The organism is Paenibacillus sp. FSL H8-0457, from assembly GCF_038051935.1.
Lineage (GTDB): Bacteria > Bacillota > Bacilli > Paenibacillales > Paenibacillaceae > Paenibacillus_AQ > Paenibacillus_AQ lautus_A.
In genome coordinates, this window is sequence record NZ_CP150293.1 from 2,043,187 (window position 1) to 2,965,932 (window position 922,746).

Annotated in this window: 893 protein-coding genes, 4 tRNA genes, 1 other RNA gene, 3 pseudogenes, 1 riboswitch and 4 other annotated features (2 of these 906 cut by a window edge); of the genes and pseudogenes, 743 read left to right on the forward strand and 158 right to left on the reverse strand. The window is 50.6% G+C overall.

The window, feature by feature from the left end:
* The 28 genes from addA to MHI43_RS08940 form a co-directional block, all read left to right on the forward strand.
* Positions 1 to 2,053: the 3' portion of a helicase-exonuclease AddAB subunit AddA gene (gene addA / locus MHI43_RS08805; protein WP_036666183.1), read on the forward strand. It extends 2,060 nt beyond the left edge of the window; only the last 2,053 of its 4,113 coding nucleotides appear in the window; its start codon lies beyond the left edge, outside the window; its stop codon occupies positions 2,051 to 2,053.
* Between the two features lie 54 nt (positions 2,054 to 2,107).
* On the forward strand, positions 2,108 to 3,292 hold the full coding sequence (locus MHI43_RS08810) for an exonuclease SbcCD subunit D (RefSeq protein WP_015734192.1): 1,185 nt from the start codon (positions 2,108 to 2,110) through the stop codon (positions 3,290 to 3,292).
* 1 nt (position 3,293) lies between these two features.
* Positions 3,294 to 6,737: an AAA family ATPase gene (locus MHI43_RS08815; protein ID WP_036666071.1), complete on the forward strand. Its 3,444-nt coding sequence runs from the start codon at positions 3,294 to 3,296 to the stop codon at positions 6,735 to 6,737.
* Between the two features lie 281 nt (positions 6,738 to 7,018).
* The gene (locus MHI43_RS08820; RefSeq protein ID WP_015734194.1) at positions 7,019 to 7,378 is read left to right on the forward strand and encodes a histidine triad nucleotide-binding protein; all 360 of its coding nucleotides are present in this window, start codon (positions 7,019 to 7,021) and stop codon (positions 7,376 to 7,378) included.
* Between the two features lie 184 nt (positions 7,379 to 7,562).
* The gene (gene rpsU / locus MHI43_RS08825) at positions 7,563 to 7,736 is read left to right on the forward strand and encodes a 30S ribosomal protein S21 (RefSeq protein ID WP_005547957.1); all 174 of its coding nucleotides are present in this window, start codon (positions 7,563 to 7,565) and stop codon (positions 7,734 to 7,736) included.
* 16 nt (positions 7,737 to 7,752) lie between these two features.
* A complete protein-coding gene (locus MHI43_RS08830; protein WP_006209020.1) occupies positions 7,753 to 8,193 on the forward strand; it encodes a GatB/YqeY domain-containing protein in 441 nt (146 codons plus the stop codon).
* 265 nt (positions 8,194 to 8,458) lie between these two features.
* Positions 8,459 to 9,820 (forward strand): nodulation protein NfeD, encoded by a 1,362-nt coding sequence (locus MHI43_RS08835; RefSeq protein ID WP_036666068.1) that lies wholly within the window; start codon positions 8,459 to 8,461, stop codon positions 9,818 to 9,820.
* Between the two features lie 93 nt (positions 9,821 to 9,913).
* A complete protein-coding gene (floA, locus tag MHI43_RS08840; RefSeq protein ID WP_036666067.1) occupies positions 9,914 to 10,921 on the forward strand; it encodes a flotillin-like protein FloA in 1,008 nt (335 codons plus the stop codon).
* Positions 10,922 to 10,942: 21 nt separating this feature from the next.
* Positions 10,943 to 11,521: a hypothetical protein gene (locus MHI43_RS08845; protein WP_036666065.1), complete on the forward strand. Its 579-nt coding sequence runs from the start codon at positions 10,943 to 10,945 to the stop codon at positions 11,519 to 11,521.
* Between the two features lie 202 nt (positions 11,522 to 11,723).
* The gene (yqfC, locus tag MHI43_RS08850) at positions 11,724 to 12,017 is read left to right on the forward strand and encodes a sporulation protein YqfC (RefSeq protein ID WP_009590797.1); all 294 of its coding nucleotides are present in this window, start codon (positions 11,724 to 11,726) and stop codon (positions 12,015 to 12,017) included.
* The gene (gene yqfD, locus MHI43_RS08855) at positions 12,014 to 13,207 is read left to right on the forward strand and encodes a sporulation protein YqfD (RefSeq protein ID WP_036666064.1); all 1,194 of its coding nucleotides are present in this window, start codon (positions 12,014 to 12,016) and stop codon (positions 13,205 to 13,207) included. The genes yqfC and yqfD overlap by 4 nt, the downstream gene beginning before the upstream one ends.
* Before the next feature lie 6 nt (positions 13,208 to 13,213).
* Entirely contained in the window at positions 13,214 to 14,185 is a 972-nt protein-coding gene (locus tag MHI43_RS08860) for a PhoH family protein (protein WP_009590792.1), read from the forward strand.
* 14 nt (positions 14,186 to 14,199) lie between these two features.
* Positions 14,200 to 16,500 carry an HDIG domain-containing metalloprotein gene (locus MHI43_RS08865; protein WP_036666063.1) on the forward strand — a complete coding sequence of 767 codons (2,301 nt, stop codon included), beginning with the start codon at positions 14,200 to 14,202 and terminating at the stop codon, positions 16,498 to 16,500.
* A gap of 2 nt (positions 16,501 to 16,502) precedes the next feature.
* Positions 16,503 to 17,000: an rRNA maturation RNase YbeY gene (gene ybeY / locus MHI43_RS08870; protein WP_036666062.1), complete on the forward strand. Its 498-nt coding sequence runs from the start codon at positions 16,503 to 16,505 to the stop codon at positions 16,998 to 17,000.
* On the forward strand, positions 17,000 to 17,383 hold the full coding sequence (locus tag MHI43_RS08875) for a diacylglycerol kinase family protein (protein ID WP_036666060.1): 384 nt from the start codon (positions 17,000 to 17,002) through the stop codon (positions 17,381 to 17,383). The genes ybeY and MHI43_RS08875 overlap by 1 nt, the downstream gene beginning before the upstream one ends.
* A 21-nt stretch (positions 17,384 to 17,404) precedes the next feature.
* A complete protein-coding gene (gene cdd, locus MHI43_RS08880) occupies positions 17,405 to 17,812 on the forward strand; it encodes a cytidine deaminase (RefSeq protein ID WP_036666059.1) in 408 nt (135 codons plus the stop codon).
* 72 nt (positions 17,813 to 17,884) lie between these two features.
* On the forward strand, positions 17,885 to 18,787 hold the full coding sequence (gene era, locus MHI43_RS08885) for a GTPase Era (RefSeq protein ID WP_015734202.1): 903 nt from the start codon (positions 17,885 to 17,887) through the stop codon (positions 18,785 to 18,787).
* 138 nt (positions 18,788 to 18,925) lie between these two features.
* Entirely contained in the window at positions 18,926 to 19,066 is a 141-nt protein-coding gene (locus MHI43_RS08890) for a YqzL family protein (protein ID WP_009590824.1), read from the forward strand.
* Positions 19,067 to 19,102: 36 nt separating this feature from the next.
* Complete coding sequence (recO, locus tag MHI43_RS08895; RefSeq protein WP_015734203.1) at positions 19,103 to 19,858, forward strand: DNA repair protein RecO; 756 nt, start codon at positions 19,103 to 19,105, stop codon at positions 19,856 to 19,858.
* Positions 19,859 to 20,228: 370 nt separating this feature from the next.
* A complete protein-coding gene (glyQ, locus tag MHI43_RS08900; protein WP_015734204.1) occupies positions 20,229 to 21,116 on the forward strand; it encodes a glycine--tRNA ligase subunit alpha in 888 nt (295 codons plus the stop codon).
* The gene (gene glyS, locus MHI43_RS08905) at positions 21,109 to 23,184 is read left to right on the forward strand and encodes a glycine--tRNA ligase subunit beta (RefSeq protein WP_036666057.1); all 2,076 of its coding nucleotides are present in this window, start codon (positions 21,109 to 21,111) and stop codon (positions 23,182 to 23,184) included. The genes glyQ and glyS overlap by 8 nt, the downstream gene beginning before the upstream one ends.
* A gap of 214 nt (positions 23,185 to 23,398) precedes the next feature.
* Positions 23,399 to 23,875 (forward strand): YaiI/YqxD family protein, encoded by a 477-nt coding sequence (locus MHI43_RS08910; protein ID WP_009592134.1) that lies wholly within the window; start codon positions 23,399 to 23,401, stop codon positions 23,873 to 23,875.
* A 41-nt stretch (positions 23,876 to 23,916) separates the two neighbouring features.
* Entirely contained in the window at positions 23,917 to 25,734 is a 1,818-nt protein-coding gene (gene dnaG / locus MHI43_RS08915) for a DNA primase (RefSeq protein WP_009592131.1), read from the forward strand.
* Positions 25,735 to 25,776: 42 nt separating this feature from the next.
* Entirely contained in the window at positions 25,777 to 26,907 is a 1,131-nt protein-coding gene (gene rpoD, locus MHI43_RS08920) for an RNA polymerase sigma factor RpoD (protein WP_036666181.1), read from the forward strand.
* 262 nt (positions 26,908 to 27,169) lie between these two features.
* Complete coding sequence (locus tag MHI43_RS08925) at positions 27,170 to 27,928, forward strand: tRNA (adenine(22)-N(1))-methyltransferase TrmK (RefSeq protein WP_036666054.1); 759 nt, start codon at positions 27,170 to 27,172, stop codon at positions 27,926 to 27,928.
* The gene (locus MHI43_RS08930) at positions 27,904 to 29,019 is read left to right on the forward strand and encodes a Nif3-like dinuclear metal center hexameric protein (protein WP_036666052.1); all 1,116 of its coding nucleotides are present in this window, start codon (positions 27,904 to 27,906) and stop codon (positions 29,017 to 29,019) included. The genes MHI43_RS08925 and MHI43_RS08930 overlap by 25 nt, the downstream gene beginning before the upstream one ends.
* Positions 29,020 to 29,108: 89 nt before the next feature.
* Positions 29,109 to 29,515: RNase P RNA component class A (rnpB, locus tag MHI43_RS08935), an RNA gene on the forward strand.
* A gap of 315 nt (positions 29,516 to 29,830) precedes the next feature.
* A complete protein-coding gene (locus MHI43_RS08940; protein ID WP_015734209.1) occupies positions 29,831 to 30,109 on the forward strand; it encodes a hypothetical protein in 279 nt (92 codons plus the stop codon).
* Positions 30,110 to 30,176: 67 nt separating this feature from the next.
* Here MHI43_RS08940 and MHI43_RS08945 read toward each other — a convergent pair whose 3' ends face one another.
* Positions 30,177 to 32,105 carry a S8 family peptidase gene (locus MHI43_RS08945; protein WP_036666050.1) on the reverse strand — a complete coding sequence of 643 codons (1,929 nt, stop codon included), beginning with the start codon at positions 32,103 to 32,105 and terminating at the stop codon, positions 30,177 to 30,179.
* 255 nt (positions 32,106 to 32,360) lie between these two features.
* Between MHI43_RS08945 and MHI43_RS08950 the strand changes: the two genes are divergently transcribed.
* From MHI43_RS08950 to thiI, 6 genes are all read left to right on the forward strand, one after another.
* Entirely contained in the window at positions 32,361 to 32,867 is a 507-nt protein-coding gene (locus MHI43_RS08950) for a YpuI family protein (protein ID WP_009592128.1), read from the forward strand.
* Positions 32,868 to 33,005: 138 nt separating this feature from the next.
* On the forward strand, positions 33,006 to 33,230 hold the full coding sequence (locus MHI43_RS08955) for a DUF1540 domain-containing protein (protein ID WP_006209042.1): 225 nt from the start codon (positions 33,006 to 33,008) through the stop codon (positions 33,228 to 33,230).
* Between the two features lie 69 nt (positions 33,231 to 33,299).
* Positions 33,300 to 33,662: a hypothetical protein gene (locus MHI43_RS08960; protein WP_009592139.1), complete on the forward strand. Its 363-nt coding sequence runs from the start codon at positions 33,300 to 33,302 to the stop codon at positions 33,660 to 33,662.
* 155 nt (positions 33,663 to 33,817) lie between these two features.
* On the forward strand, positions 33,818 to 34,507 hold the full coding sequence (locus MHI43_RS08965) for a lytic transglycosylase domain-containing protein (protein WP_036666048.1): 690 nt from the start codon (positions 33,818 to 33,820) through the stop codon (positions 34,505 to 34,507).
* 168 nt (positions 34,508 to 34,675) lie between these two features.
* Positions 34,676 to 35,836, forward strand: coding sequence for a cysteine desulfurase family protein (locus MHI43_RS08970; protein WP_036666047.1), 1,161 nt, complete (start codon positions 34,676 to 34,678; stop codon positions 35,834 to 35,836).
* Positions 35,833 to 37,071, forward strand: coding sequence for a tRNA uracil 4-sulfurtransferase ThiI (gene thiI / locus MHI43_RS08975; protein ID WP_036666046.1), 1,239 nt, complete (start codon positions 35,833 to 35,835; stop codon positions 37,069 to 37,071). Before MHI43_RS08970 ends, thiI begins: the two co-directional genes overlap by 4 nt.
* Positions 37,072 to 37,201: 130 nt before the next feature.
* Here thiI and MHI43_RS08980 read toward each other — a convergent pair whose 3' ends face one another.
* Positions 37,202 to 37,894 carry a TerC family protein gene (locus tag MHI43_RS08980; protein ID WP_036666045.1) on the reverse strand — a complete coding sequence of 231 codons (693 nt, stop codon included), beginning with the start codon at positions 37,892 to 37,894 and terminating at the stop codon, positions 37,202 to 37,204.
* A 128-nt stretch (positions 37,895 to 38,022) separates the two neighbouring features.
* Here MHI43_RS08980 and MHI43_RS08985 point away from each other — a divergent pair, with 128 nt between their 5' ends.
* The 5 genes from MHI43_RS08985 (at position 38,023) to MHI43_RS09005 (ending at position 43,050) form a co-directional block, all read left to right on the forward strand.
* Complete coding sequence (locus MHI43_RS08985; RefSeq protein ID WP_036666043.1) at positions 38,023 to 38,685, forward strand: TerC family protein; 663 nt, start codon at positions 38,023 to 38,025, stop codon at positions 38,683 to 38,685.
* Between the two features lie 258 nt (positions 38,686 to 38,943).
* Complete coding sequence (locus tag MHI43_RS08990; protein ID WP_015734216.1) at positions 38,944 to 39,456, forward strand: hypothetical protein; 513 nt, start codon at positions 38,944 to 38,946, stop codon at positions 39,454 to 39,456.
* Between the two features lie 152 nt (positions 39,457 to 39,608).
* Positions 39,609 to 41,450, forward strand: a complete 1,842-nt coding sequence (gene typA, locus MHI43_RS08995; RefSeq protein WP_009592389.1) for a translational GTPase TypA — start codon at positions 39,609 to 39,611, stop codon at positions 41,448 to 41,450.
* Between the two features lie 39 nt (positions 41,451 to 41,489).
* Positions 41,490 to 41,783, forward strand: a complete 294-nt coding sequence (locus tag MHI43_RS09000; protein WP_009592386.1) for a YlaH-like family protein — start codon at positions 41,490 to 41,492, stop codon at positions 41,781 to 41,783.
* A gap of 163 nt (positions 41,784 to 41,946) precedes the next feature.
* Positions 41,947 to 43,050 carry an LCP family protein gene (locus MHI43_RS09005; protein WP_036666040.1) on the forward strand — a complete coding sequence of 368 codons (1,104 nt, stop codon included), beginning with the start codon at positions 41,947 to 41,949 and terminating at the stop codon, positions 43,048 to 43,050.
* A gap of 456 nt (positions 43,051 to 43,506) precedes the next feature.
* Here MHI43_RS09005 and MHI43_RS09010 read toward each other — a convergent pair whose 3' ends face one another.
* Positions 43,507 to 44,205, reverse strand: a complete 699-nt coding sequence (locus MHI43_RS09010; protein WP_036666033.1) for a YhcN/YlaJ family sporulation lipoprotein — start codon at positions 44,203 to 44,205, stop codon at positions 43,507 to 43,509.
* Between the two features lie 117 nt (positions 44,206 to 44,322).
* On the opposite strand from MHI43_RS09010, the gene MHI43_RS09015 reads away from it, so the two are divergent.
* Positions 44,323 to 45,654 carry a PhoH family protein gene (locus MHI43_RS09015; protein ID WP_036666031.1) on the forward strand — a complete coding sequence of 444 codons (1,332 nt, stop codon included), beginning with the start codon at positions 44,323 to 44,325 and terminating at the stop codon, positions 45,652 to 45,654.
* Between the two features lie 198 nt (positions 45,655 to 45,852).
* Positions 45,853 to 47,103, forward strand: a complete 1,251-nt coding sequence (locus MHI43_RS09020; RefSeq protein WP_036666030.1) for an extracellular solute-binding protein — start codon at positions 45,853 to 45,855, stop codon at positions 47,101 to 47,103.
* 33 nt (positions 47,104 to 47,136) lie between these two features.
* On the opposite strand, the gene MHI43_RS09025 is transcribed toward MHI43_RS09020, so the two are convergent.
* Both MHI43_RS09025 and MHI43_RS09030 read right to left on the reverse strand, forming a co-directional pair.
* Positions 47,137 to 48,249: a hypothetical protein gene (locus MHI43_RS09025; protein WP_036666027.1), complete on the reverse strand. Its 1,113-nt coding sequence runs from the start codon at positions 48,247 to 48,249 to the stop codon at positions 47,137 to 47,139.
* 254 nt (positions 48,250 to 48,503) lie between these two features.
* Positions 48,504 to 48,740 (reverse strand): DUF2626 domain-containing protein, encoded by a 237-nt coding sequence (locus MHI43_RS09030; protein ID WP_006209059.1) that lies wholly within the window; start codon positions 48,738 to 48,740, stop codon positions 48,504 to 48,506.
* A gap of 341 nt (positions 48,741 to 49,081) precedes the next feature.
* Between MHI43_RS09030 and MHI43_RS09035 the strand changes: the two genes are divergently transcribed.
* From MHI43_RS09035 to MHI43_RS09220, 38 genes are all read left to right on the forward strand, one after another.
* Positions 49,082 to 49,732 (forward strand): RsfA family transcriptional regulator, encoded by a 651-nt coding sequence (locus MHI43_RS09035; RefSeq protein ID WP_015734223.1) that lies wholly within the window; start codon positions 49,082 to 49,084, stop codon positions 49,730 to 49,732.
* A gap of 139 nt (positions 49,733 to 49,871) precedes the next feature.
* Entirely contained in the window at positions 49,872 to 50,831 is a 960-nt protein-coding gene (locus MHI43_RS09040; protein WP_036666025.1) for a 2-dehydropantoate 2-reductase, read from the forward strand.
* Positions 50,832 to 50,842: 11 nt separating this feature from the next.
* Positions 50,843 to 51,229, forward strand: a complete 387-nt coding sequence (locus tag MHI43_RS09045; protein WP_036666023.1) for a DUF3397 domain-containing protein — start codon at positions 50,843 to 50,845, stop codon at positions 51,227 to 51,229.
* A gap of 149 nt (positions 51,230 to 51,378) precedes the next feature.
* Entirely contained in the window at positions 51,379 to 53,043 is a 1,665-nt protein-coding gene (locus tag MHI43_RS09050) for a peptide ABC transporter substrate-binding protein (protein ID WP_015734226.1), read from the forward strand.
* A 207-nt stretch (positions 53,044 to 53,250) separates the two neighbouring features.
* The gene (locus MHI43_RS09055; protein WP_009590847.1) at positions 53,251 to 54,183 is read left to right on the forward strand and encodes an ABC transporter permease; all 933 of its coding nucleotides are present in this window, start codon (positions 53,251 to 53,253) and stop codon (positions 54,181 to 54,183) included.
* 2 nt (positions 54,184 to 54,185) lie between these two features.
* Positions 54,186 to 55,136, forward strand: coding sequence for an ABC transporter permease (locus MHI43_RS09060; protein ID WP_009590830.1), 951 nt, complete (start codon positions 54,186 to 54,188; stop codon positions 55,134 to 55,136).
* Positions 55,137 to 55,149: 13 nt separating this feature from the next.
* Positions 55,150 to 56,145, forward strand: a complete 996-nt coding sequence (locus MHI43_RS09065; protein ID WP_036666022.1) for an ABC transporter ATP-binding protein — start codon at positions 55,150 to 55,152, stop codon at positions 56,143 to 56,145.
* Positions 56,142 to 57,080 carry an ATP-binding cassette domain-containing protein gene (locus MHI43_RS09070; protein ID WP_009590843.1) on the forward strand — a complete coding sequence of 313 codons (939 nt, stop codon included), beginning with the start codon at positions 56,142 to 56,144 and terminating at the stop codon, positions 57,078 to 57,080. Before MHI43_RS09065 ends, MHI43_RS09070 begins: the two co-directional genes overlap by 4 nt.
* Before the next feature lie 188 nt (positions 57,081 to 57,268).
* Positions 57,269 to 58,900: a bacillithiol biosynthesis cysteine-adding enzyme BshC gene (gene bshC, locus MHI43_RS09075; protein WP_036666019.1), complete on the forward strand. Its 1,632-nt coding sequence runs from the start codon at positions 57,269 to 57,271 to the stop codon at positions 58,898 to 58,900.
* Positions 58,901 to 58,940: 40 nt separating this feature from the next.
* Positions 58,941 to 60,209, forward strand: coding sequence for an adenosylhomocysteinase (locus MHI43_RS09080; RefSeq protein ID WP_036666017.1), 1,269 nt, complete (start codon positions 58,941 to 58,943; stop codon positions 60,207 to 60,209).
* A 207-nt stretch (positions 60,210 to 60,416) separates the two neighbouring features.
* Positions 60,417 to 60,854, forward strand: a complete 438-nt coding sequence (gene mraZ / locus MHI43_RS09085) for a division/cell wall cluster transcriptional repressor MraZ (RefSeq protein WP_009590832.1) — start codon at positions 60,417 to 60,419, stop codon at positions 60,852 to 60,854.
* A 79-nt stretch (positions 60,855 to 60,933) separates the two neighbouring features.
* Positions 60,934 to 61,887: a 16S rRNA (cytosine(1402)-N(4))-methyltransferase RsmH gene (gene rsmH / locus MHI43_RS09090; RefSeq protein ID WP_036666015.1), complete on the forward strand. Its 954-nt coding sequence runs from the start codon at positions 60,934 to 60,936 to the stop codon at positions 61,885 to 61,887.
* Positions 61,888 to 61,920: 33 nt separating this feature from the next.
* Complete coding sequence (locus MHI43_RS09095; protein ID WP_036666013.1) at positions 61,921 to 62,334, forward strand: hypothetical protein; 414 nt, start codon at positions 61,921 to 61,923, stop codon at positions 62,332 to 62,334.
* An 18-nt stretch (positions 62,335 to 62,352) separates the two neighbouring features.
* Positions 62,353 to 64,659: a penicillin-binding transpeptidase domain-containing protein gene (locus MHI43_RS09100; RefSeq protein ID WP_036666012.1), complete on the forward strand. Its 2,307-nt coding sequence runs from the start codon at positions 62,353 to 62,355 to the stop codon at positions 64,657 to 64,659.
* 86 nt (positions 64,660 to 64,745) lie between these two features.
* Positions 64,746 to 66,689: a stage V sporulation protein D gene (locus MHI43_RS09105; RefSeq protein WP_015734232.1), complete on the forward strand. Its 1,944-nt coding sequence runs from the start codon at positions 64,746 to 64,748 to the stop codon at positions 66,687 to 66,689.
* Between the two features lie 61 nt (positions 66,690 to 66,750).
* Entirely contained in the window at positions 66,751 to 68,235 is a 1,485-nt protein-coding gene (locus tag MHI43_RS09110; protein ID WP_036666009.1) for a UDP-N-acetylmuramoyl-L-alanyl-D-glutamate--2,6-diaminopimelate ligase, read from the forward strand.
* The gene (murF, locus tag MHI43_RS09115; protein ID WP_036666008.1) at positions 68,235 to 69,656 is read left to right on the forward strand and encodes a UDP-N-acetylmuramoyl-tripeptide--D-alanyl-D-alanine ligase; all 1,422 of its coding nucleotides are present in this window, start codon (positions 68,235 to 68,237) and stop codon (positions 69,654 to 69,656) included. The genes MHI43_RS09110 and murF overlap by 1 nt, the downstream gene beginning before the upstream one ends.
* 4 nt (positions 69,657 to 69,660) lie before the next feature.
* Positions 69,661 to 70,626: a phospho-N-acetylmuramoyl-pentapeptide-transferase gene (gene mraY / locus MHI43_RS09120; protein ID WP_009590845.1), complete on the forward strand. Its 966-nt coding sequence runs from the start codon at positions 69,661 to 69,663 to the stop codon at positions 70,624 to 70,626.
* 3 nt (positions 70,627 to 70,629) lie between these two features.
* Positions 70,630 to 72,063 (forward strand): UDP-N-acetylmuramoyl-L-alanine--D-glutamate ligase, encoded by a 1,434-nt coding sequence (gene murD / locus MHI43_RS09125; protein ID WP_036666006.1) that lies wholly within the window; start codon positions 70,630 to 70,632, stop codon positions 72,061 to 72,063.
* A 49-nt stretch (positions 72,064 to 72,112) separates the two neighbouring features.
* Complete coding sequence (spoVE, locus tag MHI43_RS09130; RefSeq protein ID WP_009589659.1) at positions 72,113 to 73,210, forward strand: stage V sporulation protein E; 1,098 nt, start codon at positions 72,113 to 72,115, stop codon at positions 73,208 to 73,210.
* Positions 73,211 to 73,215: 5 nt separating this feature from the next.
* The gene (murG, locus tag MHI43_RS09135) at positions 73,216 to 74,325 is read left to right on the forward strand and encodes an undecaprenyldiphospho-muramoylpentapeptide beta-N-acetylglucosaminyltransferase (protein ID WP_036666004.1); all 1,110 of its coding nucleotides are present in this window, start codon (positions 73,216 to 73,218) and stop codon (positions 74,323 to 74,325) included.
* A 157-nt stretch (positions 74,326 to 74,482) separates the two neighbouring features.
* Positions 74,483 to 75,388 carry a UDP-N-acetylmuramate dehydrogenase gene (murB, locus tag MHI43_RS09140; protein ID WP_015734237.1) on the forward strand — a complete coding sequence of 302 codons (906 nt, stop codon included), beginning with the start codon at positions 74,483 to 74,485 and terminating at the stop codon, positions 75,386 to 75,388.
* A 16-nt stretch (positions 75,389 to 75,404) separates the two neighbouring features.
* Positions 75,405 to 76,688, forward strand: coding sequence for a UDP-N-acetylglucosamine 1-carboxyvinyltransferase (gene murA / locus MHI43_RS09145; protein WP_036666000.1), 1,284 nt, complete (start codon positions 75,405 to 75,407; stop codon positions 76,686 to 76,688).
* 58 nt (positions 76,689 to 76,746) lie between these two features.
* A complete protein-coding gene (locus tag MHI43_RS09150; RefSeq protein ID WP_015734239.1) occupies positions 76,747 to 77,502 on the forward strand; it encodes an FtsQ-type POTRA domain-containing protein in 756 nt (251 codons plus the stop codon).
* 215 nt (positions 77,503 to 77,717) lie between these two features.
* The gene (gene ftsA, locus MHI43_RS09155; protein ID WP_009589690.1) at positions 77,718 to 79,001 is read left to right on the forward strand and encodes a cell division protein FtsA; all 1,284 of its coding nucleotides are present in this window, start codon (positions 77,718 to 77,720) and stop codon (positions 78,999 to 79,001) included.
* A 57-nt stretch (positions 79,002 to 79,058) separates the two neighbouring features.
* A complete protein-coding gene (gene ftsZ, locus MHI43_RS09160; RefSeq protein WP_009589569.1) occupies positions 79,059 to 80,186 on the forward strand; it encodes a cell division protein FtsZ in 1,128 nt (375 codons plus the stop codon).
* A 388-nt stretch (positions 80,187 to 80,574) separates the two neighbouring features.
* Positions 80,575 to 81,588 (forward strand): sigma-E processing peptidase SpoIIGA, encoded by a 1,014-nt coding sequence (spoIIGA, locus tag MHI43_RS09165; RefSeq protein WP_051425430.1) that lies wholly within the window; start codon positions 80,575 to 80,577, stop codon positions 81,586 to 81,588.
* 169 nt (positions 81,589 to 81,757) lie between these two features.
* On the forward strand, positions 81,758 to 82,480 hold the full coding sequence (gene sigE / locus MHI43_RS09170; RefSeq protein ID WP_009589674.1) for an RNA polymerase sporulation sigma factor SigE: 723 nt from the start codon (positions 81,758 to 81,760) through the stop codon (positions 82,478 to 82,480).
* 77 nt (positions 82,481 to 82,557) lie between these two features.
* Positions 82,558 to 83,340, forward strand: a complete 783-nt coding sequence (sigG, locus tag MHI43_RS09175) for an RNA polymerase sporulation sigma factor SigG (protein ID WP_006209087.1) — start codon at positions 82,558 to 82,560, stop codon at positions 83,338 to 83,340.
* A gap of 196 nt (positions 83,341 to 83,536) precedes the next feature.
* Complete coding sequence (locus MHI43_RS09180; protein ID WP_139083843.1) at positions 83,537 to 83,836, forward strand: YlmC/YmxH family sporulation protein; 300 nt, start codon at positions 83,537 to 83,539, stop codon at positions 83,834 to 83,836.
* A gap of 67 nt (positions 83,837 to 83,903) precedes the next feature.
* Entirely contained in the window at positions 83,904 to 84,758 is an 855-nt protein-coding gene (pgeF, locus tag MHI43_RS09185; protein ID WP_036665998.1) for a peptidoglycan editing factor PgeF, read from the forward strand.
* Positions 84,759 to 84,766: 8 nt separating this feature from the next.
* On the forward strand, positions 84,767 to 85,456 hold the full coding sequence (locus MHI43_RS09190) for a YggS family pyridoxal phosphate-dependent enzyme (RefSeq protein WP_036665997.1): 690 nt from the start codon (positions 84,767 to 84,769) through the stop codon (positions 85,454 to 85,456).
* A gap of 2 nt (positions 85,457 to 85,458) precedes the next feature.
* Positions 85,459 to 85,905, forward strand: a complete 447-nt coding sequence (locus tag MHI43_RS09195; RefSeq protein ID WP_009589651.1) for a cell division protein SepF — start codon at positions 85,459 to 85,461, stop codon at positions 85,903 to 85,905.
* An 8-nt stretch (positions 85,906 to 85,913) separates the two neighbouring features.
* A complete protein-coding gene (locus MHI43_RS09200) occupies positions 85,914 to 86,183 on the forward strand; it encodes a YggT family protein (protein WP_036665995.1) in 270 nt (89 codons plus the stop codon).
* 11 nt (positions 86,184 to 86,194) lie between these two features.
* On the forward strand, positions 86,195 to 86,980 hold the full coding sequence (locus MHI43_RS09205) for a YlmH/Sll1252 family protein (protein ID WP_036665993.1): 786 nt from the start codon (positions 86,195 to 86,197) through the stop codon (positions 86,978 to 86,980).
* 171 nt (positions 86,981 to 87,151) lie between these two features.
* Positions 87,152 to 87,646 (forward strand): DivIVA domain-containing protein, encoded by a 495-nt coding sequence (locus MHI43_RS09210; protein WP_009589591.1) that lies wholly within the window; start codon positions 87,152 to 87,154, stop codon positions 87,644 to 87,646.
* Positions 87,647 to 88,050: 404 nt separating this feature from the next.
* On the forward strand, positions 88,051 to 91,140 hold the full coding sequence (gene ileS, locus MHI43_RS09215) for an isoleucine--tRNA ligase (protein ID WP_036665990.1): 3,090 nt from the start codon (positions 88,051 to 88,053) through the stop codon (positions 91,138 to 91,140).
* Positions 91,141 to 91,370: 230 nt separating this feature from the next.
* A complete protein-coding gene (locus MHI43_RS09220) occupies positions 91,371 to 91,721 on the forward strand; it encodes a DUF5665 domain-containing protein (RefSeq protein WP_036665988.1) in 351 nt (116 codons plus the stop codon).
* Positions 91,722 to 91,780: 59 nt separating this feature from the next.
* On the opposite strand, the gene MHI43_RS09225 is transcribed toward MHI43_RS09220, so the two are convergent.
* A complete protein-coding gene (locus tag MHI43_RS09225; RefSeq protein WP_036665987.1) occupies positions 91,781 to 92,521 on the reverse strand; it encodes a TraR/DksA C4-type zinc finger protein in 741 nt (246 codons plus the stop codon).
* Positions 92,522 to 92,733: 212 nt separating this feature from the next.
* Here MHI43_RS09225 and lspA point away from each other — a divergent pair, with 212 nt between their 5' ends.
* The 23 genes from lspA to MHI43_RS09340 all read left to right on the forward strand — a co-directional run bounded on the left by lspA (position 92,734) and on the right by MHI43_RS09340 (position 114,172).
* Positions 92,734 to 93,234 carry a signal peptidase II gene (gene lspA, locus MHI43_RS09230; protein ID WP_036665986.1) on the forward strand — a complete coding sequence of 167 codons (501 nt, stop codon included), beginning with the start codon at positions 92,734 to 92,736 and terminating at the stop codon, positions 93,232 to 93,234.
* Entirely contained in the window at positions 93,234 to 94,205 is a 972-nt protein-coding gene (locus MHI43_RS09235; RefSeq protein ID WP_036665983.1) for an RluA family pseudouridine synthase, read from the forward strand. The genes lspA and MHI43_RS09235 overlap by 1 nt, the downstream gene beginning before the upstream one ends.
* A 152-nt stretch (positions 94,206 to 94,357) precedes the next feature.
* Positions 94,358 to 94,513 (forward strand): RAxF-45 family protein, encoded by a 156-nt coding sequence (locus MHI43_RS09240; protein ID WP_009589583.1) that lies wholly within the window; start codon positions 94,358 to 94,360, stop codon positions 94,511 to 94,513.
* A 144-nt stretch (positions 94,514 to 94,657) separates the two neighbouring features.
* Positions 94,658 to 96,619: an ABC-F family ATP-binding cassette domain-containing protein gene (locus MHI43_RS09245; protein WP_036665982.1), complete on the forward strand. Its 1,962-nt coding sequence runs from the start codon at positions 94,658 to 94,660 to the stop codon at positions 96,617 to 96,619.
* Between the two features lie 151 nt (positions 96,620 to 96,770).
* On the forward strand, positions 96,771 to 98,024 hold the full coding sequence (locus MHI43_RS09250; RefSeq protein ID WP_015734252.1) for an LL-diaminopimelate aminotransferase: 1,254 nt from the start codon (positions 96,771 to 96,773) through the stop codon (positions 98,022 to 98,024).
* A gap of 317 nt (positions 98,025 to 98,341) precedes the next feature.
* Positions 98,342 to 98,902, forward strand: a complete 561-nt coding sequence (gene pyrR / locus MHI43_RS09255; RefSeq protein ID WP_015734253.1) for a bifunctional pyr operon transcriptional regulator/uracil phosphoribosyltransferase PyrR — start codon at positions 98,342 to 98,344, stop codon at positions 98,900 to 98,902.
* Positions 98,902 to 99,813, forward strand: coding sequence for an aspartate carbamoyltransferase catalytic subunit (locus MHI43_RS09260; RefSeq protein WP_315971980.1), 912 nt, complete (start codon positions 98,902 to 98,904; stop codon positions 99,811 to 99,813). Before pyrR ends, MHI43_RS09260 begins: the two co-directional genes overlap by 1 nt.
* A gap of 122 nt (positions 99,814 to 99,935) precedes the next feature.
* A complete protein-coding gene (locus MHI43_RS09265; protein ID WP_009589657.1) occupies positions 99,936 to 101,237 on the forward strand; it encodes a dihydroorotase in 1,302 nt (433 codons plus the stop codon).
* A gap of 60 nt (positions 101,238 to 101,297) precedes the next feature.
* The gene (locus tag MHI43_RS09270; protein WP_015734255.1) at positions 101,298 to 102,434 is read left to right on the forward strand and encodes a carbamoyl phosphate synthase small subunit; all 1,137 of its coding nucleotides are present in this window, start codon (positions 101,298 to 101,300) and stop codon (positions 102,432 to 102,434) included.
* Position 102,435: 1 nt separating this feature from the next.
* Positions 102,436 to 105,642, forward strand: coding sequence for a carbamoyl-phosphate synthase large subunit (carB, locus tag MHI43_RS09275; RefSeq protein ID WP_015734256.1), 3,207 nt, complete (start codon positions 102,436 to 102,438; stop codon positions 105,640 to 105,642).
* A 21-nt stretch (positions 105,643 to 105,663) separates the two neighbouring features.
* On the forward strand, positions 105,664 to 106,401 hold the full coding sequence (pyrF, locus tag MHI43_RS09280) for an orotidine-5'-phosphate decarboxylase (RefSeq protein ID WP_009589605.1): 738 nt from the start codon (positions 105,664 to 105,666) through the stop codon (positions 106,399 to 106,401).
* Complete coding sequence (pyrE, locus tag MHI43_RS09285; RefSeq protein ID WP_015734257.1) at positions 106,398 to 107,039, forward strand: orotate phosphoribosyltransferase; 642 nt, start codon at positions 106,398 to 106,400, stop codon at positions 107,037 to 107,039. Before pyrF ends, pyrE begins: the two co-directional genes overlap by 4 nt.
* A 190-nt stretch (positions 107,040 to 107,229) precedes the next feature.
* Positions 107,230 to 107,814 carry a TetR/AcrR family transcriptional regulator gene (locus tag MHI43_RS09290; RefSeq protein ID WP_015734258.1) on the forward strand — a complete coding sequence of 195 codons (585 nt, stop codon included), beginning with the start codon at positions 107,230 to 107,232 and terminating at the stop codon, positions 107,812 to 107,814.
* A gap of 217 nt (positions 107,815 to 108,031) precedes the next feature.
* Positions 108,032 to 108,817, forward strand: coding sequence for a hypothetical protein (locus MHI43_RS09295; RefSeq protein WP_015734259.1), 786 nt, complete (start codon positions 108,032 to 108,034; stop codon positions 108,815 to 108,817).
* 72 nt (positions 108,818 to 108,889) lie between these two features.
* Complete coding sequence (locus MHI43_RS09300; protein WP_009589658.1) at positions 108,890 to 109,963, forward strand: WXG100 family type VII secretion target; 1,074 nt, start codon at positions 108,890 to 108,892, stop codon at positions 109,961 to 109,963.
* Between the two features lie 14 nt (positions 109,964 to 109,977).
* Entirely contained in the window at positions 109,978 to 110,745 is a 768-nt protein-coding gene (locus MHI43_RS09305) for a membrane protein (protein ID WP_015734260.1), read from the forward strand.
* Positions 110,745 to 111,020, forward strand: coding sequence for a DUF4176 domain-containing protein (locus tag MHI43_RS09310; protein ID WP_009589601.1), 276 nt, complete (start codon positions 110,745 to 110,747; stop codon positions 111,018 to 111,020). The genes MHI43_RS09305 and MHI43_RS09310 overlap by 1 nt, the downstream gene beginning before the upstream one ends.
* Positions 111,021 to 111,057: 37 nt before the next feature.
* A complete protein-coding gene (locus MHI43_RS09315) occupies positions 111,058 to 111,330 on the forward strand; it encodes a WXG100 family type VII secretion target (RefSeq protein ID WP_009589633.1) in 273 nt (90 codons plus the stop codon).
* Between the two features lie 182 nt (positions 111,331 to 111,512).
* The gene (locus MHI43_RS09320) at positions 111,513 to 111,677 is read left to right on the forward strand and encodes a hypothetical protein (RefSeq protein ID WP_009589607.1); all 165 of its coding nucleotides are present in this window, start codon (positions 111,513 to 111,515) and stop codon (positions 111,675 to 111,677) included.
* An 82-nt stretch (positions 111,678 to 111,759) separates the two neighbouring features.
* Positions 111,760 to 111,836, forward strand: a tRNA-Met gene (locus MHI43_RS09325).
* 55 nt (positions 111,837 to 111,891) lie between these two features.
* Positions 111,892 to 111,965 (forward strand) — tRNA-Ile (locus MHI43_RS09330).
* A 179-nt stretch (positions 111,966 to 112,144) separates the two neighbouring features.
* Positions 112,145 to 112,855, forward strand: a complete 711-nt coding sequence (locus MHI43_RS09335; RefSeq protein ID WP_015734261.1) for a DUF421 domain-containing protein — start codon at positions 112,145 to 112,147, stop codon at positions 112,853 to 112,855.
* A gap of 729 nt (positions 112,856 to 113,584) precedes the next feature.
* Positions 113,585 to 114,172, forward strand: coding sequence for a hypothetical protein (locus MHI43_RS09340; RefSeq protein ID WP_036665978.1), 588 nt, complete (start codon positions 113,585 to 113,587; stop codon positions 114,170 to 114,172).
* Positions 114,173 to 114,282: 110 nt separating this feature from the next.
* Here the strand turns inward: MHI43_RS09340 and MHI43_RS09345 are convergent, their stop codons facing one another.
* Complete coding sequence (locus MHI43_RS09345) at positions 114,283 to 115,893, reverse strand: GMC family oxidoreductase (RefSeq protein WP_036665976.1); 1,611 nt, start codon at positions 115,891 to 115,893, stop codon at positions 114,283 to 114,285.
* 261 nt (positions 115,894 to 116,154) lie between these two features.
* On the opposite strand from MHI43_RS09345, the gene MHI43_RS09350 reads away from it, so the two are divergent.
* Positions 116,155 to 116,343 (forward strand): hypothetical protein, encoded by a 189-nt coding sequence (locus tag MHI43_RS09350; RefSeq protein ID WP_228468767.1) that lies wholly within the window; start codon positions 116,155 to 116,157, stop codon positions 116,341 to 116,343.
* A gap of 98 nt (positions 116,344 to 116,441) precedes the next feature.
* Here the strand turns inward: MHI43_RS09350 and MHI43_RS09355 are convergent, their stop codons facing one another.
* The 3 genes from MHI43_RS09355 to MHI43_RS09365 form a co-directional block, all read right to left on the reverse strand.
* Positions 116,442 to 117,647 (reverse strand): tetracycline resistance MFS efflux pump, encoded by a 1,206-nt coding sequence (locus MHI43_RS09355; protein ID WP_015734266.1) that lies wholly within the window; start codon positions 117,645 to 117,647, stop codon positions 116,442 to 116,444.
* A gap of 103 nt (positions 117,648 to 117,750) precedes the next feature.
* Complete coding sequence (locus MHI43_RS09360; protein WP_009589588.1) at positions 117,751 to 118,350, reverse strand: TetR/AcrR family transcriptional regulator; 600 nt, start codon at positions 118,348 to 118,350, stop codon at positions 117,751 to 117,753.
* A gap of 191 nt (positions 118,351 to 118,541) precedes the next feature.
* The gene (locus MHI43_RS09365; protein WP_036665974.1) at positions 118,542 to 119,312 is read right to left on the reverse strand and encodes a polysaccharide deacetylase family protein; all 771 of its coding nucleotides are present in this window, start codon (positions 119,310 to 119,312) and stop codon (positions 118,542 to 118,544) included.
* Between the two features lie 403 nt (positions 119,313 to 119,715).
* Here MHI43_RS09365 and MHI43_RS09370 point away from each other — a divergent pair.
* From MHI43_RS09370 to MHI43_RS09380, 3 genes are all read left to right on the forward strand, one after another.
* A tRNA-Leu gene (locus MHI43_RS09370) sits at positions 119,716 to 119,801 on the forward strand.
* A gap of 200 nt (positions 119,802 to 120,001) precedes the next feature.
* On the forward strand, positions 120,002 to 120,688 hold the full coding sequence (locus MHI43_RS09375) for a uracil-DNA glycosylase (RefSeq protein ID WP_036666177.1): 687 nt from the start codon (positions 120,002 to 120,004) through the stop codon (positions 120,686 to 120,688).
* Positions 120,689 to 120,707: 19 nt separating this feature from the next.
* Entirely contained in the window at positions 120,708 to 121,103 is a 396-nt protein-coding gene (locus tag MHI43_RS09380; RefSeq protein WP_015734269.1) for a hypothetical protein, read from the forward strand.
* A gap of 75 nt (positions 121,104 to 121,178) precedes the next feature.
* On the opposite strand, the gene MHI43_RS09385 is transcribed toward MHI43_RS09380, so the two are convergent.
* Both MHI43_RS09385 and MHI43_RS09390 read right to left on the reverse strand, forming a co-directional pair.
* Positions 121,179 to 122,255, reverse strand: coding sequence for an AI-2E family transporter (locus MHI43_RS09385; protein ID WP_036665973.1), 1,077 nt, complete (start codon positions 122,253 to 122,255; stop codon positions 121,179 to 121,181).
* Positions 122,256 to 122,356: 101 nt separating this feature from the next.
* Complete coding sequence (locus tag MHI43_RS09390; RefSeq protein WP_015734271.1) at positions 122,357 to 122,695, reverse strand: L,D-transpeptidase; 339 nt, start codon at positions 122,693 to 122,695, stop codon at positions 122,357 to 122,359.
* Between the two features lie 225 nt (positions 122,696 to 122,920).
* On the opposite strand from MHI43_RS09390, the gene MHI43_RS09395 reads away from it, so the two are divergent.
* The 11 genes from MHI43_RS09395 to MHI43_RS09445 all read left to right on the forward strand — a co-directional run bounded on the left by MHI43_RS09395 (position 122,921) and on the right by MHI43_RS09445 (position 144,560).
* Positions 122,921 to 124,702 (forward strand): sensor histidine kinase, encoded by a 1,782-nt coding sequence (locus MHI43_RS09395; protein ID WP_341283251.1) that lies wholly within the window; start codon positions 122,921 to 122,923, stop codon positions 124,700 to 124,702.
* Positions 124,695 to 126,206: a response regulator transcription factor gene (locus MHI43_RS09400; protein ID WP_015734273.1), complete on the forward strand. Its 1,512-nt coding sequence runs from the start codon at positions 124,695 to 124,697 to the stop codon at positions 126,204 to 126,206. The genes MHI43_RS09395 and MHI43_RS09400 overlap by 8 nt, the downstream gene beginning before the upstream one ends.
* Positions 126,207 to 126,333: 127 nt before the next feature.
* The gene (locus MHI43_RS09405; RefSeq protein ID WP_015734274.1) at positions 126,334 to 127,812 is read left to right on the forward strand and encodes an ABC transporter substrate-binding protein; all 1,479 of its coding nucleotides are present in this window, start codon (positions 126,334 to 126,336) and stop codon (positions 127,810 to 127,812) included.
* Positions 127,813 to 127,952: 140 nt separating this feature from the next.
* The gene (locus MHI43_RS09410) at positions 127,953 to 128,882 is read left to right on the forward strand and encodes an ABC transporter permease subunit (RefSeq protein ID WP_175320733.1); all 930 of its coding nucleotides are present in this window, start codon (positions 127,953 to 127,955) and stop codon (positions 128,880 to 128,882) included.
* Positions 128,883 to 128,934: 52 nt separating this feature from the next.
* Positions 128,935 to 129,831, forward strand: coding sequence for a carbohydrate ABC transporter permease (locus tag MHI43_RS09415; RefSeq protein ID WP_036666173.1), 897 nt, complete (start codon positions 128,935 to 128,937; stop codon positions 129,829 to 129,831).
* Between the two features lie 26 nt (positions 129,832 to 129,857).
* Positions 129,858 to 132,155, forward strand: a complete 2,298-nt coding sequence (locus tag MHI43_RS09420) for a glycoside hydrolase family 3 N-terminal domain-containing protein (RefSeq protein ID WP_036665971.1) — start codon at positions 129,858 to 129,860, stop codon at positions 132,153 to 132,155.
* 3 nt (positions 132,156 to 132,158) lie between these two features.
* The gene (locus MHI43_RS09425; RefSeq protein WP_036665970.1) at positions 132,159 to 135,272 is read left to right on the forward strand and encodes an alpha-mannosidase; all 3,114 of its coding nucleotides are present in this window, start codon (positions 132,159 to 132,161) and stop codon (positions 135,270 to 135,272) included.
* Positions 135,273 to 135,293: 21 nt separating this feature from the next.
* Complete coding sequence (locus MHI43_RS09430; RefSeq protein WP_015734277.1) at positions 135,294 to 136,613, forward strand: glycoside hydrolase family 125 protein; 1,320 nt, start codon at positions 135,294 to 135,296, stop codon at positions 136,611 to 136,613.
* Positions 136,610 to 139,750, forward strand: a complete 3,141-nt coding sequence (locus MHI43_RS09435; RefSeq protein WP_036665968.1) for an alpha-amylase family protein — start codon at positions 136,610 to 136,612, stop codon at positions 139,748 to 139,750. Before MHI43_RS09430 ends, MHI43_RS09435 begins: the two co-directional genes overlap by 4 nt.
* 21 nt (positions 139,751 to 139,771) lie before the next feature.
* The gene (locus MHI43_RS09440) at positions 139,772 to 142,507 is read left to right on the forward strand and encodes an alpha-mannosidase (protein WP_036665967.1); all 2,736 of its coding nucleotides are present in this window, start codon (positions 139,772 to 139,774) and stop codon (positions 142,505 to 142,507) included.
* 136 nt (positions 142,508 to 142,643) lie between these two features.
* Positions 142,644 to 144,560 carry a beta-N-acetylhexosaminidase gene (locus tag MHI43_RS09445; RefSeq protein ID WP_036665966.1) on the forward strand — a complete coding sequence of 639 codons (1,917 nt, stop codon included), beginning with the start codon at positions 142,644 to 142,646 and terminating at the stop codon, positions 144,558 to 144,560.
* 67 nt (positions 144,561 to 144,627) lie between these two features.
* On the opposite strand, the gene MHI43_RS09450 is transcribed toward MHI43_RS09445, so the two are convergent.
* Positions 144,628 to 144,789 (reverse strand): hypothetical protein, encoded by a 162-nt coding sequence (locus MHI43_RS09450; RefSeq protein WP_186326403.1) that lies wholly within the window; start codon positions 144,787 to 144,789, stop codon positions 144,628 to 144,630.
* Positions 144,790 to 144,877: 88 nt separating this feature from the next.
* On the opposite strand from MHI43_RS09450, the gene MHI43_RS09455 reads away from it, so the two are divergent.
* Positions 144,878 to 145,261 (forward strand): VOC family protein, encoded by a 384-nt coding sequence (locus MHI43_RS09455; RefSeq protein WP_015734282.1) that lies wholly within the window; start codon positions 144,878 to 144,880, stop codon positions 145,259 to 145,261.
* 60 nt (positions 145,262 to 145,321) lie between these two features.
* On the opposite strand, the gene MHI43_RS09460 is transcribed toward MHI43_RS09455, so the two are convergent.
* Entirely contained in the window at positions 145,322 to 145,675 is a 354-nt protein-coding gene (locus MHI43_RS09460; protein ID WP_235201905.1) for a L,D-transpeptidase, read from the reverse strand.
* Positions 145,676 to 146,132: 457 nt separating this feature from the next.
* Here MHI43_RS09460 and MHI43_RS09465 point away from each other — a divergent pair, with 457 nt between their 5' ends.
* From MHI43_RS09465 to MHI43_RS09510, 10 genes are all read left to right on the forward strand, one after another.
* The gene (locus MHI43_RS09465) at positions 146,133 to 146,759 is read left to right on the forward strand and encodes a TetR family transcriptional regulator (protein ID WP_036665962.1); all 627 of its coding nucleotides are present in this window, start codon (positions 146,133 to 146,135) and stop codon (positions 146,757 to 146,759) included.
* 22 nt (positions 146,760 to 146,781) lie between these two features.
* Positions 146,782 to 147,321 (forward strand): GNAT family protein, encoded by a 540-nt coding sequence (locus tag MHI43_RS09470; RefSeq protein WP_036665960.1) that lies wholly within the window; start codon positions 146,782 to 146,784, stop codon positions 147,319 to 147,321.
* Positions 147,322 to 147,385: 64 nt separating this feature from the next.
* Entirely contained in the window at positions 147,386 to 148,171 is a 786-nt protein-coding gene (locus MHI43_RS09475; protein WP_036665958.1) for an ABC transporter ATP-binding protein, read from the forward strand.
* Position 148,172: 1 nt separating this feature from the next.
* Positions 148,173 to 149,804: a hypothetical protein gene (locus MHI43_RS09480; RefSeq protein ID WP_036665957.1), complete on the forward strand. Its 1,632-nt coding sequence runs from the start codon at positions 148,173 to 148,175 to the stop codon at positions 149,802 to 149,804.
* Positions 149,805 to 150,588: 784 nt separating this feature from the next.
* Positions 150,589 to 151,266 (forward strand): hypothetical protein, encoded by a 678-nt coding sequence (locus MHI43_RS09485; protein WP_015734289.1) that lies wholly within the window; start codon positions 150,589 to 150,591, stop codon positions 151,264 to 151,266.
* Entirely contained in the window at positions 151,208 to 151,750 is a 543-nt protein-coding gene (locus MHI43_RS09490; RefSeq protein WP_051425425.1) for an accessory gene regulator B family protein, read from the forward strand. Before MHI43_RS09485 ends, MHI43_RS09490 begins: the two co-directional genes overlap by 59 nt.
* Complete coding sequence (locus tag MHI43_RS09495) at positions 151,734 to 151,874, forward strand: cyclic lactone autoinducer peptide (RefSeq protein ID WP_009589655.1); 141 nt, start codon at positions 151,734 to 151,736, stop codon at positions 151,872 to 151,874. Before MHI43_RS09490 ends, MHI43_RS09495 begins: the two co-directional genes overlap by 17 nt.
* Positions 151,875 to 152,159: 285 nt before the next feature.
* Positions 152,160 to 152,366, forward strand: a complete 207-nt coding sequence (locus MHI43_RS09500; protein ID WP_036665951.1) for a hypothetical protein — start codon at positions 152,160 to 152,162, stop codon at positions 152,364 to 152,366.
* Complete coding sequence (locus tag MHI43_RS09505) at positions 152,356 to 152,619, forward strand: hypothetical protein (RefSeq protein ID WP_015734291.1); 264 nt, start codon at positions 152,356 to 152,358, stop codon at positions 152,617 to 152,619. Before MHI43_RS09500 ends, MHI43_RS09505 begins: the two co-directional genes overlap by 11 nt.
* Before the next feature lie 19 nt (positions 152,620 to 152,638).
* Positions 152,639 to 153,094 (forward strand): hypothetical protein, encoded by a 456-nt coding sequence (locus MHI43_RS09510; protein ID WP_235201904.1) that lies wholly within the window; start codon positions 152,639 to 152,641, stop codon positions 153,092 to 153,094.
* 156 nt (positions 153,095 to 153,250) lie between these two features.
* Here MHI43_RS09510 and MHI43_RS09515 read toward each other — a convergent pair whose 3' ends face one another.
* On the reverse strand, positions 153,251 to 153,352 hold the full coding sequence (locus MHI43_RS09515) for a sporulation protein YjcZ (protein ID WP_155989925.1): 102 nt from the start codon (positions 153,350 to 153,352) through the stop codon (positions 153,251 to 153,253).
* Between the two features lie 544 nt (positions 153,353 to 153,896).
* Between MHI43_RS09515 and MHI43_RS09520 the strand changes: the two genes are divergently transcribed.
* Positions 153,897 to 154,004, forward strand: coding sequence for a sporulation protein YjcZ (locus MHI43_RS09520; protein ID WP_192569185.1), 108 nt, complete (start codon positions 153,897 to 153,899; stop codon positions 154,002 to 154,004).
* A gap of 193 nt (positions 154,005 to 154,197) precedes the next feature.
* Here MHI43_RS09520 and MHI43_RS09525 read toward each other — a convergent pair whose 3' ends face one another.
* Positions 154,198 to 154,683, reverse strand: coding sequence for a hypothetical protein (locus MHI43_RS09525; RefSeq protein ID WP_235201903.1), 486 nt, complete (start codon positions 154,681 to 154,683; stop codon positions 154,198 to 154,200).
* 259 nt (positions 154,684 to 154,942) lie between these two features.
* On the opposite strand from MHI43_RS09525, the gene MHI43_RS09530 reads away from it, so the two are divergent.
* Both MHI43_RS09530 and MHI43_RS09535 read left to right on the forward strand, forming a co-directional pair.
* On the forward strand, positions 154,943 to 155,239 hold the full coding sequence (locus MHI43_RS09530) for a hypothetical protein (protein WP_036665950.1): 297 nt from the start codon (positions 154,943 to 154,945) through the stop codon (positions 155,237 to 155,239).
* Positions 155,240 to 155,360: 121 nt separating this feature from the next.
* Positions 155,361 to 155,702 carry a YolD-like family protein gene (locus MHI43_RS09535; protein WP_015734294.1) on the forward strand — a complete coding sequence of 114 codons (342 nt, stop codon included), beginning with the start codon at positions 155,361 to 155,363 and terminating at the stop codon, positions 155,700 to 155,702.
* A 176-nt stretch (positions 155,703 to 155,878) separates the two neighbouring features.
* Here the strand turns inward: MHI43_RS09535 and MHI43_RS09540 are convergent.
* A tRNA-Val gene (locus MHI43_RS09540) sits at positions 155,879 to 155,951 on the reverse strand.
* A gap of 135 nt (positions 155,952 to 156,086) precedes the next feature.
* On the opposite strand from MHI43_RS09540, the gene MHI43_RS09545 reads away from it, so the two are divergent.
* Together MHI43_RS09545 and MHI43_RS09550 are read left to right on the forward strand one after the other, a co-directional pair.
* On the forward strand, positions 156,087 to 156,350 hold the full coding sequence (locus MHI43_RS09545; protein WP_036665949.1) for a hypothetical protein: 264 nt from the start codon (positions 156,087 to 156,089) through the stop codon (positions 156,348 to 156,350).
* A 353-nt stretch (positions 156,351 to 156,703) separates the two neighbouring features.
* Entirely contained in the window at positions 156,704 to 157,147 is a 444-nt protein-coding gene (locus MHI43_RS09550) for a GNAT family N-acetyltransferase (RefSeq protein ID WP_015734297.1), read from the forward strand.
* A gap of 97 nt (positions 157,148 to 157,244) precedes the next feature.
* Here MHI43_RS09550 and MHI43_RS09555 read toward each other — a convergent pair whose 3' ends face one another.
* Together MHI43_RS09555 and MHI43_RS09560 are read right to left on the reverse strand one after the other, a co-directional pair.
* Complete coding sequence (locus MHI43_RS09555; protein ID WP_036665947.1) at positions 157,245 to 157,478, reverse strand: DUF3892 domain-containing protein; 234 nt, start codon at positions 157,476 to 157,478, stop codon at positions 157,245 to 157,247.
* Positions 157,479 to 157,544: 66 nt separating this feature from the next.
* On the reverse strand, positions 157,545 to 158,282 hold the full coding sequence (locus MHI43_RS09560) for an MBL fold metallo-hydrolase (RefSeq protein ID WP_036665946.1): 738 nt from the start codon (positions 158,280 to 158,282) through the stop codon (positions 157,545 to 157,547).
* 251 nt (positions 158,283 to 158,533) lie between these two features.
* Between MHI43_RS09560 and MHI43_RS09565 the strand changes: the two genes are divergently transcribed.
* On the forward strand, positions 158,534 to 159,088 hold the full coding sequence (locus MHI43_RS09565) for a copper amine oxidase (RefSeq protein ID WP_015734300.1): 555 nt from the start codon (positions 158,534 to 158,536) through the stop codon (positions 159,086 to 159,088).
* Between the two features lie 94 nt (positions 159,089 to 159,182).
* On the forward strand, positions 159,183 to 159,506 hold the full coding sequence (locus MHI43_RS09570) for a DUF1292 domain-containing protein (RefSeq protein WP_009589641.1): 324 nt from the start codon (positions 159,183 to 159,185) through the stop codon (positions 159,504 to 159,506).
* A gap of 58 nt (positions 159,507 to 159,564) precedes the next feature.
* Here MHI43_RS09570 and MHI43_RS09575 read toward each other — a convergent pair whose 3' ends face one another.
* Together MHI43_RS09575 and MHI43_RS09580 are read right to left on the reverse strand one after the other, a co-directional pair.
* Complete coding sequence (locus MHI43_RS09575) at positions 159,565 to 161,040, reverse strand: aminotransferase class I/II-fold pyridoxal phosphate-dependent enzyme (protein ID WP_036665945.1); 1,476 nt, start codon at positions 161,038 to 161,040, stop codon at positions 159,565 to 159,567.
* A gap of 373 nt (positions 161,041 to 161,413) precedes the next feature.
* Positions 161,414 to 162,037, reverse strand: a complete 624-nt coding sequence (locus tag MHI43_RS09580; RefSeq protein ID WP_009589608.1) for a DUF1054 domain-containing protein — start codon at positions 162,035 to 162,037, stop codon at positions 161,414 to 161,416.
* Between the two features lie 267 nt (positions 162,038 to 162,304).
* On the opposite strand from MHI43_RS09580, the gene MHI43_RS09585 reads away from it, so the two are divergent.
* On the forward strand, positions 162,305 to 162,901 hold the full coding sequence (locus MHI43_RS09585; RefSeq protein ID WP_015734302.1) for a hypothetical protein: 597 nt from the start codon (positions 162,305 to 162,307) through the stop codon (positions 162,899 to 162,901).
* A gap of 192 nt (positions 162,902 to 163,093) precedes the next feature.
* Positions 163,094 to 164,503 carry an NADP-dependent phosphogluconate dehydrogenase gene (gene gndA / locus MHI43_RS09590; protein ID WP_175320731.1) on the forward strand — a complete coding sequence of 470 codons (1,410 nt, stop codon included), beginning with the start codon at positions 163,094 to 163,096 and terminating at the stop codon, positions 164,501 to 164,503.
* Positions 164,504 to 164,547: 44 nt separating this feature from the next.
* On the opposite strand, the gene MHI43_RS09595 is transcribed toward gndA, so the two are convergent.
* Complete coding sequence (locus MHI43_RS09595) at positions 164,548 to 164,940, reverse strand: hypothetical protein (protein ID WP_036665944.1); 393 nt, start codon at positions 164,938 to 164,940, stop codon at positions 164,548 to 164,550.
* 190 nt (positions 164,941 to 165,130) lie between these two features.
* Between MHI43_RS09595 and MHI43_RS09600 the strand changes: the two genes are divergently transcribed.
* Positions 165,131 to 165,649 (forward strand): shikimate kinase, encoded by a 519-nt coding sequence (locus MHI43_RS09600; RefSeq protein ID WP_036665943.1) that lies wholly within the window; start codon positions 165,131 to 165,133, stop codon positions 165,647 to 165,649.
* 139 nt (positions 165,650 to 165,788) lie between these two features.
* Here MHI43_RS09600 and MHI43_RS09605 read toward each other — a convergent pair whose 3' ends face one another.
* Entirely contained in the window at positions 165,789 to 166,097 is a 309-nt protein-coding gene (locus MHI43_RS09605; RefSeq protein ID WP_175320732.1) for a rhodanese-like domain-containing protein, read from the reverse strand.
* 165 nt (positions 166,098 to 166,262) lie between these two features.
* Here MHI43_RS09605 and aroA point away from each other — a divergent pair, with 165 nt between their 5' ends.
* From aroA to ptsP, 4 genes are all read left to right on the forward strand, one after another.
* Positions 166,263 to 167,555, forward strand: coding sequence for a 3-phosphoshikimate 1-carboxyvinyltransferase (aroA, locus tag MHI43_RS09610; protein ID WP_036665942.1), 1,293 nt, complete (start codon positions 166,263 to 166,265; stop codon positions 167,553 to 167,555).
* Positions 167,556 to 167,607: 52 nt separating this feature from the next.
* Positions 167,608 to 168,030, forward strand: a complete 423-nt coding sequence (locus tag MHI43_RS09615) for a CoA-binding protein (RefSeq protein WP_009589621.1) — start codon at positions 167,608 to 167,610, stop codon at positions 168,028 to 168,030.
* A gap of 189 nt (positions 168,031 to 168,219) precedes the next feature.
* Positions 168,220 to 170,103 (forward strand): glucose PTS transporter subunit IIA, encoded by a 1,884-nt coding sequence (locus tag MHI43_RS09620; RefSeq protein WP_036665939.1) that lies wholly within the window; start codon positions 168,220 to 168,222, stop codon positions 170,101 to 170,103.
* Positions 170,100 to 171,863, forward strand: coding sequence for a phosphoenolpyruvate--protein phosphotransferase (gene ptsP, locus MHI43_RS09625; protein ID WP_036665938.1), 1,764 nt, complete (start codon positions 170,100 to 170,102; stop codon positions 171,861 to 171,863). Before MHI43_RS09620 ends, ptsP begins: the two co-directional genes overlap by 4 nt.
* Before the next feature lie 143 nt (positions 171,864 to 172,006).
* Here the strand turns inward: ptsP and MHI43_RS09630 are convergent, their stop codons facing one another.
* Positions 172,007 to 172,540: a type 1 glutamine amidotransferase domain-containing protein gene (locus tag MHI43_RS09630; RefSeq protein ID WP_036665937.1), complete on the reverse strand. Its 534-nt coding sequence runs from the start codon at positions 172,538 to 172,540 to the stop codon at positions 172,007 to 172,009.
* A 221-nt stretch (positions 172,541 to 172,761) separates the two neighbouring features.
* Between MHI43_RS09630 and MHI43_RS09635 the strand changes: the two genes are divergently transcribed.
* The 4 genes from MHI43_RS09635 to MHI43_RS09650 all read left to right on the forward strand — a co-directional run bounded on the left by MHI43_RS09635 (position 172,762) and on the right by MHI43_RS09650 (position 175,628).
* Positions 172,762 to 173,262 (forward strand): hypothetical protein, encoded by a 501-nt coding sequence (locus tag MHI43_RS09635; RefSeq protein ID WP_051425424.1) that lies wholly within the window; start codon positions 172,762 to 172,764, stop codon positions 173,260 to 173,262.
* Positions 173,263 to 173,357: 95 nt separating this feature from the next.
* Positions 173,358 to 173,705 carry a bacillithiol system redox-active protein YtxJ gene (gene ytxJ, locus MHI43_RS09640; RefSeq protein ID WP_036665936.1) on the forward strand — a complete coding sequence of 116 codons (348 nt, stop codon included), beginning with the start codon at positions 173,358 to 173,360 and terminating at the stop codon, positions 173,703 to 173,705.
* 93 nt (positions 173,706 to 173,798) lie between these two features.
* Positions 173,799 to 174,809: a catabolite control protein A gene (gene ccpA / locus MHI43_RS09645; protein WP_015734310.1), complete on the forward strand. Its 1,011-nt coding sequence runs from the start codon at positions 173,799 to 173,801 to the stop codon at positions 174,807 to 174,809.
* Positions 174,810 to 174,926: 117 nt separating this feature from the next.
* Complete coding sequence (locus MHI43_RS09650; protein WP_036665935.1) at positions 174,927 to 175,628, forward strand: 5'-methylthioadenosine/adenosylhomocysteine nucleosidase; 702 nt, start codon at positions 174,927 to 174,929, stop codon at positions 175,626 to 175,628.
* Between the two features lie 106 nt (positions 175,629 to 175,734).
* On the opposite strand, the gene MHI43_RS09655 is transcribed toward MHI43_RS09650, so the two are convergent.
* Entirely contained in the window at positions 175,735 to 176,367 is a 633-nt protein-coding gene (locus MHI43_RS09655; RefSeq protein WP_009589652.1) for a GNAT family N-acetyltransferase, read from the reverse strand.
* 286 nt (positions 176,368 to 176,653) lie between these two features.
* On the opposite strand from MHI43_RS09655, the gene acsA reads away from it, so the two are divergent.
* On the forward strand, positions 176,654 to 178,378 hold the full coding sequence (gene acsA / locus MHI43_RS09660; protein ID WP_036665933.1) for an acetate--CoA ligase: 1,725 nt from the start codon (positions 176,654 to 176,656) through the stop codon (positions 178,376 to 178,378).
* Between the two features lie 154 nt (positions 178,379 to 178,532).
* On the opposite strand, the gene MHI43_RS09665 is transcribed toward acsA, so the two are convergent.
* Complete coding sequence (locus MHI43_RS09665) at positions 178,533 to 181,640, reverse strand: transglycosylase domain-containing protein (RefSeq protein WP_036665928.1); 3,108 nt, start codon at positions 181,638 to 181,640, stop codon at positions 178,533 to 178,535.
* A 261-nt stretch (positions 181,641 to 181,901) separates the two neighbouring features.
* A complete protein-coding gene (gene rpsD, locus MHI43_RS09670; protein WP_036665926.1) occupies positions 181,902 to 182,504 on the reverse strand; it encodes a 30S ribosomal protein S4 in 603 nt (200 codons plus the stop codon).
* A gap of 525 nt (positions 182,505 to 183,029) precedes the next feature.
* Between rpsD and MHI43_RS09675 the strand changes: the two genes are divergently transcribed.
* From MHI43_RS09675 to MHI43_RS09695, 5 genes are all read left to right on the forward strand, one after another.
* A complete protein-coding gene (locus MHI43_RS09675; RefSeq protein ID WP_015734314.1) occupies positions 183,030 to 185,021 on the forward strand; it encodes a sensor domain-containing diguanylate cyclase in 1,992 nt (663 codons plus the stop codon).
* A 135-nt stretch (positions 185,022 to 185,156) separates the two neighbouring features.
* Positions 185,157 to 185,951 (forward strand): hypothetical protein, encoded by a 795-nt coding sequence (locus MHI43_RS09680; RefSeq protein WP_341283252.1) that lies wholly within the window; start codon positions 185,157 to 185,159, stop codon positions 185,949 to 185,951.
* Positions 185,952 to 186,074: 123 nt separating this feature from the next.
* Complete coding sequence (locus MHI43_RS09685; RefSeq protein WP_015734316.1) at positions 186,075 to 187,190, forward strand: aminopeptidase; 1,116 nt, start codon at positions 186,075 to 186,077, stop codon at positions 187,188 to 187,190.
* A 95-nt stretch (positions 187,191 to 187,285) separates the two neighbouring features.
* Positions 187,286 to 187,531, forward strand: a complete 246-nt coding sequence (locus MHI43_RS09690; protein ID WP_009589671.1) for an HPr family phosphocarrier protein — start codon at positions 187,286 to 187,288, stop codon at positions 187,529 to 187,531.
* A gap of 150 nt (positions 187,532 to 187,681) precedes the next feature.
* Positions 187,682 to 187,969 (forward strand): YlaN family protein, encoded by a 288-nt coding sequence (locus tag MHI43_RS09695; RefSeq protein ID WP_009589686.1) that lies wholly within the window; start codon positions 187,682 to 187,684, stop codon positions 187,967 to 187,969.
* 114 nt (positions 187,970 to 188,083) lie between these two features.
* Here the strand turns inward: MHI43_RS09695 and cax are convergent, their stop codons facing one another.
* Positions 188,084 to 189,157, reverse strand: coding sequence for a calcium/proton exchanger (gene cax / locus MHI43_RS09700; protein ID WP_015734317.1), 1,074 nt, complete (start codon positions 189,155 to 189,157; stop codon positions 188,084 to 188,086).
* Positions 189,158 to 189,344: 187 nt separating this feature from the next.
* On the opposite strand from cax, the gene MHI43_RS09705 reads away from it, so the two are divergent.
* Positions 189,345 to 189,731, forward strand: coding sequence for an Asp23/Gls24 family envelope stress response protein (locus MHI43_RS09705; RefSeq protein WP_009589611.1), 387 nt, complete (start codon positions 189,345 to 189,347; stop codon positions 189,729 to 189,731).
* Between the two features lie 55 nt (positions 189,732 to 189,786).
* On the opposite strand, the gene ftsW is transcribed toward MHI43_RS09705, so the two are convergent.
* Positions 189,787 to 191,004 carry a putative lipid II flippase FtsW gene (gene ftsW, locus MHI43_RS09710; protein ID WP_009589615.1) on the reverse strand — a complete coding sequence of 406 codons (1,218 nt, stop codon included), beginning with the start codon at positions 191,002 to 191,004 and terminating at the stop codon, positions 189,787 to 189,789.
* 11 nt (positions 191,005 to 191,015) lie between these two features.
* Positions 191,016 to 191,363 (reverse strand): YugN family protein, encoded by a 348-nt coding sequence (locus tag MHI43_RS09715; RefSeq protein WP_009589628.1) that lies wholly within the window; start codon positions 191,361 to 191,363, stop codon positions 191,016 to 191,018.
* A 252-nt stretch (positions 191,364 to 191,615) separates the two neighbouring features.
* Here MHI43_RS09715 and MHI43_RS09720 point away from each other — a divergent pair, with 252 nt between their 5' ends.
* From MHI43_RS09720 to MHI43_RS09760, 9 genes are all read left to right on the forward strand, one after another.
* Positions 191,616 to 192,125 (forward strand): NUDIX hydrolase, encoded by a 510-nt coding sequence (locus tag MHI43_RS09720; protein WP_036665923.1) that lies wholly within the window; start codon positions 191,616 to 191,618, stop codon positions 192,123 to 192,125.
* Between the two features lie 33 nt (positions 192,126 to 192,158).
* Positions 192,159 to 193,328 carry a M20 family metallopeptidase gene (locus MHI43_RS09725; RefSeq protein ID WP_144374217.1) on the forward strand — a complete coding sequence of 390 codons (1,170 nt, stop codon included), beginning with the start codon at positions 192,159 to 192,161 and terminating at the stop codon, positions 193,326 to 193,328.
* Between the two features lie 117 nt (positions 193,329 to 193,445).
* Entirely contained in the window at positions 193,446 to 195,254 is a 1,809-nt protein-coding gene (locus tag MHI43_RS09730) for a DNA repair helicase XPB (RefSeq protein ID WP_340969895.1), read from the forward strand.
* Positions 195,251 to 196,969 (forward strand): helicase-associated domain-containing protein, encoded by a 1,719-nt coding sequence (locus tag MHI43_RS09735; RefSeq protein ID WP_036665921.1) that lies wholly within the window; start codon positions 195,251 to 195,253, stop codon positions 196,967 to 196,969. Before MHI43_RS09730 ends, MHI43_RS09735 begins: the two co-directional genes overlap by 4 nt.
* Before the next feature lie 103 nt (positions 196,970 to 197,072).
* Positions 197,073 to 197,510, forward strand: a complete 438-nt coding sequence (locus MHI43_RS09740; RefSeq protein WP_015734322.1) for a YlbF family regulator — start codon at positions 197,073 to 197,075, stop codon at positions 197,508 to 197,510.
* A 47-nt stretch (positions 197,511 to 197,557) separates the two neighbouring features.
* Complete coding sequence (locus MHI43_RS09745; protein WP_006209210.1) at positions 197,558 to 197,821, forward strand: YlbG family protein; 264 nt, start codon at positions 197,558 to 197,560, stop codon at positions 197,819 to 197,821.
* Between the two features lie 420 nt (positions 197,822 to 198,241).
* Positions 198,242 to 198,679 carry a hypothetical protein gene (locus tag MHI43_RS09750; RefSeq protein ID WP_009589660.1) on the forward strand — a complete coding sequence of 146 codons (438 nt, stop codon included), beginning with the start codon at positions 198,242 to 198,244 and terminating at the stop codon, positions 198,677 to 198,679.
* Positions 198,680 to 198,795: 116 nt separating this feature from the next.
* Positions 198,796 to 199,692 (forward strand): selenium metabolism-associated LysR family transcriptional regulator, encoded by an 897-nt coding sequence (locus tag MHI43_RS09755; RefSeq protein ID WP_015734323.1) that lies wholly within the window; start codon positions 198,796 to 198,798, stop codon positions 199,690 to 199,692.
* Positions 199,693 to 199,734: 42 nt separating this feature from the next.
* Positions 199,735 to 200,601 carry a PHP domain-containing protein gene (locus MHI43_RS09760; RefSeq protein ID WP_015734324.1) on the forward strand — a complete coding sequence of 289 codons (867 nt, stop codon included), beginning with the start codon at positions 199,735 to 199,737 and terminating at the stop codon, positions 200,599 to 200,601.
* A gap of 107 nt (positions 200,602 to 200,708) precedes the next feature.
* Here MHI43_RS09760 and MHI43_RS09765 read toward each other — a convergent pair whose 3' ends face one another.
* The gene (locus MHI43_RS09765; protein ID WP_015734325.1) at positions 200,709 to 202,466 is read right to left on the reverse strand and encodes an NFACT RNA binding domain-containing protein; all 1,758 of its coding nucleotides are present in this window, start codon (positions 202,464 to 202,466) and stop codon (positions 200,709 to 200,711) included.
* A 184-nt stretch (positions 202,467 to 202,650) separates the two neighbouring features.
* Between MHI43_RS09765 and MHI43_RS09770 the strand changes: the two genes are divergently transcribed.
* From MHI43_RS09770 to spoVM, 18 genes are all read left to right on the forward strand, one after another.
* On the forward strand, positions 202,651 to 205,446 hold the full coding sequence (locus tag MHI43_RS09770; RefSeq protein ID WP_036665919.1) for a calcium-translocating P-type ATPase, SERCA-type: 2,796 nt from the start codon (positions 202,651 to 202,653) through the stop codon (positions 205,444 to 205,446).
* Between the two features lie 76 nt (positions 205,447 to 205,522).
* On the forward strand, positions 205,523 to 206,359 hold the full coding sequence (gene dapF, locus MHI43_RS09775; RefSeq protein ID WP_036666168.1) for a diaminopimelate epimerase: 837 nt from the start codon (positions 205,523 to 205,525) through the stop codon (positions 206,357 to 206,359).
* 181 nt (positions 206,360 to 206,540) lie between these two features.
* Positions 206,541 to 208,412, forward strand: coding sequence for a bifunctional homocysteine S-methyltransferase/methylenetetrahydrofolate reductase (locus MHI43_RS09780; protein WP_015734328.1), 1,872 nt, complete (start codon positions 206,541 to 206,543; stop codon positions 208,410 to 208,412).
* Positions 208,413 to 208,450: 38 nt separating this feature from the next.
* On the forward strand, positions 208,451 to 209,338 hold the full coding sequence (locus MHI43_RS09785) for a YicC/YloC family endoribonuclease (RefSeq protein WP_036665917.1): 888 nt from the start codon (positions 208,451 to 208,453) through the stop codon (positions 209,336 to 209,338).
* Between the two features lie 53 nt (positions 209,339 to 209,391).
* Complete coding sequence (locus MHI43_RS09790; RefSeq protein WP_006209218.1) at positions 209,392 to 209,652, forward strand: DUF370 domain-containing protein; 261 nt, start codon at positions 209,392 to 209,394, stop codon at positions 209,650 to 209,652.
* A gap of 13 nt (positions 209,653 to 209,665) precedes the next feature.
* Positions 209,666 to 210,238 (forward strand): guanylate kinase, encoded by a 573-nt coding sequence (gmk, locus tag MHI43_RS09795; RefSeq protein WP_009592584.1) that lies wholly within the window; start codon positions 209,666 to 209,668, stop codon positions 210,236 to 210,238.
* A gap of 59 nt (positions 210,239 to 210,297) precedes the next feature.
* The gene (rpoZ, locus tag MHI43_RS09800) at positions 210,298 to 210,498 is read left to right on the forward strand and encodes a DNA-directed RNA polymerase subunit omega (RefSeq protein WP_009592612.1); all 201 of its coding nucleotides are present in this window, start codon (positions 210,298 to 210,300) and stop codon (positions 210,496 to 210,498) included.
* A gap of 124 nt (positions 210,499 to 210,622) precedes the next feature.
* Positions 210,623 to 211,879, forward strand: coding sequence for a bifunctional phosphopantothenoylcysteine decarboxylase/phosphopantothenate--cysteine ligase CoaBC (gene coaBC / locus MHI43_RS09805; protein WP_036665916.1), 1,257 nt, complete (start codon positions 210,623 to 210,625; stop codon positions 211,877 to 211,879).
* Complete coding sequence (gene priA, locus MHI43_RS09810) at positions 211,879 to 214,407, forward strand: primosomal protein N' (protein ID WP_036665915.1); 2,529 nt, start codon at positions 211,879 to 211,881, stop codon at positions 214,405 to 214,407. The genes coaBC and priA overlap by 1 nt, the downstream gene beginning before the upstream one ends.
* A gap of 43 nt (positions 214,408 to 214,450) precedes the next feature.
* Positions 214,451 to 214,945: a peptide deformylase gene (def, locus tag MHI43_RS09815; RefSeq protein ID WP_015734332.1), complete on the forward strand. Its 495-nt coding sequence runs from the start codon at positions 214,451 to 214,453 to the stop codon at positions 214,943 to 214,945.
* Positions 214,942 to 215,883 (forward strand): methionyl-tRNA formyltransferase, encoded by a 942-nt coding sequence (fmt, locus tag MHI43_RS09820; protein ID WP_036665914.1) that lies wholly within the window; start codon positions 214,942 to 214,944, stop codon positions 215,881 to 215,883. The genes def and fmt overlap by 4 nt, the downstream gene beginning before the upstream one ends.
* A 50-nt stretch (positions 215,884 to 215,933) precedes the next feature.
* Entirely contained in the window at positions 215,934 to 217,262 is a 1,329-nt protein-coding gene (gene rsmB, locus MHI43_RS09825; RefSeq protein ID WP_036666166.1) for a 16S rRNA (cytosine(967)-C(5))-methyltransferase RsmB, read from the forward strand.
* A 181-nt stretch (positions 217,263 to 217,443) separates the two neighbouring features.
* Positions 217,444 to 218,484, forward strand: coding sequence for a 23S rRNA (adenine(2503)-C(2))-methyltransferase RlmN (gene rlmN, locus MHI43_RS09830; protein ID WP_009592630.1), 1,041 nt, complete (start codon positions 217,444 to 217,446; stop codon positions 218,482 to 218,484).
* Positions 218,485 to 218,490: 6 nt separating this feature from the next.
* Positions 218,491 to 219,267 carry a Stp1/IreP family PP2C-type Ser/Thr phosphatase gene (locus tag MHI43_RS09835; RefSeq protein WP_009592617.1) on the forward strand — a complete coding sequence of 259 codons (777 nt, stop codon included), beginning with the start codon at positions 218,491 to 218,493 and terminating at the stop codon, positions 219,265 to 219,267.
* Positions 219,264 to 221,402, forward strand: coding sequence for a Stk1 family PASTA domain-containing Ser/Thr kinase (pknB, locus tag MHI43_RS09840; RefSeq protein WP_036665913.1), 2,139 nt, complete (start codon positions 219,264 to 219,266; stop codon positions 221,400 to 221,402). The genes MHI43_RS09835 and pknB overlap by 4 nt, the downstream gene beginning before the upstream one ends.
* A 50-nt stretch (positions 221,403 to 221,452) precedes the next feature.
* The gene (gene rsgA / locus MHI43_RS09845; RefSeq protein WP_015734336.1) at positions 221,453 to 222,361 is read left to right on the forward strand and encodes a ribosome small subunit-dependent GTPase A; all 909 of its coding nucleotides are present in this window, start codon (positions 221,453 to 221,455) and stop codon (positions 222,359 to 222,361) included.
* Between the two features lie 3 nt (positions 222,362 to 222,364).
* Positions 222,365 to 223,024, forward strand: a complete 660-nt coding sequence (gene rpe, locus MHI43_RS09850; RefSeq protein ID WP_036665911.1) for a ribulose-phosphate 3-epimerase — start codon at positions 222,365 to 222,367, stop codon at positions 223,022 to 223,024.
* A gap of 161 nt (positions 223,025 to 223,185) precedes the next feature.
* Complete coding sequence (gene spoVM, locus MHI43_RS09855; protein WP_034273235.1) at positions 223,186 to 223,266, forward strand: stage V sporulation protein SpoVM; 81 nt, start codon at positions 223,186 to 223,188, stop codon at positions 223,264 to 223,266.
* Positions 223,267 to 223,710: 444 nt separating this feature from the next.
* Here spoVM and rpmB read toward each other — a convergent pair whose 3' ends face one another.
* Positions 223,711 to 223,899, reverse strand: a complete 189-nt coding sequence (rpmB, locus tag MHI43_RS09860; RefSeq protein WP_006209230.1) for a 50S ribosomal protein L28 — start codon at positions 223,897 to 223,899, stop codon at positions 223,711 to 223,713.
* 366 nt (positions 223,900 to 224,265) lie between these two features.
* Here rpmB and MHI43_RS09865 point away from each other — a divergent pair, with 366 nt between their 5' ends.
* From MHI43_RS09865 to MHI43_RS09880, 4 genes are all read left to right on the forward strand, one after another.
* A complete protein-coding gene (locus MHI43_RS09865; RefSeq protein WP_036665904.1) occupies positions 224,266 to 226,044 on the forward strand; it encodes a DAK2 domain-containing protein in 1,779 nt (592 codons plus the stop codon).
* A gap of 156 nt (positions 226,045 to 226,200) precedes the next feature.
* Positions 226,201 to 227,058 carry a DegV family protein gene (locus MHI43_RS09870; RefSeq protein WP_015734339.1) on the forward strand — a complete coding sequence of 286 codons (858 nt, stop codon included), beginning with the start codon at positions 226,201 to 226,203 and terminating at the stop codon, positions 227,056 to 227,058.
* A gap of 14 nt (positions 227,059 to 227,072) precedes the next feature.
* A complete protein-coding gene (recG, locus tag MHI43_RS09875) occupies positions 227,073 to 229,124 on the forward strand; it encodes an ATP-dependent DNA helicase RecG (protein WP_009592585.1) in 2,052 nt (683 codons plus the stop codon).
* Between the two features lie 86 nt (positions 229,125 to 229,210).
* The gene (locus MHI43_RS09880; RefSeq protein WP_009592565.1) at positions 229,211 to 229,498 is read left to right on the forward strand and encodes a stage VI sporulation protein F; all 288 of its coding nucleotides are present in this window, start codon (positions 229,211 to 229,213) and stop codon (positions 229,496 to 229,498) included.
* Between the two features lie 228 nt (positions 229,499 to 229,726).
* Here the strand turns inward: MHI43_RS09880 and MHI43_RS09885 are convergent, their stop codons facing one another.
* Positions 229,727 to 230,074, reverse strand: a complete 348-nt coding sequence (locus MHI43_RS09885; protein WP_235201902.1) for an SOS response-associated peptidase family protein — start codon at positions 230,072 to 230,074, stop codon at positions 229,727 to 229,729.
* A gap of 178 nt (positions 230,075 to 230,252) precedes the next feature.
* On the opposite strand from MHI43_RS09885, the gene MHI43_RS09890 reads away from it, so the two are divergent.
* Genes MHI43_RS09890 through MHI43_RS09900 form a run of 3 tightly spaced genes read left to right on the forward strand, consistent with a single transcriptional unit; the run spans position 230,253 to position 234,225 of the window.
* The gene (locus MHI43_RS09890; protein WP_036665900.1) at positions 230,253 to 231,596 is read left to right on the forward strand and encodes a site-specific integrase; all 1,344 of its coding nucleotides are present in this window, start codon (positions 230,253 to 230,255) and stop codon (positions 231,594 to 231,596) included.
* A gap of 3 nt (positions 231,597 to 231,599) precedes the next feature.
* The gene (locus MHI43_RS09895) at positions 231,600 to 233,831 is read left to right on the forward strand and encodes a site-specific integrase (RefSeq protein ID WP_036665898.1); all 2,232 of its coding nucleotides are present in this window, start codon (positions 231,600 to 231,602) and stop codon (positions 233,829 to 233,831) included.
* Positions 233,734 to 234,225: a hypothetical protein gene (locus tag MHI43_RS09900; RefSeq protein WP_036665897.1), complete on the forward strand. Its 492-nt coding sequence runs from the start codon at positions 233,734 to 233,736 to the stop codon at positions 234,223 to 234,225. The genes MHI43_RS09895 and MHI43_RS09900 overlap by 98 nt, the downstream gene beginning before the upstream one ends.
* 481 nt (positions 234,226 to 234,706) lie before the next feature.
* Here the strand turns inward: MHI43_RS09900 and MHI43_RS09905 are convergent, their stop codons facing one another.
* The 3 genes from MHI43_RS09905 to thyX form a co-directional block, all read right to left on the reverse strand.
* Complete coding sequence (locus MHI43_RS09905) at positions 234,707 to 236,416, reverse strand: ABC transporter ATP-binding protein (RefSeq protein ID WP_036665896.1); 1,710 nt, start codon at positions 236,414 to 236,416, stop codon at positions 234,707 to 234,709.
* Entirely contained in the window at positions 236,409 to 238,094 is a 1,686-nt protein-coding gene (locus MHI43_RS09910) for an ABC transporter ATP-binding protein (protein ID WP_051425423.1), read from the reverse strand. The genes MHI43_RS09905 and MHI43_RS09910 overlap by 8 nt, the downstream gene beginning before the upstream one ends.
* 213 nt (positions 238,095 to 238,307) lie before the next feature.
* Positions 238,308 to 239,033, reverse strand: a complete 726-nt coding sequence (gene thyX / locus MHI43_RS09915; RefSeq protein ID WP_036665895.1) for an FAD-dependent thymidylate synthase — start codon at positions 239,031 to 239,033, stop codon at positions 238,308 to 238,310.
* Positions 239,034 to 239,724: 691 nt separating this feature from the next.
* On the opposite strand from thyX, the gene MHI43_RS09920 reads away from it, so the two are divergent.
* Complete coding sequence (locus tag MHI43_RS09920) at positions 239,725 to 240,324, forward strand: AAA family ATPase (RefSeq protein WP_155989923.1); 600 nt, start codon at positions 239,725 to 239,727, stop codon at positions 240,322 to 240,324.
* Positions 240,325 to 240,411: 87 nt separating this feature from the next.
* The gene (locus MHI43_RS09925; RefSeq protein WP_341283253.1) at positions 240,412 to 241,530 is read left to right on the forward strand and encodes an AAA family ATPase; all 1,119 of its coding nucleotides are present in this window, start codon (positions 240,412 to 240,414) and stop codon (positions 241,528 to 241,530) included.
* Between the two features lie 348 nt (positions 241,531 to 241,878).
* Here MHI43_RS09925 and MHI43_RS09930 read toward each other — a convergent pair whose 3' ends face one another.
* Positions 241,879 to 242,229, reverse strand: a complete 351-nt coding sequence (locus MHI43_RS09930; protein ID WP_036665891.1) for a helix-turn-helix transcriptional regulator — start codon at positions 242,227 to 242,229, stop codon at positions 241,879 to 241,881.
* 136 nt (positions 242,230 to 242,365) lie between these two features.
* Here MHI43_RS09930 and MHI43_RS09935 point away from each other — a divergent pair, with 136 nt between their 5' ends.
* On the forward strand, positions 242,366 to 243,370 hold the full coding sequence (locus MHI43_RS09935; protein ID WP_036665890.1) for a DGQHR domain-containing protein: 1,005 nt from the start codon (positions 242,366 to 242,368) through the stop codon (positions 243,368 to 243,370).
* A gap of 66 nt (positions 243,371 to 243,436) precedes the next feature.
* Here the strand turns inward: MHI43_RS09935 and MHI43_RS09940 are convergent, their stop codons facing one another.
* Together MHI43_RS09940 and MHI43_RS09945 are read right to left on the reverse strand one after the other, a co-directional pair.
* On the reverse strand, positions 243,437 to 244,168 hold the full coding sequence (locus MHI43_RS09940; RefSeq protein ID WP_341283254.1) for an SOS response-associated peptidase: 732 nt from the start codon (positions 244,166 to 244,168) through the stop codon (positions 243,437 to 243,439).
* A gap of 55 nt (positions 244,169 to 244,223) precedes the next feature.
* Positions 244,224 to 244,538: pseudogene (locus MHI43_RS09945) on the reverse strand (DUF159 family protein); the annotation flags it as partial.
* A gap of 184 nt (positions 244,539 to 244,722) precedes the next feature.
* Between MHI43_RS09945 and MHI43_RS09950 the strand changes: the two are divergent.
* Complete coding sequence (locus MHI43_RS09950) at positions 244,723 to 246,024, forward strand: NCS2 family permease (RefSeq protein WP_009592553.1); 1,302 nt, start codon at positions 244,723 to 244,725, stop codon at positions 246,022 to 246,024.
* Here MHI43_RS09950 and MHI43_RS09955 read toward each other — a convergent pair.
* The 4 genes from MHI43_RS09955 to MHI43_RS09970 form a co-directional block, all read right to left on the reverse strand.
* Entirely contained in the window at positions 245,961 to 246,596 is a 636-nt protein-coding gene (locus MHI43_RS09955) for a putative glycolipid-binding domain-containing protein (protein WP_036665887.1), read from the reverse strand. The genes MHI43_RS09950 and MHI43_RS09955 overlap by 64 nt on opposite strands.
* A 140-nt stretch (positions 246,597 to 246,736) precedes the next feature.
* Entirely contained in the window at positions 246,737 to 247,069 is a 333-nt protein-coding gene (locus MHI43_RS09960) for a YolD-like family protein (protein ID WP_015734344.1), read from the reverse strand.
* On the reverse strand, positions 247,066 to 248,331 hold the full coding sequence (locus MHI43_RS09965; RefSeq protein WP_036665885.1) for a DNA polymerase IV: 1,266 nt from the start codon (positions 248,329 to 248,331) through the stop codon (positions 247,066 to 247,068). The genes MHI43_RS09960 and MHI43_RS09965 overlap by 4 nt, the downstream gene beginning before the upstream one ends.
* A gap of 11 nt (positions 248,332 to 248,342) precedes the next feature.
* Positions 248,343 to 248,705 carry a hypothetical protein gene (locus MHI43_RS09970; protein WP_036665883.1) on the reverse strand — a complete coding sequence of 121 codons (363 nt, stop codon included), beginning with the start codon at positions 248,703 to 248,705 and terminating at the stop codon, positions 248,343 to 248,345.
* 191 nt (positions 248,706 to 248,896) lie between these two features.
* Between MHI43_RS09970 and MHI43_RS09975 the strand changes: the two genes are divergently transcribed.
* The 6 genes from MHI43_RS09975 to arsC all read left to right on the forward strand — a co-directional run bounded on the left by MHI43_RS09975 (position 248,897) and on the right by arsC (position 254,731).
* Complete coding sequence (locus MHI43_RS09975; RefSeq protein ID WP_036665881.1) at positions 248,897 to 250,486, forward strand: sensor domain-containing diguanylate cyclase; 1,590 nt, start codon at positions 248,897 to 248,899, stop codon at positions 250,484 to 250,486.
* 166 nt (positions 250,487 to 250,652) lie between these two features.
* The gene (locus MHI43_RS09980; RefSeq protein ID WP_015734348.1) at positions 250,653 to 250,967 is read left to right on the forward strand and encodes a metalloregulator ArsR/SmtB family transcription factor; all 315 of its coding nucleotides are present in this window, start codon (positions 250,653 to 250,655) and stop codon (positions 250,965 to 250,967) included.
* Positions 250,934 to 252,430 (forward strand): FAD-dependent oxidoreductase, encoded by a 1,497-nt coding sequence (locus MHI43_RS09985; RefSeq protein WP_235201901.1) that lies wholly within the window; start codon positions 250,934 to 250,936, stop codon positions 252,428 to 252,430. The genes MHI43_RS09980 and MHI43_RS09985 overlap by 34 nt, the downstream gene beginning before the upstream one ends.
* A 108-nt stretch (positions 252,431 to 252,538) precedes the next feature.
* On the forward strand, positions 252,539 to 252,862 hold the full coding sequence (locus MHI43_RS09990) for a metalloregulator ArsR/SmtB family transcription factor (protein ID WP_015734350.1): 324 nt from the start codon (positions 252,539 to 252,541) through the stop codon (positions 252,860 to 252,862).
* Between the two features lie 125 nt (positions 252,863 to 252,987).
* Positions 252,988 to 254,283, forward strand: a complete 1,296-nt coding sequence (locus MHI43_RS09995) for an arsenical efflux pump membrane protein ArsB (RefSeq protein WP_036665879.1) — start codon at positions 252,988 to 252,990, stop codon at positions 254,281 to 254,283.
* Positions 254,284 to 254,311: 28 nt separating this feature from the next.
* Positions 254,312 to 254,731: an arsenate reductase (thioredoxin) gene (gene arsC / locus MHI43_RS10000; RefSeq protein WP_015734352.1), complete on the forward strand. Its 420-nt coding sequence runs from the start codon at positions 254,312 to 254,314 to the stop codon at positions 254,729 to 254,731.
* Positions 254,732 to 254,863: 132 nt separating this feature from the next.
* Here arsC and MHI43_RS10005 read toward each other — a convergent pair whose 3' ends face one another.
* Entirely contained in the window at positions 254,864 to 256,306 is a 1,443-nt protein-coding gene (locus tag MHI43_RS10005; protein ID WP_036665877.1) for a PLP-dependent aminotransferase family protein, read from the reverse strand.
* A 285-nt stretch (positions 256,307 to 256,591) separates the two neighbouring features.
* Here MHI43_RS10005 and rpmG point away from each other — a divergent pair, with 285 nt between their 5' ends.
* From rpmG to MHI43_RS10075, 14 genes are all read left to right on the forward strand, one after another.
* Positions 256,592 to 256,741: a 50S ribosomal protein L33 gene (gene rpmG / locus MHI43_RS10010; RefSeq protein ID WP_009592608.1), complete on the forward strand. Its 150-nt coding sequence runs from the start codon at positions 256,592 to 256,594 to the stop codon at positions 256,739 to 256,741.
* A 112-nt stretch (positions 256,742 to 256,853) separates the two neighbouring features.
* Positions 256,854 to 257,327 (forward strand): hypothetical protein, encoded by a 474-nt coding sequence (locus MHI43_RS10015; RefSeq protein ID WP_015734354.1) that lies wholly within the window; start codon positions 256,854 to 256,856, stop codon positions 257,325 to 257,327.
* 196 nt (positions 257,328 to 257,523) lie between these two features.
* Positions 257,524 to 258,417, forward strand: a complete 894-nt coding sequence (locus MHI43_RS10020) for an alpha/beta hydrolase (protein WP_036665871.1) — start codon at positions 257,524 to 257,526, stop codon at positions 258,415 to 258,417.
* Positions 258,418 to 258,972: 555 nt separating this feature from the next.
* A complete protein-coding gene (locus tag MHI43_RS10025; RefSeq protein WP_036665869.1) occupies positions 258,973 to 259,947 on the forward strand; it encodes a Gfo/Idh/MocA family oxidoreductase in 975 nt (324 codons plus the stop codon).
* 260 nt (positions 259,948 to 260,207) lie between these two features.
* The gene (locus MHI43_RS10030; RefSeq protein WP_036665868.1) at positions 260,208 to 263,882 is read left to right on the forward strand and encodes a nitrate reductase subunit alpha; all 3,675 of its coding nucleotides are present in this window, start codon (positions 260,208 to 260,210) and stop codon (positions 263,880 to 263,882) included.
* Positions 263,872 to 265,407: a nitrate reductase subunit beta gene (gene narH / locus MHI43_RS10035; RefSeq protein WP_036665866.1), complete on the forward strand. Its 1,536-nt coding sequence runs from the start codon at positions 263,872 to 263,874 to the stop codon at positions 265,405 to 265,407. Before MHI43_RS10030 ends, narH begins: the two co-directional genes overlap by 11 nt.
* Positions 265,400 to 265,978 (forward strand): nitrate reductase molybdenum cofactor assembly chaperone, encoded by a 579-nt coding sequence (gene narJ, locus MHI43_RS10040; protein WP_036665858.1) that lies wholly within the window; start codon positions 265,400 to 265,402, stop codon positions 265,976 to 265,978. The genes narH and narJ overlap by 8 nt, the downstream gene beginning before the upstream one ends.
* Positions 265,965 to 266,657 (forward strand): respiratory nitrate reductase subunit gamma, encoded by a 693-nt coding sequence (narI, locus tag MHI43_RS10045; protein WP_036665856.1) that lies wholly within the window; start codon positions 265,965 to 265,967, stop codon positions 266,655 to 266,657. Before narJ ends, narI begins: the two co-directional genes overlap by 14 nt.
* Positions 266,658 to 266,709: 52 nt before the next feature.
* Positions 266,710 to 267,174, forward strand: coding sequence for a GAF domain-containing protein (locus tag MHI43_RS10050; protein ID WP_015734361.1), 465 nt, complete (start codon positions 266,710 to 266,712; stop codon positions 267,172 to 267,174).
* Positions 267,171 to 268,250: an ATP-binding protein gene (locus MHI43_RS10055; protein WP_081746365.1), complete on the forward strand. Its 1,080-nt coding sequence runs from the start codon at positions 267,171 to 267,173 to the stop codon at positions 268,248 to 268,250. The genes MHI43_RS10050 and MHI43_RS10055 overlap by 4 nt, the downstream gene beginning before the upstream one ends.
* Entirely contained in the window at positions 268,247 to 268,894 is a 648-nt protein-coding gene (locus MHI43_RS10060; protein ID WP_036665854.1) for a response regulator transcription factor, read from the forward strand. The genes MHI43_RS10055 and MHI43_RS10060 overlap by 4 nt, the downstream gene beginning before the upstream one ends.
* 154 nt (positions 268,895 to 269,048) lie before the next feature.
* Positions 269,049 to 270,563: a nitrate/nitrite transporter gene (locus MHI43_RS10065; RefSeq protein ID WP_036666157.1), complete on the forward strand. Its 1,515-nt coding sequence runs from the start codon at positions 269,049 to 269,051 to the stop codon at positions 270,561 to 270,563.
* A 52-nt stretch (positions 270,564 to 270,615) separates the two neighbouring features.
* Positions 270,616 to 271,341: a YwiC-like family protein gene (locus MHI43_RS10070; protein WP_036665848.1), complete on the forward strand. Its 726-nt coding sequence runs from the start codon at positions 270,616 to 270,618 to the stop codon at positions 271,339 to 271,341.
* Between the two features lie 124 nt (positions 271,342 to 271,465).
* A complete protein-coding gene (locus MHI43_RS10075; RefSeq protein ID WP_009592569.1) occupies positions 271,466 to 271,702 on the forward strand; it encodes a hypothetical protein in 237 nt (78 codons plus the stop codon).
* Between the two features lie 113 nt (positions 271,703 to 271,815).
* Here the strand turns inward: MHI43_RS10075 and MHI43_RS10080 are convergent, their stop codons facing one another.
* The 4 genes from MHI43_RS10080 to MHI43_RS10095 all read right to left on the reverse strand — a co-directional run bounded on the left by MHI43_RS10080 (position 271,816) and on the right by MHI43_RS10095 (position 278,257).
* A complete protein-coding gene (locus tag MHI43_RS10080; RefSeq protein ID WP_036665845.1) occupies positions 271,816 to 274,311 on the reverse strand; it encodes a glycoside hydrolase in 2,496 nt (831 codons plus the stop codon).
* 13 nt (positions 274,312 to 274,324) lie between these two features.
* The gene (locus MHI43_RS10085) at positions 274,325 to 275,335 is read right to left on the reverse strand and encodes an ROK family protein (protein ID WP_036665842.1); all 1,011 of its coding nucleotides are present in this window, start codon (positions 275,333 to 275,335) and stop codon (positions 274,325 to 274,327) included.
* Positions 275,332 to 277,203 (reverse strand): class I mannose-6-phosphate isomerase, encoded by a 1,872-nt coding sequence (locus tag MHI43_RS10090; protein ID WP_036665839.1) that lies wholly within the window; start codon positions 277,201 to 277,203, stop codon positions 275,332 to 275,334. The genes MHI43_RS10085 and MHI43_RS10090 overlap by 4 nt, the downstream gene beginning before the upstream one ends.
* Positions 277,204 to 277,327: 124 nt before the next feature.
* Entirely contained in the window at positions 277,328 to 278,257 is a 930-nt protein-coding gene (locus MHI43_RS10095; protein ID WP_036665836.1) for an AraC family transcriptional regulator, read from the reverse strand.
* A gap of 207 nt (positions 278,258 to 278,464) precedes the next feature.
* On the opposite strand from MHI43_RS10095, the gene MHI43_RS10100 reads away from it, so the two are divergent.
* On the forward strand, positions 278,465 to 279,055 hold the full coding sequence (locus tag MHI43_RS10100) for a YdhK family protein (RefSeq protein WP_036665835.1): 591 nt from the start codon (positions 278,465 to 278,467) through the stop codon (positions 279,053 to 279,055).
* 73 nt (positions 279,056 to 279,128) lie between these two features.
* Here the strand turns inward: MHI43_RS10100 and MHI43_RS10105 are convergent, their stop codons facing one another.
* The 6 genes from MHI43_RS10105 to MHI43_RS10130 all read right to left on the reverse strand — a co-directional run bounded on the left by MHI43_RS10105 (position 279,129) and on the right by MHI43_RS10130 (position 286,095).
* A complete protein-coding gene (locus MHI43_RS10105) occupies positions 279,129 to 280,034 on the reverse strand; it encodes a TIGR01777 family oxidoreductase (protein ID WP_036665834.1) in 906 nt (301 codons plus the stop codon).
* 308 nt (positions 280,035 to 280,342) lie between these two features.
* Entirely contained in the window at positions 280,343 to 281,536 is a 1,194-nt protein-coding gene (locus MHI43_RS10110; RefSeq protein WP_036665833.1) for an ornithine--oxo-acid transaminase, read from the reverse strand.
* A 104-nt stretch (positions 281,537 to 281,640) separates the two neighbouring features.
* The gene (gene rocF / locus MHI43_RS10115) at positions 281,641 to 282,546 is read right to left on the reverse strand and encodes an arginase (RefSeq protein WP_015734373.1); all 906 of its coding nucleotides are present in this window, start codon (positions 282,544 to 282,546) and stop codon (positions 281,641 to 281,643) included.
* Positions 282,547 to 282,786: 240 nt separating this feature from the next.
* A complete protein-coding gene (locus tag MHI43_RS10120) occupies positions 282,787 to 284,148 on the reverse strand; it encodes an ABC transporter substrate-binding protein (RefSeq protein WP_036665832.1) in 1,362 nt (453 codons plus the stop codon).
* 145 nt (positions 284,149 to 284,293) lie between these two features.
* Positions 284,294 to 285,118 (reverse strand): carbohydrate ABC transporter permease, encoded by an 825-nt coding sequence (locus MHI43_RS10125; protein WP_036665831.1) that lies wholly within the window; start codon positions 285,116 to 285,118, stop codon positions 284,294 to 284,296.
* Positions 285,115 to 286,095, reverse strand: coding sequence for a sugar ABC transporter permease (locus MHI43_RS10130; RefSeq protein WP_036665830.1), 981 nt, complete (start codon positions 286,093 to 286,095; stop codon positions 285,115 to 285,117). Before MHI43_RS10130 ends, MHI43_RS10125 begins: the two co-directional genes overlap by 4 nt.
* Before the next feature lie 234 nt (positions 286,096 to 286,329).
* Here MHI43_RS10130 and MHI43_RS10135 point away from each other — a divergent pair, with 234 nt between their 5' ends.
* From MHI43_RS10135 to MHI43_RS10165, 7 genes are all read left to right on the forward strand, one after another.
* Positions 286,330 to 287,313, forward strand: a complete 984-nt coding sequence (locus tag MHI43_RS10135) for a LacI family DNA-binding transcriptional regulator (protein ID WP_036665828.1) — start codon at positions 286,330 to 286,332, stop codon at positions 287,311 to 287,313.
* Entirely contained in the window at positions 287,313 to 288,197 is an 885-nt protein-coding gene (gene rbsK, locus MHI43_RS10140) for a ribokinase (RefSeq protein ID WP_036665826.1), read from the forward strand. Before MHI43_RS10135 ends, rbsK begins: the two co-directional genes overlap by 1 nt.
* A complete protein-coding gene (rbsD, locus tag MHI43_RS10145; protein ID WP_036665823.1) occupies positions 288,194 to 288,592 on the forward strand; it encodes a D-ribose pyranase in 399 nt (132 codons plus the stop codon). The genes rbsK and rbsD overlap by 4 nt, the downstream gene beginning before the upstream one ends.
* A 15-nt stretch (positions 288,593 to 288,607) precedes the next feature.
* Positions 288,608 to 290,089, forward strand: a complete 1,482-nt coding sequence (locus MHI43_RS10150) for a sugar ABC transporter ATP-binding protein (protein ID WP_036665821.1) — start codon at positions 288,608 to 288,610, stop codon at positions 290,087 to 290,089.
* A 1-nt stretch (position 290,090) separates the two neighbouring features.
* Entirely contained in the window at positions 290,091 to 291,059 is a 969-nt protein-coding gene (gene rbsC / locus MHI43_RS10155; protein WP_015734380.1) for a ribose ABC transporter permease RbsC, read from the forward strand.
* 15 nt (positions 291,060 to 291,074) lie between these two features.
* Positions 291,075 to 291,992, forward strand: coding sequence for a ribose ABC transporter substrate-binding protein RbsB (rbsB, locus tag MHI43_RS10160; RefSeq protein WP_009592597.1), 918 nt, complete (start codon positions 291,075 to 291,077; stop codon positions 291,990 to 291,992).
* A 227-nt stretch (positions 291,993 to 292,219) separates the two neighbouring features.
* Positions 292,220 to 293,284 carry a Gfo/Idh/MocA family oxidoreductase gene (locus MHI43_RS10165; protein WP_235201906.1) on the forward strand — a complete coding sequence of 355 codons (1,065 nt, stop codon included), beginning with the start codon at positions 292,220 to 292,222 and terminating at the stop codon, positions 293,282 to 293,284.
* 139 nt (positions 293,285 to 293,423) lie between these two features.
* Here the strand turns inward: MHI43_RS10165 and MHI43_RS10170 are convergent, their stop codons facing one another.
* Together MHI43_RS10170 and MHI43_RS10175 are read right to left on the reverse strand one after the other, a co-directional pair.
* Entirely contained in the window at positions 293,424 to 295,046 is a 1,623-nt protein-coding gene (locus MHI43_RS10170; protein WP_036665819.1) for a response regulator, read from the reverse strand.
* Positions 295,043 to 296,782, reverse strand: a complete 1,740-nt coding sequence (locus MHI43_RS10175; protein ID WP_036665817.1) for a histidine kinase — start codon at positions 296,780 to 296,782, stop codon at positions 295,043 to 295,045. The genes MHI43_RS10170 and MHI43_RS10175 overlap by 4 nt, the downstream gene beginning before the upstream one ends.
* A 315-nt stretch (positions 296,783 to 297,097) precedes the next feature.
* Between MHI43_RS10175 and MHI43_RS10180 the strand changes: the two genes are divergently transcribed.
* The 5 genes from MHI43_RS10180 to MHI43_RS10200 all read left to right on the forward strand — a co-directional run bounded on the left by MHI43_RS10180 (position 297,098) and on the right by MHI43_RS10200 (position 302,776).
* Positions 297,098 to 298,027 carry an ABC transporter permease subunit gene (locus tag MHI43_RS10180; RefSeq protein ID WP_036665814.1) on the forward strand — a complete coding sequence of 310 codons (930 nt, stop codon included), beginning with the start codon at positions 297,098 to 297,100 and terminating at the stop codon, positions 298,025 to 298,027.
* A 20-nt stretch (positions 298,028 to 298,047) separates the two neighbouring features.
* Positions 298,048 to 298,968 (forward strand): carbohydrate ABC transporter permease, encoded by a 921-nt coding sequence (locus MHI43_RS10185; protein WP_036665812.1) that lies wholly within the window; start codon positions 298,048 to 298,050, stop codon positions 298,966 to 298,968.
* 45 nt (positions 298,969 to 299,013) lie between these two features.
* Positions 299,014 to 300,633, forward strand: a complete 1,620-nt coding sequence (locus tag MHI43_RS10190; RefSeq protein WP_036665809.1) for an extracellular solute-binding protein — start codon at positions 299,014 to 299,016, stop codon at positions 300,631 to 300,633.
* 291 nt (positions 300,634 to 300,924) lie between these two features.
* Entirely contained in the window at positions 300,925 to 301,659 is a 735-nt protein-coding gene (locus MHI43_RS10195; RefSeq protein WP_036665807.1) for a ThuA domain-containing protein, read from the forward strand.
* A 31-nt stretch (positions 301,660 to 301,690) separates the two neighbouring features.
* Positions 301,691 to 302,776: a Gfo/Idh/MocA family oxidoreductase gene (locus tag MHI43_RS10200; protein ID WP_015734388.1), complete on the forward strand. Its 1,086-nt coding sequence runs from the start codon at positions 301,691 to 301,693 to the stop codon at positions 302,774 to 302,776.
* Here the strand turns inward: MHI43_RS10200 and MHI43_RS10205 are convergent.
* Positions 302,771 to 303,745 (reverse strand): hypothetical protein, encoded by a 975-nt coding sequence (locus MHI43_RS10205; RefSeq protein ID WP_081746364.1) that lies wholly within the window; start codon positions 303,743 to 303,745, stop codon positions 302,771 to 302,773. The genes MHI43_RS10200 and MHI43_RS10205 overlap by 6 nt on opposite strands.
* 337 nt (positions 303,746 to 304,082) lie before the next feature.
* On the opposite strand from MHI43_RS10205, the gene MHI43_RS10210 reads away from it, so the two are divergent.
* From MHI43_RS10210 to MHI43_RS10220, 3 genes are all read left to right on the forward strand, one after another.
* Positions 304,083 to 305,723 carry a cobyric acid synthase gene (locus tag MHI43_RS10210; protein ID WP_036665788.1) on the forward strand — a complete coding sequence of 547 codons (1,641 nt, stop codon included), beginning with the start codon at positions 304,083 to 304,085 and terminating at the stop codon, positions 305,721 to 305,723.
* Positions 305,724 to 305,928: 205 nt separating this feature from the next.
* A complete protein-coding gene (locus MHI43_RS10215; RefSeq protein ID WP_036665787.1) occupies positions 305,929 to 306,801 on the forward strand; it encodes a hypothetical protein in 873 nt (290 codons plus the stop codon).
* A 14-nt stretch (positions 306,802 to 306,815) separates the two neighbouring features.
* Entirely contained in the window at positions 306,816 to 307,064 is a 249-nt protein-coding gene (locus MHI43_RS10220; RefSeq protein ID WP_015734392.1) for a glutaredoxin family protein, read from the forward strand.
* A 176-nt stretch (positions 307,065 to 307,240) separates the two neighbouring features.
* On the opposite strand, the gene MHI43_RS10225 is transcribed toward MHI43_RS10220, so the two are convergent.
* The gene (locus MHI43_RS10225; protein ID WP_036665786.1) at positions 307,241 to 308,179 is read right to left on the reverse strand and encodes an NAD(P)-binding domain-containing protein; all 939 of its coding nucleotides are present in this window, start codon (positions 308,177 to 308,179) and stop codon (positions 307,241 to 307,243) included.
* A 330-nt stretch (positions 308,180 to 308,509) separates the two neighbouring features.
* On the opposite strand from MHI43_RS10225, the gene MHI43_RS10230 reads away from it, so the two are divergent.
* From MHI43_RS10230 to MHI43_RS10255, 6 genes are read left to right on the forward strand one after another with little or no spacing between them, the layout of a single operon-like run.
* Positions 308,510 to 308,725: a hypothetical protein gene (locus MHI43_RS10230; RefSeq protein WP_015734394.1), complete on the forward strand. Its 216-nt coding sequence runs from the start codon at positions 308,510 to 308,512 to the stop codon at positions 308,723 to 308,725.
* 24 nt (positions 308,726 to 308,749) lie between these two features.
* Entirely contained in the window at positions 308,750 to 309,424 is a 675-nt protein-coding gene (locus MHI43_RS10235; RefSeq protein WP_009592614.1) for a hypothetical protein, read from the forward strand.
* On the forward strand, positions 309,421 to 310,620 hold the full coding sequence (locus MHI43_RS10240; protein WP_036665785.1) for a glutathionylspermidine synthase family protein: 1,200 nt from the start codon (positions 309,421 to 309,423) through the stop codon (positions 310,618 to 310,620). The genes MHI43_RS10235 and MHI43_RS10240 overlap by 4 nt, the downstream gene beginning before the upstream one ends.
* Positions 310,621 to 311,295 carry a hypothetical protein gene (locus tag MHI43_RS10245; protein ID WP_036665783.1) on the forward strand — a complete coding sequence of 225 codons (675 nt, stop codon included), beginning with the start codon at positions 310,621 to 310,623 and terminating at the stop codon, positions 311,293 to 311,295. It begins immediately after the preceding gene.
* Positions 311,292 to 311,684 (forward strand): DUF350 domain-containing protein, encoded by a 393-nt coding sequence (locus MHI43_RS10250; RefSeq protein ID WP_009592598.1) that lies wholly within the window; start codon positions 311,292 to 311,294, stop codon positions 311,682 to 311,684. The genes MHI43_RS10245 and MHI43_RS10250 overlap by 4 nt, the downstream gene beginning before the upstream one ends.
* Before the next feature lie 34 nt (positions 311,685 to 311,718).
* Complete coding sequence (locus MHI43_RS10255) at positions 311,719 to 312,741, forward strand: potassium channel family protein (protein WP_015734398.1); 1,023 nt, start codon at positions 311,719 to 311,721, stop codon at positions 312,739 to 312,741.
* A 335-nt stretch (positions 312,742 to 313,076) separates the two neighbouring features.
* On the opposite strand, the gene MHI43_RS10260 is transcribed toward MHI43_RS10255, so the two are convergent.
* Entirely contained in the window at positions 313,077 to 314,033 is a 957-nt protein-coding gene (locus MHI43_RS10260; RefSeq protein WP_015734399.1) for a GntR family transcriptional regulator, read from the reverse strand.
* 147 nt (positions 314,034 to 314,180) lie between these two features.
* On the opposite strand from MHI43_RS10260, the gene MHI43_RS10265 reads away from it, so the two are divergent.
* From MHI43_RS10265 to MHI43_RS10320, 12 genes are all read left to right on the forward strand, one after another.
* Positions 314,181 to 314,699 (forward strand): HPP family protein, encoded by a 519-nt coding sequence (locus tag MHI43_RS10265; RefSeq protein WP_015734400.1) that lies wholly within the window; start codon positions 314,181 to 314,183, stop codon positions 314,697 to 314,699.
* 900 nt (positions 314,700 to 315,599) lie between these two features.
* Positions 315,600 to 317,732 (forward strand): hypothetical protein, encoded by a 2,133-nt coding sequence (locus tag MHI43_RS10270; protein WP_235201900.1) that lies wholly within the window; start codon positions 315,600 to 315,602, stop codon positions 317,730 to 317,732.
* 18 nt (positions 317,733 to 317,750) lie between these two features.
* The gene (locus tag MHI43_RS10275) at positions 317,751 to 318,944 is read left to right on the forward strand and encodes a HEAT repeat domain-containing protein (protein ID WP_015734402.1); all 1,194 of its coding nucleotides are present in this window, start codon (positions 317,751 to 317,753) and stop codon (positions 318,942 to 318,944) included.
* A gap of 22 nt (positions 318,945 to 318,966) precedes the next feature.
* Entirely contained in the window at positions 318,967 to 320,355 is a 1,389-nt protein-coding gene (locus tag MHI43_RS10280) for a glycosyltransferase (RefSeq protein ID WP_015734403.1), read from the forward strand.
* A gap of 58 nt (positions 320,356 to 320,413) precedes the next feature.
* Positions 320,414 to 321,220: a response regulator transcription factor gene (locus MHI43_RS10285; RefSeq protein WP_015734404.1), complete on the forward strand. Its 807-nt coding sequence runs from the start codon at positions 320,414 to 320,416 to the stop codon at positions 321,218 to 321,220.
* Between the two features lie 174 nt (positions 321,221 to 321,394).
* Complete coding sequence (locus MHI43_RS10290; protein ID WP_015734405.1) at positions 321,395 to 322,756, forward strand: nucleotide sugar dehydrogenase; 1,362 nt, start codon at positions 321,395 to 321,397, stop codon at positions 322,754 to 322,756.
* Positions 322,756 to 323,682: a hypothetical protein gene (locus MHI43_RS10295; RefSeq protein WP_015734406.1), complete on the forward strand. Its 927-nt coding sequence runs from the start codon at positions 322,756 to 322,758 to the stop codon at positions 323,680 to 323,682. The genes MHI43_RS10290 and MHI43_RS10295 overlap by 1 nt, the downstream gene beginning before the upstream one ends.
* Positions 323,683 to 324,150: 468 nt before the next feature.
* Positions 324,151 to 325,590, forward strand: a complete 1,440-nt coding sequence (locus MHI43_RS10300) for a polysaccharide deacetylase family protein (RefSeq protein WP_341283255.1) — start codon at positions 324,151 to 324,153, stop codon at positions 325,588 to 325,590.
* Between the two features lies 1 nt (position 325,591).
* The gene (locus tag MHI43_RS10305) at positions 325,592 to 326,905 is read left to right on the forward strand and encodes a nucleotide sugar dehydrogenase (protein ID WP_015734408.1); all 1,314 of its coding nucleotides are present in this window, start codon (positions 325,592 to 325,594) and stop codon (positions 326,903 to 326,905) included.
* A gap of 20 nt (positions 326,906 to 326,925) precedes the next feature.
* Entirely contained in the window at positions 326,926 to 328,797 is a 1,872-nt protein-coding gene (locus MHI43_RS10310; protein WP_015734409.1) for a glycosyltransferase, read from the forward strand.
* Positions 328,798 to 328,841: 44 nt separating this feature from the next.
* Positions 328,842 to 330,599, forward strand: a complete 1,758-nt coding sequence (locus MHI43_RS10315; protein WP_015734410.1) for a polysaccharide deacetylase family protein — start codon at positions 328,842 to 328,844, stop codon at positions 330,597 to 330,599.
* 27 nt (positions 330,600 to 330,626) lie between these two features.
* Positions 330,627 to 331,709: a glycosyl hydrolase family 18 protein gene (locus MHI43_RS10320; protein ID WP_036665779.1), complete on the forward strand. Its 1,083-nt coding sequence runs from the start codon at positions 330,627 to 330,629 to the stop codon at positions 331,707 to 331,709.
* 124 nt (positions 331,710 to 331,833) lie between these two features.
* Here the strand turns inward: MHI43_RS10320 and MHI43_RS10325 are convergent, their stop codons facing one another.
* Positions 331,834 to 333,981, reverse strand: a complete 2,148-nt coding sequence (locus MHI43_RS10325) for a YhgE/Pip domain-containing protein (RefSeq protein ID WP_015734412.1) — start codon at positions 333,979 to 333,981, stop codon at positions 331,834 to 331,836.
* A gap of 29 nt (positions 333,982 to 334,010) precedes the next feature.
* Positions 334,011 to 334,397 carry a hypothetical protein gene (locus MHI43_RS10330; protein ID WP_015734413.1) on the reverse strand — a complete coding sequence of 129 codons (387 nt, stop codon included), beginning with the start codon at positions 334,395 to 334,397 and terminating at the stop codon, positions 334,011 to 334,013.
* A 181-nt stretch (positions 334,398 to 334,578) separates the two neighbouring features.
* On the opposite strand from MHI43_RS10330, the gene MHI43_RS10335 reads away from it, so the two are divergent.
* Entirely contained in the window at positions 334,579 to 335,088 is a 510-nt protein-coding gene (locus tag MHI43_RS10335) for a Crp/Fnr family transcriptional regulator (protein ID WP_015734414.1), read from the forward strand.
* A gap of 200 nt (positions 335,089 to 335,288) precedes the next feature.
* On the opposite strand, the gene hmpA is transcribed toward MHI43_RS10335, so the two are convergent.
* Positions 335,289 to 336,494 (reverse strand): NO-inducible flavohemoprotein, encoded by a 1,206-nt coding sequence (gene hmpA / locus MHI43_RS10340; protein ID WP_015734415.1) that lies wholly within the window; start codon positions 336,492 to 336,494, stop codon positions 335,289 to 335,291.
* 490 nt (positions 336,495 to 336,984) lie between these two features.
* Here hmpA and MHI43_RS10345 point away from each other — a divergent pair, with 490 nt between their 5' ends.
* On the forward strand, positions 336,985 to 337,677 hold the full coding sequence (locus MHI43_RS10345) for a YitT family protein (protein WP_015734416.1): 693 nt from the start codon (positions 336,985 to 336,987) through the stop codon (positions 337,675 to 337,677).
* A gap of 65 nt (positions 337,678 to 337,742) precedes the next feature.
* Here MHI43_RS10345 and MHI43_RS10350 read toward each other — a convergent pair whose 3' ends face one another.
* The 3 genes from MHI43_RS10350 to MHI43_RS10360 form a co-directional block, all read right to left on the reverse strand.
* Positions 337,743 to 337,925: a hypothetical protein gene (locus MHI43_RS10350; RefSeq protein WP_015734417.1), complete on the reverse strand. Its 183-nt coding sequence runs from the start codon at positions 337,923 to 337,925 to the stop codon at positions 337,743 to 337,745.
* A gap of 133 nt (positions 337,926 to 338,058) precedes the next feature.
* Entirely contained in the window at positions 338,059 to 339,024 is a 966-nt protein-coding gene (gene msrA, locus MHI43_RS10355; RefSeq protein WP_015734418.1) for a peptide-methionine (S)-S-oxide reductase MsrA, read from the reverse strand.
* A 93-nt stretch (positions 339,025 to 339,117) separates the two neighbouring features.
* The gene (locus MHI43_RS10360) at positions 339,118 to 339,729 is read right to left on the reverse strand and encodes a VTT domain-containing protein (RefSeq protein WP_015734419.1); all 612 of its coding nucleotides are present in this window, start codon (positions 339,727 to 339,729) and stop codon (positions 339,118 to 339,120) included.
* A 515-nt stretch (positions 339,730 to 340,244) separates the two neighbouring features.
* Here MHI43_RS10360 and MHI43_RS10365 point away from each other — a divergent pair.
* On the forward strand, positions 340,245 to 340,946 hold the full coding sequence (locus MHI43_RS10365) for a TerC family protein (protein ID WP_015734420.1): 702 nt from the start codon (positions 340,245 to 340,247) through the stop codon (positions 340,944 to 340,946).
* Positions 340,947 to 341,040: 94 nt separating this feature from the next.
* Positions 341,041 to 341,355, forward strand: a complete 315-nt coding sequence (locus MHI43_RS10370) for a hypothetical protein (RefSeq protein WP_009592829.1) — start codon at positions 341,041 to 341,043, stop codon at positions 341,353 to 341,355.
* Positions 341,356 to 341,453: 98 nt separating this feature from the next.
* Here MHI43_RS10370 and MHI43_RS10375 read toward each other — a convergent pair whose 3' ends face one another.
* On the reverse strand, positions 341,454 to 342,272 hold the full coding sequence (locus MHI43_RS10375) for an AraC family transcriptional regulator (protein ID WP_015734421.1): 819 nt from the start codon (positions 342,270 to 342,272) through the stop codon (positions 341,454 to 341,456).
* A 140-nt stretch (positions 342,273 to 342,412) separates the two neighbouring features.
* On the opposite strand from MHI43_RS10375, the gene MHI43_RS10380 reads away from it, so the two are divergent.
* The 10 genes from MHI43_RS10380 (at position 342,413) to MHI43_RS10425 (ending at position 352,589) form a co-directional block, all read left to right on the forward strand.
* Complete coding sequence (locus MHI43_RS10380; RefSeq protein WP_009592824.1) at positions 342,413 to 343,513, forward strand: Gfo/Idh/MocA family oxidoreductase; 1,101 nt, start codon at positions 342,413 to 342,415, stop codon at positions 343,511 to 343,513.
* 170 nt (positions 343,514 to 343,683) lie between these two features.
* Entirely contained in the window at positions 343,684 to 344,769 is a 1,086-nt protein-coding gene (locus tag MHI43_RS10385; protein WP_015734422.1) for a Gfo/Idh/MocA family oxidoreductase, read from the forward strand.
* Positions 344,770 to 344,815: 46 nt separating this feature from the next.
* Entirely contained in the window at positions 344,816 to 345,784 is a 969-nt protein-coding gene (locus tag MHI43_RS10390; protein WP_009592834.1) for a sugar phosphate isomerase/epimerase, read from the forward strand.
* 43 nt (positions 345,785 to 345,827) lie between these two features.
* Positions 345,828 to 346,550 (forward strand): trehalose utilization protein ThuA, encoded by a 723-nt coding sequence (locus MHI43_RS10395; protein WP_015734423.1) that lies wholly within the window; start codon positions 345,828 to 345,830, stop codon positions 346,548 to 346,550.
* A 177-nt stretch (positions 346,551 to 346,727) separates the two neighbouring features.
* Complete coding sequence (locus tag MHI43_RS10400; RefSeq protein ID WP_036665776.1) at positions 346,728 to 347,390, forward strand: uracil-DNA glycosylase; 663 nt, start codon at positions 346,728 to 346,730, stop codon at positions 347,388 to 347,390.
* A gap of 154 nt (positions 347,391 to 347,544) precedes the next feature.
* Positions 347,545 to 347,865, forward strand: a complete 321-nt coding sequence (locus tag MHI43_RS10405; protein ID WP_015734425.1) for a helix-turn-helix domain-containing protein — start codon at positions 347,545 to 347,547, stop codon at positions 347,863 to 347,865.
* Between the two features lie 183 nt (positions 347,866 to 348,048).
* Positions 348,049 to 348,726 (forward strand): hypothetical protein, encoded by a 678-nt coding sequence (locus tag MHI43_RS10410; RefSeq protein WP_036665775.1) that lies wholly within the window; start codon positions 348,049 to 348,051, stop codon positions 348,724 to 348,726.
* Between the two features lie 179 nt (positions 348,727 to 348,905).
* On the forward strand, positions 348,906 to 351,344 hold the full coding sequence (gene nirB / locus MHI43_RS10415; protein ID WP_081746363.1) for a nitrite reductase large subunit NirB: 2,439 nt from the start codon (positions 348,906 to 348,908) through the stop codon (positions 351,342 to 351,344).
* A 94-nt stretch (positions 351,345 to 351,438) separates the two neighbouring features.
* Entirely contained in the window at positions 351,439 to 351,756 is a 318-nt protein-coding gene (gene nirD / locus MHI43_RS10420) for a nitrite reductase small subunit NirD (RefSeq protein WP_036665772.1), read from the forward strand.
* A gap of 44 nt (positions 351,757 to 351,800) precedes the next feature.
* Positions 351,801 to 352,589 (forward strand): formate/nitrite transporter family protein, encoded by a 789-nt coding sequence (locus MHI43_RS10425; RefSeq protein WP_036665769.1) that lies wholly within the window; start codon positions 351,801 to 351,803, stop codon positions 352,587 to 352,589.
* A gap of 234 nt (positions 352,590 to 352,823) precedes the next feature.
* Here MHI43_RS10425 and MHI43_RS10430 read toward each other — a convergent pair whose 3' ends face one another.
* Both MHI43_RS10430 and MHI43_RS10435 read right to left on the reverse strand, forming a co-directional pair.
* Positions 352,824 to 352,982: a hypothetical protein gene (locus MHI43_RS10430; protein ID WP_009595014.1), complete on the reverse strand. Its 159-nt coding sequence runs from the start codon at positions 352,980 to 352,982 to the stop codon at positions 352,824 to 352,826.
* A 90-nt stretch (positions 352,983 to 353,072) separates the two neighbouring features.
* Entirely contained in the window at positions 353,073 to 353,798 is a 726-nt protein-coding gene (locus MHI43_RS10435) for a Crp/Fnr family transcriptional regulator (protein WP_009595016.1), read from the reverse strand.
* 274 nt (positions 353,799 to 354,072) lie between these two features.
* On the opposite strand from MHI43_RS10435, the gene adhE reads away from it, so the two are divergent.
* The 20 genes from adhE (at position 354,073) to MHI43_RS10535 (ending at position 381,092) form a co-directional block, all read left to right on the forward strand.
* Complete coding sequence (gene adhE, locus MHI43_RS10440; protein ID WP_036665767.1) at positions 354,073 to 356,685, forward strand: bifunctional acetaldehyde-CoA/alcohol dehydrogenase; 2,613 nt, start codon at positions 354,073 to 354,075, stop codon at positions 356,683 to 356,685.
* Positions 356,686 to 357,003: 318 nt separating this feature from the next.
* On the forward strand, positions 357,004 to 359,250 hold the full coding sequence (gene pflB, locus MHI43_RS10445; RefSeq protein ID WP_036665766.1) for a formate C-acetyltransferase: 2,247 nt from the start codon (positions 357,004 to 357,006) through the stop codon (positions 359,248 to 359,250).
* A gap of 43 nt (positions 359,251 to 359,293) precedes the next feature.
* Positions 359,294 to 360,019, forward strand: coding sequence for a pyruvate formate-lyase-activating protein (gene pflA, locus MHI43_RS10450; RefSeq protein WP_036665763.1), 726 nt, complete (start codon positions 359,294 to 359,296; stop codon positions 360,017 to 360,019).
* Positions 360,020 to 360,242: 223 nt separating this feature from the next.
* Positions 360,243 to 361,601: an extracellular solute-binding protein gene (locus MHI43_RS10455; protein ID WP_015734431.1), complete on the forward strand. Its 1,359-nt coding sequence runs from the start codon at positions 360,243 to 360,245 to the stop codon at positions 361,599 to 361,601.
* Positions 361,602 to 361,693: 92 nt separating this feature from the next.
* Positions 361,694 to 362,578, forward strand: coding sequence for a sugar ABC transporter permease (locus tag MHI43_RS10460; protein ID WP_036665761.1), 885 nt, complete (start codon positions 361,694 to 361,696; stop codon positions 362,576 to 362,578).
* On the forward strand, positions 362,578 to 363,405 hold the full coding sequence (locus MHI43_RS10465; protein ID WP_015734433.1) for a carbohydrate ABC transporter permease: 828 nt from the start codon (positions 362,578 to 362,580) through the stop codon (positions 363,403 to 363,405). The genes MHI43_RS10460 and MHI43_RS10465 overlap by 1 nt, the downstream gene beginning before the upstream one ends.
* 22 nt (positions 363,406 to 363,427) lie before the next feature.
* Positions 363,428 to 365,284, forward strand: a complete 1,857-nt coding sequence (locus MHI43_RS10470) for a sensor histidine kinase (RefSeq protein ID WP_036665759.1) — start codon at positions 363,428 to 363,430, stop codon at positions 365,282 to 365,284.
* Positions 365,262 to 366,047, forward strand: a complete 786-nt coding sequence (locus MHI43_RS10475; protein ID WP_015734435.1) for a response regulator — start codon at positions 365,262 to 365,264, stop codon at positions 366,045 to 366,047. Before MHI43_RS10470 ends, MHI43_RS10475 begins: the two co-directional genes overlap by 23 nt.
* 95 nt (positions 366,048 to 366,142) lie before the next feature.
* Positions 366,143 to 367,783 carry a glycoside hydrolase family 3 protein gene (locus MHI43_RS10480; RefSeq protein WP_036665757.1) on the forward strand — a complete coding sequence of 547 codons (1,641 nt, stop codon included), beginning with the start codon at positions 366,143 to 366,145 and terminating at the stop codon, positions 367,781 to 367,783.
* Positions 367,784 to 367,938: 155 nt separating this feature from the next.
* Complete coding sequence (locus MHI43_RS10485) at positions 367,939 to 370,671, forward strand: copper amine oxidase N-terminal domain-containing protein (protein ID WP_015734437.1); 2,733 nt, start codon at positions 367,939 to 367,941, stop codon at positions 370,669 to 370,671.
* A gap of 234 nt (positions 370,672 to 370,905) precedes the next feature.
* On the forward strand, positions 370,906 to 371,376 hold the full coding sequence (locus MHI43_RS10490) for a Fur family transcriptional regulator (RefSeq protein WP_009595022.1): 471 nt from the start codon (positions 370,906 to 370,908) through the stop codon (positions 371,374 to 371,376).
* Complete coding sequence (gene yidD, locus MHI43_RS10495; RefSeq protein ID WP_015734438.1) at positions 371,373 to 371,630, forward strand: membrane protein insertion efficiency factor YidD; 258 nt, start codon at positions 371,373 to 371,375, stop codon at positions 371,628 to 371,630. The genes MHI43_RS10490 and yidD overlap by 4 nt, the downstream gene beginning before the upstream one ends.
* Before the next feature lie 126 nt (positions 371,631 to 371,756).
* Positions 371,757 to 372,008, forward strand: a binding site (T-box leader).
* A gap of 86 nt (positions 372,009 to 372,094) precedes the next feature.
* Positions 372,095 to 374,083 carry a methionine--tRNA ligase gene (metG, locus tag MHI43_RS10500; RefSeq protein ID WP_015734439.1) on the forward strand — a complete coding sequence of 663 codons (1,989 nt, stop codon included), beginning with the start codon at positions 372,095 to 372,097 and terminating at the stop codon, positions 374,081 to 374,083.
* 212 nt (positions 374,084 to 374,295) lie between these two features.
* Entirely contained in the window at positions 374,296 to 375,387 is a 1,092-nt protein-coding gene (locus tag MHI43_RS10505) for a zinc ABC transporter substrate-binding protein (RefSeq protein ID WP_015734440.1), read from the forward strand.
* Between the two features lie 101 nt (positions 375,388 to 375,488).
* Positions 375,489 to 376,238: a metal ABC transporter ATP-binding protein gene (locus MHI43_RS10510; RefSeq protein ID WP_036665754.1), complete on the forward strand. Its 750-nt coding sequence runs from the start codon at positions 375,489 to 375,491 to the stop codon at positions 376,236 to 376,238.
* 20 nt (positions 376,239 to 376,258) lie between these two features.
* The gene (locus tag MHI43_RS10515) at positions 376,259 to 377,089 is read left to right on the forward strand and encodes a metal ABC transporter permease (RefSeq protein ID WP_175495141.1); all 831 of its coding nucleotides are present in this window, start codon (positions 376,259 to 376,261) and stop codon (positions 377,087 to 377,089) included.
* 17 nt (positions 377,090 to 377,106) lie between these two features.
* On the forward strand, positions 377,107 to 377,820 hold the full coding sequence (locus tag MHI43_RS10520) for a cytochrome c biogenesis protein CcdA (RefSeq protein ID WP_009591263.1): 714 nt from the start codon (positions 377,107 to 377,109) through the stop codon (positions 377,818 to 377,820).
* Positions 377,821 to 377,991: 171 nt separating this feature from the next.
* Positions 377,992 to 378,417 carry a transcriptional regulator MntR gene (gene mntR, locus MHI43_RS10525; protein WP_009591262.1) on the forward strand — a complete coding sequence of 142 codons (426 nt, stop codon included), beginning with the start codon at positions 377,992 to 377,994 and terminating at the stop codon, positions 378,415 to 378,417.
* Positions 378,418 to 378,533: 116 nt separating this feature from the next.
* Complete coding sequence (locus tag MHI43_RS10530) at positions 378,534 to 380,090, forward strand: family 10 glycosylhydrolase (protein ID WP_036665749.1); 1,557 nt, start codon at positions 378,534 to 378,536, stop codon at positions 380,088 to 380,090.
* Between the two features lie 78 nt (positions 380,091 to 380,168).
* Positions 380,169 to 381,092, forward strand: coding sequence for a patatin-like phospholipase family protein (locus MHI43_RS10535; protein ID WP_015734444.1), 924 nt, complete (start codon positions 380,169 to 380,171; stop codon positions 381,090 to 381,092).
* A gap of 49 nt (positions 381,093 to 381,141) precedes the next feature.
* Here MHI43_RS10535 and MHI43_RS10540 read toward each other — a convergent pair whose 3' ends face one another.
* On the reverse strand, positions 381,142 to 381,354 hold the full coding sequence (locus MHI43_RS10540; protein WP_341283256.1) for a hypothetical protein: 213 nt from the start codon (positions 381,352 to 381,354) through the stop codon (positions 381,142 to 381,144).
* A 129-nt stretch (positions 381,355 to 381,483) separates the two neighbouring features.
* A complete protein-coding gene (locus MHI43_RS10545; RefSeq protein ID WP_009591233.1) occupies positions 381,484 to 382,476 on the reverse strand; it encodes a DUF1385 domain-containing protein in 993 nt (330 codons plus the stop codon).
* A 167-nt stretch (positions 382,477 to 382,643) separates the two neighbouring features.
* On the opposite strand from MHI43_RS10545, the gene MHI43_RS10550 reads away from it, so the two are divergent.
* From MHI43_RS10550 to spo0A, 31 genes are all read left to right on the forward strand, one after another.
* Entirely contained in the window at positions 382,644 to 383,141 is a 498-nt protein-coding gene (locus MHI43_RS10550) for a YqhR family membrane protein (protein ID WP_009591249.1), read from the forward strand.
* Positions 383,142 to 383,218: 77 nt separating this feature from the next.
* Positions 383,219 to 383,665: a type II 3-dehydroquinate dehydratase gene (gene aroQ, locus MHI43_RS10555; RefSeq protein ID WP_009591244.1), complete on the forward strand. Its 447-nt coding sequence runs from the start codon at positions 383,219 to 383,221 to the stop codon at positions 383,663 to 383,665.
* A 39-nt stretch (positions 383,666 to 383,704) separates the two neighbouring features.
* Complete coding sequence (locus MHI43_RS10560; RefSeq protein ID WP_036665746.1) at positions 383,705 to 384,775, forward strand: Xaa-Pro peptidase family protein; 1,071 nt, start codon at positions 383,705 to 383,707, stop codon at positions 384,773 to 384,775.
* A gap of 89 nt (positions 384,776 to 384,864) precedes the next feature.
* Positions 384,865 to 385,422, forward strand: coding sequence for an elongation factor P (gene efp, locus MHI43_RS10565; RefSeq protein WP_015734446.1), 558 nt, complete (start codon positions 384,865 to 384,867; stop codon positions 385,420 to 385,422).
* A gap of 239 nt (positions 385,423 to 385,661) precedes the next feature.
* Positions 385,662 to 386,915, forward strand: a complete 1,254-nt coding sequence (locus tag MHI43_RS10570) for an aspartate kinase (RefSeq protein ID WP_015734447.1) — start codon at positions 385,662 to 385,664, stop codon at positions 386,913 to 386,915.
* A gap of 194 nt (positions 386,916 to 387,109) precedes the next feature.
* The gene (locus tag MHI43_RS10575) at positions 387,110 to 387,376 is read left to right on the forward strand and encodes a YqhV family protein (RefSeq protein ID WP_015734448.1); all 267 of its coding nucleotides are present in this window, start codon (positions 387,110 to 387,112) and stop codon (positions 387,374 to 387,376) included.
* A 98-nt stretch (positions 387,377 to 387,474) separates the two neighbouring features.
* Positions 387,475 to 388,473 carry a stage III sporulation protein AA gene (gene spoIIIAA / locus MHI43_RS10580; protein WP_036665743.1) on the forward strand — a complete coding sequence of 333 codons (999 nt, stop codon included), beginning with the start codon at positions 387,475 to 387,477 and terminating at the stop codon, positions 388,471 to 388,473.
* A complete protein-coding gene (spoIIIAB, locus tag MHI43_RS10585) occupies positions 388,466 to 388,984 on the forward strand; it encodes a stage III sporulation protein SpoIIIAB (RefSeq protein ID WP_015734450.1) in 519 nt (172 codons plus the stop codon). The genes spoIIIAA and spoIIIAB overlap by 8 nt, the downstream gene beginning before the upstream one ends.
* Positions 388,985 to 389,000: 16 nt before the next feature.
* A complete protein-coding gene (gene spoIIIAC, locus MHI43_RS10590; RefSeq protein WP_007129715.1) occupies positions 389,001 to 389,204 on the forward strand; it encodes a stage III sporulation protein AC in 204 nt (67 codons plus the stop codon).
* A gap of 10 nt (positions 389,205 to 389,214) precedes the next feature.
* Positions 389,215 to 389,604, forward strand: a complete 390-nt coding sequence (spoIIIAD, locus tag MHI43_RS10595) for a stage III sporulation protein AD (RefSeq protein WP_009591272.1) — start codon at positions 389,215 to 389,217, stop codon at positions 389,602 to 389,604.
* Between the two features lie 16 nt (positions 389,605 to 389,620).
* Complete coding sequence (gene spoIIIAE / locus MHI43_RS10600; RefSeq protein ID WP_036665739.1) at positions 389,621 to 390,829, forward strand: stage III sporulation protein AE; 1,209 nt, start codon at positions 389,621 to 389,623, stop codon at positions 390,827 to 390,829.
* Positions 390,830 to 390,870: 41 nt separating this feature from the next.
* Complete coding sequence (spoIIIAF, locus tag MHI43_RS10605) at positions 390,871 to 391,590, forward strand: stage III sporulation protein AF (protein ID WP_036665737.1); 720 nt, start codon at positions 390,871 to 390,873, stop codon at positions 391,588 to 391,590.
* A gap of 14 nt (positions 391,591 to 391,604) precedes the next feature.
* Entirely contained in the window at positions 391,605 to 392,249 is a 645-nt protein-coding gene (gene spoIIIAG, locus MHI43_RS10610) for a stage III sporulation protein AG (RefSeq protein WP_186326435.1), read from the forward strand.
* A gap of 67 nt (positions 392,250 to 392,316) precedes the next feature.
* Entirely contained in the window at positions 392,317 to 393,180 is an 864-nt protein-coding gene (locus tag MHI43_RS10615; protein ID WP_015734454.1) for a SpoIIIAH-like family protein, read from the forward strand.
* 169 nt (positions 393,181 to 393,349) lie between these two features.
* Complete coding sequence (gene accB, locus MHI43_RS10620) at positions 393,350 to 393,853, forward strand: acetyl-CoA carboxylase biotin carboxyl carrier protein (RefSeq protein WP_009591273.1); 504 nt, start codon at positions 393,350 to 393,352, stop codon at positions 393,851 to 393,853.
* Between the two features lie 54 nt (positions 393,854 to 393,907).
* Positions 393,908 to 395,251 carry an acetyl-CoA carboxylase biotin carboxylase subunit gene (gene accC / locus MHI43_RS10625; RefSeq protein WP_015734455.1) on the forward strand — a complete coding sequence of 448 codons (1,344 nt, stop codon included), beginning with the start codon at positions 393,908 to 393,910 and terminating at the stop codon, positions 395,249 to 395,251.
* Positions 395,252 to 395,369: 118 nt separating this feature from the next.
* On the forward strand, positions 395,370 to 395,783 hold the full coding sequence (locus MHI43_RS10630; RefSeq protein WP_009591235.1) for an Asp23/Gls24 family envelope stress response protein: 414 nt from the start codon (positions 395,370 to 395,372) through the stop codon (positions 395,781 to 395,783).
* 70 nt (positions 395,784 to 395,853) lie between these two features.
* Positions 395,854 to 396,393, forward strand: coding sequence for an alkaline shock response membrane anchor protein AmaP (amaP, locus tag MHI43_RS10635; protein WP_009591270.1), 540 nt, complete (start codon positions 395,854 to 395,856; stop codon positions 396,391 to 396,393).
* A 15-nt stretch (positions 396,394 to 396,408) separates the two neighbouring features.
* Positions 396,409 to 396,642 (forward strand): DUF2273 domain-containing protein, encoded by a 234-nt coding sequence (locus MHI43_RS10640; RefSeq protein WP_009591264.1) that lies wholly within the window; start codon positions 396,409 to 396,411, stop codon positions 396,640 to 396,642.
* A 175-nt stretch (positions 396,643 to 396,817) separates the two neighbouring features.
* Entirely contained in the window at positions 396,818 to 397,276 is a 459-nt protein-coding gene (gene nusB, locus MHI43_RS10645; RefSeq protein ID WP_009591251.1) for a transcription antitermination factor NusB, read from the forward strand.
* Between the two features lie 66 nt (positions 397,277 to 397,342).
* Positions 397,343 to 398,203 carry a bifunctional methylenetetrahydrofolate dehydrogenase/methenyltetrahydrofolate cyclohydrolase FolD gene (folD, locus tag MHI43_RS10650; RefSeq protein ID WP_015734456.1) on the forward strand — a complete coding sequence of 287 codons (861 nt, stop codon included), beginning with the start codon at positions 397,343 to 397,345 and terminating at the stop codon, positions 398,201 to 398,203.
* A 7-nt stretch (positions 398,204 to 398,210) separates the two neighbouring features.
* Entirely contained in the window at positions 398,211 to 399,575 is a 1,365-nt protein-coding gene (gene xseA / locus MHI43_RS10655) for an exodeoxyribonuclease VII large subunit (protein WP_200868632.1), read from the forward strand.
* Positions 399,565 to 399,825 (forward strand): exodeoxyribonuclease VII small subunit, encoded by a 261-nt coding sequence (gene xseB, locus MHI43_RS10660; protein WP_009591232.1) that lies wholly within the window; start codon positions 399,565 to 399,567, stop codon positions 399,823 to 399,825. Before xseA ends, xseB begins: the two co-directional genes overlap by 11 nt.
* On the forward strand, positions 399,800 to 400,723 hold the full coding sequence (locus MHI43_RS10665; protein ID WP_175495140.1) for a polyprenyl synthetase family protein: 924 nt from the start codon (positions 399,800 to 399,802) through the stop codon (positions 400,721 to 400,723). The genes xseB and MHI43_RS10665 overlap by 26 nt, the downstream gene beginning before the upstream one ends.
* Positions 400,724 to 400,831: 108 nt before the next feature.
* Positions 400,832 to 402,739: a 1-deoxy-D-xylulose-5-phosphate synthase gene (dxs, locus tag MHI43_RS10670; protein ID WP_015734459.1), complete on the forward strand. Its 1,908-nt coding sequence runs from the start codon at positions 400,832 to 400,834 to the stop codon at positions 402,737 to 402,739.
* Between the two features lie 19 nt (positions 402,740 to 402,758).
* A complete protein-coding gene (locus tag MHI43_RS10675; protein ID WP_036665734.1) occupies positions 402,759 to 403,631 on the forward strand; it encodes a TlyA family RNA methyltransferase in 873 nt (290 codons plus the stop codon).
* 68 nt (positions 403,632 to 403,699) lie between these two features.
* The gene (locus MHI43_RS10680; RefSeq protein ID WP_015734461.1) at positions 403,700 to 404,191 is read left to right on the forward strand and encodes a hypothetical protein; all 492 of its coding nucleotides are present in this window, start codon (positions 403,700 to 403,702) and stop codon (positions 404,189 to 404,191) included.
* A 17-nt stretch (positions 404,192 to 404,208) separates the two neighbouring features.
* On the forward strand, positions 404,209 to 404,658 hold the full coding sequence (argR, locus tag MHI43_RS10685) for a transcriptional regulator ArgR (protein ID WP_015734462.1): 450 nt from the start codon (positions 404,209 to 404,211) through the stop codon (positions 404,656 to 404,658).
* Positions 404,659 to 404,710: 52 nt separating this feature from the next.
* Positions 404,711 to 406,450 (forward strand): DNA repair protein RecN, encoded by a 1,740-nt coding sequence (gene recN, locus MHI43_RS10690; RefSeq protein WP_015734463.1) that lies wholly within the window; start codon positions 404,711 to 404,713, stop codon positions 406,448 to 406,450.
* Between the two features lie 100 nt (positions 406,451 to 406,550).
* The gene (spoIVB, locus tag MHI43_RS10695) at positions 406,551 to 407,885 is read left to right on the forward strand and encodes a SpoIVB peptidase (RefSeq protein WP_015734464.1); all 1,335 of its coding nucleotides are present in this window, start codon (positions 406,551 to 406,553) and stop codon (positions 407,883 to 407,885) included.
* Between the two features lie 195 nt (positions 407,886 to 408,080).
* On the forward strand, positions 408,081 to 408,884 hold the full coding sequence (gene spo0A / locus MHI43_RS10700) for a sporulation transcription factor Spo0A (RefSeq protein ID WP_009591253.1): 804 nt from the start codon (positions 408,081 to 408,083) through the stop codon (positions 408,882 to 408,884).
* Between the two features lie 252 nt (positions 408,885 to 409,136).
* Here the strand turns inward: spo0A and MHI43_RS10705 are convergent, their stop codons facing one another.
* On the reverse strand, positions 409,137 to 410,039 hold the full coding sequence (locus MHI43_RS10705; protein ID WP_015734465.1) for an ArsR family transcriptional regulator: 903 nt from the start codon (positions 410,037 to 410,039) through the stop codon (positions 409,137 to 409,139).
* Between the two features lie 275 nt (positions 410,040 to 410,314).
* Between MHI43_RS10705 and MHI43_RS10710 the strand changes: the two genes are divergently transcribed.
* The 6 genes from MHI43_RS10710 to MHI43_RS10735 all read left to right on the forward strand — a co-directional run bounded on the left by MHI43_RS10710 (position 410,315) and on the right by MHI43_RS10735 (position 415,904).
* The gene (locus MHI43_RS10710; RefSeq protein ID WP_036665732.1) at positions 410,315 to 411,556 is read left to right on the forward strand and encodes an extracellular solute-binding protein; all 1,242 of its coding nucleotides are present in this window, start codon (positions 410,315 to 410,317) and stop codon (positions 411,554 to 411,556) included.
* An 81-nt stretch (positions 411,557 to 411,637) separates the two neighbouring features.
* A complete protein-coding gene (locus tag MHI43_RS10715) occupies positions 411,638 to 412,513 on the forward strand; it encodes a sugar ABC transporter permease (protein ID WP_009591261.1) in 876 nt (291 codons plus the stop codon).
* Between the two features lie 54 nt (positions 412,514 to 412,567).
* A complete protein-coding gene (locus MHI43_RS10720; protein ID WP_015734467.1) occupies positions 412,568 to 413,479 on the forward strand; it encodes a carbohydrate ABC transporter permease in 912 nt (303 codons plus the stop codon).
* 78 nt (positions 413,480 to 413,557) lie between these two features.
* A complete protein-coding gene (locus MHI43_RS10725) occupies positions 413,558 to 414,532 on the forward strand; it encodes a family 43 glycosylhydrolase (RefSeq protein ID WP_015734468.1) in 975 nt (324 codons plus the stop codon).
* Positions 414,533 to 414,735: 203 nt separating this feature from the next.
* Positions 414,736 to 415,623, forward strand: a complete 888-nt coding sequence (locus tag MHI43_RS10730) for an NAD-dependent epimerase/dehydratase family protein (protein ID WP_036665730.1) — start codon at positions 414,736 to 414,738, stop codon at positions 415,621 to 415,623.
* Positions 415,624 to 415,691: 68 nt separating this feature from the next.
* Positions 415,692 to 415,904: a hypothetical protein gene (locus tag MHI43_RS10735; protein ID WP_015734470.1), complete on the forward strand. Its 213-nt coding sequence runs from the start codon at positions 415,692 to 415,694 to the stop codon at positions 415,902 to 415,904.
* A 64-nt stretch (positions 415,905 to 415,968) separates the two neighbouring features.
* Here MHI43_RS10735 and MHI43_RS10740 read toward each other — a convergent pair whose 3' ends face one another.
* Positions 415,969 to 416,274 (reverse strand): DUF2627 domain-containing protein, encoded by a 306-nt coding sequence (locus MHI43_RS10740; RefSeq protein WP_015734471.1) that lies wholly within the window; start codon positions 416,272 to 416,274, stop codon positions 415,969 to 415,971.
* Between the two features lie 157 nt (positions 416,275 to 416,431).
* On the opposite strand from MHI43_RS10740, the gene lpdA (MHI43_RS10745) reads away from it, so the two are divergent.
* The 5 genes from lpdA (MHI43_RS10745) (at position 416,432) to lipB (ending at position 422,289) form a co-directional block, all read left to right on the forward strand.
* A complete protein-coding gene (gene lpdA, locus MHI43_RS10745; protein ID WP_015734472.1) occupies positions 416,432 to 417,853 on the forward strand; it encodes a dihydrolipoyl dehydrogenase in 1,422 nt (473 codons plus the stop codon).
* A gap of 174 nt (positions 417,854 to 418,027) precedes the next feature.
* Positions 418,028 to 419,056, forward strand: coding sequence for a thiamine pyrophosphate-dependent dehydrogenase E1 component subunit alpha (locus MHI43_RS10750; RefSeq protein ID WP_036665725.1), 1,029 nt, complete (start codon positions 418,028 to 418,030; stop codon positions 419,054 to 419,056).
* A 3-nt stretch (positions 419,057 to 419,059) separates the two neighbouring features.
* Positions 419,060 to 420,046: an alpha-ketoacid dehydrogenase subunit beta gene (locus tag MHI43_RS10755; RefSeq protein ID WP_015734474.1), complete on the forward strand. Its 987-nt coding sequence runs from the start codon at positions 419,060 to 419,062 to the stop codon at positions 420,044 to 420,046.
* Positions 420,047 to 420,064: 18 nt separating this feature from the next.
* Complete coding sequence (locus MHI43_RS10760) at positions 420,065 to 421,477, forward strand: dihydrolipoamide acetyltransferase family protein (protein WP_015734475.1); 1,413 nt, start codon at positions 420,065 to 420,067, stop codon at positions 421,475 to 421,477.
* Between the two features lie 128 nt (positions 421,478 to 421,605).
* Positions 421,606 to 422,289, forward strand: a complete 684-nt coding sequence (gene lipB, locus MHI43_RS10765) for a lipoyl(octanoyl) transferase LipB (protein ID WP_015734476.1) — start codon at positions 421,606 to 421,608, stop codon at positions 422,287 to 422,289.
* A gap of 29 nt (positions 422,290 to 422,318) precedes the next feature.
* Here lipB and prli42 read toward each other — a convergent pair whose 3' ends face one another.
* Complete coding sequence (prli42, locus tag MHI43_RS10770) at positions 422,319 to 422,420, reverse strand: stressosome-associated protein Prli42 (protein ID WP_015734477.1); 102 nt, start codon at positions 422,418 to 422,420, stop codon at positions 422,319 to 422,321.
* Positions 422,421 to 422,533: 113 nt separating this feature from the next.
* On the opposite strand from prli42, the gene MHI43_RS10775 reads away from it, so the two are divergent.
* The gene (locus MHI43_RS10775) at positions 422,534 to 423,664 is read left to right on the forward strand and encodes a tripeptidase T (RefSeq protein WP_036665723.1); all 1,131 of its coding nucleotides are present in this window, start codon (positions 422,534 to 422,536) and stop codon (positions 423,662 to 423,664) included.
* A gap of 65 nt (positions 423,665 to 423,729) precedes the next feature.
* Here MHI43_RS10775 and MHI43_RS10780 read toward each other — a convergent pair whose 3' ends face one another.
* Positions 423,730 to 424,941, reverse strand: a complete 1,212-nt coding sequence (locus MHI43_RS10780; RefSeq protein WP_015734479.1) for a tetratricopeptide repeat protein — start codon at positions 424,939 to 424,941, stop codon at positions 423,730 to 423,732.
* A gap of 98 nt (positions 424,942 to 425,039) precedes the next feature.
* Positions 425,040 to 425,204, reverse strand: a complete 165-nt coding sequence (gene mciZ, locus MHI43_RS10785) for a Z-ring formation inhibitor MciZ (RefSeq protein WP_015734480.1) — start codon at positions 425,202 to 425,204, stop codon at positions 425,040 to 425,042.
* Between the two features lie 94 nt (positions 425,205 to 425,298).
* On the opposite strand from mciZ, the gene MHI43_RS10790 reads away from it, so the two are divergent.
* From MHI43_RS10790 to MHI43_RS10865, 16 genes are all read left to right on the forward strand, one after another.
* On the forward strand, positions 425,299 to 425,880 hold the full coding sequence (locus MHI43_RS10790) for an NUDIX hydrolase (protein WP_009595101.1): 582 nt from the start codon (positions 425,299 to 425,301) through the stop codon (positions 425,878 to 425,880).
* 1 nt (position 425,881) lies between these two features.
* The gene (locus MHI43_RS10795; RefSeq protein WP_015734481.1) at positions 425,882 to 427,096 is read left to right on the forward strand and encodes an endonuclease Q family protein; all 1,215 of its coding nucleotides are present in this window, start codon (positions 425,882 to 425,884) and stop codon (positions 427,094 to 427,096) included.
* A gap of 89 nt (positions 427,097 to 427,185) precedes the next feature.
* A complete protein-coding gene (spoIIM, locus tag MHI43_RS10800) occupies positions 427,186 to 427,809 on the forward strand; it encodes a stage II sporulation protein M (protein ID WP_009595126.1) in 624 nt (207 codons plus the stop codon).
* A 109-nt stretch (positions 427,810 to 427,918) separates the two neighbouring features.
* On the forward strand, positions 427,919 to 428,383 hold the full coding sequence (locus MHI43_RS10805; RefSeq protein WP_006209405.1) for a Fur family transcriptional regulator: 465 nt from the start codon (positions 427,919 to 427,921) through the stop codon (positions 428,381 to 428,383).
* 340 nt (positions 428,384 to 428,723) lie between these two features.
* Positions 428,724 to 428,957, forward strand: a complete 234-nt coding sequence (locus MHI43_RS10810; protein WP_009595237.1) for a YqzK family protein — start codon at positions 428,724 to 428,726, stop codon at positions 428,955 to 428,957.
* Positions 428,958 to 428,997: 40 nt separating this feature from the next.
* Positions 428,998 to 429,882, forward strand: a complete 885-nt coding sequence (locus tag MHI43_RS10815; RefSeq protein ID WP_015734482.1) for a site-specific tyrosine recombinase — start codon at positions 428,998 to 429,000, stop codon at positions 429,880 to 429,882.
* Positions 429,883 to 429,940: 58 nt separating this feature from the next.
* Complete coding sequence (locus tag MHI43_RS10820) at positions 429,941 to 430,765, forward strand: purine-nucleoside phosphorylase (protein ID WP_015734483.1); 825 nt, start codon at positions 429,941 to 429,943, stop codon at positions 430,763 to 430,765.
* 193 nt (positions 430,766 to 430,958) lie between these two features.
* Entirely contained in the window at positions 430,959 to 432,149 is a 1,191-nt protein-coding gene (locus MHI43_RS10825; RefSeq protein ID WP_015734484.1) for a D-alanyl-D-alanine carboxypeptidase family protein, read from the forward strand.
* 91 nt (positions 432,150 to 432,240) lie between these two features.
* Positions 432,241 to 432,594 carry an anti-sigma F factor antagonist gene (spoIIAA, locus tag MHI43_RS10830; protein ID WP_009595152.1) on the forward strand — a complete coding sequence of 118 codons (354 nt, stop codon included), beginning with the start codon at positions 432,241 to 432,243 and terminating at the stop codon, positions 432,592 to 432,594.
* Positions 432,591 to 433,049, forward strand: a complete 459-nt coding sequence (spoIIAB, locus tag MHI43_RS10835; protein WP_015734485.1) for an anti-sigma F factor — start codon at positions 432,591 to 432,593, stop codon at positions 433,047 to 433,049. Before spoIIAA ends, spoIIAB begins: the two co-directional genes overlap by 4 nt.
* Before the next feature lie 11 nt (positions 433,050 to 433,060).
* Complete coding sequence (gene sigF, locus MHI43_RS10840) at positions 433,061 to 433,816, forward strand: RNA polymerase sporulation sigma factor SigF (protein ID WP_009595135.1); 756 nt, start codon at positions 433,061 to 433,063, stop codon at positions 433,814 to 433,816.
* A gap of 296 nt (positions 433,817 to 434,112) precedes the next feature.
* The gene (locus MHI43_RS10845; protein ID WP_015734486.1) at positions 434,113 to 434,757 is read left to right on the forward strand and encodes a stage V sporulation protein AA; all 645 of its coding nucleotides are present in this window, start codon (positions 434,113 to 434,115) and stop codon (positions 434,755 to 434,757) included.
* A complete protein-coding gene (locus tag MHI43_RS10850; RefSeq protein ID WP_015734487.1) occupies positions 434,754 to 435,182 on the forward strand; it encodes a stage V sporulation protein AB in 429 nt (142 codons plus the stop codon). Before MHI43_RS10845 ends, MHI43_RS10850 begins: the two co-directional genes overlap by 4 nt.
* A 23-nt stretch (positions 435,183 to 435,205) precedes the next feature.
* Positions 435,206 to 436,840 (forward strand): spore germination protein, encoded by a 1,635-nt coding sequence (locus tag MHI43_RS10855; protein WP_015734488.1) that lies wholly within the window; start codon positions 435,206 to 435,208, stop codon positions 436,838 to 436,840.
* Positions 436,841 to 436,958: 118 nt separating this feature from the next.
* Positions 436,959 to 438,293, forward strand: a complete 1,335-nt coding sequence (gene lysA / locus MHI43_RS10860) for a diaminopimelate decarboxylase (RefSeq protein ID WP_015734489.1) — start codon at positions 436,959 to 436,961, stop codon at positions 438,291 to 438,293.
* A 201-nt stretch (positions 438,294 to 438,494) separates the two neighbouring features.
* On the forward strand, positions 438,495 to 438,926 hold the full coding sequence (locus tag MHI43_RS10865; RefSeq protein WP_009595227.1) for a peptidylprolyl isomerase: 432 nt from the start codon (positions 438,495 to 438,497) through the stop codon (positions 438,924 to 438,926).
* A 75-nt stretch (positions 438,927 to 439,001) separates the two neighbouring features.
* Here MHI43_RS10865 and MHI43_RS10870 read toward each other — a convergent pair whose 3' ends face one another.
* The gene (locus tag MHI43_RS10870) at positions 439,002 to 439,403 is read right to left on the reverse strand and encodes an acyl-CoA thioesterase (protein WP_015734490.1); all 402 of its coding nucleotides are present in this window, start codon (positions 439,401 to 439,403) and stop codon (positions 439,002 to 439,004) included.
* 200 nt (positions 439,404 to 439,603) lie between these two features.
* A riboswitch (FMN riboswitch) is annotated at positions 439,604 to 439,787 on the forward strand.
* Between the two features lie 268 nt (positions 439,788 to 440,055).
* Here MHI43_RS10870 and ribD point away from each other — a divergent pair.
* The 18 genes from ribD to MHI43_RS10960 all read left to right on the forward strand — a co-directional run bounded on the left by ribD (position 440,056) and on the right by MHI43_RS10960 (position 456,233).
* Complete coding sequence (gene ribD, locus MHI43_RS10875; protein WP_036665720.1) at positions 440,056 to 441,156, forward strand: bifunctional diaminohydroxyphosphoribosylaminopyrimidine deaminase/5-amino-6-(5-phosphoribosylamino)uracil reductase RibD; 1,101 nt, start codon at positions 440,056 to 440,058, stop codon at positions 441,154 to 441,156.
* A 23-nt stretch (positions 441,157 to 441,179) separates the two neighbouring features.
* Positions 441,180 to 441,848 (forward strand): riboflavin synthase, encoded by a 669-nt coding sequence (gene ribE / locus MHI43_RS10880; RefSeq protein WP_015734492.1) that lies wholly within the window; start codon positions 441,180 to 441,182, stop codon positions 441,846 to 441,848.
* A gap of 50 nt (positions 441,849 to 441,898) precedes the next feature.
* Positions 441,899 to 443,137, forward strand: a complete 1,239-nt coding sequence (locus tag MHI43_RS10885) for a bifunctional 3,4-dihydroxy-2-butanone-4-phosphate synthase/GTP cyclohydrolase II (protein ID WP_015734493.1) — start codon at positions 441,899 to 441,901, stop codon at positions 443,135 to 443,137.
* A 257-nt stretch (positions 443,138 to 443,394) separates the two neighbouring features.
* On the forward strand, positions 443,395 to 443,862 hold the full coding sequence (gene ribE / locus MHI43_RS10890) for a 6,7-dimethyl-8-ribityllumazine synthase (protein WP_009595158.1): 468 nt from the start codon (positions 443,395 to 443,397) through the stop codon (positions 443,860 to 443,862).
* Between the two features lie 65 nt (positions 443,863 to 443,927).
* Positions 443,928 to 444,719, forward strand: coding sequence for a segregation/condensation protein A (locus MHI43_RS10895; RefSeq protein ID WP_015734494.1), 792 nt, complete (start codon positions 443,928 to 443,930; stop codon positions 444,717 to 444,719).
* Complete coding sequence (gene scpB, locus MHI43_RS10900; protein ID WP_015734495.1) at positions 444,688 to 445,293, forward strand: SMC-Scp complex subunit ScpB; 606 nt, start codon at positions 444,688 to 444,690, stop codon at positions 445,291 to 445,293. Before MHI43_RS10895 ends, scpB begins: the two co-directional genes overlap by 32 nt.
* Positions 445,294 to 445,485: 192 nt before the next feature.
* Positions 445,486 to 446,166 carry a DUF2953 domain-containing protein gene (locus tag MHI43_RS10905; protein ID WP_015734496.1) on the forward strand — a complete coding sequence of 227 codons (681 nt, stop codon included), beginning with the start codon at positions 445,486 to 445,488 and terminating at the stop codon, positions 446,164 to 446,166.
* Positions 446,139 to 446,588, forward strand: a complete 450-nt coding sequence (ytfJ, locus tag MHI43_RS10910; protein WP_009595256.1) for a GerW family sporulation protein — start codon at positions 446,139 to 446,141, stop codon at positions 446,586 to 446,588. Before MHI43_RS10905 ends, ytfJ begins: the two co-directional genes overlap by 28 nt.
* Before the next feature lie 119 nt (positions 446,589 to 446,707).
* Entirely contained in the window at positions 446,708 to 447,892 is a 1,185-nt protein-coding gene (locus tag MHI43_RS10915) for a D-alanyl-D-alanine carboxypeptidase family protein (protein ID WP_015734497.1), read from the forward strand.
* 59 nt (positions 447,893 to 447,951) lie between these two features.
* Positions 447,952 to 448,584, forward strand: a complete 633-nt coding sequence (locus MHI43_RS10920) for a nucleoside recognition domain-containing protein (protein ID WP_009595212.1) — start codon at positions 447,952 to 447,954, stop codon at positions 448,582 to 448,584.
* A gap of 6 nt (positions 448,585 to 448,590) precedes the next feature.
* Positions 448,591 to 449,124: a spore maturation protein gene (locus tag MHI43_RS10925; protein WP_015734499.1), complete on the forward strand. Its 534-nt coding sequence runs from the start codon at positions 448,591 to 448,593 to the stop codon at positions 449,122 to 449,124.
* A gap of 148 nt (positions 449,125 to 449,272) precedes the next feature.
* The gene (locus MHI43_RS10930) at positions 449,273 to 449,611 is read left to right on the forward strand and encodes a hypothetical protein (protein ID WP_015734500.1); all 339 of its coding nucleotides are present in this window, start codon (positions 449,273 to 449,275) and stop codon (positions 449,609 to 449,611) included.
* A gap of 21 nt (positions 449,612 to 449,632) precedes the next feature.
* Positions 449,633 to 450,388 (forward strand): pseudouridine synthase, encoded by a 756-nt coding sequence (locus MHI43_RS10935; RefSeq protein ID WP_009595165.1) that lies wholly within the window; start codon positions 449,633 to 449,635, stop codon positions 450,386 to 450,388.
* A 125-nt stretch (positions 450,389 to 450,513) separates the two neighbouring features.
* On the forward strand, positions 450,514 to 451,041 hold the full coding sequence (locus tag MHI43_RS10940; RefSeq protein WP_009595122.1) for a redoxin domain-containing protein: 528 nt from the start codon (positions 450,514 to 450,516) through the stop codon (positions 451,039 to 451,041).
* Positions 451,038 to 452,741, forward strand: a complete 1,704-nt coding sequence (locus tag MHI43_RS10945) for a cytochrome c biogenesis protein ResB (protein ID WP_036665718.1) — start codon at positions 451,038 to 451,040, stop codon at positions 452,739 to 452,741. Before MHI43_RS10940 ends, MHI43_RS10945 begins: the two co-directional genes overlap by 4 nt.
* Positions 452,728 to 453,981: a c-type cytochrome biogenesis protein CcsB gene (gene ccsB / locus MHI43_RS10950; protein WP_015734502.1), complete on the forward strand. Its 1,254-nt coding sequence runs from the start codon at positions 452,728 to 452,730 to the stop codon at positions 453,979 to 453,981. The genes MHI43_RS10945 and ccsB overlap by 14 nt, the downstream gene beginning before the upstream one ends.
* Before the next feature lie 100 nt (positions 453,982 to 454,081).
* Positions 454,082 to 454,798, forward strand: a complete 717-nt coding sequence (locus tag MHI43_RS10955; RefSeq protein ID WP_036665717.1) for a response regulator transcription factor — start codon at positions 454,082 to 454,084, stop codon at positions 454,796 to 454,798.
* 1 nt (position 454,799) lies between these two features.
* Positions 454,800 to 456,233, forward strand: coding sequence for an ATP-binding protein (locus MHI43_RS10960; RefSeq protein WP_036665715.1), 1,434 nt, complete (start codon positions 454,800 to 454,802; stop codon positions 456,231 to 456,233).
* A gap of 112 nt (positions 456,234 to 456,345) precedes the next feature.
* Here MHI43_RS10960 and serA read toward each other — a convergent pair whose 3' ends face one another.
* Positions 456,346 to 457,938 carry a phosphoglycerate dehydrogenase gene (gene serA, locus MHI43_RS10965; RefSeq protein ID WP_036665714.1) on the reverse strand — a complete coding sequence of 531 codons (1,593 nt, stop codon included), beginning with the start codon at positions 457,936 to 457,938 and terminating at the stop codon, positions 456,346 to 456,348.
* A 192-nt stretch (positions 457,939 to 458,130) separates the two neighbouring features.
* Positions 458,131 to 458,360, reverse strand: a binding site (T-box leader).
* A 225-nt stretch (positions 458,361 to 458,585) separates the two neighbouring features.
* Between serA and MHI43_RS10970 the strand changes: the two genes are divergently transcribed.
* The 3 genes from MHI43_RS10970 to MHI43_RS10980 are packed head-to-tail and all read left to right on the forward strand — an operon-like array spanning position 458,586 to position 460,397.
* A complete protein-coding gene (locus tag MHI43_RS10970; protein WP_036665713.1) occupies positions 458,586 to 459,185 on the forward strand; it encodes a CPBP family intramembrane glutamic endopeptidase in 600 nt (199 codons plus the stop codon).
* A gap of 4 nt (positions 459,186 to 459,189) precedes the next feature.
* Complete coding sequence (locus tag MHI43_RS10975) at positions 459,190 to 459,582, forward strand: hypothetical protein (protein ID WP_341283257.1); 393 nt, start codon at positions 459,190 to 459,192, stop codon at positions 459,580 to 459,582.
* Positions 459,579 to 460,397, forward strand: coding sequence for a metallophosphoesterase (locus tag MHI43_RS10980; RefSeq protein ID WP_036665711.1), 819 nt, complete (start codon positions 459,579 to 459,581; stop codon positions 460,395 to 460,397). Before MHI43_RS10975 ends, MHI43_RS10980 begins: the two co-directional genes overlap by 4 nt.
* A gap of 52 nt (positions 460,398 to 460,449) precedes the next feature.
* On the opposite strand, the gene MHI43_RS10985 is transcribed toward MHI43_RS10980, so the two are convergent.
* Positions 460,450 to 461,376, reverse strand: a complete 927-nt coding sequence (locus tag MHI43_RS10985; protein WP_036665710.1) for a polysaccharide deacetylase family protein — start codon at positions 461,374 to 461,376, stop codon at positions 460,450 to 460,452.
* A gap of 93 nt (positions 461,377 to 461,469) precedes the next feature.
* On the opposite strand from MHI43_RS10985, the gene MHI43_RS10990 reads away from it, so the two are divergent.
* The 45 genes from MHI43_RS10990 to MHI43_RS11210 all read left to right on the forward strand — a co-directional run bounded on the left by MHI43_RS10990 (position 461,470) and on the right by MHI43_RS11210 (position 499,732).
* A complete protein-coding gene (locus MHI43_RS10990) occupies positions 461,470 to 461,841 on the forward strand; it encodes a hypothetical protein (RefSeq protein ID WP_015734509.1) in 372 nt (123 codons plus the stop codon).
* A 201-nt stretch (positions 461,842 to 462,042) separates the two neighbouring features.
* On the forward strand, positions 462,043 to 462,654 hold the full coding sequence (locus MHI43_RS10995) for a genetic competence negative regulator (RefSeq protein WP_015734510.1): 612 nt from the start codon (positions 462,043 to 462,045) through the stop codon (positions 462,652 to 462,654).
* Between the two features lie 57 nt (positions 462,655 to 462,711).
* A complete protein-coding gene (gene prsW / locus MHI43_RS11000; RefSeq protein ID WP_009595146.1) occupies positions 462,712 to 463,407 on the forward strand; it encodes a glutamic-type intramembrane protease PrsW in 696 nt (231 codons plus the stop codon).
* Between the two features lie 72 nt (positions 463,408 to 463,479).
* Positions 463,480 to 463,626 (forward strand): hypothetical protein, encoded by a 147-nt coding sequence (locus MHI43_RS11005; RefSeq protein ID WP_009595221.1) that lies wholly within the window; start codon positions 463,480 to 463,482, stop codon positions 463,624 to 463,626.
* Between the two features lie 89 nt (positions 463,627 to 463,715).
* The gene (gene ypeB / locus MHI43_RS11010; RefSeq protein WP_015734512.1) at positions 463,716 to 465,065 is read left to right on the forward strand and encodes a germination protein YpeB; all 1,350 of its coding nucleotides are present in this window, start codon (positions 463,716 to 463,718) and stop codon (positions 465,063 to 465,065) included.
* Between the two features lie 211 nt (positions 465,066 to 465,276).
* Entirely contained in the window at positions 465,277 to 465,939 is a 663-nt protein-coding gene (locus MHI43_RS11015; protein ID WP_015734514.1) for a flagellar brake domain-containing protein, read from the forward strand.
* Between the two features lie 65 nt (positions 465,940 to 466,004).
* Positions 466,005 to 466,292, forward strand: coding sequence for a DUF5359 family protein (locus tag MHI43_RS11020; RefSeq protein ID WP_036665709.1), 288 nt, complete (start codon positions 466,005 to 466,007; stop codon positions 466,290 to 466,292).
* Between the two features lie 182 nt (positions 466,293 to 466,474).
* Positions 466,475 to 467,149, forward strand: a complete 675-nt coding sequence (gene cmk, locus MHI43_RS11025) for a (d)CMP kinase (RefSeq protein WP_176502384.1) — start codon at positions 466,475 to 466,477, stop codon at positions 467,147 to 467,149.
* A gap of 21 nt (positions 467,150 to 467,170) precedes the next feature.
* Positions 467,171 to 467,761: a lysophospholipid acyltransferase family protein gene (locus MHI43_RS11030; RefSeq protein WP_015734517.1), complete on the forward strand. Its 591-nt coding sequence runs from the start codon at positions 467,171 to 467,173 to the stop codon at positions 467,759 to 467,761.
* 120 nt (positions 467,762 to 467,881) lie between these two features.
* Entirely contained in the window at positions 467,882 to 469,099 is a 1,218-nt protein-coding gene (rpsA, locus tag MHI43_RS11035) for a 30S ribosomal protein S1 (protein WP_036665706.1), read from the forward strand.
* A gap of 211 nt (positions 469,100 to 469,310) precedes the next feature.
* Positions 469,311 to 470,633 carry a ribosome biogenesis GTPase Der gene (der, locus tag MHI43_RS11040; RefSeq protein ID WP_009595099.1) on the forward strand — a complete coding sequence of 441 codons (1,323 nt, stop codon included), beginning with the start codon at positions 469,311 to 469,313 and terminating at the stop codon, positions 470,631 to 470,633.
* An 11-nt stretch (positions 470,634 to 470,644) separates the two neighbouring features.
* Positions 470,645 to 471,271 carry a glycerol-3-phosphate 1-O-acyltransferase PlsY gene (gene plsY / locus MHI43_RS11045; protein WP_015734519.1) on the forward strand — a complete coding sequence of 209 codons (627 nt, stop codon included), beginning with the start codon at positions 470,645 to 470,647 and terminating at the stop codon, positions 471,269 to 471,271.
* Positions 471,264 to 472,304 (forward strand): NAD(P)H-dependent glycerol-3-phosphate dehydrogenase, encoded by a 1,041-nt coding sequence (locus MHI43_RS11050; RefSeq protein WP_015734520.1) that lies wholly within the window; start codon positions 471,264 to 471,266, stop codon positions 472,302 to 472,304. The genes plsY and MHI43_RS11050 overlap by 8 nt, the downstream gene beginning before the upstream one ends.
* Positions 472,305 to 472,367: 63 nt before the next feature.
* Positions 472,368 to 472,643 carry a stage VI sporulation protein F gene (locus tag MHI43_RS11055; protein ID WP_009595189.1) on the forward strand — a complete coding sequence of 92 codons (276 nt, stop codon included), beginning with the start codon at positions 472,368 to 472,370 and terminating at the stop codon, positions 472,641 to 472,643.
* Positions 472,644 to 472,787: 144 nt separating this feature from the next.
* The gene (locus MHI43_RS11060) at positions 472,788 to 472,967 is read left to right on the forward strand and encodes a DUF2768 family protein (RefSeq protein WP_006209457.1); all 180 of its coding nucleotides are present in this window, start codon (positions 472,788 to 472,790) and stop codon (positions 472,965 to 472,967) included.
* Positions 472,968 to 473,010: 43 nt separating this feature from the next.
* On the forward strand, positions 473,011 to 473,601 hold the full coding sequence (locus MHI43_RS11065; RefSeq protein ID WP_015734521.1) for a hypothetical protein: 591 nt from the start codon (positions 473,011 to 473,013) through the stop codon (positions 473,599 to 473,601).
* Between the two features lie 60 nt (positions 473,602 to 473,661).
* Positions 473,662 to 474,021 carry a 2Fe-2S iron-sulfur cluster-binding protein gene (locus MHI43_RS11070; RefSeq protein WP_009595225.1) on the forward strand — a complete coding sequence of 120 codons (360 nt, stop codon included), beginning with the start codon at positions 473,662 to 473,664 and terminating at the stop codon, positions 474,019 to 474,021.
* A 24-nt stretch (positions 474,022 to 474,045) separates the two neighbouring features.
* Positions 474,046 to 474,798: a hypothetical protein gene (locus MHI43_RS11075; protein ID WP_085982511.1), complete on the forward strand. Its 753-nt coding sequence runs from the start codon at positions 474,046 to 474,048 to the stop codon at positions 474,796 to 474,798.
* Positions 474,799 to 475,403: 605 nt separating this feature from the next.
* Positions 475,404 to 476,882, forward strand: coding sequence for a stage IV sporulation protein A (spoIVA, locus tag MHI43_RS11080; RefSeq protein WP_009595160.1), 1,479 nt, complete (start codon positions 475,404 to 475,406; stop codon positions 476,880 to 476,882).
* Positions 476,883 to 477,141: 259 nt separating this feature from the next.
* Positions 477,142 to 477,414 (forward strand): HU family DNA-binding protein, encoded by a 273-nt coding sequence (locus MHI43_RS11085; protein ID WP_006209463.1) that lies wholly within the window; start codon positions 477,142 to 477,144, stop codon positions 477,412 to 477,414.
* Between the two features lie 85 nt (positions 477,415 to 477,499).
* Positions 477,500 to 477,724: a trp RNA-binding attenuation protein MtrB gene (gene mtrB, locus MHI43_RS11090; protein ID WP_009595134.1), complete on the forward strand. Its 225-nt coding sequence runs from the start codon at positions 477,500 to 477,502 to the stop codon at positions 477,722 to 477,724.
* 177 nt (positions 477,725 to 477,901) lie between these two features.
* On the forward strand, positions 477,902 to 478,480 hold the full coding sequence (locus MHI43_RS11095; protein WP_015734524.1) for a DoxX family membrane protein: 579 nt from the start codon (positions 477,902 to 477,904) through the stop codon (positions 478,478 to 478,480).
* Positions 478,481 to 478,601: 121 nt separating this feature from the next.
* Complete coding sequence (locus tag MHI43_RS11100) at positions 478,602 to 479,564, forward strand: prenyltransferase (protein WP_015734525.1); 963 nt, start codon at positions 478,602 to 478,604, stop codon at positions 479,562 to 479,564.
* A gap of 112 nt (positions 479,565 to 479,676) precedes the next feature.
* Positions 479,677 to 480,228 carry a hypothetical protein gene (locus MHI43_RS11105; protein WP_036665645.1) on the forward strand — a complete coding sequence of 184 codons (552 nt, stop codon included), beginning with the start codon at positions 479,677 to 479,679 and terminating at the stop codon, positions 480,226 to 480,228.
* Positions 480,229 to 480,331: 103 nt separating this feature from the next.
* Positions 480,332 to 481,192, forward strand: coding sequence for a heptaprenyl diphosphate synthase component 1 (locus tag MHI43_RS11110; RefSeq protein ID WP_015734527.1), 861 nt, complete (start codon positions 480,332 to 480,334; stop codon positions 481,190 to 481,192).
* Positions 481,193 to 481,201: 9 nt separating this feature from the next.
* A complete protein-coding gene (locus MHI43_RS11115) occupies positions 481,202 to 481,960 on the forward strand; it encodes a demethylmenaquinone methyltransferase (protein ID WP_009595260.1) in 759 nt (252 codons plus the stop codon).
* On the forward strand, positions 481,953 to 482,825 hold the full coding sequence (locus MHI43_RS11120) for a UbiA-like polyprenyltransferase (RefSeq protein WP_009595147.1): 873 nt from the start codon (positions 481,953 to 481,955) through the stop codon (positions 482,823 to 482,825). Before MHI43_RS11115 ends, MHI43_RS11120 begins: the two co-directional genes overlap by 8 nt.
* Entirely contained in the window at positions 482,825 to 483,427 is a 603-nt protein-coding gene (locus MHI43_RS11125) for a flavin prenyltransferase UbiX (RefSeq protein WP_015734528.1), read from the forward strand. The genes MHI43_RS11120 and MHI43_RS11125 overlap by 1 nt, the downstream gene beginning before the upstream one ends.
* Positions 483,428 to 483,586: 159 nt before the next feature.
* Complete coding sequence (locus MHI43_RS11130; protein WP_015734529.1) at positions 483,587 to 484,561, forward strand: polyprenyl synthetase family protein; 975 nt, start codon at positions 483,587 to 483,589, stop codon at positions 484,559 to 484,561.
* Positions 484,562 to 484,680: 119 nt separating this feature from the next.
* Positions 484,681 to 485,124: a nucleoside-diphosphate kinase gene (ndk, locus tag MHI43_RS11135; RefSeq protein ID WP_009595207.1), complete on the forward strand. Its 444-nt coding sequence runs from the start codon at positions 484,681 to 484,683 to the stop codon at positions 485,122 to 485,124.
* A 42-nt stretch (positions 485,125 to 485,166) separates the two neighbouring features.
* A complete protein-coding gene (locus MHI43_RS11140) occupies positions 485,167 to 485,970 on the forward strand; it encodes a protein-glutamate O-methyltransferase CheR (RefSeq protein WP_015734531.1) in 804 nt (267 codons plus the stop codon).
* Positions 485,971 to 486,138: 168 nt separating this feature from the next.
* Entirely contained in the window at positions 486,139 to 487,308 is a 1,170-nt protein-coding gene (gene aroC, locus MHI43_RS11145) for a chorismate synthase (RefSeq protein WP_036665641.1), read from the forward strand.
* 1 nt (position 487,309) lies between these two features.
* The gene (gene aroB, locus MHI43_RS11150) at positions 487,310 to 488,404 is read left to right on the forward strand and encodes a 3-dehydroquinate synthase (RefSeq protein ID WP_015734533.1); all 1,095 of its coding nucleotides are present in this window, start codon (positions 487,310 to 487,312) and stop codon (positions 488,402 to 488,404) included.
* Between the two features lie 3 nt (positions 488,405 to 488,407).
* Positions 488,408 to 488,782 (forward strand): chorismate mutase, encoded by a 375-nt coding sequence (aroH, locus tag MHI43_RS11155; protein WP_009595253.1) that lies wholly within the window; start codon positions 488,408 to 488,410, stop codon positions 488,780 to 488,782.
* Between the two features lie 357 nt (positions 488,783 to 489,139).
* The gene (gene trpE, locus MHI43_RS11160; RefSeq protein WP_036665638.1) at positions 489,140 to 490,693 is read left to right on the forward strand and encodes an anthranilate synthase component I; all 1,554 of its coding nucleotides are present in this window, start codon (positions 489,140 to 489,142) and stop codon (positions 490,691 to 490,693) included.
* A 19-nt stretch (positions 490,694 to 490,712) separates the two neighbouring features.
* Positions 490,713 to 491,753, forward strand: coding sequence for an anthranilate phosphoribosyltransferase (trpD, locus tag MHI43_RS11165; RefSeq protein ID WP_036665635.1), 1,041 nt, complete (start codon positions 490,713 to 490,715; stop codon positions 491,751 to 491,753).
* A complete protein-coding gene (gene trpC, locus MHI43_RS11170) occupies positions 491,743 to 492,552 on the forward strand; it encodes an indole-3-glycerol phosphate synthase TrpC (RefSeq protein WP_036665632.1) in 810 nt (269 codons plus the stop codon). Before trpD ends, trpC begins: the two co-directional genes overlap by 11 nt.
* Before the next feature lie 12 nt (positions 492,553 to 492,564).
* The gene (locus MHI43_RS11175; RefSeq protein WP_036665630.1) at positions 492,565 to 493,239 is read left to right on the forward strand and encodes a phosphoribosylanthranilate isomerase; all 675 of its coding nucleotides are present in this window, start codon (positions 492,565 to 492,567) and stop codon (positions 493,237 to 493,239) included.
* A complete protein-coding gene (gene trpB, locus MHI43_RS11180; RefSeq protein ID WP_036665629.1) occupies positions 493,236 to 494,432 on the forward strand; it encodes a tryptophan synthase subunit beta in 1,197 nt (398 codons plus the stop codon). Before MHI43_RS11175 ends, trpB begins: the two co-directional genes overlap by 4 nt.
* Positions 494,429 to 495,235, forward strand: a complete 807-nt coding sequence (gene trpA / locus MHI43_RS11185) for a tryptophan synthase subunit alpha (protein ID WP_015734539.1) — start codon at positions 494,429 to 494,431, stop codon at positions 495,233 to 495,235. The genes trpB and trpA overlap by 4 nt, the downstream gene beginning before the upstream one ends.
* 40 nt (positions 495,236 to 495,275) lie before the next feature.
* Positions 495,276 to 496,373 carry a histidinol-phosphate transaminase gene (hisC, locus tag MHI43_RS11190; protein WP_036665626.1) on the forward strand — a complete coding sequence of 366 codons (1,098 nt, stop codon included), beginning with the start codon at positions 495,276 to 495,278 and terminating at the stop codon, positions 496,371 to 496,373.
* Positions 496,374 to 496,420: 47 nt separating this feature from the next.
* The gene (locus MHI43_RS11195; RefSeq protein ID WP_036665623.1) at positions 496,421 to 497,515 is read left to right on the forward strand and encodes a prephenate dehydrogenase; all 1,095 of its coding nucleotides are present in this window, start codon (positions 496,421 to 496,423) and stop codon (positions 497,513 to 497,515) included.
* Between the two features lie 408 nt (positions 497,516 to 497,923).
* A complete protein-coding gene (locus MHI43_RS11200; RefSeq protein ID WP_015734542.1) occupies positions 497,924 to 498,517 on the forward strand; it encodes a sigma-70 family RNA polymerase sigma factor in 594 nt (197 codons plus the stop codon).
* A complete protein-coding gene (locus tag MHI43_RS11205) occupies positions 498,514 to 499,116 on the forward strand; it encodes an anti-sigma factor (RefSeq protein ID WP_036665620.1) in 603 nt (200 codons plus the stop codon). Before MHI43_RS11200 ends, MHI43_RS11205 begins: the two co-directional genes overlap by 4 nt.
* 28 nt (positions 499,117 to 499,144) lie before the next feature.
* Positions 499,145 to 499,732 (forward strand): histidine phosphatase family protein, encoded by a 588-nt coding sequence (locus MHI43_RS11210; RefSeq protein WP_015734544.1) that lies wholly within the window; start codon positions 499,145 to 499,147, stop codon positions 499,730 to 499,732.
* A gap of 71 nt (positions 499,733 to 499,803) precedes the next feature.
* Here the strand turns inward: MHI43_RS11210 and MHI43_RS11215 are convergent, their stop codons facing one another.
* Complete coding sequence (locus MHI43_RS11215; RefSeq protein ID WP_015734545.1) at positions 499,804 to 500,562, reverse strand: methyltransferase domain-containing protein; 759 nt, start codon at positions 500,560 to 500,562, stop codon at positions 499,804 to 499,806.
* 364 nt (positions 500,563 to 500,926) lie between these two features.
* On the opposite strand from MHI43_RS11215, the gene MHI43_RS11220 reads away from it, so the two are divergent.
* The 8 genes from MHI43_RS11220 to MHI43_RS11255 all read left to right on the forward strand — a co-directional run bounded on the left by MHI43_RS11220 (position 500,927) and on the right by MHI43_RS11255 (position 506,910).
* On the forward strand, positions 500,927 to 502,081 hold the full coding sequence (locus MHI43_RS11220) for a hypothetical protein (protein ID WP_036665616.1): 1,155 nt from the start codon (positions 500,927 to 500,929) through the stop codon (positions 502,079 to 502,081).
* Positions 502,082 to 502,188: 107 nt separating this feature from the next.
* Positions 502,189 to 502,368: an IDEAL domain-containing protein gene (locus MHI43_RS11225; protein WP_009595190.1), complete on the forward strand. Its 180-nt coding sequence runs from the start codon at positions 502,189 to 502,191 to the stop codon at positions 502,366 to 502,368.
* Positions 502,369 to 502,472: 104 nt separating this feature from the next.
* Positions 502,473 to 502,910, forward strand: a complete 438-nt coding sequence (locus tag MHI43_RS11230; RefSeq protein ID WP_015734547.1) for a DUF2487 family protein — start codon at positions 502,473 to 502,475, stop codon at positions 502,908 to 502,910.
* 169 nt (positions 502,911 to 503,079) lie between these two features.
* Complete coding sequence (locus MHI43_RS11235) at positions 503,080 to 503,625, forward strand: ubiquinol-cytochrome c reductase iron-sulfur subunit (RefSeq protein WP_015734548.1); 546 nt, start codon at positions 503,080 to 503,082, stop codon at positions 503,623 to 503,625.
* A gap of 15 nt (positions 503,626 to 503,640) precedes the next feature.
* On the forward strand, positions 503,641 to 504,312 hold the full coding sequence (locus MHI43_RS11240) for a cytochrome b6 (RefSeq protein WP_006209500.1): 672 nt from the start codon (positions 503,641 to 503,643) through the stop codon (positions 504,310 to 504,312).
* 21 nt (positions 504,313 to 504,333) lie between these two features.
* On the forward strand, positions 504,334 to 505,221 hold the full coding sequence (locus MHI43_RS11245) for a menaquinol-cytochrome c reductase cytochrome b/c subunit (protein ID WP_015734549.1): 888 nt from the start codon (positions 504,334 to 504,336) through the stop codon (positions 505,219 to 505,221).
* Between the two features lie 132 nt (positions 505,222 to 505,353).
* Positions 505,354 to 505,986 carry a DUF1405 domain-containing protein gene (locus tag MHI43_RS11250; protein WP_015734550.1) on the forward strand — a complete coding sequence of 211 codons (633 nt, stop codon included), beginning with the start codon at positions 505,354 to 505,356 and terminating at the stop codon, positions 505,984 to 505,986.
* A gap of 66 nt (positions 505,987 to 506,052) precedes the next feature.
* The gene (locus tag MHI43_RS11255; protein ID WP_015734551.1) at positions 506,053 to 506,910 is read left to right on the forward strand and encodes a sporulation protein YpjB; all 858 of its coding nucleotides are present in this window, start codon (positions 506,053 to 506,055) and stop codon (positions 506,908 to 506,910) included.
* A 42-nt stretch (positions 506,911 to 506,952) separates the two neighbouring features.
* On the opposite strand, the gene MHI43_RS11260 is transcribed toward MHI43_RS11255, so the two are convergent.
* Positions 506,953 to 507,822, reverse strand: a complete 870-nt coding sequence (locus MHI43_RS11260) for a YitT family protein (protein ID WP_015734552.1) — start codon at positions 507,820 to 507,822, stop codon at positions 506,953 to 506,955.
* A 223-nt stretch (positions 507,823 to 508,045) separates the two neighbouring features.
* Between MHI43_RS11260 and MHI43_RS11265 the strand changes: the two genes are divergently transcribed.
* From MHI43_RS11265 to MHI43_RS11425, 33 genes are all read left to right on the forward strand, one after another.
* On the forward strand, positions 508,046 to 508,375 hold the full coding sequence (locus MHI43_RS11265; protein ID WP_015734553.1) for a nucleotide pyrophosphohydrolase: 330 nt from the start codon (positions 508,046 to 508,048) through the stop codon (positions 508,373 to 508,375).
* 49 nt (positions 508,376 to 508,424) lie between these two features.
* On the forward strand, positions 508,425 to 508,970 hold the full coding sequence (locus MHI43_RS11270) for a tetratricopeptide repeat protein (protein WP_009595137.1): 546 nt from the start codon (positions 508,425 to 508,427) through the stop codon (positions 508,968 to 508,970).
* 11 nt (positions 508,971 to 508,981) lie between these two features.
* On the forward strand, positions 508,982 to 509,785 hold the full coding sequence (gene dapB, locus MHI43_RS11275) for a 4-hydroxy-tetrahydrodipicolinate reductase (protein ID WP_036665614.1): 804 nt from the start codon (positions 508,982 to 508,984) through the stop codon (positions 509,783 to 509,785).
* A gap of 18 nt (positions 509,786 to 509,803) precedes the next feature.
* Complete coding sequence (gene mgsA, locus MHI43_RS11280) at positions 509,804 to 510,223, forward strand: methylglyoxal synthase (RefSeq protein ID WP_015734554.1); 420 nt, start codon at positions 509,804 to 509,806, stop codon at positions 510,221 to 510,223.
* On the forward strand, positions 510,223 to 510,930 hold the full coding sequence (bshB1, locus tag MHI43_RS11285) for a bacillithiol biosynthesis deacetylase BshB1 (protein ID WP_036665612.1): 708 nt from the start codon (positions 510,223 to 510,225) through the stop codon (positions 510,928 to 510,930). The genes mgsA and bshB1 overlap by 1 nt, the downstream gene beginning before the upstream one ends.
* 31 nt (positions 510,931 to 510,961) lie before the next feature.
* Positions 510,962 to 512,125, forward strand: a complete 1,164-nt coding sequence (gene bshA / locus MHI43_RS11290; RefSeq protein WP_015734556.1) for an N-acetyl-alpha-D-glucosaminyl L-malate synthase BshA — start codon at positions 510,962 to 510,964, stop codon at positions 512,123 to 512,125.
* 44 nt (positions 512,126 to 512,169) lie between these two features.
* The gene (locus MHI43_RS11295) at positions 512,170 to 513,468 is read left to right on the forward strand and encodes a CCA tRNA nucleotidyltransferase (RefSeq protein WP_036665611.1); all 1,299 of its coding nucleotides are present in this window, start codon (positions 512,170 to 512,172) and stop codon (positions 513,466 to 513,468) included.
* Positions 513,455 to 514,444 carry a biotin--[acetyl-CoA-carboxylase] ligase gene (locus MHI43_RS11300; protein ID WP_036665609.1) on the forward strand — a complete coding sequence of 330 codons (990 nt, stop codon included), beginning with the start codon at positions 513,455 to 513,457 and terminating at the stop codon, positions 514,442 to 514,444. Before MHI43_RS11295 ends, MHI43_RS11300 begins: the two co-directional genes overlap by 14 nt.
* Positions 514,445 to 514,725: 281 nt before the next feature.
* Positions 514,726 to 515,613, forward strand: coding sequence for a 3-methyl-2-oxobutanoate hydroxymethyltransferase (gene panB, locus MHI43_RS11305; RefSeq protein WP_015734559.1), 888 nt, complete (start codon positions 514,726 to 514,728; stop codon positions 515,611 to 515,613).
* Positions 515,610 to 516,500 carry a pantoate--beta-alanine ligase gene (gene panC / locus MHI43_RS11310; RefSeq protein WP_036665607.1) on the forward strand — a complete coding sequence of 297 codons (891 nt, stop codon included), beginning with the start codon at positions 515,610 to 515,612 and terminating at the stop codon, positions 516,498 to 516,500. Before panB ends, panC begins: the two co-directional genes overlap by 4 nt.
* Positions 516,493 to 516,876 carry an aspartate 1-decarboxylase gene (gene panD, locus MHI43_RS11315; RefSeq protein WP_015734561.1) on the forward strand — a complete coding sequence of 128 codons (384 nt, stop codon included), beginning with the start codon at positions 516,493 to 516,495 and terminating at the stop codon, positions 516,874 to 516,876. Before panC ends, panD begins: the two co-directional genes overlap by 8 nt.
* A gap of 134 nt (positions 516,877 to 517,010) precedes the next feature.
* On the forward strand, positions 517,011 to 517,616 hold the full coding sequence (locus tag MHI43_RS11320; RefSeq protein ID WP_341283258.1) for a hypothetical protein: 606 nt from the start codon (positions 517,011 to 517,013) through the stop codon (positions 517,614 to 517,616).
* Positions 517,617 to 517,786: 170 nt separating this feature from the next.
* Complete coding sequence (gene dinG, locus MHI43_RS11325; protein WP_036665605.1) at positions 517,787 to 520,663, forward strand: ATP-dependent DNA helicase DinG; 2,877 nt, start codon at positions 517,787 to 517,789, stop codon at positions 520,661 to 520,663.
* Positions 520,664 to 520,728: 65 nt separating this feature from the next.
* The gene (locus MHI43_RS11330) at positions 520,729 to 521,394 is read left to right on the forward strand and encodes a redox-sensing transcriptional repressor Rex (protein ID WP_009595150.1); all 666 of its coding nucleotides are present in this window, start codon (positions 520,729 to 520,731) and stop codon (positions 521,392 to 521,394) included.
* The gene (locus tag MHI43_RS11335) at positions 521,369 to 522,670 is read left to right on the forward strand and encodes an amidohydrolase (RefSeq protein WP_036665603.1); all 1,302 of its coding nucleotides are present in this window, start codon (positions 521,369 to 521,371) and stop codon (positions 522,668 to 522,670) included. Before MHI43_RS11330 ends, MHI43_RS11335 begins: the two co-directional genes overlap by 26 nt.
* A gap of 31 nt (positions 522,671 to 522,701) precedes the next feature.
* Positions 522,702 to 523,220 carry a DUF5590 domain-containing protein gene (locus MHI43_RS11340; protein WP_009595138.1) on the forward strand — a complete coding sequence of 173 codons (519 nt, stop codon included), beginning with the start codon at positions 522,702 to 522,704 and terminating at the stop codon, positions 523,218 to 523,220.
* A 258-nt stretch (positions 523,221 to 523,478) separates the two neighbouring features.
* On the forward strand, positions 523,479 to 524,012 hold the full coding sequence (locus tag MHI43_RS11345; RefSeq protein WP_009595224.1) for a hypothetical protein: 534 nt from the start codon (positions 523,479 to 523,481) through the stop codon (positions 524,010 to 524,012).
* Positions 524,005 to 525,507 carry an AAA family ATPase gene (locus tag MHI43_RS11350; protein WP_015734565.1) on the forward strand — a complete coding sequence of 501 codons (1,503 nt, stop codon included), beginning with the start codon at positions 524,005 to 524,007 and terminating at the stop codon, positions 525,505 to 525,507. Before MHI43_RS11345 ends, MHI43_RS11350 begins: the two co-directional genes overlap by 8 nt.
* 134 nt (positions 525,508 to 525,641) lie before the next feature.
* On the forward strand, positions 525,642 to 526,514 hold the full coding sequence (locus tag MHI43_RS11355; RefSeq protein ID WP_036665598.1) for a 3-hydroxyacyl-CoA dehydrogenase NAD-binding domain-containing protein: 873 nt from the start codon (positions 525,642 to 525,644) through the stop codon (positions 526,512 to 526,514).
* Positions 526,511 to 527,719 (forward strand): acetate kinase, encoded by a 1,209-nt coding sequence (locus MHI43_RS11360; protein WP_015734567.1) that lies wholly within the window; start codon positions 526,511 to 526,513, stop codon positions 527,717 to 527,719. The genes MHI43_RS11355 and MHI43_RS11360 overlap by 4 nt, the downstream gene beginning before the upstream one ends.
* A gap of 30 nt (positions 527,720 to 527,749) precedes the next feature.
* Positions 527,750 to 529,045, forward strand: coding sequence for an asparagine--tRNA ligase (gene asnS, locus MHI43_RS11365; RefSeq protein WP_036665596.1), 1,296 nt, complete (start codon positions 527,750 to 527,752; stop codon positions 529,043 to 529,045).
* A gap of 18 nt (positions 529,046 to 529,063) precedes the next feature.
* Positions 529,064 to 529,810, forward strand: coding sequence for a DnaD domain-containing protein (locus MHI43_RS11370; RefSeq protein ID WP_036665595.1), 747 nt, complete (start codon positions 529,064 to 529,066; stop codon positions 529,808 to 529,810).
* 219 nt (positions 529,811 to 530,029) lie between these two features.
* Positions 530,030 to 530,644: a sigma-70 family RNA polymerase sigma factor gene (locus MHI43_RS11375; protein WP_015734569.1), complete on the forward strand. Its 615-nt coding sequence runs from the start codon at positions 530,030 to 530,032 to the stop codon at positions 530,642 to 530,644.
* Entirely contained in the window at positions 530,608 to 531,630 is a 1,023-nt protein-coding gene (locus MHI43_RS11380) for a DUF4367 domain-containing protein (protein ID WP_036665594.1), read from the forward strand. The genes MHI43_RS11375 and MHI43_RS11380 overlap by 37 nt, the downstream gene beginning before the upstream one ends.
* A gap of 89 nt (positions 531,631 to 531,719) precedes the next feature.
* Positions 531,720 to 532,409 carry an HAD-IA family hydrolase gene (locus tag MHI43_RS11385; RefSeq protein ID WP_235201892.1) on the forward strand — a complete coding sequence of 230 codons (690 nt, stop codon included), beginning with the start codon at positions 531,720 to 531,722 and terminating at the stop codon, positions 532,407 to 532,409.
* Between the two features lie 19 nt (positions 532,410 to 532,428).
* The gene (locus MHI43_RS11390) at positions 532,429 to 533,094 is read left to right on the forward strand and encodes an HAD family hydrolase (RefSeq protein WP_200868628.1); all 666 of its coding nucleotides are present in this window, start codon (positions 532,429 to 532,431) and stop codon (positions 533,092 to 533,094) included.
* 287 nt (positions 533,095 to 533,381) lie between these two features.
* Positions 533,382 to 533,651 (forward strand): CD3324 family protein, encoded by a 270-nt coding sequence (locus MHI43_RS11395; protein WP_009595112.1) that lies wholly within the window; start codon positions 533,382 to 533,384, stop codon positions 533,649 to 533,651.
* Between the two features lie 146 nt (positions 533,652 to 533,797).
* Positions 533,798 to 534,832, forward strand: a complete 1,035-nt coding sequence (locus MHI43_RS11400; RefSeq protein WP_036665592.1) for a phosphotransferase — start codon at positions 533,798 to 533,800, stop codon at positions 534,830 to 534,832.
* Positions 534,833 to 534,880: 48 nt separating this feature from the next.
* Entirely contained in the window at positions 534,881 to 535,720 is an 840-nt protein-coding gene (locus MHI43_RS11405; protein WP_341283259.1) for a CPBP family intramembrane glutamic endopeptidase, read from the forward strand.
* Positions 535,721 to 535,792: 72 nt separating this feature from the next.
* A complete protein-coding gene (locus tag MHI43_RS11410) occupies positions 535,793 to 536,446 on the forward strand; it encodes a sigma-70 family RNA polymerase sigma factor (protein WP_327196884.1) in 654 nt (217 codons plus the stop codon).
* Positions 536,443 to 536,901, forward strand: coding sequence for a hypothetical protein (locus tag MHI43_RS11415; protein ID WP_036665590.1), 459 nt, complete (start codon positions 536,443 to 536,445; stop codon positions 536,899 to 536,901). Before MHI43_RS11410 ends, MHI43_RS11415 begins: the two co-directional genes overlap by 4 nt.
* Before the next feature lie 23 nt (positions 536,902 to 536,924).
* Entirely contained in the window at positions 536,925 to 538,040 is a 1,116-nt protein-coding gene (locus MHI43_RS11420; protein WP_036665587.1) for a hypothetical protein, read from the forward strand.
* 44 nt (positions 538,041 to 538,084) lie between these two features.
* Positions 538,085 to 538,273 carry a hypothetical protein gene (locus MHI43_RS11425; protein WP_144374220.1) on the forward strand — a complete coding sequence of 63 codons (189 nt, stop codon included), beginning with the start codon at positions 538,085 to 538,087 and terminating at the stop codon, positions 538,271 to 538,273.
* Between the two features lie 55 nt (positions 538,274 to 538,328).
* Here the strand turns inward: MHI43_RS11425 and MHI43_RS11430 are convergent, their stop codons facing one another.
* The 8 genes from MHI43_RS11430 to MHI43_RS11465 form a co-directional block, all read right to left on the reverse strand.
* The gene (locus MHI43_RS11430) at positions 538,329 to 538,622 is read right to left on the reverse strand and encodes an SdpI family protein (protein ID WP_015734579.1); all 294 of its coding nucleotides are present in this window, start codon (positions 538,620 to 538,622) and stop codon (positions 538,329 to 538,331) included.
* A 124-nt stretch (positions 538,623 to 538,746) separates the two neighbouring features.
* Positions 538,747 to 539,403: a methylthioribulose 1-phosphate dehydratase gene (locus MHI43_RS11435; RefSeq protein WP_015734580.1), complete on the reverse strand. Its 657-nt coding sequence runs from the start codon at positions 539,401 to 539,403 to the stop codon at positions 538,747 to 538,749.
* Positions 539,404 to 540,084 (reverse strand): 2-hydroxy-3-keto-5-methylthiopentenyl-1-phosphate phosphatase, encoded by a 681-nt coding sequence (locus MHI43_RS11440; protein WP_015734581.1) that lies wholly within the window; start codon positions 540,082 to 540,084, stop codon positions 539,404 to 539,406. It lies immediately after the preceding gene.
* Positions 540,081 to 541,295 carry a 2,3-diketo-5-methylthiopentyl-1-phosphate enolase gene (locus MHI43_RS11445; protein ID WP_036665584.1) on the reverse strand — a complete coding sequence of 405 codons (1,215 nt, stop codon included), beginning with the start codon at positions 541,293 to 541,295 and terminating at the stop codon, positions 540,081 to 540,083. The genes MHI43_RS11440 and MHI43_RS11445 overlap by 4 nt, the downstream gene beginning before the upstream one ends.
* Positions 541,292 to 542,161, reverse strand: a complete 870-nt coding sequence (proC, locus tag MHI43_RS11450; protein ID WP_015734583.1) for a pyrroline-5-carboxylate reductase — start codon at positions 542,159 to 542,161, stop codon at positions 541,292 to 541,294. The genes MHI43_RS11445 and proC overlap by 4 nt, the downstream gene beginning before the upstream one ends.
* Before the next feature lie 36 nt (positions 542,162 to 542,197).
* Complete coding sequence (locus tag MHI43_RS11455) at positions 542,198 to 543,445, reverse strand: glutamate-5-semialdehyde dehydrogenase (protein WP_015734584.1); 1,248 nt, start codon at positions 543,443 to 543,445, stop codon at positions 542,198 to 542,200.
* A 57-nt stretch (positions 543,446 to 543,502) separates the two neighbouring features.
* Entirely contained in the window at positions 543,503 to 544,606 is a 1,104-nt protein-coding gene (proB, locus tag MHI43_RS11460; RefSeq protein ID WP_036665582.1) for a glutamate 5-kinase, read from the reverse strand.
* Positions 544,607 to 544,971: 365 nt separating this feature from the next.
* A complete protein-coding gene (locus MHI43_RS11465) occupies positions 544,972 to 546,165 on the reverse strand; it encodes a pyridoxal phosphate-dependent aminotransferase (RefSeq protein WP_015734586.1) in 1,194 nt (397 codons plus the stop codon).
* Between the two features lie 255 nt (positions 546,166 to 546,420).
* On the opposite strand from MHI43_RS11465, the gene MHI43_RS11470 reads away from it, so the two are divergent.
* Positions 546,421 to 547,233, forward strand: a complete 813-nt coding sequence (locus MHI43_RS11470; RefSeq protein WP_015734587.1) for a carbon-nitrogen family hydrolase — start codon at positions 546,421 to 546,423, stop codon at positions 547,231 to 547,233.
* Positions 547,234 to 547,325: 92 nt separating this feature from the next.
* Positions 547,326 to 547,511: a hypothetical protein gene (locus tag MHI43_RS11475; protein WP_009595149.1), complete on the forward strand. Its 186-nt coding sequence runs from the start codon at positions 547,326 to 547,328 to the stop codon at positions 547,509 to 547,511.
* A gap of 133 nt (positions 547,512 to 547,644) precedes the next feature.
* On the opposite strand, the gene MHI43_RS11480 is transcribed toward MHI43_RS11475, so the two are convergent.
* Entirely contained in the window at positions 547,645 to 548,577 is a 933-nt protein-coding gene (locus MHI43_RS11480; protein WP_015734588.1) for a LysR family transcriptional regulator, read from the reverse strand.
* A 184-nt stretch (positions 548,578 to 548,761) separates the two neighbouring features.
* Here MHI43_RS11480 and leuC point away from each other — a divergent pair, with 184 nt between their 5' ends.
* The 21 genes from leuC to MHI43_RS11585 all read left to right on the forward strand — a co-directional run bounded on the left by leuC (position 548,762) and on the right by MHI43_RS11585 (position 577,648).
* Positions 548,762 to 550,186, forward strand: coding sequence for a 3-isopropylmalate dehydratase large subunit (leuC, locus tag MHI43_RS11485; RefSeq protein WP_036665580.1), 1,425 nt, complete (start codon positions 548,762 to 548,764; stop codon positions 550,184 to 550,186).
* A 20-nt stretch (positions 550,187 to 550,206) separates the two neighbouring features.
* Positions 550,207 to 550,809, forward strand: a complete 603-nt coding sequence (leuD, locus tag MHI43_RS11490; RefSeq protein WP_015734590.1) for a 3-isopropylmalate dehydratase small subunit — start codon at positions 550,207 to 550,209, stop codon at positions 550,807 to 550,809.
* A 237-nt stretch (positions 550,810 to 551,046) separates the two neighbouring features.
* Complete coding sequence (locus tag MHI43_RS11495) at positions 551,047 to 552,483, forward strand: N-acetylmuramoyl-L-alanine amidase family protein (RefSeq protein ID WP_015734591.1); 1,437 nt, start codon at positions 551,047 to 551,049, stop codon at positions 552,481 to 552,483.
* A gap of 41 nt (positions 552,484 to 552,524) precedes the next feature.
* Positions 552,525 to 553,220: a GerMN domain-containing protein gene (locus MHI43_RS11500; protein ID WP_015734592.1), complete on the forward strand. Its 696-nt coding sequence runs from the start codon at positions 552,525 to 552,527 to the stop codon at positions 553,218 to 553,220.
* 201 nt (positions 553,221 to 553,421) lie between these two features.
* On the forward strand, positions 553,422 to 554,807 hold the full coding sequence (locus MHI43_RS11505; RefSeq protein WP_015734593.1) for an N-acetylmuramoyl-L-alanine amidase family protein: 1,386 nt from the start codon (positions 553,422 to 553,424) through the stop codon (positions 554,805 to 554,807).
* Between the two features lie 38 nt (positions 554,808 to 554,845).
* Complete coding sequence (locus MHI43_RS11510) at positions 554,846 to 555,448, forward strand: GerMN domain-containing protein (RefSeq protein ID WP_015734594.1); 603 nt, start codon at positions 554,846 to 554,848, stop codon at positions 555,446 to 555,448.
* A gap of 78 nt (positions 555,449 to 555,526) precedes the next feature.
* The gene (locus MHI43_RS11515) at positions 555,527 to 558,256 is read left to right on the forward strand and encodes an S-layer homology domain-containing protein (protein ID WP_036665578.1); all 2,730 of its coding nucleotides are present in this window, start codon (positions 555,527 to 555,529) and stop codon (positions 558,254 to 558,256) included.
* Between the two features lie 85 nt (positions 558,257 to 558,341).
* Positions 558,342 to 559,013: an endonuclease III gene (nth, locus tag MHI43_RS11520; RefSeq protein WP_009595169.1), complete on the forward strand. Its 672-nt coding sequence runs from the start codon at positions 558,342 to 558,344 to the stop codon at positions 559,011 to 559,013.
* A 74-nt stretch (positions 559,014 to 559,087) separates the two neighbouring features.
* Entirely contained in the window at positions 559,088 to 559,306 is a 219-nt protein-coding gene (locus MHI43_RS11525) for a hypothetical protein (protein ID WP_009595261.1), read from the forward strand.
* Complete coding sequence (locus tag MHI43_RS11530) at positions 559,272 to 559,553, forward strand: hypothetical protein (protein WP_015734596.1); 282 nt, start codon at positions 559,272 to 559,274, stop codon at positions 559,551 to 559,553. Before MHI43_RS11525 ends, MHI43_RS11530 begins: the two co-directional genes overlap by 35 nt.
* A gap of 204 nt (positions 559,554 to 559,757) precedes the next feature.
* Complete coding sequence (locus MHI43_RS11535) at positions 559,758 to 563,399, forward strand: dynamin family protein (protein ID WP_036665577.1); 3,642 nt, start codon at positions 559,758 to 559,760, stop codon at positions 563,397 to 563,399.
* A gap of 543 nt (positions 563,400 to 563,942) precedes the next feature.
* Positions 563,943 to 565,721 (forward strand): ABC transporter ATP-binding protein, encoded by a 1,779-nt coding sequence (locus MHI43_RS11540; protein WP_015734598.1) that lies wholly within the window; start codon positions 563,943 to 563,945, stop codon positions 565,719 to 565,721.
* Positions 565,718 to 567,583: an ABC transporter ATP-binding protein gene (locus MHI43_RS11545; RefSeq protein WP_015734599.1), complete on the forward strand. Its 1,866-nt coding sequence runs from the start codon at positions 565,718 to 565,720 to the stop codon at positions 567,581 to 567,583. Before MHI43_RS11540 ends, MHI43_RS11545 begins: the two co-directional genes overlap by 4 nt.
* Positions 567,584 to 567,724: 141 nt before the next feature.
* Positions 567,725 to 568,186 (forward strand): GNAT family N-acetyltransferase, encoded by a 462-nt coding sequence (locus tag MHI43_RS11550; RefSeq protein WP_009591358.1) that lies wholly within the window; start codon positions 567,725 to 567,727, stop codon positions 568,184 to 568,186.
* A gap of 344 nt (positions 568,187 to 568,530) precedes the next feature.
* Positions 568,531 to 569,259, forward strand: coding sequence for a CAP domain-containing protein (locus MHI43_RS11555; RefSeq protein WP_036665576.1), 729 nt, complete (start codon positions 568,531 to 568,533; stop codon positions 569,257 to 569,259).
* Positions 569,260 to 569,404: 145 nt separating this feature from the next.
* Entirely contained in the window at positions 569,405 to 570,256 is an 852-nt protein-coding gene (locus tag MHI43_RS11560; protein ID WP_036665575.1) for a GDSL-type esterase/lipase family protein, read from the forward strand.
* Positions 570,257 to 570,290: 34 nt separating this feature from the next.
* Complete coding sequence (locus MHI43_RS11565; RefSeq protein ID WP_036665573.1) at positions 570,291 to 571,259, forward strand: ABC transporter ATP-binding protein; 969 nt, start codon at positions 570,291 to 570,293, stop codon at positions 571,257 to 571,259.
* Positions 571,252 to 572,241 carry an ABC transporter permease gene (locus tag MHI43_RS11570; protein WP_036665572.1) on the forward strand — a complete coding sequence of 330 codons (990 nt, stop codon included), beginning with the start codon at positions 571,252 to 571,254 and terminating at the stop codon, positions 572,239 to 572,241. The genes MHI43_RS11565 and MHI43_RS11570 overlap by 8 nt, the downstream gene beginning before the upstream one ends.
* A gap of 114 nt (positions 572,242 to 572,355) precedes the next feature.
* Complete coding sequence (parE, locus tag MHI43_RS11575; RefSeq protein WP_009591364.1) at positions 572,356 to 574,335, forward strand: DNA topoisomerase IV subunit B; 1,980 nt, start codon at positions 572,356 to 572,358, stop codon at positions 574,333 to 574,335.
* Between the two features lie 11 nt (positions 574,336 to 574,346).
* Complete coding sequence (gyrA, locus tag MHI43_RS11580; protein WP_036665571.1) at positions 574,347 to 576,806, forward strand: DNA gyrase subunit A; 2,460 nt, start codon at positions 574,347 to 574,349, stop codon at positions 576,804 to 576,806.
* A gap of 410 nt (positions 576,807 to 577,216) precedes the next feature.
* Positions 577,217 to 577,648: a MarR family transcriptional regulator gene (locus MHI43_RS11585; protein WP_015734605.1), complete on the forward strand. Its 432-nt coding sequence runs from the start codon at positions 577,217 to 577,219 to the stop codon at positions 577,646 to 577,648.
* Positions 577,649 to 577,801: 153 nt separating this feature from the next.
* Here MHI43_RS11585 and MHI43_RS11590 read toward each other — a convergent pair whose 3' ends face one another.
* The 5 genes from MHI43_RS11590 to MHI43_RS11610 form a co-directional block, all read right to left on the reverse strand.
* Entirely contained in the window at positions 577,802 to 579,163 is a 1,362-nt protein-coding gene (locus tag MHI43_RS11590) for a lytic polysaccharide monooxygenase (protein ID WP_015734606.1), read from the reverse strand.
* A gap of 410 nt (positions 579,164 to 579,573) precedes the next feature.
* Positions 579,574 to 580,293, reverse strand: coding sequence for an RNA pseudouridine synthase (locus MHI43_RS11595; RefSeq protein WP_036665570.1), 720 nt, complete (start codon positions 580,291 to 580,293; stop codon positions 579,574 to 579,576).
* Between the two features lie 4 nt (positions 580,294 to 580,297).
* The gene (locus MHI43_RS11600; RefSeq protein WP_015734608.1) at positions 580,298 to 581,161 is read right to left on the reverse strand and encodes a class I SAM-dependent methyltransferase; all 864 of its coding nucleotides are present in this window, start codon (positions 581,159 to 581,161) and stop codon (positions 580,298 to 580,300) included.
* A 124-nt stretch (positions 581,162 to 581,285) separates the two neighbouring features.
* Positions 581,286 to 581,804 (reverse strand): N-acetyltransferase, encoded by a 519-nt coding sequence (locus tag MHI43_RS11605; protein ID WP_036665568.1) that lies wholly within the window; start codon positions 581,802 to 581,804, stop codon positions 581,286 to 581,288.
* Between the two features lie 83 nt (positions 581,805 to 581,887).
* Entirely contained in the window at positions 581,888 to 583,849 is a 1,962-nt protein-coding gene (locus MHI43_RS11610; protein ID WP_036665566.1) for a DNA mismatch repair protein MutS, read from the reverse strand.
* Positions 583,850 to 584,403: 554 nt separating this feature from the next.
* Here MHI43_RS11610 and pepF point away from each other — a divergent pair.
* Positions 584,404 to 586,203 carry an oligoendopeptidase F gene (gene pepF, locus MHI43_RS11615; RefSeq protein WP_036665565.1) on the forward strand — a complete coding sequence of 600 codons (1,800 nt, stop codon included), beginning with the start codon at positions 584,404 to 584,406 and terminating at the stop codon, positions 586,201 to 586,203.
* 113 nt (positions 586,204 to 586,316) lie between these two features.
* Here the strand turns inward: pepF and MHI43_RS11620 are convergent, their stop codons facing one another.
* Both MHI43_RS11620 and MHI43_RS11625 read right to left on the reverse strand, forming a co-directional pair.
* The gene (locus MHI43_RS11620; protein ID WP_036665563.1) at positions 586,317 to 589,331 is read right to left on the reverse strand and encodes a PAS domain S-box protein; all 3,015 of its coding nucleotides are present in this window, start codon (positions 589,329 to 589,331) and stop codon (positions 586,317 to 586,319) included.
* A 215-nt stretch (positions 589,332 to 589,546) separates the two neighbouring features.
* Complete coding sequence (locus MHI43_RS11625) at positions 589,547 to 589,828, reverse strand: GNAT family N-acetyltransferase (protein WP_015734613.1); 282 nt, start codon at positions 589,826 to 589,828, stop codon at positions 589,547 to 589,549.
* Between the two features lie 132 nt (positions 589,829 to 589,960).
* On the opposite strand from MHI43_RS11625, the gene MHI43_RS11630 reads away from it, so the two are divergent.
* The 4 genes from MHI43_RS11630 (at position 589,961) to MHI43_RS11645 (ending at position 592,392) form a co-directional block, all read left to right on the forward strand.
* Positions 589,961 to 590,281 carry a hypothetical protein gene (locus MHI43_RS11630; protein WP_015734614.1) on the forward strand — a complete coding sequence of 107 codons (321 nt, stop codon included), beginning with the start codon at positions 589,961 to 589,963 and terminating at the stop codon, positions 590,279 to 590,281.
* Positions 590,282 to 590,404: 123 nt separating this feature from the next.
* Positions 590,405 to 590,860, forward strand: coding sequence for a VOC family protein (locus MHI43_RS11635; protein ID WP_036665561.1), 456 nt, complete (start codon positions 590,405 to 590,407; stop codon positions 590,858 to 590,860).
* A 277-nt stretch (positions 590,861 to 591,137) separates the two neighbouring features.
* Complete coding sequence (locus tag MHI43_RS11640; protein WP_036665559.1) at positions 591,138 to 591,722, forward strand: TetR family transcriptional regulator; 585 nt, start codon at positions 591,138 to 591,140, stop codon at positions 591,720 to 591,722.
* A gap of 127 nt (positions 591,723 to 591,849) precedes the next feature.
* The gene (locus tag MHI43_RS11645) at positions 591,850 to 592,392 is read left to right on the forward strand and encodes a DUF6022 family protein (protein ID WP_036665689.1); all 543 of its coding nucleotides are present in this window, start codon (positions 591,850 to 591,852) and stop codon (positions 592,390 to 592,392) included.
* 138 nt (positions 592,393 to 592,530) lie between these two features.
* Here the strand turns inward: MHI43_RS11645 and MHI43_RS11650 are convergent, their stop codons facing one another.
* Together MHI43_RS11650 and MHI43_RS11655 are read right to left on the reverse strand one after the other, a co-directional pair.
* Positions 592,531 to 593,472, reverse strand: coding sequence for an aldo/keto reductase (locus tag MHI43_RS11650; RefSeq protein WP_015734618.1), 942 nt, complete (start codon positions 593,470 to 593,472; stop codon positions 592,531 to 592,533).
* Between the two features lie 22 nt (positions 593,473 to 593,494).
* Positions 593,495 to 594,490 carry a Gfo/Idh/MocA family oxidoreductase gene (locus tag MHI43_RS11655; RefSeq protein WP_036665556.1) on the reverse strand — a complete coding sequence of 332 codons (996 nt, stop codon included), beginning with the start codon at positions 594,488 to 594,490 and terminating at the stop codon, positions 593,495 to 593,497.
* Between the two features lie 122 nt (positions 594,491 to 594,612).
* On the opposite strand from MHI43_RS11655, the gene MHI43_RS11660 reads away from it, so the two are divergent.
* Positions 594,613 to 595,449, forward strand: a complete 837-nt coding sequence (locus MHI43_RS11660) for an AraC family transcriptional regulator (protein WP_015734620.1) — start codon at positions 594,613 to 594,615, stop codon at positions 595,447 to 595,449.
* Between the two features lie 172 nt (positions 595,450 to 595,621).
* Complete coding sequence (locus MHI43_RS11665; RefSeq protein WP_036665553.1) at positions 595,622 to 596,212, forward strand: hypothetical protein; 591 nt, start codon at positions 595,622 to 595,624, stop codon at positions 596,210 to 596,212.
* 118 nt (positions 596,213 to 596,330) lie between these two features.
* Here MHI43_RS11665 and MHI43_RS11670 read toward each other — a convergent pair whose 3' ends face one another.
* The 3 genes from MHI43_RS11670 to MHI43_RS11680 form a co-directional block, all read right to left on the reverse strand.
* Entirely contained in the window at positions 596,331 to 597,143 is an 813-nt protein-coding gene (locus MHI43_RS11670; RefSeq protein ID WP_036665687.1) for a hypothetical protein, read from the reverse strand.
* 184 nt (positions 597,144 to 597,327) lie between these two features.
* Positions 597,328 to 597,948, reverse strand: a complete 621-nt coding sequence (locus MHI43_RS11675; protein ID WP_036665551.1) for a DUF1796 family putative cysteine peptidase — start codon at positions 597,946 to 597,948, stop codon at positions 597,328 to 597,330.
* 222 nt (positions 597,949 to 598,170) lie between these two features.
* Positions 598,171 to 599,250 carry a LuxR C-terminal-related transcriptional regulator gene (locus MHI43_RS11680; protein ID WP_036665549.1) on the reverse strand — a complete coding sequence of 360 codons (1,080 nt, stop codon included), beginning with the start codon at positions 599,248 to 599,250 and terminating at the stop codon, positions 598,171 to 598,173.
* 196 nt (positions 599,251 to 599,446) lie between these two features.
* Here MHI43_RS11680 and MHI43_RS11685 point away from each other — a divergent pair, with 196 nt between their 5' ends.
* The 3 genes from MHI43_RS11685 to MHI43_RS11695 all read left to right on the forward strand — a co-directional run bounded on the left by MHI43_RS11685 (position 599,447) and on the right by MHI43_RS11695 (position 602,625).
* Positions 599,447 to 599,689: a hypothetical protein gene (locus MHI43_RS11685; RefSeq protein WP_155989917.1), complete on the forward strand. Its 243-nt coding sequence runs from the start codon at positions 599,447 to 599,449 to the stop codon at positions 599,687 to 599,689.
* A 91-nt stretch (positions 599,690 to 599,780) separates the two neighbouring features.
* Positions 599,781 to 600,893, forward strand: coding sequence for a saccharopine dehydrogenase NADP-binding domain-containing protein (locus MHI43_RS11690; RefSeq protein WP_051425420.1), 1,113 nt, complete (start codon positions 599,781 to 599,783; stop codon positions 600,891 to 600,893).
* A gap of 346 nt (positions 600,894 to 601,239) precedes the next feature.
* Positions 601,240 to 602,625, forward strand: a complete 1,386-nt coding sequence (locus tag MHI43_RS11695) for an MATE family efflux transporter (RefSeq protein WP_036665546.1) — start codon at positions 601,240 to 601,242, stop codon at positions 602,623 to 602,625.
* A 112-nt stretch (positions 602,626 to 602,737) separates the two neighbouring features.
* Here the strand turns inward: MHI43_RS11695 and MHI43_RS11700 are convergent, their stop codons facing one another.
* Positions 602,738 to 604,390: an FAD-dependent oxidoreductase gene (locus MHI43_RS11700; protein WP_036665544.1), complete on the reverse strand. Its 1,653-nt coding sequence runs from the start codon at positions 604,388 to 604,390 to the stop codon at positions 602,738 to 602,740.
* A 258-nt stretch (positions 604,391 to 604,648) separates the two neighbouring features.
* On the opposite strand from MHI43_RS11700, the gene MHI43_RS11705 reads away from it, so the two are divergent.
* The 9 genes from MHI43_RS11705 (at position 604,649) to MHI43_RS11745 (ending at position 610,192) form a co-directional block, all read left to right on the forward strand.
* Entirely contained in the window at positions 604,649 to 604,909 is a 261-nt protein-coding gene (locus tag MHI43_RS11705) for a metal-sensitive transcriptional regulator (RefSeq protein ID WP_015734626.1), read from the forward strand.
* A 129-nt stretch (positions 604,910 to 605,038) separates the two neighbouring features.
* Positions 605,039 to 605,266, forward strand: a complete 228-nt coding sequence (locus MHI43_RS11710) for a sulfurtransferase TusA family protein (protein ID WP_036665542.1) — start codon at positions 605,039 to 605,041, stop codon at positions 605,264 to 605,266.
* Between the two features lie 93 nt (positions 605,267 to 605,359).
* Complete coding sequence (locus MHI43_RS11715; RefSeq protein ID WP_015734628.1) at positions 605,360 to 605,845, forward strand: DsrE/DsrF/DrsH-like family protein; 486 nt, start codon at positions 605,360 to 605,362, stop codon at positions 605,843 to 605,845.
* A gap of 45 nt (positions 605,846 to 605,890) precedes the next feature.
* Positions 605,891 to 606,256: a rhodanese-like domain-containing protein gene (locus MHI43_RS11720; protein ID WP_015734629.1), complete on the forward strand. Its 366-nt coding sequence runs from the start codon at positions 605,891 to 605,893 to the stop codon at positions 606,254 to 606,256.
* Positions 606,257 to 606,285: 29 nt separating this feature from the next.
* On the forward strand, positions 606,286 to 606,582 hold the full coding sequence (locus tag MHI43_RS11725; RefSeq protein WP_036665539.1) for a rhodanese-like domain-containing protein: 297 nt from the start codon (positions 606,286 to 606,288) through the stop codon (positions 606,580 to 606,582).
* A gap of 112 nt (positions 606,583 to 606,694) precedes the next feature.
* Positions 606,695 to 607,282 carry a sulfurtransferase TusA family protein gene (locus MHI43_RS11730; RefSeq protein ID WP_015734631.1) on the forward strand — a complete coding sequence of 196 codons (588 nt, stop codon included), beginning with the start codon at positions 606,695 to 606,697 and terminating at the stop codon, positions 607,280 to 607,282.
* Between the two features lie 109 nt (positions 607,283 to 607,391).
* Positions 607,392 to 608,519: an MBL fold metallo-hydrolase gene (locus MHI43_RS11735; protein WP_036665537.1), complete on the forward strand. Its 1,128-nt coding sequence runs from the start codon at positions 607,392 to 607,394 to the stop codon at positions 608,517 to 608,519.
* A gap of 170 nt (positions 608,520 to 608,689) precedes the next feature.
* Positions 608,690 to 609,472, forward strand: coding sequence for a sulfite exporter TauE/SafE family protein (locus MHI43_RS11740; protein WP_036665533.1), 783 nt, complete (start codon positions 608,690 to 608,692; stop codon positions 609,470 to 609,472).
* 114 nt (positions 609,473 to 609,586) lie between these two features.
* A complete protein-coding gene (locus MHI43_RS11745; protein WP_036665684.1) occupies positions 609,587 to 610,192 on the forward strand; it encodes a methyltransferase domain-containing protein in 606 nt (201 codons plus the stop codon).
* A gap of 17 nt (positions 610,193 to 610,209) precedes the next feature.
* Here MHI43_RS11745 and MHI43_RS11750 read toward each other — a convergent pair whose 3' ends face one another.
* Complete coding sequence (locus MHI43_RS11750; RefSeq protein WP_341283260.1) at positions 610,210 to 611,001, reverse strand: AraC family transcriptional regulator; 792 nt, start codon at positions 610,999 to 611,001, stop codon at positions 610,210 to 610,212.
* A 256-nt stretch (positions 611,002 to 611,257) separates the two neighbouring features.
* Here MHI43_RS11750 and MHI43_RS11755 point away from each other — a divergent pair, with 256 nt between their 5' ends.
* From MHI43_RS11755 to MHI43_RS11765, 3 genes are all read left to right on the forward strand, one after another.
* The gene (locus MHI43_RS11755) at positions 611,258 to 612,718 is read left to right on the forward strand and encodes a sulfatase (RefSeq protein ID WP_036665527.1); all 1,461 of its coding nucleotides are present in this window, start codon (positions 611,258 to 611,260) and stop codon (positions 612,716 to 612,718) included.
* Between the two features lie 167 nt (positions 612,719 to 612,885).
* Positions 612,886 to 613,788 (forward strand): formylglycine-generating enzyme family protein, encoded by a 903-nt coding sequence (locus MHI43_RS11760; RefSeq protein WP_235201897.1) that lies wholly within the window; start codon positions 612,886 to 612,888, stop codon positions 613,786 to 613,788.
* The gene (locus tag MHI43_RS11765) at positions 613,785 to 614,786 is read left to right on the forward strand and encodes a phosphotransferase (protein ID WP_036665522.1); all 1,002 of its coding nucleotides are present in this window, start codon (positions 613,785 to 613,787) and stop codon (positions 614,784 to 614,786) included. The genes MHI43_RS11760 and MHI43_RS11765 overlap by 4 nt, the downstream gene beginning before the upstream one ends.
* A 90-nt stretch (positions 614,787 to 614,876) precedes the next feature.
* Here the strand turns inward: MHI43_RS11765 and MHI43_RS11770 are convergent, their stop codons facing one another.
* Complete coding sequence (locus tag MHI43_RS11770) at positions 614,877 to 615,473, reverse strand: YjgB family protein (protein ID WP_036665518.1); 597 nt, start codon at positions 615,471 to 615,473, stop codon at positions 614,877 to 614,879.
* Positions 615,474 to 615,802: 329 nt separating this feature from the next.
* On the opposite strand from MHI43_RS11770, the gene MHI43_RS11775 reads away from it, so the two are divergent.
* Positions 615,803 to 616,600 (forward strand): formate/nitrite transporter family protein, encoded by a 798-nt coding sequence (locus MHI43_RS11775; protein WP_036665516.1) that lies wholly within the window; start codon positions 615,803 to 615,805, stop codon positions 616,598 to 616,600.
* A gap of 28 nt (positions 616,601 to 616,628) precedes the next feature.
* On the opposite strand, the gene MHI43_RS11780 is transcribed toward MHI43_RS11775, so the two are convergent.
* From MHI43_RS11780 to MHI43_RS11795, 4 genes are all read right to left on the reverse strand, one after another.
* Entirely contained in the window at positions 616,629 to 617,156 is a 528-nt protein-coding gene (locus MHI43_RS11780; protein WP_036665513.1) for a GNAT family protein, read from the reverse strand.
* Positions 617,157 to 617,361: 205 nt separating this feature from the next.
* The gene (locus tag MHI43_RS11785) at positions 617,362 to 619,206 is read right to left on the reverse strand and encodes a UbiD family decarboxylase (RefSeq protein WP_036665511.1); all 1,845 of its coding nucleotides are present in this window, start codon (positions 619,204 to 619,206) and stop codon (positions 617,362 to 617,364) included.
* 100 nt (positions 619,207 to 619,306) lie between these two features.
* Complete coding sequence (locus tag MHI43_RS11790; RefSeq protein ID WP_235201891.1) at positions 619,307 to 619,795, reverse strand: GNAT family N-acetyltransferase; 489 nt, start codon at positions 619,793 to 619,795, stop codon at positions 619,307 to 619,309.
* Positions 619,796 to 619,956: 161 nt separating this feature from the next.
* Complete coding sequence (locus MHI43_RS11795; RefSeq protein WP_036665507.1) at positions 619,957 to 620,514, reverse strand: hypothetical protein; 558 nt, start codon at positions 620,512 to 620,514, stop codon at positions 619,957 to 619,959.
* Positions 620,515 to 620,682: 168 nt separating this feature from the next.
* Between MHI43_RS11795 and MHI43_RS11800 the strand changes: the two genes are divergently transcribed.
* The 3 genes from MHI43_RS11800 to MHI43_RS11810 all read left to right on the forward strand — a co-directional run bounded on the left by MHI43_RS11800 (position 620,683) and on the right by MHI43_RS11810 (position 622,476).
* Positions 620,683 to 621,285 (forward strand): TetR/AcrR family transcriptional regulator, encoded by a 603-nt coding sequence (locus tag MHI43_RS11800; protein ID WP_015734643.1) that lies wholly within the window; start codon positions 620,683 to 620,685, stop codon positions 621,283 to 621,285.
* Between the two features lie 156 nt (positions 621,286 to 621,441).
* Complete coding sequence (locus MHI43_RS11805; RefSeq protein WP_009591395.1) at positions 621,442 to 621,657, forward strand: bacteriocin immunity protein; 216 nt, start codon at positions 621,442 to 621,444, stop codon at positions 621,655 to 621,657.
* 345 nt (positions 621,658 to 622,002) lie between these two features.
* On the forward strand, positions 622,003 to 622,476 hold the full coding sequence (locus MHI43_RS11810) for an immunity 63 family protein (RefSeq protein WP_327196883.1): 474 nt from the start codon (positions 622,003 to 622,005) through the stop codon (positions 622,474 to 622,476).
* Positions 622,477 to 622,650: 174 nt separating this feature from the next.
* Here MHI43_RS11810 and MHI43_RS11815 read toward each other — a convergent pair whose 3' ends face one another.
* The 5 genes from MHI43_RS11815 to MHI43_RS11835 all read right to left on the reverse strand — a co-directional run bounded on the left by MHI43_RS11815 (position 622,651) and on the right by MHI43_RS11835 (position 625,165).
* Positions 622,651 to 622,929, reverse strand: coding sequence for a YxcD family protein (locus MHI43_RS11815; RefSeq protein WP_036665502.1), 279 nt, complete (start codon positions 622,927 to 622,929; stop codon positions 622,651 to 622,653).
* A 3-nt stretch (positions 622,930 to 622,932) separates the two neighbouring features.
* Complete coding sequence (locus tag MHI43_RS11820; RefSeq protein WP_036665500.1) at positions 622,933 to 623,376, reverse strand: membrane protein; 444 nt, start codon at positions 623,374 to 623,376, stop codon at positions 622,933 to 622,935.
* A gap of 55 nt (positions 623,377 to 623,431) precedes the next feature.
* Positions 623,432 to 624,010: a PadR family transcriptional regulator gene (locus tag MHI43_RS11825; RefSeq protein ID WP_015734646.1), complete on the reverse strand. Its 579-nt coding sequence runs from the start codon at positions 624,008 to 624,010 to the stop codon at positions 623,432 to 623,434.
* A 204-nt stretch (positions 624,011 to 624,214) separates the two neighbouring features.
* Positions 624,215 to 624,784 carry a carbonic anhydrase gene (locus tag MHI43_RS11830; protein ID WP_009591389.1) on the reverse strand — a complete coding sequence of 190 codons (570 nt, stop codon included), beginning with the start codon at positions 624,782 to 624,784 and terminating at the stop codon, positions 624,215 to 624,217.
* Positions 624,785 to 624,835: 51 nt separating this feature from the next.
* Positions 624,836 to 625,165 (reverse strand): iron-sulfur cluster biosynthesis family protein, encoded by a 330-nt coding sequence (locus MHI43_RS11835; RefSeq protein ID WP_036665497.1) that lies wholly within the window; start codon positions 625,163 to 625,165, stop codon positions 624,836 to 624,838.
* A 129-nt stretch (positions 625,166 to 625,294) separates the two neighbouring features.
* Between MHI43_RS11835 and MHI43_RS11840 the strand changes: the two genes are divergently transcribed.
* From MHI43_RS11840 to glnA, 20 genes are all read left to right on the forward strand, one after another.
* Entirely contained in the window at positions 625,295 to 626,815 is a 1,521-nt protein-coding gene (locus MHI43_RS11840; RefSeq protein WP_036665495.1) for a carboxypeptidase M32, read from the forward strand.
* Between the two features lie 198 nt (positions 626,816 to 627,013).
* Positions 627,014 to 628,018, forward strand: coding sequence for an ABC transporter substrate-binding protein (locus tag MHI43_RS11845; protein WP_036665493.1), 1,005 nt, complete (start codon positions 627,014 to 627,016; stop codon positions 628,016 to 628,018).
* A gap of 40 nt (positions 628,019 to 628,058) precedes the next feature.
* Positions 628,059 to 628,832 carry an ABC transporter ATP-binding protein gene (locus MHI43_RS11850; RefSeq protein WP_015734650.1) on the forward strand — a complete coding sequence of 258 codons (774 nt, stop codon included), beginning with the start codon at positions 628,059 to 628,061 and terminating at the stop codon, positions 628,830 to 628,832.
* A gap of 5 nt (positions 628,833 to 628,837) precedes the next feature.
* Positions 628,838 to 629,671 carry an ABC transporter permease gene (locus tag MHI43_RS11855; protein WP_036665489.1) on the forward strand — a complete coding sequence of 278 codons (834 nt, stop codon included), beginning with the start codon at positions 628,838 to 628,840 and terminating at the stop codon, positions 629,669 to 629,671.
* A 146-nt stretch (positions 629,672 to 629,817) separates the two neighbouring features.
* Positions 629,818 to 630,798: an aromatic acid exporter family protein gene (locus MHI43_RS11860; protein WP_015734652.1), complete on the forward strand. Its 981-nt coding sequence runs from the start codon at positions 629,818 to 629,820 to the stop codon at positions 630,796 to 630,798.
* Positions 630,799 to 630,926: 128 nt separating this feature from the next.
* The gene (locus MHI43_RS11865) at positions 630,927 to 631,487 is read left to right on the forward strand and encodes an outer spore coat protein CotE (RefSeq protein WP_015734653.1); all 561 of its coding nucleotides are present in this window, start codon (positions 630,927 to 630,929) and stop codon (positions 631,485 to 631,487) included.
* A gap of 106 nt (positions 631,488 to 631,593) precedes the next feature.
* On the forward strand, positions 631,594 to 632,859 hold the full coding sequence (locus MHI43_RS11870; protein WP_036665486.1) for a hypothetical protein: 1,266 nt from the start codon (positions 631,594 to 631,596) through the stop codon (positions 632,857 to 632,859).
* Between the two features lie 61 nt (positions 632,860 to 632,920).
* Positions 632,921 to 635,692 (forward strand): DNA mismatch repair protein MutS, encoded by a 2,772-nt coding sequence (gene mutS, locus MHI43_RS11875; RefSeq protein WP_036665484.1) that lies wholly within the window; start codon positions 632,921 to 632,923, stop codon positions 635,690 to 635,692.
* A gap of 38 nt (positions 635,693 to 635,730) precedes the next feature.
* Positions 635,731 to 637,713 (forward strand): DNA mismatch repair endonuclease MutL, encoded by a 1,983-nt coding sequence (gene mutL, locus MHI43_RS11880; protein ID WP_036665482.1) that lies wholly within the window; start codon positions 635,731 to 635,733, stop codon positions 637,711 to 637,713.
* Between the two features lie 17 nt (positions 637,714 to 637,730).
* Positions 637,731 to 638,510 carry a class I SAM-dependent methyltransferase gene (locus tag MHI43_RS11885; protein WP_015734657.1) on the forward strand — a complete coding sequence of 260 codons (780 nt, stop codon included), beginning with the start codon at positions 637,731 to 637,733 and terminating at the stop codon, positions 638,508 to 638,510.
* Positions 638,500 to 639,447 (forward strand): tRNA (adenosine(37)-N6)-dimethylallyltransferase MiaA, encoded by a 948-nt coding sequence (gene miaA, locus MHI43_RS11890; protein WP_036665480.1) that lies wholly within the window; start codon positions 638,500 to 638,502, stop codon positions 639,445 to 639,447. The genes MHI43_RS11885 and miaA overlap by 11 nt, the downstream gene beginning before the upstream one ends.
* 53 nt (positions 639,448 to 639,500) lie before the next feature.
* Entirely contained in the window at positions 639,501 to 639,740 is a 240-nt protein-coding gene (gene hfq, locus MHI43_RS11895) for an RNA chaperone Hfq (protein WP_009590863.1), read from the forward strand.
* 186 nt (positions 639,741 to 639,926) lie between these two features.
* Positions 639,927 to 642,620, forward strand: coding sequence for a PBP1A family penicillin-binding protein (locus MHI43_RS11900; RefSeq protein ID WP_036665479.1), 2,694 nt, complete (start codon positions 639,927 to 639,929; stop codon positions 642,618 to 642,620).
* Positions 642,621 to 642,719: 99 nt separating this feature from the next.
* Entirely contained in the window at positions 642,720 to 643,277 is a 558-nt protein-coding gene (locus MHI43_RS11905; protein WP_015734660.1) for a DUF402 domain-containing protein, read from the forward strand.
* Positions 643,277 to 643,930: a YdcF family protein gene (locus MHI43_RS11910; RefSeq protein ID WP_015734661.1), complete on the forward strand. Its 654-nt coding sequence runs from the start codon at positions 643,277 to 643,279 to the stop codon at positions 643,928 to 643,930. The genes MHI43_RS11905 and MHI43_RS11910 overlap by 1 nt, the downstream gene beginning before the upstream one ends.
* 82 nt (positions 643,931 to 644,012) lie before the next feature.
* On the forward strand, positions 644,013 to 644,996 hold the full coding sequence (locus MHI43_RS11915) for an AAA family ATPase (protein ID WP_036665477.1): 984 nt from the start codon (positions 644,013 to 644,015) through the stop codon (positions 644,994 to 644,996).
* Between the two features lie 121 nt (positions 644,997 to 645,117).
* Positions 645,118 to 646,410 (forward strand): GTPase HflX, encoded by a 1,293-nt coding sequence (hflX, locus tag MHI43_RS11920; protein WP_036665475.1) that lies wholly within the window; start codon positions 645,118 to 645,120, stop codon positions 646,408 to 646,410.
* A gap of 147 nt (positions 646,411 to 646,557) precedes the next feature.
* Positions 646,558 to 647,811 (forward strand): methionine gamma-lyase family protein, encoded by a 1,254-nt coding sequence (locus tag MHI43_RS11925; RefSeq protein ID WP_036665473.1) that lies wholly within the window; start codon positions 646,558 to 646,560, stop codon positions 647,809 to 647,811.
* An 81-nt stretch (positions 647,812 to 647,892) separates the two neighbouring features.
* Positions 647,893 to 648,303, forward strand: coding sequence for a MerR family transcriptional regulator (locus MHI43_RS11930; RefSeq protein WP_006209652.1), 411 nt, complete (start codon positions 647,893 to 647,895; stop codon positions 648,301 to 648,303).
* Between the two features lie 62 nt (positions 648,304 to 648,365).
* A complete protein-coding gene (glnA, locus tag MHI43_RS11935; protein ID WP_015734665.1) occupies positions 648,366 to 649,694 on the forward strand; it encodes a type I glutamate--ammonia ligase in 1,329 nt (442 codons plus the stop codon).
* Positions 649,695 to 649,764: 70 nt separating this feature from the next.
* On the opposite strand, the gene MHI43_RS11940 is transcribed toward glnA, so the two are convergent.
* From MHI43_RS11940 to MHI43_RS11950, 3 genes are all read right to left on the reverse strand, one after another.
* Positions 649,765 to 650,919 carry a site-specific integrase gene (locus MHI43_RS11940; RefSeq protein ID WP_036665470.1) on the reverse strand — a complete coding sequence of 385 codons (1,155 nt, stop codon included), beginning with the start codon at positions 650,917 to 650,919 and terminating at the stop codon, positions 649,765 to 649,767.
* 76 nt (positions 650,920 to 650,995) lie between these two features.
* Positions 650,996 to 651,406 carry an ImmA/IrrE family metallo-endopeptidase gene (locus MHI43_RS11945; RefSeq protein ID WP_036665469.1) on the reverse strand — a complete coding sequence of 137 codons (411 nt, stop codon included), beginning with the start codon at positions 651,404 to 651,406 and terminating at the stop codon, positions 650,996 to 650,998.
* 10 nt (positions 651,407 to 651,416) lie between these two features.
* Positions 651,417 to 651,869, reverse strand: coding sequence for a helix-turn-helix domain-containing protein (locus MHI43_RS11950; RefSeq protein WP_036665468.1), 453 nt, complete (start codon positions 651,867 to 651,869; stop codon positions 651,417 to 651,419).
* A 231-nt stretch (positions 651,870 to 652,100) separates the two neighbouring features.
* Between MHI43_RS11950 and MHI43_RS11955 the strand changes: the two genes are divergently transcribed.
* From MHI43_RS11955 to MHI43_RS12165, 43 genes are all read left to right on the forward strand, one after another.
* Entirely contained in the window at positions 652,101 to 652,307 is a 207-nt protein-coding gene (locus MHI43_RS11955) for a helix-turn-helix transcriptional regulator (protein WP_036665683.1), read from the forward strand.
* A gap of 1 nt (position 652,308) precedes the next feature.
* Positions 652,309 to 652,587, forward strand: coding sequence for a group-specific protein (locus MHI43_RS11960; protein ID WP_036665467.1), 279 nt, complete (start codon positions 652,309 to 652,311; stop codon positions 652,585 to 652,587).
* Between the two features lie 165 nt (positions 652,588 to 652,752).
* On the forward strand, positions 652,753 to 652,995 hold the full coding sequence (locus tag MHI43_RS11965) for a hypothetical protein (RefSeq protein ID WP_036665466.1): 243 nt from the start codon (positions 652,753 to 652,755) through the stop codon (positions 652,993 to 652,995).
* 82 nt (positions 652,996 to 653,077) lie between these two features.
* The gene (locus MHI43_RS11970) at positions 653,078 to 654,163 is read left to right on the forward strand and encodes a DUF4373 domain-containing protein (RefSeq protein ID WP_081746356.1); all 1,086 of its coding nucleotides are present in this window, start codon (positions 653,078 to 653,080) and stop codon (positions 654,161 to 654,163) included.
* The gene (locus MHI43_RS11975) at positions 654,156 to 654,515 is read left to right on the forward strand and encodes a hypothetical protein (RefSeq protein WP_036665465.1); all 360 of its coding nucleotides are present in this window, start codon (positions 654,156 to 654,158) and stop codon (positions 654,513 to 654,515) included. Before MHI43_RS11970 ends, MHI43_RS11975 begins: the two co-directional genes overlap by 8 nt.
* A complete protein-coding gene (locus MHI43_RS11980; protein ID WP_036665464.1) occupies positions 654,516 to 654,788 on the forward strand; it encodes a hypothetical protein in 273 nt (90 codons plus the stop codon). It abuts the gene before it with no gap.
* A gap of 1 nt (position 654,789) precedes the next feature.
* Positions 654,790 to 654,990 (forward strand): hypothetical protein, encoded by a 201-nt coding sequence (locus MHI43_RS11985; protein WP_036665463.1) that lies wholly within the window; start codon positions 654,790 to 654,792, stop codon positions 654,988 to 654,990.
* A 41-nt stretch (positions 654,991 to 655,031) separates the two neighbouring features.
* Positions 655,032 to 655,394 carry a hypothetical protein gene (locus MHI43_RS11990; protein WP_155989916.1) on the forward strand — a complete coding sequence of 121 codons (363 nt, stop codon included), beginning with the start codon at positions 655,032 to 655,034 and terminating at the stop codon, positions 655,392 to 655,394.
* 438 nt (positions 655,395 to 655,832) lie between these two features.
* On the forward strand, positions 655,833 to 656,675 hold the full coding sequence (locus MHI43_RS11995; RefSeq protein WP_036665461.1) for a hypothetical protein: 843 nt from the start codon (positions 655,833 to 655,835) through the stop codon (positions 656,673 to 656,675).
* A gap of 14 nt (positions 656,676 to 656,689) precedes the next feature.
* Entirely contained in the window at positions 656,690 to 657,229 is a 540-nt protein-coding gene (locus MHI43_RS12000; protein WP_036665459.1) for a hypothetical protein, read from the forward strand.
* Between the two features lie 95 nt (positions 657,230 to 657,324).
* Complete coding sequence (locus tag MHI43_RS12005; protein WP_036665457.1) at positions 657,325 to 657,873, forward strand: site-specific integrase; 549 nt, start codon at positions 657,325 to 657,327, stop codon at positions 657,871 to 657,873.
* A 157-nt stretch (positions 657,874 to 658,030) separates the two neighbouring features.
* Positions 658,031 to 658,414, forward strand: coding sequence for an HNH endonuclease (locus MHI43_RS12010; protein ID WP_036665454.1), 384 nt, complete (start codon positions 658,031 to 658,033; stop codon positions 658,412 to 658,414).
* Positions 658,415 to 658,464: 50 nt separating this feature from the next.
* Complete coding sequence (locus MHI43_RS12015) at positions 658,465 to 659,472, forward strand: HNH endonuclease signature motif containing protein (RefSeq protein WP_051425418.1); 1,008 nt, start codon at positions 658,465 to 658,467, stop codon at positions 659,470 to 659,472.
* 164 nt (positions 659,473 to 659,636) lie between these two features.
* Entirely contained in the window at positions 659,637 to 660,122 is a 486-nt protein-coding gene (locus MHI43_RS12020) for a phage terminase small subunit P27 family (RefSeq protein ID WP_051425417.1), read from the forward strand.
* Positions 660,103 to 661,896 carry a terminase TerL endonuclease subunit gene (locus MHI43_RS12025; RefSeq protein WP_051425416.1) on the forward strand — a complete coding sequence of 598 codons (1,794 nt, stop codon included), beginning with the start codon at positions 660,103 to 660,105 and terminating at the stop codon, positions 661,894 to 661,896. The genes MHI43_RS12020 and MHI43_RS12025 overlap by 20 nt, the downstream gene beginning before the upstream one ends.
* Before the next feature lie 19 nt (positions 661,897 to 661,915).
* On the forward strand, positions 661,916 to 663,190 hold the full coding sequence (locus MHI43_RS12030; RefSeq protein ID WP_051425415.1) for a phage portal protein: 1,275 nt from the start codon (positions 661,916 to 661,918) through the stop codon (positions 663,188 to 663,190).
* Positions 663,191 to 663,793 (forward strand): HK97 family phage prohead protease, encoded by a 603-nt coding sequence (locus MHI43_RS12035; protein ID WP_036665450.1) that lies wholly within the window; start codon positions 663,191 to 663,193, stop codon positions 663,791 to 663,793.
* Positions 663,794 to 663,836: 43 nt separating this feature from the next.
* A complete protein-coding gene (locus MHI43_RS12040) occupies positions 663,837 to 665,003 on the forward strand; it encodes a phage major capsid protein (RefSeq protein ID WP_036665447.1) in 1,167 nt (388 codons plus the stop codon).
* 37 nt (positions 665,004 to 665,040) lie between these two features.
* Entirely contained in the window at positions 665,041 to 665,427 is a 387-nt protein-coding gene (locus MHI43_RS12045; protein WP_036665444.1) for a collagen-like protein, read from the forward strand.
* On the forward strand, positions 665,427 to 665,969 hold the full coding sequence (locus tag MHI43_RS12050) for a hypothetical protein (RefSeq protein WP_036665441.1): 543 nt from the start codon (positions 665,427 to 665,429) through the stop codon (positions 665,967 to 665,969). Before MHI43_RS12045 ends, MHI43_RS12050 begins: the two co-directional genes overlap by 1 nt.
* 116 nt (positions 665,970 to 666,085) lie before the next feature.
* Positions 666,086 to 666,442, forward strand: coding sequence for a hypothetical protein (locus MHI43_RS12055; protein WP_235201890.1), 357 nt, complete (start codon positions 666,086 to 666,088; stop codon positions 666,440 to 666,442).
* A 2-nt stretch (positions 666,443 to 666,444) separates the two neighbouring features.
* Positions 666,445 to 666,792, forward strand: coding sequence for a hypothetical protein (locus tag MHI43_RS12060; protein ID WP_036665436.1), 348 nt, complete (start codon positions 666,445 to 666,447; stop codon positions 666,790 to 666,792).
* Positions 666,779 to 667,267, forward strand: coding sequence for a hypothetical protein (locus MHI43_RS12065; protein WP_036665434.1), 489 nt, complete (start codon positions 666,779 to 666,781; stop codon positions 667,265 to 667,267). The genes MHI43_RS12060 and MHI43_RS12065 overlap by 14 nt, the downstream gene beginning before the upstream one ends.
* Positions 667,260 to 668,255, forward strand: coding sequence for a DUF3383 family protein (locus MHI43_RS12070; protein ID WP_036665432.1), 996 nt, complete (start codon positions 667,260 to 667,262; stop codon positions 668,253 to 668,255). The genes MHI43_RS12065 and MHI43_RS12070 overlap by 8 nt, the downstream gene beginning before the upstream one ends.
* A 16-nt stretch (positions 668,256 to 668,271) precedes the next feature.
* Entirely contained in the window at positions 668,272 to 668,670 is a 399-nt protein-coding gene (locus MHI43_RS12075) for a phage protein (protein ID WP_036665430.1), read from the forward strand.
* A 38-nt stretch (positions 668,671 to 668,708) separates the two neighbouring features.
* Positions 668,709 to 669,005 carry a hypothetical protein gene (locus tag MHI43_RS12080; RefSeq protein ID WP_036665428.1) on the forward strand — a complete coding sequence of 99 codons (297 nt, stop codon included), beginning with the start codon at positions 668,709 to 668,711 and terminating at the stop codon, positions 669,003 to 669,005.
* Positions 668,980 to 669,168 carry a hypothetical protein gene (locus tag MHI43_RS12085; RefSeq protein ID WP_036665426.1) on the forward strand — a complete coding sequence of 63 codons (189 nt, stop codon included), beginning with the start codon at positions 668,980 to 668,982 and terminating at the stop codon, positions 669,166 to 669,168. Before MHI43_RS12080 ends, MHI43_RS12085 begins: the two co-directional genes overlap by 26 nt.
* 48 nt (positions 669,169 to 669,216) lie before the next feature.
* Positions 669,217 to 671,562 (forward strand): phage tail tape measure protein, encoded by a 2,346-nt coding sequence (locus MHI43_RS12090; protein ID WP_036665424.1) that lies wholly within the window; start codon positions 669,217 to 669,219, stop codon positions 671,560 to 671,562.
* Positions 671,549 to 672,073, forward strand: coding sequence for a phage baseplate protein (locus MHI43_RS12095; protein WP_036665422.1), 525 nt, complete (start codon positions 671,549 to 671,551; stop codon positions 672,071 to 672,073). Before MHI43_RS12090 ends, MHI43_RS12095 begins: the two co-directional genes overlap by 14 nt.
* Positions 672,074 to 672,081: 8 nt before the next feature.
* Entirely contained in the window at positions 672,082 to 672,408 is a 327-nt protein-coding gene (locus tag MHI43_RS12100; protein WP_036665673.1) for a hypothetical protein, read from the forward strand.
* The gene (locus MHI43_RS12105) at positions 672,401 to 673,189 is read left to right on the forward strand and encodes a hypothetical protein (RefSeq protein WP_036665420.1); all 789 of its coding nucleotides are present in this window, start codon (positions 672,401 to 672,403) and stop codon (positions 673,187 to 673,189) included. The genes MHI43_RS12100 and MHI43_RS12105 overlap by 8 nt, the downstream gene beginning before the upstream one ends.
* A complete protein-coding gene (locus MHI43_RS12110) occupies positions 673,186 to 673,578 on the forward strand; it encodes a Gp138 family membrane-puncturing spike protein (protein ID WP_051425414.1) in 393 nt (130 codons plus the stop codon). Before MHI43_RS12105 ends, MHI43_RS12110 begins: the two co-directional genes overlap by 4 nt.
* A gap of 11 nt (positions 673,579 to 673,589) precedes the next feature.
* Positions 673,590 to 673,964, forward strand: a complete 375-nt coding sequence (locus MHI43_RS12115; RefSeq protein ID WP_036665419.1) for a hypothetical protein — start codon at positions 673,590 to 673,592, stop codon at positions 673,962 to 673,964.
* Positions 673,939 to 675,117, forward strand: coding sequence for a baseplate J/gp47 family protein (locus MHI43_RS12120; protein ID WP_036665417.1), 1,179 nt, complete (start codon positions 673,939 to 673,941; stop codon positions 675,115 to 675,117). The genes MHI43_RS12115 and MHI43_RS12120 overlap by 26 nt, the downstream gene beginning before the upstream one ends.
* Positions 675,114 to 675,752, forward strand: a complete 639-nt coding sequence (locus MHI43_RS12125; protein ID WP_036665414.1) for a hypothetical protein — start codon at positions 675,114 to 675,116, stop codon at positions 675,750 to 675,752. The genes MHI43_RS12120 and MHI43_RS12125 overlap by 4 nt, the downstream gene beginning before the upstream one ends.
* Before the next feature lie 11 nt (positions 675,753 to 675,763).
* Positions 675,764 to 677,005, forward strand: a complete 1,242-nt coding sequence (locus MHI43_RS12130) for a phage tail protein (RefSeq protein ID WP_036665412.1) — start codon at positions 675,764 to 675,766, stop codon at positions 677,003 to 677,005.
* Positions 677,006 to 677,016: 11 nt separating this feature from the next.
* Positions 677,017 to 677,454 carry a hypothetical protein gene (locus MHI43_RS12135; RefSeq protein WP_036665410.1) on the forward strand — a complete coding sequence of 146 codons (438 nt, stop codon included), beginning with the start codon at positions 677,017 to 677,019 and terminating at the stop codon, positions 677,452 to 677,454.
* A gap of 47 nt (positions 677,455 to 677,501) precedes the next feature.
* Positions 677,502 to 677,633: a hypothetical protein gene (locus MHI43_RS12140; protein WP_265576992.1), complete on the forward strand. Its 132-nt coding sequence runs from the start codon at positions 677,502 to 677,504 to the stop codon at positions 677,631 to 677,633.
* Positions 677,634 to 677,714: 81 nt separating this feature from the next.
* Positions 677,715 to 678,176 (forward strand): phage holin family protein, encoded by a 462-nt coding sequence (locus tag MHI43_RS12145; protein ID WP_036665408.1) that lies wholly within the window; start codon positions 677,715 to 677,717, stop codon positions 678,174 to 678,176.
* Complete coding sequence (locus MHI43_RS12150) at positions 678,173 to 678,901, forward strand: N-acetylmuramoyl-L-alanine amidase (protein WP_036665407.1); 729 nt, start codon at positions 678,173 to 678,175, stop codon at positions 678,899 to 678,901. Before MHI43_RS12145 ends, MHI43_RS12150 begins: the two co-directional genes overlap by 4 nt.
* 706 nt (positions 678,902 to 679,607) lie before the next feature.
* Positions 679,608 to 679,829 carry a helix-turn-helix transcriptional regulator gene (locus MHI43_RS12155; RefSeq protein ID WP_036665406.1) on the forward strand — a complete coding sequence of 74 codons (222 nt, stop codon included), beginning with the start codon at positions 679,608 to 679,610 and terminating at the stop codon, positions 679,827 to 679,829.
* A 92-nt stretch (positions 679,830 to 679,921) separates the two neighbouring features.
* On the forward strand, positions 679,922 to 681,193 hold the full coding sequence (locus tag MHI43_RS12160; protein WP_081746355.1) for a DNA polymerase IV: 1,272 nt from the start codon (positions 679,922 to 679,924) through the stop codon (positions 681,191 to 681,193).
* A complete protein-coding gene (locus tag MHI43_RS12165; RefSeq protein ID WP_036665405.1) occupies positions 681,190 to 681,531 on the forward strand; it encodes a YolD-like family protein in 342 nt (113 codons plus the stop codon). Before MHI43_RS12160 ends, MHI43_RS12165 begins: the two co-directional genes overlap by 4 nt.
* 139 nt (positions 681,532 to 681,670) lie before the next feature.
* Here the strand turns inward: MHI43_RS12165 and MHI43_RS12170 are convergent, their stop codons facing one another.
* The gene (locus MHI43_RS12170; RefSeq protein ID WP_235201889.1) at positions 681,671 to 682,228 is read right to left on the reverse strand and encodes an Ltp family lipoprotein; all 558 of its coding nucleotides are present in this window, start codon (positions 682,226 to 682,228) and stop codon (positions 681,671 to 681,673) included.
* Between the two features lie 300 nt (positions 682,229 to 682,528).
* Here MHI43_RS12170 and MHI43_RS12175 point away from each other — a divergent pair, with 300 nt between their 5' ends.
* The 3 genes from MHI43_RS12175 to MHI43_RS12185 all read left to right on the forward strand — a co-directional run bounded on the left by MHI43_RS12175 (position 682,529) and on the right by MHI43_RS12185 (position 685,144).
* A complete protein-coding gene (locus MHI43_RS12175; protein ID WP_036665404.1) occupies positions 682,529 to 683,836 on the forward strand; it encodes a PIN-like domain-containing protein in 1,308 nt (435 codons plus the stop codon).
* Positions 683,837 to 683,948: 112 nt separating this feature from the next.
* Positions 683,949 to 684,815, forward strand: a complete 867-nt coding sequence (locus MHI43_RS12180) for an ATP-dependent DNA ligase (protein WP_036665403.1) — start codon at positions 683,949 to 683,951, stop codon at positions 684,813 to 684,815.
* A gap of 143 nt (positions 684,816 to 684,958) precedes the next feature.
* Positions 684,959 to 685,144 carry a hypothetical protein gene (locus MHI43_RS12185; protein ID WP_155989915.1) on the forward strand — a complete coding sequence of 62 codons (186 nt, stop codon included), beginning with the start codon at positions 684,959 to 684,961 and terminating at the stop codon, positions 685,142 to 685,144.
* Positions 685,145 to 685,163: 19 nt separating this feature from the next.
* Here the strand turns inward: MHI43_RS12185 and MHI43_RS12190 are convergent, their stop codons facing one another.
* Positions 685,164 to 685,679, reverse strand: a complete 516-nt coding sequence (locus tag MHI43_RS12190; protein WP_015734666.1) for a hypothetical protein — start codon at positions 685,677 to 685,679, stop codon at positions 685,164 to 685,166.
* Between the two features lie 246 nt (positions 685,680 to 685,925).
* Here MHI43_RS12190 and MHI43_RS12195 point away from each other — a divergent pair, with 246 nt between their 5' ends.
* Positions 685,926 to 686,462, forward strand: a complete 537-nt coding sequence (locus MHI43_RS12195; RefSeq protein WP_015734667.1) for an RNA polymerase sigma factor — start codon at positions 685,926 to 685,928, stop codon at positions 686,460 to 686,462.
* Complete coding sequence (locus MHI43_RS12200; protein ID WP_036665401.1) at positions 686,455 to 687,243, forward strand: hypothetical protein; 789 nt, start codon at positions 686,455 to 686,457, stop codon at positions 687,241 to 687,243. Before MHI43_RS12195 ends, MHI43_RS12200 begins: the two co-directional genes overlap by 8 nt.
* A gap of 90 nt (positions 687,244 to 687,333) precedes the next feature.
* Here the strand turns inward: MHI43_RS12200 and lexA are convergent, their stop codons facing one another.
* Positions 687,334 to 687,960 (reverse strand): transcriptional repressor LexA, encoded by a 627-nt coding sequence (gene lexA / locus MHI43_RS12205; protein WP_009596010.1) that lies wholly within the window; start codon positions 687,958 to 687,960, stop codon positions 687,334 to 687,336.
* Between the two features lie 175 nt (positions 687,961 to 688,135).
* On the opposite strand from lexA, the gene MHI43_RS12210 reads away from it, so the two are divergent.
* The 5 genes from MHI43_RS12210 to MHI43_RS12230 all read left to right on the forward strand — a co-directional run bounded on the left by MHI43_RS12210 (position 688,136) and on the right by MHI43_RS12230 (position 691,221).
* Complete coding sequence (locus tag MHI43_RS12210; RefSeq protein WP_015734669.1) at positions 688,136 to 688,507, forward strand: LysM peptidoglycan-binding domain-containing protein; 372 nt, start codon at positions 688,136 to 688,138, stop codon at positions 688,505 to 688,507.
* A 290-nt stretch (positions 688,508 to 688,797) separates the two neighbouring features.
* The gene (locus MHI43_RS12215; RefSeq protein ID WP_015734670.1) at positions 688,798 to 689,004 is read left to right on the forward strand and encodes a DUF896 domain-containing protein; all 207 of its coding nucleotides are present in this window, start codon (positions 688,798 to 688,800) and stop codon (positions 689,002 to 689,004) included.
* 158 nt (positions 689,005 to 689,162) lie between these two features.
* Entirely contained in the window at positions 689,163 to 689,687 is a 525-nt protein-coding gene (locus MHI43_RS12220) for a hypothetical protein (protein ID WP_009596012.1), read from the forward strand.
* Positions 689,688 to 689,730: 43 nt separating this feature from the next.
* On the forward strand, positions 689,731 to 690,522 hold the full coding sequence (locus MHI43_RS12225) for an HAD family hydrolase (protein ID WP_036665400.1): 792 nt from the start codon (positions 689,731 to 689,733) through the stop codon (positions 690,520 to 690,522).
* 294 nt (positions 690,523 to 690,816) lie between these two features.
* Positions 690,817 to 691,221 (forward strand): FixH family protein, encoded by a 405-nt coding sequence (locus MHI43_RS12230; RefSeq protein ID WP_015734672.1) that lies wholly within the window; start codon positions 690,817 to 690,819, stop codon positions 691,219 to 691,221.
* A 99-nt stretch (positions 691,222 to 691,320) separates the two neighbouring features.
* On the opposite strand, the gene MHI43_RS12235 is transcribed toward MHI43_RS12230, so the two are convergent.
* Positions 691,321 to 691,857, reverse strand: coding sequence for a cupin domain-containing protein (locus MHI43_RS12235; protein WP_015734673.1), 537 nt, complete (start codon positions 691,855 to 691,857; stop codon positions 691,321 to 691,323).
* 169 nt (positions 691,858 to 692,026) lie between these two features.
* On the opposite strand from MHI43_RS12235, the gene metH reads away from it, so the two are divergent.
* From metH to MHI43_RS12350, 23 genes are all read left to right on the forward strand, one after another.
* Positions 692,027 to 695,467, forward strand: coding sequence for a methionine synthase (gene metH / locus MHI43_RS12240; RefSeq protein ID WP_015734674.1), 3,441 nt, complete (start codon positions 692,027 to 692,029; stop codon positions 695,465 to 695,467).
* A gap of 86 nt (positions 695,468 to 695,553) precedes the next feature.
* The gene (gene rnz / locus MHI43_RS12245; protein ID WP_015734675.1) at positions 695,554 to 696,483 is read left to right on the forward strand and encodes a ribonuclease Z; all 930 of its coding nucleotides are present in this window, start codon (positions 695,554 to 695,556) and stop codon (positions 696,481 to 696,483) included.
* Between the two features lie 354 nt (positions 696,484 to 696,837).
* The gene (locus tag MHI43_RS12250) at positions 696,838 to 697,626 is read left to right on the forward strand and encodes a TIGR01457 family HAD-type hydrolase (protein ID WP_015734676.1); all 789 of its coding nucleotides are present in this window, start codon (positions 696,838 to 696,840) and stop codon (positions 697,624 to 697,626) included.
* Between the two features lie 53 nt (positions 697,627 to 697,679).
* On the forward strand, positions 697,680 to 698,501 hold the full coding sequence (locus MHI43_RS12255; RefSeq protein WP_015734677.1) for a DNA-formamidopyrimidine glycosylase family protein: 822 nt from the start codon (positions 697,680 to 697,682) through the stop codon (positions 698,499 to 698,501).
* Positions 698,491 to 699,339 carry a deoxyribonuclease IV gene (locus MHI43_RS12260; RefSeq protein ID WP_036665398.1) on the forward strand — a complete coding sequence of 283 codons (849 nt, stop codon included), beginning with the start codon at positions 698,491 to 698,493 and terminating at the stop codon, positions 699,337 to 699,339. Before MHI43_RS12255 ends, MHI43_RS12260 begins: the two co-directional genes overlap by 11 nt.
* A 15-nt stretch (positions 699,340 to 699,354) precedes the next feature.
* Positions 699,355 to 699,693, forward strand: coding sequence for a cyclic-phosphate processing receiver domain-containing protein (locus MHI43_RS12265; protein ID WP_015734679.1), 339 nt, complete (start codon positions 699,355 to 699,357; stop codon positions 699,691 to 699,693).
* Positions 699,690 to 700,037: a thioredoxin family protein gene (locus MHI43_RS12270; RefSeq protein WP_051425412.1), complete on the forward strand. Its 348-nt coding sequence runs from the start codon at positions 699,690 to 699,692 to the stop codon at positions 700,035 to 700,037. The genes MHI43_RS12265 and MHI43_RS12270 overlap by 4 nt, the downstream gene beginning before the upstream one ends.
* Positions 700,034 to 700,807, forward strand: a complete 774-nt coding sequence (locus MHI43_RS12275) for an ATP-binding cassette domain-containing protein (RefSeq protein WP_036665397.1) — start codon at positions 700,034 to 700,036, stop codon at positions 700,805 to 700,807. The genes MHI43_RS12270 and MHI43_RS12275 overlap by 4 nt, the downstream gene beginning before the upstream one ends.
* A gap of 5 nt (positions 700,808 to 700,812) precedes the next feature.
* Positions 700,813 to 701,889, forward strand: a complete 1,077-nt coding sequence (locus MHI43_RS12280) for an SAM-dependent methyltransferase (protein ID WP_036665395.1) — start codon at positions 700,813 to 700,815, stop codon at positions 701,887 to 701,889.
* A gap of 159 nt (positions 701,890 to 702,048) precedes the next feature.
* The gene (locus MHI43_RS12285; RefSeq protein WP_036665394.1) at positions 702,049 to 703,515 is read left to right on the forward strand and encodes a serine/threonine-protein kinase; all 1,467 of its coding nucleotides are present in this window, start codon (positions 702,049 to 702,051) and stop codon (positions 703,513 to 703,515) included.
* A gap of 28 nt (positions 703,516 to 703,543) precedes the next feature.
* Positions 703,544 to 704,647: an SAF domain-containing protein gene (locus MHI43_RS12290; protein WP_036665392.1), complete on the forward strand. Its 1,104-nt coding sequence runs from the start codon at positions 703,544 to 703,546 to the stop codon at positions 704,645 to 704,647.
* Between the two features lie 54 nt (positions 704,648 to 704,701).
* A complete protein-coding gene (locus MHI43_RS12295; protein WP_235201888.1) occupies positions 704,702 to 705,223 on the forward strand; it encodes a hypothetical protein in 522 nt (173 codons plus the stop codon).
* Positions 705,224 to 705,225: 2 nt separating this feature from the next.
* On the forward strand, positions 705,226 to 705,408 hold the full coding sequence (locus MHI43_RS12300) for a hypothetical protein (protein WP_341283261.1): 183 nt from the start codon (positions 705,226 to 705,228) through the stop codon (positions 705,406 to 705,408).
* Complete coding sequence (locus tag MHI43_RS12305; RefSeq protein WP_036665391.1) at positions 705,405 to 706,274, forward strand: hypothetical protein; 870 nt, start codon at positions 705,405 to 705,407, stop codon at positions 706,272 to 706,274. The genes MHI43_RS12300 and MHI43_RS12305 overlap by 4 nt, the downstream gene beginning before the upstream one ends.
* A complete protein-coding gene (locus tag MHI43_RS12310) occupies positions 706,261 to 708,171 on the forward strand; it encodes an ATPase, T2SS/T4P/T4SS family (protein WP_036665390.1) in 1,911 nt (636 codons plus the stop codon). Before MHI43_RS12305 ends, MHI43_RS12310 begins: the two co-directional genes overlap by 14 nt.
* Complete coding sequence (locus MHI43_RS12315) at positions 708,161 to 710,233, forward strand: hypothetical protein (RefSeq protein WP_036665389.1); 2,073 nt, start codon at positions 708,161 to 708,163, stop codon at positions 710,231 to 710,233. Before MHI43_RS12310 ends, MHI43_RS12315 begins: the two co-directional genes overlap by 11 nt.
* An 82-nt stretch (positions 710,234 to 710,315) precedes the next feature.
* The gene (locus MHI43_RS12320; RefSeq protein ID WP_009596009.1) at positions 710,316 to 710,774 is read left to right on the forward strand and encodes a hypothetical protein; all 459 of its coding nucleotides are present in this window, start codon (positions 710,316 to 710,318) and stop codon (positions 710,772 to 710,774) included.
* Between the two features lie 45 nt (positions 710,775 to 710,819).
* Positions 710,820 to 711,194 carry a hypothetical protein gene (locus MHI43_RS12325; RefSeq protein ID WP_015734689.1) on the forward strand — a complete coding sequence of 125 codons (375 nt, stop codon included), beginning with the start codon at positions 710,820 to 710,822 and terminating at the stop codon, positions 711,192 to 711,194.
* A 5-nt stretch (positions 711,195 to 711,199) separates the two neighbouring features.
* A complete protein-coding gene (locus MHI43_RS12330) occupies positions 711,200 to 711,754 on the forward strand; it encodes a hypothetical protein (protein WP_015734690.1) in 555 nt (184 codons plus the stop codon).
* A complete protein-coding gene (locus MHI43_RS12335) occupies positions 711,741 to 712,730 on the forward strand; it encodes a hypothetical protein (RefSeq protein ID WP_036665387.1) in 990 nt (329 codons plus the stop codon). The genes MHI43_RS12330 and MHI43_RS12335 overlap by 14 nt, the downstream gene beginning before the upstream one ends.
* 122 nt (positions 712,731 to 712,852) lie before the next feature.
* Entirely contained in the window at positions 712,853 to 714,406 is a 1,554-nt protein-coding gene (locus MHI43_RS12340; RefSeq protein ID WP_036665385.1) for an ABC-F family ATP-binding cassette domain-containing protein, read from the forward strand.
* A 313-nt stretch (positions 714,407 to 714,719) separates the two neighbouring features.
* A complete protein-coding gene (locus tag MHI43_RS12345; RefSeq protein ID WP_036665382.1) occupies positions 714,720 to 715,529 on the forward strand; it encodes an aminoglycoside phosphotransferase family protein in 810 nt (269 codons plus the stop codon).
* Positions 715,530 to 715,711: 182 nt separating this feature from the next.
* Positions 715,712 to 716,788: a ThiF family adenylyltransferase gene (locus tag MHI43_RS12350; protein ID WP_036665379.1), complete on the forward strand. Its 1,077-nt coding sequence runs from the start codon at positions 715,712 to 715,714 to the stop codon at positions 716,786 to 716,788.
* An 84-nt stretch (positions 716,789 to 716,872) separates the two neighbouring features.
* Here the strand turns inward: MHI43_RS12350 and MHI43_RS12355 are convergent, their stop codons facing one another.
* Together MHI43_RS12355 and MHI43_RS12360 are read right to left on the reverse strand one after the other, a co-directional pair.
* Positions 716,873 to 720,235, reverse strand: a complete 3,363-nt coding sequence (locus MHI43_RS12355) for a discoidin domain-containing protein (RefSeq protein WP_036665377.1) — start codon at positions 720,233 to 720,235, stop codon at positions 716,873 to 716,875.
* Position 720,236: 1 nt separating this feature from the next.
* Positions 720,237 to 720,434 (reverse strand): hypothetical protein, encoded by a 198-nt coding sequence (locus tag MHI43_RS12360; protein WP_341283262.1) that lies wholly within the window; start codon positions 720,432 to 720,434, stop codon positions 720,237 to 720,239.
* A 68-nt stretch (positions 720,435 to 720,502) separates the two neighbouring features.
* Here MHI43_RS12360 and MHI43_RS12365 point away from each other — a divergent pair, with 68 nt between their 5' ends.
* Entirely contained in the window at positions 720,503 to 721,222 is a 720-nt protein-coding gene (locus MHI43_RS12365; RefSeq protein WP_009595993.1) for a response regulator transcription factor, read from the forward strand.
* Positions 721,223 to 721,262: 40 nt separating this feature from the next.
* Here MHI43_RS12365 and MHI43_RS12370 read toward each other — a convergent pair whose 3' ends face one another.
* Both MHI43_RS12370 and MHI43_RS12375 read right to left on the reverse strand, forming a co-directional pair.
* A complete protein-coding gene (locus tag MHI43_RS12370; RefSeq protein ID WP_009596005.1) occupies positions 721,263 to 721,757 on the reverse strand; it encodes a C40 family peptidase in 495 nt (164 codons plus the stop codon).
* Between the two features lie 268 nt (positions 721,758 to 722,025).
* Complete coding sequence (locus MHI43_RS12375; protein ID WP_036665375.1) at positions 722,026 to 722,670, reverse strand: thiamine diphosphokinase; 645 nt, start codon at positions 722,668 to 722,670, stop codon at positions 722,026 to 722,028.
* A gap of 137 nt (positions 722,671 to 722,807) precedes the next feature.
* Between MHI43_RS12375 and MHI43_RS12380 the strand changes: the two genes are divergently transcribed.
* Together MHI43_RS12380 and MHI43_RS12385 are read left to right on the forward strand one after the other, a co-directional pair.
* The gene (locus tag MHI43_RS12380) at positions 722,808 to 723,455 is read left to right on the forward strand and encodes a trimeric intracellular cation channel family protein (protein WP_009595985.1); all 648 of its coding nucleotides are present in this window, start codon (positions 722,808 to 722,810) and stop codon (positions 723,453 to 723,455) included.
* Between the two features lie 72 nt (positions 723,456 to 723,527).
* Complete coding sequence (locus tag MHI43_RS12385; protein WP_036665372.1) at positions 723,528 to 723,992, forward strand: low molecular weight protein-tyrosine-phosphatase; 465 nt, start codon at positions 723,528 to 723,530, stop codon at positions 723,990 to 723,992.
* Between the two features lie 303 nt (positions 723,993 to 724,295).
* Here the strand turns inward: MHI43_RS12385 and MHI43_RS12390 are convergent, their stop codons facing one another.
* A complete protein-coding gene (locus MHI43_RS12390) occupies positions 724,296 to 725,024 on the reverse strand; it encodes an alpha/beta hydrolase-fold protein (RefSeq protein ID WP_036665370.1) in 729 nt (242 codons plus the stop codon).
* 256 nt (positions 725,025 to 725,280) lie between these two features.
* On the opposite strand from MHI43_RS12390, the gene pdhA reads away from it, so the two are divergent.
* The 8 genes from pdhA to MHI43_RS12430 all read left to right on the forward strand — a co-directional run bounded on the left by pdhA (position 725,281) and on the right by MHI43_RS12430 (position 736,044).
* Complete coding sequence (pdhA, locus tag MHI43_RS12395; RefSeq protein ID WP_036665657.1) at positions 725,281 to 726,348, forward strand: pyruvate dehydrogenase (acetyl-transferring) E1 component subunit alpha; 1,068 nt, start codon at positions 725,281 to 725,283, stop codon at positions 726,346 to 726,348.
* A 166-nt stretch (positions 726,349 to 726,514) separates the two neighbouring features.
* Positions 726,515 to 727,492, forward strand: coding sequence for an alpha-ketoacid dehydrogenase subunit beta (locus MHI43_RS12400; RefSeq protein WP_015734699.1), 978 nt, complete (start codon positions 726,515 to 726,517; stop codon positions 727,490 to 727,492).
* Positions 727,493 to 727,521: 29 nt separating this feature from the next.
* Positions 727,522 to 728,844 (forward strand): dihydrolipoamide acetyltransferase family protein, encoded by a 1,323-nt coding sequence (locus MHI43_RS12405; RefSeq protein WP_036665369.1) that lies wholly within the window; start codon positions 727,522 to 727,524, stop codon positions 728,842 to 728,844.
* A 3-nt stretch (positions 728,845 to 728,847) separates the two neighbouring features.
* Positions 728,848 to 730,263, forward strand: coding sequence for a dihydrolipoyl dehydrogenase (gene lpdA, locus MHI43_RS12410; protein WP_009589200.1), 1,416 nt, complete (start codon positions 728,848 to 728,850; stop codon positions 730,261 to 730,263).
* Between the two features lie 196 nt (positions 730,264 to 730,459).
* Positions 730,460 to 731,254, forward strand: coding sequence for a thymidylate synthase (gene thyA / locus MHI43_RS12415; RefSeq protein WP_015734701.1), 795 nt, complete (start codon positions 730,460 to 730,462; stop codon positions 731,252 to 731,254).
* Between the two features lie 68 nt (positions 731,255 to 731,322).
* Positions 731,323 to 731,811, forward strand: a complete 489-nt coding sequence (locus MHI43_RS12420) for a dihydrofolate reductase (protein WP_036665368.1) — start codon at positions 731,323 to 731,325, stop codon at positions 731,809 to 731,811.
* 341 nt (positions 731,812 to 732,152) lie between these two features.
* Entirely contained in the window at positions 732,153 to 733,640 is a 1,488-nt protein-coding gene (locus tag MHI43_RS12425; protein ID WP_015734702.1) for a glutamate synthase subunit beta, read from the forward strand.
* Positions 733,641 to 733,755: 115 nt separating this feature from the next.
* Positions 733,756 to 736,044: a type IA DNA topoisomerase gene (locus MHI43_RS12430; RefSeq protein ID WP_036665367.1), complete on the forward strand. Its 2,289-nt coding sequence runs from the start codon at positions 733,756 to 733,758 to the stop codon at positions 736,042 to 736,044.
* Positions 736,045 to 736,117: 73 nt separating this feature from the next.
* Here the strand turns inward: MHI43_RS12430 and MHI43_RS12435 are convergent, their stop codons facing one another.
* Positions 736,118 to 736,855, reverse strand: a complete 738-nt coding sequence (locus tag MHI43_RS12435; protein ID WP_015734704.1) for an HAD family hydrolase — start codon at positions 736,853 to 736,855, stop codon at positions 736,118 to 736,120.
* A gap of 16 nt (positions 736,856 to 736,871) precedes the next feature.
* Positions 736,872 to 737,789: a helix-turn-helix domain-containing protein gene (locus MHI43_RS12440; protein WP_036665366.1), complete on the reverse strand. Its 918-nt coding sequence runs from the start codon at positions 737,787 to 737,789 to the stop codon at positions 736,872 to 736,874.
* A gap of 129 nt (positions 737,790 to 737,918) precedes the next feature.
* Between MHI43_RS12440 and MHI43_RS12445 the strand changes: the two genes are divergently transcribed.
* The 6 genes from MHI43_RS12445 (at position 737,919) to MHI43_RS12470 (ending at position 744,146) form a co-directional block, all read left to right on the forward strand.
* Positions 737,919 to 739,100, forward strand: coding sequence for an MFS transporter (locus MHI43_RS12445; protein ID WP_015734706.1), 1,182 nt, complete (start codon positions 737,919 to 737,921; stop codon positions 739,098 to 739,100).
* 83 nt (positions 739,101 to 739,183) lie between these two features.
* Complete coding sequence (locus tag MHI43_RS12450; RefSeq protein ID WP_009589188.1) at positions 739,184 to 739,903, forward strand: ATP-binding cassette domain-containing protein; 720 nt, start codon at positions 739,184 to 739,186, stop codon at positions 739,901 to 739,903.
* Between the two features lie 65 nt (positions 739,904 to 739,968).
* The gene (locus tag MHI43_RS12455; protein ID WP_009589192.1) at positions 739,969 to 741,288 is read left to right on the forward strand and encodes a hypothetical protein; all 1,320 of its coding nucleotides are present in this window, start codon (positions 739,969 to 739,971) and stop codon (positions 741,286 to 741,288) included.
* Positions 741,289 to 741,291: 3 nt separating this feature from the next.
* Positions 741,292 to 741,990, forward strand: a complete 699-nt coding sequence (locus MHI43_RS12460; protein ID WP_009589197.1) for a response regulator transcription factor — start codon at positions 741,292 to 741,294, stop codon at positions 741,988 to 741,990.
* Positions 741,987 to 743,441: a sensor histidine kinase gene (locus MHI43_RS12465; protein WP_015734708.1), complete on the forward strand. Its 1,455-nt coding sequence runs from the start codon at positions 741,987 to 741,989 to the stop codon at positions 743,439 to 743,441. The genes MHI43_RS12460 and MHI43_RS12465 overlap by 4 nt, the downstream gene beginning before the upstream one ends.
* 177 nt (positions 743,442 to 743,618) lie before the next feature.
* Positions 743,619 to 744,146, forward strand: a complete 528-nt coding sequence (locus tag MHI43_RS12470) for a GNAT family N-acetyltransferase (protein ID WP_036665365.1) — start codon at positions 743,619 to 743,621, stop codon at positions 744,144 to 744,146.
* A 146-nt stretch (positions 744,147 to 744,292) separates the two neighbouring features.
* Here MHI43_RS12470 and MHI43_RS12475 read toward each other — a convergent pair whose 3' ends face one another.
* Positions 744,293 to 745,507 carry a glucose-1-phosphate adenylyltransferase gene (locus MHI43_RS12475; RefSeq protein ID WP_015734710.1) on the reverse strand — a complete coding sequence of 405 codons (1,215 nt, stop codon included), beginning with the start codon at positions 745,505 to 745,507 and terminating at the stop codon, positions 744,293 to 744,295.
* A gap of 223 nt (positions 745,508 to 745,730) precedes the next feature.
* On the opposite strand from MHI43_RS12475, the gene glgB reads away from it, so the two are divergent.
* Together glgB and glgA are read left to right on the forward strand one after the other, a co-directional pair.
* Positions 745,731 to 747,710 (forward strand): 1,4-alpha-glucan branching protein GlgB, encoded by a 1,980-nt coding sequence (gene glgB, locus MHI43_RS12480; protein WP_036665364.1) that lies wholly within the window; start codon positions 745,731 to 745,733, stop codon positions 747,708 to 747,710.
* Entirely contained in the window at positions 747,707 to 749,140 is a 1,434-nt protein-coding gene (glgA, locus tag MHI43_RS12485; protein WP_015734712.1) for a glycogen synthase GlgA, read from the forward strand. Before glgB ends, glgA begins: the two co-directional genes overlap by 4 nt.
* A gap of 90 nt (positions 749,141 to 749,230) precedes the next feature.
* Here glgA and MHI43_RS12490 read toward each other — a convergent pair whose 3' ends face one another.
* A complete protein-coding gene (locus tag MHI43_RS12490; RefSeq protein WP_015734713.1) occupies positions 749,231 to 750,979 on the reverse strand; it encodes an alpha-glycosidase in 1,749 nt (582 codons plus the stop codon).
* Positions 750,980 to 751,557: 578 nt separating this feature from the next.
* Between MHI43_RS12490 and MHI43_RS12495 the strand changes: the two genes are divergently transcribed.
* From MHI43_RS12495 to MHI43_RS12505, 3 genes are all read left to right on the forward strand, one after another.
* Entirely contained in the window at positions 751,558 to 753,000 is a 1,443-nt protein-coding gene (locus MHI43_RS12495; protein WP_036665363.1) for an ABC transporter substrate-binding protein/permease, read from the forward strand.
* Positions 752,987 to 753,709 carry an amino acid ABC transporter ATP-binding protein gene (locus tag MHI43_RS12500; protein ID WP_036665362.1) on the forward strand — a complete coding sequence of 241 codons (723 nt, stop codon included), beginning with the start codon at positions 752,987 to 752,989 and terminating at the stop codon, positions 753,707 to 753,709. The genes MHI43_RS12495 and MHI43_RS12500 overlap by 14 nt, the downstream gene beginning before the upstream one ends.
* Positions 753,710 to 753,895: 186 nt before the next feature.
* Positions 753,896 to 754,627, forward strand: a complete 732-nt coding sequence (locus tag MHI43_RS12505) for a 3D domain-containing protein (RefSeq protein WP_051425411.1) — start codon at positions 753,896 to 753,898, stop codon at positions 754,625 to 754,627.
* 80 nt (positions 754,628 to 754,707) lie between these two features.
* On the opposite strand, the gene MHI43_RS12510 is transcribed toward MHI43_RS12505, so the two are convergent.
* Positions 754,708 to 755,556, reverse strand: a complete 849-nt coding sequence (locus MHI43_RS12510; RefSeq protein WP_036665361.1) for a polysaccharide deacetylase family protein — start codon at positions 755,554 to 755,556, stop codon at positions 754,708 to 754,710.
* Between the two features lie 166 nt (positions 755,557 to 755,722).
* Here MHI43_RS12510 and MHI43_RS12515 point away from each other — a divergent pair, with 166 nt between their 5' ends.
* From MHI43_RS12515 to mobB, 7 genes are all read left to right on the forward strand, one after another.
* Positions 755,723 to 756,745: an NADH:flavin oxidoreductase/NADH oxidase gene (locus MHI43_RS12515; RefSeq protein ID WP_036665360.1), complete on the forward strand. Its 1,023-nt coding sequence runs from the start codon at positions 755,723 to 755,725 to the stop codon at positions 756,743 to 756,745.
* Between the two features lie 151 nt (positions 756,746 to 756,896).
* Positions 756,897 to 757,565, forward strand: coding sequence for a PspA/IM30 family protein (locus tag MHI43_RS12520; RefSeq protein ID WP_009589445.1), 669 nt, complete (start codon positions 756,897 to 756,899; stop codon positions 757,563 to 757,565).
* 199 nt (positions 757,566 to 757,764) lie between these two features.
* Entirely contained in the window at positions 757,765 to 758,169 is a 405-nt protein-coding gene (locus MHI43_RS12525) for a DUF350 domain-containing protein (protein ID WP_009589371.1), read from the forward strand.
* Between the two features lie 31 nt (positions 758,170 to 758,200).
* The gene (locus tag MHI43_RS12530) at positions 758,201 to 758,707 is read left to right on the forward strand and encodes a DUF4178 domain-containing protein (protein ID WP_009589430.1); all 507 of its coding nucleotides are present in this window, start codon (positions 758,201 to 758,203) and stop codon (positions 758,705 to 758,707) included.
* 10 nt (positions 758,708 to 758,717) lie between these two features.
* Positions 758,718 to 759,449: a DUF4247 domain-containing protein gene (locus tag MHI43_RS12535; RefSeq protein ID WP_015734720.1), complete on the forward strand. Its 732-nt coding sequence runs from the start codon at positions 758,718 to 758,720 to the stop codon at positions 759,447 to 759,449.
* A 185-nt stretch (positions 759,450 to 759,634) separates the two neighbouring features.
* A complete protein-coding gene (gene glp, locus MHI43_RS12540; RefSeq protein WP_036665359.1) occupies positions 759,635 to 760,924 on the forward strand; it encodes a gephyrin-like molybdotransferase Glp in 1,290 nt (429 codons plus the stop codon).
* Positions 760,921 to 761,424, forward strand: a complete 504-nt coding sequence (mobB, locus tag MHI43_RS12545) for a molybdopterin-guanine dinucleotide biosynthesis protein B (protein WP_036665358.1) — start codon at positions 760,921 to 760,923, stop codon at positions 761,422 to 761,424. Before glp ends, mobB begins: the two co-directional genes overlap by 4 nt.
* 10 nt (positions 761,425 to 761,434) lie before the next feature.
* On the opposite strand, the gene xerS is transcribed toward mobB, so the two are convergent.
* Complete coding sequence (gene xerS, locus MHI43_RS12550) at positions 761,435 to 762,517, reverse strand: tyrosine recombinase XerS (RefSeq protein WP_015734723.1); 1,083 nt, start codon at positions 762,515 to 762,517, stop codon at positions 761,435 to 761,437.
* A gap of 201 nt (positions 762,518 to 762,718) precedes the next feature.
* Here xerS and MHI43_RS12555 point away from each other — a divergent pair, with 201 nt between their 5' ends.
* The 13 genes from MHI43_RS12555 to MHI43_RS12615 all read left to right on the forward strand — a co-directional run bounded on the left by MHI43_RS12555 (position 762,719) and on the right by MHI43_RS12615 (position 780,144).
* Positions 762,719 to 763,222, forward strand: a complete 504-nt coding sequence (locus tag MHI43_RS12555; RefSeq protein ID WP_015734724.1) for a GNAT family N-acetyltransferase — start codon at positions 762,719 to 762,721, stop codon at positions 763,220 to 763,222.
* Between the two features lie 81 nt (positions 763,223 to 763,303).
* A complete protein-coding gene (locus MHI43_RS12560; protein ID WP_036665353.1) occupies positions 763,304 to 764,077 on the forward strand; it encodes a glucose 1-dehydrogenase in 774 nt (257 codons plus the stop codon).
* A gap of 124 nt (positions 764,078 to 764,201) precedes the next feature.
* Entirely contained in the window at positions 764,202 to 765,089 is an 888-nt protein-coding gene (locus MHI43_RS12565; RefSeq protein WP_036665351.1) for an aldo/keto reductase, read from the forward strand.
* A gap of 385 nt (positions 765,090 to 765,474) precedes the next feature.
* The gene (locus MHI43_RS12570; protein WP_235201885.1) at positions 765,475 to 767,946 is read left to right on the forward strand and encodes a cellulase family glycosylhydrolase; all 2,472 of its coding nucleotides are present in this window, start codon (positions 765,475 to 765,477) and stop codon (positions 767,944 to 767,946) included.
* 229 nt (positions 767,947 to 768,175) lie between these two features.
* Positions 768,176 to 769,528, forward strand: coding sequence for an FAD-dependent oxidoreductase (locus MHI43_RS12575; RefSeq protein ID WP_036665347.1), 1,353 nt, complete (start codon positions 768,176 to 768,178; stop codon positions 769,526 to 769,528).
* 172 nt (positions 769,529 to 769,700) lie between these two features.
* Positions 769,701 to 770,555, forward strand: coding sequence for an ABC transporter permease subunit (locus tag MHI43_RS12580; RefSeq protein WP_144374314.1), 855 nt, complete (start codon positions 769,701 to 769,703; stop codon positions 770,553 to 770,555).
* Positions 770,556 to 770,557: 2 nt separating this feature from the next.
* Positions 770,558 to 771,427 carry a carbohydrate ABC transporter permease gene (locus MHI43_RS12585; RefSeq protein WP_015734730.1) on the forward strand — a complete coding sequence of 290 codons (870 nt, stop codon included), beginning with the start codon at positions 770,558 to 770,560 and terminating at the stop codon, positions 771,425 to 771,427.
* A gap of 64 nt (positions 771,428 to 771,491) precedes the next feature.
* Positions 771,492 to 773,027, forward strand: coding sequence for an extracellular solute-binding protein (locus tag MHI43_RS12590; RefSeq protein WP_036665345.1), 1,536 nt, complete (start codon positions 771,492 to 771,494; stop codon positions 773,025 to 773,027).
* A 74-nt stretch (positions 773,028 to 773,101) separates the two neighbouring features.
* A complete protein-coding gene (locus tag MHI43_RS12595) occupies positions 773,102 to 774,937 on the forward strand; it encodes a sensor histidine kinase (RefSeq protein ID WP_015734732.1) in 1,836 nt (611 codons plus the stop codon).
* Positions 774,934 to 776,535 carry a response regulator gene (locus MHI43_RS12600; RefSeq protein ID WP_015734733.1) on the forward strand — a complete coding sequence of 534 codons (1,602 nt, stop codon included), beginning with the start codon at positions 774,934 to 774,936 and terminating at the stop codon, positions 776,533 to 776,535. Before MHI43_RS12595 ends, MHI43_RS12600 begins: the two co-directional genes overlap by 4 nt.
* A gap of 393 nt (positions 776,536 to 776,928) precedes the next feature.
* The gene (locus tag MHI43_RS12605) at positions 776,929 to 778,275 is read left to right on the forward strand and encodes an extracellular solute-binding protein (RefSeq protein ID WP_015734734.1); all 1,347 of its coding nucleotides are present in this window, start codon (positions 776,929 to 776,931) and stop codon (positions 778,273 to 778,275) included.
* A 117-nt stretch (positions 778,276 to 778,392) separates the two neighbouring features.
* Positions 778,393 to 779,250, forward strand: a complete 858-nt coding sequence (locus tag MHI43_RS12610) for a sugar ABC transporter permease (RefSeq protein WP_009589479.1) — start codon at positions 778,393 to 778,395, stop codon at positions 779,248 to 779,250.
* 21 nt (positions 779,251 to 779,271) lie between these two features.
* Complete coding sequence (locus MHI43_RS12615) at positions 779,272 to 780,144, forward strand: carbohydrate ABC transporter permease (RefSeq protein ID WP_009589480.1); 873 nt, start codon at positions 779,272 to 779,274, stop codon at positions 780,142 to 780,144.
* Positions 780,145 to 780,264: 120 nt separating this feature from the next.
* Here the strand turns inward: MHI43_RS12615 and MHI43_RS12620 are convergent, their stop codons facing one another.
* Complete coding sequence (locus tag MHI43_RS12620) at positions 780,265 to 781,203, reverse strand: NAD(P)-binding domain-containing protein (RefSeq protein WP_015734735.1); 939 nt, start codon at positions 781,201 to 781,203, stop codon at positions 780,265 to 780,267.
* Between the two features lie 285 nt (positions 781,204 to 781,488).
* Here MHI43_RS12620 and MHI43_RS12625 point away from each other — a divergent pair, with 285 nt between their 5' ends.
* Both MHI43_RS12625 and MHI43_RS12630 read left to right on the forward strand, forming a co-directional pair.
* Complete coding sequence (locus MHI43_RS12625; RefSeq protein ID WP_015734736.1) at positions 781,489 to 781,923, forward strand: MarR family transcriptional regulator; 435 nt, start codon at positions 781,489 to 781,491, stop codon at positions 781,921 to 781,923.
* A gap of 55 nt (positions 781,924 to 781,978) precedes the next feature.
* Entirely contained in the window at positions 781,979 to 782,614 is a 636-nt protein-coding gene (locus MHI43_RS12630) for an NAD(P)-dependent oxidoreductase (protein ID WP_015734737.1), read from the forward strand.
* Between the two features lie 343 nt (positions 782,615 to 782,957).
* Here the strand turns inward: MHI43_RS12630 and MHI43_RS12635 are convergent, their stop codons facing one another.
* Positions 782,958 to 783,419 (reverse strand): Hsp20/alpha crystallin family protein, encoded by a 462-nt coding sequence (locus MHI43_RS12635; RefSeq protein ID WP_015734738.1) that lies wholly within the window; start codon positions 783,417 to 783,419, stop codon positions 782,958 to 782,960.
* A gap of 141 nt (positions 783,420 to 783,560) precedes the next feature.
* On the opposite strand from MHI43_RS12635, the gene MHI43_RS12640 reads away from it, so the two are divergent.
* From MHI43_RS12640 to MHI43_RS12660, 5 genes are read left to right on the forward strand one after another with little or no spacing between them, the layout of a single operon-like run.
* A complete protein-coding gene (locus tag MHI43_RS12640; RefSeq protein ID WP_235201895.1) occupies positions 783,561 to 783,761 on the forward strand; it encodes a spore germination protein in 201 nt (66 codons plus the stop codon).
* 18 nt (positions 783,762 to 783,779) lie between these two features.
* Entirely contained in the window at positions 783,780 to 784,007 is a 228-nt protein-coding gene (locus tag MHI43_RS12645) for a spore germination protein GerPB (protein ID WP_015734739.1), read from the forward strand.
* A gap of 47 nt (positions 784,008 to 784,054) precedes the next feature.
* Positions 784,055 to 784,672: a spore germination protein GerPC gene (locus tag MHI43_RS12650; RefSeq protein ID WP_036665341.1), complete on the forward strand. Its 618-nt coding sequence runs from the start codon at positions 784,055 to 784,057 to the stop codon at positions 784,670 to 784,672.
* Positions 784,650 to 784,835 (forward strand): hypothetical protein, encoded by a 186-nt coding sequence (locus MHI43_RS12655; protein ID WP_015734741.1) that lies wholly within the window; start codon positions 784,650 to 784,652, stop codon positions 784,833 to 784,835. Before MHI43_RS12650 ends, MHI43_RS12655 begins: the two co-directional genes overlap by 23 nt.
* The gene (locus MHI43_RS12660; RefSeq protein WP_015734742.1) at positions 784,832 to 785,251 is read left to right on the forward strand and encodes a spore germination protein GerPE; all 420 of its coding nucleotides are present in this window, start codon (positions 784,832 to 784,834) and stop codon (positions 785,249 to 785,251) included. Before MHI43_RS12655 ends, MHI43_RS12660 begins: the two co-directional genes overlap by 4 nt.
* Before the next feature lie 58 nt (positions 785,252 to 785,309).
* Here MHI43_RS12660 and tlp read toward each other — a convergent pair whose 3' ends face one another.
* Positions 785,310 to 785,537 (reverse strand): small acid-soluble spore protein Tlp, encoded by a 228-nt coding sequence (gene tlp / locus MHI43_RS12665; RefSeq protein WP_009589405.1) that lies wholly within the window; start codon positions 785,535 to 785,537, stop codon positions 785,310 to 785,312.
* A 222-nt stretch (positions 785,538 to 785,759) separates the two neighbouring features.
* On the opposite strand from tlp, the gene MHI43_RS12670 reads away from it, so the two are divergent.
* From MHI43_RS12670 to MHI43_RS12685, 4 genes are all read left to right on the forward strand, one after another.
* Positions 785,760 to 787,058: a YCF48-related protein gene (locus MHI43_RS12670; protein ID WP_015734743.1), complete on the forward strand. Its 1,299-nt coding sequence runs from the start codon at positions 785,760 to 785,762 to the stop codon at positions 787,056 to 787,058.
* A gap of 207 nt (positions 787,059 to 787,265) precedes the next feature.
* A complete protein-coding gene (locus MHI43_RS12675) occupies positions 787,266 to 787,448 on the forward strand; it encodes a hypothetical protein (RefSeq protein WP_036665338.1) in 183 nt (60 codons plus the stop codon).
* A 218-nt stretch (positions 787,449 to 787,666) separates the two neighbouring features.
* Positions 787,667 to 788,083, forward strand: a complete 417-nt coding sequence (locus MHI43_RS12680) for a DUF2500 domain-containing protein (protein WP_015734745.1) — start codon at positions 787,667 to 787,669, stop codon at positions 788,081 to 788,083.
* Between the two features lie 65 nt (positions 788,084 to 788,148).
* Entirely contained in the window at positions 788,149 to 788,898 is a 750-nt protein-coding gene (locus MHI43_RS12685) for a glucose 1-dehydrogenase (protein WP_036665336.1), read from the forward strand.
* 109 nt (positions 788,899 to 789,007) lie between these two features.
* Here the strand turns inward: MHI43_RS12685 and MHI43_RS12690 are convergent, their stop codons facing one another.
* Positions 789,008 to 793,411, reverse strand: coding sequence for an Ig-like domain-containing protein (locus MHI43_RS12690; protein ID WP_341283284.1), 4,404 nt, complete (start codon positions 793,409 to 793,411; stop codon positions 789,008 to 789,010).
* A gap of 215 nt (positions 793,412 to 793,626) precedes the next feature.
* On the opposite strand from MHI43_RS12690, the gene MHI43_RS12695 reads away from it, so the two are divergent.
* From MHI43_RS12695 to MHI43_RS12730, 8 genes are all read left to right on the forward strand, one after another.
* A complete protein-coding gene (locus tag MHI43_RS12695) occupies positions 793,627 to 795,960 on the forward strand; it encodes an AraC family transcriptional regulator (RefSeq protein WP_036665331.1) in 2,334 nt (777 codons plus the stop codon).
* A 137-nt stretch (positions 795,961 to 796,097) separates the two neighbouring features.
* Positions 796,098 to 797,729 (forward strand): extracellular solute-binding protein, encoded by a 1,632-nt coding sequence (locus MHI43_RS12700; RefSeq protein ID WP_015734749.1) that lies wholly within the window; start codon positions 796,098 to 796,100, stop codon positions 797,727 to 797,729.
* Positions 797,730 to 797,813: 84 nt separating this feature from the next.
* Positions 797,814 to 798,773, forward strand: a complete 960-nt coding sequence (locus MHI43_RS12705) for an ABC transporter permease subunit (RefSeq protein ID WP_036665329.1) — start codon at positions 797,814 to 797,816, stop codon at positions 798,771 to 798,773.
* A 13-nt stretch (positions 798,774 to 798,786) separates the two neighbouring features.
* Positions 798,787 to 799,668, forward strand: a complete 882-nt coding sequence (locus tag MHI43_RS12710) for a carbohydrate ABC transporter permease (RefSeq protein ID WP_036665327.1) — start codon at positions 798,787 to 798,789, stop codon at positions 799,666 to 799,668.
* Between the two features lie 14 nt (positions 799,669 to 799,682).
* Positions 799,683 to 800,810 carry a glycoside hydrolase family 88 protein gene (locus MHI43_RS12715; protein WP_036665324.1) on the forward strand — a complete coding sequence of 376 codons (1,128 nt, stop codon included), beginning with the start codon at positions 799,683 to 799,685 and terminating at the stop codon, positions 800,808 to 800,810.
* A gap of 173 nt (positions 800,811 to 800,983) precedes the next feature.
* Positions 800,984 to 801,616, forward strand: coding sequence for a copper resistance protein CopC (locus tag MHI43_RS12720; RefSeq protein ID WP_036665322.1), 633 nt, complete (start codon positions 800,984 to 800,986; stop codon positions 801,614 to 801,616).
* Positions 801,616 to 802,704: a CopD family protein gene (locus tag MHI43_RS12725; RefSeq protein ID WP_036665320.1), complete on the forward strand. Its 1,089-nt coding sequence runs from the start codon at positions 801,616 to 801,618 to the stop codon at positions 802,702 to 802,704. The genes MHI43_RS12720 and MHI43_RS12725 overlap by 1 nt, the downstream gene beginning before the upstream one ends.
* A gap of 144 nt (positions 802,705 to 802,848) precedes the next feature.
* Positions 802,849 to 803,280, forward strand: a complete 432-nt coding sequence (locus MHI43_RS12730; RefSeq protein ID WP_036665318.1) for a GNAT family N-acetyltransferase — start codon at positions 802,849 to 802,851, stop codon at positions 803,278 to 803,280.
* 126 nt (positions 803,281 to 803,406) lie between these two features.
* On the opposite strand, the gene MHI43_RS12735 is transcribed toward MHI43_RS12730, so the two are convergent.
* Complete coding sequence (locus MHI43_RS12735; protein ID WP_015734755.1) at positions 803,407 to 804,279, reverse strand: AraC family transcriptional regulator; 873 nt, start codon at positions 804,277 to 804,279, stop codon at positions 803,407 to 803,409.
* A 200-nt stretch (positions 804,280 to 804,479) separates the two neighbouring features.
* On the opposite strand from MHI43_RS12735, the gene MHI43_RS12740 reads away from it, so the two are divergent.
* From MHI43_RS12740 to MHI43_RS12760, 5 genes are all read left to right on the forward strand, one after another.
* On the forward strand, positions 804,480 to 807,164 hold the full coding sequence (locus tag MHI43_RS12740; RefSeq protein WP_036665314.1) for a glycoside hydrolase family 78 protein: 2,685 nt from the start codon (positions 804,480 to 804,482) through the stop codon (positions 807,162 to 807,164).
* Between the two features lie 132 nt (positions 807,165 to 807,296).
* A complete protein-coding gene (locus tag MHI43_RS12745; RefSeq protein ID WP_009589484.1) occupies positions 807,297 to 807,719 on the forward strand; it encodes a cell wall hydrolase in 423 nt (140 codons plus the stop codon).
* A gap of 55 nt (positions 807,720 to 807,774) precedes the next feature.
* Positions 807,775 to 808,209: a spore coat protein GerQ gene (gene gerQ / locus MHI43_RS12750; RefSeq protein WP_009589474.1), complete on the forward strand. Its 435-nt coding sequence runs from the start codon at positions 807,775 to 807,777 to the stop codon at positions 808,207 to 808,209.
* Positions 808,210 to 808,654: 445 nt separating this feature from the next.
* Complete coding sequence (locus tag MHI43_RS12755) at positions 808,655 to 809,974, forward strand: hemolysin family protein (protein ID WP_036665312.1); 1,320 nt, start codon at positions 808,655 to 808,657, stop codon at positions 809,972 to 809,974.
* 216 nt (positions 809,975 to 810,190) lie between these two features.
* Positions 810,191 to 810,634, forward strand: coding sequence for a hypothetical protein (locus tag MHI43_RS12760; RefSeq protein WP_235201883.1), 444 nt, complete (start codon positions 810,191 to 810,193; stop codon positions 810,632 to 810,634).
* Between the two features lie 68 nt (positions 810,635 to 810,702).
* On the opposite strand, the gene MHI43_RS12765 is transcribed toward MHI43_RS12760, so the two are convergent.
* The 4 genes from MHI43_RS12765 to MHI43_RS12780 form a co-directional block, all read right to left on the reverse strand.
* Positions 810,703 to 811,521 carry a DUF4367 domain-containing protein gene (locus MHI43_RS12765; RefSeq protein ID WP_036665309.1) on the reverse strand — a complete coding sequence of 273 codons (819 nt, stop codon included), beginning with the start codon at positions 811,519 to 811,521 and terminating at the stop codon, positions 810,703 to 810,705.
* A complete protein-coding gene (locus tag MHI43_RS12770; RefSeq protein ID WP_036665307.1) occupies positions 811,499 to 812,089 on the reverse strand; it encodes a sigma-70 family RNA polymerase sigma factor in 591 nt (196 codons plus the stop codon). The genes MHI43_RS12765 and MHI43_RS12770 overlap by 23 nt, the downstream gene beginning before the upstream one ends.
* 371 nt (positions 812,090 to 812,460) lie before the next feature.
* Positions 812,461 to 813,690, reverse strand: a complete 1,230-nt coding sequence (locus MHI43_RS12775) for an aminopeptidase (protein WP_036665305.1) — start codon at positions 813,688 to 813,690, stop codon at positions 812,461 to 812,463.
* 169 nt (positions 813,691 to 813,859) lie between these two features.
* On the reverse strand, positions 813,860 to 815,092 hold the full coding sequence (locus tag MHI43_RS12780) for an aminopeptidase (protein ID WP_036665303.1): 1,233 nt from the start codon (positions 815,090 to 815,092) through the stop codon (positions 813,860 to 813,862).
* Between the two features lie 146 nt (positions 815,093 to 815,238).
* Between MHI43_RS12780 and MHI43_RS12785 the strand changes: the two genes are divergently transcribed.
* On the forward strand, positions 815,239 to 815,526 hold the full coding sequence (locus MHI43_RS12785) for a hypothetical protein (protein WP_009589418.1): 288 nt from the start codon (positions 815,239 to 815,241) through the stop codon (positions 815,524 to 815,526).
* Between the two features lie 87 nt (positions 815,527 to 815,613).
* Here MHI43_RS12785 and MHI43_RS12790 read toward each other — a convergent pair whose 3' ends face one another.
* Positions 815,614 to 816,966 (reverse strand): TrkH family potassium uptake protein, encoded by a 1,353-nt coding sequence (locus tag MHI43_RS12790; RefSeq protein WP_036665301.1) that lies wholly within the window; start codon positions 816,964 to 816,966, stop codon positions 815,614 to 815,616.
* Positions 816,967 to 817,043: 77 nt separating this feature from the next.
* On the opposite strand from MHI43_RS12790, the gene MHI43_RS12795 reads away from it, so the two are divergent.
* The 4 genes from MHI43_RS12795 (at position 817,044) to MHI43_RS12810 (ending at position 820,432) form a co-directional block, all read left to right on the forward strand.
* Positions 817,044 to 817,961 (forward strand): DMT family transporter, encoded by a 918-nt coding sequence (locus tag MHI43_RS12795; protein WP_015734764.1) that lies wholly within the window; start codon positions 817,044 to 817,046, stop codon positions 817,959 to 817,961.
* Between the two features lie 112 nt (positions 817,962 to 818,073).
* Complete coding sequence (locus MHI43_RS12800; RefSeq protein ID WP_036665299.1) at positions 818,074 to 819,210, forward strand: zinc-dependent alcohol dehydrogenase; 1,137 nt, start codon at positions 818,074 to 818,076, stop codon at positions 819,208 to 819,210.
* A gap of 170 nt (positions 819,211 to 819,380) precedes the next feature.
* Positions 819,381 to 820,115 (forward strand): AzlC family ABC transporter permease, encoded by a 735-nt coding sequence (locus MHI43_RS12805; protein ID WP_015734767.1) that lies wholly within the window; start codon positions 819,381 to 819,383, stop codon positions 820,113 to 820,115.
* Positions 820,106 to 820,432: an AzlD domain-containing protein gene (locus tag MHI43_RS12810; RefSeq protein ID WP_009589408.1), complete on the forward strand. Its 327-nt coding sequence runs from the start codon at positions 820,106 to 820,108 to the stop codon at positions 820,430 to 820,432. The genes MHI43_RS12805 and MHI43_RS12810 overlap by 10 nt, the downstream gene beginning before the upstream one ends.
* Before the next feature lie 135 nt (positions 820,433 to 820,567).
* On the opposite strand, the gene MHI43_RS12815 is transcribed toward MHI43_RS12810, so the two are convergent.
* Complete coding sequence (locus tag MHI43_RS12815) at positions 820,568 to 821,485, reverse strand: NAD-dependent epimerase/dehydratase family protein (RefSeq protein ID WP_015734768.1); 918 nt, start codon at positions 821,483 to 821,485, stop codon at positions 820,568 to 820,570.
* 173 nt (positions 821,486 to 821,658) lie between these two features.
* Between MHI43_RS12815 and MHI43_RS12820 the strand changes: the two genes are divergently transcribed.
* From MHI43_RS12820 to MHI43_RS12845, 6 genes are all read left to right on the forward strand, one after another.
* Entirely contained in the window at positions 821,659 to 823,584 is a 1,926-nt protein-coding gene (locus tag MHI43_RS12820) for an LTA synthase family protein (protein WP_036665298.1), read from the forward strand.
* Between the two features lie 199 nt (positions 823,585 to 823,783).
* Entirely contained in the window at positions 823,784 to 824,782 is a 999-nt protein-coding gene (gene bioB, locus MHI43_RS12825) for a biotin synthase BioB (RefSeq protein ID WP_036665296.1), read from the forward strand.
* A 91-nt stretch (positions 824,783 to 824,873) separates the two neighbouring features.
* A complete protein-coding gene (locus MHI43_RS12830; protein WP_051425421.1) occupies positions 824,874 to 825,299 on the forward strand; it encodes a rhodanese-like domain-containing protein in 426 nt (141 codons plus the stop codon).
* Positions 825,300 to 825,446: 147 nt separating this feature from the next.
* On the forward strand, positions 825,447 to 825,785 hold the full coding sequence (locus tag MHI43_RS12835; protein ID WP_036665294.1) for an antibiotic biosynthesis monooxygenase: 339 nt from the start codon (positions 825,447 to 825,449) through the stop codon (positions 825,783 to 825,785).
* Between the two features lie 172 nt (positions 825,786 to 825,957).
* Positions 825,958 to 827,211, forward strand: coding sequence for an oligoribonuclease (locus MHI43_RS12840; protein ID WP_036665293.1), 1,254 nt, complete (start codon positions 825,958 to 825,960; stop codon positions 827,209 to 827,211).
* Positions 827,212 to 827,284: 73 nt separating this feature from the next.
* The gene (locus tag MHI43_RS12845; RefSeq protein WP_235201894.1) at positions 827,285 to 828,454 is read left to right on the forward strand and encodes a cell wall-binding repeat-containing protein; all 1,170 of its coding nucleotides are present in this window, start codon (positions 827,285 to 827,287) and stop codon (positions 828,452 to 828,454) included.
* Between the two features lie 281 nt (positions 828,455 to 828,735).
* Here MHI43_RS12845 and qoxD read toward each other — a convergent pair whose 3' ends face one another.
* The 5 genes from qoxD to MHI43_RS12870 form a co-directional block, all read right to left on the reverse strand.
* The gene (gene qoxD, locus MHI43_RS12850; protein ID WP_009589381.1) at positions 828,736 to 829,023 is read right to left on the reverse strand and encodes a cytochrome aa3 quinol oxidase subunit IV; all 288 of its coding nucleotides are present in this window, start codon (positions 829,021 to 829,023) and stop codon (positions 828,736 to 828,738) included.
* A gap of 1 nt (position 829,024) precedes the next feature.
* Complete coding sequence (qoxC, locus tag MHI43_RS12855) at positions 829,025 to 829,621, reverse strand: cytochrome aa3 quinol oxidase subunit III (protein ID WP_009589471.1); 597 nt, start codon at positions 829,619 to 829,621, stop codon at positions 829,025 to 829,027.
* On the reverse strand, positions 829,618 to 831,561 hold the full coding sequence (gene qoxB, locus MHI43_RS12860) for a cytochrome aa3 quinol oxidase subunit I (RefSeq protein WP_009589459.1): 1,944 nt from the start codon (positions 831,559 to 831,561) through the stop codon (positions 829,618 to 829,620). The genes qoxC and qoxB overlap by 4 nt, the downstream gene beginning before the upstream one ends.
* Before the next feature lie 63 nt (positions 831,562 to 831,624).
* Positions 831,625 to 832,629: a cytochrome aa3 quinol oxidase subunit II gene (gene qoxA, locus MHI43_RS12865; RefSeq protein WP_036665288.1), complete on the reverse strand. Its 1,005-nt coding sequence runs from the start codon at positions 832,627 to 832,629 to the stop codon at positions 831,625 to 831,627.
* A 1,003-nt stretch (positions 832,630 to 833,632) separates the two neighbouring features.
* Complete coding sequence (locus MHI43_RS12870; RefSeq protein ID WP_036665286.1) at positions 833,633 to 835,081, reverse strand: PLP-dependent aminotransferase family protein; 1,449 nt, start codon at positions 835,079 to 835,081, stop codon at positions 833,633 to 833,635.
* A 145-nt stretch (positions 835,082 to 835,226) separates the two neighbouring features.
* Between MHI43_RS12870 and MHI43_RS12875 the strand changes: the two genes are divergently transcribed.
* A complete protein-coding gene (locus tag MHI43_RS12875; RefSeq protein ID WP_036665284.1) occupies positions 835,227 to 835,844 on the forward strand; it encodes a LysE/ArgO family amino acid transporter in 618 nt (205 codons plus the stop codon).
* A gap of 98 nt (positions 835,845 to 835,942) precedes the next feature.
* A complete protein-coding gene (locus MHI43_RS12880) occupies positions 835,943 to 836,755 on the forward strand; it encodes a TIM barrel protein (RefSeq protein WP_036665281.1) in 813 nt (270 codons plus the stop codon).
* Between the two features lie 98 nt (positions 836,756 to 836,853).
* Here MHI43_RS12880 and MHI43_RS12885 read toward each other — a convergent pair whose 3' ends face one another.
* Positions 836,854 to 838,701, reverse strand: coding sequence for an ABC transporter ATP-binding protein (locus MHI43_RS12885; RefSeq protein ID WP_036665278.1), 1,848 nt, complete (start codon positions 838,699 to 838,701; stop codon positions 836,854 to 836,856).
* A complete protein-coding gene (locus MHI43_RS12890) occupies positions 838,694 to 840,430 on the reverse strand; it encodes an ABC transporter ATP-binding protein (protein WP_036665275.1) in 1,737 nt (578 codons plus the stop codon). Before MHI43_RS12890 ends, MHI43_RS12885 begins: the two co-directional genes overlap by 8 nt.
* Before the next feature lie 193 nt (positions 840,431 to 840,623).
* Between MHI43_RS12890 and MHI43_RS12895 the strand changes: the two genes are divergently transcribed.
* From MHI43_RS12895 to MHI43_RS12905, 3 genes are all read left to right on the forward strand, one after another.
* Complete coding sequence (locus MHI43_RS12895) at positions 840,624 to 841,550, forward strand: D-Ala-D-Ala carboxypeptidase VanY (protein ID WP_036665273.1); 927 nt, start codon at positions 840,624 to 840,626, stop codon at positions 841,548 to 841,550.
* Positions 841,547 to 842,089 carry a VanZ family protein gene (locus MHI43_RS12900; RefSeq protein WP_036665271.1) on the forward strand — a complete coding sequence of 181 codons (543 nt, stop codon included), beginning with the start codon at positions 841,547 to 841,549 and terminating at the stop codon, positions 842,087 to 842,089. Before MHI43_RS12895 ends, MHI43_RS12900 begins: the two co-directional genes overlap by 4 nt.
* Positions 842,090 to 842,169: 80 nt before the next feature.
* On the forward strand, positions 842,170 to 842,553 hold the full coding sequence (locus MHI43_RS12905) for a hypothetical protein (RefSeq protein ID WP_036665269.1): 384 nt from the start codon (positions 842,170 to 842,172) through the stop codon (positions 842,551 to 842,553).
* A gap of 132 nt (positions 842,554 to 842,685) precedes the next feature.
* Here the strand turns inward: MHI43_RS12905 and MHI43_RS12910 are convergent, their stop codons facing one another.
* Positions 842,686 to 843,912, reverse strand: a complete 1,227-nt coding sequence (locus tag MHI43_RS12910) for a nitrate/nitrite transporter (protein ID WP_036665266.1) — start codon at positions 843,910 to 843,912, stop codon at positions 842,686 to 842,688.
* 438 nt (positions 843,913 to 844,350) lie between these two features.
* On the opposite strand from MHI43_RS12910, the gene nirB (MHI43_RS12915) reads away from it, so the two are divergent.
* The 4 genes from nirB (MHI43_RS12915) to MHI43_RS12930 all read left to right on the forward strand — a co-directional run bounded on the left by nirB (MHI43_RS12915) (position 844,351) and on the right by MHI43_RS12930 (position 850,258).
* Positions 844,351 to 846,504, forward strand: coding sequence for a nitrite reductase large subunit NirB (nirB, locus tag MHI43_RS12915; protein WP_036665264.1), 2,154 nt, complete (start codon positions 844,351 to 844,353; stop codon positions 846,502 to 846,504).
* A gap of 30 nt (positions 846,505 to 846,534) precedes the next feature.
* Positions 846,535 to 848,655 carry a nitrate reductase gene (locus MHI43_RS12920; protein ID WP_051425410.1) on the forward strand — a complete coding sequence of 707 codons (2,121 nt, stop codon included), beginning with the start codon at positions 846,535 to 846,537 and terminating at the stop codon, positions 848,653 to 848,655.
* Positions 848,656 to 848,730: 75 nt separating this feature from the next.
* Positions 848,731 to 848,953 (forward strand) — a binding site (T-box leader).
* 43 nt (positions 848,954 to 848,996) lie between these two features.
* On the forward strand, positions 848,997 to 849,464 hold the full coding sequence (locus tag MHI43_RS12925; protein ID WP_036665262.1) for an HIT family protein: 468 nt from the start codon (positions 848,997 to 848,999) through the stop codon (positions 849,462 to 849,464).
* Positions 849,461 to 850,258 (forward strand): protein phosphatase 2C domain-containing protein, encoded by a 798-nt coding sequence (locus MHI43_RS12930; protein WP_036665260.1) that lies wholly within the window; start codon positions 849,461 to 849,463, stop codon positions 850,256 to 850,258. The genes MHI43_RS12925 and MHI43_RS12930 overlap by 4 nt, the downstream gene beginning before the upstream one ends.
* 75 nt (positions 850,259 to 850,333) lie before the next feature.
* On the opposite strand, the gene MHI43_RS12935 is transcribed toward MHI43_RS12930, so the two are convergent.
* Positions 850,334 to 851,554, reverse strand: a complete 1,221-nt coding sequence (locus MHI43_RS12935) for a sigma-70 family RNA polymerase sigma factor (RefSeq protein ID WP_036665258.1) — start codon at positions 851,552 to 851,554, stop codon at positions 850,334 to 850,336.
* A 193-nt stretch (positions 851,555 to 851,747) separates the two neighbouring features.
* Between MHI43_RS12935 and MHI43_RS12940 the strand changes: the two genes are divergently transcribed.
* Positions 851,748 to 852,149 carry a hypothetical protein gene (locus MHI43_RS12940; protein ID WP_036665256.1) on the forward strand — a complete coding sequence of 134 codons (402 nt, stop codon included), beginning with the start codon at positions 851,748 to 851,750 and terminating at the stop codon, positions 852,147 to 852,149.
* A gap of 92 nt (positions 852,150 to 852,241) precedes the next feature.
* On the opposite strand, the gene MHI43_RS12945 is transcribed toward MHI43_RS12940, so the two are convergent.
* Positions 852,242 to 853,153, reverse strand: coding sequence for an aminoglycoside phosphotransferase family protein (locus tag MHI43_RS12945; RefSeq protein ID WP_036665254.1), 912 nt, complete (start codon positions 853,151 to 853,153; stop codon positions 852,242 to 852,244).
* Between the two features lie 239 nt (positions 853,154 to 853,392).
* Here MHI43_RS12945 and MHI43_RS12950 point away from each other — a divergent pair, with 239 nt between their 5' ends.
* Both MHI43_RS12950 and MHI43_RS12955 read left to right on the forward strand, forming a co-directional pair.
* Entirely contained in the window at positions 853,393 to 853,707 is a 315-nt protein-coding gene (locus MHI43_RS12950) for a DUF1904 family protein (protein WP_009589457.1), read from the forward strand.
* Between the two features lie 150 nt (positions 853,708 to 853,857).
* Positions 853,858 to 854,802, forward strand: a complete 945-nt coding sequence (locus MHI43_RS12955; protein ID WP_036665251.1) for a phosphotransferase — start codon at positions 853,858 to 853,860, stop codon at positions 854,800 to 854,802.
* Between the two features lie 92 nt (positions 854,803 to 854,894).
* Here the strand turns inward: MHI43_RS12955 and mraY (MHI43_RS12960) are convergent, their stop codons facing one another.
* Positions 854,895 to 855,845, reverse strand: coding sequence for a phospho-N-acetylmuramoyl-pentapeptide-transferase (gene mraY / locus MHI43_RS12960; RefSeq protein ID WP_186326408.1), 951 nt, complete (start codon positions 855,843 to 855,845; stop codon positions 854,895 to 854,897).
* Between the two features lie 831 nt (positions 855,846 to 856,676).
* Between mraY (MHI43_RS12960) and xerA the strand changes: the two genes are divergently transcribed.
* From xerA to MHI43_RS13040, 16 genes and pseudogenes are all read left to right on the forward strand, one after another.
* On the forward strand, positions 856,677 to 857,804 hold the full coding sequence (xerA, locus tag MHI43_RS12965) for a site-specific tyrosine recombinase/integron integrase (protein ID WP_036665245.1): 1,128 nt from the start codon (positions 856,677 to 856,679) through the stop codon (positions 857,802 to 857,804).
* A gap of 151 nt (positions 857,805 to 857,955) precedes the next feature.
* A complete protein-coding gene (locus MHI43_RS12970) occupies positions 857,956 to 858,582 on the forward strand; it encodes a Type 1 glutamine amidotransferase-like domain-containing protein (protein WP_036665242.1) in 627 nt (208 codons plus the stop codon).
* Between the two features lie 252 nt (positions 858,583 to 858,834).
* A complete protein-coding gene (locus tag MHI43_RS12975) occupies positions 858,835 to 859,305 on the forward strand; it encodes an NUDIX domain-containing protein (protein ID WP_051425409.1) in 471 nt (156 codons plus the stop codon).
* A 254-nt stretch (positions 859,306 to 859,559) separates the two neighbouring features.
* Positions 859,560 to 859,775 (forward strand): hypothetical protein, encoded by a 216-nt coding sequence (locus tag MHI43_RS12980; protein WP_036665239.1) that lies wholly within the window; start codon positions 859,560 to 859,562, stop codon positions 859,773 to 859,775.
* A 323-nt stretch (positions 859,776 to 860,098) separates the two neighbouring features.
* Complete coding sequence (locus tag MHI43_RS12985; RefSeq protein ID WP_235201893.1) at positions 860,099 to 860,620, forward strand: GNAT family N-acetyltransferase; 522 nt, start codon at positions 860,099 to 860,101, stop codon at positions 860,618 to 860,620.
* A 233-nt stretch (positions 860,621 to 860,853) separates the two neighbouring features.
* Entirely contained in the window at positions 860,854 to 861,402 is a 549-nt protein-coding gene (locus MHI43_RS12990; RefSeq protein WP_341283263.1) for an ATP-binding protein, read from the forward strand.
* Positions 861,403 to 861,620: 218 nt separating this feature from the next.
* On the forward strand, positions 861,621 to 861,878 hold the full coding sequence (locus MHI43_RS12995; protein ID WP_155989836.1) for a hypothetical protein: 258 nt from the start codon (positions 861,621 to 861,623) through the stop codon (positions 861,876 to 861,878).
* A gap of 118 nt (positions 861,879 to 861,996) precedes the next feature.
* On the forward strand, positions 861,997 to 862,605 hold the full coding sequence (locus MHI43_RS13000; RefSeq protein WP_235201627.1) for a hypothetical protein: 609 nt from the start codon (positions 861,997 to 861,999) through the stop codon (positions 862,603 to 862,605).
* Between the two features lie 209 nt (positions 862,606 to 862,814).
* Positions 862,815 to 863,348 carry a GNAT family protein gene (locus MHI43_RS13005; protein ID WP_036660396.1) on the forward strand — a complete coding sequence of 178 codons (534 nt, stop codon included), beginning with the start codon at positions 862,815 to 862,817 and terminating at the stop codon, positions 863,346 to 863,348.
* A 238-nt stretch (positions 863,349 to 863,586) separates the two neighbouring features.
* Positions 863,587 to 864,093, forward strand: a complete 507-nt coding sequence (locus MHI43_RS13010) for a diadenosine tetraphosphate hydrolase (protein WP_036660394.1) — start codon at positions 863,587 to 863,589, stop codon at positions 864,091 to 864,093.
* Positions 864,094 to 864,325: 232 nt separating this feature from the next.
* Positions 864,326 to 864,781 (forward strand): hypothetical protein, encoded by a 456-nt coding sequence (locus MHI43_RS13015; protein WP_341283285.1) that lies wholly within the window; start codon positions 864,326 to 864,328, stop codon positions 864,779 to 864,781.
* Between the two features lie 914 nt (positions 864,782 to 865,695).
* Positions 865,696 to 866,628 (forward strand): 5'-nucleotidase, encoded by a 933-nt coding sequence (locus tag MHI43_RS13020; protein WP_015734795.1) that lies wholly within the window; start codon positions 865,696 to 865,698, stop codon positions 866,626 to 866,628.
* 213 nt (positions 866,629 to 866,841) lie between these two features.
* Positions 866,842 to 867,453 carry a hypothetical protein gene (locus MHI43_RS13025; RefSeq protein ID WP_036660388.1) on the forward strand — a complete coding sequence of 204 codons (612 nt, stop codon included), beginning with the start codon at positions 866,842 to 866,844 and terminating at the stop codon, positions 867,451 to 867,453.
* A gap of 224 nt (positions 867,454 to 867,677) precedes the next feature.
* Entirely contained in the window at positions 867,678 to 868,721 is a 1,044-nt protein-coding gene (locus MHI43_RS13030; protein WP_036660386.1) for a hypothetical protein, read from the forward strand.
* Positions 868,722 to 869,320: 599 nt separating this feature from the next.
* A pseudogene (locus MHI43_RS13035) lies at positions 869,321 to 869,523 on the forward strand (helix-turn-helix transcriptional regulator).
* 220 nt (positions 869,524 to 869,743) lie between these two features.
* Complete coding sequence (locus tag MHI43_RS13040) at positions 869,744 to 871,006, forward strand: hypothetical protein (RefSeq protein ID WP_341283264.1); 1,263 nt, start codon at positions 869,744 to 869,746, stop codon at positions 871,004 to 871,006.
* Positions 871,007 to 871,356: 350 nt separating this feature from the next.
* On the opposite strand, the gene MHI43_RS13045 is transcribed toward MHI43_RS13040, so the two are convergent.
* A complete protein-coding gene (locus MHI43_RS13045) occupies positions 871,357 to 871,644 on the reverse strand; it encodes a DUF6809 family protein (protein WP_036660381.1) in 288 nt (95 codons plus the stop codon).
* A gap of 152 nt (positions 871,645 to 871,796) precedes the next feature.
* Between MHI43_RS13045 and MHI43_RS13050 the strand changes: the two genes are divergently transcribed.
* The 3 genes from MHI43_RS13050 to MHI43_RS13060 all read left to right on the forward strand — a co-directional run bounded on the left by MHI43_RS13050 (position 871,797) and on the right by MHI43_RS13060 (position 873,663).
* The gene (locus MHI43_RS13050; RefSeq protein ID WP_018883096.1) at positions 871,797 to 872,021 is read left to right on the forward strand and encodes a helix-turn-helix transcriptional regulator; all 225 of its coding nucleotides are present in this window, start codon (positions 871,797 to 871,799) and stop codon (positions 872,019 to 872,021) included.
* A 185-nt stretch (positions 872,022 to 872,206) separates the two neighbouring features.
* Positions 872,207 to 872,749, forward strand: a complete 543-nt coding sequence (locus MHI43_RS13055; protein WP_235201626.1) for a GNAT family N-acetyltransferase — start codon at positions 872,207 to 872,209, stop codon at positions 872,747 to 872,749.
* 290 nt (positions 872,750 to 873,039) lie between these two features.
* Complete coding sequence (locus tag MHI43_RS13060) at positions 873,040 to 873,663, forward strand: hypothetical protein (protein WP_036660380.1); 624 nt, start codon at positions 873,040 to 873,042, stop codon at positions 873,661 to 873,663.
* Positions 873,664 to 874,070: 407 nt separating this feature from the next.
* Here MHI43_RS13060 and MHI43_RS13065 read toward each other — a convergent pair whose 3' ends face one another.
* Positions 874,071 to 874,154, reverse strand: a complete 84-nt coding sequence (locus tag MHI43_RS13065; RefSeq protein WP_220687457.1) for a putative holin-like toxin — start codon at positions 874,152 to 874,154, stop codon at positions 874,071 to 874,073.
* A 445-nt stretch (positions 874,155 to 874,599) separates the two neighbouring features.
* Between MHI43_RS13065 and MHI43_RS13070 the strand changes: the two genes are divergently transcribed.
* The 24 genes and pseudogenes from MHI43_RS13070 (at position 874,600) to MHI43_RS13185 (ending at position 893,850) form a co-directional block, all read left to right on the forward strand.
* Positions 874,600 to 875,379, forward strand: coding sequence for a hypothetical protein (locus tag MHI43_RS13070; protein ID WP_036660379.1), 780 nt, complete (start codon positions 874,600 to 874,602; stop codon positions 875,377 to 875,379).
* A gap of 296 nt (positions 875,380 to 875,675) precedes the next feature.
* Positions 875,676 to 875,930: a hypothetical protein gene (locus MHI43_RS13075; RefSeq protein ID WP_036660378.1), complete on the forward strand. Its 255-nt coding sequence runs from the start codon at positions 875,676 to 875,678 to the stop codon at positions 875,928 to 875,930.
* Between the two features lie 453 nt (positions 875,931 to 876,383).
* Positions 876,384 to 876,905 (forward strand): NUDIX domain-containing protein, encoded by a 522-nt coding sequence (locus tag MHI43_RS13080; protein WP_036660377.1) that lies wholly within the window; start codon positions 876,384 to 876,386, stop codon positions 876,903 to 876,905.
* A 247-nt stretch (positions 876,906 to 877,152) separates the two neighbouring features.
* Positions 877,153 to 877,701, forward strand: a complete 549-nt coding sequence (locus tag MHI43_RS13085) for an ATP-binding protein (RefSeq protein WP_341283265.1) — start codon at positions 877,153 to 877,155, stop codon at positions 877,699 to 877,701.
* A gap of 200 nt (positions 877,702 to 877,901) precedes the next feature.
* Positions 877,902 to 878,765: a hypothetical protein gene (locus MHI43_RS13090; protein WP_051425372.1), complete on the forward strand. Its 864-nt coding sequence runs from the start codon at positions 877,902 to 877,904 to the stop codon at positions 878,763 to 878,765.
* A 995-nt stretch (positions 878,766 to 879,760) separates the two neighbouring features.
* Entirely contained in the window at positions 879,761 to 880,696 is a 936-nt protein-coding gene (locus MHI43_RS13095) for a sugar phosphate isomerase/epimerase family protein (protein ID WP_341283266.1), read from the forward strand.
* Positions 880,697 to 880,848: 152 nt separating this feature from the next.
* Positions 880,849 to 881,304, forward strand: a complete 456-nt coding sequence (locus tag MHI43_RS13100) for a hypothetical protein (protein ID WP_036663575.1) — start codon at positions 880,849 to 880,851, stop codon at positions 881,302 to 881,304.
* A gap of 83 nt (positions 881,305 to 881,387) precedes the next feature.
* Positions 881,388 to 881,765, forward strand: a complete 378-nt coding sequence (locus MHI43_RS13105; RefSeq protein ID WP_036663573.1) for a hypothetical protein — start codon at positions 881,388 to 881,390, stop codon at positions 881,763 to 881,765.
* Positions 881,766 to 881,998: 233 nt separating this feature from the next.
* Complete coding sequence (locus MHI43_RS13110) at positions 881,999 to 882,472, forward strand: hypothetical protein (RefSeq protein WP_036663570.1); 474 nt, start codon at positions 881,999 to 882,001, stop codon at positions 882,470 to 882,472.
* A 211-nt stretch (positions 882,473 to 882,683) separates the two neighbouring features.
* Positions 882,684 to 883,451 carry a nucleotidyltransferase domain-containing protein gene (locus tag MHI43_RS13115; protein ID WP_036663566.1) on the forward strand — a complete coding sequence of 256 codons (768 nt, stop codon included), beginning with the start codon at positions 882,684 to 882,686 and terminating at the stop codon, positions 883,449 to 883,451.
* A 232-nt stretch (positions 883,452 to 883,683) separates the two neighbouring features.
* Positions 883,684 to 883,914 (forward strand): hypothetical protein, encoded by a 231-nt coding sequence (locus MHI43_RS13120; RefSeq protein ID WP_015734815.1) that lies wholly within the window; start codon positions 883,684 to 883,686, stop codon positions 883,912 to 883,914.
* 294 nt (positions 883,915 to 884,208) lie between these two features.
* A complete protein-coding gene (locus tag MHI43_RS13125) occupies positions 884,209 to 884,592 on the forward strand; it encodes a hypothetical protein (RefSeq protein ID WP_235201817.1) in 384 nt (127 codons plus the stop codon).
* Between the two features lie 12 nt (positions 884,593 to 884,604).
* A complete protein-coding gene (locus tag MHI43_RS13130) occupies positions 884,605 to 884,841 on the forward strand; it encodes a hypothetical protein (RefSeq protein WP_235201816.1) in 237 nt (78 codons plus the stop codon).
* Positions 884,842 to 885,012: 171 nt separating this feature from the next.
* A complete protein-coding gene (locus MHI43_RS13135; protein WP_036663562.1) occupies positions 885,013 to 885,609 on the forward strand; it encodes a chemotaxis protein in 597 nt (198 codons plus the stop codon).
* Positions 885,610 to 885,812: 203 nt separating this feature from the next.
* Positions 885,813 to 886,466, forward strand: a complete 654-nt coding sequence (locus MHI43_RS13140) for a lysozyme inhibitor LprI family protein (RefSeq protein ID WP_036663558.1) — start codon at positions 885,813 to 885,815, stop codon at positions 886,464 to 886,466.
* 229 nt (positions 886,467 to 886,695) lie between these two features.
* Complete coding sequence (locus MHI43_RS13145) at positions 886,696 to 887,127, forward strand: GNAT family N-acetyltransferase (protein WP_036663556.1); 432 nt, start codon at positions 886,696 to 886,698, stop codon at positions 887,125 to 887,127.
* 79 nt (positions 887,128 to 887,206) lie between these two features.
* Positions 887,207 to 887,767: a histidine phosphatase family protein gene (locus MHI43_RS13150; protein WP_036663553.1), complete on the forward strand. Its 561-nt coding sequence runs from the start codon at positions 887,207 to 887,209 to the stop codon at positions 887,765 to 887,767.
* Between the two features lie 89 nt (positions 887,768 to 887,856).
* Positions 887,857 to 888,363 (forward strand): annotated as a pseudogene (locus tag MHI43_RS13155) (chemotaxis protein); the annotation flags it as partial.
* A 325-nt stretch (positions 888,364 to 888,688) separates the two neighbouring features.
* Positions 888,689 to 889,153 (forward strand): DUF2691 family protein, encoded by a 465-nt coding sequence (locus MHI43_RS13160; protein ID WP_036663548.1) that lies wholly within the window; start codon positions 888,689 to 888,691, stop codon positions 889,151 to 889,153.
* 231 nt (positions 889,154 to 889,384) lie between these two features.
* Entirely contained in the window at positions 889,385 to 889,987 is a 603-nt protein-coding gene (locus tag MHI43_RS13165) for a hypothetical protein (protein WP_015734822.1), read from the forward strand.
* Positions 889,988 to 890,735: 748 nt separating this feature from the next.
* Entirely contained in the window at positions 890,736 to 891,188 is a 453-nt protein-coding gene (locus MHI43_RS13170) for a VOC family protein (RefSeq protein WP_036663545.1), read from the forward strand.
* 247 nt (positions 891,189 to 891,435) lie between these two features.
* On the forward strand, positions 891,436 to 891,861 hold the full coding sequence (locus MHI43_RS13175) for an NUDIX hydrolase (RefSeq protein WP_015734824.1): 426 nt from the start codon (positions 891,436 to 891,438) through the stop codon (positions 891,859 to 891,861).
* A 231-nt stretch (positions 891,862 to 892,092) separates the two neighbouring features.
* A complete protein-coding gene (locus MHI43_RS13180) occupies positions 892,093 to 893,136 on the forward strand; it encodes a phosphotransferase (protein WP_341283267.1) in 1,044 nt (347 codons plus the stop codon).
* Between the two features lie 165 nt (positions 893,137 to 893,301).
* On the forward strand, positions 893,302 to 893,850 hold the full coding sequence (locus MHI43_RS13185) for a hypothetical protein (protein WP_235201814.1): 549 nt from the start codon (positions 893,302 to 893,304) through the stop codon (positions 893,848 to 893,850).
* 178 nt (positions 893,851 to 894,028) lie between these two features.
* On the opposite strand, the gene MHI43_RS13190 is transcribed toward MHI43_RS13185, so the two are convergent.
* Both MHI43_RS13190 and MHI43_RS13195 read right to left on the reverse strand, forming a co-directional pair.
* Positions 894,029 to 894,898: a cation diffusion facilitator family transporter gene (locus MHI43_RS13190; protein WP_036663539.1), complete on the reverse strand. Its 870-nt coding sequence runs from the start codon at positions 894,896 to 894,898 to the stop codon at positions 894,029 to 894,031.
* A gap of 689 nt (positions 894,899 to 895,587) precedes the next feature.
* Entirely contained in the window at positions 895,588 to 897,534 is a 1,947-nt protein-coding gene (locus MHI43_RS13195) for a TetM/TetW/TetO/TetS family tetracycline resistance ribosomal protection protein (RefSeq protein ID WP_036663538.1), read from the reverse strand.
* A gap of 280 nt (positions 897,535 to 897,814) precedes the next feature.
* On the opposite strand from MHI43_RS13195, the gene MHI43_RS13200 reads away from it, so the two are divergent.
* The 4 genes from MHI43_RS13200 to MHI43_RS13215 all read left to right on the forward strand — a co-directional run bounded on the left by MHI43_RS13200 (position 897,815) and on the right by MHI43_RS13215 (position 901,721).
* Positions 897,815 to 898,255 carry a GNAT family N-acetyltransferase gene (locus tag MHI43_RS13200; protein ID WP_036663535.1) on the forward strand — a complete coding sequence of 147 codons (441 nt, stop codon included), beginning with the start codon at positions 897,815 to 897,817 and terminating at the stop codon, positions 898,253 to 898,255.
* Between the two features lie 135 nt (positions 898,256 to 898,390).
* A complete protein-coding gene (locus tag MHI43_RS13205; RefSeq protein WP_235201813.1) occupies positions 898,391 to 899,062 on the forward strand; it encodes a metallophosphoesterase family protein in 672 nt (223 codons plus the stop codon).
* A 65-nt stretch (positions 899,063 to 899,127) separates the two neighbouring features.
* Positions 899,128 to 899,610, forward strand: coding sequence for a translation initiation factor IF-3 (gene infC / locus MHI43_RS13210; RefSeq protein ID WP_036663531.1), 483 nt, complete (start codon positions 899,128 to 899,130; stop codon positions 899,608 to 899,610).
* A gap of 89 nt (positions 899,611 to 899,699) precedes the next feature.
* Positions 899,700 to 899,958 (forward strand) — a binding site (T-box leader).
* A gap of 74 nt (positions 899,959 to 900,032) precedes the next feature.
* The gene (locus tag MHI43_RS13215) at positions 900,033 to 901,721 is read left to right on the forward strand and encodes a glutamine--tRNA ligase/YqeY domain fusion protein (RefSeq protein ID WP_036663528.1); all 1,689 of its coding nucleotides are present in this window, start codon (positions 900,033 to 900,035) and stop codon (positions 901,719 to 901,721) included.
* A 137-nt stretch (positions 901,722 to 901,858) separates the two neighbouring features.
* On the opposite strand, the gene MHI43_RS13220 is transcribed toward MHI43_RS13215, so the two are convergent.
* Positions 901,859 to 902,722, reverse strand: coding sequence for a pentapeptide repeat-containing protein (locus MHI43_RS13220; RefSeq protein WP_036663527.1), 864 nt, complete (start codon positions 902,720 to 902,722; stop codon positions 901,859 to 901,861).
* A 350-nt stretch (positions 902,723 to 903,072) separates the two neighbouring features.
* On the opposite strand from MHI43_RS13220, the gene MHI43_RS13225 reads away from it, so the two are divergent.
* The 17 genes from MHI43_RS13225 to MHI43_RS13305 all read left to right on the forward strand — a co-directional run.
* Positions 903,073 to 903,498 carry a DMT family transporter gene (locus tag MHI43_RS13225; protein WP_015734833.1) on the forward strand — a complete coding sequence of 142 codons (426 nt, stop codon included), beginning with the start codon at positions 903,073 to 903,075 and terminating at the stop codon, positions 903,496 to 903,498.
* A 51-nt stretch (positions 903,499 to 903,549) separates the two neighbouring features.
* Complete coding sequence (locus MHI43_RS13230; RefSeq protein ID WP_015734834.1) at positions 903,550 to 904,251, forward strand: Crp/Fnr family transcriptional regulator; 702 nt, start codon at positions 903,550 to 903,552, stop codon at positions 904,249 to 904,251.
* A gap of 33 nt (positions 904,252 to 904,284) precedes the next feature.
* On the forward strand, positions 904,285 to 904,743 hold the full coding sequence (locus tag MHI43_RS13235) for a DMT family transporter (RefSeq protein WP_015734835.1): 459 nt from the start codon (positions 904,285 to 904,287) through the stop codon (positions 904,741 to 904,743).
* 34 nt (positions 904,744 to 904,777) lie between these two features.
* Complete coding sequence (locus MHI43_RS13240; protein WP_015734836.1) at positions 904,778 to 905,182, forward strand: NUDIX domain-containing protein; 405 nt, start codon at positions 904,778 to 904,780, stop codon at positions 905,180 to 905,182.
* A gap of 338 nt (positions 905,183 to 905,520) precedes the next feature.
* Positions 905,521 to 906,765: an MFS transporter gene (locus MHI43_RS13245; protein WP_015734837.1), complete on the forward strand. Its 1,245-nt coding sequence runs from the start codon at positions 905,521 to 905,523 to the stop codon at positions 906,763 to 906,765.
* Positions 906,766 to 906,950: 185 nt separating this feature from the next.
* A complete protein-coding gene (locus tag MHI43_RS13250) occupies positions 906,951 to 907,403 on the forward strand; it encodes a hypothetical protein (RefSeq protein ID WP_036663524.1) in 453 nt (150 codons plus the stop codon).
* Positions 907,404 to 907,429: 26 nt separating this feature from the next.
* On the forward strand, positions 907,430 to 908,050 hold the full coding sequence (locus MHI43_RS13255; protein ID WP_015734839.1) for a TetR/AcrR family transcriptional regulator: 621 nt from the start codon (positions 907,430 to 907,432) through the stop codon (positions 908,048 to 908,050).
* Positions 908,050 to 908,511 (forward strand): DUF2269 family protein, encoded by a 462-nt coding sequence (locus tag MHI43_RS13260; protein WP_015734840.1) that lies wholly within the window; start codon positions 908,050 to 908,052, stop codon positions 908,509 to 908,511. The genes MHI43_RS13255 and MHI43_RS13260 overlap by 1 nt, the downstream gene beginning before the upstream one ends.
* A gap of 167 nt (positions 908,512 to 908,678) precedes the next feature.
* Positions 908,679 to 911,186 (forward strand): WG repeat-containing protein, encoded by a 2,508-nt coding sequence (locus MHI43_RS13265; RefSeq protein WP_015734841.1) that lies wholly within the window; start codon positions 908,679 to 908,681, stop codon positions 911,184 to 911,186.
* Positions 911,187 to 911,305: 119 nt separating this feature from the next.
* Positions 911,306 to 912,526, forward strand: coding sequence for an MFS transporter (locus MHI43_RS13270; RefSeq protein WP_015734842.1), 1,221 nt, complete (start codon positions 911,306 to 911,308; stop codon positions 912,524 to 912,526).
* Positions 912,527 to 912,637: 111 nt separating this feature from the next.
* Positions 912,638 to 913,606 carry a LacI family DNA-binding transcriptional regulator gene (locus tag MHI43_RS13275; protein WP_015734843.1) on the forward strand — a complete coding sequence of 323 codons (969 nt, stop codon included), beginning with the start codon at positions 912,638 to 912,640 and terminating at the stop codon, positions 913,604 to 913,606.
* 178 nt (positions 913,607 to 913,784) lie between these two features.
* A complete protein-coding gene (locus MHI43_RS13280) occupies positions 913,785 to 914,741 on the forward strand; it encodes an ABC transporter permease subunit (protein WP_036663522.1) in 957 nt (318 codons plus the stop codon).
* Positions 914,742 to 914,753: 12 nt separating this feature from the next.
* Positions 914,754 to 915,650, forward strand: a complete 897-nt coding sequence (locus MHI43_RS13285; RefSeq protein ID WP_036663520.1) for a carbohydrate ABC transporter permease — start codon at positions 914,754 to 914,756, stop codon at positions 915,648 to 915,650.
* A gap of 123 nt (positions 915,651 to 915,773) precedes the next feature.
* On the forward strand, positions 915,774 to 917,387 hold the full coding sequence (locus MHI43_RS13290; RefSeq protein ID WP_036663518.1) for an ABC transporter substrate-binding protein: 1,614 nt from the start codon (positions 915,774 to 915,776) through the stop codon (positions 917,385 to 917,387).
* A gap of 32 nt (positions 917,388 to 917,419) precedes the next feature.
* A complete protein-coding gene (locus tag MHI43_RS13295) occupies positions 917,420 to 919,885 on the forward strand; it encodes a PfkB family carbohydrate kinase (RefSeq protein ID WP_081746322.1) in 2,466 nt (821 codons plus the stop codon).
* Positions 919,882 to 922,176 (forward strand): GH32 C-terminal domain-containing protein, encoded by a 2,295-nt coding sequence (locus tag MHI43_RS13300; RefSeq protein WP_036663515.1) that lies wholly within the window; start codon positions 919,882 to 919,884, stop codon positions 922,174 to 922,176. The genes MHI43_RS13295 and MHI43_RS13300 overlap by 4 nt, the downstream gene beginning before the upstream one ends.
* A gap of 248 nt (positions 922,177 to 922,424) precedes the next feature.
* On the forward strand, positions 922,425 to 922,746 hold the 5' end (the start) of the coding sequence (locus tag MHI43_RS13305) for a glycoside hydrolase family 32 protein (protein ID WP_015734849.1). It continues 1,103 nt past the right edge of the window; 322 of the gene's 1,425 nt are visible here — the first part of the coding sequence; its start codon is at positions 922,425 to 922,427; its stop codon lies beyond the right edge, outside the window.

Genomic DNA, 922,746 nt, shown 5'->3' on the forward strand with positions numbered 1-922,746 from the left:
AGAGATGGCACAGGTTCGCCTGTGCGCGAAAGGGACTTATTACGATGCGCTGAAGGCAGCGGTCTCGTTAAGCGTCGCGCCGCCGGTCATGGATCCGGCACGCCCTATGGGCTTCGTCGACGGAAAATGGACGCCGGGCGCAGGACTGGAAGGCCTGGCCGAAGCCGCCGCCGGTCATGAGCTCGTAGCAGGCAGCCATCTTTCGGATGCCCCGCTAACGGCGGAGGGCCATGCTATCGAAATATCGGCGGAGCTTGGCGCCAAACTTGGATTGTTTATGGATCGGCTGCAGCGCTGGCGGCAGGAAGCGCGTCAGGGAAGCCTGAGCGATCTGATCTGGGGGATTTACAGCGAAACCGGATATTTGGATTGGGTTGGCGGCTTGCCCGGCGGCAGGCAGCGTCAGGGCAATCTGACCGCCCTATATGACCGGGCCGTGCAGTATGAACAGGACACAGCCTCCAGAGGGCTCTTCCGTTTTCTGACCTTTATCTCGCGTCTCCGCGAGCGCGGCGGGGATCTTGGCACGGCCGGAGGCACGGAAAGCCAGGGCAACGCGGTGCGCCTGATGACCATTCACAAGAGCAAGGGCCTGGAGTTTCCGGTCGTGTTCGTGGCGGGATTGTCCAAAAATTTCAACCAACAGGATTTGAACGCCCCCTTCCTGATGCATAAGGAGCTTGGCTTCGGACCGAAGTTCGTGGATGAAGGCATGCGCGTAAGCTACCCGACGCTGCCAAACCTGGCGATTCGGCGCAGATCGCAGCTGGAGCTGCTGGCCGAGGAGATGCGGGTGCTCTACGTTGCGCTTACACGGCCGAAAGAGAAGATGATCCTGGTCGGCACGGTGAAGGATTTGCCGAAAAAGGTGTCCGCTTGGGCACAGGCCGATTTTAACCCGGAGTTGCTTCTGCCGGATTACGTCCTTGCCCGGGGACGGAGCTACCTGGATTGGATCGGTCCGGCCGTGATACGGCATCCGTCTGCGAGTCCGCTCCGCGGACAGGCGGGATTGCCGGAAGAGACGAGCTCGCGCGCGTTAGCGGCAGACCGATCGCAATGGATATTCTCGATTGAAACGCCGGAATCCCTGGCACAGGGCATGACCGGCATGAGCGATGACGTTCAGGCGGACAGCGAAAATCGAATGATGAAGCTGAATGCCCTGCGCAGCCTCGAGCCTGTTCCGGAATCTGCGATTGCCGAAGCGGAAGAGGAGGGGACGGATGTTCAGCGGGCTTCCATCGATCAGCGGTTGTCGTGGAGTTATCGTTATGAAGCGGTCAGTCAAATATCGGCCAAAACGTCCGTAACGGAGATGAAAAAGCTGCTTGCCCTGCAGGACAGCCCCTCCTTGGATTTATTGGAGGAACGGGCCGTGAAACGCCAGAGCAGGGAAAGTATCGACGCAAGCACCTCCTTCACGCTGAGCCTGCGGCGGCCGAAATTTATGGAGTCCACGAAGCTGACGCCCGCCGAGCGGGGAACCGTCTATCATACCATCATGCAGCATCTGCCGCTTCAACGGCTGGAAGACGCTGCAGAACCGACAGCGGAGATCGAAGAAACCATCCGTTACCTGGTGGAAAAGGAGATCATCACCGGTGAGCAGGCTTCCGCGGTGGAAGCAGCCGAGATTAGCAGCCTTTTTGATTGCGACCTTGGAAAGCGGGTGCTGTCAGCAGAGGATGTCTGGCGCGAGATGCCGTTTTCCTATGCGCTCCCAGCGGCAGAAGCTTATCAGGGGCTGGCTTTTCTGGACCCGATTTCGGAACATTCGGCCCAAGGATTGCCTGAGATGGAGCTGCTGCGGGACGAAACGGTGCTGATTCAAGGGGTTGTGGACTGCATGTTCAGGCATAACGGCCGCCTTGTGCTGCTTGATTATAAGACCGACCGGGTGCTGGAGCATCGCGGCGGCCTGACGGCCTTGGCTGACCAGTATCGTTTTCAGCTGGACCTGTATGCAAAGGCTTTGGAGGATATTTTAGGCGAACCTGTGCATGAGAAATGGCTGTACTTTTTTGATGGGGGACATGCCGTACAGGTATAACCTTTCGGTAAGTTATGTTTTGTTAGACGTTTGAAGCGGGAGAGGAGATTATCGATGCGTATTTTGCATACCGGGGACTGGCATCTGGGGCGCACGCTCGAAGGCCGAAGCCGGCTTGCCGAGCAGGAGCGCTTTCTGGATGAACTGGTTAAGCTGGCGGACGATCAGCAGGCGGACCTGATCCTTATGGCGGGGGATGTTTATGATTCCGTGAATCCGCCTGCGTCAGCCGAGCAGCTGTTTTACGAAGCGGCCGCCAGACTTACGGAGGGAGGCCGCCCCATGGTGGTCATTGCAGGCAACCATGATCAGCCGGAACGGGTTGCATCCGTTACGCCGCTTGTTGCAGCCAGAGGCATCACGCTGATAGGGACACCTATCGCCGATGCGGTAACGGTTGCCACAGCCCGTACCGGAGAAACGGCCAAGATCGCAGCTCTGCCCTACCCGTCAGAGGCCAGGCTCAACGAGCTGTTATCGGTCGACGGGGATGAGGATCAGCTTCGCCGCGCCTACAGCGAGAGAGTCGGAAAACTGATGAGGATGATGGCAAGGGAATTTTCTCCGCAGACGGTCAATCTGGCGATGAGCCATATCTATGTCCTTGGCGGCGTCGAGAGCGATTCCGAGCGTCCGATTCAAGTCGGGGGAGCGTACACGGTCGATCCGTCGGCACTCGCTGTCGGCGCTGCCTATACGGCGCTGGGTCACCTGCATCGTTCCCAGGCTGTGAAAGGGGATGGGATGATCCGCTACAGCGGATCCCCGCTGGCCTACAGCTTCTCGGAAGCGGGACAGGCGAAATCGGTGACCATGGTTGACGTATCGCCGGGAGGAAGTCCCGTGATTGAGGAGCTGTTTCTCAGCAGCGGCCGCCCGCTTGTCCGATGGAAGGCCAAAGGCGGCTTGGATGAAGTCTACCGCTGGCTGGATGAGGGGCGTGATCCCGAGGCTTTCATTGATCTGGAGGTATCCTTAACGGAGGCCATGGGGCTTGCCGATATTCAGCGGCTGCGCAAGAGCAGGGACGGCATCGTCCACATTCGTCCGGTATACCCGGAGATGGAAGCGTTGGAGCTGGAGAGCGAGCGCTCAAGGCTGCCGCTGCCGGACCTGTTCCGAAAGTTCTACCAACGGCAAACCGGGGGAGCTGAGCCTGAGGATCACCTGGTCGATTTGTTTCTGGAGCTGGTTGAGGAAGAGGAGTCTGAGTCTGACGGCACGGAGGTGAAGTCTTAGAATGAAGCCGATTTTGTTGAAGTTATCCGGACTGCAGAGCTACCGAAGCACGCAGGAGATTGATTTCGAAACGTTGTGCGAAACCGGGCTCTTCGGTATTTTCGGACCGACGGGCAGCGGGAAATCCACGCTGCTGGATGCGATTACCTTAGCCATGTACGGAAAAGTGGAGCGCGCGGTTAACGGAACCCAGGGCATCATGAACCACTCGGAGGACGGTCTGTCCGTCTCCTTTACGTTTGAGTTGTCTTCCGCGGCTGGGCTGGAGCGATACCGGGTAGAGCGCAGGTTCAAACGGGTAAACGAGCTTTCCATCAGCAATACGGTGAGCCGTTTCATTCGCGTTACCCCCGAAGGGGATCAGGTGGTGGCGGATAAATTGGCCGAGGTCACCCGCTGCGTCGAAGAGAAAATCGGGCTCAAAATGGACGATTTTACCCGTGCGGTCGTGCTTCCACAGGGAAAGTTCGCCGAATTCCTTTCCCTGAAGGGGAGCGAACGCCGGCAGATGCTGCAGCGGTTGTTCCATTTGGAACGGTACGGGGATCAGCTTGCGATCAAGCTCAGCCGCCGTGTTAAGGATACGGAGGGTTCTCTGAAATCGGTCGAAGCGGAACAGCAGGGTCTTGGAAGTGCAGGCAAGGAAGCTTTGGCGGAAGCAACTGCGGTGCTGGAACATGCCAAGAAACACGCGGCGTTATCCCGCAATCAACTCCAAGCCGCCATGGAAGCCCATGAAGCTATGGGAAAAATTCGCGAGCTGGATATGGAAAAGCGGCGGCTGCAGGGGAAGCTGGACGAGCTTGCCCAGCATGAGGAAGAGATGCAGCGGTTGGAACGCCGCCTTGAGCTGACAGGGGCTGCGGCCGCCGTTCTCCCCGCGCTTGAGGCATGGCGCGAATCCGGCAAGGCATGGGATCAGCGGCGGCGGACTGCCGAAGGGCTCCTGGCGCAAGCCGCGTCCGCCCAGCAGGCAGCCGAGCAGGCGGTGAAGGCGGATGAAGCCGCCCAAGCTGCGCTTCGGGCCGAGGAACCGAAGCTGGTGCTTCGGGAGCAGCAGCTGGAGCAGGCCGTTTTATTGCAGCGGGAACGTGATGCATTACGGGAAGAACTGGCCAAGCTGGATGCGCAGCGAACGAAAGCGCGCCAAGAGCGCGAAGGGGTAACCGCTCTGCTGCATAAGGAGCAGGAGCTGCTCGAACGAGGCCGCAGGCGGCAGGAGGAGCTGCAGGGCAAGCTGAAAGGGCTGGAGACCCGCTCAGGGGAGCGCCAGGCGCTTCATTTGGCGATGCAGAAGGTTCAAGCGCTTGAGGCTGTCCGAAGGCAGAAGCACAAGTCCGAGCTCGAACTGAAATCGCAGGAGGGCAAGCTGAAGGAGCTCGAGGCCAGATTGGGTACCATGCAGAAGCAGGAGCAGGAGCTGCAGCGCGATTACATACAGCTCTCCATGCAGGCTGACGGCTTGCAGCGTGACGCAGCCGAAGCATCGGCATTTGCCGATCGGATCGCCGCCGCCGCAGTCGAGGTAAGCCAGGCGATGAGCCGATCGCTTCGGGACAGACAGCTTCATGCGCTGTCCCTTTCGCTGGCCGCCGAGCTCCGGCCAGGCGAGCCTTGTCCCGTGTGCGGAAGTCAGCATCATCCGCAACCGGCCGTTTCGGCAGGACAGCCTGAAGAGACTTTGGATGAGGGCATGGACCGGCTGACGCGGATCACGCATCAAATCCAGGAAGCCAGACTGACTCTGCGGGGGCAGCATAACGAAGCGGAGTCGCTGGCGAGTCAATCGCGTTCGCAGATCGGCACTTTCGCAGAAGGCGAATTGATTGACGCGATTTCCTTCAGGCAGAGCGGATCGATGGAAGCCGCGGTAACCGCCATGCCTGTCGCTGAAGGGCCGTACGACGCGGAAAAGCTTGCTTCGGATACAGCCTGGCTCATAGAAGCGGCTGATGCTCAAGCTGCTGCCATCGGACAATGCCGAGCGGAAGTTTCCAAGGTGCAGCAGAGTCTCCTGGCATGTCGGCAGGAGCTGATGAAACAGAGCGCCGCGCTGGAGAATGGGCAAGCGGCAGAGCACCAGATGCGGGATCAGTTAGCCGGGTTGGAAACCGAAGCTGCGGACATTTTGGCTTCCTGGCAGGAAAACAAGCCGGAATTTCCTTTGGAAGAGGCAGCTGCCCGTTTTCAGCTCATGCAAGAGAAGGACGCGGAATCCGAATCGATTAAGGAAGGGCTCGAGCGCAGCGTTCCATTCATCGAAGAGAAAAAGGAGGCCGTCCTCCGCTTGGAGCAGCAGCTGCTTGAGCTCGAAAAGCTGCAGATTCAATGGGATGCGCAGCGGGAAGGAAAGGCGGATGGCCTGAAGGATAAAGAAGAGCGGCTTCAGGCTTGGATCGGAGACCGGTCGGCCGAGGAAATGCTGGGCGAGTGCAGGTCCAGGATGAAGCTGCTGAAGGAGTCCGCGGAAGAAGCCAGGAGCGAATGCAGGAAGGCAGAGGAGGCGGCTCGGCATGCAGCCAAGGAAGCGGCGCTTGCGGAACAGGCGGAAAGAGCCGCGCAGGAGCAGCACGTGGCTGCCAAGCTTGCCTGGGAGAACCAGCTGGCCGCCTCTCCGTTCGCTACGGAGCATGCCGTCATGGAAGCCTGCTTGACCCCGGAAGAAAGCGAACGATGTGCCCAGCTCGTGAAAGCGCATCGGGACGGGCAGCGGGAATGGACCCTGAGGCTTCGCGACGTCGAGCTGAAGCTTGGCACCCGCCCGTTCCAAGAAGAGGACTGGGAACGGTGCACAGCCGAGCTTCAGGCGGCCCGTGCAACCGACGAGGAAGCGCTGCAGGCGAGAGCCCGGGCGGAGCGGGATTTGGAAGACTTGAACCAGCGTCACGTCCGGTTCATGGAATTGGAAGAGCGGCGCCTAAACCTCCAGCGAGAGAGCGAACGCTTGTCCAAATTGCAGTCCTGCTTGCGCGGCAACGCGTTTGTTGAATATATTGCGGAAGAACAGCTGATGCAGGTGAGCCAGTCGGCCTCCCAGCGTCTTCGCTATTTGACCAAGCAGCGCTACTCGCTTGAGGTGGATTCCGGCGGAGGTTTTGTCATTCGGGACGATGCCAACGGCGGCGTCCGGCGTCCGGTATCCACTTTATCCGGCGGCGAGACGTTCCTGACCTCATTGGCCTTGGCTTTGGCGCTCTCCGCCCAAATCCAGCTGCGCGGGCAATATCCGCTGCAATTCTTTTTCCTCGACGAAGGATTCGGCACGCTGGATCCGGAGCTGCTGGAGACGGTCATCACCGCGCTTGAGCGCCTCCATACCGATAAGCTAACCGTCGGCATCATCAGCCATGTGCCCGAGCTTCGGGCACGCCTGCCGCGCAAGCTGGTGGTACAGCCGGCGGAACAGGCGGGAGCGGGATCCCGGATTGCAATCGAATCGATGTAGCCGCAAAACATAAGGCGGTGTGATTTAAATCACGGAAACAGCAACAAGGGGCTGTTATAGTACAGATAAGCCGACATATAGAAGAAGCACCGGGCTGGCGCTTGATCATGAGAGATTCCTTTCTTTTCCCTTGCTCTCGTGATGAAGCGCCTCCTTACTGGACAGCTGCGTTCCAGGGGTGCTTCTCTTTTTTTTATATGGATCATCTTCCATTGATTGGACGCACTGCCCGATTTCTTATATGATAAAAGCATGTAAACGTATGAAAGGGGTAACCGCGAATGGATTGTGTTTTTTGTAAAATCGTAGAAGGTGAGCTTCCTTCCACGAAGATACTCGAGAATGATAAGGTGCTCGTATTTCAAAACATCAACCCGGAAGCGCCGGTTCATGTCTTGATCATTCCGAAGAAGCATATCGCTTCCATGAACGATATTGGGGATGAGGACCTGCTGCTGATTGGCGAGATGCACAAAGCGGCTAAAGAGGCCGCGGCCAAGCTGGGCATTGCGGAGAGCGGTTATCGGTTAATTAACAACTGTGGTCGCGATGGGGAACAAACGGTGTTCCACGTGCACTATCACCTGATGGGCGGCCGCCGCTTAGGCGCATTAACCGGCATTTCCCCGGCTCATACATAATTTCTTGCATAGGAAGAAATATATCAGCCTCGCAGCGCATGGCCGCCGCGGGGGTGTTTCCATTGCACGGACTATCGTAAATTAAACGCCCAAGGTTGACACCCTATTTCGGTTTGCCCTATAATGAAGTTTGATGAACCGTGTTAATGCTCTTGGACGGTCTGGTCGGAGGGAGGGAAAACTGGTGTCTGAAACTAAAGTTCGCAAAAACGAGACAATTGATGCTGCACTTCGTCGCTTCAAGCGTTCCATTGCTAAAGATGGCGTATTGGCTGAAGTGAAGAAACGCAAGCATTATGAAAAGCCAAGCGTAAAGCGCAAGAAAAAGTCCGAGGCTGCTCGTAAGAGAAAGTTTTAGGAGGATCTGAACTAGCATGAATCTTAGCGAACGATTGAACGAAGATATGAAGCAAGCGATGAAGAGTAAGGACAAGTTCAAACTCTCAACGATTCGAATGGTTCGTTCGACGATAAAAAATCTTGAAATAGATTTGAAACGAAGTTTGGATGACAACGAAGTGCTTGATATTTTTAGTCGTGAAATCAAACAGCGCAAAGATGCCCTCCAAGAATTTGAAAAAGCGGGACGCGACGATCTTGCCGCCGATGCAAAAGCAGAAATTGAGCTCCTTAGCGCCTACCTCCCGGAACAGCTTACTGAAGAAGAAATTAAAGTCATTGTACAGCAGACCATCCAGGAAACCGGTGCTTCTTCAAAAGCCGAGATGGGTAAAGTAATGAGCGCTCTCATGCCGAAAGTTAAAGGGCGTGCAGACGGAAAGCTTGTCAATCAAGTTGTTCAACAATTTCTGTAACAACATAAGTGAAACACCCCTTGTTTTCTCAAGGGGTGTTTTTTCTTTGTCGTGAAGGAGCAGGGCTTGGAGAAGCCGAGCGCCTTGATCGATGGTTTTTTCCATGGATGGGCATACTTTTTGAAACGAAATCGTTTCTGATTCGTAATAACTACCATATGGGTGCAAGTAGATACATATGCTTATGCAAGAGGCAGGCCGCTGAACCTGTTTTGTCGAAATGAAGGTAGAGGTGGCCGAATTAAGTCGAAAAGGAGGGGAAAAGATGAGTAGAAAGTTGTGGATGCGCAGATTCCTGACATTAACAGCAGCGGTCGTGATGATGCTGATATCGATCGGAATGTATGCAGCACCGATGAAATCCGCGATGGCGGCTAACATCGGGTCGGTGTACGTCATTCCGGTGAAGCAGCCGATCGAACGCGGCTTAACCAGCTTTATGGAACGCGGATTTAAGGAAGCCAAAGAGATGGCGGCAGGACTGATCGTCCTGGAAATCGATACGCCGGGCGGTCTTGTCGACCAAGCTGGTGAAATTGCTACCTTGATGAAAGACAGCGAGATTCCGATCGTGGCTTACATTACGGGCGATGCGGCATCGGCCGGCAGTTACATCGCACTCAATGCAGACAAGATTGCCATGTCCGAGGGCAGCATGATCGGCGCGGCTTATATGGTGGATGCCAGAGGCAATCGGATCGAAGATGCCAAGCTGGTTTCCTGGTGGAAGAGCAAGATGGCAGGAGCTGCCGAGGCGGGTGGTCGAAACAAAGAAATCGCGATGGGCATGGCAGATATCAATCTGAAGGTCGATATGCCTGAAATCGAATTGACGAAACAACCTGGCGAGGGTCTATCCTTGATGCATGATGAAGCGCTGAAGACTGGTTACGCAGACACGATTGCGAACAGCACCGAAGAGGTCATCACATGGATGGACTACTCCACGCAGGACGTATTCCGGATGGAGCCGACGTTCTCGGAGAAGCTGGCTACATTTCTTACGCATCCCGGGGTCATGACGCTGCTGTTGTTCATCGGTATCGCCGGCGTGATTATCGAAGTCATTGTTCCAGGCTTCGGCGTGCCGGGGATTCTTGGTGTGGTTGCATTCGTGCTCTATTTCTTCGGCAATCAGGTGGCCGGATTTGCCGGTTGGGAGACCTGGCTGCTGTTTGTGATCGGTATCGTGATGCTGGCGATGGAGCTGTTTGTGCCAAGCTTCGGGATACTGGGCATCATAGGCTCAGCCAGCTTGATTGCCGGCGTCGTCATGGCGGCCTATAGCACCTCTCATGTTGCTCTGTCCCTTGGGGTTGCGGCGGCATCGGCCCTGGTGGCCATCATTGTGGTTGCCCTCGTATTCAAGGAACGGGGAGTATGGCGCAAGTTCATACTCAGCGACAGCTTATCGAAGGAACAGGGGTATATTCCGAATGAAGACCGGGATGTACTGATCGGCCTGATCGGAACTTCGATTACCCCGCTTAGGCCGGCTGGGACGATGGAACTTGAGGGACGGCGCCTTGATGTGGTTACCCTTGGCGGATTCATCGATTCCGGCCGACCGGTCCGCGTCATCAAGACGGACGGTACCCGAATTGTGGTAGAGGAAGAAAAAGGGTGAACCTCTGCGCGGAATTGTGTAGTATTAAAAGTGCCCGTGTTTAAACGTTCTGCGTGATGAAGGCAAATATTCAATATTGGAGGGTAAACGAATATGGAATTGGATGGTTCTTTGGTACCGATTCTTCTAATCGGGGTTGTCGCGATTATCCTGCTTAGCGTGTTTTTCAGTTTCTTCCCGTTAATGCTCTGGATCTCGGCGCTCGCTTCCGGCGTGCGCATCGGGATTATTACATTGGTGGCTATGCGCCTGCGGCGCGTAACGCCAAGCCGGATCGTGAATCCGCTCATCAAGGCCACGAAGGCAGGACTTGGTCTTAATATCAACCAGCTGGAGAGTCACTATCTAGCAGGTGGTAACGTAGACCGGGTGGTCAATGCCTTGATTGCAGCCCAACGCGCGAATATTCCGCTCGAGTTTGAAAGAGCTGCTGCGATCGACCTTGCTGGACGCGATGTACTGCAGGCGGTGCAAATGAGCGTTAACCCGCGCGTGATCGAAACGCCGGTCGTAGCAGCCGTGGCGAGAGACGGTATTGAAGTGAAGGTTAAAGCCCGCGTTACCGTGCGTGCCAACATCGACCGTTTGGTCGGGGGCGCAGGGGAAGAAACGATCATCGCCCGTGTCGGCGAAGGTATCGTAACCACGGTCGGTTCAAGTAATTCCCATAAAGACGTGCTGGAGAATCCGGATTCGATCTCAAGAACCGTGCTGTCCAAAGGCTTGGATGCGGGCACTGCGTTTGAAATCCTGTCCATCGATATCGCGGACGTCGACGTAGGCAAAAACATCGGTGCTTACCTGCAGACCGAACAGGCGGAAGCCGACAAGCGCATTGCCCAAGCGAAGGCGGAAGAGCGCCGTGCCATGGCGGTAGCGCAAGAGCAGGAGATGAAGGCCCGCGTCGTGGAAATGAGAGCGCGCGTGGTGGAATCGGAATCCCAAGTTCCGCTGGCGATGGCCGAAGCGCTTCGCAGCGGCCAGCTGGGCGTGATGGATTATATGAACCTGAAGAATATCGAAGCCGATACGCAAATGAGAGGTTCCTTCGGTAAGATGGGTGAGAATAATGACAACTCCGGAGACAACAAAACCAAGTAACCACGATGAGGTGAGCCTATAGTGAGCTGGTTAATCGAAAATTTTTACATTGTAGCTGTTATAGGCTTCTTCATCATCTCCGCCCTCGGAAAGCGCGGCAAGAACGCTGAGGACGGGAAAAACCCCCGTATGCCATCCTTCGGCGGCGAAGGGGACCGTCCTGCAAGACCGGGGCAGCAGCGGCCACAGCGGCCTGAAGCAAGACGGGTACAGACCGCTCCGCAAGTCTCCCGTCCGGCACCTGTTCAGGAAAGCCCCCGGATCGACAGGATCGATGAGGAAGAAGCGGATACCGGAAACGGATATTCTCTTGAGCATCAAGAGATTGACCGAATGAAACGAAGGCTTGAAATGAGTTCGAGCCACGACAGTATGGATCATCGAATCGAGATGATGCAGAGGGATCTGGACCGGATCCACTCCCATCTGAATCGGATGACACTCGATATACCGGAAACCGTTGTCGAAATCCACGACGAGGATCAGGAACAGGGCAAGAATGGCCGATCGGTTCTTGCTGAACAGGCTCGAAACGGCATTGTGTGGGCTGAGATATTGGGTCCCCCGCGCGCCAAACGCTCCATGAATCCTCGCCGGTAAACGGCGGGCGCGTCTGAGGTGTTCAGAGCCATAGGTTAGGGTAAGTTTTTAGAAATTAGCTGCGATTCATAGATTCTTAGATTCATAGAAGCGGGAGACCGCCTCGTCAGATTTTTGACGGGGCGGTCTTTTTACTTTTCATCTCATAAAACGGCTGCCTGGGGCATAAGGTGTACAGTACAGGAAGGGGGAAAGTCTCCATATGTCCCGCATCAGCCGCAAGCTGCAGAAATGGACCCAAGAAATGCTTGATTTGCCACAGGACCTGTTATTTGATTTACCGCGGTTGACCCTGATTGGCAATAAAGAGCTGCATATCGAAAACCATCGCGGAGTCCGGCATTTTTCCGAGGAACGACTTGTGTTGTCATTAACGCAGGGTTCTTTGGAGATTTCCGGGACCGGGCTTGCGATTCAGGCCATTCAAAGCCATGAAGTGACCATCATTGGCACCATTCATAATATTCAATACATAGGATTGGGGGAGAAACCGTGAAGATTCCGACGATGATCCATCTTCGAGGATATTTGAAGCTCGCCGTTCGCGGTGAGCATGTGGAAGCATTCATCAATTCATTGGCGGAGGCCGGAACCCCGGTTTGGGATGTAACACCGACAGGGGCGCATTCAGCAGAGTTTAAGCTGCTGCTGAAAGATTTCAAAGGGCTCCGTCCGCTGTTAAAACGGACAGGCTGCCGTACGCGCATCAAGGAGCGTTTTGGTTATCCTTTTCAAGCACGACGTCTGCTCAAACGCAAAGCTTTTGTTATCGGCGTCGTTGCGTTTTTTATGATTCTGCTGACGCTTTCGTCCATGGTATGGAACGTGGAAGTCGAGGGGAATGAGACGATTGCGTCGGAAGATGTGCTGGATGCGGCCAAACAGGAGGGCATTTATCCGTTTCAATGGATATTTAAGCTGCAATCGATGGACAAGCTGTCCGGCAATATGACCGTCCGTCTTCCGGGAACCTCTTGGGTAGGGGTGGAACGCAACGGGACGCGCATACGCATTCAGATCGTCGAGGCAGCCGTGCCGGAGAAACCGCCTCTCCAGAGCCCAAGGCATCTGATCAGTACCCAGGACGCGGTAATTACTCACATGTACGCAGAGAAGGGGGTTCCTAAAGTAGGGATCAACAGCCGGGTGAAGAAGGGCGACATTCTGATCTCCGGGGTTCTTGGGGATGAGGAGAACTCGGAAAGAGTCGTAGCCAAGGGGGAAGTGAGAGGCCTGGTATGGCATGAATACGATATCGAAATTCCGTTGGTAAAAACGCATAAGGTCTATACGGGCGAAGGAAAGAAACGCTCCTATATCGTGTTCGGGGATCGTGCCGTTCAGTTGTGGGGCTACGGGGAAATCCCGTATTCGCAGCAGGAGACCCTGACCTTCTATGATCCGCTGACTTGGAGGACGCGCGTGCTGCCGCTCGGCTGGATGACGGAAAAAATCATGGAGGTCACCGAGGTCCAGCGGACCATTAACGAGGATGAAGCCAAAAAAGAGGGAATCGAGGGGGCACGCCGCGATATTTTGGCGAAATATGGGACCGATTCAAGATTCGTAAGCCAAAAAATTTTGCATGATAAGAAAGAGAATGGTAAAGTTTATATGAAAGTGCTTTTTGAGGTGGAAGAGACCATCGCGAAAGAACTTCCCATAGTATACGATCAAGGAGAATGAGGCTATTTGTCACAGCAAACGACCAGCATTCAAATTTTACTTCAAAGCGCGTCAGAAGGTCTGTCCTTATTCGGACCACAAGATACATTTCTAAAATTAATCGAAAAAGAGATTCCTGCGACGATCGATTCACGGGAAGCCGTCATCACGATTCGGGGACAACACCGAAATGTGGAGAGTCTTCAGCAGCTGTTTGAAGTGCTGCTCCAGCTTGTGCGCAACGGCTACATTTTGACCGAGCGTGATATTCTTTATGCTGTAGAACTTGCCAAGGATCTGAGAGCCGATCAGCTGCTGGATCTGTACAAGGGCGAGATTACGACAACTTTCAAAGGTAAGCCTATTCGAGTAAAAACCATCGGTCAGAAGCACTATGTGACCACCATCAAGAAGCGGGACATCGTATTCGGCATCGGTCCTGCCGGAACAGGGAAGACCTATTTGGCCGTCGTTCTGGCCGTAGCCGCGCTGAAGGAAGGATCCGTCAAAAGAATCATTCTGACAAGGCCCGCGGTGGAGGCCGGAGAGAGCCTGGGCTTCCTGCCCGGAGACCTGCAAGAGAAGGTTGACCCTTATCTGAGACCTTTATACGATGCCTTATACGACGTCATGGGCCCGGATCAAACGGCCAAGGCGCTGGAGCGAGGGTTGATCGAAATCGCGCCGCTCGCGTACATGCGCGGACGGACGCTGGACGACTCGTTTATTATTTTGGATGAAGCACAGAACACCACGCCGGAACAGATGAAGATGTTTCTGACACGGCTCGGATTCGGTTCGAAGATGGTCATTACAGGGGACGTGACCCAGATTGACCTGCCGCGGGGGAAAAAATCAGGACTTATCGAAGCTAAAACGATATTAAGCGGAATTGAGGAAGTCGGATTCGTCTATTTTGCCGAACAGGATGTTGTACGTCATTCCTTAGTACAAAAAATCATCGTCGCTTATGATAAAGCAGCAGAAAACCAAGATTAAAGGGGATTGTCGCAATGGCCTCCAAAGAACCATCGACGGACAAGTCCATGTGGAGTAAAAACAGCGGATGGAAATATAGCGTGGCAACACGCTATATTCTGTTTTTGCTGCTTGCTTTGCTCTTCTATATCAGTCTAGCATCCAAGCTTTTGCCGGAACGCTATGACATCCAGGTCAATACGAAAAGCGAAAAGAATATCGTGGCGCCCGTTCAAATCGAGGACAGCAAGGCGACGCTGAAGGCACAGGAGGCGGCGGCGGAGAACGTCCAGCCGATTTACCCTCTCGTCCCGCTGCGGAACGACGTTCTGGTTACGCAGATCCTTGACCGTATTGAACGTTTGAACCAGGACGTGGATATCAGCTCCGCCGAAAAGGTGGAGATTTATCGCAAAGAAATTCCGCGGATGGCCAGAGAATTCGTGCAAAATTTCGTGTCGGCCAACAGCACGAATGAAGCCTACTCCAAAGAGCTGCTTCAGGAAATGCAGCGGGTCATCGAAGAACAAACCTATCGGATTCCCGAGGAAACGTTCATTAAGATACCGCGGTTGAATTCGGAAGATATTATCCAGATGAAGCCCGTAGCCCGCGAGATCGTTTCCAGGCTGATGCTGAACGAGATCGTGGATGCCGACACGGCCCGCACCCGCGTGGCGGAACGAGTGAACACCAGCTCGTTGAATGATCGGACCGCCAGGGAAGTCGTTCAGGAACTGGCGAGTTTAACGATTACGGCCAACAAGTTCTATGACGAGGTCGCCACGAAGAATGCGAAGGTTGAAGCTCGCGAGAATACCCCGCCCGTCTTTATCAAACAAGGGGACATCCTTGTGGCAAAGGGTCAGCTCATCACGCCGGAGCTGTACGAGCTGCTCGGCAAGAACGGGCTGCTGAAGGACGACATCAACTATTGGCCGGAGCTTGGCGTTTTGCTCCTGTCCGTTTTGCTGTCCCTCGGCATACTGATGTTCATCCGGCAGTCGGAGCCGGGCAAATTCAAATACAACAACTCGCAGCTGCTGATGTTGGTCCTGGTGTACGTCATTACGCTGATCACCATGCATTTGACCGCATTTCTGCAGAGCGATTCCCAGATGTACGTGGGGTATTTGGCGCCTGTCGCGATCGGCGCGATTCTGGTTACCCTGCTGCTGGAGACCTCGCTTGCCTATTTCAGCGTCATTATCTTCAGCATCATGGCAAGCGTCATATTGAACGTTCAAGGGGAACTGTTCGACTTCAAGTTCGGGTTATTCGCAGCCGTGACTTCCTGCGTGGCGATCTTCTCGATCCACCGCGCGAGCCAGCGGTCGACGATGCTGAAGGGCGGCATCATGGCTTCTCTCTTCGGCGCCTTGATCGTGTTCATTATGCTGCTGCTCAATAACGACACGTGGACTACGACGGAAACGCTGTATTCGATCGGTTTTGCCATCGCGGGCGGACTGTTAACGGCGATCCTGGTTATCGGGCTCATGCCGTTCTTTGAAGTCACCTTCGGCATCCTCTCGGCGCTGAAGCTGGTTGAATTGTCGAATCCGAACCATCCGCTGCTCCGTAAACTGCTGACAGAGACGCCGGGCACATACCATCACAGCGTCATGGTCGGTAACTTATCCGAGGCAGCTGCGGAAGCGATTGGCGCCAACGGACTGCTGTGCCGCGTCGGTTCTTATTATCACGATATCGGAAAAACCAAGCGCCCGATCTATTTCATCGAGAATCAGAACAATATGGAGAATCCGCATGATTCCATAGAACCGAAGCTGAGCAAATCCATTATCGTAGCGCATGCAAGGGATGGCGTGGAGATGCTCAAGGAGTACAAGCTGCCCAAGCCGATAAGGGATATTGCGGAGCAGCATCATGGCACCACGTTTTTACACTATTTCTATCATAAGGCGGTTCGCCAGGCGGAAGAGCAGGGCGTCGAGCCGGATTTCACGGAGGATGATTTCCGCTATCCGGGGCCGAAGGCCCAATCCAAGGAGTCTGCGATTGTCGGCATCGCCGACAGCGTGGAAGCGGCCGTCCGATCATTGCGTAAACCAACGGTCGAACAGGTCGAATCGATGATCGAGAAGATTATCAAGGGGCGTCTGGATGACCATCAGTTTAATGATTGCGATTTAACGATGAAGGAACTGGACATCATCGCCAAGACGTTAAAGGAGACGGTGATGGGGATTTTCCATTCCCGGATCGAATATCCGGAGGATGTGAAGCGTCCCAAACTGTCCGCGCCGAACGGCGAAGCCTCGACCGCATCGGAGACGTCCGCAACGAGTGAGGAACAGAGAAGGAGCGTATAAGAATGAGCCTGCAGCTGGCATGGAATAATGAACAAGAGGATTTTCAGATTAGCGAGGAATTGATCACCCTGCTTGAAGCGATTCTGCAGAAGGCCGGAGAGGCTGAAGGCGTAACCGATGGCGAGGTTGATCTGACCTTTGTCGATGATGAAGGGATCCATGAATTGAACCGGGAGTACCGGGGAATCGATCGTCCGACCGACGTGCTCTCCTTTGCAATGAATGAAATAACGAACGATGAGCTCGAGATCATTTATGAGCTGGAAGAGGGAGAAGAGCTGGAGAGCGTGCCGGATGTACTGGGCGATATCATTATTTCGGTCCCCCGGGCGAAGCTGCAAAGCGAAGAATACGGTCACTCCCTGGAGCGTGAGCTGGGTTTTCTGTTTGTTCACGGATTTCTTCACTTGCTCGGATATGACCATCAGGATGAGGCAAGCGAAGCCGAAATGATGGGCAAACAGGAAGCCGTACTAGCCGAAGTAGGATTAACAAGATAGTGAAGCCGCACAGACAATCGTTATACAGGGCTTTTGGGTGCGCCATGCGAGGCATCTTGACGGCTGTACAAACGGAACGCAATATGAAAATCCACATTGCTGCTGCCTTGATCGTGTTCATCGCAGCAGCTTTGCTGCAATTGGATCGAATCAGCTGGTTATTTTTGGTATTGGCGGTTTCCCTTGTATTCATCGCGGAGCTGGTCAATACTGCGGTGGAGGCCATCATCGATCTGGTCTCGCCTGAAGAACATGTGTTAGCCCGGGTGGCTAAGGATACGGCAGCCGGTGCAGCACTCGTTGCAGCGGTTTTTGCCATCGCGATCGGCATTATGGTCTTCTATGAACCGGTATGGGAATGGATACATACTTTAACAAACTGAACGATATAGGAGGAATTAGATATGGATGCAGGTTTGTTGATGCAAGAAGCGATTAAGGCGCGCACGCGGGCGTACATACCTTATTCGAAATTCGGCGTGGGAGCTGCCCTGCTGGATTCTCGCGGACAGGTGCATTTGGGCTGCAACGTGGAGAATGCAGCCTACGGACCGACCAACTGCGCGGAGCGCACGGCATTGTTCGGGGCGATTGCCGACGGTCATGAAGCGGGGAGTTTCCAAGCGATCGCCATCGTTGCGGATACGGACGGCCCGTGCACGCCGTGCGGCGTATGCCGGCAAGTGCTGGTGGAGCTGTGCAAGCCGGATATGAAGGTCATTATGGGTAACATGAAGGGCGACATCAAGGAGACGACCGTCAGCGAACTGCTGCCGGGGGCGTTCGGTCCATGGGATTTAAACAAGCAGTAAGACTCCAAATCATATAGTATGGAATCATGTAGTACACAACACGTAGATACGGAACCGTAACGGAGGCATGGTATGCAAAAAAAACAATTTAAATCCGGTTTTGTGGCAATTATCGGCAGACCGAACGTAGGAAAATCGACGCTGATGAACCAAGTGATCGGCCAAAAAATCGCCATCATGTCGGACAAGCCGCAAACGACAAGAAACAAAATCCATGGCGTTTATACGACCCCGGATTCCCAAGTGGTCTTTCTGGATACGCCGGGCATCCATAAGCGTCAGTCCAAGCTCGGAGATTATATGAACCAGACCGCTTTGAGCACATTGGGTGAGGTTGAAGCGGCATTGTTCCTGGTTGACGCGTCCGAGGGCATCGGCGGGGGAGACCGGTATATCGCCGAGCAGCTGCAGAAGATCAAGACGCCGATCATCCTGGTGATGAACAAAATCGACAAGATTGAGCCGCCCGCTCTGCTGCCTCTGATCGAGCAATATCGGAAGCTGCATGATTTTGCAGAGATCGTCCCGATTTCCGCGAAGCTCGGCAGCAATGTGAACACGCTGCTCGAGCAAATCCAGAAGTATTTGCCGCCAGGCCCGCAGTACTATCCTGAGGACCAAGTGACGGATCATCCGGAGCAATTCGTATGCGCCGAGCTGATTCGCGAGAAAATTTTGCACATGACCAGGGAGGAAGTGCCTCATTCCATCGCAGTCACCATCGAGGACATGCGGGTAGAAGAGAACGGAACCGTCTATATTTCCGCCGTTATTTTCGTAGAGCGCGATTCCCAGAAGGGCATCATTATCGGCAAGCAGGGGGCGCTGCTTAAAGAAGTGGGCAGACAGGCCCGCCAGGATATTCAAAGGCTGCTGGGGTCCAAGATTTTCTTGGAGCTCTGGGTTAAAGTAAAAAAAGATTGGCGCAATCAAGAACGCGTTCTTCGCGATCTCGGATTTCACCGCGGGGAATAATGAAGCCGGCTCAAATTCGAGGGAAATCATACGCGGCTGCCGCCTGCCAACAATTGCATTTCATAAATCTGCTCTAGAGGCACATCCTAATTTTCGTAGATGATGCAGACGTCATTTCCGAAGAGAGGATGAATACGAATGCGAGATTTTTCGTGGAAGTATTTTGCGATGACTGGAGATGTCGATGCGTATTTGCTGTATAAGGAAGCCGAGGGTGAATCGGTCCTTGCAGCTGCATCCGTTGAAGACGAGGCGGCCCCGAATGAAGAAGACGAGTAATCATTGGTTGTTCCAGGAATGGTTGGGGGAAAGCGCATGCTATATCGGGCGGAAGGGATTGTCATCCGCAGCATGGACTACGGTGAAGGGAACAAAATCATTACACTTTGCACCAAAGAATCGGGCAAGGTAGGCGTGCTGGTCAGAGGAGCAAAGAAGGTGAAAAGCCGTCATGCTGCTCTGACGCAGCTGTTTACTTATGGAGAATATGTGTTCTTCCGAAATGGTACCGGGCTTGGCAACTTGAACGCCGGCGAGATTATGGAATCTCACCACGGGCTCAGGGAGGACCTTGTAAAAGCCGCCTATGCTTCTTATGCCTGCGAGCTCTTGGATCGGGTGCTGCAGGATGAGGAGACGGGCGCTTTTTGGTTTCATCAGCTCAAGGCCTGCCTGGAAGCCCTTCAGGAGGATAAGGATCCCCAAATCATCATCAATCTGTATGAGATGAAAATTCTGCAGGCGGCAGGGTACGGGCCGGAGCTGGATGTTTGCATTTCATGCAATCAATCCAGAAAAGACGAAGATATGCTGGTGAGCCCCCGCCTTGGCGGCGTGCTGTGCCGTTACTGCAAACATCTGGATCCGCCGGCGATGGCCATCTCAACCAGAACGTTGAAGCTGCTGCGCCTGTTTGGACGCCTGGACCTGAGGCGGCTGGGCAATGTAGACGTAAAGGACGAAACGAAGGCCGAGCTCAAAAAAGTCATGCGAGCGTTGATGGATATGCAGCTGGGGCTGCGTTTGAAATCGCAAAACTTTTTGGATCAAATGGACAAGTACAACATTTGACGTAAGGTATGGAATGAGGTATTATATTTATCAGTTTATTAGTTTTTTGAATACTGGCATGCATTGAACGGGAAAGTAGTGAATAATCGATCCAATGATAGCGAGCCGGGGGCGGTGGAAGCCTGGCGGGAGATATTCATGAACAGGGCACCCGGGAGCATGGTGAAACGATAAAGTGGGTTTTGCTTATCGCTGGAGATCGTCAGATCACTCGGCGGCAAAAGCAAGGCCAAGTAGGGTGGAACCGCGGGAAGCTACAGCTCTCGTCCCTATGTCTGTACAACAGGCGTAGGACGAGAGCTTTTTGTTGTACAGAGAAATGTTAGCATGATGGATTGGATTCGAAAAAGAAAACAAAGGAGCTAAAATCATGAATTTCCAGCAGATGATTTTGACGCTGCAGCAATTTTGGGCGGAACAGAATTGCATCATCGTGCAGCCGTACGACACGGAAAAAGGCGCCGGTACCATGAACCCGATGACGTATTTGCGTTCGATCGGACCTGAGCCGTGGAACGTGGCTTATGTTGAGCCTTCCCGTCGCCCGGCCGACGGCCGCTATGGGGAGAACCCGAACCGTTTGTATCAGCATCACCAATTCCAGGTCATTCTCAAACCTTCGCCTGACAATATCCAGGAGCTGTATTTGGAAAGCCTGAAGCGTCTTGGCATCAATCCGCTTGATCATGACATCCGTTTTGTCGAGGACAACTGGGAAGCGCCAACGCTCGGTGCATGGGGCTTGGGCTGGGAAGTATGGCTCGATGGTATGGAGATCACGCAGTTTACGTATTTCCAGCAGGTTGGCGGCATTGACGCCAATCCGGTGGCTGTGGAGATTACCTACGGCATGGAGCGCCTTGCATCCTACATCCAGGATAAAGAGAACGTGTTCGATCTGGAGTGGGTAGACGGCATTACCTACGGAGACGTGTTCCATCAGCCGGAATTCGAGCATTCGAAGTATACCTTTGAAGTGTCCGACGTGAAGATGCTGTTTACGCTGTTTAACATGTACGAGGAAGAAGCGAATAAAGCGATGAACCAGCATCTGGTGTTCCCCGCTTATGACTATGTTCTGAAATGCTCGCACACGTTCAACCTTCTGGATGCCAGAGGCGCGATCAGCGTAACGGAGAGAACGGGATACATCATGCGCGTGCGCAACCTGGCTCGTCAGGTAGCTGCCACGTATTTGGAGGAGCGCGAGAAGCTGGGCTTCCCGCTGATTAAGAAAGGGGGCGCAGAGCATGTCTAAGGATTTATTGTTTGAAATCGGTCTGGAAGAAGTGCCGGCGAGATTTCTGCGCGCCGCGATGGAGCAGCTTCAGGACAAGTTGGTCAAATGGCTGGATGCTTCCAGAATCGCGCATGGCGAAGTCACGGCATTTGCTACCCCGCGCCGCTTGGCGGTATGGGTTCAGAACGTTGCGGATAAGCAAGAGGACGTCAGCGAGGAAGTGAAAGGGCCTTCCCGCAAGATCGCTCTCGATGACAGCGGGCAGTGGAGCAAGGCGGCTCTTGGTTTTGCCAAAAGCCAGGGCGTTGATCCCGAGAGCTTTACGTTTAAGGAGCTCGGCGGAGTCGAGTATATTTACGTGACGAAGAATAGCGTCGGCGTGGATACGAAGTCCATCCTGTCCGAAGGGTTGCTTGGAATACTGACTTCGATGACATTCCCGAAAAACATGCGCTGGGGAGCGCACGAATTCAAATTCGTCCGTCCGATTAAGTGGATGGTCGCGATGCTGGGCAGCGAGACGGTAGATCTGGAAATTACGGGCGTGAAGGCCGGTAACGTAACTCGCGGGCATCGTTTCCTTGGCGGAGAAGCCGTAATTCCGGAAGCATCTGCTTACCGCGACGTACTTCGCGAACAGCATGTTATCGTCGACGTGAATGAGCGCCAGGAGATGATCGTTTCGCAAATCCAGGCGCTGGCCCAGGAGAAGGACTGGAATATCGCGATCAAGGATGACCTGCTAGAAGAGGTATTGTTCCTGGTTGAGACTCCAACCGTGCTGTACGGATCGTTCGACTCCTCATTCCTTCATATTCCGCAGGAAGTATTGATTACGTCCATGCGTGAGCATCAGCGGTATTTCCCGGTGCTGGATAAGCAGGGACAATTGCTTCCGTATTTCGTAACGGTTCGCAGCGGGGACAGCCGCTCCCTCGACGTGATTGCGAGAGGAAACGAGAAGGTGCTGCGGGCCCGGTTATCGGATGCGAAATTCTTCTATGAGGAAGACCAGAAGCTTCAGATCAAGGATGCCCTGTCGAAGCTGGAGAGCATCGTTTTCCATGAAGAGCTGGGGACGATCGGCGATAAAGTCCGCAGAATCCGACGGATTTCGGACCAATTGTCCGCGAAGCTTAACGTTTCTGCAGACGCAGCGGATTCCGTGAGCCGTGCGGCCGATATTTGCAAATTCGATCTGGTGACGCAGATGGTCTATGAATTCCCTGAATTGCAAGGGGTTATGGGAGAGGATTACGCAAGAAAAGCCGGTGAGAAGGAGCATGTGGCCAAAGCGGTGTTCGAGCATTACCAGCCTCGCTTTGCCGGCGATTCGGTGCCTTCCACGACGGTGGGTTCCATCGTGAGCATCGCGGATAAAATCGACACCATCGTGGGATGCTTCTCCATCGGCATTATTCCGACTGGCTCCCAGGATCCTTACGCACTCCGGCGTCAGGCTGCGGGCATCGTTCAGATCATCTTGGAGCACAAACTTCCGGTGACTTTATCCGACGTGTTCGGCGTGGCGCTCGAGGTTCACGAGAACATTCGCGTATTGAAGCGATCGACTGACGAAATCCGCAAAGACCTTAAGGAGTTCTTCGGGCTTCGCGTGAAGAAGCTGTTGTCCGAAGACCAGCGTTATGATGTGGTGGATGCGGTCATTACGGCCGGATTCGATCATGTGGTGTCCGTCGTATCCCGCGGCCATGCGCTGATGAATGCCGTGGAGAGCGTCCAGGATTTCAAAACGACGGTAGAGTCCTTCAACCGGGTCAGCAATTTGGCTGCCAAGGCGGGCAAGGCCGCTGTCAACGCCGAACTGTTCACGGAATCGGAAGAAAACAAGCTTTATGAAGCTTGGAACGCGATTCGCGCAGATTACCATGCCGCGCTGCAGGCAGCGGACGGCGAACGTTCGCTGTCCTTGCTGAGTGGACTAAGGGAGCCGATTACAGGGTTCTTTGATTCGGTGATGGTGATGGCTGAAGACGAAGCGGTTCGGGCCAATCGCCTCGCGCTGCTCTCTGGAATCGACGGTGATCTGAAGCGGTATGCCGATTTCACGAAATTGGTGTGGTAGTAGTGACAGCATGATTTTGCAAATGGTATAATGTATTGTTCAGTGAAAGCGACAGCCCGCGGTTCAGCGCGGGATGGCGCTTTCGCTATGAACGGACGGATTCAAGCATGGGCAAGGTCATTGTTTATTTGGGCAGCAGGATTTTAATCGGCCAAAGACGTATATAATAATATACAGCATAATAAGGACCCAAGATTAAAGATAAGAGCCGGTGATGCGTATGAACGAAAGCTCCATTTCGATCGTGGTTGACGGGGATGCTTGTCCAGTCAAGAAGGAAATCGCAGAGACTGCTCGTGCATTCCGTGTGCCGGTGCTGCTTGTTTCTTCCTATGATCATCTGCTGCAAGCCGAAGAAGGGGTTACGACAATCCAGGTGGACCGGAGTGATCAAAGTGCGGACCTCTACATCGCCAACCACATATCCAGGGGGGATATCGTGGTGACGCAGGATTATGGATTGGCTGCGCTTGCGCTTGCCAAATCATGCCACGTGATCTCCTTTCGCGGCCGTATTTTCCATAATACGGATATCGATTTCATGCTGGATTCCCGTCACCATCAGGCGAAGGCGAGGAAACAAGGAAGGTATGGCAAAGGGCCCAAGAAACTGCTTGACGAAGACCGGAGGTTTTTTCAACATAAACTGACAAAACTTTTGCGAGAATTGCAGGAGAATGTCCACCCGTAGCGAATACTATTTACGTGCCAAAAGAGATGAAGGTGGTTTGGATGAGTACCGGACAAGGCAATATTCCGGATGATGTCATTGAGGAAGTACTGGCCAAAAGCGATATTGTGGATACGGTCAGCAAATACGTGCATCTTACCAAACAGGGGAAATACCTGAAGGGCTTATGCCCGTTTCACTCAGAGAAGACTCCTTCCTTTACGGTTACACCGGAACGCCAAATCTTTTACTGCTATGGCTGCGGTAAGGGCGGAAACGCCATTAAGTTTAGAATGGAAATCGAAGGATTTTCTTTTCCCGAAGCCGTCAAGACAATGGCAGAAGAGAATGATATCTCGTTGCCGGAAGGTCAAGGAGTTCCCGTAATTCCTCGTAATCCGGAAAAAGAACGTTTGATTGAAGCGTATGAGCTTAGCGCCAAGCTGTACCATTTCCTGCTGAAGAATACGGAACATGGTACGGAAGCCATGAAGTATTTAAGAGCCCGCGGAATGAACGACAAGATGATTGATCAGTTTCAAATCGGTTATGCGCCAGATCGTTGGGACACGCTGGTTCAGTTCCTGACCAAACGCTCCTTTGACTTGAAAGAGATGGAAAGAGGCGGTTTATTATCCGCAAGACATGAACAAGAAGGCTATCTCGACCGTTTTCGCGGACGAATCATGTTTCCCATACATGACCGCAGCGGCAAGGTCATCGCGTTTGCGGGCAGAATACTGGGGGACGGTCAACCGAAGTACCTGAATTCCCCGGAGACACTTCTATTTAATAAGAGCCGCACATTGTACAACCTGCACCAGGCCAAAACATCCATACGCAAATTGCGTCAAATCCTGTTATTCGAAGGATACGGCGATGTCATTTCGTCATGGGAAGCAGGACTGCACAACGGCGTGGCAACGATGGGAACCTCTCTAACGGAAAACCAAGTGGCAATCATGAAATCGGTGGCTGAAGAAGTTGTTGTTGTCTATGATGGCGATAAAGCCGGCATGGCCGCCGCGTCAAAAGTCATTCCAATGCTGGAGGGCGTTGGTCTCAAGGTACGAATCGCTTTGGTGAACGAAGGAATGGACCCGGATGATTATATCCGCAAGTTCGGTCCCGAGCGTTTCAGGCATGTGGTAGAAACAGCCGTTTCAACAACAAAATTTAAACTTATATATCTGAAGAAAAACCATATACTGCTAGAAGAAGATGGTAAAATTGCGTACGCCAAAGAGGCACTGCCCATTATCGCCGTACTGAATTCCTCAACCGAACGGGAGGTTTATTTGAGGGAATTATCCTCCGAGCTTCATCTTTCCTACGAAAGTCTTAAGCAGGATTGCAATCTGCTTCGGCAATCGATGCAAAAAAAGATGGGCGATGGGGATAATAAGGAAAAAAGGTGGAATAATGGTAGGCATAAAAAAGGGCGCCAGCCCGCCCCGGCACTTCTGCCTGCTTACCATGCTGCAGAACGGCGGCTGCTGTCGCTGATGCTGCAGGATGCGGAGGCCGCGCGATACGTTGGCGATCGCCTGGGAGAAGCGTTTAATATTGAAGATCATGCGGCAATCGCTGCTTATCTATATGCTTTTTACGCACAGGGCAAATCTCCGGATATCAGCCGTTTCATGTCATCGCTCCAAGACGATCGTTTGGAAATGACGGTCAGCTCGATCATGATGATGGAAGCACCCGCCGAGTGGAACGTTCAAGTGCTCGATGATTGCATACGCGAGGTGCTGAAATTTCCGCAGCAGAGAGAGATCGACCAGAAAAAAGAAGAAATGATAAAAGCGGAGCGCTCTGGTGATTTTTTGCGAGCCGCGCAAATTGCAAGTGAGATTATCGCCCTAGAAAGACAATGAAGCCCCGCGCATTGCTGTTTCTAGGGAGGAGGGAGTCGAATGATGGCGAATGATCAGCATACTGAACTAGAAACGGAATTTACGCTGGATCAAGTCAAGGATCAGTTGATTGAACAGGGTAAAAAGAGATCCGTATTAAGCTATAAAGATATTATGGAGAAATTGTCGCCATTTGATCAGGACACGGAGCAGATGGAAGAGTTCTATGAGCAGCTGGCCGACCTGGGCATCGATGTGGTAAATGAAAATGACGAAGAGGGCCCTCACCGGCAATCGGGAGATTCCGAATCCCATGATAATGAGGATTTTGGATTTGACGACGATCTTTCACTGCCTCCGGGGATCAAAATTAACGACCCGGTTCGGATGTACCTGAAGGAAATTGGACGGGTTCCGCTGTTGTCCGCGGATGATGAGATCGAGCTTGCCAACCGGATTGAACAGGGAGATGAAGAAGCCAAGCGCCGTCTGGCCGAAGCTAACCTGCGTCTCGTCGTAAGTATTGCGAAGCGTTATGTGGGTCGTGGAATGCTGTTCCTGGATTTGATCCAGGAGGGCAACATGGGTTTGATCAAAGCCGTGGAGAAATTCGATTACAAAAAAGGCTTCAAATTCAGTACGTATGCGACTTGGTGGATTCGCCAAGCGATCACGCGCGCGATCGCGGACCAGGCCCGTACCATCCGTATTCCCGTGCATATGGTAGAGACCATCAACAAGCTGATTCGTGTATCCAGACAGCTTCTGCAGGAGCTTGGGCGCGAGCCTTCGCCGGAGGAAATTGCTGCAGAGATGGAACTCAGCGTTGAGAAAGTCCGGGAGATCATGAAGATTGCCCAGGAGCCGGTTTCGCTGGAAACGCCGATCGGCGAAGAGGACGATTCCCATCTTGGGGATTTCATCGAGGATCAGGAAGCACTCGCTCCTGCTGACGCGGCTGCCTACGAGCTTCTGAAGGAACAGCTCGAGGATGTGCTGGATACGCTGACAGAGCGCGAGGAGAATGTCCTTCGCCTTCGTTTCGGACTCGATGACGGCCGCACAAGAACGCTGGAAGAGGTCGGCAAAGTATTCGGCGTTACGCGTGAGCGGATACGGCAGATCGAAGCCAAAGCGCTCCGTAAGCTTCGTCACCCGAGCCGCAGCAAGCGGTTAAAGGATTTTCTCGAATAGCTTAATCCACGGACCTTCTGCAGTAACGCAGCAGGTCCTTTTTTTCGAATGCAAGCAGGGCGAATGAAGTTTCTTGGTTCTGGAATTTCTTCCTGCATTTGTTGTATTGGTCTTTATTTTAGCTCTTTTCCAGACCCATTGCAAATGACCTGGCACCAGGTTGGATTGCCGGATTTGCGGGTTTGCAGTTTGGTATTGTGTCTGTTAGGGTAATGAATAGATCGTGGATTGAACGAAAATATGGAATGTAAGGGTGTCAGCATTGAAATTATCAAGAAGATTAACGAAAATTCTGGAGAAGATTCCGCGCGGCAGCAAACTTGCAGATATCGGTTCGGATCATGCCCTGCTGCCCGTGGCTGCCGTGGAGTGCGGAGCTGCGGTTCAAGCCGTCGCCGGTGAGGTAAATCCAGGACCTTACGAAGCTGCCGTCAAGCAGGTCATCGAATCAGGGATGACCGATGTCATCAGCGTGCGAAAAGGGGACGGATTGAATGTGCTCTCGGCCGGTGAGGCCGACGTTATTACCATTGCCGGCATGGGCGGCAGCCTGATTGCAGCGATTCTGGACCGCGGGATCGAGAAGCTGGCCGGCGTTCGCAGGCTTGTTTTACAGCCGAACGTGGGAGAGGACATTTTGCGCAGATGGCTGCATTCCCATGGCTGGGTGCTGATCGAGGAATGGATCCTTGAGGAAGACGGAAAAATTTACGAGGTGCTGGTCGCCGAGCCTTCGGATACAACCGACCTGACGAATGAACAGGTATACAAGGAAAGGACGATCGGAGACGGTGTCCGGCTTTCTGCGGACTGGCTGTTCCGTATGGGGCCTTGGTTGACGCAATCCCCGAATCCGATTTTCCACGATAAATGGACGTCGGAGATGGAGAAGATGGGGCATATACTTCAGTCGCTATCGCGTTCGGATCTGCCCACGGCAGCCGATAAGGCGAGCGAGATTCGATCGGATATCGAGTTTATTCAGGAGGTGCTGGCATGCTTGCCAAAGGACAAACCGTAATTCAATTCATGGAACAACTGGCCCCGAAGCACGTGGCCGAACCCGAGGACCGGATCGGGCTCCAGCTCGGAACTTTGCAAAAGGACATCCGCACGGTGCTGATTGCACTGGACGTGAATGACGAAGTGGTGGATGAAGCCATAGAGCTTGGGGCTGACCTGATTATCGCGCATCATGCGATTATCTACCGTCCGCTGAAGCAGCTGCAGACGGATACGCCGATGGGCAAGGTATACGAGAAGCTGATCAAACACGACATCGCGGTCTATGTAAGCCATACCAATCTGGACGTAACCGAGGGCGGCATGAACGATTGGATGGCGGAGGCGCTGGGCATCGAGGATACGTCGCCCATCCATGACATGCATAACGAGCAGCTGTCCAAGCTGGTGGTGTTTGTTCCGAAGAGCCACCATCAAGAGGTGCTGGATGCCGTGCTCGGAGCCGGCGCAGGCTGGATTGGAAATTACAGCCACTGCAGCTTCAATATCGAGGGCTTCGGTACCTTCGTTCCAAGAGAAGGCAGCACCCCTTTTCAAGGTAAAGAAGGAAAGATGGAACGGGCAGACGAGGTCCGGATCGAAACGATTGTTCCCCACACGATTAAGAACAAGGTCATCCAGGCTATGCTCAAGGCGCATCCTTATGAAGAGGTTGCCTACGATCTGTATAACATGGACCTGAAGGGAAGATCCCTCGGTCTTGGACGTGTCGGGAAGCTGAAGGAGCCCCTGACGCTGGCTGAGCTGGTCGACGTGGTAAAAGAGAAGCTGGAGGTCCCTCATGTTCGCGTCGTAGGAGAACTCGACCGTACCATACGCAAGGCAGCCGTTATCGGCGGCTCCGGAGGACGCTATATGATGAAGGCGCTGTTCCGGGGAGCAGACGTGCTGGTAACGGGTGATGTGGATTATCATACGGCACAGGATGCGCTGGCTGCAGGACTTACCATCATTGATCCGGGCCACAATGCCGAGAAGATCATGAAGGTCAAAGTTGCCGAGTGGATGGAGCAGAAGCTGCAGGAGCATAAGTACGAAACCCGGGTCGTGGCTTCCCGCATCAATACGGAGCCGTTCCAGTTTGTTTGATCTCCGATTGGGAAATTAATCAGCTATTGTTAATGTTTAATGGGTTGTGTACCGCTTCAAACCACTGTATAATATGTAATGTTGTCCGGAAAGTTTGACAGACAATCGCTGGCGGCCTCAAAGCCGCGAGAGGAAAGTCCGGGCTCCATAGGGCAGGGTGCTGGATAACGTCCAGTCAGCGCGAGTTGAAGGATAGTGCCACAGAAATGGACCGCCGATGGCCGCCTTAGGGCGGCACAGGCAAGGATGGAACCGAGGTGTAAGAGACCCCGAGGAACGCTGGTGACTTCGTTCCTGGTAAACCCCACCTGGAGCAAGACCTAATGGGACGCAGTCTCCTTCGAGGAGACAGCCTTAGCCCGAGGCGCGTCCGGGTTGGTCGCTTGAGCCGATTAGTAATGATCGGCCTAGATAGATGATTGTCGCTTATGGTGGCAGGGTAGTTCCCGCTATGACCACGAAGAGCACAGAACCCGGCTTACGGAAAACTTTCCCAACTGCACAACGTTTTTATGAATATGCTATGGTACAAACGCGTATTTTCTTTTCACTCCTTGCGGGGGGTGTACAGGAAATGCGCGTTTTTTCAAGTATCAGAAAGTGTAAACTTCGAAGCTTGGGTCTTCCTGATATCGCAAGAAAAACTTCCTCTAACCGCGGTCTGTCTTCCGAGAAAGTACGTCGATAGACGTTTTTCTTCTGGATTTGTGAAAATATTGGGAGATCATGTGCCCTGTACGGATAATCGTCCATACCAAATAGCCCTTGGGATAATAAGCTATAATCATCAACGGAAAGGAGATGCAAACACATGTCTTGTCATAACGATTATCCATGTCCTCCGGTGTCCCCGATTGTGTGCGATCCGATTGTAGTCGTGAGAGACCACTATGTACCGCAAATCGTACCGGTTATTCATCCTATAAAAGTGGTGGATAAGATTCACTGCGTCCCGGTAGAAAAACATCTGTACACGTACAGCGAAGAAGAAGTCGTAACCGAAAATGGAGGCTACGGCGGCGTTACGGTATCCGGCAAGCGTTCCAAGAAAGCTACAGTGCGTACCAGCCGTACCCGCCGGAAGAAATAAACATGATGGCATTGCCTCGGATAAAGAATAAAGCAGCCAACGCGAGAGGGCGGAAGCTGCTTTTTCTTTATCTTTTATTCGTTGAGCCGTTTAATTTGCGGAGCTCTTGTTCCAGATTGCGAAGGGTACGGCCGGGCCACATTTGAAGAGGCACTTCAGGGGCGCCAACCGCCTTCAAGGACTGGAAGATATCGATCTGACCGTGACCGTAATATTTATCCCTTCCCTTGTCGCCAAGATCCACCGCTTGATTGATCATGACGTCCATGACCTCTTGATTGGTCAGGTCAGGATTAAGGGAACGGATGAGCCCCGCCATGGCGGCTGCATGGGGACTGGCCATGGAGGTCCCGGATAGAGCAGCATATTGATTTCCCGGGAAGGTGCTTGCGATATTGGTCCCTGGAGCGGCCACATCGATGTAATCGCCGTAGTTGGAATATTCGGCCCGCTTCTGATTGGAATCCGTTGCGGCGACAGCCAGCACCTCCGGATAGGCGGCAGGATAGCCGGGGCGCTCCGTGTTGTCGTTGCCTGATGCGGCAACAAGCACAACGTCGCGATCATAGGCGTATTTAACGGCATCATGCAGGAACTGGGAGTCGGCATAGTTGCCAAGACTCATATTGATTACCTTGGCTCCGTGATCCGTGGCCCAAATAATGCCTTCCGCGACAGCATAGGTTGTTCCCGATCCGGATCCGTCGAGCGCTTTGACCGGCATGATTTTGTTGTACCAGCTAACGCCCGCAACGCCTTCGCCGTTGTTGACCAGGGCACCGATGATCCCGGCTACGTGCGTCCCGTGACCCACATCATCCAGCGGCTGTTTGTCTTTCTGGACAATGTTGTATCCTTCTACCAGTTGTCCGTCCAAATCGGAATGCTGAAGATCCACCCCTGTGTCAATTACGGCGATGATGACATCTTCGCTGCCTTTGGACAGATCCCAGCCCCGGTTTGTCTCGATGACGGGCAGATTCCATTGATATTCCGAAAACAGGAGATCATTCGGAATATTGACTTGGGCATTCGTCCCATCCGGGAAATCCGAGTTAACCCGGGATTGAGGGCTGCGATCATTGGTTAAATAAATGTAGTGAGGCTCCGTGTATTTGATTTTCCACTTCTGCTGGAAATAGGAGCGAAGCTTCTGGTAATCCATATCTTTGGAACGGAAAACATAGGCATAACCCAGTTTCCTTGGCGTTTCGCATGATATTTCCTTGGAGATATCCAACAGCTGCTGCTTTGACGGTTCATTTTGAAAGGACACCACGATTTCATTTTCGTAAAAATGACTGGCCTTTTCATTATCATGGCCGGTTTTGACGGTGATGTCGGAGAGGGTATCCGCATGGATGGACTCGACCCGGAATTTTCCTTCCTTCGGATACGGAATTAAGCGGAGATTCCGCTTCTGGTGATTGCTTACCTCTTGGAGCACGGCTTGATTGACCAGGGCGGCAGCGCCATATCTGCCATCCTTGGACGGTTCGGCCACAACAAAATAAGGCTGCCCCGCCGCGTTGAATTTGGGGGAATCATAAGGCTCCCCGCGTTTCAATTTCTGCTGCGCCAGTTGAAAATGATGAGCGATCCGATTTTTGTCGGTTTTGCTCATTTTGGGAAGCTGGCCTTGAATGTCCGCCATCTTGTTTTCCTTGAGGTTATACCAGCGTACTTGCTGAAAATGCTTGTGCATCTTTTGCTCTTTCTGCGTATACGCCTTGACTTGCCCCGCGCTGCGCAAAGAATCATTGTTCAGCATTTTACGGAGGTGTCCCCTGGCATCGAGACGGTTTAATTGATCCGTTGCCTGGATATCGCCCAGCATGGTAAAATGCTTGGCCTTGTTCTCCTGCTGGGGTTTTAAGGGCCGTGACGGTTCAGCCGTTGGAGCCGGCTGTTTCGAGCCGGGGATGAACAGCAAGATCAAAAGCGCGCCAATCACTGACGCTGCCCCTATAATGCTCCAAAAGGTACGAGATTTCACATATTTTCCTCCTCGCCGCATTTCAGGATTGTAAGTAGTCTTAGCGTGGGAAGAGTGTATCCTTTTTATGCGTGCAAGAAATCTTTAGTCAATAAGAGTGAATACGCCAAAAAAATGTACTAAAATTAACCTTGTAAGTGTATTCATGATAGGGATTTCGTTATCCCAAAATTTGTGTTAGGATAGTACATATTAGCATGACCGTCAGGCCATTTTGGCCTGCAGGTCACGACCATTTAAGGGGGATCTATCGTAATGCCAGCAGACAATCTTCAGAAATTATGCTCAGAATCCAGAGAAAAGTTGAAATCTGCTATTTCGATTATGGAAACGTTTTTGAATGAACATGCTTTATCTCAATTGGTAACGGAACAGGACGAGGAAACCGTTCACTTTTACAAAGGATTTCTGTCGGATGTTCGCCATTTGCTCGTATTTTCTGAAGTTTCCTATGAGAAGCTAGGCGTTGTACAGCGTCGCCCTAATTTTGATATCGATTTTGCCGAGAAGGCTTTGTATAATTTGTATCATCGCTGCGTGAACAGCTTCTTCTATCCCAAAAATGAAAGTTATTCCGAAGATGGCCGTTACGCCTACACCGGACAGGATGCCATCCGTTTCCGGAAGAAGCCGGTACGTCCCGCACGTGACGTCATCATGAACATTACCAAGATTTATGAAGAGCTTCGCGACGATCTTGCTTATTACGAGAGTGATTATTTGACGGAGCGCCGGATGCAATCCGAGAGAAGCCACGCTTAGTATAATTATGGAAGACTCAAGAGATGCCAGTCGTTGGCATCTCTTTTTTGCGTTCCGCGCCTAAGGCACCAACTGACAATCGTTATCGTGCATACCGGCCCTAAACATAGGAAAAAATGTTGACGAGGTGATGCTAAAATGGCCAACGAAGCCAAACCATTAGTGAAGTGCAGTGTCAGCAATTGCCATTACTGGGGAGAACAAAATTTATGTCATGCCGAGATGATTATGATCGAGATTGACCGTCATGCGAATGTGAAACTTAACGAAGAATATGGGGCAGAGCCTTACGTAGACGATCATCAGGATGTTGCTGACAAGTCTTCCGAGACCTGCTGTCTGACCTTCAAGCCGAAGGGCTGACGGACACAAGCTCCGGATAAAGTCCGGGTGCCGGGCACTTTAGGATGATGGAAATGGAGGAAGCGAGCTATGGATAAAAAACATCGCAAAAATAAAATGAAGGTTGTTCAAGGCAAGCGAAACCGGGTAGACTTCCCGCGGAAGGATCACCGCGAGGAATATGCTGCCGAGGTGGCTCCGCCGATGGAAACTTCGGTACGGCATGCAGACGAGGATAAGACGGATCTCTCCACCGGCCGGGCGGTCGGATACGTAGGCCTGGTATTAGGGATTGCTTCCTTGTTCATGTGGTCGGTCATTCTCGGACCTATCGCGGCTGTCGTGGGTTATTACGCATACAGCAAAGGCAGCAGAACGACAGGTGCTTGGTCCATAGGACTCGGCATTCTGGCGACGCTCAGTTATTTTATCTTGATTCCTTTCAGCAGATAATGATTGATTTATTTATCATCATTTAATATGGGCGGGTCAACCGGGAAGAAGGGTTGCTCCGCTATTTTTTTGTCGAATAGGTATAGCAGATTGTTCCAGTTCCGTGATAAAATAAGGACAAGTTTGAAATTTAACGGCAGAAAGTGAGTTAAACGATGCAAATAGATCCGATATCATGGAAGCAAATAACGGATGTATCACAGATGAATACGAATTCCACCGAATCGTCAGCCGGATTTGTCAATGTGCTGAGCAGCCTGCTTAACGAAGAATCCACTTCCAAACCGGTTGAACGTTCCATGACACAGCTGGCGCCCGGCGTCACCTTTAAGGACGGGCTGTTGTGGCAGCAGTTAGGCGTTGTGAATGAATCCGTTTCGTCGAGCATCTCGATAGAAGCAGAGATCAACGACACCGGGGCAACAAAGCCCACGACTTTTGAGGATTTAATTACGGCGGCAGGGGAACGCTATGGCGTGCCGGTATCGTTGATCAAAGCGGTCATCGACGCGGAATCCTCGTTTAATCCGCATGCGGTCTCGTCTGCAGGTGCCAAGGGACTGATGCAGCTCATGGACGGTACGGCGAGAGGACTCGGGGTAAGCAACCCTTTTGATCCGGCTCAGAACATCGAGGGCGGCACCAAATATTTGTCCAATCTGATCCAACGGTTTGGCGGAGAGATAGCCATGGTGCTTGCTGCCTATAATGCAGGACCGACACGCGTCGCGGGTTTGGGTGTATCCAGCGATGAAGAGCTGATGTCCGTGGCTCATGAATTGCCCAAGGAAACCCAGGCATACATTAGCAAAGTCATGAACGCCCAGTCGAAATACGCATTGTAGTCCGATTGGGGCGAATAGTAATCTGATAGAGGATCAAACGATAAGCGCCGCTTTGTCCAAGGCAAGATGGAGTGCGGCTTTACCGTTTGGTCTTTTTGTGTAAATATAAAGGTCTGGAATCATAAGCTATGCAATCTGCGATGCGTAAGATGGAAAGGGGAAATTACCTTGATATATTGGGATCACGCTGCAACGACCCCTCCTTTTGATGAAGTGGTGGACACGATGGCGGAAGTCATGAAGCTTCATTATGCTAACCCGTCAGCCCTTCACCGTTCAGGCGAAGCGGCCGCCAAATTGCAGAAAAGGGCAAGAGAGGTGTGCTCAGCCGCGCTGGACGTTCAGCCGGATGAGATCGTATTTACGTCCGGGGCAACCGAGGGCAATAACATGGCGATAAAAGGGGCTGCGATGCAGTACAGCAGCCGGGGCAAGCATATCATCACGACGGGAACCGAGCATCCGTCCGTATATGAATGCTGCAGACAGCTGGAAACGCTGGGCTGGGAAGTGACGTACCTTCCCGTGGATGCCGAAGGCGTGGTGGATCTGGCTGCCTTGACCGAAGCGGTCCGTAAAGATACGGTGCTGGTCAGCATCATGCATGTGAATAATGAAACGGGGGCCGTACAGCCGCTGGCGGAAGTGGGGCGTATCGTGAAGGAGCGGAACCCACGCACGCTGCTGCATGTCGATGGCGTACAGGGATTCGGCAAGCTCCCGGTCTCGCTATCCGGGTGGCAGGCCGATTTGTACAGCTTGTCCGCACATAAGTTCAACGGTCCAAGGGGAATGGGGGTGCTGTACATCAGGCAAGGCGTGCAGCTCTTTCCCTTGATATCCGGCGGATCCCAGGAGAGTGGGCATCGGGCGGGCACGGAGAATGTTGCCGGAGCGGTAGCGATGTCGAAGGCCATGCGATTGTCCAGGGAAAATCAGCCTGAGCTTTATGCCAGGATGACGGAGATCAGGGAGCTGCTGTTTCAGGGCATCCGCAAAATTCCGGGCTTGGTGTTAAACAGCAGCGAGCAGAGCGCACCGCACATCATTCATTTTTCGTATCCGGGATTAAAACCCGAGGTGATGGTCCATGCTCTGGAAGAGATGGGCATGCTCGTATCGACCAAATCGGCTTGTTCGTCCAAATTAAGCGAACCCAGCCGGGTGCTGTTGGCGATGGGAAAAGACATGGAGGCAGCTTCCTCCGGAATTCGTATCAGTCTTGGCAAGGAGCATCAGCTGGGCGATGCAGCGCGGCTGGTCGAGGTATTGGCGAAAGTTTGCGGGAACCTGCGTCCCGTCATAGAAAGAGAGGGTAATCGGAGATGACTTACGATAAACTGCTGCTTCGCTTTGGCGAGTTTACCCTGAAAGGCAAAAACCGCAACCGGTTCGAGAGATCGGTGCTGAATCATATTCGAAGCGTGCTCAGACCGTATCCGGGCGCGAAAATCATCAAGGAATACGGCCGCCTGTACGTCGAGCTTAACGGAGAGTCTCCCGAGGCGCTGATTCAAGTGCTGAAGAAGGTATTTGGCCTGGTTTCGATCAGTCCGGTTCGCGTTTGTTCTTCGGAACCTGAACGCATTATCGAAACAGCGGTTGAATTTGTGGGGCAGAAGGAACTGGAAGGCACGGTAACCTTCAAGGTCAATGCCAGAAGAGTATGGAAGCAATTCCCTCATTCCTCGCAAGAGATGAATCATTTGGTCGGATCTCCATTGCTGCGGACCTATCCCCAGCTTAAAGTGAAAGTGAAGCAGCCCGATATGGAGCTGCGCGTGGAAATTCGGGAGAACGAGACGTATTTGTACTATGAAGTGATTCCCGGCGCCGGCGGTTACCCCCTTGGTACGAACGGGAAGGCGATGCTGCTCCTCTCCGGAGGAATTGACAGTCCTGTAGCGGGCTGGTCAGCGATGCGCAGGGGACTTGAAATTGAGTGCGTCCACTTCTACAGCTTCCCCTACACCAGCCAGCTTGCGAAGGAAAAGGTCATGGAGTTAACGAGGCTGCTATCGGGCTATACAGGAAAAATCAAGCTTCACCTGGTGCCGTTTACCGATGTGCAGACCTCCTTTGTCGGCATCGGCCAGGATAATCTGATCATTACTTTTATGCGCAGAGCCATGTTACGGATTGCTTCCTTGCTTGCTGAGCGGGAAGGGGCACTGGCGATCGTGACCGGGGATAGCCTGGGACAAGTGGCCAGCCAAACGCTGCCGAGCATGAATGTGATCGGAAGAGCTACCGAACTGCCGCTGCTCAGGCCGCTCGTCATGATGGATAAGAACGACATCATCAACATTGCAATGGACATCGGCACATTTGACACGTCGATTCTGCCGTATGAGGATTGCTGCACGTTGTTTGTTCCTAAATCGCCGACCACCAATCCGAATCTGAAGATTATCGAGAAGGTGGAGGCTTCGCTTACCGAGCTGCCTGCCTTGATTCAAGCGGCGGTTGAAGGCACGGAGACCGTGATCATCACGCCGGACAGTAAGATCGGCGAGCTTGGCGAGAAGCGTGAGGAGCCCGTAGTCAACGAAGACTGGTTCTAAATCGTATGAAGCGGCGGCTGCCATGGCGCCGCCGACAGAGCGTCTTATGCTATTCGATTAGATAAAAACCATAAAAACGCCCCGAGGCTTATCATAAGCCTCGGGGCGTTTTGATGATATGTTGAGACCGTTAGGACAGGGTGGACGACTGACGGCGAGCGGCTGATTTTTTTTTCAGATGTCCTGCCGTCAGCACGCCGACGATGATGGCGGCAATGAACAGATACTTTATAATCTGGTGCCCTTCAAAGTACCCCATAAAATGCTTCTCCTCGGTAATCATGGAGGATGCCGTATATGCAAGCACCGCTGAACCTACATAGATAATCCATGGGAAGCGGTTGATCAGCTTGATGAACAGGGTGCTGCCCCATACCACGATGGGAACGCTGATGAGCAGGCCCAGGGTTACAAGGATCATGTTATGTTTGGCCGCGCCGGCAACGGCAATGACGTTGTCCAGGCCCATGGCGGCATCGGCTACAATGATGGTGCGGATGGCCGCGCCCAGGTTGTTGCCAGCCTTGATATTGCCGTGATCATTATTGTCGTCGGTCAACAGCTTGTAAGCAATGCCGATCAGGAGCACGCCTCCCACAAGCAGAAGCCAAGGGATGTTGAGCAGCCAAACGACAAGGATGGTGGCTATGATGCGGAGAATTACAGCACCTGCCGTACCGTAGATAATGGCTTTTTTCTGGGTTTCCTTCGGAAGATTGCGTGCCGCAAGGCCGATCACGATGGCGTTGTCCCCGGCCAATATCAAATCCAAAAACACAATGTTGATTAGTGCAAGAAAAAATTCAGCGGCTGTGGTTTCCATGAATGTCACTCCTCTTAGAATACGTTCCACCATTAAACAAAGTGGATTTATTATAGGCCTATTTTTCCTGATGTGCAAGCATAGCCTGGACAAAAACCACATATGTGTAGAGTGGGGGTGTTGTTCTGGTGGAGACGATTTTTTTGTTGGGACAAATATTAGTGATCAATCTTGTACTCAGCGGCGACAATGCCTTGGTCATTGCTATGGCCAGCAAGGATCTTCCGGAAATACACCGCAAACGGGCGGTTTGGATCGGGACGGCGGGGGCTGTACTTTTGCGCTGCATTCTGACTTTTGTGGCCGTTCTGCTGTTGAAAATTCCGTTTCTGCAGGCTGGCGGCGCATTGCTGCTCATTTGGATCGCGGTCAAACTGATGATGCAAAAGGAACATGATCCTGCGAGCATGGCCAGGGCTTCCACGATATGGGGCGCGGTCAATACGATTCTGATCGCCGATTTTGTCATGAGCCTGGACAATGTCTTGGCAATCGCGGGGCTTGCCAATGGCGATCTCTCCCTGATTGTCATCGGGATTATATTAAGCATTCCAATTGTTGTATGGGGAAGCGGGATGATCTCCAGGCTGCTTCAAAAGTTTCCCGTACTGCTCTATATAGGTGCCGGTATTCTAGCTTTTACAGCAGGCGAAATGCTCATACAGGATTCTCGCGTCGGCTTGTTGCTGGCTTATTGGATGCCCTATGCGCACAGCTTGCTGCCGATTATCGTTGCGGGTTTCGTTGTTCTCATCGGCGGATTGCAGACGGTAAGACGGACCGGCGCGTAAACGGGGACATTTCTGCAGGCTGCGGTGTTGGACATACTCATGCGGTAGCTGAAACCGGATAGATGGACGACTGTCTCGCGCAGTCGTCCATTTTTTTGTGATGCTAGGCCGATGCCTCGTTGACCGGGCGGGGTAATTTTTAAGCGGAACAAGCTCGGGATATGGTTTTTTTTGTCGGTTTGGGCTAAAATTAACGTAACTGCTTCTGTTAGAAACCGCTGTTTATGGTGATACATATATTGAAGAGAGGGTGATCAAATGTCCTCCAGAAAAGATTTGGCATTGGGTATTTTCATCGTTGTCGCTGGAGTCGTTATTTTGCTCGGCAAGCTTGGCGTGTTCGGATTTCTGGGCAGAACGTTATGGCCGCTCGTCCTGCTGCTGCCGGGTATTTTTTTGCATATCCTGTTTTTTGGTCGCCGGGCTTCTGCCGCCGTTCTGATTCCGGGCGGTATTCTGACGGTATACGGGCTTCTGTTCTTCATATGCAATATGGGCGGCTGGGGACTAATGGCTTCATTATGGCCTGTTCTCATTCTCGGTGTGGCCGTAGGCCTGTTTGAGTATTATCTGTACGAGAGCCCGCGTCCCGGCGCTGCACTGCCGATTGCGCTTGGTTTGACGGCGCTTTCCGTTGTGATATTCATCTTCACCTGGCTTCAGACAGGAGCGTTCTACATTATTGCGCTGATCTTGATCGCTGCGGGCGCTTGGATGATCTTCGGCCGCAATCGTCCGAGACGCAATAATAAATGGAGCCGAGGCTGGTAATCGGGAAGAGGTAAAAGTTGCTGGAAGTTTTCTGAAAAGACTTGATTTTCCCGCTCGTTTACCTATATTATAGGATGTATGTTGAAGCGTCGGCATGTCGTCCGGCGCTTTCTTTGTGGCTCATTCGAATAGAAGGGATTTGAGATATATTTATGCAATCAAGAGATCAGATTCGCAACATTGCCATTATTGCTCACGTTGACCATGGCAAAACAACACTTGTAGACCAACTGCTGCAGCAGTCCGGTATTTTCCGGGAGCATGAGACCCTGCAGGAGCGCGCGATGGACTCCAATGATTTGGAGCGCGAACGCGGTATTACCATCCTAGCCAAAAATACGGCTATTACGTATAAAGATTTCTTGATCAACATCGTGGATACGCCTGGACACGCCGATTTCGGCGGTGAAGTCGAACGTATCATGAAAATGGTCGACGGCGTTCTGCTCGTTGTTGACGCATACGAAGGCTGCATGCCTCAGACCAAGTTCGTTCTGGGCAAAGCGCTTGCCCATAACTTGACGCCGATCGTCGTTGTAAACAAGATCGACCGTCCGGCTGCTCGCCCAGCTGAAGTGATCGATGAAGTGCTTGACCTGTTCATTGAGCTTGGAGCGAACGACGACCAGTTGGATTTCCCCGTAGTATATGCATCTGCCCTAAACGGTACTTCTAGCATGGATCCGGAGAAGCAAGACGATAACATGCTTGCTCTTTACGAAACCATTATCGACCATATCCCTTCCCCTACCGAGAAAGTGGACGAGCCTCTGCAGTTCCTCGTTACCTTGATGGATTACAATGAATATCTGGGCCGTATCGCCGTCGGCCGCGTGAATCGCGGGGTCATTAAGCAAGGCCAACCGGTTGCCGTTATGCTTAGAGACGGTTCCACCAAGAATGCCCGTATCGAGAAGCTGTTCGGTTTCCAGGGACTGAAGCGGATCGAGGTTGCCGAAGCAGGCGCTGGCGACATCGTGGCGATCGCAGGCATCAAAGACATCAACATCGGAGAAACCATTGCGGATCCGCAGCATCCGGAAGCCCTCCCGGTTCTCAAAATTGACGAGCCTACCCTGCAAATGACGTTCCTGGTGAACAACAGTCCTTTTGCCGGACGCGAAGGCAAATGGGTGACATCCCGCAAGCTTCGTGACCGTCTCTTCAAAGAACTGGAAACGGACGTCAGCTTGCGAGTGGATGAAACGGACAGCCCGGATGCCTATATCGTTTCGGGACGCGGCGAGCTTCACCTCAGTATCCTGATTGAGAATATGCGTCGTGAAGGCTATGAGCTTCAAGTATCCAAGCCTGAAGTTATCGTAAGGGAAATCGATGGCGTCAAAATGGAACCGATCGAACGCCTCCTGATTGACGTGCCGGAAGAGAGCATGGGCGCCGTTATGGAAAGCCTTGGAACACGCAAGGCCGAAATGGTGAACATGGTGAACAACGGAAACGGTCAAGTCCGTCTGGAATTCCTGATTCCGGCTCGCGGGCTTATCGGCTACCGCACCCATTTCTTGACGCTGACACGCGGCTACGGCATTATGAACCACGCGTTCGACAGCTATGGCCCGCTGGTTGGCGGCCAAGTGGGCGGACGCCATCAAGGCGTGCTGGTTTCCACGGAAAACGGATCTTCGACGTTCTACGGCATGATGTCGGTTGAAGACCGCGGAACCCTGTTCCTGGAACCGGGGACCGAGATTTATGAAGGCATGATCGTCGGGGAGCATACCCGCGACAACGATATCGTCGTCAATATTTGTAAAGAGAAGCAATTGACCAACGTTCGTTCGGCAACGAAGGACGATACGGTGAAATTGAAAACACCGGTCATCTTCTCGCTTGAGCAAGCTCTGGAATACTTGAACGACGACGAGTATTGCGAGATTACGCCGAAATCCGTTCGTCTCCGCAAGAAGATTTTGAACAAGAGTGAGCGCGAACGCGCAGAAAAACATCGTAAAATGGCGCAAGCAAATCTATAATAGATAGAGATCTACTTGCCCAAAAGGAGTGAACCTATCATGCAGGAATGGTTTGCCGCGCATCCGCTCGTTTCGTATATCGTCATTTTTGTGCTGATCACCTATGTTTACAACAAGGTATTCCGAGTGAAGCAGAAGCTTCCTCTGTTGAAGGAGATTCTCCTGTATATCTTGATGGCCCTGGGTTCGGCGATACTGCTTGTGTTTCAGATCGATAAGCTGCCGATTATCCAATGCTTGTTGGTCGCTGTGGCGTTGATGCTGATGGTGCGTATTCGATACTTTGTTGAAGATCGACAGAAGAAGAAGGCTCAAGCCGAGCCGAAGTCATAAGGTTTGTAGAAATTTAGCAATTCAGGCAACAACCATACGGCAACTTTTTGTCAGTCCCCATCGTTTATAAGAGAGAGAAGTCAACCATGGTCCGGTAAATGCTTCGAAATTTGAAGCGTTTATCGGACATTCATCTAATTTGAATGAAATCAGGTGTTATGATATGAATCCTACTCATACCAATCTCCCTCCAAGAGCCAAAAGTGGGGGGAAGGGCAAGAAACAGCCAGTTCCTAAAAAGAAAAAAAGCCCATGGAAATCATTTTTTAAATTTATTCTGATCGTACTGCTAATCGCGGTTTTGGCTGCAGCAGGTTATGCCGGGTATCTGTACATCAAAGGGAATCAGGTCATCGAGAAAAGCGGGATCGACAAGCCGGTAGCTCCGGGCCATTCCGCGAAAGAAAAACCGATTACCGTGCTGCTCTTGGGAACCGATCATCGTCCGGAGACAGGGACGTACCTGACGGACGTGGTGATGGTCGCCTCCATGCATCCGGAAACCAATACGTCGACGCTGGTATCCCTGCCGCGGGATACGCTGATTGAACTTGAAGGATACAAGGCGACGAAGCTGAACGCCTACTACCCAAGATTTAAAGCAGCTTATAAAGCAGCCGAGAAAAAAGAGCCCGGCAGCGGCATTCCGGCTGAAGAAGAAATGAAAGTCATGATGAGCAAATATCTTGGCGTTAATATCGATTATGTAACGGTCATCGATTTTCAGGGTTTCCGCGACGTCGTGGATACCTTCGGCGGGGTGGATGTTAACGTACAATACAACATGTGCCACCGAGATTCCGTGGATGGAACCGACATCAACCTGACGGTGGGTCCGCAAAAGCTGGATGGCAAGAAGGCGCTAGACTATGTGCGTTACCGCAAATCAATGAACTGTAATCCGAAGACCAAGGAGTCTAACGACTTTGATCGCAATGCACGCCAAAGCGAAGTGTTGCATTCCTTGCTGGACAAGATGAAATCGTTCGGCGGCGTTACGAAGGTCGGCAATGCGCTCGATGCGGTCAGCGACAACATGACCACCGATTTCGAGCAGGAGCAAATCCGGAATTTGCTTGCGACTTATTATGATATTGGCAAAGAAGACGTTAAATTTATGCCGATTACCGGTGAGTGGAGAAGTCCTAACGTTTACATTAATGCAAATGAACTCGATGCAGCCAAACAAGCGCTGCAAGATGAGCTTGCAGGGAAACACAACGCCGGCGATCAAGGAACAGAAGCGGATTCTGCAACGGCCCCGTGACAATTGAAGGCAAGTTTTATCGTATGTTATAATACAATGTATCAGATGGAGATCATTGTACAGGAGGCCGAAGGAATGTCCTACCTCATGATGCATACGACACACCCATTGATCCATAGTCGGCAGACGGGTTGCCCTGCCCCTGCATCGGTGCGGGCGGATTCCATTAGGGAACGGGGATCCTTCGGATGTCGTCCTTCTGATTCCATGTCGCTCATGACGGGTTCTTTCGACATGGGTGTCCATGTTGCACCGAATAAGCAGTCATACTCCAAATATGTTAACGGTCATGTCCCTAGCGAAGCAGCTATGCCGGTTAGTGGCGTTGTTATGACCTTAAAAAAAGCCCAGTGAGTTTCACTGGGCTTTTTTTGTATGAAATTTGGAGACTTGTGACGGACAAACTCGGGTCATGACGGGATATGTCCGCGCGTAAGACCGAAATCATCCTCAAGTTTATTTCCCGTTTTGTGAATGGGCCGGTGCATGACCGCGATAATTTGGTTTTACCGTTTTAGCACCGTTTTGCTGCACATTTCCGTTTTGCTGCCCATTCCCGTTTCGCTGTGCATTCCCGTCTCGCGGCGTTACGTCTTTCGGCAATTGAGGGATGATACGGCCAACGATGTCTGCAAGTTCACTGGCAAGTCCGGAAACAGGATGTCCCTCCTGAATGTGCCGACCAAGCTCGGCAATCCGGTTGGCTACGTCCAAATCGGCGGTAACCAGCGCATTGGCGCCTGCCGGATCGGTTTGAAGGGCTTCCGCGACCGTGTATTTAATGGTTCCAACTTCTGCACGATCTAAATTTCCATCTACATTCAGCCCGACGACAGCCGTATTGCCCATGACAACACAGTTCGCGTTTTTAACGCCAGGCACGCTCTCAGCCAGCGATTTCAGGTGATTTGCGGTTGTGGCGTCAACTCGTCCGTTGTTATCATTTACGTTACCGACACGCCCCGTATTGGGGTTATCCGGTGTCCAACCGTCTACATTGTTGGTGGTATAACCTCTGTTCCCGTTCATGTTGCGAACACTGTTAGCAGTGGTTCCATCGGTTTGATTACGAGGAGAGGGTGATGCATTGTTATTGGCGGTTCCGCAGCCTGCGAGCAACAACACCGCCAGCATGATGGATAGAGCAGCTCTCATGGATTGATCTGTCCTTTCGTAATAGAATTCGCTAAATTACTCCAGTCGCTACGCTTATTATGTCCGGGACGGAAAGGTTTATGTGTGTACCTGATGAAGAAGCAGTGGAGGGATAAGATGAAAAAAATATTTGTACTGGATACGAACGTACTGCTGCATGATCCTCAATCGATTTATGCATTCGAGGAGCATGAAGTCATCATTCCTGCGGTGGTTCTTGAAGAGATTGATTCCAAGAAGCGAAATGCCGATGAAATCGGCCGCAATGCCCGTATGGTCTCCCGATTGCTTGATGGGATTAGAGAACAAGGTCATCTTCACGACGGAGTTCTTCTGGAGAACGGCGGGACGTTGAAGGTTGAGCTAAATCATCGCAGCTTCGTCAAGGTACAGGAGTTATTTAGCGAAGCATCGAACGACAATCGTATTTTGGCTGTCGCGTTAAATTATAAATTGGAGGAGGAGCCGAAGGAGGACGGAAGACCCGTTGTTCTTGTCAGCAAGGATGTCCTCGTTCGAATAAAAGCGGATGTGCTTGGGCTAACGACACAGGATTATCTAACTGACCGCACGGCGGATCCAAGCGAATTATATCCGGGATTCTCAACGATCAAGGTGCATCCTTCCGTGATCGATGAATTCTACAGCTATCGTTATTTGCCGATTAAACCACTTCAACTCTCTTATCCGCTTTATCCGCACGAATTCGTTATTCTGAAGGACGAGATGGGATCCGGCAAGTCTGCCCTTCTTCATGTGAATGAAGATGCAACCCGACTAGAGCCGCTTCATCTAAGCAATGAGCCCGTATGGGGCATCAGTGCCCGGAATGCTCAACAGCGCATGGCGATTGAGCTTCTCCTGAATGACGACATTCCGCTGGTTACCATTACGGGAAAAGCCGGTACGGGCAAAACCTTGCTGGCATTGGCAGCAGGACTATCCAAGGTGGAGGATGAACACAAATACAAAAAACTGCTCATTGCGCGTCCGGTCGTTCCGATGGGGAAAGATATCGGATATTTGCCGGGAGAAAAGGAAGAGAAGCTGAGACCGTGGATGCAGCCGATCTATGACAACCTGGAGTATTTGTTCGACACCAAGAAATCCGGCGATATCGATAAAATATTGATGGGTCTGGGAAGCATCCAGGTAGAAGCACTGACTTACATCCGCGGTCGCTCCATTCCAGGTCAGTTCATCATCGTTGATGAGGCTCAGAACTTATCCCGCCATGAGGTCAAAACGATTGTTTCCCGGGCGGGAGAAGGGAGCAAGGTGATACTGATGGGGGACCCGGAACAGATTGACCATCCCTACCTGGATGCCGTTAGCAATGGGCTGACTTATGTGGTTGAACGATTTAAGCAGGAAGGTTTAAGCGGACATATTACGCTGACTAAAGGGGAGCGTTCCAAGCTGGCACAGCTGGCGGCCGATTTGCTGTAGCGTTATATTTCCCGAGAAATGATTTCACAAAGTAACTTGTACGAGAAGGACTGTCCGGAATTCATATGGACAGTCCTTTTAGCGATCGGGTCCTATTAGTAAAATATGGACTGGTAAATTATAAAAAAAGATAGGACAAGAGCACTATAAGTTTGGTAAAATAAGGGCATGCGACTATGGGAGGAGTGAAGAGGGGATATGAAGCGGAAGAAATATTGGTTCTTATTCGCCATTTTATTATTATCCTTATCCAGTTTATCTCCCAGCTTTGACTTCACTCATCATACGAGACGGGAACCGCCCGGGGATGAACCGATTCCTCCGCAGCAGAGGCCGGAGGTGCCAGAGAGCGACCTGGGCCCCATCAAGGTCGGCGTCCAATTGAATCCGGACGAGCTGAGGCACCTGAAAGCGCTCAACGAACGCTTTATGGAAGAGACCGGAGCCGAGATCGAAATCACGCCTCTGGAAACAGCCGGTACGGAGAAAGAATCGTTTTTGCTTCATATGTCCCTTGGCGAAGGACCGGACATTATATTAACGGATTCCCATTACATTAAAGCGCTTGCAATGACGGGATATCTTCTGCCCGTCGATGCATCACAGACAACGGTGACCGGCGAGGATACCCTGAATGGTCTTCTGCCGCAGCTACAATGGAACGGGTATCAATGGGGAATGCCTTTTGATATAGATCCCTATATCGTGACCTGGCAGGCCGAAGGGAAAGACGGCGCCTCATTTAACATGCCGGAGAGCCGTCAGGCTTGGAAGGAATATATGGAGCTTCATAAGACGAGCCCTGTCCTCTCATTTGATCCGAAGGATCCTTACGCATTCGGCGCGGCGGTGCATTTGCTTGAAGGCGATCCTTCCAAGCCGGATCAAGAAGTACTTGAAATGTTAATCCGCAATCACCTTCGAACGCTGGAATCGTCCCAAGGCGCAGCAGATACGATAGAAACGGGGCAGGAACCTTCCTCTGGCATAGAGGAGGCTTCCGTGGCCGTTGAGCCGTATTCGAGCTTCGCGGACCGAGAGGTAAGCGGATTGTCTTCCGCATTGGCCATGGGAAAGAGCCATTTGAATACGCCGGTTGTACGAGTGAGAAGTTTTGCGGTAGCCGCACAGACGGAGTCGTCCGCGCTTGCCATGAAATGGATTACGTATATGACAAGCAAAGAGATGCAGCAGGAATGGAGCAAAACGTCAGGAACACTCCCCGTTATATCCGAAATGTATGTCACGGGCACGAACCTGAAGGATCGGGGCATTTGGCAAAAAGCAGCGGTTCCCGCCCAGGTGCTGCTCTCCCGGAATGAGCCGGCCGCCTTGGATTTTGGCGATTCGGAAGGTTTCCAGACTTATAGCGAATCGGCATATCGATTGCTGCATGGCGAAATAACGGTTGAAGAATATATGAAATTGTACACGCCTGCTCAACCATAACAAGAAAAAAGCTGCCCTCGCGGGCAGCTTTTTCTATAGATCCAGCTCCATTTTGACCACTAATCGTTGATCGTCGCTTGCGACCTCCGTCGCTTTCAAGAAAGAAACCAGCTGCTTGGGATAAAAGTTCATGTCGAATTCTTCCTGCAGCGCTCTGCGCGTTGTGTCGGGCAATTCCAGCCGGTTGAACACAAGTTTGTCGACTTCAAACATAATGGCATTCTCCGGTTCGTTAATGACGGTGTATTTCCCTTCAATCAGCAGCGACAAATTTCCGCTTTCGCCGGAAGCTATTACTTTTCCATCGTCAAAATGAAACGCAAAGCTATTAAAGATTTCGTCTTCGGATCTTAAAAACGTGTTGAGATCATCTTCATGGATGTCGATGGTGTATACCTTGCCGTTGGTCTTCAGTATATTCTTGCTGCCTTGGACGAACGACGGCAGATTTTCCATGGCGCTAGCCAGGGCCTGGAAATGACGCTTCACCTCGTACAGCCCTACATTCTCCCAATAGAGGGTAAACTCCTCGATCAGCCTCTTCATGGCATCCGGATTGCCGCTGGCTGTGAGTGCTCCATCTACCTGCTGCTCAAGCGCAAGCACCCGTTCGCGCTGCTTCAACAGGCTGTCCTTTACTTCGGCGAGCCGGGACGCATTCCGTGCTGCTTCAGCCTGAGCGGAAGCAAGTGAGCGGTACTGATTGTTATACACGGTAAGCGTATCCCGGTCGTTCTGAATAATAATATCGTAAAAGTCCATGACGCGGAAAAAGCCGGCTAAGTCTTTTGCAGACAGCAGCATGAAAAATAAGTTATCCCGCTCACCCATGTAATATGACCGAAGGACGGCGGCCGCCCGAGCTCGCCGGTCTTCAATGCGCAAGCCCATATCCTGGATTTGGGTTTGCAGCTCATTCTGAAGAGTCTGCAATTCCCCCATGCGTTTGGTTATCCGTTCGATTTCATGATCGATTTCCACGATGGAGAGGCTGTCCTCCAGAAGCTTGCGCGCCTCTTCCGAGTCAGGCATGACGGGGCTGACATCCTGCTGGGAATAAACCGCAGCGGGAGCGCCGATGAAGCAGAAGAACAGGGTTAAACACAGCAAGACCGGGAGGAGTGGGTATTTTATTCGTACTTTCAAACGGGAGTCCTCCTTGCATGGTTGTTAGTCGAAAGGATACCAACCACGGTCTGTCCCTTCATTTTAACCAATATATGACGCGTACGACTCAATTATCAACCTTTAGGCACTAAAAAAGCGATCCGGCAGCTAAAGCACCTGATCGCTCTTTTAAGTACTTGTTCTCTAATCGCAAGGAAAATCCACCAGCGCAGCCTCAGGTTGTCCAGGTTGACCGCCGGCGGATCTCGTTTATCGCTTGCATGGTTTACATATTAGAGTGGTTTGCCCATAATGAAGACCGTCCAGTAGCTAAAGCCTGTGAAGGTCACGATCATATAAGCCCAGAAGAGAAGAATATAGGTTCTCTCCGTGAATTTCAAATATCCCAGGATCACGAAAAATGCGGTCTGCAGGAAGAAAAGCAGTGCCATTTCAATATGATCTCCGGCAAAGGCCATCAACCCGATGGTCAGGGTGAAAAAGCCAAGGACTCGAAACATCCGTGCCACGATTATATCCTCCTCTCGTATGTACGCACATAATGCTGCTATGAACATTATAGCGTTATGGGAAAAACGTGTAAACGCCTAACTCAAGAAAACCCTTTATTTTTTATTATTAACCAGAAGCAGGACATTGAATTCGGGAACAATTTGGGTGAAACGCCCCTTTTCCCTCCGTAAGAGTATGATCTGTAATCAAAATGGAAATACATTTTAGTATCAAATAGATTCTATGAACTCTATGAGAGGCATAGAAATGAACTAAGCAGTTTTTATACCCTATTCAGCAGCCGATTTACGGTATTGAAGACGGTTATTTTAGGATGTCGTTAGGAGGGTTTTATGGTATGTCAGCAGTGAGACAGGATGCATGGAGCGCAGAGGACGACCTAATACTGGCGGAGGTAACCCTGCGTCATATTCGTGAGGGCAGCACCCAATTGGCTGCCTTTGAGGAAGTCGGAGAAAGAATAGGCCGGACATCGGCGGCTTGCGGATTTCGTTGGAACAGCTGTGTTCGCAAGAAATATGAGGATGCTATCAGCTTGGCGAAATCTCAGCGTCAAAAGAGAAGTTATTATAAAAAACAGCCTTCCGCCAGCGGACCACAAGTTGCAGGATTGGCAGCTCCGGAAATGGAGCACGATGTTTATAGAAATGATGGCGCAAGCGAAGAGACGCTGTCCATCGATGCGGTGATCCGTTTCCTTCGTCAGTGGAAGGGCGGGCTGCAGGAAAGTTCACGCCAGTACAAACTGCTTGAGAAGAATTTGCGTGAAAAAGAGGATGAGCTAGCAAGGCTCCGCAGCGAGAATCAACGGTTGTTGAAGGAAGTAAGCGAAGTGAAAACCGATTACCATGTGGTCAATGACGATTATAAGGCACTGATTCAGATTATGGATCGGGCACGGAGACTGGCTTTTTTGAATGAAGAGGACGAGGAACTGAAGACCCGCTTCAAAATGGATGCCAACGGTAATCTGGAACGAATCGAATAGGTAAAGGTTATCCTGATCCGCCGTAACCCGCACTAGTGCATTTCATGCGCTTTGGCGGGTTATTTGTGCGTATTGAAGATTATTCTGATATATACTAAGACTAGCACATCATGTTTAAAGACAGTAATGGGGGATGATCATGAATATACATATCATCGGGGCCGGCTCTTTGGGCCTGTTGTATGCCGGCAAACTTGCGGCTTCAGGCTGCGGCGTCACGGTATGGTGCCGCAGCGAGGAGCAGGCGAGCAAACTCCGGACTACCGGCATCACGATCGAGAAGACGGAGGGGAAGCCTCAGACCGTTGCCCCCCATGCTTTTTCGGTCCGTGCATGGAATGCCTTTGCCGAGTCGGGAGCGGCAGCGGATGCGGATTATCTCTTTCTCATGTTGAAGCAGCAAGGGATCGAAGAGATGGCCAGGGAAGTGCTGGCACCATTCGGACACCATCGCCGCAATCTCATATGCTTTCAGAACGGTACAGGCCATTTGGAACGGCTTCGGGAGCTGCTGCCCATGTGGAAGCTCTATGCAGCGATTACCACGGAAGGGGCCAAGCGTACAAGCAGTTCCTCGGTTCTGCACGCCGGCCACGGAACGACGACAATCGGCAAAATGATGCCTGCTGCGAGCTTTATAGGGGCAACATCCCGCGAAGATCATGAAATTGAGCTGGTTAAAGAGCTGAATAGAGCAGGATTTGAAGCTTTATTGTCGAATGAGATGGATGAGATGATTTATCGTAAACTGCTGATGAATGCGGTCATTAACCCTTTGACTGCATTGTGGCGGATTCCTAACGGAGCGCTGTTATCCTCCCCTGAACGGGCCGGGCTTATGAAGCAGCTGTATCATGAAGGAATCCTTGTATATGAAGCTGCCGGAATTCCGTATGGAAACAAGCTGTGGGAATGGATTGTAAGCGTCTGTCAATCCACTTCAGGTAACACGTCCTCCATGCTAAAGGACGTGATGGACGGCCGAACGACGGAAGTTGCCTGGATTAACGGAAGCATTGTCCAGCTTGGACACAAATATGGCGTTTCAGTGCCAAAACACGAGCTGATCACGCAGCTCATCGAGGGGATGAATCTATAGGGGGTCTTAGCATGGGGTTTTTGCAGGGTCTGTTTAACACATTGAGTCTTTTTCCGTTCATTCCGTTTCTGATCGTGTATATCATAGTGCTCCAAAGAAATAAGAATCGAAAACAAGCGCTGGAGCTGGCCATGGATATCACCACCTTTTTTATGCTGTTCTCGGTTTCCGCCTTGTTTAATAATACGTTCCAGACCAAATTCGGATTTTATCTGATACTCTTGATGCTGCTGATCGCGGCGGGGCTGATCGGGAGTGCGCAAAACCGCTGGAAAGGCAAGGTAAACGGAAAAAGGCTGCTGCGGGCCGTGTGGAGGCTCGGCTTTGTGACAATGAGTTTTGGTTACATATTTTTTACATTTTTTGGTCTACTCTCCTACATAATTAAGATGATGTAAGTACAATCTAATAACTAGTATTATATGAGAAATCTGTTTGATCATTGGGTCAGGCAGATTTTTCAATTTATTGATTTCTGGATTTTTTTGACCACTGGTTGTATAATCGATAAGCATATACCTAAAATCTATGAGGGGGATACCGCAAGATGAAGAAACAAAAGAAACTACTGCTTCTCATGACGCTGATTCTTGCCTTCAGTTCAGTGCTGGCAGCATGTGGAGCTAACAAGAATGATCAAAGTGCCAACAATGGGGAAGCGGGTAACAAACCGAAAGAGCAAGTCTTTCGCATGAACCTTGCTTCCGACCCTCCAACATTGGATCCGGGGTTGTCTCAAGACAATACATCGAATACGGTAATCAATGCTGTGTTTGAAGGTCTGGTTCGTAAAGGTGCAGAAGGCACTGAAGAGCCGGGCGTGGCTGAAAAATGGGATATTTCGGAAGATGGACTGAAATATGTATTCACCCTTCGCCAAGATGCCAAATGGAGCAACGGCGATCCTGTAACGGCCAAGGACTTTGAATACGCATGGAAACGCGTACTTGATCCAAACTTTACTCCTGCATCACCGTACGCATATCAGCTGTACTATATCAAGAACGCTGAAGCTTACAATCTTGGAGAGATCAAAGACGCCAATGAAGTGGGCGTAAAAGCTACCGATGATTACACGCTGGAAGTTACGCTGGAGAACCCAACGCCATACTTCCTCAGCTTGATGTCTTTCCAAACGTACTTCCCGGTTCACAGCTCTGTGGAAGGTAATGCTTCTTGGGCGACCAAACCGGACACTTTGATCGGCAATGGTCCGTTCAAAGTTTCACAAATGACAAAAGGTCAAAAGATCGAGCTTGTTAAGAATGACCAATATTGGGACAAGGACTCCATCAAACTTGAAAAAGTCCAAATGAGCATCGTCAACAGCTCTGCAACTGAACTTTCAAGCTACCGTAACGATGAATTGGATTATGCAGGTCATCCAACAGGCAACATCCCGACGGATCAACTGACGGCGATCAAAAAGGAACTGGGCGATGAACTGATGATCAAAGGGATTTCATCGACGTATTTCTATATCTTTAACACAACGGAAGAACCATTCGACAATGTGAACATTCGTAAAGCATTTTCTATGGCGATTGACCGTAAAGCGATCGTAGAGAAAATTACGCAAGGCGGACAATTGCCTGCTTACGGCTTTGTTCCTCCAGGCATCAAGGGTGAGTCCGATGAGTACCGTAACGAGGTGCCGGATACTTACTTCCAAGAAAATCTTGAAGAAGCCAAGAAACTGCTCGAGCAAGGAATGAAGGAAAAAGGCTATACCACCATGCCTGAAGTTACTCTGATCCACAACTCCGATGACAACCACAAGAAAATTGCGCTTGCCATTGCCGATATGTGGAAGAACAACCTTGGCGTTACTGTGAAGGTTCAAAACCAAGAGTGGGGCGTATTCCTTAAGAATCGTGATGACTTGAACTATCAAGTGGCACGTTCCGGCTGGGGGGCGGACTATAACGACCCGATGACTTATATCGATATGTGGACATCCAACGGCGGTAACAATGACACTGGTTTCAAAAACGAAGAATACGACAAACTTGTGAAGGATGCCTATGCGACAAGCGATAATGCCAAGCGCATGGAGCTGATGTCCCAAGCTGAGAAAATTCTCGTTGAAGACAACCAAGTGGTCATGCCGATCTACTACTACTCCAGTGTGTCCCTGGTTAAACCATGGGTGAAGAACTTGCATCTGGATTATAAAGGTGACATTGATTTCACACGCGCATATATCGAGTAGTCTTTTGTAAACCATTATAAAAGGTTACGTTTCGGGATATATATGTGGGGCATTCTAAACCTCATATATATCCCGATTTTTTATATGAGCGCAAGGTTTCCAAATCTTGTGTCCGTTGGGGAAAGTTAAGGGATGCCCAATCCGTCCTGGAATTATACAATTATAGAGACGGCTTGGTTTAGAAGAACTGATCAGGAGGCTAGCGAAATGCTGAGGTATGTGGCGAGTAAGTTTTTTTATATGCTTGTATCGTTATTCATACTGATCTCAGCCACTTTTTTTCTTATGAAAGCCATACCGGGCGATCCGTTTATGGGAGAGAAAAAGCCATCGCCTGAAATTCTGGCGAGGCTGATGGAGCAGTATGATTTGGATAAACCGGTATTTCAGCAGTATACGAAATACTTGGGCAATATCATCCAGGGTGACTTTGGCTTGTCCATGAAGAAACAGGGACAATCCGTAACAGATATTATTGTAGACACGTTTGGCCCGTCACTACGTTTGGGTCTTATCGCGATTGTGGTATCCGTCATCGTGGGCGTCCTGCTGGGGATGCTTGCAGCCTTGTATCACCGCAAGCTGATTGACAACATCGCCATGATTATCTCGGTTCTGGGCATCGCGGTACCGAGTTTTGTGCTCGCGTCCTTGTTGCAATTCGTTCTCGCGGAGAAAGCAGGCATATTCAACGTCATGGGCTTTGAGGGACCGCTGGACTACGTGCTTCCGGTCATGGCGCTGTCTGCACAACCGATTGCATTTATCGCTCGTTTGACAAGGTCCAGCATGCTGGAAGTTTTGCATTCGGATTATATCAAGACGGCAAAGGCCAAAGGCCTTAACTGGTTTGCGATTATGTTCCGTCATGTTATCCGTAACGGTATTTTGCCGGTCGTGACTTATGTCGGTCCAATGACAGCGAACATTATCACGGGTTCGGTCGTCATTGAACAGATTTTCGGTATCGGCGGCATAGGCAAGCAGTTTGTTGAAAGTATCACGAACCGTGATTATACCGTCATCATGGGAATTACGATTTTCTACGGCATCCTGCTGATGCTGGCTCGTTTTGTCACGGACATCGTGTATGTATTTGTGGATCCACGCATTAAATTGACCGGCGGGAAGGAGAGGTAGACATGGAGAAAGAACAGCGTATGCCTCATCCTGCGGCACTAAACTTGAAGCCTGAAGATTTTCAGAAGATTGGTCCTGATGAGAAGCAATCCGAGGTAATACAGCGTGAAAGCTTGTCTTCCTGGAGAGATTCCTGGGAGAGATTGCGCAAGAACAAGCTGGCAATGACAGGCTTGATTATAATGATCCTGATTGTCATCATGGCCATCATCGGCCCGATGATCTCTAAATATGATTATGAAACGAATGATTTGATGAATACGAATATGCCGCCTTCATCAGAACATTGGTTTGGAACCGACGATCTGGGCCGCGACGTTTTTGTTCGTACCTGGATGGGAGCTCGGATATCCTTGACCGTTGGTCTTGCAGCAGCTGCGATTGACTTGATGATTGGCGTAATATATGGCGGCATCATGGGTTATTTCGGTGGCCGCGTCGATGAGTTCATGAATAAGTTTGCGGAAATTTTGTATTCCATTCCGTACCTGCTCGTTACGATCTTGCTGTTGGTTGTATTCGAGCCAAGTTTAGGCACGATCATACTCGCCTTAACCATTACGGGGTGGATTAACATGTCCTGGATCGTGCGGGGCGAAATCATGCAGCTGAAGAGCAGAGAGTATGTGCTCGCTTCACGCTCGATGGGTGCGGGAACTGCGCGCCTGCTGTTCCGGCATTTGATTCCGAATGCGATGGGGCCGATCATCGTTACCTTGACCTTGTCGGTTCCAAGCGCAATCTTTGCCGAGGCTTTCCTGAGTTTCCTTGGTCTTGGCGTTCAAGCACCGGTTGCATCATGGGGCTCCATGATTAATGATGCCTTGTCCGGATGGATGTATTATCCATGGCGGATGTTGTTCCCTGCTCTATTTATCAGCTTGACGATGTTGGCATTTAACATTTTCGGTGATGGATTGCGTGACGCGCTGGATCCGAAATTGAAAAAATAGGAGGTGGGAAGGTATGGAACCGATCTTGCAGGTGAAGGACCTCAACGTATCGTTTCGTGTTCGCGGCGGTGAAGTAAAGGCAGTCCGCGGCATGAATTTTGAAGTCGGCAAGGGGGAGACGGTTGCCATCGTCGGTGAGTCCGGAAGCGGTAAAAGTGTTACCGCCCAGACCATTATGCGATTGATTCCGTCCCCGCCCTCAGAAATAAAAAAAGGAGAGGTCATTTTCCAAGGACAAGACCTTCTCAAAAAAACGAACAAACAGATGGAAGCGATTCGCGGCAAGGATATCGGGATGATCTTCCAGGATCCGATGACTTCGCTCAATCCAACCATTAAAATAGGAAAACAAATCACGGAAGTGCTGGTCAAGCACCAAGGGATGTCATTCTCGGAAGCCAAGAAACATGCCATCGAAATGCTGAAGCTGGTGGGCATCAAAAACGCGGAAGAGCGCTTCAACCAGTATCCGCATGAATTCTCCGGCGGTATGCGCCAGCGCGCGATGATCGCGATCGCCCTTGCATGTAAGCCGACCCTGCTGATCGCGGATGAACCGACGACTGCCCTTGACGTTACCATTCAGGCGCAGATTATGGACGTGATGAAGGAAATGCAGGAGCGTTTGGGCACATCCATCATTCTGATTACGCATGATCTCGGAGTGGTTGCCGGCATGTGCGACCGCGTGATCGTCATGTATGCGGGCGAAGTGGTGGAAACGGGAACGAAATGGGAGATTTTCAAAAATCCGCAGCATCCTTATACCAAAGGCTTGCTTCGTTCCATGCCGCGCCTGGATCAGAAGAAGGACGAGCCGCTGATCCCGATCATCGGTACGCCTCCCGATCTCATTAAGCCGCCGGTAGGCTGCCCGTTTGCTGCTCGCTGTGATGAGGCTATGCGAATTTGCGAACGGGTCGACCCGGGCGCAACGGAGTTCAGCGACACGCACATGGCGCGCTGCTGGAATCTGCACCCGATGGCGAAGGAGGCGCAGGGCTCATGAAGGATAACCATTTGATTGAGGTAAAAGGCCTGAAGAAGTATTTCAACGTTGGCAAAGGCCAAGTTCTTAAGGCGGTTGACGACCTGAACTTCTTCATTCGCGAAGGCGAAACGCTTGGTATGGTGGGTGAGTCCGGCTGCGGCAAGTCAACCGCAGGACGGACGATTCTTCGCCTCTATGAACCTACGGCCGGGAGCGTTAATTTTAACGGAACGGACATTTACAAGCTGTCCCCTGGCAAGATGAAGGCGATGCGCCGCGATATGCAGATGATATTTCAGGATCCGTATGCCTCGCTGAATCCAAGATTCACGGTGTCGGACATTATCGGCGAAGCCTTGGATATTCACGGAATGGCAGGTAGCCGCGCCGAACGCAAGAAGCGGATTGAGGAGCTGCTGGATATGGTCGGCTTGAACAGCGACCACGCGACGCGTTACCCCCACGAATTCTCGGGGGGTCAGCGTCAACGGATCGGGATTGCCCGCGCCCTTGCGGTAAACCCTAAATTCATCATTTGTGACGAACCGATCTCGGCGCTTGACGTTTCGATTCAGGCGCAGGTTGTCAATTTGTTGAAAGATCTGCAGGATCGGCTTGGTTTAACTTATCTCTTTATTGCGCATGACCTGTCCATGGTTAAGCATATCAGCGACCGGGTAGCGGTGATGTATTTGGGCAAAATGGTGGAGCTGGCAGACAGTGAGGAACTGTATGCGAACCCGATCCATCCGTACACGAAAACCCTGCTGTCCGCGATTCCGATTCCGGATCCTGAAATTGAGGCAAACAAAAAGCGCCTCAAGCTGGAAGATGATTCGCAGGGGCCGATTTCGGCAGCCAAAGGCGAAGACGGAACGGTTCAGCTGGACGTGAAGGATTCGGAGCTGGTCGAAGTGTCCAAAGGACACTGGGTTGCCAAAGCCTACGCTTAAGTCATCCATACCTGCTAATAGGAAGCTGCTTCAAGAATAGCCGCTGGCATCGTGCCGGCGGCTATTCTTTTCCTTTGACGCACAATGCCAACATTCGGTACAATCAAGAAAGGCAAAAAATAAAGAAATAAATTTACCTGCATGCACAATCTAGATTTGGTTGCGACGTAGAATAGGAGGCATACCTCATGAATATCGTTCCGGAACCATTATCCCTCGCTTCGCGTCTCGCCCATGATTATATTCACCATTTCGACCGGGTAAGCGGGTTCTACGGTGAAGATCACCGCGGCGAGCACGGCTATGCCGAGCGGGTACAATGGCTGGATCTTTCGGAAGACAAACGAATTCAGCGCAAATCGCTGGCAGCATGTCTTCGAACGTATAACCAGAAACACAATGATCACCCCGCCGTACATAAATCACTTCAACTGCTGGAACAGCCCGGAACTGTTACCATGGTTGGTGGACAGCAAAGCGGTTTGTTTACCGGCCCCCTGCTTGTCATATATAAAGCCATCACCGTGATTCAGGCTGCCCGCGAAGCGGAGGAACGCTTGAATCGTCCCGTTGTGCCTGTATTTTGGATCGCCGGAGAGGACCATGACTGGGATGAAGTCAATCACACGTATTTCCTGACTCCGGATCAGCAGCTGTCCAAAATCAAGCTGGATGCCAGGGACGGGCTCAGGACATCGGTGAGTTATACCGATGTTCCTGAAGAGGACTGGTCGATGATGCTGGCAGAGCTTCAGACGCAGCTGGCGGACAGCGAATACAAGGCAGACCTGCTGAAGCTTGCGTCTCAATCGTTTGACGGCTCGGCCGGATTAAGCGAGGCATTCGCTAAACTCATCGGCTCCATGTTCGGCAAATATGGACTGATCCTCCTGGATTCCGCAGACCCGGGACTTCGGGCGCTGGAAGTGCCCATATTCGAATCGCTGATTACCCGCAACGAGACACTGGGACTTTCGTACCAGCAGGCTGCAAGGGATATCGACGGACTGGGATACGAGGTCCAGGCCGACGTATCCGAGAACGGGGCCAATCTGTTCTACTTGCATGAAGGCAGACGCCTGCTGCTGTACCGGGAAGGAGGCGTGTTCTCCGACCGCAAGGGCATCGTTTCTCTCACGGAGGAAGAATTGCTTCAGGATTTGCATCAGTTTCCTGAGCGCTTCAGCAATAACGTGCTGACCCGGCCGATCATGCAGGACTCGCTGCTCCCCGTGCTGGGGACGATACTCGGTCCTGGCGAAATCTCTTACTGGGCGATTACGCGCTATGCATTTGCCGATATGGGCTTGCAGATGCCGCTAATCATCCCGAGAATGTCTTTCTCCATTGTGGACGGCGCCGTCCACAAGCTGATGGAGAAATACGGATTGTCTTTCGAGGATGTTCAGCTTCGCTTGTCCGAGAAGCGCGAGGCTTGGCTGGCAAGCAAGGACGAACTGAATCTGGAGGAACGCTTCAGCGAAACCCGGAAACAATTCGAAGCATTATATCAACCTTTAATAGAAGATCTTGGCAAAATGCAGAGCGGACTGTTAAAATTAGGTCTAACCAACAAAGATAAAATATTGGAGCAGATGGATTACCTGTTAAGTAAATCCCGGAATGCCCTGGAACAGCAGCATGAGGCCGCCTTGGCGCAGTGGAAGCGCATCGAACAGACGCTGCTCCCGGAAGGGAAGCCTCAGGAGCGGGTATACAACATACTGGAATACATGAATCGTTACGGATTGAATCTGGTGGATCGCCTGATGGAAATCCCATACGATGCTTCGGGCATGCACCGCGTCGTTTACGTATAATGATCAGGAATTCAAACATCAGATCCTAGGAGGCTGTTAAATGAGCTCATCATCAATACAAACCAGCAATATTGCCGACCTGAAACTGGCACCGGAAGGTCATCTCAAAATTGATTGGGTGCAGGCGCACATGCCGGTATTGAACCGGGTACGCGAACAATTCGAGAAAGAACAACCGTTCAAAGGCTTGAAAGTGGCCATCTCGCTGCATCTGGAAGCGAAGACCGCGTATCTGGCGAAGGTCGTCCAAGCCGGCGGAGCCGAAGTGACGATTACCGGCAGCAATCCGCTGTCGACGCAGGATGATGTATGCGCGGCGTTGGTGGAAGACGGAATCACGGTGTTTGCCAAGTACAACCCGGATCCGGAGGAATACAAGCAGCACCTCATCTCAACGCTGGAAACGAGACCGGATCTGATCATCGACGATGGCGGGGATCTCGTAACGATCCTTCACTCCGAGCGCACGGATCTGCTAGAAGGAGTGCGAGGCGGTGCCGAAGAGACAACGACGGGCATTCTGCGCCTGAAATCGCTGGAGAAAGAAGGCGCTCTGAAATTCCCGATGGTTGCCGTGAACGACGCGTACTGCAAGTACTTATTCGATAACCGTTACGGTACGGGGCAATCGGTCTGGGACGGAATTAACCGAACGACCAACCTGGTGGTTGCAGGTAAGACGGTCGTTGTCGTAGGCTACGGCTGGTGCGGAAAAGGCGTGGCGATGCGCGCCAAGGGTCTCGGCGCCAACGTCATTGTGACCGAGATTGATCCGATCAAGGCGGTTGAGGCGTACATGGACGGCTTCCACGTTATGCCGATGCGCGAAGCGGCTAAACGGGGAGACTTTTTCGTAACCGTCACGGGCAACCGCGACGTCATTAGCGGAGAAGACTTTGATGTCATGAAGGATGGCGCCATTTTGTCCAATGCCGGGCACTTCGATGTGGAAGTCAACAAACCGGATCTGTCGGAGCGATCCCAATCGGTTCGGACGGTTCGTCGCAATATCGAAGAATACCATTTGAAGGACGGCCGCAAGATCTATTTGCTTGCAGAAGGCCGTTTGGTGAATCTGGCGGCAGGGGACGGACATCCGGCAGAAATCATGGATATGACGTTTGCGCTTCAGGCCTTGTCGCTCAAACACGTGAATGATCAGTACCAGGGCATCGGCAACCGCGTCGTGAATGTTCCGTACGAGCTGGATCAACAGGTTGCATTATATAAACTGGAAAGTCTAGGTATCCATATCGACAGCCTGAGCGCTGAGCAGAAATCCTACTTGGACAGCTGGGCCCAGCATTAAACCGCAGCAGCTTCAGATCATTTGCAAACCTCCTTTCCATCCCCCGACGGGATGAAAGGAGGTTTTTTGCGCGGTTGTTCTGAGAGAAAGTTCCAAAAAAACAAATACAGCTCAGAAGGGATTTGATTCTTGACGCCGAATCTATTATCCTAAAGTGGTGGAAAGTGGTGCAAAGTGGGGAATCGGGGTTAAGGAGTGGAATGCCTGATGTTTATGGGGGAGTTTCAGCATAGCATCGACGATAAGGGGAGAATCATCATCCCCGCTAAATTTCGCGACCTCTTGGGCACCTCGTTTATCGTAACCCGCGGTTTGGACAATTGCCTCTTTGTATACCCCAAAGATGAATGGGCCATCATGGAGCAGAAGCTCAAATCCCTACCCCTCATGAAGTCGGATGCACGCGCATTCACCCGGTTTTTTTTCTCCGGAGCGACGGAATGTGAATGGGATAAACAGGGAAGGGTAAATTTGCCGGGCAATTTGCGCGAGTTCGCCAAGCTCGAGAAAGAATGCGTCGTCATCGGCGTATCGAGCCGCGTGGAGATCTGGAGCAAGGAGCAATGGCAGAATTACTATCAGCAGTCGGAGGAAGCGTTCAACGACATTGCAGAGAAGCTGGTAGACTTTGATTTTGACTTATGACCAGCTAGGAAAATCCCGTAATCGAAATGGACAAGTTACACTAAAAATCATGTAAGAGACACAATGGAGGGCTGCAGCTTTGTTCCATCACATCACAGTGCTTAAGCAAGAAGCGACAGAAGGGCTGCGCATCAAACCAGACGGTATATATGTTGACTGTACGCTCGGGGGGGCGGGGCACAGCTCGCTCATTGCTTCCCAACTAAGTTCGGAAGGCCGGTTGATCGCTTTGGATCAGGACGACTGGGCATTGAATAACGCCCGGGAGGCCATGAAGCCTTATGCGGACCGGATCACCCTCGTTAAGACCAATTTTCGCGATTTGGAGGAGGTGCTCCGACGCGAAGTGGGGGCTGGCGAGAACGGGCAGCCGCAAGTTGACGGTATACTGTTCGATTTGGGCGTATCTTCTCCGCAATTTGATGAAGGGGAGAGAGGGTTTAGCTACAATCATGATGCCCCGCTGGATATGCGGATGGATCAATCCGCCGAGCTTACAGCAGCCAAGATTGTAAACGAATGGCCGGAACAGGAAATCGCGCGGATATTGTACCAATACGGCGAAGAGAAGTTTTCAAGGCGGATTGCCAAGGTCATCGTTGAAAGAAGGGCACAGAGTCCTATTCAGACAACCGGAGAGCTTGTCGAAATGATTAAGGAAGGGATACCGGCCGCGGCTCGAAGAACGGGCGGCCACCCGGCGAAGCGAAGCTTTCAAGCATTTCGCATCGCGGTAAACGATGAGCTGGGCGCTTTCGAGGATGCGCTTCATCAAGCCGTAAGATGTCTTGCACCGGGAGGAAGGGTCTCGGTGATTACCTTCCACTCGCTCGAAGACCGGATATGCAAGCAGATTTTTAACAGTTACATTCCCAAGTGCACGTGCCCTCCAGACTTTCCGATGTGCGTATGCGGTGGCGGTCAAGGCGATCTGAAACTGGTAAACCGTAAACCGCTTATCCCGTCGGCGGAAGAAATTGAGAGTAATCCAAGGGCGCGTTCGGCGAAGCTGCGGATTGCGGAGAAACTGTAGAAACATCAAATCCCTGAAGAAGGAGAATCAGCCATGGCTTACACGCGCGGCAATTTAGCCGTACAGGAGAGACAGAAGGAAACGCAGCAGTCCGCTTATCTCGAGAAGACCAAAGTCGTTAAACGTCGTTCCCAGCTTCCGCAAAAAGAAAAGCTGTTGTATTTGTTGTCCGTGGTGTTCGTGGTTGCCGTCATGGGCGTCATCGGCATGAGTCATGTTCATTCCTATGACTTGAACCGGCAAATTCATGATACCGACAATAATATACTCAAAGCGAAGCGAAATATTGATCAACTTCAGGTAGAGAAGCAAACGCTGGAGATGCAGGTATTGGACAAGGCGAAAGAGCTCGGTTATGTGCCGATTGAGGACGATAACACGATCCATCTATCACCTGTCTCGGGATCAACCGGGACACAGGATTCAGACTCGGGACAAAATGATTGAAGTGTGAGGTTTTGACCGATGATAAAAAAAATCAAACTGCGTACCGTGCTAATAGGGGGATGTATAACCCTCTTTTTTGCTTTATTGATTGGTCGGGTGTTTTGGCTGCAGGTGATCGATAACGACTTCTGGAAGGCCGAAGCTTTGAAGAAGTGGTCCAGAACCCAAGATTTGCCGGCCTCCCGCGGTACGATCATGGACCGGGACGGCGACATCCTGGCCATGGACGCCCCTGCCTTCACGGTCATTGTAAACCCTGCGGTCATCCAGGCTAACGGCTTGGAGAACGAGGTCGTTAAAGGGCTGCACGAAACTCTCGGCAAGGATGAGGACAAGCTTCGTGAAATGGTTCAAGCTAAAGGCAAGGATGGGGAATACCTCAAGGGCGTGGAAGTCCGCAACGAAGGATGGAAGATCAGCCAGGAGAAGATGGAAGAGGTTAAGGAGTTCAGCGAAAGCTTGAATGATCGATTGAAGGCCGCAGGCAAAGTTCCCGATTCGGGCATCGGCTTTCAACGCGAGCAAAAACGCTTCTATCCCAAAGAGACATTGGCTGCACATATGCTGGGTTATACCGATCGTCAAGGACAGGGGATCGGAGGCATTGAGCAATACTATGACGAGATGCTGAAGGGGACCGACGGATTCGCTTCTTACAAGAGCGACAAGAAGGGAGTCAAGCTGCCCAGCGAGGATGAATTATACCAGCCTGCAATAAATGGGAAAAATTTAGTACTGACGACCGACGATACAATCCAGTATTATATCGAGGAAGCGATGCGCGACACGTATAACCAATATAAACCAATCAGCATGACGGTGATCGCGGCGGATCCGAACACGATGGAAATACTGGGGATGGCCAACATGCCGACTTTTGATCCCAATACATATTCGAAATGGAATCAAAAGAATTTTATCAATCATGCCGTGCGGTCCATCTATGAGCCGGGATCGACCTTCAAAATTGTAACCCTGGCCAGCGCAGTGCAGGAAAAGCTGTTTAACCCGGGTGCTATTTATCAATCTGGTTCCATAAGGGCGGGGGGAAGAACCCACCGGGACATAAACAGCGTAGGGTGGGGACCGATCACCTACCTGGAAGGCGTGAAAAAGTCGAGTAACGTTGCTTTTGTTAAACTCGGATACGAGATGCTCGGCAAGGAGCGGTTTACCAATTATATTCGGGAGTTCGGGTTTACCGAGAAAACGAATATTGACCTGCCGGGGGAAATTCTCGGTACCTTGAACATGACCTATGATTCCGATATTTCAACCATGACCTACGGTTACGCCGTATCGGTAACGCCTATACAACAGATTGCGGCCATTTCCGCCGTTGCCAACGGCGGCAAGCTCATGGAGCCGCATATGGTGAAGGAGATCGAGGACCCCAACACGGGCGAGGTTCAGAAAATCGAGCCGAAAGTCGTGCGCCAGGTCATATCTCCCGAAGCCGCAAGAGAAACAGGGACTTACCTTGAGCAAGTCGTAGCCGACCAATTAAACGGCACAGGCAAGCTTGCGTATATCGACGGCTACCGCGTTGCGGGCAAAACCGGTACCGCCATTAAATCCGGCGGCGGATATAAAGACCGTTCGAAACAGGTGGTTTCGTTCATCGGGTACGCACCCGTCGAAAATCCGAAGATTGCCGTGCTGGTCATTATCGACGAGCCGAACGTGGAGAAGGGCGGCGGCGCGCTGGCGGCACCGATCTTCAAGGAAATCGTCTCCAAGACCTTGAATTATTGGGGCGTTCCCAAAACGACTGAAACTCAGGATAAAGAAAAATCGAATCCGGGAACGGCGCCGAAGGATGCCCTTAAAGCACCGGACTTTACGGGAATGAAGCTCAGCGAAGTAAAGGCCAAGCTGTTGAAGGACGGGGTTGCGTTTGAGACATTGGGCAATGGAAGCACCGTGAAGGAGCAGTATCCGCCCGCAAATTCGATCATTAACGTTGGACAGCGCATTTATCTTCTTACAGAGGACAGCCCATCGATGAAAATCCCGAATTTAGAGGGAGAATCGCTTAGGGATGCCATGGAGGTGCTCACCTTGATGAAAGTAAAGGTGAACGTTCAGGGCGAGGGTTTCGTTGTATCGCAATTGGAAGCCAAAGAGAATGGCCAGCGGATCGTGCAATTAACGCTGAAATCGGCTCAAGAGCTGATAACGGGGAGCAGCAGTACCGATGAAACCTCCTCCGCTGGCAACGAAAATGCGAACGGGGAAGAAACCGGCGACAAAGAGGCGGAAGGAACCCCCGATAACGAAGCAGAAGCAAACGACCCAGGACAAGGCGATACAGGAGGGGAATAGCTTGTTCTAACCCGGGTTTGTCCCGAATACTCATGTGAAGAACGCATATCATGAGCTTTCGGGTTCAAACAGGGAGGGAAGCTTAGGTGAAAGTATCCAAGGTATCGCAGCGGAGAAGGCTGCTCTGGAGCCTGCTGCTGCTGCTCCTGCTGTTCTCTGCGCTGATCATCAGACTGGCCTATGTGCAGATCGGGAAAGGCGCGGAGCTGTCGGCGAAGGCGGAGGACCTCTGGCGCCGCGACATTCCGTTTGCGGCACAGCGGGGCGAAATTCTGGACCGTAACGGAACCGCATTGGTTACGAATATAACGACACCGACCATTTGGGCGATTCCTGTACAAATCAAAGATCCGGACCATACAGCCGAGACGTTGGCCGGACTGATCAGCATGGACAAGGCCGATATCAAGAAGATCATTACGAAACGTTCGAGATTGGAACGGATAAATCCCGGTGGACGAAAAATTACGATGGAGCTGGCTCAGGAAATTCGTGATTTGAAGCTGCCGGGTATCGTTGTTGCTGAGGATAACAAACGGTATTATCCCTACGGCGATCTCGCGGCCCATATTTTGGGGTTTACGGGAGCCTACAGCCAGGGACTCACCGGCCTGGAAGCCATGCATGACGACAAGCTGAAGGGCTTCGAAGGCGGAATATCCTATTTGTCCGATGCGGGCGGAAGAATCATGCCGGGCTCCTCGGAGAAATACGTAGAGCCCCGCGACGGTCTGAATCTGGAGCTGACGATCGATAAATCGATCCAGTCCATCATGGAGCGGGAGCTTGACCAGGCCATGGTGAAATACCAGGCGAATGGAGCATGGTCGATTGCCATGAATCCGAAGACGGGCGAGATTTTGGCGATGGCCAGCAGGCCGGGGTACTCCCCTGCCAACTATCAGGAATTTTCAGCGGAGACATACAATCGCAACTTGCCGATCTGGATGACCTATGAGCCGGGCTCGACGTTCAAGATTATTACGCTTGCCGCTGCCCTCGAAGAGGACAAGGTCGATCTGAAGAACGACCATTTCTTCGACAGCGGGGCGGTAGAGGTCGGCGGAGCCAGGCTGCGCTGCTGGAAGAAAGGCGGCCATGGCAGTCAAACCTTCATGGAGGTTGTGCAGAACTCCTGCAACCCGGGCTTTGTGGCATTGGGCCAGAAGCTGGGCAAGGAAAGCCTGTTCCAGTATATCCGGGATTTCGGCTTTGGTGCGAAGACGGGCATCGATTTGAATGGGGAAGAGAACGGCATTCTGTTCAAACTCGATAACGTTGGCCCTGTCGAGCTGGCCACAACGGCGTTTGGCCAAGGCGTATCGGTTACGCCGATCCAGCAGGTTGCGGCCGTGTCCGCCGCCATTAACGGCGGTAAGCTGTTCAAGCCGCACGTCGCCAAGGCTTGGGTCAATCCGGAGACGGGCGAGACGGTGGAAGAAATCAAACCGGAGCTCGTCAGACAAGTAATCTCGGAGGAAACCTCCAAGCAAGTGCGCGAGGCACTCGAAAGCGTCGTCGCCAAAGGAACCGGACGTCCGGCCTTTATTGACGGTTATCGTGTGGGAGGGAAGACCGGTACCGCCCAGAAGGTGATTAACGGCCGTTACTCGTCAACCGAGCATATCGTCTCCTTCATCGGATTCGCGCCAGCCGATGACCCGGAAATCGTGGTGTACACGGCGGTGGATAACCCGAAAGGCATACAGTTCGGCGGCGTCGTGGCAGCCCCGATCGTGCAGAATATCCTGGAGGATGCGCTGCACTATATGAACGTCCCGCCGCGCAAAGATCAGCTTGCCCGCGAATACAAGTACGGCGAGACGCCGACCGTGACCGTACCGAACCTGGTCGGTGCAACCGTTCAGGATCTGTATGAAGACTTAAATATGAACTTCATGCTGGCCAAGTCTGGAACCGGCAATACGGTAATTTCCCAGGCGCCGAAGCCGGGAAGCCGGGTGGAGCGAGGGTCCACCATTCGGATTTACATGGGCGAAGACCCGGGGGAATCCAAGCACGAACACTAAGGCATCATCCAGTCGGCAAGCGAAGGGCGGATGATGCAGATATATAGAGAGAGGGATAACAATGAACTTAAAGCAATTATCATCCGTATTGGCCGCTGCTGTTATCGAGGGATCCGGAGATGTTGAAATTACGGGGATAGAAACAGACTCCAGACAAGTAAAACCGGGGGATTTGTTCATTTGCCTGCCGGGCCATACGGTGGATGGACACCAGTTTGCAGCCCAGGCCGCCGGCAAAGGCGCCGCGGCGCTGGTCGTTGAACGCAAGCTGGAGGTTGACCTCCCGCAGGTGATCGTGAAAGACAGCCGCTTCGCGATGGCGGGTTTGGCGAATGCCTTTTATCATCAGCCGAGCTCCCGCATGAAGATGATCGGCGTAACCGGTACGAACGGCAAGACAACGACAACGTATTTGATCGAGACGATCATGAACGATTTCGGGTTGAAAACCGGATTGATCGGCACGATTCAGATGAAATACGGCGGCCGGTCCTTCCCGATGCCGAGAACGACGCCCGAGGCGCTGGAGCTTCAGCGTTACTTGAACGATATGGCCAATGCAGGCACCGAGTGCTGCGTGATGGAGGTATCCTCGCATGCGCTCGAACAGGGGCGCGTGAAGGGAACGGATTTCCGGACGGCCATCTTCACGAATCTGACCCAGGACCATCTGGACTATCATCACACGATGGAAGAATACCGCGGCGCAAAAGGGTTATTTTTCTCCCGGCTGGGCAACGCTTTTGCCAAGGACGAATCCGCGCGCAAATATGCCGTCCTGAATGCGGATGACGATGCTTCGGCATATTTCGCCAAGCAGACCGCGGCGGAAGTGATTACCTACGGTTTGGGTGAAGATGCGGATGTGCGGGCGAGCAATATATCGATCACCGCGCAAGGCACCTCGTTCCATGTGGATACGTTCCGCGGCAGTGCGGACATTTCGATTCGAATGGTAGGGAAATTCAACGTGTATAACGCCATGGCTGCGATCGCGGCAGCGCTCCTGGAAGGTGTGCCGCTCGAAGATATCAAGAACAGCCTGGAATCCGTTCCCGGAGTCGATGGCCGCGTAGAGGTCGTGGATGAAGGCCAGCCGTATGCCGTGATCGTGGATTATGCCCATACGCCGGACGGACTTGAAAATGTGCTCCGCACCGTCAATGAATTCGCGGAAGGCCGGGTGCTCACCGTTTTCGGCTGCGGGGGCGACCGGGACCGGACCAAACGGCCGATCATGGGTAAAATCGCTGCGAAATACAGCGACGTTGTATTCGTAACTTCCGATAATCCCCGTACCGAGGATCCGGAGTTGATATTGAAGGATATCGAGGCCGGATTGGTTGAGGACGGTGTGGCAACCGAAAGCTACAAGCTCATCGTCGATCGCCGGAAAGCGATCGAAAAGGCTATTGAAATGGCAAGCCCGGGCGATGTAGTATTGATTGCGGGGAAAGGTCATGAGACCTATCAGCTGATTGCGGGCGAAGTGCTTGATTTTGACGACCGCATCGTAGCCAAAGACGCGATAAGGGGCAGACAATAGTGATCCATAAATCATTAAAGAGCATCGCCGACATGTGCGGCGGAACGCTCTCACGTAACCAAGATGACAACATCATCATTCAAGGAGTCGGCACCGACTCCCGAACCATACAGCCGGGCAACCTGTTTGTTCCGATTGTCGGCGAGAAGTTTGACGGGCATGAATTCGTGGAGAGCGTGCTCGCCGGCGGAGCCGGCGCGGCATTCTGGCAGAGGGATCATCAGCCGGTTCCCGCCGACCTTCCGCTCATTTTCGTGGAGGATACATTAAAGGCGCTCCAGTCGCTTGCGGCGGCCTATTTGTCCGAGAGCAGAGCCAAGGTGGTGGGCATAACCGGCAGCAACGGCAAAACCACCGTGAAGGACATGGTCTCGGCACTGCTTGAAACCACGTATAACGTTCACAAAACGCAAGGCAATTATAATAATCATATCGGGCTTCCGTTAACCGTGCTGGCCATGAAGGAAGACACCGACATTATCGTGCTTGAGATGGGCATGAGCGGACGTCATGAGATCGAGCTGCTCTCGAACATAGCCCGCCCGGATTTGACCGTGATCACCAATGTCGGGGAAGCGCATTTGCTGCAGCTCGGTTCCCGGGAAGAAATCGCACGGGCCAAGCTTGAAATTATCAGCGGCATGAAGCCCGGCGGTTTGCTGATCTATCATGGGGACGAACCGCTGATCCGCCAGGTGCTTGCTGAAGAGGCAACGGTGAAGCCGGAGGGGCTGCGTACGTTTACGTTCGGAAATCAAGATACCAATGACGATTATCCGACGGGACTCATGTTCCATGCCAGAGGAATCATATTTACTTCGAGCCGGCATGCAGGCGAAGGCTTCAGCCTGCCGCTCCTCGGCCGCCACAATGTGGTAAACGCCCTGGCAGCCATGGCCGTGGCGACCCATCTGGGCATCGGCGATGAAGCCATTCGCAGCGGGTTCGCCCATCTGAAGCTGTCGAGCATGCGGATCGAAGCCGTAGAGACCGCGTTCGGGGTAACCGTGCTGAACGATGCCTACAATTCCAGCCCGACGGCGGTGAAGGCGGCTGTAGACGTGCTTGGCGATATGAAGGGTTACCGCCGCCGGATCGCCGTGCTCGGGGACATGCTGGAACTTGGTCAGCGGGAAGAGTCATTCCATGCCGAAATCGGAGAGTATTTATCTCCGGACAATGCGGATCTGGTATTCACCTACGGTCCGTTGTCTCTTCATACGGCGAATAAAGCGAAAGCCCGCTTCCCGGAAGGGGCCGTGCTTTCTTTTACGGATAAAGAAAAGCTGATCGAAGCCCTGCTGGAGCAGGTTACGGAGAAGGATATCGTATTGGTGAAAGCCTCGCGCGGCATGAGGCTGGAGTACGTGGTTGATGCCTTGAAGGCACTGCCGGGCAGCAACAACGGAGTGAGGGGGTGAGCGGATGGACTTTCAATTACTGTTATTGACAATCGGTGTAGCGTTTGTGCTTGCGGTGATATCGGCTCCGCTGCTCATTCCGCTGCTGCGGCGTATGAAGTTCGGCCAGCAGGTCAGGAACGACGGTCCGCAGAGCCACTTGAAAAAAGCCGGGACGCCAACGATGGGCGGCGTCGTCATTCTTCTAGCTTTTACGCTGACTTATATTAAATTTTCGCCTGTCGATACCGATTTCTACGTGCTGATCGTAGCCACGCTCGGTTTCGGTTTAATCGGCTTTCTTGACGATTACATCAAGATCGTGTTTCGCAGATCATTAGGACTTACGGCCCGGCAGAAGCTGTTTGGACAGCTTCTGTTTTCCGGTATTATGTGCTGGCTGTTGATTTCCAACGGCCACAGCACGGCAATCAGCGTACCCGGCATGGATTGGTCCTTTGATTGGGGCCCATGGTTCTATTATCCGTTCATCGTGGTCATGATGCTTGCAATCAGCAACGCGGTCAATTTCACCGACGGATTGGACGGCCTGCTGTCCGGCGTCAGCGCGATTGCCTTTGGCGCCTATGCCATCGTCGCGATTCAGTCCACCTCGTTCGCGGCGGCGTTCTGCGCGGCTGCCATGATCGGCGCGGTGCTCGGGTTTCTGGTATTTAACGCTCATCCCGCGAAGGTGTTCATGGGAGATACGGGTTCTTTAGGCATCGGCGGTGCCATCGGCGCCATTGCCATCGTAACCAAGAGCGAGCTGCTGTTCCTGATCATTGGAGGGGTCTTCGTCATCGAGATGCTATCTGTTGTGCTTCAGGTGATCTCCTTCAAAACCCGGGGCAAACGAATATTCAAAATGAGCCCGATCCACCACCATTACGAATTATCCGGGTGGTCGGAGTGGCGCGTTGTTTTTACATTTTGGGCCGTGGGACTGGTACTTGCGGGACTCGGACTCTATATCAACAAGGGGTTGTAACATATGAAGCAGCTAGATGATTATCGGGATAAACTTATCGTCGTGTTGGGTCTTGCCAAAAGCGGAGTGCAGGTGGCCAAGGTGCTGCATCAAGCCGGCGCCTCCGTCATCGTGAATGATCGAAAGGAAAGAGAACAGTGTCCTGAAGCCTCGGAGCTCGAGGCTTTGGGTATTTCTGTTATTTGCGGCGGGCATCCCGATGACCTCATTCATCCCGGCGTGTCGCTCCTTGTCAAAAACCCGGGAATTCCATATTCGGTCCCGCCTGTCCAAAAGGCGATCGAGCTTGAAATTCCTATCGTGACCGAAGTTGAAATCGCCTATCACTTGTGTGAAGCTCCGATGATCGGCATCACAGGCTCGAACGGCAAAACAACCACGACGACTTGGGTAGGCAAGCTGCTGGAAAACGCCGGCCTTTCTCCGATCGTTGCCGGCAATATCGGCACGCCCCTATCCGAGGCTGCTGCGACAGCCACCGAACATGACTGGATGGTCGTGGAGCTGAGCAGTTTTCAGCTAAAAGGAACGGAGGCGTTCCGGCCGCGCATTGCCTGCCTCCTCAACGTGACGGAAACGCATCTGGATTACCATGGCGGAATGGATGATTATGTGGCATCCAAAGCCAAGCTGTTTGCCAACCAGACTTCGGAGGATACCGCTGTGCTCAATTGGGATGATCCCGTGTGCAGAAACCTTGTCCCGTATATCAAGGCGCACATCGTGCCTTTTTCGATGAGCGAGAGCCTTCGTGAAGGGGTTCACATCACGCCGCCATATGCTCCCGGTGCCCAGGATTCGGACGAAGACGATCAGGGGCGCAGAATCATTTATACAGACGGCGAAGGGTTTACCCATGAGATCATCCGTGTGGAGAACATCGGACTGCCGGGAAGATTCAATGTGGGGAACGCAATGGCCGCTTGTGCCATCGCCATAGCGGCGGGCGTTGCCCCCGATAAGCTGGAGGAAGCTTTGTCCAGCTTCCGCGGCGTTGAGCACCGCCTGGAATTTGTGGCGGAGCTTCAAGGCGTATCCTATTACAACAATTCCAAGGCAACCAACTCCAAGGCGACGCACATGGCTTTGACCTCGTTCAAGGAACCTGTCGTTTTGATCGCGGGGGGGCTTGACCGGGGCTCGGATTACGAGGAGCTGATCCCATCCATGCAAGGGCGGGTGAAAGCGGTCGTGCTTCTTGGCGAAACCAGGGAGAAAATCGCGAACGCTGCCGCCAAGGCCGGATTAAAGGACATCATCCTCGTCGATAATGGGGAGGACGCCGCTTCGACATTGACCTCGGCTGTCCGGAAGGCCGCCGGGCTGGCGGAGAGCGGAGACATCGTTCTCCTGTCCCCCGCGTGCGCGAGCTGGGACATGTTTCCTTCCTATGAGACGCGAGGACGCATTTTTAAAGAGGCGGTGCATAACCTTTAAGTAGGGGGGTGGAAAAGCCCCTACTAAGGATGTACGAGGTGGCCTTTCCATGAACAAGAACCGCCAGGCGCCCGATCTGTGGCTGCTTATCTGTATTTTGGCCCTGCTGGCCATCGGAATCGTCATGGTATACAGTGCAGGCTCCGTCCTCGCTTTTCATGACTATGGCGATAAGTTTTATTTTGTGAAGCGTCAGCTGTTTTTTGCCTGTCTGGGGCTTGCTGCCATGTACTTCACATCGAGGATCGATTTTCGGGTTTGGAAGAAATACAGCAAGATTGCGCTGCTGGTCTGCTTTTTTTTGCTGATTATCGTACTAATTCCAGGCATCGGCGTTGTTCGCGGCGGAGCCAGAAGCTGGCTCGGCATCAGCTCGTTCGGCATTCAGCCCTCCGAGTTCATGAAGCTGGGCATGATTCTGTTTCTATCGCGCTGGCTTAGCAAGCAAGACTATGATATTACATCCTTTACCAGGGGGCTGATGCCGCCGCTAGGTTTGATCGGACTGGCATTCGGGCTGATCATGCTCCAGCCTGATTTGGGTACGGGCGCCGTTATGCTCGGTGCTGCGATGATGATCGTATTTACGGCAGGAGCACGGATGAAGCATCTGGGCTTTCTCGCTTTAGGCGGGATAGCCGGATTCATAGGCTTGATTCTGACAGCTCCCTACCGGCTGAAGCGGATAACCGGCTTTCTCGATCCATGGTCCGATCCGCTCGGCGCAGGCTACCAGATCATCCAATCCCTCTATGCGATAGGGCCGGGCGGACTCGGCGGACTCGGACTAGGCATGAGCCGTCAGAAGTACGCTTATGTGCCCGAACCGCAGACTGATTTTATTTTTTCGATCCTGGCCGAAGAGCTGGGGTTCATCGGCGGCTTGATTGTACTGCTCTTGTTCGCCGCCTTGGTGTGGCGGGGCATGAGGGTGGCCATGACGGTCACCGACGGCTTTGGTAGTCTGCTGGCCGTAGGGATCGTAGGCATGGTCGCCATCCAGGTCGTCATCAATATCGGCGTCGTTATCGGTTTGATGCCGGTGACAGGGATTACGCTGCCGCTTATCAGTTACGGAGGCAGCTCGCTGACGCTGATGCTGACGGCGCTCGGCATTCTATTAAATATTTCCCGTTATGCGAGGTGAAGGGTATGCGTGTCGTTTTGACCGGCGGCGGAACGGGGGGGCATATTTACCCCGCCGTTGCCATAGCAAGACAATGTGAGAAGGAAGATCCGAAGACGGAGTTTTTATATATCGGAGGCGAGCGAGGCCTCGAAAGCAAGCTGGTGCCCCAAGAGAAGCTGCCGTTCGAGAGCATCGATATCACGGGGTTCCGGCGCAAGCTGTCGATGGACAACGTGAAGACGATCATGCGTTTTTTCAAAGGCGTGAAGCGATCGAAGGCCCTTCTGAAGGAGTTTAAGCCCGATGTCGTGATCGGGACGGGCGGATATGTGTGCGGCCCTGTCGTTTACGCCGCCGCCAAGCTGGGAATACCGACCATGATTCATGAGCAGAACGCGATTCCGGGCCTGACCAACCAATTCCTCAGCCGATATGCGGATACGGTTGCCGTCAGTTTTGAAGGAACGGAGTCTTCTTTTCCTAAAGCCAAAAGAACGGTATATACAGGAAATCCACGTGCGACAACGGTTTTATCCGCCAATCATGAACGTGGATTTGCTACGCTCGGCATTCCGGTGGACAGCCAGGTCGTTCTGATCGTCGGCGGAAGCCGGGGAGCCAAGGCGATAAATAACGCGATGATCGGGATGGCGCCGTTCATTCACAAGCTGCCGAACGTCCATTTTGTATTTGTTACGGGCGATACGTATTTCGAGAATACGCGGGAATCCATTCGGTCCCAGCTCGGCACCATGCCGAATCATCTTCATATTTTGCCCTATATTCATAATATGCCGGAAGTGCTTGCGGCTACTTCGCTGATCGTAAACCGTGCGGGAGCCTCATTCCTAGCGGAAATTACATCGCTTGGCATCCCATCCGTCCTTATACCATCACCTAACGTCACCAATAACCACCAGGAGGCGAATGCGAGGCAATTGGAGGAAGCGGGAGCATCCAGCATGATTTTGGAAAAGGACTTGACGGCTGAATCGCTGTTCCGAAAGCTTGAGGAGATCATGACCAACCGCTCTGCAAGAGAGTTGATGTCTGCGGCTTCGAAAAAGCTCGGCAAACCGGACTCGGCGGCCGTCATAACCCAAGAAATCCGCCGGTTAACCGGCAAACGCTAAAACGGCTGGGCGATTGTCACACACCTATGGAGCCTGACATAAGATACTCTATAATCGTGACACACCCATGAGGCCGGCATTACTGACAGCGGCCATCTCTTCATCCAGTTGAAGGAATGGCCTTTTGGTTTTGAAAGTCAAGGGAGGTTTATTTAAAATGCAGCAGTGGAAATCGCTACTATCAGAGGCCAATGTCGGAGCAGTGTTATGGAATGAACCGCTGGCAAAATATACAACATGGAAAATAGGCGGACCAGCCGATTGCCTGATTGTTCCTGAGAACAAGGAACAGCTCAAGGAACTGGTCACTCTTCTCCATGCCCATCACATACCTTGGACACAGCTGGGCCGCGGTTCAAACATGCTGGTTGCCGATAAAGGAATTCGGGGAGCGGTCATCAAGCTGGGCCAGGGTTTTGAGGAGCTTCGTTTTGACGGAGAGACGGTAACTGCAGGCGGCAGTCTGTCTTTTGTCAAACTTAGTGTTCTGGCCGGAAAACAAGGATTATCCGGGCTCGAATTTGCCGGAGGCATTCCTGGATCGGTCGGAGGGGCCGTCTACATGAATGCGGGTGCCCATGGGTCTGATGTGTCACGCATATTCAAGTCCGCTGACATTGTACTGGAAACAGGGGAATTGGTTACGTATGCTGCGAAAGATATGGCGTTTGATTACCGACACTCCATTCTGCATGAACGAAAAGGGATTGTGACTGAAGCGGTATTTGAGCTCCGTCAAGGAGACCGCAAGGAGATTACAGCCGTTATGGCCTCCTATAAGGACCGTCGCCGGCGTACGCAGCCACTCCAATCCGCAACGGCAGGCAGCGTATTTCGAAACCCGCCCGGCGACCATGCGGCGAGGTTGATCGAGGCTGCCGGTCTCAAGGGCCTGCGGATCGGAGGCGCGGAAGTTTCTTTACAGCATGCCAATTTCATCGAGAACACCGGTCAAGCGACAGCAGAGGACGTGCTCGCTTTGATGGAACGCATCAAGGAGACCATATCGGAGAAGAACGGAATTCAAATGGTGCCTGAGGTGTACGTTCTGGGCGAGCGGTAAACTCGGAGGTGATACATTGGACAAATTGGTGATTGAGGGCGGAAGGCCCCTATCAGGAACCATACGTATCCATGGAGCAAAAAATGCAGCTTTACCTATTCTAGCAGCAAGTCTTCTTGCAGAAGGGACTGTAAGATTAAGCAATGTCCCGCATCTGCTGGATATTGAAGTGATGCTCAGCATTCTCGGCCGTCTCGGCTCCAAATGCAAGCATGAGCTGGAGACGGTGACCGTGGATACCTCGTCGGCCAATTCGTTTCATGTCCCGGAAGATTTAATGAAGCAGATGCGATCCTCCATCTTTTTGATGGGACCTCTGCTGGCCCGTTTTGGCGAAGTGACGATCTACCAGCCCGGAGGCTGCGCGATCGGAGAACGCAAGATCGACCTCCATCTTAAAGGATTGCAGGCGCTTGGTGCGGAAATCGAGGAGAGCAACGATATGATCCATTGCAGGGCCAGCCGTTTGATCGGAACCGATATTCATCTGGATTTTGCCAGCGTGGGGGCGACGGAGAATATCATGATGGCAGCTGCAACGGCGCTCGGCACGACGGTGCTCACCAATGCCGCGAGAGAACCTGAAATTCAGGACCTTCAGCATTTCCTGAACAAAATGGGAGCGAACATTATCGGGGCAGGAACGGATACCATAACGATCCATGGCGTGGAGCGCCTGGAGCCTTGCGAGTATGAGATCATTCCGGACAGGATCGTAGCCGGAACTGTCATGATCGCAGCAGCGGTTACCCGCGGCAGCGTAACGCTTACAAAGACCAATCCGTCCCATTTAACTTCCCTTATACATGTGCTGAAGCGCGCCGGTGTTCAAACCAGTATATGCAATGATATAATAAATATAAGCTGCATGAGCCGTCCTAAAGCTGTGGAACGGATCGTGACTTCGCCGTATCCTTCTTTCCCGACTGATTTGCAATCCCAGGTCATGGTCTTGCTGTCCTTGGCTGACGGGTTTAGCGTGATGAAAGAGACGGTATTCGAAGGACGGTTCAAGCATGTGGAGGAACTCTCCCGCATGGGGGCGGACATTTCTACGGATCTGAACTATGCGTTCATACGCGGCGTTCAGAGAATTTACGGAGCCACCGTGGAAGCAACCGATCTTCGGGCTGGAGCGGCGCTCGTCATTGCCGGTTTGGCCGCGCAGGGAACGACCGTGGTGGAGCAAGTTCACCATATTGATCGAGGTTATGATCGTATTGAAAACATGTTCCAAGGTTTAGGCGCACGGATCTATCGTCAGACGCCGGTGCCAAAGCCGCTTGATTTAGCCAATTGAGGTCCTGAGCATCCCCTCCAAGAGGAGGGGATAACAGGTCTTTATGGAGAGAGTGGATATGTCCAAGACACATATGCCTGTCCTGAAGCAGGACAAGCCCAAACCGAAAACGGCCAAAAAAATCATATGGATTCTTTTGCTGCTGTTTGCAGCTCTGCTGACGATCCTGTTTTTCCGGTCGTCGGTCAGCCAAGTTACCGAGATTCATTTTACAGGTAATACGTTTAATACAAATGAGCAGCTTACCAAGCAAAGCGGACTCCACATCGGAGACCAGTACTTTGGCGTCGACCCCACACTCGTGCAGGAGCGCCTGATGGAGCTGGGCACGATTAAGACAGCCGAAGTGGTCAAGAGCTTTCCCGGCGAAGTCAGTATCGTGGTGACGGAACATCCTACGGTTGCCTATGAGCTGTCCGATAGCGGAGAGCTCCAAGCGATTCTGTCGAGCGGTACCTCGGTTCCCGTCACGGCCAGCGGCATTGCCGTGGAGAAGCCGATTCTGACTAATTGGGAAGCGAACGACCCCAACAAGGCCAAGCTCAGCAAAGTACTTGCCGAGATTCCGGGCAGCCTGACTTCGGACATTTCGGAGATCATGCCATCGCCAACGTTATCTTTTCCGGATCGGATCAAGATGTATACGCGTTCCAAATTCGAGGTCATTACTTCGGTTTCCTTGCTCCGTGACAAGGTAGAGTACTTGAATCAGGTTACCGAAATAGAGCGGCCGGGTGTGATTACGATGCTGGAAGCCGATTCTTACGTGCCGTTTGAAGAAGAAGTTGGAGAAGACGCCGAGGAAGGGCAATAAACCCCTACTCAGGCATAGGAATAAATGGTACAATTGAAAGTATTGACAACTTGTTTCGGCTCTTCTTTTTTGAATGACTTTTACGGCCTGTTATAGCAAATGTTGGCAGTAAAAAAAATGTTGAAAAAAGAGGGAAAGACCCGCGAGTGTTGAATAAGTAGAAATGTATTCTTTATAATCAAAATTAATTTGCTAAAAACAGGAGGTGCCAGGGCTTGAGCAACAATGACATCATTGTTAGTTTGGACATCGGTACATCCAAAGTTCGTGCTATTATTGGGGAAGTTAATAATGGAACCTTTAATATTATTGGAGTTGGATCTGCCGACTCGGAGGGAATTCGCAAAGGTGCAATTGTAGATATCGACCAGACCGTACAATCCATTCGCAGCGCTGTTGATCATGCGGAGCGTATGGTCGGTATTCAAATATCCGAAGTTTATGTCGGCATATCTGGAAATCATATCGGACTTCAATCCAGCCACGGCGTTGTGGCAGTATCGAACGAGGATCGCGAAATTGGTGAAGAGGACATTGACCGCGTGCTGAAGGCAGCGGAAGTCGTTGCGCTTCCTCCCGATCGTGAAATTATCGATGTGGTTGCTAAACAGTTTGTAGTTGACGGTTTGGAAGGAATCTCTGATCCGCGAGGAATGATCGGCGTAAGGCTGGAAGTGGAAGCGACGATTATAACTGGCGCCAAAACGGCAATACATAACCTGTTACGCTGCGTGGAGAAATCAGGTCTGAAAGTGAAGGATCTGGTGCTGATTCCGCTTGGTGCGGGCCAGCTGGCCTTGTCCAAGGACGAGAAAACGATGGGGTCCGTGCTGGTCGACGTCGGAGCGGGCTCAACCACGCTGGCTGTGTTCGAGGGAGGCAGCATTGCCGCAACCTCCACGCTTCCGGTAGGCGGAGATTTCGTGACGAATGATATCGCATACGGCCTGCGAACGCTGACGGATCAAGCAGAGAAGGTTAAACTGAAGTACGGGTGCGCGCTGATCGAGAGTGCCGCACACGAAGTAACGTTCAAGGTAACGAGAATTGGAAGCAATGTGGACAAGGAGTTCACTCAAGAGGATCTGGCAGCTATCATAGAACCTCGCGTTCAGGAAATATTCCAATTAGTGCGCCAAGAAATCAAGCGCTTGGGTTACAGTGAGCTTCCTGGTGGTTATATACTTACTGGGGGCACTATGTCCATGCCTGGTGTGCTGCAGGTGGCACAAAATGAGCTGGCGACTTCCGTACGGATTGCGGTTCCCGATTTTATCGGTGTTCGTGATCCGGGATACTGCAGCGGAGTCGGCATCCTCCATAATGCAATCCGGAACGTACGCGTACGGAATACAGGAGGAAGCAACAACAGCAGCGGAAATAGCAAGAAACCGGTGAACCGCGCTAAGCAGCAAAATCCTGTCGCAGCAACTCAGGAGACCAGCCAGAAGCCGGGATTTATTGAACGCCTGAAAAAGATGTTCAGCGAGTTTATATAGCGGATTCATTCGACTGTGGACGTGCCATCCACGCACATTGAGGGGGAGATGGATTAGATGTTGGAATTTGATTTTGAAATGGAGAGCTTAGCTCAAATAAAAGTAATCGGAGTAGGCGGCGGCGGAAGCAACGCCGTTAACCGAATGATTGAAAATGGTGTGCAGGGCGTTGAATTCATTACGGTCAATACGGATGCTCAGGCACTCCACCTTGCAAAATCCGAACATAAACTGCAAATCGGGGACAAGCTCACTCGCGGTCTTGGTGCCGGCGCCAATCCTGACGTAGGCAAGAAGGCTGCGGAAGAATCCCGTGATTTGATCATGAACACCCTGAAGGGTGCCGATATGGTATTCGTTACAGCCGGTATGGGTGGCGGTACAGGTACTGGAGCTGCGCCAGTCATCGCTGAAATTGCTAAAGAGTGCGGGGCATTAACGGTTGGGGTTGTCACTCGTCCGTTTACGTTCGAAGGACGCAAGCGTGCTTCCCAAGCGGAGCTTGGCATCGAAGCATTGAAAGAGAAAGTGGACACACTCATCGTCATTCCGAATGATCGCTTGCTGGAGATCGTGGATAAGAAGACACCGATGCTGGAAGCGTTCCGAGAAGCAGATAACGTATTGCGTCAGGCCGTTCAGGGCATTTCTGATCTGATCCAAGTGCCGGGTCTGATCAACCTTGACTTTGCCGACGTGAAAACGATCATGACAGAACGCGGCTCGGCTCTGATGGGTATTGGACTGGCTACTGGTGAAAACCGTGCCTCCGAGGCTGCCCGCAAGGCGATCATGAGCCCGCTGCTTGAAACCTCAATCGAAGGTGCCCGCGGTGTGATCATGAATATCACGGGAGGAACCAATCTTTCCTTGTATGAAGTGAATGAAGCGGCCGAGATTGTAACATCTGCTTCCGATCCGGAAGTGAACATGATCTTCGGTGCGATCATTGAGGAAAGCATGAAGGATGAAATCAAGGTCACGGTTATCGCTACCGGCTTTGAGAGCAAGCCTTCTCCAATCCCGCCGGGACGTCGTCCTGCAATGCCGCAAGGGGAACAACAGCAACAACAGCAGCCGGAAACGGACAAGAGTAATGTGAATCTGAAGCCGTTTGGCAATCAGAGCAATGATCAGCTTGATATTCCTACTTTTCTTCGCAATCGTACCCGTAATAATGATTAATAACGGTAAGCCTGTGCTTCGTCATCATGATGAAGACAGGCTTATTTTTATATCCAAGCCTCGTCATCTTCCTTTTATTTCATTTACAAGGCCAACTGCTGATGCTGTCACACTTTCACGAATGAAAGCCCAATCAGCAATTACTGGGGAAATTACGGATATTCCCCGAGCCTTCCTGCCTAGATAGAGATCGCCGATAACGCTAAGAGGCTGCTCTTGGTACAGGTCTCTAAAAACTGCCCTTCATCGACAAAAAAAGTCCGAAATCCGCCCACAGGTTTAGACAGACTTTGAATTCTATTCTTCTTATACTAGTAACATCTCCCATAGCCCAGAATTCAACAGAAGGATAACGGTAGAGGATTCTTCGACTAGGCAGGTGAACAACCTGGTTGTTTATATTGATCTCATATTTTTGGCAAACCTCGTCATTGACGCCGTTTTGCTGGCTTTGACCGCCTGGATGCGGAGAGTGAAGCCAACATGGTGGAGGCTTGCATTATCCTCTGTGATCGGCGCTCTGTATGTCGTCATGATGTTTGTCCCGCAATTGTCGTTTTTGTTTACCTTTCTCATCAAGTTTGGACTATCGTTGATCATGCTGTGGGTGGCTTTCGGCTTTGTGAGCTTGCAGAGTTATCTTCGGAATTTGGGAGCTTTTTACATGGTGAATTTTGCCGCTGCCGGTGGCATTATCGGTTTTCATTACTTGGTCCAAAATTCGGGAGAGTTGTTCAGCGGGATATGGTATACGACATCGGGCGGGCTATCCTTTGAATTGAAGGTGGGATTCTGGTTTGCGTGCATTACCTTTTTTGTAGTTGTATTCGCGTTTAAAGCCGTTCAGACCACGAAACGAAAAACCGAGAACCGGGAAGCCTTGTTGGGAGAAGTGTCCGTATGGATCGGGAGCGCCAAAGTAGGCTGTGTGGGTCTGCTTGATACTGGTAACCAATTGAGCGATCCCTTGACGCGCACCCCGGTTATGGTGATGGAAGCAGAACTATGGGAAGCCTACCTGCCCCAGGGATGGAGCAAACAGCTGATGGAGGGGGAACCGGACAAATTAATCATGGGGCTGGCGGCAGAGGAATTCGAATGGCAGGACCGCCTGCGGCTTGTTCCGTATCGCGGCGTCAACCGGGGGGCTGCATTTATGCTTGCGCTGAAGCCTGACATGGTACGAGTCGAGCTGGGGGGATTTGAATACACGGCATCCAAGGTGCTGATTGGTCTTGACGGCGGGACTCTTTCGGGAGACAGGGCATACAGGGCCATCATCCATCCGGCGTTGACGGAAGGTGAGGGGACGCCGAAGAATGCACAACCTGCCATAACGGGCGATTCTCAGAATCATGAGGCGACCGGTCTGAAATCAGGCGAAGCCAAGACTGCAGGATAATGACAGGTGAAGCCATTTTCATAGTGTTCGAGTCTGTGACCCAACGTTCGAGCGATGGATAAGTCTTTGAAAATCTTCATGAAAATCCATCCTTTCCGGATTAGGAGCCTAAAGATGATCTTAATGAAGTCAGTTAAACCTTCGGGAAAACGCATTAGGAGGATAAGAGATGCCCGTTAAATGGAGATTAGCGTTGCAGCTGCAGTATTACCGCGTACTTTTTATGCTGGGTTTGAAGAGTCAGGAAATCTACTATATCGGAGGAAGCGAGGCGCTTCCGCCTCCGCTAACGAAAGAGGAAGAGGAGTTCTTGCTCAAAAAGCTGCCTACCGGCGATGCGGCCACCCGGGCCATGCTGATCGAACGTAATCTGCGTCTGGTCGTTTATATCGCCCGCAAATTCGAGAACACCGGCATTAACATCGAAGATTTGGTATCGATTGGTGCCATCGGATTGATTAAGGCGGTGAATACGTTTGACCCCGAGAAAAAAATCAAGCTGGCCACGTATGCCTCGCGCTGCATTGAAAACGAAATTTTGATGTACCTGCGCCGGAATAACAAAACGCGAAGCGAGGTCTCTTTCGACGAGCCGCTGAATATCGATTGGGACGGCAATGAATTGCTCCTGTCCGACGTATTGGGCACCGAGAACGACACCATCTACCGCAACATCGAGGAGCAGGTCGACCGGAAGCTGCTGCAAAAAGCACTCGATAAATTGAGCGACCGGGAACGCATGATTATGGAGCTTCGTTTCGGCCTGCAGGACGGGGAAGAAAAGACGCAAAAAGACGTGGCAGACCTGCTTGGAATCTCGCAATCCTACATTTCCCGATTGGAGAAGAGAATCATTAAACGGCTCCGCAAAGAATTCAACAAGATGGTGTAACTGGAAATCGCAAGGAATAAAATACCCCCCCTCGGAGATAATGTACAGTAATGTTTCTCCTTGGGAGGTTAGTCATCATGACGCGAAACAAAGTTGAAATTTGTGGTGTGGATACGTCAAAACTGCCTGTTCTGACGAACGTGGAAATGAGGGAGCTGTTTCATAATCTGCAGCAGAACAATGAACGGTCTGCCCGAGAAAAATTGGTGAACGGCAACCTGAGACTGGTGCTCAGCGTCATCCAAAGGTTTAACAATCGGGGAGAGTTCGTTGATGATCTGTTTCAGGTAGGCTGCATCGGATTGATGAAGGCCATCGACAATTTTGATTTATCGCAAAATGTTAAATTTTCCACTTATGCCGTACCGATGATTATCGGAGAAATACGTCGATACTTAAGGGACAATAACCCGATTCGCGTCTCCCGATCACTGCGCGATATTGCCTACAAGGCACTTCAGGTCCGGGATCAGCTGACCAATGCGAATTCGCGTGAACCGACGATTTTTGAAATTTCCGAAGCGCTGAATGTGCCCAAGGAAGACGTTGTTTTTGCACTCGATGCCATTCAAGATCCTGTTTCGCTGTTTGAGCCGATTTATCATGACGGTGGCGATCCGATATATGTGATGGATCAAATCAGTGATGACAAGAACAAGGATGTGTCCTGGATTGAGGAAATCGCTCTCCGGGAAGCGATGCACAAGCTAGGGCAGCGCGAAAAAATGATTCTGTCCATGCGGTTTTACGAAGGCAAAACCCAGATGGAAGTTGCCGATGAAATCGGTATCTCCCAAGCCCAAGTGTCGCGCCTGGAGAAGTCGGCGATCAAGCAGATGCAGAAACACGTCAAAACTTAAGAAGGCCAGCAATCAAACGAACAGACAACGATCCCTTTTATGGGGTCGTTTTTTTCGTTTTAAATAAGCTATTTTACCCAAAGGGATCATATATTGAACAGAGGGATGCGGATTGAACAGGGATGGACGGATAACCTTCAAATACATCTAAGGTGTGATGCTCATGATACCTGATAATCAAATGGTGGGGAAAAAGATGAAAATTTCCGATTTTCAAACAAAGGATGTTATTAATATCATCGACGGCAAGCGGCTCGGGCAAATCAGCGATTTGGAGCTGGATTTGCGGCAGGGCCGGATTGAAGCGATCGTGGTGCCGAGCTACGGCAAATTCATGGGGCTGTTCGGCGGCGGAAGCGATCTGATCATACCGTGGCGGAATATCGTCAAGATCGGCTCGGACGTGGTCCTTGTCAAAATGGAGGAACTGCGGAGAACGCCGGATGATCAGGAACCGGTGGAGTATCTGGATCGTCCTGACCGTCGATCCTTCTAACCAAACGGCGGGTTCATATGTCTCCGGCGTATGTTTTCTGTTACACTGGTCATAGAGGTGAATGTTCATGGAACCGTTTGTTAGTCAAGATCGGCAGACACCGAGTCTGTTTGTGATCCAAAAATGGGAAGGGAAGTCAGCGGCCGCACTCACGGCCGGGTTCACGGGCCGGCATGGCGGCGTGAGCCGGATACCCTATGACAGTTTGAATTTGGCCTTTCATGTCGGAGACGAGCCGGGCGACATTGTCGAGAACCGGAAGCGGGTCGCCGCGGCGCTCGGCTTTTCTCTCGAAGACTGGACGTGCGGCGAGCAGGTGCACGGCATCCGGATTGGCGTCGTTCATGATAAGGACAGGGGCAGAGGGAGCTTGGACCGGGCCTCGGCCTATCAAGATACGGACGGGCTTGTAACCGATGTTCCCGGCGTGTTGCTGACTTCCTTCTACGCGGATTGCGTGCCGCTGTATTTCTGGGACCCGGTCACGGGCGCCGTCGGTCTGGCCCACGCGGGCTGGAAAGGCACCGTGGGCGGCATAGCCGAACAAATGGTGGTCAGGATGTCTTCGGAATACGGAAGCTTGCCTCGGAACCTCCATGCAGCCATCGGTCCGTCGATCGGCGAATGCTGTTACGAGGTGGACGATCGGGTCATGGAGCGTGTCCGCGAACTCGGAATCGAAGGATTCTCAGGCGATAAAGTTACAAATTCAGCTTTTTATATCGACAAGGGACACGGGAAATACATGCTGAACTTGAAAGAAATAAACAGACACATTATGATTAAAGCAGGAATATTGGCGGAACATATCGAATGTACATCATGGTGTACAAGCTGCAATCACGATCGGTTCTTCTCCTATCGCAAAGATGGAGGGACTACGGGTCGGATGGCGAGTTGGATCGGGATGAGAAAGAGGTGAGTCGTCCCTTGAGTTTGAAGGAACGTATCGATCAAGTGGAACAGCGAATAACGGAGGCTTGCGCAAGAAGCGGCAGGAACCGGAATGATGTGAATATGATTGCGGTCACGAAATATGTCTCCTTGGATATGACGGCTTCGGTACTGGATCACGGACTTTTGCATATCGGCGAGAACCGCTGGCAGGATGCCCAGGCGAAGTGGAATGCACTCGGCAACCGCGGCACATGGCATTTCATCGGCCATCTTCAGACCAATAAGGTCCGGGATGTCATTGATAAATTTCAATATATTCATTCGCTCGACCGCTTGTCTTTGGCCCATGAGCTGGAGAAGCGGGCAGCTGCGCTGAATCTGCAGGTATCCGCCTTGATGCAGGTCAATATCTCGGGTGAGGAATCCAAGTACGGCTTGCCTCCCGAGCAAGCAGCCGAGTTTTTGAAGGAAATCAACAGTCTTTCGCACGTAAAGGTAACCGGACTCATGACCATGGCTCCATACGAATCGTCGGCGGAGCAGACGCGTCCTGTATTTCGTGGTTTAAGACAACTAAGAGATGAGCTGAACGAGCAGGCGCTTACGGCGGAGCCATTGACCGAATTGTCCATGGGCATGTCCAATGACTTTGAAGTTGCCATAGAGGAAGGGGCGACCTGGGTGCGTCTCGGCTCAATTTTAGTAGGGAAAGAGGAGGATTGACGATGGGCGTGATGAACCGGTTTATGAATTTCTTGGGACTGCAAGAGGAAGAAGAAGTTGTGGAACGCGAGGTTCTGGCCTCGCAGGAAGAGCCGGTGGAGGCAACGCCGTTTGATCATCGGAAAAACCAAAAGAGCGGCAATATCGTTAGCATTCATTCGCAGAAGAACGTTAAGGTTGTATTAGTCGAGCCTCGTTCATATGATGAAGCACAGGAGATTGCAGATCATCTGCGGTCATTCCGAACGGTTGTGGTCAACCTTCAGCGCGTGAGGAATGATCAGGCGCTGCGCATTATCGATTTTCTTAGCGGAACCGTTTATGCGCTTAGCGGCGGAATCTCGAAGGTGGGCGGGAACATCTTCCTATGCACGCCGGATACCGTTGAGATCCAAGGTTCGATCTCGGAGATTCTAGCAGACGAGCATGAATATAACAGAATGAGGTGATTTAGGCTTTGACCTACGAAATTTACAGTATCGTTGGAACGCTGTTCCAAATTTATTTTTACATGATCTTGGTCTACGTCTTAATGTCATGGCTTCCGAATGTGAGGGAAAGCTTTGTCGGGGAGTTGCTTGGCAAGCTGGTAGAGCCATACTTGGCGCCTTTCCGCCGGTTCATTCCGCCGATTATGGGCATGATCGATATTTCCCCGATTATCGCGCTGTTCGTCCTGCAGCTGGCACAGCGCGGCGTATACGCCATTCTCGGATATATCCTGTAGCAGGTGAATGAATGATGAAACTGGACATCTACGATCATTTTCACAAGGACGAACGGGAATTTGTGGACCGGGCTTGGGAATGGGTGGTCAATGCCGGACAATATCATGAAACCAAGCTGACGGATTTCCTGGATCCCAGGCAGCGGTTCATTCTGGAATCGCTCGTGAATCGTCATCCGGACGTGCATGCCGTGTTTGATGGCGGACATGCTGATGCCGAACGCGTGCGGGCGATGATTGCTCCGGATTACCGGGCGCTTGAGGGCGAGGATCTGAAGATGAAGGTGCTCAGCATCTCTTCCGGAGATCAGAAGTTTCTGGAGCTGGAGCATGGCGATTATATGGGGTCGATACTGGGTCTGGGCATTAAGAGATCCAAGATCGGTGATATCCATGTGCTTGCGGACGGCTGCCATGCGGTCGTTGCCGACGATATCAGCGACTTCCTGCACCTGAATCTCAGCCAGGTCCACCGGGTGCATGTCATGACGGATCTGCTGCCGCTGGACAAGCTTCAGGTGGCCCGCACGAATTTCGAGGCGATGGACATTACGGTATCTTCCATGAGACTGGACGGAATCGCCAGCGATGCCTACCGGATCAGCCGCACAAAAATCGTCGTGCCGATCAAGGCTGGCCGGTGCCGCGTCAACTGGAAAGTGGAAGAGGATCCCTCCACGAACTTAAAAGAAGGCGATGTCGTCTCCATCCAAGGATTTGGACGTTTTAAAGTACTGGAGACGGGCGGCCTGACGAAAAAAGGGCGGTACCGTATCAAGGTTGGGAAATATGCTTGACCTTTGAAGGAATTGCCGTTTTTTTGTCGAAACCATACAGGGAACATTCAAAATGACAATGGATTTGCCGATAAATCGTAAATGACCGCTATTGTCTTCACGGACGGGTGGTTTGGCTAACACAGCGGACGGACCGTCCTGTAAGGCCCATATATTTAGGAGGTGCACACCATGCCATTGACACCGCTTGATATACATAACAAGGAATTCGCCCGTCGAATTCGCGGTTATGATGAGGACGAGGTCAACGAGTTTTTGGATCAGATTATTAAGGATTATGAAAGTGTGATCCGGGAGAATAAAGAATTAGGCAACCAGCTGATGGCGATGCAAGAAAGACTGGATCATTTTTCGAATATTGAGGAAACCTTATCGAAGACCATCATTGTCGCCCAGGAGGCGGCGGATGAGCTGAAGAACAACGCGAAGAAGGAAGCTCAGCTGATCGTTAAGGAATCCGAGAAGAATGCGGACCGGATCATTAACGATGCGCTCGGGAAATCCCGCAAAATCGCGCTGGAGGTTGAAGAGCTGAAGAAGCAGGCCTCCATCTACCGCACCCGTTTCCGCTCCTTGGTAGAGGCTCAGCTGGAGCTTCTGAAGCAGGAAGGCTGGGAGACGCTGGAGAACCGCGAACCGAGTCTGGAGCCGAAAGAGGTATACTAGGCGGGTATCCGGTTGACTTTTTCCGCGAAGTCGTCTATAACTAATAACATATTGTTGATTCATACCGTAATTCGTTGATGGGAATAGTACGCGAAGGATCTGTCCCCCAGAGAGCCGGCAGTTGCTGAAAGCCCGGCGTTCAGGCCTAGCAGAAGATCATCCCGGAGAAGTGAAGCTGAAGCGCTGTGACCGCGTGCGTAAGCTAAGCCGTCTGCCGAACGTTATATCGGACCTTGCCTTACGAACAGGCATGGACATTGAGGTGTCGTTTGAGCAGGCTTCCATTAGAAGTCGGCCGGGCGAAATTAGGGTGGTAACGCGAGAACAGGTTCTCGTCCCTTGGGGGACGGGGCCTTTTTTTATGTTCACAGAACATTTACGAAAAAGGTGAAAGGAAGATCTGCATGAACAGAGTAGACGTCAAGGAGAAGGCGCGGGCAAGAGAGCTGCGCATCTTGAACAAATGGAACGAGGAGAACACGTTCAAGAAATCAATCGAGCTGCGGGCCGGCAAGCCGAATTATGTATTTTACGAAGGTCCGCCGACCGCGAACGGTGCGCCTCATATCGGTCACGTGCTCGGCCGCGTCATCAAGGATTTTGTAGGCCGCTACCAGACGATGAAGGGCTACCATGTCGTTCGTAAAGCGGGCTGGGATACGCACGGGCTTCCGGTTGAGCTGGGCGTAGAGAAGCAGCTGGGCATCTCCGGCAAGCAGGAAATCGAGAATTATGGCGTGGAGGCTTTTATCAAAAAGTGTAAAGCCAGCGTATTTGAATATGAGCATAAATGGCGCGAGCTGACCGAAGCGATTGCGTATTGGACCGATCTGGATCATCCGTACATCACGCTTGAGAACAACTACATCGAGAGCGTATGGAACATTTTGGCGACGATTCATGACAAGGGCCTTCTGTACCGCGGCCACCGCGTAAGCCCGTACTGCCCTTGCTGTCAGACGACACTGAGCTCCCACGAAGTGGCACAGGGGTATGAGGATGTTAAAGACCTGAGCGCAACGGCGAAGTTTAAGCTGCATGACAGCGGAGAGTATGTGCTGGCATGGACGACGACGCCTTGGACGCTGCCATCCCACGTGGCGCTCGCCGTGAATCCGGATATGGATTACGCGCGCGTCGAGCAGGAGGACGGCATCTATATCGTGGCTAAGAATTTGGTAGAGGATGTCATGAAAGGCGACTTCACCGTTCTATCGACGCTGAAAGGTTCCGAGCTGGTCGGCAAGACTTACGATCCTCCGTTCCCGTATGTAAAAGCGGAAAAATCGAACATCGTTGTCGGCGCATCCTTTGTTACCGATGCAAGCGGTACGGGAATTGTACACATGGCTCCTGCGCACGGCGAAGACGACTACCGCGTATGCCGCGAGAATGGCATCAGCTTCGTGAGCGTCGTGAACGGCCACGGCCGTTATACCGATGAAGTGACGGATTTTGCCGGACGTTTCGTCAAGGATTGCGATCTGGACATCGTGAAGGCATTGTCCGAAAAAGGACTTCTGTACAGCAAAGAGAAATACGAGCACAGCTACCCGTTCTGCTGGCGCTGTAAATCCCCGCTGCTCTATTATGCGATGGAGAGCTGGTTTATCGAAACGACGGCGGTTAAGGATCAGCTGATCGCGAACAACAACGAGGTGACCTGGTATCCGGGCCATGTACGGGAGGGACGCTTCGGCAAATTCCTTGAAGACCTGGTCGACTGGAATATCAGCCGGAACCGTTACTGGGGAACGCCGCTTAACGTATGGGTCTGCGATTCTTGCGAAGGGCAGTTCTCGCCGCACAGCATTGCGGAGCTTCGGGCTAACGCCGTAGGCGAGGTGGCGGAGGATCTGGAGCTGCACAAGCCCTATGTGGATGAAGTGAAAGTCAAATGCCCGCACTGTGAAGGCGGCGTGATGGAACGGACCTCGGAAGTCATCGACGTATGGTTTGACAGCGGATCGATGCCGTATGCGCAATACCATTATCCATTCGAGGACAAGGAGAAGTTCGAACAGCAGTATCCTGCCGATATGATCTGCGAAGGGATTGACCAGACGCGCGGATGGTTCTACAGCTTGCTCGCCGTATCGACCCTCTTCACCGGTAAAGCGCCTTATAAAGCGGTCATGGCCACGGGCCATATTCTCGATGAGAACGGACAGAAGATGTCCAAGTCCAAGGGCAACGTCATCGATCCTTGGGAAATCATCGAGGAGTACGGCACGGATGCGTTCCGTTGGGCGCTGCTCGCCGACAGTGCGCCATGGAACAGCAAACGTTTCTCGAAAGGAATTGTCGGCGAAGCCAAATCCAAGGTTGTGGACACGCTGGTGAACACCCATGCGTTCCTGACATTGTATGCCGGCATCGACGGCTATGATCCGAAGGAGCATGACTTCAAGGGATCGAACCACAAGCTGGACCGCTGGATTCTCTCCCGCTTGAACAGCTTGATTCAAGTGGTTGACAAGGGATTGGCCGTCAATGATTTCCTTAACGCGGCCAAGGCGATCGAAGCTTATGTGGATGAGCTGAGCAACTGGTATATCCGTCGTTCGCGCGATCGTTTCTGGGGCAGCGGACTCGGTGAAGATAAGCTGGCCGCTTACGGGACGCTTACGCACGTGCTGTTGACGCTATCCAAGCTGATGGCTCCGTTCACGCCGATGCTGTCCGAAGATATCTTCGTCAACCTGGGCGGCGGCGAGAGCGTGCATCTGGCCGACTTCCCGCAAGCCGACGAAGCGTTGATCGACAAAGCGCTCGAGCAGGACATGGAGACGGCAAGACAGATCGTAGAGCTTGCGCGGAACGTCCGCAACGAGACAGGAATCAAGACGCGTCAGCCGCTGTCCAACCTCATCGTATCCATGGATCGCGAGTTCGATCTCGCGGGGTATGAAGACATCATCAAGGACGAGATCAACGTCAAAGCGATTGAGGTGGAGACCAGCGACAGCGGGTTCGTTGATTTCACGCTGAAAATGAACCTGAAGGTCGCAGGCAAGAAATACGGTAAAAATATCGGCTTCCTGCAAGGTTTCCTAAAGGGAATGAGCAGTGACGAGACCCGCAAGGTGGTCCAATCGGGCGGCGTGAACGTAACTTCACCGGAAGGCGAAGAATTGCAGATCACGCCCGAAGAGCTGCTGGTAGAGAAGAAGGCGAAGGAAGGCTTTGCATCCGCTTCGGGTTACGGGTTAACCGTTGCGCTCAATACGGATATCACGCCGGAGCTGGAGCAGGAAGGCTGGGTTCGCGAAGTGGTGCGTGCCGTGCAGGATACGCGCAAGAAGCTGGACCTCCCGATCGAGAAGCGGGTGAACTTGACTCTCGATACGGATGATGAGCTTCAAGCTGCGATCACGGCATTTGAAGATGTGCTGCGCGAAAACGTTCTGGTTAACGATTTGCAATACGGACAAAGCGAAGGCATGGAGCGGGTTGAGCTTGGCGGCAAAACCATTGGCATCCATATCGCCTGAGAATCGTTGATATTATTAAACCACCGCCATGAAATGGCGGTGGTTTTTTGCTGTCCCCAATAAGCACCGGCTTTGTTCGGAGGATTCCGTGCGAATGAGATGCTTCCAACAGATGCATAATAATCAGCGAATTCTCATGCATGTTATGTATGGTTTCAGGCAGGAAGAAAGCGGATCCTGATCTGTTTTTTCCAGAGTCTGCCTAGTATAGTGGCAAGGGGGCGGTGAATATGGCAGAGAAGCCGGAAAATGCATTTTCAACCGAAAAGAATAAATCGCTTGTGGAAGCTGAGCGGGACCAATTGGGCGCCATACACCGCATGACCACGGACATCGCGCAGCAGCTGGAGAAGGCCAGGATCGCGGAATACACCCAGCTGTTGAACCGCCCCTGGAAATTGATATGGACCAATCTGCTGGCCGGGTCGGCACGCGGCGTGGGAATCGCGATCGGGTTTACTTTTTTTGCGGCAACCATCATATATGCCCTTCAGGCGCTTGGCGCGCTGAATTTGCCTATTATCGGCGATTACATCGCGGATATTGTCCGGATTGTTCAGCGGCAGCTTGAACTGACGTAATGGATTATGTAATGCCCGGCAGCCGCCGCAAGTCATATGCTGCCGGGTAAGACGCTTAATCAGCTGAATGATTCATCATCCGGGTCGCCATTGGGGTCAAGGAGATAACTTCCTTCGCCCCGGTTCAGGTAATCGACATATTGGGGACTGCGTACGATAAACACTTCCGAGCCATCGATATTGGTGGCAACGAAGTTTTCGTACACCTCCACGAACCCGCCTTGATCGTCGCCATTCTCGATATCCATTTCGTTATAGCTGTCCATTTCGTTACCTTCCGCCAAAGCCGGGGAATTGGAGTTCCCCCAGCTTTCAACGATCTGCCAGGCGTCCTCTCCGTCAAATGCAGCATATTCGTGCTCATCCATACTGGATTTTCCGAAAGCGGGAGCTAGAACGTCCTCTTCGACCGGACGGTCGCGGGACACGCGCTCCCGAGGCGTATGTTCTACGCAATATTGCGTATCCGGGATAACCTCCAACCGCTCGTACGGAATGGGCTGGCCGCATGTAAGGCACACGCCGTAACGGCCATGATGAATGGCTTCCAGCGAAAAAATAACCCGCTGCAGCTCCTGATCCACCCTGTCCTGAAGCGCGAGGTCTTTTCCTCTTTCAAACACTTCGGTTCCCACATCGCCAGGGTGATTATCAATATGGGACAGCTCGCCGGTCATATCTCGCTCCGATTCTCCCAGCCCGTGTTGGTCGTTATTGACCATGCGCCGTTCAAGTTCAACCTTTCGATCCATCAGCTTTTGTTGCAAATTGTGAAGTTGCTCCTGAGTGAGATGCGACATGTCAGGCTCCTTTCATGGTCCCGAAGTTGACCTTCTTGGTTCATAGGTATAGAGTGCACCCATCGATAAGGTTTTACTGACGGAAAATGTTCTCGCCGCTGGACAGGAATGGACGGTTTCTGAGCCGCTGTGCTACAATAAGACGAGTTACGGACCGATCAGCGAAGGAGTTCGCCTGATTGGAGAAGACAAGAACGGAGTGACATAAACAAGTGGTATATTATTTGATTGCATTTGTTTTATTTCTTATCGATCAGGGAACCAAGTACTTGATTGCTACCAGGCTCGAGCTTTATGAACAGATACCGGTCATCGGGGATTTCTTCCTGATCACGTCCAGCCGGAACCGGGGAGCCGCGTTCGGCATACTCCAGGACCAGTTATGGTTCTTCATCATTGTGACAATAATCGTTGTGGGCGGAATCGTCTGGTACCTGCGGAAGGTATCAAAAGAAGGACGCAAGCTGCTGCCGACCGCGCTTGCGCTTGTACTTGGAGGGGCACTCGGAAACTTCATCGATCGATTGATAATGGGAGAGGTCGTCGATTTCCTGCAGTTTAATTTTGGCAGCTACACCTTCCCGATCTTCAATATTGCCGATTCTTGCATCGTGATCGGCGTGGGATTGATCATATTGGACACGCTTCTGGAAAGAAGACGCGAGAAGATGCAGACAACAAGTGAAGTTTCTGGCACAGAAGGGACTGAATGATGGTGCAAGACGGTAAGGATACAGATACGGATTGGACAGATGAGAACGGTCAGGAAACGGAAGCCAGCGAATGGACGGTGGATGCCGACGCTGCCAAAACCCGTATCGATAAATACATAACGGAAAATCTTGGGGAAGATGTGTCGCGTTCCCAAGTGCAGTTATGGATTGCGGACGGAAATGTGAGCGTGAACGATGGCCCAATCAAGTCGAATTACAAAGTGAGTCAGGGTGACCGCATCGTGCTGAAGGTTCCCGAGCCATCGGCCGTCGAGATCATTCCCGAGGACATCCCGCTTGAGATCGCGTTTGAAGACGGGGACGTGATTGTCGTAAACAAGCCGAGAGGAATGGTTGTCCATCCGGCTCCGGGACATTCGTCCGGCACGCTAGTGAATGCATTGATGTTTCACTGCAAGGATTTATCGGGAATCAATGGAGAGCTTCGCCCCGGCATCGTCCATCGGATCGATAAGGATACTACGGGCCTGATCATGGCCGCGAAGAATGATAAAGCCCATGCTTCGCTGGCCGCCCAGTTGAAGGAGCACAGCGTGAACCGCCGTTATTTGGCGTTGGTGCACGGCAATATCAGCCATGATCAGGGAACCATTGACGCACCGATCGGCCGGGACGCCCAGGATCGCAAACTGTATACCGTCACGGACCGCAACAGCAAACATGCGGTGACGCATTTTACCGTGGTGGAACGGTTCGGAGATTACAGTCTCCTCGAGCTGAAGCTGGAGACGGGTCGTACCCATCAAATTCGCGTGCACATGAAATATATCGGGCATCCTCTCGTAGGGGATCCCGTTTACGGCAAGAGCAAGGGAATCAAATTGAACGGACAAGCGCTTCATGCGGCCGTATTGGGTTTTGTCCATCCTTCGACCGGGGAATATAAGGAGTTTTCGGCACCGATGCCGAGCGATATGAAAGAGCTGTTGACGATTTTAAGGGGCCGCTAGCGGTCCCTTTTCGCATGTATAAGCATGGGGTCCCACAAAGGATTTGGAGTAAGCATCAAAGCATGGGCTCCACTTTGCTGGGCTATTTGTCTTGCCTTCCAAACCATGGATATGGTATAGTGACGATAACTTTGATGAAGGAGGTGAGCAGGATGAATATCGAGATGGTCAACAACCGTATTAGCCAGCTGCCTATCGCTATGGCTGGCATTGTTCATGCATTTCTCAACAACGGGAGAGGTCTGTCCAATTTTAATGATACGAGTTGTACCATCGCGAGAAGTCACCTGCCTGCCTGCACGGATTAAGCCGATTTAAGGCTTACGATTCTTAAGGGTCCGCGGAGCTTGCTCTGTGGACCCTTTTTGCGTTTGCAGTCCGGTTCTTCTCCCTAATTCATGCGCTCGAACAGAGATTTGGTATTGTTCGCAGCATACAGGAGGAAACCAAGAATGAATATGATCAATGTACAGAAACTGACGCAATACCACGGGGCCCAGCTGGTATTGGACGGGATATCGTTTGAAATACAGGAAGGCGAGAAGGTAGCGCTAATCGGCAGAAACGGAAGCGGAAAGTCCACGCTGATGCGCCTGCTTGCCGGATTGGATCAGCCGAACGAAGGGCAGCTTGCCATCAAGAAGGATACAGTAATCGGGTATGTGGAGCAGATACCGAGCCATATGGATTCCTGGACGGTGCTGGATGTACTGTCCCATGGGTTGATTCACTTGAAGGAATACCGCGCGGAGATGACGGAACTGGAGAAGAAAATGAGCGATCCGGACATCGCCGGGAATGCAGAGCTACTCGAACGTGTGCTGCGCCGTTACTCGGCGCTCCAGGAGCGGTTTGAAACCGAAGGCGGTTATGAGCTGGAAGCCAGCATCGACAAAATCGCCACCGGGCTGCAAATACCCAAGAGCGAGTACGGACTGGCATTCGGCTCGTTGTCGGGGGGAGAGCAAACCCGCGTCGTGCTGGCATCGCAGCTGATCGTACAGCCGGATCTGCTCCTGCTCGATGAACCGACGAATCATCTGGATTTGGCTCGCACGGAATGGCTGGAGGAATTTTTGCGGGAATACCCGGGTACCTGCGTCATTATTTCTCACGACCGGTATTTTCTCGATCGGGTGGTGACCAAGACGGTAGAGCTCGAGGACGGAGAGGCATTCTCTGCCCAGGGTGGTTATACCGCATTCATGAAAGACAAGGAAGAACGGCTGCTGCAGCAGTTCGCCGATTACCAGGAGCAGCAGAAAGTGATCAAGAAGATGAAGGAATCCATCAAGCAGCTGGAGGAATTCGGCCGGATCGGCGGCAACGAGAAATTTTTTAAGCGGGCGGCTTCCATGCGGCGAGCGCTGGAACGGATGGAGAAGGTCAAGCGACCTGTGCTGGAACGAAGGCAGGCCGATTTCGAGCTTCATCCTCAGGATCGTTCCGGCCGCCGTGTGGCATACTTTGAACAAGTTGAGGTTCGCTATGGGAATCAGGCGGTGCTGGGAGGGGCTTCCGGTCTTATCGAATTCGGCGAAAAAATTGCGCTGATGGGTCCGAACGGCAGCGGAAAAACGACGCTGTTCAAAGTGATGGTGGGCGAGCTTATGCCCGACTCCGGGTCCCTTGAATGGGGCGCGCGAGTCGACGTGGGATATCTGGCCCAGCAGGAGGAGCCGAAAATTCCGAAGGAAACGGTGCTCCAATATTTTCGGGAGAACGCCGGGGTTGAAGAGGGAGAGGCCCGGGGGATTTTGGCAAGATATCTGTTCTATGGCGCGGCCGTGTTCCGATCGGTGGGCCAGCTGTCAGGCGGTGAATGGACACGATTGAGGCTGGCGCTCCTTATCCATCAAAAGCCGAACCTGCTGCTCCTGGATGAACCTACGAACCATCTGGATATTGCTTCCCGGGAGGCCTTGGAGGATGCGCTGCAGGGGTATCAGGGGACCGTTCTTGCCATTTCCCACGACCGTTATTTCGTAAACCAAGTGTCAGGCAAGGTGTGGGATTTGAACCAAGGGACGCTGACCGTCTTTCATGGAAATTATGATGATTTCCGGGCCAAGAAAGACCAGCTTGAAGCCGCATTGCAGTCAAGAGAACTCTCAGCTGGTACGAATGCCGTTTCTTTACCAAGGGAGACGCCGCCGTCCAAAGCCAACGAAAAGCCCGGCCAGAAATTCGAACGCAACCATCCTGATCGCTCTGCCGCGGAAAGATCCAAATGGCTGGAAGAGGAGATCGCCCGTTTGGAGACCCGCATCCGGCAGCTGGACGGTTGGCTTGAAACGGAAGGCTCGATAAGCGGCAATTCGGACATGTCGCTGCTCGAAGAGCGTTGGAACGAGCGGGAGTCGCTGGCAGCAAGCCGCGACGAGCTCCTAGCGGAATGGCTGGAGCTGTCTTAACCGACTTCGTGCAGGGAGGCCATGGTGTGTATCAGCTCCGACTCAACCTAAAAAGTACAAATCATCTGATATATAATGCATGGCTCCAGTCGTGATTTTCCTGCATATTTAGGATGTGTAACAAAGCTAGAGTAGGAGATGAATACAAATCATGAGCATGGATAAATATCAGGAAACGTACATTCAACAGAGCTTTGCCGATCGGATCGGCGGTGCTAATTACGGTAAAGATACGGCCATTTATAAATTCGAGAAGATCAAGAGAGCAAAGGCGGCTGCGAAGCAGGAGCATCCTGATACCGAATTGATCGATATGGGAGTTGGCGAGCCGGATGAGATGGCGGATGCAGGCATCGTGGCAAAGCTGGCGGAAGAGGCGGCGAAGCGGGAAAACCGCGGATATGCGGATAACGGGATTCCGGAGTTCAAGGAAGCGGCTGTTCGCTATTTGAGCAATGTATTCGGCGTCGAAGGCATCGATGCGTCCACGGAAGTGCTGCACTCCATCGGCTCCAAGCCGGCGCTGGCCATGCTGCCGTCCTGCTTCATCAACCCGGGCGACATCACGATCATGACGGTTCCCGGATATCCTGTGCTCGGCACGCATACCAAGTATTTGGGCGGCGAAGTCTACAATGTGGAGCTGAAAAAAGAGAATGCATTTCTGCCGGATCTCGGCTCGATCCCTGAGGACATTGCCCGCCGTGCCAAACTGCTCTACCTGAACTATCCGAACAACCCGACGGGGGCCAGCGCAACGGCCGAATTCTTCGCCGAGGTTGTCGAGTGGGCCCGCAAATATGGCGTGGTGGTTGTTCATGACGCACCTTATGCTGCGCTCACTTACGATGGCTTGAAGCCGCTGAGCTTCCTGTCCGTTCCTGGAGCGAAGGATGTCGGCGTGGAGCTTCACTCCCTGTCGAAATCCTACAACATGACGGGGTGGCGCATTGGCTTCATCGCCGGCAACCCGCTGGTGGTTAAAGCGTTTGGCGACGTGAAGGACAACAACGATTCCGGACAATTCATCGCCATCCAAAAGGCTGCCGCTTACGGTCTGGATCATCCGGAAATTACGGAGAAGATCGCCGAGAAGTATTCCCGCCGCCACAACATGCTGGTCGACGTGCTGAACGGACTCGGTTTTACGGCGGAGAAGCCCAAAGGCTCCTTCTTCCTGTATGTGGAGGCTCCGAAAGGCGTCAAAGGCGGACGCCGTTTTGAATCTGGGGAAGACTTCTCCCAGTACCTGATTCGCGAGAAATTGATCTCCACCGTTCCTTGGGATGATGCAGGACACTTCGTTCGTTTCTCCGTTACCTTCATTGCCGACGGCGAGGAGGAAGAGAAACGCGTCATTTCCGAAATTCGCAGAAGACTCAGCGATGTGGAATTCGAGTTTTAATTCAAGGCTATGAACATGCTTGGAACGCGACAACGTTCGACATGATTGCTGTTGACATCTCTTGTAGGGTCTGTCATAATGGGATCAATCGAATAGCACCTTTAAATCAGTCCCGTGAGGCTGGCAAGGTAACGTGAACCGAGGTTCATTAACAGGAGGCATGGCTCTGTCTGCGGATAGATGCTGCGCTTTCCACACCATCTCTATGAGATCAACTCCTTGTCCAGCCGGGCAAGGAGTTTTTTTGTGTGGAATGAATCCACGGATCGTCAGGAACGATAAAGGGCTAATCAAACGTTTAGAAGGAGGACAAGAGGATGAGCAACGAACAGCATGTGATAATGGACGAGACGGCCATCCGCCGCGCGCTAACGAGAATTGCCCATGAAATATTGGAAAAAAATAAAGGGATCGAGGATTGCGTATTGGTCGGGATCCGCACGCGCGGCGTGTTTCTGGCCCAGAGAATCGCGGAGCGAATGAACGAGATCGAAGGTACTCCGATTCCTTGGGGAGAGATCGACGTGACCTCCTACCGCGATGACCGGGACAGCAAGGGAGCCGCTGCGGAACGGGGAGAGGGAGCGAAGCACAGCCTAGCGCACCTGAACATCCATGACAAGAAGGTTATTTTGTTTGATGACGTGCTGTACACCGGCCGGACGATTCGGGCAGCGATGGACGCCCTGATGGACTGCGGACGGCCTAGAATGATACAGCTTGCGGTTTTGGCAGACCGGGGGCATCGCGAGCTGCCGATCCGGCCGGATTATATAGGAAAGAACGTTCCTACCTCCAAACAAGAGGAAATTACGGTGGCATTAACCGAAATCGACGGCAAGGACGAAGTGACCATTAGCCAAAGAGAGGAACGATAATCATGACAACAGCCATTTCATTGAAAGAACGCAGCCTCTTAGGTTTGAAGGATATTAGCAGAGACGAAATCGGATCCATCCTGAATCGGGCGGCATATTGGGAAGCGCAGTCCGAGAAAGTGGTGCCGGTACTTCAATCGAAATTTGCGGTTAATATGTTCTTCGAGAACAGCACCAGAACGAGATTCTCGTTTGAAATGGCTGAGAAAAGACTCGGTGCCCAGGTCATGAACTTTGCGGCGGCAGCATCCAGCGTCGAGAAAGGCGAGTCGATCTACGATACCGTCAGAACGCTGGAATCCATGGGAATCGACGCGGGCGTCATCCGGCTGAAGCCAGCCGGCGTGCTGCAGGAGCTGGCGGAGCGGATCTCGATTCCGCTGGTCAATGCGGGCGACGGCAACAATGAGCATCCCACGCAGGCGCTGCTTGATCTATACACGATGAAGAAAAGCTTCGGCGAGCTTAAGGGATTAACGGTATCCATCATCGGGGACATCAAGCACAGCCGGGTTGCTCGTTCGGATCTGTGGGCCCTGCAGAAGTTCGGAGCCCATGTGCAGTTCTGCGCGCCGGAAACGATGCAGGCTCCGGAGCTGGCTCAGTATGCGCCTTACGTATCGATGGAAAAGGCGCTCAAGGCCGATGTGGTGATGATGCTGAGAGTTCAGCTGGAACGCCATAACGAAGGGGTGTTCAAATCCAGCGCGGAGTACCGGGAGCAGTACGGCTTGACGGAAGAGCGGGCGGCCAAGCTGTCGGGTCACACCATGATTATGCATCCGGCACCGGTGAACCGCAACGTTGAAATCGACGACGCGGTCGTGGAAAGCCCGAGATCGATGATATTCAAGCAGATGGCGAACGGAGTGCCCATTCGCATGGCGGTCATGGAACGGGCGATGGTCTGATTCGAACATGCGGAATACGGTTTACAGAATGAATAAATATTAATAATTATACACAAACATGAATTTTTATTATACAATATACAAAGAAGCGAACGGTGCTTCTGCTGCGGAGGGGAACCAAGATGCAAATGCAAGTGATAAAGAATGCCAAAGTGATCAATGAACAAGGACAGCTCGAAGATAAACATATCGTCATTGCAGACGGATTGATTCAGTCGGTTGCGAGCGATATCGCAGCCTTGCCGGAACCGGGCGATCACGTTCAGATCATCGATGCCGAGGGCAAGCTGGTCACGCCGGGATTCATCGATATGCATGTGCACTTGAGAGAGCCGGGTTATGAGCACAAGGAAACCATCGAGAGCGGCAGCCGCTCGGCAGTCAAAGGCGGTTTCACCACCATCGCCTGCATGCCGAACACAAGACCGGTGACCGATACGCCGGAAACGGTGAAGCTCGTGCTGGATAAAGCCAGCGAGGCGAATCTTGCGAAGGTGCTGCCATATGCAGCCATTACGAAGAACGAGCTGGGCCGCGAACTGACGGACTTTGAGGCCTTGAAGGCCGCGGGTGCGATCGGATTTACGGACGACGGCGTCGGTGTGCAGAACGCACAGATGATGAAAGATGCCATGAATAAAGCGAAAGCGCTGGGCATGCCGGTCATTGCGCACTGCGAGGATGACTCGCTGGTAAAAGGAGCTTGCGTGACCGAGGGCAAATTCGCTCAGCAGCACGGCCTGAAAGGAATACCGAACGAGTCGGAAGCGATCCATGTCGGGCGCGACATTCTGCTGACCGAAGCCACCGGCGTGCATTACCATGTATGCCATGTGAGCACGGAGCAGTCCGTAAGATTGATCCGCCAGGCAAAAGCGATCGGCATCTCGGTAACGGCCGAGGTATGCCCGCATCATCTGGTTCTCTCCGACGAAGACATTCCCGGCCTTGATGCAAACTGGAAGATGAACCCGCCGCTGCGCACACCGCGTGATGTGGAGGCTTGTATAGAAGGTCTGCTGGATGGAACGCTTGATATGATCGTAACGGATCATGCACCGCATAGCGCGGAAGAGAAAGCAAAAGGCATGGAGCTGGCTCCCTTCGGCATCGTGGGATTCGAAACGGCGTTCCCGCTGCTCTACACCAAGTTTGTCGCCACAGGAAAATGGGATCTCGCCCTGCTCGTAAAACGGATGACAAGCGATCCGGCAAGAGTATTCGGTCTTGCAACGGGTGTCCTGGAAGCCGGTAAAGCAGCGGACCTGACCATGATCGATCTCGAAGCGGAGAAAGAAGTGAACCCGGAAGAGTTCGCAACAAAAGGCCGCAACACGCCATTTACAGGCTGGAAGCTGAAAGGCTGGCCCGTGATGACTTGGGTGGACGGCGAAGTGAAATGGTCCGAACAAAACGGATTCTAAGTAACAAATAGGCAAAAGACTTATAAAATAAATTACACATAGATGACAGGAGTGATCGGGATGCAGGCAAGATTGTTACTGGAGGACGGAACGCTGTTCAGCGGAAAATCCTTCGGCGCGGATGCTGAAATGACCGGAGAGGTTGTTTTCAATACAGGGATTACAGGATATCAAGAGGTGCTGAGCGACCCGTCCTATTGCGGACAGATCGTAACCATGACGTACCCTTTGATCGGCAACTACGGCATCACGCGGGATGACTTTGAATCCATTCGGCCGTTCGTTCACGGATTCGTCGTTCGTCGTCATGAGCCTGTTCCCAGCAACTGGCGTGCAGAATACAGCGTTGACAGCCTGTTGAAGGAATACGGAATTCCGGGGATCAGCGAGATCGATACGCGGATGTTAACCCGTATCATCCGTCATTACGGTACGATGAAGGGCATTCTGACCACTTCCAACAAACCGGTGGAAGAGCTTAAGGAGATGCTCGGCGATACGACGATCGCCGAACTCCGCAACCAGGTGGCAAAAACCTCAACGCCGCAAATGTTTACGAGTCCAGGTTCGAAGGAACGGATCGTTCTGGTCGACTTCGGTGCAAAAAGCGGGATTCTGCGCGAATTGACGTCCCGCGGGTGTGACGTCATGGTCGTTCCGCATGACACGACGGCCGATGAAATCCGCAGACTTCACCCGGACGGCATTCAGTTGTCCAACGGCCCTGGGGACCCGAAAGACGTGCCTTACGCAGTCAACATGGTCAAAGAACTGCTCGGCGAATATCCGATCTTCGGCATCTGCCTTGGCCACCAATTGTTTGCGCTGGCTGCGGGCGCGGACACCGAGAAGCTGAAATTCGGACACCGCGGCGGAAACCATCCGGTAAAAGAGCTTGCCAGCGGACGCTGCTACATCACTTCCCAAAACCACGGATACACCGTAAACGAAGAATCCGTCAAAGGGACGGAGCTGGAAGTTACGCATATCAACAACAACGATAAAACGATCGAAGGCTTGAAGCACTCGAAATTCCCGGCCTTCTCGGTGCAATACCATCCTGAAGCTGCGCCTGGCCCGCACGACAGCAGCTATCTGTTCGATCAATTCCTTAAAATGATAAGAGACCATAAACAGAATGAAATCCGGAAACCGCGCCAGGCGGTTCTGGCCGCAGCCGTGAAAGGAGCTCAATAATATGCCTAAACATGATACATTGAAAAAAATACTCGTCATCGGCTCCGGTCCGATCGTCATCGGGCAAGCAGCGGAATTCGACTACGCTGGAACTCAAGCCTGCCAGGCACTGAAAGAAGAAGGCATGGAGGTCGTGCTGATCAACAGCAACCCGGCGACCATCATGACCGACACCAACATGGCGGATAAAGTATACATCGAGCCGATCACGCTGGACTTCGTTACCCAGATCATCCGTCAAGAGCGTCCGGACGGACTGCTCCCGACGCTTGGAGGACAAACAGGGCTGAACATGGCGGTTGAGCTTGCCCGCGCCGGAATTCTGGAGCAGGAAAACGTCAAACTGCTCGGAACGCAGCTGGAATCGATCGAAAAAGCCGAAGACCGCGACTTGTTCCGTGAGCTGATGCGCGAATTGGATCAGCCCGTGCCGGAGAGCACGATCGTAACGACCCTGGAAGAGGCGCTTGAGTTCGCGAATGAGATCGGTTATCCGGTGATCGTGCGTCCGGCCTACACGCTTGGCGGCACCGGCGGCGGCATTTGCGCAACCGAAGAGGAGCTGCGCGAAACGGTCAGCTCCGGACTTCGCTACAGCCCGATCACGCAGTGCCTGATCGAGAAGAGCATTGCGGGAATGAAAGAAGTCGAGTACGAGGTTATGCGCGACGCCAACGATAACTGCATCGTGGTATGTAACATGGAGAACTTCGATCCGGTCGGCGTTCATACCGGCGACAGCATCGTCGTGGCGCCAAGCCAAACGCTATCTGACCGCGAATATCAAATGCTCAGATCCGCATCGCTGAAAATCATCCGCGCCCTGAACATCGAAGGCGGATGCAACGTGCAGTTCGCGCTGGATCCGAACAGCTATCAATATTACGTCATCGAGGTAAACCCTCGGGTCAGCCGCTCATCCGCGCTGGCTTCCAAAGCAACGGGCTATCCGATCGCGAAGATGGCAGCAAAAATCGCGATGGGTTACACCCTGGACGAGATCGTTAACCCGGTAACGGGCCAGACGTATGCTTGCTTCGAGCCTACGCTGGATTACATCGTCAGCAAAATTCCGCGCTGGCCGTTCGACAAGTTCATCCATGCCAACCGGAAGCTGGGCACCCAGATGAAAGCAACCGGCGAAGTGATGGCAATCGGCCGCACCTTCGAAGAATCGATCCATAAAGCGGTCCGCTCCCTGGAAATCGGCGTGCACCGTCTATACCTGAAAGGCGCGAACGAGCTGAGCGATGAAGTTCTCCAGCAGCGCCTGATCAAAGCCGACGATGAGCGGATGTTCCTGATCGCGGAAGCGTTCCGCCGGGGCTATGATCTGCAGCAGATTCAGGACCTGACGAAGATCGACTGGTGGTTCCTGGACAAAATCGAACGCCTGATCAAGTATGAAGACCATATTCGCAGCGAAGCGTCGCTGACTTACGAAACGCTGTACGAAGCGAAGCGTCTCGGCTTTACGGATCGTGCCATCGCCGAGCTCCGCGCAGAAGGCAAGGCCAGCACGCACACGACTGAGGAGTCGATCGGATTCCTCCGCCGCGAGCACGGATTGCGTCCGGTTTACAAAATGGTGGATACCTGCGCAGCGGAGTTTGAAGCAACGACGCCGTACTACTACTCCACCTACGAAACGGAGAATGAAGTCATCGAATCCGCGAAGGAGAAAGTCATTGTGCTCGGCTCCGGTCCGATTCGGATCGGTCAAGGGATCGAATTCGACTACTCCACGGTGCATGCCGTATGGGCCATCCAGAAGGCGGGATATGAAGCGGTTATCATCAACAACAACCCGGAGACCGTATCCACCGACTTTAATACGTCGGACCGTCTCTACTTCGAACCTCTGTTCTTCGAAGATGTCATGAATGTCATCGAGCAGGAGAAGCCGATCGGCGTCATCGTGCAGTTCGGCGGGCAGACGGCGATCAACCTCGCGGAGCCGCTCAGCAAAGCGGGCGTGAAGATTCTGGGCACAAGCCTGGAGAGCATTGACGAAGCCGAGGACCGCAAGAAATTCGAAGCGCTTCTGTCCCGATTGGAGATCGCCCAGCCGAAAGGTAAAACCGTAACGTCGGTCGATGATGCCGTAGAAACGGCACAATCGCTGGGCTACCCCGTGCTCGTAAGACCTTCGTATGTACTGGGTGGACGCGCCATGGAGATTGTATACTCCGACAGCGAGCTTCTGAGCTACATGAAAGAGGCGGTTAAGATCAACCCGGATCATCCGGTTCTGATCGACCGCTACATGATGGGTAAAGAAGTGGAGGTAGACGCGATTTGTGATGGCGAGACGGTGCTGATTCCAGGCATCATGGAGCATGTAGAACGTGCAGGCGTTCACTCCGGAGACTCGATTGCGGTATATCCTCCTCAGTACTTGTCTCAGGATCTGAAAGACAAGATTGCGGAAATTACGATCAAGATTGCCAAAGAGCTGAATACACGCGGACTTGTCAACATCCAGTTCGTTATCTATAAAAATGAAGTGTACGTGATTGAAGTGAATCCGCGTTCTTCCCGGACGGTTCCGTTCCTTAGCAAGGTTACAGGCATCCCGATGGCCAACCTGGCAACGCAAGCCATTATGGGCGGCAAGCTGAAGGATCTCGGATACGAGGAAGGCATGTGGCCGGAAAGCGAGCATGTATCGGTTAAAGTACCGGTCTTCTCCTTCGCGAAGCTTCGCCGCGTTGAGCCGACTCTCGGACCGGAAATGAAATCGACCGGCGAGGTTATGGGCCGTGACGTGAAGTATGCCAAGGCGCTGTATAAAGGCCTCATCGGTGCAGGCATGAAGATTCCTTCAACTGGCGCAATCATCGCTACCATTGCAGATAAAGATAAAGCCGAAGCTGCAGCGCTGCTGAAAGGCTTCCATAAGCTAGGTTATAAAATCATCGCAACAGGCGGTACTGCAGCATCATTGAAAGAAGCGGGCCTTGACGTGACGACCATCAACAAGCTGTCCGAAGGCACGCCGAACATTCTGGATATGATCCGCACAGGTGAAGCGAATTTCGTCTTTAACACATTGACCAAAGGTAAAACACCACAGCGCGACGGATTCCGCATTCGCCGTGAAGCGGTAGAGAACGGCGTTGTATGCATGACCTCGCTCGATACGGTTCGTGAGCTTCTGACGATGCTGGAGACCATCAACTTCTCCTCTGAAGCGATGCCGGTTTAAAATCGAGAAGGAGGGGTACAGATGAACGCCAGCTACAATGAAATGGCGGGCCGCCTGATGGTGGCCCTGGATTACCCGGATGCCGAGCGTGCACAAGCATTGGTACGTCAGCTGGAGGGCATCCCGTGTTATATGAAGGTCGGCATGCAGCTGTTCTATGCGGCCGGTCCTGACTTTGTGAAAGAATTGAAAGCGAAAGGCTATTCCGTGTTCCTGGATGTGAAGATGCATGATATTCCGAACACGGTCAAAGGCGGCTCGCACAGCGTAACGCGGCTGGGCGTGGACATGTTTAATGTCCATGCCGGCGGCGGCGCGCTCATGATGCAGGCGGCAAAGGCCGGGGCGGAAGCCGCAGTGGCGGACACCCCGGGTCTTGCCATGCCTACGATCATTGCGGTAACGCAGTTGACCAGCACGAATCAGGATGTCATGAATAACGAAATCGGCATTCCCGGCCAGGTGGAGGATACCGTCGTGCGTTATGCTGAGTTGGCCCGGCAGTCCGGACTTCACGGCGTCGTGGCATCCTCCCTGGAAGTGGAAGCCATTCGATCCGCCTGCGGCAAGGATTTCAAAACCGTCATTCCGGGGATCCGCCCTGCCGGTGCGGATATTGGTGACCAAGCGCGGGTGCTTACACCTGGGGAAGCGATCCGCAAGGGGAGTCATTACCTGGTTGTCGGCCGCCCGATCACCGAGTCCCATAACCCGAGACAAGCTGCAGAACAGATTATTGAGGAGATGATTCAAGCATGAGTACCATCGCGAATATTCCGCATCAGATCGCATCTTATTTGCTTAAGATCGAGGCCGTTTCCCTAAGACCTCATCAGCCGTTTACATGGACGTCGGGCATCAAGTCTCCGATCTACTGCGACAATCGCCTGACCATGTCCTATCCCGACATTCGCGATTACATTGCTGAATCGTTCGCGGCCGTCATTCGGGAGCAGTATCCGGAAGCCGAGGCCATTGCCGGAACGGCCACCGCAGGGATCCCGCACGCGGCCTTCGTATCCCAGAAGATGAACCTGCCGATGTCCTATATTCGGGACAAAGCCAAAGGCCACGGCAAGGAAAACCTGATCGAAGGTTTGATCAAGCCCGGCCAGAAGGTCGTTGTCATCGAGGATCTGATCTCCACGGGCGGCAGCTCCCTGAAGGCGGCGCAAGCGGTAAGGGACGCAGGAGCAGAGCCGCTCGCGGTGCTCGCCATATTCAGCTATCAGTTGGATAAAGCGGTACAAGCCTTCGCCGAAGCGGGAATTCCGCTGCAGAGCCTGTCCAATTACGGTGCACTCATTGACGTAGCGTTATCGGAGAACCGGATTCAAGCAGAGGACGTGGAGCTCCTTCAATCCTGGAGATCGAATCCAACCTCCTTTGGCGTATAGATATTCTTCATCCTCAGGCCGCCGTCTCTGTGAACTGACACAGAGGCGGCTTTTTTTGGTTCCCTGAAACAAGATAACGTAATATCGGCCGCGGGTTGACAGTCGAAGGACGGATCGTTACATTAGGACTGTAAGCGGCTGATTTAGCCATAGACATCCTGAAGCAGAATAGAAGGGATCTAATCTACCGATGAACGCAAAAAAAGAAGCGGTGCTTGAGGCCGGAAAGCGGTTGTTTCTGGAGCATGGGATTGTGCAAACCAGCATGGAGCAGATTGCCGAAGCTGTCCCCGTTTCCAAGATGACGATCTATAACTATTATCAGAGCAAAGAGGGCTTACTGGATCATGTGGTGGATCGCATGGTCGAGGAAATGATGGCGATCTATCGCGGGATCATGGAGCAGGCCAAAGATCCGCTGGAGGCCTTAACCATGTTCTACAGGGATCAGGAGAAGTTTTCGGCGCTCGTCTCGCAGCAATTTGTGTCGGATCTGGCCAAGTTTCCGGAACAGATGGACAAGCTGCTAGAGTTCAATCAGAAATACGTTGTGCCGGAATTCGAAATGCTGATTTTTAAAGGCCAGCAGCTGGGACAGATCCGCAAAGACATTTCCCCGCAGGTACTGGTCGCGTTTTTGACTTTCATCAAGGAATTTACGGCGCGAACGGAATGGTACCATGGTCTGGGCAGCCTGCATGCGGTCAGCGAACAACTGATGACGATTCTATATCACGGCATTATCCGAAAGGATGAGCCGCTTAATCCAACATAACCGCTCAAACATTCCAGAGGTGATTGCCAAAGCCCGGGAATGTTTTTTTATATTTTGCCGCTTGATGGTTTGGGAGCCGTCTGATTTGGGTATATGTTCCTATAAATTTAGGGCCAGGATTTGGTAGAGGGGAAGGATACGTCTCACCTATAATAGTAATGATAACTTCGAAAACAAACACAAAATAGGCGGGACTGACCGTAAGGAGGAGAGATCTTTGGAAATTCCGTCCAGGATCCAACTGACCGGCAAGCAATTCTTTGTATTAACCGGCATTGTCGGTGCGCGGGCTGTCATCGGGTTGGAGGACCCTTTTCGCGGAACGCTCACGGAAGAGATGCCTGTCGAAGTAGCCAAGATTGAGCAGGAACTGCTGGAGAAGGGTTTGATTCAAACGGCCGATAACGAGCCGGTTCTTGTGCAGGAGCTCCTGGAATACATAGAAGTATGCAGCCGGACCTTGTTAACGATTCATATGAGGGTGGCCGGTTCGGAGGAAACGTCGAAGGAGTGCTTCATTTATTACAGTTCCGGCCTTGTCGTTAAGGCAGATATCGAAATCGGGCCAGGCGGCGATAGGCTTTATGTGCTGGAAGAGCTGGGAACCCCTTCGGAGGCTTGGCTGAAGATCATCGGTTACCTGCAGCTGGAGGACCGAAAAAATCGCGATACAGGCTCACTGGCCTTGCCTAAGGGCTGGTTCCAGCAATGGATGAACGCCGAGCAAGGGGGGCAGGAGCCTCGGAAGCATTTGCTTGCTCAAGGCTATCCGGAATCGGTCGTTAATGACTTGGCTGATTGCGTAAGCCATCCGGAGAGATATGCCACCTTCACGGCATATTATTGTCCGGACCTGGACTGCCGGATTCAGGGAATCGAGCTGTTACGAGGAGCGCAATCCAATTGGCTGATTCGCAACGAAGGCGAACAGGACCAAATATGGGGCGCTACGGTAACCGAGATCATCCGGGAACTCGGCGCGGTCATCGAGCGTATTAAGTGAGAGACGTTGCATCCTGATCCCGCATACTGTAATTTTTGCCTTCTCGATCAATGACATGGAGGATTGTTAGCTATGACCAAAATACGTGTGGTACCTGAAATGCTGAACCAGCAGGGCGCAGCGGTATCTGATATTGCACGGGAAGTCCAAGCGCTTCAGGAGCGGATGCAGCAGCGCATCCAGAGCATGTCCTGGGAATCGCGCCATCGCGCCCAGGTTGAGCAGCGCCTTGCGCAATGCCGGGCCGCGTGCCAGTCGGTTGTAGGCCGTCTGGAGCAGAATCGCGGCCAGCTCGTGAAGAAAGCGGGGGATTTTTCGCAGACCGACCAATCGCTGGGGAACAACCTGAATTTCGGCAAACAATCGGTCGCCCAGGTGAGTCCGCATCTGCTGCTTCAGGCGAGTATGGCACAGAACGGAAATAAGAAGACGGATCCGCCCGTGACGGCGGCGGGCGTCGAATTCAATGCGCTCGCGCCATTCGGCGGCACGGCGGATCAATGGAAGGGCAATCCGCTTGCGGCCGCAGGGGTATTGTTCGGAACGGTAACCGCATCGGGCACGATGTACAAATACTGGGATATGTACCGGAACGGCTTCGGCGTATGGCTTGAAAAAGACAAGCGCGGCAACATGCGTGCCAATGTGACGAACGGCATGCTTGCCAATATCCGCAAAAAATCCTATGCCGAGTACAATTGGCGGAATCACCCCCGAATTCCGAAATACGTCCTGCCCGGCGCAGCCGTGAAGGACTCGCTCAGCTGGAAGGGCGGCAAGCTTGGTTATGCCGGCATCGCCATGCAAACGGTGGGAAATCTGGTCACGAATATCAATGAAAACAAGAGCGGGGCGAAAATAGCCGGAGACGCCGTCGTCGACGTGGGTGTCGGCGTGGGAACCGTTGTCGCTTCCGCAGCGGCTGGCGCTAAAGCCGGCGCGCTGATCGGGACGGCGGTGGGCGGTCCGATCGGCACCCTGGCGGGTGCGGCCATCGGCTTCGGCGTGTCGGTCGGCGCTTCCTACGTCATGGACGGCATCAAGTTCGCGGATTTTGACGGGGACGGGAAGAAAGATACCGTAACCGAAGGATTGAAAATGGGGGCGGAGAAGATAGGTTCTACGATAGCCGGATGGTTCAAATAAAGGGAGTGTCATAGATGAGCACGAAGATTTCAGAGGAAGAACAGTTTCATTTCCGGCTAATCCCCGCCGAGCAAATTCGGGGCGGCATCGTATGCTTTTTATTCATTATGCTCATCCCCGCGCTGGTCACGCTGGCGGCGCCGATGATGTCGGTGTATTTTTATGCGGCGGCGGCAGTGTGGGCGGCCATGCTGCTGTGGGGAATTGGCCTGAGCGTTAATCCGTACCGGTCTGAGGTCGGTTTTGTGCTGTACTTGGGGATTTACGGATTGGCGCTGGCGGTCACTTGCCAGCTGGCTATCTTGAAAATGATGTATGACATGGCCGGTGTCGAGTCGATCGGATATGGGCTTAGCTCGATCGCGGTGATGCTCCTGCTGCTCGTTGCGTTTTATGTTCTGCATGCAAGAGCGCTGCGGCAAGGGACGTACCAGTCCATGGAACGCAAAGGCGGCATCGGCAAAGCTGGCAAAGCGGCCTTGCTGTTGGCAGGCATCGGTTACACAGGGTATTACGTCGTGGTTGCCGTTACCGGGGACCTTGGCGGATTCGTCATGGGCATGGCGGCTTTTTCCATCCTGTTGATTCTCGGCCTGTACCTGGCCGTTGTGTTCATCCCTCGATATCGGTTCATCCAGAACAATATGGATAAGCTGAGGGCTCATTATCCCGTATTGGGATTGCCGAAGGAGCAGCGGAATGCCGCATTTCTGAACAAAATGAATCAAGGCCGCACGCCGGCGGCACCGCATCGTCAGAGTAAGAAAAGGAGAGGATCGTAATGACGCAACAACAGCAGCTGCTGCCCAACGGGTCGATCGTCATTTTGAAGGAAGGCGAGAAAAAGCTGGTGATCTATGGACGCAAGCAAATTTTGGCGCTTGAGCAGCCGCAATTGTTCGACTATCTGGCTTGTCCGTATCCGGAAGGGTATGTCAGCCCGGAGTTTGCTTACGTGTTTAACCATGAGGATATCCAAGAGATTATTTTTACGGGTTACCAGGACGAAGAGGAAGAACAATTTCAGGCCGTACTGGCTGAGACGAAGGCTACTTAGCTTGCCAGGGATTAAGGGAGGAGCGTGAGGCGGATCTATGTCAGGACGTATAGAGGTATCGCCCGAGGAGCTGCGCCGCGCGGCGGCAGACATTCGCAGCGGGAGTGACTACGGCGGGGAATTGGTCGCGAGGCTGTCCCAGGTCATTGAAACGCTGAATGCCGAATGGGAAGGCGTTTCCCAGCAGCGTTTTCGCACAGAGGCCGAAGAGACGAAGGCGCAGCTGATGAATTTCATCCAGATGATGCATTCGATGGAACAGGAGCTGATGAGCATCGCTGCCCGATTTGCAGAGGCCGACGGCCAATAAGCGAAGGGGTTATAACCCAAGACAACAATCAGCATATACGTATCCCGGCACGGTATACGGCATGGCTGATTGTTTTTATTATGGGGAGGGACGGAGAACTTCGGGGGACGGCGTTTTTTTTGTGGAAGTTTGGACATAATATGACAGCATTACATTATCATTTCGGTAAGGAGCCGCATAGGATGAACTGGGTATATTACGGAAAGCTCTATACAACCAAATTTCAGGCTGGGTGCTTCGCTAAACGTCTGGAGCAGGATGGCTGGCTGTTCGGGTATCATGATCCGCGGATGGTAGAGGTTTATCGTTCCAAGAAGGGGCGTTATGGCGTGCGATTCCTGCCTTGAGGAAATTCCATTAAAACAGCACTTGACTTGATGCAGGGGAATGGTGTATATTTATTCTTGTCGCTGTTTGATACAGCATTGACGCGGGGTGGAGCAGTTCGGTAGCTCGTCGGGCTCATAACCCGAAGGCCGCAGGTTCAAATCCTGCCCCCGCAACCAATTTTTAAACGATGTATGTATGACGTCCTTATGTTTATGTGTACATGTATGTTCAGGGCCCTTAGCTCAGTTGGTTAGAGCGGTCGGCTCATAACCGACTGGTCGGGGGTTCGAGTCCCTCAGGGCCCACTTTATGAAAACCCTTGCGATGCAAGGGTTTTTTGCTGTTTACAGGACTGTTTAGACCAACGATATGAGATTTTACGATAAGGTCAGATTGCTGCTGAAGGCATCTAAGCTTATCGGTTTATTTTTAGAAAAATTGCCCATACATAAGATATACGGTAGAAAGGAGTGTATGGGTCTTCATGCTAGAGCACATGATTATTTTACTTCGTAGTATATCAGCATTCGTTATTTTGTTGATTATTACGCGGTTTTTGGGCAAACAAACGTTGTCTAACATGAATTTTCATGAATTTGTTACGGCCGTGATATTAGGTGCAATTGCTGCGAACTTTGCTTTCAATGAAAAAATGGAAGTCATACACCTGCTAATCTCGCTTGCCGTATTTACATTTACATCATATTTTTTATCAAAGATCGTGGTGAAGAATCGTAAATTCCGCATGTGGGCTGAAGGGACGCCGAGCGTAGTTATAGAAGGTGGCAAGATCCTGGAAGAGAATCTAAGGAAAAATAAGTTAACCTTAGATACGATCAATCAGATGTTGCGACAAAAGGATATATTTGACATCTCGGAAGTGGAGTACGGCGTATTAGAGATCAATGGAAAGATATCTGTAATGAAGAAAAAGGAATACCAGAATGTAACTTTAAAAGATATGAAAAAGGGCTTGAAAGGGAATCAGCAGTTTCCGATTGAGCTTATCATGGATGGACAACTATTAGAAAATAATCTAAAAATTAATGATTTGTCCCCAGAGTGGATTAAAGAAAAATTAAAAGTCCGGAACAAAGAAATTGCAGATGTTTTTTATGCAGTGAAAGGAACCGACGGTCAGCTGTACATCGATCTTTATCGGGATAAAATACAGCATCCCGTTGATGTAGAGTAATGACGCATCACATACAGCCGGAATTTATATAATAGGAGAAGCTAAAACCCTTGCGATGCAAGGGTTTTTTGCTGTTTACAGGACGGTTTGGCAGACGCCTGAAGACACTGAAAGTATGGGTAATACCCTTAACATTAGCACAATCTGATCATGATTGCCGAAATGTCCAGACTAAGACCGTCTATGTACATAAACTGTACCATTCCACAAAGCAAGGAGGTTAAATCGGTGAGCTGCGAAAAAGGTGGTTACAACGGATACGGTAATCCAGTAGGAACTGTTCTGGTTTTATTTATTCTCTTGGTTATTATCTTGGGAACGTTTTGGATTTAATGAAGCTCCTTAATGAAGCATTCATTCATTGATTTAATTTAATTCATCAAATTACGATACTGCACCCATGTGGTATCCCCAATTACGATAAACGGGGACGGTAACTTTCCGTCCCCGTTTTTAGCATTTTCATTGTACTTAAACTGAACATTAAACAACGACACCGTAGAGATCAGTGTGGTCGTCTTAGGAACTGAAAAAAATTGTGGCAAAGGCCAACAGGTCATAAACGGTATAAGATTATGGTTCATACGCTGGGTTATCAGGGCTATATGCCGGGGGATATTTTCATTTGAGAAAATTGAGTGATTTTGACTAATCTATTGTCCATATCCATTAGTTCAATGGACTCATATATATGTTAAGGATTTCGTTGATAAAAAGGAGGAAGCACAAATGCAAAAAAGCACAGTATCAGGAAAGGCAAAAAATACGGTCAAACAACTGAAAACGCCTAGAAGACATAGCGGAATTTGGGCGGGTAGCGTTGCAAAGGCAATGAGAACGGTGATTGCCGCACAGAGATCATTGAGTGCACAAAATCCGGTTGTTATTAGTCAACGAACCAGAAGAATAAGTACGAATCGAAATTGGGTAAATGCACTAGAAATCGAGCGAAATCCGGCGTGGGTAGCGCCGCAAGCTGGTGAATCGTACGTTTGGGGAAGAAATGACCCTAACGGTCCTGCTGCTGTGGTCGCCAGAAGATTTACGATTAGAGACGATATTGAGAGAGCTAGCTTATTCCTGTCCGTGGATAACTTTGCCATCGTTTTAATCAATGGACGGTCGGTAGTTATCGACAACCCGCAGGGCAATGTTTCATTCTTTAATCCGGGAAGAACTTTTAATATCAGACGCTTCCTTCGGAGAGGTACAAACGATATCGTGATCGCCGCTTTCAACTTCCCGTCAAATGCAAACAGAAGCGGAGATAATCCAGCTGGTGTCCTTGCCCGTATCGAGATTGAACTAGAAGATTAGTCCGGTAGTAGCTCAAAGTATCCACCGGCTGAGTAGCGGCCCGTCGAGCGCGGCATAGAGCTGCTTTCGCGATATTAGCATTCCATCATAACGGAAGCGAGGGGAAGTTTTCATTCTTCCCCCGATTCCGGATGTGGTCGTTGCTTTTTTTTGCGTTTACTTAATTGCTTTGCGATGGTGTAGCCGATAAGATATGCAGCAGAAGAGGTGTTTCCGTCGACTGTATATGGAACTAAGGACGCATCTGCAACGATCAAATCTTGAACCCCGTGTACCTTTCCTTTACGGTTAACGACTCCTCCTGCGGATAAAGGAGCCATCCGCAGAAATCCTTGCTGATGGTGATTGTGATCGAAATTTTCCTTAATAAATTCTTCAAGCCTGTCATCGTCATCGATAACTTCAAATGTAGGGGATAAGAGACGATATGAAGAATCAATCTGTTCCAACTCTATGGCAATATCTTTGATATACGTCCTATAAATTCTTTTTACCGCCTCCATGTCGTCTGGATTTGAGAGAAATCCCTCATCTGCCAATACGATATTCAGCGGATCTTTGCTTTGTATGCGGATCGTCCCATTGCTCTTGGGTCGCAAGTACAGAATCGCTATGGTCAATTCTCTATCGGATCCAATGCCAACGAGTTGAACAGCCCGCTCATCCGGATCGATGCCAGATGGATCTGGCAAGAAAGCTCCTCCCGTATACAGTGCGTTGGGGTCTAAGGGAGGGAGGGGACGATCTTGTGAATTGGTAGCAAATACTGCGAAATTTAACGTATGGTTTTTTAACCTTTGCCCTACGTTTGGATTGTCGAAGATGACAGGGATTCCAGCCTTTTTCAGCATTTTGGCGGGTCCGATTCCTGACAACATCAACAACTGAGGGCTGTTGATCCCCGCCGAAATAATAACCTTTTTGCGGGAATACGCATAACAGCACTTGCCATCCTTCAAATATTCAACGCCAATGGCCCGCTTACCGGAGAAAAGAATACGGAGAACCGTTGTTCGAAACTTCACAGTTAGTTTTCTGTTATTCACTCCCCGACCAGTTGCCGTCATAATATCGCGAGACAGGAAGGCTGTGGAGGAGCTCTCCCTACGGCCATCAGGCTGTTGGTATAATTGCCAACGGGTGAACGGTCCCATGGGAGTATTCGGATCATTATAGTCAAGAATGGTCGGATAACCTGTTGCCCGCTCGATAGCAGTTGTCAGCTTGTGAGCCATCGGCGTTGGAGTTTCGGGTGCTTGCCGGATGTTAATTCTTCCTCGATACCCGTGTGCATTGATATCTGTGGTTTCCCCGTTATAATTCTCCAATGATTTGAAACGTCGAATCGCTTTATCAGGTGACCAGCGAGGTCCAAGCAGCCGTTCCCACTTTCGGAGCACGGCGGATGTCGGTCTTACATATTGTTCTCCGTTGATTGAAGAACCGCCTCCCGAGAGTCGACCTGTTGTCCATTCGAATGCGCGTTCATCAAGTTCCTCTTGGGGGATGCCTTCCCCTTGCCAAAAGTAATTCGGAAAGAAACTTTCTTCCAATTCAAGTGCAAAGGTTGAATCCTTAATCGGTTTGTCTTTGTCATGGTAACCGCCCGATTCTAAAACAAGCACGGAGGTTCGCATGTCGTCAGTAAGTGTCTTCGCAATCACGGCCCCAGCCGGACCTGTGCCTACAACGATGTAATCATAAGTTGATTTTTTCTCCATTAAAGCACTCCTTTTGGAAATGAACTAATTCAGAATATTAATTTGCTCTGACAACTGTGCTTAACTCTGCAATATGATCATGATTCAAGTGATGCTCAAATCCAGAGGAGCCTAAAAGATCCATCAGAAGACCCGATCAGCGAGATTTGTAATCGGGAACAACTTACGGTACATTTTAATGGAGTCGTTAGGGACATGTACTTCCAAACGCCGAGGCTGGTGGGATGCAGCTCATTTTCGTACATAGGATGGGGGATCAAGGTGTCAGAGTGGGTATTGAATCAGTCCTGGGGACTGCCCGTGTTGCTTGCCTTCTTAGTGATCGTATTCGTATTCGAGTCAAGGAAGGCTTTTAAGGCATATCAAGAAAAAAGACGTTTTGAACTGGGATGGGCCCTATTGTTTGCGCTTGTGGCTTTATTGGCGATTATTGTCCTGGTGGCTTATTAATACATAACAACGAAACCTAAAGACCCTGCCGGAAGTTTCCGGCAGGGTCTTGTTCTGTCATTGTCTAAGACGAGAGAGTATGTTGTTTCAGCGTATGATTACCGCTCATTCGTGACAGCTTCCGTAGCAGCCCAGGCTCTGCCGGCACGCATGGCCAAGAAAAAGCAGAGGATGAGGACGATCGATGCAGAGATGTATGGGAAGTTGATGTCCAAATCAAACAGATAACCTGCGACAAGGGGCCCCGCGATGTTCCCCAGACTGGTATAAGCCGAGTTCAGGCCGGCGACGTAGCCTTGCTGATCCTTTGCCAGCTTGGACATTTGCGTGCCGATGGCAGGACGCAGGATGTCGATCGACAGGAAGACAAGGAACGTCACAAGGAAGATTAGCCAATATTTATGCACAAACAGCGTTAACAGAATGCAGATTCCCGCTGTGAGCAAGCTGAGCGTAATGACCCTTTTCTCGCCGAAACGGTTCAGGATCCAGCCGAATATCGTTGCCTGCACGACAGCGCCCGCAATGGAGCCAAACGTAATGATCATGGCGATATCTTTAGGGGTGAATCCGAATTTATGATCCACGAACAGGCCGAACACCGTTTCATAATTGGCAAGACCGAACGACAGAACAAATACGATGATCAGACTAAGGAAATACGGCTCCCTGAACGAACGGACCAGCTGGACTGCCAGGCTCTCCTGTTTCCGTCCCAGCACGGTAGGTGCTTCTTGCTTGGCGGATGATTCCGGAAGCAGCAGCAGCGTCACCAGAGCGGCGATGCCCCCGGCTACGGCTGCAGCGTAGAAAGGAACACGAATGCCAAACTCGGCAATGAAACCCCCGATGCCGGGTCCGATAATGAAGCCTGTCGTAATCGCTGCATTAATGAATCCCATGCCCCGGGCACGTTCCTCATTGGAAGTGACGTCAGCTGTATAGGCCATGACGGCGGGCATGATGAGGGCGGCGCCGATGCCGCCCAGCATTCTTGCCGCGAACAGCAGCGTCGGCGTGCTGGCCGCTCCGAATAACCATTCCGATATGGCGAATACAATCATGCCGGAGATGATGATTTTTTTGCGGCCCATGATATCGGACAATCTTCCCGCAAGCGGCGAGAATAGCAGCTGCGTTAATGAAAAGGCGGCAACCAGCATGCCCACGGTGCTTCCGCTGATATGCAGCTCCGTCATATAGGTAGGCATAATGGGGATGACAAGCCCGATGCCGGTGAAAACTAAGAATATATTGAACATGAGGAGCAGAATGGCTCCATTGTTTCGCAATAGTAATGACATGATGATTCCTCCAAAGATAAAAAACGATTAATGATGTTGTACGGTTTTCTTTCTATACTGAACGTTCGGTTTATAATAGAGCATAAAAAAGAGAACGGGTCGTTTACGATTTCTTTTCGATGCCGTGCAGGAATACTTGAATGGCCGTATGATAAAGGGCAAGCGGATTTTTTACCTTCGTAATGCGGGACATCTGGCTTAAGCCTACGATGAGGCTTTCAAAAATGAGGGAGAGCTGCTCCACGTTATGATTCTCAAACTCCCCTTGATCAATCCCTTGCTGCAGCAACTTCTGATTGAATTCCAGGTGGCTTCGGATAATCCGGACGATTCGCTGCTCTACTTCCTCGGACACGTCTCCATTGTTGTTCATGAATTCGTCCAGAGCTTTGGAGAAGGGGTGGTTCAGATCATCAAACACCAGTTGGTCGGCAATTCCGTACAATTTATCAACGGTTGTGGTGTATTGCTGCTCCTTACTGCTCCATTTCTGTTCCCACTCGAGGTCCCATTCCTCGATCAAATACAGAAACAGCCCTTCCTTGCTTTTAAAGTGATAATAGATATTCCCTTTGCTGCTGCCGGTGGCTTCCACGATTTCCTCGATCGACGTTGATTTGTATCCCTTCTGCATAAATAGCGCCTTGGCGGCTTCGGCAATGCGTCGCTTGGTATCTTCGGTTTGTTGTTGTTTTTTGTTCACGCATGCACCCCCTTATCCCCTAGGCTATCGTCAAAATTGTATATACTGAACGTTCGTTCTGTATCTTAACAAATGGGTTTAAAATATTCAAGAGAAAATTCTATCCGGCGCACCGGGATCGAAGCCTGTCCTAAAAAAATAACCGTTACCTCCAAAAGGCAGCGGTCATTGTCTTACATGCGAACGGCTTATTAATGGTTGACTTCGATGAACTTGCGTGATTTCTCATGGTAGGACATCAGCTCGGATACGGTAACAAATGAATAACCTCTTTTTTGCAGCTCCGGCAAAATCACCTTGAGGGCTTCAACCGTCTGCGTACTGCTGGGTACAAAATCGTGCATAAGTACGATGTCGCCGTTACGGGCGTTATCCAGAACCTTTCGGACGATGCGGTTGACGCCGGGCTTTCGCCAGTCGAGGGTATCCTGGTGCCATGACCACAATACGGTCAGCATGCCCAAATCCTTGCTCGTTCTGACAATGGCTTCATTATAGCTGCCCCCGGGCGGGCGGAACAGTACGGTCTTCATGCCGGTGGCTTGATAGATCGCATCCTGCGTTTGATTCAGTTCACTTGATAACTTCGTGACGTTAATATTGTGAAAGGGTGGATGCGTATAGGAGTGGTTGCCGATTTCATGTCCTTCCTGCAGCTCCCGTGCGACGATGTCGGGATGTTTCTCCACCCGGCTGCCTACAACGAAGAAGGTGGCTTTAGCGTCATACCGCTTTAACAGATCCAGAATTTGAACGGTATTATGCTCGTCCGGGCCGTCGTCAAAAGTGAGGGCGATCACCTTGTTCTGCGTGGGCACTTCCCACACGATCTCGCCGCGCTCCTCATAATAATCTCTGCCTTTGGAGGCGGAAGGCACGTGCTCTGCATGCACATGGCCGGGATAACCAAGAATCAGCGCAAGGGCAAGCAATGAGAAGGCTGAGCATGTTCGTTTTTTCATGTCGATGGGTTTCCTTTTCTTCTGTTGTTCTAGTCTCCGCATGTAAGCACGCGAGCTTCATTTAGGATGCACGGTAACCGAGAAATTATTCTATAGGAAGCTCCAGCGGGGAAAGCAAGCGCGCCGATTGCGAAGGAGCCCCTTGATTTGCTGTCAGTACCTACAAGCAGAGCGAAGGCGCTAGTTCATCGAGATAAATGCTTGGCCCGGGGTGATGCGAAAAATTATGAGTTTCATATATTGACATCATATGGTTGTACATGGTATTATCGATTTTGTCGCTAAGACGAAATGTGCACACCTAGATTTCGGGATGATTCGCAAAATATTGCGAATTCCACGCGTACCTTCGGGCTTTTCAAGTGAACGTGAACGACGCTAGGAACATGCGCGGATACAATATGCCGGGGTGGCGGAATTGGCAGACGCACAGGACTTAAAATCCTGCGGTAGGTGACTACCGTACGGGTTCGACCCCCGTCCTCGGCATTATAACAGCGTCTGGTATGATGCAAAATAAGTCGGCCCCTGCATGGGTGCCGGCTTATTTTTTAAATCGACGCAAATTCATCAGCGGGCGTTGTTCCTGCGGACCGAAGCGGAAGATGCCGCGTCCTGATTAAAGTGATCGCATTTCTTTTATGATTCCATGCTGACCTGCGTGAGGAGGAGGGAGAGGAGACATGCGGATGTTTAACAATGATTGGGACCTTATCCTGCAGGGAGAAGTGGATAAGCCTTATTTTCAAGCTTTGATGGAACGGGTGGATGAAGAGTACCGGCGCAGTACGGTGTATCCTCCCAAGGAAGATATATTTCGGGCTCTGCAGCAAACATCGTACCAATCGACGAAGGTCGTTATTTTGGGACAAGACCCTTATCACGGTCGCCGGCAGGCGCAGGGACTGAGTTTTTCCGTCTCGCCCGGGGTTGCGATTCCTCCGTCTTTACGCAATATACATAAGGAGCTTTCATCGGATCTGGGGATTTCGGCTCCGAATCATGGGTCCTTGCAATCATGGGCGGACCAGGGAGTTCTGCTGCTTAATGCCGTGCTGACGGTTCGCGAGGGCGAGCCGAACTCGCATAAAGGCATCGGGTGGGAGACCTTCACCGATAAGGTCATCGCGAAACTGAATGAACGTGAAAGGCCCATAGTGTTTATATTATGGGGCAGTTATGCACAGAAGAAAGGATCCTTCATAGACCGAAGCCGTCACAAGGTGCTTGAGTCCAGTCATCCGAGCCCGTTTGCAGCGCACAAAGGATTCTTCGGCAGCCGTCCATTTTCAGCATCGAATGCTTTTTTAATGCAAGAGGGTATGGATCCGGTGAATTGGGACATCCCGAACACGCCGGACGATGGAGATGAATAATCCGCGAGAGGTGACCTTCATGAAGCATTGGATTGGTCGTCATGTTGTCATTCAGCGTCTAGACGGGGCGAAAAGCACGGTTGAAGGTGTGCTGAAAGGGTGGGATCCCGTTCAGGAGAAAGTGATTCTAGGCCCGGGGGAGCTTATCATTCCGTTTCGAGCCATTCATAGAATTATGCCGAGGAACTCCTATCCGGCCCTGAACTCCATCGGTTATGTCGTGAGTCATACCATTCAATTCGATAATGCCGTTTATTTTGGATCCTGCGTCATGGTATGGAGGGGCAACCAGCTGGTGTCTTCCCAGGCCATCCTGACATCTCACGATGAGGATACCGTCACACTGTCGAATGGCACGATATTGCGTAAGGACGAGCATGATTTCGTGGTTCGATCCCTGCGCGGCAATGCGTGATTCTTTTAAAATAAAGGATGTCCCACTAGCCAGCGCAAAGTTGGCGGGGACATCCTTTTTTGCTGTGAGGCGCCATCATGCGTCCTCTACTTTTTCGGCGAGGAACAGCTCGTAAATTCGCACCGCGATAATTTTGATGATCATGTAGGCCGGAATGGCCAGCAGGATGCCGAGCAGTCCGAAGAAGTCGCCGCCTACAAGAATGAGGACAACCGTAGTCAGCGGGTGAATATCCAGCTGTTTCCCGTAGATGACGGGCGTCAGAATATTGTCTTGAATCTGTTGGGCGATGACAATGACCACGACGGACCATATCGCGATGGAGGGCGATTCGATAAATCCGATGATGACGACAGGAACGGTCGCCAGCAGCGCACCGATGTACGGGATGAAATTCAAGAAGAAGGAGATCACCGTCAAGAGCAGGGAATAGGGCAGTCCGATAATCAAAAATCCGATATAGATCATGACGCTAAGTATAAGATTCAGGATCACTTTGCCGATAATAAAATTGCTGAGTGCCGTATCGATCTCGCCCAGCACCTCCTGGCCGTCGCGGCGGTATCGTCTGGGCAGGACGCTGAGCAGTCTTGGCGGGAGCTTGCTGCCTTCCTTCAGCATGTAGTACAAAATGATTGGAATCGTAGCGATAATGACAACGACGCCGGATACAACGGAAATCAGGTTATTGATGGAATTGCTGATCCATGTGATGATCCGGTTCATGTATTCCGTTAGGGAGGTAGACAATTCGGATTCCGTTGGTATATAGCGGGACCAGAATTGATTTTGTTGAAGCTGGTCGATCTGCTCCTCCACGCCCTCAACCAGGAAGGGGGCGTTGCTGATGAAGTTTTCAATCTGTTCACGGAGCGTCGGCCATACGACGATGCCAAAGATCGCGCAGAGACCGGCAAACACGAAATACAGCATCAGGACGCCGATGGATCGTTTGATTTTGCGTCGCTCCAGGTAGTCCACGATCGGCCTGAGCAGATAATAGAAGAAGCCGGCCATGGCCACCGGAACGATCAGCATGTTGAACATGGAGACGATGGGGCGAAACAAGAAGCTGATTTCGGCTCCTAGGAAGATGATTAAGAGCAGCGCGATTATGCCAAAGCATGTCCTGAAATATTTGCTCTGCATCATGGGCAATCCCTCCATAACAACGAGTAGGTAAAATACACGGGTACCATGTAACATTTGTATTTAACCAATTTGGAGGGATTTGAAATCACCAGTTTATGTTATTAGTTTCGTAGGGTGACCCTGGTGTGGATGGGCACGAGGGAAGCGAGCTCCACCACGTCCTCGTTATACATCCGAATGCAGCCATGGGAAACGGAGCGTCCGATGGATGAAGGGTCATTCGTGCCATGGATGCCGTAGTGGGGTTTGGACAAACCTAACCAGTAAGCCCCGAAAGGACCGCCGGGATTCGGTTGTTTGTTGACGATGGTGTAATTGCCGGGCGGCGATTGCGTAGCCATTTTGCCGATGGCAACCGGGAACGTGCGTACCACGATGTTGCCGTCGAGCAGGTGCAGCTGAAAGTCGGACAAATCGACAATAATGCGGTATTGAGGCATGATCATCCATCTCCTTCAAAATACATGCTATGAAACAGAGGGGAGATCGGCCCCAAAATGGTCTAAAATAGGCAAATTACACCTTCATAACTTGGTAGAAATTTCATCCGTTGAGGACGGTTGGCCGATGTTATATTTAATATGTTAAGCAGTTACAACGTTTACACCAGGAAGGGGAAGCCGATGTCTCCCGCAAGGCTATATCTAAAATATATTAAAAATAATATGTTTACCAAGATGCTGCTGTTAATCGCCCTGATTGCGGTAGTTACCATCGTCACCTTATCGTTTCTTATGTATTACTTCTTGTTTCAATCGGCCGTCCGCAGCGAGCTGGACATCCAGCGGAGCGCGGTGGAGCGGGTGGAACGACACCTGAATCAAAAATACGAGAATGCCCAGTCCTATGTGAACGACTTATACCGCAACAGCTCTTTGGGCATTGACACCTCCTATTTCCTCATGAACTCGTTTAACGAGTATATGGCCAAGCGAATGAATCGGATCGCGGGCGGGGGGCAGTCCAATTCGGACAGCGTAGTCGCTTATTTCAAGCAGAGGCTTGACGATGATCCGGATATAGAGAACATCATGCTGTACAGCGCGGAGAAGCAGTATGTCTACGTGTACAAGCAGGGCAGCATGACAAGGCTGTATCAGGCGAATGCCACGCATTCCTACATTCCCGACGTGATGGCACTCGAAAGCCAGAGCGTCACATTGCCGAATCTATGGATACGCAAGCTGGCCGGGGACATGACATTGCCGTTGTTCTCGATCCGAAGCCCGATTAATGATATGACCACTTACAAAAATCTAGGACAGCTGCTTATTTTGTATCGAACGGAAGCGCTGGATGCCGTGCTGAACAACAGCGACGATTCCCTGAAGGGCTCCGTTCTGGTGTTGTCGGGCGACGGCCGCGTGATGTTTGACTCCTCCGGCAAATATTACGGCGAGAAGTATCCGTATGCCGACCAGCTGCTGAATTCCAAGGAAACCGTGACCCTCGATGAGGAATCCTATATTACAACGGCAGCCCATAATCAGGCAGGCTATACGGTGGTGGGCATCACGCCCAAGCGCGAAATTGCGGAATCGTTCCATGGCTTGCAGAGCACCATTATCATTGCGGCCCTACTATGCATCGTGATTGCGGTGTCCATCCCTTCCCTGATGATCGTCAATTACTCCCGACGAACCGATAACATTATTCGTTTTATGCGCAAGGTCGAGAAGGGAGAGTTCGTGGCCCGGATGCAGGATACCAAGGACGATCAGCTGGGGCAAATCGCAGGCAGCTTCAATGAAATGCTGGATGAGCTTTCCCGTTACATCGATAAGGTGTATAAAGCGGAGATTAACCAGAAGAATGCGGAGCTGTCTGCGCTGCAGGCTAGAATCAACCCGCATTTTTTATACAACACGCTTGAAGTGATTCGAATGAGGGCTCTCTCGCAGGGGGCGCAGGACGTCGGCGATATGATCTACAGCTTGTCGATGCTCTTCAAGAATATCGTTCAGCATAAGTCCCACTACACGCTGAAGGATGAGCTGGAGGCGTGCAGGCTTTATCTGGAGCTGTTTCGCATTCGCTATAAGGACAAGTATATTTACAAAATGCACTGCGACGATCAAATCAAGCATGTGCCGATGATCAAAATGTCGCTGCAGCCGCTGATTGAGAATTATATCGTTCACGGCCTGCGCAGCGATCAGGACGATAACTGGCTGACCATCAACGCGACGCAGGAGGATGACGAGGTCCATATCGAGATCAAGGACAACGGAAAAGGGATCCCGCCGCAGCGGCTCGAGGACATCAAATCCCGGCTGGATGTGGCCGAGTCGAGCGGAGAATCGTTTGGTCTGCGGAGCGTGAATGAGCGATTAAAGCTGACATATGGAAGTTCGTACGGAATGGACATCCAGAGTGAGCCGGGTAACGGAACGACGGTGACAGTGAAATTTCCGGTGACAGAGAGGAAGATGAATAACGATGTATAAGGTATTTATCGTGGACGATGAGCCGTTCATTATAGAGGGATTGGTTGATGTCGTGGATTGGTCGAAGTATGGCATCGAGGTGGTTGGTCATGCGGAGAACGGCCGTCAGGCACTGGAGAAGATGGCGGTCGTCCCGGTCGACATTCTTATAACGGATATATCGATGCCCGTGATGACGGGGCTTGAATTGATCGAGGGCGCACGCAAATTAAACCGTAATCTGAAAGTGATTATCCTGAGCGGTTTCGACGACTTTGCCTATTTGAAGGAAGGCATGCGGCTCGGGATCGAGAATTATCTGCTCAAGCCGATCAACCTCAAGGAACTGGAAGAAACGATTGCAAGCACAACGGATAAAATGAACAATTCCAGAAGGGAAATGAGACTGGACGAGTATGACATCAATATTTTGCGGAGCAACATCCTGTATCGCTGGATCACCGACCGGATCGAGCCGGAGGAGCTGGAGGAGCGGGCGACCCTTCTGGGATTGAATCTCAATTTGCCCTATGTTATGGCATCTATCCTGAGAGCGGACTTCACGCCGCTGGAGAACTGCCTGTATCAATTAATGGACCAGGAACCGGGCGTTCTGTATTTCCGGGACAACGACGGCGATCATGTGGTCATCTTCATGATGAAAGACCCGGATACGGAAAAAGCGAGGGCAATCCGCCTGCTGCAGCAGGTGCGGGAGCAGTGCTATGAAGAAGAGCTGAGCATTTCGCTCGGCAGCGTGGAGAGCCTCGGCGGGAATTACAAGGACAGTTATCTCCATGCCAAGGAAGCCCAGGAATATTATCTTGTTCTGGAGCAGCCCTCCTACGTGGATTATGTTGATGTTCAGGCCAAAAAGGGAGAAGCGGCGGAATCCTATTCGGTACAGTGGCCCGATTATGCCAAAGGTATCGCCGGAAGGGACAAGCAGGTGCTGTTCGATCTGATCGACAGCGATTTTGACCGGCTTCGCCACACCCAGGGAATGAACCCGACAACCTTGAAGAGCATCGCGGTCGAAATGGTCATTCGCCTGAAACTGGAGCTGAACGATATCCAGTATACGGCCGCCCCTGATTTCGTGAAAAACACCATTACCGATATTATGGATTCCGTATCGATCGACGATCTGATCAAAGCGGTGAAGGATGGGGTCGGCGGGCTGGTCGATTCGCTCAACAATGACGTGAAGAGTCCTGTCATCCAGCAGATTCTGAATCATATCCAGCACCATTACAACGAGGATTTGTCCTTGAAGGTGCTGGGAGCTAACTATCATATCCATCCGGTCTATCTGGGTCATTTGTTCCATAAAGAGACGGGAGAAAACTTCACGGAGTACATTAACCGGTACCGGATTGAGCGGGCCAAGGAACTGCTTCGGAACTCTTCGACAAAAGTGCAGGATATCGCAAAAAATGTCGGTTATTGGGAAACCGGTTATTTCTATAAACAGTTCAAAAAATTCGTCGGCGTATCGCCGAGGGATTTTAGAGGAATGCTCTGATTGATAGAATCAGAGTTTTTTTCTTTATTTTCACCATAATACCTTTAATTTTTCGCCTATGTGAAACTGCTTTCATGGGATAACCTTATATGTGTAGAGACACAAGGATTCAAAAGGGAGGATAAACATGAGTAAATCGAAAAAGAAATGGCTCCTGCCGCTAACGCTTTTATTGTCCGCGTCCATGCTGTTGTCTGCATGCGGAGGCAATAAAGAAGAGAGTGCAGGAAACGGCGGGGGAACTGCCGAGAAACCGGTTGAGCTGATCTGGTACACCATCGGAACACCTCAAAAGGATGTTGACAAGGTTGAGGCAGAAATCAATAAATACACTGCTGAGAAGATTGGTGTAACCGTTGACATGAAAATGATCGACTTCGGGGATTACAACCAGAAGATGCAGGTTATGGCAGCTTCCGGCGAACCGATGGATATCCTGTTCACGAGCTCATGGGCGTTCGATTATGTGCAGAACGCACGTAAAGGCGCATTCATGGAATTGGACGAGCTGATCGAAAGCCACGGAAAAGGCATTAAAGAAGCAATCGATCCGGCGTTCCTGGAAGGTTCCAAGGTTGACGGACACAACTATGCGATTCCGGCCAACAAAGAACTTCCTGCTCAAGAAGCATGGCGCTTTAACAAAACATTGCTCGATAAATACAATCTCGATATTTCGAACGTAAAATCGATGGAAAGCTTGGAGCCGCTGCTCAAAACGATCAAGGAAAACGAACCGAACGTCGTTCCTTTGGCCATCAGCAAAGACTTCGGACCATTGCTTCCATTTGACTACATCATCGAAAAAATGCCAATGGCCGTATACCTGGACGACAAGGAAGAACTGAAAGTCGTGAACTTCCTCGAAATGCCGGAAACGATGGACATGCTGAAGTTGATGAACAAGTACTACAAAGCGGGATACATCTCCCCAGAAGCTGCAACAACAACTTCGACGCAAGATCTGATGACATCCGGCAACTGGTTCACGGACCGTGCGGCTACACAGCCATTCGCGGACAACCTGTGGAGCCAAAGCTACGGCTATCCGGTCGTATCTACTCCTGCCGGCGATGCAAACATCTTTAACTGGTCGGTTATGGGTTCGATGCAAGCGATTTCCGCAAACTCGAAATACCCTGAGAAAGCAATGGAGTTCCTGAACCTGCTGAACACCGACGTATATCTTCGTAACCTGGTTGACTCCGGTATCGAAGGCGTGCACTACAAGAAGCTTAGCGAGAACGTAATGGAAAACTTGCCAGAATCGAAAAACTACGACATGCCTACTTTTGCGCTTGGCAATGTCATGCTGACTTACTTGAATCCTGAAGATCCTGAGAACAAATGGGAAGAGTTCAAGAAGTTTAACGAGTCCGGCCAGCCTGCTCCGCTTCTCGGTTTCAACTTCGATCCAACCAAAGTATCCACAGAACTCGCTGCTGTCAACAACGTAAAAGAAGAGTTCTGGGCGCCGCTGATGACAGGTACCGTCAATCCTGAAGAGTTCCTGCCAAAAGCGAATGAAAAGCTGAAAGCTGCTGGTCTGGATAAGATCATCGCTGAAGCACAAAGCCAAATTGATGCTTGGAAAGCAAGCAAGTAATAACAATGCATGAAGCGGCCTGCCTGCCTTAAGGGGCAGCAGATGCCGCTGCAGCATGAACAAGGACGGGGCGGCGGATGTTCACCGCCCTTCTTTTGTTCATTTCATGCACATCACGAGGAGGGGTAAGCGTGAGAGCAATCGGACAGTTTTTCAAAAATATTATGACGAATAAGGCCATGCTGTTCATGGTTTTGCCGGGGACCCTGTGGTTTCTCTTATTCTCATATTTGCCCATGTTCGGGACCATTATTGCATTTAAGGAATACCGCTTTAGCCGAGACGGGTTCTGGGCAAGTATCGTTAATAGTGAATGGGTAGGATTCCAAAACTTTAAATTCCTGTTCAGTACCAACGATGCTTACATCATTACGCGCAACACCGTTCTTTATAATTTCGTGTTCATCATATTAGGTCTCATTCTATCCGTAGCGCTGGCTATCGTATTGTCTGAAATCGTGAACAAGAAATTGGCTAAAGTCTATCAAACCGGCATGTTTCTGCCGTACTTCCTGTCCTGGGTTATCGTAGGTTACTTCGCATTCAGTTTCCTGAGCATGGACAAAGGGATGCTGAATCAGATTCTGGGCTGGTTCGGCATGGAGCCGGTTCAGTGGTATTCCGAAGCCAAGTATTGGCCGATATTCCTGACGTTGATCAGTTTGTGGAAATCCGTAGGTTATAACAGCGTCGTCTATCTGGCGGCGATCATGGGGATCGACAAATCCTTGTACGAGGCGGCGATGATTGACGGAGCGAACAAATGGCAGCAGATTAAAGCCATCACGCTTCCGATGCTGAAACCGCTGATGACCATTTTGACTCTTCTTGCGATCGGTAAAATCTTCTACGCTGACTTTGGTCTCTTCTATCAAGTGCCAAGGGATTCGGGAACCTTGTATTCCGTAACGAACGTCATTGATACCTATGTATATCGCGGTCTGAAAACAACGGGCGAGATCGGCATGAGTACTGCTGCGGGTCTGTACCAGTCGGTTGTCGGATTTATTCTGGTTATGGTATCCAACTATATCGTTCGTAAATACGACAAGGATAACGCATTGTTCTAATCGATCAATCATCAAGAAGGGGGTATGTGATGTGTTCAAATCGAAAAGCAAGATGAAAGATTTCCATCAGCTTTCATCCGGGTGGAATGTCGTATTCAACCTGATTGCCGGTATTTTCTCGTTCCTGTGTGTATTTCCGTTCCTGTTCGTTATGATCATCTCATTTACAGACGAAGGCTCACTGGCCCGAAACGGATACCAAATCTGGCCGGAGAAATGGAGTCTTGAAGCTTACAAATACGTATTCCAGACAGGCGACACGCTTCTTCGTTCTTACGGCGTAACGATCTTTGTCACGGTCGTAGGTACGCTGCTCAGTCTGTTTATCATTTCGCTTTATGCTTATGCCATCTCCCGCAAAGGGTTCAGATACCGGAACTTCTTCTCGTTCTTCGCATTTTTCACAATGCTGTTCAACGGGGGTCTGGTACCGACTTATATCGTAGCAACGCAATTGCTGGGCCTGAAAGATTCCATCTGGGCTTTGATTCTGCCTTTGGCGCTCAACGCCTTCTATATCATGATTCTGCGTACGTTCTACAGCACCAGCGTGCCGGACGCCATCATCGAATCCGGTAAAATCGACGGTGCGAGCGAATTTAAGATTTTCTACAAGCTGGTATTGCCGCTATCCCTGCCGGGTCTGGCTACCATCGGTTTGTTCAGCACGCTTGGGTATTGGAACGATTGGTTCAACGCATTGCTCTACATCGACGATCCGAACCTGGTTCCGCTGCAATCCATGCTCATGCGGATCGAAACCAGCATGCAGTTCATCCTGCAGAACTCGCAGAACTCATCCCTTAGCATGGCCGCTCTTCAGAGCATGCCGCAGGATACTTCGCGGATGGCGATGGTCGTTCTGGCAACCGGACCGATTATTCTGGCATATCCGTTCTTCCAGCGCTACTTCATTCAAGGTCTGACCATCGGCGCGGTTAAAGAATAAATTCTTCAAGTACCGGAGGGTATAAGATGACTTATAAAGATCCCCGTAAACCCATTGCGGAAAGAGTGGAACATCTGCTTGGCCTGATGAACCTGCAGGAAAAGGTGGGGCAGTTGATCCAGCCGTTCGGCTGGAAGACCTATGAGGTGAATGAAGGTCAGATTACATTAACGGATTCATTTAAAGAGCAAGTTAAAAATGGCGGCGTCGGATCCCTTTACGGGACCCTTCGCGCCGATCCATGGACCGGTGTAACACTTGAGACCGGTCTTTCTCCGCGTGAAGGAGCGGAAGCCGTCAATCACATCCAGCGGTACGCCGTTGAGCAGTCTCGACTTGGCATTCCGATCCTGATCGGGGAAGAATGCTCGCATGGTCACATGGCCATCGGCGGCACGGTCTTTCCGGTGCCGTTGTCCATCGGGAGCACGTGGAACGTGGATTTATACCGCGACATGTGCCGGGCCGTCGCGCTGGAAACACGCAGCCAGGGCGGCGCGGTCACCTATTCGCCAGTGCTCGACGTCGTGCGCGATCCAAGATGGGGACGTACCGAGGAATGCTTCGGTGAAGACCCGTACCTGATCAGCGAATATGCGGTCGCATCGGTGGAAGGCCTTCAGGGCGAGTCCCTGGACAGCCCGAGCAGCGTTGCGGCGACCTTGAAGCATTTCGTTGGCTATGGCAGCTCGGAAGGCGGGAGAAATGCCGGACCCGTGCACATGGGCACGCGTGAGCTGATGGAAGCGGACATGCTGCCGTTCAAGAAGGCCGTGGAAGCGGGAGCGGCCTCCATTATGCCCGCCTATAACGAGATTGACGGCGTGCCATGCACCGTCAATACGGAGCTGCTTGACGGCATTCTCCGCAAGGAGTGGGGTTTTGACGGCATGGTAATCACCGACTGCGGCGCCATCGATATGCTGGCCAGCGGCCATGATACCGCCGAAGACGGAATGGATGCCGCTGTGCAGGCCATCCGCGCCGGCATCGATATGGAGATGTCTGGCGAGATGTTCGGCAAGCATCTTCAGAAGGCTGTCGAGTCAAACAAGCTGGAGGTCTCCGTATTGGACGAGGCCGTACGCCGTGTATTGACGTTAAAATTCAAGCTCGGATTGTTCGAGAATCCTTACGTGGATCCCCAGACAGCCGAGAACGTGATCGGCAGCGAGCAGCATGTCGGACTTGCCAGGCAGCTTGCGGCAGAAGGCATCGTTCTCCTTAAGAACGAAGCAAAGGCTCTGCCGTTATCCAAGGAAGGCGGCGTGATTGCCGTCATTGGACCTAATGCCGATCAGGGATACAATCAGCTTGGAGACTACACCTCTCCTCAGCCGCCGGCAGCCGTGACCACCGTGCTTGGCGGAATCCGCGCGAAACTGGGAGAAGAAGCGCAGCGCGTATTGTACGCTCCGGGATGCCGCATTAAGGACGACTCCAGGGAGGGCTTTGAATTCGCATTGACTTGTGCGGAACAGGCCGATACCGTGGTTATGGTGCTTGGCGGTTCCAGCGCCCGCGATTTTGGCGAAGGCACGATTGATTTGCGCACAGGGGCCTCGAAGGTCACGGACGATGCTTTAAGCGACATGGATTGCGGCGAAGGCATTGACCGGATGACGCTGCAGCTATCCGGCGTTCAATTGGAATTGGTGCAGGAGATCCATAAGCTTGGCAAGCGGATGATCGTGGTGTACATCAACGGCCGTCCGATCGCGGAGCCGTGGATCGACGAGCATGCCGATGCGATTCTGGAAGCATGGTATCCTGGACAGGAAGGCGGACATGCGGTAGCGGACATTTTGTTCGGGGACGTGAATCCGTCCGGCAAGCTGACGATGTCGATACCGAAGCATGTCGGGCAGCTGCCGGTTTACTATAACGGCAAGCGGTCGCGCGGTAAGCGTTACCTTGAAGAGGATTCCCAGCCGCGTTATCCGTTCGGATACGGGCTTAGCTATACCGAATTCAGTTATTCGGATATTCAAATGACTCCGGAAGTGATCGGAACGGACGGTACGGCGGTTGTTTCCGTGAACGTTACGAATAGCGGTGACTGTGAAGGGTCCGAGGTTGTACAATTATACGTAAGCGATGCCGCCAGCAAATATACGAGACCCGCCCGTGAACTGAAGGGCTTCCAGAAAATTTTCCTGCAGCCCGGAGAGCGGCGCAAGGTGGAATTCACTATCGGTCCGGAACAGCTTCAATATATCGGTCAAGATTACCGGCAGGTGGTTGAACCCGGGCTGTTCCGTGTTATGCTAGGCAGGCATGTGAACGATACGCTTAGTGCAGATCTGACCGTACAGGAGGATTAATCAATGGAACGTATTCGACGCTTTATACGCGAACTGTCGGAGCGGCAGTGGCTCGAATCGACGGAGCTTCGAGATTGGAACATTACCCGGTCCGCTTACATGGTTCCGGGCGTGTACGAAGAGACGGCCCCTTATCCGGAGGGGCAGAACTTCAACAGGTTTCCGAGCACGCAGGGGACAACCTATTTCTTTCGGAGGAATCTTGAGTTACCCCTAAAGTGGGCAGATGGAGCGATTGGGCTCGTGTTTCAATCCGGGGGCGAGGGGCTGCTGCGCATTAATGGCGCGTCTTATCAGGGTTTGGACCGGAATCATACTTTCGTTAAGCTGGATCCGAAGCGCACCAGAATGAACATGGAGCTTGAGATCGAATTGTTTGATCCGATTCCGGAGCCGGTCGACCCGCTGAATCAGCAGGCTGTCATTCAGCCACCGATTACCCGCGTACAAAGTTTGCTTGTGCGCGTAAACGTGCCTGTCCAGAGCCTGATGTACACCGCTACCGTGATCCGGGATTCGCTTATCCTGCTGCCGGATACGGATATGCGGCGCATCCGCATGATGGAGGCGCTGTATCAGGCCATGGATCGCTTCGTAGGCTTGAATGACGCTGCCATCCGGGATGGTGCCGAGGTAACCGCGATTGAGCATGATCTGAAACAGTCGGTCGCAGCCATAGGCGGCCATGCCGAAGGCACCGAGCATATGGTGGGCCAGTCCCATATCGACATCGCCTGGCTGTGGCCCGTTCGGGAAACCGTACGAAAAACAAGCCGCACCTTCTCCACGATGGATGCGCTGATGAACGAATATCCCGAATTCAAGTACGCGCAGAGTCAGCCGCTGCTGTACCAATTCCTGAAGGATCACGATCCCGAGCTGTACGAGAGAGTGAAGGCCAGAATCAAGGAAGGGCGCTGGGAGCTGGTCGGCGGGATGTGGGTCGAACCGGACCTGAACATTCCGAGCGGGGAATCCCTCATGCGTCAAATGCTGTACGGGCAGCGCTTCTATCAAGAAGAGTTCGGCCTGACATCGCAAATCGAATGGCTGCCGGATACGTTCGGATACTGTGCATCCCTGCCTCAAATCTTGAAGCATGGCGGCATTCGTTATTTCATGACAACCAAGCTTGGCTGGAACGATACGAATGTGTTCCCATACGATCTATTCCATTGGGTCGGGATCGATGGAACGCCGATGCTCTCCTATCTGAACCATGGCGTGAACGAGAACACGCTGCCGAAGGACGTTCACGAGCATTGGCAGTCGTACCGTCAAAAGGCCGTTCATCCGGAGCAGATGCTGCTGTATGGACACGGCGACGGCGGCGGAGGCGTAACTCGCGAGATGCTGGAATACATCAACCGGGCCGAGCTGATGGTCGGTCAGCCTGCCAGCAAGTACAGCACGGCCGCCGAGTTTTTTGACGGGATCGACGCAGCTCAGCCGAAGCTGCCGAAATGGCGCGGGGATTTATACCTGGAGCTTCATCGCGGCACCTATACGACGCATGCACGAAACAAGCGCCATAACCGGAAAGCGGAAATCCTGTACCGCGAGGCGGAGCTATGGAACTCGGTGGCTTTCCCGTCGATGGACAACGAGAAGAAGCAGGGCATCGTCAGCGAGCTGCATGACGGCTGGAAGCTGATTTTGCTGAATCAATTCCACGATATTATTCCGGGTTCTGCGATAACGGAATCTTACGTGACCTCCGAGAAGGAATACGCAGAGGTATTCCAAAAAGGAAATCATAGCCTGGATCTCGGGCTTCAGGTATTGGCGGACCAGGCCGATACAGAAGGGGAAGGCGTTCCGTATGTTATCTTCAACGGACTTGGATGGAGAAGAGACGCCGTCATCTCGCTAGAAGTAGAGCATGGCCTTACGCCGTACGATTCGGATGGCGCGCCGCTGCCATTCGATGCCTTATCCGGAGAGAACGGCGAAACCTCGCAGCGCTTGAACGTTCATGTTCAAGGCATCCCGGCTTTGGGATACACGACCATCTGGTTGAAGCCTTCGGCAGGAAACGGAAAGGCAGCGGAGAAGTCTACTACAGTGTTCGCAGATTCTTGGGAAACGGATTTCTATAAGGTCAGCTTTAACGAGCGCGGCGAAATCACGAGCCTGTGGGATAAAGAAGCACATCGGGAAGTAATCAAGACGGGCGAAGCCGCGAATCGTTTCCACTTCTTCCATGACCGTCCGACGCTGTGGGATGCGTGGGATATCGATACCCGCTACGAGGAGCAATCCGCCGGCGATGCCGAGCTGATCGAGAAGAAGCTGGTGTCTGCGGGCGAAGTCCAGGATGTGCTGCGTTTCCGCTGGCGCATTCATCAGTCGGAGATCACGCAGGATATGATTTTTTATCATCATGACCGACGGATCGATTTCAAGACGTTTGTCAGCTGGAACGAATCGCATAAATTGTTGAAAGTCGGTTTCCCGATCGGCGTCGTTGCCGAGAAGGCCACCTACGAGATTCCGTTCGGAACCATTGAGAGACCGACCCATCGCAATACGAGCTGGGAGCAGGCGCAATATGAAGTCTGCGGACACCGCTTCGCGGAAGTGTCGGAGCATGGATACGGCGTCAGCCTGATCAACGACTGCAAATACGGATATGACGTTCAAGACAGCACGATCCGGCTGTCGCTGCTGCGCGCGCCGAAATGGCCGGATGTCACGGCGGATTTGGGAGAGCATGAGTTCACGTATTCCCTCTATCCGCATAACGGAGACTGGAGAAGCGCCGGAATCGTCCGCAAAGCAGCCGAGCTTAATCATGATCTGCCATGGGTGAGAACAGGTTCGAAGAAGGGTTCGCAGCCTGCCGTGCATTCGTTTATTCCGTTCGAGAGCGATCACGTTATCCTGGATACCGTTAAGCCGGCAGAAGACGGCACGGGGTACGTCCTTCGGATGTATGAGTCTGCGGGCGGCCGGGATGCGGCAACTGTGGGCTGGCCTTATCCTTGCGAAAGGGTCCATCTATCCAACGCCTTGGAAGAAGAACTCGAACAACTGGATATCGCGGAAGGAAGGTTAACCCTTCAATTCCTGCCGTACGAGATCAAAACCATCAAATTGACCACACAACATACTTAGTCAAAGGAGCCAGAACAAATCATGGAACAATTCAGACTCCCCAAAATACCAATGCCGGAGCTAGAGCTGCCGCAATCCATTCAGGCGGTTTTGCAAGAGGCCGAAGAAAAGCTGGCGCACCGTCCCAAGCTGCTTCAGCTGTTCAAGAACACGTTCCCGAACACGCTGGAAACGACCACCAAATTGATGGAGGATGGCACGACGTTTGTGATCACTGGCGATATCCCTGCCATGTGGCTGCGCGATTCGGTAGAGCAGGTGATCCATTACATTCCGTTTGCCAAGAACGATCCGCAGCTTCAGCGGATTTTAAGCGGATTGATCAAACGCCATTTTCAATATATTCATATCGATCCTTATGCCAATGCCTTCAATGAATCGGCCAACGATTGGCACTGGAACACGACCGACGAAACGGACATGTCGCCATGGGTATGGGAGCGCAAATTCGAAATCGATTCGCTGTGCTTCTCCGTTCGCCTGGCCTACCTGTACTGGAAGGAAACCGGCCTGACGGATGTATTCGACGCCAACTTTAAGTCGGCTATGATCAAAATCATCGAGCTGTTTAAAACCGAACAGCACCATTTCGAGAAATCGCCTTACCGATTCACGCGGGATAACGGAATTCCGACCGACTCCTTGCGCAACAACGGTCTCGGCATGCCGGTGAATTATACGGGCATGATCTGGTCGGGCTTCCGTTCAAGCGACGATGCCTGTGATTTCCACTACAACATTCCGGGGAACATGTTCGCCGTTGTGGCCCTTCGTCAAATGCAGGAATTCGCGGAATGGGTATTCCGTGACATGAAACTGCTGGATGAATTGAAACGACTTGAAGCTGACGTGGATCACGGAATTCAGCTGTACGGCATCTATCGTCATCCGGAGTTCGGTCCGATCTACGCCTATGAAACGGACGGTTACGGAAATTACTGCCTGATGGATGATGCGGGCACTCCAGGATTGATGTCCATTCCTTATCTGGGATATTGCTCAGCAGATGATCCTATCTACCAGAACACCAGACGGTTCGCGCTCAGCAAAGAAAATCCTTTCTACTACGAGGGGACCGTTGCCAAAGGCATCGGCAGTCCGCACACGCCGCCGGATTATATCTGGCATATGGCCTTGTCGATGCAGGGGATTACGGCGCAGACGGCAGAAGAGAAGCTGGAGATGATTGCGCTGCTGGAAGCGACCGATGCCGATACCGGCTTCATGCATGAAGGGTTCCATGCCGACGATCCGAAAGTCTTCACCAGATCGTGGTTTGCCTGGTCCAACAGCCTGTTCTCGCAATTGGTGTATCAGGCGATGAAAGCAGGGATTCTATGAGCGGGCGCTTGATTGTATTCTATGATCCGTCCTTTCCGGCAGCAGAAGCTGCCGGTTTGCCGGCTAGCGCCGCGGCTCTGAATGCATTCGATGCGGTGTGCGGCGCCGAGGACCTCGCTGAAGCGCTGGCTTCGTCAGGCGGACAAGGTGCAAGCTTTGTCAATTTGCACGCGCCTTATTTTCCGAAATCCGCCTGGAGAGCGATTCTGGACTTTCTGAGAAACGGCGGCGGCTTGGTCAGCGTTGGCGGCGCACCCTTCAAGCGTCCTGTCCGCAAAGAGGACGGCGCTTGGGTGGTGGAGCACGAACAGACGGCGTATCACCAGCAGCTTCATATTCATGAGGTGCTGCCCGTGGACAGCGGGCGTGTCGATCATTTGATTGCAAGCGACGTTATACCGCTGATGGAGGGCAGCCGGGAACGGTTAACTGTCAGCGATACGTGGAATTTGGTTCCGCATGTCACCAAGAGCAGTGATCTGCCTCATCAAATGGGATCGGCCGGGCCGATGGATACCCGGATTTATCCGCTCCTTAAGGGAAGCACGACGAACGGGAGAGAGGTCGCCGCTCCGGTTGTTTTATGGGAAAATGTCGGCGGGCCTTTCTTGGGCGGACGCTGGCTGTTTGTGAACCAGCCACTCACCGCTTCCTTCTGGGAACAGGATGGAGGAGCAGAGGTGCGCCGCTGGGCGGCATTCTGCGCGAAGGGGATTACCGAGCTGTGGATCAAGCCGAATTATGCGACCTACGAGTCCGGCGAGCGCGCGATTCTGACCCTGCAGGCGCAAAGGCTTGGCCGGAGCCTGCCGGTTCATGAGCCGCAGAGCTGGACGTTCCGCATCTCTATCAAGCACGACGGGGATGAATCTTCCGAATGGAATCATACCGTTACCGTGGACGTGACCGGACAATTTCATGTACAGCGCATCCCAGTTGCGCTCGATATCAAGCCGGGAGCTTATCGCGTGGTGTGCGAAGCCGAAGGGCCGGACGGAGAAATCCGCAGGCTGAGACAAGGCTTCTGGGGAGCTGATCCGCAGCTGCTGCAGGCAGGCTCGCCCGTAACCTGCAACCGGGATTACTTCATCAAGGACGGCCGTCCGCTGCCGGTTGTCGGCATGACGTACATGACGTCCGATGTCGCGCGTAAATTCCTGTTCCTTCCGAATACGGATGTATGGGATCGTGATATGGCGCAAATGCGGGGTGCCGGCATCAACTGGATCCGCACCGGCATTTGGACCGCTTATCGCAATATTATGCAGGTGGACGGGCATGCATCCGAGGAGGTTATGCGTTCGATTGACGCCTTCCTGTTAACGGCGAAGAAGCATGATCTGCAGGTAACGTTTACCTTCTTCTCCTTCACGCCGGAGACATGGGAAGGCCAGAATCCTTACCTCGATCCGCGAAGCGTGGAAGCGCAGAAGCGTTTCATACGTTCCATCGTGACAAGGCACAAAGACACGAAGAATGTGGACTGGGACCTGATCAACGAGCCTTCCATGTTCGATCCGCCGCAAATTTTCTCGGACGGTCCGCGTTCGGCGAAGGATCCGTTCGAGCGGCAGGCTTATGTCGATTGGCTGAAGAAGCGTCACGGCTCGATTGAGCGTTTACAGGAACGCTGGAACATGACGGCCGATCAGCTGCCGGGTTTTGACTCCGTGGTACCTCCGGAGCCTCAAGCCATAAATTTTGACGTTCAAGACATGCACCAGGGGAAAAAGGGCGGGCAATGGCTCGATTATGTATTGTTCTCCATGGATATGCATAACCGCTGGGCCAAGGAATTATATGAAGATATCAAAGCGGTGTGCCCGGATCATATGGTGACCGTCGGACAAGACGAGGCGCTTGGCGCACAGCGTCCATCCCCGTTCTTCTATGCCGAAGCCGTGGACTATACGACGGTTCACTCCTGGTGGTTCAACGACTATTTGATCTGGGACGGCATCTTTGCCAAAACCCCGGATAAACCGAACCTGATTCAGGAAACGGGCATTATGTACGTGGAAACACCGGACGGCCGGGCGAAGCGGAGCGAAGCCGAGCTTCGGAACCTGCTGGAGCGCAAGTATGCTTACGCCTTCTCTACCGGTGGCGCAGGAGCCATTCATTGGATCTGGAACACGAACTTCTACATGGATAATGCCAATGAATCGCATATCGGAGCTGTCCGCGCCGATGGCACGGAGAAACCGGAAGCGGACGTATCGTATGATTTCGGCGCCTTCATGGAAGGCATCCGGGATTTGTTTGCAGGCCGGAAGCTTGAAGAGACCGCGGTCATCTTCCCTTATTCCAACGATTTCTCCAACCGGAAGCTTGCGTTTGAAGCGACGACGAAGGCGACGCGCGCGCTTGCTTACGAGCTGAACGTGCCGTTCCGTGCCGTTGGGGAATATGATTTAAGCTCGCTGCGCAGCAATCCGGCGAAATTCATCATTCTGCCGAGCGCCCACAATGTGGATGACCAGGCGTTTGCCGAATTGATAACGATCGTGGAGGAAACGGGAGCCACGCTGCTCCTGACCGGTCCGATCGGTCTGGATGCTTACTGGCATCCGGTTGATCGCATGGCCGCAGAGCTGGGCGAGCGCAAGCTGGCAAATGTGCGCCGGGAAGAAAGCTTGCGCTTAGGGGACCGTGCATGGCCCGTTTCATATGGGCACCGCAAAATTGCCGAGCTGAGCAAAGAAATTCCGACGGGCAGCGGGGCCAAACCGGCAGACTCTGCCGGCGACTCGATCATGGACGTGAAGCTTGGGGCAGGACGTCTGCTCTGGAGCCCGCTTCCGGTAGAACTGAACGACCGGATCGACGCCATTTCGGCTTTGTACCGGCATGCATTGGAGCTGTCCGCAGCCGACACGGGGCTGATTTGGAATCAAGGCGGAGAACATTCAGGCGTATACGGACGCAAAGTAACGTTCGAAGAAGGGGCGCTCTTCGTCTTCGGCTCAGAGCAATCGTGGGATGCGAACGTCGAGGTGAAGGATCCTTCAACCGGCCTTATCTATTCATTCGTGCTCGAGGCGGATCGCTCGATCTTGTTCGCAGTGAATGCGAGCGGCGACCTGTTATCGGTGTACCGTCCGGATGAAGTCGAAATCACCGTATCGAAAGGCTAACATAAGGGGGACTAAGTAGAGATGGACCAATCCAGAAAGGCACATATCATTTCTCATACTCACTGGGACCGCGAGTGGTATTTGCCGTACGAAAAGCACCATGTGCGGTTAATCGAGCTGATGGACAGCTTGCTTGAGACGATGGAAAAGGACTCGGAATACCGCAGCTTTTTCCTTGATGGCCAGACGATTATTATCGAAGATTATTTACAGGTAAGACCTGAGAAAAAAGAACAGCTGGAGAAGCTGATCACGGACGGCCGGATCATCATCGGTCCTTGGTACATCCTGCAGGATGCTTACCTGACGAGCAGCGAAGCCAACGTGAGAAATATGCAGATCGGGCACCAGGATGCGAAGCGGTACGGCACGGTTGCCAAAATCGGTTATTTCCCGGATACGTTTGGACTTACGGGCCAAATCCCGCAGCTGATGCTCCAGTCCGGCATCGATAACGCCTTCTTCGGGCGGGGCGTGAAGCCGACGGGCTTTAACAATACCGTCTCCGACAGCGGCTATGAATCTTCGTTCTCCGAGCTGATGTGGGAAGGTCCGGACGGCTCCAAGGTGCTGGGCATCCTGTTTGCCAACTGGTACAGCAACGGCAACGAAGTTCCCGTGGATGAAGCCGAGGCGAAGGCGTTCTGGGACCGCAAGCTGGCGGATGCCGAGAAGTACGCTTCCACGCCTGAGCTGCTGTACATGAACGGTTGCGACCATCAGCCGATTCAGACCGATCTTCCGGAAGGCATTCGTACAGCGAAGAAGCTGTATCCCGATACGGAGTTTATCCACTCCAATTTCGACGATTACTTGAAAGCGGTCCGCGAGAAGCTGCCGCAGGATCTTTCCTCCGTCAAAGGAGAGCTCCGCAGCCAGCGCACCGATGGATGGGGAACGCTCGTGAACACCGCTTCGGCGCGCGTATACCTGAAGCAGATGAACCAGCGCGGCCAGACTCTGCTGGAAAAAGTGGCCGAGCCGCTGGCATCCTACGCCAGCCTGCTTGGCAAGGAGTATCCGCATCATCTGTTCACCTATGCGTGGAAGACGCTGATGCAGAATCATCCGCATGACAGCATCTGCGGCTGCAGCGTGGACGAAGTTCACCGCGAGATGGTCACCCGCTTCGAGAAAAGCGCCCACGTGGCGGAAAATATCGTGGACGACAGCGTGCGCGTCATCGCGGATGCGGTGGACACGACCGGATTCGAGCAATGGGGCACCGACCCGCTGCCGCTGGTCGTATTCAATACGACCGGATGGGAACGCAGCGGTACGGTCAGCATCGAGCTGGACGCGAAACGCCTCTATTTCCGGGAAGGCTATTCGCTTGAGGAAACCAGCCGCCGGATGAAGGAAGTCGACTTGTCCGGCCGCGTGCTGGTTAACGCTGAAGGTCAGGCCGTGCCTTGCACCGTAGAGGACCTCGGACTTCAATTCGGGTACGATCTGCCGGACGACCGTTTCCGCCAGCCGTACATGTGCCGCCGCGTGAGACTGACTTTCGAGGCAAGCGACATTCCTGCCATGGGCTTGACTGCCTATGCTTGGGTGAAGAGCGAAGTGAAGCCTGCCGAGACGGGATCCCTGTTCAGCCAGTCGAACGTGTTGGAAAATGACCTGATCAAGGTCGAAATCCAAGCGGACGGTTCCTTCTCCCTGACGGATAAAAAGAACGGACAAGTATACCGCGATCTGGGCGTTTATGAAAATACCGGAGACATCGGTAACGAATATATGTACAAACAGCCGGACGGCGAAATTCCATTGACAACCAAAGGATTGACCGCCGAAATTACGGTTCTGGAAGACACGCCTTACCGGGCATCCGTTGAAATCGTTCATAACTGGTCCATTCCGGCTATGGCGGACAGCAAGCTGGATGAAGAGCAGCATGAGCTTGTGTATTATCCGAACCGCAAAGCGCAAAGATCAAGCGAGATGGTGCCGATGCGCATACGTACCGTGGTCAGCTTGAACCGCAGCGGCAAAGGCGTGGAGATCGAAGCCACTTTGGATAATCAAGCGAAGGATCATCGGGTGCGTGCTTTGTTCCCGACCGATTTGGAGGCATCTTCCCATTACGTGGATTCCATGTTCGAAGTGGCGAAACGGGATAATGAACCGGCTGCCGAATGGGAGAACCCGAGCTACACGGCTCATCAACAGGCCTTCGTGGACGTTACGGCGGCTGCGGCAGGACTGACGGTGGCCAACCAGGGCTTAAACGAGTACGAAGTCCTGCGGGACGGTCGGAATACGATTGCCGTTACGCTGCTTCGCTCCGTAGGCGAGCTCGGCGATTGGGGTTACTTCCCGACGCCTGAAGCCCAGTGCATCGGCGTTCATACGGTACGTATGGAGGTCATTCCGCATCAGGGCGACGGCATCGCTTCCGGCGCTTATGCTGAGGCTTACCAGTTCCAGATTCCATGGACGGCTGCCCAGACCGGCGTTCATACCGGACAGGTGGCTTCCACATCTGCGCCGCTGGCATGGAGCCGCGAAGAGCTTGCATTCTCTTCCCTGAAAGTGAATCCGAACACAGGGGACTTGATGCTGCGCTGGTTCAATATGGCAGGCACAGATGCTGAGCTTGCGTTGACATCTTCCTTGCCGTCCCAGGGCGTGTATAAGAGCAATATTTTGGAGGAAGAGGGAGCGGTTCAAAGCTTTGACAATCACGGAAGCTTTACGCTGCCGGTGAAACCTTATGAGATCTTGACGCTGGGCGTTAAAGTTTCAGCCGAGTAAGTTTCGATCAAATATACGCCGGGCATGGTGATCCATCCCGGCTAGCAAAAGCCCGATTCCGAAATGACAGGGATCGGGCTTTGCTGTCTTGCAATGTGATAGGCATCATCTCAAAAAACAGAATGGAGGTATGGAGATGAAGATTTATTTTGATAACCTGCCGGAGAAGCTGCTTGAAGGGGTTGGCGAGCTCTCGGACATATTGGATATCCGCATTACGGAGGAAGAGGGCCTAAAGATTCGGGTCATTCAGGCTCCAGGACCGATCCAGTTATCATTAAAGCATGGGCAGGGGACGATCCGATACCAGGAGAAGATTCATTTTTTCCGTGCTTTAGGGGTGTTTCTGGAGCAGGCGAGGGAGCGTGACCGGTTCGAGCTGACCGAGGAGCCCAGGTTTGACTTCAACGGCACGATGCTTGACGTTTCGCGCAATGGCGTGCTTAAGGTTCCGGTGATCAAGCAGTTTATCCGCTATATGGCTTTGATGGGGCTGAACGGGCTGATGATGTATACCGAGGATACGTACGAGGTGAAAGAGCAGCCGTATTTCGGATATATGCGCGGCCGGTACACGGCTTCGGAAATGAAGGAATGCGACGATTACGCGGACCTGTTCGGCATCGAGATGATTCCCTGCATCCAGACTTTGGGGCATCTGCAGCAAGCGCTGAAATGGGGCTATGCCGCGGATATGAAGGATCATGCGGATATTTTGCTTGCAGGCGAGCCGAAGACGTATGCTTTCATCGAACAGATGATCACCGCCGCATCCGGGATGTTCCGTTCCAAGCGGATTCACATCGGGATGGACGAGGCGTTTCAGGTCGGCCTTGGCAAGTATTTAAAATTGAACGGCGTCCAGGACCGGTTTCAGATTATGAATGACCATGTCAGCCGGGTGCTTGCCATTACCGAGCGACTCGGACTCCGGCCGATGATCTGGAGCGACATGTATTTTAATTTGCTGGCCAACGATTATCAAGGTTCGCTGTACAATCTGGATGCGGATTTTTCCGACGATAATATGAGCCGCATTCCCCAAGGCGTCCAATTCGTGTATTGGGATTACGGACGTAGGGATGAACAGGGCTATGAGCGGCTGTATGAGAAGCATATGAAGCTGGGCTCCAAGCCGATTTTTGCCGGCGGCATTCATATGTGGAACAGCATCAGCCCGAACAACGGCAAGACCTGGATGACCAGCCATCCTGCCTTGCGCGCCGCCAAAACGAAAGGGATCCGCGAAGTCATCGCCACCGCGTGGGGGGATAACGGAAACGAAACCAATCACCTGGTCATCCTGGCGGGCCTCCAGCTGTTTGCCGAGCATGGGTACGGAGACGATATCAGCGACGAGTTTCTGGCAAGGAGGCTTGCGGCTTGCACGGGCATCGATTTGTTCGGAGCGCTGAACGCGCTGAAATATATGGATGAGGTTCCCGGCGTGTCGGAGGGAAATCACTGGATGGCCAATCCTTCGAAGTATTTGTTGTGGCAGGATCCTTTGCTGGGGCTGCTGGACAAGCATGTGGAGGGGGAAGCGGGTTCCGTGCTGCCTGGATATTACGCCGGTCTGGAGCAGAGATGGCGGGAATGCAAGGAACAGTACCCGGCACCGTTTAACCGCCTGTTTGATTTTTATGAAAAATTGGCCTCGGTCCTCGTTATCAAGAGCACCCTGGGCGTTACGTTGAAAAAGCTTTACGACACAGGCAACAAAGACCGGCTTGCTGAGCTTGCTTCCGCAGCGGATTCCCCGTTAAACGATCTGAAGCGGCGCATCGAGGCATTGCGTTTATCGCACAGGGGACTGTGGATGAGCACGTATAAGCCATTTGGCTGGGAGGTGCTGGATCTCCGCTACGGCGGGCTGCTCGCGCGAATCTCCTCTACGCGGGACCGCCTTGCGGATTATGTGGAAGGCGTAGTCGACGAAATCGAGGAACTGGAAGCCGACCGGATGCTCTTTGATCAGAATGGTTTAACCGACAGATCGCTGGAGGTTAATGTAACCTATCAGGCGGCCGTGACGGCGTCCTGCTTCATCTAATGAAAAAGCTGCTCTACCAAGGTCACTGTAGACGCTTGGAGGGCAGCCTTTTTTCTAAGGGGCTTGGTTATGGCTTCTCTCCGTGTGTTTGTTCTTTCTCGTAGGCAATCAGCGTGATCTCTTTGCCCGTCAGCTCGGCAATTTTGGTTTCGGCGTCTTCAATTGCCTTCAAAGTGCCTTCATTTCCATTGAGCGCAGCGATTTTGTATTCATCCGAATGGATATCCATGGTGAACTCCCCCCTTGGCTGGTTATTTCATGTTATATAATGATAAGGTATCCTTTACAATACAGTTACATACCTGGGGGTGGGATTCATGATACAATTTGAAGGACTGCACCATGTGAGCTTGGCGGTGCGCGACTTGGAGAAGGCGAAGTTTTTTTACTCGGACGTTCTCAAGTTTCGGGAGCTGCCGCGCCCGCCGTTTGATTCCAAAGGGGTCTGGTATGCCGTCGGGGGCCAGCAGCTCCATCTGCTGGAGCATCCCGTCAGCGATACGCTGCGGGAGCGGGGCATCGATACAACGGACGGTCATTTCTCGATCTGGGTGAAGAGCTACCGCGAAACCAAGGAATGGCTGGACCGGATGAACGTCGAGTATGTAGCCAAACCCGACAGCGTTGCCGGCTTCGCCCAGATATTCGTGCTCGATCCGGACCGCAACATTATTGAATTCGGAGCCGAGTACGGCTCGTAAAACGTTCAACTTAAAAAAGCCAAACACTTGTGCAGTGTTTGGCTTTTTCATGGTCGCGCCTTATTTTTGGATGAGGACGGGGGTGTTCATTTTTACCTTGTCGTAGAGCCATCGCACGTCCTTGTTGTGCATCCGGATACAACCCGCGGATACGTAATTTCCGATCGAATTCGCGTTGTTGTTGCCGTGGATGGCATAAGCGTAACTGGTTCGGCCGTTCACTTTCACATTAATGCCGAGCCAACGGTCCCCAAGCGGGTTGCGCGGATCTCCTCCCTTGATGCCTTCCTTGTAGTACGGTCTGTTCTTCACTTTTTCGTGGATTTTGAACAGTCCTTCCGGCGTATAGGAGGGTTTTTTGCCGGTGGCCACGGGGAATGTTTTTATGACCTTGCCTTTTTCGTAATACGTCAACTTGTTGGTGGATTTGTCAATGACGATAAACTGTGCGTACTTGGTGTACTTACTGTCCAGCTTCTGTCCTGCTCCCGCACCTTGGGTAACGGAGGGGAGGAAGAATACGAGCAGTAAGGCGAAGACCAGTATGCGGCCGATGCCCTTAATGATGTCCGATCACCTCTTTTCGTTCTCCCCCATATATATGCGGGGATTCGCGAATGTTGACGGAAATGTGCAGCTGCCGGAAATAGAACAAGTTGTTTTCAAAGATCAAGCGACAGGGGCATTATGGGACATTCCATCTAAAAAATGATAGTGTCATGGCCGCGCTCAATTTGTGCTTTTAAGGGACTTTCCTGTAAGGGGTCAGCGTAAATTACTGGTTGGTATTTGAAAACGACATGAGTGTCGTTTATAATATGACATGAAAAACGACACCAGTGTCAGTTTAAGGTCGAAGGTGGGGAGGATTATGTGTCCAAAGGTCAGCGACGAATACAAGCAGCAGAAAAAGCTTGAAATCTTGAGGGCAGCCAGGCGCGTCTTTATTAGGAAGGGTTTTACCCGCACCGTGATGCAGGACATCATGGAGGAAGCCGGCATGTCCCGCGGCGCCGTGTACGCGTATTTTGGCAATGTGCAGCATGTTTTTCTGGAGGTTCTGCGTTATGACGATCAGGAGGCGCTCCGTTTTTTTGAACCGGATTCGACACATTCGATATGGAAGCAATTGTTGGACTGGATCAAGAAACAGCAGGAGGACATCTCGCTGATCCATCACTCGCTTGTACTCGCCAGGGCGGAATTCTTCCTGTCTTCCTCTTATGATCATGCGAAGCAAGAAGATCCCTATATTACCGAGCGCTATCAGATTACGGTCGAGGCTCTATGCGGGGTCATCCGGAAGGGGCAGGAGCAAGGGGAGTTTCGGCCGCGTCTGGAACCGGAAGCCATCGCACGGTACATGATCTCGTTTCTCAACGGACTTATGCTGGATACCTTCCAGCTTGGGGCTGGGGTGACTTGCGTGCCGGAGCAGCTGGAGTCTTTCCTCTACTCTCTCGGCGAAATGCTAAATCCGATAACCATAGAATCATGATGACAGAAAGGGGCTTATAGCAATGCTGTTTGATTTTGCTAGATTGTCTTGTCGAAAAATGACCATGGATGACGCGGAGCTGTATCATACCTGGCGCAATGACCTGGACGTGATGCAATCCACCAGTCCCAGCTTGGATACTTACCAAATGGAGGAGACCAGGGACTTCGTTCAGCATGTGATCCTCGGCACTCCGTCTTCGAAGAGCTATCTGATCCTGGCGAAGGAAACAGGCCAACCGATCGGGATCATGTCGTTGGTCGGCATCGATTTCAAGAATCGCAATGCGGAGTGCATCATCGACATCGGCGATAAGAATTATTGGGGCAGGGGATACGGCTCGGAAGCGATGAAGCTGCTGCTGGATTATGCCTTTTTGGAGCTGAATCTGCACCGGGTAAGCCTGCGGGTGTTCTCCTTTAACCATAAAGCGATCAAGCTGTACGAAAAAATCGGCTTCGTCCACGAAGGCAGCTCCAGACAGAGTTTGTACCGGAACGGTGCCTGGCATGACATTGTGCACATGGGGCTTTTGCAGAGCGAGTATACCGCCAACGGTTGATTTTCCCGCGCTTCCATAATAAGGTAGGTATGAGACGACAAAAGAGGGAATGGGAGAATCAATCATGTCCGAAAATGAAGTGTTATCGATTGAAGACCTGCGCATGAAATATGACAACCGTTATGTATTGAACGGGATTGATCTGAAGGTCAACCGCGGCGAGATGATAGGATATATCGGTCCGAACGGGGCGGGAAAGAGCACGACGGTTAAAATTATGCTTGGGCTGGTTGAAGGGTATACGGGAACGGTCCGCATATTCGGCCAGGATATTTCCGACGGGAATATCGATTATAAACGGAGAATCGGGTATGTGCCCGAGGTGGCGGAATTATACGATCAGTTAACGGCCGCGGAATATCTGACGTTTATCGGCGAATTGTACGGACTTACATACGATGCTGCGGATTATAAGGCAAAACATTTGATGGACTGCTTTGACATGCAAAAGGCTTACCATGCTCGGATCGCCACGTTTTCAAAAGGAATGCGGCAAAAGGTGCTGCTGATCTCGAGTCTCCTGCATGACCCGGATCTCTTGTTCCTTGATGAGCCCTTAAGCGGGCTGGATGCAAACAGCGTGATGGTGGTCAAGGAGGTACTGGCGCAGTTGTCGGCACAGGGCAAGACGATTTTTTATTCCTCGCATATCATGGACGTCGTCGAGAAAATCAGCAGCCGGATCGTTCTGCTCGCAGACAGCCGGGTGGTGGCGGACGGAACGTTTAAAGAGCTGCAGCAGCATTCCCATGAAGGGTCGCTGGAAGAGGTGTTCAATCAGCTGACGGGCTTCAATGACCATGCCAGCATCGCAGAGCGGTTCATATCGATCGTTCGGGAGGGAAGCTGATATGGCGGGCCCGGAAGTTTCATTTCGAATGCTGAAGCTGCTGGATCGGTTTCAAGGGGTTATCTCGAGACTGGGCGTCGACTATGAAACGCTGCGGCGGATCCTGCATGTCAAGCTGCTGATGGACTCGAGGCGGGCACCCGTCATATTATCTTCAAACAGCCGGAAGGCTGAAGAGCAGGACAAAAACCTGTTTGTCAGTTCCCTCTGGTTGTATGGCTTAATCGGGCTTGTGCTGACGCCGTTTGTGTTCTGGAGCGATCCGGAATATCTGATGCCGATGAGCATCCTGTCCGCCATCCTCATGTTCCTGATCATGACCTCCATGATTTCGGATTTCTCATCCGTGCTTTTGGATGTGCGCGACCGCAGCATTCTGATGACGAAACCGATCGACGGCCGCACGGTCGGCGTGGCCAGATCGATTCATGCCGGTATTTATTTGCTGCTGCTGACCGGAGCGCTATCGGCCGCTTCACTTGCCGTGGGGCTGCTTAAGCATGGCGTGCTGTTCTTCCTGATCTGCATCCTTGAGCTTATTTTGATGAATATGCTCATTCTGGTGAGCACCTCCATGATTTATCTGGTGCTGCTGAAATATTGGGATGGAGAGAAACTGAAGGATCTGATCAATTATGTACAGATTGGGCTTTCCGCTACGCTGGCCATCGGCTATCAGTTCGTGATCCGTTCATTTGATTTGATTGATTTCAATTTGGTATTTACGCCGGCCTGGTGGCAGGTCCTGCTTCCGCCCGTATGGTTTGCGGCCCCATTTGAATGGATGTTCGGCGAGGGGAGCGGGTGGCTGATTGTCCTATCCTTATTGGCCGTGTTCGTTCCGGTTCTGCTCATGGTGGTGTACCTTCGTTATATTCCATCCTTCGAGCAGTATCTGGAAAAGCTGGCGCACAGCGAAGCGGGAAAAGGGCGGGAGCGCGGTCGGTTTGACAGGTTTTTGGCCAAAATCGTATGCCGGTCCCGCACGGAACAGGCATGTTTCCGGTTATCTGCCAGCATGTTGAAGAACGAGAGAGAATTCAAGCTTAAGGTGTATCCTACGCTCGGGTTGTCCGTTCTGCTGCCCTACTTGTTCTTTTTCTCCACGATCCGTAATTCCTCCCTGGCGGAAATCGGCAGGGGATCGTCGTACTATGTGCTGCACGTCATGCTTATCATGATTGTAACCGTCGTGATGATGTTGAAATTCTCCGGCAAACCCAAGGCCTTCTGGCTGTTTGGGGCGGCCCCGCTGCCAAGCATGAGTCCCTTATATCAAGGAGCTTTAAAGGCCTTTGCCATAAAAATGTTCCTGCCGTTGTTCACTGTGAATGCGATCGTATTCCTGATCATATTCGGTATTCGGATCCTACCGGACGTTCTCATCATTCTTCTTACCGGTTTGGTGCTGATACCTGTGTCGGCCAAGGCGATGCTTCGCCATCCGCCGTTCTCCCAAGCGTTTAATGTGGCTCAGCAAAAAGACGGCTGGTGGGTGCTGCTGTTCATTATCGTTGTCGGCGGGTTATGCGGCTTGCACTATTTTAGTAGCACGGTTACCTACGGTATATCGGCCTATATCGTCGTGCTGCTGGCTGCCAATGGTATGGCTTGGACCAGACTGTATAAGTGACTGCTTTACTCATACACAAAAACATTCCGGCTAACAAGGCGCATCCTTTTGAAAGGTTGGGGACGAGAACGGAATAAAAGGGGAGGGGCATCCGGCGGATGCCTCTTCTTGGAATACAGATTAGTTGATCCTATCTTAATATCTAATTGTGTAAGGTTTATGTCAGAATAAAATAAATTCTGTCGTTCCTTAATGGTTGAACAGGAACGTAGGTTCGTATATAATAGAGTTATATCTAGTTATCTCCTTTTATAAACTCTACACTTCATAGATCCATGATGGATTCCCCCACATATGTATTTAATTACCTGTTGTTATGCCTACATGGCCTTATATAATCGACTTAGATGATGATGTCAGGATGTTACGCATCGTGCGACACGAGTTTATTCTGGCTTAGTTATGTTCATAAGGTCGTGGATTCTTGATCATTGATGCTCGTTTTTTGTTTTGCGGATTGAACGTTGCAGTGGTTTGCTTCGTCTTGGCGTTATAAGTTCCGGGCCGTTGTGCTTGGTAATTATTGTATACCAGCCGGAGCTATTGACGCCGTTCGATGTTATTGCATTTTTCATCAGAGCTTCCAGACATATAAGAAATGGCAGGCGCCATCGGAATTGACCTCAAGAACATGCATCATTCAGGGACGACTCGATAGAATCTGAAGGCTGAAGATATACGTTTCTTAGAGACGTTATAACCATTCAGCTCAGCCAGGATGAATCGGGAAGTGGCGTTGTACACATTAAACCATTTCTTTACGGTGTAGGGAGGAAATCTTTGAATGGAAGCTATTTGGTTTATGGTGTTTTCGACTTTTGAAACACTGGCGATTTATTCACTGATCATGACATTGCTTAGGTTTAAAACAACGGAGTACATTTGGCAAGCCCTGCTGGTTATGATCCTTGCCAATCTACAGAGTTACATCATGCGGAATGAACTCTCGCTCGATTTTCTTGCCCCGCTTATTACGGTAATGATCTTTGTGTTCTTGTTCTCGGCCATCATTAAAATTCCAGTCATTTGGTCGGCGATTTGCACCATTATAGGCTACATGTTCTACGCGTTGATTCAAACCGCCTATTTGACTACGGTGTTCGGATCGATCAATGCCATTCAGACCGATCCTGCCAAAGGTTACATCCTTCAAGTTCTGTCAGGAGCGACGGGACTGCTGATATCCTGGTTGATGTACAGGTTCGGTATCGGGTTTAAGTACGACCTGGAGAAGCTGCGCATTAAATTTGAACATATTCTGTTGATCGCTTTAATTATCGTAGTGCTGATATTAATTGCCATTCTGTTTTACCTCAACCGCCTGTGGCTGCATCTTCTCTTCTTTGGAATCACATTTGGAATCTTCTTGTATTATGCGATCAATACAGAGGAGCGGGAGTCTTATGATCATAGAAGGACTGTCAGAGCGGATAGCGGAGAGGATCAAACGTCAGGTACCTGATCATCCGTCCTCCGTTCCTGTTTTGAAGCACGCGCTCGCCATTCTATTCAACGTGATGTTCATTGTCGTATTCACGCTGCTGATTTCGATCTTCTCGGGTAACGTGAGAGAGGCGGTCATAGCCTTGACGGGCTTCGCAATACTGAGGCAATTCTCGGGAGGGTATCACCTTAAGACGGGGGCCGGCTGTATTGCGTTCACGACAGCACTGTTTACCTTGGTGACTTTTGTTGATATGGGGATTGCAGCTGTGCTCGTTATGAATGCGCTTAGTCTGTTGCTGGTTATGCTGTTTGCTCCCAGCCGAATCGAGAGACAATCCCGGATACCGAGCAAGCATTACTCTAAGCTCCGCTTGATTAGCTGCTTCATCGTGATGTTCAATTTTGTCCTTCAGTCCCCAACATTGGCTGTCATATTTTTAATCCAGGCTATTAGTTTATTACGCTGGAAAGGAGGACAAGCTCATGTTATGGATCCATAAGATTCGTCATCGTTTTTTTTCGTTCATCGCATCTGCACTGACGTTGGTAGCCGTATTTGTCGTTAATACTGCAAGTCCCGTATTTGTGTACAGCGGAGAGACGCCGGAAGAACTTTTGAAATAAATCTTGATCCAATTGATACGGGGACTGGGGTACACCAAATTTGTGGTAGGTTCATGGTTGTTGAATGAGATATGGGTCGTAGTAGCCGGTGCCGGTTGGCGCCGGTTTTTATTATGACTAAGGAAGCTACAGCTGAGTCCTTAACGGTCGGTTCCATCGATGCTCCAATGATTGCGAGTTTGTTAGTAATGGATGCCAAGCCAATTAGGGTAAAATTGACATTGATAAAAGAACGAGTGTTCGCATATAATACAAACAAATGTTCTTATCAGAGGTGAGTTCATCATGTTTGAGAAATACCTGGAGCAAACCGTAGAAATCATATACGAAGACCGTAAGGGCAACATTACCCAGCGCAAAATACAGATACACAGCATTAAAGATCAGCGGATTCGGGCAACGTGCCTGGAGTCGGGAAAGCCCCGAGTATTCAATGAAAACAACATCCTGTCCTGGAGGCCCCAGAAAGGAAGAGGTTCGCATGCTTCCTGATCTGGAACGAAAACTGCTCCGAATTTTGATCAACTATCCGGCGCATCGCAGCCGTGTCCCGACCTTGCGGTTACTTAAGTACCTAACGGGACGTAAACCGAATGAAATTATGGAGGGCATAGCTTCATTGGAGGAACAAGGCTATATTATGTTTAAGAACAAGCGGGAATTGCAGAGCCTGATTGTACTGAAAGAAGAGGCACAGCCCGTTCAAAGAGTGGAAAGAGCTGCGGATTACTGGACGACACATTGATTCGGCAGGAGGTATAGAGATGCCTGTGCTTAGAGATTGCACGGATGAGGGGACACGAGCCGAATTTCATTTTATATCACGTATCCCTGGAAAGTACGAAGGATGCCAAATCAACTTTAAATTTTATGATTCCAACCGATTCATCTATGATTTGAATTTCGGTTGGACGAATCTAACGATTCGTAATTATATTACAGTAACTACGGAATTTCCGTTGGACACACTGAATGGATTCAAATTAGATGGATTATATATGTCATTCGAAAAACATCTTTATCAATTAAGCTGGAGAAGAAGCCAATCGGAAGGTATTTATGAGTTGGGCTTTTTTGGGTCTGATCAAGACTTTTGGGATGCAGCGAAAAAGAAAGGGCTTTTCGATGGCAACTGCCCCGGAGATCCTTTGATCCGCGAAGAGGCGGCAATCGTCTTCCTCCGTTTGGAAAAAAATATTCTCCAGAAATTAAACAAATAACACGAGTACCCTTCGGGCCTATTACTGGCTGGCAGGGTCTTTTTTGATGGTTTAGCGGCACTTTCATTTTACCCCGGAATGATTTTTTTGTTATGAAGAGGGCTGTCCCGCAGCCATTTTCATGGCTTTTGGAACAGCCTCTGTTTTCATCAGTTTTTAGACCCAAAAACCTGCTGCCAAAATGATAACGAGAAGAATGTACAGAACCAAGACAAAAGTAGCACTACGGCCATAGCCATACCCGGCATCAGCGCTCATGGTTATTCCTCCTTTGTTTTAGAGTCAGATTATTAATATGTGGTCACTTATGTATAAGCTTGGGTGATTAACTAAGTGTTTAGCCTAATTTTCAAGCCTATTTCGATTGCTGCTTGGGTGGAGGAGGAGGTTTTTAACGTGAGGGAGTTGTTGCAGCCCCTTTGTATTTTTTTTGATGATGTACATTTGAAAATGATTAGCAAAGTGGCATTTCTGTGAATATACATGAGAGTGTAGCCCGCCAACTACAACTCAGGTTTCCTTCTTTAAAAAAGAAGAAGCTGTCCCGCAGTCATTTTTATGGCTTTTGTGACAGCTTCCTCTTTTTGTACGGTGTCATATGCTCTATTTTCCGTCCGCATTGACGGGAAGGAGAAAAAACTCGGGTAACACAACCCGTGATATCCATATGGTCAGCGCCGCATCGGTAAAAAGAACCTCGCTGGCTTAGGCTGGCGTTTTTTTTTGTTAATAAGAATATTGGCCCTAGCATTGCTTGAGTTTTTGAATACTTTGTATCAGATCGTTGAAAGGAGGAGTCCTCATGGGTGAAGTTGGTTACGAAGGTGGATACGGCGGTAAAAACTCAGTCGGAGCAGTTCTTGTTCTCTTTATCTTGTTGGTCATCATTTTAGGTTCTTTCTGGGTATAATACTCCCCCGGATGACAAAGACCCTACGTGATTTGAACAGTTGTATTTATGTGAGAGGATCCCTACCGGCTTAGGCTATCGGGGGTCCTTTTTCTTTGTCTTCTATCGGTGAAGTAGGGTATTACAGCCTCCTGATCGATTTACCCAGTAGCAAATCTCCGCTTACCGACAATGCCCTCCATCTCCCGTTTTTCTATTTGAGTAAACAGGGCTTCGCCGTCGCCTTCGCTGAACGGAACAATACCGAAGCTAGGGACGGTAGCGGAATAGACGAGAGTATTTCTTTCCGCTGTATTAGTGGCAGCCATCGCAAATCCTGACCGTAATACTGCAGCAAGTCGAATATGACGAATGTAGACGGCAGAGTTCCGGCTAAAGCTGTAATTTTATCCGTCTTCTTCGCCTGGAATCGGGTCATAACCGCTTCAAAATCCGAGTTGCCAGTCGCGGGATCAACGCACGCGATTTCGCCGTCCAATACGATGTCATGCGGAAATATAGCGTTGGCTATCTCAGGGTATTGGCGAGAACAGTCGTTGTTATGGCGCGTGTATAGGCGAACAACGCCATTCTGCTGCGAAAAAATCAAGCGGTGGCCATCGATTTTTGGTTCAAATATGAAGCGCGAGTCTGAGAATGGAGCGGGCGCTGTTGCGAGTAACATCGGTTCAATAAACATAGAAATGCCTCTTTACCTGAATTATAGCGCTTGGCTATGTAATAAAGAGGCGAGAAGTAATGGTAGGATTAATGTCATGTCATCTATTCTAAAAATAGCCCGGACAAATGCGACAATTGACAAAGATAAATCCAGAATAAAATATACATAATCATACCATTTAATGGTTCTAACATACTATATACTCCAATAATATCCAAATGATACAATTGATATGGGTTATGTAAATTAACTTTTATAAATATCTGGAGGTGTTAGCGTGGTTAGAATGGGGAAAAAATTTGTAATATTCTCTTCTATCATTGCTGCTTTTATGACTGTAGCAGCGCCAGTATCTGCAAGTCCTATCTCACAGACAGAATCTGAGATAACGCCTCAATATTGTAACCCATGTAAAGTAAAAGCGGGTTATATGTACCCAAAAAGTCAGTATAGCAGAGACTTTTTCACGCCATTACATTACATTACAGTTGATGGAGTGGAGTACTTTTTTTGGTACATAGATGATGATAAATCTACAGCAACACATTGGTATACTGTTTGGAAAGAAGAATAACGAAAAATCCTTGGGGTTTAAATAACCTCAAGGTTTTTTTGTATACATAATAAGGCTGTGATGTAACGAAATTGCGTAAATGTTTTAACATCACGTCGGCTAAGATCGGAGGACACTATAAATGACAACGACTCGTAAAAAGCTTGAAGGTAACGGTCTTTGGGAATCCAGCCGGATGATGCTTCCGGAACATAAAGAAACTATCATCCGCCGGCAGCTGGAAGAGGGAAGGAAGAATAAACCGGTTCTTGATCCGCAGGAAATGGAATTGATTGAGCAGGCGCTTGCAGAGTCATTTCATATGCACCGTACAATCAAATTGCGTTTATTCGATGAATATGAGGACCAGGAACTGACCGGCACTGTATCCGTAATTCACACTTACCGACGTGAAATCAAGCTGGCTACCGGAATAGGCGAATGGGAATGGATCAAGATTAATGACATAGTTTCGGCAAATTGAAAATACTCGGCAAATGTAATCCCGTTGGCGTAGAGAGGTCAAATAAGACCAAAAAGTGGTCTTAAAAGTAGTGTCTAACTGACTATGTCCCCCAATTCGTCCCCAAAAGTGAAATTCAGATAGACAACCATTAGAAGAAAAGAAAAAAGCCCTTGCTATGCAAGGACTCCTTGTGATGATCTGTAGTGGGCTCGAACCACTGACCCCTACCCTGTCAAGATAGTGCTCTCCCAGCTGAGCTAACAGATCATGAAATATTTAAAAAGGTAATTCATATATTACCAGCAGACAAGGCGGCTGTCAATGGTTTTCTCGTTATAAAATACCACGTTCCGGTTCAGACTAAATACAGCATGATTTTGCCAATGAAGGAGCGTGAATGGCATGACAGGTGGGAAATCCCATCGTATCAAGCGAGCAGGACTGGTGCTCTCGTTATTGGCGGTATCTATTGCGGGCGGCGGCTGCAGTGTCCCGGAAAGAACATCGGTGCAATTGGAGCCGCTGCATGCCCCTGCAGCGCCCGTGATGCTGGATGTGTACGGGCGTTCCGTCGATCGGGATGTATATTCCAAGCAGGGAAGCGGGGCGCTGGAGCCGGTATCCCCGATGGATGCGGCGGACACGTTAAGGGATCTTCATCCATAAAGAGCTCCAGGAACGGCATTATGCTTAACGCGGAGCCAACCATCATGATGATCTGCACGAACAGTGAGCAGAACAAACCGCCGGCTGGCAGGCTGGCGGTTTGTCGTAAGACGGCCGATGCTATTCCTCATCCCATTTGCGGGAATAACCTTTTTTGATCGTCCAGAAGGTGGGATAGATGATCAGGGCAGCAATGACCACAGCCCAAAATATCGTGGCTCCCATGCTCATAAAGGCAATGCTCCTTTCATGAAGACGTTAGCTTCTACTACTATACAGGAAAACGAATATTTTGTATAATATCTCGACCTGCGATATCACGAGGAATTGATTCTACATAAAGAGGTGTTGAAATGGCAGCAGAAATCATCAATGTATCAACGGAAGAGCAGTTGCAGCAGGCGCTGGATATCCGAAAGGATGTGTTTGTCCTAGAACAGAAGGTGCCGATCGATTTGGAGATCGATGATTACGACCGCCTGGAATCGGATGCACACCATGTCTTGATCAAGTCGGAGGGGCAGTACGCCGCAACCGGGCGTATTACCTATTACAATAAGGATTCCGCCAAAATGCAGCGGATCGCGGTGCGGAAGCCGTTCCGTTCCAAAGGGATTGGCCGTGTGCTGATGATGGCGCTGGAAGCGCAGGCTCGTGAACTAAAACTGCAATATTCCGTGCTCGATGCACAGGTGCAGGCAGAGGCTTTTTACCGCAAGCTGGGGTATGAGACGATTTCGGACGAGCCGTTTGATGATGCAGGCATTCCCCATGTTCGCATGAAAAAGGAATTGTAGGCCTATAACCAAACCAAATAAGATACCGGTCATTAACGCATCGTCCCCAAAAAAGAAAAGACCTCGAGCATCGCCTCGAGGTCTTTTTGCGCATAAATTAGAACGTCGGCAAATTGTCCAGGTTGTTGCTTGGATCGCCATCCGCATTGGAACGAAGATGTTCGTCTCCATCACGTCCACGGAATACGTTCAGGTTCTTGATTTCCTTATTCTTGGCCATCTGTTGGGCCGTCTTGTAGTCCACGACGCTGCCGTTATCCAGCTTAAGTTCGATGATGTCGCCATCACCATTTTTACGTACGCCTACAACTTCTTGTTGTCCTTGATCCATATGAATCGCCTCCCGGCCTTATTATTCCCGGGAACCCTCGTAAACTATGCATTGACGCATATTGAACTACAATTCGTATACCCGCTGCTGCTCCACGAATTCCATGTTTCCGGTCTTGCCGATGAAAGCTTCGACCTCATCGCTGTAATGCATCAGATAGGTACGCTCCTGAATTTCTTGAGGCAGGCTGAGCAGTTCATCGAGTGTCGTATGCACCTCGCCCGGACCCTGCAGCTGGCATTCATGCAGAATCACTTCGCAATCCCGTTCATTTACCAATTGCTTCAGCAGGATGGGGTCGAATACCATGTCCGCGCTGTAAAAAATCCGATCGTTCAAATAAAGCGAATAGCTGTCTTTGCCCGGAATATGCTGCGTATGAATCAGCTCCACCGAGATTCCGGATGAAATAGCGGCCTTCACGCCCGGTTTCAAAGGATGCACGTCAAATACATCCTGGAGGGAAGAAATATGTCCCTGCTGATATAAGCCGCCCTTGAGTGTATGTTCCCATATCGGTTCCACCAGCGCTTCAGCAATATAGAGCGGGAGTTTGCGATCGTATTTCATCTTCATAATAAATGCAAGCTCCTCCAACCCGCCAACATGGTCGGCATGAATATGCGTAATGAGCACGGCGTCCACATCGTTAAACGTCTTATTTATTTGATGCAGCGCCAACGGAGCAGTGATCCCGCAGTCGATGAGCAGCGTGAAATTTCCGTCATGAATCAGTGCGTTATTGTTATAGTAGTTCTTGGCAAACGCACTGCCGGTGCCAAGCATTTGCAATGTCAGTGTCAATGGATGAAACCTCCTGATGAAATGATGTATAGTCCAAGTATGCTTATGTGTATTTTAACGAATTTCTTGTGTATTTACACGGAGTATATGCTCGAAACGGAGCCGTAATGCCGCAAAAATCGTGATAGGATCAAGCCTTGAACCACGAGAAAAAAATTTTACCACAAAGTGCAAAATTGTCCGCAACTTGTTTTTTGACATGTAGTATACACATATAACAACAAGAAGAGCCAATGGAGGGAACGTATGAAATGAAGTGGAAAAAAGTGATGGCATGTATGCTAGTGCTCTCTTTAATGGGTGGCAGCACCCTTTTGTTTGCGGATTCCGTCAATGAACGTGTTCGTGTTTGGCTGAACGGACGCGAATTGAAGGATGGCGGATATTTGATTGATGGCAAAACCTATGTGCCGGTCCGGGAATTTGACGGGGCTGTGGACTGGAATTCGGCGAATGGACAAGTCCAGGTCGTCAAGCCGAATGTGCATATTTTTCTCTTTAAAGGAGATACTGTATTCGGCAACGTAAACAAAGGCAAGCTGAAATTCAATGTATTTAGCCAGGTAGACAGCTTAAACAACAATATTCATGCCGTAAAAGTAGCGATCGAGGATCCTTCGGGCAATATCAAGGACATCCAGTCCCAGGAAGTGAAGGACCGCAAGGATAACTTCTGGTTCCGAACCTATGATTTCACATACGATTTCAAAACGGCCGGAAAATACTCGGTAGGCTTTTATGTAAAAGTCAAATCGGATGACGGTTTTGTGAAAGTTGCGGAGAAAGTGATTACCGCCCTAAATTGATGGGTCCATAGCCGCTTGGCAAAAATTGACCTGAAGAAGCTATCCGTGATACGATACGAAAGTATGATAATTTAACCGAAGTGAGGTTTTTTCAATGAGCGAACACAAACATGAACACGGAGATGCTTGCGGCTGCGGTCACGATCATGACCACGACCACGAACATGAAGAGTTTGTGCTGACATTGACGGATGAAGAAGGAAAAGAAGTAGAGATGGTTCTCGTGGAGACATTTGATGTCGGCGAGAAGCTTTACGCGCTTTTGCTTGAACGCGAGAATCCGGAAGCGGACGGCGTCATTCTACGTATGGAAGAAGAGAACGAGGAAATGGTTCTTTACAATATTGAGGACGAAGACGAATGGAATGAAGTAGAGGCGGTTTACAACGAACTGGTCGCTGCTGCAAACCAGGAGTAACACTCCCTAACGAAAAACCCGATGCGAACCACTCGCACCGGGTTTTTTGTATTTTGCCTTAGAATATAGGATCCGTTTCCACGATGACTTTCACATTCTGAATGCTGCGATCCTCAGGACCTTTGACAGGCAGGCCGACATCGACATGATCGGTAATGTAATCGATGTTTTCCTGGGAAATCACTTCGCCCGGAAGCAAGATCGGAATTCCCGGCGGGTAGACATAGATGAATTCGGCAATAATGCGTCCGGCCGATTCCTTGAACGGCACGACCTCCGTATCCCCATAAAACGCATCGCGGGGAATGAGCGACAGCTGCGGAATTTCCGGCGTTTTCACGACCAGCTCATTAATTTCGTTCACGTGCATGTACTGGTCCGAAAGCTCGCGGAGCGCCGTCAGCAGAATATCGATCGTCTCCCGATTGTCTCCCGGTGTAATGAGGCACAAAATGTTGTACATATCGCTGAGCTCCACTTCAATATTGTAGTGGTCCCGCAGCCAGTTCTCGGTTTCATATCCCGTAATGCCAAGATGGCGTACATGAACGGTCAACTTGGTCGGATCATAGGAGTACGTTGCTTCTCCGCCCAGTATTTCCTTCCCGAAGCAGTACAGGCCTTCGATTTTGTTGACTTCGTTTCGTGCATATTGCGCCAATTCAATCGTCCTTGCAGCCATTTCCCGTCCATGCAGCGCCAGGCTCCGGCGAGAAGTATCCAGCGATGCCAGCAGGATGTAGGAGGTCGACGTTGTGGTCAGCATACTGATGATGGTCTGCACGCGGTAAGGATTGATGTATCCGTTCTTGGTGTTCACGTTCAGCACGGAACTTTGGGTCATCGATCCGCCGAGTTTATGAACGCTGGTTGCAGCCATATCGGCACCGGCTTCCATCGCCGACATCGGAAGTTCTTCATGAAAATGGATCAGAACCCCGTGCGCTTCGTCCACAAGCACGGGAACGTTGTAGCTGTGGGCCAAATCGACGATTTCCTTCAGGTTAGCGCTCACCCCGAAGTACGTCGGATTGATGACCAGTACGGCTTTGACGTCAGGGTGACGCTTTAGCGCTTTCCGTACGGAGCTGATCGTGATCCCGTGATCGATCCCCACATTGGAATCCTGGGCAGGCGATACGAACACAGGCTTGGCACCGGTAAAGATGATGGCGGAAAGCACGGATTTATGAACGTTGCGCGGTACGATGATTTTATCGCCGGGCGAGCATACCGACATGATCATGGTCATGATCGCTCCGCTTGTCCCTTGGACACTGAAGTAAGTGTGGTCGGCACCGAATGCGTCGGCGGCCAGCTTCTGGGCTTCTTCAATGACGCCTGTAGGCTGATGCAAATCATCCAGCGGCGCAATATTGATCAAATCTATAGAAAAGGCGTTATCCCCTATAAATTCCCTGAATTCGGCATCGGTGCCGAGGCCCTTCTTATGTCCCGGAATGTGAAATTGCACGGGGTTTTTGGCCGCGTGTTCTTTAAGCGCGGTGAAGAGCGGTGTACGACTGTGGTCCATGGACGTTGTCACAACCTTTCCTTATGTTTATTTTGTTATGATTTGTTGATTTCTGTTTTTATATAAACAAAATTGAGTATAGCAAAATAGGGGGGGAATGCAAGAAGAATGACCGGCTTTTTTTGCACGGCCCGGCAGCGCTTCATACTTTGGACATATAAAGGCGGAGGGATGCGTTCTTCATCGTTCCTTCATTAAAATATCATCCATAAGATAAACGTCTATCGACGTACTTTCTCAGAAGACAGACCGCGGTTAAAGGAAGTTTTTCTTGCGATTATTGAATTGTTTAGCTTCGCTGAAAATTTATAAATTCTATAATCTTAAAAAAAGAGCTGCAACAGCAGCCCTTTACATCAATATATCATGCTCATTAAAACGCCATTTTATAAAGCGGCAGCAGCGTCTCAAACGTCTCCTGCACTTTTTGCACCAGCTCGTCCCCTTCAAGCTTGACGGCTTCCTCGCGCGGAATGCGCAGTCCGCACATGACCTCAGCTTTTTTCACCTGTTTCAGCTTCTCAATGAGGCGAACGAAATCCTCCTCGCTCATGTCCTGGTGAGGGGTGCCGGCCGGATTCATATGATCCATGGACCAATAGAAATGTTTAGGCAGCGCCTTCGCTGTTTTCTTGAGCTTGGCTTCCAGGTTGCCGGCAAATACGGTTTTGTTGGGGCTTTCGTAAATAATCGCGAAGATGACAAACAGATGGGTTCCGAACATGCCCACCTCAAAATGAGGCAGCGCTTTGTAGCCCCGTTTGCTGGCAGCCCATGCGACCCAGGTGTCAATCGGGGGATTAACGGTTCGTCTTGCATGCTTGGCCACATGCACGAACATCTCTTCCCCGACCAGCGCGGACACATAGGGGGCAAGCTCGGCCCCCAGCGTCTCAAGCTTGGGTCTTACCCGTTCAATGAGAACCTCCATACGGGCTTCGAGCCCTGGAACGGAGAATACGTCGAAATCCTGATCTTTAAATCCGGTAACCGTCATGAATGTGATGGCCTCCCTGTTGTTTATGATGAACACTTACTAAACTCGGCTTTTGGATAACCCATTATACCATAAGGCAAGTGGACGTCAGGCATGACCCAGGAAAGTTTCACCGTATTTTCATGCGGGTTAAAAATAGTCAATAAACCAAGTTACCGTTACATAAGATGGAGTATAAGATATAGATAAGACAACATCAAAAGCAGCCATGGGGGAAATCTTCACCGTCGTTTTTCAGATCGGTAGTAAACCGGAGGAGGGAGTGCCGTGAATAAGAGCGAGGAAGTGGAGTATTGCAACCTGGAGCTCCGGTTTGATCGCCGGCATATCCAGGACCTAATCAAGGAATTGATCCAGGAAGGATATTCGCTTTACTGGAGCGAGAATGAAACGCAGTTTGTCATTTCGATCCGAACCGGACGCAAGCTGGTAAAGCTGCGGTTTCAACGGACAGGAAGCGGTTTTAAGCTGGTAGGCGATTATATGATCCGCGATCCCAAGCTTGCGGAATGGATGGAGAAATTGATCGAGAATACCCGTGGCCACGCTGTCGTCAAACGTTTCAAGGACCGGCAGATATTGATCGAGAATATTTTGTTTGGCGAGGTTATAAGGCTGGTGGAAATATCCGGTTACCGGCAGCGTGTGCTGTTTCAGAAGGGGACGCCGATGACGGAGCAGGAAATGGTGCGGTTGTTCGAATCGGATGAGGGGGAACAGCGGCTCCTTCTGTCCAGGCTGGAAACCGATGATGAGCTTGAGAAGCTCCATGCCGCCCTGCAAGAGGGGAATCAGGACAAAATCGCGGCCTGCAAGCAAAGACTCCGCGAGCTTTCCTTGGAGCTGATGAGGCTGGAGTGGTAATTCACTTCATCGAACGATACAAGAGTAAAGCACGAACAACACTCCGAAACCGAAGGGGTGTTTTCGCGCGTGTTCTCATTTTGTGACAGGGGTTCACTTGTCAAATGAAAAACGTTAATATAAGATTATTGCAAATCATCTCGTAGGGATGGGTTGTTTAAAAATATATTGGAGCAAAGGATGGAGAACCAGATGTCAAAACAACAAATCGGTGTGATTGGCCTTGCTGTAATGGGAAAAAACCTGGCCCTGAACATCGAAAGCAAAGGCTTCACCGTTTCCGTATATAACCGCTCTCCGCAAAAAACGGAAGATATGCTGAAGGAAACCGAAGGCAAGCAAGTGAAAGGAACGTTCTCGATCGAAGAATTCGTGGATTCCCTTGAAACTCCTCGCAAAATCCTGATCATGGTACAGGCAGGACAAGCTACGGACGCTACGATTGAACAGCTGATTCCTCATTTGGACCAAGGCGATATCATCATCGACGGCGGTAACGCTTATTTCCCTGATACGCAGCGCCGCAGCAAAGAGTTGGCTGAAAAAGGCTTTAACTTTATCGGTGCAGGCGTTTCCGGCGGCGAAGAAGGCGCATTGAAAGGCCCATCGATCATGCCAGGCGGACAGGAAAGTGCCTATAAGCTGGTTGAGCCTATTCTGACAGCCATTTCCGCGAAGGTTAACGAAGAGCCTTGCTGTACATATATCGGACCGGACGGTGCCGGCCATTATGTAAAAATGGTTCACAACGGTATCGAATATGGCGATATGCAGCTCATTTGCGAAGCGTATCAATTGCTGAAAGACGTACTCGGCCTCGATGCGAAGGATCTTCACGGAATCTTCACGGAGTGGAACCAAGGCGAACTCGACAGCTACCTGATCGAGATCACGGCTGACATTTTCTCCAAATACGACGAAGAAACCGGCAAGCCGATGGTTGACGTCATCCTGGATACGGCGGGTCAAAAAGGAACAGGCAAATGGACAAGCCAAAGCTCCCTGGATCTGGGCGTGCCGCTTTCCATGATCACCGAATCCGTATTCTCCCGTTTCCTCTCCGCGATGAAAGAAGAGCGCGTTGCGGCAAGCAAAATCCTGAATGGTCCAAAAACGGCTGCATTTGACGGCGACAAAGCCGAGTTCATCGAAAATGTGCGCAAAGCGCTGTTTGCGAGCAAGATCGTATCCTACGCTCAAGGCTTCGCACAGCTTCGCGTAGCATCCGATGAATACGGCTGGAACCTGCAATACGGCAACCTCGCTAAAATCTGGCGCGGCGGCTGCATTATCCGTTCCCGCTTCCTGCAGAACATCACCGATGCGTATGAGAACAATCCGGAGCTTAAGAACCTGCTGCTGGATCCGTTCTTTACCGATATAATCGAATCCTATCAAGATGCATGGCGTAAAGTTGTAGCTTCCGCGGTATCCTTGGGCATTCCGGTGCCTGGATTCTCCAGCGCGCTTGCATACTACGACAGCTACCGTACGGCGAACCTGCCAGCGAACCTGCTGCAGGCTCAGCGCGACTACTTCGGAGCGCACACCTTTAAACGCGTTGACAAAGAAGGAACCTTCCACTACAACTGGATGGAGTAATCCTGCTCTTTTATCGGCAGCATGATCGACTCATTCCGGATGGACTAATTCTGCTCTCTTGCAGCAGTATGGATACCGTCCTCAGGGATCGAGGGCATCGATTCAAACGTGCGGGCTCCAGTAGGGGAGATAGCCTCCGCCAGCTCGGGAAGCCCGTGCATGGCTTCTAAGAGACAGGTGCGGATGTCGCCGTTCTTTGTGTGAAAGTGGTTTCCGCTTCCGAGCAAGAGCAGCGCGGCTTCGCAATAACTGTTGAAATTTTGCAGCAACCGTGGCTTTGAAAGATCTTGCAGCGCAGGATCCTTCAGAGCCACTTTTTTTTGGACAAAATGAAGCACCCACATCACGTCCTCGCGGCATAGCGGGTAGGATGGATCGAGCATCCGGCGGATCCGCTTGGCCGAGGAAGAGAGTCCGGTTGGATGAAATGGCACCATGGGTTCATTCCCTTCTTCTAATCTTGCATTCTTGTAACAGTGTATGATGCTTGGGAATAAGATAGACTCCATAAATAGGGGCTTGGCTTGAGACATTTGGATTACAATTTAGAGAGTCGGGTCCATTGTCGAAAGATTTGGGGCTGTGGTATGATATGAACAACCTTTACAGTGAAGCAGCGAATGGGGTGTGAAATTGGATAAGCTGGGTAGAAACATCATTCTGATCGGGATGATGGGTACGGGCAAGTCAACCGTGGGGCGTCTCGTGGCAGACTCGCTCGGCTACAACTTGATAGATCTGGATGCGGAAATTGAGAGAATGGAAGGCAGAACGATTTCCGAGATGTTTGAAAAGGATGGAGAGCCGTATTTCCGCGAGGCTGAATCCGCTGCATTGCGCAGCGTTTTGCTCCGGGATGGAATCGTCCTGGCATCCGGCGGCGGAGCCGTCCTTCGTTCCGACAATTGCGACGTAATGAAACGCGGCGGCTGGGTCGTTGCCCTCACAGCGGATGCCGCCAGCATCGTGGAACGCGTACGGGGCGATGCCAACCGGCCGCTGCTTGCGGGCGATGTCGAAGAGAGGGTTCGGCGCATCCTCGATGAGCGAAAGGACAAATACCGGTTTGCGGACGTGATGGTGGATACGGTTGGCCGATCCGCGGATGAAGTGGCGGCTGACATTTTAACGCATTACCGCGGCTAAGATGATAAGCGGACCCGGCTTGGAATGGTGATGGATGAGATTTTAATCAAGGGAGTTTGCGAGCGGGATCAACTCAAGCACAAACACAAGCAAAAAAAGGCGGGGATCATGTTCATCCCGCACCTTCTTTACGGCTTGCCTATACTTCATCGTCATGCCATTGCAGCATGCCGCCCTTCATGTTGATCACGTTGTTCAAGCCTTGGTGATTGAGAAATTCGCATACGTGTTGACTGCGTCCGCCGCTGCGGCAGATAAAGACAACCTCTTGGTCGCGCGGAATTTCGTCCAGGCGGTTCGGAATCTCGCCCATCGGGATATGCTTGGCACCGCTGATCATCCCGGCGGCAACCTCTTCATCCTCGCGGACATCAATCATGTACACCTGTTCGCCGTTTTGAAGCCGGCTTCTAAGCTCCGAAGTTTCCATTTGAGGGATCGGTTTCATCATATAGACCTCTTTTCTTAGCATAAATGAGTAAGATCGCAAACGATCTGATTTTCCGGTTCACATGAACTATGATAACCAAGCGGTTCTTTCCCTGTCAATTTATCCTAGGGAGATTGTAATGCTGGTAATCGCAACACTATATACAAGGGAGAGATACATACGATGGATGTTATCGTCAGGCCTACGCCTATTTTAAAAGGGGAAATCGGAGCACTGTCCTCCAAGAACTATACCACCCGTTACCTGCTTGTGGCTGCCCTAGCGGAAGGAACGAGCACGATTTATTACCCTGCCCACAGCGAGGATAGCGATGCGATGAGACGCTGTATCCGGGATCTCGGAGCCGTGATCGAGGAGGACGAGGAAAAAGCCGTGATTACGGGCTTTGGCAAATCGCCGCGGGATGTGAAGGAGCTGAACGTTGGCAACGCCGGTGCCGTCCTGCGCTTCTTGATGGGTGTAACGGCATTGTCTAAAGAGGTTACCTTCGTCAATGCGTACCCGGAATCACTGGGCAAGCGTCCTCATGACGATCTCATTGAGGCCCTTGGCCAATTGGGCGTGGAAGTGGAGCATAACGATGGCAGGCTGCCCATCACGATTCGCGGCGGCCAACCGAAGGGCGGCAAGCTCACCGTTTCAGGCGAAGTAAGCTCGCAGTATTTAAGCGCCCTGTTGTTCTTGACTCCATTGCTTGCCGAAGACAGCGAGATCACCGTTACCGGAGATCTGAAATCCAAGGTCGTGATCGGTCAGACCCTGGAAGTGCTGGAGCAGGCCGGCATTACGATTCACGCAGCGGACGACTATACGTTCTTCCGGGTTCCCGGAGGGCAATCCTACGAAGCCAAGACCTATACGGTTCAAGGCGATTATCCGGGGTCTGCTGCCGTGCTGGCGGCTGCCGCGGTTACGCAGTCCGATGTAACGATCCGCAATCTGTCGGAGGACAGCAAGCAGGGCGAGCGCGCCATTATCGACGTTCTTCGAATGATGGAGGTTCCGCTCACGCATGAGAACGGAAATGTCCATGTGCAGGGCAACCGCACCCTGAAGGCGCTCCAATTCGACGGAGACGCGGCGACGGACGCGGTGCTCGCGATGGTGGCGGCAGCCGTGTTTGCCGAAGGGACCTCCCGGTTCTACAACGTGGAGAATCTCCGTTACAAGGAATGCGACCGGATTACGGATTATTTGACCGAACTGCGTAAAGCAGGAGCCAACGTGGAGGAGCGCCAGGCCGAGATTATCGTTCATGGCCGTCCGGGCGGCGTCGAGGGCGGGGTTGAGATCAATGCCCATTACGATCACCGGGTGATCATGGCCCTCACGGTGGTCGGGCTGCGCGCAGGACAGCCGATCCGGATCAAGGACGCCCACCATGTAGCCAAGTCGTACCCGCAATATTTTGATCACATGAAGGCGCTTGGCGCCGATGTAGAATGGGTAAAATAGAGGAATAGGCCAAGATTCTCATCGATAAGGAACGGAAAGGTGGTCATGAACCATGGCATTTGAAAATCCTACGCGCGAAGAAATCGCGGATATTTTACGAAATGCGGGCAATATCGCTGTCGTTGGCCTGTCTGATCGGCCGGACCGCACATCCCATATGGTTTCTGCCGCGATGCAGCAACGCGGATACCGGATCATCCCGGTAAACCCTGGTGCAGCCGAAATCCTCGGCGAGAAAAGTTATCCTTCCCTGAAGGACATTCCCGAGCCGATCCATATCGTCAATGTGTTCCGGCGCAGCGAATACTGCGCCGATGTAGCACGGGAAGCCGCCGAGATCGGTGCGAAGGTGCTCTGGCTGCAGCAGGGAATCATCAGTGAGGAGGCGGCGGCCATCGCCGAAAGCAGCGGCATGATCGCGATTATGGACCGCTGCATCAAGGTCGAGGATTCCATCGCATTGGGCGGCCGTTAAACTTCAAAGCGCATTTCGGAAGAATAGGCAAGTCTTGCGTAGAAAACAGCCGGTGGCAGACTGGACATGGTCCGGTTCTGTCGCCGTTCTGTTAGCAGGGCTTGCTTTTGCTATGGGCATTTGCCCTTAATTCTTTTTGACAAAAACAGGCGCAGCGCTTACCATCAAGGATAGAAAGGAGGGCTCGCCTTGAATTGGTTGGGATCGTTGCAACAGCTGGGCAGAGCAGTCATGCTCCCTACAATGGCGCTTCCGGCGGCAGCTCTCCTGCTTAGCGTGGGGAGTTTGCCATGGTCGGCGTGGGGCTTCGGAACCTTGGGCGAAATCGCTCAGGCAGCGGGGCACGGGGTGTTTTATTACATGCCGTATTTATTTGCCATTGGCGTCGCATGGGGACTCTCGAATCAGGGAGGTCCCGCCGGACTCGCCGCCCTTGCCGGCATGTTCATCTATGATCAGGTCATATCCCGTCTGGGAGACGGGAGCGTACAGCCCTCGACCTTGATCGGCATTATATTTGGGGTAATGTCCGGTTACGTGTATAACCGGTTCAAACATATTAAGCTTCCCGAAGCCATACAGTTTTTTGGAGGCTCCAGATTTGTACTGCTGTTCATGGGATTGTTCTCAACGATATTCGCTTGGATCATGCTGGGGACAGCACCCCTTGTGCAGCGCGGGTTAGATGCTTTTTATGATCTTACCGTACATATGGGAGCTTTCGGTTTGTTTCTATACGGAATTTTGTACCGCGTGCTCACGGCCTTCGGTCTGCATCACTTGTTAAACAATGTGTATTGGTTTCAGCTGGGCTCCTACGAGACGGAGGATGGTACCGTCGTGCAGGGAGATCTGCCCCGGTTCTTCGCGGGGGATCCCACGGCCGGCGACTTCATGGCCGGTTTGTTCCCGATCATGATGTTTGCCCTGCCGGCGATCGCGTTTGCCATTATCCAGGAAGCGCGTGAAGATCTGAAGCCGAAAGTGAAAAAGACGTTTATGCGGTCCGCGCTTGTCTGTTTTTTGACCGGGGTATCGGAGCAGATCGAGTTCGCGTTTTTATTTGCGTCTCCATATCTGTATGTGCTCCACGCCTTGATGGCCGGTTTCGCGATGGTGCTTACCTATGCATTTGACATCCATCACGGTTTTTCGTACTCGGCCGGATTCATCGATTACGTGCTCAACTTCCATTTATCGCAGAACGCCTGGATCATCATACCGATCGGGGCCGTGTACGGCATCGTCTACTATTTTCTGTTCCGCTGGGCGATACGCACCTTCGAAATCCCCACGCCGGGGCGCGAGGAGGGCTCGGCGCTGGAAGGCCGGGCAGGCGATATTCCCTATCAGGCGCCGCTCATTCTGGAGGCGCTTGGAGGCAAAGACAACATCGTTCAGGTGCAGTCCTGCATGACGCGTCTGCGATTGACCGTATACAATGATCGTCAGATTGATTCTGACGCACTGAAATTGCTCGGTTCAGCCGGCATTATCAAGCTGGGCGGGGGGAACGTGCAAGTGGTGTTCGGGACGTATTCCGAGCTCATCCGCGAAGAGATAAACAAGCTGATGCAGCAGGATTTGCCGCGCGTTCTGTTCAGCGCGCCCGTACAGGGACGCATGCTTCCGATTGACGAAGTGCCGGATGATATTTTTGCCGCGAAGCTGGTCGGCAACGGCGTCGCCTTCATACCGGAAAAAGGAGAGCTTGTATCACCGGTATACGGCACGGTCATGCACGTGTATCCGACGATGCATGCCATCGGGATTTCAACGCCGGAAGGGCTTGAGGTATTGATTCATATCGGGATCGACACTTCCCAGTTGAAAGGACCGTTTACGGCTGTGGTCAGCGAAGGGGATACCGTTGAACCGGGGCAACTGCTGGTCAAGTTCGATTTGGCGTATTTAAAGACACATGCCGCATCGCTGGCCACGCCAATGGTAATCACCAATCCCGATAAAGTAAGATCCTGGAGCTATGCTCCGTTCAAGACCGTGAAAAGAGGACAGTCATCTGTCATGTCCGTCGTATTAAATGAGAGTAATGCTGGGGGTAGAGAATCATGATACAAGGCATTGGCGCAGCAACAGGCGTAGCTATCGGTAAGGCTTTCGTACTGCCGCATTGGGAGCTGGATCTTCCGGATTCCGAAATGGACGCTGTCGATTTAGCCAAAGAGTTCGAGCGCTTATATGAAGGCATACGAACCTCCAAGAATGAAATTGAATACATCAAGAACGAATTCAAGGAAATGGTGGGGCACGAGGAGTCGCAGATTTTTGACGCGCATCTGGCCATACTGGAGGATCCCGTGTTCATGAACGAAATTCAAGGGATCATCGAGCGCCAGTACAAGGCTGCCGAGGTGGCGGTAAAAGAGGCGATCGATCATTTCGTATCCATGTTCGATCTGCTGGACGACGAGTACATGAAGGAGCGGGCGCTTGATATTAAGGATGTCGGCAATCGGCTGCTGAAGCATCTTCTTGGTGCTCCCGAAGTGAAGCTCCCGGCCGATACGCAGCCTTACATTTTGGTTGCGAAGGAGCTCTCCCCGTCGCAGCTCGTTCACCTGAATCCTTCCCACGTTCTTGGTATCGTGACGATGACCGGCGGCAAGACCTCTCATTCGGCGATCATGGCCCGCGCGCTGGGCATACCGCTCGTTTCGGGGATCGAGAACAAGCTGGATAAACCGATCCAGACCGGACAGCAGTTGGTGGTGGACGGAGATGAGGGGGTGCTCTATTTGGAGCCTGACACGCTCATCGTGGAGCGGTATGAAGGCATCCGGGACCAGCAGCGGAAAAAGAAAGAGCAGCTGCAGCTCCTGGCAGCCGTTGATGCGGTAACCAAGGACGGAACATACTTTAACCTGGCCGCGAACATGAACTCCGTTAAGGAAATGGAGATTGCGCTGAAGAACGGCGCGCAGGGAGTCGGATTGTTCCGAACGGAGTTTTTGTATATGGACCGGCACAACTTCCCGACGGAGGAGGAGCAGTTCGAAGTGTATAAACTGGTTGCGGAGAACGCAGGCCAGGCGTCCGTCGTGATTCGTACGCTGGATATTGGCGGCGATAAGCAGCTGGATTATTTCGCGCTTCCGGAAGAAGAAAACCCCTTCCTCGGGTACCGCGCCATCCGCATCAGCTTGGACCGAACCGAACCGTTCCAGACCCAGCTTACCGCGATTCTGAGAGCCAGCGCATACGGCAACGTCAAAATCATGTATCCGATGATTTCATCGGTAGAAGAAGTCAAGCAGGCCAATGCCGTGCTGCGGCGTGCCATGGCCGATTTGGACCGACGCGGCATCGCCTATGATCCGAACATCAAGGTCGGCATCATGATCGAGGTGCCTGCAGCGGTCACGATCTCGGATTTGCTGGCAGAAGAGGCCGATTTCTTCAGCATCGGGACCAATGACCTGGTTCAGTATGTTCTGGCCGTGGACCGGATGAACGAGCAGATCGCGCATATGTATCATCCGTTTCATCCTGCCATTTTGCGCATGCTCCGGACGACGGTGGAGGCTGCCCATGGGGCAGGGATTCCAGTCAGCGTGTGCGGAGAACTGGCAGGAGACGAAAGAGCGATTCCGCTGTGGCTTGAGCTCGGCGTTAAGGATTTGAGCATGTCTCCGCAATCCCTGCTCCGCGTGAAGCATCGCATTTTGAATACGAATGCTGCAGAAGCGAAAGGAGAAGCGGCGGCTTGCTTCAAGCTGCGTACCAGCTCCGCTGTCGAAGAACGTCTTAGCGCTTTTGCCGAACGGAGCAGTTATCGGAACGGAACCAACGGGACGGACAGCACGGCGTCTTAACCGTTAAGATAGGGATCATCGACTTTTTCCAGGCTTCTTTTTTTAAAGGACAAGCTATATGAGCATAAAAAAACAGCCGCCTATCTCACCAGGAGCCCTGGTGACAAAGGCGGCTGTTTCTGCATATGGGGGATGAGGAGTAATTATTTGCCTTGCTGCGCCAGCGCATCGCAGAAGGCTTTGCCGTATGGCGGAAGATCCGGAGGCCGGCGTGCGGAAATAATATGTCCGTCGGTCACGACCGCCTCATCCTTCCAGATCGCGCCCGCATTTTCCATATCGTCGCGGATTCCCGGCGTGGAAGTAACGGTAACTCCGTCCAGGATTTTGGCGGAGATCAGCACCCATCCTGCATGGCAGATCTGTCCGATCGGCTTCTGGTCCTCGTTCATTTCTTTCACCAGTTGAAGCACTTTATCATATCGGCGCAGCTTGTCCGGCGCCCAGCCGCCCGGTACGAGTATTCCGTCATAATCCTTGCTGTTCAGCTCTTCAAACGAATACTCGGCCTGAGCCGGAACGCCATATTTGCCGGTGTAAGTTTTACCCTTTTCCAGCCCGGCGAGATGGACTTCCGCCCCTTCCTCGCGGACCCGGTAAACGGGATACCATAGCTCCAAATCCTCGAATTCTTCATCTACAAGCGCTATAACCTTTTTTCCAGTCAATCGCATAATTGGCCTAGCTCCTTTCTCAAAAATCTTGATATAACCGTAACGCTGCGCATTCGGTCCTTTAAGACTGTATTCATTGTAACAAATATGGAGAGGAGTTTCATGGAAGCGTCCGAAGAAGGAACATTTGAAAACATTTCTGGTAAATAAAGCATTATCACAAATTTGGAGGATTCTCTGGTATGATAGTCGAATAGAACTAATTCAGGTGACAGATTTGTGACATGGGACTGTTGGTTTTAGATTACGTGATAGGATTTGGGGTGGGCATTTTGTTCAAAACCTGCAACTGCGGACAAAGTATGAAATTGGAATTAAGAAAGCTGATTCATGAAAGAAAAACTCGGATATGTGATGTTCCTGTTTATGCCTGTCAGGCCTGCAAGAAGTATGAGCTTCTGCCTCTTATTAAACCGGATTTGCTGCGCTATCTCGCATCGATTAACAATGAGACCGAGCGAATACGCGTTTCGTTCGCAGATGTCAATGAAGCCGCATTTGTTCTTCGTGAAGTGTTCCGTACATACGATGATGATTCGTCGCCCGAATGGCAGGCGCGCTGCATGGAAGTGTTTGACGAGCGCATTAATATGCTGTTGGATCTATTCCGTTATGCCCAGAGCCTGGCCGACGGCGACTGGATGAGACAAATTGAGGGGCGTCTCGAGCAATTAAGCACCATAAAATCTCTCATTCCTGAAAATTCGAGCAATTATGCAAGATAATTTTCAGAAAATTTTCGTGGTTGTTGGATTTTTCACGCACTTTTTGTTAGGATAGAGGATAGGAACTTCAATACAATGAAGGGAATGTATATCCTATGGCGACGTTGACGAAAATGACTACTAAAGAAGAGCTGCGCAGCACGCTGGAATCTTCCGATCGGAAGCACTTGCTATTGTTCAAACATAGTACCAGATGCCCAATTAGTGCCGGAGCCTACAGGGAAGTGCAAGCTTACCTTGAGGACCAGCCGAACGAGCGGATCGACTATGTGTGGATCGATGTCATTGCGGACCGACCGGTGTCCAGTCAGGCTGCCGAAACTCTGAACATCCAACACGAATCGCCGCAAGTTATACTTGTGAAAGAAGGAGCGCCAGTCTGGCATACATCCCATTCCCATATTACGGCTGAAGCGCTGAAAGCTCAATTGGACGGCATATGATGTCGTGTCGTTGCACAAAGCAGTAATTTGTCGTATCATAAATTCAATTGGTATTGAACGAATGAAAATCTATTGGCAATGGAGAGAAGGAATTTGACGGTAACCATTTACGATGTTGCGCGCGAAGCAGGCGTTTCCATGGCGACGGTATCCCGGGTTGTAAACAATAACCCGAACGTTAAGCCTCAGACCCGGAAAAAAGTATACGAAGCGATTGAACGTTTAGGGTATCGTCCGAATGCGGTAGCCAGAGGCCTGGCCAGCAAGAAGACCACAACCGTCGGCGTTGTGATCCCTGACATTTCAAACTCGATCTTTGCGGAGATTGCCCGTGGTATTGAGGATATTGCTAACATGTATCACTATAATATAATTTTGTGTAATGCCGACAAACGTAAGGAAAAGGAAATCCGCGTAATCAACACCTTGCTTGAGAAGCAAGTGGACGGGCTGTTGTTTATGGGTGGAACGGTGACGGACGAGCATATCCAGGCGTTCCAGACATCGGCTGTGCCGATTGTTCTCTGTGCGACCAGTGATGAGAGAGGTTCTTATCCTTCGGTCGACATCGATCATGAACAGGCTGCGTTTGATGCGGTCAACACGCTGATTCGGCACGGACACCGCGAGATCGCTATGATCAGCGGCACGCTGCAGGATCCGGCAAACGGCTATGCTCGTTTCCAAGGCTACAAAAAAGCGCTGGAAGCGGCAGGCATCGAGTATCAAGAGGATTTGGTGCGGATCGGTAACTATCGTTATGAGTCCGGCGTGGAAGCGATGAAGTACTTCCTGGGCCTCAAGAAGAAACCAACCGCTATATTTGCCGCTACCGACGAGATGGCGATTGGCGCGATTCATAGCATTCAGGATGAAGGCTATAAGGTGCCGGATGACTTCTCGATCATCAGCGTAGACAATATCCGGATGGCTTCGATGGTACGTCCACAGCTGACAACGGTGGCCCAACCGATGTATGATCTGGGAGCCGTAGCGATGCGTTTGCTTACCAAGCTGATGAAGAAGGAAAATGTGGAGAATCCTCGCGTGATTCTGCCGCATGAAACGATTCTTCGCCTCTCGGTCAGCCATGTGAACGAATAGGCTGCGTGAAACCAAACGTTTAGATGAACAAGATGGATTCGAGAAAAGCTCCTGGTTTTAAGGGGCTTTTTTCTGGTGGGTTTTTTATGCGCTCTTATAATCAGGAGGGATATCGACATGACAGCACAGGTGATCGGCCTTATCGGGGCTATGGACGAAGAAGTGGAGCTGCTGCTCGGTCAACTGGAGAATAAAGAAACAACCGTTAGGGCAGGAGTTACCTATGCATCGGGAACGATCCATGGCAAGCAGGTCGTCGTATGCAAGAGCGGGGTCGGCAAGGTCAATGCAGCGGTTACCACGCAGATCTTGATCGACTTCTTCGGCGTTTCCAAAATATTGTTTACCGGCGTAGCGGGCGCGCTGCATCCGGAGCTCAACATCGGCGATATCGTGATCTCCTCTTCATGCATGCAGCATGATATGGACGTGACGCCGTTAGGTTTTGCGCGCGGGGTCATCCCGTATCAGGAGCTGTCCGATTTTCCCGCCGACGCCTCTTTGATCCAGCTGGCGGAGGAGGCCTGCAAAGAGCAGGCGGTGAATCATTACATCGTAGGGAAGGTCCTGTCTGGGGACCAGTTCATTGCCAGCCGCGATACGGTGCAGACGCTCTACGAGGAATTGAACGGGGCTTGCGCGGAAATGGAAGGTTCTGCCGTTGCCCAGGTATGTTACATGAACGGCGTGCCTTATGTGGTGATCCGATCCATGTCGGATAAGGCCGACGGTTCTGCGCATGTCAACTTCCCCGAATTTACTGTAAAAGCTTCCAAGCGTTCTCATGAAATCGTGAACTATATGCTGGGTAAACTCTAGCAATTAAATGATAGGAAGCGCTCGTTATGCTTAATCCGGCATGAGCGAAAGATACACAAACTCCCCTGAGCAAAGCCCAGGGGAGTTTGTTTTATTGAGGATCGATTTAATACATAAACCGCTGTCTGAAACGGATCCGGTCGAATTGTTCTTGCGATGAAAGCGGCACGTGCCGTCCGATTCTGACCATGAGGCAGTTGGCGGGATGGGAGCAGATTTCCGGATCGTCGGTTGCGTACCATTCCATATCCACGACTTTCATTAAGCGCTCCATCATTTTGCGATAATCCCACACGTTAAGGCCGCTGCCTTTTAGGTCCCAATGCCAGTAGTATTCGGTCGTAAACACGATGTAGCGCTCCATCTGGCCTTCCTCGAATGCGGTTTTGATCATCCGCTGCCCAAGGCCTAGGGAACGGTAGTCTTTCGCAACCTCGATGGCACCAAGCTCGATCAAATCTTCCATATTGCCCTCAGACCAGCGCTCCTGCTCATCCGGGTGATGAAACGTTACGTATCCTACGATCATATCTCGGTCCCTCGTGATGATGATTCTGCCTTCGGGCAGGCCTGCAATTTCCACCAAAGCCTCATGCTGCTCCGCAGGACGACGAAAAGCCTTGAGATCAGGGTGCATGGTCAGTTCGGATAGCTGCTCGGGAGGTACAGGTCCTTCGATGATCAGGCGGCGGTCTTCAGGGAACAAAACATGAGACTGGTATACCTTGCAGTGTTCCATCCGTTACGCTCCTTTCAATTCCATACCCTACTTATAGCAAAAAAATAAAAAAATGAAAAGCAATGACAGGCAAACAAAAGCTATGATATAATCTTTTCGACATAAAACCTTCACAATTGTATCGTACTTAACGATATGTTTCCTTGCGAATTCCAAGGGTTAATGACTCGATGACTGTGACAACGTGATAACCCGCCGCAATGTGTAAAATGTATGTTTCATTCAATCATTTTGTAAGCGCTGTCCACTATGAGGAGACCGATTTGAGAATGAGGAGGATGTTATCATGAATCAAACGCATAGCGAAATATTGCCAAGTGAAGTATCACATTCCAATATGAAGAGTTACGAGCAGGCACGCTCCGAGTTTTCATGGGACGAAATCGAGAGACATTTTACTTGGTATGAGACGGGTAAAGTAAACATGGCGTACGAGGCAATCGACCGTCATGTAGCGGAGGGACGAGGAGACAAGATAGCACTCTTGTACAGTGACGCCGCCCGCGAGGAGACTCTTACTTTTGCGCAATTGAAAGAGAAATCCGACAAGTTCGGCAATGTGCTGCGCAAATATGGCGTGGGCAAAGGCGATCGGGTATTTATCTTTATGCCGCGCGGCCCTGAGCTCTATGCCGGTTTGCTTGGTATTTTGAAGGTTGGTGCCGTGGTAGGCCCATTGTTCGAGGCGTTCATGGAGACGGCGGTAAAGGATCGCTTGGAGGATAGCGGAGCGGTTGCGCTGATTACGACGCCTGCGCTGTTGTCACGGGTGAAACGGGATGAGTTGCCCGAACTGAAGCATATTTTTGTCGTTGGCGAAGTGGAAGAAGAGGATCCGCGTCTAGTAAACTACCACAAGGAAGTTGAAGCCGCATCCAGCGAGCTGGAGATTGAATGGCTTGAGCGGGAAGACGGATTGATCATGCACTATACATCAGGCTCAACCGGGAAACCGAAGGGCGTGTATCACGTGCAGAACGCGATGGTGCAGCATTATTATACAGGCAAGGTTGTTCTGGATTTAAGGGAAGACGATATATATTGGTGTACGGCGGACCCGGGTTGGGTAACCGGTACGTCATACGGTATTTTTGCGCCATGGTTGAACGGCGTGACCAATGTCATTCGCGGAGGCCGCTTTAGCCCGCAGGACTGGTACAGCACATTGGTAAACAACAAAGTAACGGTATGGTACAGCGCTCCGACTGCCTTCCGGATGTTGATGGGGGCAGGTTCCGATCTCATCGACCAATATGATTTGAGCCATGTACGGCACGTGCTGTCCGTTGGCGAACCGCTCAACCCCGAGGTAGTGCGTTGGGGACACAAGGCTTACAAGCAGCGTATCCACGATACATGGTGGATGACGGAGACCGGAGGACAGCTGATCTGTAACTATCCGGGGATGGCGATCAAGCCGGGATCCATGGGGCGTCCGTTGCCGGGCATTACGGCGGCGATCCTGGACGATCATGGGAAAGAAGTTGCTCCATACACGATGGGGAACCTGGCCATCAAGACACCTTGGCCGTCCATGATGAGAACCATCTGGAATAACGAAGCGAAGTATCAAGAGTATTTCCGTATTCCGGGCTGGTACATTTCCGGCGACTCGGCCTATATGGACGAGGATGGATACTTCTGGTTCCAGGGCAGAATCGACGATGTGATCAATTCGTCCGGGGAGCGAATCGGGCCATTCGAGGTGGAGAGCAAGCTCGTTGAGCATCCGGCCGTAGCCGAAGCCGGCGTTATCGGTAAGCCTGATGTAACACGCGGCGAGATCATTAAAGCCTTTATCTCCCTGCGTGAGGGCTATACGCCTTCTCAGGAGCTCAAGGATGAAATCTATCGTTTCGTGAAGGAAGGCCTTTCCGCCCATGCCGCCCCGCGTGAAATCGAGTTTAAGGATAAACTTCCGAAGACGCGCTCCGGTAAGATCATGCGGCGCGTATTGAAAGCCTGGGAACTGGATCTGCCGACTGGCGATCTATCCACGATTGAAGATTAATAAGCAGATCATAACAGAGCTGGTATGAAGATGGCTAACCGCCATGTTCATGGCCGGCTCTTTTTTTATTTCAGGCAGTTGTCTCCAGTTAAAAATAAAACCAGCCCATCCACAGAGTAATGTCTGTAGAACGGCTGGTTTTTACGTAAACGATCTATTTCTTCTCAAAATATACGGCTGGCGAAGCTGCAGATTCACCAATCGGATTGACGGCAGTAATTCTAAAGGTGCCGCCAATCGGGTTGCCCGAGGTATAGTAGAACTCCGTGCTCTTGCTTGAGCCTAGAATCTGGTAGTTCCCGTCACTGTTCGGACTGATATAGATATTGTAGACCATGACCTCTTCTTCCGGAGCGTTTCCGCTCCAAGTGGCCTGGAAACCCTCCGGAGTAGCTGTGAGTGTCGGCTGGCCTGGTGCAGACGGTACAGTCGTGGCGCCTTCATTCCCAAATCCGGGATCGATATCGGGCTCTTCCTCGGTGATGCCGTCATCAGGCTGATCGATGGTGTCATCCGGGTTCGTTTCAGTGTCGCCCGGTAATGGGAATCCCGATGTTGTGCCGCCCACAATAGCGCTTGGCTCAGACGTCTTGCCGGCTACGTCAACGGCGACGACGTAATAGGTCGTAAATACGCCGTCAGCTCCAAGACCTGAGAAGACAAGGCTCTCGTCGCCAAGAATGACCTGGCCTTGATGAGTGTACGGGCTGCCGTTCACGGACTTAAAGAGCCGGTATCCGACAACATCAGGCGATCCGCTGGCATTAAAGCTGATGGAACCGCTGCCCACCGAATAATGTACGTTTTTCGGTGGAGTAGGGGCCTTGCCGTCGTCCGTTCTCGGATCGACCTTGCTCGGCATTCCTTTTTTCGCATCCTGCGGGAGATAGGATTCCAGCGCTTTCTTTTCACCTTTCATAACCTTCAAGGCGTTCTGGAGTTCCACAATCAGCTCGTCAATCGGCTTTTCACGCTTGATTACGATTTGTTCTCTCAACATATCCAAAGGCGTTGCTTCCTGTGGAATATAATTTACGCCCCGATAGGTAATGTATTTTGCTTTGGCGATGCCGTCATCGCTTTCGGTAGGCACGAACTTCGCGTTGAACAGATCCGTTACGAATTTGTCCGTTAAGGAAGTCGGCAGTTTGCCGCTGTAAGCGGAGACCGTCTTGGACGTTATGCCTTCCGGCTTTTCAAACGTTTTGGTTGGGAACAGCTCCGGCTTAACGTCCGTCGCTTCGTTCATGATTCTGGCCCAGATGGCCTGGGCGTGCTTGCGCTGGTCGCCGACAAGCGTATTTTTTTGCTCCTTGTATCCGACCCATACGCCAAGCGTAACATCCGGCGAGTATCCCATGAACCAAACATCCCCGTAGTTCTGGGTGGAGCCGGTTTTACCCACGACGGGAACCTCATTGAATTTCTTGTACGTATCCCGGACCTTGCTGGCGGTTCCGTTCGTAATGACGGTACGCAGCATATCCGTCATGAGATACGCTGTCTGCTCGGAGAATACCTGCTCCGGTTTTACTTCGTGTTTATAAACAATATTGCCTTTGGAGTCCACGATTTTCTCGATCATGAATGCATCCGTGAATTTGCCTTGATTGCCGATGGAACTGTAGGCATTCGTCAGCTCTTCCACGGTCACGCCGTAATGCAATCCGCCCAGTACGCCGGTTGAAGCATTATAATCGTCTTCCTCCAAGGTAGTGATGCCCAGCTTCTTGGAAAACTCCCAGGCCTTCTCAATGCCGACCGTGTTGTTAAACAGCTTGAGTGCCACCGTATTGGTCGAATCGTTCAGCGCCTGTCTTGCCGTCATCAATCCTCTGTACCCGGTGTACGAGTTTTTAGGGATATGGAATACTTTGCTGTAGTCCTTTAAGATGATCGGTGAATCGTCCACCACGCTGGCAGGCTGAATCGCCCCCGTATCAAGTGCCGGTAAGTAGGCGGCAATAGGTTTCATGGCAGATCCGGGCTGCCGTTTCATTTGCGTAGCATAATTCATTTGTTCCGTGTTGAAATCCCTGCCCTCAATCATGCCGAGAATGGCGCCGGTTTTGTTGTCGATCATCATCGCGGCGGTTTGCTCCATTCCTTTTTCGGTGCTGTCAGGCAAGTAGTTGCTGTCATCCTCTGCAATGGAACGCATGGTCTTGTAGAGCGTCCGGTCGATGGTGGTGTACACACGGTAACCGCCGGTGCTCAGCTGAGCACGGGAAGCATCCATCAGATCGGAGTTCGCTTGCTTGCCTTTTGCGTTCTCTTCAGCTTCCTGGCTTAGCTGCATCAGAATGTTCGATGCTTGACGTTCGACTTCCATCATGAGATAAGGATAAGTCACATAGGCTTTCTGCGTGCGAGGAGCCAGCGATTCTTTGATATCGAATGCTTTGGCCTCATCGTATTCGGCTTGCGTTATTTTACCTTCATCCAGCATGCTTGCCAGCACGCGGTGCTGGCGGTTTATGGCCCGGTTGAACGATTTCTCATCAAATTCTCCTTTGCCGTTGAAGGCCGAGTAGGAGGAAGGCAGCTGCGGAAGACCTGCCAAGTATGCAGCTTGGGCCACATTCAGATCATTCAGATTGTTGATGTTGAATATTCCTCTTGCCGCTGCCTTGATCCCGAACAGCTGGTATCCGCTCGAGCCGTTGCCGTATGGAACCTTGTTCAAGTAGGCCGTCAAAATCTGGTCTTTACTTAAGAAGCGCTCCATCCGCATCGCCAGCAGCATTTCTTTTACCTTACGGTTATCCGTTTTGTCACGACTTAAAAAAGTAAGCCTGGCCAGCTGCTGCGTCAATGTGCTGCCGCCGGTTTGAACCGGCTCATTCAACACGCGTTCCTTCACGGCGCGAGCGGTACCTTTTATGTCAACACCCTTATGTGTATAAAAACGGTTGTCTTCTATGGATACGACGGCATCTTTAACAAGCTGGGGAATCTCCTTGAACTCCACAGGTCGTCTGTCTTCTTCGGTTCTAAGCTGTCCGATCGGTGAGCCATCCGCGAAGTAGGCAAAGCCCGTTATGGCATTATCGTTCACCGTGTTCTCGATGAGGGCACGCGATCTTACCGGCTCATTCTCAACAATAGAGGTTACATAACCGGCTACGGCTCCTCCGGCGAACAAAACGCCCATCAGACCTACCACAAAGAGCCATCCGATGACGGATCCCAGCACCCGCAGAAAGGACCGTTTTCGCGGTTTTTTCTGTTGTTCAGGCTCTTGTTTTTTCTCCTCAACCATGAATGTATACTCCTCCTTTTAACGCACCTATTATAGCATAAATCGAAGGTTTTGAATCATGTGTACCTATATAGCGTGTCCTTTTTTGAGGAAGAATGACTTTTTTGGGAAGGGTGCAATGCATATGCCGCCAAGTTCATACGGGAAAAAGCTTTGAAGGCCCTTGATTTAAGGAGGAGCTTTTCGTTTCGGAGAGAGCCGTGCCACACAAAAAAAACCTGAAGGCCGAGGCCTTCAGGTTTTTTGGGTTCCGAATGAATCTTAACGGTTGTAGAATTCGACGATTTGTTTCTCGTCGATGTCTTGGGAAAGCTCGGAACGTTCTGGAAGACGGATGTATTTCCCTTCCATTGCTGCTTCATCAAACTCGAGGTAAGCTGGAAGATGCACGCGGTTAGCCAAAGCTTCCTTGATGGAAGAGAGGTTGCGGCTTCTTTCACGAAGGCCGATTACATCGCCAGTGCTTACAGCATAAGAAGCGATATCGACTTTCTTGCCGTTCACAGTCACGTGACCGTGAGCTACCAATTGACGAGCGCCCGCACGGGAGTTGCTGAAGCCAAGACGGTAAACCAGGTTGTCCAGACGGCTCTCAAGCAGGAACATGAAGTTCTCACCCGCGATACCTTTCATGCTGGTAGCTTTGTTAAACAGGGTGCGGAATTGCTTCTCGCCCAAGCCGTACATGTGACGCAGCTTTTGCTTTTCTTGAAGCTGCATACCGTAGTTGCTTACTTTTCTCCGTTGGTTAGGACCATGCTGACCTGGAGGGAAAGGGCGTTTTGCCAATTCTTTACCTGTACCGCTCAGGGAGATTCCCAGACGACGGCTTAATTTAAATTTAGGACCGGTGTAACGTGCCATGTTATATAGACTCCTTTTTAATTAAAGTTTCATTAGGGCTCTATTTGCGCCGTATTTGTTTGCTCTATCCGTCATCTTCCGGAAGATCTGCCAGGAAAGTTCAGCCGCTGTCCTGTCAGTAACAAATAACGTGAGGGTGACACAACCCGCCCAAATTCATCGAATGCATTGCATTCTTACTCAACAATAAATATTATATGAAGTAATGATATAAAGTCAAGTTCAACCTGCAACTTACTATAACTTGGTTTTTGTCTAATTTTGTCGATAGGACCATGGACCTAAAATTATTGTGAAAAACGCATAAATTCTGATGCAAAAATGGGTAGAAAAGAGTAATATGATATTGGAATAAGTAGTAGCAATTATCTAGTTACATATCGTAGTGTTTTTTGGTTATTATCATTCCCCAACATGTTGAACAGCCGGGTTGCCGCCATGCGGCAGCCGAATGGATCCTTACATTATGAATCGGAACGCCAGTCTTGGATAGGCCTTTTATAATGGTGCAAAGGAGCGCCCAATATGTCAGAAGAACAACGGAAAGTGTATGAAAGCTCTCCCGGTTCTGCGGTCATGTTCAATGATGCCGGGCCAATTCCTGGAAACGAGCCTCGTCTATGGCTTCAGGGCTTGGATATTACACCTCATGATTTCCCTTATATTCAGCCTCTCATATCAGACAGCTATCTGGAGTGGCTAAGAGAAAGCGCTGGCACGCAGGCGATGCGGAAATTCAGCTGGGCCCTTCTTTCTCATGAGGGAGCTTGGCTGACAGGGGCACCCGAAATAACGGAATACGTTCATGCAAGCGAGGACGAGACGCTGGCGCATACGCTCCGTTCGAAAGAAGCCGCCCAAGGCATGGGCAAGGGTTCGCTTGAGGGAAGGGTGCTGTGCGCTGTCCCGCTGTTCACGCGCGTCCATGGCGATTTTTTTGCGGTGATGGTCAGCGTTGCCTCGGGGAGGATGGAGCCGGAGCAGTCGCTCATGCTGACGGAAACTTACGCATTGCTGTTCCGTTCCTGCTTCTACCGCCAGATGGAGTACATCTTTGCGGATGACCTGGAGAAGGTCCACCGCCAAGCCGAACGTGAAGTGCAGAGGCGTTCCATCTTGTTTCAGTACGTGAAGCGGATGCATGTGCAGATCAATGTGGACAGCGTGCTGGTGGAGGCTATTGATAGCGTCCTGGCCCTGTATCCCAAGGCGAAAGTCGAATTATTTATGTCACAGGACCATGAAAGCGTTCATCCGCTCGTGCGTCCGCTGCTGCTCCATCATTGGCAGGAAGAGGTTTATGTTCGCACCTTTATGGAAGGTTCCCTGACGATTCATGAGCATGAAGAACCCGACACGCTGGTGGAGATCGGGATTCCCATGGGAGGCAAGCAGGGCGTCTATGGGGTGCTTCACGTTGAAGTGGACAAGTCGGAACTGCCCGATATGGATCTGGAGCTGCTGGGGATGATGGCCGATGCGGCAGGCACCGCCTTCGAGAACGCCAAACTGTACGAGCAATCCAACCTGATGATTCATGAGCTCCGCATGATTAATGAGCTGACCCAGCGGCTGAACAAAAGCTTGCATTTGGCGGAGATATTTCAATTCGCCAATCATGAGCTGCTCAAGATCCTTGAGGCGGATTACTGCTGCATTCTGATCCATAATGAGGAGCTTGGCGGTCTAGAGGTGGTATCCTGCAACGCCGAGTGGCTGGCCAAGGAGGTCTTCGAGAAGGACTACGGCTTGGGGGGCCTCGTCTATCATTCGAAGGAGCCGCTCATTCTGTCAGACTATCAGGAAGAGCGTCCGGCAGAATCCAGGCTGATGGAGAGCACGCGGTCCAGCTCGATGATTGCTACTCCGCTAATGGTTAACGGCGAGGTGAGGGGCGTCGTCCTGCTCACCCATGCGAAGCGGCATTATTTCTCGTACGACAGCTATCGGCTGCTTCAAGCCTTGACAAGCCATATCGGCTTGGCGATCGGGAATGCCTTCCTGCATGCGGAAGTGAGAAGAATGGCTAACCGGGATATGCTGACCGAACTGTACGCCAGACATTATCTGGATGAAATAATCCATGAATGCCAGAACCGTGATTTTTGCGGCTCGCTCATCGTGGTGGACATCGACGAATTCAAGCAGGTCAACGACACGTTCGGGCACCAGCGTGGTGACAAGATTCTGAAGCAGGTCAGCAGCATCGTAAAAACAACCATTCGTCACAGCGATATTCCGGCCCGTTGGGGCGGTGAGGAGCTTGCGGTGTATTTGCCGGGACTCGGCATTCAGCAGGCGGTGCAGGTGGCCGAACGGATTCGCTTACGGGTGGCCGAAGAGACCGATCCGCGCGTAACGGTGTCCTGCGGGATTTCCGAGTGGAACTGGACCAATGACAAGATCAGCGTGGAGTCGCTCTTCTATCGGGCGGATATGGCGCTCTACGAAGCGAAGAATGGCGGCCGCAACCGGATCGTCGTGGAGAGGGCCGAAGCCGAGATCGGAATGGATTAGATACCCTGCAGCTAAGAGAGGCTGCAGGGTTTTTTCTGTAATCTGCATAATGTAAGGGGCCGCGGATAGCCTAATAGCAAGATCAACGAGAGGCTGATGATTATGCGAAACAGAAGGTTACGAAGCGTCATCGCTATGATGGTATTCATTTTTGGCTTAACCGGATGCGCCTGGCAGGATCAGCTGACTGCCGAAGAAGCGTTTAACCGTGCTTTGTCGGGGCTGTCTGGCATCGATAATTTCTCTTTTCGAGGAGAAACGGCGATTCGGAGCGGAGAAACAGGACCGTTTGAGGAAAGCCTGGCGTTTGAAGGGAATCTGCGGCATCATTCCGACCTGACCTTATCTTCAAAAGAGAGAAGCACCGTCATAAATAATGACAAGATGTCTGCCGAATCGGCATATAAATCGAATGAACTTACCGTGACGCTCAAGCGAAAGGATGGCAAGTGGAGGACGCTTTCGTCGGAGCATGCCGGGGGAATGTGGATGAACCGGTTAAATCCGCTGGAATTGCTGGAGTACATGGGCAAGTCGGAGAAGACCGTAACCCAGGAACTGGGGGCCGCAAGAGGAACGAAGGTGCTGCGTGTCGAGCTGTCGCCCGAGGCGGCTGCCCATATGGTGGACGAGTCGCTGGATGAGCAGATGAAGGCGTTGGCTGAGCGGATTGAACGTAAAGGCGACCCGTTATACAGCGACGATCCGAAGGTTCGCAAGCGGCTGAAGGAAATCTGGGAAAGGGACTACCATGAAATGAAAAACATGCTGAATGAGGCGGATGCCGTTTCGGTCTGTCATGTAACCATTAACAGAAAAAGCCAGTTGCCTACCAAGATGACCATGGAGCGCAGGTTATCCTTTGTTGACGAACAAGGCAAAGCACGTACCGAAACACTGCTGTCGGATGTTACGTTTACCGGTTATTGAGCCATTAAAAATTTTTTCACGATGAGCGCTGACGCGAGGCTGCCCGGCGTGCTACAATAATATAAATTTACCGCTGTTCAATTTATACAATAGGGAACAGTCATCATAAGGAGGATAAGACATATGCGTGATCCCAGAATTCAAAAATTGGCTCAGAATCTCGTGAACTACTCCGTGGATATGCAGCCAGGGGAAAATGTGCTCATCGAAATGATCGGATCGGAGCGCGATCTGCTGAATGCCATTATCGAGGAGGTCTCGAAGGGAGGCGGCCGCCCGTTCGTGCAATTGACGGATCGTACGGTCCAGCGCGCGATGTTGAAGAACGCAAATAAGGAGCAGCTTGAGCTGTGGGCAGAGCTGGATCTTGAACGCATGAAAAAAATGGATTGTTACATCGGCATCCGCGCAGGCGAGAACGTCAACGATATGGCTGACGTGCCCGAAGAGAACATGAAGCTGTACAATGCCCTTTACTCGCATCCCGTACATAGCGAAGAGCGCGTGAAGCGCACCAAATGGGTGGTACTCCGTTACCCGAACGCCAGCATGGCGCAGCTTGCCAACACCAGCACGGAGGCCTTTGAGGATTTCTACTTCGATGTGTGCAATCTGGATTACTCCAAAATGGACCGTGCCCAGGATCCTTTGGCCGAGCTGATGAGGAATACCGACAAGGTTCGCATCGTGGGACCGGGAACGGACCTCAGCTTCTCGATCAAAAACATCGGCGCGGAAAAGTGCTCCGGCCAGAAGAACATTCCGGATGGCGAGGTGTACACCGCGCCCGTTCGTGACTCGGTTAACGGGACGATCGCTTACAACACGCCGACTCTTTACAATGGAGTCACCTTCGAAAATATTAAATTCCGCTTTGAAAACGGGAAAATCGTCGAAGCAACAGGGAGCGACACGAAGCGGCTGAACGAGATCCTGGATTCGGATGAGGGTGCGCGGTACATCGGCGAATTTGCCATCGGCTTCAACCCGTACATTTTGACACCGATGAAGGATATTCTCTTCGATGAGAAAATTGCAGGAAGCCTGCATTTTACGCCAGGCCAAGCATATGATGTAACAGACAACGGCAACCGATCCTCCATTCACTGGGATCTCGTTTTGATCCAGCGTCCGGAGTACGGCGGCGGGGAAATCTACTTTGATGATCGCCTGATCCGCAAGGATGGCCTATTCGTTATTCCAGAACTGGAAGCATTAAATCCGGAAAATCTTAAATAGATTGGAAAAAATGTTGCATAAGAAAACGGATTCAATGTATCATGAAGGTGCAGTGATGAGCTTTATTCAGATCCTAAAGTTACGGAGGGATTCGTATGTCCAATAACAATCAATCTATCGTAGAAATTTCGCAAACAGCCAGCCAGTTCACATCCTCCATCGTTTTGCAGGCGGAGAACAAGTACATTGATGTTAAGAGCATCCTGGGTCTGTTCACAACGCTTGTCAACAGCCAAAGCTATGAACTGCATGTACATGGTCCTGATGCCGATGAAGCCAAAAAAGCAATGATCGACGTATTCACCAAGCATGGCTTGAACGTATCCGTCGTGGCTGAATAACATTCGCCAAAAACACCCTTTCAATCCATGGAAGGGTGTTTTTTCGTAGAGAAGGGGTCTATTTTGTTCAGGTCCTTGTATTGAGAAACGATTTCGACTAATATTAAAGATAGTAACTGTGCTGTGATTTTTGACATAGGGGGGAAGATCATGACTTCATCTGATTTACAGGAACAGCTGAATCTCAAAGCGATCAGTCTTCTTCATGAAGATGCAGATAAAATCCTAAAGCTTATTGAAGTACAGATGGAGAATCTGGCGACCCGTTATTGCCCTCTCTATGAGGAAGTGCTGGATACCCAAATGTACGGTTTTTCAAAAGAGGTTGATTTCGCGGTGCGGGCCGGGCTTCTTCCGGAAAGTACGGGAAAGCAGCTGATCAGCAAGCTTGAACGCAATCTGGCGGTCCTGTACGAAGCCATGAATCAATCCAAATAGCCTGTACTCGTACAGGCGCATACATAGAGAAACGCATGTCGCGCTCCCGCGACATGCGTTTTTTTCTAGCTTTTCGATTAGATTTGAATCCGTGGCAATCACCGCTTCCAAGGTTTATACGAGGAAGAAGGAGACGCCCAGTATGACGTATACGGCGAGCAGCAGCAGGCCTTCATACCAGTTGGAGGCGCCGTCCTGCGTAATGGACCTGGCTATGAATACGGCGACGCCGATGGCGACCAGCTCCAGCGTGGTAAAGACGAGATCCATCGTATCCCCAAGGAAGAAGCTGATGAACACAAGCACGGGAGCAACGAACAGGGCGATCTGCAGGCTGCTGCCGACGGCAATTTCTACGGCCGCGCCGATTTTGTTCTTCATCGCAAGCATGATGGCAGCACTATGCTCTGCGGCGTTGCCGATAATCGCTACCAGGAAGGCCCCGATGAACAGCTCGCTGAGGCCATATTCGTGACTGATGGGCTCAAGCACCCCGACAAGCCATTCGCTGACAAACGCAACCATCACGGTGGCAATGACAAGGTACAGAATCGAGCGCTTCTTGGACCAAGTGGGACCGTGCTCGTGCGGGAGCGCATCCTGGTCGTGATCGTCGCTGACATCCGCCAAATAATTTTTATGGGTGATCATCGAGAATCCAAGCCATGCGATGTAGGCCACGATCAGAATTCCCGCCACAATGAGGCTGAGCGTCTTGGTTTCACCCTCCGTAATGGAGTGGGTATTCAGAAAGACCGCAGGGATGAACAGGGCGATAATGGCCAGCGTCATCAGGGATCCATTCAGACCAGCCAGCGTCACATTGTATTTCTGGATTTTAAATTTGAGGCCCCCGGCAAACAGGCTGAGCCCGAGGACGAGCAGCAGGTTGCCGATAATGGAGCCGGTGATGCTGGCTTTCACCATGTCGTACAAACCTTCCTTAATCAGCAGGATGGCGATGATCAGCTCTGCCGCGTTGCCGAAGGTAGCGTTCAGGAATCCCCCGAGCCGTTGGCCGGCGTAATGCGCGACGCTTTCCGTTGCTTTGCCGAGAAAACCGGCGACAAAAATAACCGCGATGGCAGACAGAATGAATTGGAGCGTGAAGTTCCAATTCGCAAAATGTCCCAGCGCACTAAGCAAAAAGGTAAAGATCAGAAGCGCGGGATTGAGCCATTTCTTCATAACCGACACCTACCTTATGGTTTATGTACTGATGAGTACTTGCGAGCGAAAACGACGATTCTCGTATCGCTTTTTACAATATACCCAAATTTTTCGAAAAATTATCGTTCTTTTCAGAAGCGAGCATTTGCTTTTTAGGCCCGTTACCATTTACAATAACGGATAATGAGGTGAAGGAGGAAATGGCATGACGGAACAACTTCAACTGGATAACGGTTTGATTCGAATATCGGATGATGTCGTCTCGAAAATTGCCGGATTGGCTGCCTTGGAAACCCCAGGTATTGCAGCCATGTCCGGTGGATTGTCCGAGGGCTGGGCGAAGCGGCTGAGCGGCAAAAATGTGCAAAAGGGTGTTACGGTAGAAGTAGGGCAGCTGGAGGCAGCGATCGACCTGCGGATTATCGTGCTTTACGAGACGCCTATACATGAAGTGTGCCGCATGCTTCAACAGAATGTCCGCGAAGCTGTCGAGAGCATGACAGGGCTTCGCGTGGTTGAGGTCAACGTGAAGGTCGAAGGCGTAGCTTTCAAAGACGACGAAATCGACGATATTCAGCTTCGAGCCAAATAAGACGAACCTTGGGGGATCAGCCCCCGCTAATGATGAAAAAAATGAACAAAAAAGACTACACGGTTGCCCGGTAGTCTTTTTTAATTACGGATTTAACCTGCTCCTCTTTCATCGGACGGTTGCTGTCCCTGGATATGCTAAGCACGATGCCCATGCTCAGCATCATGACCAGCAGCGAGGAACCGCCGTAACTGATGAACGGGAGGGTAACGCCCGTAATCGGAATGGTATTGGTCACCCCGCCGATGTTGATGAAGGCCTGAATGGCGATAAGTCCCATGATGCCGACGCCGGTCAAGGTTCCGAACGGATCCGAGCAGCGAAGCGACACGATGATCCCCCGCAGGATGAAGTATAAATAGAGCAGCAGGAATATCGCGGTTCCGATAAAACCGAATTCTTCGCCGATGACCGAGAAGATGAAATCGTTGTAAGGATTCGGCAGATAATGCAGCTTCTGCACGCTCTCCCCGTAACCCGCTCCGGTAACGCCGCCCTGGCCGATGGCAATCAGCGATTGGACCAGATTGTAGCCCGTGTCCGATTCGTCATGGAACGGGTCCATGAATGCCTCGATTCGTCCCATCTTGTAGTTCTTGGAGGCCTGCTCCTGATCTCCGCCGGAGTTGAAGAGCGATCCGACGCCGAGCGTGAGCACCAGGCCAAGCGCAACAAGCGAGATACAGCCGAGAATATGCTTAAGGCTGGCGCCCCCCGCATAGATCAACAGCCCGCTGGTAGCCACGAGGATGAAGCAGGAGCCCAGGTCGGGCTGAAGCATGATCAGGCCAGCTACGATCCCTACAATAATGAGTACGGGGAAGAAACCGCCCTTCCATTGACGGATTCGTTCCCCTTTTTTGGTGATCAGCGCTGCCAGATAGACGATGGTCGCGATTTTGGCCAGTTCGGTCGGCTGGATGCCGAATTTCCCCAAATTAAACCAGCTTGTGGCGCCGTTGGTTGCGGAACCGATAATCACCACAAGAATCAGCAGCATCAAGGTTAGAAAAAACACCGGTATGAATAGCTTCTTGTATTTCTTATAGTTGATGTTCATGGCCACAAACATGACAAACGTGCCCAGAACCGCAAACGCGGCTTGCCGCTTCGTGAAGTGCAGCGGATCGTTATTGAATTTTTCATTGAAAACGGCCAAGCTGGAGCTGGAACTGAACACCATGATCAGTCCGAATCCCACCAACAGCAAGGTAAGGATCAGCAGTTGGAAATCAGGCGTCCCTCTCTTCGGCTGAGGTTTGGTCGTATTCATCGTGTTCGACCTTACGCTTCCAGAAGAGCTTTGAGCTCTTGAAGCTTCTTGGTGGCCACATTCATGACAGGCTGCGGAGCCATGGATTCATACTCGAGACCGTGCGGGAACGTGGCTTTACCCAGGTATACCGCTTCGATTTTGAGGATGGTGTCGGGTTTCTCCAGCTTGCCTTCAACAGCGCGGGTGTTAATGCGCAGGAAGTATTCAGCCTGATTTTTTTTATCTTCGATTTTCAAGTCGTATGTAGCGCGGTAGTATTCCCACTGCCAACGAATGAAGCCTACTTTCTCGGCACATTCATCGAGGTAAGCTAAATCGCTGTGCAATCCGTCCAAGCCTGTATTTTCGAAAATCATGTGGTCGTAACCCCCTTAATAGTCCTTGCAAAGTTCTTTAATATGATAGTATGTTTCAAGAACTTGTGCAAGCCTGTACCGCCCGTCACGCTTCAATTGAGACCATTTATCCAGATAAGATTTTGATAACGGCAAGCATTCTTCTTTTCTGTTAAAATAAATGCAAGTGAAAACGCTGTGAAATGTACGCTTTCCATCCTGGTGGTTATATATTCATAGGACTTCAATTCAAGCGAAGGGTGGATACGGCCTATGAACCGCGTCGTTTACCGCACGGAGTATTATGCAGTGGAAGAAAACGGGCAGAAGGAAATCGTCGTGATCGACCGGATTCCGGATTCGGCAGCGGTTGTGGCCGTCCATCAAGGGTGCCTGCTACTGGTATGCCAGCATCGGGAAGCGGTGAATGAGATCACCTGGGAGCTTCCCGGCGGAACGGTGAAGCCCGGCGAGGAACGCGCGCTTGCCGTTAAGCGGGAGCTTGAGGAAGAGGCAGGCGTGCAGTGCAAGGACCTGTCCTACATGGGCAGTGCTTATCCGATGGCTTCTCTGGCCAACCGGAACGTTTATTTTTATTTCACCGACGATTTGAAGGTGTCCGGGAGCCGGGAGTCGAATCAAGAGGAAGACGAAGACGTTAGAGCGGTGTGGGTCCCGCTCAGGGATGTATATCGCAAGATCAAGGAGGGCGGCCGGATGGATGCCATGGTTGGGCACGGACTGCTGCTGAGCAAACTCCACGGCTTTCTTGCGATCGATTGAGCCGCCAATAGCGGGGGAAGGATGATGAACTTGATGAAGGAAGCATTTTGGGATCAATGGTATCCACGGATGGTGGAGTGGCGGCGTCATTTACATATGCACCCGGAGCTTTCGTTCCAGGAGAAGGAAACTTCGGCATTTATAGCAGCCCGGCTGCAGGAGCTCGGTCTTGCGGTCAAGACCGGTGTTGGCGGGCATGGAGTTATAGGGACATTAAAAGGGGATAAACCCGGCAGGACGGTTGTGCTGCGGTCCGACATGGATGCGCTGCCGATCGAGGACGGCAAGAGCTGCGAATACAAATCCAGGGTGCAGGGAGTGATGCACGCTTGCGGGCATGACGGGCATGCCTCCATGCTGCTTGGAGCCGCCGCATATTACAGCACGTTCCCGGAAGAAATTCAGGGGGAGATTCGTTTTATGTTCCAGCCGGCGGAGGAAGTATGCCCCGGCGGCGCGGTGGAGATGATCAAGGACGGAGCGCTCGAAGGGGCCGACGTCGTCTATGGTCTGCACCTGTGGACGCCGTTACCTGTAGGCACCGCAGCGAGCGCGCCGGGTCCGCTGATGGCGGCGGCGGATGAGTTTTTCATTGACATTACGGGGCGCGGGGGGCATGGCGGCATGCCGCATGTGACGGCCGATGCCCTGGTTGCGGGGGCTGCGCTTGTCATGCAGCTTCAAACCATCGTAAGCCGCACCGTGGATCCGCTGCAGCCTTCCGTCGTTACGGTAGGGACGATGCAGGCCGGAACGGCGCAAAACGTCATAGCCTCCTCCTGCCGGATCACGGGGACGGTGCGCACGTTTGACGAACCTACCCGGGCGTTGATCCGGGAGCGGATCGAGCATATGACCCGGACGGTTTCCGAAACCTACGGCACAAAGGCGGCGGTTCGATATCTCGTCGGCTACCCTCCCGTGGTGAACGATGAAGCCGAAACCGCACGATTTTTCCGTACGGCACCCAAAGTGTTCGATGCGGATCAGGTCATCGTCTCGCCCAAACTGATGCCGGCAGAGGATTTCGCTTATTACTTGAAGGAAATTCCGGGCTGCTTCATTTTCGTTGGAGCCGGCAACCCCGACAAAGGGGCGATTTATCCGCATCATCATCCGATGTTCGACTTTGATGAAGATGCGATGCGCTACGGGGCGAAGCTGCTGGTCGAGATGGTGTCGAGCTATCAGAACGGGGAATAGATTTTCACAAAATCGCAATCTTCGCGCATGAACGCTCGTTATTTGGAAATCCTATTGATCATAGGGGAAGTTCAGATCCAGGACATGGATGTGGACTTCTTTTTTTTAGATGACCGAATGTCACGAGGAGGAATAAGGGTGCACAACAAGCCTTGCATCGTCCAGCGCGATCGGACCATACTTCTTGAAACCGCCCATGCGGATGCGGAGGCTGCGCGCGAGCAGCTAGCCCAATATGCGGATTTGATCAAAAGTCCCGCGTCTTTTCATACATATCGCCTGACCCCTTTATCTTTATGGAACGCCGCTGCAGGGGGCATGTCGGCTGAAGCGATTTGCTCGAGCCTTCAGTCGTTGTCGCGTTGGGACGTGCCGGCCGCCCTGCTGGAAGAGGTTCGCCAGCTCGTTGGGCGTTACGGGCAGCTGTCGCTGCTCCCGCATCCAACGCTTGAACGTGCATTGCTGTTATCCAGCAATGAGGAAGCCCTGATGCAGGAGCTGACGTCCCATCGCTCCCTGAGGGAAATCGGCGTCCGGTTGATTTCACCGAAGGAAGCAGAGGTGCCTTCGGACCGCCGCGGCGTGTTAAAGCAGGAGATGACCCGGCTCGGCTATCCTGTGCTGGACCACGCGGGATATATGGACGGGCAATACCTGAACATTCTTTGGCGGGGAGAAAAATCGGGCAGCTGGCGCCTTGAAGATTCGAACGGCGGATCCAACGATCAGCGCTTCGTGCTTCGCGACTATCAGCAGAAGGCTGCCGAATCCTTCAGGGATATTGGCGGCGAAGGCGGCAACGGAGTGCTGGTCCTGCCATGCGGGGCCGGGAAAACGGTCATTGGCATCGCCGCCATGCGCGAGCTGCAATGCGAGACGCTGATCCTCACTTCCAATACTACGTCGGTAAGGCAGTGGATCGCCGAGCTGATGCAGAAAACGACGCTGTCCGTGGATGAAATCGGCGAATACTCCGGTCAACGCAAACAGGTCAGGCCGGTGACGGTCGCTACCTACCACATCTTGACCCACCGGCAGGGCAAGGGGGAGGAGCAGCAGCATATGAAGCTGTTTAATGAACGGCGCTGGGGCTTGATCATTTATGACGAGGTTCATCTTCTTCCCGCACCGGTATTCCGCGCGACGGCCGACATCCAGGCGACCCGCAGGCTTGGCCTGACCGCCACTTTGGTTCGCGAGGATGGAAGGGAGAGCGACGTGTTCTCCCTGATCGGTCCCAAACGATATGAAATGCCGTGGAAAAGGCTGGAGGCACAAGGGTGGATTGCTTCGGTGACCTGCACGGAGATTAAGGTGCCGCTGCCGGACGAGATCAGAGAAGCCTGCGAAACGGCAAACAAAAGGGAGCAATATCGGCTGGCTGCCGAGAATCCCTCCAAACTTGATGTGATTCGGCAGCTCGTGGATGTCCACAAGGATGCGCAGACGCTCATCATTGGACAATACCTGGATCAGCTCCATGCCATTTCCAGGGAGCTGCAGGCCCCGCTCATCACGGGACAAATGACCCAGGATCAGCGCAACGAATGGTATAACGCCTTCAGGGAAGGAAACATACGCGTGCTTGTCGTATCGAAAGTGGCAAACTTCGCGGTCGATCTCCCCGATGCTTCCGTAGCGATCGAGGTTTCGGGCAGTTACGGCTCTCGGCAGGAGGAAGCGCAGCGGCTTGGACGTTTGCTGCGGCCGAAGTCAGGGGAGAATCGGGCTTATTTTTATGCATTGGTAACGGAGGACAGCCGGGAGGAGATCTTTGCGATCCGGCGACAGCTGTTTCTGATTGAGCAGGGGTACGAATATCACGCGATACATGCAAAGCAGCCGGCGGCCTCCCTGGATCTGATCGCGATGCGAAATCCCCGTTCTTATCAGCATCCCGACGGGAAGGAGGTCTCGTGGAGATGACGAGGCAGCAGGACATGGCGGACACGATGAGCCTGGAACGGCTCCTTCCGAAGGAGCGATCGGTCCTCTATCATATCTGGCGCCGCTTTGCCGGGCAGGGTTTCGATGACGACAAGCTGCGCTCATTGCGATTTCCCCGCTTGAGCGGCGTGGAGGCGCAGCTTGCCTTCATCTCCTTGAGACAACAGGGATGGGTGCGAGCGGTCAAGCGGGGTTGGGGCGAGAGGCTGTATTTCATTCCTTTTGACAAGCTGCAGATCCTCCTAGAAGGCTGTGGTCCTGTAGAGGCTCATGAAACAGGCTCCCTGCCTTCTGTATCCGTGAGGCTTCAGCAGGAAGCAAGAAGCGGCATAGCGATCGATATGTTCAATGTTCTCGTATATATGGCCAAGAACCGCGTATCGTTGACCGCTAAAGGGATTTTGCATAAGAAATGCATTCAGAAACTGGGGGGCGAGATCGCCTTAACGCCATACGATGTCGAAGGGCTCGCCCTTCACTATGATCATTCGGATGCGTACCCTCAACATGTCGCGATGGTGTTGGATCTGCTGTTTACGTTTGAGCTGGTCGTTGCAGAGCAGGGGGAACTCAAGCTGAACCGTACCTCATTGCGGCGTTGGCTTATGCTCTCCCGGGAAGCGATGGACCGGTCCGTCCTTCTTCACATGATGGAACGTTACATTCCGAACTCGGCCGAGTTTCAGCATTGGACTTGGCGGATATGTCACTCGTCGTTGTCCGGCGGGGTGTGGTACCGCGCCTGGCAGATGCCCGCTGCAGTCTCTGAGCCTTTGGAAGGAGGTGCATCCACCGGAAAAGAATTATTGCCGGAGGAAGCCGCTTCATGGCTCCGGTTATTAACCGGCTGCGGTTACACCGATTTGGGCATCGATGACGATGGTCAATTCCTGTTCCGCTGGCGTGTGGCCCCCTCCTCCTTGCTGGATGGAAGCGAAGGGGCTGATACCGGATCATCGGGTCTGTTCATTCAGCCGGATTTTGACATTTTGATACCGCCCAATGTGCCGAATTCCGTTAAGTTTCAAGCTGCTTGCTGCACGGAGCGGATTTTGGATGATGTGATGACGGTCTATCGCCTGACAAGGGATTCGGTGATTCAGGCGGCAAAAGCCGGAATGGAGCCGGACAGAATCGCGGCCTTTTTCTCGAAACATGCAGCCGCCGGAATGCCGGAGAACGTGCAATCTGCTTTATACCAATGGGGCAAGGAGATGGACAGGGCGGGCCTGAACGAGTCGCCTCGCTATGAAGAGGCTTTTCCGGAAGAGGATACGGAACTTGCGGGTACTGATGGAAATGAACGTTACCCTATGCAGTGGGGGAGTCGTAGCCGTCCCTCCTGCGGATTGATCCGCCCGGCACGAAGCGAGCTTGTACTTGAACCTGATGACACCCTGCCGGATCCATCGTCGATCATTCCCGATTTGAACCGGATTCCTGTCATGTGGACACGGGATTGGCGCTCTTACCACGGCTCGACGGCCAAACAAATGATGGAGCAGGCGCTGGAGCTGTCGGCCAAATTGGAGATTGCCGTGGATGGCAGCCGCATGGAATTCATTCCATTTCAAATCCTGCGTCAGCCGTGGAAAATTTCGGGTGCGTTATACGATCCGGATTCGGATAAGACGGGAGCCATCGTGGAGTTAGGCGAAGGGGAATGGAGGGAAATGCGGCTTGTGATTCCGTAAAAGCGTTTGAATTCCCCCTTCTTAAGATACGAGCGTTATGCTATGATGAAAGAGTCCACGATCAACACGCGGGCCAAATTTAATAGAAAAGCGGGATGAGTTCATGAGCGTATCGGAAATAAACACGGTCGATATGGCCGAGGTGCTCACCTATGCCTACGAAATAGGCGACATGATTAATGCTTCCGTCGAAGTGGCGGATTATCTATATTGGAAGCAGGCAGTTGAGAATGACCCCATGATTCAGGCTTTGGTCAGAAAGCTTGACTCGAAGAAGGAGTTGTTCGAAGAGACGCAGCGGTTCGGCCACTTTCACCCGAATTATCATTCGGCCAAGGATGAAGTAGCCGCGGTGGAAGCGGAACTGGAGGCTTTTGAGCCCGTAGCCCGGTTCAAGCAGGCGGAGAAGAATCTGGACGATCTGCTGCATTCCATGTCGGAGAGGATTGCTTTTTCGGTTTCGGAGAGCATCAAGGTTCCCGGCAATGACCCTCTTCCGAAGAAGGGGTGCGGCAGCGGAGGAGCCTGCTCGTGCGGATAAGGGGCATACATTAGAGATAGAGACGAAAGTGAGGCGAGGAGCTTAGGATGTTGGCTGAACGGACGGGTTTTATTATATGGGTCAGCGATGTTAAGGCAGCAAGGAATTTGGAGAAATACGGCAGCGTCCATTATATATCGCGCCGCATGCATTACGTTGTCATGTACGTCAACGCTGACCGTGCCGAAGAGACAATGAAGAACATCCGGAGATTGTCCTACGTTCGTAAGATCGAGCGCTCCTACCGGAACGAGATTAAGACAGAGTACAGCAGCAAGGGGCCGGATAAAGCCAAGTTTTACGGTCCCTAGCAGGATGTGCCTGCTCGAGAATCTGTGCAAATCGCATATCGCGTATCTTGTAAGAATACGAGAAAAGCGTAAAGCGGCCCCTCCTGGGGCCGCTTTTTTTAAAGCCTTGGAAAGTATTAGCCTCGCAAGTCACGCATGAACTTCCAAAGATTATTTCGATTTGCGGCGATAGATTGGCATAAATCGGAAGGCCATTTGATAAAATAGTATAAGTAAGGTACAATTTACATTTTAATGGGACCCATCATTCCATCCGGATTTGCACCTTCCGCACCAGGATGCAATTAGAGCTATTTCTAAATTTTCGGTGATTGTTCACAAGAAGCGAGGTTTCAATCTTGTGAATGACAGTGGAATGATGTAATATGTTGGGTATATATACATAGATACAAAGACCCATTTGGTGGAGAGTGATATTCCATGCGCGACAAAGGGACTGAGCGGTGGAGCACCTATGAGCCGTTTTATATTACGTTAAATGATAAAAAGGTAGCCGATATCGTGATTACCAATCATGCAAAGAGCCGTTATACGGACCGGGTGGAAGGCCATGACACCTCCCACGAGGAAATCGGGACTTGGATGTGGGAGTGCTTGAAGCAGGACCGGATCGTGCCGTATTACCGCAACGAACAGGATGTCTATCTGATCGACGACGACCTGGTGGTTGTGGCGGAGTTCTCGGAGCTGGAGCACGAACGCGATCTGATCGGCAACCCACTGCATCGGATGATCATTGTAACATTTTTGGGGCGTATGTCCGAAACCATTGAGCTTCGGGACCTGAAGTCTTATTACTCATGGCTTCGTCATTCGCGCCGCATGACGCTGATCAAGAACAGCCGCAAGCGTAAATAAAGAAATAAAGTCATGAAATGGCATGCGAGCGTAAGCGCGGATGTCTTTTTTTGTATGCGCTGCCGCGATCCGTTACAATATAAAACAAGAGCGGCAGCGAGAGGGGAACCGAAACGATGAATTTTCACCAGCTACATATCTTTTACACGGTGGCCGAGCGGGGAAGTTTTTCCGCCGCTGCGCAAGCGCTTCATATGAGCCAGCCGGCCGTGACGATGCAGGTGCAGGCGCTGGAGGAGTACTTTGGGACAAAGCTGCTCATCCGTTCCACCAAGCGCATGGAGTTATCCGAGGCCGGGAGGACGCTGCTCCCCTTTGCCCGCAGGAGCCTGGAGCTGTCGCAGGCCACGGACGCGGCCATGGCGGCTTTCTCGAACAAACTTCAGGGAAGGCTGCAGCTCGGGGCAAGCCTGACGATCGGGGAGTATGTGCTGCCGCGATTGCTGGGGCCCTTCGGCCGGGAGTACCCGGACATATCGATAATGCTCAAAGTGATGAACACTACGCAGATTCTCGAGGAAATCGCAAGCCATCAACTGAACTTCGGATTGATCGAGGCTCCGGTTGAACATCCGGACATGGTGCTGGATGCGGTCATGGAAGATGAGCTGAAACTGATCGTTCCTTCCAGCCATCCTTTAGCGCAAAGGGAAGATGCTATATATTTGAAGGATGTGCTGACGTATCCGTTTGTGCTGCGCGAGAAAGGTTCCGGCACCCGGAAGGTCATGGAGGACGTGCTGCTGGAGCGGGGGCACGATCCCGAGAGCATCCAGACGGTGATGGAGCTGGGGAGCACGGGAGCTGTCAAATCGGCGGTAGAGGAAGGACTCGGCATCACGATGCTGTCAACCTCTACGGTTAAGCACGAGACGGCGCTCGGGTTAGTCAAAATGATCGATATCGCGGATGCGTCATTTAAACGGAATTTCTATTCCATTCATTTGCGGTCGGCGCTCTTGCCGATGTCGGCGATGACGTTTTTGGCCTATTTAAGAGAGCGACGGCGTTAATGCAAGCATACCCGTATATACAACGAAAGGAGATTGAACGCCATGGATAAACTTGCGTCTCGAAAGGGCTGCGATCTTCATTCGCACACCCAGGCTTCGGATGGAATGAATACGCCTTCGGAGAACGTGCAGCTTGCCTATGAGCGGGGGCTGGGGGCTTTGGCCATTACGGATCATGATACCGTAGCCGGCATCGAGGAAGCGCTGCAAGCGGGAGAGCGCTTGAACATCATCGTGGTCCCCGGCGTAGAAATCAGCACCATGGCAGGCGGGACGGATATTCACGTCCTGGGCTATTACGTCGATCACCGGGACCCCGTGTTTCTGGAGCGGCTGGCAGCGCTTCGCCGCACCAGGGAGAAGCGCAATGAGAAGATCTTGGCTAAGCTTCGCGAGCTTGGCATCGAGCTTACGATGGAGGAAGTCATTGCGGTATTGGGGCGGCCGCTGGAGCCAGATGAGAGCATCGGACGCCCGCATATTGCGGATGCGCTGGTCCATAAAGGACATGCCCTGGATCTGCGGGATGCCTTCGACCGGTATCTCGCCCAGGGCGCTGCTGCCTATGTACCGCAGCCGCGGATCCATCCCAAGGAAGCCTGCGAATGGATCCGTGAAGCCGGCGGCGTGCCGGTGCTTGCGCACCCCGGACTCTACGGCGATGATGCGTTGGTCAGAACGGTCATTGAAGAGTCAGGGTTCAAGGGGATCGAAGTCTATCATTCGGACCATGGGGTATCGGAGGAGGAACGTTACTTGGCGATGGCCGAGGAGTACGGCTTCATCGTGACCGCCGGATCGGATTACCATGGACAGAGGCAAGGCCAGGTATTCCATGGGGATATCGGCAGCCGCCAGGTATCCACCCAGGTGCTGGACCAGCTCCAACAGGCGCGGGCAAGGACCTAAGACGGACGGAACGGTAAGAAAAACGGGTATCCCGGATGGTCATTTTGACCTTGCGGGGTACCCGTTTTTTTGGCTGAATGAAGATCTATCCGCGTCTTCCGTTCATTTTAATTGCGATTGTTTTTTACCGAATTGGGCATGGCCTTGATCAGCTGCTCGTCCGGCGTCACGAACAGCGTTTTCTGATTGTCGTAGATGACGAAGCCGGGTTTGGCTCCATTCGGCTTGCGGACGTGGCGAATGAGCGTATAGTCGACGGGCACGCTGCTTGATTCTTTGGCCTGACTGTAATAAGCCGCCAGCTGCGCCGCTTCCTGGAGCGTCGCGTCCCCGTACTCGCTGCTGCGGATGACCACATGGGAACCTGGGATATCCTTGGTGTGCAGCCATGTGTCGTTCGAGGAAGCGAGACGGTTGGTCACGTATTCGTTTTGAAGGTTGTTTTTGCCCACATAGAGCTCGACGCCTTCGGATGAAGTATAGACATGCAGCGTCGGCTTGTCGTTTTTCTTCTTTTTCTTCGTTTTGCGGCTGCGGTCTCTTAAATATCCCTGCTGGACCAATTCGTCCCTGATTTCATCGATGTCGTTCAAGGAAGCATGCGACAGCTGCTGCAGAAGATTCTCGATATAGTTGATCTCTTCACGGGTTTTGATTAACTGTTCATTGATGACCGCAAGGCTGTTCTTATACTTGTTGTACTTTTTGAAATAACGCTGGGCATTGTCCGATGGTGTCAGTAGCGGATCCAGCGGTATGGTGACGGTCGCCTGCTCTTCATCGTAGAAGTTGATCAGCTGGACTTCGCGGTCGCCCTTCTGAATCTGATGGAGCGAGGCGAAGAGAAGCTCGCCAAAAATCCGGTACCGATCGGCATCGCCGGCTTCCTCCAAATCTTTGTTCAGATTATCCAGCTTCTTGATGTTTTTGGTCCGTTCATTCTGCAGGAATCGGAGGAGGTCGCTGACCTTCTGTTTAACCGTGTCCCGCTGCGCCTTATCCCCGTAATAATCCTCCATGCATTGGCTGACGGATTCGTAGGTTCTGGTCTCGTCCGCAAGCAATGTCAGCGGTATGACGGAGAACACCGATTTGCCCTTGGCATTGACGCCTGTAATAGGCGTATATTGATGGCTGCGGACTTGCCCCATCACCTCATCGAATGCACGCCACAGGCTGCCGCAATCTTTTTCCCCTTCGTTTCCGCCAGGATGGCCTTCTCCTGCACGGTGGGCTATTTCCTGCGCTGCCAGCGGGCTCAGGCCGCTGAATGTACCGACCAGCCATGGGACGGCCGGCTCCTCGTTCACCAGGCAGGACTCCCGGAAAGCTTCCTGCCCAGTTTCGAGCGGGCTCCGCTTATGCTGCTCCGGCGGATCCGTGTAGGAAAATCCCGGCATGACCACGCGGTAGCTGCTGATGGCGGGCGTCACATGGTTGATGCCGTCCAGTATGGTATCGCTCGCGGGATCAAGCAGAATGATGTTGCTGTGTCTGCCCATCAGCTCCACGATGATTTTCTTGGAGGAAACATCCCCGAGCTCGTCGCGCTGGCGAATCGTCATATGGATGATCCGCTCCATGCCCACCTGCTGGATGTCCTCGATGATGCCGCTTTCGCAATGCTTGCGCAGAATCATGCAAAACATCGGCGCTTCGGCCGGATTGAGAAACGTTTCCTGCGTCAGATGCACCCTGGGATATGTGGGGTTTGCGGAGAGCAGCAGCTTGGCGTTTCCTTGCTGGGTGCGTATGTGAAACACGATGTCCCGATCGTTCGGTTGATATATTTTATTGATTCGTGCGCCCCGGCAGGCTTGAAGCTCATGCACGATCGCGCGCGTGACAATGCCGTCTAGTGCCATCCTTCATTCTCCTATCTGTCTGTTACCCTTCCTAATCGTACTTCTCTATGATGCCATATTTCCCTTAAAAACTTAAGGCCCCTTCTGTGATAATTCAGGACCTGTCCGAATACATTTACGTAGAAAGGGTGGAAAAGCTGTCATCCGCCGGAACTTGCAAAACCAACCGGGAGGGAAAGGAAGCATGGAACAAAAGCAATGGCACCAGATGGACACGGATGAATTGCAGCAAGTACTGCAGATGCATCCGGAGCAGGGCCTCACGGAAGAGGAAGCCGGGGAGAGACGAAAAAAAAGTGGCTACAACGAGCTCTCCGAGGGCGTTAAAATTTCTCCATTTGTTCTGTTCTTGAATCAATTTAAGGATTTCATGATGCTGGTGCTTCTTGGAGCCACCCTGGTATCCGGCCTGCTGGGCGAGTATCTGGATGCCGTCACGATCGTCGCCATCATCCTGATCAACGGGATCCTTGGTTTCATCCAGGAATTTAAGGCGGAGCGGTCGCTTCGGGCCTTGAAGCAGCTGTCCGCGCCGACCTCCAAGGTCATCCGGGACGGCAAGGTGGTGCAGCTAACGGCCAGAGAACTCGTACCTGGCGATGTCATTCTCGTCGAGAGCGGAGACCGTATCCCGGCCGACGTTCGCTGGCTGGAGATCAACAGCTGCAGCGTCGAGGAGTCCGCCTTGACCGGCGAGTCCCTGCCGGTAAATAAGCATGCTGAGCCGATCCACGATGCGGAAGTTCCGCTGGGCGACCGGAAGAACATCGGGTTCATGGGAACGATGGTGGCCCGCGGCACGGGTAAAGGCGTTGTCATCCGGACCGGAATGGATACGGAGATGGGCAAAATCGCCGATTTGATCCAAAACACGGAATCCCAGGAGACGCCGCTGCAGCATCGCCTGGAGCAGCTGGGCAAAATTCTGATCGCCGTGTCGTTGGGGCTGACGGTCTTGGTCGTAGTCGCAGGCATTCTGCATGGACAGCCTGCAGCAGGGATGTTCTTCGCAGGGGTCAGCCTTGCCGTAGCGGCCATTCCCGAAGGGCTGCCGGCCATCGTCACGATTGCGCTATCCCTCGGCGTGCAGCGCATGATCAAGCGCAAAGCGATCGTGCGCAAGCTGCCATCCGTGGAGACGCTGGGCTGCGCATCCGTGATCTGTTCGGATAAAACGGGGACGCTCACGCAGAATAAAATGACCGTGACCCAGGTTTGGCTGGGAGGACGTACGCTGGAAGTGACCGGGCACGGGTATGACCCGACGGGTCAGATCCTCCACAGAGGCAAGCCTGTCGAGCTGAGATCCGATCAGGGGCTTCGCAGACTGCTGCAAATCAGCGGGCTGTGCAACAATGCGGAGATCTATGAGAATGTGCAGGAGGAAGCCCGGAGCAAGCGCAAGGGCAAGGAGGAGCCGGCAGCAGCTGCTTGGGAGTTAAAAGGGGACCCGACAGAAGGAGCGCTGCTGACGCTGTCGTCCAAAATGGGATTGACGAAGGGCAGCCTGAACTCTATCTACCAAAGAGACAAAGAGTTTCCTTTCGATTCGGAGCGGAAGCTGATGTCCGTCATCGTCAGCCATCAGGGCGGACGATTGCTCTGCACGAAGGGCGCACCGGACGTCCTGCTGGACGCCTGTGCTTATATCATGTGGGACGGGAACGTCGTGCCGCTGACCTCCACGCTCCGCCAGAAGGTGCTGGCCGCCAATGAAGGCATGGCTTCCAACGCGCTGCGCGTGCTTGGTTTGGCTTATCGGGATTTGCGTTCCTATGATAAGCCGGAAACGGAGAAAGAGGCCGAGAGCCAGCTTATCTTTGTGGGGCTGGCCGGAATGATCGATCCGCCGCGCCGTGAAGTGCGCGACGCGATTGCGACTTGCCGCCGCGCCGGAATCAAGACCGTCATGATCACGGGCGACCATCGGACAACGGCGGAAGCGATCGCGGCCCAGCTCGGGATCCTGCCAAGGAACGGCCTGTCGCTATCGGGACAGGAGTTATCCCGAATGGACGACAAGGAGCTGGATGCGAGGGTGGATCAAACCTTCGTTTATGCCCGCGTCTCTCCCGAGCACAAGCTTCGCATCGTGAAATCGCTCCAGCGGAAGGGGCATGTGGTTGCCATGACGGGGGATGGCGTGAACGATGCACCAGCCATCAAAGCCTCGGATATAGGGATTGCCATGGGCATTACCGGCACGGACGTAACGAAGGAAGCGTCGTCGCTGGTGCTCAGTGACGATAATTTCTCCACGATTGTTTCGGCGATTGAGGAGGGGCGGAGCATTTATGAAAATATCCGCAAATTCATCCGCTATTTGCTGGCCTCCAATGTCGGCGAGATTCTGACGATGTTTTTTGCGATGATGATGGGGCTTCCGCTTCCGCTCGTTCCGATCCAGATTCTGTGGGTAAACCTGGTCACCGACGGGCTCCCGGCCATGGCGCTCGGGGTGGACCAGCCGGAGAAGGACCTGATGGAGCACAAGCCGCGGGGGGCCAAGGAAAATATTTTCGCCAGACGCCTTGGCTGGAAAATCATCAGCCGCGGCATCTTGATCGGCTTGTGCACGCTCGGCGCATTTTGGGTCACGCTGCGCATCGCGCCGAATGATCCGGCGCAGCTGGCCAAGGCGCAGTCCGTTGCCTTTGCTACCCTTGTCATGGCCCAGCTGATCCATGTGTTCGACTGCCGCAGCTCGCGCTCGATTTTCCATCGGAACCCGCTTCAGAACAAAGCATTGGTTCTGGCTGTGCTGTCCTCCGTATTGCTGATGCTCGGCGTCATGTACATCGAGGCGTTCCAGCCGATCTTCAAGACGGTTCCGCTTGGCCTGAAAGAGTGGGCATTGACACTCGTCGCCGCCGGCATTCCTACCTTCCTGATGGGGGCCGGAAGCGTGTGGGGCGGCAGACGGAACCGCAACCGGAACCGCCGCGGCATGATGACGAAGAGTGCAAATATTTCGGCGTAAAATGAATGGATAGCCCATCACCTCTGCGATATGCTAAGCACGAGCGTAGCAATTGCAGAGGAGATGGGGTTTTATGATGGAATTTACGAAAATGCATGGATTGGGCAACGACTTCGTTGTCGTATACGGCGAACGGGAACTTCCATCCGATGCATCCGAATTGGCCGTGAAGCTGTGCAATCGCTTCTTCGGCATCGGTGCTGACGGACTTGTATATATTTTGCCTTCCGCGAAGGCTGATTTCATGATGCGGATTATGAATTCGGACGGTTCCGAAGCGGAGCAGTGCGGCAACGCCATCCGCTGCGTCGCGAAATATGTGTACGATCATGGCCATATCGACCGCGAGGAGATTACCATAGAAACCATCGGAGCCGGCGTGCAGCAAGTGCGTCTTACGGTGCAGGACGGTCAAGTAAGCAGCGTAAGGGTCGATATGGGCGAACCGGTCCTGAATGGACTTAGCGTGCCGACCTTGGTCGATCTCAATCCGGTGGTGAATCATCCCGTTGAAGTGGACGGCCGGGAATTCCGATTCACTGCCGTTTCCATGGGCAATCCGCACTGCGTCATTTATGTGGACGATGCGGTGAACTTTGATCTCGGCGTATGGGGTCCTAAGCTTGAGGTGCACCCGCTCTTTCCGAGAAAGATCAACGTGGAGTTTGCAACGGTGAATTCACGCGGTCAAGTGGACATGCGGGTATGGGAGCGCGGCGCGGGGCCGACCCTGGCCTGCGGCACCGGCGCCTGCGCGACGCTGGTATCCTCCGTGCTGAACGGGGCCACAGACCGCAGCGCGACGATCTCGCTTAAGGGCGGGGACCTGTTCATCGAGTGGGATGAGCTTGATAACCATGTGTACATGACGGGACCGGCCGAGGTTGTATACAAAGGGAAGTTGGCAATTTAGGGCATCTGCTGGCCGCTTCTCTTCCTCCGGCAGTTGAAAAAAACAGCATGTTCATAAGTTTGTCCTGCAGGGACGGACACGGTAGGGAGGCCTTCGAAGGCCTCCCTTTTGTCTCTTTATCTTTGCAGAGGTTTTATGATACATTAGTTGAAAATAAACGTCGGGTGGAGGAGAAAACGCGATGAAACCGAATCTTCGGCAGGCATGGGAGAATCAGGTACTGGTCGGTGACGGCGCGATGGGTACTTATTTATATCAAAAAGGATTTCCTGTAGGCATTTCATATGAAGAACTGAATTTAACCTCTCCGGAGGTCATCGGGAACGTTCATCGCCAGTATGTTGAGGCTGGTGCACAGGTCATCGAGACCAACACGTTCTCAGCCAATTATGACAAGCTGTCCAAATACGGCTTGGAGGCGAGGGTAGGAGAGATCAACCGCGCAGGCGTGAGAATTGCGCGTGAAGCCGCCGGCGATCAAGGATATGTGGTTGGAGCGGTCGGCTCCATTCGGGCAGGCAAAAGAAGCAATATTTCCACGAGCGAGCTCAAGCGTTACTTCGAAGAGCAGCTGTCCGTACTCATCTCCGAAGGCGTTGACGGCATCCTGCTCGAGACGTTCTACGACGTGGATGAAATGCAATTGGCTTTGGCGCAGGCACGGATGCTGAGCGACCTGCCGGTGATCTGCCAGTTCGCGGTGGAGGATATTGCCCGCACGCTGGACGGCTTCACGATGCCGGATGCATACCGCATATTGAGCCATGAAGGCGCGGACGTGATCGGGTTTAACTGCCGGACGGGGCCGAACGGCATCATGCGCGCGCTGGAAACCCTGAACGGCATCATGAATCTTCCGGCTTCGGTCTACCCGAATGCGGGAATCGCCGATTATGTGGACGGGGAATACCGGTATGGCGCGAGTCCCGAGTATTTCGGGAAAACGGCCCTGGAGTTTGCGGATCGCGGCGCCCGCATTATCGGCGGCTGCTGCGGGACGACGCCGGAGCATATCGCGGAAATTTCCTCGGCGCTATCCGGCTACGTTCCTTCGCCGCTCCCTGCCGTCGAAGAGGCGGAGATCAACCGGATCGTGATTCACGAAACCGCCCAGGAGCAATTCTACGAGCGCAGCGGGGAGCCGACGATTGTCGATATCGTAAAGGAACGGCATACGGTTATCGTGGAGCTGGACCCTCCGAGGGATTTGGATATCACCAAGTTCATGAAAGGCGCGGAAGCTTTGAAAAAAGCGGGAGCCGATGCGCTGACCCTTGCGGATAACTCGCTGGCCGTAACCCGCATGAGCAACATGGCTCTCGGCCATCTGGTACAAGCACGCACGGGACTGCGGCCGCTGATCCACATTGCTTGCCGCGACCGGAACCTGATCGGGACGCAGTCGCACATGATGGGCTTCGACGCGCTCGGCATCGACCATGTGCTTGCGGTGACGGGGGATCCGGCCCGTTTTGGGGATTTGCCGGATTCCAGCTCGGTTTACGACATGACCTCGTTTGAAATCATTCGGATGATCAAGCAGCTGAACGACGGCATTGCTTTCTCCGGAAAGCCGCTGAAACAAAAAGCCAAATTCGTTGTCGGGGCAGCGTTCAATCCAAATGTAAGGCATCTGGACAAAGCGGTTGCCCGCTTGGAGAAGAAGATTGCTTCGGGCGCCGATTACGTCATGACGCAGCCCGTTTACGATCCCGAGTTAATGGTTAGGCTTCGGGAAGCGACGGCGCATCTGGATATTCCAATCTTCATCGGCATCATGCCGCTGGCAAGCGGGCGCAATGCCGAGTATTTGCACAATGAGGTGCCGGGCATTCAGCTGTCGGACGAAGTCCGCAGCCGCATGGCGGGACTTGAAGGCGAAGCGGGCCGGGCGATGGGCGTCAAGATCGGCAAGGAGCTGCTGGATGTTGCGACAGAGCATTTTAACGGCATCTATTTGATGACGCCGTTTATGTTCTATGAAATGAGCGTACAATTAATGGAGTACGTCTGGGAGAAATCGGGCCGCCGATTGACCCCCTTGTTTCATTAATAATTATCAATTACAATAGTGTAATGGATGTGATTCCGATGTCATTGAGCATGACCGGATATGGGCAATCCGTTGTCGATTTTCAAGGCTACAGTATCTCTTTCGAAGTGAAGTCAGTTAATCACCGGTACTGCGAGATCGTCTTTCGCATGCCCCGTGAATGGGCACTCTTCGAGGATTCGCTTCGACGGGCGGTACAGAGCCGGATCGGACGCGGACGGATTGATGTTTATATTAACAAGGAAAACAACGGCGAGTCTCAGGGTGCCGTGCTGAACCATGCCATGGTTCAAGCGTATTTACAGGCAGCCGAGGATTTGAAGTCATACGGAATCACGGGAGATCTGGCGGTGCGGGATATTTTGACGCTGCCAGATGTTCTTGTAACTCCGAGCGGACTTTCCATGGATGAAGCGCAGCAGAGGTTATGGAATGATGCGCTTCTTCAAGGTCTGGAACAAGCGCTTGAGGGTCTGGTCCAGATGCGCAGCAGGGAAGGCGCTTTTCTCGCGAAGGATATCGGGCAGAGGCTTGACCGCTTGCAGCAGCTGCACCGGGAGATGACCGAGCTTGCTCCGGAGGTTCCGGCCGAATACCGGAAGCGCCTGCGGCAGCGCATTGAATCTCTTGATGACGGATCGCTTGCTGTTGATGAACATATATTCGGAATGGAAGTCGCTCTGTTTGCTGAACGTTCCAATGTGGACGAGGAGTTGATTCGACTTCACAGCCATTTGGAACAATGCAGGGAGCTGCTACTTCAGAAAAGCCCTGTAGGCCGTAAACTGGATTTTCTGATTCAGGAAATGAACAGAGAAGTCAATACGATTGGATCGAAAGCCAATCATCTGACTCTGGTAAACCGTGTTGTCGAAATGAAAGCGGAACTGGAGAAGATTCGTGAACAAGCCGCCAATGTGGAATAACCGCAGTTTCATCGGCAAGTAAGAGTCAAATGTATAGGGGGAGCAACCGCACTATGGCAATCAAACTTATTAATATTGGCTTCGGAAACATCGTATCGGCCAATCGGATCATCTCAATCGTGAGTCCTGAATCGGCTCCGATCAAGCGGATCATTCAAGAAGCACGGGACCGTCATATGCTGATTGATGCTACATATGGCCGAAGGACGAGGGCTGTTATCATTACCGATAGCGACCACGTGATTTTATCGGCCGTACAGCCGGAAACGGTGGCTCACCGTCTGTCCAGCAAAGATGACGACAACGACGAATAAGATGAGGAGTACTATGTCTAAAGGATTATTGATTGTATTGTCCGGTCCTTCCGGCGTTGGAAAGGGAACCGTCTGTACGGCACTTCGCAGCCGGGTTCCGGAACTGGTGTATTCGGTGTCGGCTACGACGCGTTCGCCGCGGCTCGGCGAGGTAAACGGCGTAAACTATTTTTTCAAAAGTCGGGAACAATTCATGGATATGATTGAGAACGACCAGCTTCTCGAATATGCGGAATACGTCGGGAACTATTATGGAACCCCTCGAGATTTTGTGGAAGAAACATTAGCCACCGGCAAGGATATTATACTGGAGATCGAAGTGCAGGGCGCGCTGAAGGTCAAGGAGAAGTTTCCGGACGGTATCTTTGTGTTTCTGATGCCGCCGTCGTTGGACGAACTGAAAGATCGGATCCAGGGCCGGGGGACAGAAAGTCAGGCCACGATCGACCACCGCATGTCCGTAGCTGTTGACGAAATCAATCTGCTGCAGCATTATGATTATGCCGTAGTGAACGATGAAATCAATCTTGCTTGCGAGAGAATACAATCTATCATTATAGCCGAACATTGTAAGGTGAGAAAGTAAGCTGTCTTTTCATAGACGGCGTAAAACTTTCAAGTAAATAAAGAAGAGGTGCTTCGACTGTGTTATATCCATCCATTGATGAAATGATGAATAAAGTGGACAGTAAATATTCTCTTGTGGTTGCGGCTTCCCGCCGTGCACGCCAATTGCGTGAAGGAGAAGTCAGCGAGTTGAAACATCCGAAATCCCATAAGTTCGTCGGTGTCGCTCTGGAAGAAATCTATGGCGATTACGTGAAGATCGAGCGTGGAGAGGACTAAGGCTTTTTTTCAACATTCGAATACCATGCGTTAGCGCGCGAAAATGTGACAACCGAAAGGTTGTTATTTTTTTGAGAAGATATGAAAGTACAGCCTTCATACAAATGGAAAGCGGGGGATTGTCATGTTGAACGGAAAAGTCGTCGTACTTGGCGTTACAGGTGGCATTGCCGCGTATAAAGCAGCGACTTTATGCAGCAGGCTTGTCCAGAGGGGAGCGGATGTGCATGTTATCATGACGGAATCCGCCAAGCAGTTCATTCCGGAATTAACGCTGCAGACGCTGACCAAAAACCCGGTTTATAGCGATACTTTTGACGAAAGGGACCCCTCGGTCGTCTCGCATATCCACTTGGCCGACCTAGCCGATCTGGTGCTGATTGCTCCGGCGACGGCCAATATCATCGGCAAGATGGCACATGGCCTGGCGGATGACATGCTGACCACGACGCTGCTTGCGACCACGGCTCCTGTCATGATCTCGCCGGCGATGAACGTGCATATGTACACGCATCCGGCCGTCATGGCCAACATGGAGACGCTGGTTTCCCGCGGGGTGTCCATGATTGAACCCGGAGAGGGACTTCTGGCATGCGGATACGTCGGAAAGGGACGGATGGAGGAGCCCGATACGATCGTGGATGTGGTTGAACGGTTTTTCCAAGGGCGCGCAGCCGAGTCCGCGGCGTCGTGGAATCAGGACGTGGAAAGCGGATCGTCAGGCATATTGCACGGCAAAAAAGTGGTTGTCACGGCCGGCGGTACGATCGAGCGCATTGATCCGGTCCGTTATATCACGAATGATTCCTCCGGAAAAATGGGGTTTGCGATTGCTAAAGCCGCCAAGCAGCTGGGAGCGGACGTCCACCTCATTACGGCTCATACCGATGAAGCCCCGCCAGAGGGGATTCCTGCCGAGAGAGTGGAGTCGGCCCAGGATATGTACGAAGCGGTGCAGCGCGTGTTCGATACGAGCGATATCGTGGTTAAGGCGGCAGCGGTCGCCGATTATCGTCCTGCGGAGGCGGCGACGTCAAAGATCAAGAAGCGCGGGGAAACGATGACGCTGGATCTTGTCAAGACCACGGATATCCTGGAAAGCCTGGGACGCCAAAAGACCTCCCAGTTCTTGATCGGATTTGCCGCCGAGACGGATACGGTGGAGCAGTTCGCCAGGGAAAAGCTGAAACGCAAAAATTGCGACCTGATCGTTGCCAATGATGTTACGCAGGAAGGCGCCGGCTTTGGCACGGACACGAACAGCGTTCATATATTCGATGCAGAAGGGCTCGTCCTGCAGCTGCCCGTGATGTCCAAGGAGGAAGTGGCCATGAGGCTGTTAACGCTGGCGGCCGAACGGTTGACCGGGAGGTTATCCTGATGGAAATGGCCCGTGTGATTGTGGACGTGCCGTCCAAGGATACGGACCGTCCATTTGATTATCTGATTCCGGAGGAGCTCCGGCCATGGGTCGAGGTAGGCAGCCGGGTCGGCGTGCCGTTCGGTCACCGTACGCTTCAGGGATTCGTGGTTTCGCTGCATCCCCGGCCCGAGATGGATACGGCCAAAATGAAGCCGATTCAGGAAGTCCTCGATGTGATGCCTCCGCTCTCGCCTGAGCTGATTGAGCTTGGAGAATGGATGAAAGAGCGGTATGCATGCCGTTATATATCCGCTCTTCAATCGATGCTGCCAACGGCGCTGAAGGGAAAAGCCGAGCGGTATATTTCCCTTGGCGAGCCGGATGCAGGCTTGTCGGATGAAAGCGGCGGATTATTCGCGCTCCTCCCGGAAAGCGAATTGGAGCAGGAGATCATCCGGTTTGTCAGTCAGCGAGGCGAGGTGTCGCTCCAGCAGTTAACGCGAGCGTTTCCGGATGCGGCAGCCACCGTAAAAGCGCTGATCGGCCGGGGGCGGTTAAGCGAATTCCAGCAAATCAAGGACAAACTGCAGAAAAAAACGATGAAAGCGGTAGAGCTTGCCGTTTCGAGCGAGGAAGCGCATGTGGCGCTGGCTTCGTTTCCGGCTAAGGCTCAGCGGCAGAAGGAAGTGCTCCAATATATCGTAGAGATGGAGGACTTCCTGCCGATATCGCAGAAGGATCTGCTGCAGACGCTCGGCGTCACCGCAGGCACCGTGAAGGCGCTGGCCGACAAGGGACTGATTACCCTTGAGGATGTCGAAGTGTTCCGCGACCCGTACCGGGGACGGCACTTTACGCCCAGCGCCCCGCTGGCGCTCACGCCGGAGCAGCAGGCGGTGTACCGGAGCATCGTGCGTAAGCTGGATGAACGCAAGCATGGCGCGTTTCTCCTGCACGGGGTAACGGGCAGCGGCAAGACCGAGATCTACCTGCAGACCATTCAGCGCTGCATGGATCAGGAGCGTCAGGCGATTGTCCTGGTGCCCGAAATATCGCTCACACCCCAAATGGTGGAGCGGTTCAAAGCCCGCTTCGGCGACCGCGTGGCCGTCATGCACAGCCGGCTTTCGGATGGTGAGCGCTACGATGAATGGCGCAAAATTAGGGAAGGCCGGGCTTCGGTTGTCGTGGGAGCACGATCGGCGGTGTTTGCGCCGTTTGACCGACTTGGCCTTATTATTATGGATGAAGAGCATGAAAGTTCATATAAGCAGGAAGAAACGCCGAAGTACCATGCCAGGGACGTGGCGATTCACCGTGCCTCGCTGACAGGCGCAGCCGTCATTCTGGGCTCGGCAACGCCTTCGCTTGAAAGCTACCATGCGGCGAGATCGCAGGCTCAGGATGATTTTGCTCCGCATCTGCTGGAGATGCCGAGCCGTGCGCTGGGCAACCAGCTGCCGGCTGTTCAGGTCGTGGATATGCGGGAGGAGCTCCGGGAAGGGAATCGCTCCATGTTCAGCCGCTCCCTGCATGCCGCGATTTCGGCGCGGCTGGAACGCGGAGAACAAACGGTGCTGCTGCTGAATCGGCGGGGGTATTCCACTTTCGTGATGTGCCGGAGCTGCGGATATGTGGCTGGCTGTCCGGAATGCGATATTTCGCTGACCTACCATCAGAAATCGAACAATCTGCGCTGCCATTATTGCGGTTACGCCGCACAGGCCCCGGAGGTATGCCCGGATTGCGGGAGCGAGCATATACGCTATTTCGGTACGGGCACGCAGCGTGTCGAGGAAGAATTGGCCAAACTGTTCCCCGGGATTCGCGTCATTCGGATGGACGTGGACACGACGACCGAGAAGGGCTCCCACGAGAAGCTGCTGAAGCAGTTTCGGGATAAAAAGGGCGACGTGCTGCTTGGAACCCAAATGGTCGCCAAAGGCCTGGATTTCCCGGATGTCACCCTGGTCGGCGTCATTACGGCCGATTCGGCGCTGAACCTGCCCGACTTCCGGGCGGCCGAGAAGACGTTTCAGCTGCTGACCCAGGTGGCCGGAAGAGCGGGACGCCATCAGCTGCCGGGTGAAGTGGTCATCCAATCCTACACGCCCGAGCATTATTCGATTATTCATGCAAGCAGCCATGATTATTTATCCTTCGTCAAGGATGAGCTGAAGCACCGCAAAGCGCTCCATTATCCGCCGTACTGCAGGCTGATTCTGGTGACGCTGTCGCATGAACAGCTGCCGCTGCTCGTACGACTGGCAGAGAATTTTGCCGCCGCCATCAAAAGCGAATCCGACCGCCGGGGATGGTTCGGAAGCCTGGACCGGTTCGACGCAAGCGCGCTCGATATCCTGGGTCCGGTGGCTTCCCCCATTCCGCGGTTAAAAAATAGATACAGATTTCAATGTATGATAAAATGGCGGGGAACGATGGATGCTGTCTCGCTGGTGCGTTCGGTTGCCGAGAAGCTTCAGGATTCGGCGCGGGACGGCAAGCTCCAAATCAGTATTGACGTTGATCCGCAAATGTTAATGTAATAGCGCATATAATGATGAAAAGCACAAGGATGGTGTCGTAGACATGGCGATTCGTATTATCGTTAAAGAACCGGATGAGGTTCTTCATAAAAAGGCAAAGGAAGTTACCAAAATTACGCCGAACGTTCAAAAGCTCCTGGATGATATGGCCGATACCATGTACGATGCGGAAGGCGTCGGGCTGGCCGCGCCGCAGGTCGGCATACTGAAGCGCCTGATCGTTATCGATGCGGGCGATGAGCACGGCTTGATCAAGATGATCAATCCGGAGATCGTGGAGAGTGAGGGCGAGCAATTCGGGCCGGAAGGCTGCCTGAGTATTCCAGGATGGAACGGGGATGTTCGACGTGCGGAGAAAGTAACGGTTAAGGGGCTTGATCGCGAAGGCAATGAGCTTGTCATTACGGGTACAGGGCTGCTTGCGCGAGCATTTCAGCATGAAATCGATCATTTGAACGGGGTGCTGTTTACGGAAATCGCCGACCGGGTGTATGAGTATGTTCCGGAACAGCCGAGAAATGAGTTGGAGAACCGATGAATATCGTATTTATGGGCACCCCCGCCTTTGCAGTACCCAGTCTGGAAATGCTGATTGCCGAAGGATACACGATAGCCGCCGTCGTTACGCAGCCGGACCGTCCGCAGGGGCGCAAAAAAGTGCTGACCCCGACGCCGGTCAAGGAAGCCGCCCTTCGTCACGGCATCCCTGTCCTGCAGCCGCAGCGACTGCGGAATCCGGAAGCCGTGGCCGAACTGGCCGAATATAAACCCGAGCTGATCGTCACGGCCGCGTACGGCCAAATCCTGCCGAAATCGGTGCTGGATATGCCGGCGCTTGGCTGCCTGAACGTCCACGGCTCGCTGCTCCCCGCTTATCGGGGAGGAGCGCCGATTCAGCGGAGCATCATCAATGGAGAGTCCGTCACAGGCATCACGCTGATGTATATGGCGGAGGGACTCGACACCGGGGACATGATCGCCCGCACCGAGGTCCCTATTGAAGACGATGATACAGCTGGAACCATGTTCGAGAAGCTGAGCCAAGCCGGCGCGGAGCTGCTTCGGCGGGAGCTGCCCCGGCTCGTGAAGGGCAGAGTGGAGGCTGAGCCTCAGGATGATTCGAAGGCAACGTATGCTCCGAATCTGACCCGGGATGACGAGAAGATCGACTGGAGCCGCACTTCCCGCGAAATCTACGATCAGATTCGCGGTCTGGTTCCTTATTCCGGCGGGTTCACGCTGTGGAACGGCGAAGTGTTTAAAGTATGGGCAGCGGCTAAGCCAGACAGCGCCCAGAAACCATCTGGCGATGCGCAGCCCGGGACCGTGCTTGAGCTGCATGAGACAGGGATCGTCGTGAAAACAGGCGACGGTACGCTGACGCTGCTTACGGTTCAGCCTAGCGGCAAGAAGGCAATGGATGCGGCACAATTCGTCCGCGGGACGAGCCTGACGGCCGGGACGGTGCTGTCGTGAGCGGAAACCGCAGCCCGAAGGGACGCCTGGACTCTCCCCGGGAGCTGGCGATGAATGTATTGACTCAGGTTGAGCAGGAGGGGGCGTACAGCAACCTCCTGCTCAACTCCGCTCTGCAGAAGTCCTCGCTTGCCAAGAGCGACGCGGGACTAGCCACGGAGCTGATCTACGGCACGATCTCGCGGCTGAACACGCTTGATTATTTTTTGGACAAGTTTGTCAACAAAGGGGTGCGGAAGCTTCAGCCTTGGGTAAGGGCGCTGCTTCGCATCAGCCTTTATCAGATCGTGTACCTGGATCGGATCCCGGACCATGCGGTTGTCAGCGAAGCCGTTAATCTGGCGAAGCGCCGCGGGCATCAAGGGATCTCCGGCATGGTGAACGGGGTGCTTCGGAATATTCTGCGTCAGAAGGAAACCCTGGCCATTCCGGAGGATATGACGGACGCCCAGCGCATTTCCCTTCTGCATTCCCATCCGCAGTGGCTGGTGGAGCGCTGGATTTCCCAGTACGGTACGGAGGCAACAGAGGCGATCTGTGCCGCAAACAATGAACCGCCTGCTGTAAGCGTGAGGGTGAACACCACGATGATCAGCCGCGATGACATGCTGGAATTAATGGGCAGCCATGGCCTGGATGCTTCCCCATCGTCGGTTAGTCCTTACGGGATTGTCGTTAAGGGCGCGGGCAATATGGCCTTGACCGATTGGTATCGTGACGGGATGATCTCGATCCAGGACGAAAGCTCGATGCTCGTGGCCGAGGCCGTTCAGCCTGAGCCGGGCATGCGCATCCTCGATTGCTGCGCGGCCCCGGGCGGAAAGAGCGCCCATATGGGCGAGCTGATGAAGGACGAGGGCAGCATCGTCGCCAACGATATTCATGCCCATAAAGGGAAGCTGATCTCGGATCAGGCCAGCCGTTTGGGACTGGACAGCATTTCGATCGTGACGGGGGACGCGCTGGATTTGGCAGACCGCTTCGAGCCTGCGTCTTTCGACCGAATTTTGCTGGATGCTCCCTGCTCCGGCCTTGGCGTGATCCGGCGCAAGCCGGATCTGAAGTGGGGCAAGTCCCAGGAGGACATCCATGAGATTGCGGCGCTGCAGCTCAGGCTGCTGGAGTCGGTCTCGACCTTGCTGCGTCCCGGAGGGATCTTGGTATACAGCACGTGCACGATTGAACCGATGGAGAATGAAGGCGTGGTATCTGCTTTTCTGGAAGGCCATTCCGAATTTGCCATTGCTGAAGACGGCCTTGGAGCCTTAAGCCGGCTGGGCGAGAATTCGCTTGCGCGAGGCGGCGGCATTCAAATCCTGCCCCAGCACTATCACAGCGACGGCTTTTACATTGCCAGACTCGGCAGACGTTCCTCTTAAGGGCGCTTGCCGCCATGACTATAGTCGTATCCCGCCTATGCCGGCGGGTTTTCCTCTTTTACCGTCTCTTTTATTTATGTTAGAATAGGAAGAATGAAAAAAGAGATGCATATGAATGAAATAGGGAGCGTTCGGAAGAATGCTGGCCGGACATCCTTTAAACTAGACAGGTGTGGTGAGAATGAAACCTTTTATATATGATTATTCACTGGAAGAGCTTCAAGCCTGGGCTCAAGAGAACGGGGAGCCCGCGTTTCGGGGAACCCAGATTTATGACTGGCTGTACGTGAAGCGGGTGAACGACTTCGCGGAAATGACGAATCTGTCCAAAGAGCTTCGGGCCAAGCTGGAGCAGGAATTCAGCTTCGTGACCCTGACGGAGATCACCAAGCTGGAATCCAAGGACGGAACGGTCAAGTTTCTGTTCGGCCTTCATGATGACCATGCCATCGAGACCGTCATCATGCGGCATAACTACGGCAACAGCATCTGCGTTACGACGCAGGTCGGCTGCCGTATCGGATGTACGTTCTGCGCATCCACGCTGGGAGGCTTGAAGCGAAACCTGACCTCCGGCGAAATCGTTGCCCAGGTGGTTCAGGCACAGAAGATTCTCGATAAAACGGGAGAACGCGTCAGCAGCATCGTGATCATGGGTTCAGGCGAACCGTTTGAGAACTATGAGGCGACCATGAAATTCCTGCGCACGATGATCCATGAAAAAGGATTGAATATCGGCCAACGCCACATTACCGTATCCACGAGCGGCATTGTGCCTAACATCTATAAATTCACCGAAGAGGATACCCAGATTAATCTGGCCATCTCCATTCATGCGCCGAACGATAAGCTGCGCTCCAAGCTGATGCCCGTGAACCGCCGGTTCCCGTTTGACGACGTGATTGAATCGCTTCGTTATTACCAGGCTAAAACCGGACGCCGCATTACGTTTGAATACGCCTTGATCGGCGGAGTGAATGATCAGGTGGAGCACGCCGAAGAGCTTGCGGACGTCATCAAGGATATGAACTGCTTCGTCAATCTGATTCCGGTTAACCATGTGCCGGAACGGAAATATGTTCGCACATCGCGTAACGATATTTTCAAATTTCAACGTGCGTTAGCAGACAAGGGGGTCAATGTGACCATCCGTCGTGAACAAGGCCATGATATCGCTGCCGCTTGCGGCCAGCTGCGGGCCAAGCATATGGAGTTGAGGTGAGAAGATTTGATCAAGACGGTTCATGTAAGCCATGTGGGGCGCGTTCGTCCTGTTAATGAGGATTCGGTATTTGTTAGCACATTGGAGCATGGCTATACCTTGGGTGTGGTTGCTGACGGCATGGGCGGCCACCTTGCGGGCGACACCGCCAGCAGGCTTGCGGTAGATACCGTGGCTGCGGATTTGTCCTCTTTAGAGCAGGACATGTCCATGGACGGCGTTCGGGCTGCGCTTGGCGATGCCATATTGCACGCCAATGCAGTTATCTATCAGGAAGCCTCGGCAGATGAGCGGCTTCACAATATGGGCACGACGATCGTAGCGGTGCTGCTGCGAGGCTCCGAAGGTTATATCGGTCATATCGGGGACAGCCGGGCTTACAAAGTCGTTCCCGGACAAGTCATTCGGCTCACGGATGATCACACATTGGTTAATGAGCTTTTTAAGAGCGGTCAGATTACGGAAGATCAACTGGAAACCCATCCCCGGAAAAACGTATTAAGCCGGGCACTTGGAACGGATGTGGACGTGACGGTTGAGCTTACGCCGGTTACGCTCGGGGAAGGCGAGGTGCTGCTGCTATGCAGTGACGGACTCAGCAACCGGGTCAGCCGCGAGCTGATCGGACAAATTTCCGGTTCACTTGACCTTCCTCTGGAAGAAAGAGCGGATCGCCTGCTTCAACTGGCACTTCTCGCTGGCGGTGAGGACAACATCACAGTCGCAATGTTTGAACATCAAGAAGAGGTTGTCGGGCAACGTATAAAGGGGTGGGATTCATGATCGGACATGAATTGGCTGGTCGTTATAAGATTATTGAACGCATCGGCGGCGGCGGCATGGCGCTGGTCTACAAGGCTCAGGATATTTTGCTGAACCGGAACGTAGCGATCAAAGTGCTGCGCCAGCAGTTTGTGCACGACGAGGAATTTATTCGCCGTTTCCGGCGTGAGGCACAATCGGCGGCTTCATTGTCGCATTCCAACGTGGTCAGCATCTACGATGTGGGCCAAGAGGAAGATGTGCATTACATCGTCATGGAATATATCGAAGGTCAGAATTTGAATGAAATCATTAAAGAACGGGCGCCGCTGCAGGTCGAAGAAGCCGTCCGGATTGCGACCCAGATCTGCGATGCATTGGGGCATGCCCATCATAACCAGATTATTCACCGCGATATTAAACCGCATAACATTCTGATTGGCCGTAACGGGAGGGTCAAAGTAACCGACTTTGGCATTGCCAGGGCGGTCACGTCGACAACCATTACGCAGACAGGCTCCGTCGTGGGTTCTGTGCATTATTTCTCGCCGGAGCACGCCAAGGGCGTCGTGACGGGCGAGAAATCGGATTTATACTCACTTGGTATCGTGTTATATCAAATGCTCACGGCCCGTCTTCCTTTTCTGGGCGAGAGCCCGATCAGTGTTGCACTGAAGCATCTGCAGGAGGAATTTGACGAGCCTAGGGAAGTGAACCCGCTCATTCCTCAAAGCGTGGAGAACATCATCCTGAAGTCCATGCGCAAAAATCCGGAGGAGCGTTACCAGTCCGCGGAAGAAATGATGGACGACCTCGAAACGTGCTTGATGCCGATGCGCCTCAATGAGCCGAAGATGGAGTTCGAGGACGATGCCGATTCTACCCTGGTCATGCCGGCGCTCAAAACGATGCAGCGCAGCAGCCAGCATCATCATGACCAAGATGACGACTTGGATGACGATGAGTTTGAGGAAAAGCCAACCGGCAAGCCGAAGAAAAAGTGGGTCAAGCCGACCATCATTATCGGCTCGGTGCTCCTGTTCCTCGGCCTTATGTTAGGCGTCGTCATGTATGTGAACAATATGCTGGAGGTGCCGGAGGTTAAGGTGCCGCCAGTGGTAGGCATGACGGAGGAGGAAGCGATCCGCGAGCTAGAGGCCCAAGGTTTGACGGTGAATGAGGAAGTCATTCGCGAATATAAACCGAATGTGGATGAAGGCGTCGTGTTTGCACAGGACAAGGAACCAGAGACCATGCTGAAGAAGGGCTCACCGGTTCAGTTATCGGTCGGGGATGCGAAGCCGCTTCCGGAAATGCCGGACCTTAATGGGATGACGTTTGATGAGGCAGTTGCTGCATTAAAAGAGATTGGAGTCAAGGAAACCTCCATCAAGCGATCGTCTGAAAAAAATGATGAAGTACCTCAGGGCAAGATCTTTAAACAAAGCCCGGAAGCCAGTACAAAAATCAATCCAGAAACTGAAGTAATCAGCGTAACGGTGAGCGAGGGCAAGAATTTGGTCCCTATGCCGGGCGTGGTTGGCTTAGAGCAGGAGAATGCCGTCAATATTTTGGAGTCAAATGGCTTTAAGATTGCAGCCATCAAAGAGAGATCTAGTTTTGAAGTGAAAAAGGGCATCGTAATAGAGCAATGGCCGCATGAGGCCAATCAACAAGTTGCACCAGGCTCCGATATCACGCTGTTCGTCAGCTCCGGCTATCCTTCGGACGCGCTCGAGTATAATTACAGCGTACCGGTGTCGCCGAGCGCCGAAGGACAAGAAAGCAAAATCCGGGTGGTCTTCAGCGACGCGCTGGGAGACAACCAGGAAGCCGTAAACAAGACCATTACGACTTCCGAAATGGTACCCGTTAAGCTGCTGCTTGCTCCCGACAAACACGCGACGGTCATGATATTCCGTGACGGCCGCCAGGTGGATACGTACAGCGTAAGCTACACCGACGTCAAGAACGGTACCGTGCCGCAGCCGACCTTTGAGCAGCCGCCTGAGCAACCTGATGTACCGGTGGACACCAACCCGGATGAGGGAAATGGCGAGGACGGTTCGAATGAGGAAGATGATGCTGCTTATCACTGGGATAACGGCAGCGAAGGAAACGGCAAGGGTAAGGGCAAAGGCAAAGACAACGATTAGAAACAAGTCATGAGAACACTAATTTCAACAAGAAAGGTGAGGCCTATTATATGCTAGAGGGACTGATCGTGAAGGCACTAAGCGGATATTACTATGTCAAACCACTGCAGGATGGCAACATTATATCCGGGGAGGACCCAGCGGTTCAATGCAGAGCCCGCGGCATTTTCAAAAAGAAAGGCATCTCTCCGCTCGTTGGAGATCGCGTGAAGTATTCATTGACTGAGAATGGGGAGGGGACCGTGGATGAAATACTTCCACGGTCTTCCCAATTAATTCGCCCGCCGGTCGCGAACGTCGACTTGGCGGTTCTGTTGTTTTCGGTCAAGGAACCGGACTTGAGCCTGCATCTGCTGGACAAGTTCCTGGTACATATCGAGCATTCGGGACTTGAGGCGTTGATCTGCCTGACGAAGCAGGACCTTGCAGACGACTCGGACGATGTATTGGAGCAGGTCAAGCGCCAGTACGAAGAAATCGGGTATGAAGTGCTTATAACCAGCTCCTTGCAAGGCATCGGTACCGAAGAGGTGAAGGACCGCCTGGCCGCTCGAATCAGCGTATTCTCCGGTCAATCCGGCGTCGGCAAGTCGTCCCTGCTCAATGCGTTGATGCCGGGCCTCTCGCTGGAGACCAGCGAAATCAGCCTGCGCCTTGGCCGCGGCCGGCATACGACGCGCCACGTGGAGCTGATTGAGCTTGATAACGGAGGCTATGTTGCCGATACGCCCGGCTTTAGCCAGCTGGATTTTCTGGAGCTTGGTGTCGAGGAGCTGTCGACTTGCTTCAAGGAGTTTGCTCCTTATGCGGCTGAATGCAAATTCAGAGGGTGCAGTCACATGCAGGAGCCTGGCTGCCGGGTGATTCAAGCCAAAGAGGATGGAATCATCCTGGCTAGCCGTTATGAGCATTACGTGGAGTTTTATACCGAGATGAAAGACAAGAAGCGGAGGTACTGAATCATGATAAAAATTGCGCCATCCATATTGTCGGCGGACTTTGCAAAGCTGGGGCAGGAAATTAAGGAAGCCGAAGCAAGCGGAGCCGACTGGATTCATGTGGACGTCATGGACGGGCATTTCGTGCCGAATATTACTCTGGGGCCGCCGATCGTCCAAGCGATCAGACCGCATACGGGCCTGACGCTCGACGTGCATCTGATGATCGAACAGCCGGAGCTGTATATTGCCGACTTCGTCAAGGCAGGAGCAGACTTGATCACGGTTCATGCCGAGACCTGCCCGCATCTTCACCGCGTCATCCATCTCATTAAAGAGCATGGCGTGAAGGCTGGCGTCGCGATTAATCCGGCCACGCCGGCCCATGTCCTTCAGGAAGTGCTTCCTGATGTGGATTTGGTGCTGGTGATGACCGTGAATCCCGGCTTCGGCGGACAAGCATTTATCGAGCGGACCGTAAGCAAGATTGCGCAGCTGCGTGAATGGATTTCAATCTCCGACAATCCGAATATCCATATCGAAGTGGATGGCGGCATTACGGCGGAGACGGCGCCGCTCGTGGTGGAAGCGGGAGCGGATGTCCTGGTTGCGGGCAGCGCGGTCTTCGGCAAGCCGGATCGAGCGGCGGCCATTGCCCAAATCCGAAACAGCGTAACATCTTGACCTCAGAACGTGAGCACGGGATGCATAGGGCGGGGGATTCCCGCATAAATATGGTTACATGAGCTGGGTTCTCATGTAGCCTTTTTTGTCTGTGTTCACATCTAAGGGCTTGGTGCATAACATAATCTAGGAAGGCATGAGAATGATGGGGAGGGTGAGACATGAAATTCTATACGTTCAAGCTGCCGAAGTTTTTGGGAGGTTTTGTGAAGGCCATCTTAAATACGTTTCACAAGAGCTGACAGCTTGTCCCGGCGTAACAAAACCTCCGCCTGGGACCGACGCCGCCAGCCGGTTTACGGGGGATGAGGCAAGAGAAGAGCACTCCGATAGAGCGCATGGAGGACATACCGCATCTTGTATGCGGAGGTTTTTCTTGCGGTATAAGAAAGCCAATGCGCGCATGGCCTCTGCCGCTTTCTTGTATCATAAGAAGAGTGTCTAGCGACGTACTTATCGAAGACAGACCGCGTTCGACCGGAAGTTTTTCTTGCGATATAAGAAAGCGGGAGTTCGGCTCTTTCAATTTTCTTATATCTAAATAAAAAAAGCACCTGTTATCTGCTCAGGGTGCTTTTTGTTTAGGTGAAGAATATGTATCTAAACGCAAGAAAAACTTCCTTGTCCCGGATCGCCCACAAATGGTGCCTGGAGATTTAGAAGTTTTTCTTCATATAACGAGATGATTATACGCGAGTCACTTTACCGGATTTCAAAGCGCGAGTGCTGACGTATACACGTTTTGGCTTGCCATCCACCAAAATGCGAACCTTTTGAACGTTGACACCCCAAGAACGCTTGTTGTGGTTGTTAGCGTGAGAAACATGGTTACCACTGCTTGGTTTCTTGCCTGTTACATAACATTTGCGAGCCATTCATTACACCTCCTTGTTCCTAACCCTGCATGAAACAATACTTAAATATAATATCACAGTAAAAATTGCTCCGTCAACTGTCCTAAAAACATTTATTTCTCTTTCTCATTATAGTACAATGTTGATTAGTCCATAATATTTCGGAAGATCTGTATATTGTGGGCTGGTCGGCATGTTTCGAGGAGGTTTGGAGCTGCCGAATGACGTAGAGGACGAGAGGGCAGCCCATCAAGATGGTATGATCCATTTAATCATGCAAGTCTATTATTTACTGGTTGGGCATTTCGTCAGCTATAAGCTATGAAATAGATATGAAGTTTACGACAAGAAGTGTTATGGGTATCAAGCCAGGAAGGGGAATTCTCATTGAGTAAGCGTTCTTTGAATGGAACAGAATTTACCGCTATGGTCCTTGCCGGAGCGGAGCAGCTGCAGCAGCATGCAGAACACGTCAATTCCCTGAATGTGTTCCCGGTGCCGGACGGCGACACGGGGACCAACATGAATTTGACGATGACGGCAGGCGTAGCAGAACTGAAGAGTAAGTACTCGGAGTCCGTCGGGCAAAGTGCCGGTGTGCTGTCCAAGGGGCTTCTGATGGGAGCCAGAGGGAACTCGGGGGTGATCCTGTCCCAGTTGTTCCGTGGTTTCAGCCGGTATGCGGCACCTTATACAGAACTTAATTCTCATCAATTCGCCGCAGCGCTGCAGACAGGCGTGGAAGCTGCGTATAAAGCTGTCGTAAAGCCTGTGGAAGGCACCATCCTGACCGTAGCTAAAGAAGCGGCCAAACATGCCGTTTATTTCTCGCGCCGCAGCAACGATATCGTGGAGCTGATGGAGCAGGTGCTGGCCAAAGCCAAAGAAACGCTGTCCCAGACGCCGGATATGCTTCCCGTGCTGAAGCAGGTTGGCGTTGTGGACTCGGGCGGGCAAGGCCTGGTGTACATCTACGAAGGTTTCTTGCAAGCGTTGAAGAAAGACGGCGCGTCCGGATCCTTCGCTTCTGCGGAAGGACAAGCAGAACAGAGCAGCGCGGCACCAGCCTATCATGCGGTTCCTGATTTCTCGGCGGTTCAAGCTCCGGCTTCGGCCCAATCCCGACTGTCCACGGAGGACATTGAATTTTTATACGACATGGAATTCTTTATTAATAGGCAGCTTGGAGAGGGAACGAGTGCGGACTTTGATGAAGATAAGTTCCGGAAAGCGCTTGCAGTGAGCGGTGATTCCATCATTGTCATTGCCGATGACGAGACGATCAAAGTGCATGTCCATTCCAAGGCGCCGGGCGAAGTGTTGAATTTGGCCCTCATGTATGGAGAGATCACCCAGATTCACATTTTGAATATGCGCGAGCAGCACCGCGACTTGCTGACAACGGGAATGGATATCGCGCCGATGCCCGAGCTGTTTGCGGATATTCCGGCAGAGACCGTGACGCCGGAAGCACCGGCTGTTCCTCCTGCAGACGAGATCGCGCCGTACGGGTTCATTGCGGTTTCGTCAGGGGAAGGCATTTCCGATATATTCAAGAGCCTGGGCGTCGACGTCGTTCTCTCCGGAGGACAGACGATGAACCCGAGCACCGAGGATTTCGTCAATGCGATTTCTTCGATCTCGGCCCAGCAGATTTATATTCTGCCAAACAACTCCAACATCGTGCTTGCTGCCCAGCAGGCCAGAGAGCTTCTCGAAGGCGAGCGCAGCGTAACGGTCATCCCGAGTAAGACGATCCCGCAGGGAATCGCGGCAGCATTTGCTTTCCAGGAAGACGAGAATGCGGATGTGAATACCGACAACATGCTGGATGCCATCACTCGCGTGCAATCGGGGCAGGTCACCTATGCCGTGCGGGACACAACAATTGATGATCTCGAGATCAAGGCTGGCCAGTTCATAGGTATCCGCAATTCCAACATCGTGGCAGCAAACGAGGATCTGATTACGGCATCCCAGGATTTGCTGGGTAAAATGCTGGAATCCGGCGATGAAATCGTAACGCTGCTTACCGGCGCTGACGCAACCGAGGAATCGACCAGCGCACTCACGGAGTGGCTGGGCGAGCAGTACCCTAACGCGGAGGTTGAAGTACACTACGGCGGACAGCCGATCTATTCCTATCTGTTCTCCGTGGAGTCTTGATATAAGAGATAGGCAGGTACCTCAAGAGGCTTTCCTTCCCTATCTCGGTAGAAAAACTTACGCTGCATGCGGCCTGTCTTCGGAGAAAGTACGTCGATAGAGTTTTTTTCATAACGCTTTGATATTATGCATGGTACATTTTTAGGAGGGGTTCCGGTGAATAAGACCGTTATTGTGACAGACAGCACAGCGGATATTCCGGCAGACCTGGCGAAGCAACACAACATTCATATTGTGCCGCTGAGACTTATGTTCGGGGAAGATACGTTTTTGGACGGAGTGGAAATCACGCCGGGAGAGTTCTACAAAAAGCTGGTGCAATCGCCTCAGCTTCCGACGACCTCCCAGCCTTCGCCCGCAGATTTTGTGGCTGTGTATGAGTCCATTCTGGAACAGCACCCAGGCTGCTCCATTGTGTCCATTCACATCTCATCCGGCCTGAGCGGAACGTATCAGTCCGCATTGCTAGCAACCTCTCTTATTGAAGGAGAAGCGGATATTACCGTATGGGATTCCAAATCGGCCTCCTACGGTTTCGGGTTATTCGTGGTTCATGCAGCGAAGCTCGCGCAAGAAGGGGCCGCTGTTTCGGATATTCTTTCATCGCTTGAGGACCTTCGTTCCAAGCGCCGCCTCTATTTCTTGGTAGACACGCTGGAATATTTGCAGAAGGGTGGACGAATCGGCAAGGCGTCGGCCGTGCTCGGTACGCTGCTTAACATTAAGCCGATTTTGTCCATTGACGGCGAAGGGATTATCTTTCCGGTAGACAAGGTCCGGGGTCGGAAGAAAGCGACAGCCAAAATCATTGAGCTGTTTCAACAGGATCTATCCGGCGTGAAAAATATTAAAGTGGCTGTGGGTCATACAGCTGACCCTGCTCTGGTTGAGGATTTTCTGCAGCAGCTGTCCGCTGTGTTCACGATCGAGGAAACCGTGTTCTCCGAGATCGGTCCGGTTATCGGTACGCACGTCGGACCGGGAACCATTGCAGCATATATATGGCCTGCTTAAGTGAGGTAGATGATATGAGTCTCAAACTCGATCAAATATCCGTCAGACAGATCAACGGCGTGAGCGCCCTGAAAGAGGGGGAGCTTCACGCCTTTGGCGTCTCTACGGTCAAGGATCTTTTGGAGTATTACCCTTTCCGGTACGAGGATTACCGGCTTCGGTCCTTAAGCGAAGTCAAGGACGGGGACAAAATCACCATTCAAGCCAAGATTGCGAGCGTGCCGGTTCTGCAGCGTTACGGGCGCAAATCCCGATTAACCTGCAAAATGCTGGCCGAAAACTGGATGTTCACCGCGACTTGGTTTAACCGGCATTTTCTGAAGGACCAGCTTACGGCTGGGCGGGAGATCGTGCTGACGGGCAAGTGGGACCAGCGCAGAATGCAGCTTACGGTGTCTGAATCCGAATTCCCGGATAAAGGAGCCTTCCGCAGCGGAACGCTGCAGCCGGTGTATTCCATCGGCGGAAAGATTACGCAATCCTGGATCCGAAAAACGATGGGACAGGCATTGGAGCAATACGGGGAGATGATTCCCGAGATTTTGCCGCAATCCCTGCTCCGAAAATATGATCTGATGCCCCGTAAAGCGGCGATTATGACGATCCATCAGCCTGTCGACTCCAGGGAGGGTCAGGAAGGGCGGCGCCGCATGGTGTACGAGGAGCTCTTCCTGTTCCAGTTAAAAATGCAGGCATTCCGGGCACTGAACCGGGGACGGATGGACGGGGTGGTACATACGGCCGACAATGCAACCATCCGGGAGTTCGTGCGCAGCTTCCCGTTTGAGCTTACCGATGCGCAGAAGAAGGTGGAGCTGGAGATTTTGCATGATATGCGATCCCCTTACTGCATGAACCGTTTGCTGCAAGGGGATGTCGGCTCGGGTAAAACGATTGTTGCCGCCATCGCGTTGTTTACGACGGTCCGCTCGGGCTTCCAAGGCGCATTGATGGTGCCGACGGAGATTCTTGCCGAACAGCATATGCGTTCCCTGCAGAAGCTGTTTGAACCCTTCGGCATTACGGTCGGATTGCTGACAGGCAGCGTAACGGGGAAGAAGCGGAAGGACCTGCTGGCTTCCTTGCAGATGGGACTGACGGACATCGTTGTGGGCACCCATGCCCTTATCCAGGATGACGTCTACTTCCGGGAACTGGGGCTCGTCGTGACGGACGAGCAGCACCGCTTTGGCGTGAATCAGCGAAGCGTTCTAAGGCGTAAAGGGTATAACCCGGACGTGCTCACGATGACGGCGACGCCGATCCCGCGGACGCTGGCCATTACCGCCTTCGGCGACATGGACGTGTCCACGCTGTCGGAGCGTCCGAAAGGGCGCATTCCCATTACGACCTATTGGGTCAAACATGAACTGATGGACCGCGTGCTCGGATTTATTTCCCGGGAAGTAAATCAGGGACGCCAGGCATATCTGATCGCCCCGTTGATTGAGGAATCGGACAAGCTGGACGTCCAGAATGCGATTGACCTGCATGTTCAGATGCAGCAGGCGTTCCCCGCATATTCCGTCGGACTTCTGCACGGCCGCATGACGCCGGCCGAGAAGGATGAGGTCATGCGCCAATTCTACAGCAATGAGGTTCAGCTGCTGATCTCCACGACGGTTGTTGAGGTTGGCGTTGACGTGCCGAACGCAACCCTGATGATCATTATGGACGCCGATCGCTTCGGCCTGTCCCAGCTGCACCAGCTTCGGGGCCGAGTAGGCCGTGGACAGCATGCTTCCTATTGTGTCCTGGTGGCTGATCCGAAGTCGGAAGTGGGTCAGGAGCGGATGCAGGTCATGACGGAAACCGAAGACGGCTTCGAGGTATCCCGGCGGGATCTGGAGCTTCGGGGACCGGGCGACTTTTTCGGTACGAAGCAGAGCGGGCTGCCGGAGTTCCGGCTGGCCGACATGGTCGCCGATTTCAAGGTAGTCGAAGAGGCCCGGGGCGACGCGGCCGCTCTCGTTAGCGACAGCTCCTTCTGGACGTCGCCGGAATATGAGCCGCTGCGCGACTTTTTGCAGCAGGAGAAGATCTTCCAGGGCGATATCATGGATTAATGGCATGAATTGGTTGGCACAATGGACAGACCTTCGTCATATACTCAAAAAGGGTAGCAGCATTTATGACTGGAGGTGCTTCAACATTGGGTTATCAGCAGTATGGCATTAGTCCGCAGCTGGTGGAGCGTATCAAGCTGAAAATGAAAAACCCGGCCATCAAGGAAAGAATCAAGGGACTGACTCAGGGCTTGACCAAAGCGGATCTTCAAAATAGCGCAAAAGTACATCAATTGATCCGGACGGCCAGCGGCATCTTGAATGAAAAGCTGAGCTCCGCACAGGAGCAGCAAATGGTTCAATTCGTGCTTGCACAGCGCATCGATCCGAACAACACCTTCCATTTGATCAAGCTGTGGGGAATGTTTCGTTAACAACTGGATGACATCAAGGAATGACAAGCATAGAAGAAGCCCCTCTCGGGAGTGTTTTCTCCTAATGAGCAGGGGCTTTTGACATGGCTTGAACAGGGATGAGGCGATCTTAGGCGGATTCCCGTTTAGAGGAGTCCCTCGCTATTGTGGTCTAACCGGCAGCGGCGAAGCCGGTATGCTGTGAAAAAGCGCGACAGTTGAAGAGAAATCCCAACTTTTTCGGAATATCTAGCTGCCCGTAATGGAGCGGATGCAATCTTCCGTGTCGTTCTTGACGGAGTTTACGGTTGTGCTTACCGGCACTGCCTGCATTTCTTCCGCAGGATAGGGTCTCAACAGCTCTTTGAGCGATTGCAGGTGGGAAGGGTGGTTCCCATGGGTATGGGAGGACGGCTGCCGTTCAAGCCATAGCGCTTCGTCAGCGGGTCTTAGAATGACCGGCATCCGGTTATGGATCGGCTCCATGAGCCTGTTGGGCTCGGTCGTAATGACGGTACAGGTGCTCAGCTTCTCGCCCCCTGGGGTGATCCAGGTGTCGTACAGGCCGGCCATGCTGAATATTTCGCCGTTCTTCAATCCAATGCGAAAGGGCTGCTTGCCATTGCCGCTTTTCTGCCATTCGTAGAAAGTGTAAGATTAATTTAGTTGAATAGGTGCTAAGGTAAATAAAAAGGGGGATTTAGATGAACTGTATAACATTCTATCGCTTTATGTCGATAGATTAGTATAGGTTAGTTTTGAAGGGTGGGATGAAATGTTAGGTAGATATCGCTTTTTTCGTTGTCCTCCAAACATCGATAGTAAGTATAGTTTATTGGTGCTTGATTATAAAGGATCCCCATTTATTCCGCTAACAGAGTATTTTCACGACGAAAAAGGCAGGATTGCAGACTCCTCTATAATTAATTATCTCAATATTCTATTACCATTTTTTTATTGGATGGATTTGAACAGTAGCTACCGAGGTTCCAGGGTTACATGGGATATGCCACCGGAGGCTATAAGAGTTGCAATAAAGGATTATTTAAGAGTCGAGATGTATTGTAAGGTACGCCACTGGAATACGTTTGAATTAGTAAGGCAAACAAAAAACAGCCCTGACACAATCAATAGGTTTTTAGCAGCGCTTAAATCGTTCTATAAATCGATGATTCGTCTCAATAACTATTCACATGAAAATCCGCTAGTTGACCATCTCTCCGAAAAGACTCATATTATGAATGGATTTCGGAGTGGTCGTCCTAGAATGCCTTCGGCAGCCGGTACTGAAACACCATTTAGAAGCACTTATCGTGGACAATCCGACTCATATTTCAAAATATATCAGAATGAGTGGCTCCCTGTGATTTTAGATGATGCGTCCTTGCCATCACAGGTATACGATGCTGTAATGAAAGCTAAGTTGGCGCTTAGGGATCAGGTAATTATTCGTATGTTATTCGAAACCGGTGCTCGAGTAAGTGAAGTTATTGAAGTTACAATTGGTGATTTACGTGCACGTCGATCTATTAGAGAAATTGCGACGTTTAGTAAGGGGAGTAACGGCAGAAGAACGAAATTTTTATTGTTCAGTAATGATACATATATTTTGTTAATGAAATACTTGAAAACTGAAAGGATAAAACACGATACATTGGGGTTGCCGCATGATAAGTTGCCCGACGACGCTCCTTTATTCATTAGTAACAGAGGAACTCCTTATAACTATCATGCCTGGTATGCTCACTGGAAGAAAGTTATTCAAAACAGCTCTTTAAAAATAAATCCTCACAAAACAAGACATTGGTATGTAACTAATGTCATGAGAACTATCTATGAGACCTCAGTAAATGATAGTGAGAGAACTATTAGGATTAGAGAGTTTGTTAGATATATGAGATGGCGGAGCAAGGAAACTTTAGCAGTATATGAACATTTTTTTGATGAAAAGAAACAATTAGAGCTTATAGATAAAGTACATAAAAATATGAAGGAAGAAGAAGAAAAATACTATAAGAAGGACGCAAACAACCTCATTCGTAACTACAATATAGAACACTTACAGAAGATAGTTATTGAAGATAGTGAAATTCTTAACTTTTTTGAAGGGTTGGAGTGAAAATTGATTAGTTACGTTAATGATTCGTGGCATTCATGGTTTGATGTAATCAAGAATAAGATTGCTGAAGATATCCTAAATATCACCGATGACCATGGAAACATAGCTTGGGAATATGTACACCATAAAGGTTTGGCTTATTTTGCAAGAAATTGTTTAGATAAGCCATGGACTAATCACATGGCACTCTTACTTTTGACAAGGGCCTTGTATCAATACGATCCAAATACTATTTTGGGGACTATTCGGGAACTTACCCCTAGATTCAATGACTTCTTTATTCATTTTAGACTTGAAAACGTGGATCAGTTTATTCCCGATGAACACATATATCAATACCTTACTTTAAAGGTGTTTGAGGATCATACGAATGCCAAGAGAGCAAAATTCGTTAATTATTATAATTCTTCTGTTAGAGTCTCTCATGAGTGGGTACGTGCCAAATGTTCTGCAGATAAGGCAGAGAAATTAAAACAATACCTTTTGCCGAAGTTCTCTTACCTGCCTCGTGAAATTAAGGTCTGGAGAGATGCGCATGCAGCAGCTGAAGCTGGTAGGAAGTCAGAGACTGATGCAATAGTGCCATATTATCCAGAACTAAGGGCTGAGGCGCACATGCGATGGAACCTAATTAACCGACTTCGAAAACAATATGAGAAAGCTTTAGCTTTTATGAAGGATAATCAACTTTCACCTCCCTTTGAATTCAATTATCTAGAGAATGTTAATGAAAAGGCATCATATGCGGAGCGGTTTACATATCGGATTTGGGACAAAAAATCGTTTATGCTGGCAAATAAAGATAAGTTTGATCCTGCCACCATACGAAGATACAGAAATAGGGTTCAACCCAGTGATTATTTTCTTGAATTTGTTAAGTGCGAGGTAATTAATAATGCTGAGACTTTGTCATCGATAAAGCCAACTGGATTATGGTTTGAGGATTTACTAAGACTGGGATTGATTGGTGGATGGACAACTAATAAAGATACTGAAGGTCGTAGAGCCAGAAAAGAGTATCTATTAAAATGGGGATATGGCGATGAGCAAAAAAACAAATCCATCCCTCGGCCATTCACAACAGAGGCAAAAGGTGTACTAACCCAAGGGACTTTCATTGCAAAAATGCAGAGATCATTAAAAGGTTTAATCTTTAGAATGGAGCCCATTTTTTCTGCAGCGACTTTCGGCTTAGCAGTTCTTGACATTATCACAACCACAGGAGCTAGAGTTAGTGAAGTTTTACAAATTCAAAACACTAAGGATTGCTTTATTGTAAAAAACATTATTGATGGAGATCGACGCATCACCCGGTATCTTTTTAGAGTCATTCCCAAGGGGCGGACGGAACCAGAAAATTTCTACTTATCAAAGGAATCTGTGAAAGTGATAATTGAAGTGAAAAATATGCTTGCCAGGCATTATCCGAATGGAGAAATACCAAAAATCAAATTCAATGGAATAACAGGACAGCTTTTAGATCATGAATCCCCCTACCTCTTTCAGTACAACTATAAAGGGCTTAACCGGCAAGATGTAACTGCATGTATGCGGTTCTTAACCCATGGAATGGTCTTTCAAGATCAAGCTGGTAATCCGGTAAATCTAAAACCACACTTGCTTCGTCATGCTTTTGCAAACCATTTACAACAAGTACAAAAAATCCCGTTGGATATCATTGCGTCCATATTACATCAAAAAGACCTCAAAATTACGGATTACTATGCTGAGCCAGTTGATTCCCAAGTGGCGGTCACAACACATGATTTTCAAGAGCTGATGGCCAGCCATCTTGACATTAACTCATCAGTATTACGTGGTCCTGAAGAGCTTGTTGAAGCCCTAAATGAAGCTAAAGAAAAAGTTGGGGTTTACACGCAAGCATTGGGTGGAAGTTGTTCAATCGATGCTATTTGCCCTGTAAAGATGGCTTGTGTAGGTTGTGGTGCAAAGATTCCTGATCCTGAAAAGAAGCAGGATTTGATGGTATATAAAAGATGGGCAGAACAAAGTGTTAAGTTATGGGAAGATCAGCAACAACCCCTCGAAGCTAACAAAATGAAAATTGCAATGCGGAATGCTGAGAAGGAACTATATGAAATTGGACTAATTGAGAAGTTCAGGGAGGATGAGCTATATGAGCCCGAAATACAGTTCGGATCTAACGCACCAGCAACGCCCTTGGTTACAAAGCGCAAGGGAAAAACGGGCAACGAGAACATTCAACCTGGGTAAAAAGTCAATAGATCTTCTCGTATCAGAATTTGCGGACGTTACTTATTCTAATATAGCTAGTAAGTCAAAAGCTATCGACCCGGATGGAAAAGGGATTCATCAAAATGCGATTCGTACAAATACAAAACTTTATGAATACTACAAAGAATACAGTGAAACATATAAAAAATTCAAGAACGTACGAAGGAAAAGAGAAACGCAGTTAGATTTATCTAAGATAGAGTTCTCAAAATTAAAATTAGATAGAGATCTGAAAGCTGTACACACTAGATATAAAAAAATGACGAAGGCTCAACTAATCGATCGCCTAATCCACGCCGAGCAGTTTATTGCTAAAACACAGAGCGAATGGCTAATAAAACAATTTGAGTTATTTCCGAAAACCAACATCTAAGAAGTACCTTTTCAGTTTATCGTTATGTTAATTGTTCGCGTCTCATACTGAGTAAAAAAAATAAAATTAGTTGGCACGAAAAGTTCCTGTAAGCTACAGGAACTTTTTTTTCTAGTGTGCCCGGCATGGGGATAACTCTAAGGTGAGAGTCCTGAACGTAGGTTGGCTGTACCAACCGTTAGCTTAAAGAAAAGGAGCAGCTGCCAACCGGCAAACTGCTCCATGCTATTTTTCAACTAACGTTTCCCGTTAGCGTAATCGATATCTACTAATGTAATCATAGGCTCTTAGTAAGTAAGATTTCCAAAGGCTCATCCCACCGTTGATTTATATGCCTCAACATCACGCCTCCGAGGGAAAGCCACTCTATGGTGGATATTTTTACCGGGCGGTCAACTTTTTGAATGACATAAACGTAGGAAATCTCAATATCGCGTTAAAATAAGGTGCGTGGTTTCGACGTCATAAGAGAAGAAAACATCTATCTGAGTTCAGCCAGTGCCAGTTGAGAGTAAATCTTCCCCCTCTCTAGAAGGTGCTCATGTGTGCCCTGTTCTTCCACACGGCCACCATCCAAAACATAGATAATGTCCGCATTCATAACTGTCGACAACCTATGTGCTATAAAAATCGTTGTTTTACCCTGACGAAGAATATCGAGTTGCTGCAGTACAAGTCGTTCGGTCTCCAAGTCCAGCGCCGAAGTAGCTTCGTCCAGAATGAGAATTTCACTGTCCGCCAATAATGCACGTGCGAGGGCAATACGCTGCCTCTGTCCACCTGACAGTTGGATACCCCGCTCTCCCACCTTTGTATCATAACCGTGTTGAAGAGACTCAATAAACTCGTGAATTCTCATGCTTCTGCAGATATCCTTCAATTTATCCTCATGAATGTGGCGTCCCAATGTCAAATTATATTGAATCGTATCGGGAAATAGATAAGCATCTTGAAAAACAATATCAATCCGCTTCATCCAGTCATCCCGTAGAATTTGCGTCAACGGTTCGCCGTTAACCGCAATCTGTCCTTGATACGGATCGTAGAATCGGACAAGCAGTTGCGCAATAGTCGACTTCCCACCGCCACTCGCCCCAACAAAAGCTACCTTTTTACCTAACGGTATATCAATGTCGAGCCCGCGAATGACCGGCTGTCTATCTGATGTATATTGAAAGGAGACATTTTGAAAGGCAAGGCTGCGAAGTGGCTCTTTAATCTGGAGTGCGCCATTCGTGATTATTTCTCCTCCCATCACTTCGCGAACGCGCTCCACAGACGCCATACTCCCTGCCACCCCCATAAAGAAGTTGTATACCTTCTCATAGGCTTGCAGCAGTTGAGTAGAGAACTGAAACACGACGACCAGCCAACCGATGGACATACTTCCCTGAATAACCAGCACGCCTCCGTAGCCCAATACGAGCAATCGAATACCCCACAGCATGAGCATAGAAAACATCGACTGCCGATTGGAAATGTCAACCTGCTTCATTAAATTGGTAAAATGAACAGTAAGCTTCTCCCTGAAACGCCGACCTTCCCATTCCTCACGATGAAAGGCAATGACCTCACGGGAGGAAGCAATTCCTTCCTCAATAGTAACAATAACTTCCGTCTGACTAGTGGCGCTGTCCTTTGCCGCTTTTTTCATCCGTGGTGCGTAATGCTTGCCCATCAAAATATAAACGATACTGGTTAGTATCACTGCCAGAAGCAATACCGGACTTGCCATTCCGATAATAATGGAAAGAATGATCGCTCCGCTTATTTCCATCATACCGTTTGGGATTGTACCGCCTACCAGATTCGCAGATTGATTGACATCATCAGTCAGATGGGTGACATATTTGCCGGTGCGTTCCTCCCGGAAAAGTCCTACCGGAATGCGATGCATATAGCGCAACATATCGGCAAGCAGTAGTTTTTGCAGTCTGAACGTTGCTTTGTTTCTCACAAGCGCGGCATATAAATGAAGCACATTGTAAGTGACTGCTAGACCGGCAAGCCCGGCCATCAAAGGGACTAACAAGTCGAACTTACGGTTTACAAATAAATCGTCGATAATAAATTTCTGGATGCCCACAACGCCGATATTGGCTATTATCTCCAACACTAACAGCAGTATCGTAAGCGCAAGTAGGCCCTTGACCTGCCTTGCATATGTCCAGATCCATGCCCAATTATTCACCAACCGCACGCTCCTCTCCCGCCGCCAATCGGCGGAAAACGCCTTGCTGTTGCATCAATTGCTCATAATTACCCTTCTCGGCAATGATGCCTTGATCCACGACAATAATTGTATCGAAACCCTTCACCGTAGATAACCGGTGGGCTATCGCAATGATTGTCCTTCCTTCAAACAAACGATTCAAGGCTTGCTGTACTTCCCATTCGCTGACATTGTCCAGAGCCGCTGTTGCTTCATCGAGCAACACAATTCTTGGATTTTTGATAAACATTCGGGCTATTGCGATGCGCTGTCTCTGTCCACCCGACAGCCTCACGCCGCGCTCCCCAACGAACGTATCATAGCCTTGCGGAAACTGTTGAATGAAGTCATGGGCATAAGCCGCCTTGGCTGCATCTTCAACCTGCTCATCCGTTGCATCTGGCGCACCGAATCTTATATTTTCACGAATAGTGCTGCCAAACAGATAGGTTTCCTGGAACACAAATCCCATTGTCCCGCGAATCTGCTTTAGCGATAACTTCGGAAGAGGAATGCCATCTAGACAAATTTCCCCTTGCGTCGGATCGTAGAAGCGGCCTATCAGCTTGAGCAAAGTCGACTTACCGTTGCCGCTGGTACCGACAAAAGCGACCTTCTCCCCTGGTCGAATATGTAAAGAGAAGCCCTTGATCAATTCGGATTGGGTATCATAACGGAAAGCGACATTACGAAAAACAATTTCTCCTTGCACCGTCAGTAGAGAACTCGCAGATTCACTTTCCCGAATATCCGGTTGTTGCTTCATAAAGCCGAAAAGTCTATCGACCTGATTCATCAACACTTTTTGTTCGGAAGTCATCGTCACAAGGAAAGTGATATCCTGAATCATACGGAAGTAATAGAACATGAAGGCGACTAAAGCGCCTGTCGTTACAGCGTCTCGGCTTAACAAATACGCACCATATGCGAATACGGCCACGGCTCCGAATTGAACGGACACTCGGCGAACAAGACCTCTTGCATAGCTCATGAAATGAAGCAGGTTGGTTTTATCATGCAATTCATGTTGCTTGGACATAACTTGAGCTGTATCCCAATCTTCCCCTTGATAGGCTCTGAGCTCCAGCAACCCGGACACCGTATCATAAATCTTCTTCTGAAAAGCCGTTCGTTTCACCTGCGTTTCATGACCGAGTCGTGCAGCCTGTTTCTCAAAATAGGGACCGATCAAATAGTATGACAGGAAGCAGGGAATTACAACGAGACTTAGGCCGATATGAATTGACAGCATCATTGCCGAGCAGACCAGAAATGTTACTCCTGTTATTACCATTCCAGGAAAGTAGCGATAATAAATCTCTTGGACAGCTTTTACCTCTGAGTTAAACAAAGACAGCGTTTGCCCAACCGGGTTTTTCTCATAATACGAGAAGCCTAGTTTTCGCAAATGCGCAAATAAAGCAAACTGCATATCACGTGCAGCCTTTTCCTGAATGAAACGCTGCAACCTGTTGCGGAACAGAGTAAAGGCTATCACCAATACAACCAGTCCGGCCAAACTGCCAAGCGCAAGCAGAAATACATCCAGGGCACCGTCGGGAAGCAAGTGATCTACAAAATATTGAATAAACTTCGGTATGAGCAACTCCACTCCGATAATAAAGAGGCTGATGAGGATATAACCTACAACCTGCAACCGGTAAGGCTTCAGAAAGCGAATGACCCATAGATAGGGTTGAATAGACGATTTCCTACTAATGACTTGCAGCCCCCTTTTTTAACTGAATTATTGTTCGTAATTGTTGTGTTGGAACATTATACTTTTCGGATTCTGGGGAGATTGATTAATTTATCCTGCTCGTTAGTTCTGCCCGCGGCAGTCTTAATGAAATTTATCTATTGTTTCCCTTTAGTTTAATGACTTCGTTGTTTCTTTAGAAACTAATTGTTCAAGAGATGTTGGGTAAATAGATTTTATTAGTTCTAATACAGCCTTTGCGTAGTCCTGAATTTCTTTTTGAGCATCACGTTCTAATCGCTGCGCCAAGAAATGAGCAACCGATTGAACGGATGCGGTCCAATACCAACGGACATACATTCCATAAGAGGGTAAGAACAATCGCGCTTGTTCAGCGCAAATTCCATCTGCCAATGCTCGTTCATATTTTTCCATCCCTAGCTCGATGTATGACAATAATTCTTGTGTATGTTTCTCACCAAGTTCCCAGGAGATTATGTCTCCACTGCCCTGTTTGGAGTTCTCGGGTCTAGATCTCCACTCATCCGCTTTTGGTGTATAAAAAACTGGTTCTTCGGTTATGTATCGACGACTAGATTCGTTCCAAGCATCTAAACTATCGCCGGTGCCTTCGTAATGAGCTGAACCCACTACATACTTCCACCACTGCCTAGCGACCATTAATGGTGCGTATACCTCAAATTGAGCTATAGCATGCCGAAATGGTGAGGTATGGCCTTCGCCAGCAAGAAACTTAATGAGTTTAATATCTCGCTCACTTAGTTGTGATGACTCCTTGGCATATGAGACTCGTGCTGCATTAACAACAGTTAGATCGGAGCCCATGTGATCAACTAGCCGTACATAACCTTCATCGAGAACTTTAACAAATGACATTATTTTCATCCCCCTTTTTACTGTTACCACTTTCTCCTTATGTACTGCTAATTCCTGCAAAGGCTACATTGAAGTAATCTGCCCTTTAGTTGAACAAAAGCAGCCGATCACGTTGATCTGCTGCCTTCTTGTTTTAATGAGCTATCGTTTCCCGTAAGTTTAGCGAAGTTCCCACCAACATGTCCAAGTATCTTTATGTCATCTTTGGCGTGTGAATTATTAGTCCAAGCTCCTAAGTTCCAACTCATATATCTAAGTCCTAGGTAGCGAGAGGCGATTGCATACATTTGATTGAAATGATTATCTGAAAACTCCATAGTATTAGCAGCCAGTAACTCCCTATATTCCTCAATTTGTTCCGAGGTACCTCAGCGAAGAGGAATGTCTAGAAATAAAGAGCCATACCTAGCTTCTTCCCAATCAATAAAAATTACATCCGTATTGTTATGGACTAACACGTTTCCTGGATTAAGGTCGTTACGTTAGCTTAACGAAAGAACAGCCGATCACATTGGCCTGCCTTCTTGTCTTTATTGACCTCTTTTACACGCTCCCTCAACGACATTCTAGCTTCAATATAATTTTCCAGTCTTAAAATGGGGCAGGATTATTTTAATTAAATAGCGAATATCTCTGTAAGTAAGATTTTTGGAGAAAAATGATAAAAAATGTATGATATTAGGGGGATATTATGGCTAGAAAAAAAACACCAACAGAAGTTGGAGAAGATTTGTCAGCTTGGTTCGAACAAAGCCGCCCAAAATTGCGGAGAATGATCGTCCGTAATTTTCGTTGTATTGGCCCGAAGCCAGTGTCGATCGATTTAGATGATATTGTGGTTTTGGTCGGCCCCAATAATGCTGGGAAGAGCTCTATATTGAAAGCTTATGAACTTGTTATGAATCACGGTTCAAAGAAATGCCTGCTAACGGAATCAGATTTTCCTAATGGGAGAGTAAATACGACTGATCTCCCTCAAATTGAGCTTCATACAATAGTTAACGGCGATTCGACTCCAGCTTTGAGATGGGTTGAGAAAATTGAGGGGCAAGCTATTGTTAGAGAACTATGGACGTGGCACTCGGCTAATGCCGAACCAAAGAGGCAAGGATATGATGTTCAAAAACAAGCTTGGGATGAACAAGTTCCCTGGGGCGCACCAGGTGTAGCTCGATCTAAACGGCCGCAACCACACATGGTTGAGGCATTCGCTCATCCTCAAGAACTCGAAAAGCAGATCCTTGATTTGCTTAACGCAATTATTAAAGAACGAATCAAAAATTTCCAATAATTACCAGATGCGGATAACCAATTATCGGACTATGCAAGGCTACTTGCACAAATCTCTGAGTTGAGGAAAAAAATCCTCGCTGATTCTATGACCGAAATTCAAACAATTGAGAGCGATTTATCTTCTGCGATTGCTGAGATTTTTCCAGGATATGTAGTTAAGTTTGATCCAAGAGCCGAAGATGATATCGAAAATGATATCTCACTTTTCAAAAGTTCATCCAAATTACTTATGGGACCAGACCAAGGGTATCAGGGTGCCATCGACAAACAAGGTAGTGGAGCCAGAAGAACATTACTTTGGTCTGCATTGCGTCTGATTGTACAGAATGGAACAGGGAAAAAGACAGATAGTGGTCGGCCCCATGTTCTTCTTTTGGACGAGCCAGAACTGTGTCTTCATCCTAACGCCGTAAGAGAAGCTTGCAGAGTGCTCTATGATTTGCCGAAGCAAGGAAACTGGCAAGTTATGCTTACCACCCACTCACCAGCATTTATTGATTTATCTCGCAACAATACGACTATTGTCCGTGTTGAGAGATCGGAGCAAGGTGAGATTTTTGGGACTACTGTGTTTCGTCCGGACAAAGCCCAACTTGATGATAATGATCGGGAGAGGTTAAAGCTTTTAAACATGTTTGATCCACATGTTGCCGAGTTTTTCTTTGGAGGTCATACAATAATCGTAGAAGGTGATACGGAGTACACTGCATTTAAGTACATCATCTCAAAGAATCTTGAGAAATATCGTAATATACATATCGTACGAGCGAGGAGCAAGGCAACAATTGTTTCCCTTTGCAAAATCCTTAATCATTTCGGCAATGGGTACTCTGTGCTTCATGATACTGATGTTCCTTTTCTTGAAAATGGACATAAAAATTCTGCTTGGGCACATAATGCTTCGATTCTTGCTGTAGTTAAGGCCTCACCATTTCAAAATGTCAGACATTTATCCTCTCTACCAAACTTTGAGGCTGCTTATTTTGGTCAACTAAAGGTTAGTGGCAGCAAGCCGTATAACGCGCTAGTTCAGATCCAAAATGATCCGGTTTTTTTTCAAAAAGTAGAGGAGGTTTTACAAAGTTTAATTAACCAACGTGATGAGCTTACGCTTGGTTGCATTTCATGGACAAACGAAGATGAACTTTTAAATTTTGTACTTCCTCTACAGCAAGTAGGGGCTACGATTCAAGATGGCGATTAATACACCACCTATCCTCCAGATCATTAACTCCAGGGGGGAATGGTATGGGCCGTTTTATGAAGGAATTGACACCGGATATCCATCTTTATACCGCCCTAATGGACAAAAGGTCGATACTTGCGTTCATTAATTACGAGCTGATCGGTGGGGGTTATATTGAGGAGGTAACCGCGGATTCGGTGAAAATTCAAGATGAGTGGTACAATCGGGCTTTTTTACTTTTGGATATAAATAAATTAAGACTAAGGGACCGCTCTCCATTACAAGAGCGGTCCCATTTAATTAATCAAAAGCACAGGAGTCCATGGTATTGCCCAATAGATTAATGAACTGAGTACATTAAGAAAATTATCGGGTTGTTCCTTTTAGGACTAATACTTCCTTAAGTATTCGATGTATTCCTTGTAATTCTTCATTAGTTAAAGGAATCAGTAAGCTCTCAATTTTATCTAGGCTTTCCGCCTTAAATTCGTCCTCATCAAAAAATGTATCATCATCAAAAAGCTGAGAAGGACTTACGCTAAGAGCTTCTGATATTTTTGCTAAGGTATCTAGTGTTATATTTACCTCGCCCCGTTCAATTCTCCCCAAATACGACTGGTCAATTTGAAGTTTCTCCCCGAGTTCTTCCTGTGTTAAATTTCTTGCTTTACGAAATAATCTAATTTTCTTGCCTACTTGAGAATAGATAATTGACATTTATGCCACCTCTATTTAAGAGTAGGCAGTTTTCTGAAATGAATGAAGAATATTCAACTACATAATACCATTTGAAAATAGGTGTTATATATCCTAAAATTGTACTTGGACTTATAAATTCAAAGGAGAACACCTAATGACATCATTGCCACATCATCATGTGATAGAAAATGTAGTACAATACAAAATGCGAGGGAAAGTAGCCTATCTTGGTAGTGTTTCGGCCACATCAGCATTGCAAATAACCTATGTAAAGCCATATGATCACCCTTCTGGGAAAGGTTACCAACGGCCGGTTGATAGTAAACGATGTAATGACTTTGCCTTATATCTGTCAAAAGGCGAAAATGCTTTATTCACACCCATTTTATTAAACGCAGAATCAAAATGGGAATTTAGCCCGTATGACAAATCTAGATCATCATTTGGTCGTTTGATTTGTAAAGAACAAGCTTCCTTGATGGATGGTCAGCATCGATTAGGTGGTATAAAACGCTATACACAAGATACCAACTCTGAGATCAATGTACCTTTTTTAGCATTTCATTATCTAGACGAGGATGAAGAGATTCAATTATTCGATACAATCAATACTAAAGCCAAAGGTATAGGATCGTCATTAAGTAAATATCTTCATAGAAATTCAGATGATAATAGTTGGGTTGCAACAGAACTTATAACACGAGGTGATAGTCCATTCCATTTCATCGGGACTCTCACAGGTAAACGGGTATCAGGTCGTCATGTAACACTTCAAAATTTGTATAAGTTACTTGAACTGCTGACAAAACCTGAGCAAATTTCAAGCTTGAGTAGGGAAGAAAAACTAACACTTTGTCTGGTGTATTTTAATGCAATTAAAGAGCAATTTAATCCAGAGTGGCTTAGTTACAAAGAATATCGATTAACGCACATAGTATGTCTGAATGCTCTGGCAATAGCAGGGGCGGAGATTTTTTCAGCATCTATAGCTCCACAAGGAAAAATTGACTATAACTTTATAGCTAAATGTGTAAAGAAATTAAAGGGTTTGGAATGGGCTGCTGAGGGTCCTCTAAGATATTTGAAAGGAATCAGTGGATCAAAGATTTTAGCGAGCGACATATTAGCTCTTACTTTACACAATGGAAAGGGTCAGTGATAATTCGTAAAATGCTTCCCGTACAATTGGGGAGCATTGTTTGTCTCAATAGTGAACTATCCACTATTAAACAAGCTCCTTGATGCAATCTGGACTATCATTTTTCACATTACCAACAATTGTCGATACCGGATATGCTTTCATTTCTTTTGGATCATAAGGCTTTACAAGCGATAAAATTACCTCTGGATCTTGGAGGTCTCTGTTTAACCATGTTACTTCATCCTCGGGTTTTAAAATAAGGGGCATTCTATTATGGATTTCCGCTACAATTGGATTTGGCTCGGTTGTAACGATTGCTAAGCCACTTGTTTTTTGTCCATCAGGTGTAGTCCAGGTATCGTAGATACCTGCAAAGCTAAAAACGCGTTCGGATTTTAACATTATACGCATCGGCTGCTTTCCTTCAACCGTAGTCATCCATTCGAAAAAGCTATTGGCGGGAACCAAACACCTTTTCCTTAGAGTAGGAACTTTAAATTTTTCGAGCATAGTTTCTGCTCGTACATTAATAATGCTGTTTTTATGGTTCTTGGCCCACGAAGGGATTAACCCCCATCTAAGTTTACCAATCCGATTTGATTGTCCATCATTTATAATTGTCATGACCATTTGAGATGGACTGATATTGTAACGTGGTTGATGATCTAGTGGGCTAGAAGGATTAACACCATATCGAACAAACAACTCTTCAAGGGAGAGGGTTAGAGTATATCTACCGCACATGTCTATACCTCCATTTTTACCAGTATTCAAACTCTTCTTGCTTATAACTCTAAGATATAAAATGTTAGACATCTCATTAACTTTTATATAATCTACTATATGGATTCTATTTTGTTGACATTTAATAAAAAAAACCGTCTGCAGGAATCAGGCATCTTTTCCGATAAAAGGGCATCCTATAGGCAGGCTTGTCTTCCAGCGTTTCACTGCGGGCATTGATCATTTTGGCTCCGCCCGAGGAATCTTTGGCCCAGGAAGGGACAAGCCCCCATTGCAGCTGCCCGATCCGGTTGGTGCTCCCGTCATGGATAATGGCCGTGACCATCTGCGTAGGCGCGATGTTGTACCTGGGAACGTGAAAGGGAGAGACCGATTCGGGATCAATGAGATACCTGGTCATCAGCTCTTCCCAAGTAACGGTGAGCGTAAAACGTCCGCACATCGTTTCAAGGCCTCCTCTCATTCGAGCCGCTTTAGATCAGAACATCGACTTATGCTGGCATTCCCGACGGAATGGCCATATAAGGATGACGGCTCGTTTGTGTTTGAGTATATCAAATATTGCACAACTTACCAAAAGGGTCCGGCGCTCAGCCGGGTCGAGCATCATGAATGGAGGATTTTTCGTGTTTGATTTAAAAGCTAACGGCACCTCGGTCAAGACCGAAGTTGTTGCCGGGACCACGACATTTTTTACGATGGCTTATGTGACCGTGGTGAATCCGCTGATACTGTCGCAAGCGGGCGTGCCGTTTGAACAAAGCTTCACGGCTACGATTATTGCCGCCGTCATCGGTACGCTGCTCATGGGGCTCGTAGCCCGTTACCCGATTGCCGTGGCGCCGGGGATGGGGCTGAATGCTTATTTTACGTATTCCGTTGTCCAAGGGCATGCCGGACTTGGTTATATTGAAGCCTTTTCCGCCGTTTTTATCGCCGGTATTCTGTTTCTGCTGTTATCGATGACTTCCCTGCGGCGCAGGTTGATTGAGATGATCCCGGCGAACCTGAAGCATGCGATCACGGTCGGGATCGGCCTGTTCATTGCTTTTATCGGCCTGCGGATGAGCGGCATTATCACCGCGCATCCGGATAATCTGGTAGCGCTCGGCGATCTGCACCAACCATCGGTCGTGCTCGCCTTGGTGGGCTTGGCGGTTACGCTCGTGCTATTGTCCCGCGATGTGAAGGGCGCCTTGTTCATCGGCATGATTTTCACCGGCATTATCGCTTATTTTGCCGATATGCTGTCCTTTACCGGCGGGATTATGTCCGTTCCCACGCTGCCGGAAGGCATTCTGGTATGGAACCCGATTACCGCCGCCTCGGATGTAATCAGGCACGGGCTCTATGCCGTGGTGTTCTCGTTCCTGCTTGTCACGCTGTTCGATACCACGGGCACGGTCGTTGGCGTGGCAGAGCAGGCGGGGCTGATGAAGGATAACAAGCTGCCCCGCGCGGAACGTGCCATGTTCTCCGATTCGGTGGCAACCGTGGCCGGTTCCATGGTCGGCACAAGCCCGACCACGGCGTATATCGAATCCGCAGCCGGTGTCGGCGCAGGCGGCCGCACAGGCTTAACCTCGGTGGTCGTTGCCGGGCTGTTCGTGGTTGCGGCCTTCTTTAGCCCGCTGATCGGGGCGGTGGCCGGATTGTCCGCCATCACGGCACCTTCGCTTATCGTGGTGGGCTGTCTGATGCTGAGCAACGTTCAGCACATCCGGTGGAATGATTTTGATGAAGCGTTCCCTGCGTTTCTCGTGATTTTGACCATGCCGCTTACGTCCAGCATCGCAACTGGGATTGCGCTCGGTTTTATTTCATACCCGCTCATGAAAATCGTGAAGGGCAAGTGGAAGGCGGTTCACCCGCTGATGTATATTTTTGCCGTGCTGTTCGTGCTGCAGCTCGTCTTTGTTCCGCATTGATAAGGAGCGCGGAAATCCCCTGCAAGGTCTTTAGAGCAGACCCGGCAGGGGATTTTTTGGCATGGCGGACGACCGTATGGCGGGTGGATCCCTTGTTGCGGATCAGGCGACATTATAACGGTTTCCCGGCTGATGCTGCCGCAGCAAGGGGAACACTGACAGCGGGGGGATGGACGGGGCTCAGCGAGTCCGGCTTCATACGTCCGCGTACGTTGTGACAAGGCCGTGAGCTCGGTATCGCCGTTCCACCAGCAGCCCTCATCATCCCGTTCCAGGTGAAGGGACTGTTCTTCCGTGCCGCTTGAGAGCGTAATCCGGACCTTCCGGGTCTCCCAGCTGCTTGTGGTTTCGACCTCGTAGGAACAGTGGAGAGTCCGGCCTTCCAGGCTGGCTACGACCGTTCCGGTGAGCGTAAATCCATCGTCATGCCGATAGAGCCGGCCATGCTCCAGCGAAGGAAGATCGTGCCGGTTCCATAGCAGCGATTGCAGAAGCTGGCCGGACTGGCCGGAGCTTGCGTTTTTTGGTCCGATGGACTGCAGGTCTTGTTCAGCGTGCATATTGTTGTTCAAACGTGATCCCCTCCTTGATCCATAATTAACGAATTGGCCGTATCCCCTGGCTCCGATGATCCGAGAGGGCAGCAGGCAGGGGATCCGGCATGGGCAAGACGGCGGCGCAGGCACGGCGCGGATATGGATGCGCGCGGCAGTCAATCACACGTCTCCGCCGTTTCAACCTCCAGTATATCTACCAGATTAATCCATGTATCCCCGACAAGCAACCGCTCGTTCAGGGTATTGATTCGGGAGATCCTTCCGTTTACCGCGTAATTTCCGTACTCCCCGTATACTTGCAGCTGTATGGTTTCCTTGCTCCGGTAAGCCGTGCTGATCTTTTCTATAATCCACTGCATCTGCTGCTCATCCAGAAGAGGGTGGGTCTGCTTATGCTTCTCGCCCTGCTTCTCCAAAATGGCGTCGCGATGCTCAAACAGCATCATGCGGCTGGATTCCCATAGACCGTTTCCCGTTAGTTTTTTCATTTGTAGTGTCCTCCGATCTTGGCGTTCAGAAATTTCAGCTGGCTGGTTTTGGTTAGCGATGAGCCGAAGTAAACGGAGGAGGGACCATATTGGTTGTTGATATCGTCCATGGTATGTTCCAAATACATGAGCCGCTCCCGGTCGCCGAAGAGAGACAGCTGGTAAACGGCGTCACTCTGCAGTTCTCCGAGGGAGACCCAGATTTTGCGGACAGGGCCGCCGTCCCAGTGCTTGCGGAACAGCTCCTTGGCAGCCGCATACACTTCGCGGGACAGATGCGTGGGCTCGGCAATCTTCATTTGGCGGGAGAACCCCACCGGCCGGTCGAAATCGGCGCCCTGGGCGCCGGCGTGGACCACGTTGCCCATGTAGCCTTTGGCCCGCGCCCGCTGGCAGATGAGCATGGAGAGCTCGTTCAGCACGACATCGATGTCCTGCTGGTCATGATAATCGACGGGAAGCGTGGTCTGCCGGCCGATTCCTTTTTGCCCGTCGAATGCATCGGGCGTCACTGGGGAATCATCATAACCATTGGCGGTTCGCCACAGCACTTCGCTCCAGATGTCGCAGTTTTTTTTCATGTAGCGCTTCATTTTGAATTTGAGATCGGGAAGCGGCGTATGGGCCAGCTCCCCGATGGTCTGGATGCCGAGCCGTGCCAGATGCTTCGTGGTCCGCGAGCCCACGCCGAACATTTTATGGGTGGGGCAGGCCCAGAGCGCGTCCATGGTGGCCTCGTTCAGCTCAAAGATGCCGTCCTCATTCTTCTTGGCGAAATTGTCGCAGGCCAGCTTGGCAAGAACCTTGTTGCGCCCGATGCCGACTCGGGTATAAACGCCGGTCTCGCCCCGCACCCGCATCTGAATATGCCGGGCGAGCTCCTTCGGCGTGCAGCCAAAGTGCGCCAAGCTTGCCGTCACATCGATGAATTGCTCATCAATGCTGAACGGCTCCACGAGATCGGAATAGGATTCGAGAATGCTCATGATCTGCAGGGATACCCGGATATAGGCGCTCATGCGCGGTTTCATCACGACCAGATCGGGGCATTTCTGCTGGGCCTGCCACAGGGGCTCCGCCGTGGTGACCCCGTGATCCTTCGCAAGCGGGCATGCCGCGAGAATGATGCCGCTTCGCCGGGCAGGGTCGCCGGAGACGACCAGGGGTCTGTGTTGGTATGCGGGATTCGCCGCTTTTTCAACAGAGGCATAAAAGGACTGGCAGTCCGCCAGAAAAACGACGCGCTGCTTGCGTTTATGCATGATGATTCCTCCTATTCGAGACGAATGTGAAATGTTTCAGCCAGACGCATTTGAATATCGGCCCTCACAAAATCCCACATCAGCTCCATGTCATGCTGGTAGCCGCGACATCGGTAGCGGATGGTGACGGAGTGCTTCTGGCGCCGGGTTTCCAGAATGGCGATGCCGCGTGTGCGGCAGCTTCTCTTGAGCTCGGCGAGCTTCGCGAACGTCATCTTCTGAATGGTCTGCAGATGGAACACGTAATAGTCGCTAATGCCGGTATGCTTCATGCTGCGGATATCCCGTTCCAGCACGTCCAGCAAAATCGGCAGAATGACGCAGTCCTTGACGGACAGCAGCTCTTCCTCGGTTTGCAGCGGAGACGCAGACATACCTGATGCCTCCTCATCGTTCTTCATATGCTCCTCACTATTATATAACGAACATACGTTCGTTATGCAACTGGTAAATACAGAGCATGATGCGGCATTCCATATATGGACTCCAAAACGTTTGTGAAGTAATATGAAAAGATCGTGTATTCATCCGGAAAAAATTTCATAAGAGTAGGGGTACAGCCTCCATGAACATACCCAAACGACGCCTCAAAATCAGTCTTGCGATGGTCATGCCTGCATTGGTTTCATTATCCATCCTGATGACGATGTCGATCATGGTCTACATCCAGTATAAAAACGAGAAACGATCCCTGTACGACACGACCATGTCGCTGAATTTATCATCCGCGCAAAAAATGGCGGTTACCATAGAAGCGCTTTTCTCGGGGATGCGCCAAAGTCTGCGCGCCGCCGCAAGCAACCCGGCCATTGAGGCAAGAGCGGCATCCGACGAAAAGGAGCTGCAGGTTATCTTTGATCTTATGCTCCAGAGCAGCCCTTACTTCAATTCCGTATTATGGGCCGACGAAAGGGGGAGCATTCGGGTCGTCTCTCCTGCGGGAAATCAGGCAAACCATGCCCGATTAATAACGGAGGGGGCCATTCAAGCATTAAACGAGAGAAAATCCTATCTTTCGGTACCGTATAGGAGTCCGACCGGCCGCTGGATCGTGTTTGCGAGCGAGCCGATTTTTGACGGATCCGGCAAGTACTGCGGCATGATAGCAGGCACGATTTATCTGGAAGAAAACAATATATTGCATCGGATCTTCGGATCCGGTGCTGGAAATGAAGAGGACTCCTATTCTTATATCGTGGATTCCGGCGGGAAGGTGCTCTATCATCTGGAGGAAAGCCGGGTCGGGGAGGACGTGAGTTCTAACGTGGTCGTGAGACGGCTCATGGATGGCGAGAGCGGCATGCAACGCGTGACGAATACGCAGGGCGACGATTACTTGACGGGTTATGCCAGCGTGGCGATGAATGGCTGGGGGATCGTCATGCAGACGTCGGTAAGCTCCATCCTGGCCGATGTCAATCGAAATTTGCAGGACCAGCTGAGAAGCATGCTCTTTCCCATTGCGCTCATGCTGTTCATTGCCGTATATACGGCCGCAAGAATTGCCGCCCCGTTTACCCGGCTCTATAAATTAACGAAATCGGTAGCAGCCGGCCAAACGGTGTCTTCCCAGGAATTCCGGCCGCATTGGAACCGGGAAGCCGACCAGTTGAACCGGATCATGGGAGCCGCCGCGGAAACGATGGCCAAGCAGACCCAGTCGCTGCAGCAGGAAGCGATCACGGATCCATTGACGGGGCTGTCCAATCGCCGGGAGCTGGAACGCTGCCTGGAGTCTTGGGATGCGCTCGGGGAGCCGTATGCCGTTATTCTCCTGGACATCGACCATTTCAAAGCGATAAACGATACATACGGCCACCAAACCGGCGATCAGATCCTGAAGCTCGTGGCGGCCGTCATGGTGCATTGTGCTCCCGCGGATGCGGTATGCTCCCGTTTTGGCGGGGAAGAGTTTGTCATTCTTCTTCGCGAACGCAGCCTGGATACGGCATACCGTATGGCTGAACGGATACGCAGGGCGATCCTGGTTTCCCCGACCCCTTATTCCGGAACGCTCACCGTATCGATCGGCGTATCGTTGTATCCGGAGCACGGGGGAAACCGGGAGGATGTATTTCAAGCGGCGGATATGGCGTTGTACCGGGCGAAGGGGGAAGGACGCAACCGCACGGTGGCGGCGGGATTATCGGCATGAGAGACATCCTGGCCGCTTTGGTGAACCGGATATCTTTTTTTGTATATAGGGGTGTAATTCCGAGCACACTCCTATACAAATCAAAAAAAATTGATGCTTGACGTGCTGCGGATCGATTGCTACAATCATCGCATCAAAATAATTTGATGGAAAATGAGGTGACAACATGAAGGTCTCTACCATACATGAAGACGTATTAAGCCTGTATGAACAGAAATTCAAAGCATTGTCCGATAAGAATCGGTTGAGAATCATTTATGAATTGAACCAACGAGGTAAAGTATGCGTATGTGACCTAACGGACATGCTGGATCTCCCTCAATCGAAACTGTCTTACCATCTGAAAATGCTGCTGGATGCAAACATTATTTTGATGGAGCGCATCGGAAAATGGAACTATTACGAGCTTAACGATGATGAAGTCAAGGGACTGCTATCCGAGAAGCTGTGCTGCGTGTTTTATCCGAATTCCAAAGCATAATTTTTTTGATCGATGCATCAAAAAAAATTGATGCATTTAAAAATAAGGAGGATTTCCCTATGAAAAACATTGAGTTTAAGGTAACCTCATCTTCCTGCTGCACACCCCGAGTACCGTCAAACACCAAGGAAACAGTCAAGGAGGAGTATGCTTCCTATAACGATAACCTGCCCGTGGCGATAATCGGTGCCGGACCGATCGGTTTGGCAGCAGCAGCGCACTTGGCAGAGAGAGGACAAAATTTCATCCTTTTTGAAGCCGGATCCAGCATTGGTCAAAACATCCTCCAATGGGGACATGTACGACTATTCTCGCCATGGCAGTACAACATCGATAAAGCCGCCGAGCGTCTTTTGCGCAAACAAGGATGGAAGCCTCCTGTATTAACGGAACTGCCTTTCGGTCAAGAGATTGTCCATCAATATTTAAAACCTTTAGCGCAGTTGCCTGAACTTGCGCCCAATATCATGTTAAATTCCAGAGTAGTCTCCATATCGAAAAAGAATACAGATAAAATGAAATCGGCTCATCGCGAAGCTGCACCATTCGTGCTTTATGTTGATACAAATAACTCCACGCAACGTTTTGAAGCTAGGGCCGTGATCGATGCGTCCGGAACCTGGGGACATCCGAATCCGCTGCATGCTGACGGAATATGGACACGGGAAGAGCGTGATTTGAAAGATCGTATTTATTATGGGATTCCGGATTTATCAGCAGAACAAAGGCAGAAATACGCAGGGAAACGCGTTGCAGTGGTAGGAGGCGGACACTCGGCGATCAACACTCTATTGGATCTGGCCCAGCTCAAAGAAACGGATTCGAATACGGAAATTATTTGGGTGATGAGAAAGAAATCGGTGCAAGAAGCCTATGGCGGGGAAGAGAACGATCAACTCGAGGCTCGCGGGGCGCTTGGAAGCCGTATTCACCAGTTGATTGATGCAGGCCAAATCCAAGTGGTTACTCCATTGATGATTGAGGGGGTTTCCCAACAAGATGGGAAGATTGGCATCAAGGGGACTGCCAATGGCGAAGGCAAGGAAATCCAAGGTATTGATGAAGTAATCGTGAATACAGGGAGCCGACCTGATTTTTCATTTCTGAGCGAGATCAGACTTAGCATGGATCCTGCCACGGAGAGCGTCGAGGCGCTGGCTCCGCTAATTGATCCGAATGTACACAGCTGCGGCACCGTAAGACCTCATGGCGAGAAGGAACTTCGTCATTTGGATAAGAACTTTTATCTTGTCGGGATGAAGAGTTATGGCCGGGCTCCGACTTTCCTCATGGCTACAGGGTATGAGCAGGTCAGATCCATTGCAGCCTATTTGGACGGCGATCTGGAGGCGGCGTTAAAGGTTGAGTTGGAGCTGCCGGAGACCGGCGTATGTGGCATCAGCAGCGCACCGAATGCCAACGATTGCTGTTTGCCGGCCTCATCTGCTTCGGGCTGCAAATAAATCGCCTAAACGATTGAAATCAGGCACACTTTCCATTAACATATAAGCATTGACTTATATGGGACAGAATCGTCATTTTATTTTGCCGGAGGAAAGGGATGAATCTTAATGGAGCCCATGAACGAAATAGCCGAGAAACTCAAATTGCTTGGGGATAAAACAAGGCTTACGATGTTGACGCTCCTTAAGGAAAGAGAATGGTGCGTTTGCGAGTTCGTGGATATTTTCGATATGTCGCAGCCGGCGATCAGCCAGCATCTGAGAAAGCTGAAGTCTCAGGGAATCGTCAATGAAGCCAGGCGAGGGCAATGGGTTTATTATTCATTGAATGTGGATGACAAGCCGTATATCCAAGCCGTATTAAATGAGATGCCAGGCTCGCAAGAAGTATTGTCATCCATGAATAAGGAGGTTAACTGTACTTGTAACTAACCGAGAGTCAGCCGGCATTCGCATAAAGTAGGATTGTTGTTCATTATATAAGGATATAGTTATATATTGATTCACCGTGAAACATAATTGTATTCCGGCTCAACACGTCATTGGAGGTTTGAACATTGGTTTCTGTTGTCCTGGCCAGCATCATATTTATTGTCACATTAATTTTTGTCATTTGGCAGCCTAAAAATCTATCCATTGGATGGTCGGCTTGCGGAGGCGCTTTGCTGGCGCTTCTCGTTGGAGTCGTGGACTTCCAGGATGTGAGGGACGTCACCTTGATCGTATGGAACGCAACGCTCGCGTTTGTTGCAATCATCATTATTTCGTTGATATTGGATAAAATCGGGTTATTCGAATGGGCTGCGCTGCATATGGCCAATGCCGCCCGGGGAAACGGCATCCGGATGTTTGTGTACGTCTCCTTGCTTGGAGCGGTTGTTTCCGCATTCTTCGCGAATGACGGAGCGGCTCTCATCTTGACACCGATCGTACTTGCCATGGTACGGGCACTGAATTTCGATGAACGAAAGGTATTTCCGTTTATTATCGCAAGCGGCTTTATTGCGGACACCACCTCGCTTCCGCTTGTCGTCAGCAATCTGGTGAACATCGTATCTGCCGATTTCTTCGGCATCACGTTCATCGAATACGCCAGTCGCATGCTGGTTCCGAATCTGTTTTCTTTGGCAGCTAGCGTTCTGGTGCTTTACTTGTTTTTCCGCAAAAGCATCCCGCGGAATTATGACGGTACCCAGCTGAAGCAGCCATCCACGGCAATTCAGGATCCTGCCATGTTCCGTTTATCATGGATCGTATTGAGCATGCTGCTGATCGGTTACTTTGTGTGTGAATTTGCAGGTATACCCGTATCGATCGTCGCCGGCGTTATCGCGATATTGTTCCTGCTGATGGCGAGAAAAAGTCCAGCTGTGCAAACCAAGGAAGTGCTTAAAGGGGCGCCATGGGCGATCGTGTTTTTCTCGATTGGCATGTATGTCGTCGTATATGGCTTGCGCAATGCAGGCCTTACGGATCTTCTGGCCGGCGTCATACAGAGCGCAGCGGATCAAGGGTTGTTTGCCGCTACCATGGCCATGGGTTTTATTGCCGCCATGATTTCGTCCATTATGAACAATTTGCCGACGGTGATGATCGATGCACTCGCAATCGATGCAACCCATACGTCGGCAGCCATTAAAGAGGCCTTAATTTATGCGAACGTGATCGGTTCCGATTTAGGTCCCAAAATTACGCCGATCGGCTCGCTGGCAACCTTGCTTTGGCTGCATGTCCTTTCTGCCAAGGGCGTGAAAATCAGCTGGGGAACCTATTTCAAAACAGGGATCATATTGACCGTCCCGACGTTATTCATAACCCTCTTGGGTTTATATATCTGGTTGACCATATTGTAAATGATCAGGATAAGAGGAGAGGACGAAGATGGGGAAAAAGACGCTATACTTCTTGTGCACAGGCAACTCTTGCCGCAGCCAGATGGCTGAAGGATGGGCTAAAAAGCATCTGGGTGATGATTGGAATGTCTACAGCGCCGGGATCGAAGCTCATGGTCTAAACCCGAATGCGGTCAAAGCTATGAACGAAGCGGGCATCGATATTTCGAAGCAAACGTCGGATATCATAGATCCGACGTTGTTAAATCAATCCGACCTGGTGGTCACCTTGTGCGGCGATGCTGCTGATCGTTGCCCCATGACGCCTCCGCATGTTCGCCGTGAACACTGGGGATTTGACGATCCTGCCAAGGCTCAGGGAACCGACGAGGAGAAATGGGCGGTTTTCCAGCGCGTTCGCGACCAAATCGGGGAGCGCATCCAACAATTCGCCAAAACCGGCGAATAATACAAATCGTTACAGCCGGGAGCATTCCCGGCTTTTTTTCATTAGGAAGAAAACATGAAAAAAGGTTAGCTTTCCGAAAGCTAACCTTTTTCCTGCTAAAGGGCAGGGGGCACCGCTCCCGGTGCTGCCCTATTAAATGGCGGCGTGCAGGGCTTGGGCGAACTTGGAGATTCCGGAAGGGATATCCTCGGCCCTGGCACGGGCGTAAGTGAATCGCACGTATCCGGAAGCCGAACCGTACACGCTTCCCGGCGCGAAAATAACGCCTTTTTGAATGGCGGCCTCCAGCAGCTTGCTGTCATTCACTTCCGGCACGATCTTGCACCAGAGATGCAGGCCGCCCTTCGGCACATGGAAATGAACCAGGCCTTGCAGCTCTTTCTGCAGGGCTTCGATCAGTAAATCCCGCTTGTACAGCAAGCTCGCTCGCAGCCTGTCCAGGTGGGGAGCAAAATAGGAAGAGTCGATAAACTGGACGGCAAGGCTTTGGGGCACCACGCTCAGCCCGAAATCCATCTGCTGCCTGGCGTCTGCGAGCCGCTCCACGATGGAATTCGGGGCGACCATCCAGCCTACGCGAAGGCCGGACGCGGCTATTTTCGAGAGTGACCCGATGTAAAGCACCGACCCGATGGAATCCACGGATTTCAAAGGAGCCGGCGGCGGGCACTGGTAGGCGGTCAAACTGAAGGGATCGTCCTCCACGATGGGAAGTCCAAGTTCACTGGCTGCATCCAGCAGCTGCGACCTTCGCTCCTGAGCCATGACGGTGCCGGTCGGATTCTGAAAATTCGGATTAATGAAGATCATCTTGATCCGGTGTTTCTTGTACAGGGAGCGGATGTCCTCCGGCCGCACCCCTCGTTCATCGACAGGGAGTCTGAACAGGCGAAGGCCGGCCGATTGAAACATCGGCAGCGAATAGCAGTACGACGGATCTTCAATGGCCACCGCATCGCCTGGCGACAACAAGCACTGCGTAATGAGATACAGCGACTGCTGAGACCCCGACGTGATCAATATGGAGGATTCGGTGGTCTGGATCCCCCGATATTTTTTCAGATACGTAACCAAAGCCTGCCGGAGCGGACCATATCCCTGCGGGTTGTCATATCCGAAATAGGACGTGTTCGATTTTTGACTCATTAACGTATTCATTTCTTGGATCGGCGCCAAATCGCCGGCAAGCTCTCCGCTGGCAAAATCGATCAATGAGGGATCATGCGCCAGCGCTTCCCGAATCCGGCGAAGAAAAGGGAGATTCGGCAGGAAATTCCCTCCCTCCGCATAGCGGCGCCAGTTCGGCGTATGCTTGGGCGTGGCTCCCCATTTGGAGTTGCTGACCCGCGTTCCGCTTCCGGAACGGCTCTCTATGATTCCAAGCGCCCGAAGCTCCGAGTAAGCCAGAACCACGGTGCTTCGATTAACCCCTAACTGCTCCGCGAGCTTTCGTTCGGATGGGAGTAAGCTGCCCGGTGGAAACTCACCATAAGATATTCTTTGCTCCAGATCATCGGCAATTTGCTGATATAGAGGTCGTGTGCTGTTACGATCCGGCTTCCACACCTTCCTCATCCTTTCGTGACATATTCAGGCGGTTTCTGTCTGTAACCTTAATCATATCATTTAGCATAAATAAAGGCTTTTCATAATTTCATCATTACGATGACAAATCTTGAGCCATCCCTTCAATATGGACGGGATATCGGACTGCGAGTTGGACGGGGGCAACATGACCGACTTCCCGAAATGCGGCTGTAAGTCGCTCCGATTTCTTGACAAAACATAAAAACAGGAATAAAGTATATTTTAGTTAATCGTAATTATTACGATTTAAACAAAAGGCAGGAGGTGCTGAATATGCGAGTGACCATAACATTGGCATGCACGGAAACAGGGGACCGTAACTATACAACGACCAAAAATAAACGAAATCACCCGGAGCGGATGGAATTGCGCAAATATTGTCCGCGTTTGAAGCGGGTGACGCTGCATCGGGAAACCCGTTAGCGCATGCTTTAACGCAAGCCGGACCAGCCGTCCGGCTTATTTGACTTCAAACGAAATGGGACTACACTAAAAGTAACAGCAAGAGACCATGTCAATGAGGGGGATGGACGGGATGAACCAGGAACGACAGGATTCCGGCGGAGAGATGCTCCTGAGCGCACATACCCCGGAACAGTGGAGACGGAGAAGGCAGGAGCTAAACGAGTGGATCAACAGACCCAAGGTACGCAAACAGCCCAAACGCACGCGGCTGTTCGGCAATGCCCCTGTCGACGAGCAATTGTATCCGATATTGATTTCGCTGCAGCAGGCGGGCTTGGAGACCGAGTTTTCCTGCGCGGGCGTAAGCCCTCTCGATGAGCCCGTGGATCATTCCCTGTACGCCTACCTAACCTTTTTCGCAAAGGGTCCTGCAGAGCGGTTCGCTGACATACTTATCGAAAATATGAAGCATCGGGCTCTGATTACTTATGAGCCAGCCCGTCATCGCTATGACGTATCGTCGTTTTTTATCGGACATAACCGGTCCTTCTGCCTTCTTCTGCAGCGCAGCGCGGATCAATTACTGAGCGATTCAGCCCGGTAGAATGCGGGGCTTTTACATAAGATATCATCGTTTTGCCGGCTCAGAGCCTTGAGCAGCTTAGTCTCGGACAACCCCATTGGTTAACGCTTCTGTATCAATTGCCACAGCGGCCGTGCCGCGTGCGGTGATATATTGAAGCAGGACATACACCAGCCTGCCCTATATCGATAACGTCCAGCAAAGGGGAGAAAACCATATGCCGAGTAAAGAGAGTACGGCTGTAAAAGAGCAGCTGACCGCCGAGGGATTTCATCATAAATGGGAACATGCCGGAACGATTCGGCAGTATATCGAAACATTGCCTCCATATCCTGCGTTGTCCGAGGAACAGGAAGGGTTTGAGACCCGCCGTTTCCATAGCGGATCGGGCGTAAGCATGAATTATTATGTATCGCATGGCACGAAGGAACGGGGGACCGTCGTTTATTTGCACGGCGGAGCCTATATCGAAGAGATTCTGCCGCCCCACTTCGCGTTTGCCAGACAGTGGACGAAACGAACCGGTTTCACCGTCATCCTACCCAATTACCCCACCGTTCCGGCTGCCGATGCGAAAAAGCTGACGGGGCTGATGCGCGAGTTTTACGTGCACGTATGTGCCCAGGCCGGGAGCCCGGTACTTCTTATGGGCGATTCGGCCGGCGGCGCGCTGGCTCTCGACATGGCCCAGTCGGTCAAGGAGACGCCGATGCAGGCACAGGGGCTGATTCTGATCTCGCCATGGGTGGATGCAGCCACGGACAATCCGCAGATATCCGCGCTCGGCATCCCGCAGCGCGACGTCTTTCTCCAGCCCGCCGGGCTCGGAGCGGTAGGAAGGATGTATGCAGGAGGCCTTCCGATGGACGATCCTGCGGTCAGTCCTTTGTTTGGCGAGATGGGAAGCCTTCCCCGCACGGTCATTCTCGCAGGAACCGACGACTCCCTGCTGCCGGATGCTCGTCTGCTGCGCGATAAGATGGCCCGGGAAGGCGTCGATACCGAGTACTGGGAATACGAGAACATGATGCATGTGTGGCCCCTGTTTCCGATGCCTGAAGCCGGAGAGGCACTGGAACGGCTGCATCAATGGACGGCGCGCGAAGGTTGAAAGCCGAAATGGAGGGTGACCCGCCATCCAATTGGATGGTCACAACTGTCGCGCAATTGGATGGTGTACATCGGCCGATTGTTCATTATAATGAGGCAGAAACGACCATTTCATGATGATATAGGTTGATCCTGAAGCCTCAGGTTCTATAATAGATTGTATATAATGAATAATCGAATGGGGTTGTTTGTGGTTGGTTATGTATATTATCGTCATCGCGCTGGCATTAATTGGAGGAATATCAACGCTTCTAGTAGGATTATCTCAGGAGAATAAGAAGGCAAACCCGAACTATGAGCGGAAAACGAGAACCAATCTCACGAAGCTGCTCATCATTTATCTTGTTTCGTTAATAGCGTTTATTGTGATATGGATGATTTTCAGATAGGCTGAGTTCGCTCCCGGTCCATGACCGAAGAGCGGGCTTTTTTTATTCAAATAAAGGAATTGAGGACAAGGCCGACGAAACATGATGCTTGCCGGGCTTTTCCGGTACTATGATAACGAAGAAGAAAAGGGCATCGTCTCTAATGGAAGGGGAGGTTTTAGGATCAGATGGCATTCAACATAGGCATGATCGGTACAGGCTGGTTCAGCAGAGTGCATGCAGATATTTTGTCCAACATGGACGGAGTGAACGTTGCCGCCTTTGTCGGGACGAGTCAGGAAAAAGCGGAACAAGCGGTGCGGGGCTATGCTGGCGCCAAGGCGTACAGCAACGTTGAGCAGATGCTGGATGCAACCAAGCCCGATGCGGTTTATATCCTCGTTCCGCCGTTTGCGCATGGAGAGATCGAAGCCCAGGTGGTGGAGCGGGGCATTCCTTTTCTGGTCGAGAAGCCGCTGGGCACGAACCTGGATACGCCACGGCAGATTCTGCATGAGGTGAAGAAGGCCGGTTTAATTACGTCTGCAGGGTATCATTTCCGTTATACGGATGCGGCCATCAAGGCTGCCGAGCTGCTGGAAGGCCGGAAGATCGGGATGGCGCTTGGCTACTGGTTGGGAGACATGCCGCAGGTGTACTGGTGGAGACAGCAGGAAGGCTCGGGAGGGCAATTCATTGAGCAAACCACCCATATGGTTGACCTGCTTCGCTGCCTGCTGGGTGAAGCGGATGAAGTGTATGCGGCTTTTGCCCATCGCGCGATGAAGGATGTTCATGAGGGGGTAACGGTACACGACGTGGGCACTGCGACGCTGAAATTAAAATCCGGCGCCGTGGCAACGATCTCCAATACCTGCATGCTGCCAGAGTCGGATCGGGCTGGCTTGGATATTTATACGGAGCAGGGGATCATCGGCATTCAATCCGATAAACTCATCGTCAAGGAAAAAGGACGAACGACGGAATACCGGAATAGGGCTAATCCGTATCTTCGGGAGAGTGAAGCGTTCATCCACGCGGTTCGCACCGGCGATGCCTCCGGAATCTTATCCTCCTACGAGGATGCGTTTAAAACCATGGAAATTACCTTTGCTGCTTTGCAGTCGGCCGAAACGGGGGTCCCGGTGAAGATCGGGGAATGATCCTAAACATCCAGTGGTCGCAACAGAATCCCAAGGTGTCCCGCAAGATCATCAGATCTTGCGGGACACCTTTTTTTTCGTTTCGCAAGACGATCCATGCGCGAATCGCCGCCTGACGTTAACCAAGGGAATTCTCGAAGGAATATAGGAGTTTCCCTAATAGGAACCGAGGGTGAGGCCGCTCATAATGAAGCTATACGAAGAACGGCACATTGATTCCCCAATCATTGTCATTCAAGCAGAAGGAGTTGAAGTGTCCTATGAGACGAAAGTCGGGGCTGAAGTTCTTCAAGAGGATGGAAAGCTACTCTGGCAATTGGTCCGTTCTGGAGGAAAAAAGCAGGGAATGGGAGGATATGTACCGCAAGCGCTGGTCGCACGACAAAGTGGTGCGGACCACTCACGGCGTGAACTGTACAGGCTCCTGCAGCTGGAAGGTGTTCGTAAAGAACGGGATCATCACCTGGGAAAACCAGCAGATCGATTATCCGTCCTGCGGGCCGGATATGCCGGAATTCGAACCGCGGGGATGTCCGCGCGGGGCGTCATTCTCCTGGTATGAATACAGTCCGCTGCGGGTGAAATACCCTTATATGCGCGGCCGGCTGTGGCATATGTGGAAAGAGGCATTGAACGAGCACGGCGATCCGATCGCCGCTTGGGCCAGCATCGTCGAAGATCCGGCGAAATCCAAATCCTATAAACAAGCACGGGGAAAGGGCGGTCACGTTCGTGTATCTTGGCAGGAAGCCACGAAGCTGATCGCCGCCCAGTTAATCTATACGATCCGCAAATACGGCCCGGACCGCATCGCCGGCTTCACGCCGATTCCAGCGATGTCCATGATCAGCTACGCTTCGGGGGCAAGGTTCATCTCCCTGCTGGGCGGCGAAATGCTGAGTTTTTACGACTGGTATGCCGACCTGCCGCCGGCTTCCCCGCAAATTTGGGGAGAGCAGACCGACGTGCCGGAATCGAGCGACTGGTACAATGCGGGCTACCTGATCATGTGGGGCTCGAACGTGCCGTTAACGCGTACGCCGGACGCCCATTTCATGACGGAAGTGCGATACAAAGGGACCAAGGTCGTGTCGGTCGCGCCGGACTACGCCGAGAATGTCAAATTCGCCGACAACTGGCTGGCCCCGAACCCCGGGACCGATGCGGCGATTGCACAGGCCATGACGCATGTCATTTTGAAGGAGTTCTATCATGAGCGTCAGGAGCCGATGTTCCTGAATTATGCGAAACAATATACGGATATGCCTTTCCTGATTCTCCTGGATGAGTATGAGGGGGGGTACAAGGCCGGCCGCTTCCTGCGGGCAAGCGATTTGGGCGATGCCTCGCAGCATGCCGAGTGGAAGCCGGTGATTATCGACGAGAACACGAATGAAATCATCGTTCCGAACGGTACGATGGGCCAGCGCTGGGAGCAGGACAAGAAATGGAACCTGATTCTGGAACGCGAAGACGGGTCGGTCATTGCACCGGCGCTTTCCGTGGAGTCCCAGGGAGCGGAGCGGCAGACGATCCTTTTCCCGTTCTTTGATAACCGGGCCAACGGCACCTTCAAACGCCAAATTCCGGCGAAGAAAATTCAGCTGGCCGACGGAACCGAGCGTCTCGCCGCAACGGTATACGATCTGATGCTGAGCCAATATGGGATAGGGCAAGCGGAGAGCGGGCTTGCGGCTTCAGGGTATGAAGATGCCGAATTCGATTACACCCCGGCCTGGCAGGAGAACATTACCGGCGTGAAGGCTTCGGTCGTCGTTCAAATCGCCCGAGAATTCGCGCAGAATTCGCTGGATACCGGCGGCCGCTCCATGATCATCATGGGTGCGGGCATTAACCACTGGTTCAACAGCGACACGATCTATCGCTCCATTCTGAACCTGGTCATTCTGACGGCCTCCCAGGGCGTGAACGGCGGCGGCTGGGCACATTACGTGGGGCAGGAGAAATGCCGTCCGATCGAGGGCTGGTCCACGGTTGCCTTCGCCAAAGACTGGCAGGGACCGCCGCGGCAGCAAAATGCCACTTCGTTCTTCTATTTTGCGACCGACCAGTGGAAATACGAAGAAATGGGGGCCGATTCCCTGAAATCGCCGACGGGCGGGGAGATCCGGTACCGGCATCCGGCAGATTACAACGTTCTTGCCGCCAGGCTCGGCTGGCTTCCGTCCTATCCGCAGTTCAACAAGAACAGCCTGACGTTTGCGGAGGAAGCGGCGCTGCAGGGGAAAACGAGCAATGAAGACATCGTGAAGCACACGCTTGAACAAATCGTGTCAGGGGATACCAAATTTGCGGCCGAAGATCCGGGTGCGCCGGAAAACTTCCCGCGATCGCTGTTCGTATGGCGCTCGAACCTGATCTCGAGCTCGGCCAAAGGGCAGGAATACTTCATGAAGCATTTGCTTGGCGCTTCGGACAGCCTGCTCTCGACGCCGAACGAAGAGGATAAGCCGGAGGAAATGGTGTGGCGCGAGGACGTGGAAGGTAAGCTGGATCTGCTGGTCGCGCTCGATTTCCGGATGACCTCGACGCCGATGTATGCCGATGTGGTGCTGCCGGCAGCGACCTGGTACGAGAAAACCGACTTATCCTCCACCGACATGCACCCCTTCGTCCATCCGTTCAACCCGGCGGTGGATCCGCTCTGGGAATCGCGTTCGGACTGGGATATTTACAGAACGATCGCTGAAGTCTTCTCGGACATGGCCAAAACGCATCTGCCAGGCGTATACAAGGATCTTGTGACAAGCCCGCTGGCCCATGACTCGGCAAGCGAGATCGCCCAGCCGTACGGTGAGGTGAAGGATTGGCGCAAGGGCGAGGTCGAAGCGGTTCCGGGCAAAACGATGCCGAACCTGACGGTGGTCGAACGCGATTATACGAAAATTTACGATAAATATGTGACGCTCGGGCCGAATCTGGCCACAGGCAAAGTCGGAGCGCACGGCGTCAGCTTCTCGGTCGCCGAGGAGTATGAAGAACTGAAGCGCTTGAACGGAACTTATTATGACGACTCCATCAAAAATGGCCTGCCGAAGCTTCATACCGCAAGACATGCGGCGGATGCCATTCTGAATCTGTCTTCGGCTACGAATGGAAGAGTAGCGCAGCGGGCATGGGAATCGGCGGAGCAGGATACCGGCGTGCAGCTGAAGGATATTTCCGCGGACCGCGCGGCGGAGCGCATCACGTTCCAGAGCATCACGGCCCAGCCGCGGGAAGTCATTCCGACGCCGGTGTTCAGCGGCTCGAACAAAATGGGAAGAAGATACTCCCCGTTCACGACGAACATCGAGCGGCTCGTGCCGTTCCGCACGCTGACCGGCAGGCAGCATTTTTATATCGACCACGAAATCTTCCTGCAGTTCGGCGAAGCGCTGCCGGTGTATAAACCGACGCTTCCGCCGATGGTGTTCGGCCCGCGCGACAAGCAGATTACAGGGGGCAAGGATACGCTGGTGCTCCGCTATTTGACGCCGCACGGCAAATGGAACATTCACAGCACGTATCAGGATAACCTGCACATGCTGACGCTGTTCCGCGGCGGCCCGACGGTATGGATCAACAATGACGACGCGGCGGCAAACGACATCCAGGACAACGACTGGCTGGAAGTATACAACCGCAACGGCGTCGTCACCGCCCGCGCCGTCGTCAGCCACCGGATGCCGAAAGGCACGATGTACATGTATCACGCTCAGGACAAACACATCAACGTGCCGGGCTCGGAAATCACGAAGGATCGCGGCGGCAGCCACAACGCGCCGACGAGAATCCATGTGAAGCCGACCCAGATGGTCGGGGGCTACGCCCAGCTCAGCTATGGATTCAACTACTACGGACCGATCGGCAACCAGCGGGATGTGTACGTGGCTGTCCGCAAAATGAAAGAGGTGGATTGGCTTGAAGATTAAAGCGCAGGTCGCCATGGTCATGAATTTGGATAAATGCATCGGCTGCCATACGTGCAGCGTCACCTGCAAGAGCACCTGGACGAACCGTCCGGGCGCGGAATACATGTGGTTCAACAACGTGGAAACGAAGCCGGGCGTCGGCTACCCGATCCGCTGGGAAGACCAGGAGAAATACAAGGGAGGCTGGACGCTGAAAAAGGGCAAGCTGCAGCTGAAATCCGGCAGCAAGCTGTCCAAAATCGCGCTCGGCAAAATTTTCTACAATCCGGATATGCCGGAAATGAAAGATTACTATGAGCCCTGGACGTATAACTATGAACATCTGACGAATGCCGGGGAGAAGAAACATCAGCCGGTGGCCCGTCCGAAATCGGCCGTGACCGGCGAAACGATGAATCTGGAATGGGGCCCGAACTGGGAAGACGATCTGGCGGGCGCCCACGTGACCGGTCCGAAGGATCCGAATATCGAAAAGATCGAGGAAGAGATCAAATTCAACTTTGAGCAGGCGTTCATGATGTATTTGCCCCGCCTGTGTGAGCACTGCCTGAACCCGAGCTGCGTCGCCTCCTGCCCCTCCGGTGCCATGTATAAGCGGGACGAGGACGGCATCGTGCTGGTGGACCAGGAGGCCTGCCGCGGCTGGCGGTACTGCATGACCGGCTGTCCTTACAAAAAGGTGTACTTCAACTGGAAAACGAACAAGGCCGAGAAATGCACCTTCTGTTTCCCGAGAATCGAAGCAGGGCTGCCAACGGTATGCTCCGAAACCTGCACAGGACGTATCCGTTACTTGGGCGTGCTGCTCTATGACGCGGACCGCGTACAGGAAACAGCCTCCACGCCGGATGAGAAGGATCTGTATCAGGCGCAGCTCGATCTGTTCCTGGATCCTAACGATCCTGGGGTCATCGAGCAGGCGCGCAAAGACGGCTTGTCGGAAGAATGGATCGAAGCTGCCCAAAACTCGCCGGTCTATAAGCTTGCGATCGAATACAAGCTGGCCTTCCCGCTTCATCCGGAGTACCGGACGCTGCCGATGGTATGGTACGTGCCGCCGCTCAGCCCGATCATGAACTATTTTGAAGGCAGGGATTCCATCGAGAATCCGGACATGATTTTCCCGGCGATCGAGGAGATGCGCACGCCGATCCAGTACCTCGCGAATCTGCTCACGGCAGGCGACACGGTCACGGTGAAGGAAGCCCTGCAAAGAATGGCGATGATGCGTTCTTATATGCGCGCACAATCGTCGGGGGCCGAGTTTGATGAGACGCGTCTGGCACGGGTCGGCCTGACTGCCCATCAAATGAAGCAGATGTACCGGCTGCTTGCCATCGCAAAATACGATGACCGGTTCGTTGTTCCGACTTCCCATAAAGAAAGCCATATGGATGTCTACCGTTCCCAGGGCTCTGAAGGATTCGGCGCAAGCTGCGGCGGCTGCGGTCCGGAAGGTCTGCAGGGCAAAACCGGCAAGGAGCTGTACGAAGAAAATTTCTATGGAGGGATCTGGCGTGATTAATCTCGGAAAGCTGCATGATTGTAAACATGTTTTCGGTTTTTTTGCTCAGCAGCTCACGTATCCGGAAAAGCTGGATTTCCATCCGTCCGTCATGGAGGAGCTGCTTGACCCCGCCGATCCGGCCTATGAATCCGTCAGAACGTATTGGACGATCATGCATGAATACAGCATGGAGGAGATTGAAGAGCTGTATGTCCAGACCTTCGACTTTCAGGCGAAATCCACATTGTATATGACCTATTACAAATTCGAGGACGGCCGGGAACGCGGGCAGATGCTCGCCAGGCTTAAGGAGACGTACGAGATGTTTGGCCTTGGCATCGAAGGCTCGGAATTGTCGGATTATCTTCCGCTGATGTGCGAGTTTTTGTACGCGGCGCCCTGGCAGGGCCGCGAGAAGGAAGCCGCGGAGAGCCTGAATTTGATGATGGCCGTCATGGAAGACGGCACCTATCATCTGCTGAAAGCCTTGGAGAAGTATAACAGCCCGTATGCTTATCTCGTTCAAGGGCTTCGCGACACGTTCAAGGCGTGTCTCAGTCAGGAGGCTGCCGCTCATGAACATGATTGATCAATTTTTGTGGGTCATTTTCCCCTATGTATGCATCGTTGTATTTATCGTCGGTCATATTTACCGTTATCGTACGGACCAGTTTAACTGGACGGCAAAATCCAGCGAGTTTATCGAGAAAAAACATCTCAAGCTGGGCAGCCTCATGTTCCATCTTGGCATCATTCCGGTTACCTTGGGACACGTGGCCGGACTGGCCATCCCCCAATCCTGGATGGAGTCGCTCGGCGTCAGCGACCATATGTACCATATCGGCGCGGTGTATATCGGAAGCGCGTTCGGCTTTTTAACGCTGGGAGGCATGATCTTGTTAACCGCCAGACGGTTTGCCATCCGAAATGTCCGAAAACTCAGCACCGCTTCCGATATGGTGGTCAATGTCCTCCTGCTGTTTATCGTCTTCATGGGAATGTACAGCACGCTGGTCACAAACGCGGTGCAGCCGGAATTCAATTATCGGGAAACGGTCTCGGTCTGGTTCCGCGGACTGTTTATGTTCCGACCGGAGGCTTCGCTGATGGAGGATGTGCCGCTGTCGTTCAAAATTCACATTCTTGCGGGATTTGGTATATTCGGCTTGTGGCCGTTTACCCGTCTGGTCCATGTGTGGAGTGTTCCGTTGAATTATGTGGGCAGAAGATATATCCTGTATAGAAAGCACCGCAAATTTGAGTCGTAGGACGAGAGAAGGCTTCTTTAGCCTTCTTTTCTACGTCAGAGGAGTAATGGGGATGAAGAATCAGCCGATCTATGATTACCAACGTGAAATGGATAAGCTTCGGACCCGGTTTCATTTCGATTTCGTGTCCATGGCATTGGTGCAGCCGGCTGAAGACCGATTTGTATTGACCTGGCAATATGCCTCGGGAAACATCAACGAGAGGTACAAGCGCATCGTGCTGCATTCCGGCAAGGGCATCGCCGGCATGGTGTTTAAGACCGGGAAACCGATGCTGATCCCGAATGTGAATGCGGATATTGAATCAAGGGACTTGTATAATTATCCGATTATCGTTGCAGAGCAGCTGAAGAGCCTCGGTGCCATACCGCTGTGGGAAGGCACGCGCGTCATGGGGGTTTTGCTTGTGGGATATCGTAAGGAGAACATGCTGGATCACAAGGCCTTTGCGTCTTTTCAGGAAGGTATAGGAACGGAATTTGGCGCTTTTTATGCCAAGGAGGTATCACGGCCGTGATTCAAATGACGGATGAGCATCTGAGCGAATTGCTGAGAAACATGTATCAGAATAGCATGGAAGCCATTTTTTTTATGGACGAGGACGGCAGCGTGGTCGCGATGAATCCGGCTGCGGAGAATATCCTTGACATTGAAGTGATCGAGAGGATGCACTCCGGACTGGACGGGTCCTTCTGCCAGACCTGCGAAGGGTACACCGACGAACAGGATCTCATCTCCTGCTCCAAATGCTATCTGGATTATCCGGATGGAGAATTCTCGTCGTTCCAAGTCTATCTGAAGACGCGGTCCGAAGGAATTGTTCCTTATGCGGCCAGTTACCATACCATCGATGAAGCCCGCGGCATCCGGGTGATGATGCTCCTCGATCTGACGAAGCAGCAGAAAACGCAGGAAATGCTGCAGCGGACGAATATGCTGAAATACGTCATCAAGGCACAGGAGGACGAGCGCAAGCGGATCTCGCGCGAGCTGCACGATAGCGTGGCTCAGGAGCTCTTAAGCTCGCTGGTCGACCTGCGCGTCGTTAAATATATGAATGTGGGCGAGGATGTGCTCAAGAAGCTGCACCAGACCGAGGCGTCTTTAACGAGGCTGCTGGATGATATCCGGCATTTGTCGGTCGAGCTCCGGCCCGCTTCCCTCGATGATTTGGGGCTGGAGGCTGCCTTCCGCTCCCATTTCAAATGGATCGGGAAGAATTACGGCATGCTGGTTGAATTCTCTGCCGAGTTAGCGGCGGCCCGCTATGGCAGCGAGATTGAAACGGTGGTGTACCGGGTTTGCCAGGAAGCGGTGTTAAATGCCTTGAAATATTCGGGAACGGACGAGGTTCATGTCCGATTATGCGAGGAGAACGGCTGCCTTCAGTTAACCGTCCGTGACGATGGCGTCGGGTTTAACATGATCATTGACGAAGCCAAGGGAACCGGACTCGGGCTGTACGGAATGCGCGAACGCGCAGAGCTCGTCGGTGGCCAGTTTACTTTGGTTTCCGCTCCCGGCGAGGGGACGACGGTTCAACTGAAGATCCCGCTTACGAGCAGCGGCAAGGCGGAGGTGAGGGGAACATGAAAATTGTGATCGCGGATGATCATGCCGTGGTCCGCAGCGGATTTTCCATGATTCTGAATTACCAAGAGGATATGGAGGTCGTCGCGACGGCGGCAGACGGCATCGAGGCATACGCCATGGTGGCCAAGCACCGGCCGAATGTGCTGTTGATGGATTTAAGCATGCCTCCCGGCGAGAGCGGATTGATTGCGACAGGCAAGATCAGCAGCGAATTTCCGGAAACGAAAATTTTGATCCTGACCATGTATGACGATGACGATTACCTGTTCCATGTTTTGAAGAACGGCGCTTCGGGTTACGTGCTCAAAAATGCGCCGGATGATGAATTGATTTCGGCCATCCGCATGGTCCATAAGGGAGGAACCTACATCCACCCCCAGATGGCCACGTCCCTGGTCCGGGAATTTATCAAGAAAGACAGCGAGAGTGCGGAGCAGGATCCGTTCAACAGTCTGTCCCAACGGGAGATTGAAATCCTGCCGCTGATCGCGAAGGGCTATGGCAACAAGGAAATCGCGGAAAAACTATTTGTATCGGTCAAAACGGTGGAAGCGCACAAGGCCAAAATCATGGAAAAGCTGAAATTGAAGAGCCGCCCGGAGTTAGTGGAATATGCGCTGAAGAAAAAACTGCTGGATTTTTAATTATGACGCATAAGCAGGGTGATTGCGGTAAGGAATAGGGAAGTTCCCCGGAGAGATTCAGGGAACTTCCCTATTCGCATTGTGAATAGGTGCACGTACAATAGGAGCTGGGGATCAATATGCCATTCATTACGCTTTGGAAAAGGTGATGGGAATGATCAAAAAGCTGCAGCTTCCGCTGCAAACAATGAATCTGGTGCTTGGTTTTATGGTATGGGTCATCATCTCCGCGCTCCTGCCGTTCATAAGAGAAGATATCTCCATTCCGGCAGACCGGATCGCCATTCTGACGGCCATTCCGGTGGTCCTGGGCTCGGTTCTGCGGATACCGCTCGGCTATTACGCCAACGTGGTCGGAGCACGAATTGTTTTTATATCCAGCTTCATCCTGCTGCTGTTTCCGGTCTATTTTATCAGCTCGGCTTCATCCTTTACGCATCTGGTCATCGGCGGCTTGTTCCTTGGGATCGGTGGGGCCGTGTTCTCGGTGGGTGTGACCTCATTGCCGAAATACTATGCAAAAGAGAAGCTGGGACTGGTCAATGGGATCTACGGGATGGGCAACATCGGTACAGCCATTACGACGTTTGCGGCACCGGTCATCGCGACGGGGATCGGATGGTCCAAAACCGTCCAGCTGTATTTGATCCTGCTGCTGATATTTGCATTATTCAATGTTTTTTTAGGCGACCGCAAAGAAATCAAGGTGAAAACACCGGTCATGGAACAGATCAAGGGTGTATATAAGAATGAAAAACTGTGGTTTTTCTCGCTTTTTTATTTCATTACCTTCGGTTCGTTCGTAGCCTTTACGGTGTACTTGCCGAACTTCCTGGTTTCTCATTTTGAGCTGGCCAAGGTGGATGCCGGGATGCGGACGGCCGGGTTCATCATGATTGCGACTTTTTTGCGTCCCGTCGGCGGCTGGCTTGCAGATCGATTTAAACCGCTGTTCTTATTAATGGGCGTATTCCTGGGGCTGACGGCTGCGGCTATCCTGTTGGCATTCTCCCCGTCCATCGGCTTGTATACGGCCGGCTGCTTAACCATAGCCGTTGGTGCGGGTCTCGGAAACGGGGTCATTTTCAAACTCGTGCCCCTTTATTTCAACAAGCAGGCTGGCATCGTGAATGGCATCGTGTCCATGATGGGCGGTCTTGGCGGTTTCTTTCCGCCGCTGATGCTTTCCTTTATCCATTCGGTTACGGGGCAGTATTCCATCGGCTTCATGGCTTTGTCGCAGGTTGCGCTTGCGAGCTTCGTCGTTGTGGTATGGATGTACTACCAGGACAAACTTGCCGTGCAATCCGAGGTGTTTAACTCCACCGGCCAAGGGATTCTGGTAACGGATCCAAGCGGAAGGATCAGTGCGGTCAATCCCGCATTCACGAAGTTAACGGGATACTCGGAGGAGGAAGTGCTCGGCAAAAATCCGAGCGTGCTGAAGTCCGGAAGGCAATCGCCGGCGTTTTACCGCGCGATGTGGTCTGAAATCATGGAACGCGGAAGCTGGCAGGGGGAGATTTGGAACCGCAGGAAAAACGGGGAGGAATATTTGGAGCTGTTGACCATTAATGCCGTAAGGGACGAATCCGGCGACATCATTCATTATGTGGGTACCTTTAGCGATATTACATACCATTCGTCCGGCAATGCTTCGAGCGGCTGACAAGAGATGAATCGTTGTCGGTGTGAGCTGATGGATGGAGAGGGAGAGAGGCATGAAAAAGACGAGGATTGTGATTCCGCGGGAGCATGGAGGCTGGGCCATGGTCTCTGTACCTTATTTCATCGGAATGGTGGCTGCCAAGCCGGCCCTTATGCACCTTCCGCTGTTTTTGGCGTGGTTGTTTCTATATATGGCGTCCTATCCGTTTCTGCAATCCTTAAAGACCCCGGCCAAACGCAAAATCTGGATATCCTGGGGGACCGTTTATGCCCTTGTTGCCGCTGTGTTTCTGGTTCCGGTACTTGTTCTCAAGCCGTTGATGCTCTGGTTTGCGCCGATCCTTCTCGTGCTGATCATGGTTAATGTCTGGCATGTCCTCCGCAAAGCGGAGCGTGCGCTGCTGAACGATATTTGTGCGATCCTGCTGTTCTGTACCGGAGGCGCCGCTGCCTACATGCTGGGAGGAGGAGGTTTTGATCAGCTGCTAGCCGCTGTTGTTGCTCTGAATTTTCTATATTTCACGGGAACCGTATTCTTTGTCAAATCCGTATTTCGGGAGCGGAAAAACAGGCGCTGGACGGCATATGCCATCATGTATCATTCGGTGATGCTGATTCTGCCGATCTTCCTCGGGCATCCGTGGATGTGCCTGCCGTTCTTGTTTCCGTTTGTGAAGACACTGCGGTATGCCGGAAAAATAATGAAACCGATGAAGGTCGGCATGATCGAGATTGCGGGTTCCATCCAGTTTTTATTGCTGTCATGGATCTTGATGTAATCTGCTTTCGCTATCGCGATGGTGAAATATGCACAGCTGCCCTTCGGGCGGCTTCCATGCGAATCGACTCTGTCATCCATTCTGTTATAATAAGGGAATGGATACAGAAGGGAAGAATGCAAATATGGCATATACAGCACAGCAGGTGGCCGAATGGATGGTGGAGGAAATCCGGTTTACGGGCAATTTGTATCAGACGGAAGCCATCCGTTATGTACGCGAGAACTTCGGGGAAGAATTTGTCTTCGTGAACGAGAATGGAAATGCTTCGCTGTCCAAGGACGTGAAGAAGGCATTCCGCAAACTGCATGGCGGCCGGATTGCCTGGGATCGCGACGGATTCATGTGGGCCTGGACGTAATCCCGCTATAACCGAATAATCAAAAGACGGGAGAGGCCGGATCGGCAGGCCGCCTCCTTGTAATAATGAGAACAGCTGCCCTGGTTACCAGGGCAGCTGTTCTTCATCATGAATCAATGGATCCGATGGACCGTGAATTGTCCGGTTGAGGCGTGCAGCGTCTTCGCCGTTTGCTGGGGGTCCAGCTGGCGATGGCGTTCTACCGCATAGCGGAACTCGTAGAAGCCGCCGAGCGTAGCTTTGAAATTGGTCTCCCAGTAGTTCGTCAATATCCAGGCATACGTGGAAGGGCGGCTGTCCGCCGGCTGCATGGTGTGAAGCTGGCGCGGCCCGTGCTCCAGCGTTCCGAGCTGTACGAGCGGCGTGTCTGTCATGGACAGGGTCAGCGCTTCCCGGTCTTTAGCCGAGTGCCAGAATATTCCCTCCTGCACGCTGGTGTAATCGAGGCAGCTTCCAGGAATTTGATCCTTCCAAGGCCGGATATGGCATCCGGCTTTTTCGGCGTATAACTCGGCTTCGGTCCCCAGCGAGAACGGCAGGGCCACATAGACATTTTCCGGCAGCCAAACGCTGTCCTTGTGGAAGCGGACGGACACCTCGACACGAGGCTGGTTGGCAAACATCTTGATGTGGAGGGCATAGTAGCTGAGTCCCTTCACGTCGAACACCAGCTCGACCAGGGCAAACAGCGGTCCGTTGTCCAGCACGGTCGCCCGGGTTAAGCGCCCGGCATCCCGCTGGACGTTGGTGCCCTTCCGGTTGCGTCCCATGCGGCGGCGGGTCGCGCATATTTCGGATGGATTAAACTCATCCTGTGCCGGCGTTACCTCGTAGACAGGGGTGAATGCCCCGTGCTCGCGTTCGCAGTCCAACAGGTCCGCCGAGCGTGTCTTATCGATCCACGACGTAATGCCGTTGTTCATTTTCCATTCGATCCGGAAGAAGTCGGATTCGAGCGAACTCTTGCCCACTACGATCGGATAAGGAGTCAAGGGCTGGGTCCAAATGTCGGCGATGCCTTCGCACGCAATCGGTTCGGTATTCCGCGCGGTCGCCATATTCCCGGAAGCGGCGAGAACATCTGACGATTCGGGCGCATGAATAAACAATATCCGGGATTCTCCCGGTTCAAGCGCGAGCTCCGTAACGAGTGCCCCCGTATGTGTCAATTGGTACGGTAGAGGCTTCCCGGTCGTTTCGTCGATGAGCTCGAACCTTTTCTTCAGGATCACGTATTCCCAACCATCCAGCGGTATGGCAACCTGCAGCGTAGCTGCGGCCGGTTCCGTGTTGATCACCTCGTAGCGTAAGGAACGATGGGGGGCAAGCAGTGCCCCCTGACGGGCAACGAGCGTTTTATCCAGCGCCCGGTAAGCCAGCTTGCTGGCTTCCGCCGCATAGGCTTGCTTTCGCACCTCCAGCATCTGCACCTGCGGATGCCAAGGCTCATACACGGAGGAATGGTAGCCCCAGGTATGCTCGGCGTACATGGTCAGCGCCTGCGAGGCCTCCTCGATCTCGGCCAGGCTCGCCGCTGCATGGCCCGGATCGAGACGCTTGACTTTGCGAAGCGTGCGCTGGGCATCCCGGTAAATCTGGGTATGCATCGCCGTGGAGGCGACCCCATCGGTCCACCAGTCCGGCCAATCCCCGCGGTGCACCGGAAGCGCGGACAGATCCTCCTGCTTCAAGACGGCAAAAAATTCGGAGAGCGTGGCCATTTTAATGGTGATTTGGTCGCCGTATTGTTCATTCCATGCGCTTATCCACTCCGCAATGTCGGCATTCGGGGACGCATTGTCCGTGCCCAGGCCGGAGACCATGACGGGAACGAAGGAATACGGGTAGGACTCCTGCTCAAGATTCCATAAATACCGGTTAATCCGCAGGGCAGCAATGTCGTTGTGCCGCTCCTCGGGCTCCATCAGATTATGCTGAAGCTCATCCTTGATGATGTATTTGCCGAGTGCGTCAGGGCAGAACCCGAGCTCGTTGCCGAACATGTAATGCTCGCCGTTCCATACGAGCAGCCTGCCGCCGCTGTGGCTTTCCCACCAGAACGGGGTTTGTTTGCGGCCCAGCGGATACATGCCGTGGTGCGTATGGATGCAGGAAAACAGATGCTCGATGTTATTTTGCAGCAGGCTTTCCGCATAACCCCAGCTGTACCCGTTGATGTCGGCGGTCATGGCGCTGTCGATCCGATGTCCGAAAGTGTTTGCATACCTTTGCGCCTTGCCGTGATTGCGCAGAAGGAGGTCGAAGTCCGGAAGCTCCGTCATGTTGAGATAGGTTCCGGACAGTTCGATATCACCGCGGATTACCGCTTGCTGAAAAGCCTCCTTTTCTTCCGTTGTGGCCGATTCGAGGAATTTCTCAACCGCCCAGAATGTTTCGCAAGTCCAGCGGAACGATTTCCATTCCGGACGTTCTCCGCGGTGTGCGGCATCCGTAATGTCCAGAGCCTGGCGGATAAAATCGACATGGTACTGCTCGATCCGCTCCTGGCGCTCGGTGTAACCGATATCCGTGTGAGAATGATGGATGGCATAGATCGTCCAGGGACGGGCGGGTCTATGGCTTCCTTGGCGTGATATGTTCTTGTTCATATGATAGGACCTCCTAATGATAATATGGAGCGGATCGATCGTTCGCCGTATCGTCAAACAGCTTCTCAATGCCGTAAAACACAGCGGACGTACCGTCCTCGAGACAGTCGATTGGAACGCTGTGCGTACCCAAGGCCAGCTGCATATCCCTTTCCCATAAGGGCAAGCTGCCCGAGATCTGTCCGCCCAGCACCAAGCGGTCCGGCCGGAATCCGGATAGGTAGGGCCGCAGCATTCCTCCCAGATTGCTGCCGTATTCCCGGAATAAATCGCGGGCCTGCCCATTACCTCGCGTTGCCGCTTCGGCCAGATCGGCTACGTCGATTCCGTCCGTCAGGAGTCCCCGCTCCGAGGCCATCCTCAGAATGCCTCTTCTCCCGAAATAGCTGTCCACGATGTGGTCCCGGTAAGGCTCCGCATACAGCATGCCGCTGCCAGGGATACCGTCCTTGCCGGCTACGATCCGGCCATTCTCCACGAAGGCGGAACCGAGGCCCGTACCGAGCGTCAGGCATACGAGACGTTCCGCCCTGAACCGGATGGAGGCGCCAAGCCCGAACATGAAGGCGTCGTTCCCGAACCGGATATCGGCAGCGGTCAAACGATTCATCATGGCACCCGGAAAGGATGGCTTGAGGCTCTGGAACCTCGAACGGAGTAGATCCCGAACCGACAGCTTGTACAGCCCATCATATTTGCCGATGCCTTGAAGAAGGGCAATGCCTTTTGCGTAATCGAAGGGCCCCGGAAAGGCAAAGCCGATCCGGATCGAATCGCGATAGTCCACCGGCCGGAAGGCCGAGGCGTAAAAGCTTAACAAATCATGGCAGGCGCCGGCGAAGCTGGCGATCGCTTCCTCCGCCGTTCCTTGCGATGCCGAAGGCCGGATGAGGAACGAGCCGGGGACAAGCTGCCCGTTCACGAGCAGCGCCCCCTTCAAAGCGGTCCCCCCGGCATCAAGCGTTATGGTGATGGGGGCAGGGGGAGACGGGCTTCCCGGATCGTCCCAATCAGGGCGGTTCATGAAAACTCTCCGCTTGCCGCTCTCCGGGAAGGCGGAAGCAGCGGGAGATTCCATTCCGGATTGACCCTGGCCGCAATCAAGGTGCATGGGGATCCGGACAGGTTCTCCAAACGGTATTCGCCTATACATGCCGGAACGATGTAGGATTCCGCGTAGCCCCATTCAACGGCCCCACCCTCGTCCGCTGCCGGTACAAGGCGGACGCGGTCGCCTTCCACGAGATTGTACATAACGAACTCTCCTTGGGTATCCGCTTTCCACGTATCCTGCAGATTCAGCCTTCTGACCTGGAACAGAAGATCTTCCCGTTGCCCCAGCAGTTCCTCCGTGCTGCCGCCTTGACGGCTTACGACGGTTGGCCTGGCGATAAGCCCGTCCTCTACCGCCGGCGTATTCATGGCGTCATTGATATTGTGGCGCGCATGCTCGGGGTTCATCGGGCGTGGCTTGCCATCGGCGTCCAGCCGCAGATAATCATAAATCTTGAATGTAAACCACCAAGTGGTCGAGGAGATTTCCAGCACGAGATTATCCCTTCCGGAGCAGTGGACCGTACCCGGTGGAATAAGGTAGAGATCCCCTGTTTGCGAGTGGTACTCGTTAACGTAGTCGGAAAGCTCCAGCGGCTCTTCCTGAAGATGGGCATTCTCGACGGCTTCAAGGAGCCGTCCGCCGGTGATCCCTTCCTTCAGTCCCAAATACACCTTGGCTCCCGGGACATTACGCATGATGTAGTACGACTCTTGCTGTGTCATATGTTCATTGAACTGCGCCTCTGCATATTCCTGCAGCGGATGCACCTGAAGCGACAGCTCGCCGCCCTGCATCGTATCCAGATAGTCAAACCGGATCGGAAAATAATCGCCGAACAGCTCGAAATTACGCGTTCCCATAATTTCCTGTGGGGCTGCCTCTATCAACAAAGTGAATGGAACCTCGAAGGTGACATTCTGCACGCGCAGCAGCAGCGTGTTCTCGGGAGCGATGGGTTCAAAGCTCCAGGCGCAGTTCGGCCATTCTTCGGGCAGGCCGCATAATTCCTTAAGGTATTGCCCTCCCCATATCCCCGGGGCAAAAAACGGCTTGACCCGAAACGGCTGCCGGGCCGCTTGATGCAGCACGCTTGCCAATTTCGCTGCAGGCAGCCAGACGGGAGCTTCCGAACGATTCAAATCCATATAGTACGCTTGGTTGACCGAATGCTGGACATGATGGTCCAGCCAGTCCCGGCGGTAAGTCTCCCAGACGGGCCATTCGAGAAACAGGCAGTTCTTGTAGGTCTCAACCTTATCGCTCGAGATGCCGAGGCCGAAGCTGCCCATACGCTCGGCATGGCGCCGCTGCTGGTTTTCGCGGGAGTAATCGGCGTAGAAGCGAAGATCGGGGGTTCTGCCTTCCAGCAGCGATGCACCCGGGCCGTGCAGCACGTGAATGCCGCACATCGCGTCAAATTGACGCGCGCTTTTTTGCAAGGCAGCCTTTGCGTCCGGCAGAAAATATTGAATGGGACGGACATCCGAGGCTTTATAGCCGAATGCCCGGTTATCGGTCAGATAAGGAGCCATCTCTGCCCGGAGCTCGGCTTCGGGTTTTACGTAATGGGACGTCGAATCGCTTAAGAAGGCGATGCCCTCTTGTTCGCAGGTTTGCTCAAGCTGGATCAGCAGTTTATCGAAATCGGCACCGTGCGTTCCGTCAAGCGTAATGTAGACGCCGCGCTTTTCGGGGGGATGAAGCTGCGATTTTTGTTTGTGGGTCGACATGATGAACGAGCACCAGGAGTCGATCCCCTGATTCATGAACAAGGGCTCGTGGCGAAAATCCACAGGATTGATCGGATATGATTGAAAGGCAGTTGCAGGTTTCATGGATTGGATATATCCTCCCTTCCGGAATGTCTGTTACGACTTCATTGTAGAAGGCAAGGGAGGATACGTCTTTATAAAAAGAGGAAGTGTTTTTGTACGATCAGGACATCGGCAGCCCTTAACGCTAAACCTCGGAGTCGTAGCGTCCTTCCGAAAACTGCGAGCGCCGGAAGCGGGCCGGGGTTACGCCAAGTTTGGACGTAAATACCCTGGTGAAGTAATGCACGGACTCGAATCCGCAGCAGACGGCAATCTCCTTGATCTGCCGATCCGTATGGAGGAGCATATGCTTTGCCTGCTGCACGCGCTGCTCCTGTACATAATGGACAAAGGATTGATGGCCGTATTTGCGAAACAGCCGGGTTAAATGACGGGTCGTGATGTGGAGATGGCCCGCCACGCGCTCCAGCGAGAGCGGTTCGTTGAGGTTGTCCTTGATAAACAGTTCGGCCTGATGAAACATGGAGGTTCCTTCATCGTTTGCTTCGGCACCGGAAGGCTCATGGTGGAAGCCCGGGCCATGGACGGTCAGAAAGGATACTATCAGTGATGCGGCCAAACTGTTCAGCATTTGCGGCGGGTGCTGTTTGCCGGAACCCGTATGAAACAGCGATAACAGCGAAAGCCACAATAATCCGGACGCCTGCCGGGCACCTTCTGTAACCACCGGATTGCCTTGTTTGGCCAGCAACCGGAACGCGGCCGCATAAAACTCGCCGGTTGCCGTTTCTTCCGGTTCAAAGGCGACATAGCATAAGGCCAAGCCATCCTTGCTTCTTATTTGATGCTGGACGCCCGGCCGTGAGAGAAACAGCGTGCCCGGATAGAGATGAAACTCTCTTTCGCCTTCGATATAGGTTCCGTTGCCTGTTAACACGTAACAAGCTTCAAAAAAAGAATGCTTGTGCTCCGTATTGTCGTAGTGGCGCGGCATGAACCCCCAGTAATGGATCCGGATGCTCAGCTCCTGTTGTTCAATACGGCTCAAGGTACGATTTAATATGGAATTGGCCCGCTTGAATAACGGGATGAAAGCATCGTCATCGATTTGCATGGGAGATGGTTCTCCTTCGTTCATAAGGCAATGTCATCTGCCTTTAATATAGGTTGGATGTATCTTGGATTGTCTCTCTATTATATATCACAAGATAAGATATAAAGAAAAAATGGGTATAGTGATGTAATGCATAGACAGCTACATAAGTTCTTCACAAGTCGCTGTTATGCTATGAATATTCAATATAAGAGAGGAGTTCGTCATATGTCAGCAAAAAAACGATTAAAGCCGCTTATTCTGGTTGCCTTTGCATCCCTCATCCTCGTGCTGGGCGCCTGCGGAAATACCGATGGCGCGAATCCGGATCAAGCGGAGAGCGTGGATACCACCGGCGGCATGGAAGGCATGGATCACGGCAGCATGAACCATTCCGGATCGGGCGAGGTTCCGGAAGGGTTGAAGACTGCGGACAATCCGGCCTATGCGGCCGGGACCCAAGCGATCATCGAATCCGACCACATGCCCGGGATGAAGGGGGCCCAAGCAACGATAGTCGGAGCTTACGATACGACAGTGTACACGATATCGTATACGCCGACGAACGGCGGGCCCGAAGTGAAGGATCATAAATGGGTCATTCATGAAGAGCTGAAGGATGCGGGCAAGGAGCCCCTGGAGCCGGGAGCGAAAGCCGTCGTGAATGCGGATCATATAGAGGGGATGAACGGTGCGACTGCCGTTATCGATTCCGCCGAGCAAACGACGGTCTATATGGTGGACTTCACGTCAACATCCGGAGAGGAAGTCAAGAACCACAAATGGGTCACGGAGAGTGAGTTATCTCCGGTCCAATAACGTTCATCGAATAAAACAATCGCTCCCTTGAGATCAAGAGAGCGATTGTTTTTTTATGCTCAAGGAGGGTGATTCAGCTTCCTTTGATCTGCTGCAAGGCGGCCGTCACTTCCGGATACCGGAACTTGAAGCCGTGGCGCTGGGCTTTGGCCGGAAGGATCCGCTGGCCCTTTAACAGAATAAGCGACATTTCGCCCAGGATGGCTTGGAGCATGAATGCAGGCAGGGGCAGCCAATGCGGACGGCGATAGACCTTGGAGACGCTACGGCCAAATTCCTCGTTCGTGACCGCGTGCGGGGAAGCGGCGTTCACGGCTCCGGAAATGTCTTCGTGCCGGATGCAATAATCGATTAATTCCACGATGTCGTCGATATGGATCCAGGAGAGCCATTGCTTGCCGCTGCCGATGTTGCCGCCGACTCCTAATTTATACGGCAGCAGCATTTTGGGGAGGGCACCGCCTTGATCGCCCAGCACGACGCTGATGCGCAGCTTGATTAACCGGTCGACCGGGATGCAATCGGCTGCCTGCTCCCATTGCTGCACAACCTCGGACGGGAAATCCATGATCGTGGCCGGACTGTCCTCATCAAACGCTTCAAACTCGGATGTACCATATATGGCCATTGCCGATGCTTGAAGAATGACCGGAGGTTTGTGCTCCAGGCGCCGCATCAGGTCCGCTACGGCAGTTACGGTTCGTTGCCGGGACTGAAGAATTCTCGTCTTGCCTGCTTGCGTCCAGCGCTGGCTCAGGGAGGAGCCGGCAAGGTTAACGAGTGCGTCCAAGCCCTCGAACCGCTCCGGATGGGATTTCATCTCATCCCAGGTTAAGTAGGATAATGACCCGTTCTGCTGCACAGCGGGGATCTCCGGCTTTGACCTGGTGACGATGATCATGTCATGTCCGTCGCGCAGCCAGCGCTTGCACAATGCTTGGCCAATGAAGCCGGTACCCCCGCAGATGGCTATTCTCATGAGTGAACCTCCTTGTTAAGTTATCATCAACCCTGATAAAACATGGCCGGGAATCATTACCCGTCATACGCTGAAATGAGCTGAGAAGGGAATAACGATACGTTTCTTGTCAGAATCGTAAATCCAATATTATACAACCCATTATACAGGAAATGCGGCATGGCACCGCTATATGATATTTCAGTCAACGCTTCAGCTTCTGCCTGGCTAGGAGCGGAAAGAAACCGAAAAAAACAGTTTGCCGCACCCCATGCCTTGGAGCCAGGGGGTGAACAAACTGTTTTTTGCGCAAGTGCAAGCCGGTCGATTTAACACGCAAACGCCTGCCTTACGATCGCCGCCGCCTGTTCCAGTTCTGCTTTGGTGATGATGAGCGGAGGGGCGAAGCGGATAATGGCTTCATGGGTTTCTTTGCATAGCAGGCCGAGATCTTTCAGTTTCTCGCAATAGGATCTGGCCGGGACCTTGAGCTCCATGCCGATGAATAGACCTCTGCCGCGCACCTCCTGGATATCGGGATGCGGGATGGACCGAAGCAGCCGGAGAAAATATTCGCCGAGCTCCAGGGAGCGAACCTCCAGCCCTTCCTCAATGAACACGTCCATGGAGGCGATGGCCACCGCGCACCCGAGCGGATTTCCGCCGAAAGTGGAGCCGTGGGAACCCGGCTCGAATACATCCAGAATATCCGCGTCCGCCGCCACGGCGGAGACGGGAAAGACGCCGCCGCCCAGCGCTTTTCCAAGAATGTACATATCCGGCTCGACGTCCTCCCAGTCGCAGGCAAAGCGTTTGCCCGTCCTGCCGAAGCCGCTCTGGATTTCGTCCGCTAGCATGAGGACGTTGTGCTGCCTGCACAGCTCCCGTGCCCCGCTCAGGTATCCGTCAGGCGGAATGACGATGCCGGATTCGCCTTGGATCGGCTCCACGAGAAAAGCGGCCGTATTCGGTGATATCGCCTGCTCCAGCGCCTCAAGGTCGCCATAGGGAATGACTTTGAATCCCGGCGTAAACGGACCGAAGTCCTCGCGGTATTCGCGGGACGAGGAGAAGGAGGTAACCGTGATCGTTCGGCCGTGGAAATTGCCCTCGCAGACGATGATTTCGGCCTGATCTGCCGGAATACCTTTCTTCCGGTAAGCATAGCGACGCGCTGCCTTAAGCGCGGTCTCAACCGCCTCGGCTCCCGTATTCATGGGAAGAATCATCCCTTTGCCGGTTAAAGCGGACAGCTTCTCGTAAAAATCGCCCAGCTGATCATGATGAAATGCGCGCGAGGTCAGGGTCACCCGATCCGCCTGTTCCTTTAAGGCCCGGATGATGCGGGGATGACAATGACCTGCGTTTAGCGCCGAGTAGGCGCTTAACATATCGATATACCGTTTGCCATCTGTATCCGTCACATGAATGCCTTCAGCTGAAGCGATGACGATGGGAAGAGGGTGGTAGTTTTTTGCGCCGTACCTTTCGGCTTTCTCGATATGAGGATTGGAAGGGGCCATGGCGTAACCTCCTTGGGAGTCTAAAGAAACCGCAACGCGGAAAATACAGCATGCCCGCGCAAGAGGCTTCTCATAATCAAGCATGATGCCATGACATTAAAATGTCATAAGATGCTTTCGCCCAGCATGGAGGCGATTAAACCGACAAGCAGCCGGGACGTCTTCTGTCCGCGGTCCAGCAGCGGGTTGTTCTCCACGAATTCGGCTGACGTCAGAATACCGGATTCCGACAGCATCTCCATGGCCAGGTGCGCTTCCCGGTAGCTGAGCCCGCCTTGAACCGGCGTTCCTGTTCCCGGTGCGATCTTCGGGTCGACACTGTCGATATCAAAGGAGAGGTGAACGCCATCCGTTCCCGCTGACGATATGCGGATGGCTTCCTCCATGACCCGGAACATGCCCATGCGGTCGATATCCTGCATCGTGAAGCAGGCGATGCCTTCCCGGCGGATGAAGTCCCGCTCGCCCTGATCAAGTGAGCGCGCGCCGATGAGCACGACATGCTCCGGCTTAATGGTTGATTTAACGCCGCCGATCGAGGTTAGCCGCCGGTCGCCTTTTCCCAAGCTGACAGCCAGGGACATGCCATGGATATTGCCGGTCGGGGTAGTATCCGGCGTATTGAGATCGGAATGGGCATCGATCCAGATGACGCCCAAGTTGCGGTAATGCCGGGTAAGTCCGGCGAGCGTGCCGATTGCTATGCTATGGTCGCCGCCGAGCACAAGAGGGAAGGTGCCCGCTACTGCCAGGGCGGATACGCGCGCTGCCAGCTGCTCGTTCATCGTCACGACTTCTGTCAAATGTTTTAATCGGGGATGGTGCGCTTCATCCTTGCGCTCGGGGAGCGCAGCAAAATCATCGACCTGGTAGGTTACACCGAGCGCGTTAAGCTTGCGTTTCAGACCGGCTCCGAATATGGCGTCCGGTCCCTGTCCGGCGCCGCGGCGGGTAGCTCCCCGGTCGAAGGGCACCGGGATGATCGATACGGTGGACGGAAGATTGTTCATCACTTTGCTCACCTCCACTTTGTAACAGTGTATTCCGGAGCCGGGCTGAGTGACTTGGGCAAAGCCCTATACAAGCTGAGCAAATATGGAAGGTTTTGGGTTGAACGAGAAAAAGAAAAACACCCTTTATGCATGATTCATGGAATGACTGCAGAGAGCCCCATGAGACAGCATGAAGGGTGTTAATGATGTGCAATTCGAATTAGGTTTCATCGCATGCTTACGCGGCATGCACGACGTTTATTTTATCGTTTTATTATAGGTCTCGATCTTGGAGCTGATCTCCTGAGCAGCTTTATCCAATGCTTCCTGCGGTGTTTTCTGACCGTTCAGCACTTCCTCGATGGCCGTTTCCGTCAGCTGGCGGGCCTCAGGGAACACGCCCATGACAGCGCCCTGCGTTGCCAGGTTGGCGGTCGTTTGATGCAGTTGATCCACCGCGGTCTGGAATTGAGGATATTTCTCCAGGTTTTCTTTTACCAGGGACTCTTCGTAAGCTTTGGTCGTGACCGGGAAGTAACCCGTGTTGACATGCCAGTAGGCTTGGGTTTGCGGCTCGGCCAAATACTTCATGAATTCCCAGGCGGCCTGCTGCTCTTCTTCCGATTTGTTGTTCATCAGCCACAGGCTTGCACCGCCGATGATCACGCCGCCTTCGCCGCCGTCAGCCGGTTTGGGCAGGAATGCCGTGCCGACTTCGAATTTGCCTTCCGCTGCGCTGACGATACCGCGGAGCGAAGCCGTGGAGTCCAGCGTCATGGCGATTTGGCCGGCTGCAAAGGCTTTTTTGGTGTCATCCGTTTTACGTCCCAGGTTCAGCAGGACTTTATCGTCCAGCATTTGCTTCCACCATTCCAGCGTTTTCACGGCAGCGGCATTGTTGACATGCGAAGCGGTTGCCGGAGAAGTGCGGCCGTTGCCGTTGTTCAGCAGCTCAACGCCTTGGTTCGCAAGGAATTGCTCCATGAACCAGCCGTATATTGCGAAGGATGCGCCGGTTTGGCCGCCTTTCGTTAGCGCTTTAGCCGCTTCCGCTACCTCTTCGTAGGTTTTTGGAGGATTTTCCGGATCCAGACCTGCCGCTTTAAAGGCATCTTTATTGTAGTAAAGGATCGGGTTGGAGGAGTTAAACGGCATCGAATACAATTTGTTGTCGAATGTATAATAATTTTTGATATTCGGTTCCAAGGAGGAAATGTCGTATGCTTCAGCATCCATGAAGTCTTGAACCGGACGAATCGCCTTGGTGTCCATCATGAAACGGCTGCCGATTTCGTACACCTGAATCATGGTCGGTCCGCTGTTCGATCCCAATGAAGCCTTCAGCTTGTTCAAGCTTTCATCGTACGTGCCTTGAAACACGCCCTCTACCTGAATATCCTGGTGGGCTGCGTTAAAATCGGAAATCAGCTTGTCCGCAACGGTTCCGAGCTCACCGCTCATGGAATGCCACCAAACGACCTTAACAGGTTCCTTGGCCGGTTCGCTGCCGGCGGCAACGGTCGTTTCTCCGGCGGCTGGCGTATTGCTGCAAGCGGCGCTGATCAGCATAAAGCAGGAAAGCAGGAGCAGCGCGAAGGACCTTTTACCAAAACGTTTCATGATCGGTTAATCTCTCCCTTTTTGAAAATAGTTTTTGAAAATAAAGTATGGTTTGATCTATCAGAAATTGCGTGAGCCCGTTTGATATCGATAACCGGCACGCAAGGCTGATCCAATATGGTCTACTGGGTCGGCATCGTGTCCATTAGCCCTTCAAAGCACCTGCGGTGATGCCGCGTACAAGGGGTTTCAACCCGAGCGCAAGCAGCAGCAGGGAAGGCAGCAGCAGGAGGAGCACGCCGGAGAGTATCAGATTCCATGAGTTCATCTCTTCGAACTGCAGCATGCCGATCCCGATTTGGACGGTTCGCATCTCGACCCGGTTGGTTGTCAGAAGCGGCCACAGGTACATGTTCCAATTATTCAGGAACGAGTACACGCCCAGCGTGGCGATTCCGGGGATGGATAACGGCAGCACCATGCTCAGGAAAATGCGGACATGTCCGCAGCCGTCCACGCGGGCCGCTTCAAACAGCTCCTTCGGCAGCTGCAGGAAGGTCTGCCTGAGCAGGAAGGTTCCGAAGGCCGTGGCCAGAAATGGAATGATGAGCCCTTGATAGGTGTCCAGCCAGTTCAGGCTTTTGACCGTCAAGTAATTCGGAATCATGATCACCTCCCACGGGATCATCATCGTCGCGAGAAAGAGGCTGAACAGCAGCGTTTTTCCCGGGAATCGCAGGAAGGCGAAAGCGTATGCTGCCAGACTCGCGGTCACGATCTGTCCGAGCATGATGGCAATGGAGACAACCAGGCTGTTTCCGATAAAGGTAAGGACAGGAATCGTATCGATCACCTTGGCGAAGTTGGACAGATTGACGGCTTCGGGAAGCAGAGGCGGCGGATAGACGGCCGATTCGGCCTCGCTCATCAGCGATGTCGACAAGGTATATAGGAGCGGGAAAAGAACGACCAACGAACCGAGAAGCAGCGCGATGTAGATGAAGCTTTTGGGCATGAGACGCATGTTCATTGGTAATGCACCTTCTTCTCGACGAATTTAAATTGAAAGACGGTCAGCAGCAGAATGATGGCAAACAGGATGAGGGCCTGCGCGCTGCCGATGCCGAAGCGAAAATTGACGAAGGCATCCTGGTAGATGTTGAAAACCATGACGTTGGTGCTGTTCATCGGACCGCCTTTGGTGAGGATGTTGATTTGCCCGAATGCTTGGAAGGCACCGATAACCGATACGACAGACGTGAAGAATAACGTAGGGGAGATTAGCGGCATCGTAATCCGGAAGAACGTTCTCAGCGGACCGGAGCCGTCAATCTTGGTGCTGTCATAGATATCTTCGGACACGCCCTGCATGCCGCTCAGCATGAGGATGTAATTAAATCCAAGATTCATCCAGACGGTCATGATCGCGATGGAGATCATGGCCCATTTCGGATCGGTCAGCCATTGTATGGGCTGCGTGCCGAGCAGCGACAGGAAATAATTCAGCACGCCCAATGTCGGATGATACAGAATCATCCAGATCATCGAGCCGGTACCGACGGACACGGCCATCGGAAGCGAGAAGATAAAGCGGAATATTTTCATGCCCTTGAGTTTGTTGTGCGTCAGGGCAGCCAGGAGAATCGCAGCCGCCATGCCGGTTGGAACCGTCAGCACGATGAACAACAGCGTATTGCCAAAGCTTGTATAGAACATGTCGGAGGCCAATATTTCCCTGAAGTTGTCGAGTCCTACGAATTCCGCTACCCGGCCTTGCGGATCGGTCAGGAACAGGCTAAGATATACCGACTTGAGCAGCGGGTAGAATAAGAACAGGCCGAATATGAGCAGCGAAGGCGCTAAACATGCATAAGCGAGCAGAATTTCTCTGCGCCTTGTTCTCTTGATCGAGACGGGTTTCGCCGCGGTTGATACCTCCGGCTCGTTGACGTTCGGCGATAGAGAGTGCCCCGGAGAAGGAAGCGTGAATTCTTTTTCCATCATCATGTTTTACCTCACTTTCCAGCTTGGCCTTACAGCATTGAGTATAGGAGCCGGATGTAAAATCCAGTAAGGGGTTTTGTAAGAATACCGTAATTTATTGCCGGACATGGCAGTTGCTGAAGGCAAGCTTGCCAGTGCCGGTACAAGAATATTCCATTCCCTAAAAGCTTGCACGTTGAAAAGAGATGTGATATCTTATACCTGTAACCGGTTACACATGAATGAGGTGATGACGGTATGGCAACGATCAAGGATGTGGCGAATCAGGCGGGCGTATCCGTAGCCACGGTTTCGCGGGTTTTAAATGGAAACGGTTACGTGCATGAGGACACCAGGTCCAAGGTGGAACAGAGCATTCGAGAGCTGAATTACACGCCGAATGAAGTGGCGCGTTCTTTATACAAGAGGAAATCCAAATTGATAGGACTTTTGCTTCCCGACATCATGAACCCCTATTTCCCGCAGCTTGCCCGCGGGGTAGAGGACGAGATGCAGGAGAATGATTACCGATTGATCTTCGGAAACAGCGACGAGAGCAAGAAGAAGGAAATGGAGTACATTCAGACGTTTGTCCAGAACAATGTGGTTGGCGTCATCTCATCGACCAACGATCCGGATGCCGACATGTATACGGGACTGAACATTCCCGTCGTGTTTCTCGACCGCACCTCGTCGGACCGCCCTTCCGTGTACGCGGATGGCCGTCAGGGAGGAAGAATAGCGGCCCAGGAAATCGTGCGGCGAGGGAGTAAAGCCATAACGGTAATTCAAGGTCCGGCGGATGTGCGGCCTGCACAGGAACGTTTTGAAGGAGCTGTCGAGGTTCTGGAGCAACAGACGGCTGCGTATCAAGTGCTGAAGACGACATCGTTTTCTTTAACCGATGCCGAAGAATTCGCCCAGAAAGTGTTCAGCGAATATCCGGACACGGATGGCATAATCGCGAGTAACGATATTATGGCATCCGCTGTGGTGAAGGAAGCGTTTCGGCTGGGGAAAAGGGTGCCGGAAGACGTGCAAATTATCGGATTTGACGATATTCTGCTCAGCAGGCTGCTGGCCCCGCCGCTGTCAACGATTCATCAGCCGGCGTACGAAATGGGCCGGGAAGCGGCCAGATTGCTTATCGGACTTATCGAAGGGCAGCGCATAGAGAAAAGCAATATCGAATTCTCGGTTGAATTCATAGAGCGACAGACAACGAGAAAGGTGGAATCGTGATGGCAAAAATCGTGGTAATCGGAAGCGCGTCGATGGACTTGGTGGTGACCTCCGCCAAGCGCCCCGGCGCGGGAGAGACAGTGCTAGGCGACAGCTTTAAGACGGTGCCAGGAGGGAAGGGAGCCAACCAGGCCGTCGCGGCGGCAAGGCTGGGTGCAGAGGTGACGATGGTTGGCTGCGTCGGTGATGATTCCTTCGGCGAAACGATTTTGAGCAATTTGCAGTCGAATGGTGTTATTACGGATTATGTGGAACCGGTTACAGGTATGGAAAGCGGCACGGCGCACATCATTTTGGCAGAGGGAGACAACAGCATCGTGGTGGTGAAGGCTGCCAATGATCGGATCACTCCGGAATACGTAGATCAGGCGGAAAAGGTAATCCAGGCGGCGGATATCGTGTTGATTCAGCAGGAGATTCCGGAAGAAACGGTGGTGCACGTGAGTGCGATATGCGCCAAGTATCAGGTGCCATTGATGCTGAACCCCGCTCCTGCCCGTCCGGTGCCGAGCGTCGTTATTGAACGGGCGGCATACATTACGCCAAACGAACATGAAGCCGCTATCCTGTTTCATGACGAGCCGCTCGGCGACGTGCTGCGCCGGTATCCGAATAAACTCATCGTAACGGAAGGGAAAAAGGGCGTTCGTTATTTTGACGGTATGCAAGAGATCGTGGTTCCGGGCTACAAGGTTGAAGCCGTAGATACTACGGGTGCCGGCGATACATTCAACGGCGCATTCGCCGTGGCGCTGGCCGAGGGCATGAGCCTGACCGACAGCCTCAGATTCGCGAACCGCGCCGCTTCCTTGTCGGTTATGAAGTTCGGAGCGCAGGGCGGAATGCCGTCGCGCCTCGAAGTGGAAGGGGGCCTTGGATCATGAAGAAGAACGGCATGCTGAACAGCCACATCGCGAAAGTGCTGGCGGATCTGGGGCACACCGATACCATCGTGGTAGGGGACGTTGGCCTTCCGATTCCTCCAGGCGTTCCGAAGATCGACCTGGCGCTTACGCTGGGGACGCCGAGCTTTATGGAGGTGGTGGAGGCGATCGCCGACGATATGGTCGTTGAAAAAATCGTCATTGCTGAAGAAATGAAGCGGGATAATAAGGAAACACTGCATGATATACAGGCACATTTTCAGGATTGCGAGATCGAGGCTTGCTCTCACGAGCAGTTCAAGGAACGGACGAAAAACGCCAAGGCGGTTATCCGTACAGGCGAAGCCAAGCCCTATGCGAACTGCATTTTGCAGGCCGGCGTTCATTTCGGTTAAAGAGGAGGAAGCATCATGAACATTCAGATGACGAATATCCATAAATCCTTTGGCACGAACCGGGTGCTGGCGGGCGTGGACTTTGATCTCCGGGAAGGAGAGGTTCATGCCCTGATGGGAGAGAACGGCGCGGGCAAATCGACGCTGATGAATATTTTAACCGGCCTTCACAGCCGGGATGAAGGCAAGATCTTGATCGACGGTCAGGAAACCTATTTCGCGAACCCGAAGGAAGCCGAAGAGAGAGGCGTTGCCTTCATCCACCAGGAGCTTAATATCTGGCCGGAGATGACGGTTCTGGATAACTTGTTTATCGGCAAGGAGATGACATCCGGACTGGGATTCCTCAACATGAAACAAATGAAGGCGCTTGCGAAGGAACAGTTCGACAAATTGGCGGTGACGATACCGTTGACGCAGGAGGCGGGGGAATGCTCCGTCGGCCAGCAGCAGATGATTGAAATCGCCAAGGCGCTCATGACCAAAGCGAAAGTCATCATTATGGACGAGCCCACGGCGGCACTGACCGAAAGGGAAATCGAGAAGCTGTTCGGCGTCATCCGCTCGTTGAAAAAGCAGGGCGTATCCATCGTTTACATTTCCCACCGCATGGAGGAGATCTTCACGATCTGCGACCGGATCACGGTTATGAGGGATGGCAAATCCGTGGACACCAAGCCGATTCCCGAAACCAACTTTGACGAAGTCGTCAAAAAGATGGTCGGCCGGGAGCTGACCGAGCGATATCCCACACGGCATCCGTCTCCGGGCGAACCGGTGCTGGAAGTGAAGAATATTACCGGCAAGGGCCGGTTCGAGAATGTGAGCTTCTCGGTCCGAGCCGGCGAGATCGTAGGGGTATCCGGTTTGATGGGCGCGGGGCGCACCGAGATGATGCGAGCGATCTTCGGGCTGGACCCGCTGGATAGCGGGGAAATCTGGGTACGCGGCAAGAAGGTTCATATCAAGAAGCCGGATGATGCCGTGAAACACGGCATTGGATTTATAACGGAGGACCGCAAGGATGAAGGACTGGTGCTGGATTTCTCGGTCCGTGAAAATATGGCGCTGCCCAACCTGTTCAGCTTCTCTTCCAGAGGATTCATCTCCGGGAAGAAGGAGCAGGATTTCGTGGATACCTTGACGAAGCGGCTGCAGATCAAGACCCATTCATCCGAAACGCACGCCCGCAATCTGTCGGGGGGTAACCAGCAGAAGGTGGTTATCGCCAAATGGATCGGCATTGGGCCGAGCGTGCTCATCCTGGACGAGCCGACCCGGGGCGTGGACGTAGGGGCGAAGCGCGAAATTTACCAGCTGATGAATGAGCTGACCGAACGCGGCGTGGCGATTCTGATGGTCTCGTCGGAGCTGCCGGAGGTCCTCGGGATGAGCGACCGGATTCTCGTCGTTCACGAGGGCAGGATTTCCGGTGAACTGGACCGCGAACAAGCCACGCAGGAACACATCATGACTCTAGCTACAGGGGGACAGTAATATGACAACTATTAACGATGCCAAGGCGGGAAAAGGGTTCAAGGTCTCAGGTTTGACGCAAAAGCTCGGTCCGCTGCTCGGACTGATCATTCTGATCGTCATCGTTTCCGTCCTGAATCCAAGCTTCTTGGAACCGCTTAACATTCTGAACCTGCTGCGTCAGGTATCGATTAACGCACTGATTGCCTTTGGTATGACGTTTGTTATCCTGACGGGCGGCATTGACCTGTCGGTCGGTTCGATTCTCGCGCTATCCAGCGCATTTGTCGCCAATATGATGGTGGCCGGGTTTGACCCGATTCTCTCGATCATCATCGGCGTTGCGCTTGGCGGCGTGATGGGCATGATCAACGGTCTCATGATCACCAAGGGGAAAATGGCGCCGTTTATCGCCACCTTGGCTACCATGACGATATTCCGGGGACTTACGCTGGTTTATACGAACGGTAATCCGATTACCGGGCTTGGCGACAGCCTTGTATTCCAATTGTTCGGCCGCGGATACCTGCTGGGCATTCCCGTGCCGGCCATTACGATGATCATCACGTTTGCCGTGCTGTGGGTCATCCTGCATAAAACGTCGTTTGGCCGCAAAACGTATGCCATCGGCGGTAACGAAAAAGCATCGCTTGTATCCGGCATTAAGGTACCGCGCGTGAAGATTATGATCTACTCCTTGGCAGGGATGCTGTCCGCGCTGGCAGGCGCGATTCTGACCTCCCGTTTGAATTCCGCGCAGCCGACAGCGGGTACCTCCTATGAATTGGATGCCATCGCAGCCGTCGTGCTGGGCGGCACAAGCCTGACCGGAGGACGCGGCCGGATTGTCGGCACGCTGATCGGGGTGCTGATTATCGGAATTCTGAACAATGGGCTCAACCTGCTCGGCGTGAACTCATTCTATCAAATGGTTGTCAAAGGTGTCGTAATTGCGATTGCCGTACTGCTCGACCGTAGAAAATCGGCTTAAGGGGGAGAATGAACGATGAAAAAAACAACTTTGCTGCTCGTATCACTCATGCTGATCTTCATCACGGGCTGTTCCTTGGAGCCGCCGGAATGGGCGAAGCCCAAAACCGGCGGAGACGTCAAAGACATCAAGATCGGTCTTTCCATCTCCACCTTGAATAACCCGTTCTTCGTCTCCTTGAAGGATGGCGTCGTCGCCGAAGCGGCGAAGCAGGGAATGGAGGTCGTTGTCGTTGACGCGCAGAACGACTCTGCCAAGCAGAGCAATGACGTCGACGACCTGATTCAGCAGGGCGTCAATGCACTGCTGATTAACCCGACGGATTCGTCCGCGATCTCGACCGTGGTTCAAACGGCAAACAGTTTGGGCATACCGGTCATCACTTTGGACCGTTCGGCGGATCAAGGCGAGGTCGCTGCGCTGGTCGCCTCGGATAACGTGAAGGGCGGACAAATGGCGGCCGAATATATCGTGGAGCAGTTGGGCAAAGATACGAAGGTCATTGAACTCGAAGGCGTTCCGGGCGCTTCCGCGACCCGCGAACGGGGCAAGGGCTTCCATGATATTGCGGATGAGCAGCTGAACGTGGTCGCGAAGCAAGCGGCGGATTTTGACCGGACCAAAGGTCTTACCGTGACGGAAAATCTGCTGCAGGGCAATCCGGACGCCAAAGCGATATTTGCCCACAATGACGAAATGGCCCTGGGCGCAATCGAAGCGATTCAAAGCTCGGGCAAAGACATCATGGTCATCGGCTTTGACGGCAACGACGATGCGCTGAAGTCCATCGAAGCCGGCAATCTGACGGCAACGGTAGCCCAGCAGCCCGAACTGATCGGTCAGCTCGCCGTCGGCGCAGCCAAGGACGTGCTGCAGGGCAAAGAGGTGGAAGCGAATATCGCGGCACCGCTGAAGCTGGTCGTGAAGGAATAATTCGCGAAAATCAAGAAGCGTTACCCTGCGATAGCAGCAGGGTAACGCTTTTTTTTGCCATCCTGTTCATTCCATTACGGACTGCGATGTAACTCACAGCCTTGCGATGGCAGCAGGAATACAATATCGTAAAAGAGAACAGTTATTTCGCATATGATAGTATAATGGTTGTGTATGCGTTTACTGCTTAGATGTAAAAAAGGAGCTATGTATCTATGACGACGGAAATAAGAAAACAAGCGATCGTGATCGTGGGCTACGGCGGAATGGGCAGCTACCATGCCAAGCTGATTAAGGACAACGCGTTTCTTGAGGTGACCGGAACCTACGATATTCTGGAAGAGCGCCGGAAGGCGTCCCGGGAGGACGGGTATTCTGCCTACGAGAGCTACGAGCAGGTATTGAATGATGCCGCGGTTGACGTGGTGCTCATTGCCACGCCGAACGACGTGCATAAGGAGCTGGCGCTTCAGGCTTTTGAAGCCGGCAAGCATGTCATCTGCGAGAAGCCGGTAACCTTGTCCGTAAGCGACTTTAAGGACATGGTCTCCGCTGCCGATGCGGCCGGACGGGTGCTGATGGTTCACCAGAACCGCCGCTGGGACGAGGACTTCCTGACGATTAAGCAAATGTACAACGAAAAGACGATTGGCGATTTGTTCCGTATCGAATCCAGGGTGCACGGGGCGAACGGCATTCCGGGCGACTGGCGCCATCTGGAAGCCCACGGCGGCGGCATGCTGCTGGACTGGGGCGTGCATTTGCTGGACCAGATCCTGTTCATGGTGGACAGCCGGATGACCAGCCTGAGCAGCCGCTTGAGCTTTATTTTGGGCGATGAGGTGGATGACGGCTTTGAATCGGTCATCGAATTCGAGAACGGCGTATCGGTACTGATCGAAGTGGGAACGACGAATTTCATTACGCTTCCACGCTGGTACGTCAAAGGAACCGAGGGAACCGGCATTATTGAGGACTGGTCGTTAAACGGAAGAGTCGTTACCCGGAACCAGGATGCCGCGAAAGTGGAGCCGAAGCCGATTCAAGCCGGGGTAGGCTTGACCAAAACGATGGCCCCTCCTTCCGAAGAAGCTACCATTACGGGTGCCCTGCCGGAGCCATACCGTCAATCCAGCAGCTTCTTCGATAACTTTGCGGCCGTGACCCGGGGCGAGGCAGAACCGATCGTCAAGAACGAGGAAGTGCTGCGCGTCCTGAACCTGATCGAAGCGGTGTTTGAATCGGCCAGAACGGGCGAAACGCTGAAGGATTTCGACATTTACCCTGCATGACCTGACGAAGGACAGCACTTATTGAATATCGTAAAGAAAGTACCGCAGCCGCCAAGCGATTATGCTTGAGGCTGCGGTACTTTTTATGTTGACGTCGTTGATTCGCCCATTCTTCATGGATTGCCAGTGCATGCTGCGGTCATTTGGCGTGATCCACCTTCCCGCTGCCTCCGCCTTGCAGCACCCGCCTATAGTCGCTGGGCGCCCATCCCGTATCCTGCTTGAACAGCTTCGAGAAGTAGGAATAATTGGCGTATCCGACCTTCGCCGCAATCTGATACACGGACAACGGAGTCGACTCCAACAGATGTTTGGCCGCCCGGATGCGGGCCTGAATGATATAAGTGCCTAAAGATACGCCCGTTTCTTTCTTAAAGACGCGGGCCAAATAATCCGGGTTCAGAAAGACGATTTCCGCCAGGGTCGTTCGCGTCAGCTCCTCCCCGTAATGGCACCCGATATAATGCTTGATTTCCTCCACCACGGTATGGGAATGGCCGGCGTAAGCGTGATATTCGGCTGCCGTGCGGACGAGATACGCCATGTATTTTTCCATGTCTTCTATCGAGTTTAACGACTGCAGAAATAACTGATCATTGGTTTTGCCGGTATATAGCTTATGAGCCTGAATCTCTTTGCCCTTCAGGTAGGAGTACACGAGCTGCACCATATCCAAGCGGAATAAACGCAGCACCGAAGCGCTGTGGACGCCGCTCTTGGCCAAATTCTGCAGGTACCGGCGAGTTTCTTCGAGAAAGGCGGCCGGGTTGTTTTCGGCAAGCAGCGCCTCCCAGTCTTGAAGCGGGGGAGGGGTATACGCGGCTTCTTGCAGCGAATGCCGTTCCAGAAACATGATCTGGTTGCGCTTCTTGATCATGTCCTCGTTCATTTGCAGCAGGTCCCGTATGGATTTGTTGATCCCCTCCAAAGCCGCCGAAACCGATACGTTGCAGCACGCATCGCTCCGAAGGAACCGGTTGGCTTTCTCGATGAAGGACGTGCAGATGGATTCAATGACTGCGGTATCCGGAGGATGATTCCATTTGAGCACGACCATCCATTCGTAATCCCTATACTCCATGACGGTCTCGACCGTAAAGAGCGGATCCTGGAACAATTCGGACAGCACGTTGAGAAACGCGTAATCAAACAGGTCCTTGTCTTCTTTGCCCAAGCTTTGATCATACGGAAAGATCGTGATCAGCAGGGGGAGAAACAGATCCGACAACGCATAGGACAGATTCTGCTCCGCGATATACCCGGCGATGGCCACCCGGTCCGACGAAGCTTTTTTTTCCTTGATCAGCTTGCTCCAGAAGTGCTCTTGCAGCTTTTTTTGGTTTTTCTTCCACAGCTGCCCGTCCTGTATCGCCTCCTGATCGCTTTGCTGTTCCTTAGCTTTGTACACGGCCTTGGAGATGATGAGGCTGAGCTTATCGAATTCAATCGGCTTCAGGAAATAGTCGAAGCTTTGCAGCTCAATCGCTTTCTGCGCATAGTTGAAATCGGCGTAATTGGTCAGGAAAATCGTCTGTATGCCGTATTGTTCCTCGCGTATCCAGGCGAGAAGCTCCAGTCCGCTGCCCTGCGGCATTTCGATGTCGCAAATGAGGATCTGAACGGAATGACCCTGCAGAATCTCCCTTGCCTGCGCCACGCTGTATGCGGTATGGACTTGTTCGATCAAGAGTGCCTTCCAATCAATCTTCTTTTCCAGCGCGGCCACGACAAAATAATCGTCATCAACCAGCAATACATTCATCGAATGTCTCCTCTCCTTTCCTGCAATGGCTGGGGAAGCGTTAGTGCGACGCTGGCACCGCCGCCTTCCGGGTTCGAAAATTCCACCTGCGCCCGATGATGGTAGAGCAGCTCCAGCCGCTGAAGGGTGTTCATGATCCCAATGTGTTTCCCTTCGCTTTGATCCAGCGGCTTGCCGTTTGCCAGCTTATCCAATACGTCTTCCGGAAAGCCGGGACCGGTATCGGAGATCCGGATGACCGCATAAGGCTTATCATCCTCCACCCGCAAACTGACGGTCAAGCGAATTTGCAGCACCTGATCTCTGGATACGGCGTATTTCACCGCGTTTTCAATAAAGGTCTGGAGCACCAGGGGGGGAATCGTGAGGCCGGCAAGCTCTTGTTCATACCCGATATGATAAGAAAAGGCATCGCGGTAGCGGTGCTTCTGAATCTCCAGATAAATCCGGACGTGCTCGATTTCGTCCTCAAGCCGCACGAGGTTATCGCCGCTCTGAAAGATGTAACGAAAATATTTGGATGTGGACAGCGACATATATTCGATTTCCTTAAACATTTGCATTTGCGCCATGCTGTAGATGTTCGTCAAGCAGTTCAGGAAAAAATGGGGGTTGATCTGCAGCTTCATATAATCGAGCTGGATTCTTTGCTTTTCGAGCTCCTGCTCGTAAATATCGATTTTAAATTTCTTGATCTGTTCGATCAGGTGTTTGAATTGGGAGTTCACCTGCTCGAGCTCGATGATCTCGCTGCTCATGAAATCCAGATTTTCGCTATCCTCGTGGATGCGCCTTACGTTTTCCGAGAAATTCTGAATCGGCTTTAACACCTTCTTCTTGAAATACAGCATGACCACGCTGAGCGTGCAAGTGAGCAGCACGAACAGCAGCATAATGAGCAGCTGGGCGATCATGATGGTCTCGAACACGCCGAACTGGATGACCAGCTGCACGTTGAAGGAGGCATTCGAGAATCCCTCAGTGACCGTAGTCCGCGGCTGTGACAGGCTGAACAAGGAAGCCTTGGCTCCTTCGAGCGGCTTGGCTCCCGCTTCGCCGGCACCTGGGCTCGTAAGGGCTGCTCCTTGGGCATCCACCAGAGAGACGAACCCGTCCTCGCCCAAATCCAGTTCCTGGAGCGGCCGGACCAGGTCGTCTGCAGAGATGAGGCAGATCAAGTAACGGTTGTGGTAGGGCACGATGTTGATGACGTAGTGCGTGTCCTGCACAAGGATCGGGTTCCAGTTCGAGTAGAACGTTTCGTATACGTTTTTGGAATCCGTGAGGGAGACGATCTGTTCCTTCAGTTCCTGGAACTCCGTATACGACAGGGACATGGGGGCATAGTTCTGGAAGAAATCCTGATCTTTTAAATAGAAGAAGAAGTTGTATTCCTGGCCATAGTTTTTTTGAAGCTCATTAAACCGTTTATGCACTCTTTCGCTCGACTTAATGTAATCCACGTAATCGGTGCCGGGGGTATCCATGTTCTTGACGCTTTCGTCGTTCGCGAGCGTCCAGCCCATATAATGGTTGATATACGAGAAGTCATGATTGATCTGCCGGATGTACAGATTCGCCGTATCCTGCAAATAGCGGGTGGATTGCTGCTTCACGATGAAGATGGAGGCGAAGCTGATCACCAGATCCACCACCAGGGCAAAGATCGATATGAAGAGCATGATTTTCACATAGTGACGGATGGGATAAGGCTTGTTATTCAGTGCTTTAACCATAGGGATGCCGTGATTCCTTTCAGTTCGCTTATATTATGAAAGCGTTTTTATATCGGTAAGGATATTATAAATGGAAACGTCGAAAAAAACAGGAGCGAACGCTCGGGCATTTTCCATAAAGTCCGGATAACACATCGGAAAGTCCGAATACCGGCATGTTTGAGCGGAGGACGCGGGGACGGCGGCGAAATGGACAAGGCAAAGGTCCGGATAGCGCATCATGAGGTCCAAATCATGACGCCGGATCGCAGTATACTGAAATTGCTTACGTGACATACCGGATTCACGACGACGCGAACAGAAAGGGGAATCGATTTGAAAGCAGGCCAACTGAATAGAACCACACACCCAACCCTCGGGCGGATCAGAAAAAATTGGGGCCTGTATTTGCTGCTGCTGCCTGCGGTAGTGCTGGTTTTGTTGTTTTCTTACGTGCCGATGTACGGCATTTTGATCGCATTCAAGGACTACAGTCCCGCTCTCGGAATTATGGACAGCCCCTGGGCCGGCCTGAAGTATTTCGAGAAGTTTTTTAACTCCTATCAATTCTCGACCACCATAACGAATACGCTGGTCATCAGCTTATACAGCGTTGCGACGTTCCCGATTCCGATCATGCTGGCCTTGATGGTCAATCAAATGCGCCAGAATTGGTTCAAGCGCTTCTTCCAGACCGTAACCTACATGCCGCATTTTATATCGACGGTCGTGATGGTGGGACTCATGCTGATTCTGTTCTCGCCGGGCTCGGGATTGATCGGGAATATCTTCCGGCTCTTCGGTGCGGAAGCGCCGAATCTGATGGGATCGGCCGGCTTATTCAGCAGCGTGTACGTATGGTCGGATGTGTGGCAGCATACGGGCTGGGACAGCATTATCTATATTGCGGCGTTGTCTGCGGTGAGCCCCAGCTTGTACGAGGCGGCCACCATGGACGGGGCAAGCAGATGGCAAAAAATCCGGTTCATCGACATCCCGATGCTGATGCCAACGGTCGTAACGCTGCTTATTTTGCGGATCGGGAGCTTGCTTGGCGTCGGCTTCGAGAAGGTTTATCTCATGCAAAACAGTCTCAATATAACCTCCAGCGAGGTCATCTCCACGTATGTGTACAAAATCGGGATGCTGAGCAGCCAATACAGCTTCTCGTCGGCCATCAATTTGTTTAATACGGTCATCAATTTTGTTCTGCTGATTCTGGTCAACCAGATTTCGAAAAAATACAGCGAAAACAGTTTGTGGTAACGCAAGAGAGGAAGGGTTCTATGGGCGTAGTGGAAGTAAGAGAGAAGACGGGGCCGCGGCAGAGGAATACCCGATCTTCCGACAGGGTGCTGGAAATCGGCCTGTATGTATTCGCCGTCTTGATGCTGATCGTGCTGATTTATCCGCTGTACTTCATCATCATCGCTTCGTTCAGCGAGCCGGCAGCGGTCGCGAATGGACAGGTATGGCTGTGGCCTAAGGATTTTACGCTGGCAGGCTATCAAGAATTGCTGAAGCACTCTAATATATGGATTGGGTACCGAAATACGATTGTGTATACGATCGTGGGTACAGCCATCGGCCTGGTGGTTAACATATCCGCGGCTTACGCGCTGTCCCGCAAAGACCTCGTGGGCCGCAAGTATATATCGCTGCTCTTTATATTTACGATGTTCTTTAACGGCGGCTTGATTCCGACCTTCATGACGATCCGCGATTTCCAGCTGTACGATACGTTTCTTGTCATGGTGCTGCCGTTCTCGGTTGCCGCCTTCAACATCATCGTGGCGCGGACCTTTTTCCAGAGCAGCATCCCGGAGGATTTATGGGAGGCGGCACAGCTGGATGGCTGCGGAAATCTCAGGTATTTCGTGACCATCGTGATTCCGCTTTCGAAAGCGGTCATCTCGGTCATCGCCTTATGGACGGCCGTGGGTCATTGGAATTCTTATTTCAACGCCCTGATCTATTTAAAAGATTCGAATCTGTACCCGCTGCAGCTCATACTGCGCAATATTCTGGTCACCAACCAGATGCAGTCCGCCATGGGTACCGGGGAAGCCGCGGCCATTGCGCTGCGTCTGGCCAATATTATGCGTTATGCGGTCATTATCGTCGCCACGGTGCCGATCATGTGCATCTACCCGTTTGTGCAAAAGTATTTCAATCAGGGGGTGATGATCGGAGCCGTCAAGTCGTAACACCGCGATGGATTGATGAAAAATAAGTATTGGGGGAATGGTGGAATGGGAACAAACCATGCAAAGAGGAGACATCGCCTCAAGCTGGCTGCCGTCATCATATTGACCGCAATCCTGCTGTTGAACCTGGCGGGCTGCAGCGGCGGCAAGAAGGAGGACGCCAAGTCGGATGCCGAAGCCGCTTTTAACAAAGAAGGCCTGCCGATCGTGAATGAACCGATTACGCTGGACGTGCTGACCGTTCGCTGGGGCAACATGGGGGATACGTTCCTCCAGAACCAGTGGCTCAAGGATTTGGAGAAGGAGACCAACGTCAAAATCAATTGGCAGATCATGTCCTCCAATGATTGGGGCGAGCAAAAATCGATCATGCTGGCGAGCGGTACGCTGCCGGATATCATTTTCGGGGATATCGTATTCAGCGATTCCGATATCGTCAACAACCTGTCGTATTTCCGTCCGCTCGACGACTACATCGATCAATACATGCCGAACCTGAAGGCGGCGCTGGAAGAAACGCCCGAGATGAAAAAGATGAGCACCTTCCCGGACGGGAAAATCTATTCCTTGCCGGCGCGGCTGCCGTCAAGGCCGAAAGCATCGATCCAGCCGATCATCAACAAAGCCTGGCTGGATCAGCTCGGACTGGACGTTCCGGACAACACGGACGAATTGTATAACGTATTCAAAGCGTTCAAAGAAGGGGATCCGAACGGCAACGGCAAGGCCGACGAAATTCCGGTCAGCGGATCGGGGAACATCAGCATCGATTTGCTGAATCCGTTCGGCATCACCGACATCAACGGAAACAGCATGATGGTCATCGATAACGAGCCCGTGTTCTATCCGGTGACGGAGAACTACAAAGAAGCGATCAAGTGGGCCCATAAGCTGTACGCCGAAGGCCTCATAGACCAAGAGATCTTCACGCAGGACAGCACCATGTCCACGGCAAAACATCAGAACCCGGATGCGGCGCTGATCGGGTTCTCCAACCAATGGGTACCGGACGCGGTATTCGGAAAATGGAAGGATCAATACATCGCGATTCCATCCATTGCCGGTCCTGACGGAAAACGGTACCAGGGCGGCGAGCCTGAGGGCATGAGCCTGCGCAGAAACGAGTTTCTCATCACCACGTCGAACAAGCATCCGGAAATTTCGGCCCGCTGGGCGGATCAGTTCTACACCAATGAAGCGAGCATCCAGAATTTCTGGGGAGCCATCGGCACGGTGATTCAGAAGAACGACGACGGCACGTTTACGCTCATGAGTCCGCCGGAGGGAACGAGTGCGGATGCCTGGTACTGGGAGCAATCCGTAAGGGATTTCGGTCCCAAGTACGTAAGCCCGAGCTTCGAGAAAAACATCATATTGGATGAGACCACGGGCGACGGGTTGAAGCTGGTCATCGACAAGCTGGGCAGCGATTACGTGACGACGCCGTTCCCGAACGTCATGTACAGCGCCGAAGAATTCCAGGAGCTGCCTACGTTGACTACGGATATCGATGGCTTTGTCGGCACGACCCGCGCAAAATGGATATCCGAAGGCAATATCGATGCGGAATGGGACGCGTACGTCAAGAAGCTGAACGATATGGGACTGGAGCGGCTGGTACAGATCCGCAAGGAAGCCTATCAGCGGTATATCAGCGTCAAATAAGGATTGACGGCAAGCGTCATGAGCTGCCCCGCAGATCGAAATGCTGCGGGGCAGCTCGATTTCGACATGGGATGAAAAAGGATTATGATCAGTATTCATGTATCAGACTTCAACGGAGAAGGCGGAATCATATTGGAGAAGCGAAGCGGTCCCCTTTGTCCCCGGATTTTTACCATATAACAAAGCGCAAAAAAATCTGGGGGCAACAGGGATCGTAAGTATGATCCGCATTCGAAGTGATGATTAAGCTTTTATTGAATCGACTTCTAGGGAACTCAGGAGGCAGCAATCATGGGAAACATCAAAGTCACGGTATGGAATGAATACCGGCATGAGAGACATAATGAACAGGTAGCCGGCATATATCCGAATGGGATTCATCGTGCGATAGCGGATCATCTCGAACAGGTGGAAGGTTTGGAAGTAGCCACCGCCGTACTGGATGAGCCGGATCACGGATTGACCGATGAGCGATTGGCGAACACGGATGTACTGCTGTGGTGGGGCCATCTGGCACATGACGAGGTCCGCGACGACATCGTCGAGAAGGTTCGGCAGCGGGTGCTGGACGGCATGGGATTGATCGTTCTGCATTCCGGTCACGGATCCAAAATCTTCTCCAGGCTCCTTGGCACGAACACCGGGATGCTGAAATGGCGCGACGACGGCGAGATCGAGCGTTTATGGGTCGTTGAACCGAGCCATCCGATTGCACGTGGGCTGAGTGAATATATCGAGATTCCGCGGGAAGAAATGTATGGAGAGCGGTTCGAAATTCCGGCGCCGGATGAGCTTGTGTTCGTCTCCTGGTTTGAAGGCGGCGAAGTGTTTCGAAGCGGGTGTTGTTACAGGCGCGGCAGAGGGAAGCTGTTTTATTTCCGTCCGGGCCACGAAATGTTTCCGGTCTACCACCAGCCCGAAATTCTGCAGGTGATTACCAATGGCGTGTTCTGGGCCGCTCCAGTTGAAGGAGCTAAAACGGCTTACGGGCGGGTGGCGCCCATCGCTCCTGTCGCACAATCCTAATGAGAGACCTAATATGAGGAGTGTTCTAACGATGAATAAATTTCGAATCGGCTTAATCGGTTTGGGCGGGATGGCGCAGGAGCACATCCGCTGGATGAATGCAGAGAAAGTCTATCAGTTTGTGGCCGTGAGCGACGTCAACGGGGAAGCGGTGGCCAGAGTAGGCGATCAGCTGGGGATCGAGGACGGGAAACGCTATGCGGATTTCAAGGATTTAATTGATGATCCTGACGTCGATGCCGTCATTTCGGTCACGCCCAACAACGTGCACGCTGATATCATCAGCGCATGCTTGCAAGCCGGCAAGCCTTTTTTGGCGGAAAAACCATTCACGCGAGTCTTCGAAGAAGCCATCTCCTTGCTGGAGCTGTATGAGAAACAGCCCGTTCCCGCCATGATCGGATTTACGTACCGATATACGCCCGCTTTTCGTTATGCCAGGGAACTTATCCGTACGGGCAAGCTGGGTACGATCCGTCATTTCTCCATTCAGTATTTGCAGGGGTTTGGCGTGCCGAACCAGCAGGTTCCCTACATGTGGAGATACAACAAAGCCATCACGGGGACGGGAACGCTGGGAGATCTCGGTTCGCATATGATTGATATGGCCCGTTTTCTGTTTGGAGAGTTCGAAGAAATCACGGCCCAGCTACATACCATCATCCCGGAACGCCGGGACCCGGTGACGGGAGCCATGGCCAAGATCGAGGTCGATGATTTTGCCAGCTTCCAGGCCCGGATGGAGGGTGATATTATGGGCGTATTCCAGACGTCACGCAATGCATTCGGTTCAGGCAATCAGCATGAAGTGTCCATTTATGGCGACCACGGCACGGTCCACGCGAGCACATTGGATCCGGAGCGGGTGGTGTGGATTCGCGAAGAAGAGCCCGGGCAGCTCGCCAGAACGGCAATGGAAGTGCCGCAGCATTGCAAAGTCAAGCAGTATGCCGATTTTGCCGCGATATTGCGGGGAGCGCCTGCCGACGGAGTGCCCGGGTTTATGGACGGCTACCGGAATCAAGAAGTGCTGGATGCGGTCGTCAGGTCAAGCGAGACCAAAACGGTGGTTGAGCTGGGCAAATCCATCGGCCAACGGATTCAGAGTTTGTCATAACGTTTTGCCCATCCAAATATAGAGCGCCATCAAACTGAACAGAAACAGGCAGAAGATAACGCCCACAAACAATCCGCGTTTAACGGGCGAGCGATGGAACTGAAAAGGGGTACGCAGTTCCCCCGTGCCTTCGATCAGGAACAGGATCAGCACCGTGTGAATGATCATATGGCCGATCACTTCTTTGTAACCGAATACAAGGCTTGTCATAATAAAAATGCCGGATACCAGCAGTGCCGTGAACCGGTTCATGATGCCTACGATGAATGCCCATGCCAGTCCGATTTCAACAAAAGCGCTAATCATGACAAAATGCTCAATGGTAAAACCGAAGGTAGGAAGTCCATAGCTGCCCATAACCGTGCAAGCGAGCTCGGGAATGGTCAGCTTTTCCATGGCAAGCCAAGCGAGGGACATGCCTGTGCATATATACAAGACCGGGGCTGCCGATCTTTTGATGGGAGTGCCGCACACAAACAGGTAATAAACAATGCCGAGATAAAGCAAATAATCGATGGAATGAAAAAGACCGTAGGATAAGGACGCCTGAATATAGAGCAGGAATAGGATGGCGCCGCTCACCGGCAAGGTGCGTTTATAGAGAAGGCACGCTGCGGCTGCGGACAGGCCGAGGATGATCCACATGGAATTGGTTCGGAATTCGGGGGCGAGGTAAGAGCCGCTCAGAAGCTGCAGCACAAGCCCGATGGCCAGCCCAATACGCAGAATCACCTCGGTGTGGGGCCCAAGCCTGTGCAGCCATCCGTGGATTCGCACGACGGGCCGCATCTTTCCCAAGGGATCGTGTAATGCGCATGTGAGCAACAAGATCAGCAATGTAAACGCTAACCAAAATAGGAACGTCAGCGTAACGATACGGGGAAAGGGCAGAGGGACCCATTCGAAATTGTCCGTGAACCATTTGACATGAATATAGATGTTGCTAATCTTGGAGAAATGCATTACCATTCAATAAGTTCCTCCCTTAACCAACTCTAGTCACCTAACCAAGATAATACATATTTAACTAAAAAAGTATATTGGTGGATGAATATATCCCTGATAATGATAATATTATCCCTTAGCGAGCATACCTGGGCAGCGTCTGATTTTACAGGCATAACAAACAAGCCGATCCTACCGGATCGGCTTGTTTGTTATGCAACTATTCAATATACAGCTAGCATTTTCAGGCTGATAAAGTTCAAGGGGGTTTATCTGATTTCATGAAGTCGGACTCCTTCATCAAACGGTTTGCTATAATGATGGGAGTAAACGGCTTAAGTAAGGGAAAAGGGTGAAGAAGATGAATGAAACGGAATACATAAGGGAAACACCCGCGAAGATCGGGAAAGGACAAGGAGCGGTGCTCATGCTGCAGGGCACGGCTTCGGATGTAGGCAAGAGCATCGTAACGACCGCGCTGTGCCGTATTTTTCTGCAGGATGGTTATCGCACGGCTCCATATAAGTCGCAAAATATGGCGCTTAACTCCTACGTGACGCTCGATGGCAAGGAGATCGGCAGAGCGCAGGGCGTGCAGGCCGAAGCCTGCGGCATAGCCGCAACAACGGACATGAATCCGATCCTGATCAAGCCGATTAAAGATATGCATTCCCAAATCGTGATCCACGGCGTGCCCGAAATGCAGATGAGCGCAATGGATTACCGGACGAAGTTTCTGCCGAAGGCCAAGGGGATCGTATTGGATGCGCTGGACCGGCTCCGGAAGAAGTACGATATCGTGGTCATGGAAGGCGCGGGAAGTCCGGCAGAGATCAATCTCAAGGATCGGGATATCGTGAACATGAATTTGGCAGGATGGGCGGATTCTCCGGTCATTTTGGTTGCGGATATCGACCGCGGTGGCGTGTTCGCCTCGATTGTAGGAACGCTCGAACTCCTGGAGCCCCATGAGGCGGCCAGGGTCAGAGGGTTCATCATCAACAAATTCCGCGGGGATTTGGCGCTGTTGAAGCCGGGACTGGACTGGCTTGAAGAACGGACAGGCATACCGGTGCTTGGCGTCCTTCCTTACATTCAGGACATGCGAATCGAGGCCGAGGATTCCGTAGTGCTGGATGAGCTTCAATATCAAAGACAGGAAAAACGCGACCTTGATATTGTCGTTATCCGGTATCCGCGCATTTCGAATTTTACGGATTTTGATGCGCTTCGCTGGGAGCGGGATGTCGTCGTTCGCTTCGTCCAATCGGTGGATGAGCTCGGCACGCCGGACGTCATCATTTTGCCCGGTACGAAGGATACGATCAGCGATTTGGGGTTCATTCGGGATCGGGGCCTGGCGGATGCGATATTAAGGTTGACGCAGACGCGGGATGTGCAGCTGGTTGGCATCTGCGGAGGATATCAAATGCTGGGCGAGCGGTTGTCGGATCCGCATGCGGTGGAAGGCAGTGCCCGGGAAGCGGCGGGACTTGGACTGCTGCCGATGCGGACGGCTTTTTCAAAGCAAAAAAAGACCGTTCGCGTAAGAGGGGAATTGTCACAGGAACATCCTCTGAAGCTCGTTTTATCGGATACGAAGGCTATTTCGGCAATAGGGGCCTACGAAATCCATATGGGCGTCACCGAAAGGAGCACGGAGCCTGGCGGATCAGAACACCGAACGTTGTTTTCGATTGAAGCAGATTCGGCGGATTCTTTGGAAGCCGGAGAAGATATTCAAGCACATCCTGAAGGTTTAGCCACCGCCGATGGACGCATCTGGGGGTGTTATCTGCACGGCTTGTTTGACAACGATGCCTTTCGCAGGTCCTGGCTGAACGGCATTCGGGTAAATAAGGGACTGGATGCCATTTGTGAAACGTTCCAAGCGGAAGAACGCAAACTCGCAGAATACGACCGTGTGGCGGACATCGTGCGGAATCATGTGGATATGGAGAAGATTTATGAAATCACCGGCTGTACGCACCGAAAGCCATAAGGAATAGATCCTTTAGTTTGGGCGATAGTGAAGAATAGGAGGATAACACCATGCGGCGGCATGGTGTTATTTGCGTGGAGAGCGCAAATGGATCAGGTGCTATTTTAGAAAAAAGTTGATTAATTATAGGATAGGGGGGTATACTAATTACAGAAACGGATGATAAGTCATCTTACAGCATATCCAATGAATGGAGTGATAGCGCATGTTGAATAAGAAGGGTACTGTGCTAACCTTAACGAGCATACTTGCAATTGGATTAATGACATCATGCGATAATGCGAGGCAGGCCCCGGATACAGGCGGCCACGGCGGGAACCATAATCAGGAAACCGTAAATCCGGAAGAGAACGGGCACAGTGGGCACGGAGGCGGGCATGAGACGGCCTCGAACAACTACCAGGCTGAGTTTACATGGAATGAACCGGCAAGCGCAGGCACCGAAACAGAGTTAACGATTCAGATTACGGACAACAACGGTGGACCCGTCCAGGAATTTGATGTCAATCATGAGAAGCTGCTGCATCTGATCATCGTGAATCGCGATTTGTCATTTTTCAACCATATCCATCCCGATTACAAGGAGAACGGCGAGTTTACCGTGAACACCACGTTTCCCGCCGGCGGCGAATATAAATTGATTGCGGATTTCGTGCCGAAGGGCGCTGGAGGGAGCACGCTCAGCGAATGGGTTCAGGTGGAGGGAGAAGAAGGAGAACCTTCGGCCATTGAGCCTGACTCCAGCCTGATCAAACAAGTCAACGGCAAGGAAATCGAACTGAGCCTGAACAATGCCTTATCGAATGAAGAGGTCGTGCTCACCTATCATATTCAGGATGCGCAGACGAAGCAGGGAATCAGCAATCTGGAGCCTTACCTAGGCGCGGTCGGTCATGTTGTCATTCTGTCCGCAGACGCCGAGAAGTACATCCATGTGCATCCTCTTGACGAATCGAGCACCGGTCCCAATGCGGAGTTTGCGACTACCTTTCCGCATAGCGGCATCTACAAAATCTGGGGACAATTTCAGCATCAAGGTGAAGTGATGACCGTGCCTTTTGTTGTTGAAATCAAATAATTTTTGTTTAAGGAGTGATCGACATAACAGAGCCATTGAAAATCTACACCATACCCACTTGCAGCGATTGCCATCATGCCAAGCGTTACTTCAAGGAGCAGCAGGTTCCGTACACGGAATATGATTGCACGCAGAATCCGGAATATCCGGAAGAAGTGAGACGTCTGACGGGAAAACAGATCGTGCCTACGATCGTTATCGGCGACAACGTATTTATCGGATTTGCCGATAACTTTCAGGAAATCAGGGAATTGATTAAATAAGCTAGGTTCATGGATATAAAAAAATGAAGCATGGATCGGTCCTCGCCGGATGATCCATGCTTCTTTTTTATGGAGGATAAAGAATCGCTTCGCATGAGTTACCAAAGTTCGACGCAGGTCAGGTCGTACGTCGTCGCCAGTTCCTGCCGATGCCGATAATAGCTCTCTTCTTCCTGTTAAGACGATGGACGCTTACGGATCAGCTCAATCACGCTGGCGAAGTCGTCCCCGCCATAACCTTCCTCTACCCGTCGTTTCATCAGTTCGAAGATCGGCGCGAATGTTTCGGCGCTGACGCCTTGTACCCTGCTGACCTCCCCGATGGTGTCATGAGCGGCTTGCATCGCCAGACTCGCATCCTTGGCGGAATAATCTCCGGTATCGATCTGATTTGCCATCTCCGGCATGGTGAAGATCATGGCTTGCAGAAACGGAATCAGCAGCGTTGTCGTGAAATCCGCTGCCTTCGTGCCCTCGGAGCCCGCAAGCGCCACGGCATGGATGAAGCCGCCGAACATGCCGTACATGCCGCTTAGCAGTGCCAGGTCATTCAGTGGAGCGAGAGCAGGATCGGAGCCTAAATAGTGACTAGTCCCTAAGCGTTCTAAGACCTGTTTATATGTTTCGTAAGCAGTTTGAGAACCGCTGTAGAGTATGACGGCATGAGGCGTGGCGATCAGGGAAGGCACGGCCATGATGCCGCCATCCAGATATTCGGCGCCCTGGGTTCTCATCCAGGTCCCCATCGTGCGGGCCTCTTCGGGAGTGCCGGTTGTCAGATTTACGACAACCTTGCCGGAAAGCTTCTCCCTCATGGGTTCAAGAATATGGCGGGCGGCATCATAATCAAGTACGCATACAATCAAGAGGGGACTGGCGGCGATGGCATCCGCGATGTCCGTAGTGCCGGAGGCACCCAAGCCTACAAGTTCAGCGGCTTTTTCAGGCGTGCGGTTCCAGACGGTGGTGACATATCCGTTGTTCACGAAGGTGCGGGCCAGTTTGGAGCCCATGGCGCCTAATCCGATTACGGTTACCGGACCAAGGATAGAGCCGTCCGCCTGCGCATCGTAAGGATGATTACCATTAGAAAATCTCTTTGGATTTGTATTCATCGGTATAACCCCTTTCTGGGTTTGGGATGATACCCATCCTAAAGTATGACACTAGTGATAATGTCAAGAGAGACGATGATCATGAAAATGGATGCTACACCTTATAAAACGTAAATAATCAGGCATTGCGCGTCTAGAATGTTCGTTTTCAAGAGTTTTTTAATGGTAATTCGAAGGTGTAAATAATCAGTAGCGATGTTATTATATGGATTGTGTCTTTTTGCAGCAAATTTTTCGTCCAAGCGCCGATAGCCCATCATAGATTTTTGAAACGATTCCCAATATAATGCGTAACAATACTCACTGCTTTAAATGGAAGGGGTTGTCATCATGGATTATGGAATGAACGTTATTTTGTTTGAAAAAAGACCGGACGGTGAGCTGGTGCAGATTGAAGAGCGGGCATGGACGATGAACATGGTCGCTGCGCTGGAGCACGTGAATTATATCGTCGCGGGCGGCAGGGAATATGAAACGATCGAAGGCAGATTAAACGTGGACACGGGCAAACTGGAGCTTCTGCTCGTTCCGATGCGGAACGATTAATTCTGTCCGAAAGGAGACATCATCTTGAGTAATGAAAAAGACAAAAAAGACCAGCCCGCTTCCAAATGGCTGACGCCGGAAGGCAAACCGATTCGAGTCTTGTCAAGCTCGCTCGGCATCGCCTTGTTGGCGAATGCGTTTCTGGTGTCGGGCGCGGCAGCGAAGGATCTCGCTTCGGAAGCGGTTACCTCATCAGAAGAGCCGCAGCTGGTATCCTGGTCGACGGAAGAAGTAAAGAAGTATTTTGACAAGAACGTGGACTGGAACATCCCGTTCCCTAGCGCAGAAGAATTCGAGGAAGAGCCGGCGGAAGGAGCATCCGCAGGATCAGGCGGGGGAACGACGGTAATCAATAACTATGGCGGCTACAATTCCGGTTTCGGCTGGGATGATCTGCTGCTCTACCACATGCTGTTCAACAACGGCTCCTACTATTCCTCCAGCGGATGGTACAACAATCATCGCGGATATTACGCGAATAACGGCAAGCCTTACAAACCCCGCACGTATTCGAGCGGTACGTTCCAGAACAAACCGGTGGTGAACTCCAATGTCCGTCCCAAGACCTCAACGTCCTCTTCGGGAACGATAACGCGCCGCTCCACATCGTCCAAGTCCGGCGGCATTGGCGGCAATTCCAGCGGCTTCAGCTCCTCGGGTTCGAAATCCAGCTCCAGATCCGGCGGTTTTGGCGGATGAGCCGCGAAAGCGTGTTTACCGTTTCGGGACTGCCTGACCCCAATCGGAATGGGCGGGTATCGGAGCTCGCAGAGCTTGGCTTTACCTGGGCGAATTTGGAAGGGGAAGCCTACTGGATAGATCAAATCGTCACCATACGTCAAGAGACCTATCGCGAGCTGGAAGAAGCCGCTGCGGTACTGTGGGCGACGCTGGACAAAACCGTACGTTACGTCCATCGCAACCATCATATTTACAGCTTGATCGGCATTCCGCCGGTTCTGTGGCAGATGCTGGACGAATGTCCGCTGCCGGAGGAAGGGTTGATCAGCCGGTATGCCAGATTTGACTTTGCGATTGCCCATGACGGCAGCATCAAGCTGCTGGAGCTGAATGCGGACACACCGACAGGGTATGTTGAGGCTTCCATTGCAACGCCGTGGATGTGCGCTCAGGCCGGCATCTATTCTCCCAATGAGCGGATGCAAGAGCTTGTGGCACAAGCGTGGGCGGCAGAGCGTCCGGATACGGCCGCATGCATTGCTTACGGCGAGCATCTGGAGGACTCCGGCACGATCGAAGCTTTGGTCCGGCACAGCGGGCTGGATATCAAGCTGGTGGATTGTCTGGATCTATGGGTGGACGAAGGCATGTTGAAGGACGGCGAAGGCCGGGAGATTCACCGGATGTTTGCTCTTTATCCGAAGGAATGGATGTCCGTCGATGATGGCGGGGATGCGCTTGCCTATGCCATCGAGACGGGGCGACTCCAGCTGTTCAACTCGCCGCACAGCATTCTGCTGCAGTCCAAAGGCTTGCTGGCCGCCATGTGGGGCATGTATGAGCTGGGCCTATTGTTCGATGAGCAAGAACGTGAAGCGATCGTTAAATATATGCTGCCAACATACAACAAACCGGTGTTCTCCGGCAATTTCGTATCGAAGTCGATGTTCGGCCGAGAGGGTGGTTCTGTCAAACTGTACGACCAGACAGGACAACTCGAGTTAGAGGATCAGGACGGATATGATACTAGCGTCATGTTTCCGACGGTCTATCAGAGGAGGGCCGAGCTGGCTCGCGTCGAGACGGCGGAAGGGGAATTTCATTTGCTGACGGGGTTGTTCGTCCTTAATGGTATGCCATGCGGTTTGCTGGGACGGGCGGGCGGTTTGATTACGGGCAATTCGAGCCATTTTATCGCAATGGGAGTGAAATAAATGCAGTTGAAACAAGAGAAAAGGCAGCAAAGCGGTGCTCCGAAGGGAAAGAGGAAACCTCCGGTCGTCCTGGCGGTGCTTATCTTATCCCTTTTGGTTTTAGCGCTGAGCGCATGCTCCGGCGGCAGCTCCACCGTGTTCCATACCGGATCGGAGGAAGTATCTTCAACCTCTAGTCGCGTGCCTTGGGACTATCGCATCATTGAAGGGACCGTCGGCGATTTGATTGGCGGCGACATGACCGTCCTGCCGGATAACGAGCTCCTGCCTAACGATAACAACTATGCTACAGGGGACAAAATTTGGACGCTGCAATTCATGGACGCCGAGCTGACCACGGATGCGAATCAGCGTAACGATATCCGGTTATCGTCCTGGCAGACCCTTAAGTCGTTCAAGGATAAAAAGACGGCGGAATCGGATTTGGCCAACCTGAAAGTGACCGTCAAAACCGACGTGAAGCTGGTTGGGGTATATAAAACAACGTACAAAAAAGACACCAGGCATTTTGCCGTCGTTGAGCTGCCGACGGGCAACCGGATCAAGCAGCCGATCGACGAGAAGCGTTATGCCGCAATGGAGAAGAAGGACACGGTTGATGTTGTATTGGAGGAAGTGCATGATTTCGCCGATTACGACTTGGCCTATGCAAAATTTCGGGGGTGGGCGGATTGACGGTCGTCATTAATATTGTTATAAGTGTGATCTGTATTATCGTGCTTCAATTGCTGGGCATGCTGATTTTCAGCTGGATGACCCGGTTTAACGACATGGAAGAGCTGAAGAAAGGCAATGTCGCGGTTGGTCTGGCATTCGGCGGCAAGTTTATGGCAACGGCCATTATTTTGGGCATATCGGCATATACGAATTCATCGATATGGCATATGATACTGTGGTTTGCCGTTGGATATGTATGCTTGATCGTTGCCTATTGGGTATTCGAGCTGGCGACGCCGGGTCTTCGAATTTCCGAGCACCTGCAAAAGGGCAACGTAGCGATCGGCATCCTGCTGGCGATGGTGTTCATCGGCACAGCCTTTGCGATCAGCAGCCTGATCATTTAGGCCGATTTGCACCCATGGGGAGAGGAGCAGGAGCGTGCACTTTTTTCTGAGATTATCTTTGAAAATGATGCGTCTGCGTAAAACAACGATCAGCGTGATCGTGGTGCTGTTTGTGGTGCTTTGCTCGACCCTGGCATTCCTGCTGGAGCCGGAAACGTTTCACCATTGGTTTAACGCCCTTTACTGGGTGCTTACCACGATGGCCACCGTAGGTTATGGCGATTATTATGCAGCTACCGTACCGGGCAAGATATTAACGATATTCATCTATATCTTCGGTATCGGGCTGCTCAGTTTAGTGATCGGTAAAGTGATCGAATCGTTTGGAAGCATGCAGCGGCAGAGAGGAGCGGGCAGGTTGAACTTTAAGGGCAGCGGCCATGTCATCATTATCAATTGGAGCAAAAAAGCGATGTCCGCGATCGACGAGATTCTGTCGTATTCGCCGCAGTCCGAGATCGTGGTCATCGACGATTCCAGCCGGCATCCCGTGGAGCATCTCGAACAGGTGCATTTTGTAAGCGGCGATCCTGCATCGGATGACGTGCTGATGAGAGCCAACATTCTGGAGGCCAAATCGGCCATTGTCTTCGCGGACGCCCGGATCGACGAATCGGCGCTGGTGGACGGCAAGTCGCTCCTGATTGTTTCGAGCATCGAGCGGATAGCGCCGGACGTACATACCACGGTGGAGATCATGCAGGAGAAGCATGTGCAGAATTTCCGCCACAATCAAGTAAACGAGTTTGTCCTCTCGCACGATGCCGTTTCCCGATTGGCGGTGCGGGCAGCGCTGCAGGAAGGAAACTCGGATGTGCTGATGCAGCTGCTCAGCCGCCAGCACGGCGACGATATTTACGAAGTGGCATTAAACCCCGCATGGAAGACCTACGGGGATGCATTTCAGGATCTGCTGCGGCAAGGAGCGACGCTGATCTCCGATCGCAGTGACCTCAGCATCAACCGCAAGCTCGATTTGCCGATTCCGCGGGATGCGAGGCTGTATGTGGTTTCGGACGAAGCGACCATGAACCGGATTGCCGGTAAGCTTGCTTGAGGGGCTGCGAACATTTCATTAAAAGACCATGCTGTCTCACGTGAACGGGTGAGGCAGCATTTTTTATTGCGAAGCTGCCAATTACGAATTGACGTTTCGAATTCATATGCGTTAATCTGCTTGTTCCAGGTGGTCGGTGTAAATCGACTGCTTGACCTGCTGGATTCTCGGAAATGACACTTGGGTCAGCGGTCGGATGTCATGGGTAACGGCAGCTGACTCCTCGATTGAGGGTTGTCGGCAGCCAAAGTATGGGACATCCGTCGCGGATGAATGGATATATTCCAAAGTGAAAACGCCCCTGTTTAAACAGTGGGCGTTTTTTCATATGGGCTTCAGATCATGTCTCTAAGCATGTTCACGCTGCTCTTCTCCAGTGCCATGGGAAACAGCTTCACCTTGCCGGGAGCTAACGATCGAACCTCTTCATATACGGCATCAGAGGCATACACCTGATCGGATTGCTCGATCCGCTGCAGCAGGTCTTCCCGATGATCCAGACCGGCCAGGCTGGCACGGACCCCATCGATACCGGCTTCTTGAACGCGGCCGGCCATCCACTGCGCACCTGCCTTCCCCAGGCAGACAAAACTGAGATGGCTGCCAGGTGTCAGCCGGGCAATATCAAGCAGGACCGACGTTTCCGCATTCGCGCCAATAACGAAAGCTTTTTTGTCGTATTTGCTGCACAGGGCTTTGACTTCGGAATCATGATTAAGCGTCGTGACAATCAGGCTCGAATAGTCGAACGCTTCGAGCAGCGCTTGTTCTCCCGCCAACAAATCCTCCAGAAACACCGTTTTGACTTCCGCGCCGGTAATTTCCTCAATCGCTTTCTGATAGAAGGGGAAATCATGCCCTTTACATTCGATGAACAGAATTCGCCGCTCTGCGTTCAGGACAGGCTCCTGCAGCAGCGTATAGGCAAGGGATGCGGCAAAGAACTCGCTCGCCGGGATATGAAGGGAGCCCAGCTCCTCCGTCGTTCGCTCTGCGAGCTCATGCATCAGCTTTCTGCGATTTCGAAGCTCTTCTACCTGAGGGTTGTTCAGAACCTGCGTTCCTTTGCCTTTATGCATGGAGACGATCCCCTCGTCCTTCAGCTGGTTGTACACCAGGTTTACGGTGTTCCGGTTCAGACCGAGGTTATCCGCGAGCGCGCCCGCCGGGGGCAGCATATCGAATGGTTCGATCTGTCCAATACCAATCAGCCACTTTAGCTGTTCCTTGACTTGCGTGCTGACATTCATGGGAGCGTGCGGGTCGACTCGAAGCATGAGCTTGTGTGCCATATCGAGACCTTCTTTCCTAGTCAACTAGTAATTTAACTTTACACAAAAAACTGAAAATATACAACAAAGGTATTGACAAGTATAGTTTTAAATCGTTATTTTATATATAACTAAATAACTAGTTAATTATGAATATGGAGGGTTAATATGAAGGATCAAGCTGATTCTTATTTGCAGAAAATGAAAGGGGGGGCTAGAAGTCCGTTGACCGTTCGTCCCATGAATCTCGCCGTTGGCTTTATCGGGGGTGCCGTTTCGATCGGCTTACTGGCCCTTCTCTCCGCGCTCGCAGGAAGTCCATGGATCATGGCGCCCTTTGGGGCGAGCTGCGTGCTGGCGTTTGCAGTATGGGATGCGCCGTTATCACAACCAAGAAACCTGGTCGGAGGGCATCTTATTTCCACGCTTACGGGACTTGTAACGCTGGAGGTCCTGGGTGACGGAATATGGGCCATGGCGATCGGGGTGGGAGCCGCGATCAGCCTGATGGGAATGACCAAGACGACCCATCCTCCCGCCGGCGCAGACCCCTTGGTCGTTATTATGGCTGGCAGCGGCTGGTCATTCCTGTTCACGCCCGTGCTCGTCGGATCGGTCATGATCGTAGTGGTGGCTCTGCTTGTCAATAATGCGGTAAAGGAACGAAGATATCCGACTTTTTGGTAGTGAAGGCAGTTTTTTCTTTGATGAATAAACGGTAATCATGGCAAGTTCTTCAATCTCATATCGTCAACAACAGACCCGGACCGACAATGGACCGGGTCTGATTTATGTTGTCGCACCGCAGATTTGAACATTAACCAAACTAATTTATATAACGCAATGAGGGGAAATCCAAACCGAAATCCCGAAAAATAGGCGATACTTACCACTTGATCCTGGTTATCAAATCTATAGAATATTACACAATCCCGGTACAGGACTCTATTCTCATTTTGGATAAAAGGTTAATATTGCCAAACCTTTACAGAATGCGGTTCTCAGCCGTTTTTTTATACGACTTTGGTATCAAATTTGTCATAACTATGGATAATGATGTAAAAATGACCGGAACTTTAGCAATTTTTTTGCGTTTAACATTACGATTCGCGAAAATTTTCTGAAAATATTCGTAAATCTCGCTGTATCTCACGGATGGGATGAAGTCGTTCGGTTCCAGCCTTGTCAGGGCAAACGCACATTGGTTTCACACAACTAACATCAGGCTGTGAAGTTGTCAATGAACAGGCAGGAAGGAGCAGCGATTTGATTTATCGGGGGAAAATTATGGAAGAAGTTTGTTTTACTTCTTTTTGACTACTATCGAGATCGGAAAAGTTGGTAAAGAAGGAATATGGTATCGGGAGCGCATCGGCTATAGAATGACGAGTATGGCTCAGTCGTCATATGTCGGTGCAGCAACAAGCATGTCAAAGAAAGGGCAGGTGAGCAACGAAGACGATGAGCAGGCGAAAATGGTGGGTTGTCGCAGCATTTTGCACTATAGTGCTTCTCTGCGGTGCCGCTGTAATCTTAGGATATCTACGGCCGTCATTAAAAACGTATGCGGATGCGGACGGCGTGAAAATGAAATTCAAAACAGAGGGAACCTCCTTTCTGGTATATGAGGATGAAGAGGTTTGGAAAGAGGTTTTTGCCAAGGGCGTGAACCTGGGCGCAACCGTACCCGGGCATTTTCCCGGCGAGCTGCCGGCCACCGAGGAAGATTATCTGCGCTGGTTCAAACAGATCGATGATATGGGAGCAAACGTCATTAGGGTCTACACGGTGCATAATCCGGTCTTTTATTCCGCGCTGGTGAAATACAACCGGGATAAAGGCGATGATCCCCTGTACTTCATGCAGGGCATCTGGTCGCCGGAGGAGCAGCTAATCGAGCGTCGGGATGCGTATGACGAAGAAATCGTCCAAACGTTTAAAGCGGAGATCTCGAAGGCAGTCGCTGCAGTTTACGGGGATATCAACGTTGAGCCCAAGCATGGGCAGTCGAGCGGCAAGTATAAGGTCAATGCGGGCAAGTACCTCATGGCCTGGCATGTGGGTACGGAATGGGACCCAGCCATGGTTGATAACACCAACAAGGTACATAAGGGTGTCCCTCAGTATAAGGGGTCCTATTTCTCGGGGACGAAGGACGCAAGTCCCTTCGAGAATTGGCTGGCATCTTTATTGGACTACACGGCTGCCGAGGAGCAGAAGTACGGGTGGCAGCATCCGATGACATTTACCAATTGGGTCACGACCGATGTGCTTGAGCATCCGGGGGAACCGCTGTTTGAAGAAGACCTGGTGTCCGTCGATGCAAGGCATGTCGAACCGGTGAACTGGGATGCGGGATATTTTGCGGCATACCATGTGTACCCGTACTATCCGGATTTTTTCCGGACGGACAAAACATTGCAGACCCTTCCCGACGGGGACGGTGGCTACAACACGTACAAAGCCTATTTGCGAAAATTGAAGGCAGAGTTCGAGGATATGCCGATCATGGTTACCGAGTACGGCGTGCCTTCCTCCATCGGTATTTCCCACCACGGTCCTGGAGGGAAGGATCAAGGAGGACATGACGAAGCGGAGCAAGGCGAAGTAAATGTCTCTCTGACCCAGGATATTTACGACGAAGGCTATTCCGGAGCGATCTTGTTCATGTGGCAGGACGAATGGTTCAAGAAAACATGGAACACGATGCCTTTTGAAATACCGGCAGACCGCCGGGCATTCTGGTTGAATGTGCTGACCAACGAAAAGATGTTCGGCGTTCTGGCGATGCAGCCGGGTAAAGCGGAACAAATTACGATCGACGGGGATTTGACCGACTGGGATAAGGTTCCTGAAGGGGAAGTCAAAACCTGGTCCGGTACGGCTCCGGGCGTAAAGAACATGAAATTGACGCATGACGAGGCTTATCTGTATATCGGCATGGAGCTGGACGAAGCATTTGATCCGAAACGTTCCAAGCTCTTCATCGGAGCGGACACCATCCCTGGCGGCGATATACCGAAGAAAGAGCTGGCGGGACGAACGCTCACCGGCGGGGCTTTGGAAACGTTGATTCAGGTAGGTCAAGAGGACGAATCCCAGGTAACCATAGCGCCATCTTACGATTTCCACAGCCGGCTGTACGGCAAGGAAGGCTATTGGATGCTGCCGGGAGAGGAAGCCAAGGGAACGAAGGACGATCCCGTCGTACCGGGCGGCTCGTTCCATTCCTGGAAGCTGGCCATCAGCCTGCTGATGAATCCGCCGGACACCCGATTCTCCCATCCGTTTGTGGATGAGACGGTGGGGACGCTGAAACGGGGAACCAGCGATCCGGAATCTCCGGATTTCAACTCCCTTACGGCATGGCAGTATCAAGACCGCTTCGTCGAGATGAGGATTCCGTGGATGCTTCTAGGATTCGGAGATCCGAGCTCGCTGCAGGTGCTGGACTACAGTCCGCTTCAAGACAAGCGCACGTTCAGCACGACCACGGCGGACGGTATCCGGCTGGTTCCATGGATCACGGAAAGATCCGAGAACACCGGCAAACCAGCTTCAGGATCGGGGCAGTCCATTAATCTGCAGGACATCGAGCCTTATACATGGGAGCTGTGGGAAGCAACCCAATACAGCGAACGCTTGAAGCAAAGCTATTACGATATGCAGGAAATATTCACGCGTCTCCCTGAAACGGGGCGGCAGCCAGATGCTAAATAAAAGGAGGAGCCATCGGAGATGTTTTCAAATTTAGAAATGGCATACGTCTTTGTCTATGTATGCCTCGGCCTGATTGCAGCCGGCATTATCCTGTTGTTCCAAATGAAGATCAAGCATAATGCCATACAAAGAGAAACGGAACGATTTACGGAAAAACACCATGATTACTTTGTGTATGTGCAGAGTCATCTGCATGATGATACCACGCTGGAGCTGCCGCCAGGCAAATTGACGTCGGCCGAACGCCGGGTCATCCAAGCCAAGTTTATGGAGTGGATCGAGCAATTCAAAGGCGACGCCAGAGAGAAGCTCCTGCGTTTGTGCCGGGACGCCGGGTTTGTGGAACAGGAAATTCGGGCATTATCCAGCATGAGGAAAGACCGCCGCATTGAAGCGGTCTACCGCCTCGGCGGGATGCGGGCGGAAGAGGCCGTTCCCCAGCTCCAGCAGCTGATGAACCGGACGAAATACGGTCCGATGACCATCATCATTGCGCGGGCAATTGCCAAGAGCGCGGTTTCGTCCCAGCAGATTCGGGAAATGTTGTCCAAGCTGCTGTCTTACGATAAAGCCATTCACCATATGGCTGCCGATATTTTGCTGGAGACCCGGCTGGATTCGGCCAGCCTCATGCGCAAGCTTCTGGACGATCCCGATCCAGGGCTAGTCAAGGTTTCGCTTGTTGCCATGTGGGGACAGGCCATTCCGGCCGTCGTGCCGGCACTCGACCGATTGGTCGGATCCGAGGAGAAGGACGTGCGTGCCGAGGCCGTCAAGCTGTATCTTGGCTCGAACCCGGCCCTGAAGGATGACACTATTGTGGCACTCATGAATGATCATGAGTGGGAAGTGCGGGCGGCAGCGGCGAAAGCGCTCGGACGGCTTCATGCCGCAGGCAGCATTCCGCTCCTGGCTTCAGCCCTGAAGGACGAGAATTGGCATGTGCGGAACAACAGCGCGGAGAGTCTTGCCATGTTGGGAGAACAAGGCTTCGAGACCTTGTGCCAAGCCGCGCTTACAGGAGAAGGTCCAGCCAGGGAAACGGCCCTGTACCGGATCGAACGGATCATGTCCAACGAAGGCGAATACGAGCAAGTGGAGCAAATGGTGGCATTTAATAAAAGAAAACTGGTGTACGATCGTTATTTCGGCGTTCAAACGAACAAACGGATCGGCACGGTTGCAGGAGTAGGAGGAGATTACACTGCTTAGAGATATCCTGCTCACTTACGGGATGGTGGCGATTTATTACGTCATGATCGTTAGCGCGCTTTATTTTGTAATTCTGATGTTTTCTTTCAGAAATATTAAGGATATTTTCAGACGCGCGACGTATTCGAAATACAATACGCTTTCGGGCTCGGAACTGGTACCATCGGTATCCTTGCTGGTCCCGGCCTATAACGAAGAGCTGACGATCGCGGAGAATGTCCGCTGCCTCATGACGCTGAACTATCCAACCTACGAGGTCATCGTCATCAATGACGGATCCTCCGACGAAACGCTGAAGGTGCTGATTGAGGAGTATGGTTTGACACTGCTGCCCAATCCGGAGATCCGCGGCAACATCAGCACGAACAAGGTGCGGGGCATTTATTATAATCCGCAATACCCGCAGCTATACCTCATCGACAAGGAGAACGGCGGTAAGGCGGATTCCTTGAACGCGGGCATCAACCTGTCCCGTTATCCGCTGATTTCTTCCATCGATGCGGATTCATTGCTGGAGAAGGATGCGCTGATCCGGATGGCCCGGATGTACATGGAGAATCCCGAGGAGACGGTGGCGATCGGCGGCGACGTCCGGATTGCCAATGGCTGCGTGATCGAGAACGGTGAGGTTAAGGACGTATCCTTGCCGCGCCGGATGTGGCCGATGTTTCAATCGATCGAATATTTGAAAGCTTTTCTGGGGGGCCGAATCGGGTGGAGCCATTTCAACGGGCTCATCATCGTCTCCGGGGCCTTCGGTTTGTTCCGGAAAGACTATGTCATTGCGGTTGGCGGCTATCGCGGCGGTTACCCCGGCGAAGATATGAACATCATTATCAAGCTGCACCGCTATATGCTGGAAAATAAAATCAAATACCGCGTTTCCTTTTGTCCGGAAGCGGTGTGCTGGACGCAGGCGCCGGACAGCTACAACATTTTGTCCAATCAGCGCAAGCGCTGGGGACGCGGAAACTTGAAGAACATGATCGAGAACCGGGATATGGTGTTCAATCCGAAATATAAAGTCATGGGCTTGTTGACAATGCCCTACAACGTTATTTTCGAAGCGCTAAACCCTTACTTCAGAATTACGGGCCTTCTGGCTCTGCTTGGATATGTTTTGCTGGATATGACAAATTGGCATGTGCTGGTCGTGTTCGGGCTCGTCAATTTTTTAAGCGGGTACCTGCTCAGTGTGGGAGCCCTCATCCTGGAGGAGATGGCCTTCCGCCGGTATACCAAATTGTCCGACCTGGTGAAAATGCTCCTCTTCTCGGCGCTCAAGTTTGTGGGTTACCATCAGCTTGGCGTGCTGTGGAGAGTACAGGGACATATTCAATATTTGCAAAACAACAATTCATGGGGCACCATGACCCGGCAGAGCTGGAAAGATAAGAACGAGGCGGCTTGACTTCAAGGCCCGGTTCAAATGCAGCATCAAAATATAAAGAGAGGTGGGACTTACTGTTATGTCTCAATCGGCAACATTGCAACGCGTGCAGGCCGTCGATTTTTACGGCCGCGTGGAGGAGGAAGTGAGAGAACATCCCAATGGAACAGCATTGCTGTTTCTGTACTGTGCTGGCAATCCGTCCGGGACGGAGGCTGAGCTGGCGGAGGTTCAAAGGTTTGTGGACCAGCTGACCGGCGTAAACGGCGAGGTTCTGCACGACGCCAATACCGGCGTATCGGCTGTTACCCTGCCTGGCTACACGCTGGATGCCGCCCATTATCAGGCACTGCTCCTGAAGCAGCATCTGCAGGGCCGTTTCGAGCAAGCGGACCCGCGTATTACGCTTGCAGCGCTTACGGAAGCGCCGCCTCGGCAGACGTTGAAGCAGATGGCGGAAACCGCCAGGCTCAGCACCTCTTCGGATATTCATATATTTACGCAGGAGGAAGCGGACAGCGGCCAAAACCGCATTCTCATTGTGGACCAAGATGCCACGATGAGGGAATTTTTACAGATTCGCTTGGCCATGCAGGGTTACGAAACGCTGGAAGCGGTGGATGGTTTGGAGGCACTGGAGCTGATCCCGAAATGGGAGCCGGATCTTGTCCTGACCGAGCTGAATCTGCATGGCATCGACGGCCTGCCGTTCATTCATCATATCCAGCAGCTGGACGTGAAGGAGCCGCCGAAAATTGTCGTGTTAACCGAGAAGCGGGTAGAGCAAACCATCAGCCAATGTTTCCAAAACGGGGTCGATGACTACGTAACCAAACCGTTCTCGCCGGTGGAGCTGGATGCCCGCATCCGACGCTGCCTTCATTAAACACATGGTTATTAAAGCTTTTAGTTAGATGAGATTCAGGATTGATACGTGATTAGTTGAGCTGAAGAGGTTCTTTAATCGCAAGGAAAGAGTTCAACAAACAAGTCTGTCTTTTGGCCGACGAACAAAAGAAATAGACGAATAGACTATACATCCGATGGAGGTTGAATACTTGTGAATGAGGAATATGAAACTTTATTGAGTGCCATTGAAAATAAGAAAGCTGTACTGGGTGTTGTGGGACTAGGTTATGTAGGTTTGCCGCTGGCTGTGGAGATGGTGAAACAAGGATTTACGGTCATCGGCATCGATCTGGATTCCGACAAAATCGACCGCATTTACCGCGGCGAGTCCTACATTACGGACATCTCGTCCGAAGAGCTTGCGGCATGCATGGAGACCGGACGCTTTAAGCCGACAACGGATTACAGCATGATCGCCGTCATTGACGCGGTCAGCATCTGCGTGCCGACGCCGCTCAGCGAGAATCAGGACCCGGATACTTCCTACATTACAATGGTAGTCGATCAGCTCAAACGCTTCATGAAGCCTAATCTGTTAATTACGCTGGAGAGCACGACGTATCCGGGAACCACGGAGGAACTGATTCAACAACCGATCGAGAAGCTCGGTTACAAGGTCGGCCAGAACTTCTATCTGTGCTTCTCGCCGGAGCGCGTCGATCCGTCCAACAGCCGCTTTAATACGCGGAACACGCCGAAGGTGATCGGCGGCACGACGGATGCCTGCCTGAAGCTGGGCGAAGCGCTGTACAAGCAGTACGTGGAGACGGTTGTACCTGTCAGCAATCCGAAAGTTGCGGAAATGTCCAAGCTGCTGGAGAATACGTTCCGCAGCGTGAACATCGCCTTCGTCAACGAGATGGCGATGATGTGCGACCGTATGGGCATCGATGTATGGGAAGTGATCAATGCGGCGGCCACCAAGCCGTTCGGTTTCATGCCGTTCTATCCGGGGCCAGGCATCGGCGGCCACTGCATCCCGCTGGATCCCATGTACTTATCGTGGAAGGCCAAGGGCTTCCGCTTTTACAGCAAATTCATTGAGCTGGCACAATCCACCAATGACAACATGCCTTACTACGTGATCAACAAAACGGCGACGATTCTGAATGAATATGCCAAATCGATCAAGCGCTCCAATATCCTGTTGTTAGGCATGGCCTACAAACCGGACATCAGCGATTTGCGCGAATCCCCGGGCCTCGAAGTTTACGAACAGTTCAAGGAGAACGGCGCTTATGTGGATTACTACGATCCATATGCCAACAGTTTCGTGGATAAGCAAGGCGAAACGATTCGCAGCGTGGAGTATGATCTCGCGAAATTCAGCCGTTACGATTGCATCGTCCTCATTACGAACCACAGCAATTTGGATTATCATTCGATCGCTTCGGCCGGCGTGCCGATCTTGGACACGCGGAATGCATTTAAAGCGTATGCCGAGCCTCATATTTACAAGATCGGCCATTCCGTTCAGCATGTGCCTGAGCCGGGCGAGGCTGTCTTGATCTGATGAAATGGACGAGAAGACTGAGGCATATCGATGCAAAAGCGAAGTGGATCATCTTGGCTGCCGGCATCTGTCTTTTGCTGCTGATCCTTTTTCTTCTTCCGTCAGGCAAGGTGAATCAAAACAAGGCTACCTGGCTGTGGGATGCAAGTCTGATCCGAAGTGAAACGGAGGAGATTGTAGCCTTTAGCGGCAGGGAAGGCATTACAACGATCTTTTTGCAAATTCAACAAGAGGTTACGGACGAGGAGTACCGCCATTTCGTGGCTGCGGCACATCGGCAGGGCATCAGCGTCCATGCTTTGAACGGCCACCCCGACTGGGCTTATGAGGAAGGCCGGCAAAAAGGGATGGACCTGCTGGCCTGGCTGGAAGAGTACAACCAGGCTTCCGCCCCCGAGGAGAAATTCGAGGGCGTGCAGTTCGATGTGGAGCCTTACGTGCTTCGCAGGTGGGATCGCGAACAGGAACAGGTGGTGGAAGAATGGAGCGCCAACACGGAAGTCTGGGTCCAGGAGGCCAAGCGTCAGGGTCTCCCGTTCAGTGCCGCGGTTCCGTTCTGGCTTGATTCGATACCTGGACCGAGCCGAGCGGATACCGATTCGTTCAGCCGCTGGATGATCCAAAATACGGATGCGATTGCCGTTATGGCATACCGCGACAGCGGGGAGCAGATGTATGAATTGTCGAAGGAGGAGCTGGAGCAGGCCGACGAACTCGGCAAATCCGTGTGGATCGGCATGGAGCTCGGGGATACGGACGAAGGCGAGCATTTGACCTTTTATTCCAAGAGCGAGCAGGAGATGGAGGACGAAGCCCTGCGCGCCGCCAAGCTTGGCAGCGACCATTCCTCCTTCGCGGGATTGGCCGTCCATCACTATCAGGCCTGGGTCCACAAACGAACCGCGATGGGCGGGGAAGAGCAGTGATATTGCCATAATGGCCTGTCGCCTCTGCTCCGTGTTACAAGGAAACAACTTCATATCATTCACTCATTCAACGTACCTCCGAAGGTCTCCAAGAGACTTGCGGGGGTATTTTTTTGTCCAAGGAAGGGAAGGGAAATCGGGTCTGCGAGGTATTGTCTAGAAATTGTAGAGAACCGAATTCTATAATGGGTATCATTGAGCGGCAGGCAGAGGAACATGCTTTGAAACAAAGGGCAAATATTGATATAAGATGGACGACGATTTCTAAGCTCTTATATCATTGATTTTTGAAAAAGGTGGATTTTTATGAATTTTTTCAAAAAAGCATAGCAATTACATCAGGTTGGTGTTAAATTCTAATGGTTTGTTCAGGAGGGGCTCCAGAATAAGCCCTGTTTGAAATGTTAAAGGAGTATTCTAATGAAAAGAGTTTCTAGTAGTAACCGAGTGTTTTGCATGCTTACCCGAATGACCGCTTTGCTGGCGATCCTGGCGTTTATGGGCGGCTGCGGTTTTTTCGGCGGTAAAGCAGCCTCCAGCGATGAAGCGGGAGGTCCGATAGCGCCTGCTCAAAAGGTGGAGCGGTATACGGGGGAGAAGAGCAGGGAAATTCCGTACGTGTATACGGCCAGGAAGGAATTGGCGCTTACCTTTAACGGCATGGGGGATAAAGCCACCATGACGGCACTGATCGATGAACTGGAAACGTACGGAATCAAGGCGACCTTCTTTCTTCCGGGCATCCGAGTGGCGGAGGAGCCGGACATTGCGGGCGCGATCTTGGCCGGAGGCCATGAAATCGAGAACAATACGCTCAATCAGCTGGATATGAACAAGCTGGATTACGATCAGATCTATAAGGAGATCAAGCTGGCAAACGACGTTATTGAACGGGAGACCGGCGCCCAGCCCCGCTATGTCCGGACGCGTTCGGGCGATTACCCGGAAGATGTGCCGCTGGCGGCAGCGCATCTTGGAATGAAGGCGGTTGTCAGCTATAACATCAATCCGAAGGACCGCGATATGCAGAGTGCCGAAGCCATCGGAGAATACGTGGCGAGGTTCGTCTCCAGAGGCGGCATCATCTCCATGAACACCGACGTCAATCCGGAAGTGGTCTCTTCTATAAAATACATTGCCAAGGCCGTGGACGATATCGGATATCGGCTGGTTACGCTGGATGAGCTGGTGCAGAACGGGGGCGAGCGAAAGCCGCTTGAGCAAATTCCGGGATATGACGCTGCCCGCATCAATCCGGATTATCAACGGGCGAAGTATGAGCTGGTTTATCAAGTCGATACCGACAAAAAAGAAGTTGCCCTGACGTTTGACGATTTCGGAAGCGATAAAACGGTGACCCGCATACTCGATATTTTGGCCGAGCATGATGTCAAAGCGACCTTCTTCCTGAGGGCCAAAGGCGTGGAAAGCAATCCGAATTTGGCGCGGGCAATGGTGGAAGGCGGGCATGACGTGGCCAACCATTCCTACAGCCATCCCGTCGTTACATCGCTGACGCCCGAAGAGCTTCAGCAGGATGTCGTCAAGGCGCATCAGGTCATTACCGAAGCCATCCAGCAGCAGCCTGTCATGTTGTTTCGTCCGCCGACCGGCGTGGTCGACGATAAACGGGCCAAAGCGTTGGCGGCAGTCGGTTACCCGGTGATTGCCATGTACGACGTGACGACGCTGGATTGGGATATTTCCAATAGTGCCGACGATATTGTGAACGGGGTTATGACCAAGACGCAGCCGGGAAGCGTCATCTTGCTGCATATGCTGGATGACATTCATACCATTGAGGCGCTGCCGCGCGTGCTGGAAGGCCTCAAGGATAAAGGATACACGTTTGTGAAAATGGCGGACATGATGCAGTTGCAGGAGCAGGCCGCAATGGAGATGGAGTAAAATGGAATTATATGAAAACATGCTGGACCGCGTGAATAAATTGGCGGTCGTCGGACTGGGTTATGTCGGCCTGCCGCTGGCGGTCGCGTTCTCGAAAAGGCTGGATGTCATCGGCTTTGATCTGAGCGAGGCGAAGGTGTCTCAGTATCGCAGCGGATTCGATGCTACCGGTGAGATCGGAGATGACTTGCTTGCGGGCTGTGCGGCCGATTTCACCTCGGATCCGGACAAGCTGAAGGAGGCTCGCTGCTTTATCGTGGCCGTTCCGACACCCGTAAAAAGCGGCAATGTGCCGGACCTGAAATTCGTGCGGAATGCCAGCCGTTTGGTCGGTCGCGCCTTGACGCGGGGAGCGGTGGTTGTCTATGAGTCAACGGTCTATCCGGGCGTTACGGAGGAAGTCTGCATTCCGATTCTCGAAGAGGAGTCGGGCCTGCGGCTGGGCGAGGATTTCAAGGTGGGGTATTCTCCGGAACGGATTAACCCCGGAGACCAGGTCCACCGGCTGGAGACCATCGTGAAAATCGTGTCCGGCAATGATCCGGAGGCGCTGGAGACGGTTGCCAGACTGTATGAGCTGATTATCGAGGCAGGCGTTCACCGGGCGGAATCCATCCGGGTGGCGGAAGCGGCAAAGGTCATCGAGAATGCGCAGCGCGACATCAACATTGCCTTTATGAACGAGCTTTCGATGCTGTTCAACCAGATGGACATCGATACGAATGCCGTGCTGCGCGCAGCGGAAACGAAATGGAATTTCCTCCCGTTCCGCCCTGGTCTCGTCGGCGGGCATTGCATCGGAATCGACCCGTATTATCTGACGTATAAGGCCGAGGATACGGGGTATCATTCCAAGATTATTTTGGCAGGTCGGCATATCAATGACGGAATGGGAAAATACGTCGCCCAGCACGTCATTAAACTTGCGATTCGCCAAGGGATCGATCTGATGAAGGCGAAGGTGGCCGTCATGGGCCTTTCGTTCAAGGAGGACTGCCGGGATATCCGCAATTCCAAGGTCATCGATATTATTCGGGAGCTGCAGGATTACGGAATCCGGCCGATGGTGGCGGACCCGCACGTAGACCCGAAGCAGGCTTACGAGGAATACGGCATCGAGCTGTCGGACATGAGCGAGCTGAGCGGAATCCAGATTGCGGTTGTGGCGGTCGCTCACCGGGAGTTCAAGCAGCTCGGGATCGCGGCATTCAAGGAGATGTTCAGTTCGGAACAGGCGAAGCTTCTGATCGACGTGAAGGGAGCTTATCCAAAAACCGAATGCGAAGCCCATGGCTTTCATTATTGGAGTTTGTAAGATAACGATGGGAGAAGGCAATGAGGATTATAAAAAGAAAGCAATCGAAGAGCACCAAGGAAGTTCTAACGCTTCCGCGCACGGACAGACGGACTCTTTCCTATGTGCCTGATCCGGAGCAGATCCGGATGAACGCGGACCGAAGAGGCAACCGGGCGCAGAAGCCCGGGGAGGATTTGTCCAGCTCTGAGTACGTCAACAAGCTGCGGATGCTCAGCCTGCGTTACGAGGCGGATTTTGAAGTTTTGCTTGTCCCGAACGGGAAAAAGAAAAAAGCCGGGATCAAGGGCGTGGCTGCCGACATTTCGGCCACGGGCCTTCTGCTCAGGCTGCCGGACGACGCTTCAAGCCTCGAAGTCGGCGACAAAGTGAAAGCGCGATTCCGCATCCCCCCGGGGGCTATGCCCGAGGGCTTCGAATCGGCCGTCAGGATCGATGCAACCGTTGTCCGCAGGGCCTTGAATTCGACGGAAGCCGGCGAAGAGCATCTGCTTGCCTTGGAGTTCGAGAAACCGCTCACGGATTATTTTCAGCGCAAACGGTGGGGTTATTCCGTATATTCCGCCAGCGCAATGCTGTTCATGGCGGTGCTCTTCATCATGCTGATGCGGGCGGAGAGCATCATTTATTTCAAATACAACATGGTGCTGTATTTGTACAGCTTGATCGCGGCCCTGTTTCTGCTGACGCGCTACCTGTTCGGAGCGCTGTACCGCGATGTGCCGATCAATCCGGATTATACGCCGGGAGTATCGATTATCATCCCCTGCTTCAATGAAGCGGAATGGATCAAGCGCACGATACTCAGCTGCATGAATCAGGACTACCCCGTAGACAAGCTGGAGGTCATAGTGGTAGACGACCGATCGACGGACCAGTCGGTACAGCAGATCCAGGATATGATCGAGTTGATTCATTCCGAGGCGGAGCGTTACGCTACCCGGGAGCGCTTGTCCTATATGGTGCTGCCCGAGAATGCGGGCAAACGGGCCGCTTTGGTCAAAGGCGTCGAGATGGCCAAGCATGATCTGGTGGTCTTCGTGGATTCGGACAGCTTCCTGGATCCGACGGCGATTCGCCACCTCGTCCAGCCCTTTCAGGATCCCAAGATGGGCGGCGTTGCCGGACGGACGGACGTCGAGAACAAATATACCAATAACATGACGAAGCTGCAGACCGTCCGTTATTATATCGCCTTTCGGATCATGAAAGCGGCAGAGTCCTGGTTTGACAGCGTGACCTGCCTGTCGGGTCCGTTATCCTGCTATCGGAAAGAGCTGATCGTGCAGCATGCGGACGCTTGGCTTAACCAGAAGTTTCTGGGCAGGCCCGCCACCTTCGGAGACGATCGGAGCATGACGAACTTTATTTTGAAAACGCATCGGACCGCTTACCAGGATTCTGCCATTTGCTCGACGATCGTGCCTTCGCAGATGAAGGTGTTTCTGAAGCAGCAGATGCGGTGGAAGCGCTCCTGGCTGCGCGAATCGCTGCGGGCCGGAAGTTTCATATGGCGTAAAGAGCCGTTTATGGCATTGTTTTTTTACATAGGCCTGATCGTGCCGATTGCCGCGCCTGTCGTGGTTGCCTACAACCTCATGTACGTGCCGATCGTTCACGGCATTTTCCCGGGGACCTTCCTGATGGGATTACTGCTGATGGCGCTGCTGATGAGCCTGGCCCACCTGCTGTTCCGGAAGAGCAGACTTTGGGTGTTCGGCTTCGTATTCTGCCTCTTCTATGAATTCGTCCTGTTATGGCAGATGCCGGTGGCTTGGTTTACCTTCTGGAAATCGACGTGGGGGACCAGGGAAACGCCGCAGGATATCGAAGCCAGGGAGAAGAAGGAAGCCCGCAAGCGCAAAGGCAAAAAATTCGGATTACCGTTCTGATCGTGTCAAAGCGGTTGAAGTAAGGATTGAAGTGAGGATGACATATGGCTAAAAAACAAAAAACAGCCCTCAATGTTCGGCGAAAAAATCGCAGGAAAATCATCAAAGTAACGGCACAGGTCATGGTATTGGCCGTTGCAGCCGTCCTGTTGGCCAATGCGATTTTCGATTTTCGAACATATAAGGAGCCGGACAGATCCGCCTGGCGTCAGGATCAGGGCTTTATTGCCCTGTCCTATTTCGGGGTCGGCCGCACCGGGACGTCCAAGCTCGTATCTAAGGCCCAGCTGGATGCCCAGCTGAAGGCCTTATACGAACAGGGCTATACGACGATTTCGCAGCAGGATATCATCGATTATTACAGCCATGGCAAGAAGCTGCCCGACAAGGCGCTGTACCTGTCCTTTGAAGACGGGCGGAATGATTCCGCGCTGTTCGCGCAGCCGCTGCTTGAAAAATATAATTATAAGGCTACCTTTCTGTCCTATGCCAATAAAATGGGCAACAGCGAACGGAAATTTCTGCAGCCGAAGGACATGCTGAAGATGACCCGCACCGGTTATTGGGAGCTTGGGACTAACGGCAACCGGCTGACCTATATCAATATTTTCGATGATGAGGGCCGTTATGTCGGCGTTAAAGACGAGCGCGAGCTGACGGTCAAATCCAACGTGGAATATTACAACCACTATTTGATGGATTTCATCCGCGACGAGAACATGATTCCGCTCGAGAACCGCGCCGAGATGGAAGAGCGGATCCGGGCCGACTATGCGGCAATGGACAAGGTTTACACGGAATCGCTCGGTTACGTTCCGCTCACGTATATGATCATGCATGCCAATGCGCTCGGCGGAGGAATGAATCAGCTTGTGGCGAATGCCAATTCGGATCAGATTCAGAAGCTGTTCGGGATGAATTTCAACCGGGAAGGCGTTGCCTTCAATTCGAAGGATAGCGATCTGTATAATCTGACCCGGGTCCAGCCCGCGCCGTATTGGTCTACCAATCACCTGTTAATGAAGCTGCGTAAGGACCAAGGGCAGCCTATGCAGTTTGTACGGGGCGACACGGAGCAGGCTGACAAGTGGGAGCTGCTTGGCGGAGCGGCAGAATTTACGGATAACCGGATGGTGGTCACATCGCCCCCGTCCCAGGCAGGAAGCGTGTATTTGAAGGGCAGCGGGGAGCAAGACGTCACCGTCTCGGCCAAAGCGCTCGGCAATGTGGTAGGACGGCAGTCGGTTTATGTCCGTTACGACCGAACGAAGGGTTCGTATCTCAGGCTTCTGCTGGAGAACAACCACGTGGTGGTGGAACAGAAGATAGCGGGCCAAGCTCCCGAGGAGCTGTTCACGTACGCCTTGCCGAAGGTGGCATGGGGCGAAGAGGATCTGCAATTCGATAAGGCTTCGGTCTATACAAAGGAGCAGACGCTGTCCGGAGACCGGGATGATGAGAATGAGTACCCTGTCAACATACTCGGAAATCGGTGGCTGGAGATTTCGGTGAAAGGCGATGCCCTGTCCGTGAGCGTTGATCGGCAGGTGCTTCTGGACCGGCAGCCTGTGGATGCATCGATCGGCGCAGGAGGCGTGGCGCTTGAATCGGAGTATCATGAGCAGAACGAAAAGGATGATATTTACGACGCCGTCTTTGAAGATGTCACGATTGTGTCGGAGCCACCGGGTGCCGAACGTAAGCTGCTGTTTACGAACAAGCCGTCCGGACTTGCCGGTGTCCTGACCGGCGTACAGCGAAGCATGAATCGCGCGGTCGACTGGGCTGTCGAGACTTTCTAAAAATTGGGCGTAGGGCGTGAACAACGAATGAAGAATCGCAGGAAGAAATGGGCGGCAGCTGCGGGGGTTGCGGTATTGTGTGCTGCCTCCTTCTGGTGGTTGGAGGATCAAAAGAAGGAGCCATCGATGCTGCCTCAGCCGCTGCAGGCGCAAGTCAAGCTGTCTGCCTGGATTACGGATTGGCAGTGGGAGACGGGCATGACAGATTGGAAGCAGCTCGGCGATGGGCTTGAAGAAATCAAGCTGTTTGCAGCCTATTTCAATCATGAAGACGAGCTTTACTTGACGTCGGATTTTCGGGAGGCGCTGCCTGCGTTCCTGGAGGCGTCCAAGGAAGGGGAGCCGGCTCGCGGCGTCCTGACGATCGTCAACGATCGTTTCCATACCGATGGAACGGCCAAACAGAAGGATCCGGAGCTGATATCCCGGCTCGTCGCTACTCCCGAAAGCCGCAGCCAACATATCAGGCAGATTCTGGACATGGCATCCCAGCACGGCTTCGACGGCGTGGAATTGGATTACGAGAAGGTCCGCAAGGAGGATGGGGCAAACCTCTCCGCGCTGTACGAGGAGCTGTATGAGCGTCTCCGGGCGGAAGGCCTCTCGCTTCGAATCGTGCTGGAGCCGGGCGTATCCTTGTCATCGCTTAAGCTGCCGGAGGGGCCTGATTATGTCCTGATGGCATACAACCTGTACGGGGGGCATAGCGGACCCGGACCGAAGGCGGATTATGCCATGATCAAGGAGCTGGGGGGCAAGCTGCGGCAGCTGCCGGGAGACCATGCCATCGCGCTGTCGGTTGGCGGGTTTGACTGGGCGGAGAATGGCAAGGCGGTCTCTTTAACGGAGAAGCGTGCGGTAGAGCTGGCGCATGCCAGCCCGGACGAACCGAAGCGGGATCCGGACAGCGGGGCCCTATACTTCGAGTACACGGACGACCAAGGCATCGGGCATACCGTATGGTATGCGGACGGAACGACCCTTGCCGGATGGATGGATGCGGCGGGGGAGGCGGGCATTTCGAAGATTGCGATCTGGCGGCTCGGCGAAATGGAAGCAAATACGCTGCAGAAGTTGAGCGAAATTCGACAGCAATCCCATCATGAATGATTTCGCATAACCCAAAAGGACACCCCGCGGCTTCAATAGGAAGCCGCTCGGGGTGTCCTTTCACGTATGGGAACATTCGGGAGGCAGAGCGCTCGTCATTCTGTCCGTCCCACCGGAGGGGGGGTCAATGAATGAGCTTCGAAGCTTTCGCTTTGCGGATCAGTCCGCTGCTGGCCCGGTTGATCGGCTTCTTGAGCGCGATCCCGATCACAAGCGCGATCGCCGCGAAGACCAGCATGAGCAGCATATCGCGGATGACGATATCCCACAGGATGCCGCCGACGGCTTCCCGCATCATGCTGATGGCATAGGTGAACGGCAAATACGGATGCAATGCCTGGAAGAACGGCGGGGTCATCTGGATCGGAAAGGTCCCGCCAGCGCCTGCCAGCTGCAGCACGAGCAGAACGATCGCCATCGCTTTTCCGACATTGCCGAACACGGACACCAGCGTGTAGACGATCAGCATGAAAACGCAGCTGATCAGCAGCGCAAACAGAATGAACCAGCCGGGGTTCACCACATAGGCTCCCAGCAAATAAATATCGCCCAGGGTAACGAACAGCGCCTGGAACAGGGCAATGGTCAGAAAGGTGAGATAGCGTCCGAAGTAAACCTCGATGCTGCGGAAGCTTCTCTCCTCATCATGTACGTCAACGGAGAGCAGGGAAACGAGCAGCAGTGCGCCTACCCACAAGGACAAGGTCGTGAAGAAGGGCGACATCGCGGAGCCGTAGTTCGGGATAGGGTACAGGCGATTCTCTTCCAGCGTAACCGGCTCGGCAAAAAACTGGCTCTCGAGCTCGAAATTGTTTTGGAGAAGATCGATGATCTCTTGAATATCCCCTTCCGCTTCCATCTCGCGCAGCCGGTTGGCCAGCTGCGTAATCCGAAGCTCCGCTTCCGGCAGACGATTTTGGGCGAGCTGCACTTCTTGGCCTCCCACTTTGAGCCCTTTCCGGGCATCTTGAAGCAAACGCTGGATGTCGGGGACGCTGCCAAGCGCCTGGGTCAATTCCTGCTGAACGCGCTTCGCCGTACCTGCGCCCTTGGTGAAGGCCTTGCTTATCGCCGGGCCGATTTCGCTGTCGTACCGGCTTAGCAGCGCGTCGGTCAGCCCGTTAATGTCATCGGTCAGCTTCTTCAGCTTATCGATGGAATCCGCAGGTGCTTCCTCCCCCCGTTCCACGGCTTGGGCAATGCTTTGGAGCGCGGCTTGAGCCGAGGTCCATCGTGCGGCAATGTCCTCGAGCTTAGCGGCCGCGGAAGCCGCCGCCGGGGAGATCGAGCCCAGCCGCTTGAACAATTGCCCCAGCCGGGCCGCGGCTTGCGCTGCAGTCTCAGCGCGCTCCTTCGCAGCGTTCAGGCGGCTGGCCAGCTCCTTCGGGTCGATGTCTTTTTGCCCTAGCGCGTCCAGCACTTGCGAAAGCGCTCCGGTGGCTGCACCCAGCACCTCCAAGTCCTGCCGCAGCGCAGGCTCCAGCGATTTCGAGGCCCCTGCGGCCTGATTCGCGAACTCCGCCAGCGCACCGGCCATTTCCTTGCCGTCCGTGGCAATCCCTTCAAGGCGGGGCAGAGCCGCATCGGCTTGCTCAACCAACCGGTTGGCCAGCTTGATATCCTGCTGGGCCGTGCTCACCGCCTCGTTGAGCTCGGGAAAGCTTTTTTCGAGCCGGAACAGCAAGCTTCGTACTTTGTTGATCGCAGGGAGCTGGTTCTCGATCTCGATCCCGAGCGTGTTGAAAATCTCGAAGATGGTGCCGTTGGCGGTTTTGATGAAATTTTTGCTGACTTCCTCCACGACGGCAGATGCCCCCTGGGCCGTCACCTTGGGCGAAATGGCGTTGATTTTCTCGTTCGTGTAATAGAGGATCTGAGCCTTGACGGGCTCATTGGTCAGTACGGTGCCGATCCGGGCGGAGAAGTTCTCCGGAATGACGATAGCGGCATAATCGGTGCCGCGCCGCACCCCCTGTATCGCATTCTCGCTGTCCTCCGTAAACCGCCACCCCAGCTTCTCATTGTGATGCAGGGACTCCACGATTTCTTTGCCCAGGTTAATGGGCTGGTCGCGAAGGGTGGTGCCTTTATCCAGGTTGGCAACGGCAATGGATACACCTGAGGTTTGGCCGTAGGGATCCCAGGAAGCTTCGATGTTAAACCAGGCATATAGAGAAGGAAGGAGGGCAAGACCCCCGATGATAACGGCTGCAGCCCAATTGCGGACGATTCTACGGATATCGGCAGAATATATATGGAAAATATTCTTCATGAGCGCTCCTGTCTTGTACATAGTTGGAGCTAGTATGCCGCCAAATCCGTGCCAAGATACGAAACGAGCCGCTCCTTTATCTCTTCCTTGAGAGAGGGCCGATCGCAGAGCAGGCTGCCTTCATACCCGCGGCACAGATAATGCACCTGCAGCCCTTCCTCGGGGGTACGGCCCTGGCTTTGAATCCGGATGCCGCGCCGCTTCATCTGCTGTTGAATGGACCAGGCGCGTGCCGAAATCCCTTTTTGGATATGCTGCAGATTTAAAATATAGATTTCGGCCATTTTGAGCTTGAGGGTCTTGAGGATTCCAATATCCCGTTCGAGAACAGACTGAAGCAGGTCATGCAGCAGATAATCTTTGATCAGGGCTTCGTCTTCGACCGAAGGCGGAGGAGGAGTGGAAGGTTTCATCATAAGAGACACATCCCCGGACATGAAAAAAATATAAGAACACACGTTCTATTATATACATGGTATGCCATCCTTATTCGGCCTGCAACCATTAATTTCTGGCATTTGTGATCACCCCGGTGGATTCATGGCGGCATATCGTTTACACTCCTGATAACTGCATTTTTTCTGGAGGAGATTAACCATGATACTGCATAAAGGCGAAATATTGTTCCGGCAAGGGGATAGCGGGGATCATTTATATCACATTCGGAGCGGATTGTTTAAGGTGACCCGTCTGCATGCCAACGGCAATATGGTGCTTTTCAATATTTTATATCCCGGCGAAACGGTACCCCATCACTCGCTGATCAGCCCGAAGGAAACGCATGGAACCGCGATCGCGCTGATTCAGAGCGAAGTGGAGGTAATATCGGCTGAAGCTTGGTATGGACAGCTGGAGGAGGATCCGCGAAAACCGCTCGAGGTTGCCAGATTGCTGCAGGAAAAGGTGAGGTTCATGCAGATGAGGCTGGATCACTTAACCGTGGGCGGGCCGGCGGAGCGGCTGGAGCTGCTGATTCAATGGCTGGATGAGTATTCCCAAGGGATACATTTGACCGAATATTTGACTCAGGAAGAGATCGGACAACTGATCGGGGTAAGGAGAGAAACGGTAAACCGGCTGCTGCGGGAGCACGGCAAGCACGTTTAGCCCATATCCCTTTGCCGACGCCTGAACTAGCTTTATACACCGGTTTATAAAACCCTGTACGAGCATGCGCCGGACAAAGCAATGAGTCGATGCACCCTTCGCGGCTGATCGATGCCGCCGGAAGGCACCAAACCCAAAAAGATGCCCCTTTTGCATAAGAGGGGCATCTTTTTGGGTTTTGAGATACGGTTAACCTAATATTAACTTTCCAGCGTACCGGCCGGACCAAAGAATTCATAGTGGATCCGGTCAGCAGGTACCTCCATCGCTTTCAAATGGCCATTCACGGCACGCATGAACGGAACCGGCCCGCAGAAATAGAAGACGGCTTTCGGATCGACCGTTTTGTGAAGGAACTCCAGATCGATGTAGCCGGTTTGGTGGCAAGTGTCTTCCGTTTCCGGCTGTTCATAAATGACGTACGTGCTTAGCTGCGGATGCTTCGAGGCGAGCTCATCGATATGCAGCTTCATTGCATGCTGACTGCCGCATTTGGCCGCATGGATAAAGGTTACTTTCCGTTCAGGCTGATTCAGCAGCACGGATTCCAGCATGGCCACCATCGGAGTCAAACCGACGCCGCCGCTGATCAAGGCAAGCGGAAGATCGGAGTCCGTATCCAGCGTAAAGGTACCGGCCGGAGCCGTGACCTCGAGAACGGTCCCGACCTCTGCATGACGGTGCAGCCAGTTGGAGACGATGCCGGCAGGCTTTCCATCCAGCTCGTCTTCTCGTTTCACCGTAATTCTGTAGTAAGGATGTCCGGGTGCGGACGAGAGGCTGTAATGACGATTATGATAATAGGCTTCTCCCTCAGGTTTTACCCGAAGCGTGATGTATTGGCCGGGCAGATAATCGGAAATTTCCCCGCCATCCTGCGGTACCAGATAAAAGGAAGTAATGACGGAGCTTTCCTCCCCCTTCCGGTCAATGACGAAATTACGGTATCCGCTCCAGCCGCCGGCTTTGTTTGCGGCTTGCTGGTACATATCCGCCTCGATGCCGATAAAGACATCGGCAATGACGCCATAAGCTTCGGCCCAAGCCTCGATAATTTCGGGCGTTGCGGCATCGCCAAGTACATCCTTCATGGCGCCGAGCAGCGTTTCGCCGACGATCGGATAGTGCTCCGGCAAAATGTTTAATGCCCGGTGCTTGTGTCCGATTTGTTTAACAACCGGGACGATGGCTTCAAGACGGTCGATATGGGCCGCGGCGGCGTATACGGCATTGGCCAGGGCAAAGGGCTGTTTCCCTTCTCTTTGATTCGCATGGTTGAATATGTTAAGAAGTTCTGGGTGATGATGAAACAATTTTTGGTAAAATGCGCTTGTGATTGCCGTGCCGTGGGTTTCCAGAACCGGCACAGTCGATTTAACGACCTCGATCGTACGTTGGCTTAACATGCAGACTCCCCCTTGATTCATATGATACTTAGTCGAGTTGGTGTTCCCTTTAAGTATAGACAGGCGATGGAGCGGCTCTTGTGATTTAGATCACATCGGATTCAGCGAATATGTGAACAACATTTTTACGCGAAGGAGGTTCTTAAAGCTGGATTTTTTACATATTCCATATAGAGATTCCAATTCATTCTAGCCAGCTGTTTAGCTTGTATGCCAACTGTGTTATAATAATGTTAGCACTCTAACTAAAACGAGAAAGGATCAGGATACCATGTGTCCCCGAAGGACGAATCCCCAAAGGACGATTTGGAAACGTTATGATCTCTCATACACATAGCTTCCTTTGTAGAGCGAAGTCGGACGTCTGAAGACAAGGACGGTCTCTACGAAAGGATGGGAACTATGGTTCGAAGGATGAACTCCTCCAGGTTGCCTCAAGGTAGAGATTGGCCTATGTCTGACCAATCTACTACGACAAGAGGGATCCTGTATGAGGAAAAGACAAAACACATTTATCACCATGTCGGCGATGTTGTTCGGAACGTTTTTAATGGCTTTTACGTATTATCACATTAATTTTCACAATCATTTGACCGAAGGCGGCTTTGTCGGCCTTGCGCTGCTTGGCAAATATGCGCTTGATATTCCGCCAGCATTGAGTATGGTCCTTATGGACATACCGGTACTGCTGATTGCCTTGTTCATCAAGGGCCGGAAATTCATATTCAATACCGTTGTTGCGGCGAGCATGTTTACCTTGTTCTACGCATTGATCGAGCGCTATTCCACGCTGGTTATCGATCTGAATCATAACTTGCTGGCAGCCGCGCTGCTGTCCGGATTATTGACGGGCTTTGGAGCCGGCATCGTGCTCCGCTATGGCGGGGCGACAGGCGGTGACGACGTAATCTCCGTGCTGTTCAGCGAGTGGAGCGGGCTTAAGGTAGGGACGGTGTTTTTCCTGATGGATGCCGTAGTACTGCTATTATCGCTATTCTATATGCCATTGGTTGAAACCTTATATACTATATTAGCCGTATCGATTGCCGGGCAAGTGATCACCATCACAGTGACGTACGGTACCGAGAAAGCGGAAAAGAAACCGGTTCGGAAGGCGGTCCGTGCCCCAAGCACTTCGGTTACTCCGAAAACAGCGCAGCATACCGTTAGCGGCCGTTCGTAATGCGGTCCCAATAAGAGAAGCTCACCCGCATGTAGGGTGAGCTTCTTTCATGTGCTTTATATCGATTACTTCTCGTCCTTGGGGTGGTTCTCGTCCCACTCCTGTGCCTTGGCGGTGGCGATGGCGATGGCACGTCCCTCATCGTAGTTCTCCTCCAGCAAGGCATTGGCAATTTCCACGGCTTTATTCCTCACCCGGGGCTCCAGATTTTTCATGGATGGCGGATAATCATTTTTGCTCCAAGGCATGGTACGATCCCTCCAATTCAACTGTTCACTGCATGTACTGTATATTACCCCGTGCAACCAAATTGAATAAACGGGTTCAACCGCATAAAAAAATGCATTACCCCTGAGGGGCAATGCATTTGGAAAATTGGATTTATTCGAACAGCTGCAAATACTCGCCGTAGCCTTCCCTCTGCATTTCTTCCTTCGGCACAAACCGGAGCGCAGCGGAATTGATGCAGTAACGGAGCCCATTCGGTCCGGGCCCGTCGTCGAACACATGGCCGAGGTGAGAGTCGCCTTTTTTGCTTCGTACCTCGGTGCGGACCATCATGTGGGTAAGATCCATTTTTTCCTTGATGTTGTATTCGCGAATCGGACGGGTGAAGCTCGGCCATCCGCAGCCGGCGTCGTATTTGTCCGTAGAACTGAAGAGCGGCTCGCCGGACACGATATCGACGTAAATGCCTTCCCCATGATGGTCCCAATACTCATTGTGGAACGGGGGTTCAGTAGCGTTGTTCTGCGTCACTTCATATTGGATCGGCGTCAGGCGCTGCTTAAGCTCGGCGGTATCCACAGGCTCCGACCAGTGCTGCTCAATGAAATCCTCCCGTCCGGAGCCTTTGCGATAGCGTTTGTAATGGCTCGGATTTTTCTTGTGGTAATCCTGATGGTATTCCTCGGCTTCATAGAAGGTGCTCGCCGGGATGATCGGCGTCACGATCGGTCCGTCGAAACGTCCGCTGGCTGCCACGGCCTGCTTGGATTGCTCCGCAAGCTCGCGCTGCTCCTCCGTATGGTAAAAAATAGCGGTGCGGTAGGATGTCCCGCGGTCATGGAATTGTCCGCCCTCATCCGTAGGATCGATTTGCTGCCAGAAAAGCTCGAGCAGCTTCTCATATGGGAAGATTTCCGGGTTATAGGTGATTTGAACGGCCTCATAATGGCCTGTGGTATCGGAGCATACCTCTTCATAGGTTGGATTTTCCTTGTGGCCGCCAGTATAACCGGAAACGACCTTCAGAATGCCCGGCAGCTCGTCAAAAGGAGAGACCATACACCAGAAGCAGCCTCCCGCAAAGGTAGCCAATTCGCTTGGGGTTGAACGATTATTCATATATTATCCCTCCATCGTTTTATAACAATATAAAATGTAAGTCTTATTGTTATTATAATCATTTTGGTCAAGGAAACCAAAATATTGCTCCGATTATGTCGTTCTCCCCTTATACCACCGGAAAGCGGCCATGAACAAAGCGGTTAGCAGCATAAGTCCTGCCGCAACAGCCGCGAAGATGACCGGATGATCGGCCAATCCGCTGCCAAGCCAGGCGTACAGGAGGATGGCTGGAATTTTGCCGATGGCGGAGGCGGCGGTGTACGTCCAGAATGGGATGGAGGCGACGCCGGCATATAGATTGACGGCCATTTGGGGTATCACGGGCAGCAGGCGGGCGAGCAGGATCGACTGAAAGGGGCGCCGTTCGACCGCGGTCGTAAACCTATGTATAGCCGTGTATTTCCCAAGCAGCCGTCTGCCGGACTCCTGGTATAAAGACCGCACAGCCGCATACAGGATGACGGCTGCGATCGTCGTTCCGAACCACGATATGGCTGCCGCCCAGACAGTGCCGTATGCATACCCGAGAATAGCGATGACCACTTTGTAGGGGGCAATGGGAAATAAGGCAAGCAGGGCTGCCAGCAGGATCATGAGGAAGAGCGGGGGATCGCTCTCCAACCACTCCGTGATATCATGCCTGTATGAAAAAGCAAGTGCCAGTACTGCCGCATATAGGATGGGGATGATCCATCTCTTCATGTAGAATCCTCACTTTGCATCGTTGACCTGAATAGCACCATGATAGCAAAAAAACAGGCATGCTGCCCGTCTTTCGAAGACTCTCGCAATCGAAACTATGGAAAAATTTGAATATACAAGCGATTTTTCGTATGTTATAATATGTCCAACCGAATAGTTCCCAAAGGGGAGTAGCTTCATAAGAAAACCTCGGTCGTGGCCTTATCAAGGATGAACAACCGCGACTTCAACGGTAGGTTTTCTTGCGGTATAGAATTTCATGGGCTCTGCCGATGACTTATAAATTCTATATCGTAAGTAAAGTCGTCATTACGGGACTAACCATCCCCGGCTTTATTGGCAACGATGAGTTGTTTAGCGAGACCTTTGCCTGATTGTTTCATGATGAGGTGGAGGTCTATTTTTGCGCCCAAAAAACGCTGTAGACCCTACCGATGAAGGGAACAGCGTTTTTTTTGGGTGGAGACATCGGTAGGTGAAAGCCTAATCAGAACATGAAGAAAGGGTGGGGAATCATGGATTTGCTGTCGATGGAATTTTGGACCGCGCTGCTGTCGATTGTCCTTATTGACCTCGTGCTGGCAGGCGATAATGCTATCGTTATCGGTCTCGCAGCTCGCAATGTCCAGAAAGAGGACCAGAAGAAGGTCATCCTGTGGGGAACCGTCGGTGCGATCATCATACGGATCGTAGCCACGCTGCTCGTTGTCCAGCTCTTGATGATCCCCGGCTTGCGCTTGATCGGCGGTATCGCGCTGCTGTGGATTGCCTACAAGCTGCTGGTCGATGAGAAGCAGCATGAAATTTCCGCGGGCAACCAAATGTGGGCGGCTATCCGTACGATCATCATCGCGGACGCCATGATGGGACTGGATAACGTTCTTGCCGTAGCAGGCGCTGCGGGTGAAAGCTTCATGCTGGTTATTGTCGGACTTGCGATTTCCGTTCCGATCATGGTGTGGGGCAGTACCATTATCCTGAAGCTGACGGATCGCTTCCCGATAATCATCACGATCGGAGCTGCGGTGTTAGCCTGGACCGCATCGAAGATGGTGGTGGAAGAGCCGATGATTCACGGCTGGTTCGCAAATGGCGTCGTGAAGTACGGGTTTGAGGTTATCGTCATTGCCATCGTCATCGGCATCGGAACCTGGATGAAGAAGAAGAATGAGCACAAAGCGAAGAGCAACCCGGTACAGGTAAAGATGGTCGACTAGTTTAAGACTTTGTCTGAACGGGAACCAAGCGGTATAATGTCTTCATGAACGAACAGAGCCCATAAAACCCTGTTCGCATGAGGAGGAGTAATGCATGGAATCTGCGGGGAAGTCCGTAGAAGAACGGATAGCGGAATCGTACCGTCAGGATGAGGATATGATGATCCTCGTATTTGCCCAGTGGTGTGTGAATCACGGTCTGGATCCGGCTGAGCTGTACCGTAAAGCCTATCCGGATCAGCCGGACAATGAGCGGTTGACGCGCGTGCTTGAACTGACGGTGCCCAAAGAAGAGGCTGGGGAAATACCGGATCAGACCCTGCTTGGCGTCCTGTCAATGTTCGGTAATGAAGACTTGGCTATCGTTGTTGCCGAGGCAGCGGCCACCCTTGGTCCTGACAAGAAGTAACGGAATCATGGAATATCTTACATCCGATTCAAAGAAGGAGCGGGTCGATCAAGGAAAAACCTTGGTCGGCCCGCTTTTTTACCGTGGAAGTATGACCATTAATTGGAGGTTCGGCTGGACATGCGGAATTGCTTAGGCGAAACGCCGAATCGTGAACGGAAAACGCGGTGAAAATAAGTATAGTTCGCAAAGCCGGAGGTTTCGGCGACATCCTCCAGGGAGAGGGGGCTGAAAACGATCCGTTCCTTTGCCATGCTCAGTCGCACGTCCATAGTGTACTGCATGATGGTGGTGCCGAATGCTTCCTTGAACAGATGGACTGCCCGGGAAACGCTGATGCCGACATGGGCGGCGACATCCTCCAGCTTGAACATGGAGGAGGCATTCTCCTCAATGTAGTTCTTCATGCGGTAGGCGAGATACGTCTTGGGGGTTGTTGACGGCTGCTCCGATAACAGGCGGTCCACCTCAAGGCACAGAATCCGCACGGTGTAATCCGAAATCTCGGGATAAGGATCCGATACGCGCCGCTGCTCGAGCAGAATTTGCCGAAACAGACTCAGGTAACGCTCCTCCAGCGGCACCCTGATTTTGGTCGGGCGTTTCTTGGAATTCCACCACGCGTCCGCCCAAGGCCCTTTGAAAAAAATATGATAATCGCCGCTTTCGATGGTCAATTCACCCAATGCGTTGTATTCGTCATCGATCCGAAGTTCATAAGGCTGTCCGGGCGTGAAGATCAACAGATCCCCTGCCTCGATGAGCGACAGCTTGCCGTCGATTTTGGCGCGGCATTTGCCGTCGGTCTGCCAACGCATCAAATAGGTGTCGAAACCGTCAGCCAGGGACATCTTGAAAGGTTTGCGATGAAATGAGAAATCCGCTGCTACGACTTGGTTGGAAAGATTTGAATCCATTGCTTAAGTCCCCTTTGAAGAATAAGAAAATAATGACCAGATTGTTCATGTTTTAATCATATTCTTCATTTTAAACGAAAGCATAAAAGAATACCATTGTACTAGTCCGAGCACATCTATTGGTTCAAGGAGTGACATCGATGAAAAAAATGAGAGCAGGTATAATTGGCTGCGGAACCATCAGCGGCGTATACTTCACGAACTTGAAAAACAGCCCTTGGGTTGAAATCGTGGCATGTGCCGATCTCATTCCGGACAACGCCAAAGCGAAAGCGGAAGAGTTCAACATCCCGAACGTATACACGGTTGAGGAGATGCTCGCACAGACGGATATTGAGTTTATTATTAATTTGACCATTCCGGCCAGCCACGCCAATGTCGATATCGCCTCCCTGGAAGCAGGCAAGCATGTCTACAGTGAAAAACCGCTGGCCATAACCCTTGACGAAGCCCGCCGCGTCCTGAATATCGCCGATCAGAAGGGGCTTCGCGTCGGCTGCGCACCGGATACGTTCCTAGGCTCCGGCGTACAGACGGCCAAAGCGGCCATTGAATCCGGGCTGATCGGCAGACCTGTTGCCGCAACGGCGTTTATGATGGGGGCAGGACCGGAAGCATGGCATCCCAATCCCGAATTTTTTTACGCGTCGGGCGGAGGTCCGATGATGGACATGGGACCTTATTATGTGTCGGCCCTGGTAGAGCTGCTGGGTCCCGCAAGCCGGATCAGCGCATCCACAGGCATCCAGATCCCGGACCGTTCCGTCGGCTCCGGCCCGCTTCAAGGAAAGCCGATCACGGTTCAGACGCCGACGCATTTGGCAGGGACGCTGGATTTTGAGAACGGTGCCATTGCAACCATGATTACCAGTTTCGATATCTTTGGCGGGTCCAATCTGCCCTGGATCGAAATCTACGGCACGCAGGGCAGCCTGAGTCTCGGCGATCCGAACTACTTCAACGGGGAAGTGAAGCTGCGCAAGCACGGCTCCGAGGAATGGGAATTGCTTGAGCCCGCCTTCGAATGCGGGAAGAACGAGCGGGGTCTGGGCATCCATGATATGATCCAATCGATTCATGAGCAGAAGGACCACCGCGTAAGCGGGCGCCTGGCTTATCACGTGCTGGAGATCATGCAGTCCTTTCAGCAGTCTTCGCTGGAGGGCAGGCATATCGTTCTGCAAAGCACGTACCGTTATGGCAAACTTCCGGCACCTCAGCAGGCCGAATCGGCAGAATAGGGAACTGGAAGCCTGGTCCATATTCTTGTAAACTGATTATGAACAACAGGCAATCTAGCTTCTGACGGATCTGGCAGGATGATGAGCTCTTGCCCGGCGATCCGCATGAAAGCGTTGCACCAATATTGGGACAGCTCCAATAAGATCAACAGTATGGGGAGGAAATGGACATGTCGAACACGTTGAAAATCGGAATTATCGGCTGCGGGGGAATCGCCAACGGCAAGCATATGCCGAGCTTGAAGAAGCAGGCGCAGGCTGAATTGGTCGCTTTTTGCGACATCGTGGAAGAGCGTGCGCAGAAGGCAGCAGCCGAATATGGGGTTGAAGGCGCAAAAGTGTACACGGATTTCAGGGAATTGCTGAAAGACGGCAGCATTGACGTCATCCATGTATGTACGCCGAACGATTCGCACTCCGAAATCACGGTAGCATCCCTGGAAGCCGGCAAGCACGTGATGTGCGAGAAGCCGATGGCAAAAACGGTTTCCGAAGCACAGGCCATGCTGGACGCCGCAAAGCGCACAGGCAAAAAACTGACCATCGGTTATAACAACCGTTTCCGGGACGACAGCATGTATTTGAAGGGGATCTGCGAGGAAGGCGAGCTGGGCGAGATCTACTACGGTAAAGCCTTGGCCATCCGCCGCCGTGCCGTTCCGACCTGGGGCGTATTCCTTGACGAGGAGAAGCAAGGCGGAGGTCCGTTGATCGATATCGGAACCCATGCGCTGGATTTGACCTTGTGGCTGATGGACAATTACAAGCCGAAAAGCGTGCTGGGATCCACGTTCCATAAATTGGGGCAGCGCGAGAATGCGGCGAATGCGTTCGGTCCGTGGGATCCGAAGGAATTCACGGTAGAGGATTCGGCATTCGGATTTATTACGATGGAGAACGGCGCTACGATCGTTCTGGAATCCAGCTGGGCGCTTAACGTCCTGGAGATCGGCGAAGCGAAAGCCGTTCTGGCGGGAACCGAAGGCGGAGCCGACATGAAAGACGGCTTGCGCATCAACGGCGAGAAAATGAGCAGACTGTATGAAACCAAAGTGGATCTGAACGCCGGCGGCGTAGCTTTCTATTCGGGCTCCAAGGAAAACGACTCGGACCGTGAAGCAAGAATGTGGCTTGAAGCGATTATAGAGGATAAGGATCCGGTCGTTAAGCCGGAGCAGGCGTTTGTGGTGACGCAAATCCTGGAAGCGATCTATGAATCGGCGAAGACGGGTAAAGCGGTTTATTTCGACAACTAAATCTTGCAATCAATATGATGACTAAGCTAAACCAGGAGGTTATACAATGAAATTAGGCGTATTTATGGTATTGCTGAGTGGACGTAAACTGGAGGATGCTTTGGACTACGTGGCATCCAAGGGCCTTAAAGCAGTTGAAATCGGAACAGGCGGTTATCCCGGAAATGCACATTGCAATCCGGTCGAGCTGCTGGAGAATGAAACCGCGCTGAAAAACTTCAAAAACGCGGTGGAATCCCGCGGGCTGATCATTAGCGCACTGAGCTGCCACGGCAATCCGCTTCATCCGCAAAAGGCAATCGCAAAAGAATTCCATGACACATACGTAAAAACGGTGGAGCTTGCCGAAAAGCTTGAAGTACCTGTTGTCAACACATTCTCCGGCTGCCCGGGCGACCACGAGGATGCCAAATACCCGAACTGGCCGGTAGCGCCTTGGCCTAACGACTATCAAGAGATCCTGACTTGGCAGTGGGATAACAAGGTCATTCCTTATTGGACCGAGTGGGGTAAATTTGCGGCAGACCGCAATGTCAAAATCGGTTTGGAACTGCACGGCGGCTTCTCCGTTCACACGCCGGGAACGCTGCTCCGTTTGCGCGAAGCCGCAGGCGAAGTGATTGGTGCCAACCTGGATCCGAGCCACATGTGGTGGCAAGGGATTGACCCTGTTCAAGCGATTCAAATTTTGGGCCGCGAAGGAGCGATCCACCACTTCCATGCGAAGGATACTAGCATTGATCCGATTAACGTGAACAAACACGGTCTCACGGATATGCAGTCGTATGCGAACATGCTTGATCGCGCTTGGCAGTTCCGCAGCGTAGGTTACGGACACGATGTGAAGGAATGGGCGGATATGATGAGTGCTCTTCGCCTGGTTGGATATGACTATGTCGTGAGCATTGAACATGAAGACGGACTGATGTCCGTTGAAGAAGGCTTCTCCAAAGCGGTGCAAAACCTTCAGCAAGTGCTGATCGAAGAGCCGCTCGGAGAAATGTGGTGGGTCTAACAGCGTAGAGAATAACGAATAAGCAATTAGGGGGAACAGCAACATGCTTAACGTAACCATATGGAATGAATTCGTGCACGAGAAAATCCATGATGAGGTTCGGAGCGTTTATCCGACGGGCATTCACACAGCTTTGGCGGAGGGTCTGCAAAGTCCGGATTTCATCATTAGAACGGCAACGCTCGACCAGCCGGAGCATGGATTGACGGACGATGTACTGGATTCAACCGATGTGCTGTTGTGGTGGGGGCATATGGCTCATGACCAGGTTAGTGACGAAATCGTAAGCAAGGTCGTAAAACGCGTGCAGGATGGTATGGGATTGATCGTTCTCCATTCCGGACATTTTTCCAAACCGTTCAAAGCTTTGATGGGCACGAGCTGCGATTTGAAGTGGCGCGAAGCAGGAGAACAGGAAATTATTTGGAGCGTGAATCCGACGCATCCGATTGCGGCGGGGATTACGGGACCGATCATCATCGAGCACGAGGAAATGTACGGGGAGTTCTTTGACATTCCGGCCCCCGATGAGCTGGTATTCGTCAGCAATTTCGAGGGCGGGGAAGTGTTCCGCAGCGGATGCACATTCAAACGCGGGCATGGGAACATTTTTTACTTCCGTCCAGGGCATGAGACCTATCCAACCTACTACAACCCCGAAGTGTTGAAAGTGATCTCCAATGCGATTAACTGGGCTCATTCCACGGCAGGCAAGCAAACGTTCGGCAACAGTCAGCCGGTTCGCGCGCTTCCCGTTTTAGTCTAAGCTTTTAAACAGCGCATTATCTTAATCATCAACGAACGAGCCGTTCAAGGTACAGTCCTTGTTCGGCTCGTTTTTTGGTATGTTGGGGCTGCTTTTTCGAAATGTTTTTGCTCAGCTGGGGATAGAATATACGTGAATATGGGGTATTGTATGATATAGGAGAGGGGGGCTGTACACATGAACGAAGTACAAAGCGCACCTGTAAATCCCGCAACCATCGCCATATGCCGGGCGAGGCTCGTCCACCAACCCGTTGAGGGCTTCCTGCTCGGAAGGGGAGTCCGCTTTGCGAAAATCATGTTCATCGGGGAAGCGCCCGGGGCTCATGAAGTTTTGGAAGGCAAACCTTTCGTTGGACAGGCCGGACAAGAGATGAACGCGTACCTGGAACGTCTGAAACTGACGCGGGGCCAGGTATATATTACCAGTGCCATGCGAAGCAGGCCCTACAAGGATAAAGTGCTCGTGAGGCCTTCGGGCGAGAATGTCATCAGCCGATCGAATCGCACGCCGACCAAGGCGGAAATTTTGGCGCATGCGCCTTTGCTTGATGAAGAGATCCGATGGGTGGGCCCGGACATCCTGGCACCAATGGGAAATACCGCGCTGCACCGGTTAATCGGAAGCCATGAAACGGTGACGTCGCTGCACGGCAAGCTGATGGAGGGCCCGGTTCAGCAAGCGGCTGATCCGGAAAATCCCGGAGAAGGCTATGTGTTTTCACCGGAGACCTATAAGATATTCCCTCTGTTCCATCCAGCGGCGGTGCTGTATAATAGGAAATTATCCACTTTGATTGAGGACGATTTGGATATTTTGGCTCGGATATTAGGGGGATAAGCGCTGATTTTCTGGGAAAAAGGGGCTAGGAGGTTTTCAGCTTCTCGAAAATATGCTAAAATGAAACATACTTACAATTCGTAAGTTTTCTAGATTTCTGGGTAAGCTTATGAGTTTCTATAAACAAGGTGACTTCGTAAAGAGGTGAAGGGATATGGAAGTTACAAATGTTACGATGTGTCCCCGTTTCGAATCGGCCTTTTCTTTTCTGGGCAAACGGTGGAACGGCTTGATTATTCAAACGCTGATGAGCGGACCTAAGCGCTTTAAGGATATTTCGAATTTGATTCCGTCCATGAGCGATAAAATGCTCTCCGAGCGGATGAAGGATTTGGAATGCGAAGGCATACTGATTCGTCATGTCTATCCGGAAACTCCGGTACGTATTGAATATGAACTGACTGAAAAAGGCAAAGCACTGCGTCCGGTGATGGAGCAAATTTCATCCTGGGCAGAACAATGGATCGACAGATGAGTCATCTTAAGACTCCCGTTGACGATTAAACCCTGGCATGAGATATCCTCATTTCAGGGTTTTTTTTCTAACCGGAATGGCTGATTTTTCGTTTCGTCCTGCAAAAATATCCGGACATGCACCAAGCTGACGCACCTTCTATATGATGTAATAATCCAGGCGGCATATCAAGGAGGCGAGCCCATGATCAAGCGAACGAATATCTCCCGGTTCCATTATGGACAAGAGGACATCTCAGAGCTTGAAAACGCTTCATTACAAGTGCTTCATATATTTGAGAAAACCAAGCGGGTGCTGAGCCAATATGTACCGGAATCACTGTGGTCGGCCGTGTGTGGAACAAGCCCAGACGCTGTAACATCTGTTAGCCAAAACGGCACCGCTCGGGTCGACATGTTCCAGAAATGGGTCAAGGCTCCCGGCGGATGGAAGTTCATTGGTTATGAAACCGAAACATTGAATTCGTCTTCCGAGCAGAATAAGGGACGGATGGGAAGATTCCTGCATATGATCATCTGGTCGCTCTACGAGAAAATCGTGATGCTGCATCCCTTCCTCGGCAGCGAAGCGTTCTTCGACGGGGAGGAGCTGGACGTGATCGCCCATTATTTTGTGCCAACGTATATTAGTGCCGTGCCTTTGGTGCAGCAAGGAAAAGCCTATAAGACCATTCAGGCCGGCATCGTACTGTACCAGGAGCATATCGAGGCGCCTGCCGTCATCATGCAGTCGGAAGGAGGCCTTTTGGAGGGGAACTGGATGACCGGGGTGAACCTGGATGCGGGGGGATTTGCCGGAATTCGTCCCTATTTAAAAGTGCCCGGCGGCGAACGAGCCTATATGGAAGCCGAAATCATATAGCAGGCCGTCTTTTTAGGATAACCTTGTTCCAATCGGACAGGGTTATTTGGTATTTTTATTTAAATTTTAAAGATCAATGTGAAATAAATCACAAAAATATATGCCTTTACACGATATAATTTACTTGTAAGCAGTGAAATACACGAGCACCAGATCACGTGTTGGGGAGGAATCAAACGATGTCCAATATAAAGAGAGAAAAGTTGGTTGTCATTGGCAACGGTATCGCAGGCATAAGCACGGTCGAGCAAATCATTAAATTGGGTGGGAAATTTGACATCACCGTCATTGGACAGGAGCCTCACCCGAACTACAATCGCATTATGCTGTCCTATGTGCTGGAAGGCAGTAAAACCTTGGACGACATCGTATTGAATGACTGGAAATGGTACGAGGAGAATCAGATCAACCTGCATACGGGTGTGACCGTCACCGCCATCGACGGGGAGCGCAAGGTTGTAACGGCCGATAACGGATTGACGGTTCCTTATGACAAAGTGATTATAGCTACAGGTTCGAAGCCTTTTATATTGCCTGTACCGGGCAGTGACAAAGAGGGAGTTATCGGATTTCGAAACATCGCCGACTGCACGCAGATGCTTCAAGCCGCCAAGGCATACAAGAAAGCGGCCGTCATCGGAGGAGGGCTGCTGGGTCTGGAAGCTGCGAAGGGATTGGTCAGCCTGGGCATGGAGGTGACGGTGGTTCATCTCATGCAGGATTTGATGGAGAGCCAGCTGGATTCCATGGCATCGGGGATGCTGCAAAAGGAGCTGGAGCGGCAGGGCATCCGGTTCTTATTAGGCAAACAAACCACGGAAATCATGGGCGATGAGAGGGTCACGGGGCTGCGGTTCAAAGATGGAGATGAGCTTGAAGCGGAACTGGTGGTCATGGCCGTGGGTATCAGAGCGAACGTCGCCGCCGCCCAAGCGAGCGGTATCGAAGTGAACCGGGGAATCGTAGTCAACGATTATCTTCAGACCTCCTGGCCGGATGTGTATGCGGTTGGCGAATGCTGCGAGCATCGGGGGGCATGCTACGGCCTGGTTGCGCCGTTGTTCGAGCAGGGACAGGTTCTTGCCAAGCATCTCTGCGGCGTGGACGGCCAGCCTTACGAGGGCAGCATCGTATCGACGAAACTGAAAATCAGCGGCGTTGATGTATTCTCCGCAGGAGAGTTCATGGAGCAGGCTGAACACTCGGTGATCGTGGCGAAGGACGATTGGCGCAAGACTTATAAGAAAATCCTGCTGCGCGACAATATCATCGCCGGCGCGATATTGTTCGGAGATGTCAGCGATTCGGCCAGCCTTCAATCCATGATACGAAAAAAGACGGCCATGACCGAGGAGATCTATCATTCGATCATGGGCACCGAATGTGCAGGGAAAGGAAACGTCAAGGCCTTCTCGCTGGATAAGATGCCCGACGATGAAATCGTCTGCGGCTGCAACGGCGTAACCAAAAAGGCCATTGTGGATGCCGTGACGCTTCAAGGCCTCACGACGGTGGACGAAATCAAAGCTTGCACGGGAGCGACCCGTTCTTGCGGAGGCTGCAAGCCAGTCGTGGAGCAAATCCTTCAGAGCGTACTGGGCGATGGCTTTAAGACGGCAGGCAAACAAGGCATATGTCCGTGCACCACGCTCGACCGGGACGAAATCGTCGCCGAAATCAGCGCCAAGGGGCTGACCACGACGAAGGAAGTCATGCATGTTCTGAACTTCAGCAACCCTGAGGGCTGCTCGAAATGCCGTCCCGCCATCCATTATTATCTGGCCATGCTGAATCCGGTGACCCATCAGGAGGAGAGGGAATCCCGCTTCGTCAACGAGCGGATGAACGCCAACATTCAGAAAGACGGCACTTACACGGTAGTGCCAAGAATGTACGGCGGCGTTACCACGCCGGAGGATTTGAAGAAAATCGCGGACGTATCGCTTAAGTACAATGTTAAGGTCGTTAAGGTAACCGGCGGACAGCGTCTGGATCTGATCGGCGTGAAGAAGGAAGATCTGCCAAGCGTATGGGAAGAGCTGGATATGCCGTCCGGTTATGCTTATGCCAAATCGCTGCGGACCGTCAAGACCTGCGTAGGCTCCCAATTCTGCCGCTTCGGCACGCAGGATTCGATGGGCATGGGTGCATTCCTCGAGGAGAAATTCGAGCGGCTGGACTTTCCGGCGAAGTTTAAAATGGCGGTCAACGGATGCCCGCGAAATTGTGCCGAATCGTGCACGAAGGACATCGGGATCGTTGGCAATGACGGCGGATGGGAGATATTCGTCGGAGGCAACGGCGGAACGAAGGCCCGCCTGGCCGATTCGTTCTGTAAAGTGAAATCGGACGAGGAATTGATCGAGATCTGCGGCGCCTTGATGCAGCACTACCGTGAAACCGGCAAGTACCTCGAGAGAACGTCGGAATGGGTAGAACGTCTGGGACTGGAACAAATCCGTGCGGCAGTCCTTGATGATGCTAAACAGCGTAAGGAGCTGGTGGAAAGAATAGAGCTGGCCCTGCAGCAAGTCGAAGATCCGTGGAAGAAAGTGCTGAACGACGATAAGCTGCGCAATACGCTGTTCCAGGACGCAAGACCGGTCGGCAGCAAGTAATCGAGGGGGAGAACGATTCCCCCCTTGGCTGCCGGATTATAGAGAGCTTATTGCTGGGATAGGAATCGAACAAGAGAAGTGGAGGCTGCGCATTATGGAAACCGGAACTTATATCACGGTAGGGAATGAACATGAATTTCTGTTGCAACTCGGAAGGGTGGTCCAAATCGGTGACCGGGAGATTGCCGTCTTCCGAACCTCGGATCATCAATGGTTTGCTCTGGAGAATAAAAGCCCGCATCCCAAAGGAGGTCCGTTAGCCGAAGCCATCGTATCCGGGCATTACATTTACGATCCGTTATACGATTGGAAAATCGAGCTTTCGACAGGGCTTGTGCAGGCTCCGGATAAGGGCCAAGTACGGATATATCCGGTTCGCGCCGTGGATGGAAAGGTTGAGGTAGGTGTATAAGGCCGTAATAAGCATCAACAGACGAAACCAAGAGGTGGTAACCCATGTTTAACAATGATGTGGAAGCCGTCGTCCATGCCGCGGTCGCGAAAAAAGAGCAGATGAACAACAACTTGCTGCGCTACATGGTATCGGCCATGCTGGCCGGCGCATATGTCGGCATTGGGATCGTATTAATCTTTAAGCTGGGCGCGCCGCTGGCAGCCGCCGGTTCGCCTTTCCAGTCCCTCGTCATGGGAGCCGCATTCGGGATTGCGCTCACGTTGGTTGTGTTTGCCGGTTCAGAGCTGTTCACCGGAAATCATATGTTTTTTACGATAAGCACGTTATCCAAACGAACGACGATGGGGGACACGCTGAAAAATTGGGGCCTTGTGTTTATCGGCAATTTGGCGGGAGCGATCCTGCTCAGCTATCTGGTTTATGCTTCCGGCCTGTTCAAAGGGCTGCCGCCCGATCATCTCATCTTCACGGCAGCGGCCAAGAAAATGAACGATCCGTTCATGGAGCTGTTTTTTAGAGGCATATTATGTAACTGGCTTGTATGTCTGGCCCTGTGGATGGGAATTCGGGCCAAAGGAGAAACAACGAAACTGATTTTAATATGGTGGTGCCTGTTTGCCTTCATTGCGACAGGGTATGAGCATAGCGTAGCGAACATGTCGCTTCTGACGCTGGCGACGATATTGCCGGGACATCCCGAGACGGTATCCATCAGCGGCTGGATCAGCAACATGGTGCCGGTCACGCTGGGGAATATCATTGGCGGCGGGTTGTTTGTAGGCATGGCTTACTGGTTTATCTCTTCGGGAAAGGGGAGCAAGCAAAAGTAGGCTATGATTGGGGTGTAACGGAGGAATTCCATCCTCCTAGTTCATTGTCAGATGAAGTCCAACCTGATGAATAAACAAAGAAACCGTTCTTGGTTAATGGTCTGTCATTCGTCCATTTGCCAAGCAACGGTTTCTTTTTTTGTATACAAATAGGAGGGCGATAGCATAAATAAGCTGTCCTCCTCAGTCATTGAACTGAAAGGACAGCCGTGAGAATCTTGCCTTCCAAATCGTTTACCGATGTTCCACCAGGTCAATCGCACCAAGCACCATATGAGCCAGTCCGAAGCCTAGAATACCGGTTGCAGCAAATTTATACCTGCTGCAAAGCAGAGCGGCACCCGAAGCAGAAACCACGGTTCCAAGAACAGCAGGAATCAAACCTTCACGCATGCTGAGCACTCCCTTTGATTTGGTTTGGAAAGACAAGGTTTATTGTAAGCAGATGCCCATATATTATGCACCAAAGGGGCTTTAGGCGGATCAAATCCGGCAGATTTCGTTCGGACACAGCTCGCAGTGGCATATTTCCTGCAGCATCGGCAGATCTTTGATAACAATCATGCCGCCGGCATATTCGATGGCGTCCTTTTTGCGAAGGTCGCTCAGCATCCGGTTCACGCTTTCGCGGGTGGCCCCGATCATGTTCGAAAGATCGGTGTGGGTGATCTTTTTGTTGATGAGAATGGTGCCATCCTCTTGATGCTGCCCGTAGGTATTGCCCAGACGAATCAGCGTCGACGTTAATGCGCCGGGCTTGCCGTACATCATGAGATCGCGGAATTTGGTCTGCGTGATGCGGTGGTGTATACCCATCCACTTCATGAAATCAATCGCGAAGTCGCAATGCTGGCAGATCAGCAGCTCCAGATCCTTGTGCTCGATGACCCCGACTACGCTGTCCTCAAGCACCTCTGCCGAAAAACTGTGGTTGTTGCTGAAGAATGGATCGGCTTGCCCGACCATGTCTCCAGGATGGTACATATATAGAATAAGCTCTTTGCCTTCATCCGTCGATTTGGTCAATTTAATTCTTCCTTGTTTAACGAAGTACAGCTTGTCGGCGAAGTCGCCTTCCCAGAACAAATGCGATCCTTCAGGGAGTACCCTTTCCTTCATGGTGACCAGCAGACGGTTGCGGTTTTGTTCCGAGAAGCACTGCGTGTTCCCTAAGTTTTCGATTTCCATTACATGGTCTACAGTTTTCATGGTGGTATCCCCTAACATCCTAAAATTTGATCTGTTTAATCTTTAAATACATTATAACGTGAAAACATTCACTTGTGGGGCGGAACAAGAGGGAAATCATGGCGAATTTTCAAACATTGTGATCTCTTTCACTTGAAAGAGGGAAAAGACAGGTATAAATCACACAGAAAAGATAAATTTTAATATTGTGAAATATTTCACATGATTTAAGAAGCGTCTGTGTTACGATCGAAGCGTAGACAGAAAGAACATGAACCATGGGAGGATGAGAGATATGGCTGTGAGCAAAGGAACAACGGTTGAAGTGAAGGGACAAACGGCAGCAGAGTACATTCAAGGTCTGATCGACAAGGCGAATCGGGCAAAAGAAAAGTTTATGAAACTCGATCAGGAGCAAGTCGACGGAATTGTGCAGGCCATGGCCATGGCCGGACTTGAGAAGCACATGCAGCTGGCGAAAATGGCGATTGAGGAAACGGGCCGCGGCGTGTATGAAGACAAAATCATCAAAAACCTGTTTGCCACGGAGTATATCCACAACAGCATCAAGTACGACAAAACGGTAGGTATCATCGAAGACAATGCCTATGACAGCTTCCAAAAAATTGCGGAGCCGATCGGGATCATCATGGGGATCACACCGGTAACCAATCCGACCTCGACCACCATATTCAAGGCGCTGATCTCCATCAAAACAAGAAACCCGATCATCTTCGGTTTCCATCCATCCGCGCAGGCATGCAGCAGGGAAGCCGCGCTCATCCTGCGGGACGCAGCCGTGAAACAAGGCGCTCCGGCCGACTGCATCCAGTGGATCGAGGCACCTTCCATGGATAAAACCAATACACTCATGAACCATCCGGACGTCGCCTGCATTCTGGCTACGGGCGGATCGGCGATGGTCAAAGCAGCATACAGCTGCGGCAAGCCAGCCCTCGGCGTAGGTCCCGGCAACGTGCCGTGCTTCATCGAGAAGAGCGCGGACCTCGATCAAGCGGTGAACGACTTGATCCTATCCAAGACGTTTGATAACGGCATGATCTGCGCATCCGAGCAAGCGGTCATTATCGAGGAGCCGATCTATCATAACGTGAAGAAAAAAATGATCGCCAGCGGCTGTTATTTCGTGAACAAGGAAGAGCTGGCGAAGCTGACTGCGCATGCCATGGTAGCGGATAAATGCGCCGTCAATCCTACCATCGTCGGACAGCCGGCAGCCAAGATTGCCGAGGCTTGCGGCTTTGAGGTACCGGAAAGCACCAAGATCCTGGTCGCCGAGCTGGAGGGAGTCGGTCCTGCTTATCCGTTGTCCGCCGAGAAGCTGAGCCCGGTGCTGGCCTGCTATAAAGTGAAAGATGCGGAAGAGGGCATCACGCGCGCCGAAGAGATGGTTGCTTTTGGCGGCATGGGCCACTCGTCGGTCATCCACTCGCACAATGAGGACGTCATCCTGAAATTCTCGGATCGCATGAAGACCTGCCGCATCCTGGTCAACCAGCCTTCTTCGCAAGGCGGCATCGGGGATATCTACAACACGAACCTGCCATCGCTGACGCTCGGCTGCGGTTCGTATGGCCGGAATTCCACGTCGTCGAACGTGACGGCCGTCAATCTCATCAACGTGAAAAGGGTGAACCGCAGAACCGTGAATATGCAGTGGTTTAAAGTGCCGGACAAAATTTACTTTGAAAAAGGCTCGACGCAGTATCTCGCCAAAATGCCTGACATCACCCGCGTCGCGATCGTAACCGACCCCATGATGGTGAAGCTGGGATATGTGGAGCGGGTAGAGCATTACCTGCGTCAGCGCAGACTGCCGGTAGCCATCGAGGTGTTCTCGGAAGTCGAGCCGGATCCTTCGACAACGACCGTTGAACGGGGTACGGAGATGCTGGAACGGTTCCAGCCGGACTGCATCATCGCCCTTGGCGGCGGATCGCCTATGGATGCCGCAAAAGCGATGTGGCTGTTCTATGAATATCCGGATACGGACTTCAACAACCTGAAGCAAAAATTCATGGATATCCGCAAACGGGTCTATAAATATCCGAAGCTCGGACGGAAGGCGAAATTCGTAGCCATTCCGACAACGTCGGGAACGGGCTCGGAAGTAACTTCGTTTGCCGTCATCACGGACAAAGTGCAGGGAAATACCAAATACCCGCTGGCAGACTATGAGCTGACGCCGGACGTGGCGATCATCGATCCGGAATTCGTGTACACCTTGCCTAAAACGGCGGTGGCCGATACCGGCATGGACGTCCTGACGCATGCGATTGAAGCCTACGTATCGGTGATGGCTAGCGATTACACGGATGGGCTTGCCATCAAAGCCATCCAGCTGGTGTTCCAGTATCTTGAGCAATCGGCGCTGACCGGCGACAAACTCGCCCGCGAGAAAATGCATAATGCTTCGACGCTTGCAGGCATGGCCTTTGCGAACGCGTTCCTGGGCATCAATCACAGTCTTGCGCATAAATGGGGGGGACAGTACCATACGGCGCATGGACGGACCAATGCCATACTGATGCCGCACGTCATTCGCTACAATGCCAAGAAGCCAACGAAATTCGCGGCATGGCCGAAGTACACCCACTTTGTGGCCGATGAAAGATATGCCGAGATCGCACGGATTCTTGGACTGCCGGCAAGAACGACGGAGGAGGGCGTAAACAGCCTGATCGCCGCCATCCGCGAGCTGAACAGCAAACTCGGCATCGAGGAATCGTTCCAGCAGCTGGGCATCGATCCACAGGACTTCGAGAGAAACGTCGAGCATTTGGCGGACCGGGCTTTCGAAGATCAGTGCACGACCAGCAATCCGAAGCTGCCGCTGGTGACGGAGCTGGCAGAAGTATACCGCAACGCCTTCTATGGACGTTTCTAAACAGGAAAGGGCAGAAGGTAGATCCTAAATTCCATTATAAATGGTGGTAGAAGCCAGGGGAGCCCGGAATCAGAGTGATAAAAATCACGGATTACCATAACTTTGTGATTTTTATCACAGATGCTGCGGATCAACAGGACTACAATAAAGGTGTAGCAGAAAGCTGAATCTCAGATCTTTGATATAGAAGCTTGAAGGCACATGGCGGGACAGAGATGCCATTGATCGTGAAAATAATCACATTTAAGATCTGAGATAGATCAATGTGTGTCCCCGCCAGTACCTGCAAGCTGCAGCATAATCTAGGAGGGATTCAATATGTCGGTGATTGAAAAAGAAGTTGGCTGGAAAGGTTTTAAATCAGGTAAATGGACCAAGCGCGTTGACGTTAATGATTTTATTGCAGAGAATATTACCCCTTATTATGGCTCTGATGATTTCTTGGCGGGACCTACGGACAACACCAAGGCACTGTGGGATATCGTATCGGATTTAACCAAGAAGGAGCGGGATAACGGCGGGGTTTTGGACGTGGATGTCCATACGCCTTCCACCATCACCTCCCACCGGCCCGGCTACTTGGATAAGGATAAAGAACAGATCGTCGGCGTGCAGACCGACGAGCCGTTCAAACGCTCGATTCAGCCTTTCGGGGGCATCCGGATGATGATTGATGCGTGCAACGCATACGGCTTCGAAATGCCGCAGGCGGTTGTGGATATCTTCAACGGCATCCGCAAAACGCATAATCAGGGCGTATTCGATGCTTATACTCCGGAGATGAGAGCAGCGCGTAAAGCCGGGATTATTACGGGGCTTCCCGATGCATACGGCCGCGGCCGCATCATCGGCGACTACCGCAGAGTATCGTTATACGGCGTGGACGCGCTGATCCAGGACAAACTGAGAGAACTCGGCGAGCTTGAAGTGGACGCTATGGACGAGCCGGTGATCCGTCTGCGGGAAGAGCTGTCCGAACAAATGCGCGCCCTCAAGGAACTGAAAGAAATGGCCGGCATGCACGGCTTTGACATTTCCAAACCTGCGAATACCGCGAAGGAAGCATTCCAATGGCTGTATTTCGGTTATTTGGCCGCGATCAAGGAGCAAAACGGCGCTGCCATGTCGCTTGGCCGGGTATCTTCTTTCCTCGATATTTATATCCAGCGGGATTTGGCTGAAGGCATACTGACGGAAGAGAAAGCCCAGGAGCTGGTAGACCATTTTGTCATGAAGCTGCGGATCGTGAAGTTCCTGCGCACGCCGGATTACAACGAGCTGTTCAGCGGCGATCCGACGTGGGTGACCGAATCCATCGGCGGCATGTCGTTGAACGGTGAAACGAGAGTAACCAAGAACAGCTTCCGTTTCCTGCACACCTTGTACAATCTGGGACCTGCGCCGGAACCGAACTTGACGGTGCTGTGGTCGGAGAAGCTTCCGGAGGCCTTCAAAAAATACTGTTCGAAGGTATCGATCGAAACGAGCTCGATCCAATATGAGAATGACGATCTCATGCGTCCGATCTATGGGGACGATTACGGCATCGCCTGCTGCGTATCCGCCATGCGCATTGGGAAGCAGATGCAGTTCTTCGGAGCCAGAGCGAACCTGGCCAAAGCGCTGCTGTATGCAATCAACGGCGGGAAGGATGAGAAATCCGGCGCCCAGGTCGGACCGGAATATCCGGCGATCACCGCTGAGTTTCTGAGTTATGATGAGGTCATGAAGCGCTTCAAGCCGATGATGGAATGGCTCGCGAAACTCTACATGAATACCCTCAACGTGATTCACTACATGCATGACAAATACAGCTACGAGCGGATTGAAATGGCGCTTCACGACCGCGATATCCTGCGTACGATGGCATGCGGCATAGCGGGCTTGTCCGTAGCAGCGGATTCGCTGAGCGCGATTAAATATGCGAAGGTGAAGCCGATACGCAATGAGCAAGGGATTGCGGTGGATTTTGAAATCGAAGGCGATTTCCCATGCTACGGCAACAACGACGACCGCGTGGACGGCATCGCCGTTGAACTGGTCGAGGCCTTCATGAGCATGATCCGCAAGCACAAAGCCTACCGCGATGCCATGCCGACCCAATCGGTGCTCACGATTACGTCGAACGTGGTATACGGCAAGAAGACAGGAACCACGCCGGATGGACGCAAAGCAGGCGAGCCGTTTGCGCCGGGCGCAAACCCGATGCACGGACGCGATAAGAAGGGAGCCCTCGCTTCGCTGACTTCCGTGGCCAAGCTGCCTTATGAGGACAGTCTGGACGGCATCTCGAATACGTTCTCGATCGTGCCGAAAGCCCTGGGCAAAGAAAGCGACATTCGGGTAAACAATCTGGTTGCCATGCTGGACGGCTACTTTGGCAGCAAGGCCCATCATTTGAACGTGAACGTGTTTGACCGTGAGCAGCTGATCGATGCGATGGAGCATCCGGAGAATTATCCGCAGTTAACCATCCGGGTATCCGGCTATGCGGTCAACTTCGTCAAACTGACGCGCGAACAGCAGCTCGATGTCATTAACCGTACCTTCCACGGATCGATGTAAGGATGGAAGACAACCATAGCGGATACAGAAAGGATGACGCACCATGCTAAAAGGTCATGTACACTCCATAGAAACGTTCGGAACGGTGGACGGTCCGGGTATCCGCTTTGTGCTCTTCATGCAGGGCTGCCTTCTGAAGTGTCAATACTGCCACAACCCGGATACCTGGGGACTTCATGAAGGACATGAAATGACGGTGGATGACGTGCTGCGAGAGATAGAGCCCTATCTGTGCTACTACCGGTCATCGGGTGGAGGACTCACCGTTTCGGGCGGTGAGCCGACGCTGCAGTATCCTTTTGTCACGGAGCTGTTCAAGGAAGTGAAGCGCCGCTGGAATTTGCATACGACCCTGGACAGCAACGGGTATAACGAGCCGGATAAAATATCGGAATTGCTGGAGCATACCGACTTGGTCCTCCTTGATCTGAAGCATATCAACGATGAGAAGCACATCAAGCTGACAGGCAAGTCCAATGAAAGGACGCTGAAGACCGCCCGCTGGCTGTCCGACCATGGTCGGAACATGTGGATCCGGCACGTCTACGTGCCGGGCATCCATGACAGCGAGGACGATTTGGTGGGGCTCGGTCAATTCATCCGCACGCTGCGCGGCGTGGAGAAGTTCGAGATCCTGCCATACCATCAGATGGGCGTGTACAAATGGAAGGAGCTCGGCATGGCCTATCCGTTGGAAGGCGTACCTTCACCGTCCGAGGAAGAAGTCGCACGCGCCTACCGGTTGATTGGCGAAATTCCCGAGAAATAGCCGTCGGTTTTGAACTCATTTTAGTTGTATAATATTAAACACAATATGTAATCATTAATAACAATAACCTTTCCTCTTTATGGAAGGGTTATTGTTTTTTGTAGAGGATATTATCCCTTGGATAGAAAAATATCGACCTATCGTAAAGTGGAATCGCTTTCTATAATGAAGATGTAAGGAAAGCGCCTATCAATATACAAACACTTCGGGAGGGTCAAAGACAATGAAGAAAAAGGGTCTGGCATTATTCATGTCGCTTTTGTTCGTCTCATCCACGCTTTTGTCTGCATGCGGCGGCGGTGACAAGGCGGCAGAAAAGCCGTCGGGCGGCTCGGAAGGAACGGTGAGCAATGAGCCGTTTGAAATCACCATTCGCCATACGCAAGTAGGCGAATCCAAGAAGTTCCGTCTCGCATTGCTGAACGATGTGGTCAGCAAAACCGAAGAAGCGGTGCCCGGGCTTAAAATCAAGCTGGACGCTGTAGACTCTGAAGTGAATCGTAAAGAGAAGCTGAGAGGCGAGATGGCTGCCGGCAAGCCGCCGGAAGTATTCGACGTATTCGGAAGCCCCGATGCAGGCGTATATTCCAAAGAAGGCTTGATGCTCGATTTGACCCCGATCCTGGATGAGCTCGGCATAAAGGACAAATTTACGACACTGGACCCGTTCACGCATGACGGCAAGATCTATGGATTGCCGATCGGCGGTTCCATCGAAGGTATTTTCTATAACAAGGATTACTTCGCCCAGAAAGGTCTGAGCGTACCCAAAACGTTGGCGGAACTTGAGCAGATCGCCGAAGCCATCAAGGCCGACGGCAAAATTCCGTTCGCGCAATCTTCCAAGGATGCATGGATTCCGCTCATGACCACGAATAACCTGTGGAGTTATTATGCAGGAGCGGAGGTAACTTACGGCTTCAAGACCGGGGAAACCAAATGGACCGATCCGAAAGTCGTGGAAGGCGTGAAGAAACATCAGGAATGGGTGGAGAAAGGGTACTTCAAAAAAGGCGAGCTCGGCTTTGAATACGCGGACATGAGAAATCAAATCATCACCGGGGAAGCCGTCATGATGATGGACGGATCGTGGGCGAACTCCGTATTTAGAGATCCGGCGCAAGCGGGCGACATGGTCGGCAAGATCGGATATTTCAATTTGCCTCCGGTGAATGAGGGCGACCCTGTCATCGTCATGCAGGACGCTAACAACGGATATGGCTTCTCGGCGGCGGTAGCAGAGGATCCTCGCAAGCTTCAAGCGGTTAAAGAATTCATCAAAAATATGTGGACGGATGAAATGCAGCTGCGCGGGCTTAAGGAAGACGGAGTACTGCCGGCGATGAAGATGGATCTGGAAACGATGAATTCCACGTCGGATGATCCGCTGATGCAGGACATTTTCAAAGGCGTCAGCGAAATCAACAAATCCTTCCCTGCCTTCGATGCGCTTGTTCAAGCCGACGTAAACACGGCGCTGAGCATGGGAATCCAGCAGGTGATCGGCGGCGAGCTCGATGCCGAGAAGATGCTGGAGAATGTTCAAGCAGCACAGGAAGCGGCTAACGCTTCAGAGGAATAACTAAAATTCCAGACGAAAGGGCACCACCCGCTAAAGGCATATGGGGGTGCCCTTTCGCCTAAACAACATCAGACATCAATACGGAGGTTACCATGAACAGAGCGCTGAGAAATCCTCTGATTTACATCGTTTTTGTGCTGCCGGCATTCTTGCTGTTTCTGGCTTTTTTCATATATCCCATCTTCACTGCGTTTGACAACAGCTTTACGAGCTGGAACGGCATCTCCAAAGACGTGAAGTACATCGGGCTCGATAACTATGTGACCGCCCTGAATGACGATGCCTTCTGGAAGGCGGTCCGAAACAATGTCTATTTCATACTTTTTTCCTGCATGATCCAGGTTCCGATCATCGTGGTTTTCTCCCTGCTTATCGCCAACGTCAAACGTTTGAAGGGGCTGTATAAAACAGCGGTTTTCGCACCTTCCATCATGTCGACGGCTGTCATCGGCATTTTGTGGGGATTCATCTACAATCCGGACTTTGGCCTGATGAATGAGATGTTGGGATTGGTTGGCATCGAGCCGATCTACTGGCTGTCGGATCGCAAATGGGCCATGATCGCCATCTTGATTACGAACGCTTGGCAATGGACCGGCTTTTACATTGTGATGGTGCTTGCCGCAATTCTGTCCATTCCCAAGGAGCTTGACGAGGCTGCGGCGATTGACGGAGCGACAGGCGTCCAAAGGGCTACCAAAATCACGCTTCCATTAATAATGCCAATTATCTCCGTTGTGATCATGCTTTCGATTGCGGGAGCCATGAAAGCCGCGGACATTATCCTGGTTATGACCAAGGGCGGGCCGGCCGGCTCCACCGACGTTATGGCAACATATATGATTCGATACGCGATTACGAGTTTCAAGCATGGCTTCGGCAATTCGATCGCCGTGTTGATTTTCCTTTTCACGATTATCGTAACGGTGCTCTACCAGGTGCTGATCGCCAGACGCAACGAAAGGATTGAATACTGATGAGGGCACTAAAGAAACTGATTCCGCACATTTTCCTGATGGCTTATTTGCTCGTCATCCTGTATCCGTTCCTGTTCGTCCTGTTCTCATCCGTGAAGGTGGATAACCAGTCCATTGCAACGAACCCGTTTGGATTGCCAAGCACGTTGGTGTTTGATAACTACGTGAACGCTTGGGTGAGCGCCAAGATCAGCACGTATTTCTGGAACAGCTTATACATCGGCGTGCTGTCGGCCTGTCTATCGATCCTGTTTGCTGCAATGCTGGCTTTTGCCGTGACGCGGATGAGATACAACCGGATCAGCGCGATCATCTTTCAATGTATTTTGATCGGGATGCTGATCCCGAATAACTCTCTCTTGCTGCCGATATATGGCATCATGAGGCAGCTGGATATTCTGAATACGCATATGGCCCTGATTCTGCCCTATGTTGCCAATGCCATCCCGTTTTCCGTGATTATTCTGGCCGCCTTCATGCGGTCGCTGCCCGGTGAAATCGAGGAAGCCGCGGTCATAGACGGATTGAGGTCCGGAGGCTTGTTTGCTAGAATTATCTTACCTCTGACCGTTCCGGCTATCGTTACCGTATTCATCATCAATTTCCTGGGTAACTGGAACGAATTCTTGCTTGCTAACTACTTCCTTTCGAATGATGAACTGAGAACGCTGCCTGTCGGAATGGTCGGTTTCAGGGACGCTTACAATATGAACTACGCCCAGATGTCGGCGGGGATCGTATTCAGCGTGCTGCCGGTCCTTATCATCTATGCCGTTCTGCAAGAGAAAATCATTGAAGGCGTCACCGCAGGAAGCGTCAAGGGGTAATACGAGGAGCAGGAGCATGCGTATGAATTTGCGGAACAAACTATTCACGGCCTTTTTAGGGCTCATTATTATTCCGTTATTTGTGCTGGGCCTATTTACATTCTTTATTACCTACAACTCGATTGAGGAAAAGTACAGCCAGCAAGCCGAATATTCGCTAAAAGCGATCAGCTACAGCATTTTGAACGTGTTCAAGGAGATGGAGTACGTCACGGATAACGGGATTGCCACCTCCGTCTTCGCAATGGCCCTGAATGCCAAGGATCCCGATGCGCAGAACCTGATTAAGGAATCCAATGCAGACCAGCTGAAATTGAACGACAGGCAGCGAAGCTTTCGCAATCTCCTCTATAATCACCCTGCCATCAGTTATGCGTTTCTATATCATTTCAACAAAGAATCAGCACCCATTCCGATATTCAGCAAAGAGGATTTCAGGACGCTGCCTTATGAGCAGTTTAAGAACAGTCCCTTATATGAAGAGGTTGTGAAGCTGAACGGGATTCCCAAATGGCTGGCTCCGCACGAATTTCCGGAACTGACGGGGGCGGATCCGGTGTTTACCCAGATCAGGCTGATAAAAGACGTCACGACGCTCCGCAAGCTGGGAATTCTCGTCGTCCAGATCAAGAGATGGGAGTTCGAGGAGATTTTCCGCAATCTGACGCTCCCTAACAACCTGCAGAACACCTCCTTCATGCTGGTCAACAATGAAGGCTTCATTCTGTTTGACCCGCAGAACGGCATGGATGGTCAAAATATCAGTCAATACATGAAGCGTGACGTTGAGTTTAAGCAAGGCTATCAAAGCTTCAAAGCCAAGTTTAACGGCAAAGAAAATATCGTTTCCATTTATCATCTGAACGATTATGGCTGGAATATCGTCTCGGTGACCGATTGGAACTCGCTGTCGCAAGAGGTAACTTCCTTTGCCAAATGGTTTTTTGTCATCATGGGGATCTGTCTGGTTACCGCGATTGTGTTCAACCGCCTGTTCATGAACCGGATTACCGGCACGATTGCCGTCATCGTGCGGTTTATGCGCCGCGTGGAGGATGGGGATTTGAATGCCAGAGTGGAAGAGAAGGGCGAGGATGAGCTTCTGCTGCTGTCGAAAGGGTTCAACAATTTGATGAACCGGATCAACAATCTGTTCGCGCAGATCAAGAAGGAGCAAAGGCAGAAGACCGATGCGGAAATGCGCGTGCTGCAAGCACAGATCAAGCCGCACTTCCTGTTTAACACGTTGGAGTCGATCAATGTCCTTGCGGTCCAGAATGAAGGGCGCAAGGTCAGCGAGATGGTGTACCGGCTTGCCAGCATTTTGCGGATCAGCATACAGGACAAGGAAGAAATTACGCTGGATGAAGAAATCAAGCATCTTCAAAGTTATCTTGAAATCCAAAAGTTTCGGTTCGAGGATCTGTTCGAATACGAAATCGACGTGCCGAAAGAGCTTATGCACAGCCGCATCCTGAAGCTGACGCTGCAGCCCCTGGTGGAGAACAGCATCCAGCATGGCTTCGAGGGAATTTCCTATACGGGATGGATACGCATCTCTGCCTGGAAGGAGCTTGGCAATGTCGTGATCCGGGTGGAGGACAACGGACTCGGCATGACGTCTGAGCAGTTGTCCATGTTTGAGTATATGGTGTCCGAGGATGGCGTACCCGATCAGACGACGCTGCAGAATCTGAAAGTAAACCAGGAACGGCGGGGACTTGGACTGCGAAGCGTGGCCGATCGGCTTAGAATTCAGTACGGCCCTTATTATGGGCTGTTCATATGCTCCAGCCGCCCCGGCGGCACCGTTATACAATGCGTCATACCCAATTATGACAGGGGGGAAGGGCAGCATGCTGAAGGCATTATTGGTTGATGATGAGGCTCCCATCCTGAACAATCTCAGCAAGGTTCTGCCTTGGGAAGAGATGGGCATGAAGGTGGTCGGACTTGCCCGCAGCGGGATGGAAGCCCTTGAAGTAGCGGATCAGTATAACCCGGATTTGATTCTGTGCGATATCCGGATGCCCGTCATGGACGGGCTGACCTTCATTACGAAGATCCGGGAGAAAGGAAGCCGGGCAGAAATCTTTTTGCTGACGGGTTATCAGGAATTTGAATACGCCCGTGAAGCGATCAAGCTGGGGGTTAAGGATTATATCAGCAAGCCGATTCATTACGGGGAGCTTGAGATGAAGATTCGGGAGATCGGGGAGGAAATCCGCAAGAAGAGGGCGAAAGAAAAGTATTACAATACCGTTTCGCTGATCGACGAGGCTCCGAACCCCGAAGCCGTAAAGAAAACGCCCGAACAATTGGTATCGTCTGCCCTGGAGTACATCAACACCCACATGGGACAGGACTTGGGGATCGAGGAGCTTTCGGAGCATCTGGGCATCAGCTCCAGTTATTTCTGCTTGCTGTTCAAGAATCATGTCGGTCTTACCTTCGTGGAGTATTTGACGAGACAGCGGATGGAGGCGGCCAAATTCCTGTTAGTGAACAGCGACAAGAACATTGCACAGATCGGTTCCTTTGTCGGTTATCATGAGAGGCGGTATTTTACCAAGGTATTTCAAAAGGCTACCGGCATGACGCCATCCGAATTCCGGGAAATGTCCGGGGAGCCGAGTCTCTGAGTCTTTGATGGGACGAAAGCAGGCAGATAATCATCAGGTCTTCTACTTCCGACTTGCGGCGTCCTCTAAATTGATAGAAAGTAGGTTTGGAATCAATGAAATGGACGGCAGCAGATTTAACGCTAGAGCAAAAGGTAGGACAAATGTTTATATGCGGCTTCAACGCATTGACGCCGAATGAGCATGCCAACATACTGATCGAACAATTTCAGGTGGGGGGCATCTGCTATTTCCGCCGGAATGTGAAGACGCTGCCTCAGCTTGCCGAGCTGTCGGCATCCCTGCAGCAGCTCGCTTCGGGCAGCCAACCGTTTCCGCTTCTGATCTCGATTGATCAGGAGGGCGGCATGGTCGCACGAATCGATCATGAAGGCATCAGCCGCATTCCGGGCAATATGGCGCTTGGAGCAGCGGGCAGCGCAGAGGATGCCTACAGGGTGGCGCAAATCGGGGCGCGCGAATTGCGTTCGCTCGGCGTGAACATGAACTTCGCGCCTTGCCTCGACGTCAACAACAATCCGCGCAACCCGGTTATCGGCGTGCGCTCCTTCGGCGAAGATCCCCATGCCGTTGCCGAGCTCGGGACTGCGGCGATTAAGGGTTATCAGGAAGAAGGGGTGTCCGCTACAGCCAAGCACTTCCCGGGGCATGGCGACACCAGCGTCGATTCCCACCTGGGGCGGGCATCCGTACCGCATGATTTGGAACGGCTCCGCAGCGTTGAACTGTTCCCTTTCGCACAAGCGATCAAGGACGGCGTCGATGCCATCATGACGGCTCACGTCAGTTTCCCGGCCATTGAGCCGAGTGATCTGCCTGCAACGCTTTCTCATGCTGTATTAACGGGGCTGCTGAGGGAGGAAATGGGCTTCGAAGGTTTGATCGTGACGGATTGCCTCGAGATGCATGCGATCTCCAAGGAGCACGGCATTCCGGAAGGTGCGATCCGCGCGATCGAAGCAGGTGCGGACTGCGTGCTGGTCAGCCATACGCTGTCGGAGCAGACGGCAGCGATTACGGCGGTCATCGAGGCCGTCCGCGGCGGGAGACTCCCGGTAGAGCTGATCGACAAAGCCGTTGATCGGATTTTGGCGCTCAAACAACGTAATGCGAAACTCGCTGAAGAGCTTCCCGTCCACCCGATTGGCGAGGTTGCCGAAGAGACCAAACAGCTGCTCGCTCAAATCGCAGGCAGGGGAATCACGCTGGTAAAAGACGAAGGGCAGCTGCCTCTTAAGCCGGAGCAGGCGGTTGCCGTAATCTGGCCGGAGCTGCTTCAGGCGACCCAGGTCGACGAAGCATGGAGCAAGAGCTACACGCTAGGGGATGCCCTGAGAAGTTACGGCGTGCAGGCAGACGATCTGCGCGTCGGGACGGATATGTCCGACGAAGAGGTAGAGCAGGCCGTTAAAGCGGCGGAAGGATATAAGCAGATCGTGGTGGCTACGTACACCTCCGAGAGCCGTCTTCCACAAGGTCAGCAGAAGCTTGTAAGCAGGCTGAGCGAGCTTGAGGATGTAACGCTCGTTATCGTCGCAACCCGCAATCCGTACGATATCAATGATCTTCCGCCAGTTCCCGCGTATTTGTGCAGCTACGAGAATACGCCTTACTACATGAATGCCGCCGCGGGTGTATTGGTTGGCAAAGTTAGGCCTGAGGGTAAGCTTCCGGTAGGGATCAGCAAGACCTATCCTCTCGGCTGGACCGGTAATCAGGACTATGTCAATAATTAAATAATGGTTGCTCAAACCGGAGTCTTCCTGCCTAGGAATGCTCCGGTTTTCCTATTTTCCAGCCATTTCTGAGCAACTTTTCGGGAAAGTCGGCGTCTAATAGTATGTCCAATAGAGGCAGACAGACTATACTGAGAGTTTTAAAGGAGTAGAGAATGAATTTCAAACGAATCTCGATGATTACAGTCCTTGCCGCGGCCCAAGTATCCATGGCATTTCCCGTGGCAGCTGAATCACCGGATGTTACAGCTCCGGCGCTAAACGGGCAACCAGCGCTGCAGTCCCCGGTGGAAGGACAAGGCCAGGCAAACAGAGAACAACAGACGGACTTGCAGCAAGCGGAGGAAACGCCGGCAACGCCAACAGAAACACCTTCCGATTCAATCGAAGGCACGACCAGCGATCCGAATGCCACACCTTCTGAACCCAATGAACAGCAGGAGGACTCGGCAAGCGATCCTTCCGATAATGAAGTATCTGAGAACGAAGAGGGAAGCCCGGCCGAAAGCAAGCCCGAAGTCGGCATTACCAATGCAGCTGCTAACGAACTGGTGCTGCTGATGAACAGCAATGTGATGTACCATAACGGCAAGCAGTACAAAGCGGGACAGCCGATGGCCGTGAAGCAAGGGGTATCCTATGTCGCCATACGCGCCATGGTGGAGCGGGCAGGACTTAAGCTGTCTTACGATAATAAGACGAAGGAAACCATTATCCTTAAGGATGGCAATGAGCTCCGATTCACGACAGGAAGCAGCAATTATAAAGTCAACGGACAGGTGCGTCCGATGAAAGGCCCTGCCTACCAGAGCAACAACGTATTTATGGTACCGCTGACCGCGATAACGCAAGCGCTTGATATTCCATACACGGTGAACCAGCCGGAGAAGAAGGTGATTCTCGATCTGTCCGGAATGGGCAGCGGCAGCAACAGCGGCGAACAGCCGGGAGGCAGCAGCGGCGGCGGATCCGGCAGCGAGGTTCCGAACATACCGAACCTCGGTCCGAATGACCTGATCCTGATGATGAACAGCAACAAGATGTATCAGAACGGAAAAGCGTATACCGCCGGACAGCCTATGGCAGTCAAGAATGGCGTATCCTATGTCGCGATTCGATCCCTCGTCGACCGTGTCGGCCTGAAGCTGACCTATGACGGAAAGACAAAGGAAACGATTATTATCCGAGGTAACGATGAACTGCGCTTTAAGACGAACAGCAGCGTATACACGGTGAACGGCGTTCGAAAATCGATGAAGGGACCGGCTTACCAGTCCAATAATACGTTTATGGTGCCGTTGACCAGCATCACGCAAGCGCTGGACATCACCTACCGGGTCGACCAGCCGAACAAGCGGATCATCCTGAGCCTGAGCTCCAAGCCGGTGGCATCCTTTACGGTGCAGCCTGGTGAAATCTTTGCCGGACAAACCAAGGTAACGTACAAGACGAATGCCTATTCGCCGACAGGCCTGGCTATCGTAGACGAGCATTGGGAAGGCCGGGAAGATGTGTTTGACGAGCCTGGCGTGCATACGGTTTCCTATTCGGTACAGGACGCCAGCGGGGAGTGGAGCGATCCGTATATTTTGAGCATTCATGTATCCGCACCGAATACGCCGCCTGTGGCCATGTTCGACACGGATAAACAGCAATACAAGATCGGCGAGAAAATTACGTACATTAACATGAGTTATGACAGCGATCCCGGCGATGAAATTACGTTTAAGTGGGAAAACAACGATCAGGCTTTCTTTACGGCAGGGCCGCATAAAGTGCTGTTGATCGTGACCGATAAGCATGGGGCGACCAGCTCATACGAGAAAATCATCAACGTAACAAGCGAAGTGTTGTATACGCGCGATCAATTCAATCAATTATTTACGGGCATCGGCGACAAATACACGTTTGACGGATCGGCCGTGCCGACATGGAATCTGATGCCGATTACGAGAAGCTCCGAGCCGTACCTGTTGATTCGCAGCAACTCTCCGGAAACCGTCTATCAGGAAGGTATCGTATATCGCGAGATCGGCAATGCCAGCACGCGCTTCATGATTCACCACTTGAATGCAACCGGGAAGAACATGAAGATGTATGTCGTAGCGACCAACATCAACACGATGACGGCGCGTCTGACCACCGAGTATACCGGTTTGGGCGGTCCGATCAACATTCCGACTGCTACGGGGAAAGCGGCTGTGCAGCGCTATCTCGAGTCCATGCAGTCAGCGGATGCATTCAAGACGATTTCGCTCGCCCCTGGCGAAAGCCGGATCATCCTGCAAGATTTGAGCGCGCAAACCATGAAGAATCAGCAGGTGCTGTCCATGTTTGCCGACCTGTATTCGGATTCGCCGATTCGATATGATGTCATCATGATCGATGAAGCCAAGGATCCGATCCAGAAACTGCCATACCTGAAGCTTCACCCGAGCGATGGCGTTCATAACCGGGGAACCTACCCGGACTCGACGCGAATCATTGAATCCTATGATTTGGTAGGCAACACGCCAACGCGTCTTGCGCTTGGTGATAAGACAAACGATCCGAACCTGGAAGGGTATGACGGCATTAACGGTTCATATCAATCCAACGCCGGCAACTTCGGCGTTCTGTACAAAATCAAGCTGCACCGCGTAGCACCCAATACGCTGATCACGCTGAATCCGCGCGGAGGCAAATACATGGGCGCGATGATGGTGAACGGAAACATCATTCAGACGCCGAACACAAGCGGTGGCGCGGTATCTGCGCCGAATGAAGCCGCCGTTCTCTATCGTACGGGAAATTACGAGCAGACGGTGGAAATTCTGTTTACGGCAGCACCGGGAAGCAGCCTGCCGATCAACATACTGCTCCAGCCTCTGCCGCAAGTGAAGAACTAATCCTATTTATTCATAAACAACAAGCGGACAGCCCATCAGCCGAAACACGGCCCGGGCTGTCCTTTTTGTTGGTTTTTGCCGAGGGAGGGGGCAGGTTTATGCCGTCTGTTAGCCTTTCAAGCTCCTGGCTGCTTGTCAGGCGGTTTGCCTGTTCACAACCGCTTTCATTGACGCTGTCATTTTTTTCAGGCATTATAAGGAGAGAGTATCTTCAAGTAGAGGAGGTTATTGCGTATGCTTACGACGGAACAGATCATCGACGCCATGTCGGAACATGGGCTGCGCATTACCGATCAGCGCAAGACGCTTGCCAAATTGTTTGGGGAACATCCTGGATATTTGACGGCCAAGGATGTATACGAATATATGGGCCGGAAGTACAGCGGTTTGAGCTTTGATACGGTATACCGGAATCTTCGGGTATTGTACGAGCTTGGTGTATTGGAGCAAGTCGTGTTCGAGGAAGGCGTCAAGTTCCGGGGACGCTGCAGCGAAGAACACCATCATCATCACATGATCTGCCTGCAGTGCCAGAAGACATATCCGATTACCTTCTGCCCGATGCAGCTGACCGATGCACCGGACGATTTCCAGGTGGTCCAGCATAAATTCGAAGTGTTCGGATACTGCCGGGACTGCGGCAAGGACAATAACGATAAGGAAACTTCGCAGGCCGGTGGAGGAAATCGGGACAGCCGGGCATGAGCACGGCGCGCAGGGTAGTGAAGGTGCCGATACACTTCTATCGGAAATTCATTTCTCCTCTGAAACCGGCGACTTGCCGCTTCTATCCAACCTGCTCGGCATATGCCCTGGAAGCGATTGAGGTGCATGGTGCGCTGAAGGGCTCCTGGCTGGCTGCTAAGCGGATCGCGAGATGTCATCCCTTTCATCCTGGAGGCATCGATTTGGTCCCGCCGCGCAAGGATAAGATGTCGTCTTCATGGACAGAGGAATAGCGATTTTTTTGGGGTATCATATGGATGATAATCGAAAGCATGCCGCCCGCAGCCAGGGGGATGCCTTGGATCGATGCACACCTTGACACGCTGCGGCTCGTTTGATTAAAATGTAAGAAATTATAGGTATATCCGAGGAAGAGATAAGTACGAAAAGCTTGCCTTGAACAGAGAGCCGGAGGAGCTGGAAACCGGTCTTGGCGAATTTCGGAAAATGGTCTTGGAGGATCCGTTTTTGAGCGCTGCAGCCAGTGGCTGCCGTAAAGAAGCGGCGTGAGCCAGCGTTAATGGACGCCGTATGACGGCAGATGAGCCTGTTGCCCGCAAGGGTACGGGGAATTTGGGTGGTAACACGTGAGAATAACTCTCGTCCCATAGGGGCGGGGGTTTTTTGCTGTTTACTGCTGGTTTTCCTAAGGAATCGCTTGATGCGACAATCAATTTCACGGTAAAGGAAGGTTACAATGGCAGACAAAAAGACGTTTTATATTACGACGCCGATCTATTATCCGAGCGACAAGCTGCATATCGGACATGCTTACACAACGGTGGCCGGCGACGCCATGGCCCGCTACAAACGGCTTCGCGGATACGATGTCCGTTATTTGACGGGGACCGATGAGCACGGGCAGAAGATCGAACGCAAAGCGGCAGAGGCCGGTAAAACCCCGCAGCAGTTCGTTGACGACATCGTGGCAGGCATCAAGGATCTGTGGAAAAAGCTGGACATATCGAACGAAGACTTCATTCGTACCACGGAGAAGCGCCACACCACGGTGGTGCAGGATGTATTTGAACGTCTGCTGAAGCAGGACGACATCTACAAGGGCGAATACGAAGGGTGGTACTGTACGCCTTGCGAGTCGTTCTTCCTGGAACGTCAGCTGGTCAACGGCAATTGTCCGGACTGCGGACGGCCGGTGGAGCTCGTGAAGGAGGAGAGCTACTTCTTCCGCATGAGCAAGTATGTGGACCGCCTGCTTCAGTATTACGAGGAGAATCCGGATTTCATTCAGCCGGTATCCCGCAAGAACGAGATGATCAACAACTTCATTAAACCGGGTCTTGAGGATCTGGCTGTGTCCCGTACAACCTATGAGTGGGGGGTTAAGGTCAAGAGCGATCCGAAACATGTCATCTACGTGTGGATTGATGCACTCCTGAACTACATCACGGCACTCGGTTACGGTACGGAGGACACCAGCCTGTATGACAAATACTGGCCAGCGGACGTTCACCTGATGAGCAAGGAAATCGTGCGTTTCCATACGATCTATTGGCCGATCATCTTGATGGCGCTCGATGTGCCGCTTCCGAAAAAAGTGTTTGCCCACGGCTGGCTGCTCATGAAGGACGGCAAAATGTCCAAATCCAAAGGGAATGTGGTCGACCCGGTCACGATGATCGACCGGTATGGTCTCGACGCGCTTCGTTATTACTTGCTGCGCGAAGTTCCGTTCGGGGCGGACGGCACGTTTACGCCGGAAAGCTTCGTAGAGCGGGTGAACTCCGACCTCGCCAATGATTTGGGCAACCTGCTGAACCGCACCGTGGCCATGGTTGATAAATACTTTGACGGGGAGGTTCCGGCTTTCTCGGCAGGCGTAACGCCTTTTGATGCCGCAATCGAGGAAGCGGCCAAGTCCGTTTATGACAAAGTCGAAACTGCCATGGAGAATATGGAGTTCTCGGTTGCGCTGACGGCGATCAGCCAGTTTGTCAGCCGCAGCAACAAATACATCGATGAGACCCAGCCGTGGACGCTGGCCAAAGACGAGAGCAAACGGCATGAACTTGCTTCCGTCATGAGCCATTTGGTCGAGGCGCTGCGGATTGCATCGATCCTGCTGCAGCCGTTCCTGACCCGCACGCCGAAGAAAATGTGGGAACAGCTCGGCTTGGCGGAAGGGGAATTGACAACTTGGGAAAGCGGACGCCAGCTCGGAGCCATACCGGCTGGTACGAAGCTTCAAAAGGGCGAGCCGATCTTCCCTCGCCTGGATGCGGAGCTGGAAGTGGCCTACATCGCTGAAGCCATGACTGGCGGCAAGAAGGCAGCCGAGGAAGAGCCTACGGGTTCGGCGGCAGCTTCGTCCGCCGATAGCGGAGCGGAGCCTGTGGAGCTCAAAGAGGAAATCGGCATCGAGGATTTTGCCAAGGTTGAGCTGCGCGTAGCACAGGTCATCGCCGCCGAGCCGGTCAAGAAAGCGGACAAGCTGCTGAAGCTGCAGCTGGATCTCGGGTTTGAGCAGCGGCAGGTGGTGTCCGGCATTGCGAAGTTCTATACGCCGGAGGAATTGGTGGGACGCAAAGTGATTTGCGTGACGAACCTGAAGCCGGTGAAGCTTAGAGGCGAAATGTCGCAAGGCATGATTTTGGCCGCTTCCTACGGGGATCAGCTCACGCTGGCAACCGTGCCGGAGGGCATGCCAAACGGCGCCATCGTGAAATAAATGACGCTTGCGTTGAATTAAGTTGGATCAGACGGTGTACCCTGTTAAGGGTACGCCGTTATTTTTTTCCTCTAATACGGGGGACATGAGTTCTATATGAAAAACTAATAGTAACTTTTACGATTTGGTTGACAATCACGTCGAACTGCTCTTATAATCTTTTTAGTAAAGTTTACGATTAGTTGAGCGGAGCGAATGTGGGGGAGATGAACATGAACAAGAGAAAGAGCAAGAACAAACTGAACGGCTGGACCTGGAGCGTAACTTCGATGTTGCTGGCGATGCTCATCCTGTCGGGCTGCGGAAGCAAATCCGGCGGAAGCATTGTTGAAGGCAAGGTTAACGTCATTACGACCTTCTATCCAATATATGAATTTACGAAGGAAATCGGCGGAGACGAGGTCAATGTCGTGAATCTTCTGCCAACGGGCGTGGAACCTCATGATTGGACGCCGCGGAGCCAGGATATCGTCAATACATCCAAGGCTCAGCTGTTTCTTTATAATGGTGCAGGGTTGGAAGGCTGGGCGCCTGGATTCTTAAAGGGTCTCGATAAAGATACGCAAGTGAAACCAGTCATCGTTTCCCAAGGGATCCAACTGATCGACGCCGTGGGGGATGATGGCCACGGGCATGGTGAAGCAGCCCATGAAGAGGAACACGACCACAGTCATGAAGAAGGCGCTGAAGCGCACGACCACAGCCATGAGGAAGGCACCGAAGAAGATCATGCTGGCCATGATCACGAGGAAGAGGCAGCCGAGACGAACACGGATACCCATCATACGGATCCGCATACTTGGGTAAGCCCGAAATCCGCACTGGTCATGGCAGAAAATATCAAGAACAGCCTGGTCGAGGTCGATCCGGAACATAAGGACGGCTATGAACAGCGCTATGAAGCGTTAAAAGAGAAGCTGGTCAAACTGGATAACGACTTTGCGAGCGAGCTGTCCAAACTGCCGAAAAAAGATATCGTCGTATCCCACCAGGCATTCGGTTATCTATGCCGGGACTACGGTTTGACGCAGCATGCGATTATGGGACTGTCGCCAGACGCCGAGCCGAGAGCGCAGGATATCGTGAACCTGACTAAGACGGTGAAAGAGAAGGAAGTGAAATATATTTTCTTCGAAGAACTCGTATCGGATAAACTGGCCAAAACGCTGGCCAATGAAGCGGGCGTGGAAACCTTGGTGCTGAATCCGGTGGAGGGGCTGACCAAGGAGCAGGCTAGCAGCGGCGAGAATTATTTCACGCTGATGGAGAAAAATTTGCAAAATCTAACGAAGGCTTTACAATAAGGAAGAAGGGGGATCATATCCCCCTCTTCTTTCGTGTTATGAACGTATACGGACTCGTATATTTATTATAGAGAGACTACAGAGAGAAAGGCGGCCTGTTTATGGAGCCGGCAGCGCAGGATTGCCACCAACCTATCGTACAAATCAAGGATGTATCCTTTCATTACCGGGATCAACAGGTGATCAAGGATCTTAATTTCACCATAAAAGAGCGGGACTTCGTTGGCATCGTCGGATCTAATGGCGCGGGAAAAACCACCCTGCTCCGCATGATCGTCGGCTTGCTTCCCGCCGCGGAAGGGACCATTGAACTGTTCGGCCAGCCGATCCGTAAATTCCAGGACTGGGAGCGAATAGGTTATGTTCCGCAAAAAAATGCGTTCAACCCGCTGTTCCCTGCCACCGTGCGCGAAGTCGTCATGTCCGGTCTATATAATCGAAAAAAAATGTTTCGCCGTTTGAGCCGCCTGGACCATCAGAAATGCGAAGACGCGCTGGAAGTGATGCGCATTCAGGATATTGCCGATAAGCGGATCGGCGCCCTGTCCGGAGGCCAGCAGCAGCGCGTATTCCTTGCTCGCGCGCTGATCAATCGTCCGGATCTGCTTATACTGGACGAGCCGACGATCGGCATTGATGCGGAGACCCAGGCCGGATTCTTTGAATTGATCACCCATATGCATGCCCATCACCATATGACGTTCCTGATGGTCACCCATGATTTGGACATGGTCAAAGACTACCTGGGCGAATCGCCGGTATCGCAGAACGGGAAGATTCAGTTTTTCGTCCGGCATTCCCATGAAATCGAAAACTGCGCGGAAGTGGACTTGCAGCATTCGCTCGTATAATCATAGAAACAAACTTATGGATGCAGGAGAAGGAGACGTTGTCATTGCTTGATATTTTGCTTAGCGATTTTTTCCAGCGGGCGCTGATCGGTGGGGTTCTGATCGGGATTACGGCCCCGCTTATCGGAATATTCCTCGTGCTGCGCAGGCTGTCGATGATCGGCGATACGTTGTCGCACGTCACGATAGCGGGCGTGGCCCTCGGATTTTTGATCGAAGTCTACCCGCTTGCCGCAGGATTGGTATTTGCGGTGCTGGCCTCTTTTGCGATTGAGAAGCTGAGAAAGGCCTACAAAAGTTATGCCGAGCTGTCAATCGCCATTATTATGTCGGGCGGCGTTGCGCTGGCCTCGCTGTTTTTCACGCTGGGAATGGGCTATAATACGGATGTCATGAGTTATTTGTTCGGAAGCATCTATACGCTGGATTCCACGGATATTTATATGGTAGGCGGCGTAACCGTCGTTGTCATTGCGGTGGTGGTTATGTTCTTCAAGGAATTTTTCCTGCTCAGCTTCGAGGAGGATGCGGCCAGCGTCAGCGGCCTGCCCGTCAAGTGGATGAACATGATCATTACGGTGCTGACGGCGCTTGTCGTAAGTACCGCCATCAAGATTGTGGGCGCGCTTCTGGTCTCCGCATTGCTGACCATTCCGGTAGCGATCAGTTTATTGCTGGCGAGAAGCTTCCGAAGCTCCATCGTATTATCGGTGATCATCTCCGAAATTGCCGTTATCGGGGGACTGATGCTTGCCGGCGTATTTAATTTGGCACCCGGCGCCACCATCGTGCTGCTGCTGATCAGCCTGCTCATCATTACGCTTGTCGGCAAAAAGGGCTTTACGACATAAGGGGGTTCTAAAATCAAATGGCTGATATTAATATCGGCATCGCGTTTGCGGCCGGTTTCGCTTCATTTATATCTCCATGCTGCCTGCCGCTGTACCCGTCCTATTTATCCATTATTACAGGCATGTCGGTCAATGACTTAAAGAACGAACAGAACCGCAAGGAGGTCCGTTTCCGGACCATGACGCACACACTCGCGTTCATCCTTGGGTTTTCTGCTGTTTATTACACTCTCGGTTGGGGGGCAGGCCTGTTCGGGGAGTTCTTCACGGAATACCAGGATCTGATTCGCCAGTTATCCGCGCTGCTGATCATCGTGATGGGACTTATGCTTATCGGCATTTTCCAGCCTAAATTTCTCATGAAGGACCGGAAATTCAATTTTAAATCTAAACCGACCGGATACATAGGAACATTTCTATTTGGTATCGGCTTCGCCGCAGGCTGGTCGCCTTGCGTAGGACCGATTTTGACGGCGATCATCGCGCTTGCAGCTTCCGATCCGGGAACGTGGTTCCCGCTGATCACTTCATATTCGCTCGGGTTTGCGGTACCGTTTTTCATCCTGGCCTTTTTCATCGGCTCCACCCGCTGGATTCTTAAATATTCAAGCACGCTGATGAAGGTCGGCGGCGTTTTGATGATTCTGATGGGGGTTCTGCTCTTCACGGATCAAATGTACAAAATCACGATTTGGCTGCAAGGCATTACGCCGGAATGGCTTAAATTCTAATGATGTTGGGTAAGGCTGGTTCAATTCATAGGTCCATATTGACATAGGCCCATATTAACATGAGGATTGGACCAGGACTTGCCAACGGGTCTCAAAAACATGTATCATTACTAATGCAGGTAAAACAGTTTTATGGCACGGGTTATGTAATTATAGAAAAGAGGGAATAAGATGCCGACACCTAGCATGGAGGATTATTTGGAGCGCATCTACAAGTTGATCGACGAAAAAGGATATGCGCGCGTTTCGGATATTGCCGAAGGCTTGGAGGTTCACCCCTCATCCGTCACGAAAATGATTCAAAAGCTGGACAAAGACGAATATTTGATCTATGAAAAATATCGTGGTTTGGTTCTGACCAGCAAAGGCAAAAAAATGGGCAAGCGGCTCATGGAACGTCATCATTTGCTTGAGGAATTCCTTGAGATGATCGGTGTACAGGATGAAAACATTTACAGGGACGTTGAAGGAATCGAGCATCACTTGAGCTGGGATTCCATTACGAGAATTGAGACGCTTGTGGAATATTTCAAGCGTGATGAGAATCGACTTCAGGATTTGCGTGACGTTCATAACGAATTAGTCAACGAATCGTAATGTGGCATCTGTCCGCTTGTGACAGATGCTTTTTTAAACTGAACCGTCATATTTACATGGTTATAGTAATAGGTTAGATTACCTGCAAATTTCATATTTTCGGAGGATTAATAGAAATGAAGCTTCGTAGATGGTTGTTGGTGCTGATCATGCTGTTATTGTGTCTCCCGTCGGTGGTCCCAACCGCGCAAGCGAAGGCGGCTCGTATCAGCATTCAGCTGGACGGTGTAAACCTGAACAGTGACGTATCTCCTTACATATTGCCGAAGGTTAACGTAACCATGGTTCCTACGCGGATCATCAGTGAAGGACTTGGCGCTTCGGTCGCTTGGAATCAGAAGTCGAAGACGGTAACCATCGGAAAGGACGGTTCGAGCCTGCAATTGACATCCGGCAAAAAAACCGCCCTCGTGAATGGATCATCGGTAGCACTGGATGCTTCCGTTGAAATCAAGAACGGCCGGGTCATGGTTCCGCTGCGTTTCATCAGCGAGAATCTGGGCGTTCAAGTGGAGTGGAATCAGGCGGCACAGCGCATCTCGCTGTCCACGGGCTCGGTCGTCGTTCCTCCGCCGGTATCAACCGGGGATGAAGTCAGAGGGGCCTGGATATCCACCGTGTTCAATCTGGACTGGCCGAAAACGAAGACCAGCGCGGAACAGCAGCAAGCCTCTTACATCGCCTTGCTGGATTCGCTCCAGGATGTCGGCATCAATACCGTGTACGTGCAGGTACGTCCGGCCGGTGATGCATTGTATCCTTCCACCATGGTACCGTGGTCGAAAGTGTTGACGGGCATTCAAGGTGCCGATCCGGGTTACGACCCGGTTGCTTTCATGGTAGAGGAAACGCACAAACGGAATATGGAATTTCACGCTTGGTTTAATCCATTCCGGGCGAACACCGATATTTTGACGGCATCGCTCCATCCGTCCCATGTTGCGCTAAGCCATCCGGATTGGATCGTGAATACGGGCAAGCAGCTGTACATCAACCCTGGGATTCCAGAAGCCAGGCAGCATATCATCGATACGATCATGGAGGTCGTTAACGGATACGATATTGACGGCATCCATCTGGACGACTACTTCTATCCGTCCAATACGGTCTTTAACGATGACGCGGCATACCGCGAGTTCAATAATGGGGCCTACGCCAATCTGGCGGATTGGCGCCGCGGAAATATCAATGCCTTTGTCCAATCACTCGGAGAGAGCATTCATCGCGTGAAACCGGACGTCGAATACGGAATCAGCCCTTTCGGCGTATGGCGTAACCAGTCCGTGGATAAGACGGGATCGGATACGAAGGCCGGTGTAACGGCGTATGACAGCATGTATGCCGATGTGCGGACCTGGATCCAGAACGGCTGGATCGATTACGTTGCACCGCAGATCTACTGGAGCATGAGTAATCCGGCAGCCGACTATGATAAGCTGGTGGACTGGTGGGCAAGCGAAGTACAAGGAACCGGCGTAGATCTTCTGATCGGTCATGCCCCCTACAAGCTGGGAACCAGCGAAATCGGCTGGCAGAGCGCATCGGAAATCATCAATCAATTGAAGTACAATCAGAACCATGCCGAAGTGAAAGGCAGCATTTTCTTTAGAGCAGAGAATATTTTAAGCAATCCGTTAGGCATTAAAGATCAATTGCAATCATATTATAGATAATCTGCACGTCCTATAGGTATGAAACATCCCCCGCGCTCATACATAGTCATTAGACCATGTGAGGCGGGGGATTTTTATATGCAGATCAATGCGGTTTTTGAAGGCGGGGGGGTCAAGGGCATCTCGCTTGCCGGGGCTGTCAAGGCGGCGGAGAATGCCGGCATGGTATTCAGCCGCGTTGCCGGAACGTCCTCGGGCTCCATCGTGGCATCCGTGCTGGCAGCAGGTTACCGTGCCGACGAAATCAAGCGCATTATCGAGGAAACGCCCTTTCATTCGTTTCTCCAGCGGGCACCCATTTTTAATACAAAGTTCATCGGTCCTGCCCTGCGGGTCTTGATTAAGAAAGGGCTCTATTCCGGAGAAGCCCTGGAGAATTGGATAAGGGAAATCCTGCTGGCCAAAGGGATATTTACCTTCTCGGACATCCCGGCAGGCAAGCTTTACATCGTGGCATCGGACATCACCAATGGCAGGCTGCTGGTGCTTCCGGATGATCTCCGCCAATACGGGATCAATCCTGCCACCTTTCCGGTAGCCAAGGCTGTGCGCATGAGCTGCAGCATCCCCTATTTTTTTGACCCCGTCATCCTGCGTTTGTTGGGCAGGGCCGCAAAAGGCAAATCGTTCGGGGAACAATTTGTTTATATTGTGGATGGGGGACTGCTCAGCAACTTCCCCTTATGGCTCTTTGATCGCGAATCGAAGGGTGGGCCTAAGCCCCTGCCGGTGCTGGGCTTTCAGATGGTCGGGAAGAACAGCAACCTGCCTCATCTGATCGAAGGCCCGATCGGCATGTTAACCGCCATGTTCGAGACGATGCTCTCTGCACACGATGAACGTTATATCGAGCAGCAAAACCGAAATCGCACGATCAAAATTCCGACGCTCGGCATCGGCACCACCCATTTTAATCTGACCAAAGAGGAAAGCGAGAATTTATACAATTCCGGTCTGACGGCCGGCACGATGTTTTTCACCCGCTGGAATGCCGAACATTAAAAAAACCGTCCACCCGGCATATGCATGCGCGGGCGGGCGGTTTTTCCGGTTAATGGTATTTAGGAACATCATCGGATGGGTCGGATTTTCCTTTGTGCCCATCGATCACTTGAAACGGATACTGTTTACGTTTAGCCGTTGGGTTGCTTTTGCGTACGGTGCTGTTCTTAGCCGCCGCCAGTTTCGCGGCCGTCCGCTTGGAAGGCTTCACCTTGGGACGTTTGTTAAAACGGCGTGGCGGGAACTTGTAAAGCACATACACGACAGCAACAATAATTAGAGGAATCAATATTCTCATTCTTGATCCAGGGTCTAACAGGAATACCAGTAGCCCTATGGCGGCCAACGTAATCGCCGTCCAAAAAATGATCGCATGCCTTCTCATGGATTATCACCCTTTCGCGGGATCCAGCACACTTCCTGTCACAGATTGGTGAACTGTAACATTCTCGTATTGAGCATCTAACTCACGCATTCTGTTAAAGGATGCGATGGATACTTCAACTTGATCATCAGTAGGTTCCTTCGTCGTCAGAAGCTGCAGCCACAGACCGGGATATCCGAGGAAACGGAGTACCGGCAGGTCCCGCATGGCATTGGTCAATTTCAGGAATTCAAAGGAAACGCCAAGCACGACCGGAAGAAGCGCAATTCTTTGAATGACCCGCTGCGTCATGGTATCCCATGGCACCACCGAGTAGACAACAACGCCGAGCACAATGGTCAGCATCATAAAGCTGCTGCCGCAGCGATAATGCAGCCGCGTATATTTCTGAACGTTCTTCACCGTCAACTCTTCGCCGGCTTCGAATGCGCTGATGACTTTGTGTTCGGCGCCGTGGTACTGAAAGAGCCTTTTTATGACCGGTGTTTGGGAGATTGCCCATAAATACACGAGAAGCAGTATTAATTTAATAACGCCTTCAATCAGGTTATGCACGATATAGTGATCAAATGTATCGCCAAAAAAGAAATCCTCTACAAAAACAGGAACGAGTGTAAACAGCAGCTTGCCGAAAACAAAGGAAAGCACGCTGACGGCGGCCACACCGATAATCATGCTTAAACTCCAGCCGGAGTCTTCTTTCTCTTTCTGCTTCTCGCGTTCTTCGGGCTCCAGCGTATCGTCAGCATAAGCATCGGCAGAGTAATTCAAATGTTTGGAGCCTTTGATAGTAGAATCTATGAGACTGACGATGCCGCGAAGAAGCGGGATCTTCCGCAGCTTCCGAACCCATGCCTTGTCTTCGCGAGGCACCTCGAGAAACTTGATTTCATTATTTTTACGCCGCACGGCCGTCACATTCACATGCTTGCCGCCGAACATAACGCCTTCGATTACAGCTTGGCCTCCATAGCTGATCGGGGTTGACTTATCGGACAACCAGTTCACCCTCCCTGACATGTTATTCGTTCTATGAACTATTGTATCGAATTTTGAAAGTAATTTCTAGTTGGATTAGGGCAGGGGAAGCGGTGCATACTACTTTCAGAGATGAAATGGAGAAACAGCGGGGCTTTTCGATAACCGAAGAAGAGGAGAATCAATCCATGCATGAACATCAATTTCGTAAGCAGAACCAGATAACCAATCCGTTTACGTTTGCCCTGGAGCTAGGCTATTATGCCGGCCTGATCTGGGGGGGCGTGCTTTGGATCTTTTACTGGTTGAGATTCACGAAGGTCGTGCCCGGTTTTTTGCTGGAGCCATTCTTCAAACATGAATTCCTCAAGACCACAGCCGGGCAAATCGCCGGGTGGCTGTCCTTCATTGCCTTTTCCGTCATCGCCTCCCTCATTTATGTTGCCCTGTTCAGGAAGCTGAAGGGCCCATGGCCCGGGATTGCTTACGGAATCGTGTGGTGGGCGGTGCTGTTTGTTGCGCTCAATCCCTGGCTTCGGCTGACGGACCCAGTGAAGAAGCTGTCCTGGGATACAAACATTTCGGAGGTTTGTATTTTTATATTATGGGGCCTCTTTATCGGTTATACGATTGCGCAGGAATTCACCGACGAGAAACTGCGTGAACCGAAGAAGCTGACGGGTTAGCCAAGAAAAACTTCTCAACCCGATGCCGCCTATGGTAAAATAGCTTTTGGTTATTTGACGAAAAGGTGGGAAGCCCTATGAAATCCATATGGGTGATAAACGGACCGAACTTAAACCTGCTCGGCTTCCGGGAACCGGGCATTTATGGTTCGCTCAGCCTGCAGGCGATCGAAGATAATTTGCGTAAACAGGCGGATCTCGCCGGTATCGGTATTACCTTCTTTCAGTCTAATCATGAGGGTGCTATCATTGATCGTATTCATGAAGCGATCGGACAGGCTGACGGCATACTCCTTAATCCGGGAGCACTGACTCACTACAGCTACGCTGTGCGTGATGCCATCAGTTCTGCGCGCATTCCGACAGTGGAGGTTCATCTCTCGAACATTCACGCCAGAGAGGAATTTCGTCATACCTCCGTCATAGCGCCTGTGGCTGTCGGACAAATCGCGGGTTTTGGCGCGGCGAGTTACACATTGGGCTTGTCGGCTCTACTGCAAGTCCTGGTCGAGCAAGAAGGGTAGCTCCAATTTCGGGATAAGGGTGAGAGGAGAGTGGTTAGAATGAGTAACAAACGAGTGGTTAAATTGCGCGAACAGCTTCAAGCCAAAGGTTTGACGGCTATGCTGGTTGCAAGCCCGATCAACCGCAGATATTTAACGGGCTTTACCGGTTCTGCCGGATATGTGCTGATCACACGCGATGAGGCCTATCTCTTGACGGATTTCCGCTATATGACGCAAGCACCGCAGCAAGCCGTCGGTTTTAAAGTGGTCGAGCACGGGCCGAAGGTGATGGAGACGGTCAAGGATCTGTTGTCTTCCGAAAGCATCACATCGCTCGGATTCGAACAGGACCATGTTACATACGGCGTGTTTTCCGCATATTCGGAACAGCTCGCGCCCATCAGCCTGGTGCCGGTTTCGGGCCTTGTAGAAGATTTGCGTATATTCAAGGATGCCGAAGAGTTGAGCATTATGCAGCGGGCAGCGGATTTGGCGGATCAGACGTTCAGCCATGTCCTGACGATTCTGGCAGCCGGCAAAACGGAACGGGAAATCGATCTCGAGATGGAAATGTTCATGCGCAAGCATGGCGCAACCGCGTCTTCCTTCGACACGATCGTTGCTTCCGGCGAGCGTTCGGCGCTTCCTCACGGCGTAGCCAGCGAGCGGGTCATTCAAGGGAACGAATTCGTTACGTTTGATTTCGGCGCGCTGCTGGACGGGTACTGCTCCGATCTCACGAGAACCGTGGCGCTCGGCAGTCCTGATCCGAAGCTGAAGGAGATCTATGATATCGTGCTCGAAGCGCAGCTTCACGCACTGGATCATATTAAACCAGGCATGACGGGACGCGAAGCAGACGCTTTGGCTCGGGATATTATTTCGCGTTACGGATACGGGGAATATTTCGGCCACAGCACGGGGCACGGATTGGGCATGGAGGTTCATGAATCGCCGCGGCTGTCCAAGCTGAGCAATGACGTGCTGCAGCCCGGCATGGTCGTAACGGTGGAGCCGGGCATTTACCTGCCAGGACTTGGCGGTGTCCGCATCGAAGATGATATCGTCATCACGGAAACGGGCATTCGCATACTGACAAGCTCGTCCAAAGATTACACCATACTGTAATAATGGTTCAAAAATCGTCTTTTTGAGCTTGTGCTTTAAGAAAAATGTGTACTATATTAAATAGACCGCATCCTTAGGAGGGAATCTTAGTGATTTCAGTTAACGATTTTAAAACAGGTTTGACCGTAGAAGTTGATGGCGATATTTTCACCGTATTGGATTTTCAGCATGTTAAGCCGGGTAAAGGCGCAGCTTTCGTACGTTCCAAATTGAAAAACCTTCGCAACGGCAACACCGTTGAGAAGACGTTCCGTGCAGGCGAAACGATCGGCCGTGCCATTATCGACAACCGTGGCGTTCAGTATCTCTATGCCAGCGGTCAAGAGCATGTTTTCATGGACAACGAAACTTACGACCAGTTCAGCTTGACCAGCGAGCAGCTGGAGTGGGAACTTAACTTCCTGAAAGAAAACATGAACGTTAACATTATCAGCTACCAAGGCGAAATCCTCGGGATCAACCTGCCTAACAGCGTCGAGCTGAAGGTTGTTGAAACCGAGCCTGGCATCAAAGGCAACACGGCTACCGGCGCTACGAAGAACGCCAAAGTGGAAACCGGCCTGAATGTACAAGTACCGCTGTTCATTAACGAAGACGATGTGCTTCTGATCGATACACGCGAAGGTAAATACATTTCCCGTGCATAACATGCATTAAGCGGGACCCTTCAACGATGGACGGGGTGCCAATATCTTCTAAACCAACGCGACTCCTGTACGAATGTACGGGAGTTTTTTGCGATAAGCGGGCTCGGCGTCCTAAGTCTGTTTTCTTTTTGCCTTGAAAAGCCTTGACGGGGTGACTCACTTTCGTATTATACTGTTTTAAAGTGAGAAACCACCTGAGCACTGTTACATACCGATATTAGTGGGGAGTGAAAGAAGCATTGTCACTGTACGTCATGAAATTCGGAGGCAGCTCTGTAGGGGATACAGAACGCATGAAGCGCGTTGCCAGAAGAATTGTAGAGAAACAAGATGAAGGCCATCAATGTGTGGTCGTGGTGTCTGCCATGGGGGATACGACGGACGATTTGATTGACCAGGCAAAGCTGTTAAACGAGAATCCACCGGCACGGGAAATGGATATGCTGATGACCACGGGGGAGCAGATATCCATCTCGCTGCTATCCATGGCGATTCACGGTCTTGGACGCAAGGCAGTGTCCTTGACCGGCTGGCAGGCGGGATTCCGCACGGAAGCCGTCCATGGTAAAGCCCGCATTACAGATATAAAGCCTGAGCGCGTGCACAAAGCGCTTGGCGAAGGAAATGTCGTCATTGTCGCGGGATTCCAGGGCATGTCCGAAGACGGAGAGATTACAACGCTTGGACGCGGGGGCTCAGATACCACCGCGGTAGCTCTAGCGGCTGCCATTCAAGCGGATGTATGTGAAATATATACGGATGTGGACGGGATATACTCCACGGATCCGCGGGTAGTCAAATGCGCGCGGAAACTGAAGGAGATCTCCTATGACGAGATGCTCGAGCTTGCCAATCTGGGCGCGGCTGTTCTTCACCCGCGTGCGGTCGAGTATGCGAAGCATAATCAAGTCAAGCTTGTCGTCAGATCCAGCTTTAATCATAACGAGGGTACGGTTGTTAAGGAGGAAACAAGCATGGAACAAGGTGTGGTTGTCAGCGGAATTGCATTCGACAAGAATGTAGCGAGAATCAGTATTCTGGGCGTAGCCGATACGCCGGGCGTTCTGGCCCAAGTGTTCGGAGAGCTTGCAAAAGAATCGATTGACGTTGATATCATCGTGCAGAGCGGCGTTCAGAACGGCGAAGCGGACTTTTCCTTTACGGTGTCCCTGGCGGATCGGGAGCGTGCGTTGTCCGTGATCGAACACATTCGCGGCAAGCTGCCGTATCGCGACGTTACCTCGGAAGATCATCTTGTTAAAGTATCGATTGTCGGCGCGGGCATGGTCAGCCATCCCGGCGTGGCGGCACAAATGTTTGACGTGATCTCCCGGCAGGGGGTCAGCATCAAAATGGTCAGCACGTCCGAGATCAAAGTATCCTGCGTCATCGAGGGAAGCAATCTCGAAGGGGTTGTGCAGGCGCTTCATACCGCGTACGGACTGGATACGGATCAACAGGCTTCCGTAGGCGGACCGCAGGTTCGCCGATAACAGGATTCAACCGTCATCATCGATATTAATAGAGTTCATCCCGGTCATTTATGACCGGGATTTTTTGTGCTGTCCGAAAGATTCGAAGTTCCTTTCTATGAAATTGAAAAAATAGAGATAAAACGAGAGGGCCCCGCATATTTTTAATCATCACACATGTGAAGAAGGAAGAAGGAAGAGGGAGGATATATCGCATGCTGGACAAGTTTGTCGCAAGTATGGCAACGCTTCGGATTTTCTCGGGCAGCCTTGAGATCGTCGCGGCCATCATCATGCTGCGCCTGAACCAAGTCGATAAAGCGCTTGCCGTGAATTCGGCATTGGCGTTTACGGGTCCGCTCATTTTGATTTTGACCACAACCATCGGTCTGGTGGGAATGGCAGATAAATTGTCATGGGGGAAGATCGGCTGGATATTGTGCGGCGTCTCCTGTCTCTTATACGGGGTTTTAAAAAAATGATAGATTCGCTGCATATTTTTCAGGTACAAGCATACACATGGGATATGAAGTTCTCTTATTAGAAGATGATCACAAAGGACAACCTGGGGGAAATTGATATGACATTGAATTGGTTAGACCTGTTTCCCGAAACCGTAAAACGCATGCTGCTGAACCTATCGAAAGAGCTTCTCGAACATGTGGAGGAGGTACGGATCCGGGAAGAGCGTCCGCTGGAGATCAATTCGGCGGGCAAGCATCATTTCCTGGACAGGCGAGGCGGACTCACCTTGCGGCCTGAAGAAGCATATAAGCCGACGCGTGAGGATACCCATAGGCTGCTGGACCTTATCAGCAATCATTCCCTCTACACCATGGAAGAAGAGCTGCGAAAGGGGTTTATCACCATACCAGGGGGCCATCGGGTCGGGCTTACGGGCCGGACGGTGCTGAGCGGCGGCAGGGTGGAGCACATTCGGGATATCAGCGGATTTAATGTCCGGATTGCCAAGGAAATACAGGGAGCGGCGGACGACATCCTTCCTCATCTGCTTGACCGGAAACGGAAAAGGGTGATGCACTCGCTGATCTTATCTCCGCCCCAGCAAGGCAAAACGACGCTGCTCAGAGACCTCGCTAGACAGATCAGCTACGGCAAGTGGGGAAACTCGTCCGTGCATTGGCCGGGAATGAAGGTGGGCATCATCGACGAGCGTTCCGAGATCGCGGGTTGTTTGCGCGGCGTACCCGGATTCGATGTCGGCCCTCGCACGGACGTAATGGATGGCTGTCCGAAAGCCGAAGGGATGATGATGATGATCCGTTCGATGTCTCCGGACGTGCTCATTGTGGACGAGATCGGCCGGCCGGAGGATGCGGAAGCGGTGATTGAGGCTTTGCATGCCGGCATCAGCGTGATTGCAACGGCGCATGGCTCATCCGTTCAGGACATGCGGGGCCGGCCCGCCCTCTCGGGACTTCTGGAGAACCGGATGTTTGAAATGTATGCGGTTCTTAGCCGAGCGGGCGACCACCGATCATACAAGCTGTATGACGGAGGCCAGCGAACGCTTCAGACGGCTATCAGCGGCCAGCCGGGAGGTGATGCCTATGCTTAAACTGGTCGGGGCCGTGCTCGTGCTGGGTGCAGGAACCTTAGCCGGATTCTACCAAGCCCAGCAATTCGCAGCAAGACCCAGACAGCTGCGAGAACTTATTCTCGCGCTTCAAAGGCTGGAGACGGAAATCAGCTACGGCTTTACGCCGCTGCCCGACGCGCTGGAGCGAATCGGCGTTTCCCTTCGTGAACCGCTCAAATCTTTGTTGGCCTCCGCAGCGCTTTACATGAGACCCGATTACGGGTTATCCGCACAAGACAGCATCCGCAAGGCGCTGGGCGAATATTGGAGACGAACATCGATGAAAAGTGCCGAGCGTGAGGTGTTGGAACAGCTAAGCGGCGTACTTGGCACCAGTGACAGACAGGACCAGATCAAACATATCGCTCTGGCCGTGGGACAGCTCAAGCATGAAGAAGCAGCGGCAAGGGATGACCAGGTCAAATATGAAAAAATGAGCAAAAGTCTGGGACTGCTCATTGGAGCATTGATCGTCATATTGATCTTTTAGCGAGGTGCCAAGGGAAATGAACATTGAAGTGAACGCGATCTTCCAGATTGCCGGTATTGGCATCATCATTGCCATGATTCATACCGTCCTGAAACAGATGGGGAAAGAGGATATGGCGCATTGGGTGACCCTCATCGGGTTCGTGGTTGTATTGTTTATGGTCGTAAGGCTGCTAGACGATTTGCTGAAGGAAATCAAAAGTATTTTTCTATTCCAGTAGGTGGACATTTATGGAAATTATCCAGGTGGTAGGACTCGGCATCATCGCTACCGTGCTGATCTTGATTGTCAAGGAACAGAAACCGCTCTTTGCCTTTCTTCTCGCCGTGGCGACATCGCTCCTCATCTTCCTGTTCCTGATCGGAAAGATCGGTAATGTCATATCCATGCTGGAAGATCTGGCCGAGAATTCCGGCGTTCAGATCATCTATCTGAAGACGGTTCTGAAAATCATCGGAATCGCCTATATCGCGGAGATGGGGGCACAGATCGTTCGAGATGCCGGACAGGAATCGATCGCATCCAAAATAGAACTGGCGGGAAAAGTGCTCATATTGGTGCTCGCTGTACCGATTATCGGGATCATCATCGAGACGGTCCTGAAGCTCCTCCCGGCTTGAAAAAAGGTGGGGGGACATGGTGACAGGAGCAACACTTCGAAGAGGCTTGGCCGTGTTTTGCCTACTGATCCCAATGCTGTTGCTGTCCGGATGGTTCTGCGGGACGATCGATGCGACTGCAGCCGCCAATCCGGCCGATGAGTGGGTCGAGCAGCAGACGCAGCAGCTGCCAACGGATCAGGTCGAGAAATACTGGGACCGGCTCATGAAGGATTACGGCGGGTTTTTCCCGGATGGCAAGACGCCCTCCCTGATGGATATGCTGCTGCCGGGCGGCGACGGGCTGAGCTTCAAAGGGGTAATGTCCGGTATCGGAAAATATCTGTGGCACGAGGTGCTCTATAACGGCAAGCTGCTGGCGACCATCGTCATGCTGAGCATTATGAGCTTGATTCTAGAGAACCTGCAGACGGCCTTCGAAAAAAGCACCGTGAGCCGGGTAGCCTATACGATCTGTTACATGGTTGTCCTGGTCATCGCGGTCAACAGCTTCAGCATCGCGATCGGATATGCGCGGGACGCCATCACCCAAATGATCGATTTCATGATGGCCATGCTTCCTTTGCTCTTTGCGCTGATGGCCTCGATGGGCAATGTCGTCACCGTCTCGGTGGCCCATCCGCTGGTCATATTCATGGTACATACGGTAGGCACGCTGATCAGCACGATTGTGTTTCCGCTTCTGTTCTTCTCGGCTCTGCTGCATCTGGTTAGTTCCTTATCCGAAAAGTACAAGCTGACCCAGCTTGGGAATCTGCTGCGAGGGATCTCGATGGGCGTCCTGGGTGTGCTGCTTACCGTGTTCCTGGGAGTTATCTCCGTTCAAGGGCTGACCAGCTCGGTTACGGACGGCGTAACCATCCGGGCAGCCAAATACGTAACCGGCAATTTCGTTCCGGTAGTCGGCAAGATGTTCGCAGATGCGACGGATACCGTAATCTCGGCTTCGCTGCTAGTTAAGAATTCCATCGGGCTGGCGGGAGTCATCATCATTTTGTTCCTTTGCGCATTTCCTGCGATCAAGATCTTGACGCTTGCCTTGATATATAACGTCGCGGCGGCCGTCATGCAGCCGCTCGGCGATTCCCCGATCGGCACCTGCCTCCAGACGATCGGTAAGACGATGCTGTACGTTTTCGCGGCCTTGGCCGCGGTGAGCTTGATGTTCTTTCTCGCCATTACGATACTGCTCACGGCTGCCAACATCACCGTCATGATGAGGTGAGGCAGATGATACGCGGCGCCAAAGCTTAGGAGGTATGACGAATGGACTGGCTTGGAGATTGGCTGAAAAGCGTCATCATGGTGGTTCTCTTTGCGGCCTTCGTTGATTTGATCCTGCCCGGGAAGGCGCTTGAACGCTACGCCAGGCTAGTCCTGAGCTTGTTGATTCTGCTCACGCTGCTCAGTCCCATCATTACATTAATTGCGGATCCCCCGGAGAACCAGCTGGCGATGGAACTGGAGCGGCAGGAGAAGGGGCTGCCGGAGGAAATTCAGCTGGAGCATATCATGGCCCAGGCCGAAAAGCTCAAGGATACGCAGCAGAGTCAAAGCCTGCAATGGGCTGGCAATGAATTAGCCAAGGTGATGAAAGAAGAGATCGCGGCTGAAACGGGGGAAGCCGTTCAAGAGGTCAAGGTGGTGCTGGCCGCGGTTGCCGGGCAGGGCAAGGAATATGCCGGCGCTGCGATACGCTCCGTTGACGTAAGGCTGGCTGGGGATGAGCCGGCGGATGCAGAAGTAGGGGAAGACGATAGACGTCCCATCGGCGTAACGCCAGTGGATCCCGTTCAGGTGAACGTGGATTCCATGGCAGAGGAGAAGGATGGGAAGGCGGCAGTAAAAGAAAACGCAGAGGCAGTCAGCAAAGCCGAGGAAGCCAGAGCAGAACCGGTTCGGGACTACATTAGCCGCCGGTGGGATTTGGAGCCGGAGCTGATCACGATATATGCACCGGGGCAGGATCAGGATAACAAGCTGTAGCGGAGGTGAGGATGATGGGAAATTGGTTGAAGCGGTTGGAGCAGTGGCTTGGCGGAGGAGCCGGCGGTGCTAGGAAGATGCAGACCTTCAGGTGGCTGATCATTCTTGGCCTGATCGGCGTCGCGATCATGCTGTTCAACTCCTTCGTCAATGTCAAGAAGCTGGATCATGAGAATATCGGCCGCGAACCGCCGCCGGACACCGCCGCGGTCTCAACAACCCAGGGGGCTGCGAGCAGCAGCGGCGGCGGTGAATTCGAAAGCATCGAGCAGGATTTCGAAATGCGCACCAAGACCATGCTGGAACAGATCGTTGGCGTCGGGTCCGTGGATGTCATGGTGACCGTGGAGTCTACGGAAGAACTGGTGGTGCAGCGAAATATGAAGGATACGCAGGAACTCACGGAAGAAACCGATGCCAGCGGAGGGAAACGCCATGTCACGAGTTACCAGCGCGACGGCCAGATCGTCACCTATGATTCTTCGGGCGAAGAGACGCCGATCGTCACCAAGAAGATCAAACCTCAGGTCCGCGGCGTGCTCGTCGTAGCCAAGGGGGCCGAGAATGAAGTCGTAAAGAGCTTGATCGTGGATGCGATCCAGCGGGGTCTGAACGTTCCATCTTATCGTATATCCGTTGTCCCTCGCAAACAGGAATAACGTAAAGTCCTGCGGATGATCCGATCATTCGTGCCACAGGTTTTCAATTAAAGGAGGAAAAGTTCAAATGAATAACAAAAGACAAACCATATGGTTAGTATCCATGCTTAGTTTAATGGTCATCCTGTCCGCTTACTACTTGTTCACGGACGATTCGGGAACGAAAGCGCCGCCGGTTGCCGAGAGCACGCAGGTAGACGGTCAGAAGCCCGGCGCAGGACAGGAAGCCAATGGAACCGCAGTCGACGAGCTGGTTGTGAACGAAGTTCTCGAAGAAGGCACGGACGGAGATTCCGGAGCCAACGAGCAAGGGACCGGAACGACGGATACGGGCGTAACTGGCACGGAGGATCCTGCAGAGGCAACGCAAGGTGAGCAGGATGACCAAGGGAAAGCGGCCGGAGAAGCGGATAAGCCGCAAGAACCGGAAGTGAAGGAATCCACGGATGGAGCCGATAAATCCAAAGACGCCAGCAGCACCGGCAAGGACGAAGCAGAGACTTCCAAGGACACCAGCAGCACGAGCGGCGAAAAATCGGATAAAGAAGTGCTGGAGGAAGTGGCAGCCAACGCAACGTCTGCAATCGCACAGCTGGATTCCTATAAACTGGACCGCGCACAAAAAAATAATAAATTATACGATGAATTAATGACAAAAATCGACAACCATGAAAATAAACCGGAGGAGACAGCACAAGCTACCCAGCAGCTGAAAGCGGCGGAAGCGAAAGAGGAAGTCATTCTCAGCATCGAGGAAACCCTGCAGCAGCAATTCGGCAACGCCGTAGTAAAGGAAGAGAGCGAGAAATATAATGTGGTCGTTCTGAGCGAGAAACTCGATGCCAAAGGCGCGGCGGACATCGTCAGTCTTGTGATGAAGGAATTGAAGGTTTCGCCGGATAAAGTAACCGTCCAATATGTTGCGCCATAAGCTTGTCCGCAGATTTCAACATAAACCACGGATATACGATAAACCCGAAAGAGTCTAAGGATTGCCTTGGGCTCTTTCTATTTCGCTCGATTGTGATATAATACTCTAAGCTATTGACTGACTGTCCTAAGCAAGGGCTTCCAAGAAAGTGAAGGAGTGAACGTCGATCATGTTTAAATTAAACGAAATTAAGGAACTTATTAAGCTGGTGGATCAAACTTCCGTGCATGAACTGGAGATTGAGAGCGAAGGTACACGCTTATCCATTAAGAAACCCAATGCAGCCGAGGTCGTTAACAACTATCAGGCCGCGCCGCAAGCGTACATACCGGCTCAGCAAGTGATGGCACCGCAGATCGTACAGCCGAATACGGGGAATCAAGCACCTGCAGCGGCACCTCAGCAGGATTCAGCGGAGGATAGCAACAGCTCATTACATAAAATCGTATCACCGATGGTAGGAACCTTCTACCGTTCCCCATCGCCTGAGGCTGGGCCGTTTGTAAGCCCGGGGGACAAGGTGACGGAGAAATCGACGGTCTGCATCATCGAGGCCATGAAGCTGATGAATGAACTGGAAGCAGAGATCAAGGGCGAAATCGTTGAGGTTCTCGCGCAGAACGGTCAGCTTGTAGAATTCGGGCAGCCTCTGTTCCTGGTGAAGCCGGAGTAATATGGAGGGACTCGCCAAGAACGAGAGTCGTATGAGTCCGAAGGAGGTTACTGCATGACATTTCAAAAAGTGCTTATCGCGAACCGCGGAGAGATAGCCGTCCGTATCATCCGGGCTTGCCGGGAGCTTGGCATCGCAACCGTTGCCGTTTACTCGGAGCCGGACCGGGAATCTCTGCATGTTCGCTTGGCGGACGAGGCCTATTGCATCGGCCCTACATTATCGAAAGACAGCTATTTGAATTTCACGAATATCATGAGCGTGGCTACGCTGACCGAGTGTGACGCGATTCACCCCGGTTACGGCTTTTTGGCCGAGAACGCGGATTTCGCGGAGATCTGTGAATCCTGCAACATTACCTTTATCGGCCCTTCCGCCGACGCGATCAACCGCATGGGCGACAAGGCGGTGGCGAAGCAAACGATGAAGGATGCGGGGGTTCCGGTTATTCCCGGGTCCGACGGATTGGTCGAGGATCTGGACGAGGCCGTCATGCTCGCACGCGACATCGGTTATCCGGTCATTATCAAAGCGACCGCTGGCGGCGGAGGTAAGGGGATTCGAATCGCCGAGGATGAGGAATCGCTGATCAAACAGATTACGAACGCGCAGCAGGAAGCCCAGAAGGCTTTCGGCAATGCTGGCGTGTATCTTGAAAAATATCTCACCGGCATGAAGCACGTGGAGATTCAGATTATCGCCGATAAACACGGCAACGCCGTGCATCTCGGGGAGCGTGACTGTTCCGTGCAGCGCCGGAGACAGAAGCTGGTTGAAGAAGCTCCTTGTCCGGTGCTAAGTGAAGAGGTACGCAGCCGAATGGGTGAAGCCGCCGTTCGCGCGGCAAAAGCGGTAAACTACTCCGGTGCCGGCACGCTTGAATTTTTGCTGGGCCAGGACGGACAGTTCTACTTCATGGAGATGAACACGCGGATTCAGGTGGAGCATCCGGTAACGGAGATGGTAACCGGCGTGGACCTGATTCAGGAAATGATCTCCGTAGCTGAAGGCAACACGCTTTCCTTCAGTCAAGAGGATGTCGTCATTAACGGCTGGTCTATCGAGTGCCGGATCAATGCCGAGAATCCGGACAAGGGCTTCATGCCTGCACCGGGAACCATTCAATTCTATTTGCCTCCGGGCGGTCCTGGCGTGCGGGTGGATAGCGCGGCATATCCCGGGTACACGATTTCGCCTTATTACGATTCGATGATTGCCAAGCTCATTGTATGGGCGCCGACCCGCGATGAAGCGATCGCGAAGATGAAACGCGCTTTGGCTGAATTCGAGATTGAAGGGATCTATTCGACCATCCCGTTCCATCAGAAACTGCTGAAGCATCCTACCTTCTTAAAGGGCGACTTCGATATTAAGTTTTTGGAAGAAAATGAGATTTAAAACCTTTGGCCAAGTTTGTCATAAACTTGGCCAAATGGTATAGTATGAGTAATAAGAGCGCATGCGTTATGCAGTTTGGGTGCATCCGCTAACTTATTCTGAAAGGTGTGTTGAGACAATGGCGGAAACTTTGCCTACAGAATTTGAACGTACAGATATCGGTGAGATTCAGATTGCACCGGAAGTAATTGAAGTCATCGCCGGACTCGCTACGGTCGAGGTACGCGGTGTTGCGGGGATGAGCGGAGGCTTTGCAGGCGGCATTGCGGAGCTGCTCGGACGCAAGAATTTATCCAAGGGCGTTAAAGTTGAAGTCGGACAACGGGAAGCTGCCGTTGACGTATCCGTCATCGTGGAATATGGCCATCGACTTCCGGAAGTTGCCGGGGAAATCCAGCGCAACGTGAAACGTTCGATTGAGAATATGACAGGGCTTACGGTGATTGAAGTCAATGTACATATTCATGACGTCCATTTCATGAAATCCGTGGAGAAGACGGAAGAATTGGATTTGGCTCAACGCGTCAAATAGAATAGTTTCAGGCTAGCCCTGGGCAGCGATGTCGAGGGTTTAATCTAATTTAAGGAGGCTGTGCTGAATCGTGGCCAAAATCATGGACAGACTTTTGCTGTTTATCTACAGCTTAAGTATCGGTGTTATATCCGTAGTTGCCATCCTCCTGTTGAGTGGCGCTGTTCCTTACGAATTAACGAATGTTCAGGAACAACGCCTTTTCTGGGCTGGAATTATCGTAGCTGCGGTTTTGTTTTTGCTGAGCATCCGTTTTTTCTACATCTCCGTCAGGCGCGATCGCTCGAACCTGAACTCCATCGATCAGCGAACGGAATTCGGCGATATCCAAATCTCCGTGGAGACGATCGAGAATCTCTGCTTGAAGGCGGCTTCGCGCGTCCGCGGAGTGAAGGATCTGAAATCGCGGATCAAGGTATCCCAGTCGGGTCTTGATATTGCGATTCGCGCCGTGGTTGATGGCGAGGAATCCATTCCTACGCTGACTACCGAAGTGCAGAAGCAGGTGCACGACTTTGTTGAAGATACAACAGGAATACCCGTATCATCCGTATCCGTATATATTGCTAACGTGGTTCAGGCACCAAGCTTCAAGAGCCGCGTGGAATAGAGGTGAGCTTCCCAAATGCCTTGGAAAGAAATATGGGAGAGTCACAGAGGAAGAATTGCCGGGGTGGCCGGCGGGCTTGTGTGCGGACTGATTTATTTATTATCCGGTTTTTGGGATATGCTGTTCTTTGCATTAGTGGTATTTATCGGCTATATATTTGGCAAGCGCAAGGATCTGAACCAGGGCTCCATCTTCCACTTTCAGGAATGGGGACGCTGGCTTTCCGAGCGCTGGCGGCCGTTTAAATGAACCCTGTGATATGCTTTCTCCGGAAAAAATGCTGAGGACAGGTGTAGTGCGCCTTTTTTGCGGAGAGAGATATTCACAGGTTTTTTTTTGGCGTTTAATTGTTGTCAAGTCTTGACGGCAAATGGATCATACTAATTAGAAAAATGGATTCGGCAGGGTCCACAGGAGGAACATAATGAAAAGACGTGTAGCTAGAGAGATTGTCGTTCAGAGCCTTTACCAGATGGAGATGAACGAAGTCGACAGCATGGAAGCCGTGTCGATGCTGCTCTCCGAAGCGGCCGAAGAGAATGAGACCGAGCGGGTCATTGGCGATGAGGTTCAAATGAAGGAATATGTGCTGCAGCTGGTCAACGGAACATGGGAATCCAAGGATTCGATTGATGAACTCCTCGCTCATTATTTGAAAGGCTGGCAGGTAAGCCGTCTTTCCCGCGTGGATCGTCAAATCCTGCGACTGGCCGTGTACGAGCTGACTTATCGCGATGACGTGCCCGGGAAAGTGGCGGTTAACGAAGCGATCGAACTGTCCAAGCATTTCGGAACCGAGGAATCGGGCAAGTTCGTCAACGGCGTACTGGGCCGGATGATTCAAGAGCTGGATCAAGTCAAGGTGAAGCTGCGTCAGTCCTAAATCTGCACGCATGTTCATGCCCAGCTTGAAACGTAATGATTCAATCATAATGGAGGAGAGATCAGGATGACGGAAGCAACGATTATTAGCGGAAAACAGATTTCGGAAGAAATTCGCAAGGGGATTGCGTTAGAAGTAGAACAATTGTCCAAGCAGAATGTACGTCCTGGTTTGGCTGTTGTACTTGTAGGAGATGATCCGGCTTCGCATGTCTACGTTCGCAACAAGGAGAAAGCGTGCCACGATCTGGGCTTTTATTCCGAGGTGCATCGTCTGCCCGCGGATTCCAGCCAGAACGAAGTGCTCGCGCTTGTGGACAAGCTCAATGCCCAGGAATCCATCCATGGGATCCTGGTCCAGCTACCTTTGCCTAAACACATCGAGGAAAAGGCCGTCATCGATGCGATTGCGGTGGAGAAGGACGTGGACGGTTTCCACCCGGTTAATGTGGGTAACCTCGTAATAGGCGATGACAGTCTCCTGCCATGCACGCCGGCCGGCGTGATTGAAATGATCAAGCGGACAGGCATTGAGATTGCAGGCAAACATGCGGTCGTGATCGGGAGATCCAATATCGTCGGCAAACCGGTATCTCTTCTTCTTCAGCGCGAGAACGCGACCGTTACGATGTGCCACTCCAAAACGGGGAATATGGCGGAAATCGCGCGTCAAGCGGACATCCTGGTCGTGGCGATCGGCCGAGCGAACATGATTGATGCCAGCTACGTGAAACCCGGTGCCGTCGTTATCGATGTCGGCATGAACCGCCTGGAGAACGGAAAGCTTGCCGGGGACGTTGACTTTGAGAGCGTGAAGGCAGTGTCCGGCCCGATTACTCCGGTTCCCGGAGGTGTGGGACCGATGACCATCACGATGCTCATGCAGAATACACTGATAGCCGCCAAAAGGCTGAATGGGCTGGCCTGACATGAAGATGGCCGATCCAGGACGAGTATTATCCGTTAAGGATTTAAACCGATATATTCGCATGAAGATGGAAGGCGACTCCAGGCTATCCGACGTATGGATCCGTGGCGAGATATCGAATTTTACCCATCATTCCAGCGGACATATGTATTTTACCTTAAAGGATGAAGGCAGCCGGATCCGTGCGATCATGTTTGCGACTCATAACCAGAGGCTGCCTTTTATCCCCAAGGAAGGGTCGCGAGTCATAGCGCGGGGCAATGTGTCGGTGTATGAACGGGATGGTCAGTACCAATTCTATGCCGTCCAAATGCAGCCGGACGGCATCGGCAGCTTGTACCTCGCTTATGAACAGCTGAAGTCGAAGCTGGAGGAAGAGGGCTTGTTTGCTGCCGATCGCAAGCGGCCGCTGCCGCGCTATCCCAAGACGATCGGCGTGATCACGTCGCCAACGGGGGCTGCCGTGCGGGATATCATGATTACGATCCGGAGGCGCTATCCTCAGGCGAACGCCATTTTGTATCCGGTGCTGGTTCAAGGCAAAGGGGCTGCGCCTTCGATCGTCAAGGCCATTCGGACGATGAACGACATGGCAGAGGCTGATGTGCTAATCGTTGGGCGCGGAGGCGGATCACTGGAGGAACTCTGGGCGTTTAATGAAGAGATCGTTGCAAGGGCCATTTATCAATCCCATATTCCAATCGTTTCAGCCGTCGGGCACGAAACGGATTTTACGATCGCCGATTTTGTCGCGGATCTTCGAGCCGCCACGCCAACGGCCGCAGCGGAACTTGCGGTTCCGAGCAGCGCAGAACTGAGAGGGCAGCTTGTCCAAAGACAGCGCCAGCTGAATCAGGGGCTGCAGCAGCGCCTTCAGCGGAGCCGGGAACGTTTGATATCGCTTCAGCGATCCCCGGTCCTGGTACATCCCCGTCGGTATATGCTTCAGCATGCCGAACGGCTGGACATGCTGTCCCAGCGGCTGCAGGGCCACCTGAAATCCAGGCTTTCCCTGGTCCGCCAGCATCAAAAATCGCTGCACCAGGGCCTGATCCGATATAATCCGCGGACTCAAGCGGAGTTCGCCGCCAAAAGGAAAGAGCAGGCCAACCGGCAGTTATTGAATGCGATGCAGTCGATCATGAAGTCCAAGATGTCGCAGCTGCAAACCGAGATGCGTCATCTCGATGCGCTCAGCCCGTTGAAGATCATGTCGAGAGGATACAGTCTCGTGTATGACGAGAAAGAGCAAAAGCTTGTCAAATCGATAGAAGACGTGCAATTAGGTGATTTGGTGAACGTAAGGGTCAACGATGGACAGCTGCAATGTCAAGTGTGGGGAATGAAGGAGGATGAAGAGATTGGCGAATGAAACACTGGAGATCAGCTTCGAAGAAGCGATGGCTCAGCTGGAGACGATCGTTGAGCAGCTGGAAGACGGAGATGTGCCGCTTGAAAAAGCCATCGATTTATTTCAACAAGGCATGAAGCTGTCGCAGATGTGCAGCAAAAAGCTGGAGCAGGTCGAGCAGAAAATCGAAATGATCGTGGAAGAAGGCGGAGAATTGAAGCGGAAGCCATTCGGCGGGACGCTGGATGAGACAGGTGAACTGGGTGAATAACAGACTTACGATCCATCAATATATGAATGAAATTTGTGACAGGCTGGACAGCGAGTTCACGAATCTTTTTCCGTCAGGCTGGAAAGTTCCTGAAACCCTTTCGCGGTCCATGTCGTATTCTTTAATGGCAGGCGGCAAGCGAATGCGTCCGCTGCTTGTCATTGCGGCATGCGAGGCGGGCGGCGGCAGCCGTGAAGCAGCCGTTCCGGTTGCCTGCGCGGTGGAAATGGTCCATACATATTCCCTTATCCACGATGATCTGCCGGCGATGGACGATGATGATTACCGCCGCGGCAAGCCGACGAATCATAAGGTGTTTGGCGAGGCCAGCGCCATTTTGGCGGGGGATGCCTTGCTCACGCATGCTTTTTACAGCGTCATCCAGGCTGCCAGAAAGCATGGGGTTCCAGCAGAGCGCGTGCTGTCGATCGTGGAGGATCTTGCGGAGTATGCAGGTCCGCGGGGGATGGTAGGCGGTCAGGTGGCCGACATGGAGGGGGAGCAAGGGATCACGACGTTAGAGCAGCTTGAGTATATTCACCTGCACAAGACCAGTGATCTAATCATGTTCTCGCTGATGGCGGGCGGCCATGTTGCCGGGTGCTCCGACTCCCAGATCGAATCCTTGCGTACCTTCGGGCATCATATCGGCCTTGCTTTTCAGATTCAAGATGATATCCTGGATCTCGTCGGGGATGAGTCCAAGCTCGGGAAGCCGGTACAAAGCGATGTGAAGCAGGAAAAGGTGACCTATCCGTACTTCATCGGTTTGGACGCATCGAGGCATGAAGTCGAGCGACTGACAGCAGAAGCCAAGCGGGTCATTTCCGAAGGGAACTTCGCCGACCCTACAAGGCTGCTGGAGATCGCGGATTTCTTGATGGCCCGGGACCACTGAGCGCGCGCTACATGCAAACGGTTTTTTTGTGATATAATGTCTGTTAATGGCTGAATTACTATCGGCTTAGTAACGTAAACTTAATCAAGGAAAGCGGGGAGATTCTTCGTGCTTCTTCCAAATATCAAACAACCAGAACAACTTAAAAATCTATCGGTGGACGAACTCGAGGATTTAGCGGGACAAATCCGTCATTTTCTAATCGAAAAGCTGTCCGTTACCGGTGGCCATCTTGCACCGAATCTGGGAGTGGTTGAACTCACGCTGGCCTTGCACTATTGCTTTGACAGCCCTCGTGACAAGATGATTTTCGATGTGGGCCATCAAGCCTATGTACACAAGATCTTGACCGGACGGATGGATAAATTCGATACGCTCCGCAAATACAAAGGCTTGTGCGGCTTCGTCAAGCGGTCCGAGAGCGAGCATGATGTCTGGGAAGCCGGTCACAGCAGCACCTCGCTGTCTGCCGCAATGGGCATGGCCATGGCCCGGGATCTGAAAGGCGAAGACAATCGGGTTATCGCCATGATCGGAGACGGAGCCCTTACAGGCGGCATGGCGTTTGAAGCGCTAAACCATATCGGCCACGAGCAGAAGAAGCTCATGGTCATCCTGAATGACAATGAAATGTCGATCGCACCGAATGTCGGTGCTATGCATAACTACTTAAGCAAGATCCGTTCGGACCGTTTTTATCTTCGTGCCAAAGACGAAGTGGAGATGGTCTTGAAGAAAATCCCTGCCATCGGCGGCAAACTCGCGAAGACGGCAGAGAAGATGAAGGACAGCCTTAAATATATGATGGTTCCGGGTGTTTTATTCGAGGAACTTGGTTTTACGTATCTCGGGCCTGTGGACGGACATGATCTGAACAAACTGATCGATACATTGAAGCAGGCGGACAATGTGGATGGTCCCGTGCTGATCCATGCCGTAACAACCAAGGGCAAGGGATATCGTCCAGCCGAATCGGATTCGCATAAATGGCACGGAATCACCCCTTATAAGATTGAATCCGGCCAAGTGCTTAAGGCAGTAGGCAATCCGATGTACACGGAAGTGTTCGGACAGACTTTGGTCGAGCTGGGGGAACAGGATAAACGCATCGTCGCCGTTACGCCGGCGATGCCGGGCGGCTCGGGCCTGATCCCGTTCAGCAAGAAATTTCCGGACCGCATGATCGATGTCGGGATTGCCGAGCAGCACGCGGCAACGCTGTGCGCGGCTCTGGCCATGGAAGGCATGAAACCCGTGTTCGCGGTCTATTCCACGTTCATGCAGCGTGCGTACGACCAAATCGTGCATGATATTTGCCGCCATAACGCCAACGTGATGTTTGCGATTGACCGTGCCGGCTTTGTGGGTGCAGACGGCGAAACGCATCAAGGGGTATACGATGTGGCCTTCATGCGTCATATCCCGAATATCGTCATCATGATGCCAAAAGACGAGAATGAGCTTCGTCACATGATGAAGACGGCGCTTGATTATAATGAAGGACCGATTGCTTACCGTTACCCTCGGAACAATGTGCGCGGCGTTCCGATGGACACTGAGCTGGTGCCCATTCCAATCGGAACCTGGGAAGTCGTCCGTCCCGGCGAAGGGTATGCCATCCTGGCTTCTGGTCCGATGGTTCAGCTGGCCGAAGAAGCAGCGGAGCAGCTCAAGCGGGAAGGCATTGCGGTAGAAGTCGTGAATGCCCGTTTCCTTAAACCGCTTGACGGAGATATGCTGGCGAATTTGGCGAAGACGGGAACGTCGATGCTGGTTCTGGAGGAAACCTCGCAAGCAGGCAGTTTGGGGAGCGCGGTTCTGGAATATTTTGCAGAGCAGGGAATCCATGATGCGGTCGTATCCTTGATGGGGATCGAAGACCGGTTCATCGAGCATGGAAGCATTCCGCAGCAGCGGGAGGAAGTAGGTCTCACGCTGGAAGGGGTTTGCCAGGAAATCCGGAGCCTGAAGAATGCCCGGACCGCCGTACTCGGCAAAAGAAGTTTTATGTCTTAGTAACGATCGGGAGTATAATATGGATTCATCTCAGAAGGAACGAATTGATGTCCTGCTCGTGGAGCAGGGTTATTATGAGAGTCGCGAAAAAGCAAAAGCCGCGATTATGGCGGGTCTGGTCTATGCCGGAACCGAACGGATCGAGAAACCCGGCATGAAAATTCCGAGGACGTCCGAATTGAAGGTCAAGGGCTCGATTCATCCTTATGTCAGCCGAGGCGGACTAAAGCTGGAGAAAGCGATTCGTACGTTCGGCCTCGACATGAAGGGACGCACGATGCTGGATATCGGATCATCGACAGGCGGTTTTACGGATTGCGCGCTTCAGCATGGGGCTAGTTATGTGTACGCGATCGACGTTGGTTATAACCAGCTGGATTGGTCGCTGCGTAACGATGAACGCGTATGCGTCATGGAGCGAACGAATTTTCGCTATATGACGCCGGAGGACCTGAACGGTCCTCTGCCTGATTTTGCGAGCATCGATGTTTCGTTTATATCGCTTCGCATTATACTGCCGCCTCTCAAGTTGCTGCTGGGTAAACCGGGAGATGTAGCCGCCCTGATCAAACCTCAATTTGAGGCGGGGCGGGAGAAGGTCGGTAAATCCGGGGTGGTTCGGGATCCGAAGGTCCATAAGGACGTTTTAACGCAGGTGCTGACTTTTGCGGACGGCCTTGGATTCAAGCTGAAAAACCTTACGTTCTCTCCGATAACGGGAGGGGAAGGAAATATTGAATTCCTGGCCCACTGGCGATTAGAGCCGGAGGCATCTGAAAGCTCGGAAGAACCGACTCAGGAAGATGGACAAACTTCTGTCCCATTGAGTCAATGGATTGACACCGTCGTCACGCAAGCGGCTCATACATTCACAGGAAACTCATCGAAATGATGGGTTTCTTTTGCTGAAAAAGAGGAATTTATGTTCTCATCCGCGAATACAAAATTCGAGGTGAGAGGATGAATGAGCGTTATGATTGGTTATTAATGATATTGCTTGGTGTCGTCATTGCCTTGCTTATCGGCTATAGGCTGAATCGTTGGCTGATGTCACCATCACCGGACCGGCTGCCGGGCATCCCGATCAATGAGCACATTCCAGATCACCCAGTCATTGGGATGCTTGAACAAGAAGGATATGATGTGGTTGGGGGTAAAGTAAAAATAAACTTGTCGTTTGAAACGGGACATAAGCCCATCTTAAGTCGGTTGTTTATAGATTACGTTGCATCCGACGACAGCGGCGAACTGTACATGGTGAAGCTGGCGCGGGAACGAATGCCGGTGGATTGGACAGGCTCCGGCATTCGCGATCGGTTGATGCCGTTTTTGCTGCTGTATCCCGAGTGTGCGGGCCTTCTCTACATCGACGTGAATGAGGGGACTATTAACCGTTTAAGCATGGATTGGACGGACGAAGAATGGATTGGTCATGATGAATACAACAGTTAATACTCAGGAGGCTCTTTATGAAGGGACAACGCCATATTAAAATCAGGGATATCATTACCCACCAGGATATTGAAACGCAGGATGAGCTTGTGGACGCATTGCGCGCGGAAGGCTTTCAGGTTACTCAGGCTACGATATCACGGGATATCAAAGAATTGCTGCTCATAAAAGTGCCTACAGATGACGGGCGATATAAATACTCCATGCCGACAGATCAGCGGTACAACCCTGTTCAGAAGCTCAAAAGAGCGCTCGTCGACAATTTTGTTTACATTGACCGAACCGGCAATCTTGTGGTCATGAAATGCTTGCCCGGAACAGCCAACTCGGTTGCCGTGCTGCTCGATAACATGGAATGGTCACAGATCATGGGGACCATCTGCGGGGATGACACGATCTTGCTGATTTGCCGTACGGAAGCAGACGGCGAACATGTGGTGTCCCAAATCAAAAATTTCATTTCCTGATCAGGTGTAGAGACATATCGATCATTTTTTAGCAGTAGCGGAGGTGGTAAACATGTTAAACACGCTATCCATTCGGAACCTGGCTGTTGTAGAAAGCGTGGATGTGCACTTTTATCCCGGATTTCACGTCCTGACAGGGGAAACCGGGGCCGGTAAGTCCATCATCATTGATGCGCTGGGTTTAATTGCCGGCGGCCGCGGCTCGGCTGAGCTGATTCGGTACGGGTGCGACAAAGCGGAGATCGAGGCGCTGTTTGAGCTGCCTGCGGAGCATCCGGTATGGAGTACGCTCAAGAAGCTGGGGGTTGAAGCGGATCCGGAAGAGCACTTGCTAATTCGAAGAGAGCTGACGTCTCAAGGTAAAAGCACGTCGCGTATTAACGGACAGCTGCTGAACCTCAGCATGCTGCGTGAAGTCGGGGAAAAGCTGATTAATATCCATGGACAGCATGAGCATCAAAGCCTGCTGCGTTCAGAGCAGCATATGAGCCTGCTGGACACTTACGGAGATAAGACCATAGGGCCTGCCAAGCGCAAATACCAGGAGCTGTACGGCGAATTCAGCAAAGTGGAGAAAGAGCTTAAGGACCTGCAGGAAACCAGCCAGAAAGCATATCAAATGCTGGATATGTACCGTTTCCAGCTGGAGGAAATCGCGGCTGCCGGGCTGAAAACCGGCGAAGACGAGGCATTGTCCGAAGAAAGAACCAAACTCTCCCACAGCGAGAAGATGATGGATTCCGTAGCGGGAGCCTATGACCTGTTGTACGGATCATCGGGCCTTGAGTCCGTCAGCAGGGCTTTGTCCAGACTTGAGGATGTATCCGGATACGATGAGAAGGGATTAAAGCCGCTTGTCGAGCAGCTTCAATCCGCTTATTATCAGCTTGAGGATGCGGTCTTCCAGTTAAGGGATTATCGTGACGGCATCGAATTCAATCCCGAACGGCTCAATGAAATTGAGCTCCGTCTAGATATGATCTCCGGTTTGCGCCGAAAATATGGGGATAATGTGGAGCAAATTCTGGAATACTACGTGAGAATTCAGCAGGAAACCGATATGCTGGAGAATAAGGACGAATTTATTCAAGCGTTGGAACAGCGCCGTGACGAGTTGTTAAGCGTGCTGCTCGTAAGCGCGAAAGAGCTGAGTCATGCCCGCAAGCAATGCGCGCAAGACTTGGCTAGGCAAGTCGAGGGGGAACTGAAGGATCTTCAAATGGAACGCACCTCGCTGGAAGTCCGCCTGGAATTGCAGCTGGATCCGAACGGCTACGAGTATGAAGGCCAAAAAGTCCGGTTGACGAGACAAGGCATGGATACGGCGGAATTTCTCATCTCCGCGAATCCGGGCGAGCCACTCCGTCCGCTTGCCAAAATTGCTTCGGGTGGGGAAATGTCCAGAATTATGCTGGCGATGAAGAGTATATTTGCCCGTCATGATCAAATACCGGTCTTAATCTTTGATGAAGTCGACACGGGTGTCAGCGGAAGGGCTGCCCAATCGATTGCTGAGAAGCTGTTTTTGCTGGCCAAAACCTGTCAGGTATTCTCCATTACGCATTTGCCGCAGGTGGCTTGCATGGCGGATCATCAATATTTAATCGAGAAGAAGCTTGAAGCCTCCAGAACGATGACGCAAGTAGAAAACCTGAATGAAGAAGGGCGTGTAAAAGAGCTTGCCCGGATGCTTGGCGGAGTCGAAATTACCGAAAAGACGCTTCATCATGCCCAAGAAATGCTCAATCTGGCGGCAGCGCAAAAGGCTTCCAGAAAGGCTTTGGGTCAATGATTGACAGTTATAAAACCATAAGGGCAGGGTAACTTAAAGGTACGCAATTGGCGACCACCTTTTCGTCAAGCGAAAGAAGAAAAAGGGAGCGTGACAGCCATTGAAGCCCAACCTCAGGAGAAAACTGCTCGGTTTCGTTCTTGCTTTCCTTCTTTGTTTCATTGGAACTGCTGATCCTGTCCAATCTTTTGCCTCATTGCCCGATGAACTGAGATTGATTACCGGTCAGCAGTCCCGACTTGATGTTGCCATGCCTGTGCAAGCCCTCGCTTCAGTTGATCGACCGGATGTCCTGCAGCTAAACGGCTCCCGGGAATCGAAACTTCAAGTATCGTTGAAACAGCCGCTGCAGCTCAATCCCCAGCAAAGCGGAAACGCAGAAGTGACCCTGAAATTATTCGGTACAATTCCTCTGAAGACTGTCCATGTCAAAGTGATGCCGGAACTTAAAGTCATACCGGGAGGCCAAACCATAGGCGTCAAAGTGAAATCCTCCGGTATACTGGTGGTTGGACATCATCTGGTACGGGTTCAAAACGGGGCCAAAGTGTCTCCCGGCGAAGCTGCCGGCCTAAAGCTTGGCGACCTGCTTACAACGATGGATGGAAAGCCGCTTAACGATGTCACGAAGGTTGCCGAGATCGTCGAGAAGGCCGGTAAAGCGAATCGGCCGCTGGACATATCCTTTAAACGGGACGGCAAGGTAATGAAAACAAAGCTGAGTCCCGCTTATGACCAAGAGGATCAAAGCTGGCGCCTTGGCCTGTATATCCGTGATTCCGCAGCAGGCGTAGGGACGCTTACCTTTTATGCGCCTCACCAGAAGGTCTACGGAGCGCTCGGTCATGTCATCACCGACATGAATACTCAGACCCCCATTGATGTTGGAAGCGGCCAGATCGTTCAATCCAACGTCACCTCGATTAGCCGTAGCGAAGAAGGCGAGCCCGGAGAGAAAAGGGCAACCTTCACAAAAGACGGCAAGATTTTAGGCAATGTCGAACGCAATACCCATTTCGGCATTTTCGGTAAAATGAATCAGCTTCCGGATCACGGACTGTATCAGGAGCCGATTCCCGTTGCTTTTTCCCATGAGGTGAAGGAAGGTCCCGCTGAAATATTAACCGTCGTTGAAGGCCAGGAAGTCGAACGCTTTACGGTGGAGATCGTTCACGTCTCCAAACAGGACGCTCCAGCGACCAAAGGAATGGTGCTGCGCATTACCGATCCAAGACTGCTTAAGAAAACCGGCGGGATCGTGCAGGGCATGAGCGGCAGTCCCATCGTTCAGGACGGTAAGCTGATTGGAGCGGTAACCCATGTGTTTGTAAACGACCCTAAGTCGGGATATGGGTGCTTTATCGAGTGGATGCTTCAAGATTCCGGCGTACTACAATCTACAGAATCAACACCTCAAAATCTTAAGGCAGGTTAATGCCTTGAGATTTTTTGTCGTAAAAGAACGAAATAGAGATTAATTTGAAACAAAATATTTAATTATAAATCAACTTCAAAAAAAAATAAAGAAAAATAATTTTCGACAGAAGGAATTTAAATAAGCATGTCGAAAACTTTATAAACAGAAAAATGTTCTAAAATAACAACTGATCTGATAAAGGAGGAGCACGAATTGCAAAAGATTGAGGTATTATTGGCAGACGACAACCGTGAATTTACAAACCTGCTCGGCGAATACATTTCGGATCAACAAGATATGGTGGTATCCGGAATCGCTTATAATGGCGAAGAAGTACTGAGCATGATTGAGGAATCCGGAAAAGTACCGGACGTACTGATCCTTGATATTATTATGCCTCATTTGGACGGGCTTGGGGTACTCGAGCGTTTACGCGACATGAATCTGTCTCCGCAGCCGAAAGTCATTATGCTCACGGCGTTCGGCCAAGAGAATATTACGCAGCGCGCGGTGCAGTTGGGTGCTTCCTATTATATTTTAAAGCCGTTTGACATGGAGGTGCTCGCCAGCCGCATTCGACAGCTCGTGGGTTCGCCGAGCAGCATTTCCTCCGGCACTCCGTTTACAAGCATGAAATCCAATGTGGTTCCTATGGGCAAGGGCAAGAACTTGGACGCGAATATCACTTCCATTATCCATGAAATCGGCGTTCCGGCTCATATCAAGGGATATCAATATCTGCGCGAAGCCATTACCATGGTGTACAACAATATCGAAATTCTTGGCGCGATTACCAAAACGCTGTATCCGGCCATCGCTGAGAAGTTCAAAACAACGCCATCCCGAGTGGAGCGGGCGATCCGGCATGCCATTGAAGTGGCTTGGACGCGCGGTAACATCGATTCCATCAGCCACTTGTTCGGCTACACCATTAACATCAGCAAATCCAAGCCGACCAACAGCGAGTTCATTGCCATGGTGGCAGACAAGCTTCGGATCGAGCATAAGGTCTCTTGAAAGGGTAAGGACTAAGAGGAAGGGATTTAGGGACATGGACGATGCACACCTAAATGTCTACTTGAGCGATTTATTGAAATCACTCCTTTATTGGTTGCGGCTATCGTAACCTGTGAAGGAGTGATTTTATGTTTCAGGACGGAATTCATCAGCACAAACAACCAGCCGGATCAGCAGCTGGTTTGTTTTGTTTTACTAAGGTTACATCACCACCCGGTAATCTCCTTCCGGTGCTGCGTACCATCGATTTCCTCACAGATAATACATTTTGAACTGGATATCCTGGGCATGGTTTCCGAATTTCTTGCCGAATAACGTAGCGCCTCCAACATGCTTCGCGTCTTCCTTGACTTCGATACGAAAGGTCCAGCGATCACATGCCGAATTCAGGTCGTCCACGGAGACGGTTGAGAGAGGATCGCCATCGATATACGTGCCGTGGCTGGTAATCCGAATCGTTTTCAGCAGACCGTATTGGTTGATGTTGTGCGGCCACCATTCAGGCGTATATTTCCCCCGCGTATCCGCAAAATCCCCTGGGCTCGTCCACGTGCCGAGCTCCATTCCGTTCAAGGAAAACGTAATGTCCGATGGCCACACATCATTGGAAAAAGGAAACTCGGACGATATCTCCAAACTGATTTCGAATTGCTGCAGCTTCTCATCCTTTTGCAGAAAGTTGGCGATGTTGTATTGGATGAACCCCTCGGTAAACCACAGGATTTCCGCATCCACGCGCTTGGGATCCATAAAGTACTTGGGTTCGTCAACCCGTCCGATGAACTCCTTCTCGGTAGCAAGGCCGCACGTAGGCTTCAGGTCATAGTCGGTGTAATGCCCGATCGGCACCGAGGCTTCATAAGAAGCAAAGGAATGGAAGATCTTTTTGGGGAAGTTGATTTCAATGTGATCCACCTTCAGGATCGAAATTTTCTGCTGCCCCGATTTTCCCGGCACCTTCTCTGTCCGGATAATGCCGGCATCTTCAAGTTTTTTAATATGCTTTGTCACGATCGGACTGCTGATTTGAAGCTCCTGCGCCAAATCTTTGATGTTCATTTTGTTTTTGGAGAGCAGCTGAATAATCTTGATGCGAACTTCGCTGGCCAAAGCCTCGTAAACCACAAGCGATGACTTGTCTATTTCCAATTGCATATGACCACTTCTTTCAACAAGTTTTTCAATTATTAACTAATATGCATCATAACACAATCATTATTAACCTGTACATAAATCTTGGCAATTAAACACACGTTTTTTCAACAATATAATTAACCAAAAAGTTAATCAAGTATAAAAATTATAACTAAGATTTATGTATAAGTTATTGACACCGCTTTCAGTGCGAGTGTATACTGAACCAAAGTTAATCGTTTTCATGATTCTGGCCGGTGAATGATTAACCAAATGATTAGTAATAGGAGGAGAGTTTGTTGAAGAAAAAAATGGGGGTTTCACTGATACTTGCATTGTTAGCGGTAGCGGTACTGGGAGGTTGCGGTAACAGCGACAAGAACACCATTACCTTCTGGACGCCATTGACGGGTGATGACGGGGCTTACATGGATCAGCTCGTTAAGGATTACAATGCCACCAATCCCGAGTATAAAGTGAAGCATGTCATCACTTCGGACATGTATACGAAGATATCCACCGTTCTTAATTCCGGCAAAGGCGTTCCCGATCTTTCCATCATCCACGCGGACCGCGTTCCAAGCTTCGTTAAGCAGGGCGTGTTGGAGCCGATGACGGCGGTCATGCAAGCGCAGCCGGAATTGAAAGAGGACAATTATCTGCCGCAGGCCTGGGCAACCGGAAACGTGGAAGGCACCCAATATACGGTACCGCTTGATATCCACAGCAACGCGATGTACTACAACAAAAATCTGCTCAAGAAATACAATGTTGAAAGTTTCCTGGATGACGATGTCGTGACCATCGATGAAATGTTGTCGCTGCAAGGCAAGCTGGATGAAGGCGATTACGTGGTCAATGACGCGCTGTTGGGCTGGGTTGTGTTGGCTCAAATACAGAATCTGGGCGGAGACATCCAGCAAGACGGCAAACCTGCAGTCAATACGGAAGCCATGAAGCAGGCATTTACGGAGATTAAGAAAATAGCCGATGCGGGTTTAATGACACCATTTGGCGAAGACGGCTACCTGATGTTCCAAGCTGGAAACGTTTTATTCTCGACAGACGGCACATGGAGCTCGACGGCCCATGCCACGGTTGACGGCCTGGACTTTGGCGTAACCAACATTTATTCGACGAGTGCGGATACATATACAAACCGAGCATCCTCCCACCTGTTCTCCATGCTGAAGAACGAGAAGAGAACGGATGAAAAAGAGCAGGCCATCGGCCAGTTCCTGGAGTTCATTCGCCAACACTCGATCGAGTGGGCAAAAGCGGGTCAGATCGTAGCGAGTAAACAAGTCATTGAGAGTCCGGACTACAACAACTATATTCAATCATTCTTCACGTCCAATGAAAAAGAAATTGAATCCTTGTACATTTACACTTACGAGTACTATCCATATGTTGCCGAGGCTGTAGATACATATGCAGCGGATATTGTGCGGGGCAACGTCGATATCGACGAAACCCTGGCGACGATGCAGAAGTTCGTAGAGGATAAAATCGCAGAAGGCAACAGTGCCGCAAAGTAAATGAAGGCAGAGCCGATTGAAAAAAAGAAAAGCGTCCAAACCTCATGACGCTTTTCTTTTCCAAAGGAGAAATGAAAGGGTATGAAAAAGAAGTCGCTGACACCTTATTTCTTTGTAGGTCCTCATCTGATTCTATTCATCGTGTTTATTCTATTACCGACCCTATACGGGATCTATGCTTCGTTTACGCAATGGAATCTGATCAATGACCCGGTATGGGTCGGCCTGGCCAACTATAAAACGATTCTGTTTGATGCGGAGTCCACCTTCTATACCCAATTTATGAACGGATTAAAAAATACGTTGATCTTCGTAGTTTTGAGCGTACCGATATTAATCGTTATCCCGTTAATGATCGCGGTGTCGCTCGAACACAAAAAAGTGAAAATGAAAAACGTCATTCAATCCATTCTCTATATTCCCGGATTAATTTCGATCTCCGCAGCGGCACTGATCTGGTCATTGATTTTTAACAAGCAGCTTGGGATCACGAACAACGTCTTCGGCTCCGAAACGGTTTGGGCAGCCAACCAGCCTTATGCCTGGCTGATCATTATTGTCATTACGGTTTGGGGCGGAGTCGGTGGAAACATGATCATCTACCGGGCTTCCATCAGCGGAGTATCCAAGGATTTGTACGAGTCGGCCGAGATGGACGGAGCGGGGCCCGTCCGCAGATTTTCGAGCATTACGCTGCCCTCCATTCGTTTCCCGCTGATTTATACCTTTGTCATGACGACCGCCGGAGCTTTCAACGTATTCGGTCAGCCATTAATGATGACGGACGGAGGACCCAGACAGAGCACGACGGTATTGATGATGTATATTCGCCAGCTGGCCTTCGGCCACGGGGAATCCATTGCCGGCATGGCATCCGCGATGGCGGTGCTGCTCGGACTGGTCATTCTGGTCATTTCAGCCCTTCAATATTATGTGATGAACCGAAACGCGTCCTAGCGGCATGTTCTGCCTGCAAACGACGGAAACGATAAAAGGTAGGTGTACTGTGCAATGTCGAACCCGGTAGTACATGAAGCGAACGCGGATACTAAGCTTACCCGCTCCGGTCCGAAGAAGGCTTCAACCAACATTAGCGTGTCCAAATATATGGCTTATACATTTCTCATCCTGTTGTGCGTAATATGGGCGATTCCGGTCATCTTTGGCATTACCACATCGTTCCGGTCCCAGGCGGAGGTCGTATCCAGCGGTTTCAGTCTGCTGCCCGACAACTGGATATTCGATAATTATGTCACGATCCTGCAAAATACGTCGACGGCCCCGATCCTGCGCTGGTTGATGAACTCCGTCTTTATCGCAACGATGCATACGCTGCTGGTGATCGTGGTCATTTCCATCACCGGCTACGGGTACTCCCGCATGAACTTTAAAGGAAGGGACACCTTGTTCTTTACTTTGCTGGGGATTTCCTTCTTTCCCGGAGTCGTGAACCTGATTCCGTCCTACAAAATCATAGATGCGCTGGGGTGGGTAAACACCTCATGGGCGATGATTATTCCAGGTTTGGCAGGCATGGGGAACATTTTCTTGGTCAGACAATTCATGATGGGCGTTCCCAAGGATCTGGACGAATCGGCACGCGTGGACGGCGCGGGTGACTTTAGAATCTATTATTCTATCATTTTGCCGCTGATGAAGCCTGTGTTGATTGTATGCGGCCTGTTTTCATTCACGGGTTCCTGGAATGATTTCCTCTGGCCGGTCATCGTGTATACCGACGTGGAGAAGATGCCGGTTACGGCAGGATTGCTGCTGCTGCAGGACATCTACGGCAATTATCGCATGATCGGACAATTGATGGGTTCCGCGATCCTGGCCATCATTCCGACGCTGCTGTTGTTCCTGTTTGCCCAGAAATATTTTGTGCAGTCGATCAACTTAAACGCGGGTATCAAAGGATAGTTTTTTGAAGAACGGAAATGAAGAGCAAGTAAACCGAAAGCTAACGAAGTCAAACTACAAGGTATAGGAGTCGTCACCATGACTGAATTATATATAAAAAATCCCCTGATCGAGCAGAGGGCAGATCCCTGGATTTATAAACATAGCGATGGTTTTTATTACTTTACCGGTTCCGTGCCGGAATATGACCGGATCGAGCTTAGACGCTCGGAAACGATCCAAGGGCTTGCGGATGCGGAAGGCCTAACGGTTTGGCGCAAGCATGATTCGGGTTTGATGAGCGCCAATATATGGGCGCCCGAGCTTCATCACATAGAGGGCAAATGGTATGTGTATTACGCAGCGGCGCATACGTCCGAAACGAGGGACGGGTTGTTTGATCACCGCATGTTCGTGCTGGAGAACGCTTCGGCGAACCCGCTGGAAGGAGAATGGGTGGAGAAGGGACAAGTGATCACGAAGTGGGAGTCTTTTGCACTGGACGCAACCACGTTTGAGCATAAGGGAAGGCGGTATTATGTATGGGCCCAGAAAGATCCGGCCATTCCGGGCAACTCGAATCTATATATCTCCTTGATGGAAAATCCCTGGACCCTGACAGGGGAACAGGTTTGCATATCGGTTCCCGAATATGATTGGGAGAAGATCGGCTATCTGGTGAATGAAGGAGCCGCCGTCCTGAAGCGAAACGGTCGTATATTCATGACCTATTCGGCAAGCGCCACGGACCATAACTATGCGATGGGCCTGCTGACGGCCGATGAGGACAGCGATTTGCTGGATCCGGGATCCTGGGTGAAATCACCCTTGCCCGTATTTACGACATCGGAAGCCAATGGCCAATACGGGCCGGGACACAACAGCTTCACGGTCTCCGAGGACGGCCTGCTGGACATCCTGGTTTACCATGCCCGTAGTTACAAGGAGATCGTGGGTGATCCGCTATATGATCCGAACCGCCATGCGCGCGTACAGATCATCCGGTGGAATGAAGACGGTACGCCGAATTTCGGTGTGCCGAGAGCGGATCATGCAATGATATCCAAGTTATGACCTTGAAACCGACCCAGCTTAAATGCTGGGTCGGTTTTTTAAATTCCGAGGCAGGCGGCTGCATAATATTAAATAGGAGAAAAGAAGGAGTCTGCGGTACGGATGGAGAAAAAAGGACAGGAAACCTGTTTGAATGGTTAAGGGTGTAGTAAGAATCGTTTTTATTAACGATATACTTATTTCCTGGTAGGGAGGAATTATAAATGGCAAAGATATTAGTATTGGGCGGAACCCGCTTTTTTGGCAAAAGGCTGGTTAACCGGCTGGTGGCTAACGGCGATGCCGTTACGATTTTGACGCGCGGACAACACCAGGATCCATTCGGGGGGGCCGTTTCGCGGCTTGCCGCGGATCGGAAAGATACGGAGAGCTTAAAGCAGGCAGTGGGGAGCCAGGATTTTGATATCGTATATGATAATATATGTTATACGCCGGAAGAAGCGGGACAAGCAGCGGATTTATTTGCCGGACGTGTAGGACAATATGTGCTGACCTCCACGTTGTCGGTATATGATTTTGCGGATCATCCGGTGAGGGAAGAAGACTTTGATCCTTACAGATACCCGGTCATGATGAATGAAAGCAGGGACTACAGCTACAAGGAAGGCAAGCGCCAGGCGGAGGCGGTATTGTTCGGTCGCCATAACCTCAATGTAACCGCCGTCCGGCTGCCGATTGTCCTTGGACCGGATGATTACACGCGAAGGCTGCTTTTCCATATTGAACATGCTGCGAGCGGGGAAGCCATTGGTTTGCCGGATCCCGACGCGCAAATCTCGTTTGTGCATGCCGAGGAAGCGGCAGAATTTCTGGAGTGGGCAGGCCGAGTCCAATTGGAAGGCCCGGTTAATGCATGTTCGAGCGGCACGATTTCGGTACGGGAAATGATGGGCTTGATCCAGCAGGAAATCGGGAGGACGGCTCCGCTCAAGTCATCGGCGGCACCGGATCACATGTCTCCGTTCGGCATTCCGGGTGATTGGACGATGGATCATGCCAAAGCCGCAGCCGCCGGCTTTAAATTTTGGGATCTGCACGATTGGATGCCGAAATTGATTGCCGAATTGTCCGCCGATTTGAAGGTTCGTTAATGATACGGGCGTAGGAAGCATGGGGTTGAAGACGGAGAATAGGGAATTGCCCTGAAAGGAAGATCAGCATGAGCGACAAGATGGAAGCATGGAAAGAGCGTATACAGGAGGCGGAATCCAAGGGAGGTTTACCTCCGGATGCCCTGACGTTAATCCATGCGATGTATGAAGAAATCGAAGCTTTAACGAGACAGAATGTCAATCTGCGGCGAACCGCCCTAAAAGCGGCCTCCAAAGAAAATAGAATGTCGAGTAAATTGAAGGATGCCCTCATGGAATAACAACTTGGGCCAAAACAAACAAACACCGGGGAGCGCTCCCCGGTGTTTGTTTTGTATGGGTGAATCAGCTTTTGGACGGGGTTCCTGATTTCGGTGCCGGGCGCTTCTTTTTGAATCTCGGACCGACGTAATTCCGTTTGCGGTCGCGGAACAGAATCCAGCCGCCCAGGAAACCGATGCCGATGACGAACAGGGCCAGTCCGCCAAGAAAAGAAAGCCAACCGAAAGCGGGGTTCGCCACGTTGTCGTCCCCATGCACGGCAATATATAGAAAAACCGCATCTTTCATCATCAAGAAACCCTTCATTGCCATAAAACCCGGAATAACCAAAATCAAGATGGCAATAAAGCGGGAAATTAACATTTTCATAGAAGATTCCTTCCTGCGACTGATGTATTAAACTACCGTTTATCATACCTTTTTCATAAGGGGATGTCTATTTCGATTATGGATGACGATTTTGTAATCCGAAAAAAAGAGAGTACAATGAAAGTGTATAACTGGACTTATGATGGAGGTGCCGTTTGTGGCTATAACATGTGATGTAGCAATTCTTGGCGGAGGTACCGGTGGATATGTTGCAGCCATCCGTGCAGCCCAGCTCGGTAAAAATGTGGTTATCATCGAGCAGGACAAATTGGGAGGGACCTGCTTGCACCGCGGGTGCATTCCGAGCAAAGCATTGCTTCGAAGCGCCGAGCTTTATGCGGAAATGAAGGATAGCGAGAGCTATGGAATCGAGACGGACGGAGTCCGGCTATCGTTTAACAAAGTGCAGAAACGGAAGGACGGCATTGTGGAGAAGCTGCACCAGGGCGTCCAATATTTGATGCGTAAAAATAAAATCACCGTCGTGCAGGGCAAGGGGAGAGTTATCGGCCCGTCCATTTTCTCTCCGCGCAGCGGGGCCGTAGCGGTTGAGCTTCCGGATGGCGAGATGGAAACCGTGGTTCCCACCCATCTGATCATTGCGACCGGATCGCGTCCGCGTCACTTACCGGGATTAGAGCCTGACGGCATACATATATTGACTAGCGACCATGCGCTTCAGCTGGATGAACTTCCCTCATCCATCATTATCGTGGGGGGCGGCGTAATCGGCGTGGAATGGGCCTCGATGCTGAATGATTTCGGAGTTCAGGTCACGATTGTGGAAGCTTCATCCCATTTGCTGCCTACGGAGGATGAGGAGATCGGACGCGAGCTGTCGAAGATGCTCAGCGCCAGGGGCGTAGAGGTTATCACGAACATAAAGCTATTAACCGACAGCTGTGAGATCCGGAATCAAAGCGTGTCCATCGCGATCGAGCATAAGGATGACACAAGAACGTTGTCAGCGGACAAGCTGCTGCTCTCTGTCGGAAGAGTGGGCAATACCGAGAATATCGGACTTGAGAATACCGATGTTCGCGTGGAGAACGGCATCATTGCCGTGAACGGGAATATGCAGACAACGGAGCCCCATATTTACGCGATCGGCGATTGCATCGGGGGTCTTCAGCTTGCGCATGCGGCCAGCCATGAAGGGATTGCTGCCGTGAACCATCTGGCAGGCGAGAAGACGGAGTCCTTCCGCAGCGAATGGATCCCGCGCTGTATTTACACTCGTCATGAGGTAGCCAGCGTCGGGCTGACGGAGAAGCAGGCGAAAGAACGCGGACATGAGATCAAGATCGGCAGATTCCCGTTTTCGGCGATCGGCAAATCTTTGATCCACGGAACAAAGGAAGGGTTCGTAAAAGTCATTGCCGATCAGAAGACGCAGGATATTCTGGGAGTGCATATGATGGGTCCGCACGTAACCGAGCTCATTGGCGAAGCGGCTCTTGCACAAGTGCTGGATGCGACCCCATGGGAAGTCGGCACGGCGGTCCACGCCCATCCGTCATTATCCGAAATCATCGGCGAAGCGATGCTTGCCGTGGATGGACGAGCGATCGGTTTGTAGGAATGAGGATATTCTTTTGTGGAATCCCTCATTTCTTTTTGCCGAGAAAGGGATTATAATATCATTAAGCCAAGTCTTAGTACCAGGTTTTAATACTTGATCTAATATGCCTCAAACTCAGGTTGCGAGGCGGATCAAGCCTGAAGTCATGGCTCACATAAAGGAGGGATCTCCATGAAAGAACATGAAACGGTTACGGCAAACAACAATAGGCATGAGCAGCTTGGACTGACCGACGGACAAGTGCTGGACATGTACAAATATATGGTGCTGGCGCGAAAATTCGATGAGCGCAATCTGCTGCTGCAGCGTGCGGGCAAAATTAATTTTCACGTTTCCGGAATCGGGCAGGAGGCATGTCAGGTTGCTGCTGCCTTTGCCCTCGACCGGGAGAAAGATTATTTTTTACCTTACTACCGCGACTACGGATTCGTATTGGCGGTTGGCATGACGCCTCGGGAATTAATGCTGTCGGCTTTTGCCAAGGCCGAGGATCCGAACAGCGGCGGACGGCAGATGCCAGGCCACTTCGGCAGTAAACGCCTGCGGATCGTGACCGGCTCCAGCCCTGTAACGACCCAGGTTCCGCATGCCGTAGGCATCGCGCTTGCCGCGAAGATGCAGAAGAAGGAGTTTGTATCGTTTGTTACGTTTGGCGAAGGCTCGAGCAATCAGGGCGATTTCCATGAAGGCTGCAATTTTGCCGGCGTTCACAAGCTCCCCGTCATTATCATGTGCGAGAATAACCAATACGCCATTTCGGTTCCGCTTCATAAACAGATTAGCGGAAAGGTCAGCGACCGCGCGCTCGGGTACGGTTTTCCGGGTGTTCGAGTGGACGGCAACGACGCTCTGGAAGTTTACGCGGCCGTGAAGGAAGCGCGGGAACGCGCGATCCGAGGGGAAGGACCAACGTTGATCGAATCCATGATGTACCGTTTGTCTCCGCATTCCACATCGGATAACGATTTGGCGTACCGGACCAAAGAAGAGGTTGAAGAGAACTGGAAGAAAGACGGCGTTGCCCGTTTTAAGAACTATTTGATCGACTGCGGGCTCTGGGACGAAGCACGCGATCAGGATCTGATCGCGCAGTTAAACCTGGAGATCAAAGAAGCGACGGAATCTGCAGACTTGGCTCCGTTTCCGAAGCCTGAAGATACGCTTCTTCACGTATATGCCGATGCTGAAGGAGGCGCGTAAGAGATGGCGGTAATGGAATATATCGATGCAATACGCCTGGCCATGAAGGAAGAGATGGAGCGTGACGAGTCCGTATTCGTGTTAGGCGAGGACGTGGGCGTCAAAGGCGGCGTGTTTACTACCACCAAGGGCTTGATGGATCAATTCGGCGAAATGAGGGTGCTCGATACCCCGCTCGCGGAATCCGCGATTGCCGGCGTGGCTATTGGTGCAGCCATGTACGGCATGAAGCCGATTGCCGAGATGCAATATTCGGACTTCATGTTCCCGGCAACCAACCAGATTATTAGCGAAGCGGCGAAAATCCGCTATCGTTCCAATAACGATTGGAGCTGCCCCGTCGTGATCCGCGCGCCGATCGGCGGCGGCATATTCGGAGGTTTGTATCATTCCCAGTGCCCGGAATCGGTGTTCTTCGGAACGCCAGGATTGAAAATCGTTGCGCCTTACTCGGCCTATGATGCAAAAGGGCTGCTGAAAGCGGCGATCCGCGACCCGGATCCGGTTCTGTTCTTCGAGAACAAGAAATGCTATAAGCTGATTACCGGCGATGTGCCGGACGACGATTACGTTGTCCCGATCGGCAAAGCGAACCTGCTGCGCGAAGGCTCGGATATTACGGTGATCAGCTACAGCCTGCCGCTGCATTTCGCCATGCAGGCTGCCGAAGAGCTTGAGAAGGAAGAAGGCATCAGCGCGCATGTGCTGGACCTGCGTACCATACAGCCGCTGGACCGGGACGCGATCATCGCCGCAGCCCGGGCAACGGGGAAAGTGCTGATCGTTCACGAGGATAACAAGACCGGCGGCGTTGGCGGGGAAGTATCCGCGATCATAGCGGAGCACTGCTTGTACGATTTGGATGCTCCGATCATGCGCCTATGCGGTCCGGACGTGCCGGCTATGCCTATCAGTCCGCCGATGGAGAAATTCTTTATGCTTAACAAGGACAAAGTCAAAGAATCCATGCGTCAATTGGCGCTTTATTAAGAACAGGGAGTTGTGAGCATGTCCGAAAATCAGAAATTGACCGATGTTACGATGCCTCAGCTGGCAGAATCCCTTGTTTCGGCGACCATTGCCAAGTGGCTGAAGAAGCCCGGGGATTCCATTGAGCAATACGAACCGATCTGTGAAGTGATCACAGATAAAGTCAATGCCGAGATTCCATCCACCCTGGACGGCGTCATGGGCGATATTCTTGCCCAAGAAGGCCAAACCGTCAATGTTGGCGATATTATTTGCCGGATCGCGGTCGCTTCCGGAGAAGGGATAGCACCTTCGCCCCAGCCGGCAGCAGCAGCTTCAGCGAGTCCGCAGCAGGGAGCAGGCAGCGAGGAAGGCTCGATGCGTTTCCGTTACTCGCCTGCCGTACAGACGCTGGCCGCGGAACATGGGATCGATCTTTCGAAGGTCCAGGGATCTGGCATGGGCGGAAGAATAACCCGTAAGGACGTATTGGCTTATATCGAAAAAGGGGGAGCAGCCCAAGGCCAAGGCCAAGGCGCTCCTGCCGGAGCGCCGTCTTTCCCTAGCGCGCAAGCGCAAAGCGAAGCAGTGCAGCCGAGCGGGACTTCGCCGTTTCAAGGGCTCCAGCATCAGACGCCTGCGGAACCGTCGCCTCCTCTGGGCACAGCCATTCCGGATGTGCGCCATTCGGGGCTGCATTTGACGGAATCGCCGAAAATTCCGACCATTGAAGTGGAGGGCATGGAAGGCGGAAGATCCGAATACTTCATTGATGTAACGCCGATGCGGAATGCCATTGCCCGAAACATGCGTCAAAGCGTTACGGAAATACCGCATGCCTGGACGATGATCGAAGTCGACGTGACCAACATCGTGCTGCTGCGCAATCAATTGAAGGACGAGTTCAAGCGCAAGGAAGGGGTTAATTTAACCTACCTGGCCTTTTTGCTGAAAGCCGTAGTGAACGCCATTAAAGATTATCCGATCATGAATTCGTTCTGGGCCGTGGATAAAATCGTGGTGAAGCGCGATATCAATCTGTCCTTGGCCGTCGGTACGGAGGATTCCGTGCTGACGCCGGTCATCCACCGTGCCGATCAGAAGAATATCGCGGGCCTTGCGAGAGAGATCGAGGATCTAGCGCGCAAGACACGTGAAGGCAAGCTGAAGCTGGACGACATGCAGGGCGGTACCTTTACGGTTAACAATACGGGGTCCTTCGGCTCGATTCTGTCCTATCCGATCATCAATTATCCGCAGGCTGCGATTCTGACATTTGAATCCATCGTGAAAAAGCCGGTGGTTATCAATGACATGATCGCGGTTCGTTCCATGGCAAACCTGTGTTTGTCCCTGGATCATCGGATTTTGGACGGGGTGATCTGCGGGAGATTCCTCCAACGCGTCAAAGACAATCTGGAAGGCTACACCCTTGATACGAAGCTCTATTAATCAACGTCTGCTAGCATGATCTGCGGACTGATTCTTTTCGAAGAGGTTCGCAGACGTTATTCATTTCAAGTCAATCGAAGGGGGATCCATCGGTTGGCTTTGAACCCTATGAAAGAAGGCGTTAGCACATGAACAAACCGTTAGATGTATCGTATACGCCGATTGTCGATTACGGCATGGCTTGGGAGCTTCAAAAAAACCATGTTTCCGCCATCGATCAGGGAGAGCGTCACGAGAGTCTGATGCTCCTCCAACATCCTCCGACCTATACGATGGGGTCGCAGCGGCATCCGGAGCACCTGCTGCTAAGCAAAGAGGAATTGGAGAAACAGGGTATCGGCCTGTTTGAAATCGATCGCGGCGGAGATATTACATATCATGGTCCCGGACAGCTTGTCGGGTATCCGCTGTTGCTGCTGGATGGCGGCAAGAATTTGAACCTCCACGGGTTTCTGCGCGACGTGGAGCAGGTCATCATCGATTACTTGGCATCATACGACATCGAAGCAGGCCGAAAACCCGAGTACACCGGTGTATGGGTTGGGGATTCGAAGATTTGCGCCATCGGCGTGAAATTCAACAAATGCCGCCGACATCGCGGGTTTGTGACGAGCCATGGGTTTGCGTTTAACATCAAATCCGGAATCGCGGACGCGGGATTCTCGGGCATTATTCCTTGCGGCATACAGGAATACGGCGTAACTTCACTGGAGGATTGCACGGGGCAGATGTTCGAGGTAGAGGAAGTAGCCCGGGAGATCGTGCCTTTCTTCACCCGGGTATTTCCATATGAGGCTCACTGGCTGTCATAACTTCGCTGCCTAGGGTAGCGTTACGGGCGTTAGCGAAGGAACAAAGGCTCCAGGATAACCAGAAGCGTTGAACCGACCATGGCAATCAGCATGAGATAGATTACAATTCGAAACCACTTTTTACGTTGCATTGTGTAACTCCTTTAGAATAAGTTTAATGATGAACATACATGGAGCAGCATCATTTAGTTGAGATATGGATATACAGACATTGTATCGTATCTGCGAAAGAGAGGGAAGTCCAGTGATCTCAGAAGAGCGTATCATTCAAGAGTTTATGGAACTGGTTCAAGTGGATAGCGAAACCAAACATGAAGAAGAGATCTCGAAAGTTCTCCAACAGAAATTTTCCGGTCTCGGCTTCGAAATCATAGAAGACGATGCCAAGGAAAAGACGGGGCACGGAGCAGGCAATCTGATTATTACCTGGAAAGCGGACGAGGCGGCCCAGCATGCGCCTAAGCTGCTTTTTACCTGCCATATGGATACCGTAACACCCGGGAAAGGCATCAAACCGACTCTGGGCGATGACGGTTGGATCCGAAGCGACGGAACGACCATCCTCGGGGCGGACGACAAAGCCGGCATCGCTGCTTTGCTTGAAGGCATTCGGGTCATTCAGGAAAATAACATTCCGCACGGGCAAGTCCAGTTTGTCATTACGGTAGGAGAGGAATCGGGGCTGGTCGGAGCGCGGGCGCTAAATCCCGATGTTTTGGATGCGGATATCGGCTTTGCGCTGGATTCCAACGGGGAGCTGGGTTCGATCGCAGTTGCCGCCCCGACCCAGGCGAAAATCAAAATGATTATCAAAGGCAAGTCTGCCCATGCCGGCGTAAATCCGGAGGACGGCATCAGTGCCATTCAAGTCGCGTCCAAAGCCATTGCCAAAATGAAGCTCGGACGCATCGATAAGGAGACCACGGCTAACATCGGCAAATTCCAGGGCGGAAGCGCTACGAATATCGTGTGCGACTTTGTTCAGATCGATGCCGAAGCACGCAGCATCGTTCAGGAAAAGGTCGATAAGCAAGTGAACGATATGCGTGAAGCGCTCGAAACCACGGTTCGTGAATACAATGCCAATTGCGAGTTCATTAGCGAGATCGTTTATCCGGCCTTCAGCTTCAATGAGCATGACGAGGTCGTTCAGCTTGCGCAGCGGGCCATCGGCGGATTGGGTTTGCCGACCCGCACGTTCCGGTCCGGCGGCGGCAGTGACGCCAATATTTTTAACGGCCTCGGCATTCCAACCGTCAATCTGGCAATTGGATATCAAGACATTCATACTACGCAGGAGCGCATTCAAGCTTCTGATTTAGTGAAGGCGGCGCAGATTGTGGTTGGAATTATCCAGGAAACGGCCAAAGCGTAGTCGATGATGATGAAATAAAGCCCGCTGCGGATGCTGGATGTCCGCAGCGGGCTTTTTAAATGCAACTAATTCAGGAAAGACATCGTCGGGGAGGTCTCTACCCTTTTTTGGGCAGGCGTCCAGGTGGTGTGCCAGTTCGTACTCTCGACAACATGCAATGCGGCATTAATGTTGTCGAGGTATAGCTCGATTTCCTTCCTTGCCGCTGCAGAGGAATAACTCTCCTCAAGACGGGCGGAAAGGGAAATCAACGCGGACTGCAAATAACAAGCGGCTTCGCCGAAGCGAGCCTCCGTATGCCCGGGAGAAGCGAGCCTTAGCTGCTCGAGCATGGATGCGGCCTCGTCATATTTACCCAGGTCATACAAATGTTCAGCCGCTATGAAACATACCTTCTTGCTGTAGCTGTCTTGGTCCTGGAGAGGTAACGCTTCCAATTGATGCAACCTGGAAATTGCTTGTCCCCTGTAGCCTTCATCATAAAGAAAACAGATAAGAGCATAATAAGCACGTTCGCCGCTATCGGCAAGCAGATGTTCCGCGATGGAGATCATGTTGAGCGATATGGCAGTGCGAGCTAATTGTAAAGCCTCCGACATGACGATGAATCGGTCAGGCAGCGAATGCTGAAGGCTCCACTCGCAGAGCTGCCGGATTCGGGTCAGCTGAGCCATTTCGGATCCTTGCGGACGCGGCAGTTCCCGCGGCTGACGGGTGGAATCCCGAAGGTAGCTGTCAATGAACTGCATGGCTTCTGCGGTTTGACCCGCCATGATGAGGCAAGTCACGTACATGATACAGGTATCGGAATATAAACTTCCCTGCTCAGCAAAGCAGCGGGAGGCAAACGGATAAGCCCCGATGTAATATAAAGACCTGCCAACCATGATATGGGATGCCGGAAAGCCGCTTGTTTCGTCCAAGAGCCGTTCGCATATGGCTTGGTCCGGGGTTCCTTGCAGAAGCAGGAGTGCGGCCCATTGATTCAGCGCCTCTTGGGCGTGGGCACCGGAATGAAGCACGACGGTTCTGAAGGCCTCCTCGGCTTTGCCGTAGGAACGCATTCGCATGCTTAATAGCCCGTACTCAAGCCAGCTTAAATCGACTTCCTTCCATCCCGAGCTCGTTGTATCGGTTGTTGCGGATTGTGCAGCATCCTTGAAGCTCTTCAAAGCCTTCTCAAGATACCCCCGTTTTTTGTACCATTTTCCGCGCTCATATTCAGTTGAAGGTGGATTTGTAATCGGATCGGTTTCAATAATAGGTAGTTGTCGCATGTCGAAGCCTCCCAATGATATAAACACCCTTATAGGTGAAAAGGTCATGGTCCGTATTCGAAAAAAATAGAAAAAAGTCGAAAAACAGGTCTACAGAACTAATTTCCCGATCTATTTTCATAAATATTTTTAGAAGATTTAGAAATAATATCCACAATCATCGTTTCGGAGCCCCATTGCTGCTGCCATTGCTTCAGCATAATCCGAATCTGCCAGGCCTGTCCTACCAAATGTATCGAATGGTCACCTTTGTAGCTTTTCATGGGCGGCTTCCTTCTTTCTTGGAAATTTTGATATAATACATCTTATGCACTAGCATGGTCCGCCATGCCGTTTTTAAACAAAGGAGGTCATTTTGTGAGCGATATCGGCAGTAAGACCCGTGAAGCATCGGATAAATTGCTGGAAGAAACCACCTTGTCCACCCAATCTATTTTTGAAGGGAAAATCATATCGCTGCAGGTCGATACGGTGACACTGCCCGATGGGCAGACGGCAACCCGTGAGGTTGTCAGGCATCCCGGCGCCGTAGCGGTGCTTGCGTTAAAAGACGATAAAATGCTGGCCGTCAATCAATTTCGTCAGCCTCTTGGGCGCTGTGAGGTTGAAATCCCTGCCGGCAAGCTGGAGCGGGGGGAAGATCCGCTTGAAGCGGCCAAACGTGAACTGCAGGAGGAAACCGGTTATACGTGCGGCTCGATCCGAAAACTGCATTCCTTCTATACATCTCCGGGGTTTGCCGATGAGATCATTCACTTGTACCTGGCAGAGGATCTGGTCGGAGGCGACATGAACCCCGATGAGGACGAGTTCATAGAGATGATGGAAATCTCGCTGGAAGAGGCGTACTCCCTCATCCAAGAGGAGAGAATCAGCGATGCCAAAACCATTCTCGCCGTCTATGCTTGGAATATGTACAGCTTGACGGGTAAGATCTGATATGCAGCATCCTGATGAGAACGTCTCGGCCGGGAAGCTTCAGTCCTATTACTGCGACATGCATATTCATATCGGTCGCACAAGCAGCGGACAAGCTGTGAAAATAAGCGCAAGCAACAACCTGACCTTTGAAAATATAGCCGTCGAAGCTTCGGAGCGGAAAGGCATTCAGATGATCGGCATCATCGATTGCCATTCTCCTTCGGTGCAGGAAGACATTCTGCAGTGTTTGGACAGCGGCGTCATGCAGGAGATCGACGGGGGCGGAATTGCGTATCGGGATACGGTAATCCTGCTTGGCAGCGAGATTGAAATACGTGAAAGCGGCCGAGGCGCGGCCCATGTGCTGGCTTATTTTCCCGACCTGGGCACGATGCAGGAGTTCACCGGCTGGATGGCCGGATATATGAAAAACGTCCAGCTGAGTTCCCAGCGCATCTATGTCAGTCCGCTGGAGCTGCAGCAAGAGATTACGGCACGCGGCGGGCTGCTGATACCCGCTCATGTCTTTACGCCTCATAAGGGGCTTTACGGCAGCATGGCTGACCGTATGAGCGAGGTGTTCGATCTGAACGGGATCGCGGGCATCGAACTTGGGCTCAGCGCCGATTCCTCGATGGCAGGACGGATTAGCGAGCTGGATGCCTATTCCTTTTTGACCAATTCGGATGCGCATTCCCTCGGGAAAATCGGCAGGGAATACAACCGGATCGACATGGCCAAGCCTTCATTCGCAGAATTTCGCCAGGCGCTTCAGGCTAGCAACCGGAGAAGAATCAGTGCGAACTATGGGCTGAATCCCAGACTGGGAAAATACCATCGTACCTATTGCGTGGGATGCGACAGCATTCTGGATGAAGGGAGCGACGTTCATGATTTGGTCCGCTGCCCGTACTGCGGCAGTACCAAGCTGGTCCAAGGCGTGTTTGACCGAATTCTGAACATCGCTGACCGCACGGAGCCTGTGGTGCCGGAGAGTCGGCCGGCGTATCACTACCAGGTTCCGCTAGAGTTCATCCCGGGTCTAGGGAAGTCCTCCATGTCGAAGCTGCTTGACGCCTTCGGCACCGAAATGAATATCCTTCATCAGGCTACGGAAGCGGAGCTGGCGGCCGTTGCCGGCGAGGGACTCGCGGCAAGCATCGTGATGGCCCGGAATGGGACGCTGCCCTTATCGGCTGGCGGCGGAGGCTCTTACGGGAAGGTGCTCCGGTAAATCGGGTCAACTCTTTCAACCAAGCAGGTCATACAAGGCTGACGATTGTCATAGAGTAGAGTAGAGACACAGAAAGGAGACTCTATTCTATGCAATCATTCCGCCAAGCCTTTAAGGATCAGACGATGCTCTATGTGTTTGTAGGCGTCTTGTTTTTAGTGGGCGTGCTGTTCGGAGCGTTGATGGTCAATGCACTTTCATTGGAGCAACAGCAGGAAATGGCCCGCTATTTAAACCACTTTTTTGTTAACGTGCAGGACGGTGGAGAATCCATGAGTCAGTCTTCTTACTGGAGCATCGCAGCCCTGCATCTGAAATGGATCGGATTGATATGGATTCTGGGATTGTCCGTCATCGGGCTTCCGGGAATATTGATATTGGATTTTCTAAAAGGGGTTCTCATTGGGTTTACGGTCGGTTATCTGGTGGGGCAGTATTCATGGAAAGGTCTGCTGTTCGCCTTGGTCTCGATTGCGCCGCAAAATTTGCTTATCATACCGGTGCTCATGATGTGCAGCGTAGCCGCAATTACCTTCTCGCTCTACATCATCAGGGACCGATTTATCATGAATCGCGGAGGCAGCATGATGAAGCCCTTTGCTTCGTATGCCATGCTGACATTTTTCATGGTCATGCTGACGCTCGGGGTCGCTTCCTTTGAAACCTGGGTAACCCCCGCCATGATGCGCTGGGTTACGCCCATGTTGCTATAATCCGCGAATTTTTCCATAAAGCAAAACCGTTTGACTTTGTTTGTCAAATCCCCCTATAATGAAGGAAGTGAACAATAACGTGCAGTGATTTCCAAGGGGGAGGGAAACGATGGAAGCGCGGATCGACAAAATTAAGCAGCAGCTACAATCCCAAGGATACAAATTAACGCCCCAACGGGAAGCCACGGTAAGCGTATTGTTGGAAAATGAAGACGACCACCTTAGCGCAGAGGATGTATTTATGCTCGTGAAAGAGAAGGCTCCGGAGATCGGTCTGGCAACCGTGTACCGTACCCTAGAGCTGCTCAGTGAGCTTCATGTTGTAGAGAAGATAAATTTTGGCGATGGTGTCGCCCGTTACGACTTGCGGACGGATACTTCGAAGCATCACCATCATCATTTGATATGTACTCAATGTGGAAGCATGGATGAAATACGCGAGGATTGGCTCGGTCCGTTGGAAGAGCGGTTAGAGCGAGAATTCAACTTTACCGTTCATGACCATCGGCTTGATTTCCATGGCATATGCTACCGTTGCAAAGAGAAGGGCAAGAATGACCAGGACAAATCCTAATTTTATATCTTTCAACAAACCGCAGTGATGATCATCACGGCAGCCCTCTACGGCGGTAAGCCGGGAGGGCTTTTTAGATAATTAACTATATTAGGCGGTTCATGCACGCTTATCGTATCGTTCACTTTTCAGCACAAATTATACTTTTACATCATCCAAGTACGTCGATTAGACGTTTTTTTTATTCTTCAGAATAACCGCCGGACCCAATGGCTGATCGGAGATAAGAGGGATGCGGTCATAATCCTGCAGCTTGTATCATAGGCTTTACGTGAAATGATACCTGCAATACCCGCTTTCAATTGAGCGATCGATGCCATGTGAAAGAGAGGCGCTGCCAGTGATTATATCTATTCGAAAAATAGGCTCACTGATCCGTTTTATTTCGATGTTTGCCGTGTTGACCATGTTTTTTTACTTCGTGCTGGGATGGGTAGGCGATTGGCTAACACCAGTGGATCCTTACCGTGCGCCTTCGGGACAAGCGGTAAAGGCTTTTCAGCCGGAGAGCACCATGGACTCCCGTTATTCGCCGGCCGAGCGTCTCCGATTGTATTACTGGTACGGAGAGTGATCGTGCTTGCAAAGGGCCGCGGGAATAGGAGCAAAAGATCATGAAACCATATCTGGACGAATATGTACAATACCTGGAGGACGAGAAGGGACTGTCCCGAAGCACGATAGCATCGTATCGGGCCGACCTTCAAGGATTCCTTGCATTTGCAGCTGAAAGGGAGGTCACCCATCCGCGAGAGGTGAATCGAACGCTGCTCGGGCTGTATGTGGGAAGATTGAGGCAGCAGGGGAAGGCGGCATCGAGCCTGCTTCGATGCACGGCTTCCCTGCGTTCCTTTTTTCAGTATTTGGTGCGTCAAGCCGTTATTGTACAGGATCCGACTCAGCTGCTGGATAATCCGAAGCCGGAACGGAAGCCGCCGAAGTCGCTAACCGTGGAGCAGGTGGACAAGCTGCTGTCGGCTCCCGATTCCGGTACCCCGCAGGGCGCCAGGGACAAAGCGATGCTTGAGCTGCTGTACGCTTCGGGCATCAAGGTCTCGGAATTGGTGAATCTGTCCATCCATGACATCCATTTGGAGATGCGCTTTTTACGCTGCGCGGTTTCCGGTGGGAAGGAGCGTATTCTGCCGATCACCCCGATTGCAGCCGAGAGCGTTGCATTTTATGTGCGAGATATGCGGGACAAGCTGATGCGGGATGCCGGGGAAGACGCGTTATTCCTGAATTCGCTGGGAACGCGCTTGACACGGCAGGGTTTTTGGAAAATTATTAAAAAGTATGGCAAGCTTGCCGGTATTGACGAGGACATCACGCCGCATACCCTTCGGCATTCGTTTGCCATGCATTTGCTGGGGAACGGCGCGGACTTGCGTTCGGTTCAGGAGATGCTGGGACACTCGGCATTGTCCACAACCGGGATGTATCAATCTGCCAAGAAAAGCATGAAGGAAGTATACGATCATTATCACCCGAGATCATAGGGCGGAACTACCGGCACTAGGATCTACAATTTATCATCAGAATAGGAGCGGTATGAATATGAGTTCAGTCCATCAGCAAAGCATTAAGGAAGCAGCAGCATACATACGAGGGCAGAATGGCGTCCAGCCCGAGGTCGGCCTGATATTGGGTTCGGGGCTCGGCGTGTTGGCGGAATTGATTGAGAATCCGGTTTCGATCGCTTACACGGACATTCCTCATTTTCCCGTATCGACGGTGGAAGGACATGAAGGCGAACTGCTGCTGGGCACGATCCACGACCGGCCTGTCGTCCTGATGAAGGGCCGTTTCCACATGTACGAAGGCTACGGCCCGGAAGTGACGGCTTTTCCGGTACGCGTCATGAAGGAGCTTGGCGTAAAGAGCCTGCTTGTTACCAATGCGGCCGGAGGCATCAACACGTCCTTCGAGCCGGGCGACCTCATGCTGATCTCCGATCATCTGAACATGACAGGAACCAACCCGTTAATCGGGCCTAACGATCCGGCGCTTGGCGTGCGCTTTCCGGACATGTCTCAGGCTTACAGCCGTCAACTTCGCCAATTGGCAAAAGAAGTCGCCGTGGGTCAGGGCATCGTGCTGAGAGAAGGGGTTTACGCAGGTTTGCTGGGACCGACTTATGAAACGCCGGCCGAGATTGTCATGCTGCGCACGCTCGGTGCGGACGCGGTAGGCATGTCCACCGTGTCCGAGGTCATTGTAGCAAGGCATGCGGGGCTCGAGGTGCTGGGCATCTCCTGCATCAGCAACATGGCTGCGGGCATACTGGATCAGCCGCTATCCCATGACGAAGTTATGGAAACAGCGGAGAAGGTCCGTGAGAAATTCCTGGCGCTCGTTATGGCCATCATTCCCAAAATGTAATGGTTGTTAGCATGAGGCTGGGCTTTTCGCAGATTTACATCTGCAAGAAGCCCAGCCTCTTTGTTATGTCCTTTTAGATGAATGGCAACAATTTTCCGTAAAATACTGGAATAATTTGTTTTCAACCTGACGACAATGAATAGCAGACCCGCGTACAGCGGGATGCCATTACGAATGTCAGGAGGGGACGGAAGTGAAAAAAGCGTTAATCGCTGGATTTCTGGTTCTAGCCGTGGGATTATCCAGTGCAGCTGTACCAAGTTATGCGGAAGAAAATAGCAAACCCGGCGGAGGATCATCTCAAGAGGAGCTGGCGCCAAGTGCCCGTTCCGCTATATTGCTGGATGCGGATACCGGAACCATTATTTACGAGAAAAACAGCCATGATAAGCTGCCTCCGGCCAGCATCACCAAGGTAATGACGATGCTGCTTACGATGGAAGCCATCGATGAAGGACAATTGAAGTGGACCGATAAGGTGCGCACCAGCGAATATGCGGCATCCATGGGCGGATCCCAGATTTTTCTTGAGCCCGGCGAGGAAATGACCGTGGACGAGATGCTCAAAGGCATTGCCATGGCATCGGGCAATGATGCTTCCGTTGCGATGGCGGAGAAGATTGCCGGCTCGGAAGAAGGCTTCGTGAAAATGATGAACGAGAAAGCGGCGGAGCTCGGAATGAAAGATACGCATTTCGTGAACTGCAACGGACTTCCTGCAGAGAATCATTATACATCGGCCCATGACATAGCGGTCATGAGCAGGGAATTGCTGAAATACGACCAGATCACCAAATATACCGGCGCTTATCAGGATTACTTGCGCAAAGATTCGGAGAAACCGTTCTGGCTGGTCAATACGAACAAGCTGGTGCGGTTCTACACGGGCGCGGACGGATTGAAAACCGGGTATACGTCCGAAGCCAAGTTCTGTTTATCGGCAACGGCCAAACGGGACGGGCTGCGCGCCGTAGCGGTTGTCATGGGGGCTCCGGACACCAAGACGCGGAACAATGAAGTGTCGCGTATGTTTGATTATGCCTTTTCCCAATACACGATGCACTCCATCTATAAGCCTGGCGAAGTGCTCGGTATCGTAAAGGTGCAAAAGGGCAACGTGCCCGAGATCTCGATTCAAGCGGAAAAAGACTACAGCGTGCTTGTCAAGAAAGGCGTAAAGAATCCGGACATCCGTCATGAGATTCAGTTGGATCCGAACCTGAAGGCACCGGTAGCCGCCGGACAAGTCATCGGCAAGCTGTCTGTCTATCAGGGGGAACAGCTCGTGAAGGAGTTCGAGCTGACGTCGCCTGTTAAGGTGGAAAAGGCCGGATTCTGGAAGCTGTTCAAACGGACAACCGGCAAGTTGTTTCATGTAGATTAATGGGAGTTTTCTTCTAGTTTTGTCGTGATGCAGGAATGTCTTTTTCGAATGTAGAAATCCTTGTTCATGTCAGGGAGGAGAGTGAACAAACATGAATCTGCATGTTGATATGGAGCATCACAGGCATGTTCTGATCGTCCGTCTGTCCGGCGAGCTGGATCATCATACGGCCGATCATGTCCGGATGCAGCTGGATGAAGCCATTCAGAGACGTCAAACAGAGCACTTGGTGCTGAGCTTAAAAGACTTGGATTTTATGGACAGCTCAGGGCTGGGAGTCATTCTGGGACGCTATAAATTCATCAAGCAAAAGGGCGGAAAGATGGCGGTGTGCGATGTCAAGCCGCAGGTTTACCGCTTGCTTGACATGTCGGGGCTGTTCAAAATCATGCCGATATACGAGAACGAGGGCACGGCACTCTCGGGTCTGGAGGTAGTGTCATGAGTGAAGGAAGAGCACAGCATAATTTTATGTCGCTGCAGTTTGCCGCTAAGTCGGAAAACGAATCCTTTGCCCGTGTCGCCGTGGCTGCATTCATCTCCCAGATGGATCCCAACATGGATGAGCTGAATGATCTGAAAACGGTGGTTTCCGAGGCCGTCACGAACAGCATCATCCATGGTTACGACAGCGACCCGGAAGGGGTCGTCAAGATTGAAGCCTCGATAGACGGGGATATGATCACGCTGCGCATCGAAGATTCCGGCCACGGGATCGAAGATCTGGAGATGGCGAAGCAGCCGCTGTATACCTCGAAGCCGGAGCTGGAACGATCCGGCATGGGATTCACCATCATGGAAAATTTCATGGACGAATTTGAAGTGGTCAGCGAACCAGGCAACGGTACGTCGATCAAAATGAAAAAGAGGATCGAATCTAAGAAAGCTTTATATAATTAGGGGTTGGACAAATGGATGCCGATGTGAAGAAAACTTCGCAGACTTATTTGGACGACGCGGAGGTCAAACGACTCATTGCACTTAGCCAAAGCGGGGATAATGTCGCCCGGGACACGCTCGTCAACTGTAATATTCGTCTTGTCTGGTCTGTCGTTCAACGGTTTATGAACCGGGGGTATGAGCCGGATGATCTGTTTCAGATCGGCTGTATCGGTCTCCTCAAATCCGTGGACAAGTTCGATCTCAGTTATGACGTAAAGTTCTCTACCTATGCCGTACCGATGATTATCGGTGAAATTCAGCGTTTCTTAAGGGACGACGGGACTCTGAAGGTCAGCCGTTCGCTTAAGGAGATGGCCAACAAAGTCAGGAAGAAGCGGGACGAGCTGTCCAAGCAGCTCGATCGTCTTCCCACGGTGAAAGAGGTTGCCGAAGAGCTGGGGGTAACGCCCGAGGAAGTGGTGTTTGCCCAGGAGGCGAACAAACCGCCAACCTCGATTCATGAGACCGTATTTGAAAATGACGGGGATCCCATCACGCTAATGGATCAGATTGCCGATGATTCGCAGGAACGATGGTTTGACAAGCTGGCCTTGAACGAAGCGATAGGGGGCTTGACCGAACGGGAGCGGCTCATTGTATATCTAAGGTACTATCGGGATCAGACGCAGTCGGAAGTTGCCACCCGGCTGGGCATATCCCAGGTGCAGGTATCGCGGCTCGAGAAAAAAATATTGCAGAGCATTCGAAACGAGATCGCGCAGTAGCGGGATCTATACCGTATCCTAAAGCCTGCACAAAGAAAGCGCCGTCCTTCTGGGACGGCGCTTTCTTGCGGAAATAAGACCGTAACCACTTCAGCGTCTTCCCCCTTTATCTCACTTGACGAACTTTCCCTAAAGGTGGCCTGTCTTCTAAGTGAGATGTCGATGGTTGATTAGCTTGTTTTTTTTGTATAACGGTCCTGGCCGGTCCGGCGATTAAAGAAAGTATGGTAAATCCGAGTAGAAACGATGGCAATTTCCCATACTAACGGTAATTTAGCAGTAAAGGAGTGTTTCGGATGAAGGTTAATCCCACTCCGACGGTGTTTCTGCAGCTGCGGAGCCGAATACGGCTGCCGAGAGACCAGACCGTCAAACTAGGTGATGTCGCCTTCATAGTCTGTGAGCCCGAATGGGAGAAACGGCTCAGAGCCCTGCCGTTGACTCAGCCGAAGGATATCGACGGCAACCGTCTTGTCATGGATCTGATTCAAATCATTCCGAAGATACAAGGGTTGATTCCGGGCGCCCATATTGAACCGATGGGTAACCATCATACCCTGGTGGAGCTTGTCGGTCCGGACAGCAAACGATCCAGACTGTGGTTCCCGCTCATTTGGCTGCTCTTGTTTTTCGGTTCTGCGCTCACCATCATGAACTTTCATGCAGACGTCAACATGCTTGAGGTCCAGATCCGGATTGTCGAAATGGTGACGGGAAAACGAGATGAGCATCCCTATTTGTTCCAGATCGCATACTCTCTGGGGCTCGGATTCGGCATGACGGTGTTCTTCAATCATTTGTTCAAGAAAAAATGGAATGAAGAACCGACCCCGCTGGAGGTGGAAATGTACCTCTATCAGGAAAATCTGGATCAGTTCGTGGTCGCCGAAGAATACCGGAAAATGAATGCCAGTGCCGATACGACGGGGGAAAAACCATGATGTTGTCCATTCTGCAAGGGGTATTTACCTGTGTTCTCGGCGTTGCCGGAGGCATCGCCGTCGGCGGCGGCGTGATTGCGCTCATCATTGTGCTGGACATCATACCGAGATTGTCCCAGTTGACGGCGACCTACAACCGGGTGCATTGGTACGAAGGAGCATTGATAACGGGATCCTTCATTGGCACGGTGGCCGATTTCTGGAGATGGTCCATTCCTTTGGGACCGGTCGTGAGTACCGTAATCGGACTGATGTGCGGAATATTTATCGGCATGCTGGCAGCCGCACTGACGGAAGTATTGAATGTCCTGCCGATTCTGGCCAAGCGGCTCCGGCTGAAGGGGTATTTGTTTGGTCTTCTGATGGCGATGGTGGCAGGCAAGGTAGCGGGTTCCCTGTTCGACTGGTTTGTTTACAGCAAGTGACAGTTATGGCTAGGAGGTAGGTTATGGACGAGAAAACAACGCATGGCGGCGAACTGGAGGCCGGGATTCCGATCATTCCTCCATCGGAGATCAAAGCGCTGGAGGAAGAAGCGCTGAAGGAAAAGAGGGAGGCGGAAACCTCCGACAGCACCAAGGAATCCGTCATTTATTGGCAGCAAACGGACGATGTTCCCGCGAAGCTGAGCGTACTGAAAGAAACGCTTAAGGAAGTGATCGGCCTTGGTGTTTCGTTTGACGTGGTATTCCGCGAGATGAACTTTGCCGGCAGAAATGCGGGGCTTCTCTTTCTAAACGGGTTCACCAACGATGTCGTGGTGACGGAAATTTTGACAAGGCTGACGTACCTGACGCCAGACGACGTTAACAACCATGCGCTTTCCGAAATCATGAACCGCTATATTCCCCATGTTCAGGTGGAGCGGGATACCAGGCTCAGCAAGGTGATTGACGAGGTCCTGTCAGGCCTATGCGCGCTGTTCATCGAGGATGCGCATTCCGCCATCATCCTGGACACCCGGAAATATCCCGTACGGGGACTCGAAGAGCCGGCTGTCGAACGCGTTGTTCGAGGCGCCAGGGACGGGTTTACGGAGACGCTGGTGACAAACGTTAACCTTGTGCGGAGACGGGTTCGTGATCCGGGACTGCATGTGGAGATCATCAAAGTGGGAAGGCGTACGAGAACGGACGTCAGTTTGGTCTTCATCGATGACGTAGCCGACCGTACCCAGGTAGAAGCCATCCGGAAGAAAATCCAGGAAATCGATTTGGAGGGGCTCCCTCTAGGCGACAAGCAGCTGGAGGAAGCGATTGTAAACAAGGGCTGGCACCCCTATCCGCTGGTCCGTTATTCGGAGCGGCCGGACGTGGTATCTTCCCACCTGCTGGAAGGCCGGATCGTCATTATGGTGGATACATCGCCGAGTGTGATGATCATGCCGACCACCTTCCTGGATCTCTGCCAGCATGCGGAAGAGAACCGGCAGACCCCGTTTATGGGGACTTATCTTCGCTGGATACGATTTATAGGCATTTTTGCTTCCATGTTCCTGCTCCCGTTGTGGATGCTGCTGGTTGTCCATCCTGAATTGAAGCCGCCGGGACTCGATATCATCGGTCCGCAGGAGAATGCGAAAATTCCCATTATTTTGCAGTTTCTGATCGTGGAATTCGGGGTGGATTTACTCCGTTTGGCCGCGGTTCATACACCGACGCCGCTCGCATCGGCAATGGGCTTGATCGCTGCGATTTTGATCGGCGATATTGCCGTTAAAACCGGATTGTTTGTCAACGAGGTTGTCTTGTATATGGCGGTTGCCTCCATCGGGATGTATGCAACTCCGAGTTACGAGCTGGGACTTGCCAATCGGATGGTCAGGCTGATCCTGCTGCTGGCCACAGCCTTGTTTGGGGTGAAGGGCTTTGTCATCGGCACAACGCTCCTGATTCTGCTCCTGACGACCCACCGTTCCTATAACTCGTCTTATTTATGGCCGTTTATACCATTTAGTGCAAAAGCGATGGGCGAAATTTTATTCCGCAAACCGCTGCTTCTGTCAAGAAGACGCCCGGCTCTCAACAAAACGCGTGACAACACGAAAATGGGCCCGGAAATGAATCCGAGGGGCGAGCACTAACAATAACACAAATGTTGTGTTGAAAAATCCATTTTGATTACCTTCCGTTGTCTGCTATACTGTGAACAATTATTCGATTACCCTATTTTTGAAACAATGGATCGGAGGAATTGTAAGCATGTTTTTACACGGTACAAGCAAGATTAACGATCAGGGGCATTTGGAAATCGGCGGGTGTGACACATCCGATTTGAAAGCTCAATATGGAACACCACTATATATCGTAGACGAGCAGTCGGTTCGCAACCGCTGCCGGGAATACATCGAGGCCTTTAAGGCTTCCGGTTTGAAGTTCCAAGTCGCGTATGCAAGCAAGGCGTTCTGCGTTATGGCCATGTGCCGATTGGCCGACGAGGAAGGCATGTCGCTCGACGTTGTTTCCGACGGAGAGCTGTACACGGCGCTTCAAGCCGGATTCCCGGCGGATCGGATTCATTTCCACGGAAATAATAAGACGCCGGAAGAGATCGAGATGGCGCTGGATGCCGAAATCGGCTGTTTCGTTGTCGATAACGTGATCGAACTGCATATGCTGCAGGCCATCGCTGCCGAGAAGAACCGCAAGGTCAACATTTTGCTTCGCGTGACACCGGGCGTCGAGGCGCATACGCATGAATATATCTCGACAGGACAAACCGATTCGAAGTTCGGCTTTGATATCGGCAACGGCTCTGCGTACGAAGCGGTGCAGCTTGCGGAAGCACAGGCGAATATTCATCTCATGGGCATCCATTCCCACATCGGTTCCCAGATTTTTGAGGTGGAAGGCTTCCAGATGGCTGTTCAGCGCGTAGCTGAATTTGCAGCTTCCGTAAAAGAAGGCCTGGGCGTCGTGTTCAAGGTCGTGAACCTGGGCGGCGGATTCGGTATCCGCTACGTGGATGGAGATACGCCGCTTCAAGTATCCCAGTATGTAAAAGCGATAACGGATGCGGTAAAGAACCATTTTGCGGGCCTTGGTTCCGAGCTTCCTGAAATTTGGGTGGAACCGGGTCGGAGCATCGTCGGTGACGCAGGTACCACGCTCTACACGGTGGGAACCAGCAAGGATATTCCCGGGGTGCGCAAATATGTTGCCGTCGACGGCGGCATGACGGACAATCCGCGTCCGGCGCTCTACGAGTCGAAATACGAAGCGCTGCTTGCAAACCGGGCTAAAGAAGAGCCGGAAGAAACGGTATCCATTGCCGGCAAGTGCTGCGAGAGCGGAGACATGCTGATTTGGGACCTGGAGCTTCCGAAGGTTGAAACGGGCGATCTGCTGGCGGTGTCCTGCACGGGCGCATACAACTATTCCATGGCCAGCAACTACAACCGGATCCGCAAACCTGCGGTCGTATTCGTGAAGGATGGGCAAAGCAATCTGGTCGTTCGCCGCGAATCGCTTGCCGATATCATCAGCAACGATGTCGTGCCGGCGGGTGTAACAAAAGAAACCGTTACGAGTTTATAAGACGTCAATGTCTCTGGATAGGAAGGGCCCGCCAAAGCCTCCGGCTGCGGTCAGGGCTCTTCGTCCTGCCTTCCGTCGGATATGGTCGCGAGGACGGGGACAAGTTCGTTTTGCTTCGAGGCTCAATTCATAGTAAACTATAACTTGCATTGTAAAAAAATCGATAAAAGCGTTTGAGATAACGGAAGGAGATACACACATATGGCAAAAAAAGCGAAGATCACCTTGGAAAACGGCAAAGAGGTTGTGCTCGACCTGTTCGAGAACGATGCACCGAACACGGTAGCTAATTTTGAGAAATTGGCCAACTCCGGCTTCTATAACGGTCTGGTATTTCACCGCGTAATTCCTGGATTCGTCGCTCAAGGCGGATGTCCGCAGGGAACGGGGACCGGCGGACCGGGTTATACCATTAATTGCGAGATCAATCCTAACAAGCACGAGCGCGGAAGCTTGGCCATGGCGCATGCTGGCCGGAACACCGGCGGAAGTCAGTTCTACGTGTGCTACGAGCCGCAACCGCATTTGGACGGACAACATACCGTATTTGGCAAAGTCGTTGAAGGCATGGAGTATGTGGATGCATTTAAAGGCCGCGACAAAATGGAAAAAGTAGAAGTGTACGAAGCATAATAAATTCAGCATCATGCAAAAACAGGCTCACCCTCAGAGGTGAGCCTGTTTTTTATGGCCGCCGCAAAGGGCGGATTACGCAGGGGCTGGGAACAATCGGCTGAGTTCTTCGGGGACGGGCCGGCTTTTACGTGAGTTTACATCCATCGCCACGCTGGTAACGATGGCATCCGCGCACAGCTCATGCTGTTCGTTGTATATCCGCTGGGCCATGACGTAACTCGTGCGGCCCATGGATTCGGGTTCCGTCACGACGGTCAGCCGTTCGCCTTGGCCGCACTCCTTGCGGTAATTGATATTAATATTGACGGTGACGGTCTGGACCCCGAGCCGTTTCAGCACATCATACCGCAGATCTCCCGCTTCGTACCATTCCTCCCGGCCCCACTCCAGGTATTCGAGGTATTTTGCATTGTTTACATGTCCGTTGACGTCGATCTCCGTGGGACGGACGATAATGTCCAGCGAAGTTTTCATCGTGGCTCGCTCCTTTTCAACTGCTACTTATCTCCTTGCTACCCTACTTAACTGTTCTCCCTTCGGGAAGCGTTCTCCTTCAAAAGTCCATGCTAATGACAGCATTAAAGTTATTCGCTTTAAAAAAGTTAGTTGTTTTTTCTTGCAATTTTCAAAAGGGGGTGATAAGATTCTTCATAAGATCAAACAATTTCATAGGTTTAATCCTTCGGGGCAGGGTGAAATTCCCTACCGGCGGTGATGAACGCAGTGATTGAGCTTATCGAAGCAGAGTGCTGCGTCTTAGTCCGTGACCCGGATATGAATGTGACGTTTCACATCGTATGCGGTGGACCTGGTGCAAATCCGGGACCGACAGTATAGTCTGGATGGGAGAAGGAGTGAGGGACACATAAGCAGCACATGTTATTGTGTCTTTGCGCACAGCGTGACATGCGTTATGTGCAGGTTTTCACATGCAATTCAAAGCTGTGACGGCGTTTTTTTGGTTTCGCCTGTGACGGATTTGGGTCGCTTGTTATACGCGAAATCTGCATTCATGACGGTTATTTATCGTGTCAATGATTAACTTCCATCAAGCCCTGTTTAAGGATTCTTCGGAATCTTTGGCAGGGCTTTTTTGTATGAACGTTGGGAAAGGGGCATGTTTAGCATGGATATCGTCAACGATGAATTCTATATGTCACTTGCGCTGGATCTGGCTGAACGTGCGCAGGGCCAAACCGGGATCAACCCGGTAGTCGGCTGCGTCGTCGTTAAGGACGGTGCTCTCGCCGGGGTGGGCACGCATCTGGAACGCGGAACGCCGCATGCCGAGGTTCATGCCCTGAATATGGCCGGGCCGAAAGCGGCAGGCAGTACCGTGTACGTGACATTGGAGCCCTGCAGTCACTACGGCGCAACGCCGCCTTGCAGCGAGAGGCTTATCGCCGAGGGCGTTCGGCGGGTGGTTGTGGCCTGCGAGGATCCGAATCCCCTCGTGGCGGGCAGAGGGATTCAGATGCTGCGCGCAGCGGGAATCGAGGTTGAAACGGGTATCCTTAAAGATCGCGCTCTTCGCCTGAACGAAGCCTTTGTTAAATTCATTACGACGGGCCGGCCCTTCGTCACGTTAAAGACGGCGAGCACGCTGGACGGCAAGATCGCTTCGAAAACCGGGGACAGCAAGTGGATCTCCAATGAAAAATCCCGGGAGCTTGTGCATACGCTGCGCCATCGCCATCAAGGCATCATGGTCGGCGTGTCTACGGTTATCGCGGATAACCCGAGCCTGACGACCCGGCTTGGCGTTGAGGGGCTTCACCCGGTCAGGATCATCGTGGATTCGAGCCTGAGGATACCGCTCGACAGCCATGTCGTGTCAGACGGATTGGCGCCAACCTGGATCTTGGCGACGGAGCAGGCGGATGATACGAAGCGGTCCGAGTTGGAAGAGCTTGGTGCTCAGGTCTTCCCCTGCGGACCTGGACCACGGGTGGATCTAAAGGTAGCGCTGCTCCAACTGGGACAAAAGGGGATCGCCTCGATTTTGCTGGAAGGCGGCGGTACGCTTAATGGCTCGATGCTGGAGCAGAAGCTGGTGGACCGGCTCATCCAGTTTATCGCCCCCAAAATCATCGGCGGGTATGATGCGCCGGGAAATTACATGTTCAGCGGTTATGAACAGATGAACCAAGCGATTTCGCTGACAGGACTTGAGACCGAAAGACTGGGCGACAATATCTACGTCACCGGCATTCCGGTCTGGAAATAAGGAGCGAGAAAGGAGGGAAGCCTGTGTTTACTGGATTGGTCGAGGAGATCGGCGAGATGCGGCGTATCGGGCGCCAAGGGGAGGCCATGCTGCTGAGCATTTCCGCTAACCGGATTATGGACGATCTGAAGCTGGGCGACAGCGTATCCGTAAATGGCGTCTGCTTGACGGCTACAGCGATCGACAAGGGCGTGTTTACGGTTGACGTTATGCCGGAAACCTATAGAAACACGAATCTCAAGGAGCTGCAGCCGGGCGGGAAGGTTAATTTGGAGCGGGCGATGGCAGCCGGAGGGAGATTCGGAGGCCATATCGTTCAGGGACACGTGGATGGCATCGGCGTCATTCGGAGCGTAAAGGCCGATCAGAATGCAGTGGTATACGAGATTTCGCCCGCGAATGGGGACGTATTCAAATATATCATTCCGAAAGGCTCGGTCACGCTGGATGGAATCAGCTTGACCGTTGTCAAAACGACGGATTCCTCCTTCACGGTGTCCATCATTCCCCACACGCTGGCGGAGACGGTGCTCGCTTATAAAAAAGCGGGCGACACGATTAATATCGAATGCGACATTTTAGGGAAATATGTAGATCACCTGCTGCATTACGGTTCGGAAGGCGCAGGTAGCAGAAGCGGCACGAAATCGAGGATCAGCAGGGATTACCTGGCCGAGCATGGCTTTGCCTAAGCTGTTTCTTGCATATAGAGATATCTCCATGAGAAGAAGGAGGAATAGGGATGGATGAGCGCTTTTCATTTCATACGATCGAAGAGGCGTTATCAGATTTGAAGGAAGGCAAGGTCGTCATCGTTGTTGACGACGAGGACCGCGAGAATGAAGGCGATTTTATCGCATTAGCGGATAAAGCTACCCCCGAGGTCATCAATTTCATGATCACCGAAGGCCGCGGGCTGGTCTGTTTGCCCATGACGCAGACTAGGGCTCAGGAACTCGATCTCAAACCGATGGTGACGCAAAACACGGACTATCATGGAACGGCCTTTACGGTCTCCATTGACCATAAGGACACCACGACGGGCATATCCGCCTATGAACGATCCATAACCGTCAACGGCATCTTGGATCCAAATGCATCGGCCGCCGATTTTCGAAGACCGGGCCATATGTTTCCGCTGATTGCCAAAGACGGCGGCGTTCTTCGCCGGGCAGGACATACGGAGGCGGCTGTCGATTTAGCCCGCCTGAGCGGATCCTATCCGGCAGGCGTCATCTGCGAGGTAATCAAGGAAGACGGCACGATGGCAAGGCTTCCAGACCTGGTGGAGATCGCGAAAAAGCATGATCTGAAGCTGATCAGCATCAAGGATCTGATCCATTACCGCAACGAAAAAGAAAAGCTCGTACAGCGCGAGGTAGCCGTGCGGATGCCCACCGACTACGGCGTGTTTCAGGCCGTAGCCTACACCAATGACGTGGACAACAAAGAGCATGTCGCATTGGTAAAAGGGGAGATCGACCCGAGTGAGCCGGTTCTCGTCCGCGTGCATTCCGAGTGCCTGACAGGGGATGTGTTCCACTCCCATCGCTGTGATTGCGGTCCGCAATTTGAGGCGGCCCTCCGCCAGATCGATGAAGCAGGCAGAGGCGTGCTTCTCTATATGCGCCAGGAGGGGCGGGGCATCGGCTTGATCAACAAGCTGAAAGCCTATAAGCTGCAGGAAGAAGGGCTCGATACCGTCGATGCGAACCTGAAGCTAGGCTTTGCGGCGGATCTGCGCGATTACGGCATCGGAGCCCAGATCCTGAAGGATTTGGGCGTAAGGAAGATCCGCCTGCTGACAAACAATCCGCGTAAAATCAAGGGTCTCGAAGGTTACGGCCTGGAGGTCGTGGAGCGGGTCCCGATTCAAATGCCGGAGAACGAGGATAATACGGGCTACCTGCACACCAAGCAAGCGAAGCTCGGTCATATGCTGAAGTTCAATGATATCGAGCAGAACGAGAGTGCTAACTAATCACCAACAATAAAAGGTCAATCATGGAGTAGGTTTGCCTCACGGAATAACCCAGCGAAGAGGGCGGAATGCTGCTGGAGAAGCGTCAGCGGTCGCCTTTAAATCCTGATTTCTTCCCTGAGAAATTAGATCATGAAATCAGGAGTTAACAGCGATCGGAAGCAGCAGCCGTCAGCGCAGCGGGCAATCACCTCGATGTCATTCCAAATCCATGTTTGACCTTATATAAACTCCAACCCGAAAGGAAGTCATCCAACATGGCAACAATATTTGAAGGTCATTTAGTATCCGAAGGTTTGAAATACGGCATCGTGGTAGGTCGTTTCAACGAATTCATCACCAGCAAGCTGCTTGGCGGCGCACTGGACGCCTTGAAGCGTCACGGCGCACAGGACAACGAAATCGACGTCGCTTGGGTGCCAGGAGCGTTTGAAATTCCGCTCATCGCCCAAAAGATGGCAGAAAGCGGCAAATACGATGCGATCATCACCCTGGGAACCGTCATTCGCGGCTCCACCACGCACTATGATTACGTGTGCAACGAAGTGGCCAAGGGGGTGTCCGCCATTAACCTGAAGACCGGCGTACCAACGATTTTCGGCGTCGTCACGACGGAGAACATTGAACAAGCCGTCGAACGCGCGGGAACGAAGGCAGGCAATAAAGGCTGGGATTCCGCCATGGCGGCCATTGAAATGGCGAACTTGACGAAAAGCCTAAAATAGTGCTTATTTAATGTAGTGCTCTTTTTATAGAGCACTGCATTTTATTTTTGGCGGGAGGATTCACCGTGACCGTATTATACAAGCTGGAAACGTTTGAAGGACCGCTCGATCTGCTGCTGCACTTGATTGATAAAGCGGAAATCGACATCCAGGATATTCCCGTCAGCGAGATTACCGAACAATACATGGCCTATTTGCACAACATGCAGGAGCTGGAACTGGAAATTACGAGCGAATTTCTGGTGATGGCTGCAACGCTGCTGTCTATAAAGAGCAAGCTATTGCTTCCGAAGCCTCCGGTTATCGAAATGGACGAGTTCGATTTTTTTGAAGAGGATGACATGGATCCGAGAGCGGAACTCATCGCGAAGCTGATCGAATACCGCAAGTACAAAGGAATCGCCCGTCATCTGCATGAGAAGGAATGGGAACGCAGCATGATTTACTCCAAGGAAGCGGAGGACCTGACTCCTTACATGCCGGAAGTGGAAGAGAACCCGGTTCAGGGATTACATATCTCGGATTTAATCGCAGCTTTTCAAAAAGCGTTAAGCAAAGCCGTCAAACGGACATCGTATGCCCGCATCCAGCGGGATGAAATATCGGTTAAGGACCGGATCCGGCAGGTGATGGACGCTCTGGAGCAGGTCGGGCCGGGAGGCCGGATTCTGTTCTCCAAGCTGCTGCACGAGGAGATGGAGCGCCATGAAATCGTGGTGACCTTTCTGGCTATCTTGGAGCTGATGAAGATGAAGCAAATCCTGTGCTACCAAGAGAAATTGTTTGAAGATATCGTCATGGAGTGGAGAGGGGAAGAACGCATTGATGGATTATCCGAAGCTGAAATCGATTATTGAGGGGCTTCTGTTCTTGGCGGGAGAAGAGGGCTTGTCGGTAAAGCAAATTGCTGAAATCACCGAGCAATCGGATGGCCTCGTTGGCGAAGCGCTGGAGGATATGAAGGAAGAATGGGAGCGATATGAACGGGGAATTCAGATCGTGCAGATTGCAGGGAGCTACAAAATCGCGACGCTGGCCGAGCACGCCCCGTATTTCGAACGTCTGGCGTATTCGCCTTCACGCTCCTCATTGTCGCAAGCCGCGCTCGAGACGCTTTCCATCGTGGCCTATCGGCAGCCGATTACGCGGGTGGAGATTGAAGACATTCGCGGCGTCAAGTCCGAAAGAGCCATCCATACGCTGGTAAGCAAAGGGTTGATTGAAGAAGTCGGACGCGCGGAGGCGATTGGCAGACCGATTCTGTATGGAACGACCAAATCGTTTCTGGATTATTTCGGACTTGCGAACATCAAGGATCTGCCGGAGCCGTCGCAATTCGAGGATAACGATTCATTGGAAGAGGAAACGCAGCTGTTATTCGACAAGCTTGACGGACAACAGCTTACGTTTGATGATGTGGAGGAAAGCTAGCCACATTATATTGTATAATGCTTCATTTGAGAAATGGGTCCTGAGCGTGGATAATCCGCGTCCGGGACCTTTTTTTGTCGTTCCGGCATATGAAAGCAGAGGATCGGAGCAGTTTCGCATCATTTGGAGACCCTTTTGCCATACTAAGCCAAGCGGATTACATTTTACTAAGTTCGTTTTGGGGGTTACTTCGTGAGGATATGGATCTTTCTTGCGGTCGGTCTGGTCGTTCTCTTTATCGTATTGCTGATCGTTGTGCTAAGCTCGAAGGTCACGATAAAGCTGGATGTGGTTCTAAGAAAAAATGAATATAAAGTATTGGCGGAAATGAAAATGCTTTTTGGATGGATCACGCGCAAATACGAAGTTCCCTTTCATTTGGCCAACGGTGGCATTGAGTATAAAAAAGAGACCGTTCCCGTGGACGAGGGGACTGAGCTCGGTTCTAAAGAAAACAAAGAAACTTCAAGACGAACCATACGATACAGGGACTATGTGCGGGTCTTGCTGACTACGAAGGGATTTAAAAAGTGGGCAAGGCAAACGATGGCGGCCGTTCATCTCATGGATGTGCACTGGTCAACCCGGATTGCCTTGGAGCATGCGGCCGATACCGCGGTTGCAACCGGATTGCTTCATGCTGTTAAGCATACCATTATGGGTTGGATGTCGTACCGGCTGATTATGGATGAGCTGCCGGAAATCCAGGTGGTACCGGTCTTTAACGGTCCGCCGCAAATTTCCACAGAGCTTTGCTGCATAGCGAAAATCTCCTGCGGAAAAGCTATGTATGCTGGACTGGTACTTATAGTTCGCGTGTTAAAGGTGAAAGGAGGAGTTAGATCATGGCAGAACACCCTATTCAAGGCTTGATGCAAACGGCTATGGAGAACATCAAGGGAATGGTGGACGTGAATACGATCGTAGGCGACCCCGTGAATACACCTGACGGCAGCGTCATTTTGCCAATCAGTAAGGTGGCGTTTGGTTTTGCAGCGGGCGGGAGCGACTACAACGTTGAAGCAGGCGGCACACACCATAATACCGCTAACGGGACGCATACCGACCATAATGCCCTTCCTTTTGGCGGCGGCAGCGGCGGTGGCGTGTCCATTCGGCCGATAGCTTTCCTGGTCGTGGGTAAAGAAGGCGTGCACATCGTTCCGCTGGACAACCAGACACATCTGTTTGAACGGATTATCGATGCGACCCCGTATTTACTCGATCAAATCCAGTCGATGTTTCAATCGGGAAGCAATGCCGCAGGCAGCACGACGCCTCCGCCGGCATACTGATTGAAGCAGGCAGATCCCTTTCGTTCATGACGGAAGGGATTTTTGCTGCAATGAAATGGACATACCTTCAGCGAGGACGACATATACTTGTACAAGATTTCTGAACACCGGAGGATAAAATGATGAAAATGAAATGGACGAACCGCAAGTCTATGTTATCCATGTTGATCGCCATATGCTGCTTGCTGGTTACGGCTGTCCCTGTACATGCAGATCACGAGCAAGGCCCGTCCAATCATGCACAGGCAGCTGCGCTGATTGACGTGACGTCCGGGAGAATGCTGTACAGCAAGAACGGGGACGAGCGTTTAAGAATCGCCAGCTTGACCAAGATTATGACCGCCATCGTGGCCATTGAACACGGCAAGCTGGATGATCGCGTCAAAGTCTCCAAGAATGCTTTTGCCAAAGAGGGCTCCTCGATCTTCCTGAAGCTTGGCGAGGAGATGACCCTTGAGAATCTGCTGTACGGCTTGATGCTGCGCTCCGGCAACGATGCCGCCACGGCCATTGCGGAGCATGTCGGCGGTACGGAAGAAGGCTTTGTGTTATTGATGAACGAGAAGGCCGCCTCGCTCGGCATGACGAATTCGCATTTTATGAATCCGCATGGACTGGATCACGACGAACATTACTCGTCAGCGCATGACGTAGCCAAACTGACGGCATATGCCCTCAAGAATCCGGTCTTTAGCGAGATCGTCAAAACCCCTACCAAGAAAGCGCCCAACCCGAATGAAGCATGGGACTACAAATGGGACAACAAAAACAAAATGCTGCGCTTCTACGAAGGGGCGGACGGCGTCAAAACGGGTTACACCAAAAAAGCATTCCGCTGCCTGGTGAGCTCCGCTACTCGTAACGGTCAGCAAATCGCAGCGGTAACGCTGAATGACGGCAACGATTGGAACGACCATTCCAACATGCTGGATTATGGCTTTGCTCATTTTCCACTGAAAAAGGTCACGGAAAAGGGACAGAAAATCCAGGGCTATCCGCTCGTCACGGGCAGTTCCTTCACTTATGCGTTCGCGCATGATGAGGAAGCGCGCCTGGTGAAGAGACTGGTCCTGCATAAAGCAAGCACTCCCGACTTGTCTTTTGGGCTGCGGGGGCATATTGAGCTGCTGCTCGATAATGTCAGCATCGGCAAGGTTCCGGTCTACGCGGAAGGAAGCAAACTTCCTGAAGCCCCTGAGGCCTTGCAAAAGTCCAGGAGCGCTCTGGGACCCGTCGGTTCCTTGTCGCTTTGGCAGTCTGCAGGAGAAGTGCTCCGGCATCTGTTCAGGGGCGCACATAACTAGCCTTCGCTAAAGAATCGTGTATTCTCATAACAGCGGGGCAGCAAAACGGGGGCGAAGAGATGATCAATTTGATTTGGATGGGGATGATTGTGATCGGGTTTTGTTTTGCGGCCGTCAACGGGAACATCGACAGCGTCACGAAAGCCGCATTCGACGGAGCCCAAACGGGCGTAACCGTCTCCTTCGGTCTTATCAGCATACTGGTATTCTGGCTTGGCATGATGCGGCTCGCAGAGGACGCGGGTCTGCTGAAAAAAGTGGCCAGGCTGCTGGGGCCGGTTGTCCGCTTCCTGTTCCCGGATGTACCGAAAAATCATCCCGCAATGGGATACATATTGTCCAATATGAGCGCCAATTTGTTCGGTCTGGGCAATGCGGCGACCCCGATGGGAATCAAAGCGATGCAGGAGCTTCAGAAATTGAATCCGGATAAGGAAACGGCATCTCCGGCGATGTGCACGCTCCTGGCGTTAAACACGGCCAGCATTACGTTGATACCGACAACGCTGATCGCGATCCGGCTTAATTATGAATCTGCCAATCCTTCGGAAATCGTCGGAACCACGCTATTGGCCACTGCGATTGCGACGGCCGCGGCAATTATCGCCGACCGATGGTATCGCAGACGAACGATGCGCCGCCAGAAGCCGCCCGGAATCGGTACAGGCCTGAACCCGGACGTGAAGGGGTGATGAGTCTTGCTGTCTTGGATTAATATCGTTTCCGCCTGGTCAATACCCATTATTATCGCATTTATTCCTCTTTATGCTTATACGCGCAAAGTGCCCGTATACGAATCGTTTGTGGACGGAGCCAAGGACGGCTTCTCCACGGCGATCGGAATCATTCCGCATTTGGTCGGCATGATGGTAGCCATAAGCGTATTCCGATCTTCCGGCGCCCTGGAGTTTTTTGTCGGTTGGACGGGCCCTTTTCTGCAATCGCTCGGCGTACCGAGCGAGATACTGCCTTTGGGAATATTACGGCCGCTGACAGGTACGGGCTCCCTCGCTTACACAACGGAGCTGATCCGCGCATACGGACCGGATTCGATGATCGGCCGAATCGCTTCGACCATACAGGGAAGCACGGACACAACCTTGTACGTGTTGACCGTCTATTTTGGCGCCGTGGGCATCCGCAATGGCCGCTATGCGTTGAAGGTCGGACTGTTCTCCGATTTGGTCGGGTTTATTGCGGCGATTGCCGTCTGCTTGCTGGTGTTCGGTTAATTGATTTCATCGACGACTGTCAGAAAGCCAAAAGCAAGGCATATAGTAAGAAGGTGCGTTTTTTCAATGTAACAGGACGTATGCCTATACCCTTGATTCCGCCATGTCATATACTGCTGCAATCACAATTTGTAGTAGGGGTGATGGAATGGAAATCGAGGGTTTTGTTATTCATCATACCGTGTGCGCGCAGGAACCGCGGAACTGGGATTTTAAGATCCATCCGGACGGCTCCGTGTCCGCTTCTTCCGTGCTGGTCCAACCGGGGCAGATCCACATCTGTCTGGAGGGCGACTTCAATGCCAGCTACGAGTCGATGACGCTGGACCAGAAAACGCAGCTGTTTACCGCCAGCAAAATCATTTTGGAGCTGTCCAGACTCCATGATATTTCCCCGCTGTACTTATTTCCCCACTCCGACTCCTGCCCAGGGGCACATTTTCCATGGAACGCGCTTGTGATTTATCCTGTCGATGGTTATCATTAGGAATGAGGTGACCTAACGAACATGGAGAGATTACAGAAAATTATGGCACAGGCCGGAGTCGCTTCCCGCCGAAAGTGCGAGGAATTGATTCTTGAAGGCAAGGTGCAGGTAAACGGGGAGACCGTTACCGAGCTCGGCACGAAGGCCGATCCAGCCCAGGATATCATTACGGTTTCAGGCAAACCGATTAAGAATGAAAAAAAGGTATATGTCATGCTGAATAAGCCGAAGGGAGTCATTACAAGCGCTTCCGATCCCGAAGGCCGTAAAATTGTATCGGATTATCTCAAAGGCATTAAAGAGCGGGTATACCCGATTGGACGTTTGGACTACGATACGGAGGGGCTTTTGCTCCTGACCAACGACGGGGAGTTTGCCAATCTGCTCAGCCACCCCAAATACCATGTGCCCAAGACTTATTTGGCTACCGTGAAAGGGGTGCCCCACGGCACCGAGCTGGACAAGCTTCGTCAAGGGATTATGCTGGAAGACGGCATGACGTCTCCCGCGGAAGTGGAATATAAGGACGTGGATCCGGACAATAAACAATCCGTTATTTCGATCACGATTCATGAAGGCCGCAACCGTCAAGTGAGAAGGATGTTCGAAGCGATTTCCCATCCGGTATTGAGATTGAAGCGGATATCTTACGGGGATCTGCTGCTGCAAAATTTAAAGCGGGGCTTGTACCGCCATTTGACGGCGGACGAAATCAACCAGCTCCTGCAGATGGCGAAAGCCGCAAAGCCGGGCGGGAAACCGAAGAAAAAACGTTAAACCCGACACATAATATTCAAAATGGCGAGCGGCGTTTATGACAAATTTCGTTATAATTGTTCATAGGATGTTCACACCCGTAGTATGCGATATGATGAATGTCATAGAAAGGAAGCTGCTGCTTTATGGGCAAATCTAAGAAAAGCGTACAAATTGTTATTCTGCTTGCCATCATCCTGATCGGAGTGTACGCCGTTGCAACCGTTGTATTCGGCTCTGATGAGGTTCCCAAAGTAGGGCAAAAGGCAGCGGATTTCGAACTTCTAGGCATGGATGGCAACGTACATACCATGAGTGAATACGAAGGCAAGGCCAGGGTTATTAATTTCTGGGGCACCTACTGTCCGCCGTGCGTGCGGGAAATGCCGGCACTTCAAGCCCAGTGGGAAAAATGGAGCAGCCAGGGCGTTGAGATTATCGGAATCAATGTGGGCGAGAACAAAATGACGGTAGAGAATTTTGTTGCTCAAACCGGCGTGAAATTCCCCATCCTGATGGATCCCAAGCGGAACGCTGTTGCCAGCTTCGGGGTTGGGCCGATGCCAACCACCTTTTTTGTTACGGCCTCCGGCAAGATTGACCATATTCGCATAGGCGAACTGGATTTGAACACCCTTGACAAACAAATTGAACAGTTGGTGAATGCGAAATGAGTCAAGGTTCCAAGCCTTTGATCCAGAATACGAAGTGTGATTGCGGTCACCAGAATCCAACGGGGACGGTCCTCTGCGAGGCTTGCGGCAAGCCGCTGACCGAGGAAGCGGAGGCCCAGCCGATTCTGGAAATGCGGTATGACGGCGTTGCCCGTCGATCGCAGAAAGAAAATCCCGGTATTATCGATCGGGTATGGAATTTCTTCTCTTCGGTAAAAGTAGCAATATATCTCATATTGCTAACCACGATCGGCTCCTCGCTGGGGACTATCTTTCCGCAGGAGAGCACATTCCTTAACATTGACCCCTCTGTCTACTACAAAGAGGAGTACGGGCAGCTGGGGCATATTTATTACTTGCTCGGGCTGTCACATACATATACGTCTTGGTGGTTCGTTCTGCTGCTCGTCATGATCGGCGCATCGCTTGTCATTTGCAGTCTTGACCGTGTCCTGCCGCTCTACAAAGCGCTCAGCAGACAACGGATTCCGAAGCATATGTCCTTCCTTACCCGCCAGAAGGTGGTATACCAAGGACAAGTCCAAGAGGACGGGGCCGACTGGGTTGAGCGGATTAAGCCGATCATTAAGAAAAAGGGCTATCGCGTTCGAACGGACGGCGGGACGCTTCTGGCAGAGAAGCAGCGGTTCAGCCGCTGGGGCCCCTATGTTCTTCATATCGGCCTGATTATCTTCCTTCTCGCTGTTTTGGGACGGAACCTGCCGGGACTGCATATGGACGAGCATATGGCCTTTCCTCAGGATGAGCCGGTGCACATCAAGAACACCAGCTACTATTTATTGAACGACGGCTTTAAGGTTGAATTCTATACCGAGGACGATATGCCTGAAGAATTCAAAGGCAAGAACAAGGTGCTGCCGAAGGAATTCCAAACCCAGGCCATCCTGTATATGTGCGAGGCCAATTGCGACGATCTCGATAAAGAGCCTCGGCTCGTGGAATTGACGCGCCATAACATCGAGGTGAACCATCCGCTCAATTACAAAGGGTTAAAGGCTTATCAATTCGATTATGATCTGACCCCGATTCTCCGTACGGTTTCGCCGGTGCTGATTGATAGCAAGAGCGGTAAGGAATACGGCAAAATCACGCTGTCCATCAACGATCCCCAAAGAGAGTATCAGGCAGGGGAATATACGTTAACGCTTACACAGTCCTTTACCGATTTTGGGCTGGGCGATAACGGCAAGCCGGTCAACCTGTCACCTAACCCGAATGCGCCTGCATTCTTATTTCTGATTAAGGGGCCTGATTTGCCGAAGGAAGGCGTTCAGTACTTCTACTTCCCTAAACAGATCGATAAGGAACGTTTCAATCAGGAAGCGATCAATGCGCAGCTGGCGGGTGGGGAGGCACTCGTAAAACTGGATGTGCTCAGCATGGATGATGTGGACTTTTCGGAATCGACGACTTATCTGAATATTCGTGTGGATAAAGCCATGCCGTTCATTTGGGTTGGTTGTTTCATCGGTATGATCGGCCTGGTCATGGGCTTTTATTTCACCCATCGCCGGATCTGGCTGCGTATTGATAACGGAACGCTGACGCTAGGCGCGCATACGAACAAGAACTGGTTTGGACTTCGCAAGGAGATCTCCGGAATCCTCAAGCAAATGAATATCGAAGTCGATGAAAAGTCATTGGAGAATAACAGGGGGACTAAGCATGAATCTAATTGATTTCAGCGGCGACGCATTTATCGTTGCCTTTACCTTATACTGCGTGGCATTTATCATGTACGCACTTGCCGTCATGGGACGCCGGTTCCGCAAACGCGACCCGGAAGCCCATTTGGCGAAGTGGGGCAAGATCGCATTTGTTACGACAACGATCGGTTTGATCGGACACTTGCTGTACTTCTTTACTAGATGGGCGGGCTCGGGGCATGTGCCGGTCAGCAATATGTATGAGTTCATGTCCTTCTTGTCGATGGCAATCATGATTGCCTTCCTCGTACTTTATTTTATCTACAAAAAATCACTGCTCGGATTGTTTGCACTGCCGCTGGCAATCCTGATCATGGCCTATGCCGCCGTGTTCCCGCAGCAGGTGCAGCCGCTCATTCCTTCGCTTCAGTCCTATTGGCTGGGTATCCACGTTACATTGGCGGCACTGGGGGATGCGTTTTTTGCGGTCGGCTTTATTGCCGGCTTGATGCATCTGCTCCGGACCGTTAACTTTGGCGGAACGGACAAGGGCTCGCGCAGGGAACAGCGCTGGCTTGAGCTCGTCATGTTTGCCATCGTGGTGCTGCTCGGATTTATTTTGTCGGTGTACAGCTTCCGTGCAGGCGGTTATCAGGCGGAGTTTAACCAGACATTGGTTGACCCGAAGACAGAAAATAGTACAATAGTAAAAGTGGAATATAACATGCCTCCGCTAATCGCGCCTTACCAGAGCGAGACCGAGAGCATGCAGTCTTTCTTGGGCATGAAATCCCCGCTCATGGAAGCTCCGTCCTGGATGCACGGCGTGAATGCAGGACGTAAGCTGAATACGGTGGTATGGTCGCTGGTCACCGGGTTGATCCTTTACGGATTGCTCCGCCTGATCCTGCGCAAACCGCTGGCTAAATTCATTCAGCCCGCACTCCATCGACTGGATCCGGATGATCTGGACGAAATCAGTTATCGAGCCATCGCGATCGGCTTCCCTGTATTTACGCTTGGCGGTCTCATCTTCGCCATGATTTGGGCAGAGATTGCATGGGGCCGGTTCTGGGGCTGGGATCCGAAGGAAGTATGGGCGCTTATTACTTGGTTGTTCTACAGCGTGTACCTTCATCTCCGGCTATCGCGCGGCTGGCAGGGTAAATATTCGTCCTGGCTGTCCGTTATCGGCTTTATCGTGGTCATGTTCACGCTGGTCGGCGTCAACTTGATTATCGCGGGTCTGCATTCCTATGCAGGCACCGACTAATGGCAATTGAATAGATGTGAATTAACAATCAGAAGGGCCCTTTCTTAATCAAGAGGGCCACTTCTGATTTTCCCTATAAAAACGAAGGAGTTGGCTGCCAATGTCTGAGCACGGAAATCGCATTCTTGTTGTTGATGATGAGGAACGGATTCGCCGTTTGTTGAAAATGTATCTGGAGAAGGAAGGATATGAAATCGAGGAGGCGGAGGATGGGGAGACCGCTCTTCGCAAAGCAAGCTCGGAGGATTACGGGCTCGTTATTCTGGATGTCATGCTGCCCGGCATGGACGGCGTTGAAGTATGCACTCGCCTTCGTCAGGTAAAGTCTACGCCGATCCTGATGCTGACCGCCAAAGGCGAGGAGATTAACCGGGTCCAGGGATTCGAGGTGGGCGCCGACGATTATGTGGTGAAACCGTTCAGTCCTCGCGAGGTGATCTATCGCGTTAAAGCCATATTGCGCCGTTCGTCCGCCACGGCTTATCTGAGCAAGGAACCGAATCCAAGCAACAGCATCGTATTCCCTCACTTGATCATTGAACACGATGCCCACCGCGTGACGGCCGGCGGGCATGAAATCAGCCTGACGCCGAAGGAGTACGAACTTCTGCACTATTTGGCCTCATCCCCGGACAAAGTGTTCTCGCGGGAAGAGCTGCTGAAGGATGTTTGGAATTACGAGTTTTTTGGCGATCTTCGCACGGTCGATACCCATGTGAAGCGTCTGCGCGAAAAATTGAATAAGGTATCCACGGAGTCCGCAGCGATGATTACGACCGTATGGGGAGTAGGCTACAAGCTGGAGGTACCGAAGTAACGTGAGTTTTTGGAGATCACTTGTCGGCAAGCTGTGGATTACGATAACCTGTTTGGTCGCGTGCGTACTGCTGACGCTCGGTTTATTCTTGCTCCCTTATATCGATACCACCTTCGCGAATTCGGATGCCATCAAGCGTTTATTTACTTATGTGGCCATTATCGGCTTTTCAATGACCACCTTTTTCGGGTTGTTCCTGCTTACGAAAATTACGCAGCCCATGCAGCAGCTCATTGAGGCAGCCAACGATATCCGTAAAGGGAAATACGGCACGCGGTTGAACCTTGTGACCAGTGATGAGATCGGCGAGCTGGCCAATACGTTTAACCATATGGCAGCGGAGCTGGAAACGAACATCCGCAATTTGAACCACGAGAAGGAGCACCTGTCCAGCGTGCTGAGAAGCATGAGCGACGCCGTGATTACGTTTGACAATCACGGCCAGGTCATCCTGGTGAACCCGCCGGGATTGGAAATCATGAAGACCTGGAAAGGGCTGCAGTGGGACGATGAGCTTCAGGGCGGAGGCTGGGCGGCCGATGTCATGCCAAAACCACTCAGCGAGCTATATTACGCCACCGTCAACGAAGGCAAGGACCAAAGCGCCGATCTGCATGTGAAGCAGGGAATCTGGTCAGCCCATATGGCCCCCTTGTATTCGGATGACGTGATCCGCGGAGCCGTCGTGGTGTTAAGGGACATAACCGAACAGGTTACATTAGAAAAAATGCGGACGGACTTCATTGCCAACGTGTCGCACGAAATACGGACGCCGCTGTCCATGATGCAGGGTTACAGCGAAGCGCTCCTGGACGGCATGGCAGCTTCACCCGAAGAGAGCAGGGAGCTTATACAGGTCATTCATGAGGAATCCCTGCGGATGGGGCGTCTGGTGAAGGATCTGCTTGATTTGACGCGCATGGAGGCAGGGCATGCCGAGTTATCCCTGCGGGAGATGGATGCAGGCGAATTGTGCGAGCGGGTATTCCGTAAATTTGCGGTTCGTGCCAAAGAGCGGGATATCGATCTTCAGCTGAACAAGCTCCATTCGAATCTTCAGCTCGAAGCGGCGGATGAAGACAAGCTTGAACAGGTGCTGACCAATTTGCTGGATAACGCTTTCCGTCATACGCCTTCAGGCAAGAAAATTCAAATTACGGCAGACCGGATCGACTTATCGAACACAGAGGCGCTCCAGGTGAAGGTTTGCGACCAGGGTGTCGGCATTCCGCCGGAAGACCTGCCTTTTGTATTCGAACGATTCTACAAGGCCGATAAGGCGCGTGTGCGGGGGGAGACGGTGGGAACCGGCATTGGCCTTGCCATCGTGAAAAATATCGTGACCGCGCACCACGGAACGATCAACGCGACAAGCGAAGTGGGGAAAGGCACCGTGTTTACGATGACGATCCCGACAAAAGCGGCAGAATCCTAGGGAATGCCCGCGCAAAAGACAAAACACGCTCGCAAGGAGCGTGTTTTTTTGTTGAAATAAAGGGGTTAATCTTGTTCTACGTGGAACAATGATTAACCCCTTGGATTAAAGCTTAGCCTAGCGCGATTTGCTGCGCCGTGTTGAGTTCCGACAAGCCGGTAAGCTTGATCAGAACGTCCTTAGGAACGTCTTTATCCACCGTCAGCAGCATGATGGCCTCGCCGCCGATCACTTTACGTCCCACCTGCATGGAGGCGATGTTGACATCGTTCTCGCCGAGCAGGGTTCCGACACGTCCGATAATGCCCGGTTTATCGTTGTGGGAGATCAGAATCAGATGGCCTTCCGGTGAGATATCGACAGGGAATTTATCCAGACGTACGATTCGTTCACCGTATCCCAGAAGAAGTGTACCCGCAACGATTCGTTCCAGGCCGTTTTGCGTTTTCAGCGTAACGGTAACGAGATTGGTGAAGTCTTTGGTTTTTGGTGTCTGCGACACAACGACATGCAAATCGCGGCTCTTCGCCAAATGCATGGAGTTGACAATGTTCACTTCGCTTCCGAGGTGGCGTTCCAGCACACCTTTCACGATGTAGCGGGTCAGGGTCTGCGTATCGACTTCAGCCAGCTCGCCTGCATAGTCGACGTGAATCTCCTTTACCGCGTGTGCGGTGATCTGGGCCGCTACACTGCCCAATTTCTCGCCGAGCGAGAAGTAAGGCTGCAGCTTGTTCATGACGCTTGCGGCTACAAGCGGGAAGTTGACCGCATTCTTAAACGGCTCGTTGCGCAGGATATGCAGCACTTGCTCGGAAACGTCGATCGCAACGTTCTCCTGGGCTTCAACAGTGGATGCACCCAGATGCGGAGTGACGATAACCTTCGGATGGTTCAGGAACGGATGATCGCTTTCAGGCGGCTCATGTTCGAATACGTCAAATGCGGCTCCGGCTACAATGCCTTCATCGATGGCTTCCACGAGCGCGCGCTCGTCAATGATGCCGCCACGGGCACAGTTCACGATGCGCATGCCGCGTTTCATGACCTCGAATTGCGGTCTGGCGATCATGTGGCGCGTCTCCGGCGTAAGCGGAGTATGAACCGTGATGAAGTCTGCGTTCCGGATAATGTTATCCACGGAGGAAAGCTTCACGCCCAGTTTATCCGCACGTTCTTCCGTCAGGAACGGATCGAAGGCCAGAATGTTCATGCCGAAAGCCTTTGCGCGTTTAGCCACCTCGCTGCCGATCCGTCCCATGCCCATAACGCCCAGCGTTTTGTTGCGGAGCTCTACGCCGAGGAAGGATTTGCGATCCCAGGTTCCGCCTACCGTTTTGGCATAAGCTTGAGGGATGTGGCGGGCGAGGGCAATCATCATAGCAAACGTATGCTCTGCCGTCGTAATCGTGTTGCCGTCAGGTGCATTGATAACAACGATCCCGCGCTTTGTTGCCGCTTCAAGATCAATGTTGTCCACGCCTACGCCGGCACGGCCAACCACCTTGAGATTAGTTCCTGCATTCATGATGCGTTCTGTAACGCGCGTCTGACTCCGAACGAGGAGTCCGTCGTATTCACCGATAATGGCAGTGAGCTCGTCTTCGCTAAGCCCGGTTTTTTTGTCTACCTGCACATCGGCGGCGTCCATTAACTGCTGGATCCCCAAATCGCTGATCGGATCCGATACCAATACTTTAAACATGGTTTCTCTTCCTCCTTAAAATCCACTATAAAATGCGGTACTGCAATATTGAATAAGGATTACGCTTAGCGCGCGCTCCGTTATACACCAGAGATTCCGATAAAGCTGCAAGAGGTCTATACAGGTTTGACGCGGTGTCGTGGCAAAGAGACAGGAACATAAAAAACTCTCAATCCGCATACTACCTCCGTAGTAAGGGACGAGAGTTATTCGTGGTGCCACCCTTATTCGCTGCCAAGATGCGGCAGCCTCAAGCGGTCTGTTCAGACCATGATTGGTAACGGATATCATCCGATTTGCGCCTACTCCAAGTTTCAGCGAAATATCTCAGGAACGCTCAAGAATACTTTACGCCACCGATTTGCACCAACCATCGGCTCTCTGAGGACGTTACGGTTTCTCTTTTCCGTCATCGGTTTTCACAGATTAATTTTTTCATAATGTATCATGGCTCTAACATTGTGTCAATAGGTGTTTATTCTGGCCATCCGCCTAGATGTAGGGGAAGAAACGAGGGATAGCCTTGAATGTCATGCCGTTAATTTGCTATGATGCATATGCCCGCCTATGATTAAATTATACTTATATTACTGTGGTTGTACACGAAGATATCTTAAAAATCAAGATGAAAGACAGGCCCATCTTCTATGAAAAAATTTAAAATACGCGTTAAAAGAATCGAAGCCCACCAGCTGAACGATCGGCTGCTGCTCATCAATCTGTATCTTACGCAAGCGTTGACGCTTATCGTCGGTTTGATCTGGATTTTGTTTCAGAACCGGAATCCGTTCGGATTATTTGTTTTTCCGAAGGAAATCGGGTTTGTTTATTGGGGTCTCGGACTTGCTGCAGCGATGTTGGCGGTCGATTTTGTATTGTCCCGGTTTGTGTCGGAGGATAGCATGGACGACGGCGGGATCAATGAAATGCTGTTCAGGAAAAGGCCGGTTTGGCATATATTCGTTATCGCCCTGATCGTGTCCATCTGCGAGGAATTATTGTTTCGCGGAGCGATACAGCATGCGTTCGGACCGTATTGGACAAGCATCTTGTTCGCGCTGATCCATGTCCGATATTTAAAGCATTGGCTGCCGACTGGATGGGTTTTCTTGAGCAGTTACGGTCTGGGCTACGTCTATATACAAACGGGTACCATTTGGGCGCCAATTCTGTGCCATTTTCTGATAGATTTCATATCGGGAATGTTGATACGGTTTCGGAGGAAAGAGGAACATGAACGAGCTTAGCAGAATGCAACGGCATCAGGGCCGAAATAAAGGCCGGAAGAACAAGTCATCAGCTCAATCCGAAAAAAGAGCGGCGGAAAAGCCGCTGCAGGCAGGAGGGAATCGGAGTCGATCTAAATCCCAAGCGCCCGCAAGCACTGCGGTACCGAAGCCGCGGGGCGGCAGCGCGGCGGATGGATTAAGCCGGTCCAGATCGACAAGGTCAAACCAGAATCCGATAGAGGAAGAGGTTTCGGCGCCTAAACGAACGAATACATATTCCTCCTATCGCGTAAGAATGAGCAAGTGGTTTGTGAACTCATTAATTGTCATCTTCATATTGTTAATGGTAGGTCTTCTGTGGTGGGGACTTATCGGAGCGCCTCCATTAAGGGAATTGGTAAAGGAGATATTATGAGTGTGTTGATGTGGATAGCGGGTGCTGCGGCACTCGGTGCAGGCGCAATCGGCTGGATGAGGGCTGAAGCCCGGGGCTATCGCCAGCGTGAAGAGGAAGTGGTATCCGAGCGTATTCCGCGGTCGTTTGACGGGTTTCGGATGCTGTTCATCACCGACATACATCGCAGACAATTGTCTGAAGAGAAGCTATTATCCAATATCTCATCGGTGGATTGCGTGCTCCTGGGCGGAGATATTACCGAAAAAGGGGTGCCCTTTGAGCGGTTGAGGCATAACATGTCGGTTCTGGCCCGAATCGCTCCCGTGTATGCCGTACTGGGAAATCACGACCTGTATGCAGGCAAGGACGCCGTTCGCAAGGTATTGCGGGAGAGCGGGGTCATTCTGCTGAATGACAAGACCGTCACGTTGAAGCGGGATGGCGAGTGCCTTGTCCTTAGCGGAGTTAGGCAGCCGGCAAGCAGGAAACATCCATATACGAAATTCCGGGGAAATGCAGCGGAAGACCAGTATCACATCATTCTGGTGCACGATCCGATATGGCTCAAAGGCAAGGAAGAAACGCATGGGGATCTCCTGCTGGCAGGCCATACCCATGGAGGACAGATTGTGCTGCCGATTGCCGGAGCGGTTCGTCTGGAGCGCTTTTACAAGAAGTTTAAATCCGGATGGTATACGCTGCCGAGGAAGGCAAGCGAGTCTGTCCACTCCTCCAGGCTGCTGATCAGCCGGGGGTTCGGCACTTCCCATATTCCGCTGCGCTTGAAATGTCCGGCGGAATTTCATGTGATTACATTACGCAAAAAACCTTAATTCGATCGTCGGATGTTTGACGGCAGAATTAAGGTTTTTTCGGTTTTTCGGGTTATCTTATTTTAGGCTCGATCCATTGCGGATCCACGAATCCATACCCTTTGGCCTCGAGCTTGGTCAGCAAAGTGTCTAGGGCCTCGGCGGTCCACGGAAGCTCATGCATCAGAATATTGCTGCCGGGATGAAGCTGCTCGAGCACGTTGCTCACAACGGCATCGGGTTTGTTTTTGTTTTTGCTTTCCCAATCCAGGGAACCGTTGGACCAAGTCATAAACAGCAGGTCATGCTCCAGTGCGACTTCCTTGACGGTATCTCCGCCGGAGCCGAACGGAGGCCGGAAAAACTTCGGTTCCGCTCCCGTCGCTTCCTTGACGATCTTCTGGACGTCCCCGATCTGTTTCTCGACCTTCTGTTTGCTTTCCTTTTTCAGGTCGATATGATCCCAGGAATGATTGCCGATGATTTGACCGCGGTCATGGATCAGCTTCAGCAGTTCGGGATGCTCCTTCGCGCGGTATCCATTCACGAAGAAAATGGCTTTGGCTTCATGCTTGTCGAGCGTATCGATCATGCGGTTGATCATTTTTTCATCCTTGGGACCGTCGTCAAATGTAAGCAGCACCACCTTTTCGGGTACGGATTCATCGTTTGGTACGATTCGGTACACCTTATTCATGTGGTATTTCGGCTCGGACGGAGCCTCGGCTTCCGGATCCTTGACGGCCTCTTCGGACAGGTCCGGGGAATCCGGGGATTTGCTCGAGCTCGTGCTGGACGGGTCTTCAGACTTGTCCTGTTCGGCCGAAGGATCGGTGTTTTCTTTCGGAGGGGACACCTGCCCGGTGGATTCGTTTTGCTGCGTCGTCTGGGTATTACCGCCTTCCATAGCCGCGCCTTGCTTCTGAGCGGCGCCGTTGCTGCCGCATGCACTGAGCATCAGGCAGCAGGCCAACAGAAGGACTGTTCGTGTTCTAACCATGATTCCATCTCACTTTCCTGTATTTATGTAGCATGAGTTCCTGGCGGTGCGAGAACAATAAACTCGAGTTTATCATAGAAGGAGGTATCATTTGTGAAGACTTCGTCATTTCTATATGGTGTCATTATCGGTGCCGTGGCATCCCGGATGATTTCCCGGAAAAACGGCATGTTCTTCTCCTCGATGATGAAAGACGCGAATCTTGGCCGGTTTGCGAATACCGCGATGAGTAAAATTCAAGGCAACAAGAGCCAGTTTAGCGGCTCGAGCCGAGAAAGCGTGTCTCCCAGTTCAGGCCGACATGATTCCACTCATTCCAATGGAACTGCAGGGGTACAGGCATCGACTCATTCGAAGGCTGCCAACCTGAAGCAGGTCAAGGATTTCATCCGAAACAACCCTGATGTGAAGACCGAAGTCGAACAGATTTTGAAAGAGACCCACACCGTCATACCGGGTTTGTAAACGGCATCAACCTTTTTGAATCATTCTCGGGGAACGGCCTCACGAATCCCTGTGAATGATTCTTTTTTCTTCAGCTACATATTTACGTGCATTTGTGGGTATTAAATGATAAAATCAATTATATAAAACCATTTTTATCACGTCATAATCCAGACATCATAATTTGTTATAAACTTTTGTTTACGTAAGGAGGATCCTGTCATGAAAATAGAGCGTTTGAGTCAAGATAAGATACGGATTTTCCTCACGTTTGACGATCTGAGTGAGCGTGGGATCCAGAAGGAAGAGATGTGGCAGGAAATACCGAAAGTTTATGACCTGTTTACGGAGATGATGGATCAGGCATACAGTGAACTCGGATTTGATGCCACCGGACCTCTTGCCGTTGAGGTGTTTGCACTGCCTGCCCAGGGCATGGTGGTTATTGTGACGAGAGGGAAATACGATCATCATTTCGGCGGCTTGTCCGAAGAAGATATGCCGGACGAGATTTATGAAATGGAAGTAACGCTGGATCAAAGTGATACCATCGTCTATGTTTTTCAGGATTTTGAAGTGCTCATTGAAGCATCGCATATGTTGAAGGACCTTGTAGGCGGAGCGGGCAAGCTCTATCACTATATGGATAAATGGTTTTTGTACTTCGAGCCCGAGGAATTGGATAGCGAGAAGCTGCCGGCTATAATTGCAATGCTGGCCGAGTTCGGCGAATCCTCTTCGGTGACGGAGGCTGTGCTGGAGGAATACGGGAAGAAAGTGATGCCTCAGCAGGCGGTTGAGGTTATCTGTACACACTTCCAGCGTCAGCATTAATCAATGTGGGCGTGCGTGCCGGACTTCAGGCCCGCAACTAACGGAAGGGGAATTTCAGTGCTGGTGTTCTCGATCATTGCGTCAGCTTTGGCGCCGGGACTCGCATTGCTCACGTATTTTTACCTGAAGGACAGGTATGATCAAGAACCCCTGCACATGGTGATCAAAGTGTTCATGCTAGGGGTTCTGATCGTTTTCCCGGTCATGATTTTGCAGCGGGGAATGATACTATGGCTTGGCGACAATCCGGTAGTCAACTCACTGTTCGTTTCGGCGGGCGTTGAGGAATTTTTAAAATGGTTCGTGATGTATCATATTATTTTTAACCATACGGAATTTGACGAGCCTTATGACGGCATACTATATGCAGTGGCGATATCGCTGGGATTTGCTACGGTAGAGAATTTACTTTACGCTTGGTACAGCCAGGCAGCCTTCGGCCCGATGTTCATGCGGGCGCTGCTGCCCGTTTCGGGACACGCAATGTTTGGCGTTATCATGGGATACTACATGGGACATGCGAGGTTCACGGAAGGGAAACGAAGAAGATTCTTCCTAGTGCTGTCCATGGTTCTGCCTTGGATGTGGCATGGTCTTTATGACCTGATTCTGAATTTGCTGACCCACACATGGGTATGGTTTATCGTTCCGCTAATGGTTCTGCTGTGGTATGGCGGCATGGGCAAAATCTCCAGAGCGAACAACCGCTCTCCTTTCCGCTTCATTAAACGGGAGGAAGAGGTTAATACGTAACAAATCAGGGCACACTTCATTCTATAGACCTTGGCTGACAGCCAGGGAATCATAGAAAGGGAGGTGCCTTTTTTGCGTGTAAAAGTGAAAATTCTTTGCAAGGATTGCGGTGAGCGATTCGTATTGCGCGGAAAGAAGGAGCAGGGCCGGATCGAAACCGGATTTAAGCAGTGCCTGTGCAACAACCGGGATCACTTCGATATTGAGGAAGATTTCTAATTGATGAAGGAATGATCCAGGGATGCATAAGACTTCTTTCTTCTAGTCAAACTAACGGCAGTGAGTAGAAGAAAGGAGACTATCGCATCATGTACAAACGATTAAGCGCTATTCTGTTTCCTGTAGCCACCATATTATTGATCGGGGCTCTGGTTTGGGGATATCAAGAAAATAAAGAAAAGAACGCCATATTGATTAACGCCGAGAACCAGTACCAACGGGCTTTCCATGATTTGTCGTACAATATGGACAGGATTCATGCCGAGCTCGGCAATACGCTTGCGGTCAGCTCGACTTCCCAAGGGATGCACCGGAAGGGGCTGATGAATGTATGGCGCCTGACCAGCGAGGCCCAGAACGAAATCAGCCAACTGCCGCTAACGCTGCTTCCTTTCAACAAAACCGAAGAGTTCCTGTCCCGGATATCGAATTTTGCCTACAAGACGGGCGTGCGCGATTTAACGAAGGAGCCGCTTAGCGAAAATGAAGTCAAAACGTTGAAATCGTTATACGCCAACTCCGGCGAAATCACGAAGGATTTGCAGCATGTGCAGAACAAGGTCATCGCTAACAGTCTGCGCTGGATGGACGTAGAAACGGCCTTGGCTACGAATAAAGTCGAAGATAACTCAATTATTGACGGATTCAAAACGGTGGATAAAAAAGTAGAGGCTTACCCTGAGCTTGATTGGGGACCGTCGGTAAGCAGCATTTACGACAGACGTTCCGTGAAGCAGCTGGCAGGCATGCCGGTCTCGGAGGAGGATGTGAAGCGCAAAGCGTTGAAATTCTCCGACACGGGCAATCAAGCCAACGTACAAGTGACGAAGAACGGTAGCGGCACCGAGTGGGTATCCTACACGGCCAAAGTCAAACACCCGAAGGGCCATATGCTCAGCATGGATTTCACCGAAAAAGGCGGCCAGCTGATCTCCTACACGGATGAACGGAATGTCGGAGCGAAGAGAGCATCCGTTCAGGATGCCATCGACAAAGCCCAGCAATTTCTGACGAAAAAAGGCTATTCCGACATGACGGTCGTATCGGCCGACCAATACGATAACCTGGCCAACTTCTCTTTTGTGCGCGAAGAGGACGGCGTGCTGATTTATCCTGAGAAAATCACCGTGCGCTCGGCGATGGATAACGGTGAGGTCATCGGATTTCAGGCGAGCGACTTTGTTTACGAGCACCAGGTGAAGCGCGATATCCCGCAGCCGAAGCTCAGCCTCGCCGAAGCGGAGAAGGTTCTGAACCCTGAATTCAAGGTGCTCTACCACCGCAAGGCCTTAATCAAAAACGACCGTTCCGAAGATGTGCTGTGTTATGAGTTCGGCGGACGCATCAACGGCTCGCAGTACCGGATTTACATTAATGCGGATACGGGCCTGGAAGAAACGGTCGAGGTCGTTAAGGATGCGCAGGCAGGAATTAAATAGCCGTTTCTTGATGTCATATAAGCCGGTTCAGGGATTTCCTGAATCGGCTTTTTTGCTTGCGGAGAACTGCTGCAAAGCAGCCAGTATAGTGTCTAAGGAATACATCTGTATCCCGGGGAAAGACATGAATCGACCGGATTCGAAGATTTTATCCCATGGTCCCGCTCATCCCGTGATATAATGGAAAATAATGATTATGATGAATTAGTGGGTGAGCGCATTGTATCCAAAGATCAACGACGTCCTCTATATCCAGTTGGATACGGGGGATGAGAAGGAAGCCAGCATTGTATACAAATCCCGCATTTCCGACATGGATGACGAATCGATGTATATGGAGGTTCCGCTTCAGGAAGGAACGGGGAGGCTGAAGAAGCTGTATATTGGGGACGAGCTTTCCGCTTATTTTTTGACGGAGGGCGGAGTCAAGAACTTCTTCAATTCCTATGTCCTGAGTCACCATGAAGACGTTATACGCCTGGTTCGCATCAAAAAGCCGGAGCCGGATCAGATCACGAAGGTGCAGAGAAGGAGCTTTCTGAGGGTACAAGCCGAGCTCGAGTTAGCGGTGATGGCCAAAGACGGCACGCGGTTGTTGACCAAAACCGATGATGTCGGCGGAGGAGGGGTATCCTTTTACCTGGAACCCGACAAATCGTTTGCGGAAGGGAGCTTGTTAAGCTGCTGGATCCTTATTCCGTTCAAGAACGGATCGGTGGAGCATGTCCCTTTTGAAGGCGAAGTTGTCAGGGTCAAGCAGCTGCCAGGCAATCGAAGCATCGTCATGCTGAAGTTTAATCAGATCGTAGATATGGAGCGTCAGAAGCTGATTCGTTATTGCTTTGAGCGCCAGTTTGATTTTCGCAACCGTTGATGCATAAAATGGACAAGCCGGTGGCACACTAGCGGAAAATTTTGTGTCGGAAGGAACGTGTGCTTATGTCCCAGGCATCTAACGATCAAAATCAGCTGCGGCGAAAAACTAGGCAGGATCCCATGCCGGGCGATAAAGGACAAGCTCTTCATGACCGATACGGTCAAGTGCTGCTTAAGCTGCTGATAGGGCTCGCATTCGCTTTGGTGATCGTCCAGCTGCTATTGCATTATGAACCAAGCCGGCCCTACCTTTCGCCGATTCAGCAGATGGAGGGCGTTCCCGTTAATGAGCCAAATGTAAACGATTGGATGGGAGAAAACACCCCTTCTCTTTTGCATCGCTCTAGCTAGTGTGGTATAATTTTCACGTCGCAGGCGGGCGCCTGCTTTTTTCTTGAAATATGAGATCGTGCCTTGTTTATCTCGGACTTTCTTGTATATTTTCACTAGAGGAACGGTGATCCCGTCCCTGATCGGATGGTAAGCCCTTTCGATTTCGAGGTATATGTTTGAGGAGGAATGCCCCGTTGGTTATGCAGGGGACAGGTTATCGCGACAGAATTAATATTGCCATCGACGGTCCGGCAGGCGCGGGCAAAAGCACGGTAGCGCGTATGGTAGCCAGCAGGCTGCAGTACATCTACGTGGATACCGGCGCCATGTACAGGGCAGTCACCTGGTTCATGCTGAACCAAGGGATTTCTCCGGAAAATCCCGAAAAAGTGCTTCAACATGCACAAAACATGGTGATTGAATTAAAACCGCATGAAAATGGTCAAATGGTTTGGCTGAACGGGGAAGACGTCACGCCATATATTCGTTCACATCAGGTTAGTGCAGTGGTATCCCAATATGCACGAATCGAAGGTTTGCGAATAAAGCTTGTCCGTTTACAGCAGCAAATGGCACTGGATAAGGGCGTTGTCATGGATGGACGCGACATCGGCACGACGGTTTTGCCGGATGCTGAGGTGAAGATTTTCATGACGGCCAGTGTCAAGGAACGTGCGCTCCGCCGCTTCCATGAGTTAAGTGATGAAGGCATAACGCTGGAACAATTGGAAAGAGATATCGCAGAACGCGACAGGCTGGACCAGGAACGTGAAGTGTCCCCGCTCCGATGCGCAGAGGATGCCATCATACTGGATACGACGCATATGGATATCAATCAGGTTGTCGAAGCGATTCTTTCATATTGCGAAACTTAATGGGGATGGGGAGAAATAGGCATGATTTACGTTTTTTGCAGAGCGGTGGTCCGCGGTTTGTTCGCTTTTCTCTACAGATTCGAATCTGTCGGCGTACATAACATACCTTCGGAAGGCGGCGTGCTAATCTGCAGCAATCACATTAGCGTACGAGATCCGATTTCTGTCGGCATTCACGTCAAGCGCCAGGTGAAGTTCATGGCCAAAGCCGAGCTGTTCAACATTCCGGTGTTCGGATGGCTGGTTCGTCAGCTTGGGGCCTTTCCGGTTAAGCGCGGCGGCGTAAGTAAAGATTCCATCAAAACAGCTCTTACGATCTTGCGTTCGGGCGAGATTATGGGAATCTTCCCTGAAGGCACGCGCAATTCGGATGCAACAGCGGCGAAACGTGGCGCGGCAAGCTTCGCTCTCCGCAGTGGGGCAACGGTCGTACCGGCTGCCATCATTGGAGACTACAAGCCGTTCCGAAAGGTAAAAATCATCTACGGCGCACCCGTGGATCTGTCCCGGTTCGAAGGTGACAAGTCACCGGAGGCACTGGATGGGGCAACCGAATTGATCATGGCCAAGATTCACGAAATGCGGGCCAGCGGCAAACCAACCGAGAACTGATTTATTCGCTCCATGCATAAAAAGCATGGGAAGGTTGGAAAGATACTACAGCAATTATGTTTTGAACTTCGCGAATGCGAGTTTAAATAAATGGGGTTTGAATTGAGGAGGTTATTTGACATGTCGGAAGAAACAAGAAATCAAGAGGCTGCTGAAAACCAAGAGCAGCTGGACCAAATCGTATCCTTGAAAAAAGGGGACACCGTGAAAGGGACGATCGTCAAACTGGAGGACAACCAAGCTTACGTAAGCATTGGATATAAATATGACGGCGTAATTCCTGTTCGCGAACTGTCTTCTGTACAGCTTGATAATGCATCGGATGCGGTTCAGGTTGGCCAAGAGGTAGAGTGCAAGGTCGTTAGCATCAACGACGACAAGGAAAGCCTGGTTCTTTCCAAGCGCGCGATCGACACCGAGAATTCTTGGGATGAGCTTGAGAAGCATTTTGCGGATCAGGACGTATTCGAAGTAACGGTGGCCGACGTGGTTAAAGGCGGACTCGTAGCCGATGTCGGCGCACGCGGCTTTATTCCTGCTTCCATGGTCGAGCGTCATTTCGTTGAAGACTTCAGCGATTACAAAGGCCGCACGCTTCGCGTAAAAGTGAAAGAGCTGGACCGCGAGAACAACAAAGTGATTCTTTCCCAGAAGGACGTTCTGGAAGAAGAGTTCGAAGCGAACAAACAAAAAGTGATGTCCGAGCTTCAAGACGGACAAGTGCTGGAAGGCACGGTGCAACGCCTCACGCAATTCGGCGCATTCGTTGACGTTGGCGGCGTGGACGGTTTGGTTCACGTATCCGAGATCGCTTGGAGCCATGTTGACAAGCCATCCGATGTATTGTCCGAAGGCGATCAAGTGCGCGTGAAAGTGCTGAAAGTGGATCCTGAAAAAGGCAAAATCAGCCTCAGCATCAAAGCGGCTGCTCCGGGTCCTTGGGAAACAGCTGGCGATCAATTCAACACGGGCGACATCGTAACGGGCGTCGTAAAACGTCTGGTTACCTTCGGAGCTTTCGTTGAATTGGCACCGGGCGTAGAAGGTTTGGTTCATATCTCCCAAATCTCCCACAAGCATATCGGTACTCCGCAAGAAGTACTGAAGGAAGGCCAAGAAGTTCAGGTTAAAGTACTTGACATCAACACTTCCGAGCAGCGTATCAGCCTGAGCATCAAAGAAACCGAAGAAGCGCCAGCTCAAGCTCCGCGAGCTGAAAAACCGTCCAAAGGTCCTAAAATCGACCTGAAAGACAACCCGAACGTTTCTTTGAACAACCAAGGCATGAGCGTTACGCTTGGCGAGCGTTTCGGCGATAAGCTGAGCAAATTCAAGTAAGCCCGGGAACAGTTTTGTTCGGTCTATTGACCTATCATAACGAAGTCGGCGAACCCAGAAATCTGGGTTCGCCATTTGTTTTTTTAGGGGACGAACGTTTACGGATGTTGTAACATGGGGTAGAGCATAATAGAAATGCAGATGAAAGGTTAGCCAATTGTAACGTTTTTTGCTATGATGATAATCGTAAGAATTGACAGGAGGAGTGACTATGGCAAGACCCGTAGTGGCTATCGTCGGAAGGCCTAACGTCGGTAAATCCACCATATTTAACCGATTGATCGGCGACAGATTAGCCATCGTTGAAGATAAACCGGGGATTACCCGTGACCGGATTTACGGCAGTGCCGAATGGAACGGTAAAGCGTTCAGTGTCATCGATACAGGCGGTATCGAAATCGACGGCGATGACATGATTTTGAAATCCATACGCATGCAAGCCGAGCTTGCGATTGAAGAAGCGGATGTCATCGTATTTATGTGCGATGCGAAGACGGGGGTTACCCAATCGGACGAGGAAGTTGCACAGATTCTGTTCCGTTCCGGTAAACCTGTCATACTCAGCGTAAACAAAGTGGATAATTTGAAGCGCGCTGATGATATCTATGAGTTCTATTCCCTCGGATTTGGCGATCCTGTCGGGATATCAGGCAGCCACGGCACAGGGATCGGCGATCTCTTGGACGTTGTCGTCGAGAACCTGCCGGAACTGGAAGACGACGAATATGACGAGGATGTTATTCGTGTCGCCTTGATCGGCAGACCGAATGTGGGCAAATCTTCTCTCGTCAATGCCATTCTGGGAGAAGAGCGCGTCATTGTCAGTGACGTTGCGGGCACGACCCGCGATGCGATCGATACGCCATTCGAGAAAGACGGGCAGCGGTACGTCCTCATCGATACGGCGGGCATGCGCAAACGCGGAAAAGTGTATGAAACCACCGAGAAATACAGCGTCATGCGGGCCATGCGGGCCATCGAGCGGGCGGATGTCGTTCTCGTGCTCATCAACGGGGAAGAAGGCATTATCGAGCAGGACAAGCATATCGCCGGTTATGCCTATGAGGCCGGTAAAGCGTCTTTATTTGTCGTCAACAAATGGGATATGGTCGAGAAAGACGACAAGACGATGCAGCAGTTCGAGAAAAAGATCCGGGACCATTTCCTGTTCATGACCTATGCGCCGGTTGTATTCTTGTCGGCCAAGACGAAGCAGCGCCTGCAGAAGCTGCTCCCTGTCGTTAAACATGTGGCCGATCAGCATTCCCTTCGCGTGCAGACGCATTTGCTTAACGATGTCATATCCGATGCAATTGCGATTAACCCGCCTCCAACGGATAAGGGAAGAAGATTGCGCATTAACTATTCAACACAGGTGGCGGTCAAGCCGCCGACCATGGTCGTATTCGTCAACGATCCGGAATTGATGCACTTCTCATATGAGCGTTACCTTGAGAACAAGATTCGGGCCGCTTTTGACTTTGAAGGTACACCCATCAGGATATTTACTCGAAGAAAGTCTGATGAGAGTTAGGGGAGAATAGCTTGATTCTGGAGATCGTAGCGATTGTAGTTTGTTATTTACTTGGTTCGGTAAGCTTTAGCGTACTGCTTGCCAAAATCCTGAAAGGGATCGACATTCGTCAGCATGGCAGCGGGAACGCCGGGGCAACCAATACCCTTCGCGTCCTGGGAAAAGGACCTGCCATTCTGGTATTGGCTTTGGATGTAATTAAGGGCATCGCTGCGGTTTGGATCGGACGATGGCTCGGGGGAGACAATGCGTGGCTGCCGGGATTATGCGGCATTGCCGCCATCATCGGTCATAATTGGCCTCTTTACTTCCGCTTTCGAGGCGGCAAAGGAATTGCAACCGCCATTGGGGTGCTTGCTACGCTCTGCTTCATTCCAGCGCTTATAGCAGGCGTTATCGCCATTCTATCCATTGTTTTTACCCGTTATGTATCTTTGGGTTCCCTTATTTTTGTAGTGCTTACCCCTGTTTTCCTCTTGATCGCGGATTATTCCTGGCCGATCTTTTGGACAAGCTTGATCATATGCGTATTCGCCTTCTGGCGTCATCGCTCGAACATCGTGAAGCTTGTACAGGGACGTGAAAACAAGCTTGGTTCCGGAAAAGGAAAGGACAAAGGAGGGAAGCGCGTTGTCTGACAAAGTCGCTGTTCTGGTGGCAGGCAGTTGGGGAACCGCTTTGGCAAGTGTTCTCGCTTCGAATGATCTGGATGTTGTCGTCTGGACGAGAACGGAGGAACAGACCCGTGAAATTAACGAACTGCATACCAACAACCGTTATTTGCCCGGTGTGGAGTTATCTTCGAACATTCGCGCCACGACCGATATGGAAGAGGCGGTCTCTTCGGCTGCTGCTGTGGTTATCGTTGCACCGTCGTCCGCGATGCGGGAGGTTTCGGGCCAGCTGAAGCAGTATTGGAGCGAAGATATGCTGGTGATTCACGCAACCAAAGGATTCGAGATTGAATCCCTGAAGCGGATGTCGACCGTTATATCCGAAGAGCTGGGCTGCGAGGAAGGTCGCGTAGTCGTACTATCAGGACCCAGCCATGCGGAGGAAGTGGTGAGACGCTGCCCTACAACGGTCGTTGTGGCATCTTTGGACGCCAAGGCCGCCGCCGCCGCCCAGGATCTGTTTATGAACACGTATTTCAGAGTGTACACGAACCGGGATATGATCGGCGTGGAATTGGCCGGAGCGCTGAAGAATATTATCGCTTTGGGCGCCGGCATGTCCGACGGATTGGGCTTCGGCGACAACGCCAAGGCGGCGCTTATTACGAGGGGATTGGCAGAAATTTTGCGAATCGGCATGGAGATGGGCGCGAATCCGCTGACGTTTGCCGGGCTTGCCGGGATCGGCGACCTCGTGGTTACCGCTACGAGCCAGCACAGCCGGAACTGGCGTGCAGGATCGATGCTTGGGCAGGGCAAGAAGCTTGATGAGGTTCTCGCATCCATGGGGATGGTGGTGGAAGGAATACGCACGACCAAAGCCGCGCATGCCATTTCCGAGAAATACGGGGTGCAGATGCCGATTGCCGACCAGCTGTACCATGTGTTGTTTAAAGACCGGAATCCCCGCGTGGCCGTGGAAGCCTTAATGGGCCGGGACCCCAAGACCGAGATGGAAATGATGCCGCTCGAGACTTGGGAGCAATGGCACACCTAGCTTATTCACCATTCCGAGGATTGACTCATATATTGATGTGAGGATGTCGGAGGAGGGGTGGAAATGAGCAAAAGCTTTCACAAGGATGTACTGAATGCGATTAACAAGAAAAGCGGTAAGAAAATTTCTTCAGGGGCTGTCAATAAGCTGGCTAGCACGGTTAAGCCGTCTACTATGCAAAATGAAGCCCAGCTCCGCCAGCTGATCAAGCAGGTATCTGCTATGGCGAACATACCTGTCAGCGAGGACACGATTCAGGAAATTGTCGGAGCGGTGAAGAAGAGCGGCATGAATCCGAGCAATATGGAAGCCTTGATGAAAATGATGATGAACAAATAAGATATGCTGATCATGAACAAAAGACGCATCCTTTGCGGGAATGCGGCTTTTGTTCTTTTTTTCGCCATACTCAGGGTGAGGCACTATCATTTTCGTGATATAATAGGTTGAATAATTTGAAGAGAGATTGGAGAGTTTCGTGACATGGATCCGATGCAAAAGATGTGGCTGTCCCTTGTCGCATTATTGATTATGGCGCTGTCCGTCATCGTGGTTACGCTTGCGCGAAGCAAGACCAAAGGTTTTCTGCGCGGCACGCTATCATTTGTGGCCTTTATGATGATGATTTTCGGTTTTATTATCGGACTGGCTTCCATCATTTAATATGGGAAGCCGCTTCCGGGATGATACGGTAAAGGGGTGCAGCATGACGCTGAATGATCTGCCGGAATTGGAGAAGGCGTTAGCTACCGCCATTCACAAACTGAATCAGGCGCCTGTCGCTTGGCTGCTGGGTGGAAGCTGCTGCTTGCTCCTTCAGGGCGTAGAATTAGGCAAGCCGCCGAGGGATATCGATATTTACGCCGATGCAGGGGGGATTCAGCCGCTGCATGAGACGCTGGCCCTTCTGGCAGTAGACGCTCCCCGGCTGGATCAGGAAGGGATATATTCTTCCATTCTGAGCCACTATGAATTAGAGAAAGTCCCGATTGAACTTGTAGGCGGATTTGAAGTGAATTCGGAGGGTTCCTCCTATCGCGTTGAAATCGATCAATTGCTCTATCCTGCAGCGCCAGCGCGTCACATACGGGACGTCACGGTACGGCTGATGCCGTTATCCCATGAACTGGTGTTTAATGTGCTTCGAGACAGACCGGATCGTTACGATGCCATTGCGGAGACGATGTTGAGGGATATGAACCAACATTTGCCGCTGCTTCAGCGGTTGTTAAGCCGAAATCGGTTGAGCGAGGAACATCGGATGGTATTGAAGCGATTAATCGGACTACAGCCATAGCATGGTAATCGAACCGGCAGCATGGAAGAGCGGGTACATAAGAAAAGGAGCGGTTTACCGTTGGAGTACGAGGTATTATTTCTGCCGGATCAGAAGAAGGTCAAGGTTCGTCCGAACACGAATGTGCTGGATGCCTCGCGTCGTGCCGGTGTACGCATTCCGACCCGTTGCGGAGGCAAAGCAGGCTGTCTGATGTGCAAGATCCTGGTACCGGATGAGGAACGCGGACATTGCTCTGCTCCTGAGACCAAGGAAATCAGGAAGCTGGGAACGTCGATGATGGAACAAGGCTACCGGTTATCCTGCCAGACGAGGATTACGAGCCATTTGAAGGTGATAATCCCCGAGGATCCCCTTAAAGCCGCGATACGCAAGCAGCTGGAGGCAGCGAGGAACCGGGAGTCCGATGACTTTATTTAAAGCGAAGGATGATGTTAGTTGAGTATGATCACTTGGATGACCCAAGCGGCTGACCGTACGAAGCGGATGTCTGCCGTCTTAGTCCTGGTGCTGTTTCCAATGTTGCTGACAGGTTGTCTATATCCTGACGAGAAGCTGCAGGAGAACAAGGTTTCCTATAGGGAAAGTGTCAAACGGATTCAGTCGGCCGTGGACGATTTTTATCAAGAGCAAGGAATTCTGCCGATCATTACGGCAGGCGCGGAAATTCCGAAGTATGAGAAATACCGGGTCGATTTGGATCAGCTGAAGGGCCGAGGATATATCGACCAAATTCCGGATACGGCTTTCGAGAAAGGCGGCAGCGGTTATTTTCTCATTATTAATGAGGAAACCGAACCGACCGTGAAGGTCATGGACTTAACAACGGCTCAGAAGGTGAATGACGTTCAGCGAGCCGTGAATCTGTACAAAATGGCGAATGACAACGCCCTTCCGGCAGGGGAAGCCCTCTACCCGGGTTATACGGCGGTGGATTTGTCGAAAACCGAGGCCAAATCCCTTAAGTTAATGAGTGTATACTCGGGCCAGGAAATGCCTTTTATGATGGATGAAGAGGGCACGGTGTACGCCGATTATGCCTTTGATATTATGCAGGCTATCCAGAAAAATGGCTCCGAGCCCAAAGAAGGAGAGGATTTACGGGTGTTTCTGGAGAAAGAATCCTATTATGTACCCGTTAAATCCGTACCCTATGCATGGAAGGACGGGCAGCCTGTGGCTCAGCCCCTATCCTAAACCCGTACCCGCCGATATCGGCGGGTATTTTTTTGGTCCCGCCTGGTTGCCGGTTTCTGCCTGAAGAATGAGGTACGGCAGCCATAAGGCGGGTCTACTTTTTTATCCTCGAGTCTCTTCTTGGATCGTTTTTTGGAATAGGGCTGAATCTCTTTGGAATATCTAGTAAAGTCCGCGCATATTCATAATCTGAAAGAGTAGTGCGGGCAAGAGCCGGTTGCCCACATCATGAGGCACTAGAAAGCGTCTGAAAGGCGTGACAGCGCGAAGACAGACCGTGCCCCGAGTGGTGGTTTTTCTTACGGTATTCGATTGCGTGTCTGGCAGTTGCAGGCATATTCGATATCTTAAAAAAAACTGGACGGACTTTAAGGGGCAACCGTCATATTTTTGAACCCGGTACATATGATGTTACTAGTCCAAATGCATGTACGAGTTACGCCGCTTTGCCGTTTCCATCCAAACTCATGGAATACCGGCGGCGGGATGCTGGCGACATTGTAAAGGCTGCTCATCTGTTGCAATGGCTTTGGCTATGAGTGGAACACGAAGCGGATGCTCTTAAAGCATTTTTCCTTCGGAGTAATTTGAGGAGGGGATCTCTTTTGGAAAAAGTGGACATTTTTAAGGACATTGCCGAACGGACCGGAGGGGACATTTACTTAGGTGTTGTCGGTGCCGTCCGTACGGGAAAATCAACGTTCATCAAGCGGTTTATGGAGACGGTTGTTCTCCCGAACATTACGAACGAGGCGGATCGAGTAAGAGCTGTCGATGAGCTGCCTCAAAGTGCTGCAGGGAAAACGATCATGACGACCGAGCCGAAATTCGTGCCGAACAACGCGGTACAAATCAAGGTTACGGATGGCCTTGAGGTCAACGTAAGATTGGTCGATTGTGTTGGTTATGCCGTTGAAGGCGCCAAGGGTTACGAGGACGAGAATGGCCCGAGAATGATCTCGACGCCATGGTTCGAAGAGCCGATTCCGTTCCAGGAAGCGGCTGAAATCGGAACCCGCAAAGTCATTCAGGAGCACTCCACGCTTGGCGTCGTTGTCACGACGGACGGAAGCATTGCGGAGATCCCGCGAAGCTCTTATGTTGAGGCCGAGGAGCGCGTCATCGAGGAACTGAAGGAAGTCGGCAAGCCGTTTGTTGTTGTCATTAACTCGACGCGTCCCCGCAGCGAAGAAGCCCTTCAGCTGCGCAATGAGCTGGCAGAGAAATACGATATTCCGGTCATGACGCTGAGTGCGGCTACCATGACCGATGATGACGTGACCGGTGTGCTTCGTGAGGTATTGTATGAGTTCCCGGTGCATGAAGTGAATGTCAATCTGCCTAGCTGGGTTATGGTGCTTAACGAGAACCACTGGCTCCGCAGCAACTATGAAAACTCGGTGAGAGATACCGTGAAAGATATCCGCCGTCTGCGTGACGTGGATCGTGTGGTTAGCCAGTTCATGGAATATGATTTCATCAACCACGCCGGACTCAGCGGCATGAATATGGGTCAGGGCGTTGCCGAGATCGACCTCTTCGCGCCTGACGAACTGTATGACCGGATCTTGATGGAGGTCGTGGGTGTCGAGATCCGAGGCAAGGATCATCTGCTGCAGCTGATGCAGGAGTTCTCCCATGCCAAACGGGAATACGACCGCTTCGCCGAAGCGCTTGAGATGGTCAAAACGACGGGGTACGGCATCGCCGCTCCTTCCCTGGCCGAGATGGCGCTTGATGAGCCTGAGCTCATCCGTCAAGGCACCCGCTTCGGAGTAAGATTGAAAGCGACCGCGCCATCCATTCATATGATTCGGGTGGACGTGGAATCCGAGTTCTCGCCGATCATCGGCACGGAGAAGCAGAGCGAGGAGCTTGTGCGCTACCTGATGCAGGACTTCGAGAACGATCCGATCAAAATTTGGGAATCCGACATATTCGGACGCTCGCTGCACTCGATCGTCCGTGAAGGAATCCAAGGAAAAATCGCGATGATGCCAGACAATGCCAGATACAAATTGCAGGAAACCTTGGGTCGCATCATTAACGAAGGCTCCGGCGGTTTGATCGCAATCATTCTTTAAGTGGGCGCCGAAAAGGAGTTGAAAATGCAGTCGCTAACGGGTCAAAAGTCCCGATTAGCGGCTGTTTTTCATGTTTTCTTTGGCCCAGCAAAGCAAAACGCTTGAAATTATGAGATGGCTGTATTACTATAAATTTGTTCCGCGTCATGCATTCTAAACGCGAGATAGGGGTAAAATACCCGATTGCACGTATAATTTGCGGTAAAACGGAAACAGTGAATAGCAAGTGGAGCACATTCCTTGTTAGGGAGGTGAAAGAATGAATAAATCGGATCTGATTACACAAGTAGCTGAATCTACTGAGCTTTCCAAGAAAGATGCAACTAAAGCGGTTGATGCCGTTTTCGATGCAATCTCCGAAGCATTGCAAAGTGGAGACAAGGTACAACTGGTCGGTTTTGGCAACTTCGAGGTTCGCGAGCGTTCCGCACGGAAAGGCCGCAACCCGCAAACAGGTGAAGAAATCGAAATCCCTGCGAGCAAAATTCCTGCATTTAAACCTGGTAAAGCGCTCAAAGACGGAATCAAATAAAGATTTCTACATATTACCTAAGAGCACAGGTCGTGAATTCGTTCACGGCCTTTTCTTTTAGGCTTACGGCGAGGAGGCCTGGAAAATGGAGAACGTTCAGAACGGCGATTATTTTATTGTCAAAGCGCTGGACCATGGCGTGCAGGTAATCGGTCTTACCCGCGGTCAGGATACCCGCTTTCATCATACCGAGAAGCTGGACAAAGGCGAAGTCATCATCGCCCAGTTCACGGATCATACGTCCGCGGTGAAAATACGCGGCAAAGCCGAGATCATGACCAAGCACGGGAAGATCGAATCCGGCATCTGAGGAAAATCATCATATAGAAAAAGCCCCGCCATTTCGGTGGGGCTTTTTTGTGTTTCGAGTTTATTCGCGCGGAATGTGTGTTAACAAATTGTTAAAGGCACTTGCCGCTTTGTCGAACAATGGATATACTAGCGGGAATGGAATGAATAAAAATGCGAAAGGATGATTGCAGAAATCATGGCGAAACAATACAGAGACGGACAGTATATTGTGGTCCCTGAAAATCCGGTATCCATGTTTTTGTTCAACAGTACGCGCTCGGCGTGGATATGGCTGCTGGTTAGGCTGTATCTCGGTTACGCGTGGTTAACGTCGGGCTTGAAAAAACTGACGGCCGAAGCCTGGACGGGAAGCGAAGCCGGAGCGGCCATTAAGGGCTTTGTCGGCGGCGCGCTGGCAAAGGCGGAAGAAGGGAAGGACGTCACCGGATGGTATGCTTCTTTCCTAGAGGGGTTTGTGCTTCCCAATGCCAAGCTGTTTGCCTATATGGTGGCCTTCGGCGAGGTACTGGTAGGACTCGGGCTGATTTTGGGCCTGCTGACCGGTATTGCCGCGTTTTTCGGCGGATTAATGAATGCCAGCTTTTTATTCGCGGGCACGGTAAGCTCCAATCCGTTGTTGTTTATATTGGCGACATGGCTGGTGCTGGCCTGGAAAGTCGCGGGCTGGTACGGCTTGGACCGCTGGGCCCTGCCGCTGCTGGGTACGCCTTGGAGCCGCAGGCGCAAGGATAAGGATATTCCGGAACAAGTTTGATCCTGCCCAAAAGTAACATTCGTCACTTTCATCACGCGTTTGTCAAGTACAATTCGAACAGACCGCGGCCATGAAATCCTTTAATCTGAAATCAGATCAATATGGATAAAGGATGATGGTCATGGGAATCCGTGCTTTTTTTAAACTGGTGGAAATACAGACGAAGGTTGCCAGCATGATCCCGTTCCTGTTCGGAACCTTGTATGCGCTGTTTCGTTTTCAACAGTTCAATGGGTATCATTTTGCCCTGATGCTCGCATCATTGCTGTCGTTTGATATGGCAACAACGGCGATCAATAATTATTACGATTACAAAAAAGCGATTAAAAAGAACGGCTTCGGTTACGAGCAGCATAATGCCATCGTACGTTATAACCTGAAAGAGCCGGCGGTTGTGTCCGTCATCGCTCTGCTGCTGCTGACGGCCGTCGGATCCGGCATAGCGCTGTTCCTGTCCACGGGCTGGTTAATTCTGCTGCTTGGCGGAATGTCCTTCGCCGTAGGGATATTATATTCGTTCGGACCGATTCCGATTTCGCGGATGCCGCTAGGCGAGCTGTTCTCCGGATTGTTCATGGGGTTTGTCATCATCTTCATCTCGGCTTGGATCCATGCAGAAGGCAGTCATCTGGCGGTTATGGATATTCAAGGGAGCGTCCTCTCCCTTCAGGTGAACCTGCCCGAGGTGCTGCTGCTGCTGGTCGTATCATTGCCGGCCATTCTCGGGATTGCCAACATCATGTTGGCCAATAACATCTGCGACATGGATGAGGATTTGGAGAACAGACGGTATACGCTCCCGGTATACATCGGCTTCAAGCATTCGCTGAGACTGTTCCGGGTTCTGTACTGCCTTGCTTATCTGGACTTGGCAGCTCTTCTTCTGATGAAGGTGCACCCTGTGCTGGTTCTGCTGGTGTTCGTCACCATTGTCCCGGTATATAAAAAAGGTGCCGCATTTACCGCACATCCATCCAAAGAGAAAACCTTCGTGATCGCGGTGCAAAATTTCGTGGTCATGAATTTGGCCAGGATCGCGGCGCTGGCTGTGGCCGTGACAATGACCTCGCTTTCGCTTTTCTAACCGAATCCCGTTCGTTTTACCAGAAGCAGGCATAGCCTGCTTTTTTTCTTTATACAATGAGGTATGGACTTCAGAGGAGCGGAAGAAACTAGGAACAGAGGAGGTTTCGGTCATGAAGCATTGGCAATCCGTACAAGCGGTACTCTTGCCTGCGGCGATTGCATTCATCCTGCTTGGCCTGTTGATGGGGCTCCAATCGCAAACTCGTTATAAGGTCGGCGCTGTACCTGCGGCGGTGCCTTATCACAGCCGCGAATTAAGCGATGCCGGCTTAGTGGATTCTCTGATGAGTCTACCTCTGAATTTGCAGATAAGCCGGGCGGACTATGAAGAAGGCGCTTTGACGCTGGATATCAAATTGAGCGATGCCACGGAGACGGCCTCCGAGGTTTATGAGGACATCGCCAGCATTATGTCCTATTCGTTCGATGGCACGGATAATGTGAGGCAGCTGTATCTCAGGGTGGTTGCCATCGATCGCTGGGGAGGAAAACGGTATATGCTGCTGGCCTCGAATATGAACAGGGAGGCATGGGATTCACGCTATGCGGAAGTCCTAACCCAGCTGGAGAACGAGGATGTGCCGCCTTCCGTCGCTGCTGCGCTGAACCTGACCTTTACGAATCTTTGGCCAAAGCAGTTCAGCGGCCCTGGAAAGGGGTAAAATAGTAGATGACAGGGCATGTACGTGCCCTGAACATGTGTTATAATAGATTGGATTGTGGGCTCAATTGGACAAAAGAACATCAAGTGCACGGAGGCTGAGAATGAAACCGTATCGCGTACCAGAACTGGCAGAGAAATATATAAACTATGATATGATTCAGAACCACACGGAACTTCCGGGTTTTCCGGATGCCCGTGTTCATTTGTTATACATATTTTTAATGGATTCGGGACGGAATATTGCCGGACACGAAGAATTATACGCGCTGGTTACCTCACTGGTTCAGGTGGGACTCGATACGCATGAAAGCATCGACGTTACGGAAGGCAATCAAGGAGAGGCAATGATGCGCTCCCGGCAGCTGAAAGTGCTCGCAGGGGATTACTTCAGCAGCCGTTTTTATCAGCTCCTGGCCCTGAAGGGCGAAATTGCCGTCATCTCGCTTCTGAGCAAAGCGGTTAGCGAAGTGAACGTGATGAAGATGAGATTATACGGCAAAATGAAAAAAAACCTGCTGCCTTCTGAAGAATATCTACAGCTAACGGTACAGCTGAATATGCAGCTGTTTCTTTCTTTTACTCCGCTGCTTGAGGTGTCCGTGCAAGAAACATGGGAGAAGCTGCTCAAGGAAATTACGGAATGTGAAACGCTTGTGCAGGAGATGGAACGCTGTGCGACGCCTGACATCGGCAGATGCGGCTACGCGTACTGGCATCTGATCGAGTCGGGAAGCGACGAGGAACGGAAAATGCTGGTGGGCAGAAAAACGGATATGAAGGATTGGCGGAAGCTGATTCTGAAGCATAAGGCTTCGGAGAAGCTGCTGGACAAGCTCCGGGAATCCGTCAGCGCCGTACAGCAGCTGCTGGGAGGCCGCGTGGGCGAGAGCCCGTACGCCGGTGTACTGGACCCGTTTCTGAAACGGCTCAGCACATATCGGTCCGTCGTAAGTGAAGGGTAGGGGGATGCAGTGGATAATCAAACAACCAAGTTAGACGCAATCAAGCATGACGGCAAAAATCCGAAAGAGCAGTACGTCCATTCCGTCTTCGAAAGCATATCGGGCAAATACGACCTGATGAACGACATTCTCAGCTTTCGAAGACATAAAGCTTGGCGCAAGTATACGATGAAAAAGATGAACATGCGCCATGGCGATACGGCCATCGACCTATGCTGCGGAACTTGCGACTGGACGATTAGCATGGCCCAGGCAAGTGAATCCGGACACATAGTCGGACTCGACTTCAGTGAGGGGATGCTGAACGTCGGCCGGGAGAAGGTTGCCAAGCATGGACTCGAACCACAGATCGAGCTGGTTCAGGGAAACGCCATGAGCCTGCCGTTCGAAGATAACCAATTCGATTACGCGACGATCGGTTTCGGTCTTCGCAATGTGCCGGATTACATGCAGGTTCTGCGTGAGATGAAACGCGTGGTTAAGCCCGGCGGAATGGTGGTATGTCTCGAACTGTCCAAGCCGACTTGGCAGCCGTTCAAAGGCATTTATTATTTTTATTTCCAACAAGTGCTGCCTCGGATGGGGAAACTGGTAGCCAAGCGTTATGAGCAGTATAAATGGCTGCCCGAATCGCTGGCTTTGTTTCCGGGACGAGAGGAGTTAGCCGAAGCTTTCCGTCAGACCGGACTTCAACAGGTTCAGGCCTTTCCCTTGACTGGTGGCATAGCAGCCTTACATATTGGGATCAAGGAGAATCTGGATGTTTAAGAAAATAGGAACTTATCTTGAAATGATTAAAGTGGAGCATACGCTGTTTGCTCTGCCTTTCGCTTTTATGGGGGCGATTCTAGGATCGGCCGTCGTGTTTGACCGATTACCGTCTTGGGGAGATATCGGCTGGATCTTTCTTGCCATGTTCGGTGCGCGAAGCGCAGCTTTCGGACTCAACCGGCTAACCGACCAACATATCGATGCCAAGAACCCCCGTACGGCTAATCGCGCCATTCCGGCAGGCCTGCTGAAGCCGCTGGAGGTCATCATATTTATTATTCTGTCTTTCGCCGTGTTTTTCTGGGCTACTTACATGCTGGACCCGTTTGCTTTCCGTTTGCTGCCTATCGCTATTTTCATGCTTATCATTTATTCCTTTACCAAACGGTTCACATGGCTTTGCCATCTGGTGCTCGGTCTTACAACGGCGCTTGCCCCGCTGGGCGGATGGGTTGCGGTAACCGGTCAAATCGACTGGAAGGCGATGGTGTTTTATATCGCGCTTGCGTTTTGGACGGGCGGATTTGATATCGTTTATGCATGCCAAGACGAGAAGTTTGATGCAAAAGAAAGGCTGTACTCGATTCCTTCCCGGTTCGGCCTGCACAAAGCGCTCTGGTTCGCTCGCGGGTTCCACGTCGTTACGGCTGTCGGTTTTATCGTTCTTTTCTTTGTAACGCCGGTGGGCTGGTGGTATTTGGCGGGCATGGTGATCGCTTGCGGAATTTTGTTCTATCAGCACTACATCTTGTCGCCAAATGATATGAGCCGCCTGCAAACCGCGTTCTTTACCATGAACAGTACGCTGAGCATCATTCTGTTCGTATTCACTCTCATTGATTTGGTGGTGCGTTATATCTGATGAAATCCATGCGCAGAAAGAGCTGGGTTGTCGGCATTACGGGGGCCAGCGGCAGCATATACGGGGTTCGTCTAACGGAGACCCTGCTCTCGCTGGGCTACGATGTGCAATTGATTATCTCTAATGCGGGCTGGCGCGTGCTGAAGGAGGAAATGGGCTTTCAGGCGGGCAACCGCGAGGAAGTGCTGGCCGAGAAATTCGGCGGTTTCGAGGGGAACGTGATATACCATCCGATCTCCGACATCGGAGCTACGATTGCCAGCGGCTCTTACCTGGTTGAAGGCATGATTATCATGCCATGCTCGATGGGCACGTTATCCTCAGTGGCGCACGGATCTTCCGATAACCTGATGGGCCGCGCCGCCGACGTCATGATGAAGGAGGGCCGTCCTCTGGTGCTTGTCCCGAGAGAAACGCCGCTGCATGCCATTCACCTGGAGAACATGCTGACGCTGGCCAAGCTTGGGGTCAAAATCATTCCGGCGATGCCAGCCTTCTATCATGGACCGAAAACGATTGATGATATCGTCCATTTTTTGGTCGGCAAGGTATTGGACAGCTTACGCATCGAACATGAATTGTACACCAGATGGGGTGACTAGCAACAACAATGGTTCAGGCATTAACCTGTGCTGCGATTTGATGAACGACAACAGGAAGGGTTACGCTTATATTTCAAGTTCGCATCAGAGCTTGGCCTGCTGAAATCGCAAGGTAGCGCCGGAGTTATGGAATGAGAATCTAAGCATACGGGTGAAGAGATGAAACGATTTGACATATTCGGAACATTAAAAAAAGATATGGACGTTATCGAGAGGGAGCTCTACCTCAGCGTCGAAGGCGACAGTCCCGAGCTGACAGAGACTTCCCTGCATCTGCTTAGAGCAGGCGGCAAGCGCCTCCGTCCCGTTTTTGTCCTGATGGGCGGCAAATTCGGCGACTATGACATTGATAAGCTGAAGCATGTGGCCGTGCCGCTGGAGCTGATCCACAGCGCTTCCCTCGTTCATGACGACGTGATTGACGATGCGGACACGCGGCGCGGCAAACCCACGGTGAAGGCCAAGTGGGACAACCGGATCGCCATGTATACCGGCGATTATATTTATGGCAAGGCGCTCCAGTTGACGACTCACCTGAAACAGCCTGAAATTCATCAGATTCTGGCCAAGGCCATGGTTGAGATGTCCATTGGCGAAATGGAGCAGATACGTGATTTCTTTAATACCGAACAGGACGTCAGAAGATATCTTCTCCGCATTCGCCGCAAGACGTCGCTCCTGATTGCCGTCAGCTGCCAGCTCGGCGCGTTGGCTGCGGATGCGGACCGCAAGGTGGCCAACAGCCTGTATCGATTCGGATATAATGTCGGCATGGCATTTCAGATTCAGGACGATCTCCTGGATCTGTGCGGGACGGAGAAGCAGATTGGCAAGCCCCCGGGGAGCGATATGAGACAGGGAAACATTACGCTGCCCGTCATTTTCGCTCTCGAGGACAGCCAGCGGAGAGAGCCGCTGCTGCAGGAGTTGGAACGGATTCATGCACTAAATGGCCAGTGCGATGTATCGGGCGCCGTAAAGCTTGTAACCTCAAGCGAAGGCATATCGAGATCCGAGGCGCTGGCTGATCGGTATATAGGTAAAGCATTGGCTGCTTTGGATACGCTGCCTGACATCAAGACCAAAAAACAGCTTAAAGATATCGCAAATTTTATTACAAAGCGGTCATATTAGCCTTACCCATGAGGTTGCTTTCTGTTAAAATACGGGTACAAACATGTAACATCACCTGAGCATGGAATGAAGGTTCGATTGTTCAATTACCTAGGATGAGGGGAAGCGTGATGAGGCCTATGGAACGTACTTTTTTAATGATTAAACCCGATGGTGTGCAGCGTGGGCTGATCGGCCGAATCGTCGGCCGTTTGGAGGATAAAGGATTCAAGCTGGTTGCGGGCAAGTTTATGCAGATTTCGGACGAGCTGGCCAAGCGCCATTATGCGGAACATGAAGGCAAGGATTTTTTCGATAACCTGGTAGGGTTCATCACGTCCGGACCGGTGTTTGCGATGGTTTGGGAAGGTGACGACATCATCGCTTTGTCTCGCCAGGTCATCGGCAAAACGAATGTGAAGGATGCGCTGCCAGGTACGATACGCGGTGATTTTTCGGCCCATACGCCGCATAATCTGATTCACGGATCGGATTCGCCTGAAAGCGCGCAGCGCGAGATCGCCAATTTTTTTGATGATCGGGAATTGGTTGAGTACAACAAGACGCTGTCCCCTTGGCTGTAAGCGAAGCGGGAAGCGGAATAATCTGATTAACAGGATGATACGATGACGGAACACGAACCAGTACTGGAGGATCCCGATTATATCGGCTTTGTTCGCAGCATCGAGCGAAGCACCGGGATCAACCTGGCCGATTACAAGGAAGCGCAGATGAAGCGAAGGCTGACGACGCTGCGCATGAAGAAGGGGTTTGAAACCTTTTCGGCCTTTTACGATGCGATGATGAAGGACAAGCCGCTCTTTCATGAGTTTTTGGACCGGATGACAATTAACGTCTCGGAGTTTTGGCGCAACCCGAACCGGTGGGAAGTGCTCCGGGACAAAATATTGCCGGAGTTGGCCAAGCAGAATCCCGGGGTGTTGAAGGTTTGGAGCGCTGCCTGCTCGACCGGCGAAGAGCCATATACGCTTGCCATGATCCTGGCGGAACAAAACATGCTGGGCCGGGCGCGCATCATGGCGACCGATATTGATGACGGTGCGTTACATAAAGCGAAGGAAGGCCTGTATGTCGAGAGGTCACTCAAGGACGTCCCTTCCGGAGTAGCCGCCCGCTATTTTAAGGAAGAGGGCTCGCTGTATCGATTCAGCGAGAACTTGAAGAAGGAGGTCTCCTTCCACAAGCAGAATCTGCTCACGGACCGGTTCGAAGCCGGGCATGATCTGATTGTCTGCCGGAACGTGATGATTTATTTCACGGAAGGGGCCAAGCACAAGCTGTATCAGAAATTTGCCGCGAGCCTGAAGCCGGGCGGGTTTCTGTTTGTGGGCAGCACCGAACAGATCTTTAATCCGGGGCAGTACGGCCTGGAAAGCAACGAGACCTTTTTCTACCGTAAAATTCAATAGAGACGGCAGTCTTAACGCATAAAGCGCTTTTCAATCCGCAGGATGAGAGGCGCTTTTGCTCGTTTGTCGACATTCTTGTCAAAGCGTTAGACCTATACTATAATGAGCAGAAGATGTTCGCGGAGTTTAGCGGTTTAACGCTTAAAAGCCTAAAGGGGGAAAAGCATCATGAGCTTACGGTTTTTAACCGCTGGGGAGACGCACGGGCCTCAGCTGACAACTATAATCGAAGGGCTTCCAAGCAACTTGGAGCTTGATTTCGACGCACTGAACTTTCAGCTCCATCGTAGACAGAAGGGGTACGGCCGGGGACGCCGCATGCAGATCGAGAAGGATACCGCGCAAATCCTTGGCGGTGTGCGCCACGGCTATACAACCGGTGCGCCGCTCGCGCTGGTCGTCCAGAATAACGATTGGAAGCATTGGCAGAACATTATGAACGTGGAGCCGATTGAGGGCAATGACGAGGCGAAGAGACGGGTACATCGTCCAAGACCGGGTCATGCCGACCTGAACGGCGGATTGAAGTACAACCTGAAGGATCTGCGTAACGTGCTGGAACGATCCAGTGCCCGTGAAACCACGGTCCGCGTTGCCGTTGGCGCTATCGCCAGACAATTCCTGGCGCAGTTTGGCGTCAAAGTGGCAGGCCAGGTCATCCGGATCGGCGAAATCGAGGCTCCCCCGCACAATCTTTCGACCGATGAGCTGATCGAGCGTACGGAAGCTTCTTCGGTTCGCGTGGTGGACGAAGAGACCGAGAAGAAGATGGAAGCCTACATAGACGAGATTAAAAAAGAAGGCGACTCCATCGGCGGCATTGTGGAATGCATCATCGAAGGATTGCCCGTCGGATTGGGCAGCCATGTCCAATATGACCGCAAGCTGGATGGACGCATCGCGCAGGGCGTGATGTCGATTAACGCCTTTAAGGGCGTTGAGGTAGGCATCGGATTCGAAGCAGGCGAGCTGCGCGGCTCCCAAGTGCATGACGAGATTATGTACAGCGAGGAGCGCGGATACCACCGTGCGACCAACCGCCTGGGCGGATTCGAGGGCGGGATGACAAACGGCATGCCGATCGTCGTGCGAGGCGTCATGAAGCCGATTCCGACGCTGTACAAGCCGCTTCAAAGCGTGGATATCGACACGAAGGAAGCCTTTACGGCTCAGGTTGAACGCTCGGATGCCTGTGCGGTTCCGGCAGCCAGCGTCGTGATGGAGCACGTTGTGACCTGGGAGGTAGCTAAGGCGTTCCTTGAGAAGTTCGGCGGCGATTCGATGGAGGAAATCCATGCGAATTACCAAAACTACCTGAAACAGCTGGAGAACTACTGATATGAGGACATTACATGTGGAACTGGGAGAGCGTTCCTATCCGATTTATATCGGTGCGGGGATATTGAATACCCTCGGCGAGCTGAGCGCGAAACATGGCATAACCCGCAAGAGCCCGCATCTGATCGTAACGGATGATCAAGTGGCGCCTCACTATTTGGCGCAAGTGGAGGAGCAGCTGAAATCGGAAGGGTATACGGTCATATCCCATATCGTCCCTTCCGGCGAGTCCTCCAAATCGCTACAGGTCTATGAAGAGGTTATGACCACGGCCATCAACGGCAAGCTGGACCGCAGCTCGGCTGTCTTCGCGCTGGGCGGAGGCGTTGTGGGCGATTTGGCCGGATTCGTCGCGGCGACATACATGCGCGGCGTGACGTTTGTTCAGATCCCGACCACGATACTTGCCCATGACAGCAGCGTAGGCGGCAAAGTGGCGGTGAACCATCCTCTGGCCAAAAATATGATCGGTGCATTTCATCAGCCCGTCATGGTGGTTTATGACGTGAATACACTGATGTCGCTGCCGGCGCGCGAGGTGTCTTCAGGCCTTGCGGAAATGGTGAAGCATGGCTTGATCCTGGACCGGGATTTTGCCTATTGGTGCCGGGAGAACGGCTCGAAGCTGCTGAGCCTGGAGCCGGAAGCTTTGATCTACGGCCTGGAGCGCGGCTGCGCGATCAAGGCGGACGTGGTATCCCAGGATGAGCGGGAAGGCGGCTTGCGCGCCATTCTTAATCTGGGGCATACCATTGGCCATGCCATCGAAGCCGTTGGCGGTTACGGCCGATTCTTGCACGGCGAGGCGATTGCTATCGGCATGGCGGGATCGGCCCGACTTGCTGAGAAGCTTGGCAGACCTGCGGATCTGCACGAAGAGACGGTGAGCATGCTGAAGGCGGTGAATCTGCCGGTAATCTTGCCGGATGACGTCTCGGTCGATCGCATCATGGATGCCATGCAGCATGATAAGAAGTTCGCCGAGGGGCAAATGGTATTTATCGTACCGGAATCCATCGGTTCCGTCAGCATCGTTAAGGATGTACCGGTAGAAGCTGTTCGATCCGTGGTCGAACAGTTGAAGGGAGAGGGATAGTTCATGATGAATCGGGGAATCCGGGGGGCGACAACCGTCACCCGCAACGATGAGCAGGAGATCGTACAGGAGACGCTGCGTCTGCTGGAAGAGATGGTGAGACGCAACGAGCTGCAGCCTGAATATATCAGCAACATATGGATTACGATGACGCAGGATTTGGACGCAACGTTCCCGGCCAAGGCGATACGCCAGCTGGAGGGCTGGGATCTCGTCCCTTTGATGTGTTCGGTTGAAATCCCCGTTCAGGGCAGTTTGCCGCGCTGCATCCGGTTTATGGTGCAGGTCAATACGGACAAAAGCCAGAGCGAGATCAAGCATGTGTATTTGAACGAAGCCAAGCGGCTGCGTCCGGATTTATCGGGCTCCAACGCTTGATATTGAAAATTAGGGTTGCGGTAACACGGCATTATCCTGTATAGTGATATCAGAATAGCTGAGTAGAGTTAGGTTTTACAGATGAGTTGAGTTGAGAAGAGCTGAGGCATTTTAGGGAGTAACATCATCGGGTTTTAGGATACACTTGATTTCATGATGAATCTTACGGCATGTTCGTACGGCCGGTTACAGGTCTATTTCTTGTATCCGTTCCATGGAACGTCAGCGCTGTAGGTTGTCGATGAACGGGTTGAATGTCCTTTGACCGCGCTCTTTTTTCATAGACTTATTCTGAACGTTAACCTCTACTTCGGTAGAGGTTTTTTTGTTGTATACATTCATTAAGGAGGGATTGACATGGCGAATCCATCAATGGAGCAAGTGGTGGCAATGGCAGGTGAATACAACCTGATTCCGGTAGCGATCAGACTGTTAGCCGATATGGAAACCCCGATTCGCATTTTTCAGCGCTATGCGGAGCGGAAACGGGCATTTTTACTAGAGAGCGTTGAGGGCGGCGTACAGTGGGCACGGTTTTCGTTCATCGGAACAGACCCCTTCTTAATGATCACGGGTAAAAAAGGCAAGATCGAGATCGAAAAGAACGGGGAGCGTTCCTTGCTGGAAGGCAAGCCCGTCGAGGAGCTTAAAGCGCTGCTGCGTACGTACCGCAGTCCGCAGCTGAAGGAGATGCCTCCTTTTACCGGGGGGGCCATCGGATTTTTCGGATATGACCTGCTTCAATACTACGAGAAGCTGCCGGCACATGCGATGGACGATCTCGGGATGGATGATATCCGGTTCATGTTTTGCGACCAAGTCATTGTCTTCGATCACGTGAAGCAGCAGATCATGCTGGTCGGCAACGTGCACGTGAAACCTGGAGATTCGGACGACACCATCCGTCAGACCTATATGGATGTATGCCGTACCCTGGAAGCGGCGGCCGAACAGCTGCAGGATCAGGGGCCGCGGGAGAACGTGAACTCCAGAGGCATCCCGGCCGATGTCGACATGGGCGATATTCAATCCAACATGACCAAAGAGAAGTATCTCTCCAATGTGGAGCAAGCGAAGGAATATATTCGTGCAGGCGACATTTTTCAAGTTGTGTTGTCCCAGCGCTTCCATATCGAAACCGAAGTATCGCCGCTTCACGTCTACCGGGTGCTGAGGACGCTGAATCCTTCGCCGTACATGTATTATCTCAAAATGGACGACGACATTATCGTAGGAACGTCTCCTGAAGCCTTGGTGAAGGTGGATGGACGAAGGCTGGAAACAAGACCGATCGCGGGCACAAGGCCGAGGGGCAGCAACGAAGCCGAAGACCAGGCGCTGGCGGATGATCTGCTGCAGGACGAGAAGGAACGCGCGGAGCATTTGATGCTGGTGGATCTCGGCCGCAACGATCTGGGCCGCGTAGCTGAGTTCGGCACGGTGAAATGCGATACGTTCATGGAGATTGAAAAATACTCCCACGTGATGCATATGGTATCCAGCGTATCCGGCCAGCTGAGCGAGAATAAAGATTTCTTTGATGCTTTTCTGTCCTGTTTGCCTGCAGGAACGGTATCCGGAGCTCCGAAGCTGCGGGCAATGGAGATCATTGCCGAATTGGAGCGGGAAGCAAGAGGCGCATATGCGGGGGCCATCGGTTATCTTGGCTTTGGAGGCAATATGGATTCCTGCATTACGATCCGCACGATTATTTTTCGCCAGGGCAAAGCTTATGTTCAGGCAGGGGCCGGTATCGTATGGGACTCGGTTCCCGAGAAGGAGTATGAGGAAACCGTTAATAAGGCCAAAGGGATGCTGAAGGCGATCCGCGTCGCGGAAGCGATGTTTCCGTCCAGCACAGGGGCCAACGACTTAATCAATCAGGATTATCTGTATCAATACACACCTTAACATGAAGGAGGAGATCGTAATGAACGTGATGGAGACGATGCAATCCAGCCTTACAAAGCTGATCGGCGGTCAGGATCTGAGCCGGGATGAGGCCCGCGGGGTTATGCAGACCATAATGGAAGGCCATGCGACCCATTCTCAAATCGGCGCGCTGCTGACGGCCTTAAGAATGAAGGGAGAGACCGTAGAAGAGATAACCGGTTTTGCCGAAGCGATGAGAGGCGCGGGCGGACGCGTCGTTACCGAGCGGAACCAGCTGCTCGATACATGCGGCACCGGAGGATCCGGTATTCACAAGTTTAACATTTCTACCGTATCCGCCATTATCTCCTCCTCGGTTTCGGTCAGAGTAGCCAAACACGGCAACCGTTCGGCATCGGGCCGGGCCGGCAGCGCCGATGTGCTGGAAGCGCTTGGCGTCAATATCCACTTGACCGCAGAACAAGCCACAGCCTGCCTGAACGATATCGGCATCTGCTTCCTGTTCGCCCAAATTTATCATCCGTCGATGAAATATGCGGCCGCTCCTCGCAAAGAGCTCGGGGTCCGGACCGTATTTAACATGCTGGGGCCACTGACGAACCCGGCGGGCGCGGACCGGCAGATGCTCGGGATATACGATATGAACAAAACGGAAACCATTGCGCAGGTCCTCAAAGAGCTCGGTTTGAAGCGGGCCATGGTAGTGACCAGCCACGATGGGCTGGATGAAATCAGCGTCTCGGCGCCTACCCGGGTATCGGAGCTCCGGGGCGGAGAAGTCCGCACTTATGATATCCACCCCCATGATTTGGGTCTGTCGGTTCATCCGATGAACGATATCCTTGGCGGCGATGCACAAGAGAATGCGGCCATCATCGGCTCGGTACTGCGCGGAGAACGCAGTGCTTATCGGGACATCGTGCTTGCCAATGCCGGTGCCTGCATCTATGTATCGGGAATTGCGGATAGTTTGGCCGAAGGCGTGCAGCGTGCAGCGGGAGCGATTGATTCCGGGCTGGCGCAGTCCAAGTTGGAGCAGCTGATCTCAAGAACGGGGGAAATGAGTTATGTATCTTGATCGAATCGTAGAAACGAAACGCAACGAGGTTGCACAGCTGCGAGAAACGTTCAGCATCTCGGAAGCAGAGAGGCAAATAGCGGATTTGCCTCCGACTCTCGGGTTTGAGAAGGCGTTGTCCATGGGACGCAAACGCAGCATGGGGTTAATCGCCGAGGTCAAAAAGGCTTCGCCCTCCAAAGGGTTGATTCGTCCCGACTTTGACCCGGTAATGATCGCCAAGGCTTACGAAGCAGCCGATGCCGATTGTCTGTCCGTGCTGACGGATAAGGACTACTTTCAGGGAAGTGGAGAATATCTGCAAGCGGTAAGGGCGGCCGTCAACATCCCGCTGCTGCGCAAAGATTTCATTATCGACGAGACTCAGATTTACGAAGCGCGCCTGCTGGGTGCGGACGCCGTTCTCTTGATTGCGAGCATCCTTGCGCCGCAGCGTATCGCGGAGTTCATTGACGTTGCAGGCTCGATCGGATTGGATTGCCTGATTGAGGTTCACGACGGGCAAGAGCTGGAATCGGTACTCGGACTGGGAACGGCCCGTCTGATCGGGATTAACAACCGTAATCTTCGCACCTTTGAAACCTCATTGCAGACAACGGCAGATATCGCGGCGCAGGTTCCGCAGGAAGTGACGCTGATCAGCGAAAGCGGAATATCGAGCCCGGCCGATATTTCCTACTTGCATTATGTGGGAGCACACGGGGTTCTGGTCGGGGAACATTTCATGCGCCAGCAGGACGTGTTCCGCGCTGTGAACGATCTGATGGGACCGCTGCCGATAGCTGCAGACATGGAATAAAGGGGACATTCGATGATGAGTACGGCTCTAAAAATATGTGGACTTCAAAGCGTTGAAGTGCTAAAATCTATGATAAACTTACCTGTGGATTATATCGGATTCGTATTTGCCAAGAGCCGGCGGCGGGTAACGCCGCAGCAGGCTGCGCAGCTGGTGCAAGTATTGCGGGAATGGGAGCATGACAAGATTCCCGCCGCTGTCGGCGTCTTGGTTAACCCTGATTTGAGCGAGCTCGCAGAGCTTCTTCAAGAAACGGCGCTTGACGTCGTGCAGCTGCATGGTCAGGAATCGCCGCAATTTTGCCGGGAAGTGAAGGAGCGCTTCCCGGTTTCCGTTTTTAAGGCGGTATCGATTGGAAGTGACCGTCCGGAAGCGGAACGTCTGTCGGCACTGGATGCGTATGCGGGCTGCATTGACGGACTGCTGATTGACACCTATGATCCGGTGTACGGCGGAGGGTCGGGCAAGACGTTTGCCTGGGATCTGATCCCGGCGTACCAGCAATGGGCTGAACGGCAAGGGATTCCCTTGTTTGTAGCCGGCGGGCTCGATCCGGATAATGTTGCTCATTTGATCGGCCAGTACGCTCCGTACGGGGTGGATGTATCCAGCGGCGTAGAGAGCGAGCCCGGCGTGAAGGATATAAACAAAGTGACTGCATTTGTAGAAAGGGTGAAGGGGAAATGACACAGCTTCCTGACCGTAATGGACGTTTCGGGGTGTTTGGAGGCCGGTTCGTGCCGGAAACACTGATGAACGCTTTAATAGAGCTTGAGCAAGAATATAATCGTTTTTCGGAGGATCCTGCTTTTAAAGAGGAGATCGCCTATTTGCTGAAACAGTATTCCGGAAGGGAAACGCCGCTTTATTACGCGGAGCGGCTCAGCCAACATCTCGGCAAGGCTAAAATTTACCTGAAGCGCGAGGATTTGAATCATACCGGCGCGCACAAAATCAACAACGCCATTGCACAAGGCGTGTTAGCCAAGCGCATGGGCAAAGGCAAGGTCATTGCCGAAACGGGCGCCGGACAGCATGGCGTAGCGACCGCGACGGTAGCCGCTCTGCTGGGTCTTGAATGCAAGGTATTTATGGGCGAAGAAGATACCAAACGGCAGCAGTTGAACGTATTCCGCATGAAAATGCTCGGTGCCGAAGTAATTCCGGTCACGTCGGGAAGCCGAACGCTGAAAGATGCCGGCAACGAGGCGCTTCGCTACTGGGTCAGCAACGTCGAGGATACCTTTTATGTGCTGGGCTCCGCTGTAGGGCCGCATCCGTATCCGATGATGGTGCGGAACTTCCAGCGCATTATCGGTGACGAGACCCGGAGGCAGATACTGGAGACGGAAGGAAGGCTTCCAAACCTCATTCTTGCGCCGATCGGGGGCGGTAGCAATGCGATCGGCATGTTCTATCCGTTCCTTGAAGACAAGGAAGTCGGTTTGATCGGCGTCGAAGCGGCAGGCAAGGGAGTGGATACCGATTTTCATGCAGCTACGATGTCCAAGGGGACACAAGGCGTATTCCAAGGCTCGATGAGTTATTTGCTGCAGGACGAGTACGGACAAGTACAGGAAGCGCATTCCATTTCAGCCGGCCTTGATTATCCCGGCGTTGGTCCGGAGCATTCCTATTTAAAAGACATTGAGCGTGTGCAGTACGTACCGATAACCGACCAAGAGGCGCTCGATGCCCTGCAGCTGCTATGCCGCACGGAAGGCATTATTCCTGCCCTGGAATCCGCGCACGCCGTAGCGCAAGCCGTAAAGATGGCATCTACGTGGACCGAGAACGATATTGTCGTGATTAATTTATCCGGTCGCGGCGACAAGGACGTGGAGTCCATCATGGCTTACACGGGAGGGAAAACCGAATGAACCGAATCGATCAGACCTTTGCGTCGTTGAAGCAACAAAACAAGACCGCCATGATCCCTTATCTCACTGTCGGGGATCCGGATGTGAAGTCGACGCTGGATATCATCCATGAGCTTGAAATCGCGGGAGCCGACATTATTGAACTCGGCGTTCCTTACTCGGATCCCCTTGCCGACGGACCGGTCATCCAGCGAGCTTCCGAGCGCGCGCTGAAGAGCAAGGTGACCATTCGCACTTGCATGGAAACCGCGCGCCTGGCAAGAGAGCGGGGCAGCAAGCTGCCGTTCATCCTGTTCACGTATTACAATCCGGTACTGCAAACCGGACTGGACGTTTTCTTCGAGGAAGTGGTAAGGCACGACATCAGCGGCTTGATCATTCCCGATCTTCCGGTGGAGGAATCCGAGGAGGTTCGGAAACGCGCCCACGCGGCTGGCGTTCATCTGATACCGCTGGTGGCCCCTACCTCCCATGAGCGGATTGCGAGCATCGCTTCGGAAGCGACCGGCTTTGTGTACTGCGTATCCTCGCTTGGCGTGACGGGCGAGCGCACCGATTTTTACTCGGGGGTGGAGTCTTTTCTTGAGACGGTAAGGCAGTACAGCAGCGTGCCGATCGCGATCGGCTTTGGCATTTCATCCAGTGAGCAGGTGGCCAGATTTTCCAAAATCTGCGACGGCGTCGTTGTCGGCAGCGCGATTGTGCGTCAGATTGAATCGACCATTCCTCTGTTGGAGAAGGAAGAGACAAGACAGCAGGGGCTTTTGCAAATCAGGGAGTTTGTGGCACAATTAAAAGGATAGTGTTGTCCATAGCAGTTATGAAAGGTGAGGCGAATATCGTATGAAACCGAAAGCGCAAATTGTTAATCTTCCCGTATATCAGCCCGGGAAACCGATCGAAGAAGTCAAAAAGGAATTAGGGCTTGATGTTGTCATTAAACTGGCCTCCAACGAGAATCCGTACGGCTGCTCGCCGCGCGCAACCGAAGCGATTACCGCCGAACTGGGAACGCTCAGCCTGTATCCGGACGGAAGTGCGGCCGATTTGACGGCTGAGCTTGCTGGCCAGCTGGGAATTGAACGCAATCAGATTATTTTCGGCTGCGGATCCGATGAAATCATCGCCCTCATTATCCGGGCATTCCTGCAACCAGGAGATGAAACCATCATGGCGGATCAGACCTTCTCGGTGTATAAAACGAACGCGGATATCGAAGGTGCGACATGCATCGAGGTGCCGCTGGTGGACGGTAAGCACGATCTGCCGGGCATGGCCAAAGCCGTTTCGGACAAAACCAAAATCGTGTGGGTGTGCAATCCGAATAATCCGACCGGAACCATCGTTTCCGAAAGCGAGCTGGTTTCTTTCCTGGATGAAGTCCCGGCCCACGTAATGGTTGTGCTTGATGAAGCTTATTATGAATATGTAACGGACGCTTCGTACCCGGACAGCATCAAGTTAATGGAGCGTTATCCGAATCTGGTCATCCTGCGTACCTTCTCCAAAATATACGGCTTGGCCGCCCTCCGGATCGGCTACGGCATCGGGCAGCAGGAAGTCATTTCCTTGATCAATCGGGTACGTGAGCCGTTTAATACGGGACGCCTGGCTCAAGTAGCGGCGAAGGCAGCCCTGAAAGATCAGGAGTTCGTAGCGAAATGCCGTCAAATGAATGCCGATGGGATCCATTACGTGCAAGGGGAATTTGATCGTCTTGGACTATCTTATTTTCCTGCGAACGGTAACTTCATTATGGTGGATGTGAAGAGGCCAGGCACCGAAGTGTTTAAGTCGCTGCTTAGCAAAGGCATTATCGTACGGCCTGGATTTGAACTGTACCCGAACTATATTCGCGTAACCGTAGGCTCCGAAGAACAGAATAAGGCTTTTATCGGCGCTTTGGAACAAGTGCTGAGCGAAGTGAATGCGCCAGCCTGATCGAATGACACAACAATAATCGCAGCTTGAAACGAGTGAGAGAGAACATGACAATGCAAATTTCCATATTCGGCGTCGGCTTGATCGGCGGTTCGTTAGCTTTAAACTTCAAAGGAAAACCTGGCATAACCGTTACCGGTTATGCCCACACCCAAGAATATGCCGACCAGGTCATTGCTAAAGGCGTCGTTGATAAGGTTACGCTTTCGGTAGAAGAAGCTGCCCAAAACGCGGACGTCATTTTTTTATGCGTTCCCGTAGGCAGTCTTGAGATGTACATGAAACGTTTAAGCGAAATGCAGCTGAAACCGGGATGCATTATTACGGATGTTGGCAGCACCAAAGCAAGCATTGCCGAATGCGCGTCCCAGCTTGCCCTTAAGGATGCGTATTTCATCGGCGGTCATCCGATGGCGGGCTCGGAGCGATCCGGTGTTGGAGCGGCCTCCACCGTATTGTTCGAGAATGCCTATTACGTGCTTACTCCGCCGGACGATGTCCCTCAGGATAAGCTGAACGTGCTTGTAGAGCTTTTGTCTCACACGCGTGCCCATATTGTGAAGGTAGAGCCGAGACTTCACGATGAGATCGTTGGAGCGATCAGCCATCTGCCTCATGTGATTGCAGTGGCGTTAGTCAATCAGATCAGCTCCTATAATGACGATAATCCGTTGTACTGCACCTTGGCCGCAGGGGGCTTTCGGGATATAACCCGCATCGCTTCCAGCGACCCGGTCGTATGGCGGGACATTCTATTAAACAATCGCAGGGTCATGCTGACGCTGCTGCAAGACTGGAATGAAGGGATCCGGCGATTCATGGATATGCTGGAGTCGAAGGACGGTGCTGCGATCGAAGAGGCTTTCCGCATGGCAGGGGAATTCCGCAGCGTACTGCCAGAACGGCGCAAGGGCATGATCGTGTCCCAATTTGATCTGTATTTGGACGTGCCTGACCATCCGGGCATCATCGGCCGCATTGCGACGGAGCTCGGGACGAACAGCATCAACCTCAGCAACATGCAGATTATCGAGAGTCGGGAAGATGTGCCGGGCGTGATGAGGCTTTCCTTCCGCAATGAAATCGAACAGGAGCGGGCTAAAGAGCTGTTGTTATCGCAAGGACACTCGGTGTATCAGTAATTTTCCGGTTGTTTTTAAACAACCGGAAATAAATGCGTTTTCAGTGTTGACAAAATGAAAACGTATACATATAATAAAAGTACAGTATGGTTTCTCTCCACTCCTATCCAAAATATTGCACTTTGTGCAACCGCCTTCAATGATGAAGGCGGATTTTTTTTGCCAATTTTCCTATCCGTGGAAAACCTTCTGCCACAAACCTGAACTTTTCTCCAATATGTGCTATAATGCTAGAGATGCTAGTGTAGAAGATTTGGGGAAATTGCCAAATACATAGAATAGTCAGACAACATGAGGCGTAACTATATATGGTTTGACGGTACTTTTGCACAAATCCTTGATTTTCCTCATGAAGGTGGAAATGACAAGGAATGGGCACCGGTGGGTGAAGGAGGAACGAAAAATCATATGACGGATTCCCAACTAATCCAAGAAATTAAGCAAGGCAATACCGAACTTTATTCCGAATTAATGAGGCGTTATCAGAGAAAAATATTGGCATTTGTCTATCATATGTTAAAAAGCTCGCACATGGAGCTAATGGCTGAAGATTTATGCTCGGAAACGTTCTACAAGGCTTTCCGGAGCCTGCATTCCTTCCGGGAAGTGGATGCATCCTTCTCGACTTGGCTCTACACCATTGCGCGCAACACCGTGCTGAGCGAACTTCGCAAGCATCGCAGCGGCACATTGCCCCTGGAGGAGAGCGGGGTCGTGCCAGTGGCGCCGCTGGAGGTCGCCCCGGAGCAGGCGATCCTGCGCAGTGAACGAGTACATATGGTAAGGGAAGCGATTAACAATTTACCGGAGAAACAGAGATCTGCGCTGATTCTTCGGGAGTATGATCAACTGGATTATCAGGAAATCGCAGATATTTTAGGTCAAAGCGTCAGTTCGGTTAAGTCACTGTTGTTCCGGGCCCGCGGCAGCGTCAAAATTCAGCTCGAACCCTATTTTTATGAGCCGGTTTTTGAGGATCTGAGAGGGATGAAGAACAGATGACTTGCAATGAAGCCCAAGAGCTGATGGAAACGGTCTGGGATTTACCGGACAACGATCTGCGGCGACAACGGCTGATTGCACATGTTCAAACCTGTAGCTCATGTGCAGCGGAGTACGAAATGTGGGTGGAAAGCCAGAACATGGTTCATGCCCTGGAGCATGAGATTCCCGACATGGACGCTGAACAGATCAACCGCAACGTGATGGACCGCATTTATCGCGATTTTCCCTGGCTGGTGGAGGAAACGTCCAAGAGCCGGGCGGTAAGCCGAGTGTTCCGGAAGCGGCTGACGCTGATGATTGCCGGTTTTCTGGCCTTGTTCGTTTGCAGCTTTGTTTATTTTGCAGCGACGGGCAATCAACCGGATCCGGTTCCGGAAGCCGTAACGACAGGGATTATCCCTACAGGCGTAGCGGATACGGCCCAAGGCTTGAATACCAAGGACGATTACAACATTCCAAAAACCAACAGCGGCATTATTGATCCTTTTGTGGTTGATATGAGTCCCACTCAGCCAGAATACTGGATGATACTTTCCCTTTTGGGAATCGGATGCGCTTTGTTTTTCCTAAAAAGACTAAATCGGGTCAGAAGATAAAATATGGATAGGATGGAGGAGAGGCGGCATGCAGATCGGCTTGGTTCGCCATGGATTAACGGATTGGAACGCTCTAGGCAAAATCCAAGGCCAAACGGACATACCACTGAATGAGGAAGGCCGTCGTCAAGCGCGTTTGCTTGGGGAAAGGCTTCTGCAGGAGCCTTTCCGGTGGGACTTCGCGATCAGCAGCGGGCTCTCCCGCGCTGAAGAAACCGCGAAAATCATTTCGTCCATGCTGAACATTCCCTTGGCGCCGCCGGATAACCGCTTGCGTGAGCGCAAGTACGGTCAGGTGGAGGGCTTGACAGCGGAAGAGCGTGAAACCCGGTTCGGTGCCGATTGGCACATGTTGGATCTGGGCCAGGAAACGGATCTGGAGCTTCAGTCCAGAGGGCTTGTCTTTCTCGATGATATGTGGCATAAACATCCGGAAGCCAATATTCTTGTTGTCAGTCATGGTGGTTTTTTAGCACAGTTATACAAGCTGGTGTGCCGTGGCGCCCTGAGCGAACGGATCGGCAATCTGTCGCTCACCGTCCTGGAGAGAAAAGAGGATGACTGGTCTCCCTTGCTGTTTAACTGTACCAAGCATCTGTTGACGAACCAATCGTAAATATGAGCGTGTATTAGTAGAAGGAGCCTTCCGTCGGGAAGGCTCCTTCTTTATGTTGGATAGGTTGACGTTTACACTTCGGCGATTAAAATAAACCGGTGCTGCTGGACCTCGAAGTAGCCATTGGTCCGGATCATCCGGTGAATATGATGTAAAGGCTCGATATAGCGCTCCACCGTAAAATTCGGGATCTGCCAGGGAATCGCTATCAAATAATAAACCAGTGCGCCGATGTCGTAAAATCGCTGCGGTAAAAAGTCCTCGCGGCTGAAGGTAATTTTGAACCCGTGATCCTGCAGCTCTTGGGTCGCTATGGCCAGGTTCCAATGAGCGAACTCTTCATTCAGCGGAACGCCAAGCAATTCGTTAATCCCATAACAATCGGTTCCGCCGGATTGCTGGGTTACAAACACCCCGCGATCGTTCAATATTCTTCTTACTTCCGCTGCCGAATAGGATTCATGCTGATTGATGATCAGGTCAAAATAACGATCCTTTAAAGGAAGCGAGGAATCTTCTTCAAAGTAGACAACGTTTACGCCCAGCGGCTCGAGTCTTTGCTTTGCAATCTGAACGTTCGGTTTGTACCCTTCGGTGGCATAAACGGTTTTGGGGAGCGGCTGCAGGGAGGATAAGAATTCTCCTCCTCCCGTACCCATGTCCAGCATCGTAGCGGCATTTCGCATCAAAGGGAGCACCACGCTGCCCAAAGACCAGGGGAGAGCGTGGGACTGCATGCGGCCGGAAGCGGTAATACGCGAAAAATCCCATCCCGAAAAATGGTGATCCATGTTTTGAATGAAGTTCAAAAATTCAGCATCTTTTATCATCTCTGCATAACCTCCAAGTCATTTATCATGAATAAGTTTCTTCATATAAAACGCTCTTAAGGGAGGTCCGCGGATTCGGTTCGCACCAAGTTATATTTCGTGTTCCGGCGTTCTTATCATGATGATCCTCCTGTATGGATGGAATCAGCCCGTCTTAAAAAAGCTGGGCTTCATTTTGTATTCGTTATAAAAACATCAAGTGCGGTTTCCTGTAACCGTTTGTATGTATTCTATCATTTAATAAGAGAGCATAGTCATTTCTATATAGAAATAATCAAAAAATATTTCATCACACCGACGAGAATCAGGTATCAAAAGTTCGAAACCTTCCCATAATGGTTGTAAAACGGCGAGGCGATGGAAGATGAATCTAGCGGATATGCTCACATATGCCGATATTGGACAGCTTAGCAATATAGCGAATCACTATGATTGTGACGCTAAGCGGAATTCGAAGCACGAATTGATCCAGAGCATCCTGTCCAAGCTCGGGCGAAGAGAGTTTTTCGAGGAGCAGGTCAGCAGCTTGTCACCGAGCGATTTGCGTTTTCTGAACAATCTGGTCTTTGACACTCGAACAGGCTACAGCCTGGAAGAACTGACGGCCGCCATCCGTCATACGGCGGATTTGGAGGAGAAAGAAGATAAAGCCTCTTCAAACAAGAAGGCAGCTGCCGCCAAAACGGAAAGTCCGCGGGAGGCGGTCGCGCGTTATCGCCGAAGCGGCTGGCTGTTTAACGGTTTTACCCATTCCACCAAGTATTTGTTTCAAGTGCCCTCGGATTTGAAGGAGCGGTTCCGCGATGTGCTGCGGGAGCGGCTTCATCAAAATCTGGAGCGATTGCCGCATGATCCGGAAGCATACCGGGATGAGCAGGGACTAGCCGCGGAAGATCTCAAGCTGATTCTTAAATATGTAGGCGGGCACGATATCGAGCTGAACCAGGAAGGATTCATGTACAGGCGAAATCAGCAGCAGCTCATGAGTACGCTGCATATTTCGGAGCCGTTGATTACCAAAGGAGCGTGGCGGTTCGGGTATGGTCGTTCCTGCATTGAATATCCCGACCGATTTGCGCTGCTGTACGATTATGCCTACGCCAAAAAATGGATCAGGGAAAACCACGCCCGGTTGATCCTGAGTGAAACCGGAGCCTCGTTTCTTGAGGAAGGAAATCAAGTTAGCGTGATACAGATATTCCGCTTTTGGTTAAGACTGTATAAAGGCGCAATTCCCAATATATCTTCTCTTGTTTACTGGATAAGTCAATGCGCAAGAGATTGGGTCACGGCAGCCTCGCTTTACGAATCGCTGGGCTGGCTAATCCGTCCTTTCTATTATGATAGTCCGCAAAACATCTTGGAGCAGCGGATAATCCGCATGCTGATGCATTTGGGGATGCTCAGAATAGGGGAGAGCCAGAGCATGGGAACATCATACAAAATGACCGCGCTTGGATTGAAGGCAGCGGAAGCCGGCATACATATCAGCGATTCGAATGATGATCTGATCCTCTAGCATGGTTGTTTGGACAAGTTCGCAGCAGCCGTAAATATGTTGGAAGTTAAGCAATTAAAGGGAAAGAATATAAGCTATACGCAAATTTAGTTTGGAGGTGCATCCTAATGGATAAGATGAAGGTTACTTACGAGGTTATGTTAGGTCTGGCGGCCGAAATGGTGTGGGACGAGGCATTGCGCAAGCATCGGAGCGAAGAGCTGTACAAGGAAATCGACGAAGCGCTGGCTTCCGGCGACGAAGTGGCTTTCCGAACCCTGACGGATGAACTGAGGACTTTGAATTGAAGAAATGCTTTATCGCATTTCTTCTTTTTTTTGCCTAACCTGCCCTTTCACTCGTATAATGAAGACAAAATCATGATGAGTGAGCAGAAAGGAATGTATCTTGCATGAAATTTAGTGAAGTGGACGAGCAGACGTGGCCGGAGCTGAAACCTTATTTTGATACCTGCCTGATTCCGTTTACCGGACTTTCGGGTACGGAAACGCCATGGGAAGCGACAGCCGCGCTGGAAAGGCTCCGGGATTTTATGGATATGGCAGAAATTCCGTTTAAGGGAAGATTGGTTACATATCCTGCCGTACAATATGGAAATACTGAAGATATGAAGCTTCTAAATGAAGTTTGTCACAATGTCAAATCCATCGGCTTTAAGTACGTGGTGGTCATGACAGCCGATTCCGAGCTATCTATAGAGGATGTGCCCGAAAGTACGCTTGTCCTGTCGCGGCGCAGGCTGGAAGGCAGTGACTCGATCCCTATGCCTGCCATCGTATCCGGACAGATCAGCGAAATGTGGCAGCAGGAAAGCCGTGTTGAATTGTGACAAAAAACCAACAATTTATGAAAGGGCTATTGGAAGCGAACCCAAATTTGGGATTCAAATTCTTGACGGTCTTGGGTGCCTAAGATATTATTAGTATGTCCTAGTAAGTCGTGTGATTTTAATCATTGATGACACTTAAGAACGGTTGACAAAGGGGGTTGAACACAGAATGAGCAGCAACCACAATGACGAGCATGAAGAATCGCACAATCCACCCCGACAGAAAGAGATGTCCCGCAGACAATTTCTTACATACACGTTGGGCGGTGCCACAGCTTATATGGCTGCTGGAGTAGTTTTGCCAATGCTCCGCTTTGCCGTTGATCCGATTCTTCAAAATAAGGAAGAAGGGTCTTTTGTAAAAGTCGCGGAAGAGAGCAAAATTACCAACGATCCACAGGAATTCCATTTCGAGCTCAAACAGCAGGACGGCTGGTACAACAGTACAGCTACTTTGACGGCGTGGATTCGTAAGAACGATCAAGGTGAAATTGTAGCGCTTTCACCGATTTGTAAGCATTTGGGATGCCTTGTTGGATGGAATAACAACAAGAATTTCCCGGATGAATACCACTGCCCTTGCCACGGTGCGCGTTATACACCGGACGGTAAGAACCTGGCAGTCGCGCCGAAGCCGCTTGACCAGTACGAGACGAAAATCGAGAACGGCTGGATTTACCTCGGCGCCATCGTGCCAAATACCGTAGTTAAATAGGAGGCGTAGATTCAGATGTTGAAGAATGTCTACAACTGGATTGATGAACGTCTCGATATCACGCCGATTTGGAGAGACGTTGCAGACCACGAGGTACCGGAACACGTAAACCCGGCGCATCATTTCTCCGCGTTTGTGTACTGTTTCGGCGGCTTGACGTTTTTTATCACAGTCATCCAGATTCTGTCGGGAATGTTCCTGACGATGTATTACGTACCGGATATCATAAACGCTTACAACAGTGTCGAGTACCTGCAAACACAGGTTGCCTTCGGACAGATTGTCCGCGGCATGCACCACTGGGGCGCAAGCTTGGTAATCGTTATGATGTTCCTGCATACGATGCGCGTGTTCTTCACCGGCTCTTACAAAGCGCCGCGTGAAATGAACTGGGTCGTTGGTATGCTCATTTTCTTTGTTATGCTCGGCCTTGGTTTGACAGGCTACCTGCTGCCATGGGATAACAAAGCTTACTTCGCTACAAAAGTTACACTGGAGATTGCGAACTCCGTACCTTGGCTTGGACCTATCATTAAAGAATTGCTGCAAGGCGGTACGATCGTAGGTGCCGAAACGCTGACGCGTTTCTTCGCTATTCACGTATTCTTCCTTCCGGCTGTCCTTCTTGCCTTATTGGTAGGACACTTTATCATGATCCGCAGACAAGGTATTTCCGGTCCACTATAAGAAGAAGGGAGGCGCATATTTATGGCACATGGTCATAAATCTGATGAAAAAGTAGTTTATGTCGGCGATTCGCGTGTGAAAAAAGGCAGCGGTTGGGTTACGCCGCCGGATTACACCGCATATCCCGGCAAATCAGAAGCGTTCATTCCTAACTTCTTGTTGAAGGAATGGATGGTTGGTGTAGTTGTATTGGTCGGTTTCCTTGTACTGACCATCTCGGAACCGGCACCGCTTGGTTATCCGGCGGATCCGGGGGCTTCGGTCATTCCGATGCCGGACTGGTACTTCCTGTTCCTGTATGAATATTTGAAGCTTCCGTACGCATCCGGTGATTATGTGGTACTCGGCACGATTGGCGTTTCCGGCGTGGCCTTCGGCTCATTGCTCCTGGTTCCGTTCCTGGATACAGGGAAAGAGCGGAGGTTCTACAAGAGACCTATCACTTCGGCGCTTATGATTCTGTCGTTGTTTGCCGTCATCTATCTGACCAATGCTGCATGGACGCATTATCAGCATGAACTGGAAGCTACAGGCCAGAAGCCGGAGCATATTCAGCGGGAAGAAGAAGCTCACGAGAAGCGTGCAGCTGGTCTGCCAACAACCAGCGGCAAGCAGCCTGAAGACAGCATCGTAGCGATTGTGGATAAGGATAATCCTGCAATGGAGACCTTTAAAACGGCTACTTGTATCTCCTGTCATGCTGCAGATTTGAAAGGGGCATCCGGACCGTCGCTGCGCGGCGTCGGTGACACCCATACAAAAGAAGAGATTGTGGCTATCATCGAAAATGGCCAAGGCAGCATGCCGCCTATGAAAGACATAGCTCTGGGAGCTGGTGTAACTGAAGAACAACTCGACCAGCTGGCGGATTGGCTCGCAAGCCAAAAAGCAGAAGCGGCTGCAGAGTAGCATGCATTAAAGAACCTGACCGTATTACGGTCAGGTTCTTTTTTAAATGCGTACATAGATGAAATATGTCCCTGGTTTAGGTATAATCGGCATTAGTCTAAAGAATACAGGAACAGGATTGGAGGACCGAGTTTGTCAATTTCGTTTTTATGGAGCCGGGAATTTCTAAGCAAGCGATCGATTCTCTGGCTGCTGCTCGTATGCAACGTACTTGGAACGATCTATGGATACATATGGTACGGCGCTCAAATGGCCGATACGGTGGAACATGGCTACATATGGCAGGTCGTATTCGTGCCGGACAGCCCGACGGCCAGTTTGTTCTTCAGTTTGGCGCTTTTGCTGCTTCTCTACCCGCCTCGGAGCCTCGGCGGCGCGTTGTTTCAGCAATTCATAGAGGCACTGGCAGTTGTCACATCCGTGAAGTATGGCATCTGGGCCGTTGTTATGATATTTGCTGGACAAGCCCAAGGAGATGTGCTGGCATGGCAGGATTGGATGCTTGTCGCTTCGCACACGGCGATGGCAGTAGAAGCCTTGCTGTTCGTCCGATTGTTTCATTACCGCTGGACAGCCCTAACCGGGGCCATTGCCTGGACGCTGCTGAACGACACCGTCGATTATACATATGGCGTGTTTCCGTGGCTGCCCGGTCCGTTATATGATGACCTGCCAGCCGTCCAGCTGTTCACTTATCTATTGACGCTCTTCAGCGGTTTCGCCGGCTGGATCTTCATGAAATACGGGAATCCCAAGCAACGCTAGCTGTTTCGCCGGCACGGTTCTATGAGCATCCCTTCTGCCATACATATACGGTAGGAGGGATGTCCCATGTTACGAATCTTTCCGAAGCTCCTTCTGTGCCTGTCCGCACTGCTTCTGCTGGTTACCGCAGGCTGGGGTAATCCCATATGGGCTAGCCCGGCGGCAAACGGACAGTCGGAGTCTTCGCCCGCTGCATCCATTCAGGCCAAAGCGCTGAACAAGGAAGTGGAGCAGTTATACCGCCATGTGGAGGAAGGCAATGTACAAGCCGTGTTAGAGGATATTCGCCGGGTATCCGGGCTGTTTGAGGCTTCCTCATTTCAAGGATTGACCGGCGTCGAGGGGATCCACGCGTTGGCTGAGAGCATTCTGGAGATGAAAGAAGCTACGGCACGGGCGACGCAGGAGCCCCAGCACTGGATGGTGTCCGCCGGCAAGCTCCGAATGGCAGCGGATAGCCTGATCCATGCCAGGGATGCGTTATGGCATCAATATTACAAGGTCATACGCGAAGACCTGAGAGTCATGGGACAGTATGCGCAGCAGCACGATCAGGCTGGCATGAGACGAGCCTACGACAGCCTGAGCGAGCATTATGAGCTCATCCGTCCTTCCGTTGTCATTCAGCGCAAGCCCGAGGATGTCAACATGATGGAATCCTGGATTTCCTATGCAGGGGGGCTGGTGGCATCCGGAGACGCGGCGCAAGTGGAGAAAGTGGTCCCGCAGGGCGAGGAAATGATGAATATGTTATTCGGCAAGAAAAAAGACGAGCCTGCGCTTGCTCCGCTGGGAGAGGTTAAAGAGCCATGGACTTGGCAGCTGGTCATTGCCGCTTTTATTTTGGCGGCATTAACGTTTGCAGGGTACCGCAAATACCGCGGCCAGCTGTACAGCGCAAAACCGATGTTCCCCCGAAAGTAGTCGAATATCCATCATGGTCCGAATAGCCCGGTGCAAACCGGGCTATTCCTCTTTAAAACCTTCCCCGTGCACGTCATTGACATCATTAATGATAATAAACGCCCGAGGGTCCAAGGATTTGGCGATTCCCGTAAGGCGGCGAATTTCCTGCCTCGATACGACGCAGTATACCATATGCTTGGCTTGCATGGAGTAGGCGCCGATAGCCGGGATCAGCGTGACCCCACGATCCATTTCCGTGGATATGCGATTTGCGATATCAGGCGCCCGGTCACTGATGATGGTGAAGGCTTTGGCGGCATAAGCCCCTTCCTGTATGAAATCGATCACCTTGGAAGCGATGAATACGGCGACCAGGGTATACAATATGCGCTCTAGCGGGATAAAGAATAAGGATAGACCGATAATCAAAATATCGAGGGATAAAATGATCTGGCCCATGCTGAAGCCGAATTTCCGGTTGATGATTCTGGCGATGATGTCGGAGCCGCCAGTCGTCCCGCCGAACCGGAAAACGATGCCGAGCCCGGCCCCCAATGTCACCCCCGCATAAAGCGCAGCCAGAATATAATCATGCTCGGTGTGAAAAGGCACGACATACCCGCGGTCGATCAGTAATTCGAACAGCCACAGAAACAGGGTTAAGGAGGCGATGCCGAGACCTGTATAGACGGACTGGCGTTTGCCGAGTATTTTCATTCCGACCAGGAAAAGCGGGATATTCAATGCCATGGTTGAAATGGACGGCGATATGTTAAAGGCGTAATTTAGCAGTACGGTAATGCCGGTGACCCCACCCTCCATGAGTTCATTCGGAATGATGAAATACAGCAGTCCGAATGCGTATATGGCGGAACCGGCGATGATCGGAATGATCGTTTGCAGCTGATGGAGCAACTTGGACGTTTTCATAAGAACCCTCGCATTTCCAATAGTGGATATTTCCGATTGTCTGCAGATTGCTTCACACCTGTCTAGTATGCGCCGATATGGTTTCAGCAATAAAAAATTATTTGTTTTCAAATCCGCTTTACGATAACATAGGTTTAAAACCAATCGCTCGTATGAGAGAAGACTGCCCCAGCTTGAAGGTTACAAGCTGAGGCTGACTGTGCAGTGAAGGGAGTTAAGAGTCTTGGGAAAATCAATGGCTGAAATGCAGCAGGAAGTCGATCGATACATATCACAATTCAAGGAAGGTTATTTCAGTCCTTTATCCATGATGGCCCGAATGTCGGAAGAGGTGGGGGAACTCGCCCGAGAGGTTAATCATCAGTTCGGGGAGAAGCCGAAAAAAGCGGATGAAGCGGAAAATTCCATCGAAATGGAGCTTGGAGATATATTGTTTATTACGATCTGTTTTGCCAATTCCCTCGGCATCGATCTCGCGGAAGCGCATGATAAAGTGATGCATAAATTTTCTACGCGCGATGCCGATCGTTGGACGAAAATAAACACCGATTAGGCAGCTGCTACATATGCTGTACCAAACCCGCTGTGGGGAGGGACAGCCCGTGAAACCTGAAAGTTATATACAAAAAGCATATCGATGCATACTTCAAAATGATTTCGAAGAAGCGTTGCGTTGGTTTGAGCAAGCGATCATCGCGAATCCAGGAGATGCCGAAGTGCATTATCGGTGCTCCATTACCTACGGCAGAAGCAACAAGCTGGAGATGGCGATTACGCATGCGGAGGAAGCCGTCAGGCTGCAGCCGGACAAACCGGAATATGCTCTTCATTTACAGCATATCAAGGCTGCGGAGCTGGTGCAGCGAGCAAGAAAAATGGTGGAAAACCGCAAGGATGTGACCAAGGCTGAATTGTATCAAGCCGTGGGACATCTGAAATCCGCCGTAGCCATGGACCCTTTGTATGCTCAGGCTTATGTATGGCTTGCTCTTGTTTACAGTGAACTCGATGAGCATGCGCTCGCCATTACCACGCTTAAAGAGGTAATTTCGTTGTACCCGCAGGAGAGCGGGCTGCAGCATATTATGGAGGAACTCAAACAGCGCTTGAAATCATATATGCAGGATACAGCATCGGATGGAAAGTGAGGATATGTAACATGGCAAAGAAATGGACAGTTGCGGTCGTCGGTGCCGGCGGCCGTATGGGTAAAGAAGTAGTGAAGCTTGTATTGGGGGACGAGGAGCTGGAACTGGTTGCTGCCGTCGGCTTGTCGGATGCGGGTGCCGATGCAGGAACGCTGGTAGGTCTGCCTGCTTGCGGCATTACGGTGACATCGGATCTGGAGATGGCGCTTGTCGAATCCAAACCGGACGTCATGGTTGATTTTACAGCGCCTCAATTTGCATACAGCAATACGGCGTTGGCCATCAAGCACGGCGTTCGCCCGATCATGGGCACGACCGGCTTCACGCCGGAGCAAATCGAAGAGCTGGACAAGCAATGTACGGAACAGAACATTGGCGGTTTGATCGCGCCGAACTTTTCCATCGGAGCCATTCTGATGATGAAATTTGCAGCCCAGGCGGCCAAATATTTGCCTCACGTTGAAATTATCGAAACCCATGGCGACCAGAAGCTGGATGCTCCGTCCGGAACATCGATCAAAACAGCGGAAATGATTGCGGCGAACCGCGAGGAGATTCGTCAAGGCAATCCGAAGGAAGAGGAAGTCATTGAAGGTGCAAGGGGCGGATATTACAACGGCTTCCGAATTCACAGCGTTCGTCTGCCGGGCGTTTTTGCCCAGCAGGAGGTCATTTTTGGCGGTTACGGTCAAAGCCTGAAGATCCGACATGATTCGTATGAACGTGCAGCTTATATGCCGGGCGTGAAAATGGCTATAGAGAAGGTAATGGGCTACACCGGATTGGTGTATGGATTTGATCATTTTATTGACTAACATAGGGGAGAAATTACTATGAATATTGCATTTATCGCGCATGACCGCAAAAAAGAGGAAATGGTCAATTTCGTTATCGCTTATGAAAATGTATTCGAAGATCATAAATTATACTCGACCGGAACGACGGGAACCCGGATTATGGAGCAAACCAAACTCAGCATTCACCGTTTTGCCTCGGGACCGTTGGGCGGCGATCAGCAGATCGGAGCTCTTGTGGCGGACAATGAGATGGACCTGATTATTTTTCTTCGGGATCCGTTGATGGCACAGCCTCATGAACCGGACATCAATGCACTCCTCCGTTTGTGCGACGTGCAGGGAATACCGCTTGCTACCAATGTGGCGACGGCTGAGATTCTCGTCAAGGCGCTGGACCGCGGCGATTTTGCATGGCGCGAACTCGTTCATAAATATAAACCGGGTGTGGATAGCTGATGAACACCAAACTGGACATATTAATCTTCGGAGCACATGCAGACGATGCCGAGATCGGAATGGCAGGAACGATTGCAAAGCATACGGCAGCTGGGCTGTCGGTCGGGATCTGCGATCTCACGCAGGCGGAAATGTCGTCGAACGGCACCGTCGATCTTCGCAAGCAGGAGGCAGAGCAAGCTGCCGGTATTTTGGATCTCAAGGTCCGAACGAATCTGGGGCTGCCGGATCGAGGTTTGTTCGTGACGCCGGAGCATATTGAAAGGGTCACGGCCGAGATTCGCAAGTTTTCTCCTTCTATTGTATTTGCTCCCTACTGGGAGGATCGCCATCCGGACCATGTCGCTTGCAGCCGATTGGTTGAGGAAGCGGTATTCAATGCCAAGCTTCGCCGATACATGCCCGAGCAGCCGCCGGTTAAGGTGGACGAGCTTTATTTTTATTTCATAAACGATATCGGAAGAACGGATTTGGTCGTTGACGTTACGGAGCATTACGGCGTTAAGGAGCAGGCCTTGTCTTGTTACCGTTCCCAGTTCGAGAAGGCTGAAGAAGATGCAGTCTCAACCCCGTTGACCGAGGGGTACATCGAGCGTGTGCGGGCCAGGGATTCACTGCTTGGAGCGCGCAGGCTTATTCCTTATGCAGAGGGCTTTGCTTGTAAAAGTCCGTATGTTGTTCATCTATTCGGCCCCAAGCAGGCATAATATATAGAGGCGTACATAAAGGAGGCCTGACATGAATCAGCAACCATTAAAAATCGGCATTACCTGTTACCCATCGCTCGGCGGGTCAGGAGTCGTGGCGACCGAGCTGGGCAAACTCCTCGCGGAGCAAGGCCACCAGGTTCATTTTATCGCTCACAGCATTCCGTTCCGTTTAGGAACTTTCCATAAAAATATTTTTTATCATGAAGTTGAAGTAAACGACTATTATGTGTTTCGTTATCCCCCATATGACCTGTCGCTGGCGACCAAAATGGCTCAGGTGGCAAAAATGCAGCAGCTTGACGTGCTTCATGTGCACTATGCCGTGCCGCATGCCGTATGTGCCTTCTTGGCCAAGCAGATGGTCGGAGATCAGCTGAAAGTCGTTACGACGCTCCACGGAACCGATATTACGGTGCTGGCGCAGGACGAGTCGCTGAAGGATTTGATCAGGCTTGCCATTAATGAAAGTGATGCCGTTACCGCCGTTTCTCAGGATCTTATTCGTGAGACGCGGGAGCTGCTGGATATAAGCCGCGACATCGACCTTACCTATAATTTCGTGGATCCGCGGGTGTATTATCCGCGGGATTCGAGATCGCTGCGTAATGATTATGCCGATCCGAACGAAAAAATCATGATGCATATATCCAACTTCCGTCCCGTGAAACGGGTAGGCGACGTATTGGAAATATTCGCCCAGGTGCAGGAGCAGGTACCCGCGAAACTGCTGTTAGTCGGGGAAGGGCCAGAGCTTCCGAAGATCCAATGCCGGATCAATGAGCTGGGGCTTGGCAGCAAGGTGCATTTTCTCGGCAAACAAGACGAGATTGCCCATGTGATCTCGATGGCGGACGTGCTTCTGCTCCCATCCGAGAAAGAAAGCTTTGGCCTGGTCGCCCTGGAAGCAATGGCGTGCGGAGTGCCAACGGTCGGATCCACGGCAGGCGGCATTCCCGAGCTGGTTACCCATGGGGAAACCGGGTATCTGGCTCCAATCGGAGACACGCATTCGATGGCTCAGCACGTGCTTGAAATATGTAAGGATGAAGCCCTTAGCGAACGGCTGCGCAAGGCATGCCTGCAGCGTTCCAAAACGATGTTCTGCAATGAATTGATACGGGGCAAGTACGAGGAAATCTATTACCGAGTATTGGGACGGGAGGTTAGCGAGCTTAAGCCGGTTTGCGGCTAAGCTCGACCCTCTCGTTGTTTTTCGGATAAAAGGAACGGGAAACTATGGCAGATATGTATAATTCGATTCGATGGCGCAACGCGGACCCCGACATGGCCGAGCGGAGTGTGGATGTGATCCGCACTCTGCTTCGGCATGGACATGAAGCGTATTGGGTCGGAGGCTGTGTCCGTGATGAATACATGGGGCGCAGGGTCAGCGACATGGATATTACCACCTCCGCCTTGCCGGAAGTCACCTGTTCCGTCTTCCCCAAAGTAATTCCAACAGGAATCAAGCACGGAACCGTGACGGTGCTGATGGAAGGCCAGTCTTTTGAAGTGACGACATATCGGGTGGAGAGCGGTTATGAGGACCATCGTCATCCGACGGAGGTCGCTTTCGTCGGGGAAGTGAAGGAAGATTTGAGGCGGCGCGACTTCACCATGAACGCAATGGCCAGAGGAATTGACGGTTCCTGGGTTGACCCGTTCGGCGGACGAGAGGATATTGACCGAAAGGTGATTCGCTGCGTGGGCGAAGCCCGTCTTCGTTTTCGCGAAGACGCCCTGCGCATGGTGCGCTGCATCCGTTTTGCCTCCGTGTTCGGTTTCTCCATCGCACTCCGTACATGGAGAGGGATCCTCTCGGAGAGAGACACCTTAGGCTGGATTGCGATGGAACGCATCCGCAGCGAATTCGAGAAAATTCTGGCTGGGCCGTCCCCGCTGCGCGGATTGGAGATGTTTGTCCGGAGCGGACTGCATTCCCGGATGAAAGCGCCCTTTCCCTATACCACGCATGATAGGAAGACGATCGAAGCCATGGAGCGGATTGAACCGGACCATGCCACGATCCGTTGGTCCTTGCTCCTGCTCGCATGCGGCATTACAGCTCAGCAAGCAGAGGAGCTGCTGCGGTCATGGACCTTCTCCAATAAGCAGCGGGAATCCATCGTGAAACTGCTCTCGCTGCATGAATCCTATCTGCAGCAACCGAATGCGGGCGATGCCGAAAGCAGCAGGCTTAAGTGGATCAGCCTAGTCCTTGCCTACGGGGTCGAGGCAGCCCAAGGATGGCTGGAAATGCAAACGGCTTTGCATCACACGGGAGCGTCTACTGCTCCACTGACCTTCATCCGGCAGCTTGACGTGTGGCTGCAGGATCTCCGGATCCGCAGCTTGAAGGATTTGGCCATCACCGGCAGCGAATTGCTTGAGACGCTGGGCAGACGCGGAGGCCCGTGGCTTGGGGAACTTCTCGGGCTGCTGCTGGGGAAAGCGGCGGCAGGTTTGATTAACAACGATAAGGAATCGTTGATTGAAGAAGCAAAGCGGGTGGTAATTCATAATGAAGGATCATGATCAAGACAACGCACTTCTGAAAATGTTCCAGGAGAATGCCGGTCAGTTTCTGTCCGGGGAAGAGATTAGCCGAAAATTGTCCATCAGCCGGACGGCCGTATGGAAGCAGATCAATAAGCTTCGGAATGCAGGGTATGATTTCGAGGCCGTTCCGCGGCTTGGCTACCGCATGTTGGACGAGCCGGACCGACTGAGCGGGGATCAACTGACAGCGGGCATGACCAGTCGGTACTTCGGCAAATCGATCAAGCTGCTGGACAAAACGACGTCAACTCAGGAGGATGCCCGGCAGTTGGCGGAAGAAGGGGCAGCCGAAGGCACGCTTGTCATCTCGGAAGAGCAGACGGGCGGCCGGGGCAGAATGGGAAGGAAATTTCATTCCCCGAGAGGCAAAGGCATATGGATGAGCCTGGTACTCAGGCCGAAGCAGCCGCTGCATCTAACCCAGCAGCTTACCTTATTGACAGGCGTGGCGGTATGCCGCGCCATCGCTAAATCCGCCGGCGTGCAAACCGACATCAAATGGCCGAACGATATTCTGTATCAGGGCAAAAAGGTTTGCGGCATTCTGCTGGAGTCTGCAACCGAAGATGAAAGAGTACGTTACTGCATTGCCGGCATCGGAATCAGCGCGAATCTGAAAGAAGCGGATTTTCCGGAGGAATTGCGGAACGTTGCGACGTCGATTCGGATCGCCGGCGGGAAAACCGTCAACCGGACATCGCTGATCCAGTCCATAATGTCGGAGATGGAGGTTTTATACGAATTGTACAACGAGCAGGGCTTCGAGCCCGTAGCCTCGCTCTGGGAAGCTTTATCCGGAACGGTGGGCCGCGAGGTTCAAGTACAGACGGCCCGTGACCGTTTTAGCGGGATTGCGACGGGACTCAACCAGGACGGCGCTCTGCTGATCCGCAACCAGCATGGTGAACTCGTTCCCGTGTATTCGGGCGATATTCTTTTTAATACCAGGTAAATGAAACATGGTGAAATCGGAGCTGGAATTTGATATACTACAACTATAGAGGCGGTATCGCCATGAGCGAATTGCACTCTGCAGCAAGTGGGAATTATGATTTAGAACACCTTCATAACTGTTATGCCGGTTACGTTGGATTCTGCTCTGAGCCGAAAGGACCGAGACAGAAGGGACGATCGCGAGTGACTCTTTTTTGCCTTTCGGACTTTTTAGCAAGTACGTGCTAAAAGGTTTTTTTTATTGTGTCTAACTACATCACACAGGGAGGCTGTGTCACAATGGCAGGCAAACAACCACTGAACATCGTGAAACTGAAGAACATGAAGAAGAAGGGCGTACCGATCACGATGCTGACCGCGTACGATTATCCTTCCGCCAAGCTGGCGGAAGAAGCGGATATTGATATGATACTGGTGGGAGATTCCCTCGGCAACGTCGTGCTGGGTTATAACTCCACGATTCCCGTTACGCTGGACGACATGGTGTACCATACGCGCGCTGTCGCTCGCGGAGCCGAGGATACGTTCATCGTAGCGGATATGCCGTTCATGACTTATCATGGAGGCATCGATGAAAGCTTGCGCGGCGTGCGGCGATTGATGCAGGAAGGTCATGCGCATGCCGTGAAAATGGAGGGCGGCGAAGAAATCGCCGATACCGTAAAACGGATCGTACAATCCGGGGTCCCGGTGCTGGGCCATATCGGGCTGACGCCTCAGTCGGTAAACCAGATCGGCGGCTACCGGATTCAAGGCAAGGATGCCCAAGATGCGCAGCGGCTCATGAACGATGCCAAGGCGCTTGAAGCGGCCGGCGCATTTGCTATCGTGTTGGAGCTGGTTACGGAAGAAGCGGCTGCTGACATATCCAAAGCGCTGAGCATCCCGACCATTGGCATCGGCGCCGGTCGTTATTGTGACGGCCAGGTGCTGGTATTCCATGATATATTGAAATACGCGTCCCCTTATCGGGACAAACGCTTCGTGAAAACTTACGCCGATGTCGGCTCCGTTATCCGCGAGGGTATCACGCAGTATGTGAAGGAAGTGAAGGACCGCGCATTCCCAGCCGAGGAGCATGTGTTCAAGACGGAGAACAATGCCGGTTCCGAAACGACAACGGCATTATATGGAAGCCAAAAGGAAAAGGTGGGCACGACATCATGAAAGTGATTCGCAGCATTGCGGATTTAAGATCTGAGCTTCGGGACCGGCTGGAGTCCGGCAGAGGCCCGGTAGGCCTCGTGCCTACGATGGGATATTTGCACGAAGGACACGCCAGCCTGATGCGGAAGGCGCGGGAAATGTCAGGCACGGTGGTCATCAGTATCTTTGTCAATCCGATTCAGTTCGGACCGGGCGAGGATTATGAAACTTATCCTCGGGATGAAGCGCGTGACCTGGCGTTGGCGGAATCCGAAGGGGTGGACGTGGTATTCATTCCTGCGGTAGAGGAAATGTACCCTCAGCCGACCAAAACCAAAATTGCCGTAGCGGAAATTACGTCATTGTTGTGCGGGGCCTCCCGTCCCGGGCATTTTGACGGTGTCACCACGGTTGTGAATAAATTGTTCAATATCGTAAAGCCTGACTTTGCCTTCTTCGGGATGAAGGATGCGCAGCAGGTGGCCGTCATAGAACAAATGGTACGGGATTTGAATATGGATGTGACCATCGTGCCATGTCCGATCATTCGCGAATCCGACGGCCTTGCCCTAAGCTCGCGCAACGTGTATCTGAAGCCGGAAGAGCGGGAACAGGCGCTTGTGCTGTCGGGCTCGCTGCGGACGGCTCAGGAGGCAATCCGGCAGGGACAAGCGACGACGGCAGGAGAGATCCGCGCTCATCTTCGGGATTATATATCCCGCTCTCCGCTCGCTGATATCGATTACGCGGAATTGCTCACCTTCCCGGAGCTTGCGCCCGTGGAAGATTCATACCGCATTGTGGATGAAGACAGAACCGTCATCATGGCGCTGGCCGTGCGTTTTGGCCGCACCCGTCTCATTGACAATGCATTACTTCAACCAAAAGTAGGGGGATCCCATGTTTAGAACGATGATGAAATCCAAAATCCACCGCGCAACGGTGACGGAAGCCAATCTGAACTATGTGGGCAGCATTACCATTGATGAGGATCTAATGGAGGCTGCAGACCTTCTGGAGAATGAAAAAGTTCAAATCGTGAACAATAACAACGGCGCCCGTCTGGAAACGTACGTGATCAAAGGCGAGCGCGGCAGCGGCGTCATTTGCTTGAACGGAGCAGCCGCACGTCTTGTACAGCCCGGCGACAACGTCATTATCATTTCTTATGCCATGATGTCCAAAGAGGAATACGACCATCACACCCCGACGGTCGTGATCGTCGACGAATCGAATAAGCCGGTTACGACGGAATATCGCGAAGTTCACGCCGCCATTCTCTAAAGAACCAAAATGTGTCGGGACCCTAAAGGGATGAAAAGACCGTCTTCTACAGAAAATGAGTTCAGGTCGACGCACTGATCTCATTTTTCCGCTAAGGGTGGGATGCAGCTATGTTTCAACATGTATTCGCCGAAATGAACAACATGTTAGATGAAATTGTGAAGCATTACCCTTCTGCTCAAGGTCCCCAAAAACAGGCGCTGGTACAAAACTGGAACATGCTCAAAAGCATGAGCGAGGGCATTATCGAGGAGTGGCTGCATTTTGAAGAAAAAATGGCCATCTTCCGCGAGAGTGCAGCGTCACCTCCGGTTTTTCCGCCGACCGAAGCGCCTGAATTGCAGCTGGATGCGTTCGTTCGCGGTCAAGGTTACTACAAGCTGTTGATGTTCCAGCCGGCCATACAGCAGTTTGAGGCAGCCGCTGCGGTATTTCCGGACAGCCTTCTGATCAAGTTGTACATTGCCATGTCCCATCTGTATTTGGGGCAAACCGCCCAAGCATCCGACGTACTGATCTCCATCCTGCCCCTGGCTGACAACAGAAAGCTTCGGGCGATGATCTACAATGCGCTTGGATGCATTGAGGTGTTGAATGGACAGCAAGCAAAGGCCGAGGAACATTTTGCACTGGCGATTCATAGCGATCCAACGCTTCCCGACCCCATGATCAACCTGGAGGTCTGCAAGCAGAATCGCGGTGAGCTCCAGTACGGCAGCCAATTGATCTCTTTGCTGTAGAAATCAAGCCACAACAAGAAGCGATGCCAGAGCTCACCCTTGAGACTTTGGCATCGCTTTTTGCGTACGGGAGCGGTACAGAAAGCCTGGGGATTTTTTACCCGGAATGTTCAAAACCCGCAACTTCTGGTATGCTGTTAATTAGTCTGGAGGAAAGGGATTTTATCGAAATGAAATTTGCCGTATTGGATTTTGAAACCACGGGCAACCAGTCTGCAGATGAAATCATTCAGGTTGGACTGGCCATCATCGAAGAGGATCGAAGCATATCCCGCGTATACGGCACCTATGTCAATCCCGGGATTCCGATCCCTCCTTTTATTACCGGTTTGACCGGCATTTCCGACAGTGATGTAGCGGATGCTCCGTCATTGGAAGAAATGATGATGGAGCTTGTGCCCATGCTCGACGATGTCGTATTGGTTGGACATAACGTCGCTTTTGATTTTAACTTTTTGCAAAACGCGCTCGATCGCTGCGGCTATTTACCGTTCAGCGGCCGTATTCTAGATACGATGCACTTCTTAAAAATATGCTTTCCCTCGCTCCCGTCCTACCAGCTCGGGATGGTGTCCTCTCATTTCGGCCTGGAGCATGACCGTCCGCACCAGGCGGACAGCGATGCGCTTGCCACAGCCTATGCGCTGCTGAAATGTTTGGAGGAGATCGACGAGCTTCCGCTGCTCACCATTCAGCGTTTAAGCGACCTGTTTGCCGACGAGGACAGCGACTTGGCCTGGTTCTTTGACGGCATTCGTTCCGACAGGGAGCACCGAGCCGTACAAGCGGGGGACACCCATACGTACTACCGCCAGTTTGCCTTGGCGGTGGATGATTGGAACGATATAGCACCTGTGAGAGATGAGACGGAGCCCAACCCTTTGGCCGATGTAAGCTTCGAGCAATACATGAACGAAGTCCGTGAACGCCTGAAGGAAACGCTGCCTCATTACGAGAGCAGGGATGCCCAGGACATGATGTTCCAGGAAGTGATGCAGGCGCTGGATGATAATAAACATCTATTGATCGAAGCGGGCACGGGAACCGGCAAATCCCTTGGATATTTGCTGCCGTCGATCTATCAAAGCGTGAAGCAGGAACAGAAGGTTATGGTGAGCACGCATACGATCAACCTTCAAGAACAGCTGCGTGACCGGGATATTCCCCTGCTCACCCAGGTTGTTCCTTTTCCTTTTAAGGCGGCCATTTTCAAGGGCAGGGGACATTATTTGTGTTTGAGAAAATTTGAACATAAAATAAATAGAAGAGATTTTCATTCCCCGAAGGAAGACGTAATCACGGCGGCCCAGATGCTGGTCTGGCTGACCCAGACGGAGAACGGGGATGATGAAGAGCTAAACCTTGGCGGACGCGGAAGGGATTTTTGGGAGACCATCTCCAGCGATTCTGATTCTTGCCTCGGACGCGCCTGTCCTTGGTTCCGCAAATGCTACTATCACAGGGCCAAGCATGAAGCAGGCATCGCGGATGTCGTCATTACGAACCATTCGAAGCTGTTCACCGACGTGAAGGCGAATCATCAGCTGCTGCCAAGCTATGAGCGCCTCGTCATCGACGAAGCGCATCATCTTGAGGATGTCGCCGGCAAGCACCTTGGCTTGCAGATGAAGTATTTTTCGGTGGTCCATACCTTGACCCGTTTGTACAAAGACAGCCGAAGCGGGCAGCTCCCGGCTCTGCGCCAGCTGCTGCAAGCTTCGCCGCACGAGAAGGCAGTCGAATGGTCTTCCGTCATCGACCGTTTGTATCCGGACCTGATTACCGTAAAAGAGAATTGGGATCGGCTCAGCGATCAATTGTTCGGACTGCTTCCGGAACGCGGAGACGCTTCTCCGGGAGATGCCGGCCAATTCTCGCTCCGCCTGTCCCCGCTGAAGAAGCCGAAGGATTGGGATTCGATGGCCGAACTGGAGCATCAAATTCATCTGACGCTGGGCGATGTCGTGCGCAAGGGCGATAAGCTGATCGCCGAAATGAAGGAAGATTTGGATGACTACAGCGCGGACAGCCTGTTAACCGACCTATCGGGCCTATTTAAGGACCTGGCCGCGCATCGCGAAGACCTGCGCTCCTTCATGGCCCTGAACGATGAGGGCACGGTATACTGGATGGAGGCGAATGGCAATTTCCGCAGCAAATCGCTGCAGTTGTATGCCGTGCCCGTCGACGTGAGCTCTCATTTGAAGGAATTGTTTTTTGACAAGAAACAAAGCGTGATTCTGACATCGGCGACCTTGTCGGTGGACAAATCGTTTCAGTTCATGATCGAGAACCTGGGTCTTCAGGAAGCGGCTGAAGCGGGGAACCTGAACACGGTTCAGCTCCCGTCCCCGTTTAATTACAGGGAACAAGCCCTTCTTGTCGTGCCGCGCGATTTTCCGAGCGTGAAGGGATCGGTCGGGGATGCACTCTTTGTGAATACGCTCGTGAAGTCTTTAGCCGATACGGCCGTCGCTACGCATGGCCGCATGCTCGTCCTGTTCACTTCGTACCGGATGCTGCGCCAGGTGCACGAGCCGCTGAAAGAAGCGCTGGCATCAAGCGACATCACGGTATTGGGACAAGGGATGGACGGAACCAGCCGTACCAAGTTAATCCGAAGATTTCAGGACAGCAGCGCTTCCGTGCTGCTGGGCACCAGCTCCTTCTGGGAAGGGGTAGACATCCCGGGTGAGGCGCTGACTTGTCTTGCCATCGTCCGGCTGCCGTTCCAGCCGCCGAATCACCCCTTGGTCGAAGCCAAGAGCGAACTGCTGCAGCAGCAGAAGAAGAATCCCTTCATGAAGCTTTCGGTTCCGCAAGCGGTCATTCGTTTCAAACAGGGGTTTGGGCGCCTGGTGCGAACAGCACAAGATAAAGGGATCGTGATCGTGTACGATACCCGGGTCATTGAATCCTATTACGGGAAGTATTTCTTATATTCCTTGCCGGGGCCGAAGATGGAGCACATGTCGACAGAGGGGATCGTACCCCGAATTTCGGAATGGCTGCAGGAAGAGGCAAGCGCGGGGAACCAAGCTGAATAAAGTGAAACCAAGCACGATCAACAAAAAAAGATGTAGTTATTAACCTATTATTAGGGGGAGCATGCATGAAATCGGAAAAAATTTCGGAAGCCGTGGTCCGCAGATTACCTGTATACTTGCGCTATTTGAATGAGCTTCAGAAGAGGGAGGTTTCCACGGTTTCCTCCCAGGAATTGGGACAGAAGCTGGACCTCAATCCTGCTCAAATTCGTAAGGACCTGGCGTATTTCGGTGATTTTGGACGGAAAGGGATCGGATATGATGTTTCTTATCTGATCGAGAAGATTCGCCAGATTCTGAAGCTGGACCAGAAGATCAATGTCGCATTGGTCGGGGCCGGTAATCTTGGACATGCATTATCGAATTACAATGCATTCCTGAAGGATAATATGAAGATTGTGGCGATTTTCGATTCGTATTCTCCCAAAGTTGGTATGAAAATTAACAATTTGGTCGTACAGCCGATGGAAGAGCTGGAGAAGACGGTTCATGAGCACGGCATTCGAATCGGGATTATTACCGTTCCGGATTTCGAAGCGCAGAACGTAGCGAATCAGCTTATCGCCTCAGGGATCGAGGCGATTCTGAACTTTGCGCCAACCATCCTGAAAGCCCCAGCCCATATCCGGATTCATACGGCTGATTTTACAACGGATTTGCAAAGTTTGGCCTATTATTTGGATAACGGCAAGGAGGATGCAGCACATGACAACAACGAAGTGGATGGTTAAGAACGGAACGTTTGCAGTACTGGAGGAAGACCGATCCGTGCTGCGCGGATATATGGTGGTCGAGAACGACCGGATCACGTACCTGGGCGAAGAGGAGCCCGTCGTGGAAGAGGGAACAGAGATTATCGACGGAACCCATCTGTTCTTCCTGCCTGGATTGGTGAACACGCATGGACATGCCGCCATGTCGCTTCTTCGAGGCTATGGGGACGATCTGGCGCTGCAGGTATGGCTTCAGGAAAAAATGTGGCCGATGGAAGCCAAATTCACGTCAGACGACGTATATTGGGGCACATCGCTCTCCGTGCTGGAGATGATCAAGGGCGGAACCACGACGTTTGTGGATATGTATGACCATATGGATCAGGTCGCGAAGGTTGTCCAGGACTCGGGAATGCGCGGCGTCCTGACGCGCGGCGTAATCGGTTTATGCCCGCCCGAGGTACAGCAGCAGAAGCTGGATGAGGCGGTGGCATTCGCGAAGGATTGGCATGGCAAGGCTGACGGCAGAATTACGACGATGATCTCGCCGCACGCGCCTTATACCTGCCCGCCGGATTTCATCGAAAAATTCGTTCAAGCATCCCATGACTTGAACCTGCCTTTGCATACCCATATGTCCGAAACGGAAACGGAAGTGGCTCAGAATGTTAAGGACTACGGGCTTCGCCCCGTTGCCCATTTGGAGAAGCTGGGCATGTTCTCCCGTCCTACGCTCCTTGCGCATGCCGTTCATCTGACCGATGAAGAAATCGAAGTCTTGGCCAAGCATCAAGTAGCCGTATCCCATAATCCCGGAAGCAATTTGAAGCTTGCGAGCGGAGTCGCCCGCGTACCTGCGCTGCTCAAAGCCGGCATAACGGTGTCGCTCGGTACCGACGGACCTGCTAGCAACAATAACCTGGATATGTTCGAAGAGATGCGGCTGGCTGCCCTGATCCATAAAGGAGTGAGCGGGGATCCGACAGCCATTCCGGCCTCCGAAGCGCTTCGAATGGGTACGGAGTACGGAGCCAGGTCCGCTTTCCTTGAGGATATCGGTATGCTCGCGGTTGGGATGAAAGCCGATATGATCGCATTGAATACGGATCAGGCGCATTTCCTTCCGCGGACCGACTATATTTCTCACGCGATCTACTCTGCCAGCGCGAAGGATGTAGAGCATGTATGGGTTGACGGCAAGCAGGTGGTGAAGAATGGCGCGAGCCTTACTCTCGACGAGGAACGCATCCGCCGGGAAGCGCAGCGTGCATTTGAGCGTCTTACAACCCTCTAGGGAATAATCAAGGGGAGCGAGGAAGACGGATTTGAAGAAAAAAACGAAGTGGATATTGCTAAGCGTGTCCGGCGTCCTGCTATTATTGCTTGGCCTACAGCTCTATTATTCCTATGTTATGAAAGATACGTGGAATGAAGAAAGAATGGCGATCCTTGCAGCGAAACAGCATGGCCAATTGGTCTCGTCCGACAAGACCTATAAATCGGTATGGGGCGAGGACAATAACTATTGGGTGGTCAGCGGGAAAGATAAAGACAATCAAGACCGCATGGTCTGGGTGAAGTTTACGGACGATAACGTTCCTGTAGAAGGGGCAGATGCCGTTCAGTCGGTGTTATTGAATACGGGCATGTCAGAGGCCGTGATGCGGGACCAGATCCGAAACGAAATGCCGGGTGCGGTCATCAAGCGATTGCTGCCGGGAATGTATGAAGGCGAGTATGCCTGGCAGCTGCAATATGAAAACAACGGTCAGCGCGGTTACAGATTCTATCGTTTTCAAGACGGAAACGCCATCGGAAATGATATTATTCTTCCTAATCAATAAGAAAACAAATGAAAAGGCGTCCCCTTATAGGGATGCCTCTTTGGCACATAAATATGTAAGCGCATACAGAAATAAATTGGTAAAACTGTTCTAAATATTTTCACAGACAAGCATGAAAAAGTATATAAGATGTGATATACTCGTACTTGTACGAATTGAGCAGATCAATTACATGCGTCACTATATATCGTTGTTATATGTATTTTTGTGCTGCAATTGCTATACAAAATTTCATATTGGAATTAAAGGAGGAACTTCATGAAACTGCGCATTGTACCTATCATGCTGACTGTCGTGATCTCAGCATCGGTCCTCTTTGGCGGTTGGTTTCTATATCGGCAGATGGCTTTGCAGAATCCGCTCGCAACTGTTGTGTCACAATACGACGGCGTGAAAAGTTCTCATATAGATATTAAACAGGATACCGTGACTTTGAATCTTGATTTGGCTCCGGATGCGAATTTACAAGGTTTGGTTCAGCATATTAAGCAGGAAGGCAAGTCCGTGATCGGCAAGCGGGAATTGAGAATCCAGGTGGAGGACCATTCCTCGGAAGCATTGGATCAATGGTGGGAGCAAGCGATGCTGTCGGTTGCCGAAGCGATGGACAATAAGCAGTATACCGATATTCAATCATCGCTCGAGCAGCTGGCTGCCCAGTCGCCGAATTTGAAAGCAAAAGCAACGATCGATGACACCAATGTCTATGTCAGCTTGTCGGACGGCAAGTCTGGTAAATTTATAATCTTGCCGCGTCAACCTGGCAAAATGGAGGTGTGGAATCATGCCTAAATTAGCAAAAGAAATCATGTTAGGCTTCATTCCGGTTTTGTTGGTATTCCTTGTGTTTGTCGGCGTGAACATCGTGCCTCTCTTAATAGCGGCAGGACTCGTAGGCGGCTTGCTGTTTATAGCCAAGATGAAGGGCGGCATCGCGGTTGGTGCCGGAAATGAGCGAAAGCGGAAGAAGAGCGGCCCGGCCAAGCTGACGTTCGAGGAAATCGGCGGGCAGGATAACGCTAAGCAGGAGCTGCGGGAAGCATTGGATTTTCTGATTCGTCACGAAGACATCAAGAAATTCGGCATACGTCCATTGAAGGGGATTCTTCTCACAGGGCCTCCGGGAACAGGGAAGACCTTGATGGCCAAGGCCGCTGCCCATTATACCGATTCTATATTTGTCGCTGCTTCCGGCAGTGAATTCGTGGAGATGTATGTCGGCGTCGGTGCAGGGCGTATCCGGGATTTGTTCAAGGATGCCCGCAACCGCGCGGCCAAAGAAAACAAGCAAAATGCCATCATCTTCATCGATGAGATCGACGTCATCGGCGGTAAACGCGAAGGCGGCCAACAGCGAGAGTACGACCAGACGCTGAATCAGCTGCTGACCGAAATGGACGGCATCTATTCGCAGGACACGCCTCGCATTCTGGTGATCGCCGCAACGAACCGTAAAGAAATGCTGGACAGCGCGCTGCTGCGACCAGGACGATTCGACCGCCATATTCAAGTGGATCTGCCTGATAAGAAGGGCCGGACGCATATCTTGAACCTGCATGCGGGCAATAAGCCGTTGCATCAAGATGTCGACCTGGAGAAAATAGCAGAGGAAGCCTACGGCTTCTCGGGTGCACAGCTGGAGAGCGTCATGAACGAAGCCGCCATCTATACGATGCGCGAGAACGAACAATTTATCCATCAGCGTCATCTGTCCATGGCGATTGACAAGGTCATGATGGGCGAGCGTTCCGACCGTGAATCGAATTTGGAGGAGAAAAAGCGTGTTGCCATCCACGAATTGGGACATGCTATCATGGCAGAGCTGGTGCGCCCAGGCAGCGTGAAGCAAGTCGCGCTCAGCCCGCGCGGCAAGGCGCTTGGTTATGTTCGCCATAATCCGCAGCAGGAACAGTATTTGTACACAAAAACCTTCCTGGAAGAGCAGATTATGATCGCTCTTGGCGGCGCGGCCGCCGAAGAGATCTATTACGGGGGCCGAAGCACGGGCTCCAGCAATGACTTCGAGCAGTCGCTGAACATCGTGGAGACGATGATGAAGTCGGGTCTGACGTCGCTGGGTATCGTTAACATGAACATGGTTACTACCGAAGAGCTGATGAAAGAGAACAATGTGATATTGGAAGAGCTGATGAATCGCACCAAAACTCTTTTGGAGCAGAAACGGCCAATATTCGACAATTCTCTTGACATCCTGTTGAAGGAAGAAATTCTCTCGGGAGAACAATTTCGTTGTCAATTTCGTGAAAACGCGCTTTTACCAGCATAAATTGTTATGCTGGTTATTTTTTTTTACTTTTTTGTCGTGCTAAGATATTATTATACTTTGTGCTCTAAAATGTATTTTTCGACAAATGGGGTACAATTAAAGTATAGAGATAAGGAAAGGGTGGAGTAGAAACCATGTACTTCAAAAAAATCGGCGTTGTAGGCGGCGGGACCATGGGGCAGGGCATTGCGGAGATGCTGGCAGCCAAGGGCCTTGACGTACTGCTCGTAGAGAAAACTCCAGAGAAACTGGACTATTCATACCGAATGATCGAGACCAGTCTAGATAAACAACTGGAGAAATGGGGAATTACCCAGGCAGAGAAGAAACTGATCCTGAACCGGATTCAAAAAGTAACTCATTTTGCGGAGCTTAGCACCTGCGATATGGTAATTGAGACGATCATAGAGGACTTGGATGCAAAGAAAGAAGTATTTACACAGTTGGATCAAGTTTGCCCGAGCCACGTAATATTAGCAAGTAATACATCCACGCTTAGTTTGACGGAGCTCGCCAGCTCCACCAAATATCCTGAGCGTGTTATTGGCATGCACTTCATACATCCCGTTTCCAAGGTCGACCTCGTTGAAATCATTCGCGGCCTGAAGACTTCAGATCATACGTTTAACGAAACCAAACGCTTTGTAGAGGAAGTTTCGGATAAAAAGGGCATCATGGTCTATGAATCTCCAGGTTTCGTCACCACCCGCATGATCACGCTCATGATCAACGAAGCGATGCATCTCCTGCAAGAAGGCGTAGCCTCCGCGGAAGATATCGACGACGCCATGAGAATCGGATATAACTTCCAGCACGGACCGCTGGAGATGGCCGACCGTTTCGGCCTGGATTCCATTCTCGCCGCGCTGGAGCGCATGTTCCGCGAGTACGGCGAACTGAAATACCGTCCATCGATTGTCTTGAAGAAATTGGTTCGCGCAGGACAACTGGGCGTTAAAACCGGAGAAGGCTTTTTCAAGTACGACAAGGATGGTGACCGGGTATGAATATTCTCGTAATTAATGCAGGTAGTTCTTCGCTGAAGTATCAACTGTACGATATGACGGATGAATCCGTGCTGGCAAAAGGATTGGTTGAACGGATCGGCATGGATTCCTCGATTCTGACGCATAAGCCGACAGGAAAACAGGACGTAACCGAAGTCAGCGAAATTCTGGAGCATACTACCGCGATCCGCAAAGTGCTTGGCATGCTGACAAACGAGGAGCACGGCGTGATCGATTCCATCGAAAGCATTCAGGCCGTAGGGCATCGCGTGGTGCATGGCGGGGAATCTTTTAAAGAGTCCGCTCTCGTAGACAGTGACGCCAAAGCGGAAATCCGCCGCTTGTTCGATCTGGCTCCGCTTCACAATCCGGCCTCGATGATGGGGATCAAAGCCGCAGAAACCAATATGCCTGGCGTTCCGCAGGTCGTTGTGTTTGATACGGCGTTCCATCAGACCATGCCGGAGAAATCGTACCTGTACGCTATTCCGAGAGTACTTTATAATAAGTATAAAGTACGTCGTTACGGTGCGCACGGTACTTCCCATGCCTATGTCAGCCAGGCAGCGGCAGAATTCCTGAACCGTCCGCTGGAGGATCTGAAGATCATTACCTGCCATATCGGCAACGGGGCTTCCCTCACAGCGGTAAAAGGCGGCAAGTCCATCGATACCTCCATGGGCATGACGCCGCTGGAAGGGCTCATGATGGGTACGCGCAGCGGTGATTTGGATCCTGCGATCGTGCCGTTTGTCATGAACAAGGAAGAGCTGACCGTCAACGAAGTGAACTCCATGCTGAACAAGCACAGCGGCTTGCTGGCGATTTCCGGAATCAGCAGCGATATGCGCGAGATCACGGAAGGCATGGAAAAAGGCGATCCGAACTCCACATTAGCTTTTGAAATGTACGAGTATCGTGTCCGTAAATACATCGGTTCTTATGCTGCCGCCATGAATGGCGTGGATGTCATCGTATTTACGGCGGGCGTCGGCGAGAATTCGATCGTTCTTCGTCAAAGAGTGCTTGAGCAGCTTACCTATCTCGGAGTAGAATTGGATGAGGAGCTGAACAGCATTCGATCCGGCGAGCCGCGCCGTATTTCCGCGGCGAACTCGAAGGTTGAGGTACTCGTGATCCCTACCAATGAAGAATTGGTTATTGCTCGGGATACGCATCGTATCGTTCAAGCTTCCAACCGTTAAATAGTAGTGATATAAGGGAGAGATTTATGCATGGCCACCAAAAGTGTGATTCGTAACGTCAACCAGCATGTCGGCGAGACCGTCACGATCGGCGCCTGGATCAACAACAAGCGTTCCAGCGGGAAGATTCAATTCCTGCAGCTTCGCGACGGCTCCGGCTATATCCAGGGCGTTGTAGTGAAGAGCGAAGTATCCGAACAGGTATGGGAAGACGCGAAAAGCCTGACACAAGAAAGCTCTTTGTATGTGACGGGTGTTATACGTGAAGAGCCGCGGAGCCAATCGGGTTATGAGATGACGGTTACCGGCATTGAAATTATACATCTTACGGAAAACTATCCGATTACGCCTAAAGAGCACGGTGTCGATTATTTGATGGACCATCGTCATCTGTGGCTTCGTACGCAGAAACAACGTGCGATTATGGTGATCCGTGCAGAAATTATCCGTGCCGTTCAAGAGTACTTTGATACCAACGGATTTACGCTGGTGGATCCGCCGATTTTGACCCCGACTTCTGCGGAAGGCACAACCAATCTGTTTCACACGAAATATTTTGATGAAGATGCCTATTTGACCCAGAGCGGACAGCTGTACATGGAAGCTGCTGCCATGGCACTCGGCAAGGTATACTCCTTCGGGCCGACATTCCGCGCCGAGAAGTCCAAAACCCGCCGTCACCTCATCGAGTTCTGGATGATTGAGCCTGAGATGGCCTTCACGGACCATCAGGAGAGCCTTCAGGTGCAGGAGCAGTTCATCAGCCATGTGGTGCAATCCGTCGTTAAAAACTGCCGTCAGGAGCTTGAAACGATCGGTCGCGACATATCGAAGCTGGAGGCGATTCAAGCGCCGTTCCCGCGGATTACGTATGATGAGGCGATTGAATTCCTGCACACGCAGGATTTTGATATTCCTTGGGGCGAGGATTTCGGCGCGCCGCACGAAACGGCCATTGCCGAGAAGTATGACAAGCCGGTCTTCATTACCCATTATCCGGCGGGCATCAAGGCGTTCTACATGAAGCCGGATCCGAATCGTCCGGAGGTCGTGCTGTGCGCGGATATGATCGCGCCGGAAGGTTACGGCGAGATTATCGGAGGATCGCAGCGGATTGACGATCCACAGCTGCTCGAAGAGCGCTTCAAGGAGCATGACCTATCGATGGAAACTTATCAATGGTATATGGATTTGCGTAAATACGGCACCGTGCCTCATTCCGGATTCGGCTTAGGCCTTGAGCGTACCGTTGCGTGGATTTGCGGCTTGGATCATGTTCGTGAAACGATTCCGTTCCCACGGACCCTGTACCGGATGTACCCGTAAGCCGTGAGAGGTGAGTCCATGGATCACGGCAACGCGGATACCGGCATGAACGGTTGGACGGCCGGCGCCGCTGCCGGCATGAGCCAAGGGATGGCGATCATTCCTTATGCCCTGCTCCGGCATTACCGGTCACTTGGTTTAAGCGATCGCGAAGCGATGCTGGTCATCCATTTGATCGGGTATCAGCAGGTGGAGTTTAAGACGTTTCCTTCGCTGGAGGAGCTTGCGGAGGTAACGGGCTCTCCTGCCGCCTTCATCGCTGCAAGCCTGCAGCGCCTGATGAAGGTAGGACTGATCGGCATTGATGAATATGTCGACGAGGGCCAGGGAATTCATTATGAGCGGTACAATCTGAACGGATTGTATGAGAAGCTTGCTGCGTGCCTGGCCCAAGAGGGCGGGGACAAAAGCCCTGAAGCAGCCAAGTTTGCTTCGCCTCTGTTGAATGCCCGACCAGCTTCCGGCAAAACAGCTGCATCGGAGAAACCCGCTCCGGAGAAGGAAGAACGGAATCTGTTCACCATTTTCGAAAAGGAATTCGGACGTCCGCTATCGCCGATGGAGCTGGAGACAATCTCTGGCTGGGTCGACGCGGACCGCTACCCGGACGAGTTGATCCTGTTAGCTTTAAAAGAAGCGGTATTTGCGGGCAAACTGCATTTCCGCTACATTGACCGGATCCTGCTCGAATGGAGCCGCAACCGGGTGCGTACCGCACAGGATGCCAAAGCCTATACGCAGAAATTCAGAAATATCGGAAGATAGCTCAGAAGCACGTCCATAAAGGACGTGCTTTTTTTGTATGTGATGGATGGAAAAATTCCGTTTCCAAGCGATCTGACTCATGATGGAAAATGCGGTCTTATACGAATAAAACTTGCAAAATACAGAAACTAGCTGTCCCTTTTTTCCGCTGTCATGTGTTATAAATCATGAAGGCATCTTCAGTGGAAGATTTGCTGATGAGAGGGGGGAGTAACGAAAGTGAGCATTCAACCGACGAAGCCAGAGATGAAGGAATTGGACATCGAGGTAACCATAGAACGGGTGTTAAACGGGGATCGGCAAGCTTTTGTACATATCGTTGAAGCATTTCAACAGCAGATTTTCATGTATTGCTGGAGACTGCTGAACCAGCGGCAGGATGCGGAGGATGCCGTACAGGAAATCATGGTGAAGGCTTACCAGAAACTCGAGACGTATAAGCCAGAGACCTCATTTTCTGCTTGGCTGTATAAGATGGCTTATCACCATTGTCTGAACATGCTGCGAAGGAAACGGTACTTTCAGAATATCGTTCCTAAACTGAGGGCGGATAAGGAACATGCCGAAAGCGCAGAGCAGGAAGCTCAGAAATATATCATCAGCGAGCCGATGGAACGCGCACTTCGCAGGCTGTCCCACGATGAGAGGAACTTGCTTATTCTCCGGATATTTGAAGAAAAGAGCTTTGCGGAAATCGGACAAATTCTAGATAAAACCAAGGATACGGCCAAAAAACGCTACAGCCGGCTGATCCAAAAATTAAAAAAGTGGATGCATGATCGAGAGGGGGAACCGCGATGGAATTTCAACGAGATGACGTGGAGGAAAGGCTGAGGGTGCATCACACCAAAAGCCGTTATGTCATTGATGTCAGGGAGGCGGTAATGGAACGGATTGCTGCCCTTCCTGCCAAAAAACGCAAGCCGAGTTTGTACCGAAGACCGCTCGTCATGGCCGCCTCGCTGCTGCTGGTGACTTCGCTGTCCGTCACGGTTTATGCGGCAGCTGAACTGGTACAGATCCGCAGCAAAGAGGGAAAAGTGGTGCTGGAGACCAAACCGGAGGCCGAGGACTTTAAGGAATTACAAGCAAAGCAGGACCGATTGTATTCGCTCGATACCGCTTCCCGAAGTTCAGCCTTTCGCTCGGCCCTTCCCGGCCAAGCCATCGCTTATTATATCCATAACCAAGAGATCAATGAGTTGAAGAGAGAGATTCATGGAAAGGATACATTGCTCGAATTCCACGCAGGCTCGTTACATTTGGGAGATCTTGGCGTATTTCGAGAGGAAGCCAAGAAGCGCGGAATGCCTGACATCCATATTCCCTCCCGGATATTGAATGAGTATTCGTTTCATGAAGGAACTCTTTCCTTCACCCCCGATCTTTCTGATTTGTTTCAGGGGGGAGAACCGACAAAAGCTTATTACGATATTCAAAATGAGTTGATTCGGAGGGCGGAAGAATCGACGGGAAGCAAAAGAGTTTTCGTTAAGGAGATAAAACCGCCCAGCGCGGGCTCAATTTCGCTATCCTACGTAAAAGGCAGCGACATGGAAACCTCGATCAGCGTAATAGCAACCAAGCGAAGCGCCATGAACTCCAAGCAGGAGATTCATTATGCCGATAAGGACCATGTCGAAAAGGTTCTGGCAGGTGGACACGAGATGATATACGTTCGATACGCAGACGCCTATTTTAATCAAGGCCTGGCTTGGGTGGATGAGGCTCAAGATCTTTATTACCATATCGCATTGAACAGCAAAGCGAAGCTAACAAAAGAGAACATGATAGAAATCGCAGAGCGCTTTATTAACTAACGACCGTTTCAGATCCTGATTAGCAGGAGAATCTTTCCGGGATTATCGAATGCATATAGTTGCAGCATCGGCCGGAGGGGGAGATGGAGATGAGATACAAGGCCATTATTTTTGATCTGGACAACACGTTGCTAGACTACAGCCAGAGCGAAAAGAAGTGCATGCAGCAGGCGCTGGAGTTATACCGTCTGCATGAGGATTTGACGTGGGATGAGTTCTGGGGGACATTCGGACCGATCAATTTTAATTACTGGATGAACCGAATTCAGCATAATCACGACATTAGGCAGGTGTTGGAGCACTCCTTCACGGACACGTTCCTTGGATTGAAGCGGGATTTTAACCAGTGTCGGGAGATTTCGGAAACATACTGGGGGTTATTTTGCAGTTCCCCCCATTTGGAACCGCATGCCGATCTTATACTGGAGCACCTGCACGGCAATTTTGCGCTCGGCGTGATCTCCAACGGCATTGGTGAAGCACAGCGCAAACGTCTTGCGGCAGGAGGCTTGTTTCATTATTTTGATTCCTTCATCATTTCGGATGAAGTAAAGTACTGGAAGCCGGATCCGCATATCTTTGAGCTTGCTTTGCAGGAATTAGCGGTTGACTCAAGCGAGGTGCTGTACATAGGGGATTCGCTTACGGATGATTATGAAGGAGCAGCGAATGCAGGAATTGACTTTTGTAATTATAATCGCCGGGGCGCCCCTTTAAGCGACCGTCATCGGCCTGCTTATACGATCAAGGATCTTATGGAGCTTAAGGATCTGACTTAGGAATCATGAAAGAAGGAGAATGATCGAATTGAAATACAAGCATATTCTATTTGATTTGGACGGAACCCTGACCGATCCGCGCGAAGGCATCACGAAAGCTGTGAGGCACGCACTCGGTCAGCAAGGGATTATCGTCAACGATCTTTCCGAGCTGGAATGTTTTATCGGTCCCCCGCTCCAGGAGACCTTCACCGAAAAGTACCATTTCAACGAGGCCGAGGCTTGGGAAGCAATTCTCAGCTATCGTGAATATTTCAAGGACACCGGCCTGTATGAAAATGAAGTATATGTCGGCATTCGCGATGTATTGGATTTACTGTTATCGCAAGGGCGACAGTTGTATGTCGCTACCTCCAAGCCTGCGGTTTTTGCGGAAACGATACTTGAGCATTTCCAGCTGTCCGCTTATTTTACCATGGTGTGCGGAAGCGAACTGGACGGCACCCGGTCCGCCAAAACCGAAATCATTCAGCATGTTCTGGATACCTGCCGTATTGATGCTTCGGAAGCCGTCATGATCGGAGATCGGATGCATGATTTAATAGGAGCACGGAATTGCGGGATACACAGCATGGCTGCAGGTTACGGCTATGGTTCGGAGGAAGAGCTGACGGTATGCCAGCCGACCTATTTCTTCAAAACGGTGGAGGAGATGCTCCGGTCGTTTGCAAGCTTAGCGGTTTAAGGATCTCCTGCCGATGAGACGGAGGCTTCGATTTTTCGCCTAACATCGGTTATAATGGTCATAACCAGTCGGAATGTCATAATTTGTGAAGGGAGGGGCATGATCATGATCATGATGGGAAGATTGACGATGAGCTCTATGCAAAGTCTATATGATGAACAACGGCGGTTGTTTGCATGGAGCGATGAGAAAGTTACCGCCTGATTACCTCGCGTAGAGAGGGCCGTTTATCTATTGGACTTTGCATCCTTAAAACCTTTATTTTAATTTTAAGGAGCAGAGCTACCATGAAATATATAAACGCGGATATTATACTTCCCGAGGAATTGCTGAAGGAAGTACAAAAATATGTACAGGGCGGGATGGTATACATCCCGAAACCCGAAGGATTGCGCAAGAAATGGGGAGAAAACTCGGGCAGCCGGGTGTATTTGAAAAAAAGAAACCTGGAAATCCGGCAGCTGTTTGCTTCAGGCGCCACGATTGACCAGCTTTCTTCTCAGTATTGTTTATCCTGCGATTCCATCAAAAAAATCGTGTATACCAAAAACAAGTAAATGCAAGTCACATTGGAACTGATTCTGATGTGGCTTTTTTCTTGTGTTTAAAAGTCATTTTAAACTAATCGTTATATACGAAATGCAGCCGCTGAGCAATTATAATCATTCAAGAACGTTCAAATCCATAGAGCAGAGGTGAGTTCATGAATGAGTTTTTTCAATTTGAAACAGAAGAACAAAGATGTGCGCTGCTCGAAAGAGCCAAAAGGGTTGCGGTATCGGCACTTCAGCAATATAACCTGAGATGGGTTGAGATTGAATTTATCGGTATTTCGGACACGATTACATATCAAGTTAGGACGAACATAGATGAAACCTGCTTGTTAAGAATTCATTCGGATCGGCGGTGCAGCAATGAAATCGACCTGGAGCTTCAATTTCTGGATGCCCTTATTACCGCAGGTATCAAAGTGCCGACAGGTATAACCACTCCAAGTGGGTTAAGATGGTTGACAATCGATACAGATCATGGATTCAAAGCACCTCTTGTCACCGTTATGAAATGGGTGGATGGTGTGCATGCGCATGAAAGACTTACAGAAGACCAGGCTTATCAGGTAGGTGTCTTGATTGCCCAACTGCATGAAGCGGCACTTGGCTTCGAAAGACCTTCTGATTGCCGGGGGCCGATATGGGGGATAAACACTTATAGAGAAGCGCTCGCCAAGCTGGAACGATATGCGGGGACTTTTTTGTCGGAAGCCTCATTTATACTATACCAACTCGCAGCTGAAAAGGTTATATCCCAGCTTGATCATATGAACGCTGACGATTTCAACTACGGTCTCATTCATGCCGATTTGCATTTGGGGAATCTGGTATTTGAAGAGGGATTTCCTCACCCGATTGATTTCGGTAGATGTGGCTACGGTTATTTTCTTTACGATTTGGCAGCGGTAATGTTGTCACTCGTTCCGAATCAACGTTTAAAAGTGCTTCAAGGATATGAAAGCGTGCGGAAGTTGGGTTCGAATTATATTCAGTCTCTGGAATGCTTTTTCATCATGATCATGATGGAGAATTATAGTCACCATGCCTCCAATCCAAGAGAGACAGAAAGTCTGAAGTGTGAGCAAATCTATGCGCTAGCCTATATCCATGAATATTTGCGCGGACGCCCGTTTCTGCTGAATGTGGTAGAGCCCATAGAAATAGACGATGCACCAATCTCTAGTTGATCCAGTCATGATAGAAGGGTATCATGTTATCATCATACGCGTTACAGAATGGGAGAGAAAAGCTTGCAAGTAACGAACCACCCAGGTGAATTTAATACCTGCTTGATCATCATGATCGCCACCATCGTATGGGTTCAATGGTCATCATTCCTTCTATCCGTGGTGTGGGGAATCGGACTGATCCTGATAATATATACTATGTTCAAGCTTAGAAGCGTACGCAAGATATCGATTCAGATAAATGACACGGCCATCGTGGCGCTTATCATGGTGATAGGTTATATGCTCTATCATTCTTCTGGTGAAATCATTAAAAATGGATTAGCGGGGCACGATGCCTGGGCGATCATCCTATCGAGGTTAAGTCTGATATTATTTGTATTACCCTTTGCACTGGCGGCCATTTTAACGAAGGAAAAACCGTTATACCTTGCCACAGGTTCATGGGGAAAAACGATTCATTTTCCATGGATATTCAGGGGCCTGCTCAAGGATCCGATCTGGCGTTTCATGCTTATTTTCCTGGTTAACGTCTGTGCCATATTTTCATTTTTTATTGACTGGGGACAGCCGCAATTTCTCGATCTTATCGGTTATGCACTATCATTTGCGCTGATCAACGCCGTCCTTGAGGAGCTGTTGTGGCGGGGATACATACTTAGTCATTTTGTAAGTGGGTTTGGGGAGCTGAAAGGGCTTGTCATCGCCGGAGCTACCTTTGGTTTATACCATTACCACCTCGGTTTTTCATGGCCCGTTTGCCTGTTGTTTTCCATCTTTGGTATCATGATGGGGGGCGTAGCTATTCGTTCGAAAGGATTGGCTCCCGTCATGGTCATGCATTTTGTGATGAACGTTCTATTCGTCCTTAGCGGTATGATTCTGTAACCATCCTTAGGGCGTCGATAGACGTTCTTTTTTTGTTTTGGCCGGTACGGGCAAACTAGGGGACAAGCCGTGTTGGTCTTGTTTTTAGATTCATCCAAATTTTATTTTGAAAAAAGTGCAGGGGCAGCTCATAAAGCTGACGTCTATGTATTTGGGAAGGAGGGGAGAGTTATTGATGCAGAAACGTTAATCGCGCGCATCCTGCAAGGTGAGCAAGAAGCCTTTCGGGAACTGGTGAACCAATACAGCCAGCACGTGTTCCATACGGCATATTCGGTCCTGCGGGATGCCAAGGAAGCGGAGGATGCGTCGCAGGAAGTGTTCATACAAGTATACAAAGCTCTCCCCCAGTACAGATCTGAAGGTTTTAAGACCTGGATTACCCGCATCGCCTTGAACAAAGCGATTGACATGAAGAGGAAGCTTTCCCGTAAACCGCCGGAGCAGCTGCCCGGCGAACATGAAGAAGTGCTGGATAAACTCCCTTCCCGGGACGAGGATGTCGTTTCTCTGCTCATACATAAGGAGAGAAGAGAGGAACTTCGAGAGAAAATTGAAGCATTGCCGGACAATCACCGCGCCATTATTACGGCTTTTTATTTGGAAGAGAAGAACTACGAACAAATCGCAGTCGAGATGAATGTCACGGTCAAGACGGTTGAATCGAAATTATACCGGGCCAGACAATGGATTCGAAAAGCGTGGAAGGAGGAGGAGTGGAAATGAACGCCAAGGATCATAAGCTCAAGCTGCTGACCGAACGTTACGTTAGAGGGGAAGGCTCGCCGGAAGAACGAACTTCATATGAAGAGCTCATGCTAACGGATGACGGCGTGCTGGAGATCTATATGCAGGTTCTGTCGGAGCTTGATGCCGAACTTCCCTATATGGCAGACCCGGAAGCATTTACCGAGCAGGTGGTGGAACATGAACAGATTAAGCCTTACACCCCGAAAGCTCCGCTGCGGATTCAGGAACGGCCCAAGCGCTGGTATGAACGCGCCATTGTCCATTATGCCATAGCGGCGTCCATTACGATGCTGTTCCTCTTCACCGGGGCATTCGACCGGCTGCTTCCCAGTGAGATTAGCGGTCAGGTCCCTTTATCCGATACGCCTTCCTATAGTGAGCAATGGGTGGAAAAAACAACGGGCTGGCTGGACCGGCTATTATTCAGATAAGAAAAATGAAAGGAAGATGCTTAGTGCAACCGCAACGAAGTAAAGGGTTTGCCTTTATACTCAATATCCTTCCAGGTCTCGGCCATTATTACTGGGGGAGGAAGGGACGGGCACTGTTATATCCGCTGCTGTTCTTCGGAAGCCTGTTCGGCGGGATTTTGTTTGGAATCATGTCGGCTTCCGACGCAGTATTTGCGCTGGGACTTCTCGGTGCTTTAATGATCTGGGGGATCAGCATGCTCGATCTGCTCATTGCGTTGATCCGTTATACCCCCGTCACGATTATTCATGATGAATTCGGGCGGCCGATGGAGATTCGCCAAGACAAGAGCGATGAGTCCGAGCGCTTTTATACCATCCTGCTGTCCTTCATTCCCGGCCTTGGCCATTTTCAACTGGGCTTGATGCAGCGTGGGCTGTCATTCTTGATCGCCTTTTTCGGACTTGGAACGATTCTGGTGTTCCTGACGGGGTTGACTCATGAATCGGTGTTCCTGCTGTTTTTGGGCATGCTGCCGATCATATGGCTTTATTGCATGTTTGACGTGGTACAGCTGGTTCACCGCAAGCAAGCCGGGGACCTGCTCATAGACCGCACGCTGTTTGATGAGCTGGAGAGCGGCCGGGAGAGCGGACGCCGCAGCAAAGTGTTTGCCACCTTGCTATCGGCGTTTCCCGGAGCGGGTCAAATGTATTTGGGTTTGCAAAAACGCGGACTGCAGCTCATGGTTCTATTTCTTGGCAGCATCTATGTACTGGATGTGCTTAAGCTCTCGGTATTTCTGTTTATGATCCCGTTGATCTGGTTTTATGCCTTTTTCGATGGTTTGCAGCAAGTCAGCCGCTACGGCCGGGAGCCGCTCCGGGATCGGCCGATCATCTCGGGCCTTGGGAATCAGCAGCGCTGGCTCGGGCTTGGCCTGCTCATTCTTGGCATCTATTTCGTATTTACGAGCGTTGTGATGCCTTACGTTGAAACGCTGTTTCCGGATTTGCACCTGGATTACCGGATTCGAACCTACATGAAAACCGTGATCGTAGCGGTGCTTCTCATCGGAGGAGGAATCAAGCTGATGACAGGCTCGAAGAAGGATTCACGGAGTGAAAATCGTCCATTTTATGATTCCGACAACGATTAAATAATCCGATCATCACCTGGAAGATTTCCAACCGATGATCAAGCGTGCGCAAATCAACCAGTAATGATGAACGAGACATGGGGGGAGATATTGTGGCCAAGAATCTGTATTATTTGTTGTATATTGCTCTGTTTGTTGGGACTTGCTTGTTTGTCGTCAATGCCTACTCTTCGCCGGATCCGGTACCGTCGCCTTCGATCTCTTTATCGGAGCAGGATCAGAATCGGCTATGATTCACCTAGCGTTTAGCGTTCTAAAGAAAAAACCTGTAAAACGATTGTGATCGTTTTACAGGTTTTTTAGCTTTCGTTCAACGAGAATATAAATCAGGATAAAAACGATGACGGTCGAAATCACGGTCGTCATGAAGTGGCCGGTAAGCCTGGCGATCAGCAGCAGGATGACTCCGAAAATCATCAGCAGCAAGCTGACGTAGGCATTGGCAACTTTAAAATTCCGTTCATTTTTGAGTGAAGACGTCGTTTTGTAAGCATAAAAACTTGTGGAGCTTTTAGGCGGAATCAAAAAGAGGACCAACCCGTACAAAATAAACACGACGCCGATGGCTAAGCTTTCAAGCACCCTACACACTCCTCTGGAAGGATAAGCCGGATGCACCCCGAACCGAAGCGGTCGGATTTCAGGGTGCCAGGACCTGTCACGCGGGATATCCGGCTGATTAAGCTCAATCCCCGCAAGGCTAAAATTACTTGGAACCGGCTGCATTCATAAGCAAACGGCGGTAGGAGTATTCGAATATAAACTCAAAAGCCTCCAGATGTTTTTTGGCTTCGAACGCATTTTTGCCCCAGGCATAGATGCCGTGGTTACGCAGCAAAATGCCGGGTACCGCCGGATCGAGCGCGTCGGGAACGAGCTCTGCAATCCGCGGAATGTCCGCATAGTTCGGCAGGATCGGAATGCGGATCGCCGCGTCCTCTTCCCAAATGTTAAAGGCTTTGATCAGCTCGATTCCTTGGGCAGGCACGTAACCTTGTTCACCATACCAATCGCTGATCAGGTTGTTGTCGATGGTGTGCACATGGAAAATGGCGCCGCAGCCGGTTTTCCGGTAGATTTCACAGTGGATTAAAGTTTCCGCGCTGGGCTTTAAGCCGGTTGCTTCGCAAGGGACACCGTTCTGGTCCACAAAGAGATAATCCTCCGGCGTATGTACGGATTTGTCTTTTCCGCTGGCCGTGACGGCAAAATAAAACTGCTCCGGATGGAATTCGCCAACACGGACGGAAAGATTGCCGCTGGTGCCCGGGAACCAGTTTCTGGATGCAAACAGTTCCTTGATTCCTCTAAGTTCCTGCAGCGCAGCCTGCTTCTGTTCGAGCTGGATATCTGAAAATGCCACTTACAGCACCTCCTGCGTAAACTTGTCTTTCATGTCGTTCTGGATATCGGTAAATGTCTCGAATGGTACATGAAACACGCCAAGCTTCTTGCACTGCTCGGTAAGCGTGGAGCGGGAATAGACCAAGTCGGCCTGCTTGGCGCCTTCAAAATCGGTAAGGCTGTCACCGATGAGAATCCGGTAATATCGGTCGGCTGGAAAACGGTCCATCACCGTAACCTTGCACATGCCGCAGTCGTTATGGCAGGATTCCTTGCAAGGATGCGGCCAGGTAATCTCAATGCGATCCCCTTCGAAATCGGCACCGTTGCAGAAGATATGGTCCGCCGGTATGCCAAAGGGCTTCAGCAGAGGATCGACAAAGAAATCGATGCCGCCGCTTGTGACATAGAACTCGATCTGCTCGGATTTCAAATAGTCAAGGAATGCTGCGAAGCCTTCCCGGATCCCGGCATGGCTCAGCACATACTCGGTAATTTCTTCTTTCATAGAGGAAGGGAAGAGGGCGAACATGCGGCCAACGCCTTCCCGAATTGAAATGGTGCGGTCAACCGTATCCTGCATGATCGGCTCGAAGCCTTCCGGTTTGAAGTGTTTCATGATGGCAACGATGTTATCGTTGTTCGTGATAGTTCCGTCGAAATCGCAAAAAATAATCGGCTGTTTTGCTCCTGATGTCATGCTTCTCCTCCCCAGATGTCCAGTGCGGCTTTCAGTTCTCCGTGTTCTTCGGCATAGTGGGCAAGCGGCACGGATTTCATCGTTGCCTCAATCGCCTGTACAAAGGCTTTGCCGCCAGCTTCGGTTCCCATCGGATGACCGTGGATTCCGCCGCCTGCGTTAACGACCACATCGGTACCGAAATCCCGGATGATGCGCGGAACGAGTCCCGGATGAATTCCCGCGGACGGTACCGGCATGCTTCGCTTCACGCCAAGCTTAGCGCTATGCAGTTCGTCGCGAATGGCGAGATTCTCTTCCCTCGGCATCGTGACGGAGCCGTAAGGAGAAGGGAAGAGCACTAGATCGGCTCCGGCGATCCGCATCAGCTGGCCGAGCAGCACAGGTGCCGCAATCCCATAGTGCGGAGAAGGATAGATGGCGCCGGCAAGGGCTGGGTGAGCCGCGATGGGTACCGTAATCTCCGGATCGCTGCTCAGCTCGTGCAGGACGTCATACCCGTAGGACAGCACATTGAAGAGCAGGGCATTGGCGCCTGCATCGATCGCGCGCAATGCTTGCTCGCGCAGCTGCGATGTACGGCCGGTCAAATTGGCCGCGTACAGCAGTTTTTTGCCCGTCTGCTGTTCGACGTCCGAAGCGGCCTGAATGCACATGCTGACCCGTTTTTCAATCGGGGTGAGGTCGTTCTCGAACAGGATTTCGTCATCCTTGATCAGATCCACGCCGCCGAGCGCCTGGCGGATAAATTGGGCTCTGAGCTCGTCCGCATTCAGTCCAATCACCGATTTGAAGATGCTCATGAGCAGCGGGCGGTCATGGACGCCGAGAAGGCCTCTGATTCCGTCGATGCCATGCTTCGGTCCGGGAAATGCACTCAGGAAGTCAGGAGACAGATCCAGGGACGTCAGTTTGATGCGCCCGTCCATGGAAATTTTGCCGAACACGGTCACCAGCAGGGCAGGAATATCCCGGCTAAAATTGATGTCCGGATAAGCGATGCTGACATCCGCATAACGGCTGCCCGGCTCCCAGCCCTCGTGAACCTGAATGTCAACGACCTCGCCAAGATGTTTCTGCATGGCTTCGCGTTTGGCCTGCGGCAGCTCGGTCCAGCTGCCAACCGTCATGCCAACGGCGATGGAGGTCGCTTTCTTACGGAAATCCGCCTGGTCGTCATAAATTCGGTACGTTGCAATACAGCGGCTCATGAGATCTGCTCCTTCAGCATCGCGCCCATTTCTTTGGAGCGCTCAGCGCAGCGGTTTACGGCGGCAATGACCGTTTCGAAGAAATCGCCTTTGTCGAGCGTTTCCAGGGCAGCTTGCGTCGATCCGTTCGGCGATGTAATCTTCGCGCGCAGCGACGATGGCTGTTCCCCGGTCTGCTGGACCATGCGGGCGGCACCCAGAATCGTTTGAAGCGTCAGCTCGCGGCTTTGCTCCGGCGTCAGGCCGCCGCGGATTCCCGCTGCGGTCATGGCCTCCATCATGTAATAGAAGTAAGCCGGGCCGCTGCCGGATATCCCGGTCAGGATGTCCATCTTCTCTTCTTCGATGACCGTTACGTGGCCGACTGCCTCGAACAAAGTCAGCACGAGCTGACGCTGTTCTTCGCTGATTTCCTTCGAGAACGCAATGCCCGTGGAACCAAGCCCGATCGAAGCGGATGTATTCGGCATCGTTCTTGCAATGGGCTGCTGGTTTCCTAGCAGCGTCTGCGTCGTATAAATCGAAAGTCCGGCGATCACGGAGATGATCAATTGGTCGCTGGAGAGCTTGGGTCCCAGTTCTTTCAGCGCTTTGGCGGCATCCTTCGGTTTCATGGCCAGCACGATCACCGGCGAGGTTTTCAAAATTTCGATTTTGGCGGCCTCGTCGTTGTTGATCTGGACGCCGTACCGTTCGCTCAGTTCCAGAAGGCGCTGGGCGTTGCTACGGTTCAGCATCGTAATATTCTCGGGAAGCACGACAGAACGGCTCACTAATCCTCGTACGATCGCTTCGGCCATCGAGCCTGCGCCGTAGAAGGTGATTGCTTTATCAATTAAAGGTCGGTTCTGCGGGGATTGGCACATCGTTTTGTTCCTCCTTCATGGCTTGGGATGAATGATTTATTCGCGTATTTGACCACTACCGATAATAACATATTTGGAGGAAGTAAGCGCGGGTAACCCCATAGGTCCCCGGGCATGCAGCTTCTGGGTGCTGATCCCGATTTCGGCGCCGAAGCCGAATTCAAAGCCGTCGGTGAAGCGGGTCGAAGCGTTATGATAGACAGCCGCTGCGTCTACTTCCTGCAGGAAACGCTCCGCATGATCCTCGTTCTCCGTTACGATGCATTCGGAATGCTTCGTGCCATATACTGAAATGTGCTCGATGGCCTCATCCAGGCGGTCCACGATTTTAATGTTCAAAATATAGTCGTTATACTCTGTCGAGTAATCCTCGGACGTTGCGACGGCAGCCCAAGGGATATATTCCAGGGTTCGCTGGCATCCGCGCAGCTCGACATTACGCTCACGGAAAGCTTCGGCCAGCGAAGTCAGGTGCGATTTGGCATACTCCGCATGGACGAGCAGGGTTTCCATGGAATTGCAGACCGAAGGGCGCTGCACCTTGGCATTGATGCTGATAGCGGCGGCCATGTCCGGCCGTGCCGATGCGTCCAGGTACGTATGGCATATGCCCGCCCCGGTTTCGATGACCGGCACGGTGGCATTCATCACGACGTTCTGGATCAGGGAGCTGCCGCCGCGCGGGATGATGACATCCAGCAGTCCGTTCAGTTTCAGCATTTCATCCACGGAGGAGCGGTTCGGGTCCTCGATAAGCTGAAGCGCTTCTTTAGGCAGCGCAGTGCGTTCCATAGCTTCGTGAAGAACTTCGATGATTTTGCGGTTGGAGGAGAGGGCGGATGATCCGCCCCGCAGGACGACCGCATTGCCCGTCTTCAAGCACAGCCCGGCGGCATCGACCGTCACATTGGGACGTGCTTCATAAATGATGCCGATCACGCCCAGGGGAACGCGTTTCTTCACGATGTTCAGTCCGTTCGGACGATCGATCGTTTCCAAGGTGTCGCCGATCGGGTCCGGTAGCTCCACGATTTGGCGCAACCCTTCGGCAATGCCCTCGATTCTGGCTTCGTTCAGTGCCAGCCGATCCAGCAGGGAAGCAGAGGTGCCAAGCTCCTTCCCGCGCCGAAGATCCTCTGCGTTGGCTTCCATGATATTTGCCGTCCGCTGGATCAGGGCGTCGGCCATGATCAGCAGCGCCTGATTTTTCTCCTCCGTGCTCAGTCTGCCAAGACGAAATGCAGCCTGCTTGGCGAGCTGAGCTTTATTGCGTACCTCACTCATGATGATTCCTCCTTCGTATAGGTGATAAAAAGATTTAACTTCGGGATGCGATACGGACTATTTTAACGTAATCCATTCATCGCGGTGAATAACCTCGAGCCGATGGATCTCGCCGATAATACCGATGACTTGGCTGCTCGGCAATCCGAGCACGGCCTGCAGCTGGTCCTCGTCGTAATTGACGATGCCTCTGCCGAGCCTTACGTTGTCCATATTGACGACTTCCACCACATCGCCTGCATGGAAACTGCCTTCGATCCGTTTAACGCCAACGGGAAGGAGGCTGTGACCTCCGTGGATCAGCGCCTTCTCGGCACCGGGATCGACTACGATCCGACCCAGCGGCGAGGACATAAAGCCGAGCCATTGCTTTTTCACAGGCAGGGCCGACAGGTGAGTGGCAAAATACGTACCTTTGCCGCTGTGCTCCAATGCTTTCACCAGATCGCCGGGCTCGTTGGCTTTGCCGATGAATACGGGAACGCCGCCGCGGGTGGCGATTTTGGCGGCATCGATTTTCGAGCGCATGCCGCCGGTTCCGACGCTGGAGCCGGCCCCTCCCGCCATGCTGTAAATTTCATCGGTAATGTCATGAATTTCCTCGTATTTTATGGCATCCGGCGACTTGCGCGGATCGGCCGTGTATAAGCCGTCCGTATCGGTCAGGATGATTAATTGCTGAGCGCGGACCAGGTTGGCGACTAGTGCGGATAACGTATCGTTATCGCCGAATTTCAGCTCGTCAATCGAAACCGTGTCGTTCTCGTTAATGATGGGGATGACGCCTTGCTTCAAAAGCTCCGTAATCGTCATGCTGGCGTTGTTCATGCGTTTGCGGTTCGCAAAGTCCATTCTCGTCAACAGAATCTGGGCCGCTTTCAGTTGATGGGAGGCCAGCGCATTCTGGTAAGCCCGCATGAGCAGCGCTTGGCCCAATGCTGCGGATGCTTGCTTCTCATGGAGCAGCTTGGGCCTCGTCTCGTACCCGATCTCCCTAAAACCTGCTGCGACGGCTCCGGAGGTCACGAGGAGAACTTCATGGCCGGCCTCGCGGAGCCCGGCAAGTTCCCCGGCAAAAAACGCGACCGAATCCAGATTAAGTCCGCCTTCGTCTGTCGTTAGGGAGCTGCTTCCAATCTTTACGACGATGCGCGAGAGCATCGTGATCACTTCCTTGTATTTATGATGGTAGGAATGGCTGTTACGAATCCATTTCCCTGAAAACAAAAAAACTTTCGTCCTGTATGAGAAAGGACGAAAGTTGGACTTCCGCGGTACCACCTTTATTGATGAGCGCAGCTCATCCGGCTTTGGCCCTGTAACAGAAGGCGCTGTCCTGGCAAGCCAGGCCGCTCGGGGGTAGGATTCGGAAAGGGGTCACGGCAAATTCTTTCAGCCCATGGAATTTGCTCTCTGATCATCGTGCCGCATGCTTTCGTACTGGTCCCGTCTTTGCGTTTGGGAACTGCATTCGATTGTTATTGCAAGAATAGCACATCGTTTTTGATTTTTCAAAAGGAATTAGGTTAGCCGAACAGGTTCAGCTTGCCAATCCGGTAGGCGGCTTCCCGCATTCGTTCCTCGCTGCTTAACAGGCCGACGCGGACATACCCCTCGCCGTGATCCCCAAAGCCTACGCCAGGCGCGACGGCCACCTTGGCCTCCTCCAGCAGCAAGTCGGCAAAGGATACCGAGGTGTATCCCTTCGGCACGGGCAGCCAGCTAAAGAAGGAGCCGGCCGGTTTCGGGGCCTGCCACCCGATTTCGGACAGGGCGCCGAAGAAGGCATCCCTTCTCGACTGGTAGCGCGACACCAGTTGGTCGACGCAGTCCTGCGACGAGGTGAGAGCCGCAGCAGCAGCCGCTTGGATGCCGCCGAACAGGCTGACATAGATATGGTCCTGCAGCATATTGATCAGCGAGATGATGTTTCGGTTCCCCAGGGCGAAGCCGACGCGCCATCCTGCCATATTGTAGGTTTTGGAGAGGGTGTAGAATTCCACGCCCACCTCCTTGGCGCCTTCCGCTTGCAGGAAGCTGACCGGACGGTCTCCGTCAAAACCGATCGCCCCATATGCAAAGTCACTGGCTACCACAATCCCGTGTTCGGCGGCGAATGCCACTGTATCCTCGTAGAAGGATAAAGGAGCGACGGCGGATGTCGGGTTGTTCGGGTAATTCAGGAACACCAGCTTCGCTTTTTCCCGGTCTGCAGGCGATATAGCGCCATAGTCGGGAAGGAAGCGGTTATCTGCGGTTAACGGCATGAACTTCATTTGCGCGCGGGCGAGAGCAACGCCTGACCAGTAATCCGGGTAACCCGGGTCCGGGACAAGACAGACATCCCCGGGATTCAGGAGGATTTGCGGCAGCTGCACCAGCCCGGTTTTTCCCCCGAACAGAATGGCGACTTCCGTTTCCGGATCCAGATCGACGTTATAGTCCTCCTTGTATCGATGCGCGATGGCTTCCTTCAGAAAGGAAAAGCCGGTAAAAGGCGAATATTTGTGAAACAGCGGATTGTCGGCCGCCTCCTTCAGGCTCGATACGATATGAGGCGGCGTGGGCTGATCGGGATTTCCCTGGCCGAGATTGATTACATCATGCCCTTGAGACACTTGGCGGTTTACCTTGGAGACCAGGGTCGCGAAAAATTGCGTAGGCAGCTGGGCCATGATCTCGGCCGGCTCTATGTGGAAAACGTCTGGCTTTTTGTTCATTGCAGGTTCATCACTCCGTTATCTGATTACACTCTAAATACGTCTATAATGGAAAACAATTAGGATTAATTTAACACGATTTATCAGGGGTGTATAGAGGGAAATGGGGCTAGGGTGTTGCAGCAGCGGCGCTGGAGAGGCTATGATGATGACATATAAGAGAAGGTTGAACCCTGGAAGAAGAACCGGCCTATGCGTTTCATGATCGCATGGAGGCCGCCCTTGGATTCAACTCAAACAACGGGAGGCTGCAAGATGACTGGAGAAGCAAAGGCTCAGCTTCATATCGCACTTATTCAAGCTGACATTGAAATAGGCAACGTCCAGGCCAACATGGATAACATGCTCGGCATGATGGAGAAGGCGGCAGCTGCGAACCATAAGCCGGACGTGATCGTGCTGCCGGAGATGTGGAATACCGGATATGCGCTGGACCGGATCCAAGAGCTCGCCGACCCTATGGGGCAAGAAACCTCTTCGATGCTGAGCGAGTTTGCTCGAAAACACCGCATCCAAGTCGTGGGCGGTTCCGTAGCCGAACGGATTGAAGACCGGATTTATAACAGCATGTACGTCTTTAACCGGAACGGGGAGCAGATCGCCAAATATTCCAAAATCCATTTGTTCCGCCTGATGGACGAAGAGAAGTTCCTGCAAGCCGGACAGCAGACCGTAACCTTTGATCTGGAAGAAATGAAGGCGGGCGCGTCGATCTGTTACGATATCCGGTTTCCGGAATTGTCCCGCACCCTCGCGCTCGGCGGCGCTCAAGTGCTGTTCGTGCCTGCGGAATGGCCCCATCCGAGGCTGCATCATTGGAGAACGCTGCTCATCGCCAGGGCGATCGAGAACCAAATGTATGTCGTTGCCTGCAATCGCGTAGGAACCAGCGGCGAAACGGACTTTTTCGGTCATTCCATGATCATTGACCCATGGGGCGAGATCATCGCCGAAGGGGATGAGCGGGAAACGATTGTGACAGGCACGCTGGATTGCAAGCTCACGGATGAAGTGAGAGGACGCATACCGGTTTTTGAGGACCGTCGGCCTCATTTGTATGTCCAATAGAACATGTAAGATCCAAACCTCCAAATATGAAGTTTCATCTGGGCAGCGGCGGGTATACTATGGGTAATCCGTCTGAGAGGAGGCTTTGAATCATGGCAGAGAACAACCAATTCGACAGCCGAAACAATGAACAGGAACAAGAACAGAAAGAGCAGTTCCGCAATTTTGTTGAGAGCGTAGCCGGAGGCGGGAACGGGAAAAACGAATCGATTCAGGATCAGTCCCGTACCGCGGACGAACAGAACCGAATGATCGACCAGCATAATTTGCGCAAATAGGGTTCGGTTTATGATGATCATGGGTAATCTTTTGGCTTTCAGGTGAAAAAGAAAAAGAGGCACAGCCGTTTGTCGTTCGACGATGGCTGTGCCTCTTTGCTTATTATTCGTTTTAAACTGCATTCATTTGCGATTATTTATCTTGAACGCCTTCTACCACAAGCTTGTCCATGACCTGCTTGAACGTGTCGATGAACGCATCCGCCGCTTTGGACAAATACCGGCCGTTTCGGTAAGCGACGACCAGCGTGCGGCTCGGCACCGGATCCGCGAGCGGCAGATATACCGGAATAAACTCGCTGCGTTTCGCACGGGCAATGAACCGGGGAACCAGCGTAATCCCCATCCCGGTAGCGACCAGAGACTGGAGGGTCTCGATGTTGCTGCTCTCGAATACAACGTTCGGCTCGAAGCCGGCCTCCCGGCATATATCGAAGGTAAGCTTCCGGAAGCCCTGACCCTTCTTGAGCACGACAAACGCTTCGTTCCGGATTTCGTCGATCGTAATGGGGCGTACGGGATCGGAGGCCGCCCGCAGCGCAAGCGGGTGCTGGGGAGGAACCGCCAAATCGATCATCTCCTCGCCGATCGGAATCCAGGACAAGGACGGCTCCGCCAGGGGCAGCGCAAGCAGGCTGAGATCCGCCTTGCCGCTCGCCGTCAGCTTCTCCAGATTCATGGAGGAGTCCTCCAAAAGGGTGATTTCGATATCCGGATATCCTTTTTTGAAAGCAGGCAAAACTCGGGGCAGCAGATGAGAGCCGGTTATCGGCATGCTGCCAACGACGACTTTCCCCTTGCGTAGCTGGGAGATGTCCGACATCTCCTGTTTCAGCTGCTCGACGGCGTCCATGATCTTCTGCGCATGCTCGACAAAGCTGGCACCGGCATGGGTAAGCTCGACGTTGCTCGTATTTCGCTGGAACAGCAGCACCCCGAGCTCTTTCTCCAGCTTGGAAAGCTGCTGGCTCAGGGAAGGCTGGGCGATATGAAGCTTCTCCGCGGCGCGCGAAAAGTTTTTGTCCGCCGCGATTTGCAGCGTATATTGCAGTTGTCTCAGTTCCATGTAAGCATCACTCCGTTATAGCTGAATCCTATTACATCTATAGATATTATATCTTGGAACAATGAAGAAGGAAATGATATATTACTATCAACGTAAAGATGATGCGTTGTAGGCCTTCCCAATAGGGATAAGGGACTCAAGCAATTATCTTCTCATGGACGTAAAGAACAATGGGGTGATTATGATGAGTAAGAAGACAATGTTCGAAAAAATTTGGGATAACCACGTGATTCATCAGGAAGAAGGCAAGCCGGGTATTTTGTATATCGACCTGCATTTGGTCCACGAGGTGACTTCCCCTCAAGCCTTCGAAGGTCTGCGTCTCAGCGGCCGCAAAGTGCGCCGCCCGGAACTTACCTTCGCCACGATGGATCACAACGTACCGACGAAAGACCGTTTTAACATCACGGATCCGATTTCGAAGCAGCAAATCGACACCCTGACCAAGAACTGTCAGGATTTTGGCGTTACCCTGTACGATCTGGACACGATTGACCAAGGCGTAGTGCACGTTATGGGCCCTGAGCTTGGCTTGACGCATCCCGGCAAAACGATTGTGTGCGGCGACAGCCACACATCCACTCACGGCGCATTCGGTGCGCTGGCGTTCGGTATCGGTACGAGCGAGGTTGAGCACGTCCTGGCAACCCAATGTTTGCAGCAGGCTAAAGCGAAAACCATGGAAGTTCGTTTTGTTGGCCGCCGCAATCCGGGCGTAACGGCGAAGGACATGATCCTTGGCGTCATTGCGAAGTACGGAACCGATTTTGCAACAGGCTATGTTATCGAATATACGGGCGAAGCCATCCGCGAGTTGTCGATGGAAGAGCGTATGACGGTGTGCAACATGTCCATTGAAGGCGGAGCCAGAGCGGGCATGATCGCTCCGGATGAAACGACGTTTGAATATTTGCGCGGACGTCAATATGTTCCGCAGGGCGAAGCTTTTGATGCTGCTGTAGCAGCTTGGAAAGAGCTTGTGACAGACGAAGGCGCCGAGTTCGACGTGGTGGTTGAATTCGACGTGGAAACGCTGATCCCTCAAGTAACCTGGGGAACGAGCCCGGGAATGGGTACCGACATTTCCTCGACGGTTCCTAACCCTGCAGACTTCAAGACCGAGAACGAGCGCAAGGCAGCGGAGAAGGCGCTGGAATACATGGCGCTTGTGCCAGGGACCCCGATGTCCGAGATTCCGATCGATTATGTCTTCATCGGTTCTTGCACGAATGGACGCATCGAGGATTTGCGGGCAGCAGCAGCTGTAGCGAAGGGACATAAAGTGTCCAGCAATGTGACCGCCATCGTCGTTCCGGGATCGGGCCGAGTGAAGATTCAGGCCGAAAAAGAAGGGCTCGACAAAATTTTCGTCGAGGCAGGTTTCGAATGGCGCGAAGCAGGCTGCAGTATGTGCCTTGCGATGAATCCGGATGTACTGAAGCCTGGACAGCGCTGCGCTTCCACATCCAACCGGAACTTCGAAGGTCGCCAGGGCCGCGGGGGCAGAACGCATCTCGTATCGCCGGCAATGGCAGCGGCAGCTGCGGTTAAAGGACGCTTCGTGGATGTACGTGATTGGAACTTTGCAGCCGAAGAAGTTGTGAGCTAAGAAGGACGGAGGAGAAGTTTATGCAAGCATTTACGAAATTAAACGGTATTGTCGCACCTGTCGACCGGGTGAATGTAGATACGGACGCAATTATTCCTAAACAGTTTTTGAAACGGATTGAACGCACGGGATTTGGACAGTTTCTGTTTTACGAGTGGCGGTTTGATGAAGAGGGAGGCAATATCGACAGCTTCTCGCTGAACCAGCCCCGCTACCAGGGTTCGACCATCCTGATCTCGCGTGCCAACTTTGGCTGCGGATCTTCCCGCGAGCATGCGCCTTGGGCGATTCTCGACTACGGGTTCCGCGTGGTCATCGCTCCATCGTTTGCTGATATTTTCTACAACAACTGCTTCAAGAACGGAATTCTGCCGATCAAATTGTCGGAGGAGCAGGTCGAAGAGCTGTTCCAGCGGACGGAATCGAACGAAGGCTATAAACTGAACGTGGATCTGGAGAACAAAACGATTACCGATGATCAGGGATTGCACATCGACTTTGACCTCGACGAGCACCGTCGTCAATTCCTGCTTCAAGGATTGGACGATATCGGTTTGACGCTGCAGCATGAAAGTGCAATCGATGCTTACGAGAAAAAACATGGGGAGCGCTTGTTCGCCTAATTTCGCAATCAGGCTTCAAAAGGTTACAAGATTATTAAACTTCCATTTCCTGTGTAGGAAATGGAAGTTTTTTTTGGTATTATGGAATTAATATGCAGCGGCAGCCACGATGGATCAACGTTTGATGTCAGTATTTGTCCGGAAGCATGCATACGGGAATACTGATTTACATAGTTTAAGTTTTTTTTTGCTAGATTTGCTTTTCAAATTCAATCATGGGATGATCGAGGTGGATTCATGAAGAAGTTAGGGTTTGTAATGGTGTTGATAGTCTTCTTGCTGGCGTTTCCGAAGAGCGGCGAGGCCAGTTCTTCAAGTGCGACCATATTTCTTGACGGGGAACCATTGAATTTGTCTTCGGGCGTCCAGGTAGCCAACATGAAGGGCAATGTGATGATTCCGATACGCGTGGTATCCGAGAATCTCGGTTTCAAGGTAGGCTGGGAGAAGGCCAGCCAAACCGTAACGGTTGAAAATAGCGAGAAGACGGTCCGCATGGTGGTCGGCAGCCAGCAGGCAGAGCTGAACGGGGCCCAGGTAGATTTGAATTTGGCGCCTGTCTTGAACGGGCCTACCACGCTTGTGCCGCTCCGGTTTGTGAGCGAGCAGATGGGGCTTGACGTGAAATGGGACAACCAATCGAAGGCTGTGTACCTTTCAAGCGCCGCACTGCCTACCACCGGGGCCGAGATTGATCCAGGTGAAGGAAGCAATCCGGGCAATCAAACGCCTCCGCCTGTGGAAACCGGAAACAAGAGTACGCTTACAGGGCTTAGCTTTAGCGACAACCGTCTCATGATAGCAACAGAAGGCGCCGTGACGCCGAAAGTGTTCAGCATGACGGGGCCTGCCCGGATTGTTATCGATCTTCCGGACACCGTCTACTCTGCTTCATTCCTAAGCGGACATGCCGTGAACGCGCAGAACGGCGGCAGTATGGAAGCTGCGAATTATTCCGACGTTACGAATATTAGATATGCCGTGTTCAGCGACAACCCGCCAACCGTGCGTATCGTATTGGATTTGACTGGACCTAAGAATTATGCGGTGACCCAGGAATCGGGCATCATCATCGTTGATCTGAACGCAGAGGGCGAAATTCTCGTACCGCCGGTGCCGCCGGTTACCGGGAATGGCAAGAAAACGGTTGTCATTGATCCCGGTCACGGCGGTATCAAGCCGGGGTCGATCAGCCTTACGGGAAAAACGGAGAAATCATTTAATTTGGATATTTCCCTTAAGGTTGAAGCACTGCTCAAAAAAGAAAAGAATATCAATGTAGTGATGACTCGCAGCGACGATTCACATCTTGAGCTCAGCGATCGCGTGAAAATCGCAAATAATTTAAAAGCAGATATTTTCGTGTCCATTCATGGAAACAGCAACGCGTCCAGCAGTCCCAGCGGTACGGAAACGTATTATACGAGAGATTCCAGCAAGTCATTGGCGGATGTGATCCATAAACATCTTGCAAAAGCGACAGGTCTCAAAGATCGTGGAGTTAAATACGGTAGCCTTCATGTTACGAGGGAAACGACGATGCCGGCTGTCCTGCTCGAGATTGGCTTTTTGAGCAACAAGGGTGACGAAGCCCAGTTGTTTAAAGACGATTTCCAAAATCGTGTTGCACAAGGTATTGTAGAGGGTATTAAAGAATATCTTAAAGTACAATAATGTGTACAAGATTTGATGTAACTTAGAGGGGGACACAAGCCATGAACAAAAAATATTGGATGACCGGATTGCTGGCGCTTCTGCTTGCATTTAGTGCCGGCTGCGGACAAAAGCCGACTGCGGCCCCCGCCGAGACGGGTCCGGATACTGAAGCTGGACAAGTACAGACGCCGCAGGACGAACCGGGCAATGACAAGGCGGCGGATGATCAGAAGCAGGGCGAAGCCGAAGCAACTACCGTGAACGCGAGCGAAGGAACAAGCACGCCGCCGGAGAAAACATCCGCTGGAAGTACAGGTACGCCAGTCGATACGAAGGACGTGAACGCTGCGGAGGATCAAGCGAAGAAAGCGAATATTAAACTCTATTATACGGACCCGGAGATCATGGATTTGAAAGAAGCCAGCAAAGAGATCACGTACTCGGGCGAAGAGGATAAATATAAGAAAGCTTTTGAAGGTCTTCAAAAGAGCGGAGATGCCGAACTGAATCCATTATGGTCGGATAAAATCACGCTGAAATCACTTAAGTTCGACAACGGAGCATTGACGCTGGATATCACCAAGCCGGCAGAGGCGAATCTTGGAGCTGGAGGGGAAATGTTTGCGATTGATGCCTTGCAAAAAACGTTCTTCCAGTTCGATGAAGTGAAGTCCTTGGAATTGCTTGTAGACGGTAATCAGATTGAGAGTTTAATGGGGCATGTTGAGCTGGAGCATCCTATGACTCGAAAATAGAACAAAGGAACTAATTCTGAATTTCATATGAAGGACTAAACACCTATTTCGCTTGTCGAAATAGGTGTTTTTTTGGTAAATAGGGAACAATTTCGCAACTTTCAGTGAGTCTAAGCGTCTATAGGTTGTCAGGTGATGTCGGACAGGCCGAGTGCAGAAACGCCAATCTATGGCAAAATAATAGGATGGTAGGGGTGAAGGATGAAGAAGTTCGGTTTTTTAATGTTTCTCGTTGTCATCATGATTGCGTTTCCTAAAATGGCGGATGCGAGTTCGTACAGCGCAAGGATTTACCTGGATGGTCAACAAATCAATCTGTCATCTGGCGTGAAGGTGGAGAACAACAACGGTACCGTCATGGTCCCGATCCGTGTCATTTCCGAAAATCTCGGTTTTAACGTGAATTGGAACAAGGCAGCGAAGACGGTAACGGTTGAAGACGCCTGGCAGAAAGTGACGATGGTGATTGGAAGTCAGTATGCCGACATAAACGGCCAGCGTGTTCTAATGACGAAGGCGCCTGTTCTTCGAGGCGGAACGACCCTCGTTCCGATTCGCTTTGTAAGTGAGCAAATGGGCCTTCAAGTAAGATGGGATAACACGCAGAAGGCAGTCTATCTTACCTCGTCTTACGATGGCAGTAACCCTGGCGAAGAACCCGGCGTCGCTACGTCGACCGTGGACGGCCTCAGCTTCAGCGAAAACAGGCTGATGGTCGCCGTTACGGGCAATGCGAAGCCAAAGGTATCGAAGCTCAGCAGTCCGGACCGTATCGTCATTGATATGGCGAACACGAATTTCTCCGAGACTTTCAGCAGCAACGCCGATTTCGATGACGTGGCGAAGAGCGGCCAGATGACGGTGTCGGGTTACCCGGACGTCAAAGCCGTCCGTTACTCCCTGTATAACAGCAACCCGATGACCGTGCGGATCGTCATTGATCTGAACTATGCCAAGAACTACACCGTATCAGGCCTTGAGAACGGATCGGGCCTGTTCATTGTGGATCTGAACACGACCTCTAACCCTTCGCCGGAACCCGGTACGGGCGGAAAGAAACTCGTGGTCATTGATGCGGGTCATGGAGATCATGATCCGGGAGCGATCGGGGTAACGAAGAAGAGGGAGAAGGATTTCAACCTCGCGATGGCGCTGAAAGTTGAGAAGTTGTTGGCCAAAGAAAAAAATATCGAAGTCGTTTTGACTCGCAGTAACGATACTTTCCTCGAGCTGAAGGATCGCGCGAAGATTGCGAATGATCTGAAGGCTGATGTTTTCATATCGATACATGCTAATAGCGGCCCATCCACTGCAAGCGGAACCGAAACGTATTATTACAATGAATCTGACAAAGCGCTGGCGAATGCCCTTCATAAAGAAATCGTGAAGGCCATGGGTTTAAAAGACCGCGGAGTGAGATACGGCAACTTCCATGTTATTCGCGAGACCAAGATGCCTGGCGCCCTGCTGGAAGTCGGGTTCCTGAGCAACAAGACCGATGAGAGCAAGCTGTTTGATCCGGCAACACAGGATCGGGTAGCCGAGGCAATTGTCAGAGGCATCAAAAATTATTTGAAGGTTGATTAACGATACGACAGTGATCGTGATTGCAGGAGGTGGCTATTTTGAATAAAAAAATTTGGGCAGTCGGACTTTTGGCAGCCGTTATGCTGATTGGTGCCGGTTGCGGACAGAAACCCGGAGCAGCACCGGACGATACGCCGGAGCAAGTGACACCTGCACCTGATGATCAGACAGGACAGAGCAATGGGGGAACATCGAACGGTTCGGGGGGCACGTCAACAGGGAACGGCGGCAATGAAGCGACAGCGCCGGAAGCCAAAACGGAGAGCATTAAAGCTTACTATACGGACCCGGATTTGATGGAGCTGGTTGAAGGCTCGGCAGAGATCTCGTATAAGGAAGATCAGGAAAAATACGAAGCCGCATATCAAGCATTACAAAAGAGCGATAAGGCCGACATGGTTCCCCTATGGGAGAAAATCGAGCTGAATTCGTTGAAATTCGAGAACGGCGCTCTGACGCTCGACGTGACGGTCCCTGACGAAGCCAACTTGGGTGCAGGCGGCGAGTCGTTTGCCGTCGATGCCATCAAGAAAACGTTCTTCCAGTTTGACGAAGTAAAATCACTTCAAATTCTGGTCGATGGTCAGCAGACCGAATCGTTAATGGGGCATGTCGATTTGGAAAATCCAATGACTCGGTAATGATGGTTGAAGGAGATCACGATCTGCTGTCGAATATTAGTATATGATGAAGCAGTAGTAATTGAGAGGGGAAAGAAAATGGTACTTAGACACAGCAAACATGTTCATTCCAAAAAAGTGGTCTCCGCCGTCATGGCCGGACTTATAGCATTCGGAGGCGGAGCTTCGATCGTCTCGGCAGATGAAGAAGCAGCAAATGCGACAACGGCAAATGCACCCCAAACGGCCGTTAACGTATTCAGCGACGTGAATGCCGGTTATTGGGGAGAAAAGTACATTTATCAATTAGCAGCACAGGGGATCGTGACCGGGAATAACGGAAAGTTTCGTCCGAACGATCCTGTAACGCAGCAGGAAGCTGTGACGATGGCGATCCGGTTCTTAAGCATGCAGGATCAATTAAGCAGCGGCGCTGCGACATTACCGACAAATGTTAAAGTGAACGATTATTTTACGAAGTATGTTGAACTGGCTTTTCAGCAAAACCTGCTCGACAAGCAAAAAGAATCCGGATACACGGACGAGAAAGTCATCTGGGGCGCGCAGAAAGCATCCCGGGAATGGATTACCGAAGTGCTTGTCCGTTCCATTGGACGTACCGCGGAGGCCAATGCCGCCAAAAATAAAGCGACAGGCTTTGCGGACAACGCCAAGATATCCCCGGATCGTTTGGGATACGTTAATGTGGCGGTTGAGCTGGGCCTTGCCAAAGGCGTGAACGGAAACAAATTCGATCCGCAAGGGGCGGTTACCCGTGCCCAGCTTGCAACGTTCTTCAGCCGGGCTCAAGCGTACATTACCACGAATTACGAGAATCAGTACAAAGGCTCCATCGCTTCGATTGAGAACGGCAAGCTGGAGCTGTATGCCGACGGCAAGCTGAACTCATTCAAGCTGGATTCTTCCACGGCTTATTTTGCGTCCGATTCGGAGAAAAGATTGCAGTTTTCGGACATCAATCCATACACGCAAGCGGTGGTCGTCGCGAATAACGGAACCGCTGCTTACGTGGAAATTACGGATCCAGCCCAGCAGGTGGAGCGGTTTGACCGCACCTATGCCCGTTTGTCTCCGAACAACGTGATTTGGCTTGATACAGGCAGTACATTTGAAGAGCTGAGTTACGAGCCAAGCACGGTTTTCCTGGACCAGAACGGTATCCAAATCGATCCGAAGACGCTTGCTGCAGGCAGCTTGCTTACCATTGAGCGCGAAACCTACAGCCCGCAGAAAAAAATCGTGTCGATCCGCGTGAAGAGCGGCTTGGTGAACAAGACGGGAGCGGGCGTCGTCCAAAACGTGGACACGGCGAACAAAAGAGTAACCCTTAAGGACAGCACCGGTTATGAGGACACGTACACGTGGGACGATGCTACCGTCATTCGCTATCAGAATCAAATTCTGTCACCGGCGGAGCTGAAGAATGGTTATGCCGTGAATTTCACGGTAAAAAACAGCATTCTTCAATCGGTGGAGGTCACGCAAAGCGTCGACCGTACGATACAGGCGATGCTGTATTCTGTTGAAGAGAATGGAAAAACCATCACGTATAAGCGCAGCGGAAGCACGCAGCTCGAAACGAAGTTTCTGGCAGAGAAGCCGGAAATTATTATGAGTGGCGTGGCGAAGCCCGTTTTGTCCGATTTGCTCGCTGACGCCGTATCCGGCGATCAAGTGACGCTGACCATCAATGGCGAGGAAAAAATCACGAAGATCGAAGTAACGGGCCGTCAAATGGAACAGCTGGATGCCGTCACCATCGTCAATTACGATGCGAAGACGCACTGGCTGACCGTCAAGGATGCTAACAATCAGCCTCGCGTCATCATCCTGGACGATAAGACGAAGCTGGAATCGAGCAACGGAACAACGCTGGATAAAGTGGAGCCGCTGCTCGGAGCAGGACGCAAGGTCAGCGTATCGCTCATTGGCACCCGTGCGCTTTCACTGGAAGTGGTTTATAAAGTTGAAGGTAAAATCAGCAGCATTAACACAGCCAAGAAAGTGATATCGATTGTGGCCGCCAACGGAAAAGTGGAGGAAATTCCATACAACAGCACGCTGCTTGTAGAAATCTTCGGCAAATCGAACGCTTCCCTGGCGGACGTGCGTGTCGGCGACGAGGTTTCGGCGGAGCTGTCGACCAACCAGGATTACTTGCAGAGCCTGAAACTTAAGACATCCGCGCAGTTCGAGGTCGTATTCACCGAACCGGCGAAAAACCGCATTCGAGTGAAAGCGAATGGCGCTACAAGCGACATTTACACGGACAAAGCAACATTGACCGGCGATAGCGGACAAGCGATCCTGCTTGCAGACCTGCGTCCCGGAACTCTCGTTAATATTACGCTTCAAGGCTTAACGGCTGTTTCGGTTGCCGAAGTCAAATTGACGCTTGGCGAAGTCACCAGCTTGGATGCTTCGGGTAATGTATTGACCGTGAAGGATCATTCGGGCAACAGCCAGACCCTAGGCGTAAGCGGCGGCGTCAAGGTCGTCAAGAATGGTTCGACGGCTTCGAACTTAAGCACGTTGACGCAGGGAGATCGCGTAGAGATTCGAAAAGACATTCAAGGCGTAACGATCATCCAAGTCCTGGAGAAGATCGAGCGTGCGTTCTGGCAGGCGAACAACACCGAAATTCAAGTGAAACGCAAATCGATTAACGATAATTACCGATTTACGTTATCCGATAAAGTATTTGTTCATCAAGGTGACACGACTTTGTCCGTGCAATCCCTTAAGGAAAATGATAATATTGTACTGTACTTAAACAACGGTGTCGTTGTTGAGATTGTAAAACAGTAAATTATCGACCTGGGATTGCTCGAGAAACACCGTCTTGATGCGGGGATTTCCGCATCAAGATTTTTTTTTGCGGGAGGGAAATCATATGAATGCGGCAACGGTGCGGCATATTTTGGACACGATGGAGAGCATGTTTCCGGATGCACATTGCGAACTGAATCACAGCAATGCGTTTGAGCTGACCATCGCCGTGCTGCTGTCCGCCCAGTGCACGGATGAAACGGTAAATAAAGTAACAAAGGATCTGTTTCAGAAATACAAAACGCCTTTGGATTACGTATCGGTACCGATCGAGGAACTTGAGCAGGATATCAGACGGATCGGGTTATACCGGAACAAGGCCAAACATATTCAGAACTTGTGCAGGATTCTGATCGAACAGTATGGCGGGGAAGTACCGGAGGCTCATGACGAGCTGGTCAAATTGCCCGGGGTTGGACGCAAGACGGCCAATGTCGTCGTTTCCAACGCCTTTGGCGTGCCTGCCATTGCGGTGGATACGCATGTGGAGCGGGTATCCAAACGGCTTGGACTGGCTGCTTGGAAAGATTCCGTGCTGGAAGTGGAGAAAAAGCTGATGAAGCGGGTGCCGCGTGAAGAATGGACGATGACGCATCATCGGATCATTTTTTTCGGAAGGTACCACTGTAAAGCTCAAAATCCGCAATGCCCGGTATGCCCGCTGCTGGATGTTTGCCGCGAAGGAAAGAAACGTATGAAAACCTTAGCAGTCAGGAAGAATAAGGAACAACCGTAACACCAGCAAGAAACAGACAAAAAAAGAAACAGTTCATCTGATTCGGGAGAACACCGAACTTTGACAGCCGGCGAATGGGCATCATTGCAAGCAAGCCAGCGCGCTTGCCTTTGTCTCCGGATTTCTATTTCGGCCGCATGGGCGAATGGAAATCTGGAAACAACTGTGACCGAATAGAAATGCCGGATATTCGCAAGGTGAAAAAGGAATGCACCCCGGATCAGCAGGAGCTAAATTTAAAAGAGGATGGGATTACACATGAAATGCATCTCTGTTTACACCGACAATTTTGAATTGTTCTCGGATATTTTTGAACATGTGGTGGAGAGCCAGAACCAACTGAGCGAGAATGAAGAGCAGGAAGTGGAAGGCGTGACGTTCAGCCACTCCGGGGATGCTCCCGAGCATTATTTGGAGCGTATGTCTCAGAAGCCGGAAGTGGTCGTGATGCGCGATAAGTCTCGCGGTTTAACCATTTTGCAGCACGGAAACGTGTTCGAAATTTTGATTCCGGCAGAAGAGAACACCGTCGTATCTTAAGTTCTTCAAATTTGATGTTTTAAAAAATGAGATGTTGAACCCATGGCAGGCAAGGAAGCGATTCTTCCTTGGCCTGCCATTTTGCATAGAACGGGACAAACGGCGGATCATGAAATGATTCCTTTACGGCGCAAGCGGTGATAAAATAAAATGATGTGAACAGATGGTGTCAGAGATGGAGAGATCAATGGACAGGAGCGAGAAATGACATTGAAGTTGATGACTGATGAAATCGGATACAGCATGACGGAATTAAATAGAGTCCGGGACCGTTTTTTGGACTGGAACGACGAGTCTTCCTCCGCATTGACCGAGGATTTGATACGCAAGGGTACTGGCGGCGAGCTCACGCTTGCCTTCTGCGGTCATTTTTCAGCTGGGAAGTCAAGCATGATCAATGCGCTTTGCGGCAAAAAGGTGCTGCCCTCGGGTCCGGTACCGACGAGTGCCAATGTGGTCACGATTCGAAGCGGCGAGCCCCGGGCATTGATTCACCGGACTGTCGCGGACCATGGGGAGCCTATCAAGGTAACGATCGACGAACTTGCGGAATACTGCAAGGAGGGCCGGGAGTATTCCGCGATTGAAGTGTGGGATGACGTGCCGCTGCTTGGCGTGGACGGAGTATTGATGGATACCCCCGGCGTCGACTCGACCGACGACGGGCATCGGCTAGCGACCCATTCCGCTCTGCATATGGCGGATATCGTGTTTTACGTCATGGATTACAATCATGTGCAATCGGAGAGTAATCTGATGTTTGCCAAGAGCCTGTCGGATTGGGGGAAGCCGCTATATTTGATCGTGAATCAGATCGACAAGCATCGTGATGACGAGCTGACGCTGTCTTCTTACCTGAACGACGTCAAGAAGGCATTCGCCCAGTGGAAGATCACGTACAAAGGGTTGTTATGCACCTCGCTTAAAGTGCAGGAGCATCCCTATAATCAATGGGAGACGCTGAAGTCTTTGATCGGCGAACTGATATCCCGGAAGGAGCCGCTGCTGCGCCATAGCGTTTCCTGCTCCATTCGTCATGCTGCGGATCAGCATGTGGAAGCCTATACCCGCAGTCATCAGGAGGAGAAGGAACGGCTGCTGGAGGAAATGGGAGGCGAGGAGGCCGCAGCGGCGCTGCAAGCGCGCTTGCAGGAGCTGGAAGAACAAAAAAGAACCGTAGCGGGGCTGCCGGAATCGGTTCGCGCAGAACTCCGCAAGGAAGCCGATAAGCTGCTTGCCAATGCCAATCTAACGCCGGCGGATGTTCGGGATTTAAGCCTATCTTTCCTGGAGAGCCGGAAATCCGGCTTTAAGGTCGGGTTCCTCTTCTCGGGCGGCAAGACGGAGGAAGAGCGCCGTCGCCGTCTGGAGGCCTTCCATCATCGTTTGGAGGAGCAGACCTCTTCGCAGGTCGACTGGCATCTGCGTTCGCTGTTCCGCAATAGCGTCGAGCAGCATGCGGAATGGAATGCCGAATGGGAACGTTTGATGGACGCCGAACTTCCGGGCGTGCGGGAGGATATGATTACGCGAACCGTGAATCCGGAAGCCACGGTGTCGGGCGAATATGTATTGAACTATAACCGGGAGCTGGCCGAGGAAATCAAGGGCAGCTACCGCATGGCCGTGTTGGTGCTTGCCGACCGGCTGAAGGCGGCATTGACGGACGCTGCGGCCGTCCGTCTGCAGGAGCTGGAGCGCCAGGGCGCCGAGCTCCTGGCGCAATCCGCGGCTTCCGCCAGCTACGCAGCCCTGCAGCAGGCGGAAGCCGCCCGCGCGGGCGAGCTGGCCGAGCTGCTCCCGCCGCGCACCTCCCTCACCCCCGGCCTCCTGCCGGAGGTGAGGGAGCCGGAGGGGCAGCCTGCGCATGCGGCTGCCCAGGGCGGCGCCCCGGCGGCGCAGCCGGGGCAAGGGCGCACGGCGCCCCGGGCCGCCGCTGCGCAGGCGGCACCGCAGCGGCGGCAGCGGCTTGAGGCCGCGGCAGCCGAGCTGCGCGCAGCGGCGGCGCTGCTGGCGCCGCACCCCGCGCTGGCGTCGGCCGCGCGGGATCTGACCGCCCGCGCGGATGCGCTTGCGGGCGGCTCGTTCACCCTGGCGCTGTTCGGAGCGTTCAGCGCCGGAAAGTCCTCCTTCGCCAATGCACTGCTTGGCGAGTCGGTCCTGCCGGTATCGCCGCATCCGACAACGGCGGCGGTGAACCGCATATTGGCACCGGCCGAAGGAAGATCACATGGTACCGCAGACGTGCGTATGAAGAGCCGCGATATGTGGTGGGACGATTTGAAGTATTCCTTCGGCGTGCTGGGTCTCCAAGAACCGAGTCCGGCCAATTGGCGGAACGTGGCTGAAGGTTTGAATCCGGCCGGAATTCACCCGGCAGGCCTGCCGCATTACGGGTTCCTAAAGGCCGCCGCCTCCGGTTGGGATGAGATGGAGTCCAGGCTCGGCACCACGGAAACGGTAGAATTGGCCGAATATCGGGGATACGTGGCGGACGAAACCAAATCCTGCTTTGTCGACGGGATCGATCTGTATTACAGCTGTCCGATGACGGAGCAAGGGATCGTGCTGGTGGATACGCCGGGAGCGGATTCCCTGCATGCCCGGCACACCGGCGTCACCTTCAACTATATTAAAAATGCGGATGCGATTGTTTACGTAACGTATTACAACCATGCGTTCTCCAAAGCGGACCGGCAATTCCTGTCCCAGCTGGGCCGGGTCAAAGACAGCTTTGCCTTGGATAAAATGTTCTTTATCGTCAATGCGGCTGATCTAGCTCAGTCCGAAGACGAGCTGAATGAGGTGGTGAAGCATGTGCGCACCAATCTTACAGCCAGCGGCGTAGGCAGCCCGCATATCTTCCCCGTCTCCAGTCTGGCTGCGCTGGACAATAAGCGGCAAGGGGACGAGGAGAAATTGCAGGCATCGGGATTCCCTGTTTTCGAAGAAGCGCTGGGCCGATTTGCGGTGGAAGAGCTGCCAAGGCTGTCCCAGCGTGCCGGTTATGATGAGATCGCTTCTGTGAGGGACCGTATCCGGGGGTGGGCTGAAATGGCCGCTCAGGATGAGACCACGCGCAAGCGGAAAATCGGGGAGCTGGAAGAGGTGCAAAACCAAGCCATGGCCCGCCTTAACGCTTTGGCGGAGCAGGAAATGGCCCGCGACATCGGTCAAGAAAGCAGCGAGCTGCTGTTTCACGTGCGGCAGCGGCTGGAGTATGCCATGAACCGTTTCTTCCAGGAGTCGTTTAATCCTTCCGTGCTTCGGGAGGATGCAGGGCATTTGAAATCGGCATTTGCGGCTTGCGGACGTGATTTGATGCGAACGATGTCCGTAGAGCTGGATCAGGAACTATGGGCCACCACGCTTCGTTTGGAGACGGCCGGCCGCAAATTAACCGAAGCCGCGGCATTTAAGGCCGCAGCCGATATCAACGGCATGGCCGAGGGTCTGTCACTGGCCATACGCCGGGATCCGGACTGGGCACCGCCGGAGCTGGACGAAACGGAGCTGCAAATCCAAGGGGATTGGCTAACCTTCTGGTCGACCTTTAAGAATCCCAAACATTTCTTTGAGGGCGGCGGAAGTTCCAAGCTGCGCGAAGCGGCTGAGCCGAAAGTGAAGGAAGCCGTGGCGGGTGTGGTCGGCCTGCGGGAAGAGCAGCTGACGGACCACTATGTTCGAATGAGCGAACGTTCACTGCAGCATCATGTATCCGCATTGGAGGAACAGCTGAAGGAATCCATGGCTGCCATACTGGGTTCGCTGCAGGACGGCCAGTCTCCGTTGATGTGGCGTCAACTGGCGGATGATTTGGAAGCCATGATGAAGTCAGCGCAGTAAAGACGGAACATTCCCGTCTAGCATGAAGCAAGAGTTGCAATAGAATAGAAGCATGGTGCGAACTTCCGGTAAGGCCCGTTCCCTTTTTACCGGATGAATGAACGCCAATCACATGTTGAACCATCGAAAGACGTCCCATATGCCATCCGTGGCGGGGCGTCTTTCGTCCTATTATTATCGATGGACCGCTCTCCTGATGAAAGCGGCATAGGACGATATGGCATATTTTTATCCGCTGCAGCGAACGCGAATAGGATGAAACCAGCTTAGGATATTACCCTTTTTCAAGCATGTTCAAAAAAGTCGAAAATAGCGGATAAAGCCTAACGGTTGAAGGGACTGACAATGTGATTATATCCCCTAGTAATGATGAGAATTCCCGATGATTTCATCATGAAACAATGATAAGTTATACTATTTGCCCCCATTAGGTCCTTTTGGCTCATTTATGACGGTTTTCTCTCTTTGCCGCGGGTTCGGGTCGATGATAAACTTCATAAATGCTACATAACCTGAACGTAAAAAATCCAAAGGAGGATAAACATGAATGTTCTCAGGCAACTGCAGGGCTTCTTTTGGGAGAAACGAAGTTATCTTTTTCTTTCCATTCTGTGTCTGGCGATTGCAACCGCTTTAGGTCTTGTCTATCCGCAGCTGTTAAAAGTGCTGATTGACGATGCAATCAAGCTGGAGAATTACGGCATCGTACCGCAGCTGGCACTCACCGTGCTGGGCGTGGTCATCCTTAAAGCTTTCATGCAGTTTTTGCATGGATTCTTTGGAGGGAGGCTGGGGAATTACCTGGCTTACTCGTTGCGAAACGCCTGCTATGAAAAGTTGCAATTTCTATCGTTCCGCTATTACGACACGGCTCGGACAGGGGATTTGATGTCGCGGCTGACGGGGGATTTGGAAGCAATCCGGATGTTTATCGGCTTCGGTTTTGCCCAACTCCTCAACCTCGTACTGATGGTGACTTTCGGTTCCATCATGATGTTCACCATCAGCTGGAAATTGACGCTGGTTACTTTGGTAGCGATGCCATTTCTGGTGTTCGCAGCTCTCAAATTCGAGTCCAAGATCCATCCGGCGTTCCAGGAGATGCGCCTGGCGCTCAGCTCGCTGACTACCGCGGTTCAGGAGAATATTACGGGTGTTCGTACCGTTAAATCCTTTGCTCGCGAGCCTCACGAAGTGGAGAAATTCTCCGAACGGAATGAGCGTTACAAAACCAATCAGATATTCGCCTCTTCCCTGTGGGCCCGTTATTTCCCGATGATGGAGCTCTTTGCGAATGTCAGCGTCGTCATTTTGCTTGCCGTCGGGGGCGCCATGGTTATCCAAGGTTCCATGACGGTAGGGGAGCTGGCAGCATTCTTCACCTTAATTTGGTACATAATCGGACCTCTTTGGGGGATCGGGTTCCACATTAACAACTATACGCAGTCGAAGGCTTCGGGTGAACGGGTGCTGGAGCTGTTGAATCAGCCCATTGATGTCGAAGACCGTGAGCGTGCGGTAGATTTGGTGCCAAGCCAGGTGAAGGGTCATGTCGTGTTCGACAATGTCACCTTTGCTTACGGCAACAAGATGGCTGCCGTCAAAGATATCAATCTGGATGCTCGTCCCGGCTCCGTGATCGGTTTGCTGGGGGGAACAGGTTCAGGGAAGTCAACCATTATCCAGCTCTTGATGCATGCCTATAACGTGAATCAGGGCAGCATCAAATTAGACGGCGTGAACATCAACGATATTAAGGTCCGGAGTCTGCGCAGCCAGATTGCAACGGTCTTCCAAGAGACTTTCCTGTTCTCGTCCAGCATCCGCAACAATATCTCTTACGGGATGAAGGACGTTAGCATGGATGAAATCATTCGGGTAGCCAAGCTGGCCAAGGCACATGACTTCATTATGGAAATGAAGGATGGCTACGATACCATTGTCGGTGAACGGGGGATGGGTCTTTCCGGCGGACAGAAGCAGCGGATCGCGATAGCCCGTGCACTTCTGAAGGACCCGAAAATCCTGATCCTCGATGATGCCACCAGCGCAGTGGACATGGAAACAGAGCATGAAATCCAATCCGGTTTCCAGGAAGTCATGAACGGCAGAACGACCTTTATTATCGCTCACCGTATTTCTTCCTTGCGTCATGCGGATGAAATTCTCGTTCTGGATGAAGGTAGAGTCGTGCAGCGCGGCAAGCATAACGATTTGATTGCGGTGCCGGGACCTTACCAGGATGTGTACAAAATACAATATGCGGACCTGATTGCGAAGCAAGCTCAAGCAGGAGGTACGCCAGGGCAGGTGCAAGCATGAACGCCAACGTAAATACTGAACCGCATCAGAAGCAAAAGATTCCGAGGCCGCGGAAGCCTTCGGAAGAAACCAATGAACGTTTTGTATACAAGGACGACGATGCGATCGAGAAGCCGTTTAACTGGACGCAGCTGACGCGTCTGATCTCGTATATGAAACCATATGCCAAACAGATCCTCCCGTTGATCGGCCTCATGATGATTATCGGCACGATTACGAAGCTTGCCATTCCGTTCCTGACGAGCTTGGCTATTGATCAGGCCATTGACCCGAAGGAAGGAAATCCGAGCCTGACCCTGCTGTATCAGATTACGATCGCCGTTCTGGCGATGTATATCATTCAATGGGTTGCCGGGATATTCCGGATCAAGTTTACGAATATCATCGGTCAGCGGGTTATCTATGACCTGCGCGCCGATTTGTTCCAGCATATACAGCGCCTATCCTTTAATTTCTTTGACAAGCGTCCGGCGGGATCCGTGCTGGTTCGCGTTACGAACGATGTCAACTCCCTGCAGGATTTGTTTACGAACGGGGTTGTCAATCTGATCATCGACTGCGTACAGCTGGTCGGCATCGTTGTCATCCTGCTGTTGATTAACTGGAAGCTTGGCCTGGCCGTGATCGTGACGGTACCGATCATGTTCTTTATCTCTACGAAACTCCGTGTGCGCATCCGGCGCGCATGGCAGGAAGTACGGATCCGGAACTCGCGGATTAACTCCCACTTGAACGAATCCATTCAGGGAATCCGCGTTACCCAAGCTTATACGCAAGAAGAAGAAAATATGAAATTTTTTGATAACATGAACCTGGACAGCAAAAAGTCCTGGGATAGGGCGTCGGCCATGAACCAAGGGTTTGGGCCTCTTATCGAGATTACCGGGGGGTTCGGTTCCCTGATCTTGTTCTGGCTTGGTGCCGTATTGATACAGCAAGGCGAGCTCACGATCGGTCTGTTGATTGCCTTTACCCAATATGTCGGGAACTTCTGGGAGCCGATCAATCGGCTCGGCCAAATGTATAACCAGCTGCTTGTCGCGATGGCATCGTCCGAACGTATCTTTGAATTCATAGACGAGAAGCCGAGCATCGATGATCAGCCTGGCGCGAAGAAATTGCCGACCATTAAAGGGGACATCAAGCTGGAGAATGTGGTGTTTGAATACGAAAAAGGACGCCAGGCTCTAAAAGGCATCAATCTGGACGTGAAGGCAGGCCAGTCGATTGCGTTGGTCGGTCATACCGGATCAGGCAAAAGTACCATCATTAATTTGCTCAGCCGCTTTTATGATATTACGGACGGTAAGTTAACCATCGACGGGTACGATATTCAAACGGTGACGGTAGAAAGCCTCCGGAATCAGATCGGCATCGTGCTGCAGGATACCTTTATATTCTCGGGTACGATTCGGGATAATATCCGCTTTGGCCGTCTGGATGCGACCAATGAGGAGATTGAAGACGTGGCCAAGGCTGTGGGCGCCCATGAGTTTATAGTCCAGATGCCGGGCGGCTACGATACCGAGGTCGAGGAACGCGGTAACATGCTGTCCATGGGGCAGCGGCAGCTGCTATCCTTTGCGAGGGCGCTCCTTGCCGACCCGCGGATTTTGATACTGGATGAAGCAACGGCAAGTATCGATACCGAGACGGAATTAAAAATCCAGAGTGCCCTTAAAGTGCTGCTTCAGGGACGTACCTCCTTCATCGTGGCGCACCGATTATCAACGATCCGCCATGCCGATCATATCGTCGTGCTGGATCACGGGAAGATCATCGAAGAAGGAAATCACGACCAGCTTATGCAGAAGCAGGGGACATATCATGGGCTGATTGAAGCACAATACCGATTTTTGTAAAAACGGCTTAACAAAGGTTTAACAAAACGGACACAAATGTAAAAAAAATGTCGCTTGATACTTGCAATCTTCTTCATAAACTTACAAAATAGAAGTAGAGTTTACTCAGAATTCATAGAAGAAGGGAAGCATGAGGGTATAATGAGCATCGAAAGCGTAATTTCTGCGCCTGCACTGCTGATTCGAAACTTTGAGAAGAATGATTTGGAAGCTGTCACATCCTTGATGCGAGAACTGAATTATCCGACCACGCTCAACGTCATGCGTGAACGGATGGAGTCCATGAACGACAACCCGTTATACGGCAACCTGGTTGCCGAGGTTGATGGAGACGTCGTCGGCATGATCATGCTTCGTCAAGTCAAATCCTTCACTATGACCGAACCGGTCACTCAAATTACTTCGGTTATTGTAACCTCAAGCTACCGCGGCCAAGGAATTGGCAAACGACTGATTCGCGGTGCAGAGACATGGGGAAGACAGCATGGTAGCCACCTCTTGTTTCTCACAAGCGGCAACCGGGAAGAACTTGCTCCCGCACATGCATTTTATGAACATATTGGATTTGAAAAGGCTGGTTACCAGTTCAGCAAAAAGCTGTAGCCTGGGCCTTTTCATTAACCCACCCCGTTTTCGGGGTGGGTTTTTTCTTGTTCTGACCTAGATTCTATGGAAGTTTAGAAGATTTTACCCGATTATCAAAAATACAAGGAATTCATTCGACCAGGACCGGTATTGGTTTCTGGGGCCCTGAGCATAAAGTAGGAATTCAAGGACTCCTTTCCAACAATTGTAGGATTGCCGAAGGTATCAAATGTGTTACAATGTGTTCGTACCTGATTACAAAAATGTAACCAATGCCTGACCGCCCCACACCCATCAAGTTCAACATCTTAGAACGGCGGTCAAGCAAACTCTACAACTATGAGCATAGGAGATGAGTATTCATGAACAACCATTGGATAAAGAAAATCGCAGGCGGCAGTATCGCGGCTGTATTGGCTGTTGGCATCATGCTGCCGACAACGGCTTCGGCTGCACCTGCTGATAGCAATAATTATGTAAACTGGCAACAGAAGATCCAGAAATTCCTGGAGAGCCAAGGCTTGGAGTCGCAGTTTAAATGGGTGGTCGTCCAACAACCGCAAACGGAAAAGCCTCAGGCGGACAAGCCTGCAGAGACGCCTCAAACAAGCAAGCCTGAGACCAGCAAACCGGAAGCAAGCAAACCAGAAGCAAGCAAGCCTGTGAGCAAGCCATCTACGACTCCGTCCCAGCCTTCCGAATCTGCGGGCACAACGGAGCAATCGAATTTTGCTTCCGAAGTTGTCAACTTGGTGAACCAAGAGCGTTCGAAAGCTGGCCTGAAGCCGCTCACGGTACATGCCAAGCTGACAACGGTAGCACTGGACAAAGCGAAGGACATGAGCAATAACAATTATTTCAGCCACACTTCGCCAACGCACGGCTCTCCATTCGACATGATGAAGGCTTACGGCATTTCTTACGGCTATGCCGGCGAGAATATCGCTAAAGGGCAGCGCACGCCGCAGGAAGTCATGAACTCTTGGATGAACAGCCAAGGTCACCGCGAAAATATCCTGTCTCCTAATTTCACCATGATCGGTGTGGGATATTACAACGGATACTGGGTTCAGGAATTCATCAGCCAATAAGCACGGATCTTGTTTTACATGATAAGGCTGCCCCGGGCGCGCAGAAAACTGCGTCCGGGGCAGCCTTCTTTGCGTGTTTTGATTTGCAAATTTTTTATAGAAGTCTTATGGTAATGTACATGAGGATTTTTGTAGGGGGAATGTCATGAAGTCATCTGCATGGATATGGCGTATCACGGCCTCCGTGTCGATTATCGTAACGATTGTGCTTATATTCGGTTTCGTGTATGCGTTTAAGGATATTAATGATCCTCAAGGTCAGCCCTTGCTCACCGGCGGCGAATCCGCCGCGCCAGGCCAAGAGACTGTGCCGCCGAAGCCGGAACGGGCTCCGTCGGAAGCGGTGCTGCCAAATGATCTGAAAGTGACGGCGATCGGAGACTCGCTTGCCAAGGGAACGGGGGACAGTACCGGGGGCGGTTTTGTCCGCCGAAGCGTCGAACAATTGAACGGCGATGGACGAACGGCCAGCCTGCTGGCCAATCTGGCGATAAACGGAATGACCACCGAGGGACTTCTCCCTAAGCTGGACGACAAGGGAATACAGTATGCCTTGAAGGAAGCCAACGTCATTATGCTGTCTATCGGGGGCAATGATATCTTTCAAGGAAGCGGGCTGATGGAGGGGGCGGCGGATGCCGGCGAGCTGGAGCTCGATCCAGCCATGCTGATGGGCGCATTGCCGCAGGCCTCCGAACGCTTGCAGACAATTCTTGAGAAGATTCGGGATATTAATCCGAATGCCCGAATTGTTTATATCGGCTTGTATCATCCCTTTTCCGATTTGGAAGAATTGCTGATACCCGGCAATGTCGTGGTCTCAGCATGGAATCATGCGGTCATGGAGCTCGTAAACCGGGATCCCAATATGACGCTTGTCCCTACATTCGATTTGTTTCAGCATAAGCTCGGCGAGTATCTGTCCACGGACCATTTCCATCCGAACGGGGCAGGATATCAGGCCATCGCGGATCGAATTGTAGAAGGTATGCTGTAGCATGAAGAGGATGTCAGGTGGGAGATGGAAATCGATGAATGAACAAGTGCAGGAAATCGTACTATCCGTCCAGCATGTAAAAAAGAAAATCGGTCGAAAATGGATTATACATGATGTGTCGTTCGATGTGCGCGCGGGCGAAATATTCGGGTTCCTGGGGCCGAACGGGGCAGGAAAAACAACCACGATCCGAATGCTTGTGGATTTGATCAAGCCGTCATCCGGCAGGATCGAGGTCTGCGGTTACGATGTGAACCGCCAGCAGGAGCAGGCGCTGCGCTATATTGGATCCATCGTGGAGAATCCGGAGATGTATTCGTATTTGACCGGCTGGGAAAATCTCGAGCATTTTGCGAGAATGCAGCCCGGTATTGACGATCAGCGGATACAGGAAGTTGTGGATACGGTCAGGCTTGATCGAAGAATCCATGACAAGGTCAGCACTTATTCACTTGGCATGCGGCAGCGTTTGGGGATCGCCCAGGCCTTGCTCGGCAGGCCGAAGCTGCTGATTCTGGACGAGCCGACGAACGGTCTTGACCCGAAGGGAATCAAAGAAATGCGGCAGTTCATCCATCAGTTGGCCGAGGAGGGCTTGGCTGTATTTGTTTCCAGCCATCTGCTGAGCGAAATCCAGCTGTTATGCGATCGGGTAGCCATCATCAGCAGCGGAAGGGTGCTTGCGGTAGGCGAGGTCGATGAATTGATTGCCGGCAGCAGCGATCATGTCATCTGGGATCTGAATCCCGCCGTGCAGGGTAAACGAATTCTGCAGAAGCTGGATTATTGCGAGATCGTGGACCGCCCGGAGGACGTGCTTGACGATAATGTACTGGCAGGCATGTCACCGGATGCCGTTGTGACCCGAATGCATGCTGCACATGCATCAAGGGCTGTGGAAAGGCTGGTTGGCGCCGGCGTGCAGGTCCGGGAGGTTCACCGGATCAACCCTACGCTGGAGCAGCTGTTCCTGCAGATGACGGAGGGTGAGAGCATTGAGTAATCTGTTGCCCCTGATCAAGAACGAATGCATCAAAATTATCAAGCGTAAGCGGTTTTATGTGGTTCTTCTGGTTCTCCTCGTCCTAGTGCCCATGTTTACATACGCCCAGATGAAGTCCGCAGAACGGAGCCGGGATAAGTTCAACAGCGACTGGCGGCTTGAGCTTCAGCAGCGGATCACGGATAATGAGAATTCGCTTAGCAGTGACCGGGTGCCGGATGAATGGAAACGATATCGGCAAATCTTTATTCAGCAGATGCAGTATTATTTGCAGCATGATGTGAATCCTAATCAACCAAACGGGGTAACGTTCACGCGGGAATTTCTGAACAATGCGATATCCTTGTTTATCCCGCTGCTCATCATGGCCATTGCTTCGGATATCGTTTCCGGAGAGCGGACGACCGGCACCATTAAGATGCTCCTGACAAGGCCGGTAAAGCGCTGGAAAGTGCTGCTGAGCAAACTGGTAGCCTTGATCATGTTCACGTCGCTCATTGTCGTTTCCACCTTTGTCATCGCTTACCTGATCTCTGGTCTCGCTTTCGGCTACAAGGGGTTTGACATCCCGGTATTCACGGGTTTCCAAATTGTCGGGTCAGACGTGGATATGTCCGGCGTTCATGCGGTGCCCCAATGGAAGTATTTGCTGATGCAGGGCGGTTTGGTCTGGTTTGTCGGCGTATGCGTCGGCATGCTGGCTTTTATGGTATCCGTCCTGGTTCGAAGCACGGCGGCCAGCATCGTCATTATGATGGCGGCATTGATCGCCGGAAATATTCTGACGAATATGGCGTCGGCATGGAGCAGCGCCAAATATTTGTTCATGGTAAACCTGAATTTGACCAGTTATTTAGCGGGCAATTTGCCGCCGATTGAGGGCATGACCTTGAATTTTTCCCTTGCCGTATTAGCCATTTGGGCGATTTGTGCGGTTATTGTTGCATTCAGTGTCTTTACGAGAAGGGATATCTTGAATTAAAATGGACAAAGCATGAAACATTTGTTTGCATTTTTTAGAGAACCGCGTTCTTCTAAAATATTGGAATGTAGAAATAGAAAACACGAGATACGTGAAATTGAAGGAGGAGCATGAATGGTCGAACAGATCGATATGTTTGCAGAGTCATCAAAGAACGGCGGTACTAACCGTTCAGGATACGATGCTGACGACATTCAAGTGCTCGAAGGCCTTGTTGCGGTACGCAAACGGCCAGGCATGTACATAGGGAGCACAAGCTCGTCGGGTCTGCATCATCTGGTATGGGAAATTGTGGACAACGCCGTTGACGAGCATTTGGCCAAGTACTGCTCGAGAATTGAAATTACTTTGCATAAAGACGGATCCGCGACGGTATACGATAACGGACGCGGTATTCCGACCGGGATGCACAAGACCGGCATTCCCACGCCGCAGGTGGTATTCACCATTTTGCATGCCGGCGGCAAATTCGGCGGTTCCGGATACAAGAAGTCCGGCGGCCTTCACGGCGTTGGCGCATCCGTAACCAATGCGTTGTCCGAGTGGCTGGAAGTGGAGATTTACCGCGAAGGTAAAATTCACCGCCAACGCTTCGAGTACTGGCAGGACAAAAAAGGAAAAGAGCATGTCGGAGAACCGGTAACCGGTCTTGAGGTTCTGGGCAATACGAACAAAACAGGGACGAAAATCACGTTTAAACCGGACGCGCGCGTGTTTACCTCGGGAACGCATCTGAACTACGACACGCTTGCAGAGCGCTTACAGGAGATTGCCTTCCTGAATTCAGGACTCCGAATAGTCTTGAAAGACGAGCGGAGCGGGAATGGGGAAGAATTTTTTTATGAAGGCGGCGCAAGCCAGTTCGTCCAATTTTTGAATGAAGGCAAGGACGTGCTGCACGATGTGATCCATTTTTATGCCGAGAAGGATGACATCGAAGTCGAAATCGCCCTTCAATATAATGCAGGATATACCGAAACGCTGGCCTCGTTCGTTAACTCCATCCCGACGCGCGGGGGCGGTACGCATGAGACGGGCTTCAAGACGGCGTATACGCGCGTCATGAACGATTATGCACGGAAGAACAATCTTCTGAAGGAAAAGGACAAGAATCTGGAGGGGAATGACCTCCGGGAAGGCATGATGACCGTAATCAGCGTCAAGATGGCTGAGGTCGAATTCGTGGGTCAGACGAAGGACCAGCTGGGAAGCGCCTCTGCGCGGAGCGCGGTGGACAGCATCGTTACCGAGAAGATGCAAATTTTCCTAGAGGAAAATCCGCAGGTTGCCCAAACGCTGCTGAAGAAGGCCATTCAGGCCTCCAAAGCGCGCGAAGCGGCCCGGAAGGCAAGGGATGAGATGCGCAGCGGCAAGAAGCGCAGCGAGAGTTCCAATCTCGGCGGCAAGCTGACACCGGCTCAGTCCAAGGATTTTTCGCGAACCGAATTGTTCATTGTCGAAGGGGACTCCGCTGGCGGCTCGGCAAAGCAGGGGCGGGATTCTAAGATCCAGGCGATCCTGCCGCTTAAAGGGAAGCCGATGAACCCGGAAAAATCCAAGCTGGCCGACATCCTGAAGAATGATGAATACCGTGCGATCGTATCCGCGATCGGCGCGGGGATCGGTACGGAATTTACAGCCGGGGACAGCAATTATTCGAAAATCATCATCATGACCGATGCGGATACGGATGGAGCCCACATTCAGGTGCTGCTGCTCACGTTCTTCTACAGATACATGAAGCCGTTGATTGATGAAGGCCGCGTCTATCTTGCGCAGCCTCCGTTGTATAAAATTGCCAGCAAATCCGGCAAGCTGGAAACCGTGCGGTATGCCTGGACGGATGAACAGCTGGCTAATTATTTGAAGGAATTCAAAAATTTTGAGCTGCAGCGCTACAAGGGACTGGGCGAGATGAACCCGGAGCAGTTATGGGAAACGACGATGAACCCGGAAACACGGACCTTGCTGCAGGTTCAAATCGAAGATGCCGCCAAAGCGGAGCGGCGCGTGTCTACGCTGATGGGAGATAAGGTAGATCCCCGCAAGCGGTGGATCGTTGAAAATGTCAACTTCGCGGAGTTTGAGGAATAGAAGGTGAATGAATGAGTTTATCGGAGCAATTTTTGCCGGCATTTCTGGAAGAGGTTGTAGGTGACCGATTTGGCCGGTATTCCAAGTATATAATTCAGGACCGGGCGATCCCGGACGTTCGTGACGGCCTGAAGCCCGTTCAACGTCGGATTCTGTACGCCATGTACGATTCGGGTAACACACCGGATAAACCATACCGCAAATCGGCGAAAACCGTCGGGGATGTCATGGGCAACTACCATCCGCACGGGGACTCATCGATTTATGAAGGCATGGTTCGGATGGCCCAGCCATGGAAAATGGGACATGTGCTTGTGGACGGTCACGGAAACTGGGGTTCCCAGGACGATGATCCGGCAGCAGCGATGCGTTATACCGAGGCCAGGCTGTCGCCGATTGCCATGGAGCTGCTGCGCGATATCGAGAAGCGAACCGTGCTGTTCAAGGACAATTTTGATAACACGGCGAAGGAGCCGGTTGTGCTGCCTTCGCGGTACCCGAATCTGCTTGTGAACGGAGCTAGCGGGATTTCCGCGGGCTTCGCCACCGAAATCCCGCCTCACAATCTGCGGGAAGTAATCGATGCGTGCATCGCCGTCATGCAGAAGCCGGAGATCGAGCTGGACGAGATCATGACGTTCATAAAAGGCCCGGACTTCCCGACCGGCGGTATCATCATGGGCGGCGAAGGCATTTTGGATGCCTATCGGACAGGCAAAGGCCGGGTCTATCTGCGATCCAAGACGGACATTGAATCGCTTCGTGGTGGTAAACAGCAGATCGTCATCACGGAAATTCCTTATCAGGTTGTTAAGTCGAGACTGGTTACGGCAATGGAAAACATTCGTCTTGAGAAAAAAGTCGAAGGCATCGCCGAGGTTCGGGACGAGAGCGGACGGGAAGGGCTTCGCATCGTCGTGGAGCTGAAGAAGGATGCCGACGCGAACGGGATTCTGGCTTATTTGTTCAAGAAAACAGACCTGCAGATTACGTACAATTTCAATATGGTTGCCATCGTGAATAAAACCCCTCAGCAGCTGGGGCTTAAAGCGATGCTGTCGGCCTATATCGACCATCAGCGTGAAGTCGTCACCCACCGGACGCAGTTCGAGCTGGAGAAAGCCGAGGATCGGGCTCATGTATTGGAAGGCCTCGTCAAGGCGCTCAACATACTGGACGAAGTGATTGCGGCTATTAAGGCTTCCAAGAATCGCCAGGATGCCCAGAACAATCTGCAATGGATGTTCGGTTTCACGGAGAGACAAGCTGACTCGATTCTGACGCTGCAATTATACCGTCTTACCAACCTTGAAATTCATTCCCTGCAAAAAGAGCTGGACGAGCTGACAAAGAAAATCGAGGGCTTGCGTGCGATTCTCGACAGCGATAAGAAGCTGATTGGCGTCATTCGCAAAGAGCTGATCGAAATTCGGGAGAAGTACGGCATCGACCGGCGTTCGGTTATCCAGGAAGAAGTGGAAGAGATCAAGGTGAACCTTGAAGTGCTTGTTAACGCCGAGGATGTGCTCGTAACCTTGTCGAATGAAGGCTATATCAAGCGTACCAGCATGTTATCCTTCACCCGCAGCGGAGGTGAGCTGGAAAGCTCAGGCGTCAAGGAAGGGGATTACATCACGCGCTTGTTTGAAGTCAATACCCTGGAGAATCTGCTGATCTTCACGAGCCGCGGGCAATATTTCTTATTGCCGGTGCATCAGGTTCCGGAGTACAAGTGGAAAGATGCCGGTACGGCCATTGTTAACGTGATCCAGGTACCGAAAGAGGACCATATCGTATCGGTCATCCCGGTTTCGAACTTTGACGAAGCGGGCAAATCGCTTGTCTTCGTGAGCCGCAAAGGGCAAGTGAAGCGGACAGATCTCAAGGAGTACGTAACCAAACGGTCTGGCGCGGTTGCGGCTGCGAAGGTAGCTGCGGAAGACAGCATCATCCAGGTCGTTATGAGTGACAGCAATAAGGATATCGTGCTGATCTCGAAAGAAGGGATGAGCATCCGCTTCAATGAACAGGAAGTCAATGCCATGGGACGCGTTTCCGGTGGGGTTCGGGGAATCCAGCTTCGAGACGGGGACGAGGTCGTTGCGGCATTATGGGTGGAGAACGATGAAGGCGAAATTTTGACCATCACGGATCTTGGATACGGCAAACGAAGCTTGCTGTTGGATTATCCGGCCCAAAGCCGCGGCGGAAAAGGCATGGCCACGTTTGAGTTCAAGGAAGGCAAGCGGGTGAAGCCTAACGGCAGCGCCATTGTCGGCGCGTTCTATTGTCGCGAGCCGCTGCAGATTAACGCTTATAGCGAAGACGGGCAAGCTTTCCCGATTCACACGGAGAAAGTTCCGATTATGGAGCGTAAATCGATTGGTAAACTACTGGCCGATGTCGGCAAGAACGGGCAGATTGTCGATTTGGTCAGTCTCCCGCATGCAGAGTTAGGCAAAGAAGGTTAGGCAAGAGCGAGCCTTTCCTTTAATTCGGATATGGATTGAATAGAGATGAATGGACGAAAGCACCTTCGATGAACGGTTGTCGGGGTGCTTTTGTTGTATTTAGCGTTGGATGACGCATGTTTAAATTTATACTATTTGACATATGTCTGGCGCTGTCGAAGTAAGGTGAATGTTGAGAAACGCCGTCACACAAGGCATGACGGGTTTTGTCGCTTGATTGGAAATTATATTTTTTAACGAAAAAAGAAGGATATTGGCTGGCATCCAGCGAAAAGTTAATCCTATAAACTATTATGAAAATCATGACGCTGGCTCAAACGGAAGTTCATTCATCAGAGTACAGTTCCGCAAACTCAGATAGTATTTCGATGTTTGATCATGACAGACATAACGGAAGGGACGGGATAAACATGCATACTGCCGAATTCGCCAAGGTGTGGTCCAAGCTGGCCAAGGATTATAAACTCCATATGGAAGCCGGATTGGCCCCGACATTGACGGAGTCGCAACTCATGGTGCTGGAAGTGCTCGCTGAGCAGAAGCGGATGAAACCTTCCGATTTCATTCCTTACCTGGCTACAAGTCCGGCTGCCGTAACGATGCTATTGGACCGGATGGAGAAGAACGAATTGATCCAACGGGAACGGGACGCAAATGACAGACGGATCGTCTGGGTGACGATATCCTATAAAGGACGCGAGGAATATACGCGAGGATTACAGGTTAGGGAGGAGTACCTTTCCCGGATTCTGAACCGCATATCCTCGCATAATCAACAGCTGCTTGTCTATCTATTGGGAAAGATCAGCACGGCTCCTCAGGAGGTTCTGGTCGAGGCGTAGGCATTATTGACCCAGCACCTAACATGGAATGCACAGAAGCCCCCGTGTCTGGCTGCCTGCGGCAGCTCCGACTTTGGGGGCGGTTTCATTGTTTTGCTAATATTGCTTTCTAGTCACGTGGTCACTAACGAACCTTGGCATAATTTGATGAAGTTAAGACTTAAGCAGCCATAAAGCCGGCACGTTAGCGGGTTCCCATCCAGGCAGGGACGTATGGGCTTGGCGGCACTCATAGGTTTTGCCTCCATACGTGACCAAAGCTCCCTGCTGGTATGAAGTATTCGGAGCCCAGGCCGGAGTTTCCGGTACAGAGCCGTCCGCCGTGGTGACTTGCAGCTCATTGCTGGCTGGGGATACGTTGCCTGCCGCATCGCGTGCTTTTACGGTAAAGCTATAGGTCGTGTTTGGCGATAATCCGCCAACTGTATAGGATAGCGTGCTGCCGGACACCGTCGTAACCAGCGTGGTGCCCCGATATACCTCATAGCCGCTTACTCCGACGTTATCCGTGGAAGCGTTCCAGGCTAATGATACGCTTGTGGACGTCGATCCCGCAGATCGTAAATTGGCAGGAGCCGTCGGAGCTTGGGTGTCCGGAACGGGATTTGATGTGCTGGCGGTTAGCGGGCTGCTCGCCTGTGATACGTTGCCTGCTCCGTCACGGGCTTTTACCGTAAAGGTATAGGAGGTGCCTGCTTGCAGGCCGGTAACGGTGTGGCTCAGGGTGGATCCGGATACCGTTGCCACTAGATTGGAGCCTCGATAGATTTCATAGCCTGTGACTCCTACGTTATCCGTAGAGGCGTTCCAGGCGAGCGAAATGCTGCTGCTTGTAACCCCTGTGGTTCTCAGATTCGCCGGCACGGTCGGTGCCTGCGTGTCCTGATTGCCGCTGCCGTTATTCAGGTTCACGTCGATCACGTTATAGAAGGCATTGCCCGTATCGGCGATTTCCCATACGGCGAGGATGAGATAGTAGCCGGTGCGGTCGGTAGGTACGTTACAAGTATGGGTTACGGTGTTCGGCGGTTGTTTGCCGCCGTCATTGAAGGAGCAGAACAATTCGAGATCTGCGCGTGCGAGGGGTTTGCTGGAATCCCAGCCTTTTTTCGTAATATAATATTTCCAATCGGATGTAGCATGGGCTGCGGTCAGCACCCACTTAAACGTGTTCGGCCCGCCGTTCATGTTTACCTTGCTCCAGCGGGTTGGCGTCTGTTCATACAGTTCGGTAAAGATTCCGGCACCGGTGATTTGGCCGTCCGCCGGTCCGCCGATCGGAAAGTTCCCTTTCCCTTCCAGGGAATGCGGTTCATAGATGATTCTGCCGCAGTTGACGTTCTCGCCAAGCTTGCACTTATAACCACGACTGGCCGGTGATTCGATATAACCATGAGCGGAAACGCTGCTTGCCGTAATGATCATAATGGTGAAAAACAACAGTGTGCTTCCTAAAAAAATCCACAGCGGTTTCAAATGCAAGCGGTGATTTGTTTGACACTGAACCTGATCCATAACAAATACCTCCTTGAATATTGAATTTGAAATTCAGCGGACTCCTGTTGCTGATCAAACCTCCTTATGCTGCGGGTTTACTTGCTCTGCACAAAACAGGAACGAACCGGCTATCGACTCCATTCATGAATAATCCTTGATCATCCTCCTCCTCGGCAACCGTGATCTATATAAACCCCAAGATGAGGTTCATACCATGATTGTACAAATCAACTAAAAAATGTTAATCTATTCTGGTTACTATTCTTTGCCATTCTTTGTTAAAAGTAAAGGGATAATATATTATGATAGAGGGATAAAATATTACAATATTTGTAATTAGTTACATAGTCATAGCATTAGGCGTAGACATACAAAAAAACGAAATCCAATGATGGATTTCGTTTTTTAAAAATTCATTGATAGGTTCGTCATGTCGATCCCAGCTGGTCCATATTGAAGATACTCCAGGGATAAACGGAAGGCGGCATGGAACGAATGGAGATGTCCTCTTTGGTAACAGGGTGAGGGAATCCGACCAATACGGACCATAAGGCAATCTGTTGGCCGGCCTTGTTCACCTTGCTTCCATACTTCTGATCGCCGAACAGCGGATGACCCGCATGGCTGAGCTGTACGCGTATTTGGTGTGGTCTACCCGTGTGCAGTTCGATCCGGACAAGACTTACGCCTTCCGCTGCTTGGAGCACCGTATAATCCAGAATGGCTTCCTTGGCTCCGTCCGTCCCTTTGGAGGTAACGTGGACGGTGTTGGTTTTAGCATCCTTGTACAGCATGTTCACGAGCCGGCCTGAAGTTTTCGCTGGAACACCGTGAACGACCGCTACGTACTGCTTACGGAAGCTGCGGCTACGGACGGCCTCCGATAATCGGGAGGCGGCTTTGGACGTCTTAGCGAATACCATCGCTCCGCCCACGGGACGGTCAAGGCGGTGCACCAATCCCAAAAAAACGTTCCCCGGCTTGTTATAACGCTCCTTGATGTCCTGTTTCAGTATGGTTAGCATGTCGGGATCACCGGTAGCATCCTCCTGCGAGGGGATGTTGACCGGCTTGGTTACGCCCAACACATGATTATCCTCGAAAAGAATCGGCACGGCCGGATACGTTGCTGGTCCCCGTCTGCTCATCGAATCAGGACTCCCATCTGCCCAGGATGCCGCATGGCAGGTTCATGCCGGAGCGGGTAATCGGCAATCCGATTTCGCCTGCGCTGATCAATCCGCCGTACTTCGGCTTCATGGTCATGGTGAGCATGTTGTTCAGAACGGTCGGGGAGATGCCGGTCGTGTAGGAGTTAATCAGCATGAACAGCGGGTTATCCGATACGATGCTCATGCAGCTTTCGAGGAATGGATACAGGCTCTGTTCCAGCTTCCACGTTTCTCCGCTTGGTCCGCGCCCATAAGAGGGAGGATCCATAATGATCGCATCGTATTTGTTTCCCCGACGCTGTTCCCGCTGCACGAATTTAAACACGTCATCCGTAATATAACGGATAGGGCGGTCAGCCAGGCCGGACAATGCCGCGTTTTCCTTGGCCCATTGAACCATCCCCTTCGCAGCATCCACGTGGACGACCTGAGCACCGGCAGATGCCGCAGCGACGGTAGCTCCGCCCGTATAGGCGAACAGGTTCAGCACGCTGATCGGACGACCGGCGGAAGCGATTTTGTCCATCATCCAGCGCCAGTTCGCAGCCTGCTCCGGGAACAAGCCGGTATGTTTAAAATTGGTCGGTCGGATATGAAATTTCAATTGGTCGTACGAGATGGTCCATCGATCCGGCAGCTGCTTTTTCATGTCCCATTGCCCGCCGCCGGACGAGCTGCGGTGATAATGTCCGTGTACATTGCGCCATTGTCCGTCTTCACGTTCAATCGGCCAGATGATCTGCGGATCCGGACGCCTTAGAATGACATCGCCCCAGCGCTCCAGCTTCTCACCCCCACCGGTGTCGATGACCTCGTAATCTTGCCAACCTTGAGCTACATACATGTTGAAAACCATCCTTCAAATAGTCATTTAGACTTTATTGTACAACATATTGAAAGCTGAATGCCACCAAGGATTCCCCGCCTTAACCCAACCACTCGGATGATACGGGTCTATGAATTTCGGTTTACCCCAAATTTTCGAATGCGGAATGAAAACGGAATTCGCCATGAAGGTTATGAAGTGCGCCTTGCTGAAGCTCGGCGACCATGAACACCTCATCGGAAACGGCGAATTGGGATACATCGATTCCATGGTTTCGGGCCTGGACAAAACCGTAACGCGGATAATACAAGGGATGGCCGAACAGAAACACAAGCGGATAGCCATGCGAGAGACACCGCCGTTTCCCCTCTTCAATCAGTTGCCCGCCGATCCCCTGCCGTTGATACTTCGGAAGCACAGCCAGCGGCCCTAGCGCAGCTACCCGATGGGTATGATCGCCGTCAAGAAGGCTGCCCCGGCTAAACATAATATGACCCTTGATGATCCCGTCCTCTTCGGCAACCATGGACAATTCCCTTTCAAAAGCTCCGTCTTCCCGCAATCGTTGTACCAGGATCGCTTCTTCCTGACCGGAAAAAGCCTGGATGAGCAGTTCGTTGACCTGCTCATAATCATTCTTGGTTTCGGTACGTATGTTCATCGTTATCTCTCCTTCAATATATGGTTCATGTTTCTTCATTTCGTTATCCGTACAATCGTTCCAAATTATCTATTCAGGAATCGTTACTCCGGCTTCGTTTCAATTTGCAATCCTTCAACATGCTTGCGCTTCATCAAATTGCGCTTCTTCCGGTTCTCTTTGCTTTCAAAGACGATATCCAGATCATAATCCTCCGGGTAGAGATCCTTAGCCGCAATATAGGGCTTCAACCGTTTATGGTTGATTTTCAATCGCTCCTGTTGAATCATGACACCGATATGACCTCTAGCGTCCATGGTTTCATAAACGGTGCCGCTTCGTTTCAAATATGGCACATAGACCCGATCTCCAAGCTGATAAAGGGAAGAGGCGGGGGCTTCGTCTTCTTTATTCTTGTCGTCTAAGGGTTGATCCGGACCCTCGATAGGGAAGGAATCGTATTCACCCGGGGTTGGTTCTCCGGCCCGTTCTTCGGTGTCCGAGCTATCCTTGTGACTGTAGGCAGCAATACCTCTTGTCGTCCCCGCCTCCGTGATTTCCCGTGATCTGGCAATGATCGCTTCCGGAATCCCCAGCTTAGCAGCGATGACAAAAGCATAACTGTGACCGGCTTCACCAATCCGCAGGCGGTAGAGCGGCTCGAGGGTGTCGGCATCAAATTCCATGCGGGCATTCTCAAAGCCTGCCGTGCGATCGGCAAAATTTTTGATTTCGGTGAAATGGGTAGTGACCACGACCGTTGCTTGACGTTGAAACAGCTCTTCCAGAATGGCGATGGACAACCCGACGCCTTCACCCGGGTCCGTTCCGGAAGCCATTTCATCGAGCAACACCAGCGTGGACCTGCCGGCCGTCTGCAAAATGTCGCGGATGTTGCGGATATGGGCCGAGAATGTGCTCAGGGCATGCTCCAAACTCTGCCCGTCCCCGATGTCGACGGACACCTCGTCAAAGACGGCACAATGGCTGCCTTCCGCTACGGGAACCAGCAAACCGGACTGAACCATAATGGTGATCAGCCCAACCGTCTTAAGCGCTGAAGTTTTGCCGCCGGTATTTGGACCCGTTATGATTAAGGTTTTATATCGTTTCCCGATGGTGAAGTCCAGCGGTACCATGGAGGAGCCGATTAAAGGGTGAACCGCGGATTTGAGATGGATGAATCCCTCCTGGTTCAGATCCACATTGCGCCCTCCGATGGAAATCGCGTATTTGCCCCTGGCTATGATGTAGTCGTAGATTCCGACGGTATCGGCGTTGGTTCTCAGTTCGTATTGATACTGCTCGACGAGTGCCGTCAAATCGCTCAGCACTTTGGTTTCTTCCCGGACCTCATCGGCTTGCAGGTGGTTCAGTTCCATCTGAAGTCCCTGCATATCGGCTGGTTCGATGAATACCGTCTGCCCGCTGGCCGATTCATCCAGAATCGAGCCGCTCACGGCTTTTCGGTGCTCCTTCTTAATGGGCAGCACGTAACGTCCTCCGCGTTTGCTGACGACGTGCTCTTGCATGATCCCTTTGTAACGGCTCATCAGGCTGTCGAGCTTACGCTTGATCCGTTCCTCGGTTACGATGATTTTTTTGCGGATTTTCGCCAGGTCTTTGCTTGCGCCATCCACAACGCGGCCGGCATGAATGCTGCGTTCGATTTCGGACAGGAGCTGGCGCAGCTCATGCATGGAAGAGGCGTAGGAACTGATCGTCGGAGCAATGCTGCTCTTGGCGGCCATATATTGAATGAGCTGACGGCAGCTTCTGAGATACTGGACCAAATGGCCGAAATCGCGCTCGGACAGGACATATCCGGTGCCGAGCAAATCCAGGATCAACTCAACGCCCTCCAGTGAGGGAATAGGCACGCTAGCACCGCTTTGCAGCAGGGTTTTGGCTTCCTCCGTTTCATTGAGCTTATTACGAATGGCCTTCATCTGGGTGAGGGGGGTCATCTTCTGAATGTGCGAAATGCCCAGATAGGATACGGCAAAGCGTTCGAGTTCGGTGCGTATTTTCTCATACTCCAATTTGTTTAATGCCAATGGCTTCATGGGTTACATTCTCCTTTAGACTAAAATGGTTGAAGGTAATACAACGCAAAAAAGGCGGAAAGCGAACTACTCAGGTTCGCTTTCCGCCCAAAGACCGTTATTCCGATGGATATGGCGTGGGACAGCTCCAAATAACCCCGCTGAGTAGAGAGGGGAGACCCAAAAAATCCGTGCTGAACTCAGCACGGATGACCATATCATATCGAAATAAACCCTAAAGGGGCTTCAATTGATATCCGCAGTTCTTAACTAATTCAACGGACGAAATGAGAATCCATCAAAAAATAAACATATCCCTAATCAGGAAATGCCCAGAATTTTACATTTCGATCCATATGAAATTGGGTTAGTTAAGAACGACCACCGACATCAAAATCTCTCCTTTAGATAAGAGTATGGATTAACTATATCCATAAACAAGGTCGGAAGTCAAGGCTTAAATGAGGAGGCGTTTCCCGTATAAAACTGTGATAAGATGGAAGGGTGAAGCTGCTGCTAATCCTTAAGCCGTGCAGCAGCCAGTGATCGCTTAAGACAGGAGAGGAGCTGTATACATGGGGAAATTGCTGACACGAAGTGAGGTTCCAATCGAGGCTACCTGGAATCTGGATGATTTGTTTGTCTCGCAAGAAGAATTTGAAGCGGGTCTCAAAGCGCTTGAATCGCAAGCTGCTCAATTGACGCGGTTTAAGGGCAGGCTAGGCGATGGTGCATCTGTACTTCTCGAATGCTTGAATGAACAGGAAGCGTTGATGGAGAGCATCGGCCGAGTCGGGGCATATGCCAGACTGCGTCAGTCGGAAGACGGAACCAACCCGTCCAACCTGGCGAATTCGGCCAAAACGGGCGATGTGTTGTCCCGCATCCAGTCCTCCTTAACATTTATTGAATCGGAGCTGCTGGATCTCCAGGACGGAACCATCGAGCATTACATAACGAAGGAAGAAGGGCTGGCGCCTTATGCCCGAAGCTTGACGCTGCTGCTGGAGTCCAAGCCTCACCGCTTGAGTCCTGAGACGGAGAGCGTGCTTGCATCGCTGGGCGAGGTGCTCGGTTCCCCTTACCGCATCTATTTGCGCAGCAAGCTGTCGGATATGACCTTTGATGACATTCAAGTGAATGATGAAACCAAGCCGGTCTCGTTCCGTCTGTATGAGAATTCCTACGAAATGTCCGAGGATACGGAGCTTCGGCGCGAAGCCTATGCGTCTTTTACGAAGTCGCTGCAGGGGGCGCGTCACACTTTTGCCGAGGCGTATGCCACGGAAGTGAAGAAGCAGGTGGTGCTGTCCCGGCTTCGCGGGTTTGACTCCGTTACGGACATGCTGCTCAAGCCTCAGCAAGTGACAATGGATATGTACACTCATATCCACGATACGATTCTGAAGGAGCTTGCTCCGCATATGCGCAGGCTGATGAAGCTGAAGAAACGCGAGCTTGGTTTGGATCAGATGCTGTTCTGCGATTTGAAAGCGCCGATGGATCCGGATTTCAATCCAAGCGTAACCTATGAAGAAGCTTGTGCCACCATTTCCAGCGCCTTGTCGATTCTTGGTCCCGAATACGGCGAGATCGTTGAATCCGCGTTCTCCAAGCGCTGGGTGGACTATGCCGATAATATCGGCAAATCTACCGGAGCGTTCTGTTCATCGGTTTACGGAGTGCATTCCTATATCCTGATGGCATGGGCGGACAATATGCGCAATGCCTTCACGTTAGCACACGAGGTAGGGCATGCGGGCCATTTGATGCTCGCTGCTCGCTATCAACGCATCACCAATGCCCGTCCGTCCATGTATTTTATCGAAGCGCCGTCAACGATGAACGAGCTTCTCTTGGCGGATCACTTGCTAAGTCAATCCGAGGATAAGCGGATGCGGCGCTGGATCATTCTCCAACTGCTGAGCACCTATTACCACAATTACGTGACGCACCTTCTGGAAGCGGAAATGCAGAGAAGGGTATACCGCCATGCGATGGCCGATGAACCGATTACGGCAGACAAGCTGTCCGAGCTTAAGGGCGCAGTGCTTTCCGATTTCTGGGGAGACGCCGTGGAACTGGACGAAGGCGCGAAGCTTACTTGGATGCGGCAACCCCATTACTATATGGGACTATACCCTTACACCTATGCGGCAGGCTTGACCGCTTCAACAGCTGCGGCGCAGCTGATCCGCGAGGAGGGCCAACCGGCCGTGGAGCGATGGCTTCAAGTGCTCAAGGCCGGCGGCAGCAAGAGCCCGCTGGAATTGATGGCCATGGCGGGCGTCGATATGTCCACGTCGGAGCCGATCTCCAAAGCGGTGGCTTATGTAGGCAAACTGGTAGACGAACTGGAATCCCTGTACCAATAGAACGAAACCGATCACTCGGTGCGAAAACGAGAAAAAAGGTGGCCCACAGCATAAGAAGCCGTGGATCACCTTTTTTTGACGCAGATAGATTGAGAACGAAAAGTGACCGAATGTTACGGGTTTGTGTGAACATCCTGCAGCGTATGGGTCGGAATCGTAAAATAAAAGGAAGAACCGACATTTTCACGGCTCTCGACGCCAATCACGCCGCCCATCAGCTCAACCAGCTTTTTACTGATCGCAAGCCCTAATCCGGTACCGCCGTATTTTCGGTTCAAGGATGGATGCAGCTGCGAGAAGGAAGTGAACAGCTGATGCTGGAGCTCAGGCGCTATGCCGATTCCCGTATCCTTTACTTGAAAAGCAAGCGTGAACTCTTGGGTGCCCGTCCTGCGAAGTCCTTCCACGTTCAACGTTATGCTGCCTTCATGCGTGAACTTGATGGCATTGCTGATGAGATTCACAAGCACCTGCCGCAGCCGCAGGGCATCGCCGATAATCACGTCGGGGACATTGGCGCTGTTGATGTTGAACGATAAGGACAACCCTTTTTCCTTGGCTTTCGCCGAGAATAAATCAACGACGACTTCGAGCAAGGAGCGCAAATCAATCGGTTCATGATTAAGGGTCATATTGCCGGTCTCGATTTTACTGAAATCGAGGATCTCGTTCAGGATGTGCAGCAGCGAGCCGCTGCTCTCCATGAGAATATGGATGTAATTCTGTTGGTCTTCGTCTAGCTCTGTCGTGCTTAACAGCTCGATCATCCCGATAATGCCGTTCATCGGCGTCCGGAGCTCGTGGCTCATCATGGTGAGAAACTCCGTCTTTGCTTGATCAGCCCGTTCGGCGTTCTCCTTGGCGCGGATGATCTCTTTCTCGTCCGTAATATCGCGGAATACCATGACGGCGCCTTTGCGCTCTCCTTGATCCCAAATCGGATTAACCTGATAATCGGCTAAAAAGCTGGTACCGTCTCCTCGCCAGAGTACGATTTCGGCTCTGGACAGCGGTATGCCTTGTTTGACTGCCTGAACGAGAGGAGAATCTTCCCCGCGATAGAAAGTACCGTCATGGCGAATTTCCTTGATGATCTGGTCGCACGGTCTTCCAATGGTCGTTGCAGGTTCGTAATCAAGCATGGCTGCCCCGGCCGGATTGATGAAAGCGACTTGACCGTGAATGTCCAGACCGATGATGCCCTCCGATACCGTATTCAGCAACAGGGTGAGCTCCCGGCTGAGCTTCTTGATCTCTTCCATCGTCCGAATGCGTTCGGTGATGTCCCGGGTAATGCCATAAACGCCGACGACTTCGTCATCCACGAAAATCGGAATGTTGATGGTATTGATTTCGATGGGACGTCCATCCTTATGAATGATGGTCAGATCATAGCTTTGGGGTATGCCTTCCTTCGCTTGATTAAAATGAAACAGCGTGCGAGCCTTGTCTTTTTCTGCTACAATCGGCCCGAAATACATCCCGATAAGCTCGTCTAGCGTATATCCCGTCAATTCCTGGAGATTCTGGTTGGCCGTTATATAATCACCGTCCAAATTCATGGAGTATACGGCCGATGGATTGTACTCGAACAGGGAACGGTAGCGCTGCTCGCTTTCCTTCAGCTTAAATTCCATTAATTTTCGTTCGGAAATGTCGCGGGCAATCGAAATAATTTCATTCTTCTGACCACCCTGCGTGCTGATATATTTGCAATTGACCTCAAACCAGATGTGCCTGCCATCCTTATGTATATAGCGGAAGGTGATCGGTGTGAGCATTTTGCCTTCCAGGCAATTCTCTAAATAGTCCTGTAACGGCGCAATATCCTCAGCGTATACGTAGTCAAAAGTACTGGTGCCGACCATCTCTTCGGGGCGATACCCGAGCAGGGCGTAGCAGGAAGGGGAGCAGTAAAGAAACGTAAAGCAGTCAATGGTGCTTCGCGATATGAAATCGAGCGAATTTTCGGTGATGAGCTTGTACTTATTCTCATTCTCCAGCGACTGCTGTTCGATCATCACCTGTTCGGTAATATCCTGTGCCATGCCGACCATCTCCATAGGTCTTCCTTCGTTCGTAACGGTGACCTCCCACTGGGCTCTGATGGTTCGGATTTGTCCGTCTTTAAGCTGGATCCGGTATATGATTTCGTCTGCTCTACCCTGTACGGCCGTGCGCACAATCTGTTCCAGCCGTTCGCGATCCTCCGGAATGACCAGGGACATCAGCGTGTCATGATTCGGCTCGATGGCATTGATCTGATACCCGTAAATTCGCCTCATTTCATCGCTGTAGGTAAGCGTATGCGTGATCAAGTCCCAGCGCCAGGAACCGATCTTGGCAATCCGCTGCGCATGGGCCAGCGTATCCTCATCCGTTTTACGTTTGGTTATGTTTCGTCCTATGGCCAGTACCTTGTCAATTTCACCTTGAGCACCCCGAATGAGCTGAAACGACGTTTCAAACCATAAATAATGTCCTTCCTTATGGCGAATGCGTCGAACGAAACTATCATTCTCCGAAAATAGTTTGCCTGGTTCCTTCATTTGCTCGGAGTCGACTTGATGGTAGTATTTACCGCGGTGTTGGCCCATCATTTCCTCTTGGGTGTACCCCAGTATGTCAGTGGCAGAAGGTGAGATGTATTCGATAATGCCGTCGGCGCTGCTGATGGATATGAGGTCTTGTCCGCTTTTTGAAATCAGTGCCAGCAGCTCGTCATTCTTGATGATCGGCGGCAAAGTCGTCCCCTCCTGCACGGTCCCGGGTTCCAGGCAGCACATGATCCACGGTGTCCTGTCTCGTGAGGGGGGCTCCAGCAGGGAGATACTCATGGCGACATGCACTTGGCGCCCGTCCTGGCGAATAAAATATGATTCTCTTGAGAGAGTGGACGTTGGGTCATATATCAATGATTGCAATATTTGTTGAAAAGATAGGTTGGATAGAACTTGGATTTCGGAAGGTTTGAGCTGAAGCAGGTCAGAACGCTTGGATTCCGTTATTTCGCAGAATCGGTCGTTCACCATCGCAACAGGCTCGTCAACCGCAGAAATCAGGATCGCCCCAAAAGGCAATTTGTCAAACATCTGTTCCCAGACCCAATTCTCCGCTGTTTGCATCATGTTAATAATTGCCTCCCTAAGCTAAGCTATACCATTTGATCATAGAGGATAGGATCGCTCTATCGCAATAGAAAATACCAAAGTTAAATATTGACTGGAAATCCGGGCACGCGAAAGCCAACCGATAAGGGGAGCATTCTTATGGCTGGCCAAGTTCAAGCTAACAAATGCTTCATTTTTGATTGCATGTTTGCCAAGGTTGTTTAACAGCATATTTACTTGTGCAGAAGTGCGCGATCGTCGAGGTTTTTATCAAAATAATGCCCGGCATAGGAGCAAGCGGGGATGATTTTCAAGTTTTCTTCCCTGGCGTATCCGATCACTTTTCGTACGAGCTCATCGGCAATGCCTTGACCCCGTAGCCCTGGAGAAATATAGGTATGATCGATGCTGATCACTCCGTTTCCTTGTGGGGAGTAGGAAATTTCGGCTACTTTTTTGCCGTTGTCCTCAATATAAAAGCTGCTTGGCCCCGTTTGTATATTTCGTTTGTCCATGATGTCTAACCTCCTTCATCTGGTTGTACTATACCCGTATCGGCGGTGCATTAAACGGATTGCGGATAGGCGAACACCCTTGAGAGGGCAATTGCATACAATGCGGGTAGAAGAGAGTGAAGGAGGAGCAACATGAACCAATATTCAACTCAACCGCAAATGCTGTTTCAATGCGATCACCAGTTGGTACATTCCATGAAGAAACATAGAGAAAGCGCCCATTCGGCCATGAAAAACGTGGTGAATCGCAAGGTAAGGGTGCATACGATGGATGATGAAGCCGTTGAAGGTATCGTCATAAATGTCGATGCAAAGAATGTGTACATTCTTGTAGAACAAGGCAACAGAGGTTTCTACCCGGGATACCCTCCATTTGTGCCATACGGCCCCAATCCTAATGTCGTATTGCCTTTAGCATTGTTCAATCTATTGGCAGTCAGCTTGTTGTGGTAGCCAAAGAAGAACCTGCGGTCCGCAGGTTCTTTTTTTATGAAAAATTTTAAAAAATAATATTTACATACATGCTGTATGTATGTTAAATTGGGATCATTCCATTTACAAGGAGATGTTTTCCATATGAAACTTCAAGGATTTTATCCCGTCATCATGACAGAACAGATTGCCGAAAGCGCAGACTTTTACACACGGTTGTTTGGTTTTGAGGTTGTTTTTGAAGCGGATTGGTATGTAAGCTTGAAGAAGGGAATCGAGGGACCCATCGCTTACGAGCTGGCGATCCTGTCCAAAGATCACCCGACGGTTCCCTCTGCTTATCAGCAGCGTGTACAGGGGCTGATACTCAATTTTGAGGTGGAGGATGTGGATGCCGAGTACGAAAGGCTGGTCATCCAGGAAAAGCTGCCGCTTCATCTGGACATTCGTGATGAGGAATTCGGCCAGCGGCATTTTATTATCAGTGACCCGAATGGGGTGCTGATCGATATGATTAAGATCATTCCACCTTCCCAAGCCTTTATGGAGCAGTATAATGAAGAGGTGTGGTCCACGAAGGATGACGGCACCGGCGAATGAGTACATCCTTTCGCGCAGAAGGATTACTTCGGTAAGAGAGCTTGCGGATTTTCTGTCAGATCGAGGTAAGCCGCATGTACCGGAGCTTCCTCGGGGGCATTTATTAAAAGCCGCAAGCCGCTGACTTTTACATCCGGAATCATCTGATTATACGGTCCATGGATCCGTCAGCATTCGCTAAGCTCCATGGCGAAGGGTGTAAGACCAGGAAGTGCTGGGGCTTCCGTCGTCCTTGAGAACAGCATCCGAATGATGCATAGGAGAGAATAACGCAATCATGAGAAGAACCAAAAGCGAAGCGAACGAAACCATACAGCTGCTGCTAAAGGTGGCCAGGGCACAATTTGCGGAAAAAGGCTATGCCCATGCGGCTTTAGAAGAAATTGCCGACGAAGCTCATGTTACCCGCGGCGCGCTGTATCATCATTTTAAGAATAAACAAGGGCTGTTTCTCGCCGTACTCGAATTAGTGCAGACGGAAATTGGGCAGCGCGTGGAGGCGGAAGCCGACCGTTACGTGGATCCTTGGGATCAGCTGCTGTTTGGATGTCGGGCCTTTATTGCGACCGTGGTCGAACCGCAGAATAAGCGCATTATGCTTGTTGACGGCCCGAGTGTCGCAGGCTGGGAGTCATGGCGCGAGATGGACGAGCAGAATTCGATGAGCCACCTGAGGGAACAGTTGGCCTTGATGCAGCATCAGGGAATGATGAAGGCCGCTCCGGTTGATGCCTTGACGCATGCCCTGTCCGGAGCCTTAAACGAATGCTCGTTGTTGGTGGCACAAATGCCGGAAACGGATAAGGGCATCGAGGAAACCATGCATGTGATTGCCGGCATGCTGCAGGGATTTAGGGTTTAAAGGGTTTAAAGCATATGATAAGGTTCACCCCTAATATGGGCCGGATATCCAGCAAATCTTACAATTTGCATGAATGTTGTAAGCTGGAGAGGTACATCCAAAATCCATGAAATGGAAAGGGGTTAATATGAATCCATTGAAATCGCTGCAAGCATTTTTGGAAGCACGGCAGGACAACCCGATCGAAGCCATCGGAAGCTATATTTCCGAACATATTGAACAGAACTGGGAAAAGGTGCTTACCGATAACCGGGAAAAACTGCGAAGGGCATACAACGAGGGTGGGGATATGGCGTACGGGACGTATTTAAACCTGTTATTCTTGCCGGTACACAGGCAGCTCAAGGAAATAGGAATACGTCCCGCACCGAAATTCCCGGGCGACTTCGACATTTCAAGGGAATGGGGAAGCGAGGAAGGAACCGACCAGCAGCGCTGGATGTGGAGCACCGTTTTGTCGCCGGAGGAAGAGCCGCTAGGTACCATCGTCACGATCGTATATCACGACCATACCCAGTTTCGGGTCCCAAGGCAGCCGCGTATTCTAGCCTTGCATGAGACAGGCAAGGAAGACGTCGTTGCGGTCCTTTCACTGAAGTCGGATGACTTTAGCGAGGCGCTCGAATTTACGGCAGAATATGAACAATATCTGCGGAGTTTGCAGGAGTAGGGGGGCCCGGGAACCACGGATTCATCTACCTGATTTCAGATTGGGCCTCCATGCCTGAGTTGATGACGTTAAATTGAAAATAAAACGCCTTGAGCCGGATGACGTTATCCTGGCTCAAGGCGTCTTTATTGTTAGGAATCAAGATCGTTGATCAATCGTCAGGTCTAACCAGTCTAATTCTTCCTTAGTCAGCCGGATGTTCGAACCCTCGTCGCAGGATTTCAATTCCTCGGCCGATTGCGCGCCGATCAGCGCGCAGGTAGGGAAGGGCTGGTTCAGTACGTAAGCGAGCGCGATCTGTATGGCTGTCACATTTTTCGAAGCGGCCAGCTGTTTGGCACGCTCTAACCGCTCCCAGTTCGCATCGCTGTAAAATACCCGCACAAGATCCGCGTTGTCCCGAATCTCCGGAGTGAATCGCCCGGTGAAGAATCCTCGCGCTTGGGAAGACCAGGAGAGCAGCGGAAACTGCTCAGCTTCATGCCAGGCCATCGTCTCCGCATCGGCTGAGACGCAGCCTTTCCAGAAGGGTTCGTTCGGCTTAGCCAGGCTGAGGTTCGGGCTGCTGAAGGAAAAGCCGACCAAGCCGTTTGCGTCGGCATAGGCATTGGCATCCCGAATGCGTTCCCAGGTCCAATTGGATACCCCGATGGCGCCTACACTGCCGTCAGCAATATATTCGTTCAGAGCCTCGATGACTTCCCCCGCCGGAACCTCAGGATCGTCACGGTGCAATGCGTACAGATCGATGAAATCCGTCTGGAGTCTTTCAAAGCTCGTCGTGATGTCGTTTTTGATGTCTTTTTTGCTGACGCGAGGGCCGTTTTGGTCATGATGGGCACCCTTTGTCAGAATGACGAGCTGATCCCGGTTCCCCCTTTCCTGCATGTATCTGCCGATGACTTCTTCGCTCTGACCGCCGCAGTATATATGTGCGGTATCAACGGAATTGCCGCCGATCGCAAGGTAAGCATCCATATTGGCGGCAGCTTTCTCGTACGAATCATGATAGAAATAGTCTGTTCCTTTCATGAGCGCAGAGACGGGTTTGTTTAATCCCTTGATTGATATATATTTCATGTTCATCTCCTCCTTGAGTGAATTACAGCACGATTCTCGTACGTTCGTGGGCAGATTGCAGGCAGGCATCGATGACTCTCATGTTGCGAACCGCATCCTCCGTCGAGTAGCGGAGAGGCTTGTCGTACAAAACGGCTTCCGCTATCCGGTCACCTTGTTCGCTGTATGCGTTTGCATGAGGAACCTCGATTTCTTTGCGTCCATCGCCGGTCGTTAAGAAGAAGTTTGCTCCGTTCTCAGGCAGGCTGTAGGCGTATGGGACTTCAATCAGGCCATCCGTGCCAACAATTTCAAGGGGATTCCGATAAGCCGCCCACATGCCGCAATCAAAGGTCAGGGCAACGTTGCCGTCAAATTCGATCAAGCCGGAGGCCATCATGTCGACATGATCATGCTCAGGCGAGAAGAAGGCTTGAACGGTAACCGCTTCCGGTTCTTTATCCAGCAGGATGCGCGCGGCATTGATCGGATAACAGCCGACATCATAAATCGAACCGCCGCCCCAATCTTTGCGAAACCGGACATTTCCATGATTGGCCGAGCTGTTAAAAGTAAACGCGCTGCGAATGCCCCGAATTTCCCCAATGGCACCGGAGTCGATCATTTCCTTCAGCAAGTCGTATCGCGGATGATAGCGGTACATAAAGGCTTCGGCGAGAATCACGCCCGCTGTCGCGGCCGCGTCAGCCATTTCGGCCGCCTCTGCTTCCGTCAGCGCCAGCGGTTTTTCGCACAGTATATGTTTGCCGGCTTCCGCTGCACGGATGCTCCATTCTTTATGTAGATGGTTAGGTAGCGGGATATAGACAGCATCTATGGAAGAATCCTCAAGCAAGGACTCATAACTGCCGTATGCAGTCGGAATCTTCAGTTCCTCGGCGGTTTGCTCTGCTTTTGCCTGGTCGCGGCTGGCAATGGCAACGACTTCATTGAGACGGGATTGCTGCAGACCGGGTATGACCGAACGTTTGGCAATGCTGGCGCATCCAAGTATCCCCCAACGAAGTTTTTGAGTCATGTTCATCAGCTCCTATACAACTTATTAAGATTATATTGTGATTATAAAAGACAAGAAATAAAATTGATATAATATTATTTTGTAGTGTAATAAAACAATATTGTCATTATAGGAGGATGGAGATGAAACGACAAAGCCATCTGCTGACCCTTCCGCAAATGCCGTTCTTCTGTCTGCCGGAATCGGTAGGGATCTACCGGGATGAGCCGGATCACACGGTGACACGGGCAGCCGGTTCTTTAAACAATTTCAATATTCACTATGTTGCTACCGGAAAAGGGCATGTTGAAATCGACAATGTCGTTCATACGCTCGGCCCAGGGGAAGCCGTGCTGTATTTTCCCATGCAAGCTCAGCATTATTACAGCAGCGAGGACGATCCTTGGGATGTCCGCTGGTTCCATTTTTATGGCAGCGGCCTGCAGAATTATTTCATCGAGCGCGGATTTCATAAAAGCCAGCTTTGGAGCATTCGGCAGCCGGCGGTCTTTGAAGAAGCGCATGAGGCGCTCTTGAATGAGGCGGAAACCCATCGCATGCTGAAGCCTGCGCAATTGTCCACCTTGACGTATTCCTTGTTAGCCGTATTCGTCGAACAGGCGTCCTCCTTATCGGATAATAAATCCAACAATTCGGCGAACCGAATTCACGAGCTGCTGCCCATCATGCAGCAGGAAGCTGCGCAGCCGTTTATTTTGGAAGAGTGGGCGGCTAGGTTAGGCGTATCCACGTACTATTTTTGTAAATTATTCCGCAACGTCATGGAGATGACGCCGATGGATTTTGTGACGCGCTGCCGTCTTCAGATGGCTAAGCAATGGCTGCTCGATCATAAAGATAAAACGATCGGACAAATTGCAGTGGAAGCGGGTTACCCGAGCGTCAGTTACTTTAACAAGCGATTTATGGAGCACGAAGGCATGACGCCGTCTTCCTATCGTCGCTTGTATGGGGTATAGTTATATGGATTACGTCGTCAGGTCAGGTAAGAACTCGACTTAGGTCCAGGTCCTAATCACACCTATAGTCGGTTATGGAAACGGCTTGCCTCAACTACAATGAAGTTAACGAAGGATTTGACGAAATCCGGATTCTATGAAAAGTTCATCAATGTATGTGGGGGAAAGCCAAATGTCCGATAACAAAAATATATATGTTCTACTGACTGATACGGGAACGATGTTTACGAAATTGATCAAACGAATCACTGCTGCGCCTTATAATCATGCCTCGCTGGCGCTCGACGAGAACTTGAATGAAGTGTTCAGCTTCGGACGAAAGTGCGCCAACAATCCTTGGGTCGGAGGATTCGTGGAGGAGGATGTGTATGAGGGAACTTTTCGCCACTTCCCCGGCACGCGCTGCGCTCTGCTTCGTCTCGAAGTCGCCCCTCAGCAATATGAGGCGGCAAGACGCGTGATCCGGCATTACCAGGATGAAGAGGAAGCCTATGGCTATAATCTCATCGGCATGTTCGGCGTGCTGATGAGACTCGATATTACGAGGGAACGATCCTATTTCTGTTCGCAATTCGTTGCCGAAGCGATGAAGCAAAGCAGAATCCATTTATGGGATCGGCCTTCCTCGGCAGTAACGCCGAATGATTTTTTTCAGCATCCGGCGTTCGAGGTTATCTATGAAGGGATGTTATATGATTATCCGCTGCTCGATCAATCCAGATTGGCCGGATGCCAATACCCTCTCCAAACGGTTGCTCGATGAGTTATAAAATGCGAATCTTTATTTTAAACATCGCCCCCTTCTACCCATGGTGGAAGGGGTTCTTATATCATCGCATTGCCGAAATGTCTCTATCTGCTAGGATGGACTCGGTAAAACGTTACCTTAATTGTGCATTAGCGCGCGAGATGACGGACTCGATTTTTTGTTCGTAAGTATGGATGCTTTTCTTTTTGGCCAGGATCTGCCCTGAGAGCGTCAGCAGCCTGGACAGGGCATCGCTGGTTCTGGCGGATTCATAGGCCTTTACGGCGGCTTTGAAATTTTTCCACTCGGTTGTCATTAGTTTATTTGGCGTAGTCATAGCGCTTTTATCGCCTTTGATCTTGCTTTTGTACGGATCGATTTCGGACAGGATGGAACGGACTTTAGCCGCTTTGGAAGTTCTCTCTTTCTTGGCGGCCGTAAGCGCCGCTTGTTTGTTTCGAATATCCTCACGTCCCAAGGCAACCAGGATCTTCATGCCGCCGGCCTGTGACTGCAACATTTTGGATAGCGATTTGTCCTTCAGTTTTTTGGCTGCGGCGATTTGTTTATTGAGAGCGGAATAGGTATCAAACAGCGGCTGGTATTTGGATTTAGCTGCTTGGAGCTGATCCTCCAGCCTGCGGATTTTGTCCTTGTCGATTTCGCTGATTCGTTTGCGAGTTTCCGAAGCTTTGGCTTCATTGGCATAACGAAGCGAAGAAATCCGATCGTCCCAATCCATGACCTGTTTCCGTTCCGATTTAAAATCATCGTACTGCTTCTTCAGTTTCGAACGAACGGTTCCGCCGGCCCGGTCTGCCGTGGCATTCAATTGAGCTTGAACCGAATCGGTGAACTCAATGGCTGCAGCATTCGCGAAAGGAATGGGGGTAAGGGTGAGCAGCAGTACCATTGCAAGGATAGAAAACCATAATCTTTTCAACATCATAATCGCTCCTTCTCTTATTTCATTCCAGCCCAGAAGATCAAGCTGGGGAACCTCCGCCAACGACAAAAAGCACCCGTTAGAAAGGCGTAATAAACGCCAGACTTACGGGTGCTTCCTTCGTAAGGGTTACTGATATGCTTTTTTTGTAAATATACGGGAAAAACCCGGTTTTGTCAAACATTTATTCCCCTGTAGTGAGCGAAAACCCACCAAGAAGGGTCTTCCACGCATCCGAATTTCCCTCCCAGGTCGCCCCCTTCGGGATTTGCTTGATAAGCACCCGATCCGAGAATGAGGGAAGATTTACGACTTGTTCACGGTTGCCAAGCAGGACAAATAACAGGGTTACGTTCGGGTTGGCATATGTTTCGCAAATAACCTGGTCTATCGTTTCGGCATCCTTTATATGCGGGATGATGCGCACGAGAAGCGTCTTCCGATCCGAATTCAAGCAGCGGTTAAAACGCTCGATTCTTCGATCCAGCCGTTCTCGGAAAGCAGGGTAGTCATATAGCGGCTGCTCTTTCGGGTCGTTCCGGAAGTCGTGGAAGGATAAACAAGAGGATTGTTTGTCCCGTACATAATAACAGTTGACGGATTTGCCGTAGATGTCCAGGTTTTCCCGGAGCATGAATTCGCTGAATCGATGATGGATGACTTTGCAAAATTCGCGGGTTGAAGCGAAGTTGAACCAGTCCCATGGACCTGCCGTGCGACGCAGGTTGTTTCTTCTAAGCTGAGCGGCAACCTGACAGTTGTGCCCCAGACTGAAAACGCAATCGAACTCCATTTGAGTTATCATGCTACCAGATCTCCTCCAATCTATCATTTGATATCATATGCAGCTTGATAGAGTTGGTATGGAGTAGTGACCAAGGGAAGGCTTGGGGACCGCCAAATCAGCATTGATTTAAGCCGAGGAGCGGAACACCGCACCAAAAAACGAAGCGAAAGATGGATGCGCCTCGTTTTTTTCATATATTTATATTTTCCGTTTGCATGAAAGAGTCCCCCGGTTTCAAACTCAAGAGTTCAAGCTGTATTTGGAATGCAGCTGCCAAATCAACTCCCTGCGGCTGTTGACGCCGGTTTTAAGAAAGATGGACTTCAGATGATCCTGTACCGTGTAGGGGGATATAAACAGGGCTTGAGCCATCTCTTTGGTGGAAAAGCCTCGTAGAATTCCGCTGATGACTTCGTTCTCTCGCTCCGTCAGACCCAGTGAATCCGAGATTAACGGCAGCATATCCATTGTATGGGCAGACTCAAAGGTTACGGCTAGCTTTGCAGCAGAATCTGGACCGTTCAGACGACATGCCCGAATGGTGGCAAAGGTGTCGTCTCGAAGCCGAACGTGAGTACATGCGGTCGAAGTCAAGCTCGCAGTTCCGCCGTCTTCAGCCAAAGCCCGGAAACAGACAGCGCGAAGCGGGCGGGGGAGCGATTCAGCCTCCAATTCCTCTGCGTCCTGCAGGGATGTCATCCAGTACTGTGCAGCATGGTTATACGAAAGAATATCAAGCGTTTCGGACAGCAGCAATAAACCGGTTTCAGTCCATGGATTCGTCCGATTTTCAGCCGATCGCGGAAGGCTTCGATCACGGAGCGCAGCAGCCATGAAAGGGACGAGGGAGGAGAGGAGCTGCCGTTCCACTTCCTTAAAAAACGGTTGGTCATTCCGGCGGAACAGCGTCAGAAATCCCCAACACATGCCGTCGGCCACCAGAGCGGCTCGCATCTCATCATGAAAACCTGCCGGCTGCAGCACGTTCAGATAACGGGGGCTTCTGCTCAGTTCGCCGTTCGCAGCTCCGCTTAATATGGCTACCGGTTCCCCGGATTTCGCCAATTCATGATAGTGATTGTAGTCGATGTGCAAATATTCGTATTCGAAGAGGCGATCATGAATCGCCTCGATGTTATCATCCGTCACGGCGCCCGTCGAGAGCAAGGTGCGCGGATCTACCGTTGTAAAGCAAGCCGAGTCGAAGGGAATCCAGCCGCGCAGCTGCCGGATCAGTCCGGTTCGGAAGGCGCGCGAGGTGGATCTAGCTGCGCCAAGCGCCGTTATTTTATCGATTAAGCCGTTAAGCTTTGTGTCCATATGCAGTCACCCGTTTCATTCGTCTGGAAAACCCCACATTTCTGGGATAGGTTTATGGCTTCCCATCCTTATAATTGAGAATGATTCTTATTATGTCATGTTTGCGAAACGAATGAAAGAACCCGTAGATTTGCACCGTGAAGAAAAAGGGAGGCTTGAACATGGACGAAGTGAAAAATGAGCTTATTCCGATGGAGTGGAATCAAGCTCATGCCGGACGCTACCTAAAGACGATCGCCCGGAAATGCGGAGTGACGGCATCCCGGAGGAAGAATGGGAGCGTTTTTCGCAGTTAATGGGGGACGGCTCCCATCCCATCTCGGAATACGTTTTGCGGGACCTGCTCCATGAAGCCGGTTTTCAGGAAGTTACCCGCTATTTCGGCGCTTTTCTGGTCGAGGGATGGTTTGCAATCAAGGCTTGGCTTAGCCTTCTATAATTGTCGCCGCCTTAAGATCCCAGAGACTTATCCAGTTCGAGCCGGCTCTACTATGTACATCGAATTTTATAAAGTTTGGAGATGAAGCATCATGAAGGAACGGATCGTGGTTGTAGGCGGATACGGACATGTTGGGAGTATGATATGCAGGGAGCTCGGAGAGAAATATCCAGGGTTTGTGTACGCTGCAGGCAGAAGTTTGGAAAGAGCGGAACGTTTCAGCCGTGAGACAGGCGGGAACGTGCTGCCGATGCGATTGGATTTGGATCAGCCGGTCATGGATAGTGAATGGGAACGGATAAAACTTGTGGTTATGTGTCTTGATCAGACGGACGACGCTTGGGTAGCGGCTTGCCTCCGGAGCGGGACGCATTATGTGGATATATCGGCAAATGCAGAATTTCTGAGTCAAGTGGCGAAGTGGCGGGATGCAGCGGAGGAATACCGATCGACCGCGGTTCTGAGTGTTGGCCTGGCCCCTGGATTAACGAATCTCATGGTTAGCTTGGCGGGTCAAAGTTTGGATGTGACGGAGTCGGTTGATATTTCCATCATGCTCGGTTTAGGGGACCGGCACGGCAAGGCCGCCGTGGAGTGGACCGTGGACAATCTTCTGTCCACCTTTCAGGTGATGGAGAACCATCGCTTTCGGACGGTTGCGAGTTTCTCCGATGGAAGGTCGGTTTATTTTGGCAGCAAAATAGGACGTAAAAAGGTGTATCGATTTCCTTTTTCGGATCAATCCACACTGCTGCACACTATGGGTGTATCCGCCGTGTCCACACGGTTGGGCTTTGATTCTCCCCTCCTAACTTCGATCTTGGCAGGATGCCGTGCTTCCGGACTGCATTTCCTGCTGAAAGTCAAATGGATACGGAATGCTGCGGTTCAGGCCATAATGAATTTAAAAATGGGATCGGATGCGGTCGCTCTGAGGGTTGATGCATATGGCCAGCTCCATGGCAAAGTCAGCAAGGTGGAATGCTTGCTGGTCGGGCGGGATCAGTCCCGGTTGACGGCCAAGGTGGCGATCACGGTTGCGGAGGCTGTGTATAAGGGGGATGTGCCGAGCGGGGTGTTCCATATTGAACAAGTATATGAGTTAGCGGACATGGAGGATTGGATGGAAAAGGAGATTAGCGTGGAGGTAAGAAGGGATGGGGTGAGGGACGAGGATTCATTTGATGGACAAATTGAGTCATAAGAGGCTTCTTCGAAAGCACCGATGGAAGGAAAACCTCTTCTCCCCTTACCGTTCCATCATTTAAAGGGTTATCACCTGCAGGCTCGCATGAAGCTCCATATATCAGCGGTTTACGGTCATTTCCTGTGCCTTGCATTCGTTGACAGAACCCGGGTCTGGTGATATCCTCCAATCAAAGACGGGGTTTATCCGGGATCAATGAATCCATCCGTATTGTCCCCTTGGCGAGGGAGTGAGCTCTCCCAAGTGACGGTTACGGCAGCCATTTCTAAATACCGTAAGCCTGAAGCTCTTCGCATGAAGAGTTTTTTCTTTTTATATTACAACGAAAAGAATGTGATGACAGATGTTGGTTCGATTACGAACCCGAATGAACGGTTTGCTTCAACATCATTTATCCGGGGAGTCGATGGACTACCGGCAGATTTTTGCTTTATTTTTTCCGATATTGATCGACCAGGCATTCATCATCGGGTTGAACCTGGTCAACACGGCCATGATCAGCTCGTCGGGCGTATCGGCGGTCAGCGCCGTGAACATGGTGGACTCCCTGAACATCTTCTTGATTAATGTGTTTGTGGCAGTGGCAACCGGGGGCACCGTCGTTGTTGCGCAGTACAAGGGAAGCGGCAATGCGATGATGATATCCCGGGCATCCGCCGCCACGGTAACTTCGGTGGCGATGATTGCTTTAGCGATCGCGCTGCTGATCATCGGGCTTCACCAGCCGGTGCTGAATCTGTTGTTCGGCTCAGCGTCGCCCGAAGTGCTGGAGAGTGCGCGGATTTATCTGATCGGAAGCAGCACTTCCTTTCTCGGGATTGCGATTGTGCAGGCGGTCTGCGGCGCGCTGAGGGGTATTGGCAAGACCCGCGCCTCACTGGCGTTGTCGCTGATCATGAACCTGCTCTACGTTCTGCTGAACATCGTGTTCATCACGCTGCTGAATATGGGCGTTATGGGCATGACGCTGGCCATCAACATCGCCCGTTTTGCCGGGGCGGCCTGCGCGCTATATTATCTGTTTAAAGTAGACGCGACGCTGCATATCCGCCTGCGGGACCTGTTTCATTTTCCGATATCGATGCTGCGCAAAATTATGTTTATCGGGCTTCCGTTCGCGGCCGAGCAGATGTTCTTTAACGGAGGAAAGCTGTTAACCCAAGTGTTTATCGTCAGCCTGGGCACATATGCCATTGCAACAAACGCAATCGGGTCATCGCTTGCGGCCGTCTTCCAAATTCCGGCCAGCGCGTTGTCCTTAACGATCGTGACCGTTGTTGGTCAATGCATCGGCCGCGGAAATATTGCCGATGCCCGCAAGTTCATCAAATCTTTTCTCTGGCTGGGCGCGTTCTCGCTGGCCCTGATGGGACTGATATTGATGCCGCTCTACCGGCCGTTGGTGGGACTGTTCAATCCGCCGCCGGAAATCGTGAACGATCTGTTCGTGGTGCTGTTGATCAACACGCTTGTGCAGGTGCCGCTGTGGTCGATTAGCTTTATCCTGCCATCGGCCTTGCGTGCGGCAGGCGACTCGCGGTTTACGTCGATCACCTCGATGCTGACCATGTGGCTGTTCCGGGTGATTCTCGGTTATATTATGGGAATCGTTCTGGGCTGGGGCATTCTCGGCGTATGGCTGGCCATGAACTGCGAATGGGGCGTAAGGGGAGCCGTCTTCCTATGGCGCTTCCGAGGAAAGAAATGGTATGCGCATAAACTGATTTAGCCATTATTTAATTTTAAGAAGAAAAGCCCCGTTTTGGCGGGGCTTTTTTGCATGCTGTTCTGAATGGCAATCGTTGTGTCCATCGATTCAAGGCATTTTCAGTTGGGACCGATTAGGACGGTTTATACGCGGACGAGTACGTTTTCCAGCCGCCGTCCAGATTCTTTACCCGGAAACCGTGCTCTGTCAAAATACGCGCCGCCAAGTATCCGCGCAGTCCAACCTGGCAAGTCACGTACAGCGTTTCATTCTCCGGCAGTTCCTTCAGTCGGCTGCGCAGATCGTTAAGCGGAATGTTGATGGAACCTTGGATATATCCTGTTAACCTCTCCTTAGGCTCGCGGACGTCGATCAGGGTTGCACCTTTTCCAACCAGATCGTCGATTTCATGCCATTGGACCGTTTCAACCAAGCCCTCCAAGATGTTGGCGGCAACATATCCGGCATAGTTAACCGGGTCTTTGGCGGAGGAATAAGGGGGCGCGTAGGAAAGCTCCAGCTCCGTCAAGTCCCATACATTGAGATTTCCCTTGATTGCTGTAGCAATGACATCGATTCGCTTGTCCACGCCATCTGCTCCAATCGCTTGCGCCCCATAGATTTGACCTGTTTCCGGATGGAATAACAGCTTCAAGGAAATGGGATACGCCCTGGGGTAGTACCCGGCATGCGACGAGGGGTGAATATGAATGGCGTGATAAGGTAGGTTCATCTGCTTCAGGCGCTTTTCGTTAACACCTGTCGCAGCAACCGTTAGATCAAAAACCTTGGCAATCGACGAACCGAGCGTGCCTTTGTAACGATTGTTTTTACCATAGATATGATCCGCAACCAAGCGTCCCTGCCGATTGGCAGGACCGGCGAGCGGGATAAAGGCCCGGGTCTGAAGGACATAATCCTTTACCTCAATCGCATCGCCGATGGCATAAATGCTCGGGTCGGCGGTCTGCATATATTCGTTAACTTGAATTCCGCCGCGATCATTGACGGGAAGGCCGGCAGCTGACGCCAGCATGCTCTCTGGCCGAACGCCTATCGAAAGCAAGGTCATCTCGGTTGATATCCGTTTGCCGCTGGAAAGCTCGATTTGTTGGCCGCCGTCATGAAACGCTTCTACGCCATCCTCTAGAATCAGACGAACTCCTTTTTCCTTAAGGTGCGACTGGACAATCGCGGCCATTTCGTAATCGAGCGGAGCCATCACCTGGTTGGCCATTTCGATGACGGTCACCTGAACGCCGCGATCCGCCAGATTCTCGGCCATTTCCAGCCCGATAAACCCGCCCCCGACAATAACGGCTTCTTTCGGCTGGGCTTCATCCACGTGCCGCTTGATCTTGTCCGTATCGGGAATGTTGCGCAACGTGAATACGTTACGAGCTTCGGACAAGCCGGGAATATCCGGCACCACGGGCTTCGCACCGGGTGACAGGATCAGATAATCATAGCTCTCGGTGTAGGTTTCGCCGGTAGCAAGATTTTTAATCGCAACCATTTTTTTATCACGCAGAATGGACGTAACTTCGCTAAGATTGCGAATATCCAGCTCGTAGCGGCGGCTAAGGCCGGGTACGGTCTGCACCATAAGCTTATTGCGGTCGGTTATAGTTTCTCCTATATAGTAGGGCAGACCGCAGTTGGCAAACGAAATATATTCCCCGCGTTCCACTAAAACAATGGCAGAGCTCTCATCCAATCTCCGCAATCTGGCAGCTGCCGAGGCGCCACCTGCTACACCGCCGACAATGACGATTTTTTTGCCCATCGAATATTCCTCCCTGATTTGGTGTAAATTACGAACGGATTATATATACCCTATGGGGTATAATAGCATAACACAGCACAAATAGGTGTGACAAATATCAGAAATGTCTGTTAAGCGGCAAGTTAGAGCTCATCTCAATGAAGCTGCGGCAGCCGAAATTTGACAAAATACCCACGGGGGTATATATTAAGGGCATGCAACCTATATGCTTTAAATCATGCATCCTAATAATAGTACACAGACAGGAGGGGGATCCAGATGGATTACAATGATCAGATGAAGAATCGGGTGAAACGCATTGAAGGTCAGCTGCGCGGCATCCTCAAAATGATGGATGAGAACCAGGATTGCAAGGAAGTGATCACCCAGCTGTCTGCGACACGGACGGCGATCGATCGGACAATCGGCGTTATCGTCAGCTCAAATCTTGTGGAATGCGTACAGCAGGCCGCAGAGACCGGGCAGGATACGGAGAAGCTTGTGGTTGAAGCGGTAAATCTGCTTGTTAAGAGCAGATAATGGGGAAGTGTCCTTCATTTCAATATCAGGATCCACCAAAATGATTGACAGGACCTTCGACATTGTTTGATATACCCCCATGGGTATTTAATTGAACCATATACTCTTTCATTTTAAGGAGGAATCATGATGAACGCGGATAAACTATTGGACGTTAAAGGCTTGGCCTGTCCCATGCCGATCGTGAAAACAAAGAAACAGATGAAAGAAATGGAACAAGGTCAAGTGCTTGAGATTCATGCAACGGATCAAGGCGCGAAGAGCGATTTGACGGCTTGGGCCAAATCGACGGGCAACGAGATGCTGGAACATCAAGAGGATGGCGGCGTGCTGAAGTTTTGGATTAGGAAGGGATAATTTTTTTGAACATTAAAATACCCCTAGGGGTATTTGAGTGACTGACTTTGTATTGGATTTATTCATAAACGCATTACAGGGGGAGATCATGACGTGACGGAAACAAAAAAGACAACGATCGTATTATTCAGCGGCGATTATGACAAAGCGATGGCAGCCTATATTATCGCCAACGGTGCGGCCGCATACGACCATGAGGTGACGATATTCCACACCTTCTGGGGGCTGAACGCATTGCGGAAGGATGAGGATGTCCTGCTGCCCAAGAAAAAAAGCTTCATCGAGAAGATGTTCGGAAAAATGATGCCGCGCGGATCCAACCACATGGGACTTTCCAAAATGAATTTTGCCGGGATGGGTCCCAAAATGATCAAGGACGTAATCAAGAAACACAACGCCGTTCCGCTTCCGCAATTGATCGAGATGGCACAGGAGCAGGACGTGAAGCTGGTTGCATGCACGATGACGATGGATCTGCTTGGGCTGCAGCAAGAAGAACTGCTGGACGGCATCGAGTATGCGGGCGTTGCGGCATATTTGGGCGACGCTCAGGATGGCAACGTTAACTTGTTCATTTAAGGAAAACAGCAGCGAAGGCTGCTGTTATAAAGAGAGGGAATAAAAATGGATATTCTCAATGTATTGTTCATTGCACTTATCATTCTGTTTGTCGTTTGGAGAATTCTCCCGGCCAAAGGAGTCAGGCAAATTACCGCGGCTCAGCTAAACCATGAGCTGAAGGATGCCAATACGAACAAGCAGTTCATCGATGTCCGGACGCCGGGAGAATTTAAGGGAAATCACATTCGGGGTTTCCGCAATATTCCGCTGGATCAGCTCTTGTTGAGCAGCGAGTCGCTCTCCAAAGAAAGGGAAGTGGTATTGATCTGCCAAAGCGGTATGCGAAGCAACAAAGCGAGCAAAACATTAAAGAAATCAGGCTTTGTGAAGGTAACGAATGTGAAAGGCGGCATGAATGCCTGGTCGTAAACTTAAAAGTAAAGGGAGTACTGATCAACATGAGAGAAATTTCTCCAAAAGAACTAGAGCGGATGTTGAGTGACGGGACAGCCGTGAATATCATTGATGTGCGAGAAGCGGAAGAAGTCGCGGAAGGGAAAATTCCGGGTGCCGTCAAGATTCCCCTCGGTCTGATTGAATTCCGCAAGCAGGATCTTGATCGGTCGAAAGAATATGTCATGGTATGCCGTTCCGGCGGCCGCAGCGGCCGTGCAGCTGAATATTTGGAAGGCCAAGGCTATCACGTCGTCAATATGACGGGCGGCATGCTCGCATGGGAAGGCGAAACAGAGTAATCGTGTCGATGTGAAAAGAATGGGTGTGTTAGTCACCCTTTTTTTTGAAAAGAAATATACCCCTAAGGGTATGAGGGATTTAACAAAAAAAGTAATGGAGGTTGTATGTGATATGGCAGCAATTGAATCGAATATGAAGCTGGACGCTAAGGGGCTGGCATGCCCGATGCCCATCGTCCGCACGAAAAAAGCGATGAAGGATCTTGAAGCCGGTTATGTGCTGGAGGTAGAGGCAACCGACAAAGGTTCCAAGGCCGACATGCAGGCATGGGCGGAAAGCACGGGCCATCAATATCTCGGTACGATTGAAGAGGGGGATGTGCTGAAGCACTACCTTCGCAAATCGTCAGGGGAAGAAACCGCAGAACGAAGCTATCCACATGTAGCGTCTAATGATCAGCTGGAGGAGAAACTTGCGTCCGGAGCGCCAATCATCGTCCTGGATGTGAGGGAAGCGGCGGAGTTTGCTTTCAGGCATATTCGCAATGCCGTATCGATTCCGCTTGGCGAACTGGATGAACGCATGGTCGAGCTGAACAAAGAGGATGAGATCTATGTCATCTGCCGGACCGGGACAAGGAGCGACCTCGCTGCGCAAAAGCTCTCAGCTAAAGGCTATGCAAGCATTATAAACGTGGTGCCGGGCATGAGCGGCTGGAGAGGAGAAACGTTGGGCTTGAATGAGGGCGCAGATGCTTAAGATGGCTGTCCAATAAGCATGCTTAGCACTTCGTATTTACAATGGGCAGCCGGAAGGAATGTGCAATTTATCAGATCCAATGACTGAATTTAAGAGGAGGAAGAGTACCATGACAATGAGAGAAATGAAAGCGCAAGAAGTGGCCATGAAGGTGATTCGCAAAGAGAGCCTGTTTCTATTGGACGTGCGGAACCCTTCGGATTTTGAAGATTGGAAGATTGAGGGCGAAGGAGTTCGGCATTTGAATATCCCTTATTTTGATTTGATTGACGGCGTGGAAGAAATATTGGATCAAATCCCGATGGATCAAGAAGTGCTGGTTGTATGCGCCAAGGAAGGGTCGTCGGTGATGGTGGCCGAGATGCTGGCCGAGCACGGACGGAATGTCGCGTACTTAAAAGGGGGGATGAAAGCCTGGAGCGAACATCTTGTCCCGCTGAAGATCGGCAGCTTGGCGGATGGCGGCACGCTATATCAGTTTGTTCGTATCGGCAAAGGCTGTTTGTCTTATATGGCGGTATCGAACGGCGAAGCGGCATTGTTTGACGCTACCCGCATGACGGAGGTATATCTTGAATTTGCCGAAAGCGTGGATGCCCGAATCAAGCATGTGTTCGATACCCATCTCCATGCAGACCATATTTCCGGCGGTCGAATGATTGCAGAGCAGACAGGAGCCGTATACTGGCTTCCGCCAGAGGATGCCAGCGAGGTCGTGTTTAAATACGAGCCGTTGAAGAACGGCGATCAAGTGGTGATTGGCGGGAGCACCATCCGCATCGATGCGCTCCATTCTCCAGGTCATACCATCGGGTCCACTTCGTTTGTCATAGATGACCGCTACCTGCTGACAGGCGATATTCTGTTTATCGATTCCATCGGCCGTCCGGATCTGGCGGGACTGGCAGACGATTGGGTCGGCGATCTGCGGGAGACGCTCTATGCCCGCTACCCCCATCTATCGGATGATCTGACCGTGCTGCCGGCCCATTTCATGATCATGGACGAATTGAACGAGGACGGGACGGTCGCGAAGAAATTGGGAGAGCTGTATCGGGAAAACCATGGCCTCAACATCGCCGACGAGACGGAATTCCGAACATTGGTAACGAAGAATCTGCCGCCGCAGCCTAACAGCTATCAGGAAATCCGTCAAACCAACATGGGGAAAATGAACCCTGACACCGAGCGGCAGCGTGAGATGGAGATTGGGCCGAACCGCTGCGCCGTTCGTTAATTTGGACCATGACAATCGGATGTTAAGAGGCAGGATTATTCATAATTATGAGTCATAGCAAGGGTCGATAACAAGATCGGCCATGGATATAAACGTATGAAACAAGATATAAAGAGATCCGAGGGAACCTGAAGGTTCCCTTTTCTAAAGAGAAATAAGGGGGCAGCACGATGGAACTAAGTATATCCTTCATCATTACGATATTTTTAATCGGATTCATTGGCTCTTATATATCAGGGATGGTTGGCATCGGCGGATCGATTATCAAATACCCGATGCTGCTGTATATCCCGCCGTTATTCGGCCTTGCGGCTTTCACCGCGCATGAAGTATCGGGCATAAGCGCCGTACAGGTATTCTTTGCCACGATCGGGGGCGTGTGGGCATACCGCAAGGGCGGATATCTGAACAAAATGCTCATTATCTATATGGGTTCGGCCATATTGCTGGGCAGCTTCATCGGCGGTTTCGGCTCCAAGATGATGAGCGAAGGCGGCATCAATCTCATCTACGGCATATTGGCGCTGATTGCGGCCGTGATGATGTTCATCCCGAACAAAGGGGTGGACGATATCCCCCTGGATCAGGTCAAGTTCAACAAATGGCTGGCCGCTGCACTGGCTCTTGTGGTCGGAATCGGAGCCGGCATCGTCGGAGCGGCCGGCGCGTTCCTGCTCGTTCCGATCATGCTGGTTGTATTGAAAATACCGACGCGGATGACCATTGCCACCTCGCTTGCGATCACCTTCATCTCATCCATCGGTTCGACGGTTGGCAAGCTGACGACGGGGCAAGTGGATTATATCCCGGCCCTTATTATGGTTGTTGCCAGCTTGATCGCTTCTCCACTTGGAGCTGCCGCAGGCAAGAAAATGAACACGAAGTTCCTGCAGATCATTCTGGCCGTTTTGATCCTGGCTACAGCCATCAAAATTTGGCTGGACATTCTATGATGGTTCTATCGTTTAAGTAAGAGGATATGCTGCAGAGGATGAAACAGGCATGGTAATATGGTGATATGCCCAATGTTATCCAAGTAATTGATGATCAATAGGGGGGATCCAATGATGAATCCATGGAATGAACGGTTTCAGGGCGAAGACTATGTCTTCGGAACCGAGCCCAATGTATTTGTAGCCGACATGCATAAGAGGTTGGCATTAACGGGTAATGCGCTTGCGATCGCGGAGGGCGAAGGACGAAATGCGGTGTTTCTGGCTCGCGAAGGCATGAACGTTACCGTGTGGGATTATGCGGAGTCCGGCCTGAACAAAGCCAATAAGCTGGCCGAAGCCAGTGGCGTTGAGATTCACACCGAGCTTGTGGACCTTGGGGAAGCGCAGTGGACGAAGGAGCAATGGGATGAGATCATTTGCGTTTTCGGACATTTTCCCAAAGAATTGAGAACAAGGACGTTGGAAGGCGTGAAAACCGCGGTGAAGCAGGGAGGATATTTTCTCACCGAAGTGTATTCCCCGTACCAGATTCCCTATCGCAGCGGGGGACCGCAAGATCCACAGTTTTTATACGCGCCCGGGGATTTCCTCGAAGCTTTTGCGGATTGGCGAATTGTCCATTTTTTCATGGGTGAGGTCGTTCGGCAGGAAGGACAGGGGCATCAGGGCTTGTCCCATGTCATTCAGTTTGCGGGGCAAAAGCCGTCAATCAAATAAATATTTGCGAATAAGCATTAGGTGAACAGCTTGGATACATCGGACCGGTCGCCCTGTTGCACATAGTCGGAGGGTGACAGACCGGTGTATTTTTTAAACATGCGATAAAAATAGGACGTGTCATAATAACCCAGATAGTGGGCGATATGAGCGATTGTCATGTCGGAATGAAGCAGTAGGCCGCACGCTTCCAGCACGCGCAGCTGGTGCATGTACCGAATCGGGGAATGACCGTACACCTCCTTGAAGAGGGCGGTGGCATAATTCGGGGAACGATGGATTAACTTTGCGAGTTTATCGATTTCGATCGGTTCGCGGTAATGGTCCAACAGATACGATTTGATGGTGTCCGCATAGTTTCTTTTGCTTGGCGGTAGCTCGGTCTTCTCAAGTTCCCGGGCCAACATGCCGAGCAGCTCCTGCATGATGCCCTGACAGATCATGGAGCGGTAGCTTTTACCGCCGCGGATCTCCTCGAATAATCGCTCGCAGCGGCGGTAGGCATACTGAATATGCGTTAGGTTGAATTTAAGGCATTGACTCCCATCCAGAAACGGAATGCCTGTGGGTACATGAGGATCCATCGTAAAGAGAATGGTATATTTCCGATGGGGGATGCCATTCCAGTTGCCGCCGCTCCGTCTCGTCAATTGCGGGATAAAGAGCACGTCTTCTTCTTCAGCAATGATCTCCTCCCCGTTGATTTCATACCTCACTTTGCCTTCTCTTACCACAACAAGCACGTTGTATTGTATCGTCTCAAGTTGAGTCCGCCAGTTCGGGATATGGTCATCAAAATTCACGCTCATCAACTGGATCAAAGTCAAGCACCTCTCAGTGATTTTATACCTATAGCCTAGCATATTTTTGCTTTACTTGAGTAGGTGTTCATTGGTGTTTTCAAGTCTCCTGACTAAACTTGGAGTAGAATCGTACAACAAATTAACGAAATGTACATCGACTCAACACGAAGCATTGGCCTATAATTTCTGTCAAAAGCAGTCATTCTGTAAACGCTGACAGGAAGGATATGAGAAAAGGGATGAGGAAGGAAGCGATGCGTGAATGAGAGTATTATTGCTGGATTTGGACTCGACCAGACCGGATCATTTAGGGTGCTACGGATACCATCGGAATACGTCGCCCAACATTGACCGGATAGCGGCGGAAGGCGTACGCTTCGACAATTACTATACCTCCGACGCTCCATGTTTTCCATCAAGAACCGCGCTGATGACCGGCAAGTTCGGCATTCATAACGGGGTCGTGGGCCATGGAGGCTCGGCAGCCGACGTGCGGCATGAAGGCATTACGCGGGATTTCCGCGACAAGCTGGCTTCGGAGAGTTTTCCCGCCATTTTCCGCCGGGCCGGCATGAAAACCGCGTTGATCAGTCCGTTCGGAGAGCGGCATTCCGCCTGGACCTTCTATGCGGGCTTCAATGAAATGTATAATACAGGCAAAGGCGGCTTGGAGTCGGCTGAGGAAGTGTCTCCGGTCGTGCTGGACTGGCTGGATCGCAACGCCGATGAAGATAACTGGATGCTCTATGTGAACTTCTGGGATCCGCATACGCCGTATCGTGCACCTCAGTCGCTGGGCAATCCGTTCGAGCATGATCCTCTTCCGGAGTGGTTATCCGAAGACGTGCTTCAGGAGCATCAGAAGAAGGTCGGCCCGCATGGTGTAAACGAAATTAACATGTATAATAGTGATGTATCCCCCGATTACCCGCGTCATCCCGGAGAGATTCGGACGATGGAGGATTTGCGGACGATGGTGGACGGCTATGATTGCGGCATCCGGCATATGGACGAGCATATCGGGGCCATCTTCGAGCTGTTGGAATCCAAGGGCGTTATGGATGACTTGATCGTAATCATAACGGCGGATCATGGCGAGAACATGGGGGAGCTTGGGATTTATGGCGAACATGCCACAGCGGATCAGGGAACCTGCCGCATTCCGATGATTATCCGAGGGCCCGGCATCATGCAAGGGATATCGGATCGCAATCTGCACTATCATCTGGATCTACTGCCTACGATGGCGGAATATATGAACGTGGCACCGGCAAGAAGCTGGGATGGAATCAGTTATGCCGAGACCCTGCGAAGCGGACGCGAGAGCGGCAGGGAGTATCTGGTGGTATCCCAATGTGCACACGTCTGCCAGCGAAGCGTGCGGTTTGGAGATTGGCTGTACATTCGAACCTATCATGACGGCTTTCATCTGTTCGACAAAGAAATGCTGTTCCATATCACCGAGGACGTTTATGAACAGCACAACCAGGCGTCTCAAAGACCGGATCTTTGCCGGGAGGCCGTCTACCTGCTGAATGAGTGGCATGATCATATGATGTCGACAATGCCGTTTGACGTGGATCCATTGTGGACGGTCATGAAAGAGGGGGGACCTTACCACGCCAAAGGTCATTTGCCCCGGTATATCGAGCGTTTGAAGAACACGGGCCGGGGAGAAGCGGTGCCGGAGCTGATGCGCCGCCATCCTCGGGAGTTCGTGTAATCGCAATAGCAAGGTGAAGCAGGATAACCGCTTTGAAAGCGGTTGTCCTGTTCTCTGTATCAAGGATAGGAGGAACAGATAACATGGGAGAACCACATTCCTGCTGCGCAGGATCCAGAGCGCACGTGCAGTCGACGGGATCCGGCCAGAAGGCTCTTATTGGCACTATGGGAGACGAAAAGTATGATGAACAGTCTCATCCTGATCTTCATACCGATATGATCAAGCTGCCTGGAGGGACGTTTACGATGGGCACGAATTCGAATGAAGGTTTCCCTCGTGACGGCGAAGGGCCGGCTCGCAGCGTAACCGTCTCCGGAATTGAGATCTCGCCCCATGCCGTAACGAATGGGGAATATCAACGGTTTGTGGAAGCCACCGGTTATGTGACGGAAGCGGAACGGTTCGGCTGGTCGTTTGTATTTGAACTGCTGGCTTCGGAGGAAACGAAGGCAGCAGTAGCCCAGGTGCCGCAAGAGGTGCCTTGGTGGCTGGTGGTCGAAGGGGCTTACTGGGCAGCACCCGAGGGGGCGGATTCCAGCATCGAAGACCGGATGGACCATCCGGTGGTACATATATCCTGGAACGATGCCGAGGCTTACTGTCAATGGGCGGGCGTGCGGCTTCCGACGGAAGCGGAATGGGAATATGCGGCGCGCGGCGGATTGGAGGGCAAGACCTATCCATGGGGAGATCTGCTGAAACAGGACGGAGAGCATCAATGCAACATATGGCAGGGCAAATTTCCGGTCAAAAATAACGCCAGCGACGGGTACATCGGAACCGCGCCGGTGATTGCTTACAAACCGAACGGATACGGACTGTACAACATGTCCGGCAACGTATGGGAATGGTGCGGCGATTGGTTCAGCCCGTCGTATCATCAACAGACCACGGCCATCAATCCGTTCTATGGGGAGCCTACCGGCAGAAGGTCGATGCGCGGGGGATCGTACCTGTGCCACAGATCCTACTGCAACCGGTATCGAGTCGCGGCGCGGAGCGGGAATACACCCGACAGCTCGACGGGCAACTGCGGTTTCCGGGTGGTGAGGGATGGTGGATCATGATTCAGCAGCTTCTGCAATCGTATTGGCCCGAGTGGTACGGAGATACGGTGAAAGGCCCTACGGGCTGGAACAATACGACCCTTTTTATTCATAACCCGCATCGGCGTTCGGTCATGCGCATTTACAATACGCATCGTGACAAGGCAAGGATCGAATTCGAGTTTGCGGTTTTGGACTCGCTCCAGCGGGCACCCCTTAGCTTTAAGGTCCCAACGCCTGTTCCATCAACGTCTGGCGATAAGAAGGTTCTGGTTCAGGACGGAAGTGATCGATACGCTTGCCTATTCGCATACATTGAAGGAGCGCGACCGGATGAAGAGAGCATTCAAGCGACTTATTCCTTCGGGGAAAAAACGGGAGAACTGGTAAGTGCACTTGCGGCTTGTTCGATTGGAATGGAGCCGGTGTATCCGCCCTATTACGAGCTGCTTCAATCGTATCCTTCATGCAGCCGGACGTTCATTCAGGATTTCTGCAAGCGACCGCCCGTCGAGTTCCAGGAACAAGGAAACGCGCTGCAAATTCTTCAAGAAGCGTACACCGAGATATCCGGCAGGCTGGAATCCCTGAAAAATCTGCCGCAGCAGCTGGTCCACGGGGACCTGAACTTTTCAAACCTGCTCGTAGATTCGGAACAATCGGGCAAGGTCATCGCTTTGCTCGACTTCGAGTTTTGCACAAAGGATGTCAGGGCGATGGAACCTGCGGTCGTTATTTCGGGATTTTTGGGAATGGCGGAAGAGAAGGACGCTATCCGGCAGTTCTGCGAAGGCTTTGCCAGCCGCGTACGGCTGACCGAAGAGGAGATTGCTGCCATACCGGTACTGCTGCGCTTGCGTTTGGTTGACGTTTTCTTGCATTTTTTGAGCCGCTATCGGGAAGGGACCGATGAGTCCCATGTGCTGCAGGAGCAGATCGATATGCTGGCAGCCGGATTGAAGCGGCTGGAGCAAAGTCAGGCATGGATGGAAGACGTGTTAACACAGTATATGATGTAAACCAAAAACCCCGATCTCTTCAAGAGACCGGGGTTTTTCTTAATGTGACGAACCGTTATTCAAGAAAATTAAAATGAATTGATTCAACCGTTACTTTTTCAGCAGATTAATATGATCCAGGTCCGTGCTGCTGTTGAAGATAAACTCCAACTTATATTCTCCACGATGGTAAGTCAGCTTGGTTTGCTTCGTTTTTCCGTTCTTGAATGTAGTGGTGGCATCCGGAGCAAACCAATTCTTCTTCAGCATTTTCATGGTGATGCCGCCGATGTTCGTCTGTCGTTCCACATTGGTGCCAAAATAACGCATTTCGCGAATCTTATTCAGCTTGTAGGAGAAGGCGTAGCCCGGATTCCCCATGTTGGCCCCGTATACGTCGAAGGCATCGGCATCCTTGCCTGGCACGGAAGGCTCGCCAATGGCCTTGTACACGTCCTGCTTCGTGCTTTTACCGATCGTTAAGCCGCTGACCGCACCGGGGAATTGTCCCTTCAATGCAGGTTTATAAAAGCTGTTGAGCGTCTTGAGCGCGTGCTCGGCAGCATAATCCTCGGCGTTTGCCGCCGTGGCGGCTTCAGCCTGCTGCAGTGGCAAAACAGCATGATTTGCTCCGAATGCACTAAGGCCGACGACGCCCGCCATAGTCAAAGTGACGATTGCTTTTTTAGCTGGTTGCTTCAAGTTCATGTTGCATCCTCTCCTTTGTAACAACTACTTACCACATGCGCTGCGTATCAAACAAGTGATCCTGACTTATCTTCCCATGATAGTTGATGCTTAAGGGCAATGGGTTACGATTCTATGAAGATGACATTGCAGATTTGATACCTGGAATAAGACGCCTTGCTTGATTCTAATGGTTTGAACGATGAATCGGGTACGCCAATCGGCCGAACATTGATGAATCCGTCCATGACCTGAGCGTTATTCGGAAAATGGGGTAATAGTACAGAGGTAATATGAATTTTTGGAAAAATCGTGTAATCTATATAGAACCGACTTTTTCAGGAGGAATTATGGAAACCGAATCCTTACTCAAGGTGGAGCAGCTTGCTCTCAAAAAACACAAAATTTTTAAACAAAGCCAGCTGCGCTATATCGCCCGCTCCATGCTCGCCAGCATGTTTATCGGCTTTGGCGTCATTGTCGCTTTTAAGACGGGCAACTTTTTTTATCTGGAGCATTCCCCGCTGACTTATCCGATGGCTGCCCTTACGTTTGGCGCGGCGATTATCCTGATCGCGTACGGGGGAGGGGATTTGTTTACAGGGAATACGTTTTATTACACGTATGCCGCTCTCCGCAAGAAATTAAAGTGGCTGGAAGTAGTCAAGCTGTGGATCTTCAGTTATGCAGGAAACATCCTGGGGGCCTGCACGTTTGCGCTGTTGATTTTCTTAACGGGATTATTCACCGATTCCTCCGTGAACGGATTTCTGCTCAATGTGGTGGAACACAAAATGACCACCCCGACGGTGCAGCTGTTTTTTAGAGCGATTCTGTGCAACTGGCTCGTATGCCTTGCCTTTTTCATCCCCATGTCCCTGAAGGGTGACGGAGCCAAAATGTTTGCCATGATGCTGTTTGTTTTCTGCTTTTTCATCTCCGGATACGAGCACAGCGTTGCGAACATGTGCACCTTTGCCATTGCGCTCGTGCTGAATCATCCGGGCACGATTTCGTTTGAGGGCGTATTGCATAATCTGATTCCGGTAACGTTCGGTAATTTGATCGGCGGCGTTCTATTAATGGGCTTTATGTATTATTTTGTGAACAAGCCTTTTCTGGATGCGAAGGAATCCTCTGGTGAATAAGGTTTGGAAGCGCGCAAGCTTAGCTCCGCTAGCCTTGTAACAATGAATACACCCGCGTATCGTGTGCCGTGCCGTTCTGATAGATATACTGGCGCAGGGTTCCTTCTGCTTCGAATCCGAGCTTGGCCAGCAGTGCATGGGAAGCCTGGTTCTCGATAAAAACGACGGCACCGATGCGGGTTAGGCCAAGCTCCTGAAATCCATATGCCAGGATGGCGGAGGCCGCTTCGCTGGCATACCCTTGCCTCCAGAAGTCGGGATGAAGCTCATATCCGATTTCTGCTCTTCTATGCCGTGGGGACCATGCGTTATATCCGATCGTCCCGATAAGGCCTTGGGCTTCTTTCCTTTCGATGCCCCATCGAATCCCGCGCTGCTCTGCGTAGTTGTTAGCGAACAGCTCAATGAATCGACGAGCTTGCTCGGGGCTGGTCAACGTGTCTTGACCGTAATAGCGGGTCACCTGCTCATGCGAGAAGCAGCTGTAGATCGCCTCGTCATCCTGAAGCCGGATTTCACGCAGCCTTAATCGTTGAGTCTCTAGTTCTGGAAACATGATTTCCCTCCCTGGATAAACCGTATTGGCTAATATGGATTAGATTTCATTATATAAGATGTATTGATAAAGAGAAGAGGATTGCACGGAATTCGCGTTGTTTCCATCAAAAAATAAAGGGCTGGTCGCAAAGTCAAATGGACGTTGGGACCAGCCCTTTACAATTTTATCCCTTCACTTCCTGATACAGGCTCATACGACGTTCTTAGCTCTTAAGCAGCGAAATGCGGCTTAAGCTGCCGCCGTCCGCAAACAAACGCTGGATGCTGCGTTCAACCTCCGCGTCCGGTATTAACGGAGGAGCCTGGTGCGGTTTAGTGCGGGCATCGATAATGACCGTGTCGCAGCCCCAATGCTTGTGCTCATAGCGGCTGTTGACGCCGTGTATGTCGTGGGAAGGATTGCTGCGCGTAAAGGTTGCCCAGAGAAAATTGTTGAGCGTTGCGCTCATGAATTCACTGTCATCGCACAGAATGATCATCGGGCAGGAAGGAAGCGAACCTCGTTCCCGGATGGCATCGCTAAGGCTCGACATTTCCTGCGCCACATCGGAATAACTCGTAAAGGGGGCTCCCTGGATGGCGACAATGCCGGGCATGATCCATTTTGCGGGCGCATACCCGGGAAGATCCGTTAACGCCTCAGGCACCGCTTGGCACAAATCCCTTTTTTTATCCCCGACCGCCGCAAATACGACCTTGCTGCCGGTGTTGAGTCCGGTTCCGGAATAATCGAGCGTATCGATCGTGGTATTGGTCTGAAAATGGATGTCCCGTTGCAGATCGATGCGTTCCAATATATAGGTCATGAAGTCCTCGATGCGATGCGTGCTTAAAGGCTGCTTCTCTTCAGCTGCAATGAATAAATACTTGGCCAAGCTTAATTGGCCCGTGCCCAGTATCCGGTTGGAGATGGTGAGAAGCTCAGCCGGCTGCTTTACTTGTTGATATGGGGTATACCGCTCGCTGCCGATGGCAAAGAGCAGGGGGTGTACCCCGGCAGCATCAACCGCATGGACTTCCTTGACCCCCGGAATTTCTTGCCGGATCGCCCCGCCGGTCAGCTCATGAATCAGCTCCCCGAAGGACGTATCTTCCTGCGGCGGTCTCCCGACGACCGTAAACGGATAGATGGCCTGCTGCTTGGCATAGACTTTATGCACTCGCATGACGGGAAACGGATGGACCAGGCTGTAATAACCCAGATGATCGCCAAAAGGTCCCTCGGGCTTGGTTTCGCCGGGATGGATCTCCCCCGTAATAACAAAATCCGAATCGTGGCTGATGCAGTAACCATCCTCATAGCTGTACCGGAAATGTCGTCCCGACAGCAGTCCGGCAAAGGTAAGCTCGCTCATGCCTTCCGGCAGCGGCATAACCGCCGAAATCGTATGGGCAGGGGGCCCCCCGATAAAACAGCTAACTTTCAGCGGCTGACCCAGCTTATTCGCCTTCGCTTGATGGATGCCGATGCCCCGGTGGATTTGGTAATGGATGCCGATTTCCTTGTTCAGTTCATAATCATTGCCTGTGAGCTGAACCCGGTACATGCCTAGATTGGAATTCATGACGCCCGGCTTCTCCGGGTCTTCGGAATACACTTGGGGCAACGTGACGAAAGCGCCGCCGTCGTCCTTCCAGTGCTTAATGAGCGGCAGATCGGAAATTTGGATTTCCTGAAATCCGGGTGGCAGGGCACCTGTTTTTTTGATAGGCAGTGCAGATTTGGCTGCCAGTCCCGTCCCGATATATTTAAAAGGATTTTTGAGCGCCTTCATCGGATCGTTGCGCAGCGCGATTACGTCTTGCGTAGATTCGAAGGTTTCACGAAAAATGAATTTGCTTCGCTCGATCGTGCCGAACAGGTTGGATACCGCGCGGAACCTTGAACCTTTTACATTCTCAAACAGGAGCGCCGGGCCGCCTGCCTCATAAACCTTCATATGTATGGCCGCCATTTCCAAATGAGGATCGACCTCTTCCTGTATACGAACCAAATGCCCATGTCTCTCCAAATCAACGATGCATTCTTCCAGATTATGATATTTCATTACATAGCTCCAATCGAAGATAGTGAACTTATTCTACTATTATCGACAATCTCGGAGCACAGGTCAATGACACCTAATATAGATGGGACGAATCGTATCTTCAAAGAACCATATCAGAGAGCTTTTTCTGATAGAACATGCAATACACGGCTAGGGCGTTGATTTTTTCTTCATGCCTCAAAACAAATCCCCATCTTTGATACAAATTTACATTCCCTTTATTTTCAGTATCGAGCGCGATTCCATGTGAATTGTGATCCGAATTAACCACTTGAAGCAGGTGCCGCACCATTGCTGTTCCAACTCCCCTGCCTTGGACCTCCGGATTCACTCCGATCATAATGAGATAATGGTGCGGAGAAGAAGGAGCAGCCGATCTCGTAATGCCCATATAGGCATTCAGGAATCTCAATGTTTTGACTGGGAGTTGGAATAACAACGGCAAGAGTCTTCCAATCAGCAAAAAAGCGCCCTTCAGACGCTTAAGCTTGCTTATACCGGGTTTCTCTACAATGAAGGTACCGAGCAAGATTTCGTTTTCATAAGAGCCCCATATTTCCTCATGCAGCAGAAAGCTTTTATCAAACATGAAGGAGACAAATGCAGCCGCTCTGCTGCTTGATTTACGATCAAGCTCCGGATCGCCAAATGCATGCAGAAACAAAGGATCCCGGGCAAATGCCCGGCTCATTATGGATGAAAATAAGAGTTTATCCGATTTGGCCAGCTTGGATACTCTGCATGAAGTATTCATGCTTTCTCTACAGCTCCCCCATAATGATCGATAGCAAAGCTGTACAATACTTTCAGCATAAACAGGGTGCCGGCCATTAACATGTAGGGCTGGATGCTGGACAGCAAAAACGTACCCCCTATGCCGATCGACAGGAGCAAGCCTCCTATAAAATGCTGCGATGATTTCCCGATCAGCGCATTCACGATCACGGCTCCAGTGATGGTATATGCCCATATTCCCACCGCATACGCCATGTCGGTATCCAGCAATACGGCTACCAGGAGAATATGAACGTGAATGGCGATGAACACGATCCGCTGTTTTTTACGGGCTGCATAGAAATTACTGGTCGAGCGAGTGAAGTTGGCGATACAGCCGCAGAAAATATCGAAAATAAACAATAAAGCAAGGATACCGCGCCATAAAGGCAAAGAATGCAGGATATCCGGAAAAACAAGGCTTACTGCTGTGGTCAGACATCCGCCGAACGCCAAGATGACGAGAATCGTGCCAACGGATTGCTGCTCACCGAATACCTCATGCAGAATCGAAGGAATCCTTATTACTTTCATCACATACCGCCCTCATTTCGTCGTAATTTAGTTTAAAATTATGTAGTGAATAAATCGTTTTACTACAAAAAGATTATAACTTCGAATAGGTGGTTGTCAATTGATTTATAGTGAAAACATTGAACTACTCTAAAACTTGATATATACTTCACTTGAGGTGGAGAACGCATGAACGGGTATGAGCGCAGAAAGCATAAAAAAATGGAACAGGTCTTCGATGCTGCTTTCCAGCTGTTTTCAAGGCACGGTTACCAAAAGGTTAGCGTTAACGAAATCGCACAACAGGCAGGCGTGTCACCTGCGACGATATATAACTATTTTGGAACCAAAGATCAGCTCTATCTGGAAATGATCATGTATTGGACGGACAAGCAGTTGGAGGTGTATGAGCGCATTCTGGATTCCGCGCGCTCTTTTGCCGAGAAGACCCGAGAAATCATGCTGTTGGAGGCTAAGAATCTGACCTTTTTGTCGGAAGAGTTCCGGAATTTCCAAACCTCCGAGGAACGTGGCATTAGTCAGACCATCCAACGGTACAGTGAGGAGAAGGTGAAAGATTTTTTCATGAAGTTTGTCGCGCTGGGGAAACAAGAAGGTTATATTCATAAGGACCAAACCGAAGAGGTTACGATGCAGTACTTCTCGATGTTCATGAATGAGCTAGGGCGGCGCTGGGATTCGGGGAACCGGGAATATGTCAACGGGAGCATGGAGACCTTGATGGAGCTTTTCTTTTACGGTTTAGCCGGGCAAAAACAAGAAGGCAGTTGATACGGTTTTAACCATAATCAGCTGTTACGGGAGTGCTCTAAACGGGGGATGTCTTGAATGGTGTAATGGTAGGGGAATGAAAATTCGCTTAAGCGGTTGAATAACTCTGAGAAGGAATTTATTCGGCGCTGGATCGATTACTAGAAAGGACTGTACATGAACGAATTATTAACGAAAGCGCAAATCGTTGATCTGGTGACAAGACTGTATAATGGGGAAGGCAGCGAGGAAGAAGCAGGGGAATGGATAAATCTGCTGCAAAGGAATGTGCCTCACCCTGACATCAGCAATCTGATTTTTTGGCCGGAAGAAGATCTTACACCTGAGGAAATCGTTGAAAAGGCATTGAATTATAAGCCAATAGTACTGTGAGCGATATAGAAACTGGAGATAAAGACAGACCACCACCAAAGTATTTGATATACCTCCGTTATATCCATCATGAAGGTAAAGAAATATGGCGTTAAATTGTAGGAAGCACAATTTACGGGGTGATCGCGACGCGATTGAGAATTTTCGGCTTGTCGGCACATATGGCGGAATGCTGCACCGGATGAACCTGGCAAGCGGCATCCGGGATGAATACAGCATAGGCACAGCCCAAATTTGCGAAACAGAACGCTGGATATTCTGGAAGAACCGAGATCCCTTGCGTTGATAAAACCATTAACCATCCCGCGTTGTTTACGTGGCTCCTGAGGGGGATAGATGTCCACTATGCTTACAAAACTAGAAATAATCGATCAAATCCTTCATCTGCTTCATAAGACCTCCATATATGATCCTGAATACGAGAGCGTGGCCACGCTACCTTTTGAAGAGGGGTATATCGGTGACTTGAGTCCGGTTGTTCGGGTCGGAGAGCAGGATTGCGAGCTCGCTATGTATGAAAGAGGCGTGCAAATGCTCAGCAAGAGGACCAAGGTTCCCGATGAAGTGGTCTTCTGGATCCTGGAGGATACGATTCATACCATTGCCCATCTCAAACTTCTGCAAAAATACAAGGTGGATAACGTAACCACCCATTTGAAGTATACCAAGGAAGAGATCCAAGAAATGAAGGACATGATCAATGAATCCTTTCTTCAGATCGGAGGACAGTATGAGCAGTGGCATAAGGCGGGCAAGCGGAAAGAGCTCGAGTCGCCTAATCCGGTCAGAAACGCAGGCAAAGGCGCTAAGCGAAGCTAATCATTATGGTGTTCGTATAACTCGCATGATGAATAGGAGAGGGGCGCCGAAATGGTTTTAAGTGATTTTCTTGGACAGATACTTTCTGCGGTGTACGAACTGATCTTTATGTGGGTAATCCAAAAAGCAGCCCTTCGCATGATAGCGAAGGGCTGCTTTTTTTAATTCATAACCTTATTGCTGAACAATGGCGATAATTTCATCTTCCAGGTCAAGTCTTACCTGCTCGCTGTATGCGCGGATATTGTACTCGGAGTGAAGGTAGCGGAGAATGGCCTCGATGAGGTTGGCCTCGATCAAATACTGCGTTCTTCCGTTGACCCATACTTCGGCCGTATATCCCGTATCTTCGTCCCAGCTAAGCTCAAGCGATACGTCCGTTGGTTTGACGCCTCTGCGTTCCGCTTGGTGAAGGCAGACCGCATTGACGATTTCGTCCATGCTTAAAACCATGGATTAGTACCGGTTATTGTGATTGTTGTTGTCGCGAGGCTCGTTTTGTTTACGACGATTCTTCACGGCACGTACAACAGCCATAACGATCATAATCAAAGCCCAAATTGCGATCAGGTTAATGAGCAATCCCATGATTTCGCCCATGAAGCCCATGCCGGCGAACATGCTGCCGAAGAGCAAGCCAGCCAGACCGCCGATCATAAGTCCTTTCATCAAGCTGCCGCCGCTAAAAAATCCTGGTTTTTTCGTGTTAGCCGCTGCCCCTGTATTGGAACGGTTGTTTGTTTGTTGCACATTATTGGTATCATTCTTTTTCGGAGTGCTGTTGTATGACTTGGTTCCGGATTTGAAACCTCCGCCACCTCTTCTGGCTTCTGCGGAATCAGGCGTCAGCGCTACAAAGAACAGTGTAATCGCTACTAGAATCGTCAATACTTTTTTCATCGTGTTCTGTCGAACCTCCCAGTTAATTTAGAGTATAAAGAGTAATACGGACGAGTCACGATAAGGTTTCAAAATTTGTGCGGCCATGGTTTGAGGCTGTAGCGCGCTGCTGCTGTCTCAGTAATTCCAGTACCCAATCGCACCATTTCAGCTCGGTTTCAGCCATCATCAGTCCTTTGGTAGCGAGCACATAATTGCTGAATGCCTTGCTTCCGATCTCACGGGTGTCCTCAGGAATGCCCGCTAAAATCTGCTCATAGTAACGCTTTTTCTCCAGATACCCGATTCTGCGGTCCTCGAAAATATCGACGGCGATGCCGATCTCCGTCAACCACAGGCAAAAGGTTCGAAGAGAAAGCTCATCCTTGGTGACTGCAGGCGCAATCGGTTGGTACATCCATTCACGCAGCTTCTGCATGCCTTTTTCTGTAATCGCATAAATTTTTTTGTCCGGTTTATCGCTTTGCTGAACCCAGTGCGAGGACAACAGCTGTTTCTCCTCCATGCTGGACAGCAGTGGATAGATTTGACTGTGTTTGGCTTGCCAAAAAGGCTGTATGCGAAGCATCAAATCGTATCCTGATGATTCTCTTCTTGCTAGTAATCCTAACAAGCCGTATGACAACGTATTCATGGACATAACTCCCTTTGAAACGCATATCGTGGACGCCAAGGCAGGAATGATAATCGGCCTATCGGTCCGGTTGATAAAAAGTGTACACTGAAACTGTATGGTTTGACAACCGGGGGAGGGGGCTTTCTCTCTGCTTTTGGCAAAATTGTGACTAAAAAAGCACAAACGCGTACGCGTTTGTGCTTCCATTTGACTTTGGTTGCTTTATTCGTTCTCATATCCTTCCACGACGAGATCAAGCGCACCGGTGTTGGGGTCGATGACCATGCCATGGACGGGCACGTTTGGGGGAAGGAGCGGGTGGTTTTTAATCAGGCTGACCGTATTTTTCACGCCGTCCGTAATGTTATCGAAACCGCGAAGCCATTTGGATAACCGGATGCCGGAGTTTTCCAGCGTGGACAGCACTTCATCGGAAATGCCGCGGTCTCTCATGTGCTGGATCATATCCTCTGCGTTCAGGGATGCCATGCCGCATTCATAGTGGCCCACAACGATGACTTCTTCCGCGTGAAGCTCGTACAGCGCAACCATGACGCTCCGCATCACGCTCCCGAAAGGCTGGGAAATGATTGCGCCGGCGTTTTTGATGATTTTGACATCGCCATTCTTGAAATTCATCGCTTTTGGCAGAAGTTCGACCAAGCGCGTATCCATACAGGTGATAATCACGAGTTTCTTCTCAGGAAAACGCCCTGTCAGATAGGATTCGTATTCTTTATTCTCTACAAAGCTGCGATTGTGTTCCAGTATGCTGTTAAGGTGTTTTTCCATCGATTTTTTCTCTCCTTTTGTGTATCTATTATTCGTTTAGAATGCTGCTGCTTACGCTCTGGTATCCACTACCTGGATATTGGTGCCATAATGCTGTCCGCTGCTGTCCAGACGGAAGGCGTAGGCGGCCGGATCGGCATCGAGTTTCATCTTCTCTTCAAAAAAAACAGCTTGCTTGCGGTTCACGATAAACGTTACCGGGCTGTCCGTTTCGACAGCAAGATCATCCGGCGTCGGCTCATCTACAATACGCAGGCCTGGGACGCCGTTGACGGCACATCCGCATCCCTCCGTGTCATAGATCAGCCTGATTGCACCCGGCTTGTCCCTGAGTTTGTCCTTCAGCTTCAGCTCGGCCTGCGGGGTGAGTTGAATATTCACGGCATCCTGACACTCCTTTATATGTAGATTGTTATTTATTCTTTCTGGAAGTTGATTATATACCTTGTAAAAAGTATCATCAATAGAGTAAACAAGAATCCTATCATAAAAAAAAGAAGGTGTGCCGGTATGGCAGTACAACATTTCCAGCAATGGGAACAATTTGAACGATTGGTTCGCAAAATCATGAGTTACTACGAAGCTATTGGCCTACTTCATTGGGATTTACGGACAGGCGCTCCGCGCAAAGGAACCGAGATCCGCTCGGAAACGATCGGGGTTCTCTCCACAGAGGCATTTAAACTGCAAATATCGGAAGAGATGGGAGAGCTGTTGTCTTTCTTTGCCAAACCGGAACAGGCTGAGCAGTTGGATGATCGCAAACGCCGCATGATTGAAGAGGTGCGCAAGGTATACGACCAGAGCAAGTCCATCCCGCCTGAGCGCTTCCAGGAATATTCCATTCTCGCCGCCCAATCGGAGACGAAGTGGGAGGAAGCGAAAAAGAACAGCGATTTTGAAGGCTTCGAACCTTATTTAACGAAGATCGTTGCGTTCAAGCAAGAGTTTATTGATTATTGGGGCGTGAAAAACACCAGATACGATACGCTCCTTGATATGTATGAGCCGGATTTAACGGTGGAAAAGGTGGATGCCATCTTTGACCGCTTGAAAGCGCGTTTGGTACCGCTGGTGCATGCGATCCAGGAATCGCCTTTCAAGCCGAAAGCAGACTTCTTGAAGCAGCTGTTTCCGAAAGAACAGCAGGAGAAATTCAGCTTGTTCCTGCTGGAGCAGATGGGCTACGACTTTGAAGCGGGACGCTTGGACGAGAGCGTGCATCCATTTGCCACGGGCTTGAACCCGGGAGACGTGCGCATTACGACCATGTATCTGCCGGACGATGTGCTGAGCGCGGTATTCAGTTCCCTGCACGAGGGAGGCCATGCCCTTTACGAGCAGAATATCGACAAGGAGCTCGCGGGGACACCGCTCTCCGGCGGTACCTCCATGGGCATCCATGAATCCCAATCCCGTCTGTGGGAAAATATGATCGGCCGCAGCCGTCCGTTTTGGCGCCGTTATTTCGCGGATTTGCAGCAGCACTTCCCGGAACAGTTGAAGGACGTGGACGTAGAGGACTTCTACCTGGCCGCGAACAAGGTGGAGAACTCCCTGATTCGCATCGAAGCGGATGAGCTTACGTATAACCTGCATATCATCATTCGTTATGAGATCGAGAAGAAACTCTTTAACGAAGGTTTGGCGGTGAAGGATCTTCCGGAGACCTGGAACGCGAAGTATAAAGAATACCTCGGCATTATGCCGCCGAACGATGGGATGGGCGTGCTTCAGGACGTTCACTGGTCCGGCGGGGATTTCGGGTATTTCGCCTCGTACTCCCTTGGCAACATGTATGCGGCCCAGATGCTGCACACCATGCGCAAAGAGCTGCCGAATCTGGACCAGCTCATCGAAGCCGGGAACCTGGCTCCGATCAAGGAGTGGCTGACGGACAAGGTATACAAATACGGAAAGAGCGAGAAGCCGTCCGAGATCATCAAACGCGTCACCGGTGAAGAACTGAATCCGGATTATCTGGCCGATTATCTCGAAGAGAAATATAAAGAGATCTACAAACTGTCATAATCACGAGAAGCGCAGCCCGAGAGGCTGCGCTTTTTTTATTCGGAAGAGTTTTGAAACCGGGTCCTTTTTATTCGTTCCCTGCGTAAGTGGAGCCAATCCAAATTTGCCGGCCTGCTCTAACCAGGCGTTTAACCTTTGGGCTGACGCTTGCATATGCTGAAAAGAAACATTGGGTCTATGGGAATGGAGGGTTATCGAATGAAGCGTCAAAAATGGTGGGGGCTGGCTTTATCCTTGCTTCTGGTCTGCGGAGTTGCGCTTGCCGGGTGCGGGGGCGGCGGATCGGCCACGAAGGTCAAGATCGGCGAAGTGACGCGTTCGATCTTCTATGCGCCGCAGTATGTCGCATTGGAGAAAGGATTTTTCAAGGAAGAGGGGCTGGATGTCGAGCTGCAGACGACCCCGGGCGGAGACAAAACGATGACGGCTCTGCTGTCCGGAGCCATCGACGTGGCGCTTGTCGGCTCGGAAACTTCGATTTACGTGTACCAACAGGGGTCTGAAGACCCGGTCATCAATTTCGGGCAGGTGACGCAGACGGACGGCACGTTTCTGATGGCCAGGGATGGATCGGGTGATTTTGACTGGAACAGCCTGAAGGGCAAAGTATTCCTCGGTCAGCGTAAGGGCGGAATGCCGCAGATGGCAGGCGAGTTTACGCTCCGTAACAAAGGAATCGATCCGCATGCGGACCTGGAGCTGATTCAGAACATCGATTTTGCGAACATCGCATCGGCATATGCTTCCGGTACGGGTGAGTTTGTCCAGCTCTTTGAGCCGCAGGCCTCCATATTTGAAAAAGAAGGCCGTGGCAAGGTGGTGGCTTCCTTTGGCGTAGAAAGCGGGCATCTGCCGTACACCGTGTTTATGACAAAGCAAAGCTATATCGACAAAAACGATGCCACGGTGCAGAAGTTTACGAACGCCCTGTACAAGGCACAGCAATGGGTGGATGCGAGCAGCCCCGAAGATATCGCGGATGCGATCCTGCCTTATTTTAAAGACAGCGACCGCGATATCGTGGTGTCCTCGGTCAAGCGCTACAAAGAGCAGGGCAGTTATGCCAGCGATCCGATCGTGGATGAGGCGGAGTGGAACAATCTGCTGGACGTGATGGAGCAAGCCGGGGAACTGAAGGAACGGGTAGCGCCGGATGCCATCGTCAACAACAGCTTTGCCGAAAAAGCCAAGCAAGCTAAATAATCACGTACTCCTGATCCATAGAACGAAAGGAGAGAGCACCATGGTACCGGTAGTTGAATTGAATGATATCGCTCATGTATATGTCACCGATCGGGAAGCCTCTCTGGCTGTGGAAGGAATTCATTTGAAGGTGGAGCCGGGGGAGTTCATCAGTCTGGTAGGGCCTAGCGGATGCGGGAAAACGACCATCTTGTCCGTCATTGCCGGCCTGCTTGCCCCCTCCAAAGGGGCTGCTTACGTAAACGGCAAACCGGTAAACGGACCGTCGCCGGAAGTCGGGTACATGCTGCAGCAGGACTATTTATTTCCTTGGCGCACCATCATGGATAACGCCTTGATCGGATTGGAATTGACGGAGAGGCTGAATCCGCAAAGCCGAAGCGTCGTAGGGAATCTGCTCAGGGAGATGGGGCTCGGGGAGAGCGGTAATCTGTATCCGGCGCAGCTGTCGGGCGGGATGAGGCAGCGGGTAGCGCTCGTCAGGACCTTAGCTACGGATCCGGGACTGCTGCTGCTGGATGAACCTTTCTCCGCGCTGGACTACCAGACGAAGCTGCAGCTTGAGGATTTGATCGTGGAAACCTTGAAGGAGCGGGGAAAGACGGCCATCCTGGTCACTCATGATTTATCCGAAGCGATTGCGATGAGCGACCGGGTCATTCTCTTGAACCGTAATCCCGGGCGGGTTCATCGTTTGTTTGATATTCCCGACAACATCCGCCGTGCGCAGCCGTTTTTTGCTCGCAAGGAGCCGGGGTTCAATGAATTGTTTCATGAAATCTGGGGCGAAATGCAAACGATCGGGAAGGAGTAAAGCCTATGACATCAAGGGATGAGCCGTCAGCTTCTTCTTCGAAGGGCTGGCTCCAGAATATCTATGCAAAGCACATGAAGCGAAAGAAAAGCATGCAAAACCGGGTACTGACCGTCCAGCTCAGCCTGCTGCTGCTGTTCTTTATCTGGTGGGAAGCGGCGGGCAGATTCAAATGGATCGACGTGCTGCTGTTCAGCTACCCCACCAAAATCTTCGCGAACATATGGGATAACATGATCAGCGGCGAGTTATGGGGACACCTGGGGGTCACGGTAGGGGAGACGGTTGTCGGATTCCTGCTCGGCACGCTCGTTGGCACGCTGATGGCCGTATTGATCTGGTGGTCCCCGTTTCTCAATAAAGTGCTGGATCCTTATATGGTCGTGTTCAACAGCATGCCGAAAGTGGCGCTGGGTCCCATATTCATCGTGATGTTCGGCGCCGGCTTTACCGCCATTGTCGTCACTACGCTATCCATTACGGTCATTGTGACCACGCTCGTCGTATACAATAGCTTTAACGAGGTGGATTCCAATCTGATCAAGGTCGTCCGCACGTTCGGCGGAACCAAGCGCCAGGTATTTCAACGGGTCATCTTGCCGGCTTCCTATCCCGCGATCGTATCGACCCTCAAGGTTAACGTGGGCATGGCATGGGTCGGCGTCATCGTCGGCGAATTTTTGGTTGCCAAATCGGGTCTCGGTTACTTGATTATGTACGGTTTTCAGGTATTCAACTTTACGCTCGTGTTATCGAGTCTGCTCATCATTGCCGTTGTTGCAACGGCCATGTATCAAATCGTGGTATATATAGAAAGGAAATTGTTGACCCATCGCTAAGCAGGCATCACCTGCGGCGTCAGGCATGGTTGTTAACGGCATAAAAATAAGCTAGGATGAAGATACCTTATATATGCGTATATGCGGCTAACATGATAAAGAAGCAGATATAGCCATCAACAACTCGCCTGGAGGCTCTTCATCACATGGGATTTCGTGTCATCAAAACAGCAGCGGCCAGCCTGCTTGCCATTTTAATTACAGATGCTTTGAACATACCGGGGGCTACGTCCGCCGGTCTTCTTGCTATACTCGGCGTTGACGTTACGCGCAAACGGAGCGTGCGCTCCATATCGTCCCGATTTTTTGCGTCATTGCTGGGACTTATACTGGCGTGCATTTTATTTTATTTTCTTGGTTTTCATTACTGGGTGCTGGCCTTGTACATATTGCTTGCATTTCCCGCGATATCGAGGGCTAATTTCAAGGAAGGCATCGTAACCAGTTCGGTTGTGGTGTTTCGGGTGTTTCAGGGGGAAGAGATCGGACTCGGCATATTGCTCACGCAAATCGAACTCTTGATTATCGGCCTCGGGTCGGCTATGCTCGTGAACCTGGTTTATATGCCGAACAGCGAGGGGGCGATGATGGAGATCCGCCGCAAGGTGGACGGGCTTTTCTCCGTCATTTTCCATCATTTCTCGCTGACGCTTCGAAACCCCGAACATATATGGGACGGAAAAGAGCTGATCGAGGCCAATCGGCAGATCGAAAAAGGGATAGAGGAAGCAAAGCGGGCTTCGGAGAACCAGATGATTCATCCGGACGGCTCCTGGAACATCTATTTTTATATGCGTAAGGAACAGATGGAGAATATCCAGAGCATGATGCATCAGATCTCCCAGGTGTACGAGCGGCTTCCGCACGGCGTGCTGACGGCTGAAATTTTCGATCAGTTAAGCCAGGATGTGGTTGCCGAAGGCTATACGGGGAAGTCCGAAGGTCTGCTGATTGAGCTGGAGGACAGGTTCAAGGAGATGGAGCTCCCGACGACCCGCGAGGAATTCGAGGTCCGCTCTGCGATATTGCAGCTCTGCCACGAGCTGGAATACTATTTGAATATCTCGAAAAAGTATAAAGCGCCCACGGCGAAAAAACCGCAGAAGCGCGCGGATTCGGCCGTATAGCTTAGCGATTTTCAAAAATAAATCTGATATTTTTAGCATCATATGAATTTATTTGGACCACTTCATTCAACATTCGCCCATGTCTTGCATACACATGTATGGAATGATTGTATGGAGGAGGTTCGAAGATGTCATTGAGTCATAAACACCAATGTAGAGAAATCATCACGAAGGCGATCTGCGGCAAGGGTCGTAAGTTCTCTACCGTAACACATACCGTGACTCCGCCTAATAATCCGACCAGTATTTTGGGGGCTTGGATTATAAACCATCAGTACGAGGCGGTTGCCGCCGGAGACGGAATTGAAGTTATTGGTACTTACGATGTAAACATCTGGTATTCCTATGACAAAAATTCGCAGACCGATGTGGCGAAAGAAACGGTATCGTATGTAGAACGCGTGCCTCTTTCCTATCTGGATCCGAAGCATCGTGCATCCACGGTGGAGGTTTCGGCTGAAGCGACGCAGGAGCCGAGCTGCGTCGAGGCCAGCGTATCCTCGAATGGCACGAGCGTCATTCTGCGGGTAGAGAGAGAGTATGCGGTGGAACTGGTAGCCGAAACGAAGGTCGTTGTCAAAGTATGCAGCTACCCTCACGGCGACTACGAAGACAAAGAATTCGACTACGTCCTGGGAGACGACGTCGATGATTACGAAGATTACGAAGGTCTGGAGGATGAACTGTAAGTTAACCCTCCTGTAGGAATGATTATAATCTTAGCATATGCAGCGAGGGCAGCTTTGCGGAGGGCGGATGCCCTCTTTTTTATTTTTATTTGCAGGGGGAATGGGGATGGTTAGAATGATCGTACAACCGGCGGTCGAAAAAAAACATGTGTCGCTTCATGGATCTGCTTTGCTCTTGGCGCAAGCACGGTTGATCCGATCCGGGATTCCGTGTCGCTTGAATTCGGGTTCAGTCGAGGAGAAACGTTACGCCGCCAGGTACGCGGTGCATGTCGACGGGCTGGCTGCAGCCAAGATCCGCCAACATCAAATGGGCGGCAGCGAAGCGGTGTTCATGCCCGATCCCGAGAGCGGAAGATATGAAGATGGCCTGCATCGAAGATTGGAGAAAGCGGCCCTGCGGTCGCTGTACACGCTGGGCGTCGATGAAGGGGAGGTCATCATTACGGCCCGCCCCGGTCGAAGATACGTAGTGGAGGATGTCCGCATGCCAGCTGACCGCAGCAAAGCCGTAATGAGTGCCAAGGGTCAGGGGTCACGGCGGACGGAAGGGTACCCTGCTAACAACGAAGAAGGCGATTCTCCTCTTGTTTCATCGTTACTCATGGGCATGGATCCGGAGTTTGTGCTGATGAAGGATAACGGAGACATCGTGTTTGCATCCGAATTTATGGAACGCGGCGGGTCGGTCGGAAGCGATGCCGTTCGTTTACGGGGCGAGGTGATTTATCCTATTGCCGAGCTCAGGCCGTCGCCCAAGGCGAATCCGAAGGAATTGCTGCTTGAAATGCAAAAAGCTCTGCGCGAAGCTCATCTCCTGATTCAGGATCGTTCACTGGCATGGAAGGGAGGCGCCCTGCCTTATGGCGATTTTCCGCTGGGAGGCCATATTCACTTCAGCGGCGTGCCGCTGTCCCTGTCTCTTCTTCAGACCCTGGATAATTATGTGGCTCTGCCGCTGGCGCTTCTCGAAGACCCCAACGGGCGTCTGCGGAGGCCCCGTTACGGTTTTCTTGGGGATTTCCGCAGGCAGCCTTACGGCGGGTTTGAATACCGTACGCTGCCCAGCTTTCTCGTCTCGCCGCTCGTGGCGAAGGTGTCGCTGGGCGTGGCTTACCTGGCTGCCCGCTACAGCGATCGCCTGCCGGGGAGGCCATTAAACACCGAACGGTATCACCGTGCCTATTACGAAGGCGATAAATCCGTGCTCAAAGAGTGTATTGCAGGCTGGCACAGGGATCTGTCGGCACTGCCGGAGTACCCGGATTATGCCCGTGAAATCGAACGGGCTGTAGCGCACATGGAGACGGGGCGAACCTGGGATGAGAGCAGGGATATCCGGCCGCTGTGGAATATTCCAACCAAGCCGTGATGCCTTACGGTCAATTTCTGTTATAATGGAGGTCAAGCTAGAAAGGTAATGGAGGTACGTCATGGCTAAATATACGCCGATGATTGAACAATATTTGAAGGTCAAAGAACAAGCGCGCGATGCGTTTCTTTTTTTCCGCTTAGGCGATTTTTACGAAATGTTTTTCGATGACGCGATCCTCGCGTCGAAGGAATTGGAGATTACGCTGACCGGCCGCGAAGGCGGCGGTGCAGAGAAAATACCGATGTGCGGGGTTCCTTATCATTCCGCAGAAGGTTATATCCAACGGTTGATTGAAAAGGGGTACAAAGTCGCCATCTGCGAACAGATGGAGGATGCTTCGGTCACCAAAGGCATGGTGCGGCGGGAAATCGTCAGGGTCGTCACGCCGGGGACCATCATGGACGGCAAGGTCGTTCACGACAAATCGAACAATTACATGGTGTGCGTAACGGAAGCGGGCGGCTTGATGTCCTTATCCGCATGCGATTTGTCCACCGGCGAGCTCTACGTGACGTCGGTGCCTTCATCGGAGGAATGGCTGAGGGACGAGATTGGCATTTATGAGCCTTCCGAAATTATCGGGGATGCATCGCTGCTGTCGATTATCTCATCGCAGGCGCTGCCGGGCAGCCGAAATATCGTATATACGGCCTGGGATCAAAGAGAAGACGCATTGGTTCGGACCCAATTCGGAGAAGCGGCATGGGCCCGCCTCGAAGAGGAGAGAAGAGCCTGCGTATCCCTGCTCATCTCGTATTTAAGCGAGACGCAGAAACGGTCGCTGGGGCAGCTGACTCAAATCGCTTCCTACGAGCCGGGACAATACATGGTTCTGGATCCGTTCACCAGGCGGAATCTGGAGCTGGTCGAGACGGTTCGTGAACGCTCGAAGAAAGGCTCGCTCCTATGGCTTCTGGATCGTACGGAAACCTCCATGGGAGCCAGGCTCCTGCGGCGGAGAATCGATAAACCGCTGCTGTCCCGAAGCCGGATCGAGGAGCGGCTGGAGGCCGTCGAGCATTTGTATAACCAGTACATACTGCGCGAAGATTTGCGGATGGCGCTGAAAGAGATTTACGATTTGGAGCGGCTGGTCGGCCGGATCGCTTTCGGCAGCGCCAACGGACGCGATTTGAATGCGCTCAAGCTGTCATTGCGGCAAATTCCTTCCCTGAAGGAGCTGTGTGCCCAGTCGCCTTCCGAGACGCTGCGGCGCGTGGCAGCGGATACCGATGTTTGCGACGATCTGTGCGAACTGATCGAGAATGCGATTGTGGATGAGCCGCCGGTGTCTGTTCGCGACGGAGGAATCATCAAGCCGGGGTACCACGAACGGCTGGATGAGTTTCGGGAAGCGAGCACCAGCGGCAAACGCTGGATCGCCGAGCTGGAGGCCAAGGAACGTGCCGCTACCGGGATCAAGTCTTTGAAGATCGGTTATAACAAGGTGTTCGGTTATTATATCGAGGTCACCAAATCCAATCTGTCATCCCTGCCGGAAGGCCGCTATGAGCGCAAGCAGACGCTGGCCAACGCGGAGCGTTACGTCACGCCCGAACTGAAGGAGAAAGAAGGACTGATCCTGGAAGCCCAGGAGAAAATGGTGGATCTGGAGTATGCGCTCTTTACCGAGCTGAGGGATAAGCTGAATACCCAAGTGAGCCGGCTGCAGAAACTCGCCGAGCGCATCGCCGAGATTGACGTCTATCAGTCGCTGGCTGCCGTCAGCGCGGAGTACCGGTTCGTCAAGCCGGAGCTGAGCGAGGGCTATGATTATATCGTTGAAGGCGGCCGTCATCCGGTGGTGGAAGCCGTCATGAAGGATTCGTCGTTTATCGCGAACGGAACGGATTTACGCAAGGACGGATCTTCGATCCTGCTCATAACGGGTCCGAATATGGCCGGCAAAAGCACGTACATGCGCCAGGTGGCTCTGTTATCCATTTTAGCGCAGATGGGCTGCTTTGTCCCGGCGGAGCGCGCGGTTATCCCGCTGGTCGACCGGATCTTTACTCGCATCGGCGCCGCCGACGACCTGATCGGCGGTCAGAGCACCTTCATGGTGGAAATGGCGGATATCCAGGTGATGACGGAAAAAGCGACGCCACGCAGCCTGATCATCATTGATGAGCTTGGGCGCGGTACGTCCACGAGTGAAGGCATGGCCATTGCGCAAGCCGTGATTGAATACGTGCATGATCATATCGGCTGCAAGGCATTGGTATCGACCCATTTCCATGAGCTGGCTCACCTTCAGGAGAGCCTTGGCGGGCTTAAGAATTATTCCATGGCGGTTCAGGAAAGCGGCGACAAGGTGCATTTTCTCCGCAAGCTGATCCCTGGCGCGGCGGACAGCAGCTACGGCATTTATTGTGCCAGACTGGCAGGTTTGCCCGGCAGTATCATTGATCGCGCTTATGGGCTGCTGCAGGGCCTGGAGATGGCTTCCCTGGCCGCAGTGGCATCGGAGCAAGGGATCGCGGTCCATCGGAAGGAGCCAGCGTCCGAATCCTCTTCGGATGTGAGACGCAGCGGACCGGAAGCTTTGCACGAATTCCGTGAAGAGACGATGCCCTATGCCGGCAGCCTGAACGGAGCAGACCCGAAAGGCGGCGTGGTGCAGCTCTCCATTTTCGGCGAGGAGGAAGTGCCTGAATCCCGGAACGCCAAGATGGGCAAGGATCAGCACTCTTCTCCGCAAGAAGCTCTTCACGATCCTGCTGTTAAGAGCATCATAGATGCCGTCAAAGGTGCCGACGTCATGAACATGACGCCGCTTCAGGCGATGCAGTTCCTGAATGACCTGAAGCTTCAAGCGAAGGATATGTGATGTCTGCATGGGAATGAAAAGGAACGGAGGTAGGAACAATGGGGATTATTCGGATTTTGGACGAGCATATTGCAAACCAGATTGCTGCCGGCGAGGTGGTGGAACGGCCTGCCTCCGTTGTCAAGGAGCTGGTCGAGAACGCCATTGATGCCGGGAGCACCAAGATCGACGTCTCGGTCGAAGAGGGCGGACTGGACAGCATTCGCGTGACGGATAACGGCGCGGGCATTGATCCGGAGGATTGCGAGACGGCTTTTTATCGCCATGCGACAAGCAAAATTGCCGAGGGCCGCGATCTGTTTCAGATCACCAGCCTTGGTTTCCGGGGGGAAGCCCTGCCGTCCATAGCAGCCGTATCGAAGGTGCGCCTGGTTACGTCCAATGCCCAGGATGGCCGCGGACGGAAGATCGAAATCGAAGGCGGCCATCTGCGCGTGAACGAAGAGACGGCCGCACCCAGAGGAACGGATTTCCTCGTGAAGGAATTGTTTTACAATACGCCGGCAAGGCTGAAATATATGAAAACGATCCAGACCGAATTAGGGCATATATCCGATTATATGTACCGTTTGGCGCTTTCCCGGCCGGATATCGCTTTTACGCTCCGGCATAACGGGAACTCGCTGCTGCAGACGCTGGGCAACGGCGATGCCCTTCAGGTCATAGCGGCCGTATACGGCACCCAATCGGCCAAAGCCATGCTGCCGTTCGCAGCCGAGAATATGGACTATACGTTAAGCGGGTATATCAGCCGTCCGGACTATACCCGGGCCAACCGGAACGGCATGTCGCTCATCATAAACGGGCGGTATATCCGGAACTACGGGTTAATGCAGGCGATATTGAGAGGTTATCATACGCTGCTGCCGATCAACCGGTTTCCGCTCGTCGTCATTCAGCTGTCCATGCATCCTTCGTTGATCGATGTGAATGTGCATCCTTCCAAGTTGGAGGTGCGGTTCAGCAAAGAGCAGGAGCTGTTCGCTTTCGTGGAGGAAGAGGTTCGCAAGGTGCTGCAGCAGGAAATCCTCATTCCGCGTCCGGCCAAACAGAATATCGGCAAAAGCGACAATGCGTATATCCAGGAACAGCTGTCATTTCCACAGGCACAAGGGGATGTCGGAGCGGCCCGCGGCGGGCAGGATCGGGATCTTGAGATCCCAGGCAGCGACGAGCGATCCGCGGGAGGAAACACGCCGCTTCCAACGCCGCCTGCAGCGTGGCCTGATAAGCAGACCCTTGCAACGTCCCCAAACGGTATCAAGCGTTCTTACGGGGACGGAACAGCAGAAACAGCCGCAGCTTCGCAGATGCGTGAGACGGCCGCTTCGTCTTCGTATCGGAGCGATTACCGCAATGAGGCCAGGGGAGGTGCGGGAATCCCTGCCGTGACGAAGGAGTGGCTGCAGGCCGTTTCAGGGCCGGCTCCCGAAATTCCGCCTTTTCCGGAGCTAACGCTTATCGGCCAGCATCACGGCACCTATCTCATTGCACAGAATGATACCGGTCTGTATCTAATCGATCAGCATGCCGCGCATGAGCGGATTAACTACGAGTATTACTACGAGCAGTTCGGCAACCCGGCGGACGCATCTCAGGAGCTGCTCCTGCCGATTACGCTGGAATTCACGCCCTCGGAATCGGAGAAGGTAAAGGAACGGCTGCATTGGTTCGAGAAGGTCGGCGTTTACATGGAGTTTTTTGGCGGCCATACCTTCCTGGTCCGTTCGCACCCCTTCTGGTTCCCTAAGGGCGAAGAGAAGGCCATCATCGAAGAGATGGCCGAATGGGTGCTGAATGAGCGTAATATCGATATAGCCAAGCTGAGAGAAACCTCATCGATCATGTGTTCGTGCAAGGCTTCCATCAAAGCCAACCAGAAGCTGACGGAGCAGGAGGCGATGACGTTGATCCAGCGTTTGGGCGCCTGCCGGCAGCCTTACACCTGTCCGCACGGACGACCGATCGTTGTTTCGTTCTCGGCATACGATTTGGAGAAAATGTTTAAACGCGTCATGTAACAGCAAGGAGGACCTTCATGATCATTACAACTGGAGAAGCGGAAGCGCCGGACATCGTCGAGCGCGCCAAACGTTTAGCCCAGGAAACCGGCTGCCGTTACGTCCAGCGCGGCGGCCATTCATTGCGAAAATTAGCCCGCAGGTTCGGGGACGACGACGTACTGGTGGTACTGAACGGACATGTGCGTTTGAGCGGACCTGGCGGCTCTGTCATGGAATTTCACCCGAGCATGGGCTTTGTCCGATTGAAGCGGGTGCTGAACGGAAAACCCGATCCCATGCTGGAGGCATCGGGGATGGAGGAAGGGGACTCCGTGCTGGATTGCACGGCGGGCCTTGGAGCCGACTCCCTGGTATTCTCGGGTAAGGGAGGGGCGAACAGCCGGATCACCGCCCTGGAAAGCTCGCTGCCTTTGTTTGCGCTGCTGAAAGAGGGGCTACGGACCTATGAAAGCCATCTGGAAGCCAGCGATCAGGCGATGCGGCGAATCGAGGTCAGGCATAGCCATCATCTGGATTATTTGAAATCGCTGCCGGACCAAAGCGTCGACATTGTCTATTTTGACCCGATGTTCCGCGAGCCGATCACCGACTCGGCTTCCATCAACCCGTTAAGGCATTATGCTAACGGCGAGCCTCTGGATGCGGAAAGCGTGAGGGAAGCGATCAGGGTCGCGCGCAAAACCGTCGTCATGAAGGAAGCGCGGTCCAGCGGAGAATTCGAGCGGCTCGGCTTTGCACTGCCTGAACGGGGAAAATCCAAAATAACGTACGGAGTGATTTCCATTGACAGATGAAACCAAACCGAAGCTGCTGGTTCTCATCGGACCGACAGCCGTAGGCAAAACCAAAATGAGCATTGAAATTGCGAAGGAATTCGGATGTGAGATTATATCCGGCGATTCGATGCAGGTATACAGGGGCATGGATATTGGCACGGCCAAAATTTCCGAGGAGGAAATGGAAGGCGTCCCCCACCATCTCATTGACATTCACGAACCTGATCACCCGTACTCGGTAGCCGAATTTCAAGAGCAATGCCAGCGGCTGATCGCCGAGATCACGGAACGGGGGAAGCTTCCGTTCATCGTTGGCGGAACCGGGCTTTACGTAGAGTCGGTATGCTACGGTTATCAGTTCAGCGAGACCGGAGCGGATGAAGTTTTTCGGGAGGAGCAGTTCCGCTACGCCAATGAACATGGAGCAGAGGCTCTCCATCAGAAATTGGCAGAAGTAGATCCTGAAACTGCCGAGCGGCTTCACCCTAACGACCTACGCCGGGTCGTTCGTGCTTTGGAAGTATTTCATGTGACCGGCGTCCCACTTTCGGCCCAGCTGGCGCCTCAAACCAAGCAGTCTCCCTATGACTTATGCTTGGTCGGTTTGACAATGGACAGGCAAATGCTATATAACCGTATTGAAGAGCGAATTGACCTTATGCTGAGCCAAGGACTTGTCGATGAGGTGGCGGCGCTCATGGACAAAGGATTCGCTCCGGGGCTTGTATCCATGCAAGGGCTGGGTTACAAGGAAATCGTGTCGTACCTTAAAGGGGAGTTCAGCTACGAGGAGGCCGTCGTGCTGCTTAAGCGCGATACGCGCCGTTTCGCTAAGCGGCAGCTATCTTGGTTTCGCCACATGAAGGACATCGAGTGGGTAGACGTCACCGACTCGGGAAATTTTTCTGCTAACTATCAAAAAATCCGTGCTATAATAGCAGGAAAGTTTCACTGAAATCTTGAATATATTTTCAAAACAATCTAATTGAACCATTGGGGGTACGGCTAATGAACAAGTCCATTAACATCCAAGACACGTTCTTGAACCAACTGCGCAAAGAGAACATTCCGGCCACGGTATACCTTACAAACGGCTTTCAGATCCGTGGAACGATCAAAGCTTTTGACAATTTTACCATCGTGATTGACAGCGACGGCCGTCAGCAAATGGTGTACAAGCATGCTATCTCCACGTTCATGCCGCAGCGTAATGTGTCCCTGATGCAGGATAACAACAGCGAACAATAGATTTTAGAATGGATTCATAGAGAGCAAAATCATACCGCCTTTGATTAATTTGAAACTTTTTGGTTTATAATTCGTTTAGCTTATAAGGAGTGCAGAGAGCAACCTGAGAAGGTTGTTCTTTTCTTTCCGAGGCACGACTCGAGAGTCAGAAGGTTTGATCCCGCAAGGGAGCAAGGAGGGGGACAAATGGCTGGAAAAGATAATCAGATGTCTCGGTTGAATAAAAACAAAGACAACTCGAAGACATCCAAAACCACGAAACCGAATGCGAAGAAGAAAAAGGGCAAGGGAAAGCGAATTGCATGGGCGCTGTTTTTCACGGCCGTCATTGCGATCTTCTGCGCGCTTGCAGGTTATTTGTTCATCCTGATCAGCGGAGAAAAGCTGCTGGAACAGAATCAGGATAAATTGACCGCTTACGGTACTTCCAAAGTTTATGACCGCAACGGAACGCTGATGGGCGAGTTGTCCCTGCAGAAGAGCGATCCCGTGAAGTACGAGGATATTCCGGAGAAATTGATACAAGCATTCATTGCAACTGAAGATAAACGGTTCATGGAGCATAACGGCGTGGACATGTGGTCGATCGGCCGTGCAGCCGTCAAGGATATCATGGCCCGGTCCATGGTGGAAGGCGGAAGCACGATCACGCAGCAGCTGGCGAAGAATATATTCCTGACCCGGGACAAAACTTTCTTCCGTAAGGCGACTGAAATGTCGATCGCGCTGGCGCTTGAGCGTCAGCACAGCAAACAAGAAATTATCGAGATGTATTTGAACCGGATTAACTTCGGTGGACCTTATTACGGCATCAAAGCCGCATCCGAGCGTTATTTCGGCAAGTCGGATCTGAAAGAGCTGGATTTATGGGAAATGGCGACGCTTGCGGCAATGCCGAAAGGGCCGTCCCGCTATAATCCGCTCAAGAATCCCGACCTTTCCAAAGAGCGGCGCGCGGTCGTCCTGACCCTGATGGAACAACAGGGATATATCACGGCCGAAGAGGCAGCGGAAGCCAAGAAGGTGGACTATGCCTATACGCCGCCTGAAAGACAACAGAAGTATACGGCGTTTATCGATTACGTCATGGAAGAGGCCGAAGAGAAGTGGGGCCTTACCGAGGATGACGTTAACATTGGCGGTTATCAGATTTATACCACGATGGACGTGAATGCCCAAACGGCCATGGAAGAGGAATTCAATAATCCGGCCAACTTCGAAGAAAGTCCGGATGACGTGCAAGTTGAAGGCTCCATGGTCATCATTAACCAAGAGACCGGCGGGATCGTCGCCATGGTCGGCGGTCGGGAGTATACGCGCGGCGGGTTCAGCCGGGCTACCGACAGCCGTCGTCAGCCGGGCTCCGCTTTGAAGCCGATTGTATCCTACGCACCGGCGCTCGAATCCGGCAAATTTACGAAGGATTCGAGACTCAGCAACAAGAAGCAGTGTTTCGGCAGCAATTACTGTCCGAATAACCTGCACGGTTACTCGGAGACGATCGGCATGCCGGAAGCGATTCAGCGTTCCGAGAACATCCCGGCCGTATGGCTGTTGAACGAAATCGGCGTGAAAACCGGATTTGATTTCGCGCAAAGCCTCGGCATCAAGATGTCCGAAGGGGATGCGAACCTATCCTTGGCCCTCGGCGGCATGGATACCGGTACGAACACCTTTGAGATGGCTCAAGCTTTCAGCGCTTTTGCCAATGGCGGAGAATTCAAAGAGGCTTTTGCGATCAAACAAATTAAAGACAACAAAGGCAAGGTTGTGCATGAGAACAAAGGCAGCAAAGGGAAGCGCGTGATGAGCGAGACGACGGCTTCGCAAATGACGGACATGATGCGACGCGTCGTAGAGGACGGAACGGGTAAGAATGCCCGGATCAGCCGTCCGGTAGCCGGTAAGACGGGAACCACGCAGAGCGGCTACAAGGGCGTCAGCTCGAACCGCGACGTATGGTTTGTCGGCTATACGCCGGAATTAACGGCAGCTGTATGGATGGGTTACGATAATCCTGACCGCCAGCATCTGCTGAAGCGAAGCAGCTCGATCTCTGCTTCCTTATGGGGCAAAGTGATGGAGAAGGCGGTTCAAGGCTATGAAGCGAAGAATTTCCCGAATGTAGAGCCGGTACAGCCGCCTGTAGAAGAACCGGCATTAAGCGCAGTCAGCGGTTTGACGGGCTCTTATAACGGGGAGACCCAGACCGTATCACTGAGCTGGAATCCGGTTCAAGGCAATGTTCAGTACCGCATATACCGTAAGGAAACGTCCGAGTCCGAGTACACGCGGATCCTCGATTCTTTGGGTGGAACCTCCATTGAGGATATGAGTGCGATGGAAGGATTGACATACGATTATTACGTAACGGCCTTCGATCCATCAACCGGCGATGAATCGGAACCTTCGAACATTTTGCAGATCGTGGCTGTTTCCGAGGAATTGCCGCCTGAGGATCTGGAACCCGATCCGGGAGACACTCAAGAACCGCCACCGGTGGATAATGGTGAGAACGGGGAAGGAAACGAGATGCCGGGTAATGAGAATGGGAACGGCAACGGGAATGGTAACGGTAACGGCAACGGCAACGGTTCGGGCGAACCGGGCAATGGCAATGGCGAAGGCCATGGGAATGGAAACGGAAACGGAAACGGAAACGGAACGACTCCGCCTGACAATGGAAACGGAGCTGGGAATGGTCAGGATGGCCAAAATCCCGGCGACGGAACGGATGGCTCAGGAGATGGAACGAGCACCGGTGACGGTGGCACGGGAGGAACCGACACGGATAGCGGCAATATCCCTACGGTTCCGGGAACGATCGTGGATCCGTCGGATCCGGCGAACGCGCCTGACCAGTCCCAGGACAGCCCATAATAAATTCAGAAGCCTCCGCATGTTTGCGGAGGCTTCTTTGTTTTGAGTGTGTTACCCAAATGTGGTAAGCTGGGAATACGAATGGGGAGGAAAAGTTCCATGAAACGTAAATTCGGAGATCGGGCGAATTGGCGCCGTATCACGCGCCGGCACTTCACTTCCCGGTATGTGGAATGTGAGCAATTTACAGGGTATCTCACGTTATATACCATCTATGGCCTGAAAGAACCGTTGTGGAAGACGTATGGCCGTCATACTTACCGAATCGCGGACAAAGGCTATTCATGGCTGCAGTATTATCCCAAGGACAGCCATTACATCGTTACGGCCATGTTTGACGACAAGCGGAATATTGTTCAATGGTATATCGATATTTGCAAGAAACAGGGTGTAACCGATCAGGGCGTTCCATGGTTTGACGATCTATACCTGGACGTTGTGGTCGTCAAGAATGGCGAAGTGTTCTTGCTGGATGAAGATGAGCTTGAGGATGCCCTGCGCCGGAATGATATTACCCGGGATGATTACAGGCTTGCCAAGGTGACTGCACGAAACCTGCTTCGGGCCATCGACGCACATGAATTTCCTTACTTTATGATGTCACTGAAGCATCGCGACCAGTTATTTCATAACGGAGAGTTCAGGAGGAAGAAATAATGCGTCAGGAAATACATAAAGGCCTGCCGACCGCAGGCACAAGAAAGAGAGCGTGGTATCGGCGAGGGATCTATACCCTGCTCTCGCTCGTCGTTCTCGGAGTTTTATGGTCAGGTTATGCGTATTGGAAAATCGAAAGCGCCGTCAGCAGACCGGCGGAGAAAGCGGACGTCGGCATCATTTTGGGCGCCTCCATGTGGGGGGATCAACCTAGTCCCGGCCTTCGCGAACGCCTTGAGCATGCGCTGGTTGAGTATAATGCCGGTCGATTTGATACCTTCATTGTTACAGGCGGTCTGGATAAACCCGAGTACAATTATACCGAAGCCGAGGGGATGAGAAACTTCCTGGTCGAGGCAGGGGTGCCCGAAGAACGAATCTTCCTTGAGAACGAAGCTACGAGCACTTACGAGAATTTGTTATACAGCCAAGCGATCATGGAGGAGCACGGGTGGAACACCGCTATCATTGTAACCCATGATTACCATGGGACGAGGGCCATGGAGGTCGCAACAGCCCTTGACTACGATCAACCCTCGATGTCGCTGACGGAATCTACCGTTCTGCCCATGGCCAAGCACAAGTCCCGGGAAGTGCTGGCTTATACGAAATGGACGGCCGATCGGCTGTTGATCGCCATGGGTGTCCTATGAGGACGAAACTTCTAATAAGCAGGCTGTAAATAGAATACATTGGAATAGATAGTCAGCCCTTTGGATAAAGAGGTGAGGAGCAATGAACGGGCGTGTAACGGCCGCAAACGGCCGATCTGAAGGACGGCCATCCCGGCAGATAAATGTCGTGCTCCGCAGCGCGGAACCCCCACTCATCAGCAGTGCGGTTCCGGAACGCGAACCGGCCCCTTCGCCGAAACCTGTTTCCCAGCACAGTCTATTCCAGGAAATACAAAAAGAGCTGGATCAGCTGGTAGGTCTCGAACAGATCAAAGACCTGGTGTTTGAAATCTATGCTCTGCTTCAAGTAGCCCAGATGCGTTCGGAAGCAGGCTTATTAAGCGGCGGTCATGTATACCATATGATTTTCAAAGGAAATCCCGGTACGGGCAAAACGACGGTCGCCCGCATCGTGGCGAAGCTGTTTCAGAAGATGGGCGTGCTGAATAAGGGTCATCTGGTCGAAGTGGAGCGGGCGGACCTCGTAGGCGAATATATCGGCCACACGGCACAAAAGACCAGGGAACTGGTCAAGAAGGCGTTGGGTGGCATTTTGTTCATCGACGAGGCCTACAGCCTCGCGCGCGGAGGCGAGAAGGATTTTGGCAAGGAAGCGATCGATACGCTTGTCAAAGCCATGGAGGATCATAAAAACCAGTTCATTCTTATTCTGGCGGGTTACAGCGATGAGATTGATTTTTTTATGGATACGAATCCTGGTTTGCATTCCCGTTTTCCGATCCAGATGGACTTCCCGGATTACAATCTGGATCAATTGATCCAGATTTCGGAGCTGATGGCGAAGGAGAGAGACTACATCTTGATGCCGCAATCGCTGAACAAGCTGAAGGACCACCTGCAGCTTGAGAAGGAACATGGGCTGCACGCCTTCAGCAACGCGCGTTATGTACGGAATGTCATCGAAAAATCGATAAGGAATCAATCGGTTCGGCTGTTGAATCAATACGTAACGGGCAACCCGGGCAAGCTGGAGCTTATGACCCTGCGGCCGGAGGACTTTAAGTTAAACGGAAAATTACAATGATTTTAAGCTTGTCTTCGAACATAATGAAGGGGTAACGCTGCTTTCTTTGGATCATAATGTTTATTGCAGGCAGCAGCGGTTAGTTAAATTAGTAGACGTATCGTTAGAAGGAGTTGGCTATATGACAAATATAACGCATGATACCCGGACAGAGATCGAAGATAAGGCCGTTCTGGTCAGTTTGGTAACGGACGCGGTTAAACGCACCGGGATTAATCCGGAACACTCGCTGCAGGAGCTGGTTCAGCTGGCCGAAACCGCTGGAGTAGAGGTGCTGGATGTCATTACGCAAAATCGGGAAGTGCCGGATTCCAAGTGGTTCATCGGCAAAGGGAAAGTCGAAGAGCTGCGCATGGCGATTGATGGATTAGGCGCAACCACGGCCATATTCGACCAGGAATTATCCGGGGCGCAGGTTCGAAATCTGGAAGAATCGCTTGATGTCAAGATTATCGACCGGACTCAATTGATTCTGGATATTTTCGCGCAGCGGGCGAAAACGCGTGAGGGAATTATCCAGGTGGAGCTGGCCCAGCTTACGTACCTGCTCCCGAGGTTGTCGGGACATGGCAAAAATCTGTCCAGGCTCGGAGCGGGAATCGGAACGCGCGGACCGGGGGAGAGCAAGCTCGAAACCGACCGCAGGCATATTCGCGACAGAATCAGCGATCTGAAGCGGCAGCTGGATGAAGTCACCCGGCATCGGACGCTCCATCGGGAACGCCGGAAGAAGAGCGGGGCCGTGCAGGTTGCGCTTGTCGGTTACACCAATGCCGGCAAATCGACTTTGTTGAATCGATTAACGGCCGCAGACGTTTATATCGAAAATCAATTGTTTGCGACGCTGGATCCCACTTCGCGCGTGCTGGAGCTGCCAAGCGGCAAAGAAGTCGTGCTTACGGATACCGTAGGATTCATACAGAATCTTCCCCATGATCTGGTGGCTGCGTTCCGTGCGACGCTGGAAGAAGCCAACGAAGCCGATCTGATCCTTCATGTCGTGGATGCTTCTTCACCTATGCGGGATGAACAGATGGCGGTGGTACAGTCCATTCTTCAGGATTTGGGAGCCTCAGATAAACCTCAAATCGTCCTGTTTAACAAAAAGGATGCATGTGAGCCGGGCCAGCTGGAAATGCTGCCGACGGGTGAGGGGCAATTAAAGATCAGCTCGTACGTTGATCAGGATTTGGAATCGGTGCGCGAAGCGATTCAGGACCGGCTCTCCGGAGGCAACGTCACGTTCCGGATTCCGGCCGACCGCGGCGATTTGAACTCGGTAGTATACCGGGTCGGAGACGTGTTGGAGCAGTCTTTTGACGAGAATGATATCCTCTATGAGGTCCGGATCAATAAAGCGGATTATGAAAAGATGGGTTATTTACTTCATGATTACGTTCAGAATGGATCTTAAGCATAGGTAGTAAATGCGCATAAGCCCCTGTTCAGGGGCTTATATTGCGTGTTCCGGGCGGTTTTGAAACGTTGATGAGTTCTATGTAACAAAAATATGTGTTAAGATGTGAGACATCATGTGTATAAGAGGAGAGAGCAGTTCGTCATGGCAAGATTTTCGCAAGATATACTTGAATTGAGCAGTGAGATTGAGTCCAAAATCAGTCGGCGTATACGGGAGATTGACACCATTGTTGATTTTAATCAGTGGAAGGTCATTGATGCTTTCCAGAAGTTTCAGGTGAGTGATTTCCATTTTGCGGGTTCCACCGGCTATGCCTATAATGATCGTGGCCGTGAAGTGCTGGATGAAGTTTACGCTGACGTCTTCAGAGCCGAATCGGCCCTGGTCCGGCCCCATTTTGCTTCGGGTACCCATACGATCTCGACGGCTTTGTTTGGTGTATTACGACCGGGAGATGAGCTGCTTTATATTACAGGGCGTCCCTACGACACGCTGCATAAAGTCATTGGCGAGCCCGGGGACGGCACCGGATCGCTGCGCGATTTCGGTATCGGCTATCGTGAGGTGGCCCTGACAGAACAAGGGGACATTGATTGGGAGCAGGTCGAGAGTGCTATCGCGCCTTCGACGAAAGTTATCGGTATCCAGCGTTCCCGGGGATATGATTGGCGGTCTTCGTTTACCGTTGCCCAAATTGGCGAGATGGTAAGCCGTATACGGTCCATTCGCGAGGATGTAATCGTGTTTGTGGATAACTGCTACGGTGAGTTTACGGAGCGTCTGGAACCGACGGAGGTCGGCGTTGATCTGATGGCGGGTTCCCTAATCAAAAATCCTGGCGGCGGCATTGCCGAAACCGGCGGCTACATATGCGGCAAAGCAGCCTATGTCGAGCAGGCGGCGTATCGGCTGACTGCACCCGGAATCGGACGTGAAGTCGGGGCTATGCTGGGAACAACCCGAGGAATCTATCAGGGCTTATTCCTGGCACCTTCCACCGTCGGGCAAGCCATCAAGGGAAGCGTCTATGCTGCTGCGATGTTTGAAGCCGTGGGATTTACGACCAAGCCGGGCTGGCAGGATGAGCGTACCGATTTGATCCAGGCGGTATCTTTTAGCGGAGCGGAACATCTGATCGCTTTTGTACAAGGGATTCAACAGGCCGCTGCCGTGGACAGCCATGTGGTTCCCGAACCTTGGGATATGCCGGGATATGAGCATCCGGTGATCATGGCGGCAGGCACGTTCATTCAGGGAGGAAGCCTGGAATTGTCCGCGGATGCGCCTATCCGTTCACCCTATATCGGCTACATGCAGGGTGGTTTGACTTATTCTCATGTTAAATATGGGGTACTTATGGCACTCCAAAGCATGAAAGATCGTAAACTATTGTAAGTTATCCTCACATGCGGTTGACGTGGCTGATCAGGAAATGTACAATAGGATCAGAATAACCACTTGGAAGGTTGATGAGATATGGGTGATGAGATTCGGAGGAATATGGCGTTATTTCCGATAGGCATTGTTATGAAGCTTACGGATCTATCTGCCAGACAAATTCGCTATTATGAGCAGCATAATTTAATTGTCCCAGCCCGTACGTCGGGCAACCAACGCCTGTTTTCCTTCAATGATGTGGAGCGACTGCTAGAGATTAAGGCTTTGATTGAAAAAGGCGTGAACATTGCCGGCATTAAGCAAGTCATGAACCCGGTCACGAAAGAGTCTGAAGAGGCTACCGTCATTACGCCGGATACGGAGAACAGACGCCGTGAGATGTCGGAGTCGCAGCTGCGCCGTTTGCTGAAGCAGGAATTGATTACCGCTAAAAGACCGGGTCAGGTTTCATTGATTCAAGGGGAATTATCCCGGTTTTTTAATAAATAAGGATTGCCATGCTGTCATTCTTCATGGAGTCTAGTTTTTTTATTTAAAAAGGAGAGGATAAAGTGAGTTATACGAGAGAGGACATTCTACGCATCGCCAAAGAAGAAAATGTTCGATTTATCCGCTTGCAATTTACAGATTTGCTGGGAACGATCAAAAACGTTGAAATTCCGGTAAGCCAGCTGCCTAAAGCGCTTGATAATAAAATGATGTTTGACGGTTCTTCCATCGAAGGGTATGTGCGTATCGAGGAATCCGATATGTACCTGTACCCGGATCTGGATACCTTCATGATCTTCCCTTGGGTATCCGAGGATCGCGTCGCGCGTCTGATCTGTGATGTTTACATGCCGGACGGCACCCCATTTGCGGGAGATCCGCGCGGTATTCTGAAGAGAGCACTGAAGGAAGCCGAAGAGATGGGCTTCACTTCCATGAATGTCGGTCCGGAGCCGGAATTCTTCCTGTTCAAAACCGACGAAAAAGGCAATCCGACCATGGAGCTGAATGACCAGGGCGGATACTTTGACCTGGCGCCTACGGATCTCGGCGAGAACTGCCGCCGTGACATCGTGCTGACGCTGGAAGAGATGGGCTTCGAAATCGAAGCTTCTCACCATGAGGTTGCGCCTGGCCAGCACGAAATCGACTTCAAGTACGCAGATGCGATCAAAGCGGCTGACCAGATTCAAACCTTTAAATTGGTTGTTAAGACGATCGCTCGTCAGCATGGTCTGATTGCAACGTTTATGCCAAAACCGCTATTCGGCGTAAACGGCTCCGGCATGCACTGCAACCAATCGCTCTTCAAAGGCGGCGAGAACGCGTTCGTTGATGAGAGCGACGAGCTTGGCCTGAGCGTAACGGCTCGGAACTATATGGCGGGTATTCTTAAGCATGCACGCGCGTTTGCTGCGATCACGAACCCGACGGTGAACTCGTACAAGCGTCTCGTGCCTGGTTACGAAGCACCTTGCTACGTGGCATGGTCTGCAAGTAACCGCAGCCCGATGATTCGTATTCCAGCATCCCGCGGTCTGAGCACGCGCATCGAAGTGCGTAACCCGGATCCGGCTGCGAATCCGTATCTGGCTCTGGCTGTCATGCTGAAAGCTGGCTTGGACGGCGTTAAGCGTGAGCTGTCGCTTCCGGCACCGATCGACCGCAACATCTACGTGATGACGGAAGAAGAGCGCATCGAGGAAGGCATCCCAAGCTTGCCGGCAAACCTGAAAGAAGCGCTCAACGAATTGATCCGCAGCGAAGTCATTTCCGATGCACTCGGTGACCATGCGCTGGCTCACTTCTACGAGCTGAAAGAGATCGAATGGGATATGTACAGAACGCAAGTTCACCAATGGGAACGCGATCAGTACATTACAATGTATTAATAGAGGAATCCCTTGCGCCGTAAGGCGTGAGGGGTTTTTGTTTTTGGGGGCAGATGGGGTGGTAAGATAGCTATTCTTGTTTCACCCCCGAAATGCCCCCGAAATTATTATTCTTCTCGTATTTCTCCATGTTGTCTGTTTCGATTTTTTTGGAGATGTGAGCGTAAATATCAGAGGTTATTTGGATACTTCCGTGACCTAAACGTTCCTGGACATATTTCATATCAACTCCAGATTCAAGCATTAGTACAGCATGTGTATGTCTAAGACCATGTATTGGCATGCTGGGTATGCCTGCGCGCTTTAGGATTCTTGAGAATGAATTAAAGAGTGAAGACTTTGGAATGAATTTTCCATCATCTTTACAAAGAACTAGGTTGAGATCGTGTCTGTAAACATTATTTAGTGCTAGCTTGTTTTGATTTTGATAATTCAGATGATACTTTAGATCGTTTACAAGTGACTTGCTCATTCGTATTGTTCTTTTTGAATTAAAAGTTTTTGTATCCCCGAATAGGCTCTCATTTTCTTTAGCACTAAAATCAAGGGTTTTACTAATATTAATAGTTTGATTCTTGAAATCAATGTCTGTCCATTGCAACGCTGCTGCTTCGCCTTTTCGCATTCCAGTTTCAATAAGCACCTTAAAGAAAATCCAGTAGATGTACCCATACTGATGAGCAGATTGTAGAAATTTGGGAATATCACAAGATTCAATGAATTGTACAGATTGTTCTTTTTTATGCCCTTTGATGGTTACTCCATTACAAGGATTTTTTTCGATTTTGCAAAGAGTAACAGCCTTTTCCATGGCATTATGCATTGTGGCATGGACTAATTCAACAGTTCTTTTACTGTAGTTGCTTTCTGTTAAGGAGTTTAGAAATTTCTGATACATAATTGGTTTGATATCTTTAATTCTTATTTGTTTGAAATATGGAACAATGTGATTATCAATGTTATTCTGATGCAAAATCAAAGTGTTTTTTCTAATAGTCCCCTCCTTATATTCTTTAAGCCAATTTCGGAGAAAGGTAGATAATTCAATATCATCGGTCTGTTCAAAACCTTCATTGATTTTCTTCTCAAAATCAGCAGCAGCTAACTGCGCTTCTTTTTTGGTGAGAAAACCCCTTTGTGATTTTTCTCTGAATTTCTGAGTGAAGGGATCTTTATATTTCACTCTGTATTCCCAGCCTGTACTGTGTTTCTTGAAATTTGCCATTCCATTCCCTCCCTAAAGAACGTTTGTTCCCCTAAATATGTATGTTAAACCGCCTCACAGCGGTGAAAGCGCAAGGTTATGAATAGAGATTATGAAGTTCTTTTGGAATACCGCAACGAAGAAGATAATTTTCTAAGGATTCATCTTCGTCTTGGTTTGTCGAATAAGTAAGGAGCTTCAGTGCAAACACATTAGCTTGTTTTTCGAATTTTCCGGCGTTAAAAAAGGTGTGCTCATCAAGCCAGAAACGGCTTATGCCTGGGTGTAACCTATCATGCCCGAGTTCATGAGCACAAACTACCTTTTGCCATTGCTCGTCTAAACCGTTGTGAATTACGATAAACCTTCGCCTGAGCTTTCGGTAGTATAGTCCTCGTGTACCTTCATCAAACTCTGCGTATCGAATCAGAATATTCAATCCTTTGGCAATCTCGAAGGGGTCATTGGTCTTAAACTTACGTACAAGTTTATGAATAGTAGTATCCAAACTGAACCACCTACTCTTTGTTGTCGTTTGAGGTGTTTTTAGTCTTGTTGTTCTTTCTACCGTAAGTTTCCTTATTTAATTCTTTTGCTTCCCAAAACAGCCCCGTTAGAACATCCAACACTCGTTGGCGTTTTTCCCCCTCAATGGGTACCCCATCAAACATGACAGGTTTATCATCTTCAAGCATTTTTTTGAAGTCAGCTATGTCCTTTGCAGAGGCCCATTCTGGAATATCTAATGGGTTTGTTTTTGACGACTTCTCAACTGATCGACCTAAAAGATAATCAACTGATACATTAAAGTATTCAGCTAATTTAGATGCTATTTCTGTACTCAAAGATCGTGTTCCTTTTTCTAGGTTGTATAAGTACTGTGGAGTAATACCAAGATATTCGGCAACATCCACACCGCTTAGATCCTTTAGTTTTCTTAGCTCTCTTATTCTATTGGGATAACTAGGCATGATTTTCCAAATCCCCTTTAAACTAATTGATAATTATATAGTATCAACAAATAGATTAATAAACAAACATCAAATAGATTAAAAATGGAGCAAATAGTAGAGAAAACGAGCAAATTAATTAATCTATATGATTAATAAAGGAAAATGCTTGAAAATGCATCTATTTGATTAATTTCTTGTTTGATTAAATTAATCTAATGGATTAATATTTAAACAAGGGGGTGATTAATGATGGGTATTTCGGAACAAGTAAGACCGATTATCGATAGTAAAGGGCTTAATCCATCAGAACTGGCTCATTTAATAGGTTGTTCGCCACAGTATATGCACAACTTGCTCAATGGCAGCAGAAGATGGAACGAAACAACACTAAATAAAATTTGTGACGCTCTGGATCTGGAGTTCAGAGTGTTACCCAAGATAAAGGAGAGGAATTGAAATGAACGGATTACTCGAAATAAATATAGATGAATCGGAGATAAAGAAGCTATGCAGAGAACGTATAACGGAGTTGATTAAAGAAATCGATGCCGAATATGTTTTTTGGGATTCCTCGGAATTAAAAAAACGGACATGCATGAGCTGGAATACCATTCAGGATAACTTTTTTAATGATAAGCGATTCCCTAAGGTGAAAATCGGTGGAAAGTGGTATTTTCCAGTTCGTGAAACGAGAGAGTTTTTACAACATTGGCTTTATGAGCAAGGGGGCAAATAAATTGTCTCCTGAGCGTTTAGAACAACGATGTGCTGCAACTTCTAGGCTGAATGAAATCCGTAAGTTATTAATTCATGGACATTTGTTGAATAACGCTGGCTTTGACCTGATGAGCAATGAGGCCGCCAGGTTGGAAGCAGAGTTACGGAGAAAGGAGGCAGAATCTTGAAGGATGTATTTTCTAGTAGGGACAAGAAACGCCGCTCGATCAGGAAAGAACTCAACTCTCTATACCGTGAATTTATGGAGGCGGAATCCGCTAACGATCTTAAGCTAATGATCTCTTTAGATCATAAAATCAGGTTACTTAAAGGGACTTTGTTGCGCATTGATCCGGTGGAAGAACCGGAGCCATGCAATAGAATACCCAAAAATGAACAAAGATCACGTCTGGGAAACGTGATCTAAGTTGGAACTTAAAAAATTCATTTATTCGATTATACCAAAAATTAAGTTATTTGAATAGTGATGCGGAAAGGGGAGAGAGGCGATGGCACGTCCATTAAAGGATAGCCTGGACTATTTCCCGTTAGATATCGACTTTGACCAGGACGACAAGCTTGTTGTTCCTATGGCGAAGTTCGGGATGCAAGGGCTGGGAGTCATCGTGAAGATCATGGGGGAGGTATACCGTAACGGTTACTTCTACCCATGGACTGAGCGTGAGCAATATGTATTCAGTAACCGGGTTAATGTTGACATTAACACAGTAAAGGACATCGTTAATGAATGCATTAAATGGGGTTTCTTCAACCCGCAAGTTTACGATTCTCATATGGTCTTGACTTCTAAGGGCTTTCAAAAGCGTTTTATTGAAGCAGCGAAGCGCCGGAAGTCCATAACGATTGTGGAAGACTACCTTTTAGTTGATCCGACAGAAGAGTGCAAAAATGTGGCACATAGCATTTCCGTAATAAATGCTAACGGAAACGTAGTTAATGTTTACATTAACCCGGATAAATGCAACAGCAAGTTAGCAGAAACACCACAAAGTAAAGTAAAGGAAAGTAAAGGAAAGGAAAGTAAAGAACTAAAGAATAAAGAGTTACCCCCTGAGACGTTACCGCCTTCAGGGGATGATCCTTCTCATAATTCTAAAAAGGCTAAGAGTGTCAAAGGAAAAACAAAACCTGAATACAACGAGGATAGCCCCTATTACAAAATGGCCATTTACTTTAAGGCCAAAGTAGATGAAATGGCTAATGCTGAGGGCTTGATGCATCTCACTGCTAAAACCAACATACAAACTTGGGCTAATGATTTCAGATTGCTTGTGGAAGTGGACAAGCAAGAGGATAAGAATTTAATCCACCAAGTCATGGATTGGGTAGTAACGGATTCGTTTTGGAAATCGAATGTTCTAAGCGCTTCTAAGTTCCGTAACCAATTCCCGAAACTGGTGCTAGAAATGCGTAACAAGAGTAGGGCGAAGCAAGGGAAAAACAACTTGGGAGCATCGGGAAAGATAAAAATAGATGTCGTTCCAAGTGTAAAAGATGGCCCTCAAGTGACTGATGAGGAAATGGCCGAAATGATGGAGTTTGCTAGGCAGATGAGCGAGGCCAGAAATGCGTAAGCTGTGGTTGAACAAAGCACAGGCACAAGCGTCTATGATTCCTTGTTTGATTCCTCGACAGATTGAGATTAACGGGGAATGGAAATGGGAAGGAAAATGGGTGGGTGCGCCTGAACCTGTTGCTGATATATTGCTGTCGTTTACGCGCTGCTCTCAACTTGGTTGCCCAGTCGGAGATAAAGAACAGCCTGCTGCATACGTTTACTGTTCCCGAGAACTTAGTAATTATCGTTATGTACCGCTATGGGCAAGATTCCTGGATCAAATCGATAAGAGCAAGACCAATGAGTTAGAGCTTCGGGTACTGAATCGCCGTAAAGGTGATGGAACTAGAAAGGGAGATCCGTTCTAAATGACTACCCTAAAACCAAAAGCACAACAAATGATCCATAACGCGCTTGCACCGTTGATTCGTGAAGGATGCAAGATCGAGAACTTGAAGTTGGTGGTTTGCCCATCAGCTCCGATTTCTCAAAATCAAACGATTGATACCAGATTCGGAGTATTACGAGTAGAACCAGGCACCTACGTTCCGAAAGGAGTGGCTTATGTAATTGAAGATCCACTCCGAAAAGGATTCGGGTTTGCTTGGGTATCAAAAAGGGATGAAATCAAGGAGGCATGAGATGAGAATCGATAAATTAAAGACTGGTCGCACATACGTGTATCGGAATGGATTGTTACGCCGTCTTGAGAAGATAGAAGTTAAAGAAGGAAAAATGACGGCCGGTTATATACCGATTGATCGTAAAGGAAGAGAAGGTCAGATTCGATGGTCCAAAGCTGAAACGTTCGCCCAACATGCGTTGGGAGAGGCCAAAGCATAAATATATATTAATGAAAGGAGCCAACTATGGGGGCTGCGGTGGTGCAGATGGAATTTTACGAAAGTGTCACGGAAGAGGAACGTACTGCTGCGAAGATGTTACTTAGAAGGTATATCAGAATGCGTAAGATTGTAGATGAATTAGGAGCTTGCGATGTTCTAAATGAGAAGCAGCAGATCATTTATGAAGATTGGAAGTTCAAAACGGAAAATATAGAACGTGCAATTCGCGTCATAGTAGACATGGAACTTAGGGCAATGATGGAATACCGATTTATGAAGGGAAATCCCCGCAAAGCAGCCGTAATCCGATGGAACAGAATCCACGAACGAACCTTTGACAGACGGATTGTGGATGGCGTTGAATCAGTGGCAAGTACGCTTAAATTGTGGGGTGTAGTGTAATTTATAAATCTGTCTGTAACTTGTCTGTACACTGTCCATTGCTTGTCTGTTCAGTGTCCGCACAGCGTCTGTAGTTCAGTTATAAAGTAGGCACATAGAGAGGAATTCAGCCTCTCCGGTGTGCCTACTGCCCGTTATCGCGGTAGGAACTCGGCCGCGCTGTGGGATGGAATGATTCATCCTTAGACGTTTATCGTCAAGGGTTCGGTGTGAGGTGGGGTTAGATGCCCCCAATCCGCTCCATCCGGGCGGGATAGAAATACGGATTCTTCATGGCCTTCAAGGATTAGATAGGTTCGAATCCTATTCAGGCTAACTAACAAAGGTATCACTACTGTATAAAAAGATGTTGAAAAATTTGGAATTATGCTTGATTATTAAAAGGACAAATAACTACAAAAAGGAACATTTGTTCTTTTTCTGATCGGGTGATATATTTTGAAAAGAAGGTTTTTAGCAGCAAAGGTAAATATCAATGAGGGTATTTTTAGTTCGGATATTCATTATTTGATAAGCTTAATCCCTGATGTTATATTGAGCTACCCAAAATATAAAACAAACAGGTCAACTTGGGAGTGGTGTTTCGGGGAACTCGAAACAGATGATGATAAGGTATTTATATGGGGGAATTTTGTTAAGAATAGAAATGAGGAGAGACTTATCTATAGTGGCTCCAAGACAGAACCTTTTTTGATACCTAACTTAGCTAAACAAAGCTTTTTTCTTTATAATTCTAAAACTGAGATATTAATTTTTGAAGAAACAGGTGATATTAACCGAGAGACATTTATAGATGCTTTTCAACATATCATTTATAATGGACACGCTGAAATTGGAGAAATATCTATTAAACTAATTCCTTTAAAAGATGTAATGAGATCAAAGCTTAGTGACATTGAAGTCCTTACTAAAATTGAGTTTGACTTGATACATCCTAATCCTATTCATCATGATTCGTATAAAGACTTAGATGATATTATAAAAAAGGAACAGGCAACACGTTTGAAAACTACACTTGAAAATAAAAATGGGCTTAATAAAGAAGGTCAGTTCATTCAAAGTGGTATCGAAATGGTTTCTAAAGGTTATGGGGATGTAAGCGCATATGGTTACTCACGGGTCGATACCTATGGCAAAAAAAGAGGCAAAAGAAAACGTAAAAAGAGTTTTAAATCAAGGGATGAAGTGCAGATGACACATACCGATAAAGAAATCACTAAAGAGGAACTAATACCAAAACTTAAAGAATTTGCAGAGAGAATAACAAATATGCTCCTATAAAGTGAGTTGAGATAATGGCGAGAAACGAACGAGTAACAAGGGAGACCACCTCATTTTATGGTCTCTTAAAAATCACCACGTTCAAACCTTTTTTTATAACTCCAGTGTTCTATGTTGCAATAATACTGGCAGGCGTTTTCTACTATTTTATAAAAGATGTGACTGAGTTTTCGGGATTAATTGAATATACTTCTGATACAATTGCCTCGATCTCAGCATCATTATTAGGCATTGTTATTGCTGGATTAGCAATTTTAATATCATTAACTCAAGGTAAACTCCTTTCTTTGTTTCTACAGAAAAACATACTACAAAAGTTCTTGTTTCCATTTTGGGTCTTTGCCGGAGCATGGGCTTTATCAACCTTGATATGCATTTGTTTAAAGCTTATCGAATACCTTGATCGCGATATTCTTCTTTATGTTTTTACTTTTGAAGTCTTTGTATTTGTATATGCTCTTCTTGGAACAGTGAGTTTAATGGGACACGCTATTCGGTTCGGGATTTATATCGCTCAAATAACCGATGTCATTAGTGATAGGGATTCAGATTGATAGTTCGTATGAATGTAATAAAGTCGCAGATGCGGCTTTTTTTTATTTCCAATATTTTTCCCAAGCGCTTTGGGAAATCGAAATGAGGCGGTGATATGAAATTTGTACAGCCGGTCCGAGATCAGGAAGTATTAGAGGACATTAAGGATTTTTTAAGAGCGACGAACATGAGGAATTACATTATGTTTTCGATTGGCATAAATACAGGGTTTCGTATCAGTGATATCTTGCGTTTGCGTGTAAGGGATGTTATAGGTTCGCATATCTCCATTGTGGAGAGAAAGACAGGTAAGAGAAAGCGTGTGCTCATTCAACCGGATTTGAAACGGGAGTTGAATGATTACACTGCCGGAAAGGCTCCAAATGAATACTTGATTAAAAGCCGGGAGGGATGGAACCGGCCCATTAGTCGATCTATGGCCTATAAGATCATGCGAACCATTGGCGATGAATTCGGACTGTCAGAAATAGGATGCCATACGCTTCGAAAAACGTTCGGTTATATCTTCTATTACGAGACAACCGATAAGGATATCGGAATGTTGATGAACTATTTTAACCACTCATCTGAGAAAGTCACACTGCGCTATATCGGAGTCGAACAGGACACCATGGATGCAGCGTTAAAACGCCATAGAGCCTGATCAATTCTCCATATTACGGATAGGTGGAATTCATTTAACCAAGCAGGTTCAAAGCCTTACAGGGCTAAGAAGAGCCGTTAGATAACGAGTTACACACAATGTACAGTTTGAGTAATTCAAAAGGGACATTATGTAACCCTTGAGGGGGTGAGTTCAGGTGGGATTATCACCTAAAAAACCATGCAAAAAACCTGGATGTAGTGAGCTGACTACGACAGGATTTTGCATTAAACACTCTGCATTGAAAAGAGGGTATGACCAAGAACGCGAGTCATCATCAAAGCGTGGTTATGGGCACCACTGGCGAATAGAACGGGCGGCCTTTCTACGGGAGAATCCATTATGTGCCCAGTGCTATAAAGAGGAACGCGTTAGAGAATCTACTGTAGTAGATCATATCAAGCCACATAAGGGAGACATGAAATTGTTTTGGGATCGGCAAAATTGGCAGGCGTTGTGTAAGTTCTGCCATGATGCCAAGACTGCTAGAGAGGATGGAGGGTTTGGGAGAAAAGTTAAATTTATTTCTTTAAACAACTGATGAAAGTGAGTGGGCTGCATAGTATAATTGCTGGAAAAAGGGGGATGGATATGTCCAAGAAAGTACGAACTGGAATACCAGCAGACATAGCTGCAAAACTTATGTTTCTTTCAGATCGAACATGTTGTGTTTGCAGAATGAGAAATAAACCAGTGCAAATTCATCACATCGATGAAAATCCCAGCAATAATAACATTGAGAACTTATCAACATTATGTTTCGACTGTCATAATGACACCATGATTAAAGGTGGATTTGGTCGGAAATTAAATGCTGATCAAGTGATCCTGTACCGAAATGATTGGCTTGAAGTTGTTAAAAAGAATAGAGATGGGTTTGGTATGGAAAGCTTACATGCTCAAGCAATGAAGGAGGATTCAAATTTTATAGAGTACGTGACATCTGTTAGTGAGATATACCGGGATAATGAAGAATATATTCTCTTGGTGTATTTATATAATTCGATTGGAAATTATGAACTACGGGATAAGTACATTGAAATAGCTCTGAGTCAAAATCCTTCTGATCAATCAATTTGCGATTTGAGAAGTATCCAAGGGAGAGCGGATCTAATCCCAGATGACGTAATTGCGCGAGAAACTGAGCGGTATACAAAGAATAAAAACTACAGCCAAAGAGCTAGATTTTATCTTGGAATTGGTATGGATACTGAAGCTACAAAGGATTATCTAAAAAGTATTTTGAAAGATTTAGAAGAGGACAATCCTTTTTCTGCTGCTTTTTATTTAAAAGAGTTAGTCGAGAAGAATTTGATTAATAGGTTATTTGAGAAGGCATTACAAAAGTTTTCGGAAGAAAAAGATCTGTGGTGGCAGGCTCGCTCGTTGCAGGAACTTGGATGGAAATCGGAGTTAGATGATTTGATGTTAAAGAACTCAAAAGAAATTGAGGAGTCAGGGCATCCACTTTTACAAGTATTACTTGCTAAAGCAAAAGGTGATGCCCAAAAAACTCTTGAGTTAAGAAAGGATATAGCTAGGAACTCTAGGATTGTGGTGGCTGGTAAGAAGAGTAGGAAAAAAGAGGAGGATATTTGAGCTGGCGGAACAACGTAATATAAATCTATTCAATGAGCTTTCTAAGGGAGGATATATCCCCCCCCTAGTAGTCAAATATTTGAAAAGACTGTTATAGACCGCGGCCCCCTCAAATGCAAAAAAATGTCCCCGTGGTGAAATCGGGAAAAAAGGAGGGAGAACAATTGACGAATCCGGTTGTTAATTTTAACCATATGCAAGTGGGGAAGAAAGGTGGCGGAAAGAACTGGACCAAAAAGGAAGTGGAGTCCAGAGAGGAAGCCGCAAAGAAGTTTAATCGAAAGAAGAAGCTCAAGCTGCGTATCCCTGAATGGCTGGATGATTCAGCTCGAAAGGTATGGCGGAAGACCGTGAAGGACATGGAAGAGTTCGGCGTCCTGGATAAAGTGGATGAGGATGTACTAGGCATTTACTGCGATGCAGTGTCCAAGGTCCAAGAGGCTAACCGCCTCATTGATGAGCATGGTTATACCGAAACCAATAAATCAGGTATTCAGGTCCCGAATGCGTATGTCCAAATGTCGCAGCGGTATGCAGGTATCGCCCTTTCCTATTCCAACAAATTGGGACTGAATGCAGAGTCGCGGGCGCGGCTGGCCAAACGTGTGGCAGATGGGGAGGTTGATGAAAATGCAGAACTCTTCGATTGATTGGGAGGATCTGCATCCAACACATCAATACGCCGCCGAGATTGTTCTAGGTAAACGTCTGAGCTGTGAAATGGAGTACCTCGCCTGTCAGCGTCATTTAAACGACCTGCAGCGGCAAGCGACGCCTGATTTTCCTTACGTGTTTGATGAGAGCCGGGCCGACCGTATTTTTGATTGGTTCGAACGCTGCTGCCGTCACGTACGGGGGCCATTTAGCGGGGAACTCATACAGCTGCTTCCCTTCCAGAAATTCGACCTAGGCAGCGTGTATGGCTGGGTACATATGGATTCAGGAAAACGCCGGTTCCGTAAAGCGTTCCACATGAGGGCAAGGGGAAATGTAAAGTCCACGGAAATGAGTGGGCTGGCCCTGTATGGCATGATGGGCGATTGTATTTATCCGCCTGGCGATCCTACGAATAAGCGGTACGAGGATAGCCCCGAAGTGGAATGTGCGGCTGTCGATAAGCAGCAGGCGAAACGGGTTTGGCTGGATGCAGCAAAGATGGGGGAGAACAGCCCGGATATTGCCAAGCGCCTGAACATCAAAAAAACCTATGTGGAACACCGCTCCCGTGGCGGCTGGATGCGACCGTTATCTAAAGATACCAAGAACAAGGACTCCGGCGCTCCATGCCTGGTGATCATCGATGAATATCACGCCCACCCGACATCTGAAATCGTGGATGTCTCCTATTCCGGGTTCGGGAAACGGCTTCAATCCCTGATGCAGATCATCAGCACAGCGGGAAAAGACGCTGAAAACAGTCCATGCAAAAAAGAGTACGATTTTTTATGCATGATGATGCGCGGCAACCGCCCCATGAATGAGACCTATTTTTGTATGATTCGGGAGCTGGATAAGGAAGATGACCCGCACAATGAGGCATTATGGCCCAAAGCGAACCCGATTTTGCAGGAGGAAAACGAATACTCAGAAGAATTACTGAAGCAAATTCGTGTCGAGCATGACGAGGCGTACCATTCCAATGATCCGACGAAAATTCGGGAGTGGTTGACCAAGCGCGTAAACCGCTGGCAGTCGGACAGTGATCAGAAATACATGACCAGTGAGCATATGAATAAATGGAAGTCCCTTGCCGTGTCGCAAGCGGACTTTTTTAAGTTGGTGCGCGGTGTGGAGGTTTGGAGCGGTTTGGACTTATCGAAGACGACCGATTTAACCGCCGCCGGTTATGTGTTCCGCTTACCCGAAGGACGTTATGCGGTCACGGCGCATGGATTCATGCCCGAGCAGCGGGCCACGCAGCATGAACATAGTGACCGGGTGCCCTATCGCCAGTGGGCAGAAGAAGGGTGGTGTACCCTGACACCGGGCGAGGTGGTGGATTACAGCTTCATTCAGTCCCATATGCAGAAAATGGAGCGGGATGAATTCTGGTTTGTGAAGGAAGTCTGTTACGATCCCTACAACGCAACGCACTTTACGCAGCAATTGGAGGCGGAAGGGTACGAGCGGGTTGAAATCCGGCAAGGGGTACAGACGCTTTCAGAGCCGACCAAGTTTTTCCGCGAGTTGATCTTGCAGGGCAAAATTGTTCACGATGGGAGTCCGCTCTTAACCTGGTGCCTGGCCAATGCCATTGAGGTTATCGACAACAACGGCAATATCAAGCTGAGCAAAAAGCACAAGGACGACAGCCAGCGCATTGATTTGGTCGCGGCGATCATCAACGCCATGGTTCGGGCGATGGTTGGCGGTGGCCGCATCGATTTGAATGCCCATATCATGGATGATGACTTCTCGTTCTAGGGAAGGGGGTGAAAAACCAATGAAAAAAGGCGTCTTCCGCCGCTGGCGTGAACGGCGTTCAGATGATGATTCGCTGCTAAATCCAAAGCAATGGCTTTTGGATCTCTTTGGCGTGTCCAACACATCAAGCGGGGAGCGAATCACCAATGACAAGGCGCTGCTGAACAGCAACGTTTATACTTGCGCATCCATATTGGGCGGGGATATCGGAAAGCTACCATTCCAGGTCTTTAAAAAGAAAGGAAGCGGGATTGAAAAAGACACATCCCATCCGGCATCCCAGCTGCTTGGCGTGCGTTCGAATCCATACATGAGCGCCTATATCTTTAAAGAGCTGATGCAAGTCCATGTGACGGTATGGGGCAATGGATATGCCAACATTGAATGGGAAACCAGCGGGATCAATAATGGACGACCAAAAGCCCTTTGGCCGCTGGACCCTTCTAAGACCGATGTTCATGTTGACAATGTGACCGGGGAAGTCTGGTATGTGACCACGTTGCCGAGCGGTGAAATGCGCAAGATCCGGCACATCGATGTTTTACATTTCCGATCCATCAGCAAAAGCGGATTGAAGGGGATTACACCCATCTCGGTCATTCGGGAGGAATTGGGCGTACAGCAAGCCCAGCGCAAGTTTTTAGGCTCCTTCTATGCAAATGGAACAGCCACGCGCGGTATATTGCGGCTCCCTCAAGGGACTTCCCTGGACAAGCCTGCCAAGGATAAGGCGCGGGATGAATGGCAAAAGGCGAATTCCGGACTGAATAACGCGCACCGTATCGCGATTTTGGATGCTGGGATGGAGTACCAAAATTTAGGCATGCCCCTCAACGATGCACAGTTCATCGAGACAAGTAAATTCGGTATTAGTGAAGTCGCCAAAATCTATAAGGTGCCAGGTTACAAGCTGGGCCTGACGGACGTCAAGTTCTCTAATATGGAAAATCAATCGTTGGAGTATGTGAAAAGCACCTTGCAGCCGATCATCACGAATTGGGAACAGGAATGTGATTATAAGTTGTTCACGGAGTTGGAACGGCGGAGGTATTACACGAAATTCAATGTTGCCGGAGAGCTCCGAGGGGACAGCGCCAGCCGGGCAGCGTACTACAAAGAAATGATTGCGATGGGTGTCTACACGATTAACGAAGTCCGCGAGCTGGAAGAGAGGGACAACATCGGGGAGATGGGCGACCGTCATTTTGTCAGCCTGAACTATGTCAGTCTGGAAAAGATGGACCAGTATCAAGCCCTGAAAGCCGGTCTGAAAACCGAGAAAGGAGGTGAGTAGATGGATGAACGGGTAAAGCGGTTTATACCAGCGGATAAAATTGAAATTCGAAGCACCGAAAATGAGGGAGGGGCTACAACCCGAACCGTCGTCGGTTATGTCGTCAAGTTCAATCAGCGGAGCCAGCTGATTTGGGGCGAATTTTATGAACGGGTGGCGAAAGGAGCTTTTGCACGCAGCCTGCAAGAAAATACAATTAAAGCATTTTGGAATCATCGGAGCGATTTTGTTCTCGGTTCTACCAAAAATGGAACGTTGCGGTTATGGGAGGACGAGGTGGGTTTAGCCTTTGAACTGGACTTGCCGAATAATACATGGGGAAATGATGCCTACGAATCCATACAACGTGGAGATGTGGACGGGGTTAGCTTCGGATTCTATGTTCGAAGTGATTCATGGCAGTATCTGAAAGATGAAGACGTGTACGAGCGCACGCTGCTTGACGTGAACTTATTCGAAGTATCTCCGACTCCTTTTGCCGCATATCCAGGCAGCGAAGTCAACAAGCGAAGTATTGAGCAGCTGGGCATTACAACCAAAGAACAGCGAAAGCATGAAAAAGAAAAATTGTTACTGGAACTTGACCTGTTAGCTATCGTCTAACGGGTCTTTTTTATATCCAAATCCAATATACGGAGGTACTACCATGGACGAAAAAGAACGCGAATTACGCCAGAAGCTGGCACAGAAATTGGAGGAAGCCCGCAGCCTGGCAGGTGATGGGAAGCTGGATGAGGCGAGAGCAGCGAAAGATGCAGCGCAGGAGCTGAGAAAGCAAATTGAATTGCTGGCTGAAATCCGTGAGAGTGACACGCCAGGCGTAACAAATCCGATTGTCGAGCCGGAAAAACGGTCTGATGACCAAGACAAGTCCGCACAGTATCGGAATGCCTTCCTAAAAACCCTTCGAAACAAACATTTGAATACGGAAGAACGGTCCTTGATTGAAGAAGGCATCCAAGAAGTTCGCGCCGGTATGCAAGAGGGAGTGGATGAGGATGGCGGATTGCTTGTGCCAAAAGACATCGTCACCTTGATTCATGAAAAGAAGCGGGAATTTGTTTCCCTGGAGCCTTATATTACCGTGGAGCCGGTTTCCACACGAAGCGGTTCCCGAGTTATTGAGAAAAACGCAGACATTACACCGTTCACCGAAATTACGGAACTGACAGACTTGGATGACATGGACAATCCTAAATTTGCATCCGTTGCTTACGCCATCAAGGACCGTGGGGGCATTCTTCCCCTTAGCAATAGCTTGCTTTCGGACACAGACCAAAATCTAATGTCCTACCTGGCACGTTGGATTGCGAAAAAATCAACCGTGACCCGGAATCAACTGGTCTTGACATTGCTGGACACCAAAACAAAGGTTCCGCTTGCAAGCCTGGATGATATCAAACATGTCTTGAATGTGGATTTGGACCCATCGATTAGCCAGGGAGCTATCATTCTGACGAACCAGGACGGATTCCACTATCTTGATACACAAAAAGACAGTGACGGACGCGATCTGCTGCAGCCAAATCCTTTGAATCCGACACAAAAAATGTTCAAGGGCAAACCGATTGTTGTCATGGCGAACCGCTGGTTGCCAAGCACAGGCACAACCACCAAGCTGGCCCCTATGATTATCGGGGATCTGAAAGAAGCCGTAGTCTTGTTTGATCGGCAGCAGTATTCCATCGCATCCACGAATGTTGGCGGGAAGTCCTTTGCCCGTAACTCGACAGACGTCCGGGCCATTCAGCGTGAAGATGTAAGGGCGTTTGATTTGGACGCCGTGGTGTACGGGCAATTGACTATTAACTAAAAGATGAGGGGCCTAGCCCCTCGATTGGAGGGATAGCATGTACGCAACCAAAAACTATAAGGAGCCCGGCGGACAGCGCTGGGTGATTCAGGGTGAGCTTGCTTTTGAAGGTGAGGGGAAAATCACAAGGGACGGAAAGGAACTTGTCCTAGGCCCTGACGGCTTTACAGGAGCGGGAGGGATAGAAGGACCCTCTGCCTACAATATCGCCGTAAAACAGGGCTACAGCGGCTCTGAGAAGGAATGGCTTGACTCCCTCATTGGACCTAAAGGGGAAGCGGGTCAGCAAGGTGAAAAGGGGGAGCCGGGAGCCAAAGGACCGGCAGGCCCTAAAGGGGAACCGGGATTCCCCACAGAAGCCCAGTGGAACGAATTGATTTCCCGAGTGGAGGCACTTGAGTTAACGCAAGGGAGCAAGGGGTAATGTTGACCACATTAACTCGTCTGAAAGGCCTGTTAGGCTCAGTGGCCGATACGTGGGGGGATGACATGCTGACGCTGCAAATTGCGTCAGCCTCTGCTTCCATTGAGAACCGCTGCAAACGACAATTCAAAAAACAGCGTTACACGGAACAGATTAGCGGGGATGGGAGATCCAAGTATATTAACCTTCGGAATTATCCGATTCATAGCGTCGAATTCCCAAGCGATTGGGATTATCGGTTGTTGGATGATGGGAGGGTGTACCGGGAAGCGGGGTGGCCAACAGGTGACCATAATATCCAAGTCAACTATATCGGGGGGTATGTGCTTCCAGGCGATGCAACAACCGACGAGCCGCGCACGTTGCCGGAACCGTTAGAGCTGGCCTGCTTGCTTTTCGCACAGCTGCTGCTTCGAGATCCAGGCATTCGGTCGGAGCGGGTGGGAAATATCAACGTCACCTATGCAGATACGGATGCAGATGGGCGCTTGCCATCGGCGGTTGAGTCGTTAATCTTGCCGTACGTGGGGCGCTGGGTATGAGCAGAAGGAGGCGCACGCGCTACAGACGCGCGAATGTCGAGGTTACGCAGTTCATGAGCCCCCTTGATTTAATTGATCGGTTCATGCCCCTAGCGTCCAAGGAGGTCCATATAGGAATGCAGGGAGATGAGGAACTTGCGCTCATCGCGGGTGTGCATGAACATGGGTCCGCCAAAATGAACATCCCCGCCCGTTCCTTTGTCGGAACCGGGAAAAAGAAAGGCCAGGTACCCATTGGCAAGCTGGTCCGTAAATCGTTAACCGACATTGCCCTAGGCAAGAAAAGAGCGGATGCCTTGCTGCAGGAGATAGGGGAGCTGGGTCTGGACCGGATGCAAAAGAACTTTGACCGGATCAAGCAGCCCGCCCTATCCCCGATTTACGCACGCCGTAAGAGCGGCAAGAAACTGCTGATTGAAGATCAGGACCTGCGCAACGCCTTAACCTTTGAGGTGACAAGAAAAAGGAGGTAGACATGCGCTTTCGCTTTAGTCGCATCCTGCGAAAATACGAATTGCCTTATACCCTCATCCGCCAGGTTGAGGGCCATTATGATTCCGTGGGGGTCTATGTGCCGCCGCAAGATATCAAGCTGCCCCTGAGAGGTTCAGTGCAGCCGATGGGGGATTCATTCCTGCAGGAAGATGGCGGCAAGTACGACGAGGATGACCGTATGTTGTTTTCGACATTCCGCCACCAAAACGGGGATGTCATTGAGTATGAAAACCGGCAGTACACCATCCACATGGATGATAACTGGTCCGCCTATGATGACGTATCCGAATACAAAATGAAACGGGTGAGTACGCATGATCCAGTTTGAGTTGATTCGCAAGGTCCTTATCGAAGGCATGACGGCTCATTTAGGTGTACCGGTCATAGAGTTGGACGGCAAGGGAAAGCTGCCCCCGTTTCCATTTATGACGTATAGCTTTACCGATGAGGGAAGCCCCATCGGACATATGGCGGTGACAGCTGACGGGGACCAGCTCATCCATTCCGGGACGGTCACTATCAGTGTAGCCTTCCAAAGTTACGCTAAAAGCCGGTTGGAGAGTGTGAGCCAAGCGAACCGCGCCCGTGATTGGTTCATGACGGACGGGCATTGGCTCCTAAAGGATAATACAGGCGCAGTGATTACCGAGGTGGGAGCCACCCAAAATAACGATCTGCAGATCGGGGAGGAATGGGAGCGCCGGAATGGATTTGAACTCAATTTACGAGCACCAAACGTCATTGTTCAGGCTTTAAACCCTATAGAAACCGTGAACTTGAAAGGAGAAGATACACATGGCTAAAGATGTAACGGTCATTATAGACATCGAGCGCCCAACGCCAAAGCTTGGATTTGGCAAACCCCTCATCCTGGGTACAAGCGCCACCGGTTCCGCATACAAAACTTATGCGGACCTGGAAGGGGTGAAGGTCGATTTTAACGAGTCTACCGAAGAGTACAAGGCCGCAAAGGCGCTGCTGAGTCAGGGGGATGATTCCCCGGCAGAGATTGCGATTATGTGTCGGAAGACCGATCAGCCATTATCGGAAGTTTTGCCGGGTGCGTTTGACCAGGATTGGTATTTCCTGATTGCCACCACAACGGATATCGACGATGTGGGCGACATTGCGGAAGCGGTCGAGCAAAACAATTCAAGGCAGTATTTTATCCGTTCGTCGGACCTGACGGATGTAGGCGTATTGGCCGGAACGGATTACAGTCGCAGCACGGTCATTTACCACAAAGACATCACCAATTACCCGGAAGCCGCCTGGGTGGGCCGAGCAGGTTCTGCTGATGTGGGTTCCTTGACCTGGAAGTTTAAAGGGCTGACCGGTATTGCACCCATGCAAGTATCGGATACGGAACTGCTTGCGATTCATGCAGCCGGAGCGAACACCTATGTAACCAAGGCTGGGAAGAACCAGACGAGCGAAGGCAAGACACTCAGTGGGGAGTACATCGACATCATCCATGCCAAAGATTATGTCAAATTCAGCATCGAGCATGGCGTGCAGACGCTTTTGAACAATGCGCCGAAGATCAGTTTTGACGATACTGGGATTGCTCAGATTGAGGGCGTGGTGCGGACCGTGCTGCAGCGTGCGTTTAACCAGGGTATCATAGCGGCGGATAAGGATGGCCAGGCCCTGTATGGAACCAACTTTAAGGGCCGGGCGGAAGTAGATCCAGCAGACCGCGCCGCGCGGAAATACACGGGCGGTGAATTCTGGTTCGAGCTGGCCGGAGCGATCCACGAAACCACCATTCGCGGCCAAATCAGACTATAAGGGAGGATGAGAGAAGATGGCACAAGCTACAACTTTTGATGCCAAGTCCGTCACGGTGACGGTAGGCGGTGTGTTTCTGACGGGGTTCGCTGAATCCATGGTCGAAATCGAAAAGGATGAAGACAACTATGAGGTCAAGGTGGGGGCGCAAGGGGATACCGTTCGCACGAAGGTAAACAATCCCCTCGGTACCATCAGTGTGACGCTACTCCAGACAAGCCCACAAGTGGCGTACCTGGACAAGCTGGCCAACACTGGTGAGCTGGTGCCAGTATCGGTCATTAATGCCGGACCACCCAAAGAGACGGTGACGGTCTCGGAGGCGTTCATTAAAAAGCCTGCCTCACGCAGTTATGGCAGTGAGGCGGAGGACCGCGAGTATGAATTCCAGTGCATGGACATGTTGTTCAACTAATCAAATACAAAATCTAAATTAGAAAAGGATGATTATCAATGGCAAACTTCAAACAAAAGAAATTCACAGCTAAAAACGGGACGGTGTATACCTTCCAGCATCCGGGCGTGCGGAACGTCACGAAGATCACGGACCGGGTGAAGAACAAACACGGCGTCCCGTTGGATGAAAGGCTGGCTGATGAAATGTTGACCCATGTGGTGGTCGAACCGAAGGTGCGCATGGAAGACTTTGAATCCTACACCGATTTGACCGAAGTGGTAAGTGCGGCATTTGCCTTTATTACGGGCAGAGAACAGGAAGCAGCCGATGACGATCAGCAACCAGGAAGCTAAAGAACGAGCAAGCCGAAACTGGCTGCAATGGCGTCTGCTGCTCAGTGATATGTCTATCACCTACAGTGATTTAAACTTGATGGACGATGACGATATCTTAGAAGCAAATGCAGCGCTGGATTTGTATATGGAACAGCAAAAGAAAATGGAAAAACGGAAATAGACGTCCATCATCGGGCGTCTTTTTTGCTGTTTCGGGAGGTGATACCACATGGCTGGCGGAATCATCGGAAATTTGATGTATGCCGTAGGCTTTAAGGTCAATTCAAAAGGGTTGGGCGATGCAGACAAGAAAATGTCCATGCTGACCAAAAGTGTGGTCGGACTTGGCCTGGCTGCATCGGTGGCCGCTGCAGGGATCGGTATTGCCGGTACTACAGCCGCTAGCGATTATGAAAAGTCGATGTCCCATATCCAAATGGCCACCGGCGCTGCTGCAGAGCAGATGGAGGAAACGCGGGATATCGCCAAAAACCTGTATGGGCAAAACTTCGGATCGGATTGGCAGGATCTAGGTAGTTCGATTGCAAGCGTGCAACAGATTACCGGACAGACTGGGGATGAACTGGAAAGCACGACCCGGAATGCCTTACTGCTCCGGGATGCGTTTGGTATTGAGGTCAACGAGTCCGCACGAGCTGCCAAGACGATGATGGAGAACTTCGGTATTTCCTCCGAAGAAGCGTTTAACCTGGTGGCTCAAGGGACACAGAAAGGTCTTGATTTCTCTGGTGAGCTCATCGATACCATCAATGAGTATTCACTGCAGTTCAAGGCGCTTGGTTTTGATGCTAACGAAATGTTTGATACGTTGGCGGCGGGATCTGCAGAGGGCGCATTTAATTTAGATAAAGTAGCGGATGCCGTCAAAGAATTCGGTATCCGGTCCAAGGATGCCGGAGACAAAGGCGCGATTGAAGCGTTCGAAATGCTCGGACTCAATGCCGATCAGATGATGCGCACCTTCGCGGCTGGGGGACCAGCTGCAAAAGATGCGTTTACTCAGATTACCCAAATGATTGGGGATATTGAAGATCCGGTTGCGCAAAACACCGTAGCGGTCGGGCTATTCGGGACCCAGTTCGAAGACCTGCAGAAAGATGTCATTACGGCTATGGGGTATGTGGATAGTCAGTTTGATATGTCCCTCAACAGCATGGCCGAGCTGAACAAAATCAAGTTCAACAAACCGGGCGAGGCGTTTGCCATGTTCGGCAGGCAATTAGAAACCGGTATCCTCATTCCCATTGGGCAAAAGATGCTGCCGTTTCTGAATCAGTTTGGCCAGTGGATATCCGATCATAAACCGCAAATCGAATCCATCGGGAATGCGATCGGGGATACCATCGGGAATGCAATCACGTTTGTTACGGATAAGGCCAAGGCCATATATGAATTCATCAGTGGCAACTGGGAAACGATCCGGGAAACGGTTATTGATTTGGGCATTGCCATGATTGCTCTAAAGGGAACCTTTGTGGCCATGCAGATCGTCAAAACTATCACGGTCCTTATGAAGGCATTCCGAGCCGGAACCCTGATGGCCACGGCCGCCCAGCTGGGCCTCAATGTGGCGATGCTGGCAAATCCCATGACCTGGATTGCGGTCGGGATTGCTGCTGTCATTGTCGGTATTGTGTTATTGATCCGGCATTGGGATAAGGTCAAGGCCGCTATGGGCAGGTTCTGGAATTGGACGAAATCGGTCTTTGGTGTGATTGGTTCATGGTTTAAAGCGCGCTTCAATGAAGCCTATACCGGCATTGTCGGTGCAATGGGCAAGGTGGGTTCTTGGTTTAAAGGCATTTGGGACGGAATTAAAGCTGTTTTTGTCAGTGTCGGTTCATGGTTCGGCGGAATCTTTACAGGGGCCTACCAAGCCATAGTCAATGCATTTGGCGCTGTAGTCGGCTGGTTTAGATCCAATTGGGAAACCACCAAAATGGTTTTTTCCACGGTGGGGACCTTCTTTGGGAATATCTTCACCGGTGCGTATGAATCCATTAAAACGGCATTCGGTGGCGTCAAAGATTGGTTTGGTGGTCTATGGGAAGGTATCAAGGGTGGGTTCACAGGCTTTATCAATACCATGATTAGCGGCATTAATAAGCTGATTAACGGACTCAACAAGATTCAAATTTCCCTTCCGGACTGGGCTGGCGGTCAAGAGTTTGGCATTAATATTCCCAACATTCCGATGTTGGCCAAAGGGGGCATCGCTACCGGGCCGACACTGGCCATGATCGGGGAAGGAGCAGAAAGCGAGGCTGTCTTGCCACTCTCCAAATTGGAGGGCTTGCTGCAGCAGCCGCGAGCGCCAAAAGATGCACGCTTAGAACCGGCTGCGCCCGCTCGTTATACGCCGACTTCTGCCGCAATGCCACCCATTGAAATTACCATCAATGTTCCGGCGGGTGCAGGTAGTGGCGGCACCGCAGCTGCAGAGCATACGGCACAGGTGATTGCGGCCGAAGTGAAACGCCAGGTACAAGAAATCTTTGAAAGCGCCGGGCGCATCTTGAACGTACAGGGGGCGGCGATCCATGGCAACAATTAACGGGCAGTACATTTTGATTGAAACCGAAGACCCGGTGTATGCCAATGAGGTAACCGAGCAGCCGGTAGAAAAAGGGGTTGCCATCTCGGACCATGTGCAGCGGCTTGGCCGCTCGATGGCTCTTAGCGGGTATGTCGTGGGTCCGAATGCATCGAAAATCCGGGCGGATCTCATTAACCTGTCAGACAAGGGCAAGCTGGTCAGTTATGTTGGCCGGAATGCCTTTGTGGGGGTCATCACGGATTTGAAGACGAATCACACCTACCAGGTAGCCAATGGGTACGCGATTTCCTTCACGTTGAAGGAGATCCGCGTGGCCGAAACATCGGCAGCAGGCAAACTGCCTGCCCCGGTCCGGTCCCAGGCGGCACCGATTATTAATTCAGGCACCAAAAAGAAAAAAACGAAGACCAAGAGCAAATCCAGTAAAAAAAGCACATCATCCAAGAGCAAAAAAGAAAAGGAAACCACTCAGAAGGTCAAATTTAAGCCAGGAAGCAAGTGGGGGTGATTGGGAATATGGAGTATGTGGACATTGAAAAGGAGCTAATTCCGTATCGGTTTGACGTCGACATTGCCGAAGAGACCTATACCTTTGAGGTCCATTACAATGCAGAACACGACTTTTTTACGGTGGATCTTGAACAAGATACCGAAGTGCTGGCGGTCGGGGCCAAACTGGTCTATGGTGTGCCGCTTTTTGGAGACATCCAGGATTCCCGGTTCCCAGCCTATCCGCTGCTGCCGCTGGATTTATCTGGGGAGAGCCAGGCGGTCACCTGGGCCACATTGTCTGAGCGCGTATTTTTGTATGTGATAGATGAGGGGGCGGTGAGCGATGGCTAACTTCGGTCGTGTGGTGGAGGTCATGGTGGCCGGGATGACTTTTTCCATGGATAAGTTCAACATAGAAGGTTCTGTCCCTTTTGATGATGATACGCTGCCGAATGAATCCGAGATTAAAATCTGGAACCTGACGGCCGAGACGATTAATAAAATCAAGCGTGGGGATACGCTGATGGTGAATGCCGGGTACGTCGGAGATGTGGGGGTCATTCTGCATGGGTTTGTTTCAGCCGTACGCAGTCGCCGCGAAGGCGTAGACAAGGTAACGACCATCTATGTCATCGATAGTGAGGACTTGAGCAAGCGCACCCTGAAAGACGTCAGTTATAAAGAGGGGACGTTGGCCAGTTACATTATCAAAGACATGGCCGGGCAGATCGGTTTACCCATTGCTCAGTTTGAGCTAGTACGAGATTACCGGTATACGGACGGGTACACGGCATCCGGTGAGGTAACCGGCATTATCGCCAAAGTGGCAGAGGACTGTAAAACGGCCGTGTATATCAATAAAGGCCGCTTATATATTCGCAACCTCAAGCGTGGAGCTGACAACCGGTTCAAGCTATCTGCAGCAACGGGGTTAATTGGGGTGCCAGAATACCAGGAGGATGACGAATCCAAGGGCTATCAAATTACCTCGCAGCTGCAGTACCGAATTACAACCGCATCCGTGGTGGACCTGACGAGTGAAACCTTCACAGGCCGTTTGTATGTTCGCAGCGGTGCGCACACGTTCTCAAGAACCGGAGATTTCACCACGGCAATGGAGACGGTTCTATGAGCCGGAACGACCCAGCGGGGACGCTGGCCCGGCTCCTTCAGGGGCATACGGGTATGCAGTCGGGCGGTATTCATGTTGCGGCCATCTGCCGCGTGCTGTCCTTTGATTCATCGACCTGCAGGGCAACGGTACAGCCGCTGATTCGCAGCGGTAAAGACGATCCGGCCCCGATTACAAATGTGCCTGCAGTCGGACACCGGTATTCAGTCAATGGCGGAGCTGAGCAGGTATATAAGCCCGTCCTTCATGCAGGGGATGTGGTAATGGTGGTGTATGCTGATCAAGAGATTAAAAACGGATTGGCCGGACAAGTGGCCAGCCCGGACAGCTTGCGCCAGCATGATAAAAATGATGCGGTGATTGTTGGGATTTTCCCTGGATCACTGTAGGAGGGGAAGCGATGCAATCATTACGGTTATCTGCAGGGGATTTGGTCCTAGACGGGGATGATCTTGTCATGGTGGATGGAGCTGCAGAACAGGCCCAATGTGTTCGGATTACATTGGGAACAAACAAAGAGGAATGGTTTCTAGATCCTGACTTGGGGATTCGTTTTGAAACCTTTTTAGGCAAAGGGCTCAGCCAGGAAGAAATGATAGAGGAACTGCGCCAAGGTATTCACCAATTGGATTTTATTGATACGGTGGATGAGATTTCAATCAACCAAGATTCGAAAACCCGCAAGCAGCTCATCTCGTTCACGGCAACCACCACAGATGGCGAAACATTGAATCAGGAGGTGGAACTAGATGGCATTGGATCGAACGGGGTTTAAGCGTGAACGCTTCGAAGATGTGTTTTCCAGCATGGAAGAAAAGGCGCGTGAAGCCTTCGGGGAAACCATTAATACCTCGGCCCGGTCACCGCTGGGTATTATTTTGCGGATCGTGGCCTGGGTGATAGCCCGGCTTTGGCAGGATACGGAGGACGTATATAACAGCGCCTACGTTAATACAGCGGAAGGGACCAGCCTGGACCGATTAGGACCGTATGTAGGCGTAACACGAATCATGAATCAATATGCCGTTGGAAAAGTGGAGCTAACCGGAACGCCGGGATATATTGTGCAGGCCGGGTTTCGGGTGGCTGCAGGGGAACGGTATTTTGAAACGGATGACCTTGTTACGATCGGCAGCAATGGAAAGGTCATGGCTAATATCACAGCGATTGAACCAGGGCAGACGGGCAATGTTGCTGCAGGATGGATAACGGATATCGTGAATCCGAATGCCGATGTTACAGCCGTTACGAACCCGGCTGCAACCGGGGGCGGGCGTGAGAAGGAAACCGACCAAGAGTTTCGGGACCGCTTTTCCCTTTCCGTTGCTTCCGGGGGTTCAGGTACCGTGGATAGCATTCGCGGGGTTCTTTTATCGGTTCCGGGCGTACGTGCTGCAGCTGTTATTGAAAATACGGCCAGTACACCGGATGCAGAGGGAAGACCGGGGAAGTCGTTTGAAGCGTATGTTTTGGGCGGGCAACCGGAGGATATCGGGGCCGCAATCTTTATCAAAAAAGCAGCTGGTATTGAACCTTATGGAACAGAGCGTGTTACGGTGACGGACCTGGCGGGTAATCCGCATGAGGTCCGTTTTTCGTATGCCCGCATAAAGCCGGTGATGCTTCGGGTAACGGTAACTAAAAATAGCAGCTACCCCCTTGAAGGCGTGGCCATGATGAAGACGGCCATGATTAAATACATTGGCGGTGAGGATGCGGATGGCCAGTTATATTCCGGGCTTTCCATGGGGGCGCCTGTCATTCATGCGCGCTTGGTGGCCACCGCTTTAACTATCCCTGGCGTAGATGATGCTACTGTGGAGATTTCCACGGATGCCGGTGTGACATGGCATGAGGGCAACGTGCCCATCTTGCGTCAATCCGTGGCCCAGGTGGATGCCGACTCTATAACGGTGGTGGAATCATGATTAAAGAATTATTATCCCGCCTAACGGACGTGTACCGCAAGGATACCCAAAGCAATATAGGAAAGCTGATGGCTATCTTTGCTCATGAACTGGAACGCCTGAAGGCCACGCAGCAGCGTGTCAAGGCATGGCGTGACATTGACTCGGCCGAAGGGACCACGCTGGACCGGATCGGGGCCAATGTCGTGCAATCGCGCGGCGTGGCCACCGATGAAATTTACCGGATCTTGATCAAGTCCAAGATTGCCCGGAATCTTTCCCAGGGGGACATTAATACGATTATCCGGGTATTGTCGACGGCGCTAAATGTACCGCCGTCTGAAATCAAGATTGCCGAAAAATACAATGATCCGAGCGATCCTGAACCTGCCGCGATTAGCATTATTCAGCTGCCGCTTGCGCGAATTAATGCCGTGGGGATGAGTGCTTACCAGTTCGCACGCATCGTACAGCGGACCGTTGCAGCTGGTGTGCGGGTGGGCATAATCGAGCTTACAGGTACCTTTGCGTTTTCATCGTTGCAGGATGAAATTGAAGTTGATGACAAGGCCGGGTTTAGTGATCTAACCGGGAGTATTGGTGGTTATTTGGGTGCCGTTTATGATCCAGCAGACCATGTTGATTTACCGATTTAGGGAGGGATACCATGAGTTTCAATGAAAAGTTGCCCGATTGGGGTAACCCGGGTACTGAGCCGCCAGCGAGTAAAAAGCAAGCTGGTTTTTTACCTAGTGAGAAGCCCCCGGCCGATTGGTTTAATTGGCTGTTTAACCGTGCTTACAAAGTCCTAGAAGAAATCAGAAGTAAAGTGGAGCTTCTCGGCAATAAAGGGAAGCCGGGTGGATATGCCGGTTTAGATAATACCGGTAAAATCCCGCCTGAATTGTTACCTGATGGACAAGAAATCGTCCTGCCGGACGCTTCCCTAACCGAAAAGGGGATTGTGCAGCTCTCCAATGCTACAAATGGTATTAGGGAGAATGTTGCACCGACAGAAAAGGCTTTAGGTGAGGTGATGAAAGAAGCACTGGCGGGAAAGCAGCTTGGAGTTGAGCAAAAAGCGAATCTGGTTGCCGTGCTCAACTCCAAAGGGATAACGGCATCCACAAATGAATCATGGGCGCAGCTTATCTCAAAGCTGTCAGACCCGAATATAGTAAACGCCAGCGATGCTACTTTACCCGAACTTCATAGCGGATTAAGCGTGCATATGATTCAAGACTATGTTGCTTATGGCAAAGACGGGAAGAGGTTGGTGGGGACAGTACCTGATATCACTGGTACCACGGAAATACCACTTAGCGACATTCAGAATCCACAAGCGCAGCCAAGTTTTAGGTTTCCAGTACCTTACGGAGCATATCGAAGCTCTGGTAGCAGTAACTACATGCGGGTGAATGTTCCAGCACTCATCCCAGGTAATTTACCAAAAGACGTTACTCTCTTTAATGTTAAGGGGATTCTTGAACGCATGACCACAGCCGAAAAGCAAGCCATCGTCAATTCGATAATAGCGAAGGGTGTGGCGGCTTCTGTGGATGATACCAATACGGTATTAGCGAATAAGATTACTCAAATTAATACAGGTAGAAAGTGGGCGGCGGGTCAAATCGACGTCGTTAGAACAACCGGTTCCGGCAGTGTCGCTGGTTTGGGTTTTACACCGAGAAATATTATATTATCCATGGCCAGTTGGGGAGGAGCACAAAATGGATATGTGATGGTCTATAGCGCAGACGCTCCTACTAACGGCCAGCCACTCAACCGATTGTTTGGGCTCGATAATGGTGCTGATGGTACCCCTTTTGTTAATATCGGTAGTGGATTTTTTAGCGTCCAAACGTCACTTGGCCGAGGTGGGATTTACAACTATTTTGCAACGGAGTGAGGAGGGATAATATGAATCTGATTGGACGAAAAATCTATTATGATAAAGCCACTGGAAATGTGATCGTTGATACGAAAGAGCATTCAGGTTTCGTTTTAAAAAAAACAAAAGAGCAAGATTTTGAGACATATGTCCAGCTTTCTGAAAGAAATCCCGAAACGGTCGGCTTACTTGAACTTGAATACGGACAATTTGCTGCGGACTTCGATGATGTCCTTGCAAAAAAGGGGGATTACCGAGTCAATCCAGAAACCAGCGAGTTAGAGTTTTGGTATCCTGATCCGAACGATCAGGAGCAGCCGCCTGTATTCCAGAGGCCATTGTCTCAAGAGATAGAGGAACTGAAGCAAGAAAACATTTTGCTGAAAGCACAAAACAGTGCTTTGACAGAAAGAACGGAATTCATTGAGGATGTCATCGCGGAGATGGCCACACAGGTTTACCAGTGATACGCCGGTTCCTTTACTGGATACTCTGGAAAGGAGGTGGAGGCGATATGATGGCGATGTTTTTTGCTCAACGTGTAATCCTGGACAAGACGAAGTTCAGCGAGGTACCCACATCCCTGCAGCCAGGCGTTCGCGATATCTTGGTTGATAGCGGCTTGGAATTCCTGATCGAAGAATAGTTTCACCAGCAGCGCCGCAAGGCGTATTTTTTATGCCCCTGGGTGGTCCGGGGGCATCCATTATTATTAGGGGGAATTCAAGTGGATAAATGGAAAGCAATCTTCAGCACTGCCGGGGCCTTCTTGGTCCCGGTTTTTGATTTTATGTATGGCGATGAGGACGCCGTGATCTCCATTATGACGGCTTTGCTCTTTTTCGTTATCATGGATTGGTTGTCCGGCGTTCGCGCTTCCAAGCGCGATAATACGTATGGCAGCCGGTATGGCCTGGATGGAGTGGCAAGAACATTCTTTATTTTGTTGCTACCAGCTGGCGGGCATCTCTTGGATGTTGTCTTCAACTTGCCTGGCATTATCTTTGGCGCGCTGGCCATCGGCACGCTGTATCATGTGGTGCAAAGTATGACGGCCAACTCGATACGTGCAGGTTGGGGTGACTGGCTACCGCTGCCGGTCCTAAACGCGATTATCGATTGGGTGAAATCGGAGCTGGATAAAAAGATTCAACGTGCCGAGTCACGGAAAGGGGGAACCACGAAATGAAAAAGGTATGGATCGATGGCGGTCACGGCGGTAAAGACCCAGGAGCAGGCGCTAACTGGCTTCAAGAAAAGAATATTGTTCTAACTCTTGCGCTCGAAATTAAAAAACAACTGGAACGTGATTACGATGGAGTACAGGTAGAACTCTCTCGGTCAACGGATGTCTTCCTGGAGCTCAAAGAGCGGACCGACACGGCCAACAAAGCTGGGGCGGATCTGTTGGTTTCCATACATTGTAACGCAGGCGGTGGCGCTGGGGGCTTTGAGTCCTTCCGGTATACTAATGCTTCAGCTGCTTCACGATCCCTGCAAAACGTGCTCCACACCGAGATCATGGCAGCACTTAAGCCATATAACGTAATTGATCGGGGTCAGAAGGCAGCGAACCTGCACATGTGCCGTGAATCTAAGATGCCGGCCGTCCTGACAGAAAACCTGTTTATCGATGTGGCAACAGATGCAGCCAAATTGAAGCGACATGAAGTCATTGAAGCTTTAATTGATGGACATGTAAAAGGGATAGCTAAGTATCTCGGGCTGAAGAATAAAGAGGGTGCAGTTACGGTGAGCGACAAGGTGAATGTAATGGTGGACGGCAAGAAGATCAAAGACGGTAAGCTAGTGGACGGAGTGACCTATGTACCTCTCCGAGCTGTGAGTGAGGCCCTGGGGACGAAAATAGGCTGGGATAACAAGACCAAGACGGCTACGATTACAACAAAATGAGTAGTGTTTACAAATCGTCCCAATTGAATTAAAATGAATACAATATCAACGGTATGCACCGTGATGCAATCCGATGGAATCGGTAGAAGGAACCTCGTTGGCTTAGGCTGGCGGGGTTCTTTTTTTGTCTACATGGATATTCGGCCTGACATTGCAAAGATTTGAATAGTTCTGCATATAACTACCGATTAGAAAAAGACCCTTCCAGCATCAAAGCCGGTAGGGTCTTTTTGTCGCGAATTCCAAGATGGAATTCACCACTTAACAATTAGGATGCTTAACGTCACCAAACTGATTACAATAGATGCCACACTCAATGCCATGGTTGTTTTATACATCTTGGTAAGGTTCATACGGTCAGCTCCTTGTGTTATAATTAAGGAAAGAAGAACAACACCTGATATTTCACCATCCCTGACGGGAAGCCCCTTCGGGGCTCCCTTTCAGGGTGTCTGATTAGTCGACCAGAGCGGTGATGAGGTTGATGATTGAACCAGCTAAGCCAATGGTTGCACCCATTAGCATGAGCTTTGCGATTCTTTCATCTCGTTGTTCTTCTTTCCTTGTTTTTCTCATCCTTGTTCACCTCCTTTATATATCTAATTATATACGAAATTCGTATAATAGTCAACGAATTTCGTATAAATTATTCTAATATCGTTTACATTAAACGATAATCGTATATAATAATGATGAGGTGATTAGAATGTTCAAGCTCAAGCTGGACAGAATACTATTTGAAAAGAGAATGAATGCGAATCAATTATCTGAAATGACCGGAATTCGCTATCCTACAATTCTGGATATGGTCAAGAACAAATCAAAAGCATGGTCCCCTGATAATTTAGATAAGGTATATAAGGCACTCGAATTAACTAGCATTAATGAATTAATCGAATACGTGAATGAAGAAGCCACCGAGGCATAGAGCGCGGTGGCTTTTTTTTACATTGATAAAAGAACATTAGTTCGCATATAATACAAACAAATGTTCTGGTTTTGATCGAAGGAGGAATACGCGTGAAATCATCCAAACGTGTAATCATGCTTGGTGACTGCCAATCCTTTTATGCCTCAGTTGAAAAGGCCGAACACCCTGAATATAAGGATCGGCCTTTGGTAGTTGCAGGAGATCCGGAACGCCGTTCAGGAATTGTATTGGCAGCCTGCCCACTTGCAAAAGCGAAAGGAATCACTACAGCTGAACGACTTGGGGAAGCAGTGGCAAAGTGTCCGGATCTCGTTGTGATTAAGCCACGGATGCAGCGATACATTGACGTATCCATGCTAATAACGGACATTTACAAGCAGTACACCGACCTGGTTGAGCCGTACAGTATTGATGAGCAATTTCTAGATGTAACCGGCTCGATGCATTTGTTTGCGGACACTCCTGAAGAGATGGCCCGAATTATTCAGACCCACGTTCAGGCAACCACAGGCGTTTATACTCGCTTCGGAATTGCCGAAACCAAGATCCTCGCCAAAACCGCCTGCGACAATTATGCGAAAAAGAATCCATCCGGTATTTACACGTTGACCAAGGAAATGCTCCCAGAAACGCTTTGGAAACGGCCTGTTAGCGACATGTTTATGGCAGGAAGCCGGATGACAAGACATTTTACTACTATGGGCCTCCCAACAATTGGTCACGTCGCACAGACCCCGTTGGGCAAGCTCAAACAAATGATGCGGCGGAAGTTTGGAAAGAACTCCGACATCAATGCCGAAATGTATTGGCGGATCGCTAACGGAATCGATGACAGCCCCGTGCGGCCGGGAACTCACCAAGTCGCCCCTAAATCTGTCGGTCACATGATGACATTGCCGCGGGATTACGGCACCATTGAAGAGATTAAGGTAGTGCTACTGGAGCTCACGGAGCTGGTATGCCAGCGTTGTCGGGCCTTAGGGTTTGCGGGCTATGTAGTATCGGTTGGGTGCATGGGAGCGGACTTTGATCGCCCCACCGGCTTCTCCAGGCAAATGAAGATGGAGGACCCGTCTAACATCACCATGCAAGTATACCGCTGGGCCTGCAAGTTGCTGGAAGAGCATTGGGATGGGATGCCGATCCGGAGGGTGGGCATTAGTGTGACGCAGCTCACTCCCGATAACGAATACCAGATGTCACTGTTTGATACTGGCCGTGAGAAACAAATGGCATTAGAACGGACAACAGATGCTCTAAAAAACAAATACGGAAATTCAATTGTGATTCGGGCGGTCTCAATGACGGCAGCGGGTCAAGCGCTCGATCGATCGGCTAAGATAGGAGGTCATTATAAATGACAACAACACGTAAGAAGCTTGAGGGTAACGGCCTCTGGGAGTCCAGCCGTATGATGCTTCCGGAACATAAGGAGACAATAATTCGCAGGCAGCTAGAAGAGGGAAGGAAGGATAAGCCAGTTCTTGATCCGCAGGAAATGGAATTGATTGAACAGGCGCTGGCCGAATCATTTCATACGCACCGTACAATCAAATTGCGTTTATTCGATGAATATGAGGACCAGGAACTGACAGGCACAGTATCCACAATTCATACGTATCGACGTGAAATCAAGCTGGCGACCGGTGTAGGCGAATGGGAATGGATCAAGATCGATGACATTGTTTCGGCAAATTGATGCTCTCGAAATGAGAACTCCTTTTGATCAGGCTAATTTTTAAAAATCCCAAGCGCTTGTGATTTTAAAGATTAGCCCTGCTGAATAGAAAGAAAAAACACCCTACTAACCTTAATTGGTCGGTGGGGTGTTTTTTATTTTATTCTAAATTATCTATCGCGTATTGCGCTTCTTCCTTAGTAAATTTTTCACCGTATTCAGAAATCAATTGATCGTAAATAGCATCATCTGACATATTCATAGATTCTGCATACTGTTTCGCTTTTATTAATGCATTTTCTTTCCAATCGAATACAATGTTATCGATAGCATATTGAGCGGCTTCCTTAGGGAAATTCTCTCCATATTCTGAAGTCAATTGATCGTAAATGCCTGCCTTTGACATACTCATAGCTTCCGCATACTGTTCCGCTTTTTTTAATGCCGATTTATGTTCCCTTGGGACATCATCTTCTTTTGGTTCTTCTTTTGGTTCTTCCTTAGGCTCTTCCTTAGGTTCCTCTTTCGGCTCTTCTTTAACATCCTCTTTGACACTAGTTTGTTCAACATTTTTTGCTGTGGTATCAGGCTCAGCAACTACTTCCTTGTCCGGCGCTGCTTGTTTTGGTTCTTCTGAATTTCCAAGGTTACCTAAGACTCCAACCACAATAACAATAAGTACCCAGAACCACCATTTCTTATAAAGCGGCTTCTTCAAAACGTTCTTCCCCCAATTCTGTGATAATATGACAATCAATAGTCTATCAGAACTAGGAAAATATTTCTAGGACTTTAAAACTATTAAATCGTAGTCAGTAAATCAATCAGAAAATTGGTTAGAACCTATGCCGGTACTTTCAGAAATGAATATTAATGACAACAAGACTGGTTCCGTTCTAGAACGGGGATGTAGCTATTAAGAACACGCTCATTTCTTGTTGGTTAATGACTAACTATGTACACTAAGTCTAGTTCTATAGTAATATATTGGAAGAGTATACTAGTTGGGGTGGTTAAAATGGATCCAAAAGATATTGAACAATATATGATTCCTTCAAAAGATAAAGAAAAAGAGATGTGGGAGAACTGTATTTTTGTTTTTGATACATCGGCGCTTCTACAATTTTATTACTTCCCAAAAACTTCCCAACAAGAGATTTTTGATAGTACTTTCAATAAGTTAATTGGGAGATTATGGATACCGGGGCATGTCAATTTTGAGTATCTTAAAAACAGGGATAATACTCTAAAGAAACCAATTGAAGAAAAATATAAGAAATTGGAAACAGAGCATATAAGAACGATTGAAAACAATATAAAAGAAATTAAAAACAAAATGAACGACTTTATTAATCATACAAAAAATACTGACGCTCACCCTTATATTATAAATAATGAGATCTCAATCGATTTTGAGAAGGTGTGCAATGAGTTGGAAACTCGTTTCTCTAAATTCAAAACTGAGGTTGAAAGTGAGTTTAAGAAGAGAGAAGAAGAGATCAATGCTTTTGCTGAGCAAGATACTGTTTTAGAAGCGTTCAATACATATTTTGAAGTAGGTAAGGAGTATGACTATACTAAGATACTTGAGATAGTATCGGAAGGTGAAGTTAGATATAGAAATCAAATCCCACCAGGATTTAAAGATGGTTCGGAAAAGGAAGGAACACAAAAATATGGTGATCTGATAATTTGGAAACAAATTATCGATTTTGCAACGATTAGAGGAAAAACGATTATTTTTATTACAAATGATGTGAAACCAGATTGGTGTTACAGCTACAAGAGGAGTAACGAGATAAGGATTGAGCGACCTAAGGAAGATTTAATCAGAGAGATTAGAGATTCAGCTAAAGTTGATTTTTGGATGTACACATTCTCGCAGTTTTTATATGTTGCTAAGGAAATATTAGATACTAAAATTGATCAACAAGTTATTAATGAGGCAGCAAAACCTAAGTCAGATGTATACATGAACAAATACATTAGGTTTGATGGTTTTTATAGAGCATATAGTCTAACTGATGACGTAGTTGAACATGATTTTGATGAAGAAAGTGAATACGAGTCCATAAGTGCATATTATGATTATTGTTTTTACGAAGATGGAACCGTAGACATGATTAATTCAGAGGGATCGCTAGATAGTGGTCAATATAAATTATCAAGTAATGGTAGGATTGAAATAGAGGTGAAAACACATACGTATGATATAACTATAAAGGGGAGAATCAGTAAAAGTAAAATCATATTGACATGGGATAATGGTAGCTATTCTGGAAGTGAAAGCGGCAATTTTATTAAAAACAAAGCTAAAGTTTCATAAAAAGAGTTTTTTGTTTTAACTATAATTTATTAATACAATTAATTGGGTTTTATAAAATTTACCACCATCACTGATTACACCATCAAGGTATAATCTTTTGAGAGGTGGTTTTATGTTTATATCCCCAATGTTACTTGAAACGGCACATAGCCCTTTCAGTCATTCAAACTATATTTTTGAACCTAAGATAGATGGTCACAGGCTTTTGTTTTCACAACAAAAGGGAAGCATTCGGTTATACACCCGACATGAGACAGATTGTACAAGGCAGTATCCTGAACTTCTTTTTCCTTTTGACGATGACATCATACTGGATGGTGAAGTAGCTTGTACTGATCTAGCGACCGGCACCATAGATTTTGAAATGGTCATGAACCGGTTTCAAACTAAGAAGGCAGAAAAGATAAAGGAACTAACAACTATTCAACCGGTCACGTATGTAGTATTTGATATTTTGCAGTATAAAGGTAAGGACTTACGGAAAATGCCACTTATGATGCGTAAAGAAATCTTGAGTGGCATCCAGATGCCGAACAAGCACTTTGGAGTGATACCATTCATTGAAGCTGATGGCGAGGCTTTATTTACTCAAATGGAAGCTCAAGAGCTCGAAGGGATGGTCGGGAAAAAGCAAAACAGCATTTATGAAAGTCGCCGATCTGCTTCATGGCAAAAGGTCATAAACTGGACTTATGCTGAAGTGTTTATCACAGGGTACCGCAAAGACGAGTTCGGATGGATTACTTCAGTCGTCACAGAATCTGGGCGGTTTCGGCCAACCGGTATTATAGAACTTGGTGTGCCGCCAAAAGCAAAGAATGCATTTTACGGAGTTAGTAAAACCTTGGTGACTTCTGAGGATAAGAACTTCGTTTATCTAGAACCTCGGATTAGAGTTAGGGTAAAGACGCGTAATTGGACTAAAAAAGGAATGCTTCGATCACCAGTATTTGTAGAATTTATAATAACTACTTCATGAGTAGTCGCTTTAGCAAATCAAGAAGAACAGACCGATTATCTGGTCTGTTCTTCTGCAATTATTTTCTATTAGTTTTGAATAAGATGTTGCCCCCAAAATGTCCCCCTGATTGCCCCCAAACTTAAAATAAAGGATACAAAGGTATGAAAAGCTTGAAATCTAAAGCCGTGATAAACGCGCTATATAATGAAGGAAAAAATTTATTTGAAAGCTTTGGCCATAAACAGAACGCAAGTTCACCAATGGGAACGCGATCAGTACATTACAATGTATTAATAGAGGAATCCCCGCTGCCAAGTGGCAGCGGGGATTTTTTAATGCAAACATGATTTCAGCATTTAAAAATCATTAGTAAACAGCATGAATTGTGAGTCGGTATGGATTTAATATATTGAAGCCCATGTTCCCGTATACCATAACATAGTAATTAGGGATGGTACCGTCGCTTTTTAATCCCGGTACACTAACGCCGGCGACACCGTTTATTGCATAGGAGCGAGCAACTTCAGTATATCCATTTTGGCCAGGCACTTTTTCGTAGACTGCAAAGTTATAATTAAAGTAAGAGTCAGGCGAATATAGACTGATATTATAGGAACTTGCGTTATTAGTCGGCAAGTGCCAGAAATCAAGATCGCCCATGCTGCTAATATATCCATAGTTCGTACCGTTGTCCCATTCATACAACACTGCAGTGTCAGCAGATTCATAATTATCGTTGGGTTCACTTTCATAATTCGTCAGTGCCTGAATAGTGGCTGTATCTGAATCAGGGTTCGGGCTTGGGGAATTTGCAAAGGCAGAATGAGCAGTAGCAAGAATTAATACCGTTGCGATAAATGTTGCTATGGATAATTTCTTCATTTAACTACCTCCCAAAAAACAGTTTAGGTTGGCCAACTTCCTAAATAATACCATTAAATATTAGAGATTGTAAGTTAAATATGTTAAATAGTGTCTTTATATCTACATTTTAGCGCAAATGAAAGATCGGGTTGTTTATACTTTATAGAATAGACTCTTCCCTTACCTACGGGAGATTCTTTTTTATTTTACGAAAAAAGGAACCTTTGCTCGCTTCCATGACTCTAATTAGATGAGGTGAATCGGTTGGAGCTCGAATACTTAAAGCAGATGACGGTCATGGACAGCCAGACGCTGGATAAAATCATGAATGAATATGGAAACGATGTGTGGAATTATGCGTATTTTTTGACCAAACAGCATGCCTTGGCAGACGATATTGCACAAGAAGCCTTTATTAAGGCCTATTACGGCATACATACCTTTCGCGGTCAGGCGACGCTGAAAACGTGGCTGCTTACGATCACGCGACATACGGCGTTCCGGTACAAACAGGCTTTTTTCTTTCGGAAAGTCATCCTTAAAGACAAGCTTACCGCCAGTTCGTCAAGCCGGTCAGCGGAAGCGGAATATTTGGACGAGCAGTATACGGATGAAATATGGGCAATGATTATGACTTTGCCGAGCAAGCTTAGGGAAGTATTGGTCCTGGACCTATACTATGAAATGCCGATGCATGAGATTGCGAAGCTGCTTCATATTGCGACAGGCACTGTAAAATCCAGATTGCATCGGGCCAGGAAAAAAGTACAAAAACTAATGAAGGAGAAGAACGATGAGTGAGGATAAACCAGACTGGTACAACCGTGCTAAAAAAGCTCCTTTTTCAAATGAAAAGTTCACGTCCGAAATGAAAAAAAACGTGCATAGGTCCGTGATTTTCACCGACAGCAAACCTAAACGTCGAAAGTACTTACAAGTTGGATTAGCTGGCGGGTTCATGCTTCTGATTATTTTATTTGCCTTTCAATTGCCTTATGGCAGGGACGAACAACAGAGAGCAGGGACTATGCCCCCTACTAAGGAGGAGACAATCCGGGCACAAGGCGTAACGGATGAAGGACTGTTAAACGTTATTGCAGTTGGACAGGAAAAAATAACGACATTGGGTGCACCGAGCTGCTTCGGTATCGAAACGGATCGGTCGTTTACCGGAAACTACAGCGTGCAGTATAGTACTAACCAAGTTACAAATGAAGTCACTACGCTGGAGGGGCTTACATTTATTCAACCGACATCTGCTCCGGTTGATATGATTCGCCTGCCGTTTCAAGATGCCGATGTATTTATACTCGCACCGCAATATAGGGACTGTCATGGCATACAAATCTATGCGTTCGCCGTAGAGCATGAAACGGGTAATGCCGTTCAGCTCCGATTTCAGGATGAGTCCTTGGCATCCTACTTTTCATATTATAGACCAGGTACGGCTCCCGAGGTGAAGGAGAATAAACTTGTTCTGCAGTCTACGGAGGGACCGGGAGGCGAAGGTTCGCCGGATTATAAACCTAAGCGGATGTATCGACTGGATCTTAAGCAAGGCGTTATGGTGTTGGCAAACTAGTCAGGATTATCTTCCATTATCTATATACAAAAAGCGAAGAGGTTACCATCCAAATAAGGAAGGTAACCTCTTATTCATAATTCTATGGAATTAGTGTACGTCCCTGAAGAGACCGATCACTTTCCCGAGAATCGTAACATGGTTCAAGCGCAGCGGCTCATAGGTAGGATTCTCCGGCTGCAATCGTACATGATCCTTCTCCTTATAGAAGGTCTTCACGGTTGCTTCATCTTCTTCTGTCATTGCAACGACAATGTCACCATTGTCCGCGGTTTGCTGCTGGCGAACGATGACGTAGTCACCGCTGTGAATACCGGCTTCAATCATACTGTCGCCGACTACGGACAACATGAACACTTTATCGTCGCCCACGTAATGCTGAGGGAGCGGGAAATAGTCTTCAATGTTCTCCATGGCCGTAATCGGCACGCCTGCTGTGACTTTCCCGACGACAGGCACTCTGGCTATGGTGTGCGTAAACAGATTCGCGCTCTCGGATTCTTCTTGGCCAAGCAGCTCGATCGCTCTTGGTTTCGTAGGGTCACGGCGGATCAGGCCTTTCTTCTCCAAACGGTCCAGATGACCATGGACCGTAGAACTGGAAGCTAGTCCGACAGCCTCGCCGATTTCCCGGACAGAAGGCGGGTAACCCTTGCTACGAACTTCGTTGCGGATAAACTCTAAGATCGCCAGCTGGCGGCTGGATATTTTCGACATGCCGTATCAACCCCATTTAGTAACGTTTGGGAAAATTATAACATAGAACTACCGTTCGTACAAACATAAGTTCTAAAATAAAATAGAACAAATGTTCTTTTGGGTATTGAATCAAACAAGTGTTCGTGTTAAGATGAATCCATAAGAGAACACTTGTTTGGGAGATGATGATTCCATGTTGAAATACAGTACATACCGCAGCATTTATGAGAACGTTCCGGTGGTAACAGAACAATCATCGAAGAATTGGGGCATTTACTTGAAATCGAAGATAGCTTCGATCCCTTTGAATAAACTGTTGTTCACCCTGCTAATTGTGGCCATCTTTTGGACAGGTGCATATTCCGTTTTTGCCGGTGGGACAGAGAAGCCGACTGGAGAGAAGCAGGTGATCGTTCAATATGGCGATAGCTTGTGGCGAATTGCTTCCCTTCACAAACCTGCGGATATGGATACACGCGTATATCTGGATAGCATACGAAGAATGAACGGATTGAAGGGTCCGGACATACAGGCTGGGGAAGTGCTGTCATTGCCGGTTTGGTGATTTGACGTTGCTTCAACCAATAGGCATTCATACTCCATATAATCACCACATACGGCTGGTTACTTCCTGTTTAATGACACATCATATTCTGCTTGTCAGATTGAATCATTTACGCGTAATAGCGCGTTTACAATAGATAACTATAGATTTCCTCCCCATAGACGGTATTCGTTTATGCGCATCATATATTCCTATTTGTTCTGAGAAGAGTTTGCAAGGGCTCAGTTGCCTTGACAAGCTCTTTTTCACATGTTTAAGTTATACATGATATCGAAATTGGAGGAGAAGTCATGGACATCGATACTTTGGTAGAACGCATCAATGTATTAGCAAGAAAGAAGAAGAATGAAGGGCTGACCGAGGAGGAGCTCAAAGAACGGGCCGAGCTTCGGGAAATATACCTTAACAATATTCGCAGTAACTTTAGACAACAGCTGGAATCGATTGAATGGGTTGATGAAAACGAACAAAAAGGCGGCCCGCGATTAAAGCACTAGTCGATAACCGTTCAAGGATATATATTTAGAGGATCCGTGAACAGATCGAAGGATAGCATAATACTACTTGGGGTACCGGCCATTCGGATAATCGATTACGGTTACCCCAAGTTTATATGGTTTATAAACATTTTGATTATGAGTTCAGGGGGAACCAAATGTCACGTTCATGGGAAAGAAAAGTCAGCAAAAATATGTCGCAACTTAACAAACAGCGCAAAAAGCAGGGATTGACCTCGTATCAAGGGTCTGCGATTAATGATAAGCATGACGTGTTTAAGGGACGTAAGTATGTACTTCCGTTAGTGCTTGTTGCATTGGCCGGTTTGTATGCGCTTCTCGGAACGGCAACTTCACAGGCAGCCGGCGGAAGCAATGATGTATTGAATTGGGTTGGCGTCAGCTTGTATATCCTGTTGGCGCTCATGATATTTCTCCGCAAGCCTTATTTGAAGATTGAACGGGCCTCCGTGTCGACCATGAAGTTCAACCGGGAACGCCGTCTGGCCGTATCGGATATCGAGAAGATCAAATTGGCTTCGGGTTCCGTCGTGATCCAAGGCAAGGGAAAAGCAGGCAACTGGGTGTTCTCACGAATGATGAATCTTTACGATACCAAAGCCATGGGCGAAAGATTGGAAGAGTTTGCAAAGACTCATCAAATTCCAGTGGAGCACAACTAACCCGATAGAGTAGATCACAATGTATATGAGGAGTGGGAGAGAAATGCCGATTGCTGCGGTTTTGTTTGATTTGGACGATACGTTGTTGTGGGATGAACGCAGTGTAGAAGAAGCGTTTGAAGTGACATGCCAAGCCGGAGCGGCGGAGACCGGCGTTGATGCCGGCGCGCTTTTGGCCGCGGTGCGTGAAGAAGCAAGAGCATTGTATGAATCCTATGATACTTTTGCTTTTACCAAAATGATCGGGATCAATCCGTTTGAAGGCTTGTGGGCTAATTTTACGGCTGGATCCCAGCCCGAATTCCGAAAGCTGCAAGAATTGGCTCCCGTATACCGCAAGGAATCCTGGCGTCGCGGACTTCATCGCCTTGGCGTTGATAATGAAGCGTTGGCGGAGACGTTGGCAGCGCAATTTGCTGCGGAACGCAGAACAAGACCTTACGTATATGAAGAAACCTTTGAAGTGCTGAAGGGATTACAGGGTAACGTGAAGCTGCTACTTCTAACGAACGGAAGTCCGGATTTGCAGCAGGAGAAGCTTGATGGCGTTCCGGAACTGGTCCCTTATTTTGACCACATTATTATCTCGGGTGATTTCGGCAAAGGCAAGCCGGATGTTTCCATATTCAAGCATGCACTTGATCTGTTAGGCGTCGAAGCGGATCAGGCCGTGATGGTGGGAGATAAGCTGACCACAGATATTAAAGGCGGGAATGCCGCAGGACTGCATACGGTTTGGATCAATCGGGTAGACCGGCCTCATGATCCGGCCATTCAGCCGAAGTTTGAGATCAAACATTTATCCGAGCTGCATGCTATTGTGGCGTCCTTATAAATGACGTGATCAAGAGTTCACGACTATTCTACAAGATCTATTAGCGAGATATATTAGCGTACATAGGAACAGTCCTGCCAGCATCTGATGCGATTCGGGGCTGTTTTTTTGTTGGTTGCCATGTTTGAAAGGAAAGAGGCTGTTGGCAGTGACAAACGTCACACAATTGTAAGCTGCATGAGATAGAAGTTAAAGAATAATGCGATATAATGAATTAGGAAAATGACGCTGTTTGGAATGGACCATTACGTGAATAAATCATACATAGCATGAATTCGTAAAAGAGGTGGTTGGATGACCAGGAAAAAGATGGCCTTTATTGCAGCCATGGTGTTGATGGCGGTTGCGCTTGCCGCATGCAATGACAGCAAGGCGGCGCCCAGTGATGATGTGATGGCGGAGCCGATTATCGTAGAGCTCTCTCTGACGCCAGAGAGCATTAAGGCAGGCGAGAAAGTGTTGATCGAAGCGAAGGTAACACAAGCAGGCAGCCCGGTCGAAGATGCAAACGACGTGGAATTCGAAGTGACGCTGGAAGGCGGAGGCGTTCAGGCAAAGGTTCCGGTTAAGCATGATCAAGGCGGGGTCTACAAAATGGAGAAAACCTTCGAGGAAGCAGGAACCTATCGCATCGTTTCCCATGTCACGGCTAGAGGGCAGCACTCCATGCCGCTGAAGGAATTGACGGTAACCGAGTAATACACAATACACAGCCAATAAATAAGGCAGCGCATCCATCCGTTGGGCGGATCATGCGCTGCCTTATTCCATTTTCCTATTCAGTCAACCGCTTAAGGCTTATTGAAATTGGGGATCTTCTACCGGAGTAGCTACCCAGCCGTTCTCTTCAATAAAGAGACGAACCGCGATGATCTGCTTGTTCTCCATCAGCGTGAAGAAATGAGGCGTGTTTTCCGGTACGGAGATAACGTCGCCCGGCTCAAGCTCTACGTTAAAGTAACCGACATCGTCGGAGCCTTTAATAATGAAGATCCCTTTGCCGCCAACGATCGCACGGATTTCGTCTTCCGAGTGGGTGTGAACTTCTTCGAATTTTTTAAGCAGGTCCTCTATATTGGGCGTGGACTCGGAAAGCGTGATGACATCCCAGATTTTGTAGCCGCGTCTTGCAGCCAGGTCGCGAATTTCTTCGTCAAAAATGTCCAAAATGCGCTGCTTATCTTCATCACTCAGCTTGAAATTTTCTTGAAGATCTGCCGGGAGTTTATCCATATTCCAATGCTCATAAACAACCTCTTGGTTATTCAGGAATTCCCGAACATTTTCTTCCCCAGTAATGCGTTCGTTCGTGTTGCGAATCACGATTTCTGCCATAGCTTTAACCCTCTTTCTCCCGTTGGATTAATATGTATTATAGCCCCCCTCACAGCATTTGTCATCTGCAAATGTTGATTTGTACCGATAGCTGCGCAATATTTCGACTTTTCTATTGAAAAGTATTCTGATACACTAAGATTTAACGTTTTCGGGGGAGGTTTATGAGTTGAACAAGCCTAGCTTACAAGAAGTGCTTAAAGAACGAATATTAATTCTTGACGGTGCCATGGGCACGATGATCCAGCAAGAGGACCTCTCGGCTGAAGATTTTGGCGGCCCGGAGCTGGATGGCTGCAATGAAATGCTGGTCATTCATCGGCCCGACGTCATTCAAAAAATACATGAACAATATCTTGAAGCAGGTGCCGACCTGATTGAAACCAATACATTTGGCGCAACCTCCGTTGTGCTTGCTGAATACGATATACCTGAACTTGCCCGGGAAATCAACCTGAAAGCGGCTCATCTGGCCCGCGCTGCAGTTGAGAAATATTCCACGCCGGACAGCCCGCGATATGTCGTGGGAGCGATGGGTCCGACAACCAAGACGCTGTCGGTTACCGGCGGCGTGACCTTCGCCGAATTGATCGAGAGTTACGAGGAGCAAGCCGTGGCCTTGATTGAAGGCGGCGTGGATGCCCTGTTGCTCGAGACGTCGCAGGATACGCTAAACGTGAAAGCGGGGAGCATTGGGATTCGACAAGCGTTTGATAAGACAGGCGTCACCCTTCCCATCATGATATCCGGCACAATCGAACCGATGGGAACAACGCTTGCGGGACAGAACATCGAGGCGTTTTACATTTCTTTGGAACACTTGAATCCGGTATCCATCGGCCTGAACTGTGCAACGGGTCCGGAGTTCATGCGCGACCATATCCGTTCCTTGTCCGAAATGTCGAGAAGCGCGATCAGCTGTTATCCGAATGCGGGTCTGCCTGACGAGAATGGTCAATACCATGAATCTCCTGAATCGCTTGCCCAAAAGATGGGGGCTTTTGCTGAAAAAGGTTGGCTTAACATCGCTGGAGGATGCTGCGGTACGACACCTGACCACATCCGGGCTTTAAAACAAACGATGGATGGCTTCACCCCACGTCCGCTTGAGGGTGGGCACTTGCCGGCATTGTCCGGCATCGAGCCGGTATATATCGAGCAGGAAAACCGCCCGTATATGGTGGGCGAGAGAACAAATGTTCTGGGTTCGCGCAAATTTAAGCGTTTGATCGTGGAAGGAAAATATGAGGAAGCCTCCGAGATCGCTCGTGCTCAAGTCAAGAATGGCGCCCATGTCATTGATGTATGCGTACAGGATCCGGACCGCGAAGAAGCCGAGGATATGATCCAATTCCTGGAGCTGGTGGTCAAAAAGGTGAAGGTGCCGCTGATGATCGATACAACCGATCCGGCGGTCATTGACTTGGCCTTGCAATATTCGCAAGGGAAAGCGATCATTAACTCCATTAACCTTGAAGACGGCGAGGAGAAATTTGAGCATGTGACTCCGTTGGTGCACAAATACGGCGCTGCGGTCGTCGTAGGGACCATCGATGAGAGCGGTCAAGCGATTCATCGCGACGACAAGCTTAAGGTGGCGCAGCGGTCTTATGATCTCTTGGTGAACAAATACGGCATTTCGCCTGAAGATATTATTTTCGACACGCTTGTGTTCCCTGTAGGTACGGGTGACGAGCAGTACATCGGATCAGCCAAGGAAACGATTGAGGGCATTCGCATGATAAAAGAAGCCATGCCCAAAGTGCATACGATCCTCGGCATCAGCAACGTTTCCTTCGGATTGCCGGAAGCGGGCCGTGAAGTGCTGAACTCCGTGTATCTGTACGAATGCACGAAGGCCGGATTGGACTACGCAATCGTGAACACGGAAAAGCTCGAGCGTTATGCCTCCATTCCGGAGGAAGAGCGGCGTCTGGCGGAGGATCTGATTTATCGAACCAATGATGAGACGCTGGCGGCATTCGTCGCCGCGTTCCGGCATAAAAAGGTAGAGAAGAAGGTAAAGGTATCCAATCTGACGCTGGAAGAAAGACTTGCCTCTTATGTGGTGGAAGGCTCCAAGGAAGGACTGATTCCCGATTTGGATGAAGCCTTGACCAAATACGGCGCGCTGGAGATCATCAATGGCCCGCTAATGGCAGGGATGACCGAGGTTGGTCGCTTGTTTAACAACAACGAGCTCATTGTGGCGGAGGTGCTGCAAAGCGCCGAAGTGATGAAAGCCTCCGTGGCGTATTTGGAATCCTTTATGGAGAAAAACGAGTCGTCGGTCAAAGGGAAAATCATGCTGGCCACCGTGAAGGGCGACGTCCATGATATCGGTAAAAACCTGGTGGAGATCATCTTGTCCAACAATGGTTACCAAATCATTAATTTGGGTATAAAAGTACCACCGGAGCAAATTATCGAGGCTTACCGGCGGGAGCAGCCTGACGCCATCGGGTTATCCGGTTTGTTGGTCAAATCGGCACAGCAGATGGTATCCACCGCCCAGGACTTGAAAAACGCGGGCATTAGCGTTCCGATCATGGTTGGCGGGGCTGCGTTGACGCGGAAGTTCACGAAGACGCGCATCCGCCCCGAATATGACGGAATGGTGCTCTACGCGAAAGACGCGATGGACGGGCTTGCATTGGCCAACCAGCTGAGCGATCCGGTGCTGCGGACCCAAATGGCTGAAGAGATTAAGGCGGAGCAGGAAGCGGATGCAGCGGCACCACAGGTTGTAAAAGTAATGCCGAAGCTGTCTGAAGGACTCCGATCCAAAATATCGACCGAAGCCCCGGTGTATATACCGCCGGATATGGAGCGGCATGTGCTCCGGAATTATCCGATTTCGCACATCCTGCCTTATATCAACATGCAGATGCTGTTGGGACATCATCTAGGCCTTAAAGGATCCGTGGAACAGCTGCTCAAAGCGAATGATCCGAAGGCGGTATCGCTTAAGGAAACCGTTGACGGTATTCTGGAAGAGGCAGTTCAATCGGGAATCATACAGGCACATGCCATGTACCGTTTCTTCCCGGCGCAGTCGCGAGGAAATGATATTATCATATACGATCCAAAGGATGCATCGAAAATATTGCATACCTTTACGTTTCCAAGACAGCAGGTGGAGCCGTATCTGTGCTTGGCGGACTTCCTGAAATCCGTAGAGAGCGGGGTGATGGATTACGTCGGGTTCCTGGTCGTTACGGCAGGGCACGGCGTCGGGAAATTGTCCGGGGAATGGAAGGATAAAGGCGACTATCTCCGTTCCCATGCACTTCAGTCGGTTGCCCTGGAAACGGCTGAAGGGCTGGCAGAGCGAATTCACCATATGATGCGGGATACGTGGGGATACCCCGATCCGGCAGACATGACGATGAAACAGCGCCTGGGAGCGAGATACCAAGGCATTCGCGTATCCTTCGGATATCCGGCATGCCCGGATCTGGAGGATCAGGAGCCTTTATTCAAATTGATGCAGCCAGAAGATATCGGCGTTCATCTTACCGAGGGTTTCATGATGGAACCGGAGGCGTCGGTATCCGCGATGGTGTTCAGCCATCCGGAGGCTCATTATTTTAACGTGGATAAAGCTTAACATTTGAATACCGGTACAGCCGGTTTGAAATCCTCCGAATGTTTCGGGGGATTTCTCCGGTTTACAACCGAAAGGGGAGAAGAGGGATGGAACTCTATTTTCTAGGAACAAATGCGGGGGTTCCGACGCTGCAGCGTAACGTGACCTCGATTGCACTGCGAATGCTGGAAGAACGAAGAAGTCTGTGGCTGTTTGATTGTGGAGAAGGCACGCAGCATCAAATATTAAAGTCCCCGCTCAAGCTGTCCAAGCTTGAAAAGGTATTCATTACCCATATGCATGGTGATCATGTATTCGGTTTGCCAGGTTTGCTATCCAGCCGAGGTGCCCAAGGGGTAACATCACCCCTGACGATATATGGTCCCCCAGGCATCAAAGTCTTCATTGAAACTACGCTGAGCATCAGCCAATCGCGCGTCCCTTATACGATGGAGGTCATCGAGCACACCGGTGGCGTGTTGTTTGAGGACGATAATTTCCTCGTGGAATCGGCCAAGCTGGATCACAGGGCCGAGAGTTACGGCTACCGTGTCGTGGAGAAGGATCTCCCCGGCAGTCTGGACCTGAAACGGTTGGCGGACTATGGACTCAAGCCAGGGCCGCTCTATGGCAAGCTGAAAAGAGGGGAAAGCGTGGAACTCGGCGACGGCCGATGGATTCATGCCTCGGATGTGCTCCTGACACCGAAAAAAGGGAGGGTGGTCACGATTCTCGGGGATACGCGGCCATGCGCAGGCGTGGAGGCTTTGGCCAAGGACGCGGATCTCCTGGTCCATGAGGCCACGTTCATGGAGGATTTGTCGGAGCTCGCGCACGAATACTATCACAGTACCGCCAAACAGGCGGCGGAAGCGGCTAAACGGGCTGGGGTAAAAGCGCTGTTCTTGACCCACTTCAGCTCCCGGTATAAAGATATCGATCATTTACAGCCGCTGCTAAACGAAGCGCGGGAGATATTTGCGAATACGCGATTGGCGGAGGATTTCGGGTTGTATCCTATCCAGCGTCGTTCCTAGGCAGCGGTGAATTACGTGGAAATATCGGGTGGTCGGGGGCATTATTTTCCGGGAAAGCGCAGGATGCGACAAAGCGGTTCATAAACGCTAAGACTTGGACAGTCTTCGATTTCTTTCGACGCGTCGACCGTCAGAATGAAGCGATCGGCATGAACCTTGCAACCGGTAATGGGCTTCTTTACAATAATACTATCGGTATTTCTAAGTTCATTATAGTAAAGGACAGCTGAATGCCTGCAGCCATACATATATTAAGGATGATTAACCCTTACAACACGGCCTTGAATGGTCACCTTTTCATCAGATGAATCATTTATGCCGTGAAGGAAAGAAATAAAGAAGGTGCATTTATTCATGGAAAAACCAAAAGGATTGCTGATTGACCTGGACGGAACGCTGTACCATGGCCGGAATCGAATCGAGGGGGCTGACCTGCTGATCGAGCGGTTGAAAGAAATGCAGATTCCGTTCCTGTATGTAACGAACAATTCTTCGCGCACGCCGGAGCAGGTGGCGGCTCACCTGATGGAGATGGGGATTCCTGCCTTGCCGGAGGAAGTATGCACATCCTCCCTCGCTGCAGCTAAATATATCGCTGAGGAGTCGCCCGGTGCCAAGGTGGCGATGCTCGGCGAAGAGGGACTTCGCGAAGCGCTGTTGTCCGCTGGCCTTACCATCGTGGAGCAGTCCCCTGAATACGTCATTCAAGGAATCGACCGCTCGTTTGATTACGATAAGTTGACCCGTGCCGTTCGCTGGATTCAGGAGGGAGCTGTGTCGATCTTGACCAATCCGGATCTGCAGCTGCCATCCGATACCGGCCTGATGCCTGGTGCTGGTTCGCTTGGGGCTTCGATCGAGGCCGCTTCGGGAGTTAAGCCGACGGTTATCGGTAAGCCGTCCTCGATCTTGATGAAGTATGCCTCGGATCGCTTGGGTTTGGCTCCGGAAGAAACTTATGTAATCGGAGATAATATTCGTACGGATATTGCCGCTGGCGTGCATGCCGGCTGCAAGACGGTCCTCGTCATGACCGGAATCACGACCGATCGCAATATGGAAGCGCATATGGAAGCCGCCGGCGTCACGCCAGACTATATATGCCGGGATTTGAGCGAAGTGATCAGCCTGCTGTGTTCATGATAAGCAAAAGTATTATACATAAACTTGTGTGTTGACGAAAGGGAAGATGAATCATGCCGGAACTGCCGGAAATGGAGAATTACCGAAGATTGTTATCTCAGAGCATTCTGAATGTGCCGATCACCGATGTGGTCGTGAACCGTGAAAAATCCTTGAATGTGACGATTGACGAGTTTACTTCGGCCCTGAAGGGAAGCAAGGTCATTTTTGTGGAGCGGAGAGGCAAACATCTCATATTCCATTTGCATAACGGAGGCAGACTCCTGCTGCATCTGATGCTGGGGGGCATTTTGTATCTGGGACGCAGGGATGATGAGGAGCGCCCTTCCCGTTCGACCCAGGTCGAGATCACGTTCGGTGACCAGGTGCTGTATTTTATCGGCCTTCGCCTGGGTTATCTGCATTTTCTAACAGCGAGGGAAACCGAGAACGCCCTAAAAGACCTTGGTCCTGAGCTTCTGGATCGGCGAATGACCAAAGCGCGTTTCGTCGAACTGATTGGAAAACGGCGGGGCGCCTTAAAAACGACGTTGGTCAATCAACAAGTCGTCGCCGGCATCGGCAACTGTTATGCGGACGAGATCGCTTTTGATGCCCGAATCCACCCGCTATCCAAAATTCAGGATTTGCCGGAGGAGTCACTAGAGCAGCTGTACGACAGCACCGTCAAAGTGATGCACGAGGCGACGGACGGCGGAGGATACATGGAAATGCCCTTTCAGGAAGGGGATGTGCTGACAGGTGCTTATAACGACGAATGCAAAGTGTACGATCGTGAAGGAGAGCCCTGCGTTCGCTGCGGTACGCCGATCGTGAAGGCGGAGCACGCCTCGCGCAAAGTTTTCTTTTGCCCGAATTGCCAGCATGAAGTCTAAAGTCCGGATTGGAAGCCATGTCAGCACACGGGGCGGATTTCTTGCGGCAGCACAGCATGCAGCCGGGATCGGTTCACTGGCGTATCAGTATTTCCCGAAAAATCCGCGCAGTCTTCACTTGAAGACGCCGGATGTCCGCAATGCCGCCGCATGCGCCAAGTTTTGTCAGGAACAAGGGCTTGTTTCGATCGCGCACACACCGTATCCGACGAATATGGCGGTTGGCTTAACCCGGGGCGAAGCGTTTTACCAGTTGACCGTAGATTCCCTCAAGAACGATCTCATGATTGCCGAGGCTTGCGGATCGCTGGGTATCGTGGTTCATTTTGGGCATCTCAAGAGCGAGAATGTCCTTGAAGGGTATCAGAATATTATTCGCTGCATGAATGATGTGTTGTCTTCCTGGACGGGCAGGGCCAAGTTGCTGATCGAGAATCAGGCGGGAGACCATGGGTCCATGGGGATGACGCTAGAAGAGAGCGTGAAGGTTAGACAGCTTGCCGATTATCCGGAAAAAATAGGCTTTTGTCTGGATACCTGCCACTTGTTTGCCGCCGGAGGCTGGGACTTATCGAATACGGATGAGCTCCTTGCCAGAGGCAAGTCGCTAGCCTATTGGGAATCGGCGGTAGCCGTTCATTTAAACGATTCGAAATATGGAGCCGGCTCAAGAAAAGATCGCCATGCCCGCATCGGGCAAGGCATGATAGGAACAGAAGCATTGAAGCGCCTGGTTCTGGCACCGGAACTTGCGGGTAAGGCATTTGTCTTGGAAAGTGAAAAAGGAGCTGACGGCACGCATCGGGAAGACATCGCCAAGGTGCTGTCCTGGTCCTGATAGGGAGAGGGTAGGATGATTCATCTTTATTTAGACGACTGGCGCCCCAATCCGAAAGGATTCGCGCTGGCTCGAAACGGGGAAGAATGTTTGCTGATGCTCCGTGAATGCGAAGTGGACGTTCTGTCGCTTGATTTTGAACTCGGGCATGGCCAAATGAACGGCGGCGACGTCGTTGCGGCCATGATTGCCGAGAATCTACAGGCTAATGAAATATATTTGCACACCTCAAGCCCGTCGGGCAGAAGAAAAATGTATGAGCTGCTGTATGAGCACATGCCAAAAAGCGTCAAGGTCCACAATGGACCGATGCCCGAATCCGTGCTGCGGGAAGTCGCCCAAGGTTCAAGATGATTGAGGTTACGCAGCGCGAACTGTTGGAGAGGCTGGAATGGCAGGAGCGTCTGATGAAGCGTGACGCGAAGGCGGATCCTGTCATCGTATTTTTGCATACGCCATTATGCGGTACTTGCGCGGCTGCGCGTAAGATGCTGGATGTCGTGGAGTTTGTGGTGCCCGATGTACAGCTGCTGGCAGCGGACGTGAATTTCCTTCCGGGCATCGTGGAGCGATATCAAATTCGAAGCGTTCCGGCGCTGCTCGCGATCCCATCAAGCCCTGGCGCAAACGCTGAAGTGCTTTACCGGATGGGCTCCGTGCAGGATATCGTCAGTTTTGTAAGGAGCGTGAAGCCATGATTTCTTTGCAGCACCTGTCGCTCATTCGGGGGAACCGCCACATTTTGGATGATGTCAGCATTGAAATGAAGCCGGGTGAAAATTGGGTGATCCTGGGCAGGAACGGATCCGGCAAAACGACGCTGCTGGAAATGATGACGGGATATATGTTCCCTTCCAGTGGACGCGTAGAAGTGCTGGGCCATGTATACGGCCAATGTGACGTTCGGGAGGTTCGTAAATCCATCGGTTATATCAGCCAATCGCTGCTGGAGAAATTGACGCTGAGCGACCCGGTGTGGGAGGTTGTGGCAACAGGGGCGTATGCCTTTTTACGCTTTTATCAGGACATTCCGGAAGAGGCCAGAAGTTTAGCCTACAGCCTGCTGAACGAAATGGATTTCGGCCGCTTGGCGGAGCTGCCTCTCGGGACCTTGTCCCAAGGGGAACGGAAAAAAGTGATGCTGGCACGCTCCCTTATGGCCAATCCGAAGATTCTGATTATGGATGAACCGTGTGCCGGTTTGGATTTGTATGAACGGGAGAAGATGCTGCATGAGATTGACCGGCTGAGGCAGCGTAATATTACGGTCGTGTACGTCACGCATCATGTCGAGGAGATTGTCCCTTTATTTACTCATGTGGCGCTTATTAAAGACGGGCGGTTGACGGCCGCGGGACGCAAAGATGAAGTATTAAACCATGAACTTATCAAACAAACTTATGATATCGACGCTCAGCTGGAATGGGATGGCGGACGTCCCTGGATCAAAGTTATTTCTGGAGGTTAATCCGTTTGGACGAATTAAACGTAATGCAGGAACATGAGGAACAGAATCAGAACCATCGGGATTTTCACAGTAAATGGGTATGCACAGCAAATCATGGTTTCGCTCCGTATGCCCAGGAAGAGCTGCGCCGGATGTTTGGCAGCCTAAAAAGCACCATGATGATGCCAGGCGAGGTGTTTTTGATGACACTCGGCAGCTCCGAAGCTGAGGCTAAGCGGCTGATTACGTCAAAGCCGCCTATTTTCCTGCGGCATCTCTTTCCGGTACAATGGGAAATCGCGGCCGAATCCGTAGACGCAGCGCTGCAATTGACAGCAGATCATGTGCTGAAGCGGGAGGAGATTAGCCAAAGCCGCGCATCCATCCAAATCCGCAAGACGGAGAACAGCTCATGGACGGAGAGCCCCGCAGCCCTTCGGGACGATTTGCAGCTTCGCTTGGCACCGCTTGAGCTGGAATACACGGTCCAGGCACCCGAATGGATCATTTCACTATTCGCTGCTGACAATGTCTGGTATGCCGGTGTGTCGCGTCCGGAGGACAATCTGTCGGATTGGAACGGAGGCGCGGTCCGTTTTCAGCGGGAAGAGGGTCAAATCTCAAGAGCCAAATTTAAGCTGCTTGAAGCCGAGAAGCAGTTCGGGATACCCTTCGATACGTTCCGCAAGGCTGTCGATATCGGAGCAGCGCCGGGAGGCTGGACATCCTTTTTATTGGAACGCGGCTTGCAGGTTACGGCGGTAGATCCGGCGAAAATGCACCCCTCCCTGGATGGGCATAAAAACCTGCGTGTCATCCATAAAAATGCTGCGGACGTAACGTTTAGAGAGCATGAATTCGAACTGCTGGTATGCGATATGAGCTGGAGCCCCAAACTGATGGCCCGAATGGTGACCGGGCTGCTGCACAGCCTTGAAACGGGCGGCACGGCCGTCGTTACGGTTAAGCTGCTGACCAAGAAGCCAATGGCATTGGTGAAGGAGATCATGTCGGTATTTGAAGCGTCCAGAATGCAGATTCAGGGAGCGAAGCAGTTGTTCCATAATCGGGACGAGATTACGCTTTATATGATTAAGTATTAAAAAAGCCTTTACAAGTTCAAGTGTTTTGTTCTATAATGATTCCAAAATTAACCAACGGCAACTAAAGGGAAAGCATCCCGCTATGATCACGTTTCAGTGATAGAGCGGAGTGCTTTCCTTTTTTTGTTGTGCTTGTAAGTCAGAGGAGAGGGCATTGAGATGAATCAGCCTTGCAAATTGGTGCATGGGGATGTATTGGGTGAGCGTTACGTCATTGACCGCGTCATCGGCGAAGGGGGCATGAGCTGTGTATATCTGGCCGAAGATCTGAAGCTGCCTGGGAAGCAATGGGCGGTGAAGGAGACTTTGTCTGAACCGGGTATGCAGCGCACCGTTCAGGATGAGGCACAGCTTCTGATTAAACTGAGCCATCCGCGTCTGCCGCGCATCGTCGATTTTTTTCGTGATGAGGACAACGGCTATACCTATTTGGTTATGGATTACATTCAAGGCATGACATTGGAAAAATATTTCCGGGGTTACCGTGGAAACGTGAATCCGGACTTCATCATGGAGCTGACGGAGCAGCTGCTGGACGTCCTGGAGTATCTTCACCTTCATGAGCCCCAAGTCATATTCAGGGATTTAAAGCCTTCGAACATCATGCTGACCGATCAGCTGGAAGTCCGACTCATCGATTTCGGAATCGCGAGAAGCTACAAGCATGAGAGCGGCGAGGATACGGTCAAGCTCGGCACGGTCGGATTTGCGGCACCGGAGCAATACGGAGGCAGGCAAAGCGATGCCAGATCGGATTTGTACGGATTGGGGGCGCTTCTGCTTTATCTCTCGACCGGCGGCAAATTCAGCGAATGGATCACGGGAGTGGAGCGCCATATTCGCGGCGATTTGCCAAGAGAGTTAGTGCCGGTTATCCGAAAGCTGCTTCAATATGCTCCGGAGCATCGATATCAATCGACAGCTGAAGTTCGGTCCGCGCTGAAGCGGCAGCATTCGATTTCCGCGAATCTATCTGCGGTTCAAACCAGCACGGTGCCCGGGACGCTTGTTGCGGCCGTACTAGGTGCATCATCCGGCGTAGGAACCACGCATAGCTGCATCGCCTTCGGACATTTCCTTGCTTCAAGGTACGGAAAGGTAGCCGTCGTTGAAATGAGCGCCAAATCGACCTCGTTCAGCCGCATACAGGAAATAGCGGAGGGCGGAAGGCTCGGCTCTATCCGCAAATTCGAGATTAACGGGATCCACTTTTGGCGACAAACAGCGAGGACGGAAGTGATTTCGCTGCTCGGGGGCAGTTACGATGCGGTTATATTGGATTTGGGGGCGTACAGGGACAGTGAAAGGCTTGAGGAATTCCTGCGGGCCGATCTGCCGATTGTTATCGGGTCGGGAGCGGAGTGGAGGCGGCATGATGTAGCGACGCTGGCCCGAATGCTGTCCAGGCACCCGCAGCCGGGCCGGATCTATGCCCTGCCCCTTGCCGGAGAAGAAACGATTCAGGAGATGAGGAAAACGCTAGGCACGAATAAGGTTTATGCCTTGCCCCTGCAATTGGACCCTTTCGAAATACCTGACAGCAGTCGGCAGGCGTTCGCCCGGCTCTTTCAGGACTACTTGCCGCAGGCTGAACGGAAGCGAAGATTCAGGTTTTTAAAGAATTGACCGCATTTGAACTGAAGGAGATGAAGCCATGCCGATTATCAGGAGGCGAAGCCGCAAACTGATATTTGCCGGACTTGCCGGCGCAGCCGTAACTGGGGCTGTATGTGCCGGCGCCATGTTGTATTATGTGCACGGCTCTAAAGAACAGCGGCACGTGGAGCGCACCCAATACGAGCAGCGAATCGCGGAGCTTGAAGAGACCCAGCTGCAGCAGCTCAATTCGATGCAGGCGGCATGGGTCCCGGTAAGAGATATTCCGCCTGGTCATTTCATTGAGGCCAAGGACATCAAGGAAGTGCGTTTGCCGTATGACGGCACGTCCGGCAATCTCTTCTCGGGCAGGGAAGAGATCGCGGGGAAGGGCGCCAAGATCGAGCTGCTTCAGGGAATGCCGATTACCGGCGCGATGCTCTTCGAAGAGGAGCCGACTCGGCCCGATCTCCGTCACCGGGAGATGAAATCCGTATATCTGCCAAGCGACTTGCGCAAGGGGGATGTCATTGATGTTAGAGTCCAGTTTCCAACCGGACAGGATTACATCGTTTTATCCAAAAAGAAGATTGACAGGCTCCAAAATCCGGCATTTTGGACAACGTTAAGCGAGCAGGAAATCTTATTGCTCTCCAGCGCATTGGTTGACGCTTATCTGCATGATGCTACGCTCTATGCGCTTACCTATGTAGAACCCGAGCTGCAAGAGAGAGCGATTCCGAACTATCCGCCGAACGCGGAGGTGACGAAGCTGATTGCAAGCAACCCGAATATCGTGAAGAAAGCCGAGAAGCAATTGGAGCTTACGCTCCGAAACACGCTTGAAGATGATTTAAGCAAACTCCAGCCGAGTCAGCAGGCGCAAGTGTCCGACATGCCTCCTAATTCCGCCTATGCTGGCGGAGCCAGGAGTCCGGATTCTTGGAGCCCGGCATCCCATATAAATCCCCCTGCGAAATCCGCTACCGGAACGAGTTCCGATGGCATTCTCACGGACGATGACGTGAATACGGAGGTTACGCTTCGGGAGGAGAAGGCTTCGGAGGCCGGGCAGATTTTGGGGTCAACCGGGAGGACAGATACCCAGGACGGCAGTAATAAGACACCGCCAGAGGCTGATTTCATATTCTCGAGTCCGTAGGAATGACAAAGTGAGCCCCGGAGAACAGTTGGTAAGCGAAGGAGTGTAACCAAAGTGAAGAGGTGGATATTTTCGGGCATCTGCGACAAGAGCGATATGCTCCTGTACATGTGCAAAATACTAGCCAATGGAGACAGCAGGGTGCTGCTCGTCGATGGCGCGATAGATGCGAAGTACAGACATTGCATTAGCGTAATGCATCCCCAGCTGCCGGTCATGGAGTTTGCCGGTTTCGACGTGGCAACAGGATTTGGGAGTTATACGTCACTGATGGATTATCTGGAAGAAATGAATGAGAAGAAATATGACTATATTGTGATGGACGTGGAGAAGCCGCAATTTATGGACAAGGATCAGTGGGATACGGCGGATGCCCATGTTTGGGTCAGCGGATTCGAAGTAACGGGATTGCGAAAGAGCGCGGCCTTGCTGGATGAACTAAGAGCCGCAAGAACAGATGACCCGCTGCCGCCTTTCCATCGCGTATACGTACAGGTTATCGAAGACCTGGCGGACGGGTCCTATATTGAAGGCTTTATGGAGGATAGCCGGATTCAATGGCTGGCCCCCCTGTGAAGATGCCTTGGGATGAGTTGTTTTTTGCGCTGAAAATAAAAAACGAACATGCAGGTAGACTGGGCATCAAGCCATTGTCACGACAGTATAAGCGGTCGCTTACCGAACTGATTCGGATCCTGACGGAGATGGAGCAGCGGCATATCCGCCGGGCGTTTAGGCAAGCGGGAAGGAGGCATGCATGAGTCTGATTGCTGTATGGAGCCCATTAAAAAGCGGGAGCGGCAGCACGCTGTTGGCCGCATGTTTACCGATCGTATTGGCGTTTGAATACCAGGTCAAAGTGCTGCTTGCCCATGGTGGACAAGCAGGAGAACGAGTGGAACAGGCCTTTGCGCTGAAGGAGGAAGCGTTCGATTATATGGCGGCGTTTCAGGATACCGGATTGGATGCCCTCGAACGGCTCAATGCAAGCGGGAGGCTGAATCCGGATAATGTCCGCAATTATGCCCTGCCGCTGCTGTCTGATCGGCTAGATCTTTTGTGCGGACCGAAGCCGACGTCGGCCAATGATTTCAGTTCTGCTAGACATGCGGAAGGCGTGAATCGGACTGAACTAATGCTCAAGGTCTTGGCGTCCTCCAAACGAAGTTATGACGTTACCGTAGCGGATGCCGGCAATGGTGTTCCCCGAGCTGCGGATCGTGCAATACTTCAAGCGGCAGACTTGATCATCGTTGGATTGAATCAGAATTTGCATATCCTGAAGAGAGAGCTTGAGAAGGAAAGACTTCCTCCGGAGCTGAAGGAAAAAGACTGCTTGTACATGATCGGCAAATATGATCGGGAGAGCAGCTGCACACTGCAAAATATGAAGCGCCGCTTTGGAATCAAAACGATGGCGGTTGGCGTTCCGTATTGCTCCCGCATGACGGATGCATGGAATATGAGTTCGATTATTCCCTACATGCAGCGCAACCGTGGGGGCGCGGATCAGAAAGGTTTGAATTCACTGTATAATGCCGTCCGTCACCTGGCTGATGCGTCGGCTGAACAGCTCGGACTTCCGTCCGGCCGTTCGAAAGCGGGGGGCCTGCATGCTTTTGGGTAACGCCTTGAACACGATGTGGATCATCATCCTGGTTTTGTTAGTCTTGCTGTTTGTCTATCTGCGTTATATGGATACCCGTAAACCGGCGGCTGCTATAACGCGGGGCCCGGATCCCTATTCGATCGAAGCCATGACGGCATTTGTTAAGGAAAGCCTGCATCAGCTGACGCACAGCCAATTGTCTGATTTAGGGCTGCACGAAGAAGCATATCGCCGCAGGCTGAACAAGCGGAGCGAGTTGCGAAGCGCGCTCAAGGGCTGCGTATCCGGTGATGCGATGGACAAGGCGTACGTTAAGGATTTTTTAAAGCAGCTGCTTGTCAAGGATTTGGGATTGAACGAGTCCAACATTGATGCAGCCATTCCGTTTGAAAGCCTAACCGAATTAACGGCCCAGGATCAATTCGAGATTCTCTTGTACCTGTACCAGCAGCGGCACGGGGAGGATGCTTTATCCGTACTTCTGGAGACATACGATCTTGCGCAGCCTCGCGTCATTCCCGGTTACGGGGAGGGCAGCGTTTATGCGGTTACCGCGGAAGACATTGCTTATATTTATGAGTCAGAGCAGCGTGCGCTTCTGTTTCAGGAGAAGCTGGATATCGTTGTTCAGCGCATTTATCAGCAGTACAAAGGATTTTCCGTCGTGGATGAAATCAGGGATCAGCGGATTGACGGGATCAGTGGGGGAGTCAGCGGCGTTCCCGTCGACCGCGACAGCGGACAGAATACCTTTTACGGACCGGATGATTTTTTGGGGCTAGGTCTTTCGAATGCCGAATTGCCTGCATCAGGCTGTGAGAGCGTTTGGATTTTTTACCGGGGTGTTTCGCTTCATCTTGCTTTTTTATCGTTTGGTTCGATGCTGGAGCTTAAGCGGGTATGTCAAAACATATACAAATATAATCATCCGGGACAGCTGTCGGAAGCCAGCGGTTACAAAGTGAATGAGATGAAGGATGGCTCCAGGGTTGTTGTGGTAAGGCCACCGTTTGCCGAATCCTGGGCATTTTTTGTACGCAAGTTCGATTTGCCCAAGGCTACGCTTGATCAATTGATTACGGGGAGCGGCTCCGAGCTGGTGATCGGTTTATTGAAATATTTGATGAGAGGCAGCCGGATTACGGCGATTACCGGTGCTCAAGGATCAGGAAAAACCACGCTGCTGATGGCAATGGTTGGCCATATCTATGCCTCCTATACCCTCCGGGTTCAGGAGATGGCCTTCGAGCTCCACTTAAGGAAAATCTACAGCCGCAGGAACATTCTCAGCTTCAGGGAAACGGAGCATATCAGCGGACAGGCAGGGCTGGATCTGCAGAAGAAAACGGACGGTACGGTCAATATCCTTGGTGAGGTTGCCAGCGACGAGGTTGCGTCATGGATGATACAGATGTCTCAAGTAGCAAGTCTGTTTACCGTATTTACCCATCATGCCAAGACATTCAGGGATTTGGTTCAATCCCTGCGCAACTCCCTGCTCAAGAGCGGCGCGTTCAGGCAAGAGCACATTGCCGAGCAGCAGGTGGTCAGCGTGATCAACTTTGACATTCATTTGAGAAGAGACGCTTTCGGAAACCGTTACATAGAGCGAATTACAGAGTGCATTCCGGTGGATAAGGGGGCGCTGCCGCAATTCGAAGCTTCTACGGAAAACAATTGGAAGAGCAGCATGGAGGAGTATTTTCATTTAAGTGCAGAGCATATGCGGAGACTGAACGAGGACCGCTGCTATGTGTCCCGCAATGTGATTGAATACCGGGACGGTGCATATATTGCTTGCGCCAAACTATCCGAAATCAGCATTCGCGAAATGACCGAGCAGATGCATCCGGAGGATGCGGAGGAATTCAGAATATTTCTGGACTCGGGCTGGGGGGAACAACGTGGCCTCTAAAGACGTGTTAATCCTGATATTCATTACATCCCTGACGCTGTTCTCGATTACGTTCGGTTTGGTGTCGTGGATGTCCAGAAGACGAGGAAACCGTGGGAATTTTGCCGGAAGGTTCGATGCGGGTGAAGGAAAGCCGTTTCGCGGTATATACCGCCAATGGTTCCAATTGGCTTATATGTATGGAGTGAAACTCCCGCTCGTCCAATCGTATATCAAACGGATCAGGCAGAGAATCGCGATCATCCATCCTTACGATGAAATTTCGCTTCGGTATGAGACGGTGAAGCTTGCTTGCGCGATTACAGGGATTATCGGGTTAACTGCCCTGCTGCTGATATGGAGTCATCCGGACCTGGGATTTATCGTGATAGTCATCCTTGCCGCCGTGGTTATTAACAATATGCTTGTTGAGATGTTCATTAACCGGCTGGAGCGCAAGCTGCTTGTTCAATCGGTTGAATTGTTCTCCCTCGTCCGTCATCACTATCAGCAGCATGGAATGGTCGAGGAGGCTTTGTATGAAGGGGCAGAGACTTCGGGACATGAAATCTCCATACATGCCCATCGGATCTATAATGCCCTCGTATCCCAAGATCCTAATGATGAGCTGGAGCGATATTATGAGGTAGCGCCTAACCGGTATTTAAAGGCGTTTGCGGGCATTTCCCATCTGGTGATGGAGTTTGGCGATCATGCGAGAAAACAAGGCTCTATTTATCTTCTTGGGCTCAGCGGATTGACCAAGGAAATCCAATTGGAAATATTGCGAAGAGACAAGCTTGATTACTTGATGAAGGGTTTGAATGCAATTGCGCTGGCCCCGGTTTTTTTTACGAAACCGATCGAACGGTGGGCGAGAAGCAGTTTTCCGTCAATGGATGAGTTTTACATGAGCAAGCTCGGATTTGTGACCAAGATATCCATTTACGTCATTATCCTGATTTCTTACATCCTGCTCCAGAAGCTCCAGCAAAATCGGGAAACCGATTACCGGGCAGTAGCACGGAAAGTGACGTGGGAAGAAAGAATGTACCGAATTCCTATTATTCGCTGGCTTGCGGGGATCATGACCCCGACCCCAGGCACGATGAAATATGACAGCCGGGTTCGGCTGCTGAAGGAGAGCAATGCGAAAATCAAATTCGAGTGGCTGTATATCAGAAGGGTAACGTTTTTTTTCCTCGGTTTCTTTTTAGCGCTGTCGCTGGCCGTTGGACTGCATGTACAGTCTAGGCATCATTTGTTATTTGTCCCCGTTCCATTAAATCATTCTCTGTTCGGACAGATGAATGATGTTGAGCGCTTGCAGGCAGAGGAGACTGCCCGGCGGGATCGGGTGATCATGGAGCAGCTGCAAATGTCAACGAAAGCAACGCATGACCAGATCCAACAGGCCGTAAGAGATACAGATTCTGTTGGTTTGACCAAGGAACAAATTGAGATTGCAGCCGATCGAATCATGACCAAGCTGAAGCGGTATGATAGCGAGTATTTGAAGTGGTGGGAGCTGCTGCTCTCCTTCATGGCAGGTATTGCAGGTTATGGGGCGCCACTGTGGCTGCTGTATTTTCACCGGAAAGTGCGAAACATGGAAATGCGGCATGAAGTATATCAATTTCAGACGGTCATATCGATCCTGCGCGGTATGGAGCGAATCACGGTTGAAGTTATATTGGAATGGCTTAACCGGTTCGCCGTTATTTTCAAGGTTCCCATTCAAAAAAGCCTGCTTCACTATGAACATGGCGCGCAGTTGGCTTTACTGGAGCTGAAGGAAGACGTCTGGTTACCCGAATTTCAACGGTTGGTGGACAAGCTGATCCTTGCGGTGGATAAAGTTCCGATCAAGGACGTATTCGACGATCTCGACGGGGAGATGATATTCAGCTTCGAGCAGCGCAAGCAGGAATATGAAGCGATGATCGACACGAAAGCCGCATGGGCGCGGATGATCGGTTTTACTCCGATGTATGCGCTGATCTTTATGTATCTTGTCATTCCGCTGATCGGCATGAGTTTCTCCCAAATGGAAACGTATTATGAGCAAATTCAACGACTTTGAAGTAATACAAGGCCTAAGCACTACTGAAACGATAATCACTAGGTTCATATAAAAAACAATAAGGGAAATGAGGGGGATTTCAATGAATAACGCATCATCCGCATTAAAGGTTGCAGCAGGCATATTTTTGACCATTGCCCTGATTACGATCGTTGTCATTTTGTTTATTTCGGCCCAGGAGGCAACCAAAACCGCCCAGAACAATTTTTCGGATATACAGACGGAGCTGTCCCAGGCAGCCTTTACCGTGTATGACGGAACGACGATCAGCGGTTCTCAAGTTACGAATGCACTGCGCAAATATAAGGATAAGGATCAGTTCGGCGTTTTCATTGCAACAGGTAAAAATAAAGCAGGGCAATGGTACGGCAACGTACTGGAGTCGGACGGATCGATCCTGAATCCGGATTCCAGGCAAGGGAACATCAACCTCGTCATGGATGAGAAAAGCCCGGAGTACGTCAACCCAAGCGGGAAGTTTAGGGCGACCATCGTGAAAGACAATTCCAACGTGATCCGGGGAATTAAATTCGATCAATAGTTATGAATAGAAAGGTGACTAATCTTGCGAGATGCAACAATAAGCATGCTAGAATTGGCTGCGGGGGTGGCGTTGTTTCTCGGCGCATCCTTGTATGCTTTCCATATTCAGGCAATGGTTGGTAGCGGGATAACAGCCGCGGACCGAATGACTCAAGAGCAGCATGCCGGAGTGACAACCGTAAAGATGACTAACGAGAACGGGAAGCTGACCTATGTAGGAAGCGAAGTCTTGTTTACGCTGCGAGAATTAGAGGCAGGCGACTTTACCGTTGATGTGGATGGAACGGTGTTCCATTCAGGCAGTCATCCGGAGGAGCTGGATGTTTCGATCATCGACTTGAACGCACGGTATCATGCGGAGTACATTCGGGGAGCGGATGGGGAAATAGAACGGATCCAGTTTGTAAAAGCGAGGTAACAACCATGTCAAATTCGGTTTCGAAATGGTTTGCGGCATTTCTGGCGCTCCTTCTGTTATATTTGGTTCCCGCTGGCGAGATGGCAAGAAGACAGGATGATCTGTCACGACTCATCGTTTATCAATCCGTTACCAAATTCGTAGACAGTGTTCGCACTAAGGGATATATTACCCCGACCATGTACAATGACTTCCTTCAAGAGTTGGCGGCGACAGGGAACATTTACAATGTCGAGATGGAGCATCATCACAAGAAATACCACCCGGAATATGCCGATCATTCGGATCCCGGATCATTCTTGAACCGTTATTCCGTCGTATATGATGCTTATTATCAGGATGATCTGATGGGGTATCTGTTCCCGGACTCGAATCTGGATAAAAGCGATGATAGCCGCCGCTACCGTCTAACTGCCGGCGATCACTTTCAGGTTAGCGTCACCAGCTTGAATCGCACACCCGGATTGGTGATATTCGATGCGTTGACAGGATCCAATTCAGAAGGAACAGCAGCTATCGCATTCCCATACGGAGGATTGGTTCTGAATGAAGATTACTGATCTTGCCATCGTGTTTACTGCCGTGTTCTTCCCCATGTTTCTCATCCTAGGCATGCGCGCCGAGAGCCTGGAGGATGTCCGGTTTGCCGAGATGAAATATACGGGTGCTCTGCGCGCGGCCGTTCAAGACGGCGGGATGAAACTGAACGATAACGAGACGCAGTCCAAGGAGTCGGCTTATGATTCCATGAAGTATATGCGTGCGGATAAAGAACAAGCGCTGGAGTCATTTTCCCGGACATTGTATATCAACATGGGGATCGGAGATGACAAGGCTGCACAAGCTGCCTTATGGTGGTATATTCCTGCCATCGTTGTGCTGGACTATGACGGGTATTATTTGTTTGTATCACAGCCCTATGTTGACGATGACGGCGAGGAGCTTATGGAGCATCGATGGACTCCCAAAATTCCTTATGCCTGGAATGACGGCAGCGGCAACAGCATTCAGTTTACGCTGGATTCTTACGTTCAGGTATATGAATCCAATTCCTCTATCTGGCATTCTGGATTTCGGGAGGATCTCATTGGCAGAACAGGCGTGGCTTTGTTGGATCATGAGGATGTGTTTGAACAAGTCCGGCGGATCACCATCGTGAATACGGTTCAAGAGCGTCTTGCCTATTACATACAGCGCCACAATCAAGTTGCGCTGCGGAACGGAATCTCTTATACGTTTACGCTGCCTTTGATTTCCCAGGAAGAGTGGGTAAATACGATTGACGATATCGGTATGATGGCTTTCATTCAAGGCATTCCCATGGGCGAACAATATTACAATAACTACGCGCTTGGAGGCGGCCGACTCGTTAAAGCTCCGACCTATTTCGGCGCGGTGGATGACTGGGGGCTCCCCTATTATTATCGGGATGCCTGCTCTTTCAACGATCGGGTGGAGGAGGTGTTTCCTAGTGCCAAGGAAGCAGCGGCAGCCGGTTATCATGAGAAAAGCTGTTATAATCCCGGTATCCCGTGATCCCCGAAAATCATAGTTTCGGCCGGACTCGATGATGTGTTACAATAAACTCTTGACTGTGTACAATTCGCTAAATTAACATGAAATAAGTTCATTTTATACAGACAGGAGTTACTATAGCCATGAGTTTATTGACCGTAGAGAACGTATCGCATAATTTCGGGGATCGTACTCTATTCAAGAATGTATCTTTTCGTTTGCTGGCCGGAGAACATGTCGGTCTTGTCGGAGCAAACGGCGTAGGCAAATCAACGCTAATGAATATTTTGACGGGTCAGCTGCTTAAAGACAGCGGCAAGGTAGAGTGGACGCCGAAAATCCGTTACGGATACTTGGATCAGCATACCAAGCTGACACCGGGCAAAACGGTGCGCGATGTACTGAAGGATGCCTTTCTGCCCCTGCTGGAGCTGGAAAAAGAAATGATGGAAATCACCAATAAGATGAGTGATGCGACTCCTGAAGAGCTCGAGCTACTGCTCGAACAGATGGGCGAGATTCAGGAGCAGCTGGACATCGGGGATTTCTACATGCTGGACGTAAAGGTTGAAGAAATGGCCAACGGTCTAGGGTTGTCCGTGATCGGCCTGGATCGCGATGTGGCGACATTAAGCGGTGGGCAGCGCACTAAGGTGCTGCTGGCGAAACTTCTGCTGGAGAAGCCTAACGTTCTTCTATTGGACGAGCCTACCAACTATCTGGATGTTGAGCACATTGAATGGCTGACTCAATATTTGAAGCAGTACCCTTATGCGTTCATTTTGATTTCCCATGATACGGAATTTATGAACCAGGTGGTCGACGTCATCTATCATTTGGAATTTGCGAAATTAACGCGTTATACAGCGAACTACGAGAAGTTTCTGGAAATGGCCGATATCAACAAGAATCAGCATATCGATGCCTACGAGAAGCAGCAAGAGTTCATTAAGAAACAGGAAGACTTTATTCAGCGGAACAAGGCCCGCTACTCCACGTCCGGCCGAGCAAAGAGCCGGGAGAAGCAGCTGGATCGCATGGAACGGATTGACCGTCCTGAGGAAGCGGCTAAACCCGTGTTTAACTTCAAGGAAGCCCGCGCCAGCGGTAAAACGGTATTTGAGGGCATTGATTTTGAGATCGGCTACGATCGGCCATTGCTTCCCAAAATGAGCATCATGATCGAACGCGGAGAGAAGATTGCCATTGTCGGATGTAATGGCGTGGGTAAATCAACGCTGCTCAAGACCATCTTAGGGAAAATCCCGGCCTTCTCGGGCAAGACATATCAAGGGGACTTTCTCGTGCCCGCTTATTTCGAGCAGGAAGTACGTCCGGGGAATATCACGCCGATTGATGACGTGTGGAACGAATTCTCACATTTGAACCAGCACGAGGTTCGTGCGGCCCTTGCTCGCTGCGGACTCAAAAACGAGCATATTACCCGTCCGATGAAGGCGCTTAGCGGTGGCGAACAGGCAAAAGTCCGTCTGTGTAAACTTCTGATGCGCGAGAGCAACTGGATTCTGTTTGACGAACCGACAAACCATCTTGACGTTGTGGCCAAGGAGGAACTAAAACGTGCCTTGAAGGAATACAAAGGCACCATCCTGTTGGTTTCCCACGAACCTGAATTTTATGAAGATTGGGTAACGAAGATCTGGAACGTCGAAGATTGGTCCAACCAGAACGCTTGACCCCATTGACGGATCACAATCCAGCGCACAAGTTGGATGATGAACCTGAATCTAAACGAGTTTAATCGTTACTCCTTAAGGATGACCGGAAGCACGCTGCTGGTCATCCTTTTTGGCGTACTCGATCCTCTTCGGCTCTCGGTCCTGCTATGGATGAATCCTTTTTTATGATATGCTAGAAGCAACTTGACATGAACGGAGGAGATGTTGATGGAAGACATGGATTTGACCATCGGGGCATCAATATATGAAGGGAATACACTTCCATAGCCCCATTAACCGTGTTATTCCCTTCCGAAGGGGAGACGAGTTCATGAATTCGGAAAATCCAACAGGACAGGGAGAGGGCCTTATTCTCTCCGCCGAGAAGTCGGTTGTACGACGAGGTCAGGTTGTGTATCGACCTTGCGGGGAATGGACCCCGTCCGTACACTCCTTATTAAGGCATTTGAAGCAAGCAGGGTTTACGTCCCTGCCCGATATTATTGGCTCGGGTCGGAATGAGGAAGGTCAAGAGACGTTAAGTTATGTAGAGGGCGAATTTGTTCATCCCGGACCTTGGAGCGATGAAGCCATCGTCGCTGTAGGACGATTATTACGTCAGCTTCATGACGCTTCAGCTACATTCTCGCCGGGTACCCAGGGAGTATGGAAACCGTGGTTTCTACGTGAACTAGGCGATGCCGGGGTTGTATATAGCCATGGTGATATTGCGCCTTGGAATATGGTTACCCGCGATGGGATGCCTTACGCTTTAATTGACTGGGAATTCGCGGGACCTGTACATCCGCTTGTTGAGTTAGCCCGGGTATGCTGGCTCTTTCCGCAGCTGCACGATGATGATGTTGCCGAAAGAGTCGGCTTGCCGGATGCTAATGCCCGTGCAAGGCAGCTCCGTTTATTGGTTGACGCTTATGGCGTCGAACCTTCTCTTCGAACGGACTTGTTGGATATGATCGTAGAGGTGGTCGTGCGGGAAACGGCTGAAGAAGCCATTGAGCAGCAGGTATCGCCGGAAACGGAAGGTCTGTTATGGGGGATCGCCTGGAGAGCTCGGAGCGCTGCCTGGATACTGCGTCATCGTAGTATCCTTGAGAAGGCGCTGAATACCCGATTGAATTAAGGCGAAATTCGTTAAACCGCCCATCCTCTTTACGGGATGGGTATTTTTGATCATGAATAGCTTTTAGTCTGATTTTATGAAAGTCAAACTTCATTAGCATGTTCGGAGAAATGGATCGGGAGGAAACATACATGTCTGGATTACACGATAACAGGGGGAAGGCAATCCTCGAGGGGCACCAAATGAACACTGCTTTGGAGTCCTCGGAGGGCAAGGAGGCTGCTAAAGCGGAAAGAGAGGATCGGTATTCCAGGCAAGAGCGGTTCACGCCATTGGGAAAGGAAGGACAGATTCGCCTCCGGAACAGCCGCGTGCTCGTTCTTGGCGCAGGGGCGCTGGGAAGCGCCGTGTCGGAGACCTTGGTTCGCGCAGGCATCGGACACGTGACCATCGTGGACCGGGATTACGTGGAATGGAGCAATTTGCAGCGTCAGCAGCTGTTTACCGAGCAGGATGCCATCAACCGGCTGCCAAAGGCCGTAGCTGCAGCCAAGCGGTTATCCGAGATCAACTCGGACGTCACCGTGGAGGGTGTCGTTATGGATGTACGAGCCCACGAATTGTCGGTGCTGTGCCAAGGCGTTGACTTGATGATGGACGCTACCGATAATTTTGGAACCCGGCTGATCTTGAACGACATCGGTTTCAAGCATGGAATTCCGTGGATTTACGGGGGATGTGTCGGGAGCTCCGGGATGAGTTTTACGTTTTTACCGGGAGAAACACCCTGTTTGAACTGTTTGCTTGGAATGATTCCTTTAGGCGGCGACACTTGCGACATTAACGGCATTCTCCCCCAAGCGGTACAGATGGTCGCTGCCCATCAAACAATGGAAGCGCTGAAGCTATTATCCGGAAACCGCCAAGCCTTGAGGAAAAAGATGCTGTCTTTTGATTTATGGCGTAACGAACAGTTGGAATTTGGAGTAGAACGTGCGAAAAAATCGGACTGCTCCACATGCGGCGAGGAACCGACATACCCTTATCTGTCGGCTGAGCATGCCGATAAAAGCGAAGTGTTGTGCGGCAGGGACACCGTGCAGATCAGGCCGGGCAGACCCATGCAGCTTCAACTGGAGGAGATGGCGGATCGATTGAACAGCCTGCGTCAAGGAAAAGCCACCGTTACCCCATATATGATCATTTTTCAGGCAAGTCCGCACCGTTTGGTTATATTTCAAGACGGCAGAACCCTGGTGCATGGCACGTCGGATATCGCCAAGGCTAGATCGCTATATAATCAATACGTTGGCGGTTAAATAAGAAGGAGCAAAGCTAACGTGCTTCATCCAACATCGTAAACGACAAAGGAGTGAGCCTCACAGGCCCACTCCTTTTATCGTTTAATCCCCAATCGCTTCATTCAAAATTAAATGGAAACCGTTCTGGATGAAATAGAGATCAGGGTGAGCGATATTTTGCATGGTCAGATTGTTGAATGTTGCGGACCCGTTGCCCGTGTACGTGTAGATCGCCGCACCCGGATGCGGACTCGAGAATCTCGAGGACGTTACTCCGTCAAGTCCCGTACCGTCTATACGGATATGGTTAAACACGATGTTCTCAAACCCGCCGCCATAACCGAACTGTACCGCACTGCGCTGGGTGTTCAGAATATCGATGTTGGTAAACGTAACATTGCGGATCGGATCATTCGATGCTTCAAGATCGATGGCCCCGCGCTCCCCGTTGTACAAGTCTTTACTGGTACCACTGCCAATGATGGTGGTATCGGAGAAAAGAATGCCGGTATTGTTCTGGAAATGATATCCCGGGAATACCGTGTTCATTCGGATGCCGGAACCGCCAACGGTGTCTACAATCAAATTGTGAGTGGCCTTGTGACCGCTTCCCCCAAAGAAAGCGATGGCCGCCGCGCGCCAGTTATTTTCGATGGTGTTATAGGAGAAGGTGTTGTTAACACCCGCTGGTGCACCGTTCACGTTACTCGTCCAGACAGCGAGTCCATCGTCGCCGTTATTTCGAATGCTGCTGTTGCGCACCGTCGAATGGCTGGTCCCCTGCGCAAAATTAACCCCATCCGCTAAGTTGTTACGGATCCGGCTGTTTTCTATGATCAGCCCTTCCGCGATCTTGGCCGGCGTATGGGCATAATCGCCAACCCAGAATCCGCATTCGAAATGCTCCACCCACACATTGTGAATCTTGGAGTTGGTGCCGAAATTGTCCATGAATCCTTTGTAAATGGCATTCTGATTATATCGGGACCGCAGATTCGAGTTGAGATAGATATGGCTGAAATCCAGCTGGCCCGCGATTCGAAGCGAGATCCCGCCGGAAGCCGCATTCGGGTTGGTAAATTGGATGTTGGTGTGCCAGATGCCTGCCCCCATAATCTTCATGTCATCGATCAGATTGCCGACCGAGCCGATCTTCCACATATTGCCCAAATGGAACGTCCCCTCAGGAATATATAGGGTTTTGCCTGATGAGGCCGCTGCCTGCACGGCAGCCTCAAATGCCGTTAGGTCATCTTGGCCGTCGTTGGGGATCGCACCGAAATCCGTGACGGAGACCGAGTTGGCAGGACGGGCGATAGCGGCAGGTACCGGCTCGATTTCGATGAAATCGACGCCGTATTCCAGGTTATCCGCATTAGACTTCTGAATACGGATTTTGTCTCCAGGCTGAAGCGGCGTATCCAGTTTCCAGTGTACTTCATCGAAACGGAATAGAGGACGTCCTCCTCCAGGCGCATCTGCCGGATGATCGCTGGAAAAATACTGCCAGCTGTAGTAGGACGTTAATGGAACCGTCTTCTTCTTCGAGCCGTTTACGTAGACGTCGAGCGAGCCGTCTAATCCCATGCCGTTCGATGAGTCCGGCATCGTATATCGCATGGTAATGCCGGCGCCCCCTTCGCCTTCTCGAACCGTCCATTCGAGGTTGGATCCGCTTGAAGGGAGAGCAACATAACGTTGTCCGGATGCTTCCGATGCCGTGAGCGCTTGATCGAACGTGGGCGCTGACTTTAGCAATGCGCCGCCGCCGCGTATGGCGTCATGGGTATCATAGCGGGTATACGGCATGCTGGCACCGCGTGATGAGTACACGGTTAGGTTGGCATGACTGACATTGTTCTCCCGTTTAACCGGTACTTCGTTAGCATCGGGTGCCACGGAGGTTGTTAATGTATAGCTGCCGTTTGCAGCGGTCCATGTGCCGGGAATTTGGACGGTGGCGGATGCGCCTGCGGCAAGGGCACCATGGTAGCTACCGTTAAAGGTCTGGATCGTTGAGCCGGCCGGATTCTTCAGTGCAACGGTAATCGCATGCGAGCCGCTAGCCGTGGCTTTGTTGCCTTGGTTCTTAAGCTTGACGGTGAAGGCTACGGCATTGCCGGCCATAGGCGTGGTTGGCGTCCATTGTATCGTTCCTACCAAATCGGAGCTTTCCACGCTGCCAATAACCAAAGGGGACGAATGGGAATAGCTGTTGTTCCCATCGTTCAGCTCGATGATGTTGTCATCCTCGTCGACCTTGGCGCTGAGGGTATACGATGCAGCCGCTGGGGCTCCGGTTTGCAGGGATACCGTGGCGGAAGCTCCTGCTGCAAGCGGCCCTACCGGCGAGGAGCCTGGTTTTGCGTCATTCAGGTAAAAATTGACCGTCGTAGCGCCGGCTTCCGCGCTTCCAATGTTTTTAACCGTGGCATGCAGTGTGATATCATCGTTTTCACTCGGAGAAGACTGCGTCCAGGACATATCCGTAATGGTAAGGTCCGGGTTCTCGCCGGTGGTGCCATACACTTCAATTTCCGCAATCTGTCCCGCAGGAGCGCCGGAATTCGATGTTATGTTCAATTGCAGACGTTTAACCGTTGCATTTACCGGAATCGTTACGAAATTGCCGGAAGCGGGGGCGAACGTATAGGACTGAGCCGACACCAGATTACTAAAGGTCGTTGTAGTTTGGTCATGCCCAAGGACTTGTATGGTTTGCGTGCGGGCGCTCCATTCCGTAGACGGATTCAGTTTCAGTACGATGGAGGCAATATCATGGTTTGATTCCAGATCCAGGGTCAGGGTACTGGGGTTGCTGCCGCCTTCCCAGTAAGTTTGGACGTTGTTGTCGTTAGCATGGGCCGCTACATACGTGAAAGTGCTTGAGGAGGCGGTGATCGGTTTGCCGCTCGCGACATTGTTTCCCGTTGGAGGCGTCGGCGGGGAGACCGATGGTCCATAAATTTCAAATTCAGACAGCTGCGCAGCCGGCCATGTCGTATTATTGATTACACTTAAACGAACATATCTCGTGCTCGTTTCGTCAAAACTCACGGTCACCGAGTTTCCTTCGGCAGGGTCGAATGCATAGTCGGCCGGACCCGTGATATTTGTGAATGTCGTGCCGTTCAAGCTGCCTTGTACGCTCAGCGTTTGAGTCCGCGGCTCCCAGCTGGCAGGAAGTTTTAGGACGAATTCGTTGATGCTGGTGGCGGTACCGAGATCAACTTGTATCCATTGCGGGAACGCATGGTTGGTGCTTTCCCAGTACGAATTTGGATTGCCATCGTTTACGTTGGACGGCCCGTAGGTTTGGGATTGGCCGCTAGCCGTCACGTTTTTACCGATGGATAGGTTTATTCCGCCTGCTGCAGAAGCCTTAGCGGGAGGCCCGGCGGCCGTGAATACAATGGATACCAGCATGACTACGACTAGAGGCCATCCCACGAGTTTGTTGCGCATATTATTTTTCCTCCTTCATCATGGTTGATGAGTTATACCGGGTAAAGATATCCCCCTTTCCTGATCTTATATCCATTATAAAAATAACGTCTCGACCGAAATAAGATGCAATTCTACGGAAATCGTATGCGATCCCAGCATCTTTTGGATCAGGCTTGAATTTTTGTAAGAAAATGCGTTCTGGTTGTTCTTCATCCATTGCAGGAGTGAAAGCAGGATGAAACAGACATACTTACATTATTAAGCGATGAAAGCGGGGGAGAACCCGTGGACAAAGTCATTTTGATCGCGGCAGACAATCAAGCTCGGATCCAGACGATAACGGAGATACTAGAACAAGCGGGTTATAAGGTTACAGACGCTGCGAATTATTCGGAAGTGGTTGCCGCTCTGCAGCGCGCAGGCGCAGACCTGCTGCTCATCGACAGCAGACTGCCGGGTATGAACCAATTCAATCTCGTGGAGCGACTGACGGGCAGAGGGGAACAGCTCCCGATCATTGTCATCGGAAGCGACGGTTCTAACGAAGCGATTCATGCTTTGGAGGCTGGAGCGCATGACTACATCCCAAATGACAGGGATGAGAGGGAGTTGCTGGCGCGAATTGCCAATTTGCTGAGGCTTTTTCAGACAGGACGCGCGGAACAGGAGGAGATCATCCGAATCGGAGATCTGGTGATCGATCCTTTGAGCCGCAATGTAATTCGGGAAGAGGAGCCCGTGGAACTGACTCATCGCGAATACGATTTGCTGTTGTTTTTGGCTCGAAGGCAGGGGCAGGTATGCACGCGTGAGGATATTTTAAAACAGGTATGGGATTATGATTTTCATACGGGTACCAACGTGGTCGATGTCTACATTCTCCATTTGAGAGAGAAGATCGATAGAGGGCGCAAGCAAAAACTGCTTCGTACGATACGGGGGGCCGGTTATAAGCTTTTGTCCCAGGAAGAAATCGATGCAAGCAAAAAAGACCGCCTTCCCTGAGCGGAAAGACGGTCTTCGATATGATAAGTGGAAAATAAGACTACAGTACGCGACGAGCTTTCAGGTAAGTCTTGCTCCAGTTGCCGGACAGGCTGGAGATCGTTACGCCAGGCTTGCCGTAAGTGTGCAAGATTTTGTTGTTGCCCATATAAACGGCAACGTGTGTTACGTTTCTGCCATTCGCACGGCTTCCGCTCGAGAAGAATACCAGATCGCCGGCTCTCAGGTTCGATTTCGAAACGGCCTTGCCGACCTTGGATTGGGCAGCGGACGTACGCGGCAGGTTCACGCCGTATTTTTTAAAGATATGTTTCATGAAGGAAGAGCAATCAAACACTCTTGTCGTGGATGTGGATGCTCCGAATTTATAAGGTGTTCCCATATATTGTTTACCGAAGTTAACGACTCGAGTTCCTGTGCTTACGGATGCTGCTTCTACAGGTGCCGGCGGTGCAACAGTTAGTACTGCGCCTACACCCAAAGTTGCGCTCAAGCTGATGACTACGGCCTTCTTAATCCAATTCTGTCGATTCATGTTGTATGACCTCCAAGCAGTTATTGTTTTTTGCGATGAACCGAGTATATCAGATTTGAAACCGGCCATAATCTGGATAATCGTCGGAAGCCCTTGGGCCGTATGAAATGAAAGCGAATTATTAAAATATCATTAAAAGTAACAAAAAATTAAGAATTGCGGCTGATTCACGAGTTCTAAACAAGAAAAAACCCTTGGTACACAAGGGTTTTTCAAAAGAATTACGAGGTTTAATATTTTGCGATCAAAGATGACAAAATAGTAATGATTAGCGATCCCTGCTTTGAATAATGAGCAGCAGACCGCCTTCGATCCGAACCGTTCCTTTCTCCTCGGCCAGCCTGTTGCTTACCCCGAGCGACTGCCCCAATCGCAATGTGGCATCTTGGAGCGGATACTGAAAACCTTCGAGATAAATGCCGGTAACTTCCGTGGTGAGCGGCAGAAGGGAGACATATGTAAACCCTTTGTTCTCGACAAGACAGCTGGAGCCCGTCAGGGTAATAAAATTGTTTTCATCTAATATAGAACACGGGATATGATGCTGAAGGCCGCGTATGAGCATGTGGATATTGGCCAGCGTATGATCCAGGCGCGTGCCCGTAGCCCCCAGAATCATGATGGATTCGGGCGAGCGTTCCATAGCCAGCTCGAAGGCAAGCTCGGTATCGGTCAAATTTTTATCGATCGGGTCACAATCGATGACCTTTCCGCTCATGGAGTGGACACGATCCATCTGCTCGGGCGGAATGGAATCGAAATCTCCGACGGACAGATCGGGTTTGATTCCATGTTCAATCAAGAAGAGAGCGCCGCGATCGGCTCCTATAATGAAATCCCCTTCTTGGACCTCATTCAGGAATCCCGTTGACAACTCCCCACCTGTGAAGATCAGGACGCGAGTGTGTTTCATTATATATTCCTCCTTTTTCGAGAGAATTGTCATTGAATTCTAGTATAGTGCAGTTTTCATGCTTGCACAATTTTAATAGGCGCGGCTACAATGTAGTATGTAAATTGACGGGGGAGCGGGGGAACTGAATTTTGGACATGCATGTGTTTGACGTATTCAGCATCATTGGCACCATTGCGTTTGCCATGTCCGGAGCTTTTGTGGCAATGGAAGAGGAATACGATATTTTGGGGGTTGTGGTGCTTGGATTGGTCACGGCCTTCGGCGGGGGTATTATAAGAAACGTCCTGATCGGCGTGCCGGTTACCACCCTGTGGGGTCAGGGAGATTTAATCATGCTGGCGATGATTTCGGTTTTCGTGGCGTTTGTGCTGCCGCTCGGCTTGATTCAGCATTGGAAGAAAACGGAGGCCTTGTTTGATGCGATCGGGTTATCCGCCTTCGCGATTCAAGGAGCATTATATGCTACGCAAATGAATCATCCATTGAGCGCGGTCATCGTGGCGGCTGTGCTGACTGGCAGCGGCGGAGGAATGGTCCGTGATTTGCTGGCCGGGCGGAAGCCGCTCGTGCTGCGCGACGAGATTTACGCGGTCTGGGCCATGGCAGCAGGTGTCGCTATCGGCTTAGGGGTCGCCACCAAGACCTGGCAGTTGTTGACCTTATTTGTTATAGTCATCGTTTTCAGGATGCTGTCCGTTCTATATAAATGGAGATTGCCCAGAAGGTCGCTGCACGCAGCCCAGTCTTCGGCAGCCAGCGGAAAAGAAGTCAGATCCGGTTAAAATAAGGTATGGAACAGATTAAATAAAAAATTTCTCGATTGCGATTCATCATAGTGTGGAGGTGGAAGGACCATGGTATCCGTTTTGTTTGTATGTTTGGGCAATATCTGCCGCTCGCCCATGGCGGAAGCGGTGCTGCGGCATAAAATTGTACAGCGCGGGCTGCAGGATCAAATAAGCGTGGATTCGGCCGGCACCGGGGATTGGCATATCGGCAGCATTCCCCATGAAGGCACGAGAAAGCTGCTCGACAGCTGGCGAATCAGTTATGAAGGAATGGTCGCGCGCAAGGTAGTCAGCGAGGACCTTGAACGTTTCGATTACGCTATCGGCATGGATGATTCGAATGTAGCGAATATCCGCAAGTTAGCGGGAGGCGATCAGGCTGAGATTCTGAAGTTCATGGATTTGCTGCCGAACGAAAAATTGCGCGAGGTGCCCGATCCGTATTTCACCGGAAACTTTGACGAAGTGTACCGGCTGATTGATGCGGGGTGTGACATCTTACTGGACAAAATCATGGAAGAAAAGCTATAATCGATTCGAACAAGCGGTGAATCAGCCGCTTTTTTGACGAACATCATTGAAAGCGATACCAAGAAGAACGGGCTGCTGAACATAAAAGATGAACAATGCACATTCCATAAAAAATGCGCGGTTGTTCATCTTTTTTTGGAGTGGGGCAGAAGCTGAGGGCGATTACGACCGAGCTTTGCCTCACAGGTATTCTTTTTGCCAGCGGATTTCAATCGTAACGCGTGGAGTCCCGAGTGGGACAGTTAAACCATTTTGCAGTAACAGGTCATTTATATAGCCCATGGATTTTGCCGATTCAAACATTTAACCAAGGAAGTACATAAGGGCAGCAGGGAGCTCTTTTTGCCAAAATCCCCAGAGGTGACGACCTTCTTTTTCAAGATATGATACGGTAGCACCCCGTTCTTCCAGCAAAGCCTTTGTTGAGCGATTTAATTCGACGAAGTTATAGACACCTGTATCGGTTGCGTAGTTGTCTTCTTGCAAGCCTACAATCATGTAAATGTTGAGCCAGGACAAATCACGCTCTTCCTGAATCATGTTCTGGGTCTTCTCATAGTAGGCCCCGGACAAGCTGATGATTCTTGTGAAAAGATGCGGATAACGCAAAGCCAAATGCACGGAGACGCTTCCCCCGAGGGAGTCGCCGGCAAGCACTCTTTCCGCAGGCTCTTTGCGCACGGGATATTTTTGCTCCACGAAGGGAATAATCTCTTCGGCGAAGCAGGACAGGTAAGCATCGAAGCGGTTGCCGAACGGGGCATACTCCTCGGTTCGTACCTTGGTGTTCACTTCCACGCCCACAATGATGAACGGCTCCACGCCTTCTTCGAGAATGAGCTGGTTGGCCCAGGTCGCGATGCGGCCGAAGTTGAAAAATTCCTCTCCGTCCTGACAGTAAACGACGGGATAGCTGAGGATTTCATTGTATCCGGGAGGAAGATAGATGCGCAGCGTTCGAGTCTCCTGCAAAAACTTGCTGTCAATCACTTCTTTTACGATGGTTCGCTTCAATAAACGTTCATTCGTCATCATTCGTCACCTTTTTCGGGTTAGTTTTTGAAATGCGGTAAACAATAAGTTAAAATTACCCTGACATGTTGAAGTTGTCTGCTGTTCTATGATGTTTGTCATACTGTTATAGTATTATTCGTCAACTGTTATACATACAAACGTGAAAGAATATGAAATTTTATCCCGTATTTCTTTGACGAATGGAGTGAAACAGGTGTATAATAATTCTATAACAGCGGAACTTGATATTCAAATATTTATTGAGGTGAAAAAAATGACCAAGGTTCCTTATGAAGTATATACCGAGGAAGTAGGTACTCTATCTGTACTTTCCCCGGATGGCAAAATCGTAAACAAAGATCTTCTGCCTGAATTGTCGGACGATCAACTGAAAGAAATTATGTACCGTATGGTATTTACCCGTACTTGGGACGACCGCGCCGTAAACCTCGGCCGTCAAGGACGTCTCGGTTTCTACGCTCCTGTATCTGGTCAAGAAGCTACGATGGTAGGCAGTGAGTTCGCGCTTGAGAAAGACGACTTTATCTGCCCGGGCTACCGCGATATGCCGCAAATCGTATGGCATGGACTTCCGCTTTACCAAGCATTCCTTTATTCCCGCGGACATCAGCATGGCGGACAAATTCCCGAAGGCGTTAACGTATTGATGCCTCAGATCATCATCGGCGCGCAAATCCTGCATGCCATGGGTATCGCTATGGGCTACAAATTGAAGAAGCAAAAACAAGTGGTTATTACCTATACCGGTGACGGCGGCTCTTCCGAGGGCGACTTCTACGAAGGCCTGAACTATGCAGGCGTGTACAAACTGCCGGTCATCTTCTTCGTGCAAAACAACGGCTATGCAATCACGACTCCGTTCTCCAAGCAGACAGCAGCATTGTCTATCGCGCACAAAGCTGTTGCAGCCGGCATCAAAGGCGTTAAAGTTGACGGCATGGACGTTCTCGCGGTGATCAAAGCGGTTCAGGATGCTGCAGAGCGCGGCCGCAACGGTGAAGGCGCAACGCTGATCGAAGCCGTGACATACCGTTTCCGTCCGCATTCCTTGTCTGACGACGCTACGAAATATCGTACGAAGGAAGAAGAGGGCGAGTGGAACGAGAAGGATCCGATCGCGCGTCTTGCGAAGTACCTGGAAGCCAAAGGCCTCTGGACAGAAGAAGATACAGCTCGCGTGAAAGAAGAAGCGAAAGCGAAAGTCAACGAGCAAATCAAAAAAGCAGAACAAACGGAAAAAATGACGGTACCTGGTTTGATCGACAGCATGTTCGAGCAAACGCCGAAGCATTTGGAAGAACAGAAAGCCGATTTCCAATAAGAGTGACGGGCCGATGATTGTCAAAGGTTGATCCTGGATGATCATCCGGTTTGTCATGGGCGCATCAGGTCTTGTTTTTAAATAACGTTTAACATCGATATATAGCCTTATAAGGCATCACACTGGAAGAACAGTGAACTGTATTTCTTAAGGAGGAAATGAAGCAATGGCACAAATGAACATGAAAGAAGCGATTCGCGACGCCATGCGCGTTGAATTGAGCCGTGACCCTAACGTTGTCATCTTCGGTGAAGACGTAGGTAATGTCGGCGGTGTTTTCCGGGTAACGGAAGGCCTTCAAAAAGAATTCGGGGAAGAGCGCGTATTCGATACGCCGCTGGCAGAGTCCGCTATCGGCGGTTTGGCGGTAGGTCTCGGCATCCAAGGCTTCCGTCCGATCGCTGAAATTCAATTCGTTGGATTTATCTTTGAGGCGCTCGACCAAATCGTCGTTCAAGCAGCGCGCATGCGTTACCGTTCCGGCGGACGCTACAACTCCCCGATCGTGTTCCGTACACCATTCGGCGGCGGGGTTAAAGCGGCTGAGCTGCATACCGACGCACTCGAAGGTTTGATCACACAAACCCCGGGTATTAAAGTTGTAGTACCTTCCAATCCTTATGATGCAAAAGGACTCATGATCGCAGCGATTCGCGACAATGACCCTGTATTCTTCATGGAGCACTTGAACCTGTACCATGCGTTCCGCGCTGAAGTTCCAGAAGGTGATTACACCGTTGAGCTTGGCAAGGCTAACGTGGTTCGCGAAGGAGCGGACGTTACGATCATCGCTTACGGCCTGATGGTTCATACTGCTACGAAAGCGGCAGACGAGCTTGAAAAGAACGGAATCAAAGCCGAAATCATCGACCTGCGCACCATTTCTCCAATCGACATCGATACCGTGCTGGCTTCGGTTAAGAAAACCAACCGCGCCATCGTGGTTCAAGAAGCGCAGAAATCTGCCGGCGTAGCCGCAGAAGTGATCGCTCAAATCAACGAGAAAGCGATTCTCCACCTGGAAGCACCGGTGCTTCGCGTTACGCCGCCAGACACCGTGTATCCATTCGCTCAAATCGAGGACACTTGGTTGCCTACTCCGGCGCGTATCGTTGATGCCGTAAATAAAGTATTGAATTTCTAATAGCAGCAATTTCTAGGGAGGTTTTTCAGTTGGCAAAATTCGAATATCGTTTTCCAGAGCTGGGCGAAGGTTTGCATGAAGGTGAAATCATCAAAATGCATATCAAGCCGGGCGACAAAGTAACAGACGACGACATCATCATGGAAGTACAGAACGACAAGGCGGTCGTAGAAGTTCCTTGTCCCGTGAACGGTACGGTTCAAGAAGTTTTTGCCAAGGACGGTCAAGTATGCCGTGTCGGTGAAGTGGTTGCAATCATCGATGCTGAAGGCGACATTCCTGAGCAAGAGGCTCCTGCCGAAGAGCAGTCCGCTCAAGAAGCCGACGCAGCGAAAGGCAGCGCAGATACGACTTCTTCCCCGGCTCAAGATGCTCCGGCTGACGCTAAACAAGGCGGAAACGGCGAAGCAGCGACGCCTGCAGCACCTAACCGTGAAGTCCTGGCTACGCCAAGCGTGCGCAAATTCGCTCGCGAGCAGGGCGTTGACATCGCACAAGTTCAAGGCTCCGGCAACAACGGAAAAGTGACCCGCGAAGATGTAGAAGCCTTCAAGAACGGTGGCGGCCAAGCAGCAGCAGCTCCGACTCAAGAAGCTGTTTCCGAGACGAAAGCGGCTCCTGCAGCAGCATCCGCAGCGGTGGACACTCGCGCAGAAGAAGAGCGCGTGCCATTCAAAGGTATCCGCAAAGCAATCTCGAATGCTATGGTTAAATCGGCTTACACGGCTCCTCACGTTACGATCATGGACGAAGTGGACGTAACCGAGCTGGTAGCGTTCCGTACCCGCATGAAACCGATCGCTGAGAAGAAGGGCACGAAAGTTACGTATCTGCCATTCATCGTTAAAGCACTTGTTGCGGCAAGCCGTCAATTCCCTGCTTTGAACGCGATGATCGACGAAGAAGCGAACGAAATCGTGTACAAGAAGTACTACAACATCGGTATCGCCACGGATACAGATAACGGTCTGATCGTACCGGTTATCAAAGATGCGGATCGTAAGAGCATCTGGATGATCGCTGACAGCATCCGTGATCTGGCTGCACGCGGCCGTGAGGGCAAACTGGCTCCTAACGAAATGAAGGGCAGCACGATTTCCATCACGAACATCGGTTCCGCAGGCGGCATGTTCTTTACACCAATCATCAACTTCCCAGAGGTTGCTATCCTCGGTACCGGCCGCATCAGCGAAAAAGCGGTTGTGAAGAACGGCGAGATTGTAGCAGCACCTGTTATGGCATTGTCCTTGAGCTTTGACCACCGTATCATCGACGGCGCAACGGCTCAAAACTTTATGAACTATATTAAACAACTGCTCGCTAACCCTGAGCTGCTTGTTATGGAGGTGTAACTAATGGTAGTTGGAGATGCTTCTTTAGATATTGATACTCTAGTCATTGGTGCTGGTCCTGGTGGTTACGTGGCGGCGATTCGTGCCGCCCAACTGGGTCAAAAGGTTCTGATCGTTGATAAATCGGAACTCGGCGGCGTTTGCTTGAACCGTGGTTGTATTCCTTCCAAGGCTTTGATCGCTGCAGCTCATCAGTTCGAATCCGCGAAGCATGCCGATGCATTCGGTATTTCCGTGGAGAACGTAACCGTTGATTTCGCGAAAACGCAGGAATTCAAAAACGGCGTTGTCAAAAAAATGACCGGCGGCGTAGCCGGTTTGCTGAAAGGCAACAAAGTGGAAGTTTTCAACGGCGAGTGCATGTTCATCAACGAAAACGAAGCGCGCGTATTCAATGATCATGAATCTCCGCGTTACCGCTTCAAGAACTGCATCATTGCTACAGGTTCCCGTCCAATCGAACTGAAGCCATTCCCGTTTGGCGGACGCATCTTGTCTTCCACCGAAGCATTGAACCTGCCTGAAGTACCGAAGAGCATGATTGTCATCGGCGGCGGCTACATCGGTGCCGAGCTGGGTCAAATGTACTCCAAATTCGGTTCCAAAGTAACGATCATCGAAGGTCTGGACAGCGTTCTGGCTGGCTTTGACAAAGACATGACAAGCCTCGTTACCAAGAACATGAAGAAAACCGGTATCGAAATTATCACAGGTGCTAAAGCTGAAAGTGCTGAGCAGAACGATAAAGAAGTTACCGTGAAATACTCCGTGAATGGCGAAACCAAAGAAGTAACAGCTGATTACCTGCTGGTTACGGTTGGCCGTCGTCCGAACACGGACGGAGAGCTTGGTCTGGACCTGATCGGCCTCGATATGGATGAGCGCGGATTCGTGAAAGTCGACCATCAAGGACGCACCAGCATTCCTCATATCTTCGCGATCGGGGATATCGTGTCCGGCCTGGCGCTTGCACATAAAGCTTCCTACGAAGGTAAAGTGGCTGCTGAAGCGATCTCCGGAATGCCGTCCGTCGTGGATTACAAATGTATCCCGGCCGTTGTGTTTACGGATCCTGAATGCTCCAGCGTAGGTTACACCGAAGCTCAAGCGAAGGAAAAAGGCCATAAAGTAAAAGCTGGCAAATTCCCTTACGCAGGCAACGGACGTTCCGTATCCTTGAACCATCCGGAAGGCTTCGTGAAAATCGTGGCCGAAGAGGGAACAGGGCTTATTCTCGGAGCGCAAATCGTGGGTCTGGAAGCTTCCAACCTGATTGCCGAGCTCGGCCTTGCTATTGAAATGGGCGCTACGCTTGAAGATGTAGCTTTGACCATCCATGCGCATCCGACGCTGGGAGAGATCGTTATGGAAGCGGCGGAATTGGTAATGGGTCATCCGATCCACATCATTGCCCGTTAATCCGTAGACGTATTTTCGAGTCATTATATATTCAGCCAGGAGGCAGAGAACGCGCAGGCGGTTTCTGCCTCCTGTTTTTTTATGTAGATATGCCAGCGGATATCCGCACTCCCCGGGCAGGGTTATTTTAAGCATCCCAATCATTCCGTGAACATGGTAGACTGAGGATATGAGATTTTAGTGAGGTGACTATGAGATGAAACAATATTTGGAGCTGCTGCAGGACATACTGGATCATGGCGTAGAGAAGGGAGACCGGACGGGTACGGGAACGTTGTCCGTATTCGGAAGACAGCTGCGTTTTGACCTATCCCAAGGGTTTCCGCTAATGACAACCAAGCGGATTCACCTGAAATCGGTCGTACATGAGCTTCTGTGGTTCTTGAGCGGCGAAACGAATATCCGGTATCTAAAAGAGAACGGCGTGCGGATATGGGACGAATGGGCGGATGAAAACGGGGATTTGGGTCCTGTCTACGGCTCGCAGTGGCGGGCATGGGAAACGCCGGATGGACGCCATATCGATCAGATTGCGGGTGTCATCGATTCGATTAAGAATAATCCCGATTCCAGACGCCATATCGTCAGTGCCTGGAACGTGGCGGAGATTGATAACATGAAGCTGCCTCCGTGCCATTTTGTATTCCAATTCTACGTGGCGGGCGGGAAGCTTTCCTGTATGCTTACCATGCGCTCGGTGGACAGCTTCCTCGGGCTGCCGTTCAACATTGCCAGTTATGCGCTGCTAACCCATATGGTTGCCCAGCAGTGCGACCTGGAGCCGGGTGAATTCATCTGGTCGGGCGGCGATGTCCATATTTATTCCAACCATATGGAGCAGGTTAGAACGCAGCTTGAACGCGAGCCATATGCGCTGCCGAAGCTGGTTATCAAGCGCAAGCCGGACAGCATTTTTGATTATACGTTCGAGGATTTTGAATTTGAGGGTTATCAATACCATCCGACCATTAAGGCGACGGTTGCCGTATAAGTTTAAATTGGGTTATGGAGGCTCCATGCGGTGACATCCATAAGATGAATGGAAGGAGAGACGGTGTAATGATATCGATGATATGGGCAATGGGCAAGGATCAGGTGATCGGGCTGAACGGCACGATGCCGTGGCGCTTGCCGCGGGATATGGCCTTCTTCAAGGAGAAAACCCTCCATAAAACGATCCTGATGGGGCGCAAAACTTGGGATTCCTTTGGCGGCAAGCCGCTGCCTCACCGAAAGAACATCGTGCTGACGAGAGATGAGAGCTTTACGTTGACGGAGGATCAGGGCATCGTGATCCATGACATCGAGAACGCGTTACCCTATTCGAAGAATGAGGAACTGATGGTGATTGGCGGATCGCAGATTTATGAATTGATGCTGCCGAAAGCGGATCGTCTGTACTGCACGTTCATTGACGAGAGTTTTGAAGGGGATACGTACTTTCCCGAAGTGAACTGGGAAGAATGGAAGATCGTCGAAGAAGTTCCCGGCATCACGGATGAAAAAAATCCGTATGCCTACCGTTTCGTTACGTTTGAACGGAAATAAACAGCTTGATGGCACGATTCGGAGGGATAGACTTACTGCCTTCCGTCCATGTTGACAATGCTTTCATAGTAGGATAATACAAATGATCATGCATATAGTCCATTTAACAGGCGAAAAGCGAAATGCTACTATATTTCTAATGTTTATGCAAATGGCTGCTTAAATAGCCGCGAGTAGTGGGGATTCATGCTTTGATAAAAATTTTTTTAGCATAAATAGAAAAAATAAATCAGGCTGAAACCTGTTTCTTGGCTCATCTGACGATAGATGTCGGATGATTTATGATATGATAAATTGTACATGGTAATCAGCATGGATAGAACGGATGGGGGTAAAGCAGTATGTCTACACCAACAGGATTTATGGAATATCAGCGCCAGCTTCCGGCAGACCGGAGCCCGGCTGAACGAGTTAAAGACTGGGAAGAGTTTCATAAACATTTAGAAGAAGATGAGCTCCAGACCCAGGGAGCACGCTGCATGGACTGCGGTACGCCATACTGCCATACAGGAATCGATATGGTCGGCGGCACATCGGGCTGCCCGATCCACAACCTGATCCCGGAATGGAACAATCTTGTATATCGGGGCTTGTGGAGAGAAGCTCTGGAGCGTCTCCACAAAACGAACAATTTCCCTGAGTTTACCGGACGCGTATGTCCAGCGCCTTGCGAGGGTTCTTGTACCGTCGGCTTGATCGGGGAGCCGGTTACGATCAAATCCATCGAGCAGGCGATTATCGACAAAGGCTTTGAAGAAGGCTGGGTCGTTCCGGAGCCGCCCGAGAAGCGCACGGGAAGACGCGTAGCCGTTGTCGGTTCCGGTCCGGCAGGACTGGCGGCAGCAGCACAGCTGAACAAAGCGGGCCATTCCGTCACCGTCTACGAGCGTGCGGACCGCATTGGCGGCTTGTTGACCTACGGGATACCGTCCATGAAGCTGGACAAGGGCATCGTGCAGCGCCGTGTCGATCTGCTCGCGGCGGAAGGCGTCGAATTTGTTGTGAACACCGAGATCGGCAAGGATATTCCCGCCAAGCAGCTGATGGAAGACTATGATGCCGTCGTACTCTGCGGCGGTGCTACAAAGCCGCGCGAATTCAACATTGAGGGCAGTGATCTCAAGGGCATCCATTACGCGATGGATTACCTGAACGGAACGATCAAGAGCCTGCTGGATTCCGGTCTTGAAGACGGCAACTATTTGTCGGCAAAAGACAAGGACGTTATCGTCATCGGCGGCGGCGACACCGGCTCCGACTGCGTGGCCACAGCGCTGCGTCACGGCTGCAGCAGCGTTACCCAGTTCGGTACGCATAAACAGGCTCCGCTGCAGCGCGATCCGATTGCGAACCCTTGGCCGCAATTCCCGAACGTGTATACACTGGATTACGCCCACGAGGAAGCCAAAGCGCTGTTTGGCAACGATCCGCGGGAATTCTCCATCATGACCACGAAATTCGTCGGGGATGATGAAGGGAACCTGAAAGAGCTTCATACCGTTCAAATCGAGCGCATTGTAGATGAAACCGGCCGTAAAGTGTATCAGCCGATTCCGGGCACGGAAAAAGCGTTTCCGGCACAAATGGCGTTCATCGCGATCGGTTTTGACGGACCGGAGCAGACGCTGGTAGAACAGCTTGGACTTGAAACGGACCGTCGTTCCAATGTTAAAGCGCCGTATGGCAAATATACGACGAATGTGGATAAAGTATTTGCAGCCGGCGACATGCGCCGCGGACAAAGCCTTGTGGTGTGGGCGATCAATGAAGGCCGCGAGGTGGCACGCGAGGTAGACAAATATCTGATGGGCGCGACCGTACTGGTTTAATCCTTCTCCTAAATATGCTATCATGAATATAGTAGTTAAAGGGACTTCGCGAGAGCGAAGTCCTTTTTGGAGTTAGCCTCCGCGCCAGGCTGCTCATCGGGGAGGAGAATGTCATTTGAAAACGTTGGTCATTGCCGAAAAGCCGGATATGGGACGGAATATCGCTGCGGTCATCGAGCCGCGGGCCAAGAACAACCGTACATATCTTGAAGGTGAGCAATACATCATAACTTGGGCTATCGGACATCTGGTTGGGCTGGCGGAGCCGGATGCATATGATCCGAAGTACAAACGCTGGAATTTACGGGACCTGCCTATCATTCCGGAGCAATTCAAAATCATCCCGAATCCGAAAACCAAGGATCAGCTGAAGGTCATTGGAGAGGTAGCCAAGCGCTGCAGCCATATCGTGAATGCCTGTGATGCGGGACGAGAAGGACAATATATTTTCGCACTAATCCAACAACAATTAAAACTGAAACAGCCTGTAAAAAGACTATGGATCTCGGATTTAACGCCGGAAAGCATTGGCCGCGGCTTTGCGGAGCTCAAGGACGGCGTTGAATTCGAGAATTTAACGCAAGCTGCGCGCGCACGCAGCGAAGCCGATTGGTTGATCGGCATGAATGCGTCGCGCGCCTTTACGACCCGCCATCAGACGTTATTGTCGGTTGGCCGGGTGCAGACGCCGGTGCTGGCACTGATCTATGACCGGCAGAAGGAGATCGAGGCCTTCGAATCGCAAACGTTCTACGACGTGAAAGCTTTGTTCAAGCAGGATCAGCTGGAGTACACGGGAACCTGGCAGGGAGAGCGGCTGACCTCGCAGGAGAAAGCAGAGACGATTGCAGCCAAGGTCCATGGAAAGAACGGCACCATCACCAAATATGAAGTGAAGGAAACGAAGGAATATCCGTTCAAATTGTATGATTTGACCCTGCTTCAGCGTGAAGCCAATGCCAAGTACGGTTACTCTGCCAAAAAAACGCTGGACCTTGCGCAAGCGTTATATGAACGCCACAAGGTGATTTCCTATCCGCGTACCAACTCTAACTATGTGAATGAACAGAATATCGAAGGCATGCACAAGGCCCTTCATATGCTCAAATCGACCTCGTATGCATCAATGGCCGCAGGAGCGGATCCAAGCCGGGTGCACGTCAACAACAAAGCGGTATGCAATCCGCAGCGGGTTGAGGATCACCATGCCATACTGCCGACATTAAAGCGGCCGGGCACGCTCAGCAAGGAAGAGCAGCATATTTACGATCTGGTCATCACCCGGTTTCTGTCGCATTTTTATCCTCCGGCCATGTACAAGCAGCATACAGTGCTCACCGAGGTCGAGGGGGAAACATTCAAGACGGGAATCAAGGAGCTTTTGTCGCTTGGATGGAAGGTGTTGATTCAGGATACGGAGAAGAAGAAATCCAAATCTTCCAAGAAGGGGAAAGAGGACGAGGAAGAGGAGAACCAGGAATGGAACGACCGTTCCTTTGACCTTACTCCCGACAAGCCGGTGCAATGCAAAAAATCCGAAGTGAAGGAAAAGGCTACCCAGCCGCCAAAAAGTTATACGGAAGGCACGCTGCTGAAGGCCATGGAAAGCGCCGGTAAGTCCATTGAGGATGAAGCGCTTCGGGATGCGATGAAGGATAGCGGTCTTGGAACGCCGGCAACCCGGGCAGCCACCATCGAGCGTTTGAAAAAGGTCGGATATATTACGATGCAGGGCAAAAAAATCACCGTAACGCAAAAAGGAAGAACGGCGGTGGAGCTGATCCGGCATGCCGGCGTCGAATTGCTGGCTTCGCCCGAGATGACAGGCCAATGGGAGCGGCGCCTCCACCAGATCTCCAAAGGCGAAGCTTCTGCTGACGTATTCATGCAAAACGTGCAGAAGTTCACCGTTTCGATCATCAACAAGGTATCCTCGCAGCGTCCGGCGCCTTCGTCGCTTTTCGGCGGAGATGAGGACAAGTCCAAAGGAAGAGGGAAGCGAAGCACGTCTAAAGCGGCCCCAGCCTCGAAAGCGAAGGATGAGCGCACGAGCAAGCCCACTCCGAAATCAGCGCCTGCCGCTTCAAATGAAGCGCCGTCCGTACGATCTCCCTTGGGGCGCTGCCCAAGACCCGGATGTGACGGGCATATTATTGAAGGACGCAAAGGTTACGGCTGCGCGAATTTCAAAACCGGCTGCAGTTATGTCATCTGGAAGGAATTTGCCGGAAAACAAATTTCTCATGCGATGCTGAAATCCTTGCTGCTTCAGGGAAAGACCCAAGTGTTATCCTTTAAGAACGAGGACGGCAGCACGTATAAGGGCAGGCTTGTCCTTGCTGCCGGCGGTAACGGGCAGTTGGCCGTTCAGGCCGTGGACTCCAGTGCGTCCGTAAAATCGTAACACGTCGAGGGTTACGCCAAAATAACGAGCCGATCCGGGATATTACTCCAGGATCGGCTCGTTGTCCGTTCGATTAAGTTAAATGCTCTTCAATGACTTCCGGCACTTCAGTCAACGCCGAAACGGTATAGAGCACATTATGCGGCTCTTGCTTCAGCTCGACCAGATTATACTGCCACTCGCGCTGCTGCTTGATGTAGATGCTGTTAATGCCTGCCGTCAATGCCGGAACGACATCCGTGCGGAGCGAGTTGCCGATCATCCACGTATTAGAGCGGACGAACGACCCCATGCCGAGAATCTCCTCAAGCGCCGTGATGTTTTTATGCTGGCGGATATAAATCCGGTCTTTAAAATAGTCCGCCAGCTTCATCTGTTCGATTTTTCGCTTCTGTATTCTCGTTTCGCCCCCGGTATAGAGGTGAAGGCAGTGGCCATCCTCTCGAAGCTTCTCCAGCGTTTCGACCATGCCGGGGTAGGCTTCAATCTCCTGCTCGTATACGCTGAGCCCCAACTGGTAGAGAAGCTCCTCTTCCTTAGGCGAGGTATCTCTCCCGTGAATTCGGCCGAAAAAATGGTATGTATCGATTAGGGACTGGGGGAAGTTCGCGCTCGCGAATCCCAGCTTGTCGATGCCGGCTACGTCGATTTCCATTTGCTTGGCTCGGACTTCTTGGGTGGTTACTCCATAAGGCTGAAACCATTCGGTCATCCATTCGAAATAATCGCCGAGAATCAGGTCGAAATACTTGTTGCAATGTATTAATGTATCATCCATGTCGAAGATAATATGCTGAGATGTTTTACTCATGGTACGCTCCTTCATACTAGGAAAGTCGAATGTAAGTCTCCAGGAACATTTGCAGCTCGGCCGCACCATCCGGCCGCAGGCTGAATCTTTCGTTATTTTCGGATTTCAGATGGGAGCGCAGCAGGCCTGCCGCCCTCAAGATCATCAGGTGGTGCATCAATTGCTCATAGGGCTGTCCCAATTCGGACGCCATTTCGGACACGGCCTTCGGCTCATCCGCAATATATCTCAGCAGACGCAGACGTTCCGGATCCGCGAGAGCCTCGGTCATGCGCAGGAGAACGACAGGCGGCTCATCCTCGTCTTCTTCCGGTATATCAATAGGGTACTGCAGCAGGAGTACATTATCATAGAAGCAATAGGTATTGATCGGACGAAAATGCGTACCCGGGAACAAGACCACGTTTTCTTGCGGAACGTTATCCAGAATGACTCCGCTGGAAGCATATTCGATCAGATTTTCGTCGTCCATTTTCGGAAGCAGCATTCGTTTCTCTTCGGCATCTTCCTCCAGAAGATGGTACAGCTCAGGCTCCACTTCGGAAAAGTAGTGCTCATACCAGAGCTTCATCAACGGTGTGTAGTATTCTCGAATTCTGGACGTTTCATCCCGCGTGAGGGACGGCAAGTGAGGCTGAAGCAGGCCATGAAGCTCTTCCACCGGGGAAGATTCGATCCAGCCCAGAAAATCAGGGATTTCAAGGTGCTCTCCTCGAAGCATGATCAGGGCGTATAAGACATCGTAATCCGCGAGCGGCCATGAGCGGGCTCCACTGAACTGGACACGTACATGCTGCGGCAAACGCTCATCCATCTCCGTTATCAGCTGTTTTCCAATATCCAGGTTATCGGTCCATTTCCTTGTTGCATATATCATGAAGCTGCCCAGCAGCTCATAAACCATGGATACATCGATACTAACTTTATATTTCATGAACGGATACCCTCCCAATTGATGGCATTGTTATTATTATGGCTTGTATCGATTGGGCTTGTCCACTATAATGTTCATTTGGCTGTTTAAATTCATCGTTTTTTCATATTAGAGGAGGACTATATTTCAGTGACAGAAGCTGTTACCCCCCGTCAAGGGAGAACTCATTATTTTATTTTAATTGCCGTCGTGGTTGCGGCTGGTTTAAGCCAGGGACTGCTATTGCCGGTGCTGGCTATTTTTTTGGAACGGATGGGCATCTCATCCTCCATGAACGGATTGAACGCGGCTGCTTTATATGTAGGTTCATTTGCCATGACGCTTGTTGCGGAACGGCTTCTCGGCTGGGTCGGTTTCAAAAGACTGATCGTATCGGGTCTCGTGCTGGTGATGCTGTCGCTGGTCGCTTTCCCGTTGATTCCGAGCGTAGCCGTCTGGTTTGTGCTGCGGGTGCTTGTGGGCATCGGCGACAGCGCGCTGCATTATGCCGCCCAGCTGTGGGTGCTGATGATGTCAACCGTGAAGAACCGGGGGCGGAGCATTTCCTTTTACGGCATGTCCTACGGTCTGGGATTTAGTATAGGGCCGCTCGGCATTCCTCTTCTGAAATACGGCGAGGCGGTACCGTTTCTGATTCTGGCTGTGCTGTTCTTGTTCATTCTGCTGGTCGTTCTGTTCAAACTTCCGAATTTGAAGCCGGAAAAAAGCGAGCAAGGAGAGCAGCAGCCGGCCGGCCGCTATCTCAAAAGCTATCGGCTGGCCTGGTTTGCCTTGATTCCCGCATTTTTGTACGGATACATGGAAGCGGGGATTAACAGCAATTTCCCGGTCTATGGGTTAAGAAGCGGGTTCACTTTAGGCGAAATTTCGACATTGCTGCCCTTTGTCGGCATCGGCGGACTCCTGCTGCAGCTTCCCCTCGGCATCTGGAGCGATAAATTCGGACGCAAGCGGGTGCTGACGATCGCGGGGATCGTGGGAGGCTGCAGTTTCCTGCTGATTCCGGTAGCCGGAACGAATTTCTGGGCAACCTTACTATTACTGACGATGGCCGGCGGCTTGGTCGGTTCTTTCTTCTCCCTCGGTCTGGCTTATGCCGCGGACATCCTTCCCAGGGTACTGCTGCCGGCGGCCAACGTCGTGGCTTCCTTCCATTTCAATGCCGGCAGTATCGCAGGGCCGAATGCGGGCGGCGCTATCATGGAAACCGGGTGGAACGGGGGAATCTTCGTTTTGCTCGGCGGCTTGTATATTGTGTTTGCGTGCACGGGTTTATGGTTCAAAGGCAACAGCGTTTCACCCGACAAATAGAAACATGCGTTCTCATGGCAATTGCTTTCGCTTTCTTCTAAACTAGAGAGTAGGAATATGCACTTGACGGGAGAGACGATAACATGATTAAAGTGGATCGGCTGAAGAAAACGATGGGTCCTGAACGTACACCGGTGTTAAAGGATATCACATTTCAGATGGAACACGGGGAAATGATCGGTCTGATCGGTGCGAGCGGAAGCGGAAAAAGTTTGCTGATGAGCTGTCTGTCGATGCAGCAAAAATGGGACGGCGGCAAGCTGACGATTGACGGCGAAGATATGATGAATCCCGCCGGAAAACGAAGAATTCGACGGGAATGGGCTTATCTCGAGCAGAATCCTTCCCTAAACGTAAATCGAACGGCGCTTAAGAATGTATTGATCGGGCAATCCAGCCAAACGCCGCTGTGGCGGATGGTTACCGGGATGGTCCGGTCTGATGATTATATGGGAGCCATGGATACGATCGAGCACCTGGGTTTGCTGGACAAGGCAAAACGCAAGGCCGGCGAGCTGAGCGGCGGCGAGAAGCAGCGAATTGCCATTGCCCGGGCGCTCGTTCACGGCGCTAAGGTGATTTTGGCGGACGAGCCTGTCACGGGACTCGATCCGGCCTCTGCCGAGCATGTTTTGAAGACGCTAAAAACCTTGTGCGAGGAAGAGCGTCTGACGGTATTTACCGTCATCCCGCTGGAGCTTGCGGAGAAATACTGCACCCGAATCATGGGGCTGTCGGGCGGCCAGCTGGTAGTGGATGTGACCGGAAGACGTTTAACCCATGGCGAGAAGTCAAGACTGTAATTATCGATCACTTGACGCAAGGCGAAAGCATAGAAATGAGTTGATACTTATTGAAATATAGAGTGATGCAAGCCCTCTTGGCCGGCTTGTTACTATTTATCATAAGCGGCTGTACCTTTATCCAGGATCCGGTGTCTTTAATGAAGCGACCGGATCTGCCGACGGACAAAGCGACGCTGAACGGCGCCATCCAGTCCGCGCTCCAGAAGATCAAACTGGACAACGGCGCTATCATTCGGCCGCGAAGCGACGTCGACAGCAGTTCGATCCGAATTCATGACCTGGACAACGACGGCGTTATGGAAGCCGTCGTGTTCTATCAGACGCCGGATGAAGAGGTGAAAATCCACGGCATGATCATGCAGCAGCAGGGTGATACCTGGGTGAAGAGCCTCGATTTCGACGGAGAAGGGACGGTTTTGGAGTCATTTGATTTCGTTGATTTTACGAACGACGGCAAGGTTGACATCGTAGCCGGTTTCTCCCGCGGAGAAGAGAATCTTCAGAACCTGCTGGCCGTGTATTCATTCTCCGGGGATTCGCTCGAAAAAATCCCGGCCTTGCCGTATACGCACTTCAATATCGGAGACATGAACGGCGACAAGGTCAAGGATATTACGGTGGTATACCTCCAGCAGAAAGAGCTCTCGTATATCAGCACCTATCAATACGACAAATTCGAGGATGCTTTCGTTGAGCTGAACAAGCTGGATTTGGGACCAAATATCGAAAGTTATTACAATGTTGTCGCAGGTAAAGTGGCCAAAAACAAAGAAGGTATCATCTTGGATGCTTCGGTCGTGTCCAACTCTTCCTATTCCAAGCTCATTATCATGGAGGACAACAAGTTTATTGACGTGCTCCAGGATGAACTGCTTACTTACAAGGAACTGCCGGTTGAGAGCGAGGACGTGAACGATGACGGTATTTTAGAGTTTGGTGTGCTTACAAGGCCAAGCGGCTGGGAAGATCGGCTGATCCTGGACGAAATCCCGTTCTTCACCACGTACTTCCAGTGGGACGGAGAGGTGCGGGAGAGCAACGAAGTAGAAGGGCTTCAATTCGTGCTCCAAAGATACTACGATATGAATAATCGCTTCTATTTGGATTTTCCGCCGGATATGTACAATAAAATTACCATTACGCCGGAATCCAACAAAAATGCTTATCTGAACTTTGTCATGACCGACACGGGAGAGTCCGTCGCGGAAATCAAGTTTTTCTCCACGGCCCAGTGGGGGAAAGCCGAATCCGATTGGGAGATCTTGGTGAAGGAGAAAAACCGCGTCATCGCTTATCGAAGCCATGGCGATCTGAAATTGAGTAAAAAAGATAAAAAGCCAAGCAGCAACAATGTGGCTCCTATCGAAAGAAAGGGGAACTAGACCTTGAGTAAAGTGCTCATATTAGAAGATGAAGAATCCATTCGCAGTTTTATCGTTATTAATCTGAAACGGAACGGCTTTGAGGTGCTGGAGACCGAGAACGGCAATGAGGCCCTTCGCTTGCTGCAAACGACGCCAGACATCGATATCGCCTTGCTCGACGTCATGGTTCCGGGAATCGACGGCTTTGAAGTATGCCGCAGAATCCGGGAAACGAACGAGCGGATCGGCATTATTTTCCTGACGGCAAAAGTTCAGGAGCAGGACAAAGTGTATGCCCTATCCGTCGGAGCGGATGACCACGTAAGCAAACCGTTCAGCCCGACGGAACTGATCGCCCGGCTGCAATCCCTTCTGCGCAGGGTGAACGTTCAGCGTGCGGGTGCCGCCAAGGTATCCTTCCAATCGGGTCCGTTCACGCTGGATCTGATTTCCAAGCAATTCAAGAAGAACGGGCAGCCGGTGGAGCTGACGCCTACGGAGTTCTCGCTGGTCCAGTTCTTCCTGGAAAAAGAAAACACGCCGCTTAGCCGTGATGTGCTGCTTGATCACGTATGGGGCAAAGAATATATGGGCGATCCCAAAATCGTGGACGTGAACATTCGGAGACTTCGCCAAAAAATCGAAGGCAATCCTTCCGAGCCGGAATACCTCCAGACGGTATGGGGACACGGCTATAAATGGAAGGGTCAGGGACAATGATCATCAAAAAAGGCATTCGGCGGCAAATCGTGCTGCACTACTTCCTGGTAGTGTTCATCGCCTTGCTGCTGATTGAGGTTATTTTTCTAATCGCTTTACGATCGTATTATTACGATACGGTGTACAACCATATGGTGAACCATATCCGTACCGCCAACGATTTCTATCAGCCCTTTCGACTGACCTCGTCGGACAACGTCAATCAGCTGAGCGAAATGGTTCGCCATTTTGAACTGTATAATACGGAGCTTCAAATTTTGAACCCGGCTGGGCAAGTACTCTCAACTTCGACCGGCTTCGAAATAGAGCAGACCATCAAGACCAGCGATGTAACCCAAGCGCTTGCAGGCAATACGAGCCGTTGGATCGGCAAACAGCAAGGCACGGGCCAGATCGTGATGGCGGTGTCCCAGTCCGTTTCGAACGGTTTTGAAAATACGTATATTCTCCGTTACGTGACTTCGCTGGAATACGTAAACGACAAGCTGATGAAAATGACGCTGTTTGCCGTCAGCATCGGGGCGGCCGTTCTGGCGATCGTGCTTGCTTTCAGCATTGGGCTGGCCAATTCCATCGTAAAGCCGCTCAACAACATTACCACGGTGTCCGCTCAGATGGCCAAAGGCAAGTTCAACGTGCGGATCAAGGGCGACTACAAATACGAGCTTGGCGAGCTTTCGTCGACCTTGAACTACATGGCGCAGGAGATTGTGCGAAGCAATCAGGTGAAGGATGACTTTATCTCTTCGATCTCGCATGAGCTGCGAACGCCGCTCACAAGCATCAAGGGCTGGAGCGAAACGCTTGACTCCGGCGGCTACGATCCGGAAGAAACGAAAATCGGAATGCAGATCATCTCCAAGGAAACCGACCGGTTGATCGGCCTTGTCGAAGAGCTTCTGGATTTCTCCAAGCTCCAGCAGAATGAGATGAAGCTGGTGAAGGGCATCGTGAATTTACGGGAGCTGCTGCAAGAGATCATGCTCAATCTGTGGACGAAAGCCGAGAAGAAGGGCGTTCAGATCAAACTGGAGTCCGACGAGAAGCCGATTATCTATGGGGATGTCAACCGCTTGAAGCAGGTATTCCTGAATATCGTGGACAACGCGGTTAAATTCTCGCATGAGAACGGGGTAATCAACCTGTCCTTCGCGATGGAAGAGAAGTTTGTTATCGTTACCGTACAAGATCACGGGATCGGCATCTCGGACGAGCATCTTCGGCGGGTAAAGGATCGGTTCTTCCAGGTGAATCCACTTAACGGGGGAACGGGACTGGGATTAGCGATCACGCAGCAGCTCGTTGAGCTTCACGGGGGCACGATGGAAATGGAAAGCGAGCTCGGGCACGGAACAGCCGTGATCGTCAAGCTGCCGCTGCCTGAGGGGAAAATACCGATGGCCGGCGGGTTGGAGAACGGTGAGGATGACGCAGCCGGGCCGATGGCCTAAGCTTTGCCGGTAATCCGGCAAAGCTTTTCTCAATAATACAGAATTTATAAGTATACGGGAAATCGTAAGCAATACTGTATTCGCATAGATAAGTTTTGTCCCCACAAAGTATATGGTATATGCCTCGGAGTACAGGCTCCACTTTGTGTGGCTATGTTATAAAGGGGGAGTACAGGAGTGGAATCCGCAGCAATGTTTTCAACGGAGCAGGGGCGGTTTGAACTACGACGGGCAGAAGCCGTGCACGCAGGAGAGATGCTGGCGCTTCTAACGGAGGCGGCCGAGGTGATGGAGCGGCAAGGGCGCAAGCAGTGGAGCCCCTCGCTTTTTTCCCTGGAGCTAATGGAACAGTACCTGGCAGAGCGTGAAGTATTCATCCTGTGGCATGAAGACAAGGCGGCCGGCATGTTTACGCTGCAGTACGGGGACCCTGACTATTGGGGGAAGCGGGACGATCCGTCCTACGGTTACTTGCATCGGCTGACCGTACGATTCGCTTATCGGGGGCTGGAGCTTGGGAACAAAATGATTTCCTTTGCGGAATCGTATTTGGTTTCCAAAGGGAAACGGGGCTTCCGATTGGATTGCGTATCCCATTTGCCAACGCTGAATCGATTTTACCAGCGTCAGGGATTTCAATTCGTGGCCGAGCAGGATATGGGCGGTCGCATCGTGAATTTATATGAAAAGACTTTTGTTTCTTGATCTTAAAGTTTCAAAACCTCCGTCGCATGCGCTTAGACAAAGTCAGCAGGGCACGATACATGAGAAAAAGCGATCCGTTACGGATCGCTTTTTGTGTAATACGCCTGAAGAAATTCTCAGAGCTCTATTCTGTTCATGACATTCGTTCAGGATGAAGAGACATTTGCACGCAAGCGTCCTTTTTCGTATACATCCTGAAGGAGCCGGGCCGGCTGGGTACGAACCGTTGGTTTCGGAAGCACCGTCTCGTACGGTCCTACGACCACGACATTGCCGGGAGCCCCTTTCACAACGGCTCCGTCCTTGATCACTGCACCTTCCCCGATGATGGCGTGCTCGATATGGACGCCTTTGCCGATTTTGGCATTCGGCATGACCACGCTATCCTTCACGATGGAGTATTTGCCGATTTCTGATCCGCAGAAGATGACGGAGCTTTTGGCTTTTCCTTCGAAGCTGCATTGGTCATGAATCAGGCAGTCCGTATGCTCCACATTTCGGGTCCGTGCTGCCGACAGCTTGGTTTTCCAAGCGCGTGTATACATAGGCCAGTCGGCTCTCTCAAGGACGAGCTCATTTTGGCTAAGCACATCCATATGGGCTTCCCAAAGGCTTTCTACGGTGCCGACATCGCGCCAGTAGCCCTGGAAGCGGAATGCTAGCAGCGACTCTTCTCCGGACAGCATCTTAGGGATGACATCCTTTCCGAAATCATGGCTGGAGTTCGGGTCAGACGCATCTTCGATCAGGTGCTGCTTCAGATAGTCCCAACGGAACAAATAAATGCCCATGGAGGCAAGATTGCTTTGCGGTTCTGCCGGTTTTTCGGCAAATTCAATGATATTGAGATTATCGTCAACGCTCATGACGCCAAATCGGCTGGCGTCTTCCCATGGTACTTCCATCACGGAAATCGTGGCAGGAGCTCCTTGCTTCATATGGGCTTCAAGCATTTCCCGGTAATCCATCTGGTAAATGTGGTCCCCGGACAAGATGAGCACATGCTCTGGATTTTGATCATCGATGTATTGAATGTTTTTATAAATGGCATCTGCCGTTCCCAAGTACCCGTCTTGGTGTGTGCTGTTGGATGGAAGAAGGGCAATGCCTTCACGTCCTGTATGTGTTAATCCCCAGGGTTCGCCTTCGCCGATATGTTCGTGTAATGATTCTGCCTCATATTGCGTAAGCACTCCAACCGTATCGATTCCGGAGTTTACACAATTGCTGAGAGGAAAATCGATTATACGATAATGTCCGCCAAACGGAACGGCGGGTTTTGCCAGCCTGGACGTAAGGGGAGCCAATCGTTTACCTTCTCCACCCGCCAGAAGCATAGCAATACAGTCTTTTTTCTTCATCACGTTTCCCTCCCAATGTATTTTCACGTTGTACATTACATAAACGACATTCCCGGGGTTTGAAACGATTATATTGAAAAAGTAATTTGAAAATTACAAAATTATTTTTCAGGGACATTTTTTATTTTCAACCTGGTTAGAATGGGGTAATAGCATTAATAATATTGGATTTTTAAGAAAAAGCAGGTGACGACGATTGAACCAAGCAGTTAGGGAAGGAAACATGACTCCGGAACAAGTGTATTTATTTCATGAAGGAACCTGGTTTCACAGTTACCAATGTATGGGTGCACACCTTGCCACAGAAGAAGGAGAAGAGGGCGTGCGTTTTACGGTGTGGGCTCCGAATGCCAGGCAGGTAGGACTTGCCGGAGACTGGAACGGCTGGGATGGTTCCCAAGACCCGTTATATAGGATGCCCGATTCGGGAATTTGGAGTCGGTTTTTCCCTGGGATGGAGACTGGAACTTTTTACAAATATCAGATCACGGGGCCCTTCGGAGAAACATTCCTAAAGGCCGATCCTTATGCATTTCATGCCGAAGTACGACCTGCGACGGCATCGGTGGTGACCGACCTCTCAGGATATCGCTGGAATGATGCCGCATGGAGAAGGAAGAACAAATCCCCATATGCCAAGCCGGTGAACATTTATGAAATGCACTTCGGAACCTGGCGGCAAAAAGAGGACGGTTCGTTCTTTACATATCGGGAATTGGCCGATCAGCTGATTCCTTATTTGCAGGAAATGAGTTATACCCACGTAGAATTTATGCCCTTGGCGGAGCATCCCTACGATCTTTCGTGGGGCTATCAGGGTACCGGATTTTATGCGCTGACGAGCAGATACGGAACTCCCCATGATTTCATGTACCTCGTCGACCAGCTGCACCAAGCCGGCATCGCCGTGCTGCTCGACTGGGTGCCCGCACATTTTGCCAAGGATGCCCACGGGCTTCGGCAGTTTGACGGGGCGCCTCTTTATGAGTATGCAGACCCCCAAAAAGCCGAGAAACCTGGCTGGGGAACATTGTCTTTCGATTATGCCAAGCCGGAGGTAATTTCATTCCTCATCTCCAATGCCTTATTTTGGATGGATATGTATCATATTGATGGTCTTCGCGTTGATGCCGTGACGAGCATGATCCGTCTTGATTTTGAGAAGCGTGAGGGTCAGTACAGCCTTAACGAGCACGGAGGCTTGGAAAATCTTGAGGCGATATCCTTTCTCCAGGAATTGAATAAAGCCGTGTTTCGATATTATCCGAATGCCTTGATGATGGCCGAGGAGTCGAGCGCATGGGCGGGGGTTACGGCACCTGTGCATGAAGGGGGTCTTGGCTTCAATTACAAATGGAATATGGGCTGGATGAACGACACGCTGTCTTATATTGAACAAGAGTTCGATCAGCGGCCTACCCATCATAATTTACTGACATTTCCCATTTGTTATGCCTATTCGGAGAATTTTACATTGCCGCTTTCACACGATGAAGTCGTCCATGGAAAGAAATCGCTGCTTAATAAAATGCCGGGAAGCTATGAACAAAAGTTTGCGGGACTGCGGATTTTGCTTGGATACCAGATCACCCAGCCCGGGAAGAATCTGCTGTTCATGGGGGGAGAGTTCGGCCAGTTTATCGAATGGAAGGATCAGGAGCAGCTCGACTGGCTGCTGCTGGACTATGAAAGCCACCGCAAGCAGTTGGCATATACGGCAGCTCTAAACCGCATGTACGTGGATGAAAAGGCGCTATGGGAGCAGGATCACCGATGGGAAGGCTTCGAATGGCTCAGCGCCGATGATCATGAGCAGAGTGTCGTATCCTATATGAGAATGGGCACCAAGCCCGGCGATACGCTGATCATCGTCATTAATTTTCAGCCAAAGGCATATGACCAATATCGGGTCGGTTTGCCGAGAGCGGGGCAATATGTGGAAATTTTGAATTCCGATCATGCTGATTACGGCGGCTCCGGACTGCTGAACGACGGTGAGATGAAAGCGGAGAAGAAGACTTGGCATGACCAAACCCACAGCCTGGAGATCAAGCTGCCTCCATTAGGCATGGTTGTTTTAAAGAAAAAGCCGCCTCGATCGAGGAAATCGCAAGATCGATCGGACGCGTCGCTGAAGGCGGCAGCGGCAAGAGAGAAAACAGAACAAAAAACGAAACGGAGCAAAAGGGGGAAGCAGGATTGAAATTGTTATTTGCAGCTTCGGAATGCGGACCATACATCAAGACAGGCGGACTGGCGGATGTGATCGCTGCTTTGCCTAAATCCCTTCGCGGCATGGGCGAGGATATTCGAGTCGTGCTGCCGAAATATCGCGGCATTCCGGAAGAATACAGAGAGCGAATGGAGCATGTGGGAGAAACCCGGGTGCGGGTAGGCTGGCGCGAGCAATATTGCGGCATCGAGTCCCTGGTGGAAGACGGCGTAACGATCTATTTCGTGGATAACGAGTACTATTTTGGCCGAGACGGCATTTATGGTTACATGGACGATGGCGAACGCTTCTCTTTCTTCAACCGTGCCGTGCTTGAGGTTCTGCCGGTAATCGGATTCCAGCCGGATGTGCTTCACTGTCACGACTGGCATACCGCCATGATTCCGCTGCTTCTTGAAGACGTCTATCGTCATGATCCCTTCTATGCGGGGATTCGAACCGTGTTCACGATCCATAATCTGTTGTATCAGGGCGTATACCCGTACGAGGTGTTGGTTGATCTGCTCGGCATTCACAGCCGGCATTTCACGGCCGAAGGCGTGGAGTATTACGGAAACGTGAATTTCATGAAAGCGGGCATCGTTTACGCAGATCACGTAACGACGGTCAGCCCAACCTATGCCACGGAAATCCAGACAGGTTATTACGGATACGGACTTGACGGACTTCTGTCGGCCCAGGGCTCGAGATTGAGCGGGATTGTGAACGGCATTGATACCAAAAGCTACAATCCGGCGACAGATCCGCATCTCGCCATGAAGTTCCGGAGCGGACTGAACAAAAAAACGCAGAACAAAATCGCCTTACAAGAAGAGCTGAATCTTCCCGTGGCGCCGCATATTCCGTTGATGTCGATGGTAACGCGATTGGTCGATTCGAAAGGACTCGATTTGGTTATCCGCATTCTGGATGAGCTGCTCTACTATGACGAGATTCAGTTCGTTGTCCTAGGAACGGGAGATCCTTCCTATGAGCATTGGTTCAGGGAAGCGGCAAATCGCTATCCCACCAAAATGTCGGCCCAGATCCGGTTCAATGAGCCGTTATCGCGGCGTTTTTATGCCGGCAGCGACCTGTTCCTGATGCCTTCCAAATTCGAACCGTGCGGCATCAGCCAGCTGATCGCCATGCGGTACGGCAGCGTACCCATTGTCCGAGAAACGGGCGGACTGAACGATACGGTTCAGGCATACAACGAGTATACGGGCGAAGGGAACGGCTTCTCCTTCAAGGATTACAATGCGCATGACATGATGAACACCATCCGTCGCGCGACCTCCATATATCGCATGCCCGAGCACTGGCGTAAAGTGAGCAAGAACGCTCTGGGCGGGGATTACAGTTGGAACGTTTCGGCGAAGGAATATCAGGAAATCTATCAACAGATCACCAGCCGATAATAACTATGGCTTTCATGACACAGGGGTGCCCGGATAGCGAAGGAATAACAAGCTATCCGGCACCCCTGTGCTGTCTGAATATGATCGAAGCTAATGTTTCAATTCCCGGCATAAAATGCGATAGGCGTACGGTTCCAAATCGATATGCATCGTACCGTTTACCGGCTTTACAGGCTCTTGGGTTTCGGCATCGATCCAATCGGTCGTGACGATGGGATGCGATAGGGTACGCTTCCAGTCGCTGTTGTTGATCCAGACGATAAAATGCATGGTTTCGTCGGCACGTTCGTACACGATGCAAGGATCATGAAGATTCGCCTGCAGGAAGCGGAAGCGACCTTGCCTGAGGGCCTTATGCTCTTTCCGCAGCGCGATCATGCCTTGATAAAATGCATACAGCTCCTGGTTTCGCTTCTTGGGATCCCATTCCATGCATTTGCGGCAATCCGGGTCTCCATCCCCGGTCAAGCCGATTTCATCCCCGTAAAAGATGCACGGCGTGCCCATGAAGGTGAACAGGAATACGACGGTGAGTTTCATGCGCCGGATATCTTCTCCCACGCGGGTAAGCAGCCTGGGCGTATCGTGGCTGCAAAGCAGGTTGAAGACCACTTCGTTGGTCTGCTGCGGATAACGCATCAGGATCGAGCCGATGCGGTTGGCGAAGGTGAGTCCGTCCATGTTGCCGTTGAAAAACTCCAGCACCTTATCGGCAAAAGGGTAATTCATCACGGAATCAAATTGGTCGCCTTGCAGCCAGATCAACGAGTCGGACCAAACCTCGCCCACGATGTATGCCTCGGGGTTGGCCTTCTTGACAACCTGCCTGAAATCCCGCCAGAAATGATGGTCAATTTCATTCGCGACATCCAGACGCCAGCCGTCAAGCTTGATCTCCTTAATCCAATACTCGGCGACGCCCAGCAAGTACGCCTTGACTTCGGGATTGGCAGTATTGAATTTCGGCATGTTTCCGAAGAAGCCGAAGGTGTCGTATGTCGGTATGCCGTCCTTGATCTCGCAAGGAAACCGGTTCACATGAAACCACCCGGCATATTTGGACTTTTCGCCATGCTTCAGGACGTCCTGAAAGGGCGGGAACTCCTCGCTGCAGTGATTGAATACCGCATCCAGAATCACTCGAATGCCTTTTGCGTGGCAGGTATCCACTACCTTTTTCAACAGATCGTTATCGCCAAAGTGCGGATCCACCTGCTTATAATCTACCGTGTCGTATTTATGATTGGAGGGGGAGAGGAAGAGGGGGGTAAAATATATGGCGTTAATGCCCAGGTCAACCAGATCATCCAGATGATCCAGCACGCCCTGCAGGTCACCGCCGAAGAAATTGTCCACCTCCGGCTTGCCGCCCCAGGCTTCGGTTCCATCAGGACTGATGGCCGGGTTCCCGTTGGCAAAGCGTTCCGTCATGATTTGGTAGAATACGGCTTCTTTGGCCCATTCCGGTACTTTGAATACATCGACTTCATGTATGTACGGAAATTCAAAGTAGCCTGCCGGCGGATAGGGGTAATCCCATCCGATTCCGCTGTCGACCATATACACCGTTTCATCTCCAGCATGAATCCGGAATCCGTATGACAACCTTTTGTATTTGGGCCTGACTCCGCATTCCCAGTAATCAAACATGTCGTCAGAGGCGGCCTTTTCCATGGTGATCTCGAAGTACGTACGGTCCCAATCATATTTGTCGCCCGTCATGGCAACAACTGAATCAATGTCGTTCTTCTTGGTTCGAATCCGAAGATGAATGGTATGTGTATCGTAAGCATAAGCCCATTTATCTCTAGGAACATGATACAGCGCTTCTAACAGCATGGTTACACCTCCTATATGAGTAAAGCTATAGCTAATTAATAACCAGCTGCTGGCTTGCCTGAATCATGCGGTGAATGAGACAGGCGGCTTGGAATGTAGATGGACCGAAATCATGCGCTTCTATAAGATGGGAAGGCAGCCGATAGATTATGCATCCGTCCTTAAAGTGTTCCCTTCCTATATTCCATATCTTTAATTCCTATTTTGGATAATTCTAAAGTCCTGCGTTTACATTTTAATGTAGGGAGATGAGAAGCTTGCGGATAGGATGAAATATAAACATTAATTTCCATTATTATAGGGATTGAATGGATTCAAACCCGCTTGATTATTTTAATAATTAGTTATAATCCACAAACTGAATCATGTGTGACATGATCACTTTAAGGGTATGATGATTTGACCGTTGTATTAAAATAGTGGAATGACATACTACAAGCTGATCTTGCCTGTAAGTTACAAATTGAAAACCCATCAATTTTCATTGCATATTCATGCATCCTGTTTTATAATGACTCAGTTGCTTTTTTTTCTAAAGAATTAATCTATTTGTAACAGTTAGGGGAGAAACGAGACATATGAAACGTAAATTTACAGCGTGGATGACCCTGTTCATGGTGGTCGTGCTGTCTTTCGGCAGCCTCGTCCATGCGGAGGGCGAGAAGAAAACGGTCATTCTCGGGACCAGTGCCGACTATGCGCCATATGAGTTCCATAAAACGATAGATGGCGTGGATACCATCGTCGGATTTGATATCGATATCGCGAAGGAAATCGCCAAGGATCTTGGCGCAGAGCTCATTATCAAGGATACGTCCTTTGATGCGCTCTTGCCAGAGCTGACGAGCGGCCGCGTGGATTTCGTCATATCGGGCATGAATCCAACGGAAGACCGCCGAAAAAGCATTGATTTTTCGGAGCCTTATTACGCTGCGGAACAATCGGTCGTAGTCCGCAAGGAAGACGCCTTGAAATTCAACACGCTTGAAAGCCTGGAAGGAGCCCGGATCGGAGTTCAGAAAAGCTCCATTCAGGAGTCCATCGCAAAAACGATACCGAATGCCAATGTAGTATCGCTCGATAAAATCCCGGATTTGCTTCTGCAGCTGGAATCCGAGCGCGTGGACGTCGTCCTTGCGGAGTATCCGATCGCAAAGACCAACATGAATGAAGCGACCATGGCCATTACGGATGCCAAGCCGACGGCGGAGAACGACGCATATGCCATCGGGGTCCGCAAAGGAAACGAAGAGCTGCTTGGCAGCATTAATGCTACGCTCGAGCGCTTAAAAGAAAATAACCAGATCCAGAAATTTGTCGACGATGCCAGCGATCTGGCTGCAGGACGAACAGCAGAGAATTTGAATACCTTTGAATTTTTCTGGAAATATCGCGACTATTATGCCAAAGGCATTCAATTTACGTTGCTTATTTCGGCCCTCGGCGTATTTTTCGGATTCATTCTCGGATTGATTATCGCGTTAATGCGGATGTCCGGCGTAAAAATCCTTAAGTTCTTGGCTACCGCATATATTGAAATCATCCGCGGCACGCCGATGCTGGTCCAGCTGTTCATTATCCATTACAGCTTGGCGGCGTTTGATATTAAATTCTCACCGATCCAGTCGGGTATTTTGACGCTCTCCATCAACAGCGCTGCCTATTTGGCCGAAATATTCCGCGCAGGCATTCAGGGCGTGGACCGGGGACAACTGGAGGCCGCACGCTCGCTCGGGATGACCAAGGGCAAAGCCATGCGCCACATTATTTTGCCGCAAGCGTTAAAGGGCGTTCTGCCTGCCATCGGCAATGAGTTTGTTGTCATCATTAAGGAATCGTCCATCGTATCGTTCATCGGGGTATTCGATATTATGTACCAAGCCCAGATTTTGCGCGGTTCAACCTTTGCCCCGCTGAATCCGCTGCTTGTGGCGGCCATGATCTACTTTATACTGACATTCGTTCTTTCGAAGCTTCTGGGTGTCTGGGAAAGGAAGTTGAGTGCAAGTGATAACCGTTAAGGATCTTCATAAATCGTTTGGCAAGCTGGACATATTGAAAGGCATCAATATCGAGATTGCAAAAGGAGAAGTGGTGGTTGTCATCGGACCGAGCGGTTCCGGTAAAAGTACCTTTTTACGCTGTCTCAATTTGCTTGAAGTGCCGACCAGCGGCGAAATTTCGTTCGAGGGTGAGCTGATCACCGCCAAGAACCACAATATCAATGCTACCCGCGAAAAAATGGGCATGGTGTTTCAGCAGTTTAACCTGTTTCCGCACAAAAAGGTCATCGATAACATTACGCTCGCCCCTATCCAAGTTAAAGGGGTCTCGGCGAAGGAAGCCGAGGCTACAGCAGACGAGCTGCTGAAATCGGTTGGACTGCAGGACAAGAAGGAGTCTTATCCTTCCCAGCTGTCCGGCGGACAGAAGCAGAGAATTGCCATTGCGCGAGCACTCGCCATGCAGCCCCATGTCATGCTGTTTGACGAGCCGACCTCCGCACTCGATCCCGAGATGGTGGGCGAGGTTTTGGAAGTGATGAAGAAGCTTGCCGAAGGCGGAATGACGATGGTCATCGTGACCCATGAGATGGGCTTCGCCCGCGAAGTGGGAGATCGGATCCTGTTCATGGACGGCGGCAAAATCGTGGAGGAAGGCACGCCGGACCAACTGTTCGGCAATCCGACCCATCCCCGTACGCAAGAGTTTTTGAGCAAGGTATTGTAACTTTTTCATCCGGAATGTAACAAAATAAAAACAGCGCCTAGCCTGGTGTTTCAGGCAGCGGCGCTGTTTTTATTTGTGTGTTGGTAACAATTGCTTGCGGTATAGGTTACAAAATTGTGATATATTCATGTTCGTTGACATACTACATCCGATTTACCAAGCTACATATAAGGGAGGCATCTCTAGATGATACGACAAATGAAATCTTGGACAAGAAATCGTGGACTTAACAAAAATAATAAGATCGCTGGAAGAACAGCAAAATGGTTTACAGTTACAGCCGTGGCACTCGGACTGACTTTTGCCGGAGGCGGGCTGCAAGCACATGCAAGCTCCGTGCATGTTGCCAAGAACGGCGATACGTTCTATTTCTTGTCCAAACAGTACGGCGTTAATATGGACAAGCTGATGAAAGCTAACCCAACAATAAAGGCAACGAATATTTACCAGGGGCTCAAAATCAACATACCAGGGACGGTATCGATGAACTCGGCGGCATCCGCGGCGCCGATCGCTCCAGGAAACTCCGGTTTCACGCCAAGCTTGAATGTTATCCCGCAGAATAACGTAGTCGAAGCATGGGGCAAGACGTTTAATTACAGCAAAACTTTGTCCGTTAAAGCTACAGCATATTCCTCTGCTGCAAGCGAGAACGGCGGTTGGGGCGCGGTTGACTATTTCGGGAATTCCCTTAAGCTTGGCACCATCGCCGTTGATCCCAAGGTAATTCCGCTCGGTACCAAGGTGCTTGTAACAGGACATGAGCATCCAGGATTGCCTAAAAAGGCATTTGTAGCTGAAGCACGTGATATCGGCGGAGCCATAAAAGGGAATAAGATTGATATCTTCATCCCAGGCTCCCAATCAACCGTAAATCAATTCGGCATCCAGGATATCAAATTGTTCATTATCGATTAATTCATATATCATGATGAATCGTAAAGACGGCTTCACTGGTCAACTTCCAGTCAGCCGTCTTTTTGGCGTTCATGCAGGCTCTATCGCGATTCCGGCACGTTTAACATATCAGGAAGCGTCACGAAGCTGTACCCTTTGTTTCGCAGTTCCGTTATGATGTCCGGGAGCGCATCGATGGTACCGGTAAGATCGGATCCCACGCCGCCGCCGGCATGCTGGAGAACGATCGAGCCCGGGCCGACCGCAGTCATAATATTACTCTTGACCTCTTCCTTCTGTAGTCCTTTCCAATCGAGGGAATCGACATTCCAATTCACGACCTTGTACCCGTTTTTGCGCGCCCATTGGAGCTGCTCTTCATTAATATCGCCATAAGGCGGTCGGATCAGCCGCGGGTCGACTCCGGTCAGCGACTTCAAAATCGTGTTGGTACGCTCAATTTGGCTTTTGAATTTCTCCAGGCTCAGCTTGTTCAGTTGGGCGTGATTGTAAGAGTGATTGCCAATAGCATGTCCTTCTTCATGGATACGTTTCATGAGCTCAGGGTGTTTCTTGGCACGGTCTCCTACTGCAAAAAAGGTGGCCTTCACCTGCTGTTCCTTCAGCACATCGAGTACTTTACCGGTAAATCGGGGATCCGGTACATCATCAAAGGTAAGCGCCACCTGTTTGACCCGTGGTCCGCTTGCGCGAAACGTGTCCGGGTATTTCCTCAGCAATTGGCTTAAAGACGGCGCGTCGTCTGATGGTTTGCTCTGATTTCGCTTCGAATGATCCATGACTTGGCCGGACTCCGACATGACGGAAGCATCCTGAGGTGGTTGTGACAGATTATGTAAACCGGACGCGTTTGCCGGGATGCCCGGCACAACGAAAAAGAATGAAAGGATCCACAGCAGGCAGATTCCTGCGCGGTATCTTTTGAACATCACGATCGGCCCCTTTAGCTTTTTAGTATGGTATGCCCAGTTGGACAAACAATTATCCTCAATATGGGAATTCGACAGTTTTTAGTTTTCCCTCGGAAAGGTGTATAATAACCCCTAACAGATTTTATTACATCTTAATCATTTGGATGTGGAAGGAGATAATCGCTTGGCTGACTTGTTTACACCCTACAATTTCAAGAATTTGACCCTCAAGAACCGCATTGTTATGCCACCGATGTGTCAATATTCCGTAAAGGCCGGGGACGGGATTCCGAATGATTGGCATTTTGTGCATTACGTCAGCCGTGCCGTGGGAGGCACTGGCTTAATTATTGTGGAAATGACAGGCGTTCACCCGGACGGACGCATAACGAATCAGGATACCGGGATCTGGGACGACAATCAAATTCCTGCCTATCGCCGTATTGTCGAAGCCGTGCATTCTTATGGAACCAAGATTGGGATCCAGCTCGGCCATGCCGGCCGAAAGGCGCAGGATGCCGAGCCGTCGGTAGCCCCGTCGGCAATCCCGTTCAGTTCCCATTACAAAATGCCGAAGGCACTCTCCACTGCCGAAGTGGAAGATCTCATACAGGCCTTCAGGGAAGGAGCTCGCCGGGCTGTTGAAGCCGGATTCGACACGGTTGAGATTCATGGCGCGCATGGTTACCTGATCCATCAGTTTCATTCGCCGCTGACGAATCAACGCAGTGACGAATATGGCCAAGACCTCCCCCTGTTCGGTGAACGGGTTGTCCAGGCCGTTAAGGAAGTGCTGCCCGAAGGCATGCCGATCATCATGAGGGTGTCTGCAAAAGAATATGTGGACGGCGGTTATGATGTGGAGTACTGTGCGGAAATCTGCAAACGATACCGGGATGCCGGGGTCGATATTTTTCATATCTCCTCCGGAGGAGAAGGGGTCGTCGGTTCCAATGGCGGTCCGGAAGCGAAGCCGGGTTATCAGGTCGATCTGGCTGCGGAGTTCAAACAACTGCTGAAGGTCCCCGTGATTGCGGTAGGGCTGCTTGATGATTACAACGTCGCCCAAGAGGTGGTTTTGTCGGGCAAGGCGGATATGGTAGCGATTGGAAGGGGCATGCTGCGGGATCCGTACTGGGCGGTTCATGCTGCCAAAGCGCTTGATGAAGAACAGAAAGTTCCGAAGCAGTATGAACGTGGATATTAAAAATCAGTGCGTGTTCAAAATTCAGATTTCAGCACCGATAAAAGATGACTTTTAACAACCTCTAAAAAAATTTTGAAACCGTTTGGGATCATGCAACGTAAATATTTAACATATACCAGTATTTTAAAGCGAAAGCGAGAGGAAGAGAACGATGTCCATATTTAAAAGATTGCGTGACTTGACCATGTCCAATATTAACGCCATTATCGACAAGGCTGAAGACCCGATCAAGATGACGGACCAGTACATCCGCGATATGACCGAAGACCTTGAGGATGCCGAGAAGGCGGTAGCGGCCCAAATCGCCATCGAGAAACGCTTCAAAGCCCTTTATGAAGAGCAAGCTGCTCTCGTGGAAAAACGCACGCAGCAGGCTCATACGGCAGCGCAGGCGCAAAACGTTGAACTTGCCCGTCGTGCGCTGGAAGAGAAGAAGGCAGCTGAAGCCAAGCGCGACGAGTACAAAGCAAGCTACGATCAGAACAAGCTGGCAGCCGACAACCTGCGCGGCAAGCTGGAGGAAATGCGCAAGCAGCTTACAGCGATGAAGAACAAGCGCGAGACGCTGGTTGCCCGTTATAATGCGGCTAAAGCGCAAACCGAGATCAACAAAGCAATGAACGGTTTCGGGTCTGACACGGCTTCGGCCGGGTTGAAGCGGATGGAAGAAAAGATGCTGGCCATGGAAGCGCGTGCCGAAGCAAGCAACGAAATGTCGACGCGCGAGAAATCCCTCGATGAAGAGTTCGAGAACCTCGGCAAGGACAAAGCCGTTGAGGATGAGCTTGCAGCCTTGATGAAGCAATACGAGAACAAGTAATCCGGGTCTGGTGGTCTGACAGGTAAATAGTATCGATGGCGAGGGAGACGCAGCAGGGCTGAATACTACTGTGCTTCTCCTTCGCTTTTGTTTGATACCGGATATATACGGGACTACCCCTTTAAGTTTGTCTATCTTCGATTGAAGCAGTCGGATCAGGGCAAGTTGATATGTATGTTGAATGTGTGGAGGCTTAGAGATGGATTTTGATATGATCTTGCGTGTATTGCTTTGGACGGCTGTCGGCGGGCTGCTGTTGTTTGTATTGATGTTCGTGGATTCCCTGTTCACGAAATATAACGATCTTGAAGAAGTGAAAGCGGGTAACATGGCGGTAACCACAAGGCTGATCCTCAAGCTGGTCGCCCAAGGGTATATTTTATCCGTGTCGATCGGAACGTCCTATCACCTTCTGGAGGCGATTGTGGTATCGGTCGTTTCGTTTATCATATTGTTTGTTCTCGAAGCGTTGACAGAGCTCATGCTGCGCAATTTTGGCAAGCTGAACCTGGATAAGGGAACCCGCGAGGGCAAAACCGGTTACGGTTTGTTTGCAGGATCGCTGCATGTGGTCGGAGCGTTAATTATTACCGCTTGCTTATAGAACGCATAATGGAGATAGGGGATTAGGAAAGATGAGTATGTGGAAAAGAATCAGCAATTTATTTAGCAAGCCCGAGCCGCCAAAGGTAGAGAAGAGCATGCTGCAGCTGGCTCCGGGCGATATTTGCGAAGTGTCTCTGGTTACTTACGAAGTCACGGGCCGCGTGCACAATCGAGGCCGCAACGCGGTCGTCCTGACGCTTCAGGATGGCAGCACCATTGCTTATCTTCACATCGAAGAACGCGAGACGGTTCAATATGCACTCTATGCGCCCATCGATGGACGCCTGGATTCGCCGGATGAGGTGCCGTCCATCATCGATCTGGACGATCATGTGTTTCATTTGGAAGAGGAATACGGTGGACATGTTTCGATATCCGGCCGTACCGCGTTTATGCAAAGCGGGGAGCAGCACGTATGGCAGTACCAATCGGATGATTACAAGCTGCTGCGAATCGAATGGCAGAATGGACGGTTTATGCTCTATGAAGGCGAGAAAGTGATACCGGGGGACGTAAGGGTTATCCGGGCGACTTAGGAGTGGTGGCATGAAGGAACGCTCTTTTTTATCTGTAAAAATCATACTGGTACTGAGTCTGTTCGTATCTTTATTAAGCGGATGCGGAGCGCCGAATATCAAGGACACGTATCCGCTGGAGTCCGTCAATCGGGACGGAAATGCAACATCCTACGTGTATCGGGCAGCTGATAAAAGCGTTCCCGAAGTGGCGAGCGAGCTCATGGCGGCGAATACGCCGGATCAATCTTCTCCTGAGGATACGGAGCGGATGTTTTTGGTCTATGGCGATGAGTATTACCATTTGCAGCAGGATCCCCAGAAGCCGGCCGATACGCTGATCGAAATCGATTCCAAGGAATATGTTCAGCGTAATTACGATTCCAGTTTCCTGCAGGGATACTTGACCGCCGTCCTTATCGGGAATTTGTTTGATTCGATGGGCGGCGGGGGCTATCGCGGCTATACCAGCAAAGATGTGTATAAACCGGCTCAAGGGAACTATAAAAAGCCGACAAGCCAAGATAAGAAGATCGCTCCGCCGTTGACGGTTGACCGGAGCGGGAAAATTACACGGCGCGGTCAGGATACGGTCGGCACGGGCGGAAGCCTGTTCAGACGGAATCCGGATTCGAGCGGTGACCGCGGCTCGATCAAACGCGGCGAAAGCGGCGGAAGTTTGTTCGATTCGCCGAAGAAATCGTACAAGAAGCCCAAGACCCGGATCGGATCCGGTAAGATTTCCCGAAGGGGCCGAAGGTAAAACAATACGTTTCATGCGCATGGTCTAAGGCCATGCGTTTTTTAATGTTTCGAAACGAAAATATACAACCGTCAGATACGTACAAGCGATTTCTTGGAGATCAGCCGCTCGGTTTGAAGATTGCTCAGAATGTAGTACAGTAAGATTATCAGTCTGGGATATAGTCAGAAAGCGAGGAATGCGTTGTGAAAGATCATGAACCGATATCGCCCAAGAAACCAAACCATAAATTCGATCGGCGTGCACTACAGGTATCAGACGCGCAAGCGTTAGCTACTTCTTATGCGGATTGCGGCCAGGAGGAGCTCATTTCGCTGCAGGACAGCGATGGCCGGGTGCTTGCATCCGATGTCGTCGCTCCCCACCCGTTCCCGGCTTTTGCCCGTTCGGGCATGGACGGTTATGCGGTGTCGTCAGCGGATTTGGCGCCATGCGATCAGGGGGAAAAGGTTTGGCTTGAGGTCGTCGACCATATCCCGTGCGGATATGTCTCCTCCGTGCCGATCGTACAAGGCAAGACTTCCCGTATCATGACGGGCGCCCAGGTGCCCGAAGGCGCGGACGCTGTCGTGATGCTTGAAGCGACGGAGCTTCGCGTGGAGGATGGCGTAACCTATGTAGGCTTTAAGCGTTCCATCGAGAAGGGAAAGAATATTACCCCTCTCGGGTTCGAACTCCAGGAAGGCGATATGATTCTCCGCCGAGGGACTCGCATCGGGCCGGGAGAGATTTCGGTTCTGGCTACGTTTGGCATACATAAGGTTGGAGTGTATCGTCAACCGGTCGTGGGGATCTTCGCGACGGGCACCGAGCTGCTCGACATAACCGAGCCGCTTGAGCCCGGTAAAATCCGTAACAGCAACACCTATATGCTTGCATCGCAAATTCGGGAAGCGGGCGGCGTTCCGGTGATCATGGAGGCCATTCCCGATCATATCGAGCTTGCCCGTCAGAAGGTGGAGGAAGCGCTCCGGGATTATGACATCGTGGTTACGACAGGCGGCGTCTCCGTAGGCGATTACGATATTATGGGAGAGCTGGTGACATCCGGCGGATTGGACATGCTGTTTAATAAAGTCACGATGCGTCCGGGCAGCGTGACAACCGCGGCGGTGAAGGAGGGGAAGCTGCTATTCGCGCTCTCCGGTAATCCGGGGGCATGCTTTGTCGGATTTCTGTTGTTTGTCAGACCTTCGATTCGAAAAATGATGGGCATGGAGCAGCTTTATTTAACCGAATGGACAGCCGAGCTGGGTTCGGATTATGCAAAGGTGAATAATTTTACCCGTTTTGTCAGGGGCAGCCTCCAAGCGGTAAACGGCAAACTTGTAGCCACGCCCGCCACCCTGGATGAATCAAGTGTCATGATCACGATCAAGGACAGCGACTGTTTGATTGTTATACCGCCAGAGCTGAGAGGAGCGGTTAAAGGCCAAGCCGTGCAGGTGCTCGTTCTTCCAGGGGTTTGGTCATGAAGGTCTTCCAGTTCTGCGGGTATAAGAACAGCGGCAAAACCACGCTCATTGCGGCTCTGATTCCGCAATTGAAACGACAGGGCATGAGGATAGCCGTCATCAAGCATGATGGGCATGGCTTTGATATGGACCGGGAAGGGACGGATACGTACAAATTCCGCGAGGCCGGAGCCGAGGGGATTGCCATTGCCTCGCCGGGCCGGACGGCCATGCTGAGGGAAACGGAGCTGGACCTCGATACGTTGATACATATGTACACTGATTATGACATGGTGCTGGTCGAAGGGTATAAGATGATGCCTTACCCAAAACTGGTACTGCTGCGGGGAATGGAGGACAGGGGGCTGCTGGATCAGGTCGAGGAGATCCGGGGAATCGTCGTGAATCCCGACATGCTAAAGGAACCGCCCGGCCTGCAGGAGATTCAGCATCGGCTGGCGGTTCCCTTGTTTACTTGGAATGAGGCGGAGCGGATCGCGTCGCTTATACTATCACTGTAAAAAACCATAATTACTCGTCGGAACGCCGCTCAATCGCCTCGGACATCGTCTTGTCCGTCAAATGGGCATACACTTCGGTCGTTTCGGTGGAAGCGTGCCCCAATTGTTCTTTCGTTTTATATATGTCATTTTGAAGATAGTAATCCGTTGCAAACGAGTGCCGCAGCTTGTGCACGGTCAGGGACGGCTTGCCAAAACGCTTGGCGTATTTGATGATCATTGCCTGAATCGCCCGTTTCGTCATGCGCTGTCCTTCATTCTGGCCGTTTCGCAGCGCGACGAAGAGAGCTTTTTCTTTTTTCGGCACCTTGTAGCGGGTCTGCCGCAGCTGCAGATAATGCTCGAGATCGTCTTTGGCCTGCGCCCGGAAGTAGACCGGGGTTTTAAAGGTTTCATCGTTATTGCCCTTACGATACACATGCAGCATTTTATTGTTCAGGTCGATGTCTGCAAGATTCAAGTTGACCACTTCGGATACGCGTAGACCGGAGTTTAGAATAAGGCTGGCAATGCAGGCATCTCGGACTTTGTTCTGTTCATGCGCGTATAGAGCCTGTTTGTTATTCTCCACATCGTGCCCGTATCCTTCGTGAATGTAAGTGATGAAATCCTGAAGCTCTTCTTCTTCCAATATTTTTCCTTTCAACTTGGCAGCCGTATCTTTGGGCTTGTGAATTCGTTTGATCTCCACTTTGGCCATGATGTTGCGTTTAAGGAGCGGGTAAAAATCCTCATCCTCCGCAATCTGGCTTAAATAATGGAACAGAGAGCGAAGCGATGACAGCTTGCGGGAAACCGTAATTCGGGAGTTGGTGCCTTCCCGGCGCGTGGTCAAATATAATCGGTAACCTGTGATGCTATCCATGCGAAGGGTCTCCAGCTCAAGCAGCGTCACGTCTCGGTTAGAGGCGGCTTGTGACAGCCCTTCCGACCGGAGCCAATTAAAAAACGTTTCATAGTCCCTTACATATTCGAGCAGCGTGGAGGGGGAGAGATCCGGAAGTTTGTAGTCGATAAATTGCTGCACAAACCAAGGCATGGCCGGCGCTTTCTCATCGAGCCTTGCGCGGTCGATATCTTTTTGTATATTCATGTTCCACCTCGAATGATTGTCTTTATAGCGTTAATCGCTGTCATTATATACTAGTGTAACATATGGAAAGTCCGTCGTGCTTAATGCCTCACACGATCGTCTCCTCGATCCGATGGTCGCTTGTGTTTCAACATAGACGGATACTATGATGAAGATGGGAAGCATTTAATATGATAGTGAAATGCCTAGGGAGGCGGCAGCATGATTTCAGAACGAGCGGAACGCATGGGAATTGAGCTGGTTCCCAAACGGAAGCAAGCCGTTATCGTAAACTTGATGCAACTGTACTTGTACGATTTTACTAAATATCTGGATATCTCGGTGAACGATCAAGGATTGTTTTTACCCTATCCCGATCTCGATGAGTTCTGGAAAAAGCGGGAACGGAAATATCCGTTTCTGATTACGTTTGATCAACGGCCGGCCGGTTTTGCCTTGATCGAGCGTATGGACAACGCTGCGGAAGCCGACTATTACATGACGGAATTTTTCGTTATGCAAAAATACAGACGTACGGGATTGGGGACTTGGGCGGCGACCTGGCTGTTCAATCAATTCCAGGGACGCTGGAAGGTGACGCAGGTCAGCAGCAATATACCGGCCCAGGCTTTCTGGCGAAAAGTCATCGAGTCCTATACGGGCGGGCGTTATGAGGAATACGTGGACCCGGTTCGTTTTAATCCTTCGCAATATTTCAATTCCTAGAATTGTTCCAGGGATTTGAAGGAACGGTCCATTGTTTGATTACAAAATTTGGTTACAGAACGATGCTTAGGAGTGATTCGGATGTATTTACCGAGCTTTCAGCTGGAAGGAAAAAAAGCTTTTGTTACAGGGGCGGGACGCGGGATCGGACGCGCCATCGCCATAGGATTGGCAGAGGCAGGCTGCGATGTCGGCTTGATGTCCCGAACCCGAAGCGATCTGGAGGAGACCGCGGGTCTGATTGCCGGCTTGAAGAAAGGTCAAGCCTATGTGCTGCCGGGCGATCTGACGATTCGGGAAGAGATGGAGGCGGCGATCCGCGAATTTGTGGACCAGGCGGGGCAAATCGATATATTGGTGAACAATGCCGGCATGAACATTCGTACACCGGCGCTGGAAGTGACCGATGACGAATGGGACTTAATCGTGCAGACCAATTTGAAATCGGCGTTTGTCGCATCTCAAACCGCTGCCCGTTATATGAAGGAGCAGGGGAATGGGAGAATCATCAACATTTCTTCCGTAGGCGGCCATACCGCCCTACGCACGGGCGTTGTCTATGGATCGACCAAGGCTGCTCTAATCCATATGACCAAGGTGCTGGCGATGGAGTGGGCGCAGTATGGAATCCAGGTCAACGCCGTCGGGCCTTGGTATTTCCGGACGCCGCTGACCGAGAAGCTGCTGAATGACGACACTTACATGCAGGCTATCCTGGACCGGACGCCGCTAAGACGCGTAGGAAACCTGGAAGAAGTGGTGGGGCCCGTCGTTTTCCTGGCTTCCGAAGCCGCCAATTACATGACCGGGCAGACGCTGCTGGTTGACGGAGGGCTTAGCATTTATGGATTTTGATAGGGGATTCTTTTCATGGATGCAGGTGCTTGAATCCTTTGGCAATTGTATCGGAACAAAGCTTTCAAGATTATCCATAACGGGTAATGTAGAATGGTAATCATAGGGAGGAGAGTGAAGGACGATGGAACGTAGAGCATTTGGGCGGACGGATATGCAGGTCAGTGTATTGGGATTCGGCGGTGCCGAGATCGGACAGTCGGATCAGAAGACGGTGGACCGGCTGCTGCACAGCGCGATTGACGCAGGCCTTAACATGATAGATACCGCGGAATGTTACGGCCATAGCGAGGAATTGATCGGCAAAGCGTTGTCGGGCCGCAGAGATGATTATTACCTGTTTACGAAATGCGGGCACGCTTCCGGACTGGACTACCCGGATTGGGATCCGGTGATGCTTGAGCAAAGCATTGACCGGAGCTTGAAACGGCTGCAGGTGGACCACGTTGATGTCATACACCTTCACAGCTGCTCTGAGGAAATTCTGCGGCAGGGCGCCGTGATCGAGGTGTTGAAAAAAGCAAAAGAGCAGGGGAAAACGCGGTATATCGGCTACAGCGGCGATTCGACGGATGCACTGTACGCCCTTCAAACCGGCGCATTCGACAGCTTTGAAACTTCGCTGAACATTGCGGACCAGGAGGCAATCGACCTCACGATTCCGCTTGCCATGAAGCAGGGAATAGGGGTTATTGCCAAACGTCCCGTAGCCAACGTAGCCTGGAAGCATGAAACATTAAGCGAACGGGACTATGCCTATCCTTACTGGGTTCGGCTCGGCGAGCTGAATTACGATTTCCTCTCTGACGTTCAGCAAGGCGTTGAGACGGCATTACGGTTCACCCTGAGCACGCCGGGCGTAGCGACCGCCATCGTGGGTACGGCAAATCCAAATCGGTGGGAGCAAAATGCTGCATTACTGGAAAAAGGGCAGCTGCCGGAGGAGGTTTACGAATCCATCCGCGGCCGCTGGAGAGAGGTTGCCGGATCCGACTGGGTGGGTAAGGTGTAGGTGTTTAAAAAGAGCTGTCGAGATCTCTCGGCAGCTCTTTTTCGCGGACAGGAGTGGTTGTCGATATGTATTGGGCCAGGTAAGATACAGCATAACGGAAGAACAGTTATTTGTATCTATTGATATGGACACGAACAACCAGTTAGTTTAAGGGGTTCCCCAATAGCTGCATTCCGAAAAAGTCATCAGCGGAACAGTACAAGTCATGAACGTAACCTAACAACTTTGCGCAAGTGTCCCTATAATTTAGATCAACAACAAAAATGATACCGCTTACATTGAGGGGCATTTTTTGTTCAAATCTAAGTAGGGGCAGGAGGAATGGAGAAGAATGCGAAGACATTGGATTTCTGTCATGCTTGTATGTTTGTTTATGTTGGGAGGAATGGATCGTGTAGGTATAACCGCCGCAGCGGATGGCGTACCGTCAAGAGAATGGAACTTTATCACGCGCAGCGGGGATCGATTGATGGATGGCGAGAAGGAGTTCCGATTCATATCCATGAACGGCTCTAATCTCACGTATATGCCAGCACCCGAATGGCATCGCCCTGATCCTTGGGAACAGGAGGATGTATTTAGATCGTTACAGCAAATGGGTGGCACAGTAGTCAGGCTGTATACGTTCACGATCAAAGGGGGAACTGCCAATGGGGATCAGCCAAGTCATGTAACTGGCTTAAGGCAGTATAATGAGGATTATTTCCGGGACCTGGACCATGTGCTGAGACTGGCAAATGAGTATCATATCCGCGTCATTATTCCTTTTATCGATACATGGGAGCATGTCGGAGGGATTAAACAGTTTGCAGGTTTTCGAGGGAAGACCGCCGGGGAGTTCTACACCGATCCCGAATTGAAGGAAGATTATAAACACCTGGTTAGCTATGTGCTGAACAGGACGAATACTTATACCGGCATCAAATATAAAGACGACAAAGCCATCCTTGCTTGGGAAACCGGAAATGAGTTATACCCGACGGACGCTTGGACACAGGAGATGAGTGCTTATATAAAAAGCATGGACTCTAATCACATTGTAATGGATGGACGGTACGGTATCAGTCAGGCTTCCCTTGAGGATCCCAATGTGGATATCGTATCCAATCATTATTATGAGAGCGGAGGAGCGGATTATGCGCTGCGTGCTGCTGCGGACCGAAACTTGAGTTTGGGTAAAAAAGCGTTTGTTATCGGGGAGTTTGGACACTCGAACAGGACAAATCTCACCCGAACGGCTGATGAGGCGATCGCTAACGGTACATCCGGAGCCTTGTTATGGACGTTGAAGTCTCACAACAAGGACGGCGGCTTTTACAACAAAGAAGGAGATTTCCGTTGGCCGGGCTTTCCATCGGGTGAAACCTATGACGAAAAGGCAATTATGTCCATGATTCGCGAAAAAGCCCATGAAATCCGCGGACTGCCGGTCCCGCCGATGCCAGTACCTGACGCACCTCAGCTACTGCCGATCGAATCGGTGCTTGGCATCGCCTGGAGAGGATCTGCGGGAGCGGAATCCTATCAATTCGAAAGAGCAGAACACCTGGATGGGCCATGGACCATCATAGGCACTCAGGTACTGGATAGTGATATTCCGTTTCGTCCTTTCCAAGATACGACGGCTGCGGAAGGAATGAATTATTATTATCGGGTAAAAGGGATGAACGGAGCCGGAATCTCGGAGCCTTCGAATGTCGTTGGCCCCATTACCGCCTCTTCCGTTCCACCGGTACCGGATCAGCCGATGTGGATACCTTTTACCTCAGTTGCTTCCATGACCTGGTACCCGGTAAAGTGGGCTGAATCGTATGATATCGAACGGGCTGAAGCGCCAAACGGACCTTGGTCGGTGGTTGGGGCGGATCTCGCGGTAGCAGATCAACCGTTCAAGGATGCGTCCGCAAGCAGCGGCATACCGTACTATTACCGAATTACGGCCAAAAACACGGGCGGTGCCTCGGAGCCGTCTGAAATATTCGGACCGATAACCGTCCGCAACATAGCCCAGCTCGCAGCTTTGACTGTGGATTCAACCAACGGATCTAACGTTAAGGAATATGCCGTTGATGGAAATCTATCCACCCGCTGGTTGTCTCAAGGGCAGGAAGAGAGCCATTTTATTGAAATGGAATGGACGGTTCCGCAAAAACTCAACTACTTAAAAATTTGGAGTGGAGCCGCGAGCGGTGAACAATGGCATATCCGTGATTTTAGCGTAGATTACTGGGACGGAACCGTATGGGTGCCGGTGGCATCCGTTGTCGATAATGACAAGGACGGCTTTTATGGCGAGTATAATGATATGCACTTCGAAACAGTTCAAACGACAGCCTTGCGCTTAAATATTACGAAGCCTTCATGGCAAGGGATACCGGTGAATCCGAATGATAAAATCGCCAGGGTTATGGACATGGAGACAGGCTACAACGACGACACGGCACCGAAGGAAGTGAATGGCGCGGCGGTAGTGGAAGGGGACGGCCAGCTGACCTTATACTGGACGGATCCGGAGGATGACGATTTCGCCCAAGTCGTCGTTTTGGAAGAAGGTGCAGCCGAAGCTGAAGCGGTTCATGTAGGCAAAGGCGTACAAACCGTTACAATAAACGGGCTCGTGAATGGAACGGAATACGCGTATCGGATCCGAACGGTGGATGAGGCGGGGAATAAGTCTCCCGGCGTGACGGTGTTAGGTACGCCGGTAGCCGATCGTCCGGGTAACAGCTGCCCAGGCGGCGAGAAACCTGATAGAGGCAAGCCGAATTACAGTCAAACAAACCTCGGGAGTAAACCCAAGGACAAACCTGACAAGGATAAACCGTGTAAAGATAAACCCGGGCGCGTTCTCACATAAAAGGAAACTAAGTATCATCGAATTTGGATGAGAGTGTTCGTTAAAGAGCTGTTTTCGCAGGTTCCTGCCTGTGAATTAGCTCTTTTTTTATTTAAAGCCAATGAAAAGGTCATGATCCGAACAGTGAATGTCATCAGCGTGTGCTAATCATGACCGCCATTGGGATCTAAAATGTAGGTATACCCGAATGGATCGGGCCATTTCGAGTTTACCACTGGAGGATCTAAACATGACAACGAAAAGAACATGGACGCTGCCGCCGGAAGAACTGCCTATCATGAACCAGGTTGATGTCGTCGTCGTCGGAGGAGGGCCGACCGGCATTGCCGCTGCCATCGCTGCCGCCAATAATGGAGCAAATACTTTGCTGATTGAGCAAAGGGGATTTCTAGGAGGTATGGGCACGACGGCACTGGTACCTGCCTTTTGTCCTTTTACCGACCATGAGAAGCCTGTCATTCGCGGTATCGGGCTCGAGCTGATGGAGCGAATGAAAGCGAATTGCAAACCTTCTTATATCACGGAATATAAAGAACAGCTGGATTGGGTTCCGATTGACGTTGAGGTATTGAAGCGGGTGTACGATGAAGCGCTGCTTGAGAGCGGAGCCAAGGTTCTGTTCCATACATTTGTTGGACAGCTGGTCATGAATCCGGGGGGGCATGGCGTGAACGGTCTGGTGCTTCTGAATAAGTCCGGAAGATCGATCGTCGAGGCCAAGTACGTCATTGATGCCACAGGTGACGCCGATATTGCGGCGCTGGCCGGCGCTCCGTTTCAGAAAGGCGGGGATGCCGGCGAGCTGCAGCCGGGGACGATGTGCTACCTGTTAACCAACGTGAACCGGGAGCGCTTCAGGCAATATATGAGGGATAGGGGTGACACCGGACAAATCCCGCAAGCGGTTCAGCTGGCGCAGAGCAACGGCGATCTTCCTCCCGGCCGGAAGGAAGTCTCTGGCTTTGCCTGGGTGTCGGATTACTTGGTTGGGGTCAACTTCGGGCATGTGTTCGGCGTAGACGGAACGAAGGCGGAAGATCTCACGAAGGCTGCGGTAGAAGGCAGAAAGCTGGTCAACATTCAGGTCGAATTTCTGCGGAAGTATGTACCCGGATTTGAAGACGCCCATTTGGTCAGCACAGGCGAGCAAATCGGCATACGTGAAACCCGCCGCATCGTCGGTGACTACATGCTGGTTCAGGATGACTTTATATCCATGCGAAGCTTTGAAGACGACATTGCAAGAAATGCTTATTTTATTGATATCCATATGGCTACCAGCAAAGAAAACATGGAAATACACCATCTTCCCCCCGGTCGGTCGCATGGGGTTCCATACCGCTCCCTTCTTCCGCAAGGTTTGGCAAATGTGTGGGTTGCGGGACGGGCCGCCTCCGCTGACCGAGTCGTACAGGGCTCGCTTCGGGTGATGCCCAACTGCTTTGCAATGGGGCAGGCAGCGGGAACAGCCGCGGCCATCTGTGCAATGACGGGCAGTACATCCCGGGAGGTCGATATCAAACAATTGCAGCGTCTTCTCATCGAGCAAGGGGCCTGGCTGGGCGAGCTTGCTGAAGTTTAGGCGGAAGCGAGTCCATTTTTTATCATAGCGACAAGACAACAGAAGAGAGGTGAATGCCGTGGCACAACATAAGGCTGTCACCGTGCCCAGACCGTCCGGCACCAGCACCGATACGGTCTTAAACAAAAAACGTTTCGCAAACCTCAGGCAATATTGGGATTTGTACTTGATCATGGTTCCTGGTATCGTGTATTTTCTCGTTTTTAAGTACCTTCCGATGTGGGGGATTGTGATCGCCTTTAAGGATTACAGCATATTTGCAGGATTTAATGCCAGCGAATGGGTAGGACTCGACCACTTTGTACGGCTGTTTCATGATACCCAATTCTATCAGGTGTTCTGGAACACGGTCATTATCAGTTTATATAAGCTGATCTGGGGTTTCCCGGGTCCCATCATCCTAGCACTTCTGCTCAATGAGATCCGTAGCATGTTTTATAAGCGGACGATCCAAACGCTTGCTTACTTGCCGCACTTTCTGTCTTGGATCATTTTAGGCGGTATATTGGTAAACGTCCTGTCTCCCGCCACGGGCGCAGTCAATGAAATCATGAAATGGCTTGGATTTGAACCCGTGTTTTTCTTAGCGGATCCGGCTTGGTTTCGATCGGTGCTGGTCATCAGCGATATTTGGAAGGAGGTCGGTTGGGGGGCCATCATCTATCTTGCGGCTCTCGCGGGCATTGACCAGCAGCAGTATGAGGCAGCCGTCATGGACGGTGCAGGGAAGTGGAAGCAGCTATGGCATGTAACCCTTCCATCCATTAAAGGGACGATCATCGTGCTGTTCCTGCTTAGGCTTGGCAGCATCCTTGATGTGGGGTTTGAACAAATATTCGTTCTGTATAACTCGCTCGTATATGATGTTGCCGACGTGATTGAGACCTATGTGTACCGGATTGGTATCGGTCAGTCCGAGTTCAGTTATTCGACTGCGGTTGGATTGCTTAAATCCGCCATCAGTCTGGTGCTGGTCGTTATCGTCAACAAAGCCGTTAAAAGAACGGGTCAAGAAGGGATCTACTGATTATGAAAATGTCAAAGGGAGAAAAATGGTTCAGCGGCATCAATCACTTTGCGCTTGCCTGTTTTGGGCTTTTGGCTTTGGCGCCCTTCATTCACATTCTGGCCCAGTCGTTCAGCAGCTACCGGGCGATTGTATCCGGCGAAGTCTCCTTCCTGCCGGTAGAATGGACGACGGAAGCTTACGTGAAGGTGTTCAATGATCCGGGGTTCGTTCAATCTTTTCTCGTCAGCGTGCAGCGGACGGTTGTGGGAACCCTCATCAGCGTAGTCATGACCATGCTGCTTGCGTACCCTCTATCAAGATATTACATTAAAGGCCGCGGTCCTATCATGTTCCTTATTGTCTTTACCATGCTGTTCAGCGGCGGGATGATCCCGACATACCTGGTAATCAAGGAGCTGCATCTGATGAACACCTTCTGGGCCTACGTCATTCCGGGTGCCGTTAACGCATTTCATGTGGTCATCATGAAAAACTTCTTTCAGTCCATCCCGAATGAACTGGAGGAATCCGCAAGAATCGACGGTTCGTCCAATCTCGGGATTTTATTTCGCATCGTAGTACCGCTGTCCATGCCGGTGATTGCCACGATCGCCTTGTTTAATGCGGTCGGACAATGGAATTCCTTCTTCGATGCGGTTATGTACGTTACCGATTCTTCCTTAAAGCCGCTGCAAATCTATTTGCGGGAGCTTGTGATGTCGGGGCAATCGAACATTAACACGACGGATAGCCTGGAACGGCAGCTCCTGGCGGTGGAGTCGCTGAAAGCCGCAGCATTGATAGCGAGCACATTGCCAATATTGCTCGTATATCCGTTCCTTCAGAAATATTTTGTGAAGGGAATTATGATCGGCTCGGTCAAGGGGTAATAGGACATATTGTTCTTGTATCCGTTTACATTTCGTAATATTTTTATATAAAGGGGCTGAAAGTATGAAATTGCGAAACATGTTGTCAGGATTGGTGATCTCCGCTATAGCGGCCGGTTTGCTCAGTGGATGCGGAGGCGGGAAGGAGGCTTCCGGCAGTCCCGATTCAGGAGAGGTCGGCAAAAGGCAGACCATCAATATTGTGCAGCCTAACTTTGGTCGAAAATTTTTGGACGGTATGAACGAGAACAACAACCCCTATCAAAAATACGTCAATGATAGCGTCAATATCGACGTGCATGTGGTATACCCGCCCTCCGACGGCTATCAGGACAAGCTGAATGTGATGATGTCATCCGGCGACGATATAGACATGGTATTTACGCAGGATGCTTCCTGGTTCATTAACATGGTAAACCAAAAGGCGCTGCAGCCGCTGAATGATGCTATCGAGGCATCAGGTCCCGATCTGAAGAAGTCGGTTCCACAGGAAGCATGGGACTCCGTTACGGTGGACGGTAATATCTACGCGGTGCCAGCGGTCAATTATATTCTCGGTAACGATTTGATGTATGTGCGTAAAGATTGGCTTGACAATCTGGGGCTGCAGCCGCCGAAGACGCTGGATGAATATGTGAATGTGATGCGTCAATTTGCTCAAAATGATCCCGACGGTAACGGCAAGGATGACACGGTCGGCTTGTTGATGGGGGAAAATCTCATCCGATCGGCGCCATTCTTCGGCTCATTCGGTGTACCGTTCAATGGTGCGTCTGCGGTCAATCAATGGGTGATGAGAGACGGCAAGCTGGTGAATGCCACCATTCTGCCAGAAACGAAGGAAGCTCTCCAGTTCCTGGCGGACCTCTATAAAGAACAGCTGATTGATCCGGAATGGGCGCTGAACAAGAACAACAACATCGAAGAGAAAGTAGCCAGCGGCAAAGCCGGCCTGTTCTCGGCAACCTGGTTTGATACGCGAGGGCCGATCCTGACAAATAAGACAAACGATCCGAAGGCGGAATGGATTCCTCTTGACTATCCGGTGGGCCAGGACGGGAAGTCCGGCGTCCTTGCCTCCAGTATGGTGATGGGCTACAGCATCGTGCCTGCAAAGAGCAAGAAGGCGAATGAAGTCATCAAAATGTTCAATTTTGCCAATGGTGAAGGCCATGAGCCGATCAAACTCGGCTTGCCTGAGCACAACATATCGAAGAGGGAAAACGGCAAGCTGGTCATGGACTTTGAGGAACACAACAAGCACGTTTACCGCAACAACATTTTGGACTATGCCGCCCCATGGGATCAGGAGCTTGACTATCAGCGGCTTGATGCGCTCGGTCCTGAATTCAAGCTTAAGGATAACGTGACGCGGATCAGCAGCAACCTGATCCAGAACGAATACAACGGACCCCCGACGCCAAGCATGGGCAAGAACGGGGTGCAATTGACCAAGCTGATGCAGGAGACGTTTACGAAGATCATCATGGGCACTGTGCCGGTCGAAGCATTCGATCAATACGTGCTGCAGTGGCAGAGCCAGGGTGGTGAATCCATCACCGCTGAGGTGAACGAGAATTATGCAAAGATGAACAAATAAGCTGAATAACAAAGTGAAGGGGCTTCCTCTAGAGGCGCCTTCACTTTGATTTATGTAGACAAGGATGATGCTGAATGATCAGAACATGGAAAAACCGTTTCAGACAATCGATTCAGCTACGGCTTACCGGTTATTTTATTCTGATCCTTATCCCCCTCGTTGTGATATCCACCTTTTCGAATCATCGCTCGCGCACGATTCTAAAAAATCAGATTGGCGTTCGTACGCAAAGCGCCATGCAATCCGTCGTCCATTATGTGGACCTTACGATGCAGGGGGTGTATGAGCTGACCACGGTCCTTGCGAACAATTATGATATTAACCGCAGATTCGAATACGCCGGTAAAGTGCTCACGCCGCAGTCGATTTTGGATTTCCAGTGGATTGATCAGCAAATCTCCGCTATCTCCTCTGTTAACCGGATGGCTCCGAAGGCGTCCCTATTTCATTATGATTCCGGCATATTATTGTCAACCACCGGATATCAAAAAGAACAGAATCCGGAGCAGCTGGAATGGGTCAAGCAGGCCATCGAAGCCGATGGGAAAATCACGTTATTCTTCCCGGAAGAGAACCGGTACAATGCGAACCATATGATAGACCCGATCTATAACGAGAACGTCATGGTGGTTATGAGGCGGATGAGTTTGCTCAATCCTGAGCGGAACAAAAACATCGTTATCCTGCCGCTAAGCAAGGATTATTTTGTGAGCCAATTGAGGCGTTTGCTTCCAAGCAGCCGGGCAGAGGCTTTTCTGTTTACCCAGGACGGGAAATTAATAGCTACGACGGCAAGCAGCACCGCGACTCCTCCCTCCTGGCCGGACGAAGGCAAGGATCTGATCGCAGGCCATCTCCCGGGCTACCCTGAGCGAATGCTTATGGTTCGGGTAACCTCACAGGACTCGGGCTGGAAACTCGTCATGGTACAGCCCGAGAAGGATATTTTGCAGGAATCGCATACGTTGCAAGGGTGGACGTACTTGATCATCGCCGTAAGCGTGTTGATATCGTTATGGATATCGTGGATCGTTTACAGCGGCATATCCAAACCGATGAAGAAGATGGTAGCCGCGATGAAGGAAATGAGGAGGGGGCAGCTCGATACCCAGATCATCCATCGAAGGGAGGATGAGTTCGGGTATGTCATGGATACGTTCAATCATCTGGCCAGTGCGCAGCGGCACCTGATCGAAGATGTGTATGAGAAGCAGATTTTACTGACGAAGACAGAGTTTAAATTGCTGCAGTCGCAGATCAATCCTCATTTTCTGTACAATACGCTGGATTCGATCTATTCGGCAGCGGTATTAAGCGACGCCGACGATGTGGGAGAGATGGTCATCAATTTGTCCAAGTTTTTGAGATACAGCCTGGGTAAGGGAAAGGAACACTACACGGTCTCGGAGACGTTTAACCATCTGACCTATTATATTAAAGTGCAGCAGAGACGATTTGATTTTGAAGTCACTTATCGGATGGGAGAAGGTACGGAAGATATCCTGCTGCTTAAATTGCTGCTGCAGCCGTTAGTGGAGAATGCGATTTTGCATGGGCTTGAGCGCAAACACGGCGGCCGGGCACTCGAAATTTCTGCAGTGAACGACGGGGAATGGTTCGTTGTGGAAGTAAAGGATAATGGTGTTGGAATGGCTCCGGATCGTCTGCAGTATATTCAACAGCAGCTGGATGGAATCTCCATGATGAATTTGGATCTCTCAGCGGGAAGGGACCGGATGGACGCGGAATTATACGGTTTGAGAAACGTGAAATCAAGGCTGAAACTGCACTACGGGGAGAAGGCAGATCTAGTGATTGATAGCGATGAACTGGAAGGAACGCGTATTCGATTGTATATACCACGGGTTGAATGCGGAAGTATCCGGTACATGGAGGGGGACGGGGCATGAATTTAATGATCGTGGAAGATGAGATCGGTATCCGGGCAAGAATGGCGGGAACCATCCCCTGGGAAGAGAACGGCATCGACGTGGTTGCTCTTGCGGAGAATGGGAGTGAAGCGCTTCAAATGATGGAACGTACCCGCCCGGATATCATTGTGCTGGACATTCGGATGCCGGAAATGGATGGACTCACATTGGCGAAGCGGATTCATGAGTCCAACGAAATGGTGAAAATGATCATCCTCAGCGGTTATGAACATTTTGAATATGCGCGTTCTGCCATGGAGTCCGGCGTACTCAAATATCTGATTAAGCCTGCAAGCAATGAGGAGATCCTGCAGGCCGTTCTGGAAGCGTCAGCTATCCTGAAAAGCGAGTTGGAGAAGCGGCATAACTATGAGATGTTGGTCTCGAAATGGAAGAATCATCTGCCGAGACTGCAGGAAACTTTTTATAATAATTGCATTTCCGGTGCCTTTGCCGATTGGGAATATGAAAGCCGAAGCAAGGAATTGTTGATTCCGTTTGAAGCGGAACGACGATTATCCGTTGTTGTCTTGGAGCCGGATCCATTGATTGACGGGGGGAGATTTCGGGCAGAGGACACGCCCTTGCTTCAATTTTCACTGCGAAGCATTGCGTTTGACGTGATATCAGGCATGGATTCCGAATTATTTCAGGATGCGAAGGGCTCTACGGTCATTATTTTTCATAGCAGGCCGGAGGAGGTCCCAGGTGAATTCCAGCTTCGTGTCAGCTTTACCACAACCAAAGTGTTGTCCATGTTAAAAGAGTGTCTGAAAGTGACAGCAAGTGCGGGAATCAGCAGTACCGCGACCGGACTGCGGCATCTTCCCATGTTATATGCTCAGGCTCAGCATGCACTTCGGAAAAGAGTCGTATATGGACATGACCTTGCAATACCTTATGCGGATGAACTGGGGGAAGATGATTCGGCGAATTTAACGATTGCTTCTGATGAAAGAGCACTTGAAACAGGAATCGAGCTTGGAGATATTCAAAAAGCGGAAGCGGCGCTTGATCGATTGTTGGAGAAGGTGTTCGGGCATGCTTCCGCGGTAGAGGAGGTACAGGAGAAGCTGCTTTATCTCATGCATGGTTTGCTTCGCGTCATTCGCGAACAACAGTGGAACCTGCGCCAGATGGTGGGGGAGGATGCCGTTTATTTTTACAGTGTGCTGAACCTTCATTCAAGGGAACAAATTCAGCAAACCCTGCACCGGATCGTACGTAAGATTACGACCCATTCGCAAAAGCGCCCTCAGCAAAGCGGACATAAATTGATTCAGCGTCTGCTCGTCCTTGTCGATGAGGAAATCGGTCAGGACTTAAGCCTGAATTTGTTCGCGGATCGGTTATATGTAAACAAGTCCTATTTAAGCCGACTATTCAAGCATGAAGTTGGTGAGTCGTTCTCCCAATATGTGCTTAAACGCAAGATGACGCTGGCCAAGCAATTCATCCAGGAGGGGGGACAGGTTGGACATGCTGCGAGACAAGTAGGGTACATCAATAGCGGTTTTTTTTCAAAGGTATTTCAGAAGTATTGGGGGGTTCTGCCGAGTGAGATTAAGCAGAGTTAGAGATCAGATTCACTCACCCAAGAATAGTTGAATGAGGGGATTCACGTGTAGGGCCAACCGTTAAGAAGGGGTTGGTCTTTTTTTGCTGTGCTATGAAAGAAGTCAATAAGGAAGTCATAAGTTCATAATATTTCATTACATGAAAAATTCATAATAGAAAAATTCATCACCCATCCTTACTTAACATCTCTTAGTTTTAGCATAACCTCTTCGTTACCTAGCACATTCCTACTCTAAAAAGGGAGGTATGAAGCGGAAAAAAGTCAATATGGAAATATTTCCCCCTGCTAAAGATGAATGTCCCCCTTTGAAAGCAATAGGGCTTGGAATAAAATTCTGGTAGACAGCAAGTGTTTGCATCAGGTTCTGAAAACATACTTAGGGGGATTAGAAATGAAAAGGACTTCCATGTTACTCATGAGTGTCATGCTGCTGCTCTCCATGTTCCTCGCAGCCTGCGGAAACAGCGGTGGCACCAACACTCCTGCCGCTGAAGGAGATGCGCCGAAGACGGAAACAACTCCGCCGGCGGAAGAGAAAAAGGATGAAGCCGCTCCGGTTTCGCTTCGCGTGTTCTCGACCTTTGGAGGAACTGACGCAGCTCGCGAAGCCTTCCAGGCCGCGTTGGATGAATTCACGAAAGAGCATCCAAACGTAAAGATTGATAACGACACCATGTCAGCAAATGATGACGGTTTCAGAACGAAAGTCAACACCGATATGAACAGCGGCAACGAGCCAGACCTGTTGTTCTACTTCATCGGGGCTGACGCAGAAGGGTTCGTCAATGCCGGCAAAGTCGTGCCGCTGAACGAAATTCTCGACGCTGACGCTGACTGGAAGAACGGATTCATTCCTGATGCGCTTGAGCTTGCGAAGCAGAAAGACGGCAACATTTACGCTGCACCATTGACCGGTTTCTACGAAGGCTTGTTCGTTAACAAAAAAATCTTCGAAGAAAACGGTCTGGAGCTCCCAACCGATTGGGCGAAGCTGACCACAGCCGTTAAGGCATTGTCCGCAAAAGGCATTATTCCTTTGTCCGTACCGTTTGACCAATCGCACTACCTGATCGAGCATACCATTTTGTCTGCGGCTGGTCCTGAAGGACAAAATAAAGGCCTGCTCGATGGCATCGATCCAAACTGGGAAAAAGCTTATGCCGCTATGAAAGAATTGTATGATCTTGGCGCATTCCCTAAAGATGCCGCAACGATCGACCTGAGTATGTCCGGCAACTATTACAGCGAAGGCCTGGCAGCCATGACCATCGAAGGATCCTGGGCCATCGGCGGCTGGAGCGACGATACTCGCGACAATTCCACGGTTGTGCCATTCCCGACGGTTCCTGGCGGCGTTGGCAGCGGCAATGATATCGTAGGCGGCTTCGGTTCCGGCTTCTACCTCTCTAAAGCCACTTATGACGATGCAGCCAAAAAAGAAGCAGCCATCGCATTGCTGAAACACCTGACTTCCCCGGCGTCCATTCAAAAAATAGCTTCGGCTAACGGCGGCACACCGGCTGCTGACGTTGAAGTGACCGGATTGCCGCAAGTAGCACTCGACGGTTTCGCTATGGCAGCAAAAGCAGCCTCCATCAGCGCACCGGTTGACAGTAAAGTTTCGCAAGAAACGTTCGGTAACCTTCGCGCCAGCGTTCAGCCTGTAGTGGAAGGCAAGAAAACTCCTACTCAAGCGATCGAAGAAGCGAAGAAAACCGAGGATGCCAACAAAAAATAGTTGTTATCAGAAACGGTAGAAATAAAAGTGACGTACGCCGCCCCTCTGCTTTCATTCGGGCGGCGTAGTCATTTCGGCATGGACGATGAAGAAAAATAAACATCAAGGGTGATTAATATGAAGGGTGATCGCAAGTACATTGTGCTGTTTTTATTACCCGCAGCGGCCATCATGACAATCTTTCTATATTATCCGTTCTTCAAGAGTTTGTATCTCAGCTTTTATCGCACAAGCGGCTTTTTCGACAAAAAGTTTGTGGGCTGGGCAAACTATGAGAGACTCGTTACGGATAAGCTGCTTGGCGCTGCAACGCTGCACACGCTGGAAATTATGCTCTATGTTATCGTGTTCCAGGTGGGAATTGCGCTAGTGCTGGCCGTCCTGGTAGATAACATATCCAAGCTGAAAGGGTTCTATCGAACCGTATTCTTCTTCCCGGTGGTTATATCCGGTACGGCTATTTCTTTGTTGTTTGTGCTCTTCTACAACTACAACTTCGGTTTGCTGAACAACTTGCTGGCGAATTTCAACATCGAGAAGGTATTGTGGCTGGATGCGAAAAATGCGCTTAAAGCGGTATCGATCCCAACGGTATGGCATTATGTGGGCTTTTATTTCGTTCTGTTCTTGACCGCCATGTCCAAAATACCTTCGGATTATTATGAAGCCGCAAAATTGGAAGGAATCACGGGCCTCAAAAAAACAACGATGCTTACAATTCCGCTTATCATGAGTGACATCAAGGTCGTCATTACCCTTGCCATTACGGGTACGTTGAAGGTGTTCGAGTTCATCTGGGTCATCACGAGCGGCCAGAACGGAACCGAGGTGCTGGGGACGTACATGTACAAAAAGGCCATGGTGGACCAGAACTTTGGTTACGGATCGGCGGTTGCGATATACATGGTGGTCTTTGGCGTGCTGCTTGCGTTGATAGCCAACCGTTTGTTGAAAAGAGACGAGATTACATACTAAGCATTATAGGGGTGTACTGTTATGGAGCCAACCATCGTCGTTGAACACAAAACTCAGCGCGTTAGGAAGCGTCGGTTTAGTCTAGGCACCACGTTGATGTACGTGATTTTGACAGCGTGGTCCTTAACGACCATCTATCCGTTATTCTGGATCGTGAACAACTCGTTCAAAGTATCCCGCGATGTGATGAATAATTCCTTTGGCATCGCCTGGGAACCGGTATTTGTTAACTATCAGAACGCATTTGACCGCATTAATATCGGAAGAAGTTATATCAATAGTTTGGTGATGTCCTTCAGCACCGTATTCTTGGTATTATTGCTTGGAGGATTAGCTGCTTACGTATTGTCCAGGTTCAACTTTCGAGGAAAGCGAACCATTTATTCCATTTTGTATGCGACGCTGCTGATTCCTGCGTTTGCAACCGTGGTTCCGGTCTATGAGCTGCTTATCAAAACCAGTCTGGTCAATACATACTGGGGTTTGATTTTTCCGCAAACGGCAGGCAATCTGACGTTTGCGACCTTGGTTATTGCCGGTTACATGGCAACCATTCCGAAAGAACTTGAAGAAGCGGCATTCATGGACGGCTGCAACCGATGGCAGATGTTTGTGAAAATCTTCGTTCCGATCTCTCAGCCCGTATTCGCGTCGGCAAGCATCTTCGTGTTTATGTGGTCGTATAATGATTTGTTCTCGGCATTGATCTTTGTGAACAAAGAGAATGTTCGTCCAATCGTTGCCTTGCTCAATGAGATCAGCTCGCAATACGGAACGGACTTTGGTCTGATGGCGACGGCAGTATCATTGACGGTTATTCCGGTTCTGATTGTATATCTGTTTATCTCGAAATATATCCAGAAAGGTCTGACCGAGGGAGCCGTCAAAGGTTAAGGAAACGGCGAACTCAACGAATAGGCAAGTCAAGAGGGGACATGAAGTCGCCTGTTTGACTTGCCTATTCGTTGTTAGGTTTCATACGAGTATTAAACTGCAGCGAGCGTGATCGGTCAATTATGGCGAGGTGAGATTATACTCGATCAAGCGGGAGAAGCCGTTTTCTCCATGGCCGGCATGGATTGCTTTTTCGGCAATTGCTTTTGCTGCGATTAAGACGCTGCTATCAATTCCATGATGTTCGGCAGCGTGGATGATATGCTCCATACTCGTTACATTCGAGATTAGGTTGGAACTGTCCCCAGGGTAAACGCCCCGATCCGCATCATGCGCCATATAGGTCATGATATCCGGCATAATGCGAATGATATTGTGCGCATAAGGGGCGATGTCTTTCGCAGCGATGTTCTCCGCCCGTGCAATGGCCAGCGCGTGCACATAACCGCTCATGGCTGTCCAGAACACATCTAGCAGCGCCACGTCATATGCCGCTGCACGACCCGGATCCTCGCCCAGGAACGAAGCGGTTCCGCCCAGGCTGGCGAGTATACGATGATGGCTGCGATAAACGTCTTCGGGCCCGCTGTACAAAATGACGGCCGAAGGCTCCCCAATCGTAGGTATCGGCGTCATTATGGCGCCATCGATGTAGTCAATTCCGTTGTGGTAAGCCCATTCCGCCATTTCCCGCGCACGTTCAGGTACGTCGGCTGTCAGGTTTATAAGCGTTTTTCCTTTCAATGCACTTGTCTCAGAAGACAGAACGGCGTTCACCGCATCATAGTTGAGCACGCAGATGATAATAAGCTGACTGGCAAACACCGCATCCTTAACGGACGGAGCTAGCACGGCACCTTGCTTTACCAGCGAGTCAGCCTTTGCCGATGTCCGGTTCCACACCGTTGTGGAATGGCCGCTCCTGATCAATGCACCGGCCAGGGCTTGCCCCATGGGTCCAAGCCCCAGCACCGTTACGGCGGTTTGGCTGCCGTTTGCCGGCGTTTGCCGAGTTTCAGTTTCGAGCATTTGTTCTTGATGTTGTTTCGATGGTTTCATTGTATACCTCCTTAAGGATTAGCTTCGAATACAGTGTAGACCTTGACACTAATGACAAGGTCAACGATTTTTTACTACCCTTGAGGAGGGAATAATATTTCAACATATGAAAAATTCATAAAAGTACTAGTAACACGTTCTACCATCAGTGGAGCATGCTTACGGCTGAACCCGAACTTATTGACAAACGAAAGAGGAAAAAGCATTGAAACTAACTAAAATAAAGTTGTTGACAATAACATAGTTAAATGTTAATTTGTATATACAAATGAGAGGTGGCTGGATATGAACATCGATGATTCCATTTTAAGCTCGTGCCTGTTTTTTACGTCAAATCGGTTTGCACGATCCATGACCAAGATGGCGGAGGATGCATTTGCAAAAGCCGGCTTATCCCCAACGTACTCCTATGTGCTGGTGGTGATCCATCAATATCCCGGAATTACGCACAAAGAGCTTAGCGATAAATTGTCGATTGCTCCATCCACAAGCACCCGATTCATTGATAAGCTGGAGGAGAAACTTCTGGTAAAGCGCAAATCCGAATGGAAGGAAACGCATATTTTCTTGACGGACGAGGGGATGGCGTTATACCGGGAGCTGAACCAATATTTTGAAAAGTTATACGGAGAGTATGTTTCCCTCTTGGGGAAGGAGCATAGCGAACAGTTAGCGAAACTTCTCCATGAATCCAGCGAATTGCTGAAAAGGGGAATGTAGCCTCTGTCTTTTTCACCACTCATTTGTACATACAATTGATAAGGAGAGATTCGAAATGCAGATTGGTATTATCGGTGCGACAGGGAAAGCGGGAAATCTGATTCTCAAGGAGGCACAAGCACGCGGTCATGAAGTAACGGCGATCGTGCGTAATGCATCCAAAATCTCCGATTCCAGCATAAACATTTTGGAGAAGAACGTGCTGGATCTGACCAGCGCCGATCTTCAGCGGTTCGACGTTGTCGTGAATGCATTTGGCGCGGCGCCTGGGCAGGAGACTCAATATGTGGAAGTAGGCCGGGTGCTGATACAAGCACTAAAAGGCACGGATACCAGACTGTTTGTTGTCGGAGGAGCCGGCAGCTTGTTTGTGGACGAAGCCAAAACGCTTCGACTTTTAGAAACGCCCGATTTTCCGAAGGAATATTATCCGACGGCATTCCATGCCGGCGAGAATTTGAAGGACCTGGAACAAACTTCGGATGTAAAATGGACGTATCTTAGTCCGGCAGCGTTCTTTAATCCGGAAGGTCGGCGAACAGGGAGTTATCAGGAGGGCAAAGATCAAGTCATTGGTAACGCCAGCGGTAAAAGCTACGTCAGCTATGCCGATTACGTCATCGCGGTGCTCGATGAGCTTGAGCAGCCTAAACATCTCAACGAGCGCTATACGGTCGTTTCCGAGGCTTAACACGCCCGGACATGCGGCCTTCATATAGATCTTTGAATAAGCTGGTTTCTTAACTGAAATCAGCTTATTTCTTTTTGATTATGTTATTTCAATATATGAAAAATTCACAATAGAAAACACCTCAAGCGATATCTAGCTACATCCTCTTAAATACAGCCCAACCACTTACAAAGCAGCCATGATAAAGGTTTAAACAAGGAAAAACTCCCATTACTATATCGCAATTCAGTCATCAATAAGTATTAGATAAGATGAGTCAAAACAACCTGCAAACAACGGATATTGCATGCAAGTTGTTTTGAACGGTGCTTCTGTTGGCTGTCCTTGTTGTTATCCGTCTGATTCACAAGAAACGAATATTGATATCGCGCAGGCGGCCGGGAGACATTTTCGGCATCTTAATTTGAAGCGTAGGCTGTCTAAAGGTCGCAACGGATTGCGCAGGCAGTATGGGGACGGGTAAAGATATGGTTTGGTGTTGTTCTTTTGGCAAGCCGTTGATTTTGATCTGCGTCCGGTTCAGCTGAATCCATAAATTTTCGGGATGGATGCGTTTAGGCACATAACATTTCACGATCAGAAAGTTATGAGTATCTAACGTTTCATAGCGAAGCGAATGCGGGTCGGGAAGAATTTCATTTCCGGCAGTCGCTTTTCGTATCGTATCCTTTACATAATCCTCAATGATCGTCGGATCCAGCTGATAATCTTCATTGAGATGATTCAGATCCTTAAATGGAAAGGAATTGTTGTTAAAGAAAGAGTCCTGTGTCAACCAGTCCGGCTTTTTGGATCTTGAGCTCACGATAATCCCTCCTACGTTCTTTGTTCCAGTGTATGGGCGAAGGAATGTTATAGTGACATCTGGGCATCCGACCACATAGAATAAATCCAAGCGGACGATTTTGAACAAAGAGGTGGAATTGTGGTTTCAATTATCGGCAATATGAAAATCGTAAACGTGGGCCCCAGTTCTACGGTACTAGTTGGAAATACAGGAGTAATCGATTTAAACAGCACGACAAAAGCTTATTCCGGCGCCAACTCGTTCACCACCGGAGACAGTATTGGTACGAATATAACTAATAACCAAGCCAACAGCACGAATACATTCGATCCAGACCTTATTGATTCGCCTAATGCTTAATTAAGGTTGTGAGCCCCAGTGAATCTAACGATACATCAATGCATTAATATACAGCAGCTTCGGGTTGACGCGGTGACCAATTCCTCGGTGCTTCAGATTGGAACCGCAGGTGAGATCCGCGCATTATCCAATATATATAACACGGGCGGTTTTACGGGCCCTGCTCCGGAGTTCGAGCCTCCGAATAATATGGCCCCCCTGGTTCCGTTACCTGCGCCGATTGAAGATCTATATCGGCCAGAATGAGGCTCATATCATACGCATACAATCATTAGGGAGCGGGGGGAGATGCTATGTATCAATACCATATCCAGCAATTGTTCCATTGCCTTCAATCCCAGACGGAGCAGCTTAACAGAATGGAACAAATGCTAAAGGAAATAAGTAATGAAATAAATCAATTACAGCAGGGCAATCAAAAGTCGACGGATCACGTCGAATATAATTTTGATTTATTGAAAATCGAAAAATTGGAAGGAACCTTAAACATTGGACTGACGCCCTCAGATGGGAAGTCTCTGGGGGATATCACCGTCAATGGCCAGCCGGCAGAACAATTACAGGCGGTAGCTGCCGGAAGGGATCTTTACTCAAACATACATCAGCAGGTATCAAGCCACTTGGAACATGCCGTGCCGGCGCGACTCGAGCAAATGAATCCCCAGTCCAATCACGAACTTGGAGATCAATATGCTGCGGTGATGATAGAAGATATCCGAAAACAACTCGGAGATCGCATCAACGTTTACTTACAGCAATACCACTCGAACAGTACCGCGATAAATCCAGGTGATGTTGAGCAAATGATCGCTAATCAAATGAAAAAAGAAATCGATACGGCAGTCGAGCATCATCTTCATAATTTGCAACATGGAAAGAGGAATACGAATGAAAATGACGGTCATCAATAAAGAGCTCCGGGTTGGTTCGATCCGTATTACGGCGATCTCCAGCTCATCCGTGCTGTTGATCGGAGATACCCGGGTTATTAATAGCAGTTCCATCTACGACACTCCTTCCGAATCCCTGCAGATCACCCCGCTCGTTCCGTTATCACCGGCTACCGCACCATGAAGCGCCATGTACTCGTTGATAACGTATATATCATCAATATCTCTAATAGTTCGGCATGCATCTGCGGCGAATCGGGACATATCGATGCCTATACCCGAGCATTGGCGATTCAACGTCAAGTTCCGGTTTTTTTTGAGGACGAAGGCAATTATGAGGACTATCCGATTTTTTCGAGATCCATACCTGCATGGCAGCTTCCGTCAGAAGTAGACTTAGACGTTATACATGACCATAAAACGATTCATGTGGGATGCCTGGACGTGATATCGACAGCATCTGCATCGGTTGTGCAGGTAGGTTCGAACGATACGATGGAATTGGAATCAAGGGTGAAGGCGATCAGGCACTTTATTACGGATGCGTCCCAAGAATTAAAGGATTATAAAGGCGTCATTGTCAGAAAGAGCCCACGCTAGTGCGGCAAAAAACAGGAGGAGCTTCATAAGCTCCTCCTGTTTTTTTGCGGTCTGAAGATTATTCTCCTTGCTGGTGGGCAGCCTCGTCTTTAATCTCTTCCCGGAAGCCGGAAATACTCTTTTCGCGACGAGCATTGCGGTCTTGAATCTGTTCTTTCTCGCTTGCGGGGATCTCATCCCCGAACTCCTGAAGATAATCTTCTGCCTCGCGGAAGTTCTCGATCGTGTTTTGGACGGCCTGCTGCAGATGTTCGACATTGTCTTCGCGATTATCAGGTTTAGCCATGAAAGTTCACCTCCTTGTATGTAATGATCTTGCTCATTCGCACACCTCAAAAGTCTTCCATAATCGAAACATCCTTATGCATCTGAGAATGACGCTATCAAAAAAGCTACAGTATTGTAAATTTTGCAAGCTGGTTCTTTACATTTCCGTAGGATGTAATATGTTATAATGTCGAAAAAGCAGACTTGCCGGCATGACATCGAATAAGAGGAGGAAGAATTCTTGATATCTAGACGTTTTATATTCTGGCTCGGTATGCTGATGATGATTGTATTCATGTTAGCAGCCTGTACCTCAGAACCGATAAAACAACAACAGCAAACTTCTACTGTAGAAGACCCTCCTGAATCAATTGAAGATGAAGAAGAAGGTCAGACCATCACACTAGTAACGCCGGATACGGCCATGAAAGCACCTGAGGAAAAAAGCAAATATCAGATACATACACGGTTGACGGATTTCCATCTGCTCAATGAGTCAACGGGGATTGCTTGGGGGATCACGAACACAGAACTGCGTCTCTATCAGACCGAAGATTACGGTGAGACCTGGGTCGATATCTCTCCATCATCCAATGTCCAATTCGTTGATAAGCTGGAGTATGGGAAAGACATCGTGTTCACGGATAAAAATCATGGTTGGATTATACGAAACAAACAGAGATCGGCCGAAACGATCCTGCTCAATACGACCGACGGGGGCGGCAGCTGGAAGCTCTCTTCGCTTCCGGAGACGGGAGTCGTTACGGCAATGTCGTTCGTTTCATCCCAGCAGGGATGGATTATGGCGAAAGGCGATCTCTCCCGGGGATCGGAAGAGAAGTCGCTGTTTCACACCAGCAATAATGGCGGAGTATGGGATGAGATTATGCAGAATACGGAGTATCCGACATCCCGAATTCCGGGAAGCGTCATTCCGCGAACCGGATCCGTCATCGGATTAACGTTCACGGATTCGCTTGTCGGGTTTGCGACCATCCGTGAAATGCAATCTTCCAAGTTGTATATAACACGTGACGGAGGACAGAAGTGGAAGTCTTCCGGCCAAGTATTCAAAAGCAAGCTGCTGGATGCGTGCGGTTCCGTTTTTGCCGGGACTCCCAAGTATCTGGGCAAAGGTGGAAGCGGAAGCGAGATTTATATACCGGTTACCTGCGTAAAGGAAGATCAGGCGAACTATTTGGGTTACTTTACGGCCGATACGGGGAAGTCATGGAATTTGGTGTCGTTCCCCATGACGGGAAATAGCGGGAAGGGGACCATCCAGCCTGTCTTCCGTCGTCTGCATGACGGATGGAGAATGGTGAACGGCATCGTCTATCATACGAGCGATATGGGCAAGACCTGGACACCATTCCCTAGAAGCAAGCTGTTGTCCGATAATCTTGCAAAATATCCGAATGTGGTCAAATTGCAATTCACATCGTCGGATGTCGGCTGGATGCTGATTGAAACGACGGACAAAAACCGATCGCGCCTGATGAAAAGCAGTGACGGCGGCGTAACCTGGCAGGGGTTGTAATACCGACTAATAACCTACAAGCAGGAACTGATCCGCCAATCTAAAACTCTCTCGATGACGAAGGCTTTATCGGCTAAAACCAACGGTTCCGATAAAGCCTTTATAAACATATTATATTGTGAAATTAATCACAAATAAAATTCAACCTGTATGCTACTATAAAGATGTAATCAGGTACGTCAAAATGTTTGGAAGGGGACGATCCTTATGCATACCGATCAAATGACGATAAATTTCCTTCGCTTGTGCTATCATTGCGATGATGCATGTTTATGTCAGACGGAGGAGCAATGTCTGGCTTGCTGGAACGAGCAAGACATGGCACCGCAGGACCATGAAATGACGGGACAAGAAGAAACGATGAAGTGGATGAGATTGGCTTACGATTAAGCGGGTATGAACAAGATGAAGACAATGAATGGATCAGGGCGTTATAAGGTTTCGTGAAGAAGCTGATGACTGGCAAAGTGCCGGCATCAGCTTTTTTTGACGCTCCCAGAAAGGGACAAGTTCTTTAAAATTTCAATCAAACTTTCCATGATGCATGAGTTAAATTGTCCGACATAAAGCATATACATATTTCAAGACAAGGTGGAGGGGGGAGCCGTATGGGATCGGGGTCAGATTGGATGTTCGATTTTTTCGGCAGCGTTATGCCCGTGTTTTTCATCGTCGTCATCGGGATCATTTTGCTGTCGGCCGGTAAGGGAATCCTGCAATGGAGTCAGAATAACCGACAGCCTTTGCTATCGGTCGATTCCAAAATTGTGAGCAAGCGAACGGAAGTGAAACATACACAGCAGACGGATGATACGATGTCGAGCCGTACTCGTACCACCTATTATCTGACATTCGAAGTGGAGAGCGGAGATCGCATGGAATTTGCCGTAAACGGCGAGGAATTCGGCATGTGCGCGGAAGGGGACGAGGGACTGCTTCGTTTTCAGGGAACCCGGTACTACGGATTCGTCAGGCACCCCAGAGCGCATCTTCATGTGGTCCGGGGTTATGAACAACCTAAATAAGAGGCTGGTTCATTTTATGACGCCTTCTCCTGTGGTATATAATGTAGGAGAAGGAGGAGCTGCCTATGAAATTTCAGGATAAAACGGTGGTGATAACGGGCGCTGCGAACGGGATAGGCCGCGGATTGGCTGAGGCTTATGCGGTTAGCGGAGCTCGAGTGATAGTAAGCGACGTTCATGAAGAGCAGGGCAATCTGGCGGCAAACACCTTGAAGGATCAAGGATTTCATGCCGTCTTCATCCCCTGCGATGTGAGGAAGGAAGAAGAGATTAAACGCCTGATGAAACAAGCGGCCCAATATGGGGGCACCATCGATATCTTAATAAACAACGCAGGGGTCTCCCGATGGAAATCACCATATGAGCTTACGGTGGGAGAATGGGACGACGTAATCAACACGAACGCCAGAAGCTGTTTTTTGGCTACCCGCGAGGCTGCCGCATATATGAAAAAGAGTGGGAATGGCGGGGCTGTCGTCAATATATCCTCCACGCGTTCCATCATGTCCGAGCCGAATTCGGAAGCTTATGCGGCTTCCAAGGGAGCCATCGTTGCGTTGAGTCATGCCATGGCCGTTAGTCTGGGGCCCGATGGAATTCGGGTGAATTGCATAAGTCCGGGCTGGATTGAAACCGGGGATTATGAAGAGCTTCGATCCGAGGACCATAAGCAGCACCCTGCGGGTCGGGTCGGAATTCCGGCCGATATCGCCAAAGCCTGCTTTTATTTTACCGATCCGGAGAATGACTTTGTAACAGGGTCCCATCTGGTGGTGGACGGCGGCATGACCCGCAAAATGATATATGAACCTTAACTTGTTGCGGATAAAATAAAAAAGGATCGTCTCCTCGGGGACGATCCTTTCCTGATTATAACCCGTATTCGCAAAACAGTGGCGAATATCCCAATATAGCCGCTTGGACTTAACGGACGGTTATAGCCATGGAATCCGTCTTGCCGCTCGTCCGGTCGGTTACGCTGACAACGGCAATTCCGCTTTGATTCGCGCGGGCAACTCCCTGTGCGTTAACGGAGATGATATGGGGGTTGCTGCTGCGATAGCTGAGTTTGTCGAGGGATTCCTTGCGGCCATCGGGGTGAAGAAGTTCAGCCCGAAACTGCTGCGTTGTCTTGGAAGTCATTAGATCCTTGCCCAGCAGCCGGAGAAAAGGCTGATTTCCATCGAATGCGGCCGTGGCATGGAGCGTTTCAACGAATCCGTAACGTTGGTCCTTAACCGAGATCGCAGCGCTTCCCGGAGATATCGCCTTCATCCGTCCGGTTGAACTCACTTGAATGATATCCGGAGCATCGGATGTGTACGTCAGCTCTTCCGCCTGTTCACGCATCCCGCCCGGAAAGCCGTACCAGGCTTCGATCTGTCCCGATTCGCCCAGTTTGAGCTCATCTGAAGCTTCCACGCGCATCACGATCGGGGCTAGCGGGTACACGCCGACTTCGGTGAAGCTATTCCACGGGTTGGCATTATTTCCTTTGCCCAGTATCCGAATGTATCGGGCTGTCGTTTGCTCCACAAGAAAAGTTTCAGGCTGCACAGTCGTGCCGGAAGTCAGCCCATTCTCGTAGATGGTCGACCATTCTTCGCCATCGACGGAGGCAAGAACATCAAACCGGTTTTTACGGGTATCCCCTAAATATATGGCCAGCGAAACAGCGCCCACTGGCTTCGGCTCACCCAGGTCAAGCTGTACGTATTCCGTACCCGGCGCGGACCAGCGAGTGCTCAGGTTGCCGTCGACGGTATGTTCCGGAATGTTCGCCGATTCGGGAACGGCGCTCGCGGTAACATGCCGTACCTGGTATTTTAGATGGTTCGGCGGTTCGCCTATGGCCGGATTCCGGGTGAATTTGATGGTATATCTATTGCTCAGATTCGGTTGAGCGTCGTTCTGAATGACGATGGTTGCCGTACCCGGAATCGTATCTGCCTGATCAATGGCCACGGCATGATCCGCTTCGGCCGTCATCACAGGCGGAGAGGGAGCATCAAACGGAAGTCCGACTTCATAATACGTGACTTCTGGACGAAACCCATGGAGCGGCATTCCGTCCATTAATAAACGGTTAGCCATAGGTCGGGCTGCCGGTTCGGGCAGATCGCCGTCAGGTATGGTCCATTCCAGCAGGGGAGTAAACCCCGTCTCCGCTGGAGGTATCGGATCGTTTGCGTATAAAGGAACCATGCGAACGGACAACCGGACATTCTGGACGTGCTCCAGGTGTATGGTCAGCTTGCGCATGCCTTCGTTGCTGGATTGGCCATCCGGATTCGGGGAGGTGGCCAGCGGCGCTGCATCCATGACGGAGAACCGGGCACCGGCCGGTCCTTCGACCAGCTCAACATACAGCCGCTTATCCTGTTGTGAAAGAATGGCGGCGCGTCCATTCGCAACAATCTCCACGTCCGCTCCGGTGTGCATGAACCAATACAGCTCTGAAGGAAGCTTCAGTTTCATCTCATCCTGGACGACCAGCTCGCGTCTATCGGCAGAGAGTTTCATTCCTCTTAACATCTCGCCTGCGTCTTTCCGGTACAGGTCGGTCATATTCAGAATCGTATAGGCTCCTCTTGGCTTCGATTCCTTTTTTATCGTAACGGCTGTGCCGTAAGGCTCTTGCTGAACAATCGGATTCTGGACGGGATTGATGACGATGGTATTATGTCCCTCGGTTTTTTTGCGGTAATACGTCCAGCGATTATAATTGTAATCCCAGAAGCCGGGCAAGCTGTAGGATTCGTTCCCCAGATCGGATGCCCACCTTACGCCCAGCGCGTCAAAAACGAAGGTACCGCCATCCAGATCGTTATGGCTTCGCATCGTTTCGTTAACGCCTTTCATGGAAGCAAACAAGGCATAGGGATCATCCCATGCGCTCCGCATGGAGGCCGATTCAATGCCGGTGAAGAAACGATCCAGCTCCGTCGGAACCGTTTCAAACATGCCAGGCTCGTAAAACACCAGATAGAGAGGGTGGAAGTAGCCCTTGCGCTCATACAGATCGCCAATAAACCAGGCGTATTCAGGTTTGTTGAAGAACGAGGCGAACCATAAGGATTCATACATGTTGTAGCTGACGCCGCCATCATAAAAATTGAACACGCCGCCTTCGCCTAGCAAATGATACGGATATGCGCCCGATGCCTCGTATCCCGGCAGCAGGGATAGCCCAAAATCGGTACCCAGGCTTTTATTCAAGCCTTGAATATACATGGCCAAGTATTGGCCTCCATAATGCCAATAAGCAGGACCTTCCGGCCAAGAACCGTCCTCGGTATAGTGACGAAGCGCATATTGCAGCTTCTGAAACGTGCTCTGGATGACTTCCAGCGCCTGATCCTCGGTCTCAGGCTCATCCGCAACGGTTAACGCAAGCAGGCCAAGGCCTCCGTTGTCGACCAGGTTAATGTTATTGTGCTCCCCGTTATGGCGGAATTCCCCCCGGTACCAATCGAGCGCGACAGCAAGCGCATGATCTCGAATCGCCGCATTCAATTGGGCTCGCTGAGCTTCATTCAAATCGTCGTATATCCAATCGTAGGCCAGCGCAACGGCAAAAGACAATTCGGACAAGGCAAGGATGTTATTGGTTCTGCCGCCCCAATCGGGGTAGTGCGTCATCGCCTCCAGTTCCTGCCACGCACGTTCGGCATAACGGGATTCGCCGGTCAAGCGATACATGAGCGCGGTCGGAATCAAGCGGTCGCGTAGCATGTAGGCATTGCCGCCATTAGGTTGGTAGGTTAGCGGCGAAGTTCCAAGGACGGGGTCCGCTTGATTTCTCAAGAGTTGCATCCACTCCGTCAAATAACGATCTCCGCTTGCCAGCAATTGCTTGGAGCGGTTCAAATCGTCCGTGGATGCGAGAAGGCGCGGATGGGAACGGGCGGATGAGGCATGACCGTGTAGCGATTCCGAAATTCGATCTGCCGTCGGCCCGACAAAGACCAGCATATCGCTTTCCGTACGTCGGCCACGTCCATCTTCAGCCGATATGCGAAAACGGTCGTACCCCAGATAGTTTTCATTGGGAGCATATCGATAAGTACCCTCGGCATCCACTTGAACCGTGCCCTGTGCCGGCGGTGCTTCAAGTTTCCATGCGATCGGATCTCCATCCGGATCCTCCGCTTTCGTGAACTGGCCGGAAAGGGAAGTATTCATCGTCGTATAACCCCATTCCAAATCCAACAGGGGAGCAGCATTCACAGGAGTAACGTGGATCGTGCCCTGGCCGAATTTGGCGCCGCCCGTATCAGCCTGCAGGGCAGCAAACTGGAAGCGGTCCGTACCGCTAAAGCCGCTGTCGGGATAGTAGGTAAAGCTGTCGTTCTCCTTTACGGTAATCATGCCGTGCGCAGGCTGGGAGATGAGGAGATACGTATGGTCGGCACCGCTGCTGTCGCGCGCGGACAACTGCCCGAGCAAAGCTTGGCCTTGAGCCGTTTCGCCTTCGTAATCGTCCACCAGCAAGGTGTCCGGCGCATTGACGCTGACCGCCATTGAGGCGGTATGAGCACCGTCATAAGTCGCTGCCGTTACGGTTGCAAGTCCTGTGGAAAGGCCGGTTACGTCGCCTTGATCCGTCACTTCCACGACTTCCGGCTTGGACGCAGACCACTGCAGCTGAGGGGGAGGTGACGAACCTGGCTCATAACGGACGGAAGGTGTTATGGTCTCTCCCGTATTCAGATAGGCCACATCCGGTTCGATCGCGATGGATTGAAGCGGCTCCTCAACCAACACATCGTCGAACCAAGCTTTGCCCGTTCCGGTTTCCAGAAAGAGCTCAACGGTCAATAGGGGCGGTGAGGCTGCATTATCCGGAACGGTGAACAGCTTCTCCATATATGTCCAGTCTTGGGTGCCCTTGAGCGTTCCGACATGAACCAGCACATTGCTGGTGCCGGTTCGCTTCATTTGATATCGGATGAGCGCGGCATTGCTGACGGATTCCGTTTTGACCCAGCCGCTGATCCGATACGTTTTCCCGACCTCTACCGGGATGGACTGGGTTATGGCTGCCCGGCTGGACGTTCCTGCGGGACCTTCGATGCTGACCGATTGTTTCCCGGATTTGAATATTCCCGAATCTACTCCCAATATGGGCGAGCCTGTTGGAAGCCACTGTCCCCAATTTGCCGGCTTGATTCCGCCTGACCAACTGGACCCCGCCTCCGTTGCCTCAAAACCGCTGTTCACAAGCAAACCCTCCTGTACCTGATCTCGTTCGCTCTCTGCCCATGCCAATGGGGGCGGCAAAAAGCCATGAAGCCCCGTAATCAGCATGAGTACAATCAGAGCCATTCGTTTCACATCCATTCCCTCCCGACTGTTATCGATTTCCGGCCATGAAACCGGAACACTTCCATCGTAGAGGAAGCCGCAGCGTTCGAGTATGATACAATTTCGTGATGCATTAACATTTTTGAAGAAAACCTGTTCATGTTAAATAAAAACAGTATGATGTAATTAATGTAAGTGCGGAAAGAACACATCTAAAGAATGGAAGGAATGAGGGTATGGGGAATTTGACGACAACCACCGCAAGAAATGAGCGATCCAATCGCGTATCCGTGTTCGTTACGTTGCTCATGTCCTATCTTGTGGTACTGCTGATCCCGGTCATCGTGTTCTGGGGTCTGTATACCCAAATCGAGCGAATTATGATCGAGAATGCCAACAACTCCAACATGGCACTCATCGAACAGGCCAAGCAGGTCGTGGACAGCCGATTGGATGAAATGCATTTGATTTCCCGGAACATTACTTCACATCCGAGACTGGATGCGCTGTTAAAGGCAGGATCCCCTCAAACCGGAGCGGAGCATTACAATTACTACACCTTCATGCAGGAAATGCAGCGGTACCGAAACAGCAGCAGTTTTATCACCGATTTTTATGTGTATCTTGATGAGAGCGATACGGTTCTCAGCCCAACCTTAAAAACGACGTCCAGCGTCTTGTTCTCCGATATCTACGGATATGAAAGCTTAACCTTTCAACAATACCAAGCGGATATACTGCGCGGCGTTCATTTCAACCGGTATCTGCCCGTAACGGAGGTCGGCAAAGGCCTGAACCAGAAACGAATGCTCACTTATATGCAAACGCTTCCATTTGGCGAGAAAAACAACCCCAAAGGCGCCCTTGTCATGCTGATCGACGAAAGGCAGATTACAGGCTTGCTCGAGGAGATCGTGAAAACCAACAACGGAACGATATCCATTAAGGATGCCAGCGGTCAAGTGATTCTTCGTGCCGGTGAAACCGGAGTATCCAATGTGGGTAAAGCTGAGGATAAGCAGGCCGTCATGACGGTATCGTCCAGATCCGCACGCAGCGGGTGGGAGTACGTGTCGGTCGTGCCGGAAAAAGTGTTTATGGAAAAGGTGAATATGGTCAAACGAATGGCCGCAGGCGTTCTCGGCATCTGCCTGGCCGCCGGAGTTGCCGCTTGCGCGTACATGACGTACCGGGCGTATTATCCCCTGCGCGACATTATCCGCTTTATTCGCCAATCCCATCCGGTCAAGGAGGGGAAGGTACGCAACGAATATGATTTCATCAAATCCACGATGGCCGATTCCTTTGGCAAGCAGACGGAGATGAAGGAGCAATTGTCGAGGCAAACGCCGGTGATCCGGTCCAACTTTTTGCAGCGTTTATTGAAGGGAAACGTGGATGCGGCCGATATGTCGGAGCATGCCCTGGAATTCATGGGGATATCGTTTCCGTTTCCCGGCTTTGCCGTTGCCCTGATCGAGTTGAGGGATGCCAGCGGGTTCATTCATAACGAACGGGAAAGCGAATGGGCCCTGATCCGCTTTGTCACCGGGAAGGTGGCCGAAGAAATTCATCCCTTTACCGCGTATTCCGTGGATCTGGAGAAGAACCAGGTTGCCATGATTCTGAATATGCCGGAACCTCTGCAGGACAAGGCGGGCGAGCTGTACGATTGGGCGGAACAAGTGAAGCTGGTGATCGAACAGCGCTTCAAGTCCGAGATCACGATCGCGATCAGCGATATCCGTTCGGATCTTGGATGTTTGGCAAGCGGATATACCCAAAGCTTGAAGGCGCTGGAATATTCCATTTTTACGGCCTATAAACCGATTTTATTCTACGATGAAATGAAGCAGAAAACGGGGGTGTATTATGATTTTCCCATTGAGACGGAAATCCAGCTCATTAACGCCATGAAAAGCGGGGATACGGATAAGGCTCAGGATATCATTCAAAGTCTGTACCACAACAACTTCAGCGGTCAATCCATCTCGCCCGAGCTCGGCCGACTCATGTTCGCGAACCTGCTCAGCACGATGTTCAAGCTGCTCAATGCCTTAAATTTGAAATACGAGGACGTATTCGGTCAGGCAGGCAAATCGATCGAAGACATTACCGAGGGCAGCACGGTAGAGGAGCTGTACCGGGAAGTGAAATGGATGTTCGGCCAGGTCTGCCTGTACGTAAGAGACCAGAGAGGCGATTCCTCCTCGCAGCTCCTGGATAAGATAAAAAGCTACATCACGGAGCATCACGACGATGCCATGATCAGCCTGGCTTCCATTGCCGAGCAATTCGATATCACGCCGCCCTATCTGTCAGCCTTCTTCAAGAAGAACAGCGGGACCAATCTGACCGATTACCTGGCCAAAATTCGGATCGAGCGCTCCAAGGAAATGATGCGGGATGCCAAAAATACGATTTCGCACATCGCCCGTTCCGTCGGTTATACCAGCGATGTCGGTTTTATCCGGGTATTCAAGAAATACGAAGGGATCACCCCGGGAAAATACAAGGAAACCCTGCATTCCCTATCATCAACCTTAAGAAATGATCATCTCAATTCTTAATCGCTGTATATGGATCCAGAAACTGTACGATATACGTTGAAAGCGCTTCAGCATTAATATTTGAGGCAGGGCCGGCATCAACTCGGCCTGAACATTTCGGATGATCATTCATTAGGAAAAAAGGGAGGCGTCGTGATTTGAAAACAAACCGGAAACGTATGACGAGACTGGCCATCTTCATGCTGATTGTGGCTATGATTGCCGGGTGCAGCGGAAAAGGCTCGGGAGCCGAGGAGCCTGCCGGCGACAAAGGCAAGGAAGGAACGGGCGTTGCCTCAGGCGGAGAAACGGGGTATCCCGGCCAGCTGACCTATTGGGTATCGCTGAATGCCAACGCATCGGCAACGATGCAGGATATGAACGGCATTGCCGCCTATCAGGAAATGGAGAAATTGACAGGGACCAAGGTTAAGTTCCAGCATCCGCCGGCAGGGCAAGAGGCAGACGCCTTCAACATTATGGTCTCGTCGGGCAACTTGCCGGATGTCGTGGAGTATGGCTGGGCCAACGTATCCGGAGGGCCGGATAAAGCGATATCGGACGGTTCGATCATTCGCCTGAATGAGCTGATTGAAGAGCATGCTCCGAACCTATCGAAACTGCTGAACGAACACCCGGAATACAAAAAGCTGATAACGACGGATGGCGGAAACATTTACGTATTCCCGTTCATCCGCGGAGACGAGTATCTGCTGACCTTTAACGGCCTTATCATTCGCCAGGACTGGCTGGATCAGCTCAACCTGCAAGTGCCGGAAACGATTGACGAGTGGTATGAAGTATTAAAAGCGATCAAGACCCAGGATCCCAACGGGAACGGCCAGGCGGATGAAATCCCGCTCCTGCTTGATATGGATATGACGGGCATTAACCATGCATTTGTCGGCGCGTGGGGAATTACGACAGGATTTTATCAGGTGGACGGGAAGGTACAGTACGGCCCCATCCAACCGGAATTCAAATCTTATTTGGAGACGATGAGCAAATGGTATGCCGAAGGCCTGATCGATCAGGATTATGCGGCAACGGACGGGACGCTCAAAGATGCCAAAGTGACCAACAATCAAGTGGGTGCCTTCTCCGGATACATGGGCAGCAGCCTCGGCCGCTATTCCGAACTCATGTTAAAAAGCAATCCGGACGTCAGTCTGGTGGGCGCTCCCAACGTTGTGCTAAAGAAGGGGGACACGCCGCTTCTTGGACAGAAGGATTCGCCGTTCAACGGGTTTGGGGCAGCTGTGACGAAAGCGAACAAGTTCCCGGCGGAAACGGTGAAATGGCTCGACTACAAATATGGGGAAGAAGGGCACATGCTGTTTAATTTCGGGGTTGAGGGAGTCAGCTACGAGATGAAGGACGGGTACCCGACCTATACCGACGAAGTGATGAAGAATCCAGATGGGCTGTCGATCACCCAGGCGTTGTCGAAATACAACCTGGCCAGTTATTCGGGACCTTTCGTTCAGGATCGCCGTTACGTCGAGCAGTATTCCGCGCTTCCTCAGCAAAAAGCGGCCATTGAGACATGGATGAAGGCGGAGAACGACCGTTTAATGCCGATTATTTCGCCGACGGCAGAAGAGAGCACGCGTTATGCCTCGATCATGAACGATATTAATACGTATTACGAAGAGATGGTCAACAAATTCATTATGGGCGTGGAGCCGATCAGCGGCTTTGATCAATTTGTCCAAACGGTGCAGGGAATGGGCATTGAAGAAGCCCTTCAGATTCAGCAGTCTGCGCTGGACCGTTTTAACAGCCGGTAAGTTGTAGAAGCGCATGAAGAGGGAGAAAACGGGCGAGCCGTCGCCTTCTTCATGCGGGTTATTTTTCACAGAGGAGGGCATAGGGTGCAGCTAAAGGAAGAAACAAAACGCATGACGATACAGAGCAAATCCGAGAGCTTCAGCGCAAGAGCAGCGAAGGACTTTCGCCGGAATTCCACGATCTACCTGATGCTGCTGCCGGTTGTGGCGTTTTATGCCGTGTTTCATTACGGACCGTTATACGGCCTGCAGATTGCGTTCAAGAACTTCTCCGCAGGGCTCGGCATCTGGAATAGCCCATGGGTCGGCTTTCAACATTTCAGCGATTTTTTTAACGGATTTTTCTTTGAGCGGGTCGTTTCCAATACCATTATCCTCGGCGCGTACGATCTTATCTTCGTATTTCCCGCCTCCATCGTGCTGGCCTTGATGCTGAACGAGGTGCGACATCGGATCTTTAAGCGGACCGTACAATCCATTACGTATATTCCCCATTTCATTTCCGTTGTCGTTGTTGTCGGGATGCTGGTGGATTTTTTGGCGGTGGACGGCCTGATCAACCATATCGTCACCTACTTCGGCGGCAAGCCGATTTCGTTCATGCGGCTGCCGGAATGGTTCCGCACCATCTATACCTCGTCCGCCATCTGGCAGGGGATTGGCTGGGGCTCCATCATTTATCTGGCGGCCATTTCCAATATCGATCCGTCCCTGTATGAGGCGGCGAAAGTGGACGGTGCCGGCCGCTGGAAGCAGATGCTTCAAATTACGCTCCCTGGCATCCTGCCGACCGTGATCATTCTGCTTATCTTGCGGATCGGTTCCTTTATGGCGCTGCAGGATGAGAAGATCCTGATCATGTACAACCCGGTCATCTACGAGACGGCAGACGTGATCGGGACTTATGTCTACCGCAAGGGGATACTGGAAGCAAGCTACAGCTTCAGCGCCGCTGTCGGCATGTTCAATTCCTTGATTAACTTTGCGCTGCTCATTGGAGCCAATTATCTCAGCAAGCGGTTTACCGACACGAAGCTGTGGTAGAGAGGGGGATCTCATGCGAACTACTAGATCGGTCAGTGAAGTCCTGTTTGATTCTGCGAATGTCATCCTATTGTGTTTGTTATCGATCATAACGTTATATCCGTTTCTCTACGTATTGTTTGCTTCGATCAGCACGCCCGCCGAATTCGTTCAGCACCGGGGCATCCTGCTGTGGCCCAAGGGCTTCTCGCTGGACTCCTATCGAATGGTATTCGAGAACCCGAATATCATCCGAAGTTACCTGAACACGATATTTTACGTGGTCGTCGGCACGACGCTGAACATTCTCATGACGGCTCTCGGAGCCTATGGTTTATCCAGGAAAAACGTGATGTGGAAAGGCGCCATCATGATGCTGATCGTGATGACGATGTTTTTTGACGGCGGGCTCATCCCGAAATACCTGCTCGTGAAAAATATGGGTCTGCTTGATACGTACTGGGCATTGATTATTCCAAGCGCCATGACGACATGGAACTTGATTATTATGCGAACGGCATTTCAAGGGGTACCCGATGCGCTCGAGGAATCCGCGCGGATCGACGGAGCCACCGACTGGACCATTCTGTTCAGGATCATCATCCCGTTATCGCTGCCGGTCATTGCGGTCATGGTGCTCTTTTACGGGGTGTGGCATTGGAATAAATGGTTTGATGCCCTCATCTATTTAAGGGACCGGGACTTGTTTCCGCTGCAGTTGATCCTGCGCGAGATTCTGATCCAGAACGATACCAGCAGCATGATGACCTCGGTAGGAGGGGGAGATCGGATGCCGGTTGGCGAAACGATTAAGTATGCGACGATTATGGTGGCGACGCTGCCGATTTTGTTTCTGTATCCGTTCTTGCAGAAATATTTCGTGAAGGGCGTCATGATCGGCGCCATCAAAGAATAGGAGGTATGTGAACCATGTGGGAACAGGCCATCATGGATGCGGTTGAAAAGACCAAGAGGAACGTCGGTTTATTTCCGATGAAATTCCCTCACATCACGGCGGAGAAGCGATACGAGTGGGGAGAAAGCAATGACTGGATTGAAGGATTCTACACCGGAATGATCTGGCTGTGTTATGAATATACGAAGGACCCGCTGTTTAAGGATACGGCAATCGCTCAATTGGAGGATTACAAGGCGCGGCTGGAGGAGAAGCGGCATCTGGATCATCATGATATCGGATTTCTATACCTGCCCTCCGCATTGGCCGCGTGGATCGTGGATGAACATGAAGAGGGCAAACAGCTGGCCCTAAAAGCAGCCGACCATCTGATGCTGCGCTGGCGGGAAGAAGGCCAGTATATTCAGGCCTGGGGCCGGAAGGGCGACGAGAAGAACGGCGGCCGCATTATCATCGACTGCATGATGAACATACCGCTGCTGTATTGGGCGTATGACCAAACAGGCGACGAACGCTACAAACGCGTGGCCGTCGCGCACGCGGAGAAGAGCCGCCGTTATTTAATGCGAGGGGATGATTCTTCGTACCATACCTTCTACTTCCAGCCGTCGGACGGGAAGCCCATCGGCGGTGGGACGCACCAAGGATATCACGACGGCTCCACCTGGACGCGCGGGCAAGCATGGGCCATCTACGGATTTGCGCTTTCCTACCGTTTTACCCGTGATCCGAAGTATTTGGATACCGCCGTGCGAGCTGCCCGCTATTTTATCGAGCATTTGCCGGAAGACCATGTCGCCTATTGGGATTTTGACGTTCCGATCGAAGCGGGTACGCCTCGCGACAGTTCCGCTTCCGCCATCGCCGCATGCGGGATGCTGGAGATCCTGGAGCACCTGGAAGAGGAAGATGGCAATAAAGGGCTATTGACAGACGCCGTCGAGAAGTCCATGATCTCCCTTGTAAACCGTTATTCCACTATCGGTGAAGCTGCCGAGGAAGGCTTGATCAAGCATGGTTCCTATTATGTCAGAGGCGGGATGGGACCGGACGATTACATGATCTGGGGGGATTATTATTATCTCGAGGCCTTGCTGCGACTGACCAAAGGGATACCTGGCTATTGGTACGAGAGAGGATAGTAGAACCGGATCCGTGAACTATAACGGGAACGCCGCAATCTGTGCGGCGTTCCCATTTTTGTGTAAAATAGGATAGGATCATTGTTCACAATATACTCATTAGCATTGAGAGAACGTCTTTGTTATGATGGGGAAGATTCAAATTTAAGATAAATGGTTTGGAGGAGATAGGCATGTTGAAACATGTGAAAACTTCGGTTCTGCTGACCTTGGGTCTGCTGCTTGTACTGGTGTTCCCGACAGCAACGTGGGCGCATTCCAAGCTGGAATCCAGTACGCCCGCGGCAGACGCCAAGATCACGGAAAGCGTGAAGGAAGTCAATCTGTCATTCAATGAAAATATCGATGAAAATTTAAGCACCCTCAAGGTGAAGAATGCGCAAGGCGAAGAGGTTGAAGTATCGGAAGTCAAGGTTAACCAGAACACTATGGCTGGAACGCTGGCAGGACCGCTTCCATCCGGTTCCTACACGGTGGAATGGAAGATCGTTGGCGGAGATGGACATCCCGTTGACGGAACGTATGCTTTCGAAGTCGATGCACCGGAAGGGGAAGCTGCTCCGGAGACTTCTACCGACACCGAAGAAACGCCTGCGGATACAGGAAGTACACCGGATGAAACAACGGCGGATGATACAGCCGCAGACAATGCAGATCCGTCGACGGATACGAATCAGCAGGCGGAGAATACGCCGGCTAATGACACATCCGAAGGAAACGGGTCGACCGTGTGGATCGTGATTATCGTCATCGTGGCCGTTGTCGCAGGATACTTTGGAATTAAAGCATCCCGGAAGAGAAAGTAATGTCTTATTATTGGTTAAGCGAGCCGTTTTTATATTTAGCATACGCCATTCTGGCCGGGATCACGGTGTTGTCCCTGGTACCGAAGGCTTATAAGCCGGACATTTCGGTACCGGCCTGGCTCGGCCCAGCGGCGGGGGCAGCCATCATCCTATTCGGATTTGTGCCGCTACTGCAAATCATCATGTTCTTCAAGGATGATATCGGATTCTGGCAGTCCTTTAACAGCATCATGTTCAAATTCAGCGAGGGCGAGCGTTATGCCTGGATACTGGTTCTTTCGATCCTATTGGCGGTACTGACCCTGATCGTCCGCCGGAAGCCCGGCTCTCCCTTACGCTGGCTTATGCCCGCTGTTCTGTTGGGCATTGCCGTCGCCATGTCTTCGTTCAACCACGCTGCATCCCTGTTCGATGGCGTTGGACAGCTTGCTTTCTTCGGCCATTTCACGGCGATGGCCATCTGGACGGGAACGCTGCTGCTTACAGGATGGTTCAGCACGGAACATGATCGCTGGAGTGCGTTTCTCCGATGGTTCCATCCATTAGCCATCGCCTGCGTCATCATTGTCGTCGGATCGGGTCTGTTCCTGATGACAGCCGTGACGCCGGAACCCGTAAACAGCTGGACGCTGTCCTACGGTCAGGCCCTGCTGGTCAAGCATATTCTCATTCTGCCGCTGTTGGTGTTCGCGTTCGTTAACGGTTATCTCGTCAAGCGCAAGCTGCGCAGGGATAGAAGCTATCGACCCGCGGCATGGGCACGAAGCGAGGGAATCCTGATCTGGCTGATTTATATCGTCACCGGCTACATGAACCAGCAGCCGGCGCCGCACGAGGTCGTGGATACATTGGCGTCATATGGCCCTGCAGCAACGTTTGTCTGGTTCCATCCCGGGTTTACGATCGGTGAATTGGCCTTTACGTGGAGCTGGATCGGGATACTCTGCCTGTGCCTTGGGCTTGGTCTCCTCTGGAATGTCGTGAACGTATTTCGCAGGAACCGGGCAGCAGCCGTCGGGCTGTTAAGCGGGTTAGGCGCCGCCATGCTGATTTATTGCGGCTTGATGTTCTCGGTTACTGCCGTTTAATTTGTTTGAAGTGAAAGGTCCTTGCTGTTTAATCAGCAGGGCCTTTTTTTGGTATGGGAGCAATGATAGATGGCTGGATAAAGGTGGTATACTTGGGGTGAAGATCGAACATGGACCAAATCTTGAACTGGGGGGAAATATGATATGGAAAAAGTGAAATTTATTCGCTTAGCATCTCCTACGGATGCATCCGTACTGGACCGATTAAACGAGGAGTTTAATGGGGTTAGGATGCCGCTGGAGGAAATTAAATATAGTTTGGAACAAGCGGATGAGATCGTGGCCATCGCTTATTTAGGTGATGATCCTGTTGGATTTGCCTGCGCCCAATCATTTAAGTCCTTTTGTTACGGGGAGCTTGTCGGCGAGATAACGGAAATGTACATTCAGGAGCGGGCAAGAAGGCAGGGGCTGGCAGGAATGCTGCTCGTTTTTCTGGAGGAACAATTGTTCGCGCGCGGGGTGAGGACGGTTAAGGTGCTTACGGGTCATGATAATCACCAAGCCATCGGGGCATATGAGAAATCAGGTTATAAGCGGGAGGATGAAGTGCTTCTTGAGAAAGAGCTGGGGTAATAGGAACGTGATAGCATCCAGGATATCAGATAAGGGTCAGCGAATAATCGTGCATGTACAAAAGCATGATATCCGAGTTATATAAGGATCATCATGCTTTTATTATTTGCTGGAGAATCCGGTCATTTAACCATGATGCTGCGTTTCGGAGCGATATTGCCCCGGCGTGAGTCCCGTGCTTCGCTTGAATACCGAGTTGAAGGAATGCATGTCCTTGTAACCGACCTTTTCGGCGATCATACTGATTTTGTCTGTCGTGGTTCGCAGCAGCTCGCGGCTCATTCGAATGCGTACGGTCTGCAGATAATGATGCCAGCTCTGGCCGGTATATCTGCGGAACAATCGCTGAAGATGGCGTTCGCTGAAGCCGCTGATCTGCGCAAGACGCGTCAGCGTGAGCTCATGCATGTATTGTCCCTCCACGTATTGAAGGACATCATGAAAAGAGGGATGCGAAGGCTCCGAGGTGATAGGCTGCGAATGCTCGATGGCCCGGCTGAACTCAATGATCAGCTGTAGCAGCAGCGTATGCAAATAGACGGCTGAGCCGCTGATTTGCATGGCATATTGTTCATAGAGGGAGACGAACAGCTTCTCGAAACGGTCATGCCGATCCGTAATGGCGCGGTACCCAAGCGTGCCGTCTTCCATCTGTTTCAATAAGGAGGCTGTCCTCGAATCGGAGGCAAAGGCAATCAGTTTCGGCAGAAGTTTAACGGAGAATATGCAATTGTTCACGATGAGCGGCTTCCCGTTGGAAGAGGTAGGCCGAAATACGTGAGGCATTCCGAGCGGTATATAAAACATATGTCCTTTGCGAACCCGCTGCACCGAGTTCTCCATGTGATGGAAGCCTTCTCCCTCAGCGATATACGCAATTTCCAGAAAATCATGGTTATGGTAAGACCCCGTAAAATTCTCCGCGTTACGATTTACATACATCAGGGTGTCGTCCCGGAAAAAATAATCTCCGTAATAGGTTTCCATCGGTCGTTTCATCCTGTTTGCTCCTTTTCATTGATCGAGGATGGATGTCCGTTTTACCACATTAAATTGTCCGTTATCCCCATCATCTTGCTTGTAGGTTCACTTATAATAATAGTTGAAACAGGGACAGAAATGAAAGCGTATATCAAGCCAAGCGGCTAATTCAAACGGATTGTTGAAGCAGCCTTCTTGAAGTGAACGGAGGAATGAGCATGTTCAGCGTAACGGATGTACGATGCGAATATCTTCATCAACCGATAGGTATCGGAGAGCGAAAGCCGCGCATCAGTTGGAGGTTGGCCTCGGACGAAAGAGCCGTCAGCCAAACCGCTTATGAGATTGAGGTTTCCAACGAGAAGGAATTTGCCAAGCCCTGCTGGACATCAGGGAAAACAGCCTCGTCGCAGTCGGTTCACGTGGAATTAACGGGGCTGAGCGTAACATCATGTAAGCGCTATTTCTATCGCGTGCGTGCCTGGAACCAAGCCGGGGAATTGACGGAATGGTCCGACACGGCCTACTGGGAGACAGGAAAACTGGAAGGGGAGCCATGGGTCGGACAATGGATATCTGCACCACGATCCTTGCTGCCTGTTGAAGCCGGTCACCTCCCGCTCCTCCGCAAGAGCTTCAGCTTAAAGTCGCCCATTACGAAAGCAAGAATATATGTTACGGCGCTGGGCCTTTATGAACTTGAGCTTAACGGACAGAGAGTGGGAGACTGTTATTTCACGCCAGGCTGGACGAGTTACGATCATACGATTCAGACGCAGACCTATGACGTAACCGAGATGTTGAAATCTGGCCAAAACGCGATCGGCGCTTGGCTCGGTAACGGTTGGTACAAGGGACAGCTGGGCTGGGAGGATCGGCACGCGATTTATGGAGATCGATTAGCGCTTCTGCTGGAGCTGCATATCACGTATGCTGACGGCAGCGAAGAAGTGATGGCAACCGATTCAAGCTGGCAGTCGGCCAAAGGCCCGATCACCATGTCGGAGCTATACCATGGCGAAACCTATGATGCGCGCCTCGAACTGGACGGCTTCAGTTCGGCAGGTTATAACTCCGTTGATTGGCATGGCGTGGAAACGATCGACCAAGGTTACGACAAGCTGAAGCCCCAGATCAACGAGCCCGTGAGAGCCGTTCAAACGGTGCGGCCCGTGGAATGTCTGACCACGCCCAAAGGTGAAACCGTCATCGACTTCGGGCAGAATTTGGTAGGCTGGGTCCGTTTTAGCGTGTCCGGTGCGGAGGGCACAACGGTGACGCTGCAGCATGCGGAAATCCTGGATGCCGAAGGTAACTTTTATACGGAGAATCTCCGAACCGCTAAACAAACGATTCAATACACGTTAAAAGGCGGCGGGAACGAAATCCATGAACCTCATTTTACGTTCCAAGGCTTCCGATATGTGCGTTTAGACGGTTTCACGGAAGAGCAGCTGGACCTCCGGCATTTCGAAGCGGTCGTGCTCCATTCGGATTTCGAAGAAACCGGAACTTTTCAATGTTCGGATCCCATGGTGAATCAATTGCAGAGCAACATTCGATGGGGACTGAAGGGGAATTTCCTCGACGTGCCCACGGATTGCCCGCAGCGTGACGAGCGGCTTGGCTGGACCGGCGATGCGCAGATGTTCATCGGGACGGCGGCCTATCTTGCCAACGTGGCGCCTTTCTTCACGAAATGGCTGTCGGACCTGGCCGCGGAACAGCGCGATGACGGAGCAGTTCCGTTCGTTGTTCCGCATGTGCTCGGCGATGAAGCCTATGCTTCGGCCGCATGGGGAGATGCAGCGGTCATTTGCCCGTGGACGGTGTACGTCAATTTTGGCGATCGACGGATATTGGAGCGTCAATATGAGAGCATGAAGCGCTGGGTCTCCTACATTCAAGCTCAAGGGGAGCATGAATATCTGTGGAATACCGGCTTCCATTTCGGCGATTGGCTGGGACTGGATGCGAAATCCGGGGACTATGTGGGTGCTACGGAACGGGACTTTATCGCTTCGGCGTTTTATGGTTATTCGGTGGAACTGCTTAGGAAAACCGCGGTCGTATTGGGACGAGAACAAGATGCTGCCCTGTATGCCGAGCTTAAAGAAAAGGTTGTCGCTGCATTCCGTAACGAATTCGTGACCCCGTCCGGAAGGCTTGCGGCGTCGACGCAGACCGCGCACGTGCTTGCGCTTATGTTCGGGCTGCTGGATGAGGCGGCGGAAAAACGCGCGGCGGATCGTCTTTATGCATTGCTGGAGGAGAGCCGGTTTCATTTAACGACCGGTTTTGTGGGCACGCCTTATATTAATCATGTGTTAAGCCGGCACGGCATGCACGATGCGGCGTATAAGCTGCTGCTGCAGCAGGACTATCCTTCATGGCTGTATCCGGTGACGAAAGGCGCCACGACGATATGGGAGCATTGGGACGGCATCAAGGAAGACGGCAGCTTCTGGAGCCGCGACATGAATTCATTCAATCATTATGCATACGGAGCCATCGGCGAATGGCTGTATCGTTCGGTTGCCGGCATACAGACCGTGGAGGATGCGCCGGGTTATAAACATATCCGGTTTGCGCCTGTACCGGGCGAAGGCCTGATATGGGCGGAAGGCAAAATCGATACGATGTATGGAACCGTCCGGTCATGCTGGCGGATGGAAGATGATGGCGAGTTTCAGCTGGAAGTGTGCATTCCGCCTAATACGACTGCTGAAATTTGCCTGCCGGGTGTTTTTGACGTTACAAACGTTAAGGAAGGCAGCACGATCCCTCTAAATAAAGCGAAGGGGATCCATTCGGCGGTTGATGGCCAAGCGGGTGTTGTGATTCAAGCAGGCTCGGGGGAGTATACGTTCCGTTATGTATACAACAATCCTAAAGCGAAGTAAGGCATGATAGCAGGAGACCAAAGTTCTTTACCGCGATGGACGCGGTAAGGAACTTTTTTTTCGTATCTAGGCACATTTCTGGGCGAATGCACATACGATACAAAGTGATCTTAAGGAAGCGAGGGGAACTCTGTGGCAGTCATCAAAGCGAATTCGAATGATGTGGATCTTCTGGCAAGATTGATCCGCGCAGAGGCAGAAGGCGAAGGTGAGCAGGGCATGCTCATGGTAGGGAATGTCGGGGTGAACCGGATACTGGGTAACTGCCTGGATTTTCGAAACATCCGCAACATGAACGATATGGTATTTCAGAGCCCGGGTGGTTTTGAAGCAACACAGAAAGGCTATTTTTATCAACGGGCCAGGGATCGGGATCGTCAGCTAGCCCAAAGGGTCATTAATGGGGAACGCATATGGCCGGCTAGCAACGCGCTATGGTTTTTCCGCCCGGCAGGGGACTGCCCGGCAACTTGGTACAATCAGCAGAACACAGGCCGATTCAAGGCACACTGCTTCTTCACCCCGACATATGCCGATTGCCCGTCCGTTTTTTGATTCATGTTATACAACCGCTTAGGCGGGAGTTATAAATTAAAGGAGGAAATTACTTATGTACAATCAAGGTGTGCCGCCTGTGAACTTCATGAATGGAGTCCGTTATCCGGGAGTGCCGAACCGCGGGACCGCTGGTTATACGGCAAACGTTCCACCGCAGGTGCCCAGCGGAAGCCCAATGACGCCGGGAGGCACCGTTGTTCCGGCACCGCCGCAATTCGAACAATCTTACGTGGAGAATATCCTTCGATTGAACCTTGGGAAGCAGGCAACGTTTTACATGACGTATGAAAACAATTCGCAATGGAATGCCAAGGTGTTCACGGGCATTATCGAAGCCGCCGGTCGCGATCATATCGTCATCAGCGAACGGACGACAGGGCGCCGGATCATCCTGCTGATGGTGAACCTGGACTATGTCGTGTTTGACGAGCCGCTCAATTACCAATATCCTGGCGTGATCGGCAATCCGCCACCAACGGCAAGATAAATCTATTTTTGCGAATGCCCCAATAACCTTCGTTTACACCGATGTGAAACGGAGGTTATTTCTTTTGGACTTTGGCAGCATATTCAACGGCATGCGTTTTTTTAACGCCACTGCGCGCGGCTAGATAGTATTATTTTAACATTATGAATGTTTATTCATAGAATCGTTCAATTCATCGGAAAACGAGTGTTAACGGCTGAGAATCAAATTAAAGCTCATAACAACGATGATTAATGTCATAAGACAACGTTTGACTGTGTATCGTAGTACTATATAATTACTTATATAGCTTGAATAAGTCGGAATAAGACAAGGAGATGAGACCATTGGGAAGTTGATGCGTAGTCCGAACACGCTGTTATGCTTGATGGCACCACACATTTTTAATAACCGAAGGAGGTGTTCCTATTCGTCATAGCATGCTGTATGGCGGGTAGGAGATCGATTGAGTGACCCCTTACCGAGTTTGATAAGTTTAACCTTGGTATTGATTCTCGTCCTATTAAACGGATTTTTTGTATCGGCTGAATTGGCTTTTGTTAAAGTGAAGAGCAGCCGGATTGACGCTTTGGTTGAAGAAGGACATAGACGTGCACAATTTGCGCAGAACATACTGAAGAACCTGGACGGATATATATCCGCTTGCCAGTTTGGCATTACCATCGTGTCCATCGGCCTTGGCTGGATCGGCGAGAGAACGATTTCCGCCATGATTTCGCCTTGGTTCAACGGAATAGGATGGAGCAACACAGCCGTTCATGCGGTGTCCTTGGTATTAGCCTTCATCTTGATCGCACTCATGCATATCGTATTCGGTGCATTAGCGCCTAAGACGGTGGCCGTACGCAAGGCGGAACAAATCACGCTGCTGTCCGCAGGCCCGCTGCGGGTATTTTACACCATCATGTTCCCGTTTATCTGGTTTGCCAATGGGCTTTCCAATAACGTTCTTCGCATATTCCGGATGAAGCCGGTGGTTGAACGCAATGTTCATACCGAGGAAGAACTGCGGGATATGATGAAAGAGAGCAGCGAGAGCGGTTTGATGGATAGCACGGAAATGACACTGGTAGACAACATTTTTGAATTTGCCGATACAACGGCAAGGGAGATCATGATCCCCCGTACAGAAATGATCTGCTTATACAACAATCTTTCATTGGAAGAAAATCTGAAGATTGCAAGCGAGGGCATGCGAACCCGTTATCCGATCTGCGACGAAGACAAGGATCATATCATTGGCTTTATTCACATTAAAGATCTGATGCGCGGCTTCGTTGGCGACCAGCTTTCCCTGATTCGCCCGATCATTGCTGTTCCTGAGTCAATCAAGATCAGCGAACTGCTGCGAAGAATGCAGCGGAGCAAGACGCAAATCGCCATTCTTATCGATGAATACGGCGGGACCTCGGGACTCGTGACCCTGGAGGATATTATGGAAGAAATCGTCGGTGAAATTCAAGACGAGTTTGACGAAGAGCGTCCTGGCATTGAAAAGGTGGGGGAGGATGAATACTCCATTGATGGATTGATGCTGATCGATGAAATCAATGACCAATTTGGTCTGAATGTGGATACAGAAGATTACGATACCATCGGTGGATGGCTGTCTGCGCGCCTTGAGGTGCTGCTTCCGCACAAAGGCCAGTCTGTTATATACGAAGACTGTCGCTTTGTGATTGAGGAGACGGAGAATAAACGCATCTCCCGGATACGCCTGATCAGGCAAGAGCAGCAGCTGATACAGGAAGAAGCGGGCGCGTAAACTGGATATTAGAAGAAGCGGCGACATTTTATGTCGCTGCTTCTTTTTATTTGCAGAAAAGTTTCAAAAATTATATCAAACCGTGAAAAAATAGAAACTTTTACGCTAACACGACGTGTTAAAATATGGATGTTCCTATCATATTGAAAGAAAGGTGATATTATGTCGAAAGTACGCAGTCCAAAACGTATAGCTTCAGCACTTGCAGTCAGTGTTTTGTTAAGTTTATCCCTGGCAGGAGGGGCTTACGCGGACTCCGCTGCAGACATTGCACCCGGTGCTTTGACGACTCCGCCTCCGGTTGAAATGAATTTGAATTCTTCCATCAGCCTCTTAGCGAATAAATATTTGATCAACTACTATTCTACGATTAGTAAGGCAAGCGGTACCCAAGTGAGCATCAACGGATTTACCGGCGCTGGACAAGCTGTAGATAGCATCGGCATTAATTATGTTCTACAGCGCTGGACAGGGTCGGCTTGGGTGGATGCTGGCAGTGCATATGAGAACGGAACCAACAAGCTTTCGCTTAGCGGCACCAAAAATTTCAACGTTCAGGCAGGCTACTATTACCGTGGCAAAACCATTCATTGGATTAATGAGAACGGTACATATGAGGAAGGCACTTATTATACGAACTCGATATTAGTAGAACAGTAATTTCAATAAGTTATAACAAAGAAGGACACTTTATGCAAGTGTCCTTCTTTGTGTGTGCAGGCATGGTTTTAGTGTATGCTGTTGGCGATTTTAATGAATTCTTCTCGAGAAAACAATCCGCTAATATTCACCAATATTTTGTCATTGTCATGCAAAAAGCGGAGGTTGGTTTCAGTCAGGTAGGCTACGGCTCCGGATTTCAGCTTCAGCGTTTCGGTAACCTTTCCTCCAAGGCCGATGGACCGTTCTGCCGTCATGTCGATTAAATCGATGTAGAATACCTTTTCATCCGCATTCTTGTAGTGAAGATGAAGATCCAGGATCGGCGCGCTCTCGCTTTCCGCGATTCCCGTCGCCTCATAGAACTCAAAGCCTGGCGGAATATAGCCGATTTCAGGGATCTTGAATAATACGCGCTTTTGCGATTCGATTAAGGATTCGTTAGGATCCGTAAAGGGAACGTCTTCGGTTTCCACCAATTCAGCGGGCGGTACTTGATCGGCGTTATCTGGCGCAGGGCTTATATCCGGCGGAGGCGCAGTAAGGGCCTTGCTGGGATCGACGGGCTCTTTCTTGCCGAATATCTGGCCCGTAATGCCATTGCCCCAATCCACGATTTGCTGATAGATTGGCGATACGGCCTGCGTGACGGTAGGCTGGGAGAACACGAATGCCCCGAATGCCATGGAAGCTGCAATAATACCGGCCAACTGAAATCTGCGGCGTCGCTGTTTCCGATTGTTAAGTTTCTCGACCTGCAGCTTGACTTGCTGCCAGGATTGTCGCTTGGATTCGTTGTCCGTAGGGAGTGAGGAACGTGAAGCTGCACGATCAAAGGCTTCATCAAAGGCCTCGTCAAACCAATCATCGTATTTTTCGTTGCTCATCCAATTCACCCCACTCTCTATACAGCATTTTCTTAACGGATTCCCTGGCCCGGAACAAACGCTGCTTCACGATCTCTTCGCGAGTATTCAGCAGCTCCGCGATTTCCCTGTAGGTCAGGCTGTGCTTCCAACGATACTCAATCAATAGCTTGTATTCAGGCTTCAATTGGTCGAGGTACTGCCCGATCGATTCCTCCAGCAAATTCGATTCCACCTGGTGTTCGACGTTCGTGGAAGAAACTACCACGTCCTCTTCATTAATAAAAACACTATCGACATCCACTTGGTTACGGTATTTTTTATTTTTTCTTAAATAATTCATGGTTGAGTTTTTGGCGACGACACGGAGCCAGCCCCGCATCTTGCTTTCCGTTTCGAACTTCGGCTTGCTTGTGATCACTTTGATAAAGGACTCCTGAATGATATCCTCAACAGCAGCATGATCCCGTACGACATACAGTATTTGCCCATAAACGAGGTCATAAAATTCATAATAGATTTCTTCCTGAATAGGTTCGCTCAGATCAGCGAAATCTGCTGCAAGGAGGAGCTGTAATCGGTTGGACACGCGATAATCCCCTCTCTGGTGTAACCATCCTATTTCTCTCATCATTTTACAACATATCGGGTAAAAAAGCCCTACAAATTCTAGTAACAGCCGACTCTGGAGACCGTAGGCATCCCGGCTTATCCTATGGAATTCATGGTATGGGGCCCGCTTTTTCGCCTCTATTATCGGCAAGCCAATGAGCTGCGCCCATCTCTTCATCATATGCTCGGCCATCAATGGGTATTAATCGAATCTGGGATTGACTCGGCAAGAGAAAGGGCGGGGATGGACCAGATAAAAACAGGACAGCCTCTGAGAATCAGGCTGCCCTGTCGATCGTTCTTAATCGAATGTTGGGTTGCTAGTCAAGGTAACGGGAAAAACGGCGATTATGCCCAGTTACCATCGATGAAGACTGGCTCTTCCTTGCCATCATGCGTGATTCCCGTAATCTGAAGGTCCTTGGAGCCCATCATGAAGTCGACGTGGGTAATGCTGGTGTTCAGGCCGCTTGCCTGGAGCTGTTCGGACGTCATGGTCTTGCCGCCTTCAAGGTTGAAGGCATATGCGCTCCCGATGGCCAGGTGACAGGAGGCATTTTCATCAAACAGCGTGTTGTAATACAGGATGCCGCTTTCCGAGATCGGGGAGCGGTGGGGGACAAGAGCCACCTCGCCCAGATAATGCGACCCTTCGTCCATGGAGATCAGTCGGGTTAAAGTGTCCTGGCCTTGTTCGGCGGAAAATTCGACGATACGCCCGTTCTCGAACGCAATCGAGAAATTGTCGATGATGTTGCCGCCGTAACTCAAAGGCTTCGTGCTGCGTACGGTGCCGTTGACGCCGGTTTTGAGAGGAGCGGTGAATACTTCCTCCGTCGGGATGTTGGCAACGAAGCGCTCGCCTTTTTCGTTGTGGCTGCCCGCCTGGGCCCATATATGACCCTCCGGCAGCTCGATTGTCAGATCCGTTCCAGGTGAAGTGAACCGGAGCTTGTGATATTTCTTGGCATTGAGTTCATCCGATTTGCGTTGAAGGGTATGGATATGCTCTTCCCACGCCCCAATAGGATCTTCCAGGTCCGCGCGAACCGCGTGGAAAATCGCGTCCCACATTTTGTCCACCTGCTGGCCTGCAGGAACGTCAGGAAACACCTTGGCGGCCCAATCGGGGGAAGCGTACGCTATGCCGGTCCAGCTCATTTTGTCGGCCTGCTGGTATTGCCGGTATTTCGACATGGCTGCGCCATATGTACGTTGATAATTGGATATACGCTCGGGATCGACTCCTTTTAACAGGTCGGGGTTCGAGGAGAGGATCGTCAAGAAAGCGGCTCCTTGTTCGGCAAGTTCGGTTACTTCCTCTGCGTAATAAGTCGGCGGTTCCAAAAAAACTTCGTCGGGCGCCAGATCGTACCGAATCCGATTCACGATCTCGTCACTGTAATTCACTTTCACTTGCTTGGCACCCGTTTCGTAGGCTTTCTTCACGATCAGACGCACCAGCGGCGCCGCATCAATCATGGCGTTAACCACCAGCGTTTGTCCCGGCTGCACGTTGGCGCCGACCTTAACTGCTAGCTCCGCATAGCGTTCCAATTTTTGTTCAAAGCTGGACATGACAGACCCTCCATTTCTTATATGCTGCCTCATAGCAACTTCAAGCGTTGTTTAGATTATCGCACAATTTTTAAGTTTGTAAATCAACCTCGGGTCAATTAAAGTCCGAAAAAGTTAAAAGAAAGCAGCTACTTCGCGAGAAATAGCTGCTTTATGCTGCATCTTATTCTTAAAATGCCCAGTTTCCTTTCAGGAATACGGGTTCTTCCTTGCCATCTGCCGTAACGCCGTAAATATCCATGTCGCCGGAGCCGATCATGAAGTCGACATGGGTTACGCTCGTATTGAGGCCGCTCTGAATCAGCTGCTCCTGATTCATGTCCTTGCCGCCCTCGAGACAGAAAGCATAAGCGCTGCCGAGCGCCAGGTGGTTGGAGGCATTCTCGTCAAACAACGTGTTGTAATACAGGATGTTCGACTCCGAGATCGGGGATTGATGCGGCACAAGCGCCACTTCACCAAGGTAACGTGCACCTTCATCCATGTTCAGGAGACGCTCCAAAGTCTCATACCCTTGCTCCGCCGTGAAGCTGACCACCTTGCCTTCTGCAAAAGTAAGGGAGAAGTTGTTTATGATGTTACCGGCATAACTTAATGGCTTCGTACTATGTACGGTGCCATTGACGCCTGTTTTGAGAGGAGCGGTAAAGACTTCCTCAGTCGGCATGTTAGCCACGAAGGAGTGTCCTCGTTCGTTGATGCTGTCGCCTTGTGCCCAAATGTGCCCTTCCGGCAGTTCGATGGTAAGATCGGTTCCCGGCGCAACATAGTGGAGCTTCTTATATTTCTTGGCGTTCAGCACGGAGGATTTGGCTTCAAGCACTTCGAGATGTTGGTTCCAGGCCTCTACCGGGTTCTCCTGGTCCACACGTACGGTGTGGAAAATCGCATCCCACAATTTGCCGACCTGCTCGGATTCCGGAACATCCGGGAATACCTTCGCGGCCCACGCAGCCGAAGGAACTGCGACCAGGCACCAGCTAAACTTATCGGACTGCTGATAGGCACGGTATTGCTTCAATGCTTCGCCGCGCGCCTTGTAGAAGTTTCCGATGCGCTCGGAATCGATGCCGCTGAGCAGATCGGGGTTCTCGGCCAGCACGTGCAGAACGGCTGCCCCGTTCTCGACCAGCTCCGTCATTTCTCCGGCATACCATTTTGGCGCTTCGGTAAACACGTCATCCGCTGCTTTTTCGAATTGAAGCCTTGTTATCGTTTCGTCGGTCCACAGGATCTTAACGAGGCGGGCCCCCGCTTCGTATGCCTTCTTAGCGATCAAGCGGGTAAACTCGGCGGAATCGACAGGAGCATGGACCACCAGCGTTTGCCCTTCCTGTATGTTGACTCCAACCTTTACGGCCAACTCGGCATATTTGTCCAGGTATGTATTGAAATCGGACATTTGGAACCCTCCAATGCAATTAATAATGTAACACCCCATATTATACTAGATCGAGCTGTATTAAGAAAAACCATAATCAGCGATCAAGAAAAGTGATATACTGAGTCTTGTGAGTGCTTTACAACGTAACGAAGGAGCGTGAAAACGTGTCACAAGTCCGAATCGAGCGTGCGGATATGAAGCGGGATGATGCCGATCAATTCGTGGGATATACCGTATTTTCTATAGATGGACATGCCTCATCCTACGAGATCACCTTCCTGAGCAAGAACGGCCGGGATTGGGATTACAGTCTGAACTTTGCCGGCGAGCCGGGAATCGAGGAGCAGTTTCTCCAGATAGACGAACGGATCGAAAACGATGACGAGCTGTTTGACGATTTGCTGGATGCAGCCATTGATGCCAGCGAATTCGGGGAATCAGAGGCGGACTAAAGAACGTATTTAAGAAACAAACCGTACACCTCTCTTAGATCGAGGCGTACGGTTTGTTTACATGCGGCAATGAGCGGGCCGGATAGCTTATCCTATTGTGATTCGTCCCTCGGGATGCCGGTACAGCTCCTTGTTATTCTTGCGGCTAAGCGCGTACGCAAGCGTTAGCGGTCCCAGCCGTCCGAGGAACATGAGCATGGCAATGGTAATCTTGCCAACCCCGGAGAGCTCGGTGGTAAGACCCATGGATAACCCGGCCGTGCCGAAGGCGGATACGGCTTCGAACAAAATCCTTAAGAATTCGCCTGATTCCGTAACGGACAGGAACATCGAGGCGCCTACCAATAGCAGCAGCGATAGAATCGTCAGCGTGATGGAGCGGTAAACCAGGGATTGGGAGATGCGGTTGCGATAGAGCACCACATCGCGTTTTCCCTGAATCATCGTGACGACGGCACCGATCAGCACGGCAAAGGTAGTCACCTTGATGCCGCCTCCGGTCGATCCGGGGGCTGCCCCGATGAACATCAGGAGAATCATGAAGAACTGGGACGATTGCTCCAGACTCGCAATGTCCAGGGTGCTGACGCCTCCTGAACGGGGAGTGATCGATTGGAATATGGAAGCCATGATCTTTACCGGATACGAAAGAGGCCCCAAGGTTTTGGGATTGCTGTGCTCCAGGATAAAGATCATGACGGCCCCGATCACGATTAACAGGGACGTCACCGTCAAGACAACCTTGGAATGAAGCGAAAGCTTTTTGCATTTCGGATACTCGATGAGATCAAAGATAACGATGAAGCCGATGCCTCCAAGGAAAATCAGGAACATCACAATGATATTGACAAAAGGATCCGCTACATAGGTGGCAAACCCTGAGAAGGGGCCGTGAATTTGGCCAAAGAGATCAAAGCCTGCATTGTTGAAGATGGAGATGCTCTGGAATATGCCGAAGTATGCCGCATCGGAAAGAGGCATGATGGCAGAGAACCTGAGCGTCAGCAGCAAGGCGCCCGCGCCTTCTATGATCAGCGTGTAGACCAGCACTCTTCGGATGAGATCCACGATGCCTTGTATTTGGTATTGTCCCATCGCTTCCTGAAGGATCATGCGCTCCCGGAGCGAGATTCTGCGGTTGAACATCAATGCAATCCAGGTAGCCGAGGTCATAAACCCCAAGCCGCCAAGCTGAACCAGCATAAGCATGACAATTTGTCCAAACATCGACCAGTGGGTGCCCGTATCCACGACGGTTAATCCCGTCACGCTAATGGCAGACACGGCCGTAAAGAGAGCATCTACCAGCGGAGTCGAAGTCCCGTCGGCGGTAGCGATAGGGAGCTTAAGCAGAAAAGTTCCGATCAGTGTGATCGATGCGAAACCGATCGCCAGAAATTTAGGAGGCGTCATTTGATTGCGTAGGTCTTTCTTTTTCATGCCGATTATCCTTTACCGAAAGTTTAATTTTGAAATCAATCTCTAATATAACACGAAAGGTGAATCATTTAACCATCATGAATTCGAACCGAGCACCGATTCCCGTTTTTATCCCGTTATTTATAGGGATTATAGCCATATCCTTTTCATCGATTTTCGTAAAATGGTCCGGCAGTCCCGTTTCCATTCAGGCCATGTACCGATTGGTGATCACGTTTCTGATCATGCTGCCGTTCGCGGGAAAGTACATGCCCGTTATCCGATCGCTGAAGCGCTCCGAAGTGCTTCTGCTGATTCTGTCCGGTGCGATGCTGGCCCTGCACTTTTTGTTATGGATGGGCTCCCTGAAGTGGACGAGCGTAGCCAGTTCTACGATCATCCTGGCCCTGCAGCCGGTATTCGTCATGATCGGCGCCTACATCTGGTTTAAGGAGAAAACGTCGCTGGCGGCCATAGGAGGTATGGCCATCGCCTTTCTCGGCGTGTTCCTACTCATTGGCAGCAGCGGTTTCAGCGGTAGCAAGGGACATCTGACCGGCGATATCATGTCTTTGCTGGGGACGGCCGCGGTGGCCGTCCATATGCTGCTCGGACAACTGCTGCTCAGAAGGCTGCCGTCATTCCTGTACAGCTGGCTGGTTTTTGCGGTAGCTGCTGCCGTATTGGCGGTATATAACGTGGGCATGCAGATTCCGCTGACCGGGTATTCCGCTCGCGAGTGGGGGATATTCGCCTTGTTGGCCGTCGTGCCCACGGTATTCGGTCATCTGTTATTCAATTGGCTGATGAAGTATGCGACTGCCTCCACCGTGTCGATGAGCGTTCTCGGAGAGCCGGTTGGAGCGAGTCTGCTGGCTTTTCTCCTGCTGAATGAGTCGATGAATTCGCTGCAAGCCGCAGGCGGAGCGCTGGTGCTGTTAGGGCTGGTATTGTTCTTGAAGGTCGGCAGAACCAAAAAGCAGCAGGTGGACGTCCAGCCTGAAGCGCTGGGCTGATCCCGCATTATTTTGCCTGGATAGACTAGTTCCCGCAAAATTAGCGCACACTGAACATTAAAAAGCCAAAATATTACAATTATGGAATAAAGGCTTAGAACGGGGGGCGCGCGTGAAAGCAGTCACTTATCAAGGCAGACATCGGATCAAAGTGAAGGAAATGAAAGACGCCGTTCTTCGGCACAGCGACGATATCTTGATTCGAGTCACCACCACGGCCATCTGCGGATCTGACTTGCATTTATATAACGGCGAGCTGAAGCATCTTAACGATGATTACATTATCGGCCATGAGCCGATGGGGGTCGTCGTGGATGCAGGGCCGGAAGTAAGCAAGGTCAAAGTGGGGGATCGGGTGATCATTCCTTTTATCGTGTCTTGCGGCAAATGCATCTTCTGCCAGAATCAAATGGAAAGCCAATGCGATTATGCGAACGAAGCAAAGAATACCGGCGGTTTTTTTGGATACAGCGACGCGTACGGCGGCTTTCAAGGCGCGCAGGCGGAACTGCTGCGGGTACCTTACGGTAATTTCATGCCCTTTGTCATCCCGGAGGATGCCGAAATGGAGGATGAGAAGCTGCTCATGCTGTCCGATGCGCTGCCAACCGCCATGTGGAGCGTGGAGAACGGAGGAGTTAAGCCCGGCGATGTCGTCATTGTCCTCGGATGCGGCCCGATAGGATTGTTAACGCAGAAGTTTGCATGGCTGAAAGGAGCGAAGCGGGTCATCGCCATCGACCATGTGGACTACAGGCTGGCGCATGCCAGCCGCACCAATCATGTGGAAACCTACAACTTCGAGAAGATACCCGAGATCGAGAACTATATCCATGAGATAACCAAGGGCGGCGCCGACGTGGTCATCGATTGCGTGGGCCTGGATGCCAAACGGACCGGCATCGAGATGCTGGGCAGCATGTTGAAGCTTCAGGGGGGTTCCTTGGGAGCTTTTCGCATGGCTGTGAGAATGGTGCGCAAATACGGGACCATCCAGCTCACGGGCGTATATGGGCTTATCTACAATGCATTTCCGCTAGGAGAGCTGTTTGAACGCAATATTACGTTAAAAATGGGTCTTGCCCCGGTCATTCATTACATGCCCAGCCTGTATCAAATGTTGAAAGAGGGGACGGTGGATCCTTCGGATATCATTACCCACCGGTTTCCGATGGAGAAGGCTGCCCTTGGCTATGATATTTTCAATGAGAGGAAGGATGGCTGTATCAAAGTCATCCTGAAGCCTTAGGTCACGGCGATCCAACTAAAACGAGGAGCGTTTCGGTAGATGAGCAGCACGACCGGAACGCTTTTTTATTTGTATGGAAAAAAACGATCCCTGGCGTTGACAAGCCAGCAAGAAGTATTCATAGTAATGAAAAATAGAATTGTAGAGGGAGAGAGAGGAATCGAACACAGATGAGCACCAAGTCAGAACGGCTTCCCGCCGATATCGAGGGAAACCAGGCCAATTCCTATCTTCAAGGATTTAAGGATTGCATTCCAACTCTGTTGGGCTACCTGAGCATCGGTTTTGCGGCAGGCGTCGTCGAGCGTACCGCAGGTTTCAGCCTGCTCGAGATCGCGCTCCTTTCGCTGCTGCTCTATGCGGGCTCCGGACAATTCATAGCCGCGGGGATGGTAGCCGCCGCAAGCCCGGTCTTATCCATTATTGTCACGATATTTTTCGTAAATGCCAGGCATCTGCTGTTAAGCGCAGCGATTGCACCGTATTTTAAAGGGCTGTCCTCGGGAAAAAGCTTCTTCATCGGTTCCCTGCTAACCGACGAAACGTTTGGTGTGGCTGCAGCCAAGGCGGCCGAGCAGAAGAGGCTGGGTTATCGGTGGATGGTCGGACTGAATATCACAGCGTATCTGTTCTGGTGTGCAGCGAACGTTGCGGGAGGTCTTGTCGGAGCATGGATACCGGAGCCGGAGAAGTTTGGCCTTGATTTTGCATTGCCTGGCATGTTTATTGGATTGCTGGCCCTGCAATGGATCAGCCGAAAGAAGTATAAACTGGACTTCATGGTGATTATGGTTGCCGCCGTTTCGGTGATCGCGGTCAGTACGATCATGCCGGGAAGCGCAGCGGTCATCGTTGCGATTATGGTCGCGGCTACTGCAGGGATGGTGATCGAACGATGGAAATAAGATGGCATATCGCCATACTGATTATCGGATGTGCTGTCGTCACCCTGATTCCAAGGGTTCTGCCGCTCATGATTCTGAGCAAGCTCCGCATTCCGGAATTGATGATCCGTTGGCTGGATCATGTACCGATCGCGGTCATGGCGGCGCTATTAGCGCAGGAGCTGCTCGTCAGTGACGGACGCGTGGATCCGGGGGGCCATACACTGGAACTGATAGCGGCTGTCCCTGCTTTTCTGACCGCATTTCTTACGAAAAGCCTGTTTGCCACCGTCATTGTGGGGATCCTGACGTTGGTGGGGCTCCGCTTGCTGATCTGACAAAACGAAGCGTTATGCATGAGATGTTGTTCATAGCCTAACCGGAACGCTTAAAAAACGGCCGTATTCCTTGGAATGACGAGGAGTACGGCCGTTTTATGTTCATTTGCTACTGGTCCCTATGGGAAAGGGAAACTAGGATGTGCCAAGCCAGTGACGGTAGGTTTCTTCCATGCCTTCTTCCAGGCTGAACAACGGACTCCACCGCAGCCGCTCCCGGGTCCTTTCATTATTCAGGCAGCTGTGCCGAATATCGCCGATCTTCGCAGGTAGATAATCGACATCGATGCGGTCTGGGTGCAGCCGGCTGATGAGATCGACGATCGTATTGACGGAATGGTCGGTGCCGGTGCTAACATGAAGCACACTCTGATCACCATGAAGGATGGAGGCAAGGTTGGCGTCAACCACATCTTTGACATAAATGAAATCCCGGGTTTGCAGACCATCGCCGTATATTGGGAGCGGCGCGCCTTGATACAGGCGTTCGCCGAAGACCGCCACGACGCCGCCTTCTCCCTTTGCGGTCTGACCCGGCCCGTAGACGTTTCCATAACGAAGAATGGTGTATTGCAGGCCGAAGAAGCGATGATAAAGACGGATATATTGTTCGCCTGCTACTTTCGATAGCGCATAGAAGGAGACCGGGTTAACCGGATCGTCTTCCGTTAGCTGAGATCTCTCGAGGTCTCCATACACACCGGCTGTCGAAGCAAACACGATCTTACGAACGCCAGCCTTACGGCAAGCGTCCAGTATGTTTAGGGTACCCATGACATTGGCATCCGCATCAAGCCGAGGTTCCTGGATCGATCGCTGCACATCGGCCTGTGCTGCTAAATGAAATACGACATCTGGCTTCAGCACCGAGATGTATGCCGTTGTCTGCTGACTGTTTACGTCAGCTACATGTAAAATCGCCTCACTGTGAAGGCGACCTGGTTCTCCGGTTGTCAGGTTATCAATTACATGGACTTCATAGCCTTGATTAACGAGTCCGTTCACCAGGTGGGAGCCGATGAAGCCCGCTCCGCCGGTTACAACCATCTTCATGCATAAACCCTCCAGCCTTTGATTGGGATGCATTATCCTACGTGGTACGGATGGATCATGCATTGGACACTTGACGGGGGAGCGAAGGAATGGGCGGATTAGATCGGTGTTTACATTCCTGTTATAATGGAAGCTGCAAATTAACATTACTTTTACAAAAGAGGGAATGGGAAATGGAACGCTACCTTGAACAAAGGTTGAAATTATGTGTACTCGTTTTTTTGACGCTCTTAGTCAAGCTGATCCTTCTAAGAGTGTTTCTGTTTAATGGGATTGCATGGGGGAAGGTGCTTACCGATGCACTGTCGCTCCTCGCCCTGATTAGCTTTTTGGAACTGCTGCTGCCGGTCAGAGGGAAAAAGACGGTCTATGTGATCCTAAATGTCGTCTTATCTTTCATCATGTTTGCATCGGCTGTTTATAACGTTCATTTTGGGTCCATACCGACGTATACCGCGCTTGCGGGTATCAGTCAAGTAAATCAGGTACGGGCCAGCATTACGGCTTTGCTAGAGCCGGAGCATTTTCTATTCTTCCTGGACCTGCTGCTCCTGCTGGTCATATGGGCGGTCCGGAAAATACGTTCACGCTCACAAAGGGGCTTGCATTTCGGTGGAGCTCGTTCCGGATATTCCGTAACCTACTCACGCAGGCCTGGTCTGATGTGGCGTACTTCCATGACCGTTGTTCTTATCGTAGCGGTTGTTCTGTCCGGACTGATCATTCGCAAAGAATGGGGAATCGAGAATGAAATCGTGCGGGCGGAGCAAATGGGGTTCATGAACTACCAGGTGTCTGCTGTCGTACGTAACTCGCAGGAGAAACGTGCGCTGGCCGAGGGAAGTCTGCAGGACACCATCCTGCGGTCCCAGCAGCTGCTGGCGACGTATCCTTACGTCAAGGAAGCAAAGGATAAGCCGGACTATTTCGGCGCTGCCAAAGGCAAAAATCTGATCATCGTCCAGATGGAGTCCTTGCAGAACTTTCCGGTGGGTCAATCCCTGAACGGCCAGGAACTGACACCGGTGATGAACGAGCTTGCGGATGGCGGCCTGTATTTCCCCCGCGTCTTCCAACAGATCGGCCAAGGCAATACATCGGATGCCGAATTTGCGGTGAATACCTCGATCTATCCGACAGGAACGGTTGCCATGTCCACCGGTTTCGGAAATAAAGAGCTGCCGGGCCTTCCGCGTCTCTTGAACAAGCATGGCTATGCAACCGGCACATTCCACGTGAATGACGTGAAGTTCTGGGATCGCAGCAAGATGTACCCGGCGCTTGATTTTCAGCATTATTACGACAAGCCGTATTTTACGAATGATAACTTCAATGAATTCGGTCCTTCCGATGAAGAGCTGTTCCGAGTCGGCGTAGACAAGCTGCTGGAGAACCAACAGCAGAATAAACCTACCTATGCCCATTACATCACGGTCTCCAATCATTCTCCATACCATGTAAAGGATGAATTCGCGAAGATCACCTTGCCTGCCGAGCTGGAAGGGACCCATTTGGGAAACTATCTGAAGTCGGTGAACTATTCCGATTATGCGCTGGGAACGCTGGTAGACCGTCTGAAGGAGAACGGGCTGTGGGATGAAACCGTCCTGGTCGTATATGGAGATCACTTCGGCATCAATCCGGCAGAAGCGGACGCGGAGATGATCTCGTCAACGCTGGGCATTCCTTACCATGAGCGCGTCAGTCGATTTAACATTCCGCTCATCATTCATGTTCCCGGCATGAAGGAAGGGAAGGTCGTAGAGCAGGTAGGGGGACAGGTGGATATTCTGCCTACCGTCGCAAACCTTCTGGGCGTCTCGCTCGATGAGGAGGGGTTTAACGCGTTTGGGCATGACCTGCTGAACGTGGACCGCAACGTTATAGGAATGAGGTATTATTTGCCGACGGGATCATTCTTTAACAACGACATTCTGTTCGTGCCGGGAGACGGGTTTGAGGACGGTACCGCAGTATCCTTGAAGACGCTTGAGCCCGTAACGGATTTCGAAAAATACCGCAGCGATTACGACTATATATTGCAGCTGATGAAAATGTCCGATGAGTACGTGAAAATGCTGCCCAAGCGGGCACCGTAAAGCCAACAATTCGTTAAAATAGGAAAGGGATTGTTTCATTAAGCCGGAAACTGGCTTTGATGAAACAGTCCCTATTTTTTGCGGAGGCTTCAGTGGAGGATTGCCTCACTTTCGTGGCCTGTGCTATTATTATCCTTATTGTTAACCTATTTATTATTAAAAATGGTTTACAATCAGAATGGAGAGGGAGATTTTGAATATGACAACACAAACCCATTACGATTGGTTGACGCTGGCGGATCGGGTCGTGAAAGGACATGAAGTGACCCGGGCCGAAGCCTTGGCGGTTCTGAACAGCGAGGACGGGGAGCTTCTGAACATTATGCAGGCCGCCTATCACATCCGTCGCGAGTATTATGGAAACAAGGTCAAGCTGAACATGATCGTGAACGCGAAATCCGGCCTCTGTCCTGAGGATTGCGGATATTGCTCCCAGTCCATCGTGTCGGAAGCGCCCATCGAAAAATACGCATGGCTGACCAAGGACAAAATTCTGGAAGGCGCGCGCGAGTCGATTCGCCGTAAAGCGGGAACTTATTGCATCGTGGCATCCGGACGCCGACCTTCCAATCGGGAGATTGATCATGTAGCCGAAGCGGTGAAGGAGATTACCCGGACGACCGATCTGAAGGTGTGCTGTTGCCTGGGCTTCTTGAATGAGGAACATGCGCGCAAGCTCGCCGATGCCGGGGTCCATCGATACAACCATAATCTGAATACTTCCAAAGATAATTACGGGCATATTACGACTACGCATACATACGATGACCGGCTGGACACGGTGAAGCAGGCAAGCTCTTCCGGAATGTCCCCTTGCTCCGGAGCGATTTTCGGAATGGGGGAGAGTTTAGAAGAACGGGTGGAGATTGCGTTTGCTCTGAAATCGCTTGGAGCGGATTCGATTCCATGCAATTTTCTGAATGCGATCGAGGGAACCCCTCTGGAAGGACGCAGGGAATTGACACCGATGATGTGTTTGAAGATTCTTGCCATGATGCGGTTTGTTAACCCGACGAAGGAGATACGGATTGCAGGGGGACGGGAAGTGAACCTGCGATCCCTTCAACCCCTTGGCCTGTACGCGGCGAACTCCATATTCATCGGCGATTATTTAACGACAGAAGGCCAGGCTCATACGGCCGACTGGGGATTGGTTGAAGACCTTGGGTTTGAAATTGAAGAAAACGCGCTGTCATGATGTATTGACAATTAGGTGCGGAGCACATACTATATACCCGTAGGGGTAGGATTGGCGATTTGTTAAGCCCGTGATCTTACCGCCATGGATCATGCTGAAACACATGATATTGATGGGGGAATGCTTCGTGCTGATTGCATCTGCCGCACTGATAATCTTTATATCCGGTCTCTACTACCGGAGGTATGTACCTATAACAGGTTTGCGCTTCATGAAGTGCAGTGATCTTCGTCTGGCACAGAAGGAATGCCCGAATCTGAAAGTGCTTGATGTACGCGATGTGTCCGAATTTATGGAATGTCCGAGGAAAGAGACCATCAACATCTCGCTTGGAAGGTTGCCGTTTGTGTGGGAGAAGGAGCTCAAGCCCGATGATTCCGTAGTTATCGTAACGCCCAAGCGCTCGGATGGAATCCTGGCTGCGCGCAAGCTGAAGAAGGCCGGCTTTACTTCGCTTTTTTATTTGCAGGAAGATTGCACGGCGTGCAATTCCGTGCAGCGCGCATCGATGAATTGATCCCAATCTGATCAGCAGGTTCATGCTGGTCTTTTTTTTTGCAAAAGTTGAACGCCTTAACGGTTTGACAATGATAATCGTTATCATTTAGAATGGTATATAGTTCGTTTAATTAGGCAGATTTTCGCTAAGGGAGTGTTTATGGATATGTTGATCGAGACTAAAACGATTATTGTTAAAGCAGGCACCTCCAACCTGGTCGTGGAACGTTTCAGCAAGCCAGGACCCATTGAAGAAATTGAAGGTTTTATCGATCTGAACGTTCTTGTGAAGAATGCGAAACGTACCGACGAAACGGAAGAAGTTATCGTGATGATCCGCTGGGAGTCGAAAGAAGCGTGGAAACGCTGGGAAACCAGTCCCGCGCACATCCAAGGACACCGCGACAACCGCGGAAAGCCGCAGCCTGAGCATGTCATCAGCTCCAGCCACGGCATGTACGAGGTCATGGCATCCAAAGGGCCGAGACCGGTTCAACAGGCATAATCATTCTCTATATTCCAGAAGAAGCGGCTGCTGCAGCCGCTTCTTCTTTTTTAGTTACCTTGTCGATTCTAAGGGGCTGACAGGGGTTAAAACGACGGAATTTAGGGAACCGTAAAGGGATGAAAGGCAAGAACAACTAATCATTCCACCTTCTGCTGGGAGGAAGTCAACCATGTATCATCTGTACAGCCATAACGATTTGGATGGCGTCGGCTGCGGCATCATCGCCAAATGCGCCTTCGGTGAAGGAATCGATGTCCGTTACAACTCCATTCACGGATTGAATCAACAAGTCGAAAGGTATTTGAACCGGACCTCCGTACAGGAGAACCCATACGATATGCTGTTCATTACGGATTTGTCGGTATCTCCTGACATCGAGAAGGAATTGAACGTGTTTGTCGAAGAAGGGGGACAGGTGCAGCTTATCGATCACCATAAAACAGCCCTCCACCTCAATGAACACAGCTGGGGACAAGTGGATGTAACGCATCGGGACGGCCGCTTGGCATCGGCAACCTCGCTGTTCTATGAATATTTAATCGAGCATGGACATCTCGGCAGAACCGAAGCGCTGGACGAATTCGTTGAGCTGGTGCGTCTCTATGATACATGGGAATGGGAAGAGAGCGGCAAGATCGAGGCTAAGCGCTTGAATGACTTGTTCTACATGTTGTCCCTGGACGAATTCGAGAGCAAGATGTCTGAGCGCCTCCGGGAATCGCACGAGGGCTTCTTCTTTGATGAATTTGAACAGAAAATCCTGGACATGGAAGAGAATAAAATCGAGCGTTACATTCGCCGCAAGCAGCGGGAACTCATTCAAACCTTCGTCGAGGAGCATTGCGTCGGCATCGTTTACGCCGAATCCTATCATTCCGAGCTTGCCAGCGAGCTGGGAACGAGCTATCCCCATCTTGACTACATCGCGATACTGAATATGGGCGGAAGAAAAATGAGCCTTCGAACCATTCATGATCATGTGGACGTGTCCGAAGTGGCGATGCGGTATGGCGGTGGCGGCCATGCCAAGGCTGCGGGGTGCACCATTACAGAGGATGTGTATCAATTGTTTGCGGCGGACTCGTTTGAGCTGGAACCGATCCGGTTCGATGCTTCGCGCAATCATTTCAATATCAAAGGAAGCGAGTCCGGCGTGCTGTACGAAAGCTGGGGCGAGGATTTGCTGTTTGTTTACGCTTATGCCGGGGAATGGGTGATCGAGTGGAACGGAGAACCTCTCCCATTCCGGTTCAGGTCGTTCGAGGAAGCAGAGCGGCATATGAAGCGCCAGTACGGGGTCTGGTTGTCCCGGGATGACGTATTTGTGAAGATGCTGAAGGAACAATGGATCCGAAACCGTACCCAAGAGCGTCCAGGCTTGCCGCCGGATATGGATGAGGAGAAATTAATGGAAGATCTGTAGACGGATCAGCAGGAAGAATGATCTCGCACGATGCGCTGTATTGTGAAGACAGGAGGAATATTCGGTGAAAAAAATGATCGCCGGCTGGGCCCTAGCCCTGCTGACGGCAGGTATCCTCGCTTGGAGTCAAACGCAGAGCCATTCCGAGCCCTCCATTCCCTCGGCGGTTCACAGCAAAGAACTGCTGAAGGATGTTCCCGTACCATGGTCCGCCACAAAAAACACGATTCGGTTGAATACATCCGATCCAGTAAGTGCGGCCGTACTGACTTCCAAGACGCTGTGGCAGTCCACGAACGTGCACAGCCGCCCGCAGACCGTGATCCTCGTGGATTCCGCTCACTGGTCGATCGCGGCTGTCAGCGTCGATCTGACCCAGTTTAGCGAGGGGCCTTTACTCTTCGTTGAAGAAGGGGGGATCCCGAAGGAAACCTTGGAAGAGCTGAGACGGCTGAAGCCGAGGGGGGCGGAGCACAACAAGGGGATTGAGATCATTACCGTCGGTCCGATCTCGGATCAGGTGATGAAAGAGCTGAACGGACTTGAATACAAGGCCGATCACATTCCTGCCGGGGAAGCCGCGGAAGCGGCAGCAGCAATTGATGCCTATGCTTCCAGGGTAAACGGTTCAGTACCGACCTCGGTTATTGTCGGATCGATGGAACGGCCCGACTATACGCTGCCCGCGGTAAGCTGGATTGCCCATATGCCGGAAACGATGCTGTATGTCAGCGAGAAGGACGTGCCCGAAGAGACGGCGCAGGCCCTAAGGGAGCGTAACGGGAAGGCGAATATCTACGTCATCGGACCTGAAAAGGTGGTGTCCCAGGCCGTTGAAGACGAGCTGCGGCGATATGGGAAGGTAACGCGCATAGCCGGGGACGATCCGTATGAGAACGCCATTCATTTTGCCCAGTATCATGATCCCGAGACGGGTTTTGGCTGGGGAGTACAATCGCCGGGATACAGTTTCTCCTTCTCGAGGCCGGACTCGCCGGCATTATCCATTGCGGCCGCTCCATTGTCCCATATGGGTAAACACGCCCCTCTATTGTTTACGGAGCGCGACGGAGTGCCACGCTCGATTGCGAAGTATGTTGACTCGATCAGGCAACAGAGTGACGCCTCCAAAGTGGAAACTCCCTATAATCATGCCTGGATCATCGGAGATGAACAGACCCTGACCACCAAGCTCCAGAGTGAGATTGATGAAATTCTGGATGCGCCTGCAGGACATGATTAATGGAGCCGCAAATGGCATTGCCAGAAGAAGCTGCATATGGAATGCAAAAAGAAACCGTTCCTCGTAATTGGCGGGCCGCACATCCCTAGTTCCGAGAAACGGTTCTTTTGCATGTTTGAAGTACGATGGGGGAATGATCCGCATGCAGCACCTTCAATAGAAAAAAGAGGGCATCCCTCGAGATCCAGGATCTTTTGGGACGCCCTCTTTGATATTGGTGATATGTTCGTGATAGCGAACGATGATCGTCGGTACACGTTCACCCCAGATTTTCGCGAGGCTTAAGCGTACCAGCCCCATATGAAGATGAACAGCGTTCCGAAGATGGTAACCAGCCCTACGAACAGGGCGAACGCGATGTTGATATAGACGGACTTTTTGTCTTCGCTTTCCCCGACGTGCATGAACAGCATAAGCTGAACGGCTGCCTGCAGAATCGCGGTGACCAGCAGAACGGCCACTTTCGAAGCTGCCGGCATATCCAGCAGAACGACGAGCGCGACAGCTGAAAGGACGAGGGACGATATATAACCCGCTACATGCTTAATTGGAAACAGCTGTTTTAACATGTCACATCAGTCCTTTCAGATACACGAAGCTGAAAATGAAGATCCACACAACGTCCAGGAAGTGCCAGTAGAGCGAGAAGATAAAGGACTTGTTGGCTGTGGAATGATCCAGTCCATGCTTTTTAAGTTGAATCAGAATGGCGGTTCCCCACAGGAGACCGAAGGTTACGTGAGCTCCGTGCGTGCCAAGCAATGTGAACAAGCTGGAGGAGAAGGCGCTGGTTGAGAGCGTTACTCCTTCATGAACATAGGTGAAGAATTCAAAGATCTCGATCCCGAGGAATCCCGCACCCAGCAGCAGGGTGATGACCATGAAGATCATCATCTGCTTTTTCAGGCCCAGACGCATCGCATGAACAGCCAAACCGATGGTGAAGCTGCTCGTTAAGAGCAGGAACGTCTCGAGCAGGACCGGCGTAATTTCAAAGATTTCCGCTCCGCTCGGACCGCTGGCAAAGCGGTTCACGAGAACGAAGTAGACGGTAAACAAGGTAGCAAAGAGCGCAATTTCAGCTCCGAGGAACAGCCAGAAGCCGAATATACGATTGCGGTTTTCCTCTGTTCCATATTCCAGCGGCTGAGTGGCATCTATTTTCATACCGTATCACCCCGCAGTTTCTGTTCGGTTTGAACAATCTCTTCAACCGGAATGTAATACCCGTGATCACGGTCGAAGGACATGGTAGCCATAATAATCAATACCGCGATACCGGCAACGATGGATGGAATCCACCAGCTGAATACCAGGAAGAAGCCCAGGAAGAAGAAGGCGATGCCCAGTATAAACGGTTTTCCGGTGTTGCTTGGCATGTGAATCTTCGTGATTTTCTCGTCCGAAAGCGGCTCGTTGTTTTTCTTGGAGAACCAGAAGGCGTCACGGCCTTTGACTTTCGGCGTTACCGCAAAGTTGTAAACAGGAACCGGACTTGGCGTCGACCATTCCAGTGAGCGTGCATCCCATGGATCTCCCGTTTTGTCGCGCGGCTCGTAACGTGTACTCCAGTAAATGTTGTACACCAGAAGGATGAATCCGATCGCCAGGCCGACCGCGCCGACCATCGACAGCATATTCAGCGGACCAAAGCCGGTCTCGGCCGAATAGGTGTACGTACGACGGGTCATCCCCATCAGTCCCAGGAAGAACATCGGGAAGAACGTTACGTTAAATGAGATGGCAATGAACCAGAATGCGATTTTGCCAAGCTTTTCGTTCAGACGGAAGCCGAACACTTTAGGGAACCAGTAATGGAAACCGGCAATGACGGCGAATACGGCGCCTGGAATGAGCACATAGTGGAAGTGGGCAACCAGGAACATCGTATTGTGATACTGATAGTCGGCACTGGCCATCGCCAGCATGACGCCGGTTACGCCGCCGATCGTGAAGATCGGAATAAAGGCAAGCGAGTAGAGCATCGGCGTCGTAAAGCTGATTCGACCCTTGCGAAGCGTGAAGAGCCAGTTGAATATTTTGATCCCGGTCGGTACGGCAATCGCCATCGTCGTGATGGAGAAGAAACCGTTGACCATGGCCCCTTGACCCATCGTGTAGAAATGGTGGGCCCATACCAGGAAGGACAATCCGGAAATAATCGCCATACTCAATACCATGGAGCTGTAACCATACAGGTTCTTTTTGGAGAACGCTGAGATGATCTCGCTGAAAATACCGAATGCCGGCAGAATAACGATATATACCTCAGGGTGACCCCATACCCAGAACAGGTTGGCCCAGAGCATATCCATGCCCCCGTTGGCCATCGTGAAGAATTGCGAGCCGAAGATGCGGTCGAACATCATAAGCAGAAGCGCAATCGTAAGCACAGGGAAAGCAAAGATAATGATGACGCAAGTGATCAATACCGACCACGTAAACATTGGCATGCGCATCAGGGTCATACCCGGCGCGCGCATTTTCAGGATGGTTACGATAAAGTTAAGGCCTGTCAGCAAAGTACCAATCCCTGAAATCTGAAGCGACAGAGAGTAGTAGTTGTTGCCGACCGTCGGACTGAATTCGATACTGGCCAGCGGGAAGTAAGCGGACCAGCCGGCATCAGGCGATCCTCCGATAACGAAGGAAATGTTGAACAGCATCGCTCCGGCGAAGAACAGCCAGAAGCTGATTGCGTTCAGTTTAGGGAATGCAACGTCACGGGCACCGATCTGGAGCGGAACGATGACGTTCATCAGACCGAAAATAAACGGCATGGCCATAAAGAGGATCATGATGACCCCGTGAGTCGTGAATACTTCATTATAATGCTGACCGGTCAGAAACTTCATCTCGGGTGCGGCGGTCTGCGCACGCATCATGATCGCGTCGACGCCCCCGCGGAACAGCATGATCAATGCACAGATGATGTACATGACGCCAATTCTTTTGTGATCCACGGTCGTCAGCCATTCCCGCCACATATATCCCCACTTCTTGTAATAGGTCAAGCCGAAGAGGATTGCGAGCGAGACGAGCACGATACTCACCATGGCGCCGTAAATTAACGGATCACCGGTAACGAAAAATTCGTCCCATTTCATAAAGGCCTAGCTCCTTTCTGGATGTATGAAGTAGATCGGGTGAACAACGTTTCACTCACCGATTTAATGTCCATCATGTTGATGATTTGGGCTTTCTTCAGCCGGGAAGTTCGGCAGCGGTTCGTTTGGATCCACGTTCGTTTCGCTGTCAAATTCCGTTTCTTCCGTTGTTGCAGGATCCGGGTGGACGTCTTTATGGTCCTGATGCTCCTCATTGCCGTTGACGTCACCGCCATGGTGATGGTCTTCGGATGGCGGCGGGCTGAATTCCAGATGCGTGTTGGAGAAAGTCATCCGACCGACATGCGCGGTATCCAGAAGCTTCTTGAACTCATCTTCCTTCAGTTCAGGCGCGGTGTCCTTTACATCCTTAACCCACTCATCGTACTCGGCAGAGGTCATGGCAAGAGCTTCGAACTCCATATGGGCAAAACCTTCGCCGTTGAAGTTCGCGTTACGGCCCATCATCGAACCCGGTACGTCGGCAACCATGTTCAGCTTGGTGATCATGTCGCTCATCGCGTACTTCTGTCCGTGAAGCTGAGGAATCCAGAAGCTTGTGATCGGACCGAACGAATACAGTCTGAACTCGATCGGACGATTGGTCGGAATGTTGACGTAATTAACGGTTTCGATTCCTTCTTCCGGATAGCTGAAGTGCCATTTCCAGTTGGAAGAGGAAGCGTAAATAACCAGAGGCTTTTGGTTCTCATAACCTTCAGGCACATTCTCGACGGCCACCGTCGTTTTGACGGTTACGACCGAGAGCACGGCAACGATCAGAATCGGAATGGCAGTCCACAGAATTTCCAGCCATTTGTTGCCCTCTTCATGAGGCGGCTCGTAACCTTCGTTGGATTTCTTGGCTCGATATTTGGTGAGCATGTAGATATAGAGCGCGTAAACTACCGCTAGAATTCCGACCATCATGAGAATAGAGAATATGATTGTATCGGATAGGGTTCTGGCAGCCGGTCCTTTCGGATCTAATACCGTGAGCGAGCTGCATCCCGATAAGAGCAAGGTAAAGCATAGTAACAATGCAAATAACGGCCCTCTTTTGTTCATGATGTACCCCTTTCCTTGAAACGTTCGTTCGATTCAATGTTACTGACACATCTATAGTAGGAAGTTCCGGTCGGCTTTGCAAAACACATAAAATTGTATAATTAACAAATAAATCCACATTCGTGTCAATGTATGTAATTTTATGTGTTCAATTTGTTACAAAAGGGTACGGTTGTGAGCGAAATCATTGTAGTGGCGCGGTTTTCAGGCAGTTCATACTTTGTTCAAATATTCACGAGAGTTACCAGTTTCGTCACAATTCCGGGCCTGTTTTTCACCGCAATCGGCCCCTAAACCTACCGAATAAATCCCAGTATTGATAAGGGGTTAGACGTGCATGTATAATTTTTCACAATAAATCCGAAGCCGATTTTTATTTCCAGTTTACTTATTTAACCAAAAGGCTCGAAGAGGCTTGTGATATGTTATAACCAAAAAATTGGAACGAGATATTTTGCTGGGAATTGTGAAACGCTTGATAGGAAAGAGAGGGGAGCCAGTGAGGTCGTTCTGGATATGGTTTTTATTTCTTGTTTTGAGCTGGCTGTGCGCCTTCGTCCCTGTACTGCAGCATGTTGATCCGGATCCATTGCCTTGGCGATTAGGGAGCAGCGCCATTTTTTTCGCGGGCTTTTTTTGGCGCCATTATACCGTGCCAGGCCTGCAATGCTATTTGTCACACTGCTCGCAACGTCGGTATTTTCGGTAATCTCCTTGTGGCCCGCGAGTACGGATGCAACGAACCCGTACGATATTTGCGATGAAAGCTGAGAGAACTCGATGAAAGTGAGTGTTCTTCAAAGTTTGCTCGACGGACTTCTCAGCATGGTTAATTGCTGCTCATCGGGGTATTGTGCATGGGTATTGGGATCAATCTGATGGAACGGCGTCATGTGTAGGCTGCAAGCAAGCATAAACGATAACATGATGGCGCGCTAAATAAAGAAAGGGCTAATCCAGAGAATGTACGGCATTCCTCGGAATAGCCCTTTGCTTTTGCTGTTTACAACACATGGAGGCGAATAAGCTCCGCAAGCCGAATAAGTCCCTTCTCCAGTTGATCGTAGGAGGCGTAGGCAAAAGATAACCGCAGATGCTGCTGGTCGTTACGGTCATAAATATTTCCGGGATTGAGCAGCAGGCCTTCCTTCAACGCCTGCTCGAATAACGTACGAATGGAGATCGGCTTTGCGATGCGGAGCCAAACATAAAATCCGCCTTGGGTTTTATTCCAGTGGGCAATATCTTGAAAATATCGTTCCAGCAACGACAGCGTAAAGTCTCTGCGCCTCATCAGCTCTGCCCGGATCTGAACGAGATGCTTCTCATAGGATCCGCTCGAGAGCCACTCCGCGACAGCATGCTGGGACAGCGAGCTGGACCCGTAATCGGTCTGCATTTTAATGTCGGACAGCCGATCGATGACAGGCTCCGGTCCGACGACCCATCCGATGCGCAGACCAGGCCCGAGGGTTTTGGACATGCTGCCCATATAGAGCACGAGTCCTTGTTTGTCCGAAGCTTTCAAAGGGGGCGGAGAGGGAGTATCCAACCATAAATCGCCATACACATCATCCTCGATGACGGGCAATCTTTCTACGGCACAGATTTGCAGCAGCTCCGTCCTTCTGTCGGAAGACATCATTGTGCCTGTAGGGTTATGAAAGGAAGGGATCGTGTAGAGCAGGGCGGCTCTGTGCTGACGCTTGAGCCTTCCGATAGATTCCGTTCTGATCCCTTTGGCATCCATCGGGATGCCGTGCAAATGCATGCCAGCCGACTGGAATACATGAATCGAGTTCAGGTAAGTGGGATTCTCCACCAGGATGGCGGAACCGTGATGCAGCAGCCCCAGGGAAATAAGCTGCAAGCCCTGCAGCCCGCCGGAGACGATAAGAATGGAAGAAGGAGAGGCGGATATCCCCTTCTTATTCAAATAATCGCTGATGATTTCCCTTAAGTATAGGCTGCCTTTCGGTTCCGAATATCCCAAAGTGAAACGGCTGGACATGCTGCCGTTAAACGTCTCCCGCATTTGGGCGGTCGGGAGGAGCTCAGGCGAAAGCTCGCCAGTACCGAGTCGGATCACTTCGGGATCGGTTTCCGCACGGTTGATCTGCTGGATCATATGGATGTTCGGCTGATAGGAGCCGGATTTCACGTATTGATTCCAATCAGGCGGGGGCGTGGCGGCCAATACGCTCCAAGTATTGTTAACAATAACCGTGCCTTGTCCCACCCGGGATTCTATGAAACCGTCAGCCGCAAGCTCACCCAAGGCATAAACGATGGTGCTGCGGTTGACTTGAAATTTGGCGGCAAGCTCCCTCTGCGGGAGAATTCGGGTTCCGACCGGCCATTCCCCGTTCATGATTCGGCTCTTCATGTGATCATAAATTTGCTGATGCAGGGGCACTTCGGAAGCTTTATTCAATTTCCATTCTTCTGTCATGGACAACCTGCTTTCTGACAACGTCTCTAAAGAATCATGCCCAGTATACATCATTGGTTGGGTCCAATGCCAACCAATTGGTTGGAGACGCAGCCATGCTCCTCCATTACAATGGTGAAAATATATACTGGAGGTTTGCTTTCAAATGCTAGGCGTTATACTTCATGGATTCATTCTGGCTCTTGGCCTAATTCTTCCCTTGGGCGTGCAGAATGTGTTCGTATTTAATCAAGGTGTCGTCCAACCCCGGTTTATTAGGGCGCTGCCCGTCGTGATTACCGCATCGTTATGCGATACGCTGCTGATTTCATTGGCGGTATTGGGCGTATCCGTGATCGTTTTGGAATATGAATGGATCCGATTGACGTTATTTACATTGGGCATCTGCTTCCTGGTCTATATGGGAGCAGCGACGTGGAGGAGTAAGCCTTCAGGTCAGGACCCGGAAAGCGCCCGTTCGTTCTCTCCCAAGAAGCAAATCGTATTTGCCATGTCCGTGTCGCTGCTAAATCCGCATGCGGTTCTGGACACGATGGGCGTCATCGGCACGAGCTCGCTTCAATATGAAGGGGCGGACAAAATGATTTTTACCGTTGTATGCATCGCCGTCTCCTGGCTGTGGTTTCTGGGACTCGGAATTGCCGGCAGGGCGGCGGGAAGAATGGATCCGTCAGGCAGGCTGCTGTCCGCGCTGAACCGAATATCGGCGGTGATTATGTGGGGGACGGCCGCTTATCTCGTCTTTCATTTGATTCAAACCTAGTGAGGAGAAATTTAGAAGGGACTAGGAATTTATGCTAATTAAGGGATAGAAAATGTGGTAAGTTTGTATGTAACCCGGGAATAGGAGGAGGCAATGCGATGAACATTTCGATTGGCGGCTATTCTTTTTATAACACGTTTCTCGACGGCAAAATGGATGTGTTCGGTTATTTGGAGACAGTGAAGTATCGATACCGAATGGATGTGGTTGATTTGTGGAACGGTTTTTTCATCGATCGAAGCGGCCCCATATACAAGCTTGCCGACGAAAGCTACATACTGAAAATCAGGGAAGCGCTGGATGAGAAGGAGATGAGCGTGGTTAACTTTGCTGTTGACGGGGCTCATCTATGGGATCCCGACCCGGATATGCGGGAGAAGTTGTATGAAAATGCGCTTGCCCATCTGGATGCCGCAGAAATTTTGGGGGCCGAAACGGTGCGGATCGACACCGGCGGCGGTTATAAAGAAGCGGAGCCAATGCCGGACGAACAATTCGAATACCTTGTCAAGCGCTATCGGGAATTGGCGGAGCGTGCTGGGGATAACGGCTATACCGTAGGTCCGGAAAACCATATGGGCGCCTCCCTCCTCCCTCGGGAAATGAAGCGGATTGCGGAGGAAGTCCGGCATCCGGCATTTGGTTTCCTGCTTCACCTAGGAAGATGGAGGGCGGATGAGGCCGAAGGCGACGAGATGGTTGCCCCGTGGACGGTGCATACGCATTTCGATGCGAAGACTACGGTTCATCCCGATGCGGAGGAGAAGGTGCGCAGCCTGCTTGCCGGGGGCTATCGTGGATATTGGGGCGTCGAATACAACGCGCCGGGCAACCAATACGTGGAGATGGAATGGATCATTGGGGCCGTGAAGCGAATTTTGAGTAATGCCAGTCGAGCCAAGCAGAAATGACATGATATTCTTATGGATAAAAAGACGAGGGCCGATTCTCTAGAATCGGCCCTCGTATGATTTTGCCGGTTGCAGCATAAGAAAACTTTCAACACCCGTTAGCTGGTCAGCTTAAATTGGCTGTTGTACAACTCGTAGTAGAAGCCGCGCTTGGCCAGCAGCTCTTCATGTGTGCCGCGCTCCGCGATTCCGCCATGATTCATGACAAGAATCTGGTCGGCCTCGCGGATCGTGCTTAGACGATGGGCGATGACAAAGCTGGTTCGGCCTTGCATCAGGGCGCGCATAGCGGTCTGAATATGCATCTCGGTTCGGGTATCGATGCTGCTGGTTGCCTCGTCGAGAATCAGAATAACGGGATCGGCAAGCACGGCGCGAGCGATCGTCAAGAGCTGCCGCTGGCCCTGGCTCAGGTTGCCGCCGCCCGACAGGATCTGCGTATCATAGCCATCGGGCAGCTTCATGATGAAGTCATGCGCATTGGCAAGCTTGGCGGCGGTTTCGATCTCTTGGTCCGAGGCATCCAGCCGGCCATAACGAATGTTCTCCCGGATCGATGCCGAGAATACATAAGCATCCTGAAGCACGATCCCCAGCTGACTGCGCAGACTGTCCTTATCCAGTTGGCGGATATCGCTGCCATCTATGGTGATTACACCATCATCAATCTCATAGAAGCGGGTGAGGAGATTGATAATGGTGGTTTTGCCGGCGCCTGTCGGGCCGACGAGCGCAACGGTCTCACCCGGCCGGGCGGTAAGCGAAACATCCCTCAGAATGGGGACGCCTTCCTTATAACTGAAGGACACATGGTCAAATCGTACCTCGCCATACATATCGTCCGCTTTTTCCATCTGTTCATTGCCGCGGTATTCGGACTCCGTATCGATAATCTCAAAGACCCGTTCTGCCCCGGCAACTGCGGATTGCACCAGGTTGAACTGGTTCGCCAGATCGTTCAAAGGCCGTTGAAACTGCTTCGAATAATTCAGAAATGCAACGACGACCCCGACGGTTGTGAAATCCTTGAAAGCCATGTAGCCGCCAACCGCTGCGATCAAGGCAAAACTGACGTTATTCAGCACGTTCATAACCGGCCCGACCGTGCCCGAATAGATCTGGGCATGAATGCTGGCTTCCGTCAGCTTTTTGTTCATGTCATCAAACTGGGCAGCGGCATGCTGTTCGCGGCGATATACCTGCACGACCTTTTGGCCCGAAACGGTCTCATCAATGAATCCGTTAAGTTCACCCAGCAAGCTTTGCTGCTTGGAAAAATGCTTCCTTGTCCGGCTTGCCACCGTCTTCGTGAACAGCATGACGAGCGGAATGGTCACCATGCTGAGCAGCGTAAGCCATACGTTGAGGTACAGCATGATGGCAAGCGATCCGATCAGGGACAGAACGCTGGAGATGAGCTGGGTTACGCTTTGATTCAACGTACCGGAGACATTCTCGATATCATTGGTCGTGCGGCTCATCAATTCGCCGTGCGTTTTACTGTCGAAGAAGCGGAGCGGCAGGACTTGAAGCCTTGCAAAGATATCCCGCCGCATGGCCAAAATGGACAGCTGGGAGACTTTCACCATGACATGCTGCTGAAGCCATGCCGTGAGCGCGGTGCCTGCATATACGGCAAGAAGTATCGCACATAACCCCATGAGTCCTCTGATGTCTCCCGGGATGATGTAATGATCCACGGCATTCCCCAGCAGATAAGGGGCAATCAGTGAGAGCAGCGTCGTTACGAGCGTGAATACGAAAACAGCCATCATGCCGCCTTTGAACGGACGGATGTAGCCCCATATCCGGCGTATCGTATCCATCGTATGCTTCGGCTTGGCTTTGGCTATCGTCATTCCGCGGATGGCGTTGCCGCCTCGCATGCTAAGATCCGGACCGTCCGTATGATGGGCATGCTTGGAATCCTGATTCGGTTTAGCCATGAGAAGACACCTCCTTGCCGAATTGCGATCGATAAATGTCCTGATATACTTCACAGGAAGCAAGCAGCTCGCTGTGCGTGCCTTTCGCGATCAATTCCCCGTCATCCAGCACCAATATCAGGTCGGCGTCGATCACGGATGAGATTCGCTGGGCTATCATAAGGCAGGTCCGGTCTTTCATCAGACGGGCCAGCTCTTTCCGAAGCCGTGACTCCGTTCCCGTATCGATGGCGCTGGTGCTGTCATCAAGAATCAGAATGGCGGGTCGAAGCAATAATGCCCGCGCAATGGATATCCGCTGTTTCTGTCCACCGGACAGGTTCACGCCTCGTTGTCCAAGCACGGTATCGTAGCCATCCGGCATGGAAGTAATGAAGTCATGCGCTTGGGCAGCTTTAGCCGAGGCCATTACTTCTTCATCGGAAGCGTCCGGTTTCCCGTAACGGATGTTGTCCCTTATAGTGCCTGTAAAAAGGATGGATTCTTGCAGGACGATGCCGATTCGTTCGCGCAAAGCGGACAGCTCCATTCTCCGCACATCGGTTCCGTCGATTCGTATCTGCCCGGAGGTCACATCGTACAGACGGGGGAGCAGGGATACCAGAGAGGTTTTACCCGAACCTGTTGCACCCATAATGGCTACATGCTGTCCTGGTCGAACCTTGAAACTGATGTCGCGCAGTACGGGCTTCTGCATCTCCGAGTTATAGGAAAAGGTAACGCGGTCAAACATGATCTCTCCTTGCTTGCACGCATCGGTTGCCGGATGAACCTCGTTCACAATTTCGGATTCTGCACGCATGACCTCCTGAATGCGGTCAGCGGAAACCTTGGCCGTAGAAATCCGCACCAGCATCATGGCCACGGAAGAAACCGAGAACAATACCTGCGTGACATAGTTTATAAAGGCTACCAGGCTACCGACCTCAAAGGATCCGCCGATAGCATCCTTCCCGCCAAACCACAGGACGGCCACGATGCTGACATTCAGAATCATGGTCAGGATGGGCATGTTGAGCGCAACGATCCGCTGGGTTTTTACCGAAACTTGCGTGAAGTCCTGGTTCGCATCATGAAATCGGTCCTTCTCGTAAGCGGCACGCACGAATGCCTTAGAGACCCGGATTCCGGCGAAATTTTCCTTCAGTACCGTATTCACCTTATCGAGTTTCTTCTGAACGGTGGCGAACAAGGGCAGGGTAGCCCGGATCAGGAAAAACATCACGACGAACAGCAACGGAACGGCAATAGCCAGAATGATGGCCAGCTTGGGGCTGATGATCACTGCCATAATCATGCTGCCTATGGCAAGAAACGGTGAGCGTACGAAGATACGCAGCAGCATCTGTACCATCGTCTGGAGCTGAACGATATCGCTCGTAAGCCGGGTGATGAGCGACCCGGTCGAGATGTCGTCCAGATTGCGGAATGACAGGGTCTGTACCTTGCGGAACAAACCCCGGCGAAGGTCGGCGCCAAAACGCTGTGAAGCAATGGAAGAATAAATCGTGCACCCGAGACCTCCAAGCAGCCCGATGGCTGCAGCTCCCAGCATGAGCAGCCCTGTACTGAGGATGTGTGCTGTATCGTTCTGCATGACGCCACGGTCGATAATGCTGGCCATCAGCATGGGCTGAAGCAGATCCATGGCGACCTCCAGCAGCATCAACAGCGGTGCAAGCAGGGCCGCTGTCCAGTGAGGACGTAAATAACGAAATAGTTTAAGCAAGAATAATGGCACCTTCTTTATTCTTATTAGTCTAAATACCAAGGTAAGCCATGGGCTTCAGCCTTGTCAAAGGGTAAAGAGCGAAAGCCCGGGAGGGATTCGCATCTCTTAAGAAAAACTTTAACTTTTCCCTACTTTTCCTTAAACTATATTCTTTAAGATGGTGGGACAAAGATAGAGGGAGTTGTTGAAATTGAAGAAGGGTTTGATATTGCTCGTGATCTTTCTGTTGGTCGGATGCGAGCCCGCACTAACTAAGACGCCAAACGCGAACGATAACGAAGGAACACATAAGGAACAGGATATGAACGCTGGCTCCGACGCGCAGGCGAATCCTCAATCAGAATATGATAACGATGGAAATAAAGCGGCTGAAACGGTATCAGTGACAGATGAACAAGTAACCCAGGGAAATCTGGTTTTGGTCAACAAGGATCACCCGCTGGATCCGGCAGCCGTACCGACGGATATCGTGAATTTGTTTCAGGAACAAGACTTAATGAACGGTTACGTGGTTCTTGACAACACGATCCGTTTATCGCGCAGTGTGGCGGAGCGTTTTGGCGATATGATCCAAGCTGCGGGAGAAGACGGGGTCAATCACTTCATGATCAGCAGCGGGTACCGGGATGAGAGCGAACAAGAGGCGTTATATCGCGAAAAAGGCGCCGATTATGCATTGCCTCCAGGCTACAGCGAACATAACCTCGGGTTATCCATGGATATCGGATCTACGCAGAAGGCGATCGATCAATCTCCGGAGGGCAAGTGGCTGAAGAAGCATGCTTGGGCGCATGGATTCATTTTGAGATACCCCCAGGACAAGACGGATATCACAGGAATCCAGTATGAGCCGTGGCATTTTCGTTTTGTTGGGCTTCCGCACAGCATGATCATGCATGAGCTGGATTTTACGCTCGAAGAGTATCTGGATTTTCTCAAGGAGAAAAAGACCTATAAAGCAACCGTAAACGGGAAGGCCTACGAAATCGAGTACGTACCCGTCCAGGCGAAAGAAACGGAAATTGAGGTTCCGGCCGGCAGCGAGTATGAGATATCCGGCAACAACATCGATGGCATGATTGTGACGGTGCAGCTCGGCAAGGATGAGAATGAATGAAACTAACGCCTAAATGGATGGTATTATTGCTGTATGCGTTGTATGTATATGTGCTGGTCAAAATCATTCTGTTCAAATTCGGCGACGTGAACATTTCGTTTCTGTGGCAGCAGCTGCAGCGTTCGATCGATCATCCCGAATATATGCAGAATCGATTGCAATTTGCCAATTTTACGCCGTTTAAGTCCATCCATCAAAATATGAAACGGCTCTCGAGCCCGCATGACGTGATCAATCTATTCGGAAATATCGCGATTTTCATACCCAACGGCATATTCGTCAGTGTATTGCTGAAAAACAAGTGGATGGGATGGCTTGGCGCTTTCGTGACTTCCTTCGGGCTAAGCCTAGGGCTGGAGTGCGCGCAGATTCTCTTTTCGATGGGAAGCTTTGATGTGGACGATTTAATCCTGAATACGGCCGGCGGGGTGATAGGCTGTTTCATGGTCCTTGTCTTGAAAGTAACCTTATCGGAAAAACAATCCCATATTGATGAGGGTAGGGGCAAGAAGGGCAAGCCGTTATCCGGGGTGAAGTAGCAAGAGGCCTCACCTTGAATCTGAAGATGAGTACCGATTTGACGTTGAAGACATATCTATAAAGGCGGTGACCAATAATCGTGAATAAACGCTGGAAAAGGATCTTGTTCGGTTCCATCGGTATGGTCTTTGTCATGTTCGTCATAAATATCGCATTATATATCCATTCGATCGGTTGGAATCATATCAAACTGATGTATTCGCTTCATACCACCGACAAATCCGTCGTTAAGATCGATGATCCTTCGAACGGCCATGGACTGTATCTTACGAAGATGAGGCAACCCGCTGAAATGATTAAGGAGCGGATGCAGCGCGAGGATTGGCATTATGTTATGCAAGAGGGCTCCGGATATTTTTTTGAAAAGGATGACCAGGATGTCGTGGTGACAACCAAAATATGGCCGAATCGTTATTTTGTCAGAATTTCGGTTCAGCATGACGTCGTGAATTTAGCCGACTGATGGCATGGCTGTTATCCCAAACAAAAAAAGCATCGATAAGATGCTTTTTTTGCGTGGGTGCCCGCTAATCGACCGTTTCTTTGGCAATATGCCGTGAAACGGTCGCAGCGTTAACATGGATCTCGCTTTCTCTCACGCTTCAGCCGATCCGGTCTGCGCGCCGGATGGCACGCCGCGGAGCCAGCTGCGCCGCCATTTCAGCTGCATAACAATCGTAAGGGCCAGCGATGCCGCCGCAATGAAGCTCAGAATGATGAACCCGGCGGTGTATGAGCCTGTCGCTTGGTACAATCGACCCAATATCAGCGGCAGCGCGTAGCCGCCCAAGCCTCCGGCAGCCCCGACAATCCCGGTAACCAGGCCGATCTCGCCGGCAAACCGTTGAGGGACAAGCTGAAATACGGAACCATTCCCCGCGCCCAGGCACATCATGCCGATAAACAGCAGCGTGACGACAAGCCATAGCGGCGGCAAGAAGGAGACGCCGATCAGCATGATGGCAGCTCCGGCATAGAGAAACATCAGCATTCGCGAGCCGCCGATACGATCGGCCAGAAAGCCGCCTACAGGACGGAAGAAGCTCCCTGCAATGACGCAGATCGTTGTAATGTCCGCAGCCTGAACCGCGGAAAGGCCATACTGGGTGTTGAAGAAGATCGTTAAATAGTTGGCGAGCCCGACAAAGCCGCCAAACGTCACGCAGTACAGGGCACAGAATACCCAAGCATCGCGCTGTTTAAGCACATTGCCATATTCGGACAGCCGTTTGGGGGCAGGCCGATTCGGACTGTTGCGGGCAAACAGCGAGAAGTAGATGAAGACCAACACAATGGGTATGATGGCGAGACCGAAGACAATCTCCCAGCTTCCGAAATGCTGCGCCAACCGGTTGGCGAACAGGGTCGCCAGGACGGTACCGCTGTTCCCGGCTCCGGCGATACCCATCGCCAGACCCTGATGTTCTTTGGGATACCACTGTCCCGCAAGAGGAAGTGCTGCGGCGAACGAAGCTCCCGCGACGCCGAGAAGAATCGCAACGACGTACAATTGATCAAGGGAATCTACCCATAACCAGCCAAGCAAAAGAGGGACCAGCGTGACGACCATCCCGATCTGAGCCGTTAGCTTCGGACCGATGCGATCGGCAAGGAAACCTAATACGAGTCGAAGTATCGAGCCGCCCAGAACGGGAAGCGCCACCAGATTTGCCTTCTGCACCGGATCCATTGGATAATCTCCGGCAATGACTACCGCAAGCGGTCCGAGCATGCCCCATATCATGAAGCTGATATCGAAATACAAAAAAGCACCGAACAGGGAGGGCTTGTGCCCGCTTTGCCAAAATCCTTTCTTCTCCATGGTTATCGCTCCTTATCCAAATGTGTACGTTCTCTATTCCTGGTGCGGGTCTTCAGATGCAGGCATAAAAAGGCCGCAATTCGCCCATTGCAGAACGACTTGCGGCCTCGTTGCCAAGACGCAGACACGTCATTGTGTCTACCGTCTGTAAAAAATATATGATTTTGCTGATTCACATTATAGATAACAGGTCAAATAAATGTCAATATACATTACACAAAAAATCGAATAATTATTAATCATTAAAATTTCGATGAATATATGTCACATATATTGACATATCGAATTTCGTCAACTAAGCTAGATGTATGTTACGAATACCAATATGGCACAAGGATGTGCCGGTTTTGAAGGCAATGACGCCCTTTCCTGTTCCCAGGGAAAGGGCGTTTCGTATTTTCTTACATGAAAGTGACAATGGTGGAGTGGAGGTAATTCATGAAGAGAAAGAAGCTCATTGTTGTCGGAAATGGAATGGCAGGGATACGATGCGTAGAGGAAATACTCCAGCTTGGGCCGGAGCTTTTCGATATTACGATATTCGGCGCCGAACCTCGCCCCAACTATAATCGGATTCTGTTGTCCAAAGTCCTTCAAGGCGAACATTCCCTGCAGGATATTATCCTGAACGACTGGTCCTGGTATGAGCGGCATGGCATCCGGTTATTGACCGGTGAAGCCGTTCATCATATCGATGTCAAAGCCCGCTGCATCGAGACGGTCTCCGGTAAGCGGGAAGGGTATGATGCATTAATTCTGGCAACAGGCTCATCCCCTTTCGTTCCTCCGATCCCCGGGACGGATAAGGAAGGCGTCATTTCATTTCGGACGGTGGACGATTGCACGAAAATGACCGAAATGTCCAGGGTTTACACAAAAGCGGCCGTCATTGGCGGGGGATTGCTGGGATTGGAGGCTGCCCGGGGCCTTCTCCATCTCGGCATGGAAACCCATGTGGTTCATAATGCCCCTTATATCATGAACCGGCAGCTAGACCGGACGGCAGCCCATATGCTGCAGCGAGAGCTAGAAAGCCAAGGGATGCGATTCCACTTGGCGATGGATACCACGCGAATCGTTGGCCGAACAAGGGTGCAGGGTCTTCGGTTTATCGACGGAACTCGGCTTGATGCGGATGTAGTGGTGCTTGCCGTAGGGATTAGGCCTAACGTGGAGCTGGCCCAGAGAAGCGGTCTGCTGACGGGGCGGGCTATCCTGGTGGATGACTTCATGAGGACAAGTGAGCCGAATATTTATGCGGTGGGAGAATGCGCGGAGCACCGGGGGATTAGTTACGGTCTAATCGCTCCCCTGTATGAGCAAGGAAAGGTGCTTGCCCGGGTTATCTGCGGCCGGCAGGCCGAGCCTTATGTGGGTTCGATTCCATACTCCCAGCTTAAAGTCTCGGGTGTGGATGTATTTTCGGCCGGCGCGATATCGGGGATCGATGCGGAAACCGCCATTCAGCAATACGATGCCGTAAGCCGCACGTACAAAAAAGTAATCATGCACAAAGGCAGGGTTACGGGTGCCATTCTGTTCGGAGACACGACTGAGGGATCCACGCTGCTGTCCATGGTGAAGAAGGGCGCGGCTGTCTCAGAGCTTATCCCGCAAGAAGGCATGGTAAGCTCGGCGGAAGCAGCTGCACAGACGCTCCCGGATCAAGAAACGGTGTGTGCTTGCAACGGCGTGAGCAAAGCGGAGATCATGCAGGCCGTTACCGATCGCAATCTCCAAAGCACGGATGAAGTTAAGCAGCTGACCAGGGCATCCGGTTCGTGCGGCGGCTGCCGGCCTATGGTGGATGCTCTTGTCAAACATGCGCGAAGCGGCAAAAAGGGGGGGGCGCAGAGGGCGGCCATAACGCAAGGCGAGATTCCCGTATGTGAATGCACGAAGCTGGGGCACTCCTCATTGAAGCAAGCGATTGCCCATGCGGTGAGTCAAGGCTGTCATACGATATCGGATTTCATGCTCCATCAGGGCTGGAAGAAGCCGGGCGGATGCATGGCCTGCCGGCCAGCTCTGCGTTATTACCTTGAAATGACGGGGATAGGAAACGGTGATGAACCGGTTCGGAAGACTTGGCATCATGTCTCCGATGCGGATCGTGGACTTTACCAAGGCGTTCAGGTATGGATTGGAGACACGGAAGGCTCGAGGGCGGAGGCGGCAGGCATTCGGCGCATTGGAGAATGGCTTCGCCTTCGCTGGCAAGAGGTATCGTTGCCTTATCCTGTACATGCAGGGGTGTCCGATCGTTTAGCATCGTCCGTCAGCATACTGGTTCAGGGGATCGGGATTTCTGCTTCCCCCGCAGGCTGGGAGGTTTATCTCGGCGGTCATGCGGACCATCCCGTCCGTGAAGGCCAATTGATCGGCGTTGCTGAACGAGAGGAAGATGTAATGCAGCTCGTATCCGCTTGTTTGCAGTGGTATCGGCAGAACGGTTTGTATGAGGAACCGTTGTGGAGATGGGTGGAACGCACAGGCGTGACTTCGATCCGGGAGCATGTTCTGGACCATGATCTGCAAAGAGAGCTAGCAGAGAAGCTGTCTCGGCGGGAATGGAAGACACAAGTGGGTTAAACAAGCCAAATATAGGGAGAGGTGTCAGTTATGGTTTATTCGGAATCGCCCGCTGTGGGAGGAACTGCTGCCGTGGTAGAGACGCAATGTCCTTTCTGCAGCGTACAGTGCAAGATGACGGTTGCTGTGGAAGAGAACGGCATCCCGGGACAACGCAAGGCCAGGTATAAGGTGGAGGGGATACCGAACCTCGCTTCCGAAGGCAGGGTGTGCGTCAAAGGCATGAATGCGCATCAGCACGCAGTCCATTCGCAGCGGCTGCAACATCCGTTGATCCGTTCAAACGGCGAACTCGTTCCTTGCTCTTGGGATGAAGCGATGGCCGTGATTAGCGAACGATTTCAGGCGATATCCGAGAGATATGGTCCCGATGCCCATGCCGTATACGGCGGCGGGTCTCTGACCAACGAAACGGCCTATTTGCTCGGGAAATTTGCCAGGGTGGCGCTCGGTACCCGGTATATCGATTATAACGGTCGTTTCTGCATGTCGGCCGCAGCTTCAGCCGGAAGCAAAACCTTCGGAATCGACAGGGGACTGACGTTCAGGCTGTCCGATATTCCGCTTGCCGACTGCATCGTGCTGGCCGGCACCAATATAGCGGAATGCCAGCCTACGCTGCTCCCTTACTTCAACCAGGCCAAGGAGAATGGGGCGAAGATCATCGTCATCGATCCGCGCAGAACGGCAACGGCCGCAATAGCCGATATGCATTTGGCGATCAGACCTGGGACGGACGCCATACTGGCGGATGCGATGCTGAAGATGATCGTGGATGAAGGTCTCCTAGACGAAGGCTTCATTCAAGCAAGAACTACGGGTTACGAGGAGCTGAAAACCTATTTGGACAGCTTCGATTTGTCGCGGGCCGCCGAATTATGCGGATTAGATGCGGAGCTGATCCAGGAGGCAGCCGTAACCTATGCTATGGCGGAAACAGGGATGGTGCTGACGGCCCGAGGGGTGGAGCAGCAGACGGATGGCCATCTTGCGGTACGTCGTTATCTGAATCTGGTCTTGGCAACAGGAAAAATCGGGAGGGAGGGCTGCGGATACGGGGCGATCACCGGTCAGGGAAACGGTCAGGGAGGAAGAGAGCATGGGCAGAAGGCCGATCAGCTGCCAGGCTATCGATCGATCGAGAATGAGGAGGACCGGGCATATGTTGCCTCCGTGTGGGGGGTTAAGGCTTCCAGCCTGCCTGGAAAGGGCGTCTCTGCCTACGAGATGATGGAGTTGATTCATGAAGGCGAAATTAAGTCGCTCTTCGTGATGGGGTCCAATCCCGTTGTTTCGAATCCGAATGCCGGGCTTGTGGAGGCAGGTTTGAACCATCTCGAATTTCTAGTGGTTGCGGATATGTTTATGTCCGAAACGGCCCGATTCGCCGATCTTGTCCTGCCGGTAACCTCCTATATGGAAAATGAAGGTACGCTGACGAATTTGGAGGGACGGGTTCTTCTCCGGAAGGCGGGGCGTGAGGCGCCGGGGGAGGCGCGTCATGACTGGATGATTCTGTGTTCTATCGCAGACAAATTGGGCAAGGGTGAATATTTTGACTTTCACGAGCCTGAAGAGATATTTAATGAGCTGAGGCTTGCAAGCAAAGGCGGCATTGCTGACTACTTCGGCATCACCTATGATCGATTGCGCCGGGAAGAGGGAGTATATTGGCCGTGTCCCTCTGAAGAAGAATCGGGGACGGGGCTTCTGTTCCGGCAATCGTTCGCCCATTCAGACGGAAAGGCCGTGTTTTCCGTGATGCCGGGGAATCCATGGGTGGGGGTGTCCGAGGAGTACCCGCTCATTCTGACCAATGGCCGTGTTCTGTCACACTACTTGACGGGCGTGCAGACCCGGAGAAGTCCTTCCCTGCTTGCGCGCGAGCTTGAAAATTTCGTGGAGATCCACCCGATTACCGCGCAGCGTTACCGAATCCGTGACGGGGAGTGGGTAGAAATCGTGTCGGAGCATGGACGTTTTTCCGTACGCAGCAGGATTAAAGAACATATAAGAGTAGACACGTTGTTCGTCCCGATGCATTGGGGCGGCGTGCAGAATGTCAATCATGCGACCCGGCCGGAGCTGGATCCGTTCTGCAAGATGCCCGGTTTTAAGACAGCCGCTGTCCGGATACGGTCATTGAGGTAATGGTGATGCAACAATGAAGTCCGTTCTTCATTGACAGGATGAATATGGAAAATTATAATAGGAACAATTTTATATACAAACACAATGATTGGGAGTAGTAGAAATCGTTCATGGTCCAGAGAGCTGCAGCAATGGTGCAATGCAGTCCATGAGGATTCCGAAGCTCGCCCATGAGTGGTGAGGCAGAAATGGAGTATGCCTTGACGTTTAGCCTTCGTAATCGGGCTTCAAGCGGATTCGATGAAGATCGGATCAAGTAGAGTGGTACCGCGCGGGTAGTTAGCCTGTCGTCTCTTAGGGGATGACGGGCTTTTTATATTTTATCGAAGGGAAGGGTTCATATGGTTAACGCGAAAGAGCGTGATTGTTTTATCTGTCGAAAGCATCGGGGAGAGATCCAGCTTCCGGGGGGAGCGATTTATGAGGATGAACTGCTCTACGTAGGCCATATTTCTTCCGATTCCAACGAAGCTTATCTGGGATATATTATGATCGATATCAAGCGGCATGTATCGGGATTAGCGGAGCTGCGGGACGATGAGTCGGCCGCCGTCGGACGGATGCTGACCCGGGTGAGTCGCGCATTGAAAGCATGCATAGGCGCGGAACATATCTACTCCTTCGTGCTGGGAGATCACGTCCCTCATCTGCATATCCATCTGATTCCGCGTTATCCGAATACGCCCGCGTCCTATTGGGGGTTTGGAATTAGCGGTTGGCCGGAAGCCCCCCGAGGTGATGCCGCTCAGATCGAAGAAGTGTGTTCGCGAATCAGGCATTATATGGCGCAGGATGAGGTTTCTCCATGAGGCCTCATATCGTGAAGTGGCACGGCAGCATCAGCATGTTCCTCGACGATCCGCAGACGATTGCGGTTTCCCATGGGGTACTGGGCCGGTATGGCGGCAGCTCGGCAGCCGGGGCGGATAAAAACGAGGATGGCGCTTATATCTGGATCGATGCGGAATCTGACTTGGAGTTCGTCCTGCTGCTGGATGCCCATGAAACCGATGAGAGCGCCCAGCTCGTCTTATCCTATATCGATGGGGCCGCATCCGAGATCGCCGACATCCTTCGCGAGCCAATCGAGCAGTGTTTTCAAAACCTGCATGACTATTTGCTGGGCATGTTGACTTCCGAACGCTTTCGCGAGGATTGCAGGAGAATTGCCGGTGAAACTTCCTGTCTCATATGCTGCAGACGCGAAGAATACTTGTGGTGGTTTAACGTCGGGGATTGCCTGCTTTATCTTCTTCATCCCGAATTGACAGCGCTTGGGCAAACCTTGCTCAATCAACGGAATTTCTACGAATGGATAGGGAAGGTAAACACCTTCGATAAGCAGGTCCCTTGTTATTCCACGGGCGTAAGAGAGCTGCGCTCCGGGAAAAACGTGATTGTATTAAGCACCGATGGCGCTTTAGAATGGGGACCGTTATTTCTGGAACATATGAAACAGCTGCGTGGCGTTGATCTGGAAAAAGGCGTGAAGGATTTCATGCAAATGTCGCATGAACGCGGGATTAAGGACAGCGTCACCATGATTGCATGGCAAGTGGAGCTTGGGCATCATCCCAGCTATCCATCCGATGATTCAAGATAAGAAATGCATGCAAGGCATGATGAATTCAATTGAAAAAGGCTAGGAAACCCGGTCAATGACCGGGTTTCCATTGATTTAATGAAGCTGGTGCTGGAGATGTTTCGCCCACTGTTCATGAAGATCTTCCTTGGAAAGATGGAAGATGCCGTAATAATCATCTGGATTGCGAATGAATTGGTTCAATGAATCTAACCCGTATTTTTCAATCATGAACGCAACGAGCAAATATGAAAACTGAAATCCTGTTTTGCCGAAATCCCAGGAATCATCATTCAGATCCTCGAAGCTTGGAATTGCCCGACTAAGAATAGCTTCGGTCGTCGTGCTTCGAATGAAGTCTTCCGACATCTGCTGAGCTTCGTACCCCCCGATGCCCTGACGGATCCATCTAGGTGCCAGCAGATTAATATCACTAATCAACCACATGGCATACAAGTGCAGGGTGGACCGGAGGATCGAGTGATAAGTATGCTCGGGTCCCGGGTTCAAGGGCGAGACGATTTTTAACGTGTTGTTATCGAACGTGCCCATGAACCAATTAGGTGCATCGCTTTCGCCTACGGCTTGATGGAATGTGGGCAGGTCGGGATAAATTTCAATAACGATTTTGCGGGAAGGCTGATGATTATATTTCGCTGCCATCTGTTCTACATTATTCTTGAGTTCTTGAAACAGGTCCTGATGCACCTTGTTCTGATGATGATTTGCCTCACTTTTACTTTCAATGGATATCAAGTCGAGTATCGACATAATCGTGATGTCACCCCATTCTCTTAATTCTTTTTTCAGCTTCGCTAAGGACCGATACAATCGGTTTTTCACCGCACTCTCGCGCATGCCGACAATCTGGGAAATTTCCTGCAGCGTACAATCCACAAAAAATCGTAAAGATATGATTTGCTGATCCCGTTCACTTAACTTCTTAAGCGCTGCTCCGATATCAATTCGAATATCAACATAACCTGCAAAATCAAGGGAGATGGACTGCGATTCAAAACGTGTAAAGTCATAAGGTTTTTCATTCTTTCGCGCTAAACTTCGATACTCGTTTTTGACTGTGTTTTGAGCAATTTTGAAGATCCAAGTGAACAGACTGGATGTTCCGTTAAACTTATCAAGGTTCTCCATTGCCTTTAAAAACACTTGCTGGGTTAAGTCATCTGCCGCCGTCGGATTCAATTTCAGTGCGAGATAATGCCGGATCCTCGGGCGATATTCGTCATACGTATCTTCAAATGTTTGCTTTGTTCCTTGATTATCCGGATAACCAGGGAGTTTGTCATGAGCTCTAGACATGGATAAGAACCTCCTCTTGACCTTACAGTTTATTAGACACCGGAGGTATGCAAAAAGCCACAGTGGAACGAAATATTCTCGCAATCTAGGTTTTTATGCATTTATATCATCATCCTATAAAGGCACAAGAAAGAAAGGTGTTTTGTGCATATGATGTCATCATCATGGATATGGGAAGCGAGGTGATCCTTATATGCCTTCGAAACGCGCAAGGAAGTCCAGATCCGCTTCCAAGCCGATGCCACCGCAGCATTGGGTAGGTCAGCCGGTCGTGGTCGTTCTGAAGGACGGCAGCTATTACGTCGGCGAACTGAATCAGATCCAAGGCGGGGAAGTAACGCTATCAGGGCTCCGAGCCAACAATAAGATGCCGGCTGCGATTGCCCGAAGCGGAGACAAAGCGCAAATATCCGGATTTTTAAGCGACCTCTTTGGCGGTCCTCCAAGCGCTCCGTCAGCCGAAGGAGCCGAGGAGGGAGTGGCGGCTGCGCCTGCAGGCCCTCTCGGCTTCCTGGGACAGATCGTGCCTCATATTAAACTGGGCATGAACGTGATAAAAGCCATCATGCCATTAATGGGAGTGTTGAAAATCTAACCAAGGGCAAAGGTCTAATCGAATAAAAAGAAGCTTGAACCCTCAAGCTTCTTTTTGTTATTGCCATTAGATACAAAAATCTCATGGAAGCATCAAATCGAGATGGCACGCTTCATAATTGATTTGGCTTCCTGTGCAACGGCTTCATCCTTATCGTCGATAGCCTGCATGAAGATGAGCATGGGGATATAAACGGCGATTAAACGAGCCAGCACTTTCGTTTCTTCGTCCACGCGGCCATAGGCTTCAAAAAATCCCTCCCTTGAAGCCGGAGGCAAGAAGCTGTAAGCAATGCTCAGGTCGCAGGCGGGATGTCCGATGCTGCAGTCGCCCCAATCGATGATGCCGGAAAGCTTGCCTGTTTCGTCCACCAGCATGTTTTTGAAATGGAGATCTCCATGAATAAGAATATGTCGCTGCTTGACCCGATCTAAGGAAATGCCGTGCAAATAGTCGGCGATCTCCTTCATTTCTGCTTCCGTAAAATGGAGGGTAAGCCGGGCTAGAAAGTCCAGCATTTTATCCCTGCGCCCAGCAAGATCGGTCAGATTACGATGGTCCTCCGCTACATCTTCTTGCTGCGCTATGTCCACGGGAAAGGCATGCAGGTTCTTCAGAAAGCGCGCGAGCGCTGCCGCCGACTGCATCCGTGTTTCATCCGTCAGTCCAATCGGAAATGTCCCGGAAAGATAGGTGTACCCCAGGAAAGGCGCGGGGTAGTCTGCGCTTTCTTTTCCGAAGAAAAGGGGCTTAGCATAAGGTAATGTTATGTAATTCGCCAGCTTGGGCAGGATTTTGGCTTCGGTTTGAAGTAAAGGGATGGCAAATGCTCTTCTGGGAAAACGAAACACATACTCTTCGCCGATGCGATAGACAGTATTGTCCCAGCCGCTGCCGATCTCTTGGATGGGTAATGAGGACAGCTGGGGAAATTGACGGTTAAGCAGCAGCCGGACTAACGGCTCCGTCACTTCCCATTCGGCATCCCATGGATTTTGTCCCATATTCGTCTTCACCTCCATGAATGAATAATTTCCACAAAACGGAACACTTACTCAGTGTATCGGAATCGCATCGTACGGGGCAACTGAAAGGACAGCTGTAATTGAACTTTACCGGCCAATTTAGATATCTGCATCATAGTGATTCCTTTCACAATAACATTATTGTATAGTAGAAGAGAGATAAAAGTCACTTGCGGACATCCAGAAGACCAATAAATCGATGAAATGAAGGGATAAGTGTGCCATATTTACGTTTTAAAGGATTTTCAGAAGTTTTCCTCGAAGAAATAACGCCAACCGTGGTTGAAACATTCGCCGGTATTGTTCAAATTCCGAAAGAAATCGTGAAAATAGAACAGCTTCCATATCGGATCATTACAAATACGCCGTTATCCGTCGAAATCCTGATGTTCCAGCGGGCTCAGGAGACCCATGATGCGGTTGCGGCCAGCATACACGAGATCCTGTCGGAGCACGGGTACCGGAACGTACATATATTCTTCGTGATTCTCAATCGGAATCTCTATTATAAAGAAGGCAGGCCATTAGAATAAAATAAGATATGATGAGTGAAAACAAGGATGCTAGAAGAGCATCCTTGTTTTTTACTTAAAATGAATGATGGACTTTATGACATATCTTCTTACCGTTATGATAAATCAAAGAGATTATGAGGCATGGTAAGTGCATAGATAGGAGGAAACATGGACCGACTACAGGGCATTTTGAAGGAATATTACGGTTTGAGTCATTCCGTTATTGTATCCCAGCAGGGCGGTTGGGCCGCGCTTGCTTACAAAGTGAGTAACGGGGCACAGAACTATTTCCTGAAAGTTTATGAGAAAAGCCGGGCCTCCACACCCAAATGGACTGCGCTGATTGACGATTATGTTCCGATCCTGCTGTGGCTTGAGGAGCATAGTCGATTAAAGGGCAGCATTCCGGTGCCGATGCTGACGACAGACCAACGTTATCGATGCGAGGATAACGAAGGCATTTATTTGTTGTATGAATATATCGACGGGGTCACGATCGCAGACCGCAAGCTGACGGAGAATCAAGTGAGACAACTGGCACAGATCATCGCTGAGCTCCATCGTTACGGGGAAGATTTTCCGCTGGTGACAAGTGCCATGACGGAAAGCTTTTCGGTGCCTTTTCTTGGTCAGCTAAGGGAGGCGCTGGATACGAAGAAGCCGGTTGACATCAGTGAAGTCGTGAATCCCCATATCGACTGCTTAATGCGTTTGATGCTTGAAGTGGAAGCGCTGTCCGAAGCGTTGAAGAAACGCGATCTTCGCCTGGCGCTGTGCCACACCGACGTGCATGCCTGGAATCTGATGTCGGATGGTCAGCAATTGATATTGATTGACTGGGAGGGGCTGAAGCTGGCGCCGGTCGAAGCCGATATGATGTTTTTTGTTGGTGAACCCTATTTCGAAACATTTATGAGGATTTATAAAGAAACGCATAGCGATTACGAGATGAACAGCGAGGCGCTGACGTTTTATCAAGGCAGACGTAAATTGGAGGATATCTGGGAGTTCATGGAGCAGCTGCTATATGACGTCCAGAATGACGAAGAACGTGCGTCCACACTTCACAGCCTGAAGAAAGAGCTTGAAGAGATCACGATGTCTAAATCCTAATCAGCGTTGGGTTTCAATATGTAAAAAAGCCTCCTGGCAGAGTTCGGGGCATCTACCAGGAGGCTCTTGCTTTGCTTGTCCATTGGAATGGTTCACATGACGTATTTTGCCAGCACCCAACAGAGCAGAGCCATAAACCAGGAGACAAAACCGAATATCATCACGATTTTGTTCTCGCTCCAGCCGTACTTGAGACTGAAGTGGAAATGGATCGGCGCCATCCGGAACAGGCGTAGCTTGGTCCGTTTGTAATACCATACCTGCAGGATAACCGAAAGCTGCTCCGCCAAATAGATCAGGAACAGCAGCGGAATCAGAATTTCGACCTTCTCGATCACCGCAAGGAATGAGAGGGAACCGCCGATGGCCAGGGATCCCGTATCGCCCATAAAAGCCCGGGCCGGATGAATGTTGTAGAGCAGCAGGCCCAGCAGACAGCCGATCATGACCAGCGAGAACATCTGAACCTCCGGTTTATCGGAGATCAGGAAGAAGAAAAAGTAGGTGGGTATGGCCACATTGATCAACAGTCCGTCCAATCCGTCGGTAAAGTTGATGGCATTCGCCGAGCCTACAATGAACAGCAGCATGATGACGATGTAGACGCTGATCGGCAGGTGAAGCTGGAACCCGTTGAAGAGCGCGATATCACTTGTCAGCGAGAAGGATTGGAACAGGACATACAGTAATGCTCCGGTAAACAGGAACTGAAGCACGAGCTTCATGCGGCCGGAAATTCCGGACGGGTCCTGCCACGCCGCTTTTTTGAAGTCGTCCATAAACCCGATCGAGCTGAACAGAAGAAAGGTCGAACATAAAAAAACAGTTAGCGGCGTAGGCTGAAACTGCAGCGACATCCCAATGCCAATCAACAAAATAAGGCCAGCCATCAACGGCGTCCCGCGTTTGGCTTGATGATCGGGAGGCAGCTCGGTCCGAATCGGCTGCGTTAGCTTTAAGGTGCGCAAACCCCAGATGAGCAGCGGCGTAAATAGCGTCACCAGCAAGAACGATAGTCCGGATACACCCAGAATTCCATTCATCTCATACACATCACTTTCTATCCATTTCTGTTAGTTCATTGTATTTCGATGGAATGGACAAATATTCCTTCTGATTTATATAATTGATAAGGGCCGTTAATGGACAAGCGTCATACCATGGCCGTCATATCCCGTGGAGTGTAGGGATACCCCTCCAACATTCACCACAAGATGGTCTCGTGAAACGCACCCATGATAAAGTTGATCCCCACGTCGAACGGGACGCTGATCTCAGCGCCTGTCTCAATGGAAGCTTCGAGCCAACCTTAACGAAATGGTATAGCGTGGCTTTGAAATGACGCGTGAATGGCGTGTCCGGATGGATTAAAATGAAGGCTTCGTAGAACTGCCGATTCTCCAGCACACGGTTGAATAGCGCTACCATATTGGAGGGTAGTTCCACATAATCCACCTCTTGAAGGGATATTTTTTTCTCGATCACGATGCAGCGTTCCAAATCTTCCATCCTCTCCTTGGACATGACCTCCATTAACTCGGCAACGCTACTAAAATGTTTGTAAAGGTAGGCCGTGTCACTTGTGCCTCGGCACGTAAATTCGTAATGGATATGGAATCGAGTCGGGAAGACATTTCTCTTGGATCTAATTCCGGTAAGAAATGAGGTAGCCATGACTACCTTGATTATGGTTTAATCAATTTAATCGCTATAAGAATTTTAAATCCCTAAACGATATTACTGATTTGGATGCGGTTAGATTATAAAGGATATAGCACCGAAAGTATCGGGAGCTTACAACGTCGATTACGGCGATTGTGAGCTCTTTTTGCTTTCCAATAATTAGGTTGCTGCTATAATGGGAGGGTGGGAATGTGAGTATATGGTTGTCTCGGAATGATGGAAATTCCTTGTATGTTCGTTTTAAGTATGATGAACAAATGGTGATGAAGATTCGAGAAATTCCAGGAAGGAAATGGGTCAGTGATAAAAAGGTCTGGATGATTCCATTTACACTCGAATCCATTCGACAGTTGTATACACTTTTTGAAGGAACGATGATTCATGTTGATAGCATATTGATGAAAGAGTGCAGCTTGTTTAACAATGAAGTTTACATGCAGGAACGCATTCCAATCTATTTATGGGATGAGTCGATAAAAAGGTCTTTCGTTCATGCACTGCAGCTTCGAGGTTACAGTAAAAAAACGATAAAAGCTTATTGTAGTCAAGTCCATCGATTTCACAATTTTGTACAACAGCAAAATTATGGGTTGGGTCACGAGAAAATGATTCAGAGTTATTCCTTGCACTTACTTCATAGGAAATGTTCTCATTCCTATGTTAATCAAGCGCTCAGCGCGATCAAATTCTATGCTCAAAAAGTACTATTGCATGAGGAAACAGTCTCTTATGTTCGCCCTAAGAAAGAAAAGAAGTTGCCGAATGTGTTATCGATGAAAGAAGTGATGTTGATCTTAAAAGCACTCCATAATTTAAAACATCGTGCGATCCTATACCTTACCTATTCCTCAGGATTACGGGTAGGCGAAGTGGTCCGGTTGAAAACTCAAGACATTGACTTCGAGCGAAAAACGCTTCGAGTTTCTCGAGGAAAAGGTCGAAAGGATCGTCTTACGCTATTATCCGATACAGCTATGGATATTGTTCAACCGTATTTACAACAAGAAAAGCCCGAGAAATGGATGTTCCCAGGTCAACACTCAGAGCGCCATATAACTGAACGAACGGTTCAAAAAGTGTTCGAACAAGCACGTACTGCCTCTGGAATCCAGAAAAAGGTTAGTATTCACGCATTACGCCATTCATTCGCTACCCACTTGTTGGAAGGTGGAATTGACATTCGCTTCATTCAAGAGTTGCTCGGTCATCAAAGTGTACGCACCACCGAAAGGTACACCCATGTGAGTGTGAAGGACATAAGAAGGATTAAAAGTCCGTTAGATCAATTGGAAGAGGAGATTCCGGAAGAGAAATCGTAAACATGATTGGTGAAGGAGTGTTCACGAACTTCGTAAACACCTCCAGAGATGATATTTTTGCGAAGTTCGTGAAAAAGACGTTAGCAGAAATCAGGGGAATACTTAATTAAATTATAAAGATTAGATAAACTATTTAAGGACGGGGATTTCAATGAGTAGCTTGTTACTAACCTCTTGTGGTTTTTATACTGAAGATATTAAAAATCAATTTCTGGATTTTATTGATAGAGATATTTCTCAATTAAAGGTCTCTATTATTACAACAGCATCCCCTATGAAAGAAAATAATAGATATGCACAAATGGCAATGCAAGATTTCAAGGACATGGGGTTTCAGCATATTAATTTTGTAGATATAGAATTTGATGACCCGCAAATTCTCATACATAGAGATGTTATATATATCAATGGTGGAAATCCATTTACATTATTGTATTACGCTAAGAAAAGTGGTGCTGATGAAATTATTAAAACACTGGCCGCACAGAATGTAATTATAATTGGAGTAAGTGCTGGAGCGTTATTACTGGGGCCGAATATTAACATTGTCGATTTCTTTACTCCACAGATGAACACAATGGATTTAACGGATTTTAAGGCATTAGGTGTAACCGACAAGCTTATTTTTCCTCACTATGATAGAGAGGACGTATTTAAAGATAGTACTAATAAAACAATTGAAGAGAGAATAGTAGAATTTGAATCCAATGAGAACTGTAAGGTGACAAGGCTTAAAGATGAAGAATATATCTCAATCTTAATGAACCAAGCACATTGAAAGTCGTGAATTCATTGAAAGTAGCTCGAAGAAGCCCCTGACATCTGCTAACACCATATTCACGCTGCGGGGCTACGCCCCTTGGTCTGCCAGAGGGATTTCGAGGAAGTAGTATCCGGCAGACAACTCCTGCAAGGCTAAGTCTTCGACCCAGTCGCTGACGCTACTTTAAGCCTTTCGGGTTCGTGAATACAACAACGTTATACGACAGTCTCTAAAAATACATAGTAAAACATAGAAAGGAATCATTGAATGATCATTAGGACCGTTTCATTGTGTCTAATTCGAAGAGGCGATCAAATATTAGTTGAAGAAACATATGATAAAGCCGTAAACAAGACTTTTTATCGGCCGGTTGGTGGAACGGTTGAGTATGGAGAGAATAGTAAAGAGACAATAATTCGAGAAGTAAAAGAAGAATTAAATGCTGAAATACAAGAACCCAAGCTAAAGTTTGTCATCGAAAACCTATTTACATACTTGGATCAGATAGGTCATGAAGTAGATTTCATTTATGAAGCCGATCTTGTTGATCATGACTTATACAAAAGAGAAGTTATCGAAGGCATAGAAGGAATAAATCCATTTAAAGCAGTTTGGAAATCAATTAATGGATTCGAGGATAATGAACAGGAAAAACTAGTACCGGATGGATTATTGGACCTATTGCTTGCGAATTATTCAGAGAGAATTAGCAAAGTTGAGCACATTAGAACTACATAAAATGAAAAAGAACAACTATGTAAGCAGTTCAATGAAGCGAGACCGACGTATAACATAGCATTCACGCATCGGGCCGCTGTAGCGTCTCTCGGTCCCCCGAGGCGGAGGCAGGGGAGTAAACCCAGGGGACAACCCTGCACCGGCTAAGTCTGACGACCCGCCCTACGGGCTTAAGCCGGTGAGGGTTCGTGAATGCATCAACGTTATAGGAAATCAACGAATATAAAAACATTTATCTATTATAGGAGAGTATAATGAAAATCACTATGGAAATGAGCGAAGCCGCTTATGAAATAGCTAAGAAGGTATACTTAGGGCTTATTACAAGAACTGAAGGAAAAAAGGAAATTAATCAGATTACAGCAATGAATGAAGGATCAGCACAAGCATTTATAACCATATTTCTTGCGATTATGAATGGAGATGTATACAAGAGAGCATTTAATAATGAAACCAAAGTTTTTGTTTGAAAGTATAAAGAAAGATTTTGGGCAAGAATATATTACAAAAGCTTTAAATGCATCTCAAAAGCATGTCAATTATTATTCAACATTAGGTAAAGGCAATCTATCAGGTCTTCAAAGAATAATAAATGAAATGAAATCTTAAAGTGTTTAGCAACTTCAAAGAAGTCGTTGACATCCTATAACATAATATTCAAGCTGCGGCTCCTTAGGGAGCCTTGGTCTGCTGGATGCAATTCGAAGATGATATTTCGACAGACACATCCGACTACGTCGGACGTCATGAATACGGGAACGTTAGCTGAAATACGATGCTCTATTACTTTGGGGTGAAATCATTGAAGGAAGTTAATGAAAACATCAAAATTGATGTGCAACGGGCAATTGAAGCCGATAGTCAAATCATACTTGATCTTTGGAAAGACTCTGCAAGATGGATCCAATCTAAAGGTATTAATCAATGGAATCCGGATCATTTCAATATTAATCAAGTTTATGAATGCTTCAATAACGGGTTTGAATTATTTTTAGCACGATTTAACGGAGAAGTTGTAGGAACATTATATATCTGTTGGTCAGATCCAATTCTATGGGAAGAACTTGATGATAAAGATTCAGGATACATACATAGGTTTGCGGTAAGTAGAATTCATACCGGGAATGGAATAGGTAAACAATTAATAAATTGGGCTGAACAATATATTAGAGATAAAGGTAAAAACCAGATAAGACTTGATTGTATGGCCGAGAATGTTAGATTAAATCAGTATTATCTTGATATAGGGTATAAACATATTAGATTCTTAAATTGGAGAAATGGATGGAAGATAAATTTATATGAGAAGAACTAATGTGAGGGTATTCCAGGGATACTTCAGCTAACATTATATTCACGCTTCGGGCCTGACGGCCCTCGGTCCGCAAGATGCGATCGGCACTGAAGCAGATTCAGCGGACACATCTGCACCGTCTAACCGTATCGCGGCCGGCTCCTGACGGAGCCTTAAGTCGGTGAGACGTCGTGAATACGGGAACGTTATCGGAAAGATCGGCAAAAACCATAGTAGAAATAGGAGAGAACATTATGGACCGCTTGGTAGTCATGACGGTTGGAAAAACGCATAGTGGCAAAACCACCTTTGCCAAACAATTAGAAGCCGCATTACAACAAGCTATTGTCATTGATCAGGATAATCATGCTGAATTTATTAATAAGCACTACAAGAAACTTCGTCCTGTAGAAGGTCCGAACACTTTAAAATTCTCTGTAACTGAAGCAATTGTTAACTATGCTACGGAGCAGAGCAACTTCCACATTATTTTAAGCAACTCCAATCTGAATAAATTAGGAAGAGCAAATGTTCTCCGATGTTTTCATAATAAAGGATTTAAAAGTATTATTGTTTACTTTGATTTGCCCACTGATTTATTGAAAGAGCGTGTTATACGAACCCATAGAAGCAAAGCAATATTTAGAAGTGCATCAAGCTTTTTGGAGGTATTGGAGAAACAAGAAAAATCGTCAGGAATACAACCTAGTAAAGATGAAGCAAATTATATATTTGTCATTAAGGACCTCAATAATACAGCGGGAATTATTCAACAAATAATAGCAATCAGCGATTTTAGATGATTCGATGAAGGCCGACCCTTCAGATAACATTATATTCACGCTGCGGGGCTTACGCCCCTTGGTCGTCCGATGTATAATCATTGGAGATATTCAGACGCCACACGGGCCGGCCTAAGATAAGAGCTATCTAAGGCCGGCTCGCGTCGTGAATACGGGAACGTTATCTGAAAGCACCAAGATCAGTCAAGAATCTAGTTATTTGAAAGGAAATGAATCTCATGAATAAGATCCAAGTAATATTTTCTTTAATAGCAATTCTAGTAGGTACATCTATAATCTCAATTTCAAAGATTGTTGAAGAATTTTCAGTAATCATGGGACGAGCTGCATATCAAGCAGCCGCAGCAGGATCTTATAGTCCAGAAGAATATTATGTTAATCTATCACTTAACTATTGGATAGGGTCTTTACTAATATTATGTGGAGTAATCGTCTTGTGTATCATCTCTTATAATAAGTACAAGAAAATTTTATAAAAACAACTGGAATTAATTTGAAATAGAGTATTCAGAATAATTGATTTAAAGAATGTGAGTATTTCGTGAAGCTGATGCCATCAGATAACACCATATTCACGCATCAGGGCTACGCCCCTTGCCCAGAAGCGGTTCAAGGAAGCAGTTGCTGTGGACACACCTGGCATTCGCCAGGCGTCGTGAATATACGAAACGTTATGCGAAACCAGTGCGAGAAAGGAAAAAAATAAAATTGATTACTTTAAGGCTTACTAAAGATTTATTGAAAGACATGAAAACAACTTCGATTGAAGATATCAATGTGCCTCCGTTATTAAGTTGGCATGTAAATATCTATAACTTAAACAAACGAAAACACATCGTCTTTGTGAATGATTTAACGAGATTATCTGTAATTATTGATGGAATAAGAACTGGACAATTAGAGCGATTGAAAGAGAAATTCTTGGTGACGCTCCGAGAATACTTACTCCGAGAAGGTGTTAAAGAGAATTTGGTGAATACATATTTACAGTTTGGCGCGGAAGTAGTTTTATCAAAGACAAACAGTAGAAGTGTACTAGGAACAATGAAGGAAGTTACGTTTTTTATTGAGGATGATTTTAACGACAATATTGAACGATTGAAATGGCTGAATAGATTAATTCATAAACCAATAGACTACAAGGAACCAGTAGATTTCTTTAAGGAATCAATCAAAGACCATAGCAACTACAACACAGTGTGAGCGTTAACTCAAGAAGGCACTGGCATCGCATAACACCGTATTCAACGCTACGGGGCTTTCGCCCCTTGGTCGTCAGATGTATAATCATGGAAGAAAGCTCAGACGACACACGACCCGGTCTAAGATAGGAGCTATCTAAGGACGGGTCGCGTCGTGAGTACGAAGAACGTTACATGAAATCAATGCTGTTTATTTTGGAGGATTATTCAATGAAGGTTTATTTAGAAGCATTATCAGAGCAAGATTTTACAACGATCATAGAATGGATAAATCAAAAAGATGAAGATTTCATCGTACAATGGGCAGGTTTAACTTATTCCTATCCATTAACCATAGAACAATTGAAAGCACATTACAGTAAAGGAATAAATACGATTGAATCGGATGTTTTTATATATAGGATCAAAGAGGCAAAGCAATTTGTTGGCACAATACAACTTTGCAGGTTTAATAAAGATCTTGAAGAAGCTGTAATTGGAAGATTTTTAATTGGTGAAACGCAAAATCGAGGAAGAGGAATTGGAAGCAAGGCATTAAAGGAAATTGTAAAGATTGGATTTGAAAAATTCAGATTAAAGGCAATAAATTTAAACGTATTTGATTTTAATATATCGGCAATTAAATGTTACGAGAATATTGGTTTTGAGAAGATGAATCGTAAGGAGAATGTATATCAAGATAAAGCAGGACGCACATGGAATAATATCGAAATGAAATTAATTAAAGATAATTTTGTGGGCTAATTCGAAAGGGCACTGACATCATGTAACATAATATTCACGCATCGGAGCCTGGTGGCTCCTCGGTCAGTGAGATGTGATCGGCAGAGGAGTAGATTCAGCGGACACATCCGCACCGACTAACCGCATCGCGGCCGCAGACCTTGGGGGGCCTTAAGTCGGTGGGACGTCGTGAATACGGGAACGTTAGATGAAATTACGATGCAAGTTCTTATCAAAATCAAAAACTATGAGGTGCATAATGCCAAGACTAATTACATTGGCTGATGGAAGATCAGTAGAAGTTGAATGTGTAAGCTGCGCATTGACAAGTGGTTTGATTTCTTCAACAGGTGGAGTAATTTTTGAATCAAGCAACTTTCATGTCCATCAAGATATTGCTTACCCAATTAAAGGGTTAGTTATATTAGCTTCAAAGAGGCATTTTTACTGCATGGATGAATTAACAGATGAAGAGCGATTAGAATTTATTTCGTTAATCCATAAGCTCAGAAGTGAACAAAGAAAACGATTGGGAATTGATAAGGTCTATTATTTTTATAATGAAGATACAACACATCACTTTCATTTATGGATGGTTCCTAGATATGAATGGATGTACCAATTTGGAAATTCAGTAGAATCATTAAGACCGGCATTATTACATGCAAGGAATAATATGAATTACGATGAGAATATGAAGAGTGTAGAAGAAGGGGTTAGCATGCTAAGAGAGGGCATGAGGGATTTTGTGAGTAGCTCAAGGTAACCTCATCTAACACTGTTTTCACGCATCGGGCTGACGCCCTCGGTCTGGCAGAGGAGTAATCGGGGAAGTGGATGCAACCAGACAACCCTGCGAGGCTAAGTCTTCGACCCGGCTCCCGTTGGTCGCCTTAAGCCCCTCGGGTTCGTGAACACAAGAACGTTATACGAAACCAGTGCGAGAAAGGAACATTAGAATGCTTACTCTAAGATTTACTAAAGACCTATTGAAAGACATGAAAACAACTCCAGTTGAAAACATCAATGTAGCTCCGTTTTTAAGCTGGCATGTAAATATATATATCTTGAACAAACGAAAACATATTGTATTTGTGAATGATTTAACTAGACTAGCTATTATCATTAATGGAATAAGAACAGGGCAATTAGAGAAATTAAAAGATAAATTCATGGTAACTTTTCGGGAATATTTACTCCGAGAGGGAGTAAATGAAACATTGATTAATAGATATTTAGATTATGGCACAGAAGTAGTTATTTCGAAGACAAATAATAGAAGTGTCCTAGGAACAATGAAAGAAGTTACATGGTTTATTGAGGATGATTTTTACGATAATAATGAACGTTTGAAATGGTTGAACAGAACGATTCATAAACCAATAGATTACAAGGAACCTCTCAATTACTTTATAGAATCTTTAGGGGATCATAAGAACTACAACATAGATTGAAGATTATTCAGGGTGGCACTGGCATCGCTTAACACCGTATTCACGCAGCGGGGCTACCGCCCCTTGGTTGTCAGATGTATAATCATGGAAGGAGCTCAGACAACAAACGACCCAGCCTAAGATAAGAGCTATCTAAGGCTGGGTCGTTTCGTGAACACAAAAACGTTATGCGAAATACTTGAGCAAAACAATGAAGAATTAATTAAATCAAAAGTCTAGATTTTTTTATTACTCTAGTTTAAAACGATAATAAATTGATTACCTAAGTAACAACTGCTGATTAATTACATATTTATGTTATTTTACAAATATGATATGATTATTGATAGGTTGTTCGTTTTGCTCAACAAAAGGGTAAACCCCCACGGTTCCCTCAACACTATAAAGCGGATTGGAGTGTTGCTTATGAGCAAAATTTGGAGTTGGTTTGATGGAATTGAAGTTACTGCGATGCCTCCTTATGTTGCTATTCAGTTCAAGAAGCCACAAAATTCCGCCAATGTGGGGCAAAGCGAATAACCTAGAACCCTCCAATAAAATGGGGGGTTCTTTTATACAGAAAACATCTAATAATTTAATTTGATCAATTAATGATTAATAAAATAGTTGCAAATATAATATGGAATAAAAATAAAAAATAGATTAACTGAAATGAATAATAAATTAATAAAGACAATAGGTAAGAATCTCGGAGAAGCCAAGTACATCGCATAACAAAGTATTCACGCTGCGATGCAATCGCCCTTGGTTGTCAGATGTATAATTATGGAGGAAGCTCAGACAACAAACGACCCAGCCTAAGATAAGAGCTATCTAAGGCTGGGTCATTTCGTGAATACAAGAACGTTATAAGAAATTCCCGCAAAATCTGTAAAACACACTACATAGGGATGTAATAGGAAGGACGAAGACAAATGCCGTTTGATATTGAGAGTAAATTTGTTATAGCAGTTGCTTCAAGTGCATTATTCGATTTAACAGAGTCTGATCGCGTATTCAGAGAAGAAGGAGAGGAAGCTTATCGAAAATATCAAAGAGAACATGAGAATGAAATATTAAGTCATGGTGTTGCGTACCCACTTATAAAGAGATTGTTAAGTATAAATACACCTGATGATCAAATCGTAGAAGTTGTCTTACTCTCACGAAATGACCCTGATACTGGCTTGAGAGTCTTTAAATCTATTGAACATTATGGTTTAACAATAAGTCGAGCTGTTTTTATCGCTGGAAGCAATCCCTTTAAATATATGTCAGCATTTAATGCAACCCTCTTTTTATCTGGAAACCCAGACGACGTCAAAGAAGCGGTCGCACATGGGTATCCTGCAGGATGTATCTATCCATCTGATTATATTGATGATGAAAGAGATAATGAAATACGATTAGCATTTGATTTTGATGGAATCATTGCAGATGATTCTGCTGAATCTATTTTTCAAGTTGGAGCTTTAGCAAAATTTCATTCACATGAAAAGGAGTTAGCGGGTCTGCCTTTACCAGCTGGACCTTTATTAAAGTTTTTTACAGAGATATCTAAATTACAACAAAAAGAGATTTTAAAAAATCAGAACGATCCTAACTATAAACCTAGAATTCGAATAGCAATTGCTACGGCTAGAAATGCACCTGCACATGAAAGAATGATTAACACACTTAGAAAACTTGATATCAGAGTTGATGAAGCATTCTTTCTCGGAGGAGTAGAGAAAATAAGAGTGTTGAGCGTTTTTATGCCACACATATTCTTTGATGATCAGGTAGATCATATTGAGGGTGTCGCTAGAATATTTCCCTCGGTACATGTTCCGTTTGGAGTCGTGAATAACAGGGATGATGACAAGTAATAATAGGGCTCAAACTTCGAAGACGGGAACATCTTATAACAAAATATTCACGCATCGGGGCTAATGCACCTTGGTCGTCCGATGTACAATCATGGGAGACAACTCGGACGACACACGAGCCGGCCTAAGATAAGAGCTATCTAAGGCCGGCTCGCGTCGTGAATACAAGAACGTTATCTGAAACCGACGAAATCATATATTGGGGGCACCATTATGAGGGAAGACTTAATCTATATTACAGAAGGAATTACGTTTAAAGATCTAAAAGAAGGAAAAGTTAAAAAAACGGAAATATACATAAAACAAATGAGAAATTGGTTTATTAAGCCTGCCAGATTATTACTTGAGAATAGTAGTAAGCCAGGAAACTACGATCAAGAACTCTCCATCTTGACAATACTGATAACTTTCTTTGAATCTCATGGACAATATTTGCTTGGAGCTAGTAGCCAAGGTGGATCAAGTAGAGTTTTTCAAAGTGGGTTTAATGCATTTATTGAATATTTAGTATCTGAGAAAAAACACGATAAAGAAAAATATATTAATCTAGATCGTAGAGTGTTTTATTCTTTAGTTAGATGTGGGCTACTGCATAATGGATATATTATGAATGATAGTGTTAGTTTTTTTATAGATAGATATAAGCTGGATAAGGTTCATATTATTTATCCAAATCCAATCATAATTGATAGTTGGCTCATAAATACTAGTAATATGCTTGACTGTATTGAGAATTATTTAGATCATTATTATTACTTGATTGAAACAGATGACGAATATAAAGATAAATTTGAAATCATGTTTGAGACATTTTATAGCTTATAGCTAATTCGAGGAAGCGTCGGCATCTGATAACAACATATCCACGCTTCGGAGCCTGGCGGCTCCTCGGTCCGCTTGAGGCGATTGGCAGGGAAGTAAGTTCAGCGGACACATCCGCACCGACTAACCGCATCGCGGCCGGCTGCTGGCGCAACCTTAAGTCGGTGGGACGTCGTGGATACAGGAACGTTAGCCGAAATCAATTAACTATTAAGGAGCAAATAATTATGAAGGTAGATAGAAATCATGGAGTAAATCTTATACATAATATTTATCATGAGTTTCTTAGCAAGGACGAGCAATACATTTTGGACTCCAATGTAGTAGTAAATATGGAAAAAGCATTTTATGAACCTTCCAAAATGAGAAAAGGAGATTTAGGGAATTTGATGACATTCCTCAAGCATATAAAAAATGAAAATGTAAGTTATGATTGCAGTCATGCTTTAAGTGAGTTATCTATTGATCTAAAGGAAGAAGAACTAGAGCGCAGAAAATACTATAATACGAGACGAGCTGTTAATGGAATTTTAAAGATGTCAACCTCAAAACTCGAAAAACATGTGAAGTATCATCAGAATAAAGAATTAGAAAAGTACCACCCAAAACAAAAAAATGATGAAGAGCTAATTACCTCTATTCAAAAATCTTTTTATAATACATCAAGAATAATTATAGTATCGTACTTACCCCTGCTTAAGTTTTATCAGCTAGTTGAGACACATGGGTTGAAGAAAAAAGAAAAAATTTATCGAGAGATTTTAGAATATATGACAGAGATTATAGGATCAATTTCAGTATATGAGCTTGCAGCAATGACTTTTTATTTGTTTTCTTCAGATGAAGAATTTAATAATTCACAAAGTTTAATGAAAGTTAACAATAAGATCGAGCTTGTGAAAAAAGCTTGGAATGTTTCTTGGGACATGAGCTTTTTGAGAATAATGAATAATTTATCAGGGTTACAAAGATCTGGCCAAGATGTAGGGGATACGTATAATAGAATCTTAGCTACTAACGATCAAGCACTTACTAATCTAGCAGAGGCAATGATTAGTGATGAATTGACTAATTTTGATGGAAAATATGTTTCCAATATTAGAATTGACCCTAACAGTTTAAGTCCTAAATATCGTGATTTTTATTTGTCTATTAGTAACGAGTTTAATTCCTATGAAAAAATAAGTGAACGCAAAAAAGTACTTGAAAGTGTAAATCCTGAAGAAAAAGTAGATCGTTTAATTAATTTATCTGCAAGCTTAATTAAATAAGATTTAACGAAAACCTCAAAAAAATTAACATCGGCTAACATAATATTCACGCGGCGGGCATACGCCCTTGGTCCGGCATTTGCCGGACACTCAGCATACACTGAGTCGTGAATACAGCAACGTTATACGACAGAATCAATTGAAAAAAAGAGCCAAACGGATCTCAGTCGAAAGATACATTTAATTCGTTATGTAGGTGAAGAGCGTCCTTAAAACCTTGTAAGTAGGTTTCACGCTCTAAAATAGCTTGAACAGAAAGGTCTGCATCATCATGAAGGAATAGAGTCTTTTGTATATCTTCTGGTAGTAGTTTATGTAACTTGCTTGAAGTAAAGATTCCTTTCGGATGAGAACTGGTTATGGATGGAGTTGTTTTTGATAAGCTCGCCATATAAAGAGTCAATTCGAGTATGAATCAGTGAATCAAGTAAGACTTCTAAAAAATTATGCATTTCACAGACTGTCCAATGTATTTGATTTTGTGAATGGAGGTTTAATTTATTAAATTAGTCGATACATATTGAAGATATTTTTGATAAAGAAAATATACTTTCATATAATTAAAGAAAAATCTACTTGATGTGTGAAAGGAATATCAGATGATTAGTTATAAACTTTTTAAAAAATTATTGATCGACAGGGAGATTAAGAAGCAGGATTTATTGAAATGACAGGTATCTCGTCTGCTACAATGGCGAAGCTCAATACGAACGAATATGTATCACTAGAAGTGATTGATAGATTATGTGAGGCTTTAGGTTGTCAGCCAGGAGATTTATTGGAACACATAGCAGAGCAATGACAGATTGAGGTCAAGAATGAATGTTAGTTAAATATTGGTTAATCCATCGCATAACATAATATTCAAGCTACTGCTCTTTCGGAGCCTTATCTGCGAGAGGATTTTCGAAAAGGTTTTTTAGCAGACAACCCCTTTGGGGTTCGTGAATACGGGAACGTTATGTGACATGTTATAAAAGCGAAGGAGATTGAGTATGCGAATATCTTCAAAGACAGTAAGAATGAACAAAGAAAGTTTAACTACATCAATTCAAAACTTGTATTTTCCTGGATTCGATGAGATGAAAACAATTGTAGAGGATTTTGCAATAATGGCACTGCGTAGAAAGGACCATTGGTATTCCTTCATCACTCTACAAATAAATCTTATGACTGCTATGATTACAGAGATACAGACTTTGAAATCTATTAAAGAGATGCGAGATACAAATGAAGAGAAGGAATTTCTTGACTTTTATGAAAGCGCAACAAGAACAACTTTGAATGCATTAATTCAAGTTGCAGATGGTATTGCATATAGGTTCATTGATTATAATTACTCACTTTATACCATGCTACAAGCAAATAAATCTTCAGTTTATGCATTATTAGAAGAAGGATTCAGCGAAGGGTTAGAGCTAGCAGCAATTCTAAATGATAGAAAGGGACCAGGTTCTCAGGTTCTTATCACTGATCTTAATTCGGTAACAAATATTGGGGATATTATTGTAAAAACGGATGATAGTTTCGAAATAATAGAAGTCAAGAAAGGGAATAGTAGAGGAGCACGAATCAGCAGGCAAAAAGAAAGAATGAAATCTCTGGTGGATTTTCATAATAATGAATATGGTCAAGTTAATGAGAAACCTGTGAATATGTTAAAGCTTCCTTCTAGACGCCATGAATTAAAAGTATTAGAAGAAATGCTAATTGAAACTGAGACAGAAGGAACAGCAATTAGAGAAATTAATGAGTTTCTCTGTGTGTGTTGTGTAGATGCAGAAAATCTTTCAAAATCTCAAAAAAGTAATGAGATCAATATATTGTTGGGAACCTTGAAAGAATGGGAGGGAGAAGAACTAACAATTACTATTTCATCCTTGGATTATAGACAAAATACCGGAACTACTGTGCCATTCACAGTTTATCCTATTGAAACAAGGTTAGTTGTAGATTTATTGATGGGATCGAAATTTTTTATCTCATCATTAAAGATAGATAAATTGGAACAGTATATCAGTAGTCAAGGTTGGGATGTAATTAACATTATTAAAGAGGGAGTATCAATAGAAGTAGTAAAGGAAAATAATTATCCAATATTCATTTTGTTGGATAAGGATGATCCGAGTAAGAATGCCACCTTTCCAGTAGATTTTTTGTTGTCAATTATGATGGAATTAATTGATGTACAAAATTATTTGGATATGGCCAAGGTTTCAACCTCGTATGGTGACACACATCATTGGATACCATTTTACGAAGATGAGAAAAATCTTTGGAAGTGACAGTAAATAAAGACTCTGAGGTATAGCATGGGTGCACGTAACATTATATTCACGCTCAGGTAGGCACCCTCGGTCCGGCAGAAGATTACAGCAAAGATATGTCTGAGTTTTATGACGGACAATCTAGCGGAGGAGCAGTGAATATTATTGTTACAATAAAAAGTTATTTAGACTTTTTTAGAATGTAAGAAAACTTGACAAACAAAGTAGAAAGTTGTGATACAGCTATTAAACCCCTTAAAGAAGTCATTGGTCCGGCATTCGCCGGACACTCAGCATACGGTGAGTCGTGAATATAGGAACGTTATACGACAGAATCAAAACAATAGAAAAGAGGATCATATGATCCTCTAAATGCTAGAGTTTTGCAATTCACTAAAGAGTTGTAGAGCGTCTTTGAAACCTTGTATGTAGATATTTCTTTCTAAGATGGATTGAAGAGAAATGTGAGCGTCTTCGTAAAGAAAAACCGTATGTTGAAGTTGATCGGGCAAAGCATCACGAAGTGTTTTAAAATATTGATCTGCCTCCGAAGAAAGCTGATTGTATTCCGTATGACATTCCCAAAGCTCAGTAAAGAGTAATTCTAAACGTATTCTTATAAGTGGTTCTGTTAACGATTCTAATGTATTAACCATATCATATTCCTCCTTTTTTAACTCTATAGAGTCATTATATAACCTTATAAAGTTAATTGCAAGGTGAATATTTGACTTTATAGAGTTAAAACTTCGCTTTTTGTTGATGATTACTAATGTGGAAGATAAGATAGATCTATGGAGGGGAAAAGATGAACGTAATCAAGTGTAATATACGAGAACTCATGGCAGAACATCGAATAGATGATATAACCGAATTGATGGTGAGATCAGGTCTAAGTCGTAACTCTATCAACAAGTTATATAGGGAGACGAATATAGAAACAACCAAATTAGAAACACTTTTCAAGTTGTGTGATACGTTTAATTGTAAGTTATCTGATTTGATCGAATATGTACCAGAAGAAAACAAATAGTGAGAGCCGTTTCGAGAAGCGATTCCGTCGTATAACATAATATTCAAGCATCGGCTCCTTACGGAGCCTTGGTCTGCAGGAAGGATTTCGAAGAGGGATTTCAGCAGACAACCCCTTCAGGGTTCATGAATACAGAAACGTTATCGGAAATCCTTGCAAGATTATAAACCATAGGAGCTGAAGGCGTGGACATAAAAGTCAGAATGGCAAAAAAAGATGACGCATTTGAGTTGTCTGAATTGTTCGTTGAGTTTATTGGAACGAGATCTAACATTGAAAAGATCCAATATCAGTTAGACCTATTACATAAGCAACCAAACTACTATGTTGCAGTAGCATGTTTAGAGGAAAAGGTAGTTGGAACAGCCATGGGCATTGTTTGTCCAGATATTGTAGGAGAGTGTCAGCCATACTTGCTTGTAGAAAATGTAGTTGTTTCATCTGTGTACCAGGGAAGTGGAATTGGTAAGAAACTCATGAATGCACTCGAGGATTTTGCTATGGAAAACCTATGCTCTTATATAATCTTAGCTTCTAATAAAATCGTGAACAAGCCCATAGATTTTATGAATCAATTGGATATGAGGGCACTAAGCGTGGATTTATTAAACGAATCTGATTTGTTAAATACTAAAGTGCTCTCAGCAATTTCGAAGATGGCAAAGACATCCGATAACAACGCATTCAAGCATCGTTCTGCTGCCGCGTCTCTCGGTCCCCCGAGTTGAAAGCAGGGGAACATACTCAGGGGACAACCCTGCACTGGCTAAGTCTTCGACCCGGCAGACCGATGGGTTGCGCTCGATCGACCGGCTGCTTAAGCCAGTGAGGGTTCGTGAATGCCATAACGTTATAAGAAATCCCCGCAAACCATACAAAAACTCAATATCTGAAGGGAGAAAGAAAAATTAAAAAATATTTTTTAATTCATTTAATTCTTCTCTTTCTAGTTGGATTTAGTGAAGAAGTAGTCAAAACAGAAAATAAGGAAAATGGAGAAACAATTGATTCTGAACAATTGGTTGAAGTAAGCAAAACAATTGAATTCATTAATGAAGACCATGATATTCATATTACTGGAAAATTATCTGAACATGGTGATAAGATTTCAGATTTTATTATTAGGAATAATGAGGGTGAAGTCGGACCCTTTCAATGGAATCAAAGTTCTTTGAGAGATCCAATAATTTACTATGAGGATATTAATCAAAATAATCAAAATGAGATTGTCTTTATCAACATTTTTGATCATGGAACTGGAATTATTCTTTCGGAAGCGCATGTAATAGCAATCAATTCGACCGAAGTCATCGTTGAACCTATACAAGAAATCATCAAAGAGAACATAAGATTTTCAGGAAAACAAGTATATCTAGAGGATAGATTGATTTATGAAACATCAAAGAATGGTGACTTAAAGGCATATTATGACGACTGGATAAATTATAAGGTGGTCAATGGGAAATTAATTGGCGGCGTGAGAATTGGAGATGGAAGAACAGAACAGTATGCTGGTTTTTTAGAGGTAGAGTATGCTTTTTATGGAGGGAAATATGTTGTAAAAGAAATTAGACATATTGAAGACGACGAGATGCAAACTGAAGGATTACCTTTGCCATTGACTATACGAAAGAACTATTGAGTAATGCTTCGAAAGCGGGGACATCTTATAACACAATATTCACGCATCGGGCATTCGCCCTCGGTCCGGCACGAAGTTAGAAGTGGAATCAGAGAGGCATTTCAGTAGCAGAGAAGCGGATTCAGCCGGACACACCTGCACCACCTTAAGTCCCTTACGGGACTTAAGGTGGTGGGGCGTCGTGAACACAATAACGTTAAGTGAAGTTACTGCAGACAACATTGCAGACCATATATAAATAAAAATAATCAACAAAACCTATAAAAGCGTTATAAAATGAGTTATACTGAGGTAAGAATAAGTAAGGAGCCGTGCGCTAACACGACTCCAAAGTACAATAACTGCATAAAGAGCAGTCGGCCACGTAAGATGGGTCGGAAATAGACCGTTATCCTAGCCAGGGCGGTCTATTTCTTTTTCATGTAGGTGAGCAATGCCAAAATGAACATGCCAAACATGAACATTAAGGAAAGTGCATCTTTGACCTCCATGGGCATCACCTCCCTTCTGGGAGATTAGCCGACCGCCCTTATAGCCGTATATTGTACTAGAAAATTATAACATTTAGAACATGATAAAATACCATTAGAATATTATAAATAACTAGAATACATAGAAAAACAATATTTAATCTAAATAGTTATGAGAATGTAAATACAGAGAAGGCAGTAACATCACTTAACAATGCATCTATGCTGCAGGGCATTCGCCCCTTGGTTGTCAGAAGCAAGCTCATAGGCGTATATTCAGACAACACACGGCCCGGCCTAAGATAAGAACTATCTCAGGCCGGGTCGCGTCACAGATGCGGGAACGTTAGACAAAAGTCCGCAAATACAATCTTATAAATAACTATGTTGCGTACCACTAACACTATATTACTTAAAATGTATTCTAAAAACCGATGTTTATAGTTTAAGTTGAGGAGCGAAATAAATGTCTGAAAAAGAAAATCCCAACATTAATTCAAAGTTAATGGAATGGTTTAATCGACATGGATATCAATTAGAGATGAAATTAGGTAGAAAGATGAATGATGCTAACTACTTCACTAGAAACTCTGAATATTACATTGATCAAGATAGTAACAAATTCAGAGAAATTGATGTAATTTCTCAATTTAAAGAACCAACTGGATTATTAAACATCTTTTTTGTGTTTGAGTGTAAATCATCTAAATCAAATCCGTATGTGCTGTTTACCTCTAAAGATACATTAAACTATCGAAACAAATTTTTATCATTCTCTTATAATTCCCAATTATCAAGAGAAATTTTAATAGAAAACTACAATGAAATTGAAAATATGCCTTGGCTCAATAAAGATGGAAGGATTGGCTATAACCTCGTTCAAGGTTTTAAAGACGATCAATCGAGTACATATCAAGCAGTTACAGGTGTACTCAAAGCTTCAAAGTACACTTTCGACAATATAAGAATTTCTGATGGTTACAATTTTGTCTTTCCAATCATTCTTGTTGAGGGCGAATTATTTGAATGTTATTTAGACGAACATTATGAAACCAAATTTGAATCAATACAGAGAGGTTTTTTGTTGGAAGACATATCTATAGGGAATTCATATTCACCTTGTATATTGGTAATGAGATTTGATTTTTTAGACTCATTTTTAGAAGAAGCCAATCAGTTAACAGATGATTTAACGAATTTAACAAAAAGTAAAATAGTAAATGCATTACATAATATAAGGAATTAAGATAATTTACAACAACAGCTTTTATAAACTAGAATTGCATTTAGAAAAGTGATCTGAAGTAACTCGAAGAAGGCGGACAATCGTCTAACACCATGTTCACGCATCGGGCATTCGCCCTCGGTCCGGCACGAAGTTAGCGGCAGTTTCAAAGAGGCATATCAGCAGCAGGAAGTTGATTCAGCCGGACACACCCGCACCACCTGTAATCCCTTACGGGGTTAAAGGTGGCGCAGCGTCGTGAACACAATAACGTTATCCGAAATGGCCGAATACGTTAAAAAACCGAAGGTGATATCATGCGAAGAGTTAAAAGTGATATAGATTTTTCTCCAATGGTGGGACAGAAAGTTACTGAGATAAATCGAATGTACCCAATACTTATTTTTGATGAAGGACATTTAATGATTGAATGTCCATGGAGATTAAGGAAAGGGAATAGAATCATTGTAGGACAAGCTGAAACAGAAGTAGAGAACAAAAAGGATCAAGCGTTTTTAGAATTTGAAAAAAACCTAATTGGTAACACAATAAAAAGAGATAATACATTATGAAGAGATCTCAGATCTTACTGTAGTATTTGACACAGAAGTAATACTTGATTTATTTCATGACAGCTCTTGGTATGAAGGATGGCAGCTTCAAGGGCCTGGACAATTTTTAGTAGTTTCCACTCCAGGAGGAGGCTACTCATATTGGAAAAACGAATAGAATCAAATTCTGTATGTATCTCAAAGATGTCGGCCACTTCATATAACACCGTATTCACGCTGCGGTCGCTTACGCTCCCTTGGTCCGCCCGAGGTTTTCGAGGGAGTTAAGTCAGGCGGACAACCCTGCGAGGCTAAGTCCGTCGGACCCGGCAGCAAGCTGCCTTAAGGTTCTCGGGTTCGTGAATACAAGAGACGTTATAGGAAATTCGGGCAAAACATATAAACAAACTGAGCTAGGCAACTGGTGATCTTTGTAATGCTCGAATAGAGACATCGAAAAAAAGGATTGATCTGATGAAATTAATTAGAAGAATTACTGATAGTGATATTTTCGGTGGAACTCCTGAATTGATTGAGTCGGTATCACGATATGCTTCAAGAGGTGTCCTAATTGATGAAGAGATGAATGCAGCTATGATGTATATGTCAGAAATTAATCTATACAAATTGCCAGGTGGAGGAATCGAAGAAAAAGAAACAAAAGATCAATCATTTTTAAGAGAGATTAGAGAAGAGACTGGATATGAAGCTGAAGTATTCCATGAACTGGGATATATTGAAGAACATAAGAAGAAAAATGATTTTATGCAATTATCCTATTGTTGGATAGCATATGCAAGGAGAAGAGTCAGCGCTGTAAACCTTAGCGAAAGCGAAAAACAACTTGGAATGATGGTTAAGTGGTTGACATTAGATAAGGCAATGGAATTGATGAATGAGTCATTGATAAACTGTAATGATTATTCAACAAAGTTCATGATTCTGCGTGATAAGACTATCCTAAATATTGCATATGAAATATTGGAACGAAAGTGAACGTTTTAAGTGACTCGAGGAAGGCCCGAACATCCTTTAACATTATATCCACGCTTCGGAGCCTTACGGCTCCTTCGGTCCGCCCGACGGGAATTGGCAGGGGAGCAGAATCAGGCGGACACATCCGCACCGACTAACCGCATCGCGGTCGGCTCCTTGCGGAGCCTTAAGTCGGTGAGACGTCGTGAATACGGGAACGTTATCGGAAAGATCGGCAAAAACCATAGTAGAAATAGGAGAAAACATTATGGACCGCTTGGTAGTCATGACGGTTGGAAAAACGCATAGTGGCAAAACCACCTTTGCCAAACAATTAGAAGCCGCATTACAACAAGCTATTGTCATTGATCAGGATAATCATGCTGAATTTATTAATAAGCACTACAAGAAACTTCGTCCTGTAGAAGGTCCGAACACTTTAAAATTCTCTGTAACTGAAGCAATTGTTAACTATGCTACGGAGCAGAGCAATTTCCACATTATTTTAAGCAACTCCAATCTGAATAAATTAGGAAGAGCAAATGTTCTCCGATGTTTTCATAATAAAGGATTTAAAAGTATTATTGTTTACTTTGATTTGCCCACTGATTTATTGAAAGAGCGTGTTATACGAACCCATAGAAGCAAAGCAATATTTAGAAGTGCATCAAGCTTTTTGGAGGTATTGGAGAAACAAGAAAAATCGTCAGGAATACAACCTAGTAAAGATGAAGCAAATTATATATTTGTCATTAAGGACCCCAATAATACAGCGGGAATTATTCAACAAATAATAGCAATCAGCGATTTTAGATGATTCGATGAAGGCCGACCCTTCAGATAACATTATATTCACGCTGCGGGGCTTACGCCCCTTGGTCGTCCGATGTATAATCATTGGAGATATTCAGACGCCACACGGGCCGGCCTAAGATAAGAGCTATCTAAGGCCGGCTCGCGTCGTGAATACGGGAACGTTAGACGTAATACCCAAAATTTATAGAAAGAGTGAATAGAATGGATTTACTTACCCCTATTGTTTCAGAGGAAAGAATGCACCACAATTTTAAAGTTCTCTTGGGAGAACCTGATACACATAAAGTTTTGAATAGCTGGGCGTCAGGATTTATAGATCGAGATAACAAGTTTGTAGAACAATTTCAAACAACATTCAATTCAAGTTTTTGGGAAATATATCTATATGCTGTACTGGGCAATTTAGGGTTCAATATAGACTTTTCATATAATACTCCTGATTTCATTGCCACAAAAAGCAAACAAAACGTAATTATAGAAGCAGTAACAACAAACAATCCTAAACACGGAACACCAGAGCATGAAAGAATGAAGGCTCTAGAAAGGTACGAGATAGATTCATTAACTAAATCAGGTAGGGAAAAAATCTATGGAGAAGTCGTAGCACTAGCAACTGAGAGAATTTTAAATAGTGTCAAGAATAAGTCTGATCATTATTTGCGTAAGTACTCAAAGCTTGAACACGTAAAAGGCAAACCTTTCGTTTTAGCCATAGGAGCATTTGAGCAACCTTTGTTCTACTATCAAGGAATTGGAGCAATTCAAAAAGTCAAATATGGTATAAGTAATGCAGAGTATAGAAATGGATCTCCTTTTTTTGAATATGAGGAGCAAATCAAGAAGCAGAATTCTGAAGCAATGATTCCTCTAGGTCTATTTAAAGATAATAAATTTAGCCATATTAGTGCTATCATTTTTAGCCCTGTTGCAACTTTTGGAAAACTCAGAGCCCTTCAGTCGAAAAAATTAAAAGGAGTACTTTTTGAAACATATAATTATAACGATTATTCTACAAAAGGAACTATAGAATTGAAAAAGCATAAAGATTACCGAGAATTTCAATGACGGCAATTGAATCGCATAACATTATATTCACGCTGCGGGGCTTACGCCCCATGGTCGTCCGATGTATAATTATGGGGTATAATCAGACGACACACGAGCCGGCCTAAGATAAGAGCTATCTAAGGCCGGCTCGCGTCGTGAATACGAGAACGTTATGTGAAACCAGCGAAAACTCTGATAAAGGAGTCATTATAATGTTTGAATACAACCTTATTACAACAAAGAATAGTGTTAAGCCGAATTATGATATTAGCAATAAAGATTTTTGTTTTGAGATATATGTTAGCCCTGGTGAAGAAGTATGCCTATTGGGAAAAATAGATAATAACTATATTTGCTGGTGTTCGATAACCAAGGTCACACAATTAAATACTAATGAAGAAATAATCAATTACTTGCTATCACAATCCACTGAGCGACTGTATTCAAGCCACTTTCAAGTGTTAGGATCTCATTATGAAGAAATTCGAAAGTGGCACTCTTTTATTGTTACAAAGCATTGGCACAAAGATCATTACTGGTATAGGTCTCCTGTAAGTAATTGCTTTTTCGGTACTCCTCCCTATAATAATGGTTCGTTTTTGGCGAGAGAAATACAGAAATTCTTTCTGATGGAGCTCAGTAAGTGTCAATATCGACTTATTGATAATGTTTATGTAAAGGTACTTAGTAGATATAAAGATATCTTAATGAAGGAGAATAGCCCGGAATATTATCATGAGATGTTACCCATCAAAGAGATCATAAATTCAGAAAGTTATCTAAAGTTATGCTCTAATGATGAAATCAGAATTTTATATCTGGAATGTTTTGACCAATGTACTAATTTATATAATTTGTATATGACTGCTTCACGTTAAACCCATAAGTAATTCGAGGAAGTCGTTGGAATCACATAACACCATATTCACGCATCGGGCATTCGCCCTTGGTCCGGCAGGAGATATTGGCAGGGAAGCATGAGTAGTCGGACACACTCGACTTCGTCTAGCGTCGTGAATTCTCAAGGAACGTTATACGTAAATACTCAAATCGAAATTAATCTTTTTTCTAAATCAGCACATCTGCTTTTTCAGGTGAACTTAAAGAACATGAATCATTTCCTTAAGAGAAAAGGAGCGTTTAATATGATTAGTATCTATGATTGGTTCGGATATGAACTGCCTATTGAAGAACGATATCGCTTGATCAAGAAAGTAGGTTTTGATGGGGTAATGTTGTGGTGGAGTGAAGGCTTTGGTCGTGGAGAATACCGAAGCGGAGCACGACTTGCACGAGAAGCGGGGCTAACGATAGAGAATATTCATGCCCCCATCGAAAATCAAAATGATCTTTGGTTAGCTAATTTGGCGGGTGAAGATTTGGTCAATTGCTATCTGGAATGTATTGAAGACTGTTCGAATCTAGAAATACCAACAATGGTCATACATCTTCCGGATGAAGAACATATACATAACCCCATTGCTATGGATAGATTTAAACACATTGTGGACAGAGCGGAACAGCGAGGAGTTAACCTTGCTTTAGAGAACTTATGGAATTTAACAAATTTGACACACGTATTGAGCGAAGTGGAATCGCCGCAAGTCGGTTTTTGTTACGATGCAAGTCACCACTATCGATACTATCCAGAATACGATTTTTTGTCCGTATACGGTGAACGATTAAAAGCTATGCACCTGCATGATAATAACGGAAGCTACGCTCAACATGGATTGCCTTTTGATGGCACGCTTGACTGGGATGTAATTATGCGAAAAATAGTAGAGGTTAATTATACAGGACCCATCTCCATTGAAGCAATGAACTGGGATTATCTTAACCTGTCTGTTGAAGAATTTTTAGTAAGAGCATTTAAACAAGCAAAAAAGTTAGAACAAATAAAGTTGGAATACAGCAGCCTTTCAAAGCAGAGCAGTAACTACGTATAACATAATATTCAAGCTGCGGGCATTCGCCCTGGGTCCGGCAGTCGCCGGACACCCAGGATACGCTGGGTCGTGAATACAGGAACGTTATGTGAAATTGATCAGGTATATAAACATTTAAATAACTTTCCAAAACGACGAAAGTAGGAAATAGCATGGAAGTACATAAAAGTATATCTAATAACGAAATACTCAAAGAATTCAAAAATATTATGGGTGTTAGCTTGATGAATAATGCTGCCAATACCTGTAATATTGAACAACATATTTCAGTGGCAAGTGTTCTTTGGCCAGAAATAGTTGAGGTGAATGACTATATATTTATTTCTGAATTCTATAATAACAATATTGAAAATCTTGAAGTACAGTTTAATAAGAACAGGAAACAAATTGAGCAGTTCGTAAATAGTTGGTCTTTATATGACTTCTTCTTTTTATCTGTTAATGAATCAATCAATAACGAAAAGATACTAATGGAATTCGGAAATATATTGAAGTTCTTCTGGGAATTGAGATTAAAAGAATTATATAAGGAGAGGGAAGTCGTTGTGGAAATTGGCAATAACATAATGGGTGAAAACGGAATGACAATAACTTTGTATCAAGCATAGTCGAAGAAGTGACCAACATCACATAACACGTGAATACAACAACGTTAAATGAAAGGGCTGAAGGGCGGTGAAGTTCTAAATCAATGAAACCAGAAATGAAGTATAAACTAATGATATTTCTTTCAAGTATAAGTTCCCTCTCAACAATGCTTGGAATTCTTTTTTTAATCGGCGTGCCATTCTCAAAGCCAGCAGTTATTGGAGTCGTAATTGGTATAGTTTATGGATCATTCGCAAACTCAAATGATTATAAGAGCAGAGATAAATATATAGGAGTAATCGCTGTAATTGCATTAATAACTATGCTTCTTTTAATAAATAAAAATAATACTGAGTTGGTTTTGAAAATATTATTGATAGCTCCATTATTATTTTTGATTATTTTAGTAAGTGACTATTTTAATAAGCAATCGTATATTAGGTATTTAAAGAATATAGAGAATCAGAATAATGATATGTAATTTCAAGGAAGTCAGCCCCATCATCTAACACTATATCCACGCATCGGGTCGACTCCGTCGTCCCTCGGTCCGGCAGGAGCCAGATGTGGTTCGATGATGCATTTCATAATGCAGCCGGACACATCCGCACCACCTAACCGCATTGCTGCCGGAACTGGCGGGTCTTTAAGTCGGTGGGACGTCGTAACGTTAGGCGAAATATCCGCAGTAATAAATCTTTAAGGACTGATTCAATGGAAATATCAAATAATAAAATCAATGAAATTCTTAAGAAAGAGTATACTCTTAAATATCATGATAAATCTGAATTAATTGATGTAGTATGGCCAGACTTTGTGGAGGTAGAAGGTTGCATTGTAATAAAGAAAAACACTGAAAATAATGTAGGAATTAATATTGAACATATTATTCACCAGTTTGGGGATCGAACTGGATTTGAAGCAAGTGAAAGTCATGTTCATATGATAGATATTTCAAATACCTTTAAAAAACATCCTTTAGAAGGTTTAAAGTTTGCAAAGAAGCTATTAGAAATGTGGTCCACTAAACTAAAAATTGATTTTCCAGAGTATGAATTTATCCTTATCTTAACTTATCATGATGATGATACAATTTTACGTTTTCATAGATTAAGAGAATCAGAGACTTGGATAAACATTAATAATATAGAAGAGTTTGAAGAAGGGATCATTATTAGGAAAGTGTAATAGAAGAAGGCAGATACCTCGCCTAACATAGTATCTACGCTGCGGGCTTTGCCCTTGGTTCGCAAGTGGTATTAAACAAAGGGGTGTACTCAGCTCACAACCCTGCGAGGCTAAGTCCGTCGGACCCGGTCGCGTGCGCTCCCTTAAGCCTCTCGGGTTCGTAGATATAACAACGTTACCGAAAGAAGTTCTTAGTATAGGAGGAGTCTATATGATATTAGAAAAAGTTATAAATAGAATTGCAATACAAAGTGAATATAAGGATTTTGTTGATAAGTATATAAATCATATACTTACCGAATTTAAAGGTAAGATTCATAGCATTTATATGTGTGGCTCGATTCCAAAAGGAACTGCTAAACCTTTTAAGTCAGATGCAGACTTTACTATTGTATGTGTAAATCCCAAAGATATTGATTACGAAAGATTGTCAAATATTAAAGACAGGCTTTTGGAAGAATATCCAATAGTAACTAAGATTGATACGATAATTTGCTCGATTGACGATGTATTAAGTAAACCGAATGAGTGGGGTTTTTGGGTTAAGATAATTTGTGTTTGCATGTATGGTCATGACATTGGTGAAAAAGTACCACCGATCATTATTTCTCCAGAGTTCATTCTAGACTTAAATACAGAGACCAAGGAAGAAGTAGATCGTGTACGTCGTTCACTTTCTACTGCTAGTGATCACACGATGAAAACTAGATATATTAAAGGGTATTCGAAGAGATTAATTCGTGCATTATACTCTTTGGTTTTAGAAGATACAGGTGTATGGCAAGATGACATTATTAAGATGAAGAATGCCATATTAAACTATTGTGAGATTGACTCCGCTTTAGTTGATTATCTGTATGCTTGTTACTTGGATAGTGATGTACTTGTTGAAGAGTTTCTGGGAATTGCAGATGAAGTATATAGCTATTTTGAGAACGCCTTAAATACAATGGCTGCTTCCAGAACTTCCCTCGGCTAACACCATATTGACGCTCGGGGTCACTCTGTAGAAGCGAGTGACCCCATCCAGCCCCCTAAGCCCGTCGGGATGTCACTGCATTAGGTGTTCGGCAAGCCTCACAACTATAAGCAGCGACTCTATGGGGCCAGGACGTCGTGAATACAAGAACGTTAGGCGGAAACTCTCAAAACATTAGCAACAATTATGATAATACCTCTAAATATTGAATAAAACATAAGGAATATCAAACATGAAAAGGTTCTCTGTTCAGAAGTCAGAATGGTCTGATAAACGTGAAGAAGACTATAAAAAAGAATGTTTTAATATAGTGTATGAATTTGGTCATAAATTGAATGTTGAGGATGACCGAGTATTTTTAATGATGAGTGAAATGAATATTGAAATATTGAAACCATTAAAGTTCGGTTCATTTTGGTATGAAACATGGCTAGAGATCAGAAAAATTTATAAAATAGATTAGTATAATAATGATTGAACGAGAAGAAAATGAAACGATAATTTAAATAACGAAAAACTTTATAACGACCATGTATTAGGTAGTAATTCATAGAAGTGAGAGCATCGCCTAACATAGTATCTACGCTTCGGGCCATCGGGTCCTCGGTTCGCAAGATGAGGGTAACAGAGAGGTTTATTCAGCCCACAACCCTGTGAGGCTAAGTCCGTCGGCCCCGCGCTGACGCTCCTTTAAGCCTCTCGTGTTCGTGGATACAATAACGTTAGGCGAAATCATTATAAAGAAGGAAACCATTATATGAACATTAGGGGAATTATCCTTGAAGGGTTTTCAAACGCGGGTAAAACATCGCTTCTTAAAGCGATAAAACAATATCAAGCGATTGACGAATCAGCCGAGTTGAGCATCGTTATACTTGGTGAACATTATTCTCAGATTCTGAATAATGTTCATGGGGAGTTTGTTCGATTATCAAGAGATCAACATCTTGAACTATTAAGAGATAGAGTTGATATGCTAAAGAATTTAAATGATTGGGCGATTAATTTAGGACCCTGGAAAAGAAAATCTAGAGGACTCTTTTTTGTATTAGAGAGGTTCCATTTAAATCATCGAGTCGCATTCTCGGATTCAGAAGATACAGAAATAACTAGCATTGAGAACGATTTAAATAAAATATGAGCTAAATGTATCTTGTTAACTATATCTAATGATATTGTTGAAGAAAGAATAATGAGCAGAAATCCAAATAACTGGATTAACAAATCAAGAGAAGATATTGATGCGGCGTGCAAAGAATTAATCGAAACCCAAAATAGACTCAGAATTCAATCGTCCAAATCAATGGTACCAACAATTGAAATAAACACTGATAATAAAGAATGGGATAAGTATGCAAGATTAATCATGGAAGAAAATGACTTCGCCTAACATAATATTCACGCTTCGGGGCATTCGCCCCTCGGTCCGGCCGGAGTAAGAAGAGGATTCGGGGAGGCAATTGACATTAGCAGGGAAACGATTTCAGCTGGACGCATACGACTAAATCGTGAACACGAGAACGTTATCTGAAAGATACGCTTATAAGTGAGGGTGATTCGTTTGAAGCAAGGACAGATTGTGTTCTTGAACGGAACTTCAAGTGCAGGAAAGACTAGTATTTCTATGGAACTGATCAATCAGAAAGAGATTCTTTTTCATCATTTATCCATAGATGATTTTTTTCATAATTTCAATGATCTTATTAATAACAAATTTCCAGATTTAAAACTAGTAAAAGAATTGGATGATGTAGTTATCGGACAAATAATGTTTGATCCTATAATCTCCATGTACTACGCCACAATTAAACTGTTTTTAGAATATGGTCTGAATGTAATCGTCGATACCGTAATCGAAAATGACAAGTGGTTTAATGATTATCTTGATGTACTTATTGATTATCCTACATTATTCGTAGGTGTAATATGCTCGAAAGAAGAACTCACAAGAAGAGAGCAACTCAGAGGAGATCGAATGATTGGACTAGCAAATTCCCAGTTCGACAAAGTATATTGCTTTAATGAATATGACCTTGAAGTAAATACTGAAGAGTTGAATCCAACAGAATGTGCCGAAAAGATATTAAATTTTATTAAGTCCGATCAGGATTACTCGGCATTTAAGAAATTAAGTAAAAGAAATGTTAGTAGTTCATAAAAGGCATACCCATCAGATAACACCATATTCAAGCTGTGGGGCTATCGCCCCTGGGTTGTCAGATGAATAATCATGGAAGAAGCTCAGTCAACAAACGACCCAGCCTAAGATAAGAGCTATCTAAGGCGGGGGCGTTTCGTGAATACAGAAACGTTATGCGCAATTACCGTAAATATTAAAGATAATATTTAAGGAGATCATTTATGAAAGGTAAGATACTCTTATTATTTTTAATTACGATAGTGTTTTCATCTTGTCAAAATATTAGTCAATCGACTACCTTGAACAGCGAAACAACATCAATAGTGAATTCTGAACTGCCACCTGATGTAGCGAGTACAGGTAATGGAACAGAATCGAAAGAAATAACTGAAGGTCGGTCAGATCCTTCTAACAATGAAGTGTTAACCATGAGCATTGGGAACCTTGATTTGAAAGGAGAATTTTATGATGAAATGCTTCGAAATCCTATAGATCATGATTATGAGGTGGAATTTAATGAATTTCAAAATTCCAAAGAGATTATTACAACATTAGAATGGGGGGCGTTTGAAAGCAAATATACAGAGATTTGGGATGATGAGTTAGATCATATATATAAAAAGCTTCTTTCTAAGTTGGATAGAGAACCAAGAGAAGCACTAATTGAATCGCAGAAAGAATGGTTACAGTATCACTTAAGGGAAACAAAATTTGTAGAGAAGACATTTATTAATAATGGTTACCTTGGATCACAAGGGTCGGTAAGCCTAGGCAGGGTTATAAAGGAGAGGATTAGGGAAAGAACAATGCAATTATTTGAATATCGATATTTGCTCGATGGTGAAGTTGAGTTTTTATACCAAAGCAGAAAATAGCGTTGGAATCTTGATCAAAGGTTTTAGGTGATGCTTCGAAGACAGTAACGGCGCATAACAATGTATTCAAGCTGCGGGGCTATCACCCCTTGGTTGTCAGATGTATAATCATGGAAGAACACTCAGACAACACACGACCCGTCCTAAGATAAGAGCTATCTAAGGCTGGTTCGCGTCATAGATACGGGAATGTTATGTTAAATCAGCCTAAATACAGAGGAGAATGTGAATGATAATTCGTGAAGCTGAAACAAATGACGCCGAAGCTATTGAACGACTATATAAAGAGTTGCTTCCAAACAACACAAAAATAAAAGTGTTGGAAGATAGAATAGAAGAAATTAAACAAGATCCTAATAGTTTCTTGTTCATTTGCGAAGTAGACCAAGAGACCGTTGCAACTGCACATCTGCATCTATGTTTAGATGCGTTGATAGAGTCACAACCTTTTGGGGTTGTAGAACGTGTAATTGTATCTGGAAACAGACAAGGTCAAGGTTATGGATCGCTCATTATGAAGCATATTGAAGAGCTGTGTATTTCAAGGGGTTGTGTTAAGGTCTTTTTAACCAGCGGAGCTTCGAGGAAGCAAGCACACGAGTTCTATACAAAGTTAGGTTATGACGGTGATTCGAGTAAAGCCTTTAAGAAGTACTTATAATTTTTGAAAATTTTGAAATATATATACGTTATGTGAAATCACAGCAAACTATTTATCAGAGCGACTCAAGGAGGTCTGTATGGAAACCATTATCTATATGGTTAGGCATGCCGAATCACCATATGATGAAGGAGATGAAAGAACAAGAGGCCTTACCGCAAAGGGTAAGGTGGATGCTGAAAAAGTAACGAAGTTACTTGGTGGTGAAGGAATAGACATCATAATTTCAAGTCCATATTCTAGAGCAGTACTGAGTGTTGAGGGATTGGCTCAGCATTTAAACGTAGAGATCGAAACATTTGAAGATCTAAGGGAACGTCATTTTGCTTCGGATTATATTATTGATTTAATGTCTGAAATCAGAAATAATTTCCACAAACCTGAATATGCCTTACCAGGTGGCGAATCTAATTTAGATTGTCAGAAAAGGTCAATTGCAGTGCTCAAAACCATATTAAAAGAGCACAAAGGGAAGAAAATTGCTATTGGAACACACGGTCTTGCAATGACTTTGATGATGAATCATTTTGATTCAAATTATGGCTTAGATTTCTTAGATCAATTAAAGAAACCGGATATCTATAAAATGCAATTTGAAGACTTAGTATTAAAAGAAGTAAAAAGAATATGGTATGAATAGATTTATGTAAGTTTATCGAGGAGGAATGTGACATCACATAACAATATGTTCAGCATCGGGGCATACGCCCTCGGTCGCCAGAGATATTTCTTTTTCATCATTTGTCAATAGATGATTTTTTTAATAATTTCAATGAATTTATTGATAAAAAATTCCCGGATTTTAAACCTACAAGAGAAGTAGATGATCACGTTGTCGCACAAATCATTTTTGATCCCATAATCTCAATGTACTATTCGACAATTAAATTGTTTTCAGAAATGGGTTTGAATGTAATCGCAGATACGGTAATCGATAATGATAAGAGGTTTAATGAGTGCCTTGATGTATTTTTTGATCAGCCTACATTATTTATAGGTGTTATGTGCTCAAAAGAAGAACTCATGAGAAGAGAGCAAATAAGAGGAGATCGACAGATTGGGCTTGCAAATTCCCAGTTTGACAAAGTATATTGCTTTAATGAATATGACCTTGAAGTAAACACTGAAGAGTTGAATCCAAGTGAATGCGCCGAAAAGATATTAAGTTTTATCAAGTCCGATAAGGAGTACTCGGTATTTAAGAAATTAAGTAAAAGAAATGTTAGCGTTTCATAGAAGACGTATCCATCAGATATCACGATATTCACTCATCGGGGCTACCCCATCGGTCCGCTCGAGGGATTTCGAGGAAGCGAAATCAGGCGGACACATCTGCGAGGCTTTTGTAACAATTGAGGATGATCTAATAAATGTAGATTTGGGTAGCCTTAATTCTATGACTAAAAATCTTCTTGTTAAAGCTAACATAATATTTATGCTGCGGCTCGTTAAGAGCCTGGGTATGCAAGAAGGATTTCGGAGAGGTATTTCAGCAGACAACCTCTTTTGGAGTTCAACGTTATCCGAAATCTTTGCAGGTAAAGAATAAGGAGAAGAGTAGATGAAAAGAGGAATTAGTTTTGAAATTCCAAATGAATACGGAAGATTTCTCGAAGATATCTTAAAACCGTTTAAAGTAGAGGATTATGATTGGTGGATTGGTGGGGAAGAGTCATACATTATACTAGATGGCAAACTGGATGCACTTTTTTCAGGTTTAATTGAATGTATGGAAGGTGAAACACTAAGAAACGTTATAAAGAACAATGATTATTATTTAATATTTCAAGATCTTAAAGCTTTTCCTAAAGGCAGTAAACCAATTGAAATTAAAACTTACGACGAATTTCTCAGAAGCAACTGCGAATTGGCATTATTAGTTGTCGATAGTTCTTATACAACAATCTATTGCAAGAATGTCGAGTTAGTAGAAGGGCTGTATTCTAACGCAAGAAATCAGGACTATACAAATATAGAATACATAACCGACGAGAATGATTTCAGAACAGGCCTTACTGTATGGTAAGGAATTATTAATGCAAGTAAATTAGGAGGCAGAGACATCGGATAACATTATAATCCTACATCGTCGCTGACGCTACTTGGTCGCCAAGTGGGATATCGGAGAAGCTTAATCATGCCACACAATTAACCAGCTAAGTCTATCGACCCGGCAACTTAGTTGCCTTAAGCCGTTTGAACATTAGGAATACGCGAACGTTATCAGACATAATCTGCACGAATACGAGGTAATTAAATGAAAAAAAATATCGCAATCATACTGATGGTTGGATTGATAATAAGCATGTACTTCAACTATCAATTCAAAGAGTACAAAGACAATCAAAAAGTTGATTACACTATTAAACTAAATCATGGAATACAAATTGGTATAAAAGAATCAATTCAGAATTTAGATTATGTGATAAAAAGCTTAGAGGACAATTCTTCGAAGGAAACAGTCATTTACACATTAGGAAATTTGGCAGTATCTTTGAAAGTTGGTGAAGAATCATTCACTTTTCTTGATTCCGATTTCAAGGAAGATAAATTATCATCAACATATTTAATCTATAGTGTGTTTAGAGATATGTATTGGTATATAAGAGCAGATATCACAGACGACATTTTATCGAATAAGGTGTCGCTTGAAGAAGAATCGAGAAATCAACTTATTAAGGATATAAGAGTTCTTAAACATGATTTGGAGTATATTGATAGTCAATTTGACGAGGACATTCTGAAAGAACAAAGTCCTAAGTGGATTGAAAATAAATGGAAAGAATTAATTGGAGAGATTGTAAGTAGAAATACAGATTTTAAGTTATATGAAAGAATCAGAACGAAGTACAATTTATAAGTAGTACTACCTAACCGCATTGCGGCAAGTCGCTGCACTCCTTACCTATTTGGATCATTCATTCTTGTACTTTTAACTTACATTAATAATAACCACAAGAGAAAGTAAAAACCCACCCTAAGGTTGACCGCCAAAGGTGTGGTTTCCGATCGTAAATGACTAAGAAGGGATTACCCATCCAAGCCAATTGGATGGACCGAGTGTTAGCGCACTTGGTCTTTATTAAATATAAAATACCATAATTGAAAAGATGTATCAAAGAACTAATTGAGTTAGAGAACGATATATAGACTGAAATTGAAAGTTATTCGAAGATGGCATACGCATCAGATAACATCGTATCTACGATCCGGGTCGTTCGGACTTGATTCGCGAGAAGTTGTAGGCAGAGAAGACTGGTATAGGTATCATAAGGATTATTTAGATATCAAGGAACAGTATGAGACTCTTTTTTTGATTGGAAGTAAAGAGGTCTTTGTAAACATTTCTATTGATAGTAGAGAAGTAAGGGATGAAGGAAGAAACTTATATCTACGTTATCCAGGTTATCATGCTCATGAACATATAGATTATTATGAAAGAAGAAAACACACTAAAGACTATAAGCCGGTTGGATGGTCTCTATGCTTAGATTTTTATGATCGTGAGCTCTGGGAGAGATGAACATCGCCATAATATTCATGCGGCGGTGCTTTCACCCCGTGGTCGTCCCATGTAAATAAATTTGTACACTTAAGGAGATAAGGCAATGGCAAACAACAAATTACTAAGAATGGACAATGTGGGCATCGTCGTAGAATCCCTTGATGACGCAATCTCTTTCTTCGAGGAGATTGGCTTGAAGCTCGAAGGGCGAGCCACGGTCGAAGGTGAATGGGCTGGTCGCGTAACCGGACTGGGTTCTCAGTCCGTAGAGATTGCTATGATGGTTACCCCAGATGGCCACAGCCGAATTGAGCTTTCGCGGTTTCTCACCCCACCTACTATATCAGATCACCGGACTGCTCCTGTAAACGCCCTCGGTTATCTACGCGTGATGTTCACCGTGGAAGACATTGACGAAATGATATCCAGACTCACTAAGCATGGTGCTCAGCTCGTTGGCGAAATCGTTCAGTATGAGGACTCGTATCGGCTCTGCTACATTCGTGGAACCGAAGGACTTCTAGTCGGTTTGGCGGAACAACTCGGTAACAAATAAGTAACTGACGTTTTATAAACGTCAGTTACGGAAATATACATTTCTAGAGTATAAATAGATAAAGAAAAACAGTGAGAAAGTAACTCAAAGAAGTCAGATGCACCATATTACAACCATTAAAGCATCGTGCTGACGCCCCGGTCGCAGAAGTGTGGATTGAATTGAAACGAATGATGGTCTTATTAAAACTTTAACCGTTATCTGAAAGACATATGAATCTAAAAAAAACATAAAAAAGGAAGATTATATGAAGCGAATAGATGTTGCGTATTCATTGCTTACGGATAAAGACAGAACAAAAATCCTAATGGTGAAGAATCACAAAAACGGTACTTGGTCATTACCAGGTGGAGGCGTTGAAGAAAACGAGACCTTAGAAGCGGCTGCAGTCCGCGAAGCAAAAGAAGAAACGGGATTTGATATTAAAGTCCACGGTGTAGTGGCTATCAATGAAGCAATATTAACAAAACATGATGAACACGTAGTGTTTATTACTTTTAGAGCTGAAATAATAGGCGGACAACAAGAGATAACTAGACCATCCGAAATTAGTCATGTTGAATGGGTAGATATTGATAGAGCAGATGAATTTATGCCTTATTATCAAGAAGGATTAAAAAATATTGTAAAAAACGAGATTGAAATCAAGTATTTTAATGAAGGAAAAGTTTGAAGGAATTGTAAAGTAAGTCGGGGAGGACAAGTCCTTCAAATAAAACACCATATTTACGCATTGAACCGTTCGTTTCTCGGTCTGGTATGAGGGATTTCAGGGGAGCGGTCAACCTGACAACCCTGCACTGGCTAAGTCCATCGGATCCGGGTATTCGCCCCTTAAGCCAGTGAGGGTTCATGAATATAAAGAAGATATCGGAAATCAGCGCAAACCACAATTCCTCATCATATGGTGGTGAGACTTTTGATAAGTAAGTTCAAAATCGAAGATGAACAGCTTATTTTATTCATACAAAAAAACTACGGAATTCTTATTAAGGATATTGAATTTATTCCGGTCGGGGATTCGGCGTATTCCTATAAAGTAAATTGTATTGACGAACAACAATATTACTTGAAGTTATTTGATCATCATAATGATAGACAAAGAGAGGGAATACGACGACTAAATTATTACCTACCTTTGACTTGGGACCTTTATCATCAAGGGTTGTTTATAAACATTACTCATCCAATAAAGAATTGCTTTGGGAGTTTATTTACTAAATTACAAGACATCACTATAGTTTTATTTAATTTTATAGTTGGAGAGACCTTGACCGAGGCATATCCTTTCTCAGATGAGATTCTTGTAGGAATTGCAAAGTCCGTGGCTACATTAGAACAGATTACTCCGCACGTGAATCAGAATTTATTACCAAAGGAATCATTTGATATCACTTTCGAATCCGATCTTTTGAGATGTATTTCGATCCTTGAGAAATCAAATCTAAACAATGACTTAAATCAATCACTACGAAAGCTTGTTTTATTAAAGAAAGAACAAATTCTCTTTTTCATGAACTTAGTTAGAGAAATTCGGAATTCAGTTCATATCAATGCAAGCCAACTTGTTTTGTGTCACGGTGATATGTGGGGTGGGAATATCATATATCACAATAATCAGTTGTTCTTTTTAGACTGGGAATCGGTGATCATAGCACCACCTGAGTATAATTTGTTTGGCTATATTGGTTCGAGTTTCGACATCTTTATATCTTCCTATATTAAACAGTTGGATCGAAAAATTCAGATTAATCTGGACTTGATTCGCTTTTACTCTTATCGTGCACATCTTCGTAATCTATCTAACTGGGTTATGAATATTCTATTTAGGAATAAAGATGAGTCTCAAAGTATTAATGACTTAGAAATGATTCGAAACCACTGTTTAAATCGATTTGATCAAATTGAACCCAATATAAGAAATATTAGAAGAGACATAGTAAGTTGAATACTTATTCGAAGAAGGCGCTGACATCTTAATAACAATGTGTTCACTCATCGGGGCATACGCCCCTCGGTCCAGGCGGGAAGTCGGAGAAGTAATTGCCGGCTAAATTCGCACTACCTAACCGCATCGCGGCGCGGCCTTTCGGGCCTTATGGTGGTGGAGTTCGTGAACACACCAACTTTATTAGCCATGGGGGAGAGTGCGATTATAACCAATCTAAAGAATAGAAGAACACTTATTGTCCTCATACTCGTTATAGGGGCTGTATATTTTGTTCTAGGTGATATGAATGGTTTCATGAGTAAGTCAAACTTAAATAAAGAAATTCAGGTAAAACAAATCTCCAGCACGGAGATGTCCAAAGCACGATACACCAGAAAAGGATCAGGTGCATATATCGATTGGATAGACGTTGAATTAAATCAGGATGAAATTAATAATATTGTAAATTGGATTAATTCTGTACCTGATTCAGGTCGTATAACGTTGAATCAAATACCATCAAACACCAGCATTAATGCAGGGATTGTTTTTAGATTAAAGACCGGAAGAGAAATAAGAATCCAATATGATCTTGAAAAGATTTATATTACAAGAACAGATATATGGACTGGGCAAATGATTTATACAATCGATCAAGAAAACTTAAGGGATTTCTTTGATCAACAACTTAAAGGGTTTTATTTTGGAGAAGACAAGGTAAATAAATCTTGAAGGTGATCCCAGAAGCCCGCCTCACATCATAGGCGTTGACCTGAACCGTGATGAAGCGACTGAGGAATTGAAGCGCAGTCTTTTTAAAATCGATCGAAGCACAGAATTGATGAAAGGTCCGGCCATTAAGAATGTGGCCGGACCTTCGTCGTTGTTTTGACACTTTGGAATTGGAGGTTTAACTCGGTTCAATATGAACATGGACGTCATAAACGCCATGTGTTTCTTTTAATTCATGCTCCACCTGGTCCGAAATATCATGGGCAACCCGAATGTCCAGATTGGATCTGACCAGAATGACGATGTCGACCACCGTGTTGCTCCCGTAATTTCTTGCCCGAATGTCTTTGACCCCTTTGACGCCAACCACTTGTTTCACGGTTTCTTTGTAGCCTTTGATGATGTTCTCATCGAATCCGTCGGTTAAATGATGAGAGGCATCGCGGAATATATCCCAGGCGGTTTTGCATATCAGAAAACCTACCACTATGGCCGTCAGCGGGTCGAGCCAGGGAAGTTGAAATTGGGCGCCGATGATGCCGACAACCGTGCCGATGCTGACCCAAGCGTCCGAGAGGTTATCCTTCGCGGCCGCCATTACGGCTTGGCTGTTAATTTGGCTGGCAAGACGTTTGTTATAGCGGTAAACGCCGTACATGACAATTGCACAGCCGATCCCGGTCCAGGCGGATATGAGATCAGGCGATTCGTGGGTACCTTCAAACATGGAAGATGCGGCCCCGAACAATACCTGGATCCCAACGGCCATCATGATGAAAGAGGCGATCAAGGATGCTACCGTTTCCGCTTTCCAGTGTCCGTAAGGATGATCCCGGTCCGCAGGTTTTTGCGATAATCGTAGTCCGATCAATACGGCAATGGATGCCACGATGTCGGTAGCATTATTTAATCCGTCTGCACGCAGAGCTTCGGAGTTCGCCGAGTAACCTATCAATAGCTTGATTGCAGATAGACAAATATAAGCAATGATGCTGATGATCGCACCTTTTTCACCCAATTTTAAATCCTTGTAACGTTGTTCTTCCACGTCTGGCCGACTCCTTCCGCACACCCCTAAAAATAGTACCTGACTATAATACCAATCCACGCACGGGTGGGTCTAGAGCAACGTTTTTTCCTGTCGCTTAATATGTGACAAGGGGCAAAAAATGTTGCGCCGGACTAAGAAAGATAGATTCCGGTAAAACGCAAAAAATGCCGGCGATGCGCCGGCCGTAATTTGTTGTATATATCAACCGTAGATAGGCAGCCACAATCGAATATCCGCCTTTCGTAAGCTATCGATTGTTTCTCCGAGATTTGCGGCGGAGGATGCTTATCGTGAGCATGATGGAAAGAATCCCGATTATGGCATGCATAGGCCTCTTGCCTCCTGAAGGTTCATGATGGAACATCGGTTATGCATCCATCTTATTCACGATGAAAGGTTCGTGCTTGGGTTGTTATGCAGGGCAGGCCGCAGAATCGAGAGAAAACGTTAAGCGTCCCCCTGGCGAACATAATCCTTATGCTAGGGCGTTCGGCTCGTTTCCCTGGCTTTTTCATCGCTTTAGGGCATGCACAGGCTATTTTTGTGCGGGAAGAAGAAAAATAGCGGGCGAGATCCTATCTCGACACCGCTATCGTTTACATCCTGAATGCATGCCCCCGAACGTGAAACATGCAGAGCGACATTCCAACATGCAATTCCATGAAGGCGCATGTCCTCCAGTGTTCTTACATGATCTTGTTTAAGTGAAGCATATATTCGCCACGGTTCAGCGGGTTGACTTGCCGCCGTGTATTCACTGGGAAGGGAGCTTGCACCTTCGTATAACCTCCTGGTTTAACGGTGAGCATGCCTTCGCCGCTCGTAAGGGAATGAACCTCGGCTTTCAGCAAGTCGGTAGTCCGCACCGGAATGGTGCCGTGAACGTGGACGGTACCGTTATGGAACGCGGGTTCCTGATAAGTGCCGTCCAGCGCGGCTAATTTGGATAGTACTTTGCTTAAGCTGTTTTCCGGCAGAATGAATTGGATCACGTTCATGGGCTCGTATATTTCCGTCCCTGCTTGGTCGAGCGCAGCCATGAGGACTAGAGGAGTCAAGCTTCGAAAGTCCTTTGCCGTCGAAACCGGGCTTGCGTAACCGGTATGGGTCAGCGTTACGATCGTATCGGTCACGGCCCATCCGTACAAACCTTCCTGAAGCACCTCGAATACCGTGTCTTTAATTGCTTTCTGAAAAGCTAAGGGAAGGGAGCCCAGCTCCACTTCCAGTCTGTACTGAATTCCGGTACCGAACTCGCCAGGTTCGACCCTGATGCCCACCGTTGCATAAAAAGGACACTCGCCGATATATTCAACAGCTTCTCCGGTGCCATAAGGCTTCTCGATGCAAATCACCCGCGGAGCGGAAAATACGGCTTCGATGCCGTACTGCTGCAGAATCGTTTCCAGCAGAATTTCTTGCTGGACTTTGCCGAATACATGGATGACATTCTCGCCCGTTTTCGTATCCTGGCTATATTGCAGAAACGGATCCTCTTCCGTGAGATCGCTTAAGGCGGCATGCAGCTGATGTTTCTCCGCGGAATGAACGGCCGAAACCTGGACTTGAATCGGCGGCTTTTGAAAATGAACCGTCTTCATCCTCCCGGAAACGCTGCCGATGACATCGCCCACCTTGAGTTCGCCGTCGATGAGAATGGCGATGTCGCCTGCGCCGATTCCATGGACCGGAATGGATTTGCCCTGGTGCAGGGCATGAAGCTGCTTCACCTTGAGCGTCGAGGTTTGTCCGTTCTGATGGATCACCGGAATTTCATCACGATACTGGATGCAGCCTGCGTACAGGCGGAGGTATACATTCCGCTCTCCATTCGGTCGTCGGATCACTTTGAATACCAAGCCGGATAACGGTTCATGCTGAAGCATCGACGATGGGTTAACCGGGAAAAAATCACCGAGCGCTTGAAGCAGCGGTTCAATGCCGAGGCCTTTGGCTGCTGAACCTGCAAATAGGGGATACACTTTGCCTTGGCGCGTTTGCCTCCGCAATTCCTCCTGCAGCCGCTCTTGTGATATCGGAATATCCAGGGCATAATCGTTCAGTAGATCGTCATTGGACAATGCCAGGGTTTCTACCCAGCCTGCGTGGTGGGGATCGGCCGCGTCCGCCTGAACGGCTGCGCCGCCTTCCTTGATGACCGAGCTCATCTCGCAAATATGTTCGTCAAGCAGATGGCGTATCATCGCATAAACCTTCCGGTAGTCGGCGCCCATTCGATCGATTTTGTTCATGAACAATAGGGTGGGTATCTTTTGTTCCTTCAATGTTTGCATGAGCACCCGGGTTTGGGACTGTACGCCTTCAACGGCGGAAATGACCAGAATGACGCCATCCAGTACGCTAAGCGAATGTTCGACCTCCGAGATGAAGTCGGCATGGCCGGGCGTATCGATGAGATTGACTTTCAGATCGCCCAGCATGAACGATACCGCGGCGGATTTGATCGTAATGCCCCGTCTCCGCTCAATGTCCAATGAATCCGTGGTCGTATTGCCATGGTCCACCGAGCCTGCTTGTTCAATAATCCCGGCCTTAAATAGAATTTGCTCCGTCAGCGTAGTTTTACCGGCATCAACATGGGCCAAAACTCCAATGTTCAATATGTTCTTCATATATCGTAACCCTCATTCGTTTCATCATTTGTAGTCCTTTCGGTTGGATGTCGTTGTGACATTGCCGCATAGATATCGCCTCCATGTAGAATAAAGTTACTTCTAGTTTATCCATTGGGAAGTGAACGGAATATGGAATAAATGCTTATAATCATTCATTATCTTGCACGGTACCTGACAACGTGCTGCGTCCTGTTTGGATTTACATATTTATTACCGTGAAATATCGCCCGAGTTGAATTAGGATAGAGGCATAAACCATGTTGAAGGAGTCTTGCATTTGATATCACTTCATGTCATAGATAAAGATAATTGGGAGGATTGCATCCGCCTTAAACCCAAACCTGAACAGGAGAAATGGATTGCCCCTAATCTATATTCCATAGCGGAAGCTCAATTTATGGAGGGTTTCGAAACGAGAGCCATTTTCCATGATGATGAAATGATCGGATTTGTTATGTACGGACTGCACCCGCACGATGACAACTATTGGATATACCGATTTATGATCGACGGCAAATTTCAGGGAATGCATTATGCCAAGCCTGCGATTCGCCTGGTTCTTGATGAGATTCGCCATTCGCCGAATCGTACGGACGATGTTATGCTGTGTTACAAACCCGGGAACGAGCGTGCAAAAAGGCTATATACCCAAATCGGGTTTACGGAAGCCGGTTATGCTCCCTGGGGAGATGTGATGGCTAAATATAGTTTTGTATAATATAGACGTTCATAATAAAACCGTGCGTTCTGCCATAACTTATGGTGGCACTATCAAAGAGGAAGGGAGGGAACTGCGATTCGAACCTTAGCGATAAGCGACATTCATGGCTGCTATGATGAATTCAATCGGTTATTGTCCGAAGTGCGGTATCATCCCGCACAGGATAAGCTGGTCCTGCTTGGGGATTATGTGGATCGCGGATCAAAAAGCAAAGAAGTGATTGAGCAGGTGATGGGAATGCGGGATGCCGGCGTCATCACCCTCCGCGGGAATCATGATCAGATGATGCTGGATGCCATTCTGCTGGATACGGACGAAGTGAATTCACGCTGGATTCGCAATGGTGCGCGAAATACGATTGAAAGTTATTGCGGCGCCGATTTTTTTGATGGCGATATGGATCGCTCCAGATACAATGAAGGCAAAGCCTATATAAAAGGGCAATATGAGCACCATCTATCCTTTCTCGATACGTTGCCCCTGTATTATGAAACAGACACCCACCTATTCGTGCATGCCGGAATCAATCCGGGCGTGGAAGACTGGAAGCAGCAGCCTCCACATGATTTCATCTGGATACGGGAACCATTCTTCAATTATCCCACCGGCATCAACAAAACCGTGGTATTCGGGCATACCCCTGCCGTCAACTTGCATGACTCGGAGCATATTTGGTTCTGTGGCGATGGGGACAAAATCGGCATCGATGGAGCATGCGTATACGGTAAGCAGTTGAACTGCCTGGAAATCACGGAACAACTGGAATACCGAACGTATTTTGTCCGGTCCGTGCCTGCGGAGTGATAGGAAGAGTATGTTATTCTATCATTAAAGCCATGGTTTAACAGACATAATAGGAGGATCAGTCCATGTTGATGATGAACGAAAAGATAAAAGCGCGCGAAGTCGAGCTTACCGGCTTGAACGGCGAGGAGTTGGGCGTCGTCTCCAGGGAAGAGGCGCTTGCCCTGGCTAAGCGTCACAAAGCCGATTTGGTGTGCACCTCGTTGTTCAGCAGCCCGCCGCCATGCAAGCTCGTAAGCCGCGGCCAAGCGAAGCAGGAGGCGGTTAAAGCGAAGCAGCAGGTTTCGGGCGGTCCGATCAAAGTCAAGGAATTCCGCCTGTCCGTACATATCGAAGAGCATGATTACGACACCAAGCTCTCGCAGATGCATAAGCTGCTGGCAGCGGGCAAAGCCGTCCAGCCGGTCATACGCATCCAGGGCAAGGAAGGCGAAGCGGCCCGTAAGCTGCTTGAACGACTCGTTCAAGATCTGGCCGGGGTGGGCAAGAAGGAAACGGGCATTCAGGTCAGCGGCAAACAGGCTGCGGTGAAGCTGCTGCCGGTATAATCTTGCGGAACGTCTTTCAAGGGCGTTTCATTATTGGTGACGTACAGCGGTTTACTTTTTGAGTTTCTGGTGATATTATGGATCAAATTATAAACGCCATGAAGAGAAGAGTAGATGAACAGGAATCCCTGCAGAGAGCTCCGGTATGCTGAAAAGGAGCGGGAAGCCCTTCATTGAACCAAGCCTCCGAGCGGCGCATCGGAACTTATGGATAAGGGATGGTGCGACAGGAGCTCCTGTTACAGAGCTAGGGTATAAGCGATCGCGTGATGGCCGTACCCGATAAGGCTGGTATCGAGAGATATCGGCAAACCGGGGTGGCACCGCGAAACGAATCTCGTCCCCAAGACTTATGTCTTGGAGACGGGATTTTTGTTTTATACGGCATTGCGGCAGTAAAAAAACATAAGGAGGATTCGATTATGAGCAACGACAACAACAAGGAAGCGGAAAAGGCGGATTTTTTGACCAGGATGATCAAGGAGGATGTGGAGAACAACGTATATCACAGGCCGGTGGCTACGCGGTTCCCGCCAGAGCCCAACGGTTATCTGCACATCGGCAGCGCCTATGCAATCCACATTAACCATGCCATCGCCAGCCGGTTTAACGGGACATTCAATCTTCGGTTCGACGATACGAATCCGCTGAAGGAAGACATGAAATACGTGGATGCGATCCGGGAGGATATCGAGTGGCTCGGACTGAAGCCGGGCGTTTATTTCGGATCGGATTATGCGTTTCAAATCGCTGAGGCAGCAAGGAAACTCATCACCAAGGGGAAGGCATATGTCTGTGATCTCACGCCGGAACAAATGACGGAATACCGGGGGACGCTGACCGAAGCCGGCATGAACAGCCCGTTTCGAGAGCGCAGCATCGAGGAGAATTTATCGTTATTCGAACAAATGCTGGCAGGGGTATTCCGAACGTCCGCGAAAGTGCTCCGGGCCAAAATCGATATGTCTTCGCCCAACATGAATCTGAGAGATCCTGTCTTATACCGGATTATTCATGCCGAGCATTATCGTACGGGAACCACGTGGTGCGTGTACCCGATGTATGATTTTGCCCATCCGATCCAGGATTGGATTGAAGGAATCACTCATTCGCTGTGCTCTGCCGAATTTAAAGAGCATCGACCGCTGTACGAATGGGTGCTGGCCGAGCTGGAAGTGACGGAGCCCCCGAAGCAGCGGGAGTTTGGCAGATTGAACATCTCCGGATACGTAACAAGCAAGCGATACCTGAGGGAACTCGTTGAAGGAGGTTATGTGGACGGATGGGACGATCCCAGACTGCCTACGCTGAAGGGACTTCGGCGACGGGGGGTGACTCCCGAGGGAATTCGGCATTTCCTGGACGAACTCGGCGTGATTCGCGGCAACAGCATGGTGGACTCGGCGATGCTTGACCATTCCATCCGTCAGGACTTGAAGGATCGGTGCCGCAATGCGATGGCGGTCATGAACCCGCTGAAGGTGATCATTACGAATGTTCCGGAAGATCGCACCGAGATGCTGAGCATACCGAATCATGAACATGACGAAGTGCTAGGGATGCGGGAGGTTCCTTTTTCACGGGAGCTATACATCGAACGGGAGGACTTCATGGAGGAGCCGGAACCCGGATTTCATCGGTTATCGCCCGGCAAGGAAGTGCGCCTGAAAGGCGCCTACTTCATCAAATGCGAGCATGTCGTGAAAGACCCGGCAACGGGGGACATCATGGAAATTCACTGCACATATGATCCACTGACGAAGAGCGGCAGCGGATTCAAAGGGCGCAAGGTGAAATCCACGCTGCACTGGGTCTCAGCGAAGCATGGGATTCCGGCGGAGCTTCGCTTGTACGATACATTATTGAAGGAATCGGCCGAGTTGTTGGAATCGGATAATATCTGGGCGGATCTCCTGAACCCCGATTCGTTGATTCGGATCAAAGACGCCATACTGGAGCCCTCCATGAAGGAAGCGGCCATGAACCGAACGTACCAATTTATCAGACACGGCTATTTCTGCTTGGATTCCAAGCATGCAACAGAGCATAGGCTGGTGTTTAACCGGGTCGTTTCGTTGAAGGATTCATGGAAGAAGACCGGCAAGAATTAATGGATACGATCAAGGGGCTGCGATCGTCGGGTACGGACACTCAGACAGCACAAAAAAGCCGGCAGCGAGTGGCTGCCGGAGAATCCTTTGCGAAGGTCTTGATCAATGATCCTGTGTATGCTGCTATTCATGGGACGTTAAGCCGTCCAATGTGCCGGCCGGGATAAGGATGAGGGAAGCCGGGTGTTTGCGTCTCCCTTCGCCGCGTTAACCTGGAATTGAGTAAGGAAGAGGCTGTTCGTTAAATTAGCTCCCCTTAGGTCCGCATCCCGGAAATCGGCCCCGATCAAATCCGCGGCCCGCAGATCGGCTCCTCTGAGGTCCGCCGCAATGAGGTAAGCTCCTCTCAGATTGGCGTATCGAAGGTCAGCTCCTTTAAGCTTTGCTCCCATGAGATCGGCACCACGGCCCCCGATCTTCCGACGCACGGGCGGCCCTTTATGCTTCTGTCGCGCATCGTCCCGCACAAGCTCACTGGTTCGAAGAAGCAGCTGGTTCACTTCGGCGCGATGAGCTGCCACATCCAGCCGTAACAGGGATGCGGCTGGAAGCTGGGTCAACCTCCTCGTCGCTTCCAGCGACGACCTAAGATCAGAATGTATGCCATGCGCCGGCTGCAAACTCAGCGCTTCGTTCAGGTACCATAACAGCTCGTGAAGCTGTCGCATAATCGGAAATACGTCGAACATTTCTTTGGCCGTCTCAGGGGCTTGCCGCCAGTCGCGTCCGTTATAGGTAACCTGTGAAACCATTTGTCCCGCGCCGAAGCATTCATAAACGGTGCATCCCCGCATGCCTCGCTGCCGCAGGCTGTTGTGCACGCCGCATCGGAAGTCGGATTGCAGATGGCGGCAAGGAGTCCCGCCGTCTTTGTCGATGGCAAAATCGGTGGAGGAAGCGAAAGGCAAAGCGACGCAGCATAATCCAAAGCAGCGTTCGCAATCCGATTGCAGTTGAATTCGGCCCTGTTCATCAGGGTTGTGTTCTTGTCTGTCTAGCATGTGTAGAGGAGCTCCTTCCGGTCATAGAAACGTCAATAAATGACTCATTATAGTTATATTTTAAATCAAAATAAGGATAGAGTCATAGATGCAATGTTGGTTTTAACTGTTTTATACCTTAAGAATGCGTGAGAGCCCGATCTGCGCATCCATCGTTTAGTCTGCCAAGGAAATTTAGGCAGCTTTTTGTGCATGATCGATGAAAAGCCAACAGATAGTATATAATGAAATTCGTGTCTTCGGACAGGCTTGATGTGGAATCCCGTTCATTTCAGGACATATGTCCTTTCCTGCGTCCGGTGAGATCACTTTTAATAGTATACAGATCTATAGATGAAGGAGTATGTATCGTGAGAGGAATTTTATTTGCATTCATTGGCGGTGCCTGCATTACGCTGCAAGGTGTAGCCAATGCACGGATCAGCCAGGATATGGGGACGTGGCAAGCCGCCGCGGTCACGCAGCTGACCGGGTTTTTGATGGCATTGGTCATTCTGCTGTTCGTCCGGGACGGCAGCAGGCAAGGCTTCGGGCAAGTGAAGCCGCTGTATCTGATCGGCGGAGCGTTGGGCGCGCCCATCATATTCAGCGAGGTGACGGCGATTCAGAACATCGGTGTTACATTAACGATATCTGCGTTATTAATCGCCCAGTTATTCTTGACGTTCCTGATTGACAGCAACGGATGGTTCGGCGTGGCGAAGAAGAGAATGAGTTTGCCTCAATTCATCGGGATTGGGATGATGATTGCCGGAGTCGTGATTATCAAATTATGATGCGGATAATAAGGGGCCTTTAGACGGGTGATGGGGAAAGGAGACAGGGACGTGAAGGAAATTCATGATGCCGAGCTCATGCAGGATTTTTTGTTAAGCAACCAAATCAATTCCATATTTCCCGATGGGCTAAGGCCTTATTTGGTGTTATATCATTTTGACCACGGCGACATCATCTGTACGCAAGGCGAGCCTGCCGAGATGCTGTACGTCCTGGTTGAAGGGAAAATTAAAATCTTCACGACATCCGCGGAAGGCAAGGCGCTGGTCCTTTCATTCAAAAACCCGCTCGAGGTGATTGGAGACATCGAATACGTTCAGGGAAATCCGATGATCAATACGGTGCAGGCCGTGTCGCCCGTCTACATGATCGGCGTGCATTATCGCTGGCTTCGCAAATACGGGCAGGAGCATCCGCCGCTGCTTCAATTTTTGCTGCGGATCATCACGCGGAAATTTTATATCAAATCCAATTTCTTGAGTTTTAATTTACTGCACCCGGTTGAGGTGCGACTGGCCAGTTATTTACTGTCCGTTTCGGAGGAAGCGTCGGGCACGTTTGTCATGAGCGACCCGGCCGCATACCATCTGACGGATGTCGCGAATCTGCTCGGAACCAGTTATCGGCATTTAAACCGGGTGATCCAGAAATTCAGCCATGAAGGACTGATCGTGCGTCGCAAAGGTTCCATTCTGATTAAAGATCGGGAAGCGTTGATGAGTGTAGCCGGCGGCAATATCTACGAAGAATGACGATGGTGAAAGAAACCGTAAGGGAGATAGAGCATGGTAGCAGGATTGGTATTAGCGCTGATCGCGGGTTCGTTGGTTAGCTTGCAGAACATTTTCAACAACAGGGTGAATGAAAAAACAGGCTCCTGGTCTACAACGACGTTGGTGCTAGGCATGGGCTTTGTGGCTTCGTTCGTCATGAGTCTTGCCGTAGAGGGAAAAGGGACATTCGACATTCAAAACATGGAGCCTTGGTACTGGATCAGCGGAATGATCGGAGTCGGGGTCGTGATCTGTTTGGTACAAGCGACAAGGCTGCTTGGTGCTACATTCGCGATTTCGATCGTTATGACCTCGCAGCTCGGCTTCGCGCTGCTGTGGGACTCCTTGGGCTGGTTGGGTCTGGAGAAGGTCCCGTTTACGAGCAATCAGTTGATCGGTGTTCTTGTGATTGTCGGGGGCATACTAGTATTTAAGTTAGGCGGTAAACAGGAGCAGCAAGAGACGGCATAGCCATCAGCAAACGAAGAATGAGGGAGGAATCCATATGATAACGGAAATTGATAAAATCGCTTGGATCCACATCGTGGATGGACGCATGCTGTGCGCACGTTCCAAAGGCAAGGACACGTATTACCTGCCCGGAGGAAAGCGGGAACCGGGAGAATCCGATATCGAAACCCTGGTTCGGGAAATTGAGGAGGAGCTGTCCGTTCGCATCAAACCGGAGTCCGCGGCGAATGCAGGGAGCTTCCGCGCTTCCGCCCACGGTAAATCGGAGGGCGTTCGGGTAACGATGTCCTGTTACACGGCTGAATATGAAGGGAAGATAAACCCGGCTTCGGAGATTGAAGAGCTGGCATGGCTCACGTATAAGGATCGGGGACGGGTCTCCGAGGTCAGCCAGATGATTTTTGATCATTTACATGAACTGAAAAAGCTGGCGGATTAGCCCTCAGGGAACATCATCTTGCATCCGGGCTGCCAATTTGACGGGCGCTTTCGATATTCATGCTCGCCCTGACAGCAGGCCCAAGTGAATACAGCCATGCAACAAAGAAAGACGCTCCGAGGGGAGCGTCTTTTGTATTTGGAACAAATGTTCGTTTTATGGGTCATCTAAATTGAAAATCACTATATTCGGCTTTGATATTATTAGTATAACTCAGCGTTAAATATAAGTCTATATTTTGCCAGGAAAATGCCCTATAGTTTGTAATACCCGGCCGGGAGAGAAACTGCATCGCCAAATGTTTAACTTGTGTTGTTTGGACGGAAAGAGGGAGTTATATGCCAATTCGATTATGGAATACCAATTTAAAAGTTCGATTGTTCGGTGAAGCGCTGTTCAATATGCTGTTTTGGATGTATTTCCCTTTCATAACGGTTTATTTCGGCGCTGCTCTAGGCAATCATATTGCGGGAATCCTGATGACGGTTCCTCCGATATTCAGCATCGTCGGCAGCCTGCTCGGCGGCGCCTTGGCCGATCGGCTGGGACGACGCCCCGTCATGCTGCTTGGCGCCTCGCTGCAAACGGTCATGTTTGCGCTGTTCGCGCTGTCGCCTTCGCACTGGACCGATTATGCCGCATTTATCGGCATCGGATTCGGGGGAGCCATCTACAGGCCGGCCAGTTCGGCGATGGTAGCGGATTTGGTTCCCGTTCAAGAACGACGGCAGGTATTCGCAACGTTTACGACGGCGAACAACCTAGGGGCCGTGCTTGGCCCGGCGCTTGGCGCCATTTTCTTTTTTCAGTATCGGCAAGAGCTCCTGTGGTCATGTTCATTCGTATTGCTGGTCTATTTCATCGCGATTTACTTCATTGTTCAGGAAACCTTACCGGCTTCAGCGAACGATCCGGAGCGATCTGATTCGATCCTTCAGGTGTTTAAGGCGCAGTGGAAGGGATACGGCATCATTTTTCGGGATAAAGTGTTTCTGATATACATACTGGCAGGGATATTTGCCCTTGTGACCATCATGCAGCTGGACCTGTATTTGGCGGTATATGTCATCGATTATGTGCCATCCCAGACGCTGTTCTCCTGGAACGGTCATTCGCTAATATTATCGAGCACGGAGATTCTTGGGTGGGTACTGGGCCTTAACGGGCTCCTGTTCGTTCTATTTATTCTTCCGGTCACCAAGTGGTTTCGGAACTGGAAGGAGCGTGACGTATTCGTTCTTTCTTCCTTGCTATCCGGTGTAGGCACGTTTGCGCTCGGGCTGAACACCAACATCTGGTTTTTATTCTTCGTAACCATTATTTTTACTTTCGGGGAAATTGTCCGCTCGCCGGTAACGCAAAGTTTTATCAGCCATTATGCGCCGGAGCATGCAAGAGGACAGTATATGGGAGCTGACAGTTTGCAATTTACGGTAGGAAGATTGCTGGCGCCGGTGACGGTATTTCTGTCAGCTTGGGTACCGCCGATGGGCGTATTCGGCATCATACTGTTATCGGCCTTGATCAGCACGGTGTTGTACATTCTGCTATTTCGAATGTATGTAGAAAAAAGGCATAGCTAGCGGACGCTTGAATGGATCGTATAACGAAAGGGCCAAGCCGGGTTGGGACGCAACCGGCTTGGTTTTTTACTTTTTCATTCGAGGCTCGACGTGGAGGTTTGGAAAAATGTTGTATTTTAATATTTACAAACCGCCGGTCGGTATATATAATGGAGTTACAAATTCACGGAAGGTTGGTGAAGGCCATGATACCGTTTATAGCCATGTTCGTGTCGCTTCTTTTGTTTCGGGTACTGGGCTTTGCAGGTTGGGAGTATACGAATGATTGGGTTATTTCGCTCAGGTTTGCGGTTGCGGTCATGTTCCTGATTACGGCTTCTGCCCATTGGGGAAAACGCCGAGCCGATCTGATCGCGATGGTCCCGCCGGGGATCCCTAATGCCGCGTTTGTCGTTAGCGTCACAGGGGTGCTGGAGATTGCGGGAGCTATTCTGATCCTTATTCCGGCCACGGCCGCCTTCGCCTCTTCAGGCCTGGCTCTTATGCTGCTGGCCATGTTTCCGGCCAATGTGTACGCTGCAAAACACCGATTGCCGCTCGACGGCAAGCCGGCCACTCCGATCGGACCGAGAACGCTGATGCAAATCGTATTCCTGGCGGCGGTCATCATGGCGGGATGGCTTCCGCCTCAGGGGTAACCAACCATCATCAAGGAGGATAACAGATGAAGCAGGAAGAACGACGAGAGCAGACCAAGCGAATACTGCTTGAAGCCACGGAAGAACTGATACGTGAGCAGGGCGCAAGCCAAACCACGCTCAATGACATCATGAAGCGTTCCGGCTTGTCCAAGGGAGCTATTTTTCATTATGTTTCAAGCAAGGATGAGCTGTTTGTCCTCGTGTTAAGAGCAAAGCTTGCCGAACAGAACGAGCAGTTCATGAACGAGGTGAACAAGCAAGGGGACATGAAACAGTTTGACGGGCCGATGAATGCCATAACAAGCGGCATGTCGAGACTGGAAAGCAGGGACGATGTCAGCAACCTGATCTTGATGTACCTGATCGGCAAAAGCGATCAGCCGGAAATTGCCGACATTGTGGCTGGCTTCTACAGGGAAGCGACGGCCACTTCCAAGGAATGGATTGTTACGGGCCAGGAAGCCGGCGTCATAACGAAATCCATCGATGCGGAACGGACGGCGGAGCTGTTCGAGCTGTTGTCTTTCGGATTGCGGATGCGGGGGCTTATCGGCGTAACAAGCGATGTATTCAGCACGAAGGAATATTCGGATTTCATCATCGATATATTGCGGCCCGGACATCGGAAGGAGGGGGATGACTGATGACGTTATGGCTATTTCTTCACATCTCCGGATGCGTATTGTTTCTGGGCAATATCGTCACGGCGGCATTCTGGAAGGTGCGGGCGGACCTGAAAGGGGATCCTGCAGAGATCCATCACACGGTAAAAAATGTCATGTTAGCCGATGCCGTGTTCACGCTTCCCAGCCTGCTGCTGATCATCGTTTCAGGCATGGTGATGGCCGTGCAAGCCGGATATGGAATGAGCGGGATGAGCTGGCTTACGGCTTCCTTGGTTTTGTTCGGCGTTACGGGAATTTTGTGGGCGGGCATATTGATTCCTCTGCAAAAAGGAATGATTCGGCATAGTTTGCAGTCCGTAAAGGATGGAGGGATTTCAGCAAGTTATAAGCGAGTTTCAACGTATTGGGCGGTAGGCGGGACGATAGCAACACTGCTGCCGTTCGTTATTTTATACCTCATGGTGAGTAAACCATTCTGAACGATAATGACGATCTGATCGCTAAACCGCGATCGGGTCGTTTTTAGTTAACGGTCCGTAACGAAACATGTCGCGTGAAGCGCCGTCTCCCTCTCGCGTTAGCGCATATTTGACAATCGTCTGCATACGATTAGGCGAGAAAGCTTGCGAATAGGGAGGAAAACTTCATGTCCGTTTATGATCCGCAGCTGGTTCAGATGGTTAAGGCTTATCTGCCAAACGGCGCGGAAATTGTACACATGGGTCATACTGCCAAACATGCTGCCGTCATAACCGCCGATGTCACGGGAGATAAGGTGCCTGAAATCATTGGAGTCTATCGATTGGATGAAGCATTGTATCTATTTGTGCTGTTTTATCGAAATGATGGTTACGAAGTCGTTGCCAATGTCATGGGACAGGGGTATGGGGTTACTTTACTGACGGCAGCTCCCGTGTTAAACCCTAGCCTGAACCATGTGATCGTAGGTTGGCAGCTCGGCTCTATCTGGTCCAAATTGTCGATCTACGCATGGACTCCGGAGGGATATAAGGATATCGCGCCTGCTGACGTGAATTTCAGTTATATCGATATCGTGGATCTGCCCGGTCCGGCGGGCTCGGATGGTCTTGCTGAAATCGCGTTATGGATCCACGATACGGGGGAAGCGTATCGAGTCGAAGTGGTCAGGTGGGACCGAGGAACGTTAGTGTCTGCAACGGATGCTTACCCTTATTATTTTCCTGCCGTCGTTCAGTATTACGAGAGATTGACGCACGAACATCCGGATTACGCTTATTATTGGTACTACTTGGCAGACGCGCAATACCGGGCAGGGATGCCGGAGGCCGCGCTTGTGTCGGTCCGTAAAGCACTTGAGTTCGCAGAGCCTTACCCTTCACGCGAGATTCTGTTTGAGCTTGAGAGCCGGATCAAGGAAATGCTGGCAAGCAGGGGGCAATCGCAGACCCTGGGCCGCTTATATCCGGCATCCGTGAAAACAACGAGCGGAACAAAGTGGGGATACATTGACCGTAGCGGCAGCATGGTCATTCAACCCAAGTATGAGGATGCTCAGGATTTCCAGGACAATGGCCTTGCAGTTGTTGGCGCAGACGGCCTTTATGGGCTCATCGACCGGTTCGCCCGTTTCGTCGTGAAGCCCAAGTATCAATCCATCAGTCCATTCTTGGAACATCGAGCGACCGTGATCGATCGTCAAGGCTTTCAGATGATCAACGAACAAGGGAAAGTGCTGACAAGGCAGAGTTATCCGTATATCGCGGGGCTTAGCGAAGGAAGAGCCGTTTTCGATGTCACCGATTCCGGCGGCGGAGATGGCGCAAACAGCCGATACGGCTACCTCGATGCCGAGGGTCAGGAGGCGATCCCTGCGCAGTATGAGGAAGCGAATGATTTTGCAGGCGGCAAAGCCGTTGTGAAAGTAAAAGAAAATCTGTATGCCCTCATCGATCCCCAGGGACGCCAATTCGCCACCTATCCGTTCGCTTACGTTGGACCGCTAGGTGAGGGCATGCTGGCCTTCCAGAAGGAAAGCGCCGGGAAGTACGGATATATCGATGAACAGGGGAACGTTGTCATCCCGCCGGCTTACACTTCGGCATTTCCTTTCCATCGAGGCAGAGCTATCGTTAATACGTCTGAAGATTACCGATCAAAGTATGGCGTCATTAATGTACGGGGGAAATGGGTCATCCAGCCGGAGTATAACGACATCCGGGATTTGAAGGAAGACCGGTTTGCGCTCGGTCGTGCGATTGATCCGGAACAGCCGTATATTGGATCCATCTATGCCATCGCAGATTGGGACGGAAGGAAGCTGTCCGATTATGTATATCGTGACGTTCTTGAATTCAAGCATGGTTTGGCCTCGGTATATGATGCAATGCAGACGTATTTCATCGATCGATCAGGCCAACCGGCGCCGGGATATCCCCGCGTGAACGGCAGCGGTTCATTTACGCTGGAACCAGGCGGCTTGATAAAGGCCATGGTCGATCAGAGGCTGTCGTATCTGGATCGGTCGGGCCGCGTCATATGGAAGCAGAATACCGTAATTCCGTTACACCCTCCTTATCAGGTCGTAGAGGAGAAGTATAAACCCAATCCGGATTACTTAGTTTATTATCCTCAGATCGAGGGAATGCGGGATCGGGCTGCCGAGCAAGCGGTTAATAACAAGCTTAAAGACATGTCTCAAGTAAAGTTTATTCCGGCGGACCAGCTGTTGGAATATGCTTATACAGGCGATTTTGACGTCATTTTCTACAAGGAGCAGCTGCTTGTACTCGAGCTGAACGGTTATCATTATCCCTTCGGTGCCGCGCATGGCATGCCGACCCGAACCTTTGCCTTGATTAACCTGGGGAACGGCAGCATGTATTCGCTGAAGGATTTGTTTAAGCCAGGCAGCGATTATGTGCAGGAGCTCAGCCGGATCGTCGGCAAGCAGATCAAGGAAGATCCTCAGTATTCGTACGTGTTCCCGGACAGTTATACGGGAATCGCTCCCGACCAGTCCTTCTATGTGAAGGATCATGCGATTCATCTGGTGTTTGCGCCTTATGAGATCGCTCCTTACGCGGCGGGTTTTCCGACATTCACCATTCCGTTCGCACAGATCCGGGATATCATCAATACCGAAGGTGAATTCTGGAAGGCGTTCCATTCCTGACATTTCATTCAGCGCGCCGCTTTCGAGGACAAAAGCCGTGCCTGGCCTTTTCATAAGACCGAACAAGGTTTAGAATAGATGAATATTGCCCGATTGATTACAACATAGAAAGGACCTTCATGGTGGTAACATTTTTTCTTCTTATTATTTATCTTGCCTTCATTAGTTTAGGGCTTCCGGATTCGCTGCTTGGTGTCGCCTGGCCGGCCATGCAGCCGGATATCGGAGCGGCCTTTGAATCTGCGGGTTTACTGTCAATGATGGTAACCGGAGGCACGATCGTGTCCAGCCTGGTCAGCGGAAGCGTGATCGAACGCTTCGGGACGGGGATTGTTACATTTATCAGCTGTTTGCTGACGGCCAGCGCGCTGCTCGGGTTTTCGTTTGCTCCATCGCTGTTCTGGCTCATTCTGCTGGCGATTCCGCTTGGTTTAGGCGCAGGGGCAGTGGATGCAGGGTTGAACAATTACGTGGCCAACCACTATAAGGCCCATCATATGAGCTGGCTGCACTGCTTCTGGGGCGTCGGCGCAACGTTAGGACCGATCATCATGTCCTATTCGATGGGGACCGGCAATGCATGGAGAGACGGATATTATACCGTATCGATCCTGCAATTCGTGCTGGTCTTCATCCTGCTGCTTACGTTACCGCTATGGAAGATCGTGGCGAGCCGACATAAGCCTCAAGACATGCAGGACGTATACACGGGAACCGACTCCGCGAGCAGAGGGGAAGCCATGGTCCAGAAACGCGGGAATCCGCTGCAGATCAAAGGGGTAAAGGTTACCTTGCTGGCATTTTTGTTCTATTGCGGTGTGGAAGTGACCGTCGGTTTATGGGGAGCAAGCTTTCTGGTAGGGACCCGAGGTCTGCCTTTGGAAACAGCGGCAGTCTGGGTGTCCATGTATTACGGGGGCATTACGGTCGGCCGCTTCATAACCGGATTCGTCACGCTGAAGATGAACAATCTCACCCTCATACGAGCCGGGCAGGTGACGGCTATTGCCGGGGCCGTCCTGTTATTACTGCCGCTGCATCCCTATCTGTCCCTCATCGGATTGATTGTCATCGGACTCGGCCTTGCGCCGATATTTCCTTGCATGCTGCATGAAACGCCGGCGCGCTTCGGCAGAGCTCAATCGTCCAGAATCATGGGGTATCAAATGGCTGTTGCCTATACAGGCACAACGATACTGCCCCCGCTCTTTGGGATCGTTGCAGCCCAGATATCCATCGGTTTGTTTCCCGTCGTCATCCTATTGTTTGCCTTGATCATGATGCTGAGCTCCGAAAAGGTCAACCGGATCCTCTATAAAAGCGGGAAGAGTACGGTTTGATTCGAACCGGGCTCTTCTTTTGTAAAAAAAGCGTTTCCAAAAAAGTTATTGAAACGTTTCCAATTTGGTGTTATGATGATTTCCATAAAAGAGATTTAAGTGGGGGGTTAAATGTCAAGTATCAAAGATGTAGCCAACTTAGCTGGTGTGGCTGTGGGCACCGTGTCCCGTGTCATTAACAATTCGGGTGCCGTTAAGCCCGCTACACGCAGAAAAGTGGAGATGGCCATACAAGAGTTAAATTATATCCCTAATGAGATTGCCCGAAATTTCAAAATGCGAAAGTCCAAGATGGTAGCCCTGCTGCTACCCAGTATCTGGCATCCTTTTTTCTCGGAATTAGCTTATTACATAGAAGATGAGTTGGATCAAGAAGGTTTTAAGCTCATGCTGTGTAATAGCGGCGGCAAACCTGAGAAGGAATTGTATTATCTTGATATGCTTCAACAAAACAAAGTGGCAGGTATTGTCGGCATTACGTACAACGATATCGAAAATGACGTAAGCAATGACATCCCGATTGTCAGTATAGACAGGCACTTCAACAAGAAAATCACATGCGTAACTTCGGATAATTATGAAGGAGGGCGTCTGGCGTTAAGGGAGCTTGTCAAAGCGGGTGCCCGAAAGCCGGCTTTTATGGGAAGCGTCACATCCGTTTTCAGTGAAACTATGAATCGGAGAGAAGGCTTTATTCATGAAGCCAAAGCAATGGGAGTCGACTATGTTATTTACGAAAAGCCAGACCCCGTTGTAGACGATGAAGCCTATTTTTGCGAGTTTCTAGATAAGTATCGGGATGTGGACGGCATTTTTGCTATTACGGATATGTTCGCTGCCAAGTATATCGAAAGAGCAGGCAGACTGGGCATTCGCGTTCCGGAGGATGTAAAGGTCATCGGATATGACGGGATTCAGGATCATCCGTATTTCCATCCGATATTGTCAACGATCAGACAACCTGTAGAGGAGATGGCGCGTACGACGATCAGGCTGCTCTTCAAAAAGATCGATGGCAAAACATTGGACCGGGAAGTTTATCGTCTTCCGGTCATATTTAGACAAGGTGAAACGACTTGATTGTTACATGGAAGCAAATGCTTTACCCTAGGTTATTCATTAGAAAAACATCAACTGCTACGGAAGAAGCTTTACTGGTATAATTACTGGTTGACGTTTTTCTTATACTAAGTTGGAAACGTTTCAATTAAATTGGAAACGTTTCAAATACAAATTACATGCTGTGAAGAAAGGGAGTATGACGGTGATTTCACGAGATTCCGGGGGACAACAACCCCTCATTAAAGAAAATCGTAAAACTTGGAGTCGAGTCAAACGCAACTATGAGCTGTATCTGTTCCTGCTGCCGATCATTCTGGTTTACCTGCTGTTCAAGTACTATCCGATGTACGGAGTACAAATTGCATTTAAGGATTTTTCACCGAGCCAGGGCATTTGGGGCAGCGAATGGGTGGGTTTCCAGCATTTTATTGATTTTTTTAATTCTTATAATTTCTGGACCATCATGAAAAATACGCTAACACTCAGTTTCCTATCGCTTGTGTTCAGCTTCCCGGCTCCGATTATTATTGCGATCATGCTGAATCAGATGCTGGGCAAGCGTTACAAGAAATTTATTCAGACCGTCATTTATGCACCGCACTTTATATCTACCGTTGTGCTCGTCGGTATGCTGCATGTTTTTTTATCTCCAAACAGTGGTCTCGTGAACCTCATCATTACCTGGTTCGGCGGGGAACCCATTCTATTCATGGCTGACGAAGGATGGTTCCGTCCATTGTACATTTTGTCAGGCATATGGCAAGAGACCGGTTTCGCTACGATTATTTACCTGGCTGCGCTTGCCGGGGTCAATCCGGAACTGCATGAAGCCGCGATTATGGATGGAGCAAGTAAATGGAAGCGAGTATGGTACGTGGACATTCCCTCGATCTTGCCGACCATTGTCATTCTTCTGATTCTCGCACTCGGGAACGTCATGAGCATCGGTTTCGAGAAAGCATTTCTAATGCAAAGCGATCTGAACTATGCGACTTCGAATATTATACCGACCTATGTATATGAATTGGGGATTCAGAAGGCGCAGTACAGCTTTTCTACGGCAGTCGGACTGTTTAACTCCGTCATCAATATCATCCTGATTGTCACCGTCAACCGGGTCGCCAAAAAATTAACGGAAACCAGTCTTTGGTAGGGGGGATTCACTTTGAACCAGTTATTGAAGAGAAAAAGCAGAGGAGACGCATGGTTTGACGCCATCAACTATTTCTTCTTGACCGTAGTCATGCTGATCGTATTATTTCCGCTGTATTTTGTGCTGATTGCTTCATTCAGTGATCCCAATCTCATCTATTCGGGGGAAGTCTGGTTATTTCCGAAGGGCTTTACGCTCGATGGCTATGAACGAATATTCAATGACTCCTCCATTTGGATCGGGTATGCCAACTCCCTGCTATACGCGGGTATTGGAACTTTGATCGGAGTAGCGGTTACCGTATTTGCCGCTTACCCGTTAGCCCGTAAGGATCTGGTTGGAAGACCTGTTATCATGTGGTTCTTATTGATCACCATGTTTTTTAGCGGCGGGTTGATTCCTACGTATTTGCTAATCAAGGATCTTCACATGCTGAACACGATCTGGGCACTTGTGATCCCCGGTGCCGGCGGCATCATGAATGTCATTATCGTAAGGACCTTTTTTCAGTCCTCCATCCCGGATGAAATGTGGGAAGCTGCTTCGATCGACGGTTGTTCCAACACCCGATTTTTCTGGAGCATTGTATTGCCTTTATCGAAGTCCATAATAGCCGTCATGGTACTGTATCATGTCGTCGGTTTCTGGAACGGTTTCTTTGATGCTCTGATCTATTTGAACGACGAAAGTAAATATCCTCTGCAGCTGGTGCTTCGCAACATTCTCGTCCAGAATCAGGTAAACTCTGGCATGATGGTGGACGTGGAGTCCTACGCCGCGAAGATGCGCGTAACGGAGCTGATCAAATACGGCGTCATCATTGTATCCAGTCTGCCGCTGCTGATTCTCTATCCTTTCTTGCAGAAGTACTTTGTCAAAGGCGTTATGATCGGATCGATCAAAGGATGATGAAGACAGATACTTGAAAGGGGGGATGCGCAGCAGAATCGATATATCAGCATCCAGACCACTATAGATAAAGACAAAGTAATGTATCAATCTTGCGTAATGATCTAAGGGAGGTTATGTACGATGAAATCTGTATTCAAAAGAGCGGGGATTCTTATGTTAGCCGGAGCTTTTGCGCTGAGTGGATGTTCAGGAGACGCCAAGAATCAGTCGGATAATCCTGATCAGGCTGCGAATTTTAACAAAACGGGTCTTCCGATTGTGAATGAACCGGTATCGTTAAAGATGGTATCCCCGAAAGCAGCATTGGCGCCAGAGTATTCGCAAATGGAAATTTTCAAACGATTGGAAACGGAAACCAACGTTAAGATTGAGTGGGAGAACATTCCGGACACCGACTTTACAGAGAAGAAAAATTTGCTGCTGGCCAGCGGCAACTTACCGGATGCTTTTTACGGAGCCGGATTCTCCGATTACGAGCTGGTTACTTACGGAGAAGATGGTACCATCCTCCCGCTGGAAGATTTAATTGATCAATATGCGCCTAATCTGAAAGCGCTCTTAGATCGCCGTCCTGACATTAAGTCCTCGATCACGGCACCGGATGGGCATATATACGGGCTGCCTTCGTGGGAAGAGAACAATCTTGGAACAAACCCCTTCTTTCACGTCATCAATAAAAATTGGCTCGACAAACTGGGCCTGAAAATGCCGCAAACATTGGATGAATATACAGAAGCATTAGTTGCCTTTAAAACGCAGGATCCAAACGGCAACGGCAAGGCCGACGAAATTCCGTTAAGCTTTATGCACATGCAGTGGTGTATGGATATTGCTGGCATATTCGGAGCTTTCGGACTTCCGGATAACATGGAACATCGGATCGTCCGCGACGGAAAAGTGATCTTTACTGCTACGCAGCCTGAATATAAGGAAGCATTGAAATATTTCCATGAAAAATGGTATAAGCAGGGCTTGATTGATCCTGAATCGTTCACCCAGGACGCCGCTCAGTATCTGGCCAAAGGGAAAACATCAACCGAAACACTCGGTTCCTATATCTGGTGGGAAGTCGATGAGGTGGTTGGACCGGAGCGAAGCGAGGATTATGCGTTGCTGTCTCCGCTCAAAGGACCGAACGGGGATCAATTGATCGGTCGCGGCAACGGTGGCGGTCCAGGACGCGGCGCTTTCGTGATTACAAAAGAGAACAAGAATCCGGAAATTACGATGCGTTGGATCGATCAGCAGTATGAGCCCTACATGGCTGCTCAAATCCACTGGGGTCCACTGGATATCGTATTCGAGAAGGACGAGAATGGGAAATTGGTAAACCTGCCGCTTCCCGAAGGGACTTCTGCAGGCGAATTCCGTCAAAAAGTCGCTCCAGGCGCTGGAGGACCAGGTGTTATTACCATCGAAGATTTGGGAAAAGTCGTTGATTTGGAGCCTAGAGCCCAGCAGCGCGTTAAAGACTTGGAAAAATATTACGATCCCTATATGGAAAAGGAAAACTATCCGAGTATCTTCTTTGAGCCGGAGGAACTGGACAAAATCAATCGAATTGAGCCCGAATTGATTAAATATGTCAATACCCAACGAGGAAAATTCATTGTTGATGGCGGCGTCGATGAGCAGTGGGACAGCTATGTGAAGACCCTGGAGAAAATGGGCTTGAACGAATTGATGGAGATTTATCAAAATGGGCTGGATCGTTATAACGCAAATCTAAAATAGATAGATAATCAAACGATAGGTGGGGAGAAACTGTGCTTGATGTAATAGCCATTGGGGAATTATTGATAGACTTTACTCCGGTAGGCCGTTCAGTTGGGGGCAACGAGCAATTAGAATGCAACCCCGGAGGGGCTCCGGCTAACGTAGCAGCTGCGCTGTCCCGTTTAGGTGCCAAAGCTGCATTAATCAGCAAGGTTGGTAAGGATCACTTCGGTTCGTTTCTGCACAATACGTTGCTTAGCTGCGAGGTCGACGTGAGTGCGCTTTCGTTTACGGATGAAGCCAAAACAACGCTGGCATTTGTCCATTTGGATGACAGCGGAGACCGATCGTTCAGCTTCTACCGGCAACCGGGAGCGGATACCTTGTTGCGCTCGGAGGATGTCCCGCTCGACAGGATTGGGAACTGCCAGGTGCTCCACTTTGGTTCATTGTCAATGACCCACGAGCCGGCACGTTCAGCAACAAGAGCGGCAGTCGTTAAGGCCCAGGAGGCCGGAGTTTTGCTTTCATTCGATCCGAACATCCGATTTTCGTTATGGGGGAGCAAGGAGGAAGCGAAGCAAAATATCCTGTGGGGCATGAAGCATGCAGATATCTTGAAAATATCAGAAGTAGAGCTTTGCTTTATCACGGGTATAACCGAAGTTGAGAAAGGCTCACTCATGTTACAGCAACAATTCGGCATCGCCTTTATTGTCGTTACGATAGGTGAACAAGGCTGCTATTACCGGGTGGCTGCCCATGAAGGTTATGTCCCGGGTTTCAAAGTGAATACCATCGATACGACCGGGGCCGGCGACGCTTTTCTAGGATGCTTATTATATCAAATACTGGAATGCAACATTTCTTTAAATAAATTATTAAAACAGCAAATCATTAGCATGCTGACTTTTGCCAATGCTGGCGGTGCATTAGTGACAACACGGAAAGGGGCTCTTCAGTCAATGCCGACGATAGATGAAATCAATAAGATCATGGAGTCACATAAACAGATGGGCGAGAGATTTAGACCGGGAATTCATTTTTCGCCTCCATCCCATTGGATGAACGATCCGAACGGATTAGTCTATTACGAGGGAGAATATCATCTGTTTTATCAACACCATCCCTTTAGCAATAAATGGGGGCCGATGCACTGGGGTCATGCCGTAAGTCATGATCTGATTCACTGGCAGCATGAGCCGATCGCTTTGTTCCCGGACGAGCATGGAGCCATTTTTTCCGGCTGCTGTGTAGTTGACTTTAATAACAGCAGCGGATTTTTTGCGGGCGCCCATGGATTGGTTGCGATTTTTACCCATGCGGACACAAGTCCAGAGACCGGGCAGCCACGCCAGCGGCAAAGCTTGGCTTACAGCAGCGATAAAGGCAGAACCTGGCACAAATATGAGGGGAACCCGGTTCTAACCGAGCCTGATCTGGTAGACTTCCGGGACCCGAAAGTGTTTTGGCATGCACAAAGTGAGCGGTGGATAATGACGATCGTCGCGGGAGACCATGTTCGGTTTTATGGATCAGAAAACTTGCGCGATTGGTCGTTTACCGGGGAATTCGGCCGTGAGGAAGGCTCGCATGACGGGGTTTGGGAATGCCCGGATCTCTTTGAATTGCCGATCGATGACAGCGGGCGTTCTAAATGGGTGCTTGTCATCAGCATTGGGGATAACCCTTCCAGTCCGGAAGGATCACGCACGCAATATTTTATCGGAGAGTTTGACGGAAATACCTTCATCAACGACAATTCGCCTGATCATATCATGTGGCTGGATCATGGTCGGGACAACTATGCAGGTGTTACCTGGTCGGATCTACCTGAGCAAGACGGACGGCGCGTGATCATCGGATGGATGAGCAATTGGAAATATGCCAACGAGACGCCTACCGGCGCCTGGAGAGGCGCAATGACGCTGCCACGCGTTTTGTCATTGACCCATCGGGATGAGGGCATCGTACTAACCCAAATGCCTGTCGGGGAAATCGAGCAGCTTCGAAAAGAATCGTGGGACTGGAATATGCTCACGGTAGCCCCTGAGTTCCCGTATGTGCTGAAGATGAAGGATGACTTGCTGGAGATTGAAGCGGACATCGATATTCGATCCGCCGGCGAGGTTTATATCAAAATGCAATCGTCCGGGCAAAGTGAGACTTCAATCGGATATGATCCTGTACGCCAATGGCTATTCATCGACCGTTCCAAATCAGGCATGACGGATTTTCACGCGTCGTTTGCGTGTAAGCATGGAGCCAGATTGGTTCCGGATAACGGGAAAATCAGGCTGCGTATCTGGCTGGATCGCAATGCGGTTGAAGTGTATGCGAATGAAGGGCTGGTTGCTCTCACGGATCAAATTTTCCCGGATGCCCCGATTAATGAGCTTTCCATAAGTACGGAATCAGGGCAGGTTGTGCTGAACTCGCTCCATGTCCATGCACTTCAGTCTATTCATGCTTCCAATAACAACATCGAACAGACATCAGGGAGGGATGAAGCGTGAGCCAAACATCCGACAATCAGGGGCTGATGATGTATTGGCCATTCGATGAAGGAACCGGAGCCAATGCTGTGGAGAGCATATCTCAAGTACGGGATGATATTCAGTACGTATTTAATCAAGCCGAGTTTACGCAATCCTGCGATCCGCAGTGGAAACCGGGAGTCATGGGAAACGGGCTGCTGTTCGACGGCTACTCGACATACATTTCCCATCGGTTTAAAGAGGGAAATGTGAACCGAAAGACAGAATATCGATCAGCACTGAGTATCGGAGTATGGGTGGCTCCCCGTTCCTATGAATGGGGATTTGAAGGTAAGCTGTCAGCCATCGTGAACCGCTACAACATGGATCGCCAGCAGGGTTATCTACTGGGCATGTTTCGTCATGGCTCCTGGTCCTTCCAAGTCGGGCTGGAAGGAGGAGACTGGAAGGAACTTTGGTCGCCGGACGGTCTTGAACTGCCAAAAAACAATTGGTCTTATATCAATGCTGTGTTCGATGGGCATCAAGGGGAAATGAAATTGTACTTAAACGGCAGCGAAATCGCTTCGGCTGAGCTGCCTAGAAATTCCCGTTTGGCCGAAGCGGTCGACACGGAACTACTCATTGGCAAAAATAATCACAGCAGCCAATGGGCGGGCGAATTTAGCCTTCACATGTTTAGCGGTATCATGGATGAACTCAAAATTTATAATCGCGCTTTGAGCGCGGAGGAGATTGCCTCATCTTATCGGCAAGTGTTGAATGATGCCTGCGGTGGAGTCCATCCGCAATTAGCGTATGATGAGATCAAATTGGATCGGACGCCTTTGCTTTTGGATCGACACAGACCGCAGTATCATGCCAGCCCGCCGGCGCATTGGATGAACGAGCCCCACGCTCCGATCTATTTTGATGGTCAATACCACCTATTCTATCAACATAACCCTCTTGGGCCATTTTTTTATCACATTCATTGGGGACATTGGGTAAGCGAGGACCTGGTGCATTGGCGTGATCTTCCTGTGGCATTAGCCCCTGAAAAGGATTCGCTCGCACCGGATGGGATCTGGTCGGGAAGCGCGACCTACGATGCAGACGGCCTGCCTGTCTTGTTCTTTACAGCGGGCAATGACGGTGCTTCGCCTAATCAGAGCGTGGCGCTTGCACGAAGTACCTATACCCGGGATGGAGACCCGGATCTGGTTCATTGGGTCAAGCATCCGGTACCGTTGATTGTACAGAAGAAGGGCATGGGCGTATTCGGTGATTTCCGGGATCCGTTCGTGTGGAGGGACGATGACGGATGGTTTGCATTGGTCGGGTCCGGGATCGAAGGCGAAGGTGGAGCAGCGCTGGCTTTTGCGTCTCAGGATATGCTGAACTGGACATACAAAGGGCCGTTGTTTAAAGCGGATATTCAGAGGTTTCCTTATCTGGGCCCCATCTGGGAGCTTCCCGTGCTTCTTCCCCTTGGCAGCGACAAGCAGGGTGTGGACAAGCATCTTTTACTGGTCAGCCCTGTGGGACAGGGAGCGGATGTCGAGGTATTCTATTGGATCGGGCAGCTTGACAAGCAAAATCTATCATTTATTCCGGATCAAGAGGAACCGCAATTGATTGACGTTGGTGATTTTCATTTTACTGGCCCGAGCGGAATGGTTGATCCGAAGACCGGCAGAAAGATCATATTTACGATAGCCCAAGGCGACCGAACTCTCGAACTGGAATATCAATCGGGTTGGGCTCATAACGCCGGTTTGCCGCTAAGCGTGTATTTGAGGGAGGACGGACGGTTAGGTATTGAGCCGATTCAGGAGCTTCAATCGCTGCGTGGCGCCAAACGGATATCGCTCCAGGACAAATCATTGACTGAGTCGAATGAACGGCTTCAGGATGTTCGAGGCGATATGCTTGAAATCCAGTTGGAAATCGATTCGGGCAGCGCCAAACGATTCGGGATCAAGATCCGCCGTACATCGGATGGAGAAGAAGAGACACTTCTGTTTTATGATATGAACCAATCCATGTTCTCTGTCGACCGAACCAAAACCACACTTGACCCGCGAGAAAAGTGCGGAGGAATCCAGGGCGGCAATGTGGAGCTCTTAGGGGAGAATCTAAAGCTTCACATTTATTTGGACCGCTCCATGGTTGAAGCCTATGCCAACGGATTGAAAAGCCTTACGACCCGGGTGTATCCGAGCCGTACGGATGCTTTGGGGCTTGAAATTTGGGGAGACGGCAGTCTGACAGTCAAATCGATGGAAGTATGGGATATGAAGCCCATCTGGGAAGAGAGGAGAATTTGATATGAATTCAACGGAACAGCAATTTTATTCCTGTCAAGACCTCGTGAAGCGATTATATGATCTTGAATCGCTTGCTGCTCTTTTGAGGGGGTTATTGAGAAATACAAAGGGGATTATTGGGGGCTAAATAACCAATGTTTGAATGCCGCCACCGTTTACTGGTATCAGGAGCAGGGCACAAGCGATGCGTACATGCCCGTTTCCTTGGATGAACGATTAAGCCACTTAAACCATCAGGAGGGATGAAGATGAAGGAATTTTTCTATCGACCGGAGAACGCCTGGGTAGGGGACGTTATTCCCTATTATGAAGACGGGGAGTTTAAGCTGTTCTATCTGCACGGCTGGCGGGATAACTACCGGGAGGGCCTTGATCACGGCTGGTATCTTGTCGGAACGAAGGACTTCGTCAATTATCGGGAAGAAGGACCCTGTAAGATTGAAGGCGGCACCGGTCATATTCTGAAAGTGGACGGCATCTACCATATGTTCTATTGCATATTCCCACCGGGCAAGCAGCTGGTATGTCATGCGATCAGCAGAGACTTGAAGACCTGGGAGCCCATTCCCG

Excerpts from the sequence above, each read along its gene's own strand:
- MHI43_RS11500 (WP_015734592.1), top strand. The coding sequence starts at position 552,525 with ATGAACAAAAAATATTGGATGACCGGATTGCTGGCGCTTCTGCTTGCA.
- glyS (WP_036666057.1), top strand. The coding sequence starts at position 21,109 with ATGTCTAAGGATTTATTGTTTGAAATCGGTCTGGAAGAAGTGCCGGCG.
- MHI43_RS10795 (WP_015734481.1), top strand. The coding sequence starts at position 425,882 with ATGCAGCATCCTGATGAGAACGTCTCGGCCGGGAAGCTTCAGTCCTAT.
- rlmN (WP_009592630.1), top strand. The coding sequence starts at position 217,444 with ATGAAACCTTTTATATATGATTATTCACTGGAAGAGCTTCAAGCCTGG.
- MHI43_RS10510 (WP_036665754.1), top strand. The coding sequence starts at position 375,489 with ATGGAGCCGGCAGCGCAGGATTGCCACCAACCTATCGTACAAATCAAG.
- MHI43_RS08815 (WP_036666071.1), top strand. The coding sequence starts at position 3,294 with ATGAAGCCGATTTTGTTGAAGTTATCCGGACTGCAGAGCTACCGAAGC.
- MHI43_RS12610 (WP_009589479.1), top strand. The coding sequence starts at position 778,393 with ATGAAGGGTGATCGCAAGTACATTGTGCTGTTTTTATTACCCGCAGCG.
- thyX (WP_036665895.1), bottom strand. The coding sequence starts at position 239,033 with ATGTCATTTGTTAAAGTTCTCGATGAAGGTTATGTACGGCTAGTTGAT.
- MHI43_RS09070 (WP_009590843.1), top strand. The coding sequence starts at position 56,142 with ATGAAGGATAACCATTTGATTGAGGTAAAAGGCCTGAAGAAGTATTTC.
- MHI43_RS10735 (WP_015734470.1), top strand. The coding sequence starts at position 415,692 with ATGAGCGACAAGATGGAAGCATGGAAAGAGCGTATACAGGAGGCGGAA.
- MHI43_RS10150 (WP_036665821.1), top strand. The coding sequence starts at position 288,608 with ATGAACATTCAGATGACGAATATCCATAAATCCTTTGGCACGAACCGG.
- MHI43_RS09065 (WP_036666022.1), top strand. The coding sequence starts at position 55,150 with ATGGAACCGATCTTGCAGGTGAAGGACCTCAACGTATCGTTTCGTGTT.
- nirD (WP_036665772.1), top strand. The coding sequence starts at position 351,439 with ATGGAAACCGGAACTTATATCACGGTAGGGAATGAACATGAATTTCTG.
- MHI43_RS09890 (WP_036665900.1), top strand. The coding sequence starts at position 230,253 with ATGTTAGGTAGATATCGCTTTTTTCGTTGTCCTCCAAACATCGATAGT.
- MHI43_RS10135 (WP_036665828.1), top strand. The coding sequence starts at position 286,330 with ATGGCAACGATCAAGGATGTGGCGAATCAGGCGGGCGTATCCGTAGCC.
- MHI43_RS11110 (WP_015734527.1), top strand. The coding sequence starts at position 480,332 with ATGAAACCGTATCGCGTACCAGAACTGGCAGAGAAATATATAAACTAT.
- MHI43_RS09505 (WP_015734291.1), top strand. The coding sequence starts at position 152,356 with ATGCTTCCTGATCTGGAACGAAAACTGCTCCGAATTTTGATCAACTAT.
- MHI43_RS12180 (WP_036665403.1), top strand. The coding sequence starts at position 683,949 with ATGTTTATATCCCCAATGTTACTTGAAACGGCACATAGCCCTTTCAGT.
- MHI43_RS09110 (WP_036666009.1), top strand. The coding sequence starts at position 66,751 with ATGAACTTAAAGCAATTATCATCCGTATTGGCCGCTGCTGTTATCGAG.
- MHI43_RS11850 (WP_015734650.1), top strand. The coding sequence starts at position 628,059 with ATGGTACCGGTAGTTGAATTGAATGATATCGCTCATGTATATGTCACC.
- MHI43_RS09265 (WP_009589657.1), top strand. The coding sequence starts at position 99,936 with ATGCAAATGCAAGTGATAAAGAATGCCAAAGTGATCAATGAACAAGGA.
- MHI43_RS09080 (WP_036666017.1), top strand. The coding sequence starts at position 58,941 with ATGAGCTCATCATCAATACAAACCAGCAATATTGCCGACCTGAAACTG.
- MHI43_RS13125 (WP_235201817.1), top strand. The coding sequence starts at position 884,209 with ATGAACATTAGGGGAATTATCCTTGAAGGGTTTTCAAACGCGGGTAAA.
- ptsP (WP_036665938.1), top strand. The coding sequence starts at position 170,100 with ATGATACAAGGCATTGGCGCAGCAACAGGCGTAGCTATCGGTAAGGCT.
- sigF (WP_009595135.1), top strand. The coding sequence starts at position 433,061 with ATGGATGCCGATGTGAAGAAAACTTCGCAGACTTATTTGGACGACGCG.
- xseA (WP_200868632.1), top strand. The coding sequence starts at position 398,211 with ATGGCCGATCCAGGACGAGTATTATCCGTTAAGGATTTAAACCGATAT.
- MHI43_RS13085 (WP_341283265.1), top strand. The coding sequence starts at position 877,153 with ATGGACCGCTTGGTAGTCATGACGGTTGGAAAAACGCATAGTGGCAAA.
- MHI43_RS13015 (WP_341283285.1), top strand. The coding sequence starts at position 864,326 with ATGAAAACAACTCCAGTTGAAAACATCAATGTAGCTCCGTTTTTAAGC.
- MHI43_RS12175 (WP_036665404.1), top strand. The coding sequence starts at position 682,529 with ATGGATCCAAAAGATATTGAACAATATATGATTCCTTCAAAAGATAAA.
- MHI43_RS10080 (WP_036665845.1), bottom strand. The coding sequence starts at position 274,311 with ATGAACAAGAACATATCACGCCAAGGAAGCCATAGACCCGCCCGTCCC.
- sigE (WP_009589674.1), top strand. The coding sequence starts at position 81,758 with ATGCCCGTTAAATGGAGATTAGCGTTGCAGCTGCAGTATTACCGCGTA.
- MHI43_RS11585 (WP_015734605.1), top strand. The coding sequence starts at position 577,217 with ATGCATACTGCCGAATTCGCCAAGGTGTGGTCCAAGCTGGCCAAGGAT.
- MHI43_RS09750 (WP_009589660.1), top strand. The coding sequence starts at position 198,242 with ATGCGCGACAAAGGGACTGAGCGGTGGAGCACCTATGAGCCGTTTTAT.
- infC (WP_036663531.1), top strand. The coding sequence starts at position 899,128 with ATGTTGATGATGAACGAAAAGATAAAAGCGCGCGAAGTCGAGCTTACC.
- MHI43_RS10920 (WP_009595212.1), top strand. The coding sequence starts at position 447,952 with ATGATCAATTTGATTTGGATGGGGATGATTGTGATCGGGTTTTGTTTT.
- MHI43_RS11620 (WP_036665563.1), bottom strand. The coding sequence starts at position 589,331 with ATGATGCAAACAGCGGAGAATTGGGTCTGGGAACAGATGTTTGACAAA.
- MHI43_RS12980 (WP_036665239.1), top strand. The coding sequence starts at position 859,560 with ATGAAAATCACTATGGAAATGAGCGAAGCCGCTTATGAAATAGCTAAG.
- dapF (WP_036666168.1), top strand. The coding sequence starts at position 205,523 with ATGGAATTTACGAAAATGCATGGATTGGGCAACGACTTCGTTGTCGTA.
- spoIIM (WP_009595126.1), top strand. The coding sequence starts at position 427,186 with ATGCAATCATTCCGCCAAGCCTTTAAGGATCAGACGATGCTCTATGTG.
- coaBC (WP_036665916.1), top strand. The coding sequence starts at position 210,623 with ATGTTGAACGGAAAAGTCGTCGTACTTGGCGTTACAGGTGGCATTGCC.
- MHI43_RS08940 (WP_015734209.1), top strand. The coding sequence starts at position 29,831 with ATGTCTTGTCATAACGATTATCCATGTCCTCCGGTGTCCCCGATTGTG.
- MHI43_RS12275 (WP_036665397.1), top strand. The coding sequence starts at position 700,034 with ATGATTTCTTTGCAGCACCTGTCGCTCATTCGGGGGAACCGCCACATT.
- MHI43_RS10485 (WP_015734437.1), top strand. The coding sequence starts at position 367,939 with ATGAATTTCAAACGAATCTCGATGATTACAGTCCTTGCCGCGGCCCAA.
- MHI43_RS11770 (WP_036665518.1), bottom strand. The coding sequence starts at position 615,473 with ATGAACTTGAAGCAACCAGCTAAAAAAGCAATCGTCACTTTGACTATG.
- MHI43_RS08980 (WP_036666045.1), bottom strand. The coding sequence starts at position 37,894 with ATGGAAACCACAGCCGCTGAATTTTTTCTTGCACTAATCAACATTGTG.
- MHI43_RS13195 (WP_036663538.1), bottom strand. The coding sequence starts at position 897,534 with ATGAAGAACATATTGAACATTGGAGTTTTGGCCCATGTTGATGCCGGT.
- MHI43_RS12355 (WP_036665377.1), bottom strand. The coding sequence starts at position 720,235 with ATGCGCAACAAACTCGTGGGATGGCCTCTAGTCGTAGTCATGCTGGTA.
- aroA (WP_036665942.1), top strand. The coding sequence starts at position 166,263 with ATGGATGTTATCGTCAGGCCTACGCCTATTTTAAAAGGGGAAATCGGA.
- MHI43_RS13270 (WP_015734842.1), top strand. The coding sequence starts at position 911,306 with ATGGTGGTAACATTTTTTCTTCTTATTATTTATCTTGCCTTCATTAGT.
- MHI43_RS09575 (WP_036665945.1), bottom strand. The coding sequence starts at position 161,040 with ATGGACCACAGTCGTACACCGCTCTTCACCGCGCTTAAAGAACACGCG.
- rpsA (WP_036665706.1), top strand. The coding sequence starts at position 467,882 with ATGTCGGAAGAAACAAGAAATCAAGAGGCTGCTGAAAACCAAGAGCAG.
- MHI43_RS11650 (WP_015734618.1), bottom strand. The coding sequence starts at position 593,472 with ATGAAATATATATCAATCAAGGGATTAAACAAACCCGTCTCTGCGCTC.
- gyrA (WP_036665571.1), top strand. The coding sequence starts at position 574,347 with ATGAGTTTATCGGAGCAATTTTTGCCGGCATTTCTGGAAGAGGTTGTA.
- MHI43_RS09580 (WP_009589608.1), bottom strand. The coding sequence starts at position 162,037 with ATGACGGTTACCGGATTTAAAGATCAGGATTTCGACGTATTCTCCGTT.
- panD (WP_015734561.1), top strand. The coding sequence starts at position 516,493 with ATGTTTAGAACGATGATGAAATCCAAAATCCACCGCGCAACGGTGACG.
- MHI43_RS10315 (WP_015734410.1), top strand. The coding sequence starts at position 328,842 with ATGGCTAAAAAACAAAAAACAGCCCTCAATGTTCGGCGAAAAAATCGC.
- def (WP_015734332.1), top strand. The coding sequence starts at position 214,451 with ATGGCGATTCGTATTATCGTTAAAGAACCGGATGAGGTTCTTCATAAA.
- mciZ (WP_015734480.1), bottom strand. The coding sequence starts at position 425,204 with ATGAAAAGCTACAAAGGTGACCATTCGATACATTTGGTAGGACAGGCC.
- MHI43_RS09655 (WP_009589652.1), bottom strand. The coding sequence starts at position 176,367 with ATGGAACACTGCAAGGTATACCAGTCTCATGTTTTGTTCCCTGAAGAC.
- proB (WP_036665582.1), bottom strand. The coding sequence starts at position 544,606 with ATGCTCTCGCGCATCGTCGTAAAGATTGGAAGCAGCTCCCTAACGACA.
- MHI43_RS11980 (WP_036665464.1), top strand. The coding sequence starts at position 654,516 with ATGACTACCCTAAAACCAAAAGCACAACAAATGATCCATAACGCGCTT.
- MHI43_RS11985 (WP_036665463.1), top strand. The coding sequence starts at position 654,790 with ATGAGAATCGATAAATTAAAGACTGGTCGCACATACGTGTATCGGAAT.
- MHI43_RS10410 (WP_036665775.1), top strand. The coding sequence starts at position 348,049 with ATGATCAAGCGAACGAATATCTCCCGGTTCCATTATGGACAAGAGGAC.
- MHI43_RS09430 (WP_015734277.1), top strand. The coding sequence starts at position 135,294 with ATGGAACAATTCAGACTCCCCAAAATACCAATGCCGGAGCTAGAGCTG.
- MHI43_RS11870 (WP_036665486.1), top strand. The coding sequence starts at position 631,594 with ATGGTTAGAATGATCGTACAACCGGCGGTCGAAAAAAAACATGTGTCG.
- MHI43_RS11255 (WP_015734551.1), top strand. The coding sequence starts at position 506,053 with ATGTTACGAATCTTTCCGAAGCTCCTTCTGTGCCTGTCCGCACTGCTT.
- MHI43_RS11445 (WP_036665584.1), bottom strand. The coding sequence starts at position 541,295 with ATGAGCCGCTGTATTGCAACGTACCGAATTTATGACGACCAGGCGGAT.
- MHI43_RS11545 (WP_015734599.1), top strand. The coding sequence starts at position 565,718 with ATGAACGCCAACGTAAATACTGAACCGCATCAGAAGCAAAAGATTCCG.
- MHI43_RS10015 (WP_015734354.1), top strand. The coding sequence starts at position 256,854 with ATGAACCAGGAACGACAGGATTCCGGCGGAGAGATGCTCCTGAGCGCA.
- gmk (WP_009592584.1), top strand. The coding sequence starts at position 209,666 with ATGTCTAAAGGATTATTGATTGTATTGTCCGGTCCTTCCGGCGTTGGA.
- aroC (WP_036665641.1), top strand. The coding sequence starts at position 486,139 with ATGAGCTTACGGTTTTTAACCGCTGGGGAGACGCACGGGCCTCAGCTG.
- MHI43_RS12455 (WP_009589192.1), top strand. The coding sequence starts at position 739,969 with ATGCAAGCCCTCTTGGCCGGCTTGTTACTATTTATCATAAGCGGCTGT.
- panB (WP_015734559.1), top strand. The coding sequence starts at position 514,726 with ATGGCAGGCAAACAACCACTGAACATCGTGAAACTGAAGAACATGAAG.
- MHI43_RS09425 (WP_036665970.1), top strand. The coding sequence starts at position 132,159 with ATGGAACGTATTCGACGCTTTATACGCGAACTGTCGGAGCGGCAGTGG.
- ftsZ (WP_009589569.1), top strand. The coding sequence starts at position 79,059 with ATGTTGGAATTTGATTTTGAAATGGAGAGCTTAGCTCAAATAAAAGTA.
- MHI43_RS09310 (WP_009589601.1), top strand. The coding sequence starts at position 110,745 with ATGACGCAACAACAGCAGCTGCTGCCCAACGGGTCGATCGTCATTTTG.
- MHI43_RS12025 (WP_051425416.1), top strand. The coding sequence starts at position 660,103 with ATGCAGAACTCTTCGATTGATTGGGAGGATCTGCATCCAACACATCAA.
- MHI43_RS12040 (WP_036665447.1), top strand. The coding sequence starts at position 663,837 with ATGGACGAAAAAGAACGCGAATTACGCCAGAAGCTGGCACAGAAATTG.
- MHI43_RS09045 (WP_036666023.1), top strand. The coding sequence starts at position 50,843 with ATGGGGTTTTTGCAGGGTCTGTTTAACACATTGAGTCTTTTTCCGTTC.
- trpA (WP_015734539.1), top strand. The coding sequence starts at position 494,429 with ATGAACCGAATCGATCAGACCTTTGCGTCGTTGAAGCAACAAAACAAG.
- MHI43_RS12680 (WP_015734745.1), top strand. The coding sequence starts at position 787,667 with ATGGGATCGGGGTCAGATTGGATGTTCGATTTTTTCGGCAGCGTTATG.
- MHI43_RS11130 (WP_015734529.1), top strand. The coding sequence starts at position 483,587 with ATGAAACGATTTGACATATTCGGAACATTAAAAAAAGATATGGACGTT.
- MHI43_RS09565 (WP_015734300.1), top strand. The coding sequence starts at position 158,534 with ATGAAGTGGAAAAAAGTGATGGCATGTATGCTAGTGCTCTCTTTAATG.
- MHI43_RS10025 (WP_036665869.1), top strand. The coding sequence starts at position 258,973 with ATGGCATTCAACATAGGCATGATCGGTACAGGCTGGTTCAGCAGAGTG.
- MHI43_RS09555 (WP_036665947.1), bottom strand. The coding sequence starts at position 157,478 with ATGGATCAAGGACAACAAGAAGTTGTAGGCGTACGTAAAAATGGTGAT.
- MHI43_RS10935 (WP_009595165.1), top strand. The coding sequence starts at position 449,633 with ATGGAGAGATTACAGAAAATTATGGCACAGGCCGGAGTCGCTTCCCGC.
- MHI43_RS11330 (WP_009595150.1), top strand. The coding sequence starts at position 520,729 with ATGAAATCGGAAAAAATTTCGGAAGCCGTGGTCCGCAGATTACCTGTA.
- cmk (WP_176502384.1), top strand. The coding sequence starts at position 466,475 with ATGCAGGGGACAGGTTATCGCGACAGAATTAATATTGCCATCGACGGT.
- MHI43_RS09780 (WP_015734328.1), top strand. The coding sequence starts at position 206,541 with ATGAAACCGAATCTTCGGCAGGCATGGGAGAATCAGGTACTGGTCGGT.
- thyA (WP_015734701.1), top strand. The coding sequence starts at position 730,460 with ATGAAACAATATTTGGAGCTGCTGCAGGACATACTGGATCATGGCGTA.
- MHI43_RS11725 (WP_036665539.1), top strand. The coding sequence starts at position 606,286 with ATGAGAGAAATTTCTCCAAAAGAACTAGAGCGGATGTTGAGTGACGGG.
- MHI43_RS09745 (WP_006209210.1), top strand. The coding sequence starts at position 197,558 with ATGTTGGCTGAACGGACGGGTTTTATTATATGGGTCAGCGATGTTAAG.
- MHI43_RS11240 (WP_006209500.1), top strand. The coding sequence starts at position 503,641 with ATGTTGAAGAATGTCTACAACTGGATTGATGAACGTCTCGATATCACG.
- dinG (WP_036665605.1), top strand. The coding sequence starts at position 517,787 with ATGAAATTTGCCGTATTGGATTTTGAAACCACGGGCAACCAGTCTGCA.
- MHI43_RS11140 (WP_015734531.1), top strand. The coding sequence starts at position 485,167 with ATGACGGAACACGAACCAGTACTGGAGGATCCCGATTATATCGGCTTT.
- MHI43_RS11595 (WP_036665570.1), bottom strand. The coding sequence starts at position 580,293 with ATGAGCAGACGGGGACCAGCAACGTATCCGGCCGTGCCGATTCTTTTC.
- MHI43_RS12495 (WP_036665363.1), top strand. The coding sequence starts at position 751,558 with ATGAAACGTAAATTTACAGCGTGGATGACCCTGTTCATGGTGGTCGTG.
- MHI43_RS12510 (WP_036665361.1), bottom strand. The coding sequence starts at position 755,556 with ATGTTCAAAAGATACCGCGCAGGAATCTGCCTGCTGTGGATCCTTTCA.
- MHI43_RS11745 (WP_036665684.1), top strand. The coding sequence starts at position 609,587 with ATGAATCCATGGAATGAACGGTTTCAGGGCGAAGACTATGTCTTCGGA.
- MHI43_RS10125 (WP_036665831.1), bottom strand. The coding sequence starts at position 285,118 with ATGAACATGCGTCTCATGCCCAAAAGCTTCATCTACATCGCGCTGCTT.
- MHI43_RS12225 (WP_036665400.1), top strand. The coding sequence starts at position 689,731 with ATGCCGATTGCTGCGGTTTTGTTTGATTTGGACGATACGTTGTTGTGG.
- murG (WP_036666004.1), top strand. The coding sequence starts at position 73,216 with ATGCGTGTCGTTTTGACCGGCGGCGGAACGGGGGGGCATATTTACCCC.
- era (WP_015734202.1), top strand. The coding sequence starts at position 17,885 with ATGCAAAAAAAACAATTTAAATCCGGTTTTGTGGCAATTATCGGCAGA.
- nth (WP_009595169.1), top strand. The coding sequence starts at position 558,342 with ATGAATGCGGCAACGGTGCGGCATATTTTGGACACGATGGAGAGCATG.
- MHI43_RS10470 (WP_036665759.1), top strand. The coding sequence starts at position 363,428 with ATGAATTTGCGGAACAAACTATTCACGGCCTTTTTAGGGCTCATTATT.
- MHI43_RS11710 (WP_036665542.1), top strand. The coding sequence starts at position 605,039 with ATGAACGCGGATAAACTATTGGACGTTAAAGGCTTGGCCTGTCCCATG.
- MHI43_RS10085 (WP_036665842.1), bottom strand. The coding sequence starts at position 275,335 with ATGAACCGCCCTGATTGGGACGATCCGGGAAGCCCGTCTCCCCCTGCC.
- recN (WP_015734463.1), top strand. The coding sequence starts at position 404,711 with ATGTTAAACACGCTATCCATTCGGAACCTGGCTGTTGTAGAAAGCGTG.
- MHI43_RS11760 (WP_235201897.1), top strand. The coding sequence starts at position 612,886 with ATGGGAGACGAAAAGTATGATGAACAGTCTCATCCTGATCTTCATACC.
- rbsD (WP_036665823.1), top strand. The coding sequence starts at position 288,194 with ATGAAGAAGAACGGCATGCTGAACAGCCACATCGCGAAAGTGCTGGCG.
- MHI43_RS12350 (WP_036665379.1), top strand. The coding sequence starts at position 715,712 with ATGAACACTGCTTTGGAGTCCTCGGAGGGCAAGGAGGCTGCTAAAGCG.
- MHI43_RS09435 (WP_036665968.1), top strand. The coding sequence starts at position 136,610 with ATGAGCGGGCGCTTGATTGTATTCTATGATCCGTCCTTTCCGGCAGCA.
- MHI43_RS11060 (WP_006209457.1), top strand. The coding sequence starts at position 472,788 with ATGGATCCGATGCAAAAGATGTGGCTGTCCCTTGTCGCATTATTGATT.
- mraZ (WP_009590832.1), top strand. The coding sequence starts at position 60,417 with ATGTTTATGGGGGAGTTTCAGCATAGCATCGACGATAAGGGGAGAATC.
- MHI43_RS10680 (WP_015734461.1), top strand. The coding sequence starts at position 403,700 with ATGAATGAGCGTTATGATTGGTTATTAATGATATTGCTTGGTGTCGTC.
- MHI43_RS12165 (WP_036665405.1), top strand. The coding sequence starts at position 681,190 with ATGACAACAACACGTAAGAAGCTTGAGGGTAACGGCCTCTGGGAGTCC.
- MHI43_RS12340 (WP_036665385.1), top strand. The coding sequence starts at position 712,853 with ATGAGTTTATTGACCGTAGAGAACGTATCGCATAATTTCGGGGATCGT.
- MHI43_RS11030 (WP_015734517.1), top strand. The coding sequence starts at position 467,171 with ATGATTTACGTTTTTTGCAGAGCGGTGGTCCGCGGTTTGTTCGCTTTT.
- MHI43_RS11085 (WP_006209463.1), top strand. The coding sequence starts at position 477,142 with ATGAATAAATCGGATCTGATTACACAAGTAGCTGAATCTACTGAGCTT.
- MHI43_RS11780 (WP_036665513.1), bottom strand. The coding sequence starts at position 617,156 with ATGTTTCCAGAACTAGAGACTCAACGATTAAGGCTGCGTGAAATCCGG.
- MHI43_RS10675 (WP_036665734.1), top strand. The coding sequence starts at position 402,759 with ATGGATTCATCTCAGAAGGAACGAATTGATGTCCTGCTCGTGGAGCAG.
- MHI43_RS09465 (WP_036665962.1), top strand. The coding sequence starts at position 146,133 with ATGTGTCCAAAGGTCAGCGACGAATACAAGCAGCAGAAAAAGCTTGAA.
- MHI43_RS10170 (WP_036665819.1), bottom strand. The coding sequence starts at position 295,046 with ATGAATGTATTGCTGGTTGATGACGATTATTTTGTCGTGGCCGCGCTG.
- MHI43_RS11075 (WP_085982511.1), top strand. The coding sequence starts at position 474,046 with ATGATCACTTGGATGACCCAAGCGGCTGACCGTACGAAGCGGATGTCT.
- MHI43_RS11670 (WP_036665687.1), bottom strand. The coding sequence starts at position 597,143 with ATGTTGAAAAGATTATGGTTTTCTATCCTTGCAATGGTACTGCTGCTC.
- MHI43_RS09785 (WP_036665917.1), top strand. The coding sequence starts at position 208,451 with ATGTCATTGAGCATGACCGGATATGGGCAATCCGTTGTCGATTTTCAA.
- pyrE (WP_015734257.1), top strand. The coding sequence starts at position 106,398 with ATGAGTACCATCGCGAATATTCCGCATCAGATCGCATCTTATTTGCTT.
- accB (WP_009591273.1), top strand. The coding sequence starts at position 393,350 with ATGTTTAAATTAAACGAAATTAAGGAACTTATTAAGCTGGTGGATCAA.
- MHI43_RS10975 (WP_341283257.1), top strand. The coding sequence starts at position 459,190 with ATGCAACGGCATCAGGGCCGAAATAAAGGCCGGAAGAACAAGTCATCA.
- MHI43_RS12060 (WP_036665436.1), top strand. The coding sequence starts at position 666,445 with ATGCGCTTTCGCTTTAGTCGCATCCTGCGAAAATACGAATTGCCTTAT.
- MHI43_RS12250 (WP_015734676.1), top strand. The coding sequence starts at position 696,838 with ATGGAAAAACCAAAAGGATTGCTGATTGACCTGGACGGAACGCTGTAC.
- carB (WP_015734256.1), top strand. The coding sequence starts at position 102,436 with ATGCCTAAACATGATACATTGAAAAAAATACTCGTCATCGGCTCCGGT.
- MHI43_RS11705 (WP_015734626.1), top strand. The coding sequence starts at position 604,649 with ATGGATTACAATGATCAGATGAAGAATCGGGTGAAACGCATTGAAGGT.
- MHI43_RS12370 (WP_009596005.1), bottom strand. The coding sequence starts at position 721,757 with ATGAATCGACAGAATTGGATTAAGAAGGCCGTAGTCATCAGCTTGAGC.
- MHI43_RS12045 (WP_036665444.1), top strand. The coding sequence starts at position 665,041 with ATGTACGCAACCAAAAACTATAAGGAGCCCGGCGGACAGCGCTGGGTG.
- MHI43_RS10740 (WP_015734471.1), bottom strand. The coding sequence starts at position 416,274 with ATGAAAATGTTAATTTCCCGCTTTATTGCCATCTTGATTTTGGTTATT.
- MHI43_RS11245 (WP_015734549.1), top strand. The coding sequence starts at position 504,334 with ATGGCACATGGTCATAAATCTGATGAAAAAGTAGTTTATGTCGGCGAT.
- msrA (WP_015734418.1), bottom strand. The coding sequence starts at position 339,024 with ATGAATAATCGTTCAACCCCAAGCGAATTGGCTACCTTTGCGGGAGGC.
- MHI43_RS10200 (WP_015734388.1), top strand. The coding sequence starts at position 301,691 with ATGAATAAATTTCGAATCGGCTTAATCGGTTTGGGCGGGATGGCGCAG.
- MHI43_RS09240 (WP_009589583.1), top strand. The coding sequence starts at position 94,358 with ATGAATATCGAGATGGTCAACAACCGTATTAGCCAGCTGCCTATCGCT.
- MHI43_RS09095 (WP_036666013.1), top strand. The coding sequence starts at position 61,921 with ATGGCTTACACGCGCGGCAATTTAGCCGTACAGGAGAGACAGAAGGAA.
- MHI43_RS12310 (WP_036665390.1), top strand. The coding sequence starts at position 706,261 with ATGCTTTTGGGTAACGCCTTGAACACGATGTGGATCATCATCCTGGTT.
- MHI43_RS10130 (WP_036665830.1), bottom strand. The coding sequence starts at position 286,095 with ATGATGATGGAAAAAGAATTCACGCTTCCTTCTCCGGGGCACTCTCTA.
- MHI43_RS11825 (WP_015734646.1), bottom strand. The coding sequence starts at position 624,010 with ATGAATACGTTGTCATACGGCTTGTTAGGATTACTAGCAAGAAGAGAA.
- recG (WP_009592585.1), top strand. The coding sequence starts at position 227,073 with ATGAGTCTCAAACTCGATCAAATATCCGTCAGACAGATCAACGGCGTG.
- MHI43_RS10265 (WP_015734400.1), top strand. The coding sequence starts at position 314,181 with ATGAAGGATCAAGCTGATTCTTATTTGCAGAAAATGAAAGGGGGGGCT.
- MHI43_RS09495 (WP_009589655.1), top strand. The coding sequence starts at position 151,734 with ATGTTATGGATCCATAAGATTCGTCATCGTTTTTTTTCGTTCATCGCA.
- MHI43_RS12955 (WP_036665251.1), top strand. The coding sequence starts at position 853,858 with ATGGACCGACTACAGGGCATTTTGAAGGAATATTACGGTTTGAGTCAT.
- MHI43_RS12190 (WP_015734666.1), bottom strand. The coding sequence starts at position 685,679 with ATGAAGAAATTATCCATAGCAACATTTATCGCAACGGTATTAATTCTT.
- MHI43_RS09395 (WP_341283251.1), top strand. The coding sequence starts at position 122,921 with ATGTTTACCAAGATGCTGCTGTTAATCGCCCTGATTGCGGTAGTTACC.
- MHI43_RS12290 (WP_036665392.1), top strand. The coding sequence starts at position 703,544 with ATGCCGATTATCAGGAGGCGAAGCCGCAAACTGATATTTGCCGGACTT.
- MHI43_RS10325 (WP_015734412.1), bottom strand. The coding sequence starts at position 333,981 with ATGAAGAATATTTTCCATATATATTCTGCCGATATCCGTAGAATCGTC.
- MHI43_RS12775 (WP_036665305.1), bottom strand. The coding sequence starts at position 813,690 with ATGTCCAGCTTTGAACAAAAATTGGAACGCTATGCGGAGCTAGCAGTT.
- MHI43_RS10295 (WP_015734406.1), top strand. The coding sequence starts at position 322,756 with ATGAAATGGACGAGAAGACTGAGGCATATCGATGCAAAAGCGAAGTGG.
- MHI43_RS10815 (WP_015734482.1), top strand. The coding sequence starts at position 428,998 with ATGAAACCATATCTGGACGAATATGTACAATACCTGGAGGACGAGAAG.
- MHI43_RS10245 (WP_036665783.1), top strand. The coding sequence starts at position 310,621 with ATGCAGTTGAAACAAGAGAAAAGGCAGCAAAGCGGTGCTCCGAAGGGA.
- ccsB (WP_015734502.1), top strand. The coding sequence starts at position 452,728 with ATGAATCTAATTGATTTCAGCGGCGACGCATTTATCGTTGCCTTTACC.
- ndk (WP_009595207.1), top strand. The coding sequence starts at position 484,681 with ATGGAACGTACTTTTTTAATGATTAAACCCGATGGTGTGCAGCGTGGG.
- MHI43_RS10760 (WP_015734475.1), top strand. The coding sequence starts at position 420,065 with ATGTCCGAAAATCAGAAATTGACCGATGTTACGATGCCTCAGCTGGCA.
- MHI43_RS12555 (WP_015734724.1), top strand. The coding sequence starts at position 762,719 with ATGATTTCAGAACGAGCGGAACGCATGGGAATTGAGCTGGTTCCCAAA.
- folD (WP_015734456.1), top strand. The coding sequence starts at position 397,343 with ATGACGGAAGCAACGATTATTAGCGGAAAACAGATTTCGGAAGAAATT.
- MHI43_RS09695 (WP_009589686.1), top strand. The coding sequence starts at position 187,682 with ATGACTTCATCTGATTTACAGGAACAGCTGAATCTCAAAGCGATCAGT.
- trpB (WP_036665629.1), top strand. The coding sequence starts at position 493,236 with ATGACACAGCTTCCTGACCGTAATGGACGTTTCGGGGTGTTTGGAGGC.
- MHI43_RS11555 (WP_036665576.1), top strand. The coding sequence starts at position 568,531 with ATGAACAACCATTGGATAAAGAAAATCGCAGGCGGCAGTATCGCGGCT.
- MHI43_RS12575 (WP_036665347.1), top strand. The coding sequence starts at position 768,176 with ATGACAACGAAAAGAACATGGACGCTGCCGCCGGAAGAACTGCCTATC.
- MHI43_RS10435 (WP_009595016.1), bottom strand. The coding sequence starts at position 353,798 with ATGAAAACTGTAGACCATGTAATGGAAATCGAAAACTTAGGGAACACG.
- MHI43_RS10995 (WP_015734510.1), top strand. The coding sequence starts at position 462,043 with ATGAAAATAGAGCGTTTGAGTCAAGATAAGATACGGATTTTCCTCACG.
- typA (WP_009592389.1), top strand. The coding sequence starts at position 39,609 with ATGCAATCAAGAGATCAGATTCGCAACATTGCCATTATTGCTCACGTT.
- MHI43_RS09300 (WP_009589658.1), top strand. The coding sequence starts at position 108,890 with ATGACCAAAATACGTGTGGTACCTGAAATGCTGAACCAGCAGGGCGCA.
- MHI43_RS12475 (WP_015734710.1), bottom strand. The coding sequence starts at position 745,507 with ATGAAGAAAAAAGACTGTATTGCTATGCTTCTGGCGGGTGGAGAAGGT.
- MHI43_RS13245 (WP_015734837.1), top strand. The coding sequence starts at position 905,521 with ATGCCAATTCGATTATGGAATACCAATTTAAAAGTTCGATTGTTCGGT.
- MHI43_RS08960 (WP_009592139.1), top strand. The coding sequence starts at position 33,300 with ATGGATAAAAAACATCGCAAAAATAAAATGAAGGTTGTTCAAGGCAAG.
- MHI43_RS12400 (WP_015734699.1), top strand. The coding sequence starts at position 726,515 with ATGGCACAAATGAACATGAAAGAAGCGATTCGCGACGCCATGCGCGTT.
- MHI43_RS12790 (WP_036665301.1), bottom strand. The coding sequence starts at position 816,966 with ATGAAAAAGAAAGACCTACGCAATCAAATGACGCCTCCTAAATTTCTG.
- xerS (WP_015734723.1), bottom strand. The coding sequence starts at position 762,517 with ATGAATATACAAAAAGATATCGACCGCGCAAGGCTCGATGAGAAAGCG.
- MHI43_RS12300 (WP_341283261.1), top strand. The coding sequence starts at position 705,226 with ATGCCTTGGGATGAGTTGTTTTTTGCGCTGAAAATAAAAAACGAACAT.
- MHI43_RS11975 (WP_036665465.1), top strand. The coding sequence starts at position 654,156 with ATGCGTAAGCTGTGGTTGAACAAAGCACAGGCACAAGCGTCTATGATT.
- MHI43_RS11820 (WP_036665500.1), bottom strand. The coding sequence starts at position 623,376 with ATGAAAAAAGTATTGACGATTCTAGTAGCGATTACACTGTTCTTTGTA.
- MHI43_RS13040 (WP_341283264.1), top strand. The coding sequence starts at position 869,744 with ATGAACAAAGAAAGTTTAACTACATCAATTCAAAACTTGTATTTTCCT.
- MHI43_RS12380 (WP_009595985.1), top strand. The coding sequence starts at position 722,808 with ATGCATGTGTTTGACGTATTCAGCATCATTGGCACCATTGCGTTTGCC.
- MHI43_RS12820 (WP_036665298.1), top strand. The coding sequence starts at position 821,659 with ATGGAACGCTACCTTGAACAAAGGTTGAAATTATGTGTACTCGTTTTT.
- MHI43_RS12920 (WP_051425410.1), top strand. The coding sequence starts at position 846,535 with ATGGTTTATTCGGAATCGCCCGCTGTGGGAGGAACTGCTGCCGTGGTA.
- qoxD (WP_009589381.1), bottom strand. The coding sequence starts at position 829,023 with ATGTTAAAACAGCTGTTTCCAATTAAGCATGTAGCGGGTTATATATCG.
- MHI43_RS08865 (WP_036666063.1), top strand. The coding sequence starts at position 14,200 with ATGGCCTCCAAAGAACCATCGACGGACAAGTCCATGTGGAGTAAAAAC.
- spoIIIAD (WP_009591272.1), top strand. The coding sequence starts at position 389,215 with ATGGAAATTATCCAGGTGGTAGGACTCGGCATCATCGCTACCGTGCTG.
- floA (WP_036666067.1), top strand. The coding sequence starts at position 9,914 with ATGGAATTGGATGGTTCTTTGGTACCGATTCTTCTAATCGGGGTTGTC.
- MHI43_RS12105 (WP_036665420.1), top strand. The coding sequence starts at position 672,401 with ATGGCTAACTTCGGTCGTGTGGTGGAGGTCATGGTGGCCGGGATGACT.
- MHI43_RS12330 (WP_015734690.1), top strand. The coding sequence starts at position 711,200 with ATGTCAAATTCGGTTTCGAAATGGTTTGCGGCATTTCTGGCGCTCCTT.
- MHI43_RS09500 (WP_036665951.1), top strand. The coding sequence starts at position 152,160 with ATGTTTGAGAAATACCTGGAGCAAACCGTAGAAATCATATACGAAGAC.
- ileS (WP_036665990.1), top strand. The coding sequence starts at position 88,051 with ATGAACAGAGTAGACGTCAAGGAGAAGGCGCGGGCAAGAGAGCTGCGC.
- MHI43_RS09770 (WP_036665919.1), top strand. The coding sequence starts at position 202,651 with ATGGAACAAAAGCAATGGCACCAGATGGACACGGATGAATTGCAGCAA.
- MHI43_RS09340 (WP_036665978.1), top strand. The coding sequence starts at position 113,585 with ATGCAAAAAAGCACAGTATCAGGAAAGGCAAAAAATACGGTCAAACAA.
- lysA (WP_015734489.1), top strand. The coding sequence starts at position 436,959 with ATGTTTTTACACGGTACAAGCAAGATTAACGATCAGGGGCATTTGGAA.
- MHI43_RS08950 (WP_009592128.1), top strand. The coding sequence starts at position 32,361 with ATGCCAGCAGACAATCTTCAGAAATTATGCTCAGAATCCAGAGAAAAG.
- MHI43_RS09180 (WP_139083843.1), top strand. The coding sequence starts at position 83,537 with ATGAAAATTTCCGATTTTCAAACAAAGGATGTTATTAATATCATCGAC.
- MHI43_RS10375 (WP_015734421.1), bottom strand. The coding sequence starts at position 342,272 with ATGGATTCAAATCTTTCCAACCAAGTCGTAGCAGCGGATTTCTCATTT.
- MHI43_RS11295 (WP_036665611.1), top strand. The coding sequence starts at position 512,170 with ATGGCAGATATGTATAATTCGATTCGATGGCGCAACGCGGACCCCGAC.
- MHI43_RS11505 (WP_015734593.1), top strand. The coding sequence starts at position 553,422 with ATGAAGAAGTTCGGTTTTTTAATGTTTCTCGTTGTCATCATGATTGCG.
- MHI43_RS10190 (WP_036665809.1), top strand. The coding sequence starts at position 299,014 with ATGGGAACAAACCATGCAAAGAGGAGACATCGCCTCAAGCTGGCTGCC.
- MHI43_RS11480 (WP_015734588.1), bottom strand. The coding sequence starts at position 548,577 with ATGGAACTGAGACAACTGCAATATACGCTGCAAATCGCGGCGGACAAA.
- MHI43_RS12140 (WP_265576992.1), top strand. The coding sequence starts at position 677,502 with ATGATGGCGATGTTTTTTGCTCAACGTGTAATCCTGGACAAGACGAAG.
- MHI43_RS11105 (WP_036665645.1), top strand. The coding sequence starts at position 479,677 with ATGAAGCATTGGCAATCCGTACAAGCGGTACTCTTGCCTGCGGCGATT.
- rpsD (WP_036665926.1), bottom strand. The coding sequence starts at position 182,504 with ATGGCACGTTACACCGGTCCTAAATTTAAATTAAGCCGTCGTCTGGGA.
- MHI43_RS12925 (WP_036665262.1), top strand. The coding sequence starts at position 848,997 with ATGGTTAACGCGAAAGAGCGTGATTGTTTTATCTGTCGAAAGCATCGG.
- MHI43_RS09400 (WP_015734273.1), top strand. The coding sequence starts at position 124,695 with ATGTATAAGGTATTTATCGTGGACGATGAGCCGTTCATTATAGAGGGA.
- MHI43_RS11440 (WP_015734581.1), bottom strand. The coding sequence starts at position 540,084 with ATGACATCAGGAGCAAAACAGCCGATTATTTTTTGCGATTTCGACGGA.
- MHI43_RS11915 (WP_036665477.1), top strand. The coding sequence starts at position 644,013 with ATGAACGGGCGTGTAACGGCCGCAAACGGCCGATCTGAAGGACGGCCA.
- MHI43_RS10665 (WP_175495140.1), top strand. The coding sequence starts at position 399,800 with ATGAGACAGGTGAACTGGGTGAATAACAGACTTACGATCCATCAATAT.
- thiI (WP_036666046.1), top strand. The coding sequence starts at position 35,833 with ATGACTTACGATAAACTGCTGCTTCGCTTTGGCGAGTTTACCCTGAAA.
- MHI43_RS11405 (WP_341283259.1), top strand. The coding sequence starts at position 534,881 with ATGGGAGAGAAAAGCTTGCAAGTAACGAACCACCCAGGTGAATTTAAT.
- MHI43_RS10575 (WP_015734448.1), top strand. The coding sequence starts at position 387,110 with ATGCTGGACAAGTTTGTCGCAAGTATGGCAACGCTTCGGATTTTCTCG.
- MHI43_RS11755 (WP_036665527.1), top strand. The coding sequence starts at position 611,258 with ATGAGAGTATTATTGCTGGATTTGGACTCGACCAGACCGGATCATTTA.
- MHI43_RS10845 (WP_015734486.1), top strand. The coding sequence starts at position 434,113 with ATGAAGGTTAATCCCACTCCGACGGTGTTTCTGCAGCTGCGGAGCCGA.
- MHI43_RS09220 (WP_036665988.1), top strand. The coding sequence starts at position 91,371 with ATGGCAGAGAAGCCGGAAAATGCATTTTCAACCGAAAAGAATAAATCG.
- ytxJ (WP_036665936.1), top strand. The coding sequence starts at position 173,358 with ATGGCGACGTTGACGAAAATGACTACTAAAGAAGAGCTGCGCAGCACG.
- MHI43_RS09490 (WP_051425425.1), top strand. The coding sequence starts at position 151,208 with ATGATCATAGAAGGACTGTCAGAGCGGATAGCGGAGAGGATCAAACGT.
- MHI43_RS12420 (WP_036665368.1), top strand. The coding sequence starts at position 731,323 with ATGATATCGATGATATGGGCAATGGGCAAGGATCAGGTGATCGGGCTG.
- MHI43_RS12725 (WP_036665320.1), top strand. The coding sequence starts at position 801,616 with ATGTCTTATTATTGGTTAAGCGAGCCGTTTTTATATTTAGCATACGCC.
- MHI43_RS12050 (WP_036665441.1), top strand. The coding sequence starts at position 665,427 with ATGTTGACCACATTAACTCGTCTGAAAGGCCTGTTAGGCTCAGTGGCC.
- MHI43_RS08830 (WP_006209020.1), top strand. The coding sequence starts at position 7,753 with ATGAATCTTAGCGAACGATTGAACGAAGATATGAAGCAAGCGATGAAG.
- MHI43_RS12880 (WP_036665281.1), top strand. The coding sequence starts at position 835,943 with ATGAACATTTCGATTGGCGGCTATTCTTTTTATAACACGTTTCTCGAC.
- mgsA (WP_015734554.1), top strand. The coding sequence starts at position 509,804 with ATGAATATTGCATTTATCGCGCATGACCGCAAAAAAGAGGAAATGGTC.
- MHI43_RS11950 (WP_036665468.1), bottom strand. The coding sequence starts at position 651,869 with ATGCCTAGTTATCCCAATAGAATAAGAGAGCTAAGAAAACTAAAGGAT.
- spoVE (WP_009589659.1), top strand. The coding sequence starts at position 72,113 with ATGAACAAGAACCGCCAGGCGCCCGATCTGTGGCTGCTTATCTGTATT.
- leuD (WP_015734590.1), top strand. The coding sequence starts at position 550,207 with ATGCAAGCATTTACGAAATTAAACGGTATTGTCGCACCTGTCGACCGG.
- lipB (WP_015734476.1), top strand. The coding sequence starts at position 421,606 with ATGAACAAACCGTTAGATGTATCGTATACGCCGATTGTCGATTACGGC.
- MHI43_RS12425 (WP_015734702.1), top strand. The coding sequence starts at position 732,153 with ATGTCTACACCAACAGGATTTATGGAATATCAGCGCCAGCTTCCGGCA.
- MHI43_RS10640 (WP_009591264.1), top strand. The coding sequence starts at position 396,409 with ATGCCTTGGAAAGAAATATGGGAGAGTCACAGAGGAAGAATTGCCGGG.
- ribD (WP_036665720.1), top strand. The coding sequence starts at position 440,056 with ATGGATATCGTCAACGATGAATTCTATATGTCACTTGCGCTGGATCTG.
- pepF (WP_036665565.1), top strand. The coding sequence starts at position 584,404 with ATGGGGAAATTGCTGACACGAAGTGAGGTTCCAATCGAGGCTACCTGG.
- MHI43_RS12685 (WP_036665336.1), top strand. The coding sequence starts at position 788,149 with ATGAAATTTCAGGATAAAACGGTGGTGATAACGGGCGCTGCGAACGGG.
- MHI43_RS13110 (WP_036663570.1), top strand. The coding sequence starts at position 881,999 with ATGGAAATATCAAATAATAAAATCAATGAAATTCTTAAGAAAGAGTAT.
- MHI43_RS11560 (WP_036665575.1), top strand. The coding sequence starts at position 569,405 with ATGAAGTCATCTGCATGGATATGGCGTATCACGGCCTCCGTGTCGATT.
- bshB1 (WP_036665612.1), top strand. The coding sequence starts at position 510,223 with ATGAACACCAAACTGGACATATTAATCTTCGGAGCACATGCAGACGAT.
- ypeB (WP_015734512.1), top strand. The coding sequence starts at position 463,716 with ATGTACAAACGATTAAGCGCTATTCTGTTTCCTGTAGCCACCATATTA.
- MHI43_RS12600 (WP_015734733.1), top strand. The coding sequence starts at position 774,934 with ATGAATTTAATGATCGTGGAAGATGAGATCGGTATCCGGGCAAGAATG.
- MHI43_RS11845 (WP_036665493.1), top strand. The coding sequence starts at position 627,014 with ATGAAGCGTCAAAAATGGTGGGGGCTGGCTTTATCCTTGCTTCTGGTC.
- MHI43_RS11470 (WP_015734587.1), top strand. The coding sequence starts at position 546,421 with ATGACTGGAGAAGCAAAGGCTCAGCTTCATATCGCACTTATTCAAGCT.
- trpE (WP_036665638.1), top strand. The coding sequence starts at position 489,140 with ATGGCGAATCCATCAATGGAGCAAGTGGTGGCAATGGCAGGTGAATAC.
- MHI43_RS12070 (WP_036665432.1), top strand. The coding sequence starts at position 667,260 with ATGGCTAAAGATGTAACGGTCATTATAGACATCGAGCGCCCAACGCCA.
- MHI43_RS09535 (WP_015734294.1), top strand. The coding sequence starts at position 155,361 with ATGACAACGACTCGTAAAAAGCTTGAAGGTAACGGTCTTTGGGAATCC.
- MHI43_RS12730 (WP_036665318.1), top strand. The coding sequence starts at position 802,849 with ATGGAAAAAGTGAAATTTATTCGCTTAGCATCTCCTACGGATGCATCC.
- MHI43_RS11320 (WP_341283258.1), top strand. The coding sequence starts at position 517,011 with ATGAACAACATGTTAGATGAAATTGTGAAGCATTACCCTTCTGCTCAA.
- cdd (WP_036666059.1), top strand. The coding sequence starts at position 17,405 with ATGGATGCAGGTTTGTTGATGCAAGAAGCGATTAAGGCGCGCACGCGG.
- hisC (WP_036665626.1), top strand. The coding sequence starts at position 495,276 with ATGAAACCGAAAGCGCAAATTGTTAATCTTCCCGTATATCAGCCCGGG.
- MHI43_RS13140 (WP_036663558.1), top strand. The coding sequence starts at position 885,813 with ATGAAAGGTAAGATACTCTTATTATTTTTAATTACGATAGTGTTTTCA.
- MHI43_RS11095 (WP_015734524.1), top strand. The coding sequence starts at position 477,902 with ATGGCGAAACAATACAGAGACGGACAGTATATTGTGGTCCCTGAAAAT.
- MHI43_RS12590 (WP_036665345.1), top strand. The coding sequence starts at position 771,492 with ATGAAATTGCGAAACATGTTGTCAGGATTGGTGATCTCCGCTATAGCG.
- MHI43_RS09990 (WP_015734350.1), top strand. The coding sequence starts at position 252,539 with ATGGAGCCCATGAACGAAATAGCCGAGAAACTCAAATTGCTTGGGGAT.
- MHI43_RS09195 (WP_009589651.1), top strand. The coding sequence starts at position 85,459 with ATGGGCGTGATGAACCGGTTTATGAATTTCTTGGGACTGCAAGAGGAA.
- MHI43_RS12055 (WP_235201890.1), top strand. The coding sequence starts at position 666,086 with ATGCAGGGAGATGAGGAACTTGCGCTCATCGCGGGTGTGCATGAACAT.
- MHI43_RS10090 (WP_036665839.1), bottom strand. The coding sequence starts at position 277,203 with ATGAAACCTGCAACTGCCTTTCAATCATATCCGATCAATCCTGTGGAT.
- MHI43_RS11775 (WP_036665516.1), top strand. The coding sequence starts at position 615,803 with ATGGAAACCGAATCCTTACTCAAGGTGGAGCAGCTTGCTCTCAAAAAA.
- ytfJ (WP_009595256.1), top strand. The coding sequence starts at position 446,139 with ATGGCAGAACACCCTATTCAAGGCTTGATGCAAACGGCTATGGAGAAC.
- MHI43_RS12320 (WP_009596009.1), top strand. The coding sequence starts at position 710,316 with ATGAATAACGCATCATCCGCATTAAAGGTTGCAGCAGGCATATTTTTG.
- glgB (WP_036665364.1), top strand. The coding sequence starts at position 745,731 with ATGACTCCGGAACAAGTGTATTTATTTCATGAAGGAACCTGGTTTCAC.
- MHI43_RS12375 (WP_036665375.1), bottom strand. The coding sequence starts at position 722,670 with ATGAAACACACTCGCGTCCTGATCTTCACAGGTGGGGAGTTGTCAACG.
- MHI43_RS09380 (WP_015734269.1), top strand. The coding sequence starts at position 120,708 with ATGAAGCATTGGATTGGTCGTCATGTTGTCATTCAGCGTCTAGACGGG.
- MHI43_RS11695 (WP_036665546.1), top strand. The coding sequence starts at position 601,240 with ATGTTGGTTCGATTACGAACCCGAATGAACGGTTTGCTTCAACATCAT.
- MHI43_RS09010 (WP_036666033.1), bottom strand. The coding sequence starts at position 44,205 with ATGAGAGCTGCTCTATCCATCATGCTGGCGGTGTTGTTGCTCGCAGGC.
- MHI43_RS12530 (WP_009589430.1), top strand. The coding sequence starts at position 758,201 with ATGAGTATGTGGAAAAGAATCAGCAATTTATTTAGCAAGCCCGAGCCG.
- MHI43_RS11335 (WP_036665603.1), top strand. The coding sequence starts at position 521,369 with ATGACAACAACGAAGTGGATGGTTAAGAACGGAACGTTTGCAGTACTG.
- MHI43_RS11660 (WP_015734620.1), top strand. The coding sequence starts at position 594,613 with ATGAAACGACAAAGCCATCTGCTGACCCTTCCGCAAATGCCGTTCTTC.
- MHI43_RS12630 (WP_015734737.1), top strand. The coding sequence starts at position 781,979 with ATGCAGATTGGTATTATCGGTGCGACAGGGAAAGCGGGAAATCTGATT.
- MHI43_RS09960 (WP_015734344.1), bottom strand. The coding sequence starts at position 247,069 with ATGAAAAAACTAACGGGAAACGGTCTATGGGAATCCAGCCGCATGATG.
- MHI43_RS10515 (WP_175495141.1), top strand. The coding sequence starts at position 376,259 with ATGCAGGAGAAGGAGACGTTGTCATTGCTTGATATTTTGCTTAGCGAT.
- MHI43_RS09210 (WP_009589591.1), top strand. The coding sequence starts at position 87,152 with ATGCCATTGACACCGCTTGATATACATAACAAGGAATTCGCCCGTCGA.
- qoxC (WP_009589471.1), bottom strand. The coding sequence starts at position 829,621 with ATGAAAATAGATGCCACTCAGCCGCTGGAATATGGAACAGAGGAAAAC.
- MHI43_RS12910 (WP_036665266.1), bottom strand. The coding sequence starts at position 843,912 with ATGGAGAAGAAAGGATTTTGGCAAAGCGGGCACAAGCCCTCCCTGTTC.
- MHI43_RS09375 (WP_036666177.1), top strand. The coding sequence starts at position 120,002 with ATGTTTAACAATGATTGGGACCTTATCCTGCAGGGAGAAGTGGATAAG.
- MHI43_RS12150 (WP_036665407.1), top strand. The coding sequence starts at position 678,173 with ATGAAAAAGGTATGGATCGATGGCGGTCACGGCGGTAAAGACCCAGGA.
- MHI43_RS12505 (WP_051425411.1), top strand. The coding sequence starts at position 753,896 with ATGATACGACAAATGAAATCTTGGACAAGAAATCGTGGACTTAACAAA.
- MHI43_RS11815 (WP_036665502.1), bottom strand. The coding sequence starts at position 622,929 with ATGGTTTTAAGCATGGACGAAATCGTCAATGCGGTCTGCCTTCACCAA.
- gndA (WP_175320731.1), top strand. The coding sequence starts at position 163,094 with ATGTCAAAACAACAAATCGGTGTGATTGGCCTTGCTGTAATGGGAAAA.
- MHI43_RS12650 (WP_036665341.1), top strand. The coding sequence starts at position 784,055 with ATGTATCAATACCATATCCAGCAATTGTTCCATTGCCTTCAATCCCAG.
- MHI43_RS11690 (WP_051425420.1), top strand. The coding sequence starts at position 599,781 with ATGAAGGAACGGATCGTGGTTGTAGGCGGATACGGACATGTTGGGAGT.
- MHI43_RS09205 (WP_036665993.1), top strand. The coding sequence starts at position 86,195 with ATGATGAAACTGGACATCTACGATCATTTTCACAAGGACGAACGGGAA.
- MHI43_RS12620 (WP_015734735.1), bottom strand. The coding sequence starts at position 781,203 with ATGAAACCATCGAAACAACATCAAGAACAAATGCTCGAAACTGAAACT.
- MHI43_RS12970 (WP_036665242.1), top strand. The coding sequence starts at position 857,956 with ATGAGTAGCTTGTTACTAACCTCTTGTGGTTTTTATACTGAAGATATT.
- MHI43_RS09485 (WP_015734289.1), top strand. The coding sequence starts at position 150,589 with ATGGAAGCTATTTGGTTTATGGTGTTTTCGACTTTTGAAACACTGGCG.
- MHI43_RS12535 (WP_015734720.1), top strand. The coding sequence starts at position 758,718 with ATGAAGGAACGCTCTTTTTTATCTGTAAAAATCATACTGGTACTGAGT.
- MHI43_RS10070 (WP_036665848.1), top strand. The coding sequence starts at position 270,616 with ATGAAAAAGACGAGGATTGTGATTCCGCGGGAGCATGGAGGCTGGGCC.
- MHI43_RS11400 (WP_036665592.1), top strand. The coding sequence starts at position 533,798 with ATGAATGAGTTTTTTCAATTTGAAACAGAAGAACAAAGATGTGCGCTG.
- aroQ (WP_009591244.1), top strand. The coding sequence starts at position 383,219 with ATGAAATCCATATGGGTGATAAACGGACCGAACTTAAACCTGCTCGGC.
- MHI43_RS12565 (WP_036665351.1), top strand. The coding sequence starts at position 764,202 with ATGGAACGTAGAGCATTTGGGCGGACGGATATGCAGGTCAGTGTATTG.
- rnz (WP_015734675.1), top strand. The coding sequence starts at position 695,554 with ATGGAACTCTATTTTCTAGGAACAAATGCGGGGGTTCCGACGCTGCAG.
- MHI43_RS09970 (WP_036665883.1), bottom strand. The coding sequence starts at position 248,705 with ATGTCTGCGTCTCCGCTGCAAACCGAGGAAGAGCTGCTGTCCGTCAAG.
- rpe (WP_036665911.1), top strand. The coding sequence starts at position 222,365 with ATGATAAAAATTGCGCCATCCATATTGTCGGCGGACTTTGCAAAGCTG.
- MHI43_RS11210 (WP_015734544.1), top strand. The coding sequence starts at position 499,145 with ATGCAGATCGGCTTGGTTCGCCATGGATTAACGGATTGGAACGCTCTA.
- mntR (WP_009591262.1), top strand. The coding sequence starts at position 377,992 with ATGCCGACACCTAGCATGGAGGATTATTTGGAGCGCATCTACAAGTTG.
- MHI43_RS10005 (WP_036665877.1), bottom strand. The coding sequence starts at position 256,306 with ATGAGGAAGGTGTGGAAGCCGGATCGTAACAGCACACGACCTCTATAT.
- MHI43_RS10105 (WP_036665834.1), bottom strand. The coding sequence starts at position 280,034 with ATGAGAATAGCCATCTGCGGGGGTACCGGCTTCATTGGCCAAGCATTG.
- MHI43_RS12305 (WP_036665391.1), top strand. The coding sequence starts at position 705,405 with ATGAGTCTGATTGCTGTATGGAGCCCATTAAAAAGCGGGAGCGGCAGC.
- MHI43_RS12435 (WP_015734704.1), bottom strand. The coding sequence starts at position 736,855 with ATGAGTAAAACATCTCAGCATATTATCTTCGACATGGATGATACATTA.
- MHI43_RS13215 (WP_036663528.1), top strand. The coding sequence starts at position 900,033 with ATGAGCAACGACAACAACAAGGAAGCGGAAAAGGCGGATTTTTTGACC.
- mtrB (WP_009595134.1), top strand. The coding sequence starts at position 477,500 with ATGGAGAACGTTCAGAACGGCGATTATTTTATTGTCAAAGCGCTGGAC.
- pyrR (WP_015734253.1), top strand. The coding sequence starts at position 98,342 with ATGAGCAACGAACAGCATGTGATAATGGACGAGACGGCCATCCGCCGC.
- rbsB (WP_009592597.1), top strand. The coding sequence starts at position 291,075 with ATGAAAAAAACAACTTTGCTGCTCGTATCACTCATGCTGATCTTCATC.
- MHI43_RS12285 (WP_036665394.1), top strand. The coding sequence starts at position 702,049 with ATGAATCAGCCTTGCAAATTGGTGCATGGGGATGTATTGGGTGAGCGT.
- MHI43_RS09680 (WP_341283252.1), top strand. The coding sequence starts at position 185,157 with ATGATGGTATTCATTTTTGGCTTAACCGGATGCGCCTGGCAGGATCAG.
- MHI43_RS12990 (WP_341283263.1), top strand. The coding sequence starts at position 860,854 with ATGGACCGCTTGGTAGTCATGACGGTTGGAAAAACGCATAGTGGCAAA.
- MHI43_RS12220 (WP_009596012.1), top strand. The coding sequence starts at position 689,163 with ATGTCACGTTCATGGGAAAGAAAAGTCAGCAAAAATATGTCGCAACTT.
- MHI43_RS13265 (WP_015734841.1), top strand. The coding sequence starts at position 908,679 with ATGTCCGTTTATGATCCGCAGCTGGTTCAGATGGTTAAGGCTTATCTG.
- MHI43_RS10725 (WP_015734468.1), top strand. The coding sequence starts at position 413,558 with ATGACTGAATTATATATAAAAAATCCCCTGATCGAGCAGAGGGCAGAT.
- MHI43_RS10285 (WP_015734404.1), top strand. The coding sequence starts at position 320,414 with ATGTCTCAATCGGCAACATTGCAACGCGTGCAGGCCGTCGATTTTTAC.
- MHI43_RS11350 (WP_015734565.1), top strand. The coding sequence starts at position 524,005 with ATGCCTAAATTAGCAAAAGAAATCATGTTAGGCTTCATTCCGGTTTTG.
- MHI43_RS10550 (WP_009591249.1), top strand. The coding sequence starts at position 382,644 with ATGCATGAACATCAATTTCGTAAGCAGAACCAGATAACCAATCCGTTT.
- MHI43_RS12780 (WP_036665303.1), bottom strand. The coding sequence starts at position 815,092 with ATGTCCGATTTCAATACATACCTGGACAAATATGCCGAGTTGGCCGTA.
- MHI43_RS12870 (WP_036665286.1), bottom strand. The coding sequence starts at position 835,081 with ATGACAGAAGAATGGAAATTGAATAAAGCTTCCGAAGTGCCCCTGCAT.
- arsC (WP_015734352.1), top strand. The coding sequence starts at position 254,312 with ATGGGGAAAAAGACGCTATACTTCTTGTGCACAGGCAACTCTTGCCGC.
- MHI43_RS09235 (WP_036665983.1), top strand. The coding sequence starts at position 93,234 with ATGGTGCAAGACGGTAAGGATACAGATACGGATTGGACAGATGAGAAC.
- adhE (WP_036665767.1), top strand. The coding sequence starts at position 354,073 with ATGGCTGTGAGCAAAGGAACAACGGTTGAAGTGAAGGGACAAACGGCA.
- MHI43_RS09740 (WP_015734322.1), top strand. The coding sequence starts at position 197,073 with ATGAGCGTATCGGAAATAAACACGGTCGATATGGCCGAGGTGCTCACC.
- MHI43_RS09545 (WP_036665949.1), top strand. The coding sequence starts at position 156,087 with ATGACAGGTGGGAAATCCCATCGTATCAAGCGAGCAGGACTGGTGCTC.
- rsgA (WP_015734336.1), top strand. The coding sequence starts at position 221,453 with ATGCTAGAGGGACTGATCGTGAAGGCACTAAGCGGATATTACTATGTC.
- MHI43_RS12940 (WP_036665256.1), top strand. The coding sequence starts at position 851,748 with ATGCCTTCGAAACGCGCAAGGAAGTCCAGATCCGCTTCCAAGCCGATG.
- MHI43_RS11970 (WP_081746356.1), top strand. The coding sequence starts at position 653,078 with ATGGCACGTCCATTAAAGGATAGCCTGGACTATTTCCCGTTAGATATC.
- MHI43_RS12090 (WP_036665424.1), top strand. The coding sequence starts at position 669,217 with ATGGCTGGCGGAATCATCGGAAATTTGATGTATGCCGTAGGCTTTAAG.
- MHI43_RS12655 (WP_015734741.1), top strand. The coding sequence starts at position 784,650 with ATGAAAATGACGGTCATCAATAAAGAGCTCCGGGTTGGTTCGATCCGT.
- MHI43_RS10985 (WP_036665710.1), bottom strand. The coding sequence starts at position 461,376 with ATGGTTAGAACACGAACAGTCCTTCTGTTGGCCTGCTGCCTGATGCTC.
- MHI43_RS09305 (WP_015734260.1), top strand. The coding sequence starts at position 109,978 with ATGAGCACGAAGATTTCAGAGGAAGAACAGTTTCATTTCCGGCTAATC.
- MHI43_RS10705 (WP_015734465.1), bottom strand. The coding sequence starts at position 410,039 with ATGCAATTGGAAATAGACAAGTCATCGCTTGTGGTTTACGAGGCTTTG.
- MHI43_RS12710 (WP_036665327.1), top strand. The coding sequence starts at position 798,787 with ATGCGAACTACTAGATCGGTCAGTGAAGTCCTGTTTGATTCTGCGAAT.
- MHI43_RS12260 (WP_036665398.1), top strand. The coding sequence starts at position 698,491 with ATGAAGTCTAAAGTCCGGATTGGAAGCCATGTCAGCACACGGGGCGGA.
- MHI43_RS11020 (WP_036665709.1), top strand. The coding sequence starts at position 466,005 with ATGTCCCAGGCATCTAACGATCAAAATCAGCTGCGGCGAAAAACTAGG.
- MHI43_RS11175 (WP_036665630.1), top strand. The coding sequence starts at position 492,565 with ATGATGAGTACGGCTCTAAAAATATGTGGACTTCAAAGCGTTGAAGTG.
- MHI43_RS12690 (WP_341283284.1), bottom strand. The coding sequence starts at position 793,411 with ATGGCTCTGATTGTACTCATGCTGATTACGGGGCTTCATGGCTTTTTG.
- MHI43_RS12585 (WP_015734730.1), top strand. The coding sequence starts at position 770,558 with ATGAAAATGTCAAAGGGAGAAAAATGGTTCAGCGGCATCAATCACTTT.
- MHI43_RS10380 (WP_009592824.1), top strand. The coding sequence starts at position 342,413 with ATGAAAAAAATGAGAGCAGGTATAATTGGCTGCGGAACCATCAGCGGC.
- MHI43_RS12200 (WP_036665401.1), top strand. The coding sequence starts at position 686,455 with ATGAGTGAGGATAAACCAGACTGGTACAACCGTGCTAAAAAAGCTCCT.
- asnS (WP_036665596.1), top strand. The coding sequence starts at position 527,750 with ATGGCCACCAAAAGTGTGATTCGTAACGTCAACCAGCATGTCGGCGAG.
- MHI43_RS09900 (WP_036665897.1), top strand. The coding sequence starts at position 233,734 with ATGAGCCCGAAATACAGTTCGGATCTAACGCACCAGCAACGCCCTTGG.
- MHI43_RS10535 (WP_015734444.1), top strand. The coding sequence starts at position 380,169 with ATGCAGATCAATGCGGTTTTTGAAGGCGGGGGGGTCAAGGGCATCTCG.
- MHI43_RS10400 (WP_036665776.1), top strand. The coding sequence starts at position 346,728 with ATGAACGAAGTACAAAGCGCACCTGTAAATCCCGCAACCATCGCCATA.
- priA (WP_036665915.1), top strand. The coding sequence starts at position 211,879 with ATGGAAATGGCCCGTGTGATTGTGGACGTGCCGTCCAAGGATACGGAC.
- MHI43_RS09715 (WP_009589628.1), bottom strand. The coding sequence starts at position 191,363 with ATGATTTTCGAAAATACAGGCTTGGACGGATTGCACAGCGATTTAGCT.
- MHI43_RS09040 (WP_036666025.1), top strand. The coding sequence starts at position 49,872 with ATGAATATACATATCATCGGGGCCGGCTCTTTGGGCCTGTTGTATGCC.
- MHI43_RS12125 (WP_036665414.1), top strand. The coding sequence starts at position 675,114 with ATGATTAAAGAATTATTATCCCGCCTAACGGACGTGTACCGCAAGGAT.
- MHI43_RS13240 (WP_015734836.1), top strand. The coding sequence starts at position 904,778 with ATGATAACGGAAATTGATAAAATCGCTTGGATCCACATCGTGGATGGA.
- MHI43_RS12605 (WP_015734734.1), top strand. The coding sequence starts at position 776,929 with ATGAAAAGGACTTCCATGTTACTCATGAGTGTCATGCTGCTGCTCTCC.
- MHI43_RS12450 (WP_009589188.1), top strand. The coding sequence starts at position 739,184 with ATGATTAAAGTGGATCGGCTGAAGAAAACGATGGGTCCTGAACGTACA.
- mutL (WP_036665482.1), top strand. The coding sequence starts at position 635,731 with ATGGGGATTATTCGGATTTTGGACGAGCATATTGCAAACCAGATTGCT.
- MHI43_RS10260 (WP_015734399.1), bottom strand. The coding sequence starts at position 314,033 with ATGGCACACAAGCTCATGCTTCGAGTCGACCCGCACGCTCCCATGAAT.
- metG (WP_015734439.1), top strand. The coding sequence starts at position 372,095 with ATGGCAGACAAAAAGACGTTTTATATTACGACGCCGATCTATTATCCG.
- cax (WP_015734317.1), bottom strand. The coding sequence starts at position 189,157 with ATGAAGAAATGGCTCAATCCCGCGCTTCTGATCTTTACCTTTTTGCTT.
- tlp (WP_009589405.1), bottom strand. The coding sequence starts at position 785,537 with ATGGCTAAACCTGATAATCGCGAAGACAATGTCGAACATCTGCAGCAG.
- MHI43_RS12835 (WP_036665294.1), top strand. The coding sequence starts at position 825,447 with ATGTTGATCGAGACTAAAACGATTATTGTTAAAGCAGGCACCTCCAAC.
- MHI43_RS10480 (WP_036665757.1), top strand. The coding sequence starts at position 366,143 with ATGAAATGGACGGCAGCAGATTTAACGCTAGAGCAAAAGGTAGGACAA.
- MHI43_RS10945 (WP_036665718.1), top strand. The coding sequence starts at position 451,038 with ATGAGTCAAGGTTCCAAGCCTTTGATCCAGAATACGAAGTGTGATTGC.
- MHI43_RS13025 (WP_036660388.1), top strand. The coding sequence starts at position 866,842 with ATGAGGGAAGACTTAATCTATATTACAGAAGGAATTACGTTTAAAGAT.
- MHI43_RS09060 (WP_009590830.1), top strand. The coding sequence starts at position 54,186 with ATGGAGAAAGAACAGCGTATGCCTCATCCTGCGGCACTAAACTTGAAG.
- MHI43_RS12030 (WP_051425415.1), top strand. The coding sequence starts at position 661,916 with ATGAAAAAAGGCGTCTTCCGCCGCTGGCGTGAACGGCGTTCAGATGAT.
- MHI43_RS11475 (WP_009595149.1), top strand. The coding sequence starts at position 547,326 with ATGGCAGAGAACAACCAATTCGACAGCCGAAACAATGAACAGGAACAA.
- MHI43_RS11625 (WP_015734613.1), bottom strand. The coding sequence starts at position 589,828 with ATGGACAAACGAAATATACAAACGGGGCCAAGCAGCTTTTATATTGAG.
- dapB (WP_036665614.1), top strand. The coding sequence starts at position 508,982 with ATGGCAAAGAAATGGACAGTTGCGGTCGTCGGTGCCGGCGGCCGTATG.
- MHI43_RS10820 (WP_015734483.1), top strand. The coding sequence starts at position 429,941 with ATGAGTTCAGTCCATCAGCAAAGCATTAAGGAAGCAGCAGCATACATA.
- hfq (WP_009590863.1), top strand. The coding sequence starts at position 639,501 with ATGAACAAGTCCATTAACATCCAAGACACGTTCTTGAACCAACTGCGC.
- MHI43_RS08955 (WP_006209042.1), top strand. The coding sequence starts at position 33,006 with ATGGCCAACGAAGCCAAACCATTAGTGAAGTGCAGTGTCAGCAATTGC.
- MHI43_RS10310 (WP_015734409.1), top strand. The coding sequence starts at position 326,926 with ATGAGGATTATAAAAAGAAAGCAATCGAAGAGCACCAAGGAAGTTCTA.
- MHI43_RS11785 (WP_036665511.1), bottom strand. The coding sequence starts at position 619,206 with ATGAAATATCATAATCTGGAAGAATGCATCGTTGATTTGGAGAGACAT.
- MHI43_RS12440 (WP_036665366.1), bottom strand. The coding sequence starts at position 737,789 with ATGAAATATAAAGTTAGTATCGATGTATCCATGGTTTATGAGCTGCTG.
- MHI43_RS10370 (WP_009592829.1), top strand. The coding sequence starts at position 341,041 with ATGGAATCTGCGGGGAAGTCCGTAGAAGAACGGATAGCGGAATCGTAC.
- MHI43_RS10365 (WP_015734420.1), top strand. The coding sequence starts at position 340,245 with ATGGATTTGCTGTCGATGGAATTTTGGACCGCGCTGCTGTCGATTGTC.
- MHI43_RS08820 (WP_015734194.1), top strand. The coding sequence starts at position 7,019 with ATGGATTGTGTTTTTTGTAAAATCGTAGAAGGTGAGCTTCCTTCCACG.
- MHI43_RS11830 (WP_009591389.1), bottom strand. The coding sequence starts at position 624,784 with ATGGAAAAACACCTTAACAGCATACTGGAACACAATCGCAGCTTTGTA.
- MHI43_RS10275 (WP_015734402.1), top strand. The coding sequence starts at position 317,751 with ATGTTTTCAAATTTAGAAATGGCATACGTCTTTGTCTATGTATGCCTC.
- MHI43_RS11065 (WP_015734521.1), top strand. The coding sequence starts at position 473,011 with ATGACGCTGAATGATCTGCCGGAATTGGAGAAGGCGTTAGCTACCGCC.
- MHI43_RS12815 (WP_015734768.1), bottom strand. The coding sequence starts at position 821,485 with ATGAAGATGGTTGTAACCGGCGGAGCGGGCTTCATCGGCTCCCACCTG.
- MHI43_RS12570 (WP_235201885.1), top strand. The coding sequence starts at position 765,475 with ATGGATCGTGTAGGTATAACCGCCGCAGCGGATGGCGTACCGTCAAGA.
- MHI43_RS12675 (WP_036665338.1), top strand. The coding sequence starts at position 787,266 with ATGCATACCGATCAAATGACGATAAATTTCCTTCGCTTGTGCTATCAT.
- MHI43_RS10320 (WP_036665779.1), top strand. The coding sequence starts at position 330,627 with ATGAAGAATCGCAGGAAGAAATGGGCGGCAGCTGCGGGGGTTGCGGTA.
- trpC (WP_036665632.1), top strand. The coding sequence starts at position 491,743 with ATGTATCTTGATCGAATCGTAGAAACGAAACGCAACGAGGTTGCACAG.
- MHI43_RS12095 (WP_036665422.1), top strand. The coding sequence starts at position 671,549 with ATGGCAACAATTAACGGGCAGTACATTTTGATTGAAACCGAAGACCCG.
- spoIIIAC (WP_007129715.1), top strand. The coding sequence starts at position 389,001 with ATGAACATTGAAGTGAACGCGATCTTCCAGATTGCCGGTATTGGCATC.
- MHI43_RS13030 (WP_036660386.1), top strand. The coding sequence starts at position 867,678 with ATGAAGGTAGATAGAAATCATGGAGTAAATCTTATACATAATATTTAT.
- MHI43_RS11740 (WP_036665533.1), top strand. The coding sequence starts at position 608,690 with ATGGAACTAAGTATATCCTTCATCATTACGATATTTTTAATCGGATTC.
- MHI43_RS09250 (WP_015734252.1), top strand. The coding sequence starts at position 96,771 with ATGAGCATGGATAAATATCAGGAAACGTACATTCAACAGAGCTTTGCC.
- MHI43_RS11260 (WP_015734552.1), bottom strand. The coding sequence starts at position 507,822 with ATGAAAACGTCCAAGTTGCTCCATCAGCTGCAAACGATCATTCCGATC.
- MHI43_RS10075 (WP_009592569.1), top strand. The coding sequence starts at position 271,466 with ATGGCATATACAGCACAGCAGGTGGCCGAATGGATGGTGGAGGAAATC.
- MHI43_RS10940 (WP_009595122.1), top strand. The coding sequence starts at position 450,514 with ATGGGCAAATCTAAGAAAAGCGTACAAATTGTTATTCTGCTTGCCATC.
- MHI43_RS11860 (WP_015734652.1), top strand. The coding sequence starts at position 629,818 with ATGGGATTTCGTGTCATCAAAACAGCAGCGGCCAGCCTGCTTGCCATT.
- MHI43_RS09365 (WP_036665974.1), bottom strand. The coding sequence starts at position 119,312 with ATGAAAAAACGAACATGCTCAGCCTTCTCATTGCTTGCCCTTGCGCTG.
- bshC (WP_036666019.1), top strand. The coding sequence starts at position 57,269 with ATGAATATCGTTCCGGAACCATTATCCCTCGCTTCGCGTCTCGCCCAT.
- MHI43_RS13175 (WP_015734824.1), top strand. The coding sequence starts at position 891,436 with ATGAAGCGAATAGATGTTGCGTATTCATTGCTTACGGATAAAGACAGA.
- spoVM (WP_034273235.1), top strand. The coding sequence starts at position 223,186 with ATGAAATTCTATACGTTCAAGCTGCCGAAGTTTTTGGGAGGTTTTGTG.
- spoIIIAA (WP_036665743.1), top strand. The coding sequence starts at position 387,475 with ATGACATTGAATTGGTTAGACCTGTTTCCCGAAACCGTAAAACGCATG.
- lpdA (WP_009589200.1), top strand. The coding sequence starts at position 728,848 with ATGGTAGTTGGAGATGCTTCTTTAGATATTGATACTCTAGTCATTGGT.
- MHI43_RS09790 (WP_006209218.1), top strand. The coding sequence starts at position 209,392 with ATGGCAATCAAACTTATTAATATTGGCTTCGGAAACATCGTATCGGCC.
- MHI43_RS12625 (WP_015734736.1), top strand. The coding sequence starts at position 781,489 with ATGAACATCGATGATTCCATTTTAAGCTCGTGCCTGTTTTTTACGTCA.
- MHI43_RS09385 (WP_036665973.1), bottom strand. The coding sequence starts at position 122,255 with ATGATGCAGAGCAAATATTTCAGGACATGCTTTGGCATAATCGCGCTG.
- MHI43_RS12520 (WP_009589445.1), top strand. The coding sequence starts at position 756,897 with ATGTCCATATTTAAAAGATTGCGTGACTTGACCATGTCCAATATTAAC.
- MHI43_RS10865 (WP_009595227.1), top strand. The coding sequence starts at position 438,495 with ATGGCAAAAAAAGCGAAGATCACCTTGGAAAACGGCAAAGAGGTTGTG.
- MHI43_RS10065 (WP_036666157.1), top strand. The coding sequence starts at position 269,049 with ATGATCAAAAAGCTGCAGCTTCCGCTGCAAACAATGAATCTGGTGCTT.
- MHI43_RS09760 (WP_015734324.1), top strand. The coding sequence starts at position 199,735 with ATGGATAAACTTGCGTCTCGAAAGGGCTGCGATCTTCATTCGCACACC.
- pflB (WP_036665766.1), top strand. The coding sequence starts at position 357,004 with ATGTCGGTGATTGAAAAAGAAGTTGGCTGGAAAGGTTTTAAATCAGGT.
- MHI43_RS09000 (WP_009592386.1), top strand. The coding sequence starts at position 41,490 with ATGCAGGAATGGTTTGCCGCGCATCCGCTCGTTTCGTATATCGTCATT.
- MHI43_RS12805 (WP_015734767.1), top strand. The coding sequence starts at position 819,381 with ATGAGCACCAAGTCAGAACGGCTTCCCGCCGATATCGAGGGAAACCAG.
- MHI43_RS12130 (WP_036665412.1), top strand. The coding sequence starts at position 675,764 with ATGAGTTTCAATGAAAAGTTGCCCGATTGGGGTAACCCGGGTACTGAG.
- MHI43_RS11600 (WP_015734608.1), bottom strand. The coding sequence starts at position 581,161 with ATGTATGTAGCTCAAGGTTGGCAAGATTACGAGGTCATCGACACCGGT.
- MHI43_RS12230 (WP_015734672.1), top strand. The coding sequence starts at position 690,817 with ATGACCAGGAAAAAGATGGCCTTTATTGCAGCCATGGTGTTGATGGCG.
- MHI43_RS10915 (WP_015734497.1), top strand. The coding sequence starts at position 446,708 with ATGATGAAAATGAAATGGACGAACCGCAAGTCTATGTTATCCATGTTG.
- MHI43_RS09515 (WP_155989925.1), bottom strand. The coding sequence starts at position 153,352 with ATGAGCGCTGATGCCGGGTATGGCTATGGCCGTAGTGCTACTTTTGTC.
- nusB (WP_009591251.1), top strand. The coding sequence starts at position 396,818 with ATGAAAAGACGTGTAGCTAGAGAGATTGTCGTTCAGAGCCTTTACCAG.
- MHI43_RS12185 (WP_155989915.1), top strand. The coding sequence starts at position 684,959 with ATGAAAAGCTTGAAATCTAAAGCCGTGATAAACGCGCTATATAATGAA.
- MHI43_RS10215 (WP_036665787.1), top strand. The coding sequence starts at position 305,929 with ATGTTGAATAAGAAGGGTACTGTGCTAACCTTAACGAGCATACTTGCA.
- MHI43_RS10980 (WP_036665711.1), top strand. The coding sequence starts at position 459,579 with ATGAGTGTGTTGATGTGGATAGCGGGTGCTGCGGCACTCGGTGCAGGC.
- MHI43_RS12795 (WP_015734764.1), top strand. The coding sequence starts at position 817,044 with ATGAATTCGAACCGAGCACCGATTCCCGTTTTTATCCCGTTATTTATA.
- MHI43_RS11865 (WP_015734653.1), top strand. The coding sequence starts at position 630,927 with ATGTCATTGAGTCATAAACACCAATGTAGAGAAATCATCACGAAGGCG.
- MHI43_RS13075 (WP_036660378.1), top strand. The coding sequence starts at position 875,676 with ATGCGAAGAGTTAAAAGTGATATAGATTTTTCTCCAATGGTGGGACAG.
- MHI43_RS13090 (WP_051425372.1), top strand. The coding sequence starts at position 877,902 with ATGGATTTACTTACCCCTATTGTTTCAGAGGAAAGAATGCACCACAAT.
- MHI43_RS09150 (WP_015734239.1), top strand. The coding sequence starts at position 76,747 with ATGTCCAAGACACATATGCCTGTCCTGAAGCAGGACAAGCCCAAACCG.
- MHI43_RS13290 (WP_036663518.1), top strand. The coding sequence starts at position 915,774 with ATGAAATCTGTATTCAAAAGAGCGGGGATTCTTATGTTAGCCGGAGCT.
- MHI43_RS11905 (WP_015734660.1), top strand. The coding sequence starts at position 642,720 with ATGAAACGTAAATTCGGAGATCGGGCGAATTGGCGCCGTATCACGCGC.
- MHI43_RS13250 (WP_036663524.1), top strand. The coding sequence starts at position 906,951 with ATGATACCGTTTATAGCCATGTTCGTGTCGCTTCTTTTGTTTCGGGTA.
- MHI43_RS11200 (WP_015734542.1), top strand. The coding sequence starts at position 497,924 with ATGACGGATTCCCAACTAATCCAAGAAATTAAGCAAGGCAATACCGAA.
- MHI43_RS13070 (WP_036660379.1), top strand. The coding sequence starts at position 874,600 with ATGTCTGAAAAAGAAAATCCCAACATTAATTCAAAGTTAATGGAATGG.
- ribE (WP_009595158.1), top strand. The coding sequence starts at position 443,395 with ATGGCAACAATATTTGAAGGTCATTTAGTATCCGAAGGTTTGAAATAC.
- MHI43_RS10110 (WP_036665833.1), bottom strand. The coding sequence starts at position 281,536 with ATGGCCCCTTCCAATCCTCATATCGAGAAAGCCGAAAGGTACGGCGCA.
- MHI43_RS10750 (WP_036665725.1), top strand. The coding sequence starts at position 418,028 with ATGAAAGAACATGAAACGGTTACGGCAAACAACAATAGGCATGAGCAG.
- MHI43_RS09665 (WP_036665928.1), bottom strand. The coding sequence starts at position 181,640 with ATGGTTGAGGAGAAAAAACAAGAGCCTGAACAACAGAAAAAACCGCGA.
- MHI43_RS12155 (WP_036665406.1), top strand. The coding sequence starts at position 679,608 with ATGTTCAAGCTCAAGCTGGACAGAATACTATTTGAAAAGAGAATGAAT.
- MHI43_RS09335 (WP_015734261.1), top strand. The coding sequence starts at position 112,145 with ATGCTAGAGCACATGATTATTTTACTTCGTAGTATATCAGCATTCGTT.
- MHI43_RS12210 (WP_015734669.1), top strand. The coding sequence starts at position 688,136 with ATGTTGAAATACAGTACATACCGCAGCATTTATGAGAACGTTCCGGTG.
- MHI43_RS12875 (WP_036665284.1), top strand. The coding sequence starts at position 835,227 with ATGCTAGGCGTTATACTTCATGGATTCATTCTGGCTCTTGGCCTAATT.
- MHI43_RS13105 (WP_036663573.1), top strand. The coding sequence starts at position 881,388 with ATGAAACCAGAAATGAAGTATAAACTAATGATATTTCTTTCAAGTATA.
- MHI43_RS11840 (WP_036665495.1), top strand. The coding sequence starts at position 625,295 with ATGGCAGTACAACATTTCCAGCAATGGGAACAATTTGAACGATTGGTT.
- MHI43_RS12075 (WP_036665430.1), top strand. The coding sequence starts at position 668,272 with ATGGCACAAGCTACAACTTTTGATGCCAAGTCCGTCACGGTGACGGTA.
- MHI43_RS09270 (WP_015734255.1), top strand. The coding sequence starts at position 101,298 with ATGCAGGCAAGATTGTTACTGGAGGACGGAACGCTGTTCAGCGGAAAA.
- MHI43_RS09020 (WP_036666030.1), top strand. The coding sequence starts at position 45,853 with ATGAAGCGGAAGAAATATTGGTTCTTATTCGCCATTTTATTATTATCC.
- MHI43_RS12255 (WP_015734677.1), top strand. The coding sequence starts at position 697,680 with ATGCCGGAACTGCCGGAAATGGAGAATTACCGAAGATTGTTATCTCAG.
- MHI43_RS10870 (WP_015734490.1), bottom strand. The coding sequence starts at position 439,403 with ATGAAAACTTCGCTGGACATTATCGTCCGTCCCACGGAGATCGACGTC.
- spoIIIAB (WP_015734450.1), top strand. The coding sequence starts at position 388,466 with ATGCTTAAACTGGTCGGGGCCGTGCTCGTGCTGGGTGCAGGAACCTTA.
- MHI43_RS10345 (WP_015734416.1), top strand. The coding sequence starts at position 336,985 with ATGAGGAAAAGACAAAACACATTTATCACCATGTCGGCGATGTTGTTC.
- MHI43_RS13045 (WP_036660381.1), bottom strand. The coding sequence starts at position 871,644 with ATGGTTAATACATTAGAATCGTTAACAGAACCACTTATAAGAATACGT.
- MHI43_RS12945 (WP_036665254.1), bottom strand. The coding sequence starts at position 853,153 with ATGGGACAAAATCCATGGGATGCCGAATGGGAAGTGACGGAGCCGTTA.
- MHI43_RS09055 (WP_009590847.1), top strand. The coding sequence starts at position 53,251 with ATGCTGAGGTATGTGGCGAGTAAGTTTTTTTATATGCTTGTATCGTTA.
- MHI43_RS11215 (WP_015734545.1), bottom strand. The coding sequence starts at position 500,562 with ATGATAAAAGATGCTGAATTTTTGAACTTCATTCAAAACATGGATCAC.
- MHI43_RS08810 (WP_015734192.1), top strand. The coding sequence starts at position 2,108 with ATGCGTATTTTGCATACCGGGGACTGGCATCTGGGGCGCACGCTCGAA.
- MHI43_RS10395 (WP_015734423.1), top strand. The coding sequence starts at position 345,828 with ATGCTTAACGTAACCATATGGAATGAATTCGTGCACGAGAAAATCCAT.
- MHI43_RS12935 (WP_036665258.1), bottom strand. The coding sequence starts at position 851,554 with ATGTCTAGAGCTCATGACAAACTCCCTGGTTATCCGGATAATCAAGGA.
- MHI43_RS09920 (WP_155989923.1), top strand. The coding sequence starts at position 239,725 with ATGGCTAGAAAAAAAACACCAACAGAAGTTGGAGAAGATTTGTCAGCT.
- MHI43_RS12100 (WP_036665673.1), top strand. The coding sequence starts at position 672,082 with ATGGAGTATGTGGACATTGAAAAGGAGCTAATTCCGTATCGGTTTGAC.
- MHI43_RS11225 (WP_009595190.1), top strand. The coding sequence starts at position 502,189 with ATGGATAAGATGAAGGTTACTTACGAGGTTATGTTAGGTCTGGCGGCC.
- MHI43_RS12595 (WP_015734732.1), top strand. The coding sequence starts at position 773,102 with ATGATCAGAACATGGAAAAACCGTTTCAGACAATCGATTCAGCTACGG.
- MHI43_RS09685 (WP_015734316.1), top strand. The coding sequence starts at position 186,075 with ATGCGTGATCCCAGAATTCAAAAATTGGCTCAGAATCTCGTGAACTAC.
- MHI43_RS10305 (WP_015734408.1), top strand. The coding sequence starts at position 325,592 with ATGGAATTATATGAAAACATGCTGGACCGCGTGAATAAATTGGCGGTC.
- sigG (WP_006209087.1), top strand. The coding sequence starts at position 82,558 with ATGACGCGAAACAAAGTTGAAATTTGTGGTGTGGATACGTCAAAACTG.
- MHI43_RS12345 (WP_036665382.1), top strand. The coding sequence starts at position 714,720 with ATGAATTCGGAAAATCCAACAGGACAGGGAGAGGGCCTTATTCTCTCC.
- MHI43_RS10505 (WP_015734440.1), top strand. The coding sequence starts at position 374,296 with ATGAACAAGAGAAAGAGCAAGAACAAACTGAACGGCTGGACCTGGAGC.
- MHI43_RS09980 (WP_015734348.1), top strand. The coding sequence starts at position 250,653 with ATGAAGGTCTCTACCATACATGAAGACGTATTAAGCCTGTATGAACAG.
- qoxA (WP_036665288.1), bottom strand. The coding sequence starts at position 832,629 with ATGAACAAAAGAGGGCCGTTATTTGCATTGTTACTATGCTTTACCTTG.
- MHI43_RS11605 (WP_036665568.1), bottom strand. The coding sequence starts at position 581,804 with ATGAACATACGTACCGAAACCAAGAATGATTATGAGCAGGTCAACGAA.
- rbsC (WP_015734380.1), top strand. The coding sequence starts at position 290,091 with ATGACAACTATTAACGATGCCAAGGCGGGAAAAGGGTTCAAGGTCTCA.
- MHI43_RS11515 (WP_036665578.1), top strand. The coding sequence starts at position 555,527 with ATGGTACTTAGACACAGCAAACATGTTCATTCCAAAAAAGTGGTCTCC.
- MHI43_RS12120 (WP_036665417.1), top strand. The coding sequence starts at position 673,939 with ATGGCATTGGATCGAACGGGGTTTAAGCGTGAACGCTTCGAAGATGTG.
- MHI43_RS11565 (WP_036665573.1), top strand. The coding sequence starts at position 570,291 with ATGAATGAACAAGTGCAGGAAATCGTACTATCCGTCCAGCATGTAAAA.
- MHI43_RS08930 (WP_036666052.1), top strand. The coding sequence starts at position 27,904 with ATGCTTGCCAAAGGACAAACCGTAATTCAATTCATGGAACAACTGGCC.
- MHI43_RS11525 (WP_009595261.1), top strand. The coding sequence starts at position 559,088 with ATGGGCATCATTGCAAGCAAGCCAGCGCGCTTGCCTTTGTCTCCGGAT.
- MHI43_RS11550 (WP_009591358.1), top strand. The coding sequence starts at position 567,725 with ATGAGCATCGAAAGCGTAATTTCTGCGCCTGCACTGCTGATTCGAAAC.
- MHI43_RS10805 (WP_006209405.1), top strand. The coding sequence starts at position 427,919 with ATGGAAGCGCGGATCGACAAAATTAAGCAGCAGCTACAATCCCAAGGA.
- MHI43_RS11800 (WP_015734643.1), top strand. The coding sequence starts at position 620,683 with ATGAACGGGTATGAGCGCAGAAAGCATAAAAAAATGGAACAGGTCTTC.
- MHI43_RS13275 (WP_015734843.1), top strand. The coding sequence starts at position 912,638 with ATGTCAAGTATCAAAGATGTAGCCAACTTAGCTGGTGTGGCTGTGGGC.
- MHI43_RS12000 (WP_036665459.1), top strand. The coding sequence starts at position 656,690 with ATGGCGAGAAACGAACGAGTAACAAGGGAGACCACCTCATTTTATGGT.
- MHI43_RS09725 (WP_144374217.1), top strand. The coding sequence starts at position 192,159 with ATGAAGGAAGCATTTTGGGATCAATGGTATCCACGGATGGTGGAGTGG.
- bioB (WP_036665296.1), top strand. The coding sequence starts at position 823,784 with ATGACAACACAAACCCATTACGATTGGTTGACGCTGGCGGATCGGGTC.
- aroB (WP_015734533.1), top strand. The coding sequence starts at position 487,310 with ATGAGGACATTACATGTGGAACTGGGAGAGCGTTCCTATCCGATTTAT.
- rbsK (WP_036665826.1), top strand. The coding sequence starts at position 287,313 with ATGGCAAAAATCGTGGTAATCGGAAGCGCGTCGATGGACTTGGTGGTG.
- MHI43_RS11390 (WP_200868628.1), top strand. The coding sequence starts at position 532,429 with ATGATCGAATTGAAATACAAGCATATTCTATTTGATTTGGACGGAACC.
- MHI43_RS11530 (WP_015734596.1), top strand. The coding sequence starts at position 559,272 with ATGAAATGCATCTCTGTTTACACCGACAATTTTGAATTGTTCTCGGAT.
- MHI43_RS09765 (WP_015734325.1), bottom strand. The coding sequence starts at position 202,466 with ATGGCACTAGACGGCATTGTCACGCGCGCGATCGTGCATGAGCTTCAA.
- MHI43_RS11415 (WP_036665590.1), top strand. The coding sequence starts at position 536,443 with ATGAACGCCAAGGATCATAAGCTCAAGCTGCTGACCGAACGTTACGTT.
- MHI43_RS09550 (WP_015734297.1), top strand. The coding sequence starts at position 156,704 with ATGGCAGCAGAAATCATCAATGTATCAACGGAAGAGCAGTTGCAGCAG.
- MHI43_RS11380 (WP_036665594.1), top strand. The coding sequence starts at position 530,608 with ATGGAATTTCAACGAGATGACGTGGAGGAAAGGCTGAGGGTGCATCAC.
- MHI43_RS12385 (WP_036665372.1), top strand. The coding sequence starts at position 723,528 with ATGGTATCCGTTTTGTTTGTATGTTTGGGCAATATCTGCCGCTCGCCC.
- MHI43_RS10350 (WP_015734417.1), bottom strand. The coding sequence starts at position 337,925 with ATGCCTTGGAGCAAAAATGATTATCCGCCATCCATGAAAAATCTGGAG.
- MHI43_RS11385 (WP_235201892.1), top strand. The coding sequence starts at position 531,720 with ATGAGATACAAGGCCATTATTTTTGATCTGGACAACACGTTGCTAGAC.
- MHI43_RS09355 (WP_015734266.1), bottom strand. The coding sequence starts at position 117,647 with ATGTCATTACTATTGCGAAACAATGGAGCCATTCTGCTCCTCATGTTC.
- MHI43_RS12845 (WP_235201894.1), top strand. The coding sequence starts at position 827,285 with ATGATCGCCGGCTGGGCCCTAGCCCTGCTGACGGCAGGTATCCTCGCT.
- MHI43_RS08835 (WP_036666068.1), top strand. The coding sequence starts at position 8,459 with ATGAGTAGAAAGTTGTGGATGCGCAGATTCCTGACATTAACAGCAGCG.
- MHI43_RS10730 (WP_036665730.1), top strand. The coding sequence starts at position 414,736 with ATGGCAAAGATATTAGTATTGGGCGGAACCCGCTTTTTTGGCAAAAGG.
- MHI43_RS13010 (WP_036660394.1), top strand. The coding sequence starts at position 863,587 with ATGCCAAGACTAATTACATTGGCTGATGGAAGATCAGTAGAAGTTGAA.
- prli42 (WP_015734477.1), bottom strand. The coding sequence starts at position 422,420 with ATGCAACGTAAAAAGTGGTTTCGAATTGTAATCTATCTCATGCTGATT.
- gerQ (WP_009589474.1), top strand. The coding sequence starts at position 807,775 with ATGTACAATCAAGGTGTGCCGCCTGTGAACTTCATGAATGGAGTCCGT.
- MHI43_RS12335 (WP_036665387.1), top strand. The coding sequence starts at position 711,741 with ATGAAGATTACTGATCTTGCCATCGTGTTTACTGCCGTGTTCTTCCCC.
- MHI43_RS09225 (WP_036665987.1), bottom strand. The coding sequence starts at position 92,521 with ATGTCGCATCTCACTCAGGAGCAACTTCACAATTTGCAACAAAAGCTG.
- MHI43_RS11345 (WP_009595224.1), top strand. The coding sequence starts at position 523,479 with ATGAAACTGCGCATTGTACCTATCATGCTGACTGTCGTGATCTCAGCA.
- MHI43_RS12975 (WP_051425409.1), top strand. The coding sequence starts at position 858,835 with ATGATCATTAGGACCGTTTCATTGTGTCTAATTCGAAGAGGCGATCAA.
- MHI43_RS10060 (WP_036665854.1), top strand. The coding sequence starts at position 268,247 with ATGAAAATTGTGATCGCGGATGATCATGCCGTGGTCCGCAGCGGATTT.
- MHI43_RS09510 (WP_235201904.1), top strand. The coding sequence starts at position 152,639 with ATGCCTGTGCTTAGAGATTGCACGGATGAGGGGACACGAGCCGAATTT.
- spoIIAB (WP_015734485.1), top strand. The coding sequence starts at position 432,591 with ATGAGTGAAGGAAGAGCACAGCATAATTTTATGTCGCTGCAGTTTGCC.
- acsA (WP_036665933.1), top strand. The coding sequence starts at position 176,654 with ATGAATCAAACGCATAGCGAAATATTGCCAAGTGAAGTATCACATTCC.
- MHI43_RS08910 (WP_009592134.1), top strand. The coding sequence starts at position 23,399 with ATGCGTATGAACGAAAGCTCCATTTCGATCGTGGTTGACGGGGATGCT.
- MHI43_RS11680 (WP_036665549.1), bottom strand. The coding sequence starts at position 599,250 with ATGGACACAAAGCTTAACGGCTTAATCGATAAAATAACGGCGCTTGGC.
- MHI43_RS09445 (WP_036665966.1), top strand. The coding sequence starts at position 142,644 with ATGAAGATTTATTTTGATAACCTGCCGGAGAAGCTGCTTGAAGGGGTT.
- fmt (WP_036665914.1), top strand. The coding sequence starts at position 214,942 with ATGAATATCGTATTTATGGGCACCCCCGCCTTTGCAGTACCCAGTCTG.
- MHI43_RS09440 (WP_036665967.1), top strand. The coding sequence starts at position 139,772 with ATGGACCAATCCAGAAAGGCACATATCATTTCTCATACTCACTGGGAC.
- MHI43_RS10195 (WP_036665807.1), top strand. The coding sequence starts at position 300,925 with ATGGGAAACATCAAAGTCACGGTATGGAATGAATACCGGCATGAGAGA.
- MHI43_RS11790 (WP_235201891.1), bottom strand. The coding sequence starts at position 619,795 with ATGTTTGATAAAAGCTTTCTGCTGCATGAGGAAATATGGGGCTCTTAT.
- MHI43_RS10020 (WP_036665871.1), top strand. The coding sequence starts at position 257,524 with ATGCCGAGTAAAGAGAGTACGGCTGTAAAAGAGCAGCTGACCGCCGAG.
- hmpA (WP_015734415.1), bottom strand. The coding sequence starts at position 336,494 with ATGTTAAGCCAACGTACGATCGAGGTCGTTAAATCGACTGTGCCGGTT.
- rpmB (WP_006209230.1), bottom strand. The coding sequence starts at position 223,899 with ATGGCTCGCAAATGTTATGTAACAGGCAAGAAACCAAGCAGTGGTAAC.
- MHI43_RS12080 (WP_036665428.1), top strand. The coding sequence starts at position 668,709 with ATGGCAAACTTCAAACAAAAGAAATTCACAGCTAAAAACGGGACGGTG.
- MHI43_RS12360 (WP_341283262.1), bottom strand. The coding sequence starts at position 720,434 with ATGGATGAAGAACAACCAGAACGCATTTTCTTACAAAAATTCAAGCCT.
- MHI43_RS11635 (WP_036665561.1), top strand. The coding sequence starts at position 590,405 with ATGAAACTTCAAGGATTTTATCCCGTCATCATGACAGAACAGATTGCC.
- MHI43_RS10185 (WP_036665812.1), top strand. The coding sequence starts at position 298,048 with ATGGGCGTAGTGGAAGTAAGAGAGAAGACGGGGCCGCGGCAGAGGAAT.
- mraY (WP_009590845.1), top strand. The coding sequence starts at position 69,661 with ATGGACTTTCAATTACTGTTATTGACAATCGGTGTAGCGTTTGTGCTT.
- MHI43_RS09100 (WP_036666012.1), top strand. The coding sequence starts at position 62,353 with ATGATAAAAAAAATCAAACTGCGTACCGTGCTAATAGGGGGATGTATA.
- MHI43_RS09450 (WP_186326403.1), bottom strand. The coding sequence starts at position 144,789 with ATGGATATCCATTCGGATGAATACAAAATCGCTGCGCTCAATGGAAAT.
- MHI43_RS12235 (WP_015734673.1), bottom strand. The coding sequence starts at position 691,857 with ATGGCAGAAATCGTGATTCGCAACACGAACGAACGCATTACTGGGGAA.
- MHI43_RS13260 (WP_015734840.1), top strand. The coding sequence starts at position 908,050 with ATGACGTTATGGCTATTTCTTCACATCTCCGGATGCGTATTGTTTCTG.
- MHI43_RS11675 (WP_036665551.1), bottom strand. The coding sequence starts at position 597,948 with ATGATAACTCAAATGGAGTTCGATTGCGTTTTCAGTCTGGGGCACAAC.
- MHI43_RS11355 (WP_036665598.1), top strand. The coding sequence starts at position 525,642 with ATGTACTTCAAAAAAATCGGCGTTGTAGGCGGCGGGACCATGGGGCAG.
- MHI43_RS09755 (WP_015734323.1), top strand. The coding sequence starts at position 198,796 with ATGAATTTTCACCAGCTACATATCTTTTACACGGTGGCCGAGCGGGGA.
- MHI43_RS11395 (WP_009595112.1), top strand. The coding sequence starts at position 533,382 with ATGAAATATATAAACGCGGATATTATACTTCCCGAGGAATTGCTGAAG.
- MHI43_RS12265 (WP_015734679.1), top strand. The coding sequence starts at position 699,355 with ATGATTCATCTTTATTTAGACGACTGGCGCCCCAATCCGAAAGGATTC.
- MHI43_RS12885 (WP_036665278.1), bottom strand. The coding sequence starts at position 838,701 with ATGGCTAAACCGAATCAGGATTCCAAGCATGCCCATCATACGGACGGT.
- rpmG (WP_009592608.1), top strand. The coding sequence starts at position 256,592 with ATGCGAGTGACCATAACATTGGCATGCACGGAAACAGGGGACCGTAAC.
- MHI43_RS11910 (WP_015734661.1), top strand. The coding sequence starts at position 643,277 with ATGCGTCAGGAAATACATAAAGGCCTGCCGACCGCAGGCACAAGAAAG.
- aroH (WP_009595253.1), top strand. The coding sequence starts at position 488,408 with ATGATGAATCGGGGAATCCGGGGGGCGACAACCGTCACCCGCAACGAT.
- MHI43_RS09570 (WP_009589641.1), top strand. The coding sequence starts at position 159,183 with ATGAGCGAACACAAACATGAACACGGAGATGCTTGCGGCTGCGGTCAC.
- MHI43_RS09635 (WP_051425424.1), top strand. The coding sequence starts at position 172,762 with ATGGGACTGTTGGTTTTAGATTACGTGATAGGATTTGGGGTGGGCATT.
- MHI43_RS09245 (WP_036665982.1), top strand. The coding sequence starts at position 94,658 with ATGAATATGATCAATGTACAGAAACTGACGCAATACCACGGGGCCCAG.
- MHI43_RS10225 (WP_036665786.1), bottom strand. The coding sequence starts at position 308,179 with ATGAATACAAATCCAAAGAGATTTTCTAATGGTAATCATCCTTACGAT.
- MHI43_RS12995 (WP_155989836.1), top strand. The coding sequence starts at position 861,621 with ATGAATAAGATCCAAGTAATATTTTCTTTAATAGCAATTCTAGTAGGT.
- MHI43_RS13115 (WP_036663566.1), top strand. The coding sequence starts at position 882,684 with ATGATATTAGAAAAAGTTATAAATAGAATTGCAATACAAAGTGAATAT.
- MHI43_RS12525 (WP_009589371.1), top strand. The coding sequence starts at position 757,765 with ATGGATTTTGATATGATCTTGCGTGTATTGCTTTGGACGGCTGTCGGC.
- MHI43_RS11960 (WP_036665467.1), top strand. The coding sequence starts at position 652,309 with ATGAACGGATTACTCGAAATAAATATAGATGAATCGGAGATAAAGAAG.
- MHI43_RS09480 (WP_036665957.1), top strand. The coding sequence starts at position 148,173 with ATGGCGGGCCCGGAAGTTTCATTTCGAATGCTGAAGCTGCTGGATCGG.
- MHI43_RS09930 (WP_036665891.1), bottom strand. The coding sequence starts at position 242,229 with ATGTCAATTATCTATTCTCAAGTAGGCAAGAAAATTAGATTATTTCGT.
- lexA (WP_009596010.1), bottom strand. The coding sequence starts at position 687,960 with ATGTCGAAAATATCCAGCCGCCAGCTGGCGATCTTAGAGTTTATCCGC.
- argR (WP_015734462.1), top strand. The coding sequence starts at position 404,209 with ATGAAGGGACAACGCCATATTAAAATCAGGGATATCATTACCCACCAG.
- MHI43_RS11735 (WP_036665537.1), top strand. The coding sequence starts at position 607,392 with ATGACAATGAGAGAAATGAAAGCGCAAGAAGTGGCCATGAAGGTGATT.
- MHI43_RS08890 (WP_009590824.1), top strand. The coding sequence starts at position 18,926 with ATGCGAGATTTTTCGTGGAAGTATTTTGCGATGACTGGAGATGTCGAT.
- panC (WP_036665607.1), top strand. The coding sequence starts at position 515,610 with ATGAAAGTGATTCGCAGCATTGCGGATTTAAGATCTGAGCTTCGGGAC.
- MHI43_RS10210 (WP_036665788.1), top strand. The coding sequence starts at position 304,083 with ATGAATGAAACGGAATACATAAGGGAAACACCCGCGAAGATCGGGAAA.
- MHI43_RS13165 (WP_015734822.1), top strand. The coding sequence starts at position 889,385 with ATGAAAAAAAATATCGCAATCATACTGATGGTTGGATTGATAATAAGC.
- MHI43_RS11805 (WP_009591395.1), top strand. The coding sequence starts at position 621,442 with ATGAACGAATTATTAACGAAAGCGCAAATCGTTGATCTGGTGACAAGA.
- bshA (WP_015734556.1), top strand. The coding sequence starts at position 510,962 with ATGAATCAGCAACCATTAAAAATCGGCATTACCTGTTACCCATCGCTC.
- MHI43_RS12215 (WP_015734670.1), top strand. The coding sequence starts at position 688,798 with ATGGACATCGATACTTTGGTAGAACGCATCAATGTATTAGCAAGAAAG.
- MHI43_RS13120 (WP_015734815.1), top strand. The coding sequence starts at position 883,684 with ATGAAAAGGTTCTCTGTTCAGAAGTCAGAATGGTCTGATAAACGTGAA.
- MHI43_RS10780 (WP_015734479.1), bottom strand. The coding sequence starts at position 424,941 with ATGCGACAACTACCTATTATTGAAACCGATCCGATTACAAATCCACCT.
- MHI43_RS10280 (WP_015734403.1), top strand. The coding sequence starts at position 318,967 with ATGGTGGCGATTTATTACGTCATGATCGTTAGCGCGCTTTATTTTGTA.
- MHI43_RS10460 (WP_036665761.1), top strand. The coding sequence starts at position 361,694 with ATGAACAGAGCGCTGAGAAATCCTCTGATTTACATCGTTTTTGTGCTG.
- MHI43_RS09050 (WP_015734226.1), top strand. The coding sequence starts at position 51,379 with ATGAAGAAACAAAAGAAACTACTGCTTCTCATGACGCTGATTCTTGCC.
- MHI43_RS12015 (WP_051425418.1), top strand. The coding sequence starts at position 658,465 with ATGTCCAAGAAAGTACGAACTGGAATACCAGCAGACATAGCTGCAAAA.
- MHI43_RS13280 (WP_036663522.1), top strand. The coding sequence starts at position 913,785 with ATGACGGTGATTTCACGAGATTCCGGGGGACAACAACCCCTCATTAAA.
- MHI43_RS11590 (WP_015734606.1), bottom strand. The coding sequence starts at position 579,163 with ATGGATCAGGTTCAGTGTCAAACAAATCACCGCTTGCATTTGAAACCG.
- MHI43_RS10520 (WP_009591263.1), top strand. The coding sequence starts at position 377,107 with ATGGCTGATATTAATATCGGCATCGCGTTTGCGGCCGGTTTCGCTTCA.
- MHI43_RS10930 (WP_015734500.1), top strand. The coding sequence starts at position 449,273 with ATGGAAATCGAGGGTTTTGTTATTCATCATACCGTGTGCGCGCAGGAA.
- MHI43_RS13065 (WP_220687457.1), bottom strand. The coding sequence starts at position 874,154 with ATGGAGGTCAAAGATGCACTTTCCTTAATGTTCATGTTTGGCATGTTC.
- MHI43_RS10715 (WP_009591261.1), top strand. The coding sequence starts at position 411,638 with ATGAAAAAGAAGTCGCTGACACCTTATTTCTTTGTAGGTCCTCATCTG.
- leuC (WP_036665580.1), top strand. The coding sequence starts at position 548,762 with ATGAGTAAGAAGACAATGTTCGAAAAAATTTGGGATAACCACGTGATT.
- MHI43_RS11630 (WP_015734614.1), top strand. The coding sequence starts at position 589,961 with ATGAACCAATATTCAACTCAACCGCAAATGCTGTTTCAATGCGATCAC.
- MHI43_RS11655 (WP_036665556.1), bottom strand. The coding sequence starts at position 594,490 with ATGACTCAAAAACTTCGTTGGGGGATACTTGGATGCGCCAGCATTGCC.
- MHI43_RS12110 (WP_051425414.1), top strand. The coding sequence starts at position 673,186 with ATGAGCCGGAACGACCCAGCGGGGACGCTGGCCCGGCTCCTTCAGGGG.
- MHI43_RS11055 (WP_009595189.1), top strand. The coding sequence starts at position 472,368 with ATGAGCAAAAGCTTTCACAAGGATGTACTGAATGCGATTAACAAGAAA.
- MHI43_RS11855 (WP_036665489.1), top strand. The coding sequence starts at position 628,838 with ATGACATCAAGGGATGAGCCGTCAGCTTCTTCTTCGAAGGGCTGGCTC.
- MHI43_RS09690 (WP_009589671.1), top strand. The coding sequence starts at position 187,286 with ATGTCCAATAACAATCAATCTATCGTAGAAATTTCGCAAACAGCCAGC.
- murB (WP_015734237.1), top strand. The coding sequence starts at position 74,483 with ATGCAGCAGTGGAAATCGCTACTATCAGAGGCCAATGTCGGAGCAGTG.
- MHI43_RS12270 (WP_051425412.1), top strand. The coding sequence starts at position 699,690 with ATGATTGAGGTTACGCAGCGCGAACTGTTGGAGAGGCTGGAATGGCAG.
- MHI43_RS12640 (WP_235201895.1), top strand. The coding sequence starts at position 783,561 with ATGAAAATCGTAAACGTGGGCCCCAGTTCTACGGTACTAGTTGGAAAT.
- MHI43_RS10455 (WP_015734431.1), top strand. The coding sequence starts at position 360,243 with ATGAAGAAAAAGGGTCTGGCATTATTCATGTCGCTTTTGTTCGTCTCA.
- MHI43_RS09005 (WP_036666040.1), top strand. The coding sequence starts at position 41,947 with ATGAATCCTACTCATACCAATCTCCCTCCAAGAGCCAAAAGTGGGGGG.
- MHI43_RS11230 (WP_015734547.1), top strand. The coding sequence starts at position 502,473 with ATGAAATTTAGTGAAGTGGACGAGCAGACGTGGCCGGAGCTGAAACCT.
- pdhA (WP_036665657.1), top strand. The coding sequence starts at position 725,281 with ATGACCAAGGTTCCTTATGAAGTATATACCGAGGAAGTAGGTACTCTA.
- spoIIAA (WP_009595152.1), top strand. The coding sequence starts at position 432,241 with ATGAATCTGCATGTTGATATGGAGCATCACAGGCATGTTCTGATCGTC.
- scpB (WP_015734495.1), top strand. The coding sequence starts at position 444,688 with ATGGATTATCCGAAGCTGAAATCGATTATTGAGGGGCTTCTGTTCTTG.
- MHI43_RS09730 (WP_340969895.1), top strand. The coding sequence starts at position 193,446 with ATGTCACGAGGAGGAATAAGGGTGCACAACAAGCCTTGCATCGTCCAG.
- MHI43_RS10855 (WP_015734488.1), top strand. The coding sequence starts at position 435,206 with ATGGACGAGAAAACAACGCATGGCGGCGAACTGGAGGCCGGGATTCCG.
- spoIIIAF (WP_036665737.1), top strand. The coding sequence starts at position 390,871 with ATGGACTGGCTTGGAGATTGGCTGAAAAGCGTCATCATGGTGGTTCTC.
- pyrF (WP_009589605.1), top strand. The coding sequence starts at position 105,664 with ATGAACGCCAGCTACAATGAAATGGCGGGCCGCCTGATGGTGGCCCTG.
- MHI43_RS10095 (WP_036665836.1), bottom strand. The coding sequence starts at position 278,257 with ATGCAAATCGATGACGATGCTTTCATCCCGTTATTCAAGCGGGCCAAT.
- MHI43_RS09405 (WP_015734274.1), top strand. The coding sequence starts at position 126,334 with ATGAGTAAATCGAAAAAGAAATGGCTCCTGCCGCTAACGCTTTTATTG.
- MHI43_RS09455 (WP_015734282.1), top strand. The coding sequence starts at position 144,878 with ATGATACAATTTGAAGGACTGCACCATGTGAGCTTGGCGGTGCGCGAC.
- MHI43_RS11540 (WP_015734598.1), top strand. The coding sequence starts at position 563,943 with ATGAATGTTCTCAGGCAACTGCAGGGCTTCTTTTGGGAGAAACGAAGT.
- MHI43_RS12580 (WP_144374314.1), top strand. The coding sequence starts at position 769,701 with ATGGTTCCTGGTATCGTGTATTTTCTCGTTTTTAAGTACCTTCCGATG.
- MHI43_RS11640 (WP_036665559.1), top strand. The coding sequence starts at position 591,138 with ATGAGAAGAACCAAAAGCGAAGCGAACGAAACCATACAGCTGCTGCTA.
- MHI43_RS10850 (WP_015734487.1), top strand. The coding sequence starts at position 434,754 with ATGATGTTGTCCATTCTGCAAGGGGTATTTACCTGTGTTCTCGGCGTT.
- MHI43_RS12740 (WP_036665314.1), top strand. The coding sequence starts at position 804,480 with ATGTTCAGCGTAACGGATGTACGATGCGAATATCTTCATCAACCGATA.
- MHI43_RS09015 (WP_036666031.1), top strand. The coding sequence starts at position 44,323 with ATGAAAAAAATATTTGTACTGGATACGAACGTACTGCTGCATGATCCT.
- MHI43_RS10300 (WP_341283255.1), top strand. The coding sequence starts at position 324,151 with ATGACCGCTTTGCTGGCGATCCTGGCGTTTATGGGCGGCTGCGGTTTT.
- MHI43_RS09650 (WP_036665935.1), top strand. The coding sequence starts at position 174,927 with ATGACAGCACAGGTGATCGGCCTTATCGGGGCTATGGACGAAGAAGTG.
- MHI43_RS12325 (WP_015734689.1), top strand. The coding sequence starts at position 710,820 with ATGCTAGAATTGGCTGCGGGGGTGGCGTTGTTTCTCGGCGCATCCTTG.
- MHI43_RS13150 (WP_036663553.1), top strand. The coding sequence starts at position 887,207 with ATGGAAACCATTATCTATATGGTTAGGCATGCCGAATCACCATATGAT.
- MHI43_RS10050 (WP_015734361.1), top strand. The coding sequence starts at position 266,710 with ATGAAGAATCAGCCGATCTATGATTACCAACGTGAAATGGATAAGCTT.
- MHI43_RS09315 (WP_009589633.1), top strand. The coding sequence starts at position 111,058 with ATGTCAGGACGTATAGAGGTATCGCCCGAGGAGCTGCGCCGCGCGGCG.
- MHI43_RS10205 (WP_081746364.1), bottom strand. The coding sequence starts at position 303,745 with ATGGTAATGCATTTCTCCAAGATTAGCAACATCTATATTCATGTCAAA.
- yidD (WP_015734438.1), top strand. The coding sequence starts at position 371,373 with ATGAGCACGGCGCGCAGGGTAGTGAAGGTGCCGATACACTTCTATCGG.
- MHI43_RS11750 (WP_341283260.1), bottom strand. The coding sequence starts at position 611,001 with ATGAGCGTGAATTTTGATGACCATATCCCGAACTGGCGGACTCAACTT.
- MHI43_RS09035 (WP_015734223.1), top strand. The coding sequence starts at position 49,082 with ATGTCAGCAGTGAGACAGGATGCATGGAGCGCAGAGGACGACCTAATA.
- MHI43_RS10385 (WP_015734422.1), top strand. The coding sequence starts at position 343,684 with ATGTCGAACACGTTGAAAATCGGAATTATCGGCTGCGGGGGAATCGCC.
- MHI43_RS12660 (WP_015734742.1), top strand. The coding sequence starts at position 784,832 with ATGAAGCGCCATGTACTCGTTGATAACGTATATATCATCAATATCTCT.
- MHI43_RS11720 (WP_015734629.1), top strand. The coding sequence starts at position 605,891 with ATGGATATTCTCAATGTATTGTTCATTGCACTTATCATTCTGTTTGTC.
- MHI43_RS13020 (WP_015734795.1), top strand. The coding sequence starts at position 865,696 with ATGCCGTTTGATATTGAGAGTAAATTTGTTATAGCAGTTGCTTCAAGT.
- MHI43_RS10240 (WP_036665785.1), top strand. The coding sequence starts at position 309,421 with ATGAGCCGCGAAAGCGTGTTTACCGTTTCGGGACTGCCTGACCCCAAT.
- MHI43_RS10270 (WP_235201900.1), top strand. The coding sequence starts at position 315,600 with ATGAAATTCAAAACAGAGGGAACCTCCTTTCTGGTATATGAGGATGAA.
- MHI43_RS13005 (WP_036660396.1), top strand. The coding sequence starts at position 862,815 with ATGAAGGTTTATTTAGAAGCATTATCAGAGCAAGATTTTACAACGATC.
- MHI43_RS10955 (WP_036665717.1), top strand. The coding sequence starts at position 454,082 with ATGTCTGAGCACGGAAATCGCATTCTTGTTGTTGATGATGAGGAACGG.
- MHI43_RS09345 (WP_036665976.1), bottom strand. The coding sequence starts at position 115,893 with ATGGAGAAAAAATCAACTTATGATTACATCGTTGTAGGCACAGGTCCG.
- MHI43_RS11610 (WP_036665566.1), bottom strand. The coding sequence starts at position 583,849 with ATGAAGCCATTGGCATTAAACAAATTGGAGTATGAGAAAATACGCACC.
- MHI43_RS11810 (WP_327196883.1), top strand. The coding sequence starts at position 622,003 with ATGCTTACAAAACTAGAAATAATCGATCAAATCCTTCATCTGCTTCAT.
- MHI43_RS10465 (WP_015734433.1), top strand. The coding sequence starts at position 362,578 with ATGAGGGCACTAAAGAAACTGATTCCGCACATTTTCCTGATGGCTTAT.
- MHI43_RS09615 (WP_009589621.1), top strand. The coding sequence starts at position 167,608 with ATGGCATTTGAAAATCCTACGCGCGAAGAAATCGCGGATATTTTACGA.
- glyQ (WP_015734204.1), top strand. The coding sequence starts at position 20,229 with ATGAATTTCCAGCAGATGATTTTGACGCTGCAGCAATTTTGGGCGGAA.
- MHI43_RS12390 (WP_036665370.1), bottom strand. The coding sequence starts at position 725,024 with ATGACGAATGAACGTTTATTGAAGCGAACCATCGTAAAAGAAGTGATT.
- MHI43_RS12005 (WP_036665457.1), top strand. The coding sequence starts at position 657,325 with ATGAAATTTGTACAGCCGGTCCGAGATCAGGAAGTATTAGAGGACATT.
- MHI43_RS10560 (WP_036665746.1), top strand. The coding sequence starts at position 383,705 with ATGAGTAACAAACGAGTGGTTAAATTGCGCGAACAGCTTCAAGCCAAA.
- pflA (WP_036665763.1), top strand. The coding sequence starts at position 359,294 with ATGCTAAAAGGTCATGTACACTCCATAGAAACGTTCGGAACGGTGGAC.
- narI (WP_036665856.1), top strand. The coding sequence starts at position 265,965 with ATGAACATGATTGATCAATTTTTGTGGGTCATTTTCCCCTATGTATGC.
- MHI43_RS13100 (WP_036663575.1), top strand. The coding sequence starts at position 880,849 with ATGGAAGTACATAAAAGTATATCTAATAACGAAATACTCAAAGAATTC.
- MHI43_RS12715 (WP_036665324.1), top strand. The coding sequence starts at position 799,683 with ATGTGGGAACAGGCCATCATGGATGCGGTTGAAAAGACCAAGAGGAAC.
- pgeF (WP_036665998.1), top strand. The coding sequence starts at position 83,904 with ATGGAACCGTTTGTTAGTCAAGATCGGCAGACACCGAGTCTGTTTGTG.
- MHI43_RS09470 (WP_036665960.1), top strand. The coding sequence starts at position 146,782 with ATGCTGTTTGATTTTGCTAGATTGTCTTGTCGAAAAATGACCATGGAT.
- dnaG (WP_009592131.1), top strand. The coding sequence starts at position 23,917 with ATGAGTACCGGACAAGGCAATATTCCGGATGATGTCATTGAGGAAGTA.
- MHI43_RS09320 (WP_009589607.1), top strand. The coding sequence starts at position 111,513 with ATGAACTGGGTATATTACGGAAAGCTCTATACAACCAAATTTCAGGCT.
- MHI43_RS11360 (WP_015734567.1), top strand. The coding sequence starts at position 526,511 with ATGAATATTCTCGTAATTAATGCAGGTAGTTCTTCGCTGAAGTATCAA.
- MHI43_RS11885 (WP_015734657.1), top strand. The coding sequence starts at position 637,731 with ATGATCATTACAACTGGAGAAGCGGAAGCGCCGGACATCGTCGAGCGC.
- murD (WP_036666006.1), top strand. The coding sequence starts at position 70,630 with ATGAAGCAGCTAGATGATTATCGGGATAAACTTATCGTCGTGTTGGGT.
- MHI43_RS12810 (WP_009589408.1), top strand. The coding sequence starts at position 820,106 with ATGGAAATAAGATGGCATATCGCCATACTGATTATCGGATGTGCTGTC.
- MHI43_RS10720 (WP_015734467.1), top strand. The coding sequence starts at position 412,568 with ATGTCGAACCCGGTAGTACATGAAGCGAACGCGGATACTAAGCTTACC.
- MHI43_RS09935 (WP_036665890.1), top strand. The coding sequence starts at position 242,366 with ATGACATCATTGCCACATCATCATGTGATAGAAAATGTAGTACAATAC.
- MHI43_RS10175 (WP_036665817.1), bottom strand. The coding sequence starts at position 296,782 with ATGGTTAAAGCACTGAATAACAAGCCTTATCCCATCCGTCACTATGTG.
- MHI43_RS11495 (WP_015734591.1), top strand. The coding sequence starts at position 551,047 with ATGAAGAAGTTAGGGTTTGTAATGGTGTTGATAGTCTTCTTGCTGGCG.
- MHI43_RS10630 (WP_009591235.1), top strand. The coding sequence starts at position 395,370 with ATGGCGGAAACTTTGCCTACAGAATTTGAACGTACAGATATCGGTGAG.
- MHI43_RS13160 (WP_036663548.1), top strand. The coding sequence starts at position 888,689 with ATGAAAAGAGGAATTAGTTTTGAAATTCCAAATGAATACGGAAGATTT.
- MHI43_RS10230 (WP_015734394.1), top strand. The coding sequence starts at position 308,510 with ATGGATTATGGAATGAACGTTATTTTGTTTGAAAAAAGACCGGACGGT.
- MHI43_RS11795 (WP_036665507.1), bottom strand. The coding sequence starts at position 620,514 with ATGAAAGTAATAAGGATTCCTTCGATTCTGCATGAGGTATTCGGTGAG.
- MHI43_RS13220 (WP_036663527.1), bottom strand. The coding sequence starts at position 902,722 with ATGCTAGACAGACAAGAACACAACCCTGATGAACAGGGCCGAATTCAA.
- MHI43_RS11955 (WP_036665683.1), top strand. The coding sequence starts at position 652,101 with ATGGGTATTTCGGAACAAGTAAGACCGATTATCGATAGTAAAGGGCTT.
- MHI43_RS10425 (WP_036665769.1), top strand. The coding sequence starts at position 351,801 with ATGTTTAACAATGATGTGGAAGCCGTCGTCCATGCCGCGGTCGCGAAA.
- MHI43_RS09525 (WP_235201903.1), bottom strand. The coding sequence starts at position 154,683 with ATGTTTATTGAACCGATGTTACTCGCAACAGCGCCCGCTCCATTCTCA.
- MHI43_RS12035 (WP_036665450.1), top strand. The coding sequence starts at position 663,191 with ATGGATGAACGGGTAAAGCGGTTTATACCAGCGGATAAAATTGAAATT.
- MHI43_RS11700 (WP_036665544.1), bottom strand. The coding sequence starts at position 604,390 with ATGGGCAAAAAAATCGTCATTGTCGGCGGTGTAGCAGGTGGCGCCTCG.
- MHI43_RS12720 (WP_036665322.1), top strand. The coding sequence starts at position 800,984 with ATGTTGAAACATGTGAAAACTTCGGTTCTGCTGACCTTGGGTCTGCTG.
- MHI43_RS11120 (WP_009595147.1), top strand. The coding sequence starts at position 481,953 with ATGTTTAAGAAAATAGGAACTTATCTTGAAATGATTAAAGTGGAGCAT.
- MHI43_RS09520 (WP_192569185.1), top strand. The coding sequence starts at position 153,897 with ATGGGTGAAGTTGGTTACGAAGGTGGATACGGCGGTAAAAACTCAGTC.
- MHI43_RS13255 (WP_015734839.1), top strand. The coding sequence starts at position 907,430 with ATGAAGCAGGAAGAACGACGAGAGCAGACCAAGCGAATACTGCTTGAA.
- MHI43_RS10885 (WP_015734493.1), top strand. The coding sequence starts at position 441,899 with ATGGATGAGCGCTTTTCATTTCATACGATCGAAGAGGCGTTATCAGAT.
- MHI43_RS12900 (WP_036665271.1), top strand. The coding sequence starts at position 841,547 with ATGAAACTAACGCCTAAATGGATGGTATTATTGCTGTATGCGTTGTAT.
- MHI43_RS10970 (WP_036665713.1), top strand. The coding sequence starts at position 458,586 with ATGAAAAAATTTAAAATACGCGTTAAAAGAATCGAAGCCCACCAGCTG.
- MHI43_RS11645 (WP_036665689.1), top strand. The coding sequence starts at position 591,850 with ATGAATCCATTGAAATCGCTGCAAGCATTTTTGGAAGCACGGCAGGAC.
- MHI43_RS11220 (WP_036665616.1), top strand. The coding sequence starts at position 500,927 with ATGAATCTAGCGGATATGCTCACATATGCCGATATTGGACAGCTTAGC.
- MHI43_RS11765 (WP_036665522.1), top strand. The coding sequence starts at position 613,785 with ATGATTCAGCAGCTTCTGCAATCGTATTGGCCCGAGTGGTACGGAGAT.
- MHI43_RS10490 (WP_009595022.1), top strand. The coding sequence starts at position 370,906 with ATGCTTACGACGGAACAGATCATCGACGCCATGTCGGAACATGGGCTG.
- rpoD (WP_036666181.1), top strand. The coding sequence starts at position 25,777 with ATGGCGAATGATCAGCATACTGAACTAGAAACGGAATTTACGCTGGAT.
- MHI43_RS10615 (WP_015734454.1), top strand. The coding sequence starts at position 392,317 with ATGAATAACAAAAGACAAACCATATGGTTAGTATCCATGCTTAGTTTA.
- MHI43_RS09940 (WP_341283254.1), bottom strand. The coding sequence starts at position 244,168 with ATGTCTAACATTTTATATCTTAGAGTTATAAGCAAGAAGAGTTTGAAT.
- MHI43_RS11730 (WP_015734631.1), top strand. The coding sequence starts at position 606,695 with ATGGCAGCAATTGAATCGAATATGAAGCTGGACGCTAAGGGGCTGGCA.
- nirB (WP_036665264.1), top strand. The coding sequence starts at position 844,351 with ATGAAGAGAAAGAAGCTCATTGTTGTCGGAAATGGAATGGCAGGGATA.
- MHI43_RS09965 (WP_036665885.1), bottom strand. The coding sequence starts at position 248,331 with ATGCATAAACGCAAGCAGCGCGTCGTTTTTCTGGCGGACTGCCAGTCC.
- MHI43_RS10430 (WP_009595014.1), bottom strand. The coding sequence starts at position 352,982 with ATGCGTGAAGGTTTGATTCCTGCTGTTCTTGGAACCGTGGTTTCTGCT.
- MHI43_RS11195 (WP_036665623.1), top strand. The coding sequence starts at position 496,421 with ATGACAATGCAAATTTCCATATTCGGCGTCGGCTTGATCGGCGGTTCG.
- MHI43_RS10530 (WP_036665749.1), top strand. The coding sequence starts at position 378,534 with ATGAAGCTTCGTAGATGGTTGTTGGTGCTGATCATGCTGTTATTGTGT.
- MHI43_RS08990 (WP_015734216.1), top strand. The coding sequence starts at position 38,944 with ATGTCCTCCAGAAAAGATTTGGCATTGGGTATTTTCATCGTTGTCGCT.
- MHI43_RS12560 (WP_036665353.1), top strand. The coding sequence starts at position 763,304 with ATGTATTTACCGAGCTTTCAGCTGGAAGGAAAAAAAGCTTTTGTTACA.
- MHI43_RS09415 (WP_036666173.1), top strand. The coding sequence starts at position 128,935 with ATGAAAGATTTCCATCAGCTTTCATCCGGGTGGAATGTCGTATTCAAC.
- MHI43_RS11535 (WP_036665577.1), top strand. The coding sequence starts at position 559,758 with ATGACATTGAAGTTGATGACTGATGAAATCGGATACAGCATGACGGAA.
- MHI43_RS09420 (WP_036665971.1), top strand. The coding sequence starts at position 129,858 with ATGACTTATAAAGATCCCCGTAAACCCATTGCGGAAAGAGTGGAACAT.
- MHI43_RS12490 (WP_015734713.1), bottom strand. The coding sequence starts at position 750,979 with ATGCTGTTAGAAGCGCTGTATCATGTTCCTAGAGATAAATGGGCTTAT.
- qoxB (WP_009589459.1), bottom strand. The coding sequence starts at position 831,561 with ATGAAATGGGACGAATTTTTCGTTACCGGTGATCCGTTAATTTACGGC.
- MHI43_RS13080 (WP_036660377.1), top strand. The coding sequence starts at position 876,384 with ATGAAATTAATTAGAAGAATTACTGATAGTGATATTTTCGGTGGAACT.
- MHI43_RS11665 (WP_036665553.1), top strand. The coding sequence starts at position 595,622 with ATGTCCGATAACAAAAATATATATGTTCTACTGACTGATACGGGAACG.
- MHI43_RS13180 (WP_341283267.1), top strand. The coding sequence starts at position 892,093 with ATGGTGGTGAGACTTTTGATAAGTAAGTTCAAAATCGAAGATGAACAG.
- der (WP_009595099.1), top strand. The coding sequence starts at position 469,311 with ATGGCAAGACCCGTAGTGGCTATCGTCGGAAGGCCTAACGTCGGTAAA.
- parE (WP_009591364.1), top strand. The coding sequence starts at position 572,356 with ATGGTCGAACAGATCGATATGTTTGCAGAGTCATCAAAGAACGGCGGT.
- MHI43_RS11940 (WP_036665470.1), bottom strand. The coding sequence starts at position 650,919 with ATGGCAAATTTCAAGAAACACAGTACAGGCTGGGAATACAGAGTGAAA.
- trpD (WP_036665635.1), top strand. The coding sequence starts at position 490,713 with ATGAACGTGATGGAGACGATGCAATCCAGCCTTACAAAGCTGATCGGC.
- MHI43_RS12465 (WP_015734708.1), top strand. The coding sequence starts at position 741,987 with ATGATCATCAAAAAAGGCATTCGGCGGCAAATCGTGCTGCACTACTTC.
- MHI43_RS09735 (WP_036665921.1), top strand. The coding sequence starts at position 195,251 with ATGACGAGGCAGCAGGACATGGCGGACACGATGAGCCTGGAACGGCTC.
- MHI43_RS09290 (WP_015734258.1), top strand. The coding sequence starts at position 107,230 with ATGAACGCAAAAAAAGAAGCGGTGCTTGAGGCCGGAAAGCGGTTGTTT.
- MHI43_RS10360 (WP_015734419.1), bottom strand. The coding sequence starts at position 339,729 with ATGAAGAGATGGATCATCCCCATCCTATATGCGGCAGTACTGGCACTT.
- MHI43_RS09705 (WP_009589611.1), top strand. The coding sequence starts at position 189,345 with ATGACGGAACAACTTCAACTGGATAACGGTTTGATTCGAATATCGGAT.
- nirB (WP_081746363.1), top strand. The coding sequence starts at position 348,906 with ATGTCCAATATAAAGAGAGAAAAGTTGGTTGTCATTGGCAACGGTATC.
- MHI43_RS09720 (WP_036665923.1), top strand. The coding sequence starts at position 191,616 with ATGAACCGCGTCGTTTACCGCACGGAGTATTATGCAGTGGAAGAAAAC.
- mobB (WP_036665358.1), top strand. The coding sequence starts at position 760,921 with ATGAAGGTCTTCCAGTTCTGCGGGTATAAGAACAGCGGCAAAACCACG.
- MHI43_RS12135 (WP_036665410.1), top strand. The coding sequence starts at position 677,017 with ATGAATCTGATTGGACGAAAAATCTATTATGATAAAGCCACTGGAAAT.
- hflX (WP_036665475.1), top strand. The coding sequence starts at position 645,118 with ATGACAAATATAACGCATGATACCCGGACAGAGATCGAAGATAAGGCC.
- mutS (WP_036665484.1), top strand. The coding sequence starts at position 632,921 with ATGGCTAAATATACGCCGATGATTGAACAATATTTGAAGGTCAAAGAA.
- MHI43_RS09925 (WP_341283253.1), top strand. The coding sequence starts at position 240,412 with ATGACCGAAATTCAAACAATTGAGAGCGATTTATCTTCTGCGATTGCT.
- yqfC (WP_009590797.1), top strand. The coding sequence starts at position 11,724 with ATGTCCCGCATCAGCCGCAAGCTGCAGAAATGGACCCAAGAAATGCTT.
- MHI43_RS10335 (WP_015734414.1), top strand. The coding sequence starts at position 334,579 with ATGATACTGCATAAAGGCGAAATATTGTTCCGGCAAGGGGATAGCGGG.
- MHI43_RS11370 (WP_036665595.1), top strand. The coding sequence starts at position 529,064 with ATGGATCACGGCAACGCGGATACCGGCATGAACGGTTGGACGGCCGGC.
- MHI43_RS10120 (WP_036665832.1), bottom strand. The coding sequence starts at position 284,148 with ATGAAACGTTTTGGTAAAAGGTCCTTCGCGCTGCTCCTGCTTTCCTGC.
- MHI43_RS12115 (WP_036665419.1), top strand. The coding sequence starts at position 673,590 with ATGCAATCATTACGGTTATCTGCAGGGGATTTGGTCCTAGACGGGGAT.
- MHI43_RS10390 (WP_009592834.1), top strand. The coding sequence starts at position 344,816 with ATGAAATTAGGCGTATTTATGGTATTGCTGAGTGGACGTAAACTGGAG.
- spoIIIAE (WP_036665739.1), top strand. The coding sequence starts at position 389,621 with ATGGTGACAGGAGCAACACTTCGAAGAGGCTTGGCCGTGTTTTGCCTA.
- pknB (WP_036665913.1), top strand. The coding sequence starts at position 219,264 with ATGATCGGACATGAATTGGCTGGTCGTTATAAGATTATTGAACGCATC.
- MHI43_RS13170 (WP_036663545.1), top strand. The coding sequence starts at position 890,736 with ATGGCAAACAACAAATTACTAAGAATGGACAATGTGGGCATCGTCGTA.
- MHI43_RS11100 (WP_015734525.1), top strand. The coding sequence starts at position 478,602 with ATGGGAATCCGTGCTTTTTTTAAACTGGTGGAAATACAGACGAAGGTT.
- recO (WP_015734203.1), top strand. The coding sequence starts at position 19,103 with ATGCTATATCGGGCGGAAGGGATTGTCATCCGCAGCATGGACTACGGT.
- MHI43_RS09595 (WP_036665944.1), bottom strand. The coding sequence starts at position 164,940 with ATGGTGCCATTTCATCCAACCGGACTCTCTTCCTCGGCCAAGCGGATC.
- MHI43_RS12615 (WP_009589480.1), top strand. The coding sequence starts at position 779,272 with ATGGAGCCAACCATCGTCGTTGAACACAAAACTCAGCGCGTTAGGAAG.
- MHI43_RS09975 (WP_036665881.1), top strand. The coding sequence starts at position 248,897 with ATGAACATACCCAAACGACGCCTCAAAATCAGTCTTGCGATGGTCATG.
- MHI43_RS12830 (WP_051425421.1), top strand. The coding sequence starts at position 824,874 with ATGCTGAAACACATGATATTGATGGGGGAATGCTTCGTGCTGATTGCA.
- MHI43_RS08965 (WP_036666048.1), top strand. The coding sequence starts at position 33,818 with ATGCAAATAGATCCGATATCATGGAAGCAAATAACGGATGTATCACAG.
- MHI43_RS10030 (WP_036665868.1), top strand. The coding sequence starts at position 260,208 with ATGAGACGAAAGTCGGGGCTGAAGTTCTTCAAGAGGATGGAAAGCTAC.
- MHI43_RS12765 (WP_036665309.1), bottom strand. The coding sequence starts at position 811,521 with ATGAGCAACGAAAAATACGATGATTGGTTTGACGAGGCCTTTGATGAA.
- MHI43_RS11205 (WP_036665620.1), top strand. The coding sequence starts at position 498,514 with ATGACTTGCAATGAAGCCCAAGAGCTGATGGAAACGGTCTGGGATTTA.
- MHI43_RS09475 (WP_036665958.1), top strand. The coding sequence starts at position 147,386 with ATGTCCGAAAATGAAGTGTTATCGATTGAAGACCTGCGCATGAAATAT.
- proC (WP_015734583.1), bottom strand. The coding sequence starts at position 542,161 with ATGTGCCAATCCCCGCAGAACCGACCTTTAATTGATAAAGCAATCACC.
- MHI43_RS12930 (WP_036665260.1), top strand. The coding sequence starts at position 849,461 with ATGAGGCCTCATATCGTGAAGTGGCACGGCAGCATCAGCATGTTCCTC.
- MHI43_RS11930 (WP_006209652.1), top strand. The coding sequence starts at position 647,893 with ATGGGTGATGAGATTCGGAGGAATATGGCGTTATTTCCGATAGGCATT.
- accC (WP_015734455.1), top strand. The coding sequence starts at position 393,908 with ATGACATTTCAAAAAGTGCTTATCGCGAACCGCGGAGAGATAGCCGTC.
- MHI43_RS13145 (WP_036663556.1), top strand. The coding sequence starts at position 886,696 with ATGATAATTCGTGAAGCTGAAACAAATGACGCCGAAGCTATTGAACGA.
- MHI43_RS12840 (WP_036665293.1), top strand. The coding sequence starts at position 825,958 with ATGTATCATCTGTACAGCCATAACGATTTGGATGGCGTCGGCTGCGGC.
- MHI43_RS11465 (WP_015734586.1), bottom strand. The coding sequence starts at position 546,165 with ATGAACAAAAAGCCAGACGTTTTCCACATAGAGCCGGCCGAGATCATG.
- mraY (WP_186326408.1), bottom strand. The coding sequence starts at position 855,845 with ATGAATGGAATTCTGGGTGTATCCGGACTATCGTTCTTGCTGGTGACG.
- MHI43_RS11925 (WP_036665473.1), top strand. The coding sequence starts at position 646,558 with ATGGCAAGATTTTCGCAAGATATACTTGAATTGAGCAGTGAGATTGAG.
- ftsW (WP_009589615.1), bottom strand. The coding sequence starts at position 191,004 with ATGAATACGACCAAACCTCAGCCGAAGAGAGGGACGCCTGATTTCCAA.
- rocF (WP_015734373.1), bottom strand. The coding sequence starts at position 282,546 with ATGAACAATCTTCCGTCCACCGTATCGATCATCCCGGTGCCCTTCGAC.
- MHI43_RS09390 (WP_015734271.1), bottom strand. The coding sequence starts at position 122,695 with ATGCCTCAATACCGCATTATTGTCGATTTGTCCGACTTTCAGCTGCAC.
- MHI43_RS11300 (WP_036665609.1), top strand. The coding sequence starts at position 513,455 with ATGAAGGATCATGATCAAGACAACGCACTTCTGAAAATGTTCCAGGAG.
- MHI43_RS10755 (WP_015734474.1), top strand. The coding sequence starts at position 419,060 with ATGGCGGTAATGGAATATATCGATGCAATACGCCTGGCCATGAAGGAA.
- MHI43_RS09605 (WP_175320732.1), bottom strand. The coding sequence starts at position 166,097 with ATGAAACCGATCCCTCAAATGGAAACTTCGGAGCTTAGAAGCCGGCTT.
- MHI43_RS11455 (WP_015734584.1), bottom strand. The coding sequence starts at position 543,445 with ATGAGTGAGGTACGCAATAAAGCTCAGCTCGCCAAGCAGGCTGCATTT.
- MHI43_RS10475 (WP_015734435.1), top strand. The coding sequence starts at position 365,262 with ATGCTGAAGGCATTATTGGTTGATGATGAGGCTCCCATCCTGAACAAT.
- MHI43_RS10405 (WP_015734425.1), top strand. The coding sequence starts at position 347,545 with ATGGAAGTTACAAATGTTACGATGTGTCCCCGTTTCGAATCGGCCTTT.
- MHI43_RS12085 (WP_036665426.1), top strand. The coding sequence starts at position 668,980 with ATGACGATCAGCAACCAGGAAGCTAAAGAACGAGCAAGCCGAAACTGG.
- ybeY (WP_036666062.1), top strand. The coding sequence starts at position 16,503 with ATGAGCCTGCAGCTGGCATGGAATAATGAACAAGAGGATTTTCAGATT.
- MHI43_RS11125 (WP_015734528.1), top strand. The coding sequence starts at position 482,825 with ATGAAATCCATGCGCAGAAAGAGCTGGGTTGTCGGCATTACGGGGGCC.
- MHI43_RS11900 (WP_036665479.1), top strand. The coding sequence starts at position 639,927 with ATGGCTGGAAAAGATAATCAGATGTCTCGGTTGAATAAAAACAAAGAC.
- MHI43_RS13050 (WP_018883096.1), top strand. The coding sequence starts at position 871,797 with ATGAACGTAATCAAGTGTAATATACGAGAACTCATGGCAGAACATCGA.
- MHI43_RS11235 (WP_015734548.1), top strand. The coding sequence starts at position 503,080 with ATGAGCAGCAACCACAATGACGAGCATGAAGAATCGCACAATCCACCC.
- MHI43_RS10100 (WP_036665835.1), top strand. The coding sequence starts at position 278,465 with ATGTCAGCAAAAAAACGATTAAAGCCGCTTATTCTGGTTGCCTTTGCA.
- MHI43_RS12695 (WP_036665331.1), top strand. The coding sequence starts at position 793,627 with ATGGGGAATTTGACGACAACCACCGCAAGAAATGAGCGATCCAATCGC.
- MHI43_RS12065 (WP_036665434.1), top strand. The coding sequence starts at position 666,779 with ATGATCCAGTTTGAGTTGATTCGCAAGGTCCTTATCGAAGGCATGACG.
- rsmB (WP_036666166.1), top strand. The coding sequence starts at position 215,934 with ATGAATGTATTGACTCAGGTTGAGCAGGAGGGGGCGTACAGCAACCTC.
- MHI43_RS13235 (WP_015734835.1), top strand. The coding sequence starts at position 904,285 with ATGGTAGCAGGATTGGTATTAGCGCTGATCGCGGGTTCGTTGGTTAGC.
- spoIIIAG (WP_186326435.1), top strand. The coding sequence starts at position 391,605 with ATGGGAAATTGGTTGAAGCGGTTGGAGCAGTGGCTTGGCGGAGGAGCC.
- serA (WP_036665714.1), bottom strand. The coding sequence starts at position 457,938 with ATGTTTAAAGTATTGGTATCGGATCCGATCAGCGATTTGGGGATCCAG.
- MHI43_RS10330 (WP_015734413.1), bottom strand. The coding sequence starts at position 334,397 with ATGATGAAACCTTCCACTCCTCCTCCGCCTTCGGTCGAAGACGAAGCC.
- MHI43_RS09675 (WP_015734314.1), top strand. The coding sequence starts at position 183,030 with ATGTCAGAAGAACAACGGAAAGTGTATGAAAGCTCTCCCGGTTCTGCG.
- MHI43_RS12735 (WP_015734755.1), bottom strand. The coding sequence starts at position 804,279 with ATGAAACGACCGATGGAAACCTATTACGGAGATTATTTTTTCCGGGAC.